We start from the raw sequence: 922746 nt of genomic DNA, 5'->3' as shown, positions 1-922746 counted from the left end.
ATGCGCAGCATCCAGCGCTGGCCCAGCAGCTCCATTGCGGCGAGGATCGGCGCGTTCGCCGGATCTCGCCCGCCGTTCGGTGGCGTCGCCCCGTTTGCACTTCTCATTTAGAACTACCATAGTGGTTCTGAATTAGAAGCAATTCGCCGGGCCGCCGGGCCCGCGATCGAGAGGGTGACGGTGGGCGAAGCAGACGGACAGAGGGTCGTTCTGATCACGGGCGCGTCCCGGGGCATCGGTGCGGAAACGGCCCGGATCCTGGCGGCCGGCGGCGATCACGTGATCATCAACTATCGCGAAAAGCTCAAGCGCGCCAAGGTGATCGCCGACGAGATCGTGGCCGCCGGAGGCAGCGCGTCCACGGCGGGCGCGGACATCTCCGACGAGGATTCGGCCCGCGCCTTGATCGAGGGCATCGTCGCGCAGTTCGGCCGGATCGACGTGCTCGTCCTCAACGCCTCGGGCGGTCTCGAGCGCCAGGCCGCGCCCGGCTACGCCATGGCGATCAACCGGGACGCGCAGACCCGGCTCGTGCGATTCGCCTTGCCGCACATGCCCTCCGGCGCCAGGATCGTTTTCGTCACGAGCCATCAGGCGCACTTCCACGGACGTAAGCCGGTGCCCGCCGACTACGAGCCCATCGCCGCGAGCAAGCGCGCGGGTGAGGACGCGCTGCGGGCGATGATTCCCGCGCTCGCCGCGCGAAACATCCCGCTGCACATCGTTTCCGGCGACATGATCGACGGCACGATCATCGTGCAGCTGCTGGAACGCCGGAATCCGGACGCGGTTTCGGCCCGGCGCGAGCAGGCCCCGCTGCCCACCGTTTCCGAATTCGCCACGGCCGTAGCCGAAGCCACCACCTCGACCGCCGAGTCCGGTCACACCAGCTACGTCGGCGGCCCCGACTACCTCGCCGACGCCGGCTGACCGGGCTACCGCTTAATCGGTGGAGATCGGCGCGGTCACCCCGCAGGATGTCGGCATGACCGGCATCGAGGAGGACACCGCCTTCCGGATCGACTGGGAGCAACTGCCGCACGAGGTCCGCGCGGGTATCGAGGAACGGCTCGGCGGCACGGTGCTGCGCGCCGTCTGCCAGCGCGGCGGATTCAGTCACGGGCTCGCGGCCCGGGTGCGGTTGGCACACGGCGCACGGGTCTTCGTGAAGGCGATCGACGTCGCGGACGAGCTCGCGACCGCGTACCGCTCGGAGGCGCGGACCGCGCTGTGCCTGCCGGAGCGGGTGCCGACGCCGCGATGCCGGTTCGGCGAAGAGATCGCCGGCTGGTTCGTCACGGCGTTCGACGAGGTCGAGGGCGTGCATCCGCGGTTGGCCGACCCGGGGGAGGCCGCCGATGTGCTGCGCACCATCGGGGGCATGGCGCAGGTGCTGACGCCCAACCCGGTGCCGCACGCGCCGACCATCGCGGACGCGCTGGGCTCGGCGTTCGTCGGGTGGCGCACCTTTGCCGAGCAAGGCCCGCCCGCCGACCTGGACGACTGGTCGCTGCGGCACCTGGACCAGCTCGCCGAACTCGAAAAGCACTGGCTCGCAGCCGCTTCCGGGGAAACGCTGCTGCACACCGATCTGAGTCCGAGCAATATGCTCCGGCGGGCGGACGCGGCGGTGCTCGTGGTCGACTGGGCGTGGGCCTGCCGCGGCGCGGCTTGGGTCGACCTGGCCCTGCTGGCTCCGTCGTTCGCCGCCGCCGGGGTCGATCCCGACTCGATCCTCGCGACCCATCCGGTCACCGCCGACGTCGATCCGGGGGCCATCGATGCGGTGGTCTGTGCGATGGGTGGATACTGGGCCACCAACTCACGCAAGCCCGCGATACCGAGTTCGCCGAAGCTGCGCACGCATCAACGGCGCTTCGCCGGACTTGCCCGGGATTGGCTGCAACGGCGCGTCGGTTGGGCATAGCCCCAGGAAATTACTTCCGAGTGGCAGATTAAGGTGTGGTCACTCAGAGTTAGCCGAAGCTCGATGCGCGTGTTGGCCGACTGGTGGGGAGCTGGGCGAATGCTGCGTGTCGGACCGACGGAAGTGGGTGAAAACGACGTGGAGGGGGGCACTCTCGTTCACGCTATCGATGTGTGTCAGGCGCCGCTGACGTGAACCGTTCGGGTAACGACCGGGTCATCCCCGGCAAGTACCTGCTGCTGGCGGCGCTGCGGGGGTTTCCGCACGCGGACCACCCGATGCTGGAGGCCGCCGGTGAGCTGGCGCAGCTGCATCTGGCGCGGGAACGCACCCCGGCCGCCGAGTCGATCAAGATCGAGCGGCGGCGGATCCAGCTGGTACGCACCATCGATCGCTGGGTCACCCTGGCCACGCCCGTCCCGGAACTCGCCGCGGTCGAACATCCCGAAACGGTCGGCAGGCTGGTGGATCGACTCGCGGAGATGACCGCGCAGGCGACCACCGCGCTGACCTATGCCCCGGAAGCCGTCTTCTACGACGCGTGGGTGCGCATCGAAGCGCTGGCCGCCGGCTACCAGCAGCTGGTCGAGGACCTGCGCCACGGCATCCGCCGCTTACCGGACGATCCCTACGACGACCGGTGACTACCGGCCGCGGCCGAACAGCCGGAACGAGCGGGCCCGCCGCCGCGGCAGCGTCGCGTAGACCATCGTCATATCGGCGAACACCTCCGCCTCCCGCTCGCGGTCCTCGCCGAATTCGCTGCGGCCCAGCACATGTTTGATCGATCGCGGCGACATCGCCGGCAGCAACACCGCCAGCGAGGGCGGCAGTGGATCGGTGTCCGCCGACTCCTGCTCGCCGTGGCCGAGCAGCATGTGCCCCACCTCGTGCAGGACGATGTGGTCGGCGTTGCGTCCGGTCGCTTCGCTGTCGCGGACGATGATGTCGTCGTGCGTGCGCGCGACCCACAGACCCCCGGCGCCGCAACCGATCTCGTGCAGCAACGCCTTCGGCGCGGTGTGCAGGGTGATGGAGCGTCCCCGGTGCGCGGCGACGGCGGCGAGGTACGCGGACAGATCCCACGGGTTGGGGAGGGGCACGGTTCGGGTGGCATCACCGAAACGAGCGTCCATGCTGGTCATCTCGGCACACATTACCCACCGGTTCGCTTCGCGTCACCCGCTGATCCGGCCCGGCGGATCGACCACTACGTGGACGGTTCCGCGGCGGATGGTTCGGCGTGCAGATATTTGATCGCGAAGTGGTTCACACCCCACAGCACGACGCCGATACCGAGCAGGATGCCGGCGATCACGTACTGCTGCGGATTGCGATCGGTGAACGGGGTCACCAGGAAGCCGCACGTCAGCGCGCCGAGGACGGGCAGCGCGGTCGGCGTCCGGAAATGCTCGTGCGAGACCGGATCTCGCCGCAGCACCAGAACGGCGACATTCACCACGGTGAACACCGCGAGCAGCAGCAGCGCCGTGGTTCCGCCGAGTTCGGGCACCTCGCCGACGAACGCGATCAGGCCGAGCGCGAGCAGCGTGGTGAACAGGATTGCCACGAACGGCGTGCGCCGGCCCGAATGGACGCGGCCGAGCTGCCGGGGCAGCACGCCCTGCCGAGCCATGCCGTAGAGCAGGCGGCTGGCCATCAGCATGTTGATCAGCGCGGTGTTGGCCACAGCGATCATGCTGATGTAGGCGAAGACATGAGTCGGGAACGCCGGTGCGCCGACCTTCACCACCTGCAACAGCGGGGTGTCGCCCTGGCCGAGCTGGGCGATCGGCACCAGGGCCACCGCGGTAATGGACACCAGCACATAGATGAGGGCGGTGATGGCGAGACCGGCCAGCAGCACCTTCGGGAAGATCCGGCTGGGCTGCTTGCACTCCTCGGCCATGTTGACCGAGTCCTCGAAACCGACCATGGCGTAGAACGCCAGGGTGGTGGCCGCGATGACGCCGCCGACGGCGGTCCGGTCGCCGGTCTCGAACTCGGTGATCCGGCTGAAATCGCCGTCCCCGACGCCGAGCGCCCAGCAGCCGATTCCGATGACGAGCAGCAGGCCGGTCAGCTCGATGCAGGTGAGCACCACGTTCAGCTTCACGCCCTCGCTGACGCCGCGCAGGTTGATCGCGGCGACGACGAGCATGAAGCCGAGCGCGATCAGCGTGATCGCCGCGCCCGGGCCGAGGTCGAGATCGAAGGCCGCGGAGAAGTTGGCGCCGAAGGCCCGGGAGGCCGTCGCCGCCGAGGTGATACCGGAGCACATCACCGCGAACGCCACCATGAAGGTGAAGAACTGGATGCCGAAAGCCTTGTGCGTATAGAGGGCCGCACCTGCCGCATGCGGATATTTGGTGACCAGTTCCAGATAGCTCATCGCCGTGACCAGGGCGACCAGGAACGAGACCACGAACGGCACCCAGACCGCGCCGCCCACCTCGTTCGCGACTTTGCCGGTGAGCGCGTAGATCGACGAACCGAGAATGTCGCCCACCACGAACAGCAGCAGCAAGCCCGGACCCATCACCCGTTTCAGCTCCGGTTCGGCTGCCCGCTCGGCGGTTGTGTCGGCCATGGTTCCCCTCCCGATCTCTGTGACAGATGGATGAAGTACCCAGAACCCGTTGAAAGTAGTCCACGGGGTGAACCGGATCGCGCGCTGTCTCGGTATCCCATAGACAACCGGCCGCGACATGCGGACCGGGGGCGGGTTCCCCGGGAACCGGCGCGGTTTTCCGCAGGATGAGAGGGTGCGGTCGCAGGATGAGAGCGTGCGGATGAGCCTGCCCACGGTGGCGTCGCGGCCGCGGTTCGGCGCGGTGGCGCAGTGGTGGGTGCTGACCTGCCGACTGGTGCGGCCGTCGTGGCGCAATGGCGAGCTGGTCACCGCGGTCGTCGCGCCTACGGTGTTCACCCTCGGGTTCTATGTGCCGCTGAACCTGGTGATGAGCGGATACGGACACGGGCTGAGCAGTTACGCGCAGTTCCTGCTGCCGATGATCGTGATGCAGGCGTTGGCGTTCTGCGCGACCTCGGCCGCGTTCCGGGCCGCGTCCGACGCTCGAGACGGGCTCACCGTGCGGTTCGGGTCGCTGCCGATGCCGGCCGCGGTGCCGTTGGCCGCACGGACCACCGCGGCGCTGTATCGTGCCGTCGTCTCATTGGCCGTTGCTCTCGTCTGCGGCTGGGTGATCGGCGTGCGCTTCTACGGAAGTCTGCTGGAGACAGCAGGTTTCGTCGTTTTCGCGTTGCTGGTGGCGTTGGCGCTGACCCTCGGCGCCGACCTGATCGGCAGTATCGTCGCCAAGCCCGAGGCGATCTCGCAGGCGCTGATCTTCCCGCAACTCGTGCTCGGCCTGGTGTCGACGGGTTTGGCACCGGCTCACCAATTCCCCTCCTGGCTGCAAGGATTCGCGCGCAATCAACCCGTGTCCCAGTTCGTCTATGCGATGCGCGCGCTGGCCGGTGATCCGAGCGGCAACGCCGGTGTCGTGAGCTGGCCGGTGCTCGGGCCCGGATTGGCTTGGGCGGTTGGCCTCCTCCTGGTGTTCGGTGGGCTCGGCGCGATGGTCGCCATGCGGAGGTCGGGATGACCGGAACTCGCGTCGCCGCGGACTTGCCGGTGGTGCACGGCCGGACCGAGACCTGGCGACTGCTAATGCCGCAGACCGTCATCCAAACGCGGCGGCTGCTGCTGCGCTGGGGGCGTGATCCGTTGACGACGGTGCAGTCGCTGGTGTTCCCGGCGCTGCTGTTGATTGTGCTGAATACCGTGCTCGGCAAGCAGATCTCGGTCTTCGCCGGTGCCAGTGCGTTGTACGGTTCGGTGCCGATGGTGGCCCTGGTCGGGGTGATGTCCGGTTCGCTGGCCGGTGCGATCACGCTCGGCCGGGAGCGCGACCAGGGACTGCTGGCCCGGCTGTGGGTGCTGCCGGTGCACCGGGCGTCCGGTCTGGCGTCCCGGATCCTCGCCGAAGCGGTGCGAATCCTGTTGTGCACCACGGTGCTGTTCGCCGTAGGGATACTGCTCGGGTTTCGCTTCGAACAGGGCGTCCTGGCCGGGCTCGCGCTGTTCGGCGTGCCGCTGCTGTACGGGCTGGGCTTCGCGACGCTCGTCACCGCCGTCGCCGTGTTCACCGCGAAAGCAGCTCTGGTGGAGGCGGTTTCGCTCGGGTCATCGCTGATGATGTTCTTCAGCACCGGTTTCGCGCCGCTGAGCGCGTATCCGCGCTGGGCGCAGCCGATCGTCGCGCATCAGCCGATGACCCATGCGATCGACGCGATGCGCGGGTTGTCCCTCGGTGGCGCGGTCCGGGGGCCGCTGCTCGCCACGGTGGCGTGGTCGGTGGGGGCGATCGTGTTGTTCGCGGTGCCCGCCGTAGTCGGCTACCGTCGGGCCAGCCGCGGCTAGTGGTTCGAGGAGTTAGCCCATCTTGCCCGCGGCGTCGATGATCATCGCCGCGGAATCGCGTGGGCTCAGGGCCATGGCACGCAGCTGGTCGAAGATCACGCCGAAGCGCCGGATCTCGGGATGGCCCTCGATCAGCTCGTCGCCCGCGATGCCCTCCACGTAGACCAGTTCCGGATCGGCCGGGTCGTGGAAGTCGAGCAGCGTGAACGAGCCCGCCATCCCGGGGTGGGCGCCCGCGTCGAACGGCAGGATCTGCAGAATCACGTTCTTGCGCTTGGTTTCCTGGAGTAGCCGGTCCAGCTGGCCGCGCATCACCGCGGGCCCGCCGACGGTGCGCCGGATCGCCGCCTCGTCCATCACCACCCACAGCTCCAGCGGTTCGTCTTTGGTGAGGTTGGCCGCGCGGTCCATCCTGGCGCGGGCCCGGTCCTCCATCACCGACGCCTCTACCTTCGGCATCGAGGTGTCGATCACCGCGGTCGCGTACTCCATGGTCTGCAGCAGTCCAGGAATGGTGGAGGTCTGGTAGTGCCGCGCGGACAGCGCCTCGGCCTCGAAATTGATGTAGGCCGCGTAGACCTCGGAGACGCTGCCCTCGTAAGCCCGTGACATACCGGGCTTGAGCGCGTCCGACAGTAGTTCGCTGGCGTCCTCGCGCTGCTCCTCGCTCACGCCGTACAGATCGAGCATCGCCTGCAGGGTGCGTCGTTGCGGCCGCGCCTGCGCGGTCTCGATGCGATACAGCGTGGTGACGTTGATGCCGGTCTTCGCGCTGACCTCTTCCTTGCTGAGCCCGGCGTGTTCGCGCATCTCGTGCAGCATCGCGGCCAACCTGCGCAATCGCACGGTCAGGACGGTGCGCTTGCCTGCCATGACAACATCCCTCCGATGTGCGCCAGCGAAAATCAGAGCGTACCCCGTTCCATGCTGCGCGGAATCGAGGTTTGCGGGCACACATGACATTTCATGCCCGCCGCAGGCACCCCAATCTTCACCGCACGGAAACCTGCGGAAACCTGGTGTTCGGCTCGGGGCAGTAGGTTCTGCGCCTATGACTGGGGTGGCATCGATAGCGAAGCGTGTCGGGTTCACCGTTGCCGCGCTGGTGGCGGGCCTGACCTTGGTACTCGGGTTGTCGACGGGTGCGCAACAAGCGGCACGGCCGGTGCCGGCCGATACGATCACGCTGGTCGGCGCCAGCGTGCCGCAGCGAGCCTGGGACACGCTCGCGCGCATCGACGCGGGCACCTGGCCGCCGAACGACGGCTCCGGCACCAAGGGCGGTGGGACCTGGCAGAACCGCGACGGCACCCTACCCCGCACCGATGCGGCAGGCAGGACGATCGCGTACCGCGAGTGGGACGTCAATATCAAACAGCCGGGCCACAACCGCGATGCCGAGCGCATAGTCACCGGCAGCGACCACTCCGCCTGGTACACCGGCGACCACTACGCGACCTTCACCAAAATGCGCTGAACGCCGGTTCCCCGCACCGATTCCCCAACGGGCTCGAAAGCTTCGGCTTCCGAGCCCGTTTTGTGTCCATTCAGAGACGGACCGGTTGGTAGCTCGTGATTGCGCGATCGTAGCCAGGCCGATCGGTCTATTAGGTGAAATTGCTGGTCCCGGTGCTGCCACTGCGGGTTCTAAGTTGTTGGGGCAGTGCGGGGATGGGCGGTGAAACGGCGGTAGGACACAGTTGGTGCAGCAATGCGGACGCACTCTTGCGTTCTTGCATCTGTAAGAGCATGATCCAGCTAGCCTAGTTGTGAACAACCGATCCGATGACCGGGATAACCGAATCGAGAGCCAATTATGTTGGTACAAAGCGCGTTGGTGTCGGGTGAAGTCGGGGTGGAGGCATGAGTGCGCCAACGGTGGGGGTACTGCCGACTGCTCCGCAATTGTTGTGTGCCTTTCAGGGGCGCCGTTTCCAGGACCGGGAAATGCTCCGTTCGGCGCATGCGCTCGCCGAGCTGCATGCCCGGCGGCGACAGGTCGGAGACTCCGCCCTGATCATTGAAATCGACTGCCGCAGAAGCGAACTGGTCGACGATATCAATGATTGGATCGGCAAGGAGATACCCCAGCATCGCAATGGCGCGTCGCTGCACACCGAAAGTCTCGGCGCGGTGGTGGACCGAATGGCCCGCAGTTGGGTGGACGCCAATCAAGCGATCGACGCCGAGGGCGCGCGCAGCGACAATACCCATAAACATTGGTACCACTTGGCCGAACTCGTTGACGGGTACACTGATTTGGTAACCGACGTGGCCGGTGGCCGCCGTCGATTGCCTTCGTGAAAGTGACGCTCGGACCCGACGGCGTCACGGCCTCATAGGCGACGTGCCGGGCGCAATCATCCGACCAGTGATTTCGCCCGGGCATTCACGTTGTCGCACAGTGACGGCGGGCGCAACGGGGCGCCTCGCCCGGCGTGCCGCGTGGTCGACTGGCGCGGCACGCCCGCTGAAAACCCCTCTTCCGCAATCACTCCGCAACGGTGAAGACCTCGTGTGCCGCGAACCGCACATCCTCCTGCTCGTGCGTCCGCATTCGGGCGAGTAGTTCGGTCCAGTCCGCGCTCCACCCGAAGTGCTTGCCGCACTGCGAGATCAACGTCAGCGCACACAGGGCCGCGGCCGTGGAGTCGGCGGCCACTGTCCGTACCACCGCTGCCATAGTGTCCGCGTCAACGACATTCGGAGTGGCCGCCAGCCGGGACCGCAGCCGTTGTGCCGGGTAGGTCAGCAGTGCGCCGTGCGCGTGCGCACATGCCTGCCGGATGGCCAGCACTCCGGCATCCGCTTCGGCCCACTGGATCCGGGTGAGCCGCAGATCGATGGCCGCACGGTGCCAGCCGGGTTCGTGCGCGAGCCGTGCGGCGACCGTCGCGGCGATCGTACGCGCCTGCTCGGAGCTTTCGGCAGCGACGGCCAGCGCGTCGAGCAAGGTCGAGAGTCGCTGGCGGGCAGGCAGATCACGATCGACCAGCACGAGGTCCGCCGAGGCGAGCAGCCGATCGACGGCCGCCGGGACGCGTGCGTGGAAACCGCCGTGCACGAGCACGGGCACCACCTGCCGCCACAACCCGACCTCGCCGAGGTCGGTCAGCCTGCGCACCAAGAGGTCGCCGGTTTCGGCGGGCGCCCAGCGGTGCCAGGTACCCAGCACCCGCAACGCCGTGCCGGCGAGCGCGGTATCCGGGTCGGCGGCCACCGTGTGGACGAGTTCGGCCATGCGATGCCGCTGCGCGACCGGAAGCTCGCCAGGGGCGAGTGTCAGCACCTCGCTCGCCACCTCGGGCAGGCGGACGGCCGCGTCGAGGATCTGCCAGGCCTCGTCGTGCCGCAGCAGCCAACGGCAGCCGAAGACGATGGCACGCCGCACATCTCGGTGCTGGTCCGGGCGATCCCAGAGCGCTCGAAGCGTGGCCATTGCTTCCGGCGCGTGCAACGCCGCCAGCAGGCGCACCCCCTCTTTCACGGAGGTGATCTTGGGGGCGTCCAGCAGCGGTCGCAATGCGCCCGCGAGCTGGTCGGGGGCGATGCTCCTGGCGCGGGAAGCCATGCCGCTCACCGCGACCCGGGCGCGGTCGCCGGACACGTAGCGGCCGAGTACGTCGACGGCGGCCGCCGCCTCTTCGCTGCGGCCGAGGGCGGTGAGCGCGGCCTCGGCCACCGTGAGTTCCGGGTCTTCCGAATAGCCGCGCAGGCGGGCGACGCTCTCGGGCAGGCGGCCCAGACGCTGTATCGCCCAGGCTTTCTCCCACGGTGCGGTCTGCTTCGACCGCACCAGCGCGGTGAGCGCTCGGGCATACAGCTCGACCTGTCGCGGCGTCCATCCGCCGAATCCGGTCGAGAAGTCCGGCACCATCCGCACTTTGGGCGAACTGAAGCGACCCGGGTTCGCTCCGGCGAGGACCAGGCCGAGCAGATCGGTGCGGCGCGTCGCGATCAACTGCCGCACCCGGGGCAGCGCGATGAGGGACCGGTCTCGATGCAGCAGAACGGCCAGGTGCTCGTCGCGGGTGGCCGGGTTCGCCAGCACCAGATCGACGGCGGTTCGGATGACGTGGTCGTCGCGCGCTCCGCAGGCGCGTAAGAGCAACTGCTGCAACGCCGGGACCTGCCAGGCGCGCCGGTCGAGGCCCTGGGCGAGGCGCAGCGTCAGATCCCACTCGTCGCGGGCGGCGGCGCTGTCGAGCCGGGGGCGCAGGGTGTCGAACAGGCGGTGCTCCGCGCCGTGCGGCAGGTCCCGGTGCAGCTGCCATAGCGGCACCGAACTCTCTTGCGCAGCAAGGATTTCAATGATGCGCAAGGCCGCATCCGTGAAGGCGGCTTCACCAGTGCGGGCCCCGTGCACCAGCAGCGTACGGGCGATCCGGCCGACTGCGTCGATGGTCGCGGACGACCGGTCCCGCGCCTGCACGGCATCGAAGGTCAGCATTTCCAGTGCGGGCAGGTGGGCGCTGCGCAGCAGTGTGGGCGGGATCCGGCCGATCGCCTGTAACGCGCTGCGCCGCACCGGGTCCTGTTCGTTGCGCAGCCGGCGCAGCAGGTCGAGCAGCGCGCCGACCGCTTCGGGATCGCGGCTGCCGATCGCGGCGGTCACCAGCAGCGGATAGGCCTGCGCGCGCTCCTCGGCCGCCGGTCGGCGAATGCTCTCGCGTAGTGCGGGTTCGGCCTCGTCCCACGGCAGGCGGGCGATCAAGCGCTCGCGGACGGCTCGAACCTCGGTGCCGCCGTGCTTGGCGAGCAGCAGCCGGGCGAGTCCCGTCCGCTCGTCTCGGGGCACCTGGTCCAGCGCGTCGAGATCGACCCGCGCGGGATCGGTGCCGGGCGGGATGAACACCTGGATCACCGCGGCCCGCCGCGCCGGTGCCAGCGTGCGCAGGAAAGCCCGGCGCTGATGGTCGGGGTAGGCGGTGCACAAGGCGATCAGCCGGTCGTCCGGTAGTTCGCGTAACGCGGTGAACAGTGCCCGTCCGGCCAGGCCGGTGCCGCGCCCACTCGGATGCAGGATCAAGGCGGCGACCGTGTCCACGTCGTGCCTGGCCAGTGCGCCGACGGTGCCGCCGAGTCCGGAGAGCGGCACATACCGGACCGCGCGGGCGGCGAGGGCGATCAGCCGGTCCGGGTGGCGCAGTGCGCAGGTGTCGGCGCCCGCGGCGATCCACGGCCACAGGTGTGGCCACTCCGCTTCACCGGCCAGCGCGGCGAGGCCCTCCAAATGGCCGAGCACGAGATCGGAGTGATTGCGGTGCAGCGTGCGCCAATTCGGCGTGGCGTAGTCGAGTCGTGGCAGGTGCTCGGCGACCACCGCCGGGGAGCAGTACGGCAGGAGGTGCGCCGCCTCCGCATCGCCGAAATGCGTTCTGATCTCGGGCAGTAACGCATCGGCCAGTTCCGGGCCTGCCGAACGACGCCCGATCGCGCGATACAGCGTGCGCCGGACGCGTTGCGGCAACCGCGGTACGCGCGCGACCAGTTCCGCCGGGGCGACGGCGATGCGCACCAGCCCGGCGAGCGCGCGGCACCCGAATTCCGCTTCCGCGGAATCGAGTTGAGCGAGCAGGTGGGCGCGGTCGGCGGCGATCGTGGCCAGTTGGATGGCGATGACGCGCTCGTAGTGGCCACGCGCCCCGAGGTCGTCGAGCAGCGCGCCGAGTTCGGGTGTCCCGGTCAGGCGCAGAGCCGTGCCGGCGACCGCGCGCCTGCGCTGCGGCGCGGCCAGCGGTTCGAGGTCCTTCAGGAGTTTTGTCGCCGGTGCTGCCATGGTTCGACGGCCCGCCTTTCGGATACCGCTGGGTGGGAGCTGACGAGGTGCGCGGGGAATCAGACCGCGGGCGCGTGCCGCGCCGCTCTGCGCTCCCGGCGGCGCCGCAGATAGCGGCGGATGCGGGTGGCGAGGAAGGCCACCAGGACCACACCGAGCACGAGCAGCACGCCCGCGATGATGGCCGCCGGGATCGGATGGAAGATCGCCAGCGTCACGATCCCGGCGACCGCGGTGTCCTCCGCCGTGCTCGCCACGACATTGCTGACCGGCTCCGGCGAAGTGTTGATCGCCATCCGCGTGCCCGCCTTGACCAGATGACTGGCCAGCGCGCTGAAGCCACCGACCGCGCCGGCCGCCAGCTCCGGCAGCGAACCGTCCTGTCCCGCAATCAAAGCCGCCACCACCGCGCCCGAGAGCGGCCGCACCACGGTGTGCAACGCGTCCCAGAACGAGTCCAGGTATGGGATCTTGTCCGCCACCGCTTCGATCAGGAACAGCACCGCGGCGGCGATCAGCACATCGGTCCGCTGCAGCGCCGCGGGCACCGAATCGGCGAGGCCGGTGCGCCCGAAGAGACCGAGCAGCAGGACGACGGCGTACGCGTTCACCCCGCTCGCCCAGCCCGCGGTGAAGATCAACGGAAAAGCGGTCACCTCGCCATATTAGGTCGGCCGGCGCGCACCGGCCGGGACCAACGCGGGCTGGGTCAGCGCAGGGTGGCGCGGCTGCGGATCCGTCCGAGCAGGATCAGCGCCACCAGGGTGGTCAGCACGAGCAGGGTGGTGCTCGCCGCGGCGTCGAAGACCTCGCCGCGATCGGTCTGCGCGAAGATGCTGACCGGCAGCGTCTTCCAGGTGGCCGGATACACCATGATGGTGGCGCCGAGCTCGCCCATCGACAGTGCGACGGCCAGACCCGCGGCCGCGCCGAGGGCGGGCAGCAGCAAGGGCAACGTCACCTGGAACAGGACCCTGGCCGGTCCCGCGCCCAGCGATTCGGCGGCTTGCCGGTAGCCGGGGTCGATCCGGTCCAGCGCGGCCGACACGGCACTGAACGCGTACGCCAGCACCAGCACCGAATGCGCCAGGATGACAATCCATTTCGTGCCGCCGAGCAGGACGGGCCGCTTGTTGAACGCGATCAGCACGCCGAGGCCGATGGCGACCGACGGGACCGCGACCGGCAGGTGGAATACGGCATCGGTGCAGCGCCGCCACCAGCCGGGCGCCTCGCGCGCCGCCAGCGCCGCCCACGTGCCGAGCACCAGCGAGACGGCGCCGGCCAGCAGCGCCGTCTGCAAACTCACCGAGAGACTGGCCGCCTGCTCGCCGGACAGCGCCCGCCCGAAGTTGGCGAAGCCGAGATCCGACGGCAGCGGGCCGGTCCAGCTGCCCGCCAGCGCGGCCGCCGCCACCGTCGCGATCGGGGCGAGGAACACCACGAGCACGACGAGCGCGAACGCCGCGAGCACGACGGCTCTGCCCTTTTTCGTCCACACCAGCATGATTCAGTCCTTCTTCGCGGCGGCACCGGTGAACCGGGCGAACACGAGCCGGTAGCCGATGTAGAGCGTGAGCGACAACAGCACCTGCACCGAGGCGAGGACCGCGGCGCCGGGCAGGTCGAACGTGACGATGCCGCGGGTGTAGATCAGCGCGGGCAGCGTCAGCACGCCCTTCGCGCCGGTGAACAGCACGATGCCGAACTCGTTGAGCGTCAACAGCAGAACCAGGCTGCCGCCTGCCGCCAGCGCGGGCCAGGCCTCCGGGAGCACCACCTGACGCAGGACGCGCCACGGCGAAGCGCCCAGGCTCGCCGCGACATCGAGTTGTTCCCGCGGCAACTGCGCGAACGCGGCCAGCAGCGGCCGCACCACGAACGGCGTGAAAAACGTGATCTCGGCGAGGATTACGCCGAGCGGGGTGGTGAGGAAATCCAGTGCCGGCTCGGTACCGCCGGTCAGCTCGGCGATCAGCGCGTTCACCGCGCCCGCGGTACCGTAGAGGAACGTGAACGCCAGCGTGATCAGGAACGACGGCAGCGTCAGCACCGTATCGATGAGCCGGCCCACCACCTGTGCACCGGGGAACGGCACGAAGGCGAGCACGATGGCCAGGAAGGTGCCGAGCACCAGGCACCCGGCGGTGGACAGGGCCGCGATGGACACCGTGCGCCACAACGCGTTCCGGAACGATTCGGAGCCGAGCACGTCCGACCACACCGCGGTGCCCCGGCCGGACGGCGTCACGGTCGATTCGGCGAGCACCCGGACGATCGGGTACACCGCGATGCCCAGCACCACCAGCAGCGGCGGCAGGCTCCACAGCACCGGTTTCCAGTTACCTTGCCGCGCAGGGCGTTGCGGGCTCGGCTCGGCGATCGGCTCGAGCAGGACCGGCGTGCTCACCCGCTCGCCCCGACCGTACGGGGGATGAGGACACCGGCAGGGTCAGGGAAGCGGACCCCGACGACCGCGCCGACCGCCGTCTCTACGTGGCCGGGAACATCGGCGGTGACCTCGTCGGCCAGCCCGTCGATGCTGAGCTGCAAGCGGGTCGAGGCACCACGCCACACCGCGGTGGTCACCGTGCCACGCAGCGCGTCTCGGTCGGCGGTGGCGCCGATCCGGATGGTGTGCGGGCGCACACACAGCAGCGCGGGCGAGTCCGGGGCCCAATTCTCTTGACCGACAACCGGTGTGGGCGCTTCCGCCCGCAGCGTCCGGGTACCGACGGTGACCAGGGCCGCGCCGCCGGACACCCGGTTCACGGTGCAGGACAGCAGGTTCGCCCCACCGAGGAAGGCGGCGGTGAAATCGGAAGGCGGGCGACGCCAGAGGTTTTCGGCGGTGTCGATGTCGACCAGGCGGGCATCGCGCATGACGGCGATGCGATCGGCCAAGGCGAGCGCCTCGGTCTGGTCGTGGGTCACATACAGCATGGCCGTGTCCGGCAGCGCGGCCCGCAACTGCTGTAATTCGCCGAGCATGGATTGGCGCAGCTGGGCGTCGAGCGCGGCGAGCGGTTCGTCGAGCAGCAACACCTTGGGCCGGATGGCCAGCGCCCTGGCGATCGCCACCCGCTGCTGCTGCCCGCCGGACAGTTCGCGGGGCAGTCGCTTCGCGTAGGCCCCCATGCCGACCATGTCCAGCGCCTCGGTCACCCGCGCGCCGATCTCCTTGCGCGGCACGCGCTGTGCCTTCAGCCCGAAGGCCACATTGCCGTGCACGGTCATATGCGGGAACAGCGCGTACGACTGCACGACGACGCCGATCCCGCGCTTGGCCGGGGAGAGTTCGGTGACGTCGCGACCGGCCAGCCGGACCGCGCCCGAGCTCGGCCGGACGAATCCGGCCAGGGCTTTGAGCGCCGTCGACTTACCGGAACCGCTCGGTCCCAGCAGGGCGACGGTTTCCCCCGCGGCGACACGCAGGGTGAAATCGGCCAGCGCGACCGTGGTCTTGCGGCCGCTGCGATAGCTGACGCCGACCCGATCGAACACGATCGCCGGCTCGGCGACGTCCCGCGTCCCGGTCGGGGCAGAGGTAGATGACTTGGTCCGCGCGTCACCGGTGGACATGATCGACTCCCTTGTGCGCTAACGCGTTTCAGCTACCGGTGGCCTTCTGGTACGCGGCGAGGTCGGCGTCCAGATCCGTCAGCACCTTGTTCCAGTCGACCGGCAGCAGCTCGACGCCCTGCAGCACCGAACTCGGCGAGGGGCCCGAACCGGCGGCCGGGGTCTCGCGCAGTTCGGCCCGCGCGGGTACCGCGAAAGCGTCTGTGCCGAGCGACTTCTGCGCCTGCGCCGAGAGCAGGAACTCCATCAGCTTCTTGGCGTCGGCCTGATGCGGCGCGCCCTTGGCCAGACCCATCACATACGGCACCGCGACGGTCGACTTCTTGCCGTCGGCCGTGGCCGGGAAGAACACGCTGAACTTCGAGCTCTTCTCCTTGATGGTGGTCAGGTTCATCTGTACGTCGCCGTTGGCGATGCTCAGCTCGCCCTTGTCGACCTTGGCCTGCAGCTTGCCGGTGGACGAGGACGGCCCGACATTGTTGGCCTGCAACTTGGCCAGATAGTCGAGTGCGCCCTGCTTGCCGAGCAGCTTCTGCAACAGGATCAGGACCGCGGTGCCGTCACCGGCCTGGCCGGGCGTCGAATACTGCAGCTTGCCTTTGAATTCCGGCTTCAGCAGGTCGTCCCAGGTGAGTGCCTTCGCGTCGACCGCGGGGTTGGCGATGAAGCACAGGTAGTTGTTCGCCAGCGTGACGTACTTGCCCTCGGCGTCCTTGTCCGCGGCCGGGACGGCGCTGGTGTCCACGCCGCTGTCCTGGAGCAGCCCAGCGGCTTTCGCCTTCTGGATGAACGGCGGCAAGGTGACGACGACGTCGGCCTGCGGGTTGGCCTGCTCTTTGTCGACCCGGTTGACGACCTCGCCGGAACCGGCCTCGACCAGATTGACCGCGATACCGGTCTGCTTCTTGAACTCGGCGAACTGGTTCTGGTACCAGCTGCCCACGCCGTCGGCGGAATAGACCGTGACGGTCTTGCCGCTCGCGCTGTCCGTGCCGGTGCCGCCGCAGGCCGCGGTGGCCGCGACGGTGGTGACGGCGGCGACGAGCAGCGCGGCCCGGGACAGGCGGCGTGCGAGGCGGGTCTGCGTGTTGGAAGTACGCACGTGACTACAACTTTCGGTTCGTGAGAGGGTCGGAGTCGAAGGAATGGGGCGTGGCCGGGTTGGTCAGGAGCGTTCGGCCAGGATCAGTTCGGCGAATTCGACGACCGATGCCACCACGTGGGTGGCGCCCGCCGCGCGCAGTTGCGCCTCGTCGTGCGCGCCGGTGAGCGTGCCCGCGACGATCTGTGCGCCCGCGGCCAGGCCGGTGGCGATATCGCTGGTCGTATCGCCCAGTACCGCAACCCGATCCACCGCATCGGCCTGTAGGCGCAGCAGAGCGGTAAGCACCAGGTCGGGGTAGGGGCGTCCGCGTCCGGCGTCGGCGGGCGCCAGCGTCAGGTCGGCGAGGTCCTGCCAGCCGAGCGCGTGCAGCAGGCGGTCCCGGGTCGAGCGGCTGAAACCGGTGGTGAGCGCGACCTTGATGCCGGCGCCGCGCAGCTTGCCGATCGCCGCGGCGGCACCGGGAATCGGGGTGATCTCGACCTCGTCGATGAGCGCCTCGTACGCGGCCTCGAAGGCCAGGTTGGCCTGCTGGGCGCGGTCCTCGTCACCGAGCAGTGCGCGGAACACGGCGATCTTGGACTGGCCCATGGTGTCGAGCACGTAAGTGCGGGCCGCCTCGCGCTCCGGCCCCTCGGCCGCGATGCCCGCCGCCGTGGCAGCGGCCTCGAACGCGCGCAGCACCAGGCCGCCGTCGGCCACGGTGGTGCCCGCCATGTCCAGCACGACCAATTGAATAGTGTTGTCCGACAAGGTAATCCTCACAGATTCAGGAGTTCGGCGGTTTCCTCGCCGAGTGCGGGTCCGAGGGTCATGCCGCGGCCGCCCGGGCCGGTGACGACCCAGGTGTGTGCTCCGGCGGCGGCGCGGGTGACGAGCGCGGTGGGATCGGTGCTCTGGCTGTACACACCCGCCCAGCGCCGAACCACCTGCGGCAGTGCGCGTCCGAGCAGTTCCTCGGTCACCGCGGTGAGATGTTCATAGGGCGCCTCGTCCACGTCGAAGGCGAACGGCTCGTCGTATTCATGGGTGTCGCCGATGGTCAGGCCGCCGTGCAAGCGCTGCACGCAGAGCAACTGCATCTTGTGTTCCGCGGCGGTCGCCGATTGGGACTGCTCGCGATTCAGCGTGTCCACCGCCGCACCCGCGAAACCGGGGTAGTAGCGGAAGCTGTCGCCGTCGGCGATGGCGGTGGTGAGCGGCTCGCCGAGCGGCGCGGTCTGCATCATCTGCAACCGGACCCGGCGCACCGGCAGCACGCCGGCCAGCTCGCGGGCCAGCCCGGTGTGCGCCGCGCCGGGGCAGACCAGCACCAGGTCCGCGTCGAATCGGCGGCCCTGGTCGTCGCGCACGGTCGCGCCCGCGGCGGTGTCGGTGACCGACCTGGCTTCGGTACCCGCGTGGAAGGTGTAGCGGCCGGTGGCCGCGAGGTAGGCGCGGATCGCGGGCAGCGCCTGTCGGGACTCGACTGCGGCGTCGGCCGAACAATGCAGCCCCGCAAGGAATTTGCCGCGCAGCGCAGGGTTGATCGCGCGTACCTCGGCGGGCTCGAGCAACGCGAAACCACGGGCCTCGGCCGACGGGTCCGCGACGGCTTGTTCGGCGACCGCCAGCTCGGCGGGCGTGCGCACCAGCGTGATCGATCCGGCGGGACGGAATCCGACGCCGGGGACCTTGCCGCCCAGTTCCTCCCACAGCTGCCGGGATCGCAGGGTCAGCTCGAGTTCGCCCGCGGCCCGGCCGGAGACCCAGACCAGGCCGAAGTTGCGGACCGTGGCGCCGCGCGCCTCGGTCTCCCGCTCGATCTGCACGACCTCATGACCGCGGCGGACGGCGGCCAGGGCGTGCGCGGTGCCGAGGATCCCACCGCCGATGATGACCAATCGCATGCGACCATGGTGCACATTGGTCTAGACCAACGGGTGTTAGTGGCGCGAACGGCAGGTTAACAATTGGTATAGACCAATTGCGGTACGCTGTGGGACATGGACGCGACGGAGGTGGGCAGGGTCGGTGCCGCGGCGGGCAGTGGGGGCGGGCGCGCGGAGTTCGCGCTGCCGGACCGGCTGCCGAAGTCCTATCGGGTGCGCACCGAGATCGAGGCGATCCTCGGGGAACTGCACGAGGGGGATCCGGTTCCGTCCGAACGGGATCTGGCCGTTCGATTCGAGGTGGCGCGGGAAACGGTGCGGCAAGCACTGCGAGATCTGCTGGTGGAGGGGCGGATTCGCAGGCAAGGCCGGGGCACCGTCGTTTCTCGCCCGAAAATGGTGCAGCCGTTGTCGCTGCGCTCCTACACCGAGGGCGCGATCAGTTACGGCCGCGTGCCCGGCCGACTGCTCGTCAGCTGGGACGACGTGCCCGCCGATGCCGATGTGGCCCGTGATCTCGCTGTGCCCGTGGGTACCTCGGTCATGCACCTGGAGCGGGTGCTGCTCGCCGACGGCGAACGCATCGGGCTGGAGAGCACCTTCCTGCCGCTGCATCGGTTCGCCGACCTGCGCACCAGCTACGACCCCACCACCTCGCTGTACGCGGCGGTGCGCGCCGCGGGCGTCGCCTTCGGCCGCGCCACCGAACGCATCGAAACCGTCCTCGCCTCACCCCGCGAGGCGGCCCTGCTCGAATGCACCACGGCCCTGCCGCTGCTGCTCCTGCACCGCCGCAGCGTCGACACCGCCGGCGCACCCATCGAACGGGTCCGCGGTCTCTACCGCGGCGACCGCATCGCCTTCGAAGCCCATCTCGATGAGTAGCGTCGGTGTTAAACGGGGCGTCGGGTTCGTTCGACGAGCGATATTATAGTCCCACTGTCGAAATATGTTGCGACAGTTGACAAATGGATCTGCGCAGAGGACGATTTAATGTCAATCGGGCGGCAGTGCAGGGGCGAGTTTCAAACTATGCAGCTCGTCGGTAGCTGATCGACGTTGATACTTTGCTTCTTGAATCGAGACGGGGGTCGCGATGATGATGCCGGAGTTTGATGCAGGATCTGATCTGCATACGGGTATGCGTCGCCGTTTACTCCCGGATGAGTGCGGTATGCGGAAGGCGTCGGCAAAACCGGGAAGGTCAGGCGGTGTCGGACGCTGTTGTGGACTGTCGCGACGGAGACGTAGTGGAGGTTCAGTACGTTCGATGATTTGCGTTCGATGATCGCCTTGGTATTGGATGCTTCGGGATCGCGGGTAAGAAGCTCGCTGATGGCCTATATGCGCGACGCCGCAGATTTTACTTAGGTGAAGTATCTTCTCTGGGAGAATAGTCGATGCGCTTCTAGCGAAAGGTTGAGTTATGGACAGCGACAACCCGGCATCGTTCGTCGGAACCGTGGATGATTTTCGTAAGCGTAAGGGTTGGTTCTTCGGATCGTTTGTTGACGAGCCGCTCCTGAACAGCGACCTGGTCGAGGTTGCCTGGCAGCAACTTTCCGACGTGCGTCCGAGTCGTGACCAGGCACACTTTCACGAGAAGACGGTCGAGATCAACATCCTTATCCGAGGGCGGATGCGGCTGACGATCGATGGCGTGGAACACGACCTTCGGCAAGGGCAGTTCTATGTTATCTGGCCACATTCCGTGGTATCCGATATCAGCACCGAATCGGATACCGAGCTAATTGTGGTTCGTGCGCCGAGCATTCCGGCAGACAAGGTCCTCGTAGATGGTGACCAGAGCGGGCGAGAGTAGTGGAAAATGCTCATCACTATCCGGAATTCAGCCACGCGATCCGCTATCCGAGCCGAATTTGAGCAGGACTTGCTGCGGTTGCAGCTCGGTCTTGATGCGCATCGCGCATTCGAAACGGATATTTATGTCACCAACACATGTAATTTGCGTTGCAGCTACTGCTACTTTTACTATGAGGACTATTTTTCGGAGGCGTCACACCACGCCAAGGAGAATGTAGCTACCGAGACACTTCGTCGGTTGGCCGAAAAACTTTCGGGTAAAACCTATTGCCTCGTGATCCTCGGTGGTGAACCGTTCAGTCGCCGGGACTTCGGTGAGTTACTGCACCATATCCGTCACCAAGATATTCCGTCCATACGGGTGAGTACGAATGGGCTCCTGCTCAGGCGGAACAAACAGCTTCTGCCCCTGATCGATACGCTGACGGTGAGTATCGACGCAATGCGGACTCGGCAGTACCCGGGGCAAATGACTCGGCTACTCGGTGATCTGGCTGATCTGCGGCAGGAGTTCGGCGACGATCTGCCAACTATTGTTCCTTCGTGGACAACAGCATCGACGGACAATTTCGATCGCGACGTCGTCCCGATTCTTGATTTCTGTATCGAGAACCGATTCATCATGAAATTTCTTCCCTTGAAACAGGATCAACATTCGGACTGGGCCAAGGAGCGGGAGGTTTCGCTTCGTGCAATCGAATACGCTGGTCCCGAGTTCGTAACCAACGATCGTAAGCACTCGGAGAGGCTCAGTAACGAGTTTACGCAGGCCAATTGTTTGGTAAAGGGCAATCAATTCTACCTGGACTTCGAGGGAAACTTCTTGTATCCGTGCGATGAGTACGCTGATCAAAAGGTCGGATCGCTGCTCGATTCGGAAGTTGAGGATCTGGTCGAACTGGGACGACAGCGGTATGGGGAGTTTCCCACCTCCGGGTCAGTGTGTGCGCACTGTCCGTCCGGATGTCATTCGGACAACTCGTTCATTCTCCGCAACCCGACTCGACAGCTGCAATGGCTCGATGGCGGTACTCGACTGTAAATGCGCGTACTGCTGATCAACCACACTCCACTGGAAGGGTCCGGCAGCGGTACATACACAGCCGGCCTTCGCAGTTCGTTGCGTGCGCGCGGACACGCAGCCGCCGCTCTTGTTCCGAATTCGGCAGACGAGAGTTCCGGCGCAGATTACACGTTCGATGTTCCCTTTGGTGGATTCCCGTCATTCACAGGTCATCCCGCGAGTTCGGTAACCTACGATGCGCTGCAACCTTGCGAGTTGTCGAAGTTGGTTGATACGTGGACTGATGTGATCGGAGACGTTGTCCATGAGTTCGATCCGGATATTGTGCACGTCCAGCATTTTTGGATTCCGTTCGAGGCGACCCGACGGCGAGGGTGCGCGGCAGTTGTGACTTGTCATGGTTCCGAAATTGCCATGTTGCGTCGTCATCGTTTCTTGCACGGTCGTCGATATCTATCCGATATCGAACTCCCACCTATTATATGTGTTTCTAGGTTCGTTCGGGAGCAATTGACGTCGGAGATAGCGGTGCCCGCCGGTAATGGGATACTTCTGCGAAATCCGTACAACGCCACATTATTTTCGCCATCCGACGAATGTGTGCTCGGCCCTGTCCGAGTTGGATTCGTCGGTCGGCTCGTCCCGTACAAGCGAGCAGACTTCTTCCTCAGACTGGCGAGCATTCTTCTGGCCTCGAGATTCGCCGATGAATTCGTAGTAGTCGGTGACGGACCTTGCCTCATGGAATTGCGGGCAATGGCAGACCGTCTCGGACTCTCAGATTTTCTGAAATTTCGCGGAAGTGTGCCGCACGAAGACATGCCGGATATCTACCGCAGTTTGGCTGTTCTGGTTACCTGTGCGGAGACCGAGCCGTTCGGGCTCACTGCTGTCGAGGCGGCCGCCTGCGGCACACCCGTGGTAGTACCGCGCTCCGGTGGTCTCGGGGAGTTGGAACACGACCCGTTCATCCTGGGTTACGAGGCCGGGGATCTCATATCGGCTGAGTTTGCGATTCGGCAAGCTGTGTCGGCTGGTGGCCGACTCAGGTCCGAGGGTCGTCTGGGGCGAGCAGACCACATTCGCAGGAACTTCGGGCCGACTACCTACATCTATTCGCTCGAGGAGATCTATGAGTCCGTAGTGCGGCGCTCGAGCAAGGACAAGGTATGAATTGGTCTACACTGCTCTCGGCTGGTGGTAGTTTCGCGGGCATTGTGGCGGTCCTCTATGTGGCGGTCGTTGGCCAGGTTCCGCTGGTGCAATGGCTGAGGTCGCGGCGGAACGTTCCACCGGCACAACGGATCATCCATAATCTCCCGCAGCCGTTGCATCACGGATTGGTCGACCGCGTGCAGGAACTGCGATGCCTGGTCGAGCAGTTGACCACCGCTTCTGCCCATGCGGTCGTTGCGGTAGTCGGCTTTGGTGGTGTTGGTAAAACCACCCTGGCCCTGGAAGCAGCTCATCAATTGTTCTCACGCGCCGGCCACAGCAGGCCTAATCAGTACGACACGTTCATATGGTGCTCCGCGCAGCAGTATGAACTGTTGCCAAGCGGGATCGTTCAGCGACGTTCCGCGGTGCAATCCATCGCGGATGTCTTTCGTGCGATCGCCATTACTTTGGAACGGCGGGAGATACTCCAGGCACCGCTGGCGGAACGAGAACATCTCGTTCGGACTCTGCTGAGCCAGCGGCGAGTCCTGTTGATCGTCGACAATATAGAGACGATCGAAGCAGACACGATCCTCTCGTTCCTGCGTACTATGCCCAGCCCGACCCGAGCCTTGGTGACCACTAGACCTGAACTCGGCTGGGCTTACGAGATCCGTCTTGCCGAGTTCGGCCCAACCGATACAGCGACACTGGTCGCGCATGAACTAGCGGCGAAGGGGCTGGACTCCTCGGCCGAGCTCGAAGCTCAGGTGTACGACTGCAGCGGCGGGGTCGCGTTGGCCGCGGTATGGAGTGCTGGACAGATCGCGTACGGATTCGACCTGGAAGCGCTACGAGAGGCAGTATCCAATCCGGATGGAGATGTCGTGGAGTACATATTTTCAAACGCGATAGTCAGGATACGGGGTACCGATGGCTATCGGCTCATCATGGCGATTTCGCTGTTCCCCACGGATGTTGCGCGCTCTACCGCATTCCGCGTCGCTGGTCTCGACGACGCGGCAGGTAGCGCTGCCGCGCGTGATTTGTTGAAACTCTCGCTGGTGCGTGTTTCGGACGATCGTTTCAGCATGCTCCCGTTGGCTCACCAGTTCATGGCAGGCGAGGTGTCGACGGATCCTTCGCTGTCCGCCGAGCTGAAGAGTCGTATGACTGATCTTCTTCTCGACTTCGTGGCAACGGGTCTCGGGACAGACTACTGGGCACCGATAACGCGATGGCTGACAAACGTGCAGATAGAGCGTGATATCAAGGCGATCCTCCAGTGTGTCCGATGGGCGGTCGGCGATAGAAGACACGACGTTGTGTTGCGGCTGGGTGGTGTGCTTGTACACCACTTGTGGCGGATCGGGATGATTGATGAGCGGAAGACGGTGTCGGAGTGGTGCATTGCCGCCGCGCATGAGCTCGGGTTGGTCGAATGGGAAACCTGGCTACTGATCGACGGCGTCGGATACATACTGCTGACGCGCCGCGATGACGAGCGCGCGTTGGAACTGCTGACCAGGGGCCATGCCCTCGCCGTATCGAACGGGTTGGCGGACGGCGAAGCTTTGGCGATCGCATACCTTGTGCAACTTGCCATTGGACGTGACGTCGACTCGGACTATTCCTCGGACCTGGGTCGGGCGCAGGCGCTGGCGACCCTGCCGCCGGTACGCGCGCGTGTTCGGGCAGTGCAGGCGTACGTCGCTGTCGCGAAACGAGATTGGCGCGATGCGGCTGAGATGTACCGGGATGTGGTGGATCTGCGCCGTGCGAGCGATGGCTACGATCCACCAACTCAACTGGCACTCTATGGGTTGATGCTGGCGCTGGCGGGACAACTCGACGAAGCGCGGCCGATTCTCGCACGGTCGAGGAACCACCCGCGGCAAACTCTGGAGGGACGCGCTTACTCTGGGTTCGGCTGTGCGCATCTCGCCAGGAATGCAGGGCGTCCGCGACGCGCGTCTCGATTGACGTCGGAAGCGCTCGCTGACCTTCGGGCTATGGGGACGAAAGGTCTGGAACCAGAGTTCGAGGCGTTTCTAGCCAACCTGCGACCTTGGCACCCTCGGAATATCGTGCGGTTTGTTCGTTCTGCCCGCCATTTGAATCGTTGACAACGTGCTTGGGCTGATCAGGTGCGGGCGCCTCTGCGGCGGGTGCGGGCCCAGTTCGCGCAGCGGCGGGTGAGGGCGAGGACGTGGTCGAGGACGGCGGGACTGACGCCCGCGATGCCCATGGCGTAGCGCGTGCCGTCGGTGTAGGCGGCTCGGGCGAGCATGCCGTGTTTGGTGCGAAAAGTGACCAGGCCGTCCAGGATTCGGATGACGCCGTCCATGGCGTAGGCCGCCTTGGTCGACGGGGGACCGTCGGGGCGGTCGAATTCCCGGACGAGCCGGGTCACCAATGATTCAGCGTCCGCGGTGTGCTCGAACATCCGCCGCCACCGGGGGAGTCCGTAGTTCAGCAGATCGTCTTGGAAATACGTCATGCCGACGCCGCCGTGATCGGACGACCAGACGAGCCGGTCGATCAGATACAGCGGCACGTGGACGGCGGCGGGTCCGTAGTACGAGCGGTCGGCCACCACCACATCCGCCATGAACGGCCGCAATCGAGCGGCGTAGAACTCGATCGGATCGACGGTGCGGTAGAGACCGCTCATCAACTGCGGCAGGGTCTCCAACTGATCGGCTGCCGCATGGCAGATCTCGCCGAAAGCCGTGTCGTCCGGGTGCAGTTCGGCCAAACCCGCCAGCTGCGGCGCGATCTCGCTGATCAACAGGGTGCTCACGCGGACGGCATCGAGCACGACGTTTTCCTGCTGCTCGCCGAGGAACATCCGCTGGCGCTTCCCCCGCGGATTCCACGCGCCGTAGTGCAGCACGGTGTCCCGGGGCACCATGCCCGCCGAATGGCCCCATGCGAGCAAGACGCCGGCTGCTTCGGGCACGGCATCGAGCGGCTCGACACCGTGTCTGCGCAAAGAAGACATGAGCATGCCGACGTCCCGCATCGCCGCCAGCCGATCGGCTATTTCCGGTAACTCGACCTCGCGCGCCCGGGACAGCAACTCGCGGAACATGGTCGCGAGCTGGCGTAGATCGGCCGCCGCATTCATTACCGGAAGATTCGCCAGCACCGCGTCGGCGGCGAGCGGATCGCGGCGCGCCACCTGTCGGCAAGACAATTCATCGATGTTTATCGCATAAGGATTGTCCATCCTGGTCAGCGGCCGTGACTGCAGTCTCGAGCTCGGCATCGGTTCCTATCTCGATCCGCGAGCAAAGAACTCGCCGGATCTTGTCCATGCCGTCTCAGTAGTACGGTCCGATGTTTGGGTGCTGTAAGGCAAACAAACGTCCCGCGACTATGTCAATCATTGTTCTGGCAAACGATGGGTAAACGAAATCGTTGCCCCTTAACCAGTTTCACCGAGCCCTTAAGTCAAGGGCTCGGTGCTGGTTCCGGATCAGCGAACCTGGGGTGCCACCTTCTCGCCGAGCAATTCGATGTTGTGCAGGACCTTTTCGTGCGGGAGGGTGCCGACGCTGGTGTGCAGCATGAAGCGGTCCAGGCCGAGGGTGTCGCGGATATCGGCGATCTTTTCGGCGACGTAGTCGGGGGTGCCGACGAACAGTGAGCCTTCCTTCGAGCGCAGGGCCTCGAACTGGGGGCGGGTCATCGCTCCCCAGCCGCGTTCGCGGCCGATCGTGCTCATCGCGAGCGCGTAGGGCTCGTAGAAGTCGGCGACGGCCTGCTCGTCGCTGTCGGCGATATAACCATGCGCGTGCACCGCGACGGGCTGCTTGTCGTGGCCGCCTTCGGCGAGTGCGCGGTGGTACAGGTCGACCAGCGGCTTGAACCGGGCGGGCTGGCCGCCGATGATGGCGATGGCCAACGGCAGGCCGAGCAGGCCGGCGCGGACCACCGACTCCGGGCTACCGCCGACCGCGATCCATACCGGCAGTGGCCGATTGTCGGTGCGCGGGTAGACAATTGCGTCGCGCAGCGGTGCCCGGAACTTGCCGTTCCAGTTCACCGGACCGTCCTCGCGCAGGTGCAGCAGCAGCGCCAGCTTCTCCTCGAAAAGCTCGTCGTAGTCGCTCAGGTCGTAGCCGAACAACGGGAAACTCTCCGTGAAGGACCCGCGCCCGGCCATCAGCTCGGCGCGACCGTTGGACAGCCCGTCCAGGGTCGCGAAATCCTGATACACCCGGACCGGGTCGTCGGAGCTCAGCACCGTCACCGCGCTGGTCAACTGGATCTGCTCGGTGCGCGCCGCGATCGCCGCCAGCACCACCGCGGGTGCGGAGGCGGCGAAATCCTTGCGATGGTGTTCCCCGACGCCGTACACCTCGAGCCCGGCCCGCTCGGTCGCGACGGCCTCGTCCACCACCTGGCGCAACCGCTCGGCCGCACTCGGCGCGGGCCGATCGCCGACGGGGTACAGCTCCGCAAACGTCGTGAGTCCCAATTCCACGATGGACCCTCTTTCCTAGGTAGTGTCGATGTCAACTACCACCCTAAACGGACCACGGTCCGCAGGTATTCCGCAGCGGCTCCGCGCTGTCGTCCTGGTCTGTGTGTCTGCCCCAGGTCCTTGTGAGGATTTACAAAGTGGTGGTTCGGAGGTGGTGGCGGCGTAGGGCCCACCACAGTTCCAGGGTGGTGGTGGGTTTGCGGAGGTCGTGGCCGGTGAGGGTCTGGTAGCGGTCGATGCGGTAGCGGACGGTGTTGGGGTGGACGACCAGTTCGCGGGCGGTGGTCTCGATGTGCAGGCCGGATTCCAGGTAGGTGTGCAGGGTCTGGCGGTAGAGGTCGGGGCTGTCGGTGCGGTGCAGGGGGTCGAGGTAGCGATGGACGAGGTGGTCGCCGACCTCGGTGTCGGCGAGGACGGCCGGCAGCAGGCCGAGATCGGCGACGCTGTGCGCGCCGGAGAGGGCGAACGCGGCCGCGGTGTTGAGTGCGCGGGTGGCCTGGATGAAGCCGGTCGGAAGTTGGTCGATCGGGGTGGCCGGACCGAATCCGGTGGGGACGGGGAGCGCGTCCGGGAGCCGATCGATGAATCCGGCGAGGTCGCCGTCGATGGTCGTCACGAAACCGATCCGGCCGGACCTGGTGAACAGTTGCGGTAGCTCGGCCGGGCCGTGCTCCGCGGTGGGGCGGGCGCGGAAAGGGATGGCCGCGTGCTCCAGGTCGAGGCTGTATTGCTGGGCGCGCAAACCGATTTCGGCGCGGGTGAGGGTGCCGGTGAGCGCGGCGCGGGTGAAGTCGGCGCGGGCCTGGTGGTCGCGGCCCGCGTTCGCGAGTTCCACCTCGCGGTGGCCGCCGGTGAGTTCGAGAATGGCCACGTCGACGATGTCGAGCAACTGCCTGGTGAGTTCGAGTTGCACGAGGCCCGAGACCTGATGGGACCGTCCGATCTCGCCCATCTCGTCGAGGATCACTCGCACCGCCAGCCGCCACGCGCCGAGCATCTCCGCGAGCGCGATGCCCTGGCCCGCGCGGATGACGCCGAATTCGTGGAAGGCGCGTAACTCGGTGCCGGACGGGCCGCGTTCCTCGACCATGGCCAGCAGCATGGACTCGATCATCCGTGCTGTCAGCGGGCGCAACATGTCCGGGCCGAGGCGTGCGTACGCCGGGATCTCGCTGCGGGCGGTGCCGACGATACGGTCCAGCAGCTTCGATTCGCGTGCGGCCAGCTCGGTGACCAGGCGGCGTTTCGCCGTCGCGGTTCTGACGCCCGACATGCGGCCAGTGTAAGACGAGCCGTTTGTAATCGGCTACAAGGACGCCGCTGACAAGTCGGGAAACGGCTCCATGGTGGCAACGGGACTATTCGGACGATGCTCGAAGGTGTTCCAGCCGACGGAAGGACCCGGGCACCGATGGATGTGACCACGCTCATGCGGCAAGCCGCCGAGCTCAACGCCGACCGCACGGCGATCATCACCGAGCAGGGCACGTTGACGTTCGTGCAAGCGTGGACGCGCGGTGTGCGACTGGCGAATGCTTTGCGCGCGTTGGGTGTTCGCCCAGGAGATCGGGTCGCCGGTTTGGAGGACAACAACCTGGGCTGTGTGGACACCGTGCTCGGTTGCGCGATCGCCGGCGCGGTGCGGGTGCCGCTGTATCCGCGGAATTCCGCTGCGGCGCACGCGCACATGATCGGCAATACCGACGCCAAGGTCCTGCTGACCGACGAGACCTTCGCCGACTCGGTGCACGGGCTACCTGAGCAGCTGGACTGCTTGGAGCGGATCATTGTGCGGGACAACACTTATGAACAGTGGCTGGCCGAGCAGGACGATACCGACCCGCGCTTGCCGATCGACCCCGACGCCTGGTACGTCATCCGGTTCTCCGGCGGCACCACCGGCAAGCCGAAGGGTGTGGCCTACAGCCAGCACGACTGGGTGCTGAACTGCCGGAACTGGGCGTACGGAGTCGAGCGGATGGGCCGGGGCAGCGTGGTCGGCCACGCGGGCCCCATCTCGCACGCGTCCGGGTACCTGTTCCTTCCTGGCTGGCTGGCGGGGGCGGCCAACCTGATGTTCGGCGCGTTCGAGCCGGGCAAGGTGCTGGCGATGATGGCCGAGCAGCGGGTGAGCCATATGTTCGCCTCGCCCAGTCTGCTCGCCGCCTTGGCCCGGCAGCCCGCCGCGGCTGAACGGGAGTGGCCGCATCTGCGCACCATCCTGGTCGGTGGCGCGCCGATCACCGACGCCACGGCCCTGCTCGGTCGAAAAGTGTTCGGCGACACCCTGTGTCAAGGCTTCGGACAGACCGAGGCGGTACCGATCTCGTTCATGGCGCCCGAGGAATGGTTCGGCACGGTCGACGGGTCCGAGCCGATGCGGTCGGCGGGCCGGGTGGCGCCCTACGCCCAGGTGCAGATCCGGGACGAGGACGGCAACGTCGTGCCGGTCGGCGAGCCGGGGGAGATCGTCGCGAAGGTCGAGGGCCAGATGCGCGGCTACTGGCGCGACGCGGAGCTGACCGAGACCAGGCTGGTCGACGGCTGGGTGCGGACCAGGGATATCGGGCGGCTGGACCGCAACGGATTCCTCTACGTGCTGGACCGCGCCGAGGACATGATCGTCTCCGGCGGCTTCAACATCTGGCCTGCCGAGCTGGAAACGGTGCTGGCCGACCACCCGGCCGTGGTCGAGGCCGCGGTCTTCGGGATACCGGACGAGCGCTGGGGTGAAACCCCGATGGCGGTGGTCACCGTCACCGATCCGGCCGCGGTCACCGCGAGTGAACTCGTCGAACTGTGCCGGGAACGGCTCGGTTCCTACAAGAAGCCGAGCCGCGTCGAGCTGACCACCGAGCCGCTGCCCAAGAGCGTGGTCGGCAAGCTACTGCGCAAGCAGTTGCGAGAACCGCACTGGGCCGGTCACTCGAGCCGGGTGTCCGGCGCTTGACCGATTCCCTTGTCCGACAACGAAGGAGGACCATCATGACCGGTTGGCATCGCGTCGACGCCGGCACCGGCAGGCCGCTCGTGCTGTTGCACGGCGGCGGCTCGTCGGTGCGCAGCTGGCTGCCGGTGATCGAGCTGCTCGCCACCGAACGGCGGGTGCTCGCGCTCGATTTCCCGGGCTTCGGCCGGACGCCCCCGCTCGCTGGCGCGGAGTTCGACTTGGCGATGGCGGTACGCGAACTCGGTGCCGAACTCGCGCGACTCGGCGTGCGCACGCCGGTCGACATCGCGGGGAACTCGATGGGCGGATGGATCGCCCTGGAAGCCGCCAAGCACGGGCTGGCTCGCAGCGTCGTCGCGATCGGGCCCGCCGGTCTCTGGGCCGAGAGCATGCCGTTGCGCACTCGCGTGCAGTTCGCCGCGGGATCCTTCGGCGCATGGCTGTTCCACACCCGCGCCCGCGTGCTGCTGCGATCGTCGCTGTTCCGTGCGCTCGCGCTCTCGACCCCGGTCAAGCACCCCCGCAACTTCACCTACGCCGAGGCGGTCGACTTCTTCGACGACCTCCGCACCTCGGCGCCGACGCTGCGGCGCGCCCTGCACGTCGCCCGTACCTCCAGATTCGAAGGGGGACAGGACATCACCGCGCCCATCACGCTGGCGTTCGGCTCGCACGACCGCATGGTGCGCGCAGGGGACAGCCGGTTTCTGGATCAGCTGCCCGCCGACGTCCGGATCGTGTCTCTGCCCGATTGCGGGCACATGCCGATGTGGGACAAGCCCGTGCTGGTGGCCCGCACCATCCTGGCGGGCACCGAGAGCGCCGCCGAGCGCAACGGGCTCGGTGCATGAGCACTTTCGATCGAATCCGGCGCAGACTCCGGCTGCCGATCATCGCCGCGCCGATGTTCCTGGTGTCCGGCCCGGAACTGGTGCTGGCGGCGTGCCGGGCGGGCGTGATCGGCGCGTTCCCCACCGCGAATGCCCGGACCAGCGCACAACTCGGCGAATGGCTCGGGCAAATCCGGGCCGGGCTCGGGCCGACCGACGCGCCGGTTGCGGCGAACCTCATTGTGCACAAAAGCAATCCGCGACTGGCGGACGATCTGGCGGTGCTTCAGGAACTGCCCACCGATCTGGCGATCACCTCGGTCGGCTCGCCCGCACCGGTGATCGATGCGCTGCGGCTGACCCGGACCCTGGTATTCGCCGATGTCGCGTCGCTGCGGCATGCCCGGCGGGCTGTCGAGGCCGGCGCAGACGGACTCATCCTGCTCACCGCGGGTGCGGGCGGCCAGACCGGCTGGGCCAACCCGTTCGCTTTCGTCCGCGCGGTCCGCGAGTTCTACGCCGGGCCGGTGGTGCTCGCGGGCGGCATCGCCGACGGCGTCGCGCTGCGCGCGGCGCTGACACTCGGGGCCGACCTGGCCTATCTGGGCACGAAATTCCTTGCTACCACCGAAAGCCTCGCGCCCGCTGCACACAAACAGATGGTCGCCGCGACCACGCTGGACGACGTCGTATGCACCTCGGCCCTGACCGGCCTGCCCACCAGCATGCTGCGACCGTCGCTCGACGCGGCCGGCCTCGAGTTCGACCGCCACACCGGCGCTGCCGACATCGGCACGTTGCTCGCGCAAGCGAACGGAGCCAAGGCCTGGCGCGATCTCTACAGCGGTGGTCACTCCGTCAGCGGCGTGCACGCCGTGTGCTCGGTCGCCGAAGTCGTCGAACGGACCGCGCGGGAGTTCCACGACCAGTAGGGCCGTCGGCGCGGCCGCCGCGCGCCGATTACCCTGTTCACATGTCTGTCCGCACTCGTAAGCCGCTCACCCCCGGGACCCTCTCGCCCACCCGCGAGGTCCCGCGCACGATCGAGCGCCCCGAATACGCGTGGAAGAAGACCGTCAACGAGGGTCGCGAGCCCTGGGTGCAGACCGCGGAGACGATCGAGAAGATGCGGATCGCGAGCAAGATCGCGGCGCAGGCTCTGGAAGAAGCGGGCAAGGCCGTCGCGCCCGGCGTCACCACCGACGAACTGGACCGGATCGCACACGAGTACATGTGCGACCACGGCGCCTACCCGTCGACCCTGGGCTACAAGGGCTTTCCGAAGTCCTGCTGCACCTCGCTGAACGAGGTGATCTGCCACGGCATTCCGGACTCGACCGTGATCGAGGACGGTGACATCGTCAATATCGACGTCACCGCCTACATCCACGGCGTGCACGGTGACACCAACAAGACCTACCTGGCCGGCGAGGTGGACGAGGAGGTGCGCCTGCTCGTCGAGCGGACCGAGGAAGCCACGCTGCGGGCCATCAAGGCGGTCCGGCCCGGGCGGGCGCTGAACGTTATCGGCCGGGTGATCGAGTCCTACGCGAACCGCTTCGGCTACGGCGTGGTGCGCGACTTCACCGGGCACGGTGTCGGCCCCACCTTCCACAGCGGCCTGGTGATCCTGCACTACGACCAGCCCGCCATCGAGTCGATCATCGAGCCGGGCATGACGTTCACCATCGAGCCGATGATCAACCTCGGCGGGATCGACTACGAGATCTGGAACGACGGCTGGACCGTGGTCACCAAGGACCGCAAGTGGACGGCACAGTTCGAGCACACGCTGGTGGTCACGGAAACCGGCGCGGAAATCCTGACTTTGCCGTGAGTGGACGGACCGGTCCGAAGCTCGCACCGTCGGGTGGTGCTGGTATCCGGTGCGGAGATCTTGAGTTCGGGGCGCGGCCGCGGTGAAGGGTGCGCTGCTCGTCGCGGGCACGACCTCGGACGCGGGTAAGAGCGTCGTGGTGGCCGGGATCTGCCGGATGCTGGCGCGGCACGGGGTGCGGGTCGCGCCGTTCAAGGCGCAGAACATGTCCAACAACTCGGTGGTCACCCTCGACGGCGGGGAGATCGGCCGGGCGCAGGCGTTGCAGGCCCGGGCCTGCGGCCTGGAGCCGAGTGTGCGGTTCAATCCGGTGCTGTTGAAGCCGGGCAGTGACCGGCGCTCGCAGTTGGTGGTGCGTGGCAAGGCGGTCGGTACGGTCGGTGCGCGCGACTACTTCCGGCATCGCCAGGAACTGCGCGCCGTGGTCGCGACCGAACTCGCCGCGCTGCGAGCGGAATTCGATGTAGTGATTGCCGAGGGCGCCGGATCGCCCGCCGAAATCAACCTCCGGGCAACGGATCTCGCGAACATGGGGCTCGCGCAGGCCGCGTCGCTTCCGGTGCTGCTGGTCGGTGACATCGACCGCGGCGGCGTGCTCGCGCACCTGTTCGGCACCGTGGCCATCCTGGAACCCGAAGACCAGCAATTGATCTCGGGCTTCGTGGTGAACAAGTTTCGTGGCGATGTCGAGCTGCTGCGCCCCGGCCTGGACCGGCTGGCCGAACTCACCGGCCGCCCCACCCTCGGGGTGCTGCCGTTCGCCGAGGACCTGTGGATCGACGCCGAGGATTCGCTGAGCACCGTCGCGGACGCGCCGGTCGGCCGTCCGCGCCCACCGGTGGGCACCGAATGGCTGACGGTCGCCGCCATCCGGCTGCCGCGCATCTCCAACTCCACCGACGTCGAGGCGTTGGCGTGCGAGCCCGGGGTTTCCGTACGCTGGGTGAGTGAACCCTCCCGGCTCGGGGAGGCCGACCTGGTGGTGCTGCCGGGCAGCAAGGCAACCGTGTCGGATCTGGAATGGTTGCGGCGCAACGGACTTGCCGATGCGCTCGTAGCGCGGGCGCGCGCCGGTCGGCCGATCCTCGGTATCTGTGGCGGCTACCAGATGCTGGGCACTCGGATCGTGGACCAGGTCGAGTCGGGTGTGGGTGCGGTGGCGGGACTCGGCCTGTTCGATCTGGAGATCGCCTTCGCTGATCCGAAGGTGTTGCGCCGCAGTAGCGGACACGGTCACGCGGCCGAGGTCGCGGGAATTCCGCTGCACGGCTACGAGATCCACCACGGACAGGTGGTGCGCAGCGACGACCCGGCCTGGTTGCGGCTCGACGGTGCGCCGGAAGGTTCGGTCCGCGGGGCGCTCTGGGGCACGCACCTGCACGGGCTGCTCGAATCGGACGAGTTCCGCCGGGCTTGGCTGCGTTCGGTCGCCACCGCCGCGGGCCGAACGGGTTTCGTTGCCGCCGAAGACACTTCGGTCGACGGTGTCCGCGCGAGCCAGCTGGATCTGCTGGCCGATCTGATCGAACAGCACCTGGATATCGCCCAGCTCGAACGGCTCATCGCCGCGGGCGCGCCCGCCGGGCTGCCGATCTTGCGCACGCACGCCGGCACCGACGTCGACCTGAACTGTTGACGCGGCGAACCCCGCCCCTTACCTTTCAGTAAGGAATTCGACCCCGGGTAAGGCGCGGGTCCTCGGCGCGGAAGTTTGGTCGGTGAGCGAAATGGCAGCAGACAAGAGACCCAGCGGCAGATCGGGCAATGTGGTGTCCGCGACCGTGACCAGCAAGGGGCAGATCACCATCCCGATCGACGTCCGGGTCGCGATGGGGCTGCGGGCGGGGGTCCGGGTCGCCTTCGTGCCGACCGCGAACGGCACCTACGAACTGGTGCCGGAAACCCGGACCATCAAGTCGCTCAAGGGAATCGTCGGCTGGTCCGGCTCGCCGATCGGGCTCGTGCAGATGAACGAGGCCATCACGGGCAACATCGTGGAAGGCAAGCAGAAATGATCGGTCTGGACGCCAACGTGCTGATCCGCTACCTCACCCAGGACGACCCGGAGCAGTCCGCGCGGGCCAACCAGGTGATCGACGGGCTCAGCGAGACCCGGCCCGGCTACGTGACGATGATCGTGCTCGCCGAGATCCACTGGGTGCTGCGCCGCGGCTACAAGCAGGATCCCGAGGCCGTCACCGACGTGCTGCTCGGCCTGCTGGACTCCACCGAGATCGTCATCGAGCGGGCCGACACCGTGCGCCAGGCGTTGCGCCGGGCCGCCGACGGCGCGGACTTCGCCGACGCGCTCATCCAGCAGCTGGGCCAGGAGGCGGGTTGCGATCTCACCGTCACCTTCGACCACAACGCGGGCGAGCAGGCCGGGATGCGATTACTGGCGTAGGTTCTGTCCCGGCCGACGAAGACCGGACTTCGTTCAGCTGAGCCGTGTAGCGTGATTCGGCATGAAATCTCGGCAGATCACGGTCGGTGACCGGGCATGGACCGTGCGGGTCGACGGGCCGGAATCCCGGCACAGCGTGTTGCTGCTGCCCGACCTCGGTGACCCGGCGGACGTCTACGACCAGGTGTGTGCCCGATTGCACAACTCCGATCTGCGCACCGTCGTGCCGGAGACGATCGAGGGGCTCGACGCGGCGGGCGTCACCGCGATCCTGGACGAGATCGGGGTGCCCTGGGCGAACGTCGCCGCCCGCGGCGCGGGCGCGGACCTGGCCTGGCGGGCCTGTGCGGCCGGATTCGGCCGGTTCATCAGCCTGGTGGTGGCCGATCGCGGGCATCCCGCGGCCCCGGGCGCGGACGGCACCGTTTCCGACGCCACGGTGCGACCGGTGGAACTGCCGACCACCGTGCTTGTGACCAAGAACCTGCCCCGGTCGGTCGCCGACGCCTCCGGCCGCTTCGTCTACGGCGAATTCCGGGTGGTCGACGTCGACGTCAGCAACGTGGCGACCGAGGCCGACCACGAGCTGGCCACCGAGATCGTGCTACGCACCAGCACCTGGTGAGCCGTTCGAGGCGGGTGCCTGGGCCAGGTACCCGGTAAGCCAATCCAGCCAGCTGTCGAGTTCGGCGAAGGCGTGCGCGCGCGGCTCGGCCGAGGACAGGAACACGTCGTGGCGCGCACCGTCGATCGGCACGATGTTGGTGCGGTCGCCGAGGCAGCCGGACCAGCGCTGAATCTGCTTGACGTCCAGCACCGCGTCGGCCACGTCGACGGCGGGACCGTACTTGCGGGCGAACTTCGTCATCCGGGAGCGCAGGATCAGCGACGGCACACCGATGTCGAGACCGCCGTGCAATTCGGCGTGGCCGTTGCGGATCGCGCGCAGCCAGCCGAACCGGATGGGGAAGCCCTGCAACGGTTTCCAGTCCAGGTTGTAGTCCCACTCGCCCGCGACGCTGTGATGCAGGCTGTCGCCGTAGCTGCTGGCCTTGCTCGCGGGCAGCTCGAGCATCTTGCGAAACCGCCCGACCGCCTTGATGATCGGCGTGCCGACGGTCCGGTAGTAGGACGGCCCGTGCAGATCGAACCAGGGGCTGTTGAGCACCAAGCCCGTGATGCCCGCCTGCGCGGTGCCCTGGGCCTTGTTGAGCCGGTTGAGCCACAGCGCCAGGATCAGTCCGCCGGTCGAATGCGCGTTGAGTACCACCGGGGCGCCGGTCTCCGCGCGCACGATGCGTAAGGCCTCGTTCAACTCCTCGTCATACAGTGCGAGATCGGTCACATAGTGCGGTGTCTGGCCGTCCCGCAGCGAGCGTCCGCACTTGCGCAGGTCCAGTGCGTAGAACTGGTAGCCGCGCGCCGCGAAATGCTCGGCGATGTGCTCCTGGAAGAAGTAGTCGGTGAACCCGTGCACGTACAGCACCGCGCCCGCGGTGGCCGCGATCTCGCCGCCCGGGGCGTATCGGACCAGCGTGGCCACGGCCTCGCCCTCACCGTCGGGATCGGCGCCGAAAGAGAGCGTGCGCTGCTGGTAGTTCGCGCCGAGGACATCGGCTTTCCACTGCCCGTCGGCCTGCGTGCGCGTCTCGGGAACGGCAAGTGAAGTTTCCTTTGTCACACACACAATCTATGTCACATTCGGCGGGTTCGGCGCGGGGGATCGGCGTGGTGAGGTGCACAATTGGACGTAGGTGAACGGCGGGTAACCTAACCCCCGCCATGGTTTCCGAACCGAGGCATCACACGTAAGTACCGTGCCCAGGCAGGTCCACCCGCCCGGTGGGCCCGCGCAGAAGGACAAGGAAGTCGATCTACCCGTGCCGAACGCTGCGATGACTGAAAAGACCGATGTAGTACTCATCGGTGCCGGCATCATGAGTGCCACCCTCGGCGCGCTGCTGCGGCAGCTGCAGCCCGACTGGTCGATCTCCCTGTTCGAGCGGCTCGACGCCGCGTCGGCGGAGAGCAGCGACCCGTGGAACAACGCGGGCACCGGACACTCGGCGCTGTGCGAGCTGAACTACAGCCCGCAGAACGCCGACGGCTCGGTGGACATCACCAAGGCCGTCGACATCAACGAGCGGTTCCAGGTGTCGCGCCAGTTCTGGTCCTACGCGGTCGAGAACGGCATCCTCGGCGAGCCCTCGACGTTCATCAACCCGATCCCGCACGTGAGCTTCGTGCACGGCGCGGACAACGTCGACTACCTGCGCAAGCGCTACGACGCGCTGTCGCGGCACCCGCTGTTCGAAGGCATGGAGTACATCGACAGCCCTGACGAGTTCGCCCGGCGGCTGCCGCTGATGGCGCGCGGGCGCGACTTCTCCGATCCGGTCGCGCTGAACTGGACCGAGGGCGGCACCGATATCGACTTCGGTTCGCTCACCCAGGAACTGCTCGCCTACCTCGGCCGCACCGGCGCGGATCTGGCGTTCGGGCACGAGGTGCGCGACCTGGCCAAGCAGTCCGACGGGTCCTGGCTGGTCAAGGTGCGCAACCTGCGCACCCGCGAAACCCGCACGCTCAACAGCAAATTCGTGTTCGTCGGCGCGGGCGGCGGCGCGTTGCCGCTGCTGCAGAAGTCCGGCATCAAGGAGATCGACGGCTTCGGCGGCTTCCCGGTGAGCGGTCAGTTCTTCCGCTGCACCAACCCGGACCTGATCCGGCAGCACGAGGCCAAGGTGTACGGCAAGGCCGCGGTCGGCGCGCCGCCGATGTCGGTGCCGCACTTGGACACTCGCGTCATCAAGGGCACGCCGGGCCTGCTGTTCGGCCCCTACGCCGGCTGGACACCGAAGTTCCTCAAGGAGGGCAAGCTCACCGACCTGTTCAAGTCGGTGAAGCCGAACAACCTGTTCTCGCTGCTCGGCGTGGGCGTCACCGAGCTGGGACTGACCAAGTACCTGGTCAGTGAGCTGCTCAAGTCCGAGGCGGGCAAGGTGGACACGCTCAAGGAGTTCATCCCGCGCGCCGTCGGCCGGGACTGGGAGCTGATCACCGCGGGCCAGCGCGTCCAGGTGATCCGGCGCAAGGGCGCCGGCGGTGTGCTCGAATTCGGCACCGCCGTGGTCGCCGCCGCGGACGGGTCCATCGCCGGCCTGCTCGGCGCGTCGCCGGGTGCGTCGACGGGTGTCACCGCGATGCTCGACGTCATGCAGCGCTGCTTCCCCGCGGAGTACGCGGGCTGGACGCCGCGCCTGAAGGAAATGATTCCGTCGTTGGGCGCCAAGCTCTCCGAGGACCAGGCGTTGTTCCGCGAAGTGTGGGACTGGACGTCCAAGACGCTGAACCTCACGGGTGATTCGGGTAACACGCCGAAGCACGCGGGGGTCGCGGCAAACGTCTAGTTGTGATAGCAACAGGCGATGATGTCAACGGTTGCTCTCAAACGGTCCTGGGCGTTGGATCTCGACACCGCCATCCTCTATCAGCTGTTGAAACTCCGGGTAGAAGTCTTCGTCGTCGAACAGAAGTGCGCGTACCCGGAGTTGGACGGCCTCGACCTGCTGCCGGAGACCAGGCACTTCTGGCTCGATGACGAGGGCGAGGTCATCGCGACCCTGCGTTTGCTGGAGGAACACGTCGACGGTGTGAAGACGTTCCGCATCGGCCGCCTCTGCACCGCGGTGCCGGCTCGCGGCCACGGCTACACCACTCGCCTGCTGCAGGCGGCGCTGGCCGAGGTCGGCTCGGCGACGGTGCGCTTGAGCGCGCAGACCTACCTGGTCGACATGTACGCCAAGCACGGATTCAAGCCGGACGGCGAGGAATTCGAAGAGGACGGCATCCCGCACCTGCCGATGCGCAAGGGCTAGACCCCATCGAGGCGAGTCGTTCGACTCGCCTCGATCTCTTTCCGGCCGCCGCGGCGTGGGCCAGCGTCGGCGGCGCGGGGTGGCGGGCCTAGAGTTGGGGCGTGTCGTTGTCCCATGCCGAAAGACTGTCGTCGCCCGGGTCGCTGACCGGGTCGTCCACCGACGGGGAGGCCGGGTTCCCGTTTTCGGCCGTGGTCGGTCAAGAGCGGTTACAGCTCGCGTTGATCCTGTGCGCGGTGCACCCCGGCATCGGCGGTGTGCTGGTGCGCGGCGAGAAGGGCACCGCGAAATCGACCGTCGTCCGGGCGCTCGCGCAGCTGCTGCCGCCGGTGGTGGACGAGACCGGCGCACGGCCCGCGCGGCTGGTGGAGCTGCCGGTCGGCGCCACCGAGGACCGCGTGGTGGGTTCGCTGGATCTGGAGCGGGTGCTGCGCGACGGCGAACAGGCCTTCCGGCCCGGCCTGCTGGCGGCCGCGCACCACGGCGTGCTCTACGTGGACGAGGTCAACCTGCTGCACGACCACCTGGTCGACGTGCTGCTCGACGCCGCGGCCATGGGCCGGGTACACATCGAGCGCGACGGCGTCTCGCATTCGCATCCGGCCCGATTCGTGCTCGTCGGCACGATGAACCCGGAGGAGGGCGAGCTGCGTCCGCAGCTGCTCGACCGGTTCGGGCTCACCGTCGACGTGGCCGCCTCCCGGAACGTGGACGTGCGGATGGCCGTGGTGCGCCGGCGACTGGACTACGAAGCCGACCCGGCCGGTTTTGCCGCGAGCTACGCCGCCGCGGATCGCGCTGTCGCCGAACGCATCCTGGGCGCGCGCGACCGGGTGGCCGGTGTGCGCCTCGACGACACCGAGCTGCGCCGGATCGCCGCGCTGTGCGCCGCTTTCGACGTCGACGGGATGCGGGCCGACCTGGTGGTGGCGCGTACCGCGACCGCCCACGCCGCGTGGCGCGGGGCCGACGTCGTGACCGAAGAAGACGTGCGGGTCGCCGCGGAACTCGCGCTGCCGCACCGTCGCCGGCGCGATCCGTTCGACGAACCGGGAATCAGCGAAGAGCAGCTCGACGACGCGATGCGCGACGCCGCCGACGAGGTGGCGCGCGACGACGCGGAACAATCGGTCACCGAAGACGAAACATCCAGTGCTGGTGACGAGTTCGAGTCCGGTGACGCTCTGCCTGATGCGGGTGATCCGCCCCGCGACGAATCCGGCACGGAGGCAACGGAAACCACGGCGAGCGACGAGTCGACGGACCCCGACGATGATCCCGGCTCGCCGCCGGACGGTCCCGGTGGTGGGCGGCCGGCCCGCGAAGGCCGTACCGGCGCACCGGTTTCCGCCGCAGCGTCGCCGCCGCGCTGGGAGGTGCCCGGTATCGGTGAAGGCGCGCCCGGTCGCCGCTCGCGCGCGGAATCCCGGCACGGCCGGGTCGTGCGGCCCAGCTCGGACACCGGCACCGGTCTGCACCTGCTCGGCACCGTCTTCGCCGCCGCGCCGCATCAGCACGCCCGCGGGCGCGGCGACGGGCCGCTGAAACTGGTCGCCGAGGATCTGCGGGGCGCGTATCGCGAAGGGCGCGAAGGGAATCTGGTCGTTTTCGTGGTCGACGCGTCCGGGTCGATGGCGGCCAGGGACCGGTTGTCCGCCGTCACCGGCGCGGTCGTGACATTGCTCCGGGACGCGTATCAGCGGCGCGACAAGGTCGCCGTGATCACCGTGCGCGGCCAGGACGCCGAACTGGTGCTGCCGCCGACCTCGTCCGTCGATATCGCGGTCCGGCGGTTGTCCGGGATGCGCACCGGCGGCAAGACGCCGCTGGCCGCCGGCTTGCTCAAAGCACGCGAGATCGTTCAGCGCGAACGGGTCCGCGACCCGCGCCGCCGCCCGATGCTGGTGCTGCTCACCGACGGTCGCGCCACCGGCGGGGCCGATCCGCTGCCGCGTGCCCGGACCGCGGCCGCGCTGCTCGCGCAGGACGGCGTCACCTCGATCGTCGTCGACTGCGAACGCGGCATGATCCGGCTCGGGCTGGCCGCGGAACTCGCCCGCGAACTGCGCGGCGGATACCTGAGACTGGCTGAGCTGACCGGGGATTCGGTCGCCGACATCGTGCGTGCCGGGTCCGCGGGGGCGCGTGCCGCTTGACCGGCGGTGCGGACGTGTCTGCCGCAACGAGACGAGTGGTTCTGGCCGCGACCGCGTTCCCGGTCCCCGGCCGGGGCACCGGGTACCTGTGCTGAACCGGCGGCTCAACGACGAGCCGTGACTGACAAGGAGATTCGATGCCCAAAGGTGTTCCGGAGACCGTGCCCGAAGACGGGCTCACCACGCGGCAGCGGCGCAACCAGCCCGTGCTGGCCGTGCACACCGGGCCGGGCAAGGGCAAGTCGACCGCGGCGTTCGGCATGGCCCTGCGCGCCTGGAACCAGGGTTTCGACGTCGCCGTGTTCCAGTTCGTGAAAAGCGCCAAATGGAAAGTGGGGGAGGAGGCCGCCTTTCGTACCCTCGGCACCCTGCACGAGCAGACCGGCGCCGGCGGTCCCGTCGAATGGCACAAGATGGGTGAAGGCTGGTCGTGGACCCGCAAACAGGGCACCGACGAAGATCACGCCGCGGCCGCGCTGGCCGGCTGGCACGAGATCGCCCGTCGGCTGCAAGCCGAACAGCACCGCTTCTACGTGCTCGACGAATTCACCTACCCACTCAAATGGGGCTGGGTCGACCTCGATGAGGTCGTCGAAACCCTGCGCACCCGCCCGGGCAACCAGCACGTCGTCATCACCGGGCGCGACGCACCCCCGGCCCTGCTCGACGCCGCCGACCTGGTCACCGAGATGACCAAGGTCAAGCATCCGATGGACGCGGGCCGCAAGGGTCAGCGCGGCATCGAATGGTGAGTTCGTCGAGGGGGAACTGGTGGCGGCAAAGCCCGAGTGGGTGCCGCCGTCAGTTCCCCCTCGGTGAGCGGGCGGCCCGTGGGGGCGCTGCCGGAGCGGGGGCGCTCGTGGTATCGGTGCGCGGGATGCGTTGTGCGCGAAGGGGTTCCGTTTCGGATGCCGAGAGTCTGCGGTTCTTCGGCGCTGCGGGCGTCGTGTGCGACGGTCTGGGGACTCGACTCGGGCCACCTGCTGTCGCCGGCTTGGGGTGGGGGCGCTGATGGCCGGCGTGCCCGCGGTGGTGATCGCCGCTCCTGCCTCGGGAAGCGGGAAGACGACGGTCGCGACCGGGTTGATCGGTGCGCTGGGGCGGGCCGGGCATCGGGTCGCGCCGTTCAAGGTGGGGCCCGATTACATCGATCCCGGATACCACGGGTTGGCGGCAGGACGTCCCGGACGCAACCTCGATCCGGTGCTGGTCGGCGCGGAACGCGTGGTGCCGCTGTATCGGCACGGCTCCCTCGGATGTGACCTCGCGGTGGTCGAAGGGGTGATGGGGCTGTTCGACGGCCGCATCGATGAACACCACGCGGCCCCGGTCGCCGAAGGATCCACCGCGCAGGTCGCCGGATTGCTCGGTGCGCCGGTGGTATTGGTCGTCGACGCGCGCGGGCACAGTCAAAGCCTGGCCGCCCTGCTGCACGGCTTCGCGACCTTCGACAGCGGAATCCGGCTCGGCGGCGTGATTTTGAACCGCGTCGGCAGCGAACGCCACGACCAGGTGCTGCGCGCCGCCTGCGATCGCGTCGGCCTCCCGGTGCTCGGCTCGCTCCCACGAATGGCCGAATTGGAGGTGCCCTCGAGGCATCTCGGCCTGATCCCCGCCGTCGAACACGGCTCCGCCGCCACCGCCGCGGTAGCGGCCATGACGGATCTCGTTGCCGCCCACCTAGACCTGCGCGCCATAGCGGCGCTGGCCCGCTCGACCGTCGCGGGCGCGACCTGGGATCCCGAGACAGTCGTGGAGGAGGCACGTGGCGCCTTCGTCGTCGGTGAGGGCGGGCGGCCTGTCCACGTCAGCACGCATCATGGTGCCGGTGGCGACGGTGTTCGACTGGGCGGCGAGGTTGCCTGCGGTGCTGTGGTCGGGAGTCGTGGGGTAGGAGATGACGGTGGTCGTGGAGAGGACGGCGCAGTCCCAAACGGCAGTGCCACCGAGGGCGGCGGTCGTGGTGAAGGTTCGGCCGTATCCGGTGGTGATGGTGTCGGTGGCGACGGTGTTCGACTGGGCGGCGAGGTTGCCTGTGGTGGCGGAGTAGGAGATGACGGTGGTCGTGGGGGAGACGGCGTTGCGCTGGGTGGCGGCGCTGGGCGCGAGGATGTTCGCGGGGGCGGCAGCGCTGTTCGAAACGGGAGCGAAGCCGGGCGCGGTGGTGGTCGTGCAGGAGGCGCGGTAGGCGACGGTGACCGTCGGGGCAGTGGCGGGCCGGTGAACAGGGGTGGTGCTGTTGGTGCGGGGGCGGGGCCGGTGATCGCGATGGCGGGGGGTGCGGCGTTCACGTTCGGGTATGCGGAGCATCGTGAGTTGTTGAGTGCGGCGGGGGCGCAGGTGCGGGTGTTCGATCCGTTGCGGGACGAACTGCCCACCGGGACGGCCGGATTGGTGCTGCCCGGTGGGTTCCCCGAGGAGCATGCGGCCGAGCTGGCCGCGAATACGAGCCTGCTCGCGGCGGTGCGGTCGCTCGCCGCACAAGGTCTGCCGGTACATGCGGAATGCGCGGGCCTGCTGTACCTCACGCGCTCCCTGGACGGTCACCCCATGGCGGGCGTGGTCGCCGCCGACGCCGAATTCGGACCACGCCTGACCCTCGGCTACCGAGACGCCGTGGCACTCACCGACTCCGCGCTGTGGCGGGCAGGCGAACGAGTACGCGGCCACGAATTCCACCGCACCCGCCTGACCACCTCGAACACCACCGCCCCGGCCTGGGGTTGGCGCGGCAGCGACGGAGCCCGCGCCATGGAAGGCGCCCTCGTCCACCGAGTCCACGCCTCCTACCTGCACACCCACCCCGCCGGAAACCCTGAAGCGACAGCACGTTTCGTCGCCGCCGCAGCGGAATTCGCGAGTTCTCGTGTCGGTCGCTGACGGCGGGAGCGCACTTCCGCGGCCACGATGTGCGCCGCCGTACTTGCTCGGCGGGGAGCGGCCGTGACGGCGTCCGCGTCATGGAAGGCGTTCTCGTCCACCACGTCGACGGCTCCTACCTCCACACCTGCCGCAATGGAAGCCCCTCAGCGACAACCCGTTTCGACGCAGTCGCAGCGGAATTCGCAAGTTCTCGTGCCGGTCGCTGGGCCGAGTGTGTTCATCCGCAGTCGCAGCAGTGTGGGCCGCCTGTACGTGCTCGGCGGGGAGCGGTAGTGACGGCGTCCGCGTCATGGAAGGGGCTCTCGTCCACAATGTCGTCGGCTCCTCTCTACACATCCATCTCGCCGGAAACCCTGAAGCTACAACCGGTTTCGTCGCGGCCGCAGTCGAATTCGCGAGTTCTCGTGTCGGTCGCTGACGTACTGCAGGCGCGGTGTGGGGCGACTGCTCTGGATGGCCAGGGAGCGGCCGGGATGGAGGTCCGCGCTGTGACGCGGAGTGTGGTCGTCCGCGGTCACGCTGTCGGTCGCGGGCTCGGGCTTGGTGGGGCGCAGGCCGGAAGGCGCGCGGCGGATGGGTGAGCTTGTCGTCGGGCTCGGGGTGCGGCCGGGTACCTCTGCTGAGCGCATCGTGCGGGTGGTGCGGGAAGTGGTGGGGGAGAGTGCGATCAAGTGTTTGGCGACGATCGATCGGCGGGCGATGGAGTCCGGGATGCAGGGGGCGGCGGTGGAGTTGGCGGTGCCGGTGCAGGCGTACACCGCTGGTGAACTGGCCGAAGTGACTGTGCCGAAACCTGATTCGCGAACAGCCGCGGCAGTTGGCACCCCGAGCGTCGCCGAAGCGGCAGCCCTCCTCGCCTCCGCGGGCGGCCCCCTCGTAGTCCCGAAGTGCGTAGTCGACGGCGTAGTCGTTGCGGTCGCCGAGTGCGTTGGAGATCCGGGGTTGTAGCGGAGCGGCGCCCCGTGCCTCGAGCCTGGAGGCGGCCCCCGTTGCCTGGTTCCCGCACTGGTTCTGCGTTCTCGCACTCGCTGTGGCGTGGCACAGGGGGTGCGGGAGGACGGAAAAGGTGCGGGAAGTCGGAGCGGGTGCGGCACGATGGCGGGGTGGATGTGCGAGGGATCGATAATGTGCTGGTTCCGGTGGGGGACCTGGCCGCCGCGGTCGAGTTCTACGGCAGCAGGTTAGGGCTGTCCGTGAGGTTCACGGTGCCGGAGCGCGGGATCGCCCTGTTCGGCGTCGCGGCTCAGACGCCCGGCATCATGGCGCAGCTGGACCCGGCCGCGGGGCAGGGGACCGCACCGGCAATGCGGGTGTGGTTGGAGGTGCCGGACGCGCGCGCCGCCGCGGCGGAACTCGAAGGACACGGTGTCGAAATACGCACCGCGCCCTTCGAAGTCGCGACTGGCTGGAGTGTGGAACTAGCCGACCCCTGGGGCAACGTGATCGGCCTGACCGACTACGTCAAACGCCCCGACCTGGCCCGCCCCACGCCCTGAGCCCCACCGCACTTCCTGCGCCGTCGGGTAGTGCCCACCGCGCTTGTCATGCTGGTCGGGTCGTGCCTGCCACGCGTGTCGTGCCGTGGCCGCCGGGTTCTATCCACCCGCGCTAGTCGTGCTGGTCGGGTAGTGGCCCACCGCGCTGGCTGTCCTGGTCAGGTTGTGCCTGTCCTGCCGGTCGGGTTGTGCCCATCGCGCCTGCCGTGCCGGTCGCCGTGGCCCCGCCGGACCGCGGCCCCATGGGCGAGGTCGCCGCCGCGCCGTTACGACTGCGGCACGACGGCACGGCGACAACGGTTTTGGCGTGACACGAGGTGCGTCGTGTGCGGACCGGCACGATCGCGCAAGGTGCAGCGTCGACCTACGGGGCGACGGAGCTCCAGTCGGCGAAGCCGGTGGGGTCGTGGCGGCCCATGCTGGCGTGTTCGAACAGGCCCCAGCCTTCGGCGCCGTTGCAGCGGGCGTGGGCGACGTGGTCGATGACGCCGTAGGGGGCGCGGGCGACGATGGCGGGGTCGGTGAGGTCGTAGCGGCTGGACAGGGACCAGTCGCGGCCTTTCCACTGACCGTGCAGCCAGTCCGGGTCGCCGCCGTAACCGCAGCCGACGTGCAGGGGCACGTTGGTGCCGGTGGTCACCTCGATCTCCAGCGGCTTGCCGTCGGGGGTGGTCAGTTCGAGCCGGGCGCCCACGGGATGCCTTGTGCCGGAACGGTAGTCGATGGAGATGCGGGGCCAGCCGAGCTGCTCGACGCGCCCCTCCGGCCAGACCCGGACCGCGTCGTTGAGCGTGCGGGTGCCGTCCGGCTCTTCCTGCACGATCACCACGACGGCGAAGTCGTCGAAGCGCAGCGGGACGTACATCCACCAGAAACCGCCGGACGGTTCGCTCGCCGCCCGTCCCGGCGGCTCGGATTCGCCGACCGGCCGGATGCCCCACGACCGGTCCCTGGTGCCGGTCCACACCGCCGGATCGACGGCGATGTCTTCCCCGTCGACGTGCAGGGTTCCCGCCCAGGAACCGACCTGCGCGAACCGGCTGGCCTGGATGATCGGCCGGTTGCCGTTCAGGATCAGGTGCGGCTGCTCCTGCACGGTGGGGAAGGCGCCTTCCCAGGTGAGGTCGAAGGACAGTTCGTCGTGCTCGCACACCACCCGGATCCGTTGCAGTGGTTCGACCACCTCGATCCGGTAGCCGCCGACGCGTTGTTCCAGGCTGCGTTCCTCGAGCGCGTCGGAGAAGCGCACGGTGCGCTGGATGTCGCCGCGGCGGACGCAGGCGTAGGCGTCGGTCACCCCGAGGTTCGGGTACACGCCGAACCCGGTGATGAAGAAGGTGCCGCCGTCACGGTTGTGTCCGTTGAGGTAGCTGCGGTCGTAGAAGTTTCGGTCGGAACTCGCCACCCGGGCCAGCGACAGCGCGGTCTGGTGAATCGGGTACTCGTCCAAGGGAACTGGCATGGTTTATCTCAATCCCATTCGTAGGTTCCATCGAGCAGGCGTTCCAGGCTCGCTCGATGCATCACATAGTCGTCCCGGTCGGGAGTGTCGGTGTCCTCGCCGAAGTGGATCATCCGGCGCTTGACCCGGGCCATCACGATGCCGTGGCGCAGCGCCGCGTAGACGATGTGCCAATCCAGGTCGCGCACCGTATGTCCGGTCAGCTCTTCGTATTTCGCGACCACGTCGGCCCGGCGCAAAAAGTCGGGCAGTCCCGGCTGTTCGAAGCGGGTGGCGATGTCCTGGAAGAACCGGTGGATGAAGATCACCCACGCGACGTCGAGTTCGCGCGGCCCCAATGCGGCCATCTCCCAGTCCAGTACCGCCGCGGGCCGGAATTCGTCGAAGATGATGTTGCCGGGCCGCGCGTCGCCCCAGCTGAGTACGTCGAGTCCGGGATCGCTCGGCCAGTTCGCTTCGAGCCAGTCGAAAGTGCGCTCGAGCAAAGGGATCTCGAATCCGTCGTCCGCCAACGCCCAGCGATACCACGCCTTCTGCGCCTCGACGTGCCGGCGCAGGGACTGTCCCGCGCCGCGCAGGGCGGGGAAACGCAGGGCCGGGTCCGGGATCTCGTGGACTTTCGCGATCACCTCGACGGTGTTCGCGGTGAGCTGGGCCCGCTGCTCGGGGGTGGCGTCGAACAGCCAGCCGACGAACACATACGGCGGATTGTCCGTCGGCACCCGCCCGTCTACTCGCTTCATCACGAAAAACGGTGCGCCGAGCGGCTCTTCGTCTTCTTCGAGCCAGCACAGGCCGGGTACGGGCACGGTGGTGTGCTCGGCGACGCCGGACATCACCCGGTACTGGGTGGCCAGATCGTAGGTCTCGAACACCGGAAAGGACCCGGCTTCCGGCGCCATGCGCGCGACGAACGAGCCGCGCTCGTGCCTGCCGTCGACACTCCATTCGGCGTCGAACAGAATGGTCGTACTGGACATGCCACCGGCCTGCGGGCGGGAGAGACCGGAGACCCGCGGCGGATGATCGGCGGAGACTTTCGAATCCAGCCAGCGCGCGAGATCCTCGGCGAGCACCTCCAGGTCGCGTTCGCTGACGGTCAGTTGCTGCCGCTGGGCGGGATCCGGATCATCGGCCATCGTTGTCCTCCTGACACCATGAAGCGGGGCCGCGTGTCTGAACGCAGCCCACATCGACGGCGGGTGCGCCGCGATACGCGACAGTAACGCGTTCCAGTCGGCTCGCGGGCGGAAAACGATCGAGGTCGGTGAACCCGCTCACTGGCCGGAACCGGCCCTTGACATGCGAGTACTCCGGCCGTCGGGTGGCGCCGCCGCACCCGCTCGCGGCGGGGCCGGGGCACAGACCGTGGGGTGCCGTACCGGCCGAGAGACGGTAATGGTGTAGCCAGCACGTACGACTTCGACGGCTACCACGTACGACTTCCTACCGAGGAAAAGACGGGGGATTTCCTGGAGGTCCGCGTACCGGGTGGCTCGATACCGTTCGCTCACTGTGCATGTTTCGGAGGAGGGGCAGCTGTGAGCGCGGCGAGTACGCAGTCGATCGAACGAGAGATCACCGAGGGTCCCGGTGTCGAGGATCCCGCGTCGGCGAGGTGGAATTCGCTGACGCGCATCGCATTCCGGTTCTGCTTCACCTACTTCGGCCTGTTCTGCGTGATCTTCCCGCAGTTCCTGTTCGTCTACACCGGGATCTTCTGGGACAAGTTCCCGCAGAACGCGATCAACGGACTGCTGTATCCGCTGAGCCCGGTGTGGAATTGGGCCGGCCGGACCGTCTTCGGGGTGGACGCCGAACTGGACTTGTATTCGGGCAGCGGCGATCAGGCGATCATCTGGATCTTTGTGTTCTGCATCCTGATTGTGGCGCTGGTGGCCACAACGGTGTGGACCGTGCTGGATCGGCATCGGCCGGACTATCGGCGTCTGAACGCCTGGTTCCTGCTGTTCCTGCGGCTGTGCCTGGGCGGCCAGATGCTTTTCTACGGAATGGCGAAGGTCATTCCCACGCAGATGCCGGAGCCGCCGCTGGTGGCGTTGCTCTCGCAGTACGGTGATTTCACGCCCGCCGCGGTGCTGTGGATGCAGGTCGGTTCCGCGCCGGTCTACCAAATCCTGCTGGGCAGCGCGGAAGTGCTCGGCGGCCTGCTGCTGTTCTGGCCGCGGACCGCGACGATCGGCGCGATGATCAGTCTGATCAGCATGGCGCAGGTGTTCATCCTGAACATGACCTTCGATGTGCCGGTGAAGATCCTGTCGGGGCACCTGCTGCTGATCTCGCTGGTGCTGCTCGCGCCGCAGGCGCGTCGGCTCGCCGATGTGCTTGTCCTGCAACGGCCGTCGCAGCCGGCCGTGCAGCCGGAGCCGTTCCGCGGCAGGCGTGCTCGGGCGATCGCGGTGGTGGTCCAGATCGCGTTGGGCCTGTGGGTGCTGGCAGGGACCGTGCACGAAACGTGGTTCTTCTGGAACGAGGGCGGCGGTGGTGCGGCCGAGCCTGCGCTGTACGGCATCTGGTCGGTGTCGGAGTTCACCCAGGACGGCCAGCCGCTCCCGCCGTTGACCACGGACCAGAATCGGTGGCAGCGCGTGGTTTTCGATCTGTCCGGCATGGCGTACCAGAAGATGGACGGCAGTCTGGTGCCCGTGGTCGGCGCGGTCGACCCGGCGGCACACACGATCACCGTGTCGGACACGGCTTCCCAGACGCTGCCGGGACATATCGCGGAGGCGCAACCGACTCAGATCGGCACGTTCACCTTCACCCAGCCCACGCCGGATCGCTTACGGCTGGAGGGTGAGTTCAACGGTCACCGGGTAACGGTCGCCCTTGAGCAGGTGGACCTGAACTCCTTCAAACTGCGCAGCACACCGTTCAAATGGGTCCAGGACCAGCCGCGCTTCAGTTGATAACGCCGGGCTCAGCCGAGGGTGATGGCATCCAGGCGGGTGCGCAGGAATTCGGCCGACACCACCGGCGGCAAGCCGGTGGTGCGCCCGATCGGCGGGGGCAGGGGCGTGACGACCGCATCATGGTCGAGTTCGTAGAAGTAGATGAGCGACACCAGGTCTTCCTCCGGCGCGTGCGCCTGCGGCGGCAGCACTCGATGCCGGCCCGACGGCCAGCGGTCCGCACTCCAATAGGCAAGCAGGTCACCGATGTTCACAGTGAGGGCGGCGGGGTCGTACGGTGCGTCGGCCCAGCCTGCCGCCGCGGTGTAGACCTGAAGTCCGCCCGCGCCGGGCTCGCGGTCCAGCACGGTGACGGTGCCGAAGTCGGTGTGCGGGCCGATGCGGAACTGACCGGGTTCGGGCGGGCCGACCGCCGTCAGCGGCGGATAGTGATTGATGTTGCAGGTCCAGGTGGGTCGCGCGGCCAGATCTCGAAACGGGTTGGCGGGCAAGCGCAATGCCGCCGCGAACAAGGCGAGCAACTCGTCGGACAGGATGCGCACCGCCGCGGTGTAGGCCGTCAGCAGTTCCCGCAGTTCGACCACCTCGTCCGGCCAGACATTGGGCAGGAACCAGACGTCGTCGACGCGCGGATCGCCGGTCGCGGTATCCGCGCCGACCGCGAAGGTTTCCTTGAGATCGGGTGGCGTCGCCGTGCCTTCCGCGTAGCCGTTGGCCTCTCTGCCCGGTCCGATCCAGCCGCGACCGCCGACCGTCACGGCGTAGCGCTGCTTCACCGCGTCCGGCAGTGCGAAGAAGCACCGCGCGGCGGCACGCACCGCCCCGGCCAGGCCTTCGGGCACGCCGTGCCCGTAGACCAGCAGGAATCCGGCGCGACGCAACCCCTCGTCCACTTCGCGCTCCACTTCGGCGGCGGCCGCGCCGCCGGCCCGCCAGCGCGCCAGGTCGATCGCCGCGATGGCGTTCATGTCGCCGCTGCCTCGTCGGCGACGCCGATGTCCTCGTGCCAGAGCGCCGGATACTCGGCAATGAACGTGGTCATCATCTCGACGCATCGTGCGTCGTCGAGCACGGTCACCGCGACGCCGTGCTCGGCCAGCCAGTCGTGGCCGCCGTGGAAGGTCTGCGATTCGCCGATGATCACCGTGCCGATGCCGAACTGACGGACCAGACCACTGCAATACCAGCACGGCGACAACGTGGTGACCATGATCGTCGGGCCGTAGTCACGCCTGCGGCCCGCGGCCCGGAACGCGTCGGTTTCGGCGTGGATGCTGGGGTCGCCGGACTGCACGCGCCGATTGTGCCCGCGGCCCAGCAGGGTGCCGTCCGCGTCGAACAGCGCCGCCCCGATCGGGACACCGCCCTCGGCGCGGCCGAGCAGCGCCTCCTGATAGGCCACCTCGAGCAGTTGTCGTGCCGGTGTCGCGTGCGTCATGGTTCCAGCCTCCAAGGCGACCGGCCGGGCCGCAACGTACAGATCGTCCATCCGGGACCGGCGTTCAGATGACAGGATGACCGCATGCTGCCGACCGTGCGCGACGTGCTCGACGACCAGTTCGCCCCGGCCGATCCGCTCGTCTTGGCAGGTCACGGTGCCCTGCGGCGGACGGTGCGCTGGGTGCATTCGAGCGAGATCTACGAGATCGGACCCCTGCTCTCCGGTGGGGAGCTCTTGCTCACCACCGGGCTGGGCCTGTCCGGGGTGGACGCGGGCACGCGACGGCACTACCTGCGCGAGATCGCCGGGCGCGGGGTGGCCGGGGTGGCCGTCGAACTCGGCCGCACCTTCGACGCGGTCCCGCCCGACATGGTCGAGGAGGCGTCGCGCCACACACTGCCGCTGATCGCCCTGCGAGCCGTGGTGCCGTTCATCGACCTGTGCCGGGCCGCGAACACCGAGATCGTGTCGCGCGAGGTGCGATCGTTGCGCCTGCTCAACGCGCTCGCGAGGGAACTGACCGGCGAACTCGCGGCCGGAAATGGGCTCGCGCAGTTGCTGACTCGCATCGGCGCGGCCACCGGGTGCACGCTGATCGTGACGAGCGGCAACGGCGCGTTGATCGCGGCGCACGGTGTGGACGACGACCGATCGGCGTGGGCCGCAGTGGAATCCGGTACCGCGGCCACGGCGATCCGAGCCAAGGAGAACACCTGGGGGACGCTCACCGCAGGTCCCGGTTCGGTGCTGGACGACGCCACGCTCGCCGCGGTGCTGGCGCAGTCCGCGCCGATTCTCGGTCTCGCGCTCGCCAATTCCGGTTCACCGACCGGGCGGCCGCAGCTCGCGGCGCGCACCCTGCTCGCGGATCTGCTGGACGGCAAGACGATTCGGCAGGCGGATCTGAAGGTGCGGGCGACGGCGGCCGGTATGTCAACGCTGTCCGGACGCACGCTGGTGCCGGTGGCGGCCGACGCGCCCGATACGCGTATCGCGACCCGCCTGATCGATACCGCGGCAAAGGAACTCGGCAGGCCCGCACTGGTGGCGGAGGTGCACGCTACCGGCTACGGCGTACTCGCCATGGACCAGGCGGTGCCCGATCCGGTCGGTGCGGTGGCCCGCCTGCTACGCAATGCCTTCGCCACGAACACCGTCGACGGCGTGACGGTGGTGGTGGGCGATCCGTGTGAGTTCACCGCGGCGGCGCTGACCGGCTCGCTCGAGGCGGCGCGGTCGGCGTTGCGGCTGGCCACCCGGCACCGGCGGGATCGGCCGGCGGGCAGTCCGCTCGTGACGGTGCGCGAACTGGCTACCGAACTCGTCGTCGAATCATTGCCGGCCGCCGAGCGCAGCCGTTTGATCAGCACCACCATCGCCCCGCTGATCGACTGGGACACAGCGCATCACAGCAAACTGGCGCGCACGCTGGAGGTCTACCTGCGCCACGGCGGCAGCGCGACCCGCTGCGCGGCGGCACTGCACATCGGCAGGCAGTCGCTGTACCAGCGGCTGGAACGCATCCGCGAGCTGCTCGGCTATGACCCGGCCGCTCCCGCCCTGGCTGGCACACTGCTGCTCGCGTTGTGTGCGCACCGGCTGCCCGACTAGCCGCACCACTTCTGTTCTCCCGCACCCGTTGTGGCCTGCTGCAGTGGGTGCTGGAAGGCGGAAAGTGTCAGGGGCGTCGCGCGAGCACCGCGTAGGTGGCGGCGGCGACCAGGAAGCCGACGAAGAAGGTGATGTCACCGAGGGCGGGGAACTCGCGTACCAGGTAGCCGGTGAACTTCGCCTGGTTGGAGAACAGCAGTACCGACACCGCCAAGCCGGTCAGAAACGCCGCCACCCCAGGGCGATTCGTGTACGCGCGGTTGTACAGCAAAGCATCGACCGGCTTGCCTCGGTGCAGGTACTGGTCTACGAACATCACGCCCAGCCAGGGCCCGATCCAATACGCGACGATCAGCAGGAACGCTTCGTAGCTCGCGGCGGCGTCGGCCAAAGCCCACCAGGCGACGAGAAAACCGAGGGCGCCGAAACCGATCGAGACGACCGCTCGCTGCGTGCGCACCGGCAAGGTGATGCCGATCGTCACGAAGGCCATCGCGCCGGAGTACACGTTCAGCGCGTTCGCCGCGACGGCGCCGAGCGCGATGGCGAGCAACGCCAGATCCGCCAGCACGCCGGGCAGATTCGCGGTGAAGACATCGGTGGGACTACCCGTCGCCGCGCCCGCGATGGTGACCGAGGCCGCGCCGAGCAGGGACAGCCACAGACAGGACACGAACAATCCGGCGGCCGCGAAACCGCCGGTGGCGGCGCGCGAAACAGTGCGCGGCAGGTAGCGAGAGTAGTCCGCCGCGTAGGGATTCCAGCCGCCCGCGTAACCGAAGGCGGTGCCGACGGTCAGCAGGAAACCGCCGATCCCGCCGACCCCGCCCGCCGGCGCGGCCGCGCCGAGATCGGCTTTGCCGAGGATCACGATCGTCACCACGACGAAAACCACGGCGAGCACCGGAAAGACGATGCGCTCGAAGGCGTGCACCAGGTTGTGGCCGAACGCGCCGAAAACGGTCTGCACCACCACGATCAGCGCCAGGGCGGTGAGTTTCGGCATGCCGGTGAGGCTGCTCAACGCGAAGGCGCCGCTGACGCTGTTGGTGGCGAACCAGCCGACCCCGCACATGAGGGACATGAACGCGGCGGGCAACGCATTGCCCCGATAGCCGAAGGCCAAGCGCCCCAACACCATTTGCGGCACGCCGTGCACCGGGCCGCGGGCCGACAGCACGTGGTGCGCGGCGGCGGCGAGCCCGATGCCGACGGTCAGGGCCAGTCCGGCCTGCCAGAAATTCATCCCGAAGGCGGTGACCGAGAGCACGCCGATGAAGATGGTGGCGAATTCCAGGTTCGGCGACATCCAGGTCCAGAACAGCCCGCGCGGGCGGCCGTGCCTGGCGTCGTCGGGGATGTACTCGTTGCCGCCCGGCTCCACCGCGATGACGCGATCGGCATAGTCGACGGCCGGGGGCGGGTCCTCGGTCAAAGCCATCTCTGCACACTCGTCCGCGGCGGCGCGGCAGGCAACGGACGGTTCGTACGTATGTCACCGTCGGTCGACGGACAATTCGCCCGCCTCGCGGGGGTCATCCGCTGATCGAGCTGGCCTGGTTGCGCCAGTTGGGTGACGGCGTGAACAGTTCGCCGCCGTCCGCGCGGAAGGCCGCGAGTGCGTCGGCGTCGCCGCGTAACTGCGCCAGCAGCCATGCCGTCGGGTAGCCGAGGTAGCCGAACACCCCGGTCGTGCACGGGGTGGACGCGGCCGCGCAATCCGGCTGCCCCTGCACATCGTTGTGGTTCGGACCGTCGAGGGTGCCCCAGGCTTTGCGCACACCGGCCGGCGTCGCCTCGTAGTAGGCCCGATTCGACTGCAAGCCTTCCACTTGCCAGGGCAGCGCCTGATGCGACGGCGAGATGATGCCGTCGGCGGTCCCGTTCACGAAGAACACCGAACCCGTGGTGAGCGCGCGGGTGTCGGCACACGACGCCGCGGTAGAACACCAGTGCTGCGCCGGAAGTTCCAGCGGCACAGCGGTCTTGATCGCACCCGCGGCGTCACGCAGGGCGTTCAGCACCCCCGACGCGCCCTGCGAATGCCCGACGGCGCCGACCGCGTCCCGGTCCAGCTTGCCGAAGAACACGCTCGCGGGATCGTCACCCTGCGCGAGCAGGAACTCCAGCGACTTCCGGATATCGGCCCCGGACCCGGTGTTCCGGTTCTCGGTGGCCACCACGACGAAGCCCCAGGACGCGAAATGCCGCAGCAGGTAACGGTATTGGCTGGGTACTGCGTCGGAACCGTTGCCCCACACAATGATCGGATGCCGCTCAGCGCCCAGCTCCGCCGGATACCAGAGATCGAACGTCGCACCGCCGCTGTCGCAGCACCCGAATCCGAGCTGTTCGATCACGGCCGCGGGACCGGGCTGAATGTACTTCGACTCGATCCCCGGATTCGGCACGTAGGGTGCGGGCTCGGCCGCCGCCACCCCGGTCACCGCCGGTCCGCAGGCGAGCAGCCCTACCGCGATCATCCGCACCGTCCGACGCCAGCGAGTCATGCGCCCGAGTATAGGAATGCCCGAACGCCCGGCTCGATGCCCGGTCGCGGGACTCGCGATCGCTGAACTCGGCGGGTGCTGCTGGTGTGGCAGGGCGGTGGGTGTGGCTGGCGTGGCTGACGTTCCGGGTGCGGCAGGTGCTCCGGGTGCGGCGGGGTCCGGCGGCGCGGCGGCGCGGGACATGCGGCGCGGCGGGCGCGGGATGTGCGGCGGGGCAGGGCGCGGTGCGGCGGGGCAGGGCGCGGTGCGGCGGGGCAGGGCGCGGTGCGGCGGGGTAGGACCGGTGCGGCGGGCCAGGACAGGCGTCGCGACGACCGGGCGAGGCGATTGCCGTTGGTTCGCGGGCAGGCCGTAGGCTCGAAAACTGTGCCGAACACGCAAGACCACACCGATGACCAGCCGGTATCCCCAGCCGCGCCACACGAGGGCGATCCGAACTATCTGGTCGGGCTCGATCTCGTCGGCCGCCGCGTCGTCGTGGTCGGCGGCGGTACGGTCGCGCAGCGCAGGCTCGGGCTGCTGATCGCCTCGGGCGCGGACGTGCACGTGGTGAGCCGTGAGGTCACTCCGGCGGTCGAGGGGATGGCGACCTCCGGGCAACTCACCGTGACGCTGCGCGCCTACACCGACGGCGACCTGGACGGCGCCTGGTACGCGATCGCCTGCACCGATGAACCGGAGACCAACGCGGCGGTCGTCGCCGAGGCGACCCGGCGGCGGATCTTCTGCGTGCGCGCCGATCACGCCCGGCTCGGCACCGCGGTCACGCCCGCGACCGCACGCTATGACGGCATGACCCTCGGCGTGCTGGCCGGTGGCCAGCATCGGCGCTCGGCCGCGGTGCGCAACGCGCTGCTGGAGGCGCTGCAATCCGGTGTGGTGACCGATGATTCGACGCCGATCACCCCCGGCGTCGCGCTGGTCGGCGGCGGCCCCGGCGACCCCGATCTGATCACCGTGCGCGGCCGGCGGCTGCTCGGCCGCGCTGATCTGGTGGTCGCCGACCGGCTCGCGCCGCCGGAACTGCTGGCCGAACTCGGACCCGATGTCGAGGTGATCGACGCGGCGAAGATCCCCTACGGGCGGGCGATGGCGCAGGACGCGATCAACGCCGCGCTGATCGAAGGCGCCAAGGCGGGCAAGTTCGTGGTGCGGCTCAAGGGCGGCGACCCGTACGTGTTCGGTCGCGGGTTCGAGGAACTCGAGGCCTGTGTCGAGGCGGGGATCCCGGTGACCGTGGTGCCCGGTATCACCAGCCCCATCTCGGTGCCCGCGGCGGCGGGCATCCCGGTGACCCATCGGGGCGTGACCCACGAGTTCGTCGTGGTGAGTGGCCATGTCGCGCCGGATCACCCGGATTCGCTGGTGGATTGGCCCGCGCTGGCCCGGCTGCGCGGCACCCTGGTGCTGATGATGGCGGTGGAGCGGATCGAGCAGTTCGCGAACGCGCTGATCGAAGGCGGACGTCCCGCGGACAGTCCCGCCACGGTCATTCAAGAGGGCACGCTGCGCACGCAGCGGGTGCTGCGCGCCGACCTCGGCACGGTCGCCGAGCGGGTGCGCGCCGAAGGCATCCGCCCGCCCGCGATCGTGGTGATCGGTCCTACGGCGGGCTTCTCGGTGCCGATCGCCGACTGATCGGCCGGGCACCGCGGTGGCACAGGTCGTCTACAGTGGCTCTCTGTGCTCGAGAATCCCGCTGCGCCGACGCAGTATCCAGTGAAAGAGCGGGCGTTCGGGCTCGCGATTCTCGTCCTCAGCGGAATGCAGCTGATGAGCGTGCTGGACGGCACGGTCATGATCCTGGTGGTCCCGCGGCTGCAGGCGGATTTCGGGATGTCCGCGTCCAGCGCGAACTGGGTGATCACGTCCTACGCCCTCACCTACGCCGGGCTCATGCTGCTCGGCGGGCGGGTCGGTGACGCGTTCGGGCGCAAGAAGATGTTCCTGCTCGGCGTCGCCCTGTTCACCGTGTCCTCGCTGCTGTGCGGTTTGGCGATCAACGGCGGCATGCTGATCGGCATGCGCGCCGTGCAGGGGATCGGCGCGGCCTTCGCCTCGCCCACCGCCTTGGCGCTCGTCGCGACCACCTTCGCGCCGGGTAAGGCGCGCAATCAGGCGATCGCGATCTTCGGCGCGATGGTCGGCGTCGGTTCGGTCGGCGGCTTGGTGGTCGGTGGCGCGCTGGCCGATGTCTGGTGGCGCGGCATCTTCTTGATCAATGTGCCGATCGGCCTGCTGGTTTTCGTGGGCGCGATGCGCTGTCTGCGCGACACCGAGCACCATCGCCTCTCGCTCGACGTGCGCGGTGCCGTGCTGGCCACGATCGGCGTCGCCACCCTGGTGTTCGGTGGCATGGAAGGTCCCGCGCTGGGCTGGGGCCACCCCGTGATCATCGGTTCGCTGGTGGCCGGCGGCGTCCTGCTGATCACCTTCATCATCGCCGAGCGCAACGTGGACAACCCGCTGCTGCCGTGGTCGCTGTTCAGCAGCCAGGACCGGGTCGCGACCTTCCTCGCGGTGCTGCTGGCCAGCGGGGTGATGGGCGGCATCTCCGTCTTCGGCGCGCAGTACGTGCAGAACGTGCTGGGCTACAGCGCTTTACAGGCCGGCCTGATCTTCATTCCGTTCACCATCGGCATGGGTATCGGCGGCGCGTTGACCTCGAAACTGGTGATGCGGATTGCGCCGCGGATCCTGATCGGCGCAGGCGGCGGTCTGGCGGCCGTCGCCCTGCTGTTCGGCTCGACCCTGGACCGCACCGCGAACCTGCCCACCCTGCTCGTGCTGTTCCTGGTGATCGGCACCGGCGTCGGCATCGTGCTGGTCATCGTGCCGCTGTGCCTGATCGTCGGCGTCGAGGTGACCGAGATCGGTCCGCTGAGCGCGGTCGGTCAGATGCTGCTCGCGTTCGGCCCGGCCCTGGCCCTGGGCTTCCTCGGCCCCGTGGTGGTCTCACGCTCCCTGGCGCTGGGCGGCAGCAACACCGTCAAACCCAGCGCCATGAACACCGCCCAGCTCGACGCGCTCAGCAGCGGCTACACCCTCGCGCTGTTCCTATGCGGTGTCGGCGTGCTGCTCACCCTGCTGATCGCGCTCGCCATCCGCTACACGGCGGCGCAGGTCGCGCAGGCGCAGCACGCGCAGGAAGAAGCCCAGCAGTCCTAGGCCCGCCGGGCTTCGCGGATCAGAGGCGTCCTGCGACCTTGCGGGGCGTCACCCGCACGATGACGCGCGGGCCGTCGTTGACCGAGGCCGGGTTGAAATCCAGGTACTTCTGCCCGGTGTACTTGGTGGACAGCTTGTCCGGCAGGGTCTTGTCCGGGTCCGGGGTGAGCGTGGCGGTCCCGCGGATCTCGGCGTAGGTGTAGGGGTTCTCCGGCGGGTTGATCATGATGGTGACGCGCGGGTCGCGAGCGATGTTCTTGCCCTGCTGGCGATCGGTGGTGGTGGAGAAGAGCAGGTCGTCGCCGTCGCGTTCGAGCCAGATGACGGTGAGGTGCGGCTGGCCGTTGGGCCCGCTCGTCGCCACGGTGGCGAACACCTTCGACTCGTCCAGATACTTCTTCAATTCCGCGGAAAGCACACCGGTATCGGTCATGCTTTTCTGAAACACGCCGCGCCCCCGCGGCATTCCGCCGAGCACGGATGCGCCGCACAGCTACTACGTGCTGTGCGGCGCGAGTACCCGTCCGGGTCAGCCGACGGCGTGGCGGTCGGCGACGGTCAGGGTGTGGTCGAGGATGGCCAGACCCTCCTTCGCTTCGGCCTCGCTGACGATGCACGGCGGGACCACATGCAGGCGATTGAAGTTCACGAACATCAGCAGCCCGGCCGCGCGGCAGGCGGCGACCACCTCGGTCATCGCCGCGCTCGTTCCGCCGTACGGGGCGAGCGGCTCCCGCGTCGTCCGGTCGCGGACGAGTTCGAGTGCCCAGAAGACCCCGGCACCGCGGACGTCCCCGATGCTGGGATGCCGCTCGGCGAGCTCGCGCAGACCGGGGCCGAGCACGCGCGCACCGATGTCGGCGGCGTGTTCGACGATGCCCTCGTCGGTCATCGCCGTGATGGTCGCGACGGCGGCCGCGGTCGCGAGGGGATGACCCGAATAGGTCAGGCCGCCCGGATAGGGGCGGTCGTCGAAGGTCGCGGCGATCGCCGGGCTGATCGCGACACCGCCCAGCGGCACGTAGCCGGAGTTGACGCCCTTCGCGAAGGTCAGCAGATCGGGCACCACGCCGTCGAAATGCTCTATCGCGAACCACTTTCCGGTCCGGCCGAACCCGGACATCACCTCGTCGGCGATGAACACGATGCCGTACTTGTCGCACAGTGCGCGCACGCCCGCCAGGTATCCGGGTGGCGGGATCATGATTCCCGCTGTGCCGGGGATGGATTCGAGCACGATCGCCGCGATGGTGTTCGGCCCCTCGAAGGCGATGGTCTGTTCCAGATGCGCCAGCGCCCGCTCGGTCTCCTGGGTTTCATCGCTCGAATGGAATTGCGTGCGATACAGGAATGGCCCGAAGAAGTGCACGACACCGCTGTTGCCGTGATCGTTGGGCCAGCGCCGCGGATCACCGGTCAGGTTGATCGCGGTCTCCGTCCCGCCGTGATACGAGCGGTACCGGGCGAGCACCTTGTAGCGGCCGGTGTGCAGCCGGGCCATCCGCACCGCGTGCTCGACGGCCTCGGCCCCGCCGTTGGTGAAGAAGATCTTGTTCAGCTCGCCCGGCGTGCGCTCGGCGATCAGGCGGGCCGCCTCCGAGCGCGCGTCGTTGACGTGCTGCGGTGCGACGGTGCACAGCTTGGCCGCCTGCTGTTGCACCGCCGCAACGACTTTCGGATGTTGATGCCCGATGTTGGTATTCACCAGCTGAGAGGAGAAATCGAGCAGCCTGGTGCCCTCGCCGTCCCACACATAACAGCCCTGGGTGGCGCTGATGGTCATCGGATCCAGCTGCGCCTGGGCGGACCAGGAGTGGAAGACGTGGCGACGATCGAGCTCGTACGCGCGCGCTGCCGCCTCGCGGGCGGCCTCCGGGGTCAATCCGTTCGGGAGGGTCATCGTCGAGTTCTCCTGCGTCACTTGTGCTGTCGGCTACCTGTGCTCAGTGGTGGACGGGGCTACTTGTTCTCGGGGAAGCCGAGGTTGATCCCGCCGTGACTCGGATCGAGCCAACGGGTGGTGACCGCCTTGGCCCGGGTGAAGAAGTGCACGCCGTCGGCGCCGTGCGCGTGCGAGTCACCGAACAGCGAGTTCTTCCAGCCGCCGAAGCTGTAATAGGACATGGGCACCGGGATCGGCACGTTGATGCCGACCATGCCCACCTCGACCTCGTTGTGGAAACGCCGGGCCGCGCCGCCGTCGTTGGTGAAGATGGCCGTGCCGTTGCCGTACGGGTTGGCGTTGATCAGGGCGAGCGCGTCGTCGTAGCTGTCCACCCGCACCACCGAGAGGACCGGGCCGAAGATCTCGTCGGTGTAGACACTCATCGCGGTGCCGACGTGGTCGAGAATCGTGGGGCCGAGCCAGAATCCGTCCGCTTCGCCATCGGCCGCGATGCCGCGTCCGTCGAGCACCACACGGGCACCGGCGGATTCGCCCGCCGCGATGTAGTCCGCGACGCGATCGCGATGCGCCTCGGTGACCAGCGGGCCCATATCGGTCTCGCGGGTGCCGTCGCCGGTCTTGATGGTGGTGGCGCGCTCGGTGATCTTCGCGACCAGCTCGTCGGCGGTGCCGCCCACCGCGACCACCACACTGATCGCCATGCAACGCTCACCGGCGGAACCGAATCCGGCGTTCACCGCGGCGTCGGCGGCCAGGTCGAGGTCGGCGTCCGGCAGCACCACCATGTGGTTCTTCGCCCCGCCCAACGCTTGCACCCGCTTGCCCGCCGCGGTGCCGCGCTGATAGACGTACTGCGCGATCGGGGTCGAGCCGACGAACGAGACGGCCTTGATCTTCGGGTTGTCGAGCAGTTCGTCCACCGCGACCTTGTCGCCCTGCACGACATTGAAAACGCCTGCGGGCAAACCGGCTTCGGCCCACAACTCGGCAAGCCACAGCGAGGCCGAGGGGTCCTTCTCGCTCGGCTTGAGCACCACGGTGTTGCCCGCGGCGATGGCCAGCGGGAAGAACCACATCGGCACCATCGCCGGGAAGTTGAACGGCGAAATCACCGCGACCGGGCCGAGCGGCTGGCGGATGGAGAAGATGTCCACCTTGGTCGACGCGTTCTCGGTGTAGCCGCCCTTGAGCAGATGCGGTACGCCGCAGGCGAATTCGACGACCTCCAGGCCGCGGCTCACCTCGCCCATGGCGTCGGCGATCACCTTGCCGTGCTCGGCCGTGATCAGTTGCGCCAGTTCGGCTTTGCGGTCGTTGAGCAGCTCACGGAATCGGAACAGGATCTGGGTGCGCCGCGCCAGCGAGGTGTCACGCCAGGCCGGGAACGCGTCCGCGGCCGCATCGATCGCCGCGCGGGTGTCGGCCACGTTCGCCAGCGCGACCTGACCGGTCACCACGCCCGTCGCCGGATTGGTCACCGCCGCCGTCGCCTCGCTGGTCCCAGCGAAAGCCTTGCCGTCGAGCCAGTGCGCGATTGTCTGCATATCTCCTCGTTTCGATCCGTGAGCGTCGCGGTGCGGCGGCGGGTGGACGCCTCCTTGCTACTACTCTCCGGCATCAACCCTGCGATATCGCCCGACGATCTGTACGCGATTCAGCGATTCATATTACGATTCGTCGGTGCTGCCCTCCGTGTCCGATGTGCTGGCGATGCCGGTGGTGCGGGCCGGTGCGCCCGAGGTCGTCGCCGGCGGATCGCTGGACCGGCCGGTGCGCTGGGTGCACGTCAGCGAGGTCGCGGAGGTGGCGCAGCTGCTCGCGGGCGGGGAACTGATCCTGACCACCGGCCAGCCGATGAGCCACGGCGACAGTGCGACCGCCGCTTACCTGACCGCACTCGCCGCGGCCGGGGTGTCCGGGCTGGTCGTCGAGTTGGGCGCGTACGTGCCGCGGCTGCCGCCGATCGTCGCGCAGACCGCCGACGCGCTCGGGCTGCCCGTGATCGCGCTGCACCGGGTGACCCGATTCGTGGAGATCACCGAGGCGGTGCACCGGGTGATCGTGGCCGACCAATACGCGGAAGTGGAGTTCGCGCGCACCGTGCACGAGACCTTCACCGACCTCAGCGTGCGCCGGGCCTCGCTCGCCGAGATCGTGAAAACCGCTGCGGGCATGCTCGATTCGTCGGTGGTGCTGGAAGATCTGGCGCACCGGGTGCTGGCGTTCACCGCCAAGCACGCGAGCACGTCGGCGCTGCTCGACGACTGGGAGAACATCTCGCGGCTGCTGCCCGATGGCTGGGACGCGGTGGCCGTGGGCCCGCACACCCAGCGCTGGGGGCGGTTGATCCTGCGCTCGAGCGAGGTGCCGACCGCCCGCGCCACGATGGTGCTCGAACGCGCGGCACAGACGCTCACGCTGCATCGGATGATCGAGAAGGACCGCTTCGGCCTGCATCGCCAGGCGCAGACCGGGCTCATCGACGACATGGTCAACGGCCGGGTGGTGGACGAACGCGACGCGGTGGCCCGGGCCGCCGCGCTCGGCCTCGCCCGGCGCGCCGCCTACGTGCCGTTGGCCGTCGATGTCGCGGCCGTCGCCGAGGCCGATCCGGTCGCCCGGCAACGCCGTGCCGCGGGCATCCTGGACGCGATCACGCACGGACTCGGCTTGGCGAAATTCACCGCACTCGCCGCCGCCGATCAGGGCGACCGGGTCGGCATGATCCTGGCGCTGCCGCGCACCGGTGCGCTCGACGAGAGCCTGACCGCGGCTTGCGTCGCGATCGCCGGCGAGGTTCGCCGGGTCGACGGCGTCGAACGGGTCGTGATCGGCGTCGGCGCCGAAGCAAATTCGCTGCTCGACACCGCGCACGAGCTGCCGCACGCGGCGCACATCGCGGAAGTGGCGCTGTCGCTACGGAGTTCGGCGCCGCGGCCGTTCTATCGCAGTGGTGATGTGCGGCTGCGCGGGCTGCTCTCGCTGATCCGCAACGAGCCCGGCGTGCAACGATTCGCGGAAACGGAACTGAGTGCGTTGCTGCGCTACGACATTCGGCAAGGCGCCGACCTGACCGGCACGCTGCGCCAGTTCCTCGACCTGGCGGGCAACAAGACCGAACTCGCGCGGCGGCTCAACATCAGCAGGCCGACCCTGTACGAGCGGCTGGCGCGAATCGAACGCATTCTCGCCGTCGATCTCGAGGACGGGGAGTCGCGCACCTCGTTGCACGCGGCGCTGCTGATCCGCGATCTCACGGCGAACGCGCGCTGAATCCGCGGCCGTCCGATATGTCGCGATCGGTGTCGCGCATGGTGTAGCTCACATCTGCCCCGGTCAGCGCCGCATCCCGGGAACATCGCAGGTCCGGTGGCGGTTGTGCGGCGTATGACAACCCTTGGATTGATCGGCAGCGGGAACATCGGCGGTACGGTGGCGCGACTCGCCATCGCCGCGGGACTCGACGTGGTGCTCAGCAACTCCCGTGGTCCCGAAACCCTGTCCGATCTGGTCGCGGAGCTCGGCCCACGGGCGCGGGCGGCGACCGCCGACGAGGCGGCCGCGGCGGGGGACATCGTGGTGGTGACCGTGCCGCTACGCAATTACCAGCAGGTGCCGGTCGCGCCCCTGGCGGGCAAGGTCGTCATCGACACCAACAACTACTACCCGGATCGGGACGGCACCTTCGCCGAACTCGCGGACGGTACCGTGACGAGCAGTGAACTGCTGCAAAAACATCTGCCGACCTCGAAGGTGGTCAAGGCGTTCAACAACATCTACTTCGTGCACCTCGGCGAACTGGCCCGTCCTGCGGGCGCCGTCGACCGGTCGGCGCTGCCGATCGCGGGCAACGACACCGGCGCGAAAGTCGCTGCGGCACAACTGATCGACGCGCTCGGCTACGACACCGTCGATGCCGGCCCGCTGAGCGAGAGCTGGCGCTTCCAGGTGAGCACGCCGGTCTACGCCGACGCCTACGCGGCGGCACTTCCGTTCTGGGAGAACGCCGCAACCCCCGCGGACGGCACCAGGATTCGCGAACTGCTCGCCGCCGCACAGCGCTGACATGGGAGAACCCGGGAGCTTAGCCTGCTCCCGGGTTCCGGTTCTGCCGCCCAATTCGCCCACCCCGGTGGGGGAAGAGATGAGGCTGAGATTCACGGCGTGTCGTGCCTTTGGACCACTTCCCCATGGCGGGGAAGGCCGGAGTCGAACCGGCATCTCGTCGCGTGCGTGTCCCTTCCTCGTACCGTCGGTGTTCGGCGGCGAATACTCGTGCTGGAGCGAGAGTCTGAGATTGGCACGGTTGCCTCTGCCTGTTGGGCTACCCGGACATGGATGCCCGGAGGGGGACTCGAACCCCCACTGACGCCGTGGATTTCAGGTTCAACTTCAGTTTGAGTGTGCGCTCCTTGCGCTTCCCCCGCACGCGGCGGGGGAGTCTGTGGGCCCGGGGCCGATCGACCCCGGGCGGTTTCAGCGGAACAGGTAGCCGAAGATCACGTCACCGGTCTTGCGGTCGGTGACCTCGGTCCCGTTGGCCTCCTCGCGCGCGAACTTCACTGCGCGAGCGAGCTTGTCGACGCGCTCGGCCAGCTCGTTCACCCGGCGGGCGGGCAGGGCGCCGGAGAAACGCACCGTGTTCCAGTAGCCGATGGCGATGTCCTCGTAGTACACCTCCACCTGGGCCGGGTGCTTCTCGGTGGCCTCGGCCTTCACGTGGTTGCGCGGCACCTTCTTGGTCCGGATGGTGCGCACGGCGTCGGTCCGCCAGGTGTCGGTGGAGTCGTCGAACGACCACGCCTCGGCCGCGTCGAGCACCGGCAGCCGCTGCACGAAGGCGTGCAGCTCGGCCAGCTGCTTCTCCAGGAACAGCAGGTAGGAGACCGGCACGTCGCGCAGCAGTACCTCGCCGTCGACGGATACGTCGGCCTTCGCCTCGGTGTTCGTCCAGTCCTTCGTCGCGGTGGCGTCGAACAGGCGGGTCAGGGTCGCCGCGGTCTGCCGCAGCACCTCCTCGGACTTCACCTGCACGCGGGTGGACTCCGGCGGAAGCTGCTCGCCCTCTTCGTCTTTCGGCTGGTAGGTGCGCGCGATACCGGCGAGCAAAGCCGCCTTCTGCAACGCGCCGTGGCGTTGCGCCAGCTCCCGCACCGCAGCGCTCTTCACGCCCTTCTCGACCGCAATGATCTGATTCAGCTTCGTCATCTCTACCTCCCCGTCACGTATCCACACGTGGCGCAACAACATTCGGCCCGAGAATCCGAATCCTCCCGTTCCGGATCCCCGAGCACCCGCACGACGTTACGGGCGGAGTCTGAAGTCCGCATCCTATTTTCTGTCGGCGTCGAGGAAGCCGGGGTTGGTCTTCGGTCCTTACTTTCGAAGTGGTGGACCGGCTGCTGGCCGGCCAAGGCCCCGATCGCGGGGCTCAGCGCGCTCTGCGTCGGGCGCGCCTCCGGTCGCCGACGGCGTCTGCACGTGCGGCCGCCGACGGCAGGGGTTCGCCGTTGGGTTGTGCTGGAGCGTGGCTGGGCCGCCGAAGTGATGGTGTGCCTCGTCGTTGGGTTTGTGCTGTCGCGTTTGGGCTTGTCGGCTGGCTGCCGAAGCGGGACAACCCTGGTGTCGTCGACCTGCCGCGGGAGTTACATGGATAGTGCTGAGCGCGGTGAGTGCCGTTCCCGGCTGTAGGCGCACGTAGGTGCCAGGGGTCTCGTTCCGGCGTGGTCGTCTGGCTGTGGTGCCGTTCTCGTGATCACCTCGACCAGGAACCACCGGTTGGTGTGCGGATAGCGTTGTGCCTCGGCGGTTTTCACAGACCATCTATACGGTTCACCGGCCCTCCAGCCCCTGTGAAGCGTATGGGCGCTCTGTGAGGCCCCACCTATCTGTCGCTTGGTCCTCCCCGCCTCCCACTCCCCGCGCCCTTCCTGGCGTCGCGCACCCCTTTCGTGTTCGCGCACGGGCTATGGCCGTCCACAGCGGGTGCGGGAAAATGGAAGGGGTGCGTGAACTGGCCCGGGTCACCTATCTGTCGCTTGGTACACACCTTGGGGTGCCCGATGCCACAGGGTGGCGGGATTGTGGTGGGGTGGTGGGGTCGCCAGACTGTGTCGATGGGGATATCTCTTGATGCGGAGCTGCTCGAGCGGTGGGCCGGGTTGGCGGGGGCTGGTGCGATCACTATGGGGGAGTTCGTGATTCGGTGTTATCGGGAACCGCATCGGCGGTATCACACGGTGGAGCATCTGCAGGCGATGCTGGGGGTGATCGATGATCTGGCGGGGGAGGCGGAGGATATCGATGCGGTGCGGTATTCGGCGTTCTTTCATGACGCTGTTTATGCGGTGGAGCGTGACGACAATGAGGAGCTGAGTGCTCGGTTGGCTGAGGAGTCGCTCGGAGAACTGGGGGTGGCAACGGAATTGATTGCCGAGGTGGGGCGGCTGGTGCGGCTCACGGCGACGCATCGTGTGGTGGATGGGGATCGGAACGGGGCGGTGCTCTGTGACGCGGACCTGGCGGTGCTCGCGGCCGACGAGGCGGGGTATGCCGCGTATACAGCCGCGGTGCGGGCGGAGTACGGCCATGTGCCGGACGAGCTGTTCCGCGCCGGTCGTGCCGCGGTGTTGCAAGGGCTCGCCCAGCAGCCGTACCTGTTCCGAACCCATACTGCGCGAACGCGTTACGAGGCGGCGGCGCGGACGAACCTGTCTCGGGAGCTGGCGACGTTGACCGCTGCTGGTGACTCGAGTGGCGACGCGCTGACTCAGCCGGCGAACAGGCGTTGCTGATTGCTGCCGATGACTCGGTGGCGGCGCGTTGACTTGTCCGGGGAGCTGGCGTTGTTGATTGCTGCTGGTGACTCAGGTGGCGGCGTGTGCGAGCTGGCCGCGCTTACCGGCTCAGGTGAGAATCAATAACTCGGTCGGCGAGGCGATTTCGGTTTTCAGGCCGGCTTTGCCCGCCACCTTCGCCAGGCCGCGCACGTCGGTGGGTTCGGCGCGGGTGAGCACGAGCGCGCGGGCCAGTAGGCCTTTGTGATGTTTGTTGAAGTGGCTGACCACGGTGCGGGAGCCGTCGGGGTGTTCGGTGAGCACGTTGGCGGTGACCGCGCCGGGCACCCGGCCGAGTTGCTGATAGGTGCCCGATCGCAGGTCGACCACCAGATCGCCGGCCGCTTCGGCGAGCAGCGCGTCGGACAGCGAATCGCGCCAGACGGCCGAAAGTGTGGGCAAGCCGGGCAGTTTCGAACCGCCGGAGAGCCGGTAGGCGGGAATCGGGTCGCTCGCGCGGACCGCGCCGAACAGCGCGGACCCGATGCCGAGGCGCGCGTAGGCCTTGGCGCGCTGCGCCTTGCTGAACGAGCGCGCGTCGAGCGCGTCGTAGAGCACGCCGGTGTAGCGCTCCAGCGCGGGGCGGGTGGGGGAGCTGCGCAGGGACGCGTTGCGGGCGATCTCGGCGTCGGCGCCTTTGCCGAGACCGAGCACCGTGCGGCTCGCGTCCGGGTCGGTGGCGAGCTTGGTCAGCTCATCGATCAACTGGTCGCGTACCGCGGTGAGCTGCGGCATCGACAACGCGTCCAGTGCCAGCGGCACGTCGGTACCGCCGTCGGACTTGGTTTCGGAGGGAGGCAGCAGCACCAGCACGAACGAATACGGTAATGCGTTGCGAGCATCGCGCGAGCAGCGACTACCCTGTGCATCCGTGATCACCCGCCTCTCCCGCCTTTTCCTGCGTACCCTGCGCGACGATCCCGCCGACGCGGAGGTGCCCAGCCACAAACTTCTCGTGCGCGCCGGATACGTGCGACGCATCGCGCCGGGCGTCTACTCGTGGCTGCCGCTGGGCCTGCGAGTGCTGCGCAAGGTCGAGGATGTGGTGCGCGAGGAGATGGACGCGATCGGCGCACAGGAGATCTCGCTGCCCGCGCTGCTGCCGCGCGACCCGTACGAGACCACCAACCGGTGGACCGAATACGGCGACGGCCTGTTCCGGCTGAAGGACCGCAAGGGCGCGGACTACCTGCTCGGCCCGACGCACGAGGAACTGTTCGCGCTCACCGTGAAGGGCGAATACAACTCGTACAAGGACCTGCCGGTCACCCTGTACCAGATCCAGACCAAGTACCGCGACGAGGAGCGTCCGCGCGCGGGCATCCTGCGCGGCCGCGAATTCGTCATGAAGGACTCGTACTCGTTCGATCTCGACGAGGACGGCCTGAAGGCCAGCTACGCGGCACACCGCGAGGCCTACCAGCGGATCTTCGACCGGCTGCAGGTGAAGTACGTCATCGTCGCGGCCACCTCCGGTGCGATGGGCGGCAGCGCGTCCGAGGAGTTCCTGGCCGACAGCCCGGTCGGCGAGGACACCTACGTGCGCTGTGTCGAGTCGAGTTACGCGGCGAACGTGGAGGCCGTGGTCACGCCCGCGCCCGCGCCGCTGCCGATCGAGGGCCTGGCCGAGGCGGTCGTGCACGACACCCCGGACGCGCCGACCATCGCGACGCTCGTCGACTGGGCGAACAGCGCGGGCATCGCCGAGCAGTTCGGCCGTCCGGTCACCGCGGCGGACACGCTCAAGAACGTGATGGTGAAGCTGCGGCATCCCGACGGCAAGTCCGAGATCGTCGGCATCGGCGTGCCGGGCGACCGTGAGGTCGACGACAAGCGGCTCGGCGCGTCGGTCGAACCGGCCGAGGTGGAGTTGCTCACGGAGGCGGATTTCGCGGCGAACCCGTTCCTGGTGAAGGGCTACATCGGCCCGAAGGCGTTGCAGGCCAACGGTGTTCGCTACCTCGTCGACCCGCGGGTCGGCACCGGCACGGCATGGATCACCGGCGCGGACGCGCCCGGTAAGCATGTGGTCGGCCTGGTGGCGGGCCGGGACTTCACCCCGGACGGCACCATCGAGGCCGCCGAGGTGCGCGACGGCGATCCCTCGCCGGACGGCCGGGGCGCGCTGGTGGCCTCGCGCGGTATCGAGATCGGGCACATCTTCCAGCTCGGCCAGAAGTACACCAACGCCTTCGAGGTGGATGTGCTCGGCGAGAACGGCAAGCCGGTCCGGCTCACCATGGGCTCCTACGGTGTCGGCGTCTCCCGCATGGTCGCGGTGATCGCCGAACAGCAGCACGACGACAAGGGGCTGCGCTGGCCGGCCGAGGTCGCGCCGTACGACGTGCACGTCGTCATCGCGAACAAGGACGAGGCGGCCCGCGCGGGCGCCGAGCAGGTCGTCGCCGGCCTGCACGCCAAGGGTTTGGACGTGCTCTTCGACGACCGCACCGCCTCACCCGGCGTCAAGTTCAAGGACGCCGAATTGCTCGGCATGCCTTTGGTTCTCGTCATCGGCCGGGGCTGGGCCGAGGGCAAGGTGGAGCTGCGCGACCGCTTCACCGGCGAAGCTGCCGAACTCCCCGCGGATTCGGCCGTCGACGCCGTCGTCACCCGGATACGCGGCTAGTCCGGCACACGAGCGACGGCCCCGGTGGATTCCCCCGGGGCCGTTCGCGTAGGCGGGAGGGTTTCAAGATCAGGGGGAACTGGGGGCGCCGCGCTCTCGCACGATGCCGCCGTCAGTTCCTCCTGATCATGAACGCGCGACCTACGGAACCGTAGGCGGGATTTGCGGTGTGAAGTGGGGTGGAGGGGCTATGGGCTGCTGTTACCCGCTGGTAAGTTAACGGCATGACGAGCACCGATCCGTTGTTGTTCAACCCTGCCACCTACGACCCGCAGCATTTCGACGCCGAGACCCGGCGGCTGCTGCGTGCCACCATCGAGTGGTTCGAGTCGCGGGGCAAGCAGCAGCTGCTGGCCGACGACGCGGACGCGGTCTGGACGGCCGACTTCCTCGAGTTCGTCGCGAAGGAGAAGCTGTTCGCCACCTTCCTGACCCCCGCCGAGTTCGCCGACGGCGACGAGAACCGGCGCTGGGACGCGGCGCGCAACGCGGCACTGTCGGAGATCTTCGGCTTCTACGGGCTGGCCTACTGGTACGCCGAGCAGGTGACCATCCTCGGGCTCGGGCCGATCTGGCAGAGCGAGAACAAAGACGCCAAGCAGCGCGCGGCCGCCGACCTGGCCGCCGGCCAGGTGATGGCGTTCGGTTTGTCCGAGCGCGAGCACGGCGCCGACATCTACAACACCGACCTGGTGCTCACTCCCAGCGAGCCGGGCAGTGCCGATGCCGAGGCCGGAATCCTGTTCCGCGCCAACGGCGAGAAGTACTACATCGGCAACGGCAATGTGGCGAGCATGGTTTCGGTGTTCTCCCGCCGGTCCGATGTCGAGGGCGCCGACGGCTACGTCTGGTTCGCCGCGGACAGCAGGCACGAGAACTACCACCTGCTGGGCAATGTCGTGCACCAGCAGATGTATGTCAGCACGTTCCGCCTGGAGAACTACCCGGTGCGGGCCGAGGACATCCTGCACACCGGACCCGAAGCCTTCTCGGCCGCGCTGAACACCGTCAACGTCGGTAAGTTCAACCTGTGCCACGGCGGCATCGGCATGGTCGAGCACTCCTTCTACGAGGCGATCACCCACGCGAACAACCGCATCCTGTACGGCAACCCGGTCACCGACTTTCCGCACGTGCGGACCAATTTCGTCGACGCCTACGCGCGCATCGTCGCGATGAAGCTGTTCAGCGATCGTGCCGTGGACTACTTCCGCAGCGCGAGCCTCGACGACCGGCGCTATCTGCTGTTCAACCCGATGACGAAGTCGAAGGTGACCTCGGAGGGCGAGACGGTGATGACCTTGCTGCTGGATGTGCTGGCGGCCAAGGGATTCGAGAAGAACACCTACTTCGCCGAGGTGCAGCGGCTGATCAACACGCTGCCCCGGCTCGAGGGCACGGTGCACGTCAATGTCGGGCAGATCCTGAAGTTCATGCCGAACTATCTGTTCAACCCCAAGGAGTACCCGGAGATCGGCACCCGCCTCGACGCGGCCGACGACGAGTTCTTCTGGCGGCAGGGCCCCGCCCGCGGCGCGGGCAAGGTGCAGTTCGCCGACTGGACCCCCGTGTACGAGAAGCACGCCGACATCCCGAATGTCGGCCGCTTCTACGAGCAGGCGCAGGCGCTGCGCACGCTGCTGAGCACCGCGGCGCCCGATGCCGGCCAGCAGCAGGACCTCGACTTCATGCTGACCATCGGCCACCTGTTCGCCCTGGTGGTCTACGGTCAGCTGATCCTCGAGCAGGCGGCGATCACCGGACTGGATCGCGATCTGCTCGACCAGATCTTCGATTTCCAGGTCCGCGATTTCAACACCTATGCGACCACGCTCTACGGCAAGCCGTCGGCCAGCCCCGACCAGCAGGCCTGGGCCGCGTCGGCGCTGCGCCCGCCGGTGGCGGATCGCCCGCGCTTCGACCGGATCTGGGCCGAGGTGGCGGCCTACGACGGCGCGTACGAGATGCGTCCGTAGCTGCGAGCATCGAAAAGGCCGACCCCGCAAGCCCTGTGAGGTCGGCCTTTTCGTGCGAGTTCACCCTGGCCCTGCTGCCGGACGAACCGCACACCCAATATGGGTGCTGGGTACCCGGCCCGGCACAGGTGAAACTCCTTCTCCGGGGTTTCCGGAGGTGTGCTGGCGCACAGGGTGTTTCGGCTCAGACCTTGCCGGGGAACGGTGTGGTCGGCGGGTCGGTGCCCAGGATGGACTGCCAAGTGGCAAGGCGGACCGCGCATTCGGTGAGCCCGTCGATGCCCATCCGGCGCAGCGCTTCGGACGTGCCGTGCTCGACCACGGCTCGCCACGCGACCGCGGTGTCGGATTCCACGGTCGCGGCCAGATGCGCCGCGGGAATCGGATCGTTCGCCGGAAACGGCATCGTGTAGGCGGCATCCGGCGGCGGGGCGGTGACGCCCGCCGCGGTGAGCGCGTCGATCGTGGCGTCCCGGCGGGCGCGATGGCTCGCGGTGTGCTCGGCGACGAGACGGTAGCGCTCGCGCGAGGCATACGCGGCGACCACACCGTAGGCGTACACCGCGCTGTATTCGGCGCGCAGCGCGTCCAGCAGCGCCTGACGTTCGGCATCGGTCATGCCAGCAGCACCCCCGCCTGGGCGGCGCAGGCCGCGCTGATCGAGGCGAGCAACCCGGCCCGGTAACCCGACTGGGTACTCGCGAGAGCGGCCGCCGCCTGCCGGGACTCGGTGAGCTGTGCGCGCAAGGTGTCGAGGCTGGGCGGTGCGACGGGCGGCACCGCCGAACCGGAGGCCACCGCGGACGGACCCGACGCCTGCCCCGGTGCGTTCGTCCTGGTGCGGTGCACCGGCTTGGTGCCGTCGCCGTAGACGCCGATCACCCGCTCGATCTCGGTGCGCAAAGCGTCTGCGTGCGCGGTCCTTTCGGTCGCGATCGCGGTGAGCGCGCTGTGCTTCGCCGGCGCCAGCGCGATCGCGGCGGTGGCCGCCGCAGCGTCGGCGCGTGCCAGAACCTCTTGGGCGGCAAGCGGATCCGGCTCGTGCACGGTGTCCTCGGTGGTGCAGCCGACGGCCGCGCCGAGCGCGAGCACGCCGACCGCGCCGCCACCGGTGAGCCGTAACACGGTGCGGCGGTCCAGCGGGAACCGGGAATCGTGCCGGTCGGACGGGGAGCCGGAAGAGCGTGCGGCGTTCGGCTGCACGGGAGGGCGGATGGGCACGGCACCATCGTGCCAGATTCGCCGGGGTGCCTCGGACCAGGCACCGCCGGTCCTCGGAGTTCGACGCGGCGGCCCTCGCCTGGGTACGCTTCGCTGCCGCCGCCGAGCCGTCGATCGGCCGCGAGTGGCGCGCGTACTCCTTGCCCGATGGTCCTTTACACTCTCTGAGCGCGTTACGCTAGACCTTCGGTTGAAGTAATTTCCCTACCGCCGTCACAACTGAACCAGGAGCCGCCCCAGATGCCGATGCCGACCGAGGAAAGGCTGAGCCAGCTCATAGCTGGACTCGTCGAACGCCGAGGGTTCGACCTCGAAGGGGTCGAGATCTCGACCGCCGGCAAGCATGCGGATGCGCAGGCTCGTGTGAAGGTGACCGTCGACAGCGACGGACCGTCCGATCTCGACTCGATCGCCGTACTCAGCGCCGAAGTCTCGGAGTTGCTGGACGAGGCAGGCGATTTCGGCGAGACCCCGTACCTGCTCGAGGTCACCACCCCGGGCATCGATCGCCCGCTCACCGAGGACCGGCACTGGCGTCGCGCCCGCGGCCGCAAAGTGCTCGTGCAGCTACGCGAGGGCGCACCCGTCCCCGACTCGGGTGGCGCCCGGAAATTCGAGGCCAGGGTGGGTGTGCTCGACGGCGATACAGTTGCGTTGGTACTGGGCGGCAAACACAAGCCGCATCGGGTGCGCGTGCCGCTAGCCGATATCGCGGAAGCGGTGGTGCAGGTCGAGTTCGGCAAGCCGGGGCCGCGGGAAATGGAACTGGCCGGCGGCGTGGCGCCCGGGCGCCCGGTGCCCGGCCAGGAAGATGATGTGCCGGCGGTCGACGCCGCGGATGTTTCAGGAACAACGAATGCACTACCCGGATCAGTAACAGCGTCCGATTCGCCGACCGAAGGGATCGTGGAATGAACATCGAAATCGAAGCCCTGCGCGCGATCGTCGCCGACAAGGGGATCTCGATCGAGACCGTGATCTCCGCGATCGAGTCGGCGCTGCTCACCGCGTACCGGCACACCGAGGGCCATCAGCCCAACGCGCGCATCGACATCAACCAGAAGACCGGAACGGTCCGGGTGATGGCGCGCGAGCTGGACGCCGACGGCAACGTGATCTCCGAATGGGACGACACCCCTGAGGGTTTCGGCCGGATCGCGGCGACCACGGCGCGCCAGGTGGTGTTGCAGCGGCTGCGCGACGCCGAGAACGAGAAGTCCTTCGGCGAGTTCTCCACGCACGAGGGCGATATCGTCGGCGGTGTGGTGCAGCGCGACGCGCGCGCCAACGCCCGCGGCACCATCGTCGTGCGCATCGGCAGCGAACTGCACGGCGCGGAGGGTCTGATCCCGCCCGCCGAGCAGGTGCCCGGCGAGACCTACGAGCACGGCGACCGGATCAAGTGCTACGTCGTCGGTGTCTCGCGTGGTCCGCGCGGCCCGCAGATCACCCTGTCGCGCACGCACCCGAATCTGGTGCGGCGACTGTTCGCGCTCGAGGTACCCGAAATCGCGGACGGCTCGGTCGAGATCGTCGCGGTGGCCCGCGAGGCCGGGCACCGCTCCAAGATCGCGGTGCGCAGCACGGTGTCCGGCGTGAACGCCAAGGGCGCGTGCATCGGCCCGATGGGGCAGCGGGTGCGCAACGTGATGAGCGAACTGGCCGGCGAGAAGATCGACATCATCGATTTCGCCGAGGATCCGGCGACCTTCGTCGGCAATGCGCTCTCGCCGTCGAAAGTGGTGTCGGTCACCATCGTCGATCCCGAAGCCAGGGCCGCGCGCGTCGTGGTGCCGGACTTCCAGCTCTCGCTGGCCATCGGCAAGGAGGGTCAGAACGCTCGGCTGGCCGCCCGGCTGACCGGCTGGCGGATCGATATCCGCAGCGACGCGGCCCCTGACATGGGCGGCGGCACGGTGCGGACGGAGGCGCACCGCAGTTGACCGGAACCGGCGCGACGCACCGTGCGTTGAACAGCACACAGCGCGATTCGGGCCATCGGGATGACATGTTGGTAACTTCCGCGGGGGAGCGGTTCGGTGATCCGACCGGTGCAGCGGTAGAGTGGACAGAGGTTCAGCACGCGCAACCGATTCGGACCTGTATCGGATGCCGGAAGCGCGAGTTGGCCGCCGGTCTGTTACGGATCGTGGCACGGAAATCGGATACCGGAAACGGTGCCCCCGCTGTCATGATCGTTCCCGATCCGCGGCGCAGACTTCCCGGACGGGGTGCCTGGTTGCACCCCGTCTCGGCTTGTCTGAACGCGGCAGAACGGCGCCGAGCATTCGGCAGAGCACTAAGAGTGTCCGGAAATCTGGATATCTCAGCCCTGGAGCAGTACCTCGAGAACAGGCACGAGCACTCATGAGCACACCGTGAAGCACCAACGATGAACGTCCATCGGAGATAACCCGAGGTCGTGCGGGCCCCGTCCCTGAACAACGGGTGCACTGCTCGACCTCTCAGTGAGGAGAGCAGTGGCAGGCAAGGCCCGCGTGCACGAGTTGGCCAAAGAACTCGGTGTCACCAGCAAGGAACTACTCGCAACGCTCAAGGAGCAGGGCGAGTTCGTGAAGTCTGCGTCGTCGACGGTGGAAGCTCCCGTCGCGCGCCGGCTGCGTGAGTCGTTCGCATCGAAATCAGCCCCGTCGAACGGCACCAAGTCGGGTTCACGCCCCGGCCCGTCCTCGTCGGCCCGTCCGGCCGCGAAGCCCGCAGGAAACGGTCCCCGTCCGGGGCCGCGCCCGTCGGCCCCCGCGCCCGCCCCGGCCGCTCAGGAAACCGTCCGCGAGGCCAGCCCGGCGCGGACCGAGGGACCGGCTGTGAAGCCGGGCCCCGCCGTCCGTCCGACCCCGGCGCCCGCGCCGAAGCCGGCCGCGGCGCGCGAATCCGCACCGGCACCCGCCGCGTCGGCCGCCGCCGAGACCAGCTCGGCTCCGGCTGCCCCGCGCCCGACGCCGAATGCCGCGCGTCCGGGTCAGCAGCAGCGTCCCGGCGCCCCGACCCCGGGCGCCCCGCGTCCGGGTGGTTCCGGCCCGCGTCCCGGCCCGAAAACTCCTCGGGTCGGCAACAATCCGTACTCTTCGGCGCCTGAGCGTCCCGCGCCGCGTCCGGCTCCGGGCCAGGGTGGCCCGCGTCCGGGTCCGGCTCAGGGCGGTCCGCGTCCCGGTCCGGCCCAGGGCGCCCCGCGTCCCGGCGCGCCCGCCCAGGGTGGCGGCGCGCGTCCGGCTCCCGGTCAGGGTGGCCCGCGTCCCGGTGGACCGCGGCCGAGCCCCGGCTCGATGCCGCCGCGGCCCAACCCGGGTGCCATGCCGTCTCGTGCGGCACGGCCGGGCGGTGCCGGTGGACCCGGCGCCGGTCGTCCGGGTCGTCCCGGTGGCGGTCCCGGCGGTGGCGCGGGTCGTCCCGGCGGCGGTGGCGGTGGCTACCGCGGTGGCGGCGCGCCCGGTGGTGGCGCCGGTGCCGGCACGGGTGCGCCCGGTGCCGGTGGCGCCGCGGGTGGTTTCCGTGGTCGTCCCGGCGGCGGCGGTGGTCGTCCGGGTGGTCCCGGTGGCCGTGGCGGTGCGGCCGGTGCGTTCGGTCGCCCCGGTGGTGCCCCGCGTCGTGGCCGTAAGTCGAAGCGGGCGAAGCGCGCCGAGTACGAGAGCATGCAGGCGCCCGCCGTCGGCGGCGTGCGGCTGCCCCGTGGCAACGGCGAGATCATCCGGCTCGCCCGCGGCGCCTCGCTGTCGGACTTCGCGGAGAAGATCGACGCGAACCCGGCTGCCCTGGTGCAGGCCCTGTTCAACCTCGGTGAGATGGTCACCGCGACCCAGTCGGTGAACGACGAGACGCTCGAGCTGCTCGGCAGCGAGATGAACTACGTCGTGCACGTGGTCAGCCCCGAGGACGAGGACCGCGAGCTGCTGGAATCGTTCGACCTGACCTACGGCGAGGACGAGGGCGGCGAAGAGGACCTCGAGCAGCGTCCGCCGGTGGTGACCGTGATGGGTCACGTCGACCACGGTAAGACCCGACTGCTGGACACGATCCGTAAGGCCAACGTCCGCGAGGGCGAGGCGGGCGGCATCACCCAGCACATCGGCGCCTACCAGGTGCTCACCCACCTCGGCGAGCAGGACCGCCTCATCACCTTCATCGACACCCCGGGTCACGAGGCGTTCACCGCCATGCGTGCCCGCGGTGCGAAGGCCACCGATATCGCGATCCTGGTGGTCGCCGCCGACGACGGCGTCATGCCGCAGACGGTGGAGGCGATCAACCACGCGCAGGCGGCCGACGTGCCGATCGTGGTGGCGGTCAACAAGATCGACAAGGAAGGCGCGAACCCGGACAAGGTCCGTCAGCAGCTGACCGAGTACAACCTGGTGGCCGAGGAATACGGTGGCGACACCATGTTCGTCAACATCTCGGCGCGGCAGGGCACCAACATCGACCAGTTGCTCGAGGCCGTCCTGCTCACCGCGGACGCGGCGCTCGACCTGCGGGCCAACCCGGACATGGACGCGCAGGGTGTCGCCATCGAGGCGCACCTCGACCGTGGCCGCGGCCCGGTGGCGACCGTGCTGATCCAGCGCGGCACGCTGCGCGTCGGCGATTCGATCGTGGCGGGCGACGCCTACGGTCGCGTCCGGCGCATGGTCGACGAGCACGGTGACGACGTCACCGAGGCGCTGCCGTCGCGGCCGGTCCAGGTCATCGGCTTCACGTCGGTGCCGGGCGCCGGTGACAACCTGCTCGTGGTCGACGAGGACCGGATCGCTCGCCAGATCGCCGACCGGCGCAACGCGCGCAAGCGCAACGCACTGGCCGCGCGCAGCCGCAAGCGGATCAGCCTGGAAGATCTGGATGCCGCCCTGAAGGAGACTTCGGAGCTCAACCTGATCCTCAAGGGCGACAACTCCGGTACGGTCGAGGCCCTCGAAGAGGCGCTGCTCGGCATCCAGATCGACGACGAGGTGCGGCTGCGGGTCATCGACCGCGGTGTCGGTGGTGTCACCGAGACCAACGTCAACCTGGCGTCGGCGTCGAACGCGATCATCATCGGGTTCAACGTCCGGGCCGAGGGCAAGGCGACCGAGCTGGCCAACCGCGAAGGCGTGGACATCCGGTACTACTCGGTGATCTACCAGGCCATCGACGAGATCGAGAAGGCCCTCAAGGGCATGCTCAAGCCGATCTACGAAGAGGTCGAGCTGGGCCGGGCGGAGATCCGCGCGATCTTCCGTTCGTCGAAGGTCGGCAACATCGCCGGTTGTATGGTCACCTCGGGTTCGGTCAAGCGCAACGCCAAGGCGCGCCTGCTCCGCGACAACGTGGTGATCGCCGAAACCGTCACGATCTCCTCCTTGAAGCGGGAAAAGGACGACGTCACCGAGGTCCGCGAGGGCTTCGAATGCGGTTTGACGCTGACCTACAACGACATCAAGGAAGGCGACATCATCGAGGCCTACGAGCTGCGCGAAAAGCCGCGCGACTGAGCTCTGGACCGTGCGTCACGCCCGGCGTGACGCACGGTCCGGCCTTTTCGAACTTTGCGAGGTGGATGGGTGTACCTGGGTGCACTGGAGTTCGACCTCCTCCTGGGGGATGTGCATTCGCTCAAGGAGAAACGCTCGGTGATCCGGCCGATCCTGGCCGAACTGCAGCGTTTCGGGGTGAGTGCGGCCGAGGGTGGGGAGCATGACCGCCATCGTCGCTCACTGCTCGGGGTCGCCTTGGTCAGTTCCGGTATGGATCACCTGACCGAGGTACTCGATCGCTGCGAGCGACACGTCGCGGCACGTCCGGAGTTACAGTTGCTGGCAGTGCGCCGCAGGATCTTCGGACCCGAAGATTGACCGTGGCGGGAGGTCCGTTCACTCCCGTCACCAGTGAAAAGAGGAGGGTTCAGCCATGGTGGATCAAGCCAGGGCACGCCGACTCGCGAAGCGGATTTCCTCGATCGTGGCGACCGCGATCGAATACGAGATCAAGGATCCGCGGCTGGGTTTCGTGACCATCACCGACGCCAAGGTCACCGGCGATCTACGCGAGGCGACGGTGTACTACACGGTGCTGGGCGAAACCTTGGACGCCGAACCGGACTACGAGGGCGCGGCGCAGGGACTGGAGAAGGCCAAGGGCGTGCTGCGCTCGAAGGTCGGCGCGGGCACCGGCGTGAAGTTCACGCCGACCCTGGCGTTCGTGCTCGACAAGGTGCCCGAGGTCGCGGCGGATATGGAAGCGCTGCTGGCCAAGGCCAGGGCGGCGGACGAGGCGGTGGCCAAGGTGGCCGCGACGGCTCGGCACGCCGGTGACGCCGACCCCTACAAGGTCGAACGCGACGACGAGTGACATGCGGTAGACGATGACGACGATGCGGGAAACAGTCGACCTCGAACCGGCTGTCGAGGCAATGAAAGCCGCCCGCTCGGTCACCGTCCTCTGTCATGTGCAACCGGATGCCGACACGGTCGGCAGTGGTCTCGCGCTGGCGCTGGTTCTGCACCGGCGCGGGATCCCGGTGTGGGTGTCGTTCGCCGAGCCCGCCGAGCTGCCGGAATCGATGCGGTCGCTGCCCGGTGTGCAGCACCTGGTGCCGCCGGCCGAAGTGCCCGCCGAGGTCGATCTGCTGATCGCGGTCGACTGCGGCAGCGCCGGGCGCCTCGGCGCGCTCGCCGACCGAATGGCCGGGGCCGCAACGGTTCTGGTGCTCGACCATCATCGATCCAATACCCGGTTCGGCACGATCAACGTGATCGACCCCGGTGCGGAATCGACCACCAGCCTGATCGTGCGAGTGCTCGACACCTGGGGCATTCCGATCGATCCCGAAGTGGCGCACTGCCTTTACGCGGGACTGGTGACCGATACCGGATCGTTCCGCTGGGTGCGTCCCGGTACCCACGTGCTGGCCGAGCGGCTGCTCGCCACCGGCATCGACGGCGCCGAGATCGCCCGAACCCTGTTGGACACCCACCCTTTCGGCTGGCTGACCATGCTGTCGAAGGTGCTGGGCACCACCCAGCTCGTGCCGCAGGTGCGCGGCGGCATCGGGCTGGTGTACGCGTTCGTGCGGCGCGACGATATCGCCGAGGTGAGCTCCGAAGAGGCCGAAAGCGTCATCGACATCGTCCGCACCACCTCGGAAGCGGGAATCGCCGCGGTATTCAAGCAATCTCGCACCGTCGCCGACCGTTGGACGGTGTCGCTGCGGTCCCGCGACAGCAGACCGGGCGCGAACGACGGCGTGGACGTCGCCGAGATCGCGAGCGGACTCGGCGGCGGGGGACACCGGTTCGCCGCGGGGTACACCGCCTACGGCACCGCCGACGACCTCGTCGCCACCCTCCTGGCCGCGCTGGAGTGAAGTAGCCCCTACTACGGTGTCGAGTGACGAGGTGGATGCGTGAGTGGCGAGGGTGCGCGGCCGATCGAGGACGATCCGGCCGCGGGTGCCGCGCCGTCGACCGTGGCGACCGGTGAGGTGGTCGCCGAGCCTGCGGTGCAGGCGGGTCCGGGGCGGATTCTCGGGTTGGCGATTCCGACGCTCGGTGTGCTCGTCGCCGAACCGCTGTATCTGCTGTTCGATCTGGCGGTGGTCGGGCGGTTGGGGGCGCTCGCGCTGGCGGGGCTCGCGGTCGGTGGATTGATTCTGGCGCAGGTGAGTTCGCAGCTGACGTTTCTGTCCTATGGGACGACGGCGCGGGCGGCGCGCAGGCACGGCGCGGGGGACGAGCGCGGCGCGGTGGCCGAAGGTGTGCAGGCGACGTGGTTGGCGATCGGTGTGGGACTGGCGATTCTGGTGCTGGTCCAGTTGTGCGCGGTTCCGCTGACCACCGCGATCTCGGGCGGCGGGGATATCGCCGGCGAGGCCCTGCTGTGGGTACGGGTGGCGCTGTTCGGGGTGCCGCTCATCTTGATCTCCATGGCGGGCAACGGATGGTTGCGCGGCATACAGGAAACGCGCCGCCCGCTGATTTACGTCGTTGCCGGGCTTGCGATTTCGGGAGTGTTGTGCCCGGTACTGGTGCACGGGCTGCTCGGCGCGCCCCGGATGGAGTTGCCCGGTTCGGCGGTCGCGAACGTGATCGGCCAGCTGGTGATGGCGGCGTTGTTTCTGAATACTCTTGTTCGTCAGCGGGTTCCGCTCGCGCCGCACTGGTCGGTGATGCGGGCGCAGCTGGTGCTCGGTCGCGACCTGATCGTGCGCAGCCTCGCCTTCCAAGCCTGCTTCGTGTCGGCCGCTGCGGTGGCGTCGCGCTTCGGCGCGGCCTCGGTCGCGGCGCACCAGCTGGTGCTGCAACTCTGGAATTTCCTTGCGCTGACCCTGGATTCGCTCGCCATCGCCGCGCAGACCCTGGTCGGTGCCGCGCTCGGCGCGAACGACGCGGCCGGCGCGCGGACGCTGGCTCGGCGCGTCACCCAGTGGTCGGAGATCTTCTCCCTGGGGCTCGCCGCGTGTTTCGCCGCGGGCGCCGTGCTGATCCCGCAGCTGTTCACCGACGATCCCGCGGTGCTCGACCGGACTCATGTCGCGTGGTGGTTCTTCGTCGGCATCATCCCGGTCGCGGGCATCGTGTTCGCCCTCGACGGAGTCTTGCTCGGTGCGGGCGACGCGGCCTATCTGCGGACCAGCACGCTCGGCTCGGCGTTGCTCGGCTTCCTACCCGCCATCTGGCTCTCGCTGGCGTTCGACTGGGGAATCGCCGGAATCTGGGCCGGGCTGGTGGCTTTCATGGTGCTGCGGCTGGCCGCGGTGTCCTGGCGGGCGGCGTCCGGGCGCTGGGCACAGGTGGGCGCGGAGGTTCCCGGCCGCGGGCAGTCCGTCGGTTGACGAACGAAACCCCGGGCCCGGCCCGGGGTTTCGCGCTCCGTACGGTGCGTCAGTTGGGCAGGAAGCAGCGGTCGGCCGGTAACGACTCGACCGTGCCCGCGGGCACCGACACCTTGGCGCAGGCCAGGGTCGGATACGTGCCGGGCGTCTGCGAGTCGCCCTCGTAGTCGGCGCAGTAGGTGACGGCGAGATGGTCGCCCGCGGCCACCTCGCGGCTCAGCGTGAAGTTCGCCGGTGCGGCCGCCCGGTCGGACAGCTCGTTCTGCTGCGGGTCGCCGTCGATCAGCAGCGTGCACTGCACCTGAGCGGCGGGTAAATCGGAACTGATCGTGGTCAGCGTGGCGGTGACGGTGCTGCCCGCGACTTGTAAGGTCGCGCTGCTCGGCGGGATGGTGACGGCCGCCGAAGCCGGGCCAGGAGCGGCGATGATGGCTGCCGCGGCCGATGATGCCACGACAAACCCTTGAATTGTGTTGCGTGCGATCATGACCCGCAACCTACCGTGCTGCTTGCTTCGATTCGGAAGTTTCGGGATTCCGTTTGTCAGGTCGCCGCGTGCCGCGGTCGGTGATCTGGGCGCGCCCGGGGGTGGGCGGCGCGGAGGGGGTGGGTGTGCTTAAGGTGGGTGTGGTGATACCCAAGTTGATGGCGGTGAGCGACATTCATGTCGGGCACCAGGGGAATCGGCCGGTCGTCGAGCAGATCAAGGCCGACTCGCCGGAGGACTGGCTGATCGTGGCCGGGGACGTGGGGGAGAAGACCGACGACATCCGGTGGGCGCTGGAGCTGCTGCGTGGCCGGTTCGCCAAGGTGATCTGGGTGCCGGGCAACCACGAACTGTGGACCACGGCGAAGGACCCGGTGCAGATGACCGGCGCCGCCCGCTACGACTACCTGGTGTCGATCTGCCGCGATCTCGACGTGCTGACCCCGGAGGACCCCTTCCCGGCGTGGGAGGGCGCGGGCGCGGAGCAGCACGGCGGCTCGGTGACGCTGGCGCCGATGTTCGTGCTCTACGACTACACCTGGCTGCCCGAGGGCGCGACCACCAAGGCCGAGGGCCTCGCGATCGCGCGGGACCGCAATGTGGTCGCCACCGACGAGTACCTGCTCTCCCCGGACCCGTATCTGACCCGCGACGCCTGGTGCAACGCCCGCGTGCAGGTCACCAAGCGCAAGCTGGATGCGCTGCCCGAGGGCACGCCGCTGGTGCTGATCAACCACTTCCCGCTGGTCCGCCAGCCGACGGACGTGCTGTTCTATCCCGAGTTCGCGCTCTGGTGCGGCACCGACCAGACCGCCGACTGGCACACCCGCTACAACGTGGTCTGCTCGGTCTACGGTCACCTGCACATCCCGCGCACCTCGCACTACGACGGCGTCCGCTTCGAAGAGGTATCGCTCGGCTATCCGCGCGAATGGCAGCGCCGCGGCCTCCCGGACCGCCTGCTCCGCCAGATCCTGCCCGCCCCGGAGTACCCGCCGGGCACCCTCAACGAGTGGGGCGGCCACTTCCAGGTCACCCCCGAGATGAAGGCCGCCGCCGAAGAAATGCGCCTGAAGGCCCGCCGCCGCCGCGGCCTCTGACCTCCTCGCACCCCTTCTGCGTTCGCGCACCCGTTCCGGCAGGCCGCAGCGGGTGCGGGAACGCAGAAGGGGTGCGTGAACGGGGCGGGGCGCTCGACTAGGCTCGTCTCCGATGATCGAGAACATATTGCCCGCGGGGGTTGCGTCGGCCGAGCTGCTGAAGTACCCGGCGGACCTGACGGCGTATCCGGCGGAAGAGCATCTCATCGCGAAGGCCGTGGAGAAGCGGCGGCGGGACTTCATCGGCGCCCGGCACTGTGCGCGCCTGGCGCTGGCCGAGCTGGGCGAGCCGCCGGTGGCGATCGGCAAGGGCGAGCGCGGCGCGCCGATCTGGCCGCGCGGGATCGTCGGCAGCCTCACCCACTGCGACGGGTACCGGGCCGCGGCGCTCGGGCACAAGCTGCGCTTCCGTTCGATCGGGATCGACGCCGAGCCGCACGCGGAACTGCCGGAGGGCGTACTGGATTCGGTTTCGCTGCCGCCGGAGCGCGAATGGTTGCGCGCGACGGATTCCCCGCTGCACCTGGACCGCCTGATCTTCTGCGCGAAGGAGGCGACGTTCAAGGCGTGGTGGCCGCTCACCCTGCGCTGGCTGGGCTTCGAGGACGCGCACATCACCTTCGAGCTCGAGGACAATGCCGTCGGCGCCGGCCGCGGCACGTTCCACAGCCAGATCCTGGTACCCGGTCAGACGAATGACGGTGGCGTGCCGCTGTTGTCGTTCGACGGCAAGTGGCAGATCGTCGACGGGTTCATCCTCACCGCGATCGTGCACGCCTGATGGCCGGTCTCGGCGGGTTGCTGATCGTCGACAAGGACGGTGGCTGGACCAGTCACGACGTCGTCGCGAAATGCCGGAAACTGCTGCACACCAAGAAGGTCGGGCATGCGGGCACGCTCGATCCGATGGCCACCGGCGTGCTCGTGCTCGGCGTGGACCGCGCGACCAAGCTGCTCGGTCTGCTCACCCTCACCACCAAGGCGTACACCGCGACGATCCGGCTCGGTCAGGCCACCAGCACCGACGACGCCGAGGGCGAGGTGCTCACCACCACCTCGGCGCTGCATCTCGCCGATGCCGAAATCGACGCGCACACCGCGAAACTCACCGGTGACATCGATCAGGTGCCCGCCACTGTGAGCGCGATCAAGGTGGACGGCGAACGCGCCTACGCCCGGCACCGCGCGGGCGAGGACGTGCAGTTGGCCGCCCGGCCGGTCACGGTGTCCCGGTTCGACATTCTCGGCCGCCGCGACGTGGCCGTAGGCGAGTTCGTCGATCTCGACGTGGTCGTCGAATGTTCGTCCGGCACCTACATTCGGGCGCTGGCGCGCGACCTGGGCGCGGCGCTCGGCGTCGGCGGGCATCTGACCGCGTTGCGCCGCACCAGGGTCGGCCCGTTCACCCTCGAACATGCGCGCACCCTGGACGAATTGGCGGTGGCCGCCGAATCGGACGGTTCGTTGCTCAGCCTCGACATGGACGAGGCCGTGCGAACCGCCTTCCCGCACCGCGAGATCGACGAGAGCCAGGCGGAAGATCTGCGCAACGGCCGCTGGCTCGAGCCGGTCGGCCTGCGCGGCGTCTACGCGGCGATCGATCCGGCGGGCCGGGCGATCGCGCTGCTCCAGGAGAGCGGCAAGCGGGCCGCGTCGGTCATGGTCGTGCGGCCGTCCAACCTGTAGTGGCGGATCGGAAGCTACTGCGGCGCAGCGGTTTCGGCGGTTGCGATATCGGGCCCGAGGATCGGCTGTAGTGCGCCGAGCAGCGCGCCCATGCTGATCTCGAGCAACTCGTCGCGTGAATAGTGCTGGTTCTCCAGCCATTCGACGGTGAGTACCCGGACGAAGGTGAGCCAGCTCAGCAGCGCCGAGGACACCTGGGTGCGCACCGGCTCCTCGACACCGAGCGCCTCGAGGAGCCTGCGGCGCAGTTCGCCGAGTTCGCCCGCGATGATCGCCTGGATCGTCGGATCCTCGGCGAGTACCCGGTTCGCCGCGAGCACACTGTTGGCGTTCGCCTCGAAGTAGTCGAAATGGGTCGTCAGGCCTGCGGCGAGTTGGTCGGCCAGCGGTGCGTCGCGGTCGAGGGGCGTGTCGATCAGGAGTTGGTTCGCGGCCTGCTCGTAGACGCCCGCGAAGAGTTCGCGCTTGCTCGGGAAGTGGCGATAGAGCAGCGCCCTGGAGACTCCTGCCGCCGCCGCGACGTCTTCCATCAGCACCGCGTCGTAGGCGCGCTCGGCGAACAAGCGCGCGCCCGCGTCCAGCAGCACCTGGCGGCGTGCGTCCGGGGACAGGCGACGGCGGGTGCTCATCCACCGAACTCTAGTTGACGTCTGTCTACTAAGGTTCGTAGGGTGCTTAGTAGACAGACGTCAACTATGGTGTCCGGGCGCTGCGCTCCTGTCCGGCAACCGGATTCCCGGGGAGGAACGGTATGGCTGCCGCACTGAAATGGCTTTCTCTCGTGATGGGTGTCGCCTGCGTCGCGATCGGCGTGTTCCACCTGGCGGCAGGCATCGACGGAATACCCGATATGGGCTCGTCCGGCGTCACGGCCGACAGCCAGACCCGGTTCTTCGGCGCGATCTTCCTCGGCTACGGCGTCGTCTGGATCTGGGCCGCACGGCAGCGGCCGATCCCCGCGACCGTGATCCGCTGGCTCGCGGGGATCTTCCTGCTGGGCGCGGTCGGCCGGCTCATCTCCGTCGCCGTCTACGGCTGGCCGCACTGGTTCCAGATCGTCCTCACCGCGCTCGAGGTCGCCTTGCCCCCGCTGTACTTCTGGCTGGCGAGCGCGGACGAAAAGCGCCTCGGCACAACCTCTCCGGTGCGCAACACCCCCGCTTTCGGCTGAGCCACGGTCGGCAGGCCCGACTGTCGGCACCTCGGAGCTGCTCGGCGGCAACAGCATCCGTAGGGTGTGCGGTGTCGCGTGGAGCGGCGACAGTGGGAGGCAGTGGGCACATGAGTGAGCATCCGGTCGATACGTTCGCGCTATGGGACCGTGACGGTGACGGTTTCGTCTCGGTCGAGGACATCACCGCCGGAATCCGTGCGCAGGGTGTGGAAGTCGATGACGCGGCGGTCGAACGCCTGGTCGCGGCCGCCGACACCAACGGCGACTTCCTGGTCTCCCGAGCCGAATTCGATGCGGCGCTGGCCGGCGGCCGCATCGAGGTCACCGATGCCGATGCCGCTTTCCGGGTTTTCGACGCCAACCAGGACGGCCGCATCTCCGTCGAGGAACTCGAATCCCTCATCCGGCACGTCGGCGGCGGCCGGATCGACGAACCGGCCGCCGATCTCCTGGCCGCCGCGGACCAGGACAACGACGGCTACCTCTCGCTCCCCGAATTCCGCACCCTGCTGGACTTCCTGTCCCGCTGAATTGTGCTGCCGCCCCTGATCCATGGGGATTGACCAGTGGTAACCGTCGAGTGCAAGGTGGCGATACGCGGAGTATCCGGTTGCTCTGACGGGGAGGTGGCGGCGATGGTCGCGCGCAGGACGGTACGTGTGGTGGGGGTGCTCGTCGCGGTGCTGCTGGCCGGGGCCGGGTGCGGTGGGGATGCGGAGCCGTCGGCGGGAAAAGCGACGACGAGTTCCGCGACGCAGCGGTCGACAACCGTTGTGCCATCGATAGATCCGTCACCCGGTCAACCACCGAAGCTGATTCCCTCGCCCGGTCAACCGCCGCGGGTCACGCCGCCACCGGGTGCGCCGCCGCCCGGCAACCCACCGCCGGGCAATCCGCCGCCCGGTATGGGCACGGCGATCATCAAGACCCGGACTCTTTCGCAGGTGCCGGTGCCGAATGTGCCGGTCTATGTCACCTTGGTGCAGCCGTGTGACCCTGCGTCGCATGACATTCCGCTCGGTGCGACCAGGGAGGTGCTGAACCGGCAGGCGGTCACCGACGGCTCCGGTTCGGCCACCTTCGCGGTGCCGCTCGGCTGCTATCGGTTCGGCATGGGCACCCCGCCACCGGGCACGAAGCCGGTTCCGGAGGGGATGCACCAACTTTTCCTGGTCCGCGATGCCGAAGTGGTCGAAGGCCTGCTGCGGTTCGACGACACCGGGCAGCCGCAGTGCTCCCCGGGGGCGATCGCGCACGACCTGGACGATATCGGCGGGCTGACCGAATACCAGGCCAAGGTGCACTATTGCGACGGCGCCTGGGGTGTCATCGCCTGGGATGCGCCCGGAGACAGTCAGCGAATAGTCCGGCGCGGCAACGGCGGCTGGGCCACCTATCTGGTCTTTCCGCACGACCGGTGCTGGTCGAAGGCCGCCGCGGACGGCGTCCCCGAGAGCCTGCGGCACTACTTCAGCTGCTGACTCCGGTCGGCGGCGATCGCCTGGACGGCGCAGCGCATGTGTTCGACCAGCAGCTTGCGTGCGCGGGCGGCGGGTCCGGCGCCGATCGCGTCCCGGAGTTCGACGTGTTCGCGGGCTTGCTCGTGCAGATCCGGATTGGTGGTTTGCAAGGCGCCCAGGCACATTCGGGTCTCGATCAGCAGGGTGCGGGCGGCGCGGGCCAGTCGCGGGCTGCCCGCGCTGTCGACCAGCGCGACGTGGAAGGCCTGATCGGCGTCGGAAAGGCCGGCGGCGTCACCGTTTTCGGCGGCCGCGCACATCTGGTCGACGCTCTCGCCCAGCGCCGCGTAGGCGATCTCGCGGCGGCCGTCCAGGATCAGCTCGAGCGCGCCGCCCTCGATGGCGGTCCTGGCGTGGTAGATGTCGGCGACGTCGTCGAGGGTGAGGTCGATGACGAAGATGCCGCGGTGCCGGATGCTGTGCAGCAGACCCTCGGACACGAGTCGCTGCATGGCCTCGCGGACCGGCCCGCGGGACACGTCGAAGCGGGCGGCGAGGTCGGCCTCGCCGAGCTGGTCGCCGGGCGCGAAGCTGCCGCGCATGATCGCCTCGCGCAGCCGGTCGGCGATCACCTCGGCCGTCGACTGCCTGCTGACCGGCTCGATCTCAACGAGCGGCATGGGCGTGCCTTTCTGTGAACAGGGTGCCGAGGGCTGGACAGGTCGCGGTGCGGCCTGCCAGTCGCAGCCCGGCCCAGATGGTGACCTGGTTGGCGGTCAGCACCGGCTTGCCGAGGGCGGCTTCCAGTTCCGGCAGCACGGCCAGCGTATGCATGGCCGTGTCCGGGATGAGCAGCGCCTGGGCCTCGGGGTGATCGTTGGCGACGGCCAGTTGCCGGACCTGTGCGGCGTCCAGCGTGCCGACCTCGGCGGCGGTGTCGATGCCCGCGCTGCGCATGGCGACGACGCGGATGCCCGCGTCGGCGAGGAATTCGACGAACAACCGCGCGACCTCGCCCGGATAGCTGGCGGCGATGGCGACGGAGTCCAGGCCGAGCGCGTGCACCGCGTCGACGAAGGCGAGGCTGGTGCTGGTCGCGGGCACGCCCGCGGCGGCGGCCAGCGCGTCGACCTGCTCGCGCGCCCCGCGTGGACCGTAGACGAAACTGCCTGAGGTACAAGCCCAGACCACGGCTTGCGGCCGGTGCGGGGCGAGCAGTTCGGCGCCGTGGCGCAGCTTGTCCGGGCTACCCAGATCCAGCAGTTCGGGGACGGCGTGCAGGTCGGTGCCGTAGATATGGGCCACCGGCAGGTCCGCGCCGAGGACCGCGGCGGCCCGCGGGTAGTCGTCCTCGGCCGCGTGATCGGGGTAGATGAAACCGACTGTGGTGGTGTGCATGTGCTGTGCTCCCGATCAGAAGACGTTCAGTAGCCATTTGCCCGGGCCCATCATCGGCAGCTTCATCCGGCCGAGGCAGGCCCACATGGTGAGCTGGTTGGCGGTGAGGACGGGTTTGCCGAGGGCCTGTTCCAGCGGTTCGATCACGTCGTAGGTGGGCAGGTTGGTGCAGCTGACGAAGATCGCCTGAGCCTGCGGGTCGTTCGCGCCGACGATGCGCTCGGCGATGGTGCGGTAGTTGACTTTCCAGATGCCGCCGCCCAGGCCGAGATGGTCGGAGCGGATGACGCTGCACCCGGCCTCGCCGAGGAACTCGTGCAGCTTGCCGGTCAGCACCTCGTCGTACGGCGTGAGCACCGAGAGCCGGGTGATGTCGAGGTGCCGGATCGCCTCGAGCAACGCACCCGAGGTGGTCACCGCGTCCAATGCGCCTGCGGCGCAAATGGTTTCCCGTAGGGATCGTTCGTATTCGAGTCCCTTGATGAAACTGCCCGAGGTGCACAGGTACGCCACCACTTCCGGCTCGACGTGCAGCACGTCGCGGGTCGCGGTGGTCAAATGCGCCGGGTTCGAGACGAGTTCGGCCATCGCCAAGGAGACGGGGACCGGTTCATAGGGGGTGCGGGCCAGATGCAGGCTCACCTCCATCGGCGCCCAGCGCCAGAGTTCGCGCTCGAGCGCGAGGTCGAACGGCGCGATGATACCGATGCCCCGCTGTGCGACCGGGCCCTCGATATCCGGGAAGCTGAGTTCCATACGGCCCCTCTCGCACTCAGCTGGTTAGACCTCCGAACGCGATCGGATTGTTGACAATCATACGATGCGATCTTAGTGTGTCAATGTGGAAACGGGCCCCATCGTCACCGTCCTGCACAGTGACCGCGTGCCCGAGGCGGATCTGATGGCCGCCGTAGCGGCTCGCGCCACTGTGCGCTATACCGAGGCAGCCGGTCTCGCGACCGCCCTGCGCGGTGCCGACGTGCTGTTCGTCTACGACTTCCTGACCCGCGCCCTGCCCGGCGCGTGGCCCGCGGCCGACCGGCTGCAATGGTTGCACATGGGCTCGACCGGGGTGGATCCGGCGATGTTCCCGGAACTGCGGGCCAGCGACGTCGTGGTGACCAATACGCGCGGCCTGTTCGACACGGCCATCGCGGAATACGTGCTCGGGCAGGTCCTCGGCTTCGCCAAGGACCTGCCCGGATCGCTGCGCAGGCAGTTGCGCCACGACTGGGACCATCGCGAGAACGAACGAATAGCGGGCGCCACCGTGCTGATCGTCGGCACCGGCTCGATCGGTCGCGCCATCGCACGACTGCTGCGCGCGGCCGGGATGAACATCCGGGCGGTGGGCAGGCGTATGCGCTCGGACGACCCGGATTTCGGCGCGGTGGGCACGGACCTGCACGCCGAGTTACCCGCGGCCGACTATGTGGTGGCGATCGCCCCGCTGACCCCGCAGACCCGGAACATGTTCGGCGCGAGGGAATTCGCCGCGATGAAACCGCATGCGAGGTTTGTCAACGTGGGCCGCGGGGAACTCGTAGTTACCGACGATCTGGTCGCCGCCCTCGGCGCCGGGTCGATCGCCGGGGCGGCGCTCGATGTGGTCGCGCCCGAGCCGCTGCCCCCCGACCACCCGCTGTGGGATCTGCCGAACGTGTCGATCACACCGCACAATTCGGGCGATTTCATCGGCTGGCGGACCGAGATCGTCTCCGTGTTCGCCGAGAACTTCGACAACTGGATCGCCGGCCGGCCACTGCGCAACGTGGTCGACAAAGAGCTGGGGTACGTGCCCGGCTGAAGGAGCCATGAGGATGAGCTACCCCGATATCAATATTCCGACCGAGCCCGCGGCGATGACCGCCGTCCAGTTGGTCTCGGCTTATGCCGCGGGCGCGCTCTCACCGGTCGAGGCGACCGAGGCCGTGCTGGCCGCCATCGCCGCCAACGATCCGGCGGTGAACGCGTACTGCCTGGTCGATCCCGATCGGGCGCTCGTGCAGGCCAAGGACTCCGAGGCGCGCTGGCATTCCGGGCACGCGCGTGGACTGCTCGACGGCGTGCCGATCTCGATCAAGGACATCTTCCTCACCGAGGGCTGGCCGACGCGTCGCGGCTCCACATCGATCGATCCGGCCGGTCCGTGGACGGTGGACAGCCCGGTGGCGGCGCGGCTGCGCGAGGACGGCATGGTTTTCCTCGGCAAGACCACGACGCCCGAAATCGCTTGGAAGGCGGTCACGGACAGCCCGCTGACCGGGATCACTCGCAACCCGGTCGATCCGGCGACGACGGCGGGCGGCTCGTCCGGCGGCAGCGCGGCGGCGGTCGCGGGCGGCATGGGGCCGGTCTCGGTCGGCACCGACGGCGGCGGCAGCATTCGCATCCCGGCGGCGTTCTGCGGCATCGTCGGTTTCAAGCCGACGCACGGGCGGATTCCGCTGTATCCGGCGAGCCCGTTCGGTCCGCTGGCGCACGCGGGCCCGATGACCCGCACGGTCGAGGATGCGGCGCTGCTGATGGATATCCTCTCGCTGCCCGATCCACGCGACCCGACGAGCCTCGCGCCGCCCCTGACGACCTTCCGTGGCCAGGTGGTGCGCGATGTGCGCGGACTCACCGTCGCCTATTCGCCGACCCTGGGCTACGCGAAGGTCGATCCCGAGGTGGCCGCCCTCGTCGACGCCGCGGTGCGCAAGCTCGGTGAGGCCGAATTGCGGGTGGCCACAGCCGATCCCGGCTTCGCCGATCCGCGCGAGGCGTTCGAGCTGCTGTGGGCGGCGGGTGCCGCCACCATGCTGTCGAAATTCCCCGCGGGGTCGCGCGAGCGGGTCGATCCGGCGTTGGGCGAGGTCTGGGACCAGGGGAAAGCGGTGCGCGCCGTCGATTACCTCGACGCGCGCAACGAGGCGGCCCAGCTCGGCATCACGATGGGCGCTTTCCACACCGCCCACGATGTGCTGATCACCCCGACGATGCCGATCACCGCGTTCGCGGCGGGCCACGATGTGCCGCCGGGCAGTGGCCTGACGAGCTGGCCGCAGTGGACGCCGTTCACCTACCCGTTCAACATGACTCAGCAGCCCGCGATCAGCATCCCGGTCGGCGTCACCGCGGCCGGCCTGCCGGTCGGGCTCCAGATCGTCGGCCCGCGCCACTCCGACGACCTGGTCCTCGCCGTCGCCCGCTACGCCGAACACGTTCTGGCACAGTGAAATGCGCGCCGACCGCCGGGGCGGTCGGCGCGCAACTCTCATGCTGCCGCGCACGAATTCGTCGGTGAGTTCGTGCGCGGGAAGCGAATTCGCCCGCGGTCAGGCGCGGGCGAAGGCCAGCGTCTCGCCGGAGACGCCGTGCAGCCACAGGTCGTTGCAGGCGGCGGCGATATCGGCCAGGCCCTCTTCGATCGTGGCGAAGACGTTGCCGGGCACCCAGCCCATGTCGCCGTTGATGAGCAAGTTGTTGCGGCCGTAGAAGATCGCCAGATCGGTCGCGCCCTGGTCGTGGTGTGCGGTGGAGCCCGGCTCGTAGCCGTAGGCCGGGTTGCCGATCTCCCAGGCTTCGAAATCGAACAGGCAGACATCGCCGGGGATCGGCGTGACCGTCGGGTTCTCCCGATGCGGGGCCGCGCTGATCCGGGGGACCAGGGTGTAGACCTCGTTGCGGGCGTACTTGGCGTGGAAGGCGTCCCCCTCCTGCGGGAGGGCGTCCCATACGGCGGCGCAGGTGTGCGGCGCCTCGGCGTCGAGCAGCCGGGCGCGGCAGGTGACGGCGGCCTTGGTCAGGGTGATGGTGATGAAGCGAGCCATTGCTGTCTGCTTTCTGTTGTCGCGCGGATCGATGTGCGGACTCACAGGGCGTCTGTTCGGCTGATCCGAGGTTATCGCCGCGGTAGGCCGGGCGCACGCCCTGTGGCGGCCGGGTCAGAGTTCGGCCAGCACCTCGGTCCAGATCGCGAGCGCGTCATCGATCTGGCTCGCGGTGACGATCAGCGGGGGGATCATGCGCACCACGTTCATGTGCGCGCCGCAGGTGAGCAGCAGCAGTCCCTTCTCGACCGCGAGCCGCTGCGCCGCGCTCGCCGTCTCGGTATCGGGTTCGCCGGTCGCGGTGGTGAATTCGGCTCCGGCGAGCAGGCCGAGGCCGCGCACGTCACCGATCGCCTTGGTGGCGCTCGCGCGCAGCCCGTCGAGCAGTTGCGTGCCACGGGCGGCGGCGTTGTCCACCAGCTGCTCGGATTCGATGACCTCCAGGGTCGCCACCGCCGCGGCGCAGGCCACGGCGTTGCCGCCGTAGGTGCCGCCCTGCGAGCCGGGCCAGGCCTTGGCCATCAGCTCGCGCGCGGCCGCGATACCCGAGAGCGGGAAGCCGCTGGCGAGCCCCTTCGCGATGGTGATGATGTCGGGTCGCACGTCGAAATGCTGGTGCCCGAAGAACTTTCCGGTGCGGCCGAACCCGGTCTGGATCTCGTCGAGCACGAGCAGGATGCCGTGCCGGTCGGCGCGTTCGCGCAGGCCGCGGAAGAAGGCGGTGTTGCCGGGGATGTAGCCGCCTTCGCCGAGCATCGGCTCGACCACGAACGCGGCGGTCTCCGCGGGCGAGGTGAGCGTGGCGAACAGATAGTCGAGCTCGCGCAGCGCGAACTCGGTCGCCTCCTGTTCGGTCCAGCCGTAGCGGAAGGCGGTCGGGAAGGGCGCCACGTGCACGCCGGACATGAGCGGGCTGAATCCGGCGGAGAACCGGGTGCCGGACGTGGTCATGGTGGCCGCCGCGACCGTGCGACCGTGGAAACCGCCGTGGAAGACCACGACATTCGGCCGTCCGGTCGCCTGGCGCGCGAGCCGCAGCGCGGCTTCGATCGCCTCGCTGCCGGAGTTGGCGAAGAACAGCGCGTCCAGTTCCGCGGGCAGGACCGTGCCGAGGCGCTCGATGAGCTGCAGCATCGGCCGGTGCATGACGGTGGTGTATTGGCCGTGGATCAGGCTGCCCACCTGGGCCTGGGCCGCCGCGACCACGTGCGGGTGGCAGTGGCCCGTGCTGGTGACGCCGATGCCGGCGGTGAAGTCGAGGTAGCGGCGTCCGTCGGTGCCGTACAGGTAGCAGCCGGCGCCGTGATCGACGGTCACCGGGGTGGCCTGGCGCAGAACGGGCGAAAGTTCGGTCATGGTGATCCGCCTCCCGGGCAGTGGTGCGAGCGCAGCATCCGGAGATTGTCTATTGTCGGATTGTTGACAATATGCATAACATGGCGGGGGAGGTCGCAGCAATAGCCTGCGGCTGCCTCCTGGCAGCGAAAGGAGTCCGGCGCCGATGCTCACCGAGACCTTGTCCGCCGCGGAGCGGGCCGTAATCGACACCGTGCCAACGGGTTTGTATATCGACGGGCAGTGGTGCGCGACGAATGCCGAACTGCCCGTACTGGATCCGGCCACCGGCGCCGTGTTGTGCGCGGTCGCCGACGCGAGCCCGCAGGACGGGCTCGACGCGTTGACCGCGGCGCACCAGGCCCAGGCGGACTGGGCGGCGACACCGCCGCGAGCCCGCGCCGATCTGCTCATGCGCGCGCACCACGCGCTGCTCGACGACACCGACCGGCTCGCGCTGATCATGACGCTGGAGATGGGCAAGCCGCTCGCCGAGGCCCGCGGCGAAATCGCTTATGCCGCAGAGTTCTTCCGCTGGTTCGCCGAGGAAGCCGTCCGTTCGGACGGTGGCTATCTGCCCGCGCCCGCGGGCGGTTCCCGCTTCCTGGTGACCAAGCAGCCGGTGGGACCGAGCCTGCTGATCACACCCTGGAACTTCCCGATGGCCATGGGCGCGCGCAAGATCGCGCCCGCCCTCGCCGCCGGCTGCACCTGTGTGGTGAAACCCGCTGAGCAGACGCCGTTGTCGATGCTCGCGCTCGCCGACCTGCTTCATCGCGCCGGGCTGCCGCGCGGCGTCGTCAACGTGCTGACCACCGCCGACCCCGGCGCGCTGATGACGCCGCTGATCTTGGATGAGCGCTCGCGCAAACTGTCCTTCACCGGGTCCACCGCCGTCGGCAAACGCCTGCTCGAACAGTGTGCGCGCACGGTCATGCGCACCTCGATGGAGCTCGGCGGCAACGCGGCGTTCATCGTGTTCGACGATGCGGACCTGGACGAGGCCGTCGAGGGCGCGCTCGCCGCCAAGATGCGCAATATCGGGCAGGCCTGCACCGCGGCGAACCGAATCTTCGTGCAGCGCGGCGTCGTCGACGAGTTCGCCGCCCGGCTCGCCGAGCGGATGGCGGCCTTGCCGATGGGGCGTGGCACCGAGCCCGGAGTCGTCGTCGGGCCGCTGATCGACGCCGACGCGGTCACGAAGGTCACCGAACTCGTCGCCGACGCGCGCCGCCGCGGCGCGCGGGTGCTCACCGGCGGCACCGTGCTCGACGGGCCCGGCAACTTCTATCCGGCGACGGTGCTGATCGGCGTGCCCGACGATGCGGCGATGTGCCACACCGAGATCTTCGGTCCGGTCGCCTCGATCACGACCTTCGACACCGAGGACGAGGTGGTCGCCCGCGCCAACAACACGCCCTACGGTCTGGTCGGCTACGTCTTCACCGAGCACCTGCGCCGCGGCCTGCGGGTGTGCGAGGCCTTGGAAACCGGCATGGTCGGGCTCAACCAGGGCGTGGTGTCCAACCCGGCCGCACCGTTCGGCGGGGTCAAGGAATCCGGGCTCGGCCGCGAAGGCGGGATGATCGGCATCGACGAATTCCTCGAGACCAAATACATCGGAGTGCGACTGTGACAGCGCCCAGGTACCGCATCGCGACCATCCCCGGCGACGGCATCGGGGTGGACGTCACCGCCGCTGCCGTCTCGGTGCTCGACACCGTGCTGCCCGGTCTCGAGTGGACCGAATTCGACTGGTCCTGCGCGAATTATCTGACCACCGGCCGGATGATGCCGCCCGACGGTCCCGAACTGCTCGCCGGCTTCGACGCGATCCTGCTCGGCGCCGTCGGCTTTCCCGGTGTGCCCGACCATGTTTCGCTGTGGGGCCTGCTGATTCCGTTGCGCCGTGCGTTCGGTCAGTACGTCAATCTGCGGCCGGTCCGGTTGCTGCCCGGCACCGAGTCGGCCCTGCGCGGACGCAGCGCCGAGGAGCTGGACATCCTCATCGTGCGGGAGAACTCCGAGGGCGAGTACTCCGAGATCGGCGGCACGCACAATCCGGGCCGCGCGGACGAATTCGTGCTCCAGGAGTCGGTGTTCACCCGGGTCGGGTGTGAACGGATCATCCGGTACGCGTTCGAGCGGGCCCGGGAACGCGGCGGCCGGTTGTGCTCGGCCACCAAATCGAACGGCCTGATCCACTCGATGCCGTACTGGGACAGCGTGTTCGAACGGATCGCCGCCGACTACCCCGATGTGCAGACCAGGCAGATGCACGTGGACGCGCTCGCGGCGGAGATCGTGCTGCACCCGGACCGGTTGGACGTGATCGTGGGTTCGAACCTGTTCGGCGACATCCTGTCCGACCTCGCCGCGGCCGTGACCGGCGGCCTCGGGCTCGCCCCCTCGGGCAATATCAACCCCGAGCGCACCGCGCCGTCGATGTTCGAGGCGGTGCACGGCAGCGCGCCCGATATCGCGGGCCAGGGCATCGCCGATCCGATCGCCCAGATCCTCGCGGGCGCCATGCTGCTCGACCACCTCGGCGAAACCGCCGCGGCGGCCGCGGTGGACCGGGCGGTGTGCGACGTACTCGGCAAAGGCGAAGTGCGCACGCCGGATCTGGGCGGCGACGCGACCACGACGGAACTCGCCGCCGCCATCGCGGACCGTGCTGCCGAACTGGTCGCCGACCCACCCCGCTGAGCCCGGACGGTGCGGGTTCAGTTGGCCCGCAACAGTTTTCCCTTGCTCAGGTGGTCAGCCAGATGGCCTCGGCCGCGGGACGGCCGAGGTCGGTGGGCGTTTCCCCGCTGCCGATGCGAATCGCGATGGTGCCCGCGAAGTCCCGGCGTTCGATGACGGTGATCGCGGTGTCCAAGGCGATGCCCACGGAGTCGAAATAGCGCAGCATCTCCGGATCCGAATCGGAGATGCGCGCGACCCGGCCCGCCTCGCCCGCGTGGAAGTCGCTGAGCTGACGGGCCGGCGGCGTGGGGACCGCGCCGTCCACGGACGGGATGGGGTCGCCGTGCGGATCCCGGTCGGGATAGCCGAGTTTCGCGTCGATGCGGGCCACCAGCAGTTCGGAGACCGCGTGCTCGAGCACCTCGGCCTCGTCGTGCACCTCGTCCCAGCCGTAGCCCAGCTCGTTGACCAGGAAGGTCTCGATCAGCCGGTGCCTGCGCACCATCGCGATGGCGGCGCGGCGGCCGCCCTCGGTGAGCGTGATCGACCCGTAGCGGGCGTGCTCGACCAAGCCTTGGTCGGCGAGTTTGCGCACCGCCTCGGACACCGTGGACGCGGAGACCCCGATCCGCTCCGCGAGCAGTTTGGTCGACACCTTCTCCTGCGACCATTCCTGCGCGGTCCAGATCACTTTCAAATAGTCCTGCGCCACCGAGGAGAGCACCGGCGCGATGGTCGCGGTGGTGCCGCGGGCCTCGCCCGGCACGGGGGCGTCGGTCAGCTCGCGTCTTGTGGCGATGTCTCGTTTACCGGGCACATACTCGAGCTTAAGCACAGGAGACCCGATTGACACAGCTCGCCGCACAGTGGAACCAGGGTTTCATCACCCGTACACAACTCCGGAAGCTGCGCGTGACATCAGCCACCCTCGCACCGGCGTCGGCCCTGGCACCGCCGTCGCGGCGAGCGACTTCGGTCGGACCGTGTTTCCATGCGCGATATAAGCTGCGCGTGTGCAGAGATGGCGAGGTCTCGAGGACGTGCCCGCGGACTGGGGCCGATGTGTACTGACGATCGGTGTGTTCGACGGTGTGCACCGCGGACACGCGCAGTTGATCAGCAGAGCGGTGAAGAAGGCGGCCGCGCGCGGGGTGCCCGCGGTGTTGATGACCTTCGATCCGCATCCGATGGAGGTGGTCCGCCCCGGCTCGCATCCGGCGCAGCTGACCACTCTGACCCGCCGCGCCGAACTGGCCGAGGAATTGGGCGTCGACGTGTTCTGCGTGATGCCGTTCACCCAGGCCTTCATGAAGCTCACACCCGTGCGCTACGTGCACGACCTGCTGGTCGAGCGGCTGCACGTGAGCGAAGTGGTGATCGGCGACAACTTCACCTTCGGCAAGAAGGCGGCAGGCACCGTCGACACCATGCGTGAGCTCGGCAAGCGCTGGGGCTTCGAGGTCGACGGGGTCAAGCTGCTCAGCGAACACGCGGTCACCTTCTCCTCCACCTACATTCGCGCCTGCGTCGACGCGGGCGATATGGCCGCCGCGGCCGAGGCGCTCGGGCGGCCGCACCGGGTCGAGGGCGTGGTCGTGCACGGTGACGGGCGCGGGCGCCAGCTCGGCTTCCCGACCGCGAACGTCGCGCCGCCGATGCACGCCGCGATCCCGGCCGACGGCGTGTACGCGGGCTGGTTCACCGTGCTCGGCCCCGGACCGACCATCGGCACCGTCACCCCGGGTGAACGCGCGATGGCCGCGATCTCGGTCGGCACCAATCCCACCTTCTCCGGGCGCGCCCGCACGGTCGAGGCGTATGTGCTCGACGGTGAGGCCGACCTCTACGGCCAGCACGTCGCGGTCGATTTCGTCGACCACGTGCGCGGGCAGCGCAAATTCGATTCGATCGATGAACTCGTCGAGACCATGGGCCGCGATGTCGAGAACGCGCGAAAGGTGCTCGCCGCCGAGGGCAAGTGAATCGGGCGGTGAATGGCGTCCCGACCGGGTGAACGGACCGCGATTCGGTCTACCGCGCCCGGTCCGGTAAGGTAGATCCTCGGGTTTGCTGCGGTCCGCGGCGGCACCCACACCCGGGTAACCGGAAATTCGAGCGCGGCACTGAAATAGGGAGTGGATGCCTCATGGCTCTGACCACTGAGCAGAAGTCGGCGATTCTGAAGGAATACGGCCTGCACGAGAAGGACACCGGTTCGCCGGAGGCCCAGATCGCGCTGCTGTCCAAGCGGATCTCCGATCTCACCGAGCACCTGAAGGTGCACAAGCACGACCACCACACCCGGCACGGCCTGCTCGCGCTGATCGGTCGTCGTCGTCGGCTCTCGAAGTACCTGGCCGCCAACGACATCCAGCGCTACCGCTCGCTCATCGAGCGTCTGGGCCTGCGTCGCTGAGTTCGCGTAGTACCGGTTACCGGAGGTAGCCGGAACCCGGCCAACGGGGAGACGTACAATCTCCCCGTTGGCTATTCGTGTATGGGGGCGACAACGGATTTGCGCGCCCGATACACGACGACATTTGGACAGCCGTGAGTACCCGCCCGCGTGGCGTCGGTCTTCGGTAGTGGCCTCCCGGCAGGGGATAGACCGCCGGCGGGCTTCGATCGATGACCGCCTCCGCGTCGCCGTGATCCAAGGGGATTCGGCCGGGTCTGCGCGTCGCAGCCAGGAGGGCTGCCGCGCGTCCGTACCCAGGTACGGCTGACGAAGCGCCGGATCGCGCCGCCCAAGCGCTCGAGCCGGCGAAAGACGAGAGGTTGAGAGAAGAGAATGACCGAAACAACTGAACGCAAGTCCTCGGCCGTAGAGGTCGAGCCCGGTGTGTTCGAATCCGTCGCGCTGATCGACAACGGCACGCTCGGTACCCGCACCGTCCGCTTCGAGACCGGCCGGCTCGCCCGGCAGGCCGCCGGCGCGGTCGTCGCCTACCTGGACGACGAGACCATGCTGCTGTCGGCCACCACCGCGGGCAAGTCGCCGAAGGACCAGTTCGACTTCTTCCCGCTGACGGTCGACGTCGAAGAGCGCATGTACGCCGCGGGCCGCATCCCGGGCTCGTTCTTCCGTCGCGAGGGCCGCCCGTCCACCGACGCGATCCTGACCTGCCGCCTGATCGACCGCCCGCTGCGCCCGTCGTTCGTCGACGGCCTGCGCAACGAGATCCAGGTCGTCGTCACGGTGCTGAGCCTGGACCCGAACGACCTGTACGACGTCGTCGCGATCAACGCCGCGTCCGCCTCCACCCAGATCGCCGGCCTGCCGTTCTCCGGCCCGGTCGGCGGCGTGCGCGTCGCGCTGATCGACGGCCAGTGGGTCGCGTTCCCGACCGTCGAGCAGCTCGAGGACGCCGTGTTCGACATGGTCGTCGCGGGTCGCGTGGTCGAGTCCGGCGACGTCGCGATCATGATGGTCGAGGCCGAGGCCACCGACAAGGTCATCGCGCTGATCGAGGGCGGCGCGCAGGCGCCGACCGAGGCCGTGGTGGCCGAGGGCCTCGAGGCCGCCAAGCCGTTCATCGCCCGCCTCTGCAAGGCGCAGGCCGACCTCGCCGAGCTGGCCGCCAAGCCGACCGGTGAATTCCCGCTGTTCCCGCCCTACGAGGCCGATGTCTACGAGGCCGTCGAAGGCACCGCCAAGCGCGAGCTGGGCGAGGCGCTCTCGATCGCGGACAAGCAGGAGCGCGAGGCGAAGATCGACGAGATCAAGCTCGACGTGCTGTCCCGGCTCGGCGACGACTTCGCCGGCCGCGAGAAGGAGCTGGGCGCCGCGTTCCGCTCGGTCACCAAGAAGCTGGTGCGTCAGCGCATCCTGACCGACGGCTTCCGCATCGACGGCCGCGGGCTCGCGGACATCCGCGCGCTCTCCGCCGAGGTCGCCGTGGTGCCGCGCGCGCACGGTTCGGCGCTGTTCGAGCGGGGCGAGACCCAGATCATGGGCGTCACCACCCTCGACATGGTGAAGATGGCCCAGCAGGTCGACTCGCTCGGCCCGGAGACCAGCAAGCGCTACATGCACCACTACAACTTCCCGCCGTTCTCCACCGGCGAGACCGGTCGCGTCGGTTCGCCGAAGCGCCGCGAGATCGGCCACGGCGCGCTCGCCGAGCGGGCCCTGATGCCGGTGCTGCCGAGCCAGGAAGAGTTCCCCTACGCCATCCGTCAGGTCTCGGAAGCGTTGAGCTCCAACGGTTCCACCTCGATGGGCTCCGTCTGCGCCTCGACCCTGTCGCTGCTGAACGCCGGTGTGCCGCTGAAGGCGCCGGTCGCCGGCATCGCGATGGGCCTGGTGTCGGACACGATCACCAACGACAAGGGCGAGGACGAGGTGCGCTACGTCGCGCTGACCGACATCCTCGGCGCCGAGGACGCCTTCGGCGACATGGACTTCAAGGTCGCGGGCACCAAGGAGTTCGTCACCGCGCTGCAGCTCGACACCAAGCTGGACGGCATCCCGTCGCAGGTGCTGGCCGGTGCGCTGAGCCAGGCGCACGACGCGCGCAACACCATCCTCGAGGTCATGGCCGAGGCCATCGATACCCCCGATGAGATGAGCCAGTACGCGCCGCGGGTCACCGCGATCAAGATCCCGGTCGACAAGATCGGCGAGGTGATCGGGCCCAAGGGCAAGGTGATCAACCAGATCACCGAGGAGACCGGCGCCAACATCTCGATCGAGGACGACGGCACGGTCTACGTCGGTGCGACCAACGGCCCCGCGGCGCAGGCGGCGATCGACCAGATCAACGCCATCGCGAACCCGCAGCTGCCGAAGGTCGGCGAGCGCTTCCTCGGCACGGTCGTCAAGACCACCGCCTTCGGCGCGTTCGTCTCGCTGCTGCCGGGCCGCGACGGCCTGGTGCACATCTCCAAGCTGGGCAACGGCAAGCGCGTGGCGAAGGTCGAAGACGTGGTGAACGTCGGCGACAAGCTGCGCGTGGAGATCGCCGATATCGACAACCGCGGCAAGATCTCGCTGGTGCCGGTCGAAGAGGAGGCTGCCGAAGCGGCCGCCGCGCCTGCCGATGCCGAGACCGTTGATGCGGGCGCGGCAGGGGCAGAGTAGTACTTGTCTCTGTGACGAAGAAGAAGACGACAGCCCCTCTGCTCCGCCGCGAGCAGGGGGGTTCGTCTGTGGAGCTGCGGGCGAACATGATTGATCCCGGCGTACAGCGCACCGTGCTACCCGGCGGGCTGCGCGTGGTCACCGAGCACGTGCCCGGCGTGCGTTCGGCATCGATCGGCGTCTGGGTGGGCGTCGGTTCGCGCGACGAAGGTCCGACCGTCGCCGGTGCGGCCCACTTCCTCGAGCACCTGCTGTTCAAGGCGACACCGACGCGCACCGCGCTCGACATCGCGCAGGCGATGGACGCGGTCGGCGGCGAGCTCAACGCGTTCACCGCGAAAGAGCAGACCTGCTACTACGCGCACGTGCTCGACGAGGACCTGCCGCTGGCCGTCGACATGGTCTCCGATGTGGTGCTCAACGGGCTGTGCCGCGCCGCCGACGTCGACGTGGAACGGCAGGTGGTGCTCGAGGAGATCGCCATGCGCGACGACGACCCGGAGGACGTGGTCGGCGACTCGTTCCTGTCCGCGCTGTTCGGCGATCATCCGATCGGGCGGCCGGTGATCGGCTCCATCGAGTCCATCGAATCGATGCATGCGGCGCAGCTGCGCGGCTTCCACCTGCGGCGCTACCGGCCGGACCGGATGGTCGTCGCGGTCGCGGGCAACGTCGAACACGACCACACGGTGGAACTCGTGCATCGGGCGTTCCAGAATCGGCTCGATCCGGCGGCGCAACCCGCCAAACGCCGGGAGGGCCGGTTCCGGCCGCACAGCGATCCCGAGTTGCAGTGGAGTCACCGCGACAGCGAGCAGGCGCATCTGGCGTTCGGGGTGCGCGCCTTCGGCCGGCACGAGGGGGAGCGGCGCTGGCCGCTCTCGGTGCTCAACACCGTGGTCGGCGGCGGGTTGAGTTCCCGCTTGTTCCAACGCATCCGGGAGGAACGCGGGCTCGCCTACTCGGTGTATTCGAGTGTGGACACCTTCGCCGACACCGGGGCGTTCTCGGTGTACATCGGCTGCCAGCCGGAAAACCTCGGCAAGGTGGCCGCGTTGGCCCGCGGTGTGCTCGAAGAGGTTGCGGCCGACGGTATCTCCGATGCCGAGTGCGCCCGCGCCAAGGGGTCGCTGCGCGGCGGACTGGTGCTGGGCCTGGAGGATTCGGCGTCCAGGATGAACCGCATCGGCCGCAGCGAGCTCAGCTACGGCAACCATCGCAGCGTGTCGGAAACCCTGGCCCGGATCGATGCGGTCACCACCGACGAGGTCTCGGCGATCGCCCGCACCCTCCTGGCCCGCCCCTTCGCGGCCTCGATCGCCGGTCCCTACAAGCGAACTCGGGAAATCCCCGCCGCCGTCCGGCGGTTGGTCGAGGGCTAGGGCCGACGGGTCAGGCGTCGGCGCGGTTCGCGGCGTCGACGATCGAGGGGAGCAGGCCGGGGAGGGCGGCTTCGACGTCGGTGGCGCGCAGGCGCTGCCAGATCTGGCCGTCGACGATCACGCGCTCGATCACGCCTGCCTCGCGCAGGATCTTGAAATGGTGGGTCGCGGTCGATTTGTTGATCGCGTCGTAGAGCGAGTTGCAACGCACCGGCATGCCCGCGCCCGCGTTGCTCAGGCGGCGCACCATCTCGAGCCGCACGGGGTCCTGGAGTGCGGCGAGCACGGTCGGCAGCGGGGCCACCGGTGGGACATCGACCACCGTATCTTTAGCATCGGTCATGATCCACCTCACTTTGGGGTTTGATGATCGTCGTACCGGATGTATGGTCGAGCTCGGTTCGATCATCATCAAACCTACCCGATCGGAGTTTCGATGGCAGTGACGGTAGCGACACCCGAGACGGGCGAGCGGACCTCGCAGCGCTGGGCATACGCACTGGTCCTGGCCGCGAGCGGGGTGGCGCTCGGGGTGTCCGGGGTGCCCGCCCCGCTGTACGGCATGTATCAGCAGGAGTGGCACTTCTCGCCCCTGACGACGACCTTCGTCTTCGCGGTCTACGCGTTCGCGGCGCTGGTCGCGGTGCTGGTGTCCGGCAAGATCTCCGACGTGGTGGGCCGCAAGCCCGTTCTGCTCGGCGCGTTCGTGACGATGATCGCGGGACTCGCGGTGTTCCTGCTCGCCGACAACGTGGCGATGCTGCTGCTCGCGCGGGCGCTGCACGGGTTCGCGGTCGGCGCGACCGTGGTCGCCGGTGCGGCGGCGCTGCTCGATCTGCGGCCCAAGCACGGTGCGCGCTCGGGTCAGCTGAGCGGCGTGGCCTTCAATGTCGGGATGGCCGTGGCGATTCTGGGCTCGGCCCTGCTCGCCCAGTACGCCCCGCACCCGCTGCGCACGCCGTACGTGGCCATCACCTTCGTGTGCCTGCTCATCGGCATCGGCATCATCGCGCTGGAGGAGCCGCACACCGCCCGCATCGCCGGACGGATCCGGATCGCGAAACCGGCTGTGCCGCAAGAAATCCGCGGTGACTTCTGGTTCTCCGCGCTCGGCGTGATGGCGGCCTGGTCGGTGCTGGGCGTGCTGCTCTCGCTGTATCCGTCGCTGGCCTCGGCCGAAACCGGCATCCACAACCTGGTTTTCGGCGGCGCGGTGGTCGCCTCGACCGCGGTGGCCGGAGCCACCTCGCAGTTGTTCGCGACCGCGATTCCCGCGCGGCGCGCGGCGATTCTCGGCGACACCGGCATGGCGATCGCGCTCGTGCTCACCGTGCCGGCGCTGCACACCGGCAACTGGATCGTGGTGCTGCTGGCCGGCGTGCTGCTCGGGGCGACGTTCGGCCTGGGCTTCGGCGGCTCGCTGCGGCACCTGTCCGAGGTTGTGCCGCAACACAAGCGGGGCGAAACCATGTCGGCGTACTACCTGCTCGCCTATACGGCGATGGCGTTGCCGACCATTCTCGCCGGCTGGGCGGCCACCACGTGGGGACTGAGCACCGTGTTCCCGTGGTTCGTCGGGGTCGTCGCGCTGGCCTGCCTGGCCGCGGCCGGCCTGGGCGTGCGGCGCAATCGCGCGACGGCCCAGCAGCCCGCATAAGGCGGATTGGCATTTTCCGCCGTCGATCGGCTAGAGTTCCATCTCGCGTCACGGAGCGATCCGGGATGCGAACGCGGATGTAGCGCAGCTGGTAGCGCATCACCTTGCCAAGGTGAGGGTCGCGGGTTCGAATCCCGTCATCCGCTCAATTCATTCGGCGAGCCGCTGTTTGCGCCGCGGCACCGCGGACGCGGTCTCGCCCTTCGTCAACAGTCCGGCCATGAAACCGAGCACGTCCGGGTCTTCGAGTGGTTTCCACTGCGGCGCAAGAAGTTTCATATAGCGCTCGACGTACAGCAGTTGCTTGCCGACCAGCACCAATTCGCGCGGCAGCTTGGCCTCGTAGATCCTGGCGACCTCGGCCAGACGCCGACCGAGCTGGGTATAGGACAGCGCGCCGAGATCGGACTTCTGCAACGGGGCGGTGACCGACCGGATATCGCGGGCCGCGCGCTTGACATTGCCGGGACGCCGAACCGCGCCCATATCGAAAATGGTGTGGCCCGCCGCCTCGAAGTCGTTGTGCACCATCAGTTCCACCACGAGCCGGCGCAACAGCAGCCGGGTCCGGTCGTCGAAACGGCCGACGATGCCCCAATCCAGGAACACGACCTTGCCCGCCGCGTCGACCAGGACGTTGCCCGCGTGCAGATCGCCGTGGAACAGCCCGGCCCGGAACGCCGACTCCAGCAGTGAGAGCAGGATCGTCTTCAGCAACGCGGCGCCCTCGAACCCCGCGGCGCGCACGGCGGCGACATCGTCGATGCGGACGGCGTCGATGTACTCCATCGTCAGCACCTTGGTGGTGCTGAATTCCGGGTACACCCGCGGCACCCGCACCTGAGCCGCGAACGGGGTGTTCGTGATGAATCGCGGCCACTCGGTCATGGCCGTGGCCTCGGTGTGGAAATCGATCTCGTCGTTGAGGTTGGCCGCGAAATCGGCCACGATATCGCGCGCGCCGAGCATGCGGCCGTACTCGGACAGTTCGAGCAGCTGCGCCGCGCGTTCCAGGATCTGCAGGTCCGCGGCGAGCCGGGCCTTGATGCCCGGTCGCTGGATCTTCACCACCACGTCGGTGCCCGAGTGCAGGGTCGCCCGATGCACCTGCGCGATCGAGGCCGACGCGATCGGTGCGGGATCGAAGTGGGCGAACAGCTGCGCGGGTGGCGCGCCCAATTGCTCGGTGAGCAGCGTCCGGATCGCCGCCGGATCGGCCGGCGGTACCCGATCCAGCAGGGTGCGGAACTCGTTCGACAGCGTCTCGGGAAAGACCCCGGGGCTCGACGCGATGAGCTGGCCGAGCTTGACATAGGTGGGCCCCAGCGCGGCGAACCGGTTGCGCGCCTCGTGTGCCGCCCGGTTCGCCAGCGGCCGGCCGTCGCGGCGGGTGAACAGCAGGCGCGCGCCGCCGCGGGTGGCCTGCCACAGGGTCGCGCCGACCCGCGCGGTCTCGGTGCCGATCGACACCGGCTGCAACCGAAGTGGCGTGGTGGCGCCCGCTGGGGCCATCGATCCTCCGTCGTCGGTGCGCGCGCCCGGCCGCTCGCTCACGGCACGCGCGACTGCCTGCATACCCGAACACAGAATAGGCGTTCGGGCGGTGATCGGAACGACCGGCGGATCGAGCGTGTCCGGGCGGGGCAGGTGCACCTCAGGCGAGCAACCGGACCACTTCGCGGGCGCTGCCCCAGGAGAGGCTGACGCCCATGCCGTCGTGGCCGTAGTTGTGCACCACGCGGGCGCCGCCGAGCTGCTCCTCGTCGAGCCGGGCGGCGGTGCGGCCCGGGCGCAGGCCCACTTCGTGGCCGACCACTTCGGCGTCGGCCAGCCGCGGCTCGACCTCGATGGCGCGGCGCAGGATGCGTTCGGCCAGTTCGGGATCGGGGTCCAGACTCCAGCGGCCCGGATGCCGGGCTCCGCCGAGGATCAAGCGCTCACCGTGCGGGAAGATGCCGGTCCACTCCGGTTCCTGCACGAACTCGACGTAGAAATCGGTGAGACCGGGATTGCGCAGGATGACGTGCTGACCGCGCACCGGCTGGACCTCGGCATCGCCGACGAGCTTGCCCGCGGCCACGCCGGTGCAGTTCACCACGACGGGCGCGGCGGCGGTGGCCTCGCCGAGATCGCGCACCCGGCGTTGTTCGATCTCGATGCCCGCCGCGGCGAGCCGATCGGTCAGGTAGTCCAGGTAGCGCGGCAGGTCGATGAGCGGTGCGGTGCACCACAATCCGACCAGCATGCCCTCCGGTAGCTCGTCGGCCCGGCAGAACTCGGCCTCGCCGAGATCGTCCATCCAGTGCGGTGGTTCGGCCGAGAGATTCGACACCTGGAGTCCGCGTTCGAAATGCACGCCGGACGCGGGTTCCTTGGCGAGCCGGGAGAGTTCGGCGAAGGAGACTCGGCTCCACGCCAGATCCCGCGGCGTATGCCCCGGCCCCCACAGACCGCTCGCGACGGCGGAGGTGGTCTGCCGGGGCGGCAGTTCGGCCCACACCCGAACCCGATGGCCTGCCTCCGCCAGGCACACCGCCGTGGTCAACCCGATCACGCCCGCCCCGAGCACCAAAACATCATCAGCCATCTCGTGACGGTACCTACGAATACCCCTCGCGGACTTGAAAAGAACGGAATGGCAACGTCAATGACTCTGTGCGGGATCAAGATTCGCAAGGCCGGGGCGGGCGCGGCGGACAACCGCTCAGTCGGTCGGTACCGCGGTCTCCTGGATGATCCGCCAGCGGTAGCGCGGGGGTGCGCCGTCGGTGGTGAGGACCGCGGTGCTGCGGCGGTCGGTGTGCTTGCCGTCGAAGTGGTGGCGCTCCAAGAACCGGACAACGGTCACGCTGCCCTCGACGAGCAGCAGTTCCACGTCGTCGATCTCGATGTCGAGACCGGGCCTGGAGTTCTTGGCGCGGCGCAATCCGGACAGCAATTCCGATTGGCTCACTCGAGCCCCGTCCAGGGTCACCATCGAGAACGAGTCGTGCTGGGTGGCCGCGAACTGTTCCAGCACCTGCTGGTCCGCATCGGTGCCCAGCCAGGCCGACAACAGCGCGTGTACGTGCTCGACCTCGGCGACCGGGTCGAGGGAATCGGAAGCAGACATAACGGCACCCTACTCGAGCAACCACGCCGCAATGCCCCGGCACGCGGACCCGGTGGCAAGAGGACATGCTGGAATGAGTTGGGGCACTGTGGTAGCCGATCTTGTCCGGTAGTCGGCAGGCGGCAATCCGGCTACCATGCGCTAATGCGATGGGGGAGGTTGGGCGACCGACTGCACCGCGCGGCGTTACTGCTTGCGGTGTCGATGGCGGTCGTCGGCGGGCTCGCCATCGCGGCACTCACCTGGTGGTTGCTGTGGCTGGGCTTCGGCGCGACCGCCGAGCAGCCGAACCGGCTGGACCTCACCAAGATCGCGCTGGCGGTCGCGGCGGGTGCCGGCGGCGCCGTCGCGCTGGCGGTGGCCTACCGGCGTCAGCGCGACCTGGAGCGCGGCCGTTTCGCCGACCTGTTCGGCGCCGCCGCGCGGCAGCTCGGAGACGCCGACGTGGCGGTCCGCATCGCCGGGGTCTACGCGATGGCCGGCGTCGCCGACGACTTCCGCGCGCCGAGCCGGCGCCAGCAGTGCGTCGATGTGCTGTGCGGTTACCTGCGGCTGCCCTACGACCCGGTCGCCGGCGCGAACCACCTTGTGTCGCAGGCGGAAACGGTGGACGAATCCGGGCTGAAGGTCGAGCGGGTCTACCAGTTCCGGCAGAACGATCGGGAAGTCCGCCGCACCATCGTCAAGGTGATCGCCGATCACCTGCGCCGGTCGGCCGAGATCTCCTGGTCGCACTGCGAGTTCACGTTCAATCGCGCCGTGCTCGAACAAGGCGACTTCCGCGACACCGTGTTCGCGGGGCGGCACACCTCCTTCGCCGGGGCGCTGTTCACCGGGCGCACCACGTTCGAGAACGCGGTCTTCGCCGGTCCGCACGTCACGTTCCGGGATGCGCGGTTCCAGGACGGGCCGGTGCTGTTCGAGCGGGCGCAGTTCGGCTCGACCCGCGGCGAGAAGGGCGAGCGCGCGAGCTACGGCACCACGTTCGACGGCGCGGACTTCGACTGTTCGGTGTCGTTCGAGCGCGCGGTCTTCCTCGGCCCGCGCACCAGTTTCACCGGCATGCGCTGCACCGGGGCACGAACCTCGTTCCAGGACACGAAGTTCCAGACGGAGGTCACCGCGTTCGACCGCGCCACGCTCGATGGTCAGCACCTCGCGTTCACCGGAGCGGAACTGTCGAGCGCCCGGATCACCTTCGCGGGCACCAACTTCGAGGCGAGCACGGTCGCCTTCGACGAGACCCGGATCGGGGCCCCGGCGCGCATGCGCAACCGGGGGACCCGGGAAACCGATTTCCGCGGCGCGGAATTCCACGGCACGACCACCTTCGCGGGCACCACGTTCGCGGGCCGTTCGGTGGACTTCACCGAGGGCGACTTCTTCGGTGACATCTCCTTCGTGGGTGCGCGGTTCAGCGCGGGCGAGGTGCGCTTCGATCGGCCCAAGGCCTGGGTCGGGATCCATTTCGACTGGGACGACATCCCGACCCGCAAACCGCAGAACGTGAAACCGAATCCGTGGCCGCCGGAGCCACCCGACGAGTGAGCCCTATTCGGGGACGACCGCAGGGTAGGGCCGCAGCGCGGGCCACGTCTGCGCGGTCAGCTTGCCCAGGGTGTATTTGGTGAGCAGGTCTTCGGCGATCTTTCGCGCGATGAGCTGGTACACCGCCTCGGTGGGGTGGGCCAGGTCGCTGGTGGTGAGGAAGCGGCGGAACACCGGCTCGACCGGGTCGCGCTGCCCCAGATAGTGCACCGGAACGCCGTGCTCTTGGGCGAAACCCTTGAGGTCGAACGCGTCCTGGTGCTCGGCGACGAACTTCATCCACGCGTTCATCCGGACCAGCGTGATGTTGTCCTTCTTCGCGCCGGGACCGGGATCCTCGGCCGTCGAGGGCCAGTGCGTGGCGAGGTAGTCCAGCTGATCGTTGAAGCGGACCGTGTTCGCCTCGAACTTGTCCACCTGCTTGCGCTTGCCGTCGGCGATCTGGTCGAGGAAGCGGATCGAGATGGTCGGGCTCGGCAGATCGATCAGCAGGAAATGCTCCTGGTCGCGGTTGCCCGAGGCGTTGGCGATGCTGTCGACCAGCCCCTTGATCTCTTCGATGATGGGCGTGATGCCGGTGCCGTCCTTGTTCGACTCGAAGTAGCCGACCCGGTAGACCTCCCGCTCGCCCATCACCAGGCCCGCGCCGCGTTCGGCGGTGACGATGTCGTTCAAGCCGATCCAGATGATGTGCAGGGTGTGGCCGCGATAGTTCGCGCCCATCGCCCGGCGCGCCGCCAGGTACGCCTCGATCTCGGTCTTCAGATAGCCCAGCGCACCGGCTTTGGGTTTCCAGTCGGAGGCCGCGATCGCCCCGCCCTCGGCGTAATTGGCGTAGAACAGTGGCGGATTCGTGTTCGTGTCGGTCTTCAGCAGCATCGAGCGGGTGGTCAGGCTGCGGTGCGGCAGGGTCGCGCTCTCGGTGGCGTCCTTGTCGCCGCGGACCAGAGGGTCCGCGCCGGTCCACTCGACCAGGAAGTCGGTCCAGTTCTTTCCGTCGCTGAAGCGCCCGATCTCGTTGGTCCGCATCGCTTTCAGCGCACGGGCGAACAGACCGGTCGGCGCTTCGCGTTTGTTACCGACGTCCGACAAACTGTCGCCGAGCACGATTAAATTCTGCACCGCAGTAGGCATGGCAAACTCGCATATCGCAAATACAAAAAGGCGCAAGGCCTTCCGGACAAGACGAGAATACGCAGTCCCCGGACACGGCATGCCGAACTCGAAAAACAAACCGGGACAGCCGAATTCGAGTGGAGTGATAGAAAAGAATAAAAATGGATAGTGCGTGGGGCAGAGGCGGCGCCCGTGCGGACGCCGCCCCGCGCCGCTAACTCGGCCAGCCGCCGTAGGGCACCGTGATCAACTCCATGAAGTGGCCGTTCGGGTCCAGGAAGTAGACGCCGCGACCACCGTCGTTGTGGTTGATCTCGTTGACCCCCTGTTGCCGGGGATCGGCCCAGTGCTCCAGTTTGTAACGCTGGATCTTGGCGTACGCCGCATCGAATTCGGCCTCGCTGATCAAGAAGGCATAGTGCTGGGGTGATATCTCGGTGACGTGCGGTGGCACATTCGCGAAATCGAACGTGACTCCGTTGTCCAGCGGCAGCGGGATGAACGGGCCCCATTCGGCGCCGAGTTCGGTACCCAGGATGTCTGCCCAGAATTCGGCGGTCACCCGGCTATCGCGGCAACCGACAATGGTGTGATTGAACTGTACTGACAGGGGATTTCTCCTTGTGTCGTGACGGTCCCGACCCCGGGCTCGGTACAAGGCGGCCAACGGGAGCACCGTCACGGTCGACGACGCTAGCAAACATCCGACGGATTTCGCCAGCATCCCGTGACGCGGACCATGTTTCGGCCCGGGACAGCGGCCCGGCAGGCTCGGCCCCGGCGAACGCGGCTCGCCGGACGCGGCTCAGCGCGGCAGCCGCAATTCGGCGCGATAGCCGCCGTCGGCGCACGGCCCGGCGGTGAAGCTGCCGCCGAGCAGTTCCGCGCGTTCGCCGAGTCCGACCAATCCGTGTCGTGAGCTGGGCAGTCGCATCGCGGGCCGGGTGGGCCGGGTGTTGGTGACGGTGACGCCGAGATGATCGGCGTCGTGCCACAGCTGCACCTCGGCGGTCGCGCCGGGCGCGTGCTTGCGGACGTTGGTCAGCGCCTCCTGTACCGTCCGATAGATCGTGCGCTGGGCGGGCGCGCCGAGGTCGGCCGGCAGGTCACCGCTGAACTCGACCTGAATACCGCTGGAGTCGAGCAGCTTTCGCAGATCGGCCAGGGTCGGCTGCGGGGTCAGCTCGGTGCCCTGGCCGCCCGCGGCGCGCAGCAGGGTGACCATGTGGCGCAGCTCGTCGAGGGTGTCCACGCTGAGCCTGCGAATGGTGCGCGCGGTCTCGGCCGCGGCCGCATCGGTCGTCGCGACCTGTAATGCGCCCGCGCTCACGGCGATCAGGCTCACCTGGTGTGCGACGACATCGTGCATTTCCCGGCCGATCTGCGCGCGTTCGCGGGCCAGCACGGCTTGCGCGTGCAGCAGTCGTTCGTGGTCGCGGGCTGCCTCGATCTCGGAGAGCCGGGTGGACAACTCGCGGCGGGTCCGCATCAGCTGGCCGAGCAGCACCGGGGCGCCGGCCCAGGCCAGGGAGTAGACGAGCGAGACGAGGGTGTCCGGCGTGCGGTAGTCGTCCGAGTGCGGCCAGGGAAACGCCGCGGCGACGGCGGTGGCGAGCGCGGCGGCCGTCAGCAGCGCGCGGTTCCTGGTGCGGTCGGCCAGCGTGTACAGGGCGATCGCGGGCGCGGCCAGCACGGCGAGCAGCAGGCTCGCGGGCAAGGTCAGCAGGAAGGCCACCAGTGGAAAGCGTCTGCGCAGCAGCAGGCCCGCGCACGCGATACCGCCGGCGATCCGCGCGCCCACGGTGCCGTCGTCACCGTCGACATACACATCGGCCGCGGCGACGACGACCAGCGCGAGGTCGACCAACCACGGGTTGATCCGGTTCACGGCAGTAGACCGGCGCGCTGGGCGAGCAGGGCCGCCTGTACCCGGCTGCTCACGCGCAGTTTGGTGAAGATCGCGCTGACGTGGTCTTTCACCGTGCCGACGCTCAGATGGATCTGCTGCCCGATCTCGGCGTTGGACAGTCCCGCGGCCAGCTCGACGAGCACCGCGCGCTCGCGTTCGGTCAGCCGCTCGACGCGCGCCGCCTCGGCGTCGATATCGGCGGTGGTGGCCGGTTCGGCATTGCGCAACAGCGCCGCGGATGCCTTGGGTGACAGCACGACACCGCCCGCGGCGAGCGTGCGCGTCAGCTGGGCGAGTTGCTCCGGCTCGGTATCCTTGAGCACGAAACCTGCTGCGCCCGAACGCAATGCGGAAAGGATGTATTCGTCGGTGTCGAAGGTGGTCAGCATCGCCACCACGGGAGGCTCGGGCAGTGCGCGCAGCAGGCGCAGCACCGCGAGCCCGTCGACGTCGGGCATCCTGATATCGAGCAGCACCACGTCCGGCCGTGCCCGCTCGACCGCCGCCACCGCTTCCGAACCGGTCGCGGTGGCCACCACCTCGATATCGGCCGCGGCGTTCAGGATCAGCTCGAATCCGGAACGAACCAGCGCCTCGTCGTCGACGACCACCACCCGAATCATTCGCTCGTACCCTTTTCGCCGTCGTTGCCCGCTCCCTGTCGAGCCTAGATCTGCCCTGTTCACCGGGCTGCGCACGACCCCGGCGCACAGCCGGACGGCGGGGGTGGACCAGCCGATCGGCGGAGCGGTGCGGCCGCCGGGCAGACCGGTTCCGGACCTGCGCCGGATACCCGCGGCGCGGTTCGTCGCCGAGGCTGAGGAACATGGCACATCATGGTGTTCCGGCCGCGTCGGTCGCGGCCGGACCGGAGCGTGCGGCAGGTGGTCGGCGGGACGGGGTCGCGGGGTTGGTGCAGCGGGGGCGGACCGGGATGACGCCGGCTGAGGTGACGCGGGTCGAACCCGCGGACGGCAAGGCGGCCCGTGCCGCCGGACGGCTGGTCGGCGTCGATCTCGCTCGCGGCATCGCGGTGCTCGGCATGTTCGCGGCGCACCTCGGGCCGACACCGGACCACGGCGGGGTCGTCGGGTTCGTCATGGAACTGGCGCACGGGCGGTCCTCCGCGCTGTTCGCGTTCCTCGCCGGGTTCTCGATCGTGCTGATCACCGGGCGGCGGGCGGCCAAGACCGGGCGCGACGGCCGCCAGGCGGTGGTGAAGGTCCTGATCCGGGCGGGCATCCTGCTGGTGGTCGGCACCGGGCTGACCGCGCTCGGCACGCCGGTCGAGGTGATCCTGGCCTACTACGGGTTGTATTTCGTGCTGGCGTTGCCGCTGTCGCGGCTGCGCGCCACGACACTGGCGGTGATCGCGGCCCTGAGCGCGCTCGTGCTGCCGCAGATCTGGTTCCTGGTGACCGACGCGGCGCCCGGCTGGTTCGACGCCGTCGACGGCCACGATCCGCTCGCGTGGGCCAGCGGTCGTGGCGACGCGGTCGGCAGTCCGGGCGGGCTGATCGGCCTGCTGTTCACCGGCAGCTATCCCGCGCTGACCTGGCTGCCGTTCGTGCTCGCGGGCATGGCGGTGGCGCGACTCGACTTGTCCGACAGGGTGATTCGGCTCCGGGTGCTGGCGGTCGGGATCGCGCTCGCGGTGCTGGGTTACGGCGGCTCCGCGGTGGCGTTGCGGGTGGTGCCCGGTACGGTGCCGTCGGCCGGGCTGATGGACGCGCCGTGGTGGTCCGATCTGGCCGAGGAACAGCCCGGCTGGCGCGAGCAATTGGTCGCGGTGCCGCACAGCGAGACGACGCTGTCGATCGTCGCGAACACCGGTGTGGCGATCGCGGTCCTGATCGCCTGCGTGCTGGCCTGTGCTCGCTCCGGCCGGTTCCGCAGGGTGAGTGCGCCGCTGATCGCGGTCGGCACCATGTCGTTGACCGCGTACGTGTTCCACATCGTCGCCGTGGCGATCCTCGGCATCGACACGCTCCCCGCCGACAGCCTCCCGGTACTGCTCGGGCTCAGCGCGATCGTCCTGATGTTCGCCTACTGCTGGACCCGCTTCTTCGCCCGCGGCCCGCTCGAATGGTTGCTGCACCGGGCCACCGCGGTGGCCGGGCGGGTTCGGTGATCGTCCGACGGGGTCTGTGCCGGGGACGGTGCGGGCGGTAGCGTCGGCGGAATGAAGATTCGTGGGGCGGTCCTGGAGCAGATCGCGGCGCCCGTGCCGTTCGCCGAATCGGTGCCCATCCGGGTGGGTGAGCTGGAACTCGGTGCGCCCGGCCCGGGTGAGCTGCTGGTTCGGATCGAAGCGGCCGGGCTGTGCCATTCGGATCTGTCCGTGGTGGACGGCAACCGGGTGCGTCCGGTGCCCATGCTGCTCGGACACGAGGCGGCGGGCCGGGTCGAGGCGATCGGGCCGGGGGAGAGCGACCTCGCGCTCGGACAGCGCGTGGTGATGACCTTCCTGCCGCGGTGCGGCGAGTGCGCGGGCTGCGCGACCGACGGGCGTACGCCGTGCGTGCCGGGCAGCGTCGCCAACAACGCGGGCGAACTGCTCGGCGGCGGCCGGCGGCTGCATCGCGACGGTGCGGAGGTACACCACCATCTGGGCGTGTCCGCGTTCGCCACGCACGCCGTGGTGGATCGGCGATCGGTGGTGCCCGTGGACGACGACGTACCGCCCGAGGTGGCCGCCGTGCTCGGCTGTGCCGTGCTGACCGGTGGTGGCGCGCTGCTCAATTCGGCGAAGCCGGGGCCGGGCGACCGGATCATGGTGGTCGGGCTCGGCGGTGTCGGCATGGCCGCGGTGCTCGTCGCGGTATCGCTCGCGGCCGCCGGGCACGAGGTGATCGCGGTCGACACGGTGCCGGAAAAACTGCGCCTGGCCACGGAATTGGGTGCCACCGCGGCGTACACCCCGGCGCAGGTGGCCGAACTCGGCGTGCAGGCGGAGATCGTGGTGGAAGCCGCGGGCAATATCCGCGCCTTCGAAACGGCGGTCGCCGCAACGGCTCCCGGCGGTACCACGGTCACCGTCGGGCTGCCCGCGCCCGACGCGCGCGCCACCATCTCACCGCTCGCCCTGGTCGCGCAGGGCCGTTCGATCGTCGGCAGCTACCTCGGCTCCGCCGTGCCCGCCCGCGACATACCCGCCTACGTCGACATGTGGCGGGCGGGCAGGTTGCCGGTCGAGCGGCTGGTCTCCGCGCATATCGGGCTCGACGAGATCAACCGCGCCATGGACGAATTGGCCGCGGGCCACGCCCTGCGCCAGGTGATCGTCTTCGACTGAACCCGGCACCGCGCCGGTCCCTGAGTTCCGGTGCGCCCAGCGTTGCGGCGCCGTCAGCCCTCCAGTGCATCCACGAAACGGCGTAGCAGGCGGGCGAATTCGGCGCGCTCGGCGGCGGTCCAGTCGGCCATTGCCGCGGCCATGGCCGACCGTCGGCCTGCATCGGCGACGGCGATTGCTCGGTCGCCGTCGGTGGTGAGCCGCAGGACGGAGCGGCGACCGTCGCGCTGATCGGCGGTCCGTTCCAATAACCCGAGGGAAACCGCCTGTGCGACAAGGCGGCTCGCGCGCGGTTGATCGACGCCCAACGCGGCGGCCAGCGTAGTCACCGTGGGGCACGGGTCGGCGGCGACCGCGTCCAGCGCCCGGAACACGGCGACGGGGATGGGGGAATCGCGACCGAGCGCGCCCCGGGTCTGCCTGCGCCGGATCCGGACCATCGCCGCCGCCACGGCCGCAGTGACCTCGTCCTGCTCTGCCATCGCTGCTCCTCGTCCGCTCTGTCGCCGCTCGATTTGCATGTAGTCTTACATGTAGTTGCACCTATACATACTTGGAGGAGTCATGGCTGTACAGCGCCGGATCGGGTACTGGCTCGTCGAACTCGATCGCCTGATCAACGAGCGCTTCGACGAGGACCTCGCCGCGGGCGGGTTGAGTCGCAGGCACTGGCAGATTCTGCATTCGCTGGCCGACGGGCCGCAGCCGGCGGCGGAGGTGCGGGCAGCGCTCGACGCGTTCCTGGACGGCGGCGCGGCGTGGGACGAGGAGGTCGCGGCCCTGGTGGCGGACGGCTCGGTCGTCGCCGAGGCGGGCACGCTCGCGCTGAACGACGTCGGACGAAACATCCACGCGCAGGCCTGGATTCGGATCCGGGCGCGCCGCCGCGCGATGACCGACGGGGTCAGCGACGAGCAGTTCGCCGACACGCTGTGGGTGCTGCAGAAGATGGCGGCCAATATGTCTGGCGCTGCGCCGGAGCGGCGCGTAGCCTTGCATTGACCAGAGTAGTCAGAATAGTCGAAACGGGGATCGGATGACTCGGAAGCGGCCGCAGCGCCCGGACATCGTGTGGCCGCTCGCCGACGCGAAGGCTCGACTGTCCGAGTTGATCGACACCGTAGAGCGGGAGGGGCCTCAAGTGATCAGCAAGCACGGACGTGAAGTCGCGGTAGTCGTGCCCATCGACGAATGGGACCAGAAGACAAGCCGGAAGGGCAGTCTCGCGGAGTTCTTCGCCGATTCGCCGCTGCGTAATTCCGGTCTAGAGATCGAACGTATCCGGTCGGAACTGCGCGACATCGACCTGTGAAAAACTACGTTCTCGACACCTGTGCCGTGTCGGAATGGATGAAGCCGCAACCGGATCCGGGCCTCATCCGTTGGTTGCACACGGCGGATGAGGACCGGCTCCACCTCAGCGTCATCACCCTGGGGGAGATTCGGAAGGGCATCGAGAAGCTACCGGATTCGCCCAAGCGGCAGCGGCTGGTGGAGTGGTTGACGGAGTCGTTGCTCACCCGCTTCGGGCGGCGCATCTTGCCGGTCGATGCGGTTGTGGCCCAAGCCTGGGGACGCCTGGCGGCCAGGCTCGAGCAAGGTGGGACGTCCGTTGAATCGGCGGATGTGTTGATCGCGGCAACTGCGGAGTCGCACGGCTTCACGGTTGTCACTCGTAATGTGAAGCATTTCGAGCCGACCGGCGTTTCGCTGGTCTGCCCATGGGGTGAATAGTCAAGTGCGGCTGAGGAACTCGGTCACCAAGGCGACGTAGTCGGTGGTGCGGCTGATCGCCAGGGAGTGACCGCCCTCGGCGAACGTGCGGTACTCGGATCCTGGATGTAGTTCGCGTAGGCGATCGGTGTGGGTGGTGGTGATCAGCGGATCGTCGTCCGCGCGGAAGATCAGCGTCGGCCCCGACCAGGCGGGGCCGCGTAGAAGATCATCGACCTGCTCGGCGAGTTCCAAGAGCAGCCCATACGAATTGGCGGAGCCGACACTGCCGTGCACATCGGACGCGCGCAATACCTGATCGATCCAGAACTCGGCCTCGTCGGAATCCTTCCAGGTGGCGCGCAACGCGGTCTGGATCGCCTCGCGGGTCTCCGGCCACGGCGTCGCCAACGTGACCTCGATCCGCGCCCGCAGCCGGTCGACATCCTCGGGGCCGTACAACCCCGTGCTCGAGAACGTCAGCGATCGGACGCGCTCCGGAATCCGGCGCGACAGCAACTCCGCGTACATGCCACCCGCGGACTGGCCCACCACATGCGCCCGCTCGATACCCTCCGCGTCGAGCACCGCCACCAATCCGTCGATCAGCTCGGCGCACGAGGTGATACTCGCCGGATAGTCGGGCGCGATCGTCCGGAACCGTGGCGTCAGCGCGAGCGCCACATCCAGCCAGCCGATACCGATCCCGGCGCCGCCGGTGAGCAGCAGTACCGGATCGCCCGCACCGCCCGCGTAATAGTGCCAATCATGTTGTCCGGCAGTCGACTTCCGGCTGTCGTGTGCGTCGAGAAATGCTGCGGCCCGTGCCTGAATCGAAGTCACCCTGGTGACCGTAGGGCAGAAAACGGACAGGCGCAATTATGCGCATGTAGCAATGTAAATCACAGAGGTCAGCGGATCGGCGCGGCGACCAGGTCGATAGGCTGACACCGACGACTAGGACTGAGGAGATGTGGTGACCATTCGGGTCGGAGTGCTGGGAGCGCGCGGCAAAGTCGGACAGGCCATCTGTGCGGCCGTGGAAGCGGCCGACGACCTGGAGCTGGTCGCGGCCGTCGACAAAGACGACGCGCTCGACACCTTCACCGCGGCGAACACACAGGTGGTCGTCGACTTCACGCACCCCGACGTGGTGATGGACAATCTGAAGTTCCTGGTGGGCAACGGCATCCACGCGGTGGTCGGCACCACCGGCTTCGACGCGGCCCGCCTCGACGAGGTGCGCGGCTGGCTCGCCGACCGGCCCGAGACCGGTGTGCTGATCGCCCCGAACTTCGCCATCGGCGCCGTGCTGTCCATGCGCTTCGCCGAACAGGCCGCACGGTTCTTCGAATCCGTCGAGGTGATCGAGTTGCATCACCCGAACAAGGCCGACGCGCCCTCCGGCACCGCCTACCGCACCGCCGGGCTGATCGCCGCGGCCCGGGAGCAGGCGGGCGTGGGTCGTAGTCCCGACGCCACCAGCACCGAGCTCGACGGGGCGCGCGGCGCCGACGTCGACGGCGTGCGGGTGCACTCGGTGCGCCTGGCCGGACTCGTCGCCCACCAGGAGGTGCTGTTCGGCACCCAGGGCGAGACCCTCACCATCCGGCACGACTCCATCGACCGCTCGTCCTTCGCGCCGGGCGTGCTGCTCGGGGTCCGGGAGATCGCCGGCCGTCCGGGACTGACCGTCGGCCTCGACCCCTTCCTCGACCTGTGAACATGCACGTGCACGGCGTCAGGGTGTCCCGGTGAACGCCGCGGCTGCCGACGGGGACAAACAGAACCGCGATGTGGTCAAGGTGGTCGCGTTCCTCGCGGTCCTGGTCGTCGTCCTCGTCTTCTATTTCGTGCTGCTCGGCCGAATCGCGTTCAGCCTCATCGCCTCCGGCGAGATCGCCGCGATCCTGATCGGGGTCGGCGTGTTGATCCTGCCGCTGGTCGGCGTCTGGATCGTCACGGCGACCGTGCGGGCCGCGCTGGCCCACCAGCACCTGGCCCGGCGCATGCACGACGAGGGGCGTGAACTCGACATCAGCGAGCTGCCGCGCCGCCCCTCCGGCCGGATCGAACGCGCCGCCGCCGACGAGCTGTTCAACCAGGTCAAAACGGAATGGGAAGCCGATCCCGACAACTGGCGCGTGTCGTATCGGCTGGCCCGCGCCTATGACTACGCGGGAGACCGCGGGCGGGCCCGCGACACCATGCGCCGCGCCGTCGCGCTGGAACGACTCGAACGCGAACAGCGGGCCTAGCCCCCGGACGCGGATAGGCTCGTCGAGTGCCGCAGTTGCTGATCGTTCATCACACGCCGTCCCCGCACATGCAGGCGATGTTCGAGGCGGTGGTGTCGGGCGCGACCGACCCGGAGATCGAAGGGGTCGACGTGGTGCGCCGCGCCGCATTGGGGGTGACCGCTTCGGACGTGCTCGCGGCGGACGGCTATCTGCTCGGCAGTCCGGCGAACCTCGGATATATGTCGGGCGCACTGAAACACGCCTTCGATACGTTCTATTATCCGTGCCTGGATTCCACCGGGGGCAGGCCGTTCGGTTTCTATCTGCACGGCAACGAAGGCACCGAGGGCGCCGAACGCGGCGTGACGAGTATCACCACCGGACTCGGCTGGACGCTTGCTGCCGCGCCCGTAATCGTCTCCGGGCCACCGGGAAAGGACGACCTCCAGCGGTGCTGGGAACTGGGTGCGACCATTGCCGCCCAGCTTATGGACGTATGACAGATTTTTTCTCCGAAGTAGCTGGCGATGACAATACCTGCCGGTAGTCGGCGCGAATGCGGCCCCGATTTCTAGTGTCTGACCATTCCGAGCGCGCGACCTGCATACTGACAGAACGTTGTCGCGGTGGGGATGTGAACGAGTTTGCTCGGGAATGGAGAATTTCAGGTGACGTTGGCCGAAGGGGGCGAAAACGTGTCGCGCCGGATCGGAGTGGTCGAAGACCATGAATCAGTCGCGATCGGGCTGGCCGCCATGCTGGCGCCGGAACCCGATCTCGATTTGGTGCTGACCGCCGGTACGGTGCCGGAACTGCTGGCCGCCGCGCAGAATCTGCCGCAACTCGACCTGGTCATGCTCGATCTGCGACTGGCCGACGGGTCGAACCCCGAGGACAACGTGCGCACCCTGCGCGACCGCCTCGGGATCGAGGTGCTGATCTTCACCGGCGCCGACAACGCGTTCCTGGTGCGTTCCGCGGCCCGGGCCGGCGTGCTCGGCGTGGTGCGCAAGTCCGAGGACGTGCAGACCGTGGTCGCTGCTGTGCGCCGCGCGGCCTCCGGCGAGCAGGTGGTGACCACCGACTGGGCCGCCGCTATCGACGGTGACCCGCAACTGTCCGATCTCCGCCTGAGCCCGCGACAGCAAGAGGTGCTCACGCTTTACGCGTCGGGTGAGAAAGCCTCCCGCGTCGCGCGGCTGACCGGCCTGTCCGAGCAGACGGTCAACGACTACCTCGGTCGCATCCGGCAGAAGTACGCCGACGCGGGACGCCCGGCGCCGACCAAGACCGACCTGTACAAGCGGGCGGTGGAGGACGGGTGGCTACCGGTGCCCGAGCGGAACTCGCGCACATGACGGTGTCCAGCATGCTGGACACCTCGACGAATTCCCGCTCTGTCTCGCTCGGCCGTTCCGGCCCGAGCCGTTGGCGCCGTGGCATCGTGGCGGCGTCCAAACAGAGTGCGTACGAGGGCGCGTCCGACCGCATCCTGCGGCGCTTCGGCTTGGCGATCGGCATCGCGGGCGTGATCGTCGCGGTGGTGGAGCTGCCGGAGATCGCGGGGCAGAGCCGGTTTCTCGATGCCGGCTGGACCATCGTCACGATGGTGCTCGCCTTCGGGCTGTTCCCGGTGCTCGCCGTGGTGTCGATCAGCCTGAGCAGACAGATGATTCAGCTCGTCGCCGGTGCGGCCGCGGTGAGCTTCCTCGCGGCGCTCGTGGTGATCCCGCTCTCGTATCCACATCCCGCGCCGGACGTGAGTTCGGTCTGGTTGTACCGGGTGCTCGCGCTCGGCGTGCTCGCGGCCGTGCTCGCCTGGCGGCCGCTGCCCGCCGTCACGTATCTGGTGGTCGGCTCCGCGGTGGCGTCGCTGTCGAACGGACTGGTGGTGCCGCACACCACGCCGCTGGTGTGGGCGGGTGACTTCGTTCGTGCGGCGGGACTGTGCGCGCTGTTCCTGTGGTGCGCGATCTACGCCAAGGCGGCGGCCGACCGGGTGGATCGGGAGTCGGCGATCGAGAGCAGGCGCGCGGCCGCCGTCGCCGGCGCCGCGGCGCGCGATCGGGAACGGGCCCGCTTCGCCGCGCTGATCCACGATGCCGTGCTGTCCACGCTGCTCGACGCGTCCCGCGCGGGCACCGATTCGCCGGTGCTGCGCAGGCAGGCCGAGCAGACCCTCGAACAGCTCGACGAATGCCGGGTCGGCGAGGTGGAACCGAATCGTTTGGACGCGCAGTCGGCCACCGGCTTCCTGCGCTCGGCCGTGCACGAGGTGAACGCGGGCATCCGCTTCACCGCGCGGCGCTGGTCCGGCTTCGACGACCTGCGGCTGCCCGTGGACGCCGCGGGCACCATCGCCGCCGCGCTCACCGAGGCGGTGCGCAACAGCCTGCGGCACGCCACCGTGCCGGGCCGCGAGGTGCAGCGCACGGTGACGGTGACCATCAGCGCGGGCGGCATCCGGGTCGTATTCCGGGACGACGGAGCGGGTTTCGACATGAGCCAGGTGCCCGCCGATCGGCTCGGCATCTCGGTGAGCATCCTGGGCCGGATGCGTCAGCTCGCCGGTGGCGCGGGCTTCGTGGAATCGCAGCCGGGGGAGGGCACCACGGTGACCCTGGTGTGGGGCAGCGATGGCTGACACCGACGCCGAATTCGGCCTGCGCGATCTGCTCGGGCTGCGGGATCCGGCGGCGGGACTGTTCCTGCTGATCCTGCAGGCCACCATCGTGCTGTACATGGTGCGCAATTTCAGCGAGTCGCCGCTGATTCCGGCGGCCGCGGCGCTGGCGCTGCTGGCCGCCGCAGGCGTGCTGGTGCTGGTGATTCCGGTGGATCCGCTGCCGTGGCCGGCGACCGTGTTCGTGGCGGCGTCCGGCCCGCTGGCGACCTTGCTCACCTCGTTCGAGGTGGAGCAGAACTGGTCCAAGCAGGTGTGGACGGCGTTCGCGTCGTCCTATGTGCTGGCGGTGCTGGTGCTGCGCGGCAGGCTCGGCGCGGCCTGGCTCGGAGTCGGCGGTGTCGCGGTCGTGATCGCGACCGTCGGCGTGCTCAACGGGGTGCGCGGCGGGGTGATCGCCGGGGCGATCGTGCCCATCTCGACGGTGGCGGGGGTATCGCTGTTCGCGCTGATCATGCGGCCCACCCAGCGCTCGCTGCGGCTGTTGCGGGAGGAATCGACGATGCGCGCCGCCGCCGAGGCGACGATGGCCGCCGAGAACGGCGAACGCGACCGCCAGCTGGCCCGGCTCGACAAGGTAGCCCGGCCGATCCTGGAGCGCATCGCCGACGGCGTCGAACTCACCGCCGCCGAACGCGAACAGTGCAGGCTGCTGGAAGCCGAACTGCGGGACGGACTGCGGGCCCCGCAACTGGTCACCGACGAGCTCAGCAGTGCCGCGCGCGGCGCGCGTTCGCGCGGGGTCGAGGTGGTGCTGCTCGACGACGGCGGCTTCGCCGGGGTGCCGCGCTGGGTCCGGCAACAGGTGATCGAGGCCGCGACAAAGGAATTGGACGCCGCCAACGCGGGGTCGGTCACCGTGCGCGTGCTGCCGATGGGCCGCCGCATTCTCGCCACCATCCTCGCCAACGCCCCCGAACAGGACCGCCGCACCGAGATCGACGCCGCGGGCAGCATCAAGGTCTCCACCTAGGACCTCGAGACCGGGCTGGGCCTGGCGAAGTTGTCGGTGGGGCATGGCATTGTTCGGGTATGCGGAAGATCAGTGCGGGGGCGGCTCGGCGGATAGCGCTGGGCGCGCAGGGTTTCGCGGCGCGCAAGCCCGCCCGGGCCACCCGCCGCGCGGTGCTCGGGGTGCTGGACAGAACGCAAGTGCTGCAACTGGATTCGGTGTCGGCGGTGGTCCGCGCGCACTATGCGCCGGTGTTCAGCCGGATCGGCGCCTACGACCGGTCGCTGCTCGACGAGGCGGCCTGGCGCGACAGCGCGCGCCGTCCGCGGCGCCTGGTGGAGTACTGGGCGCACGAGGCGGCCCTGATCCCGGTCGAGGACTGGCCCCTGATGCGCTGGCGGATGGCGCAATTCGCGCGCGGCCGCTGGGCGGGCGTGCGCAAGGTGGTCGACCGCAACCCCACGCTCGGGCGCGACATCCTGGATGTGATCCGCGAGGTCGGCGCGTGTACCGCGGGTGAGGTCGAGCGGCACCTCGAACTCGACAAGCCCCGTGCCAAGGGTTCCTGGTGGAATCTCAGCGACACCAAGATGATCTGTGAGCAGTTGTTCGCGGCGGGGGAGTTGTCGGTGGGCAAGCGCGTCGCCTTCGCCCGGCACTACGACCTGACCGAGCGGGTGATCCCGCCGGATGTGCTGGCGCGCACCGTCGCCGAGGAAGACGCGATCCGCGAGCTGGTACTGCGCGCGGCCACCGCGCACGGCATCGGCACCGAGACCGACCTCCGCGATTACTACCGGCTGCACCGCAAGCAGACCGAGCCGGCCATTGCCGACCTGATCGACGCGGGCGAACTGGCCGAGGTCGCGGTGGACGGCTGGGACAAGCCCGGCTACCTGCGGGCCGGCACCCCGATGCCGCGCCGGATCGAAGGGTCGGCGCTGCTGTGCCCGTTCGACCCGCTGATCTTCTTCCGCCCGCGCACCGAGCGGCTCTTCGATTTCCACTATCGGATCGAGATCTACACCCCGGAACCCAAACGGGTACACGGTTATTACGTCTTCCCGTTCCTGTTGAACGGTGAGCTGGTCGGCCGGGTCGACCTGCGCGCCGAACGCGCGGCCGGCCGGCTGTCCGTCCCGGCCGCCTTCGCCGAGCCCGGGCACGACACCCCGGCGACCGCGTTCGCGCTCACCGAGGCGTTGCGCGAGATGGCCGACTGGCTCGAGCTCGACAAGGTGGTCATCGGCGATCGAGGCAATCTTGCGCCGCTGCTCTAGCGAACAGGCTCAGGAGTCGCGCTTGGGGCCGTAGCCGCGCATTTGGTCGCGCAGCGCGCCGGAAACCGCGCTGGACAGCCAGGAATTGAGCGACTGACCGCTCTGCGCGGCCGCCTCCTCTGCACGGGACTTCATCTGTTCGACGAGGCGCAGCGTGACGCGGCTGATGTCGCCGGTCATCTCCTCGAAGCTCGGATGGTCGTCGGCGGACGACGTCTTGCGCAGGTCGACCTTGGCGTCGGTGCCGTCGAAGGACAGGTGCACGCTGCGATCGCCCAGTTCGGTACTGATCTCGGCGGCGAGGTCGGACAGCGCGGCAAGCAACACCAATCGCGCCGAACTCTCCGTAGCCGCGGCCAACGCCGCCGCGGTGGCCTGGGTTTTCTCGTCACCGAGGGCGGCGGCGGCGATCAGGTCCGTGCGCAGGCGAGCGGTGTACTTGTTCAGATCCATGACATCAGTGTGACGCCATATGTGATGTCCGGCAAGGACGGGATTGACATCACTCTGACGGAATGGGAGCGGGATCACCCGGCTGGCCGGTCCGTTCGGAGACGACGGTGTCGAGGGCGTTATCCCGACCGGGTAGCCTTTCTGACCATGACGAACGGTAATTCGACGCAAAGCGAGCTGAGTGCGTCCGGCACAGTTGGTGTCGCGATGGTGACTCCCTTCAGTGCCGACGGCAAGCTCGACGTCGATGCCGGAGTCGCCCTCGCGTCCCACTTGATCGATCGCGGTGTCGATCTGCTCGCGATCTCCGGGACCACGGGCGAATCACCGACCACCACCGAATCGGAGAAGGCGGATCTGCTGCGCGCCGTCGTCGACGCGGTCGGCACCCGCGCCACCGTGATCGCGGGCGCGGGCACCTACGACACCGCCCACTCGATCGAATTGGCGCGCAACGCGCAACGCGCCGGCGCCCACGGCCTGCTCGTGGTCACGCCCTATTACTCGCGTCCCTCGCAGGAGGGTCTGCTCGCGCACTTCACCGCGGTCGCCGATGCCACCGACCTGCCGGTCACCCTGTACGACATTCCGCCGCGCTCGGTGGTGCCGATCGCCACGGACACCCTGCGCCGCCTGGCCGAGCATCCGCGGATCGTCGCGGTGAAGGACGCCAAGGGCGATATCAACGCGGGCGCCGACCTGATCGCGAACACCGGTCTGGCCTTCTATTCCGGCGACGACACGCTGAACCTGCCCTGGCTCTCGGTCGGCGCGACCGGATTCATCAGCGTCATCGGGCATCTGGTGCCCGAGCGGCTGCGCGAGCTGCTGACCGCCTACACCGCCGGTGACGTGGTGCGCGCCCGCGATATCAACGCGAGCCTGGTGCCGTTGAACGCCGCGATGTTCCGCCTGGGCGGTGTCGCGATGAGCAAGGCGGGTCTGCACCTGCTCGGCATCGAGGTGGGTGAGCCGCGGTTACCGCAATTGATGCCGTCACCGGAACAACTCGAGGTCCTGGCCGCTGATCTGCGGGTGGCGGGGGTGCTCGCATGAACGAGCGAAGCGAGCGAATCATGTCACAGCGTGCATCGCGCATGTCGGAACCGAGCGTCAGCGAGGTGCAGGCATGAGTGACCCGCTAGCTCGTCGTCCGCGTCGTACTGCCAGCCGGGCCGCCGGTGCCCCCGCGCCGGTGCCGCCGCCCGCGCCGGTCGAAAAGCCCGCCGCGGCACCGGAAGTCACCGAGGTGGTCGAGGTGACCGAGGTGGTCGCCGAGAAGTCGGTGCGTACCGGCGACGCCGAACGGACCGAGCGTTCGGCCGCTGTGCAGGCGACGCAGGCGAAGAAGTCCGCCCCGGCGAAGAAGGCGGCCCGCGCCGAGGCGCCGCAGAACAATCAGCAGGCCAAGAAGTCCGGTCGCGGTCGTCAGCAGTCCGGTCGCGGGCGCGGCGAACAGTCGGCGCCGCAGCAGGACCCGCGGGCCGTCACGCCCGCGCACGACCGGCTCGGCACGCCGCCGAAGCTGCCGAAGAACGGCCTGCGCGTCTTCGCGCTCGGCGGGATCGGCGAAATCGGCCGGAACATGACCGTTTTCGAGTACGGCGGCAAGCTGCTCATCGTCGACTGCGGTGTGCTGTTCCCCGAGGACCAGCAGCCGGGTGTCGACCTGATCCTGCCCGATTTCCGGCCCATCGAGCATCGGATGGCCGATGTGGTGGCCGTGGTGCTCACGCACGGCCATGAGGATCACATCGGCGCGGTGCCGTTCCTGCTGCGGCTGCGCTCCGATATTCCGGTGGTCGGCTCCAAGTTCACCCTCGCGCTGGTCGCGGCGAAGTGCCGGGAGCACCGGCAGCAGCCGAAGCTGGTCGAGGTCGTCGAGGGTCAGCACACCGATCACGGACCGTTCGCCTGCGAGTTCTTCGCCGTGAACCACTCCATCCCGGACGCGCTGGCCGTCGCCATCCGCACCCCGGCCGGTGTGGCGCTGCACACCGGCGATATCAAGCTCGACCAGCTGCCGCTCGACGGCAGGCTCACCGACCTGGCCGGCTTCTCCCGGCTCGGCGACGAGGGCGTCGACCTGTTCCTGGTGGACTCCACCAATGCCGAGGTGCCCGGCTTCGTCACGCCGGAGCGGGAGATCGGCGGCGTGCTCGACACGGTGATCGGCAAGGCGCGCAACCGGGTGATCGTCGCGTCCTTCGCCAGCCACGTGCACCGCATCCAGCAAGTGGTCGATGTCGCGCAGAAGTACGGCAGGCGGGTGTGTTTCGTCGGCCGCTCGATGGTCCGCAACATGCAGATCGCGCAGGATCTGGGCTATCTGACCGTGCCGGACAACATCGTCGTGGAACTCGACCAGGCCGCGACACTGCCCGGCGATCGGCTGGTGCTGATCTCCACCGGTTCGCAGGGTGAGCCGCTCTCGGCACTGTCCCGGATGGCGCGCGGCGACCACCGGCAGATCAACATCCGCCAGGACGACCTGGTGGTGCTGGCCTCCTCGCTCATCCCGGGTAACGAGAACTCGGTGTTCGCCGTGGTCAACGGCCTGGCCAGGCTCGGCGCCACGGTGATCACGCAGCAGAACGCCAAGGTGCACGTCTCCGGACACGCCTCCGCCGGTGAGCTGCTGTACCTGTACAACGCGGTGCGGCCGACGAACGCCATGCCGGTGCACGGCGAATGGCGGCATCTGCGCGCCAACGCCGCGCTCGCCATCGCGACCGGCGTGCCGGAGGACCGGGTCATGCTCGCCGAGGACGGCGTGGTCGTGGATCTGGTCGACGGCATCGCGAGCATCGTCGGGCGGGTACCGGTCGGGCACGTGTACGTCGACGGTCTGTCGGTCGGCGATGTCGGCGAGTCGACGCTGTCGGATCGCCTGGTGCTCGGCGAGGGCGGTTTCATCTCGATCACCGTCGCGATCGACGAGACCACCGGCAAAGCGGTCAGCCCGCCCGAACTCAGCGGTCGCGGCTTCTCCGACGATCCGACGGCGCTGTCGGACGCGGCTCAACTCGTCGAGGCCGAGCTGCTGCGCCTGGCGACCGAGGGCGTCACCGATACGCATCGGATCGCGCAGAGCGTGCGGCGCGTGGTCGGGCGCTGGGTGGCCGACACCTACCGCCGCCGCCCGATGATCGTGCCGACCGTTATCGGCGTCTGACCCCGAACACCGAAAAGCGCCGGTTGCCTTGGCAACCGGCGCTTTTCGTCGTGGCTCAGTTCATTCCCGGGACCAGCTCATTCCTGGCAGGCCGCGGATTCGATCTTCGCGCTCTTCACGATGTTGCACGCGAAGGTGTGATCGACCTTCCATTCGCCGCCTTCGGAGACGAAGGAGATGAACGCGTTGTCGACCGGCGAGCCGCCGATGGTGACCTTGGCGTCGGCCTTCACCTTGCCGTCCTGCGGTTCCTGAACGTTGGTGACCTCGACCTTGACGTCCTGCTTCTTGGCGGCGTCGACCAGGTTGGCGACCAGGTACGGATCCTGCTCGGCGGCCTGGATCCAGCTGATCTTCTCCTTGTTCGGCACAGCGGGATCGAACGCCTTGGTGAGACGGTCGTTGAGCTGCTGCACCGACGGCTTGGCCAGGGCGGGCGAGGACGGCGTGGTCGGCGCGGAGCCGGTCTCCTTCTCGCCCTTGTCACTGCCGCCCTGCAGTTCCCCCGGCTGCGTGTCGGCGTTGGCGCTGGTGCTCGGCGACGCGTCCTTCTTGTCGTCGTTACCCGAGGCACAGGCGGTGAGTGTGCACGCGGCGGCGGTCAGCACGACGGCCACGGCGGTGCGGAAAGTGCGATGCTTCACGATGTTTCCCCTGAATCAGCCGTGGTTGGACGTGCAGTTCCAGTGCACGATATAGGCGTCGGAGTTGTTGTAGGACAAAGCCTTGCTCTGCGCGGACCGGCGCGAGGCAGCGTACGCCCAGCTGTAGTTGCCGGTCCGGTTCGAGTACGCCACGGCCCCACACCCGTTGGCGAACCACACCACGGTCTCGCAGTCGCTCGCTCCGCAGCTGCGTACCGCCCGCGCCTGCGCGGACGAGGAATCCGGGTAATCGTAGGAGTACCCGATCAACCCGGTAGACGTCGACAACGCGATCGCACCGTAGTTGTACGGCTTGGCTTGCGCGGCGGGCGCGCTGATAGCCAGCGCGCAACCTGTCGCCGCGATCACGGCCGCACCAGTAAGAAACTTCTTCACAGGGAATTTGCCCTTCTTCGTTTCAAGAGTCCACGACCCGATGGACCGAGTGACAAGGTACATAGCGAACACTCATTGCGCTACCCAGGAATTCGGGGGTTCGGCGTGTCCCAAATCAGAAATAGGTCCGATTCGAAATGGGTGGGGTCTCGGCTGCGGGGAATGGTCGGTATGTTCAGCGGATGAGCATGGCGCAGCGCGAACGGCAGCAGTTGGTGCAGGCGATGGCGGCTGCCGGGCCGGAGGCGCCGACGCTGTGCGGCTCGTGGACGGTGCGCGACCTCGCCGCCCATCTGGTGGTGCGCGAGCGCAGACCGGACGCGGCGCCGGGCATCCTGCTGAAGCCGTTGGCCGGGTATCTCGAAGGGGTACAGGCGAAAGCGGCCCGCAAACCGTTCCCAGAACTGCTCGACGAGGTGCGCACCGGGCCGCCGTGGTGGTCGCCGCTGCGTCCGGTGGACGCGATCGTGAATCTGTCCGAGATGTTCGTGCACCACGAGGACGTGCGCCGCGGCGCGCCCGGCTGGACGCCGCGCGAGCTGCCCGCCGCCGACGAGGCCGCGCTGTGGGCGCTGGTGCGCCGCATGGCCGTCCGCTCCTATCGCAAGGCGCCGGTGCGGGTCGTGCTCGCCACGCCGGACGGCGAGCGGGCGACGGCCGGTGCGAAATCGGGCGGCGAGGTGACGTTGACCGGCAAACCGTCGGAACTGCTGCTGCACGCGTTCGGTCGCGACCAGGTGCGATTGGCGACGACCGGCGAGCCGGAGGCGGTCCGCGCCGTGCTGGGCACGGACCGCTCGATCTGATCGGACCCACTCGTCCGACACGCGCAAGCAGGCGCTGAGCGGGGGTTGTGTCCGGCCGTCCGCCATCGCCGCCGACCTGGGCATCCGCACAGTTACGTGCCGTTGTGGCGCGGGGTACCAGTGTTGCGGATGGTCTGGATGGTGCGTTTGCGGCTAGCCTTGACCCATGGCAGGTAAGTCCCGCAGCACCACGACTACTCGGGCGCGGGCGGGATCGGCGCGGGGCAGGACCACCACGGCACGGACCCGTTCGGCGACACCCCGCGGCACGGCCGCGCCGCGCGGGCGCAGGCAACCCGCCCGCCGACCGGCCCGGCGCGCGTCGAACACGGCGCCGCTCGCGGTGTTCAGCCGGGGGATCAGCAGCGGGTGGAACATGCTCGCGCGCGGCCTCGGCGCCACCACCAGGGCGGTCAGCCGGGCGGGCGAGATCGAGCACGGGCACCGTCGCGACGGTGTCGCGCTGGCACTGATCGCGTTGAGCGCGGTGATCGCCGCCGCGGTGTGGTTGTCCGCCGGCGGCCCGGTGGGGCACTGGGTCGGCGAGGCCATCCGCGCGGTCTCCGGGTCCGCGTCGGCGGGGCTGCCGTTCGTGGCGACCGCGATCGCCGTCGTGCTCATGCGCACCGAGGCCCGGCCGGAGATCCGGCCGCGACTGGTGCTCGGCGGGCTGCTGGTCGGCCTGCCGGTACTCGGACTGTGGCACGTCATCGCCGGCGCCCCGACCGATCCGCACGGGCGTGCGCACGCCGCGGGTTTCGTCGGCTTCGTGGTCGGCGGCCCGCTCACCGACGGGCTCACCGCCTGGCTCTCGGTTCCGATCCTGTTGCTGGCCATCGTGTTCGGTGTGCTGCTGCTCACCGGGACCACGGTCCGCGAGGTCCCCGCCAAACTGCGCGAGTACTTCGGCACCGGCAGCGGCGGCGACGAATACGGGGACTACGACGGCGAATACGACCCCGCGAAGTACGACGCGGACGGCTTCCCGCTGCACACGACCCGGTCGAAGCGGCGGGGCCGCACACCGGCCGAGAACTATCCCGCCGACGAGTTCGGTGACGGCGACGCGGTGACCGAGGTGCTCGGCGAACCTCCGCTGCGCGACGCGAAGCCGATCGTCACCGAGGAGCCGCCCGCGCCGCCGAAGCCGAAGAAGCAACGCCCGGCCAAGGTGGTCGAGGTCGAGGTCGAGGACCAGACCCCGCCGCCGCCGAAACAACTGGAGTTCGTCACCGACCGCGAGGTCGAGGGCGACTACACGCTGCCGCCGCTCAGTCTGCTGACCGATGGCGATCCGCCCAAGAAGCGCAGTGCCGCCAACGAATCGATGATCGAGGCGATCACCGAGGTGCTGGTGCAGTTCAAGATCGACGCGGCGGTCACCGGCTTCGTGCGTGGCCCGACGGTCACCCGCTACGAGGTCGAGCTCGGCCCGGGCGTCAAGGTCGAGAAGATCACCGCGCTGGCCCGCAACATCGCGTATGCCGTTGCCACGGAGAACGTCCGGCTGCTCGCGCCGATCCCCGGCAAGTCCGCGGTCGGCATCGAGGTGCCCAACGCCGACCGGGAACTGGTCCGCCTCGCCGACGTGCTCAAGGCGCCGTCGACCCGAAACGACCACCACCCCTTGGTGATCGGCCTCGGCAAGAACATCGAGGGCGACTATCTCGCGGCGAACCTGGCCAAGATGCCGCACCTGCTGGTGGCCGGTTCCACCGGCTCGGGTAAGTCCAGCTTCGTGAACTCGATGCTGGTCTCGCTGCTGCACCGGGCCACGCCGGAGGAGGTCAGGATGATCCTGATCGACCCGAAGATGGTGGAACTCACCCCGTACGAGGGCATTCCGCACCTGATCACGCCCATCATCACCCAGCCGAAGAAGGCCGCCGCCGCGCTGGCCTGGCTGGTGGAGGAGATGGAACAGCGCTATCAGGACATGCAGGCCAACAAGGTTCGCCACATCGACGACTTCAACAAGAAGGTGAAGTCGGGCGCGATCACCGCACCGCTCGGCAGCGAACGGGTGTACCGGCCCTACCCGTACATCCTCGCCATCGTCGACGAACTCGCCGACCTGATGATGACCGCGCCGCGCGACGTCGAGGACGCGATCGTGCGGATCACCCAAAAGGCCCGTGCCGCAGGCATACACCTGGTGCTGGCCACCCAGCGGCCCTCGGTCGACGTGGTCACCGGCTTGATCAAGACCAACGTGCCGTCCCGGTTGGCCTTCGCCACTTCGTCTCTGACGGATTCGCGGGTCATCCTGGACCAGCCGGGCGCGGAGAAACTGATCGGCATGGGCGACGGCCTGTTCCTGCCGATGGGCGCGAACAAGCCCACCCGCCTGCAGGGCGCGTTCATCAGCGACGAGGAGATCCACGCCGTCGTCGATTTCGCCAAGAACCAGGCCGAACCCGAATACCAGGACGGCGTCACCGCCGCGAAGGCGGGCGAGAAGAAGGACGTCGATCCCGATATCGGCGACGACCTGGAGGTCTTCATCCAGGCGGTGGAACTGGTCGTCACCTCGCAGTTCGGCTCCACCTCGATGTTGCAGCGCAAGCTGCGCGTCGGCTTCGCCAAGGCGGGGCGCCTGATGGACCTGATGGAAACCCGAGGCGTCGTCGGGCCGAGCGAAGGTTCCAAGGCGCGCGACGTGCTGATCAAGCCGGACGAGTTGGACGGCCTGCTGTGGACCATTCGCGGGGGTGGCGACGAGCCGCCGCCGGACGAGGACGCCGGCTGAAATTCGGTTGAGGTTTGCGGCCACGTCGGTACCGTCGAGCAGCATGGTGTCCGATGACGTGGCCGTGGACCCGTCCGCGGATCCCTGGAGCGCGCACGACGCGACCGTGGCCGCCACCGGTTTCTGGGCGATGGCCCGGCAGCTGCCCACGACCTTCGCGCAGGTGCTGCGCGAGTGCTGGCAGGTGAGCCGGCTCGACACCGCCGCGCTGGTGGTGAGCAGCCTGCTCGCCGAGATCGGTACGGCGGTCGGGCTTTTGGCCACCACCGCGGTGCTCGAACGCTTGCTCGCGGCGGGCCCGACGCCCGACCGGGTCCGCGCCGCGGCGCCCGCGCTGCTGCTGATCGCCGCGACGCTCCTGCTCCGTGGCGCCCTGCGCGAGGCCGCGACCTGGGTGAAGTCCCGGATCGACCCGCAGTTGCGCCGCAGCTTGCGCACCCGGCTGCTGCGGTTGACGACCGACGTCGAATTGGTGGCCTTCGACGACGACGTCTTCCAGAACACGCTGCACCGCATCCGGGAGCGCGCCCCGCACGCGGTCTCGGGCTTGGTCGACGGTGTGCTGCGCCTGATCTCCGGGGTGATCGGTGTCGTCATGGTGACGGGCGTGCTGGGCGTGCTGCACCCGATCCTGGTGCCGCTGTTGGTGATCGCGCTCGTCCCGACGTGGTGGGCGGCCGTCCGCGGGGCCCGGATGGGCTACGAGATGTATGCCGCGACCAGCGGCGCCGAACGCCGGATGGAGACCCTGACCGATCTGATGGCGGATCGTCTCCCCGCCGCCGAGATCCGCGCCTACACCATGCGGACGTTCCTGCTCGCGGAATTCGACCGCCTGGCCCATTTCGTGCAGGGCAAGGCCTTGCGGCTCGAGCGCGAACAGGCGGGCGTTCGCGCGCTCGGGGCGACTCTCGCCGGGCTCGCGATGGGCGTGGTGTATCTGGCGCTCGGCCTGCTGCTCTTCGCGGCCGTCCTGCCGCTGGCCGTGGCGGGCACCGCGGTGGTCGCCCTGCGCACCGCGACGACGGCACTGCGCGAGCTGGTCGAAAGCATGAACTGGAGTTACGAGAACGCGCTGTTCTACCGGGACTACCTCGACTTCTGTGCCGAAGCGCAACGGCGACAGGAACGTTGCGGTGGGACGGCGGTGGGTACGGACGTGGACCGCATCGTTGCCCGGGATCTCACCTTCACCTACCCGAATGCCGAGTGGCCTGCCTTGCGCGGGCTCAGCATGCGAATCGAACCCGGCGAGATCATCGCCATCGTGGGCGAGAACGGTTCCGGCAAAACGACACTCGCCAAGATTCTCAGCGGCCTGTACCAACCCGACTCCGGCACAGTCACTTACGGCGGCGTGCGGCTGCAGGACATCGACTTGCGGCTGCTGCGGGACCGAATCGCGGTGGTGGCGCAGAACTTCACGCACTGGCCCTTCTCGGCTCGGCAGAACATCACCATCGGCCGCCACGATCACCCGGAATCGGCGGCCGCGTTCGACGCGGCGGCGCGGGCCGCGGGGGCCGATGCGGTGCTGGCCGGTCTGTCCAGCGGGCCGGACACCTTGCTCGACCCCACCTATCAGGGCGGGGTCGAGCTGTCCGGCGGGCAGTGGCAGCGGATCGCGGTGGCGCGCGGCCTGTACCGGGACGCCCCGCTGCTGATCTGCGACGAACCGACCGCGGCCTTGGACGCGCGCACCGAGCACGCCGTCTTCGAGACGATCCGCACGCACGCCGCGCAGCGCACGGTCGTGCTCATCACGCATCGGCTGGCCAGCGTGCGCTACGCCGATCGGATCTATGTCCTCGAACACGGCCGGGTGGCCGAGCACGGCAATCACGACGAACTCATGGCCCGCGGCGGCCTCTACCATGAGTTCTACTCTTTGCAGGCGCAGGCCTACCAAGCGCCGGAGACGGTGGAATAGCGATGGATCGGACAGTGACATGCTGATCGAGAAACAACGCTGGGCCGGTATCCAGGACGGTTCGGTCACCGTGCTGTTCCGGCGGTGGCGGCACCGGCAGGCCACGGCGGGGAAGATCTACCGCACCGCCGCGGGCCGAATCATGGTGGAGCAAGCCGAGATCGTGGCCCCGTCGCGCATCCGGGCCGGGGACGCGCGCGCCGCCGGCTACCCGACGATCGCGCAGGTGCTCGCGGATCTGCGTGGTGCGCCGGAAGATCCGATCTACCTGCTGCGCATCCGGCTGGTCGAAGACCCGGACCCGCGCACGGAGCTGGCGAACACCGCCGAACTGTCCGAAGCGGACGTCGCCGCGATCACCACGCGGCTGGCTCGCCTGGACGCGTCCAGCCCGGTCGGCCCGTGGACCCTCGCGACGCTGCGGCTCATCGAGGAGCTGCCCGCCACCCGTGCCCCCGATCTCGCCGCGCGGTTGGGCCGGGAAGCGGATCGATTCAAAGTCGATGTGCGCAAGCTCAAGGCGCTCGGACTGACTCTGAGTCTCGAAGTCGGTTACCGGATTTCCCCGCGCGGCAGCGCCTACCTGCACGCTCGCTGAACCCGTCGCGGGTACGAAACCGCTTGCTTCCCAGCGTGATCCGGCTAGTCCGCGCGTTCGGCGGTGCGTACCCGCTCGCGCCAGGTCCGGTTCTTCGCGCGGTTGCCGCAGTTGGTCATGTCGCACCAGCGGCGCGAGCGGTTGCGTGAGGTGTCGAAATACGCCCAGCGGCAGTCCCGGGCCGCGCAGGATTTGAGCCGGGTCCAGTCGCCCGCAGCGCGCGCGGTGAAATAGGTGTGCGCGATGTCGGCGATGACATCGCGGGCCGGGGCCGTGTCGGTAGCGGACAGCTGCGGTCCCCGGTGGTCGTCACCGAGCGTGACCACCATCGGCACGGACGCCAATATCGTTGCCGCACCGCGTAATACCTCGGCATCGGGATCCTGCGCGTTGTTCGCCGCCGCCAGCTCGCGCAGCCCTTCGCGCAGCTCCCGCAATGCCAGCAGCTCATCCGGCGTGACGGACAGTTCCGTGCCGTCGCTGCCCAGCCAGCCGGCGAGCCAGCCGGGTGCGCGCTCGTCGGTCAGCACATCGTCCCCGTCGGGGCAGTGCCGCGTATTGATGAACGCCACCAGCCGTTCCGCCGTCTCGGGCGGACCTTCCCTCGTCATGAGACCAGTGTACCCACTTGACTGGTCACGGTGAGCCGGGCCACAATGACCAGTGTTCCGATTTAGCCGGTCACTTCCGGATGGCGGAACAACCGTATTACCGAAAGCAGGGAGCATGACATGTCCACCATCACCCGGACCCCGACGTTCGATCGAGTGACCGCACTACCGCAGCTGGGCGCGGCGATCAGTCGCTACGGCCTCGCACTGGTCATCCTCTGGATCGGTGCGATGAAGTTCTTTTCTTTTGAGGCACAAGGCATTCAGCCGCTGATCGCGAGTTCGCCGCTGATGTCCTGGCTCTACGATTTCCTGAGCGTCGACGCGCTCTCCGCGGTGATCGGCGTGGTCGAGGTGGTGATCGGACTCCTGATCGTCGCCTGGCGGTTCGCGCCACGCGCGGCCTTGCTCGGCAGCCTGGGGGCGGTGCTCCTGTTCCTGACCACGCTGAGCTTCATGCTCACCAGCCCCGGTGTCTGGCAGCCGGGTTACGGTTTCCCGTTCCTCGGTGCGGGCGGCGGCTTTCTACTGAAGGACCTGGTGCTGCTCGGCGTCTCGGTGGTCACCGCGGGCGAGGCCCTGACCCTGGTGCGAGCCCGGCGTCAGTGACCGGCGGAGCGGGTCCAGGCGATTACGTCATGCGGGGCGTCAGGTGACGGATGTGGCGGTGCGGGTGGCCGACGGACAGTGGAACCCGCACCACCGCACCGTCTCTCGAAGGGATACCGACATGGCCGACCTCCGACGTCCCCACCGCGCCGCCCGGGCGATCGCGGCGCTCACGGCCGGGCTCGCCGCCTGCGCACTCGCCGTCGCGTGCACCGCGAGCACCACCACGCCGGACCCACCGAGGACGCGCCGAAGCCGACCGTCGTGCTGGTGCACGGCGCGTTCGCGGACGGCTCGAGCTGGAACGACGTCGTCGACCGGCTGCGCAAGGACGGCTATCCCGTTGTCGCGGCGGCGAATCCGCTGCGCGGGCCCGCCGCCGACGCCACGTCGCTGCGCGGCTTGATCAGCCATATCGCCGGGCCCGTGGTCCTGGTCGGGCACTCCTACGGCGGCTCGGTGATCAGTACCGCCGCGGCCGGGAACGATCAGGTGCGGGCGCTGGTGTACGTGGCGGCGTTCCTGCCCGCGCCGGGGGAGACCGCGCTCGGGCTCACCGGCAAGTTCCCCGGCTCCACCCTCGCCGGCGCGCTGGACCCGGTCCCGTTCACCGACCTCGACGGCCGCACGGCCACCGATCTCTACATTCGGCAGGACCGGTTCCGCGACCAGTTCGCCGCCGATGTGCCCGCCGACCGCGCGGCGCTGGCCGCCGCGGCGCAACGCCCGATCGTCGAGTCCGCGCTCGGCGAACCGGCCACCGTCGCCGCCTGGACCAACAAGCCCAGCTGGGATGTGGTCACCACACAGGACCTGAACATTCCCGTTGCGGCGCAACGGTTCATGGCCGAACGGGCGCGCGCCCACGTCACCGAGGTAGCCGCGTCGCACTCGGTCGCCGTCTCCCACCCCGATGTGGTCGCCGAGGTGATCGAGCGCGCCGCACGCAACGAAGACCACTGAGTGTGCTGCGCCGAGGACTGCGGATTCCTCAGCGGCACAGGTCGATACCGGAGTAGGACACCGTCGAACCGCCGGAATCGAGGGGTTCCGGCGCGACCGGGATCGTGCGGCACAGTTCATCCGCCACCACCGCGGGATCGGTGACCCAGCGTTCGGAGGCCAGGTTGGCGACGCCGAACAGTCGTTTGTCGTCGGCCCGGTCGAAGCGCACGAACCAGCGCGCGCCGATATCCGAGGAGATCGAGCGGCCCAGCGCCCGCGGTCGTGCGGGATCGCTGACATCCCACAGCCGGACGGATTGGTCCGCACCCGCGGTCGCGAGGCGGCGGCCGGTGTGGTCGAGTGACAGATCCGCGACCGCGGCAGTGTGCACGGCGGCGATCTGCGCCGACTCGCTCGGGCGGCTCAGATCCCACGATCGGATGGTGCCGTCGTCGGCGGCGCTGAACAGGTGCCGCGCGTCGTTCCCGAAAGCCAGTGTGGTGACCGGGCCTTCGTGTCCGGTCAAGGTGGTGCGCAGCACCGGCCGGTCTCGATCGCGGATGTCCCACAGATAGATCGCGGCATCGCCGGACCCGGTGGCGACCAGCGTGCCGTCTCGGGACACCGCGAGGGATCGGAACGAGCGGCGGCTCTGCGACGTCGCGGTGCCCAGCGGCCGCGGGGCCGCCGGATCGCCGACCGCCCAGAGGCGGATCGAGTAGTCGTCGTCACCGGTGACGAGGACCTGCCCGTCCGGCGTGTACTGGGCGCCGGTGAAGTACCGGGTGCGGGTGCGCAACGGTGCGCCGACCGGGATCGGCCGGGCCGGGTCGGCCGAACTCCACAGCTGCACGGCACCGCCGTCGGCATCCGCGACGGCCAAGCCCGCGCCGTCGGCTCTGATATCGACCCGGACGCCGTGACCGAGGCCGGGCGCGGCCGGTACATCGGCGGCAAGCACGACCTGATCGGGCCCGACCAGCCACACCTGGAACCGCCCGTCCTCCCCGGCGGTGACCAGCCGCGAACCTGCCGCATCGAGTTCCACCGAGGTGAACGGCGCTTCGGTGGTCACCGGGATGTCCGCGGGCGGGCGCGTCCACAGGTGGATCCGGCCATCGCCGCCGGCGGAGATGAGGTGCACGCTCGCGGTCACCCCGAGACCGGAGATGGCGCCGCGATTACCGCCGATCGGGCGGCCGATCGGCACGAAACCGCCGGCGGTCAGCTGCCACAGCAGGACGGTGCCGTCGGCGGCCCCGGAGGCCAGCAGGCCGAGCGGGCCGAACAGGAGTGCGTCGACGGACGCGGTGTGCATGGTCTGCGGGACGCCGAATTCGCGTGGCGCCGTGCGGTCGGCGAGCGACCACAGCCGCACGGCACCGTTCGCGGCCCCGACCGCGAGCAGATCGCCCGGCCCGATCGCCAAGGCATGCACGGCGCTGTTCGCCGGGGGCAAGGGCGCACCGAGTGGACCGAGACGGGTGGGATCGGCGATATCCCAGAGTCGAACGGTGCCGTCGTCGCCACCGCTCGCGAGCAGCGACCCGCCCGCGTCGGTGGCCAGATTCCGGATCGCGTCGGTGTGCGCGGGCAGCCGCTCCCGCAGGATCGGCTCGGCGGGGTCGGTGACGTCCACCAGCGACAGCTCGCCGTTCTCACCGGCGACGACGATCGCACGCCCCTGCGCCGCGAAAACCACCGACAGGGCAGGTGTTCCGATATCGAGCGTGCCGAGGACGCGCACCCGGGCCGGATCCCGGACATCCCACAGCCGAACCGCCTGGTCGTAGCCGACACTGACGAGCAGGCCACCGTCCGGCCCGAACGCCACCGCGGCGACCGCGCGCTCATGTCCGCCGAGCCCGTCACCGAGCGCCACCGCCTGGTCGTCGTCGCCCACCGTCCACAGGCGGACCTGGGTGTCGTCGCCGGCGCTGGCGATCAACCGCCGCTCGGCGAAATACGCGAGCCCGTTGATCTTTCCCGCGTGCCGCTGGGCGGACGCGCGGATCACGGGATAGGCCTGGGTGGACAGCAGACGGGCCTGCGTGTCCGGGTTGCCCGGGCGGATTCGATAGGCGGCCAAGGCCATTCGCGCGGATTCCGTCGGATCGAAACTCGCGATGCGCTGCGATTCGTGGATCAGCGCGGCGACCGCGGCGTCGGTGCGTTCGTGGGTGACCACGCGATACTGCGAGATCGCCACCGTCGCCGCGAGCAGCGCGACGACCACGAGCAGGACGGCCGCCGTGCGCAAGAATCTGCGCCGGGCCGAGGCGGCCGCGACCTGACGTCGTGATCGCGCGACGAACTCCCGGGCGGTCCGGTTGATCGAACCGCCGTTGCCGGTCACCACGTCGACGGTTTCCAGCCGCTCGGCGTCGTACAGCAGCGTGTCCGGGGTGCCCTGGTCGAGCCAGGTCCGCGCGTCGTCCTCGATCCGGTGGCGTGCCGGGCCGAATTCCTTTTCCGCGTCGACCCATTCGGCCATCCGCGGCCATACCCGGGGGACCGCGTCGTGCAGCAGTTCGATCTCGCCGTCGTGCACGAGCACGATCCGGGCATCGACCAGGTGCGCGATCACCCGTTCGGCCAACCGGGGATCGACGGCCTCCTCGACCACGCGGCGCAGGGGAAGGCGATCGCGGGTCACCGAGCGTGGGCCGATGATGATCAGCGTCAGCAGCACTGCGCGTGCGGCGACCTCCTCCTCGGCGCTCAGCTGGGACCAGGCCCGTTCGGCGGTGGCGGCCACCGAGCCCGCCATTTCCCCCGCCTCGCGGTACGCCTCGAGTGTGAGCGTGCGACCGCGGCGGCGCGCCCACGTCGCGTCGAGCACGTGCGAAAGCAGGGGCAGTAGTGCGGCTTTGCCGTCGCCGGACGTCGCGGTGTCCAGATCGTGCAGCACGACGTCGACGAGCGCGGGCTCGACCTTGACGCCGCAGGCGAGCGCGGGCCGCACGATCACGTCCCGCAATTCCGCCTCGGTCATCGCGCCGACGATGACCGAGGCGTCCTTCATCGCCGCGGCCAGTAGCGGGTACTGGATGACGTCGTTGAAGAAGTCGGAGCGGATCGCCATGACGGTGGTGACCTTGCGCCGCGCGTCCGGTGCGCTGATCCGGCCGAGTTCGTCGAGGAATGCACGGCGGGCGTCCTCGGTGCACCGGGTGAACAGCTCCTCGCCCTGGTCGATGAGCAACAGCACCTCGTCGTCCGGTCCGGTCGCGTCGAGCGCGGCCCGCAGCGCTTCGGCCGGACGAGTGCCCGGGGCGATCAAGACCGGCGCCCGCGCCCCCGCGTCGGCCTGGAGGCCCGCGGCCAGCAGGGATGATTTGCCCGCGCCCGAGACACCGATCAGCAGGACCAGCCTCGGCAGTTCGCCGTCGTCCGTGACCGCGGTGATCGCATCCACGACGGATTCACGAACACTGTCGCGACCGAAATACAGGTCCGCGTCCTCGGTGCGATAGGGCGAGAGTCCGCGATACGGCGGGTGATCGGGTTCGCGAACCACTAGCGCGGTTCGGTTCTGGTCGGCTTTCGCCGCCTGCCAGGCAGCACGCCAGTGCGCCGGATCGAGCAGGGTGCGGTCCAGATCGGCTGACTGCGTGCGCTTTTTCGCGTCGCCGATCAGCACGGCGAGGGTCGGCAGTACCGTCTCGAAGGTGGCGGGCAGCCGGGCGCCGCGTCGCCAATCGCTGATTCGCTGGACGGTGACCGGGCTACTGCCGGGCGCGGTTCGCAGGTTCGCGCGGCGCACCACCGACTTGACCGGTGGCGCACCGGCGAGTTCGAACAGCGCGGCCAGTCGTTCGGCGAAATGCCGGCGCGCACTCGCTGCCTCCACGCACCCTCCTGAATGAATCGGCGGCACCGCGTCAGACCTTCCGGCGACCGGACGAGCCCGAACGTAGCAGCCGTTTCGCGTGGCAGCGCGAATTTCGCGCACCTGTCCGGCACGGATCCCCCTTTGTCCGCGCACACCCCGGTGCGGCCCGAGCCGGTCCGGCGAGAGCGGCACGCCACAGATCGCCGCCAAGCGGAAGTGCCGCCGGAATGTCAACCGGTACCAGGTAACAACCGGATCAAGTTAATCCGCTCGGGATAATCGGCGAGGGTAGTTGACCTGCGCCTTCTTGAAAATAGCTGAATGTTTGCTTGAGGTTGGTCGCGCTTGCGGACAGGATCGGTTCCGCCGTCTGGCGAAGCGTCGGCCATACCGAAGGAGTCGTCCGGAATGGACAGGTTCGATCCCCAGTTCAGCGCGGCCGATATCGCGCCGAACGTGCTCGTCCGACTGTGCGCGTACGCCGCCGAGCGGCAAGTCGACGCCGAACCGTGGTTCCTGGGCACGGGGGTGCTGCCGAGTCGGCTGGACGCCCCGGAGATGCGCGTGTCCTACCGGCAGGCGATCACGATCATCCGCCGCGCGGTGCGGGCCATGCCGGACGGTCCGCACGGGCTCGCCATCGGCGCCCGCAATCCGATCGTGGGTTTCGGCATCCTCGGCTTCGCGATGCGGTCCTGCCGGACCGTCGCCGACGCGGCGCAGCTGGCGAACGACATGCCCCGGCTGGCGGGCTGCCTGACCGATTTCGAGGTCGAGCGCCGCGGCGCGGCGGCGGCCGTCCGCGTCGTGCAACGCGTGCCCGACCCGGAGGCGCGGCGCTTTCTCACCGAGCAGGCGATGGCCGCGGCGTGCGCGTTCGGCCGGTCGCTGCTGAACCAGGACTTCGAGAGCAGCATGATCCGGTTGGCCTATCCCGAACCCCGGTACGCCGCGGACTACCCGCGGTTCTTCCGCTGCCCGGTCGAATTCGACTGCGCCGTCAGCGAGATCGTGTTTCCGGCGGAGCTGTTCGCGCGCCCCATCCCGACCTACAGCGAAGCCAACCTGGCCTTCGCGATCGACGCGTGCCGACGCGCGGAAGGCATCGAGCTGGTGCGGCACGACATCGTCGCCTCGGTCGAGACCATCCTGGGCCGAAACCTGCGCCGCGCGATGTCTATGGCGGAGGTGGCCGCGCGACTGCTGGTCACCGAGCGCACCCTGCGCAGGCGTCTGCACGACGCCGGCGAGAAGTTCAGCGATATCCGCGACCGCGTCCGGCAGCGGCGCGCGCACTATCTGATCGAGGAGACCGGGATGACCATCGCCCAGATCGCGACCGAGACGGGCTACAGCGATGCCCGCGAATTCCGCCGGGCGTATGTGCGGTGGAACGGTGAGCCGCCGAGCCGGACGCGCCGGTCGGCCGGTGCCGCATAGTCAGCGCGCCGCGGCGACGGCGGCGTCGATGCCCGCCGGGGTCAGATTGCCGACCTCGGTGGCGCCGATGCGCACGGTCGGTGCGTGAGTCACGTTGTCCGCGATCGCCTTCCGGGTCTGGTCCGCCACGAACGCGCCGTAGCGGCGGGTCGTGACGCACTCGCTCAGTGCGGGCGTCGCCGGGATACCTGCCCCGATGGCGAGGTCGATCAATTCCTGGTCACCGAGACCCGCGGAGTTCTCGGCCGGTACTCGATTCAGCACGGCCCGGCGCCAAGCGGGCCATCTGGTTTTGTCGGCGGCCGCGACGCAGGCGCTCGCGTTGGCCGCGCGGCTCGAGTAGGCCGTGGTGGAGCTGCGATCGCGGATCGCGATCAGGCGGTAATCGACGGCGATCTCGTCCCGATCGGTCAGCGCGGTGAGGACGGGGCCCGAGACCGACTCGAGCGTCCGGCACAGCGCGCACTGCGCATCCTCGGTCACCGTGATGACGATCGCGGCGTTCGGACTGCCGATCCGCACCATCCCGTCCGGTGTGAGCACCGGCGGACCGGCGACCGCCGCCGCCGCGACGGCCGCGTCCCTGTCGCGCGCCCGGACCTGGGTGACCAAGCCGACGACGACCAGCGCGATCAACAGCAACACCAACGCGCACGCCGAGATTCGGCCCGCGGGGCCGACTTTGTCCATGTGCTCCGGCCGGAAGGAAACGAGTGTGCGTGACCTGCGCATCGATAGCTCCAGAATTTTCGGCCAAGCAGGCCGCGAACTGTGTCATTGTGACGATTTCTGCAAACTAGCAACAGTAACGCTAATGTACCAAATGGTCCCATGAATTCCGTTCTACGCGTGTGTATTCAGTGACGCGCTCCGGGGATTTGCTGTCATAGTGGGGGTTTCGGCGGACATTGATTCCATACGGTGACACTCTCTGTTGACGCACCCCTTTTGCCCAATGAACCTCTAGATATGGGCAAATCTCCAGTTAATTTCCAGTCGGCGGGCAGTGCGATGCAGTCGCCGCCCTCGGTCCGCCGCATCGGCGCTGTGCTCGGCGGGCTGCTGCTCGTCCTTGCCGCCACCTTCGGCATCGGCGCCGGATCGGCTACGGCCGAGCCGGTCCCGGCGGGCTGCCGCGCGGACGACTCGATCGCGCGGCAGCTGACGGTCGATTGCGAACCGGGTGCCGGGAACGGGCAGCACGCTTACATCCGCTGCACCGACATCTTCGGCATCAAGCACACCCATATCGGCACGCCCATCGGCGAACAAGGCGGTCGATCCACCGCCGTCTGCGGACCCGACGAGGTCGGCAACACCTGAGATCCGGGTGGTCGAGCGTGCATTCAGTCAGAGCAGTGCGTTAACGAAGCGAGAGGCTCAACCGTCGTGCAACACATCGAAGGCTCCCTACCCGGCGCACGCGGCCGGGCAACGAAAGCGTCCGGCCGGCACCGCCGGAAAGTAAAACAGAACCGGCGCGGACTCTATGCGGTCGCCGCCTTCGCCGGTGTCGCGACCGCGACGCTCGCGGCCGGTCCCGCCGGCGCGGCCCCGGCGCCCGACGCGGCCCCGATCGACGCCGGAAACGCACCGGCACAACTGGGTTCGGTTGTCGGATCACTGCTCGACCCCGGTGCCAGAACCGGTCTCGGTGCGGTCATCGACACGGTGACCGCCGCGGTGCCGAACGCACCGTGGGCGGATCCGATCAAGTCGTTCGAAAGCGGCGTGCGCGCGACCCTGCCGCCGACGGGCGCCGTGCAGCCGGACCCCGGCGCGGTGCTGCCCGCCGCGACACCGGCCGCGGGCATCGCCACCGGCGGCAACACTGGTCGCGCGCCCTCGGGCGTCGAGGAACTGGCCGAAACCGTCACGAAGATCGCCGGCTCCGGCCTCGATCTGCGCGAGATCGGGGATTGGGCGGCAAAGACTTCCGGCGGTCCGCTGCAGCAGCCGGTACAGGACCTGCTCGCGTTCGTGCAGGACGCCACCGAGATGGCAGGCGCCCGCCGCACGGACCCCGGCGCGAACGCGATCGACACCCTGCTCAATCAAGCGCGCGAAATCTTCGACTTCCCGCGCGACGGCGGCGACCCGGCCAAGGCGCTGCGTGAGCTGATCGAGCCGGTGGCCGCCGACGGCGCCGACTGGGCACCGGTCCTCGGGCAAATCGCCCCTGCTCTCCAGGATGTCGCGGCGGGCAAGGATATCCAGGCCGTGCTCACCGAGCGACTGACGCCGCTGTTGCGGTCGGGCCCCTTGGCCGATGCCGTGCGACCGGTCATCCTGCAATTCGCGCCTGCCTTGCGCGAAGTCGCTCCCACCCTCATGGCTGTCTCCGACGGGTCGCTGCCGGCGACCGCGCTGATCGGTGCGCTGGAGCAGGTCGTGCGCTCCGGCACCCTCGCCGAATCCCTCGCGCCGTTCGCCGGGGTGATCACCCCGGTGCTCAGCGCGATCGCCGATCCTGGTTCGGCTTTCGCGCCCTTGCGCGACTCCGTACTGCAAGCGGTCCGCGCACTGCTGCCCTCGGCGACCCGGCAGGTGTTCCTGCCGCTGTCGCTGCCGTTGGCGGCCCTGGCTGCACCGATACTGATCGCGGTGCTCGCCGTGCCGGTCATTGCGGCGGTGGTGCTCGGTGCCGCGGCCGTCGCCGTCCTCGGTGCGGTTGTCGTGGCCGGTGTCATCGGTGCGGCGCTGCTGCTCGGCGCGCTGGCCCTCGGCGCGGTAGTGGTTGCGGCCCTGGCGATTCCGGTGCTGATCGTGCTCGCGGTAATTGCGATCCCGGTGCTGCTGGTGATTGTGCCGCTCGGGTTCCTCGCGTTCCAGCTGCTGGCCCCGGTCATCCTGGCCGGACTGCTGGTCACCATCGCGGCGGTGGTGCTCACCACCATCGCCGTAGCGGCGGGCGCGCTGATCGTGGGCGGGCTGTTCACCGCCATCGGCTTCCTGGTGCTGACCGCCGCGGCGGTGCTGTTCACCGGTCTGGTGCCGGTGCTCGGCCTGCTCGCCGGGCCGCTGCTATTCGGCGGCGCGCTCGTGTTCCTGGTGCTGGCAACGCTTTTCACCGCCGCGCTGGTATTCGGCGCGCTGATCGTCGGCGGCCTGATCGCGGGTGGGCTGCTGCTGCTCACCGGCCTGCTGTCGTTGGTGACGCCGTTCGGCCTGATCGCGCTGCCGATCCTGTTCGCGCTCGCGATCGTGGGCGGCGGCCTGCTCGTCGCGGCCGCGGTCATCGGGGTCGGCGTGATCGGCATGCTGTTCCTCGCCGGCCTGGTGATTCTCGGCGTGGCCGCGGGCCTCACCGTGACGTGGCTGATGTTCCTGAGCCTGGTCGCGGCCACGTTGATGGCCGCGGGCGCGGTCATCATGTGGGTCGCGCTCGCCGTGGCCGCGGTCGTGCTCGGCATCGGCGGACTGATCGCCGCGGCGGGAGGGTTGGTCTTCGGCACCATCGCGGCGGCCGCGCTGACGCTCGGACTGCCGATCATCGGTCCGCTGCTGGCACCGTTGTTCTTCCTGGCGCTGGTAGTGGCGCCGACGGTGCTCGGCCTCGGGATGATGCTCGGCGGGCTGCTGCTCGGCACCATGATCACCGCGTTCTGTTTCAGCGTCGTGCTGCTCGGCATCGCGGGTTTCGCGGTCGCGACGCTGCTCGCCTCGGTGATCCTGATGGTGGCGATGCCGTACGCGATTCCGCTGATCCTGTTGGCGGACATCGTGTTCGCCGCGATCGTCGGCACCGGCCTGGCCGCCCTGGCCGCCGCGGGCATCTTCTTCACGCTGATCGGCTTCGGGCTGGTCCCCGGCCTCGGCGAGATCATGCTGGTCGCCTTTGCGGCCGCGGTCCTCGGGGCCGCGGGCATCTTCCTCAGCGGATTCCTGCTGACGATCGTGGCGTTCGCCGGCTTCGTGCTCGGGGCGCTGTTCCTGATCGTCATCAACCCACCGCTGGCCCTGCTCGGCGCACCCGTCATTTTCGGCGTGATGTTGCTCGGCCTCCTGGCCATGATCGGCACCACGGCCTTGGCGGGCAGCGTGGTGGTCGGCTTGATCGCCGCGGCGATGATCGCGATCGGCGCGGTCTGGGCCGCCATGACGATCGGCATGGTCGCCACCATGCTGATCGTGTCGGCACTGTTCCCGCCGCTGTGGCTGATCACCGTGCCGCTCGCGATCGTCGCGCTGGCGTTCATGGCCGTGGCGATCACCGCGTCGGTGGGGCTGGGACTGTTGCTGCTCGGCGCGGTCTTCCTCGCGGGCAACGTGCTCGCCGCCGCGCTCGCCGTCGTCGCCGTGGTGGCGACCGGCATCGTCGCGCTCGCCGGTGTGGTGCTGGCGGCCGTGCTGTCGATCCCGTTCCTGATCGTCGGGCCGTTCGCGCCGATCCTGTCGACCGCGCTGATGCCGTTCCTCGCGGTTGCCGTGCTCGCGCTCGCCGCGCCGTTCCTCGCGGTCCTGCTCGCGGTCGCCGCGCTCGCCGTGGTGCTGCTCGGCGCGGCCGTCGTGCTGGTGCCGATCATCGCGGCGGTACTCGCGGCCGGCCTGATCCTGCTGGGCAAGGGAATCCTGTTGACCCTCACCCTCATCGGACTGGCCCTGAGTTTCGCGACACCGCTGGCCCTGCTGCTGCTCGCCCTGCCGGTGCTGGCCTTGGCGGCGATCGGCCTGCTGGCCTTGCTGGCGCTGCCGTTGCTGGCGTTGGCGGCGTTGGTCGGTATTCCGTTGGCGGCCTTGGGTGCACTGGCCTTGCTGGCGCTGCCGTTGCTGGCGCTGGCGGCGTTGGTCGGTATTCCGTTGGCGGCCTTGGGTGCGTTGACGCTGCTGGCATTGCCGTTGCTGGCGCTGGCTGCGCTGCTCGCATTGCCGCTACTTGCCTTGGGCGCCTTGGCATTACTGGCGATCGGCGGTTTGATCGGGTTGGCGATCGGTTTGGCTATCGGTGGGTTGCTCGGCGCGGCGTTCGGTGCGCTGCTGGCGCTGCCGCTGGCCGCACTGGCGGGTCTGGCCGGGCTCGCCCTGGGTGCCGTGGGCGGCTTGCTGCTGGGCGGCTTGCTGGGTCTGGGGCTCGGTGCGTTGCTGGCGCTGCCGCTCGCCGCGCTGGCCGGGCTGGCCGGTCTGGTGCTGGGCGGACTGCTCGGCTCGCTACTGGGCGGGCCGCTCGGTCTCGTGCTCGGCGGTCTCGCCGGACTGGTGCTCGGCGGTCTCGCCGGTTTGGCCCTGGGCGCGCTCGGTGGTCTGCTGCTCGGTGGTCTGCTCGGCCTGGGTCTCGCTGCGCTGCTCGGCATTCCGCTGGCGATCCTCGGCGGACTCGCCGCACTCGCACTGGGTGGGGCGATCGGCTTCGGGCTCGGGCTGCTCGCGTCGGTGCCGGCCTTGCTCGCCCTGGGCGCGCTGGCGCTGCCTCTGCTCGCGCTCGCGGCCCTGGTCGGCATTCCGCTGGCGATCTTGGGCGCGCTGACATTGCTGGCGCTGCCGGTGTTGGCGCTGGTCGCGTTGCCGCTGCTCGCGCTCGGCGCGTTGGCGTTGCCGGTGTTGGCACTCGCCGCGTTGCCGTTGCTGGCTCTGGCGGCATTGGCCCTGCCCTTGCTCGCACTGGCCGCTCTACTGGCACTGCCGTTGCTCGGCCTTGCCGCGTTGGCGTTGCCGCTGTTGGCACTAGGCGCCTTACTGGGCCTGCCGCTGGCGGCTGCGCTGTCGCTGCCGTTCCTCGCGCTGGGCGTTCCGCTGGTGGTGCTGCTGCTGCCGGTGCTGATCATCGCGGGCCTGCCCAACGGTGGACGGGGGACGCACTCGCACTGGATCGCGGCGGTGCGCGCGTTCCTCGATCGAAACACCCCGCGGGACAACGGCGGTGGCCTGGCTCCGGCCGGATCGCAGTTCCTGGACAACATTCCGGACGACCCGTACACCGCCGAGGTGATCTGGGGCTTGCAGCAGATGCTGGCACCCCGGCCGTCCCGGAACCAGGCCGCCGCGCCCGAGACCGCTCCGGTGCCCGCCGTCCCGGAGACCGTCGGGCCGCCTGCCACCCAGCCGATTCCGGCCATTCCCGCCGTCAGCGTCGACGCCGCACAGGGCCTGGCCCGAGCGGATGAGGCGCGCCAGACCGTCTCCCTCGCACTCTGACCCTCTCGAATCTCGTTGAAAGAAGGAAGAAATGAACGATCAGGCAACGCTGCATCTGGAATACATCTACGGCCCCCGCTGGGCCGACGTCGTCGCAATCATCGAGCGGGCGGCCCAATTGAGCGCCGAGGAACGCGAACGACTCAACGCGGCCGCGGGCCGGTCCATGGAATCGCACCTGAAAGGGCTGCAGAACTCGGCAACGGGCGCAGGCGGTCTGGCCGGTCTGCTCTCCGGGCTCGGACAGCAGCAGTCGGAGCAACCATTGCAGGTCGCGGCGAAGGTGGCCAAGGAGTTCGGCCGTACCCGCAACACCCAGATCGCGACAGCGGTTGCGGGCCAGGCGCTTTCGCCGGGCGTCGGGGCCGGTGACCTGGGCAGTCTGCTGCAGTCGCTGGGGTCGCTGGGCGCGGTGACCACGGTCGCGCAGGCGGTGACGGCCGCCGTGCTCGGTGATCTCGTCGGTCAGGGGCAGTTCACCCAGAGCGTCTACGACGAGCTGCTGCGGCCGTGGCACGAGAGCCTGCAGGGCTCAGTGGCATGAGCATCACCAGCCAGGGGCAGTTCCCGGTCAGTGGTACCCCGTCGTTCGCCGCACTGGCCGATTCGAGTTCTGCCCCAGTGACTTTCGGCTACTACCAGCAGAATGTCGCCGAGGCGCGGGCGGCTGTCGAACACAACCGGGCTGTACGCCGGGGGCCGATCGGGTGGTGGAATCGGCACCCGGTGCTGACCGCCGGGTTGAGTTTCGCGGTGACGCTGAACCTGGCGCTGCTGCCGATGGCACAGAACGCGATGCTGACCGTGCTCGGGAATGTTCTCTGACACGGCTGGACCGGCCAGGATCGCCCTCGCGGCGGCCCTGGCCGGTGTCGCGCTGCTGACGGCGTGTGCGAACAGCGATTCCGCGGCCGGTGCACCCCGCGCGGTGTCGACCAGCAGTGACACCGTGGACTGTCAGAACGGTGCCCGTGCCACCTCGGGGCTGCAACCCGCGCTGCGGCAACTCGGCGACAACCTGACCGCGCTCGGTCCCGCCGCGCAACGCAACGACCGGGCCGCCGTGCTACAAAGTCTCGCTGCCGCCAGAGACGCCGCGGACCGACTCGGCATCGGATTGGGTACGGCCGCGGGTGCCATGAACGGGGCGGCACTGATCGGACCCGAATTTCGCGGCGCCGCCGATTCCGCTGTGCGGCTTCGTGACACGGTCGGCGGCCTGTACGACGCGGTGACCGCGGGACGCGGCGAGGAAGACCGGTCGCCGCAACTGCAAGGCGCGATCCAGGCGTTCGATGCCGCGGTGCAGCGACTCTCGCTCGCCTGTTCGGCCTTCTTCGCCGCCGCGACCGTCGATCCCACCACGACACCCCCGCCCACCCGGGTGACGGGCTAGCCGACGACAAGGTGCCGCCCGGGCCGATTCATCCACTGAGGGAAGGGATCACAGATGCTCGAATATCGGGGACGTCCCGGCGGGGACTCGCCGCCGGTGCTCCGGCCACGGCCCGGTCGGCCGGCGTCCGGTTTCGTGTCGAACGTTCGGTCGCGCGGATATCCGGCACCGCACGGCGCACCCATCCGGCGATCGGGGCGGCGCACGCCTCCGATGAAATGGTCGCTTCGGCTCGTTGTCGCGCTCGCGGTCTGTTACGTGCTGATCTGGGCCGCGTGCGTGGCCCTCATCGCGGCCGGGTTGTCGGGTCACCTCGGCGTCGTTCCCTCGACGAGATTCGAACTCGCACCTTCCCGGAATCTAGGTCCGGTGCCTCTACCGATTGGGCTACGAGGGATGGTTTCGGACGACGAAAAAGGGGTCACTCCTTGGCGATTGCCGCGGAGTGACCCCTTCGACGGGTCTGGGTAGACACGGTCAGGGGCGACTCCGCGTGCACCGGGTGGTGCGGGCGACGGCCGATAGCGCGGCGAAGGCACTCGGCAGCCAGGTTGCGCTTAGCGACGGGCGTCGCTGCGGCATCCTGGTCACGGTCGTTCGCCTTCCGGTCGGGTCACTGTGTCTCGTGTTGACGCTAACATCCGGATTTCGTGTTGGGAACCGGTTTTCGTGGTCAGAAGGTGCGGTTGGACTCGCGAGAAATCTGGAACCCGGTGCCCGCGGTGTCGTTCGTGCAGGTCACTCCCGCTTCGGTGGAGTCACAGGTGAACGAGCCGACGGTAAGCATTGCACCATATGGAAGTACCCGGCCGCCGCCCCGGGTGCCGCCATCGAGGGGCTCGCCGACGAACACGCCCTGATTCAGGCACAGCGGCTCGGCTTTCGCCCCGACCGCCAGTGCGCCCGCGTACTTGTCCTTGGCCCAGCAGTCCCGGTATTGCGCCGGGGCCGGATTCGTCGGTCCTTGGCAGCCGGCCTGGGCGTTGTCCGAGATGGGCTGATCCAGGATCGCGCAGAGGAACGACCCGCTCGGTGTCTGGAAGTAGTACCCCGCCTGCTGCCGATACTGTGCCGGGTCGACCTGGCCCGGGGCGGGCGGGCGGGTCGCGGTCGGTGGGGCCTCGGTGGTCGGTGCGGCGGACGGGGCCGCGGTCGAACTCGGTGCGGCGGAACTGGTCACCGCGGACTGCGGGGTGGCCGTGCTGGACGGCGCGCCCGAACTCTTGTCGTCGTCGCCACACCCGGCCAGCAGCGCCAGCGCGATAGTGCAGGGCACCACTGCGATACGAGCTCCTCGGATTTGCATGACGGCATTGTGGCCTGTGCCGCCACGCATGCCGCCGGGACGCGCCGTCGCTCTGCGTGCGATCACGCCTGGTCGTCGGCCCAGATCGGCTGCGCCCGATCAGTTCTTGCGCGCCTGCAACGTGTAGCTCAGCGGCACTCGCTCCTGATGTTCGGTGAGCCGCCACTCGCCGCCGTCCCCGAGCGTCATCAGCCCGGGCAACGCCTGCCACGGCACACTGCGATGCTCGACCAAGCCGGTGATGGTCAGGCCCGCGGCCAGCAGCGCGGTCACGATGTCGCCCAGGCCGTGGTTCCACTCGTGCGTGGTGATCTGCTCGAATTCCGCCGTTGTGTCGACGTAGGTGCCGCCGTCGGAAAACACCATCGGCTCCGGTGTTTCGAAGTACGGGTAGCCGACAACCAGCCGGTCCGTGTGGTTTTCGTCCAACGACCACAGCACCGGATGGCCTTCGCGCAGGAACAGCCGCCCGCCGGGACGCAGCAGTCCCGCGACGGTTTCCGCCCAGCGACCCACGCTCGGCAGCCAGCACAGCGCACCGATGCCGGTGTAGACGAGGTCGAATTGTGCTGCGCCCAGGGCGGTTACCGCGTCGTAGACGTTCGATTCGACGAAATCGACTCCAGCGCCTGTTGTTTCGCTGAGCACCCGCGCCTCGGCGAGCGAGGCGGGGGAGAAGTCGAGTCCGGTCATCGTCGCGCCGAGCCGGGCCAGCGAGATCGTGTCGGTGCCGATATGACATTGCAGATGCACGCCGCGGCAGCCGGTGATGTCGCCGAGCAGCGGCAGGTCGAACCGCACCACATCGCTGAGGAAGCCGGGCTCGGTGCGGAACCGGTCCACCGCGTAGTCGCGCGAGGCGGCGTGCGCGGGTGCACGTTCGTCCCAGTTCGCCTTGTTCAGCAGGAGGTAGTCGTCGGTCACGGAGGCCACTCTGGCATGGGCGCGCGGTTGCGCGCATGTGAAATTATGGTCAGCAACCCACCCGCTAGCCGAGAAGAACGGACAAATCGGGCATTATGGATGTCATGACTCTCGCTGCCGATCGGCGCACCGCATGCAGGTAACCGCACTCGAGTGGGTGATCACCGTCGTGGTGATCCTCGCCCTGTTCGTCTTCGACTTCTATGCCCACGTGCGCACCCCGCACGAACCGACCTTCCGGGAATCCGGGTTCTGGTCCGCCGTCTACATCGGGCTCGCGCTCGCCTTCGGCGGCTACGTCGCCTGGCAGTGGGGCGGCACGTTCGCGGGGGAGTACTACGCAGGCTTCGTCACCGAGAAGGCGCTCTCGGTGGACAACCTGTTCGTCTTCCTGATCATCATGTCCACCTTCGCGGTGCCGCGGATCTACCAGCAGAAGGCGCTGCTGATCGGCATCGTCATCGCGCTGGTGATGCGCGGCGCGTTCATCGCCGTCGGCGCGGCCGCGATCAGCGCGTTCAGCTGGGTCTTCTATCTGTTCGGCCTGTTCCTCATCTACACCGCGGTCAAGCTGATCCGGGAGAGCGGCCACGAGGTGGAACACGAGGAGAAGCGCGACAGCCGGATCGTCGCGCTGGCCAAGCGGATACTGCCGACCACCGACAGCTACGACGGCGACAAGCTGGTCACCCGCGTCGACGGACGGCGCGTGGTGACCCCGCTGCTGCTGGCGCTGCTGGCGATCGGCTTCGCCGACCTGCTCTTCGCCCTGGACTCGATCCCGGCGATCTACGGCCTGACGAGCGAGCCGTACCTGGTGTTCACCGCAAACGCGTTCGCGCTCATGGGTTTACGGCAGTTGTACTTCTTGATCGGTGGACTCCTCGATCGGCTGGTCTATCTGTCCTACGGTCTGTCGGCGATCCTCGCGTTCATCGGCGTCAAGCTGGTGCTGCACGCGCTGCACGAGAACACGCTCCCGTTCATCAACGGCGGCGAGCACGTCAGCGTGCCGGAGATCTCGACGGGGATTTCACTGAGCGTCATCCTCGGCATCCTGGTCGTCGCGACGGTCGCCAGCCTGCTGCGCACCCGCGGCGCCGCGCGCGAGGCGGAGGCTCAGAACACCCGGTTGTAATCCGGTGCGATCTCGAACCCGTGCCCGTCCTCGTCGTTGCGGCAGGTGACGCTGTCCGGCTCGGCCTTGCAGGTGAACCCGTGCGCGGTGAGGCTGGAACCGGCGGGCAACACCGGCCCGGCGCCGGAGTCGTCCGGCGCGGTCTTCGGGCCGGTGTAGAACCCCTGGTTCACACACAGGTACCCGGCCTCATCGCCCACCGCCACGGCAGCGGCGGCCGGGTCGGTGCTCCAGCAGTACTGCACCTGCGGCGGGGCGGGTTCGGTCGCGCCCTGGCAGCCCGCGGTGTGCCGTTGCCTGCCGACCGCCTGGTCGAGGATGCCGCAGGTGATCAGCCGGTCGCCGGTCTGGAAGTAGTAGCCGTCCGCGTTCCGGTAGACGACCGGGTCGGCGACACCGGGCCGGGTCAGCGGACGAGCCGACGAGGATGTTGCTGGGTCCGATTTGTCCGGTGGACCCAGGTACGCGTACAACAGCCCGGCGGTGGCAGCCGTCGACGCGAAAACCGCTACGTATGTGCGCATGGCGCGAGTCTGCCGTGTGGGAGACGCCACAGCTCTGTAGCACGCCCGGTGTGTCGCCGCAAGTTAGCTGATCACGGGTAAAATCGCGGCGCTCACCGGAATTCCCGCCCGGCGTGGCGCGGGCGGGAGCCGGAGTTCAGGAGGCGAACGCGCCGAGTACCGGCAGCCATTCGACCACGCGCACGTCGTCGATCAGCTGCTCGCGCGCGAACGGGTCCACCGCGAGCAGCGCGTGCAGCGCGTCCGCGTCGGCGGTCTGGAACACCAGCAGCGCGCCCGACCCGTCGGGGTACGGTCCGCTGCTCAGCAGTGCGCCCGCGGCGAGCTGGTCGGCGAGCCAGGCCCGATGCTCGGGACGGTGGGTGTCCCGCCCCGGGACCGTGGCCGCGGAGTAGGTGTAGTGCACGGCGAAGATCGGCACGGTCGCTTCCTAAAAGGTCGAGAGTCAGAGGGTGAGCAGCATCCGAGTATTGCCGAGGGTGTTCGGCTTCACGTAGCTCAGGTCCAGGAACTCGGCCACACCGGTGTCGTAGGACCGGCACATCTCCGCGTACACCTCGGCCGTCACCGGTGTCCCGTCGATCTCGACGAAACCGTGCCGGGCGAAGAAGTCCACCTCGAAGGTCAGCACGAACACCCGCCGCAGCTCCAGCTCGCGGGCCACCGCGACCAGCTGTTCCACCACGAGCCTGCCGACGCCGCTGCCCTTGACGTCGGGATGCACCGCGACCGTGCGCACCTCGCCCAGGTCGGCCCACAGCACGTGCAGCGCCCCACAGCCCACGATCCGGCCGTCCAGCACGGCCACCCAGAATTCCTGCACCGCCTCGTAGAGCGTGACCAGGTTCTTTTCCAGCAGTATCCGGCCGGCGTAGACATCGACGAGGCGTTTGATCTCGGGCACATCGGAGGTTCGCGCGCGTCGGACAACCGGTGTGGGGTGCTGCGTGCTCACTGGCCCGCCCGGATGCGCGTCGCTGGTCGAACCACCTAGTGGTCCCCGAGAGTTCATGGGGTGCACAGTAGTCGGGCCGGTTACCGATAGGCTGATCGTGTGCCACACATCCAGTCGTCCCGTCCACCGCATCGCGGCGGGCAGTGGGTTCGGCATGACGCGCGTCGCGCGCCGGTGAGCGGGGTGCGGACGTGAGTGCGCAACCGGAGGAAATCGACCGGCGCTGGGCGGCGCCGAGCCAGATCCGTTCCGGCTTCGTGCCCGCGCAGGCCGAACCCGCGGTCCCGCTGATGAACATCGCGAACATCTTGACCATGTTGCGGATCGCACTGGTGCCGTTGTTCGTGGTCGCGCTGTTCGTCGACGGCGGGCACCAGACCGGCTGGCGGATCACCGCGGCCGCGCTGTTCGGGATCGCGGCGATCACCGATCGCTTCGACGGGCAACTTGCGCGCAAATACGGTTTGGTCACCGATTTCGGCAAGCTCGCCGACCCGATCGCGGACAAGGCGCTGATCGGTTCGGCGGTGATCGGTCTGTCCGTGCTGGGCGATCTGGCCTGGTGGATCACCCTGGTCATCTGCGGCCGCGAGATCGGCGTGACCCTGCTCCGGTTGATCGTGGTGCGCCGCGGCGTGATCCCGGCCGGCCGCGGCGGCAAGCTGAAGACCCTGGTGCAGTCGATCGCGATCGCCTTCCTGCTGCTGCCGTTCACCGGTTGGCTCGCCGGCCTGGGCATGGCCCTGATGTACGTGGCCGTCGCGCTGACGGTGCTCACCGGACTCGATTACGTCGGGCAGGCGGCGCGCGTGTGGTTCGCGGGCGGGCCCGGTCGATCGCGCGGCGCATGAACGCCCCCGCGGCCGATCCGTTGATCGCCGGTGCACCGGCCGCCGACCTCGTGCGCACGTTGACCGCGGCGGGCCAGACCGTGGCCACCGCCGAATCGCTGACCGCGGGCCTGGTGGCGGCGACCATCGCCGGCGTGCCCGGCGCCAGCGCGGTGCTGCGCGGCGGCTTGGTGGTGTACGCCACAGATCTCAAACACAGCCTGGGCGGCGTCAGCGACGAAGTACTGGAGACAGAGGGTCCGGTTGCCGCGAGCACCGCCGAGCAGTTGGCGGTCGGCGCCCGCACCCGCTGTGGCGCGGACTGGGGTGTCGCGCTGACCGGCGTCGCCGGACCCGACCCGCAGGACGGGCACGCGGTCGGCACGGTGTTCCTCGGCCTGGCCGGGCCGAAGCACACCGAGGTGATGCGGTGGAAGCTGCGCGGCGAGCGGTGGACGATCCGGCTCGAGGCGACCCACATCGCCTTACGTGAACTCCTGCGCTGCGTAGCGCGCCCGGACCGCGGTCCGGGCGGGCAAGATGGGCAAGGTGAGTGATTTGCGCCGGGCGGGAACCAACCGGGACCGGTCCGACGTTGTGCGAGAAAGAACGGCGTGCGTGGCACTCGTGAGTACCGCGCAGGTCCCCTGACAGGGAGCGAAGGAGAACGAGATGACGCTGCTGCGAGAGGCCATCGGGGACAGTCTGCGGCGTGCTCGTCTCGCCCAGAACCGGACGCTGCGCGAGGTCTCGACCTCCGCACGGGTGAGTCTGGGCTACCTGTCCGAGGTCGAACGAGGCCGTAAAGAAGCATCCAGTGAGTTGCTCGCCGCCATCTGCGCGGCCCTCGACGTGCCGCTGTCGCGGGTGCTCTGGGATGTGAGCACGATCATGGCGGGTGCCGACGGCCTGCCGACCCAGACCCCGGCGGGGGCCGCCGCGGCACCCGCGGAGGTCGAGCAGTCCGCCGCCGAGGGCGCCGAAGCCGCGCCCGCCGCGGCCGCGCCGGCGCAGGACACGCCTGCTCCGGAGCCCGCGCTGGCACCGGCGAGCGCCGCGCTGTCGGTGGCCGGGGCCGCCGGACGCCCGCTGCCGCTGGCGGTCGACACCCGAATCGTCATACCCGCACCGAAGGCCGACATGCTGGTCCTGGTGAAGGGCATGTGACAACCGACGTAAGCGGCAGCCGTGGCAACGCTGCGGACCGGCGCCGAAAGCGGATAGATTCTCTATAAGGCGTCTGGTTGGGCTGGGTATCCCGGCCCACCTGCCGCATGGTGGAGGATAGGCACATATCGAGTGCGTGACGGTCGCGCACTGGAGTCGCGCCGAGCGCGGCACGTCAGATGGAGGCGGGATCAATCGATGGCTAATCCGTTCGTCAAGGCCTGGAAATACCTGATGGCCCTCTTCGATTCGAAGATCGAGGAGCACGCGGATCCGAAGGTCCAGATTCAGCAGGCTATCGAGGAAGCCCAGCGCCAGCATCAGGCCCTCTCGCAGCAGGCCGCGTCGGTCATCGGCAACCAGCGTCAGCTGGAAATGAAACTGAACCGGCAGCTCGACGAGGTCGAGAAGCTCAACGCCAACGCGCGCCAGGCGGTCATGCTCGCCGACCAGGCGACCGCCGCGGGCGACACCGAAAAGGGTATCCAGTACACCAACGCGGCCGAGGCGTTCGCCGCGCAGCTGGTCACCGCCGAGCAGTCGGTCGAGGACCTCAAGGTGCTGCACGACCAGTCGCTGCAGGCGGCCACCCAGGCCAAGAAGGCGGTCGAGCAGAACGCGATGCTGTTGCAGCAGAAGGTCGCCGAGCGCACCAAGCTGCTGAGCCAGCTGGAGCAGGCCAAGATGCAGGAGCAGGTCTCCGCGTCGCTGCAGCAGATGGACTCGACCCTGTCGGCGCCGGGCACCACGCCCAGCCTGGACGCGGTGCGGGAGAAGATCGAGCGGCGCTACGCCAACGCGCTCGGTTCCGCGGAGCTCGCGCAGAACACGGTGCAGGGTCGCATGCTGGAGGTGCAGCAGGCCAGCATCCAGATGGCCGGGCACAGCAAGCTCGAGCAGATCCGCGCGTCGATGCGCGGCGATCAGCTGCCCGCGGGTGGCGCGGCCCAGCCCGCCGTCAATCCCGCGCCTGCCCAGGCCAATCCGGCACAGCCGCAGATGAACAAGGGTCAGGCCGCACAGCAGTAGCGGTTCGGACGCACGGCGAGGATTGTGTCGGTGGCAGCTGGTTCACTGTGGGGCACACGGAATCCCGGTCGGCCGGCCGTCGGCCAGGCCGGGACCGTGCCGGTCCGATCCTCGCTACCAGTGGGAGAAGAACAGGCATGAGTCAGTCCGGAAAAGCGCGACCGGGCCGCAAGCGGGACGCCGCGATCGTGCGGGCCCAGGCCGCGCTGGCACCGCAACCGGGCAGCCTGCCCGACAGCCTGCGCGAGGTCGGTGAGCACGCGCTGGTCGCGGTGCGCCGCTGGGCCGACCCGCGGGAACGGGAGCTGCGCCGCAGGCGCCGGGCGCGCCGCCGCAGCTTCCAGCTCGGTACCGCCGGTGGGCTCACCACCGCCGGCGCCGTCGGTCTGGCCGTCATCTCGGCGCCCGCCTGGATCGTCGTGGTGATCGGTGGCGGCGCGGTCGCGCTGGTCACCGGCACCGCACTCAGCGCCCGTCGCTATCTGCGCCTGCGCGGCGCGCCGCTGCCGCAGGCCGCCTTCATTCCGCGTAAGCAGCCACCGCTGTGGTCGCGCGCGCGTGGTCCGATCACCCGGCTGGTGCGCGCCGAACGCGCGCTGCACGGCCTCGGCGCGCAGATCGCGCGCGGCAACCGGCTGCCGGACGACGAACTCGGCGACATGCTGGAGACCGCCGGTTCCGGGTCCGCCGCCCTGCACGCGCTCGCCGCCGACGTGACCGCCATGGAGCAGGCACTCGGCGCCATGGGCCGCTCGGATTCCCCCGCCGCCGTCGGCCTCACCGACAATCTCCAGTTCGCCCTCGCCCGCCTCGATACCGGCGTCGCCGAGTACGAGCAGGTGGTAGCCGCCGCGGGCCGCATCCTCGCGGTCCCCGAAAGTGCTGTGCTACGGCATAATTTCGACGCCATCGTCGCCGACCTGCGCCACGCCGCCGACCGTCTCGACGGCTGGGCCCAAGCCCTCACCGAGGTCGCCGATCAGCAGTCCCCCCTCACCCACCCCGGCCAGAACTGAATCATCCCGGCTGCTGCGGGCAGCCGGCTCGGCCGTAGCGTGCGGCACTGCTTCGGGTGCGAAAACGGGGCGCAGGCCAGAAGATTCGACTCGGCTCGGCCGTGAACATGGCTTAGCCCAACCGTGAACCTGCCGTGGCCGCGAAACCTGGCTTGGCCTGGCCGTGGAATCTGGCTTGGCCGCGAAGCCTGGCCCGGTCTGGCTGCGGTGCCTAGACTGGCCGCGAAAACTGGCTCGGCCCCCGGCCGCGAAAACCTACAGTGCCGAGCATCGTCGTTCGGCACCGGGTTCCATCGTTGAGCTCATGTTTCCGTCCACTTCGACGGGCGTCCCGCCTTCTTCCAACAGGGCAGCACCGGCGCCGCCCGCTTCGTGGCATCTGCACCATTTCTCGGGATTTACACCTTTTCTGGGCGGCCAGAAGGGGTGTGGATCCCGAGAAGTGGTGCAGGTGTGCGGCTTTCGCGTGTCGACACGGGGGTAACTGTCGCTTGGTTTGCTTGCGTTCGGGCTTGTTGGCTGGCTGCCGAAGTGTGACTTTCCCAGTTTGGTGTGCCTGCCGCGGGAGTTACGTGGATGGTGCTGGGCGCGTCGGGTGGGGTTCCCGGCTTTAGGCGCATGTCAGGTGCGCGGGGGTGGGGTTCCGGTGTGGTCGTCTGGCTGTGGTGCTGTTTTCGAGAGTTCCTTGACGAGGTGTCAGCGGTTTCGGGTGGGTGGGGTTGTGGCTCGGCGTGTTTGCTGGGTGAGTCGCGGGGTCACAGACCTTCCGTACGGTTCACAGCAGCTACAGCCCCTGTGAACAGTACGAAACCTCTGTGACCCCAACCTATCTGTCGCTTGGTCCACACCAACCGGTCCGCTACTCAACCGCCCCTCTCTTTTCCCAAGCCGCTCGAGACGCAACCACAGCCAGACGACCACGCTGGAACCCGCCTCATGCGCCTGACGTGCGCCTAAAGCCGGGTACGGCACACGACGTGCTCAGCACTATCCCGGTAACTCCCGCGGCAGGTATACCGAACTAGGCAGGTGCAGGATGGGACTTCGAGACAGAAACCTAGCCCTCCTCGGGTGCGAAACCTGGCTCCGCCTCGGCTGGGAAAATTTCTGGCTCGGCGCCGGCCGTGAAACCTCTGGCTCGGCTCAGGGTGCGGAACCAGCCTGACTGCGGAACCAAGCGCGACTGCGGAACCTGGCTCGCCGCGGCGCCGCGAAACCTACAGCGCCGAGCTTCGTTGTTCGGCGCCGGACTCGGTCGGCGAGCGCCATTGCTCGTCAGGGCACGCGGGTGACGGGTCGCTGAGTCATTCGATCGTCGGATTAGTGGCCACGTGCGGTGCGCGCCGTTGCGCACCGTGCGCGGTCGACCGCCGCACGGCCCTCATCGCCGTGCAGCGGGTCCGGACCGGGGCAGCCCCGCCTGCTCCCGGCAGCTCATCGGATCGGATCTACAGTTCGTCCAGGTCGATCAGGCCGTCCTGGAGGGCGCGGACCACCAGGGCCGCTTTGGTGTTGGCGGTGCGGCCGACGGCGGCGTACTTGGCGCGGATCCGTGTGATGTGCGTGTTGACGGTGCCCAGTGAGAGGTACAGGCGCTGTGCCACATCGGTTTTGGAATCACAGAGCACCCAGGTGACGAGCACTTCACGCTCGCGGGCAGAGAGGGCGGCGTCGGGCCAGTGGTGCGCCGGTACAGCTGGGGCGGCCGGGAAAAGTGGATGCGGCCGGACGATCGAGAGAGGGAGGGAATGCGAAGTTGCGGCTATCATTGATACTTCCTTTATGCAATGATTCCGGCTGGTCTCCGCGGGGGTGAACGACTCGGAATCCTGCGCCGGACATCGTCTTCCGACTCTATGCCGCGGCAAACAATCAGGAAATTCCCCACAAATCAGCCCGCAGTTCAGGGGGCTTGATTGCCTCCGCTAACCACGTGCGGGACATCCAGGTCGGAGCGCACCACCCCGGCCGCACTCACGTCGATGCGCAATTCGTCCTTGTCCCGCAACAGAATCGAGACCACATTCGTGCGGCCGGGTGGTAGAACGCGCGCGTTCATCTCGCCGCCGTCCGCATAGTCGAGCGCGTCCCGCAGCACGGTGCGCACCGTGTCGCGGACCGTGTCGCAGGCCTCGTCGAGGCCCCCGCCATCATCGAGCACCACTCGCACACCGCGCGCTCGCGCGCTGCGCGCCGCCGCGGCGACCGCCGGATTCACCATCAGCCCGCCCACGATCTCGTCCCGCAGCTGCGCCTCGACCAGCCGGCACTCCTGCTGTTGTTCGGGGGTGAGCGGGCGCCCGCGCGCGATGATCTCCAGCAGCGGGCGGGCGGCACTGTCCAGTCGCGCGATGCGCGCGTCACGCTCGCTTTGCGCGGCCAGTGCGGCCGCCTCCGCCGCGGCCCGTTCGGTTTCCTGCCGGCGCAGGCTCAAGATCGAATGAGCGATGGGCCGGACGACTTTGGCGAAGAAGGTGGCCATGAGCAACGGGGTGATGTTGATGAAGGAGAACCCGGCGCCGAGCAGCGGCCCCTGACCGGTGGCCGTCGTCCAAGCGACGCAGGTCGCGATCTGGCAAACCATCGCCACCCAGGCCCAGCTCGCCGCGCCGCGCACGCACAGGAAGTTGAGATACGCCGAAGCGGCCCCGAGGAACCAGATCTGGGTCGAGTTGACCATCGGCACCGGCAGCTGCCAGAGCGCGAGCGTCGTGCCCACCGGCGCGGCGGCGGCCAGTGGGATCGCGAGGCGGCGGGGGAGCGGGTCGCCGGGGGCGAGAAGCATGCCGACGCCCGCGCCCAGGATGATCGTGGCCGCCACTCCGGTGATCCAGAGGTGCCGGATGCCGTCGTCGGCGGCGAATGCCATCGAATAGATCGACACCGCGAACAGGCCACAGAGCAGGTAGGCCGCGGGCGTGCGCATACCGAGGATGTCGCGCACGTCCGCGGGATCGCTGTCGCGCCGGATCGTCGTGCCGCGCCACCGGTGCGCCAGTCGTCGCAGCGTCGTCATGCCGCCCACCCGACGCTCACCCGGCTGCCGCGCCCCGGTGTGGACTCGATGGCCGACCAGCCGCCGGGCAACTGCGCGATCCGATCGATGATGCTCGCGCGCAGGCCGAGCCGGTCGGGCGGCACCGTGTCCGGGTCGAAGCCGACGCCGTCGTCCACCACGTCGACCCGGATGTCGGCGGGGGTCGCGGTCACCGTCACCTCGCACGCGGCTTCGCGCACCGGCGAGCACGCGTGCTTCTTCCAGTTGCGCAGCGCCTCGCCGGTGGCCGCGGCCAGTGCGGTCGCCACCTCGGGCGGCACGGTGAGGTCGGCGCCGTCGTGCGGGGCGACGCGCAGCGGGATCCGATCGTCCACCTCGGCGGCGGCCGCCCGGATTCCGGCGACGACGAGATCGACGTCGAGGTCGTCCTGGGCGGGCAGGCCGGAGCGCAGCCGCGCCAGATTGCGCAGCGTGGATTGCGCGTAGTGGGCCAGGATCGGGGAGTTCGCCGTGCGTGAGGCCTCGAGCAGGGTCGCGATCACGCCGTCGTGGGTGAGCGCGTCGAACCGCCGCCGCTCGAAGCGCCGGGCCGCCGCCGCGGCCGTCGCGGTGGCGGTGGCCAGCGCCGAGTTGCTGGTCTGGTCGAGCACCCGGCCGATCCGCACCAGCACCACGCAGGCGGCGCACGGGAACGCCGAATACGTGAAGGCGAACAGCATTTCGGGCAGCAGCGGATTGTGCACCGCGGGCCCGCGGGCGAGCATCACGTCGACTTGCGCGACGACCGCCGCGCCGGCCAGATACCCGAACGGCGCCAGCCGCCAGAACAGGCACATGGCGACGGCGGGCAAACCGGGGATCCAGCCCAACCACAGATACTGCTCGGGCGCGACGATCTCGCCGGTGCGCAGCAGCGGCCAGCTCAGCGCGGCGAGCGCGTAGCCCGCCGCGAACACGAGCACGGCCCGCCGCACGAGGGTCATCCGCCAGCGTGCGGCCGCCACGGCGATCACCACGGTCGGCAGATAGACCGCGATCAAGGCGACGGGTGTCCACCACGGCGCGGCCAGCGAGGTCTGCGCGAGCGCGGTCGTCACCGTGAGCGCGGCGTAGAACACGCCGCCGAAGCCGACGAACAGGCTCGCACCGCGCACCAGCTTCGCCTCGGCGCCGCGCTGCGCCTCGGAGTCGGCGGGCCGGTGCGCGCCGATCATCGCTCCCGTGGTTCCCTGCCGATGAATCCGTCCCGGGTGGCTTCGCGGTAGAGGTCCACGCGGGTGCGCACCGGGCGTCCCGCCTCGGCGTAGCGGCGGCGGATGCGCGCGAGATAGTCGTTCACCGTGTGCTCGGACAGCTCCAGCTTGCGCGCCACCGACGCCGCGGTCTCACCGTTGGCGTAGAGCTCGAGCACCTGCCGCTGCCGGGGCGGCAGATCGATATTGGTCAGGGCCGGATCGCTGTCGATCGCGGAGGCCCACACCGACGTGGCCACATGCCGCCCGGAGGCCGCGGCCCGCACCATGGCCGTGGTCTTCTCGGCCGGGTCGCTCTTCAGAGCCACCCCCAGCACGCCGGCCTGGGCGGCCGAGCGGATCAGGTCGCGCCAGTCGCCGGTGGTGTAGACGAGACAGTCGATGCCGTGTTCGCGCAGCAGCTCGACGTTCGCGCGAGGGCTGGAGCCGTCCGAGAGCCGCAGATCCAAGATGGCGAGATCCAATTGCGTTGTCTGCGCGAGGAGTTCGGGGACCGTCGGGGCCATGGCGACGACGGTCAGGTCGGGTTGTTCGGACAGGATGGCGGCCAGCCCGACGGCGACGGCCTGATGGTCTTCGACACAGCCGATGCGGCGGATCTGTCCCGGAATCGCGTACGCGCCCGGCAGATCCGTGACGGCCACGCCTGCCATGGCGAGTAGCCGGCGAATCCCCATGCGTCGGATTGAATCATCAAGCAGCCTGGCTGCCAAGGGTATTCGTCATTTTGTACCGGATGGCATCTTCTTTTACCGGTTTCGAACCGGCCGGTTTCCCGCGCCTCAGCGCAGCCGGTCCCGCCGGCGCAGCTCCTCGGCGCGGGCCCGCAGTGCGGCCCCCACCAGCTCGCGGCCCTCGGCCATCAGATCGAGTACTTCCCAGGATGCTTTGCGAGCGGCACCGCCCACGATGCCTGCGATGGCGCCGCCGTGCCTGCGCGCCGCGGCGGCGAGTTCTTGTGCGAGTTCGTTTTCCATCAGGCGGCCGACCATCCCTTCGACTTCCGCTCCATCGAGCGCTACCGCAAGATCAGAGTACAACCGTACACTGAACCAGGTCACGGCCGGGAGAGCGGAATCCGACGGTCCCGAGCGACGCCGTTCGCGGACATTCCCCGCAGTATGCCCGGGCTTCGGCGCGCGATGCGCGCGGGTCCTGTCGCCGGGCGCGTCCGGCGGCGTCGCCGCTGTTCCCCCGGTCGATCGCCGATTCTGCGCCGAGGTGTTTGGGGCCCGCGGACCCGGGTAGTTGCCATCGTGTAGCTGATCGGCCTGACCTCGGACACGAGATCGGGAATCTTCACTACAAGGGCAGGAGCAGACAATGCTTGATATTGCCTACCGAAAGTCCGCGATCGACCAGGACACGCAGCGGCTCGATATCAGCCGATATCTGGCCTGGGGCAACGTCGCAGATCCGGTCCGCCGCACGCGGCGGTCCAGGCGCCTCGCCGATGATCTCGACCAGTCCGAGCACAAGACAAGTGCCTGAATATTTTTCATCGAATGCGGCAGCCGGGTCGTGTTGTGTCGGCCTGCGTCCGCACCGAATGCACGCGGAGGAATCGAAACCATGACCGGAATGCTGGAAGAACTCATCGGAAGTGCCGTCCTCGATCAGGGCGGTGACAAGATCGGCAAGGTCAAGCGGGTCTATGTCGACAACACCTCCGGCTCGCCGACCTGGGTGGCCGTCTCCACCGGCATGTTCAGCGACGACTCACTGGTCCCGCTGGCCGGTGCGGAGTTGCGGCACGACCCGGAGGCGTTGCAGGTCCGGGTGGAGAAGGCGGAGGTGAAGAGCGCGCCGCATCTCGATCACGACGGGCTGATCAGCGCCGAGTCCGAACGGGAACTGTTCGCGCACTACCACATCGACCCGAATCGGGCCGGCTGGGACATGGGCGGCAAGCAGCAGATGCGCGGCGGCATGCGCCCCGACGAGGCCGCGGGCCTGGTGCGCTCGGAGGAGCGACTGGCCGTCGGCAAGGAGACCGAGGAAGCCGGCACCGCGCGGCTGCACAAGTACGTGGTCACCGAGGAGCAGTCCGTCACCGTGCCGACCATGCACGAGGAGGTCCGGATCGAGCGCGAGCCGATCACCGACCCGTCGGCCGTGGGCCGGGCCGACATCGGCGAGCAGGAACGCGAGGTGACCCTGCACGAGGAGCGGGTGACTGTCAACAAGGAAACCGTCCCGGTCGAACGCGTCCGCTTGGCCGTCGATCAGGTCGAGGACTCCGAGACGGTCTCCGGCACGGTCCGCAAGGAGCGGATCGAGGCCGAGGGCATCGACAAGGATCGCCAGCGCAGGCGCGACCGGTAACCGCCGCATCGGCACGGGTGGAGTCCGGATAACCGGGCTCCATCCGCTGTCCTGTGCGGACTGATCTCATCATAAGGAAAGCATCAACTTAGTATATTCTCGTATGAACCACCATTTGACGCGACAGATACCAAGCTTTAGCTTGGAACTATGGTCGATGTGGGTGAATACACCGAGGACGATCTGCGCGTCGCCGAGTCGCTGCGGTGGGCGGTGTCGCGATTGGCCTCGCGGCTGCGCGCCGAACAACCCGGCAGCGCACGGCCGCTCCCGCGCCTGGCCGCGTCGGTACTCGCGAACCTCGCACACAGCGGCCCGCTCTCCGCGTCCGAATTGGCGGCCATCGAAGGGCTGCAACCACAGTCGCTCACCCGGGTGCTGAACGAACTCGACGAGCACGGCCGGATTCGCCGTTCGCGCAGCGACACCGACGCGCGACAGCAGAACATCGTGATCACCGACCGCGGCCGGGAAGCGTTGCGGGAGCACGTGCGCGACGGCAACGCGTGGCTGGCCGCCGCGCTGCGCCATACGCGGACCGATGCCGAACGTGCGGTGCTCGGCATCGCCGCGGATCTGTTGCGAGAGCTGGCCGCCGCCGAGACCGGCGGCGCCAGGCCACCGGCCGCCCGGACCGCCGGGGCGGCGCCCGCGCTGTGATGCGGTACGTGCGGACCGATGTTTCGGACTCGACGAATCTGCGTGCCGGGCAGCGGATTCGGCTTTTGGCGGTGCTGGCCGGTTTGAGCGGTGCGGCACCGCTGGCCACCGATATGTACGTGCCGGGACTGCCGGAGCTGGCCACGTCGCTGGGCGCCGATGCGGCCGCCGCGCAACTGTCGTTGACCGGCTTCCTGGCGGGAATCATTGCCGGTCAACTGATGCTGGGGCCGCTGAGCGATGCGGTCGGCCGTCGCCCCGTATTGCTGTGCGGTACAACCTGTTTCGTCGTGTTCTCGGTGGTCTGCGCGGCGGCGCCGACGATGGCGGTCCTCGATGCCGCCCGGTTCGGGCAGGGCGTGAGCGGTGCGGCGGGCATCGTGCTCGCCCGTGCCGTCGTCGCCGACCTCTTCGCCGATCGCGATCTCGCCGGCGTGTATGCCAGGCTCGGCGCGATCACCGCCGCCGCACCGATTCTCGCGCCGCTGGCCGGAGGCGCGTTGCTACTGGTGTTTCCGTGGCGGGCCGTGTTCGTGGTGCTCGCCGCGCTCGGCGCGGTGCTGGCCGTGGGGGTGTGGCGCTGGATCCCGGAATCGCGGCCACCGCAGGCGCGTTCGGCGGGCGGCGTCGCCGCGGGGCTGCGGGCCATGGCCGAACTCCTCGCCCGGCGCGACATCCTGGGTCCGGTGCTGGCCATATCCTTCGGCGGGGCAGCGGTTTTCGCCTATATCGCGGGCACCACCTTCGTCTTCCAGGAAGTCCACCGGCTCACGCCCGCCGCGGCGAGCCTCGTCTACGGGGTCAACGCCGTGGGCAACATGGCGGGCAGCCTCGGGTACGGCCGACTGGTGAAACGCTGGTCCGCGGCAACGCTTCTGGTGGCGAGCTCGGCGTTCGCACTGGCCGGGTCCGCCGTGCTGTTCGCCGTTTCTATCACCGTCGGCAGTGCACTCGCCGTCACGTGGCTCTGCCTGTTCTTCTCCCTCACCGCGTTCGGTGTCTTCTTCCCCGCCGTGGTCACCCTCGCACAGCAGCGTGGTCGGGCGGCGCCCGGCGCTACGTCGGCGTTGCTGGGTGGCGGGCAGTTCCTGTTCGGTGCGGTGGCTTCGCCGCTCGTGGGCCTTTTCGGCACACGCGGCGCGGCTCCGATGGCGGCGGTGATGACGGTGGCGCTCGCGGCGGCCACGGTCGCCGCGGCGGCGGCGCGCGACCAACGGGTGATCCGGGCTCAGGGTGAACCCTGATTTTCCCCGGATATCGGCGTTGACCTGGTGATTTCTCAGTACCGAGGTGCCAGCATGGAACATGTCGGATCGTCGGAGGGGCGGTTCACGAGACCTCGGAGGCTGGCAATGCTTTGGAAAATCATCGGTATCGTCGCGGTCGTCTGGATCGCGCTGGCCATCATCGGTGCGCTGATCAAGGGGCTGTTCCCGATCCTGGTGATCAGCGCCATCGTGTTCGGGCTGTACCTGCTCTACAAGGCGGTGGCGGGCTCGGACAAGTCCACCGTGAGCAAGTTGTAGTTTCCGGCCGCGCAGTGGCTTCAGCGCGCGTCGGGCGCTGCGGAGTCACGGTGCGGGCGGAGGTCGGCGGAACCAGGTGTGGCCGGGATGCCACCGGGTAGCGCGAGCGAAGTCGCGCGCCGACCGACCGATGGGCCGTGCGCTCCCCAGATGGGGGGAGCGCACGGCCCACTTGCGTACGCTGGCCTGACTCATCCGAAAGAGGGGTTCCGTGGAGCAAGTACCCGAGGATTGGCAGCGCGGGCTGGTGATCGTGGCGCATCCCGACGACATCGAGTACGGCGCGGCCGCCGCCGTGGCCCGGTGGACGGGACAGGGCAAGGACATTCGCTACGTCCTGGTCACCAGCGGCGAGGCCGGTATCGCCGGATTGCCGCCCGCGGAGTCGGGCCCGTTGCGCGAGGGCGAGGAGATCGCCTCCGCCGCGGCGGTCGGCGTGGGTCAGGTCGAATTCCTCGGCTACCCGGACGGCCGGGTGGAGGAAACCCTGCAGCTGCGCCGCGACCTGGCGGCAGCGATCCGCCGCCATCGACCGGAACTGGTGGTGCTGTTCAACTTCGGTGACACCTGGGCGCCCGGCTTCGCCAACAGCGCCGACCATCGGGCCGTCGGCCGGGCCGCACTGGACGCCATCGCCGACGCGGGCAACGAGTGGATCTTTCCCGACCTCACCGAGCCGCCGTGGTCGGCGCGCTGGGGCGCGGTGGCCGGCCCGAAAGCCACGCACGCCGTGGACGTCACGGCCCACGTCGACCAGGCGAAGGCTTCGCTGTCCGAGCACCGCCGCTACCTGGAAGTGCTCAGCGCCGAACCGATCGAGGAGCAGGTGCGCGCGATCGTGGAGCGCGCCACCGGCCCGATCGACGGATTTCCGGCCCCGCACGCGGTCGGCTTCGAGCTGTACTACTTCGGCGCGGGCCACTGACGCACCCGTTCTGCCTTCCCACACCCGCTCTGGCCTGCGAAATCGGGTGCGGGAAAACAGAAGTGATGCGCGAATAGGAGCTAGCCGGGCCGGGCAGCGACTCGATCGAGCACCGGACGCCAGGACGCCAGCGGCGCGACCGCGAGACCGACGACCTTCCCGGCGTCGTCCGCGCGGCGCAGGGTGAGGGCGGACTCGAAGTCCGGGTCGGCGCGGAACGCCGCGATCTCCGCGTCGTCCATCGGGCCGCCCTGCGCCACCAGGGTGCGGCGGCTGGACGGCGACAGTCCCGCGGCATGCGCCGAATCTGTCGCCGCGAGATAGCGTTTCGCGACGACGTGCAGCTCGACCAGCCGCGCCACCCGCGCGCCGAGCAGCCCGCGGATCGCTGCGGCGCCGTGGCGTCCATGGCCCGCGTCGTCGCCGGGGACGAGCTGGTGGCCGATGTCGTGCACCAGTCCGGCCACCTGGAGTTCCTCGTCGTCCGGGCACTGCATACGCAGTAGTTCCGCGCATTGCCGGTCGTGATCGAGGATGTCGACCGGATCGCCGCTGCGGTCCGGCATATCCCAGACGTCCGCGCCGTTCGCCAGCAGCACCATCAGTTCGTCCACCGTGGACACCTGCACGATCGTTCCCACCTCCGCACTCGATTGGTCTAGACCATATCGCCGGTACGGCGCGAGGTCACGTGAAGATCTGCTGTCGAGCAGGTGACCAAGTGGGGGCTGGGTGTGACCCGGCCGTTATGTGGTGTGGCAGGCTGGGCCGATGCGAGTAGCCGTAGTCGCGGGGCCCGATCCCGGGCATGCGTTTCCCGCCATCGCGTTGTGCTTGCGTTTCCTGGCCGCCGGCGACGAACCGGTGCTGTTCACGGGTCCGCGCTGGTTCGAGGCGGCCCGCGACGCCGGTATCGGCGTGCGCCGGTTGAAGGGCCTGGCCCCGCGTCCGGCCGACGACGACACCGACGCCGGCCAGCGGATCCACGAGCGCGCCGCGCACATCTCCACCGAGATCCTGCCCGACCTGAGCGCGATGCTCCCGGAGCTGGTGGTCTCCGACGTGCTCACCGCGGGCGGTGGCCTGGCCGCGGAACGGCTCGGCGTGCCCTGGGTCGAGTTGTCGCCGCACCCGCTGTATCTCCCGTCGAAAGCTTTGCCGCCCATCGGAAGTGGTCTCGCGCCCGGTACCGGTCTGCGCGGCCGGATGCGCGACGGCATGCTGCGCACGATGACCGCCCGCGACATCCGGCACGGCCTGCGGCAGCGCGAACAGGCGCGGGAAAGCGTCGGGCTGCCCGCCGCCGATCCGGGTCCGGCCGCGCGGTTGATCGCGACGTTGCCCGCGCTGGAGGTGCCACGCCCGGACTGGCCGGACAACGCGCACGTCATCGGGCCGCTGTTCTGGGAGCCCACGGCGGAAATCCTCCAACCACCAACGGGGGACGGCCCTTTGGTGATGGTCGCACCTTCGACCGCGCACACCGGGGTGACCGGCATGGTCGAGACCGTCCTGGCCGCGCTCGCCGATGCCGGTGTCCGCGTGGCGATCTCGATGCTCGATACCCCGCCCGCCGAGCTGCCCGCCTGGGCCACCGCCGGTTTGGGCCGTCAGGACGAACTGCTCACGCACGCTTCGGTGGTGGTGGGCGGCGGCGGGCACGGTTTGCTCGCGAAATCCCTCTCGGCGGCGGTTCCGCTGGTGACCGTTCCCGGCGGCGGCGACCAATGGGAACTCGCCAACCGGGCGGCTCGCCAAGGCAGTTCGCTGCTGGTGCGGCCGCTGACGGCGGAAGCGGTCCGCGCGGCAGTCCTGGAGATTCTGTCCACCGAGAGTTTCGCCGTCGCCGCGCGGGCCGCGGCCGACTCGGCGAACGAGGTGGCCGACCCGGTCGCACTGTGTCACCGAGTGCTCGACGGGGTGCGGGCCGGATAGCGCGGTGCCGCGCCGCCGCGAACGGGGGCCGTGGGACGGCCGCGTGGGCGCGGGTATCTTGGGCACAGTGCGGTTGACGGAGTTCCAGGAACTGTTGCATACCGAGTTCGGGTCGGCCAGGGGCGACGCCCTGCTGGCCGATCACGTGATCCCTGCGCTGGGGCGCACGGGAGCCGATGCCATCGAAGCGGGCGTGGACCCGCGGGACGTGTGGCGGGCCCTGTGCGCGGAGTTCGATGTGCCGCGGGGACGGTGGTGACGGTGTCCGGTCGGGTGGTGGGCCACGACGAGCCGCTCTATCGGTTCGACGAGCGGCAGCGGATGATCCCGGTGGATTCGGAGCGGCTGGCCGCGCGCCTGGCCGCGGCCGCGCCTGCCGATTTCGCGGGGTTCCGGCAGACCGGGATCGAGGCGATGCTGCTCGGCCGCTACGCCGAGGCCCTCGACCACCTGGATCGCGCGCTGGAACTCGTGGACACCGAACAGCGCCGGATCACCGTGTGGATCAATCTGGGCGACGTGTACCGCTACCAGGGCGACGCGGTCACCGCGGAGACGCTGTACGCGCGGGCCGTGGCGCATGCGCGGGCCGCCGCGCCCGACGTGCTGTCGTTCGCCGTGCAGCATCTCGGCAAGGCGCTGGCCGAACAGAATCGGCTCGACGAGGCGCACACCCTGTTGCGGGAAGCGCTCGACTTGCGGATCGCCGAAGGAGATCCGGAGGAGATCGAGTCCACCAGAGTGGCGCTGGAAACCCTGTCCGCGCTGCCGATTTCGCTGCCGCCCGCGGTCGCCGCGGTGCTCGGCGAGGCGCCGACCTGGTCCGACGAGCACGAAGGGATGAGCGGGGGCGTCTCGTTCGTCAACGGGACCTACTGGGTGAAGCGGGGCCCACGCGCGGTAGCCGAACAACAGCGGCTGAACTGGTTGGGCGAGCGCGGGATTCGACTACCTGAGATCACCGTCTACGCCGAGGACGTGCTGGTGCTCGCCGACGCGGGCGTGCCGAGCCTGGCCGTGCGTGGCGAATCCGGGACCGGCGCGGACTCGGTCGGCACGATCATGGGCACGCTGCTGCGTACCCTGCACGGCATCCCGATCGCCGAGTGCCCGTTCGACGGACGGCTCGATCTCGTCTTGGCGCAGGCCCGGCGGCAGGTGATCGAAGGTTTGGTCGACGCCGACGATTTCGACGACGACAACCAGGACTCCTCGCCCGAGCAGGTGCTCGAGCGGCTGCTCGCCGAGCGCCCGGCCGAGCCGGATCTCGTGGTGGCGCACGGCGATTTCACGCCCGCCAACGTGCTCGAAGGCGCGATCCTGCTCGATGTCGGCGCGCTCGGCGTCGCCGACCGCTATCGCGATCTCGCGCTGGCCGTGCGGGATCTGCGTGACGATTTCGGTGCGGCGGAAGTGACGGCCTTCTTCGCCGCCTACGGCCTGGCCGAGCCCGATCCCGTGCGGCTGGAGTACTACCGCCTGCTCGACGAATTGTTCTGAGGTCAGGTCTTTTTCGCGTAGTGCCGGGCCGCTTTGGTGCGGTTGCCGCAGGTCGCCATCGAGTGCCAGCGGCGGGTGCCGTTCTTCGAGGTGTCGAAGAAGAACAGCACGCAGTCGGCGTGGGCGCACTGCCGGATACGGTCCGGCGCGTCGGCGAGCAGCCGCAGCAGATTGTCGGCCGCGAGCCAGGCGGGTAGCCAGGCCGGATCGGGCACTTCGACGACCTCCGCGGGACCGGCGTCGGTGAGGGTGCGCCGGATGCGGCCGTGGTCGAGTACCTCGTTCAGCGCGTCGTGCGTGGCGTGCTGGACGACGTCGTAGATGGCGGCGCGCGCCGCCAGGGTCGCGGCCAGGGTCGCCGCGTCGGCCTGCGCCCGGTCGGTCAGCCCCGCCGAGGACAGCCAGATGGCCAGACCGGTTACGTCGGTGAGCAGGTCCTGCAGCTGTCCGTGCTTGTTCCACCGCGTGTCCAGCAGGTCGAGGGCCAGCGGTTCGCCGAGGTGGGGACGGGGATCGTGCATGACTGAGGGTATCGACCTCCTGCGGCGGGCTTGGGCATCAGTGTCATTCTAACTGTCTATATTAATTTTACTGGTTGACGCCGCGTCGCGCCCTGGTTATGTTCTAACCAGTCAAACCGATTAAGACGGTTTGGCCGGTTTGAGGAGGAACACATGACCGCAGTCGCCGCGCCCACGCTCGTCACCGGGCACATCGGGCTCAACGTCGCCGATCTGGCGCGTTCGGTCGACTTCTACCGCAGTGCACTGGGTTTCGAGCAGGTGGCCGCGAGCACCGGCGACGACCGCAAGTGGGCGTTCCTGGGTATCGACGGCAAGGTGATGGTGACCCTGTGGGAACAGAGCACCGGTGAGTTCGGCACCGAAACGCCCGGACTGCATCATCTTTCGTTCCAGGTGGACACCATGGACCAGGTGCGGGCGGTCGAGGCGGTGCTGCGCGAGCGGTCGGTGTCGTTCGCGCACGACGGCGTCGTCGCGCACAGCGAGGGCGCGAGCTCAGGCGGCATCTTCTTCACCGACCCCGACGGCATCCGGCTCGAGGTCTACGCGCCCGCCGGCGCCGAATGCGCGCCCGCGCCCGCCGGTTCCGCGCCCACCTGTGGATTCTTCTGAGCCGCAGGACCGTTGCACGCTGCGGTGGGCAGTTCCGCCTATCGCAGCACCTCTCGGACAGGAGTAATGCGATGGCCCCCTTCCACTCCGGTGAGCTGGCCGTCCAGCAGCGGATGGGCCAGGCGGAGATCGCCGGGCGGGTCGGCCGGATGATCCGCGCCGACATCCCGGCCGTCGCCGCGGCCTTCCTCGCCGAGCAGCCGATGCTGGTGATCGCCGCCGCGGACGCGGCGGGCAGACTGTGGGCGAGCGAGCTGGTCGGCCCGCCCGGCTTCATCCACGCCGTGGACGCGGGAACGATTGCCGTCGCGGCGCGGCCCGTGGTCGGAGATCCGTTGCGGGACACGTTGACCGGCACCGCACGCATCGGCATGATTGCCCTGCAACCGCAGCGGCGCAGGCGGATGCGCGTCAACGGCACGGTCGCCCCTGACGGCGCGGGCCTGCGGATCGTGACCGACCAGGTCTACTCCAATTGCCCGAAGTACATATCCCGCAGAGAGATCGAGTCCTACCAGCCGGGGGCGACGCAGTCGCCGCGCCACAGCACGGCACTCGATGCGGGACAGCGGGCGGCGATCGCGGCGGCCGACACGTTCTTCACCGCCACCGCCGACGCCGACGGAAACGCCGACGCCTCGCACCGCGGCGGCAATCCCGGCTTCCTGGAGGTGCTTTCCCCGACCCGGCTGCGCTGGCCCGACTATCGCGGCAACTCGATGTTCATGACGCTCGGCAATATCGAGGTCAATCCGCACTGTGGGCTGCTCGTCCCGAACTGGGCCACCGGCGGTGCGCTCCAGCTCACCGGCACCGCCGAATTGGTTTGGGCGCCGCCGACTTCCGCGCCCGGCGCGCAATGCTCGATCGAATTCACCATCACCGAGGTGCTCGACCACCCCACCGGCCCGCTCCGGTGGACCGCACCGGAACTGTCCCCGGCCAACCCCTGAGAAAGGAAACGTCCATGCGACCCCCACTGCCTCCCTTCGATCTCGAATCCGCCAAGGCGAAGGTGCTGGCCGCCGAGAACGCCTGGAACACCCGCGATCCGGAGCGGGTGGCCGCGGCCTACACCGCGGATTCGGTGTGGCGTAATCGCGACGAGTTCTTCACCGGCCGCGCCGCCATCGTCGAATTCCTCACCCGCAAATGGTCGGTGGAGAACGGCTACGCCCTGCGCAAAGATCTCTGGGCGTTCGAAGGCAACCGCATCGCGGTGCGCTTCCAATACGAATGGCACGACGAATCCGGCCGATGGTGGCGCAGTTACGGCAACGAACAGTGGGAGTTCACCCCGGAGGGGCTGATGTCGCGCCGGGAGGCCAGCATCAACGATGTCGCCATCGCCGAATCCGATCGCCGCATCCACGGGCCTCGTCCCGAGGGCGACACTTCGGTGCTCCCGCAACAGTGACGACGGGTGGTGCCGTCCCGGCCGGGACGGCACCACCCGTGCGAAACCGTCAGGCGGCGACCGCTTCTCGATCCGGTGCGCCGGAGGTGGCGGCGGTCCGCGCCCGATGGAAGAGGACGAAGGCGGCCGACCCGAAGACCAGGCCGACGCCCGCGGCCACCATGAACGCGGCGTCCAGGCCCGCGACGAACCGGGACAACGACAGCGGCTGCGCCGGCCCCGCGACGCCGCGGAACACCGTGCCCAGCACGGCGACTCCGAGGGCGAGGCCGAGCTGGCGCGCGGTGTTCACCGCGCCCGCCGCGGTGCCACCCTGCTGCGGCGGCACCGCGGCCATGCCCACGGAGACGAGCGCGGGCGCGTTGATGCCGACGCCGGCGCCGAGCACCACGAAGCCGGGAACCAGTGCGGTCCAGGATGATCCGGGCCCGATCAAGGTGAGCAGCCCGGTCCCCGCGCCGATCACGACCAGTCCGGCGCCGATCGTCCACTTCGGTTCGACATCGTGCAGGAAGCGGCCGAACACCGCGGCGACCAGAAAGGCAGTCGCAGCCATCGGTAACAGGGCCAGTCCCGCGTGCAACGGCGTCATCCGCAACTGCTGCTGCAGCCAGAGCGACACCAGGGGCGTGCACGCGAAGGCCGCGAAGGTCTGGCCGCTCGCACCGAGCAGCGTCGCCCCGAAGACGCGGTTGCGTAGCAGGCCCAAGGGGAACATCGGTGCGTCGCTGCGGGATTCGACGAGCGCGAACCCCCCGAGCGCCGCGACGCCCAGTACCAGCGCGAGCACGGCGAGACCGTCCGACCAGCCGTGCTCGCCGCCGCGGATCACCCCGTAGGTGAGCGCCGTCGCGGCGGTGGCGAACGCGAGTATGCCCGGTACGTCCACCGCGCGATCACCGCGGCGGGCCGAGGCCGGAAACACCGTGGCGGTCAACGCGATAGCGAGCACGGCGATCGGCAGGTTGACGAAGAAGATCCAGCGCCACGACAACAGGTCGGTCAGCACGCCGCCGAGCACCACGCCGATCCCGGCCGCGGCGCCGGTCACCGCGCCCCAGATGCTGAACGCGATACCGCGGTCGCGCCCGGTGTAGGTGGCGTGCAGCAGCGACAGCGTGGTCGCGAACATGGCCGCGCCGCCGACGCCCTGAAGTACCCGGCCCGCAATGAGATTCGTCGCGGTACCGGCGACACCGCAGCCGAGGGAGGCCACGGCGAACAAGACGAGACCGGCGAGGTAGGCGCGTTTCGCGCCGACCCGGTCGGCGAGCGAGCCGAGCACGAGCAGCAGCGCGGCCAGCGCCAGCGCGTACCCGTCCACCACCCACTGCAGGCTGGACAGCCCGGCGCGCAGATCGACGGCGATGTCGGGCAGTGCGACGTTCACGATCGTGACGTCGATGAGCAACATGAACGTGCCGAGACACGCGGCGAACAGGGGGAGCCATTTCCTCACGGGAGCCTCCATGGCGGAATCGAACGATATCGTCGCCAAGCGTGCGACAATCGAACGCATCCACCTAGCCAGGCGGGGCCTTGCGTTAGATTCCTCCCATGCAGTCCGATGGGTCCGTGGAATCCTCCGCGCTCGACGTGCTCGACAAGCAGATCGTGCACGCGCTGGTGTGCGACGCCAGAATTCCGTTCGCCAAGCTCGGCGCCCTCCTCGACGTCTCCGAGCAGACGGTCGCACGCCGCTATCGCGCGCTGCGCCAGCGTGGGATCCTGCACGTCTCGGGGCAGGTGAACGCGGTGCCGCTCGGGCACGCGCGCTGGGTGCTGCGGATCCGCTCGACGCCCGACAAAGCGCTGCGACTGGCCGAATCCCTGGCCAGATTCCCGGATCTGAGCTGGGTGACGCTGCTGTCCACCGGCTCCGAGGTGACGTGTGTGAGCCGGCCGCGCTCGATCGAACGGCGCGACGCGCTGCTGCTGCACACGCTGCCGAAGGCGAGCCAGGTGCTGGGGGTGACCGCGCACGAGGTGATGCACCGGTTCCCGGCCGACGAGGAATGGCCGCGCTTCGGTCACCTGTTCACCGAGCAGCAGCTGTGCGCGCTGGGGCAGCGGTCGGGTTGCGCGTCGGGTTCGGCGCGTTCGGTGGGCGAGGAGTTCGGGCCGGACCTGCCGGTGGACCTGTCCGCCGAGGACGAGGCCATGCTCGCGTTGCTCGGCCGGGACGGACGCGCGCCCTACGCCCAGATCGCGGCCGAAACCGGTTGGACCGCACCACGAGTCGCGCGCCGGATGGCCGAGCTGGAACGGGCGGGCGTGCTGTACTTCGATCTCGACTTCGCGGTGGAACGGATGGGGTTCACCGTGCGCGGCGGCCTGTGGCTGCGGGTGCGCCCGGCCGAGCTGGACGCGGTGGGGCGGGCGATGGCGACGCACCCGGAGATCGTTTTCGTGGCCGCGACCACCGGGCCGACCAACCTGTTCGCCTCCGTCCTGTGCCGCGACACGCCCCATCTCTACCGCTACATCACCGAGCGGCTCGGCGCGCTGGACGGCATCACCGACCTGGAGGTCACGCCCTCGCTGCGGGTCCTGAAACAGGCGCAGACGCTGCTCGACAGCCAGCGGGTCGCGCCGGGGCGGTGATCGCGCCGCGTTTGCCGAGGACACAGAACTCGGATCGCGTGTTGCCGGGCGCGTCGCTTGACTCGAACATCTGTTCGTCTAACCTTGGCGCCAGAACTTGTCGGTGCCGCCCTCTAATGTTGGCGCCAACCACAGCAGAGACTTACCCGTCGAAAAGGGGATCAGGACATGGCACCACAGGCGTACGACCGCGACAAGGCTCTCGAACTCGCACTGGCTCAGGTCGAGAAGAGCTTCGGCAAGGGTGCGGTCATGCGCCTCGGCGAAGAAGTACGTCAGCCGCTCGCGGTGATCCCCACCGGTTCCATCTCGCTGGATGTCGCGCTCGGCATCGGCGGCCTGCCGCGCGGCCGCATCATCGAGGTCTACGGCCCGGAATCCTCGGGTAAGACCACGGTGGCGCTGCACGCGGTGGCCAACGCGCAGGCGCAGGGCGGCATCGCGGCCTTCATCGACGCCGAGCACGCGCTCGACCCGGAATACGCAAAGAAGCTGGGTGTCGACACCGACGCGCTGCTCGTCTCGCAGCCGGACACCGGTGAGCAGGCGCTGGAGATCGCCGACATGCTGGTGCGGTCCGGCGCCATCGACATCATCGTCATCGACTCGGTGGCCGCGCTGGTGCCGCGCGCCGAGATCGAGGGCGAGATGGGTGACAGCCACGTCGGCCTGCAGGCCCGCCTGATGAGCCAGGCGCTGCGCAAGATGACCGGTGCGCTCAGCAACTCCAACACCACCGCGATCTTCATCAACCAGCTGCGCGAGAAGATCGGCGTCATGTTCGGCTCGCCCGAAACCACCACGGGTGGTAAGGCGTTGAAGTTCTACGCCTCGGTCCGCCTCGACGTGCGCCGCATCGAGACGCTCAAGGACGGCACCGACGCGGTCGGCAACCGTACCCGCGTCAAGGTCGTGAAGAACAAGGTCAGCCCGCCGTTCAAGCAGGCCGAGTTCGATATCCTCTATGGCCACGGCATCTCCAAGGAGGGCTCGCTCATCGACATGGGCGTCGAGCACGGCTTCGTGCGCAAGTCCGGCTCCTGGTACACCTACGAGGGCGACCAGCTCGGCCAGGGCAAGGAGAACGCCCGGAAGTTCCTGCTGGAGAACACCGATGTGCGGGACGAGATCGAGAAGAAGATCAAGGAGAAGCTCGGCATCGGCGCCGATGTGAGCGCCCCGGCCGCCGAGGTTCCCGCCGATTTCTGATCCGATGAACGGCCGGCGCTCGCCCCAACCGCGCCGGACTGCGCCCGATGAGTCGCGGTCCGAACCGGTGCAGGAGATGCGGCGCCGGCTCCAAGAACTCCTGTCTGCCTCTGGTGCCGCCACCGATCCGGTTGGATCTCGGCTCGGCGGACAGGAACCCGGACGAGTCCCGTCGGCCGAAGGTGGTTCGGCCGAACAGGACACCATGGGAACTCGGTCGAGCGCGCCCGATCCGCAGCGGGCGCGTTCGACCGGGTCCCGCGCGGACTCGTCCCGTCGCGGACGCCGGAAGGCGTTCCCGCACACAGATTCCCACTCGGCTGATATCGAACGTAGTGAAAGCCGATGGGCGGATCCGGTGGCGGCCGGATCCGAGCGGGGTGCGCGCTCCACGGAGCAGACTCCGCCAGGCGGGACGGTCGAGCAGGCCAAAGAGGCGTGTCTGCGCCTGCTCGCCGTCCGCGCCCGCAGCCGTGCCGAACTCGCTCAGCGTCTGGCAGCCAAGGGCTACACCGCCGACGTCACCGATCGCGCACTGGACCGGCTCACCGAGGTCGGCCTCATCGACGACGCCGCCTTCGCCGAACAGTGGGTCCATTCCCGGCACACCTTCTCCGGCAAGGGTAAACAGGCACTCGCCCAAGAACTTCGCCGCAAAGGCGTCGACCAGGCCGACGCGGCTCCCGCCCTGGACGCCATCACCGACGACGACGAAGAATCCCGCGCCCGCGACCTGGTCCGCCGCAAACTCCGCACCCTCCCCACCACCCTCGACCGGGAAAAAGCCCTGCGCCGCCTCGTCGGCATGCTCGCCCGCCGCGGCTACAACCAATCCACCGCCTTCGCCGTAGTCAAATCCGAACTCGCCGAAGCCTCCTTCGACACCACCGACCTCGACACGCGTTTCGACGCCTGACTCGGAATCGGGTCGCGGTGGTCCGCACCTTCGCTTGCAGACTTCGCTACTACGAGGAACAGCAGCTGATCACGCCCGGGCGTTCCTTCAACGGCTACCGTGAGTACGAGGAAGGTCATGTCGACCGGGTCCTGCAGATCAAGGGACTGCTAGACGCTGGGCTGCCCACCCGGATCATCGGTCAGATCCTGCCCTGCCTGGACAAACCCCGCAGCATCTACTTCGACCATCCGACTCCTGAAATGCTCGCCGTCCTGGAACGCGAGCACAAAAACCTGACCCAGCGCATCAATTGCCTTACCCGCAATCGGGACTCGATCGCCGAGTACCTGCACACGGTGCGCGGAGTAGTCGCCGACCCCTCGTGAGAGCGTCGGCTTCCCCACCTCGACCAGGTTGCTACCGCAACAGTTCGCATGCGAAGTGCGCTACGGCCACGCTCTCTCTGACCGGCCACTGTGTTGAGGATTTCACGGCAGCAATGTCAACGCCGCCGTGTGCCGTGGCCGTACGACGCTGAAATGTCGTTTGTCCAGAGTGGCGACCTCGGTGATGCCGAGACGTTCGGCGACAGCGATCACCGTCGCGTCACACGTTCCCAGCGGGAAGTCTGCATACTGCTCGACTAATTCTGCTGCCCGCTGATAGTCCTCGCTCTCCGGTGCGATCGGAGCGAAAACCCCTGAAGCCAAGGATCGGAGAAACCCGGCCTCGGTTTTAGCACCGGCCAGGCGACCCAGGAGGTAGCCGACTTCACCGAGGATCGGTGTCGGGATGAGGATAGGTCGGTTGGCGAGGAAGAGTGACGTGAACAGTTCAGTACAGGCGTGATAGTCGGGATCACTTCTGAAAGCAGCCGCGACGAGTGGCCCGGTATCGCAAACGATCATGCGGACTGGCCGAAGCCGTCACCCAGCAGTTCCTCGCTTCTGGCGCCGTACGCGGTGCCGTCACCTTCGGCGCTGCCGAACCAGTCCGGCGGCCACGTGGGGGACGGCACAGCATAGAGATGTTTACGCACATCGGCGAGAACCTCCGGCACCTGTTCATCCGGGATCTCACGGACCAGGCGCAGCAGCTCGTCACGTTCGGCGCTCACGCGTTCACAATAGCGCACGGGCAGGGTGTGATGATTGCCCCACGCGGCATGAACCACCTGGTTATCGGCAGAATTCGGTGCGAGGAACAGGTGGTGGCCCTGTCACTCATGGCTGTTCAGGGGTGGCGGAAAATCGTGGGCGGGGGTGAGGGTGGGGTGGGTACGGTCGGGGGATGAGGCGTTATGGGGTGTTGCCGCGTGGGGGTGCGTCGGCGGCGGCGTTGCGGGAGGTGGAGGAGAGTATTGATCGGGTGTGGGGGGAGTTGTTGGGGGAGCAGGGGGTGCGGGCGGGGAGCGGGGAGGAGGTGGAGTTGGCTCGGCTGGTGGTGGACGATCCGGGGGCGTTCGAGTGGCGGGTGGTGGATGCGGCGCTGGACCTGCTCGACTGCGCGGAATGCGGGGAGATGCTGGGGTCGGGGCCGAGTGGCTGTGCGCGTTGCGCATTGATGGATGGGTTCCGGTTTTCGGCGCGGGAGATCGATCGGCCCGGCGTGCCGCCGCGGAACGAGCATGCGGTGCGGGTGGCGTCGGTGGTGGCGCGCAATCGGCACCGCTACAGTGCTCGCGCCCGCTGCGGCTACGAATTGTGCCTGCCGTGGGTGTGGTCCGGTGGTCTGCCGACCACGCCGGAAGCGCAAGCGTTGAAGGCGAAGATCAATCGGTTGAGCGACGAACAGCTCGAATCGGTGACCTCGATCGAAGATGTCTTGACCTGCACGGCTTGATATCCACCCGGCTGCCCAATTTCGTCCGAACAACGTGTAGCTGAACTGATCCGGGCCAATGGCAGCGGCCACTCACGACGGCTCGCGGTCCAGGCGTGCACGCAGTGCGCGGACCTCGCTCACCAGCGCGGGCAGGTAGGTTCGCGCCGCGAGACCCTGGTTCGTCCGGCACGCCAGCGCACTGCAAGAACGACGCCAGTGCCCGTGTCGATACTCGTCGCATGAACAACCCAACCGACAGTGCTCAGGACGTGCTGAAGTCTAAGGTCGCGCTCGTCACCGGCGTCGGCCGCGCGCAGGGTCTCGGCATCGCCGTTGCTCGCGAACTCGCTGTCCGGGGTCACCAGGTCATCGTCACCGGCCGTGATCTGAGCCGGACCGAACCGCTCGCCGAACTGCTTACCGCGGAGGGGCTTTCGGTGTGTGCCACGCAACTCGATGTGACCGACCCGGTCGGTATCGCGAAAAGTGTCGAGTTCGTCCGCGACAAGTTCGGCACCCTCGATGTGCTGATCAACAATGCCGCGGGCGGGTTCGATATCGACCAGTTGTTGTTGACGGCCGATATGGCGCGGGCTCGAGACGCGTTAGAGGTGAACTTCTTCGGTCCTTGGCACACCTGCGCTGCTTTCGCGCCCTTGCTGTGTGAGTCCGGCCATGGTCGCATCGTCAACGTATCGAGCGCGGCGGGATCGTTCGCGGACGGACTGTCCGATCCCTGGATCGGTGGTTTGTTGCCGGGCTACTCGCTGTCGAAGAGCGCGCTCAACGCACTGACCGTCAAGCTCGCCAGTGCTTTCGCACGTACCGGTGTGCTGGTCAATGCCGTGTGCCCCGGCGAGACGGCCACCCACCCCGAGACCGGCGACGAAGACAACGCTCGCAGCCCCCAGGAAAGCGCGAAAGGTGTTGTCTGGGCCGCAACCCTCGGACCGGACGGACCGACCGGCGGCTTCTTCCGCGACGGCGTCGCGCTGCCCTGGTAGCCGCCCACCGAAGACGCGAAATCTGCACCCGTTCTATGGTTTCGCCCCGCTCAGTACCTGCAGAGAGGCGCGAAGTCCGAGAACCGGTGCGGGTCCGGGGAACTGGTGAGGTCCTGACAACGTGCGGAACTGCCACAGCGCTGCGCCCGAGGCGGCTTACCGATCGCCATGACGACGAGGCCGATCGCGACCGCGGCGAGACCGCGACGATGGTCGCGATGCCGGTGATCGGACCGGTTCCGGGTGCTCTACTCAGGGGCCGAACCGGTGCGGGCTGCGGGAACTCGCCGCGGGCTGCGGGAGCTGTTGCGAGCCATAGGAGCTGGTGCGGACCGGGAGGACTGGCGCTGCCCCGCCCAGCATCACAACCCGCGGACCGCGGTGAACACGGCCGCCGAGCTGTCCTGCCGGAAGTAGATGTCGCCGGGAACCGGCGGGAGCACCGTCAGCTGGGATTCGGGAAGGTAGGTGTAGTCGACGACGTCGAGCGCGAGGGCACCCGCGGGAACGGTGAGTTCGATTTCGATCCCTTCGCGCGGCGGTGCGTTGAAGTGAATACCTTTCGCAGGCGGCTCGGTCACCTCGCGGCCCGCGACGCGCAGGGACCGTGGGGCGGTCTCGTAGCGCAGATCGATGATCGTGGCGTCGCGCTGCGACCGGATCCGCAGCTTAACGGTTCGTTGATCGGAAGCCGTGGTGTCGGAAAGGATTTCGGCGACCGGTGGCAACAGTGCCGCAACAGGCGCCGGGCCACTGGCGCCGATATTCGGCCAGAGTTGGGTGAACCGGGGGCCGGGCGTCGCCGCGCCGACCAGCTCGCGCGTCCAACGGTCGGGTGATTCCCTGGAAATCCATTGCGCCTCGTTGCGATCGGCGTCGAAGGCGTAAACGAGCTGCGAGGTCAGCGGATGCCGCTCATCGAAACGATCGACCATCAATCCGGTGGCCGCGAGCGCGACGGCGAGCAGTAGCGCTACCCCGGGAATGGCCCAACCACGCTGTGCGGGCCAGGTTTTCGTGAGCGTGAGCAGCAGCAGACCGCCGACGAGTGCGACCGCCGGTGCCACCAGGAACGGCGCGGTGGTGATGCCGGTCTGCAGTGCGGGCCAGGTCGCGCTGCCGAGGAAGATCGCCGCCGGAATCAGGAACACGGTGAGCACGGGGAGTCGCCACCGCTCGGGCACCGCGAACGTGATCCCCACACCGACCGCGGCCGCGAAAGCGGGCACCACCAGTAGATGGCCGGTGGTGGGGGCGAGGACGGTGAGCACACCGCCCAACAGGGCAAGGCAGCTCAGCAATCCGGCCGCCGTGGCGTCGGCGCCGAACAGTCGCCGGGCGAGCGCGAACCAGGCGAACAGCACCGCGGCCGAGACGGCAAGGATTGCGACATAAAAGAATTCGGGTCGATACGGGTCGACGAACAGCGGGCGATACTCCGGCCGGATGACCTTCAGCAGCTCCCACATCCCGTACACCGCACCGGTGGCAATCGGCGCGGTGAGCAAGGCCGTCGCACCGGAACCGAGCACGCGGCGCAGGCTGGTCTCGCCCGCGCGCAGGTACTGCCACACCACCAGTGCCACCACCACGATGGTCGCGACGGCGAGGACGAACATCACCCAGATCGGCAGGACGATCAGCACCCCGAACGGCAGTTGAAAGTAGGAGCGATCGACGTCATCGGCCGCGGTGAGATCGTCGTCGCCGAGTTCGCGGACCAGGGCCAGGCTGTTGTCGCCCATCTGCTGCACCGTCGCCGGATCGACATGGGCGGGATCGTCGAATCGGTTGTGGTAGTAAGCACTTCGCCCGGCGTAGGCCCAGTCGAGCACCCGCAGCCCGCCCGGCTCGAAGGACGCGTAGTCGGTGTTGCTGCTCGTCTGCGCGCCGGCCAGGGTGGTGGTCAGCGAGTCGGTGTTGGGGTGCGGGGCGGCGTTCGCGACGGCCCGCACCAGCGCACCGTCGGGATGGGTGACCCGCCACATCAGGACCGGACCGCCGGCGCCGCGCGCCTCGTGGTTGACGACCACGCCGGTTTTCCTGCCGTCCATGCCCGCGGCGACGAAGGCTTCCGCGCCGAGCAGTCCCGGTTCCTCGCCGTCGGTGAGCAGCACGACCACGTCGTTGCGCACCGTGGTGCCCGCGGCGCGCAGGGCGCGAACGGTCTCCAGGATCGCCGCGACGCCTACGCCGTCGTCGTTCGCGCCGGGCCCGGACGCGACCGAATCATAGTGCGCGGTAAGGAAAACCGTGCCCGTCGAGTTCGTGCCGGGCAGCCGGGCGATGATGTTCGCGACCCGGCCCATGCCCAGCACGTCGCGCACGACGCCGGCGGGGTAGCGGCCGACGCCCTCCTGGATCTCGGTGTCCAATCCGAGCGTGCGCAGCTCGCCGGCGAGATGGTCGCGGACCCGGTCGTGCTCGGGTGTGCCGACCGGATGCGGCCGCTGCGCGATCTCCTCGACGATCCGCATCGCCCGTGCGGCACTGAACGCCTCGGCCGGCGCGGACTCGGGGCGATGCCCGTGTGGCTGTTGCTCCCACGCGGTCGCGCCGGCGACCAGGAGCAGCACGATAAACGCCAGTAAACCGGAGACCCGCGGTCCTATGTGCACACGTCTGATCGTATCGACGGTGTCGATCGCACGGCGTCACCCGAAATGACGACCCGCCGCAGGCCCACCCGGGTCGTGCCCGGAAAACGACGAATGCGCTGGAACGGTAATCCGTTCCAGCGCATTCGACTTGTCGAATTACTTCTTACCGGCGAGGTCCACTCCGGGTGCCGCGTCGGTGAGAATCGAGTCGGCCGCGACGACGCCGCCGCCACCCTTGGCCTTTTTACGGGCCCGCAACCGCTGCTCCAGCTTCGTCGCCACGAAGGTCAACGCGCTGTTCAGCACGATCATCACGATCGCGATGATGATCAGCGAGGGGATCGTGTTCTGTTCGGCCGCACCGAGCTGCTGCCCGGAGCGCACGATCTCGGTGTAGGTGATCTGGTAGCCGAGCGCCGAGTCCTTCAGCGCGACAACCATTTGCGAGACCAGCGCGGGCAGCATCGCGGTGATCGCCTGCGGCAGCAGGATCAGCCGCATCAGCTGGTTCTTGCGCATGCCGAGCGCCACGGCGGCCTCGGTCTGCCCGCGCGGCAGCGACTTGATGCCCGCGCGGACGATCTCGGCGATGACCGAGCCGTTGTAGACGGTCAGCGCGATCACCACGGCCGCCAGCGCCAGATCGTCGACCTTGAACACCTTGTTCTTGGAGAACAGGGCGAACAGGAAGATCATCAGGATCAGCACCGGGATGGCCCGGGAGACCTCCACGACCGCGCCGGCGATCCAGCGCACCCAGCGGTGATCCGACATCCGCAGGATGCCGAAGACCATGCCGATGATCAGCGCGAAGACGATCGACAGCAAGGCCGCGACGATCGTGCCCTGCAAACCCGGCAGCAGGTAGGTCGTCCAGACGTCCGCCTCGAGGAACGGCTTCCACTTCTCGGCGGTGAACTGTCCCTTGTCGGCGAAGCCGCTGTAGAGCACCCACAGGAACGCCGCTACGGCGGCGATGACCACGACCGAGTAGATGTAGTGCCGGATACGTCCGCGGGGGCCCGGTGCGTCGAACAGCACCGAAGACGCAGCGCTCATCGAGCCACCTCGTATCGTTTGGCCAGCCAGCCGAAGAACAGGCCGGTGGGCAGGGTCAGGATGACGAAACCGAGCGCGAAGATGGCGCCGACGGCGACCACCGCGGCCTCGTTCTCGTTGATGTTCGCCATCAGGGTCGCGGCCTCGACCACGCCGATCGCCGAGGCGATCGTGGTGTTCTTGGTCAGCGCGATGAGCACGCTGCCCAGCGGCGCGATGACCGACCGGAAAGCCTGCGGCAGCACGATGAGCCGCAGATTCTGGGTGAAGGTCAGGCCGAGCGAACGACCGGCCTCGGACTGGCCCATGGCCACGGTGTTGATGCCCGAGCGCAGCGATTCACACACGAATGCGCCGGTGTAGATGCTGAGTCCGAGCACGGCGAAGCGGAAGTTGTTCTCGGCGACCGAATTCGGTCCTTCGCCTGCGAGCTTCCAGCCCATCGTGGTGTACAGGCCGAGCGACATGAACACGATGATCAGCGTGAGTGGGGTGTTACGGAAAATGGTGACGTAGGCTGTGCCGACCGCGCGAGCGATGGGCACCGGGGACACGCGCAACGCGGCGACGAATGTGCCCAGGATCAGCGCGCCGACCGCCGACGCGACGGTCAGTTTGATGGTCACCCAGAAGGCGTCGAGGATTTGGTCGTCATACCTCGAGATCAGGTCGAACACGGCGTACGCGTCCCTCCGATCGGGTCTCGATGTGCAAGGGAAATGCGGCGGGTGGCCCGGACCGGTAGGACCGGGCCACCCGTGCAGGAGGAAATGCTCAGTACCGGTTGACCTTCGGCGGCTCCGGCGCCTGGTAGCCGGACTTGCCGACGGTGGCGTCGAACGCCTTCTTCCAGGAGCCGTCGGCGAACATCGCCTCGATCGCGTCGTTCACCTTGTCGCGGAACTCCTTGTCGCCCTTCTTCAGGCCGATGCCGTAGTTCTCCGTGGTGAACGGCTTGCCGACGACCTTGAACGCGCCGGTGCTCTGCGCGGCGTAGCCGGCCAGGATGATGTCGTCGGTGGTCACCGCGTCCCACGAACCGGCGCGCAGGCCCTCGAGGCACAGCGAGTAGGTGTCGTTGGTCTGCAGCTGGGTGTCCTTGAAGTTCTTCTCGATGTTCTGGGCCGGGGTGGAGCCCTTCACCGAGCAGACCTTCTTGCCCTTGAGGCTTTCCGGGCTGGAGATGTCGTTGTTGTCGGCACGCACCAGGAACGACTGTCCGGCAACGTAGTACGGGCCGGCGAAGTCGATCTTCTGCTTGCGGGCGTCGGTGATCGAATAGGTGCCGACGATGTAATCGACCTGGCCGTTCTCGATCAGCGTCTCGCGCTGGCCGGACGGGGCTTCCTTCCAGGTGATGCCGTCGGGCTTCACGCCGAGCTTGTCCGCCACGTACTTGGCGACCTCGACGTCGAATCCGCTGTAGGACCCGTCCTTGTCCCGCAGACCGAGGCCCGGCTGGTCGAACTTGATGCCGATCGTGATCTTGCCGCCCTTGGCGTTGTCCAGGGCCGACTTGGTCTCGCCGCCGCCACACGCGGTGGCGGTCATGGCGGTGAGCGTCAGAGCGATCGCTCCGACACCGAGTCGCAGGGCACGGTTGAACCTCATCGAATTTCCTTACTTCTCTGGTGGGTTGTTGGTCTGTGGTGAGCTCGTCGCCGTGTGGCTCAGTGGCTCAGGATCTTGCCGAGGAAGTCCTTGGCACGGTCGGACTTGGGTGCGGTGAAGAAGACCTCCGGCTCGGCGTCCTCGACGACCTGACCGTCGGCCATGAACAGAACCCGGTTGCCCGCACGCCGGGCGAAGCCCATTTCGTGCGTGACGACCAGCATGGTCATCCCTTCCTTGGCGAGCGACACCATCACGTCGAGCACCTCCTGGACCATTTCCGGGTCCAGGGCCGAGGTGGGCTCGTCGAACAACATCACCTTCGGATTCATCGCCAGCGCCCTGGCGATGGCGACCCGCTGCTGCTGACCACCGGACAGCTGGGCGGGGTACTTGTCGGCCTGGTTCGCGATGCCGACGCGGTTGAGCAGTTCCATGGCGTGCTTGCGCGCGTCATCCTTCTTGATCTTGCGAACCTTGAGCGGCGCGAGCATGACGTTCTCGACGATCGTCTTGTGCGCGAACAGGTTGAAGGACTGGAACACCATGCCGACGTCGGCCCGCAGCGCGGCCAGTCCGCGGCCCTCGGCGGGCAGCGGGACGCCGTCGATGGCGATATCGCCGGAGTCGATGGGTTCCAGGCGGTTGATGGTGCGGCAGAGCGTCGACTTCCCGGAGCCCGAGGGCCCGAGAACGATGACGACCTGTCCCTTGGGGACTTCGAGGTTGATATCGCGCAGTACATGCAGTTCGCCGAAATGCTTCTGCACATTGCGCATCGAGATCATCGGCGCGCTGTTGGCGGCGCTGGCGTCCCCTGTAGAAGCGTCCCCCGTTGTATCGGGCGCGGCGGCGTCGTCGGTCATGGTCCAAGACCTTAAGGGCAAATCGGGGATTTGCCAGAGTTTCCGTGCCACCCTTTTTTGCCGCGCCGAGATGACACGTCACGTTAACCTGGCCGACTGGTTCGTCCCAAAGATCGTATTTCGCACCGACCCGCGCCGCCGTCGACGCGACAGCGTGCCTGATCAGAGGCCACTTTGGTTCCCGACCCGAGGGCCGTACTGAAGCGGGCCGACGTCCAACGTGCCGTCATTTAGTGGCGCGTTCGTCGTCCGCATGCCCCTAAAATTGGGGTTGGCCCTGCCCGTACCCTGGACGGGTGGATTCGATCGGACAGGCAGTGTTGACTCCCACCCTCGACCCCGCCGAGGGCGCCCGCAGCTATGAGGTCCGCACCTTCGGCTGCCAGATGAACGTGCACGACTCCGAACGCTTGTCCGGGTTGCTCGAGGACGCGGGGTACGTGAAGGCCGCGCCGGGCGCGACGGCCGACCTCGTCGTGCTCAACACCTGCGCGGTGCGCGAGAACGCCGACAACAAGCTCTACGGCACCCTCGGGCACCTGGCGTCGATCAAAGCCGACCAGCCGGGCATGCAGATCGCCGTCGGCGGCTGCCTGGCGCAGAAGGACCGCGGCACCGTGGTGCGCAAGGCGCCCTGGGTGGACGTGGTGTTCGGCACGCACAACATCGGTTCGCTGCCGGTGCTGCTGGAACGGGCGCGGCACAACGCCGAGGCGCAGGTCGAGATCCTCGAGGCGCTCGAGGCTTTTCCGTCGAGCCTGCCCGCCAAGCGCGAGTCCGCCTACGCCGGTTGGGTGTCGATCTCGGTGGGCTGCAACAACACCTGCACCTTCTGCATCGTTCCGTCGCTGCGCGGCAAAGAGGTCGACCGTCGTCCCGGTGACGTGCTCGCCGAGGTGCAGGCCCTGGTGGACCAAGGCGTGCTCGAGGTGACGCTGCTCGGGCAGAACGTCAACGCCTACGGCGCCTCGTTCGCCGACCCCGACGAAGCGCGGGATCGCGGCGCCTTCGCCAAGCTGCTGCGCGCGTGCGGCAGCATCGACGGGCTGGAGCGGGTGCGCTTCACCTCGCCGCACCCGGCCGAATTCACCGACGACGTGATCGAGGCGATGGCCGAGACCCCGAACATCTGCCCGCAGTTGCACATGCCGCTGCAGTCCGGCTCGGACAAGGTGCTCAAGGCGATGCGGCGCTCCTACCGCAAGGCGCGCTACCTCGGCATCATCGAGAAGGTGCGGGCCGCGATGCCGCACGCCGCGATCACCACCGACATCATCGTCGGGTTCCCCGGCGAGACCGAAGAGGACTTCCAGGAGACCCTGGACGTGGTCCGCCAAGCGCGTTTCACCAGCGCCTTCACCTTCCAGTACTCGAAGCGGCCGGGCACCCCCGCCGCCGACATGCCCGACCAGCTGCCGAAAGCCGTTGTGCAGGAACGCTATGAGCGGCTGATCGCGCTGCAGGAAGAGGTGTCGCTCGACGCGAACCGCGCGCTCGTCGGCACCGAGGTCGAGCTGTTGGTCGCCGAGGGCGCGGGCAAGAAGAACGCGGCCACCGCGCGGATGAGCGGTCGCGCCCGCGACGGCCGGCTCGTGCACTTCCGGCCGGGCGGCACCCCCGAGGCGATCCGGCCCGGCGACCTCATCACCGTCGACATCACGGAGGCCGCACCGCACCATCTGATCGCCGACGCCCCGATCAAGTCGCACCGTCGCACCGCGGCAGGCGACGCCCACGAACGCGGCATCACCCCCAAGACCGCCCCCATCGGTGTAGGCCTCGGCCTGCCCCGTATCGGCGCCCCCGCCGTCGAGCCCGCGGCCACCGTCGGCTGCGCCACCGGCTGCGGGACGTAAGTTCGGGCGCTTCCCGCACCCCTTCTGTGCCGAAACGCGGCGTGTTGCGCGGCAAGTCGGGGTGCGCGGCGTCAGAAGGGGTGCGGGACGCCGGGGTGCTGGCGCGGGCGGAGCAAGTGGCGCACCATGGCTTCGGCGAGTGCGGGCGTCTGGTGCCGGGGCGTGCTGTACCGAGCCGGCTCGTCCGTGACGTGCGTTGTCGCGGGCGCTGGGACGAGGTGCGTGCGGGACAACGGGAATGGAGTTCGGTCATGACGGAGGCAGGCGGAAGCGCGGGCGACGACTCGGCTCGAGGCGGTGGACGGTCCGAAACGCCGGAACCTACTACCGGCAGTAGTGGGTCGGGTGCGGCGCCTGGATCCGATGCTGGCACAGTGGACGCGGGCGGCCGGTCCGGCGGAGTCGAGCATGGACACGGTGCAGCTGCCACCGGATCCGGCGCGGCGAAGGCCGACCGCAATGCGGCGAAGAACGAACCCACAACAGCGACAGGCCAACCCAGCGCAGCAGGTCGGCCCAGCGCAGCAGATCGACCCAGTACAGCAAACGAAAACAGCGCAGCAACAGACCAACCCAGCGCAGCGACAGACCAACCCAGCGCAGCGACAGACCAACCCAGCGCAGCGACAGAGGAACCCGGTGCGGCGGCGGTGCAATCCGGCGCGGCGAACCACGAAGCCGAACGAAACGAGGGACCCGTGAACTCGGTCGAGACCAATAATTTCGAGCAGTTCCGTGACGACCTGGATGCGGTGGAACGCCGCATCGCGGGGGAGATCGACCCGGGCGTCCGCGCCATGGTGGTCGCGGGCGCGGTGTTCGTCCTGCTGTTCTCGCTGGTGCTGCCGCACGCGGGCGGTGCGCGCGGCTTCGACGTGCTGCTCGGCACCGAGATCGCCCGCACCGAGCACATCGGCCTGCCGTCGCGGATCTTCGTGTGGTTCGCGGTGATCTTCGCGGTGGGTTTCTCGACGCTCGCCCTGATGACCCGCCGCTGGATCCTCGCCTGGATCGCCGTCGCGGGCACCGCCATCACCAGCGTGTTCGGCGTCTTCTCGATCTGGCACCGGCAGACCCCGGGCATCGGCAACTACCACGGCGCGGGCCCCGGCATCGGCCTCATCCTCGGCGTCATCGCCGCGATCGTGTTGACCTTCCACTGGATTCGCGTCGTCTGGAGCCGCACCGCACTGCAGCTGGCCGCCGAAGAGCAGCGCCGCAACGCCACCGCCGCCCAAGAGGAACAGGACCGCCGCCGTCTCACCGGCGAATAGCCCTCCGCCGAACGCCTAGCGCTCAGCGGTTGGTGACGCTCAGCGGTTGGTGACGGCGCCTTCCGCGGCCTCGGCCCACTCTCGCCACTGCTTGGCCTGCTCGAGCGCCTTCTCCGCGTCGCGCGCCTTACCGGCGGCTTGGGCTTTGGCGGCCTGTTCCTCGAATTGCGCTACGCGCTCGCGGAATTGGGCGGCGCGCGCCATGGCTTCGGGGTCGGTGCGCCGCCATTGCGCGTCGGCGGCGTCGCGGACCCGCTTCTCGATGGCGCGCAGCTTGCCTTCGAGTTCCTGCATGCGTTCGCGCGGCACCTTGCCCAGGGCGTCCCACTTGTCCTGTAGTTCGCGCAGGCCGGCGCGGGCCGCCTCGAGGCCGTTGGCCGGGTCGATGTGCTCGTAGGCGGCGAGCAGCTCTTCCTTGGCGGTCGCGTTCTGCTCGAATTCCGCGTCACGTTCGGTGACCGCGGCGTTGCGCGCGGCGAAGAACACGTCCTGTGCGCTCTTGAAACGCCGCCACAGCGCCTCGTCGGCCTCGCGAGGCGCACGGCCCGCCGCTTTCCATTCGGCGAGCAGATCGCGGAAGATGCCCGCGGTGCCGACCCAGTCGGTGGAGCCGGACAGCTCCTCGGCGCGCACGCACAGCTCTTCTTTGCGGGTCTTGGCCGCGGCGCGTTCCCGATCGAGTTCGGCGAAGTGCGCGCCCCGTCGGCGGTTGAACGCCTCACGGGCCTTCGAGTACCGCTTCCAGAGCGCGTCGTCGACCTTGCGGTCCACGCCGCGGATCGACTTCCATTCGTCGAGGATCTCGCGTAACCGGTCGCCGGCGGCCTTCCACTGGGTGGATTCGGCGGCGATCTTCTCGGCCTCGGCGCAGAGCGCTTCCTTGCGCTCGGTGTGCTCGTGGCGGGCCCGGTCTTTCTCCTCCTTGGCGTGCGCGGCCGCTTCTTCGGAGTGTTCGGCGATGGCGTCGAGCCGTTTCGCGAGTCCGTCGATATCGCCGATCACCGCCGCGGTGGGCAGCGATTCGGCGATGGCGAGCGCCGCGGCTTTGGTCTTGCGCGCGTCCGCGCCCGCGGCCAAGCGGGCTTCGAGCAGCGCGACCTCGGTGGCCAGGTCGTCGAACCGGCGGCCGAAGTGGGCGAGCCCCTCGGCCGCGTCACCGGCCTGCCAGGAGCCGACCTGGCGCTCGCCGTCGGCGGTCTTCACCCAGGCGGTGCCGTCGTCGTCGACGCGGCCCCAGACGCTGGGGTCGGTGACGGTCGGCACGACGACCGGGTGCGGGTGCTGCTGTGCCGGGCCCGGCGTCGCGTGCGGTTTGGGGGGCTGGATCGAACCGCCGGGTTTCGGGGCACCGGAAGAGCGCGGCATCTTGCCGGGGCTGGCTTTCGCGGTTCCGTTGCTGTCGGTCATTGCTCCTCGTCCCTGCCGCGCGTCACGGCTGCCTGGTTACGCCCTAGCTCATCCCATTGAACCCGGTCCGAGCTCTTGTGACCATCGACCCACGCCTTCACTCGGAGGAATCTCGGGGATTGCAACCCCTGATGACCTGGGTTGTAGCTTCTCGAACAGTATCAATCTCGGCGCACTTTGCGGCAGAGACACTCGAACCGGGGCGGTACCCGCGGTGCGTGGCGGTGCCCGAGGCAACGGTTACGGTTACGACGTGTTCTCGATTGCCGCCCTGATCCCGTCGCCACCGATCCTGGTGCCCGAGCTCTGCGGTGCCGGGACGAGCGCGATCCCCGGTCACGACGGTGACCCGCGCGCGGAGCTGCGCGCTGCGGTTCTAGGTGTCGCGCACGAGCTGGCGGCAGCGACGGACCGGTGGACCGTGGTCGGTGTGGGCGCGGCCGACCAGGTGTTCGGTCCCGAAGTGGTGGGCACGTTTCGGGGGTTCGGCGCCGACGTGCGCGTCGCGTTGTCCGGCTCCGCCGCGGCCGAGCCGGACCCCTGGCTTCCCCTGCCGGTACTGATCGCCGGGTGGTTGCGGGGACAGGTCGCGCCGGCGGTGAGCGCCGAGGTTCGCCTCGTCGCCGCGGATACCCCCGTGGACAGCTGTGTCGAGTTCGGCGCGAAACTGCGCGCGGAAACGGACAATTCAATGGTGCGTCACGGTGTGCTCGTGGTCGCCGACGGCGCGGCCACGTTGTCGTTGAAGGCGCCCGGATACCTCGATGAGCGGGCCGCCCCGGTGCAGGACGAACTCGACCGCGCCCTGTCGGCCGGTGATCTAACCGCGCTGCGTGCGCTGGATCCCGCGCTGTGCGCCGAGCTGGTCCTGTCCGGCCGGGCCGCCTATCAGGTGCTCGCCGGGCTGTTCAGCAGCGATCCGGTGGTCGAGACGCGGTACTGCGCGGCGCCTTTCGGCGTCGGCTATCACGTGAGCCGGTGGCAGCCGTCCGGAGCGGAGGCGGCGTGAGCACACCCGTCACCGCCGCACGACAGCGTCGCCGCGCACGGCCGAGCGAGGCGGCGTGGTGAGCGACCGGATCACCCCGATCGCGGTGGTCGGCCCGACCGCCACCGGCAAATCCGACCTCGGGCTCGGGCTGGCCGAACGGCTCGGCGGTGAGATCGTCAACATCGACGCGATGCAGCTCTATCGCGGCATGGACGTCGGCACCGCCAAACTGACCCCCGCCGAACGCCGCGGCATCCCGCACCACCAACTGGACGTGCTGGAGGTGACCGAGACTGCGACGGTCGCCGCCTACCAGAGCTCGGCCAGTGCCGACGTGGCGGCGATCATGGCGCGCGGTCGCGTCCCGGTGATCGTCGGCGGGTCGATGATGTATGTGCAAGCGCTGCTGGACGAATGGGCGTTCCCGGCCACCGACCCGCAGGTGCGCGCCCGCTGGGAGGCGTTGCTCGCCGAGGGCGGTGTCGCGGCGGTGCACGCCGCGTTGCAAGCCGCCGATCCGGCCGCGGCCGCCACCATCCTGCCCACCGACGGGCGGCGGATGGTGCGCGCGCTCGAGGTCGTCGAACTCACCGGCCAGCCGTTCGCCGCGTCCGCGCCCGAGATCGGCACCCCACGCTGGGGCACCGTGATCATCGGCGTCGACCGCGACACCGCTGAACTGGACGAGCGGATCGAACTGCGCACCGCGCGAATGTTCGACGGCGGGCTCGTCGACGAAGTGCGCGCCCTGCTCGATCGTGGCCTGCGCTCGGGCGTCACGGCTCGGCGCGCCATCGGCTACGCACAAGTCCTGTCGTACCTCGACAACGAATACGACCTGGAACACGCGCAAGAACGCACCCTGATCGGCACCCGGCGCTACGTTCGGCGGCAGCGCTCGTGGTTCCGCCGCGACCCGCGGGTGCACTGGGTGGACGGCGCCGCGCCCGACCTGGTGGCGACGACGCTCGCCCTGCTCGACGAGAAAGAACGGACTCCGCAGTGACCCGACGTGTGAGCACCCGAAACGCCTCCGTCCAGGTGTGGCAGGCCTACCTGAACAACCGCACCAAACGCCACCGTGACGGTCGCTTCCTGGTGCAGGGCGTCCGGCCGATCACCCAGGCCCTGGCCAACGACTGGCCGCTGGAGACGCTGCTCTACCGTCTCGGCACGCCCGACCTGTCCAGCTGGGCCAGGCAGCTGCTGGACACCAGCGACGTCCCGCAGGTCGGGCTGGTCCCGGAACTGATGGCCGAGCTCGGCGAAAAGGCCGGCGGCATACCGGAAGTGGTTGCGGTGGCGATCTCGCGCCAGGACGAGCTGGCCACGTTCGAACCGGGGGAGCCGGGTGAGGACGCGCCCGTGGTCGTGGTGTTCGACCGGCCGAACTCGCCGGGCAATCTCGGCACGCTGATCCGGTCCGCGGACGCGTTCGGCGCCAGCGGTGTCGTGGTCACCGGGCACGGCGCCGACCAGTACGACCCGCAGGCGGTCCGCGCCTCGACCGGCTCGCTGTTCGCGATGCCGGTGCTGCGGGCCGCGGGTCCCGCGCAGGTGCTCGAATTCCGGGATCGGCAGGTCCAGCGCGGCATTCCGACCCGGATCGTCGGCACCGACGAACATGGACCCCGGGCCGCCTACGATCACGATTTCACCGAGGCGACCATCCTCGTGGTCGGGAACGAGACCGGCGGAATGAGCGCGGCCTGGCAGCAAGCCTGCGACGACCTGGTGCACATTCCGATGGGCGGCACCGCGAGCTCGCTCGGCGCGCCCTCCGCGGCGGCCGTGGCGCTCTACGAAATTTCCCGGCAGCGCCGGACGTTTGCCAAATGACGACGAATTAGGGAGAACACCTACGTGTCGGATTTCGAGTTCGCCAAAGGGCACGGCACCCAGAACGATTTCGTGGTGCTGCCGGATCCCGAGGTTCGGCTGGACCTGACCCCGGAGCGGGTGAGTGCGCTGTGCGATCGGCAGCGCGGGCTCGGCGCCGACGGCGTGCTGCGGGTCGCGCGGGCCGAAGCGCTACGCGACGCGGGCGTGCTCGCCGACCTGCCCGCGGGCGTGCGCGACACCGACTGGTTCATGGACTATCGCAATGCCGACGGCTCGATCGCCGAGATGTGCGGCAACGGCACGCGCGTGTTCGCGCACTATCTGGTGGCCTCCGGACTGGAAACGAGCGACACGTTCGTGGTGGGCAGCCGGGCCGGGGGACGGCCGGTGGTGGTCCACTCCGCGACCGCGGTCGACGGCGACGTCACCGTCGACATGGGCCGCGTCCGGGAACTCGGCGAATCCACCGCCACCATCGCGGGCTGGGGTTATCACGGCGTCGGCATCGACGTCGGTAACCCGCATCTGGCCTGCGTCGACCCGGAGCTGACCGTGGACGCCCTGGGCAAGCTCGACCTGAGCGTGCCGCCGGGCTACGACCCGGACCTGTTCCCGCACGGTGTCAACGTGGAGATCCTGACCGCGCTGGACGCCGACCGCGCCGTGGACATGCGGGTCTACGAACGCGGCGTCGGCGAAACCCGTTCCTGCGGAACCGGAACCGTCGCCGCGGCGACCGCGGCGCTGCTGCGCGAGGGCTTCCGCGTCGGCACCGACAGCGGCGAGGTGCGGGTGCGCATTCCGGGCGGCGAAGTGACCGTCGGACTGGTCGAGGGCGTCGCGACGCTGCGCGGACCCTCGGTGCTGCTCGCCTCCGGTCGCATCGCCGAGAGCTGGTGGCAGCACCTCTGACGCGATTTCGGATCGGGACACGCGTGGCACGGCGGTGCCGAATATCCGAATGCGCCATGTCGGTATCTCGTGGGACCATGGAACCTGTATGACGAAACAAAACACTTTTGAATTCACACGTGCCGAAGATTTCACCGAGGGGGCCGAGGACATCAGTACCTCTGATTTCGACAACGATATGACCGGCAGCGAGTTCGAGGATGCCGGTGATGTCGTGGCCCAGCACGCGGCACGGATGAAGCGTTCCGGGGGATGGACTCCGGCCGAACCGACGGTCGGCGAAATGCAGCTCGACGAACGCAGCTCGCTGCGTCGCGTCGCCGGGCTGTCCACCGAACTCACCGACATCACCGAGGTCGAATACCGGCAGCTGCGCCTGGAGCGGGTCGTGCTGGTCGGTGTGTGGACCGCGGGCAGCGCCGCCCAGGCCGACGCGAGCATGACCGAACTGGCCGCGCTCGCAGAAACCGCGGGCTCGGAGGTGCTGGAAGGATTGATCCAGCGCCGCGACAAGCCGGACCCGGCCACCTACATCGGCTCCGGCAAGGCCGACGAGTTGCGCGCCGTCGTGCTGGAAACCGGCGCGGACACCGTGATCTGCGACGGTGAACTGACACCCGCGCAGCTGACCGCGCTGGAGAAGGTCGTCAAGGTCAAGGTGATCGACCGGACCGCGCTGATCCTGGACATCTTCGCCCAGCACGCCACCTCGCGGGAAGGCAAAGCCCAGGTCGCCCTCGCGCAGATGGAATACATGCTGCCGCGACTGCGCGGCTGGGGTGAGTCCATGTCCCGCCAGGCCGGTGGTCGCGCGGGCAGCAACGGCGGTGTGGGTCTGCGTGGTCCCGGTGAGACGAAGATCGAGACCGACCGCCGCCGCATCCGCGAGCGAATGGCCAAGCTGCGCCGCGAGATCCGCGAGATGAAAACCGCGCGCGACACCATGCGGGCGCGCCGCAATTCCAGCGGCATCCCGTCGGTCGCGATCGTCGGCTACACCAACGCGGGCAAGTCCAGCCTGATGAACGCGCTCACCGGCGCCGGGCTGCTGGTCCAGGACGCGTTGTTCGCCACCCTCGATCCGACCACCCGGCGCGCCGATCTGGACGACGGCCGCGAGGTCGTCTTCACCGACACCGTCGGTTTCGTCCGGCACCTGCCGACCCAGCTGGTCGAGGCGTTCCGGTCCACCTTGGAAGAGGTGACCGGCGCCGATCTGCTGCTGCACGTGGTCGACGGCTCCGACCCGCTGCCCGCCGAACAGATCAAGGCGGTCCGCGAGGTGATCACCGACGTGATCAAGGAGCAGGGCACGGTGGCGCCGCCGGAACTGCTGGTGGTCAACAAGATCGACGCACTGGATCAGCTGGCACTGACCCGCCTGCGCGGCCAGCTCCCCGACGCCGAATTCGTCTCGGTGCACGCCGATATCGGCATCGACACCCTGCGCGATCGGCTCGCCGAGGTGCTCGGCGGTCTCGACGTCGAAGTCGGCGTCCTGCTGCCCTACACCCGCGGCGACCTGCTCGCCCGCATCCACGCGGACGGCCGCATCATCACCTCCACCCACGAGGAGGGCGGCACCCGGGTCCGCGCCCGCGTCCCGCATTCGCTGGCCGCGGCGCTCGCGGAATACGCGCACGCCGGTGGAGCGGACAAGGCAGAGACGAACGGGCACGTCGAAATCTGAGGTCCGCACCGCGAACGTGCTTGCGGGGGAGTGTGCGAGCGTGCCTTGCGGCGGGAGTCCGCGAGCGCGCTTTGCGCGGGAGTCCGCGAACGCGCCCTGCGCGGGAGTTCGCCGACGGACGCTCGCGACACGCACGTCGACTCGCGGGGTTTGAACTGGTCGGGTGATCACGAGGAACTGGTGGCGGTATCGGTCGAGAGGCCTCCGCCGCCAGTTCCTCCTGATCGAGTGACCGACACCGCCACCGCGCAGCGTGGACCGCATTCGGCAGCGGGCCGAAGGTGGACTTCCGCGCGCGACGTGCCTTGCGCGGGAGTTCGCCGACGGACGCTCGCGACACGCACGTCGACTCGCGGGGTTTGAACTGGTCGGGTGATCACCAGGTAATGGTGGCGGTATCGGTCGAGAGGCTGCCGCCACCATTACCTGGTGATCGGCTGACCAACACGGTTCATCGGTTTGCGCCCCATCCGAAGCCGGTGTGGAGGGCTGGGTCGACTGGACGAGGACTCGAATATGGGGCAGCGGAGGTAGCGCGGTAGATGTCGGGATGCCGAGCGTGTCGCGGACGCGCGTTCAGCTTCGGATCGCCCATCCTGGTCCGATCTCGGCGAGCGTTAACTCGCTCACATCGTTCCCAGTAGGCGGACGTGGTCCTGCCTCGGTCGCTCACTGAAACCTGTTCGCCCAGTGCGACGTCACGGCGTTGCGCGCGTATCCGCGTGGCACAGGGTCGCTCGGGCGACGGGCCGTCGAGGTGCTCGACAGACCGTCCAGACTGTGTCGGGGCTCACATGTGATGCGACACAGTGGTTTTCGTTACGATATCGTCGGTCGCAACGACATCAGGAGGGTGCTATGTCGCACGACCGCGCGGGGTCGGCCGGTCACGGAGATCGGCATTCGGACGTACTCGAGCAGCAGACGCTCAGCGACGGCGCGCCGTTGCACGTGTCGCTGTCCGACACCGACGTGCGCGTGATCGAGGCGCTGCTCGCCCCGCTGCGTGCGTGGACCAGCCCGCGGTTCTACGGCCTGGACAACATTCCGGCCGAAGGCCCCGTGCTGTTGGTCGGCAACCACAACCTGATGGGCGGGATCGACGCTCCGCTGCTGCTGCCCGAGGTGTTGCGCCGCCGCGGCAGGCTGATCCGCGGTCTCGCCGAGAACGTGCTGATCTCCGTCCCCGGCCTGCGGCATTTCCTGCACCGCTATGGTGCGGTCCGCGGCACCCGCGGCAACTGCCTCGCCCTGCTGCGTCGCGGGGACGCCGTCATCGTGTTCCCCGGCGGCGGGCGAGAAGCGGTGCGCCGCAAGAACGAGAAGTACGTCCTCAAATGGGAGGGACGCAGCGGCTTCGCCCGCATGGCGATCGAGGCGGGCGCGCCGATCGTGCCGGTCGCGATGATCGGGGTGGACGACGCCTACGACATCGTGGTCGACGGCGACCATCCGGTACTGCGCCCACTGCGCTGGACCGTGCAAGCCCTCGGCCTGCACCCCGCCCTGACTCCGCCCCTGCTGCGCGGCCTCGGCCCCACCGTCCTGCCCCGCCCCGAACGCTTCTACTTCTCCGCAGGCACCCCCATCGACCCGGCCCCTTGGCGTGACGCCCCCGACCACACAACGGCCGCAAAGGAATTGCGCGACGTCACCCGCAAAGCCCTCGAGGGAGAACTCGAGTTCCTCTTCGCCGAACGCGCCCGAGACTCCGGCCGCCACCTGACCGGCCGCCTCCGCGACTGGCTCCGCCCCTGACCCACACCCGCGACCGGTCCTACTGAGCCGCGGTCGTGCTCGCTCCGCCGTTGAGTCGGTGCGTGATGGGGCCTAGCCGCTCCGTCGCCGCGACCGCTTCTGCCATTGAGCCGGGGCGGTTGTAGCTGGCCCGACAAGCCGTGGCGGTGGTTGGTTCTGCCGCTGATTCGCCGCTGCGACTGCGCCCGCAGTTGAGCTGCGGCGTAGTCGGTGTCGCCATTGGGCTGGGCGGCCGTTGACCTTTCGCGTCCGCGAGCGCTCTGCGGTTGCTTCGAGTGGTGCGTCGCTGCGACGACGTCTTTGGTGGAGAAGGTGTCTGCCTGGGCGGTTTTGCCGCTGTGCGGGCGCGCGGTTGCGGGCTTCGCAGGGTGTGGTGCTGGGTCAGTTGGGGTGGGCGGTCAGGTCGTAGACGGCGATGTTGCCTACATGGGTGGCGGGGAAGTGGTGGGAGACCCAGTCGGCGATTTCGGGTTTGCCGGTTACCTGCCAGGGGGGTGTGGGGGTGGTGGGGGCTTGGCCGCCGGTGCGCCACGATGCGGGTAGTTGCATTTCCTGGACCAGGTAGTAGCTGAGTCGGTGGTCGCGCACGTAGCCCTGGAACTCTTCGAGGGTGGGGACCGGATCTGCCTCGGCGAAGCCGCCGATGGCGATCACCGGTGTGCGACTGGCCAATTCGAGTGCGGCGGCGACGGATCCACGATCCACCGCGGCCGACCATGTAGTGGAGGAACTCGTCAGCAGCGCGACGATCTGCGGGTTGGTGAACGCGCCACCGTCGGCGAAGTTCTGGGTCTGGCGCCGGATGAGCGCCGCGATCCCGGTCTCCACGGGTTTGGCGGGACCGACGACGGGACTGCGACCCGTATGCGCCTGCGGCAGGGTCGCCGCCGCGTAAGCGGTCGAACCACCCAGTCCGGCAAGCACTCCGGCGATCACGAGTACCGCGGTGGCGCGCCGGCGGGCGGTCTGCCATCCAGCGGTCGCCGGTATCGCGGTGCCGAGCAGGCCGAGCACGGCCAGTGCGCTCGCCCCGGCGACGGTCCACCGCACCCACGGCAGCCAGTCGGAATTACGTTGCAGCACAACGAAAGCCCAGCCACCCATGGTGGCGACGAGCGCCGCCGTGCCGAGCCGGCCGAACGCCTCGTCGCGCCGTCGCCACAGCTCGTGCACGCCGACGGCGACGATTCCGGCCGTGGCGGGCGCGAGGGCCAGCGTGTAGTACGAGTGCTCGATCGCGCCCATCACGCTGAACGCCCCGCCCATCGTGACCAGCCACAGCCCGAACGTGAGTGCTGCGCCACGCACCGGATCGGTGCGCGGGCTACCCCACCGGGACGCGATGACCAGCGCGAACGCCAGCAGCGCGGCCGGAATCAGCCAGGAGATCTCGAATCCGCTCTCGCCCGCGAACAGCCTGCCCGCGCTGGGCGCGCCGAAATCGTTGAAGCTTTGCAGCAGCCCCGGGGGTGCCTGATATCCGTCGGGCAGGGCGATGCTGCCGCTCGGCGCGGTGTCGCCGAGGAACCGGCCGAAGCCGTTGTAACCGAGCACCGTGTTCATGAACGTGTTGTCCGTCGAGCCCGCCAGATAGGGCCGCGACGATGCGGGCCACAGCACGGTGAGCAGCACGTACCACCCCGACGAGACGACCAGTGCGACAGCACCACCGGCCAAGTGCCACAACCGGTTCCGTAGCGAGGTCGGCGCGACGATCAGATAGCTCACCGCGAGTGCGGGCGACACCATGAGCCCTTCGAGCATCTTCGACAGGAACGCGAATCCCAGTGCGACACCGGCGAGTACGAGCCAGCGGCCGTGCGCGTGCGCGGCGGCCCGGATCGTGCAGTAGGCGGCCGCCGTCATCAGCAGCACCATCACCGCGTCGGGGTGGTTGAACCGAAACATCATGGCCGCCACCGGAGTTGCCGCCAGGATCGCACCGGCGAGCAGTCCCGCGCCGCGGCTGCCGGTGGCCCGGGTGACCGCGCCGTAGAGCAGTGCGACCGCGCCCACCGCCATCAGCGCCTGCGGCACCAGCATGCTCGCGCTGCTGAAGCCGAAGAGCTGGCCGGACAGGCCCATGATCCACTGTGACACCGGTGGTTTGTCGACCGTGATGAAGTTGCCCGGGTCCAGCGACCCGAACAGCAGCGACTGCCAATTCCGGGAGCCCGCCCAGGTGGCGCCGGCGTAGAAGTTGTTCGCCATACCGTTGACCGTGATGTGCCACAGGTAGGCGATCGCGGTGCCGAGCAGCAGTACGGCCAGTCCGACTCGTTCGATCGGACGCGCCGGAGGCTGGTCCACCGGATCGGGAGGGGAGGCAACGGAACCGGTCGGTGCCGTCGCGATGAGGGTCGCCGCCATTGCCCAACGGTCGCACGGCGGTGTTCACCGGGAGTTGGACTGCGGGTTAACACCGCGTCGCAATTGTGTGGGCCAGGACACCGCGGTTTGCGGCGAATCTCGGTCTTCTTCCGGCAGCTGGCGCGCCATGCCTGGTCGGGCAACAATTCTGCCCCAGAAGTGAACAGCGATTCTGGTTCCGGGTACCGTAGGTCAGAACGACGGGTCGGTGTGGTCCGGCCGCTGTGGTCACTAGGAGGTTGGTGTGGAGCGCACACTGTTCGAACCCGAGCACGAGCTGTTCCGGGAGTCGTTCCGCAAGTTTCTCGATCAGCACGTCGCACCGAACCACGCGCAGTGGGAAGAGCAGGGGATCGTCGACCGTTCGGTCTGGCTCGAGGCCGGCAAACAGGGCTTCCTCGGCATGGCGATGCCCGAGGAGTACGGCGGCGGCGGGGTCAAGGACTTCCGCTACAACGCCATCGTCGCCGAGGAGTCGGTGCGCGGTCAGTACTCCGGGCTCGGTTTCGCCCTGCACAACGACGTGATCGCGCCCTACCTGCTGGAACTGGCCAACGACGAGCAGAAGCAGCGCTGGCTGCCCGGGTTCTGCGCGGGCGAGATCATCACCGCGATCGCGATGACCGAACCGGGCACCGGCTCGGACCTGCAGGGCATCAAGACCCGGGCGGTCCGAGACGGTGACGACTGGGTGCTCAACGGCGCCAAGACGTTCATCACCAACGGCATCAACTCCGATATCGTCATCGTGGTCGCGCAGACCGACCCCGACAAGGGCGCGATGGGGTTCAGCCTGCTGGTGGTGGAGCGCGACATGCCCGGCTTCGAGCGCGGCCGCAACCTGGACAAGCTCGGCCTCAAAGCGCAGGACACCGCCGAACTCAGCTTCACCGACGTCCGGGTGCCCGCCGCGAACCTGCTCGGGCAGGAGGGCGCGGGCTTCATCCACCTGATGCAGAACCTCCCGCAGGAGCGGTTGTCCATCGCCGTCATGGCGGCTGCCGCGATGGAATCCTGCCTGGACATGACCTGTCAGTACGTCCGCGACCGCAAGGCGTTCGGCAAGCCGATCGGCACCTTCCAGAACACCCGCTTCGTGCTCGCCGAGCTGGCCACCAAGACCACCGCCGTGCGCGTGCTGGTCGACCGTTTCATCGAAGACCTCAATGCCGGAAGGCTTTCCGTCGAGGACGCCGCGATGGCCAAGTGGTGGAGCACCGAGGAGCAGGTCGCGCTCATCGACCGCTGCCTGCAGCTGCACGGCGGCTACGGCTACATGAAGGAATACCCGATCGCCAAGGCGTACATGGACGCTCGCGTCCAGACCATCTACGGCGGCACCACCGAGATCATGAAGGAAATCATCGGTCGTTCCCTGAAACTGTCCTGACCCCAGGCTCTTTCAGGCCGCTGGGAACGGGCCGGGCGGTAGCTGCTGCCCGGTCCGAGGGTCGTACTTGACCTCGACCGCGACGATCTGGTCCGTCGGCATCACTTCGATCCACTCGTCGAACACTGCGAAGGGTTTGCTGCCTGCGGCCTCGAAACCGCCCTGCAGATGGTCGAATCCGGTTTCGTAGACCTTGTCGGTCGGCAGATAGCTGACCGTCGGGTCCCCCGGGTCCTTCACCTTCTGCAGCGAGGTCTGATACTTCGCGTTGATCCGGATCGCCAGATAGGCGATCGCGTCGCGGATGGTGAGTTCCGCGGCGGTGATGGTGTCGTAGCGCTGGCGCTGCGGACTGCCGGCCGGCCACGGATACGCCTTCAGGCTGTCGAGCACCTGCTTCGCCGCGGCCGCACTGCCCGCCTGGTACAGATCGTCGAGCCCGTCGGTGCCTTCGACCGCGTTGCGCTGCAACCAGTTCACCGCGGCGAGTTCCTTGCCGGGGCGCACCGGCACCACGGCCTTCACCCACGGCGCGTTGAGGAAGGCGTTGCGGGAGTTGTCGCCGTCGAGCTGCAGCACCCAGCCCAGCGAGCTGCCGAGTCGCGCGGGCGTGGAATCCTCGGTGATGTAGTAGTTGTCGGGGCGATTGGCGTTGGCACCGCCCCAGGACACCGTCTGCTTCTTGTCGAAATCGGGGAAGGCCCCGTCCAATCCGATGTTCTGCGGCGACTGCTCGGCGACGGTCCAATTGAAGATCTTGCGCTGGCGCACCCGTGGAATCCACCACTCGGGGGCGACGAAGTACAGCATCGAGTCGGTGTCGAACATCGCCTGGATCAGTTCCGCCACCACGTGGCGCACCTGCGGCTTCTCCCCGTCGAGGCCCACCTCCTTGGTGAGCTGACGAATGAGGTTGCGGAACACCACGATTCGTTCTTCTTCACGCAGTTCGGCATACGCGCGGGGCGCGATGCTGCTGGCGGCCTTCACCCGATCCCGCGCCGCGGTGATGTAGGCCTCCTGGGCCAGACGGGTTTTCTCCGCGTCCACCTCGGCGATCTTCGCCTCGTTCTTCGTCGCGATGTCTTTGATCAGCTTCTTCGACGGTCGCCAGATCGGCGTCACCTGCAGGGTGAATTTCGGATGCTCGTCGGTCTCCAAACCGCCTGGCGCCGTGGTCACCCCGACGACGATCGACGTGACACTCTTCTCTTTGCCACTCGCGCCGTCGTCGACCTCTTGGGAATCGCCGATCTGGTAGCCCCACGCCCAGTGCTCGCCCGAGGTCACCACCACCTCCGCCCGGTCGAACAGGTAGCCGGACCGCGGCGGTACCAGCTGGAGTTTGCCGCCGATGCCCACGAAACCGTACTTGCGATCTTCGAAGAACCACTCGATGTTCAGCGACACCGGCGCATCCTTCACCTCGGGTTCGGGTACCGGAATCAGTTGTGGCGGTTGCACCCGGCCGAGGTCCGGCGGTTCGGCGATGTGGACGAGTTTCGCGACGCCGAGTTCGGCGCCGGGGTCGTCGACATAGGTCTGCCAGCACAGCTGCGTGCCCAGATCCTGTAGCTGGACGCCGACTTGGCGCATCTTCCGGCGCAGCTCGTAGTTCACCAGCCGGTCGGTCGTGTTCTGCAGCACGTACCGCTTGCTGCTGGTGTCCGTGTTCTCGGTGACCACCCGCAGCGTCGACTTGAAGTTGCTCTTGATCTGGCTGGACGCGGACTGCGTCTGTTGCCGGGTCTGCTTGTGCGTCTGCTCTTTTGCCTGCTTCAGCGACGTGTCGAGCTCGAAGTTCAGGCTGGTGCTGCCCTGTGCGGTGAACACCGAACCGACGCCGCCGCTCGCCGACGCGGTCGCGCCGTAACCCAGTTTGGAGTTCTGCTGGTTCTCCTCGCGCACCGCATCGGACAGTTCCTCCTGCGTCATGGTCGAGGTGTCGGTCTTCTGGATCTGCTCCAGGGCGATTTCGGTGAGCTTGTCCACCGTGGTCTTTCGCGTGGACACCTCGATCAACTCGACGGTGCCGCCGGGACTGAGCCAAACGTGCTGAACCGGGGTACCCAGGAACGACGCGAATTCGAAGAAGTACTGCCGGAAAAGATGGACGGTGCCGATCGGCGACAGCGAGACCTGGCTCAGCCCACCGTGTGTCGGGTCGAGGGTGTTCAGCGGATCGAGCAGGCCGCCGACGTCGGCCGGCGCGACTTTCTGATCGGGGTCGGCGAAGAACAACTGGCTCAGCGTGCCCACCTGATCCTGCTGGTTCAGCGCGTGCACCGAGCCCGCGACCACCGACTCGCGATTGAGCTTGCTGAGCAGCAGCGCATCGTCGACAGCCGCATCGGCGGGTGTCACCTGGTCGAGTGCGCGCACCGCGGTCAGATGCGCGGTGGTCACCCGCTTCGTCGCGATGTCGAGGGTCTTCTGCAGCTGTTCGGGCGTGAACAGCGGACGCCATTTGGCGATCTCGTTGCGGCCGTACGGCTTCAGCTGTTCGCGCAGGACGCTCGCGAAGACACTGTCCAGGGCGTCGGCGGCATTGGTCGCGGTGGCCGGTGCGGCCGCGCCCAAGCTCACTATGAGCGGGTTCGCCAGTGCGGCGGGGCCATCCGGACCGTCGCCGCTCACGTGGGGTCCGGGATCCGGCCGGACCATCGGCACGATGCCCGCGGACGCTTGGATCAGTGCGCCCTCACCCACCGAACTCAGCGCGGCCTGGAATCGGCGTTGCAGTCGCTTCGACTTCCACCCGAGCAGTGGCTGATACACGCCGTACAGCTGCGAGTTGTACGGCAACGTTCCTTCGAATTGTTTGAAGTCGACCTTCATTTGACCCTCCCGAGTAGATATCTTTGTGTCATAAGGTGTTTCACCGCCGGCTCGGTCACGTGCCGAGAATGTCCTCCAGCCAACTGCGCACCCGCGGTGTCGGTGGTGCGGGCGCCGGGTTGGTCACGATCTCCAAATGCCCGCCGTCGACAGACCATTCGTGCCAGAACAGGAATTGGCGTCCCCCGGCCACCGTGCCGAAGCGTTTGCTCTTTTCCAGACCCTTGCCATGCCAGCTCGACAGCAGGTCGAACAGCAGCGGATTGCCGGCCGCGGTCGGTGGATAGGTCCAGTAGTCGTCCCATTCGGCATCACCGGGCAGGTAGCTGACATCGGCTCCGGTGGCGTCGATCTGACTCTTCCGTTGCAGATACGCGGCCTTGTTCGCCCACATGTTCGGTGTGGTGAGCATGAAGACCTTGAACGGCTTCGACTGCCGCCCACGCAGCTCGTTCGCGGCCTTGAGCGCCGGGATGACATGCGGCACAAGATTTCCCTGGGGACCGTCCGGCGGTGTGGCATCGCAACTGATCACCCGGTCGATCGTCGCGGCGTTCGCGCGCAGGCAGCCGGACATCGGGATGTTCGCACCGCTGTTGGCCAGTAGCCAGGTCTGCCGATTGCGTGCCGGGGTCGTCGTGTCTTTCGTGTGCACGGCGCCGCGCATCCACAGCAGCTGCCACACGCTGCGCAGGATCGGATCGAGCGTGTCGCGCTTCTGTAACGCCGAGTAGCCGCCCTGCGGGAAGCCGTCGAATCCGTCGAACGACAACGGCAGCACCGCGATGTCCTCCGCCGGTGCGTGCTGCAGTGCTGACTCCACACCGACCGGCCGGAAAGCCCACCGGATATCCGATGTCATCAAGTCCATCGGGTCGGCCGGGTCGATCTTCGGCGTGGTCGCGCGTGGCATGAAGCGCATACCTGTCAGTTCCGGCCATAGCGGACGCCCGCTGGTTTTCGAGCGGGCCATTTCGGCGGCGACCACCGCCGGCGGTTGCGGTGTCAACAGCCAGCGCGCGAGATGGAACATCGTCGACCCGCCACGGTTTTGATTCGGATCTCCGTGTTTCGGGTTGAGGAACCCGCTCTTGTCCGCGGCGTAGAAGAACGAATTGAATCCGGCGGGCGCTCGGAAGAAAACGATATCGGCTCCCGGCCGCGGAGTTTTGCCCGCCGCTTTCGAACCGATGGTGCCGGACGCGTTGCCGTCGGCGGCCTTGTCGGAGACCGAGACGAACCACAACATCGGCGCCGTGCCGCTCGTCCATGCCAATACCCGCAGTCGGCCGGGACGCCCGCCGAACGAGGGATTCAGGTACCACCCGAAGACGTCCTTGTCCGCCCACGTCGCCCACCACAGCTCGGTGACATCGAGGAATTCGCAATTGATCGTCACTGTCCCGGGAGCCACCGCCACCAGGGGACTTGCTCCGAGAAACGACCGTCGTGCCGTCGGCACCACCGTCGGTGTGTGCGGGAATCCGCCGGAACTCGGCTGCACCTCGATCTGCGCGAAAGAATATTGGTGCGGTGACAGCGCGCCACCGGTCGCGACGGTGAACAGTTGACGAAAGGCCAGACAGGTCGAGGTGGCGCCGCCGATCGTCACCCGCAAGTCGAAATCGAGACGAATCTGCTTGGCGGTGCCGGGAATTGTCACGGTGGCTTTCGATGCCCCCGCCACCGAAGTCACCGGCAGTGGTGTCAGCGTGGCCGTATCCCATTGCGCGGCCTGCGCGGCATCGACGACGCTCACCGCGACGGGTAACGGCGCCTCGGCGAGCAGGAAGCTGCGCTGTGCGCGCAGATCCGAATGCTGCCTGCGCACCTGCTCACTGCGCGCACCCCAATCGACGGTAAGGCTGAAATCCGCCATTGCTGTCCCCGCTCTCGGCCGCGCATTGTCGGATCACATCGTGGTGGCGGGCGAACGTGGCTGTACAGCAATCGGTCCGTCCATCGAACCGGGCGCCGCGACGCACTCTCCCGCCGTGTCGGAGGGTCTTGTTCGGGTCGTCGGTCCTCGGGGGCCGTGACTTTGGGCTCTGGCCGGTGGTGGGGCCGCGGTGGTGGCATGGGGCGGCTGAGAGTGCCGGACAAGAGGGAAGCGGGGCCATGTCATGACAGTTTCCGAGCTCGGGTACGCGGGACCTGGCACGACGCCACTGCTGGTGACGACCCGCGGTGCGGTGACCGAGGGGCAGCTCGCGCAGGCGCGGCGGACGATCGGCTGGGTGCTGCGACGGCACCGGGCCGAGGATGTCGCGCGGGTCCGGATCGGCGCGAGTCCGAACCCGCAGGGCCCGTTGGTGATCCAGGTCAATCTCGAGGTCGGGGAGCTGCCGGTGCGCGCGCAGGCGATCGGGCCCGGTGGCTTCGCTGCGATGTTCGTGGCCGAACGGCTGGATCGGATACTCGACGGGGTGCGCGCGGGGGCGCTACGCCCGCGCTGGCCCGATCCGCGGCGACCGCTGCTGGCGCGCAGCACCGCGCTCGCGCCGGTGGTCCGCCGCAAACGCTGCGCGTTGTGGCGCGCGACGGCGACCGAGGCCACCACGGTGCTGGCCACCATGGACTACGACGCCCACCTGTTCGTCGACGCGGAGACCGGGATGGACGCGGTGGTGTACCGCGCCGGACCGCGCGGTGTGCGGCTGGCCAGGCAGCACCGGCTCGGCCTGCCGGCCGGTGCGGCACCGTCCACGCTCACCGTGAATCCCTATCCGACCCTGCATCTCAGCGAACAAGAGGCTGCCGAGCGGTTGTGCCGCTACGGCTTGCCGTTCGTGTTCAGCACCGATCCAGCCAGTGGCCGAGGACGGCTGCTCTATCGCCGCTACGACGGCGACCTCACCTCGGTCACATCATCCGATATCGAAAGGTAGGCATTGAGCGTGCCGCGTGAGCTGACCCAACGCGAGATACTGACCGAGCTCGAACCGATCGCCGAAGACTGTGTGCACCGGCATCTTTCGATGACCAAGGACTGGCACCCGCACGACTACATACCCTGGGACGAGGGCCGCAACTTCGCCATGCTGGGCGGAACCGATTGGCACGCCGAACAATCGAAGCTCAGCGAGGTCGCCAAGGCGGCGATGATCACCAACCTGCTCACCGAGGACAACCTGCCCTCCTACCATCGCGAGATCGCCGAGAACTTCTCCCGCGACGGCGCGTGGGGCACCTGGGTCGGCCGCTGGACCGCGGAGGAGATGCGCCACAGCACGGTCATCCGGGACTACCTCGTGGTGACCCGCGGTGTGGATCCGGTCGCGCTGGAACACGCCCGGATGATCCACATGACCAACGGCTTCGCGTCCGGCGCCACCGCCGCCGACGTCGAAAGCGGTGCGGGCTTTCTGCATTCGGTCGCGTACGTGAGTTTCCAGGAACTGGCCACCCGGGTGACGCACCGTAACACCAGCCGGGTGTGCGGGGATCCGATCGCGGACAAGATGTTGCAGCGCATCGCCGCCGACGAGAACCTGCACATGATCTTCTATCGGACGATCTGCGGCAACGCGCTCGATCTCATTCCGGATCAGGCGATCGAGGCCATCGATGCGATCGTGCGGAACTTTCAGATGCCCGGCGCCGGCATGCCGAACTTCCGGCGCAACGGTGTGCTGATGGCCAAGCACGGCGTCTACGATCTGCGCCAACATTTCGAGGAGGTGCTGACCCCGGTGCTGCGACAGTGGAACATCTTCGGCCGCACCGATTTCACCGCGCGCGGTGACGAGATCCGGGACCGCCTCGGGGCCTACCTCGACGATCTGGAACAGGTGAAGATCCCCAGATTCGAGGAGCAGCGCGATCGTTCACTCGCCCGGGAACGAGCGCGCTGCTGAACCTCGGTTACCGTCCAGCGCCGAGCGGTAGCCCGAGCATCGCGGACAGGGCGGCGCCGACACTGCTGCCGAGGGTGCCGATCGCGGCCGGGTCGAGCAAGGTCGACGGCATGGTCCGGATATCGCAACCGGGCTGTGCGGGTTGCCCTTCGGCGCGGCGGACGAGCCAGTTGAACGCGTCGGGCGCGCCCATTACCGCGAAGTTGACGTGCGGGCTCACCAGCGGCGGGAACTGATCACGCCGATAGGTGACCGAAGTGCCTGCGGCGCAGTAGGACTGGGCGAGACCGTCGGCTCCGGCGGCGGTACTCACCTCGTCGTTGACGCTGTTGTAGAGGTACACGGGCGCACTCGGGGCGCGGCGGCCCAGGGTGCGTTCCTCGATGGCGGTGCGGATGACCGGGTCCTGGAGCAGTTCGTCGAGGCTGACGCTCAGGTATCGGGTGACATCCGGCAGCGAGAAGTGCCGAAGCAGTTCGTGCAGTGTCGTGTTGAGCGCGGTCTGTGAGGTGCACCGGCCGTGCACGTCGGCGACGAGCGCCTGCCCTTCGGGGGACATGTAGCGGTCGATGGCGGCGGCGAACTCGGGGGAGTCCTTGGCGATCGCCGCCACCGCGATCGGGATGAGCCCACCGAGCAGTCCGCCGTTCACGGCCTTCAGTCCGCCGAACAGGTCGGCGACCGGAGCGCCGACGGCGGCCCCGGCGATGTTCAATTCCGGTGCGTACTCGGGCTGCATCTCCGCGGTCCACGCGGTGGCGATGCCGCCGCCGGAATAACCCCAGAGGGTCACCGGGGTGCGTGGTCCGTCGAGACCGAGCGGGTCGAACCGTTCGGCGGCCCGGATGCCGTCGAGCACAACGTAACCCGGTTCGCGGGGGGTGGCGAAGCGATGCTGGGTGCCGCCCTGATCCGGGATCGCCACCGCCCAGCCGCGGGCGAGACCGCTGGCAGCCAAAAGGATTTCGGCGGCCCCGGCTCCTGCCGTGAGCGGACCCGCGGGATTGCCGAAATCGATCGGTGAGCCCTGTTGCAGCGAATACGAGGCACTGCACATGCCCGCGATCGCGTCCACCGCGGTCTGGTACGACAGCAGCGGTCGCGGCTTCGCCGGACCTTCCGGAACCATCACCGTGGTCACCGAGGTATACGGCTGGTCATTGAAGTCTGTTGTGCGATAGAGCAATTGCCACGCGCGGACCCGGACTGGGAACAGGTTGAGCGCGGCGACCGTCACCGGACGGGACCGCAATATTGTTCCCGGCTCGGTCTGTTCGAAGCCGGGCGGTGCGGCGTAGAACGGATCGTTCTCGGGTAGCGGCGGGCCCGCGCTCGCGGCCGGGGCCACTACCCCGGCGCAGGTCATCAATCCGAAGATCAATGCGACGATCACGCCGAACACGGCACCGCGCGATCGCGGTCCGGACTGCTTGGCCGCGACCGGAGGGGTCGCGTTCGAGATGCTGGTGCGCACAGCAGGGTCCTTCCGCGTAGCCGGCTTCTGCCGGGCCGTCGTCACCGAGCCCCCGCAGAAAGAGAATCTTGATTTCCTAAAGTTACGGTGACTGGGGTCACACTGTCAACGGCGGTGTATGGGCACGCGCCGTTCGTGCCGTCGCCGTCGCGAACCAGGCAGGATGGATGAGGTGGCAACGAATTCGACCAAGCCGCGGCGGCGGACACAGGAGCAGCGGCGGGCGGCGACCGTGGCGAAACTGATAGACGCCACGATCGAGTCGCTGGCCGAATTCGGCTACCACCGCACCAAGGTGCAGGACGTGTGCAAGGCCGCGGGCCTGTCCGTCGGTGCGATGTTCCGGCAGTTCGACGGGCGCTTCGACCTGATCGTCGCAGCTGCGCGCGAGATCGTCGGCCGCCAGCTCGCCACGTTCCAGACGCTGCTCGCCGGCGTCGAGGACGACGACGAAGCGCTCGGGCTGGCACTGCGCTATCTCCAGCAGGCCCAATCCTCGAACCTCACGCACGCGCTGCGCGAGGTGATCGTCGCCGCTCGCTCCGATCCGGAGCTGCACGCCCGGATCGCGCCCGCCCTCGCGGACTTCTACGCCCAGATCTTCGCTGCCGCAGAGCAATCCGGCGCACTGCGGCGCTTCCCGGTAGCGTTGCGTGAGCCACTGTTCTTCGCGATGCTGCACACTTTCTCGGGCCAGGCGGTCATCCGCCCGGTCTACTCGCCGCCCGGCCTCGACGCGGCCGTGCTCGGCGTCGTGCACGATATGGTCCTCGCCTACGCCGCCAGCCTGGAGACCCAACACGCCGGGTGAGCCGCGCCGCTGTCGGCGGCGAACCGTGCAAATGCACAACGACTGCCCCGGACCGTCGGCGTTATGCCGATAGCGCATTGCTGTGCTCAGCTGTGAGCATGATCCTGTCGACGCGTGAGTGTGACGTCGGCGATAGGTCGGCAATGGTGCTGGAGGACAAGTGGACAGGTCTCGGTGGCGGCGGCTCGTCGTAGTGGCGGTGTCGGCGTTCATGGCGATGAGCGGCGCGGGTATGGCGTCGGCGGAGCCCGGTTTCCCCGCATTCCCGCCGGATCAGAACCAGTTGCCGCAGCTGCCGACCGAGCCGCAGCTCTACGACCTGCTGCCGATCCCGACGCCGAGCGAGGATCCCTGGTACGACGACCCGCCGAACCTGGAGTCGTACGCACCCGGTGCGATCGTCCGTTCGCGCGAGGTGCAGACCCGCCTGCTCGGCCTCCCGTTCCCGGTGTACACCAAGCAGCTGCTGTATCGGTCGAACGATGTGCACGACAACCCGATCGTGACCGCGACGACGGTCATCGTGCCGGGCATTCCGTGGCAGGGCAGCGCCCGTCCGGTGCTGTCGTTCCAGGAGGCGATCGACTCCACCAGCTCCACCTGCAATCCGTCCTACACGCTGCAGACCGGAACCATGAAGGAATCCGCGCTCGCGGTGTACTGGTTGCTGCAGGGTTTCGCGATCAACGTGCCCGATTTCGACGGCAAGTTCAACACGTTCAACACCTACGCCGAGGGCAAGATGGTGCTGGACAGCCTGCGGGCGATGAAGAACGACAGCGGGTTGGGCCTCGCCGATTCGGGGATCGCGCTGTACGGCTACTCCGGCGGCGGTTCCGGTTCGATCCGGGCCGCCGAACTGCGGGCCACCTACGCGCCCGACGTGCGAATCCTCGGCACCACCATCGGCGGTACGCCCGGTGACCTGGTCGCCGAGGCGGCCTATGCGACGCGCGAACAGCCCGGGCTGACGGGTACCAGCAACTTCACGATGTGGCTCGGCCTGGCCAGCCTGGCGCGCGAGTACCCGGACGTTTTCAAAGTCGACGAACTGCTCACCACCGAAGGTCAGCAGCTGCTGCGGGATTTCCAGAGCCGCTGCTACGCGACCATCGCGCTGTCCGGTGTCTACCGGCCGATCAGCGCCTACTACCAGCCCGGCAAGTCGTTGGAGACCCAACCCGAGATCATCAAGGTGCTCCAGGACAACAGCCTCGGCAAATACATTCCCGACACGCCCGTCCTCTGGTGGCACGGGCTGTGGGACGAGCTGATTCCGCCCTCGGTGGTGATCCCGACGGTGAACTCGTACTGGGAGCGCGGCGCCGATCTGCGCTTCTACACGGTGCCGGTGCCCGAGCACATCACCAACGCGGTGACCGGTTGGCCGCCGGCGGTGGCGTGGACCAGCGCGCTGCTGCGCGGCCTGCCGCCGGGCCCCAAGTTCAAGGCGGACTTCCAGCCGCTGCCTCCAGGTTTCCCCGGTAGCTGAAATATCGCCCGGCGGCACCGGCAGGTGCTGCCGGGCGGTCCGACCGCGTATCGTCCGAGGGAGTTGTGACGAGTAGCTAGGAAGTTCGATGACGCACTTCTCCCTGGCCGCCGCCGTGACCGGCGACGGTGACCACTGGCCGGCGATGATCGCGCAGTTGCGCATGCGGGCCGCGACACTGGCCAGCGACTTCCGGGTTGCTGCCGCGCCCTACGCGGAGCTGCCGCAGTCGATGTTCGACGCCGATTTCGTGCCGAGCGCCGAACTCAATGTCGAACTGTTCTTCCGCTACGCCGCCGCGGGCGTCGAACCGTCGGAGCAGGACACCGGCCCGCTCGTCGAACGGGCCGTCCGGCTCGTGCGCGACGGGATGCCGCTCGACGAGGTGCTCACCAACTATCGCGTCGGCGTCTCCTTCTTCTGGGCGCAGCTGATGCCCGCGCTGGGCCCCGACGACCACCCGTTCGTCCCGGAACTCGGCTTGCGGCTGACCACCTATGCGGGCCTGGTGATGTCCCGGATCGCGATCGCGCTGGTGGAGGACGCGCGTCAGCCGCGGTGGGATCTGTTGGAGCAGAACGAGATCGCTGCCGCGCTGCTCGCCGGGCGGGACCCGGGGGAGTGGGCGCGCGAACTCGCGGAACCGCTCGCCGACGCGTTCCTGGTCGCTGCCGTCCGGCAGGGCGAGATCACCCCGGGACGGCTGACCGATCTGCGCTATCGCATCGGTAAGGTGCCCGGCGCGTTCCTGCACCGTGACAGCGGCGGCTGGACCGCGCTGATCCCGCTCGACGATCACGCCGACCCGGTCGGTGCGCTCACGAGCCGGCTCGGCTTGCGCGCCGACCAGCCGCATCCCGGTTTCTGGATCGGCGTCGCCCCCGCCGCCACGCATGCCGACATTCCGGCCGCGTACGCCGAGGCCAGGATCGTCGCGGATACCGCACGCTGTCTCGACCGGCCCGACGTGGCCTGCCGCCGCCAGGACATGATGTTCGAGTACGCGATCTCCACCACCGGGGCCGCGCTGCCGAATCTGGCCGCCGCCCTCGAACCGCTCGACGAGCACCCGCTGCTCATTCGCACACTCGACGAATACATCGCCAATCAGTTCAACCACAATGCGATGGCCCGGGCACTCTATATCCACCGCAACACCGTCACCTACCGCCTGTCCCGGATAGCCGACCTCACCGGCTACGACCCGCAGGACCCCGCAGGTATTTCCACCCTCATGGCCGCCCGCGTGGCGCGTCAACTCCTTTCGAAATCCTTCCGCCCCTGACCTGCTTGGAAGAATGCTTTAAGTAGTTCTAACAGCGGTTTTCAGATCGGCTCGAAGTGCCGGAAGTTGTCGGGACATTACCGGCGAGCGTTGGTAAGAATGCTGTCCATGACACGGACTGCCACGCGAGAATCGGTTATTCGGCAGGACGATTCGGCGCCGCGGATATCGCTTGCGCAATTCCGGCCCGATGTCGAGGGATTGCGGGCGGTCGCGGTGCTCGCCGTGGTCGCGTTCCACGCGGGTCTGGGCGGTATCGCCGGCGGATTCGCGGGTGTGGACGTCTTTTTCGTCATTTCCGGTTTTCTCATCACCGGCATGCTGTGGCGGGAGGTGTCGAGCACCGGCACCATCGGCCTGGCCCGGTTCTACGGCGGCCGGGCTCGCCGGCTGTTGCCCGCCGCGGGCGTCGTGCTGGTCGCTACCGCGATCGCCGCGGTCTCGTCGCTGCCGCCCTTGCAGTCTCGCGCGGTGCTCGGCGACGCGATCGCGAGCGCGTTGTACGTGGGCAACGTGCGACTGGCCGTGCACGGCACCGACTACCTGGCCGCCGACACACCGCCGTCGCCGTTCCAGCACTACTGGTCGCTGGGTGTGGAGGAACAGTTCTATCTGCTGTGGCCCGTGCTGCTCGTCGGTCTTGCCTGGTGCGTGTCGCGCCGGCGCGCGGCCGGTGGTTCGCCGATGCCCTACTCGATCGCGCTCGCCTTGCTCGCCGCGGTGTCGTTCGCGACCGCGCTGCACTGGACCCGCACGCTCCCGCCCTGGGCCTTCTTCACCCTGCCCGCTCGCGCGTGGGAACTGGCCGTCGGTGGTCTGGTGGCGCTCTCGGTCCCGGTGTGGCGACGATTGCCGCCGCTGGTTGCCGCCGCCGCGGGCTGGGTCGGTCTCGGCGCGATCGTCCTCGCTTTCCTCCGCCTCGACGAGCACACCCCGTATCCCGGAACTGCCGCGCTCCTACCGGTTCTCGGCACCGCGGCGATCATCGCCGCGGGCTGCGCCGCACCGGGCCGAGGCGTCGGCCGCGCCCTGTCCACCGTGCCGTTGCGGGCGATCGGCAGGCTGTCCTACTCGTGGTATCTCTGGCACTGGCCGGTCTTGCAGCTGGCGCCCCGGCTGCTCGGACACGGTCTCGGTACGGTCGGCGTGCTGGGTGCGGTCGCGGTGTCCGCGGGCCTGGCCATGCTGACGCTGTGGCTGGTCGAGGATCCTGTGCGGTTCGCGGCGCCGTTGCGGCGTTCGGGCGGGTTCAGTCTGGTCTGCGGCGGTGTCGTCACCGCGGCGGTGGTCTGTGTGGTGGTGGCGTTGCTGGCGGCCGTGCCCGCGCCGGTCGGTCGTGGCGCGGCCGCGCAGGCCCTCGCGGTGACCACGGCGCCCGCCCCGCCGACCGGCGCGATCGACCCGCACGAGGTGACCGTGCGGCAGCTGACCGCGCAGGTGCAGGCGGCTATCGCGGAGTCGGCCGAGTTACGTTCCGTCCCAGCGAATCTCGATCCGTCGCTCGCCGAGGCACCCGGCGACAAGGCGGCGGTGTTCGGCAACGGTTGCGTCCGTTCCTGGCTCGACGTCGGTCAACCCGAATGCGTTGCGGGCGAATCCGGTTCGGCGACGACGGTGGCGCTGGTCGGTGATTCGCACGCCGCCATGTGGAGTCCGGCCTTCGAACAGGTTGCCGAACAGCGACAGTGGCGGCTGGAGACGATGAGCAAAGTCACCTGCCCGCTGCTCGAACTGCCCATCACCAGCCCGTACCTGGGCCGGGAGTACACCGAATGCGTGCGGTGGCGCGGCCAGATCATGGCCAGGCTGCGCGCCGAGCGGCCGCGCTTGATCGTGGTGAGCATGTCGCGCCGCTACGGCGGCGACTTCGGCTTCACCGCCTACGACCAGGCCTGGCTCGACAGCCTGACCCGCTTGACCGCCCAGCTGCGCGCGACCGGAGCGAGCGTCCTTGTGCTGGGCCCGGTTCCGGATCCGCACAGCACCGCCCCGGCCTGCCTATCCGGCCATCTCGACGACGCCGTGGCTTGCGCCCCGGCGCGGCCGGTCGCGGTGAACGACGCGGGCATCGCGGCCGAGCGCACGGCGACCGTGGCGGGTGCGGCGCAGTATGCCGACCTGACCGAGCTGTTCTGTACCGTGCGGCGCTGCCCGCTCATCACCGGCAACGCGCTGATCTATCGCGACGACAACCACCTGACCGTCACCTACGCGAAGGCACTCACCCCGGTGCTCGCCGCGCTCGTCGACCGGGCACTGGCCGCACCCTGACGCACGAAAAGCGGGCCTCGCCACCGGCGAGGCCCACTTTCGTTGCCGCACTTGCTACTTCAGCGTGACATCGTCCGCGCTGTACTTGCCTTGCCCGTACCAGCCGTGCAGCCAGATCGTGACGCTCTTGGTCGAGGCGCCCGTGGTGAACTGGGTGGACAACTGCTGGTAGTTACCGCCGGTGCTGGGTGCCCAGGTGGACGCGTCGCTCGTGCCCGTGCCGGAGGCGCCGAGGTAGACGTAGTTGCCGTTCACCCACGCCGACAGCGTGTAGGTGCGGCCCGGTTCGACGGCGACCGTCTGCGAGCACCGGGCGTTGTCGCTGTCGGTCGGCGTGCCGCCCAACGCGTTCTTGCCGCCGTGCACCGGGGTGTTCACGATCGAACCGAGCGTGCCCGCACACGACCACGGGGACAACGCGCCGCTCTCGAAATCCCCGTTGACCACACCGGTGCCCGCGGGCGGCGTCGTGGTCGGCGGAGTGGTCGAGGGCGGTGTCGTGGTCGGTGGTGTGGTCGACGGTGGTGTGGTCGTCGGCGGTGTGGTGGTGGGCGGTGTGGTGGTCGGCGGGTTGCAGTTCGCGGGCGTACTGTTGACCCCGTCGATGACATGGTTGAACAGGGTCGGCGTCGGACCCAGGTTCTCCAGCGAGTACATCATCGCGCCGCCGAGGCCCTTGCAGTGCATGTAATCCACTTTGGCCTTGATGGATTGCGGTGAGTCACCGCCCCACCAGTTCGTGCCGTCGTAGAAGTAGGCGGCCTGTGCGGTGGTGTCGTAGAACGTGCGCGACGGGTTGTCGACGACCCCGTTCAGTTCCTTGTACATCCGGATGCCCGGCACGTTGCCCGACATCGGTGCGCCGGGCGCGGGCCCCGTCGCGGGCTGGAACAGGCCGTGTTCGCTGCCGGCCGGCACGCCCGTCCAACCGCGGTAGTAGAACGGGAATCCGACGGTCAGCTTGTTCGCCGGAAAGCCGCCCGGGATGTCGTAGGAACTGTCACCCGTGGTCCACGCGGTGACCGCCGCGTCGATGTTGTACTTCCCGTTGCCCGGCGGGACCGGATTCATCGGATCGTCCGGCCTGCTGTAGATGGGATCCTGGAAGTTGGTCGGCCCCTTCGCATCCCATGCCCCGTGCATGTCGTAGGTCATGAGGTTGACCAGGTCGAGATACTTGCCGAGGTTGGCGGTGTCGTAGTGACGGATCTTGTCCTGCCCGGCCGCTACGGCGGCGGTCAGCGCGTACCGCTTGCCGTCGGCCGTGCCCTGCGCGTCCAGTTGCTTACGCAGTTCCGCCGTCAGCAACGTGAGGTTCTCGCGGTCGTTCGGGGACGCGTGATTGCCGAGATGGCCACCGCCGCCCGGATACTCCCAGTCCAGGTCGAGGCCGTCGAAGATACCCTTACCTGTGCCGGGCCCGCCGTAGCCGTTCTGTTTCGGCAGGTTTCCCTTGATGAACATGTCGATGCAGGACGCGGCGAACTTCTTGCGCGCCGCATCGGTCGCGGCCACATCGGAGAAGAATTTCGAGTAGGTCCAGCCGCCGATGGACAGCAGCACCTTGAGATTCGGGTGCTTGGCCTTGAGCTGCTTCAACTGCTTGAAGTTGCCGACGATCGGGTCGTCCCACTTGTCGGCGGTGCCGTCGACGCTGCTGGCCGCGTCGAACGTCTTGCCGTAGTCGGCGTACGAATCGCCCGCCCCGTCACCGGCATTCGGGTTGTTCTCGTTCTGGTCCGCGGCCTTGTTGGCCTCGAAGCAGGTCAGGTCGGTGGGGTGGATGTTGGCGAACGCGTACATGATGTAGTCGAGCTTGCCTGCCATCCCCGAGGTGTCGACGTGCTTGGGGTAGAAGGCATTCTGGTAGATCGACCACTGGTTGAAGTAGGCGATCTTGGCGCCACCGGTGGACGGGCCGGTGCTGGCCGTGAGGGCCGGCGTCGCGTTGGTGAGGGTCACCAGGATCGTCGAGACGCCGATCAGAATGGCCGCGACGGAGGCCGCGAGCCAGGGGAATTTTGCCAACCGCATGGGGTTCCTCTCTGAGGTGAGGCTGGATGGGGCTACCTCGCGCAGCGGTCGAGCGGCGAGGCACAGACACGCACCGACGGGGAGAACCTGCGGGGTGTCAGCTCTGATGTCACCGATGCGGCGGCGGACGCGACATCGGCATTCCCGTTCACTTGCCGCGCGGCGGCCCGTCGGGTCGGAGCTGAGCTGGAGCCGAGAACAGTTGTGCGGGTGGGTATCTCAGTGACAGCCCGACGATCTTCCGTCGGTGTCCGGACGTCCCGTTGCAGCATGACACGGTAGTGCTCTGCCCGAGCTCCCCAGCGAGACTGGGGAGCTGCGGAAGATGCTTGGCCGCAAGCAAATTCGCGATCGGCAAGCGCCGCACCGCCGGTCTGCGGGTGGCTCCGCCGCGGAGTGCGCGCCACAGCCGGCTACGCCGGAGCGGCGGGCGCCCGCGGCGCCATGGCAGAACTTTCTCATCGTGTTTCCTTTCCTGATGCGGCAACGGGCTATCCGCCCACCGCCTTGGTGCCGGTCAAAGTCACGGTCCGGCTGTGCTGCGCGGCGATCGGCACGGTCTTCACGTGCACTACGCCACCGCGATCGTTCGGGTCGAACCACCAGCCGCTGTCCGCGCGGTCCAGCTCTGCGCGATCGGCGCAGCGGTGCAGAGCGCCGGTGGAGGTCTGCACCGCGGCCGGTGCGGCGGCGGTGTGCACCGCGAGCTGGTAGCGGCGTTGCGCGGGCTGGTCCCGGTAGGACCCGGTCGACGCGCCGATCGTCACCTCGACGGTGCCGGTCCCGGAATCGGGTGCGCGCACGCCGAACTGCTGGGTGGCCTGCGCGCCGGACCGGTAATCCCTTGTCACTCCGTCGTCTTCGGTCAGCGTGAAGCTGCCCGCGCCCTTCGGGTAGATGTCGAGATCCAGCACCCCGCGGTCACGGGTCTGCCAGGACTTGGTGCCCTGCGCCCACATCGGCACCACCGCGCCCGCCCGGACGAACAGCGGCAAGGTGTCCAGCGGCGCGCGATACCCGTCCACCGTGGTCGGCCCCTGCCAGGTGCGCCCGGTCCAGTAGTCGACCCAGGTGCCTTCCGGCAGATAGATTCCGTCGCGCACCTCGCCGTCGCGATACATCGGCGCGACGAGAAAGTCCTTGCCGGAGAGGAACTCGTAACGCGCCTTGTCGCCCCACGTGTTCGGATCGTTCGGGTACTCCAGCGCGAGCGCGCGCACCTGGCCGACGCCGGTGCGATTCGCCTCGACCGCATAGGAATAGGTGTAGGGCAGCAATCTTTCCTTGAGCTGCAAGTACTTCCGGTTGATCGCGGTGTACGGCTCGCCGTAGCGCCACGGCTGCTTGTCCTTGGGCGCCCATCCGTCCATCGACATGATGGTGGGCAGGAACGCTTTCCACTGCAGGTCCCGGGTGTAGGTCTGCGGGCTGCCGCCGAAGATGCCGTCGACGTCGCCGGTGTTGTACGCGATACCCGACATCGTCGCGCCCGCGTAAGTCGGTATCTGCCAGCGGATGTAGTCGTAGGAACCGGCTTGGTCCCCGCTCCACAGCACCGCGCAGCGCTGCGCGCCCGCCCAGCTCACCGGCGTCCACACGAAACCGCGGGCGTCGCTGTTCTCCTCGATACCCTTGTGCGCCTTGTTGCAACCGTCGAGGGCGAACTGGTAGCCGGGCCCGACCCAGGCCACGTCCAGCTTGCGCACCCGCACACCGGCTTTGACCTCCTCGGCCTGATGCGGCAGGCCGTCCTCGGTCCACAGTCCGAGCTGCATGTTGTTCTTGCGCAGCCCTTCGCCGACCTGCGGCAGATTCTCGTAGCCGCAGCCGTAGCCGTCGTTGACCAGCATCCAGCCGTTGGGCATCTCGTTCTCGGTGTAGCCCTCGGCGATGGCGACGGCATCGAGGGTGTGCCGCTCGCCCCGGTTCGCGTTGTGCAGGTAGCAGTCCGAGTCGCCCATCTCCAGTCCGTAGATCGGCGGCAAGAAGGGCCGCCCGACCAGTCCGGTGTAGGCGGAGATCACCGCTTTCGGGCCCTTGCCGACGACGTAGATCGCGTCGAATCGCCGCTCGTCGTGGGTGGTGCGCACGGTGTCGCCGAAGGTGTAGCTGCCCGGTGCGAAAGTGTTGCGCAGCACGCCGTATCCGTTGCTGGACAGGTAGAACGGCTGCGAATTCGGCGCGCCGCCGTCGTTCCAGTTGTCGTCGGCGAAGATCTTGATCGTCTGATCCCGGTGGCTGAATCGCCCGTTCTGCTCACCGCCGCCGAAGAATTGTTCCTGCCGGCCGCGGCCGAGGCTCTGCGTGGTGGTGTCGCCCTTCCAGGACAGCGGCGACTTCTCGGCCCAGATCTGCGCGGTGTCGGCGCCGTCGTACAACGCGAAGCGCAGCGGGCGCTTGTACGCGCGCAGCGTGAGCTCGCCGGTGGACAGGGCCCAATAGTCGCCCTTGTCTTCGCGTTTCGGGACCGCGGGTGCGGTCTTGCTCGGCAGGACGATCTTGTCGCCGGCCGGATCGGTGAATTTCCCGTCGGGCGCCAGTTGCACGCGCACGGCGCCGGCCTGCGGGAAACTCACCCGCACCGCGGCGGCGCCGGATTTCACAGTGGTGGTGGGGCCGTCGTCGGTGACGCCGCTGATATCCGCCAACTGCCCGGAGTCCGCGTCCGCCAGGGCGTCCGGCATGGCGACCAGGCTGCCCGCGGCGACCAGTAGACCCAGGGTGAGATGTGCGATTCTGCGCATCAAGTGGACCTTTCACGCACGAATGAGCATCGGGTGTGTCCTGCAAGTAGAACCACAACCCCCACCGCAATCTCGACTGGCGACAACTGGGGAATTGCGAAAGATGCGCATCATGCCTGATCAGCGGCCTGCGATTGAATTGATACCGAGCGGTTACTCCCTAAGGGACACCTGTAGTCCAGCGGAAGGAAGAGGTAGTCATGGCCGCGAAATTCGAACTGTTCACGGACAAGGCCGCGAAGACCCGTTGGCGGCTCAAAGCCGCCAACGGTGAGGTCATCGCCGCGAGCCAGGCCTACGAGAGCAAGGCCGCGGCACGCAACGGCATCGAGTCGGTGCAGAAGAACGCGCCCGGCGCGGCCGTCGACGATCAGACCTAGCCGAGACGCGTCCGCGGCACCGGCGTTCGCACGATGGATGCGGCGGTCACGATGCCGAGCCGAACCAAGTGGTCAGGACTTCGGTGAGGGCGTCGTCGCCGCCTCCTTCGCCGACCCAGGCGACGTAGCCGTCGGGGCGCAGGAGCACGGCGTCGGGAGCCGGGATCTCGCCGACGCCGGGCACTCGCCAGGCGGCCGGTGTCGTGGCGTGCACGACGTCGACACCGCCGGGCACCCGGCGCGTTCCGTTGTCGTTGCGGCACAGCAGCATCGGGCGACCCGATCGCAGCAGTTGGTTGACGCGGGCCCCGCCGTCCAGGTCGAGATCGGGCATCCGACGTCCGGTCAGTGGGTGAGTTCCCTTGGTGTCGTAGCGGATATCGAGCGCGGTGATCATCAGCCCGAGTCGGTGCCGTACGACGTCAGCGTCGATCAGATCGCCGAGGATGTCGCGTAAGGCCTCGACGTGCGGACCGGACCGCTGCAGGGCGGTCTGGGCCCTGGTGTTGTGCAGGACTCGCGCACCGACCGGCAGTCGTTCGGTTTCATAACTGTCCAATACCGCACCGGAAGCGTTGCCGCGCAAAGTGATCGCCAGCTTCCAGCCGAGGTTCACCGCGTCCTGCACGCCGAGGTTCAAGCCCTGGCCCCCGGCGGGGTAGTGGATGTGGGCGGCATCGCCTGCGAGGAACACCCGGCCCTCGCGGTAGCGCTGCGCCTGTCGCGCGGCATCGCCGTAGTGCGTCACCCAGCGGGGGCTGTGCATCCCGAAGTCGGTGCCCGCGATCTCCCGGTAGTGGTCGCGGAACTGCTCGAAAGTCACTGTCGCGCCCCGATTCAGCACCAGATCGTGACGCTGCACGACCAGCCGGTACCAGCCGGGCTGAAACTGCACCGCCGAGAAATCGCCCGCGTCGCCGCGGCGCCCGAAGAACGGCTCCGGCGGCGGATCGGCGAGTTCCACATCGGCCAGCATGCCGGTCATGGTGGCCTCGGTGCCCGGGAAGCCGATGCCCGCCAGCTTGCGGACCGCGCTACGCCCGCCGTCGCAGCCGACCAGATAGGCGGCGCGGATTCGGCGTGGCCGGGGTCCGCCGACTTCGACCTCGATGCCGTGGGCGTCCTGGGTGAACCCGACGACCGGTGACGACCAGTGCACCGGCGTGCCCGAGTCCGTTGCGCGCCGGTCGAGTTCGCGTTCGACCACCGATTGCAGCACGGCGAGCATGTACGGATAGCGGGTGTCGAAATCGTGGAAGTCCAACGGGAGGGCGCCGAAATGGCCCGCGTTCATCGGGCGGCCTTGGGCGAGCAGCGACTCGAGCAGCCCTCGCTGATCCAGTAGCTCCATCGTGCGGGCGTGGACGCCGCCGGCCCGTGCCTCGCCGGTGCGCGTGGGCAGGCCGTCGAGCAGCAGCACGTCGATGCCCGCCAGCCGTAGTTCGCAGGCCAGCATCAAGCCGGTCGGTCCGGCGCCCGCGATGACCACCTCGGTCGTTTCCATGACCCTCTCCTTAACAACGTTAAGCTATTTAACGCTGTTAAGGAGACCTGAACGTTGTTAAACTGTCAAGCGTGAAGTTGGATACGCAGGTCATCGCGCAGGCCGCGCTCGATCTCCTGGACGAAGTCGGCCTGGATGGTCTGACCATGCGGAAAGTGGCGGCCGCGCTGGACGTGCAAGCTCCGGCGCTGTACTGGCATGTCGCGAACAAGCGTGAGCTGCTCGATGCCATGGCGCGCAACGTCTTCGTCGCCGCTATCGATGGAGTGGAAGCGCCGCGGCGGGGTGAGGAATGGGACGAGTGGGTGATGCGGCTCGCCGGTCGGCTGCGCCGGTCGATGCTGCGCTACCGGGACGGTGCGAAGGTGCTCGCGGGCACCTACATCAACGACGAAGCAATGTGGCGCACAGTGGAATTGACGTTGCGCACGCTGGAAGATGCAGGTTTCTCGACCCTGGACGCCGGCCGGGTCTTTCCGGTACTACTGCATTACACAACGGGATTCGTCATCGAAGAGCAGGCGCGCCTCGGCACGGATTACGACCGCAACCCCTACGGAATGGACCAGCTCGGGCAGGCGATGAACGCCGACCGCTATCCGTTGACCACGCACATGGTGACGCGATTCGCCGACGCGGACTCCGACGACGAGTTCACCCACGGCCTGCGCGTGATCGTCGCCGGAATCCTCGCTACCCGAACGGATCAGCCCACCTGACCCGCTACTGGTCCTCGGTGCCGGAGGGGTTGTCGATGAGGTAGCGCCAACGGCCGTCGGCACCACGTCGCATGACATCGGTGGCGGTGCCTTGCATTGCGACCGGTTGACCCTCCAGCGGAGGACCGTCCATGGCCCAGTCGATCAGGAGCAGGGCGATGTCGCCGGCCGTATAGGCTTGGCGCAGTGTGGCTTTCATTGAAGTCGCCATTCCCGCGAAATGTGCCAGAGCCGTGGACATTCCGGCTCCGGAGACCGGCTGGCCCGGGCGGGGGACCACGATCGCGGCCGGCTCGTACAGGTCGGTGAGAGCCTCGATATCACGGGCGTTGAACAGTTCGACCCAGCGGTCGACGTGTCGGGTGAGTTCGGCGTGCACCGCCGCGGCATCGTCATGATTCGTCGTCATAACCCACCAAGCATATGCCGCGCCGCCGCCGGCGCCAGCCGAAACCCGCGCGAGGCATTGAGGTTCCTGTCGCTGCGGATATCAGTGGCGTTCGGTGATCCGGACTCCGCGACCGGGCTGCCACAGCTGCACGATCAGGAGTTGCCGCTCCTGGTCGACCGTGGTCAGGACGGCGTCGGTGAGGTCGAGGCGAAAGGCGTAGTCCTCGCCCGCGGGTTCGGCGCCCGCCGCCGCGCGGGCCGCCGGGTCGGTGAGTTCCCTGGCGACGCCCGCGACCTTGGCATCACCGTCGGCCGGGTGGGCGTGGATCGCGCAGCGACCGTCGCGCCGCAGGTCGTCGGCTTTGCGTGCGTCCGGCATCGACCCGAAGACGAGGTCGGGGTCGTGGAACGCCACTTCCGAGCCGCTGACGCGGGGTGCACCGTCCCGGCGCAGCGTTGCCAGCACGTGGCTCTCGTGCAGTTGGAACCGCCGTTTGACCTCGGCCGCCAACTCCGGTGCCTCGTCCTCGAATTCACGCCACGTCGCCATGGCCCCACGATGCCATCGGCCGCGGTATCCGTCAGGACTTCGGGCGGGTGAGGTCGTAGACGGCGACATTGCCGTAATGCACAGCGGTGTAGTGGGCGGCTACCCAGTCGGCGATGTCCTTGTGGCCGGTGGGCCGCCACAGGCCGTTGGTCGCGGGCGGCTCGTTCGGGATGACGCCCGGTTGGTCGGGGACCTTCCAGGCATCGGGCAGCTTCACCTCCTGCGCGAGGTAATAGGTCACCTGGTGGGTGCGGACGAGGTTCTCGAAATCGGCGAGGCTCGGCACCGGGTCGGCCGAGGTGAAACCGCCGATCGCGATGACAGGGGTGTGACTGGCCAGCTCGAGACTCGCTGCTACCGAGGACCGGTCCACGGCCGCCGACCAAGGCGTCGTGGTGTCCCGCAGCAGCGCGGCGACCGGCGGCTCGGTGGTGCCGTCCACGAAGGCGGTGACCGTTCGCCGGATCTGGTTGGCCGGGCCGGGCTTTTCGGGCTCGGCCGGACCGACGGACGGGCTACCGCCGACATGCTCCCGCGGCAGGGTGGCCGCGGCGTACGCGGTGGTGCCACCCAGCCCGGCGAGCACCCCCGCGATCACCAGCACCGAAATCGCCCGGTCGCGCAATCGCCGCGACACCGCGGGGGACACGCTCGCGAGCAGTCCGAGCGCGGCGAGCGTCGATATCGCGAGCACCGTCCAGCGCAGCCACGGCAGCCACTCGGCATTACGGCCGAGCAGCACGAAAGCCCAACCGCCGGTGGCGAAAATCAGCGCCGCCGCACCGATCCGGCCGAACGCCGCGGCGCGCTGCCGCCACACCTCGTGCACGCCGAGGGCGAACATGCCGGCCACGGCGGGCCCGATCGCGAGCGTGTAGTACGCGTGCATACCGCCCTGCATGGTGCTGAACGCGATGCCGTCGATGAGCAACCACAACCCGAAAACCAGTGCGGCGCCCCGCACCGGGTCGGTCCGCGGGGTGCGCCGGCGCGACACCAGCACGAGCCCGAACGCCAGCAGTGCGGCGGGCAGCAGCCAGGAGATCTCGAACCCGATCTCGCCGGTGAACAGTCTGGCCGGGCCCGAACCGCCACCGAAGCCGAAACCGGTGCCCACCGACCGCGGCATCTCGTAACCGGGCGGCAGCTCGAAAGGGTTGGCGCCCCGGTGATTGTGACCGAGGAACCGCGCGAACCCGTTGTAGCCGAGCACCAGATCCATGAACGTGTTGTTCGTCGACCCCGCCAGATACGGGCGCGCCGCGGCGGGCCACAGCAGCGTCAGCACCACATACCAGCCGGACGACACGACCAGCGCCGCCGTCGCGTCGACCAGGTGCCACCACCGATTTCGCAGTGTGGTCGGCGCGACGATCAGGTAGGTGAGCCCGAGCGCGGGCAGCACCATCAGCCCCTCGAGCATTTTCGCCAGGAACGCGAACCCCAGCGCGACGCCCGCCAGGATCAGCCAGCGCACGCTCGCGTGGCGCAATGCCCGGATCGTGCAGTAGGCGCCCGCGGTCATCAGCAGCACCATCACCGCGTCCGGGTTGTTGAACCGGAACATCAACGCCACCACCGGCGTTGCCGCGAGTACGGCGCCCGCGAGCAGCCCCGCGCCCCGGCTGGCGGTGGCGCGCGTGACCGCGGCGTACAGCAGGGCCACAGCGGCGACGGCCATCAGCGCCTGGGGGACGAGCATGCTCGCGCTGCTGAAGCCGAACAGCTGACCCGACAGTCCCATGACCCATTGGGACACCGGCGGTTTGTCGACGGTGATGAAGTTGCCGGGGTCCAGCGAGCCGAACAGCAGTGCTTCCCAGTCCCGGGAACCCGCCCAGGTGGCGGCGGCGTAGAAGTTGTTGCCCATGCCGTTGACGGTGATGTGCCAGAGGTAGGCGGCCGCCGTGCCGATCAGCAGCGCGGCCAGACCGGCTCGCTCCCAGCGGCGCGCCGGTGGCAACGTGTCCGGTGCGGCGAGGGTCGCGGAGTCGATCGCAGGGGGCTGGGCGGCGCTGATCGCGGTCACCGCAGGAGCATGACCGGCACAGCGGTGAGGACCCTGGGCGCATCCTGGCAATGTGCTGTGAACGCGCCGGACATGCGAACGGCCGCACGGATCACCGTGCGGCCGTTCAGCTGTCGGGCGTGCTCAGATCTTGCGGATGACCGTGACGACCTTGCCGAGCACCTGCGCGTCGTTGCCGGGGATCGGTTCGAACACCGGGTTGTGCGGCATCAGCCACACGTCCTTGCCGGTGCGCTTGAACGTCTTCACCGTGGCCTCGCCGTCGATCATGGCGGCGACGATATCGCCGTTGTCGGCGACGTTCTGCTGGCGCACCACCACCCAGTCGCCGTCGCAGATCGCGGCGTCGATCATCGACTGGCCGACGACCTTCAACAAGAACAGCGAACCCTCGCCGACCAATTCGCGGGGCAGCGGGAACACGTCCTCCACCGCCTGCTCGGCCAGGATCGGGCCACCGGCGGCGATCCGGCCGAGCACCGGCACGAAGGTCGGCGTCGGCCTGCCGGAATCGGCGGTGGCGCCGTCGGTTTCGTCGACGGGGGCGACGTGCAGGCTGGTGACCGCGCGCCCCACCTCGTCCAGGCCGCGAACATCGACCGCGCGTGGACGATTCGGGTCACGCCGCAGGAATCCCTTGCGCTCCAAGGCCCGAAGCTGGTGGGCGACCGAGGAGGTGGAGGTGAGCCCCACGGCGTCACCGATCTCCCGGATGCTCGGCGGGTAACCCCGCTCGCTCACCGAGGAGCGGATCACCTCCAGCACTTTGCGCTGACGCACGGTGAGATCCGCCCCGGAAATCGCCGAGTCGGCGCCGCCTTCGCTCTCGTCGCCCGTGTCGTCTGTCTGCCTCACCGCAACCGCCCTTCCGTGCTGTGTCCGGGCGGATCCGTTGCCCGGCAAATCTCGTGCTCGGCTTGTCGAGAATTTCGTCTTTTTGAATCTAGACCGGTCGGGCCCATGTTTCAAACATCTGTTCGAGGAGTGTCGGGCGTTTCTGCTGACTTTGTCGGTGGCTCGTGGTAGAAATCGAACATCAGTTCTTCGAACACCTGAGCGAACAGCATCGAACATGGCACCCACCAGCGGCACCGAAAAACAGCCCCACCGAAGCGTCCAGCTCGACCGACCCAGCTCGAACACAGACGGAGCACCCACCACGGAGGTTTGTCCGATGAGCACTGCGATCAGCGATATCAAGACGGAGATCGGCGCGACACGCAAGAGCGTCGCGCTGCGTGTCGCCGACGACCTCGATCGCCGCGAGGCCGGTGCGGACGAGATCGACCTGGCCTTCGCCACGGTGCCCCGGGTGCACCGCGGCACCCTGCGCACCCGAGCGCTGGACTCGACACGCTCCGTCGTGGATCGCCGCCCGCCCAGCGCGCGCCCCCGCGGCGGGGTCGTCGTGTACGACCGGGGCACAAGGACTTCCGCAGTTCGCCGCGCACGTGGAGTGCACCCCGGCGAGCTGGTCGAGCAGGCGCAGGTCGGGTTCGCGGTCCTGGCCGTCGCGGCATTGCTCAGCGCATTGGTGGTGGCGGTGTTGATCACCCTCGCCCACCTGCGCGCGGGCGATTGGGGTGGGGAGATGCCCCCGGCCCCGGCGGAACATTCGCTGTCCGTTGATGGAGAGGTGGGAGTGGGGCTGTCCCAAGGTGTTCCGGCGGTGGGTTGATTCCGCGGTCGCGGGGGTGAGGGTGGGGGCGGACGAACGGGAGTGGTTGAGGGCGGGGGTGTGCAGGTTTGGTTGTGGTGCAGCCCTGCGGGCTGCGTGTTTGACGGGGTGGCGGGGGTTCGTGCAGGGGTGGGGGTGGACGGGAGTGGTTGCGGCGGGTCGTCCGGGTTTTGGTCGTGGTGCAGCCCTGCGGGGCTGCGTGTTTGACGGGGGCGGCGGTTCGTGGAGAGTTGGTGTGGGCGGGAGTGGTTGCGGCGGGTCGTCCGGGCTTAGGTTGTGGTGCGGCTCTGCGGGCTGCGTGTTTGACGGGGGCGGCGGGTCGTGGAGGGTGGTGTGGGCCGGTCGGTTCGATGAGCGAGGGTTCTGCTGGGGGTTGGAGTGGGGTGCTCGGGGCTGGAATGGCCGGGGAGTGTGAACCTTGGCTTCGCGCGGGTGTTGTTAGGGTTGGGGCGGGTTCGGGCGATCGAAGTTCCGTTGGGGTTGGCTTCGGGTCGCTCGGGGTTTGGTGCGGCCCGGCGGCGTGAGTCTTGGCTTCGCGAGGGTTTGCTGGGTTGAGGTCGGGCGATTCACCTTGCAGCGCAGCTGCTGCGGGTGGCCGGCTTTGTGGCGTAGGTGCCGTGGGGTGGCGAGCGGCCGATCTTGCCGGTGCATCCGCTCGATGCGGTGTGGGGTGGAGCGTTCCAAGGGCGCAATCCTGAAGGCTGCGCGTGCGTGAAAGCTGCCCGGGCTCGTAAACGATGGCGTGCGCGACGTTCCCGCACCTCTTCTGTGTTCGCGCACCTCGACTTGCCGTGCGACACGCCGTGTTTGGGATCGGAAGGGGTGCGGGAGGGGTGGGGGTGGAGCCGATCGGGCTGTGGCTGCGATGTCGGTCGCGCAGTGAGCGGCGGGTCGCGTTGGGGCGGGCCGGGCTGTGCGTGGGTGTCTTCTCGCACCTCTTCTGTGTTCGCGCACCCCGACTTGCCGGGCGACACGCCGTTGCTCGGTGAGGGAGGTCTGTGATGTGTCGGGGGTGAGTGGGGTTTGCTGCCGTCGCCGTCGCCGTCGCCGTCGCCGTCGCCGTCGCCGTCGCCGTCGCCGTCGCCGTCGCCGTCGCCGTAGCCGTCGCCGTCGCCGTCGCCGTCGCCGTAGCCGTCGCCGTCGCGGTCTGGGGGTCGGGGTCGGAGGTGATCGGGTTGGAGTTGCCTGGCGGGGGAGACCCTTGGCCTCGGAGGTTTGCCAGGGCTGGGATCGAGTTCGGTGGTGGGGTGCCCCTGAGGTCGAGGCTGCTCGGCGGGCGTGATGCTGTGGTTCACTGAGGGTTTCGACGGTTCGCATAGCGACTTGCCGTGGGACACGCCTTTGTTCGGTCGGGGAGGTCTGTGAGGCCTCGGGGTGAGTGGGGGGTGCTGCGGTCGGGGTGGGAGGGGCAGGGGGATTCGGGTTATCGGCCTGCAAAGTGGCCGGAATTGTCGATTGCTGTCTGGGACATGTTGCTAGTGTGCTGAAACGCGATCTGGCAGGGGCTCTTGCCAGACGTTCTTTTCGTCGGACGAGCGAGTCGGGACAGCAATGACGCACTTCGCCACTACCGGACGCTCGGTCCGGCTTCTTGCCGGAATCGCCGGGCTCGCTGCGAGTCTCGTGTTCGGGATCGGTGTGACTCCGGTCGCGCAGGCCGCGCCCGCTTACGCGACGTTCCTGGATCTGCCCGCGGTGAACGGGGACGGTACGGGCGGGGGCGGGCTGAATCCGGCACTGCCCCTGGATGAACCGACGCTGGTCGCGGCGGTCGAAGCGGCGCGGGCCGACGGTGTGCCGCCGCGTCGGTACGCGACGCTGTTGCATCAGTACTGGTTGGTCGTTGCGACGCGCAACGCCGATATCGACCTCGCGGGGTGGGATCCGGCACGCGGGGTGCGAGCCAACGAGCGCACGTTCAACCAGGTGTATGTCAACTATCTGCGGCTGACCACGCAGCATCCGGAGTTCTACTGGGCGGGGCTGGCCGGCATCGCGGGCGGCTCGTTCGCCTCGGGCTTCTTCGACATGAGCGATGTGGGTGTGGTGCTCGACGTGCCCGGCATCCAGCAGCTCGGCAACACGGTCGCCGACCTGTTGCGCGGCACACCGCCGGAGCTGGTGCGCGACCTGCCGGCCGACATCCGCCTGCTCGCCGCCGAAGGCCCGCGGCTCACTCCGCAGGACGTCGCCTGGTACCAGACCCGGCTGATGATCATGCAGAAGCACATTTTCACCGACCTGGTTCCGATGCACGAGGCGTATGTGGCGCTGGGAATGCGCGGGATCGACGAGATGACCGAGGCCGGCATCCTCGACGCCGACATCCACACCGCGTGGCAGTCCATCGCCCGCGGCACCCAGGACGGCTACGTCGACGCCCTGATCCGGATGACCGACCGGGAGCAGAACCGGGTGATCGCCGACCAGTGGGACGAGACCGCGGCGGGACGCGCCCCGATCGGGCGGGTCCTCACCTATGTGAGCACGATCGCCGGCAAACCGGCGGTGCCCGGCGTGCGTGCGCCCGGGGTGTTCGCGCCGGCGACGGTCCGGGCCGACCTCGGCGGCCGCACGCTCGCGCTGCGGACTCCGCTGCCCGACTTCAACTGGGCCGACCGCGACACGCGGTGGACCTATATCACCGGTGATCTCGTGCCGCGCCATATCGACCTGGAACAGAATCCGGTGCTCGGGCCCGCCGTGCTCGGGGAACCGTTCTGGAACAAACTCGCCCGCGGGCGGCTCGTGCCGCGCTTGCCCGAGTTGATCGCCGACCTGACCTCGCAGTGGCAGGTGGCCGGATAGGCCCGCCCGCGCGGGCGGCAAACGGGGCGGCGACGGTCCCGCTACCGGGTGAGTGGGACAACCCGGGTACCCGGACAGGTATCCTCGAAGTGCTATGCAGGTATTCCGCGTATCGTCTGAGGTTTACCTGGTGCCGGGGTCTAGGCCCCTGTACACGTGCTCGCCGGGACGGTCACCCCGATCGGTTGCCGGGCCGGCCGCGAGCACTCGCATCGACGAAGGATCTCTCGGATGCATTGCCCGTACTGCCGACACCCAGACTCCCGGGTGGTGGACTCGCGTGAGGCCGACGAAGGCGCGGCCATCCGCCGCCGCCGCGCGTGCCCGCACTGTGGGCGGCGGTTCAGCACCGTGGAAACCGCGATCCTGTCCGTGGTCAAGCGCAGCGGCGTCACCGAGCCGTTCAGCCGGGAGAAGGTCATTCGCGGCGTGCGCCGCGCCTGCCAAGGCCGTGAGGTCGACGACGACGCCCTGAACCTGCTCGCCCAGAAAGTGGAAGACGCGGTGCGCGCCAAGGGTTCTCCTGAGGTGCCCAGCCACGAGGTCGGCCTCGCCATCCTCGGTCCGCTGCGCGACCTGGACGAGGTCGCCTACCTCCGCTTCGCCTCGGTGTACCGCTCCTTCACCTCCGCGGAAGACTTCGAACGCGAGATCCAGGAGATGCGTAAAGCACGCGCCGACGCCGCCATGGTGCCCGCCGAATAGCCGATCCCTCAGCACACCGCGCCCGCACGCCTTGGCATCGAACTCCGCCACAGCGCGCGGATCATCGGTGTGACACAGCGGAATACGACGATGCTGCGAGCCGGGTACGAGGCGTATGTCCACGCCAACCGCTTCCCGCTCCGCGCCGACGTCACCCTGCGGCGGTCATCGTGCGACCGCCGAGGCCGCGGTCGACTTCTGGGTGATGCTGGGACGGCAGACGGCGTTCGAGCGCGAAATCGGCCAGCTGAGCCGTAGGCGAAAGTGCGTCGCCGCCAGCAAGGCAACCTCGTGAACTGCCTGTCGCGTCGGCGGGTGGAAACTCGCGAGAACGCGCCTTGCGGTCAACCTTCACAACGCGCCTAGCGGCGGACGGCGGCGATGGCGCGCTCGATCCGCTTGGCGGACACCGGGTATGGGGTGCCGAGTTTTTGGGCGAACAGGCTGACCCGGAATTCCTCCAGCATCCACCAGATCTCGGTGACGGCCGGGGCGCCGCGCCGGTTCTCCGGTAGGGAGTTCACGAGGCGGTCGTAGGCGGCGATCGCGCGATCCAGTTCGGCCATGCTCTGCCGGTCGCGGACCGCGGAGCCGGGCAGGGCCTCCAGGCGGGCGACGGCGCCCTGGAGATAGCGGGGGAGTTCCCGCAATCGGGTGCTACCCCATTCGGAGACGAAACCGGGGAACACCAGGTTGTCGAGCTGATCGCGCACATCGTCGGCGATATCGCGTTCGGTGGTGTCGGCGAGCGCGGCCGAAACCCGGTGCGCCTCAGCGAGAATCGGGACGAGCAGGCGCACCAGCCGGGCGACCGCGGTGGTCAGGTCCGGGCGGATCTTCGCGACCAGTGCGGCGAAATCGTCCGGGCTGCGCACCGGGCCGCCCGCCGCGGCGATGAGTTCGTCGGCCGCCGCCGCGCGGCAATCCTCGACGAGCGCGTCGATCGACCCGTACGGATTCTGGCTCAGCGCAAGGCGATCCGTGGGCGGCAGGCTCGCGGTGACGGTGCGCACCGAGGTCGGGATGGCGTTGAGCACGAGCGCGCGGGTGCCCGCCCGCATCGCACTGGCTTGCGCGGCAGGCGAACTGAGCACGCGCACGGCCACGCCGGCGCCCTCGGGCACCAGCGCGGGGTAGCCGGTGACGGTCTGTCCCGCGACCTCGCGCCGCACCGTCTCCTCGACCGTGCCGAGCGATTCCGAGGTCCACACCGCGGCGGGCGCGCGTTCGGCGCCCGCGGTCGCCCGCGCCACCGAAGCGGAGACCTGTTCGGCCAAACGGGTTTTCAGTGCTTGCAGACTCTTACCGCCAGCCAGCACCCGGCCGTCGGCATCGACTGCGGCGAAGGTCATCCGCAGATGATCGGGCAGGGCGCTCGGATCGAGGTCGCCCGGGTCGATGGTGATCGAGCCGAGGCGCGACAGTTCCCGCGCCAGCCCGGTGCGTAACGGTTCCGCGCGTGGCGTGAGCGCGGCCAGCGCGGCGGCGGCGAAATCGGGGGCGGGAACGACGCTGCGCCGCAACGCTTTCGGCAGGGTCTTGATCAGCGCCGCGGCCAGTTCGTCCCGCATGCCGGGCACCAGCCAGTCGAAGCCGACCGCGCGCACATGCGCGAGCTGTTCCACCGGGATGCGCACCGTGACGCCGTCTTCCTCCTGACCGGGCTCGAACTGATAGGTCAGGGGGAAGCTGAGTTCGCCCTGCCGCCAGGCGTCGGGGAAAGCGGCAGGGTCGAGCGCCGCGGCGTTCTCGTTGACGACGGTGGCGGTCGAGAAGTCGAGCAGTGCCGGATCTTTGCGGGACGCGCCCTTCCACCATTTGTCGAAATGCCGCACCGAGACGATGTCGGCGGGCAGCCGCTTGTCGTAGAACTCGAACAGCACTTCGTCGTCGACCAGGATGTCGCGGCGGCGCGCGCGGTGCTCCAGATCGGCGACGTCGTCGATCAATTCGCGGTTGCGGTGGAAGAACTCGTGGCGGGTCTGCCATTCGCCCTGCACCAGCGCGTGCCGGATGAACAGCTCGCGCGACAGTTCGGGGTCGATGCGGCCGTAGTCCACCTGCCTGCCGGTGACCAGGGGGATGCCGTAGAGGGTGACCCGCTCGTAGGCGCTGGCCGCGCCGCGCTTGGCTGACCAATGTGGTTCGGAATAGGTGCGTTTCACCAGATCTCCGGCGAGCCGCTCGGCCCACTCCGGCTCCACCTTGGCCGCCATCCGGCCCCACAGGCGCGAGGTCTCGACGAGTTCGGCCGCCATCACCCAGCGCGGCGGCTTCTTCGCCAGCGACGAACCGGGGAAGATCATGAATTTCGCGTTGCGCGCGCCCAGGAACTCCCGTGACTCCGCCTCGCGCACACCGATGTGCGAGAGCATGCCCGCCAGCAGCGCCTGATGGATACTGGCGGAATCCCAAGGCATGTCATCGGATTCGAGCGACGCGCGGTTCACGGCCTGCGGGCGATCACCGCGCCGCCCCCGCCTCTGCCCACGCGAGCCGCCCGCAGCGTCCGCCGCCGCGTCGCCGTCGCGCCGGTCCGCAACGGAACCGCCGCGTCGCGACCGGCGACCACGTATCTCGCCCGGCCCGCCCCCGGATTGCCCACGGCCCCCATCGTTTCCGACGCCGTCCTCGACTCCGCCCCGGCCGCCCTCGGCCTGGTCGCGGCTGTAGCCTCGGCCGCCGTCGGCCTCGCCTCGACCGCCCTCGCCCCGGTCACGGCTGCCGCCAGCGCCCTCGCCGCGGCCACCGTCAACCCCGCCTCGGCCACCGTCAACCCCGCCTCGGCCACCACCGGCCTCGCCTCGCCCGCTCTCGTTCCGGCTACGACCTTCGCCGCGGCCACTTGCCGCCCCGCCTCGGCCACCGTCGCCCCGACCGCCCTCGCCCCGGTAACGACTGTCGCCTCGGCCACCCGTAGAACCGCCTCGGTCACCGTCGGCCCCGCTTCGGCGACCGTCGGCCCCGCCTCGGTCACTCGCGTCCTCGGCCGAGCCGCCCCCGCCTCGCCCGCTCCCGGCGTCGTCCAAGCTGCCCTCGTTCCGGCCACGACCTTCGCCTCGGCTACCCGCAGCCCCGCCTCGACCACCGTCGCCCCGACCACGGCCGCCCCCGCCGTCCCCCGACCGCCCACCTTCGGCCGCACCACCGCGAGCCCGTCCCGCATCCTCGCCCCCTTCACCAGACCACCCCAGCCCCCTGGTGATCGTGCGCAGCTGCCCGTGCAGGTCCTGCCATTCCCTGATGCGCAGATAATGCAGGAACTCCTCGCGGCACATCCGCCGGAACTGGTTGGACGACAACGATTTCCGCTGCTCGGTCAGGTAGTCCCAGAGGCGCAGGTAGGCCAGGAAATCCGAACCCTCGACGACGAACCGGGCGTGCTTGGTGTCGGCGGCCTGCTGATGGTCGGCCGGACGTTCGCGGACGTCCTGGATGGACAGTGCCGCGACGATGATCAGCACCTCGGCCAGGCAACCGGTGCCGTGCGCTTCGACCAGCATGCGGGCCATGCGCGGGTCGACCGGCAGCTGCGCCATGTCCCGGCCGATCGGAGTGAGCGTCAATCCGTAGTCGTCGGTACGGGTTTCGGGTCCGGACTTGCCGTCGGTCCGCTTGCCCAGCGCGCCGAGCTCTTCCAGCAGCGCGATGCCGTCCCGGATGGCCCGCCGGTCCGGGGCCTCCACGAACGGGAAGTTCTCGATATCGCCGAGTCCGAGCGCGGTCATCTGCAGGATGACGGCGGCGAGGTTGGTGCGCAGGATCTCCGGTTCGGTGAACGCGGGCCTGGCCTCGAAGTCGTCCTCGGCATAGAGCCGGATGCAGATGCCGTCGGCGACGCGACCACAGCGCCCGGCGCGCTGGCGGGCCGAGGCCTGGGAGACCTTCTCGATCGGCAGGCGTTGCACCTTGGTGCGCATCGAATACCGCGAGATGCGTGCGGTCCCGGGGTCGATGACGTACCGGATGCCCGGCACGGTCAGCGAGGTCTCGGCGACATTGGTCGCCAGTACCACGCGACGGCCCGGATGCGGCGCGAACACCCGGTGCTGCTCGGCGGTGGACAGGCGCGCGTAGAGCGGCAGGATCTCGGTGCGCGGCAGTTTCAGGTCGCGCAATGCGTCTGCGGCGTCGCGGATCTCGCGTTCGCCGGACAGGAAGACCAGCACGTCGCCGTCGCCTTCGGCGAACAGTTCGGTGACCGCGTCGCCAATGGCGTCCACCGGGTCGCGGTCGACCACCGTGGTGTCTTCGTCGTCTTCGTCGGCACCGGGCAGTTCGAGCGAGAGCGGCCGGTAGCGCAACTCGACCGGATAGGACCGGCCGGAGACCTCGACGATCGGTGCGGGCGTGCCGTTTTCGTCGGCGAAATGCCGGGCGAACAGTTCGGGGTCGATGGTCGCGGAGGTGATGATCACCTTCAGATCGGGTCTGCGCGGCAGCAGCTGTTTCAGGTAGCCGAGCAGGAAGTCGATGTTGAGGCTGCGTTCGTGCGCCTCGTCGATGATGATCGTGTCGTAGCGGCGCAGCAGCCGGTCCCGCTGGATCTCGGCGAGCAGGATGCCGTCGGTCATCAGCTTGATCAGGGTGCGGTCGGAGGCGTGGTCGGTGAAGCGGACCGTGTAGCCGACGACGTCGCCGAGTTCGGTGCCGAGCTCCTCGGCGATGCGTTCGGCGACGGTGCGCGCGGCCAGCCTGCGCGGCTGGGTGTGGCCGATGGTGCCGCGGATGCCGCGGCCGAGTTCCAGGCAGATCTTCGGGATCTGGGTGGTCTTGCCGGAGCCGGTTTCGCCCGCGACGATCACCACCTGGTGCGCGGCGATGGCGGCGGCGATGTCGTCGCGGCGCTGGGTGACGGGCAGCTGCTCCGGGTAGCGGATCTGCGGCACGGCCGCGCGGCGCGCGTCGATGCGGAGTTCCGCGGCGGCGATCTCCGCCTCGACCGCGCCGAGGTCGCCGCCGCGCGCCCGGTCGAGCCGGCGGCGCAGCCGGTATTCGTCGCGGAGGGAGAGATTCGCCAGGCGGGTGCGGAGCTCGCGGGGTCCGGTATCAGCTGTCCTGGTCATTGCATCGATAAGCGTAGCGAAGGAAGGCAACCGGTATTTCCGGCAGGCGGTGCGCCAGGGTTGCCACAGATGTGCCGTTCGTCCGGATCTGCCGGGTGAATACCGGTTGATATGCGAGGATCGGGCGATGAGCGCCGATACGGGCACGGCTTTGTTCTATCGGATTCTGCGGGTCGCCTTCGGTGTGCTCGGTGCCGTCGCGCTGGCCTGGATCCCGCTGCGTGACCTGCACGAGGACGCGTTCTCCCTCGGAAACTACTTCAGCTTCTTCACGATTCAGTCGAACGTGCTCGGCGTGCTGGTGTTGCTGATCGGCGGCCTGGTGGACCCGCAAAGTCACCGCTGGCAGGTGGTGCGCGGCGCGACGACGCTGTATCTGCTCATCACCGGTGTGATCTATGCGGTCCTGCTGGCGAATATCGACGTGATGCTGACCGATCGCTGGATCAACGACGTCATGCACCGGGTGCTGCCGATCGTGCTGGTGGCCGATTGGGTGCTGGTCCCGGCCAGCGCGCGGGTGGCGCTGTCGCCGCGCTTGATCGTGCTCTGGCTCGTCTATCCGCTGATCTACGGCGCGTACACCCTGATCCGCGGCCCGCTGGTGGACTGGTACCCGTATCCGTTCATCGATCCGCGTGGTCAGGGCTATATCTCCCTGACCATCGGCCTGATCGTGTTGACCGGCGTCTTCACGTTGCTGGCCGTCGCCATCGCCGCGGTCGGCGGCCGGGCTCGCCACCGCGTGTCATGAGCGGTCCGGGCGAACGTGGTACTGGCCATACCCGGGCGACGGGATTCGTTGGGCGACACCTTCCTAAGGTAAAGGTGGACACATGAACTCGCTATGGCACGGTTTTGCCGATATGGGTGCGGTCGAGCGGGACGGCGCGTTCGTCGTCGCCCGGGGCGAGGGCGCCTATATCTACGATGCCGCGGGCAAGCGCTATCTGGACGCCACGGCCGGGCTGTGGTTCACCAATGTCGGGCACGGGCGTGGCGAGATCGCGGACGCGGTCGCCGCGCAGCTGCGCCAGATCGCGCACTACTCCAACTTCGGCGACTTCGCCGAGCCCGCCACCCAGGAACTGGCCGAGCGGCTTTCCGCGCTGGCACCGGTGCCGGGCAGCAAGATCTTCTTCACCTCCGGCGGCTCGGACTCGGTGGACACCGCCGCCAAGCTGGCCCGCCGGTACTGGCACGAGCTCGGCCGCCCGGACAAGACGATCGTGGTCGGGCGCAGCAAGGCCTACCACGGCATGCACGTCGCGGGCACCGCGCTGGCGGGCATCCCGGTCAACCGCGAAGGCTACGGCGAGCTGATGGCCGACGCGCGCACCGTCGACTGGGACGACGCCAAGGCGCTGCTCGCGCTGATCGAGGAGATCGGCGCCGAACGCATCGCCGCGTTCTTCTGCGAACCCATCATCGGCGCGGGCGGCATCTACCTGCCGCCGCAGGGCTATCTCGCCGAGGTGCGGCGGATCTGCCGGGATCACGACATCCTGTTCGTCGCCGACGAGGTGGTCACCGGTTTCGGCCGGATCGGCGGCTCGTGGTTCGCCTCGTCGCGCTTCGACCTCGAGCCCGACCTGATGACCACCGCGAAGGGCCTGACCTCCGGCTACCTCCCGATGGGCGCGGTGTTCATCGCCCCGCGTGTCGCCGAGCCGTTCTTCAGCGGCGGTGTCTGGTGGCGGCACGGCTACACCTACGGCGGGCACGCGGGTTCGGCCGCCGCCGCGCTGGCCAACCTCGATATCGTCGAGCGGGAGAACCTCCTGGCCGAGGCCGCGCGCCTGGAGTCCACCTTGCACACGAAGCTGGCCCCGCTGGCCGAGCACCCCCGGGTCGCGGAGGTGCGCAGTGGACTGGGCGCCGTGGCCGCGGTGCAGCTGGTGGACCCCGCCGAAGGGCTGCCGATGGTGAAAACCCTGCGCGCCCACGGTGTTTCCAGCCGCGCGGCGGGCCAGGGCGCGATGCAGATCTCGCCGTCGTTCGTGATGACCGACGAACAGGTCGACGAGCTGGTCGCCGGCTTCACCGCCGCACTCGGCTGAGCCCTCGCGCCCTGGGGTGGGTGAAAGTGGAAGGGGCGCGGCGATTTTCAGAGCGAGCGCGTCATGAACGTGCTGTACGGGTCCACCCGGTACTCGCCGAACGGCGGGCACGACACGAAACCGTGTGCGGCATAGAGCTGCTGCGCGGGCGCGAAGAACGCCGGCGTGCCGGTTTCCAGGCTGACCCGGCGATAGCCCCGCGCGGCGGCCTCGGCGAGCAAGTGCCGCAGCAGGATCGAGGCGACGCCGCGGCGTTTGTGCGTCGCGGCGGTGCGCATGGATTTGATCTCGGCGTGCTCGGCGTCCAGTTCCTTCAGCGCCGCGCAGCCCGCGAGAACCGTGCCGTCCCAACCAGTCCAGAAGGTGATCTCCGGGCGGCGCAGCGCATCCAGGTCGAGGGCATGCATGCTCTCGGCGGGGGAGTTCGCGGCCATGTCCTCGAGGTGTTCGGTGAGCAGCGCGGCGATCTCCGGTCCGGTGAGATCGTCGACGACGATGCGCAAGGCGAGGCTGGAGGTCTGCGCGGACTCGATATCGGACTGGTCGGTATTGCTGGACATCCGTCGATCATGCCGCGCGGGATGGCCGCTCGCATCCGGAAAATGAGTGCTCGACGGGACCCCGCCGGACGCGCTTTACTGTGAAGGCACTCGCCCGCACTTTTCGATGGACGCGGTTGTCCGTCCAGGGGGTCAGATGATGAAGCTCGCCGAGGTCGCCACCCAGGCCGCGGCGGTGGCGCGCCGGGCCGTCGACGAAACCTATTACGCCACCTTGGCGGTGCGGGCCGGCCTGGTGACGCCGGAATGGCCGGACCGGCTCGCCAGGATGGGCGCGGCGGTCTATCGCTCCGGCCTGCTCGGCGGGCTCACCGGGGTGGCCGCGGTGCGCTACCGGGATCGCGCCGCGCTGATCGATGAGCTGGGCACGCTCACCTTCCGGGAACTCGACGAGCGCACCACCGCGCTGGCCAACGCCTGGCGGGTGCGCGGCCTGCGCGACGGCGAGACCGTGGCGATCCTGGCCCGCAACCATCGCGGCTTCCACTACGCGGTCTTCGCCGCGGCCAAGTGCGGCGCTCGAATCGTGTTGCTCAACACCGATTTCGCGGGCCCGCAGCTGCGCGAGGTGGTCGCGCGCGAGGGCGCCGACCTGCTGGTCTTCGACGAGGAGTACACCGAGATCCTCGGCGATCTCACCGCGCCGCGCGGGCGCTTCCGGGCCTGGGCCGAGGAAGCCGGCGTCGGCACGCTGGAGAATCTGATCGCGGGCGCGCCGCGGACCCCGCTGCGCCGCGCCACCACCACCGCGAAGGTCATCCTCCTGACCAGCGGCACGACCGGAACGCCGAAAGGCGCGCCGCGGCGTGACCCGACCTCGCTCGCGCCGCTGGGCGCGCTGCTGGACAAGGTGCCGTTCCGGGCCAAGGAGATCACCGAATGCCCGGCGCCGCTGTTCCATACGCTCGGCTTCGCGCACGTGGCCCTCGCGCTCGGTTTCGGTTCCACGCTGGTGCTGCGCCGCCGATTCGACCCGCAGGCGGTGCTGGACAGCATGCACCGGCATCGCGCCACCTCGCTGATCGCCGTCCCGGTGATGCTGCAACGCCTGGTCGATCTGGGGCCGCAAGCCCGTGCGGGACATGACTTCTCCGCGCTGCGGATCATCTTCGTCGCCGGCTCGCAGCTGGGCGCCGACCTCTGCACCCGGGTGACCGACGCGTTCGGCCCGGTGATCTACAACCTGTACGGCTCCACCGAGGTGGCCTACGCGACCATCGCCACGCCCGCCGACCTGGCCGTCGAACCCGGATGTGTGGGTAGCCCGGTCTCCAGCGCCACCGTGAAAATCCTCGACGACGACGGCAACGAACTGCCGCCGGGACACACCGGACGGATCTTCGTCGGCAACAACTTCCAGTTCGAGGGCTATACCGGCGGCGGGGACAAGGCGCGCGTCGGCAAGCTGATGTCCAGCGGGGATGTCGGCCACTTCGACAGTGCGGGCAGGCTTTTCATCGATGGCCGCGACGACGACATGATCGTGTCCGGTGGGGAGAACGTCTTCCCCGGCGAGGTGGAGGAGCTGCTCGCCGCGCACCCGGCGGTCGCGGAGGTGAGTGCGTTCGGCGTGCCGGACGAGCGGCACGGGCAGCGGCTGCGCGCGGTGCTGGTGGTCCGGGAAGGACATTCGCTGGCCGAGGACGAGGTGCGTGAGCACGTCAAAGCGCATCTGGCCCGGTTCAAGGTGCCGCGTGACGTGCTGTTCGTCGACGAACTCCCGCGCAATCCCACCGGGAAGGTGCTCAAACGCGTGCTGCGCGAGCTGTGACGGACCTCAGTGCGCTTGCCCGTCGCGCGCGAAGAGGCGGCGCAGTAGCTCGCTCGGCGGTCGCAAAGCTCGCAGGCCCCTGGGCGCGGCCACACTGATCAGCCCGCCCCGCTGCCGGACCACCGCCTCGACGACCGCGTCGGCGACCGCCACCGGATCGGTGATCGACCCGGCCGCCACCGTGCTGACGGTGACACCCCGCTCGGCGAGTTCGTGATCGAGTGCCGCGCCGAGCCCGACCACGCCGTGCTTGGTCGCGCAGTACACCGCGACACCCAAGGCTCCGGTCACCCCGGCCGCGGTCCCGATGTTCACGATCTGGCCGTGCCCGCGAGCGGCGAATCGTTCAGCGGCCAAACGGGTTCCGGTGATCACCGCGCGCAGGTTGATATCGATCTGGTGGTCGGATTCGGCCTCGGTCTCGGCGAGGAACGGACCCGACGGCATCACGTCGGCGGCGTTCACCACGACGTCTAGCCCGCCGAGCTTGCGTTCGGCGGAGCCGAGAAAGCTCGCGAACCGAGCGCTGTCGGTGACATCGAGGGCCAGCCCCACCACGGTGCCGCCGTGCGTCCTGGCGAGTTGGTCGGCCACCGCGCGCACCGAGCCGACATCCATGTCCCCGATCACGACGTCGGCGCCTTCCGCCAGGAAAGCCAGTGCGGTCTCGCGCCCGATGCCGTGCGCGCCCCCGGTGATCGCGATCCGTTTGCCAGCGAGTGTTTTTCGAGACATTTCGTTCTGCCCACCTTTGTCTCTGTTCAACGCTAGGGTGTCGCTGGGTGGCGTTCCATGCGATATCGGGTCATGAGTTTGCGCAATCCGGCCAGCGCAGGCCGGGCTGCCGCTGTCCATGCCGACACCGGCCGACCTGGTTGCGAGATGCGGCCACTGGTGGTTCGAATACAGAACCGGTCGGCCGGTTTTGTTGCCGGTAACCAATGCCCTTGGGGCAGTGGAACATACGATCTCCGGCCAAAAACCTTGCGCATATCGGCCATAGCAAGCAACGATGGATACGTGGCCTCATGGGAGTGGCGGCGGTCGGTGACACACGCGGTGATCCTCGTCGAGCTCGGAGAAGATCACGGTCTGACCCAGTCGCAGTGCCTGCACGGCACGGAAGTCGATCCCCGCCTGCTGAAGACGCCCGGTGCGGAAATCACCGCGGCACAAGAGCTGGGCATCGTCCGCAATATCGTCACGCAGCTCGGCGATCCGCCGGGCCTCGGCCTCGAAGCCGGCTCCCGCACCCACATCACCACCCTCGGGGTGTTCGCGCTCGCGGTGCTCAGCAGCCCGACCATGGGTCAGGCCATCGACGTCGCCATGCGCTACTTCAGCCTGATGACCTCCTTCGCGCGCGCCTGGCACGTGTACCGCGACGACGAGATCTGGCTCTACGGCGACGACCGTGACCTGCCCGCCGATCTGCGCGCGTTCCTCGCCGAACGGGATGTCTCAGCGCTGCTGACGAATTGGTTCCTCGTGTTCGGTGTGCCGCCGCCGGTGTTGCGCGCCGAGATCGCGGGGGGACTGGGTCCGCGGCTGGCACCGATCCTGGAACAGTTCGAGATCCCGAGCACCGAATCCGCCGAACTGCAACTGGCCGTGTTCGACGCCGCCGACGTGGACGCGCCGATGCCGCAGGCGAGTCCGCTCACCGCACAGCTCTTCGAGGAGCAGTGCGACGAGCTGCTACAGCGTCGCGGCCTGCGCCAAGGGGTGGCCGGTTCGGTGCGTTCGGTGCTGATGCACCGGATGAACGGCAGGCTGAGCCAGGAGGAGGTCGCCGCCGGGCTGCACATGAGCCTGCGCACCATGCGCCGCCGGTTGGCCGATGAAGGCACCTCCTATCGCAGGCTCTGCGCGGAAACCTTCGGCACCCTCGCCGAAGAGTTGCTCGCGACGGGACTGACCGTCGAGGACGTCGCCTACCGGATGGGATATTCGGGCGCACCGAGCTTTTCGAACGCGTTCAAACAGTGGCGGGGTGTGTCGCCCGGGCGTTTCGCGCGGACCGCCGCCGATCGGTACCGGACGTCGGTGACCCACTGACCTCGTTCGCGGTTCCCCAGTTCCGATCAATGCGAGCATAGGGGGGAGTAGATCCCCGGTCGCCGTGGCGAAAGGTGGTGGGGTGTGGCGCAGTTCGTGCAGCAGTACGCCGCGTTGCGGTGGGCGGTGGTCGCGGCCTTCCTGATCACGGCGGGAATCGTGGTGGGGCGGATGGTCGCACCGGTCGCGGTGCCGGAACACGGTCGCGAGCACGGTGCGTCGGGACCGGTGCCGCGCGGCGGGTACGCCGAATCCGACGCCGCGCACCTGATCATGTGCCTGGTCATGCTCGCGATGCTGATGTTCCCGGCTGACGCGAACCCGATCGCCCTGCGCAGTGTGCTGACCGCGCTGACGGTGGTCTTCGCGGCGTTGCTGCTGGCGCGCCTCGCGGAACCGCGCACCGGGGAACAGCGGTCACCGGCCACCGACCGGCTGGTCCCGCTCGGATATCACACGGTGACCGCCGCGGCGATGCTCTACGCCATGTCCGGACATATCCCCGCCGGACATGCCGACGGACCCGCCCCGGTGCCCGCGCTGGTGCTCGCCGGACTGTTCGCCGCGGACGCACTGGTCGTCACAGTGCTGGGCACGTTCGGCCGTCCGGGTGTCGACACGCCTGGCTACCTGGGCATTGTGCTCAGGTCGGGTGGGTGTGTCGCGGTGCTCGCCGGTCCGCGCCGACGCTGGGCGATGGTCCCGCACGTGGTGATGGACCTCGGCACCGCGTACATGTTGATCGCCGCGGTTTCGAGTTGACCGGCGCCGCAGACCAATCCGCGCGCCATCGCAAACCGAACCCCTGTCTATGCAGGCAGGTGATTCGGCCATCGGCAAGCCCGGTTCTGCGCCCTGGTACCGATTCGGAGACCCGGTGCCGGACGGAATCGGCGAGGATGCGGCGATCGTCGCGTGCCCGCGGCCGAGTGCCGCTGCTCGACAGCGATCCGCGCTCGTCAGCCGCGAACTGACCGCCCTGCTGGCCGCGATCGGCAGCGGGGATCGGGCCGCGTTCACCGAGTTCTACCGGCGCACCAGCGCCCGGGTGTTCGGGCTCGCCGTGCGGATCCTGCGCAGCCACGCCACCGCGGAAGAAGTCGCGCAGGAGGTGTACCTACAGGTCTGGTCGCACGCCGCACGCTACGACCCGAAACTGTCGAGCCCGATCGGCTGGCTGATGATGCTCGCGCATCGCCGCGCGGTCGACCGGGTGCGCGCCGAAGCCGCCGCGGCCGGGCGCGACCTGGCGTTCGCGCACGCGCACGCGGGCCGCGATCACGATGTGGTCGCCGAATCGGTGACACAGCGGATGGAAGAGCAGACGGTCGCCGACTGCCTCGATACGCTCACCCCGACCCAGCGGGAAGCGATCGCCCTCGCCTACTACTCCGGGCGGACGTACCGTGAAGTGGCCGATCATCTCTCGGTACCGTTGCCCACCGTGAAAACCCGTATCCGTGACGGGCTGAAGAGACTGGAGAAATGCTTGTCCGGAGAAGGCGCCGATGGCTGAGGTCCCGCCGCGCTCGGACGCGGAACTGCTCGACCTCGCCTATCCGTGCGCGCTCGACGCCGTCGCCGAGATCGAGCGCAGACATATCGAGGAGCGGCTCGAAGCGGCCGATCCGGCTGTGCGGCAAGCCTTTCTGGACACCGTGTGGCGGATGCGCGAGGTGATGGCGCGGGTGGCCGCCCTCGACGCGCAGGAACCACCGCCGGAACTGGAGGCCCGGATTCTGGCCGCGCTACCGCCCGACGAGCGGTCTGGTCCGCCCGCGCGATGGTCGCGGCGCCTGCGCTGGGCGGTCCCGGTCGCCGCCGCGGCGTGCCTGGTGATCGGTGGTGTGGTGGTCGCCGACCGGATCAACGACACGCCCTCGCAAGTGCCGAGTGCGGAGCAGACGACACGCACCTTGGCCGGACCGGTCACCGGCGGTGGCTCGCTCGTCGTAGAGATCTCGCCCCAGCAGCGGGTAGCCCGCGTAGCTTTCGACGGGGTAGCGCAACCCCCCGCCGACCACGTGTACCAGGTCTGGTTGCTGGCCGGAACCCAACCCCGCTCAGCCGGCGTGCTTGCCGAATTGCCCTCCGCCACAAAACCATTCGTCACGGCATTCGCCCCAGGCGAGCAACTCGCGATCAGCGTGGAACCCTTGGGTGGATCGCCCGCCCCGACAACCAGCCCCATCGCGGGGGTGGTACTGCCCTGAGTCGCGCAGGGTGTCTGTCGCGACGTCGCGGCCCTGCCGATGTGCGCGCCGAATTGCCTTTTGCGGCAACGATATCGGCTACTGCATCCGTGCTCACAGCGGGCTCGCGGCCAGCGCGTTCGTGCCGAGGGGTTGCGGTTCAGATCTCCACGGCCTGGTCGGCGACTACGCGGCCGCCGAGGCGGACCCAGCCGTCGGAGTCCCAGCCGGTGAAGAGCTGTGAACCCTGGCCCTGGGTGATGATCAGGCTGCGGCGCAGCTGGGCGGTGATGGCGACGGCGGCGGCACCGGTCGCCTCGTCCTCTGCGATCCCGAGGGTGGGCGCGAACATGCGCGACCGCAACGTCCCGCGGTTCTGGTCGGTCCAGGTCCACAGATAGTGCGGGCCGCCGGTGAAGTCGTCCGGTCGCAGCGCGGCGAGTTCCTCGGCGTCGGGCAGTTCGTGGAAGGTGAAGTTCGGTGTCCACGCCGCGCGGGCGGTGATCCAGGTGAGCCCCTCGGCGAGCTCCACCGCGACGGGCCCGGCCGGGACCTCGAGTCGCTCGATCGGGGTGTGGTGCTCGGCGAACCACCAGGCGGTGCCCACACTGGGGTGCCCGGCGAAAGGCAATTCGACGGTCGGCGTGTAGATCCGCATCCTGGCGACGCCGTTCACCGCGTCCTCGACCACCACGGTCTCGCTGTATCCGGCCTTGGCGGCGAGCGCCTGGTGCTCGGTGGCGGCCATATCGGCGGCTCGCGCGATACCCAGCTCGTTACCGAAACGCCCCGCGCTGTCGGTGAACACTCGCACAACATCTACCTGTGTCCCCATGAGCGCCGAGCCTACTCGGCACCGGCGACAGGGACCGGTCGCGTGATGCACACCACGCGTTCTGTCGCGAATAGATGCTGGTCAATGGTCTGCGGACAAGAAGGCCGCCGTTTCGGTGAGCGAAACGGCGGCCTCCGGTAGCCGAGAGATCAGACCGTGGCGCCGGCCAGCGCTTCGGTCGACTGCACAGCCTGGGCGACTCCGGCGACGATCGCGGCCGCACGCAGCGACTCGAAGATCACCTCACGGGACACGCCCGCCTCGCGCAGCGTGTGCTCGTGCGCTTCCAGGCAGTGCTGGCAGCCGTTGATCGAGGAGACCGCGAAGGACCACAGCTCGAAATCGGCCTTGTCGACCCCGGGCGTGCCGATGATCTGCATCCGCAGACCGGCCCGCAGGTCGTCGTAGCGTCCGTCGAGGAACGCCTTGCCGCGATAGAAGACATTGTTCATGCCCATGATCGACGCGGCGCCGAGCGCGGCGTTGTACGCCTGCTCGGACAGCACATCGGCGGCTTCCTCGGCGATCTCGCGCAGCGTGGTCGCCGACCGGGTCGCGGCCGCCGACGCCAGCAGGGTGCCCCACAGCTGCTGTTCGTTCAGCACGGTGGTGCGCGCGAGCGATGACAGATTGAGCTTGAGGTCCTTGGCGTACTCGGGGAGGGAGTTCTTCAGGTTCTCAATGCTCATATGCCTTAATCCTTCTCTGGTTCACTGAGTTTCGTAGTTCTGCGCAGCGTTGCGTCAGACGCTCGCGGCGAGCAGTTCGCCCGCGTTGATGGTCGGATCGCCCTTCTTCCAGTTGCAGGCGCACAGCTCGTCGGACTGCAGCGCGTCGAGCACCCGCAGCACCTCGTCGACGTTGCGGCCGACCGAACCCGCGGTCACCGAGACGAACTGGACCTCGTTGTTCGGGTCGACGATGAAGGTGGCCCGGTCCGCGACGCCGTCGGCGTTGAGAACGCCGGTGGCGGTGGCCAATTCGCGCTTGAGGTCCGACAGGATCGGGAACGGCAGGGTCTTCAGATCCTCGTGCTGGGCCCGCCACTGGAAGTGCACGAACTCGTTGTCCACGGAGGCGCCGAGCACCTGCGCGTCGCGGTCTGCGAATTCCTCGTTGAGCTTGCCGAACGCGGCGATCTCGGTCGGGCACACGAAGGTGAAGTCCTTCGGCCAGAAGAACACGATGCGCCACTTGCCCGCGTGATCGTCGCTGGTGATGGTGGTGAAGTAATCGTCAGGCTGCTGAGCGTCGACCTTGGACAGGTCACCGCCGATGACGGCGGTGAGGTTGTATGCCGGGAATTGGTCGCCGATGGTCAGCAAGGCCATGCCTAATCTCCTCAGTTCTGGGTGGGTTTGCTAGCACTGTGCAGAAAAGCAGAAAAGCTCCCGTTCGATCTTGCCGAAGGGCTGGTGAAAGGTAAAGGTGATCAGTCGCACTACACTGATAGCCGTGACCGATCAGACTTATCAGCCGACCCTGTCACAGCTGCGTGCGTTCGTAGCGGTCGCGGAATACCGCCACTTCGGCACTGCCGCAGCGCGGCTCCGTGTGAGCCAGCCCACGCTATCGCAGGCGCTCGCGGCCCTCGAACACGGGTTGGGGCTGCAGTTGATCGAGCGCAGCACGCGGCGTGTGCTCGTCACCGCGGCGGGGATGCGCTTGCTGCCCAAGGCGATGGCGACCCTCGAGGCGGCGGACCGGTTCGTCGCCTCGGCGACCGGAGGCGGGCTCGGCGGGTCGCTGCGGATGGGCATCATCCCGACGGTTGCCCCGTATGTGCTACCCGGCCTTCTTCCGGAGTTGCGCAAGAAGTTACCCGCGCTCCACCCGCAGGTGATCGAGGATCAGACCGCACGGCTGTTGGACGGGTTGCGCACCGGCGTGCTCGACGTCGCGCTGCTCGCGTTACCGGCCGATCTGCCCGGTCTGGTCGAAATACCCCTGTACACCGAAGAATTCGTGCTGGTGACCCCGCGCGGTCACGAACTCGCCGGGCGGACGGATCTCGTGCCTTCGGTGCTGGACTCGCTGCCGCTGCTGCTGCTCGACGAAGGGCACTGCCTGCGCGACCAGACCCTGGATGTGTGCCGGTCCGCGGAGATCCATCCGGCGGCGGTCGGCGATACCCGCGCCGCGTCCTTGGCGACGGTGGTGCAATGCGTCGCCGGCGGTCTCGGCGTCACCCTCATCCCGGAGATGGCCGTCGCCGCCGAAACCGCCCGCGGCACACTGGATACCGCCCACTTCGCCACCCCCGCCCCGGGCCGCACCATCGGCCTCGCCTACCGCACCTCGACCGCCCGAGCTGACGACTACGAATACCTGGCCGCCATCATCCGCACCCAGCGTCCGGCCTAGTCCGCATCGATCCCCTGAAAGCCTCTGCGGTCCAGCGTTTTTGCCTCCTCGATCGGCGAGGGGCGCAAACCGAGCTTCCGTCGAGTGCGCGCAGCCGACGATCCTGGTGACTGGTCGATGCAAGGCCTGCGGTCCCGACGAATGCTGTGCCCAGCCGCCGAATGCTTGTGTTCAGGGCTCCCGTCGCTGCATTGCCCGAGGGGCTGGCCAGGAACACCGGTCGACACCGATGCGGCGTCCGACATCGATCGGGCTTCTGATGTCGGCGGCGATCAGCGTGTGCCGCCTCGCCGCGCGAACCGCGTTGTTGCCGCATGTGGACCGATTCGATTGGCGCGGAGCGTGGATGGGGGAGGCGATCTCTCCATGGGATTCGTGGAATGCCGGAGCTGCACTGCTGCCGCATGTGGACTGATTCGATTGGCGCGGAGGGCGGACGCGGGTGACGATCCCTGCATGGGGTTGCGTGCTGCCGGAGCTGGTCGACTGTCTGCGGTGAACGGTGCTGGGCATGCGCTGTTCGCGTACGGGACATTGCAGTTCCCGGAGATGCTCGAGGTGCTGCTCGGTCGCATACCGACACTCACACCGGCCGTCGCGGTCGGCTGGCGGGCCGCCGCACTGCCCGGCCTGCTCTACCCCGGTTTGGTGCCACACCCCGACGCCGTGGCCCCCGGAGTCCTCGTCACCGGTCTCACCGCGGCGGAGTGGCACATCCTCGACACCTTCGAAGACGACGAATACGACCTCTGCCCCATCCCCCTACCGCACCCACCCGCCACCCCCTGGACCTACCTATGGACCGGCCCTGTCGCACAAGACAATTGGGACGCCCCCACCTTCGCCCGCACCCACCTGGCCTCCTTCGTCGTGCACACCCGCGCCTGGTGCCGCGCGATGCTGGACGAACGATCAGGAGGAACTGGTGGCGGGGAGCTCTCGGGCGATGCCGCCACCAGTTCCCCCTGATCATTCGTCCAACCATGAGAGCGAAGCGCGGCACAGACTCGATCGGAGATCACGTGTGGGCGGTGGCGTAAGAGCGTCGCGTTGACCCGTACGACACGCCATCCCAGCGACTCCAGTGTCGCTATGCGGTCTATGTCTTTAGTTCGTTGCGCGGGGTCGGTCCAGTGTTGGGTGCCGTCGTATTCCACGGCGACGTGCCAAGGTTCCCATCCCATATCGACCCGAGCGACGAAAGACCCATAGGGATCACGGACAACCAGTTGTGTTGTGGGGCGCGGTAGCCCAGCATCGATCAGCAGCATTCGCGTATGCGATTCCGGTGGAGATTCCGCGCCACCGTCGAGTAGTCCCAGTATCTGCGGCAAGCGAGCGGCACCGCGTACACCGGGGTGCGCGCGAACCATGGACTCGACCTCCGAGGGCGTCACCCCTGTTGCCCGGCAGAGTGAATCGAGGAGCGGTACAGCATGGTCGCGACTCGATCCGCGACCGATGTCGAACGCTGTTCTTGCCGGCGTAGTCAGTTGGAAGCCATCGATTTCGCAGCACTCGGCGGGGTCGAGCACCGTGCGGACGGCGCGAATCCCCGTGGGTGGCTTGCAGTGTGTAGGCCGTGCGATTTCCGCGGGCTCATGTGGGTCGAGCCACAGAGCGCCGTGCAGCGCCGCGGCGGAGAGTCCGATCAGGGTGCCGGAACCCTTTGCCCAGTGTGCCGCCGCGCGGGCACGCCCCGCCGCGTCGAGCGTGCATCCCTTGGGTATGTAGACATCCGGGAACACCCGCACGAAGTTGTGCCGGAGTTCCCATCGTGAAATCAGCCCTGCGGCCAAGGCCCAAGATCCTGGAAACGGTTCGTCGAGTGCCCCCATGGGCCTGCACTATGCCCCTGGGGGCCGACAGTTTCGGTGAGGGGAACTGGTGGCGGAGCCTTCTCGGGCGATGCCGCCACCAGTTCCTCGTGATCGTGTGTCCAGTCGAATTGGCGTTTGTAGACGACCGGTCGTATATTGGGCGCATGGCGCGACCTCGACGGAGTGGAGATACTCGGCAGCTGCTGGTGGAGGAGGGGGCTGCGGGGTTCTTGAGCAGTGGGTACCACGGGACCGGGATCAAGCAGGTGCTGGACAAGGTCGGGGTGCCCAAGGGGTCGTTCTACAACTATTTCGACAGCAAGGAGAGTTTCGGGCGGGCGGTGATCGAGCATCACTCGCTGTGCGTGCAGCGCAACCTGACCGAGGCGTTCGGTGCGGCGCCGGATCCGATCAGCGGGTTGCGCGCGTTCTTCGGCCGTCTGATGGACGAGTTCGTCGCGGCGGATTTCACCGGCGGCTGCTTGATCGCGAATCTCGGCGGCGAGCTGGAAGGCAGTGAGCTGCTGCGGGAGTCGCTGTCGAACGCGTGGGGCGCGTGGCGGGATCGGGTCGCCGAGCAGCTGCGCGCGGCACAGGCGGCGGGGCAGATCCGCGCCGATATCGACGCGACCGAGCTGGCCGATCTGCTGCTCGAATCGTGGGAGGGCGCGGTGATCCGGATGAAGATCGACCGGACGCTCGATCCGCTGCACAAATGCCTGAACCGGCTGCTGGACGACTACTTCCGACCCTGACGGGCCGCGAAAAACCCCGGTGGTTTCGGCGCATCCATTCCAAGACGACCGGTCGTATCGAGAGATGAGGAAGAACATGACCAAGACGGTGATCGTGACGGGATCCTCCAGCGGGATCGGACAGGACATCGCGCGCGCTTTCGTCGCGCGCGGCGACAATGTCGTACTCAACGGCCGCGACGCGGACAAGCTCGCCGAGGTTGCCGCGAGCCTCGGCGCCCCAGCCAACGTGGCGACCGTCGCGGGCAATATCGGTTCCCCCGCAACAGGTTCGGCGCTGGTGCGCACGGCCGTCGACCGGTTCGGCGGGGTGGACGTGCTGGTGAACAACGCGGGCATCTTCGGTGCGACGCCGTTCGTGGACGTCACCGAGGCGGAACTCGACAGCTATCTCGACGGCAACCTCAAGGGCACCTACTTCACGACCCAGGCGGTGGTCCGCCGGCTGCGCGAGCAGCAGACGGGCGGCAGCATCGTGAACATCGGGACCGTGCTGGTCGAGCACGCGCTGGCCGGCTTGCCCGCCTCCGCCGCCCTGGTCAGCAAGGGCGGTGTGCACGCGCTCACCACCAGCCTGGCCGCCGAACTCGCCGCCGACCGCATCCGCGTCAACGCTGTCGCCCCGGGCGTCATCCGCACCCCGCTCTTCGGTGACGGCGACGAATCCGCTTCTGCCCGGCTGGCTTTGCTGAACCGGATCGGCGAGGTCGCCGAAACCACCGCCGCCGTGCTGTATCTCGCCGACGCCGAGTTCACCACGGGGCACATCTTCCCCGTCGACGGCGGCTACCTCTCGGGGCGGGCCGCCTGATGCCCTACGTCAACATCAAGGTCACCGACGAGGGCGTCACCCGGGAGCAGAAGTCCCGGCTGATCGCCGGGGTGACCGAACTGCTGCGCGATGTTCTCGGCAAGGACCCGGCCACCACGTTCGTGGTGATCGACGAAGTCGCACTCGCCAACTGGGGTGTGGGCGGCGTCGACGTCGAGGAGTACCGGCGCAGCCGGTTCTGAACAGCCGAATGCCCCACCGGCCAACGGATTTCCCGGCCGGTGGGGCATTCGCGACGAGCTACACGCGCAGCGCGTGCGGTTCGATCGCGCCGCGGACCAACGCGCGAGCGTCGATGGTCTCGGGGCGGTAGGGGAGGGTGACCAGACGATCGGTCATGCCCTGGACCGGATCGTCGATACGCTCGTTCAGGCCGAACAGGAAGGTCCACTCGTGTTCGTCGCTGCCGTACTGGACGACGGTGCCGAACTGCTCGTGGAACCGAGCCCAGGAGCGCTTCAGCGTCTCGTTGCGCCACATGGTCGCGCAGCCCGCCTGCGCGGTGAGTACGCCACCGGGCGCGAGCAGCGCCCGACATCGGGACAGGAACTCCGACTCGTACAGGCGGTTGTGCTGCGCGTCCTCCACCCGCTCGTCGGGCAGGTCGATCACGATGACGTCGTAGCGGGTGCCCGCCTGCGCCGCGTCGGCGAGGAAGTCCCAGCCGTCGGCGTAGTGCACCTTGACCGGGCCTTCGCCCTTGACCGCGGCGGCCAGCTCGTCGCCGGTGTAGCCGTAGGGCAGGTGCTCGGCGCACAGCTCGACCTCGAGCTGGTCGATGTCGACGTGATCGACCAGGGTCGCGCCCGCGGCGACCGACATCTGACTGGCCACGCCCTCACCGGAGCCGATGATCAGCACCTTGTCCAGCTTCTCGGCGAGCACGAAGGCGGGCACCATCATGGCCTCGTGATAGGTCAGCTGGGAGAACTCGGTGGACTGACGATCGTCGTCGGAGAACAGGCTGATGCCCTGCTCGGTCCGCGCGATCACCATGTGCTGGAACGGAGTACGGGTGTCGACGATCACCTCGTGCAGGTCCCAGATGCGGGTCAGGCCCGCGCCGACCGGCTCCTCGATCCGCTGCGAACCGTGCCCGCGGCGGATCACCTGCATGCGAACGTCCTTGGGAGAGAGCTTGTCTCGCAGGAGTTCGACGGCCTTCGACGCGCCGGCGCCGATACTGCCGCAGGTGAAGACGTCGACGAAGATGTCGCCGGACTCGGGATAGGTGTGAATCGAGGCGTGAGACTCCGACAACAGCGCGAGGACAGTCACCCCCTGCGGATCGAACTTCTTGTGTACGACATCGCAGATGGTGACGCCCGCGGCGATCAAAGACTCGCGCAACGCCGATTCGAGTTGTTCGAGGTCGTCGCAAAGGGCCGCGTCGACACCACCGAACTCGGCCAGCACATGCCAGCCGGTGAAATCTGCCGTCATGGGCATACTCACTCTCGCCTAGGGGTTGGCAGCCGGCGTCAGCCGGCGGGGCGGGTTGGCTCAGCGCCCGAGACGTGCACGGTCAAGGGCGGAAAACCATTGAAGGACACCGACGAATAACTCGCGGTATAGGCGCCGGTGTCGAGGATCTGGATGCGATCACCGGCTCGCAACGTGGTCGGTAACAGGACCCGCGTGCGTTGATACAGTACATCGTCTCCGTCGCAGGTCGGACCAGCCACCACTGCCTCGTCGACAGGGTCGCCATCCCGATCCGTGACGAATCGATAGGCGATGTACTCGTTCTCGGTCTCGGCCATGCCGTTGTAGCGGCCGATGTCGAGATACACCCAGCGCCGGCCGTCCGGCGCGATGCGCACGCCGACGACCTCGGCGTGGATGACACCCGCCGACCCGACCAGCGCGCGGCCGGGCTCGACCACCAAACCGGCGGTGGCGGGCAGGTATTCGGCCACGGCGGCGCCGACCACCGAGGCGATCTCGTCGAGCGCGGGCGCCGGGTCGGCGTACGCGATCGGCAGGCCGCCGCCGATATTCACCGAGGAGACGTGAATATCCTTGTCGGCCAAGGCTTGCACGATGTGGCCCGCCTGTTCGACGCCGATCCGCCAGGCGTTCGGGTCGAGCTGCTGGGAGCCGACGTGGAAGTAGGGGCCCGCCACCGTCAACCCGAGATCACGCGCCCGGACCAGCAGCCGCAGCGCCTCGCCGGGCGCGCAGCCGAACTTGGTGCCGAACGGGGTGCGCGACTCGGGAGCCGAAGCGAGGAAACGGCATTCGACCTCCGCGCCCGGCGCGTGCTGCCCGATGCGCAGCAGGTCGTCCTCGGTGTCGAAGGCGTAGCGGCGCACGCCCAGCGCGTAGGCGCGGGCGATGTCGGCGGCCTTCTTGATCGGGTTGCCGTAGCAGAGCGTCTGCGGCTCGACGCCCAGCGCGAGGCACAGCTCGATCTCGCCGATGCTGGCGACATCGAACTCGGCGCCTTCCTCGTCGAGCACGTGGATCAACTCCGGCACCGGGCTTGCCTTGACCGCGAAGCGAATTCGTGCCGCGGGCATGGCGGCGCGGAGCGCGCGGTAGTTCTCGCGCACTCGCTCGGGGTAGATGACAAGGAACGGTGATTCGGGCATAGTTGATCTTTCGCTTCGGCGGCAGCGGGAAGAGTAGCAGCGGCCCCTACCCAGAAACGAATCCGTCAAACCTCATGGTGACCACAGGTCGACTCTGCCCTCGAAAAGCGGCGCGAAGTAGTCGATGACCTGTATGGATTCTGTAGAGTTCGGAGCCGAGCGGCAGTGCGGATCAGCCCGCGGACACCGTGAGTTCATCGAAGACGATCTCACCGGCGGCATCGGACTCGGCCAGGTCCACCAACGCGACGATCGACCAGCCGTGGTCGCCCGCCGGGTCGTCGAGAACCTGACGCACCTGCCAGAATCCGGGTCTTCGTTCGATCTGGAACAGTTGCGGTCCGCGCGCATCCGGGCCGGTGCCGATGCGCTCGTATTCGGCGAAATACGGTGCCAATTCGGCGGCCCAGTCCGGGCCGGTGCCGAGCTCGTCGAGCAGATCCCAGCGGCGCAACGCCGCCAGTTCGACACGGCGGAACATGGCGTTGCGGATCATCACGCGGAAGGCGCGCTCGTTCGCCGAGATCGGCCGGACCGTCTCCGCGCCGAAGGCGAGCTGCTCGGCATCGGTCTCGGCGCCGGGGTTGGTGAGCTGCTCCCATTCGTCGAGCAGGCTCGAATCGACCTGCCGGACGAGTTCGCCCAGCCACTCGGTGATGTCCTCGAGTTCCTCGGTCCGCGCGGCATCCGGCACGGTGCGGCGCAGCGCGCGGTAGGCGTCGGCGAGATAGCGCAGCACCACACCCTCCGAGCGCGCCAGCTCGTAGAACGAGATCAACTCGGCGAAGGTCATCGATCGTTCGATCATGTCCCGCACCACCGATTTGGGCGACGGAGCGAACTCCGACACCCAGGGATGCCCGGCGCGATAGGTTTCGAAGGCGGGCTCGATCAGCTCGGCCAGCGGCTTGGGCCAGGTGACCTCTTCGAGCAGTTCCATCCGCTCGTCGTACTCGATGCCGTCGGCCTTCATCTCGTTGATCGCCACACCGCGCGCCTTGTGCTGCTGAGCCATCAGCAGCTGGCGCGGATCCTCGAGCGTGGATTCGATGAGGGACACCACATCGAGGGTATAGCCGGGCGCGTCTTTGTCCAGCAGGTCGAAGGCGGCCAGGGCGAACGGTGACAGCGGCTGGTCCAGCGCGAAGTCGCGTTGCAGGTCGACGGTGAGCCGGGCGCGCCGGCCCTGCGCGTCCGGCTCGTCGAGCTGCTGCACCACCCCGGCGTCGCGCAGCGCGCGGTAGAGCCGGATGGCGCGCAGGATGTGTTTGCGCTGCGCGGGACGCGGTTCGTGGTTGTCCTCGAGCAGGTGCCGCATGGCGTCGAAACAGTTGCCCGGGCGCGCGATCACGTTGAGCAGCAACGAGTTCGTCACGGTGAAGCGCGAGACCATCGGCTCGGGCTGGGCCGCGATCAGCCGGTCGAAGGTCTCCTCGCTCCACGAGACGAAACCCTCGGGCGGCTTGCGGCGCACCACTTTTCGCTGTTTCTTGGGATCGTCGCCCGCCTTGGCGAGCAGCCGGGTGTTCTCCACCTCGTGCTCGGGTGCCTGGACCACGACGGTGCCCATGGTGTCGTAGCCCGCGCGCCCGGCGCGGCCCGCGATCTGATGGAACTCACGGGCTTTCAGCCTGCGCGTGCGCACACCGTCGTACTTGGTGAGCCCCGTCAGCAGCACCGTGCGGATCGGCACATTGATGCCGACGCCCAAGGTATCGGTACCGCAGACGACCTTCAGCAGTCCCTCCTGCGCGAGTCGTTCGACCAGCCTGCGGTACTTCGGCAGCATGCCCGCGTGATGCACGCCGATGCCGTGCCGGATCAACCGCGAAAGCGTCTTGCCGAAACCGGACGCGAACCGGAACTCGCCCAACGCCGTGGCGATGGCGTCTTTTTCGGCCCGGGTGGCGAAGTTCACACTGGTGAGTGCCTGTGCCCGTTCGAGCGCGGCGGCCTGGGTGAAGTGCACCACGTACACCGGCGCCTGGTGGGTGGTGACGAGCTCTTCCAGGGTCTCGGTGATGGGCGTGCGCGCGTACGAGAAGGTCAGGGGTACCGGACGTTCCGTGCCCGCGACGACCGCCGTCGACCGGCCCGTGCGGCGCTCGAGGTCTTTCGCGAAGAAATCGACCTCGCCCAGGGTCGCCGACATCAGCAGGAACTGCGCGCGGGGCAGTTCGAGCAGCGGGACCTGCCAGGCCCAGCCGCGATCCGGGTCGGCGTAGAAGTGGAACTCGTCCATCACGACCTGGCCGACATCGGCGGCCGCGCCCTCGCGCAAGGCGAGGTTCGCGAGGATCTCGGCGGTGGCGCAGATGATGGGGGCGTCGGCGTTGACCGCGGCGTCACCGGTGACCATGCCGACCCGCTCGGCGCCGAACACGTCGCAGAGCGCGAAGAACTTCTCGCTGACCAGCGCCTTGATCGGGGCGGTGTAATACGTGCGTTTGCCCTGCGTGAGCGCGATGAGGTGAGCACCGACGGCGACCAGCGACTTACCGGAACCGGTCGGCGTCGCGAGAATGACGTTGGAACCCGACGCCAATTCGAGCAGCGCCTCGTCCTGCGCCGGATACAGCGGGGTGCCCTGCTCGGCGGCCCAAGCCCCGAAGGACTCGTACAACGCGTCGGCGTCGGTTCCCGGTATCTCCAGCAGCTCGGTCAAATCCACTCCGCACACCCTACGTGCCGGTGTGCGGAACCTTGTTACCGCTGCTCGTCTGTTTCGGGGCCGCCCTCGTAGCCGCCCTGTTCGGCGAGGAACCGTTCGAACTCGGCGCCCAACTCGTCACCGCTGGGCAGCTCGCCGTCGCCGACGAGCAGGCTCGACTGCCGCTCCTGCGCGCTGACGAAGCTGTCGTACTGGCGTTCCAGCGCGTGCACCACGGTCTCCACCTCGGAGTTGCCCGCGATGTGCTCGTTGACCTGTTCGCGCACGCGCGCGGCGGCCTCGCCGAGCGCGGCGAGCGGGATGTCGAGACCCGCGTTGTCGGCGACGTTCTCCAGCAGCGTCTGGGCCGCTTCCGGGTACGCGGTCTGGGCCAGATAGTGCGGCACGTGCACCGAGAAGCCCACCGACTCGTGACCGTGCTGGGCCATCCGGTACTCCAGCAGCGAGGATGCGCTGCCCGGCACCTGCAACTCGCCCGGCCAGCGCTGATGCTCGGGGATCAGATCGCGGTCCGAGGAGTGCGCGGTCACGCCGAGCGGACGGGTGTGCGGGATCGCCATCGGGATGGCGCTGAGGCCGATGCTGCGGCGCACGCCGAGCTGTTCGGCGAGCAGGCGCACCGCGGTGGTGAACTTCTCCCAGCGCAGATCCGGTTCGATGCCCGCCAGCAGTAGGAACGGTGTGCCGGCCGTATCGCGCAGGGCCCAGAGGTTCAGCTCCGGCTCGGCGTACTCGGAGAAGTGGTCGGTCTTGAAGGTCATGAGCGGGCGGCGGGAGCGGTAGTCCAGCAGCTCGTCCACATCGAACGAGGCAACCAGTTCGCTTTCGAGACTCTCGCGCAGGTGCGTGGTGGCCAGCCGCACCGCGTGCCCGGCATCGGTGAAGCCTTCCAGCCCGTGCACCAGGACGGGACCGGCGCCATCGTCGGACGACAGCTGCGGAGCGGGGAACTCCAGTTCGTACATTCGCGACTCGTGCTCCATCGCGTACTCCTTCCTGCGCGGTTCCTGCACCGGTGACACTCGGCGCTCGACACGGAGGTCGTTCGAGAGCGGCCGACCGGGACGGGACCATGTCCATTGTCCCCCATGCCGGTGACCGCCACCGTGCACGGTCGGACACCGACCCATACGACGAGCCAACAGCTCCGGTGTGCCGCGCATTCCCGGCGCGCGGCGTGGCACACCGGGTGGGCACCGGGAGTTTGGCACAGTGGATCGGGTGACTGTGGCGGATTCGACGCGCAAGCGGGTGCGCTTCGCCATGCCCGCGGCGTGTGCGGTGCTACTCGCCGGCTGCGGGTCGAGCGTGACCGGACATCCGGTATCGGCCGAGCAGACGTCGGTGACCCGCCAGATCAGCGGCCCGCTGGCCGCGCTGCTGCCCGAACCGGCGCAGTTCCCGCAGCGCTACCCGGCCGTGGTGCTGCCGCCGGAAGCCGCAGCGCAGGCCGCGGGGGACCTCACCGGCGTCGGGCGCGGCGCCGCGGTGCAGCCACCGGAATGCGCACCGCCGGAACCGAAATTCGGCGCCGACCAGCGGGCCGTCGCGGTCGGCACCGACGACGCCACCCGGGCCACCGTCACGGTCGAGCTGGCACGCACGCGCCAGCCGCTGGCGGCGTTGCGCAGTCAACTGATGCAGTGCCGGTCGATGCGGGTGAACCAGAGCGGGGCCGGGACGACGGTGACGACCGAACTCGTCGCGGCGCCGGCGTCCGAGGCCGAGGATGCGCTGGGATTGCGGCGGACGGTCCTGCCGGACGTCGCGGGTGCCGGTTTGACGCAGACGATGCGGGCGGTGACCGGGCAGATCGGTGATGTGCGAATCACCGTGACGTATCTGTCCTTTTCCGCGTCCGAGCCGGATACGGCGGCGGTGAACGAGCTGTTCGTGACGACCGCCCACCGGGTCGAACAGGGGTCGTAGCACGGTCCGGTGACAAGCGGGACCGCCCGCGCGGCAGCGGTGCGTGCGGTTGTCCACAATTCGGCGGAATCCACAGGCGCGGTGAATCGCCTGGTCGGCGTGGGTCATTCGGTGGGGCTCGCGGGCAGGCTCGCTGCCATGACCACTCCCGTGAACCCGTACCTCACCGTCCTGGCGTCCGATTCGTCGTCCGGCGGCGTCCCCGGTGGGCCTTGCTCCCGTCCCACGTTGCGCAGCAGTACCTCTCGTGCGCCGGTGAGTCTCGCTGTCGCGCTGCGCTCGTGCAGTTTCCTGCAGCGGCGGCCGGTGCCGGACGCCGCCGTGCGCTCGGCCGAATGCGTGCGCCCGGACGACTGTGCGCGAGCTGGGACGTGTGTGCAGCCGGACGATTGCGCGGTGGCGGGCGCGCGGGACGAAAGCGCGTCTGTGGCGGGTGGTGAGGACTCTCGGTCCCGCTCGGACGAGTTGGTGCTGGGCGCGGATCAGTGCGCTGTCGAGGCAGACGTGAGCATGTCAGGTGACGGGAACCCTCGGTCCCGTGCGGACGAGTTGGTGCCGGGTGGTGATCAGTGCGCCGTGGAGGCAGGCGTGCGCGCGGCAGGTGGTGAGGAACGGCGGTCCCACGTGGATGAGGCGGTCCTGGGCGGGGATCAGTGCGCCGACGCGGCCGTTGAGCGAAACCGGTTGGCGGCCAGTTGGTCTCGAAGTAGCGGTGCCGAGTCCGATGTGCATGCTGCCGGGATCGGCACGGTAGCGGCCGAGGTGGGCGACGGCCTGGCCGACGTCGAGCAGCACGAAAGTGTGCCGCCGGCGCGAGTGCCGGCGGTGGGCGAGGACTTGGCGGGGCGCGAGGCCGTGGTGGGCCGCGAGGCCGTGGTGGGGTGCGACCGGGCCGCGGACTCGGAGGGAGCGGACTGGGCGGCGGATATCGAGGCCGATCTCGCCCTGGTCTGTGCCGAGCCCGCACCACCTTTCGGTGTCGAGACGCCGGAGTGTGTCGTGCACGTGGACGAGCCGGGGGATCTGATCGCGGGGGTGCCCGCCATGATCGGGTTCGCGCCGGAGCGCTCGCTCGTCGTGCTCGTGCTGCGGGCGGTGCCGGATCGCGACGACGGCGCGATCATCGACGCGGTCATGCGGTTCGACCTGGACCAGGAGGGTGGGCGCGGGCGGCTGCGCGCCGAACAGGTGGCGCGATGCGTAGCGCAGGTGTCCGCGCACGACGATGTCGCCGAGGTGCTCGCGGTGGTGGTCGACGATCGATCCGTCGAACCGGATCAATGCGGCTCCGACATCGTCGAGCGTTGCGGCATAGGGCGATTCGACATGCTGGTCGCTGCACTCGCCCGGCGCCTCGCCGCTCAGGACATCGCGCTCGCTGGCGCCTGGGCCGTGCGGGCGATCCGGCCGGGTGAGCGGTGGTGGAGCCTGTTCGGCATGCAACGCAGTGGGCTGCTGGCGGATCCGGCCACCTCCGCGGTGGCGCTGTCGCAGGTGCTCGACGGGCGGCCGGTTCTCGGCTCCCGTGCGGAGCTGGTCGCGCTGGTGACCGAGGACGTTGCCCTCCAGGAGGAGGTCGCCGCGCTGCTGGACACCGCGCTCGCCATCGCCCGCGATCGGTACGCCCGGGCGGTGCGCCGCGGCGAGCCGGACGCCTACAGCAGGCAAGCCCTGGAATACGTGCTGTGGCAGGTCGCCAACCTCGAATCCGACAACGAGCCGATGGCCCGGGAACTGGCCGAACTCGCTGCCGCACTGCGTGATCGGTCCGTGCGGGACGCTATGTTCGCGCTCGCGGTCGGCGACCACGCCGCCGCTGCCGAAGCACTGTGGGCCGTCCTGACCAGGGCGTTGCGGGGACGAGACCGCGCGGAGGCCGCCGCCCTGCTCGGTTACAGCGCCTACGCCAGGGGCGACGGTCCACTGGCTGGGATCGCGCTGGAGGCGGCACTGACCGCGGATCCCGACCACCCCATGGCGTTGCTGCTGGAGACGTCGCTGTCGCTCGGTATGCGTCCGGAACAGATGCGCCGCCTGGCGCGCAGCGGCTACCACGCCGCCGCGGACCTCGGCATAGACCTCGGCGAACCCCCGATGTGAAGCCCTGCCGCGGTTCATGATTCGCGGTCCGGGGTCGAGGTGCGGGATGCCGGCGGATCCGGTGCCGGGGCGGTCGGGGAGTGCGCCGTGCTGCCGCCGGGGCAGCACGGCGTGTGGGGCGATCGTGACCGGTGCCGTGATCCGGCACTCGGGCCAGTCGTGCCGGCGGGGGCTCGGTCCCGCGGGCTACTCGGCGCTGTGCGCGCGGGAGCCGAGTGACTGGAGGAATGTCCAAGCGTCGGAAACGATTTCGTCCAGATCGTTGTGCTCGGGCTGCCAGCCGAGTTCGGCGACGGCGCGGGCACTGGAGGCGATGAGGGTGGCCGGGTCGCCGGGGCGGCGCGGCGCGTCCTGGGCGGCGATCGGCAGGCCGGTGACGCGTTCGCAGGCCGAAATCACCTCGCGGACCGAGAAACCGGTGCCGCTACCGAGGTTGTATACGCGGTGCGTGCCCGCCTCGGAGCTGGTCAACGCCAGCAGATGGGCCTGGGCGAGGTCACGGATGTGGATGTAATCGCGCACGGCGGTGCCGTCGGGCGTCGGCCAGTCGGTGCCGAATACCGAGATGGCCTTGCGGTGCCCGAGCGCGACCTGCAACACCAGCGGAATGAGATGTGTTTCCACCACCCGGTTCTCGCCGAGGCCACCGTAGGCGCCGGCGACATTGAAATAGCGCAGGCTGGTCGCCGCCAGCCCGTGCGCGATCGCATAGGAGGTGATGGCGTGATCTATGGCGAGCTTCGACGCGCCGTACGGGTTGGTCGGCCGGGTCGGGGCGTCCTCGGTGATCGGCACCTGCTCCGGTTCGCCGTACACCGCGGCGGTGGAGGAGAACACCAATCGTGGTGTGCCCGTGTGGCGCATCGCCTCGAGCAACTCGAAGGTCTTCACCACATTGCCGTGCCAGTACTTCTCCGGTTGCTGCACCGACTCGCCGACCAGCGACTGCGCGGCGAAATGCAGCACACCGTCGAAGGTTTCGGCGGCGAGCAGCGCGGGCGCGGCCTGCGCCACATCACCCTCGACGAAGCGGGCCGCGGTGGGGACACCGTCGGCGTTGCCGGTGGACAGGTCATCGACGACGACGACCTCGTGCCCCGCCTCGAGCAGCACTTGCGCGCACACGCCGCCGACATACCCGGCACCACCAGTGACCAGAAGTTTCACGGATCAGACCAGCTTCACCTGGACGGCGTGCGCCATCTCGTCGGACAGTTCGAAACCCGCGTGACCCGGCACCGTGATGACGACGGTGCCCGGCTTGTTCTCCACCGTGACGCGGGCATCGGGCACCACGCCCGCCTCGCGCAGCTGGCCGATGACCTCGGGATCGGTCTGGATGTGCTCGGCGAGCCGGCGCACGACGACGGCGTGCACCTGGCCGTGCGGCAGGTCGGTCAGCCGGACCAGGGTCTCCTCGGCGGAGGTCGGCGGCACGATGCCGAGCTCGTCCAGGCCGGGAATCGGGTTGCCGTAGGGGGAAGTGGTGGGGTGGTTGAGCACCTCGACCAGGCGGCGCTCGACGTCCTCGCTCATCACGTGTTCCCAGCGGCAGGCCTCGGCGTGCACGTTCTGCCAGTCCAGGCCGATGATGTCGACGAGCAGGCGCTCGGCGAGGCGGTGCTTGCGCATCACGGCGATCGCCATGCTGCGGCCCTTCTCGGTGGGCTCCAGGTGGCGGTCTCCGGCGACAAGCAGCAGGCCGTCGCGCTCCATCCGCGCGACGGTCTGGCTCACCGTCGGTCCACTCTGCTTGAGGCGCTCGGCGATCCGGGCGCGCAGGGGCACCACGCCCTCCTCCTCGAGGTCGTAGATGGTACGGAGATACATCTCCGTGGTGTCGACAAGATCCTTCACCTGTTACCCCTTCGTCGGCACGAATTCTACCTACGCACAGCGACACGACCGTGCGCCGGATGGTGTCGCGCCGCATCGGACGCGGCACTGCGGAATTCCGGTCGGCGCACGGCGAGCCGCCGTTATCGCACTTGCTTGTATTTCTACTGCATAGCAACGTTCAACGGGGTCGGTACCTTCCCGCGTAGCGTGGCGACCATGGCCACTGCACCGCGCAGCGAACACCCGGCGCCACCCGGCGCAGAGCGCAGCACCGGAACCGTCGTCTGGACCGACCGGTTCCTCGACTACACCTGGACTCCGGAGCATCCGATGAAACCGGCGCGTCTGAAGTTCACCATGGCGCTCGCCGAAAGTCTCGGATTACTCGACGGTGTCGAACTATTGGCGCCGGCCGCGGCCGAGCGCGCCGACCTGCTGCGCATCCACACCCCGGCCTATATCGACGCGGTGGAGCACGCTGTGGCACCCGAAGGCGCCCCGCTCGCGCCGCCGTACGGCCTGGGGTCGCCGGACAATCCGGTGTTCCCCGGCATGCATCAGGCGGCGTCGGTGATCGTGGGTGGCACCCTGGCCGCGGCACGGGCGATCGCGGAGGGGCGCAGCAACCGGGCGGTGAGCATCGGCGGTGGCATGCATCACGCGATGGCCGACTCGGCGGCGGGGTTCTGCGTTTACAACGATGCGGCCGTGGCCATCTCCTGGCTGCTCGACCACGGCTTCGATCGCATCGCCTATCTCGACGTCGACGTGCACCACGGCGACGGCGTGCAGCGCGCGTTCTACGGCGACCCCAGGGTGCTCACCATCTCGGTGCACCAGCATCCGGCGACGCTGTGGCCGAACACCGGGTGGCCGGAGGAGACCGGGGCCGGTGCCGGGGAAGGCTCCTCGATCAATCTCCCGTTGCTGCCGGGCACCCGAGATGCCCAGTGGCTGCGCGGTTTCCACGCGGTGGTGCCCGGCGCGGTGGCGGCGTTCCGGCCGCAGATCGTGGTGAGCCAGTGTGGTGTGGACACCCATCGCGAGGATCCGCTGGCCGATCTCGAGCTCACGGTGGACGGTCAGCGCGCCGCCTTCCGTGCGATGCGTGACCTGGCCGACCACTATGCCGAGGGGCGCTGGCTCGCGGTCGGGGGTGGCGGCTACGGACTGGTCCGGGTGGTGCCGCGCGCGTGGACACATCTGCTGGCCACCGCGCTGGACCGGACCATAGCGCCGGACACCGCGATTCCGCAGGACTGGATCGATCTGGTCCGAGCCGCGGCGCCCCAGGCGGATCCGCCGCGCACCATGGGTGACGGCGGCGACATCGACTACCACCCGTGGGATGGCCCCGGCGGCACGGGGGAGACTGGGGACGCGCGCCTCGACCGCGCCCAACGCGCCGTCGACACGGCCGTGCTTGCCACCCGCCGAGCGAGTTTCGGACTGCTCGGCCTGGATCCGGAGGACCCTCGTGACTGACCCCGCCGACACACCGGACACCCCGGCGGTCCCGCCTCCGCCACCGCAGCACTGGTTCGCCGACGTCCTCGCCTCCGACGGCGGGGTGGTGCGGCTGCGGCCGATCACGCCCGACGACGCGGAACGGTTGCAGGAATTCCACGGCGCGCTCTCCGATCGCACCCGGTATCTGCGGTACTTCGGTCCGTACCCGCGGATTTCACCGAAGGACCTCTATCGCACCACCCACGTCGATTATCACGACCGGGTCGGCCTGGTGCTGGTGCTCGGCACGGCGATCGTCGCGGTCGGCCGCTACGAACTGCTCGATCGGGTGGGGCGGCGCGCCGCCGAGGTCGCGTTCGTGGTGGCCGACGAGCATCAGGGACGCGGGCTCGGTTCGATCCTGTTGGAGCACTTGGCCGGTGCCGCCGCCGAGAACAAGATCGAGACGTTCGTCGCCGAGGTGCTCGCCGAGAACACCACCATGGTGACGGTGTTCCGCGATGCGGGCTATCAGGTGGAGCGCAGCAGGGACGGTTCGGTGCTGCACCTGGAGTTCGCCATCGATCCCACCGAAGCGCTGCTGTCCGTGCGGGATTCGCGCGAGCGCGCCTCGGAGGCCCGCAGTGTCGGCAATCTGCTCACGCCGCGTTCGGTCGCGGTGATCGGCGCGACGCCGAGTGCGGGCCGGGTCGGCGGCGCGGTGTTGCACAACCTGCTGTCCGGGGTGTTCCAGGGGCCGGTGTTCCCGGTGAATCCGAATCGCCGCTCGGTGCGCGGCGTGCGCGCCTACGCGACGGTGCGGGAGATCCCGGACGAGGTGGATCTCGCGGTGGTCGCGGTGCCGCCCGGCGAGATCGCCGCGGTACTCGACGACTGCATGGCCAAGCGGGTCAAGGGACTCGTCGTGCTCACCGCCGGCTTCGACGAGACCGGTGTGGGCGGCGGCACCGCCGAACGCGAATTGGTCGCCGCGGCAAGGGGACACGGCATGCGGGTGGTCGGGCCGAGCGCGCTCGGCATCGCCAACACCGATGCCGCGGTGGCGCTGAACGCGACCCTGGCGCCGGTGCTGCCCGGCCGGGGACGGATCGGCTTCTTCTGTCAGTCGGGTCCGCTGGGCGCGGCCATCCTCGGTGAGGCCGCGGCTCGGAATCTGGGCCTGTCGACATTCGTGTCGGCGGGCGACCGCGCCGATGTCTCCGGCAACGACCTGCTGCAGTACTGGGACACCGACCCGGATACCGACGTGGTCCTGCTCTACCTGGAGTCGTTCGGTAACCCGCGCAAGTTCTCCCGCATCGCCCGCCGGGTGGCCAGGACCAAGCCGATCGTCGCGGTGAGCAGCGGCAGGCACGCCGCGCAGCCGGGCGGGGACATGGATCGCTCGATCGTGCGAGACCTGTTCGCGCAGGCGGGCATCGTGCAGGTCGACTCCATTTCGGAGCTGTTCGACTGCGCCGCGCTGCTGGGTTATCAGCCACTGCCCGGCGGTTCCCGCTTGGCGGTGGTCGGCAACAGCGCGGCGTTGAACTGGCTGGCGGTCGATGCCGCGCAGTCCGAAGGGCTGGCCGTCGGGGATCCGGTGAACCTGGGCCCGCAGGCGACGCCGGGGTCTTACCTCGACGCCACCGTCGCGGCCTTGCGGTCCGACGAGATCGATTCCGTGCTGGTGGTTTTCGCGCCGCCGGTGCCGGTCCCGATGGCCGGGTTCGCCGACGCGATCCGGGCGGCGGCCGCCGCCGTGCCCGACGCGGGCAAGCCGATCCTGACGACCTTCATTGCCGAACAAGGCATTCCGAACCTGCTCGCCGTGCGCGGGCAGGGCGCCGCCGCGGTCCGTGGCTCGATTCCGAGCTATCCCGACCCGGAGCGGGCCGCGCGCGCTCTGGCCCGGGTCCGGCGTTACGCGCAATGGCGTAACCGGCCGGTGTCGCCGGTGCAGCGTCCGGATCGGATCGATACCGAGCGGGCGCGCGGGCTGGTGGCACAGTGGATGGCCGATTCCGGCGGTCGCAGGCTCACGGACCTGGAAACCGTCGAACTGCTCGACTGCTACGGCATTTCCGTCGTGGAGTTCCGGGAGGTGCGCAGTGCCGAGGAGGCCGTCGCGGCCGCTCAGGAACTCGGCTATCCGGTGGCGGCCAAAGCGACCGGCGAAATGTGGCGGCGGCGGCCGGACCTCACCGGTGTGCGGCTGGATCTGTGGACGCCGGAGGCAGTGCGGCAGGGTTACGCCGATCTCGCCGAACTGTGCGGCGATCCGGTGCAGCACATTCAGAAGATGGCGACCAAAGGTGTCGGCTGTGTGTTGCGAGTGCAGGACGATCCGTCATTCGGCTCGGTCATCGAATTCGGCCTCTCCGGCTTGATCATCGAACTTCTCGGGGACCGGGCCTACCGTGCGCTACCGCTGACCGCCGACGAGGCGACCGCGCTCATCGACGCCCCGCGCGCGGCACCGCTGCTCTCCGGCACCCCGGCCAGCCCGCGAGTCGACAAGGCCGCGCTGGCCGAACTGGCCCAACGCATCTCGGCCCTCTTCGACGACCTCCCCGAAATGCGCGAACTGGCCTTCGACCCGGTCCTGGCCTCCACCAACTCCGCCGAAATCCTGTACGCCCGAGGCCGCATCGGCCCCGAACCCAGCCGCTTCGACACCGGCCCCCGCCGCCTCGGCTGACCCGTCGAGCCACGCTGCGACACCCGGTCGTCGCGTCGAGCCGCGGCCGGGGTCAGGTCTGCGACGGACTGCGGTGCCGGATGAGGGGGAGGAAGACCTCGTCGACGATTTCGACGAGGATGTCGTCGGGGGCGGTGGGGACGCCGCGGGTGACGAACTCGTTGCGCAGCAGGACGATTGCGACGGTGGCGACGCGGGGGTGCAGGGCCTCGGGGGCCGCTTCGCCGCGGGCGACGGCGCGGCCCAGGACGGTGAGCCAGAGCGCGGTGGTGGCGTCGCCGGACTGATCGGGCAACTGGGACAGGAGTTCGGCGGCACCACCGGCCGCGGCCATGAGGTCGCGGAGGATGCCGCCGAGCGGGGAACTCCAGTGGCGGTTGGCGCCACGTAGCAGGCTCAGCGCGTCTTCCCGGAGTGAGCCGGTGTCGGGCGCCTGCACCGCCGTGGTCAGCTGCCGGTAGGCGGCGATGCCGAGCGCTAGCCGATTCGGCCAGCGCCGGTACAGGGCGTTCTTGTTGGTGCCCGCGCGGACCGCGACCTTGTCCATGGTGAGTCCGGCGTATCCGGATTCGAGCAGTTCGTCCGCGGCCGCGCGCAACAGCGCTTCCTCCAGGGCCGCGCCCCGGCGCCGCGTCGGCTGCTCCTGTGGCTGCCGCATCCCTGTCCTCCCTCGCCGCTGACCTTCGTGCCTCGATCCGCATAATCGTACCTTAAATAACTCACTTGCCTGACAGGCGAATCGATGATTAGGGTACTTGATGTACCTTAAATATCGAAAGGGTGGTTCCCATGCGGGTCAAAGGCATCAGTTACGACACCGGGTTTCTGCGTGACGGAAAGTTCTCGCGCACGCGATTCGATCCGGTGATCGTCGAGCGGGAGCTGCGCATCATCCGGGACGACTTGCACTGCAACGCGGTACGCCTGATCGGCGGCGATGCCGGACGTCTCGAACTCGCCGCGACGGTCGCGGCCGAACTCGGCTTGATCGTGTGGTTCTCCCCGTATCCGCTGGAATTGTCCGTGGACGAGATGCTGGCGTTGTTCGCCGATTGCGCCGACCGTGCGGAGCGGATCAGGCGGGGCGGTGCCGAGGTGGTGTTCGTCACCGGTGCCGAATTGAGCCTGATGGCACCGGGTTTCCTGCCCGGCGGCACGGTGGAGGAACGTCTGGCCGCGTTGCTGCGACCGGAGGGGCGGGCCGAGCGGCTGCGCGCGGCGGGCGAGGCCGTCAACGAGGTGCTCGGCAAGGCGGTCGCCGTGGTTCGGGAGCGGTTCGAGGGCCCGGTCACCTATGCGTCGATCCAATTCGAGCGCGTCGACTGGTCGCTGTTCGACATCGTCTCGGTGGATCTCTACCGCTCGGCGGAGGTCGCGGATCGGTTCCAGGACGGTGTGCGTGCGCTGGTGGGGTGCGGAAAACCGGTCGCCATCACCGAATTCGGCTCCGCCACCTATCGTGGCGCGGGCGATCGCGGTGCGCAGGGCCTGGACATCGTCGAATACGACTCACGCGGCCCGGTCCGCTTGAAGGGCGACTACGAACGCGACGAAGCGGGTCAAGCCGCGTACGTCAACGAACTACTGGAGATTTTCGACGCCGAGGGCGTTGCCGCCACGTTCGTCTTCGTCTTCGCCCTCTATGACCATGTGCATCGCCCCGGCGGCGACCCCCGCGACGACCTGGATTTGGCCAGTTACGGCATCGTCAAGACCTTCGAATCCGGTGGTGGACACACCTATCCGGATCTGCCGTGGGAGCCGAAAGCCGCATTCGCCACGCTCGCAACGTTTTACGCTGCATCCTGAGCGGATCGGCGGGCTCGTGCGGAGTGGAGTTCGCGCCGACCGGCTCGCGCGAACTCCCGGAGGGGGCGGGGATGCGCGGCACCGGCCGGCGCTGGAAGGTGACCCCGAGGGTCACCTGGTCGGACAACGGTACGCGCCGTCGTCGGGTGCCGAAACCTGTTCGGCACCAGGCATATCGGGTCAGCTGGCGTAGGCACGGAGGCGGTCGGCCCGCTCGCCCTTGCGCAGCTTGGACATGACCTCACGCTCGATCTGGCGGACCCGCTCGCGGGACAACCCGAACAGCTTGCCGATCTGGTCGAGGGTGCGCGGCTGGCCGTCGTCGAGTCCGAAGCGCAGGCGGATGACCTGCTGTTCGCGCTCGTCGAGGGTGGCCAGGACGCTGCGCACGTCGTGGTGCAGCAAGCCGGCGATCACCGCGGACTCGGCCGAGGTGGCCTCGGAGTCTTCGATGAAATCACCGAGCGGGGCCTCTTCGTCGTTGCCGACCGGCATGTCCAGGCTTACCGGGTCGCGGCTGTGGTCGAGCAGATCGGAGATCTTGTCGACCGGAATACCGGACTCGTTGGCCAGTTCCGCGTCGGTGGCTTCGCGACCGAGCTGCTGGTGCAGTTCACGCTTGATCCTGGCCAGCTTGTTCACCTGTTCGACCAGGTGGACGGGCAGCCGGATGGTGCGGCTCTGATCGGCCATACCGCGGGTGATGGCCTGGCGGATCCACCAGGTGGCGTAGGTGGAGAACTTGAAGCCCTTGGCGTAGTCGAACTTCTCCATGGCGCGGATCAGGCCCAGGTTGCCTTCCTGGATCAGGTCGAGCAACGGCATGCCGCGGCCGGTGTAGCGCTTGGCGAGCGAGACCACGAGGCGGAGGTTGGCTTCCAGCAGATGCGACCGGGCGGCCTGGCCTTCGCGGACGATGAGGGCCAGATCGCGCTTGCGGGTGGCCGACAGTCGTTTGCCGGTCTCCAGCAGGTGCTGGGCATAGAGGCCCGCCTCGATACGCTTGGCCAGCTCGACCTCGTCGGCAGCCGTGAGCAGTGCGGTGCGGCCGATCCCGTTCAGGTACACGCGTACCAGGTCGGCTGCGGGGCTCTGGGCGTCGAGGTCCTGATCGCTGGTGCGCACACGAGTGGTGGCGGGGCTTGTCATGACTTGCCTCCTGTCGGTGGTGTCTCACTCCGAACAACGGACCCGACAGGGAGAAAGTTCCCCGTCTCGGCTGAGATAAACCGCTCTGACGTGCGGTTTTCATCACTCTCGTCTGAGAAGTTCCTGAGAAGCACGCCGTTGTGGAACTGCCGCTGTCCGATGCCTGCACCGACCTACCCGCGATTGCTGTCTTTACACCGGCCGTACCAGTCCGTGGCGAACCAGTCCGGCCACCACGGACAGTGCCTCGGCCGCGAACTCCGAGGTCACGTCGTCGGCTCCGTGGGCAACCGCCAGCAGTTCGATCAGCTCGTACAACGGCAGGCCGTCGGCGCGCATTCCCGCGAGCAGGGAGATGGTTGTCTCATCCACCTCGTGCTGCCAGCGCGGGCCGTCGCCGCGATGCACCCGCGCCACCCGCGGCGTCCAGCCGTCGGGGCCGGGTAGCGCGACGCGCTCCAGCGCCGTCGCCGGGTCCACCACGAATCGTGAAGTCCAGGCCAGGTTTTCGTCACGCGCGACGGCCCGCAGCCACGCCGATCGCTCGAAATACTTCGTCGCCTCGTCGCCGAGCGGATCCTCGAAACCGTGCGTGAGGTCTTCGGCGAGCAGTTCGGTCGGTCCGTCGATGGCGCGCAGATAGACGAAGCCGAACCCAACGCCCTCTACCTGCGCCGCGGTGAAGGCGTCGAGCCACTGATCGGCGCGGGCCTGGGCGGCGGTGTCGCGCGGGTCGAGTCCCGCGTCGCGCAACCAGGTGCCGACATAGAGGGCGGGATCGGCGACGTCGCGCTGCACGACCCAGGCGTCGATACCGTGCGCGGGCAGCCAGGACGACACGCGGTGGCGCCAATCCGCACCCTCGACATGCACCCACGCCGCGAGCATCGCTGCCGTGCCGCCCGGGTTCAGCAGATCGGCGGCCTGACCGATGACCAGTTCGCTCGCGCCGTCGAGCGCCAATCCGGAATCCCGATAGGTGTGCTCGATCCTGGCCGGGCCGACGACGAACGGCGGATTCGCCACCACCTGATCGAAGCGGCGTCCCGCGACCGGCTCGAACCAGGAGCCCTCGACGAGTTCCAGATCCAGGTCGTTGAGCGCGGCAGTGGCTGCGGCAAGCCAGAGCGCGCGCGGGTTCACGTCCGTCGCGGTCACCCGGTCGGCGTAGGACGCCGCGTGGACGGCCTGCACACCGCAGCCGGTGCCCAGGTCGAGCACGGAACCGACAGGCCGGGTCGGGGTGGCGCGCAACAGTGACAGGGAGGCGTGGCCGACGCCGAGCACGTGATCCTCGCTCAGCGTGCGCTTGCGCATCGAGTCGTCGAGATCGGACAGGATCCACCGGGTGCCCGCGCCCGCGTCGAGCGGCCGTAGATCCAGCACCGCCAGCACGGTGTCCCCGGCCCGGCGCAGCAGGCCCGCCGCGATCGCGCGATCGATATCCACGGGCGCCAAGGCCGCGGCCACATCGCGTTCCGGCATCGGGTCGCCGAGCAGCAGCAGCCGGATCAGCGTGCCGAGCTCACCCGCGTCGCGGGCCGCGCGGCGCACCGGTACCGGTTCGGAGCGGCCCAGCGCCGCGTGCGCGTCCTCACCCAGCACCTCGAGCAGCGTGTCCGCGTCGTAGCGCACGCGGGTCAGCGCCGTCCGCAAGTCCGGGCACAACGCGGTGAGCAGGGATTCGGTGGTGGTCGATCGGTTCGTGGGCACCTCGGTACTCTGCCATCGCAGCTGCGCCGAACCGGTGAGGTGGTCGCGATGTCCGAGTCGCGCGCGTGCTTCCGGTGCTGATACGCGCGCCTGCGGGGGTGGGGACGTGCGGGGCGCGGGGAGGAACGCGGGGGTGGGGAGGCGCGCGGGGCCGTGGGGAGGCGCGGGGTGCGAAAGGCATGCGGGGCCGCGGGAAGGCGCGGGGTGTGGCGAGGCGTTGGGTGCGGCGAGGAGCGGGCCTGCGGGGAGGCGCGCGGGTCTGCGGGGTGCGGGAGCACGGGGCTGCGGGGTGCGGGGTGCGGGGTGCGGGAGCGCGGGGTGCGGGAAGCGCGGGGTGCGGGAAGCGCGGGGTGCGAAAGGCGCGCGGGGTCGCGGGGAGGCGTGCGGGGCTGCGAGGAGACGTTGGGTGCGGGAGGCGCGCGGGGGACGGCTTGCCGGAAAGCGTGCGAGATGGGTTTCCGCACCAGTTCTGCGTTCGCGCACTCGTTGTGGCTTGCCATAGAGCGTGCGAGGCGTCAGAACGGGTGCGAGAAGTCTCGAGGGGTGCGGGGACCGCGCAGCGAGCGGGTGCCGGGGCGCGAGGTGCAGTGGTGGTTCAGAGGAGGCCGGTGTTCGGGTTGCGGGCGGTGACGCAGTAGGTGGCGTCTGCCGGGTCCGTCATCACGATCCAATGGTCGTAGCGCTGCACGATGGTGGCGCCGAGGGATTCGTGCCAGGTGGCCGTGGCCTCGATGTCGTTGGACGCGAGGTCGATGTGTGCGCTGGTGGCGCGGTCTTCGCCGAGGCGCTGCAGCAGCAACTGCACCGGCAGTTGCTGCTCGGCCCGCAAGCGAGCGAACTCCGCCATCCTGCCTTGCTGAAAGGTCCAGCCGGTCAACGACTTCCAGAATTCGGTCTCGACCGCGTGGTCGGCGGGACCGATATCGAGGCACACCTGATCGAGACGGCTGAGGGTGCCGTCCGGGGCGGCCACCGCGGGCGCGGGGGTGCTGGTGGCGCGACCGCTCGGGGTCAGGCAGAAGGTCTGGCCGCCGGGGGAGCGCAGCACCGCGTAGTCGGGGTGGTTCGCGACCAGGTCCGCGCCGAGATCGAGCGCGGTGCGCACCGCGGTGGGGATGTGGTCGACATCGAAGTCGAGGTGTACTCCGCCGAGCCCGGTCACCGCCTGCATCTTCACGCCCGCGGCGGCGAAGAGCGCGGGATCGGGTAGCAGCGTGAGGAATTCGTCGTGCTCGCCGCGGCGGGCGGAGAGTTCGGTACCGGTGACTGTGGACCAGAACTTGGCGCAGTCGTCGAAACGCTGTGCGGGGCGGTCGAGGAAGGCCCAGACCCACCGAATCATGTTCTCTCCTGTCTTGTTCCCCGGGACACATTAGGGAAAGCGGCACCCACTGTCGAGGACATTGGCGTGTCGTCGGAAGTGGCACGATATTGGTGTTTTGTGGCTTTCCGGCCACTCGTTGCCCGGGCGGAATTCCGGCACGCTCAGCGGATGACCGAACTCCAGACGCCGCCGACCGTTTCGATTCAGCACCGGCGGCTGCACCCGGCATGGGTGGTCGCGGGGGTCGGGTTCGTGACGTTGATCGGTGCGGCGGCGTTCCGCTCCGTGCCCAGCGTGCTGCTGGATCCGCTGCACGCGGAGTTCGGCTGGTCGCACGGCACCATCGGTGCGGCGGTGTCGCTGAATCTGCTCCTCTACGGGCTGATTTCGCCGTTCGCGGCGGCGCTGATGGACCGATTCGGCATCCGCAAGGTGGTGGCGTGCGCGCTGGTGCTGGTCGCCGCGGGCAGCGGGCTCACCGTGTTCATGACCGAAGCGTGGCATCTGATGCTCACCTGGGGGCTGCTCGTGGGCATCGGGGTCGGTTCGATGTCGATGCCGTTCGTCGCCACCATCACCGGGCGCTGGTTCGTGCGGCAGCGCGGCCTGGTCACCGGGGTGCTCACCGCGGCGGGCGCGACCGGTCAGCTGGTGTTCTTGCCGTTGGTGTCGGCTGTGGCGCACGCGCACGGCTGGCGGGTGCCGTCGCTGATCGTCGCCGGTGCGGCGCTGGCCGTGGTGCCGCTGGTGCTGCTGTTCATCCGAGACTTCCCCAGCGATGTCGGGGTCACCGCGTACGGCGCGGAAGAAGGCAGTGTCGTCGGGTTGCGCACGCCCGCGAGTGCTGGAGCGTGGCGGGCGCTCACCGTGCTCGGCACGATCGCGCGGCGGCCCGGATTCTGGTTGCTGGCCGGGGGATTCGCGGTGTGCGGTGCGTCGACCAACGGGCTCGTCGGCACCCACTTCGTCAGCGCGGCCCACGACCACGGCATGCCGCCGACGGCCGCCGCGAGCCTGCTCGCCGTGGTCGGCGTGTTCGACGTGGCGGGCACCATCTTCTCCGGCTGGCTGACCGACCGGGTCGACCCGCGCTACCTGTTGGTCGGCTACTACGTGCTGCGGGGCGCGTCGCTGTTGATCCTGCCGTCATTGCTCGGTCCGCACACCCAGCCCAGCCTGTGGGTGTTCATCATCTTCTACGGATTGGATTGGGTCGCAACGGTTCCGCCGACAGTGCTGCTCTGCCGCGAACTGTTCGGCGCCGACGGACCCGTAGCCTTCGGCTGGGTCTTCGCCTCCCACCAGATCGGCTCCGCGATCGCCGCCACCGGCGCGGGCGTGATCCGCGACCTACAAGGAAACTACGACCTCGCCTGGTACCTGGCTGGTGCCCTCTGCGCCGCCGCCGCGGTGATGTCCGCCTTCGTCACCCGTCGGCCGAGTGAACCGGTCGCCGTCCCCGTGTGAGCGTGCGGCTGGGCCGAGCGTGAGAAAGGCGCAGATGCGGTCCCGATCTCGCTGCGGGAGGGGTGCGGGTGCCGCGATCCGATGGTGTCGGCGATCGGGCTGCAGTGCGACGGGTGCAGCGTGATTCCTACGATGCCGGCGAGCGGCCTTGCGGCGCAGTGAACGTGGTCGCGATCCTATTGCCGGGATCGGTGCTGGCCGGTGCGATGGATGCGCCGCGATTCCGATGTCGGCGGCCTTCGATGTTACGGCGCGAGGTATGCGGCAGCGATCCGTGTGGTCGGCGTTCGGTGCTGGTGATGCGAGAGATGCGGCGGTGATTCCGACGTGGTCCGTTGATGGTGCGGTGGCGGAGGCGGCTGTTCCGATGATGTCGGCACTCGGTGCCGGCGGAGCGCGGACAGGGCCGGGTCGACGCAGGTGGGCTCCGGTTTCGTCACGGGTTTCCGCGGGCGAGAACGGGCGGGGTGCCCCGGGGTCAGCCGTCGATGGCGTTGTGCGGGCGCGATTCGATGGCGGTGCGGGGGCGGTCCCAGCGGCTCGGTTCGTCTTTGCGGCGCGGCGGGCGATCGTTGGCGATGAGGACGGCGATCCAGGGCAGTGGGATGGACACCGCGATGACCAGGATCGCGAGCAGCGCGCTGTGGAACGAGCTGTAGACGATCGCGGCGATCACCAGGCACGGGATGCGGAACGCCATGATGATCGTGTAGCGGCGCACCCGGGCGCGGTGCTGATCCTCGAGCGACGGCTGCGCCTCGGTGATCAGGACGGGATGTTTGTCGTCGCTGCCGGGAAAGTATCCGGCTTTGCGCGGAGAAACGGAGGGCATCGTGACCTCGGGGCCGGAGCCGTCGAAGTCGTCGGCGTCGGAGGAGTCGCCGTGCTGCTGCATGCCGTCGAGTCTTCCACTGTCCGGGCTCGACCGCACACACAGTGGTCAGCACGGCGAATGCGGAACGAAAGGGACACGCCGCCGGATCGGTCGGGTGTCGCCGACGGTCATGTCCTCTTGGGCAGCGAAGTTGTCATGCGGCATCATGGAGTGCGTGAGTAGTGACACGATGGTTCGCCCGGATTCGACCACCGACGAGTCGACGAGCGACGACACCCCGAAGTTCTTCCACTACGTGAAGAAGGACAAGATCGCGGAGAGCGCCGTCATGGGCACCCATGTCGTCGCCCTGTGCGGCGAGGTCTTCCCGGTGACGCGCTCGCCCAAGCCCGGCTCCCCGGTCTGCCCGGACTGCAAGAAGGTCTACGACGGCCTGAAAAAGGGCGACTGACCCCCCTGTCGTCCCCCGCCTCGGCCGACGCACTCCGTCGGCCGTCGAACGCGCCCGCGACGCCCTGGTCAGGTGATCACCAGGTAATCCTTGCGGCGTCGCCCGAGAGCCCTCCGCCACCATTACCTGGTGAACGCGCGTCCAGCTGGTTGGGCCCGGACGCACCGCAACTTTGGCCCTGACTCCCCTCCGACGAGTGATCCGGCTGCACCGTGACGAGTGTGCCGACGTGACCGGAGCGCAGCCTGACCCTGCGCCTAGGCGGTTCTCGGTTCGGTGTCGAGGGGGTCTTTGGGTGGGGGCGTGGCGTTCGACTTCGGGTCGGAGGGATTCGGGGTGTCGGGGGCGGACGGTTCTTCTTCGGTGTCGCTGTTCAACTGGTTCGCGATCCATTCCTTGACCTGTTCCATGCGGGTGGCGCGGGCGGGCCAGAATTCTTGGACGGCGGCGTTGAATTCGGCGCCGAGGATCACGGCGAAGCCGAGGAAGTAGGTGAACAGGAGGAAGGCGATGGGGGTGGCGAGCGCGCCGTAGGTGACGCCGGTGTCGGTGACCCAGGACAGGTAGCGCCGCAGTCCTTCGCTCGCGGCCATGAAGAACACGCCGGCCACCAGCGCCCCGTTGAACAGTCGATGCCACGGCAGCGAGGTGTGCAACGCCAGCTTGTACAGCGTGGTCAGGCCGACGATCAGCAGCAGCCCGACGCCGGGATAGTAGAAGAAGTCGAGCAGTCGCAGCCCGGTCGCTCGCCACGCCGTGGGCAGCACCCGTCCGATCAGGGTCGGCCCCAGCGCGACCAGCGGCAGAATGAACACCGACGCCACCAGGAACAACACGTACAGCAGCAGCGCGAAGATGCGCTGCCACACCGGGTGTCGCGCATCCTGCTGATCGTGCGCCTCGACGATCGAGTCGACGAAGGTCGCCATGGCGGACGACCCCGCCCACAGCGACAGCACGAAACCGACCGACACCACCGCGCCGCGTCCGCGCCCGAGCACGTCCTGCACGGTGGGCTCGATGAGGTCGGAGACGACGGTGGAACTGAACAGGTCGCGGCTGAACGAGATGATCTTCGATTCGACGATCTGCACGGTGTCGGGCCCGAACCATCCGCCGACGTAGCCGAGGCTGCCGAGCACGCCGAGCAGCAGCGGCGCCAGCGAGAGCGTCTGCCAGAACGCCGCGGCCGCGGATTTGGCGAAGATCGAGTCGTCCCACGCCTTCACCGCGACTCGCACGATGAGCCGGGTGGTCCGCCTGCGCGCCCGCCGACCGCCGAGGACCACGCGCTGCGACCAGGTCAGCTTTCGCGCAGCAAATCCACCACTGAGCGACGGTAGGTCGGTGCGCAGCGGGTCGCTCGGCAGGGCCTTCTTCTCGGACATCGTGCCTACAGCATCGCCTACATCTCCGATCCGTACCGCAGTCCGGGGGCGACGTGTCGTCGGGCAACACGTGAATTCGGGCGTGTCTGCTGGTGAACATGTGATGCCGATCGCGCATGCCGCGTCGGTTTGGCAACACGCCGTGCCGGGCCAGTAGGGTCGAGTGCGTGACTGGGTCGGGTGGCGCCGCTGTGGCGGGACAAGCGGAGACACCGGGCGATTCGGGAACACCCGAGGCTTCGGGCAGACCGAACAGCTCCGGTACATCGAGTGGCGGGTCGCTGCGTGCCTGGCAGCGGCGGGCTTTGACGAAGTATCTGGCGTCCAAGCCGCGCGATTTCCTTGCGGTGGCGACGCCGGGCGCGGGTAAGACGACCTTCGCGCTGCGGGTCGCGGCCGAACTGCTGGCCGACCGCACCGTCGATCAGATCACCGTGGTCGCCCCGACCGAGCATCTCAAGCATCAGTGGGCACAGTCCGCCGCCCGCGCGGGCATCGCACTGGATTCGCGGTTCTCGAATGCGGCGGGCGGTACGTCCGGCGACTACCACGGTGTCGTGGTCACCTACGCGCAGGTCGCCTCGCATCCGTCGCGGCACCGGGTGCGCACCGAAAACCGCAGGACCCTGGTCATTCTCGACGAGATCCACCACGCGGGCGACGCGAAGAGCTGGGGTGAGGCGACCGCCGAGGCGTTCGGTGACGCCACCCGCCGGCTCGCGCTGACCGGCACCCCGTTCCGCAGCGACGACAGCCAGATCCCGTTCATCACCTACGAGCCCGACGAGTCCGGGTTCCCGCGTTCGCGCGCCGATCACGCCTACGGCTACTCCGAGGCGCTCGCCGACGGCGTCGTGCGGCCCGTGGTGTTCCTCGCCTACTCCGGTGACGCGCACTGGCGCGACAGCGCGGGCGAGGAGCACACCGCCCGCCTCGGTGAGCCGCTGAACGCCGAGCAGACCGCGCGGGCCTGGCGCACCGCGCTCGACCCGGCGGGCGACTGGATCTCGGCCGTGCTGCGCGCCGCCGATATGCGCCTGCGCCAGCTGCGCAATACCGGCATGCCGGACGCGGGCGGCCTGGTGATCGCCACCGACCAGGAGCGGGCGCGCGACTACGCCGAACTGCTGGAACACATTTCGGGCAGCAAGCCCGCGCTGGTGCTGTCCGACGATCCGTCCTCGTCCGACCGGATCGGCGAGTTCGCCGCCAGCAAGGATCCGTGGATGGTCGCGGTGCGCATGGTGTCCGAGGGCGTCGACGTGCCGCGGCTGGCCGTCGGCGTGTACGCGACGAGCGCCTCGACCCCGCTGTATTTCGCGCAGGCGATCGGCCGGTTCGTGCGCGCCCGGCGGCCCGGCGAGACCGCGAGCGTGTTCCTGCCCTCGGTGCCGGTGCTGCTCGATCTGGCCGCGCAGCTGGAATTGCAGCGCGACCATGTGATCGGCAAACCGCACCGGGAGAAGGACGGCCTCGAAGACGAACTGCTGATCGAGGCGAACAAGCAGCAGGACGAGCCGGGCGAGGAAGAGAAGTCCTTCGTCGCGCTGGCCGCCGACGCCGAGCTCGATCAGGTGATCTACGACGGATCCTCTTTCGGCACAGCGACTTTCGCGGGCAGCGACGAGGAGGCCGACTATTTGGGCATCCCCGGTCTGCTCGACGCCGATCAGATGCGCGCGCTGCTGCGCGACCGGCAGTCCAAGCAGATCGCCGACCGCGCCGAGACGCCCTTCACGCCCGCGCCTGGCCCGCAGGTGGCGAGTGCGTCCGAACGGGTCGCCACCGCAGACCGGTTGGGCGAATTGCGCCGGGAACTCAATAGCCTGGTCGCCATGCACCACCACCGCACCAACAAGCCGCACGGCGTGATCCACGGCGAGCTGCGCCGCGAATGTGGCGGCCCGCCAACGGCTTTGGCCTCCGCGGATCAGCTGGAAGAACGTATCGCCGCACTGCGCCGGATGTAGGTGCTGCCGGGCGCCGGGGTGCTGCCGGGCCTGGGGGTGCGCCCGGATCGGGGTACCGCAGGAGCCCGGGTGCCGCTGGGCGTGGGGTGTAGCCGGGCGTGAGGTGCGGCCCGGCTCGGGGCGTCTCCGGAGGCGTGGTGCCGCTGGGCGTGTTTCGCCTTAGGCAGGCTGCAGTGGTTGGGCAGGCCACTGTGTGGCCATCGTTGACCCACGGGCGCGCTGCCTGGCGCCCCCTAAGCCAGCGTGTCGCACCGGTTTTGACGTGTCGCACCCGCTGGGGCAGGCCACAGGAGGTGCGACGCATCAGAAGGGGTGCGGGACGACAGTGGTGCACAATCTGTCGCCCGGCATCCGGGTGCTGGCGGAGGGCGGGTGTCGCCGGGCGCGATCTGGTGAGGGACATCGGCGTGCTGCCGGACGCCATCTGCTGCCGGGCGCACAATCTGGTGGCGGGCGCAGAGTCTGCCGCTGAGGGGTTGCCGTCGGGCGCACGGCGTGCGCCTACTGCTGGTCGCCGCTGCCTGCGGTAGCGGGGGAGGTGTCCTGCGCCGGCCATGCGGCCATCGCGCAATCGATGGCCAGGGTCAGGCTTTTCAGCGGGACCCCGTCGCGCGCCTGGATCGACAGGCCGTACAACACCGTGGTGTAGAAGTTCGCGAGGGCGGCGGTGTCGGTATCCGCGGGCAGATCACCTTCCGTCACACCGCGATCCAGTCGCTTGCGGATGTCTTCGGTTGTCCCGCTGCGTTTTTCGACCAGGAAGTCGCGGATGGACTCGTTGCGGGTGGTGTAGGTGGAGCCGGCCAGCACGATCATGCAGCCGTGTGGTTTGTCCTCGACGGTGTAGGCGATCGCGTTGTCCCGCAACATCGCTTCGATGGCGGCGCGCGCGGTCGGCTCTTCGCGCAGTGCCCGCTCGGTGTATCCGCCTTCGGTTTGCCCGTAGAGGTCGATGGCCTCCCGGAACAGCGCCTCCTTGCAGCCGAACGCGGCGTACAGGCTCGGTGAGTTGATGCCCATCGCCGTGGTGAGATCGTTCATCGACGCGCCTTCGTAGCCGTGCTCCCAGAACACCTCCATGGCGCGGCGCAGCGCGTCCGTGCGGTCGAAAGCGCGCGGTCGTCCCCGTTCGGCCATCCCGATCCTTTCTGTGTCGATCACTAAATATACCGCTTGACGCGGAGCGGGCCCGTGCGCTTAGCTATTTATGTAGTGATCGACACAGAAATAGGAGGAGCGATGTCGGGTCTCACGGGCAAGGTGGCGCTGGTGACGGGCGGCAGCCGGGGAATCGGGGCGGCGATCGCGCGCAAGCTGGCCGCCGACGGGGCGGCCGTGGCCATCACCTATCAGAACCGCGACGTGCAGGCGAAAGCCGTTGTCGCGGAGATCGAATCAGCAGGCGGCCGGGCGGTCGCCTACCGCGCGGACAGCGCCGACGCCGCTGATGTGGTGCATGCCGTGCACCAGACCGCGAGCGATCTCGGCCGGTTGGACATCCTGGTGAACAACGCGGGCATCTTCCCCGCGAAACCGTTCGAGGAGTTCACCGTCGACGAGGTCGACCGGGCGCTGAATATCCACGCCCGCGCCGCGTTCGTCGGTGCGCAGGCCGCGGTGGCGCACATGAGTGACGGTGGCCGGATCGTCAGCGTCGGCAGCAATCTGTCCGAGCACGCGCCGTTCGCCGGTCTCTCGCTGTACAACCTGAGCAAGTCGGCGCTGAACGGTTTCACCAAGGCGCTCGCGCGTGAACTCGGTCCGCGGGGGATCACCGTCAACCTGTTGCAGCCGGGATCGACGGTGACGGATATGAATCCGGTCGACGGTGGGCACTACGACCTGCAAGTCCAGCTGTCCGCGCTGGGTCACTTCGCGGCGCCGGAGGATATGGCGGCGATGGTCGCGTTCCTTGCGGGGGACACCGGTCGCAGCGTCACCGGCGCGACCTTCACCGTCGACGGTGGCACCAACGCGTGATCAACCGGTGAAATAACGTCCGGGGGAGACGCCGACGGCACGGCGGAAAGCCGCGACGTAGGCACTGGGGGTGCCGTAGCCGACGCGGCCCGCGATGCGCGCGATCGGTAGGCCTGCCGCCAGCAGTGGCAGCGAAGCGGCGAGGCGGACTTGAGTTCGCCAGTGGCCGAAGGTGATTCCGGTTTCCGCGACGAACAACCGGGCCAGCGTACGGGGACTGGTGGCGACGGCCGCGGCGAACGCCGCCAAGGTCCGGTCGTCGGCGGGATCGCGGGTCAGCGCGTCGGCCACCTGTTTGGCACGCGGATCGGTCGGGGGTTGGAGCGTGATCGGGACGACGTCGACCGGGCTCAGCAGATCGAAGACCACCGCCTCCGCTCGTTCGCGTTGGGCGGCCGCGGTGCCGGGTGCGGCGAGATGGTCGAACAGCTCGTGCAGCAGCCGGGTCACGCGGAGCATGGTCGGCGTCGTGAAAGTGACGGGGCAGCGGCCGGGTTCGAGGTAGATGCCGCGCATTTCGGCGCCGTCCGCGGTGCCGGTCCGATGCCGGATGCCGCCGGGGATCCACAGCGCCCGGGTGGGTGGCAGCACCCAGCGGGCGTCGCCCACCTCGACGGCGATGACTCCGCGTGCGGCCCAGGCGATCTGGTGTTGCGGATGCTCGTGCGTCGCGAACCAGAAGCCGGCGGGCAGCAGCCCGACGCCGAACACCATCGCCGTCGGGCCGGGTGGCACCGGCTGGAAGCGGGGATGGCCGTTCAGCGACACAAAATGTCACCGTAGCCGGTAGTGGTCATCGCTGTCCGCTCCTAACCTCGTGGCTATGGCGATGAACCTGCTCCATCGGGCGCTGTGCCGCTCCGCGCGGTGGGAACGGACCAGCGCGACCAAGATCGTGCCGTGGGCGCTGCACGGGCTCGACCTCGGTGACAGTGCGCTCGAGATCGGGCCTGGCTACGGCGCGAACGTGGGGACGCTGCGCGCTCGTACGGGGACGCTCACCGGGGTCGAGCTCGACCCGGAACTGGCCGCGCGGTTGCGCACCCGGCACGGCTCGGCGATGACCGTGGTGCAGGGTGACGGTGCCGAGATGCCCTTCGCCGCAGAGCAATTCGATTCGGTCGTGTGCTTCACCATGCTGCACCACGTGCCGACCGCGCGGCAGCAGGACCTGGTGTTCGCCGACGCGCTGCGGGTGCTGCGTCCCGGCGGGGTGTTCGCGGGCAGTGACGGCTTGGACGGCTGGCTGTTCCGGCTCATCCACCTGGGCGACACCTGCGTGCCAGTGCCGCCCGAGCATGCCGCCGACCGACTCACCCGCATCGGCTTCACCGACGTGGAAATCGAAATCGGGCAGGGGAGCTTCCGCTTCCGTGCCCGCCGCCCCGCCTGAGCGCCCCGACGCTGTCCGGACGCCACCGGTGGATCCGATCCGAGCCGAATCCGCCACCAGGACAGTGAGATCGGGCGCTCAGGAGAGGTGCGCACGCCGCGGAGGAGGGTGCCGGCGTGCGCACCTCGGTCGGACCGGACCGCCACCGGCCGCAGAATGCGCCACCATCTGCTCACGCCGGTCGCCGCCCGCGCACTCTGCACACGCACCACGCTGGCGCAGCTTCTCGCACTACTTCTGGGTTCCCGCACCGGCTACAGCCAGCCGCAGCGGGTGCGAGAACGCGAAAGTAGTGCGAGAACGCAGAATCGGGTTGGTCAGGGCGCGGTCGGCGCGACGAAGTAGTCGGCGGGGTCGAGGGTGTTGATCGGTACCCAGCGGGGCGCCTCGACAGGGGCGGGTGTGTCGTCCTCGTGTGCCGTTTGGAAATAGCCCTGGAGTTCCAGTGCCAGGCGCGGATTCTCGTCCACCCGGCGCGCCATGTCGTAGTACAGGGCGAGGATGTGCAGGCAGCGGGGGAGCGTGCCTTGCAGGAGCAGTCCGTGCCGGCGAGCACGGGCGCTACGGCGATGCCCGCGGCTTTGGCGGCGCGGTGCATGTCGTCGGTGAGGACGGTGGTGTCGGGGATGGCTGTGTTGATGGCGGTGACCGCCGTACGCGGCAGCGGCGCGACCTCCAGATGGAGTACCGAGGCCTCGCTGCCTCGATGCAGGGTCGCGCGGACGACGCGGCCCTCGATGGTGGCCTGGATGCCGTGGTTGCGGGCGATGCTGCGGGCGCGGGGGAGCAGTGGGTCGGGCCGGGTCTGCCGCAGCGGCTCGGCGAGCCGGACCCAGTCCATGCCCCACAGGGTGTAGCCGAATTCGTTGTCCGCCATCAGTTCCCCCGTTTCCGGCGCAGGATTTCGATCAGCTGGTCGTCGTCGAGCCGGGCCAGCGCGGCGATGCCTGCGGAGTCGCCGAGGTCCGAGAGCGCGGACTTGCGGTCGTGCATCCGGGCGATGTGTTCTTCGACGGTGGTGGTCGAGGTCAGGGTGGTGACGGTGACCGTGCGGGTCTGGCCGATGCGATGGGCGCGATCCGAGGCCTGTGCCTCGACGGCCGGATTCCACCAGCGGTCGAAGTGGATGACGTCGGCGGCGCGGGTCAGGGTGAGGCCGGTGCCCGCCGCGCGCAGGCTCAGCACGAGCACGGGCGGTCCGTCCGCGGCCTGGAAACCGTTGACGATCGCGGCCCGCTCGGCCTGGTCCAGTCCGCCGTGGAAGAACGGAGCGGCCACCTCGAACTGTTCGGCGAGGTGGCGCACGAGCAGTTCGCCGGTCTGCCGATACTGGGTGAAAATCAGGGTGGGAGCGCCCAATTCGAGGTTGTTGGCGACGATATCGGCGCACAGGTCGAGCTTGCCGGAGCGGCCCGCCAACTCGGTCAGCTCGCCGGTGACCAGCCCCGGATGGTTGCAGACCTGTTTGAGCGCCGTGAGTGCCGCGAGCACCCGGCTCTGCCGCTGGGCGCCGGAGCCGAAGCCGTCATCGATGGCGCGATCGAGCAGCTTGTCGTACAGGCTCTCCTGTTCGCCGGTGAGGTCGCACAACAGGTCGGTGTGGATCTTGGCCGGTAGCGAGGCGGCCACCTGTGCCTTCTTCCGTGCGAGCACGACGGGCTCGATGGCGTCGCGCAGCCGGGCCGCCGCGCTCGCCGAGCCCTCCTGGATCGGCCGGACGAACCGGCGCCGGAACTGGGTGCGATGCCCGAACAGCCTGGGCGCCACCAGGTTCAGCAGCGCCCACAGCTCTTCCAGGTGGTTCTCCACCGGTGTGCCGGTCAGCGCGACGCGTACCTCGGCGTCGAGTGTGCGTGCGGCTTTGGCGAGTTGGGTGCGCGGATTCTTCAGCGCCTGCGCTTCGTCGAAAACCGTGGTCGCCCAGCGGTGCTCGTCGAGCAGGTGCCCGTGCAGCCGCAGGGTGGGATATCCCGCGACGACGACCGTGCCGGCCGCTACCGCGATAGTGCCGCCGCGCCACACGGTTACGCGCAGTCCAGGCGCGAACCGGTCGATCTCGTGCGCCCAGTTGCCCACCAGGGAGGTGGGGCACACCACGAGCTGCGGGCCGCTCGCGGCCCGCCCGTGCAGAAAACCGATGGTCTGCACGGTCTTTCCGAGCCCCATCTCGTCGGCCAGCACGGCCCCGCCGTGCGCCGCGACGGTTTCCCGCAACCAGCTCACCCCGCGCACCTGATAGGGCCGCAGCTCCGCTTTCAGCGCGACCGCCAATTCGGCCGCCACCCCTTGCGTTTCGTACAGCACGCGCAACGCGCGCTCCGCAGCGACAACCGACGTCCCCGCCGCATCCGGCACGGCATGCGCCGCAATCGGCAAGGTCGCCGCGCGCAGACGGATCATGTCCGCCGCATCGGGCTGCGACTCCCCCTCGGACGGAACTGAATCCTCCTGCGCCGCAGCGACCCCCGCCCCCTCCTCGCGCAAAGCCGCTTGCCAGGCGTGCACCGATTCGCCCGCGTCGTCGATGGCCGATCCAGCGAAGGTCTGGGGATCGCGTAAGGCGCAGTCGACCTCGTTGATTTCGATGGTGCCGTCTGGTCCCGTCGGGATCGCTAGCGTGACGGATTCCCGGTCGCCGATATCGGGTGCGGGCCCGGTGTCCTGGCCGGTCCATGTCCACAGGGCGAACATGTGCCGGTCGGGTAGATACGTGGCCTGTGTGCTGCGCAGAACGAACCCCTTATTCGGCGTATGGTGTACGAAGTATCTGAACAACGTACAGGGTACCGAGTTTGTTCCGAGGAGTCCCGTGGCCGACGAAACCACCGTCGAACAGGCGAAACAGCTGATCGGACTGCTGTGGCGCCATGAGGTCCCGCCGCGCCCCGGCGGCCGCGGGCCGAAACAGACGGTCAGCGTCGACGGCGTGGTCCGGGCAGCGATCGCACTGGCCGACCGGGACGGGTACGCCAAGGTATCCATTCGCGCGGTCGCCGCGGAGCTGGGGCTACGGCCGATGAGTCTCTACACCTACGTGCCGAGCAAGGATGCGCTCGCGGTGCTGATGGCCGACGCGGTGGCCGACGAGGACGCACCGATCGCCCGGGAGCTGCCGCTGCGCGACCGGATGGCCGCGCTCGCCCGGCAGGCCCGCGCCGAGCTGATCGCGCATCCCTGGCTGCTGGAGGTGCCGCCGTGGCGGCTCGTGCTCGGCCCCGGCCGGATGCGGCGGTTCGAGCGGCAGCTGGCCGCGATCGACGACATCGGCCGGTCCGAGGTGGAACTGGATCGGGTGATCGCCGTGCTCACCGAGTTCGCGACGGGTAATGCCAGGATGGCCGTCGCCGCGCGGCGAGAAACCCAGGTGATGACCGACGCCCAGTGGTGGGACGTGCACGGCCCGCTGCTCTCGGGCGCGATGTCGCCCGAGGCGTTCCCGCTGGCGTCGCGGGTGGGCAAGGTGGTCGGGGAACTGTACGAAGCGCCCGGCGACCCGGACGGGGCCTTCGAATACGGCCTGCACCGCCTGCTGGACGGGATCCTGTCCGCCTCGATCGGCCCCTGAACAGACCGAGAGCGGGCGATCCGTGGATCGCCCGCTCGGGTCGAACGGTGTTCTGTTGTCGGATGTTGTTATCTCAGGACGCGAGGAGTTGATCAGAGCGCGGGAGCGGACTCCGTGTCGATCACGGCTTCCAACTCACGCAGTCGATCCATGTGTTCGTTCGCGTGGTGCTGGCAGAAGAGCAACTCGCCACCTGCGGGCAGAACGGCGCGCACTCGAGCTGCCGCCCCGCAGCGGTCGCAACGATCGACCGCGGTCAGTGGGGTGCTAGTCAGGGTTCCTGGCATGACTCCTCCGTCCTGGCTCCCGGTTCACAGACCGTTCGCCTGGTGTGGGGCCCGTGGTCACTCCGCGGGCTCGCTACCGCTACTTCCCAGCAGTGGTATGACTACTCTGTCAGACGTTCGGGACGGGGGCTTTGTTCCCGTGAGTGATTCGGTGTGTTTTCGATAACACGACCAGGGATTTCGCTACTGGCGAACATTCCAGGTCACGCTTCGAACTCAGTGTGGTCACCACCTCGAACAGGCCGATCCAGTTGTCTACCGGGAGATTACCCGTGACCCATGACACTCACACGCTCGTTCACATATGTACTTTGAGCGAGTGGCTTTCCGCCCGGCAAACCGGTGAGTACCGGGCTCCGTCGCTCGATGAGGTCGGGTTCATCCATCTGTCCGCGCCGGAGCAGGCGCATCTGCCGGCCAACCGGCTCTTCGCGGGCCGCCGCGACCTGGTGCTTTTACGGCTCGATCCGGCCCGCCTGGGTGCACCGGTGAAGTGGGAACCCGGCGTGCCGACCGACCCGGAGTCGATGCTCTTCCCGCACCTCTACGGTCCCTTGCCGACCGGTGCGGTCATCGCGGTCGAGGAGTTCCAGCCCGGCCCGGACGGCTCGTTCGCGCCACTGGCGAAATGAGGCTAGCGGTCGCGCACCTCGCGCGCCACGATGGCGGCCTGAACCCGTGACCGCACACCGAGTTTCGTCAGTACCCGGGAGACGTGGGTCTTCACGGTCGTCTCGCCGATGAACAGCTTGCCCGCGATCTGCGCGTTGGACAGTCCGTCGCCGAGACAGTCGAGCACCTCGCGTTCGCGTTCGGTGAGGTCGGCGAGCCCGTCCGGCTCCGGTTGCGCCGCATCGGGATTCACCGCGGCGAACGCCGAGATCACCGCCCGGGTCACCTCGGGGGCGAGCACGCCGTCGCCCGCGGCCACGGTGCGGACGGCGTCGATCAGCGCCTGCCCCGACGACGACTTGAGCACGAATCCCGACGCGCCGGCCCGCAGCGTCCGGAAGACGTACTCGTCCAGGTCGAACGTGGTCAGGATCAGTACCTTGGCGAGCCCGTCGGCGGTCACCCGCTCGGTCGCGGTGATGCCGTCGACCCCGGGCATGCGCACGTCCATCAGCACGACGTGCGGGCGCAGCGCCTTGGCCTGTGACACCGCGACGTCACCGTCGGCGGCCTCGCCGACCACCTCGATATCGTCCTCGGCGTCCAGGATCATCCGCAGTCCCGCGCGGATGGCGGCGTGGTCGTCGGCGATCAGCACCCGGATCGTCATGACCTGCTCGCGATCGAAACCGGCAGGGTCGCTTGCACTTCCCAGGTGCCGGCGTTCGCTCCGGCCGTGAAGCTGCCGCCCAGCGCCGCGGCCCGCTCGCGCATGTTGATCAAGCCACGGTGCGGGTCGCCGTTCTCGCTGCGGCGCACCGTGATCGCCGGTACCGGATTGCTGACCGCCACCCGCAGTTCTCCGTCCCGCGCACTCACGTCGATGTCGACCCCTTGTCCCGGTGCGTGTTTCATGGCGTTGGTCAAAGCCTCCTGGATGATGCGGTACGCGGTCTGGTCGACCGCGCTCGGCAGTTCGGTGTCGTCGAGGGCTTCGTGCACCCGCACCGCGATTCCGGCCGCGCGGGCGGCGTCGACCAGAATGGACAACTGCGCGAGCCGGCGCGGCGCGGCCACCTCGTCCTCGCCCTCCCCGTCGCTGCGCAGCAGGCCGATCATCGTCCGCATCTCCTGCAGGGCGCTGACGCTGTTGGTGCGGATGGACTGCATGATCCCGGTGACCGCGGCGTCGGGCTGCTTGCGGGTCAGCACTCCGAGCGCGGCCTCGGACTGGATCGCGATGGCCGAGAGATGGCCGGCGATCACGTCGTGCAGGTCACGGGCCATGGTGGTGCGCTCGTCGGCGATGGCCGCGCGACGGTCGAGTTCGGCCACCAGGGTCAGCGCCTGCGCCCGGGCCCGTTCGGCCGCGGCGATGTCCTTGTGCGTGCGCACCGAATTGGCCCACCACAGCGGCGTGGCGATGAACGCGAGCACCACCAGCAGCGCCAGTGAGATGGCCCGCAGGTCGTGCGCGACGACGGCGGTGACGAGCACCAGCAGCACCGAGAACGTGGCCCAGCCGATGATCACCCAGCGCGACGTGCGTTTCGCGGAATACAGCACCGCCGCGTACATCAGGTCGCCGTAGATCAACCACACCGGCACCGAGGGGCCGATCCAGATATCGGCACTCAGCGGGATCAGCCCGACGAGCATGGCGGGCACCGGCATTCGGCGCCGCGCCATCGTCAGCAGGCACAAGGGAGCGAGGATCGCGAGCCGGACCGGCACCGGCACACTGTGGCCGAGGTCGATCAGCGCGAACAGGTTCGACACGTACAGCGCCGTGCCGCCGGCGAACACCAGCAGCGCGCCCAGCGCATCCCGCGCTGTTCCCGGAATCTCCGACCATTGCCGCACGCTTCCATCTCAGCACAGCCCTGACCAGGCGCCATCCGCCGAAGTGATGACCGCACCGGCGGACGGACGAGACCTCGGTCTACCCTGGAGTGTGTGAATGTCGACGTCACTGCGCTACCCGGGATTGGAGTCCGAAAAGACTTCGAGGTGCGGTCGGGCCGCCGGATCGGCGTGGTCGCACACCGCGACGGCGACATCGACCTGATCGTCTCCAAACTCGACGATCCGGACGCCTGCGCGGCGCAGATTCCGCTGAGTACCGACGAGGCCGCCGTGCTGGCCAACCTGCTCGGTGCGCCCCAGCTCGTGGCCAAACTCAACGACGAGCACAGCGATCTGCCCGGCATCACCACCCGGCAGATGGCGATCGCGGAGGAGTCCCCCTACGCGGGCCGCACCCTCGGCGAGACCGCGATGCGCACCCGGACCAAGGTGTCGATCGTCGCGGTGATGCGCGCGGGGCAGTTGCATCCCTCGCCCGGACCGGATTTCACCTTCACCACGGGCGACCTGCTCGTGGTGGTCGGTACCCCGGAAGGCCTCGACGCGGCCGCGAAGATCTTGACCCACGGCTGAGCCCGTGACCGAAACCGCGCTCGCCCTGATCGAGCTCGGAGCGATTCTCTTTGCCCTCGGCATGTTCGGGCGGCTGGCGGGGCGCTTCGGGATGTCGCCGATCCCGCTGTATCTGCTCGGCGGTCTCGCGTTCGGTCAGGGCGGCTTCATCAAACTCACCGCCGCCAACGAATTCGGCCATGTGGCAGGCGAAATCGGCGTCGTGCTGTTGTTGCTGCTGCTCGGCCTGGAATACACCGCGCCGGAACTGGTGACCGGCCTGCGCCGCTCGTGGGCGGCGGGCCTGGTGGACATCGTCGCGAACGCGACGCCCGGCGTGGTGGTCGCGTTGATCCTCGGCTGGGGATTGATCGGCGCCGTCACCATGGGCGGGGTCACCTATATCTCGTCGTCGGGCATCGTGGCGAAGGTGCTCGACGACCTCGGGCGGCTGGGTAACCGGGAGACGCCGGTGATCCTGTCGATCCTGGTGTTCGAGGATCTGGCGATGGCGGTGTATCTGCCGATCCTCACCACCATCCTGGCCGGCGTGAGCTTCGTCGGCGGACTGAAATCGCTCGCCGTCGCGCTGACCGCGATCACGGTGGTGCTCGTGGTGGCGCTGCGCTACGGACGCTACGTCTCGGCCGTCGTGGACAGCAACGACCGCGAAGTGTTCCTGCTCAAGCTGCTCGGCGCGGCGCTGCTGGTGGCCGGGGTGGCCTCCGCGCTGAACGTGTCCGCGGCGGTCGGGGCGTTCCTGCTCGGTATCGCGATCTCCGGCTCGACCGCGCACGAGGCCGCGAAACTGCTGGAGCCGCTGCGTGATCTGTTCGCGGCGATCTTCTTCGTGGCGTTCGGCCTCACCACCGATCCGACGGCGATCCCGCCGGTGCTCGGCTGGGCGGTCGGGCTGGCCGTGGTCACCGTGCTGACCAAGGTCGCGACCGGCTGGTGGGCCGCGAGCAGGCAGGGCATCCGGCGGATGGGTCGCGCGCGGGCCGGCGCGGCGCTGGTCGCGCGTGGTGAGTTCTCGATCGTCATCGCGGGACTGGCGGTGACCGTCGGCGGGGTCGACGGCCAGCTGGCCGCGCTCGCCTCGGCGTACGTGCTGTTGATGGCGATTCTCGGGCCGATCGTGGCGCGGGTGGTGGAACCGGCCGTCGGCTTGGTGCAGCGGCGCACCAAGCCCGCTGTGCTCACCGGTTGAGCGCAACCGGCTCTTTCGCCGCCGTGCGCCGCTGCACCCAGCGGCCGAGCAGCGTCGCCAGCGCGCCGACGACGAAGCCGATGGCGGCCCCGCACAGGTGGCCGTAATCGGTGAAGGTCGGCCCGATCCACAAGGCCGCGACCAGCACCACGGTGAGCGTGCCCGCCCACAGCAGCCGGACCGGTCCGCGGAACCGGAACGCCATCGCGGCCAGCACCGCCGAAAAGCCGTAGCTGGTACCGACATCCGCAGCGACGGCCACCTTCAACGGGATGACGCCGCGGTCGATGGCGTGCGAGATACCGGTGACGGTGAGCAGCGTCGCGCCGATGTGCCCGGTGGCGAACAGCACGATCCAGCGGCCGGTGCCGAGCCAGCGTTCGGCATAGGCCATCACCACCAGGAAGCTGACGATGGTCGTCCACGGGAACCCGCCGTCGGTCCAGAACGCCGAGGCGACCAGCACCTGCACCGGGTTGTGCCGCATGTTGTAGAGATTGGTCGAAGCGGAAAAGATCAGCCTGCGCTCCACCGAGTCACCCACACCCCGCAACGTCCACCACGTGACGAACAGGGTGAACGCGTACGCGGTGCTGGCCGGGGCCGCGCCCAAATGGGTGCGGATCGCGGGAAGGATCCGGCGCACCAGCGCAGGACGGCGTAGCCAGTCCCACGCGGTGCGCAGCTCGGTCCTGAGGTCGATGGTCTGAGTCCAGGGCGACCGGAACTGGACCGGAGAGGCAACCACCAGCCAAGTGTGCCGTGTCGCCATGACGCAGGCACGCGACCCGCCCGGCGTGTGCGCTGAGTCACCGGCGGCGAGGCGGCGTCCATAACCTCGTTTCACACCCGGGCAACATTCGCTCCGAAGAACTGGCGCCTACCGCCTGGGCCGTTCCGGCGTAGACCTCGAAGACACCTCCCGTACCGCCCTCGACTCCGCCGACATCCCTGGCCTTGGGCCGTCCTGATCCGAGCGATGCCGAGCATGCCGCTGAACTGCGAAAATGTCGTTCGCCCCCGCGATTCGGAAGCCGTATTGTGGTGCAGGAGGTGTGATGGCGATGAATAAAGAACTTACGACGAAGGTCGCCGCGTGGCGTGCACTTCCGCTCGCGGAGAAGATACGTCGCCGTCGTGAATCTGTGATCGAGCACGTCGTCGGGAGCATGGCGATGGAAGGCGAACCGGTTTCCGCGGAATGGATTCGTCAGGCTCGGATGCGGCAACTGGCAGGCGGTTGATCTGCTACTAGGGGGAGGACGCATTGTCGGAGTCTGTAGAGGACGTCAGCAGCCTGACGCGTTGTTTCGACACCCCGTTCGGCACCAAGACGTACACCGAGATCTCCGACATGATCGCCGAGCCGCTGCGGGTTGCACTGGACGAGATTTCTCGGGGCGAGTTCACGCGGCTCCCCTTCGACACGGAACTCATTCGCGGGTTCCACTAGCGGATCCTGCAAGATGTGCTTCCTGATATCGCGGGCGAGTGGCGAACGTGCTCTGTTCGGGTCGGCAGCCACTATCCGCCGGAGCACTATCACGTACAGCGTCTCGTATGGGAGATGCCGGACAACGTTGATGCCCGGCTCGAATACGCCCACGGTGCGTTGGATCTCCAGATCGAGCTGCTGGCGTACATCGAAGCCGAGTTCCTGCACATTCATCCCTTCAAGGACTTCAACGGGCGCGCAGTGCGGATGATGCTGGCCGAGATGATGCAGCGCCTCGATCTTCCGGTCGTGCCGCTTTATGTCGATCGGGACTCCGACCAGTTCGAGGCCTACTTGTCGGCGCTGCGGGTCTACGACGTCGATCACTCGTTGGCACCGTTGACAGAGTTCTGGATCACGCAGAGATTCGGTGCACTCGAATAGCGCTACGGGGCTTGATCGGGACGTCACGGATGGAAGTGCCAGGGCCGCGGGCTGATTCGCGGTAGGTGCTCGAGATTCGGGTGAAGTGGCGGTGAAACTCCGGGCGGTGAGGGTGGGGGCATGTACAAGTTGCGAATTTTCAGGGTTGCGTTGGGGATTGCGCTGGGCGCGATGATGTTTGGGGCGGGGGCGGGGGCGGGGGCGGGGGCGGGGCCGGCGCAGGCGACCCGGCAGGTGTTTTCCGAGGTGGATACCAGTCCGGGGCAGGTGGGCTGCATTCTCGATGATCAGGAGGTGTTCTGTGTGGTGCACGGGTGGGCGATCACGCTGCCCGGGCCGAAACCGGACTGTGGGGGTTATGGGCCGTATCCGAAGTTCACGTTGCGTAATCAGGGGCCCGCGGAGGCGAGCTACAGCTGTACACAGATCGTGATGCTCGGGGAGCGGTTGCCGTTCCGCAAGATCATCGCCAGTGCTGCGATCACCTGTACCGGGTTGCCGCGGGAATCGGGTATCCAGTGCGTGAATGCCGAGTACGGGTTCAATGTGTCGCGAACCGAGTACACGCTGCGATGAGTGGGGGTCGATCGGGCTCGGCTCTGTGGCGAGGTCCGCTCAGTAGCCACGCCCACTGAGGCGGTTCGACGGGCCCGTCCGGAGTGCTGCCTCGGTCGGCGCTGCACGGACGCCGCCCGCCTATGCGAGTTGAGTGCGCGCCGCGAGTCGTTGCGCGCCACGCAGATCTTCGCTTGCCGCGCACGTAATTGCCTGCCGCGCAGGGCTTTGCATGCTGCGCACGTTATTTCCCGCCGCGCACGTAATTGCCTGCCGCGCAGGGCTTTGCTTGCCGCGCACGTATTTGCCTGCCGCGCACGTAATTGCCGACGAATCCGCGTGTGGCGCGACAATTCGCGCGCGGGAGCCAGGGCTTGCGGATCTATGTCCTGTCGCGTCCGCTGAGCCGACACTGACCCGGCTCCTCGGCCGCGAGTTCGGCTGCTCAGCAACGTGACCCCGTGGAGGCACGGGCGGATCGGTCTGCGGTATGACGCGTGACGATGCCGCCGGGGTTAACGTCGACCGCATGGCGCGCGGGACACGGTTCAGTAGAAGGCGGTTCGCTCAGCTGGGCGGGGTGATGCTGGCTTCGGCAGGGGCCGCGTCCGCGGGTGCGGCCCCTGCCGGGCTGGACGCGGTCAGGATTCCGACCGGCGTGGGCGTGTTCGAGGCGGTGGCCGCCGGACCGGCGCAGGGACGGGAAGTGTTGTTGCTGCATGGTTTTCCGGAGCTGGGTATCGAATGGGATCAGCAGCTGGGGGCGCTCGCCGCCGCAGGGTGCCGGGCGGTCGCGCCCGATCAGCGGGGGTATTCGCCGGGGGTGCGGCCCGGCCGGATCGAGGACTATCGGCTCGACCTGCTCGTGTCCGATGTGTGGGCGATCGCGGATGCCCTGGGTTGGCGACGGTTCGATCTGGTCGGGCACGACTGGGGTGCGGTCGTCGCGTGGGTCGCGGCGGCTGATCGTCCGGATCGAATCCGTTCGCTGACAGCGGTTTCCGTGCCGCACCCAGCCGCATTCGCCGACGCGCTGCGGAACGACCCTGCGCAGCAACAGGCTTCGGCCTACATGAACAGATTCCGGCAGCCGTCGCCGATCCCCGAGGACGCGATCCTCGCCGGTGGCCCGCCGAAGCTGACGGGCGTTCCGGAGTGGAAGAGCGCCGAGTATTTTCGCCGCCTAGCCGAGCCGGGCGCGCTCACCGCGGCGCTGAACTGGTACCGCGCCAACGACTTCGAGGGATACCGCAAGCTCGTCACGGTGCCGACGCTGTTCCTCGCCGCCCCCGACGATCGCATGGTCGCGATGTCGGGCATTCAGGCCACGAGAGACTGGGTCACCGGCCCGTACCGCCTCGAAGTCCTCGCCGACGCGGGCCACAACATCCCCGAACACGCCGCGGTCGCAACTTCCGCCCACCTGCTCGCCCACCTGTTGTCCGTCCCTTCCTGACCCTGCGCACCCTTTCTGCGGCTTCGCACCCGCTAGGGCACGCCACAGCGGGTGCGAAGCCGCAGAAATAGTGCGGGAAGGTGGAACTCGGTCGTCGGGTGGGGACGCACTACAGTGCGGGGCAGGGAAACGTTGGAGGCTTGGAAATGCGCCGAATGAAAGCTTTTTCGATCGTATTCGCTTTGGGTGCAGGAATTCTCGCGGGATGTGGGGATAGTGAGAGTGCGGATCAGGGCTATTGTGACGCCTTGAAGGATCTGGGTAGTGGGAGTTATGTGCCCGATACCGCGAATTCGGAGACCGTGCCCAAGATGCGCAAGCTCGCCGGGCTGGCACCGGACGAGATCAAGGCCGACTGGAACGAACTCGCGGACTCGCAGGAAAAGCTCATGGCGGCGACCACGCCGGACCCTTCGGCCGCGCAGGCCGATATCGGTGCGGTGGCGCAGCGCATCGTCGACTACAACCAGCAGACTTGCGTGCGGTGAATGATGCTGCGCGAGAAGCCACGAGCGGCGCTCAGGAGCTGAGTTCGGGTCGCCGGAACCGGTGCGCCCGCAGCGTGACGTCCCGGTGCCGCACCAGGCGCAGCGTGGCAGCCGTTGGCCTGCTGGGCTTTCCGACGATCAGCGTCGGATCGTGGCGCAGGATGCGCACTTCCAGGTCGACGGTATCGGGTGCGAGTGCGGCGCCGAATTGTTCGGCGAGCGCGTGCCGTAGCCCGCGCAGCTGGTCCAGGGCGTCGACCTGCCTGCCCGCGCGATACAGGGCGAGCGCGTGCAGCCTGGTCAGTGGCTCGTGCAGCGGGTATTCGCCCGCGAGCACGGCCATGGTTCGCAGATGTTCCGCGCCGGAACCGACCCGCAGCGCGGAATCCAGTCCGGCGATGGTCAATTCGAGCCGCCACTCGTCCAACCGGGCGGCCTCGACCTCCGCGTACGGCGTCCAGCGCAGGTCGGCGAGCGCAGGTCCGCGCCACAGGCGCAACGCTTCGTCGGCGGCCGCATGGGCGGTGACGTGCTGCCCGGCGCGGCGTGCGGCGTGCAGGCGGTCCGCGATCGATTCGGCGGCGAGCAGGTCACCCGCGACGATCGTGGTCCGGTAGCCCGCGGGGGTGCGCAGCACGGCGCCGCCGTGCGGGCCCAACGCCGAACGCAGCCGCGACACCACGACGCGTAACCGTTCGATCGGTCGCGAGAGTTCACCCTCGCCCCACAGATCGGCGGCGAGCCGTCGATCCGGAACCGGCACACCACCGGCGAGCGCCAGCCGCACCAGGGCCGCACGCTCGAGCGGCCGATCCACCCCGATCACCGTGTCACCGGCGGTGACCTGCACCGGGCCGAGGATCCGCAGCTGCGCCGACGCCGGTGCGGCATCCGGCAGCGGACAGGTGGCCGGCGCGGTCATGTCTGCCACTGCGTGCTCGCGGCCGGGCCGACGAGGGTCACCCCGTAGCGGGCGAACTCGGCCTCGATCTCCGCCCGCTCGCGACGTCGCGTGGCGGCGGGCGGCAGGACTCGGCCGGTGGCCGCGGTGCCGAATGCCCGGTGCGCCTTCTCGATTCCGGCGGGCGTGTACTGGTGCAGCACGCGGGCCGTGTCGGTGTGCACCCGGAATCCGTGCTGGATACCGCGCGGCAGCCAGACCGAGGTGCCGGGACCTGCCGCTATCCGATCGAGTCCGCGATGCATCGTCACCTCACCCTCCAGGACGAAACACAGTTCGTCTTCTCGTGAATGCAGATGGATCGGCGGTTCGCTGCCACGCGGCACCACCATCTCCGCGACCGAGAGCACCCCGCCGGTGGTCTCGCCGAGCTGATGCCAGACGATCAGGCACCCGAACGCCCACTCGGCGATCGGCTCGTACGGCCCGAGCTCGTGACGTCGTTGTTCCGGCAAGGCGCTCCTCGATTCGTGATCCGCTGAGAACCATGCTCGATGCGCCGAGCCGAGAACGGAAACACCGATCGGCTGTCGGATCTACAATCCTGGCTTGTGGATGTGGAACTCCGGCACCTGCGCGCTTTCCACGTACTTGCGACCGAGCTGAACTTCACCAAGGCGGCCGCGCGCCTGCACCTGACCCAGCAGGCGTTGAGCAACCAGATCAAACAGCTCGAAACCCGGATCGGCGCAACGCTTTTCCAACGCAGCACCCGGCAGGTGACGCTCACCGACGCGGGCCGCACGCTGCTGGCCAGGGTGCCCGACATCCTCGACACGGTCGGCGCGGCGATCGCCGATACCCGTGAGACCGAATCGGGGGAGCGCACCGAATTGCGGATCGGCATCCGCGGCGTTACCGGATTGGACGTCACGCCGCGGATGCTGCGGGCCTTCGCCGCCGAATACCCGCATGTCGCATTGACCGTCGGCAAGGTCGAATTCGACGACCCGAGCGCGGGCGTGCTGGCGGGCACCGCCGACTTGGGGCTCATCTGGTTGCCCGCGCCCGACGGTCTCGAGATCACGCCCTTGCTCGCCGAGGAGCGCATCGCACTGCTCTCCGCCGACGATCCGCTGGCCGCGAGTCCGGCGGTCGCGCCCGCGGACCTGGCCGTCCAGCCGTTCGCCTGGTGGACCGACAACCGGCACCTGGCGGCCCAGCATTTCATGACGCTGGGCGACTACCGCGACGGCCCGCCGACCATCGGCGCCTACGTCACCACCCTCGAGGATCTGCTCGCCGCGGTCGGCAGCGGCCAGGCGGTCGCCGTGTCGGTGGCCTCGGTCGCGCACTTCTTTCCGTGGTCGGGCGTCGTCGCCCGACCGCTGCGCGATGTCGCCCCCTCGGTGCTGGCCCTCGCCGTTCGCGAAGGCGACACCCGCCCCCTGGTCTCCGCGTTCGCCCGCATCGCGGCCAAGGTCGCCGCCGAACTCGTCGCCGAAGGCACCTGCGCTCCCGCCTCGTAACCGAAACCCTTGCGCCACTGCGCATTCGAACGAAAAAACCCCGCATGCGGTGCGCGCATGCGGGGCGTTCTCGTACTGTTCCTAGTCCAGGTAGTCGCGCAGGACCTGGGAGCGGCTGGGGTGGCGCAGCTTGCTCATGGTCTTGGACTCGATCTGGCGGATGCGTTCCCGGGTGACCCCGTAGACCTGGCCGATCTCGTCCAGGGTGCGCGGCTGACCGTCGGTGAGGCCGAAGCGCAGCCGGACCACGCCCGCCTCGCGCTCGGACAGCGTCTCCAGCACCGACTGCAGCTGATCCTGCAGCAGCGTGAAGCTCACCGCGTCGACGGCGACCACGGCCTCGGAGTCCTCGATGAAGTCACCGAGCTGGCTGTCGCCCTCGTCGCCGATGGTCTGGTCCAGCGAGATGGGCTCACGCGCGTACTGCTGGATCTCCAGCACCTTCTCCGGCGTGATGTCCATTTCCTTGGCCAGCTCCTCCGGGGTGGGCTCACGGCCCAGGTCCTGGAGCAGCTCGCGCTGGATGCGGCCGAGCTTGTTGATGACCTCCACCATGTGCACCGGGATGCGGATGGTGCGGGCCTGGTCGGCCATGGCGCGGGTGATGGCCTGCCGGATCCACCAGGTGGCGTACGTGGAGAACTTGTAGCCCTTGGTGTAGTCGAACTTCTCGACGGCACGGATCAGACCCAGGTTGCCCTCCTGGATCAGGTCCAGGAACGCCATGCCGCGGCCGGTGTAGCGCTTGGCCAGCGAGACGACCAGGCGCAGGTTGGCTTCCAGCAGATGGTTCTTGGCCCGGTTGCCGTCGCGGACGATCCAGTTGTAGTCGCGGCGCATCGCGACCGGCAGCTTCTCGCCCTGCTCGGTGAACTCGCGCACCTTCTCCGCCGCATAGAGGCCCGCCTCGATCCGCTTGGCGAGTTCGACCTCCTCTTCGGCGTTGAGCAGCGCGACCTTGCCGATCTGCTTGAGGTAGGCGCGCACCGAGTCGGCCGAGGCGGTGAGCTCGGCGTCCTTGCGGGCCTGGCGCAGGGCCTCGGATTCCTCTTCGTCCCAGACGAAATCGCCGGAGGCCTTGTCGGCGGCGGAAGGCTCCACCTCTTCCTCGGCGGCCTCGGCCACTTCCTCGACGACGAGGTCTTCGGCCTCCTCGGTCAGGTCGTCCTCGGAGACCTCGAGATCGCCGAGATCCTCGATGTCGAGCGACTCGTCGTCGATGGCCTCGTCGGCACCGGGCTCGCCGTCGCCGCCCACCTTCTTGGTGCCGGCTTTCTTGGCCGGCGCCTTGGCCGCCTTGGCGGCGGCCTTCTTCGCGGGTGCCTTCTTGGCCGCGGCCTTCTTCGCGGGGGCCTTCTTCGCGGCAGCCGCCTTACGGACCGGCCGTGCTTCGGTTACATCTGCGGAATCGGCCTCGGCCGAATCGGCGGTCTGACGGGTATTCGTGGCTACCACGTACGCCCTTTCGTGACGGTCTCGTGCGGCGTCACGCCAGAGTGGTCTTCCGGCGGAGCGGTCTGTCGGGTTTCACCGGCGGAGGGCCGGTCGGGTTGCACCGGCTCACGACTGCGTCGTGGGCCGAGGGCGCTGTGCCTGTGATTCACTCGCTTGCGGTCGTGAACAGGCCGGGCACGTTCCATTGTAACGATCTAACCAGGGTACCTTCGCCCGCGATGTCGCCTACGGTGCGGGAGCGTTTACGGATTCTCGCATGCCGCGCCCATGTTATGGCGCGATACCGGCATCGATGGCCATCGCCGCGCCGACGATGCCCGCGGTGTTCTTCAGATGCGCGGGGATGACCTGAGTTCGATTGGTGAGCAACGGAATCCACAGGTCGGCATCGCGGCTGATCCCGCCGCCCGCGACGAATACTTTCGGCCAGAAGAGATTTTCCAGGCCGATCAGGATGGTGCTGACCTCGGCGGCCCACTGTTCGTAGCTGAGACCGTCGCGATCCTTGATCGACGCGGCGGCGCGATGTTCGGTCTCCATGCCGCCGACCTCGAGGTGGCCGAGTTCGCTGTTGGCCACCAGCGTGCCCTGGTACAGCAGGGCCGAGCCGATGCCGGTGCCGAAGGTCAGCAGCAGCACGAGCCCGTCGAAATCCTTTGCCGCGCCGTAGCGGTCCTCGGCCAGGCCGGCCGCGTCCGCGTCGTTGAGCACGGTGACGGGACGGCCGTCCAGCGCGGTCGAGAACAACGCGCGCGCGTCGGTGCCCACCCACGCCTTGTCGATGTTGGCGGCGGTGCGGGCGACGCCGTCGAGCACCACCGACGGCAGCGTGATGCCGACCGGACCGTCCCAATCGGCTTGCGCGACCAGCTTTGCCACCGCGTCGGCGACCGCCTGCGGGGTGGACGGCTGCGGTGTCGCGATCTTGATCCGTTCGTGGACCAGCTCGCCGGTGGCCAGATCCACCGCGCCACCTTTGACGCCGCTGCCGCCGATATCGATGCCGAATGCGTGCCCCCGAGCGGACATGACCAACCCCTCGTTCCTGTGTCTGGCGGGTGTGGAGCACAACGCCGGGGCACAGGCTCCTACCGCGTCGGCGCACGCATTTGCGGTGAGGTGCCCGACGACGGCGTTGTGTCGTGCACGACAAGAGTAATGCGCGATCGATGCTGCGCGTTCCCGAGGATCTGTGATGCGATGGAGAGCGTGCCGGAAACCTCATCACCAGTGTCCGACTACACCTCCGAGATCATCGTCGCCCGCGGCGACGAGGCCGAACTGCGCAGAGTCGCGGTCGACCTCGCCGAAACCGCCGCCGCCCACGTCCGTGCCCGCCGCCCCGAGGTCTTCGGGCAGGCCGGTGGCCCCGCGGACGGCGCGGTGCAGGTCAAGGCCCACCCGACCGATCCGGTGACCATCGTGGACACCGAGACCGAAGACCTGATCCGCGGCCTGCTCGCCGAGCAGAGACCGGGTGATCCGATCCTCGGCGAGGAGGGCGGTGGCACGCTCGCCGACTCGGCCGCCGACGTCGTGCACTGGGTGGTCGACCCGATCGACGGCACGGTCAACTTCCTGTACGGCATTCCGGGCTACGCGGTGTCGGTGGCGGCGCTGCGGGGTGGCAGGCCGGTCGCGGGCGCGGTGGTCGACGTGGCGCGCCGGGCCACCTACAGCGCCGGCCTCGGCCTCGGTGCGATCCGCGTCGACGCCGACGGCGCGGTCGAGCACCTGAGCTGCACGCCGGTCGAGACCGTCTCGATGTCGTTGGTGGCCACCGGTTTCGCCTACGGCAAGCACCGGCGCACGCGACAGGCGCAACTGATCGGCGAGGTGCTGCCGCAGGTGCGCGACATCCGCAGGCTCGGCGCGGCCGCCCTGGACCTGTGCCACGTCGCGGCGGGCCGGGTGGACGCCTATTTCGAGCACGGCCTCAACGCGTGGGACTGGGGCGCCGGTGCGCTCATCGCGGCGGAAGCGGGCGCGCGGCTCACCCTGCCGCCCGCCACCGCGACCAGCGCGGCGGGCGACCTCGTGCTCGCCGCCGCGCCGGGCATCGCCGACGAACTGGCCGAGCTGCTCGAGCGGATCGGCGCGACCGAGCCGATTCCCGACCGGTAGAGACGACTGTGCCCCTCGAAACCGGGCGGTCTCGAGGGGCACAGGAGCGACGGCGGGGCGCCGCGAGCTAGCAGCGCGCCTGGCGGGCGGCGTCGAGCAGCTTGATATCGATCTGCGGCGGTCCACCCGGCGCGGGGTTCTTCAGCGACCGCAACACCTCTTCGGCGTCGTTGCTGGGCCGGATGTCCCGGAACAGCGAGCCGAGCACCATGTCCACGGTGTCGTCGCTGCGCTGGTCCTCGATCAGCTCGGCGCACGGCACCACCAGCTGCACCGAGGCGGCGGCCGGACGGCCGTTCACGCCGAACCGGATCTGGCCGGTGCACTCGAGGTCACCGTTGACGTACACCGAATCGTTGCCGAACTGCGTCCCGGGCGCGCTGGCGAACCCGAGATCGCCGAACTGGGCCGCGACATGGGCGGCCTGGCCGCGCTGGTTGTTCGCGTTCAGCACGCGGACCTTGGCGGCGGCCAGCGGCGCCGGTTCCACGTCCTGTAACCGCCCGTTGCCGACCCGCTGGCCGAGCGCGACGGGCTGCCCGGCGCCGGGATCGGTGGCCGGGCTCGGCGAGTTGCAGGCCATCGCGCTGGTGTCGCGTTCGGTCGTCGTCAGTGCCTTGACCCACACGATCGTGCAGATCAGCAGCAGGACGCCGAGCATGATGAGCCAGGGCTGCGGTCGTCGGCGGAGGAAGGGCCTGCCCTGGGAATCCACGGGGCGGCCTTCGGTGATCAGTGAAACCACCAGCACACTCTACGAAAAGGATTCGGGTCCGGGCGCAGGCAGGCCGACGGAGTTCGGGGCCGCGGTGCGAGCTGGGCCGACGCTGCCCGGCCCGGGCGTGGTGCGCGCGGGCGGGCCGCGAACCGGGCCGCGGTGCCCGGCAACCGCGCCTCAGGTCTCGGTGAGTTCGACGGGAGGTGTCGATTACCCGTCGGTTTCGAATCGTCTGTGTTTTGATTGCGACTTTTGTCGCGGGGTCCGCTATTGTCTGGCGGCCCAGATCGAATCGCCGGTGGCGAAATTGGTGGTCGGTCGCGGGAACAAGTAGGGCATGTCCTGCGTTTACCGAGCGCTATCCGGAGTGGATCAGCCCGATCCGCCCTGATGAGTGACCGGTGTGCGTGTGACGTGCACCACCGGCGGGGCGGTACGAGTCACGGCGATTCCGCAGGGAATCGGTGTGAGTGGACCGGTCCGGGATATACGAAGTAAGGACGAGGGGAAGACGACATGGCAACCGACTATGACGCACCGAGGCGCACCGAAACCGACGACGTGTCGGAAGATTCGCTGGAGGAGCTGAAGGCTCGTCGTAACGAGGCACAGTCCGCCGTCGTGGATATCGACGAATCCGATACCGCGGAGTCGTTCGAGCTTCCCGGCGCGGACCTGTCCGAGGAAGTGCTGACGGTTCGGGTGATCCCGAAGCAGGCCGACGAGTTCACCTGCTCCAGCTGTTTCCTCGTGCACCACCGCAGCAGGCTGGCCAGCGAGAAGGGCGGTCAGATGATTTGCATGGACTGCGCGGCCTGAGCACGAGCACACCCGCTCGGCCCACGATCTCGATGAGGGTTCAGGCCATCAGCCCGCGCTCGGCACTCCGAGCGCGGCCAGGACCCGTTCCGGCCTGCGTGTACTGACCAGCCAGTACGGCGTCGGGTCATCGGGATCGTCGAGCACGAGCAACACCATCGGCCCGATCCACGGCCGGTGCTGTACGTAGGCGGCGGGGTCGAGCTGGCGACCCAGCGCCGCACTTTTCGCCGTGTGGGCAACGACGGCCGCACGGGCAACGAAATTCACCGGCAGGTGGGCGCGGTCGGCGCGCAGTTCGAGCGTGCCCGCGGAATCCGGCGCGACCTCCACCCGGTGCCTGCTCAGCCAGAGCAGCACCCACACCGGTACCGGGAACAGCAGCACGTAAGGCAGCCAGGCGCGCAGACCCGGTGCGCCCATATGGATTTCGGCAGCCAGCAAGCCGGTTACGGCGAAGGCCACCGGCCACCACCACAGCGGCACCCAGAGGCGCTCGCGGTACGGCTGCGGGCTCGGCTGTTTCTCGTCCATAGTCACTGGGTTGGGCTGGTCCGACACGAGTCAACACTAAGTCACGTCTGTCCGAGCTGTACGCGTAGGCTCGACCAACGTGAGGGAGCGAAGCGAGCGAACCATGGACACACCGAGTCCCGCTCACGATGGAGCCGAGTACCCGGAGGCGGAATCGTGAGTAATGAACTGCCGCCGATAGCGGTGCTGCGGCTCGATCCCGGCATTCCCTTGCCGACGCGCGCCCACCACGGCGACGCGGGCGTCGACCTGTGCACCACCGCCGACGTGATCCTGGAACCGGGGGAGCGGGCGTTGGTCGGCACCGGCCTCGCGATCGCGCTGCCGGTCGGCACGGTCGGTCTCATCCACCCCCGGTCGGGGCTGGCCGCGAAGGCCGGTCTGTCGGTGGTGAACACCCCGGGCACCGTCGACGCCGGCTACCGCGGCGAGATCAAGGTGTGCCTGATCAACCATGACCCGCGCACGCCGATCGAGCTGCGTCGTGGCGACCGGATCGCCCAGCTGCTGGTGCAGCGGGTCGAGTTGGTGGATTTCGTCGAGGTCGACTCGCTCGACGAAACCAGCCGGGGCGCGGGCGGTTACGGGTCCAGCGGCGGTCACGCGAGTCTGACCGGGGCGGGCCGGGCAGCCGGCAAGGAGGCGTAATGGGACTGTTCGGAAAGAAGAAGCGGTCTGCGGACTACGACGACGACCGGTATCCGGCCGACGAGTACGACGAGGTCGAGGAATACGACGAGGACGACTACGACACCGACGAGCACCCGATCGTGCCCGCCGGCCGCCATGTCGCCGCCGCCGACGAGCATCCGTCCGGCCCGCACGACTACGACGATGTGGCCGACCTGCTGGACCGGGTCGCCGAGCAACGGCTCGATCTGGGCTCGGTGATCCTGCCCGTGCCGCAGGGCGGTCAGCTGCAGGTCGAGATGACGCCCGACGGCGCACCGCAGGCGGTGCACCTCGCGACCGAACACGGCCGGATCACCGTCGCGGCGTACGCGGCCCCCAAGTCGGCGGGCCAGTGGCGCACGGTGGCCGCGGATCTCGCGGATTCGCTGCGCAAGGACGGTTCGCGGGTCGCGGTGGAGACCGGTCCGTGGGGTCGCGAACTGCTGGCCGTCACCGAGGGCGCCGATCTGCGGTTCATCGGTGTCGACGGACCGCGCTGGATGGTGCGTTTGGTCGCGGCCGGCCCGTCCGGTGCGGCGAACGACGGCAGCCCGCTGGTCGCTGCGGCCCGGGCGATCCTGCGCGAGACCGTGATCCGCCGCGGCGACGACCCGCTGCCGGTGCGCGAGCCGCTGCCCGTGGTACTGCCGCAGGAACTCGCCGAACAGCTGGCCGCGGCCCATCAGGCCCAGGTCGACGCGCAACAGCAGCAGCTGGCGGCCCAGGCGCAAGCGCAAGCCACCCCCCAGCTGCCGCCGCGGCTGCCGGAGGGTCCGCGCCGCGGCGCCGACGGTTCCGCCATGCAGCAGCTGGGCCTGAACTAGCGCGCCGAAACCCGAACCCGCACAGTCCGATTCGCGCGGATGGACGCAGTCCGGTCGACCGCGGCACCTCGGCCGCCGAGCTGGTGCGCTTCCCCCGGCGATATCGCGCGCGGTCGCTACTGGTCAGTTGATCACCAGGTAATGGTGGCGGAAGCCTCTCGGCCGATACCGCAACCATTACCTGGCGATCGGCCGACCAACTGGGGAACGCGCCCATCCCTGCGTGCGCCAGGTTCGCGCCCCAGATTCGTTGCACGCCTGCCTGATTCGGCAGGCGACGCTCAGAAGGCGCCGGTGCGGGTGAGGGCGGCGAAGCCGGTGTGGCCGAGGACGGCCGGTTCGGCGCCCAGTTCGGCGAGGGTGATGCGGTGGATCGCGGAGCGGGGGATCAGTGCGGCCCATTCTTCGGCGATGGCGAACGGGTGCACCGGGTCGTCGACCGCGGTCACCACGGCCACCGGTACCTCCAGCGCGCTGAGGCGTTCGGTATCCGGCCATTTGTATTCGGCGGCCTCGTCGAGTGCGTCGGGCAGGCCCGGCCACTGCGCGCGCCAGGATTGGGTGAGCGCGTCGGCGAGCCAGGCGGGGCTGCTCGCCCGCATCCGCTCGACCACGGCGTCGAGCCCGTCGGCACGCAATTGGGCCGCGGTCACCCCGGCGCTCACGGTGGCGGGGCAGGCGGCGGTGTCGGGACCGGTCCACGCGGGCAGCGCCGCGACCACGCCTGCGGTCAGCTCGGGATGTTCGGCGGCCCACTCGATCGCGACCGCCGCGCCCAGCGAGATTCCCGCCACAACAACGGGACCCGTCGCGGCCGCGGCCTCGAGCGCAGCCCGATAACTCGCGACGACGGCGGCGGGGTCCGGCTGTACCGCGACCACGTCGAGACGGCGCGCTCTGCCCGCCGGTTCGAAGGCGCGCCGGGCGAAATCCGCGTCGGATCCGCTGCCGGGCAAGGCCACGACGACCTGAGCGGGCGACACGGAGTGTGGGGAGTCGAACACCGGTCCGAGCGTAGCGGGGGTGCTCTGGTGCATCTACAGTGGCGGGGGTACGGCCACAGCCGGTCGTATGTGGAAACCACGATGGTGTGCGACCCACACTGTCTGCTCTATGCAGGAGAGCGTGCGAAATGTCATCCGCAGCCTCAGGGTATTTTCGACGTCTGGGCCGCAGACTGACCGAAGATATCGACCAGTTGGACGCAGAAGAACTCGCCGAGAAATCCGAGGCCTCCGGCGCGTGCCGGGCCTCGGAGTGTCGCCGCGGCGACGAGGCCACCATGCTCGGTAGGCTACGCAGCGTCGAAGCGTGTCCGAAGTCCGCGGGCGCCAGTGTGCAGGCGGAGTTCTTCGACGGCACCGATGCCATCACCCTGGTGTGGATCGGCCGCCGGCGCATTCCCGGTATCGAACCGGGGCGACGTATCTTGGTGCGCGGCCGGGTCGGCGATCGAGACGGCCGCAAAGTGATCTACAACCCCTACTACGAATTGCGCGGGAACAGCTGACGTATGCCATCGAGCAACGACAACGCCGCCCCAGGCGAACAGACCGAGCCCGCAACGGCTCTCGACCCGGACCAGGTCGACCCTGACGAAGCAGTCGCCGAGCAGACGCTGCTCGAGCAGCTCGGCGGGTTCAGCGGCCTGATCTCTTCGACAGTCCCCGTTGTCGTCTTCGTCCCCGTGAACGGGTTCGCGGGCCTCACCGCCGCCATCTGGGCCGCGCTCGGTGTCGCTGCGCTGATCCTGATCTGGCGGCTCGTCCGGCGCAGCCCCATCCAGCCCGCCATCTCCGGCTTCCTCGGTGTCGGCATCTGCGCGTTCATCGCCTATCGGATGGGGGAGGCGAAGGGCTTCTTCCTGTTCGGCATCTACACCAGCCTGGTGTACGCGGGCGTGTTCCTGGTGTCGATGCTGGTGCGCTGGCCGCTCGTAGGCGTGATCTGGGGGGTGCTCAACGGACACGGCACCGAGTGGCGCTCGGATCGTCGCGTGCAGCGCCTCTACTACCTCGCGACCACCACGTGGGTGGTCGTGTTCGGCGCGCGCTACCTGGTGCAGTCCCAGCTCTACGACACCGACCGGACCGGATGGCTCGCCGTCGCCCGGATCGGGATGGGCTGGCCGCTCACCGCGGTCGCGCTGGTGGTCACCGTGTGGGCGGTGCGCCGCGCAGGTCATCTGCCCGTGCGCCGGGGCGCCGCCGCGGCCGAACCCGCGTAGCGCGTCAACCCCGCGTAGCGCCTCAACCCCGTGGGCGAGCCTGCGTTGCGCGTCAACCCTGCGGGCGCGTTCTGTGCGGGCGCGTTAACCCTGTGGGCGCGTCCTGCGAAAACACAGGGGGTGGGGTGTATTCCACCGCAGAGGTGGGTGGTTACCCACCCTGGGGTGCCTGGAAGGCGACCCGAGTTCGGCAGACGATCAGTGCGTCGAGAAAAACACGCACGATCGCACGAAAGGACTCGGACCGTGGCCCCCGAGCACAAGACCGCAGCACCGTCGAAGAACCACCATCCGGCCCTGTCGGAGAGCCGCCGGGTCGGCGCCGAACTGGACAAACTGATCGGTCCCGCGGCGGCGGGCGATCGCGGCGCGGTCAGCGAGATCGTCCGCATCGTCCATCCGCTGGTTCGCCGGTATTGCGGTGCGCGCCTTGGTAATACGGCTCATCTGCAAGTCACCGCCGACGATGTGGTGCAGGAGATCCTGATCGCCACCGTGAACGCCATCCCGCGCTATCGGGACCAGGGCAAGTCCTTCCTCGCTTTCGTCTACGGCATCGCGGCGAACAAGGTGTCCGACGCGTTCCGGCGCTCGCAGCAGCACCCCACCTATCCGATGGCGGAAATGCCGGACGCGCCGTCGACCGCCGCCGGTCCGGAGGAGTGGGCGCTGGCGTCCGAACGGCGCGCGGCCACCCGGGAACTCATGAAGATCCTCGCCCCCGCGCATCGTGAGGTGCTGGTCATGCGGATCGTGCTCGGCTGGTCGGCCGCGCAGACCGCCGAGGCGATCGGCACCAGCCCGGGCGTCGTCCGGGTGATGCAGCATCGCGCGCTGAACAAGCTGCGCGCGGAACTGAAGCTGGCCGCGTAGTTCGTTCGCGACCGTCGCGCATCAGCCCTGTCGGGGAGTCAAGGCTTGATGCCGTGGTTGGCGAGTTCGACCCGCAGGTCCTCCTCCGCCTCCACCGAGGTCACGAACAACAGCTCGTCGTCGCCCTCGAACGGATCGTCGGGCTGCGGCACGATCACCCGGCCGCCGCGCAGGATCGTCACCAGGGCGGCGTCGCGCGGCAGGGTGAGCGTGCGCACCGGCTTTCCGGCGAGGGCGGTATCGCCGGGCAGCGTGATCTCGACCAGATTCGCCTGACCCTGGCGCAGCGTCATCAGCCGCACCAGATCGCCCACCGTCACCGCTTCTTCGACCAGCGAGGCCAGCAGCCGTGGCGTGGACACCGCGACGTCGACACCCCAGGAACTGTCGAACAGCCACTCGTTGCGCGGATCGTTCACCCGGGCCACCACCCGGCGCACACCGAACTCGGTCTTGGCGAGCAGGCTGTGCACCACGTTCGTCTTGTCGTCGCCGGTGGCGGCGATGACCACCTCGTAGGTTTCCAGGCCCGCGTCCTCGAGCAGCGCCAGCTCGCAGGCGTCGGCGTGCACCCAGACGGCGTCCGGGATCGCCTCCGGGTCGATATGGTCGAGCTGGCGCTCCAGCAGCATGACGCTGTGCCCGCCGCGCAGGAGTTCCCTGGCGATGGATCGGCCGACGGCGCCTGCGCCTGCGATGGCCACCTTCATGTTCAGTCCTCGCTCACGGGGGGCTTGCCTGCCAGCGCGATGGCCTCGCCCACCGAACCGGATGTCGCGGCGACGTAGACGAGATCGTCGGCCTGCACGATGGTCTTGCTGTCGGGCAGCAGGCCCTGGCCGAACCGGATGATGAACGCGACCCGGATCCCGACCGCCTGCTCCAGATCCCGGACGGTGCGTCCGTACCAGTCCTCGTGCAGGGGCAGCGGGGTAACTGCGACCGTGCCGGTGGGATCGCGCCAGGTGGTGGTGCTGCTGTCGCTGATGAGCGTGCGCAGGAAGCGGTCGGTGGTCCACGGCACCGTCGCGATGGTCGGGATGCCGAGCCGCTCGTACACCGCGGCGCGTTTCGCGTCGTAGATGCGGGCGACCACCCGCTCGACGCCGAACATCTCCCGCGCCACCCGGGCGGAGATGATGTTGGAGTTGTCCCCGGAGGAGACCGCGGCGAACGCGTCCGCCCGTTCGATTCCCGCCCGCACCAGCACATCTCGGTCGAAGCCGACGCCGGTGATTCGCTCGCCCGGGAAATCCGAGCCGAGCCGCAGGAAGGCGGCGGAGTCCCGGTCGATCACCGTGACCTCGTGGCCCACCCGCACCAGGGCGCGAGCCAGCGCCGAACCGACGCGCCCACACCCCATGACCACTACGTACACCGTGCAACCCTCGTTCCTGGAACCGTGGTGTTCGGTCTGCTCATTATCCGGTCGAACGGTACCTGTCGAATGATTCCATCGGCCACGTTCCCCCTCCACCCCCGCGCCAAACCTGACAGTCGCGTGCGCAACACAACTGTGCCGCCGCGTGCGCCGAAACGCCGCGCGTCAGGGTTGCTGCGTGGTTACACAGCGCCTGGCGAGTCCGGATACGGCGATGGTGCCGCTATGCTCGCTCCAGTGTCCAAGTTGACGACGGCAGCGAAACGAGTGCTGCTGGGCAGGCCTTTCCGTAGTGATTCGCTTGGCCATACCCTGCTGCCGAAGCGCATCGCGCTCCCGGTGTTCGCCTCCGATGCGATGTCCTCGGTGGCCTACGCGCCGGAGGAAATCTTCCTGGTGCTCTCCGCCGCGGGCATCTCCGCTTACATCTACGCTCCCTGGGTCGGTTTGGCCGTCGCGTTCGTGATGGCCGTGGTGGTGGCCAGCTACCGGCAGAACGTGCACGCCTACCCGTCCGGGGGCGGCGACTACGAGGTCGCGACCACCAACCTCGGCCCGACGGCCGGATTGACCGTCGGCAGCGCGCTCCTCGTGGACTACGTGCTCACCGTGGCCGTGTCGATCTCCTCGGCCGCCTCCAACATCGGCTCCGCCATCCCGTTCGTGGCCACGCACAAGGTGTTGTTCGCCGTGGTCGCCATCGCCGTGCTCACCGCGATCAACCTGCGCGGCGTGCGGGAATCGGGCACCGCGTTCGCGATCCCGACCTACGCCTTCATCCTCGGCATGTTCGTCATGCTCGGCTGGGGACTGTTCCGCATCTTCGTGCTCGGCGACGATCTACAGGCCGAATCGGCGGGATTCGGCTTGAAGGCGGAGGACGAGCACCTGTACGGACTCGCCTTCGCCTTTTTGATCGCCCGCTCGTTCTCCTCCGGGTGTGCGGCGCTCACCGGTGTCGAGGCGATCAGCAACGGTGTGCCCGCGTTCCGGAAGCCCAAGTCGCGCAACGCCGCCACCACGCTGCTAATGCTCGGCACGATCGCGGTCGTGCTGCTGATGGGCATCATCATCCTGGCGCAGAAGATCAAGGTCGTATACGCGCACAACGAGTCCGACCTGATCGGTGCGCCGGCCGGATACCACCAGAAGACGCTGATCGCGCAGCTCGCCGAGACCGTGTTCCACGGGTTCCCGATCGGGTTCTTCTTCATCACCACGGTGACCGCGCTGATCCTCGTGCTCGCCGCGAACACCGCGTTCAACGGGTTCCCGGTGCTCGGATCTATTCTGGCGCAAGACCGTTACCTGCCCCGGCAGCTGCACACCCGCGGTGACCGGCTGGCGTTCAGCAACGGCATCCTGTTCCTCTCCGGCGCGGCGATCGCGTTCGTCGTGCTGTTCGGCGCCGAGGTGACCAAGCTCATCCAGCTCTACATCGTCGGCGTGTTCGTGTCGTTCGTGCTCAGCCAGACCGGCATGCTGCGGCACTGGACCCGGTTGCTGCGCACCGAAACCGATCCGGCGCAGCGGGCGCGGATGAAGCGGTCCCGCGTGATCAACGCGGTCGGCCTCACCGCCACCGGCACGGTGCTGATCATCGTGCTCATCACCAAGTTCTTCGCCGGCGCCTACATCGCCATCGCGACCATGGTCGCGATCTTCATCGTGATGAAAATGATTCGCAAGCACTACGATTCGGTGTCGCGCGAGCTGGAGTCCCAGGAGTGGGACGGTGTGCTGCCGAGCCGTTCGCACTCGATCGTGCTGGTGTCCAAGCTGCACCTGCCGACCCGGCGCGCGCTCTCGTATGCTCGCGCCACCCGGCCCGATACGCTCGAGGCGATCACCGTGAACGTCGACGACGCCGACACCAGGTCGCTGGTCCGCGAATGGGAGAAAAGCGATATCACCGTGCCGCTCAAGGTGATCGAATCGCCTTACCGCGAAATCACCAAGCCTGTCCTGGATTACGTGAAACGGGTCCGCAAAGACGCCCCGCGCGACGTGGTTACCGTGTTCATCCCCGAATACGTCGTCGGACACTGGTGGGAACAGGTGCTGCACAACCAGAGCGCGTTGCGGCTCAAAGGCAGGCTGCTCTTCGAGCCCGGCGTCATGGTCACCAGTGTCCCTTGGCAATTGAGCTCCTCCACCCGTGCCCGCACCCCTGGCGTGGTGAACGCGCCGGGTGCGGTCCGCCGCGGTTACGACGATCGATCGTGACGGGAAGTCGGCGCGGTACTAGCCCGCGAGTGTGGCAATGGATCGGGGCGAAGCGGCACCGGAAGGTAGCGATCGGAGACTCGGGTGCGTGCAACGCGGCTGCCGAATGCGCGCGGGTCCGACGGCACACAGCGGCAGGAGACACAGGCGATGCGGTCGCGCGGAGGGGATGCCGGGATGAGTGATTGGCAGGGCAGCACATTCGAGGTGCGGCTCGGGCCGCCCGGGCACGGTGGATTCTGTGTGGCGCGGCACGAGGGGCGGGTGGTGTTCGTCCGGCACGGGCTGCCCGGGGAACTGGTGCGGGTGCGCGTCACCGAGGACCGCGGCGGATCGTTCTGCCGCGCCGACGCGATCGAGATCCTGGAGCCGTCACCGGATCGCGTGCCCGCCACCTGCCCGGTATCCGGACCCGGTGGCGCAGGTTGCTGCGATTTCTCGTTTGCGACACCGAAAGCGCAACGCGCGCTGAAAGCTTCGGTGGTCGCCGAACAGCTGCGCAGGCTCGCGGGGATCGAACGGGACGTCGTCGTCGAACCGATCACCGGTGCGGGCGAGGTCACCAGCGGCTGGCGCACCCGCATCCGCCTCGCGGTCGACGCGTCCGGCCGCGCCGGCGTGCACCGCTACCGCAGCACCGAGGTCATCCCCGATCTCCGCTGCCCGCAACCGGTTCCCGGCGCCCTCGACGGTGTCGCCGACCGACTGTGGACCCCCGGCGCCGACCTGGTGATCGCCGTCGACGGCGACGGCGTGCGCCACATCGTCGAACTGGCTCCGTCCGAGGTCTCCGATCGCCGCCGAACCGAACCTGCCGACCGCCGCGGGCGTGACCGTCGCGGCCGCCGCTCCACCGCCCCCGACGCCCGCGAGACGAGCGCCGAACGGGACGACGCCGACGGTCGCCGCGGTACTGACGCGTCCGATGGTCGAAATGTGGCCGGCCACAGGCGATCCGGTGCGGGTGGGGCAGGGGCCGGTCCGGGTGGCGCGCGGCGGCGGCCCGGGGCGATCGGCGGGGTGCGGCATGGGGGCGATGCGGGCGGGAGTCGGCGTCCGGAGTCGTTGCGGGCGGATGCGGGGGATTTTCGCGACGAGGTGCGGCATGCGGCCGACGGGCGGTTGGAGGGTCCGCAGGCGCGGGAGCGGCGCAGCGCGTCGGCGCGGCGCGCGGCCACGCACGCGGCGCGGGACGAATGGGTGGTCGCCGGAAGTGGGCGGGCGGTCGAATACGTGGCCGGGCGTCGCTGGGAGGTCGCCGCGACCGGCTTCTGGCAGGCGCACCACGGTGCGGCGCAATGCTATTCGGATCTGGTGGGGGAGTGGTCCGGACTGCTGCCGGGCGGTCTGGCCTGGGACTTGTACAGCGGCGCAGGCGTTTTCGCGGCCCGGCTGGCCGACCAGACCGGTTTGACCGGCGCGGTGTTCGCCGTCGAATCGGCGCGACCGGCCGTCGCCGCCGGTAAAGCCGCGCTCCGCGACCTGACCTGGCTGGAGCAGCATGCCCAGCGGGTGGAACGCTGGGTCGCCGACCGCATCGACGCCGCAGCCCCCGACGTCGTTGTCCTGGACCCGCCGCGCGCGGGCGCGGGCAAGGAGGTCATCCGTGCCTTGACCACCACCGGTCCCACCCGCATCGTCCACATCGGGTGCGACCCTGCCTCTTTCGCGCGCGACCTCGGCCTCTACCAAGCCGCCGGCTATCGCCTCGCCGACCTCCGCGCCTTCGACGCCTTCCCCGGCACCCATCACGTCGAATGCGTCGCCCTGCTCGACCGCCCCTGATGCCGGACGACCGTGTCAACGGTGGCGTCGAGTGAATCGTGGGCGCCAGGATCCTGGACAGGTGATCACCAGGTAATGGTGGCGGCAACGGCCGAGTCCGCCGCCACCATTACCTGGTGATCAGTCGACCAACGCCACCAGCGCACTGTGCGCCTAGCGGCGCGGTCGCCGGGTTCGTCTTGTGCGAGGAGCGCGGCGACGAGATGGATTCACCCACACCGTGATCGACGGTGCGTTCTCCGGCAAGGGGCTCGGTAGCGTCCTGGTGGAGCCCGTGGTCGAGATCGCCGCCGAGCTGATCGGGATGGAACGGCATCCACGATTCTGACCTTTCCGCAGGGGTCCGTGCTGTTGGTCCGCTAGAGCGGGTTGCGTCGACGCGGAGGAGCGTAGGCCGGGGAATGGTCGCTTCGGCGGGAGGTGGGATGGGGGGTGTGGTCAGCCTTCACGGATCCAGGCGAGGGTGATCTGGGTGCGTCGGAGGCGCCAGCCTGCGGGGGTGCGGGTGAGGATGCAGTTCAGGTGCAGGCCGCTGGTCTGGTGGGGTGGTGTGTCGTCGCGATAGAAGTGCACTAGGGAGTTCGCCGAGGCTGTGGCCTCGTCTCCGTCGAGGTCCACCAGAAGATCGGTAGTGATGTGCTGGGTGTGTTCGCCGTCGACCTCGGACTCGCGGAGGAAGTGGGCGACCTTGCCGATGCCGCGCACCTGGATCCGCGGCGAGTGGACCTCTACGTCGTCGGTGAAGACGGTGCCGGCATCGGCCCAGCGATGCTCGTCGAGCAACCGGGACCAGCGGGCGAACAGGTCGGCGATCTCGACGCGGTCGGCGAGCAGGGTGTTCGTGGACATGGTATCTCTTTCGTTGGCGACGCCAATGTTGGCGAGTCCAACGGTACACGAATTGGTTGGATGAGCCAACGATGTAGAGTTGCCCATGTGGAGGACACGCCCGCCCGCCTGGCCGTGAAACCGAGCTGGCTACTGACCCAGCTGGCCGTGCACGCGCACCGACTGGCGTCCCAGGGTTTCGAAACCGTGGGGGCGCGCGGGTACCACTACCGAATCCTGGCCGCGCTCAACGAGTTCGGTGCGGCCAGTCAGGCTGACCTCGGCCGCCGCTGCCACATGGACCGTTCCGATGTGGTCGCGGCGATCAACGAGCTGTCGGCACAGGATTTCGTCGAGCGCACCCCCGACCCCGACGACCGCCGCCGCAACATCGTGACGCTCACCGAAGCGGGCGACCGGCAACTACGCCGCCTCGATCGAGCATTGGCCGAGGTGCAGGACGATTTGCTCGCGCCGCTGTCCGCCGCCGACCGCCAAGACCTGACCCGCCTGCTCGCCACCCTGCTTGCGCATCATCAGGGCGGCTGAAACGCCGGTGGTGCGCCGGCTCCGTCGGCGCGCCGACGCTCAGTGAGTATGTGCTGTCGGGGGATTCGTGCGCAGGCGGCAGCGGCCGAGGGCCCGCCACCTTCATCTGGTGATCAGGTGGTCGACACCGTGAGTACGCTGCGCGTCCGATGGCGAGGTCGCCGGGTCCTGTGCTCCTGCGCGGGCTTTCGCACGCAGAGTGGGTCGCGTCGCTGCGGACGGGTGCGTCGGCTGGGGAGAGTGTGGGCCGAGTGTCGGTCGCTGCGGCGGGAGGCGGTGCCGCCCGACGCAGCGCCGAGCTCCTGTGGGTTCGGCAGGCGCCCGGCCGATTCAGTCGGTGTAGGTGGGTGGGCGGCGGTCGCGGCGGGCGCGGATCGCTTCGTCGAAGTTGCCGGTGGTCAGGCGGACGTAAAGCTGGGCCAAACCTTCGTGTTGCATATGGGATTCGAAACTGCCCGCTTCCATGCCGCTCCACAGCATGCGTTTGGTGAGTTCGGTGCCGACGCGGCTGAAACCGATGATGCGCTCGGCGAGGTCGTAGCAGGTGTCGAGCAATTCGGCGGCCGGGACGGTGCGGGAGACGAGGCCGATGCGTTCGGCTTCGGCGGCGTCGACGTCGCGGCCGGACAGCATGATCTCGAAGGCGCGGGAGGCGCCGATGGCGCGCGGCAGCAGGTAACTGATGCCGAGTTCGGTCGAGGTCAGGCCGTTGTTGATGCCCGCCGCGCGAAAGTAGGCTTCCGGCGCGGCGATTCGGATGTCGGTGGCGACGCTGAGGCAGAATCCGCCGCCGATCGCGGCACCGTTGATCGCGCCGATCACCGGCTGGTGCATACGGCGCAGGGTGATCATCACATCGTTGAGCAGATCCATCGAACGGCGGGCGACGCTGGTGACGGTGAGCCCCGCCACATTCGGCACTGTGCCCGCGCTCTGCAGGTCGGCACCGGAGCAAAACCCTTGCCCCGCACCGGTCAGCACCACGACCCGAATGTCGTTGTCGGCGCTGACCTTTTCCAGCGCCTCGCGCAACGGAATCATCACATCGAACGCCATCGCGTTCATCCGATCCGGCCGGTTGAGCGTGACGACGGCGACCTGCGGCCGCGGCGTATCGATGAGCACGAACGACATACGGTCTCCTTGACCCCGGCGGCAAACTGAAACAGGTTCTACTGTAGCGGCCGCTCCCCGCGCCCTCCGATCAGCCGAGAGCGGGTTGGGGGTGGGGTGGGAGAGGGTGCGGGCGCGGCGCTCGCGGTCGGATCGGGAACCAGGCGAAGAGGGTGAGGGCGGTGACGGTGAGGACGCCCCAGCCGACGAAGCCGTATCCGGCCAGTAGCGGGTTCGGTTCGTGCTCAGGGGAACTGACCAGGCTGAACAGGACTGCGCCTGCGTTGAGTGCGGCGTGTGCGACGGCGCAGGGCCAGATGCTGCCGGTGTGTAGCCGTAGCCAGCCCAGGATCGCGCCGAACGGTACGCAGAAGCCGATGAAGGCGAGGGCCGCCCACGCGCCGAGGTTCGGATAGTTGTAGCCGAGCAGGGTCAACGGCGCGTGCCAGAGCGCCCAGATGACGCCGGTGGCGACGAGGCCGGCGGCGATACCGAGCCGCCGCGTGAGTTGCGGTAGCAGCCAGCCGCGCCAGCCGATTTCCTCGCCGAGCGCGAAAGGCAGTGTGCTGAGCGTGGTTACGGTGAGGGTTTCGGCGAGTACCGCGACGACGGTGGGCGCCGAACCGAATTCGAACACGTACAGCCCGGACAGCGCACTCAACCCGAACGCCACCCACAAGAACAGCGGTGCCGCGAACCAGGCGAGCACCGTGACCCGCACCGTATGCCGCGGCCGTTTGCCGAGCCGTAACCCGTTCTGGGTCATCAACTCCGGCCAGCCGAGTCGCCGGTACCGCCACACCGCGAGCACGCCGAGCGCAGGGGTCAGCATCATCACTGCGGCACCGGTGTGCAACCACAGTCCGGACCGCAAACCCGCACCGTCGATCCATGGACCGGCGGCAACCAACCATGCGGCTCCGTAGGCCACCGTGAGGAACAGAACGAAATCATTGCGCCGAGCGATCATCCGACATCCTCGCCAGAGTCGTGCTGTCTTACCTACTTCGACGCACGGTCCATCGGCTCGGTTCCACCGCGGTTGAAATCCCCTCGGGCGCAGGGCGTCGCAAGATCGAGTCGATACCCACCTCGGTGCGCGGGCCCTAGAGTCGCGGACATGACCGTTTATGTGATCGCACAGATGAAATTCACCGACCGCGCCGCCTACGACCGCTACCAGGCGCGCTTCCTCGAGGTCTTCGCCCGCCATTCCGGCACGTTGCTCGCGGCCGATGAGGCGCCGCAGGTGGTCGAAGGCACGTCGGACCGGGAGAAAGTGGTGCTGTTGTCGTTCCCGGACGAGCCGGCCTTCCGCGCCTGGTCGGAATCACCGGAGTACCTGGAGATCGCCGAGGATCGGCGGGCGGGTACCGATTCGGTGATCTTCCTGGTTCAAGGTTTCGGCCGGCCGGCCGGGTAAGTCATTGCGCCACAATCGGTAAGCGACGAGCTAGTCCAGCTGCCAGGTGACGCGGATTCCCGCGGAGATCTCGCTCTCCCCGAGTTCCACCGGCACCGGTGCCGCGCCGTAGGCGTCCATCGCCACCGACATCGCTTTCAGGCGGGGGGCCGAAGGCGGTGCGGCAGAGGTGTTCTCGGTGATCTCGAGGACCGCGCCGAGTGCCCGTCCGGCCCGTTCGGCATACTGCTGCGCCTTGGCCACCGCGTTCTCCCACGCGGCGTCGCGCGCCTGCACGAGCAGCGACTCCTGGTCGGCGAAGGTGAGGTTGAGCCCGCCGAGGCGAACGTCGTCACCGCCGGCGTCGACGGCGTTGGCGATGATCACCGCCGGGCCGGGATCGGCGTCGTCCCCGATCTCGCGCAGCGCCACGGTCAGCGACGTGCTGGCGAGGTAACCGGTGATCCGGTTGCCCTCGCCCTCGGTCCACACCGTCTCGGTGTGGACCGACAGGCCGCTGGTCGCGATATCGGTGCCGGCGACCCCGTCGGAGCGCAGCGAGGCGCTGACCGCGGCGATCCGTTCACCGGCCCGGCTGTAGGCCAGCGCGACCTTGTTCGCCCGGCATTCGATGGAGATCGTGACGCGCATCAGGTCGGGCGTCGCGCGGGCGGTGCCCTGACCGAACAGGGTGACGGTGCCCGCCTTGCGGGAATCGGACTTCTTGCTCACTGCACGCTCCTCGGTCGGTCGATGGTTCGGGCCCCGGTCTGCTCAACGGTCGGCGGCGCGTATTCGTCCCCGCCGCGCGAAACTGTTTGTCTCCTCGTCGCAGGATGTCACCACCCGCGACGGGCACCACTCAATAGTCGCCGCCGCGCACCGCGATCGCCCGCACCGCCGCGTCCATCTGCGCGTACGCGCCCGCGGCGAGTCGCTCGAGCAGCGCGAGCTTCAATTGCGGCGCCTGCGAGGTGAGCTGATCGAAGCGCGCAGGACTGAGCACCGCCACCCGCACGCCCGCCTCGGCCCTGGCCTCGTTCGCGAACGCCGCGCCGACCAGCATCGGAATCTCGCCGAAGGACATGCCCGCGGACAGGCTGACGAGCCGATGGGTGCGGGAGTCGCTGCCCAGGAACGTGATCCGGACCCGGCCCTCCAGGATCAGATACAGGCCGGAGCGGGCGCTCCCGCGGGCGGCGATCACCTCGCCACGCGCGAACGTGCGCACTTCGAACTCTTTGGCCAGGCGCGTCCGATCATCCTGCTCGAGCGACATGAGCGCCGGATGCTCCTCGATCGCGATCGATGTGCACACCGGTTCGTCGGCGGGCCGATGTCGCTCGAGCACGATGTCCTCGCACCATTCGGTGGCCGTGTCCCGGTCGATGAACACCCGGCCGCGCGGGTCGTCCGGGTCCAGGCTCGACACCATGTGCCCGAGTTTGGCGTCGGGATCCACCAGCGCGACGCGCACGCCGACGGCGGCCAGTTCGGTCTGCAGATCGTCGAGCATCCGCACCGCGATCGTGCTCACCTCACCGACCCGGCGCAGGTCGACTACGAGCGCCTCGAGGTCGCCGGCCTGCTCCTCGATGCTGCGCACCGCACTCTCCGCGCCCGCGAACAGCAGGTCGCCGTGCAATTCGTAGACGCGGGCGCGATGCCCGTGCTCGGCGAGCACCGCGATCTCCTCGGTGGTCCGGCGCAGGCGCGACGGCACTTCGGCGACCGAGTAGCCGGCCCGGATCGCGGTCCGCGCCGCCCGCGTGACGTGCAGGAAGTGCAGTTCCAACCGCTGCGACAGCTCACGACACGCCGCGACGCCGCGCACACTGTTGCCGTGCGGGTCCAGGCGCGGCGAGTACACCGCGATGCCGATCTGACCGGGCAGCACCGCGACGATGCCGCCGCCGACCCCGCTCTTCGCGGGCAGTCCGACGGTGCTCACCCAGTCGCCTGCCGCGTTGTACATGCCGCACGTGGTCATCACGCTGAGCACCCGCTCGGTCAACGCCGTGGTCAGTGCTCGCTCCCCGGTCACGGGATTGCGCCCGTTGTTCGCCAGCGTCGCCGCCATCAGCGCGAGATCGCGGCAGGTCACGTCGATCGAGCACTGCCGGAAGTAGCGGTCTACCGCCTCGTCCGGGTCGGAATCGATGATGCCGAACGAGCGCAGCATGTAGCCGATCGCGCGATTGCGGAATCCGGTGCGCGCCTCGGACGCGTACACCGCCTCGTTCATGCGCAGTTCACGGCCCGCGAAACGCGAATAGCAGGCGCGGATGCGCTCGAAACGCTCAGCGGCGTCGTGACCGGTGATCAGTGACGCGGCGGTGATGGCGCCCGCGTTGATCATCGGATTGCGCGGCCGCTCGGTCACCGGATCCAGACTGATCTCGTTGAACGCCTCGCCGGAGGGCTCCACGTCGATGCGCTCGTCCACCGCGCCGGTGCCGCGATCGGCCAGCGCGAGTGCGTAGGTGAACGGTTTGGAGATCGACTGGATGGTGAACGAAGTCTCCATCTCTCCGGTGCCGTATATCCGCCCGTCCGCGGTGGCCAGGCACAGCGCGAATGAATCCGGCTGCACCGCAGCCAGTTCGGGAATGTAGTCGGCCAGCGCGCCGGATTCGTCGGAGCGGCACAGCTGGAAGACGTCGCTGACGATCCTGGACACGACGCCCGGTTCGATTGTCCTGTCGATCGCCTCTTCGACCTGGGCCACACGATCACTCTAGGCCGAGTACCGTATGCCGAGGCTCACATTTCGGTTCGATGTCGGCTGGTGATCGTCGTGGCAGGGTGGGACAGTTGGGTTCTCGTACGAGGGCACTGCCCACCGCTCCGTAGACTGATCGGATCAGAAGCGCTATCCGGAGGGAGCGAGTTCAGGTGGGAGTGCTTTCCCGGGTCGACACGCCCGAAGATCTGCGTCCGCTGACCGCGCCGCAGTTGCGTGAGCTGGCGGACGAAATCCGCGAGTTCCTGGTGCAGAAGGTCGCCGCGACCGGTGGGCACCTCGGCCCGAACCTCGGCGTGGTCGAGTTGACCATCGCCCTGCACCGGATCTTCGACTCGCCTGCCGACCCGCTGATCTTCGACACCGGCCACCAGGCCTACGTGCACAAGATCCTGACCGGCCGCAAGGACCAGTTCGACGATCTGCGCAAGAAGGGCGGCCTGTCCGGCTACCCGAGCCGGTCCGAGAGCGCGCACGACTGGGTCGAGTCCTCGCACGCATCCGCGTCGCTGTCCTACGCGGACGGGCTGGCGAAGGCGTTCCAGCTGAGCGGGCAGAACCGGCACGTGGTCGCGGTCGTCGGCGACGGCGCGCTCACCGGCGGCATGTGCTGGGAGGCGCTCAACAACATCGCGGGCGCGCCGGACCGTCCCGTCGTCATCGTGGTCAACGACAACGGCCGCTCCTACGCGCCCACCATCGGCGGACTCGCCGACCGGTTGACTGCCCTGCGCACCCAACCCGCCTACGAGCACGCGCTCGACGCCGGGAAGCGGATCATCAAGAGCATCCCGCGGGTCGGGGAGTCCGCGTACTCGATGATGCACGCGGTGAAAGCCGGGATAAAAGACGCGGTGAGCCCGCAGGAGCTGTTCAGCGACCTCGGCATGAAATACGTCGGCCCCGTCGACGGACACGACATCGTCGCGATGGAAGCCGCGCTGCGCCGCGCCAAGGACTTCGGTGGCCCCGTCGTGGTGCACGCGGTGACGCAGAAGGGCCGCGGTTACGCGCCCGCCGAGAACCACATCGCCGATCAGATGCACGCCTGCGATCCGATCGATCCGCTCACCGGCAGGCCCGTCGGCGGGCCGAAGGCGCTGGGCTGGACCGCGGTGTTCTCGCAGGAGCTCATCGCACACGCCGAGAAGCGCGACGACATCGTCGCCATCACCGCCGCCATGCCGGGCCCCACCGGGCTCGCGGCGTTCGGTGAGCGCTTCCCGGAGCGGATGTTCGACGTCGGCATCGCCGAACAGCACGCCATGGCCTCCGCGGCCGGGCTTGCGCTCGGCGGCATGCACCCGGTCGTCGCGATCTACTCGACCTTCCTCAACCGCGCCTTCGACCAGTTGCTGATGGACGTCGCGCTGCTGCAGCAGCCGGTGACCATCGTGCTGGACCGTTCCGGTATCACCGGACCCGACGGCGCCAGCCACAACGGCATGTGGGACCTCTCGGTGCTCGGCATCGTCCCCGGCATCCGCGTGGCCGCGCCGCGCGATGCCGCCACCCTGCGCGAAGAACTCGCCGAGGCGCTCGCCGTCAACGACGGGCCCACCGCGATCCGGTTCCCCAAAGGCAGTGTCGCCGACGATATCTCGGCGGTCGAACGGCTCGACGGCGTCGACGTGCTGCGGCTGGCCTCGGTCGACCGCGGCGACGACACCGCGCTCGACGGCGGTGGTTCGGTGCAGGCGGTGCGCGGCGACGTGCTGCTCGTCGCGGTCGGCTCGTTCGCCGAGCTCGCCCTGCAGGCGGCGGATCTGCTGGAGAACGAAGGGGTTTCGGTCACCGTCATCGACCCGCGCTGGGTCCTGCCCATCTCCGACACCCTGGTCAAACTCGCCGAAAACTACCGGCTGGTCGTGACCTTGGAGGACGGCGGGCTGCACGGCGGCATCGGCTCCACCGTCTCGGCCCGCCTGCGCAACTCCGGCCTCGACATCCCCACCCGCGACCTCGGCGTCCCCCAGCAGTTCCTCGACCACGCCTCCCGCGGCGAGGTACACGCCGAACTCGGTTTGACGGCACCGGATATCGCCCGGCGGATCGGCGGGTGGCTCGCGGCTCGGTGAGTGTGCTCGCGACCTGAAGCAGTGCCTGGATCGCGGGTCCGGCTGTGCGGTGTACGCCGGACTCTGCTCGGCGGCGTCGGATGTCGCTGGCGTCCGGGAGCGTGCGCGCGGGCGGACGCGTGGATCCCGCACCCTTTTTGTGGAGCCGCACCCCGACTTGCCGTGGGACACGCCGTGGTTCGCCCTAGAAAGGGTGCGGGTTGTCCGGGTGCCGAACGAGTCAGGCGCGCAGGGTCGGGGTCGGGCTCTTCGAGGTGGGCGATCGCCGTCGGCGCCACCCCTGAACTGAGTTTGTGGGCGTTTGCTCTGGCCAGGCTCTGATGGCGAGGTCTTGCGGGCTCGCGCGCGGGGTGTCCAGCGGCCGTATCGCGCGCTTTCAGCAATGGTGCGTCACGAATCGGTTCGGCGGCGTCGGATGTCGCTGGCAGATCGGGGGGTGGCCGGCGGATCGGCTGTGAGGTTTACGCCGGACTCGATTTGGCAGTGCTGGTGGGTGGCTGGCGGTTCGGCTGTGAGGTTTACGTCGGATTCGGCTCGGTGGCGCCGGCGGGTCGGTGGGTGGCTGGCGGATCGATAACCGGGACATCGGGAGCGCGTGGGCGGCAGTGGGCGGGAACGGGGATAATGCTGGGGTGGACGAACGTGCCGTCGAGCGGTTGTTCGCGGATCGGCCCGATGCCTTGCGCCTGTTCCGTGCTTTCGTGCCGCGGATCGTGGAGTTGGGTGGGATCGGCGCCGAGGTGATGAAGACGCAGGTCTCCTTCGGCGCGGACCGCAAGTTCGCCTGGCTGTGGCCGCTGCCGGTCAGCCGGGGGACACCACCGGACGTCCTCATGCTCACCCTGGTCACCCGTTCCCGGTTCACCGACCCACTGATCCGCAGCGCGGAGCAGAACCGCCCCGGCACCTGGACTCTCCAAGTCCGCATCACCGACGAGTCGGTGATCGAGCACGTGCTCGACGCCGGCTGGCTCGACGCCGCCTACGACTTCGGCCTCGGGTCCTGACCCCGCGCGCCGTAGCACGTGGAACCCGCACCCTTTCTGCGGATCCGCACCCCGACTTGCCGTGGGACACGCCGTGGTTCGCCCCGGAAAGGGTGCGGATGTCCGGGTGTCGAACGAGTCAGGCGCGCCGCTCCGGCTCCTCGAGGCGCGCGATCGGCGCCGCCGTCCCCGGACCGGCCCTGAGCTGGTGGGCGTTTGCTCTGGCCCAGGCTCTGATGGCGAGGTCTTCCGGGCTCGCGCGCGGCGTCCAGCGGCCGTACCGCACGCTTTCGGCGCTCATCCGGTGTGCGGTGAGAAGCTGCGAGAGCTGTTCGAACTCGGTCGGTGTCAAGAAGGCCAGGTAGTAGTCCGGCCCGGAATCCAGCGACGCCAGGACGGTACCGAGAGCGAAGGCGTGCTCACCGATCTCTTCGAGGAACGCTTCGAGGTAACCGACGGGATCGTCCTGGGCATGATCGGCGTCGAAGGCGGCGACCCGATCCCAGGGCAGGGCCGCGGGACAGGAGCTCAGCGAGGTCAACTGCTCGCGGACGAACCGGGGATCGGCGTCGCGGGAGATAGTCGCCAGGTCCGCGCTCGGATCCGGAGATGCGATTTCGCGCATCGGTTCGGCGGCATCAGGGGCGAGGTATGCCCGTCGTTGGGCCATGATGGCCCGCACGCGGAACTCGGCATCGGGTTGCCGGCGGGCCCAGTCGTGGGCGTAGGCCGCGCTCTGCGAGCTCTGGCGCACTATGCGGTCCGGTTCGGGCGGGGCGGGCCAGAACTGCAGGAGGTAGCGGTCCAGTAGTGGCTCGTCGTGGAGTCTGACGTCCTTCTCTCGTGCTGGGTCCATGCCGTGCGCGCAGTACCGCACCCGGTAGTCGAGCCCTTCTTTCAAGTCCAGTTCCCAGGAGTCCTCCCCAGCCCACTGCATCAGGAAACTTTGCTCCGAGAGCGGGTAGAAGGAGACCTCCACGACCTCTTCCCATGCCGGATCCAGCGCTGGAGCCCGGCCGCGCACTTCGACGGTGAAGCCGACGCTGCCGGTGTGCAAACCGGTCCTGAGGAACAGTGCGCCGGGTACCGCGGCGCCGCACAGTCCCGAGTTCTGTCCGGCGAACGCCTCGTGCATGCGCGGGCTGAGTCCCGAGGGGTCACTCACGACGTAGATCTGGCTGTAGGAGACACCCACTTCGCCATCGAGTCGGAACATTTCTCACACCATCCCGACCGGCGTGAGCCCACCGTCGCGTGGCAGCGCCAGGGGTAGCGAGATCCCAGGGGCGTTGATCTCACGGGGTCCAGTATCGACCGGCGCGAAGGGGCTCGCCGCGCGGTGCGGTCTGGTTCGAGAACGGGTCATGGGCGGAAGCGTAGAGAAGCCCACTGACAGAACGGCTCCCGGTGTGTCCGACCTCCGCGCCAACGAGATCCGCACCCTGCGTAAGCTTCTCGGACGACTCGCCTGAGCCGGAGGGCCTGTCGAGGCACCAGGACCGGCTACCTGGTCCGAAGCTCATCGCCCCGCTCACCCGAACGCACTCATGCGGCTGTGCGTGTGCTCCGTCGGCGAGATCGGCTGCCGCGCAGAGCATCCGATAGCCTGATTTCCAGCGTGATCGCAGGTGAGCCGAGGTTCCGCTATCGGCGGGTTGCCACCTGTGGATAGCGAAGTGCCGGGTCGTCGCATGCTCGCCACGCCGTGGTCCCGCTGACCCCTCCGGCACTCTCGGCGCAGCCGCACTCGCTGAGCCGAATCCTCTTGCTCTGGAACATCACTGGCGCACCGAGCGGTCAACTGTACGCATCGACCGCCGAGTCATTCGATGTTCGGTGCTCAGGGGGTGGTTCGGCGGCGGTGGGAGGCACGGACTTTCACGCGGTTGCCGCAGACGTTCATCGAGCACCAGGTGCGGCCGCGGTTGCGCGAGTGGTCGTAGAAGGCCCAGCGGCAGCTCGGTTCGCGGCAGGCTTTCATCCGGGTCCAGGTGCCCGCGCTGACGGCGGCGAAAACGTCGGCGAGCATGGTGGCGAGGGCGAAGTCGACCGGGTCGTCGGTGTGCGGCACCAGACGCGGTTGTGGTCCGGTGATGTCGAGCACGAGCGGCAGCATGTCGGTGAGCGTCCGGCACTTCTGGAATGCCTGCGGATCGAGACCGTCCGGCCGCGGGCTCTGCACGGGCGCGGCATTGTTCTCGGCCAGCAACGCTCGCAACCCCTCGCGCAGATACAGCGCCCGCTGTAGTCCGCCCGCATCGACCAACCCGTCCCTCGACCCGGCGGTCCCGCCGGATTGCGGCACTCCGCGCGCACCGGAGCGGGCAATCGTGTCGGCTCGCGGCTCCTCGTGCACCGCCGAGCCGGACGCCGCATCGGCTGCGTTCAGCGTGGCGGGCGCACCGAAGGTGTTGGTCGGATCCGCGAGGAGGTCGTGGTTGTTCAGCCACGTGAGTAGCTGGGCGGGGGTGGTGAGGTGGTCGCCGTCGGCGCGGCGGGTGTTCACGAATTCCACGATGCGGTGCAGGGCGGGGGGTGCGTGGTCGGCGGGGTGGACCGGGCTCGGCATCCAACCATCGTAACTACCGATTGACGGTAGATGGTTACCTAACTATCGTTCGGCGAACGCAAGTTATCCTGCCGTCCTGAGTCGAACAAGGAGATCTGGTCATGGCATCGGTACGCAAAGAACTGGTCGTGGACGCGGACCCGGCGGAGATCTGGGACATCATCCGAGACTTCGCCGACGGGCCGACGCGCATGGCACCGGGGTTCGCCGTGCGCAGCGCGCTCGACGCGGCGGGCTATCGCGTGGTCGATTTCGCCGACGGCTCGGTGCTCCGGGAACGGCTCGTCGTCATCGACGAGGACGAGCGCCGCTTCGTCTATTCGATCGTGGGCGGCAGTGTCACGCCCGAACACAACAACGCCTGCATGCAGGTCTTTCCGCACGGGGCCGGGCAGACCCGCTTCGTCTGGACCCACGACGTCCTGCCGGACGCCCTGGCCGAACCCTTCGCCGCCGCAATGGACAACGGGCTCGCCGTCTTCGCTCGAGCCGTAGCAAGCACAACCGCACCCTGATCCCGCCGCTGCACCGCAAACACTTCGTGGCGACGAGGCAGGGTAAACGCACGCCTTCGCGTTGAGGCGTTCGCGATTCCGCGGACGACGCAGGATGACACCGCGCTCAGTGCGCCGGATGCGGGGCAGCCGGGTCGGCCCGGTCTCCACCACATGCACGGTGCGCACCATCCCGATCGGGCCGGCGGCGACTCGCCGAAGAGCCCTTTCCGCGTCGGCGCCGTCGACCACGGTCGCCGCTGACATGGCAAGTTCAACTTGCGGAGAAGCGCTGCGTTCGCCCTCGGCGGTAGACCCGCTGCCCGCAGTTCAGGCGGGTGTCAGGGCGACCGTCAGTGGGGGGACGGCGAGTTCACGCTGCCACTGCCTGGCTCCGCCGGATTTGAGGAAGCCGTCGATGGCGGCGGCGAGTTCTTCGGGGGAGTCGGGGGCGCGGTCGTAGTCGGGGAGTCCGTCCCAGCAGAGGCGGCGAACCAGGTCCGGGGACAGCAGGTTTTCGACCGGAATCGAATGTTTCGTGGAGAGTTCGCCCATGGCGGTGCGCGCGCGGGTCAACCGGGCGGCGGCGGCGGGATCGCGGCGCTCCCACCGGTTCACCGGGGGCGGGCCGTCGAACGGCTGGGTGAGCGGCGGTAGTTCGGTGTCGGGCATGGTGCGGCCGCGGTCGACGGCGGCCAGCCATTCGCGCGAGTACCGCCGCTGCCGCGGCCCGCCGAACACGGGTAGTCCGCGCAGTTGAGCGATGGTTTTCGGGTCGGCGGTCACGGCGGCGATGATGGCGGCGTCGGGCAGGATCCGCGCGGGCGCGACGTCGCGGGCGCGGGCGAGCCCGTCGCGGGTGGTCCATAGTTCGCGGACGACGGCCAACTGCCTGGCCCGGCGCAGGGTGTGGATGCCCGAGGTGCGCCGCCAGCGGTCCGCCTTCGGTGCGGGCGGTTCGGTGGTTCTGACGTGCTCGAATTCCTGTGCCGCCCAATCGCTCTTGCCTTGTGCGTCGAGCTCGGCCGCGACCGCGTCACGCAGTTCGAGGAGTAGTTCGACGTCGAGTGCCGCGTAGTTGAGCCATTCGTCGGGCAGCGGCCGGGTGGACCAGTCGGCCGCGCCGTGTCCCTTGCGTAGCGCGTGTCCCAGCAGGTTTTCCACCATGGCGGCCAGGCCGACGCGCTCGAATCCGGCGAGCCGCCCGCCCAATTCGGTGTCGAACAGCCGTTGCGGGCGTAGGCCGAGTTCGGCGAGGCCGGGCAGATCCTGGTCGGCCGAATGCAATACCCATTCCAGGTCGTTGATCGCGGCGGCCAGCGGGGCCAGGGCGTCGGTCACGGGGATCGGATCGATGAGAAAAGTGCCTGCGCCTTTGCGGCGGAGCTGGATCAGATAGGCGCGCGCCGAATACCGGAATCCTGAGGCACGTTCGGCGTCGACGGCGAGTGGGCCGGTGCCCGCGGCGAGACGAGCAGCGGCCGCGGCGATTTCGGCGGCGGTGTCCAGTACCGGAGGCACGCCATCCACCGGCGCGAGCAGGGGAGGCGCGCCGGTGGTTTCGGATTCTTCGGGTACGGACATGTTGTTGAACTTTACGTGCAGGGGTGCGGCCGTCGTCGTCCTATCGGACTTCCGTGTGTCGGAATGACGAACGGCAGCGCATTCGTTGTCGGCTTTCGTTCATCTCAACGCCGCGGCGCCGGTATGTCTTCCGCCCGGCCGGGAAAAACCGCTATCGCTTGTCGGCGGAACCGCCGGGACGCATCTCCAGCTGGGTGATCCCGGCGGGCGGTAGTCCGGCGGCGTAGGCGAGCACTTCGCAGAAACCTTCCACGTGCGGCCGGATATCAGTGGTGACGGCGGTCCAGGAGGCGCGTAGTTCCAGTTGATGCGCCCGGGGCGGGCCCGCGATATCGCCGTAGCGCACCGAACTCGTCGAGGTCACCGTGCCGCCGAGCGCGGTGAACGGCTCGGACCGCGATTCGAGCGCGTCCACCAGCCAGCTCCACGCCACCTCGGGCAGCAGCGGGTCGGTGGCCAGTGCGGCGTCGATATCGGCCTGGATGTAGGCGACCAGTCGCAGCGTGCCGTGCCAGGCGTCGTCACCGTCGGGGTCGTGCAGCAGGATCAGTCTGCCGAACGCGTCGCCTTCCGAATCGACCGGCACGACACCGGATTCCGGATGCTTTACCTCGGCACCGAGTGCGTACGAGTAGGGAGCCAGACGTTGCGGCGGCCGAATGGGCGCAAGCTCGATCCGAGGGTGCACTGTAGCGGTCCCCATCGCATCGACCGCGGCGCGAAATTGAGCTGGCTCGCCATGAGGTCCCTCGGTCGGTGCGGCGCCGTCGCGGAAGTCGAGCGGTGTCACGAAGGGGACGGTAGACCTTGTGCACCCCGCACAGGCGGAGGCGCGCCGCTGGAGTCGGCGCGGGCTGCGCCGGAAGTTGCGTGGTAGCACAGGCCGTGCCGGCGGATCGGTCCACGCGACGGGCGCGTCCGACCGGTCGGCAGGCTCGTGTGCGCTCCGCCACCGGTCTCCGGCTCGGCCCAGTTCGCGGGCCGCATACGATAGCCGTGATGAGCACATACACCCGCCGCCGCCTGACCGATGCCCCGTTCCTGGCCGCCGCCACCGGCGCGACGCCGAGCAGGCGCCCGGTGTGGTTCATGCGTCAAGCCGGACGGTCGCTGCCCGAGTACCGCGAACTGCGCAAGGGCGTCGGCATGCTCGAGTCCTGTTTCGATCCGGAGCTGGTGTGTGAGATCACGCTGCAGCCGATCCGCAGGCACCGGGTGGACGCGGCGATCCTGTTCTCCGACATCGTGGTTCCGTTGAAGGCCGCGGGGGTCGATCTGGATATCGTGCCCGGCGTCGGTCCGGTGATCGCGTCGCCGGTGCGCACCGTCGACGATGTGCGCGCCCTGCCGCGCTTGCGCCCGGAGGAAGTGGGGGCGGTGACCGACGGGGTGCGGCTGCTGGTCGACGCGCTCGGCGAGACGCCGTTGATCGGGTTCGCGGGCGCACCGTTCACCCTCGCGTCCTATCTGGTGGAGGGCGGGCCGAGCAAGAACCACGAGCGCACCAAGTCGATGATGTACGCCGACCCGCAGACCTGGCACGCGTTGCTCGGCGCGCTCACCGATATCACCATCGCGTTCCTGCAGGCGCAGCTGGCGGCGGGGGTCGACGCGATCCAGCTGTTCGATTCGTGGGCGGGCGCGCTGTCGCTGGCCGACTACCGCCGGTTCGTGCTGCCGCATTCGGAGCGGGTGTTCGCCGAGGTCGCTGCCGCCGGCGTGCCGCGCATCCACTTCGGCGTGGGCACGGGCGAGCTGCTCGGCGCGATGGGCGAGGCCGGCGCCGACGTGGTCGGCGTGGACTGGCGGGTGCCGCTCACCGAGGCCGTCCGCCGGGTCGGACCCGGAAAAGCGTTGCAGGGCAATCTCGATCCGGCCGTGCTGTTCGCGGGTGCGGCGGCGGTCGAAGCCGAGGCCCGCCGGATCGCGGCCGAGGCGGACGAGGCGATCACCTTGGGCGCCAAGGGCCATATCTTCAATCTCGGGCACGGCGTTCTTCCCGACACCGATCCCGGCGTGCTGACCGCGCTGGTCGAATTGATCCACGAGCTGTAGAGCGGCCGCTCACCGCACCGGAATACGGGCGGCGGGCACCGGGATTCCCGGCACCGCCACGGTCTCCTGCAAGAGCCGTCCGCTCGTGGTGACGTACAGCGTGGTGTCGTGCAGTGCCACCGAGGACACGAAACCATCGGGGAGATCGAGGGTTCGATCGAGTGCGCCGTCGGCGGTGAAGCGGGCCACGGCACTGCCGCTGCCCAGAGCGACCCACACGCCGCCGTCGACATCCACGGCGAGACCGTCGCATTCGCCCGCCGGTGCTTCGGCGAACACCCGGGTGCGGCCGTCCGTTATCGCCAGCACCCGGCTCTCGGCGTATTCGCAGACGTAGAGGGTCTGTTCGCCGGGGGCGAAGCCGATGCCGTTGGGCCAGCGGATGTCCGCGGCGACCGTGCTGACGGCGCCCGCCGGATCGATGCGCAGTACCTCACTGGGCCCGGCGGATTCGCCCTGCTGCGGACGGTGGCGCAGGACGCCCACATACAGTGATCCGTCGGATCCCACTGTCACATCGTTGAATCCGGTCGCGCCGTCGACGGTGAGCACGGTGTGGATGTCGTCGGCGGCATACGCCACGTCGCGGCCCGTGACGATCAGACCGCCGTTCTCGTGCCGCGCCAGTCCGCCGATCCCGCGCCTGCGCGCGACGACGGTGTCGGTCACCCCGTCCCGGTGGCGGAATACTCCGCCACCGGTGACATTCGAGAACAGCACGCCGCCGTCGGCCGGTACCAGTGGCGCTTCGAGCAGGCCGGTGGTCGAGTACAGCTGGGTCGGCATGGGTTCTCCTCGTCGGTGCTCAAAGATCCAGGAAACGAACGTCTTTCGCGTTGCGGGTGATGAAAGTGCGGCGGGCCTCCACGTCTTCACCCATCAGGATGGAGAACAGCTCGTCGGCGGCCGCCGCGTCGGCGAGCGTGACGCGGCGCAGGATGCGGGTCTGCGGGTCCATGGTGGTCTCCCACAGCTCCTTGGCGTTCATCTCGCCCAGCCCCTTGTAGCGCTGCACACCGTCATCTTTGTTGATCTTCTTGCCGCCCGCGAGCCCGTCCTCGAGGAGCGTGTCGCGTTCCCGGTCGGAGTAGGCGAACTCGGCTTCGCCGCGCTGCCACTTGAGCTTGTACAGCGGCGGCTGCGCCAGATACACGTGCCCCTCCTCGATGAGGGGGCGCATGAACCGGAACAGCAGTGTGAGCAGCAGTGTGGTGATGTGCTGGCCGTCGACGTCGGCGTCGGCCATCAGCACGATCTTGTGATACCGCAGCTTGGCGAGGTCGAACTCGTCGTGGATGCCGGTGCCGAAGGCGGTGATGATCGCCTGCACCTCGTTGTTCTTCAATACCCGGTCGATGCGGGTCCGTTCGACGTTGATGATCTTTCCGCGCAGCGGCAGGATCGCCTGATACATCGAGTCACGGCCGGATTTGGCCGAGCCGCCGGCCGAATCGCCCTCCACGATGTAGATCTCGGAACGGCCCGGGTCCTTGGATCGGCAGTCGGCCAGCTTGCCCGGCAGGCCACCGAGATCGGAGGCGGACTTGCGGCGCACCAACTCTCGCGCCTTGCGCGCGGCGGTCCGCGCCTGGGCCGAGGATATCGCCTTGGTCACCACGGTTTTCGCGTCGGCGGGGTTGGCCTCGAACCAGTGCGTGAGGTGCTCGTTGCACGATTTCTGCACCAGCGAGCGGATTTCGGTGTTGCCCAGCTTGGTCTTGGTCTGCCCCTCGAACTGCGGCTCGGAGACCTTCACGCTGACGATCGCGGCCAGACCCTCGCGGATGTCGTCACCGGTGAGGCTGCCGTCCTTGTCTTTCAGCAGCTTCTTGTCTTTGGCGTATTTGTTGACCACCGTGGTCAGCGCCGAACGGAACCCCTCCTCGTGGGTGCCGCCGTCCTTGGTGTTGATCGTGTTGACGAACGTGTGCACCGACTCCGAATAGCCGGAGTTCCACTGCATCGCCACTTCGACGCTGGTGCCGGGACCGGTGCTGGAGAACCCGATGATGGAGTGGTGGATCGGCTGCTTGGTGCGGTTGATGTGGCGGACGAAATCCTCGAGACCGCCCGGGTAGCAGAACGAGCGCGTACTCGCCTCCGTCGCGTCGGCCCCGCGCTCGTCGGTGAGGGTGATGGTGAGGCCCTTGTTCAGGAACGCCGTTTCCTGCAGGCGCCGCGCGACCGTCTCGAAGGTGTAGGTGGTGGTCTCGAAGATGTTCGGATCGGCCCAGAACCGCGTGGTAGTGCCCGTGCGGTCGGTCGGGGCGCCGCGGACCAGCTCGTCGGGCTTGGCGTCGATGTAGGTCTGCGTCCAGTGGTATCCGTCGCGGTCGATCTCCAATTCGACCCTGGCGCACAGGGCATTGACCACCGAGAGGCCGACACCGTGCAGGCCGCCGGAGAACTCGTAGGTATCGGAGTCGAACTTGCCGCCCGCGTGCAGTCGCGTCATCACCACCTCGACGGTGGGGATGCCGAGCGCGTGCAATTCGACCGGGATCGCGCGGCCGCTGTCGACCACCTGGACGCCGCCGTCGGCCAGCAGCGCGACATCTATTCGGTCGCCGTAGCCTGCCATCGCCTCGTCGACGGAGTTGTCCACGATCTCCTTGATCAGGTGGTGCAGACCGGACTCGCCGGTGGACCCGACGTACATACCCGGCCGCAGGCGCACCGCGTCGAGCCCCTCGAGCACGGTGACGTTGGACGCGTTGTAGCCCTGCTTGTCCGATGCCGCCTCGGCGGATCGCGACGGGGTGGAGTGGTTGGTAGCCACGAGTCGGTAACTCTCCTCACATGCCGTATCCGGCGGGGCCGGGTTCAGCGCGCAGCAGTTCCCCCGGTATGCCGACGCGGCACAACGAGTTGATCGGGGAATCAGAGACCTGTCTGCGCGCTGAACGCCGCGGCCCCACCGGAAGCGCCCAGAAAACTTGTCGCCTCCCATCATACCGTTGGCATCACTTCGAACTAGGCTCACGCGAATTTGAAAGCTGGTTAGACGTACCTAGACACGTCTGGAGTCCTTCAAAATTGATGTTTCCAATCCCCCCTATGTGGACGACACTTAGATCGTTCTATGGCGACGCTGGGCGGCCTTTATTCAAAATCGGTCAAATACGACGAATCGGTCAGATTCGAGGGTGATTAAGGCGCGCTGTCGTACGGCACGGGAAGGGTGCCGCCCGGTCTCCGGTGGACCGGTGGGTCGCGCGGCCGGGATGGGGGATAGCGTCGAAGGCATGAGGATCGCGGTGGTGGGCGGCGGGATCAGTGGATTGGTCGCGGCGTATCGGATGCGGACGTTGCTAGGCACCGAGGCCGACATCGTGGTGCTCGACCGGGCCGAGCGGGTGGGCGGCATCCTCTACACCGGTGAGCTCGCCGGGGGACCGTTGGATCTCGGAGCCGAGGCGTTCGTCGGCCGCAGACCCGAAGTCCCCCAACTGCTTCGCGAACTCGGACTGGAACCCCAGCTCGTGACCCCCGCGGGGCTGCGCCCGCTGCTGTGGTCCGGCGGCGTGGCGCATCGGCTGCCCGAACGGACGCTGATGGGTATCCCGTCGGACGCGGAGTCGATGCGTGGTCTGGTCGACGCGGAGACCCTGGCCAAGATCGCCGCGGAGCCGCAGCGGCCGCTGATCTGGGAGCCGGGCGCGGACATCGACGTCTACCAACTGATCGCCGACCGCTTCGGTGCGCAGGTCGCCGACCGCAGCGTCGACCCGCTGCTCGGCGGCGTGTACGCGGGCAGTTCCCGATCGATCGGCGTGCGCGCGGCGCTGCCGACGCTGGCCGCGGCCCTCGACGACGGCGCGCCCAGCCTCACCCACGCGGTGTCCGTCGCGCTGCCGCCGCCGTCCAACGCGCCCGTATTCGGCGGTATCAGAGACGGGTACCAGGTGCTGCTGGAAGCCTTGGCGGCGCGATCCGGCGCGAAGTTCGTGACCGCGACGCCCGCGACCCGCCTCGCGCGCGGGTTGCGCGGCTGGATCATCGATCCGGTCGGCGCGGTCGACGCCGTCGTGCTCGCCACCCCCGCGCCGGTGACCGCCCGGCTGCTCGGCGCCGTCGCACCCGACGCCGCGACCGCGTTGGCGGGCATCGAGTTGTCCTCGTCCGTCGTTGTCGCCCTTGCGCTTCCGCTGGAAGCCGAGCTGCCGCAGCACTCCGGGATTCTGGTCGCCACCGGAGAGCCGTTGCGTGCCAAGGCTTTCACCCTGTCCAGCCGCAAATGGACGCACCTCGCCCAGCGGGACACCGCGCTGGTGCGCGTCTCCTTCGGGAAATTCGGCGACGACAGCACCCTGTCCTGGTCCGATACCGACCTGATCACCACCGCCGCGGCGGACCTGGCCACCGTCACCGGCACCGTCATCGCGCACACCGACGCCGCCGTCCAGCGCTGGCGCGGCGGCCTGCCCCAGTACGCCCCCGGCCACACCGATCGCATCGCCGCCGCCGAATCCGCCGTCGCCCCCCTCGACGGCCTCGCCCTGGCCGGCGCCTACCTGCACGGCGTCGGCGTCCCCGCCTGCGTAGCCTCCGGCACCACCGCCGCCCACCGCATCGCCGCCGCGCTGAACTGAGCGCCGGCCAGGGTTTTCGGAGGCCTGCCGTTACCCATTGCGCGGTGGTGGTGCCGGCCTTCCGGGGAGCTGGACCGGCGCAGCACGTTTCGCCTTGGCTGCGTGGGTTGTCCAGCGGCCGCGCCGGTCGCTGACCGATCGCGTCGACGGCGACGCGCGGGGACTCTCGCACGGGTTCTGTCTTCCCGCACCTGCTCCGGCCGCCCACAGCGGGTGCGGGAAGACGGGCGGGGTGCGGGAAGGTGAGCTACCGCACGGCGGTGGTGGGTGGGGGGAGTGGCACGATGGGGGGTATGGCGCGACTGGACTATCAAGCACTCAATTCGACGATCCGGTACCTGATGTTCTCGGTGTTCCAAGTGCAGCCGGGCGTGCTCGGCGAGGACCGGGCCGCGGCGATCAAAGAGGCGCGGGCGTTCTTCGAGGGCTTGGCCGACCGCGAGGTCGTGGTCCGCGGCGTGTACGACGTGGCGGGCATGCGCGCCGACGCGGACTTCATGATCTGGACGCACGCCGAACGGGTCGAGGATCTGCAGGCCGCCTACGCGGACTTCCGGCGCACCACCGAACTGGGCCGCGCGAGCGCGCCGGTGTGGAGCAACGTGGCGCTGCACCGCCCGGCCGAGTTCAACAAGAGCCACGTCCCCGCCTTCCTGGCCGGTGAGGATCCGGGCAACTACATCTGCGTGTATCCGTTCGTCCGCTCCTACGAGTGGTACCTGCTGCCCGACGAAGAGCGCCGCAAGATGCTCGCCGACCACGGCAAGGCCGCCCGCGGCTACCCGGACGTGCGCGCCAACACGGTCAGCTCGTTCGCGCTCGGCGATTACGAGTGGATTCTGGCGTTCGAGGCCCCGGAACTGCACCGCATCGTCGACCTGATGCGCGACCTGCGCGCCACCGAGGCACGCCTGCACGTCCGTGAAGAGATTCCGTTCTTCACCGGTCCGCGAGTCGAACTCGAAAAGCTCATCACGGCACTGCCCTGACGGCGGCCGGCCCCGGTGGAATTCCGGGCATGCCCGCGGGCTTCGTCCTCGCTACGCTTCCTCCAGGTCGGGGGTTCACGACCTGGAGGGACGAACAATGTTGCGTACCAAGCGTTGTGCCGCCGCAGTAGTGGTGGCGGCCGCGGTGCTGACCGGCGCCGCACCGCTCGCCACCGCGGCACCGGCGCCGGTCGGCGCCGAGACGAGCATCTTTTCCGGCTCCGCCGAACTCACCAAGCAAATCGAATACATCGCCTGCCTGATCAGGATCAGCCTGGTCGGTGGTGCGTGCCTGCCGAAGTAGCGCCGCGGAGCAATCGCCCGGCATGCCCTGAGTTTTCGGGGCATGCCCGGCGCGAGCCGAGTCCGTAGAGTTCGCCCAAGCGCCGTTCGCTGCGCTGCCCGAGGGGTGCAGTCGCAGCGAGAGATCGAGTCGATGCCGTCGCGCTCCCACATCCACCGACTTCGAACCGGGGACGTGCGGGTCCGGCTTCGCTACCACTGCGCGAACCGCTGCCCGGTCGTGCCGATGCGGCGTCGCGTGGCTGCGTTCGTCGACCTTTTGCCGATGTTGCGCGGAGTTGGCCACGAGTCACCGAACGAGTGCTGCCGCAGCTGATCGCTTTTGCTGTCACGTCACCCCGTGCCGCCGACGAACACTGCGGGCGCGGTATCACTGTCTTCCACAGTCCGGTGCGCCGAACGAATATCGTATGGCATATTTCTGCGCATAGTACTTCCAGCTGAAACTTCCAGCTATTTGTAAAGCGATAGTAAATTCGGACACGTTTCCGTCGATTCGTTGACCTCCTCGCGGGCGTCGCGCTCGAACTGCCCGATCGGCGCGGTGGCGATCCCCTTGGTGTAGAGCGGCGAATCCGTGGGCAGTCCGCGGAATTGGGCGAACTGCTCGAACATGTTCAGCCCGTAGTCATCTATTTCGTTGTAGACTTTCCAGCTCACCCCGGCCTGCTCGAGCCGCTCCGGATACGTGGTCCAGGTGAAGCCGCCCGCGGGCGTCTTGTTGCGAATGAGCGGGCCACCGTGTCGACCGGCGGGGTCGATGGTCCCCGTCATCCACATCATGCGGTGGGGCCAGGTGGGACCGAGCGCCGAGCAATGGTAGGCGTCGCGCACGGTGAACGCGTCGGCCAGCGCGAAGTGGAACGGGATATCGGCGCGCTCGTAATAACCCATCACATACGGGCCGTTCTTGCCGTCGGCTTTACGATGCGCGGGCAGCCATTTGTCCATTTTGCCGCCGTTCAACGCCTCGTGTTGCACGCTCCATGCGTGCGAGGTGGACGGAATCTTCTGCACACTGTTGCGGTAGGTGTCCAGATGGAACGGCAGCGTGTAGCCGTCGGGATTCTGCGGATCGGGTTGCTTGAATACCGAGGTGCCGTCCGGAAAACGCAGCGCCTCGGGATCGGAGAAACCGCGCACTCCGGGCATCGTCCCGAAGTAGTGGTCGAACGAGCGATTCTCCTGCATCAGCAGCACCACATGCTCGATCGGCCGGGGTGTCACCGGGTCGGCCAGCACTCGCTGCACATTCGGCGGCATGGCCGCGAACGCCGCCGCCAACGCGGCACCTCCGAGGAGTCGACGCCGCGTGAAACCCCTTGCGGCCGTTTCGGGTCGGGACCAGCAGGGTTACCGGACGAGCTACTGATCGGTTCGGAACATGTGCTGCGGGTGCGGTCACGCCTCCTGTGCGGTTCGCCGGGCCCGTTGTGTCAGGAGGGGCATCGTGATGTCGTCGACGATCTGCTCGATGGTCTTGCCGGAGACGGGTTTCAGCGTCATGAGAACTTCGTGACGGAACAGGTCGAGCGGCAGTGAGATGAGGTGCGGTTTCAGGGTGGAGGCGTCGATCTCGCCTCGGTCGAGGGCACGTTCGATGATGGCTTCGATGGCCGGGCGACGGTCGGCCAGCATGCGCGCACGGAGCTGTTCAGGGTTCGATCTTCGTTCGGTGAAGTACCCGTCCAGAAGTACCGCGGTGACGACGAGAAGATCGACTCGCGAACGGTTGGCCGCGTGCATCAGCGCGATCAGGTCCCCGCGCAACGTTCCGGTGTCCGGGACGTCGACGACGCGGGTGGAGGATTCGTGCGCAAGGGCGGCCTCGACCATCAGTGCCTTGTTGGCCCAGCGGCGATAGATCACCGGTGTGCTCGTACCGGCACGCTCGGCGACTGCTTCCAGCGTGAAGGCCGCGTATCCGCGCTCGGTCAGCTCGGCCCACGCGGCCCCGAGCAGAGCCTCTTCCAGGTCCTTGCCTCGCCTGCGCCGCATCCGTCGACCTCCCACAAGATGTGTTGATGCATCTTATATCGGCGCGTACCATCCCAATAAGAAGTGTATGTGCTTCTTATTGGGTCCGGTATGCCGCCGACTCACCCACATCTCCGCGGGAGAGAGCTATGACCAGCAAGGACACCGTGGCCGTCCTCATCGAGATTCATGCGAACGCCGGCCAAGAGCGCCAAGCCCGCGATGCGCTGCTGCACGCCATCCAAACCTCTGACAAGCCGGGCCTCGTCAGCTCGACGGAGTACGAGGATCTCGATGACTCAGGCGCGTTCTACGCCGTTCAGGTATGGGAGAGCGAGGACGCTTTTCACGCCCACATGAAGGACGCCGCCGAGAACGGGATGAACGAGGCGATCAAAGTACTGCGTGAGCCGCCAAAGACGGCCGTGCTGCGCGCCCTCGGCTGAATCCGGTCCGACGTGCCTGGCTCGAACGGATCGTGAAAGCTGTTCTCACGCTGTCGAATTGCGGCGAAGGTTGGTCCTTGGCGTGGCCTGCTTGCGATGGTGGTGCGCACTCATATGCCGGGTCGATGTCGGTGCTTTCCGGGTGCGGCGCTGCCGGAGTAGTCGTCGAGGTCGGAGACCAGTTCGGCGATATCGGGTAGGTTCTCGAACCGGTGCCGGTGGATTTCGGCGATCCTCGCGCCGACTTCCGGGTCCGGGTCGTCGGTGATGTCGAACGACACGAACTTGTCGACGAGCGGTAGCCCGACCCGGTCCATCGCCAGGTGCGCCGGGTGGTTCATGTATTCCTCGTAGGCTGCGAGGTCCGCGACCAAAGTGACCGCGCCGTAGTCGAATTCCCCGCCGAAGTCGGGGCCGACGATGCGCGCTGTGATGGATGGTATGGCGTTGATGTGCTCGCTCATCTGCGCGAGACCGGCCGCTTTGTCCTGTTCGGCGATGCCGGGTTTGAGGGTGAAGCGTATGCAGTGGTAGATCATCGGGCCTTCCTTTCAGTTGGTGGCTGGGGGGTGAATGTCGTTGCGTAGTCGCGGGCGAAGTCGGTGATATCGCGTGCGGGGTGTCCGGTCAGTTCGGGGACGGACTGGTGCACCTGGGCGGCTTCGCCTCGGGCGTAGTGCGCGTAGTCCTCGACGAGGCCGTCGAGGTGCCAGGGCGGGAGCCGGCCGGTCAGGGCGGCGGTGAACTGGTCGGCGGAGGCGGTGCGGAAACTGACGCTGCGCCCGGTCGCCGCGGTGAGCGCTGTGGCGATCTCGTCGTGGGTCACGGCGCGAGGTCCGGTCAGCGTGTAGGTGCGGCCGGTGTGCCCGGTGCCGGTCAGCACGGCTGCGGCCGCGTCGGCGATGTCTCTGGTGTCGATCGCGCTGATGGCGGCGTCGCCGATGGGCGCGGCGAACCAGCCCTGCGCGATGGAGCCGGCGAAGGCGAGTAGGGCCTGCAGGTAGAGGTTGGGGCGTAGCACGGTGTGGTCGAGCCCGAGTGTCTGCACGTGGGCTTCGACTTCGGCGTGCCAGCGCAGGAACCGCACCGGGGCCTCGGCATGTGCCGCGTACTGGGACAGCAGCACGAGGCGGGGCACGCCCGCGTCGCGGGCCAGGTCGGCGAAGCGGGTCTGGAGGGCGGCGGCCTCGGGTGCCGAGGGGCTGTTGAGGAAGGCGGCGTCGACGCCGTCCAACGCCGCGGCAACCGAGGCCGGATCCCGCAGATCGGCGACAACGGTCTCGGCGCCCGGGACGACCCGGTCGCGGTGACGGGTCATGGCGCGGACGGTGACGCCGCGGGCTCGCAGGGCGGGCACCAGTGCGGAACCGACAGTTCCGGTCGCGGCGGTCACCAGCACGATAGGGGTGTTCATCGTCGTGTGTCCCTTCGGAGAGGTCAGTGCGCAGCGGCGGTCAGGGCCTGCGATTTCCGGGTAGCGGAGCGCAACGACAGTGCGAGGGCGATGACGACGAGTGCGGCTTCGCCGAAGAACGCGGTCTGGAACGAGATGTCGCCGTGGGTGCCTGCCGCACCGATGGCGATCCCGGCCAGTGCGGCGAGCCCGAGCGCGCCGCCCAACTGCTGTGCGGCGTTTACCAGCCCGCTGAGCAGGCCTGCTTCGCCGTCGGCGCTGTCGCGCACGCCCATCGCGGTGGCGTTGACGAGGCCGAGCCCGAGTCCGGCACCGATGACCAGGAACGCACCGAGCAGACTCACCGAGAAACCGCTGGTCGTCGGATCCATCGCCAGCCAGAGGAAGCCGGCGAGCAGCACCGCGAGTCCGACGGGCAGCGCGCGTGTGAGCCCGATTCGCTTGGCCAGCAGTGGCGCGAGAACGCTACCGACGATGATCATGATGGCGAGGGGTACCTGTGTCATTCCGGCCGCCAGCGAACTCATCCCGAGTACGTCCTGCTGATACTGGGGCAGAAAGAAGAACAGGCTCGTCAGTGTGCCGCCGGTCAGCAACATCACGACATTGGCCGTGATCACCGGCTTGCGGCCGAACACGCCGAGCGGCACCAGCGGGTGCGTGGAGTGCCGCTCGGCGAACACGAACGCCGCCAGGGACGCGCCGCCGATCGCGAGGCCGAGAAGAGTGCTGGGTGCGCCGAATCCGGCATCAGAGGCAGCGACCATGCCCAGCGCGAGACCGGAGATCCCGAGGGTGATGGTGATCGCGCCGAGCACATCGAACCGGCCGGGCTTGCCGGGGACCGCGGGGACCGAGCGCCACACGATGATCGCCCCGGCGATGCCGAACGGCACCGGGGTGATGAACACCGCGGGCCAGCCCAGGATTTGGGTGAGCGTGCCGCCGAGAAAGACGCCGAGCAGACTGCCGGCGCCCGCTACCGCGCCCCAGATGCCCAGTGCGCGGGTGCGTTCCGCGGGAGAGGTGTAGAGCGTGAGGACGAGCGAGAGCGCGGCGGGCATGACGATCGCCGCCCCGGCACCCTGCCCGATTCGTCCCGCGGTCAACATCCCGACGCCGGTGGCCAGCGCGCAGAACGCCGTCGCCGCAAGGTAGATGGCCATTCCGGTCAGGAACACTTTCCGGCCGCCGAGCACGTCGGCGAGGCGGCCACCGAGCAGCAGCAGCCCGGCGAACGCCACCAGGTAGCTGTCCACGACGACCGTGAGTTCGGCCGCGGTGAGCTCGAGGCCTTCGCGGATCGTGGATCCGGCGAGGTTCACCATCGAGGCGTCGAGAATGACCAGGAACATGGCGCTGGCCAAGCCTGTCATCGCCATCGCGCGCGGTATCCGGCGGCGGGCGGGCACTGGCGTGGGTACGGGGGCATCGCTCATCGTTTCGTCCTTCTGGGTGAAGCTGGCGGCCGATCTTCCGGTTCCGTTGTCGCGGAACACCACGACCTTCTCGTGAACCGGCCCGCACTCGCGTCGGCGAGAATCACCTACTTCCGCGTCTACTGATCTCCCCGTGGATACCGGGGTCACCACGTCCACCAAACTCGTTCTCCGGCCGCTCGATCGCGATGGCGCGTCGATCGGCCACGAGTTCGGGCGTGTTCGTCTCCACCGTGAACCTGATCAGCTCGGCTGCTGTATCCAGTTCGCGCACACCGGCATCCGGATGCCGGGCGAGCCCGCGCGGTTGACCGCCGCGGAGCTTGCCGTGCCGGTCGATGGTGTCGAGCAGGTCCCACTCGACGTCCAGATCGAGCCGAATCCGGACGGTGGCAGCGTTGGCGGAGCCGGTCGAGCGAGTTCTGTGCCGAGGCGACGGTGGCGTAGTCGACGACGGTGTGCCACGAGCACGTACCCGAATACCGATGCCGGCCGCCGGGATTCGGGAACAACCGCTGTCAGGATCAGCGAACGGAGCCACACGCAGGCGCCGTAGCGCACCACGGCCGCTGACGCCGTCTCCTTCGGCAGCCCCGACTGCATCCTGTTCATGCGCCACGGCTGCGGACCGGCGGGGCCGTCATAGCCGATCGCCGCACCAGCGTTGCAGGACTTCGGCTACCGTCTGCGGGTGTGCGCGGCCCGCGATTCCGGATTGGGCCGAAGCACGCCACGGTAGGCAAGATCCTGCCGCGAAGAGAACTCCGCTTTCACCGCGCAGGCGTAAGTGAATCTGGGAAGGCCCGTAGTCGAGCGACTGTGTGCCCGTGTATCAGCTGGTAGACCCCTCCGCCGGCACCAACCGCAGCGAGATCGAGTTGATGCAGTAGCGCTTGTCGGTGGGGGTGTTGTAGCCCTCGCCCTCGAAAACGTGGCCGAGGTGGCTGTGGCAGTTCGCGCACAGCACTTCGACGCGGTGCATGCCGAGGGTGTCGTCGGCTTTCAGGATCACCGCGTCGGATTGCGCCGGGTCGAAGAACGACGGCCAGCCGCAGTGCGAGTCGAATTTCTCGGTGCTGCGGAACAATTCGGCTCCGCAGGCCCGGCACTCGTAGACGCCGTCGGTTTTGGTGTCGGTGTATTCACCGACGAAGGGGCGTTCGGTCGCGGCCTCGCGCAGCACCGCGTATTCCTCGGGGTTCAGCTTCAGCCGCCACTCCTGGGGCGTGAGCTGGATCCGCGGTGCGGGCAGGGAGGTGTCGGCTTCGGAGCTCATCACTCCACGCTAATAGGTTTGGCGACAACTGTCGCTGAACCGTTGGCCGACCTGGGCTTCTCAGCCGTCGGGGCGGCGGGGGCCGTGGCGGGCACCGGCTTGAACCAGGTCGGGTCGATGCCGAACTGCAGCCGGCCTTCGCGTCGCGCGGACAGGTACCGCTCACCCAGCACACAGAACACGACCAGCAGCAGCAGTCCCCAGCCGAAGGTGATGCGCAGGTATTCGACGTCGCGACCCCAGTGCTGCCAGCCCGGACGATCCGAGAGCCACTTGTCGTAGCTCATGAACCCGAACACCGCGAGCCAGGCGGGCCAGTTGCGCAGCACCGAATTGCGCAGCACCACGGTCATCAGGAACGGGAACAGCATCATCGAGTAGTACATCTGGCCCAGCGAGGGCAGCAGGAACGACGCGGTGAGCAGCACACCGGAGGACGTGCACACGAAGAACAGTTCGTCCTCGCGGTAGTACCGGTACAGCAGCCACAGCGAGATGGCGACGAGCACGCCCATGCCCAGGCGCATGCCCCAGATCAGCCACGGCGGCAGGCCGTAGTACTCGCCGTTGCCCGCGATCGCGCTGTTGAAGTAGTCGCGCGTCTCGAAAAGGTAAGGCGCGGTGTGACTGAAGAACTTTTCCGGGTCCTTCGACAGTGGCCAGGCGATCGCCATCAAGGCGACCGGCACGCCGATGGCGGTGATGAAGACCTTCCACTGACCGCGAACCAGCGCGACGAGCAACAGCGGTGCCAGCGTGGGTTTCACCGCGAGACTCAACCCGAGTGCCGCACCGGCCCACAGATCGCGACGTTTGAGCAACAGGTGCAAGAAGATCAGCTCGGCGGCGAGGATGCAGCCGTTGACGTTGGTGAAGACCAGTGTGTTGGTGACGGTCTCCGACAGGAACATCGCGAACAGCAGTACCGGCGCGACCACCGAACTCACCGTGAACCGGAACAACCGGAGCAGCAGATACCAGGCGAGGATGATCGCGATGACGTTCACCAGGATGAACAGCCAGCGCGCTTTCTCGTAGTCGTGCACCCAGGCCACGGGCGCGATCAGCAGCGTGCCGCTCGGGTAGTACAGGTAGTGCGGATCGACCGAGTCGAAGTTCGCCCAGTACACCGGCCGCCGGTTCAGGAAGTCCAGCGACGCCTGGTAGACCGGCCGGAAGTCGTCGGTGATGTACCCGTTGACAGCCTTGATGAAAACCCGGTTCAGCACGGTCATGACCGCGATGGGCCAGAGTGCGAACTTGATCACCTCGGCGGTGGTGCGAGCGGTGCGGGGCTCGAGCTGTCGAAGGAACACTGGGGCACGGTACACCGAATCCCCTTGATCCGGTTGCCCGGACCTCTTCGACGCGCCGCTAGAAGCGCTATTCGTGGTGTCGGATCAGGCCGGGCAGGCGGTGCCGTCGGCGGGCAGCTTCGCCTCTTTCAGATAGTCGACCAAGAGGCGTTGGGCACAGGTCGAATGATTGGTCACCGGATGGCCCCAGCCCTGCCAGGTGACACCGGCCTGCCTGGCGCCCGCTTTGCCTAGCGCACCGGCCACCGAGGCTTGGCCCGCGTTGCCGACCACGGGGTCGGCGATGCTGCCGAGTACCAGCACCGGGAGGTCGAGCTTCTCGGGCAGTTGCGGTGCCGTGGACACCGGCCAGGCCGAGCAGTCCATCAGCGAGATGGCCATCGCGCGGCCGAACACCGGGTATTTGGTGCCCCAGGTGTTCATCAGCTCTTTGGCCCTGCTCGGGGTCGGCGGCTGCTGAATATCGGTGCAGCGGTTCACGAATTGGCCGTCGCCGCTGATCGCCGCGGATTCGCGTTCGATCATGGTGGCGAGTGCACCGCGGTCACCGCGCCCGGCGGCCGACAGCGCGTCGGCGAGTTCGCGCACCCGGTCGGCCTGGTCCGCGCGCGGGCCGCCGAGGAAGCCGGACACCGCGGTGAGCAGCGCGTTGGCCGAGATGTCGCCGAGCTGGCCGGAACCGGCGCGGTTCACCAGATCGGTGATCGCGGCCCGCGGGTCGGGGCCGAGCGAACAGCCGAGCCCGGTGCAGCGCTGCGCGAACGCGGTCAACGCCGCTTCCGCGCCTTCCAACTGCTGTTCGGCGCGGGTGGTGGCGTCGACGGCGACGGCCTCGGGGGAGTCGAGGACGAGCCGGGCCAGGTGATCGCCGTACTTGCGGGCGTAACTCAGGGCGACCTTCGCGCCGTTGCCGGTACCGAGCAGCGCGATGTGCTCGACCTGCCACTGCCTGCGCAGCTGTTCGATGTCGTCCGCGGCGTGCGGCGCGTCGAAGGTGCCCTCGTACGGTTGCAGGAAGTCGCGGCAGGCGATGGTGCCGTCCTGGCTGAACCCGGTCACCGCCTCGACCGGATCGGCTGCGCCGGGCCCGAATTGTGCGTTGTCGGCCATGCCCTTGCGGATCTCCGGCGGCAGGCAGTCGATCGGCTGCGAGCTGCCGATGCCGCGGCGGTCCACCGCGACGACCGGGCGGGCGGCCAGCAGCGCGCTCGCCGGTCCGGTGGCCAGTCCGGCGAGGGTGGCCGTAGAGGACCGATCCGAGCCGGAGGTGAGCACCAGCGGCGCCGCGTCCGCGGGGGTCTGCGGCAGCTTGGCCCGGATGGCGGCGGCCCGGAAATTGCCGAGCACCGAGCCGGCCGCGTCGATCGGGGTGGAGTATTCGGCGCAGTCGAGCACCAGACCGGCCGGGGCCGGTCCGAACCCGAGCAGGTCCAGGGTCGGCTTGGTGCATTCGCGCCACGCCAGATCGGTTTTCGGCAGTTCGGCGCTGGGCGCCGGGGGCGGGGCCGGGGAGGTGGTGGCGACGTCGCCGCCGACCCGCTGGCGCTCGACGGCCACACCGGGACGGTCGGAGGGCCCCGCCCCGCATCCGGCGATAACGATCGAGAGTGTCGCGGCCAGCACGACGGCCCGAGTCCAGCGCATGCGCTACAGCCTGCCAGGTTCGGCCCGGTCTTTCACACAGCAGGGGTCGACGAGCCGCGATGACGTGGCTATCGGCGAACCCAGCGGGTCAGCATGGTGCCGTCGTCGTCGAGCAGCAAGTGCGCGCGACGCATGCGGAGCTGGAACTCGTGCGCGGACAACGAGATCCGCCGGGCGGTGCCGCCGATCAGGATCGGCGCGATGGTCAGGCACAGCTCGTCGACCAGGTCGGCGGCCAGCAGTTCGCCGAACAGGTGCGGCCCGCCCTCGCAGAGCACGCGGTAGAGGCCGCGCTCGGCCAGCACGCGCAGCAACCCCTTGGGCGTGACCGCGAGATCGCCCGCCTCGATCACCTCCGCGCCCGCGTCGGCGAGTTGCTGTTTGCGATCGGCGGGCGCGGTGGTCGTGGTGATGATCAACGGCGGGACCGTCGTGTCGGTGAGCAGCCGGGCCCCGAGGTCGATCGCCGCGCTCGCGGTGACCACCGCGATCGGTGGCGCCGCACCGTCCGGATGGCCGCCCGCGCCGCGCTGATGCAACGCGCGCCGCAGCTGTGCGTCGGTGCGCGCGCCGCCGTAGTTCTCCGAACGGACCGTGCCCGCGCCGACCAGCACCACATCGGCCAGGTCGCGCAGCATCAGGAACACGGCCTTGTCCGCCGGCGTGCCGAGGCCCTCCGATTGACCGTCGCTGGTGGCGGCGCCATCGATGCTCGACACGAAATTGGCGCGCACCCATGGTGCGGACAGCTGCTCGGGGTAGGCGTACACCTGCGCGAGATCGCCCGGAGTGAGGTCTGTGAGCTGGGTCGCATTGTGGATACGCTGCATGAAGGTAGATCACACCACGTCACTAGGCTCCGCATATGCAAGAACGCCTCGTCGACCGCCACCCGGAGGTTCCGGCCGACCAGCTCGTCGCCCAGATGGTGCCGCCGCCCATGTTCGATGAGGTCAGTTTCGCCTCCTACATTCCCGACTCCAAAGAGCCCAGCCAGGCGGCCGCGGTGCGCAAGGCCGAGGAGTTCGCGGGGGAGGTGGCCAAGATCCACAAGGCCACGAACAAGAAGAGCTTGTTCGGCAAGAAGAAGCCGGTCTCCGGTGCGGGCCTGTATCTCGACGGCGGGTTCGGCGTCGGCAAGACCCACCTGCTGGCCTCCATCTTCCACAGCGCGCCCGCGCCGAAGTCGTTCGGCACCTTCGGCGAGCTCACCAATCTGGTCGGCGCCCTCGGCTTCACCAACGCGGTGGAACGACTGTCGGCGAACAGCGTGCTGTGCATCGACGAGTTCGAGCTCGACGATCCCGGCGACACCATGCTGGTCTCGCGTCTGCTGACCGAGCTGTCCGCGAAGGGCGTCTCGATCGCCGCGACCTCCAACACGCTGCCGGGTCAGCTGGGCGAAGGGCGTTTCGCCGCACAGGATTTCCTGCGCGAGATCAAGAAGCTCGGCTCGATCTTCGAACCGGTGCGGGTCGACGGCCCGGACTACCGCCATCGGGATCTGCCGCCCGCGCCCGACCCGACCTCGCCCGGGGCGCTCACCGAACGGGCCGCCGCGACGAAGCACGCCACGCTCGACGAGTTCGATGCGCTGCTGAAGCACCTGAGCACGCTGCATCCGTCGAAGTACGGCGCGTTGATCGCCGGGGTCTCGGCAGTGTTCATCTCGAACGTGCACCCGGTGACCGATCAGGCCGTCGCGCTGCGCATCGTGGTGCTGGCCGACCGGTTGTACGACGCGAGCGTGCCGGTCACGGTGTCGGGGGCCAAGCTCGACGAGATCTTCTCCCAGGAGATGCTCGACGGCGGTTACCGCAAGAAGTACCTGCGGGCGATTTCCCGGCTGCTGGCGCTGTCGCGGTTCGAAGTGTCCGCGTAAACAGACCCCGCCCCGGCGGGGAGTTCGAACCACTGTATGGGAGCCAGCACATGACCCAGCGCTCGATGCGCGGCCCGATCGCCCTCGCCGCCGGCCTGGCCGTCGCCTTCGGCCCGGTGGCCGGGGTCGCGCTTGCCGACCCGCCTGCCGCGTCGGCGGTCGCGTTCGACCGGTCGCTGCACCTGCAGGGCGTCCAGAATGCCCGCGACCTCGGCGGTTACCGCACGGTCGACGGCAAGACGGTCCGCACCGGACTGGTCTACCGCACCGGCCAGCTCAACAACGCCACGCCGGACGATCTCGCCGCGTTGGCCGACCGCAAGGTCCGCTTCGTCGACGACCTGCGCACCGTCTACGAGCGCGCGGTCGGACCGGACCGGGTGCCCGCGGGCGCGGTCGCGAATTGGGACGACGTCATCGGCCAGGCGCCGCCGGAGGTGCTGGCGAGCACGCTCACCGGCGGCGACAGCCTCTATCGCGCCTTCATCACCGCGCCCGGCGCGAACGCGGCGTTCGCCGCGGTGCTGCGCGACATCCTCGGCGCCGAAGACGGCGCGGTGCTGTTCCACTGCACCGCGGGCAAGGATCGCACGGGCTGGACCGCCGCCGTGCTGCTCACCCTGCTCGGTGTCGACCGCGCCACGGTGAACCAGGACTACCTGCTGTCCAACGAATACCGCAACGCGCGCCCGGACGATGCGCTCAACGGCGTCCAACAGCCTTGGCTGGACGCGGCTTTCGATCAGGCGAACCAGACCTACGGCAGCTTCGGCAACTACGTGCGCGACGGGCTGGGCCTGTCCACTGCGGACATCGCCGCGCTGCGGGCGAAGCTGCTCGCCTGAGGTCAGGACCGCTGCTCGGCGTACCAGCGGTCGATCAGCGCGGGCAGCTCCTTGCCCATCCAGACGAAGAACTCGTGCATATCGCGCACCCGGGCGGCCTGCTCGCCGTTCGGGTCGTCGAACAGCGCGAGGCCGCGTGAGGTCATCATGGTCAGGTCGCTGTACATGCTGCTCTGCTGGCGGGTGAGTTCGGGCAGGATGCCGGGGCGGATCGCGTAGTAGTCCTTGCGATCGCCCGGCTTGGAGATCTTGTCCACCCAGCGCATGGTGACCAGGATCTTCAACGCGCCGGAGATCGAACCTTTGGACGCTTGCAGTGCGTCGGCGATCTGGCCGAAGGTCTGTTCCGGCGGATTCGAGACGAGCAGCCACCCCGCGGCGCGTCCGGTCATCCGGACCAGGCCCATGCGTTCGAGTACCAGCGCGAAATCTTCGACGAAGGCCAATTGTTCCGGGGTGGGGGCGGTTTCGGCACTGCTCACAGCTGCGCCTCGCGCGCGCTCGGCTCCGCTGTGTGCATGGCTGGCTGGTACATGGTTCGAGTATCCCTTCGGTAAACGCGGACAGGTGCACGGGGCGGCGGTTGCCCGCCGCCCCGCGTCGCGCGGTCAGACCGCGAGGTCGCGCCGGTCGAACGCGGCCAGTGCGAGGGCCATGGCGAGGGCCGCCACCGCGATCAGGACGCTCAGGTGCAGGGCGTTCCAGCCGTTGACCACCGGCTTGTCGCCGACCGCGTAGTAGAACGGCGATATCCGCCGCAGCCAGTCCGCGCCGAGGGTGTTGGCGAAGTAGCCGCCGAGCGCGAGTACCGACGCCGAACCCAGTGCCAGCGAACGCTTTCCGGTGATCGCTCCGGCCAGCAGCGCGATCGCGCCGACGGCCAGCGCGAGCAGGCCGAGCGCCACGCTGGCCGCGAGGATCTGCCCGGTGGGCACCACCATCTTTCCGGCGCGCGCGCCCGCGATCACGCTCAGCGCAAGCACCGTGGTGATCACCGTGATCTGCACCGCGAGCGCGCCGAAGCGCTGGCTCAGCAGGTGGATCCGGCTGACCGGCTGGGCGAGCAGCAGATCCAGCGTGCCGTTCTCCTCCTGGGTGACCGAGCGCGCGGCGAAGGTCACCGCGAAGATCAGCATGAGCAGCAGGCCGATCATCGAATAGATCATCGAGTGCAGAAAGCCGGTGGCACTGGCGAAATCGCCCGCGCCGAGCGCGTCGTAGACCCGGTTCTGCTTGATGTTGTTCAGCGAGCCTTGTTCTTTCAGCGAGTTGAACGAGGGCAGATACAGCAGCGGCACCAGCGCGATGCCGATCGACCAGCCGATGAGGCCGCGGCGCTGTTCCTTCAACGTCTGGGTGAAGACCGAGCGTGTCATGACGAATTCTCCTGTGCGATAAGTGGTTCGAGTCAGCGGCCGTAGAGGCTGAAGAAGATCTGCTCCAGGTCCGGCTCGGTCGAGAGCACGCTCACCAGTGGGTATTTGGCGGCCATCTTGAACAGCCCGTCCACCTCGCCCTCGGTCGTGCAGTGCAGCGTCCGTCCGTCGATGGCCAGGTCCCGGACGCCGGGCAGCCGCGCGAAATCGTCGGCGAAGACGTCGGCGCCGAACACCAGCTCGACCGAACGTGGTGAGCGACGCCGCAATTCGTCCACGTTCTCGGTGCCGAGCAGTTTTCCCGCGCGCATGATCACGGCGTGGTCGGCGGTCTGCTGCACCTCGCTGAGCACGTGCGAGGACATGAACACGGTCTGCCCGTCCGCCTTCGCCGCGAGGACCAGATCGAGAAACCGTTGCTGCAGCAGCGGATCCAGGCCAGAGGTCGGTTCGTCGAGGATCAGCAGATCGGGCCGGTGCATGAAAGCCGCGACGATGCCGACCTTTTGCTTGTTGCCCTTGGACATGGCGCCGACCTTCTTGGACAGATCGAGATCGAGCAGCTCGGCGAGTTCGGTGATCCGGCGGGCGGGCACCGCGCCGTCGCGCTGGTCGGCCAGGAAGCCGAGCAGATCGCGGGCGGTGTTGCGCCCCTCCAGCGCCAGCTCGCCCGGCAGGTAGCCGATCCGCCTGCGTAGTTCCGCGCCGCCCTTGCGGGGATCGACGCCGAACACCTCGACGCGCCCCGAGGTGGGCCGGATCAGGTCGAGCAGGATGCGGATGGTGGTGGATTTGCCCGCGCCGTTGGGTCCGAGGAAACCGAACACCTCGCCCGCCCGCACGTCCAGGTCGAGGCCGGTGAGGGCGACGTGCTTGCCGTAGTGCTTGGTCAGACCCTCGGTGCGAATCGCGGCTGTCATGGAGTACTCCTGAGTACTGGATGTTCTGTAAGGAACGATGTGTTCAGTAAAGACTGAACTTACAAAACTTGTCAACCCGGTACCGCCGGTTACGATCCGGGGTCATGACGAAGTTCAAGACGTGGGACGGCCTGGAACTCAACTATCGGGTCTGGGAGGGCGAGGGTGTTCCCGTCGTGTTGCAGCACGGAGTGGTCGCGGATACCAACGCGAACTGGATGAGCACCGGTGTCGTGCGCGCGCTGCAGGCCGCCGGGCGCACCGTGGTGTCGCTGGACGCGCGCGGGCACGGCCGCTCCGAGAAACCGCACGACGCCGCGCAGTACACCTGGGAATTCATGGCCAAGGACCTCAGCGCGCTATACGACGAACTGGGCTTCGATCGCGTTGTGCAGGTGGGCTATTCGATGGGCGCGATCATCTCGCTGCTCGTCACGGCCGCCGACGAACGAGTCGAGCGCCTCGCCATCGGTGGCGTCGGGTCGGGCGTACTCGACTGCGGTGGTGTCGACCGCCGGGTCGTCGAACTGCCTGCACTGCAAGCCGCGATGGGCGCGGACACGGCCGACGTGCCGCAGCTCGCCATGATGTTCCGCATCCTCGCCGACGCGGTGCAGGCCGACCGGGCGGCGATCACAGCGCTCGCGACCGGACTGGATTCCCGCCCGATCGAAGGGCTGTCCGGCATCACCGTGCCGACGCTGGTGCTGGCCGGGGACAACGATCCGTTCGCCGCCGAGCCCGAACGTCTTGCCGCGGCGCTACCCGACGGCAAGCTCGTCGTGGTGCCGGGCGATCACCTGATGGCGGTCGTGGCGCCCGACTTCCACACCGCGCTGGTCGAATTCGTGTGAGTTAGAAGGTCAGCCGCAGCACGAAATCGTGGTGCGTCTGATTGCCGACGGTGAAGGACTTGGTGCCGACCTGGACGAACCCGTGTTTGGCGTAGAACCGCTGCGCGCGCGGGTTCGACTCGTTGACACCGAGCCACACCGCGGCGAAACCGCCCTCGCGCGCCCGTTCCAGCGCCGCGTGCATCAGTGCCGTCGACACGCCGGTGCCGTGATGGCCGGGTAGCACGTACATCTTGCTGATCTCCACCATCGGGCGCACGTCGAGTACCCGCGCGACCTCCGGATCGGCCGGCTCGCCCGCGATGAGCATCGCGTAACCGACGATGTCCTCGCCCGCGACCGCCTTCAGCACGGTCCGGGCCGGATCGCTCAGGTACTCACCGAAGCGGTCGCCGGAGAGCGCCTCGGTGACGAAGAGGTCGATGTCGTCGGGCGTGGCATCCGGCGGGCAGGCCAACGGAAAGGTCGCCGCGGCAACGTCACTGAGTTCCTCGGCGTCCCACAGACCGGCCCGGTCGACGATGACTGGGATGTTGCTCATCAATCAAGTAGAGCACGGTCGTCCGCAGAGGTGGGATGTTTATCGGCTTCCGGCCGGGCGTGGAACACCCGGGCGAGCCCGATCAGCAGCACCGCGAACAGCAGCGGGATCACGAAGCCGATGCGGTGCCCGAAACCCGCCGCGACCGCGCCGACCACGCCGCCGCCGATCAACGTGCCCGCGTAGTTGAACAGATTCAGCCGGGCGATGAGCGCGTCCAGCCCACGCCCACTGGTCAATTGCCCCGCCTCGCTGAAACACAGCGGCGCGATCACCGGCATGCCCGCGCCCGCGATCGAGAACCCGATGATCGCGACCAGCGGGCCGGGCGCCACGATCACGATCAGCAGGCCGCTCGCCCCGATCAACGCCGCGGTCCGTACCACGCGTCGCGGGCCGAAGCGCCGGACCAGTGGGTCGCCGGTGAGCCGAGCCACCAGCGAGGTGCCCTGATACGCGGCCAATGCGAGCGCCGCGGTCGCCGAACCGGCCAGCAGATCGTCGGTCAGATACAGCGCCGACCAGTTGCCGACGGCCAGGTCGATCGCGAAAACCAGCGCCATCGCGAGGCCGAACACGAGATAGGCGCGCAACGCGACCTTTTCGGCAGATGACACCTCCGGCTGTTCGGCCGGACCCGCTTCGGCCTGCTGCGGCCCGAGCAGTCGCGGCCCGAGCACCGCGCCCGCGACGAGCACGATCCCCGCCGCGCCGAGCAGCGTCTCCCGCAGTGTCACCCCCAGCGCCTCGCACCCCGAGACGAACAGCGCGCCCGCGATCGAACCCGCGCTCCACGCGGCATAGAACGAGGACAGAATGAACGTCCCGTACCCGTGCTGGATGAAGACCGCCTGCATATTCGTGCTCGCGTCCACGATGCCGACCGCGATCCCGTAGCAGCCGAGCGCGAGCAGCAGTATCGCCGTGTTCGGCGCGAACGCCACCGCGGTGCCGGTGATCGAGATCAGCAGCAGGCCGGTGCGCACCGCGACCCGGCTCGACCAGCGCAGCGCCAGCCGTTCGGCGGCCACGCTGCCACCGCCCGCGAGCAGCGAGACCAGCACCACCGATCCGACGATCAACCCGTCGGACAGCCCGAACTTGTCCTTCTGCTGCGGTAATTCGGTCAGCACCACGGCGAAGAAGAAGCCCTGCAACCCGAATGCGACCGAGTTCGCGATCCGGGCGCCCCGCAGCTCGGGTGCGATCGAACTCATCTGCGCAGGGTAGCGGGGTGCCGGGGACTGCGCGGGCGGAATCGGCCGCGGCGATCGGCAACGGCGATCGACCGGATGATGACGCCGGTGCCACCCCGTTCGCCGGCCCGCCGCCTGCCACGCTCGATGGGCCGCAACGACACTCGTGACCATCGGAGGCCGGCCGGGATGAGACAGCTGCCAGCGGACTTCTTCCGTGCACCGTTCGACTTCTATCGCGCGCTGCGGGCCGAGGGTCCGGTCCATCGAATCCGGTTGCGCAACGGCGTGCGCGCCTGGCTGGTCGTCGACTACGACGCCGCCAGAGAAGTGCTGCACCATCCCGACATCCGCAAGGACCCGCACACCGCGCAAGGCGCCGCGGCGCGGCAGGCCGCGGCGGGCGAGAGCGGCGTCACGGCCGCGAACATGCGCCTGAGTCACCATCTGCTCAATGCCGACCCGCCCCGGCACGCCCGGCTGCGCAGGCTGGTCACGCCGGCGTTCGCGCCCGCGCGGATGGCGGCGCTCGAACCACGAGTCGAGGCGATCGCGGCGGAGCTGCTCGACCGCATCGAGCGGACCGCGCAGGCGGGCAACCCTGTCGACCTGTTGGCGGAGTACGCGTTTCCGCTGCCGATCACGGTGATCTGCGAACTGCTCGGCGTGCCCGCCGAGGACCGGGAGCAGTTCCGCGCCTGGTCCGCCGCGGTGGTCGATACGCCGATGTCGACGCCGGAGGGGATGCGCCGCGCTACCGACAGCATCGTCGACTTCTTCGATCGTCTGGTGGCGCTGCGACGCACCCGGGGGCTCGGCCCGGACCTGATCTCGCAGCTGCTCGCCGTCAGTGACGACGGTGACCGGCTCAGCCACGACGAGCTGATCTCGATGGCGTTCCTGATCCTGGTCGCCGGGCATGAGACCACGGTCAATCTGATCGGCAACACCGTGCTCGCCCTCCTGGACGACCCGGCGCGCTACCGCGCGGTGCACCGTGACCCCGCCGGCGTGCCGGCGCTGGTCGAGGAGATGTTGCGCTACAACGGCCCGGTGAACGCCGCGACGCTGCGCTACACGACCGCGCCGGTCGCGCTCGGCGCCACCGTGATCCCGGCGGGTGAGCTGGTGCTCGTCGCGCTGGCCTCCGCCAACCGTGACGAACGTCATTTCCCGAATCCCGCCGCGTTCGAACCCGGCCGCACGAGCGGCCATCTCGCGTTCGGTCACGGCATCCACTACTGCCTCGGCGCGGGTCTGGCCCGGTTGGAGGCGCGGATCGCGCTCACCCACCTGGCGCGGCGCTTTCCCGCCTTGCGCCTCGCGGTCGCGGCGGACGAGCTGCGCTGGCGGGAGAGCATTCTGATCCGTGGCCTGATCGATCTGCCGGTGGATCCGGCGGGCACCCCGGCCGCTATGCGGGTTGTGCATTGACACATCGTTTCGGGCAACCGACTTTGCTGTGCGCCGTGAGCGACGTAATCTCTCGCCCATGACGAGCGGAAACCGCATCGCGATCGTCGGCGCGGGTATCGCAGGTCTTGCCTGCGCGAAAGTGCTGATCCAGAAGGGTTTTCCGGTCGAGATATTCGACCGTGCACCCGATGTCGGTGGCGTGTGGAGTGCGACCCGCAGGTACCCCGGGCTGCGAACGCAGAATTCCAAGAACACCTATCACTTCTCGGATTTCCCGATGCCTTCGGATTATCCGAAGATCCTCGACGGTCAGCAGATGCAGGCCTATCTCGACGCCTACGCCGACCACTTCGGCCTGCGGGCGCACCTGCGCCTCGGCACCGAGGTGGTCGCGGCCGATCCGGTGGACAGCGGCTGGCTGCTGGAGATCCGCGACGCGAGCGGCATACATCGGAGCTCCTGCGATCACCTCATCATCGCCAACGGTGTGTTCAGCGAGCCCGCGGTCCCGGATTACCGTGGTGCCGATCTGTTCCGGGCGGCCGGTGGCCAGCTGGGTCACTCGACCGAACTCGGCGATGTCGAGGCGGTGCGCGGCAAGTCGGTCGTCGTGGTCGGCTACGGCACCTCGGCCTGCGAGATCGCGACGGCGGTGAGCGAGGTCGCCGCCTCGACCACCGTGGTGGCGCGACGGCTGCTGTGGAAGCTACCGCGCAAGCTAGGCCGGGCCTTCGACTACGAGCGGATGCTGCTGACCCGGTTCGGCCAAGCGCATTTCCATCATCGCGAACCCGGCCGGATGGATCGTTTCCTGACCGGATCGGGAAACTCGTTCCGGGTCAGCAATTTCGACCTGATGCAGGAACTCGCGACCAAGCGCCTGCGGTTGCGCGAACTCGGCCTGCTGCCCGAGGGCGGCTTCGAGCAGATCGCGGAGAGCACCCTCGGCATCGCCGCCGAAGGCTTCTACGAGCAGGTCGGCAACGGCCGCATCGTGGTGCACCGCGACACCACCATCACCGAGATGCGCGGTGGCCGTGAGGCTCCCGCCGTGCAGCTGTCCGACGGTGCGATCGTGCCCGCCGATATCGTGGTCAGCGCCACGGGCTTCCAGCAGCGGGTGCCGTTCCTGACGCCGTACGTGCAGCGCAGGCTCACCGACGAGCAGGGCAACTTCCGGCTGCACCGGCAGATCCTGCCGCTGGACGTGCCGAATCTCAGCTTCGCGGGCTACAACTCGTCGTCCATCAGCACGGTCAGCGCGGAGGCCACCGCGCACTGGACCGCCGCGCTGCTCGCGGGTGAACTGCACCTGCCCGACCGTGACGTGTTGAGCGAACAGATCGACGCGCGCCTGAACTGGCTGGCCGAGCAGACCAACGGCCACCACGCGCACGGCACCGTGGTGACGCCCTTCTCCATCCGCGACATCGACGAGTTGCTGCGCGATCTGAAGTTCAAGCTGCCGCTCGGCACCCGTGCGGTGCAATGGTTGCGGCCGGTGCGGCCGGAGTCCTACCGCGGACTGACCGCCAAGCAGCACACCGAGCCCGAACCGGCGCCGCCCGCCGCGATGGCCGAGCAGACCACCGGTCATCCCGAGTTCGGGCCGACCTCGGGTCATCCCGAATTCGGACCCCAGGGCCCGCCGCAGGTCCCGCGTCCCGAGGCCGGGCCGCAGTCGACCGAACTGAGGACTCCGGATCCGCTCGCCGACGCGCCCACCGAATTCCTGCCCGTCCAGGCCCGCGGGCCCGCGGATCAGCGTGCGGGTGGGCGCTAGTCCCCTCCGTCGCCTCCGCGGGCCGGCTCGCCGGACTTCGAGACAGGGCTAGGTCCTCCGGCTGACGAATCCACTTCGGCGCGGCCAGGACTCGCCGGGGGTTGTCGGCGCCACAATGTTGGGTGCAGACCGTTCCACTGGTGATAATCCAGGAATGGAGGCGCTGGACATGAATCTGCTCGTGGCCCTCGACGCGCTACTGGAGACGAACAGCGTCACGCGGGCCGCCGAGCGGTTGCACACCTCCCCGCCCGCGATGAGCCGGACATTGGCTCGACTACGCCGGGTGCTCGGCGACCCGCTGCTGGTCCGGGCGGGCCGCACGCTGGTGCCGACCCCGCGCGCCCTCGAACTGCGGTACGAGGTAGCCACGTTGGTCACCCAGGGGCGCGCGCTGCTCACACCGCGGGCCGCCATCGATCCGAGCGGGTTGAAGCGCAGCTTCGCGATTCAGGCCGAGGACGCCGTGCTCGCCGACTTGACCGCGCCGCTCCTGACCGCGGTGCGCGCACAGGCGCCGGGCGTGACATTGCGCTTCCTGCCCGAGACCCGGGAGGGCACCGCAGCCCTGCGCGACGGACGGGTGGACATCGAGGTCGGCGTCATCGAGCACGCCGATCCGGCGACGACGGTGCGCCGAGTGCTCGGGGACCGGATGCTCGGCATCGCCGCCGCCGATCACCCCCTGGTCACCGGCAGGGTCACCGTCGCCAGGTTCGCGACGGCCGCGCATTTGAGCATCTCGCGTACCGGGCAGGCGCGCGGCCCGATCGACGACCGGCTGGCGCTGCACGGACGCACCCGGCGCGTGCTGGCCACCGTGCCGACGCTGACCGCCGCGCTGTTCGCGGTGCAGGCCAGCGATCTGGTCTGTCCCGCGCCCGCGCTGCTCAGCAGGTCGGCGCTGCCCGCATTGGGGTTGTGCGCGTTCGAGATTCCGTTGCCGCTGCCCGAGGTGCCGATCGGCATGGCCTGGCATCCGCGCAATACCGCCGACGCCGGGCACCGCTGGTTGCGCGAACTGATCGCCGCCGTCCTCGCGCGGACGGCCGACGACGCGGGCGCTCAGGACGAGGGCGGGCTGGACAAGCGGTAGTCGCGCGGCGTGTCCGTGCTGCGCTCGGGCTGATAGCCGGTCGAACTCAGATCGGTGGCGGGCGGACCGAAGATATCGTTGCGGCCGAGCGGGGCCGCCGCGGTCTTCTTCAGTTCGTCGAGCATCGCCTGCAACTTGTCCACGTGCGTGTTGTCCACGGGGATCAGGCTTTCGTCGGAGGCGCGGTGCGCGCCGGTGAGCGCGACGCCGTTCTCCTCCGGCGTGGCGCCGTTCGTGCGGCCCGTGCCGTAGTCACCGCTGTCGTGGGCCGCGGGAACCATGCTCTCGTACGGCTTTTCCTGCGGACTGGTGAAGTTCTGATAGGGCGACCCGACCGATTCGCGCGGGGCGGTGAAGCTCGACTGCCGCGAGGGCAGCGGCTCGCGCGGGGTCGGGGCCGTGAATTCCTGCGCGGCGGGCGTCGGTTCGCGCGGCACGGCGACCGGTTCGCGCGGTGTGGTGACCTGCTCCCGCGCCGCCTGGATCGGCTCGCGTGCCGCCGTGACCGGTTCGCGGGGCGTGGGTGCGGTGAAGCCGGAGGGGGAGCCCTGCTCGTGGGTCACGGGTTCGCGGGGGGCGCTGAAACCGCGTTGCGGCACCGCGTTCAACTCGTGCGCGGCGGAATCGCGGGCCGTGCCGTTCTCGCTGCCCGCACCGCCCTCGTAGCGCCGGGACCCGCCCTCGCGCGCTGCCGGGGCTTGCGCCGCGGCCTCGGACTCGTGGGTGGCCGGCTCGCTTGCCGCGGCATTCCTGCGGGTCGCGCGGGGTAGCGGCGGGCGGGCGGCCGCCGGGGCGGCGTGTTCCGCGCCGGCCTCGACCTTCTCCAGCCGCCCGTCGATGCCTGAAATGTCCTGTCCAGCACGGAAAGCCCAGGCCTCCAGCTTGGCGAGCCTGGCCTCGATGCCGTGCTCGGCCGGTGGGATCGGGACCGCACCGTCCACCCGGGCCGCCACGGCGTCCAGTTTGTCGCTGACCTCGCGCAGGACCGCCGCGATGCTCGACAACATCGCGCCGATCGACTCGTCGGCCTGCTGACCGTGCTCCATCCAGTACCCACTTCCCCGTATCGGCTCAGCTCACGCCGGGCCGGACGATTCTATCCGCCCACTTGGAAATACGCGGTTGCTGCTGTTGCCTCGCTCGAGCTCACGAACACCGGCTCGGTACCGGCTTCTCGGGATCTGATCGAAGCAGCGTAGGCGGACCGTCCCGCGCCATTGCAGGCGGTGGTCGGCGTGATCCGGTTTGTCCGGAACAGATCTGCTCGGCGATCGGCGCCGCCGAGGCGAATCAGCGACCAGCCGAGGCGCACCCCGGTCGTAGCCTATGCGGTTTCCCGCTCGGATGGCAGCCCGAAGCCATCGGATGGCAGCCGCGATCGCCGGGGCCCAGACCCCACTCGGCGCGCGGCGCGGTGTTGTCGCAGGATGGCGGCTACTGTCAATCCACGGGTATAAGCGAGGTGTTCTGGCCGCCCGGTACCCGAAATTCCTTGTGCCGCAGCCTACACCAGGTGCTGGACCGGAAATCTGCCATCGTGGCGCACCCGGGCGCGGGGTAAAGGGGACTGGCGAGGTTTGCGCGCGTGGCGCACTCTTGATCTATGGCGTAGGTCGCCAGGCCTGCGGAGGTGTGCAGGGGAGTGGTCGCGTGAGAACGAAGCAGTGGGCGGAGATCGCCTGCGGTCGCCGGGCGATGCTCGCCGAGTTGGGTATTGCGGACGGTCCGGGCAAAGCCCGTCGACAGTCCGCCGGATACGGCTGTAAGTGTCCGGAATGTGACGCCGCGCAATGGGATATGCGGCGGTTGAAGTATTGGCTGTGCGGCCGGTTGCTCGCGTTCGGCGCCGATGTGGCCGAGGTGGACCGGCGGGTGGACGGCGTGCCGGTGGACATCTACTGGCGCAAGGGCGAACGGGAGTTCGTCATCGAGGTGCGCAGCGGTCCGCTGGAACGGACGCTGGCACAGGAACATACGCAACGGATGCGCGCCGCCGGCGTCGCCGAGGTGCTGTGGCTGTGCCCGCCCGGGTACTGGGTCGACCATCTGCACGCCCTCGGCATCGCCGACTTCGCCCCGCCCGCATGCGATTACCTGACGGTGCACGGCATCCTCGACACCGTGCACAGCGCGGTCGCCGCACCCCGCCGCGACCCGTTCGAGTTGCGCGACTTCATCCACGGCTGGGTCACCGGCGACATCGTGTGGGGCTATCGTGACGTGACGACAGGAGGGTGGGCGACCGTGGCCGACTGGGAGCATCACACCAGGACACAGGCGACCATCATCGCCCGGCAGCGTCAGGAGCTGGTCAATCAGCGCACCGCGCTGGCCCTGTCCCGGAAAACCGTGCGTGACAAGCAGAAGAACGTCATGAAGCTGACCACCCGGTTGGAGCGGGCGGAGCTGGAGGCGCAGGAGCGGGCCGACGCGCTGGCGCAGGCGCGGCGCAAAATCGACGACCACCACCGCGTGGACACGATGCTGCGCAACACGATCAAGAGTCTGCAACAGACCATCAGTCACTGGCAGCTGGTGACCTGCTGCGCGATGATGCTGATCGTCACGTTCGTGGCGGGTGCGCTGGTGGTGCGCTGAGCCGGAACGGCGCACGGTCCCAGCGCCATTCGTGCCGCAACACCAGCGCGATGAAGTCGAGCAGCGGCAGGCCGGTCTCGTGCTGCAGGTGCCGGATCGCCGGCCACGGCACCGGGCCCTGCTCGACCAGCTCGCGTAACGCGCCCGCGTCGACCTTCCGGGCCAGCAGGTCGGGGACGCCGAGCAGGCTGCCGGTCCAGATCAGCCAGCCCCAGCCCTTCTGGTGCGCGTAGGCGCGCGCCGCGGCCGACTTCGCTCGATTGACGTGGAAGGCAACGTGTCCGAGCGGTTGCACGTCGATCAGCACCACGCGCCCGTCGGTGAGCCGCGCCGCGATGCTCGGGTAGCCGAGCCGTTCGACGCCGTCGATGGTGTAGCCGACCGCCACGGGTTGTTCCTGGAACGAGTCGACCAGGTCGCTCGCGTTGAGGATCCAGAGCAGCCGCGCCGCCAACCCCGAATCGAACGGCACATCGCGGCCCACCTTGTCCAGGTAGAACCGGCCGCGGCCGTCGTCGTCGCTGTCGACGGTGCGTGCCGAGGACAGCGGTAAGGCGTCAGGGGTCGTCGTGCCCGGCCAATCCACCTGACCCAGCCACGGATTCAGCTGACTCGTCGCGCGCGGTTCGGCGTCGCGGAGCTTGGCCAGCCGCCGGTTCGTCTTCTTCTGCCAGGCCGCGATGCGCTGGGACACGAATCCGGAGACCCGTTTCGCGTCCTCGGCCGCATGCCCGGCCAGCCGCAGCTTCAGATACGACAGCTCGTGGGCCGCGATATCGGTGTCGGTGGCATAGGTCTCGACCAGCAGGGCCCGGACCAGTTGCTGGTCACGGGCGCCGACGGGGTAGCGCTGAGCGAACACGCCCAACGCACGGTGCCCGCTCAGTTGCGCGTCGCGGATCAGCTGGCCCACCGCCTTGGTGTGCAACTGGCGGATCCGGTCCCGCGAAAGGTCGTAGCGCGCCCCGATTTTGGCCAGGGTTTCCGGCTGCTCGCCGCTGACACCCAGCCGGGCGGACAGGATCTCACCGGTCTTGGCTTTGCGGTCGGCCTGCAACACGATCAGTTCGGCCAGCAGCTCGTTGATCTCCTCGAGTTCGAACGAGATGTCGTCCTGCAGATCGAGTAGCTCGGGGTCGGTGCCGTCCGACGCCTCGAGCTCCCGGCTTGCCGTCACGCTGCGACCCCCTCGGCTCGGTTGCACTGTCGGCTCAGCCTAATGCCGGGTACCGACAATTCGGCCGCACCGAAGGGGTCACAGCGGTCGGTAGCTCAGACCCCCAACTCGGCGGCCGCCAGCGCGGTGCCATCGATCCGCGCCTTGATCTTGGCGAACGCGGTATCGCGGGAGGTCGAGGTGTCGTCGGCGAAGGGGGAGAACCCGCAGTCGTCACAGGTGCCGAGCCGGTCCACCGGGATGTGGCGGGCCGCGGCCAGCACCCGATCGCGGACCTCCTCCGCGGTCTCCACCCGCGGATCGATCGGATCGGTGACGCCGACGAAGATCCGGGCGTCCGCGGGCAGATGCTCGGCGATCACCGCGAGCACCTTCTCCGGATCCGGTTCGCTGGCGAGCTGGATGTAGAAGTTGCCCGCCTTCAGCTGCAACAGTTTCGGCAGCAGCTGGATGTAGTCGACGTCGAGGCTGTGCGTGGAATCCTGGTCGCCGCCGGGGCAGGTGTGCACCCCGATCCGCGCCCGCTCCTCGGCCGAGAAGCGTTCCAGCACCAGATTGTTCAGCTCGATGAACTGATCGAGCACCCCGCCGCTCGGGTCGAGCTTGAGCGAAAGCCGTCCCTCCGTGAAATCGAGCTGCACCGCCGGCGCGCCCGCGTCCAGGCATCCGCGAATATCGGCTTCGGCCTCGGCGATCAGGTCCGCCAGGAACGTCTCGCGGGGATAGTCGGCGATGCCGTCCGCCGGATACAGCAGGCTCAACGCCGACGGCGCGATGACGGCCTGCTTCACCGGCAGGTTCGTCGCCGCCTGTGCCGAACGCAGATAGTCCGCCGCGTGCGCCTGGTAGCGGAACGGTCCACCGGTCAGCACCGGCAGTTGCCGCTGATGCCCGTCGGCGAAGGGAATCACCGCGCCCTCCGCGGCGAGGGTGGTCAAACCGGCGATCGGATAGGTGACAAAACTGGGTTTCGACTGTTCGCCGTCAGTGACGATCGGGGAACCTACCTGTGCCATGCGTTCGAGGGTGTCACTGACAGCCCGCTGCTGGATCTCAGCGAGCGCAGCGTCATCGATTTCGCCTGCACCATGGGCCGCCATGGCGGCCTGCAATTCGCGGGGACGGGGAATGCTTCCGATTGGCTCCGTGGGGATGCTCACATTTTGCAGTTTAGGGGAATAACACTGTCCATGATCGTCAAATGGACTGTGCCTGTTCGTGACTCGCGTGGATCGGCCAGCGCTTCGTCGACAGATCTGACAAAGTATGTGCCAGGGTTCGGCATCGACACATGCGGTTGCCGCATGAATCCGTGAAGGGAACTGGACGGCACTATTCGACCTTCGTCGTTTGTCGGTCTCGGGAACACTTCGGGGCCGCGCGGGCTTACAGCTGTCGTAGTAATGAGGTCGGCCGGTGGTGCTGTGCCGAGTCGGTCCCGGAGAACGGAGTTCGAAATACCATGACCCGCACCATGCGCGCGTTGCAGCAGCCGTCCCTGACCGGTCCGCAGGACATGCGGTTGATCGCCGACGCGCCGGTGCCGGCGCCGGGGCTGGGGGAGGTCCTGCTCCGGGTCACTGCCGCCGGGGTGAACTTCGCCGACGTCATGCAGACCCACGGCACCTATCACGGCGGACCTCGAGCGCCCTACCTCGCCGGTTTCGAGGCCGCGGGCGAAGTCGTCGCCCTCGGTCCCGGCGTCACCGAGCCCGCGCTCGGCGCACACGTGATCGGCACCGGTTACGGCGCTTTCGCCGAATACATGGTGCAGGACGCCGCCGCCGTCGCGCCGATCCCGCCCGGCTGGTCCGACGAACAAGCCCTCGGCCTCATCCTCAACTGGGCCACCGCCCTCGCCGCGCTGAAACCCTTGGGCCGCATCACCCCCGGCGAAACCGTCCTCATCCACGCCGCCGCCGGCGCGGTCGGTCAAGCCGCCGTCCGTCTCGCCAAACATTACGGCGCCACCGTCATCGCTACCGCGTCCCCCGACAAGCACGACACCGTCCGCGCAGCAGGCGCCGACCATGTCATCGATTACCGCACCGCCGACGTCGCCGCCGAAGTCCTGCGCCTCACCGACGGCCACGGCGCCGATATCGTCCTGGAATCCGTTGGCGGCGAAAACTTCCGCGCCAGCCTCGCCGCCGCCCGCCGCGTCACCGGCCGCGTCATCGTCTACGGTGTCGCCGCCGGCGAATCCGCGGTCACCAACTGGGAGTTGAACTTCGAGCACCCCATCCACGTCATCGGCCTACACCTGGGCATCCTCATCCAATCCGCCCCCACCCTCTTCACCGACCTGATGACCGAACTCGCCACCCTCATCGAATCCGGCGTCTACCCACCCGGCAGCCCCACCATCTACGACCTCGTCGACGGGGCGAAAGCTCTCGTAGCGCTCGAATCACGCTACACGACAGGGAAACTCGCGATCCGTCCGTGAAGCTGTTGCGCGTCCGTCCGGTGGTTCGGCGTTTCCGTCCGGTGGTTCGGCGTTGAGGGTTGTTCGGAGTCTCGACGTGGGGTTCGTGCATCGCGAGCCCCACAACCCGTTTACGTTGACCGGGATCCGCCCCGAAGGGATTCGATCTACTCGATCGTCCTTCTCACTGCGACTGGGACCGTCTCCCGTAGATCGCCTCGCTGGATAACGGAAACTCGTGCCGCACTTCACCGTTGCTCGTGTAGCGGACTAGATTCATGGAATCGGTGAAGACCCAAGCGTCCAAGTTGCGAGAGGCGGCCGGGTCACGCCGCGCGGAGCGTATCAACCTCGGCGTCAGTGCAATTCCGCCGATGTGTCCGAGCCGCCGCAGCACCCACAGACCTTCCCGACACCCCACAGCCCGACTCGCCGCACGCCACGCCGTCTCGCCGTCAACAAAGTCTGTGAGGTCACTCCGCTGCCCGCTGCCCGCTGCCCGCTGCCCGCTGCGCCCGCAGTTCACCGAGCTCACAGACCTTCCCGGCACCCCACAGCCCGACTCGCCGTACGACACGCCGTCCCTCTGTCGCCCAAGTCTGTGAGGTCACTCCGCCGCCTACCGCCCTGACTACGCCGCCCCACCGCTCACCGCGCCTGCAGCTCATCGTCAACCGCCGCATCACGCATAAACCACGTCACCGAGAACCCCAAACCCCCCCAACAAGAAAGGCCCCCTCGAAAGGGAGCCTGACCTGGTACTACGATGGTGCGCGATACTGGGATTGAACCAGTGACCTCTTCCGTGTCAGGGAAGCGCTCTCCCGCTGAGCTAATCGCGCGAGGTGGAGACGGGAATCGAACCCGTGTGCACGGCTTTGCAGGCCGTTGCCTCACCACTCGGCCACTCCACCGTGCGAAGGGGGACGGCGAAACTAGTTTGCCTGGCCCTACCTCTCGAGCGGATGACGGGATTCGAACCCGCGACCCTCACCTTGGCAAGGTGATGCGCTACCAGCTGCGCTACATCCGCGTGCATCTCGGTGGCTGTTCCGGCCTCCGTGGTGCGAGACAGAACATTAGCCGACGCCCGGTGAAAGCTACAAATCGGCTGGTAGAACGCCTGAAATCCAGCAGGTTGCCACTGTGGCGGAGGTGGCCGATGTGGTTGAGGAGGACCTAGTGGTCCGAGAGGCACCGCCGCCCCGACCACTCCGCATCTCGCCCTAGCCCGAGAGTCTCACTGCGTACGGCGACCCAGGCCCGATCTGACCCGACGACTCGGTCCGGCCGGTCCTGCGACCCGGCACCGCGGTGCACCCGGCGATCGTGCCCCGCCCCCGCGATCTGGCTCGGCGATGTGGTTTGGGCTCGGCCCGCGACCAGCCCAGCCCTGCGGTGCGAGATGCGACCCGGCTCGGTTGTGTGGCCCGGCCCACCGGTGTGGGCCAGGCCGATGATCCGGCCTAGCTCGGCGTGCAGTCTGGCTCAACGCCGGGGCTGGCTCGAGGTGCGGTCCGGTCCACAGATGTGGCCCAGCCCGGGGATATGGCCGAGCTATCCGACTGACCTCGGGATCCAATCCGGCGACCGGTCGCGCCAGGCCGCGTCTCCGGTCGCTGTCGAAACCCGCACTGCCCGAACGCCGTCCGTCCGCAGCGCACTCGCCGAGCCGATCCACCCCCACCCGCTTGCCCCTCATCAGGGTGGCGATTTGGTGAACCGCCGGTGCCCCGTGCTAATGTTCCATCTCGTTCGAAGCGCACTCCAAGCGCCCAGAACACTCCTCCCGGTCCCATAGCTCAGCGGGAGAGCGCTCGCCTCACACGCGAGAGGTCGCTGGTTCGAAACCAGCTGGGACCACCGCAGAATGCCAGGTCATCGCAGTAATAGTGATGAACTGGCATTTTTTGTGCCCGCGCTGCGGCTCGTACCGCACGGGCATCCCGCCACTGAACTGGTCACCTGGCCTAATTGTTGTCTTCGACTGCGCTGCGCGTCGGATAGGATCTGCGCATGATCATCCGTCGACCCGCGCGAGCACTGGTGGTACCTGCTCGCGTGCGTGCGGGTCGGCGACCGTGCCGCGGGGTGGATCGCCTGCCCACCGGAAGGCTCTGGATCACCAGACCCTAGGCCGTCTCGCCGACGGCCCGGCCCCGCACATCAGCAAGACGCCTGCAGTGCAGGCTGGTTTTGCTGTCTTCGACGGGGCCTGTCGGCATTTCTTGCCCTTTTACCGAGCAGTGTGCGGCCTATTCGGTCGTGCGCCGCTTCGGGCCCTCTCCGTCGCAAGGAATGATCATGTTCAATTCTGGAATTGCCCGTGCCCAACGGGATCAAGCGCCCGCCACGCGCCGTGCGTGGCTGGGACTCGCGGTGATAACCACGGCACAACTGCTGATCATCGCGGACGCGTCGATCATCAATATCGCCCTGCCCGCAGCGCAGCAGGCGCTGCATATCTCGGACGTGAATCGGCAGTGGGGTGTCTCGAGCTATGTACTGGCCGTCGGGGCGCTGCTACTGCTCGGCGGCCGGGTGGCCGACTTCCTCGGGCGTCGTAGAGCTTTCGTCATCGGGCTCATCGGCTTCGCTGCCGCCTCGCTGGTCGCCGGTCTGGCTCAGCACCAGCTGGTGTTCTTCTTTTCCCGTGCGGCACAAGGGGTCTCGGCTGCATTGTTGACGCCGGCGGCGCTGGCACTACTCGCGTCGATCTTCACCGAACCCGCCGCACGCGCGAAAGCGCTCGGCATCTACGGAGCGGCCACCAGTATGGGCGGCATCCTCGGATTGCTCGCCGGTGGGCTGCTCACGAGCCTGGCGTCCTGGCGATGGTGCATGGTGATCGCGACGCCGATCGCGCTACTCGGTGCCGTGGGCGCTGTGTTCTCGCTGCCGGAGTCCCGGACCGACGGTGACCATCATTTCGACCTGTTCGGTGCCCTGGCCGCCTCCCTCGGCGTCGTGTCGTTGATCTACTGCATCGGGGCCTTCGAGAACGGCAGTGTCGCCCAGGTCCTTTCGATGGGTGCGCTCGCCGTCGTCGCATTGACGATATTCGTCGTGTGGCAGCGGCGAAACCCGCACCCGTTGCTGCCGCTTCGCATCGTGTTCGATCGGATGCGCGGTGTCAGTCTGCTGTCGGTGCTGCTCAGCGCGATGGCGTTGACGGCGGTGTTCCTGCTGCTGAGCTTCTACCTGCAGCGCGTGCTCGGCTACTCGGCCATCGCGTCGGCGGGTGCCTTCGTGCCATGTGCGGCGGTCGCGACCCTCAGTTCGATTGCGACAGGACGGTTGTTACCGCGCTTCGGCGCGCGGGCGATGATCACGACGGGGTTGACGATCAGCGCCGCCGCAATGCTTCTCCTGACCCAGATCGGCGTGAGCAGCAATTATTGGCTGAGCGTGCTACCCGCGCTGCTCTTGATCGGGGTCGGTGTCGGTCCGACGCTGGTGTCCGCTTCGGCCGCGGTGCTGAGCCGGATCCCGGCGTCGGACTCCGGAATTGCCGGTGCGAGTTACAACGTGGCGAACGAGCTGGGCACCGCCTTCGGTGCGGCCCTGCTGTCCACGATCGCCGCCGCCGCAACCCGGCACAGCGATGCGCCGGCGGCCACGGCCGAAACACAGGGCTACGCAGTCGCATTCGGCTGCAGTGCCGTGCTCCTGCTGGCCGGCGCCGCACTCGCCGTGGTGCTGTTACGCGAAAAATGCTGACACCCAGGGGCGCAGCTCGCCGCCACGGGCTGCGCCCCGCGCCAGGTAACCCCTGGTCGCGCTGACTCGCGCAGCCGATCAGGCGCGGTGTTCGACGAACCCGCCGTCTGCGGTGCCCGTAACACGGTCAGGTCGCCTACCGCGTCCACCGTGGTCTCGGCTGGGTGCACGGTGCACGCACGTCGAGGTCCAGAGACGCTGGCGAGGGAAAGGTGTCACGACCGTCAAAGGGAGTGGGCATGTTGTCGACCAAGTCCAGCCGACCATCAATCGTGTGCTCGCCACGGCGTTCGAACTCTTCGCCGAGCACGGTGCCGAACGTCGATCTCCTGACGATCATCGAACAGGCCGACGTGAGCGAGAAGTCGTTCTTCTACCACTTCGGTTCGAAGGACGAATTGTGCGAGCGACTCGTGTACGACGGGCGTTCGCAAGTGGCCAGCATGATTCGGCGGCGGGAAGCATGGCACGGTCCCGCGATGATCACCTTGATCCATGTTTGGGTGGCCGCGCTCGCGGCGGGCCCGAAGCAGAACATGATCGCCGTCGAGGTCCCGCACGCCGATCCGGTCGACGGTATCGGTCTGCTCGGGGTCCGTCGGCAGTGTAGGGAAACGCGGAGAACACCGCGGTCAGGGAATCCGATTTCCCTAGGCTCGATTCGTGGCGACCTATACGGACTTCCCGGAAAACCTTGCGACCGAACGGCTCCGGCTGCGGCCCTGGCTGCCCTCGGACGCGGCGGACTATCGCGCGCTGTGGGCTGAGCGGGATCCGCGGGCCCGGCATCGGATCGGTGCGGACGGGCGGCCGACGGTCGAGGACATGCGTGTCTGGCTGGCGGCCAACCCGCTCGGTCCCGATCCGGGGTTGGGGTTGCGTCCGATCGAAAGACGCGACACCGGTGAGTTCGTCGGCTACTGCGGCCTGATTGTCGGGCAGGGGTCCTTCGACGAACCGGAGATAGCGTACGAACTGGCGCAACGCGCGCACGGTCACGGGTATGCCACCGAGGCGGGCCGGGTTGTGGTCGAGGCGGCGGCGCGCACCGGCCGGCGGCGATTGTGGGCGACCGTGCGCGAATGGAACACCGCCTCGTTCCGGGTGCTGGCGAAGCTCGACTTCTACGACAGCGGGCGGGTCACCCCGGATCCTGTTCGCGGCGACTCTATTTGGATGACCCGCGTACTCGATTAGCCATCCGCCGTGGTGCCGAAATCGTATACGATTACTCCAGCGAGTATCCGGAGGAACGATGATGGCATCGGCACATTTCACCCCCGCTCTGAATCTCATCGACGGCACCTGGCGCGACGCCGACGAGCACCGGCTCAGCTACGACCCCGCCACCGGAGATGTCATCGGGGAGTATGCCTTCGCCACCCGCGCACACATCGAGGAGGCGATACAGGCCGCTCGAGCGGCGTTCCGCACGACGGAGTGGGCCACCGATCGCCGGCTGCGGGCCAGGGTGCTCGGCGCGATGGCCGATGCGGTCGAAGCGAATCGGGCGGCGCTGATCGACCTGCTGTCGCTCGACAACGGAAAGATCAAGCGGGAAGCCACTTTCGAGATCGACATGGTGGCGCCGAAGCTGCGCTGGTGGGCGGCCATGGCGCTGGCGGATTCGGCCGGGCGCGCGTCGGACATGGGTCAGGGGCGGACATCGATCGTGCTGCGGGAGCCGGTGGGCGTGGCCGGGGTCATCGTGCCGTTCAACGCGCCGGTGATCCTGGCGGTGCGCTCGCTGGCACCGGCCTTGGCGGCGGGGACCACGGCGGTGGTCAAATACCCGGAGGAGACCGCGCAGATCTGCGCGCTGTTCACCCGAATCATCGCTGAGGTCAACGATTTACCCGATGGCGTGCTGAACACGGTCGTCACCGACGGCAGCGGTGGTGCGGTGCTCGTCGAGTCGCCCGATGTGCCGGTCATCAGTTTCACGGGCAGTACCACCACGGGACGCGCGATCGCCGCGGCCGGCGCCGACCGGCTCAAGCGCTTCGGTCTCGAGCTGGGCGGCAAATCGCCGATGATCGTGTTCGACAGCGCCGACCTCGACGCCGCCGTTCCGGTCCTGACCGACGCGGTGACGGTCTTCGCGGGCCAGTTCTGCATGGCCGGATCCCGTCTGCTGGTGCACGAATCGCTGGCCGAGGACCTCGGCAAGCGGTTGCGCACGTCGTTCGAGGCGGTCCGGCCCGGTCCGGCAAGCGATCCCGCGAGCGATATGGGACCGCTTATTTCGCGACAGAACGTCGAACGGGTCGACACCGTTGTGCGGGAGGCCATTTCGATGGGCGCCGAGGTCATCGTCCGGGGCGGGCCGTCGTCCGATCCGCGCTTGCGGGGCGGTGCCTTCTACGATCCGACGGTGCTGGCGGTCCGGGACAACTCGCTGCCGATCGTGCAACGGGAAACCTTCGGCCCGGTGCTGACGGTGCAGACCTTCCGCACCGAGGACGAGGCGATCGCCCTGGCCAATTCGACCGAATACGGGTTGGCCGCCAGCATCTGGACCCGCGACGTGGACCAGCCCCTGCGCGTGGCCCGCCGCATCGAGGCGGGCACCGTCTGGATCAACGACTGGGCGGCGGTCTACGACGAATTCGAGGAGGGCGGCTACAAGCAGAGCGGCCTCGGCAGACTCAACGGGCTTGCGGCACTGGAGGATTTCGTCGAGTACAAACACATCGCCTTCGCCGCGGCCGAGCGGCACTGAATCAGCGGACGCTGCTCGAAACCCAGGGGCGGACCGCGCACGCCTTGGCCGGGAGCGCGCGGTCCGCGGTAGCGGTCAGCCGGGGATGTCCGTGTCGACGGCGATGTTCACCCAGCTGGGGGCGTTCGGGTCCAAGCGGACGTGCTCCGGTTTCAACGCGGTGTCGACCATGAGCGGAGTCGGCGGCAGCCCTTTGGGGAAGTTGCCCGCGTAGACGTCGACGCGCAGGCGGTGGCCGGGCTGTAGCACCGCCTCGATCGGGGTGAGCGCGATATCCAAGGTGACCGGTTGACCGGGCAGCGTCGGCTCCCGCTGTGCCAGGTCGATGTAGTACTTGGGTGCGGTGTAGTCGCCGTTGGCCGAGGTGGTGCTCGCGACCGGATCCACTTGGCGCAGTGAAGCAGTGAGCTGTCCGGTGCTGATCTCGCGCGAGTTCCCGTCGGGGGCGACGTCGTTCACCGTGGCTACCCAGAAGCCGTCGGCGGCGTCGTGGACCACGTTGAGGTGCACGGCGATCGGCCCGGATATGGCGGTCGGAGTCGCCACCGGTGCGCTGGTGAAAGTCAGGCCGCTGTGCTCCCAGATCCGGGAATCCTCGGTGCAGGCCAGCACGATCGAGGTGGCGCCGCCCGAAATACGTGCCATATCCCGGGAACACAGGCTGAGCAGGCTCGGCGCGACGGTCAGATCGCGCACTGTCGTCTGCCGTGGTTCGGCGGACAGCCCGCCGTCGATTACGGCATGGGGCGCGGTTGCGGAGTTGATGTCGTTCAGATACATGCGCCGATAGGTGACTTCCCGGTTCGGGAACTCGAAGTCGGCGCGCCAGCCGCCGCCCTGCTGGCGCAATGTGAGCGGGCTGAAGTGCTCGATTCCGTTGTCGATTCCCTTGAGCCACTTGTCGAACCAGGCCCGTTGCAGTACGTCCAGGCGCGGCGGCATACCGGGGTCGCCGAAGCCGAGGACACCGGGAGCGGCGTGGTAGCCGTCGCCGATGATGATCTTCTTCTGGTCCGGCGACAGCTTGCTCAGCCCGTTGAAGGTCTCGGCCGGTGTCGAACCGAAGATGTCGAACCAGCCCGCCACCATCATGACCGGTGTGCTGACGTTGGCGAGGTCGGTCACCATCGCCCGCCGGAACGGCGAGCCCGGTGTGAACATATCGCGCGCCTTCTGGGTGAGCTGGCCGATCGAGGTCGAGCCGTAGCCGTTCGCCACCACGTCCAAATAGGTTGCCGGATCGGCGATCCGGTCGCGCAGCCATTGCAATTGCTGTGCGGTGTCCCATCTTCCGGAGACGATCGAGGCGACGTCGGGCAGCATCTTCGACAGGTTCACCGCGAGCAGCCAGATCGGCAGGAAGGCGAAGCCGATGCCGCCGCCGGGGGCCGCGATGTCACTCATGATGTCGCTGCTGGGTACCACGCCGAAGTTCGCCTTCAGATGCGGATTACCGCGGTCGGTGGCCTGCAGCGCGGTGATCGCGGTCATCGACGCGCCCATGGTGCCGACATTGCCGTTGCTCCAGGGTTGCGCGGCGATCCAGTCGATGACCTCTTGCGAGTCCTGCCGCTCCCGCTCCGCGAAGAGCTGCCAGGCGCCCTCGGAGGCGCCGGTGCCGCGCAGGTCGACCTGCACCAGGGTGTAACCACCGCGGGCCAGTTGGCGTGATTGCGCGATGGACTGCACTATGCCGGTACTCAATTGCCTGGTGATATTGGTGATCCCGGCGAACGCCGTGCCGTCGAAGTTGAATTGCGCGATGAATGGAAACAGCACTTCCTCGATGCCGGGCAGATCCAGCAGCCCCTGAGCGAGAGTGATGGCCTGTTTGCCGTAACCCTGGATCTGCAGAATCGTCGGACGCTGCCCCGGAGCCATCTGCCCGTGCACCGCGGGGTGCGTGATGTCGGCCTTCAGCGTGACCCCGTCGCTCATTTCGATGGGCACCGACAGGTCCGCGACGATGTCCGAATACTGTTGCGGGCCATCGGTTGTCGCGGTCCATTGCGCGGCCAGATCGCCGCCGTCGAATCCGGTGTACCAGGTGTCGGGATCGGCCGAGGCCGCCGGTATCAGGAAGGGGACCAGCGCTGCCGCGGTCACCACTGCCACGCCGACGCGGAGGGCAATTCTCATCGTCTGACCAACCTCTCGATTACTCGCCAGTAGCACAACGATTGTTTCGGCAAATCGTCGGAAAAGCTTTGCCGGCGAGTGACGGAGATTTATCCGCGTATGACACCTGGTGGTTCCGCCGGGTGGCCGCGCGTCGCCCGGACCGTGCTCCGAATGTGCTGGGGCGGCGCGCCGAACCACCGTCGGGTGGCCCGGGTCAGCGCCGACTGCTCTTGCAAACCGATCAGAGCGGTAATGCGTGCCATGGAGAAATCTGTTTCGCTCAGCAGTCGATACGTCGCATCGCGACGGGTTTCATCCAGCAGCCGGGAGAAGGTGGTGCCCTCCGCGGCGAGAGTTCTTTGCAACGTGCGTTCGTGCACCGTCAGTCGTTCCGCGACGGCGCCGATGGTCGCGGTCATGGCCAGAGCTTCGATCGCGGTGCGCACGCGCGCGCTCATGGTCCGTCCCGGCCCGGGAAAGTTTCGGCTCAGATAGTCGACCGCCAGCGTCCGCACCGCGGGATTGCTGCCGACAACGGGCTCTTGCAGCACGTCGGCGGCGATCCGAAGAATGGTGGTGTCGTGTCCGAACGACGGGGCGAGGCCGAAGAAGTCGAGATAGCGACCGGTATCGAGCGGTGCCGGGTGTGGCAGGCGCAGGCCGCGGAGTCCGTAGTCGCCGCCCCTGGTGCGCTGCAGCGTCGTGTGCAGGACGCCGACAGCGAAGTCGATACCCTGCGTGAGACCGGCCGCTTCGGCCGGATCGGCGAGATGGATGCCGACTACCCCGGCGTGCCGTTCCGGATCGGGCACCAGTTCCAGCACGAGGCCGGCGTGCTGGATGTGCAGGTATCGGCAGATTTGCTGCAGGGCTTCGCCGACCGTGGCCGAGTTCATGGCCGCTACCATCAGGAATCCGAACTCCGACCCGTCCTGGCGGGCGGCCAGCCGCAGTCCGAAATCGGGACAGCCGAACTCCACGGCGGCGACCTCCAACGCCCAGCCCAGCGATTCGGCCGTGACGACCGCGTCCTCGCTGTCCATCGTCGTCGGGGCGATCCCGAAACGCTCGAGCATGCGACACCCGTCGCCGCCGAGTTCGTCGACCAGCGCCGCATACCCACGCAAGCTCGCCGCTTTGGCCATCACCGCCATCGGGCACCTCCAGAATCCTCGCGATACAACGGTGTAACGCGAACCCGGCAGAAACACGCGGATACAACGGGAATTCGCGAGCTACCGGGCAGCCACCGAACAAACCCCATATCAGTCTTACCTGAATATGGGTCGAAGCAGGTCCGATCCGCCGCATATTTACGACAGCGCCGCCGTGCCGCCCGCAATGGTGCGGTGCCGGCTATTCCAGCGACACGGATCGAGATGCGCGAACGCCGGTTCGCCGCGCAAGCCCCGGCGTTAAAGTGGGTGGTGCGGTGTCGTTCATCGCATTGTCGCAGTGGGCAATCCACCCGAGAGGGGAGGAACCGTGGCGCAGCAGGGGGAGTTCGGGTTCGTGCCGTTGTGGCCTTTTCGGAGTGAGGCCGAGGCGGTGGAGTGGCAGGCGGCGTATCGGACGGACGGGGCCGATGCGTGGCATCTCGACGCGGAACTGACCGCGCTCACGTTCACGCAGGAGTATCTCGGCCTGCGGACGGTGGACCAGGTGGTGGTCGGCGTCGGCCGCAGCGATACCGGCGGGAGCGAGCGTTTCGTCGGCGTCGGGTTCGCCGCGCCCAACGGGGCCCAGATCACGGCGGCGGTGCTACATCTGGCGCGGATCGGAGCCGGTGACGATGCGCCGTGGGAGGTGGTCGGATCCGACGGCGGCACGCTGTCGGTGGACGAGCCGGGGTACGGGGCGACGGTGACCTCACCGCTGACGGTGAGCGGCCGGATCACGGGGGTCGACGAGAGCCTGACGGTGCAGATCCGGGTGCACGGCAGCGCGGAACCGGTGGGCGTGGTCTCCGGTATCGCCGCGGGCGGGACCGATGAGCCGTGGTCGGCGATCGTGCCGTTCACCGCGGCACCGGGCAGCGTGCTCACGATCGCGGTGTCGACGGGCGGCCATATCGCCGAGGTCGAGCATTTCGCCGTCACCGGCGCTCGGCACTGAAACCGCTACACCGCGACCACAGGAAGGGCAGAGCCGTGACCCAGTTGATCGACTTCTCTGCCGCGCTCATCGAGCCGGCCGATATTCGGGCGGCCGGATTCGCCGGCGTGGTCGGGTATTTCTCGGAATCGCGCCCCGGCACGAACTTCGGGGCGAAACCCTTGCGCCGGGACTATTGCGATCGACTGCGCGCCGAAGGCCTGGAGATCGTCACCAACTACCAATACGGCAAGGGGCCGACGGCGGACTGGCGCGGCGGCTACGACGGCGGCGCGCGGCACGCGGAGACGGCGCTGCGCTTCCATTTCGAGGCGGGCGGTCCCGGCTACCGGCCGCTGTACGCGCCGGTCGACGACAATCCGACGCTGGACGAGTGGAACAGCCTGATCGCGCCGTTCCTGCGCGGCTGGGCGTCGGTGGTCGGCCCGGAATGGACCGGCGTCTACTGCAATGCCCGATGCATCGATTGGGCGTTGGAAGACGGTGTCGGGCAATGGTTCTGGCAGCACAACTGGTCCGGTGACCCGTCCATCAACGAGCACCATCCGGCCGCCCACATGCACCAGATCGAGATCGATCAGCGGGAGATCTCCGGTGTCGGCATCGACGTCAACGAGGTATTGCGGCCGGACTACGGTCAATGGTCGGCCGCGCGCACACCAGGACCGGTTTCGCCGATCAGCCGGGAGGACGACCAGACCGGCATCAGCCCCAACACGTCGTCCCGCGGCGGTGCGCCGGTGCTGTGGTTTCTGCTGCACACCCAGGAGGGCAACGGCGACGCCCAATCCCTGGCCAACTATCTGCAGAACCCGAATTCGGGTGTCTCCTACCACTACACCGACGACAACACCGGCACGGTGATCGACGTGGTGGACACCGATCTGGCCTCGTGGTCGGTGCTCAGCGGCAATTCGCGGTCGATCAACCTGTGCTTCGCGGGGTCGCGCGCGGCCTGGTCGCGTGACGAATGGTTCGCGCGGATGCAGCGCGGTATCGACTGCGCGGCCTGGCTCGCCGTGCAGGACTGCCGCAAGTACGGGTTGCCGATCCGGACGATCTCGCCCGAGGAATTGGGCGCCGACGAGCGCGGCGTGGCCGATCACAACGCGTACACGATCGGCAAGCGGGACGGCACGCACACCGATGTCGGACCGAACTTTCCGTGGGACTACTTGAACGCGAAATTGGCGGAGTACGGCGGGTAATCGAATCGGAGGGATCTGATGGTGACACGGCGAGCGTTGCTGTCCGGCGCCGCCGTGCTCGGCGCCTCCCTGACCGCGCCCGGACTGTCCGGCTGCAGCGGCGACTCGAACGCGTTGACCTTCTTCTTCCAGGCCGCCCCGGCCGAGGCGCGGGTGCGCAGGCAGATCATCGAGGCGTTCGGGCGGCTGCACCCGGAAATCGAGATCCGCGTGCAACTTTCGGGCCCCGACCCGCAGCAGCAGATCCTCACCTACTGCGCGGGCGGGAAATGTCCGGACATCCTGATGCAGTGGGAGTCGTACTCCCGGTTCGCCGCCCTGGGCGTGCTGCAGGACTTGAATGTCATGCTGGACAAGGACCCTGCCTACGCCGCGCAATTGCGAGGTGACAGCACCCCGAATCTGTACGAGACGTTCACTTTTCAAGGCGGGCAGTACGTCTTGCCTGAACAGTGGGCGGGAATCTTCCTGTACTACAACAGAAAACTGTTCGACGAGGCCGGGTTGAAACCGCCACCGGCACGCTGGCGCGACGCCTGGACCTTCGCGGAATTCCTCGCCACCGCACAAGCGTTGACCGAGCGCGACGCGTCGGGCCGGACCACCAGGTGGGGTTTCGTCGATGCCTGGCCGGTGCCGCGCTGGTCGGCGGCGATTTTCGGGATGAACAACGGCGCAGCCTGGTTCACGCCCGCGATCGATCCCACCCGGACCAACATCGATGACGATCGTTTCATCGAGGGCTTCCAGTTCTACACCGATCTCTCGGTGCGGCACCGGGTCGCGCCGCAGGCCGCCGACCTGCAGGCGCAGTCGGCGCTGGATCTGTTCATGCAGGGCAAGGCGGCGATGGTGCTGACCGGGCACTGGCAGTACAGCGGTTTCCTCGCCGCGCCCGACCTGGATTTCGATGTCACCGTGCTGCCGGTCGGTCCGCAGGGACAGAGCGCCAAATCCGATGTGGGCACGACCGGTTTGGCTATCGCCGCGTCCAGCGCGAAGAAGGACCTGGCCTGGGAGTTCGTGAAGTTCGCGACCGGTCCGGCCGGGCAGCGTGCCGTCGCGGAGTCGGGCCTGTTCGTTCCGGCACTGCAATCAGCCCGGCGTTCCCCCGAATTCGTCCGGTCGCACACCAGGATCCGCAACCTCGAGGTGCTGATCGACGGGCCCGACAACTCCAATCACCTTCCGGTGAGCCCGCATTGGCCACAGGTCGACGCCGCCTTCACCCGCTTCTCCGATCGGGTGCTGCGCGGCGCCGCCCCCGCGTCCTGGTTCAAGGACGGCCCGGCCGCGGAACTCAACCGGTTGCTCCAGGGGTCGGTGTGACTGCCGTCGGCCAGCGCGGCGCCGGTAGGCGTCCGTCCGGCCTGACCCGTCGCAAAGCGGCTGCGGGCCGTACTTTCATCGCGCCGAATCTGCTTGCGGTGCTGGTGTTCCTGGTGTTCCCGCTCGGATTGTCGCTGTATCTGAGCTTCCACCACTGGAATATGTTCAGCGCCCCGGAGTTCGTCGGCGCGGCGAACTATCGCCGGCTGTTCGCCGAGGACCCGCTGTTCTACATCGCGCTGCGCAATACCGTTCTGTTCACCGTCGTCACCCTGATCCCCACCGTCGTGATCAGCCTCGCCGTCGCCGCCGCGCTCAACGAAAAGGTCAGGGGCATAGCACTTTTCCGCAGTGTGATGTTCATGCCGCTGGTCGCGTCCACCGCGGCGATCACCGTCGTCTGGAAGTTCATGTTCGCCACCGAAGGCGGGCTGTTCAACGCGATGCTGGGGTGGTTCGGCATCGATCCGGTGCAGTGGCTGGCCGACCCGAACTGGGCGCTGGTGTCGCTGTGCCTGGTCAGCATCTGGAAGAGCGTGCCGTTCGCCGCGGCCGTGCTGCTCGCGGCGATGCAGGGCGTGCCGACGGAGCTGTACGAGGCCGGGCGTATCGACGGCGCGGGCGGGTGGCAGCGGTTCCGGTCGATCACGCTGCCGCTGATCCGCCCCGCGCTGGGCTTCGTCTTCGTCATCACCATCATCAACACGGTGCAGGCCTTCGATCAGGCCTATGTGCTGACCGGCAGCGCGGGCGGTCCGGAAACCGGGACCTATCTGTTCGGCATCATGCTGTTCCAGAACGCGTTCGTCTTCAACGATCTCGGCTACGCGTGCGCGCTGGCCTGGGTCATCTTCGCGATCCTGCTCGCGCTCACCTACTTCCAGCTGCGACTTTCGCGCACCGGCGCCGAGGAGACCTGACGTGGCCGTCACCGCGAGATATCAGCGTGTCATCGCCCGGCGCACCGTGCGCGGCGTGCTGGTCTACCTCGCGCTGGTGGTGATGGCGTGGTGCGCGCTGCTGCCGATCCTGTGGGCGCTCGCGGGCTCGCTGAAGCCGCCGGGCCGGATCACGGGGACCGACCTCGTCCCGGACGATCCGCAGTGGTCGAACTACCGGCTCGTCTTCGAGTTCGTGCCGTTCGAGCGCATGTTCCTCAACACGGTCCTCTACGCGGGACTGGTCACCGCCGGGCAGGTGTTCTTCTGCTCGCTGGCCGGGTACGCCTTCGCCCGCTTGCCGTTCAAGGGGCGCGACGTGATTTTCCTGGCTTACCTGGGCACGCTCATGGTGCCGTTGACGGTCACCGTGATTCCCCAGTTCATTCTCATGCGCACGTTCGGCTGGGTGGACAGCCCGCTCGCGATGATCGTGCCCGGCCTGTTCGGCAGCGCCTTCGGCACCTATCTGATGCGGCAGTTCTTCCTCACGCTGCCCGCCGAACTCGAGGAAGCCGCCATCCTCGACGGCTGTTCGCTCTGGCAGACCTATTGGCGAGTGTTGTTGCCGCACACCACGCCCGCGGTGCTGGTGCTTGCCGTGCTCACCTGGGTCACGGTGTGGAACGACTTCCTCTGGCCACTGATCATGATCCAGCGCGACAGCATCTCCACGCTCAACCTGGGCCTGGTCTGGATGCAGGGCCAGTACACCGCCAACTGGCCGGTGTTCATGGCTGCGTCGATGATGATGCTGGCGCCGATGCTCGTCGTCTACGCGCTCACTCAGCGTGCTTTCGTGCACGGTATCGCGACCGCGGGACTCGCCGGACGCTGAAACCGTTGCACTGCAACAGATCAGGCGGCTAAACCGGACCACTGGGTGACGGTGTAGGGCCGCTCGCCCAGTCGTCCGTTCCACGAGCTGATGAGCAAGGTCAGATTCGCGGGGCTCGCACTGCCGGGATGCAGGTAGCCGCCGTACGGGAACGGCTGGGTCCGCCGGAACCAGTGCGTGGGCGGCCACATCGTGCTCCCGACGACCTGCGTTTTCGGCGCGGTCCAGATGCGGTCGGGGCGCGGGGCGGTGCGGGTGCGGATGCTGAAGTCCGTCACGTCGAAATAGCTCATGACGTACAGCTCGCCGATGCGTTTCACCGAGAACTCGGCGATGCCGTTCTCCCACCCGAACAGCGACGAGGGCGCGGCCTGCGCGGCGGGCACCCACTGCCACGTCTCGTCCAGGTAGACCCAGTGCTCGCGCGTGTCGAGATCGCCGTGGAAGAAATCGGCGGGCCGGTAACGGAACAGCTGGATCTGGCCCCGGTCGCCGGTATAGAAATGGCTGCCGTTCCAGGCTTTGCTGAAGACGTACAGCAGCCCGTCCGGGTCGACGCCGGCGAACGACCACATCATGTCCAGGCTGCCGGGGTTGCCCTGCCCGTCGCCGGGCCAATGGCGGTCGAAATCCCGCCAGGTCGCGCCGTTGTCGTCGGAATAGGCGATGCCGGCCATGAGCGAACCGTCCACCGCGCTGCCGGGCCCGACCCAGCGGTGCACCGAGGTGTATTGGATGAAGATCCGGTTCCGCCCGTCGACGGTGAGGGTGATCGCGTCGTTCGGGATCCGGCTGACCTCGAAGCCGAAACCGTTGTCCGCGTTGTGCTGATAGTCGAACAGTTGCGCGCACGTAGGCATCGGCTCGGACGCGGTGAACGTGATCGGCGTATGCCCGCTCGCGTCGAAAGTGGCCTGGTACAACACGACTGGGCTACCGATGAATTCGCCGGTCGCCTCCTGCCCGCGGAAGGAGTCGCCGAAGACGTAGCCCCAGGTGCCGTCGTATCGTCGATACGGGATGCCCAGATCGCTCGACCCGAGCCCGAATCGGCTGGCCGAGTCGCCCGCGTTGTCACACAGGAAGGTCCCTTGCTGCGGTGTCGTGCGGTTCTTCGGCATGATCCCACCCTCCTCAGCGTCCCTACCGAACATCATGCGGCGCATATCCGTCCGACACGCCGAATTGGCGGAGTCGCCCGCATCGCCGGTGCCGAAGACCTACCGGCTGACGGGTTCCGACTTGCCCGCCCGCCGCAGCAGATAGGGAATGACCAGGTTGTGGCCGGGTTGCATGAGCGCCCACACGAACCGCGCCACTCGGCGGTCATAACGGACCAGCGTGGTCCAGGTTACCGCCGATCCGGTGGTCACCACGATGTTCTGCGCGGCCAGTATCCGTGACTGTGCTTCGAGCACAACGTGGTTCGGACCCCGGTCCGCGATATGCCAGCCGAGCACGTGTTCGGCCGACCGAGGTCCCAATCGCAGCCCCAGCACGACCCGCCACCCGGCCCGCAGCAGAGCGCGCATGAGCGCGGGTGCGTGCTCGAACACCAGCCGGGACCACAGCTCCGGCGTATCGCGCGACCCGGCGGTACGCAACTCGAAGGCCGACACGTGGTCGGCCGCGGCCATGTCCTCGCTGATCGGCAGCTGCGGCGGGGCCGCAACTCGCTGAACCCGCTGCGCGGTCGTCTTCATCCTCCACCCATCCCTGCGCGAGACGACTTACTACGACCTATCGTAGTAAGTCTGCCCGCTAGGACGGGTGCCTGTCCGGGGAACTGCAGAATCGATCGCCGCCGCGCCACGTCTCATCGACGGCGTGTGTAACTCGATTCGCGGTGGAAAAGGGAACGGCGCAAGAATACCCATTGAATCGCGATTTCGCCATCGATTGTCGGTTCCAGGTGCTGTCGACTTCGCCTTCGCCGGTATCGTGCGGTGATGTGACATCGCTATTGCGTTTCGCTGAAACACCCTGTCTCCGCTGCCATTTCGACTGCCGGAACCTGTGATAGCGCGTTGCCTCGGCCGACGAAGTGTGATGCAATCTCTGGTGGCGAGAAGGGGGTGACGAGCGAGTTGACAAAGAATGATCTGGCTGCACTGTTATTCGCCTCGATATCGAGCGCGTTGGCCGATCTGACATTGTCGTAATTGTTTCCGTGTCGCGGCCGGGGGAGAGGTCATCGGTCGCAACGGTGCTGAATGCTGAACTGGGGTTTGTGCCATGGCGATTATCGCTGGACTCGGTCGCGTTCGGCGACCGCGCCCTTATTCACGGCGCAGAGTCTCTATTCGATGCGGCGATACAGTAAAGGAAGGTTTCCCATGCATGTCGGGTTGCCCATGGTAGCGAACAACCTCGTCGAAAGCTCGGCCGGTGAACAACAATTGTGTTCCGCGATCGTCGAGTTTCCCCTTTCGGAACTGCTGCCGCCGGAATCGTCGCCCAGAACGGCCGGCGAAAATGCGGCGCACATACGGATGCTCGCCGAATCGTCGACCGCTTTTCCGCCGATCGTCGTGCATCGGCGCACGACGCAGGTGATCGATGGCGTGCACCGGTTGCGCGCCGCTCAGTTGCGTGGCGACAGCACGATCTCGGCCGTGCTGTTCGACGGCAGCATCACCGAGGCGTTCGTACTCGCGGTGAAACTCAATGCGGCACATGGTCTGCCGCTGTCGCTGTCCGATCGCAAAGCCGCCGCGCTGCGCATCCTGATGGCGTATCCGCAATGGTCGGACCGCGCGATCGCCGCCGTCGCCGGGATCTCGCCCAAGACGGTCGGGGTGATCCGTAGCCGGTCGGCTGAGGAGATTCCTCAGCCGACCGGTCGGATCGCGCGCAACGGCGTGCTGCACCGGACCGATATCTCGGCAGGCAGACGACGTGCCGCGGAGTTGTTCACCGCCGACCCGAATCGGTCGGCGCGTGCGGTGGCGGTGGCGGCCGGGATTTCGCTCACCACGGCCAAGGAGGTCCGCAAAGAACTGCGCGGCGGTTCGGATCCGCGGCCGGCCCGCTGGGCAGGCGCGGATCCCGCGGCGGGCCGAGCCTCCGGCGATGAGCCGGAGGCCAGGGCAGACGCGGATTTCGGTGCGCGGTGGGCGCTCACCGCGGCGGTGCTGCAGCAGTTGCGCCGGGATCCGTCGCTCCGTTTCACTGATGCCGGGCGCAAACTGCTGCGCTGTTTGGAGACCCCTTTCGACAACGGCGACGATTGGGGCTCCGTCGTGCACAACATTCCGAGCCACTGTGCACCGAATATCGCGAAACTCGCCCGGCAGCGCTCACAGGATTGGCAACAACTCGCACTGCTGCTCGATCAACGCTCGGAAACCGGGTAATCGGCGCGACCGGTATCGAATATTGACACCTTGCGGACCGTGAAAGTAACGTCGGCGACGTGCACAGCAGGATTTTCCGCAGCTGAATCCTGATTTCTGCAAACCTTTCCGTGATATCTCCACCGGTATTTGTCACGCCGGTAGAAGGGGGCTTATCGATGATTACCCTGGACCAGGTCGAGGCCAAGATCAGGCATAAGCTCAAGGGCAATTATCCGGCCGATCTCGTGCTCTCCGGCGACACCGCATTGGAGGATATCGGGCTGTCGAGTCTGCAGACCGCCGAGATCGTCTTCGAGCTGGAGGAGGACAACGAGATCGAATTCGATCCCGCGAAGGCGGCCGATATCCAGACGCTGGGCCACCTCGTCGCATTGGCGAACGAGATCCTCGCCGAGAAATACCCGTCCGGCGAGGAAATTCCACGATGAACGGCCGCGAGCACTACATATATATCCTCGCGGCGTCCATCCTGCCTTTCGTCGGCGTCATCGCGGCCATGGTGCTGCTGTGGAACTCCCTGGTCGGCCCCGCGGACCTCGCCGTTTTCGTCATCATGAGCGTGATCGGCGGACTGGGGGTTTCCATCGGCTATCACCGACTGCTCGCGCACCGGTCGTTCAAGACCACCCGGCCGATCAAACTCTTCTTCGTGACCGCGGGGGCAATGGCAGGTCAGGGGCCGCCGCTCATCTGGGTCGCGCACCATCGCCGCCACCACCGGGTGGCGGACAAGCCCGGTGACCCGCACTCGCCCTACTTCGAAGACCGAGTGGACTTCCGCGGCGTCGTGAAAGGTCTGTGGCACTCGCACCTGGGCTGGCTCTTCGACAAGAATCTGTCCTCCGATCCGGTGCGCTACTGCCCGGATCTCTGCCGGGACGCCGACATCCGATTCCTGTCGATCAGATTCGTGCCGGTCGTGCTCGCGGGCCTGCTGCTGCCGGGTCTGCTCGGGCTGGCTTTCACCGGCACCTTGGCCGGTTTTCTGACCGGCATCCTGTGGGGCGGGCTGGTGCGGATGTTCATCGGTAACCACGTGACCTACGCGGTGAATTCGATCGGACACTACTTCGGCCGACGCCGCTTCGACACCGCCGACGAATCCCGCAACGTGTTCTGGCTGTCGATCCCGTCCTTCGGGGAATCCTGGCACAACAACCACCACGCGTTCCCACGGTCGGCGCGGCACGGATTCCGTTGGTGGGAGCTGGATCTCAGTGCCCTCACCATCTACACGCTGGAGAAGCTGCATCTGGCCTGGGACATCATCCGCATCGACCCGGCCAGACAGCGGCAACGGGCCGCCGGGCTGAGCCGGGTCGGCAGCGGCCGCACCGCACCGCACGAGCCCGCCCGCCCGCTGGCCGAGCGCGGGCAGGCGAGCGCCAAGGACCTGGGTCCCGTCGACGTTGCGGATGTGGAATGACTCTGTGGCAGCGGCTTTTCGAGGATTCGCGATCGTTCGAATCCAGCGCCGCCTTCTGGGTCGATGGCGAATATGTCGCGACGAGTTGGGCGGAACTGGTTGCCGGGGCGCAGGATACGACCCGCGCGTTGCGTAGGCACGGGGTCGGGCCGGGCACCCGGGTCGCGATCGTGCTCACGAACGGCCCGCACGCGGCCCGCGCGCTGGTGGCGAGCTGGATGTGCGGCGCGGTGGTGGCTTCGCTGCCCGTGCGGGTGGCGGGTACCGACGCCGCCGGTTACGCGGACCAATTGCGCGTCATTCTCGATCAACTGGAACCCGTTGTGCTGCTGGCGGATGCCGCCTTACTGGCGAGCTTGCCGGGCCCGCGCGACGGCGGGGTGCCCGGTATCGCGTTCGAATCTCTCGACCGCGGACGGGACAGTGTCGCGCCGGCGCCGCCCGATGCGGACGAGGTGGCGTTCATCCAGTACTCCTCGGGCAGCACCGGGTCGCCCAAGGGCTGCATGCTGACACCGCGGGCGATCGCGGCACAGCTGGACCTGCTGGCGAACCTGACCGAGGCCGCGCCGGGCGAGGTCGGGGTCTGCTGGTTGCCGTGGTCGCACGACATGGGGTTGTTCGGCGGCTTGCTCAGCGGCTGGTGGAACGACGTCACCACGTATTACTCGACGCCGCAGCGGTTTTTGATGTCGCCGAAGACCTGGTTCGAAGACATCGCGCGCTACGGGGCGCACTACACGGCGGGCAGCCCGACCGCTTTGCAGGTGGCGGCCCGGGTCACCAGGCTGCGCGCGAAACACCTTCCCGGTTCGTTGGCCCAGCTGAAGGCGGCCATCATCGGGGCAGAGCGGGTCTATTGGGAGGTGCTCGAGAACGCGGTCGCCGACCTGGGCCGATTCGGGTTGCGCCGGCAGGCGCTGATGCCCGCGTACGGCCTCGCCGAGGGCACACTCGCGGTGACCGCGACGCCGCTGACCGAGGAGCCGCGTTTCCTCGCGATGGACGCGATGGCGCTCGCGGCGGGCCGATTGCGCCGCGTCGATCCGGCCGATCCCGGTGCGACGAAGGTGGTCAGCGCGGGTCCGGTCTGCCGGGGCGCGGAGCTGGTCGAACCCCTCCCGGATCAGGAACGGCTCGCGCCGATCCGATTCCGTTCGGTGTCGTTGGCCAGCGGCTACTACGGCGATCCGGTGCGCACGGGTCAGCACTTCGACGACGGGGTGCTCGATCCGGGCGACCTCGGCTTCGTCGTGGACGGTCACCTGTACCCGGTCGGACGAAGCGACGACATGATCTCGGTGGGCGGCCGCAATGTGTATCTGCGCGAGGTCGAGAAGGCCATCGAGGTGTCCGGCGGTCTGCGGTGGGGGTGTTCCACGCTGGTCGACGCCGATCGTGTCGGTCGACCCTGGCTGACGCTGCTGGTCGAATCGGGCGGTGCCCGCACCGACTACGGCGAGGTGGCTCGCGGGGCCGCGGCCGCCGCGATGGCAACGGGTGCACTGGAACTCGACGAATGTGTGTTCCTGCGCCGCAACGCGTTGCCGAGGACCCCCAGCGGCAAGATCCAGCGGCATCGCTGCCGAGAGCGCCTCGCCGCGGGTGGCTTCGCGCGGGTGGCGACCGTGCAACTCGCGGAACAGACGGAGCCGGCGTGAACGAAACCATCCCCTTCAGAAAGCGACGCATCCTGGTCACCGGTCCGTCCGGTGTGATCGGCCGGGCCTTGGTCGAGGCGCTGTCGCGGCACCACGTCACCGGCTTGGTGCACGCTGACACCGAACTGCCGGACGTCACCGAGGTCGTCCACGGCGACCTGTCCAAGCCACTGCTCGGCTTGACCGCGTCGCGGTGGCACGAACTGGCCGAGCGGGTCGATGTCGTGGTGCACTCGGGCGCGCTGACGACGTGGGGCAAGAGCCGCAGCCGCTACCAGGAGATCAACATCGACGGCACCGAACGGGTGCTGGCGTTCGCGCGCCGGGCCGGGGCGCCGGTGCACTATCTGAGCACCTGTTTCGTGCACGGGATCGAACGCACCGGCCTGGCGGATGTCGCGCAGGACAACGTTGTCCGGCCCTATGTCTGGTCGAAACTCGAGGCGGAGCGGCTGATCGCCGCGAGCGGTGTCCCGTACGCCGTCTACCGGCCGACCAACCTGGTCGGCGATTCCCGGACCGGGGCGAGCAGCCGGCGTCAGATCGTGCAGGTGATGTCGGAGTTCATCTGCCGCGGGAAAGCGCCGTACCTGCCCGCCCACCCGGGTAACCTGCTCGACTTCGTGCCGCTCGATGTCACCGTCGACGCGGTGGTGCGCACCCTGGAGGCCGATGATCTGCGCGGGCAGATCGAATGGCTCACCTACGGCGCCGACGCGATGACGGTTGCGCAGGCCAGAGACATTCTGACCGAGCACGCCGCCTCGCTCGGCCGACCGCTCGGCGAACTGCGCATCGTCGACCCCCGTCGGCGGCTGCCGGTTCCCCTGTCGGAACTGCCGCCGTTGACGAGGTCGTTTCTGAAGGTGCTGATCGATGTCAGCGAGATGACCCATGCGGCGGGCGGGGTGCTGCCCAGCTCGAAAACCGAACTGCGCGAACGGCTCGGCGTGGACTTTCCGTCCGACCGTGATGCCTACCGCAGCAGCCTGAAGTTCTGGGCGAACGAGACCGCCGTGGCGCGGACGGCAGAGAGGTGAGCCGCTATGACGAGGACCAGTGACTGGGACCAGCCCGACCTGTCGGGCCGGATCGCGCTGGTGACCGGCGCCAGCCGCGGCGTCGGTCTCGGCGTCGCGCTGGCGCTCGGCGATTGCGGGGCAACGGTTTACGTCACCGGCCGCAGCACTCGGCGCGGTGGCACCACCGAGGGCGTGCCCGGCACGGTCGAGGACACCGCGGAGCAGGTGACGGCGCGGGGCGGGCAGGGGATCCCGGTGGCGTGCGACCACACCGACGACTCGGACAACGCCGCGCTGATCGCGCGCATCGCCGAATCCGATGGCCGCTTGGATCTTTTGGTGAACAACGCCTGGGCGGGCTACGAAAGGTTCAGCGAGGAAGCGCCTTTCCATGCGCCGTTCTGGCAGCAGCCGATGTGGCGCTACGACCTGTTCGCCGGTTCGTTGCGCGCCCAGTACGCGGTCAGCGCTCTGGCGGCGCCGTTGCTGACGCGGGCTCCGGCGGGACTCATCGTGAATGTCTCGTTCACCGACGGCGCGGTCTACCTCGGCCAGGTGCCCTACGACATCAGCAAGTACGCCTCGGACCGCATGGTGGTCGGCATGGCCTACGACTTGCGCAAGACGTCCGTGGTGCCGGTTGCCTTGCATCCGGGTTTCGTGCGTACCGAACGGGTCTCGGGCGCATGGGCTCTCGTCGGCGCGGGTCCGGCCGAGGTCGCGCATTCGCCGGAATACGTCGGCCGCGCCGTGGCCGAGCTCAGCGCCGACGCCGAGTTGGCGAACTATGCCGGCGCCCGCGTCGCCGTCGGCGAGCTGGCGGCCAAGTACGGATTCCGCGACGTCGACGGTCGCCGGCCGCCGCCGTTCCGGCTCGAGGGAACCATCACGCTGGCGGCCCGCATGGAACGCCTCGGCCGGATCGCTCGCACCGTGCCGACGAATCACCGGGAGGGATGAAATGGCCACGGACACCGACTATCTCGGCGCGTCACCGACCGCGATCCAGCATCACTACGACGCGGGCAACGACTTCTACCGGCTGTGGCTCGACCCGAGCATGACCTATTCGTGTGCCCTCTGGGCCGAGGGGGACGACACGCTCGAACGCGCTCAGCAACGCAAGCACGACTATCTCGCCACCCGGACCCGCGCCGCCGGCACCGGACGCGTCCTCGACGTCGGGTTCGGCTGGGGTGCCATGGTGCGGCGGCTGCTCGACACCCACGGGGTCGGGCACGTCACCGGTCTGACCTTGAGCGCGGCCCAGTTGGCCGCCACGACGGCGTGGGCGGACGAGAGGTGTGATCTCCGGCTGGAGAATTGGACCGACCACCGGCCTGCGCAGCCCTACGACGCCATCGTCTCCATCGGCGCGATGGAGCATTTCGCGAATCTGGGCATGAGCCGGGAGCGCAAGATCGCGGCCTACCGGCAGTTCTTCACCAGCTGCCGTGAATGGCTGGTGCCGGGCGGCAGGCTCGGGTTGCAAACCATTGTGCGCGGCCATGATTCGGCTGCCGACTGGGCGATCCAGCGGGAGATGATCAGGGTCAACCGCTGGATCTTCCCGGAATCGGAGGTGCCCTGGCTCGCGGAGGTGTGCGCAGCGAGCGAGGGTTTGCTGGAGGTGGTCTCGGTGCGCAATGACGCCGCCGACTACGCCCGTACCTGCCAGGTCTGGCTGGACCGGCTACTGGCCGACCGTGCCCGGGCCGTCGAATTGGTCGGCCCGGCGACCACCGAACGATACGAACGCTATCTGCGGGTATCCATCGAGGTCTTCCGGCGCAAGCATGCCGGACTGGCCCGAATCGTCTTCGAACGCTGGTAGCTCGAGAAGGATTGCGACACATGCCTACTGGAATTGTTGATTTCGGCAGCTACCTGCCCGGGCCGCCGGTTCCCGCGACGTTCTTCTTCACCGAGGAGGAGCTGGCCGCACCGCTGGCGAACAACCCCATGTTCAAGGCGCCGGCCACCCGGCACCACGTCGGCGACGAGCGTGCCGCGGAGATGATCGTCGCCGCGGCACGGCCGATGTTCGAGCGCCTCGGGCTCGAACCGTCCGGCAATATCGATATTCTCCTCACGAATGTGATGCTGCCGGACCATCCGATCACCGGATCCGGCGCGGAAGCGGCCGCACTGCTCGGGTGCACACCGCGCTGGGTCATCGATCTGCACAACGGCGGCTGTGCGTCGTTCGGCTACATGATGCGGCTCGCGGACGCGATGATCACGAGCGGCGTGGCCCGCACCGCCCTGCTGTGCAACGTGCAGAACGGTGCGGGACAGTTCTTTTCGCAGCCGGGCGTGCGCAAGAGCCCGTTCGCGGCGGTGGCAGGCGACGGCTGCGGGGTCACCTATGTCAGCGCGCACGGCGCCGCGCCGCTGTTGGGCACCAGCGTGATCCATTCGCCCGAGTACGCCACCGACCTCGGCCTGTCGGGCGGGCGGAAGTATTGGGAGCCGGGTACCGAGGAGCTGATGGTGAGCTTCCCGCACGAGAAGCTCGGCGACATCATCCAGCGCGGCAACACGTTGGTGCCGGAAGCCGTCACCGATGTCTGTAAGCAGCTGGGTGTCTCGACCGAGGACATCGACGTGCTGGTGACCAACCAACCGAACAAACTCTTTTTGCAGACCTGGCGGCAAGCGCTCGGCGTGCCTGCGGAGCGCCACTTCGACTCCTATGACGAATTCGGGAACCTGTACACCGCCGGTGTGCCGGTGACGTTCGAACGTGCCCTGCGGGCCGGCGCGGTCGCCGACGGCGATCTCGTCGTCTTCGCCGGTTTCGCGCACGCCGGGGACATGGCGTCCGCGGTGGCGGCCCGATGGCACGGATGACCCCGAAACCGCCTGCCGTGCAGGACACGTCTTGCCCCGACCGCGAGAGGTTCCGATGACCGACATCGCCCCGGCCCCGGCCGCACTATCCGGCTCGGCCCCGGTGAAACACGAAATATATTGGCGTGAAACAGAACCGGTTGTTCCAGGTCCGCCGCTGCGGGGCGACGTCTCCTGCGATGTGTGCATCATCGGCGGCGGATACACCGGATTGTGGACCGCGCACTTTCTCAAACAAGCCGATCCCGGCATCTCCATCCACATCCTCGAAGCCGACTACGCGGGCGCGGGCGCGTCGGGACACAACGATGGCTTCGTCACGCCGACCATCGGGCACAGCCTCGGCGCGCTGATCCATCGGTTCGGCGCGGAACGCTCGAAACTGGCCTATGCCGCGGTGGGTAAATCGATGCTCGAGCTGGGCCGCTTCTGCACCCGATACGGGGTGGACGCCGAACTGGAGCCCGCGGGTTACTACCAGGTCGCGGCCGACGACGACCAGATCCGCCTGCTGGAACGCGATATCGAACTGGCCGCGCTGCTCGGCGCGAAATCCGGGCTCGACCTGCTCGACCGCGATGCGGCGCGCGCGAAGATCGATTCCCCGGCCATCCGGGCCGCCTTCAAAGTCGGTGGGGCGCTGATCAATCCGCACCGGCTCGCGCGTGGCCTGTGCCGAGTCGTCACCGCGGCCGGGGTCCAGGTGCACGAACGGACCCGGGCACTGCGGGTGGCGGCCACGCCGGGGGGATTTCACGTGACCACCGCGCAGGGGCGGGTGGCGGCGAGCCGGGTGTTGTACGCCACCAACGCCTATCAGCATCAGTTCGCCGAGTTCCGGCGCAGAGTGGTGCCGGTGTGGAGCTATGCGGCGGTGACGCAGCCGCTGACCGACGCACAGTTGCGGCAGGTGCGCTGGCCGGACCGCGAAGGGTTCGTCGAGGCGGGCAATTTCATCGTGTTCGGCAGGCTCACGGCGCAGAACCGGTTGCTGTTCGGTGGGGGCCGCGCCGACTACCATTTCCGGCGCGATATGGACGAAGCTCGCCACATCGACAGCCCGCGGGCGACCGCGGCGCTGCGGGCGGTGCTCGCACGGTATTTCCCGATGTGGCGCGACATTCCGTTCAGTCACACCTACGGCGGCTGCGTGGCGATCACCCGGGAGGTCGTACCGCACGTCGGCGCTTTCGGCGACGGCCGGTTCTACGCGCACGGCTACTGTGGCAACGGCATCGCGCTCACCCACACCGCGGGCAAAGCGTTGCGCGACCTCATCCTCGACCGTGACACCTCGTACAGCAATCTGCTTTTCGTACGCGGCAAAGAGAAGTTGTTTCCGCCGGAACCGCTGTCGTTCCTCGGCGCCAAGGCCGTGTCCGCGGTGCTCGCCGCACAGGACCGCCATCCGAAGCTCATTCGTGGCCAGTTCGTCTGAATCCGGGCAACCAGACGTCACCGAAAGAAGATCCGCATGACCGACACGACGGACGACTCGGGTTCGGCTTTCGCGCACCGTGTTTCGCGCTCCGAGCCCGATCAGCGATACGGGCTCTGCCTCGATCTGGTGCTCACCGAGACCGCGGCACTGCTCGGCTGCGCGCCGAACGAGGTGGTGCCGGACCGGGCCTACCTGGACTACGGATACAACTCGCTGGCCGGTCTGGCCTTGACCGAACAGCTGTCCAGAGCGGTTGGCCTGGAGCTGCCGCTCACGATGCTGTTCGACCGGCCGAATCCTGCGGCGGTGGCCGAATACCTGCTCGACCGGATAGCGCCGAGCGTGGCAGGACTCTCTGAAGCGGTTGTGGCAGAACGGCTTCCGGAACAAACGGGCAACTCTGACGAGGATATCGCGGTGGTCGGCATGGCCTGCCGCTATCCGGGTGGAGTGTCCTCGCCGGAGCAGTTGTGGGCGCTCGTCGCCGAGGGGCGCGATGCCATCGGCGATTTCCCGGACGACCGCGGCTGGGATCTGTCGCGGCTGTACCACCCGGATCCGGCCAATCTCGGCACCAGCTACACCAGACACGGCGGGTTCCTCTCCGGAGCAGCGGAATTCGATCCGCAATTCTTCGGGATCAGCCCGCACGACGCGGTGGCGATGGATCCGCAGCACCGGCTGCCGCTCGAGGGCGCCTGGGAACTCTTCGAGCATGCGGGCATCGATCCGACGAGCCTGCGCGGTAGCGCGACGGGCGTGTTCCTCGGGGTCTGCAGCGGCGACTACTGCTATTTGACTCGGGAACCGGCGGCCGGCCTCGAAGGCAGATGGGGCCTCGGGATGATGGACAGCCTCGCGTCGGGCCGGGTGGCCTATGCGTTCGGGTTCCTCGGGCCTGCCCTGAGCATCGATACCGCCTGCTCGTCCTCGCTGGTGGCGGTGCATCTGGCCGCGCAGTCGCTGCGTCGTGGCGAGAGCACCCTCGCCGTCGTCGGCGGGGTCACGGTGATGTCCACTCCCGCAGTGCATGTGGAGTTCAGCAGGCAGCGCGCGCTCGCGCCGGACGGCCGGTGCAAATCCTTCGCCGAGGGGGCAGACGGCACCGGATTCTCCGAGGGCATGGGTCTGGTGCTGTTGGAACGGCTCGGCGACGCACGACGCAACGGCCATCACGTGCATGCGATCCTGCGCGGCTCGGCGGTGAATTCCGACGGCGCGAGCAACGGCCTGACCGCGCCCAACGGCCCGTCGCAAGAACGAGTGATCCGTGCCGCGCTGGCCGACGGCGGACTCGCTCCCGCCGACGTCGACGCCGTCGAAGGGCACGGCACCGGCACCGTCCTCGGCGACCCGATCGAGGTGAACGCATTGCTCGCCACCTACGGTCGATCGCGATCGACGGACCGCCCGCTGTGGCTCGGCTCCCTCAAGTCCAATATCGGTCACACCTCGGCCGCCGCGGGCGTCGGCGGGCTGATCAAGACCGTCATGGCGTTGCGGCACAACACACTTCCGCGCACTCTGCACGTCGATGCGCCCTCTGGGAAAGTGGACTGGGCAAGCGGCGCGGTCTCGCTGCTGACCGACGCCGTGCCGTGGCCATCGGACCAGTCCGGCAGGCGTCGCCGCGCCGCGGTGTCGGCCTTCGGCATCAGCGGCACGAACGCGCATGTCATCGTCGAAGAGCCACCGGCGCAATCGGTTTCCGTCCCGCCGCAACCCGTGTCCGAGACGCCTGCGGTGTGGGTACTCTCCGCGCGCACCCCACGGGCGCTCGCGCTGCAGGCTGATCGGCTGGGTGCCTGGCTCGACGCGCATCCGGGTCAGGACCCTGCCGAACTCGCGAGCGCGCTCGCCGAGACCCGAGCACATCTGGAGCACCGCGCGGCCCTCATCGGGACCGATAGCGCCGAATTGCGCAGCGCCCTGGGCTCCTTGGCCACCGGGGCGGCGAGCGGTGCGGTGCTCACGGGACGTATCCGGCTCGATCGCAGATCCACCCTGGCGGTGATGTTTCCCGGGCAGGGCGCCCAGTACCTCGGCATGGGCACCGAATTGGCTGCGCTGTACCCGGTTTTCGCGACGGCGTATCGCGACGTGCACGCCGAACTCGATCGGCACCTGGATCGGCCGCTCGACCGGATCATCGCGGGCACGGATGAACCGGGCCTGCTCGACCAGACCGGTTACACCCAGGCGGCGCTGTTCGCTGTCGAGGTCGCCCTGTACCGGCTCCTCGAATCCTTCGGCGTGCGACCGGCTTACCTGATCGGGCATTCCGTCGGTGAGTTCGCGGCCGCACACGTGAGCGGCGTGCTGGACCTGCCGGACGCCTGCCTGCTGGTGGCATCGCGCGCCCGGCTCATGCAGGCGCTGCCCGCGGGCGGGGCGATGATCGCCGTGGAGGCCACGGAGGCCGAGATCCGCGCCGATCTGCGCACTTCGGGGACCGACGTGGCCGTCGCGGCGGTGAACGGGCCTGCGGCGGTGGTGCTTTCCGGCCCGCACGAAGAGACCGCCGCGATCGCCGAGCGGTGGTCGGCGGCCGGGCGGCGGATCAAACGCCTCACCGTCAGTCACGCCTTCCACTCGCCGCTCATGGCCCCGATGCTGGCCGAGTTCGCCGACATCGCCGAGCGGATCACCGTCGGCAGGCCACGGATACCTGTCGTCTCGAACCTGACCGGCGCGCCCGCCGACGATTTCGGCACCGCCGAGTACTGGGTGCGGCATGTCCGGGATACCGTGCGATTCGGTGCCGGGCTCGCCTGGCTCACCGCCGCGGGGGTCGACACCTTCCTGGAAGCCGGTCCCGGCGGCCAGCTCTCGGTGCTCGCCAAAGGACATCTCGCCCACTCCGAGCAGGACGCGGTGGTGGTCCCGACGATGCGACCGCGCCGGTCCGAGGGCCGCACCCTGCTCACGGCGTTGGCCACGGCCTACGTCGGCGGCGCGCCGGTGACCTGGTCCGCAGGCCCACCGGCGAGCGCACGGCGGCTCGAACTGCCCACCTATCCGTTCGAACGGCAGCGTTACTGGGTCGAGCGGGCACCGGCGGCGCCGGTGGGCGATGACTGCGGCCTCGTCCCCGATCGGCATCCGCTGTTCGCCGCGACGCTGGAGCTGGCCGAGGGGAGCGGCTCGCTGTTCGTCGGCAGCTGGTCGGCGAGCACCCAGCCCTGGCTGCGTGATCACACGGTCTTCGGCGCCATCGTGGTCGCCGGCGCCGCGATCGTCGAGATCGCGACGCATCTCGGTCGCCGTTCGGGCACACCGGCGCTGACCGAGCTGACCTTGTACGCGCCGCTCGTGGTGCCGCCTGATCGGGCGGTAGCGGTGCAAGCCCGGCTCGAGCCGCTCGGTGCCGGCAGACAGTCGTTCACGCTGCATGCCGACCTGGGTGCGGGATGGACCCGGCATGCCACGGCCACCCTGAGTGCCGATGGCACTGTCGCGCAACCACTGTCGGCCGCGCCACCGCCGGGTGCCGTCGCACTGGACATCGATGGGCTGTATCCGGAACTCGCCCGGCATGGCCTCGGATACGGGCCGGAATTCCAGCGCCTGCGCGCGGCATGGCGGCACGGGGACAGCCTCTACGCCAGGATCGACCCCGCGCCTACCGGAGTGGACGCCGGCGAATTCCTCGTGCACCCGGGAACTCTCGACGCCGCTTTGCACGCCGCGTTACTGGAACGTCCTGACGAGGACGGCACGGTGTGGCTGCCGTTCCTCTGGTCGGGGGTCACGATCCACCCGACGCAGCGATCCGGGTCCGGATTGCTGGTCCGGTTGACCGCGGCGGGGCCGGATTCGGTGCGGATGACCGCGGTCGACGAGTCCGGTGCCGTGGTCATCTCAGTGGACTCTGTTCTCGCACGCAAGGTTTCGCTGTCGCAGCTCGACGCGGCGCGGACCGCTGCGGCGGATTCGTTGTTCCGTTGTGAATGGCACGGCATCGACCTGACCGCGCAGGCGTCGGATCCGGTGGCGGTCGCGGCGGTGGGCACGGCGCAGGTCGCCGGTGCGCGTCGGTACGCCGACCTGCCCGCGCTGATCTCGGATATCGAGTCCGGCGCCGCCGTGCCGGACCTGGTCGTCGTCGACCCCACCGAGCACGTCTCGGCATCGATCGCCGACACGGACGACGTGCCGGCCGCGACCGCGACGATCGCTGCTCGAGCATTGCGCCTGGCACAAGAGTGGTTGTCGGAGAGTCGATGTGCCGGAAGCCGATTGATGTTCTGCACCCGTGACGCGGTATCCGCGCGGCCCGCGGATGTGCTGGATCCCCGGGTGGCCTCCGTGTGGGGATTGGTCCGCAGCGCCCAGACCGAGCATCCGGATCGGTTCCTGCTCGCCGATATCGAGCCCTCGGTCGACGCCGGCACTCTCGGCTCCGCGCTGCGCGCAGGTATTCCCCAGCTGGCGGTGCGGGACGGGCAGGTGCTCGTGCCGCGGTTGCGGCCGATGCGCGCGCCGGACGGTGGCGCGCCCTGGTCGGAGCTCGACGGCTCGGTGTTGATCACCGGCGGTACCGGCGGACTCGGCGCCCTCGTCGCCGAACACCTGGTGGCCGAACACGGTGTGCGGCGGCTGATTCTGGTCGGCCGGCGCGGTGTGCAGGCCCCAGGTGCGCCGGAACTCGTTGCCCGGCTGCGGGAATCGGGTGCCGAGGTGGAGCTGGCCGCGTGCGATGTCGCCGATCGTGCCCAGCTCGCGTCGCTGCTCGCCCGGGTCCGCGCCGGGCATCGGCTGCGCGCGATCGTGCACGCGGCCGGCGTCCTCGACGACGGCGTGCTCGAGGCGTTGACCGCCGAGCGCTTGGATCGCGTGCTGCGCCCGAAGGTGGCGGCGGCCTGGCATCTGCACGAATTGACGGCGGAGCTCGACCTCGTCGCGTTCGTCCTGTTCTCGTCGGCAGCGGGCGTGCTCGGTGCACCGGGTCAAGCGAACTACGCTGCCGCCAACGCCTTTCTGGACGGGCTGGCCGGCTGGCGGCGGGCACATGGCCTCGCCGCGGTGTCGATGGCCTGGGGCATGTGGGCGCAGCCGAGTGCGATGACCGGCGAGCTGACCGCGGCCGACCGGGCGCGCCTGGCGGGCGCCGGGTTCTTGCCGCTGGAGCGGCGAGCGGGACTGAGATTGTTCGACGCGACAGCCGTTTGCGCCGAGCCGTCCGTCATCCCGCTGGCGCTGGATCCGGTCGCGCTGCGCGCGTCGGGAATCCCGCTTTCGCCGGTACTCGCGGATCTCGTTCCCGCCCCCGCCGCCACTGCGGCGTCCGGGACGTTCGGCAGGCAGTTGGCGCAATTGCGGGGCAGCGAACGGGAATCGGAGTTGCTGCGGCTGGTCTGTGTGGAGGTCGCCAGTGTCCTGCGCTATCCGTCCGGCGACGCGGTCGATCCGGAACGGGCCTTCACCGATCTCGGCTTCGACTCGCTGGGCGCGGTGGAACTGCGCAACCGGCTGAGCTTCGAAACCGGCCTGGTGATACCGACCACCGTGATCTTCGATCACCCCTCGCCCGCCGCGATCGCGGACTACTTGCACGAGGCGATGTTCGGCTCGGCAGGCACACCAACGGAATTCGCGGCCGAACACGAGTCGGCCGGGACAGAACTGGATGTGCTGGACGCCGAGTCGCTCATCCGGCTGGCGCTGTCCGAAGACTGACTCGACAGGGGTTGTCCACCATGGCCGTTGACGCCGATCAGCTGGTGCGTGCGTTGCGCACGACGATGAAGGAAAACGTGCGGTTGCGCGCGGAGGCGGCACAGCGCCGCGAGCCGATCGCGGTCGTCGGCATGGCATGTCGGTATCCGGGTGGTGTTCGTTCGCCGGAGCAGTTGTGGGAGTTGGTCGCGGCGGGCCGCGACGCGATCGGCGACTTTCCCGACGATCGCGGCTGGGACCTGGCCCGGCTCTATGACCCGGACCCCGACCACAAGGGCACCTCTTATGTCCGTTCCGGCGGATTCATTTCGGGTGCGGCCGATTTCGACCCGAGGTTCTTCGCGTTGAGCCCACGGGAAGCGATCGCGCTGGATCCACAGCAGCGGTTGCTGCTGGAGGGGACCTGGGAGTTGCTGGAACACGCGGGCCTCGACCCCGCTGCCCTGCGCGGCAGCCGGACCGGTGTGTTCGCCGCCACGATGTATCAGGACTACACGTGGCTGTCCGCCCAGCACGCGGATGCCCTCAACGGCCGTTGGGGACTCGGCATGATGGGCAGCGTGCTGTCGGGCCGAGTGGCGTACACCTTCGGTTTCCACGGGCCCGCGCTCACGGTGGATACGGCTTGTTCCTCGTCATTGGTGGCGACGCATTTGGCGATGCAGTCGCTGCGGCGGGGCGAGAGCGATCTCGCGGTCGCGGGTGGTGCGACCGTGATGGCCACCCCGTCGGTCATCCTCGAGTTCAGCAGGCAGCGCGCACTCGCACCGGATGGCCGGTGTAAATCCTTCGCGGACAACGCCGATGGCACCGGCTGGTCGGAGGGTATGGGTCTGCTGCTGTTGGAACGGCTCGGGGACGCGCAGCGCAACGGCCATCACATTCATGCCGTGCTCCGCGGGTCGGCGGTGAATTCCGACGGCGCCAGCAACGGCCTGACCGCGCCGAGCGGTCCCGCCCAGGAGCGCGTCATCCGCGCCGCACTCGCCGACGCGGATCTCGGCCCGGCCGATGTCGACGCGGTGGAGGCGCACGGCACCGGCACCACGCTCGGTGACCCGATCGAAGCGAACGCGCTGCTCGCGACCTACGGGCGCGATCACCGCGCGGATCATCCGCTGTGGCTCGGTTCGCTGAAGTCGAACATCGGTCACACTCAGGCGGCGGCGGGGGTGGGCGGACTGCTCAAGATGATCATGGCCCTGCGGCACGACACGCTGCCGCGGACGTTGCACGCGGAGGTGCCGTCCAGCCGGGTGGATTGGGCCGACGGGGCCGTCTCGCTGCTGCGCAGTCATCGGCCGTGGCGTCGAGACCGTGCCGATGCGCCGCGCCGCGCCGGGGTCTCCGCGTTCGGCGCCAGTGGTACCAACGCCCACGTCATAGTGGAGGAACCGCCCGCCACGCAGGCAGTGGAAACCGCTGCCGCGCAGCCGGATCCCGCGTCGCCGACCGTATGGTTGTTGTCGGCGCGGACCGCGGGCGCGCTCACGGCGCGGGCAGCGCAGCTGAGTTCGTGGCTCGACGCCCATATCGCGCAACGGCCCGTCGACCTCGCTCACAGTCTGGCCACCACCCGGGCACATCTCGAGTACCGCGCCGCCATCGTCGGTACCGGCATGGCCGAATTGCGCTCGGCCCTGCGCGTACTCGCGGAACAGGCCGCACCGAAACGGATGACGTACAGCGATGGCATCGCCCGCGGTGCCGGGACGAAGGGGGGACATCGGGTCGCCTACGTCGTCGGGTCCGACCGTGCCGGGTGGTCTCGCGCCGTAGCGGACCTTCTCGGTGCCGCACCGGTTTTCGCTGAGCGGTTCCGGGCCTGTGCCGATGCGCTGCTCCGCAACGGCGGCGCAGACCTGCTCGCGGTGGTGACCGGGGCGGCAGGTGCGCCACCGGCCGACCGGGACGATGTCGCACGGCAGGGATTGTTCGCGCTCGCGGTGGCATCCGCGGCGGTGTGGCAGCAGTATCTGCCGGCGTCGGTACCCGTGATAGACGACAACGTCTGTCCCGCGGCCGGCCGGTTGCTGGCGGGCGATACCACGCTGGAACAGGCTGCGCGGGAGGCTGTCTCGAACACGGTGCAGCCGCCGGGCCGACGACTCGCCGAATTGGTGGCGGCCGGTTATCGCACCCTCGTCGAACTCGGTCCCCGAGCGGACGGACCGAGCGGCGTTGCCGAGCAGGTCGCCGAAATCGACAGTGCGAGAAGGGCGACCGTGCTGGCGGGTTTGGCGCCGTTCGACCGCACCGGCACCTACGATATCGCCGGTGCCGTTGCTTCGGCCTACGCCTGCGGTGCTGCTGTGGACTGGTCGCGCCTGATCCCGCCCGGTCGCCGGATCGATTTGCCTACCTATCCCTTTCAACGCAGCCGGTTCTGGCTGGAACCGGTCGCCGAACCCCCGCCGCCCCCGCAGGCCCCCGCCGGGGGTGGTCATACGCTCACGGCTCTCCTGCGCCGGGCCGACGCGGCGGGCGATCTCCTCGGCGGAGTCGAGATGCTCGTCTCGGCTTCCCGCTATCGGCACACTTTCGATTCGGCGACGCGCGGCGCGCATCCGGGATCGGCCATGCTGCTGTCCGAGGGAGCTACGCCCGTCGTGGTCTGTGTCCCGTCCTTCCTGGCGGGCTCGGGTCCGCACCAATTCATCCGTCTGACCACCGAGTTCACCACTCGGCCGCGCGCTTTCGCGGTGCGGCTGCCGGGGTTCGGCGGTGCCTGCCCGCAGCCGGACTCCTGGCAGGCGGCACTCGAATCCCTCGCCGACACCATCATGACGGCCTGCGGCGACCTGCCTTTCGTGCTGCTCGGTCATTCGATCGGCGGGGTTCTCGCGCACTCGTTGACCGACCACCTCGACCGCGCGGGCCGCCCGCCGGCCGGGCTCGTGCTGATCGACACCTTCGACCCCTCTCCCGCGCATCGGCAGGAGACCTTCCGCTGGGCGATGCGGCACATCATGAGCCTCGATCCGGGCGGCGTCGTACTCGGTGACGACAATCTGCTGGCGATGGCGAACTATCTGCGGTTGTTCGACGAATGGCACCCCGCGCAGATCACTGTTCCGGTCTTGGCGTTGTCGGCGACCGGCACCGCTGCTGCCGCGCCACAGTGGCAGATCGGCGGGACGCACGTGCAGGTGGCCGCCGATCACTTCTCCATCCTGGACGCGCACGCCGCCGAGGCCGCGCGCGCCATCGAGCCGTGGTTGCGGACTATCGCGGGGTGAGGGACGCGGTGAGATGCGCGAATCCCTTGCCCGCGTGCCGCAGTGACAGGTACCAACCGGACCCGTCGTTCGTGCGTTCGACGGCCAGGCGGGCTTCGCCCGGAACGATCATCGGCTTGCCGAAGGTGACGTCGTAGGCGCACGCGGCGGGGATCTCGCCCGGTATCGAGCCGAGAACGGCTGCTGCCTGCCACATTCCGTGCGCGATCGGACCGGGGAACCCGAGGATGCGGGCGCCGATTCCCGAGACATGTATCGGGTTGTAGTCGCCGGAGGCGGCGGCGTATCGGTTGACAGTGCGCTGATCGACGCGCAACGGCGCGCCGGACGGTGCCTGCGCGTCGTCGCCCCTGCCGTCCGGGCGGGGACCAGCGGGACGCTTCTGCGGTTTCAACAGCGTCGCTGTCTGTTTCCACACCGGCTCTCCGGCGATGGACACCTCGCTGATCAGATCGAAGACCTTGCCCCGCCGGTGGTCGCGCAGATCCGCCGCGTGCACGGTGATGTCCAGCAGTTCGTCGCCGCGCAGCGGTCGTCGTTGCTCGATGACGTTGCGCAGGTGGACGAGACCGGGCAGCGCGAACGGGAAGTCCCGGGCCACCATCAGTCGCATCGCGACCGGATTGGCCAGGACGGACAGATAGGTGAGCGGCAGTGCGCCGCTGTCGGTGAGGCCGCAGGCTGCGCGATACGTGTCGAGTTCGGTTCGACGAATGCGTGCGCCGGCCAGCGTCAGTTTCGTGCTCGGCAGGGCCCGCGGCCGCGCATTGAGGACCGGGATCGGCAGTGCGCCGACGAAGGCGCGCAGATACAACTCACCGATCCGAGGTTTACTCGACAGCTGCTCGGTGGATGAACTCATAGGTCTACCCATTCGTCGAAGTGAGCCGGTCAGGACGGCGCGGGCAACGAAGCAGACCCGTGATCGGGCACAGCGTATTTACGACCGACCCGCGTACCGTCGCGCCAGTTCTGCGGCCGGGCCAGGAACGGTGTGTCGCCGAGCGCGGCGACGTCGTCCACGAGTGCGGTCAGGCGGCGGTGTGCGGTGGCCGACGATGCCGCGCCGAGGAATTCGGCGGCCTCGGTGCGCAGTCCCTGCGAAAGTGGTTGGCTCGCACCGAAGTAGACGCTGTGCTTGACGGCGCGCACCGCGGTCCTGGGACGGGTCGCCAGCCGAGCCGCCGTGGCGCAGGTGTATTCGAGCAGTTCGGCCGGCGGTACCACGGCCTCGACGAGGCCTGCCTGCAGTGCCTGCCGCACAGTCAGGGTGGCGCCGTCGAGCAGCAGATCCAGCGTGCGCGCCGTGCCGAGCATGCGAGCGAGTCGCTGGCTCGCGCCACCGCCGGTGGACAACCCGGCCAGGATCTCGATATTGCCCAGGACGATGCGTGCGTCGTCGGCGGCGCACCGCAGATCGCAGGCGAGCGCGAGCTCGAAGCCGCCGCCGAGCGCCGGGCCGTTGATCGCCGAAAGATACACCGCACCAGAGCGATTCATCCGCAGGACGGTCTGCCGCCAGCGGTGTGCCCAGACCGCGCCGACACCCGCGGCGCCACCGAAACGTTCGGCCGCGGTGTCGGCGCCGGGCAACCGCAGGACGAGATCCAGCGCGCGCACGCCGATCTGCAGCAGGGGCGCGGGCAGCCGCGGCGCCATGGCGGAAGTGTCGCGCAGTGCGCTCGGTTCGGCGTGCCCGAGGAACCGGCCGTCCACTCCGCCGGTCAACACGACGGCTCCGACCGAGGGATCGGCCTCCACAGCCCTCGTCAGCAGATCGAGATCGCGGATGAGGGCGGCGGTGACGAAGTTCGACGGCGGATCGGCGTAGCGGGCGGTGACCACCCGCCCGGTCTGGCTCAGTGTCAACGTTTCCATCGGAAATCACTCCCTTGCAACGGATTCAGGTCTTGTCGCCGGGCCACCAGTTCCAGCGGCCCATGAGGCTCATCGCCGCGGGCACGATCATGCTGCGGATGACGGTGACGTCCAGGGCGACCGCGATGGCCAGCCCGATGCCGATCTGTTCGATCGGCAGGAACCCGCCGAAGCCGAACGCGCCGAACACCGCGATCATCAGCACCGCCGCGCCCGTGATCAGCGGCGCGGTGCGGGCGATGCCGACGGCGACCGCTTCGTGGTTGTCCAGGGTCTGCAGGTAGCGCTCCCGGACTCGGTTGAGCAGGAACACCTCGTAGTCGGTGCTCAGCCCGACCATCAACGCGAGCACCAGGATCGGGGCGAACGACAGCAGATAGCCGGGCTGGTCCAGCCCGGGTACCTGTGGCAGCCAGCCCTTCTGGAAGATCGCGACGAGGACGCCGAAGGTCGCGCCCACCGCGAGCCCGTTCATGAGAATCGCTTTGAGCGGCAGGAAGATCGAGCGGAACGAGATCAGCAGTACGACGTAGAGCGCGATCAGCATCAGCACGATGACCCAGGGCAGCTTTCGCTCGATCTCGTGGTTGGGGTCCACCGCTCGTGCGGTATTGCCGCCGACATCGGCGTGCATCGTGGCCGGAAGGGCTTCGGTGCGATCGCGAACCCGGTCCAGCAGGGTGATCGTGGCTTCGTCCGCGAAGGGGCGGGTCGAGATGACTTCGACCACGGATTTCCGTCGATCGTCGGAAACGTAGTACCGCAGGCCCTGTTGCGCGTCGGCCGGGAGCCGGTCGAATGCCGCCGAGTCGAGTGCCTGCCACTGCAACCCGGGTGAGATCTGTTGCGTGACAGTCAGTGCGGAGTTGACCGCGGCGACATCCGGGAGTGCCGACAGATCGGCGACCAACTCGCTCAGCTCGGCGCCGATCGACGGGTCGGTGACCGCGGCGTCCGTGCGGACCACGACCTGGATGGGCGCGGCCACCCCCGGACCGTATTGTGTTGCGACGCGGTCGAATCCGCGTCCGATCGCCGAGGACGACGGCAGGATCTCCGGGCCGGGCAACGACAGTTTCATGTCCGCCGCCGGTATCGCGAGCAGGACCAGCACCGCGATACCCGCGCCCAGGAAGGCGAACCGGTGTCGCATCACCGTCACCGCCAGGCGATACCACCGATGCGACGCCAAGCGGGTCTCGTCGGCGGACTCGTCGGTGCGGAATCGCGCTGGAATAGGGATCTTTCCCGCGTTGATCCGCGGACCGAGTACCTGCAGCAGCACCGGCAGCAGGAGCAACGACGTCAAGGTGGTCACCGCGACGACGACCACCGCGCCGACGGCCAGCGAGACGATCGTGTTCATCCGGACGATGAACAGCGGCAGTGCCGCCACGATGATGGTCAGGCCCGAGGTGGCGACGGTACGGCCGCCCGTGCGCAGGGTACGGAGCACCGAGGCGTGCACATCGTTGCCCGCGGCGAGTTCCTCCTTGAACCGTTTGATCATGACGAGCGAATAGTCCACGCCGACACCCAAACCGAGCATCAGGACGATGTTCTCGACGAAGATCGACAGCTCGGTACGGGCCGCGATGAGGGCGATGATGCCGAGCGTCACCGCGATCCCGGTGATCGTGACCGCCATCGCCGCGATCATCGCCAGCACGCTGCGGAACAACAGCAGCAGCACGATGACGATCAACGGGAAAGCCAGGAGCTCGCTGCGGATCAGGCCCTCGGCGGCGAGTTTGTTCGCCTCGCCCTGCATGCCCTGCACGCTGAGGATGGCGACATCGAGGCCCTGCTCCTCGAATCGCGCGCCGAGATCCTCCTGCACCACCGGGACCTTTTTGGTGGCCTCGTCGTTGCCGAGGCCGATCCCGATCGCGGTGGTGACGGTGCGGCGGTCCGCGCCGACGAATTTCCCTCGGTTCAACGGCGACAGCGTGTTCCAGCCGAAGCTGCCGCTCACCTGGAGCCGCGCGTCGGCGACGGTGGTCTCGAACACCTCGCGCGCTCGCTGTTCGAAGGCGGGGCTGTCGACGGTCTGTTGCTTGTCGTGGATCACCAGCAGCACGTCGGTCGCGCCGCGGCCCGCCAAGCCCGCGGCGAGCTCGTCGCGGACCGCGACGGTGCCCGACCCGGGCACGTCCCAGCCCTGGCTGTTCAGCGAATCGGCCAGGGTGGCACCGCCGAGCGCGCCGAGCAGGAGCAGTACGATCCAGACCACGGTGAGCGACCGGACCCGTCCGGCGGTGAATCGCGCGACCAGATCCGGCCAGCCCGAACGGGTTCCGTCACCGGAGCCGGCCGGGTCCCGGCCGGCGTCGTCGCGCTCCGCCGCCGGGGGCGCCTGCCGGGTCAACGAATGGCCTCGGCCGCATCCGCCTGCGCCCGCCGCGCGGCCAGGTCGTCGACGAGGTCGACCACCTGACCCACCGTGCGGATGTCGACCAGGAGTTCTCGATCGACCCGGTGTCCGAGGTGGCGCTCCAGATCGACGAGCAGGTCGACGAAATCCATCGAATCCATGCCGAGGTCTTCGCGCAGGTTGGTCGCCGGATCCGACATTTCCTCGACCGGCAAAGCCATCGTCTCGCTGATCAACGCGATGACGCGTTCCTCGATCTCGACCCTGTTCATAACGTCCCCTCCTGGTCCACTCGGCGTCGGTGTCTCGTCAAGATGGCAATGCAGTCCCCGCTGCCGCCAGCGCGGCGGGCGCGAGTTCGTCCCGCTGCCATCCCAACACAGAAAACCGGCTCAAACCATCACCTTCGTTGTTGTGGCCGAGAAAGATCGAATAGAGGTTGATCGTGTTGCTCTGGTCGAGCTGATCGGCGAAAGGCACATCATCGAAGGCGATTACGCGCCGATGGCGGATGGTGAGCGGCCCGACCTGCCGGTCCCAGTCATCCGGGGTGAAGGTCAGCACCCCGGTCTGTCCGCTCACCGCGCCGGGCCGCAGGCCCTCGCGATAGGTGCGGATGACCGAGTGGCTGCCGTTGACGAACCGGAAGATGTTCAGGCTCTTCGGCATCGGTGCGCGGTCCACCGCGATCTGATGGACCAGCGCGGGCAGGATGTCCGGCGTCATCGCGGCCGAGCCGTCACCGGTGAAGCACAGCACGTGCTCGTCGCGCCGGGTGACGACGCCCGGCAGTGCCATCAGGCCGTCGCCCATCAGCCCGCGTCCATACCAACCGGAGAAGCCCCGGTTGGTCCTGGGCAGGTTGTTCACCGCGGTGAGGCCGACCCGGCCGATATCGTAGACGCCGACGTAGCGGTAATCACGGTGCTGGATCAGGTCTTCCAGCACCGACCCGAGACGGCGGAAGAAGTAGTTCGTCGTCATCGGTCGTAGCGGCAGCAGGCCGACCACGTCACCGTAGGAGTCGATGCTCGCCGCGATGGCGGCGCGCCGGTGCGCCAGCACCTCGGGGTCGACGTCGAGTCGATCCAGCAGGGCGCGTAAGACCTTCTCGATGTTCCCGGTCACCGTCAGGCCCGCGAAGGGAGCCTGGTCCACGGCGTGCTCGACGATCTGGATCGGGGCCAGTCTGCGCAGCGACGAATCGGCGAACGGGGTGTCGATCTGCGGTATCGCGCTGTTCAGGAAGATCACCTGCTGCTCGTCGGCAGGCCGCAATTCACCCTTGTCGTAAAGATATTGGTGCACTCGCGCGGAGTAGCCGTACATGCTGAGGGTGCCGAGGTATTCCGGGACCACGGCCCCGTCGCGGTAACGAGTCACCGTGCCCGGCTGTGCGACCGAATCGGCCAGTGCGATGCCCGCGCGGTGCGACAGTTCGTACATGAGCTGCTGCGCGTGCCCGGACAACGGGCCCACCTGGCACAGCAGCCGGACTCGCGCCGAGTTGAGCAGCTCGGACAGCCGGTCGAGTTCGGGCGGCTCGATCGCCGCGCGACGATCGGAAGCCGCGGGTTCGACAGGGGCGGCCATTTCCGGATTCGCCTGTAGTACTTCGCGTGTCGCGAGGATCATCACCGGCCCGCGGTCGGCGTCGTAGGCGGCGAAAGCTTGCCGCAGGCCCTCGCCGATGTGCTCGGTGCGCTCGATGTAGACCACCGGAAACCCGCGCGCCTGCAGTGACGGCCGCGCGTCGCCGGTGCGGTGGATGGTGCCCTGGAAGGGATGCCATTGGTTCGGCCGCGAATCGCAGCAGACGATGAATCCCTTACTGCGCGTGGCGACGTGGTTGGCCAGCGTGCCGCGGAACTCGTCGTGCATCCCGCTGGTCGTCACGATGACGAACGGTGCGCCGTCCAGCGTCCAGCGGGCCAGCGCGGAGCACCCGTGACTGTGCTCGCTCGGCGCTCGGACGATCGGGTTGCCGTTCGCCATGGCATGGGATTCCATGTCATCGATGAAGGTGGCGACGCCGGATCCGGTGTAGTAGTGCAGGCCCCAGTCCTGACCGGCCCGCCGAGTCAGGAATGCGGAAAGTTCCCGCGCCACCGCGCTTCCGGAGAAGTCGGGGCGCAGGCGCTGGTGCAGGTGTACCTGGAGCGAATCGACGAAGGCACAGGCGATATCGGCCGCGACGACCCAATCGTGCTCTGGTTGCCACCGCGGCGTGAAGTGTTCTTCGGCGTAAAAGGTGTCGAGGTCCGGGGCGGTGTACACGTGCACGGTGTGCGGGCCGGGATCGAAATCGACGGTGGCGGGCAAGGAGATCGCGACCTTGGCCAGCATCCTGTTCACGGTGTCGGGCTCGGCGGACCGATACCGGCAGTCGTCGTGGTCGATGAGCAGCAAGGTGAGCACAGCGGCGTGGCCCGCCGCCGCGGCGGCGAGCGCATCCGGAAGCGCTTCGAGCGAGTCCGCGAGCACGAGCGAGAGCGGGTCTTCGGGTGCGACCGCGTCGAGAAAACGGCGGGCCCTGGTCAGCACCTGGTCGTATTCCGGTTGCGCCGGGGCTGGAGCAGGCGTCGTGGCGATATCCACGTCCCGCGGCCCGGCGAGGTCTGCGAGTACGCGGGCGGCCGAGGGGCCGAGGGCAGCGCTTTGGGACACGACGGCGAGCAGGCGTCTGGTGCGGCTGACAGACATGAGTTGGCTTCCTCCACAACTGGAACAGGGAAATTCGAGGATCAGTCCGGATGCCGGCCGAGCAGGGCGACCGCGGAGGTGGGCAACCAGCCCGGCCGTCGTGGATCGGGCTGCGGGAGGCGCGCGAACGGGCGTAACAGCGGCGGTAGCCGATGCCACCGATCCGCGGCGACGAGATGGGACGAGCAGTCCTCGACGGTCCAGCCGAGCGGCTCGAAATAGCCGACGCCCGTGGCCGGGCCGAATTTGACGACAAGGTTGTTCATCTTGCCGCGCAGGGCGGGTTTGGACAGCGCGACGAACGCCGGTGAAATGATATCCGTTATCCACCAGGCTATTTCGGGACGCGTCAGGTCCGCGGACAGCGATCGGACCTCTGCTTCGGCAAGATAGAGCAGCAATCCCTCGGTGATCACCACGGTTTTGTCCGCGTGCTCGACGGCACCGTCCAAGAAGTCGCGGCGCGCCCGCGGGTCGGCCAGATCGACGCGGTGCCTGCTGATCCGGCAGCGCGGCGTGCGCAGCGCGAGACGCTGTTGCTTCTCGTCGATCATCGCGGGCAGGTCGGCCTCGTGCCATTCCAGATCGGCCGGCAGATCGAGCCGGTAGGGCCGTGTGTCGAGCCCGGCCGCCAGATTGATGACGCGATCACATCCGCGCGCAACGCATGTCGCGATCATGTCGTCGATCAGTTTCGTGCGGGCCACGAAGAACCACGCGCCGAGCAACGTGCGTTTGGCGGCCGCGGCAATCGCCGCGCCGCGCCGGCCCGCGAGCTCGGCGGCGAGGAAATCATCGAAAAGCGCATCGGGCCGGGCGGATTCGGCCGCGCGGTAGGTGGCGACCCAGCGCGCGGTATCGGATATGTCGGAGATCAGTGATTCGGCCACGTGGGTTATCCGTTCAGAGTCGGCGCAGCCGCCGCATGATCTGGACCAGCAGCGCGTTCGCCGCCATGCCCTTGCTCAGACTGTGCTGGAAGTAGCTGACGTTCAACAGGACGGCGTAGCGGACACCGTGGTCGCGCCATTCGGCGATCTGTTCGACGATCTCGCTCGGTGTGCCGACCATGTTCAGGTCGCGCACCAGTGAGCTCGGCGCCTTCTCGGCGTAGGACAGCATGGTCGCTTCGTCGAGCTTCTGCGGCAGCAGATCCTGCGCACCGGAGAAGGTCGATCCCAGGGGATGCGCCACGCCGTGCCGGGCCCACATCTTGGCGGACGCGTTGATGGTGAGCGTCCGCGCGACGACGCTCTCGCACAGCTCGTCCACCGCGTCCCGAGTCGGTGCGGTGAGAATGGTGAAGGTCACCGCGGGCAGGATGGCCATCGGATCGCGTCCGGCGTCCGAGGCCGCCGTGCGGATCTGGTCCAGGCCCGCCGAATAGTCCTCCGGCTGAATGGAAAGGCCCGGCAACCAGGCGTCGGCGTAGCGGCCCGCGATGCGGAGCATGCGCGGCCCGTGCGCGGCGATCCATACCTCCGGCCGGGTCCCGCGGTAGGGCGGTATGTCGAAAACCGCGTTGTGCAAAGGGAAATAGGGTGATTCGCGGCTGACCGGCGCACCGTCGGAATCCCAGAGCAGGCGGATGGTGGCCATCGCCTCCTCGAATCGGCCCACGGGTGTGCGCCAGTCGACGCCGAACGGCTCGTTGTTCAAGCGCTCGCCCGGGCCGATGCCGAGGATCGAACGCCCGCCGGTCAGCAGATGCAATGTCGCGGCAGCCTGCGCGGTCACCGCGGGATTGCGGCGCCCGGTGTCGGTCACCCCGATACCGAGCCGCTTGCGGGCCAGGCCGTTCTTCGCGGCGAGATAGCCGAGCGCGAGCCACGGGTCGTAGCAGGCGTGGATACGCGGCACCAGATGGGCGGCGCCGACGTATTTGGGCGTCCACACCGATTGTGGTTGCAAGGAGATCAGGTGATCGGGAACCCACAGCGAATCGGCGCCGCCCGCCGCCGCCAGCATCTGGCTGCTGCGCAGCAGCATGTCGGGCGTGAATCGGGGATGCAGGCCGGCGTCGAGTAATCCGGTCCGAAAACGTTTCATCGTGAGATCCATGAGTGACCTTTTCGTTGGCTGCGGTTCGGGTGTCTGGGCACGGCGTGGTCGTTCATTGCGAAAGGACGGCATCCTTGCGGTCGCGTGATCGGAGGTGCGCGGATATTCCGATCGCGGTGGCGATCAGCCCGCCCGCGACGCCCGCGATGAGCGACAGCCAGTAGGGCAGCGCGATTTCGCCGAGATACCACGGTTGACTGAACGGCCCCCAATAGAAAGGAATATGGATCACGATCAGGCTCAGCGCCACCGAGAAACCGAAATGCGCGAGCAGGACGGCGGCCCACGGATGTCTGCGCACGATGAGTGCCAGCACGACGAATCCGACCACATCGGCGAATATGCCGCAGATTCGAACGGCAATCGGTGTCTGGTGCCAGAGGTAGATATGCGCGACGGAATGCAGGGCGAAGCCCGTCATATAGGCCGACCAGCCGATGAGTAATAGCCGGCGACCAGGTGGATTCGACACGAGAAACCCCCTCCTGCGCTATGCGACGAGCTATAGGCCTTTGCCGGATACGGCGATATTTCTATTCGACTTCGATTCCCACCGTGATATTTGCACGTTAGGCCGTCTCGATCCCGGGTGTCAACGGGGCGGGGGGCGGTTTCCGCCCGGTCGCGGACGCCCGCACGCATGGTGTTCGCGCTGCACTGCCGCCTATTGTTTCCGCATGAATCTCTTTGAGTTCGAGGGCAAATGCCCGGTCGTCCATCCCACGGCATTCATTGCGCCGACCGCGACGCTCATCGGTGATGTCCGGGTGGCAGCGGGTGCGTCCGTATGGTACGGGGCGGTGCTGCGCGGTGATATCTCACCGATAATCGTTCGCGAAGACGCCAATATTCAAGACAATTCGATTCTGCACGGTGTGCCCGACATGCTCACCGAGATCGGCCCCGGCGCGACCGTGGCGCACGGCTGTCTGGTGCACGGCGCGATACTCGGTGCGGAATGCATTCTCGGCAATATGAGTTCGGTCCTCGACGGTGCCAAGATCGGCGCCGGTTCGCTGATCGCGGCGCACTCCCTGGTACCCGCGGGATTCGACGTCCCGCCCGGTGTGCTCGCCTCGGGTGCGCCGATGCGGGTCCGGCGGCCGATCGAGGGCACCGATTTCGAGGCGTGGATCAAGATCAATCCCGGGTACTACGCGGACCTCGCGCGGCGCCACCGGAAGGGTGTGGTCGCCGTGCCGGGCACCGCGGCCGACTGAGGAGATTCCTCAGGCGACCCGATCAGCCGCGGGCGGATCAGCCGCGCTACCTACACCGTCGCCTAGGCGGATCTAGGTGAAAATCACCGACGCGAGGGGTGGGGCGGCGGTGGAAAAGTCGATGTCAGCAAGGGAGCACGACCTGCGGGACATCGAGGAGGAACACCATGAGCGCGGCAATCGACGAGGGGGTGCAGAGGGAAGCTGCCGCACCGGGGCGCACCGCCCGGGCCACCATACTGGCCGCCGCGATGCTGACCGTGATGGCGCCGGCCGTCATCGCGCCGAGCCTGCCCGCCATGCGCGAGGTCTTCGCGGGAGTGGCCGGTGCGGACGTGCTGGTGCGGCTGGTGCTGACCATCACGTCACTGGCCATCGGCATCACGGCGCCGCTCGCGGGGATGACCGCCGACCGCATCGGGCGTAAACCGCTGCTGGTCGCCAGTCTGGCGCTGTTTGCGGTGGCGGGTGTGGCCGGTTTCTTCGTCGACACACTCGGCGTGCTGCTGGTGACCCGAGCCCTGGTCGGCGTCGCGGTCGGCGGCATCATGACGGCCGTCAGCGCCACCATCACCGACTGGTTCGAGGGCCCGAAGCGAGCGTCTTTCCTAGGGCTGCAACAGGCTTTCGCCAGTATCGGCGGCGTGGTGTTCCTGCCGCTGGCCGGGCTGCTCGCGGCCGCGAACTGGAAGTCGCCGTTCTGGATCTATGCCGCCTCGGTCGCCATCCTGCCGTTCGCGCTGCTCGCCCTGCGAGAGCAGCGGCGCGACAAGGCTTCCGGGCCGGTCGGTGTGGTCGAGGCGGGTCTGCCGCGGGCGGGCATCTTCCGGCCGATCGCCGGGCTGTACCTGCTCGCCTTCCTGGTGACGCTCGCCTTTTACATGGCGCCCACCCAGTTGCCGTTCCTGCTGGCGGAATTGGGCACGGGACCGGCCGTGGTCGGCGCGGTGATCGCCGCGACCACCGTGAGCAGCGTCGCCGGCGCACTGGCCTTCTCGCCGCTGCGGGTGCGGTGGACGCCCAGTGCCGTCACCGCCGCCAGCGTCGCCCTGCTCGGTGCGGGGTGGGTGCTGGTCGGCACCGCGCATTCGGTGGCGCAGGTGGTGGCGGGCCTGCTGGTGGGCGGCTTCGGCGTCGGTCTCGCGGTGCCCAATCTGAATCTGCGCCTGAGCGATCTCGCTCCCGCTGCCAACCGCGGCCGCATCCTCAGCGGGTTGGTCACCGGAATCTTCCTGGGCCAGTTCGTCTCCCCATTGATCCTCCAACCGCTCATCCGAGCCACCAGCATCGGCGGCGCGTTCCTCTGGACCGGCTTCGCCATGCTCGCGGGTGCCGCCCTGACGCTGCCCCTGCTCCGTAAAGCCAAGTAAGACAACCGATTTTCCCACCACAGAGAAAGCTGAAAGAAATGATCTACCACGGTAACCGCTTCACCCTCCGCGCCGACGCCACCCCCGAGGCGATCGAGGAAGCCCTCGAGAGCCTGCGCAACCAGGGCCGGGTCATCCCCTCGGTGAAGTCCTTCGTCGTCGGCCCCGACTTCGGTGGCGAATACCAGTGGGGCGCGGTGTTCGTCATCGAGGACCTGGAAGGCTACTGGGAGTACCTGATCCACCCCGCCCACCGCAACACCGACCGCGTCGGCCTGCCGCTGGTCGACAAGTTCGCCTCCTTCGACATCACCGACGACGCGGATCCGGAGATGGGAAAGAAGATCGCCGAACTGCACCAGCGCCGCTACGACAGCGACCCGGAGCTGACCAAGCTGGTCTCCGATCTCGGCGAATACAGCGGTAGCGCGGCCCCCGGCGCGCACGGCGAGAAATAGTATCCGGCCCGAAGCCCCTGGCGGACAGATTGTCCGCCAGGGGCTTTCGCGTTGTCGCGGCTCTTTCCCCGGTGTTTCACCCGGCCGGGTGGACTCGGTGCTCGAGTGTCGAGACCGCGCGTGGGACGCCGATCAGCAGTGCGGCGAGCGCGGTGCGCGTGCCCGCGAGAGCTGCTGTGAAATCCGGGGTTTCGCCGGAGTAGATGCGTGCGGCCAGACCGAGTGCGGCAGCGGCGAGCGCCCCGCGTTGCAGGACCACGCCGGCATCGGCCTGCACTGTTCGATACCAGTGTGCTCCGGTGCCCGCGTGCAAGTCACCGACCGGCAGCAGGACCGCGGCTGCCTCGCCCACGATCGGCTGACATCGGATCGAATCGGCTATGCCGGAGGTGATTTCGACGAGGGCATGGTGCGCCGGGTGAAAACGGTACAGGCCCGGCGCGATCCCGTCGACTCGTGCGACAAGACAGTACAGCGCGGCACCGCGGCCGAATCCGGCCCAGCCGTCGGCGACCGCGCCGATCAGTCCGGCGAGTCGCGTCGATTCGATGACACGTGGACGGAACCCGTCGGCAGGGGAGGACCGGCCCGCTATGCCCGCGCCGACAGCCACTCGCACCTGGGGCAGCGGCAGTTCGGGCCCGTCCTCCATGGGATATGGAGCCGAGTCCTCGGGCAGCACACCCGAATTGCTGTGCAAGGCGGCCATGGCGGGAAGTTTGTCGGTGATAGCGGGGGATCGCTCCGCGGCGACCGCGGGGACCACGGCGATCAGCTCGCGGTATGTCGGGGCGTTCGCAGCCGTGGTGTCCTGGTCTACGAACATCATCGCCAGGGCGGCTTCCGCACGCGGATCGAGATCGAGCAGTTCGTGCACCTGGCCGTCGGCGAAATGTAACCGTGTGCCGACCGTGCTGCCGAGGCGGGCGGCCACCGCTGCTGCTTGAGCGGCGAGCACGCCGATCTCCTGTGTCTGCAATCGGTATCCGAACTCGCCGTACTTGAACCCGTTGCGCCAGAACCGCGCCGTGAGCACGAGCACTGCGGCCGGAAGAGGGCCTGGGGCCTCGGAAACCAGTGCGGCCAAGGCGGCTCGGTGATCGCCGGGCCGCACCAGTTCGAGGCAGTGATGTGCCGGATCGTAGTGGTAGAGGCCGGGTTCGGGTGTTCGCACGGCGACGTAGGCTTCCAGCGGATACAGCGCGCCACCCGACGGCGCGGACCTGCCGTGCTGGATCTTGAACGCGCCGGGGGTGGGTACGCCGTCGTGATCGACTATGGGAGTCCACACCAAGCGCGTGATACCGCACATGTCGAGCAGCAGGGCACCGATCAGCGAGGTAGCGGTCGTTTCGGCACCCCACGGCAGTTCGACCCGTGCGGCGTCGGGATAGCGTTTGTACCGTGCGGGGGCTGCGTTCCAGTCGATCGGCCCACGGGCGGGGCCGCGGCTGTGGTCCAGGAACGTGGTCAGCGCGGTACCGGTGTCGGCGTCCATGAGCTGCTCCCTCACGGGAAGGGGTGCGGATACGGATTGATCTCGTCCGCGCCGAGGTCGTGCTCGGCGTAGCCGAGAATCCTTGGTGCCGTACGGATGCGCGGCAGGCCATGATCGCGCCGGTTCCGGTGCCCGAATGTCATCGGCACCGTGCCGGGCACGAGAACCTTGGCGCAGGCGAATCCGCCCGCCCGGTGCTCCGCCGAGGTCTGATCGACGATCAGGACATCGAGCTCGCACGCGCGATACCGCTCGGCCAGGTGCACGAGATCCTGGGTGAGATCGCCGAATTCGGGCCAGGCGGCGGGCGGTATCGGCTGTCGGGGTCCGTCGAGGGGGAGGAAACCCAAGCGCGGGAAGGCGTCTGGATGGCCGTACAGGGTGCTGTGATCGTCCATGTCGCCGACCCGGTTGTCGTCGGCCACCATCTGCCGAGCAGATTCCGGATCGTAGCGGTCGACGAAGCCCTCCAACATGGTGAGCATTTCCTGTATTCCGTTCAGCAACGCGTGTTCCGGGAACACGTGCGCGGCGGCCCCGCAGAGGGCCACCGGCCTGTTCTCACCGGGCTTCTGGTCGACGGCCATCAGCCAGTACGCGGGGATGCGTGTCTCGGTCGTGCAGTCGAATGCCGCGACCTCGTAGCCGAATTCGTGCGCGACCAGATCAGCGAGCAACGGAATCCGCCGATCGGTCGCGGAATCCAGGTCCACGCGCGGTACCGGCAGCCGGGCGTACCAGGTGAGCAGGAACGCGTCCCGCTCGGTGACCTCCAGCAGCCCGTGCAGAGCCGCCTCGGCGAGCGAGCTGCCGACGGCGCAGCCATTGGACGTCTCGTAGGCGAAACGGCGGTCGTGCACGCCGTAGTACGCCAGGCACTCCGGCACCAGCACGGGCTCGGCACGCGCGAACGAATGGGCCCACACCCAAGGGATTTCCAGGTCTGGGCGGTAGCGATGGAACCAGAATCCGGGGGCGTCGTAGTGCGCGTCGGAGTACAGACCGAAGGCGCGGGGATCGATGGCTCGATCCGCGACCTCGGTATACGCGGCGCGGACGGTGGTGCGCCGGCCGCGTGGACGTTGTCCGCCGAGCCGTTCGAGCGCCTCGGCTACCGCGGCGGCCCTGGTCGCGTCGACGCCGAAGCCGCGACCGTACCCGTGGCTGCTCGCGGGGGACTGTTCGGATTCGATGGCGGCCCTGGACATCGGGGAGGTCGCGGTGGTCCAGGTGGTGAGTTCGCGGATCATCCCGGTGTCCGCGTCGACGTAGATCCGCTGCAGTTCGGGCAGTGCCGCGGTGAGGTCGCGGGTGCGCAGGCCACGCCGTCCGGCCTTCGGCGCGAACAGTTTTCGCGCGATTCCGGGATCGTCGCCGGGTAGGTCCGAGCAGACCGGGCACAGCGGATCGGCCATGACGGGGTGGGTTGTCGTGACCGCGGTTTCCAGATCCAGGCTCCACTGAACGGAAGTCGGCGCACCTGCCAGGAGCTTTTCCACCTCGGCGACGGCCAACGTCGCCGCGGCCGCCGCGGTGGTCTCCAGGAGCAGGGGGGAGGGTCGCCGGAGCAGGTCCGCGCCGAATCGCTCGGTCAGTGCCGCGCGTTGCCGTGCGTCGACGCGATTGTGCTCGCGTCGCCTGTCGGCGCAGGCCGGGCACCCTGGACGGCCCGGGAGGCTACCGGGTCCGACAAGGACGTGAGTGTGGTTCAGCCGCACCGGAAACCATGGCACCGTCCCCGGTGCGGCGGTCGGCGCCGAGGTGTCGTCGGCGACGACCAGTGCGTCGTACGGTGTTTCGTCGGCGGCGCGGACGCGGTGGCCGGTGGCGGTCACCGCGGCGCGTACCTCGGTGGCGAGCAGCCCCGCGCCGAGCACCGCGATGTCAAGCGGCATCGAGCACCACCCGGACGCAGTGCACAAGCGCGAGTTCATCGGCGAGTTCCACTGCGACAGTGGAGAATCCGGCCTCGCGCAGGGATTTGGCGAGGAGATCAGGGTGCTCGGACGTCCCCAGCGTCGCCGCGGCGCAGACGTCCGGATGTCCTTGCCAGGCCAGGAGAGCGCGCTCCATTCCGCCGCGGAGAGCGTCCTGCGCGGTGGTCGCGCAGCTCACCACTTCGTGACCGTGGGCCGTTCGGACCGCGTAGGCCGGGACGCCCAGTATGTCGCCCAGGTCCAGCACCGTCGTCTTGCTGCCGACTACGTCGAGCTGGTGAAGGAGTCGAACCCCGTTGTCGTCGAGCGGTATTCGATCGTCCGCGAGCGGCGACCGCGCTGTCCATTCCGCTCGGCGCTCGAGCAGCAGTGCCTCGCACTGCTGGCGCAGGCCCCACTCGACGGCGGCCGAGCGGGTGAGTCCGGCCGCGACGCCGATGGCCAGCGGATTCGCTCTGTCGCGTGCTGATCGCGCCGGCCGGGCGAGCGTCCGGCCGGTCACGAGATCCACGGCCGAGATCGCAGGTGCGGTGAGCCAGGCGTGCACGGCCAGTGCGCGCAGCACCGTACGGGTGCGGGACGTGTGTTGATCGGGACCCCACCCGGTCACCGAAGGAAGGGAAGCCGGGAACGGGATCACCTCGGCCGGATCGGAGACCGTCGCCCGGCAGTGCGAGAGCGGGAACTGCGGCAGGTCACCCTCGCCGAAAGCGGAGAGCGCGCCCGTGTACTCGTCGACGAGCAGTGCTGCCCTGGTGAGCAGTTCGTCAGGAGTTGCTGCGAGGTTGTCGTATCGCCCGGGCGGGGGTGAATCATGTTCGGCGACAGCGTGAATCGGTGTGACGCGGTGCACCGTCATGTCCAGGGTGCGCAAATCTACCCGGGTCACTCGCGGTCCGCCGGGCGTAGGCGCGGGCAGCGCGGACAACCCGGTGCGGTGGCGGAAGACGCCCAGCACCAGGTGCGCCGCCAGTATCGCGGGCACCGGTCCGGTCAGCCAGCGGTTCGGGCCCGGCGCGGTCGGGCCTCGACGATTGGCCCGCAGACGTTTCCAGCAGGAGATGTCGGCGGGCGTACCGGCCTCGGTGATCCAGGCTTCTTCGCTGCCGATCAGCAGCTGTGCGAGCGCCACGTCATCCGGGCACTGCTGCGCGAACGACGTCAATTCCGCTGTGGTGTCTGCGATTTGCAGTACAACATCGGTATCCCGCAATTCCGGATCCGGGGTCAGGGCGACTCGCTGGTGCTCGTCCCGTCGTGCGGTGTCGACGGCGCGCAGCACCTCGTCCTCCGCCCGCCCGGCCGTGCCGACGCAGACATTCGCCCAGCCCGACCGCACCCCGGCCGCGACGACCGCGGTGACGACGCGCTCGGTGCCCGCCGAACCGAGCACGGTCACCCGCGCCTCCCGGTGACGTTGGAACCGGTGTTCCGGTGCATCGATCGCGCAGGCGAGAAAGGCGATCTCGCGCGCGTAGATACGCAGGTCCGCCTCGGAAAGATGGTGCGGTAGATCGCCTTGCGCGTCGGTCACGAATCCGTGCTCGTGCAGCGCCGACACCATGCCCTCGACCGTCGAGCGCTGTTCGGCGGGTAACGCGGCGGTCAGCTCCTCCAGTTCGAACGAGCCGTTCAGATACGGTTCGAGGCGGCTGAGCCAGTCGAAGGCCCGAGCGCCGCGTAACGTGCGTGCGCCGCGATCGCCGAACAGATACACCCCGTCGGGACAGGCCACATAGCGCACGGCCGGGTGCAAGCGTGGACGCATACCGGACTCCTTTCGCCTCCTGAAGCACGATCACACGTACGCCGGTGACACCGACAGAGCACGAATTCCCGAACAGACGGGAAATGTTCCCGGCCGCACTCGACCGGTGACCCGGGAATTCTTCCCGGCCCCGCCGGGAGTGCTGCCCTGTCGGAAGGGAAAGCGCGGCAGGCATATTCGAAGTTCCTGCACGAATCCAACCAGGAGAGGACCGGCACATGCCCATCACCTCGGCGAATCTCGCCCTCGAATTACTGAATCTCGAACCCGAAAATCTGACCATGACCGACGACCGCTCGGTTCCTACCGGCCTGATCCCGCCCTGCGACTGCTCCGCCTGTTGCACCTGTGGCTACTGCGTGTGCAGCACCTGCGGTCGCGACACGAGCAATCCCCTCGACGGGCTCGAAGCGTAGGTCTGCCGAGACAGATCCCCCGGTAGCGCTTACCGGGGGATCACTCGGTGGACAGCACACCGTCGAGCGTCTGCCGGATGCCCGCGAGGGGTTGGGCGAGGTCCAAGGATATGAAGCGGAGTCGGTGGCCCTGAATGGTCACCGACTCGGCGATAGGTGTTCGTCCCGCGGTGGTGACGAAAAGCAGCACACCCTCGGCGTCGGGCTGAGGCTGGGACATCAGATACGCGTAGAGCTGGTAGAGGTATTCGCTCTTGACGCGGATCTTGCCGTAGTGCTCGGTCAACCCGTCGGTGAACTTCGTCTCGATGATGATGCGGCGAGCGGTTTTCCGATGCGCCAGCACAGTGTCCGTGCGCATTTCCGGCAGTAGGGCGGCACCGGCATCGTTCGAGCGATGGTCCCAGCGAAGTTTCGGTGCGGTGACGGTCCAGTCCGCCGAATTCAAATGCCGGCGGTAGTAATTGCGGATCGCCTTCTCGAAAAGCGTGCGCAGGCGACCATGCGCGCCGGTGTCGATTTCCGGCAGGTGGATGTGGCCGGGCTCGTGCACCGGCAGGGCCATGTCCTCGACCAGTCTGGCCAAGGACAGCAGATGCTGGTCGGCCCGATCATGGGTGCCGACCCGGTCGCGGGACAGTTCCGCGCGGGTGGGTGCCCGGGTGCCCACACCGAGCCGGGACAGGGCGAACGCGGCGGCGGTGCAGCGGTGCGCGAGTTCCTCGCTCTGCACGAGCGTCGCCGACTTGCGCAGGACCGCAGCGATATACCGGTTGCGCGGGGTGTCGACGATCAACTCGGTGAAGCGGCAGGCGACCGTGCCCCGGTCGAGCAGGCGACGACCCTCGGTGCGCAGGTGGTCGATGCGTCCGCGCACACGGGTGAGATCGGCTGCGCGATCCCGGTATTGGGGAGTGAGCTGCCTGCGCAGCCGCGCTTCGACATCGCCGGCGAAGAGCTCGACGATGACGTCGGAGAGGTGGTCGTCGCGGTCGCCGCCGAGCACCGCCGCGCGTCGGCCGGTGGACAGTTGGTCGAGCAAACCCGACTCGTAGATGAGCAGGAACCAGAGGCTGCGCACCGGAATGCGCGTCTTCTTCTCGCCTACGACGAGCACGTCAGGCCTTCAACCGGGCGACCGCGTCGTCCGCGGTGGCCGGTTCGTCGAACCAGTATTCGCGCAACAGCGGCTCGATCTCACTCTCCACCACGCCGAGGAACCACCGCCATCCGTCGGATTGGGGTTCGTTCGGGGTGAAGAAGCTGTGGCCGATCCGGAACGAGGGGCCGAGCATCCGATGCTCGGCGATGGTGGTGTTCAACGCGGCCACCCGGTCGTGGATCCGGCCGACGAGGTCGCCGGACATCGGCAGCTTCGAGCGCAACTCCGCCGCCCACGCCTCGGTGAACGCGGGAGCCAGCGTTTCGAAGGCGAACCGGCGGCGCAGCGCGAAATCGACCAGGGCCAACGACCGGTCCGCGAGGTTCATCGTGCCGATCAGATACAGGTTGTCGGGCAGGTGGTAGCGCTCGCCGGGGACGGACGAATACGAGAGTTCGAGTGCGTCGTGCTCGCTCCGTTTGGTCGCCTCGATGAGGGTCAGCATCTCGCCGAAGGCCTGCGCGGGGTTGCCGCGGTTGATCTCCTCGATCACCAGCACGTGCGGGATATCGGGTTGCCGCCGTGCGCGTTCCGCGTGGGTGAGCAACGGGCCGTCGACGAGATCCAGCCGGCCCGAGCCGTCCTCGGTCGTCACCGGTCGCCAACCCCGCACGAAGTCCTCGTAGGACGTATTCGGATGGAACTGCACCGACCGAATCGCCTCGGGGGACTGCGATCCGATCAGCGCGTAGGCCAATCGCCGTGCGAGCCAGGTCTTTCCGGTGCCCGGCGCACCTTGCAGCACGAGGTTCTTCTTGCTCGACCACCGCGCCAGCATCTGCCGCAATGCCTCGGCGGAATGGAAGCAGCCGTCCGCGACGATCTCGGCCACGGTGTACGGCGTGGCTTCGACTGCGTCGTCGTCGCTTTCGGCGGCGACCTCCGCCGTGACCACCGGGTCGCCAGCGGTGTCGGTCTGCCACATCTCCCGCCACGGTGACAGGTAGTAGTCCACCGGCGCACCGGTCGCCGCGAGCACCGCGTCGTCGATGGCTCGCAGGTCGCGATCGAGATCGTCGGTGCCGCCGGACGGGAGATAGGCCGAGGCCAGGCCGTCGCGCAACGCGGTCCGGTGGGCGCCGGACACGATCGGCAGAAAGTATTCGGGGTGGAAGAGGTACAGCAGTGCTTGTCGTTGCGCGGGTTCGCGCGGGCCGGGCGCGCCGCGGACGATGGCACGGCAGGCGAACGGATCGGCTCGGGCGGCCTGTCGCTGTGCGAGGTCGTGGCTCTTGAAGTACTCGGCGAACTCCACCAGGTACGCCAGCTGTGCCCAGCGTCTGCTGTTGAACGCGCGGCCACCGTTGAAGACGCCGTCCTGGAAGGCCTCGAGGACTTCGTCGGGTATGCCCACCGGCTCGTCGAGCGGCTCCAGTATCCGCTCGACGGCCCGAATCTTGGTGGTGGGCAACAGGTTAACCAGCGGTAGCACGTTCAGGGTGTAGATCTCGGCGAACAGTTGCCGTGCGGGCGGACCGATCTCGGCGAGCTGGTGCTCGAGTTTGGCGACGAAGGAGGCGCCGGAGGCATCCGGTGCGTCCACGTACGCACGATGCAACTCGGCTAGATGTTCCGGTGTCCAGATCGCGCGCCCCGGTGTGAACAGCGAATCGTCGTCCACCAGGCAGCGCCGCATGATCGTCCGTGCCACCGCCTCGACCTGTACTGAACCCAACCGTCCCAGCGAGAGCTTCTCCTCGGCCACCGGCCAATTCTGACCCATCCGGTCGCGTCGACTGGGCGAATCTCTGGGACCGGGGCGCGTCGGACCGAACCCTGAGAACAGCATGTGACCACAGTCACAATTTGATGACGGCGGGAAAGATTCCGTTGGAAACCTTTTCATATGCTTTGCGAAGTCTTTACTATTGTCCAGACCTTCGCGTCACTCGGGTTTGCCGCTCTGGGGCGGTTGAGCTTCGCCCGCTGCTCGCTTTCGATGCCAGTACATGTTCCACCGATGAACCGGGACGGCGTGCGTTCGCCCGGCGAAGGAGAAATATGTCCACCGACACCGATCCTGCACCACGGACGTTGCCGCGCACGACCTCTTTACCTGCACGCCTGGCCGTTCTCGGCCGCCACGATCTGCCCGCTTCGATCGTGGTTTTCCTTGTCGCACTGCCCCTTTCCCTCGGTGTCGCGGTCGCCTCCGGTGCGCCGGTCGCCGCCGGGCTGATCGCCGCCGTGGTCGGCGGCGTGGTCGCCGGTCTGCTCGGCGGCTCGGCGGTGCAGGTGAGCGGGCCCACCGCCAGTCTCACCGTGATCGTCGCCGAGAGTGTGCACCAATTCGGCTGGGCTGCCACGTGTTTCATCACCGTCGGCGCCGGCCTCCTGCAGATCCTGTTCGGGCTCAGCCGGATAGCGCGTGCCGCGCTGGCGATCGCGCCGGTGGTGGTGCACGCGCTGCTGGCCGGCATCGGCGTGATCATCGCGCTGCAGCAGGTACATGTGCTGCTGGGTGGCGCCTCGCTCAGCTCCTCGTTCGACAGCCTCGTGCAGCTGCCGCACCAGCTGATGTCGGTGCACAGCGGCGACCTGGTGATCGGCCTGGTGGTGATCGTGATCCTGGTCGGCTGGAAGTTCCTGCCGCGTCAGGTCCGGTCGGTCCCCGGGCCGCTGGTCGCGGTGGTGGTCGCGACCGTGCTGTCGCTGGTCTTGCCCGCCCAGGTGGAGCGGCTGGTGCTCAACGGTTCGCTGCTGGACGCGATCGGTCTGCCCGCGGTGCCCTCGGGCACGTGGACGGCGATCGCGCTGACCATGGTGACGATCGCGCTCATCGCCAGCGTGGAAACCCTGCTCTCGGCCGTCGCCGTGGACAAACTGCGCCCCGGCAGCGCGACCAACCTCGACCGGGAACTGATCGGGCAGGGCACGGCGAACGCGGTGTCCGGCATGCTCGGCGGCCTGCCGATCGCCGCGGTGATCGTCCGCAGCATCACCAACGCGAACGCGGGCGCGCAGACCAGGGCGGCGACCGTGCTGCACGGGATCTGGATCCTGCTGTTCGCGGTCGCGTTCGCCGGTCTGGTCCAGCAGATCCCGAAGGCGGCGCTGGCCGGCCTGCTGATCCTGATCGGCGTGCAGCTGGTCAAGCTGGCGCACATCCGGCTGGCCCGGCGCACCGGTGATCTCTACGTCTACGTCGCGACGGTGCTCAGCGTGGTGTTCCTGAATCTGTTGGTGGGCATGGTGATCGGGCTCGTGCTCTCGTTCGCACTGCTGCTGTGGCGGGTGGTCCGGGTGACGATCGCCGCCGCGCCGGTGGCCGGTACCCGCCGCTGGGTGGTCACCATCGACGGCACCTGCACCTTCCTCGCGCTGCCGAAGCTGAGCGCCGAGCTGGCGAAGGTGCCCGCGGGCGCGGACGTGACCGTCGAGATGACCGTGGACTTCCTCGATCATGCCTCCTACGAGCGGATCACCGAGTGGGCCGCGCGCCGCGAAGCCGAGGGCGGCGCAGTCGAATTCGTCGAGATCGGTAGCGCGCGGATGGCAACGGCGACCGCCGGGCCGCCCGAGCGCGGCCACTCCAGGAAGGTGCTCGATCAGGCGATCGGGCCGTGGCGGCGCAGCGGCAACCGGGAGGATCCGATCACGGCCGGCATCGCCGCCTATCACCGCGGGCACGCGCACCTGCTGCGGCCGCACCTGGCGGGCCTGCAGCATCGGCCCGACGCCGACTCGTTCTTCCTGACCTGCGCCGATGCGCGCGTGGTCCCGAACGTCATCACCAACAGCGGCCCCGGCGACCTGTTCACCGTCCGCAACGTGGGCAATCTGGTGCCGACCGCGGGCAGTGACGTCTCGGTGGAGGCCGCGCTCATCTACGCGTTGGAGAAGCTGGACGTGCGGGCCGTCGTGGTGTGCGGGCACTCCGGCTGCGGCGCGATGGAGGCGCTGTACCGTGACGTGCGGACCGGCCCCGGCCTGGGGGACTGGCTGGCGCACGCGCGGCCCAGCCTCGACCGGTTCCGGCTCGGGCATCCGGTGGCCGAGGCGGCGGCCTTCGCCGGCTTCGGGGAGGTGGACCAGCTCGGCATGGTGAACGTCGCGGTGCAGCTGGAGACGTTGCACGCCCATCCCGCAGTCCGGCAGGGGATCGAGGAGCGCGGCGTCGCGGTCTCGGGCTTGTTCTTCGACCTGGCCACCGCCCGGGTGATCGAGGTGACCGTGGACGGCATCGCGGAGTTCGACGATGAGGGGCGCCGTGTCGCCGCACAGCCGGTGTAACCCCCGAGACGGGCCTCGATACCGCCTTCGCAAGCTTGTGAGGCAGGCCATAGCCCTGGGAGCTGCGAATTTACGCATAGTTTGCGTGGTTCTCAGGCTTTGCTAAGTCTTTACTAATAATCTTGATTCGGTTTACATCCCGACCCGTTGCCGTGTCGGGAGAGCTGCTTCACCGCGAGAATGCCGGTTCGCGGTCGCTTGCCCTGCTGGACATTTGATCGTCAACCGACCTCGGTCTCCGGACCGGGTTCGGCGAAGGAGAAGTCATGGCTGTCGATAACGATTTAGCCCCACCGATGTCACCGCCAGTCCCCGCGGGCTCGGGTCGAAGTTCCGGACAGATGTCCGAACGTGTCCAATCGATTCTGCGCCATGACGTGCCCGCCTCGATTGTGGTCTTCCTGGTCGCGCTGCCGCTGTCCCTCGGCATCGCCCTCGCCTCCGGTGCGCCGGTCATGGCGGGTCTCATCGCCGCCGTCATCGGCGGCATCGTCGCCGGCCTGTTCGGCGGCTCCGTGCTCCAGGTGAGCGGCCCCGCGGCCGGCCTCACCGTCGTGGTTGCCGAGTCCATCAGCCAATTCGGCTGGAAGGTAACCGGTTTCATCGTCGTCGCGGCCGGTGTGCTGCAAATCCTGTTCGGCCTCAGCCGGATCGCGCGCGCCGCACTGGCCGTCGCGCCGGTGGTGGTGCACGCGATGCTCGCCGGTATCGGTATCACCATTGCGCTGCAACAGATTCACGTGCTGCTGGGCGGTTCGTCGCACAGCTCCGCGTGGAAGAACATCACCCAGCTGCCCGGGCAGCTGATGTCGCTGCACGGTGGCGACGCGTTCATCGGCGTGGTGGTCATCGCGATCATGCTGGGCTGGAAGTACATGCCCGCCAAGGTGCGCGCCGTGCCCGGACCGCTGGTCGCGGTGGTCGCGGCCACCCTGCTCGCCATGGTGCTGCCGACCGGCGCCGAGCGAATCGTGTTGAACGGCTCGCTGTTCGACGCGATCGGCCTGCCGGAACTGCCGCGCGGCGACTGGTCGGCCGTGGTGCTGATGATCATCACCATCGCTCTGATCGCCAGCGTGGAGAGCCTGCTCTCCGCCGTCGCGGTGGACAAGATGCACTCCGGTCGGCGTACCAACTTCGACCGCGAGCTGATCGGTCAGGGTTCGTCCAACGTGCTCTCGGGCCTGCTCGGCGGCCTCCCGGTGACCGGCGTGATCGTGCGCTCCGCCACCAACGTGCAGGCGGGTGCGCGCAGTCGCGCCTCCGCGGTGCTGCACGGCGTCTGGATCCTGGTGTTCTCGGTGGCCCTGGCCGCCGTGGTGCAGCAGATCCCGAAGGCGGCACTGGCCGGCCTGCTGATCGTCATCGGTACGCAGCTGGTCAAACTCGCCCATATCCGGCTTGCCCGGCGGACCGGTGATCTGCTCGTCTACTCCGCCACCATCGCCGGCGTGGTGTTCCTGAACCTGCTCGAGGGCGTGCTGATCGGCCTCGCGCTGGCGTTCGGGCTGCTGCTGTGGCGCGTGGTGCGGGTCGCCATCAACGCCCGGCAGATCCCGGGCTCGCAACGCTGGATGATCACCATCGACGGTTCCTGCACGTTCCTCGCGCTGCCGAAGCTGTCCGCGGAGTTCATGAAGGTGCCCTCGGACGCCGACGTCACCGTCGAGATGACCGTCGACTTCCTCGATCACGCCGCGTTCGAGGCCATCGAGGACTGGGTGCGCCAGCAGGAAAGCAACGGCGGCAGTGTCGATTTCGTGGAGATCGGCAGTGCCCGGATGGAGCACGCCACCTCGGGTCCGCCGTCGCGCAGTTTCGGCCGCGCGGTGTTGAGCGACATCCTCGGTCCATGGCGGCGCGACGAGCACGACGACCCGATCGCGGCCGGCGTCGCGGCCTACCACCGCAGCCATGCGCACGTGGTGCGGCCGCATCTGGACGAGCTGGTGCACAGCCAGGATCCGGATTCGTTCTTCCTCACCTGCGCCGACTCGCGCATCGTGCCGAACATGATCACCAACAGCGGGCCCGGTGACCTGTTCACCGTCCGCAATGTGGGCAATCTCGTTCCGGCCGTGGGTGATCCGTCGGTCGACGCGGCGCTCGTCTTCGCGCTGGAGGAGCTGAACGTGCGCTCGATCGTGGTCTGCGGTCACTCGTCGTGCGGCGCCATGAAGGCACTGCATTCGGGCGCGCAGGCGGGTCCGGAGATCGACAAGTGGCTCGCCCATGCCCGGCCCAGCCTGGACCGGATGCACCGGGGTCATCCGGTGGCGGTGGCCGCGGCGCGGGCCGGCTTCAACGAGGTCGATCAGCTCAGCATGGTGAACGTCGCGGTGCAGTTGGAGAACCTGCAGCGGCACCCGGCCGTGCGCAGGGCGGTCGAGGAGCGCGGGGTCACCGTGTCCGGCCTGTTCTTCGATATCGCCAGCGGGCGGGTCATCGAGGTGACCGAGCACGGCCTGGCGCACATCGATGACGAAGCGGGCCAGCGGGTCATGCCCGAACTGGTCTGATCGCAGGAGCATCGAACCCGCCCGGCGGCACCGGGCGGGTTCGACGCGTTCGGGCCGCCCTGGCGCGGCCCGCCGACTCGTAAGCTGAGAAAGATGACCGCGGAGCTGGAAACCCGACCAACAGGCTGGCGCGCCTTCCGTGCCCGCGTCGCCGAGCGCCCTACGCTGAACCTGGTCTACCGGATCGGGGTCGCGCTGGCCGGTGCCGCGGTGCTCGCGCTCGGGATCCTGGCGATTCCGTACCCCGGACCCGGCTGGGCGATCGTCTTCGCCGGACTTGGCATCCTCGCCACCGAATTCGCCTGGGCGCGCCGGGCCCTCGGCTGGCTACGCGACAAGTACCGGCAGGGTATGGCGTGGTATTCCGAACGGGGTCTCGCCATGCGGGTGTTCGCGGCGGCCGCCACCTTCGCGCTGGTCGTCGTGACGCTCTGGATATTGGGCACGTTCGGGATGGTCGGCAGCTGGATCGGAGTCGAGTGGCAATGGTTACGCAGTCCCCTGAAGTGGTGAACACCGTCCCCGGGCGCACGTTGACCGAGCCGCAGTGGCTGGCGGCGCGGATCGCGGAGATGGGGCATTCCTGGGGGACCACCTCGCCGCGGATCGCGGGCACGCTGTGGTGGTGCATGGTCTCGTCCGCGCTCGTCGAGCAGGTCGCCCGCGCCTACGCGCAGGGGCGGCCCGCGGTGGAACCGGTGCTGGACCGGTTCGACTGCGAGGTCCGGCCCGACGGCGGGGTGGAGCGCATTCACGTGCTCGCCGAGCCGGACGCCGCGACCGAGCCCGGTGCGGCGCTGCGGGAAACCCTTGCGGCCGTGATCGGTCCGGTCGCCGAGGTATCGGGCGCCGGCGTGCCTGCCCTGTGGGCGATCGTCGCCGACGCGGTCGGGAACCGGGCACTGGACGCCGGCGACGGCGCGGCGGGCGGCCGGCTGGCGGCCGCGATCGGCGGCAAGCTGCCGGCGCCCCGGTTCGTCGAGATCGGCGGCCGCACATTCGTCAAACGGATCTCCTGCTGCCTCGTCTACGAGGTCCCCAGTTGTGAGATGTGCACCAGCTGCCCCAAGCGGCCCGCCGCCGAGCGCACCGCCATGCTGGAGCGCCTGGCCGGGGAGAATTGACGTGCCCGCCTGATCAATTGCACGACTGTCGGTCCGCAATGCAAAGATTGGACGCGCCCAGTAACCGGCGCAAGACGTGGGAAGCCGGGCTAGCTAGCATGGTCGCGCCGGGACAACTGCTGTCCCGGCCATGATCCGCGGGAACTTCCCGCACCCGAGAAAAGCCAAGGAGAGCACTGCCGTGACCACCTCAGCCCGCAACAGCCCGGTGACTGTCGTTGTACAGGCCGGGACGACGGCGGGCGCCGCGGTACGCGAGGCCGGGCTGGCGACCAAGGGACCGGACACCATCGTCGTCGTGCGCGACGCGGAGGGCCTCAAGGACCTGTCCTGGACCCCGGACACCGACGTCGAGGTGCAGGCCATCGCCGCCGACACCGAGGACGGCCGCAGTGTCATCCGGCATTCCGCCGCCCACGTGCTCGCCCAAGCGGTGCAGCAGGAGTTCCCCGAGGCCAAGCTCGGTATCGGCCCGCCCATCAAGGACGGCTTCTACTACGACTTCCAGGTCGACAAGCCGTTCACCCCCGAGGATCTGGCCAAGCTGGAATCCCGGATGAAAAAGATCGTCAAAGGCGCGCAGCGGTTTTCGCGCCGCGTCGTCGAGGTCGAGGACGCCCGCGTCGAACTGGCCAAGGAGCCGTTCAAGCTGGAGCTGATCAGCGACAAGTCCGGGATCGACGATCCCGAGGTGATGGAGGTCGGCGGTAAAGAGCTGACCATCTACGACAACCTGGACCCGCGCACCGGGGAACGCGTGTGGGGCGATCTGTGCCGCGGCCCGCACATCCCGACCACCAAGTTCATCCCGGCCTTCAAGCTCACCCGCAGCTCGGCCGCCTACTGGCGCGGCGATCAGGACCGGGAAGGCCTGCAGCGCATCTACGGCACCGCCTGGGAGTCGCAGGAGGCGCTCGACGAGTACCTGCACCTGCTGGCCGAGGCCGAGCGCCGCGACCATCGCAAGCTCGGCCTGGAACTCGACCTGTTCAGCTTCCCCGACGAGCTCGGCTCCGGCCTGCCGGTGTTCCACCCCAAGGGCGGCATCATCCGCAAGGAGATGGAGGAGTACTCGCGGCGCAGGCATGTCGCGGCGGGCTACGAATTCGTCAACACCCCGCACATCACCAAGGGTCACCTGTTCGAGGTCTCCGGTCACCTGGACTGGTACCGCGACGGCATGTTCCCGGCCATGCACCTGGACGCGGAGCTGAACGAGGACGGCACCGTCCGCAAGCCCGGCCAGGACTACTACGTCAAGCCGATGAACTGCCCGATGCACAACCTGATCTTCCGGGCGCGCGGCCGGTCGTATCGGGAACTTCCGTTGCGGCTCTTCGAATTCGGCTCGGTGTACCGCTACGAGAAGTCCGGCGTCATCCACGGCCTCACCCGGGTGCGCGGCATGACCCAGGACGACGCGCACATCTACTGCACCAAAGAGCAGATGCACGCCGAACTGACCAGCACACTGGAGTTCGTGCTCGGTCTGCTGAAGGACTACGGTCTCGACGACTTCTACCTCGAGCTGTCCACCAAGGACCCGAAGAAGTTCGTCGGTTCCGACGAGATCTGGGAGGAGGCCACCGAGACGCTGTCCAAGGTGGCCTCGGCCTCCGGCCTGGAGCTGGTGCCCGATCCGGGCGGCGCCGCGTTCTACGGCCCGAAGATCTCCGTGCAGGCCAAGGACGCGCTGGGCCGCACCTGGCAGATGTCGACCATCCAGCTGGACTTCAACCTGCCGGAACGGTTCAACCTGGAGTACACCGCGTCCGACGGCACCAAGCAGCGGCCGGTGATGATCCACCGCGCGCTCTTCGGTTCCATCGAACGCTTCTTCGGCGTGCTCACCGAGCACTACGCGGGCGCGTTCCCGGCCTGGTTGTCGCCGGTGCAGGTGGTCGGCATCCCGGTCGCGGAAGCCTTTGCGCCGCACCTGGATCAGGTGATCGAGCGGCTGCAGGACGCGGGCGTGCGGGCGCAGGTCGACCGCAGCGACGACCGGATGCAGAAGAAGATCTTCAACAACACCGCGCAGAAGGTGCCGTTCATGCTGCTCGCGGGCGAGCGTGACGTCGCGGCCGGCGCGGTGAGCTTCCGGTTCCGCGACGGCACCCAGGTCAACGGGGTGCCGGTGGCGGACGCGGTGGCCACCATCGTGGCGTGGCTCGAGCACCGGGAGAACGCGTCACCGACCGCTGAGGGCTTCGAGATCAAGGGCGCAGGATGACCGAACGTACGGTGCCGGATGGCCTCGACGAACTGAACGACGCCGGCGAACAGGGCAGCATCGTGGATCGCGGTGCGGGCGAACCGGATCGGTTGCAGCGGCTGTGGACGCCGTACCGGATGTCCTACATCGCGGAGGCCGCGACCACCGATCCCAGCTCGACCGGGCACCCGTTCACCGACATCCCGAAGATGTCCGACGAGGACGGCCTGGTCATCGCGCGCGGCGAGCTGGTGTACGCGGTGCTCAACCTCTACCCGTACAACCCCGGCCACATGATGGTGGTGCCGTACCGCAAGGTCGCCAACCTCGAGGATCTCACCGATCCCGAGAGCGCCGAGCTGATGGCGTTCACCCAGCAGGCGATCCGGGTGATGAAGCGGGTGTCGCGACCGCACGGGTTCAACGTCGGCCTGAATCTCGGTGGCGTGGCCGGTGGTTCGCTGGCCGACCACCTGCACCAGCACATCGTGCCGCGCTGGGGTGGTGACGCCAACTTCATCACCGTGGTCGGCGGCGCGAAGGTGATGCCGCAGCTGCTGCGCGAGACGCGCGCGCTGCTGTCGGCGGCCTGGAAGGAAGTCGACTAGAAGTGCTGAGCTTCTTCGGCCGCGACACGTTCGCCAAAGCGACTGCGCCGCTGGGCAAAGCGCTGGTGAGCACCGGACTCACCCCGGACGCGGTAACCGTCATCGGCACCACCGCCTCGATCCTCGCCGCGGTCACCCTGTTCCCCACCGGGCATCTGTTCTGGGGAACCATGGTGATCTGGTTCTTCGTCATGTTCGACATGCTCGACGGCGCCATGGCCAGAGCGCGCGGCGGCGGCACGAAGTACGGTGCGGTGCTCGATGCCACCTGCGACCGGGTCGCCGACGGCGCCATCTTCGGCGGCCTGGCCTGGTGGGCGGTGTATCACGAGCAGCACAAGCCGCTGTTCGCCGCGACGCTCGTGGTACTGGTGACCTCCCAGGTGATCTCGTACGCGAAGGCGCGCGCCGAAGCCAGCGGGCTGTCCGCCGACGGCGGCATCATCGAGCGCCCGGATCGGCTGATCATCGTGCTGGTCGGTGCCGGATTCACCGGAATCGGCGGATACTGGGGACTGGACTGGCTCACCTACGCGGTACACGTCGCGATGTGGATCCTGGCGGTGCTCAGCATCGTCACGGTGTTCCAGCGGGTGCTCGCGGTCCGTAGATCCCCGGGCGCGCGGGACGTGATCACGCCCGCGCGGCCGGAAAACCCCACGGCGGGAACGGCGAACGCGACGGAGCTGCCGTCGTGAGACCGCCGCCGTGTGCTGGTGGCGTGGTGTGGGAGGCAGGGGCATGACATTCGGCGAGTGGGCCGGCGACGCCGGGTACGCGGCGGGCTGGCGGCTGGTGCGGGCGTTGCCCGAGTCGACGGCGCGGCGCCTGTTCGACTGGGGCGCGGATCGGGTGTCGCGCAAGGCCAATCGAGCCTTCCGCGCGGGCGGAGCGCCGAACCAGCTGCGCCGCAACCTTGCTCGCGTGCTCGGCGGCACCCCGTCCGACGTGCCGGACGAGCTGATCCAGGCGAGCATGCGGTCCTACGCCCGATACTGGCGTGAAGCCTTCCGGCTGCCGTCTATGGACCACGCAGCGATCGGTGCACTGCCGGTCGCCGGGACCGAACACCTCGAGGCGGGGCTGGCCGCCGGACGCGGGGTGATCCTGGTGCTGCCGCACTCCGGCAACTGGGACATGGCCGGGGTCTGGCTGGTGCAGAACCACGGCAAATTCGCCACGGTCGCCGAGCGGTTGAAGCCGGAGTCGCTGTTCGAGCGTTTCGTCGCCTACCGGGAAAGCCTCGGGTTCGAGGTGTTCCCGTTGACCGGCGGTGAGCAGCCGCCGTTCGTGCAGCTGGCCGCGCGGCTGGCCGAGAACAAGGTCGTCTGCCTGATGGGGGAGCGCGACCTGACCGGGCGCGGTGTGCCCGTGACCTTCTTCGGCGAGCGCACCTGGCTGCCGGCCGGCGCCGCCAAACTGGCCGCACAGACCGGCGCCGCCATGCTGCCCGTGCACACCTGGTTCACCGCCGATGGCGCCGAAGCGTGGGGGATGAAAGTCGAGGCGCCCGTGGATGTTTCACAGGGGGTCGCGGCCGCCACCCAGACGCTGGCCGACCGGTTCGCCGCGAACATCGCTGCGCATCCGGCGGATTGGCATATGCTGCAACCGATGTGGGAGGGCGATCTGTCCGAAGAGCGGCTGGCCCGGATCGCGGCGGCGCAGCGCGAGCACGGCGTGCCTGCCGTGACGGCTGCCGACAGCGCGGACCCGGCGGCGCCCACGGACACGACGGCGCCGACGGATGGTTCCGCATGAAAATCGGCATGGTCTGCCCGTATTCGTTCGACGTCCCCGGTGGCGTGCAAGCCCACGTGGTCGAGCTGGCCAGGGTGTTCATCGAGCGTGGCCATCGGGTGAGCGTGCTCGCGCCCGCCGCCGAGGACACACCGCTGCCGGATTTCGTGGTGTCCGCCGGTCGCGCGGTGGCGATCCCGTACAACGGATCGGTGGCGCGACTGTCCTTCGGGCCCATGGCCTACACCAGGATTCGGCGCTGGATCGACGGCAACGATTTCGATGTGCTGCACATCCACGAGCCGAACGCGCCGAGCCTGTCGATGCTCGCGTTGAAGATCGCCGAGGGGCCGATCGTCGCGACCTTCCACACCTCGACCACGAAATCGTTGGTGCTCAGCACGTTTCAGGGCGTGCTGCGGCCCTACCACGAGAAGATCAGCGGGCGCATCGCCGTCTCGGAACTGGCGCGCCGCTGGCAGGTGGAGGCGCTCGGCTCCGATGCCGTGGAGATTCCCAACGGCGTCGACGTGCCCGCCTTCGCCCGGGCGCCGATGCTGCCCGGTTATCCGCGCCCGGGACGCAGCGTGCTGTTCCTCGGCCGCTACGACGAGCCACGCAAGGGCATGGACGTGCTGCTCGGCGCGCTGCCCGCGCTGGTGCGCAAGCATCCCGACCTGGAGATTCTCATCGTCGGGCGTGGGGACGAGGAGCGGCTGCGCCGCCAGGCCGGAACCGATGCCGGACATCTGCGCTTCCTCGGGCAGGTGTCGGACGCGGAGAAGGCATCGGCGATGCGCAGCGCCGACGTCTACGTGGCGCCCAACCTCGGCGGGGAAAGCTTCGGCATCATCCTGATCGAGGCGATGGCGGCCGGAACCGCGGTGGTGGCAAGCGAATTGGACGCCTTCCGCCGGGTGCTGCGCGACGGCGCGGCGGGAGTGCTGGTGCCCGTGGGTGATTCGGCCGCGCTGGCGACCGCCATCGACGACATGCTCACCGACGACGCACGACGCGAGGCGCTGGTGCACACCGCCACCCAGGTGGTCGGCGAATACGACTGGCCGGTGGTGGCCGAGCAGATCCTGCGGGTCTACGAGACGGTGACGGTCGGCGACACCCGGGTGCGGGCCGCCGGATGATCACCTTCTCCGCGACCACGGTCCTCGTTCTCGCGCTGATCGCCGCGGTCGTCATCGCGATCGGTCTCTGGGCGTACTCGACCGCGAACCGGCTCGACCGGCTGCACGTGCGCTCCGACCAATCCTGGCAGGCGCTCGATGCCGCGCTGTCGCGGCGGGCGGTGGTGGCCAGGGCGGTGGCCTCCGCGCTCGCCGATCCCGGTGCCGATCCGGCGGCGCTCGACCGGGCCAAGCTCTTGGCGATGCTCGCCGACCGGGCCGAGCGCGCCGGGCGCCTCGACCGGGAAGCGGTGGAAAACCAGCTCTCCGCGGCACTTTCGGCGGTCGACAGCGCAGCGCTACGGCCGCAGATGGTGGCCGAGCTCGCCGATGCCGAAGCCCGCGTGCTCATCGCCCGGCGGTTCCACAACGACGCGGTCCGGGACACGCTCGCGCTGCGCACCCGCAGGCCAGTCCGCATCCTGCATCTCGGCGGCACCGCCCCGCTGCCCACGTATTTCGAGATCACCGAGCGGGCCACCCCGGCCGCCTCGACCGGGCTCGACGTCGACACGACCCGCACCACCGCCCGGATCGTGCTGTTCGACGAGAACGACCGCACCCTGCTGATGCGCGGCAACGATCCCAAGACGCCCGATACCTCGTTCTGGTTCACCGTCGGCGGCGGCGTCGAGCCGGGGGAGAGCCTGCGCGATGCGGCTGTGCGCGAGCTGTACGAGGAGACGGGGCACAGGGCAGACCCGGAAAGCCTGCGCGGACCCATCTGGCGCCGGGTCGCGGTGTTCCCCTTCGACGGCGACCTCATCCGCTCCGAAGAACTCTTCTTCGCCTTGCGCGTCCCCGGCTACGAACCGCAGGCCACGAATCTCACTGCGATAGAACGTCGTTCGATCACCGGCAACAAGTGGTGCACGGTCGCCGACATCGTCGCGCTGGACCGCTCCGGCGAAACCGTCTACCCCTACAACCTCGATGAGCTGCTCGCCGAAGCGGCTGCGGCCGCCTCCGGCACCATCGATCCGGAAGTCCGCTCCATTCGCTAGTTTTCGGGTCGCCGGGTGTGATGTGGTTCACGATCGTGCTACGGTCGCGACTGGATCGGCGCGGCATGGGTAGTGCTACTGGAACGGCACGCTCGGTGCTGCGGTCCCCGTGTCACCGCGGGGAGAACGTTGGGCTCGCGGAGGTAACCAGATACATGTCCTACCTGTTGTTCGATTTCCTGCTGCCGATCATCGGCCCTTCCGCCGCCGAGTATTGGGCGTCGATTTTCGTGGTCGGCCCGCTCTGAGCGGTTTCCGGTAGTACGCATCGCGAGTCCCGGCTCTTCACCCCCGCTGGTGGTGAAAGGCCGGGACTCGGCGTGTGTGCCTCGGACGGCTGGCGCGCTGGAAGTTAGCGAAGCGGCCGAGCGACCCGCGGACGGCGCGATCGGACCGGTCCAGTGCGGGCCTCGGCGGACATCCTCGCTGGTAATCGACAAGGCCAGTCATCTCCGACTGGCTATCAAGTGGCCTGGGTGGCCCGCATAGAATTGGGTCGATTCGATCCCTTGCGACCCGATTGGCGCAGATGACCCAGGAGTTTGCCGTGACGACGCCCGAGACCACCCAGACCGTCGGTACCGCCCGTGTGAAGCGCGGGATGGCCGAGATGCTCAAGGGCGGGGTGATCATGGACGTCGTCACCCCCGACCAGGCCAAGATCGCCGAAGACGCGGGCGCGGTCGCAGTGATGGCGCTGGAGCGGGTACCCGCCGACATCCGCGCGCAGGGCGGCGTGTCCCGGATGAGCGACCCCGACATGATCGACGGCATCATCGCCGCCGTCTCCATCCCGGTCATGGCGAAGGCGCGCATCGGCCACTTCGTGGAGGCGCAGATCCTGCAGAGCCTCGGCGTCGACTACATCGACGAGTCGGAGGTGCTCACCCCCGCCGACTACGCCAACCACATCGACAAGTGGAACTTCACCGTGCCGTTCGTCTGCGGCGCCACCAACCTCGGTGAGGCGCTGCGCCGAATCACCGAGGGCGCGGCCATGATTCGCTCCAAGGGCGAGGCCGGCACCGGCGACGTCTCCAACGCGACCACGCACATGCGCAAGATCCGGCAGGAGATCCGCAGGCTGTCCTCGCTGCCCGCCGACGAGCTGTTCGTCGCCGCCAAGGAACTGCAGGCGCCGTACGAGCTGGTTCGTGAGGTCGCCGAGACCGGCAAGCTGCCCGTCGTGCTGTTCACCGCGGGCGGCATCGCCACCCCGGCCGACGCCGCGATGATGATGCAGCTCGGCGCCGAAGGCGTGTTCGTCGGCTCCGGCATCTTCAAGTCCGGCAACCCGGCCGAGCGGGCCGCCGCCATCGTCAAGGCCACCACCTTCCACGACGACCCCGACGTGCTGGCCAAGGTCTCGCGCGGACTCGGCGAGGCGATGGTCGGCATCAATGTCGAAGAGCTGCCCGTCGACCACCGGCTGGCCGAACGCGGCTGGTGAGTGCTCGCCCGACGCGGGCATGACATGCGCACGAGCAGGGACCTTCGCGGTCCCTGCTCGTTCTGCGTTTCGGCGGCGACTCTGTCCCCGGCCACATACGGGCCTTACTGTTTCCACAATTGTGTTGACTACCTTCGCGTTTCGATGCCCGTCGACGCCGTGGGGTGGTTGGTGCCGCATCACTGTCAGGTGACCTGTACCAGCCGAGCGCAAAGGACGAGTAGTTGAAGCTTCGTAAGACCGGACGTATGGCGATCGCGGGCCTGGCCGTGGTGGCCGCCCTGGGGCTCGCGGCCTGTGGCAGCGACGATCCGAAGGATCCGCCCAAGCCCTCGCGCACCACCACCAGCGCGACCGCCGCCCCGAACCTGCCCGCCGCGCCCACCGCCGACGAGCTCAACGCCCTGCTGCAGCGCGCGCTGGACCCCGCGGTGCCGAGCGCGGAGAAGCTGGAACTCGTCCAAGGCATCGAAGCCGACCCCGACCTGCCCAACCGGCTCGCCCAGGCCTACAAGGACGCCAACGCCAAAGCTGAGGTTGTCGGCGTCACCGTCTTCGGCGAATCCGTCAGCGCCCAAGCGAAATTCACCATCGGCGACCAGACCAACATGGTCGACGTCCCCTTCGTCGCCGACGGCGGCAAATGGAAGGTCCAGAAAGCCTGGGCCTGCCAAGCCCTCACCACCCTCGGCCAGCAATCCCCAGCCTGCGCAGCCTGACCTATAGCTGGACAAACGATCACCAGGTAATGGTGGCGGAGGCTACTGGCTTGGCCGCCACCATTACCTGGTGATCAATTGACCAGCGCGCAGCTGGGGATACGGCCCGGGAGCTTTCGCGTTGTCCGTCAGCGAAAGTGCGTGGACAGGCGTGTGCACAAGGAGATCAGGTCTGTTGCAGTGATGCGCGGCCCGTCGGGCCACGAGTCGACGTCGTGCCAAGGGATGGCCGCCGGAGTGCCTGGGGGACGGGCGAATACGCGTTGGTGGAAGTGCGGGACCGTTCGTCCGGTGACCGTTGAGAACACGAATTCTGGTGCTAGTTCTTCTTGTAGCGCTCGGGCGGCACGAGTTGTCGCGCGGCCGACCGCAGCCGCTTCCTGATCGGTGAGCGACGCGAGGTTCGGCGTGTGCCTACGGGTTTCTATCAGCAGGTAGCCGGGGACGGGTTGCCGTTTGCCGAGCGATCTATGCGTGACGATCACCAGGTTGTCCGCGTAGATCACCGGACGCAGCAAAAGGCTGAGTCCTCGGTGTTTCGTGCAGACCTGGCACTCGCTCCCCACGTCGTCACGGTACCGAGGCTCGATGTGCGGGGGAGAGCTTCGAGGATAAACATGTTGCTACCTAGATATTCGCATCTAACCATGCTACGCGTGCATGGTGTGACCAGGTGAAAAGCGAAGTGTGCTCAGGTGAAAGGCGGAAAAGACGCAGGGAGGTCAGTCGGGGAGGCGGAGGGCTGGGCGGGTGGGGTGATCCCAGCGGGTGAAGAAGGTTGGGGTGGTGGGGGTTTCGTTGTGGTGGCGGAGGGCGGGGATGGTCCAGTGGAGGTCGGGTGGGGTGGTTCGGCGCAGGGCCGGGTCGGACATGTCCAGGCAGATGGTGAGGTCGAAGGGGAGGGAGCGGCCGAGCAGCATGGGGCCCGCGATCAGTAAGACGGTGGCGGGGAGGGCGGTTCGGATGGTGGCGCGGGCGGAACGATCGGTGGTCTCGTCCCAGAGGGCGGGCAGCCAACGGCCGTCGGTGTGCAGCGCGTCGATCACCTCGCGGCGCAGCGCGTCATAGTCGAACCAGGCGGTGCGGTAGGACAATTCGTCGCTGCCGAACTCCATGCGCAGGGAAGCCGGACGTACGTAGTCGTGCAGCGAAACCACTTCCGCGGGCCTGCCCGTGTCGCGCAGCGCGTCGGCGATCCGCCGCGCGAAGTCGACGGGCGCCGCGGCATCCGCCCCATCCACGGCGACCACCCGATGCCCGTCGAGCTCTCGCAGACGATCGACAACCTGCGCGACGAGCACTTCCTGCGTGATCGGAACGAACTGCGGCACCACCCCATCCAACAGGAACCCGAAGCGGGCTCGGGAATCGCCCGCCGATCGAGGTCGGGCGCGGCGCCGCGGGGGTGTCCAGGGTTCCCGCACCCTTTGCGTGTTCCCGCACCGTGACTCGCCGCGGGGCGCGCCGTGTTCAGCGTTGAATGGGGTGCGGGAGTTGTGCCTGAGCCGCGCACGCGGCGAATCAGGCGGAAGCCGCAGTGCGGCACCGACGGTGTGGGTGCCCCCATCGGGTGTGCCGTACGACGTGTCCGGGCAGTGCTGGGGTGCGGATCGGCTCGGCAGGATTCGGGGCATATGCGACAGGCGCGGATGGCGGGGGCGCGGCGGGATGGGGTGTGGGGGACCTGGTAGCCGGGGGTGGGCTGGGCGGCGGGGGGAGTTAATCTCAGCCCATGGCGACAATCGAAGAGGCGCTGGAGATCGAGCGGCTCGAGCGCGACATCTTCCGTGGCGCGTCCACGAAGACTCAGCTCCCGCGCACCTTCGGCGGGCAGGTTGCCGGCCAGGCGCTGGTGTCGGCGGTGCGCACGGTGGAGGAACGGTTCCAGGTGCATTCGCTGCACGGGTACTTTCTGCGTCCGGGCAACCCGGATCAGCCGACGGTCTATCTGGTGGAGCGGATCAGGGACGGCCGGTCGTTCTGCACCCGGCGGGTGACGGGCGTGCAGGACGGTGCCGCGATCTTCACCATGTCGGCCTCGTTCCACATCGGCGACGAGGGCCCGGAGCATCAGGACGAGATGCCGGCGGTGCAGGCGCCGGACGATCTGCCCGACGCGAGCATCACGATGAGCCCGGAACGCCTGTGGGCGATGCGGGAGTGGGAGCACTGGGACATTCGGACCGTTCCGCACGAGCAGGTGGCGCGCCGCGACGGTGCGGTGTCGCAGCAGCAGGTGTGGTTCCGGTACCGGCATCCGCTGCCCGACGATCCGCTGTTCCACGTCTGCACGCTGGCGTATATGAGCGATATGACGTTGCTGGGCTCGTCGAAGGTGACCCACCCGGACGAGCAGACGCAGAACGCGTCACTCGATCACGCGATGTGGTTCCTGCGCCCCTTCCGCGCCGACGAATGGCTGCTCTACGACCAGTCCTCCCCGTCCGCGGGCTTCGGCCGCGCCCTCACCGGCGGCAAGATCTTCAACCTCCGCGGCGAAATGGTCGCCGCCGTCGTCCAAGAAGGACTGATCCGCACCCTGCGCGATTAGACCCCCGCGGACGTTTGTCGACCGCGGGGTGTGGGTGTGGCCGACCCACACCACCGCGGCCGCCTGAATTCACTCAGGCTTTCAGCCCACCTGGACGCGCAGGTGGCAGACCACTGTGTCGGACATACGGCGGAGCACGCGTTCGAGTTCATCGCTGCGGTGACTGGGCAGGACGCGGTTCCAGCCGACGGGTGGGTCGACTTCGGCGATGACGACGACCTTGCGTCTGCCCGCGAAGTTTTCCCGCACGTAGCGCGCGACCGGCCCGCCGACGGTGGCGTCGCTGTCTTCGAGCAGCACGAGCCGGACCTCCGGATGCCACGCCTCCCACGCCTTGGTGAAGGCTTTCGCGGACTCCCCGGGCAGGCAGACGTGCACCGCGACAACGTCTTTGCCGATCGACATGGCCGCGGACAGGGCCTCGCAACTGAGGTCGGAGACTTCGGAGACCGGCACCACGATGACGGCTTCGCGGGCGCGCGGTGGCGGCGGCACCTCGTCGGAGCGGCGGCATTCGCCGATCTTGCGGTAGGCGCCGCGAATGCGTTCCATGCCGACCACCAGTGCGGGCAGGATCAGCACGATCAGCCAGGCCCCCGCGGTGAATTTCATTGCGGTGGTGACGATCGCGGCGACGAAGGTGAGCGCCGCGCCGAACCCGTTGAGCGCCAGCCGTGCCCGCCAGTTCGCCGTCCGGGCGATCCACCAGTGCCGCACCATGCCGACCTGCGCGATGGTGAAGCCGACGAACACCCCGATTGCGAACAGCGGAACCAGCGCGTTCATATTGCCGTTGGCGCCGGCCAGCAGCACACCGGCGGCGACGGCGAGGGTGAGCACGCCGTACCGGTACACCTGCCGCGGCGAGCGGACCGCGAACCGGTGCGGCAGGCAGTTGTCGTCGGCGAGGATCTTGGTGAGGGTGGGCAGCCCGCCGTAGGAGGTGTTCGCGGCCAGCGCCAGCAGCACCACGGTCGCGAATTGCACCACGTAGTAGCCGATTCCGTGCCCGAGCGCGGCCTCGGTGAGCTGGGACAGCACCGTGGTCCCGTCGATCGGACGCACCTCGAACTTCTCGATCAGCACCGCGAGCCCGATCAGCATGACGCCGAGCAGCGCGCCGAGCGCGACCTCGACCCGTTGCGCGCGAACCACTTTCGGCGCTTCGAAGCTGGGTACCGCGTTCGCGATCGCCTCGACGCCGGTCAGTGCGGCGCACCCGCTGGAGAACGCCTTGAGCAGCAACAGAACTCCGACGGTGTGCGCGTCGAGCACGGTGGCGGTGCCCTGGCTGACGCTCGCGGGTTCGGTGCGCAGCAACCCGGCGACGATCACGGTCAGGATGCCGGCCACGAAGATCACGGTCGGCACCATGAAGGCCCGCGCGCTCTCGGTGATGCCGAGCAGGTTCAGCGCGGTGATCCCGGCCAGCACGACCAGGCAGATCCACAGCGTGTACGGCAGGAGCGCCGGAAAGGCCGAGGTCAGCGCCGCGACACCGGCGGCGATCGAGACGGCGACGTTCAAGACGTAGTCGATGATCAACGAGGCCGCGGCGGTGAGGCTGGTGCGATGCCCGAGGTGCGCTTTCGCCACCGCGTACGCCCCGCCACCGTTCGGGAACGCCGCGATGACCTGCCGATACGACGCGACGAGGACCGCGAGCAACGCCGCGATCGCCAGTGTCACCGGCAGGGTCAGGCCGAGCCCCGCGCCGCCCGCGGCGGCCAGGACCAGCACGATCGCCTCCGGCCCGTAGGACACCGACGCCATCGCGTCCAGGGACAGCCCGGCCAGGCCAGTAGGCACGGTGAGTCCGCGGCGGGCCGGGGCGGGACTCGCATCTCCGCGCGGTGCGGGCACTTTGCGCGGCAACACAGCAATCACACGTTCGAGTGTCATCCCGCCCAGGGCCGCTCGACCCCGCCGTTGACGGAACCCTGACGGACACCGTGAGCAGGCCCACACCGCGGCGGACCGTAAACTTTTCCGGGTGAACGCTTCCCCGGTCGCCGCACCCACCGTCGCGGACCCCGTGCCGTCGCGTCCGACCGTGGGCGTGCTGGCCTTGCAGGGCGATGTCCGTGAGCACATCGCGGCGCTCGAACACTGCGGCGCGGAGGCGGTCCTGGTGCGTCGCGCGTCGGAGTTGGCCGCGGTGGAGGCGCTGGTGCTGCCGGGTGGCGAATCGACCGCGATCAGCAAGCTGCTGGAAGCCTTCGAACTGCTGGAGCCGGTGCGGGCACGACTGCGGGACGGCATGCCCGCCTTCGGTTCCTGCGCGGGCATGATCCTGCTCGCCGACGAGGTGCTCGACACCAGGCCGGACGCGAAGCATCTGTCGGGTATCGATATGACGGTGCGCCGCAACGCGTTCGGGCGACAGGTCGACTCTTTCGAGGTCGACCTGGAGTTCACCGGCCTGGACGACGGCCCGGTGCGGGCGGTGTTCATCCGCGCGCCGTGGGTGGAACGCGCGGGTGACGGCGTCGAGGTGCTCGCGACCGTGCCGGACGGGCCGTTCGCCGGGCGCATCGTGGCTGTGCGCCAAGGGAACGTGCTGGCGACCTCGTTCCATCCCGAGGTCACCGGCGATCTGCGGGTGCACCGCCTGTTCGTCGACCTGGTGCGGGCCGCGTAGTCCGCACGCTCGCCGAACTCCGCCGCAGGGCTGCGGTCGGACTCGGTCCGGTGGCGTCCACTAAGCTGGTGAAGTTGTCCTTCCGGCTCGGCCGGTACGGTACAACCACAAAACGTGCCATCGACCTGAAGGAAGTAGGGAATGAGCGGCCACTCCAAATGGGCCACCACCAAGCACAAGAAGGCGGGGATCGACGCGAAGCGCGGCAAGCTCTTCGCCAAGTTGATCAAGAACATCGAGGTGGCGGCCCGCACGGGTGGTAGTGACCCCGCAGGCAACCCGACGCTCTACGACGCCATCCAGAAGGCGAAGAAGTCGTCGGTGCCCAACGACAACATCGAACGCGCCCGCAAGCGCGGTGGTGGTGAAGAAGCCGGCGGCGCCGACTGGCAGACCATCATGTACGAGGGCTACGGCCCCAACGGTGTCGCCGTGCTGATCGAGTGCCTCACCGACAACCGCAACCGCGCCGCGGGCGAGGTGCGCGTCGCGATGACCCGCAACGGCGGCAACATGGCCGATCCGGGCTCGGTGTCCTACCTGTTCCACCGCAAGGGCGTGGTGACGCTCGAGAAGAACGGCCTGTCCGAGGACGACGTCCTGATGGCCGTGCTCGACGCGGGCGCCGAGGAGGTCAACGACCTCGGTGAATCGTTCGAGATCATCAGCGAGCCGAGCGACCTGATCCCGGTGCGCAAAGCACTGCAGGCCGCCGAAATCGATTACGACTCCGCCGAATCCGGCTTCCAGCCGTCGGTGTCGGTCGCGGTCGACGCCGACGGCGCCCGCAAAGTGTTCAAACTGGTCGACGCGCTCGAAGACAGTGACGACGTGCAGAACGTGTACACGAACGTCGACATCTCCGACGAGGTGCTGGCCGAACTAGACGACTAGAGCTCGTCGTAATACTGCTGCATCGAGGGGTAGTACTCCTCGAAATCGGGGCGGTCCGTGTTGTCGCGGGCCGCCCCGAGCGCGTCCAGATAGTACTCCCAGCCGGGGCCGACCTGACCGATCGGCGCTTCGGGCTCGAGGTGGTGGGTGAAGACCAGTTCCGTGACGCCGCCGGTCTCGGTGAGCACGATTTCCAGATGCCAGGTACCGAAGTCGTCCTCGGTGGTGAGGGCGAGGCGGCGCGGCGGTTCGCACGCGTCGATCTGCGCGTCGCACCAGCCAGCGCCCTCTTCGAACAGCATCTGCACCTTGATCCGGCTGCCCGCGCCCGGCGTGCCCTCCCACGGGCCGAACCAGCGTGCGGTGCGGTCGGATTCGGTGACGCTGGCCCAGACGTCGGCGATGGGCGCGCGATAGGTCCGGGTGAGGATGAGGTCGCGACGGCCGCCGGTGCGATCGACGCTGCCGGTGGGGGTGGGGGTCATGCGGTGTTCTCCTTCGGTTCGGTCTGATCGGCACGGCGTTCGCGGCGCGTGCGGTAGACCTCGGTGTCGAGTGCGTCGAGCCTGCGCTCCCACGCGGAAGCGGTGTCGAAGCGAGCGATCCACGTGGCGAGGTCGCCGAGCGGGGCCGGGTCGAGCAGGTAGAACCGCTGCCTGCCGACGAGTTCGGCATGGACCAGGCCACTTTCGCGCAGGACGCGCAGGTGCCTGCTCACCGCGGGTCTGCTGATCTCGAACTGCTGGGCGATATCCCCGGCGGTGAGCCGGGTGTCGCGCAACAGCTCGAGGATCTGCCTGCGCACCGGATCGGCGATCGCGCCTGCTATGTCGTCCACGGGACTGCTTCTTCCACGGCGAAAGCGTAACTACTTGGTTACGCGTTTGTCCAGGGTGCAGAACCGGCGGAGTTCCGGGAAGGCGGGCCGGTCGCTCGACGACGACCGGCCACGCTGGTCGATTACGCCCGCATCACTCCGGGATCGGGGTGCTGTCGCACCATTCGTAGACGCGCAACCGCCCCTCGGGGGTGTCCTGCTCCCGCGCGGTGACCTTGAAGTGTTCGTACGCGCCTTGGTGCTTGACCTTCAACTCGATCCCCGGCGGGGTGATGGGAACGATGCGCGCGGGCATGTCTTTCGGCCCGCCCTCGAGGACAGCCTTCACAACAGTGCTCATCATCGGATGGTAGAAGCGTGCAGGCCCCGATTTGGCGGATTCAGGCAAGCGCCGCGCGGAAAAATATTCGGTTTCAGACCGCTGCGGCCGTAAGTGTCGGGGCGTGCCGACCTTGAAGTACTCGGGGTCGGTAGCGCCTGCCGAACGGTCTGGCGCGACGGCGAATGGCATGATTGCTCTCCCTCGATATGATCGTGCCATGAGGTCTGCCGCAGTTCATCGAGTGGTCGCGCTTGCCCTGGATGGGGTCTATCCGTTCGAACTCGGCATCCCGAATCGGGTGTTCGGCAGCGCGAGCGGGCGCTATGAGATTCGCACCTGCTCGATCGACGGGCGACCGGTGCGCACCAGCGCGGACTATGCGATCGCGGTCGAGCACGACAGCGGGCTGCTCGCGACCGCGGACACGGTGGTGGTGCCCGCCTGCGATATCCGGATGACCCTCGACGGTGCACTGCCGCCGCCGGTGCGTGCCGCGTTCGCCCGGATCCGGCCTGGTGCCAGAATCGTGGCGATCTGCACCGGCTCCTTCGTCCTCGCGGCGGCCGGACTACTCGACGGGCGACCCGCGACCACACATTGGCGCGAGGCCGAGCGGTTCCGGCGCACCTTCCCGAAGGTCCTGCTCGATCCCGATGTGCTCTACGTCGACGATGACGACGTGCTCACCTCCGCCGGTGCCGCAGCGGGACTCGACGTGTGCCTGCACGTGGTGCGGCGCGATCACGGCAGCGCGGTCGCCAACGCGGTGGCGCGCCGGTGCGTGGTGCCGCCGTTCCGGGAGGGTGGTCAGGCGCAGTACATCGAACAGCCGGTGCCGCCGTCGACCTCGGCGGGAACGGCGGCCGCCCGGGAGTGGGCGCTGGCGAACCTGCACCTACCGCTGACCATCGACGAACTCGCCGGCCGTGCGCGAATGAGCAAGCGCACCTTCGCCCGTCGCTTCAGCGACGAGGTGGGGATGAGCCCGGGACGCTGGCTCATCCAGCAACGCCTCTTTCGTGCGCGGCACCTCCTGGAGTCGACCGACCTGACGATCGATCGGATCGCGGGTGAGGTCGGGTTCGCGACCGGAACGTCACTGCGCCAGCACCTGAACGACGCGATCGGCGTCTCGCCCAACGCTTACCGGAGGACGTTCCGGGCCGGGGCGGTGAGCTGAACTTCTCGCGCCCGGTTCCGCGTTCAGTACCGGCACTGCGTTCAGGCGTTGGTTCTGCGGCAAATGGCAGCGCGAACGAGCTTGTGCTGCCGCGCTTTTGCCAGGGCCGGCCTGGAAATCCATGTTCAGGGCGTGGGGACGGGCAGTCCGAGGCGGGCGACTATCCAGGGGAACGACGAGGTGAACGCGGCGGCGGCGAATTGCCAGGTGTGCCCGCCCTGAGTGGTGTGGATGGTGCAGTCGATCCCGACCGCTCGTCCTTGCGCGCACAGCTTTTCGGCCGCGCCGACCTCGCCGGTGTCCTGGATGCCGTCGTGGCCGCCGATCCCGGCGGTGTCGTCCTCGGCCGGGGGACGCGGAGCTGCGCCCGCCGCACCGTGGTTGCCGCGTGCGGGATTCCGGTCGGGCGGCGTCAGATCGTCGAAAAGCCCTGCGACACCGGTGTATCGGCCGTGCGCGGCCATCACCGTGAGCGGGTCGAAAGCCGCCCACTGCTCGGCGTTGCCGCCGAACAATCGCGCGACGGTCTGGTCCTTGGTGCCCGAGGTAGGCCCGAGATCGCCTGCGATATCGACGAAGGTGTGTACCAGTTCCGGATGCATCACCGCCAGGTCGACCGCGCAGGTGCCGCCCATCGACCAGCCGACCACCGCCCACTGCGCCGGATCGGCCGACGCACCGAACCGGGATTCCAGGTAGCTCGGCACATCTCGGGTCAGATGGTCGGCGGCGTCGCCGCGCGGACCGTTCACGCATTCGGTGTCGTTGTTGAAACTCCCACTGGAATCGACGAAGACGAGAATCGGCGCGCGACCCCCGTCGGCCGTGGTGAACGCGTCGACGGCGGGCATGATCTGGCCGCTGCGAATCCAGTCGGCAGGCGTATTGAATTCGCCGCCGATCATCATCACCACCGGCAGGGTCGGCGGCGTCGGACCCGCGAACCAGGCGGGCGGCAGGTAGACGTATTCGGTGCGATGTGGAAAATCGCTGCCCGCGTCGGGAATTCGGACCGGCACGATCTTGCCGGTGGTGACGCCGGTTTCGCGCAATCCGTCCAGCGCGTCGAGATCGGTCTGCTGCGGTAGCGGTCCGGCGGTGAGCGCACCCCACGCCGACTGCACCGTCGGGTAGTAGCCGACCCATTGGTTCAGCACGACCCCGGTACTCAGCAGCGCCAGCGGAATCGCAAGCGCCGCAACGCCACGCCGCCACCAGTTCGCACCGCGCCAGCCGAGCACCAGGACGCCCAGCGCCGCGACCGTCCCGCCGACGCACGCCCACAGCAATGCGGGCGCCGGGTCGGACGCCAGCCCCTGATTGGTCACGTACCACCGCGCGACCAGTGCGCCCGCCACCCCCAGCAGCAGACAGACCGGCACCTGGACCAGCCACCAGCGCCGAGTCCACCGCGCCACCGCGACCAGCAGAAACACCGCCGCGACGACCTCGATCGTCAGCGGCAGCCAGCCGTGCAGCAGCGAGATCCCGTGGTGAAAAGTGTTCTGATAGTTCGGATTCAGCTTCGCCGACGGCAACTGCGGAGCCGGCGGCGGCGCCGGGTTCGCGGGCGCGGCGAGCAGCACACCAAAGGCAGACACGTACGGCATTGTCGACACCGTTCCTCGAGACACCCTGTGAATCGACTTCCAGCCCCCTGTGCGCGAGAGGCGTGGTGGGGGAAACGTGTCGGTAGGGGGTGGCATAGTGCCGAGCGTGTCGTTCAGTGCGCGAATCGAAGTGCGGGTGTCTGATCTGGATCCGCAGTTGCATGTGACGGGTGCCGCCTATCACCAGTACGCCGACCACGCGCGGTTCGCATGCGTGCAGGCGGCGGGTGTTTCGGTGGCAGAGTTGATCGCCGCGGGCTTCGGGCCGGTGAACCTCGAGACGACCATCAAGTTCCATCGGGAACTGCGCGGCGGTGACACGGTCGACGTGTCGTGCGTGTGGTTGTGGGGGACCGGCAAGACCTACCGCGTCGAACACATGCTGACCCGCGCCGACGGCGTCCACGCCGCCACGGTCACCCACGTGAGCGGCCTCCTCGACCTCGCCGCCCGCAAACTCGTCACCGACCCGGCCCGCGAATGGTCCGCCCGCGCCCGCACCCCGGAACTACTCGGCTTACCGAACACAGTCGCCTAGCCGAGCGGCCGAAACGGCGGTCGTGCCGAATCCGGCCGCGCCTCGTTTCGCACGACCCCGAGGCCGTCCGCTCGCACAGCCAATGTCATCCGCTCATGCTTCGTGCTCATGCTGAGCGTCGTGGTCGAGGCCCGCCAGCTCGGCTGGTGCCCGTGTCGCTGGGGCACCGAACCCCTTGCCTCCGCTACACTCTCGAACAGTTGTTCGTGTCTGCGAGAGGGGAATTCGTGCGGGTGATGGGTGTCGATCCCGGGCTCACCCGGTGCGGCCTCAGCATCGTCGAGGGCGGGCTGGGGCGGAAGGTGACCGCGATCGACGTCGACGTGGTCCGCACCCCCGCCGACATGGACCTCGCCCAGCGACTACTGCAGGTCGCCGACGCCGCCGAACACTGGATGGACACGCACAAACCGGGGGCCGTCGCGATCGAACGCGTCTTCGCCCAGCACAATGTGCGTACCGCGATGGGTACCGCGCAGGCGGGCGGCGTGATCGCGCTGGCGGCCGCGCGCCGCGGCATCCCGGTCATGTTCCACACGCCCAGCGAGGTGAAGGCCGCGGTCACCGGCAACGGCACCGCGGACAAGGCGCAGGTCACGGCCATGGTCACCCGCATCCTCGGCTTGCAGGTCGCGCCGAAACCCGCCGACGCGGCGGATGCGCTGGCGCTGGCCATCTGCCATTGTTGGCGGGCGCCGCTGCTGGAACGCATGGCCAAGGCCGAGGCCCGCGCGGCAGAGGCACAGCGCAAGTACGCGGAACGGCTTGCCGAACAACGGAAGGCGGTACAGAGGTGATCGCGTCGGTTCGCGGCGAGGTGCTGGAGATCGCCCTCGACCACACGGTGATCGAGGCGGCGGGCATCGGTTACCGCCTCAACGTCACGCCCGCGACGCTGTCCACGCTGACCCGCGGCGAGGAGACCCGGCTGTACACCGCGATGATCGTGCGCGAGGACTCGATGACGCTGTACGGCTTCGCCGACACCGAGGCCCGCGACCTGTTCGGTCTGCTGCAGACCGTGTCCGGGGTCGGTCCGCGGCTGGCGATGGCGGTGCTCGCGGTGCTGGAACCCGAAGCGCTGCGCAAGGCGCTCGCGGAAAGCAACGTCGCGGCGCTCACCCGCGTGCCCGGTATCGGTAAGCGCGGCGCCGAACGCATGGTGGTCGAGCTGCGGGACAAGGTGAATCTTGTTCCGGTGCAATCGGGTCCGCCCGGCGCGACCCCGGCCGCGGTCGTCACACCCGTGCGCGACCAGGTGGTCGAGGCGCTCACCGGTCTCGGGTTTCCCGTCAAACAGGCCGAGCAGGCGATCGACTCCGTCCTGGCCGAACAGCCTGCCGCCGGCACGTCCTCGGCGCTGCGGGCCGCGCTCAACCTGCTCGGCAAGAATCGGTAATCGCTCATGGATCACGACGAAGACGAAGCGCCCGAATCCCAGGTCACGTCCAGCTATTTGAAATCCGACGGCGAGATCGAAGCCAGCCTGCGCCCGAAATCGCTGGACGACTTCATCGGTCAGCCCCGGGTGCGCGAGCAACTGGCGCTGGTGCTGCGCGGCGCGAAACAGCGTGGTGGCACGCCGGATCACGTGCTGCTGTCCGGTCCGCCCGGGCTCGGCAAGACCAGCATGGCGATGATCATCGCGGGGGAGCTCGGTACCGCGCTGCGCATCACCTCCGGGCCCGCGCTGGAACGGGCGGGTGATCTGGCCGCGATGCTCAGCAACCTGGTCGACGGCGATGTGCTGTTCATCGACGAGATCCACCGGATCGCCCGGCCCGCCGAAGAAATGCTGTACCTCGCGATGGAGGATTTCCGCGTCGACGTCGTGGTCGGCAAAGGTCCCGGCGCGACCTCGATTCCGCTGGACATCGCCCCGTTCACGCTGGTGGGCGCGACGACTCGGTCCGGTGCGCTGACCGGCCCGCTGCGGGACCGTTTCGGTTTCACCGGGCACATGGACTTCTACGAGCCCGCCGAACTGCTGCGCATTCTGCTGCGGTCGGCGCAGATCCTCGGCGTCGAGATCGACCACGATGCGGCCGCCGAGATCGCGGGTCGCTCGCGGGGCACGCCACGCATCGCGAACCGCCTGCTGCGTCGCGTCCGCGACTACGCGGAGGTCCGCGCCGACGGCGTGATCACCCAGCCGATCGCGCAGGCGGCGCTCGAGGTGTACGACGTCGACGTGCTCGGCCTGGACCGCCTGGACCGCGCGGTCCTTTCGGCGCTGGTCCGCAGTTTCGGCGGCGGCCCGGTCGGTGTCTCGACGCTCGCTGTCGCGGTAGGCGAAGAAGCCGCGACCGTCGAGGAGGTCTGCGAGCCGTTCCTCGTCCGCGCGGGCATGGTCGCGCGCACCCCGCGCGGCCGCGTAGCCACCGCCGCCGCCTGGGAACACCTCGGCCTCGTCCCACCCCCCGACCTCGTCTTCGGCTCCATCGAAGTCCGCGGCCGCGACCCCCAACCCACCCTCGACCTGTTCGAATAGCCGCCGCCTCAAGACTTCTCGCACCCGTCGAGGCCGCTCCACCGGAGCAGAGCGGCCCATCGGTTATGTGTTCAGGTGCTTGTGTAGCCGCACCCAGTCCGTAGGGTGCACGGCAGCGGCGGGGGTGTCGGGGGTGATGCCTGTGACGTGTAGTGCTTCGTCCACGTCTGGATAACGTGGGCGCAGTGCGGTGGGTAGTGGCACATTTGCGTTGGCGAAACCTGTATGTACCAGGGTGGTGTACGAATCTTGGTCGTGTACCAAGGGTTTCGTGCGGCGGTGGAGGTGCAGGATTGCGGTGTCGGTGGTGCGTGGGGGCCGGAAGTCGGTGCGGGCCAGTGGGCCGTGTAGTTGCCAGTCGAACCATGGCCAGTTCGTGGATGTGACGGGATCCCAGTGTCCGTTCTGACCGACGTGCGCGTATTCCTGGGGGACCACCAGGGTCGCCGAGGTGAGCGTGCGCGCGGCCAGGCACCAGTCGATGATTCGCGCGGTTGCCGCGAGCGGAAGGCTTCCGACGACGGCGAACGGTTCACGAAGCGGCTTGGCTTTGGTGAAATCGGCTCGGATCACACGTATTCCGCTGACTGCGCGGGTGCGGGCCGAGAGTTTCGCGGCCGACAGCGGATCCGGTTCGTACGCGGTGACCTGTGCACCGCGCCGAGCCAGCGCTTGGGTGAGCAGTCCGTCTCCTGGGTAGGGTTCGAGCACTGCTCCGCTCGGGTCGGCCACCGCCAGGAGGGACTCCACGGCTTCCTGGCTCACCAGTGAATTCTGGGAATGTGCCTGCCTGGCACGGTCTTTCGACGGGCGACCGCCGCCGCCGTTCTTGACCTTGCCCTGGGTATGCGAGTAATTCCGGTATGCAAAATCTTGCGCCACAGCGCTTGCCCCTTTCGGGTCTTCGAGTCGGATGAGTCTCGAAGGGCCCTGGGCGCGCTCGCGGACGCCGAAGTAGTTCTCTCCGTGTCCGCTAGCGGGCCAGAGCCCGAGCGCTGCGGAGACGGATGAAGTACGGGGCGGCATAGCAATGCATGCGGGTCACGTTATGGACTGCCCCCGTGACCCCGCAACCGAATTATTCGGTGCGGCGATCATGAGCGTCCGCAGTATGTCGGCGCTCGCGAAATGTGAGCAGTAGCCATGCGGACCCAACTCGCCGCGCACCTGCCGAGGCCCACGACGTGCGTCCGGTCGGCAACCCGACGCGGGCGCCCGGCCCCTGGAAAAGCGAGTACCGAAAACCTGAGCAATTATTCACAATAGGGTCATGACCTGCGACAACGAGTCCGTCCCCGCAGTGGGAGTCACCGACGGCAATGGCCGGGTGCGCCATCGGCTCACGACCGCCCAGGAACTCGAGTCGATCATCGGCCACCCTGCGCCGATGATCATGCTGAAGCAGGTCAGCGCACTGGACGAGGGCTGCCGGGCGGTGCTCGCGCACTGCCCTATCGCGGCCTTCGGCTACCGGGACGCCGACGGCGTCAGCCATACGACTTTCGTCGGTGGTGCACCGGGATTCGCGCGGGTGCGCTCGGCGACTCGGATCTCGTTCGCGCTGAGCGAGCCCGGCGACCCGCGCGGCCCGGTCTCGTTGTTCTTTCTCTTGCCTGGAGTCGGAGAGTTACTGCGCGTCAACGGGATTGCGGCCGGACGCAAGGGTGCGCAGACGATCGTCGACGTCGAGCAGGCGTTCGTGCACTGCGCGCAGGCCATCCTTCGGTCGCGCCTGTGGCGCACGCCGATTCCGGCCGAGCCGGCCGCCGAAGTCACGGGCGCGGGCGCGCTGGCCCGGCCCGGTGTCGCGGAATTCCTCGCCGCCGCACCGTTTCTCGCGTTGTCCACCTGGGATACCGTCGGCGGCAGCGATACCAGCCCGCGCGGGGACCGGCAGACGGTGGCCCGGATCCTGGACGACCGCACGCTGATCATCCCGGATCGCCGGGGCAACAAGCGGACCGACTCCTTGCACAACCTGATCCAGGACGAGCGACTTTCGTTCGCGGCACTCGTCCCGGGGCGCACCGATGTCCTGCATGTGCGCGGCCGCGGCGCGATCACCGACGACAGCGCACTGCTGGACATGCTGGCCCTGCGCGGGACCGCCCCGCATGCGGCGCTGCTCATCGAGGTCGAGGACGCCGAGGTGCTCGGCAGCGACGCCGTGACGCGCTCGCGATTGTGGGATTCGGCGACGTTCATCGAGCGCGGTTCGGTCCCGGATCTGATGGGAGTGGGCGGCAGGCATCTCGCGGCCAATTCGACGACCGCCGCCGGTGGTCCGCCCGGTTTCTTGCTGAAGATCCTCGGCGCGGTGCCGGGCATCGATCGGCTGGTGCGGTTCGTCATCGACCGCGCCTACCGGTCGGGGCTGCGCAAGGAGGGCTACGAGGACATCGAGCAGGGTTCGGCCGAGCACCGTCCGGCACCGAGCCGGGTACGCGGGAAGTCGGATTCGGACTAGTCGGCGTCGCGGTGCAAGGTCCAGCGGTGATGCTGGTGCTCGGCGTGCTCGAGGGCGGTGACCACCAGGTCGGCGAAGGCGTCCACCTCGTCGCGCTGATAGCCGCGGGTGCCCAGGCGCGCTTCGGTGAACCGCACCGCGCGTACGTCCGCGACGGTCAGGCTGCCCGGCCCGCCGTGGGCGAGCGTCGCGGCGACCAGATCGAGGAACGCGTCGACCTCTTCTTCGTTGTACCCGCGCCGCCCGACCGGTGCTTGCGTGAAACGCATGCGCTGCACATCATCCGGCGTGAGCATCGCCGGTCCGTTGCCCGAGGGCGCCGGGCGCACTCCGCGCTGGCGCATTTCCAGTTCGACGCGCACCTGGTCCAGGTATTCGTCGACCTGATCCGCGCGATAGCCGCGCCCGCCGGGGCGTGGTGCGTCGAATGTGACGTGGCGCAGATCGTCGGCGGCCAGCGCGCCGCGGCCCGCCATGGTCGCGGCCACCAGATCGAGGAAGGCGTCCACCTCGTCGGCGTGGTAGCCACGCTGGCCGAATGGTGGTGTCGCGAAACTGATCCGGCTCACATCCTCGGGGGTCACGGGCGACATTCTGTCAGGCTCGATGCGCCCGGCCGACGGAATGTGCGGTTTTCGTACTCCCTGGTCTCTTGTGACCACGAGCGGCCCCCTGGGCGACGCGACGGAACTTTGTCCTCACCATAACGTGGGGGAGCGCGTCAGGGGGCTTGTCGTGTGCTCAATCTTTGCGGACCCCATCGATCAGCAGCCGCCGGATCGCTTCGTTCAATCCGCGCAGCGTGGCTTCGTCGGTATCGCGCAGGCCGTGCACGATGCCGGCGAGCAGCATGCCGGTGACGGCGCGGGCCGTGTTGACGGTGTCCAGATCCGCTCGCAGATAACCGAGTTCGACGCCGTGCTCGAGGTAGCCGGCGGTCAGCGCGTCGGCCATGTCGAGCAGGCCGTAGAGGCGGGCGGTGAGTTCGTCATCGATGCCGGGGGCGTGTACGAGCAGCAGCTGGGCCACCCGGCGGTCGCCCATCAGGATGTGCGTCAGCGCCTGGCCGATCCGGTCGGTCTGCGCGCGGTATTCGTCGAGCGTGGTCGCGGCGTCCGGCGCGTTGTCGGTGCCGAGCGTGTCGATGATCTTCGCCGAGAGGTCGTCGATGACGTGGTCGATGATGTCGCGCTTGTTGCTGAAGTAGCGGTAGAAGGTGCCGTGCCCGATGCCGAGCTGGCCGGCGATATCGGCGATGCCCGTGGCGTGATAGCCCTTCTCGGAGAAGCAGACGAATGCGGTGTCGATGATGTCCTGCCGCAGCTCGGCTTTACGGCGTTCAGCACGCGTCAATGGCTTCGTCACCACGCCGATGATACAGTCGTCACAAACGGAATGATGTGTCATTCCGTGAGAAGCGGTTCACAAATCTGGAGGTTCGGAGTGGCGCCTCAGTACGACGCGGTCGTGGTCGGTGCGGGTTTCGGTGGCATGGGCGCGGGCATCGAGCTCGATCGGCTCGGCCTGAGCAATTACGTGATCCTCGAACGCGAGGACGATCTCGGCGGGACCTGGCATGTGAACCACTACCCGGGGCTCGCGGTCGACATCGCGTCGGTCACCTACTCGTACTCGTTCGAACCGAACCCGTACTGGACGCGGCTGTTCGCGCCGGGCGCCGAGCTGAAGAAGTACGCGGGTCACATCGCCGAGAAGTACGGCCTGCGCCGGCGTATGCGCTTCGGCACCGTGGTCGACGGCGCCCGCTGGGACGAAGAGCACCAGCAGTGGGTGGTGTCCATCGCCGGTGGCGAAACCCTCACGGGCCGTTATCTGCTCACCGCGACCGGCTTCCTCTCCCAGCCGTACACCCCGCCGTTCCCCGGCATCGACTCCTTCGCCGGGAAGATCATCCACACCACCGCGTGGGAGGACGATTTCGACCTCACCGGCCGCAAGGCCGCGATCATCGGCACCGGCGCGACCGCCGTGCAGCTGGTGCCCGAGGTGGCCAAGAAAGCGCAGGCGCTCACGGTCTTCCAGCGCACGCCGATCTGGGTGGTGCCGAAGATCGACGCCGCGATTCCGGGCCCGGTGCAGAAGCTCTTCGAGAAGGTGCCCGCCACCCAGAAGGCGGCGCGGCTGTTCAACACCAGCCTGCTCGAGGCGCTCATGGTGGTCGGCGTGCTGCACTACAAGCAGGCCAAGCTGCTGAACAAGGGCGCGGGCGTGCTCGCCAAGGCACACCTGCGGGCTTCGGTGCGGGACAAGGAAACCCGCAAGCAGCTCACCCCGCACTACGACTTCGGCTGCAAGCGCCCCACCTTCTCCAACAGCTACTTCCGCGCGTTCAACCAGCCGAACGTGCGCTTGGAGACCAACTCGATCGAGCGAATCGAGCCGGACGGCATCGTCACCGCCGACGGGCACAAGACCGAGATCGACACGCTGATCCTGGCGACCGGCTTCAACCTGTGGGACGTGAACTTCCCGGCCATCGAGATCATCGGCCGCGACGGCGTCAACCTCGGAAAGTTCTGGCGGGACAACCGCTTCCAGGCCTACGAGGGCATCACCGTGCCGAAGTTCCCGAACTTCCTCAGCCTCAACAGCCCGTACTCCTACAGCGGCCTCTCGTACTTCACCACCATCGAGGCGCAGATGAAGCACATGGGCAGGCTCTTCGGCGAGCTGCGCCGCCGCGGCGAGCAGACCTTCGAGGTGACCGAGCGGGCCAACGCGGGCTTCCTGGACCGGGTCACCGACAAGCTCGGCTCCTCGGTGTTCTATGGCGGGGACTGCTCCACCGCGCGCAGTTACTACTTCAACCAGCACGGTGAAGCGGCCTTGCTGCGCCCCACCAGCACCCTCAACGCGCACCGGGAGGCCGTCAGCTTCCCGCTCGACGACTACGTCTACGGCAAGAGCGCCTGAAACGGGTCGACGACGCGGGCCCCGCCGGACCTCGTCCGGCGGGGCCCGCCACCGTTCGCCACGAGTTCCGCGGTCCCCAGACCGATGTCGCCGCTCCCCAGCGGGTGTGCCGGTGTGGCGGCGGCGACACGAACTGGCAGACTGTGGGTACTTACCCATCCCACCCACAAGACTAGGGACTGACTTCGACGATGGAACTTCTGTTTCCGCTGCTGCTGGTAGCCCTGCTCGTGCCGATGTTCCTCGGTGTCCGCCGTCAGAAGCGGGAAGCCGCCAAGGTCACGGAGATGCAGGACAGCCTCAAGGTCGGCGACCAGGTCATCACCACGTCGGGGCTGTACGGCACCGTCGTCGATCTCGACGACGCCACGGTCGATCTCGAGATCGCCGAGGAGGTCGTGACCACCTGGCTGCGCGCGGCCATCCGCGAGGTACGCACCGACGACGCGACGAGCACCGACGAGAGCCCGGTCGACGCGCCTGCGGCCGAGGCCATCGAGGAATCCGCCGAGCAGACCGAAACCCGGCTGACCAAGGATTGATCGTCGGCTCGCGCGCCGGGCACCGCTACGGTGGTGCCCGGCGGCACCGGTGTGCCCACCTGTTCCACTCTCGACTTCCCGCCTAGGAGATGACGTACTGTGCCACCTTCCCAGGGATCGGCGCATCCGCTCCGGCTGCTCGGCGTCTACGCCGCGCTGCTGGCCGTGATCTATGCGCTGGTGTTCTTCACCGGTGACTCCCCGCAACCGAAGCTCGGCATCGACCTCCAGGGCGGTACCCGGGTCACGCTGACCGCGCGAACGCCGGACGGCAACAAGCCGAGCCAGGACAGTCTGCGTAAGGCACAGACCATCATCGAGAACCGGGTCAACGGTCTCGGTGTGCTGGGTTCCGAAGTCGTCATCGACGGAGACAACCTGGTGATCACCGTGCCGGGTGACGACGGCGCGCAGGCGCGCACGATGGCGACCACGGCCAAGCTGCTCATCCGTCCGGTGCTGCAGGCGGGCCGCGCGCAGGCCGGCACGCCGCAGCTGCCGCCGGGTGCGATCCCGCCGGTGCCCGGCGCCGAACCGGGTGCCGTGCCGCCGCCGGCCGGTGAGCCGGGTGCGGTGCCGCCGCCGGCCGAGCCCGCGCCGCCCGCGGAGGAGCCGCAGGCGCCCGCCCCGCAGAACCGCGTGTTCCCGGCCCAGGCGCCCACCACGCCGAACCCCGCGCCGGACCCGTCGCTCACCTCGCGCGAGCAGACGCAGAAGGACATCCAGCAGGCTAAGGCGACCAGGCAGAGCACCGATCCCACCGTGCAGCAGGCCGCGATGGCCGCCATCGACTGCGGCAAGCCGGATCCGCTTGCGGGCAACGACGACCCGAATCTGCCGCTGGTGACCTGTGGTTCGGACGGCAACGTCTACCTGTTGGACAAGAGCAGGCTCGACGGCCAGGAAATCTCCGACGCCACTTCGGCTTTCGACTCGCGGCGCGCGATGAACGTGGTGCAGCTGAAGTTCAAGTCGACCGGCGCCGAGCAGTGGGCCCAGCTCACCAAGGACATGCTGTACAAGCAGGTCGCGATCACCCTCGACACGAAGGTCATCACCGCCCCGACCGTGCAGGGCGTGCAGACCGACGGCACCAGCGAGATCAGCGGTAGCTTCACCGCGGCCTCGGCCAAGGAACTGGCGAACACCCTGAAGTACGGCTCGCTGCCGCTGTCGTTCGAGACCTCCGAAGCCGAGACCGTGTCGGCGACGCTCGGCCTCTCGTCGCTGCGGGCCGGCCTGCTCGCGGGCGCGATCGGCCTGGCGGTGGTGCTCGTGTACTGCCTGCTCTACTACCGGATGCTCGGCTTCCTCGCCGGGTTCTCGCTGCTCGCCTCCGGCGTCGCGGTGTACGGCCTGATCATCCTGCTGGGCCGGTGGATCAACTTCACCCTGGACCTCGCCGGTATCGCCGGTCTGATCATCGGTATCGGCCTGACCGCCGACTCGTTCGTGGTGTTCTTCGAACGCATCAAGGACGAGATGCGCGAGGGCCGCAGCTTCCGTTCGGCCGTGCCGCGCGGCTGGGCCCGCGCCCAGCGCACCAACCTCTCCGGTAAGACGGTGAGCCTCATCGCCTCCGCCGTGCTCTACATCCTCGCGGCCGGACAGGTGAAGGGCTTCGCGTTCACCCTCGGCATCACCACCGTCCTCGACGTGATCGTGCTGTACCTGGTCACCGCGCCGCTGATGATGATGGCCTCGCGCTCGGCGTACTGGGCGAAACCGTCGGTCAACGGCCTCGGAGCGGTACAGGAAATAGCCAGGGAACGTAAGGCGAGCACCGGCGCACTGGTGCGGGAGGCGTCACGATGAGCAATTCGAGCCCTACCCTGGAACCGAGTTTCGTGGACGAGGCCGACGACGCGAATGCCCCCAAGCACAGCGTCTTCGAGCGGCTCTACACCGGCACCGGCGGTTTCAAGATCGTCAGCCGGCGTCGTTTCTACTACGGGCTGACCGCGGTGTTCCTGCTGATCTCGTTGCTGAGCATCGGCGTTCGCGGGTTCACCCTCGGCATCGACTTCGCAGGCGGGTCGCGAATCGGCATCCCGGCCGCGGACAACGTCACCACCTCGAAGGTCGAGGACGTCTACGCGGCGACCTTCGGGCACAAGCCGGTGTCGGTGCAGAAGGTGGGTTCCGGTGCGGCGGCGACCATTCAGGTCCGCTCCGACACACTGAGCACCAGCCAGGCCGACGAGTTGCAGACCGCGCTGTTCAACGCCTTCCATCCGAAGGACCGCAGCGGCGCGGAATCGCGCAACGCGATCAGCGTCGCCGAGATCAGCGAGACCTGGGGCGGTGAGATCACCAAGAAGGCGGTGATCGCGCTCATCGTCTTCGTGTTGCTGACGATGCTCTACATCGCGATCCGGTTCGAACGGGACATGTCCATCGCGGCCATCGGATCCCTGTTCTTCAACATGGTCGTCACCGGCGGCATCTATTCGCTGGTCGGCTTCGAGGTGACGCCCGCCGCGGTGATCGGTCTGCTCACGATTCTCGGCTATGTGCTCTACGACAACGTCGTGGTGTTCGACAAGGTCGAGGAGAACACCCGCGGTGTGCTGCATCTGAGCAAACGCACCTACGCCGAGCAAGCGAACCTGGCGGCCAACCAGACCCTGATGCGCTCGATCAACACCACCGTCATCGGCATCCTGCCGATCATCGGCATGCTGGTGATCGCGGTCTGGCTGCTGGGTGTCGGCACCCTGAAAGACCTGGCGCTGGTGCAGCTGGTCGGCATGGTCGTCGGCGCGTATTCGTCGATCTTCCTCGCAGTTCCGCTGCTGGTGTCGATCAAAGAACGCTGGGGTCCGGTCGCCGCGCACACCAAGAAGGTGCTCAACAAGCGGGCCGGTGTGGCCAGCGCGCGGGCGTCCTACGAGGCCGATCGCCGGGTCACCGCCGCGACCGGCCGGTCCTTCGGCGACGACGAGCCGCGCAGGCCCCGCGATCCCGGCCAGGCTCCCCGACCGGGCGCGCGCCCGAGCGGCAAACGACAGAAGCGGCGGCACTGACACAGGCAGGGGAGTTCATGCGAAAGCCACGCAGCCGCACGGTCCGCCTGCTCGCGGTACTGGCCGCGGGCGTCACCGCCGCCGGACTGGCGGCCGGGTGCTCGAGCAAGAACCAGGTGCCCTCCATCGGCTATGCCGTGGACGCCACCATCGCCACCTACAACGGCGGCAGCACGCTCGGCGTGAGTTCCGGTGCTGCCGCCGTGTTCGGCCGGGTGCTCACCGGGTTCTACTACACCGGGCCGGACGGTCAGCAGGTCGCCGACACCGATTTCGGCACCGCCAAGGAGACGCCCGCCGAGCAGCAGACCATCCAGTACCGGCTCAACCCGGACGGGGTGTACTCCGACGGCGTGCCGACCTCCTGCGACGACCTGGTGCTCACCTGGGCGGCGCGCAGCGGCCGGTTCACCAAACCCGGTGACCGGGGCCCGATTCCGGCGTTCGACGCGGCGAGCACCGCGGGCTACGCCGATATCGAGCGGGTGGACTGCCAGCCCGGTTCCCGCGACGCGCTCGTGGTGTTCCGGCCGGATCGGCGCTACGCCGCCTGGCGCACGCTGTTCGCGGCCGGGGAGGTGCTGCCCGCGCATATCGCGGCGCAGGCGGCGAACGTGCCGAACGTTGTGTCGGCGGTGCAATCCGGCGATGGGAACGCCATCGGGCGGATCGCCGAGTTCTGGAACACCGGCTGGAATCTGAAGCCGGGCAAGCTGGACCTGACGCGGTTCCCTTCGTCCGGGCCGTACCGGATCGAATCCTTCAGTGAGAAGGACGGTTTGGTGCTGGTGTCGAACGAGCGGTGGTGGGGTCGTACGCCCGCGACCGGCCGGATCCTGGTGTGGCCCAAAAACGTCGACCTGAAATCCAAGGTCGGCGACAGCGCGATGGGCGTCATCGATATCGGCGCGGGATCGGTGAAAGACCTGAACCTGGACGGATTCCGGGTGGAGAACCTGCCCGGGCGCGGCGCCGAGCAGCTGGTGCTCGCCACCGGGGGCGTGCTGGGCTCCGCGGAACTGCGCCGTGCGCTGGCCCTGTGCGTGCCGCGCCAGGCGCTGTTCGAGAAGCTGGGGCAGGTCAAGGACGCGCCGAAAACCGGTCTCGGCTCCGGGCCGCTGAACACCCATATCGTGCAACAGGATTCGCTGTACTACGGCCCGGTGGCGGGCGCGGGGAGCAAGTTCGGCGGCGGTGACGTGGGCGGCGCCACGCAGGCGGTCGCGGCGTCCAAGACGCAGAACCCGACCATCCGGATCGGTTATCTGCGCCCGGACGACCGGCGCGCGCAGACCGTGGCGATGATCACGGAGGCGTGCAAACCGGCGGGCCTCACGATCGTCGACGCGGGTGCCCCCGATTTCGTTCCCACCCAGCTCAGCGAGGGTAAAGTCGACGCGATCCTGGCCGGTACCGCGGCCGCGCCCGGGCCGTCCGGGTCGCTGAGCGGCGTCGTCGCGGCCAGTTCGTTGCGCACCGGTAGCGGGCTCAATTTCGGGCGATTCGGCAACGGCCGTTACGATGCGATCACCGATCAGCTTGCGGTCGACGACAACTCGACCACACAGCTGAATCTGCTCACCGAAGCCGAGAACCTGCTGTGGGCGGAGTTGCCGAGCATCCCCCTGTTTGTCACCCCGCGCACCATCGCGTTCGGCGGCGGCCTGCAGAACGGGATACCCGCGCCCAGCCAGGCCGGAACCGGGTGGAACATGGACCGCTGGGTGTTGAAGCGGTGACAGGTGTTCGGGTGATGTGATGATGGAGAGGTGTCGATGAGTAAGCACGCGGCGATCGAGTCCGACGAGCTAGCCGCCCAGCGGACCAGCCTGGCCGCGGACGCGGTCGAGCGCTTGACCCGCTGGCGCGACGACTTCCCCACCCCGGGAGTCCGTTTCGCCGACCTGACCCCGGTGTTCGCGGATGCCGAGGGCTTCCGCACCGTCATCGATTGCCTCGCGCACATCGCGCCCGACGCCGACCTGGTGGCCGGCGTCGACGCCCGCGGCTTCCTGATCGGCGCCGGCGTGGCCGCCAGCCTCGGCACCGGCGTGATCGCCGTCCGCAAGGCGGGCAAGCTGCCGCCGCCGGTCCTCGAGCGCGAATACGAACTCGAATACGGCACCGCCGCGCTCGAGATCCCCGCCGACGGCGTCCCGCTCGCGGGCCGCCGCGTCCTGCTGCTCGACGACGTGCTCGCCACCGGTGGCACCTTGGCCGCTGCGGCCGACCTGTTCCGGCAGGCCGGCGCCGAGATCGTCGCGGCCGCGGTGGTTCTGGAACTCACCTTCCTCAACGGCCGGGAGCGCCAGGGGGATTACCCCGTGACCTCCATCGTTCAGGTCTGACGCTGTCCGGAGCGCCCGCGTTCGGATATCGGGTCAGTTGACCGCGGCGACGATGTGGCGGCGGCCGTACTGCCAGATCGATCCGGCCGTCCGGAAACCCGCCGCCCGCAACAGGTTCAGGTGCTCCTCGTAGGTGGTGCCACTGTCGGACGGATGCTCCCAGCGGCGGATCTCGCGCTCGGCGACCGCCGTGGCCAGTTCCGGTTCGGCGGTGATGGCGCTCCACCACTCGGCCCAGTTCTCCCGATCCGTGACGCCTTCGCGTTCCAGTTGACGGGTGCCGATCGCCTCGTGCAGCTGGTCGATATCCGTTGCGTGCGTGGCCATATCGTCGCCGTTGAGCAGGATGCCACCGGGGCGGAGCAGTTGCGCCGCTTGGCGGTAGAGCGCGGCGAGCTGATCGGAGTAGAGCCAGTGCAGGGCGGTGGTGCTGACGATCGCGTCGATCTGACCGGCGGGCAATCCGGCCGCCCAGGCCGGATCCGCCAGATTGTGGTCGACGAGCTCGAATCCGTATGCCGTGCGCGCCAATTCGAGCAGCACCGGATCGGCGTCGATGCCGATGACGCGGGCCTGCGGCAGCCGTTCCCGGATGCGGGCGCCGAGTGAGCCGGGGCCGCACGCCACGTCGAGCACCACCGGGTCGGGGCGGTCCGCGTTGGCGGCCACCGCGTCGGCGATCACGGCGAACATGAGTTCGCGGTCGGGCAGGTAACCCTCCTGCTGGCGATCCCATCGATCGATCCAGGCGTGGGCGAGGGTGGGTGTCAACGACATGAGTGACTCCGTTACTGTCATAACTATCAACGACAGTGACGAATGTAGCGAGAGTGAGGTGACTGATCAAGTGCGTTTAGACAGTCACACGTTGGGTGTGGTCGAGGACGGTGTCGCGTTGATCAACGCCGCGGTGCCCGGTGAGCGCCGCGGCAAGCCCTACCCGCCTGCCGCCGACGACGCGGAGCTGCACGAACGGATGGACGGCGTGGTCTCGACCCTGTTCGGCGTGCACGCGCAACCCGAGGATGCTCGCGGCCTGGCCCGCGCGGCCGGGCAGTTGCGGCAGGTTTTCGACGCGGTCTCTGTCGACGACATGGATTCCGCTGCCGCTCAGATCAATTCGATGATCACCGAGTACGGTGCCCGGCCGACCCTGATCCGGCACGGCACCCAGCCGTGGCACCTGCACTTCCACGCCCCCGACGCCCCCCTCGTGCCCGGCATCGCCGCCGCCTGCGCCGTCGGTCTCGCCTACGTCCTCGGCAGCGAGCACGCCGACCGCATCGGCCTGTGCTCGGCCGGCAACTGCGACCGCGCCTACCTCGACACCTCCCGCAACGGCACCAAACGCTTCTGCAGCACGGCATGTCAGAACCGCGCCAAAACCGCGGCCTTCCGCGCCCGGCGCGCCGCGAACACCTGAGGTTCCGGGCGGAAGCGGTTGCTCAGGAAGGGATTCCAGCGATCAATCCGTCGATGAGGTGGCCGACCGCGGTGCTGGTGCGGTATTCGTCGCGGATGGTTGCCCATTTCGGGAGCATTCGTACGGTGGTGGGGAATTCGGCCAGGATCTCGTCGTCGGCCTGATCGGTCCAGCGGGGGCGGGGGTCGCCGCGGCGCGCGGCTTCGGCGCGTTCGTCTTCGGCGCGGCGCATCATGAGTTCGCCGAGCACGAAACGCCAGATGGCGGCGTACATGTATCCGGCGTAGTCATCGGTGGCGCCGAGCCGGGTCGCGGTGTCGACGAATTCGTCGAGGATCCACATCGCCGCGCGGCCGAAGGATTCGCCGCTGACGAGAATGTCAGCGACCCAAGGCATTTGGTGTAGGACGTCGATCAGGTAGGCGACGATCGCAACGAGGCGGTCCCGTGGATCGGCGGGCAGGTCCGGGCGGTCCAGCTCGTCCGCGCGGGCGCTGAGGACGGCGATCATCAGCGCCGCCTTGGTGGGGAAGTGGTGATAGACGGCGGCGGTGCTGACGCCGAGTTCGTCGGCGAGCTTGCGCATGCTGAAGGCTTGCGCGCCGCCCGCGGTGAGCAGCCGCGTGGTGACGGTCACGACGTCGTCGCGGGGCACCCGGATCGGGCGGCCGCGCCTGCGGGTCACGTTGCTGCTCACCCCTTCATTCTGCGGATCGAAGCTCTCGACACTCAGGTAAGGCTGTGCTAACTATATTAAACACACGCGTTACTTAATTATGGAGGTTGTCGTGACAGAGCGAACCGGCGCACGCAAGGGGTGGGCGCTCGGCGTCGTATTCCTCGTGATGTTCCTTGTCTCCCTGGATCTTTCGATCGTGAACGTGGCACTGCCCGCGATCGACGAGACGCTGGGCTTCGGTCCGTCGGGGCTCAGTTGGGTGATCAACGCCTACCTGCTCACCTTCGCCGGGCTCATGCTGCTCGGCGGCCGGCTGGCCGACCTCACCGGCAAGCGCACGCTGCTGCTGGCGAGCCTCGGTCTGTTCGCGCTGGCCAGCGCGTGGGGTGGGGCGGCGCAGCACGGGTGGGAGTTGCTCGCGGCGCGTGCGTTGCAAGGTGTCGGCGCCGCGGTGCTGGCGCCGATGACGCTGGCGCTGGCGACCTCGGAGTTCCCGGAGGGGCCCGAGCGCACGAAATCCATGTCGGTGTGGGGCGGGGCCGGAGCCGCGGGCGGCGCGGTCGGCGTGGTGCTCAGCGGCGTGCTGACCGATCATCTCGGCTGGCGCTGGGTGATGTGGGTGAACCTGGTGTTCGTCGTCGCGGCCGCGGTGGCGGTGCAGCGCGGCACCGACAACCGGGTGGTGGCGCGGCGCGGCCGCCCCGACGTGCTCGGCGCGGCACTGGTCACCTTCGGCACGACGGCCCTGGTGCTCGGGGTGATCGCCACCGAAAGCCATTCGTGGGGTTCGGTGCGGGTGCTCGGCTGGTTCGCCGCGGGTGCGGTACTGCTTGCCGGATTCGCCTGGGCCGAAACAAGAGCCGCGGATCCGCTGGTGCCGCTCGAATTCCTGCGGCGGCGCTCACTGCTCGGCGCCACGCTGTTCGGGTTCATGCTCACGTCCGGGCAGATCGCCAGCTTCTACTTCGTCGCTCAATTCCTGCAGCGGGTGCTCGGGTACAGCCCGACGCTCACCGGCGTCGCGTTCCTGCCGTTCTGTGTGGGCGTCGTCATCGGCCTGCGGATCGCGATGGCGGTGACGCCGAAGTGGGGTCCGCGTCCGGTGCTGCTGGTCGGCGGGCTCGTCGGTGCGCTCGGGCTGCTGTGGTTCGGTTTCGCGGATCCGTCGACCACGTTCCTCACCGGCCTGCTCGGCCCTTCGCTGGTGGGCAGCATCGGGATCGGTGCGTCGGTGGTCGCGATGGGCACCGCAGCGGTCGCGGGCGTGCCCGCCGAACAGTCCGGGCTCGCATCGGGTGTGCTCAACAGCGTCCGGCAACTCGGCGGTTCGCTCGGCCTGGCCGTGCTGGTAACGATCTCCGCACAAGTCATCGGAAACGACAGCAGCAGAGCGTCATTGGCGGACGGCTACACCACGTCGCTGTGTCTGGCCGCCGGTCTGCTCGCCGCCGGGGCCGTCATCAGCGCGCTGGTCCTGCCGAAGGCGGTGCGGGCGCAGCCACCGGCGGAGGTCGCGGTAGTGGCAGCGGTGGAGTGACAAAGCCGAAACGAATTTTGGTGGGGCCGGTGTGAATATCCGGCCCTACCGGTATATTCCGGCGGTCGTCGAGTTGACGTGGCCAGTTCCGACCGGGCGGTTTATCGGAGTTACCCCCAGTTGTCATGGCTTCCCCAGTCCTCCGGTGTTGACGTAGGCTGAGCTCGATAATTCTGTCGGGTGGTGCAGGGGGATACGCGAGTAATTCATCGGAAGCCTTTTTCTTGCTGCTCGGAATTTGCGGAGTCCGGACCGTTGGGGTACAGCCATGTCGCAAAACAGTGAATTGATTCAACACGAAGACCGGGTTCGGCAACGTTGCCGGACCTCGAAGCCGAAGGTCGGTGGATTCAAACGGGAGCTTTCACCGGAGACCAAAGAAGCAGTCAAAGATATCCACAACAGCAGAGACAACTGGCACGGACCGTTGGGTCTCTGCATCGACTGGCTGGTCATCGCCGGCGTTGCCGTCGTCGTCGTGCTGTGTGACTATCAACCCCTCGTCTACCTGGCCGGCGTACTCATCGTGGGAGGTAGGCAGCGTGCGCTGCGCAGCCTCATGCACGAGGCCAGTCACGCGAAACTCACCCGGCACGGCCCGCTCAACCGCTGGCTGGGCCGGGCGTTCATCGCTTGGCCGCTGTTCTCCGGATTATCCGCGTATACCTGCGCGCATTGCGAACATCACCGCCACCTGTGGGACGATCGCCGCGATCCGAAACTGCTCGGCTACCTGCGCCTCGGGTTGGTGAACCCGCGGGACATGAAGCAATTCGCCGGTAAACACCTCTTGAAACCACTGCTCCTGGTGCACGCGCCGTTTCAAGTCGTCGCGGACCTCATCGGGCGGGACGAGGATCGTCGGGAAACGCGACTTCGATTTGTTTTCCTGATAGTCGTTTCCGCCGGATTCTTCGTGGCCGGATTCGGTCTCGACTTTCTGCTGCTGTGGGTGGTGCCGTACGCGACGGTCTACCAAATTCTGCGCTATTGGAGCGATATCGCCGATCACGCCGGATTGCGCTCCGACGACCCTTGGCAGTCGACGCGCAGCTGGGACGCGTCATGGCTGGTCCGGCAATTCCTGGCTCCGCACAATTCCAACTGGCATCTGGCGCATCACCTCTACCCGGCCGTGCCGCACTATCGGATTCGCCGGTTGCACCGGACCCTGCAAGCGGTGCCCTCGTACCAGAAGGCACATCACTGCGACGGTTTCGTGTTTGCGCGCCGCGGTTGTCATCCGTCCGTCGTGCAGGATGTGCTCGCGCCGGAACGGTTGACGGAGTTGCGATCTCGTCATCTGGCGGACGGCCGGCGTGGCGCCTTGGTGCCGGGATGTGCGCGGACCTGTCCGATGTCGGCCCTGCGTCCGGTCGAGCACGGATGAGTCTCGAAGTCGCGACTCAGCGCGGGTCCGGTGTCTGGCTCGGTGCGCTGCTGGCACTCGGGTCCAGCGTTGCGGTCGGGTCCGCGATCGCGGCGACGACGGCACTGACGGACTTCCCGATCCTGACGGGACAGGCGGTCAGATACGGTATCGCCGCCGTGCTCATGATGGTCTGCTTCCGGGGACGGTTGCCGCGGGTCAGCACGCCGCAACTGGTCCGGATCGGGCTGCTCGGGGCGACCGGCCTGGCCGGTTTCAACATCTGTCTCGTGACCGCGCTGCAGCGCGTGGACGCGGGCGTCGTCGGCGCGGTGGTCGGTGCGGTTCCGGTGGTGCTGGCGATCGCGGGGCCGCTCATGGCCGGACGCTCGCCGTCGGCGAAGGCGGTGCTGGCCGCCGGGGTCGTGACGACCGGCGCGGTCGTCGTGCAGTGGACCGGCAGTGCGGGCGATCCGGTCGGACTCTTGCTGGCGACCGGCGCGCTCGCGGGGGAATGCGCCTTCTCGCTGGTGGCGATCCCGCTGGTGCGCGAGATCGGGGCGCAGGCCACGGCGGCGTACGCGGCCGCCGCCGGGGCGATCCTCTGCGGGATCGTCGCGGTGCCGATCGATCTGCCCGCGCTGCGCTGGCCCACGGCGGGGGAGTCGGCGGCGATCGGCTACCTGGCCGTGGTGGCCTCGGCCGGCGCCTTCCTCATGTGGTACGCCGCGCTGGATCGGATCCCGGTCGAGACGGCGGGCGCGTTCGCCGGAGTGGTGCCGGTATGCGCGCTGCTCACCGGGATCCTGCTCGGGGTTTCGGAAAGCTCGGCGCTGCGCTTCGTGGGGGCGGGGATCGTGGGCCTCGGGGTGGTGATCGCGACCTGCACGCCGAAGCGGCGCTGACCGCGGCCGCTCCTCGTTGACATCGGGCACACCGCGTGTCGAGGATGATCATGAACGAGGAGGACCGTTGATCCCAGCTGCCGAGGCCACCATCGAGACCGTGCGTGCCGCAGACGGTGCGACCACCGAGGTCCGGATGTACCGGCAGGCCGCGGATCCGTCCGCGCCGGTCGTGATCTGCATGCCCGCCATGGCAACTCCCGCCGCCGGTTATGTGCCGCTGGCGGAGGCGTTGTTCCAGGCTGGTTTTCACGTGGTGCTCGGCGAATTGCGCGGGCAGGGAACAAGTTCCGTGCGGCTGCGGCGCGGCGTGCGCTACGGCTACCACGAGATCGTGACCCTCGACTACCCCGCCCTGTTCGAGGCGGTCGCAACGGCCTTCCCCGACGCACCGCGATATCTGCTCGGGCACAGCCTGGGTGGGCAACTCGGCGCGCTCTACCTGGGGCAGCAGCCGCAGCAGGCCGCCGGTGCGATCCTGATCGGCGCACCGTCCTGCCACTACCGCGGCTGGCCGTTCCCGCGAAACCTCGGAATCTTCGCCGCCGCCCACCTTGCCGTCGGCATCGGGTCGGTAGTCGGCTACTTCCCCGGCCGCCGCCTGGGCATCCTCGGCAACGACTCGACCCGCCTCATGCGCGATTTCGCCGCCCAAATCCGTTCCGGCCGTTACCGCGTGCCCTCCTCACCCCTCGACTTCGAATCCGACCTCTCCCGAATAACCCTGCCGACACTGGTGGTCACCATCGAAGGCGACACCATGGCAACCGCCCACGGCGTCCGCGCCCTGAGCGAAAAACTCACCCACGCGACGATCACCCGCATAAACCTGGGCTTCGGCGATACAACACACCGCAACCCGCACTACGCCTGGATCCGCGACAACACCGGCTTGGTCGACCGAGTCCGAACCTTCATCAATTCGGGGGCGTGAACGGTTCGCGCCGGGTAGTGGGTTACGGCTCCGGGCGTCCGGATGTTGCGTTCCTCGGCAGCTCGATCTACAGCTGATCGGGGTCGACGGGTCGGCAATGGTGGTCGTCGACGGTTGCTGTTGTTGCGTTTGGCTTGTTAGTTGGGCACACGATGTCTTGACCCGGCCGAGGGGACTGCCCCGAGTTCGATTACCTGGCGCTACGGCTTCGGTGTGGTCGGGTTTGGTTGTGGTTTCTTGCGTTTGGTCCTGTTGGCTGGCTTCCGAAGTGTTGCCGGGCCTGTTTGGTGTACCTGCCGCGGGAGTTACCTGGATAGTGCTGGGCGCGTCGTCTGCCGTACCCGGCTGTAGGCGCGTGTCAGGCGGGTGGTGTCCTGTTCCAGCGTGGTCATCTGGCTGTGGTGCCGTTCTCGAGCGTTCCCTTGACGAGGTATCCGCGGTTTCGAGCGGGTGTCGTTGTGCCTCGGCGTGTCTGACCGGTGCCGACGCGCTGTGAGGAGGAGGCTCACAGACTTTCCGTACGGTTCACAGCAGCTATAGCTGCTGTGAACCGTACGGAAAGTCTGTGACCCCTAACCTATCTGTCGCTTGGTCCAGACCACCCGGCCCGCTTCCGAACCGCCCTCTTTCCCAAGCCGCTCGAGACGCCACCACAGCCAGATGACCACGCCGGAACACGACACCGCGCACCTGACGTGCGCCTACAGCCGGGTACGGCAGACGACGCGCCCAGCACTATCCATGTAACTCCCGCGGCAGGTACACCACACTGGGCTCGTCCTACTTCGGAAGCCAGCCAACAGGACTAAACGCAAGGAACCCGGCCAACGAGCCCGAACCGACGTCACGGCGTGGGTGTAATGCGCTGCGCCATGGTCGGATACGTGACGACCACAGCGTCGCGGTCGACGAGCAGATCCTGGGTGTAGGTGCCGGACGTGAAGCGAACGGAGGCGCCGTCGGATGTGGTGGCCAGGTGCGTGTAGCTCTGCCGGGACAGCGTGACTTCGAGGCTGGGGACCTCGATGAACGCCATGTGGAAGTCCGCGTGGCCCGGGCTGCGGTGCAGGTCGGTGCGCAGGATGGGCATGGTGTTGGTGAGCGGTGAGAAGGCCAGGTCGCAGTCGCGGGCGTCGCTGAGATCCGGGCGCGCGGCGCCGTCGACCGTCCAGTGTGACCCGGTGCGACGGAGGTCCAGCTCGCGGCGGGCGGAGGCGGTGACCGCGGTGACCGTCATGCGCGTGGTGGCGGCGCGGTCGTCGGTGCCGAGCGTGTAGGACAGCCAGTAGGGCACGGGGGTTTGGGCGACGGCGTGGCCTTCGGCATGCAGGGCAAGCCCGTTCGCGGTGAGCCAGCACGACTCGAACCCTGCGGTTTCCGTTACCGCCCACACGAATTGGCGTCGCTCGATCATCCGTTCACGGTAGCTCCGGCCACCGACACACACCATCGCCGACCGAGGGTGCGCCCGCGAACGGCAGGTGCGTGTGATCGAAATTGCACTGGCGGGATCAGCGGGGGTGTGGTTATCCTGGGCGAGTCTTGTTCCCGTTGATCGGAGTCATGCCGTTGATCTTCTGAGGTAGCCACTCGGGCGGTCCGCATTCGCGTGCCGCGTCTTCCGGAGCAACCTCATGGAGTCGCCATGACCAATATTTCATTTTCCGATCTCACTTTCTCGTGGCCTGATGGCACACCTGTGTTCGAGGGACTCGACGGCGTGCTCGGCCCTGGCCATATCGGCCTGGTCGGCAGCAACGGGGCGGGTAAATCGACCCTGCTGCGGCTGATCGTCGGCGAGCTCACCCCGGCCCGCGGATCGATCACCCGTACCGGCCACCTCGGCTATCTCCGGCAGGACCTCGGTCTCGCGGCGGGACAGCGGGTGGATGCCGTGCTCGGTATCGCCGATATCCGGAAAGCGTTGCACCGCATCGAATCCGGTGACGGCGACGAGTCCGACTTCGACCTCGTCGGTAATCGCTGGGATGTCGAGGAGCGAGCTATCGCGTTGCTCGGCCGGCTCGGTCTGCACTATGTCGCCGATTCGGCCGCACAGCTGGATCGCCGGTTGGCAACCCTGTCCGGTGGTGAGACGACGCTGCTCGGGCTGATCGCGGAACTGCTGGCCGAGCCGCAGATCCTGCTGCTGGACGAGCCGACGAACAACCTGGATCAGGTTGCCCGCGAACGGCTCTACGATGTGGTCGCCCAGTTCTCCGGCGCTGTGCTCACGGTCAGTCACGACCGTGAACTGCTGGAGCGGATGACCACCATCGCAGAACTTCGGCAAGGTGAGATCCGTTTGTTCGGCGGCAATTTCAGCGCCTACGAGCGGGTCATCGAGGCCGAGCAGAAAGCGGCGCGGGCTGCGATCCGGGATGCGCGCAGCGATGTGCGCAAACAGGCGCGCGAACTCGTCGAAGCGCACATCAAACTGGATCGCAGGCTGCGGTACGGGCAGAAGATGTGGGATCAGAAGCGGGAGCCGAAAATCATCATGGCGGAACGCAAACGGCAAGCGCAGGTGTCGGCGGGCAAACTGCGCAACAACCACATCGACAAGCTGGAGACGGCCAAGGACCAGCTGCAGCACGCCCAGGATCTGCTGCGGGACGACCGCGAGATCCGGGTGGATCTGCCTGGCACGCGGCTGTATCCGGGACAGGACGTGATCGAGTTGGACCGGGTGCGCTTGGCGTGCGGGCCGACGGTCTCGCTGCGGGTGAACGGCCCGGAGCGGATCGCCTTGACCGGGCGCAACGGTGTGGGTAAAACCACGCTGCTGCAACAGATCTCGGCGATCGGTCCGAAGGTGCCGTGGCGGCTGCTGCCGCAACGTCTCGACATCTTCGACGAGCAACGGACGGTGTTCGAGAACGTGGCGGCGGCCGCGCCACACGCGCTGCCGGAACAGATCCGAACCCGGTTGGCCCGGTTCCTGTTCCGCGGTGCGGACGCCGACGTCGCCGCCGCGGCGTTGTCCGGTGGTGAACGCCTCCGGGCGGCGCTGGCCATGCTGCTGCTTGCCGATCCCGCGCCGAAGCTGCTGCTGCTCGACGAGCCGACCAACAATCTCGACCTGCCCAGCCTGGAACATCTCACCCAGGCGCTGGCCGGATTCGAGGGCGCGCTGATCGTGGTCAGTCACGATCCGCGCTTCCTCGACGAGATCGGCGTGACGCGCAAGCTCGAGTTGACCGCCGACGGGCTGAGCGAAACGCTGGTTCGTTAGAGAGCGTCCGGGCGCCCCTCGATTCCTGATCGAGGGGCGCTCGCGTGATCGGTACGTCGCGGCCGCTCGACGCCGCGGTTCAGCGCGTGTGCACGTCGGTGAACGACAGCAGGATTCTCGCGGTTCGGGCGGGATCCTCGATCGGCGGCGAATGGCCGACCTCCGGCATGATCACGACCAGCGCACCGGGTACGACACGGTATTCGGGTGCGGAGGAGGGTCGCCACCGCTGGTCCTGCTCGCCGAAAAGAACCAGCAGCGGCTTACCCAGGTGTGCGAGACGTTCGGGAAGTCCCCGCTCGTTCAGGTACGCCGGGACGGCCTGCGAGGTCGCGGCGAACACCTGTAAGTCCATGTCGCGCAACTGATCCAGCAAGGTTTGCGGGATCCGATACCCCGGCGCGAAGGCACCGGCAGCCGCCGCCCGCAACTGCTCGTCGGTGAAATCCGGCCATTGCCGCAGGTCGATGGCCGCTTCTTGGCCGAGGTAGGCGGACATGTCGGGGCCGGTGCCGATCAGCACAACGGCGCGCACCAGGTCGGGTCGCTGCTCGGTCAAGGCGGTGGCGACGACACCGCCGCTCGAATGTCCGATCACACAGGCGCTTTCGATACCGAGTCGGTCCAGCACGGCCGCCGCTCGGCGAGCCTGGTCGGGCACGGCATAGCTCGCGTCGGCCGGGTGAGCCGAGCGACCACAGCCGGGCAGGTCGATCCGGATGACGCGATGTGATCCGGTCAGCAGCGGAAGAATCGGCTCCCACGACGCGGCCGACGCGGCGGTGCCGTGGATGAGCAGGAGGGCGGGGGCTTCGCGCGGGCCGTCCTGATATACGTGTATCCCACCGTCGTCCGGCGTCAGCGACTCGGCATACGATTTGTCCTCGGAAACAGTCATGCCTGCACTGTCCCCGTCGGATGGTGCCGTCGGCTTGGACAAATGTTCCCGCGGCCGTCAGTTCGGAGAAGAGGCGATGGGTACCACACCGATCGAGCCGCGGGCTCTGACCGAGCGCGAAATCGGCGTCGTGACGAGACTGCTGTCCGCCGGTGCGGCCGGGTCGGCCGACTATCTGGCGCAGATCCCTTCGGCACGGATCATCGCCACCTGGGGCGCCGGTTCCCCGAGCGTCGATGTGGTGGTGTCCGCCGCATCGGCGACCGCTTCCGGTGTGACGGACGGAATCTTCGCCAGTGGCGGCGTCACCGACCGGGCCGGCGCGCCGATCGGTGAGGTCATGCTGTGGGTCGAGCACGGCAGGCTGAGCGCGATCGAATACGCCTGGTACACGGACGCGCGTCCGACGTCGCTACCCGACCCCGCGCAGATCGAAGTCTGATTCAGCTACCGGTCTCGAGCGTGGCAGCGGCCTGTCTACCCGGTGTCAGGCACACGATCGTCAGCAGCGGGAAGATTGCCAGCGGTGTCGCGAAGACGACGTTGGCGGGGGCGGAGTAGTAGAAGGCATCGATCGGGATCGCCGCGAGCACCCCCGCGAACAACTGGCCCAGGACCACCAACCACGCCCCGGCCAACAGCAGATAGCGTCCGGACATGTTGCCGCGCAGGAGATATACCGCGCCGGCGGTGAGGAGGCCCGCGATGAGCAGAAACGCCAGTGCCAGCATCGTCAGCAGGTTGTCCGCAGTGATCGTCGAGCCACCGACCGATAGATAGTCGTTGTCCTGCCACTTGCCTTCCTGCGACTGGATCCACGCGCCGAAAGCTTGCACGGCCCACAGGAGTGCGCCCGGTATCGCCAGCCACGCCGCGACCCGAAAACGCATCTCCTGGAACTGAACCCACCCCGTCCATGCCCGCGTAATGACCGCACCCATCAGCTTCCCCCGCCTATCACCTGTCCCGATGCCAAGGCTAGCGGTCTGCGAGCGACGCGTCAGCTGTCGGAGTCGTCCACCAGGATGCGCCAGCTGTCATCGTCCTGGCGGCGCAACACCATGGTCGCGACCCCATTGAACAGATCCTGGCCGCCGATCTCGCCGTTCCGCAGGCGAGTGGTCCACACATTCGTCACCAGCGCCAGATCGCCGGCTCGGATGATCTTCGCGGCGTGCGTCGATATCTCGGGCCGTAGGGCGAGGCGCTGTTCATACATCGCCAGCAACGCGGCATGCCCGCGCACGCGCACGCCATCCGATTGGACGAAACACGCCTCCTCGTCGAAATACCGCACGACCGTACTCGGATCGCCGGCGTTGATCGCTTCGGTGATCAACGGCAGGAGGTCTTCGGGGGTACGCGCTGTCATCTCGATCTCCGTTGTCATCTCGGTTCCTCTCCGGGACCGCTGTCGAATGAACTCAACGATCCCGTTGCGCGACTTCGCGTTCGATCGTCGCCACGTGCCCGGCAAGGTCGGCGATGGAGGTGCGACTGAGCCGTTCTGCCATGGCCTGTTCGGCGGCGCAGAACTCGGTTTCGAGTAGTCCCCGCATATGGCGACCCACTTCGCACTCGTCATTGGGCGGGTGTGGATGCCGCGACAGAATCGGGCCTTCCTCGACGGCCGTGTACGCGTCATAGAGCGTGATCTCGTGCGGAGCGCGCGCGAGGGACCAGCCGCCGCCACGTCCCTCCGTGGACGACACCAGCCCCGCCGCGCGCAGCCCACCGAGTATGCGCCGCACCAGAACAGCGTTGCTCGCCAAACTGTTCGCGATCTCCCCGGAGGTCAACGATCGATCCCCCCAACACGCCAACATCGTCAGCGCATGAATCGCAACCGCCGTCCGACTACTGACCCCCACCACACCCTCCTTACCAATAACTGCAACCACAGTAGTTACAGTTACAAGCTCTCGTCAATCCAGAACGCCTACGCCCGGTTCCGAGGTGGCGAAGGCGATTCCGCCTTTCCGTCAGACTGAATCGTCTGTCTCTCAATGCAACCACGCCAGGTCGCGGCCGCGTTGCCAAGCTGACCTGCCCCTATAACTGGGATCCTTTGCAGTCCACCAGGTTCCGCTATCTTTATCCAATGCCCAGCGGTGCGTCCCCAGCCGAGCCGATTCCGTGCGCGGTGGCGGGCCTCTGTCGTTGCCGCCGTGATCGTTGTGCTCGTCACGGCGATCGGGTTGTATCTGCGAAGCCATCCCTACGAGGACCCGGTATCGAGAGAGATCGAGGGCGCGCTCGGCGGGATGGCGGGAGTCCATCGGATATCGAGCGAGGTCGATGAGAATTTCCGGACGATCGTCGTGCTGGCCGAAGAGGCGTCGGCCGAGCAGGCCACGGCGGTGCTCGAAATGTTTCGCGAAAGGGTCGCGGCCACACAGGAATACCGACGGTCGCGGTCAGATATCGAATTTCGCCGCAGTGGCGAGCGCAGCTCCTTCACGGCAGGGACCAAGGGGCTCGGCACGGCCTCGGCGCTGGTGGTCCGATGGGTTGCTCTGAGTCGAGCGTTTCCCCAGCACGAGATGAGGTGGACCTATAAGTGGTCAGCCCTTTCATGTTCTTGGCTCGGGCTGGACGACGTGATCTCGATGGGTACCACGGGGGTCGGCGACATCGCGCTGAAGTTGGTCGACGGGAACGGTTTCGACGCGGTCAGCGAAACCTATCGGCGGCTGATCCGGGAGTTCCCAGACCTGGCGAGCGCGAACTGGAAGATCGAGAACTCGGAGCCGGACGACGGATATCTACGGATGCGGCACCGGTATCCGACCGAGCTCGAACTCTCGGCCTGGCATCGGCTGAACGCCGATCAGAACCCGGCGAACCGTGTTCAGATCGAGTGGCCTTCCCCGTCGATGAACCCGGGAACCGGCCGCTGATCCTGGAGCAGCTCCATCACCGTCGGCGGTTGCCGATATACCGAGCGGCAGCCCGGTTGCGCAGCCGCTGGTGGGCCGGTTCGGAAAGTGTTGACCCACCGGCATAACCGGCTACCGGCGCCGCCTTTCTCGATGCGCGAGGAACCATTCCGCTGCCGCGTGTGCTGCTCTGAGGGGGGCGATGTTGTCGCGGCGTAGGCCGTCCGGTGGTGCAGTGTCGATGCCTGCTTTGTTCGCTCGGACGCCGTCGTCCCAGTTGAGGGACGCCGGACTCCAGCCGCCTCGGAGGGAGATTCCGTCGTAGTCGACGCGCAGAGTGTCGTAGATATGGCCGGTATTGTCGCCGAAGTCCAGCGAAGCGATCACCCAGAGCGTGCCGTCTTTGTCCTCGTGGTACCAATCGTCGATCTCGGGCACTTGTGCTCTCAGGGCGTCGAAGAATCGCTGTTCGTCTGGTGTCGGATCTTGCTCGCGCACAGTGTCATTGTGCGTGTTCTCCTTTGCTGCCGCTGGCCTGAGCGAGGTGCTGGTGGCCAGCCCGTACGAGCAGTTGACCTACAACTGGGTGTGTATTCGCAGGCGGCGTATCCCGCCGGCTGGATAGTCGGCCGGACGTTGCGACCCCAGGGGGTGCGGCACCCGGCTATTACTGAGGCAGACGGGATTCGACGTCGGAGATCGTCGGCAGCGCATGGTGCGCAACGCGGTCGAACGCAGCTGGAAACGTGGCGTGCTGCCGCGGCTCGGCGTAGTGCTCGACCAGGGCGGTCCGCCAATGGGTTGACGTCGCCCCTCTCACGACACGGTACGAATGTGGGCATCGCTGGGGCGATCGGCGTCAATCGAGTTCCGCCACCAGCTTTTTCGGGGCGACCCTGCGGTAGGCGTCGCGGATGATCTCCGTGAATTCGTTCCAGTCGGGGTCGATGTCGAGGCGGACGCCGATCCAGCCGCTGTGGCCGACGTATGGCGGCACGAAGAATCGGGTGGGCTCGGCGTCCACCAGCTCGCCTTGCACGCCCTCGGGTGCGGGGCACCAGATGGTCGGGCCGGGTTCGTCGTACCCGCTGGGGATGTATTTCACGAACGACTTCTTGGTGCGCACGAAGAAGGTGGGGCAGCCGTGGCTCAGCCGTTCGCTGCACTCCGGTAGGTCCAGACAGATCGCGCGGATCCGTGGCAACGGGTCCATAGCCGGAGTCTACGGCGTCGCGGCTCCGCGCATCGCACGACGCAGCACGCCGGGATGCTTGAACAGGCCGGGCGCGAGCCGAACGGCGACGGCGGTGAGGGTGAGCCAGGGGCGCAGGTGCGGGCTGAGGCCGCGAATGCGGCCGTCGTCGGCGAGGTCGAGCACCAACGCCTCGGTGAGCCGGAACGGGCCGACGGACGCTTCCGCGAGCAGCACCCGTCGATTCCCGTCGCCGATCTCGTCGGTCCAGCGCAATCCGGAGAGGCCGCCGTACGCCGCGGTAAGCAGCACGCGCAGGTCGTCTTTGCCGCGGAAGACCATGCGTCCGGACAGCGGCGAGGTCAACGCCGCGTCCTCGGTGAGCAGGTCCATCAGGGTGTCGAAATCGGCGGTGGTGGTCGCCGTGCGGAACGCGGCCACGACGTCTGTCGCGGCTGCCTGATCTTGCGCTGTGTCCATGCCGCCAACCTAAACCCAGTCACTTGCAAAAAGCAATGGACTAGACTGACGGGGTGCCCAAAGCTGATCTCTCCGACATGGTGTGCTCGATCGCGCGCACCCTCGACGTGATCGGCGAGCGGTGGACGCCGCTGGTGTTGCGCGACCTGTTCGTCGGGTTGTCCCGATTCGAGGACCTCCGGCGCGACCTCGGCATCGCGTCCAATGTGCTCGCCGCCCGCCTGGCCACGCTGCAAGCGCACGGCATCGTGGAAGCCGTTGAGTATCAGTCGAATCCGGTCCGGCACGAGTACGTGCTCACACCCAAGGGGCGCGAGCTGTACCCGGCGCTGACCATGCTCGTGGCATGGGGGGACGCCTGGCTGGCCGGTCCGGAAGGTCCGCCCGCGCTGGTCGTGCACGAGGACTGCGGCAAGGTGACCGCGGGCGTGGTGGTGTGCCGGGAATGCGGCGCGGAATTGACCGCGGACAACGTCCGATTCGCGCACGGCCCCGGCGCGCACCGCGGGCCGGGGACGATGCTCATCGGCGATCACATGTCGCCGTGACGTCCTCAGTTCACCGAGATCGCCTCTGCGCCAGTGGCTTCGAGCAATTCCGGGAAGGTCGTGCAGAACACGGTGTGCGGGTGTCCCGCCGCGGCCCAGATCTCGTCGTGGGCCGCCAAGGTCTCGTCGATCAACGTCCGGATCGGGGCCGGATGGCCGAGGGGCGCGACACCGCCGATGGCCTGGCCGGTGTGGGCGCGGACGAATTCGGCGGTGGCGCGGGTGAGTTTCGCGAGACCGAGGTGGGCGGCCACCTTGCCGGTGTCGACCCGGTGCGCGCCACTGGTGAGGACCAGCAGCGGCGCCCCCGCCGCGTCGAAGATCAGGCTGTTCGCGATGGCCGCGACCGGGCAGCCGAGCTGCTCGGCGGCGGCGACCGCGGTCGGGGCGGTCTCCGGCAGTACCCGGATCTGCGGGGTGATCCCGGCGGCGCGCAGCGCGGCCTCGACGGCGAGCACGGTCGGTTTCGTGGCGATCTCGTCCATGCCGGGATACTAACCGCGGCCGGCCGCTGACTTTCGCGCCACCGCCGGGTCAGTCGGCGTCGAATTCCAGACGGTCCAGGTGGGCGGGTAGCAGGGCGCGCAGGATCGCGCCGGAGTCACCGAGCTGGCCTGCGGTGCGCACACCGGAGCGTCCGCCGGAAGTGATGTGCGACAACGCTTCTACCGCGATCGGTGCCGTGACCGCGTAGATATCGCGCCCGGCGGCGACCGCGTGGCGGCGCAGCGAACCGGATCGGACCACGACCTCGACCAGGAACTGCTGAGCGGATCGGCCGGATTCGTCGGCGGGTTGGGGCGGTGTGCGATCGGGGGAGGCGAGATCGCGCAGGGGAGCGGCGGTCATATAGGTGTGCAGGGCAGCTGTTTTCAGGTGATACGGGATAGTGACGCTGTCGGCGGTGGTGAAATCGCCGACGACGGTTTGCTTTCCGAACGGCGCGGGAAAGGCCCGCTCCGACACGGGGGCCGCGTCGTCGCGGAGGCCGAATGCCCCGTCGCGGTAGACGAGTCGCTGTCCGTTGCGGCGCCCGCGTGAGGCGACCCCGGCCGCCCTGGTGCCTTTCGTGGGCACCCAGCTGTCGAGGGCGAAGGCGAGTTCGATCTCGTCGGCCGCGGGCAGGTCGGCCATGGCGGCACTGGCGAGGAGATCGCCGAGCCCGCCGTAGAAAGCAATCGCGGGCGCGACCACGATATTCGCCGCGGTGGCGCGATCCTGGTAGGTCGCAACGGTTTTGGCGACCACCTCGACCTCGGCGGCCACGTCGACATAGTGCACGCCCGCGCGCAGGGCGGCCTCGACCACCGCCGGGACCGTGTCGCCGAACGGTCCGGCCGCGTTGATCACGGCCACCGTGCCCGCGAGGGCGCGATCGAGCGCCGCGGGGTCGTCGATGGTCGCGGGCCGAACCTCGAGCCCTGCGTGTGCGCCGGCGAGTTCGCGCAGCCGAACTTCGTCGCGACCGGACAGGATCGGCGTCCAGCCGCGCCGCACCAGTTCGGCGACGAGGAAGCGGCCGGTGTGGCCGTAGGCGCCGAAAACGGCCACGGACGAAGACATGTCGGATCCCCTCGAAATGTGATGGTGTCGAGTGGATTCAACCTCGTCCCGGGTGCCGCGGATTCCCGCCCGGCGGAATTCCGCGAGTGTCCGGCCGCCGCTCAGCCCGCGGCGACGACCTCGATCTCGACGAGCCACTCGCTGACCAGCGTCTGCACCACGATCGCGGTGGTCGGCACCGTGCGGCCGCCCAGCGCCGCGACCCGGGCCGCGGCGTTCGCGTCGGCGTAGGCCGGGTCGCGCAGGTAGCTGGTGAGCCGGACGATGTTGTCGACGGTCATGCCCGCCGAGGCGAGGATGGCACGCAGATTCGACCAGATCAGGTCGAGTTGCTCGGCGAGGGTCGCGCCGGGTTTCCCCTCGGGGTCCAAGCCCATCGTGCCCGAGATGAACAGCAGGCGTTCGGCGCCCCGCACCTCCATCGCGTGCACGTAGTCGTCGGTCGCGGCGTAGACGCCGTCGGTCGGATTGCGCGGTTCGAGCTCCACCCCGCCGATCTTGCCAGGCAACGGGATTCATGGGGATCGCTTGACCGAGATAGTTTTGGTCGCCTACACTAAAACTAGTTCACGAGAGGAAGTGATCACATGGGATACGGAAACTGGGACGACACCGCCTACCGGGCGGCCAAGACCTTCCGTGCCAGCCGGGGGCTCGACGACTTCGGATATACCGCCGAGATGCAGGGCGTGCCCTACGACAGCTGGCAGGCGCACCCGACCCTCGACCCGCTCGGGGTCACGGTGCGGGAATGCCGCGACTCCGCCGACCACGACAACTCGCTGCCCATCGCGGTGCTGTTCGATGTCACCGGCTCGATGGGCCGGGTGCCGCGGATCATGCAGCAGAAGCTCGGGACGCTGCACGGCCTGCTGCAGCGCAAGGGCTACGCGGACGATCCGCAGATCCTGTTCGGCGCCATCGGCGATGCCGACACCGACCGAGTGCCGTTGCAGGTGGGGCAGTTCGAGTCGGACAACCGGATGGACGAGCAACTGCGCGCCATCCTGCTCGAAGGCGGCGGCGGTGGACAGAAGTCCGAAAGTTACGAACTGGCGGCCTATTTCATGGCCACCCACATCGTGACCGACGCCTGGGAGAAGCGGGGCAAGAAGGGCTATCTGTTCCTGATCGGCGACGAGCTGAACAAGCCGAAGCTGGCGTCGCGGCACATCCGCAGCGTGATCGGCGACAGCGTGCGCCGCGACATCTCGGTGGAATCCATCTACCGCGAGCTCGCCGAGCGCTGGCACGTCTACTACATCCTGCCGAATCAGTCGAACTACTACGACGATCCGGAAATCGCCGAACACTGGCGCGGACTGCTCGGCCAGCACTTCATGAAGCTGGACGAGCCCGCCGCGGTCTGCGAACTCATCGCGCTGACCATCGGAGTGGCGGAGAACCGCGTCGACGTGGACGCCGGTCTGGCGGATCTGCGGGACGTCGGCTCGGCGGCCGAGGCAGCCTCGGTCGGCAAGGCGCTGGCGGCCACCGGACCGCGGATGCGGGCGCTGCCCAGTGGACGTCGCTGAAGCCGGGCGCTCCGGCGTGGAATAGACAGGAGCCGAGCATGTTTCGGTCACACATCGTTGTTGTCGACCTGGGGTTCGGGGACGCGGGGAAGGGCGCGACGGTCGACTGGTTGTGCTCGGCCGAGGCGGGGCTCGACGTGGCGGCCGTGGTGCGGTTCAACGGGGGAGCGCAGGCGGCGCACAACGTGATCGCCGAAGGGCGGCACCACACCTTCGCCCAGTTCGGATCCGGCACGTTCTCCGGTGTGCCGACCTTGCTGTCCCGGCACATGCTCGTCGAACCGATCGCGCTGGCCGGCGAGGCCGAACAGCTCGCCGTGCTGGGCGTGCGAGACCCGTTGTCGCTGTTGCGCATCGACGGGCGAGCCCGGCTCACCACACCGATCCATATCGCCGCGAACCGTGCGCGCGAGGACGCGAGGGGTTCCTCGCGGCACGGTTCCTGCGGGCGGGGTATCGGCGAGACGGCGGCGTACGCGCTCGCGTACGCGGCGCCGACCGTAGCGGATTGCCTGCGCCCCAAGGTGCTTCGGGAGAAGCTCGCGAGTCTCGCCGCGCACTACGGTGCGTTGATCGCGAGCAGCGAACACCGGTACGAGCCGATCGATGATCTGGTCGAGATGTATCGGGAGTTCGCCGCGGCCGTCCGCATCGTCGGCGGCGAGCAACTGGCCGGGTTCGCGCGCCGCGGCCGGCTCGTCTTCGAAGGGGCCCAGGGGGTGCTGCTCGACGAATGGCGCGGCTTTCACCCGCACACCACCTGGTCCACCGTAGAACCCCGCAACGCCCGCGCGCTGCTCGCCGAGATCGGCGCGACCTGCGACGTACTCGGGGTCACCCGCACGTACCTGACCAGACACGGTGCGGGTCCGTTTCCCACCGAGGATGCCGCGCTAGACCTGCCGGAACGGCACAACACCACCGGCCGCTACCAGGGGGAGTTCCGGCGCGGACACCTGGACCCGATCCTGCTGCGCTACGCCATCGCGGTATGCGGGGGCATCGATGCCCTGGCCGTGACCCACCTGGACGCTCCGGGAACCCGTTATGCGGCAACGGGATACCGCACCGACCGCGGCATCCGCACCGAACTGCCGCCCGGCGACTGGCAAGACCTCGACCACCAGCAACGGTTGACCGACCTCCTGACCACCGCCGATCCAGTGCTCACCGAGCTCCCCGCCGACGTAGTGCCCTGGTTGGAACGACAGCTGGGCACCCCGGTAGCCCTCACCTCCGACGGCCCCACCCGCGCCCACCGCACCGCGGCTCTCGCCGCTGCGGCGTGATAGGGCGTGGACTCACAAGGCGCTCGTACGGTCACAGGGACTACAGCCCCTGTGAACCGTGCGAACGTTCTGTGAAACCCGTTGAGGTACACCAGCGCCCGCTCGATGCGCGCCGATGTCCGGGGCAAACAGCCCCCGGAGGCCGAACACAACCGGAGGGCCACGCTGAGGCGAGACCATCCGGCGTGCGCCCACAGCCGGGTGCCAGGAGCGCTGAGCAGGCCGCTCCATACCAAGCGACAGATAGGTGCCCCGGAGCGGTTCCCGCACTCCTTTCGTGTTCGCGCACCCGCTGTGCCATGCCGTAGCGGGTGCGCGAACACGGAAGTGGTGCGTCTGCTCAGAGGGGCGGAAGCGGCCCCGGTGACGCCGACATGATGTGCCGCGTGGGGTGGAGGGGCTGGGGTGGGGCAGGATTGGGTGGCGTGGAGCAGTCTGTGGTTTCGGTGGACGTGGTGACGTTGCGGTTCTGGGGTGACGACGCCGCGGTGCGCTTGGGGGTGGCGTCGCGGGCGCTGGATCCGTTCGCCGGTGAGCTGGCGTTGCCGGGCGTGCTGCTCGGCCGGGGGGAGCGGTTGGCGGCGGCCGCGCGCCGGGCCGTGCACACGAAACTCGGTGTACCGCAGGCGGCGGTCGGTGCGGTCGGTCAGTTGGTGACCTTCGACGAACCGAATCGTGATCCCCGCGGGCCGACCCTCTCGATCGCCATGTGGGCCGTGGTCGGGCCGCACGAGGGCCCCGCGCACTGGGTCGAGTTCGACGGAGTGCCCGAACTGGCCTTCGACCACAACCGGATCGTCGAGGCCGCCCGCGGACTGCTCGCCGGCCTCCTGTGGAAGGACCTGCCCTTCACCCGCGCCCTGATCGGCGACGAGTTCCCGGCCACCCGCGCCGTCGAAGCCACCACCGCCCTGGCCGGCACCCGCCCCGACCCCGCCAACCTCAACCGCACCCTCGCCACCCTCCCCGGCCTGGCCCGCACCACCGAACGCCGCCGCGTCAAAGCCACCGGCCGCCCCGCCGCCATCTGGGCCTTCGACCCCAAACCGCCTGCGGAGTAAGCCACATCAGCCCCCGCTCAGGGCAAGTTGCATAGTGGCGCAGGGCCGCCCGAGTGTTCGCCCACGTCCGGAGGCGTGGCTGGAGACCGAGCGGCCGGTGCGCCGTGTTCGCCACTGGTGTGCGGTGCGCAGGACCGGTTGCCTGGTGGCGCAGGGCCGCTCGATTGTCCGTCCGGGAGGCGTGGCCGGAGACCGAGCGGCCGGTGCGCCGTGTTCGCCACTGGCGTGCGGTTCGCGGGGCCAGTTGCCTGCTGGCGCAGGGTTGCCCGATTGTCCGCCGCCGTCCGCGCGTTCAGCGGGGACTGAGCTGCGTGTGGGTAGGGATGCCATCGCGGGCGTGTGGCTCGCGATCCGACCCGCATAGGCGGTTGGCTGCGGCAGGTCGCCGCCGTAGGGGCGGGCCCGGGCAGCATTTGCACCACTTCTGTGGGTTCGCACCCGGTCTGGCCGCCCAGAGGGGGCTGATCCCTGGAAGCGGTGCGCTTGGTCGTGGCTGGCGCGCGGGGTTCGGGGGCGCGCCGGGGTGTCAGCTTTCCAGGGCGAGGTGTGGGGTGAGGGTGTAAACGGCGTAGGGGCGGCCCAGGACGGGGTAGGAGACGTTGCGGACCGGGATACCGCCTGGGGTGCAACCGATTTCGGTGCCCGCGTGGGCGTGGCCGTGCACCGCCAGGGTGGCTCTGCCTGCGTCGACGGCCCGGCCGAGGTCGGCGCAGCCGAGGCCGGGGTAGATCTTGGGCGGCTCGCCGGCCAGGGTGTCGAGGGTCGGCGCGAAATGCATGAGGGCGACGCGGATTTCGGTGTCCAGGGTGTCGAGGGCCTGCTGTAGCCGCAGCGCGTCCAGCGGGCCGCGGCGCATCCGTTCGCGGTGCTCCACGGTGCCGGTGTCCGGGCTGCCGGGGTGATCGGGGAAGCCGCCGCTGCCGCCCATGACGCCCGCGATGCCGAGCCGAAAACCGTTCAGCTCGAGGGTGATCGCGGTCCCGTCGAGCATATGCACGCCGGCCGCGGTGAGCTGGGCGGCGATGCGATAGCCGAGCCGCCGGTCGTGATCGTGGTTGCCGAGCACCGCGACGACCGGCACCGGCAGGTCGGCGATTTCGGCGCAGAGCAGGTCGGTCTCGGCGAGCGTGCCGCCGTCGGTGAGATCGCCCGCGAGCAGCAGGACGTCGGCCTGCTCGGCCAAGCGGCGGAACGCGGGACGAAAACGTCCGGCGACGGCGGGACGCAGATGGGTGTCCGCGACGGCCGCGACCCGCACCCCGGGCCGCGCGGAATCGGCTGGCATGGCGTCAGCCAGCCACACCGGTGCCGGGGTGTCAACCGAAATCCGGCGTTCACCCACCCGCTACCCGCACGTGAGCTTGTCGAATAGCTTTCGGCTATGAAAAGTTCAGCCCGTGTTCAGCGAGGCAACGGGCACTGCCGCGAGCGATGAAGCATCAATGAACACTGCTCGCGGAGGCTATCCGCGCGGCCGGTGCGCCCCGCATGGTTCGGGGTATGCGCCTCGTTGCCAAGGCCCTCGCCGTCGCCGCCGCGACCGTGCTGCCACTGACCGTGGTCGCCGGTGCGGCGCAGGCGGACACCCGCGTGGACAAGGTCGTCGTGATCGGGCTGGACGGCCTGATGTTCGACAAAGTACAGCAGGTAAAGGCTCCGAATCTGTTGCGGCTCAGCGCCGAAGGGCTGCTCAGCCGTTCCTCGATCGCCCCGCACATCACCATCTCCGGCCCGTCCTGGGCGTCGGTGCTGACGGGGGTGTGGGACCGCAAGCACGGTATCGAGGACAACAACTTCACCGCCGCGCCGTTCGCGGCCTACCCGACGGTGTTCACGCAGCTCGAACGGGCCGATCCGGCGCGCAAGACCCAGTCCATCGCCACCTGGGATCAGATCGCGACCATGACGGGCAGCGGCGATCCGCGCGCCGACGTGGTCGTCTCCACCCCGCCGGTCCCGGACGACCCGGACGAGGCGAAGACCGACGCGGCCACCGCCACGGCCGTGGTCACCGCCGTCACCAAGTTCGCGCCCGACTTCCTTTTCACGCACCTGGACCAGGTCGATCACGCCGGTCACCAGGACGGCGGCGCGTCCGACGAGTATCTCGACGCCGTCCGGCGCATCGACGCGCAGGTGGGCCGGATCGCCGCCGCGGTGGACGCGCGGGCGCTGGCCAATCCGGGGGAGCGCTGGACCATCCTGGTCACCGCGGATCACGGGCACACCCCGAAGGGCGGGCACGGCGGTCAATCCGCGGACGAGACAACGAATTTCGTCATCGCCCGGGGCCCGGACTTCGCCGCGGGCAGCACCACCTCGCGGTTCACCCTGGTCGACATCACCCCCACGGTGGTCGATCTGCTGGGCGTCGCGGCGAGTCCGGATTTCGACGGCCGGTCGATGATCACCCGCGCGCCCACCGACGTGGCCACGATCCGTTAGCGATCATTCCGGCGACAAACGCCGCCGCGCGACGCCTGATATGTCACGCTTTCCCGTACGCCTCGGAGTCCTCGGCGAATCTCGTGTCCCCCCGGCCCGAGACCCCATACCGCACCCCCGTCGTCGCGCGCCGGACAGCACTGCGCCGTCGGGACTAAAGTTGGTGGTCTGGGCGGTTGCAGCGGTCGGATAGGGTGGTCCGATCGAGGCACGCGGCGCGAACGACAGGCCCGGAGGCGGCAGCCTGCGTAACTACGGAGGGTCCGTGCGCGCCGCCGGTGGGCACTGAGAGGTGGTGGCATGACTCAGCACTTGGGCGAGGCGAATGTCGAGCAATCGGCAGGAGCCCCGCAGTCGAACGGTGCCGCCACCGGGGGAGAACCGCCTAAACCGGGTACCCCTGCCCGGCAGGCCGGCGCGACCGCGGCGGTGCCGACCTCGGCCTCGCGCCGGGTGCGCGCCAGGCTCGCCCGCCGGATGACCGGTCAGCGCGGTATCGCCGCGGTGAAGCCGGTGCTGGAGCCGCTGGCCAGCGTGCATCGTGAGCTGTACCCGAAGGCCAACCTGACGCTGTTGCAGCGCGCCTTCGACGTGGCCGACGAGCGGCACAAGCATCAGTTCCGCAAATCCGGCGACCCTTACATCACGCATCCGCTCGCGGTGGCCAACATCCTGGCCGAGCTGGGCATGGACACCACCACGTTGGTGGCCGCGCTGCTACACGACACCGTCGAGGACACCGGCTACTCGCTCGAGCAGTTGACCCTGGACTTCGGTCCCGAGGTCGCGCACCTGGTGGACGGCGTCACCAAGCTGGACAAGGTCAATCTCGGCGCGGCCGCCGAGGCCGAGACGATCCGCAAGATGATCATCGCGATGGCGCGCGATCCGCGCGTGCTGGTGATCAAGGTGGCCGACCGGCTGCACAACATGCGCACCATGCGCTTCCTGCCGCCGGAGAAGCAGGCGAAGAAGGCCAAGGAAACGCTCGAAGTCATTGCCCCGCTTGCCCATCGCCTCGGTATGGCGACGGTCAAGTGGGAGCTGGAGGACCTCGCGTTTGCCATCCTGCACCCGAAGAAGTACGACGAGATCGTGCGTCTGGTCGCCGACCGGGCGCCCTCGCGCGACACCTACCTGGCCAAGGTGCGCGCCGAGATCGTCAACACCCTCGCGGCCTCCCGGATCAACGCGATCGTCGAGGGCCGCCCGAAGCACTACTGGTCGATCTATCAGAAGATGATCGTCAAGGGTAAGGACTTCGACGACATCCACGACCTGGTCGGCATCCGCATCCTCTGCGACGAGGTGCGTGACTGCTACGCCGCGGTCGGCGTGGTGCACTCGCTGTGGCAGCCGATGGCGGGCCGGTTCAAGGACTACATCGCCCAGCCACGCTACGGCGTCTACCAGTCGCTGCACACCACCGTCGTCGGCCCGGACGGCAAGCCGTTGGAGGTGCAGATCCGCACCCAGGACATGCACCGCACCGCGGAGTTCGGCATCGCCGCGCACTGGCGCTACAAGGAGACCCGCGGCAAGCACTCCAACGACAGCACCGAAGTCGACGACATGGCGTGGATGCGTCAGCTGCTGGACTGGCAGCGGGAGGCGGCCGACCCGGCCGAGTTCCTGGAGTCGCTGCGTTTCGACCTGAAGTCGCCGGAGATCTTCGTGTTCACCCCGAAGGGCGACGTCATCACGCTGCCGCAGAAGTCGACCCCGGTCGATTTCGCGTACGCGGTGCACACCGAGGTCGGGCACAAGTGCATCGGCGCCCGGGTGAACGGCAGGCTGGTCGCGCTGGAACGGCAGCTGGAGAACGGCGAGGTCGTCGAGGTGTTCACCTCGAAGGCACAGAACGCCGGGCCGAGCCGGGACTGGCAGAACTTCGTGGTCTCCCCGCGCGCCAAGGCCAAGATCCGGCAGTGGTTCGCCAAGGAGCGCCGCGAGGAGGCCCTGGAGAACGGCAAGGAGCAGATCTCCAAGGAGGTCCGCCGGGTCGGTCTGCCGCTGCAGCGGCTGATGAGCGTCGACGCGATGACCGCGGTCGCGCACGAACTGCACTACACCGATATCTCCACGTTGTACACCGCGGTCGGTGAGCACCAGGTCTCCGCGCATCACGTGGTGCAGCGCCTGATGGCGCAGCTGGGCGGCATCGGTGACGTGGAGAACGAGCTGGCCGAGCGGTCGACACCGTCGACCACCCCGGCGCGGCAGCGGACCACCGGCGACGCGGGCGTGCTGATTCCCGGTGCGCCGGGCACGGTGGCCAAGCTGGCCAAATGCTGTACACCGGTGCCGGGCGACGAGATCATGGGCTTCGTGACGCGCGGTGGCGCGGTCAGCGTGCACCGCACCGACTGCACCAACGCCGGATCGCTGCAGGATCAGGCCGAACGCATCATCGAGGTGGCCTGGGCGCCGTCGCCGTCCTCGGTGTTCCTGGTGGCCATCCAGATCGAGGCGCTGGATCGCACCCGGTTGCTCTCCGACGTGACGAAGGTGCTCGCCGACGAGAAGGTGAACATCCTGTCCGCGTCGGTGGCTACGCACGGCGACCGGGTGGCGATCAGCAAGTTCACCTTCGAGATGGGCGATCCGAAGCATCTGGGCCATCTGCTGAACGTGGTCCGCAATGTCGAGGGTGTCTACGACGTCTACCGCGTTACCTCCGCCGCCTGATATCCGGGTTGCTGGTCAGCTCCCCTTGACGTGTCATTCGCTTTGGCATCGGCAACATTTGGGCAATCCATTTGCCGCCCCGGTGGTTTCTGTCCGAATGCCGGCGCCCTCGCTCGGCCGGAAGTTGGCGTCGCGGTGGGCATTTCGCGTCGCGGGTGGGTCGCCGACCAGTTGCTCTCGTTTTCGGACCATCGGAAAGTTGCCGGAAGGTTATTGACGGCACGCCGGAATGTGTCAGAGCACTTTCGGCAGTTCATGCAAACTTTTCGGCGATGCCACAGCAATAGCCGGAATCTGTTACGGTCTATTGCGTTTCATGGCGTTGATGATAGCTGCGGCAACACGGATTGATTGCGGATCGCTATGACTAACTATTCGGCAGGTGTCACGGGGGTGCTGACAGCACTCGCCGTGACTGTGGCTACCGCGGGAATCGCCGTAGCCGATCCGCCGAAACCCGCGGGCCCGTCGACGAACATCGCGCTCAGCGCTTGTCCGGCACTGTACGCCTTGGGAATTCAAGGTACCGGCGAATCCTCGCCGGACGCCGCGCCGTCCACCGATACCGGAATGCTGTCCACCGTCTTCCGGCCGATGCTGGCCAAGGCGGCGGACGCGGGTCTGGTGGACCGCGCCTATGTGCCCTACGAATCCAGTTTCGGCGGCGCGACCGCCGGTGCCGCGGTGCCGTACTCGGAATCGGTCACCGGCGGCTTGGTCCGGCTGCGGACGATGGCCAAGAACGTCGCCGACCGGTGTGCCGACACTCGATTCGCGGTGGTCGGCTATTCGCAGGGCGCGCACGTCGCTTCGGTCTTCGCCCAGGAAATCGGGCAGGGGAACGGGGTGCTGCCCGCCGACAAGGTCGCCGCGGTGGCTCTGTTCGGCGACCCGACCCGCAACGCGGGCGCTCCGCTGTTCCCCGGTTCGCCGGGCAAGGCGACGCCCGATCCCGCGCCGGGCACCGCGGGCGACCAGTTGGCTGAACTCGCCGCGCTGCCGCTGACGCCGGCCACCGGCGGCGGCATCGGCCCGGACCGGGACCGGGCGGCCAATTTCGGGGCGCTCACGGGCCGCGTGGCGAGTTTCTGCGCTGCGGGCGACCTGGCGTGTGACGCACCGCAGGGCGCGCCGATCTTGAAGGCGGTCACCAACGTCGTGGGGCAGTCCAAGCTCAGCGGCGGCGACCCGATCACCTCGCTGGTCTCTATCGCCCAGGCGCTGGCGTACACCTCGATCAAGACCGCGACCAAGGTGGTCAACGAGGACGTGCAGGGCAATTCGCTCGCCACGCTGTCGCTCTCGCCCAAGAAGTCGATCTCCGAGCGGCTCGCCGACGCCGCCGACCCGCGGACCCCGCTGGACCTGCCCGCGGCGCTGCAGGCGCTGCTGAAGGTCGGCACGATCGGGTTGAACGCGGTCGTCACGGTGGTGAAGTCGGTGCTCAACCCGGCCGCCATCAGCGAGCTGGCCACCGCCGGACTGGCCAATCCACCGGCCGCGCTGCTTTCGCTCGGTACCAAACTCGCCGGTGCGCTGACTCAGCTCGTGCCGCCGACCACGGGTGTTCGATTGGTGAACCAGGCCTTCGACGCGGTCGTGCAGAACATCACCGACAACAGCGAATTACTCAATACCACCACCTGGGTGCGATATTGGGACACTGTGCAGCGCCATCACGCGTACAACACCGCGACGGTCGCCGCGAACGGTGACACACCCACGACATTCGTGGCCGATTGGTTGGCCGCGATCGCCCGCGATATCGCTGGTGCATTCGGCGCGAACGGCAGTCCACGCGGTGGCGCAGATAAGCCACCGACGGGATTCTTCGGCGAGCAATCCGGCGCGTCGACTACGCCGAATTCGTCCGGTACGGGACAATTTCCGTTCGGGACAGGAGCCGATGGCGCCTCATCCGGCGGCGCGACGTCGATTCCGCCCACCGATCGACCCGGCACCGCCAACACCTACCCGTTCTCCACGAACTGATCGCCGAGAGGGTCCGACGATGCTGCATCATGCGTCTCGCTCAGCGGGAATGGGGGAATGTTGAAGTCGTACAAAGATCTGTCGCGGTGGTACGGCGCACTGGAGCCGGAAACCGCCCCGGTGCACCGGGACGAGACGGACGCGGTACAGCTCGACGACGACGGCCCGGCCCGGTACCCGCACTACATCCGCGACGAGCCCGCGCCCGAGGTGCCCGCCGAACTCGCCGCCCAGCGCAGCGAATTCACCGGCGGCTGGTCGGATTGGGTGGGGCGTGCGCCCGGCCCGGACGACGACTACACCCCGCGCGACGCCGACCTGGTGCGCTTCCCGTGGCCCGACGAGGACGACTACGGCCACTTCGACGAGCCGCGCCGGCGCCCTTCCGGTGCGTTGCGCGCGCAGGCGCGGGCACGTGGGTCGCGCCGAACCCGGGTGTTCGTGGTGCTGGTCATCGCGGTGCTGCTGCTCGGCGCGGCGGCCGCGGGCGTGCTGTTCCTGCTCAATTCGGCGAGCCATCGGGCCGCGCCCAGGACGCCGACGCCGGCCGCCTCGGTGCAGTTCACCGCGGGCAGTGTGCAGGCGGGCGTGAGCACCGACAGCTTGCTCAGCCGGTCGCAGGCGGGCGTGTCCACCCACCGCCCGAACGGCGCCTGCCCCACCGAACACGCGGCAACCATCGTGCGCGGCGCCGAAAAGGGCAGCACCGCAACGGGTCCCGACGCCATCATGGCGTTCCAGTACGCCTATTACGTCGAGCGGTCCGGCGAACGGGCCAGGCAGGCGGTCGCCGACGACGCGACCGTGTCACCCGCCGCGACCATCCAACGCGGCATCGATACGATCCCCGCCGGAACCACCCACTGCGTGCGGATCGTGACCATCGCGGACAACCGGTACTCGGTGGAGGTCACCGAGTACCGCCCCGGCGGCGTGCCCGCCACGTACAACAAGCAGACGGTCACCACCGCGGTGATCGACGGCCGCACCCTGATCACGGGTATCGCGGCCGGGTAGAGGAGAGCAGGAAGCGATGGGAGAGGACTGGAGCCGCTGGCTCGACGAGACACCCGAAGCGGGTGAATCGTCGGGCAAGCCTGGGCGCTCCAAGGCTCCGGTGGTGCGATTGCGACGCGGCAAGGGCGGTGGTTCCGGCGCGGAACAACCGTTACAACGGCCGATCCTGGTGGTCGGCGGCTGCGGCGGCGCGGGCACCACGACGACGGCGCTCGGCATCGCCGGTGAGCTCGGTATGGCGGGCACCCCCACGGTCGCGGTGGACGCGACGCAGGCGGGCAGCGACCTCGCGCTGCGCGGCGCGGACGAGCACCTGCACCCGATCAGCCTGCAGTCCTGGCTATACGGCCGCGGCGACGACGAACCCGCCCCACTGAAGGAATGCCTGTCCCGGGCCACCTCGGGCATCGGCCTGCTGTGGCGGGACTCGGCGCCGCTGCGCCGGCGTGCGACCTACCTCACGGTGGCGCGCGCGGTGTACGACTCGGGGCACACCGCGGTGTACGACGGCGGCAGCCCGATTGCCGGACGACAGCTGCGACCACTGCTCGATGACGCGGATGTCGCTCTGGTACTTGCCATTCCGGCGCGCGCCGACGCCGCGAACCGGCTCCGGGTCACCCTGGAATGGTTGGACGACCAGTTCGGGGACTCTTCGGAGGGGCAGGGCGGCGGCATCGTCGGCGACACCACCATCGTCATCTCGCATCAGCATCCCGGCACTGAATCACGCGTTGCCGAGCATTTGCGTGAGCATCTGTCCGGCTGGGTGCGCGATATCCGCGAGATTCCCTATGATCCGCACCTGGCCAGAGGCGAGCTGGTCCGCCACGCCTCGTTGGCCATCGAGACGCGCCGGGCTTATGGGCGCCTGCTCGCCGGGGTGGCATCATGACCGCCGCCATGAGTTTTCGACGTCAACAACCAGAATCCGCGCCCGTGGGTGTCGTCGCCCCGCCGGAGTCGCGGCGCGCCCCGATCTGGGACCGTCCGGTGCCCGGGATCGGGCGCGCACCGCTGGTCTGGCTGCTCGGTGTGCACGGCGGTGCGGGCGCCAGCAGCCTCGCGCATGTGCTCGCGCCCGCGGCGGATTCGAGCCGGCGCTGGCCCGGCGTCTTCGATCGCGAGTCCCCCTTCGTCGTGCTGGTGGCCAGGGAGACCATCTCCGGGCTCACCCGCGCGCACGACCTACTGCGCCAACATCATTCGGGTTTCGCGGGTTCCTGCGAGGTACTCGGGCTGATCACCGTCGCGGCCCGGCCCGGCCGGCTGCCCGCCGAGATCCGCCGCTACCGCGACGTGGTCGGTTCGCTGGCCGGCCAGTTGTGGCAGGTCCCGTGGTATGAGGAGTGGACGCTGGTAGAACCGGAGAAGTTGCCGGTGTGGACGCCGGGCGACCCGATGCCACCGAAGAAGCGCAAGATCGACCCGCTGGAGGAGGTACCGCTCGATGTCCGAGAGCTCGGCGCCGACATCGTCGCGGCGGCACGCACGGCACTGGAGGAGGCGGAACTCGACGATCCGGCGCGGAACCGGGGCGGCCGCAAGCCGCCCGATCAGTGACCTCACGCATGGAATCGGCGACGACCCAACTACTTTCGAGAAAGGCACCCGATGAGCACGATTCTCCTCGCCGTGCAGGAGACGTACGGCACCGTCCTTGCGCAGGTCGGTAATCCGACCCCCGAGGCGCCTCCGGGCTCGGAGAAGATCCTGCAGCTGGTGCGCTACCTGACCTGGTTCGTGTTGCTCTCCGGCATCTGCGGAATCACCTACGCGGGTGGCAAATTCGCGTGGGAGAAGTGGACCGGTGGCGGGCTGGAGTCGCCGAAGATGGTGGCGGGAGCCATGATCGGCGGCGTCGTCGCGACCAGCGCGGGCACCATCATGAACGCCGTCATCGGAACCTGATGTCCGCGATGGGAACCGTGCGCGCGTCGGCAGTCGAGCTGCTGGCCTACAAGCAGATGCCCTCCGAGGTGCTGCAACCGCTGATGCAGCTGCTGAACTGGCTGCTCTGGTTCGTCCTGCTGGTGTGCCTGGCGTGGATGATCGTCTCGGCGGGTCGGCTGTGGATCGCGTTTCGCAGCGATCTGGCGATGAACGACGCCTCGCACGGGGTGCTGATGAGTCTGCTCGGAGCGACGGTGGCCAGCACAGCGTCGGGGATCGCCTTGGCGTTCCTGCCGACGTGAGCGAGCGCAGGGGGACCACGGCGGGGGCCTTCGGCGCCGCGCTGCTGCTCGCCACGGTGGGCTGCGGTGGCGGTGACGAGCAGACCGGACCCGACCTGTCCGCGCCGCCCACCGGCGTGCGCTGGCAGCCGTTCCAGGGCGTGGCGTTGCCGCATACCGATCAGGGGCCCGAGTCGGTCGCCGACGGCGCCGCAACGGGTTTCGAGCATTCGCCGCGCGGTGCGGGCGTCGCCGCGATCACCCACGCGGTGCGGCTCGCGGTGGCCGCCGACAGCCAATGGGCGAAAGTCGCGGCGCGCGAACTCGTTCCGGGCCCGGCCAAGGACGAGTGGGCGATCAACCGGTTCCAGCTCTCGATCACCGGCCCGGCCGCACCCGAATACGCGCCGAGAGTGCTGGGCTACAAGATCACCGGTTACACCGACGAACGCAGCACCGTCGATGTGCACACCGAATACTCCGACAGTTCCAAGGCGGTGAACCACACCACCGTCGAATGGTTCGGCCAGGACTGGCGCTTACGCCTGCCCGATCCGGGCACCATGGCTAGACCGATCGATCCGATCGACGTATTACCCACCGACACCGTGAAATTGGAGGCACCGCAGTCATGAGTGAGAAGGAGTCGTACGCGCGCGATCGCGTCTCCTTCGGTGCCGTCGCGTCCGCCGCCGTGCTGGCGCTCATCGTGATCGTGGGAATCATCGTGTATGTCAGCCGCGACGACGGCGGCGCGGCGGCGACCGGCCCCGCGGCCGCGGAATCGGCCGGCGGCTCGGGCTTCGGCAACCCCGAGGTCGACATCCTCGGCAGGCGCGTCGATGTGCCGAACAACGCTGCGGGCCAGATACTTCCGCAGGATCCGACCCGCCAGCGCAAGCCGGACGACGGCGACTGGCTGACCGCGGCGCCCGAGGGCACCACCGCCCCGCACGGCTGGCAGCGGGTCTACGGCGCGTCGGTGCCGTTCTCCACCTCCGACGGGCCGACGCGCATCGAAGACAATCTGGCCGTGGGCTATTCGCACACGCCGCAGGGCGCGGTGCTGGCGGCGGCGCAGATCACCTACCGGCTCAACGCGAGACCGGCCTTCCGGGACCTGTACGTGCGGCAGGTGCGGGTCTCGGCGGCCCAGATCGCGGCCTACGACCGGGCGCTCGCGGCGGACAAGCTGCCCGAGCAGCAGCCGGAGAAGGTGACCAAGTACTTCGTCGCCTCGGATGCGTTCAAGGTGGACGACTACGCCGACGATCTGGCCATCGTCCGGCTCGCCACGCGCGGGCCGGTGGTGGACGGCAAACAACTGTGGGCGGCGGTCCGCCTGGTCATGGTCTGGGACGCCGGCGACTGGCGGCTCAAGCCCTCGACGTCCAACACCCCGCAGACCGAGTACGTCGAATCGCTCGGCGGGTGGACGAAATGGTGAGCACGGTGAGAAAGGCGCGGGAAACACTTGACGGCCGACCAGCGCAGCAGCGAGGGGTGCACACAATGGTGAGGCGAATACTCACGATTTTCGCGGTCATCTTCACGGTGATGGTCGCGACGCCGACGGTCGCGTACGGACAGACCTACGGCTTCGACGAGACGTGCAACGAAATCCACGACACGCTCGACAATGTCGGTCTGCCGGGCATCTCGCTCGGTGATGCCGCCTCGGCCGCGTGCAAGGCGGGCAACGCCGCCTCGCATCCCGGCCAGGCCGCCACCGCCGTGAAGGACAAGGCCTGGGATTCGACCTTCGGCAAGGTGGTCGACTCGCTGATGAACGGCCTCGGCGAGGCCATCATCCTGGCGTTGACCTTCTGGATGAAGGTGCCCAACGAGGCGGCCAGCGACTCCGGCTCGCTGTTCACCAAGATCAACGATTACACCTATCAAGCTCAGATATTGCTCTTGATAGCCTCGGTGATCCTGTCCGGCGCCCGGCTCGCCGAGGCCAGACGCGGGGCCACGATGAACGAGGCGGCCGAGTCGTTCCGGATGTTCGCCCGGGTGGTGTTCAGTTCCTGGATGCTCGGCGCGGTGATCGTCGCGGGCACCCAGGCCTCGGATCGCTTCTCCGAGTGGATCATCAACGACTCGACCAACGGCAACGCCAAGGACCTGGCCGAGCTGATGGTGAAAACCAGTAAGTTGCAGGCGTTTTCGCCGGGCCTGGTGTTGATCATCGCGATCGTCGGCCTGCTCGGCGCGCTCGCGCAGATCGTGCTGGCCATCGTGCGTCAGGGTCTGCTGATCATTGCCGCCGGTGTGCTGCCACTCGCCGCGGCCGCCTCCGGGATGAATGTCGGAAAACAGTCGTACCAGAAGCTGATCGGCTGGATCATCGCATTCATGCTGTGGAAACCGGTGGCCGCGATCGTCTACATGATCGCGTTCACCACTGCGGGCCATGTGGATTCGCTGACCTCGACCAACGGCCTGCCGGATGGTGAACAGGCGCAACGCATGCTGGTCGCGATCGTGCTGCTGTGCAGCGTCGCGTTCGTGCTGCCCGCGCTGATGCGACTGGTCACGCCCGCGGTCGCGATCGTCGGTAGCGGTGGTTCCGGTCTCACCGCGACCGGCGGCACCTTGCTGGCCGTCGCGGGCCTGGGAGCCATGGGCACCAAGGCCGTTGGCGTCAAGGGCACCGCGGCGCCGGGCAATGCCGGGTACGTCAGCGGCAGCGGCGCGGGTCCGCGTCCGCCCGGTGGCGCGGGCGGCCGCGGGGGCGGCGCGCCACGCCCGACTCCGCCACGCGGTGGCGGTCCCGCCGGTGGCGGCGGCGCACCGCGCGCCTCCGGGCCGCAGGGCTCGGCGGGAGTACCGTCCGGTGCGGCGCGGGCGGCGGGCCGGATCGGCGCGGCACGCGCCGCGACCAGCAGCCTGAACCGAGCCGATCAGGCGATGGGCGACATGACCGGTGATCGTTGGGCGAATCGCTCGCCCGACCTCGGGAGGAGCACCATTCCGCGATGACGATGACGACGAACGACACCTACGAGCGTCGCTCCTACGGGCTGTGGCAGAAGCCCCGCAGCGCAGGCCTTTTCGGCCTGCGCTGGGAGGAGACCGTGCTCGGCTTCGCGGTGGTCATCACGGCGTTGATCACCGCGATGGTCGGCGGTTTCAAATGGGGTCTGATCGTCGGCGGCTCGGGCGTCGTGATCATGCTTCCACTGGTGTGGCGGACGGGGGGCCGCTCGGGCTACGAGACGGGATTGATGATGTTCAACTGGATGCGCTCGCGTAAGCGTGGCGAGCACGTGTACCGCGGCGGCCGGTTCTCCCGCATCCCCGGCGGTGTCACCCGGCTGCCGGGCCTGCTCGCGCCGTCGAAGCTCTACGAGGGCATCGACGCGGGCGGGTACAGCTTCGGCATGATCCACCTGCCGCAGTTCGCGCAGTACACGGTGGTGCTGCGGGCCTGGCCGCAGGGGCACGAGGCGGTCGACCAGCCGGTGATCGATCGCTGGGTCTCGGCCTGGGGTACCTTCCTCGCCTCGGTCGGCCAGACCAGCGACATCGTCGCGGTGGTGCCGGTCATCGACACCGTGCCGGAGACCGGAAACCGTTTGCTCACCGAGGTTTCCACGATCACCCGGCCGGAGGCGCCGGAGCTGGCCCAGCAGGTGATGTACGAGCTGGCCACCGAGCTGCCGCAGGAGCGGGTGCAGTTGCTGCCGCGTGTGGCGATCACGTTCAAGGCCACCACCGCCGAGCGCCGGAAGAATCCCGCCGAGGAGGCGGTCGAGATCGGCCGCCGCCTGCCCGGTATCTGCGCGGCGCTGGCCGAGGCCGGGGTGCGCGCGCAGCCGATGTCGGCGGACGAGGTGATCTCGTTCATCCGGCGCAGCTACGACCCGGCCTCGCAGGCCGACCTCGAGGTCGCCGCCAGTGAGCCGCACGGTCACGGCCTGGACTGGGCCGACGCGGGCCCGGTGTCGCACGACGAGAAGTGGGACCACCTGGTGCACGACGGCGGCCGGTCGGTGACCTGGGAGATGGACGCCGCCCCGGAGGGCGCGGTGGACGAGCGGGTGCTGCAGCGGCTGCTCGCCCCGAATCCCGAAGTGCCGCGCAAGCGCATCGCGATCGTCTACCGCCCGCACTCGGCCGCCGACGCCGCCGAGATCGTCGACGACGACTTCAAGAACGCGCTGGTGGCCCAGCAGAGCGAGCGCGGTGTCGTGTCCGCGGCGGCGACCCTGCGGGTGGGCGCCACCCAGCAGGCCCGCGAGGAACAAGCCCGGGGTCACGGTGTGACCCGCTTCGGGGCGCTGGTGACCATCACCGAGCCCCTGCGCGGCGACCTGCCGCGGATCGAAGCCATCACGCGCGACCTGTCGACGCAGGCGCGCTTGAAGATTCGGCGGTGTTACCGCTACCAGGCGGCGGCCTTCGCGGCCTCGCTCGGTTGCGGGGTGATCCTGCCGGAACACGCGACTATTCCGAAGGCACTGGCGGGGTGAGTTATTCATGGCACGGGACTACGAGCCACCCGTACGGGAACGGGACGAGCCCGCGCCGCGGCGCGGCAGGCGGCGCGACGACACCGAGTACGACCAGTGGGGCGAACGCCCGGCCGCGGCCCGGCGCGACGGCGCCCGCGTGCGGGAACGCTCCGGGATCGAGGAGATGCCGGAGCGGACACGGCGATTCGGCCGGGGCGCGGCGCGCGTGAGCGACGACCGGACCGGGCTCGACGAGATGTCCGAGCGGGAGCGCGCGCGGGAGGCGGCCGAGCGTCGGGCGCGGGCCGACGCCCGGGCGGCCGACGCTCGGGCGGACGGCGCCCGCGCAGAACGGTCCCGGGCCGAGAACGGCCGCGGCGAGCGCAGTTCGGATCGGGCGCGCGGCGACGCGGCCCGGGCGGCGCGCGCCCGCGAGGGCGCGTCCCGGGGCGAGCGACCGGTCCGGCCGGAACCGCGCGGCGAACGCCAGTCCGAACCGCGCGGGCAGCGGACGGGGCGCACCCCGCGCCCGGAACGCACCGTGCAGGACCGCAACGGCTCCCGGGCCGCGCGAAACGCGCAGCGGGCCAACAAGACCGACTACACCGCCGACCGGGCCATGGGCACGCCGGTGATGGACAAGGCCGCGCTGCGCGCCAAGGCCAAGGCGGACCGCCGCAAGAACTCCGGCCCACCGCTGCTCGACGAGGCGACCCGGACCCGGCTCGAGATGATCGTGCGCGAGCAGACCGGCCTGCGGGCGGCCTTCGCGCAGTTCCGGATTCGCACCGACGACATCCGCAGGCGCAACTACGCCGCCCGCGCGGAGCAGGTGTTCGAGGACGGATTCGACCGCAGCACCGCGCAACTCACCGATCGCGGCTACGCCGGCGAGGGCGGCGGCCGGATGAACGTGGTCGGCCGCCCGGTCGAATACCGGGCCACCACAGCGCAGGTCGCGGGATTGTGGCCGTGGTCGGTCGGCGCCGGTGCGCCGCTGATCGGCACCCCGCTCGGTTCGCACCTGCACACCGGCGCGCCGGTCTGCTTCGACCCGATGAACTGGTTCATGCGCGGCAGCTTCATCACCGCGCCGAGCCTGTTCGTGCTGGGGCTCAACGGTTTCGGCAAGTCGTCGCTGGTGCGCCGGATCGTGCTGGGCGGCATCGCCCAGGGCATCACGCCGCTCATCCTGGCCGACGTCAAACCGGACTACCGCAAGATGGTGGAACTGGTCGGCGGTCAGGTGATCGACCTCGGCTACGGCCACGGCAAGTTGAATCCGCTGGCCGCCGGTGTGCTCGGCGCCGTGGTGCCGCGCCTGGACGACCACCCCGCCCTGCAACTGCAGGTATTGCAGGACATGCGGGCTCGTCAGGTGACGCTCATCGCCGGTTTGGTCGAACTGGTGCGCGGGGCCAGGGTGCGCGACTACGAGGAAACGCTGATCGCCACCGCGCTGCGCATCCTCTACCAGCCGGGCAGCGGTTACACGCCGGACCAGCCGCCGATCATGGAGAACCTGCTGGAGGTGATCGTCGCGGGCGGTGAGGAGCTGATGCTCGACGCGGGCGCCGACGACGCCGAGGAGTACTCGAACGCGATCAAGAACCTGCGCCGCTCGCTGCGCGCGCTCACCCAGGGCCCGTTCGGCGCGGTCTTCAACGGGCAGACCTCGGTGCCGATCGACACCAGCGCCGTCGCGGTCTGCATCGACGTCTCGCACATCCCGACCGGCGACAAGAAGCTCAAAGCGGCTGTGATGCTGGCGTGTTGGGCCGACGGGTTCGCCTCGGTGGAGGCGGCGCACGTGCTCTCCGACGCCGATCTCGGGCCGCAACGCTACTTCCAGGTGGTGATGGACGAGCTGTGGCAGGTGCTCGGCCTGGGCGACTTCATGGTCGACCGCGTCGACGAGCTGACCCGTCTGCAGCGTGGCATCGCCACCTCGCTGATCATGATCAGCCACACCATCAAGGACCTGCAGGCGCTCGGCTCGGAATCGGCCATCGCCAAGGCGCTCGGCTTCCTGGAACGCGCGCGCGCCAAGATCTTCGGCGCGCTACCCGCCGAAGAGGTCAAGCGCCTGGACAGCATCGTGCCGTTCACCTCCGCCGAGGAGCAGATGGTGACCGGCTGGTCCGCGCCGCAGGCGTTGACCGGCGAGGCGCTCAAGCCGGGCCAGCAGCGGCCCTCGCCGCCGGGTACGGGCAAGTTCCTGCTGAAGATCGGTGAAGATCGCCGGCCGGGCATCCCGTTCCACATGGAGTTCACGCTCTCGGAGAAGGAGAGCGGAATCCACGACACCAACCAGCGTTTCAGCGAGTTCACCGAATCGACTGCCCGAGGCACGGATTCACAGGGCGGGAGTGCCGCATGAGAGATGCCAGACGCGACTTACCGATCGTCCACCGCGCGGGGAGGTGTGCCGGATGATGCCGCACCGCTCCTACCGCCGGGTCTCGCCGGAGGTGCGCCAGGCCGCTGTCCAGCAGGTCGTCGCGCTCACCGGCAAGCTGCGCAGCGAGTCCGAGGCCTGCCGCGTGGTCGCCGAACAGATCGGCGTGCACACCAATTCGGTGCGCAACTGGGTACGCGCGGCCGAGGGGCCGGGCCTGGAGCGCCTGGACGCGTCCGCGCTGCGCCGGAAAGTGGCGCTGCTGCAACAACAATTGGCGGCAGCGGCCGAGATGAACCGCACACTCGCCGACACCCTCAACGAATCCCGGCGCGGCCAGTGAGCCCCGTACCCGCCGATGCGACCGAAGCTGCCTTTCCCCCCGCGTGCCGGGCGCAAGGGCACCTCCGGTCATATCGGCGTGTGCGGGTATCCCCGGCCGCGGAGCCGGGTGCGGCGAGGCCGCGGTGAGCGGACGGGGGCTCCTGTGGGGCGCGCTCGGCGCGGTCCTCGGCCTCATGGTGATCGTGCTCGTCATCGTGATGCCCGCGGTCGACGATCCGTGCGAGGGCGCCTCGGTGCTCGGCTCGCAATCGTCGCTGCCACCGCTGGGCGGCTACGCGCCGGGTGATGCCAGGGCGAGCGGCAGACCGTCTGCGACGCAGGCGAATCCGGCCGCGGGCGCGGCGTCGGGGACCTCGGCGAACCCGACCGTCACGGCGACGCCGTCGCTGGCCGCGGGCGCCGGTCCGATCCGGCGCACGCTGCCGCTGGCCGCGGGCACCTTCACGGTCTCGGACACCTTCGGCGCGCGCGGCGGCACGCACAAGGGCATCGACCTCGCCGCCTCCGACGGCACCACGATCTACTCGGTCGCCGACGGCCGGGTCGTCGCCGCCGGTCCCGCTTCGGGTTTCGGCAACTGGGTGGTCGTCGACTCGGTGGACACCAACGGCCGCGCGTACTCGGCGGTGTACGGCCACATGTGGGATTCCGGGGTGCACGTGCGGGTGGGCGACACCGTGACCGCGGGTCAGCCGATCGCCCAGGTCGGTTCCGCGGGGGAATCCAGCGGCCCGCACCTGCATTTCGAGATCGTCCCGGGCGGACGTTTCACCGGCGGTCGCCAGATCGACCCGCTGCCTTGGCTGGACGGCGCACCGACGCCGGATGTCGGTGGGGCGCTGGCCTATTCCAGCGATCCGCGCTGCAACCGCGGATTCGGCACCGCGGGCGGCGCGCTCGCCGCGGGCAAGGTGCCGCCGGAACTCGAGATCTGGTATCGCCGTGCGGGTTCGATCTGCCCGCAGATCACGCCGTCGCTGCTCGCCGCGCAGGGTAGGCAGGAGTCCGGTTTCCGCCGCGGGGCGACGTCCCCGGCGGGCGCGCAGGGCCTGGCCCAGTTCCTGCCGAGTACCGCGGCGAGCGTGAATCCCGATGACGGCCAACCGTATGTGATCGACGCCGACGGCAACGGCACGGCCAGCGTGTGGGACGACGGAGACGCGATCATCGGCCAGGGCCGCTATATGTGCGCCATCGCGCACAAGATCACGCAGTGGCAGTCGGAGGGCCGGGTGCAGGGCGATGTCACCGCGCTGACCCTGGCCGCCTACAACGCGGGTGAGGGCGCGGTGCTCGCCTCCGGCGGCATGCCGAATCAAGTGGCGGCGCACTACTCCGAGACCCAGCCGTACGTGGCGAACATCCTCGCGATGGAGGCGCAGTACCGCGCCCCCGGCGCGCTCGGCCGGTTCGACCCGCAACAGGGCGGCGGCGGCAGTCAGATCGTCGAGGCCGCGCACGACTGGCTCGGCACGCCGTACGTGTGGGGCGGCGGCGGCCCGCAGGGTCCGAGCGGCGGCGGCCTCGACGGTCCCGGCCTGACCGCGGCCGCGGTGTTCGCGGCCTCGTCCGGCTCCGTCACCCTGCCGCGCACCGCCGAACAGCAATGGGAGGCAGGTGCGGAGGTGTCGATGAGCAAGATTCAGGAGGGCGATCTGGTGTTCAGCTCGTTCGGTCCGCGCGGCCCTGCCCAGGTCGGCATCTACTCCGGCAACGGCCGGATGATCCAGTCCGTGCCCGGTGCGGGCGGCGGCGTCACGGAGGTGCCGGTGCCCGGTGACAGCAGGGCGAGGAGGGTCCTGTGAAACACGCCGGTGATGCACTGACGCAGTGTCGGTCCTTGCGGTTAGCCTGGAAAGATACAGCGGTACGCACGAAACTGGTGGTGATGCTGGTGGTGAGCGTCGCGATGCTGAGTGCCGCCTGCGGCACGGGGGACCGGGACGACGCGGGATCCGGTGGGGCGCACCCGGCCACGTCCACGACCCGGTTGCTGGAGGGGGTGCCCGCCCCCGATCCGGTCACGCCCGACGGGGTCGCGGTGGCCGCGCTGCGCGAGATCTACACCTGGCAGCCCGCCACCGAGGCACAGGGCGCCTCGCTCACCCGTGCGCGGAAATGGCTGGGCCCCAGCCTGATCCGCATGCTGGACAGCTCGCCGACCGGGCTGGAGACGCCGAAGACGACGTTGCAGTGGTCGGACTGGGCCACGGCGAAGGCGCGCGTCGACGCGTTCACCTTCGCCTCCGGGGAGAAGCCGCCGGCCGGCGGCGATCCGAACGTCCAGCAGTTCAAGATCGGGATCGAGCAGACGGTCGTCTACCCGAACGGGCGCAAGGAGCAGCTGCCGCCCGCGACGGTCATCGCGACCGTCGTGCAGACCCCGGACGGCTGGCGGCTCGACGCGTTCCGCTGAGCAGCACGACCTTTCGCACAGATCCACCCACAGAGCCGGTAGAGGACAACAGGAGGCAGACATGGCGAAGAAGCCGGTGAAGGATCCGGCCGCGGTCGGGCCGGACACCACCATGATCGCGCTGTACGCCGGGTTCGCGGTCCTCGGCACCTTGTGGGTGGCGCTGCATCTCGGCAACGCGATGGCGGTGACGCCGCAGTCGATTCCGATCAACCCGATCGCCATCGTCGCGGACCTGGTGCGCGGCAAGCTGGTCTGGCCGCGCGCGTCCACCGTGATCGTGCTGCTGGTCGCGGCGTCGGCGCTGGCCTACGTGCTGATCAAGAAGCGGATGAAGAAGCGCAAGACGATCGGCAAGCTCCCGGTCGACGACAAGGCCGACCACATGGGGCAGGGCGGCGCCATCGCGCATCTCACCGAGGCGGGCGTACGCGAGAAGGCCAAGCAGCTCGAGGTGCGACTGGGTTCGCAGGACATCCCCGGTGTGCCGATCGGCATCGGCATCGCCGACAACCAGATGCTCTACGGCTCCTACGAGGATCTGCACCTGGACATCTGGGGTCCGCGCCAGGGCAAGTCGACCTCGCGGGTGATCCCGGCCATCCTCACCGCGATCGGCCCCGTGCTGGCCACCTCGAACAAGCGCGACGTGGTGGACGCGACCCGGGATGTGCGGGAAGCCAAGGGAAGTCCCACCTTCGTCTTCGACCCGCAGGGTGTCGCGGGCGAGGAGCCGAGCTGGTTCTGGGATCCGCTGTCCTGGGTGGACGCGCGGCGCGAAGGCTGCGAGATGCGCGCGGCGCGGCTGGCCGGGCACTTCGCCGACGGTGACGACGGTTCCGACGCCAAGACCGACGCCTTCTTCGATCCCGAAGCCGAAGATCTACTGGCCGGTCTGTTCCTGGCCGCGGCGGTCGGTGACCGCAACGGCAGCAGGCCGATCGTGCAGGTCTGGGAATGGGTGACCAACCCGCAGGACACCGAGCCGATCGAGCTGCTGCGCGCCGCCAGGCACCACTACACGGCCTCCGGTCTGTCGTCGCAGTACAACGCCGACGCCCGTACGCGCAGTGGCATTTTCGGCACTGCGAAGAAGATGATCCGCTGCCTGAAGCTGTCGAACGTGCACCCCTGGATCACCCGCGGCGGCGACCGGATCCAGTTCGACGAGCTCGCGTTCATCCGCGACAACGGCACGCTCTACAGCCTCTCGCTGGAGGGTCGCGGCTCGGCCGCCCCGCTGGTCAGCGCGCTCACCGAGGCCGTCATCGACGTGGCGATGCGGACCGCCTCGCAGTCGCGCGGCGGGCGGCTGCCGATCCCGCTGCTGGCCGTGCTGGACGAGGCCGCGAACGTGGTGCGCTGGAAGGATCTGCCCAAGCAGTACAGCCACTTCGGTTCCCGCGGCATCGTCGTGATGACCGTGCTGCAATCCTGGGCGCAGGGCGTGCGCTGCTGGGGCGAGCCAGGCATGAACGCGCTCTGGGCCGCCGCGAACATCAAAGTGCTCGGTAGCGGGGTAGACGACACCGCATTCCTGCGGGAGCGATCCGAGGCGATCGGCGACTACGAGGTCGTGTCCTCGTCGGTCTCGGAATCCAAAGGCGGCAAAAGCTATTCGCGTTCGCTCGGCTCGTCGAAGACGTTCAGCGTGCAAGGTTTGGCGCAGTTGCCGCGCGGTCGCGTGATCGTGTTCCCGTCCGGCGCGCCGCCGGTACTGGTTCGCACGGTTCCGTGGTGGGAGGGCGAGTACGCTGCCGAAGTGAAGGAGTCCATCTCGCACCATGATCCGCAGCGCAAGACGGAGATCGGTGACCTGATGCCGGGCAAGCCTTCATTGAGCAAGAGCAGCACGCCGCCGGAATACGGACAGGTCGAGGAGGTCAGGCCACTGTGAGGCAGCGCAGCGAGCGAGCCTTGGGCACAGCATGGGAGCTGAGTGTCAGCGAGGCGCAGGCGTGAGGGAGCGGAGCGAGCGAACCATGGGCACAGCACGCGCCGTCGCGACGGAGCCGAGTGTCAGCGAGGCGCAGGCGTGAGGGAGCGGAGCGAGCGAACCATGGGCACAGCACGCGCCGTCGCGACGGAGCCGAGCGTCAGCGAGGCGCAGTCGTGACGGAACAGCAGCAGCAACCCATGATCTATGCGAGCGTCGTCGAGTTCGTGGAGAACTATCTGAGCCTGGTGTACCGGCGACAGGTGACCGATCTCAGCGACACCGTGTGGTGCCCGGAGTGGTGGCAGCACGCGGAGGCGGTGGCTCGTCTGGACGCGATGTGGCGCGCCTGGGAGCACTTCCGGCTCGACGGCGCAACGGGTTTGAGTGTCTGGTTCCTCGACCACGCCGACCCGCACATGGCCAAACTGTTCGATCCCAAGGGACCGTTCAAGTACTGCAGCGTGCGCAACGGGCACAAGGACATGCTCAGCCCGCTGCCGTTGAAGTCGCCGCAGCACGGGATGTTCGGTGATCCCACCATCGGCGACTTCCGGATGTAGCCGAGCTGTTCGTGCACCAAAAGCAAACGCCCGCTTGATAAGCGGGCGTTTGCTTTGGTTTCAGCGGGTGCGTTCCAGGCCGCGGGATTCCTGTTCCCTGGCCCGGGTGACGGCGGGCGCTTCCTCGGGGCGGGTGCGGACCGCCTCGATCGGTGGTTGCGCCTGGCCTACTTCGATCAACATCCGAACCGCGGCCAGCTCCGGCGCGACACCCATCTTGGCGAGGTGCGCGGCGATCGCCATGCGGCGTTCGGGGGAGTCGTACTGCAGCACCGGCTTCGCGTGCGCGGCGGCGGTGGCAGCCATTCGGGTGGCTTCGGCCTGTGCGGAGAAACGATCCTTCTCCAGTGACACGCCACGTTCCGGGATCGGGCGCTCGATCATCCGAGCGAGCTCGGTGTTGCGCGGATCCTTCGACTTGGAATCCCGGGCCTCGCGGACCTGCATCTCCCGGGCCTCTTTCATGCGGGCCTCGGTGACCTTCACGCGCGCTTCGGCTTCTTTTTGACCACGCTCGCGGGTCCGCAGCGCGACCAGGGTCGCAAGCTGCAACATTGTCCTCATCATGGCCGCTGTCTCGCGGCCGATGTCGTCCAGTTCCTCGGACATGGCTGCTCCCCGATGCTGCAGTGATCACTATGGATGTTGTGGTGCTTCGTCTCGGACACCGCCACGCGAACTGTAGTCCGTCGGACGACGCCCCGGCTGCAAACTTCGACACCGGGAGGGCTCGTGTCGTGGCATTCCCTGGGGCGGGGGTTACCCAGTTGAGGGACTACTACGCTACGGGAACTCCGTGTTTCGAGATTACCCGAGAAAGCCGCGACGCAACCGTACGGCTGTGCCGCTTATCAGCATATATCGCACAATTCCGACAGGCCCGGGAACTCGCCGGACGTTTACCGGCGTAAGGCCACCCTTACCGTACGTTTAGGTACACCTAAGAAACAGGTAGACGCGTTTCGGGCCCGGCGCCGATGAACGGCCCGGGCCCGAACGTGTGTCGAAGATCTCAGTCGATGCGGACCGACTGGATGGTGACCGGTTGGGTCGGCTTGCCATCGCCGGGGCCGTTGGAATCGTCCTGGCCCGCCTTGGCGATCTTGTCCAGGGTGCCCATCGTGTTCTCGTCCACGGTGCCGAAGATGGTGTAGTTCGGCGGCAACTGGGAGTCGCCGTAGACGATGAAGAACTGGCTGCCGTTGGTGCCGGGGCCCGCGTTCGCCATGGCCAGCGTGCCGCGCTTGTACGCGACCGGCTGCTGTGCGGCCATCGGGTTGTTCGGGTCGAGCTGATCGGTCGGGTACTCGTTGTCGAACTCGTAGCCCGGGCCGCCCATGCCGCTACCGGTCGGGTCGCCGCACTGCAGCACCTTGAGGCCCTCACCGGTGGTCATCCGATGGCAGTTGGTGCCGTCGAAGAAGTTCTGCGACGCCAGGCTGACGAAACTGTTCACCGTGCAAGGCGATTCGGCGTTGTTCAGGGTCAAGCCGATCGGACCCTGGTTGGTCTCCATGCTGACACTGACCTTCGCGTCGTTGCCGGTGGTCGGGATGCCCTCACTCTTCGCCGGCTTGGTCGCGGGCTTGTCGGCGGGCTTCTGACCGTCCTTGTAGACGCAGTTCACCAACGCCGGCTTGGCGACCGCGGCGGGCGGCGCCGCGGCGGCGGGCTCGCTGGACTGCGTCGCGTCCTTGGCTTCGGAGCTGTTGTCGTCGCTCTTGGTCAGGAAGTACACCCCGGTGACCGCCGCGACCACCACGACGACACCGAGCACCGACCCGGCGATCGTGAGTTGCTTACGCCTGCGTGCGCGCTCGGCCCGGTTGGCGAGCTGGCGCTCCAACTTGCGTTTCGCCGCCGCTCGCCGCTGTTCGTTGCTCGGCACTACCACGTTCCTCCCGTGTCCGGTTGTTACGGCCCTAGAGTCTGCCATTTATTCCTGAGACTGCCCGACACTTCCTGAGAGCGGTGCGCCTCACACCCGCGACCGGCCAAAATCCGTGCTCGCCGGGGATGTCTGGGGATATCCGCAGATCGGGCACGGCTCGCTGCCGGTAACCGGTTGGACGCGAGGGGGCGTGGTGGTGGAAACTGGACCATCGTGACCAAGACCAGCAGCTTCTCCGCCCCGAAGGGGGTTCCGGACTATGTCCCGCCCGGCTCGGCCGAATTCGTCGCGGTGCGCGACGGGCTGATCCGCGCCGCCCGACTGGCCGGATACGGACATATCGAGCTGCCGGTTTTCGAAGACACCGGACTGTTCGCCCGCGGGGTCGGCGAATCGACCGACGTGGTCAGCAAGGAGATGTACACCTTCCCGGACCGCGGCGACCGCAGCGTGACGTTGCGTCCCGAAGGAACCGCCGGCGTGATGCGCGCGGTCATCGAGCACGGGCTCGACCGCGGCCAGCTGCCGGTGAAACTGGTCTACAACGGCCCCTTCTTCCGGTACGAGCGGCCCCAGGCCGGTCGGTACCGGCAGTTGCAGCAGGTCGGCATCGAGGCGATCGGCGTCGACGATCCCGCGCTGGACGCCGAGGTGATCGCGATCGCCGACGCGGGCTTCCGCGGGCTCGGACTGGACGGTTTCCGGCTGGAACTCACCTCGCTCGGCGACGACACCTGCCGCCCGCAGTACCGGGAACTGTTGCAGGAGTTCCTGTTCGGACTGCCGCTCGACGAAGAGACCAAGCGCCGGGCGCAGCTCAACCCGCTGCGGGTGCTCGACGACAAGCGGCCCGAGGTGCGCGCGATGACCGCCGACGCGCCGCTGATGATCGATCACCTCTCCGAATCGGCCAAGACCCACTTCGAACAGGTCCTCGGCCACCTGGACGCGCTCGGCGTGCCGTACGTGGTGAACCCGCGGATGGTGCGCGGTCTCGACTACTACACCAAGACCACCTTCGAGTTCGTGCACGACGGACTGGGCGCGCAATCGGGCATCGGCGGCGGCGGACGCTACGACGGACTGATGGCGCAGCTCGGCGGACAACCGTTGTCCGGCATCGGATTCGGGCTCGGCGTCGATCGCACGGTGCTCGCCCTGCACGCCGAAGGCAAGACGGCCGGCGACCCCGCCCGCTGCCAGGTGTTCGGGGTTCCGCTCGGCGACGCCGCCCAACAGCGCCTCGTCGTCCTCGCCGCCCAGCTGCGCGCGGCCGGCATCAGCGTCGACCTCGCCTACGGCGGCCGCGGCGTCAAAGGCGCGATGAAGGCGGCAGACCGCTCCGGCGCCCGCCTCACCCTCGTCCTCGGCGACCGCGACCTCGCGGAAGGCACCATCGGGGTGAAAGACATGTCCACCGGCGACCAGCGGCAGATCCCGCTCGACGACGCGGTCACCACGGTGCAGGCAGCGCTCAGCGAGGGGTAAGACGGTCGGTCGCCGCAGCTGGTGTTCGGTGCTGCTCGCCGAGCCGGTATCCGACCGGCAGGCCGTCCGGAGCGGCATTCGCGCCACTTCTAGGGATTCGCAACGGTTCTGGGTTGCTGCAAGGGGTGTAAGGCCCTAGAAGTGGTGCGTCTGCGCGAGGCGGGTGCGCGAAGCAGGGGGCCGATTTGTGCACGGGTGAGGCCGGGCGGACAAGGTGGGTGACGCGGCGTTGTGGTGCCACTCGCAGGACAGCACTCCGTGCGCGCGGTGTTGCTGGAAGTGGTGCAGGTTTGCGGAGGTGCGGCGGGGTGTGACCGGCTGCCGGGCGCTTGGCCTGTTCGAACGGGCTAAGCCGACCAAGGGGCTGGAGTAACGTGACAGCGCGCGTGACGTGGCGCCGGTGTCACGGAGAGGGTTGGGCGAGTGCAGGCGAATTCTGGTGAGCAGCAGACGGATCCGCCGGTGGGGCTGGATCTCGTCGCACCCGAGATGTATGCGCCGATGCTGCGCAGGCTGGCCTTGGCCGCGGCGGGGATCGGGATCGGGACCGCGCTGCTGGCGGCGACCGTCGTCACCTGGCCGGTCGCGGTGCTCATCGGAGTGGTCGTCGGCGCGCCGACCGTCGCCTATGCGGTGGCGCTGCGGCGTCGGCGAATGTGGTTGGCGGGGAACACGATCCATGCCCGCCGGGTGTTCGGGGAGCGGCGGGTCGAGGTGTCCGCGGCGACCGGTGTCGAGGTGCTGATTTTTCCGGCCAGGCTCAGCCGGATCGTGCTGCGCGTGACCGCGGGGGAGTTCTCCCAGATCATTCCGCTCGCCATGTACACCGACGCGGGCAGCGGTCGCGAAATGCATCTGCTCGGCCTGCGCCGCCTCGCCGACGCCCTCGCCACCAGCCAGCTCGCCGCCGCCGTCTCGGTGTCCACCATGCTCGTCCACCAGCTGCGCGCCGAAGCCCGCGACGCCCACCTCGCCGAACGCCCCCTCTACCGCGCCGTCCAAATGGCCCGCACCAAAGACTACGTCTCCCCGATAGTCCTCACCGACCGCGAAGTAGCCGCCCTGATCTGAACAGCCCCTTCTCCTTGTCACGGCCGTTCCGCGATCAGCCGGACCGACTCGGTGGCCTGTTGGGGGGTGACTGTTGGGTTGCTCACCGTGTGGTTTCGGGCGGAGTGAGGGTCGATAGGGTGAAAGCGAGAGTCGGCCTAGTGCAAGGAGATAGTCGTGACCAGCGTGGTTCGGAATGCGCCCGTGACCGTTGCCGTGACCGGCGGGGCGGGACAGATCGCGTACGGGTTGTTGTTCCGGATCGCCTCCGGGGCGATGCTCGGCGCGGACACGCCGGTGCGGCTGCGGTTGCTGGAGATTCCGGCGGCGGTCTCCTCGCTGGAGGGTGTCGCGATGGAATTGGAGGACGGGGCGTTTCCGCTGCTGGAGTCCATCGATATCAGTGACGACCCGTGGGTGGGGTTCTCGGGTGCGAATGTCGCACTGCTGGTGGGTGCGCGGCCGCGCACGGCAGGCATGGAGCGGTCGGATCTGCTCGCCGCCAACGGCACGATCTTCACCGAGCAGGGCGCCGCGATCAACGCCAGCGCCGCCGACGACGTGAAGGTGCTCGTGGTCGGCAATCCCGCCAACACCAACGCCTTCATCGCCATGAGCAACGCCCCCGACGTGCCCGCCGAACGCTTCACCGCAATGACCCGCCTCGACCACAATCGCGCCATCGCGCAACTGGCCAAGAAGACCGGCGCACCGGCGGCCGAGATCGCGCGAGTTGCCATCTGGGGCAACCACTCCGCGACCCAGTACCCGGATATCGCGCACGCGACCATCGGCGGCAAGCCTGCCCTCGACCGCATCGATGACCGCGCCTGGCTGACCGACGACTTCATCCCCACCGTGCAGCAGCGCGGCACCGCGATCATCCAGGCGCGCGGCGCGTCGTCGGCGGCCAGCGCGGCCAGCGCCGCCCTGGACCACATCCACGATTGGGTGCGCGGCACCGCCGCCGGCGACTGGGTTTCGATGGCAGTCCCGTCCGACGGCTCCTACGGCGTCCCCGAGGGCCTGATCAGCTCGTTCCCCGTGACCTGCGCCGACGGCAAATACACGATCGTCCCCGACCTGGACATCGATGACTTCGCCCGCCCCCGCATCGACGCCACCGTCGCCGAACTCACCCAAGAACGCGACGCCGTCATCGACCTCGGCTTCGCCAAACGCCCCTAGATCCGCCGCCCGTGCCCGCAGCCGCCGCTGTGCGCACCCGCCGCCCGGAACCAGGACGCGAGCAACGCAATTCGGTCTTCCCGCACCCTTTCTGTCTTCCCGCACCCGCTACAGCCGTCCATAGCGGGTGCGGGAGCGCAGAAGGGGTGCGGCAGTGAGCCTTTGCTTCGGCGGGGCGACCCCGAGAGCCGTTCCGGCCCGGTTCGCCGCGCGTTCGATGGGGACCGACGCACGCACCCGTTCTGTCTTCCCGCACCTGCTGCGGCCGTCCATAGCGGGTGCGGGAAGACAGAAGGGGTGCGGGAACGGAGGCTGGACTCCTAGCTGACGGTCCAGGTTTCGGGGCCGGTCAGCAAGGACTGGAGGGAGTTCTGGTCCAGGGGTTTGCGTTCGCGCGCGGCGGCGGTTTGCGCGCGGACTCCGTCGTCGTAGGTGGGTCGGCTGACGCTGCGGAAGATGCCGGTGACGACGTGGTCCAGGGACTGGTCGGACAGGCGGGAGAGGGCGTAGGCGTATTCCGGGTTGTCGGTGTAGGCGTCGTGGATGACGATGTCGGACTCGGGGACCGCGTCGGCCCGGGTGACTTCCAGCCCGAAACCGTTTTGTATCACGGCGAATTCGTTGTCGGCGCCGAACCGGATGGGCTGTCCGTGGTGCAGCGGGACCAGGTGGTTCGCGGCGTTGTCGCGGCGCAGCGCGTCGAACGAGCCGTCGTTGAAAATCGGGCAGTCCTGCAGGATTTCGACGAACGACGTGCCGCGATGTTCGGCGGCGGCGCGTAGCACCTCGGTCAGCCCGGCCCGGTCGGAGTCGAGGGCACGGGCGGCGAAGGTGGCCTCGGCGCCGAGCGCGACGGACAGCGTGTTGAACGGGTGGTCCACCGAGCCCATCGGGGTGGACTTGGTGATCTTGCCTTCCTCTGAGGTCGGCGAGTACTGCCCCTTGGTGAGCCCGTAGATCCGGTTGTTGAACAGCAGGATCGTCATGTTCACGTTGCGGCGCAACGCGTGGATGAGATGGTTGCCGCCGATGGACAGCGCGTCGCCATCCCCGGTCACCACCCACACCGACAGATCTGGCCTGGTCACCGCGAGTCCGGTCGCGATGGCGGGCGCGCGCCCGTGGATGGAGTGGATGCCGTACGCCTCGAGGTAGTACGGGAAGCGGCTGGAGCAGCCGATCCCGGACACGAACATCAGGTTCTCCCTGCGCAATCCGAGCTCGGCGAGGAAGCCGCGCACGGTCGCCAGGATCACGTAGTCACCGCAGCCGGGGCACCAGCGCACCTCCTGATCGGAGGTGAAGTCTTTGACCTTCTGCGGGCCGTCGGCGGCGGGCACACCGGACAGTCCCGTCAGGCCCAGATCGGTACCGACGAGCGAGGTTTCCATGATGGTCATTCGTTGCCCCCAGTAGGTCGGACGTCGCCCGGCTGTGCCCGATCCGCGGAGCTGTCCGGCTGCGTCGTGTACGTGGCCCGCGCCCGTGCGGCGAAGGCCTTGTCGTGTTCCATCTCCTCGATCGAGCCGTCCAACGCGGCGTCGATCACCCCGACGAGTTCCTGCGCGGAGAACGCGGTGCCCGCGACCTTCGTCCACGGCCGCACGTCGACCAGATATTTCCCGCGCAAAAGCAGCGCGAGCTGGCCGCCGTTCATCTCCGGCGCGACCACGGTGCGGTAGCGGCGCAGCACGTCACCGAGGTTGGCGGGCAACGGATTCAGATGCCGCAGGTGTGCCTGCGCGACAGGCACACCGCGGCGGCGGGCGCGCCGGCAGGCTTCGCCGATCGGTCCGTACGAACTGCCCCAGCCGATGATCAGCAGTTCGGCGTGGCCGTCCGGATCGTCGACCTCGAGATCGGGCACGCTGATCCCGTCGATCTTGGCCTGCCGCAACCGCACCATCAGTTCGTGATTGGCCGGGTCGTAGGAGATGTTGCCGCTGCCGTCGGCTTTCTCCAGGCCACCGATCCGGTGCGCGCGCCCCTTGGTGCCCGGGACGGCAAGGGGCCGGGCGAGTGTCTCCGGGTCGCGTGCGTAGGGCTGGAACGGGTCCGTTTCCGCGCCGGCGGGCTCGAAGCCCGGGACGATCGGCGGCAGGTCGGCGACATTCGGAATCGACCATGGCTCAGACCCATTCGCGATGGACCCGTCCGACAGCAGCAGCACCGGCGTGCGATAGGTGAGCGCGATCCTGGCCGCCTCGACCGCGGTGGCGAAGCAGTCGGCGGGCGAGCGTGGCGCGAGGACCGCGACCGGTGATTCGCCGTTGCGGCCGTATAGCGCCTGCAACAGATCCGCCTGCTCGGTCTTGGTCGGCAGGCCGGTGGAGGGACCGCCGCGCTGCACGTCGACGACCAGCAGCGGCAGCTCGGTCATCACCGCGAGGCCGATGGTTTCGCTCTTGAGCGCCAGGCCCGGTCCCGACGTACTGGTGACACCGAGCGAGCCGCCGAGCGAAGCGCCGAGCGCCGCACCGATTCCCGCGATCTCGTCCTCGGCCTGGAAGGTGGTGACGCCGAAGTTCTTGTGTTTGCTCAGCTCGTGCAGGATGTCCGAGGCCGGGGTGATCGGGTAGGTGCCGAGGAACACCGGCAGTCCGGCCAGCTGACCTGCCGTGACCAGCCCGTAGGCGAGCGCGGTGTTGCCGGTGATCTGCCGGTAGGTGCCGGGCGGCAGCTTCGCGGGCGCGATTTCGTAAGTGGTGGCGAAGCTTTCGGTGGTCTCGCCGTAATTCCAGCCTGCCCGGAACGCCAGCACGTTCGCCTCGGCGATCTCCGGTTTGGCCGCGAACTTCTCCCGCATGAACTGTTCGGTGCCGCCGATCGGGCGCCCGTACATCCAGGACAGCAGCCCGAGCGCGAACATGTTCTTCGCGCGCTGCCCGTCTTTCTTGCCGACGCCGGCGGATTCGGTGGCGCCCATGGTGAGCGAGGTCATCGGGACGCGGTGCACCACGAAATCCGACAGCGTGTCGTCGTCGAGCGGGTCGGCGGCGTAGCCGACCTTGGCGAGGGTGCGTTTGGTGAACTCGTCGGTGTTGACGATGAGGGTGGCGCCGCGCGGCAGATCTTCCAGATTCGCCTTGAGCGCGGCCGGATTCATCGCGACGAGCACGTCCGGCTGATCGCCCGCGGTCAGGATGTCGTAGTCGGCGATCTGGATCTGGAACGACGAGACGCCGGGCAGCGTGCCCTGTGGCGCTCTGATCTCGGCGGGGAAGTTGGGTTGGGTGGCGAGGTCGTTGCCGAACGCGGCCGCTTCGTGCGTGAAGCGATCTCCGGTCAGCTGCATACCGTCGCCGGAGTCGCCGGCGAACCGAATCACGACCTTTTCCAATTTCGCTGCGCCCGTGCCGCTTTGGGCTGTGCCGGCAGCGCTGTGGCTGGTGCCGACATCATTCTGGTGCGAAACCATGTGCCTGCTTCACTTCCTCGTCGATGAGAGGGGTGCCATTCGCCAAACTACTCCGCACCGCGCGGTGCGTGCGCCCGATATGTGTGGTTCACCACGGAATCTCGTGTGGCTCGGTACGGAACCGGTGGTCGGGGCGTCAGGCGAACAATGCCAGCTGCGGGTCGACGGCGTGCGGACTTTCCGGTTGTGTCTCCGGTTCGGCCGGTTTTCCCGGCTTCAGGGCGTGTCGCTCGAGCAGTGGATCGAGGCGCTCGCGCAGCCAGGCCGAGTACTCCGGCGTCACGTAGGCGCCCCGGCCGTAGAGCTGGCGGTAGCGGCGCACCAGGGCCGGATGGTGTTCGGCGAGCCAGCCGAGAAACCAGCCGCGGGTGCTGCCACGCAGGTGCATCGGGAAGGCGACGGCCGAATGCGCGCCCGCCGCGGCGATCTCGCCGAACAGTCCGTCGAGGTGCGCCCTGCTGTCGGTGAGATACGGAATGACCGGCGCGACCAGGACATTCACCGAGAACCCCGCGTCGGCGAGCGAGCGCACGAGTTCCAGGCGCGCCTTCGGCGACGGCGTCCCCGTCTCCAGACTGCGATGCAGGTCCAGATCGTGGATCGCGATCGAGACTGCCAAACTCACCGGAACTTGGCGAGCTGCCATCGTGAGGAGTGGCAGATCCCGGCGCAGCAGGGTGCCCTTGGTGAGGATGGAGAACGGCGTGCCCGATTCGGCGAGCGCGCGAATGATGCCCGGCATCAACCGGTATCGGCCCTCGGCCCGCTGGTACGGATCGGTATTGGTGCCGAGCGCCACCGGTTCCTGATGCCAGGACCGCCTGCGCAGTTCTTTGCGCAACACCGCGGCGATATTCGTCTTCACCACGATCTGGGAATCGAAATCGCGGCCCGCGTCCAGATCCAGGTATTCGTGCGTCGGGCGGGCGAAGCAATAGCGGCAGGCATGCGAGCAGCCGCGCATCGGATTGATCGTCCAATGGAACGGCATGGACGAACTTTCCGGCAGCTTGTTCAGCGCGCTCTTGCACAGCACTTCGTGAAAAGTGATGCCCTCGAATTCGGGCGTCTGCACCGTGCGGGTCAGACCTGCCCGGGTGAGCCCGGGCAGTGCGCCGTCCTCGGCGTCCAGGGTCTGGTTCTGCCACCGCACCCCATCAGTCGAACATGTGTTCTAGTAGGTGTCAAGCGATCTGCCGGGTGTCCGGCGGGGTGAGCGGGGTTGGGTCGGCGAAGAAGGCGACCAGGTCGCGGACGGTGTCGTCGGTGGATCGGGGCTGGTAGCCGAGCTCACGCTCCGCCTTGCCGTGATCGACCAGCGGGGCTGAAATGAGCGCGCCCAGTGCGGCTTTCGAGACGATGTCGGACTTGAACAGCTTGCCGATCGGCGCCAAGACCGGGATGACACCCGAAACCAGCTTGGGGGAGATGGCGAATTTCGGGCCGCGCTTGCCGCCGTGGTTCGCGGCGAGCCGGCACAGCTCGAGCATCGAGATCATCTCGCCGCCGAGCAGGTAGTTCTCGCCGGTGCGACCCTTCTCGGCTGCCAGGATCAGGCCGGCTGCCACATCTCTGACGTCGACCAGGTCGAAACCGCCGCCGATCATGGCAGGGATGCGGCCCTGGGCCGCGTCGCGCAGCGTGCGATTGATCCGGGAAAGCGGCCTGCTGTAGTCGAGCGGGCCGAACACGCCGGTGGGGTTGCACAACACCGCGTCGAGGCCGTTGTCGATCACCTTGCGCAGTGCCACTTCACCTGCCCATTTCGAGCGGTCGTAGACGGGCAGGGCGTCGTCGGTCGAGCGGGCGGCCTGCTCGTCGATCCGGCCGCCGCAGCGGTACTGGTCGAACGCGTGGATCGAGCTGGCGTGCACCATCCGGCGCGCGCCGACCGCGAGCGCGGCCTCGGCGACCACCCGGACACCCTCGGTGTTCACCTTCCAGGCCAGGTCGTTCTTCTCCGCGAGCGTGATCACCGCGACCAGGTGGTAGACGATCTCGGCGCCCTGCAGCGCGTCCCGCATCGAGGCCGGATCGAGCACATCGCCGCTGACCCAGGTGACGTTCGGCAGCGTCGTCGCGGGTGGAACCACCCGGTCGATCGCGGTGATCTCGTCGCCGCGCGCGGCGAGCAGGCGGAGCAGATTCGTGCCAAGGTAGCCGGCTGCGCCGGTCACTGCGACCTTCATGCGATCGAGAATATAGAACTTGTTCTAATTTGCAACACGTTCCAGTTCCTTTCCTATTCCCTCTGTGAACGTGCCGTTGGGCTCGAAAGTTGCCGGTACCGTCGGCTATATTGAGCCCAACCGTGGCGGCCTTGCCGTTCGGCAGGGCAAGCGGTGACGACGAAGAAGTTCACGACACTGATGTGCACGACGATTTGGGGGGCAACTCGATGAGTGATCTCTCGGTAGAGACCGAAGCGGTCCGGGCGTTCGCCGCCACGAACGCAGGAATCTCCGGTGATCTGGCGGGGGCGGGCAATTTCGACGCGGTGAAAAACGTCGCGGCGCTCGTACCCGTGTTCGGTTTGATCGGCGCCGACTATCTGGCGATGTTCGCCGCGGCGCAAGTGCTCCAGGCCAAGGACATCAACGACCTGTCCGCCAAGTACGCCAAACTCTCGGAATCGGCGTTCAGCGCCGCCGCGGCCTACGACGCCACCGACTGGTCCAGCGCGGGCGCCCTCGGGGCCATCGGCAACCAGATCGGAGGTGCGGTGTGAAGCCACTCGACACCGGCGTGATCGCGCCCGAAGAGCACGCGATGGCGCACGCCGCCGACCAGAACGTCGCCATCGGCCAGCAGGCCGTGCTCGACTCCGTGCAGAACGCGCCGCAGGCGGTGCTCGACGTGTCGCTGCCGCAGCTGCCCGAGGATCTGCCGCCCATCGAGCCGCCGGAATTCGTGCTGGCCAAGAAGATCAGTGAAGACCAGCACAACGCGATGGGCACGGGTCTGCCGGGCATGCCCGGTCTGTCCGGTGCGCCGACGGCCGATGCCAACGGCATCGCCGGTGTCCCGTCCGATGTCTCGGCACTGCTCGGCGATACCGGCACGGCGATTCAGCAGGCCGCCGCCCCGCTCGCCCAGGGCGTGCTCGATCAGGCCCAAGGTGTGCTGAACGGCGCGCTCGGCAGCTCGCCCAGCTCCGTGGCCGCCGCGGTGAGCCAGGCGCAAGCCGCGATCCCGACCTCGCTGCCCGCGCTGCCCGCCGATCCGGTCGGCGCCCTCATGCAGGGCGTCGCGGTGCCCGCGCTGCCCGGCGTCGATCTGCTGATGCAGCCGATCCTGTCGCTGCTCAACAGCTTCGGCAGCGGCGTCATCGGTGCGCTCGATCCGACCGCGATCCTGAGCCAGTCGTCCAAGGTCATCGACATGGCGATGTCGGTCGGCAAGGGCAGCATGACCACCGTCGAACAGCTGTGGCAGAGCCAGGCCGCGCGCAACGCGCAGGCGGCCAGCGCGAAGGCGAACGTCGAAGGCCAGGAAACCAGTCAGCGCGGCATCGACATCTCCGAGCTCACCCAGCGGGCCGCCGCGGTGGTGCAGCAGGGCAACGCGCAATTGCTCGGCATCGCCTCGTCGTTCGCGACGCAGGCCACCGCGATGGCGCCGGTGATCCTCACCCCGCCCGCGCAGGCCACGCTGATGGCTTCGGCGACCGAACACCTGGGTCAGGCTGTGGGCGTCGTCAACGCCACCCGCGGTGACCTCGCCGGCAAAACCGGCGAACTCAGCGGCATGGTGCAGCAGTTGGTCGCGCCCGGCGGCGGGCCCGCGCCGCAAGAAGTCGCGCAGGCACTGGCGCAGAACGTCGGGCAGCCGATCCTGGAGCAGGCCCAGTCCACCGCCTCCGACACCATGACCAAAGCGGCGGGCGTCGACTCCTCCCTCACCGGCGCACCGAGTTCCACCACACCGTCGTCCGTGCACAACTCGGGCACCCCCAGTTCCACGAACAGTGGACTCGGCACCGGCGTGCCCAGCAGCCTGAGCCGCTCGGGCAGCCCCGGCACCAGCGCACGCCCCGGCACCACCGGCATCCCGTCGAGCCCGAAGCTCACCGCCGTGCCCGGCACCAGCCTGCCCGGCGGCCGCCCCATCAGCGGCATACCCGGCACCACCTTCGGCCCCGCCACCACCGGCGCGCCGAGCACCACCACCGCCGGCGCAGGCAACAGCTTCATGGGCGGCCCCGCCGCCGCAGGCGCCCAGCGCGGCGACGACGACGAACACGCCCGCACCGTCCAGCCGTACCAAAGTGCCGCCGGAAACGACGATCTCACCGGACCGCTCGGCGAATCCACGCCCGACGTCATCGGTGCGACGCACTCCGACGAGATCATCAGCTCGGAGTACGAACAGGATCAGTTCTAGGGGCAGCTGTTGCAGGCTGGGTGACGCCGAGCCAGTGCTGGTCACTCCGATGCCGCCAGTGGTCACTCCGATGCTTGTGCACCGGGTGTTGTGAAGCGAGTGCGTCGCGGGCGCGGTCGGGCTGGGCGTGAAGGAAGGCGCGGACTGGGCTGGGGGTGTGGTTGGGCACTCCAGGACCAGGCCTCACAGACCATTTGTGCGGTTCACAGGGGCTGTAGTCCTTGTGAACCGCGCGAACGGTTTGTGCGCCGCCAGGGCACCAGTGAGGGTGGGCTCCACCAAGGTTCGCGGGTACTTCGGCGTCTGGGTGTCGCCGGGAGTGCCCCCCTGGCGGCTGGGTTTCGCCAGGCTAATCGCTGGCCACTTCGATGCCTGTGCACCGGGTGGCGTGACGCGAGTGCGCCGCGCGTGACGCGAGTGCGCCGCGGGGCCCGGCTGGCTGGGCGTAAGAAGGCGCGGCCCGGGCTAGGCGTGTGGTTGGGCACTCTAGGAGTCGGCCTCACAGACCGTTTGTGCGGTTCACAGGGGCTGCGACCTCTGTGAAACGTGCGAACGGTCTGTGTGCCTGCCTATCCCTCGATTGGTAGGTCGGGCCAGGTGCGGCGCGTAGGTTGCGGGAGCGCTAGGACCCGGGCGTCACAGAGCGTTTGTACGGTTCACAGGGGCTGTAGTCCTTGTGAAGGGTGCGAAAGGTCTGTGGGTGTCTGCCTATCTGTCGCTTGGTACAGACCAGTCGGCCTGCTTCGCGCCTTCCTGAGCGGTTTGGAGCCCCCGGAGTTCCAGTAGACAGGGCGATTCGGCAGGGGGCGACAGGTTGGTGAGCCTGCGGCCCAGGCGTGCTCGGCGTTGGTGTGCGTGTTCAGTGACTTCGCACTCGTTCTGGGTTGTCGCACCCGGTATGGCATGGCTTAGCGGGTGCGGAAGGCAGAAGGGGTGCGGCTGGTCGGGGGTGTGGCGCGGGATCGTGCGCGTTCCGTTCGGGGCCTGGGCGTCAGTCTTGGACGAAGGCGTCCAGGAGGGTGCGGTAGAGGATGGCGAAGCGTTTGCGGGCGGCTTGTTGTTCGGGGTTGAGGCCGTTGTCGAATTCGGGGGCGTAGACGACGAGGTGGAGGTCTTCCTCCGGGGGCGCGGGCATGAAGTCGATGATCTGACTGCCTTGGTCGGTGACGTTGGGGACACCGAGATCGACGGTGCCGAGCGCTTTGGTCTCGGCGAGCGCGGCGGTGAGCACGTCGGCGGGGATGTGGCCGTTGACCTGGGTTGCGGGCGTGTCCGGACCGCGTTGCGGCGCAACGGCATCGGGGATCCGTACGGCGCGGCCGTCACCGAAGACCTGAAGCTGCGGACGCAGATCGATGCGCGGCTGCCAGGCGTTCGGGATGGTGGTGAGGGTTAGCAGCGCCATCGGTGCCGAAACCGGCGGGTGCGAACTCGGAAGCGCGGGGGAGTCGACGCTCGGATCCGCACCCGCGGTGCCCATGCTCCCGGCAAGGCCCACCAGGACGACCAGCAGTGCTGCTTTCAGACCACGCATCAATTCACTCTCTGCCGCTGCTGCGCACCGGTGATCCGATCGGCCCACCACGCAACCGATCCCGGCACCCGACACCATCGATGAATGCCGTACACCGATTATCCAATGCGGACACCCACCCCCGCACCCCAGCAGCCCTTTTCCCACCCGATCTGAACCAGCTTCAGCCGCACCACTCTTGGCACACCGGCTACACCCGGACAACCAGCGCGGACCTGTCGGCTACGCGACGAGAGTGAGGTGTGTGCGCCCCGGATCCGGGCCGGTCCAGTGTGCCCACGAGCCTGCTCCAGCAGGCCACCTCCGCGGGAACATCGCAGGGTGCGCGTGGCCCAGCACGGTTCAGAACTGTTGCTGGGCTGGGGAACTGGCTCAACGCAGGGCAGGGGGATTCGAGAGGTCGGGGGCGGCGTAGGTGTCGCAGGCTTTGACCTGGCCGGTGCGGTAACCGGTGAGGAACCACTTCTGGCGCTGCTCGGAATCACCGTGGGTGAACATGTCCCGGTTCACGCGGCGGTTGGACGCACGCTGGATGCGATCGTCGCCGACCGAGGCGGCAGCGGACAACGCGTCCTTGATGTCGTTCTCCGACAACGGCTTCAAGAACGGCTGACCGCCGCCGGGCGCAGGCGTCTTGTCGGCGAAATGTGCCCAGATCCCGGCATAGCAGTCGGCCTGCAACTCGGTGCGCACCGCACCCGAATTCGCGCCCCGCGGATCCTGTTGCGCGCGACCGATATCGCCGAGCTGATTCTGGATGTGATGGCCGATCTCATGCGCCACCACGTACTCCTGGGCGAGCGGCCCACCGCTGGAACCGAAACGGTCCACCAACTCCTGGAAGAAGGTGACATCGAAATAGGCGGTGCGGTCGGCCGGGCAGTAGAACGGGCCGACATCGCTCGTCGCGTTACCGCAGCCGGTCGCGGTCGCACCGGAGAACAACGTCAGCTTCGGCTGCGCGTAGCGCGTGTTGGTCTGCTTGGGCAACTCCGACGACCACACCGCATCCAAACTCTGCGCGGTCAACACCACCCGGCAGTCGACATACTTGTTGGCATCCGCGCCGGTCTTGCAATGCGCGGGCGTACCCGCGGTACCCGGCTGAGTCTGCTGCTGCTCCTCCGACCCCGTGAACTGCCCCAGAATCGAACCGGGATCACCACCTAGCAACAAAGTGAGCACCAGCACGATCAACCCGCCGGCGCCACCGCCGAGCGCGATCTTGCCACCCATACCCGGACCACCGGAAGACGCCCGATCCGGATCGATCTGCATGCCCTCGTTGAAGGTCATCGTCGTCGCTTTCTGTGTTGTTGGCCGCGCGGGCGCGGCGTTGTTCGCGGCCCTCTGCTTCAGCATCGCGGAGCGATTCAGTGAGGGGTGGCGGTCGGGTGGCGGGTGGGCCTCGCTTCTCAGCTGTCGAGACTCGCGCCTTCGGCGCATGCGCTTCGACAGCTGAGAAGCGAGACGGCCGCGAACGGGTCGCTCGTCGGGCTCGCTCCGTGGCGGTTGGGTTCGGGGGTTATGTCGCGCCTATTCGCTGCGCTGTAGGCGGGGTGGGGTGATCTCGTTGAGTTGTGGTTGTGGTTGTGGTCGAAGGTTTGTGAGTGGTTGCGTGGGTTGAAACGGCGCTATTTGGGTCGCGCGGTGTACATGCTGATCGGTCGGGTCGGGGCTACACGGTCAAGGTGTTCGGGTGGTGGGTCGGTCAGGTCGTGCCCGTGAGACCAGGTGTGCGGGTTGGGTTGTGCGGTCAGGCGGGTGGTGGCCGGTTGGGTTGTGCCGGTGAGACCAGGTGTGCGGGAAGTGGTCGGTTGGGGCGTGGCGGTGAGCCGAGGGTTCGGGTCGTGCATTGCGGTCGGTGTTCAGGTGTTGATCGGTCGGGTCTCGGCTGCACGGTCGCGGTGTTCAGGTGGTGATGGGGCAGGTCGCAACGGTGACGGTTCGGGTCGTGATCTGTTGGGTGGCGCCGGTGAGGTCGAGGGTGTTCGGGTGGTGATTGTCGGGGCTGGGGTGGTTGGTGTCGAGCGTTTCGGGTGTGGTGTCGGCCGCGGCGGGGCCCGCTCGCGGGTGGTCGGGGTAGGGCTGTCGGTTCGGTTATGCCCGGATTCGGGGGCTGGAATCGGGGGCGGGAGTCTAGGCGAATACAGCTTGGCACGGGTCTGGTCGGATCGGTTTCCGCTCGGCGGATGTGTCTCACTACGATGGGAGCGCACCTGGTCGTATCGTGCCGGTGCCGGAGTCGTCGAAAGGAACCCTGTGCTGCGCACCCACTTGGCTGGTTCGCTGCGAAGCGAGCACGCCGGTCAGACCGTGACCCTCACCGGATGGGTGGCCAGGCGGCGCGACCACGGTGGCGTGATCTTCATTGATCTGCGCGATGCGTCGGGTGTGGCGCAGGCGGTGTTCCGGGAGGGCGCGCCGGCGGAGCAGGCGCACCGGTTGCGCGCGGAGTACTGCGTCCGGGTGACGGGCGTGGTGGAGCTGCGGCCGGACGGCAACGAGAACCCGGAGCTGCCGACGGGCACGATCGAGGTGAACGTCACCGAGCTCGAGGTGCTGAACGAGAGCGCGCCGCTGCCGTTCCAGCTGGACGAGCAGCCCGGCGAGGAAGCCCGGCTCAAGTACCGCTACCTCGACCTGCGTCGGGAAACCCCCGCGCACGCGATCCGGTTGCGCTCCAAGGCCAATGCCGCCGCCCGCGCCGTGCTGGCGGACCACGAGTTCGTCGAGGTGGAGACGCCGACGCTGACCCGCTCGACTCCGGAGGGCGCCCGCGACTTCCTGGTCCCCGCGCGGTTGCAGCCGGGCAGCTTCTACGCACTGCCGCAGAGCCCGCAGCTGTTCAAGCAGCTGTTGATGGTCGGCGGCATCGAACGCTACTACCAGATCGCGCGCTGCTACCGCGACGAGGACTTCCGGGCCGACCGGCAGCCGGAATTCACTCAGCTCGACATCGAGATGAGCTTCGTGCGCCAGGACGACGTGATCCTGCTTGCCGAGCAGATCCTGGCGGCGCTGTGGAAGCTGGTCGGCTACGAGATCCCGACGCCGATCCCGCATATGACCTACGCGGAAGCCATGCGCCGCTTCGGTTCCGACAAGCCGGACCTGCGTTTCGGCATCGAGATCACCGAGTGCGCGGAGTACTTCAAAGACACCCCGTTCCGGGTGTTCCAGGCCGAATACGTCGGCGCGGTGGTCATGCCGGGTGGCGCGAGCCAGCCGCGCCGCCAGCTCGACGCCTGGCAGGAGTGGGCGAAGCAGCGTGGCGCGAAGGGCCTGGCGTATGTGCTGGTCAACGAGGACGGCACGCTCGGCGGGCCGGTCGCCAAGAACCTGAGCGACGCCGAACGCGACGGACTGGCCAAGCATGTCGGCGCGGTACCGGGTGACTGCGTGTTCTTCGCGGCGGGTCCGGCGAAGGCGCAGCGCGCGTTGCTGGGTGCGGCGCGCGGCGAGATCGCTCGCAAGGTCGGCCTGATCGACGAGAGCGCGTGGTCGTTCGTGTGGATCGTGGACGCGCCGATGTTCGAGCCGGCCGCCGAGGCGACCGCGAGCGGCGATGTGGCGCTCGGTCATTCGGCCTGGACCGCGGTGCATCACGCGTTCACCTCGCCGAAGCCGGAGTCGGTCGACAGCTTCGACACCGACCCGGGGTCCGCCCTCGCCTACGCCTACGACATCGTCTGCAACGGCAACGAGATCGGTGGCGGCAGCATCCGCATCCACCGGCGCGACGTGCAGGAACGCGTGTTCAAGGTGATGGGCATCAGCAACGAGGAGGCGCAGGAGAAGTTCGGCTTCCTGTTGGACGCCTTCGCGTTCGGCGCACCGCCGCACGGCGGCATCGCCTTCGGCTGGGACCGGATCGTCGCACTGCTCGCCGGACTGGACTCGATCCGCGAAGTGATCGCGTTCCCGAAGACCGGCGGCGGCGTCGACCCGCTGACCGACGCCCCCGCGCCCATCACCGCGCAACAGCGCAAGGAAGCAGGACTGGACGCCAAGCCCGCGCCGAAGCCCGAGCAGGCCGCGGCCAAAGCGGAGTAGATCGCTGCGGGCGGTGCGTGATCCGGCTCGGTGATCGCGCCGCCCGAGCGAGACGGGTGCCGCCCTACACGAGGGCGGATCGGGGCGCTGCGTCTATTCGCGCGGACCCGTGTCGCTCGACAGGAGGGCGGCCTAGCGTGCGGTGTGCCGCGTCGCCGGAGCAATGCCGGTGTGGCCTGACATAAGGGCGGTCGGGGGAGCGGGTGCACCACACCTGCTCGCACGGGATCCGTGTCGCTCGAAACGAGTCTGGTCGGCGGGCAAGGTGCGTCGCCTCGCCCGTGCGGACCGTGCTGCTCGACACCAGACCCGCTGGCGTGCGGCGTGTGCCGCGTCGCCGGAGCGGGACTGGTGCGCCCGACACGAGGTCGGTCGGTGCGCAGAGTGCGCTGTGTCGCGCGCGCGAACGGTACCTTCTGGTCAGTTCGATCCGTTGCCTTCCTCAGGTGGGCACCGACCAGAGGAAATCCGTTGTTGCACTTGCGCATGATCAGCCCGCCGGAGTCGACCGACGACGTGTTGTCGGTGCTCGCCGCGAACCCGGGCGCCACGCATGTGACGTTGGCGCGCGGGGTCGCGCTGGAACCGGCCGGCGACCTGATTCAAGCCGACGTGGCTCGGGAAGCGGCCAACGACGTACTCGAGGAGCTGACCGCGCTCGGCATCTGCAAAACCGGCGGAATCACCTTGGGCCCGGTCGAGACCGTGCTGTCCGAGGCGGGGGATCGGGCGGTCGAGGAGGCGCCGGGGGATCCGACGGACGCGGTGGTGTGGGAGGAACTGCTGGCGCAGGTACACGAGGAGTCGACGCTCAACTCGAGCTTCCTCGCGTTCCTCACCATCGCCTGCCTGCTCGCCGCGGTGGGTGTGGCCACCGATTCGCCGGTGACGATCGTCGGCGCGATGGTGGTGGGTCCGGAGTTCGGTCCGCTGGCCGCGTTCGCGGTCGGCTTGGTGCTGCGGGATTTCCGGCTCGCGCGACGTTCGGCGCTGGCGCTCGCCATCGGATTCCCGGTGGCGATGCTGGTCACGCTGGTGGCGACCCTGCTGTGGGAGCAGTTCGGATGGATCACGCTGCACGGAGTGGAAAGCATCAAGAACGTCGACTTCATCTATGAGGTCGGGCCGTTCTCGCTGGTGGTCGCGCTGCTGGCGGGCGCGGCGGGCATGCTTTCCCTGGTGACTGCGAAATCGGCCGCGCTGATCGGGGTGTTCATCTCGGTGACAACCGTGCCCGCGGCCGGATTCGCCGTTGTCGCAGCGACTTTGGGGGAATGGCACGTCGCGTTCATGTCCGCGGGTCAGTTGGCGGTGAACCTCGCGGGCATCGTGATCGCGGGTGTGATCGTGCTGCAACTGCGCCCGCACGCAGGCAAAGCGGCGGGCCCGGTCGAGCGTTTCAAGCACTGGCTCGGCATGCGAGCGGTGGGATCCACTGAGCCCCCGCGTCTTTCACAGCGGTAGTGCGTGCGGTGAAAAACGCGGGGACACTGCGGGATCAGAGCGCGGCGACGACACCGCCGGTGAGGGTGCGGTAGGCGTAGGTGACGGCGATGACTGAAACCGGACCCGCGATCAGCAATCCGAGACCGCAGAGCAGCGCGCCGACGAACGTCACCAGCAGCACCGACAGGGTGAGCAGCAGCACCGGCCAGATGTTCGCGATCACCAGCATCGCACTGGACTTGATCGCCTCGAACGGTCCCTCGTTCTGGTCGACGACGAAATGCAGCGAGAACATGCACAGGATGCCGACGACCAGACCCGGCAGCAGGCAGGCGGCGGACGCGATGCAGGTCAACGCGAACGCGAGCAATGCGGTGAGCAGCACGTTGCCCGCATTCACGAAACGGAAGTACGAGCCGAAAGATGGCTTGGTGCCGTCGGTTTCGTACAGTGCGCCGCGCACCATCGCCGCCTGGAGCAGCCACACGCCCGCGAGTACCGCGAGGAAGACGAGCAGCAGCGGCAGCATCGACGTCGGGTTCGTCAGCTGCACGATCACCACGAATGCCAGATAGATGACCAGGCCACAGGCTACGACGGCCAGCCACGGGCCGAAATTCGAGCGGAACCGCTCCCAGCCGTAGCTGAGCGCCTGGCCGACATCGAGCGTACCGGGTGCGGTCGCAGCCTGCTGATATCCGTAGACCGGCTGGTCGGGCGGCAGTGCGCCGGGCGGCGGCGCCATACCGGGCTGGGCCGCGTACTGATCCGGCGGCCCGTACGGCGTACCGGTTCCAGGCGGGCCGTAACTGGGTTCCACAGGCTGCGGTGAGGGCGTTCCGGGTGGGCCGTAGCTCGGTTGCGGGGTCTGTTGCGGCGGCGGTCCCGACGGACCGTAACCCGGCTCCTGCGGGGGCGTTCCAGGTGGTGCGTATCCCGGTTGCGCGGACTGCTGCGGGGGTGTTCCGGAGGGCGCGTAGCCCGGTTGCCCGGATTGCTGCGAGGGCGTTCCAGGTGGTGCGTAGCCCGGTTGCGCGGACTGCTTCGGGGGTGTTCCGGAGGGCGCGTAGCCCGGTTGCCCGGATTGCTGCGAGGGCGTTCCGGACGGCGCGTAACCCGACTGCTCGGATTGCTGCGGGGGCATTCCGGTTGGCGCATAACTCGACTGTGCGGATTGCTGTGCCGGCGTACCAGGTGGCGGCGCGTAACTCGGCTGCGCGGACGGTTCCGCCGGATCGTGGCTCGACTGCTGCGGCGACGCACCGCCCGACTCGTAGCTGGGCTGTTGCCGAGGCGGCATCGGCGGCGCGGATTCGACCGGTTCGCTGCCGTACTGCGCCGCGCCCGGGCCCTCGAACTGCGGGTACCCGGCGGGCCCTGCCATCTCGTGCCTGCCATGTCCGGCGCTCGGTTCCGCGGGCGGCGGAATGGGACTTTCGTGTTGGCCGGACCGCGCTGCGCGGCGCTCGTCGTCTCCGTGATCGGGAGCGTCGCCAGTGGATTCGCGGGGCGGGGGAGGCGGTGTGCCGGTCATGCCATAGACCTTTCCACTCAACTGGTTTGCGGTGTGGCGCAGAGCAGTTGACGATGAGAAAACCTGACGGGTGCAATGGTGTCAAGCAACGAGCCCGCGTTCGGTAACCTCGAGCGAGACACGCCGAACGACGCGGAAAGGTTGTGTAACCGCTCGCTAGAAGTGACCCGATGCGAGTAACTTGAATGGCGATGACCGCACTATTGGCCGAACGCGCCGCCGAAGTCGTGTCCGCAGCGCAACAGTTGCTCACAAAGCGAATGGGTGCTCCGGTAAAGCTGAGCGATCCGATCGAACTCAGCGGTAGTGGTAGAACGACGGTTCTCCGTGTGCGTGTTGCGGAAAACGCCTTCTCGTTGCCGCGCACCCTCATCGTCAAACAGGTTCGCGGACACGCTCAGGACCGCACCACGGGTGGTCTTGCCCCCGGAGTCGCCAGCATCGACTCCGCGTTCCTCCGTGAAGCCGTGTCGTATCAGTTCACCACCGCCTTGAGCCGGGAACACCGGCCCGGTGCCTACCTGATCGCGCACAGCTTGCCGGAACGGTTGCTCATCCTCAGCGACCTCGGCGAGAATTCGCTACTCACGCAGGTGCTGCAGTCCGGCGCCGAACCCGCGACCAGGAACGCGCTGATGGCGTTCGCGCAGGCGCTCGGCCGGATGCACGCCGCCACGGTCGGCCGCGAGGCCGATTTCGTCGCGCTGCTGCGCCGGGTCGACGTGGTGCACCGGGTCGACGGCATCGCGCAGCAGGCCGAATCGGCGATCGCCGAGGTGCCCGGCCTATTACAGCGCGAACTCGGCATCGAGGTGCCCGGCGAGATCGCCGAGCGCATCGTGCGCGGTAACCGGTTGTTCTCTGCGGGGCGGTTCCGCGCGTTCAGCCCGTCGGACCTGTGCCCCGACAACGTCATCCTCAACGAAGAGGGCGCTCGCTTCCTGGACTACGAGTGGGGCGGTTTCCGCGACGCCACACTCGACATCGCCTACGCGCTGGTCTCGTTCCCCGGCTGCCTCTGCGATTTCGAGCTGTCCCGGGAACGGGCCAGTCAGATGGTCGAGGCGTGGCGGTCCGAGGTCGTCGGCGTGTGGCCGGCGCTGGCCGACGACGAGTTGCTGTCGGAACGCATCCTCGAGGCTCGGCTCATCTGGGTCTGGCTGTCGACCTATTGGTTCCTGCCTGCTGACCACGCGCGCATCGCCGCCGCCCGCGAACACGGACTGTCCGTGCCGCGCTCGGAAGCGCTGATCAACCGCTGGGCCGCGCTCGCCGAAGACGCACGGTGCACCGGCGACGACATCATCGGCGACTTCGCCGAGGACGTGTCGGCCATGCTGGAAGAGCGCTGGTCCGAGTAAACCCAACGGCCACCACATAATTGAGGGTTTCCGAGAGCTGCTGTCTCACCGTATCCTGAGCTGTTCACCAGGGTGGGGAAAGAGGTAGCCCGATGAGCGATGTCCTGCTGATTGTCATCGTTGTTGCTGTCGTGCTCGCGGTCGGTGCGGCCGCGGCGGCGCTGGTAGCGCGCGGACGGGCGCGGCGCCGAGCGGCTGCCGAAGATGCCCTCACCCGCGCCCGGCGCAGTGGTAGCGCGCTGAGCGGGGGCTACATGAGCAGCCGAAATCGCCGCCGCCGCAAGAAGAAAGACTTCGCCGACAAAACCATGGGCGGTGCGGGCACCGATCTCGGTGGATCCGGCGGCGGGGGTTGCGGGGGCGGGGGACTGTGAACGTGTTTGTGAGAGGAACAGCCCGATGATCTATGTAGTGGTGGGAATCGTCGTCCTAGCGCTGATTTCAGTAGCGATCGTGCTGGTGCTGCGCCGACGCAGCGCCCACCGAATCGACTCCGGCGACTCCATGACCCGCGCCCGCGCCGCAGGCAGCGCCCTGAGCGGCGACTACCGGCGAGGCCGGCGAAACCGCCGTCTCCGCAAGAAAGACGCCCGCTGGTGGGCCCTCGGCAGCGCAGGAATCGGCATCGGCGGCGGGTGCAGCGGAGGGGACGGCGGCAGCTGCGGAGGTGGAGGTGGTGGTTGCGGCGGAGGCGGAGGCGGCGGAGGCGGCGAATAGCACCGTCGACGCGCAACTCTGCTCGATCACACAGGCACACGGCCGTCGGACACGCGCCGCGTAGCCGCACCGTCAAGTGAGTCGCGAGTCGGCAGCGTCGTCCGCCGCGGTTCGCGGCGGTTGCCGAGCCTGGCTCCCCCGGCTAGCCCGTATCTCCGCGGCGTTCGCCTCCGCAGTTGGTGGCTTGCGGCGGTTGTCTGGTCCGGTTCCAGCGGCCAGCCCGCATTCCCCGTCGTTCACATCCATGGTGTTTCGCGGCGGTCGCTCTCGGACGGGTGGACGGGTCTGGTTCCAGCGACTAGCCCATATCTCCGCGGCGTTCGCCTCCATAGGTTGTGGCTCGTGGCGGTCTGGCTCTGGCGGCTAGCCCGCATCCCGCGTCGTTCGGGTGCATGGTGGTTCGCAGCGGTCGCGCTCGGAGGGCGGATGGTCGACCCTCAGGTGATAGGGGAGGGGCGGGGTTCCAGGCGGCCGCCGGTGGGGACGGCGAGTGAGGTGGCGTGGCGGACTGCGGAATTCGGGTCCGCTACGTCGAGGAGGTAGAACCAGTCCATTTGGGATTGGGCGGGGGTGATTTCCAGTACTCCGTAGCCGTGCGAATCCAGTTCCACGTAGCGCATGTGGTGGTTCACGCCCTTGATCGACTCGGCGATCGGAGCGGAATTCACCTTCAGTAGATCGCCGACACTGGTCGAGGTGACCGAGGGGACGACGAACTCCGCGCCGACGGTGGGACCGCCGGGATAGTTGGCGGCATCGACGGGAAGGTCTGCGGCCCAGGAGGAATGGATGTCGCCGGTCAGGAACACCACGTCGCCGACCTGCTGTTCGGTGATCGCGCGGAACAGCCGCTGCCGGTCCGCGGTGTACCCGTCCCACTGGTCGCCGTTCACGATGACGCCGGACTGCGGCACGCCGAGGGTGCCGGTGATGGCCGCGGTGGTGGCCGGTTCCAGCGGCGGGAAGACCAGCGGCGCGATCATCACCGAATTGCCGACGAGCTTCCACTGCACCGGTGCGGACGCCAAACCGGCGGTGAGCCAATCCATTTGGGCCTTGCCGGTGATCGTGCGCGCCGGGTTGTCCGCCTCGCGCCAGCCCGCGCCCGGCTTCGCCTCTTGATCGCGATAGCTGCGCAGATCGAGCATGGACAACTCGGCCAGGGTGCCGAAGCGCAGTCGGCGATAGATCTGCACCTCGGCGCCGGAGCCCTTGGCGCGCACCGGCATCCACTCCAGGTAGGCCTGCGCGGAGGCGGCCTTGCGGTCGGCCCAATTGCCCTCGGTGACCGGATCGTGGTTGCCCGCGCCGCCGGACCACGAGTTGTCGGCGGATTCGTGATCGTCCCAGGTGCAGATGAAAGGGAGCAATGCGTGCAACGCCAGCAGATCCGGGTCGGTCTTGTACTGCGCGTGCCGAATTCGGTAGTCGGCCAGCGTGACCGTCTCGTTCGCCGGGTCGTGCGGGCGCACGGTCCCGTTGCGGCCGCCGTACTTTCCGCGACCGTATTCGTAGATGTAGTCGCCCAGGTGAACGATGGCGTCGAGGTCGGCGCGCGCGGCCAGGTGCCGGTACGCGCCGAAGTAGCCCGCCTCCCAGTTGGCGCACGACACGACGCCGAACCGCAGGCGCTCCACGGTGGCCGACGTGGCCGGTGCGGTCCTGGTCAGGCCCACCGGCGAGGTCTCGGCGAGCGCGCTGAACCGGTAGAAGTAGTCGGTGCCCGGGGCGAGGCCGGAGACGTCGACCTTGACGGTGTGATCGGAAGACGCTGCGGCAGTGACGGTTCCGGAGGCGGTGATAGTGGAGAACCCCTCGTCGGTGGAAATCTCCCAGCGCACATTCGTCGGTTCGCCCACGCCCGACCCGGGCGCGGCGTCCTCGGACACGGTGACCCTGGTCCACAGGATGACGCCGTCCGGCAGCGGATCACCCGAGGCAACGCCGTGCCGGAACACCGGCGCGGCGGCCGCAGCGGGACCGGCGGCGAAGACCGCCGTCGCGGTGGCCGCCACCGCCGCACCACCCTTGAGCAGGGTGCGGCGCGCAATGGGTCCGAGCTGCACAGAATCTGAAACAGTCACGTTTTCAGCCACGAGTATTGATCACATCCGATCCACGAGCCCCGCGCAAATCGGCTCGCCGAAACGCGCCCAGAACCGCCGTGCCGTGCGGAGAGTCCGTGGAGCTCATCCGCGACGCGGGTCCGCCACCTGGTCGCATGATCACCAGGTAATGGTGGGTGGCATCGGTCGAGGTGTCCGCCACCATTACCTGGTGATCATCTGACCAGCAGCGGTGCTGGTGGTTGTCCGTCTTCGTGGCGACGGATAGCGGGCCGCCACTGGGAATTCGGGCGCTGGATCGCGCGCACCGCCGTTGCGGCGTCGCCACCTGGCGGCGGCCGGAATAGGTCGTGTGATCAGGGGGAAATGGTGGCGGCATCGGTCGAGAGGTGTCCGCCAACAGTTCCTCCTGATCTGTTGCCCAGGTTGTGCACGCGCTGTCGTGCGCGTCCGGCAGGCCGCTGATCCGGGGGCTGGCCGACGGTCCGGCTGCGGGCGGTCCGACGCTGATGGGCGGTCCGACGCGCTGATGGGCGGTCGGACACTGACGGGCGTCCGGCTGATGGGTGGTACTGCGCTGACGGGCGGTCGGGCGCGGTGGTGCGTTCGGCTGGTGTGCGGGGTTGTCGGTGTGGCTGGGTAACGTTGGGAAATGTGAGTGAGCTTCTGCGAGCGAACCGGGGACGCGGCGGTGTATCGCTCGCGACGGGGCCGCGTGTCAGCGAGGCACAGTCGTGAGCGATGGCTTGTTCGACGTGCCCGGAGGTGACGTGCCTGCCGAGCACAGCATCGATACCGTGGTGCGCCGGGACGCCGGGGCCCCGCTGGCGGTACGGATGCGGCCTGCCTCGTTGGACGAGGTGGTCGGGCAGCAGCACCTGCTCGGACCGGGCTCGCCGCTGCGCAGGCTGGTCGAGGGATCGGGGGCGGCTTCGGTGCTGCTGTACGGTCCGCCCGGCACGGGTAAGACGACGCTCGCGTCGCTGATCTCGCATTCCACCGGGCGGCGGTTCGAGGCGCTGTCGGCGTTGTCGGCGGGTGTCAAAGAAGTGCGCGCGGTGATCGATGTGGCGCGGCGCAGGCTGTCGGTGGGCGAGCAGACCGTGCTGTTCATCGATGAGGTCCACCGCTTCTCGAAGACTCAGCAGGACGCACTGCTCGCCGCGGTGGAGAACCGGATCGTGCTGCTGGTCGGCGCGACCACCGAAAACCCCTCGTTTTCCGTGGTGTCGCCCCTGCTGTCCCGCTCGCTGGTGTTGCAGCTGCAGTCGCTCACCGAGGACGACATCCGGCAGGTGTTGCGGCGGGCCATCCAGGATCCGCGTGGCCTCGACGATCAGTACACGGTCTCCGACGAGGCGCTGGACCACATCGTCCGCATCGCGGGTGGTGACGCCCGGCGCGCGCTCACCGCGCTGGAGGCCTCGGCGGAATCCTCGCTCGACGGCACGGTCGGCGTCGAACTGGTCGAGGCCAGCGTGGACAAGGCCGCCGTCCGTTACGACCGCGCGGGCGACCAGCACTATGACGTGATCAGCGCCTTCATCAAGTCCATCCGCGGGTCCGATGTCGATGCCGCGCTGCACTATCTGGCGCGGATGCTCACGGCGGGGGAGGACCCGCGCTTCATCGCGCGCCGGCTGATGATCCACGCCAGCGAAGACATCGGCATGGCCGATCCGATGGCATTGCAGACCGCTACCGCGGCCGCACAGGTGGTCCAGCTGGTCGGTCTGCCCGAGGGGCGGCTTGCCTTGGCGCAGGCCACTATTCATCTGGCGAGCGCGCCGAAGTCGGGTGCGGTGGTCGCCGCGATCGGCGCCGCGATGGCCGATGTCGCGGCGGGTAAGGCGGGAGCGGTCCCGCCGCACCTGCGCGACGGGCACTACGCAGGCGCGGCGAAACTCGGCAACGCCCAGGGCTACCGGTACCCGCACGACAACAAGGACGGCGTGCTCGCCCAGCAGTACCCGCCGGACGAACTGGTCGGCGTCGACTACTACCAGGCCACCGACCACGGCCACGAACGCGAGGTCGGCCCGCGCGTGGACAAACTGCGCCGCATCATCCGCGGTCGGTAGGGCGGCGAACCGGCCGTAGCGAAGGCGTTGCCGTCCCCGCACGGGAGTGCCGCCGTCGGTCGAGACACGGCCGCCACCGAGTAGGTCTCGGCGCTCGCCGACCAGACCCGGGCGCACCCGATCATTCGACCGACTTCCCGGGTGGCGCGCAGCACCCCAGTCGATGAAAAACCGCGTGCACCGCACCGGTAGGCTGGATATCTGTGCAGACCCACGAGATTCGACGGCGCTTCCTGGACCATTTCGTCCGTGCCGGACACACCGAGGTGCCCAGTGCCTCGCTGATCCTGGCCGACCCGAACCTGCTGTTCGTCAACGCAGGCATGGTCCAGTTCGTCCCCTTTTTCCTCGGTCAGCAGACTCCGCCGTATGCGACCGCGACCAGCGTGCAGAAGTGTGTGCGCACCGGCGATATCGAGAACGTCGGCGTGACGACGCGGCACAACACCTTCTTCCAGATGGCGGGCAACTTCAGCTTCGGCGACTACTTCAAGCGCGAGGCCATCACCTTCGCCTGGTCGTTGCTGACCAACAGCGTCGAGGACGGCGGTTTCGGGTTCGACCCGCAGCGGCTGTGGGCCACCGTCTACCTCGATGACGACGAGGCCGAGCAGATCTGGCTGGAGATCGGCGTGCCCGCCGACCGCATCCAGCGGCGCGGCATGGCCGACAACTACTGGTCGATGGGTATCCCCGGCCCGTGCGGCCCGTGCTCGGAGATCTATTTCGACCGCGGCCCGGAGTACGGCGTCGAGGGCGGCCCTGAGGCCGACGAGGACCGCTACATCGAAATCTGGAACCTCGTCTTCATGCAGAACGAGCGTGGCGCGGGCACCAGCAAGGACGACTACGAGATCCTCGGCCCGCTGCCGCGCAAGAACATCGACACCGGCATGGGCGTCGAGCGCGTGGCGTTCCTGCTGCAGGGCGTGGACAACGTCTACGAGACCGACCTGCTGCGCCCGATCATCGACAAGGCCGAGGAGCTGACCGGCCGGTCCTACGGCGTGACGCACGAGGACGACGTGCGCTTCCGGGTGATCGCCGATCACGCCCGCACCGGCGCGATGCTGATCGCCGACGGCGTCAATCCCGGCAATGACGGCCGCGGCTACGTGCTGCGCCGCCTGCTGCGCAGGATCGTGCGTTCGGCCCGGCTGCTGGGCGCGGAGAAGCCGGTGATGGGCGAGTTCATGAAGGTCGTGAGCGATCTGATGTCGCCGTCCTACCCGGAGCTCGCCACCGATTTCCGGCGCATCGAGACGGTCGCGGTGGGCGAGGAGACCGCCTTCCTCAAGACGCTGAACACCGGCTCGACGCTGTTCGACAACACGGCCGCCGCGGTGAAAGCCAAGGGCAGCAGCACGATCGCGGGTTCGGACGCGTTCACCCTGCACGACACCTACGGCTTCCCGATCGACCTCACCTTGGAGATGGCCGCCGAGGCGGGTCTGTCGGTGGACGAGGACGGCTTCCGGTCGCTGATGGCCGAGCAGCGCAAGCGTGCCAAGGACGACGCGCAGGCCCGTAAGCACGCGCACGCCGATCTGTCGGTCTACAAGGAGCTGGTCGATCGCGGTGCCACCGAGTTCACCGGTTTCGACGAGCTGACCTCCGAGGCGCACGTGCTGGCCCTGATCGCCGACGGCGTCCGGGTGCCGGTCGCGCAGGCCGGTCAGGACGTCGAGGTGATCCTCGATCGCAGCCCGCTCTACGCCGAGTCCGGCGGCCAGATCGCCGACCGCGGCTCCATCACCGCTGCGGGCCTGAAGCTGACCGTCAACGATGTGCAGAAGATCGCCAAGAAGGTCTGGGTGCACAAGGCCACGGTCGAGCAGGGCCAGATCACCGAGGGCGATGTCGTTCTCGCGCAAGCGGATCCGGCGTGGCGACGCGGTGCCACCCAGGGCCACTCCGGTACGCACATGGTGCATGCCGCGTTGCGGCAGATCCTCGGCCCGAACGCGGTGCAGGCCGGTTCGCTGAACAAGCCCGGCTATCTGCGTTTCGACTTCAACTGGCAGGGGCAGCTTTCCGAGCAGCAGAAGTCCGAGATCGAGGCCGTGTCCAACGACGCGGTCGGCGCGGACTTCCCGGTGAACACCTTCGTCACCGACCTGACCAAGGCCAAGGAGATGGGCGCGATGGCGCTCTTCGGCGAGAACTACGGCGACGAGGTGCGTGTCGTGGAGATCGGCGGCCCGTTCTCGATGGAGTTGTGTGGTGGTACGCACGTGCAGCATTCCTCGCAGATCGGCCCGATCACGGTGCTCGGTGAGTCGTCGGTCGGTTCCGGTATCCGGCGCGTGGAAGCTTTCGTCGGCCTGGATTCCTATCAGTATCTGGCCAAGGAGCGGGCGCTGCTGGCCGGTGTGGCCGCGTCGCTGAAGGTGCCGTCGGATGAGGTGCCCGCCCGGGTCGAGCAGCTGGTGGAGCGGCTCAAGGTGGCCGAGAAGGAACTCGAGCGCACCAAGACGGCCGCCGTGCTGTCGTCGGCCGGGAAGTTCGTGGAGGAGGCCGAGCGGATCGGTGCCGTGCTGCTCGTCGCGGTCGCCGCGCCCGAGGGTGTGCCCGCCGGTGATCTGCGCACGCTGGCCACCGACATTCGCGGCAGGTTCGGTACTGTGCCCGCCGTGGTGGTGCTGCTCGGTAATGCCGACGGCAAGGTGCCGTTCGTGGTGACCGTCAACCAGGGTGCGCAGGATCTCGGGTTCAAGGCCGGCGATCTGGTGGCCGCCTTCGGGCCGAGCATCGCCGGACGTGGCGGCGGCAAGCCCGAGATGGCCCAAGGTGCCGGGTCGGATCCGTCGGGCATCCCGACCGGCTTGGCCGCGGTCCGCGCCCGGGTGGCCGAACTCACCCAGTGATGGCATCGCCGAGCGATTCCGCAGGAGAAGGCCGGGCGGCGGGCACCGACGCCGACCGGCCCCATCCGGACACCGATCCCGGGCGCGGCCGGCGAATCGCCATCGATGTCGGCAGCGTCCGCATCGGTGTCGCCTCCAGCGACCCGGACGGCATCCTCGCCACGCCGGTGGAGACCGTGCCGCGCGCCAAGCCGAACGCGCGCGGTGGCAAACACGGCGGGCCCGGAAGCGATATTTCCAGAATTGCTGAAATTGTGCGGGAGTACGAGGCCGTCGAGGTGATCGTCGGGCTCCCGCGAACATTGCGCGGGGAGAAAGGCAGTGCCGCTACCATTGCCACCGCATTCGCGGAGCAATTGCGGGCCGCCGTGTCGCCGGTGCCTATACGGCTTTCCGACGAACGTTTGACTACGGTGTCAGCTGCACGTGCATTGCGGGACAGTGGAGTTCGCGCGCGTGGCCAGCGGCAGGTGATCGATCAGGCGGCGGCCGTCTCGATCCTGCAAGGATGGTTGGACGAACGGAGTGCGGTGTTGAGGTCGGGTGAAGCGGTGCGTCCTGAGGCTGTCGGGCGCGCCGCAGGGTCCGCTCCTGCGTCGTCGGAGGACGATGCATGACGGATCGATGGGCGCGGGCCGAGGAACGGTACCGACAGCGCGAAGCTGATCGGCGTTACCGGCGGGACGACCGAGCCTGGGGTGGGCAGAACAGCAGAGACACGCACGCCAGAACGAACCGGGTGGTCGGTCGAGAGCAGGACGACTGGGACGACTACGAGGACGACACCACCGTCATCCCGCGCTACACCGACGACATGGACCCGCCCGAGCCCGCCCCGCGCCCCCGCGCGCGGCCTCGTGCCGACGCGGAGCGCCGGGCCGGCCAGCGTACGCGCGCCGGTCGCCGGGAAGCGGCCCGGCACGAGGACGACGACGAGGCGGAAGAGAGCCCCCGCCGCTCGCGCGGCGCGCAGCGCGGCAAGCGCTCCCGCGCGGCCTCGCGTAAAGCGCAGGAGCGCAAGCGGCGCAGGCGGACGATGTGGCTGGTGGCCGGCGTCTTCGTGGTGCTGTTCGCGGGCGCCGCGGTGTTCGCGGGCATGAAACTGATCGAAAAGCTCGGCCCGCCCGAGGATTTCGCCGGGCCGGTGGGTCCGATCGCCGTGGTGCAGGTGCACGACGGCGACACCTCACAGCAGATCGCGGCGAGCATGAAAGAGAAAGGCATCGTCGCGAGCACCGGCGCGTTCATCGAAGCGGCCGTGCGCAATTCGAACATGCAGTCGGTGCAGCCGGGCTACTACGCGATCCCGACGCGCAGCCCGGCCGTGCAGGCGGTCGCGGCGCTGGTCGGTAAGCAGGCCCGGGTCGGGAACCTGGTCATCCCCGAGGGACGGCTGCTACACGACCAGTTCGAGGTCGGCACCAACCGGCGCACCGACGGCATCTACCGGATGATGGCCGAGGCCAGCTGCATCGGCATCGGTCCGAACCAGAAGTGCGCGACCTACGAACAACTCGAGGCCGCGGGCTCGGGCGTCGACCTGGCCGCGCTCGGTGTGCCGTCCTGGGCCGCGCAGGGCGTCAAGGACTGCCCGGATCGCACCAGGCAGCTGGAGGGTTTGATCGCCGCGGGCACACTGGATTTCGATCCGAGTGGCACACCGGAGCAGATGATCCGCCAGGTCGTCACCGCGAGCGCCAAGAGCTACGAATCCACCGGCCTGCTGCAGTCCGGCGGGGAGACCAAGCTGACGCCGTACCAGACGCTGATCGCCGCGTCGCTCGTCGAACGCGAGGCCAAGCCGCAGGACATGGGCAAGGTCGCGCGGGTGATCGTGAACCGGCTCCGGGTGCCGCAGATGCTGCAGTTCGACTCGACGGTGAACTACGCGCTGGACCGCACCGAGGTGCAGACCACCGACGCCGACCGGGCCGCGGAAACCCCGTGGAACACCTACGCTAAGACCGGTCTGCCCGCGACGCCGATCTCGGCGCCCTCGCTGAACGCGTTGCGCGCCATGGAGAATCCGGAAGTGGGTCCGTGGCTGTACTTCGTGACCGTCGACAAGCAGGGCACCACCCTGTTCACCGACGACTACAAGCAGCACCAGCGCTACATCCAGCAGGCCCAGGCGAGCGGAATCCTCGACAGTGGCCGCTGAACGCAAAGCGGCGGTGCTCGGCAAGCCCATCGCGCATTCCCGCTCGCCGCAACTGCACCTGGCCGCGTACCGCGCGCTCGGACTCGACTGGAGTTACGAGCGCATCGAGTGCACGGCCGAGCAGCTGCCCGGACTGGTCGACGGGCTCGGCCCCGAATGGGTCGGGCTGTCGGTGACCATGCCGGGCAAGGAGGCCGCGCTCGCGCGGGCCGACGAGCGCACCGAGCGGGCGGTGCTGGTCGGATCGGCCAACACGCTCGTCCGGCGGGACGGCGGTTGGCTGGCCGACTGCACCGATGTGGACGGCGTGCTCGGCGCGTTGCGCGGGGGCGGGGTGGTCGACCTGGACGAGGCGGTGGTGCTCGGGGCCGGTGGCACCGCGCGGCCCGCGCTGCTCGCGTTGTCCGAACTCGGCGCGAAGACCGTCACGGTGATCGCTCGCGACGCCGGACGGGCAAGCAGCGCACTGGATCTCGCGGAACGGCTCGGCATGAACGCGGCGGTGACCGCGTTCGATCCCGCGGCCCTCGCCGGCCTGTGCGAGCGCGCGGGCGTCGTGGTGAGCACGATTCCGGCCGAAGCCGCCGCCCAGGTGGCCGAAGCGGTCGCGACCGCGCCCGTGGTGCTCGACGCGATCTACAACCCGTGGCCGACGCCCCTCGCCGAGGCGGTGACCCGGGCCGGGCACACGGTGGTCAGCGGATTGCAGATGCTGCTGAACCAGGCCTATGGGCAGGTCGAGCAGTTCACCGGCCGTCCGGCGCCGCGCGCGGAGATGGCCGCGGCATTGGCCTAGCGGCACCATGTAGACAGCACGCTCTCGGCTCCGACGTTCGGAGTGAGGATGGGTCAGCGGGACGCATCCGTGATGTCGAAGGAGTCGTGATGAAGTACGTGGTGATGATTCACTCCAACCCGCAGCCGTGGGGGCATCCGACGAGTGACTACCTGCCCGAGTATCAGTCGATGACGCAACAGGAGCGGGACCGGTGGGGTTCGGACTTCGAGAAGTTGCTCGGCGAGATGCAGGAGAAGGGGGAACTGATCGGCGGGGAGGCGCTGGGTGCGCCCGAGTCGTCGCGGTTGTACCGGTGGGGTGACGGGGCGCCGCTGGCCACCGACGGACCGTACTCGGAAGCCAAAGAGCACCTCGCCGGGTTCTTCCTGATCGACGTGGAGAGTCAGGCGCGCGCGGAGGAGATCGCCGCGCAGTTCGCCGGTCCGGGTGAAACGATCGAATTGCGACCCATGATGTGGCCGGGCAGCGACACCGAATGAGCGTGCGGGTGGCGGACGTGTGGCGGCGCGAGTCGCCGTACGTCCTCGCCGCTCTGCTGCGCAGGCACGGTGATCTCGGCGACTGCGAAGACGCCGCCCAGGAGGCGGCCGAGGCGGCCGCGGTGCAGTGGGAACGCGACGGTGTGCCGGACCATCCGCGCGGCTGGCTGATCCGGGTCGCGTCCCGGCGGTTGATCGATCGGGTGCGGGCGGACCAGGCGCGGGCGGGGCGGGAAACGGCGGTGGCCGTCGCGCAGCCGGGCGACGCGCACGTCGTGCCGTCGGCCGATCAGGGGCGGATCGGCGACGAGGACGACACGATGCGGTTGTTGCTGCTCTGCTGCCATCCGAGCCTGAGCAGACCCTCGCAGGTCGCGTTGACCTTGCACGCCGTGTGCGGCCTCGGCACCGGTCAGCTCGCGGCCGCCTACCTGGTGCCGGAACGCACCATGGCGCAACGGCTCTCGCGAGCACGGTCCACCCTGCGGGGAGCCGGCGCGGTGTTCGAACTGCCCGGCACGGCGGAGCTGCCCGCGCGCATCGCATCCGTGCTGGACGTGTGCCACCTGCTGTTCACCGAGGGGCATACGCGTTCGGCCGGTGGCGCACTGGTGGATTCGAGCCTGACCGACGAGGCGATTCGCCTCACCCGGCAACTGCACGCCGCCATTCCGGAACACGACGAGGTCGCGGGGGCGCTCGCGTTGATGCTGCTCACGCATGCGCGGGTAGCGGCCCGGACCGACCACGGCAATCTGGTGCCGCTCGCCGAGCAGGACCGTTCCCGCTGGGACCGGGCCTTGATCGCGGAAGGGGTCGGCATTTTGGAGCGGGTGCTGCCGCGCGGTCACGTCGGGCGGTTCCAGTTGCAGGCCGCGATCGCCGCGGTGCACGCGGAGGCGCCGACCTGGGCGAGCACCGACTGGCGGCAGATCAGCATCCTTTACGCCATGCTCGACCAGGTCGCGCCGAGTTCGATCGTCACGCTGAACCGCGCGGTGGCCGTCGGCATGGCTTTCGGCCCGGACCGGGGCCTGGCGCTGATCGCGCCGTTGCTCGACGATCCGGCCATGCGCCGTCACCATCGGACCCACGCCGTGCGCGCGCACCTGCTCGAAATGAGCGGCGACGAGCTCGCGGCTCTCGAGAGCTATCGGCAGGCGGCACGACTGACCGTCAGCGTGCCCGAACAGCGCTACCTCAACGACCGGATGCGCCGCCTCGGTGCGGAAGGCGGGACCGACCGGCCAGAAAACTGATACCGGTTCTAGTTTGGTTCGGTGGGGCGCGGGGTTATGGTGGTGCGCATGAATGCTTGGGTGTTGCGGGCGATCGTGCTCGGCGCGCTGGTCGTCTTCCTGCGCGCGGTGCTCGGGTTCGCGATGGTGTACTGGCCGACCCACGGGGTCTGGATGCGGGCGCTCTGCCTGATCGTTCTGCTGGCGGTCATCGTGTACTGGGGTTTCCTGGACGGACGCAAAGACCGCACGGCCAACCCCAACCCCGAGACCGGCACCGACCTGACCCTGCTGTGGTTGAAGGCCGCGGTCGCGGCCGGCCTCGGCAGCGGCCTGGGCGCCTGGATCCTCGACTGGCTGCCGAAGTTCGACCTCGGCGACAACGGTCTGCTCTTCGAACTCACCGCGGGCGCGGCATTCATCGTCCTCCTGGTCTTCATCCCCGCCCTGATCGGCGTCGGGATCGGGCGCGCACTGACCGATCGGCGATCGGCGAAAGCGTCCGCCGAGCCGACGCCGGTGAGTACCGGCGTCTGAGGTTTCGCGGTCGGCATCGAGAAGGCGATCTGATTCGCGGTAATCGGCCGACGCAAGCGTCCGGCACGCGGCTTGCGCAGCAGCCACAATGTCGCGGCGCCGACCGCGAGCACCACCGCGGCCGGCGAGCAGATGCCGCAGCACCAGCGCGGGCGTGGCTGAGCGCGAGCGCGCGACCAGCACGGCGGCGGCCGCGCCGCCGTCGCGCCGCGCGAGTCGTAGTGGTCGGGTGCACTGTGCAAGGTACGTGTGCTGCTCGGGGTGATCTGCTTCGTGGAGTGATGGGTTGTCCGCGGTGATCGCTCGAAAGTGTCACCCATTCCCCGCGCGGAACCGACGCGACCTCGGTCCCGGCAGATGCGACCGCCGCCGCGGCTCGGCCGAAGCCGGCGGTCGTGCTCTCGTGTGCTCAGCTCCAGCTGGACGGTTGATCACCAGGTAATGGTGGCGGGGGTCTCTCGCTTGGCCGATGCCGCCACCAGTACCTGGTGATCGGTTGACCAAGGCGTGAGTCGCCTGGTCGACCCTGATGGGTCCGGCGCGATGTGCCGTTCGGCGATGACGTACTGCGCGTGGGTGCTGCGTTGCCGGGCCGTGCTGCCAACTTCGTGACGTTCTGCTCGCGGGGCGCGCTCTGGCAGCGGTGACGTGCTGCCAACTTCGTGCCCTCATTGATGAGCCCCCGTGTTTCACCGTGATGCAGACGATAACGTGTTGTCATCCAACGGATTTCACCTGGGGAGGACATTCATGATCACTCGAATCGGGGCCGCCGCCGCGATGGCGATCGCTGCGTCTGCGGTCGTGCTGGGCGGACAGGCGAGTGCGCAGAACGGTTGCGCGTCGAACGCGCCGCACTGGAACTGGGTGTGCGTGCCCTCCGGGTCGAACGTCAACCTGTCGTACTGCCTCAAGAACAAGGACGAGTGGGGGAAGCCGGGCGAGTGCGTCGCGCGCAACGACGGCAACGGACGGTACGACCTCTGGATCTCCAACTACTGAGTCCGCGCAACGAACGGCGCATCCCGTTCGATCAAGGTGCGCCGTTCGTGCGATCTGACCCCGATGCATCGTTGCTGCGCACGTATCGGCGCGCTGCGTCATCGGCGAATAGGTGCGCGGAAGGCAATGCTCTGTGCGGCAGGCGAATCCGGCTCAGCCGGCCCTGGTTGCCGCGCGCAGTTCGGCCTGCTGCGTGTGGCCTCCGCCGACTCCGGCCAACGCTGGCCGCTGGGTTCCAGGTAACCACCATCGGTGACGAAACATGCGGCCCCGCGGCGTTTTCGTATGCTTGCACCGCCACGGCACGCCGCCGGGCGATAGCGGCGGCCGGGAGACCGCACCGTCGCAGTTCGGCGTGCGCGCCGACACCGCCAACGCCGAGCACCAGCCGACATCAGGGTGGCAGGCGAAACTACTGGATCTCGTGGAACCGGGCGTCGAAAAAGGTGAAGATCGCGAACGTGGCCAGGCCGACCGCGACGATGAGCAGCAGCACGGTGCCGTACGGCTGGGCCGCCAGGGTCTTGAGCGCCACGTCCAGCCCGGTCGCCTTCTGCGGCTGGCTCTGCACGGCGGCCACGACGACGAGTACGCCGGCGCCGGCGTACACCCCACCGAGCGCCGCGTAGCCGACTTGCCCGAGCCGGATCACGATCCGTTCCATCGACCGGCTCACCTTGCCGAAGTCCTGCTCCGCATGGAACCGCTTCGCCCAACCGTGGCGGGCGACGAACAGGCCCGCGACAACGATGGCGAGCCCGATGACGATCACGACCGGCTTGCCCCACTCGCGGCTGAGCAGGCTGCCGATGAGACCGAGTTGCGCCTCGTCCATCGACGAGGCCGGCGACCCGTTCGCCAGCTTGGCCGCGCTGTAGGCGAGGTAACCGAAAAGGACTGCCTCGCCGAAGTTCATCACGCGAAGCAGCGTCTCCTTCGGGCTGTCCCGTGCGCCTGCGAAGGTCTCCAGCAACTGCCACAGCACGGCGAAGCCGATCCCGCCGGCGATGAGCCAGAGCACGAACCCGCCGCCTCGGTACTCCGCGAAGTGCTGCAACGCGCCGGTCTTGTCCGCTTTCCCGACGCCGCCGCCGTCGAGGTCACCGAGCGCGACCTGAACGCAGACCCAGGCCACAAGGAGATGGACTACGCCATACGCCACCAATCCCACCCGCACCGCCAACCGGAACGGCGCACTCCCGGCCACCGCGTGATGGACCTGATTCGAGTTCCTCATCACCACCACACCATGGCAAAACCGCAACTGCGGGCCGACATCGGACGATTCGGGCATTGCCCGAACCGCAACATCCAAACCTCCCGCCCCGTCGATATTGCGAAATAGGTGACGTCTCAACGAGATCGGGCTCGGCGGACGACGTCGATAGACTGGCAGTGATTTCGGTCGCCGGAGCCGAACACCGATTGAACGAGTTAGGCTGACCGTTGGCAGAGCAGGCGACCGACGAGACGATTCCTACGCCGAATGGGCAAGGGCAGGCACGGGATAGGGTGCCGCGCCGACGACGGATCATTTGGCTGCTATCGGTCGCTGCGCTGTTGATTGTCGACGTCGCGGCAGTGCCTGTGGCCTACCTGTCGGATCGCTTCTATCGGTTTCAGGAGTTCCCCGCGTGGGCTGTGCCTGTGTGCTGGATCGCGACGGCGGTGCTGGTCTTCTTTGCATCGAGGATGGGTTGGCGGCGCACCTGGGACAGGCTCGTGCCCGCCATCGTCCTGGCGCTGTCGGTGCTGCCCCTCCTGCCGCTGATGATGTTGTCGTTGCTGTTGCGGCCGTATATGAGTCCGAGCGACCGCACGCCCCCAGTCGTCGCGGTGAGCCCCGACGGTCGCCACGAGGCCGTCACATATCGCGCAAGCGCCATGATCGACACGATCTGTGGTGTCCGGGTGCGGGAGCGTCTCGGCCTGTTCAGCAGGCAGACCGATGTGTGGGAGGCACCCGAAAGTCAGCCATGCCCGAAGCGCGTGTCCTTTACGGGAGACGGCACGATCCGCATCATCGATTACTACGGCCAGGAACTCACGGCGCACTTCGACCCCGACCGAATGAAGTAACGCAGATCCTGCGGCCGACATCGTGACTGATGCGAGATCTTGTTGATGCCGAGGGCTTTGACGATGCTGCCGTCGAGTTCGATCCCTTGGTCAGCGAGCTCGAGTGTGGGTTCGGTCGTGCCAACGCGGCTCAGGGGGTCGTCGTAGTAGCCGACGTTGGTGACGACGTGGAGAACGCGCTTGGTCATCGGCTGATGGTTGATGTCGGCGTGTACGAGGCAAGCGTCAGGGGCCGACCGATGCGATCGCGAGGAAGGCGCCGCGCACCCGCTCGGCGACCTCCTCGGTCGACGTCGCATGCAGTTTGCCGTCGAGGTACAGGCAGGCCAGCCCGTGCGCGAGTCCCCAGCCCGCCGATGCCAGGGCCGAGGCATCCGCCTGGGGGGAGACCTGGTCGAGCGCGGCGGCCAGCAGCTCGTGCAGGGCGTCGGCGGCCCTGACTCGTTCATCGTCCGCATCGTCACATGGTTTGCCGAACATGACACGGAACAGAGCCGGGCGCCGCAGCGCGAAGGCGACGTAGGTGACTGCGAACTCGGCCAGGTCCGCGAGCGAGGCGGGCGGATTGCGCCCCTCGCTCAGGTCCGCCAGTAAGGCCCGGAAGCCTTCGACTGCCAGCGCGGACTCCAACGCGTCACGGTCCTTGAAGTGGCGATAGGGCGCCGTCTGCGACACGCCGGCCCTGCGTGTAATCGCGCGGAGTGAGAAGGGTTCACCGGCCTCGAGCATCTCCATCGCGGCCGACAGCAGCGCCGCCCGCAGGTCGCCGTGATGGTAGCCACCCTTCTCGAATGTTGACATCGCTTACTTCGCCCTCCTACGCTGAGTTAGCACTGTAAACATAGCGCTACGCCGGGGACGAACCGGTCGGCCCAGGTCATCCCCCTGGGTGACGTCGCTGGCCGGGAGCGTCGACGACCTCACCAAAACGCACCTCCGCATCGACCCCGATGACACGCTGGCACCACACCAGCGACCAGCTGTCCCAGATTCGACCAACGCCACCGGCCAAGGTGGTCATTTGGGTGGCACGGCACTGCTCGCATCTGCGCTGACGTCGACCGCCCCAGCACCTCGAGGAGAATGAATGCAGACCGTCCTCGGCGCCGGCGGGCCGATTGCCGACGAGCTCGTGAACGAGCTCCACCGCAACCACACCAAGGACATTCGTCTCGTCAGCCGCAAGCCTTCGCAGGTCAACGACACCGATGAACTCGTGGCCGCAGACCTCACCGATGCCGAGGCCACCCGCCGTGCGGTCGCGGGCAGCCAGATCGCCTACCTCACCGTCGGCCTGCCCCTGGACTCGGAGCTGTGGGAGCGTCAGTTCCCCGTCATCATGCGCAACGTCATCGATGCCTGCGCCGAACACGGAACGAAGCTCGTCTTCTTCGACAACACCTACATGTATCCCGGAACGTCGGCGCCGCAAAACGAATCGACGGCATTCGCACCGAGCGGCCGCAAGGGACGTGTCCGCGGCGAGCTCGCCACCACGCTGCTCGAGGCCATGCGAGCGGGGCGGGTTCAGGGCCTCATCGGCCGCGCCCCCGAGTTCTACGGACCCGGCTCGACCAAGAGCTACACGAATTCGTTGCTGTTCGACCGGATCAGGGCGGGCAAGCGGCCGTTCGTCCCGGTCGACGCGCACACCGAGCGTTCCCTGATCTGGACCCCCGACGCGAGCCGGGCACTGGCCCTGCTCGGCAACACCCCGGATGCCTACGGCCAGACATGGCACCTACCGGTCGACCCGAACCGGCAGTCCTACGCCCAGCTCATCGAGATCGCCGGCGAGGTCACCGGTCGCACGCTCGGCTACACGGTGCTGCCGATGCTCGCTTTCCGTTTCGGGCGCCACTTCGTCAAGCCACTCGACGAGATGTACGAGCTGCTCGGCCGCTACCGCGACGACAACATCTTCGACAGTTCGAAGTTCGCTGCCCGCTTCCCCGAATTCCAGGTCACCACGTATCGGGAGGGAGTGAAGCGAATCCTCACCGGCTGACCGGTCATTCTGCTGACTGCCGGCGCGTGGCGCGACGCCGAACCGGTGCACCGAGAGCATGACTCGCTTTGCGCCGCTGAAGCCGACGAAAGGTCGACACGCCGACATGGGCGACGCTGCGCGAGATCCGAGTGACCGGCTCGTCGATCGTGAGCCCTGGACGCACCGCCTCGCGACCGGCGGCCCTTCGCCGGCGCGGGCTATTAAACGCAAACGACTGCTGGGCATACCCGCCGATCAAATGCGACGGCTTGATCATGATTTTGCCGCAGAGGCCGACCACAACTCGTGGGCGATGCTGCGGCGCAGGTATCGAGCGGGGCATCCGGGGTCGTATAGGTACGGGACGGTCGTGGCTGGTGCGTACAGACTGGCGTCCCGCGCATGAATTCGTCGATGATTTCCTGCGCGGGACGCGAATCTGTTGCGTGGGAGGCGGATTCGCGCGCGGCCTAGAGCAGGATGCCGCCGGTGTTCGGGGTGCCTTCGCGGGCGATCGCGGAGTAGGCGGCGGCGAGCAGCGTCGGGTCGGGGCCTTCGAGCCTGCCGGGTTTGGCGAGTCCGTCGAGGACGACGAAGCGCAGCACACCTGAGCGGGTTTTCTTGTCGGTCTGCATCGAGTCCAGCAGTTGCGGGAGGGCGTCGGCGTCGTAGCTGACCGGCAGGCCGACACTTTCCAGGACCGCGCGATGCCGGTCTGCGGTGGCGTCGTCGAGGCGGCCCGCGAGCCGGCCGAGTTCGGCGGCGAAAACCAGGCCGACGGACACGGCGGCGCCGTGGCGCCACCGGTAGCGCTCGCGACGCTCGATCGCGTGCGCGAGCGTGTGGCCGTAGTTGAGGATCTCGCGGAGGCTGGACTCCTTCAGATCGGCGGCGACCACATCGGCCTTGACCTGGATCGCGCGCCGGATCAGCTCGGGCAGTACGTCGCCCTTCGGGTCGAGCGCCGCCTCGGGATCGCGTTCCACCAGTTCGAGGATCACCGGGTCGGCGATGAAACCGGCCTTGATGATCTCGGCCATGCCCGCGACGATCTCGTTGCGCGGCACCGTCTCCAGCGTCGCCAGATCGACGAGCACCGCGGCCGGCTCGTGGAAGCAGCCCACGAGGTTCTTGCCCGCCTCGGTGTTGATTCCGGTCTTGCCGCCGACCGCCGCGTCCACCATCGCCAGCAGCGTGGTCGGCACGTGCACGATCTGGACGCCGCGCATCCAGGTGGCGGCGACGAAACCGGCGAGGTCGGTGGCCGCGCCGCCACCGAGACTCACCACGACATCGTTGCGGGTCAAGCCGATCCGGCCGAGCACCTCCCAGCAGAATCCGGCGACCGCCAGTTCCTTACCCGCCTCCGCGTCCGGGATCTCGATGCGGTGCGCGTCGAGACCGGTGTCGGCCAACGACTTACGCACCGCCTCGGCGGTTTCGGCGAGCGGCGGCTGGTGGAAGATCGCCACCGTCCGTACGCCCTTCGTCGCGCCGCGGACCGACTCGACGAGTTCACCGAGCAACCCGCGGCCGATGATCACCGGATACGGGTCGGCGGTACGAACTTCGATACGACTCGGCTCATTCACGACTACTGCTCCGATTCTGTAGTTGCTTCTTGCTGTTTCCGTGCCCGAACCCGCGCCCGACGAGCCCGCGCCCGCCGCGCCCGCCCACTCGACCCACCGGCACCGGAATCCTCCGAGCCGGACTGTTCGTTAGATTCGCCGGCGTCGGTCGCAGAGTTCGCACCGCCCGCGTCGATCGATCGGCCCGCATCGCTCGCGCCGGTCGAGTTCACCGATCCGCTTGCGTTGCCCGCATCGGTAGCGTTGCTCCCGCCGTTCGGGCTGTTCGAGCGAGTCGACCCATTCACGTCGCCCGCGCCCCTCGGACTGACCGCGTCTGCGGTGCCTCTGGCACCGGCTGCACTGCCCGCGTCGGTCGTATTGCTCGCGCTGCCCGAACTGGTCGCGCCGGTAGCGTTGCCACTACCGGCCGCGCTATTCGTGCCAGTCGGCGCATTCATTCCGCCCGTGCTATCGGGGTTGCTCGCGTTGCTCAGGCTGCCTGCGCTACTCGCACTGCCTGCGCTACTTGCGCCGCTCGCGCCGACCCGTTCGTCGGTGCTCGTTGACGCGGTTGGGGGGCCGGCGGGGCGGCGTGCGCGCCAGCGGCGGGCCAGTGGGCCTTCGGGTTTCAGGGGTGAGGTGTCGGTGGGGTGGTCGGGGGATGAGTTCTGTTCCGGGGTGGTCTTTTTCGACGATGCGGCGCGACGGGATCGCCAGCTGCGGCCGGTCGAGGTCGTGCCGGACTTTCCGGTGGGTAGCGACGGGGTGTCGGTGGTTTCGGGTTGGGGCAGGCCGGCTGCGCGGCGGGCGGCGGCTCGGGCGCGGGCTCGGCGGCGGGCGCGGGAGCGGCTGCTGCCCTGTGGCTTCGCGGTCTCTGGCGTGTTCTGGGTCAGGGGCGGTGTGGTGAGGTCGCATTCGGTTCCGGTAGCGGGATGTACCGGTTCGAGGCCGAGCTTGGCCAGCACCATTTTGACCACTCGCCCGGGGCTGCGACCGTCGGTGCGTACCCGGACGGTGGCCACCTCGCGGTAGAGGGGGCGGCGCTTGCGCATCAGCTCGCGGTATTTGGCGGCGGGATCGGCGCCGTTGAGCAGCGGCCTGCTCGTGCTCGCGCCGGTTCGCCGAAGTCCTTCGCCCACACTGATTTCCAGGTAGACGACGGTCCGGTTGCGCAGCAGCGCCCTGGTGTCCTTGGACAGCACGGCACCGCCGCCGAGCGAGACGACCCCGCGTTCGGCGAGGATGGCGCGCCGCACCACCCGCTCCTCGATGCGGCGGAATTCGGGCTCGCCGTCGGTCGCGAAGATCTCGGGGATGGTGCGTCCGGTCTCGCGCTCGATGCCCGCGTCGGTGTCGTAGAGTTCGACGCCGAGTTCCTTCGCGAGCTTGCGGCCGATCGTCGATTTCCCCGCGCCGGGCGGTCCGACCAGCACCACGCGCGGCGCGCGCGGATCGGTCTGCACGATCATTGTGGGCTGGTGTCGGCGGGGGTGAGATGCGGGCGGGAGCCGATCCGCTTGACGTAGCTGGTGATGTTCTCCAGGGTCTCGCTGATCGAGTCGCCGCCGAACTTCTCCAGCGCGGCCTGCGCGACCACGAGCGCGACCATGGATTCGGCGACCACACCCGCGGCGGGCACCGCGCACACGTCGGACCGCTGATGGATCGCGACGGCTTCTTCACCGGTGGTCATGTCGACGGTGGCCAGCGCCTTCGGCACGGTCGAGATCGGCTTCATCGCGGCACGCACGCGCAGCGCTTCACCGTTGGTCATGCCGCCCTCGAGGCCGCCGGCGCGGTTGGTGGACCGCAGTACGCCATCCGGGCCGGGCCGCATCTCGTCGTGCGCTTGGCTGCCCCGCCTGCGCGCGGTCTCGAAACCATCGCCGACCTCGACGCCCTTGATGGCTTGAATGCCCATGAGCGCCGCGGCGAGTCGCGAGTCGAGGCGGTCCGCGCCGCTGATGAACGAGCCGAGACCCACCGGCAGGCCGTCGACGACCACCTCGACGACGCCACCGAGGGTGTCGCCGTCCTTCTTCGCGGCTTCGATCTCGGCGATCATCGCGGCTTCGGCGTCCTTGTCGAACGCGCGCACCGGGCTCTCATCGATGGCCGCGAGGTCGGCCGCGGTCGGGACCACGCCGGTGCTGTTCTGCGCGGTGCCGATCGAGACGACGTGCGAGACGACCTCGACGCCGAACGCCTGGCGTAGGAAGTTGCGTGCCACGGTGCCCGCGGCCACCCGGGCCGCGGTCTCCCGGGCGCTCGCGCGTTCGAGCACGTTGCGAGCGTCGTCGAAGCCGTACTTGAGCATGCCGGAGTAGTCGGCGTGCCCGGGGCGGGGACGGGTGAGCGGGGCGTTGCGGGCCAGGTCGGCAAGTTCGGCCAGGTCGACCGGGTCGGCGGACATGACCGTCGTCCACTTCGGCCATTCCGAGTTGGCCACCTCGATGGCGACCGGGCCGCCCATGGTGCGCCCGTGCCGGACGCCGCCGATGATCGTCACCTTGTCGGCCTCGAACTTCATCCGGGCGCCACGCCCATAGCCCAGCCGGCGGCGCGCCAACTGCGCGGAAATCTCGTCGGACGTCACCTCGACTCCGGCCACCATTCCTTCGAGGAGGGCGACGAGAGCGGGACCATGGGATTCTCCGGCAGTTATCCAGCGCAACACGTGCTCCATCTTCCCATGCGGACGCCCCAGGACCGTCGCGCGGCCCGCCGTGATGGCAGGCACGTTCGCCTGTTTCCCCGCCGACCCGCAGTTGAGCCCCCGCGATTGGCAGGGACGGCGCTGGGCGCATCAGGTGCCGCACCCGTCTGTAGGCGCGCGTCAGGGCGCGGTGCCGTGTTCCAGCGGGCGACGTTACGCCTCGGCGTGTTTCACCGCGCGAGTCGCGGACCCACAGACTTTCCACGCGGTTCACAGCAGCTACAACCCCTGTGAACCGTACGAACCCTCTGTGACCCCCACCTATCTGTCGCTTGGTCCAGACCAACCTCCCCGCGCCCCTTTTCCGAAGCCGCTCGAGACGCAACCACAGCCAGATGACCACGCCGGAACCCCACTCCGCGCGCCTGACGTGCGACTGCAGCCGGGTACGGCACACGACGCGCTCAGCACTATCCATGTAACTCCCGCGGCAGGTGCACGAAACCGGGTTCGTAAAGCTCCGGCAGTCCCCGATCGCCACCCACTCGGGTGCGGGTACCAGGTATTTCGCGGTCATGCCCGCGGCATAGGTGACACCGGAAGCGATGGCGAAGATCAGCTCCGACTCGCAAACAGTCGCGCGGCGACCTTCGGCCGATCCAAACCGCTGCCCCGAAGCAGTCGTGCTGTGGCGATCCGCCTTGCCCGTTGCTGCGAGCTGCCCGGTGCGATGCTGCGATCCGCCCCGCCCGCCCCGCCGCTCGGTCCGGCGCGCACTGCTGGTTGTGGTGTCGTGATCCGCTCATGCCGTTGTCGCGAACACCTCGGCTCGAGGCAGGCGAGGGGGTGCGGGGCAGCTCAGGTGACGTGGGCGACTGCCAGGGCGGTGACCGTGGTCAGGCACATTGCGGGGCCGTGCGGTAGGGGAGGGGGTGGGTTGGCGGGTGTTCGGAGGTGGCGGGTGAGGAGCAGGACCAGGCCGGCAACGGCGGTGAGTACAGGTGCGCCCAAGGCGGCGAGCACCCAGGCTTGACCACCGCCGAGCGCGGCGGCCGCGCCGAGTGGGACCGCGAGCTTCACGTCTCCCGCGCCGAACGCCGTGGGGGCGAGCAGGTGGATCACGAGATACGGGAGCGCGAGTAGTCCGGCGCCCAGCAGGGCGGCTGTGAATTGTGTTGTGGACAGGGCATATCCGAGGACCGCGACGGCTCCCGAACCGGTCAGTTCGTTCGGTAGCCGCCGATGCCGGAGATCGCTGACGCTCAGCACCGCGCACCACGCGAGGAGGGCGGCGAACGCGAGGAAAGTCATGTCGTCCAGCCTCGTCCGATCGCGCCCCGGAACCACCCCTCGGGCACGGAATGGGGACAACTTTTCCGGATGTGAACATCCAGTACGTCGCATGCCGACCGGTATGTGGAAATCGATGAGCCGCAACGGAATTCCGGCACCGCGCGGCCACGAAACGGCGACGGGTCAGCGTCCGGGCAGTGCTCGGTACACGTGTTGTATGTGGCCATTCGGCGTGTCGGCGGTAGCTTTGACACATGTGTGCTGATCACGTGGGCCATGCACCCGACTACGCCGCGCGGCGTGGCGCGCTGCGGAGTCTGCTGGTGGAGAACGGAGTGGACGGTCTGCTGGTCACCGATCTGGTGAACCTCAGGTATCTCACCGGCTTCACCGGCTCGAACGCGGCGCTACTGGTGCACTCCTGGGACATGCGCAACGCCGAGGATCGCACGGTGATCGGCACCGACGGCCGGTATCGGACCCAGGTCGCCGAGCAGGTGCCGGATCTGCGCGCCGAGATCGCGAAGGCCACCGCCCGCCGGATCATCGAGCTGGCCGGGGAGTGGCAGCTGGGCCGGATCGGCTACGAGAGCCACATCGTCACGGTCGATCAGCATCGCGGTTTCGTCGAGCAGCGCACCGGGCTCGACTTCGTCGCCACCCCCGGCCTGGTCGAGCAGCTGCGGATGGTCAAGGACGCCCACGAGGTGGAGCAGCTGCGGGCGGCCTGCGCGGCGGGTGACGCGGGGCTGGCGACGCTGCTCGAGCGCGGCGGTCTGCGGCCGGGCCGTACCGAACGGCAGGTCGCCCGGGATCTGGAATGGGCGATGTTCGAGCACGGCGCGGAGGCGGTGTCGTTCGAGACCATCGTCGCGGCGGGCGCGAATTCGGCTGTCCCGCACCATCGGCCCACCGAGGCGCTGCTGGCCGCCGGTGACTTCGTCAAGCTCGACTTCGGCGCGACGGTCGGCGGCTACCACTCGGATATGACCCGCACCTTCGTCCTCGGCGCGCCCAGCGACTGGCAGCGTGAGGTGTACGAGCTGGTGCGGGCCGCGCAGAAGGCCGGATGCGAGGCGTTGCGGCCGGGCGCGAAGACCGCCGACGTGGACGCGGCGTCGCGCACCGTGATCGAGGCCGCGGGGCACGGGGCGCTGTTCGTGCACGGCCTCGGGCACGGGGTCGGGTTGCAGATCCATGAAGCGCCCGGACTCGCGAAAAACGGAACCGGTACACTTCTGTCTGGCGTGGCGGTGACCGTCGAACCTGGTGTGTACTTTCCCGGCCGCGGCGGGGTCCGGATCGAGGACACGCTCGTGGTGCGCGAAGGGGGCCCGGAGCTGCTCACCAACACCGGCAAAGACCTGACCGTCGTCGACTGACGCCGGTTCGACCCCCATGTTGTTTACGAACTAGGAGATCCGAGGACAGTGGCGGACACCAGCGACTTCAAGAACGGCCTTGTGCTGAAGATCGACGGTCAGCTTCAGCAGATCGTCGAATTCCAGCACGTCAAGCCGGGCAAGGGCCCCGCCTTCGTGCGGACCAAGCTGAAGAACGTGCTGTCCGGCAAGGTCGTCGACAAGACCTTCAACGCCGGCGTCAAGGTGGAGACCGCCACGGTCGACCGGCGGGACATGACCTACCTGTACCACGACGGTTCGGACTACGTCTTCATGGACGGCGACACCTTCGACCAGATCTCCATCTCCGAGCAGACCATCGGCCCCGGCGCCCGGTTCCTGCTGGAGAACATGACCGTGCAGGTTGCCACGCACGAGGGCGCCCCGCTCTACGTCGAGCTCCCGGTGACGGTCGAGCTCGAGGTGCAGCACACCGATATCGGCCTGCAGGGCGACCGCTCCACCGGCGGCACCAAGCCGGCCACCCTGGAGACCGGCGCCGAGGTGCAGGTCCCGCTGTTCATCAACACCGGCGACAAGCTGCGCATCGACTCGCGCGACGGCAGCTACCTCGGCCGAGTCAACGCCTGATCGCCGCGCGCGAGCAGGATAATGGTGACTGTGGCTGAACAGCCGTTGGACAAGAAGTCCACGTTCAAGAAGCTCGGCACGCGGCACAAGGCGCGGCGCCGGGCCGTCGACCTGCTCTTCGAGGCAGAGGCGCGCGACGTGGACCCGGCCGACCTGCTCGACGAGCGGACCGAGCTGGCGACGCGCGACCAGGCGGTCGCGCCGGTGCACGCCTACACCCACACGCTGGTCGAGGGCGTCGCCGACGACCTCGACCGGGTGGACGGCACCATCGAGTCCTATCTGAAGGATTGGGAGCTGTCCCGGCTGCCCGCCGTGGATCGCGCCATCCTGCGTATCGCGGTGTGGGAGTTGTTCCACGCCAACGATGTTCCGCCGGTCGTCGCGGTGGACGAGGCGGTGGAGCTGGCCAAGGAGCTGTCCACCGACGACTCCCCGTCGTTCGTCAACGGCGTGCTCGGCCAGGTGGTGCTGGTCGCGCCGCAGGTGCGCGCCGCCGCGGCGGCGACCCGCGCGCCGCGGCCGGAGCCCGAGGCGTGAAGAAGTTCCTCGTGCTGGCGATGCGCACACCGCGCTTCGACCCGGCCGTGATCGCGCCGCACAAGCAGTTCCTGAAAGATCTGGGCGCGCAGCTGGTGGAGAGCGCCAAGTTCGGTGACGGGACCGGCGGCGCGTACTTCGTGCACGCCGAAAACCTCGACGCGGCAAAGGCCCTCGCGTTCGCCGATCCGGTGCACACCACCGGGTCCTCGGACGTCACCGTCTACGAGTGGGAACCCACGACGCCCGTGTAACGCGTTCCGCACGCACCCCTGCCGATTCTCCGCACCCGTTCCGGTCGTGCGTGAAACAGCAGGGGTGCGTTTGCGTTCGGGCCCGTACGCTCCCGCCGGGGGTGTACGGGAACCGGCGGGAGCGGGCCGCCCGGATCGCCGGGCATCCGACCGCCGAGTGTTCTCTGCGGCCGGTTGTCATCCTGGTAGCTCAACCGCACTCGAGGTCAAGCCGGCGGGGGTGTGCCGTGGGCCACCCGTGCCGGAGAACCGCGGCCGTGCGACCATGCCAGGGACGTCCGTTGGCGCGCACGACTTCTCGTTTCCCTCGTCCGGAGCGATTCGGGCCGCCTATTCTGGTGGAAACGCAGGGGAGCGCATGGCACGGTTTCTGATCTGGTTCCGCAACAACGTCGACGGTTCTTTCGCGGTGCTCCTTGCGATCACCGTGGGGTTGCTGCAGTTCCTCGACGTCATCGGCACCGACCAGGTGAATGCCGCGATGCTGCTGGTGCTCGGCCTGGTCGCGATCACCCTGCTGCGTGATCGGCACCTGTCGGCGAAGGCGGTGCGCGACGCGACTTCGGTGCATCTGCTGTATGGGCCCGAGATCGGCCACGCGCATACTCTCGCCCGGCGCGGCACCGAGCAGTGGATGTTCAAGGGCGGCACCGGAACCTACATCCGCGCGGTCACCTTGCGCGAATGCGTGGAGAATGCCCGGCGCGAACAACGCCCGCTGCGCGTGCAATTGGAGATCCTGGACCCCACCGACGAGCAGCTGTGCAAGACCTACGCGCAGTTCCGTTCCTCGCTGCAACCCGAGGCCGATCGCACCGGCGAGCTGTGGACCACCGAGCGCACCCGCAAGGAGGCGTACGCGACGGTGCTCGCGGGCTGCTGGTATCGGCAGCGGTTCACCTTCCTCACCATCGATATCGGGTTGTCGGCGGTGATGACGACCTTCCGCTGGGATCTGTCCTCCAGTTGCGTCATTGTCACGCAGGACAATCCGAACACCCCGGCCATGATGTTCGAGCGGGACAAGCCCTACTACCGCGATTTCAATCGCGAGCTGGTCGCCAGTTTCAAGCAGACCAAGCAGGTTCCGCTGAGTCGCACGGAGGAACTGCCGCTGTCCGACGAGCCGACCGTGGACCAGGTTCGCGGTGTGTTCCAGACGTTGGGCCTGGAGTTACCGGCCGCTTTCACCGATCGAGACGTCGCCGATATCGTGCGTCGCGCGCTGCAGCCCAGGAATCCGTACTGATGAACGAATACGCCCGACTACGCACGCTGCTCGCCGCGGAGGACGCCGCGACTGCGGTGCGTCGCTGGGCTCGTGACGTGCTGGCGGGCGTCGTCGACGGTAGTTCCGACCTGACCGCCGTGCGACATCCGTTGGGGTTCTTGTGTTTTCCGGTGTGGCGCGGGGAGGGCCTCGGCGTCTGTGTACACGTCTGGACCGAGGGCGGGTACGCCGAGCCGACCACCTCGCCGATGCACGCGCACAGCTGGGATCTGCTCAGCACGGTGCTGTACGGCACGGTCGGCAACGAGATCCTCGAAATCGACAGTGCCCCCGCACGTCCCACGCATCGCCTGTTCGAGATCCAGAGTGCCGCGGACGGTGACCTGGTGCGGGCGACCCAGCGTCTGGTCGCCTATCGCACCAGGTCCCGGGAGGAGTTCCGCGCGGGCGAGGTCTACACCCTGCCGCACGGCGCGTTCCACGTGTCCGATGTGCGCGGTGCGGCGGCGACCGTGGTACTCGGCGAGGACAACCGCGGCCACCCCGACCTGTCGCTCGGCACGCTGGTCACCACCGACCACTGGGTGCACCGAACCCCCTGCACCCCAGCCGAATCCCGCAGTGCCGCGCAAACCGTGCTCGATCATCTGCACGCCCGACCGAACCAACTGGAGAACCGATGCGAACAGGCGACGTGATGCATCAGGTGCTGCCCGGCACGCTGCTGGACGTGGCCGCGGATGTCGCGGTCACTGCCGCGGTCGAAGCGGGCCGGGCGATCCGGGACGGTCTGCTCGGGGCGCTGACCGTCAGCACCAAGGACGCCAGCGGTGACGTGGTGACCGACCTGGACCTGCGAGCCGAGCGGATCATCCTCGGCCACATCCGGCGCGTGTTCCCGCAGCATCGCATCCTCGCCGAGGAATCCGGGGTGCTCGACAGCGGCGACGATGCCTGGTGCTGGGTGGTCGATCCGCTGGACGGGACCAACAACATCGCGATCGGGCTGCCCGTATGCACGGTCGGTATCGCGCTGTGCCACAACGGGACTCCGGTCGTCGGGGTGGTGCACGAGCCGATCGCCGACCGCACCTGGACGGCGGTGCGCGGGCGCGGCGCCACCGGACCGAACGGGCCGCTCGTGCCGACGGCGGCCCAGCCCAGCGCGGCTCCGGTGCTCGCGTGGCTCCAGGGTTATCCCGTCACCCGCACCGATTCGACCGCTCGCGCGCTGCGGCTGACGTTGGAATCGTCCTCGCGCCGACTGATCCAACTCTGGTCACCGCTGCTGTGCTGGGTCATGTTGAGCAGCGGCGATATCGACGGTTTCGTCGGCTATCGGGCCGGACTGGTCGATCTCCCCGCCGGTGCGCTGCTCGCCCGCGAATCAGGGATGCACATCACCGATTTCGAGGGTGCGGCGCTCGACGAGCGCCTGGACCTGCCGACGGGCGAGGTGGATTTCATCGCAGGCAAGCCTGCGGTGCTGCCCGAGCTGACCCTGCTGGTGAAATCGGCGAGTGCGGTACGGGTGACGGGCCTGCCCGGGCCGGGATAGGCTCGCGCCCGACCTCATCCGGTGACGAGCAGTGCCGCGACCGCGCCGACGGTACCGAGCAGCGCGAGCCCGAATCCGGTGAGCACGAAGCGCAGCATCGGGACGCGCACGTTGTGCGTGCGGCAGAACTCCAGGCAGAGCAGGGTGGCCAGGGACGCCCACGGCGTCACCACCGGCCCGATGTTGGTGCCGATGAGCAGGGCCAGCAGTTGATCGTGATTCGCGGCCGGCACCACCGCCTCGCCCGCGGTGTAGGCGGGCAGGTTGTTGGCGATATTCGATAGCGCCGCGCCCGCGCCTGCCGCGCGGAACGCGCCTGCCGCGCCCGAGTCGTCACCGATCAAGGTGTGCATCAGATCCGAGAGCCCGAGCCTGCCGAGGGTGGGCACCACCAGGAACAGGCCGACGACGAAAACCAGCAGCTGCCAAGGAATCAGCGACCAGCGCAGGGATCGGCGGTCGAACACCGCGAACGCCAGCACCGCGATGGCGGCGGCGATGGTCGCGGCGATCCCGATGCGATCGCCGACGAACGGGATCGCGAAGATGAAGAGCAAGCAGGCGCCCGCCGTGGTGTACAGCAGCGCACGCTCTTTCGCGTTCGCGGGGCGCACCGGTTCGGGCGGCAGGTACCGGTCGGTGTCGCGCCTGCCCCGCCGCCAGTACCACAGCCACAGGCAGAGCATCGTCGCCGCGATCGAAACCAGCTGGGGCGCCCACATTTTCGTGGCGAACTCGGTCGCGGTCAGCGCGACTCGATCGGCGGCGAGCAGGTTGGTGAGATTGGAGACCGGCAGCAGCAGGCTGGCCGTGTTGGCGAGCCAGAGCGTGGTCATGGCCAGCGGGAGCGGCGGGATGCGGGCGGGCGCGGCCAGCGCGAGCATCACCGGAGTGATCAGCACGGCGGTCGTGTCGAGATTGAGCAGGATCGTGGTGGCCGAGGCGAACAGGACGCACAGCCCGAACAGCGCCGGATAATAACCGCGCCCGAGAATGGCGAGCCGGTGCGCGATCACATCGAACACCTTGGCCTGCCGGGTGAGCTCGGCCAGCACGATCACGCTGCCGAGAAACAACAGCAGCGGACCGATCCGGCGCATGTTGTCCGCGGCTTCGGCCCTGGGCAGCAGTCCGGTCAGCACGCAGAGCACACCGGCGACGAGCAGCGCGATCCGGACCCAATCCAGCACGCTGAGGCCCCAGCGGGGCCGCTGGGCGGCCGCCGGCGGGTGCGGCGGGATGTTGCGCTCGGGGGAGTCGACCTGTTCGGGCACGACTGCCATGCTATTGGCCTGGGCCATACTGGGTGCGTGACACAGCAGGGTGGGCGAGCGCGGGACGTATTCATCAGCTATTCCCCGGCGGACGAGCGGTGGGCCACCTGGCTGGCCTGGCAGTTGGAGAGTGCCGGTTATCGCACCCTGATCCAGGCCTGGGACTTCGTGCCGGGCACCAACTTCATCGACTTCATGGACCGCGGCGTGCGCGATTCGGCGGTCGTGCTGCTCGTGCTCTCCGACAACTATCTCCAATCCCGTTACGGGACAATGGAGTGGCAGGCCGCGTTCCGCACCGATCCGGGCAAGTTGATGCCAGTCCGGATCGCGGACTGCCAGCTGGAGGGGCTGCTGGCCACCCTCACCTACATCGATCTGGTGCCTGTTTCGGCCGCTGACGAGGCGCGCCGCATTCTGCTGGAGCGGGTGCGGCATCTGCTCGCGGGCCGGGCGAAACCGCCGACCGCACCGGGCTTTCCGAACGAACTGGGGGCGGCGCAACCGGACCGCTACGCCGACGAGGAGGAGTCGGGCCCGGTCGCGTCGCCGATGAGCCGGCGCACACCCGTTGCGGCCCCGGCCTTTCCGGGCGGCACGCCGCATGCCGAACCACGAACCGGAGTCAGCGTGCTGCATGTCGCCGGCCCGCGCTTCGGCCGGGGCCTGCTCGCGCCGGACGAGCCGAGCACGGCGCGCGAACTGCAGGCTCGGATCTGGTCGAATGTCACCCAGTCGATCGATCGCGGGGTGCCGAAGCCGGATCTGATCGTGGTGACCGGCGATCTCACCGAATCCGGCAAGCCGCGTGAGGTCGACGAGGCGCTGACCTTCCTGACCGGCCTGCGCGTGCTGCTCGGCCTCGAGCCGGACCGGTTGGTCGTGGTGCCGGGCAACCACGACGTGTCCAAGATCGCATGTCATGCCTACTTCCTGAATTGTGAAGCGCGCGACCGGAAACCGCAGCCGCCGTACTTCCCGAAGCTGGAGCAGTACGCGCGCCTGTTCAGCGAGCTGTACCAGGGCCTGGATCATCTGGTGTTCGATGTCGGACAGCCGTGGACGCTGTTCCCGATCCCCGAATTGCGGGTGGTGGTGGCGGGTTTGAACTCCACCATGGCCGCGACCCATCTGCCGGACGACGATTACGGCCGGATCGGGGAGCCGCAGGCCGCGTGGTTCGCCGAGCGGCTACGGCCGTTCGAGGAGAACGGCTGGCTACGGCTCGGGGTGGTCCGGCACGATCCGTTGCCGGGCACGGCGGCCTCGCCGCGCGATCCGGCGTTGCTGCGCGACGTCGACACGCTGTCGCGGCTGCTCGGTGGGCGGCTGAACCTACTGCTGCACGGCCCGGGACCCGGTGGGCCGCATCTGGATCGGCTGGACGGCAGGCTGCCGGTCATTCCCGCCACCGCGCCGGGCCGGGACGAGATCATCCACCTGACCGCCGAAGGGCTGGCCCGCTACAGCGCGACCTCGGGGGACGCGGGCGCGCCGACCGCTCGCCTGGAACTGCCCTGGCCGAACGCCGTCGCGGCGCTGTCCTCGCACACGCTGCCCGAACTGACCGGTCCCGACGAGCCGGTGGACACCGCGCCGGAAGCCCCCGCCGTGCTCGACCCGCACGGCCGGTTGCTCGAGCGGCTGGCCGAGGTGTGCGAAACCCGGTATCCGGACGCGCGGATCCGGCGCGTCGAATCCGAACCGCCGCATCTGATCATCACGCATCAGCGCGACGAGGTGACCGCCCAGTGGCGGATCGGCGCGCACGTCGGCGACATGACCAGGCAGGTGATCGAGGACTTCCTCGGCCATGACCCGGAATACGGCTCCGAGCTGGTGTATCGCGGTGCGCCACCGCCACGTTCGCTGCGCGACGAGGCCGCCAGTCACGGCCTGCGGGTGCGCAGCTTCACCGAATTCCAGGGTCTGCTCGATCTGGACGACTACCTGGCCAAACAGGTGGAGCGGTTGCGCACGGACCGCCGCTATCCGCCGGATCTCTATGTGCCGCAGCGGTTCCGGATGCTCGAGCACGGCGACCAGGTGGTACAGGACGACCTGGTGGCCGAGCTGCTGCGCCTGGTCGCCGCCGATCACGGCCGATTCGTGCTGGTGCTCGGCGATTTCGGGCGCGGCAAGACCTTCGCGCTGCACGAGGTGGCGCGCCGGATCACCGAGACGATGCCCGCGCTGATCCCGATCCTGATCGAACTGCGGCATCTGGACAAGACACACTCGGTGGACGGGCTGGTCGCCGCACACCTGGCCAACCACGGCGAAGAGCGGATCGATCTGAAAGCCTTGCGCTACATGCTGCGTGAGGGCCGGGTGGTGCTGCTGTTCGACGGCTTCGACGAACTCGTCACCCGGATCAGCTACGAATTCGCCACCGACCATCTGGAAACGCTGCTGCAAGCCGCGGTCGGCAAGGCGAAAATCATTGTGGCGAGCCGTACTCAGCACTTCGCCTCGCGCGCTCAGGTGCTGACCGCGCTGGGGGAGCGGGTGGGGCTGCTGCAGGATCGTCACATCCTGTCCGTCGAGGATTTCGCGCCCGCGCAGGTGCACGCCTTCCTGGCCAACCGTTACGGCGGGGACGTGACCCGGGCCGATGCCAGGATGCGGTTGATCACCGGTATTCAGGACCTGCTCGGTTTGGCGCAGAACCCGCGCATGCTCAGCTTCATCGCCGATCTGGACGAGCGCCGCCTGCGGGCGGCCGCGGGCGCCCAGCAGACCGTGGGCGCGGCCGGGCTGTATCGGGAGATCCTCGAATCCTGGTTGGCTTACGAGACCGATCGCACGGCGAGCGCCGCGGGTTCGCTACCCGGGCTGCGGCTGCACGAATTGTGGCTGGCCGTCACGGCATTCGCGCTGCGCATCTGGGAGACCGGCGAGCCGTATCTGCGTCTCTCCGAATTGACCGAGGTCGCACAGAGTCTGGTGGAGATGACCGGCTCGAATCGGATGTCGGTGCAGCAGTCCGCGCACGCCATCGGTTCCGGCAGCCTGCTGGTGCGCACCGAGGACAACCTGTTCGGGTTCATCCACTCCTCGGTCACCGAGTGGCTGGTCGCGAACCACATCGCCGAGCAGTTCGCCGCGGGTGTGACCGCGCCGCCCCAGCTTTCGCATGTGCCGCTCTCGCAGCTGTCCATCGACTTCCTCTGCGACCTCGCCGACGTCCGGGCCGCGCGTGGCTGGGCAGGCGGTGTACTCGACGACCCGGCCGCCGACGAGGTGGCCAAGACCAACGCGGTCCGGCTCACCACCCGGCTGCGCACCGCGCCCTCGGCGGATCTGCGCGGCGCGGTGCTGGCCGGTGAGGATCTGTCGTATCGCGATATGCAGCAGGTCGATCTGACCGACGCCGACCTGACCGGAGCCCGGTTGGTCGGGGTGAATCTGGACCGGGCCGTGCTGCGCGGCGCCCGGCTGGTCGGCGCGCGGCTGGACGAGGCGAGCCTGGTCGGCGCGGACCTGACCGGTGCCGACTTCACCAGGGCGCGATTGGCTCGCACCGATCTGACCGGAACTCGCGCGCCGGACAGCCGCTGGAATCGCGCCGCCCTGCTGGATGTGATCGGTACGCCCGCGGGGACCGATCTGCACGGCGCGGCCTGGATGCCCGGGTCGGTCGCGCGGACCGAATTCGCCCCCGCCTCGATCGGCGTGCGGCACGGCTTTCACGCCCGGCACGGGCGATTGCCGAAACCGTTGGCCTACAGCCCTGACGGCGGCATGCTCGCCATCGGCAGCGACGACGGCGGCGTACTGATCTGCGACACCGAGACCGGCCTGCCGTTGCGCACGCTGCAGGGCCATCGGAATCGTTCGTTCGCGGTGGCGTTCACCGGCACGGTGCTGATCAGCGGCGCCGCCGACGGCGCGGTCGGCATCTGGGACGCGGTCACCGGCGAGTCGCGCCGGATCCTGCACGGGCACAGCGAATGGCCGTGGCCGGTCGAGCTGAACCGCGCGGGCACCCTGCTCGCCACCGGCGACGCACAGGGCATGCTGCGGCTCTGGGCGCTGCCCAGCGGCGACCTGCTGCACGAGTGCGCGCCCGAGGGCCGCCGGGAGCTGATCTACAGCTTGGCTTTTCACGACGGCGTGCTCGCCGCCGCGTATCGCGACGGGGTGGTCCGGCTCTGGGATGTCGAGACCGGTACGCAGCGCGGCGAATTCGTCGGCGAGACGGGCTCGGTCTTCCGGATCGCATTCAACCCCGCCGGTGACGTGCTCGCGGTCGGTGGGGCGAACGGCACCGTCGCGCTGTGGGATCCGGTGCGGTGCACGTTGATTCGTGCGCTGCCCGGTCACGGCGGCCGCGTCTACACGCTGGCTTTCCATCCGCGCCTGCCGCTGCTGGCCAGCGGCGATACCGACGGTGGGCTACGCGTCTGGGACGTGGACGCGGGTGTGGCGAAATACGTACCTACCGAGCACAATGCGGCCATCTACTGGCTCGCCTTCGATCCGGCGGGCGAGGTGCTCGCGTCCGGCGACAGCGCGGGCTTGCTCTGCCTGCGCGACAGCGTGACCGGCGAGCTGCGGCATCGGATCACCGCGCACGCCGGATCGATCTGGCCGTTCGCGTTCCGGCCGGACGGCGCGCAACTCGCCGTCACCGACGACCAATTCACCACCCGGCTCTGGGATCCCGCGACCGGTGCGTGCCGGCATGTGCTCACCGGCCACGGCAGGCAGGTCAAATCGGTCACCTTCAACGCGGACGGCACGATCCTGGCGGCGGGTGGTAACGACGGGGTGGTCCGGCTGTGGGATCCGGTGACCGGCAGGCTCATCCGGCGGCTGGTCGGCAGCGAGGACCGGCTGCTCACCTTCGAGACCGCGCTGTTCAGCGGGAAGCAACCGCAGCAGCTCGGCGTGGTCGGCAACGACGGCAGGCTGAGCCTGCTGAATCTGGACACCGGAGATTTCCAGCGGCACATCAATATCGAGGCCGCGCCGGTGTGGGCGATCGCGTTCGATCCCACCGACCAGTACGTGGCCACCGCGAACGACGATGACACGGTAATCATCTGGACGCGGACCACCGGCGCGCTGCACATGGTGTGCGGCGAACATCGCGGGCGGGTGCGGTCGATCGCCTTCAACGCCGACGGCTCGCTGATGGCCACCGGGTGCGACGACTCCGTGGTGCGGCTGTGGGACGTCGACTCGGGCAGGCTGTTGCGCGAGCTGCACGGCCATGGTGATCGGGTGTATGCCGTTGCCTTCCAAGGGGATCGGCTCGCGAGCGTCTCCTGGGACACCACGGCGCGGATCTGGGATGTCGAGGCCGGACTGAGCCTGCACGAGCTGACCCGGCACACGGGACGGCTGTGGTCGGCGGCGGTCGATCCGCGCACCGGTCTGCTGGCGACCGCGGGCGACGATCTCGTGATCCGGTTGTGGGACATGGCGACCGGGCGACATCTGCACACCATGGAGGGGCACAAGCGCCGGGTCTGGGCGTTGGCGTTCCACCCGTCCGGGCAACTGCTGGCCAGCGGCGGCGACGACGGCAACGCGATGCTGTGGACGGTGCCGGGCGGCGACGCCGCGCCCGCTGTCCGGGCGGAACTGCTGGGGCTGCCGGAGGGGTGGGCCGCGCTCGCGCCCGACGGCCGCTACAAGTCCGAGGGCAATACGGCGGGACAGTTCTGGCAGGTGATCGGGATGTCGCGGTTCGAGTCAGGGGAGTTGGACCAGTATCTGCCGGAGGTCGGGCGGCTGCCGTCGGACGCGCCGTTCTGAGCGCCGCCCGGCTGGCGAGCCGTTGTGAGAGATAGATACAGTAATTCTTGCAATGTTGCCGTGCTGAGGAGAAACCCGATGGCTGCGAAGAATGGACCGGCGGTCGATCTGGCAGCGCTACGGGCCCGCCGCGCCACCCCGGCACAGGCGTGGGAGCTGTTCGACCGGCTGCCCGCCGCGCCCGTCGCGGAGGTCACCGTCGGACGCTGGCAAGGCGACGAGGTCGACACCGGACATCCGTTCGCCGGGGTGCTCGTCGCGTCGGGCTGGTACGGCAAGCAGTTCGACGACGCGGACACAGTGCATCCGCTGCTGTTCGCCACCGCCGACGGCACCGTCTTTCCCGTCGACCCGCGCCGGGTGCCGCTCGGACTGGCCGGGCGGATACCGGTCGGCGTGGTGCAGGCGGGAAAGCGCGCGCTCCCACTGCTGCGACCGGCGTTGCGCACGAGCAAGCCGACCGCGCGGCTGCGCGATATCGACTACCGCGGTGTGGCCAGTGCCGCCATGATCTACGACCACCTGCCGATCATCGACCACTTCCGGCGGGTCGACGAGCGCACGCTGCTCGGCGTGATGGACATGCGCGGGCTGGCCGAGCCGTACTTCTTCGTCCTGTACCGGTAGTCGGCTGGGCGACACCCGGAACCGTTCCGCGGCAGTCCGGTTCGTGCACGGACTAGCATGGGGGTATCCGCGCGGGCGACCGAGGGGGAGGCAGTCGATGGAACGCACGACCTGTCTGGTGGTCGGCGGTGGACCCGCCGGAATGGTGCTGGGATTGCTGCTGGCCCGGGCCGGTGTCGAAGTGACCGTGCTGGAGAAGCACAAGGACTTCCTGCGCGACTTCCGCGGCGACACCGTGCATCCCACAACCCTCGACCTGCTGGACGAGCTGGGTCTCGGCGACGAATTCGCGAAACTGCCCGCGCGCAAGCTCGAACAGGTCGCGCTGCCGACCGCGAGCGGTTTGCAGACGCTTGCCTCGTTGAAAAACCTGCCCGGCAAACACAAGTACATCGCCATGGTGCCGCAGTGGGATCTGCTCGACCTGCTGGCCCGTGCCGCCGCTCAGGAGCCGACTTTCACGCTGCGGATGAATACCGAAGCGACAGCGCCGGTGTGGTCGGACGGCAAGGTCGTCGGTGCCGGCTATCGGACCACCGACGGCGCCACCGGGGAGATCCGCGCCGACCTCACTGTCGCCTGTGACGGGCGCTCCTCGGTGCTGCGCGCCGCCGTCGATCTGCCCTCGCGCAGCTGGCCCACCCCGATGGATGTGTGGTGGTTCCGGTTGCCGCGCAACGACACCGACCCTGCGGGCGCCATCCCGATCGTCACCGCGCGCCGGGCCGCCGTGCTGCTGGATCGCGGCGACTACTGGCAGTGCGCCACGCTCATCGCCAAGGGGACCGACGCCGCCGCACGGCGCGGGCCGGTCGACGAGATCATGCGGCAGATGGCGGATGCAGTGCCGTGGTTGCGCGATCGCGTGGACGTGCTCACCGGCTGGGACGAGGTGAAGCTGCTCGACGTGCAGCTGGACCGGCTCACCACCTGGTACACCGAGGGGCTGCTGTGCATCGGCGATGCGGCGCACGCCATGTCCCCGGTGGCGGGCGTCGGCATCAACCTCGCCGTCCAGGACGCGGTCGCCGCCGCGAGAATCCTTGCCGCGCCCTTGCTTTCGGGCAGCGTGGGCGTGCGCGAGCTGGCCAGGGTGCAACGCCGCCGCACCCTGCCGACCGCCGTGACCCAGGGCATCCAACGCTTCCTGCACGCCCGCGCCATCCGGCCCGCCTTGTCCGGCAGCATCGATATCGCCGGCACGCCCGTCGCCCCGCTGCCCGTGCGTATTTTCCGCCGTATCCCCATCGTGCGCAGCATCCCGCCGTTCCTGGTCGCCCGCGGTATTCGCCCCGAACACGCCCCCGCCTTCGCCCGCCGCCCCTGAATGAGGCCGCACGCCTTGGCCGTTCGGCGGCGGGCGTAGTCGAAGCCTGGAGTCCGGCCGGTTCGCGATATCAGCCGAGCGTGCCGCCTTCGCTGGTGGGCGTGGCGACCCAGCCCGCCGCAACCGCGAGGCCGGTCGGCCGGTGGACGGCCAGAAAACCGTCGGCCGCGGCGATCAGTCCCAAACACCTCGGCCTGCTCGAGCAGGCCGTGCTTCGTGCGTAGGTCGAAGGGCGGCAAGGTGATCCGGAGCAGATCCGTGGTCGAAGTGAGCATTTCGGTGCGCACGTCGAGTCCCGGTCCGACCGTATCCACCGGCAGATCGGTCCGGATCGGCACTGCTTCGCCACCCCAGTCTGCACGGCATCAGCCTATCGCTCTGGACTGGGGCCGGGCCGCGCGGCGGCCGGGTGCGCTCCCTCAGGGACACAGAATGATTCGGCCCAGCGGCGTGCGGTCTTCCAGCAGCTGGTGCGCTTTGCTTGCCTGGTCCAAGGGGAGAATCGAGTCGACCGAGGGGTCGATGCCGCCTGCTGCCGCGCGGGTGAGGATCGCGTTGCGGGAGTCGGCTACTCGGGCGAGCCAATCGGGGCCCGCACAGCCGATGAGCGTGCGGCCGGTGGTGATCAGGTCGGTGGCGCCGAATTGGGCGGGGGCACCGGAGAGCCAGCCGTAGCTGAGCATTCGACCGTGCAGCGGTGTCGTCAGTGCGAGCACGTCGCGGGCGGTTTCGCCGCCGATCGAGTCGAAGACGACGTCGAGGGTTGTGCCGTCCAGGGTTTCGCGCAGCCGGTCCGGCCATACGGGATCGTTGTGGTCTATGACGTCGTCGGCGCCGAGCGCCCGCGCCCGCTCGGCTTTGGCGGCACCGCCCGCGGTGGCGACGACGCGGGCCGCGCCGTATTCCTTGGCGAGCTGGGTGAGGTAGCTGCCGATTCCTGTTGCGGCGGCTTCGATCAGCACCGTTTCAGTGCCTGTGAGCCGAGCCGTTTCCAGCAGGGGGATGGCCACCGAACCGCTCATGAGCACTGCCGCCGCGTCCACCGACGACAGTCCGTCCGGGATGGGTACCGCCGAACTCGCAGGCGCGCCGACGAATTCGGCGTAGGAGCCGAATCCCTTGGTGTTCAAGGCAACTCGGCGGCCGAGCAGTGCCGGGTCGACGCCGTCGCCCACCTCGGTCACCACGCCGGCCGCCTGGAAACCGAAGACCAGCGGCGGCTCGACGGCGAGCGGGAACGCGCCGGAACGCAGTTTCGTCTCGGGGAACAGGACCGGGATGGCTTCGGCGCGGACGACCACCTCGCCTGCGTCCGCGGTCGGCACCGGCGCCTGGGTGGCGACCAAGACCTCGGGTCCGCCGGTCGCCGTCATTACGATTGCCTGCATCATGAACTCCACAAGTTGACTATCGGTCCAGTTCTGTCGGCAACGATATGGACCGACGGTCAAGTTGTCAACGAAAGTGGGTGCGATGACCGACGGGCGTCCGAAGGAACGAGCCGACGCGGCGCGCAATCGGCGGGCGATTCTCGACGCGACCAGCGCGTTGCTCGCCGAGCGCGGTGCCGAGGCGATCACCATGGACCGGGTCGCCGCCGCGGCCGGGGTGGGTAAGGGCACCATTTTCCATCGCTTCGGCAACCGCGCCGGCCTGCTGCACGAGATGGTCGCCGAAAGCGCGCTCACCCTGATGGACGCCATCGCCACCGGCCCGCCACCGCTCGGCCCGGGCGCGCCCGCCGCAGACCGGCTGCTCGCGTACTTCGACGCGATGACCCGGCTGGTGATCGCGAACTCGGAACTCATGGTGGCCTACCGCACGGTGCCGCCGCATCCGCGCACCGGCGAGTTCCACGCGTTCTGGGACAACCACATCACCGCGCTGCTGCGGGCGGCCCGGCCTGATATCGACGCCGAGACGGTCGGGCGGCTACTGCTGGCGGCGATCGGCGGCGAACTGGTGCAGGCGATGATCCGGGCGGGCGAGACCGAGCGGCTGCTGGACGCGGTGCGCGAACTCGTAGAATCGGTGCTGCGCTCCTCCTGATTTCCGAAACATACTGTGCGTCAGAACATTGCGGCGAGCATGCCCACCGACGCATTGGTCACGCCGTGCACCACGAAGAGCAACCACGGGTTCCGATAACGCGACCACAGGTAGCCGAAGAACAACCCCTCGGCGCCGAGTCGTGCGACCACGGTGGCGAGGTCGACGCCGAAACCGTTGTTGCCCTGGATCGCCACATGCCAACCGGCCCACAGCAGCGACGTCGACAGGATGGCCGGCCAGCGTCCGTAACGGGCTTCCAGTCGTGTCTGCAACCAGATCCGGTAGAAGATCTCCTCCAGCACCGCGTTCAGCAAGAAGAGGAAGACGACGAGCGCGATCGGCGGCGGCGTGCCGGTGAAGCTCGGATGGAACACGGTGACCAGCACGAGGAAGGTCAGCACGGCAGGGGCCGGCCGCAGCCAGCGGCCCCGGGTGTCGAGGCGATACCACTCGCGCCAGGAAACCAGCCGCAGCAGCAAGGGAACAGCAAGCAGCAGTGTGCATTTCAGCCCGAGGAACCACAGGTCGTTACCGCCCGAGAGGTAGAAGCCGATCGCGAAGAGTACGCCGAGCGCATACAGCCACCAGCCTTGGCGAGCGAGCACCCGCGAATCCACGGCCGGACCCGCCGCGGGTTGTTTCGGCGGTACCAACCGGGCCACGGCGAGCGCGGCGCCGACCGTCACCCAGACCGTCCACAACGGCACCGTGTCGTCGCTGTCGGCGGAATAGCGCAGGGCGGTGTGGCCGGTCGCGATCAGCGTCAGCAGCGCGGCGAGGAACGCCGCCACACCCGCCACCAGCAGTACCTTGTCGATGCGCCGCGTGCCCATGACTGGCAACCCTGCCATCGACGGGCCGGTCGCGGCCTCCGCCGAACGGAGGACGCGGCCGGTCAGTCCCGCGCGAGGATCGCGTCGAAACGTTCGTCGGCGCTGTCGAGCTGATCGAGGATGTACTGCTTGACGTCGTCGGACAGCGGGGTGTCGGCGCGGGTGACGAGATCGCGATATACCGCGGTGAGCGGGCGGTATTTGACGGCGAGCTTGTGCATCGCCGAACCCGTCGCGTAGAGAATGCCGACACCGTTGTCGGTGAAATCGGAGAGTTTGACGATGCGCGCCCATGGTGCGTCCGCCAGGTTCGCCGCAACGTGCTCGCGGTATTGCACGTGCCGGTCGATCGACGGGTCCGGGGCGGGATTGGTGACGGCGGCGACGATGTCGGCGACCCGGTCGCCGAATCGCTCGGCCAGGACGGCGAGCGCCGCGGCGGCCGGCGGGCCCGGCCGGTCGCCGGCGAGTTCAGCGGGATGGTCCTCGACCGCATCGTGCAGCAGGCCCGCGATCGCCAGCTCGCTGTCGCGCACCTTGTAGTGGCTGATGATCCGAATAGATACGCGCAGTAGATGATTCAGATACGGCTCGCGGCCGTAGCGGTCGTCGCGGTGTAATTCGGCGGCCAATTCCAGCGCCGCAACGAGCCGATCGGTATCCGGTAGATCGGTGATTTCCAACAAGAATCGTTCGCGCAGTCCGGATTCGCCGTAGACCTCGCTGATCGTGTGCAGCGGCATCACGGCCAAAACCCCCGCCCCAGGATTGCTCATCCTGTCAATCTAACGGGGTCGCGTGCTTCGCGCCCGCCCGAAAATCCGTTGCCGCGCTCCTCGGCTCGTGGTGTTTCGCGCGCCCTGTTATCGGGGGCCGTCACCGGTGTCGTGTTCGTATCGAACGGCGCGCTCGATCAGCTCCCGGGTGTTCCAGGTGAGTTCGCCGCTGTCCAACGCGGCCAGAGTCCGATCGACCCAGTCGATTTCGGCTTGTGTCATGCAGATCGTGTAGTCGTTCTCGATGAGGAACACCGGCGGCAAGGTCGCGGGGGCGTCCTGTACGCCGCGTTTGTGCTCTTCGACGATCCGATGCAGTTCGGTGCGCCGCTGTTGAAGCATGCGCGCGACCTCGGCGGGGCTGTGGATCGCCATGAACGACAAGGCCGCGGGGAACAGCGGGTACTCGCGCGCCGGGGTGGTGAGCGCGTTGTGCATGGCGTCGAACAGATCTGCTCGTCCCGCGCTCGTGAGGCGGTAGACCGTGCGAGCCGGGCGACCGCCGACCTGTTCGGTCTGCACGGCCTCGATACGTCCGTCGCGCTCCAGGCGTTGCACGGTCTGCTGAATGCTGTTGCTGCTGCGGATGTTCACCACCGCGCCTTTGCCCCGGTCGGTGATCAACTTCCGCATCCGGTACTGGTGCATCGGTCCTTCGAACAGCAACGCCAGCACCGTCAGGTTCAGGGGGGAGCGCGGGGGCGGGGAGGTCGGCACGGGATGACTTTACCGATTAGTCATATTATGACTAATATGGTGCCGGGAGGAACCATGACTGAAATCCGGTACAGCGAGACGACGTGGCGATGGGCGGCCGGTGTCCTGCTCGTCGGTACGTTGCTCTACATACTTCCGAGTGCGCTGCACGGCAATCCGCCGATCGAGTCCGCGTCCGCGACCCTCGAATATGTGCGAGCGCGGCCGTCCTGGCGGCTCGGGCACCTGGTCAACATCGCCGCGGTGATCCTCTGGGCGTTCGGCTTCGCCGCGCTGGCCGAGGTGGCAGCCGTACCCGCCTGGGCTCGGCAGCTGCTCGGCATCGTATTCACCACGGCCGCAGCGACATTCGCGGTGTATTTCAGCCTGCACGCGTTCGGGCTGCCCACCGCGGCCGAGCAGTACTTTGCGGCAGGCGCGGATCGCGCGGCCATTCTGGAACGAACCGAAACGATCCTGATCGTGCTCGGCAGCATCGCGTTCACCGCGCAGGCGCTGCTCGGTGCGGCCGTCCTGCTGGCGGGTTACGTCTGCACCCGCTCGGTGCGCATGCCGCGCTGGCTCGGTTGGGTGGGCGTCATCGCGGGCCTCGGGTGGCTGGTCGGTGCGCTGCTCGTCGAATTCGCCGTCGTCGTGCCGTTCACGATCCTCACCTGGCTGTGGACTGTGGCGGTCGCGATCGTTGCGTGGCGAGCAGCGCGCCCGGCCGCCGTGGTCAATCGGGTTGCGGGATGAGCGTGTTCTGCCGGGCGGCGGTCCACCAGCGGCCGTTCTCCTTGACCAGCACATAGAGCGCGATCATCGCGGGGTCCGCGTCGATCAGTTCGCCGTCGGAGGTGGTCGCGCGGGCGACCTTATGGGCGATGGCGACATCGGGGCGCAGGAAAGTGATGTCGGTGACCTCGTAGCGGACGTACTGGTCCTGCAGAAAACCGGCCAAGCCCGCGCGATTCGCGGCCAGTAGGTCGGCGCGACCGGTCAGCAACGCGCCCATTGCGTTGACCACCATGGCATTCGCCGCGAAGTCGGCGGTCATCAACTCGGCGTCGTTGGTGTTGTAGGCGGTCTGCACGTTCGTGACGATCTGCTCGATATCAGCGATATCGGCGCTGTGGTCGGTGCTCGTGTCACCGAGGACCGGCGGCTCAAAAGTCTTCGCGTTCATGGGAATCAGCTTCCAACCTGAACGGAGGTTCAGGTCAACCGCGTGTCACCGGGCTCACACGTCAGCGCACGCCGCGGGGACGGAACTGGATGCTGATCCGCGGGCCGGCGGAGCGCCGGGTTTTGGGCACCGCGTGTTCCCAGGTGCGCTGGCAGGAGCCGCCCATCACGAGCAGATCGCCGTGACCCACTTGGAAGCGCAGGCTTTCGCCGCCGCCGCGGGGACGCAGCAGTAGCGCGCGGGGCGCGCCGACGGAGACGATCGCGACCATGGTGTCGTGGGTGGCGCCGCGGCCGAAAGTATCGCCGTGCCAGGCGACGCTGTCCTGGCCGTCGCGGTAGTAGCAGAGCCCGGCCGTGCGGAACGGCTCGCCGAGTTCCCGGTGATAGTGCTCGGTGAGGGCTTGGCGCGCATCGGCCAGCGCCGGATCGGGGAGTGGTTCGTGTTCCTCGTAGAACTTGAGCAGGCGGGGGACGTCGACGACGCGGTCGTACATCGGCCGGCGTTCGGCCTTCCATGGCACGTCGTCGACCAGCCGCTCGAACAGTGCGTCGGCGCCGGACAGCCAGCCGGGCAGCACGTCCACCCAGGCGCCGTGGTCCAAAGTCGTGCGGCGCGCATGCCGCAGCGACCCGAATTCGGTGTCACCGAACCCGTCGAGCAGTGATCCCTGCAACGGTGTCGACATGCTGCCGACAGTACCGTCGATCGAACATATGTGCTAGCGGTTTCTCGCCTCGACTGTTGAACGGGCTGAGAACGTCGCTGTGGCTCAGTCCTTCGTGGGGTCGGCTCCGGCCTGTTTGGATACCGAATCGCCCGGTTCGAGCGAATTCCACAATGCGCGATTCACCCGCACTTTGATGGTGCTGCCGTCGTCCAGCCGCACGACCAGGCGGCGATAGAGATTCGCCCCGTCCAGCAGTCCGCGCGACTTCTCGACCACGGTCCCTTGCCATTCTTGCTGTGCCATTTGTCCGGCTCCTCGTTCGACTGCGCACCTTTGCCGCGCCATCCGCGGGGCGCTCTCAGTGTTGTGCACGGCGCAGGCTCGGGGCATCGTCTCAGCGGCGTATGCCGGGCCATACCAGAGATGTAGGCAGGGGTATCCCCGATGCGGACAGGTCCTACATCGCCTGTGGCGAAGCTGTGGTTGCGCCCATCCGGAAGTGTCGCGGCGTCGAATACGCGATATCAGTCCCCGAATTGTGGTGCGGCCGTAGGTGCTGCGCCGAAATGCTCGTCGATGAAGGAGCCGGGATGTCCGCTGCAGGTCGCAAACTTTCCGTCGTGCCGTTCGCCGTCGCCACGGCACTGACCGGAATGCTGCTGGCCGCGGCGGCGGTCGCCGAAGCCGGAACCGTGGAGCCGGGCAAAGTCTTCAAACCCGCCGTGCGTTTATGCGTCCATCAAATACGCGACGCCGGTTGGGGCACAGACTTATTCGTGCGTTGCGTGCAGAACGAGATCGACCAGCGGATCGAGGACGGCACCGAGAACCGCCGATTCAAGCAGGACGCGGACCGGGCGCGGGCGTGCGTCGACGCGGTCGGCGCCGGGGGTGTCGCCGAAGCGAGCGAGCGAGACGTCGCGGACAAGCTGGTGCAGTGTCTGTTCGACGCCGACGCGGAGAGTGTCGCCGAGTGATGGTGTTGCGCCCCAGTGGATCAGCGCGCGCTGCTCGTCGCGAAATGTTCGACGAGCAACCGGCTCGTCGGTTCCGGTGCCTCCTCGGGAATCCAGTGCGAAACGCCGGGTAGGACCTCGAGCCGGAAAGGGCCGTCCGCGTAGCGCGCGCACAGTTTGTTCCCGGTGTCGAGCACTGCGGTGTCGCCGTCGCTCCAGATCTGCAACACCGGCGCGGTGACATGTCCACGCAGCATCCGGGGTGAGCCGAAAGGCATTCCGCGATACCAGTTCAGCCCGCCGCGGGCGATCGCCCGGTCTCGCACGCGTGCGCTGTCGCGGGCGGCGACCTCTGCGGATTGCCCTGTCCGCCGGAGCAATTGGGGGAACAAGCCGGAACGCAGCAGTAGCTCGGGGAGCAGCGGCAGCTGGAAGAGGTACATGTACCAGGACGCCAGCCCCTGCTTGCTGGTCACCATCGCGCGGGCGAACGCGCCGGGATGCGGTACGGACAGCGCCGACAGCGAGAGCAGGCGATCCTGCATCGTGATCCCGGCCGCCCACGCGGCCACGGCACCCCAGTCGTGACCGACCACGTGCGTGGGGCGCCCGATCTGCTCGATCATCGCCTCGACGTCGGCGGCCAGTTCGTCCATGCGGTACGCCCGGCGGCTGCGGGGTGCCGCGGTCGGGCTGGCGCCACGCAGATCCGGCGCGAAGGTCCGGTAGCCGGCCTTGTTCAGCAATTGCGCCACCGGCGTCCAGCTGCGCGAATCCTGCGGCCAGCCGTGCAGTAGCAGTACTGGTTCGCCGGTGCGCGGACCGGTATCACGCACCGGGAACACCAGACCAGCGCGCTGGAACGTGGTGATCCGGCTGGACTCGTCGGCTGAGATGTCGGTCGCCATTGACCCTCCCGTGGTTCGCGGCTTCCTATGTAGCGTGTCACATCGCCCTATTTAGCGCTACTGTCGGTTACGCATATATCTTCCCGGTGAAACCGGCATATCGGATCGGCCGCGTGGCACCGCTCACAACCGGTCCGTGGCACCGCTCACACCGCCTATACCAGGTGAAAGCCCCGCTGCGGCCGCTGTTACGCTGCTTGCCGTAAGACATCCTTTAACGGACCGTCCCGTGAGGCGGGGAAGGAGGTCGGCATGGCTGTGCCCGAAGATCGGGCCGCCGAGTCCGGCGCTGCCGAGACATCGCAGCGACACACCCCGGAATGGGTGGGGGCAGGACGGGAGCTGTTGTCGGCTTCCGATGTCAGTCGGACCATCGCGCGGATCGCGCACCAGATCATCGAGAAGACCGCGTTGGACGCGGGCGCCACCGACGCCCCGCGCGTGGTGCTGATCGGCATTCCCACCCGCGGCACCTCGCTGGCCGCGCGGCTGACGGACAAGATCGAGGAATTCTCCGGTGTCCGGCCCGCGCTCGGCTCGCTCGACATCACCCTCTACCGCGACGACCTGCGCACCCGGCCACACCGGCCGCTGGAGCGCACCTCGGTGCCCGAGGGCGGGATCGAGGACGCGCTGGTCGTGCTCGTCGACGACGTGCTGTTCTCCGGCCGCACCGTGCGCTCCGCCCTCGACGGGCTGCGCGACCTCGGCCGCCCCCGCGCCGTGCAACTCGCGGTGCTCATCGACCGCGGCCACCGCGAACTCCCGATTCGCGCCGACTACGTCGGCAAGAACGTGCCCACCTCCCGCGCCGAGGACATCTCGGTCCTGCTCACCGAACACGACGGGCGGGACGGGGTTTATCTGCGGCAGGAGGTGGAGTCGTGAGACATCTTTTGACGGTCACTGATCTGGATCGCGCCGGCGCGACGGCCCTGCTCGACGAGGCCGAACGTTTCGAGCAGGCGCTGCTCGGCCGTGAGGTGCACAAGCTGCCGACCTTGCGCGGTCGCACGGTGATGACGGTGTTCTACGAGAACTCCACGCGCACCCGGGTGTCGTTCGAGGTGGCGGGCAAGTGGATGAGCGCCGACGTGATCAATGTGAGCGCCAGTAGTTCGTCGGTGTCCAAGGGTGAGTCGCTGCGGGACACCGCGCTCACCTTGCACGCGGCGGGCGCGGACGCGTTGATCGTCCGGCATCCGGCTTCCGGTGCGGCACACCAGATCGCGCGCTGGATGGATGCCTGGGCGGTGCAGTCCGGCCGCACGTCGGGCCCGGCGATCATCAACGCGGGTGACGGCACGCATCAGCATCCGACGCAGGCGCTGCTGGACGCGCTCACGCTGCGCCAGCGGCTCGGCGATATCGAGGGCAAGCGGGTCGTGATCGTCGGCGACATCCTGCACAGCCGGGTGGCACGCTCGAATGTCTTCCTGCTCAATACCCTTGGTGCGGAGGTGGTGCTGGTCGCGCCGCGCACGCTGCTCCCGGTGGGCGCGGACAGCTGGCCCGCGCGGGTCGCGCACTCGCTCGACGCCGAATTGCCGGGCGCGGACGCGGTGCTCATGCTGCGGGTGCAGGCGGAGCGGATGAACGGCGGGTTCTTCCCGTCGGCCCGCGAGTACTCGATCAACTACGGCTTGTCCGAGCGCCGGATGGCGCTGCTGGACGAGCACGCGGTGGTGCTGCATCCGGGCCCGATGTTGCGCGGCATGGAAATCGCGTCGCCGGTGGCGGATTCGCCGAAGTCCGCGATCCTGCAGCAGGTGACCAACGGAGTGCACATGCGGATGGCCGTCCTGTTCCGGCTGCTGGTCGGTACCCAGGAGGCGATCGCGTGAGGACGGACAGCGAAGGCGTCATGAGTGAATTGCTGATCAGGGGAACGCGGGTCTACGGCGAGGGCGAGCCGGTGGATGTGCTGGTGCGCGACGGCGTGATCGCCGCGATCGGCGCCGGCGTGGCCGCGGGTGCGGACGCCGAGATCATCGACGCCGCGGGTCAGATCCTGCTGCCCGGTTTCGTCGACCTGCACACGCATCTGCGCGAACCCGGCCGCGAGGATACCGAGACGATCGAATCCGGTTCCGCCGCAGCCGCGTTGGGCGGTTACACCGCGGTGTTCGCGATGGCCAACACCAACCCGGTCGCCGACTCGGTGGTGGTCACCGATCACGTGTGGCGGCGCGGGCAGGAGGTCGGCCTGGTCGACGTGTACCCGGTGGGTGCGGTCACGGTCGGGCTCGCGGGCAAGCAGCTCGCCGAAATGGGCACCATGGCAGCGGGTGCCGGCGCGGTGCGGATGTTCTCCGACGACGGCCACTGTGTCTACGATCCGCTGCTGATGCGGCGCGCGCTGGAATACGCGAACACGCTCGGTGTGCTGATCGCCCAGCACGCGGAGGAGCCGCGGCTCACCGTCGGCGCGATCGCGCACGAGGGCCCGACCGCGGCCCGGCTCGGCCTGGCCGGCTGGCCGCGGGCGGCCGAGGAGTCGATCGTGGCGCGCGACGCGCTGCTCGCCCGCGATGCCGGTGCGCGCGTGCACATCTGCCACGCCTCCACCGCGGGCACCGTCGAGCTGGTGAAATGGGCCAAGGCACAAGGTATCTCGATCACCGCCGAGGTCACCCCGCATCATCTGCTGCTGGACGACTCGCGCCTGGAGACCTACGACGCGGTCAACAAGGTCAACCCGCCGCTGCGCGAGGCCTCCGACGCGGCCGCGCTGCGCCAGGCCCTGGCCGACGGCGTGATCGACTGCGTCGCCACCGATCACGCCCCGCACGCCGAACAGGACAAGTGCTGCGAGTTCGCTGCCGCACGCCCCGGCATGCTCGGCCTGGAGACCGCGCTGTCGATCATCGTGCAGACCATGGTGCAGCCCGGCCTGCTGGACTGGCGCGGCGTGGCCCGCGTGATGAGCGAGCAGCCCGCCGCGATCGTCGGGCTCGACGAGCACGGCAGGCCGATCGAGGTCGGCGAGCCCGCGAACCTGACGCTGGTCGACCCGGACGCCACCTGGACGGTGCGCGCGAAGGAACTCGCCAGCATCTCGAACAACACCCCGTTCGAGGACATGACGTTTCCGGCCCGAGTGACGACGACGTTGCTCAGGGGACGAGTAACCGCCCGCGAGGGCAAAGCGGCACCGCAGGGCACAGGAGGTCCGTAAGTGGAAAGAACGCTGTGGGTGATCGGCCTGCTCGCGCTGTTCGCTTTGTGCGTCTGGTTGATGTATCGAGGCTGGCAGAACCGGGCGGCGCGGCAGACGGACCGGATCGGCGAACTGCCCACCGTGCCCGCCGATCTCGGCGCGCAGGTGCTGGAGCCGACCACCGGCCTCTACCTCGGCAGCACCATCGCGCCGAGCTGGCAGGACCGGATCACGGTGGGCGACCTGGGTTTCCGCGCCACCGCGGAGCTGACCCGGTTCGAACGGGGGATTCTGCTCGAGCGTGACGGCGCGACGGTGATCTGGATTCCGCAGGAGTCCGTCACCGCGGTGCGCACCGAGCGCGGGCATGCGGGGAAAGTAATGACACAGGATGGTGTGCTGGTGATTCGCTGGCAGCTGCCCACCGGGACCGAGATCGATACCGGTTTCCGGGGTGACGACAAGTCGGTGTACCCGGCTTGGACGCGGGGCCTGCCGAGCGAACAGACCAGCACGACGACGGGAGACGACGAGGGATGACACAGCAAGCAGCTGCTCTGGTGCTGGAGGACGGCCGGGTGTTCCGCGGCGCGGCCTACGGCGCCGTGGGCGAGACGCTCGGCGAGGCGGTGTTCTGCACCGCGATGACCGGCTACCAGGAGACCCTCACCGACCCCAGCTATCACCGCCAGATCGTGGTCGCCGCGGCGCCGCAGATCGGCAACACCGGCTGGAACGACGAGGACGACGAGTCCGGCAAGATCTGGGTCGCCGGCTATGTGGTGCGTGATCCCGCGCGGCGCGCGTCCAACTGGCGCGCCACCACCACGCTGCCCGAGGCGATGCAGCGTCAGGACATCGTCGGCATCGCCGGGGTCGACACCCGCGCGCTCGTGCGGCACCTGCGCACCCGCGGCTCGATGAAGGCGGGCATCTTCTCCGGACCGGCGCTCGCGGACACCGACGAGCTGCTGGCCCGGGTCACCGGCCAGCCGTCGATGCTCGGTGCCGATCTAGCCGAGGAGGTGAGCACCGACGCGGTGTACACCATCGAGCCGACCGGCGAACGGCGCTTCACCGTGGTCGCGGTCGATCTCGGCATCAAGACCAACACCCCGCGCATGTTCGCCGAGCGCGGCATGCGGGTGCACGTGGTGCCGTCGAACGCGCCGCTCGAGCAGATCCTGGACCTGAACCCGGACGGGGTGTTCCTGTCCAACGGTCCCGGCGACCCGGCCACCCAGGACGGCGCGGTCGCGCTGACCAAGGGCGTGCTGGAGCGCGGGCTGCCGCTGTTCGGCATCTGCTTCGGCAACCAGATCCTGGGCCGCGCACTGGGCCGCGACACCTACAAGATGAAGTTCGGCCACCGCGGCATCAACATCCCGGTCGTCGAGTACGAGACCGGGCGCATCTCGATCACCGCGCAGAACCACGGGTTCGCGCTGGAGGGCGAGCAGGGCGAACAGTTCGACACCCCGTTCGGCAAGGCCGAGGTGAGCCACGTGTGCGCCAACGACGGCACCGTCGAGGGCGTCCGGCTGGTCGACGGCCGCGCGTTCTCGGTGCAGTACCACCCGGAGGCCGCCGCGGGCCCGCACGACGCCGCGTACCTCTTCGACCGGTTCGCCGGTCTCATGGCAGGCGGCCCGGCCGCGCAGCGGAAGGGAATCTGATGCCACGTCGTACCGACCTCGAACACATCCTGGTCATCGGCTCCGGCCCGATCGTGATCGGCCAGGCCTGCGAATTCGACTACTCCGGCACGCAGGCCTGCCGGGTGCTGCGGGCCGAGGGCCTGCGCGTCTCGCTGGTGAACTCCAACCCGGCGACCATCATGACCGACCCCGAGTTCGCCGACTCCACCTACGTGGAGCCGATCACCGCGGAGTTCGTCGAGAAGGTCATCGCCAAGGAGCGCCCGGACGCCATCCTGGCCACCCTGGGCGGGCAGACCGCGCTGAACACCGCGGTCGCGCTGCACGAGAACGGGGTGCTGGAGAAGTACAACGTCGAGCTGATCGGCGCCGACTTCGAGGCCATCCAGCGCGGCGAGGACCGGCAGAAGTTCAAGGACATCGTGGCGAAGGTCGGCGGCGAAAGTGCCCGCTCGCGCGTCTGTTTCACGATGGACGAGGTGCGCGAGACGGTCGGCGAGCTCGGCTTCCCGGTGGTCGTGCGGCCCTCGTTCACCATGGGCGGGCTCGGCTCGGGCATGGCCTACAACCACGACGATCTCGACCGGATCGCCGGCGGCGGCCTGGCCGCCTCGCCGACCGCGAACGTGCTCATCGAGGAATCCATCCTGGGCTGGAAGGAATACGAGCTCGAGCTGATGCGCGACGGCCGCGACAACGTCGTGGTGGTCTGCTCGATCGAGAACGTGGACCCGATGGGCGTGCACACCGGCGACTCGATGACCGTCGCCCCGGCCATGACGCTCACCGACCGCGAGTACCAGAAGCTGCGTGACCTGGGCATCGCGATCCTGCGCGAGGTCGGCGTGGACACCGGCGGCTGCAACATCCAGTTCGCGGTGAACCCCGCCGACGGCCGCCTGATCGTCATCGAGATGAACCCGCGCGTCTCGCGTTCGTCCGCATTGGCTTCCAAGGCAACGGGTTTCCCGATCGCCAAGATCGCCGCGAAGCTGGCCATCGGCTACACCCTGGACGAGATCGTCAACGACATCACCAAGGAGACGCCGGCCTGCTTCGAGCCGACGCTGGACTACGTGGTGGTCAAGGCGCCGCGGTTCGCGTTCGAGAAGTTCCCCGGCGCCGACCCGACGCTGACCACCACGATGAAGTCGGTCGGCGAGGCGATGTCGCTGGGCCGCAACTTCACCGAGGCGCTCGGCAAGGTGCTGCGTTCGCTGGAGACCAAGGCCGCGGGCTTCTGGACCCAGGCCGACGGCAAGTGGACCGACGTGGAAGCGATCCTGGAAGACCTGCGCACCCCGACCGAGGGTCGCATCTATCAGGTAGAGCGCGCGCTGCGCCTGGGCGCGAGCATCGAAACCGTCGCCGCCGCATCGGGTATCGACCCCTGGTTCGTCGCCGAGGTCGCCGGACTGGTCGAGCTGCGCACCGAGATCATCGACGCGCCCGTGCTGGACGAGCCGCTGCTGCGGCGGGCCAAGCACTACGGCCTGTCCGACGGTCAGCTGGCCGCACTGCGCCCGGAACTGGCCGGGGAGACCGGAGTTCGCGCGCTGCGGCACCGGCTCGGGGTGCGTCCCGTGTTCAAGACGGTCGACACCTGCGCCGCCGAATTCGAGGCCAAGACCCCGTACCACTACTCGGCCTACGAGCTCGATCCCGCCGCCGAGTCCGAGGTCGCGCCGCAGCGCGAGCGGGACAAGGTGATCATTCTCGGTTCCGGCCCGAACCGGATCGGCCAGGGCATCGAGTTCGACTACTCGTGTGTCCATGCGGCGCAGACCCTTTCGCAGGCCGGCTACGAGACCGTGATGGTCAACTGCAACCCGGAAACCGTCTCCACCGACTACGACACCGCCGACCGGCTCTACTTCGAGCCGCTCACCTTCGAGGACGTGCTCGAGGTCTACCACGCCGAAAGCGAGTCCGGCCGGGTCACCGGTGTGATCGTGCAGCTCGGCGGGCAGACCCCGCTGGGCCTCGCGCAGCGGCTCACCGAGGCGGGCGTGCCGGTGGTCGGCACCAGTGCCGCCGCCATCGACCTGGCCGAGGACCGTGGCGAATTCGGCGATGTGCTCGTCGCGGCGGGACTGCCCGCGCCCAAGTACGGCACCGCGACCACCTTCGCGCAGGCCAAGAAGATCGCCGCGAGCATCGGCTACCCGGTGCTGGTCCGGCCGTCCTACGTGCTCGGCGGGCGCGGCATGGAGATCGTCTACGACGAGCAGTCCCTGGAGGGCTACATCTCCCGGGCCACCGAGCTCAGCCCCGAACATCCGGTGCTGGTGGACCGTTTCCTGGAGGACGCGATCGAGATCGACGTCGACGCGCTGTGCGACGGCGAGGAGGTCTACCTCGGCGGCGTGATGGAACACATCGAGGAGGCCGGTATCCACTCCGGTGACTCCGCGTGCGCGCTGCCGCCGATCACCCTGGGCCGCAGCGATATCGAGGCGGTGCGCCGCTCGACCGTCGCGCTGGCCAAGGGCATCGGGGTCAAGGGCCTGCTCAACGTGCAGTACGCGCTCAAGGACGACGTGCTCTACGTGCTCGAGGCGAATCCGCGGGCCAGCCGGACGGTTCCGTTCGTGTCCAAGGCCACCGCGGTGCCGCTGGCCAAGGCGGCCGCGCGGATCATGCTCGGCGCCACCATCGCTCAGCTGCGCAAGGAAGGGATGCTGCCGGGTGAAGGCGACGGCGGGCACGTCCCGCTGGACGCGCCGGTGGCCGTGAAGGAGGCCGTGCTGCCGTTCCACCGGTTCCGCAAGGCCGATGGCACCGGCGTGGATTCGCTGCTCTCGCCGGAGATGAAGTCCACCGGCGAGGTGATGGGCATCGACGCCGATTTCGGCACCGCCTTCGCCAAGAGCCAGACCGCCGCCTACGGTTCGCTGCCCACCGAGGGCACCGTGTTCGTCTCGATCGCCAACCGGGACAAGCGCGCCATGGTGTTCCCGGTGAAACGCCTGCACGACCTGGGATTCCGCATCCTGGCCACCGAGGGCACCGCGGAGATGCTGCGCCGCAACGGCATTCCGTGCGAGCGGGTGCGCAAGCACTCCGAACCCGAGACGGCGACCGGCGAGTCGGGCGCGCCGCAGCCCACGATCGTCGAGCAGATCCGCGACGGCGAGATCGACATGGTGTTCAACACCCCCTACGGCAATTCCGGTCCGCGCGTCGACGGCTACGAGATCCGTAGTGCCGCGGTGGGTGTGAACATCCCGTGCATCACCACCGTGCAGGGTGCGGCGGCCGCGGTGCAGGGCATCGAGGCCAGCATCAACGGCGGGATCGGGGTGCGGTCGCTGCAGGAACTGCACTCGGTGCTGCGTGGCTGATCGCGACGGTGGACGAGCCGCAGGACACGGAAGGAGGCGGCGCGATGAAGACCTTCGGTGACCGATTGCAGCACGCCATGGCGCATTTCGGGCCGGTGTGCGTCGGCATCGATCCGCATCCGGGACTCTTGGCGTCCTGGGGGCTGAGCGTCGACGCGGACGGACTGGAGCAGTTCGCGGAGATCTGCGTCGAGGCCTTCGACGGCCGGGTCGCGATGGTCAAGCCGCAGGTGGCGTTCTTCGAAACCTACGGTTCGGCCGGAATCGCGGTGCTGGAGCGCACCATCGAGGTGTTGCGGGCCTCCGGCACGCTGGTGCTCGCCGACGCCAAGCGCGGCGACATCGGCTCGACCATGGACGCGTACGCGCAGGCCTGGCTGGGTGCGGGCCCGTTGGGCTCGGACGCGGTGACGGTGTCGCCATACCTCGGATTCGGTTCGCTGGCACCGGCTCTGGACCTCGCCGCGGCCGCGCACCGCGGGGTGTTCGTGCTGGCCGCCACCTCGAATCCCGAAGGGGCACAGGTGCAACGGGTCGACACGGGGGAGGGCCGCACCGTCGCGCAGCTGATGGTCGACGAGGCCGCCGCGCGCAACGCGGGTGCGGGCTTCGGCTCGATCGGCGTCGTGATCGGCGCGACGCTGACCGATGCCCCGGACCTGTCGGCGCTCAACGGACCGATCCTGATGCCGGGCGTCGGCGCCCAGGGCGGCGGCCCGGAAACCATCCGTGCGCTGGTCCCGGAGCCGATGTTCCGGGCGGCCGTGCCCGCGGTGTCGCGTGAGGTGCTGCGCGACGGACCGAACGTGCCCGCGCTACGGGCCGGACTGGCCCGATTCCAGGAAGCGTTCGCGTTTCTCCAGAAATAAATGAAACGAACTCCGAGACCGGCGCACCAGCGCCGGTCTCGGTGCGTTTGCGGCCGTGCTGCGCTGCTCGGGTGCGGTCATGTGCACGCGTGCATGTGGCCCGTAGCGGGGCCTGTACGCCCCGCCAGGCCGATTTTCCCCAGGATCGGTCTATCCGGCCCGATCAAGCCTTCAACCGCGCAGAATGGCGTCAGCGCGCGGTGCGCGGCTTGGTCCGGCGCACTGCCGCGGCGGCGCCCAACCGGTCATTTGACTGGACTGTGGCGCGCGACACGCTGAAAGACAGCACGACACGCGGAAAATTCCGAGAAAGTTCCTGGTCGGACTCGTCCAGGTTTGCCAGCGTCGCCCGCCGCGTCACCGCAACCTGCTGGCTAACGTGTGTCGGATGTGAAAACTCCCTGCTGAAGGGGCATTTCGCGATTTCGGCGGTACGATCTGCGCAGCGACAGAGGGCCCTTGCGATTCGCATCGCTCTCGCGTCTACGGCATCCGGAATCATGCGCTGACCTGGGGGGTGGGTTCGCAATCTGCGGATGCCGTGGGTACGGTCGCTGAGACTGCCGGGTTACCGGCAGGAGTTGATGCAATGAACGATGAGACGGAGGAACCGTGGCCCTTCCCCAGCTGACTGACGAGCAGCGCGCCGCTGCTTTGGAGAAGGCGGCTGCCGCTCGCCGCGCTCGGGCGGAGCTCAAGGAGCGCCTGAAGCGAGGCGGCACCAACCTGAAGCAGGTCCTCACCGATGCCGAGTCCGATGAGATTCTCGGCAAGATGAAGGTGTCGGCGCTGCTCGAGGCCCTGCCGAAGGTGGGCAAGGTCAAGGCGGCGGAAATCATGAGTGAACTGGAGATCGCCCCCACCCGGCGTCTGCGCGGACTGGGCGATCGGCAGCGCAAGGCGCTGCTGGCCCGGTTCGACTTCGACGCCTGATAACGAGGGTGGTCGAACACACGCGGAAGGGTCGGCTGGTTGTACTGGTCGGCCCCTCGGCCGTTGGCAAGTCCACCGTGGTCCGCTGCGTCCGCGAGCGACTGCCGCACCTGATCTTCAGTGTGTCGGCAACGACCCGGGCTCCGCGGCCCGGGGAGGTCGACGGTCTCGACTATCGGTTCGTGTCCCGGGAAGAGTTCGACGCCATGATCGAGGCGGGCGAACTGCTCGAGTGGGCGGATATTCACGGTGGCTTGCAGCGTTCGGGCACCCCGGCAGCGCCGGTACGGGCCGCTCTAGCGGACGGCCTCCCGGTGTTGGTCGAAGTGGACCTCGAGGGCGCGCGGTCGGTACGCAAAGCGATACCGGAGGCGACCCTGGCGTTTCTCGCGCCGCCGAGCTGGGACGAGCTGGTCTCCCGGCTCACCTCGCGCGGGACCGAATCGCCCGAGGTGATCGCCCGCAGGTTGGAAACCGCCAGGACCGAACTGGCGGCCTGTGACGAGTTCGACATCGTCATAGTGAACGACGAGGTGACCAGCGCCTGTGAGCAGTTGGTATCGTTGTTCGTTAGCACAAATTCGAGTTCGTGACCCCGGCCGGCTGCGGCCGGTCCGGCACGCTCGGGTTCACCAGCCCGGCCGGGCCTCGCCCGGCCACCACCTCCAACGCGCAGGAGCCCTCCTAGTGAGCAGTACGGACCTCAAGACCGTTCCCGCATACGACACCCCGATCGGCCTGACCAACCCCCCGATCGATGAGCTGCTGGAGCGCACTTCGTCCAAGTACGCCCTGGTCATCTACGCGGCCAAGCGGGCCCGCCAGATCAACGACTACTACAACCAGCTCGGCGACGGGATCCTCGAATACGTCGGCCCGCTGGTCGAGCCCGGCCTGCAGGAGAAGCCGCTCTCGGTTGCCATGCGCGAGATCCACTCCGACCTGCTCGAGCACTCCGAAGGCGAGTAGGCCCGAGTGTGCGCGTCGTCCGATGGACGCCGCGGTACCGAATTCCCCGCGGCGCGGGGATGAACCAGCAGCCGGAGGCACAGTGAGCACCACACGGATCGTCGTCGGCGTCGGCGGCGGCATCGCCGCCTACAAAGCCTGCTCGCTGGTCCGGCGGTTCACCGAGACCGGGCACCGGGTTCGGGTGATCCCCACCGAGTCGGCGTTGCAGTTCGTCGGCAAGGCGACCTTCGAGGCGTTGTCCGGGAGCCCGGTGCACACCGATGTGTTCACCGACGTGCCCGAGGTGCCGCATGTCCGGCTGGGCCAGGAGGCGGACCTCGTGGTCATCGCCCCGGCGACCGCCGACCTGATGGCACGCGCGGCCCAGGGCCGCGCCGACGACCTGCTCACCGCGACCCTGCTGACGGCCCGATGTCCGATCGTGTTCGCGCCCGCGATGCACACCGAGATGTGGGAGCATCCGGCGACCGTCGCCAACGTCGCGACGCTGCGCGCCCACGGTGCGATCGTGATGGAGCCCGCGTCGGGCCGGCTCACCGGCACCGACACCGGACCGGGACGGCTGCCCGAGCCCGAGGAGATCTTCGGACTGGCCACCCTGCTGCTGGAGCGCGCCGACGCCATCCCGCGTGACCTCGAGGGCCGCCGCGTGGTGATCACCGCGGGCGGCACCAGGGAACCGCTGGATCCGGTGCGCTTCCTCGGCAACCGCAGCTCGGGCAAGCAGGGCTACGCCCTCGCCCGGGTCGCGGCACAGCGCGGCGCGCACGTCACGCTGATCGCGGGCAACACGATCGAGATGGCCGCACCCGCGGCCGTCGACCTGGTGCACATCACCACCGCCGAGCAGTTGAAGACCGCGGTGGACAAGCACGCGGTCGGCGCCGACGCGGTGATCATGGCGGCGGCGGTGGCCGATTTCCGGCCCACCGACGTGGCCGCGGCCAAGATCAAGAAGGGCGCGGGCGAACCCGACGTCATCGCGTTGACCAAGACCACCGATATCCTCGCCGGCCTGGTGCAGGCCCGGCGGGACGGGCAGCTGCCCGGCACCGCGATCGTCGGATTCGCCGCCGAGACCGGTGACGAGCACGGCGACGTGCTCACCTACGCGCGGGCCAAGCTGGCCCGCAAGGGGTGCGATTTGCTGGTGGTCAACGCGGTCGGCGAAGGCAAGGCGTTCGAGGTCGACACCAACAACGGCTGGCTGCTCGGTGCGGACGGTACCGAACAGTCGCTCGACCACGGGTCGAAAGCGCTGCTCGCCAGCCGGGTGCTCGACGCGCTCGGGCCGCTGTTGCGCTGAAACTCATTGCGCGACTGGGATAATGCCCCAGGAACTATCATCAACCGAGTGACGTCAGGGTGAACAATCGAACCCGCTGGGGGAGAGCCAGCTCTCGCCGAGTCCAGCGCGTCAGTGGTTTGCCATAGTCTGGAACGAAGGGTTTGCGCGGCGACGGCATCGCGTTACTGTCGCAAATCGTACGAATGACCCGTGAGGGAGAGGGAAGAACTGTGCGCACGTCCGGCAGCCGGCTATTCACCAGTGAGTCCGTGACCGAAGGTCACCCGGACAAGATCTGTGACGCTATCAGCGATTCCATCCTCGACGCGTTGATCGGGGCGGACCCGCGCAGTCGGGTCGCGGTGGAAACCCTCGTGACGACCGGCCAGGTCCACGTCGCGGGTGAGGTCACCACCTCCGCCTACGCCGACATTCCCCGCATCGTCCGGGAAAAGGTGCTCGAAATCGGATACGACTCCTCCGCAAAGGGATTCGACGGCAATTCCTGCGGTGTCAATATCGCGATCGGCGCGCAATCGCCGGATATCGCGCAGGGCGTGGACACTTCGCACGAGGCGCGGGTCGGCGGCTCCGACGACGAGATCGAGAAGCAGGGCGCGGGCGACCAGGGCCTGATGTTCGGCTACGCGACCAGCGACACCCCCGAACTCATGCCGCTGCCCATCGCGCTCGCGCATCGCCTGTCGCGCAAGCTGACCGAGGTGCGCAAGTCCGGCGTGCTGCCCTATCTGCGGCCCGACGGCAAGACCCAGGTCACCATCGAATACGACGGCGATCGTCCGGTCCGGCTGGACACCGTGGTCATCTCCACCCAGCACGCCGCCGATATCGACCTGGACAACCTGCTCGCCCCCGACATCCGGGAAAAGGTCGTCGACGCCGTGCTGGCGGACCTCGAACTACCCAGCCTGGACACCTCCGACATCCGCCTGCTGGTCAACCCGACCGGCAAGTTCGTGCTCGGCGGCCCGATGGGCGACGCGGGCCTGACCGGCCGCAAGATCATCGTCGACACCTACGGCGGCATGGCCCGCCACGGCGGCGGCGCCTTCTCCGGCAAGGACCCGTCGAAGGTGGACCGTTCCGCCGCGTACGCCATGCGCTGGGTCGCCAAGAACGTCGTCGCGGCCGGCCTGTCCGAGCGCGTCGAGGTCCAGGTGGCCTACGCCATCGGCAAGTCCGCGCCCGTCGGCCTGTTCGTGGAAACCTTCGGCACCGAAAAGGTCGACCCGGAACGCATCGCCACCGCGATCAAAGAGGTCTTCGACCTGCGCCCCGGCGCCATCATCCGCGACCTCGACCTGCTGCGCCCCATCTACGCACCGACCGCCGCGTACGGCCACTTCGGCCGCACCGACGTCGACCTGCCCTGGGAGCACACCGACCGCGCCGACAAACTGCGCGCAGCCGTCGGCCTGTAGATGACGACGTCGGTCCGGGCGCCGTCCCGCCTCCCGCGGTTGGACTTCGCGCGGACCGACCCTCCCGTTCGTCGAGCGGGCTCGCTGGTGCCGTCGGCGCGAGTGAGCCCGCTGTTCGTCGCACCCGCTGCCCGTTCGCGCACGGGTTCTGTGTTTTCGCACCCGCTGTGGCGTGGTGGAGTGGGTGCGGGAACGCAGAATGGGTGCGGGAATCGCGGTGTGCGTCGGGGGGCTGACGCGCTGTTGGGGCGTGGCGTTCAGCGCCCGGCGGCGGGTTTTCGGTGGTCCTCGAGTCGTCACGTGATGTCAAGGGGGGCTATCCCTGGTTGGGTGTTTCGAGCGCACTCTGGCCGTTCACTTCGGCCGGATCCGTGGGGAAATTCTTGTTACCGGCCGAGCGGTGGTGACTCGCCGACGGGTTGCGTAGCGGTCGTCATCGAGGCAGGTCAGCCCGGCTTGGACGAAGGTTGCCAGCGCGTTGCGAAGGGCTACGTGCCGCCGTGGCACCGGGCGGATGCGTCGCGGATTCGCTGCGAGGTGCCTGCCGTGGTGTCGGATCGGCGTTGCGCTGGCCGGGGGCTGCGAAGGAAGGTCGGGCAGCCGGCTCAGAAGTCGCTGTCGAGCAGGGTGCGCGCTCACCTGTCGGTGGAGCGGATGTTTTGCGTGCCACGGTCGGCGGCTGAGCCGGCCAGGGCTGCGTGAGCGAGCCGGCGGCGGATACCCCTGCCTCGCAAGGGGTTCTGCCGGGGGGGCCTGCGAGCATGGAGTACCCGATCGCTCGGGTGCTTCCGCTGTTGTCTCCCGCGCACCTCGACCGTGACTTCGACTACCTGGTCCCGCCCGAACTGGACGAAATCGCGCAACCGGGTGTGCGCGTGCGCGTCCGCTTCGCCGGACGACTGGTCGACGGCTACCTCCTGGAGCGCCGCGCGCGCAGCGACCACAGCGGCAAACTGGTGAAACTCGAACGCGTCGTCTCCGCCGAACGCGTCCTGACTCCGGAAATCCGCCAACTGACCACCGCCGTAGCCGCCCGCTACGCCGGCACCCGAGCCGACGTCCTCCGCCTCGCCATCCCACCCCGCCACGCCCGCACCGAAACCGGCGGCAAAAAGAAGTCCGCGACCGCACAAGAACTTTCCGTGCAAGACGACGGTGACGAGACCACCGACGATCCCAACCGCGAGGAAAACGGCGGGACCGCGCGCACATCCCCTCCGGCACCCCCGCAGCGCGTCCCGGTCGCCGCAGTGCCACCCGCCGCGGCCGCATCACTTGCTGACCTGGGAGCCGGTGGATCTCAGAAGCAGTCCGATACCGCACAAGAACTTTCCGCAGAAGCCGCCTCCACGGACGACTCCACTCACCACCTCGGCACAGGCGACGAGCAAGACGGTGCTGCGACTTCTCCGCAGCGGATCTCTACCGCGTCGTCTCCCGGATCCGCGCGGGGCGTTTCCACTGCCGCACGGCCACATTCCGCGTTCGGCTCATCGGCTGGCCCGGAACCCGATCCGCGACAGACGGATTCGGCGCCATCGGCCGATGCTGAGTCCACCCCGTCTCCTCGTCTACCGCAGCGGGCATCCGCTGCGGCGCAACCGCGCCTCGAGCCCAAGTCGTCGACGGACCCGGCTATGCCGTCAGGCGTAGTGCCGGACCAGGTTCCGCCGCCCGTGTTCTCTCATGCCGACGCAAAGACGCTCGGTGGTCCCGGTGTTGCTGCGGAGAGCGGCACGGCAGGTTCTATCGCCCCCACCGATTCGCAAGCTCCACAGCAGGTTTCGTTCGCGACCTCGGAAGGTGCTGCGGCTGGCTCAGCTGACGAAGGTGGGACCGAAGAGGCATCCGATAATACGGAAGGCATCCAACCGGATTGGGTTGTGCCGCCGTATCGACCCGCGGCCGATACCGCCGAGCCGACTCCCGCGATCGACTCCGCGGCTGATCCCGCTTCGTCAGAGATGGGAGCCGCTGGCGAGGCGACGCAACAGGTTTCGCCCGCGGCACGGCACGGTGCAGCACCGCAGCGGGTTTCGCCGCGCACGTTCTCGCATGCAGACGCAGGGTCGCCCGGTGTGCCGGAGCATGCTGCCGAGCAGTCGGATTCGACTGACGGGTTGCGGACGGATGCGGATTCTTCGCCTCGATCACCGGGCGAGGATGGGCAGGCGGAGTCCGATGCCAGGGCGTTGACCGACGGCCCTTCCGCTTCGAGCGGAGACGGCGTCGGCGTTGTGGCGCAAGAGGATTCGACCGCCAACGGGTCCGAGGAAACGCCGCACGTGCAGGTTCCGGAGGCTTGGTATCGGTATGTGCACGGTCCGGCGTTCGTGACGGCGCTGGCGCAGGGGAAAGGTCCGCGGGCGGCGTGGCAGGCGTTGCCGGGGGAGGATTGGCCGCGTCGGCTCGCGGAGTTGGCGGCGACGGTGGCGGGTGCGGGACGTAGCGCGATTCTGATGGTGCCGGATCAGCGGGACCTGGACCGGGTGCTGGCGGAATGTGAGCGGCTGCTGGGGGATTCGGCGGTCGGGTTGTCGGCGGGGTTGGGTCCGGCCGCGCGGTATCGGCGCTGGCTTTCGGTGTTGCGCGGGACGGCGCGGGTGGTGGTCGGTACGCGCAGCGCGGTTTTCGCGCCCGCCGGCAATTTGGGGCTCATCGCGATCTGGGACGACGGGGACGACACCTACGCCGAGCCGCGCGCACCGTATCCGCATGCGCGCGAGGTGGCCATGCTGCGCTCGCACGAGACCGGCGCCGCGTTCGTCGCAGCGGGTTTCGCGCGGACGGCGGAGATCCAGGCGGTTGTGGAAACCGGATGGGCGCACGACCTGGTGGCCGACCGGGCGGTCGTGCGCAAAGCGTCCCCGCGCATCAGTGTGCCCGGCGATTCCGATGCCGCGCTGGAGCGGGATCCGGTCGCCCGGGCGGTCCGTATTCCCGCGGTCGCTTTCGCCGCCGCCCGATCCGCGCTGAAGGAGGGCGCTGGCGTGCTGGTGCAGGTGCCGCGCCGCGGCTATGTCCCGGCGCTGGCCTGTGCGAAATGCCGGACCCCGGCGCGCTGCCGCCATTGCAACGGGCCGCTCGCGTTGCCGGACGGCCGTGCGGGGCAACGACATTCACCTGAACCCGCGCACAGCCCGAGCTGTCGCTGGTGCGGTATCACGGAGGCGGCGTTCCGCTGCCAGGCCTGTGGTTCGCGGGCGTTGCGCGCGGTCGTGATCGGCGCGATCCGGACAGCGGAGGAACTCGGCCGGGCCTTTCCCGGTGTTCCGATCCGTGGTTCGAGCGGCGGCGCGATGCTCGACACCGTGGAGCCCGGCCCGCAGGTGGTGGTCGCCACGGTCGGCGCGGAACCGGTGCTGCCCGGTGGTTACGGGGTGGCGCTGCTGCTGGACAGCTGGGCCCTGCTCGGCCGTGCCGATCTGCGTGCGGCCGAGGACGCGTTGCGCCGCTGGATGGCGGCGGCGACGCTGGTGCGTGCGCACGGGCAGGTGTTCGTCGTCGCGGAGCCCTCGATTCCCACGGTGCAGACGCTGCTGCGCTGGGATCCCGTCGGCCATGCCCGGGCCGAGCTGGCGAGCCGCGCCGAGGTCGGTTTCCCGCCCGCGGTGCGGATGGCGGCGATCGACGGCACCTCCGATTCGATCGCCGAATTGCTCTCCACTGCAACCCTTCCCGACGATGTCGTCGTGCTGGGCCCGGTCCCGCTGCCACCCGCGGCCCGCAAACCGTTCTCCTCCGGCGATTCCCCGGCTGAGGTCGAACGGATCCTGTTGCGGGTGGACCGCAGGTCCGGCGCGGCGCTCGCCCGTTCCCTCACCGCCGCCCAGGCGGTCCGCAGTACGCACCGTTCCGATGCGCCCCTGCGCGTCCAGATCGATCCGGTCGAGATCGGCTGAGCGCTGCCGCACCGAAGAACCGGAACCGGGCGGCGGGCATACATCGACGCCTCCGCCCAGATCGCCCGCGACCCGTACGCGACGAATCCGCTGCGAACGTCGGCACGTTCATCCACGCCTGCGCACCGCTTCGGACGCCCACGTCCGTCGATGCACGCCCCGCGAAACCGGCTCGTCCACCCCTCGGCGCGTTGGTCCCGCGCGCGGATCGCCCGTGCTTAACTCTCCACGTGCCGACGACTCCGCTCCGCCGCATCCTCGCGACCGTGTGCCTTGCGTTCGCCACCCTGACCTTGCCCGTCGCCTGCGGGAAGTCCGATTCCGCTCCGGCCCGGACTACCCTCGATCTCGCGGTGAGCGCGGGCCAGACGCTGGGCGTGCAGCCCACTCGTGTCTCGCTCACCTGTGAGCCGGCCGGTGGCGATCACTCGAATCCCGACGGGGCGTGCGCCGCGCTGATCGGTGCGGGCGGCGATTTCGACAAGCTTGCCGGCGATCCAGGCACGATGTGCGCGCAGGTCTACGATCCGGTCACCGCGACGGCGACCGGGACCTGGCAGGGCAAAGCGGTGAAGTGGGAGAAGCAGTTCAGCAACAGTTGCGAACTGCGCGCCAAGACCACCCCCGTGTTCTAGTCCGCGGGGGAGCGCAGCGTCTCGATCTCGCGCTCGACGGCGGCCAGCAACTCGACGGGGCAGCCCCAATAGTCGTAGATACCACCACGTTCCCGGTTGCTCCCGCACACCACGAACACCCCGGTGCCCAGCGCTCGTTTGAGGTGACCCGCGAGCCAGCCCACGAACCCGCTGTTGTCCATGCCGGTGGGGAAGTGGAACGAGAACAGGCCGAACTTTTCCACGTCGGGCCCCTCGGCCGCCGCGAACGGGACGAGCGCGCTCCAGCTCTCCGCGTCGCGGACCACGGCCAGCGTGCGGTCGGAAAGTTGCGGCGGTTCGGCCAGCGGGCTCTCCCGGAAACACCACACGCCCGGCTGCACCTCGAGCTCCGCGGACGCGAGTACCCGCCGAAGACGTTGGGCGGTTTGATCTTCGGTTTCGATGCTGATGTCCACCACGGAGCAACGGTAACAACCCTGCCCTCGAATAATTGTTTAACTGGCCGATCAGTTAATGATATGATCGCCGCATGGCACGCACCGTAGATCCCGATCGAGTCGCCGAGCGACGGCGTGCCATCACGGCCGCGGCCGCCGAACTTTTCGGCTCGCACGGCTACGAGAACACCACCGCCACACAGATCGCGCGGATCGCCGGGATGAGTTCCGGCAGCGTCTTCTATTACTTCAAGGACAAGGCCGCCGTCTTTCGCTCGATCTTCGAGGCGTCGATTCCCGAACACGCGGAAGTCATTGCGCGCCACATCGATCGGACCGACTGCCTGGCGGCGGTACTCGACATCGTGGACGCCCTGGCCGCCGAGGCGCTCGACCCGGTGGCGCCCGGCCTGATGGTCGAGTTGCTGCGGCGCCTCGATCAGGACGAGGAGCTGACCCGGGTGGTGCTGGAGGACGCGCGGCTCAGCGCCGAAGCGCTCACCACGCTGCTGGAGCGCGGCGTGCGCGCGGGGCAGCTGGACTCCGGTTTCCCGCCCGCGGAAACCGCCCGCTGGATCCTCGCGGTCGTCGACGCGGCTTTCCTCAACGCCGATCCCGCGCACCCGCACGATCCGCGCCCGCTGGTGCGTGCGACCGTGTCGCGGCTGCTGCGACCGACCGAAACGGAGCACCCATGACCACTACCTCCGCGCCCACTGTCCTGCGCTTTTCCGTGTTGTGGGCCTGGGCGTTCTCGATCGGCGGGTTGTTGCTCGGTGTCGGGCTCGGGTTCGTCGTCCGCCCGATGGGGCACTGGATTATCGATACCTTTGATTCGATGCCCGGCCCGCTGCGCATCGCGATGACCGTGCCGCCGGTGTGGCTGGTACCGGTCACCTCTGTCGTCGGCGTGGTCGCCGGGATCGTGCTGTTCGAGGTGGCCCGGCACGAGGCGCTCACCCTGACCGTCGCCGACGATCACGTCGAGCTGTCGCAGAACGGCCGGGCACGGCATGTGCCGCGCAAGAGCGTCGCCGCCGTGTTCCGTGAAGGCACGGACCTGGTGCTCACCGACCGGTCGCAACGCCCGCTGGCCCGCTTCGGCGCAAAAGACCTGTCCCGCAACGATATCGAGCAGGCATTCCGGGACCACGGTTATCCCTGGCTCGACCAGGACGATCCGTTCGGTGCCGACTTCCTGCGCTGGGTCGACGGCCGCCCGGAGGCCGGACCCGCCGTCGACGCCGTGCTGCGCGCGCGGCGGCGGGCGCTGGCCGACGAAAAGCCGCTCGCGGTCGAAGAACTCGACGAGGAACTGCTCGCCCTCGGCGTCGACGTCCGAGACCGCCAGGGCGAGCAGCACATTCGCTTCTTCGATCAGGTGTGAAGCCGCGGCTCAGGCGAACGCCGCGCGATTGCGTTGTGCCCACTGCGCGTAGCTAGTCGGCTTGCGGCCGAGCACGCGCTGCACATCGGCGCTGAGTTCGAGTTCCGCGGCGGTCGGCGTGCCGAGGATCGCCAGCGTGTGCTCGACCACCGCTTCCGGCATGAACCGTGCCATACCGGTAAACGCCTGCGCCCGAGTCAATTCCACGAATCGCACGGGTTCGTCGAGCGCCGCCCCGATGGCCGCCGCCTGTTCCTGCGGCGTGCTCAGAGCGGGGCCGGTCAGCGTGTAGGTCTGTCCGGCGTGCCCGTCTTCGCGGAGTGCGGCGGCCGCCACCGCGGCGATATCGGCCGGGTCGATCGACGGCAGGCCGATGGTGCCGAAGGGTGCGGCGACCGTGCGGTCCGCGCGCACGGATTCGGCCCACGCGAAGGTGTTGGTGTAGAAGCCCGCGGGGCGCAGGATGGTCCACTCCAGCTCGGACTGTCGAATGGCGTCTTCGAACGCGACCAACCGGGCATAGCCCGCGGCGCCCGGCCGGGTCGCCACACCCTGTGACGACACGAACACCACCCGCCGGACCCCGCCCGCCGCGGCGACCGCGAGCACACGCTCCGGCGCCGGACCGTCGACCAGTTGCTCACCGGTGATGAGCAGGAACAGCGCGTCGGCGCCCGCGACCGCGGGGGCGAGGCTGCCGGGATCGGCGAGGTCGGCCCGTATCGCCCGCACGTTGCTCGGCCACTCGATCGGCCGGTTGCCCCGCGATATCGCCGTGACGTTCTCGCCGGCGTCGGCCAGGGCCTGCACGAGGTGTGCGCCGATGTTTCCGGTTGCTCCGGTGACCACGATCATCGTGTCGAATCCTTCTGAGTTAGTTGACTGACTAAATCGAACATAGCCGCGTTCGCCCAGGCTGTCTATAGTTAGTTGGGTGACTAACTCAGTGACCGGGGAGCGGCCGAAGGGCGGCAAGCGGGAACGGCTCGGCGCGGCGGCGGCCCGGGTGTTCCACGAACAAGGGGTGGAGAAGACGACCATCGCCGATATCGCGCACGCCGCCGACGTGCCGGTCGGCAACGTCTACTACTACTTCAAGACCAAGGATCAACTGGTCCGCGCCGCGATCGGTGCGCACGACCACACCCTGACCGAGCTGATTGCCCTGCTCGAGCAGTTGCCCGCGCCCCGAGATCGGCTGAAAGCGCTGATTCGCGGGTGGGTCGATCAGCGGGAAACCGCCGCACGGATCGGGTGTCCGTCGGGGACGCTCGCGACCGAACTGGACAAGCGATCCGACGGTTTGGACCGCGAACTCGCCGAGGTCATGCGGCGATTGGTCGACTGGGTCGAGGAGCAGTTCGCTGCCATGGGTCGCGCCGACGCGGCCGAGCTGGCCATCGCGCTGATCGCGGCCTATCAGGGAATCTCGTTGCTCACCAACACATTTCGTGATCCAGCGTTGATGGCGACCGAGGGGGATCGACTGGCGCGCTGGATCGACTCGCTCGTGAGCTGAGCCGCCTTGTTCGTGAAAGGCCCTTGCGTTCGATGCATTGCCGATATATCGTCGATACTATGAAACGAACACGAGAGCCCGAGGAGGCTTACATGGAAAACCAAGGACATCGAGATTTCGGACGCCGCGGCCCCTGGTCGCGACCGGGCGGCGAGGACTTCGACCCCCGGCAGCGGTTCCGCCGCGGCAGGCACGGGCATGGCCACGGACCCGACTTCGGTCCTGGCTTCGGCCCAGGATTCGGACCCGGCTTCGGCCCGGGTTTCGGGCGCGGGCGTGGCCGCGGTGGCCGGGGCAGGCGCGGTGACGTGCGGGCCGCGGTGCTACTGCTGCTCACCGAGCGGCCGATGCACGGCTACGAACTCATCCAGCAGATCCGCGAGCGCAGCGACGACGTCTGGCGCCCGAGCCCGGGGTCGATCTATCCCGCGCTGGCCCAGCTGGAAGACGAGGGACTCGTCCTCATCGACAAGATCGCCGGTCGCAAGACCGCGCAGCTGACCGAGGCGGGCACCGCGTACGTCGCCGAGCACAAGGACGAACTGGGCGACCCGTGGGCGGACGTCAAGGAAGACGTCGGCGCGCAGGCGATCGATCTGCGCGGTCTGGTCGGTCAGGTGATGGGCGCGGTCGCACAGGTGGCGGCCGTCGGCACACCCGAACAGGCGGCGCGGGCGGCGGAACTGCTCACCGAGACCCGCAAATCGCTCTACCGGATCCTCGCCGAAGACGAGACCCCCGAAAAGTAACGGGGTGTGAAACACCGCGCCGGAGTGCACATTTGAACCGAATCCGGTAGATCATTGTGAAATGCAACAGTCTAGGGGTTCGTGGGGTTGGGGAAAGTCACTCTTGTGCAGGGCCGGGGTGGCCGTGGCGCTGGTCGGAGCCGTAGTTCTCGGCTCCGGGCCGGCGCAGGCCGCGCCCCTCGGTTACCTGCCGCCGGAGGTGCCTTCCGAACCCGGCCCGTCGCAGACCGATCATCTGGCCGCGGCGTGGTACAAGAAAGCACATCCGAACGCGGTGCCGATCGGCACCAACAATTTCGACTGCAAGCCGACCGCCGGACGCCCGCGCCCGGTGGTCCTCGCACACGGCACTGACTCCAGCGCCTACTCGGACTGGTCCGGGATCGCACCGCAACTCACCGCGGCAGGATTCTGTGTCTTCGCGCTCAACTACGGCGGTAAGCCGGGCGCCGAGACCTACGGCACCGAAGACTTGGTACTCAGCTCCTATCAGATCGGCGCGTTCGTCGATCAGGTGCTCGCCGGGACCGGCGCCGAAAAGGTCGACCTGGTCGGCTTCTCGCAAGGCGCGACCGTCACGCGGTACTACATGAACAAGCTCGGGGGAGCGGCCAAGGTCGGGCAGTGGGTCGGGCTCGCGTCGCCGAGCTACGGCGGCGTGATGTACGGCCTGGTGCCGATCGTGCAGGCGGTGCCCGGTGGAATGGCGGCCTTCGCGCGGGTGACCTCGCTGGCCGCGGTGCAGCAGGCGCAGGGCTCGACGATCATGGTCGAGTTGAACGCGGGCGGCGACACCGTGCCCGGTCCGCGCTACACCACGATCGGCAGCCGGGTCGACGAGATGATCCAGCCGTTCAGCAATATCGCGCTGCGCGGTGCGAACGCGACCAACATCGTGCTGCAGGATCGCTGCCCGACGAACCTGACCGGACACTTCCACATGGTCTACGACCCGTTCGTGCAGCAGTTGCTGCTGACCGTGCTCGACCCGGGCGCGCCCGCGCCGGTCTGCCGGCCGGTCGCGCTCGGCACCGGGATCCCCGAGGTGATCGTCGCCGGGCACTCCTGAGGGTCGCGCGCGGCGGGCGGCCGGGCGGAGGAACCGTCACCCCGCCCGACCGCACTCGAGTTCTACCAGCTTCCGACTGGTGAATCGGGGACATTCGGTCGTCTCACTAGAATGAGACGACCGTGTTCGTCCGCTTCCGGGAGTTTGCCGTGACCATTCAGCCTGTTCGCCTGTTCGGCGATCCCATTCTGCGCGCTCGCGCGGCGGAGGTCACCGCATTCGACCGGGAACTTCAGCAGCTGGTGACCGACCTGACCGACACCATGCACGACGACGGTGGCGTCGGAATGGCGGCACCGCAGATCGGAGTGGGGTTGCGTGTGTTCGTGTACGACACTCATGACGCGGCGGGGCATCTGGTGAACCCGCAGTGGGAAGTCATCGGTGACGAAGAGCAGGTCGGGCCGGAAGGCTGCCTGTCCATCCCCGGGGTGCGCCACGACACCCGGCGAGCACTGCGGGTACGCGCCAGCGGCGTCGACATGCATGGCGCGCCAGTCGAATTCACCGCCGAAGGACTCTTGGCGCGGTGCGTGCAGCACGAGACCGATCATCTCGACGGCGTGCTGTTCATCGATCGGCTCGACCCGGCCGACCGCAAGGACGCGATGCGGACCATTCGCGAATCCGACTGGTTCAGTGCGGGTGTCACCGCCCGGCCGTCGCGGTCGGTGAGCGGAGCGGGCCAGGCCGGTCCGTTCGGACGGGGCCGCTGATGCGCATCGTCTTCGCGGGCACGCCGGAACCGGCCGTGCCGTCGCTGCGTCGCTTCCTCGAATCCAGCAGGCACGACGTGATCGCCGTGGTGACCCGGCCAGACGCCGTCGCGGGACGCGGCCGCAAGGTGACCCGGTCGCCGGTCGGCCTGCTCGCCGACGAGCACGGAATACCGGTGCTGACCCCCCGGCGCCCATCCGAACCCGAATTCATCGAGCAGCTCACCGAATTGGCGCCGGACTGCTGTCCGGTCGTGGCCTACGGCGCGTTGCTGCCGCAGCGAGTGCTCGACATCCCGCGCTTCGGCTGGATCAACCTGCACTTCTCGCTGCTGCCGGCTTGGCGCGGCGCGGCGCCCGTGCAGGCCGCGATCAACGCGGGCGACGAGATCACCGGCGCGTCCACCTTCCAGATCGAAGCCGGCCTCGACACCGGACCGGTGTTCGGCACCGTCACCGAGAAGATCGACGTCACCGACACCGCGGGCGTCCTGCTCGACCGGCTCGCCGGCAGCGGTGCCCGGCTGCTGGAAGCCACCCTCGACGGCGTGGAAGACGGGACGCTGCACTCGGTTCCGCAACCCGCCGAAGGCATCTCGCACGCCGCCAAGGTGACCGCCGAAGCGGCGCACATCCGCTGGGACCTGCCCGCCCTCGCCATCGGCCGCCGCATCCGCGCGGTCACCCCGGCGCCCGGCGCCTGGACCGAAATCGGCGGTGCCCGACTGAAACTCGGCCCCGTCGAACTCGTCGAAGAACAACTGCCGCCGCGCACCATCGAGGTCCGCAAATCCGGGGTCTTCGTCGGCACCGCGACCACCGCGGTCCGCCTCGACCAAGTCCAGCCCCAAGGCAAACGCATGATGGCGGCCCTCGACTGGGCCCGCGGCGCCCGCCTGCAACCCGGCGCGGAGTTCGAGTGACGATCCTCGATCGGGCTCAGGAGTGGGGCGAGTCCGGCGTGGCCTCGTCGCAGTATCCAGACCAGGTTCGCGGCGTCGCGCCGCGACCGCGACCAGAGCGGTGGAATATGACAGCACGGCGCAGTATCTCGGTACCCGGCCGGACTGTCGGCACCGGTTCCCGGCTCGGCGGAGTGGTCGCGTGACACCGTCGGAAGGTAAGGACGGCAACGAGTCTCGCGGGTCGCGAAGCGGGGGGTACACCGGTGCGGCCTCGGGACGCGAGGGATCCCGTGGTCGCCGCGATGCCGGACGATCCGCCGGTCCGAACCGCTCGACTGCGCGGAACGACGAGCGCACCGGTGCGAAACAGTCTGCTTCCCAGGCGAAGTGGAAGCGTGCCGACAGCTCGGCAAGCGCACGACCCGACCAGAATGGCGCGGCCGGGACGGAGCGTCGTTCGCGGTCCGGAGATCAACCGAACCGCGGCGCGACGAAAGGTGGTGCGCGCGCGGGCGATCGGGACGGCGATCGGTCGGCCCGGGTTGCTGGTGGCTTCGATGCGGGTCGCGGTCGTCCTGTCGGAGGCGGTCGTGGTGAAGAAGGCGCTTCGCGCTCTGGTGGGGCCAACGGTGGTGCGCGCGCGGGTCGGTCCGGTGGGGCGGGCGACGGTGGTGGCGGGGGTGCTTCGCGGCCCGGTGGTCGTTCAGGTGGGCCGGCACAGGGGGCCAAGCGGGGGTCTGGCGGCAAGTCCGACGGTACGGCGAAACGGGGTGGGAGGGATCGGCTTCCGGAAGGGGTGGATGCGGCTCGGCTCGTGGCGCGGGATGTGTTGCGGGCGGTGCGGGAGCGGGACGCGTATGCGAATCTCGTACTGCCGGGCCTGCTCCGGGACCGGAAGCTGACGGGGCGGGACGCGGCGTTGGCGACCGAACTCGCCTACGGTGCGTGCCGGTCGCAGGGCCTGCTGGACGCGGTGATCGAGGCCGGTGCGGGACGCCCGATCGCCGAGATCGACGGTCCACTGCTGGATGTGTTGCGGCTCGGCGTCTATCAACTGTTGCGGACCCGGATCGGCGCGCACGCCGCCGTGGACACCTCGGTCGCGCTCGCGCGCACCGAAGCCGGTGCGGGTAAAGCCGGATTCGTGAATGCGGTATTGCGGCGCGCGGGAGAGAAGACCGCCGACGAGTGGGTCGACACCCTCGCACCGCGAGATCCGGTGGGCCACTTGGCTTTCGAATTCGCGCACCCGGTGTGGATCGCGCAGGCCTTCGCGGACGCGCTCGGCGCCCGAGCGGGCGAACTGCGCGACGCGCTGGCCGCCGACGACGCGCGGCCGGCCGTCCATCTGGTCGCCCGGCCCGGCGATATCACCGCCGAGGAATTGGCGCTGGTGACCGGCGGCGAGGAAGGGCGCTGGTCGCCGTACGCGGTCTATCTCGACGGCGGTGATCCCGGAAAGCTCGAGCCGGTCCGCGACGGCATGGCAGCCGTTCAGGACGAAGGGAGTCAGCTGGTCGCACTGGCACTGACCAGGGCACCACTCGACGGACCGGACGGCGGCCGCTGGCTCGACCTCTGCGCCGGACCCGGCGGAAAGGCCGCGCTGCTCGGGGCGCTCGCCGGTATCGACGGCTTTCACGTCGACGCGGTGGAACCCGCCGAGCATCGCGCCGAACTCGTCCGCAAGGCGGTGCACGGCCTGCCCGTCGACGTGCACGTCACCGACGGTCGCAACAGCGGCCTGACGCCCGGCTACGACCGCATCCTGGTCGACGCCCCGTGCACCGGTCTCGGCGCACTGCGCCGCCGCCCGGAGGCACGCTGGCGCCGCACCCCCGCCGACGTCGCCGACCTGGTTCAGCTGCAGCGCGAATTGCTCACCGCCGCATGGGATCTCCTCCGCCCCGGCGGCGTCCTGCTGTACTCGACCTGCTCGCCCCACCTCCCTGAAACGGTGGCGGTCGTCGCCGACGCGGTCCGCCGCACCGGCGCCGAACAACTCGACACCCGCGACCTGCTCCCCGGCGTCTCCGACGTAGGTGAAGGCCCCACCGCACAACTGTGGCCGCACCGCCACGGCACCGACGCCATGTTCATGGCTGCCCTCCGCAAACCCACTACCCTCTGACCCCTGCGGGTGGTCCCCCGGCCAGTCGCTCGGCCCACCAGTCAAGGTGGGTCGGCGCATGGAGGTTCAGCCGCGCGCGGACTGGTCACATGCGGACCGTTGCGTGTGGACTCGCCGCGCGGGGACTGGTCACATATCGACCGTTGCGTGTGGACTCGGTGCGCGGACTGTCGCATTTGGACCGTCGCGAGTGGACCAGGCGCGTGCGGAGATCCGTACCTGGACCGGCGCATGCGAATCGGCCACGCGGTCGTGCGGCCAGTGGCCGGGAACGAGTTGTCTGCGACGGCTCGGGAGGCCTCCCGAGCCGTCGCGGGCTGCACCTCTGCCCTGACGAGGGGCGGCCATCGCCAATCAAGGCCAGCCCATGGGAGTCGTTGCGTCGCATGACCACCTCGACCGGGGCTCGGCAGCGGAAGCCGACCCGTAGGGCGGGCGCGCCGGACTCGGCCGCGTCCGCTCGCACGGCCGGCGTTCCATTCGTCCAATCGTGCTGGCGCAGGGGTGCGGCATACTCGGGGTATGGCTCTGACCTGGCAGGATGTGGTGGCGGTGGCGACCGAGCTGCCCGGTGTCGAGGAATCGACGTGGTGGCGCAGCCCGGCGTTGAAGGTCGGCGGGAAAGGGTTCGGCAGGTTGCGGGTGGAGGCGGAGGGCGGGTTGGTGCTCGCCTGTGATCTCGCCGAGAAGGAGGCACTGCTCGCGTCAGGCGACCCGGCGTTCTTCACCACACCGCACTATGACGGCCACCCCTACATCCTGATCGACCTCGAACACATCGATCGGGACCACCTGTGCGAACTGCTGGACGACGCCTGGTGGCGCACCGCTCCACCGAAGCTCCGCAAACAACGCCAACCGGAATGAATTACTCCCGGCTGGTCTGTTCCCGCAGCCGGGCAAGGGTTTTCGCGAGGATGCGGGAGACGTGCATCTGTGAGATCCCCATCTGCTGCGCGATCTGCGTCTGCGTCATCGACTCGAAGAACCGCATGGTGAGAATACGGCGTTCCCGTTCGGGCAGCCCGGCCAGCAGCGGCCGGATCGCAACGTACTCTTCGACCCGGTCGAACTGGGTTTCTTCCTCACCGAGGGTGTCGAGCAGCGAAGCGTCGGTGTCGCGGCCGAGGGTGGCCGCGTCGATGGAACTCGGCTGATAGGCGTTGCCCGCGATGACGGCCTGGGTCACCTCGTCCGGGTCCACGTCGAGTTCGGCCGCGATCTCCTTCGCCGTCGGTGAGCGGCCGAGCCGCTGCGACAGCGCGTCGATCGCGGCACCGATGCGCAGGTGAGTTTCCTTGACCCGCCGCGGGACTCGCATCGCCCAGGTGTTGTCCCGGAAGTAGCGGCGCACCTCGCCCATGATGGTCGGCACCGCGAAGGACAGGAAATTGGAGCCGCGTTCGATATCGAAGCGGTCCACCGCGTGCACCAACCCGACCCGCGCCACCTGGGTCAGATCGTCGAACGGTTCACCGCGCCCGCTGAATTTGCGCGCGATGTGGTCGGCGAGCGGAATGCACCGGCTGATCAGCTCGGCGCGGATCGCCGCATGCCGCGCCGTGCCCGCCGTGCTCGCGCCCAACTGCTGGAACAGCAGGCCGACATCGTCGTAACCCGCGACTGTGCTTGCGGTTTCGAGGGTTTCGCTGTCCTCGGCGGCGTCTTCCTCGCTGATCTTTTCAGCCTCGGCCGAGGTGGTTTCGGAATCGTCGGCGGCGGTTTCGGCGTTATCCCGTTCCGAGTCGAACACGGTGTCCTCGTCCGGCACTACGCTTTCCCCCGGACCCGACGGAACTCGACCGTCGTCGGATATCCGGATACTGCCGAGTCGAATGAATCCTGAGTGGCCTGGACCTCATCGGTCAGGGTGCGCAGCACATGCCAGCCGAAACTGCGCTGATCGGGTAAGCCCTCCTTGTCGGCGATGCCGCTCACCCGGACCAGCAATTCGGTCTCGCCGACGGTGAAACGGCAGTGCAGGCTCGTCCCCGGACCCGCGACCGCGATGAGAGTAGAGCAGACCTCGTCGACCGCGAGCCGGATATCGGCCACCTCGTCCAATGTGAAATCGCTTAGTAGGACCAGAGTTTCGGCGAGCCCACGAACGATGGGCAGCTGCGTGACCGATGCGGCCACCCGAATCTCCACCGGGGTGCTGTAGAGCCCCTGTTCCGCCGAAATGTTGATCACCCTATGCAGGCTACCCACTCCCGCGCTGGGCAACCCCCAGTACCGATAGACTGCGGCGTTGTGTCCACCCCGACTTACGCGCGCCCGGCCGTCCCGATGATCGCCCCGTCCATCCTGTCCGCCGATTTCGCGCATCTCGCGGATGAGGCCCGAGCCGTCGAGGGCGCCGACTGGCTGCACGTCGACGTGATGGACGCGCACTTCGTCCCGAACCTGACCCTGGGCCTACCGGTGGTGGAAAGCCTGTTGAAGGCCACCGACATTCCGCTCGACTGCCACCTGATGATCGAGGACCCTGGCCGTTGGGCACCGCCGTACGCCGAGGCGGGCGCCTACAACGTGACCTTCCACGCCGAAGCGACCGACGACCCCATCGCGGTGGCCCGGGACATCCGTGCGGCCGGCGCCAAGGCCGGGCTCTCGGTGAAGCCGAACACGCCGATCGAGCCGTACCTGGAGATCCTGCGCGAGTTCGACACACTGCTGGTGATGAGCGTCGAGCCCGGCTTCGGCGGTCAGTCGTTCATCGCCGACGTGCTCGACAAGGCGCGCACCGTCCGCCGCCTGGTCGACGCCGGCGAACTGCGCCTGCTGGTCGAAATCGACGGCGGCATCAACGCCAACACCATCGAAGCCGCAGCGGAAGCAGGCATCGACTGCTTCGTCGCCGGATCCGCGGTCTACAACACCGCCGACCCCGCAGCCACCGTCCAAGCCCTCCGTAAACAAGCTGCCGCCCACCGCTGAGTCGGCTGCCGCGCATCGTTGAGTCGGCTGCCGTGCACCGCTGAACCGGCTGTCGTGCGCTGTCGAGTCGGCTGTCGCGCATCGCTGAGTCGGCTGTCGTGCGTTGTGGGGTTGGCCGCTGCGCGCTGTTGAGTTGGCTGCTGGACGCTGTTGGACCTGGGTGCCGGTCACTGCTCGAGCGGGAAGTCGCATACACCTGGAACCGGGTGCCGCTTACCCCTTCGAACCGGCGCGGCGCACCGCTGTCACAGCCTGTCGCCACCGCAAATAGGTCGTCGCCGTCCGCTGAACACCTGGACAGCCGATCACCAGGTAACCCTGGCGGCCCCTCTCGGCCGATGCCGCCACCATTACCTGGTGATCGCCTGTCCATCTCTCGTCAGCCTGCCGATCTCGCGCCCGCCTTCGCCGATCTCGCGCCCGCCTCGCCGATCTCGCGCCCGCCTCGCCGATCTCGCGCCCGCCTCGCTGAACTGGCGTCAGACCGCCCCGAACCCGCATCGCGCCGCCCGGAACTTGCGTCCACCCCCCTCAGAGGGCGCTGTTCTTCTGCGTACCCATCTCGCGGGTCGCTTCGATCACTGCGCTGAGGGGTGGGCGGGTGGTGGCTGGTTCGGGTGGGCGGATCCAGGTGCGGTAGCCGGTGCGTTCGTCGTCGGGGGATGGCAGGACGACTTGGCTGCCGGTGCACGCGACGGTCGCGTACATCCGGAACAGTTCGGCGGAGACGGCCGCGGAAAGGGTGTCGGGGCGGTATGGGCCGGTGAGGAAGGTCCAGCGCTTGGCGCGCGGGTGATCGACGACCGGTCCGGCGATATCGGCCTGTTCGAGCCGCTGCTGCACCCGCGCGCCGAGATCGGCGGGCATGGTGATGGCACCGTAGTGGGTGCCTATGTGCAGGAGAATGCGGCGCGAGGTGGGATCGATCGATGCGGGGAGGTGGAATTCGCGGCGATACTGCACGCAGCGAACCTCCAGCGTCGAGTCGAGAAATGTGGTCACGCCGCGCCCCCAACTGTGTCGAACTTGATTGGACCCACTGTGGTTTCTGACTTCCTCGAGTGGTGGACATCCCTGGGCCGAACTTCCCGAGGGGCCTGACCGGCGTCCCCGGGTCGAACCGTTCCGCGCTGAACTGCTCGGATTTGAAGTTGAACGGTAGGAATCAGCTACATAACAATATTGCGTCTATTTCGATCACGGCGCAAGGAAACGTTAAAAGTGTGTTGCCCGTGGGTATGAACCCGAATAGGCGCCGAACGGGTAGCTGGATCGCCTTCTTGCGGTATCAAAAATGCGTTCGCAAATTCGCGTCGGGAAGAAGAATGCGACTTTTCCGCACGCATGAACATATTTCCCCGAGAATTCATTATCAAACCCTTGGTCGACTGCGGCTTGTCCGGCAGTCGGTCTGATTCTCTCGGCGGTTGCCGGGAACGGGTTCGAGTTGGCAGACAGTGGGCACGAGCCTGGCGGTCCGCGGGCGAACCGTCGTCGACCGTGCGAACTAAGCTGAGACAACCGGCAGCGACCGGCGGGAATTCCTGCCGCGGCCGGACTGTTCCGCAACCGGGGACCACAACGCGACAGGGAGTCAGGGCATGTTCACAGGCATCGTCGAGGAGCTGGGCGAGATCGTCGCCACCGAGCGGTTGGCCGACGCCGCGCGGCTGACCATCCGCGGCGAGCTGGTGACCTCCGATGCCGGGCACGGTGATTCGATCGCGGTCAACGGCGTGTGCCTGACCGTGGTCGAGGTGGTCGGCGGCGACTCGTTCACCGTCGACGTGATGCAGGAGACGCTGAACCGCTCGAGCATCGGCAAGCTGGACACCGGATCGAAGGTCAACCTGGAACGCGCCGCCGCGCTGAACAGCAGGCTCGGCGGGCACCTGGTGCAGGGGCACGTCGACGGCACCGGCACCGTGCTCTCGCGTACGCCCTCGGACAACTGGGATGTCGTGCGCATCTCGCTGCCCGACTCGATCGCCCGCTACGTGGTGCAGAAGGGCTCGATCACCGTCGACGGCATCTCGCTCACCGTCTCCGGGCTCGGCGTCGCCGATGAGCCCGCCGACACCGACAGCAAGGACTGGTTCGAGGTCTCGCTCATCCCCACCACCCTGGCCCTGACGAATCTGGGCTTCGCCACCGTCGGCACGACGGTCAATCTGGAGGTGGATGTGATCGCCAAGTATGTGGAGCGGTTGCAACAGCGAGGCTGAACGCGAAAACAACAGTGCGGCGGCGCACGCACCGCAGACGACCACCACGCGCGAGGCAGGCGAAGGCGCAGCGCCGCAGGCGCTGCGAGCCGGACACAGTAGTGTGGGGGCGGACCTAATTCGAGATGGAGCACAACAGACGTGACCAGGTTCGACACCATCGAGCGCGCAGTCGCCGACATCGCCGCCGGTAAGGCGGTCGTCGTCGTCGACGACGAGGACCGTGAGAACGAGGGCGACCTCATCTTCGCGGCGGAGAAGGCCACCCCGGAGTTGGTGGCCTTCATGATTCGCTACACCTCCGGTTACATCTGTGTGCCGTTGACGGGTGACGACTGCGATCGGCTCGGGCTGCCGCCGATGTACGCGATGAACCAGGACAAGCACGGCACCGCCTACACGGTGGCGGTCGATGCGCGGGAGGGCATCACCACCGGTATCTCGGGCGCCGACCGCGCGCACACCATGCGCCTGCTCGCCGCCGCCGACACCAAGGCCGACGACTTCACCCGCCCGGGGCACGTGGTGCCGCTGCGCGCGAAAGACGGTGGCGTGCTGCGCCGCCCCGGTCACACCGAAGCCGCGGTCGACCTGTCCCGGATGGCCGGACTGCGGCCCGCGGGCGTGATCTGCGAGATCGTCAGCCAGAAGGACGAGGGCCACATGGCCCGCACCGAAGAGTTGCGCGTCTTCGCCGACGAGCACAACCTCGCGCTGATCTCCATTGCCGACATGATCGCCTGGCGGCGCAAGCACGAAAAGCATGTGGTGCGGGTCGCCGAAGCGCGCATCCCGACCGCGCACGGTGAGTTCATGGCCGTCGGGTACCAGAGCATCTACGACGAGGTCGAGCATGTCGCGCTGGTGCGCGGCGATCTCGCCGACGGCGACGACGTGCTGGTCCGGGTGCACTCCGAATGCCTGACCGGCGACGTGTTCGGCTCGCTGCGCTGCGACTGCGGTCCGCAGCTGGACGCCGCCCTGGACATGGTGGCCCAGGAAGGCCGCGGCGTGGTGCTGTACATGCGCGGTCACGAAGGTCGCGGCATCGGGCTGATGCACAAGCTGCAGGCCTACCAGCTGCAGGACTCCGGTCACGACACGGTCGACGCGAACCTGGAACTCGGACTGCCCGCCGACGCCCGCGACTACGGCACCGGCGCGCAGATCCTGGTCGACCTGGGGATTCGCTCCATGCGACTACTCACCAACAACCCGGCCAAACGCGTCGGGTTGGACGGATACGGTCTGCGGATCACCGAGCGCGTACCGATGCCGTTGCGCGCCAACGCCGAAAACCTGCGCTACCTGCGGACCAAACGAGACCGCATGGGCCACGACCTGATCGGGCTGGACGACATCGATCTGGGCGAAACCGCCCGCTGACCCACGGAAAGGCCACTATCGATGAGCGGTACCGGCGTACCGACTTTCGCGCTCGCGGATGCCAAGGATCTCAAGCTGGGCATCGTCGCGTCGCGCTGGCACACCACGATCTGCGACACCCTGGTGGCGAATGCCGAACAGGTCGCCAAGGAAGCCGGCGTGGTGCACGTGACGGTGGTGCGCTGCGCGGGCGCGATGGAGCTGCCGGTGGTGGCGCAGGAACTGGCCCGCACGCATGACGCGGTGGTCGCACTCGGCGTCGTGATCCGGGGTGGGACACCCCATTTCGAGTATGTGTGTGATGCGGTGACGGCCGGGCTCACCCGGGTGTCGCTGGACGCGGGCACCCCCGTCGCGAACGGTGTGCTCACCACCAACAACGAGGAGCAGGCGCTCGACCGCGCCGGGCTCCCCGGTTCCGCCGAGAACAAAGGCGAACAGGCTTGTGCCGCGGCCCTCGACGCCGCCCTCACCCTGCGCGCCCTGCGCCAGTCGGCATAATGCGCTCGGTGGGCTCGGTGGGCTCGGTGGGCTCGGTGGGCTCGGTGCCCTCGGTGCGGCGGGATTCTGTTAGCCGTCGTCGAGCTAGGTCGTCGCGGCTGGGGCAGTGTAATCCGATGTCCGCCACGGCGATTCACTCGTCCTTTGTCGACCTTGGGCGGTCGGCTCCAGTGCAGGGGTGTAGATAGCGATGCCGGTGGTGCGCATTTTCCGGAGGAACGCCGAAGCGGCGCAAGCCGAGTCGCCCGAGTGGGACTTCGAGGTGCGACCGCGGCGTGCGGTGCGTACCGCGTGGATCGTCGCCACCCTGATCGCCGCGGCCTTCCTCGTCGGCGGCATTTGGCTGCGCTCCGGCTCGACCGGCGTGAACTTCCGGGTGGCCGACCAGATCGCCATGATCGGTATCGGCCTGCTCATCGCCGGCGGCGTCCTCATGCTCACCAGGCCCCGGGTCCGTGTCGGCCCGCGCGGCGTCGTCGTTCGAAATGTGCTGGGCGACAACGAATTCCCCTGGGACACCGTCCGCGGCGTCGCCTTCCCCGACCGCAAATCCTGGGCCCGCCTCGAACTCGTCAACGACGACTACGTCCCCCTCCTGGCCATCCGCTCCAACGACAAAGCCCACGCCGCCACCGCCATGGACAAACTCCGCGAACTCGGCGCAAAGTACACCGCTGAAAAGTAGCCCCGCCGTTAGTCCTCGTCGCGACGTGGTGCCAAGGACGCCGTCGGCGAACTGCCCGCTCAGGGGCCGCCCGAGGAATGGGTCGGGCTCGACCCTTCGTGACGGAGTCGTCGATGTTGGTCGGCTGGTAGTCCCGCTGTACAGCGCGACCATCCGCGCGCTGCGCCGAGGGCTTCGATCAGTTCGGGCGGGTCTGGACCAAGCGACAGATAGGTTGGGGGTCACAGAGGTTTCGTTCGGTTCACAGGGGCTATAGCTGCTGTGAACCGTGTGGAAGGTCTGTGAGTGGCTCGTCCGGCATGTAGCGCATGCCCGTGGAACGCGCCTGCAATGTGGAAGGCAACTCGATCCGTTGCCGCTCTCTCATCGACAAGGTCGCCCCCTGTGAGCCCCTGCCTCACAGCGTTTGCGGCGGTCACGCCGAGGCGCAGCGGCACCCCGCTCGAGAACCTCGTCGAGGGACCGCTCGAGCGCGGCACCACAGCCAGGTTGACCACGCTGGGACAGAACCACATCCATCTCACATGACGACGCATTCGATAGCCTCACGCTATGGAGTTGGGTGCGGTTGTGCTGGCCGAGGCGTACGCCGACGATCCGCTGATGACGTACTTCTGGCCGAATGCGGAGCGGCGGCGGAAGGCTTTGCCGCTGTTCTGGGAAGCGCGTATTGCGGCTCGGGCGGAGACCGGCATGGTCGATCTCGCGCTCGACGAGGAGCGGAACGTCGTGAGTGTCGCGCTGTGGGAGCCCGTCGGGGTGATCTCCCCGATTGCCAAGCATTTCACGCTGGTTCGGGCGTTGCGGAGCAGTCTGCCGCGCGCGCTCGTGGTTTCGCATCGGATGGAGGAGGCGCGGCCCGCGACCCCGCATCTCTACCTGGCTGCCGTCGGCACCCGGCCCGATGCGCAACGCAAAGGTTTCGCGACCTCTCTCCTGGAACAGCGCTTGGCGACCTCGACCCAACCCTGCTTCCTGATCGCGAACGCCAAGACCACCATGCCCTTCTACGACCGCTTCGGCTTCCACCCCGAGCCCGAACTCCCCCTCGACCACGGCCCCGTCCTCTACCCCATGCGCTTGGCGCGCTGAACCCCCGAAATACGCATCACTTCCAGGGCTTGTCGCACATAGTTCAGCGGGCGCCTATCGCTCAGCGGTTGTCGCCGAGTACGGCTCCTTCGCGTCGGGGGTCGGCGCCGCCGACCCAGGCGGTGCCGTCGCGGGTGAGGGCGCTGAGGCCGCTGGATTGGGGGGCGACGGAGACCTGGTGGCCTAGTTCGCGTAGGCGCAGGACGAGGGCGTCGTGGTCGCCGTTGTCGGCGGTGTTGATGCTCGGGTGTTCGCCGCCGACGCCGGTGGCGGGGGAGTTGCCTGCGCCGAAGGACAGGGCGGAGACGGCCTGTTGCGGGTCGAGGCCCCAATCGAGCATGCCGACAAGGGTTTTCACGACGAACTGGATGATCACCGAGCCGCCGGGGGAGCCGGCGACATGGGTGAGGTTGCCGCGGGCGCCGTCGGGCGCCTTGTCGAAGACCAGGGTGGGGCTCATCGAGCTGCGCGGGCGCTTGTTGGGCTGCAGCCGGTTGGCGACCGGGGCGCCGTCGGTGCCCAGCGGGTCCGCCGAGAAGTCGGTGAGCTGGTTGTTCAGCACGAATCCGTCGACGAGGTGGAAGGAGCCGAATTCGGATTCCACCGTGGTGGTCATGGCGGCCGCGTTGCCGTACTGGTCGACGACGGAGATATGGCTGGTGCCGTGTTCCGGCGGTTGCGGGCCGACGCCGAGCGGGACGGGCCCGAAGTCGCCGGGCTGGGCGGTGCCCATGCTGCGGTTGCGGTCGATCAGGGCGGAGCGCTGCTTCAGGTAGTCCTTGTTGAGCAGGGTCTGCAGCGAATTGCCGGGCAGCGGAACGAAATCGGTGTCCGCGACGTACTTGTTGCGGTCGGCGTAGGCGAGCCGCTCGGCTTCGGCGATGAGGTGCACCGCTTCGGCCTTCGGCTTGCCGCCGTTGCGGGCGGTGTCGGAGCCCGAGCCGAGGTTGTCCGGGGGCAGGGCGGCGAGGTCGAAGTTCTCCAGGATGCCGAGGGTGGCGGCGACGGTGCTGCCGCCGGACGACGGGTTCGGCATGCCGCAGATCTGATGGTTGCGGTAGTCGGTGCACAGGGCCGTGCGCTTCTTCGCCTGGTACCCGGCCAGGTCGGCGGTGGTGATCAGGCTGGGCGTGCGGCCGCCGCTGGTCGAGGTGGCGGCGGCGGCGATGTCCTGCGCGATGGCGCCGGTATAGAAGGCCTGCGCGCCTTCGGACGCGATGGCGCCCAGTGTCTTCGCCATCGCGGGGTTGGTGAGCAGCGTGTCGGCCGGTTTGGGGGTGCCGTCGGGGTTGAGGAAGTAGGCCTTCGCGGCCTCGTCCAGGGCGAGGTTCTTCGACTGTTCGGCGACCTGGGCGGCGAGCCTGGGGCTGATCGAGAAGCCGCGATCCGCGAGTCCGATTGCCGGATCGAACAATTCGCGCCACCCGGTTTTGCCGTGCTCGCGATGCACCATCTCCAGCATCCGGAGTACGCCGGGTACGCCGATGGAGCGGCCGCTGGCGCGCGTGTTCGGCTTGGGTTCGGTGCGGTCGGTGTCGCTGACCCAGCGCAGATAGTTCTCGGTGGCGGCGGCGGGCGCGACCTCGCGTCCGTCGTAGGCCTCCACGGACTTGCTCGCCGCGTCGTAGTACATCAGGAACGCGCCGCCGCCGATGCCGGACGACTGGGGTTCCACCAGGCCGAGCATGGTCTGCGCGGTGATCAGCGCGTCCGCTGCGGTGCCGCCGTCGCGCAGGACCTCGCATGCGGCCTTGCTGGCCAAGGTGTTCGCGGTCGCCACGGCGAAGGTTTTGGTGCGGGCGGCCACCATCCCGGACCGGTAGCCGGTGGACAACTCCGGATTGGTGCTGATGTCCTTGCTGCCCGTCGGCCCGGTCGGCGACGCCGCGACCAGCGTCCCGTTCGGCGTCGTCGCGCAGACGTCGGCGGCCTTGTCCGTGTCATCGGACGAACAAGCGGTGGCCATTCCGGCGACGAGCAGTATTGCCGCCACCACGCTGGTCCAGGTTCCTCGCGTGCGACTCATGCAGGGACTCTAACCGTCGGCACCGGCACCTCGGGAGTGTTTGATCACCCGGACGCAACGGACATTCGCGGCGTCCGGCCCGGTGCCCGCGGCCTGCGACGACCGCAGCCCGCACCAACCCGTCGGTAGGCTGTTTTCGTGACTCTCGAGGCGGTGCTGTTCGACTATTCCGGGACCTTGTTTCGACTGGAGGAGAAGCAATCATGGGGTGATGATCTGGTCGCTGCCGACGGCCGGGCCTTCGATGTCCACGAGAAGACCGAGATCCTGCGCCGGATGACCGCGCCGGTGCACCAGATCGTCGAGTTCGACGCGGAGGGCCAGTACGCCTGGGACAACCGTGACCTCGACCCGGAGCTGCATCGGAAGGCCTACCTGGAGGTGCTCCGTAAGTCGGGCGTCCCGTTCGACGATCAAGCCGCCAAACTCTACGCCCGGATGATCGACCCGCTGGAGTGGACGCCGTACCCGGACGTCGAGGCGGTGCTGACTTCCCTTGCCGCCCAAGGTATTCAGGTGGCGGTGGTGAGCAACATCGCGTTCGATATCCGTCCGGCGTTCACCGCCCGCGGCTGGGATCGCTACATCGACGCGTTCGCCCTTTCCTTCGAGATCGGCGCGATCAAGCCGCAACCCCGCATCTTCGCCGCCACGCTCGACAAACTCGGCGTCGACCCGAAGGCCGCCCTGATGGTCGGCGACAGCGCCGAAGCCGACGGTGGCGCCACCGCCATCGGCTGTCGCTTCGCGCTGGTCGAGCCGAGTCCCACCAGCGAACGCCGCTCCGGTCTGCTCGACGCGGTCGCACAGCACGGTGTCGCCCGTCGGCAGTGAACCCCGCGGCGGGAGTCGCACCACCGTGCACCGGTGGTCTACCGGCCGTAGTTTGCGATACACGCTGCGGTGCAAGATGTTTCGAGTGACCGACACCGACCGGAGCGCTCCGGTCCGGCGCCACACCACGGACCCGAGCACCCCGGCGAACCTGTCGTAGCCTCCCTCTAGGCTTGACTGGTGGCAGATCCAGCGACGTACCGGCCCAAGCCGGGCACGATTCCCGTCGAACCAGGGGTGTACAAGTTCCGGGACGCGCATCGACAGGTCATCTACGTCGGTAAGGCGAAGAGCCTGCGCAGCCGGTTGAACTCGTACTTCGCCGATGTGGCGTCGCTGCACCCGCGCACGAAGCAGATGGTCACCACCGCGGCGGGCGTCGAATGGACGGTCGTCTCCACCGAGGTGGAGGCGCTGCAACTCGAATACAACTGGATCAAGGAGTTCGATCCGCGGTTCAACGTCCGCTACCGGGACGACAAGTCGTATCCGGTGCTCGCGGTCACGTTGAACGAGGAGTTCCCCCGGCTGTTCGTCTATCGCGGCGCGCGAAAGAAGGGGGTGCGCTACTTCGGCCCGTACGCGCATGCCTGGGCGATCCGGGAAACGCTGGACCTGCTGCTGCGCGTCTTTCCCGCGCGGACCTGCTCCAACGGGGTGTTCAAACGGCACAGCCAGATCGGCCGGCCCTGCCTGCTCGGGTATATCGACAAGTGCTCGGCGCCGTGTATCGGCCGGGTCAGTGCCGACGAGCATCGCCGGATCGTGGAGGACTTCTGCGACTTCCTGGCCGGCCGTACCGACCGCATGGTGCGTCAACTGGAACGGCGCATGCAGGACGCGGCCGAGGACCTCGATTTCGAGAACGCCGCGCGGCTGCGTGACGACGTGCAGGCGCTGCGCCGGGCGCTGGAGAAGCAGGCGGTGGTGCTGGGCACCGGCACCGACGCCGACGTGATCGCCTTCGCCACCGACGAATTGGAAGCCGCGGTGCAGATCTTCCATGTCCGGGACGGCCGGGTGCGCGGCCAGCGCGGCTGGGTGGTCGACAAATCCGGCGATGCCATCGACGCGCCGGAAACCGGCAGTGAGATGGCAGTGCTGGTCGAGCAGTTCCTCACCCAGTTCTATGGCGAGCAGGTGGCGGTCGCCGAGTTCGGTGCGGGGGAGCAGCCTGCGACCGTGGTGCCGCGGGAGGTGCTTGTCCCCGAGCTGCCCGGGGATGCCGAGCAGGTCCAGGAGTGGCTGTCCGACCTGCGCGGCTCGGCCGTGCAGTTGCGGGTGCCGCAGCGCGGCGACAAGAAGGCGCTCGCGGAGACCGTGCAGCGCAACGCGATGGAAGCGCTGCAGCAGCACAAGCTCAAGCGCGCGGGCGACCTGACGTCGAGATCGGCTGCGCTGCAAGCCATTCAGGACGCCTTGGAGCTGGACAGCGCCCCGCTGCGGATCGAATGCGTCGACATCAGCCATGTGCAGGGCACCGACGTGGTGGCCTCGCTGGTGGTGTTCGAGGACGGTCTGGCGCGCAAATCCGAGTACCGCCACTACACCATCAAGGAGGCCGCGGGGGAGGGCCGCTCCGACGACGTGGGCAGCATCCGGGAGGTGACTCGCCGACGGTTCTACAAGTTGCAGAAGGAACGGGAACTGCTGGCGAGCGAGGATCTGGCCGACACCGAGGACGCCGCAGCCGAACTCGACGCCCGGCCGGGCATCGATCCGCAGACCGGGCGTCCGCGCAAGTTCGCCTACCCGCCGAACCTGTACGTCGTCGACGGCGGCGCCCCCCAGGTCGCGGCCGCCGCCGAGGTGCTCGACGAATTGGGCATCACCGATGTCGCGGTGATCGGCCTGGCCAAACGATTGGAAGAGGTGTGGGTGCCGGGGGAGAGCGACCCGGTGATCATGCCGCGCAACAGCGAGGCGCTGTTCCTGCTGCAACGCGTCCGGGACGAGGCGCACCGTTTCGCGATCACGTTCCATCGCAGCAAGCGGTCGCGCCGGATGACCGCGTCCGCATTGGACTCGGTGCCCGGCCTCGGCGCGGCGCGCCGCACCGCGCTGGTCACCCACTTCGGTTCGGTCGCAAAACTCAAGGAGGCCACCGTCGAGCAGATCACCGAGGTCCCCGGCATCGGCCTGGCGACTGCCAAAGCGGTGCTCGCTGCATTACAGGAGGGGTGAGGAAGTTCGGAATCACCAGCTTTTCACCGATGCACCTATATCCTCGTTACCGTTCCAGCACATGTTCGATCACCGGCCTCGGGCACCACGGAGGGTGACCGCGCATGTCTGCGCCCGCTACCGGAACCGGTGCGGGATGATTCGAGAGGTAACCACGAGACGGATCCGGTAGGACATGACACGCGTCGAATCGAACAACACCGCGGGCGATCCGCGACAGACCGCGGGGCAGGACAGCTTCGCGAGCGCTGTCGCCGCGGCGAACCCGCAGGTCGAGGTCGTGATCGTGACCGGACTATCGGGCGCGGGCCGCGGTACCGCCGCCCGCGTGCTCGAGGATCTCGGCTGGTACGTCACCGATAACCTGCCGCCCGAACTGATCGGCCGGATGATCGAACTCGGCGCGGCCACCGAGCCGCCGATCCGGCGCCTCGCCCTGGTGATGGACGTGCGCAGCCGCTTCTTCACCGGCGATCTCTCGGTGGTCACCGAACAGTTGCGCAAGCTCGGCATCGAGACCCGGGTGCTGTTCCTGGAAGCGTCCGATGACGTGCTGATCCGGCGCTACGGGTTCGCCCGTCGCCGGCATCCGCTGCAAAGCGAAAGCAAAGACGGCACCCTCTCCGCGGGCATCGCCGCCGAACGGGTTCGGCTCTCCGCCGTGAAAACCGCCGCCGACCTGGTCATCGACACCACCGAGCTGTCCATCCACCAGCTGCATCGCAAGCTGGAGGAGGCCTACGGCGGCGGTGCGCCGAGCGCGTTGCAGCTCACCGTGCAATCTTTCGGCTTCAAGCACGGGGTTCCACTGGACGCCGACATGGTGTTGGATGTGCGTTTTCTACCTAATCCACATTGGATTCCAGAATTGCGGGAACACACTGGTCAGGAACCGGTGGTGAGTGAGTACGTGCTGTCGCGCCCCGGCGCGGCGGATTACCTGCGTACCTGTCACCACCTGGTGGATCTGACCATGAACGGTTACCGCCAAGAGGGGAAGCGATACATGACGGTGGCAGTGGGCTGCACCGGAGGAAAGCACCGCAGCGTGGCGATAGCCGAGGCCCTCGGTGAACTGATGAGCGCGGTCACCGACGTGGCCGAGGGATCCGCCGACGTGGTGCGGGTCGTGCATCGGGATCTGGGGCGCGAATGAGTGGTTGGGAATCCGATCCCAGCATCGTCGCGCTGGGCGGCGGGCACGGCCTGTACGCGACGCTGACCGCGGTCCGGCGGTTGACCAGAAAGATCTGCGCCGTGGTGACGGTCGCCGACGACGGCGGTTCGTCCGGGCGCCTACGCAGCGAGCTAGGGGTGCTGCCGCCCGGCGACCTACGGATGGCGTTGGCCGCGTTGGCCGCCGACGCCGACGATGTCTTGACCCGCACCGTGCAGCACCGCTTCGGCGGTACCGGAGCGCTGGCCGGTCATTCGGTCGGCAACCTGATCCTGGCCGGTCTCACCGAGGTGCTCGGCGACCCGGTCGCCGCGCTGGACGAGGTCGCGAAGCTGCTGCGGATCACCGGGCGGGTATTGCCGATGTCGCCCATCGCCCTCGACATCGAAGCCGATGTCGCTGGGCTGGAAGCGGATCCGCGGGTCAGCCGCTGTATCCGCGGTCAGGTCGCGATCGCGACCACCCCGGGCAAGGTGCGCCGCGTCCGGTTGATTCCGTCCGATCCGCCGGCCAGTCCGGAAGCGACCTCGGCCATCGAACACGCCGACGTGGTCGTGCTCGGGCCGGGATCATGGTTCACCAGTGTCATCCCCCATGTGCTCGTCCCCGAACTACGAGAGGCGCTCGTGTACACCCGAGCCAGAAAAGTTCTCGTGCTGAACCTCGCCGCCGAGCCCGGCGAAACGGCGGGTTTCTCCGCCGAACGGCACCTGCATGTATTGTCCCAGCACGCACCGGAATTCGTGGTCGACGAGGTGGTGGTCGATTCAGGGTCGGTTCCGGAAGGTCGCGAAAGAGAACATGTGGCCAGAGCTGCCGAACAGTTGCGAGCGCGAGTAACCTTCTCCGATGTCGCCGAAGCGGGAACAGACCGGCATCACCCCGGAAAGCTTGCCGCCGCACTGGATCAACTGATCCGGCAACCTCGGCCGCAAATGGCAGGGCTTCGAGTCGAGGGACGGCACATGGGTCAGGATGTGCGTTCCGGGTTGGGTGGAAAGGAGCGCGTCTCGTGGCGATGACAGCCGATGTGAAGGACGAGCTGAGCAGGCTCACGGTGTCGCAGGTCAGTTCCCGGAAGGCGGAACTGTCGGCGTTGCTGCGGTTCGCGGGCGGTCTACACATCGTCGGCGGGCGGGTGATCGTCGAGGCCGAGGTGGACATGGGTTCCATCGCTCGCAGACTCCGCAGGGAGATCTTCGAGTTGTACGGCTACGGTTCCGATGTGCATGTGCTCGGGGCGGGCGGCCTGCGCAAGACCTCGCGCTATGTGGTGCGGGTGTCGAAGGAGGGCGAGGCGCTGGCCCGGCAGACGGGTCTGCTCGATGTGCGTGGCCGTCCGGTGCGCGGGCTGCCTGCGCAGGTGGTCGGCGGCAGCATCGCCGACGCCGAAGCCGCTTGGCGCGGAGCGTTTCTCGCGCACGGCTCGCTCACCGAGCCGGGCCGCTCCTCGGCGCTGGAAGTCAGCTGCCCCGGTCCCGAGGCGGCGCTCGCGCTCGTCGGCGCGGCCCGGCGGCTCGGCATCACAGCGAAGGCGCGCGAGGTGCGCGGCACCGACCGGGTGGTGGTGCGTGACGGCGAGGCCATCGGCGCGCTGCTCACCCGGATGGGCGCGCACGGCACCCGGATCGTCTGGGAGGAGCGCAGGCTGCGCCGCGAGGTGCGGGCCACCGCGAACCGGCTGGCCAACTTCGACGACGCCAACCTGCGCCGTTCCGCCCGGGCCGCGGTCGCCGCGGCCGCCAGGGTGGAGCGCGCGCTGGAGATCCTCAGCGACGAGGTGCCCGACCATCTGGCCGCCGCGGGCAAATTGCGCGTGCAGCACCGTCAGGCGTCGCTGGAGGAACTCGGCCAGCTCGCCGACCCGCCGATGACCAAAGACGCTGTGGCAGGCCGCATTCGGCGCCTGCTGTCGATGGCGGACCGGCGCGCCAAGGAACTCGGCGTCCCCGACACCGAATCCGCCGTCACGGCCGAACTGCTCGACGAGGCCTGAGTCGCGTTCGCACCCTCCCGGGCCGCGCCCGGGAGGGTGCGGCGCGTGCGGGGTGCGAAGGCGCAGCCGACCCTAGAAGTGGTGGGGATGTGGCGGGTACCCCTACTCAGGTGGGGTGGCAGTGGGGTTGACGGCGGGTTGGGGCTGGTCGGTGGGGTGAGGTGTGAGGAAACAGACCGGTCGGTGATGGAGGTCCCTGGTTACCGTAGGGGGGTGGTCCTTCAGCCGACTCCTGGACGGCGCCGGAAAGGTCGATCATCCGGCGGCCCGGCAGCTCGCCGACAGATGTCCAGTTCACAACGGACAGGTGCATGTCGGTGCGGTGCAGGGCGGGCACTACTGTTACTAGACATCGGAATGATCCGCTTGAAAGCTGAGGAGCGATAACGTGACTGTCCGGGTAGGCATCAACGGCTTCGGTCGTATCGGACGTAACTTCTTCCGGGCGGTGGAGGCGCAGAAGGCGCTGGGCACCACCGACATCGAGATCGTCGCGGTCAACGACCTCACCGACAACGCGACGCTCGCGACCCTGCTCAAGTACGACTCGATCCTGGGCCGCTTGCCGCAGGACGTCTCGCTCGACGGCGATGACACCATCGTGGTCGGTGACCAGCGGATCAAGGCGCTGGCCATCAAGGAGGGCCCGGCGGCGCTGCCGTGGGGCGACCTGGGTGTCGACGTGGTGGTCGAGTCCACGGGCATCTTCACCGACGCGACCAAGGCCAAGGGTCACCTCGCGGCCGGTGCCAAGAAGGTCATCATCTCCGCGCCCGCCAAGGGCGAGGACCTGACCGTCGTCATGGGCGTCAACGACGAGAAGTACGACGGCAGCCAGAACATCATCTCCAACGCCTCGTGCACCACCAACTGCCTCGGCCCGCTGGCGAAGGTGCTGAACGACAGCTTCGGCATCGAGCGTGGTCTGATGACCACCATCCACGCCTACACGCAGGACCAGAACCTGCAGGACGGCCCGCACAGCGACCTGCGTCGCGCCCGCGCCGCCGCGCTGAACATCGTGCCGACCGGCACCGGCGCCGCCAAGGCCATCGGCCTGGTGCTGCCGGAGCTGCAGGGCAAGCTCGACGGTTACGCGCTGCGCGTGCCGGTCCCGACGGGTTCGGTCACCGACCTCACCGTCACCCTGCGCACCGCCGCATCGATCGACGAGATCAACGCCGCCTACAAGGCCGCCGCCGAGGGCCCGCTGAAGGGCATCCTCAAGTACAACGTCGACCCGATCGTGTCGAGCGACATCGTCACCGATCCGCACTCCTCGATCTACGACGCGCCGCTCACCAAGGTGATCGACGACCAGGTCAAGGTCGTGTCCTGGTACGACAACGAGTGGGGTTACTCGAACCGTCTCGCCGACCTCATCGGCCTCGTCGGCAAGTCGCTCTGAGGCCATGGCAGTCAAAACTCTCGACGATCTGCTGAGCGAGGGTGTCGAAGGCCGGGGCGTGCTGGTGCGCTCCGACCTGAACGTCCCCCTCGACGACAACGGTCAGATCACCGATCCCGGTCGCATCCTCGCGTCCGTGCCCACGATCAAGGCGCTGGTCGAGGCCGGCGCGAAGGTGGTGCTCACCGCGCATCTCGGCCGGCCGAAGGGCGCGCCGGACGCCAAGCTGTCGCTGGCCCCGGTGGCCGCGAAGCTCGCCGAGGAGCTGGGTCGTAACGTCCAGCTCGCCGGTGACGTGGTCGGCCAGGACGCGCTCGCGCGCTCCGAGGGCCTGACCGACGGCGACGTGCTGCTGCTGGAGAACATCCGCTTCGATCCGCGCGAGACCAGCAAGGACGACGCGGACCGGGCCAAGCTCGCCGCCGCGCTGGTCGAGCTGGTCGGCGACGACGGTGCGTTCGTCTCCGACGGCTTCGGTGTGGTGCACCGCAAGCAGGCGTCGGTCTACGACGTGGCGAAGCTGCTGCCGCATTACGCGGGCAAGCTGGTCGCCGCCGAGGTGGACGTGCTCGCGAAGCTGACCGCGGACACCGAGCGGCCGTACGCGGTGGTGCTCGGTGGCTCGAAGGTCTCCGACAAGCTCGCGGTGATCGAGGCGCTCGCGCCGAAGGTCGACACGCTCGTCATCGGTGGCGGCATGTGCTTCACCTTCCTTGCCGCCCAGGGTCTTTCGGTGGGTTCCTCGCTGTTGCAGGAGGAGATGATCGACACCTGCAAGGGCCTGCTCGAACGGTATGCCGACGTGATCCACCTGCCGCGCGATATCGTCGCGGCGGAGAAATTCGCGGCCGACGCCGACTCGAAGGTGGTTCCGGCGCACGAGATTCCGGACGGCTGGATGGGTCTGGACATCGGCCCCGAGTCGACCGATCGGTTCGCGGCGCTGCTCACCGAGGCGAAGACGGTGTTCTGGAACGGCCCGATGGGCGTGTTCGAGTTCGAGAACTTCGCGGCGGGCACCCGCGGCGTGGCCGAGGCCATCGTGACGGCGACCGGCAAGGGCGCGTTCACCGTGGTGGGCGGCGGTGATTCGGCCGCGGCCGTGCGCGCGCTCGGCCTGCCCGAGGACGGCTTCTCGCACATCTCGACCGGCGGCGGCGCGTCGCTGGAATACCTGGAGGGCAAAGAACTTCCGGGCATCGCAGTGCTGGAGGGCTGAGCAATGGCACGCAAGCCGCTCATCGCGGGCAACTGGAAGATGAACCTCAATCACCTCGAGGCCATCGCTCTGGTGCAGAAGATCGCGTTCGCCCTGCCGGAGAAGTACTTCGCCAAGGTCGACGTCACCGTCGTGCCGCCGTTCACCGATCTGCGCAGTGTGCAGACCCTGGTGGAGGGCGACAAGCTCCTGCTCACCTATGGGGCGCAGGATCTTTCGCGCCACGATGCCGGCGCCTACACCGGTGAGATCAGCGGCGCCATGCTGGCGAAGCTGGGTTGCACCTATGTGGTGGTCGGGCATTCGGAGCGGCGGCAGTACCACGGCGAGGACGACGCCACTGTGCTCGCCAAGGCCAAGCAGGCGCTCAAGCACGGAATCACCCCGATCGTCTGCATCGGCGAGGGTCTGGATGTGCGCGAGGCGAAGACACATGTCGAGTACAACCTCGAGCAGCTGCGGGGTTCGCTGAAAGGCCTGACGGCGGAGGAGATCTCGAAGATCGTCATCGCCTACGAGCCGGTCTGGGCGATCGGCACCGGCAAGGTCGCCACCCCGGCCGACGCGCAGGAAGTGTGCGGGGCCATCCGCGGCGAGCTGGTCGAACTCGCCTCCGCGGAGGTGGCGGCGGACCTGCGGGTGCTCTACGGCGGTTCGGTCAACGCCAAGAACATCGGCGAGCTGATCAAGCAGACCGATATCGACGGCGCGCTGGTCGGCGGCGCTTCGCTGAAGGGTGACGAGTTCGCCACCCTGTCCGCGATCGCCGCGGGCGGCCCACTGCCGTAAGGGTTTTCGAACCGAGAAAGGGCCGAGCACCTGGTGCTCGGCCCTTTTCGCGTATCACTCCACGGGGATGCGGTACTCGCAGATGCTGCCGCGCAAGGTGAATCCCGCGCCGGCGAGGGCGGTGCGCAGCGCCTGGTCGGCCGGGTCGGCGGACAGGTCGGCGGTCACTACCTCGGGATGGTCGCGGCGCAGGCGGTGCAGCGTGCTCGCCAGCAGTGCGCTCAATTCCGGCACGAGGGCCTCCGCGTGCACGATGTTCAGCACCGCGGTGCCGCCGCGGACGCCGGCCGAGGATTCGGCGCGCAGGGTGCCGTCCACGTCGAGGTAGCCGAGGGTGAAGGTGGTGTCCAGGTATTCGTCCCGGTCGGCGAGCAATTCGCCCACGGTGTCGGCGGTCCAGCGGTCGGTGCAGCCGGTGTCGTCGCAGCGGCTCAAGCCCGCGTCGGTGTACAGGCGGGCGTAGCGGGCCAGCGTTTCCCGGGTCGGCGGGGCCGGGAGTTCCTCGACGTACGCCGCCGGGGTCTCGGGCCAGTCGCCGCCTTCGGCGCGCCACTCGCAGTCGAGTTCCCGATGCGGACGCAGTCCGAGCGCCGCCGCGACCGCGGCACCGTCGGAGTCCTGGACGATCCATTGCACCGCAGCGTGTTTCGAGGAGCGAGCCGCGTCGACGGCCGCGCTCAGCATGGCTCGATAGGTGTCGGTGTCGCCCTCCTCCACCACCGGGACGGCGAGCAGGTACCGTTCCGGATCGTCCGGGTCGATCAACAACGTCCAGCCCACCACCGCGCCTTGCCTGCGGACCGTCAGCACCCCGCGGGTATGCGGGCCGATCAGTTGCTCGCGTAGCTCTAGCAGCTCGCTTTCGGCGTCCGAGGCACCGGCTATCGACGGTTGACCGGCGTGTAACTCCGCCACCAGACTGTCATCGATGGTGGTGTGGAGCTCGATCTCGCCGACCTCGGTATGGATTGCTGACATGTAGCTGATGGTACCGGCGTCCGGCACGGCAGGGGGCGGCCCGAATTCCGGGGGCCTCACTGCGCGTGCAGTACCAGACCGTTGCCGTTCTCGTTCTTGATGGTCAGGGCGCTCGCGTCGACGGTCGCGGTCGCCTTGCCGTCCAAGGCTTTCAGAACCGCCTGCTCGACCTCCATCACCTCGGGGGCGCACGCCATCCTGGTGGTGGCGATCCGGAAGGTGAGCTCGGGATCGGTGCCGGTGGCGCTGCCGTTCATGGTGTTGCAGCCCGCGGTGCCCGAGACCTTGCCGTCGGCGGCGATGGTGAGGGTCGGTTTCACGTCATCGATGGCCTGCGAACGGATCTGGGCCTCCGGGGTGAGCAGGGCCGTGACGATCCAGGTGGTGCCGCGCAAGGGTTTATCGGGTTCGGCGACCTTCTTGTCCAGCATGGTGACGGTCAGGTTGTCGCTCTTCAACGTCAGTTTCGGGCCGTCCAGCTGCCAGGCGGGCTGGGAGTTCAGCAGACCGCTGAGCCACTCATCGGCGCCCTGCCGGTCGCCGCCGCAGGCCATCAACGTGCTCGCGAGGCTGGACACGACCAGCTTCTGCTCCTCCGATGCCACCGCGCCCGAATGGGTGTTGCAGCCCGCGTCCGCGGACACGCGGTTGTCCTTGAAGGTCAACCGGAGTGGACCGCCGCCGGGTATCGGCGCGCCCTCGACCCCGGTGGAGACGAAGGTGCGGCCCATCAAAGTTTGGTCCGGCGGGTTCGCGGGAGAGTTCGAATCCCCGCTCGAGCAGGCGTTGATCGCGAGAAGCGCGAGCAGGACGATCGGGCCGAACCGCACGAGATTAGCCGCCATGACGGCGATGCTACCGATGTCGTGCGGTTCGGCCCGGGTTTCGGCCGGTCAGACCGGCATGCCGAGCGCGGAGGCGAGGGTCTGGCCGAGGGCGTTGACCACCATGCCCGCCGCGCCCGGATCGAGGATCTGCAACGGCACGTCCCGGTTGGTGCAACCCTGCGGCGCCGGGACGCCGTTGAGCCGATCGTGCAACCACATCACGGCCGAACCGGCACCCGAGGCGGCGGCGATGCCGTGCTCGCTGATGATCTCGCGGGTGTAGGCGACCTTGGCGTCCGGGTCCTTGCAGTAGGTGTCGTAGACCTTGTTGAGCGCGTTCACCGGCATGACTTCATCGAGCGGCGCCTGATAGAAGTACATCGGCGACGCGGGTGTGCCACGGCGGCCGAGGCTGATCTCTTCGAGCATGGGCTGTAATTCGGGTGCGCTCAACGGATCGCCGCCGGGGTAGTCGAACAAGCCCTTGATGTTCACGAACGGGAAGCCCGCGAATTGCAGTGCGACGCACTGTCCTTCGTGCACCACGCGCACCGCTTTGCCGAGCGGGTTCATGTACCTGTCGATGAACTGGTTGAGCTCCGGGTACTCCCTTGCCACACCGAACAATCCGCCGAGGACCGCGCCGCCGAAGGTGGAGGTGCCGTTGTTGTAATCGATGGCCGTGCGGATATCGGCCATCACGCCGCCCGCCGCGGTGCCGACCAGGTTCAGCTCCGGCGCGTACTCGCGTTGCAGTTCGGCCGCGTGCGCGGTCGGAATCGCGCCGCCGGAGTAGCCCCACAACGCGGTGCGGGTGGCTGTGCCGGGTAGCCCGGCGGGCTCGAAGTTCTGTGCGGCCCGGATCGCGTCCAGCGTGATCCGCGCGCCGAGCGGGCCGGTCGCGTACGCCGCGTTCGGGCCCTGGTGATCGGGCACCACGACGGCGTGCCCGAGTTGCAGCATGGCCTGGACCTCGATGAATTCCAACCCGATCACGGTATTGGTCGGATTGGGCAGCGAACCCATCTGCAGCACGTAGGAGGGCGCGCAGTTCACCGACAGGGAGTCCTCGGCGAACTGGAACGAGACCAGGCTGCGGTCGGGTGTCGGCGACGGGCGATGCGGCACGATCACGGTGGCGACCGCGGGAATCGCCTCACCGCGCGTGTTGGTGCTGCGGTACGACAGCTGCCACGCCCGCACATTCAGCGGGATCAGGAAGAAGTTGGCGAGGTTGACCTGCCGGGCACCGAGAATCTCACCGGGCTGGGCCGCGGCCACTCTGGCCGGATCCGGGTTGTAGAAGCCCGGATCCAAGTACGGCGGGGCCGGGGGGAGCGGGAACGGGAGCGGGGGTGCGACCGGCACCGGATCCGCGTGCGCGGCGGCGCCCAGCGCCGGGCACACCGCGAGGGTCAGCCCCGCGGTCAGAGCGAGGCAAGTGTGAGCGACCACTTTCTTGGTGCGCCCGACGGTGCCCATCTTCATTTGAACTCCTAGACCTCAACGCAACGTTGCGAGACGCGGCTCTCGGGCAGAAAGAGAGCAATCGTTTCCTAACTGGCGCGTCGACTGTAGAGTGCGTACGGCGATGTGTCAACGGTCACGCTGACCCGCCGATCGGTAGCGTTCTGGACGCCGGGCAGGATGGACAGTCATGACCGGTAGCGCCGAAATCTCGCGTCCGCGCAGGACCCAGCAGGAACGCCGGGCCGCGACCGTCGCCAAACTCGTCGACGCGACCATCGCCGCGATCAGCGAGGTCGGTTACCAGCGCACCACCGTGCAGGAGATCTGCGGGCGCGCAGGACTTTCCGTCGGCGCGATGTTCCGTCAGTTCGACGGCAGGCTGGACCTGATCGTGCGCACCGCCGAAGCGATCGTCGACCGGCAGCGGATCGCCTTCCTCCTGATGATGGAACATCTGGAAGAACAAGCGAATCCGCTCGACAGCGCACTGCGGTTCCTGCGGGCGGCCCAGTCCGCCGAAATCACGCACGCCCTGCGCGAGATCTACCTCGCGGCGCGCTCGGACGCCGAACTGCGGACGCGGATCGCGCCGACCGTGGAGAACTATTACGACGAAATCGTGGCCGCCGTCGAGCACACCGGCGTGCTGCGCCGCTATCCGAAACGAGTACGTGAGCCGCTGTTCTACCTTGCGCTGCATGTGTTCTCGGGTCAGGCCGTGGTGCGCGGCGTGTATCCCAAACCCGAGGTCGACGACGCGGTGCTCGCGCTGCTGGAGGACATGCTGCAGATGTACGCCGACTCGGTCGAACCCGGCGAGTCCTAGAGCCATGCGACTGTGGACGCTGCAAGCGCCCGAAGTTGTTGCGGCCGTGCACGCGAGCGGTGGGTATCGGGCGCGCTGGGACCTCGTCACGCCGAACTGGCACACCGCGTTCCGGGCGATGACAGCCGAGATGACAAGGCGCGGTATCGATTGCGCCGCGGCCCCGCCGGTGTGGTGCTGGCCCGGCCGTGCGTTGCGTGCCGCCACGGTGCGGACCACCGCGAATCTCCTGCTCGGCGACCATGAATGGGCCCACGGCCGCTGGCTGCTGAAACTGGCTGTGCCCGAACAGTTCACGCTCGTCACCTCGTACGGCGCCTGGAACGACTACCTCGCCCACACCATGGGCTTCGCCGACGGACCCGACCGCATGGACTGGACCGGCCGCCCCACCTGGGCCCGCGACCAACTCCAGGTCACCATCCCCGAACTGCGCCGCGAATGGATCACCCGAGCCACCCCCTACCCACCCGACCCCGAAACCGCCGCCCGCATCGCCGCCGACCCAGACCTCCGGATTCGCGAGACGTGAACGAGTTGCGCATCGGCGCGCGGGTTGCGTGCATACGTGCGGGTTCCCGCGCAGCCGCTGCAACGCCGGTGCCTTCGGCGCGGGTTGCGCGACGTTCCCGCGCTAGACCTCCGAGCCCCGAGAGGGGCGGAGGGAGTTCGCACTTGCGCTGCGGTGCTCTTGCCGGCGCGGAACGGTCGGATCAGGCCGTGTTGCTCGCTGTGCACGTGTGCGGGTTCGTCGTGCGCGGGTCGTGGCAGTTGCCGTGGGAAGTGCCGGGGCGACACCGCGCCGTGGCGGGCATTAGGATCGGCCTCGTGCATCGATGCTTCCCGATATCCCCGCCGCCCGCCTCCTAGCGAGGTGTAGGCGTACCTCCGCCTCCGCTCCGGCCATGCGCATCTAAGGACGGACTTCGTCCGGCTGCGCCTGTCCTGCGTACCTCCGCAGTCGCTCCCGCCGTGCGTCGATTCCGTCTGGCCGTGGGCAGTTCGTGTCTTCGTATCTGGTTCGGCGAGATGCGTTTGATGACGGGTTGCGGTGAGGCTCTGGCTGGGGCGGCGCGAATCTGTTGCGGATTCGGGGCGGCGTGGCTGCGGCTGTTGGCGGTGTAGTGGGTTCCGTTCGGTAAGGCTGGGCGGTGGGCCTGCTGCGTTCCAGGCGGTGCGTGGGCGTGGCTCGAGGGCAGAGCTTCCTCAGGGTGCTTGTAGCGCTGCGGTATTCGTTGTGCACCTCGCTTCAGCGACCTCCAATCCTTCTGTCGCAGGAGCGCAAACTTTCATGTCCACAACTCTGTCCACGGCCGGCCGTTCGGGGCTGGTCTATCTCGTCGGCGCCGGAATGCTCTGGGGCACCGGTGGTCTGCTCGGCACGCTGCTCGGACGGGCTACCGGTCTGTCCCCGGTCGCGGTCGCCACTTGCCGGCTCGCCGTCGGCGGTCTGCTGCTCGTCGCGCTGCTGGCGGCGACCCGGCGGCCTTGGCCGCGAAATCCGCAGGCGTGGCGCAGGATCGGTGCGGTCGCCGTGCTGGCCGCGACCTTCCAGGCGTGCTATTTCGGTGCGGTCGCCGCGTCCTCGGTGAGTGTCGCGACGTTGCTCACCATCGGCACGTCGCCGGTGGTGGTCGCACTGCTCGAACAACTCACCGGCCGCCGCCGCTTGGATCGCCGTCGCGCGGGCACGATCTGTCTCGCACTGACCGGTCTGGCGCTGCTGATCGGCGTGCCGTCCGATGATGTCGACGCCACTGGCCTGCTCGCCGGTGCGGCGCTCGCCGTCGCGGCCGCGACGGCGTTCTCGACGGTCACCGTGATCAACACGCGCCCCGTCCCTGGCCTCGACGCGATGACGACGACGGGTCTCGGCTTCACCGCGGGCGCACTGCTGCTCGCGCCGGTGGCGGCGACGACCGGCCTCACGTTCCATCCGTCCGTCGCGAGTTTCGCCCTGGTCCTCACCCTCGGCCTCGTCCCGACCGCGATCGCCTACACGCTCTATTTCCGCGGCCTCCCCGCCGCGGGCTCCGGCACCGCCGCCGTCCTCGCCCTGCTCGAACCGCTCACGGGCGCCGTCCTCGCCGCCCTCCTCCTCGGCGAACGCCTCACTCCCAGCGCCCTCGCCGGCGCCGCGGTCCTGACCTTCGCCCTCGTCCGCACCGCAACCGAACAGACAGGAGCCGCCCGCGACCTCACCTGACCGGACAGGACCGGGCGGGTCGGGCACGACCGCGGCTCGAGCAGGGCGGTCCGCTGGGACGCTAAGCTCCGGGGAGTGACCACTGTGGCTACTACCGTCTCTACCTGGGCGCCGATGCGGTCGAAGGTGTATCGCGCGCTGTGGATCGCGCAGTTGGTGTCCAATTTGGGGACCTGGATGCAGACGGTCGGCGCACAGTGGATTCTGGTCGACGAGCCGAACGCGGCCGCGCTGGTTTCGTTCGTGCAGACCGCGATCACGCTGCCGGTGATGATGCTGGCCATCCCGTCCGGGGTGATCGCGGATCTGGTAGATCGGCGCAGGCTGCTGGTGGGCGCGCAATCGACGATGGCGCTGCTGGCGACGGTGCTCGCGATCTCCACGGCGACCGGGCACACCACCCCGGCGGTGCTGCTGACCTTGTTGTTCCTGCTGGGCTGCGGGCAGGCGCTGACCGGTCCCGCGTGGCAGGCGATCCAGCCGGAACTGGTTCCGCGGGAACAGATTCCGTCGGCGGCCGCGCTCGGCAGCATGAACATCAACATCGGGCGCGCGGTGGGCCCGGCACTGGCGGGGGTGCTGGTCTCGGTGTCCGGGCCGACGCTGGTGTTCGCGTTGAACGCGGTGTCGTTCGCGGGGATCGTGGCCGTGCTGACCGTGTGGCGCAGGCCGCGCACCGATCGCGGCCTGCCGTCGGAGCGCCCGCTCGCCGCGTTGCAGGCGGGCACCCGGTTCATCCGGGCCGCGCCCGCGATCCGCCGGGTGCTGCTGCGTTCGATCCTGTTCATCGCCCCGGCGAGCGCGCTGTGGGCGCTGCTGCCGGTGATCGCGCGCGACGAACTCGGGCTCACCTCGTCGGGCTACGGCCTGATGCTGGCGGCGCTCGGCGTAGGCGCGGTCCTCGGCGCCGTCGGCCTGTCCCGGTTGCGTGCCCTGCTGACGCCCACCCAACGGTTGACCACCGCGGCCGTGCTGTTCGGTCTCGCGACCGCGGCCACCGCCGTGCTGCATGTGGTGCCGGTGGTGTTGATCCTGCTGGTTTTCGCCGGCTTCGCCTGGCTGCTCGCGATGTCGACGATGAATTCGACGATGCAGTTGCTGCTGCCCGCGTGGGTGCGGGCGCGCGGCCTCTCCGTCTATCTGCTGGTGTTCATGGGCGGTCAGGCGCTTGGTTCGCTGGTCTGGGGTTTGATCGCCGGTGCGATGGGGCCGGTGTTCGCCCTGCTGAGCGCGGCGGCGCTGCTCGCGGTGTGTGCGGTGAGCACGGCGTGGCTGCCGATCAGTCACAACGCGGAGAACCTGGACCAGACACCGTCCGCGTTCTGGCCGGAACCGCAACTGGTGGTGGAACCTGACCCGGCCGACGGCCCGGTCATGGTGTTGCGCACCTACGACGTCCCGGCGGAGAACGTGGCGGAGTTCATGACCGCGATGGCGTTCGTGGGCCGATCCCGGCAGCGCACCGGCGCGATGGAGTGGCGGCTGTATCGCGATGTCGGCGTGCTCGACCGCTATGTGGAGGCTTTCGTCGTCCGTTCGTGGGCCGAGCACATGCATCAGCATCAGGTCCGGCTCACCGCCCAGGATCAGATCCGTGAACAGGAAGCCTCGAAGTACACCGTCGGTGACGATCGGGTCACCCACTTGGTCGCGGTGATGCCCGCCCGGTGAGCACGCGGCGCTGGGGAGCGTTGCCGAGTGCCTGATTCGGTGGGATCCGGCCGACCGCATACACTGTCGGTCATGCGGATGTTCCTGGATATCCTCCTGATCGTCGCCAGCGTGCTGCTGGTGCTGCTGGTGCTGCTGCACCGCGCCAAGGGTGGAGGTCTGTCCAGCCTTTTCGGTGGCGGTGTGCAGTCGAGCCTGTCCGGCTCGACCGTCGTCGAGAAGAACCTCGACCGCATCACCATCTTCACCGGCGTGGTCTGGTTCATCGCCATCATCGGCATCGGTCTGGAGATCAAGTTCGCCTGATCAGGCGAGTCACTACACCGGCCGCGATCGTCGCAGCCGCCAGCACGAGGGCGGCGATGACGAACGCGGCCGGATAGCTGTCGCCGATCACCGGCGCCACCACCAGCGGACCCAGCATCTGCCCCGCGCCGTAGACGGCCGTGAGCGGAGCCGCCGCGCCGCTGTCGGACAGTTCGCTGCCGATCCGCATGGCCAGCATCACGATGCCGAGGAACGTCGCCCCGAACAGCGCCGCTGCGAGCACCGCGGCCCACACCGCGCTCGTCCAGGCCGGTAGCACCGCCGAAAAGCATTGCGCGAGCAGTGCGATCGGCATAGCGACGGCAGGCGACCAGCGGCGCCCCGCCACACCCCACAGCACGGTCGCGGGGACGGCGGCCGCGCCGACCACCACCCAGATCGTGGAGCCGACCACCTGCCCCCGCTCGCTGCTGACGGCCGCGACCAGGAACGTCCCGATCACGATGTAGCCGAGACCCTCCAGGAAGTACGAGACCAGCAGCGCCCGCCACGCGCCGACCGACCGGATGACGGCCTTGCCCGCCCGATGGCCGGGCCGGATGTCGAGCCGCAGGGCGGGCAGCAGCAACAGCGCGGTGAGCGCCGCCGACACCAGCCACATCGCCTGCCAGCCGAGGAACGGCCGCACCGCCAGCACCAGCACGCCGGTGAGCGCGATGCCGAAGCCGACGCCGCCGAAGGTGATCCCGGCCGCCTCCCTGGCACTGCCCGGCCGCGCCGCCACACCCGCGCACGCGACGAAGATGACGGCGCTGGTGACGCCCGCGATCAGGCGTAACGCGGCGGGGAAGAGCGTCGGCGCGGGCACTGCCATCAGCAGTTCGCTCGCGATCAGCAGCGCCGCGGCGACGCGAAAGGTGGTGCGGCTGTTCAGCTCCGGCCAGCGGGTGAGCAGCAGAGCGCCGAGCAGATAGCCCGCGTAGTTCGCGGTCGCGATGACGGCGCCGTCGTGCGCGTCGATCCGGTGCGCGTCCACCATGATGGGGAGCAGGGGTGTGTAGACGAACCGGCCGACGCCCATCGCGGCCGCCAGTCCGGCGGCGGCCGCGAACGCGGGGACGAGACTGTGGCGCGGTGCGGGTGCGATAACAGCGGTCACCCTGCGACCGTACGGTCCGTGCCGACGCCTGTGAAATGCTTTCTATGCACCATGTATACGCTGAACGCATGGATAAGGACGACGCGTCGCCGAGAGAGCACGCCCGTGCGGCCGGTGACCTCGGCAGTTCGCAGGTGGAGCTGCGGCATCTGCGGGCGTACGTCGCGCTGTGCGAGGAAGGGAACTACACGCGGACCGCGGCCCGGCTGCATCTGAGCCAACCGGCGTTGACCAGAACCATCCAGCAGCTGGAACGGCTCGTCGAATGCCGGTTGATCGAGCGCAGCTCGCGGCGCTTCGAGCTGACCGAGGAGGGCGCCGAACTGCTGACGCACAGCAGGCGCATCCTTGCCGACGTCGATACTGTTGCCGCGCAACTGCGCTCGCGTACCGCCGTCGAAATCGGTTTCGCCTGGCTGCTGCCCACGAACTGGCTGGCGGCGACGCGTCGCCGCTACGAGGCGCTCGGCGGCCGGATCGCGCTGCGCCGCGTCGACGATCCGCTGGCCGCGCTCGACGCCAGGTCCATCGATATCGCCATCTACCGCAGGGAAACCGAACTGCCGAGCCATCTCGCGTCCCGGGTGATCGCGACGGAACGGCGCATGCTCGCGGTCGCCGCGCATTCGCCCCTGGCGACGGCGACCGATCTGCGCTGGGCCGATCTCGCGGGCTATCCGCTGGTGGTGAACACGGTATCCGGTACGACACATGCCGATTCGTGGGCAGACGGCGACCCGGAGCGGCCGATCATCACCTGCCGGAATTTCGACGAGTGGATCGAACTCGTCGCGGCGAACCGGGGGATCGGCGGGGTGCCCGCGCTGGCCCGCACTCGTGCCCCGCATCCCGGAGTCGTCTACCTGGATGTGGCCGACGCGCCGCCCTCGCACGTCCATCTCGCCTGGCATACGAAGCCCGAATCGCGGGCGGTGCAACGCTTCCTCGGCGTCGCCTGACGGATCAGTCCGTGCGCGGCACCCGTCCGTCGACGTCGGTGAAACCGTAAGCCTTCGCGAGATCGGCTACCCGCCAAGCGGACCCGGTGCGCGTACGGCGCTCGGCATCGGTGGCCAGGGCGACCACCGCGCGCCCGGGGAAGCGCGGGGTTTCGGCCTCGGCGAGGTCGAAGCTGCCTTCGCCGGGCAGCGTGACCACTCGACGTCCGTCGGCATCGGCCGGAACCAGTTGCAACAGTTCGGTGTCCACGATGCCCGGCCACAGCGAGACCGCGGTGACGCCGGTATCGGCCAGATTGTGCGCCAAGTCGGCGGTCAGCCGGTCGAGTGCGGCCTTCGCGACGCCGTAAACCGCGTTGTGCATGTATCTTTCGGCACCGGGCGAGGAGATGTTGACGATCAACCCCGCCGCCGGGATCAGCAGCGGAGCCGCGTAAACGCTTGCCACGTAGTGCGATCGGACGCCGATATCGAACGTCTCGTCCCACGCCTTCGGCGGTACCTCCCAGAACGGTTTGCCGAGCCAGCGCGCCGCGGCGGGGGAGTTGTAGACGTTGTTCACCAGTACATCGAGCCGGCCGTGGGCCGTGCGGATCTGCTCGAACAGCCCGCGCACCGCGTCGTCGTCGCGATGGTCGCAGATGAACGGGACGCCGACGCCGCCGGCCGCGTCGACCGCGGCGGCGGTTTCGCCCACCGTGCCCGGCAGCCGGCCCGGGGTGTCCGATCGCCCGGTCACGTACACGGTCGCGCCCGCGGCGCCGAGTTCGACCGCGATGCCCTTGCCGATGCCGCGGCTCGCCCCGGTCACCACCGCGATCCGGCCGTCCAGCGGTTTGGCTATTCCGTTCATGAGACAGGGACATTACCGTGAAATAGGAACACGTTCTAGATTTTGGAGGTCCGGCAGTGGAGTTGACGCATCGGTTCGTGACGACCAACGGCGTCCGGATGCACGTCGCCGAGCAGGGCGCGGGTTATCCGGTGATCTTCTGCCACGGATTTCCGCACACCTGGTTCATCTGGCGGCGCCAGCTGGCGGCGGTGGCCGGTGCGGGATACCGTGCCATCGCGCCGGATCTGCGCGGCTACGGGCAGACCGACCGGCCCGCCGACGTGGCGGATTATACGAACGAGGCGGTGATCGGCGATCTGCTCGGCCTGCTCGACGACATCGACGCCGAACAGGCGGTTTTCGTCGGCCTGGATTTCGGTGCGGCGCTGGTGTGGGAGCTGGCGTTGCGCGCGCCGGAGCGGGTGCGCGGCGTGATCGTGCTGAACAATCCGTTCGCGCCGCGGCCGCCGCGCGCTCCCTCGCAGCTGTGGGCGAAGGCCGCCGCGCGACACTTCCTGCACCTGCACTACTTTCAAGAACCCGGCGTGGCCGACGCGGAATTGGGCGCTCGGCCAAGGGAATTCCTGGCCAGGGTGTACTTCTCGCTCAGCGCCGACTACCACTACCTCGACACCTGGCAGTTCCCGGCCGAGGGCACCGGCTACCTGGACGTGCTGCCCGAGGCGCCGCCGCTGCCGTGGCGCTGGCTCGCGCAGGACGAATTCGACACCCTGGCAAAGGATTTCGAACGCACCGGGTTCACCGGCGGACTCAACTGGTACCGCGCCCTCGACCGGAACTGGGAGCTGACCGCCGACTACGCCGACGCGTCGGTCACCGTGCCCGCCTACTTTCTGTACGGCGACCGCGACCCGGATATGGAGGGTTTCAGCGGGCGCGATCCGCTGACCACGCTGCGCCGCCATGTCCCGCAGCTACGCGCGGTGACCAAGATCGCGGATGCGGGGCACCTGGTCCAATTGGAACGGTCCGCGGAGGTCGACGCGCTGCTGACATCCCACCTGCGCGAACTCGTGCCGAATCCGTCCGGGGTGCCCGCGTAGGCCGAACGCCTTCGGCCGGAGGCACGTTCGGTGTCGGTGGGCACCGCTAATGTTCGCTCATGAGTTACAGCCTGAGCGTTTACGTCGTCGAACTGGACAGGGTCAGGGGCGCCATCGCGTCGCGGGACGACAAGCTCCGGCGCATGATCGGAGGTCGCTTCAAAGCCCAGCTCGCGCACGCCGACGACTGGTTCGCCGAGGAGATCGCGAACGGTGCGCCGGCCCGGTACGACGCGGTGCGCGCCGTGATCGACGGCGGTCCGTTCGATCCCGCCTACGGATTCCAATACGCCTATGCGTACCAAACGATCTGCCAGTTCTACGGCAGGTTCCTGGACAACCGCTACTTCTCGCCGTTTCGCGGCAGCTGGCTGGAACAGGTGGACGAGGGCCTGGCCGAACTCGGCATCAAGGCGATCAGTCTGACCGGCTTTCTCTACCATGCCTTTCCGCCCGCCCTGCCGCAGCCGGACGAGCTACCCGGCTACGGAGAGTGGACGCCGGAGCAATGCGCCGAAGCGTTGGTGCAGTGGGAGTCGACCACTCCGGAGTCGCGCGAGTCCGTCGATCACGAGGTGCTCGCCGCCATCGAATCCTGCATGGAGTGGATCCGTGAGGCGCAGGCCCGGCCCGGCTGGGGGATCGCCGGTTTCTTCTTCTGAGGCGCTCAACGGTATTCGCCGGCCAGATTCGGATAGCCGTCCCAGCGTGGCAGTGGCTGCTGGTCCAGGTGGGCGGTCAGCCGATCGAGCAGGTACTGCCAGCGCGGGCCGATCGCGGCGGCGTCGCGCTGGCAGACGTGGCGGCGGATCAGTTCGACATTGGTGACCACACCGACCTGGGTCATGCGCACCTCCACCAGGCAGCCGTCGATCCGCACGGCGAGTTCGTGCGGGGCCCGGCAGTGCTCGATCCGGACGGCGATCGGTCCGGCGACCGGCCCGTCCAGCGGTTCGATCGTCACGGTGTCCGCGTCGCCCGTCACCGCGCCGAGCCACTGCGCCAGGTGCGCTCGCTCGGTCGCCGCCGTCCACACCTCCAGCACCGGCCGGTGGAATGAACGCAGATAGTGCAGGAGCACCAGATCGCCGTCGTCGGCGCGATCGTGCTCCGGTCGAACCTCGCCGAGCATGGACATCGTCATCACCGCACTCCTCCGCTGCTGGTCAGGCGTCACTGGCACTGTCTTTCCAGTATTCCCCGGTCCAATCCGGAATCAGCGGAATCCGGGCATCGAGTCATCGTGCCGTCGGGCCTTCCTGCGCGGTGCGGGGCGCGCCGGTGAGGCTTTGTGCAGGGGACTCGAGCGGCCGGGCGTGCGGACGTCGCGCGCACAAAAGTGCACTGCGCGACGAGATCGCGCGGCGAACAACAACGTTCGTGCAGCGGTCGGCCGCTGATTGAAAAATAAAGTAGCGCAATAGAATACAACTATCGAGCGCCGTCGGATGCGCCGTGTGCCGGGTGACTACGGTCGAGATGCGGAAGTGCTTGGCAATCTGTACATTTGGTTCAGCCCGAACTGGCAGGAGGGGGTCGGGCGTTCAGCGACATGCCTTTTTGGTGAACGTGAGTGCGGAAGTACGGAACTTGTCACAGTCATTGAACGCGCCGGAAGGCGAGCGTCGGGAACCTGTCGTTCGACGTCAGCGTATGCCGCTGCTAGCCCTGTTCGGCAGCGCCGCCGTCACGTCGGTCGCGGTGGTGGTCGCGGTGTACTACGCGCCGAGCGACTTTCGCGTCCCGCTGACCATCGGCGCGGTCGTCGCCGCCCTCCTGCTGTGCGGCGCGTGCACGGCGGCCGTGCACTATCACGGCGTCGCCCGGCGGGCGACCCGCGAGGCGGCCGCGAGCACCGCGGCGGCGACGGCACGCGTCCAGGCCGCCGAGAACGCGGCCGAGGCGCACGCCTGGGAGTCGAAGAACAACGAGAACCGCCGCTCCGCCGCCATGGCCGCGTTCGCCGGCGCCGCGGGCCGGATGCAGGCGATGACCACCAGCATGCTCGCCGAACTGCGCGAGATGGAACACCGGCACGCCGACCCGAAGGTCCTCGCCGACCTGCTGGAACTCGACCATCGCACCGCCCAGGCCGGGCGCCTCGCCGACAGCATCGCCGTGCTCAGCGGCGCGCGGTCCGGCCGGCGCTGGGCCAAACCCATTGCGATGGAATCCATTCTGCGCGGCGCCATGGGCCGGGTCGCGGGCTATCAGCGGGTGCGGTTGCGCGCCATCGCCGAAATCGCCATCGCCGGCCACGCCGCCGAGGGCATCATGCACACCCTGGCCGAACTGCTCGACAACGCGTGCAACTTCTCGCCGCCCACCACCGAGGTGCACGTATACGCCGCCGAGGTGCCCGCGGGCGTGGTGCTCACCATCGAGGACAGCGGCCTGGTGATGAGCGAATCGGCGCTGCGGCGCGCTGAACAGACCGTGTCGGTCACCGGCCCCGACGGGCGCGGCCAACGTTCGGCGGACCTGTCCTCGCTCAGCGGTACCCGACTCGGCCTGGCGGTGGTCGGCCACCTCGCGCGCAAGCACGGGCTCACCGTCTCCTACCGGCCCTCCGCGATCGGCGGCACGGCCGTGGTCGTGGTGGTGCCGCGGGATCTCACTGCGCGCGTGGACCGTTCGCAGCCGTCGGCGCCCGCCACCAATCCGTCGCTGCCTGCGGTGCCGCCGCCGGCGCCCCGGACCGCCCCGCAGGCGGTGGCGCTCGCGGAACCGGCCGCCGATCGCGAACCGGCCGCCGTCGCGACCGCACCCGCGCCGACCGCTGAGGTCACCAGCATGGGCCTGCCGAAGCGGCGACGCGGCAGCACCCTGGCCGCGGTGCATCCGGCCGGGCTCTCGCTACCCGAGCCCGGCGCGCCTGCGGCGGCGCCCGCGCCCGCGGCCAGCCCGGCCGCGTTCGGCGCCTTCCAGCGCGCGATCGCCGGGCGTGACGGCGAAAGCGCCGCCGCCGCACCACCTTCCCCGTCCCCTACCGTTGCCGTGGAGAACGATCGATGACCACGTCTGTGCCGTCCCAACTCAGCTGGCTGTTGGAGCAGCTACTCGCTCGCACCCCGCGTACCAGGCACGCGCTACTACTGTCCGGCGACGGACTCAAGATCTGCCACACCCCCGAACTCGGGATGGACAAGGCCGATCAGCTCGCCGCGATCGCCGCGGGCATCCAAAGTCTTTCGCACGGCGCGTCGGTCGAGTTCGGTGACGGCCGCGGCGGCGTCCGGCAGTCGATGACCGAGTTCTACGGCGGCATCCTGTTCATCGTCGAGGCGGGATTGGCCGCGCATATCGCGGTCGTCGCCGCCGAGGACGCCGACGCTGGCCTGGTCGGGCACAACATGCGCGAACTGGTCGAGCAGCTGGGCCACCACCTCGCGTCGGCGCCGCGGAATCCAGCGGGACGGCCGAGCGGCGAAGCCGACCAGGGGTGGGCAAGCACAGGGGGACGGCAGGGCGGCGAAGCCGACCAGGGGTGGGCAAGCACAGGGGCGAGCGTGTCGTGAACAGGCCCGGCCGCGACGACGACCCCGACCGGCTCTACACGCTCACCGGGGGACGCAGCAAGCCCGACTCCGACAGCTTCGACCTGGTCACGCTCGTGGTCAGCGAATGCGATCCGACGCCGGGCATGCAGTCCGAGCACGTGGCGATCCTCGACATGTGCCGGGCCCCGACCGCGGTGGTCGAGATCGCCGCTGAACTGCGGCTGCCGGTCGGCATCGCGACCATTCTGCTCTCGGACCTGCTGTACGCGGGCAAGATCACCGTCCGGCATCCGAACATCGGCCCCGGCCTGCCGGACGCGCCGTGGAATGCCGTGCCAGACTCCACCACCCTCGAGAAGGTGCTCGTTGGACTCCGCAATCTCTGACCCCCGACCCGCCCGCGCCGACGCACCGTTGCACAGCGCGACCCGCCAGGGACTCAAGATCGTCATCGTCGGCGGCTTCGGCGTCGGCAAGACCACCATGGTCCGCGCGGTCAGCGAGATCCGCCCGCTCGACACCGAGGCGACGATGACCAACGCCGGCGTCGGGATCGACGACCCGAGCGGCGCGCCCGGCAAGTCCACCACGACGGTCGCTTTCGACTTCGGCCGGATCACCATTGACACCGAGAACGTGCTGTATCTGTTCGGCGCACCCGGACAGGAACGGTTCTGGTTCCTGTGGGACCGGCTGTTCACCGGCGCGCTCGGCGCGATCGTGCTGGTCGACCAGCGCCGCATCGCCGACTCCTGGTACGCCATCGATCGGCTGGAAGCACAGCGGACCCGTTTCATCGTGGCCTGCAACAACTTCGGCGGGTCCTCGCGGCCCGACGAGGTGCGCGACGCGCTGGACCTCGACCCGCACGTGCCACTGGTCGAATGCGACGCGCGTTCCCGCGAATCCAGCAAACAGGTGCTGATCACCCTGGTCGAGCACATCTACGCCGACGCACCGCGAGCGGAGACCGCCTCATGACCAGTCCGAGCGCCGCGGCCGCCGGTTTCGGCGGCTGCCCCGTGCAGCCGCAGTCCGCCGTCCCGCTCAGCGGTCCGCGCTTCCACACCGATCCGCAGCATCTGTACCGCGAGATGCGCCGCGAACACGGGCCGGTCGTCGCCGTCGAGTTGCCCGGCGACGTGCCCGCGTGGCTGGTCATCGGCTACCGTGAACTGCATCAGGTGACCAGCGATCCGGAGCTGTTCCCGCGCGACGTCAGCCTGTGGAACCAGTGGCCGAACATCCCGGAGGACTGGCCGCTGCTGCCGATGGTCGGCCAGCCGCGGCCGTCGATCTATTTCACCGCGGGCGCCGAACACCGCAGGCATCTGGCGATGGTCGAGCCGGCGCTGGATTCGGTCGATCCGTTCGAATTGCGCCGCACCTGTGAGGAATTGGCGGACCGGCTGATCGACGGATTCTGCGGGCGCGGCGAAGCCGATCTGGTCGCCGAGTTCGCGGTCCTGATGCCCGTGCTCGCGCTGGCCTGGGCGCTCGGCTTCCCGGACGAGGACGGGCCGCGGCTCGCGTGGAGCATGAAGGCGCTCGCCGACGGCGGCGCCGACGCGCAAGCCGCGTACGGCCGCTACTACGAGCAGATGATGCAGGTGCTCGCCGCCAAAAAGGCCAGGCCCGGAAACGATCTCGTGTCGCGCATGCTCGCGCACCCCGGGCAGTTCACCGACGAGGAATACGTGCAGGACCTGATGGCCGTCACCGCCGCGGGCCACCTGCCGACCGCCGACTGGATCGGGAACTCGGTACGTCTGATGCTCACCGACGACCGGTTCGCCGCCGCGCTGGGCGGGGGACGCCGCAGCATCGGCGAGGCGATGAACGAGGTGCTGTGGGAGGACACCCCGACACAGATCCTCGCCGGGCGCTGGGCCGCTCGCGATACCCGGTTGGCGGACAAGGTGATTCGATCCGGCGACATGCTGCTGCTCGGGCTCGCCGCGGCCAACGCCGACCCGCACGTGCGCCAGCACCTCGCCGACGGCGCGGCGACGGCACACGCGGGAAACAGCGCGCATTTCGCGTTCAGTTACGGCGAATACCGCTGCCCGTTCCCCGCCCAGCAACTGGCCGAGATCATCGCGCGGACCAGCATCGAGGTGCTGCTCGACCGGCTGCCCGACATCGATCTCATGGTGCCCGCGCAGAACCTCGTCCGGCGGCCGTCGGCCTTCCTGCGCGGCATGACGTCCTTGCCGGTTCGATTCACACCAGTTCGTGCAGTCGGAGGTACCCCGTGACGGAAACATGCCCATTCGCCATCGACCCCATGGTCGGTGACCTGGACGGGGAGACCGCACACCTGCGTGCCGCGGGCCCGATCACCCGCATCGAACTGCTCGGCGTGCCCGCCTGGACCGTCACCGAACACGCCGTCGCCCGGCAACTGCTCGTCGATCCGCGACTGATCAAGGACATCAACGGCTGGTCGCTGTGGAACTCCGGGGTGGTGACCCGGCAGTGGCCGCTGATCGGGATGATCGATGCCGGGCGTTCCATGTTCACCGTGGACGGCGCCGAGCATCGACGGTTGCGGATCAAGACCACCCAGGCGCTCTCGCCGCGGCGGCTCGAAGACATCCGGCCGGTGGTCGAGCGGCTGACCGCCGAACTGCTCGACGATCTCGAGGCGGCCGGCGCCGACGGCGCGGTCGTCGACCTCAAGCAGGTGTTCGCCTACCCGCTGCCGATGCGCGTCGTCAGCGAGCTGATGGGCGTGGACCGCGCCGATCATCCCATGCTGCTGGACTGGTACAAGGCGTTCTTCTCGCTGCTCACCCCGCAGGACGAGCGACTACGGGTGATCGACGAAATGGACTCCTACTACACGGATCTGGTGCGCAAGAAGACCGCCGACCCCACCGACGACCTCACCACCGCGCTGATCTTCGCCGACGACGGCGGCGAACCGCTCACCGAAGAAGAAGTCGTCGGCAATCTCAAAGCCCTAGTCGCGGCCGGGCACGAAACCACCGTCGGCCTCATCCTCAACGCCGTGCGCGCCCTGCTGACCCGGCCCGAACAGCTCGCCAAGGTCCGCGGCGGCGACTTCGAATGGAAAGCGGCAGTGGAGGAAACGCTGCGCTGGGACAGCCCGGTCACCCACCTGCTGATGCGTTTCGCCACCGAAGACATCACCATCGGCGACACGGTGATCGAAAAGGGCGACGGAGTCGTCATGTCCTACCGCGCCATCGGCCGCGACACCGCCGTACACGGCGTCGACTCCGACGATTTCGACCTCACCCGCCCGACTGCGCACCGCCACATGACTTTCGGGCACGGCCCGCACATCTGCCCCGGTGCTGCCCTGTCCCGCCTCGAAGCAGGCGTCGCCCTCCCCGCCCTCTTCGCCCGCTTCCCGAACCTGCGCCTGGCCGTCCCCCTCGAAGAAATCCGCAACCTCCCCGTCCTCACCCAAAACGACCTCGCCGCCTTCCCCGTACACGTGTGAACTCCGAAATCCGCACCCCTTCTCGGGATCTACACCCGTTCTGAGCGCTCAGAGGGGGTGTAAGTCCCGAGAAAGGGTGTAGATCTCGTGGTTATCCACAGGCGCGGGTTGTGCACATCGGGTGGGGTCCAGGTGGGGTGGGGGTGTGGCGCGGGGTGAGTATGAGGCATGGACCGGGTGGGTGTGCATCGGCGAAGTGTCGAACTGCGGCGCGGGTTGAGCGACGAAGAAATCCGGCAGCGCTATTCCGGCGGTGACTGGTGCCGTCTTCGGCGCGGTGCCTATGTCGATCGCGCGACTTATCGGGAATTGGATCCGGTCGGCAGGCATCGCACCCTGATCGATGCTGTCGCATCCGTTGCGGCGCTGGGAACTGCGATCAGCCACCAATCCGCCGCCGTCGTGTACGGCGCGCCGCTGTGGCGCGTGCCGCTCGACAAAGTTCACGTTACTCGGGATCGGCGGACCGGTGGCCGTGTCAAGTCGGACGTCAAGATCCATTGTGTGCCGCTCGATGCCGTCGCCGAGGTCGACGGGCTGCTGGTCACAACGCCCGCTCGAACGGTGGTCGATCTCGCTCGTACGCTGCCGTTCGAATCCGCGGTTGTCACCGGCGATGTGCTCTTGCGCGACTTCGGTCTATCCGACGACGAGCTTGCCGTCGAGCTCGAACAGGCGAAGTCGCGTTCCGGTATCGCGGCGGCCAAACGAGTGATCGCGTTCCTGGATGGGCGCACCGAGAGCGCGGGGGAATCCCGCAGTAGGGTACTGCTGGCTCGCTCGGGTCTGCCCGAACCGACCTCACAGGGAAACGTTTTCGATGGCGACGGCAAGTTCCTCGGGCGCGTCGACTTCTACTTCGAAGGCACCGGCGTGCTGTGCGAATTCGACGGCCGCGTGAAATACGGTCGTCTGCTCCGTCCCGGGCAAGATGCCGGTGACGTGGTCTTCGCGGAGAAGGTCCGCGAAGATGCCATGCGGGCCTGCGGGTTCCAACTCGTCCGATGGACCTGGTCGGACCTGGACTCCGACCAGGTCGCCGGCCGCGTCCGCGCGGCCCTGGCCCGTGCCCGCCGCGCGCCTGCCGACGGCCACGTCGAGCAAGCCGCGCGAATCCGCACCCCTTCTCGGGATCTACACCCGTTCTGAGCGTTCAGAGGGGGTGTAAGTCCCGAGAAAGGGTGTGGCTGTCGTGGTTATTCGGCGAGGAGTTTGCCTGCGGCGGTTTCGATTTTGGTTTCGTCGAGCAGGACGGTGTCGGCGGCGGGGCCGAGGGGGATGAAGGTGTCTTCGCTGGTTACTCGGGCCAGGCGGCCGTCGAAGGAGGCGTCGAGGAGGGCGGCGTAGACGGATTCGGAAACGCCGCCGCTGCGGCGGGTTTCGTCGGCGATGAGGACACGGCCGGTGGCGCGGGCATGGTGGAGCAGATCGTCGACGGGGAGGGGGGAGAGCCAGCGCAGGTCCAGGACGCGGGCGTGGACGCCGCGCGCGGCGAGGCGACGGGCGACGCGCAAGCTCATCGGGACGCCGTTGGCGAAGCTGACGATGGTGAGATCAGTGCCGTCGCCGTATACGCGGGCGCGGCCGATATCGACGTGCTCGGTGTCGGAAACCGGTGCGAGCCAACCGTTGTCGCCCGTCTCATACAGATCGCGGGTGTGGTACAGGGCGATCGGCTCGAGGTAGACGCACACGCGGCCGTCGACGCGGGCCGCCGAAACGCAGGTGCGCAGCAGGGCTGCGGCGTCGTCGGCGCGGGCCGGGGACGCGACAACGACGCCGGGGATATCGCGCAGTGCGGCGATCGAGTTGTCGTTGTGGAAATGCCCGCCGAAACCCTTCTGGTAGGCGTAGCCCGCGATCCGCACCACCATCGGATTGTGATACTGCCCAGCGGAAAAGAACGACAGGGTGGCCGCTTCGCCGCGCAACTGATCTGCCGCGTTGTGCACATACGCCAGATACTGGATCTCCGGAATCGGCACGAATCCGGCCAGCGCGGCACCGAGCGCGGTGCCGAGGACGCTCTGCTCGTCGAGCAACGTGTCGAAGACCCGGCGCCGCCCGAACTGCTTCTGCAACCCCTTGGTCACCCCGTACACGCCACCCTTGCGCCCGACATCCTCGCCGAACACCAGCACATCCCGATCCCGCGTCAGCAATCGCGCCAGCGTGCGATTGACCGCCTGCCCGAGCGTCACCGAATCATCCCCGCCGACAATGGCTTTCGTGCTCGGCGTCACCGTGGTGGCGCGCAGGGCGTCGGTGCGGATCCGGTCGGGACGAGTGGGGGCGAGGGAAGCGATCACGGCGGGGGCGGAGTCCAGCTTCGGTTCGCGCCAGACCTCTTCGGCGGTGGTGGTGACGCGGTGGGCGATGGCGTCGTAGCGGTCGAGGAGTTCGTTGGGGGTGGCGACGCCCGCGGCGACGAGGCGGCGGGCGGTGGCCACGAGCGGATCGCGGAGCAGGTCGGCGGTGATGTCGGCGGGTTTGCGGTAGGCGGCTTCGACGTCGGAGCCGGCGTGACCCATCAGGCGCACGGTGCGCAGCCGCAGGAACGCGGGCTTACGCTGCTCCCGGACCCAGTCGGCGGCGGCGCTCGCGGTGGTCAGCGCGTCGACGGCGTCGCAGCCGTCGGCATCGAAATACGCCAGGCCGGGCCGTGATCCGTACGCCTGCGGGATCCAGTCCGGGGGTGTGGGCACGCTGATGCCGATGCCGTTGTCTTCACACAGGAACAGCAGCGGCAGCGCCACCCCTTGCCGCGCGGTGTGGATCGCCGAATTGATCGCGCCGGTCGCGGTCGAATGGTTGGCCGAGGCGTCCCCGAAACTGCACAGCACCACCGCATCCGACGGCCATTCGCTCGAAATGCCCAGCCGCGCCGCACGATCGATGGCGAACGCGAGACCTACCGCGCGCGGCAGATGCGAGGCGATGGTGGAGGTCTGCGGGATGACGCTCGCGGCCTTGCTGCCGAAAACCTTGTGCCGCCCACCGGAAATCGGGTCGGCCGCCGCCGCGACGACGCCGAGCAGCACGTCCCGGATCGGGTCGAGGCCGGGCACGCGCCGGGCGCGCTGCACGAAGAACCCGCCGGACCGATAGTGCAGCAGCGCCGGATCGTCCACGCGCAGCACCGATCCGAGCGCCGCGTTCCCCTCGTGCCCCGACGAGCCGATGCTGTAATACCCCCGCTTGCTCGCCCCCAATTGCCGCGCGGCCAAATCCAGCTGTCTGCTCGTCGCCTGGGACTCGAACAGTTCCAGCAGGGTCACCCCGCTGACCCCCGGCGCGACCTCGAGGCCCGCCGCGCGGCGCACCCCCGCGGGCAATGCGCCGACCGCCGCCCGAAACCGTTCGTCAAGAACCTTGCCCGGACTCGCCCCGGAAACAGCTTCCCGCTCGCTCACGGCCCCACTGTATCCCCACCGCCGACGATTATGCGCGCCCTCCTAGATCCCGCCGAACTTTTTCCTGTCACCACACCATAACGCCGGATATGCAGCCGGACTGCCGGCGGCCGCTCGGCTCTGGGACCGTACAGCCCCGTAGCGAATCGTGTTCGACGCGCCGCGCACCTTTTGTCGTCCCGCGCGCGTGTCCTTTGACTGACACGCGCGCGCGACACCAAAACGCGCGCGGCAGCGGCCGCGCGCCGACGGAACGTTCGTGAGGGAACCCCGCCGTCCGGGGGACGGCGGGGTGCGCTACCTCAGTCGGGAAGACGGCGGGGTGTGCGCTACTCAGTCCGGGAGTTGGAGCGCGGAGGCGGCGGGCTGGTCGAGCAACCAGGTGGTGGATTCGAGGCCCACGGCACCCGCGGCGGGGATGTCGACGGGGTCGGCGCCGGCGATGGCGGCGGCGACGGCCTCGGCCTTGGCGGCACCGCCGACGACCAGGACGACGTGGCGGGTGCGGCGGATGGCGGGCACCGTGAGGGTGACCCGGACCGGCGGCGGCTTGGGCGAATTCGTCACGGCGACAACGAGTTCGTGGTCTTCGCGGACCGCGTCGGTGTCGGGGAACAGCGAGTTGACGTGCCCTTCGCCGCCCATGCCGAGCAGGTGCAGGTCGAAGGCGCCGTGTTCGGCGAGGTAGGCGTGGACCGCGGCGGAGTATTCGGCGGCGGCCTCGATCGGGTCGGGGTATTCGCCGTCGGAGGCCGCGACCGGGTGCACGCGGGCCGGATCGACCGGGACATGGTCGAGCAGGGCCTGGCGGGCTTGCAGGTCGTTGCGTTCCCCGTCGGCGGCGGGCACGAATCGTTCGTCGCCCCAGAACACGTCGAGCTGGGACCAGTCGATGGCGCCGGGGGCCTTGCGAACCACCTCGAGCAGGCCGATGCCGGTGCCGCCACCGGTCAGCACCACGGAGGCGGACCCGCGGGCGGCCTGGGCCGCGACCACGACGTCGACGAATTTGGCGGCCGCGGCGGCGACCAGCGAGTCGGTGTCCACGTGGACCTCGACGGTGTCGCTGGCGGAGGTGTCGTTGTCCTGCGTTCCGGTTTCACTCATAGGTCACCTTCTCGATTCCGGCGAGAGCTTCTGCATAGATCTCATCGGCGTCGAGTCTACGCAGCTCCTCCGCCAGGCAGTCCCGAGTTTCCCGGCGGGCCAAGGCAATTCGCTGGTCAGGGTCGCCGGTGCGGGTCAGTGTCGCGGTGCGCCCGGTCTGCGGGCGTTCGATCGCGACGGACACCGACGGCCGGTGGATCTCCACCTTCAGCGCGCCGGAGCGGCGGCGCACCGGGCAGTCCAGGCGGATGGCGAGCCAGCCCGCGAGGATGTCCAGGGCCGGTTCGTTGCGCAGCCCGGATACGAGCACCGATTCGACCGGCTCGTACGGCGGTTCGTCCAGCGCGGCGGCGAGCAGCGCGCGCCAGTAGGTGATCCGGCTCCACGCCAGATCGGTATCGCCGGTGGAATAGGATTCCAGCCGCTTCTTGATCGTCGCCTGCGGATCGGCCGCGAAGGTGGCGTCGGTGATGCGCCGAGTCGCCAAGCGCCCCACCGAGTCCTTGGACGGGAACTCCGGGGCCCCGCGCGGCCACCAGGCCACCACGGGGGTGTCCGGCAGCAGGAACGGGATGACGACGCTGCTCTCGTGATTGATCAGCTCGCCCTGCAACCGCAGCACGATCACCTCGGCCGCGCCCGCGTCGCCGCCGACCCGGATCTGGGCGTCCAGCCGGGTTTCGGCCTCCCGGTCACCGCGCGCGAGAACGACGACCCGGCAAGGGTGTTCGCGGCTGGCGTCGTTGGCGGCGTCGATCGCGTCCTCGGCCTCGGAGCTGTCCAGCGTGCACACCACCAGGGTGAGCACCCGCATCATGGTGATCACGCCGTTGCTCTCGCGCAGCTGCACGATCCGCTTGGTGACCTCGCCGGTGGTGGTGTCCGGCATATCGATGATCATGGCCGCCGCCATTCCCGCCCGGTGCGGGCGAGCATCTCGTCGGCCGAGGCCGGACCCCAGGTGCCCGCCTCGTAGGGCTCGGGCTTGCCTTCGGTGGACCAGTGCTCGAGCACCGGATCCAGGATGCTCCAGGACAATTCGACCTCCGCGTTCACCGGGAACAGCGACGGCACCCCGAGCAGCACATCGAGGATCAGACGCTCGTAGGCCTCGGGGGAGGATTCGGTGAACGCCTCGCCGTAGCTGAAATCCATGTTGACGTCGCGCACTTCCATGCTCGACCCCGGCACCTTCGACCCGAACCGGGTGGTGATGCCCTCGTCCGGCTGCACCCGGATGACCAGCGCGTTCTGCCCGAGATCCTCGGTCATGGTCTGGTCGAACGGCAGGTGCGGGGCGCGCTTGAACATCACCGCGATCTCGGTGACCCGGCGGCCCAAGCGTTTTCCGGTACGGAGATAGAACGGCACGCCCGCCCAGCGGCGCGTGTCGACCTCCAGGGTGATCGCGGCGTAGGTCTCCGTGCGCGACTGCGGGTCGAAACCCTCCTCGTCGAGCAAGCCCACCACGTGCTCGCCGCCCTGCCAGCCTTCGGCGTACTGCCCGCGCGCCGTCGTCTCGTCGAGCGGCTCGACGAGTTTGGTGGCGGAGAGCACCTTGATCTTCTCGGCCTGTAACTGCTTGGGCTGGAAGCTGATCGGCTCTTCCATCGCGGTGAGCGCGAGCAGTTGCAGCAGGTGGTTCTGGATCACGTCGCGGGCCGCGCCGATGCCGTCGTAATAGCCTGCGCGCCCGCCCAATCCGATGTCCTCGGCCATGGTGATCTGCACATGGTCGACGTAGTTGGCGTTCCAGATCGGATCGTAGAGCTGGTTGGCGAAGCGCAGCGCCAGGATGTTCTGCACCGTCTCCTTACCGAGATAGTGGTCGATGCGGAACACCGTCTCCTCCGGGAACACCCGGTTGACCAGCTCGTTGAGCTCCTGGGCGCTTTCCAGGTCGTGCCCGAACGGCTTCTCGATCACCACCCGCCGCCACGGCTTGCGACCGGCCGCGTCGGTCGTGGTCGGTTGTGCGAGACCGTGTTCGGAGAGCTGGTCGAGCACCACGGGGAACATGTTCGGCGGAATCGACAGGTAGAAGGCGTGATTCCCGCCGGTGCCGCGATCCTTGTCCAACTTGGCCAAGGTGTCGGACAGCGTGGCGAACGCGGTGTCGTCGTCGAAGGAGCCCTGCACGAAGCGGATGCCCTCGGCCAGGTGGTCCCAGACCTCCTGACGGAATGGCGTGCGCGCGTGCGCCTTCACCGCGTCGAGCACGACCTCGGCGAAGTCCTCGTCCGCGTAGTCGCGCCGGGCGAAGCCGACCAGCGCGAAACCCGGGGGCAGCAGCCCCCGGTTCGCGAGGTCGTAGATGGCCGGCATCAACTTTTTCCGGGACAGGTCACCGGTGACACCGAAGATCACCATGCTGCACGGGCCCGCGATGCGCGGCACCCGCTTGTCCCGCTCGTCGCGCAGCGGGTTCTGCCAGGTTTGGGTTTTCGGGCCGGCCATCGGGTCAGTTGTTCCCGGCCGCGGTGAGCTCTTCGGTCGTGGCGGAAAGCAGTTCGCCCCACGACTTCTCGAACTTGTCCACGCCTTCGGTCTCGAGCACCTGGAACACGTCGTCGAGGTCGATCCCGGCTGCGGACAGCTTGTCGAAGACCTCCTGGGCCTGCGCCGCGGTGCCGCTGACCGTGTCGCCACGGACCTCGCCGTGATCGGCGACGGCCTCGAGCGTCTTCTCCGGCAGGGTGTTCACCGTGTTCTTGCCCACCAGCTCGGTGACGTACATGACGTCGGAGTACTCCGGGTTCTTCACGCCGGTCGAGGCCCACAGCGGCCGCTGCCGGTTCGCGCCCGCCGCGCCCAGGTGGTTGTAGGTCGAGGTGTGCTTGCCGCCGTCGAACACGTCCTGGTATTCGGCATAAGCCAAGCGGGCGTTGGCGATACCGGCCTGCCCGCGCAGGGCCAGCGCCTCCTCGGTGCCGATCGCCTCGAGCCGCTTGTCGATCTCGGTGTCCACCCGGGACACGAAGAACGAAGCCACCGAATGGATCTTGCCGAGATCGTGACCCGCGATCTTGGCGCTGCGCAGACCGTCGAGGTAGGCGCCCATCACCGCGCGGTAACGCGCGACCGAGAAGATCAGCGTGACGTTCACGCTGATGCCCTCGGCGATCACCTTGCTGATCGCGGGCAGGCCCGCCTCGGTGGCCGGGATCTTGATGAACAGGTTCGGCCGGTCGACGGTCTTCCACAGGTCGATGGCCTGTGCGACGGTCTTGTCCGCGTCGAAGGCGAAGCGGGGGTCGACCTCGATCGAGACCCGGCCGTCCACGCCGTTGGACGCCTCGAACACCTCGGTGAACACGTCACAGGCCGAACGCACGTCGTCGGTGGTGATGATGCGGATCGCGGCGTCGGCGTCGGCGCCTTGGGCGGCAAGCTCTTTCAGCTGTCCGTCGTAGGCGTGCCCCTGGCTCAGCGCGCCCTGAAAGATGGTCGGGTTGGTGGTCACGCCGACCACGCTGCGGGTGGCGATCAGCTCGGCGAGATTGCCGGACTGGATCCGGTCCCTGGACAGGTCGTCGAGCCATACGGACACACCTGCCGCGGAGAGGGCGGCGAGATTCTCGTTCTGTGCCATGAGCGCTTATCCCTTCACGTTCTCGAGTGTGCGCTGCGCGGCGGCAACGACGTTTTCGGCGGTGATCCCGAACTCGCGGAACAGGGTCTTGAAATCGGCGGACGCACCGAAATGCTCGATCGAGACGATCTCGCCCGCGTCACCGACGAACCGGTGCCACGGCATCGCGATACCGGCCTCGACCGCGACTCGCGCACCCACCGACGGCGGGAGCACCTCGTCCCGGTACGCCTTGTCCTGCGCGTCGAACCACTCCACACACGGCATCGAGACCACGCGGGTGCCGATGCCCTGCTCCTCCAGCGTAGTGCGGGCCGCGACGGCGAGCTGCAGCTCCGAACCGGTGGCGATCAGGATCACCTGCGGTGTGCCGGTGGACGCCTCGGCGAGCACATAGCCGCCCTTGGCCACGCCCTCGAAGCTGGTGCCCTCCTGGATCGGCAGGTCCTGGCGGGTCAGCGCGAGCGCCGACGGGCCGTCCTGGTGCGCGGGCTCGGAGACGGAGAAGTGCGAGGTGTGCTCGCTGCTGTCCCGCTCGAGAATGGTGCGCCACGCGTAGGTGGTCTCGTTGGCGTCACCGGGGCGCACCACGTTCAGGCCGGGGATCGCGCGCAGCGCGGCGAGGTGCTCGATCGGCTGATGCGTCGGACCGTCCTCGCCGAGGCCGATCGAATCGTGCGTCCACACGTAGATGGCGGGCACGCGCATCAGCGCGGCCAGCCGGACCGCGGGGCGCATGTAGTCGCTGAACACCAGGAAGGTGCCGCCGTACGGACGGGTCGGACCGTGCAGCGCGATGCCGTTCAGGATCGCGCCCATCGCGTGCTCGCGCACACCGAAGTGCAGTGTGCGGCCGTACGGATCGGCCTTCCACATGCCGGTCGAGATCGACTCCGGGCCGAAGCTCGGGGTGTCGGGCATCGTGGTGTTGTTGGACTCGGCCAGGTCGGCCGAGCCGCCCCACAGCTCCGGCAGCACCGGCGCGAGCGCGGCGAGCACCTTGCCGGACGCCTTCCGGGTGGCCATGCCCTTCGGATCCGCCTCGTACGTCGGCAGATTCGCGGCCCAGCCGGTCGGCAGGTCGCGCTTGGCGAGCCGGTCGAACAGCTCCTTGCCGGCCGGGTTGGCCTGCGCCCACTTGTCGAACTGCTGCTGCCACTGCGCGTGCGCCGCCTGGCCGCGCTCGACCACCTTGCGGGTGTGCGCGATGACCTCGGGCGCGACCTCGAAGGTCTGCTCCGGATCGAAACCGAGCACCTTCTTGGTGGCGGCCACCTCGTCGGCGCCCAGCGCGGCGCCGTGCGCGGCGCCGGTGTTCATCTTGTTCGGGGCCGGGTAGCCGATGATGGTGCGCAGGACGATGATCGATGGGCGATCGAGTTCGGCCTTCGCGGCCGCCAGCGCACCCTCGATGGCGACGACGTCCTCGCCGCCCTCGACCACCTGCACGTGCCAGCCGTACGCCTCGTAGCGCTTGGCGACATCCTCGGTGAACGCGATGGTGGTGTCGTCCTCGATGGAAATCTTGTTGTCGTCGTAGATCAGCACGAGATTGCCGAGCTGCTGGGTGCCCGCCAGCGACGACGCCTCGGAGGTGACGCCCTCCTCCATGTCACCGTCGGACGCGACGACATAGATGAAATGATCGAACGGGCTGGTGCCCGGCGCGGCGCTCGGATCGAACAACCCACGCTCGCGGCGTGCGGCCATCGCCATACCGACCGCGGAAGCCAGACCCTGACCCAGCGGGCCCGTGGTGATCTCGACGCCGTCGGTGTGCCGGAACTCGGGGTGACCCGGCGTGAGCGAACCCCACTTGCGCAGGTTCTTCAGATCATCCAACTCCAAGCCGAAACCAGCCAGGTAGAGCTGGATGTACTGGGTGATGCTGGAATGCCCGCAGGACAGCACGAAACGGTCCCGGCCGACCCACGACGGATCACTCGGATCGATCCGCATGGTGCGCTGATAGAGCGAATAGGCCAACGGCGCCAAACTCATCGCGGTACCGGGATGCCCGTTCCCGGCGTTCTGCACCGCGTCGGCGGCAAGCACTCGGACAGTGTCGACGGCCTTGGTGTCCAGATCCGTCCAGTCGTCCGGGTGGTTCGGCTGAGTGAGGGCGCGGATGTCGTCTGTGACTGACACGACCGAGGTTCTCCTGACATTGGTTTCGTCGACGGCGGCTTGCTGGCGGCGATGAACGCGCGGCAGCGACGGTGTGCATACCGGGTGTGTACCCCAACCACCCTAGATGTGCCCCATGAGCGGCATGAGAGTAACCCTGTGTTTAATGCCGCGCGGGCGCGGCGGGGTTCGCGGCCCCTTTGTCTCGTTTCTCAGCTGTCGAGACTCGCGCCTGCGGCGCATGCGCTTCGACAGCTGAGAAACGAGACGGCCGCGAACGGTCGCTCGTAAGACTCGCTCCGTGGTGGGGGCGTTGGGTGGGCTGGTTGGTGTCGGGTGTGCAAGCGGTGGGGGCGCGGTGTGTGCGAGCAGATGGGTGGTTTCGCGCATGCGAGACGGCCGCGAACGGGTCGCTCGTCGGGCTTGCTCTGTGGTGGGGGCGTTGGGTGGGCTGGTTGGTGTCGGGTGTGCAAGCGGTGGTGTGGTGGACCACAATTCGGGTCCGGTTGCTTGGGGCTCTGGAAAGGGCGGGGTCGGTGGGGGTCTACCATCCTCTGTAGTAGTAGCCGCGCCGCATCGGCTGAAGGGGCGCCGAGGCGGACGTATGTCCAGGTCTCGCGCATCCAGCACAGCGGGAACGCGCGCGCTGCTTGGTCCATGCCGGAGGCGATGCACAGCGTGCGAGGAGAAACAGTGCGGATTGGGCAACAGCCGGGTGGCAATGGCGCGCACGGCTCCGCTCCGACGGTGCTGACCGAACGGTTCACCGGACCGGGCCTGCCGTCCCGAGTGATGCGACGAGTGCTCGCCTACATCGCGCTCACCAAGCCGCGCGTCATCGAATTGCTGCTCGTCGCGACGATCCCGACGATGCTGCTCGCCGACCGCGGCACCATCGACATCCGGCTCATCCTGGTCACCCTGTTCGGCGGCTGGATGGGCGCGGCGAGCGCGAACACGCTGAACTGTGTCGCCGACGCCGATATCGACAAGGTGATGAAGCGCACCGCGAAGCGCCCGCTGGCCCGGGAGGCGGTGCCCACCTCGCACGCCTTCGTGTTCGGCGTCGTGCTCGGCGTGGCCTCGTTCGCCTGGCTGTGGTGGCAGGCGAACCTGCTTTCGGGCGCGCTCGTGGTCGCGACGATCCTGTTCTACGTCTTCGTCTACACCCTCGGCCTGAAGCGCCGCACCTCGCAGAACGTGGTGTGGGGCGGCGCGGCCGGGTGCATGCCCGCCCTGGTCGGCTGGTCCGCGGCGACGGGCGGCATCGGCTGGCCCGCGATCGCCCTGTTCGGTGTCATCTTCTTCTGGACGCCGCCGCACACCTGGGCGCTGGCCATGCGCTACAAGGAGGACTACCGCGCGGCGGGCGTGCCGATGCTGCCGGTCGTGGCCACCGAGCAGGCGGTGACCAAGCAGATCGTCATCTACACCTGGCTCACCGTGCTCACCACGCTGGCGCTGGTGCCCGCCACCGGCGTGGTCTACGCCGCCGTCGCGCTGGTGGCCGGCGCGTGGTTCCTGCTCATGGCGCACCAGTTGTACGCGGGCGTGCGGCGCGGCGAGTCGGTGAAGCCGCTGCGGCTGTTCCTGCAGTCGAACAACTATCTGGCCGTGGTGTTCTGCGGTCTCGCGGTCGATTCGGTACTCGGCTGGGATACGATCGGCAGCTTCTTCGGCTGAGGCCGATTCAGGCACGGGTACCGAGGTAACCGTCCGGCCGGACCGTGATCCGGGTGCCGTCGACCGCGTGATAAGCGGCGAACGCGTGGCCCTCGACATCGATGACGTGCCGGTTCTGCGTTGCGGTCCCGGGCCGCACCACCGCGTACACCTCAGCGTCCGCAATCGCGGGCAGTGCACCGGTTTCGCCGAAGCACAGCACGGTCGCGTGCGGACCACGGAAGAGGTCGAACAGGCGAATCGGCTTGCCCGCCAGGTCTTTCAGCGGTGCGTCGGGCGCGCGATCGCCGGGGACGAGCGGCCCGTGCGCGGCCGGATCCCGGTAGCTGATATCCAATTGCTGTGTCTCCGGGCCGCGTTCCATCGCGTCCTCGTCGCCGTCTTTCAGCTTGTCGAGCAGTGCGGAGCTGACGCCGAGCACCCGCGCCGCGACCGTGCGGCGTTCGGATTCGTAGCTGTCCAGCAGTGATTCGTCCCCGTGTAGCGCGGCGGCCAGCTTCCAGCCGAGGTTGTACGCGTCCTGGATGCCGGTGTTCAACCCTTGCCCGCCGGTCGGCGGGTGCACATGTGCCGCGTCCCCGGCCAGGAACACCCGGCCGTCCCGGAAGCGTGCGGCCAACCGGACATTCGGCCGCCACACGGTGACCCAGGTGAGGTCGGTGAGCGTGACGTCGGTGCGTCCGGAATAGCGGTGGAGGTACTCCTGCAGCACCGCGAGGGTCGGTTCGGCGTCGTCGTCCAGCGGGGCGGCGAACTGGAATTGCCGCCCGCCGGGCAAGGGGGACAGTGCGATTCCGGCCATCGGCCGATCGGCCGCCGCGAACCAGTAGCCATATTCGTGATCGAGCGCGTCGGCGCGGACGTCGCCCAGCAGCATCCGGATCGACTCGTCGGTCGAGCCCTCGAATGCGACGCCGAGCGTCTTGCGTACGGTGCTGCGACCGCCGTCGGCGCCGACCAGGTAGGCCGCGCGCACGGTCTCCGCGACGCCGTCGCGGTGCAGGGTCGCGGTGACGCCGGTCGCGTCCTGGGTGAAAATGTCCAGCGCGGTGCCGAGTTCGACCTGTACGCCCAGTTCGGCGAGCCGATCGCGCAGGATCGCCTCGGTCCTGGACTGGCCGAGCATCCAGGCGTTGGGGTAGGGGACGGCCGGTGTCGGGTCGACCGGCTCGCGCATGATCCGCTCGCCGATGAATTCGCCGCCGAGATGGACCCGCATGATCGGTGCCGACCGTCCGGCCGCGAGCACCGCGTCGAGCACACCGAGGTCGTCGAATACCTCGAGCGTGCGCGGCTGGATGCCGTCGCCGCGCGAACCGGCGAAGAACTCGGCGGCCTGGTCGACGATCCGTACCGGGATGTCGCGCCGGGCCAAATCTATGGCGAGGGTGAGTCCGGTCGGGCCGCTGCCTGCGATGAGCACCTGGTCGGGCACGATTCCTCCAAAGATGAATTGAGATTCAATGAATGCGAATTCAGTATTGGAGTTGGTAGGTTGCCTGTCAAGAGGAGGTGGGTGCGGGTGTCGATGAGTCGCAAAGAGAAGTCGGCCGAAACCGAACACGCGCTGAAGGCTGCCGCATTGCGGCTGTTCGCCGAGCGCGGCTACCTGAACACCAAGATCGCCGACATCACGACGGCCGCCAATCGCGCGGCCGGCTCGTTCTACAACCACTTCGCGGGCAAGGAGGAGCTACTCCAGGCGCTGTTGAACGACGTGGCGACGCAAGGCGACGTGACGGCGGAAGGCCCGGACCACAACCCGGACTTCACCGATCCGGCGGCGATCCACTTCCACGTGGAGCAGTACTGGGCCGCGGCCAGGCAGCACTGGGCGGTCTTCCGCTCGATTCAGCAGGCAGCCCTGGTGAACGAGGAATTCGCCAGGCAGGCAGGGCAATTCGCGATCCAGCAGCGTCGTGACATCGCCGACCACCTGGCCGGCTTCGGGCCCGACGGACCGACCCTGCCCAGTACCCCGGACGCCAGCCTGGCGATGATGTTCCTGCTCACCACGGGCCTGCTCCAGGCGGTGGAGGAGGGCACCGTCGAACTCACCGACCGGCAGGCCGTCGACGGGTTGACCCGCTTCATCTACCGCGGCCTCACCGGCCGCGACTATTGAACCCGGTCAGGGGAGCAGGACGATCGACCCGGTGGTCTTGCGGGATTCCAGATCGCGATGCGCCTGTTCGGCCTCGGCGAGCGGGTAGGTGGCGCCGATCCGGATCTGCAGGGTGCCCTCGGCGATCGCGGTGAAGATATCGGTGGCGCGCCAGAGCAGTTCGGCGCGGTCGCGGGTGTAGAAGGCGAGGCTGGGGCGGGTGACGAAGAGTGAGCCCGCGCCGTTGAGGCGCTGCAGGTCGAACGGGGGCACCGGGCCGCTGGCCGCGCCGAACAGGGCGAGCATGCCGCGCACGCGCAGCGAGCGCAGACTGGCCTCGAAGGTGGACGCGCCGACACCGTCGTAGACCGCGGCGACACCGACGCCGTCGGTCAGCGTGCGGACCTCGTCGGCGAGATCGTCGCCGTAACGCAGCACCTCGGTGGCGCCCGCCTCGCGGGACAGCTTCTCTTTGACGTCCGAGGACACGGTCGTGATGACGCGTGCGCCACGGGCGACCGCGAGCTGGGTCAGGATCAGCCCGACACCACCCGCGCCCGCGTGGACGAGCACCGTTTCACCGGGCTCCGGGGTGTAGATGGATTCGAGCAGATAGTGCGCGGTCATGCCTTGCAGCAGCGCCGACGCGGCGACCGGCGGTTCGACGCCGTCGGGCACCTCGACCGCGACATCGGCGCGTACCGCGACGCGTTCGGCATAGCTGCCCGGCGCGCTTGCCCACGCCACTCGATCGCCGACCGCGAACTCGGTGACGTTCGCGCCGACCTCGGCGACCACGCCGGTGGCTTCCGAGCCCGGCACGTACGGCACATCCTGGGGGTAGCGCCCGGTCCGGATGTAGGTGTCGATGAAGTTGATGCCGGTCGCCTGCACGTCCACGAGTAGCTGGTCGGCGTCGATCGTCGGATCGGGCAGCTCGACGTGGTGCAGGACTTCGGGACCACCGTGCTCGGATACCTGAATGGCGCGCATGAGATCCGTTCTACACCCGAAGGGCTGGACCGTTTCCTACTGGCCGGTAAACTCCGGGGCATGAGTGCTCATGCCGCCACGGCTCCAGTGAAGTTGTCGGGCGCCCTCGTGGAGTCCGTCAAGGGTTTCGTCGCCGATCACGACGGTTCGGCCACCGCGGTTCTGCAGCCGATCGGCCGGATCGGCGTGCGCGTGACGCTGGTCGGCGCCGACGGCATCCTCGGCGACCGCGTCGTCGACGATATGGCCACCGCGAAGGAACTCGTCGCCACCGTCGACGGTCTCACCGAGGCCGACGAATGGGAGCGCGAGCTGACCTCGATCGTCACCCCGCGGCGCAGCCACTGGGCGCAGATGGCGGGCTGGGTGGCGCGCCAGACCCGATTCCCCAAGGCGCGCAACGAGAAGTGAGCCGGATGCGCAGGCGCACACGGACCACGGACCGGGGCCGGCTGCTTCGGTTCGTGGCTCGCGCCGGTGCGATGCTCGCGGCGGGTCTGCTTGTCGCCCCGGCGGTTCCGGCCCTCGCCCAAGCGCCCGAGTTGCGGGTGTGCACCCCCGGTGACTACCCGCCGTACGCGACCACCGAGGGCGGCTATCGCGGCGTCGACATCGATCTGGCCCGCGGTTTCGCCGACGCGATGCGCCGTACGATCGAGTTCGTCCCGCTGACCTGGGCGAGCTTGCGGACGGATTTCGCCGCGCTGCACTGCGATATCGCCGTCGGCGGCATCTCCGACGCGCCCGCGCGCCGGGCGTTCGCCGATTTCTCGATCACCTACGGCACCGACGGGAAGACGCCGATCACCCGGCGCGGCAACGAGACCGAGTACGCGACCATCGAGCAGATCAATCGCCCCGGCGTCCGGGTGATCGCCAATCGCGGTGGCACCAACGAGGAATTCGCCCGCAGGAACTTCCCGGACGCCCAGCTCACCCTCTGGCCGGAGAATCTCACCATCTTCGACGAGATCGAGCAGGGCCGCGCCGACGTCTTCGTCACCGACGCCGTGGAGGGCCGCTATCGGGTCCGGCAGCATCCAGGCCTGCAGGTCCTGCACCCGGACCAGCCGTTCGACTCGTTCGGCAAGATCATGCTGGTACGCAAGGACGATCCGTGCCTGGGCTTCGCGTTGAACGCCTGGCTGGGCGCCCAGATCGCCACGGGCGCAACGGATCGCCTCTTCGCCCAGTGGATCGGGCCGGACGCCACCGCGTGAGCGATCAGGGCAGGCGCAGCGAGCCGAGCCAATCGTGCCACCGGTCCAGCCAGGAGTCGCAGGGCAGGCCGCGCGCGGCCATGGCGAAACCGTGGCCGCCCTCGGCATAGGCGTGCAGTTCCACCGGGCGATCCGCAGCGCGCCAGGCGCGATAGAGGCCCAGGTTGCCGTCGACGACGCCTGCGTCCGGATCGTCGGCGGCGAACGTGACGAACAGTGGGGGAGCGTCGGCGGGGACGGTGTACTCGTGCCAGGTGGGCGGATACAAGACGGTCGCGAAGTCAGGGCGGTGGGCTCGGTCGTATGTCGTTGCGGCGCCGACGGTTACCAGACCACCCGCCGAGGAACCGAGGATGCCGACGCGGTGCGGGTCGAGGTCCCAGTCCGCCGCCCGGGTCCGGACGAACCCGACCGCGCTGCCGCCGTCGGCCGTCGCGGTCCAGGACTGCGCCTTGATGTCGTCCATCGAATAGCGGGTTGCCCAGTGCTCGAGGAAATCCGTGTCCCGCGGCGGCGTCGGCAGTAGCCGGTAACGCAGGACGAACGCGGTATGCCCCTGGGCGGCAATGGCCTTCGCGATATCACGGCCGGTGCCGTGGGTCAGCGTGACGAAACTTCCGCCCGGGCATACGATCACGGCCGTCCCGGTGGCTCGCGCCGGGTCGGGCCGGTGCACCGTCAAGGCGGGCGCGGTCACGTTGCGGATAAGTCCGACCTCCTTGTCCCCGAACAGTTCGGGGACGACGGTCTCCTGACCATAGGAAGGCGGGCTGGCCGAGTCGGGCCGGAGCGGGATGATCTCGTCGGATGTCTTGGTGTGCATCGCATTCCTCGGTTCAGGCGGTGGCGCGGGTGACCGTTCCGGCGTCCCCGTCGACGGTGACCGGTGCGCCGTCGGTGAGACGTTCGGTCGCGACGCCGGTGCCGAGCACCGCGGGAATGTGGTACTCGCGGGCCACGATCGAGCTGTGGCTCAACGGGCCCCCGACATCGGTCACGATCGCCGAGGCCACCGCGAACAGCGGTGTCCAGGCCGGTGTCGTGATCTTGGCGACCAGGACGTCGCCCGGGCGCAGCCGCCCGAAGTCGCTCGGGCCGTCGATGATTCGCGCCGGTGCGGTGACCCGCCCCGGGCTGCCCGGCACGCCCTTGACCACCGCGTCCGACGTCTCGTCCGAGCCGGCGGGCAGCAGCTTGGCGAAATCGAGGCCGAGCAGCTTGGTGCCGCCGCCGGCCGGGAGCGCGTGCGGTGGCGTGACGGTCCGCTGCGCCGTCCAGGTGGCACGGCGCTCGGCGACGACGGCGCGCGAATCCTGCGGTCCGCGTGCGGCATCCAGCGCGGCCGCCGCGTCGGTCAACTCGTCCAGCCGCAGCCAGAACACGTCGTCCGGGGCGTCGAGGGCTTCGGCGGCGACGAGGCGCGCGCCGATCGTCCGCAACAACCGGCGCACCGTCGGCCAGCCGAGTCCCACGTCGGCGAGGCCGTCCTCGCGCAGCGGGCTCATCGTCTGCGCCCAGCGGAGCAGTCGCAGCGTGAGCCGGCGGCGCAGCCCGAAGCGGCGTGCTTCGAGGCCGCGCACGGCCTGTTCGCGGCGCTCCTGTGCGTCGCGCTGGCGTGCGCTCGGATCCTGCGCCGCTGGGCTGCCGAAGAATTCGAGCGTGTGCAGCACCGGCGCCGGATCGTCGACCGGGAGCGGGGCGGCGAAATCGAAGTCGTACACCGTGTCGCCGTAGGTCGCCAGATGGTCGGCGAATCGATCGGTGAACTCGGCCAGCGCGGGGTCGTCGCCCGCGCTATCGTGGAGAATCTCTGTGCCGGAGAGCTTTTCGATCCGTTCGGCCAGTCCTGGCTGCGTCGTCACCCACTGCGCGAGACGGTAGAGCGACTTCTCGGCGCGCAACGGCTTGCTGTCGAAGCCGAGCAGGAAGGTCAGCGCCGGTGGATCGGTGCGCCGGCGCATCGTCTTGTAGGCGGCGGTGAACAGTCCCTCGCTGATATAGGTCGCGGGCAGAATGCCGCCCTGCAGTGTCAGGTAGTAGCGGCCGGCCTCCTCGACGAGCGCGCGTGCCGCGGCGAGCAGCTCCGTGGCGGTCCGTGCGTCGGGGTCTGTTGCGCGCTCGGCCGCGGTGATGTCGGCGTACCGGGCGTGGGCCGCGCGCCAGCGCTGCGGTGCGGTGCGCAACGCCCGGGGCAGGGTTCTGGCCAGGAAACGCGGCTGCGCCAACGCCATTCGGGCGAGCATGCCCGGTGGGTAGGTGATGTCGTAGTAGCCGTAGCCGTTGATCACCACCAGCGGGTTGTCGAGGGCGGGCAGGCCGAGGGAGCGGTAGCGGTCCTTGGTGGCCTGTGCGACGGCGGGCAGGCCCAGCGTGGCGAACAAGGGGGACAGGGGATTCGGCAGCAATTCGAGCACGCTGGCCCGCATGTACTTGCCCTTGGGATCGGGCAGCCGCCACTGGGCTGGTTGCTGTCGAGCCGCCGCATCGGGCAGTACGGTGATCGGCCGCGCCTGCACGATGAACAGCTCCGCGCCGTGCAGCGCCCACTCGATGTCCATCGGCTGGCCGTACAACTGCTCGATCCGCAGCGCGATCTCGGTGAGTTCCCCGGCTTTCGCCGCGTCGAGCACCGGGGTGCGCCGCTGCGCGGCAGGCACCGGAACCTCGGCGGTGCCGGTGTCGGTACGCACGGTCATCAGGTCTTTGTCGCTGATGTCCTGGCGGAGCATGCTGCGGTCGGCCTTCGCCACGAGCAGCGTGTCCGGCGTGACGTTTCCGCTGACGATCGCCTCGCCGAGCCCCCACGCGGCATTGATCATCACCCGGTCCCGCGCGCCCGTCACCGGATCCGCGGTGAACAGCACGCCCGCCGCGTCGGCGGGCACGAGTCGCTGCACCACGACGGCCAGGTCCACCTCGTCCGACTCGATGCCCTGACGGGCGCGGTAATCGATGGCACGCGCGGTCCACAGCGACGCCCAGCAGCGTTGCACCGCCGCCATGACCTCGTCGGCGCCGCGGATGTTGAGATAGGTCTCCTGCTGTCCCGCGAAGGACAGCTCCGGTAGGTCCTCGGCGGTGGCCGAGGAGCGCACGGCGACCGCGACGTCGTCGCCGAGCAGCGCGTAGGCCGACTGCACCGCCTGCGAGATCTCCTCGGGCACAGTCTGTTCGGCGAACATCGCGGCGATCTCGGCGGCGGCCGCCGAGACCGTGTCCGCACGATCCGGGTCGGCCGCGGCCACCGCATCCAGAATGCGGGCCGTCAGCCCGGTCGTGTCGACGAAGCGGCGGTACGCGGCCGTCGTCACGTGAAATCCCGGCGGCACCGGGAGTTTCGCCGCGGCCAGGCGGGCCAGCGAGGCGCCTTTGCCGCCGGCGTGGGCCAGCGTGGCGCGCGCGTCGTCCAGCTCGAGGACGAGCGGATCGCTGCCGGAGGTGGTCATGAAAGGTTTCCTTCCTGGCGGTTCGGGGTGGCGTCGAACTCGGCGTGGGCCTGCGCGAGTTCGTCGAGCAGCAGCGCCTTGCCGCGGGCGAGATCGGCGCCGTCCGGGGTGAGGGCCCGTTCGAGGAGGTCGGCCAGCGTCCCGAGGAGCTGGTCGGCCGACGGTTGCTCGGGATCGGCGGGTGCGGCGTCCCCGATCGGCAGCGTGCGCCGGATGGCCGGGGTCAACGCGTCGAGGATGTAAGCGGTGGTGCGGACGTCGACTTCGGGACGAAGGGTGCCTGCCTCCTGCATGGCGCGCAGGAAATCGCGGGTGCCGGTGTTCGTCAGTCGCTCGAAGACGTTGCCCGGCTTGGCCGGATACTTTCCGAGAATGTCCGCGTCGCGGGCGACTATCGCGGCGGCCAGGGGCAGCTGGCTGAGCGTGTGCACCATGGCCCGATAGACGCTGGCCACGCTGCCCGCGTGCGGGTCGGCCAGCAGATGCGCCCGCCAGGCCCGCGCGTAGCGGCCGAGTTCGCGGCGCACGGTGGCCTCGACGAGTTCGTCTTTCGATTTGAACTGCAGATAGACCAGCCCGCGGTGCAGCGCGACGGCCTCGGCGACATCGCCCATCGTCAGCTTGTTGTAGCCGATCCGGCACAGCAGCTCCGCGGCCGCGTCGAGGATCGCCTGCTCGCGCGCCAGTTCGTCGACACTCATAGTTTTGTCACCTTGACATATTTTGAGAAGTTGTCAAAAGCGACCGTACGCCTGCGGGGCGGTGTCGTCAACGACTGATCGTGATTCCGGTGGGCAGGGGAAAAGTGCTCGCGGGCAAGGAGTTCCGGCGCGGCTGGTCAGTACTCGCCGCGGACCAGGTTCTTCGGCTCGGTACCCGCGGTGAAGCGCAGGATCTCGGCGCGGACCACGGCCCACGCGCGGTCGAAACTGCCGGTGCTGCTGCCCGCGACATGCGGGGTCAGTACGAGGTTCGGGACGTCCCAGAGCGGATGCTCGGGCGGCAGCGGCTCGGGATCGGTGACGTCGAGGGCGGCGCGCAGGCGACCCGATCGTAGTTCCGCGAGCAATGCGTCGGTGTCGACGACGGGCCCGCGGGCGACGTTCACCAGGATGGCGTTGTCGGCCATGGCGGCGAGGAACTCCGCGTCCACCATGCCGCGGGTGCGCGTGGTGACCGGGACGGTGAGGATGACGACGTCCTGGTCGCCGAGCAGGCCGGGCAATTCCTCGATGCCGCGCACGCCGTCGCGGGCCCGGGTGCCGACCAGTGTCACCACCGTGTCGAATCCGGTGAGCCTGCGGTCTAGTTCGGCGGCGAGATCGCCCGCGCCGACGACGATTACCCGCTTGCCCGCGAGGGTTTCGGTCTGATGGTAGGTCCACTGCCGCGCCCGTTTGGCGTCCGCGAAGCTGCCGAGGTCGCGATAGAGATACAGCAGGGCGGCCAGCGCCCATTCGGCCGAGCTGCCGCCGTGCGCGCCGCGGGCGTTGGACAGCAGGACCCCTTCGGGCAATGTGCCGATCCATCCTTCCGCACCCGCGGTGAGCAACTGGACCAGACGCAGTTTCGGCAGGCCGGTGAGGTTCATCGCGTCGGGGCGGGAAAGAAACTTGGGTACAAGCACTTCCGCGTGCTCCGCGCCCTCGGGCAGGGGGGAGCCGAGTTCGTATCGCATCGGCCGCACGCCGTCGATGCCGGAGAGTGCCGTGACGCCTTGGTCGTCCGGCACCAGAACGATGACCGCCATGCCCACAGATTAGGCGGTGTAGCGCGGTGCGTCGGCTGGGACATCTCCGGTCGGCTGTCTGATGCGCAGGGTCCGGAACCGGCGGTAGCGGCCGTTCGCCGGACATTTTCCGACAGACCGTCTGGTCGGTGTGCGGGACCGTCCGGGCAGGTATAACTGTCTCAGTCAATTTTACGGATTGGCTTGATTCCACCGCAGAGTGACATATCAGTCGGCTAAATTATCCGTGGTCGGGGGTGGAGCCGGCGGAATAGAGGTTGCGGTGGTCGTCGACAAAGTCGCCCGGGTATCGGAGCCGTTGGCGCGCTGGGGTTTCGATCTCGTCCTCAACAGTCTCCGCACCTTCGGCCGCACCCTGCAGCTCGCCGTCGCGGCCTTCGGCTACCTGGTGACCGACGTGCTCAAGCTCCGGCATCCGTGGCGGGACACGCTGCAGCAGGGGTGGTTCATCGTCAGCGTCACCGCGATACCCGCTGTGCTGGTGGCGATTCCGTTCGGCGTGATCGTCTCGGTCCAGGTCGGCAGTCTCACCCAGCAGGTCGGCGCCACCTCGGTGGCGGGCGCGGCGGGCGGGCTCGGCGTGATCCGGCAGGGCGCGCCGATGGTAACCGCGCTGCTGCTCGGCGGCGCGGCGGGCTCGGCGATCGCGTCGGACCTCGGTGCGCGCACCATCCGCGAAGAGGTGGACGCGCTGCGCACCATGGGCATCGACCCGGTCCGGCGGCTGGTCGCGCCGCGGCTCGCGGCCATGATCGTGCTCACCCCGCTGCTCTGCCTGCTCGTCATCTTCATGGGCGTGTTCACGGGTTACGTTGTGGCCGTTGGTTTTCAAGGGGTGACGCCGGGCAGCTACCTGTCCTCGTTCGCGGCCTTCGCGACCATGGCCGATCTCGGCGTGGCCATCGCGAAATCGATCGTCTTCGGCGTGATCGTGCTGATCGTCGCGTGCCAGCGGGGTTTGGAGGCGACGCACGGTCCCAAGGGCGTGGCGAATGCGGTGAACGCCGCGGTGGTGATCGGGGTGATCGCGGCGTTCGGCGTGAATCTGGTGATCACCCAGCTCGTTTCGATGTTCCTGCCGCAGAAGGTGGGTTGATGACCGAGATTCCCGCCCCCTATCGGCCGTTCGGCCGGGCCGTGCGGCTCGTCGAGCGCGGCACCCGGCCGCCGATGACGCTGCTCGAATCGCTCGGGCATCAGCTGACCTTCGTCGCCCAGGTGCTCGCCGCGGTACCGCACACGCTGCGCAGCTATCGCAGGCAGACCATGCTCACCCTGACCGACATCACCTGGGGCAGCGGCAATCTCATCGTCGGCGGCGGCACCGTCGCGGTGCTGATCTTCCTCGGCGTCGCGGTCGGCGGCTCGATCGGCGTCGAGGGTTTCACGGCGCTGAACATGGTCGGCATGGGCCCGCTCACCGGTTTCGTCTCGGCCTATGCGAACACCAGGGAGATGGCGCCGATGGTCGCCGCCATCGGCTTCGCGGCGCAGGCGGGCTGCCGGATGACCGCCGAGATCGGGGCGATGCGGATCTCGGAGGAGATCGACGCGCTGGAGGCCATCGGCATCCGGCCCATTCCGTTCGTGGTGACCACCAGGGTGATCGCGGGCATGATCACCATCGTCCCGCTCTACCTGCTGACGCTGATCCTCAGCTATCTGTCCTGCGCGGTCGTGGTGAATGTGCTGCACGGTCAATCCTCGGGCACCTACTACCACTACTTCGACGCCTTCCTGCAACCCGGCGACGTGCTCGCGTCGCTGATCAAGGCGACGGTGTTCGTGGTGATGATCATCCTGATCCACGGCTACCAAGGGTTCTACGCGACCGGCGGGCCCGAGGGCGTCGGCCGGGCCTCGGGACGGGCGATCCGCGCCAGCCTGGTGCTGGTGGTGGTCGCGGACATGATCTTGACGATCGTCTTCTGGGGTCTCGATGTCGGAATCAGGATCTCGGGGTGACACATGCCGGTCTTCGTTGATCATTCGGGGCGCGCCGCCGGGCGCTGGATGCTGCGGTTGCGCGGGCTGGCGGTGGCCGCCGTGCTCGTGGTCGTCGCGGTGTTCACCACCCAGTACGCGCAGGGCGAGTTCGCGGACCGCTTCGCGCTCACCATCGACGCGGCCACCCTCGGCGAGGGATTGGCGCCCGGCGCGGAGGTGAAGTTCCGCGGTCTCGCGATCGGGACCGTGCGCAAGGTCGACACCGTCGGCTACGGCCATCAGCGCATCGAACTGGAATTGGATCGCGGGCAGGCGGCCGCCCTCACCGACGATGTGTCGGCCCGGTTCACCTCATCGAACATCTTCGGTTCCAGCGCAATCGAATTGGTGAACACCGGCAAGGGCGGCAAGCTTCCGGAGAACACCACCCTGTTCATCGGCGCCAACGCGACGAACGCGACGGTGTCGAGTGTGTTCCGGCGGGCCGCGCGGCTGACCCAGGTGCTCGATTCCGAGACTGTGCGCGCCCTGTTCGATCTGCTGCTCGACAACACCGCCTCGCTCGGGCCCGCGGTGCAGTCGTTCTTCGCCACCGCCCGGGTGCTCGCCACGAATCAGCGTGCGCCACTGGGGCATTACCTGGACATCGGCGCGGACGTGAGCACCGGCATCGCGCAGACCACCCCGCCGGTGGTCGACGTGATCCTCGGCGTGCTGGACAACAGCGAGTATTTCGGCCATCAGGAGAACCGGGAGCGGACCAAACACGCACTGGCGACGCTGGATACGGCGCTGCTGCTGCCGGTCGCCGATCTGCTGCGCCGCGACAACCCGGACCTGGCCGCCATCATCGGCGGCGTGCTGGATCTGGTGGTGCCGATCAGCGCGTCGATCGGCACCGTCGCCCCCGCCTACCACCGCCTGCCCGCACTGCTGGAGCGGATCGACAGCGCGTTTCCGGTGGTGGACGGGCGGGTCCGGCTCCAGCTGGAGGTCATCGTGAAAAACATGCCGTACCTCGCGGATTCGATCATCGGAGTGCCGCGATGAAAAATGTCACCGCCGCGGGCGTCAAGCTCGGCGTCTTCGTCGTGATCGTCGCGGCCTGCTCGGCGTTCATCGTGGCCGCGCTCAATACGCCGGTGCCCGAGGACAAAGTCACGTATCACGCGGTCTTCACCGATGTTTCGGGGTTGTACGCGGGGGACGTCGTGCGGATGTCGGGTGTCGCGGTCGGCAAGGTGGACGCGGTCGAGCTGGCGGGCACCCAGGCGCGGGTCCGGTTCACCGTGGACCGGCAGCGGCCGCTCTACGACAACACCGAGGCCGCCGTGCGCTACCAGGATCTGATCGGGCAGCGCTACATCGAGTTGCTGACCGCGAAACCCGGCGGCACGCGACTGGCGGCGCAGGGCACCATTCCGGTAGAACGCACGATTCCCAGCTTCGACGTCTCCAAGCTGTTCAACGGCTTCAAACCGTTGTTCGAAACGTTGGATACCGCGCAGCTCAACCAGTTCGGCATGAATCTGCTGCGGGTACTGCAGGGCGATGGCAGCGGCATCGGCCCCGCGCTGGCCGACCTGGACCGGCTGACCAAGCACGCCAAGAGCAGCGAGGCGGTGGTGGTGCTGCTCATCCACAACCTCGGGGAGATCTCGGGTTCGATCAGCGGGAAGTCGGCGGCGGTCGGCGATCTGGTGAAACAGCTCAACGGGGTGCTCAACCAGTTCGGCAGCCGCACCTCGATGATCCTCACCGCCATCGAACAGGCCAATCGCACCATGGCGCCGCTGATTCCGCTGCTGGAGGAGCTGCGCGGGGCCTACGACGACAGCTATCTGCCGCTGGACGGACTGCTGCGCCGGCTACTGCCGCAGACCGATCAGCTGGTCGAGCTCCTCTCGCTCGTACCGTCGCTGCTCACCGGCCTGAACCAGCAACTCCCCGCGGGCGGCGAGGCGAAGACGTACTCGTGCGCGAACGGGGAGCTGGGGCTGCCCGGAATCGGCACCGTTGTGCTCGGGAACCAGAAGCTGGTGGTGTGCAAATGACCGGTGGCACCGGACAACTCCTCGCGATACCGGCTCGGCTGCTGGCCGAGCTGAAGACGCTGCGCACCGAAAAGGCCGAGTCCTGGACGCAATTGCGCTGGGGGGTCGCCGGTGTGCTGGTCACCGTGCTCGCCCTGCTCGCCGCCGGGGTGCTGTACGTGGTGCCGTTCGGCGAGCAGTCCTACACCGCCGACTTCCGCACCTCGGGCGGGGCGCGCTCGGGCGACGAGGTGCGGATCGCGGGCATCAAAGTGGGACAGGTCCGTTCGGTCGCGCTGGTGGGCGATCACGTCGAGGTGCGCTTCGGGGTGGACAGCGGTGTGCACGTCGGGGACGGCTCGGCGGTCGCGGTGAAGATGCTGACCCCGATCGGCGGGCACTACCTCTCGCTCGAGCCGAAGGGTGAGCGCGCCTTGGGCGGCAAGCACATTCCGCCGGAGCGCACCACCACGCCGTTCGAGCTGACCGACATCATCGACGTCGCCACCCCCGTGCTGAGCAAGGTGGACGGCAACACCCTGCGCGGCACCATCGCCGAGGTGAACGCGGCGCTGGCCGGACAGCCCGACGCGGTGCGCTCGATCGTGGGCAATTTCAACGATCTGTCGGGCGTGCTGGCCCAGCGCTCGGACCAATTGAACTCGGCCCTGCGGGTTTCCGACGAATATGTCGGCGCGATCGCGACCGATCGGGCGGTGCTCGCCGACTTCGTGCGCGAACTCGGCACCGTCGCGGTCGTGCTCGGGCAGCGCCGGGGCGAGGTCGTGCAGGTCTTCGAACTGCTGCGGCGGTTGTTCCTGATCATCCACCGTCCGGTCATGGCCTACGGCGACTCGATCGAACCGTCGGTCGCCGAATTCGAGCAGCTGTTCAACAAACTCGTGCAGGACCCGGGCCGGATCGACACGGTCATCGCCGGCATCAAGGATTTCATCGCGAAGATCTCGGCGATGCTCGGCGCCGACGGGATCACGGTCGACCAATCGGCCAGTGTGGTGCGCGGTCCGGCGCTGTGCATTCCGTTCGAGGGGAGGGCGTGCTGATGAAGCGCTGGGCGCGAATGGTTGTCGTCGTGGTGGTGGCGCTGGTCACCGTGGCCGTCGTGGTGGGCGTGAGCGGCGCGACCTGGGTGGACCGGGTGCGGCCCGCCAAGCAGACGATGTGTGCCGAATTCGCCGACACGGTGGGTCTTTACGACGGCAACAGCGTCACGCTGCTCGGCGTGGAGATCGGCACCGTATCCGGGATCGAGGCGCGCGGTGACCGCATGCGGGTGACGATGACGATCGACGGCAAGATCGAGTTGCCCGCCGACGTCACGGCGGCGACCATGTCCAGTTCGATCGTGACCGACCGGCACGTCGAACTGTCCAAGACCTACACCGGCGGCCCGAAATTCGATACCGCGCAGTGCCTTCCGCTCGAGCGCACGCGCACGCCGGTCGGGATCAGCGAGGCCCTCGACGCGTTGGCGACCTTGTCCGGTGACCTGGTCGGAGTACAGTCCGCGCCGACGCCCGGCGCACCGTCGGACCGGCTGCTCGATCAAACGCTCACCGGCGCGGTCAACGCGCTGGACGGCACCGCGCCGCAGTGGAACGCGCTGTTGCAGCGGCTGTCCCAGGTGATCGGGGACCCGGCCGACCGGGATGCGGTGCTGCGCAGGCTGGTCGACAACCTGGACCAGCTCACCACCATGTTCATCACCAACTGGCCCGACATGCAGGCGCTGATGGACAACCTGAAGAACGGCATCGCGCTGGTCGACGGGTTCTCGGCGGAGCTGTCGCGTGCGGTCGATCTGGCGCTGCAGTTCCTGCCGGTGATCGCCCGCAACGTCGGCAAATACGACCAGCAGTCCTTCGAGTTCCTCGACCGGATCGTGCCCGAGGTGCACCGCTACGCCGTGCTCGCGGGCAGCATCGTGGATCTGCTGATGCAACTGCCGCCCGTGGTTTCCGGCCTGGCCTCGATCGTCGACCCGGCGACCGGTGCGCCCCGGGTGAATTACCGCCCGCCGCACTATGAATCGGCCGACGGCAGCCAGGTCGGGCTGCTCCAGGTCATTCTCGGAACTGTGGGTGCGCCGTGAAACGCCTGCTGCTCGCCGCGCTCGCGCTGCTGCTCACCGGCTGTGGCGTCCGCGCGACCGATGTGCCGATCCCCGGCACCTATCTGGCCGGGGACACCTTCGCCATCCGGATCGAATTCGGTTCGGTGCTCAACCTGCCCGACCGTGCGAAGGTCATCTCGGAGGGCGTCGAGGTCGGCATGCTCGATCGGATCGAGCTGATCGGCGACACCGCCGTGGCCACCGTCGACTTGAAATCCGATGTGCGACTGCCCAAGACGGCCACGGCCGAGCTGCGGCAGAGCACCATCCTCGGCGATATCCACATCGCGCTGGCCGCGCCGCCGAATGCCGGGCCACCGTTCCTGGTCGATGGTGACATCATCCCGCGGATACGGACTGTGCCCGCCGCCAACGTGGAAGACATCCTGCGTGCGATGTCGAATATCGTCACCGGCGGACGATTCGGCGAAATGCAGGACCTGATCGTCAGCGTCAACGCCGCGTTCCCCACCGACGAGGCCGACCTCGCCCGCATCCTGGCGGGCGGTCGCAACGCGTTGCACGACCTCGCCACGCATTCCGCCGAGCTGGATCGGATCCTCGCCGCCGCGGCCAGTGTCACCACGACGCTGGAGGCGAACAAGGACAACGTCGACCGAACCCTGACGCTCGGTCCCGGCCGGGCCGCGGGCCTGTCCGACGTGCTGTTCGGCCTGGTCCAGTTGATCATCGACGGCGGCGAACTGGCCAGGTACGTCGGCGATCTCGCGCTGCCGCTGCGCGGCGATCTGCACGACATCATCAGCATTCTGGCCCCGGCCGCGCGCACCATCGGCAGCGCGGACACCACGGTCCCGATGAACGTCGACACGATGAACCGCCTGTTGCGCGAGAAGTTGATCCCGTTCTTCAGCGCGCCGCCCAATATCCGGGTGCAGCGGGTGACGGCGGATGCGGTCGCGGCCGATGCCGCGCACCGCTCGGATCAGATGATCCAGGTACTGCGATCGATCGGCATGGTGCGATGAAACTCTCCGGTCCCGTCTCCCTGGTGCTGCTGCTGGTGATGACCGTGGTGTGCGCGGCCTACATGGCCGTCGGCGTGCTCGACATCGATCCGCGACGCAGCACGAATACCGTGACCGTGCTGATGGATTCGTCCGGCGGTCTGATGCCGACCTCACAGGTCGATCTGCGCGGGATGCGTATCGGCAAGGTACGCGCCATCACCGCGACCGGGACCGGGCTCGCGGTGCGGATCGAGCTGGACGCGAAATACCGGGTGCCGCTGGGTAGCGCGGTGCACGTCAGCAACCTGTCCGCGGCGGGCGAGCAGTTCATGGACTTCCGTCCCACCACCACGGCGGGTCCGTATCTCACCGACGGCAGCGTCGTGCCGACCAGCCAGGTGCGCGTCGCGACGACGGTCAGTGAGGCGCTCGCGAAACTGGATGTGCTGAATTCCCAGATAGATCCGGCGAAGGTCGAGCGGCTGGCCGCCATCGTGTCGCAGGGGTACGCGGGGCGCGAGAAGGAGATCGCCCTGCTCACCCGGACCTTGACGATGACGGCGCAGCTGCTGCACGACAAGCGGGACGCGATCACCAGGCTGTACGTGCACGGCCAGCAGCTCACCGAGAATTTCGACGGCTACGGGCCGGTGATCGGCGGCTGGGCAGGCGATCTGACCGACGTGCTGCCCGAGGTGGTGCACCTGATCGACGCGTTCAAGGGTTATTCCTATGCGGGCGAACACGTCTGGGACGAGCCGCTCGGTCCGCTGGTGCAAAAGATCGATCAGTACCTCTCGACGCTGGGACCGGATCTCGCGCACATCGCGACCGCGCTGAAACCGGCCACCAGCGTCCTGAAACCCATTCGGGTGGACGCGGGTTCGATCATCGACCTGCTGTCGGCCACCTTCCCGGAACACGGAACCGCCCGTATCACGCTCGATCTGCCGAAGTAGAGAGTTGAGGACGTCATGAGCACCACCGACACCGCGACCGAGACGCCCACCGAGGAGCCGAAGGCGCAGCCCCGCAAAGGAATCGGCTATCTGCTCGGCGGCCTCGCCGTGCTGCTGACGGCGCTCAGCGTCGCGCTGGGGTTGTCCTGGCAGTCCAGTTCCGACGAACTCGCCGCGCTGCGGCAGACCAACGCCGATCGGGACAAGGCCGCAGAGGTCGCCAGGGACTACACGCTGCGCTCGCTGACCTACGACCACAAGAACCTGCCCGCCTTCTTCGACAGCGTGCAGCGGGGCACCTCGGACGCGCTGCGTAAGCGCTACGACGAGGTGCACGACACGCTGGCGAAGATCATGACCGAGGCTCAGGTGGTCGCCTCCGGGCAGGTGCTGGGCACCGCGGTGGACGCCCAAGGCAACAACCAGTACTCGGTGACCGTGTTCGCGACCCAGAAGACCCAGAACATCCAGCAGCCGAACCCGGTGACGGTACCGAACATCTTGGTGGTGACGGTGGCCGAGCACGGCGGCGACTGGCAGGTCGTCGACTACGGCCCGAAGGGCGAGGCGCTGGGGCGTTGATAAACTCACGGGTCCTGGTTGGCGTCGAGAGGGAGTGCTGTGCCGGACCAGCCCAGCGCGCCGCGCCGCGGTCGGCCACCGGAACCGGGCCTGGCGCAGCGGCGCAGGCAGCAGATCATCGAATCGGCCTATGCCGTGTTCGTCGCGCGTGGTTATGAGGCCACCACGATTTCCGATGTCGCCGCGCATGCGGGCATCGGCCAGGGCACGGTGTACCGGTATTTCGAGAGCAAACGCGAAATACTCGACCACGTAGTCGATTTCGGCATCGCGAAATTCGTCGACCGGGTGCAGCCGCGCACCCTCCTGAAGCGTCCGGCCTCGGCGCCGGAATTGCTCGCCGAGCTCCGGTCCGCGATCGGCCGCTGGTACGAGATGCTGGATCAGGAACCGGATTTCGTGCGGCTGTTCCTGGTCGAGGCCAGTGCGATCGACAAGGAACTCAGCGATCGGCTCCTCGGCCTGGAGCTGCTGGTCAGCACGTTCGTGGCACACGAACTGCGGCTCGGGATGGCGGCGGGCTGGATTCGCGCGGACCTCGACCCGGAGGTGACGGCGCACATCGTGCTGACCTTGGGGGTGCCCGGCGTGTTACAGGAGATGCGGGGTGAGAACAGCGCGGCCGAGCGGGAACGCGCTACCAACGGCGTGCTGACCCTGCTCGAAAAGGCTTTGCGGCCACGCGATCCCGCCGGACCGGGGCGATGAACGCCGCGGACCGGGGCGCCAAGCGCCGCGCCGAGCTGGTGCTCGCGGCACACGAACTGTTCGTGGACAAGGGATACCGCTCGGTCGTCGTCGCCGATATCGCGGCCAGGGCGGGAGCCGGTCACGGCACGTTCTACAACTATTTCGACAACAAACGCGACATCCTCGACGCGGTCATCGACCACTATTTCGCCCTGATCCGGGAACGGGTGTTCGGACGGGCCATCGCGGGCCGGCGCCCGAAGACCCTCGACGAGTTCTGCGACGTGATCGCCACCATCGTGGACCACTGCTACGAATTGGTCGCGGACGAACCGGGTTTGGTGAATTTCATTCTGCTGGAGGCCGCCACGATCGACGAGCGGGTGGCCGAACGGTCGATCCGGAACCTGCGCGTCTACGGCGACGAAGCCACCACCCGGATCCAGCGCGGCATGGAACTCGGCTACATCGATCCCGCGCTGGATCCGCGCCTGACCGGGGAGGCCTTGCTCTCCGCACTGCTGGCCGCTCTGCTGTCCGCGATCCGGGACGGCGCCGACGGGCTGGACCGGACGCGGGTCCGGGCACAACTCGTCGCGTTCGTATACGCGACTCTAGCGCCCTGACGGAGCGAACCGGGCAGCCGCAGCCAGGATCGCGCGCAGCATCTCCGGGCTGCCGGTGTGGCCCGAATCGTCGATGACGTGCAGCTCGGCTTCCGGCCACGCCTGCGCCAATTGCCATGCGGTGTACAGGGGTGAGCCGAGGTCGAGCCGTCCGTGGATCAATACGCCGGGGATGCCCGCGAGTGCGTGCGCGTCACGCAGGAGTTGCCCGTCCGGGAGCCAGGCGTCGTTGGCGAAGTAGTGCGTGCAGATCCGCACGAAGGCCAGCAGATCGGCATCCGCCTTGTCGCTGTATTGGCCTGGGCGGCCCAGGTTTTCGTGTGCGATGACGGCGTCTTCCCAGGCGCACCAGTCGCGCGCGGCTTGCGCGCGTACCTCGGGATCGGGGTGGTTCAGCAGACGGTTGTACGCGGCGACCAGGTCTCCGTTGCGCTCGGCGGCGGGTAGAGCGTCCCGGAACGCCGCCCACGGGCCCGGCAGGAAGCGGCCGACACCGCGGTACAGCCATTCCGTCTCTTCCGGTCTGGTCATCGTGACGCCGACCAGGATGATCTCGGAGACCCGCGCGGGATAGCGTTCGGCATAGGCGAGGATGAGGGTGGAACCCCAGGAGCCGCCGTACAGCAGCCACTGTTCGATGCCCAGATGTTCGCGCAGGCGCTCCATGTCGGCGATCAGGTGGTCGGTGGTATTGACGGACAGGTCGACCGCGGGATCGGCGGCGTGCGGCAGGCTTTCGCCGCAACCGCGTTGATCGAACAGCACGATCCGATAAGCGCTGGGATCGAAGTTCCGGCGCGCGCCGCGCTTGCCGCCCGAGCCGGGCCCGCCGTGCACCACGAGCACGGGCTTCCCGGCCGGGTTTCCGCTTGTCTCCCAGTAGATCCGATTGCCGTCACCGACGTCCAGAAGGCCGTGCGCGTACGGCTCCGGCAGCGGAAACGGCTGCGGCACCGGCGCTCCCGGCTCGGTGGTCCCCATCGCCGGTACTCTACCGGCCCGACCTCAGACGGATTGTTCGACGGTGACCGCGGCCGGAACCGGTTCGCGGGTGTGCAGGGCGGCCCAGAGGGCGGCGGTGGCGGCGACACAGGCGGCGGCGCCGCCGACGTGGAAGACGACCAGCACGGCCGGAACATCGGTGAAGTACTGGACGACGCCGATGAGAGCCTGGGCGCACACGATGGCGAGCACCACGAACAGCCGCTTGCGCACGGCCGGGGTGATGCCGACCGCGAAAAGGCCGAAGGCGAGTCCGATCAGCAGTGCGAGATAGCCGACGAGCAGCTGCGAGTGCAGGTGCACCAGCGTGACGATCTCCACCTGCAACCGTTCGACCTGCCGCTCGATGCTCTTGTCGCCCGCGTGCGGTCCCGCGCCGGTGACCAGCGTGCCCGCGATCAGCACCCCGCTCATCGCGACCGCGCTGAGCCCGGTGAGCCAGCGCAGCGGCGCGGGCGCCTGCACGGTGGCGATGCCGTCGTCGGGTTCGCAGATCTTGGCGTACAGCACGACCGAGAGCCAGACCATCAGCATCGACGCGAGCAGGTGGATCGCGACGGTCCACCAGAGCAGCCCGGTGCGCACCGTGATGCCGCCGATGATGCCCTGCAGCAGCGTGCCGCCGGGCATCAGCCAGGCGTAGACCAGCACATCGCGCCGGCGGCGGGCGCGGACGACCGCGAGCACGATCAGCGCCGCGCACAGCGACACCACGAAGGTCAGCAGCCGGTTGCCGAATTCGACGGCCTGATGCAGTACCGGCACCTCGGAGACACCCACGGGGGTGAAGCTGCCGGGGAAGCACTGCGGCCAGGTCGGGCAGCCGAGACCGGACGCGGTGACCCGGACGACCGCACCGGTGACCGAGATACCCGCCTGGGTGAGGATGACCGCGATCGCGAGGATCCGCTGCACCCGCAGCGAGGGCAGCGGCAGCTTGTCGACGAGTCGCAGGAACGCGCGATACAGCACGTCACGATGGTAGAGCACGGTCAACTACACGCTGTCGTTGGTACCGCGCACGGTGGCTGCCGACGACGGTCACCAGGGCGAGAGGCGCAGGTCTACGGGTTGTCGGCACCAGCTCCGCTGGTCGTCGGCCCAGCTCCGCGGGTTACTGGAAGCGGAACCAGCGGGCCGCGAGCCCGCCCGACACCAAACCCCACACCGCCAGCACCGCGATGCCGAACCAGTCCACACTGCTGCGCATCGCGTCCTCCAGGGCGACCGTCAGCGCGCCCGAAGGAATCAGGCGGGCAAGCACATTCACCGCGGTGGGCAGGTCGTCGGAGGCGAACACCACGCTGGCGATGCCGAGCATGACGAACCACAGGATGTTCGCCAGCGCGAGCACGATCTCCGCCTTCAGCGTGCCGCCGAGCAGCAGCCCCATCGCCGCGAATGTCGCGGTGCCGAGCCCGATCACGAACGCGCCGAGCAGGAGTCCGGCGGGCTCCGGCCGCCAGCCCAGCGCGAAACCGATCACGCCGAGCAGAATCGCTTGCAGCACAACGACGATGAGCACCGCGGCGCACTTGCCCGCGATGATGCCCCAGCGCGGCAGCGCGGTCGCGCCCAGCCGCTTGAGCGCGCCGTAGCGGCGATCGAAGCCGACGGCGATGGCCTGGCCGGTGAACGCGGTGGACATGACCGCCACCATCATCACCGCGGGCACGATCTTGTCCACCCGGTCGTCGCCGAGGTCGCCGAACGGCAACAGGCTGAGCCCGACCAGCAGGGTGATCGGGATGAACATGGTGAGCAGCAGCTGTTCGCCGTTGCGCAGCAACAGGATCAGCTCCAGCCGGGTCTGCGCGCTCATCATCGCGAGCCGGGAGCTGGGCCGCGGGTCGGGCGCGAAGGTACCCGGCGCGAAGCGGTTGGCGCTCAGATCTGGCTGGGTCATCCGCGCAGCTCCCGTCCGGTCAGTTCCAGGAAAACGTCTTCGAGTCTGCGCTGATCGATCCGGATGTCGGTGGCGAGCACGTTCACCCTGGCACACCAGGCGGTCACCGTGGCGAGCACCTGCGGGGTGATCTCGCCCTCCACCAGATACGTGCCCGGCGTGGTCTCGCGGGGCGAGAACCCTTCCGGCAGTGCCGATTTCAGCAACTCCAGATCGAGTTTCGGTGGAGCGCAGAACCGTAGCTGCCCCGCCGCCCCGTGCGCGGTCACCTCGGCGGGCGTGCCGGAGGCGACGATCTGCCCGTGGTCGATGATCACCAGCTGGTCGGCGAGCTGCTCGGCCTCGTCCATCACATGGGTGGTGAGCACCACCGTCACGCCGTCGCGGCGCAGCGCATCGATCAACTCCCACACGATGAGTCGCGCCTGCGCGTCCAGACCCGCGGTCGGCTCGTCCAGGAAGACGATCTCCGGCTTGCCGACCAGCGCGCACGCCAGCGCGAGCCGCTGCTGCTGCCCGCCCGAGAGCCGGCGATAGGGCGTCGCGCGATTGTCCTGCAAGCCGAGCGTGCGCAGCAGCCACTGCGGGTCGAGCGGATCGGCCGAATACGCGGCGACCAGGTCGAGCATCTCGCCCGCCTTCGCGCCCGGGTACGCGCCGCCGCCCTGCAGCATCACGCCGATGCGCGCGCGCAGCCGCTCCGAATCGGCGATCGGGTCCAACCCGAGCACCCGCACCGTGCCCGCGTCCGGTGCGACGAAGCCCTCGCACATCTCCACCGTGGTGGTCTTGCCCGCGCCGTTGGGTCCGAGCAGCGCAAGTACTTGCGCCCGTTCGACATCGAAGCTGAGACCGTCGACCGCGGTGGTCTCGCCGTACCGCTTGACGACACCCTCGACCCGAACGGCGGGTTCGCTGCGCTGAGTCACGATGTCACACCGTAGGACTTGGGCGTCTGTGACGGAGCCGACACCCCCGTCTGACCGCGCCAGGGCAGGGCGTGCCGGGTGAGGACGATGAACAGCACGGCGACGATGACCGTGGCGATCGCGGCGCCGACGATCTGGAACACCTCGAATTCGGCGCCGCGCGGCATCAGGATGAGGCTCACGATCGCCGAGAACGTCACGGCCGGAACGCGGAACACCGGTTGGGTGGCCCAGGCGGCCAGCGGCACGATCGCCCACAGCAGGTACCAGGGTTGCACCACGGGGAACAGCAGCACGATCGCACCGAGCGCGACACCGAGCGCGCCGACCGCGTGCAACCGTCCGATGCCGGTCGCGACCAGCATGCGCACCGCGATGAACCCCGCGACCGCCGCGGCGATCGGGCGGGTGATGCTGATCATCGCGGTGGTGTGGTCGCCGAGCCCCAGCAGCACCCCGCCGAAGCCGGTGATGATGCCGAGCACGGTCGGTAACGACATCCAGCTGCGCACCGCGTTGGCCACGTTGAGGGTGTGGATCCAGCCGAAGCCGAGCCCGCTCATCGAACCGATCAACAGCGTGGTCCCGATGGCGATCGCGCCGAGCAGCGCGGCCGCGACGGCGACCGAACGCACCGAGAAACCCCACCGCCGGGCCAGCGCCATGCCGACGAAACCGAGCGCGATGATCGAGGTGAACTTCACCGACGACGACATCGTGATGACGATGGCGCCGGCGATCAGCCAGGTATAGGCCCGGCCGTCGAACGGGTGGATGTCCTCGATGGCGCGCAGGCAGAACTCCATGCCGGCCAGCATCAGGCCGAGCATCAGCGCGTCGTTGTGCACGCCGCCGACCAGATGGAACAGCACCAGCGGATTCGCGGCGCCCAGCCACAGCGCGCTCACCGGCGCCACGCCGCAGCGCTGGGACAGCCGGGGCAGCGCCCACACGATCAACGCGACACCGGCCAGCGCCAGCATGCGATGCACCCAGACGCCCGCGATGATGTTGTCACCGGTGAGTTCGGCGATGCCGCGGCCGATCCACAGGAACAGCGGTCCGTACGGTGCGGGGGTGTCGCGCCAGATGGTCGGCACATTGTTGGTCAGCACGTTGTCGATGCCGAGCCCCGCGACCGGCCCTTCTTGATAGGGGTCGATACCGCGGGCCGCGATTTCGCTCTGGGCCAGATAGGAATACACGTCGTTGCTGAACATCGGCGGCGCGACGCTGAGCGGGATGATCCACAGCAGCAGCGTGCGGTCCAGCTGCGAGCGGGTGAGCCGGTGGATCGGCGAACCGCCGATGCCGCCGATCGCGAAGCGGCCGAGCAGCAGCCAGGCCAGCACCACGATCACCGTGCCGGTCATGCACATGGCCAGCGATCCGGTGTGCGCGCGGGCGAAGATGCCGAGCACCCGGACGCCGGAGGTCGGATTCTGGTGCACCGGCTGCGCGCCGATGCCGAGCGCGCTGATCGCCATCAGTACCGTGCCCGTGGCGCCCATCAGCCGGATCCGGTCCAACTGGACCAGTTCCCGGCGATTGAGGCCGGGCACTTCGGATTCGTCCTGGTGCAGGACCGCGATCGAATGATCGGCGGCGGGCACGTCCAACCCGAGTGCCCGGCGCCCGAATGCCAGTGTTCTGCGCCGCGCGCCCTCCAGTACCGCCACGAGACGCAGCCTAGTTCGCGCGGTCCGCCGATACCGCGTACGGGCACCGCTCGTTCCGATCGGCAGCGGGGCCGGGCAAGGGACAATCGGACATATGGTTTCGGAGTCCAGGCGACGGATCGAGGTCGCCGCGTGCGAATTGCTCGCACGGCACGGGTATCACGGATTCGGCTTGAAGGCGTTGAGCGAGGCGGCCGGCCTGCCCTACGGGTCGATCTATCATCACTTTCCAGGCGGCAAGGAGGAGATCGCGGTGGCCGCGATCACCGGCACCGGCACCATGGCGGGCCGGATGATCCGGCAGGCGCCGACCGACGTCTTCGCCACCACGGCAACGCTTTTCGATTTCATGACCCGCAAGCTGGCGCAGTCCGACTGGGTGGACGGTTGCGCGATCGGCACGCCCGCGCTCGACGGCGGCAGCGATGTCGAGGCGGTCCGGGAAGCCTGCGGCACCGCCTTCGACGCGATGGAGCAGGCCTTCGCCGGGCTGCTTGCCGAGCTGGGCCTGTCCGGGCAGGCCGCGGGGGAGCTGGCCACGACGGTGGTCGCCGCGTACGAGGGCGCGACCGTGCTGGCCCGGGTGCGCCGCTCGGACGACCCGCTGCGCACGGTGGCGGCCGCGATGGCGCGGTTGGTCCGGATCACCTTCACCGAAGCCGGGCTGTACGACGCCGAATCGGCGGCCGGGTCGACCGGCACCGGCTCCTCGGATATCGATGCGGAGATGCCGGACGCCGATTTCGGGGATCCGCCGATGGCGGTGCCCTCGGTCGACGGCGACGGGGTACTGCCGGATGTCGATGCCCGCGTGGTGGCCGCGGCAGCGGCGGAGTCAGCCGACAAACTTCCGGAAGTGGATCCGCACAGCTAACCGGGATCTGATGGCAGCCCTGCCGGCGACGCCGCGGAAGCTTGTCGCGGCGGGGCGAGTCCGCCCGGCGACGGGGTGTCCGGGCGGTTGTGACGCATCGCACTGAAGCAATTGCAGTCCGGACTAATCAATCCCGCGTGTGTTGTCCGGGTGCTTGCCGGACGGGTGGCGAACCGTGCGCAGCTCGCCGTCGGCCCGGGCCTGGAACGGAATTCGCAGGTCAGAGCCTGGTAAATCGAGTAGGTGCGGATTCCGCAGAATTTACGGGCGGATGGCGGTCCCGTCCGCAACCGCACGGCGCGACCGATACCGACCGGTACGCCGCGACGGCGGCGGTCGACGCAGGTCACAGGGGTCTGGAAGTCAGGGCACCCTTATTAGATTTCGGGAACGAATTCCGCCACACTGATGTTGTGAAAACCGTGGGTTTGCGGAAAAACGATGAAGGGGCTGGTCGCCGGGCCGGTACCGCGTCGTCCGCTGCGCCCGCCACGGTCGCCGAAGGGCACACTCGCGCGGCCATCGTCCAGCTACTGCTGGAGGAGGGGCCGATCACCGCGACCGCCATCGGCACCACGCTCGGGCTCGCGCCGGCCGGGGTGCGCCGGCACCTCGACGCCCTGATCGACTCCGGTCAGGCCAGGGCGAGCCGGTCCGCGCCGTGGCAGCAGAAGGGCCGCGGCCGTCCCGCCAAGCAGTACCAGCTCACCGCCGCCGGACGCGGACAGCTGGGCCACGCGTACGACGATCTGGCCGGTGCCGCGATCCGCCAGCTCGGCGAGATCGGCGGCGCCCAGGCCATCACCGAGTTCGCCCGCAAACGAGCCAGGACTATCGTGGCCGGGATCGCACCCGTCGAGGAGCACACCCCGGAACGCACCGAGGCCAAGGCCGAGGAGATCGCCGAGGCGTTCACCGAGGCCGGATTCGCCGCCTCCACCCGCAAGGTGGGCACCGGCGTGCAGATCTGCCAGCACCACTGCCCGGTCGCGCACGTCGCGGAGGAGTTCCCGCAGTTGTGCGCGGCGGAACTCGAGGCGTTCCGTGACCTGCTCGGCACCCACGTGCAGCGGCTGGCCACGATCGCCAACGGCGACTGCGCGTGCACCACGCACGTGCCCCTGCTCGTGCTGCCGATCAGCAAGACTTCATCAGAAACCGCTGCACAGCCCGCAACGGTACGAACGAACGACTCCGGAAGGAGTGCCGAATGACGACGACCACCGACCAGGTGCAACCGCTCACCCAGGAAGAGACCATCGCTTCCCTGGGCAAATACGGTTACGGCTGGGCCGATTCGGATGTGGCCGGAGCGAGTGCGCAACGAGGCCTGTCCGAGGCGGTTGTTCGCGACATCTCGGCCAAGAAGAGCGAGCCGGACTGGATGCTCGACATCCGGCTGAAGGCGCTGCGCATCTTCGATCGCAAGCCCATGCCGAACTGGGGTTCCAACCTCGACGGCATCGACTTCGACAACATCAAATACTTCGTGCGCTCCACCGAGAAGCAGGCCGCCACCTGGGACGACCTGCCGGAGGACATCAAGAACACCTACGACAAGCTGGGCATCCCCGAGGCGGAGAAGCAGCGCCTGGTGTCCGGTGTCGCCGCGCAGTACGAGAGCGAGGTCGTCTACCACCAGATCCGCGAGGACCTGGAGCAGCAGGGCGTCATCTTCCTCGACACCGACACCGCGCTCAAGGAGCACCCGGAGATCTTCCAGGAGTACTTCGGCTCGGTGATCCCCGCGGGCGACAACAAGTTCTCCGCGCTGAACACCGCGGTGTGGTCGGGCGGTTCGTTCATCTACGTGCCGCCGGGCGTGCACGTCGACATCCCGCTGCAGGCCTACTTCCGGATCAACACCGAGAACATGGGCCAGTTCGAGCGCACGCTGATCATCGTCGACGAGGGCGCCTACGTGCACTACGTCGAGGGCTGCACCGCGCCGATCTACAAGTCCGACTCGCTGCACTCCGCGGTGGTCGAGATCATCGTGAAGAAGGGCGGCCGCTGCCGCTACACCACCATCCAGAACTGGTCGAACAACGTCTACAACCTGGTCACCAAGCGGGCCAAGGCGGAGGCGGGCGCGGTGATGGAGTGGGTCGACGGCAACATCGGCTCCAAGGTCACCATGAAGTACCCGGCGGTCTGGATGACCGGCGAGTACGCCCGCGGCGAGGTGCTCTCGGTGGCGTTCGCCGGCGAGGGACAGCACCAGGACACCGGCGCGAAGATGCTGCACCTGGCACCGCACACGTCGTCCAACATCATCAGCAAGTCGGTGGCGCGCGGCGGCGGCCGGGCCTCCTACCGGGGTCTGGTGCAGGTCAACAAGGGCGCGCACGGGTCCAAGTCGACCGTGAAATGTGATGCGCTGCTGGTCGATACGATCAGCCGCTCGGACACCTACCCGTACGTCGACATCCGCGAGGACGACGTGACGATGGGGCACGAGGCCACCGTCTCGAAGGTCTCCGAGGACCAGCTGTTCTACCTGATGAGCCGCGGCATGACCGAGGACGAGGCGATGGCGATGGTGGTGCGCGGCTTCGTCGAGCCCATCGCCAAGGAACTGCCGATGGAATACGCGTTGGAACTGAACCGGCTCATCGAGCTGCAGATGGAAGGAGCCGTCGGCTGATGGCGACAGGTGTCATCGGAGCGGTCGAGGGCGAGAACCCCTCGAAGCCGGTCCAGAACCCAGGCGCGACAGCCGCGATCAACAAGGGCGAGGTGTTCACCTCGTTCGACGTGAACGCGTTCGAGGTCCCGTCCGGCCGCGACGAGGAGTGGCGGTTCACCCCGATGCGCCGCCTGCGCGGGCTGCACGACGGCACCGCGGTACGCGACGGGCAGGCCACGATCGAGGTCGGTCCGGTCGAGGGTGTCCGGGTGGAGACCGTCGGGCGCGACGACGCCCGGCTCGGCACCGCCGGCACGCCCGCGGATCGCGTTGCGGCCCAGGCATACTCGGGCTTCGAGCAGGCCACCGTGGTATCCGTCGGCGCGGAGACCGAGGTGGCCGCACCGGTCGTCGTCACGGTCACCGGCCCCGGCGAGGGCAAGACCGCCTACGGCCACCTGCAGATCCGGCTCGGCAACTTCGCCGTCGCCACCGTGGTGGTCGACCAGCGCGGCAGCGGAACCTACGCGGAGAACGTGGAATTCGTGCTCGGCGACAGCGCGAAGCTGACCGTCGTCGCGGTGCAGGACTGGGCCGACGACGCGGTGCACGCGACCGCGCACCACGCGAAGCTCGGCCGCGACGCGACGCTGCGGCATATCGCGGTGACGCTCGGCGGCGACCTGGTCCGGCTGACCGGCACCGTGCGCTACGAGGGTCCCGGCGGCGACGCCGAACTGCTCGGCCTCTACTTCGCCGACGCAGGCCAGCATTTCGAACAGCGGCTGCTGGTCGATCACTCGCAGCCGAACTGCAAGTCCAACGTGCTGTACAAAGGTGCGCTGCAAGGCGACCCGAACTCGCCCAAGGGTGACGCCCGCACGGTGTGGGTCGGCGACGTGCTGATCCGCGCGGCCGCCGAGGGCACCGACACCTTCGAGGTGAACCGCAACCTGGTGCTCACCGACGGCGCGCGCGCCGACTCGGTGCCGAACCTGGAGATCGAGACCGGCGAGATCGCCGGTGCCGGACACGCCTCGGCGACCGGCCGTTTCGACGACGAGCAGCTGTTCTACCTGCGCGCTCGTGGCATCCCGGAGGACGCGGCGCGGCGCCTGGTGGTGCGCGGCTTCTTCCAGGAGATCATCCAGAAGATCGCGGTCCCCGAGATCCGGGAGCGGCTCGAGTCGGCCATCGAGGCCGAGCTCGCCGCGATCGGCGCCTGAACCCCTCACTCCCACAAAGGAACTCGAATTCGATGACCACCCTGGAAATCAAGGACCTGCACGTCGAGGTCGCCAACCCGGACGAGTCCGGCGAGCCCATCAAGATCCTGAAGGGCGTCGACCTCACCATCAAATCCGGTGAGACGCACGCCATCATGGGCCCCAACGGCTCCGGCAAGTCGACGCTGTCGTACGCGATCGCCGGTCACCCCAAGTACACGGTGACCTCCGGCTCGATCACCCTCGACGGGGAAGACGTGCTGGCCATGTCGGTCGACGAGCGCGCCCGGGCCGGCCTGTTCCTGGCCATGCAGTACCCGGTCGAGGTGCCCGGTGTCTCCACGTCGAACTTCCTGCGTACCGCCGCCACCGCCGTGCGCGGCGAGGCGCCCAAGCTGCGGCACTGGGTCAAGGAAGTCAAGGAGTCGATGGCCGAGCTGGAGATCGATCCGGCCTTCGCCGAGCGCAACGTGAACGAGGGGTTCTCCGGCGGCGAGAAGAAGCGCCACGAGATCCTGCAGCTCAGCCTGCTCAAGCCGAAGATCGCCATCCTGGACGAGACCGACTCCGGCCTCGACGTCGACGCGCTGCGCATCGTCTCCGAAGGGGTCAACCGCTACAAGGAGCGGGAGAACGGTGGCGTGCTGCTGATCACCCACTACACCCGCATCCTGCGCTACATCCAGCCGGAATTCGTGCACGTCTTCGTCGGCGGCCGCATCGTCGCCGAGGGCGGTTCGGAGCTGGCCGACGAACTCGACGCCAACGGCTACGTCCGTTTCACGCAGAGCGCTACCGCAGGAGCCTGATATGACCGCCACGGTCCCCGCACTCGACGTGGCCCGCATCCGGGCCGACTTCCCGATCCTGAGCCGTACGGTCCGGGACGGGAAACCGTTGGTGTACTTGGACTCCGGCGCGACCTCGCAGCGGCCGCTCGCCGTGCTCGACGCGGAACGCGAGTTCCTCACCACGCACAACGCGGCGGTGCACCGCGGCGCGCATCAGCTCGCCGAGGAGGCGACCGACGCCTACGAGGACGCGCGCGCCGCCATCGGCCGGTTCGTCGGCGTGGACGCCGACGAGATCGTGTTCACCAAGAACGCGACCGAATCGCTCAACCTGGTGACCTACTCGTTCGCCGACGACCGGTTCCCGTACCGTGTCGGCCCCGGCGACGAGATCGTCATCACCGAGCTCGAGCACCACGCGAATCTCGTTCCGTGGCAAGAGCTCGCGCGCCGCACCGGTGCGACGCTGAAGTGGTACGGCGTGACCGACGACGGCCGGATCGACCTCGATTCGCTCGAATTGTCGCCCGCCACCAAGGTGGTCGCGTTCACGCACCAGTCCAACGTGACCGGTGCGATCACCGATGTCGCCGAAATCGTCCGGCGCGCAAAGGCGGTCGGCGCGCTGACCGTGCTCGACGCGTGCCAGTCGGTGCCGCACATGCCGGTCGACTTCCGTGCGCTCGACGTCGATTTCGCCGCGTTCTCCGGGCACAAGATGTTCGGTCCGTCCGGTGTCGGCGTGCTGTACGGCCGTCGCGCGATCCTCGCGGAGACACCGCCGTTCATCACCGGCGGTTCGATGATCGAGACCGTCACCATGGAGGCCACCACCTACGCGGCGCCGCCGCAGCGGTTCGAGGCCGGTGTGCCGATGACCTCGCAGGTCGTCGGATTGGGCGCCGCCGTGCGGTATCTCGAAGCGCTCGGCATGGAAGCCGTTGCGGCGCATGAGCATTCGCTGGTCGAGGCAGCGCTGGCCGGGCTCGGTGCGATCGAGGGTGTGCGCATCATCGGCCCCACCGACACGGTCGCTCGCGGCGGTGCGGTCTCGTTCGTGGTGGACGGCATCCACGCGCACGACGTGGGCCAGATCCTCGACGACGAAGGTGTCGCGGTGCGGGTCGGCCATCACTGCGCGTGGCCGTTGATGCGCCGCCTCGGGGTTCCCGCCACGGCGCGGGCCTCGTTCGCCGCGTACAACACACTCGATGAGGTCGACGCACTGGTTGCCGCCGTGCGGAAGGCTCAGCAGTTCTTTGGGGTTGCATAGAACATGCGCATGGAGCAGATGTACCAGGAAGTGATCCTGGACCACTACAAGCACCCGCATCACCGCGGGCTGCGGGAGCCGTACGGTGCCGAGGTGCACCACGTGAACCCGACCTGCGGTGACGAGGTGACCCTGCGCGTCCAGCTCGACGACAACGGGGACGTCGCCGACGTCTCCTACGACGGGCAGGGCTGCTCGATCAGTCAGGCCGCCACCTCGATCCTCACCGATCAGGTCATCGGCCTGCCCGTGCAGCAGGCGTTGAAGGTCGTCGACTCCTACAGCGAGATGATCTCCAGCCGTGGCACCATCGAGGGTGACGAGGATGTCATCGGCGACGGCGTCGCACTGGTCGGTGTGTCGAAGTACCCGGCCCGGGTGAAGTGCGCGCTGCTCGGCTGGATGGCGTTCAAGGACGCGGTGATCCGGATCGCGCCCGAGCAAACCACGTCCACGAATGGGGCCGGCAATGACTGAAACACCCGCATCGGAAACCGCCGCCGAGCAGCTGTCCGACGAGGACATCAAGCGGCTCGAGGATCTCGAGGAGGCGATGCGTGACGTCGTCGACCCCGAACTCGGCATCAACGTCGTCGATCTCGGCCTGGTCTACGGCTTGGCCGTGCAGGACGAGGTCGCGATCCTCGACATGACGCTGACGTCCGCGGCCTGCCCGCTGACCGATGTCATCGAGGACCAGTCGCGTAACGCCCTCGTCCGTAGCGGCCTGGTCGAGGACCTCAAGATCAATTGGGTCTGGATGCCGCCGTGGGGCCCGGACAAGATCACCGAGGACGGCCGCGAACAGCTGCGCGCTCTCGGCTTCACTGTCTGATCTCTCGCATCGCACGATCGACGGCCGCTGCCTACCAGGCAGCGGCCGTCGCCGTTTCCGCACCGGAAGCGACAACGTGTGCCACTCGTCACGAGGGGTTGGCCCGGCAGCAATAGGTAGGTTATCTTCTACATATAAAGGTAGGAAACTTCCTACACGATACGAATGGAGCGGAGATGTCGGAAGCTGCTGAGCGGTTCCGGGTGACCAGTGCGGGATTTCTGGCCCGGATCATGGCGGTGCGCGCGGACCAGTGGGACAGCGCGACACCATGCCCGCGGTGGACCGTGCGGGATGTCGTCGGGCACGTGATCAACGAACAGCGCCGGACATTGGCGCAGGTGCGCGGAACCGAGCCCCGGCCGCTGCACGGGATCGGGGTCGCCGAGATGGGCGCGCTGCCCGAGCTGGCGGCGGATGCCGATCCGGCCGCGGCCTGGAAACACGTCGGGGACGGGCTGGCCGCGGCCATCGACGATCCCGCGTGCCTGGCCGCCGAGATCCCGACGTTCCAGGGGCCCAGGCCTTTTCGGGAGATCGTCGACATCCTGCCCGAGGACGTGCTGATCCATACCTGGGATGTGGCCCGCGGCATCGGCGGCGACGAGCGGCTCGCCCCCGACGTGGTCGCGTTCGTGCACGAGCACCTGCTGCCGATGGACGAGGCGTTGCGGCAGCCGTGGGCGTTCGGACCTAAGGTGACTGCACCGGCGGACGCGGACCCGCAGACCGAGTTCCTGTGTTTCGTCGGACGACGCCCATAGAGCGAGACCCCTAGCTTCCGAACGAAGGCCGCGATGCCGTACCGCACGAAATCCAGTGACGCCGACCTCCTGTTCGGCGCGCTGGCCAATCCCACCCGCCGCGACATCCTCGACCTGCTCCTGAACGGCGAACAGTCGGTGCAGTCCATTGCCGAACGGTTCGACATGGCCCGTCCCAGCGTGTCCGAGCATCTGAAGGTGCTGCGCGAGGTCGGGCTGGTGGGGGAGGAGAAGCGCGGCCGGTTCCGCTACTACCGGGTGGAACCGCAACCTCTGCACGACCTGCAATCCTGGCTGGCGCCGTTCGAGCGGTACTGGCGTGCCCGGATGCGCGACCTGGGTGACGTGCTCGACGCGATGCCCGACGACCCCGACGACGAGAGAAGGGCGTGACCCGATGACCGATGACCTGACCACCATCGAGGTGGACCAGTTCTACCCGCACCCGCCGGCCAAGGTCTGGCGCGCGCTCACCACCCCCGATCTGCTGGCTCGATGGTTGATGGAACCCACTGGCTTCGAACCGGTTTCGGGCAACCGCTTCCGGATGCAGGCGCGGCCGATCCCGGAGGTCAACTTCTCCGGGCAGATCCGTGGCGAGGTGCTCGAGGTGGTCGAGCCGAAGTTGTTGCGTATCACCTGGAACGACGCCGCGGTCGCGGCGGACAGTGGTTGGGTGCTCAGCTGGCAGTTGCATCCGGAGGGTAAGGGAACGCGGATGTTGTTCACGCACAGCGGTTTCGATCCGGACAATCCGATTTCCCAGTTGTCCCGCACCAGAATGGGCGGCGGCTGGCCCGGTTTGCACCATCGTCTGGCGGGTCTGCTCGACGCGCAATGATTTCGGCCGGAATGCCATCGGGTGTGCGAGAAACTCGTCGGCGTGAATTTCTTTCCTGCAGCGTGATTTCGGCTTGTCTGTCGTCGAAAGTGCGCGCCGCTGTTGATTTCTGACGGCGCGGAAAGCGCGGCGGCAGTTGTTCCCGTAGGTCAGAGGTCAAGGCTGGATTGCAGCCGGCCCGTTTCGGCGGCCCGCGATTGATCCTGCGCGTGCAGGGTGCCCGCCGTCGTGTTCAGCGATTCGGAGAGTTCGGCCACGTGCTGCTGGAGCAGCGTGCGGCGGCCGTCCAGGTAGGTGTTGAACCTGGTGAACGCCGTGGCCGCGGTGTCTTTCCAGCCCTCGCGGCTGTCGGCGATCGCCTGATCGGTGTCGCGCAACGTGGTACCCGCGTTGTCGTACAGCGTGTCCAGCCGAGCGGCCGCACCACGCAGCAGTTCCGGATCGACCGAAACGGAATCACCCATTTACGCCCCCTGATCCAAAATTCACGGTAATTCCTGGATACGATACCTATCGTCGCAAGCAATCCGACTTCCGTGGGGGGATCCTGGACGATGTTGCTACCGGACATTCGCTGGTGGAATGTGCTCGCACTGGAAATGCTCGAGACGTCGCTGTCTCGGCGCATCACCACCGTGCAGGACGTGAGCGGCCAACTCGCCGATATCGGCATGCTGCCCGGTTGGCAGGGTGATGCCGCGGCGGCCGCGCGCCGCAGATTCACCGTCACCACCGATCAGCTGATCGACGAGGCCGCCACCCTCGGCGCCGTCCGCGAGTTGACGAAGCAGACCAGGGAAGCGGTCACCCACCTCAAGGAAACCCTGGCCGCCATCGAACAGACCGCGACGGCGAACGGGCTCGAGATCTGGGACGCCGGCCACGTGACCATCGCCGATCTGCCCGGCGCGCCGGACCCCGCGAAGGTGGAGTCGCTGCGGCTGGAACTGCAGGACGCCGTGCAGGCGGTGATGAAACAGGCCGACGACATCGACGCGGACGCGGCCGCGGTGCTGAACAAGGCCGCCGACGGCAAGATCGATGACCGAGGCGCCACCGACGTCGCGGCGGCCTCCGCCGCGGGCGCGGCGCAAGGTGGACTGACCGCCCCCGCGCCGCCGGAAAACGGGACGCCGCAACAGAACCGGGAGTACTGGGACGCGATGGACGAGCGGCAGCGCCGCGAAGTCATCGACCAGCATCCCGAATGGATCGGAAACCGGGACGGCATCCCGTCCATGGCCCGCCACGAAGCGAACGTCAACCGGATCGACGACGAACGCGTGCGGCTGACCCAGGACCGAGACGCGCTGAAAGACCAGTTGAAGGACGCACCGGACGGCGCGCGGTATCCGAACGCTCCCGATCCCTACGCCGCCGAGAAGACGAAACTGGCCGAGGTGGAGGCGAAGCTGACCGACCTCGACTCGATCGAGAAGATCCTGAAAGAGCATCCGCTCGACCCCGCCAATCCCGACAAGGGGGCGCGGCTGCTGCTGCTCGACCTGCAGTCGGGGGAGAAGGGGATGGCGGCGGTGGCCGTCGGCGACCCCGACAACGCAGACCACGTCTCGGTCACGGTGCCCGGCGTCTCGACCACCGTGCAATCACTGGACGGGATGACCCGCGAGGCGGAAGCCGTGCAGCGGGAAGCCGAGAAACAGTTGCGGCTGGCCGGACGCCCGGACGAGCGGGTGGCCTCGATCGCCTGGCTCGGCTACGAACCGCCGCCGGATCTCGGGCTGGAGGCGGCACGTTCGGCGCGGGCCGAGGACGGTGCGCCCGAATTGGCGCAGTTCTTCGAGGGCTTGGACGTGGCGTCGAACCGGCCGGACCCGCACCTCACGGCGCTCGGCCACTCCTACGGGTCCTACACGACTGCGCTCGCGCTGCAGGATCACGGCCGCACCCAGCCTATCGACGACGCGGTCTTCTACGGCTCACCCGGGATCAACGCGAACGACGAACCCGACCTGGGACTGGCACAGGGCCACGGCTACGTGATGCGCGCGCCCGACGACCCGATCTCGCTGGTCGACGGCTTCGGCCGGTTCGGTCCCGACCCCGTCACCACGAAACTGGAGCAGCTCTCCGTCGGCGAGGCCACCACCACCGACCACGTGCGCCGCGAAGACTCGAACGGACACAGCGAATACCCACGGCCGAGCGGCAACGGCGAACTGCGCACCGCCGGATACAACATGGCCGTCGTCATCGCCGGACTGCCGGAACTGGTGGTGCGCTGACATGACGGCCGTGACCCGAATACTCGCGGCGATCGTCTGCGTGACGGTCCTGACCGGATGTGGAGACAGGATGAACGATCCCGACCGCCCGGCGTCCAAGGAAGACATCGCGCACGCCGAGGCCAAGATGCGACAGCTACCGTCGGCCGAAGACACCGAACGGCAACTGGCAGCCCTGCTCCAGCGGATCGCTGACGCCGCGAAAACCGTTGCGCCCGAACTGGAATGGCGAGTACTCCGCGATCGTGGCCAAGGCAAACTCGGCTGCCCCTCGCCCTACCTCGAAACCATCGGCGTCTCCATGACAACCGACTCGCTCACCTCGGCGGTACCGATCACCGACGACGAATGGCCCCGCGTACTCCAGGCCACCCGCGATCTCGCCGCCGAAAACGGCATCACCGCCCTGACCGTGCGCGCCGACACCCCCGGCCGCCACGACATCACCCTGCACGCCCCCGACCACGGCAACGAGATCACCCTCGGCACCAACAAAGCCGCCCTCCTCACCGGCCTCACCGGCTGCCGGTACCGTGAAGAGGATCTGCGGCAGCAGCCGGGAAACTGACCAGCAGAAGGGGGCGTCATGCCGAGCAGGGGGAACACCGTCCGCACCCTCGCGATCACCATCGGTGCCGTGCTGCTGCTCGCCGGTTGCAACGACCCGTCCGGTACGCCGACGACCAGCAGTGCGCCGAGCGCGACGACGTCGGCGTCGAGGACGCCGGTGAAGGATCAGGCGCCGTGGGACCCGTGCGGGCTTTCCGTGGACGCGTTGCGGACGGCAGGTTTGGATCCTGAGACCAAGAAGCAAGGCATCGCCGGGGTGGAATTCGACGGGTGGAAGGTATGCAACTGGCGTGCCCAGGCACGTTGGTACGACATGAGCGTTTTGGCAGGTACTCCGACGTTGGTGGCCATGCAGGAGCGACGGGACTTCACGGGGTTCCAGCCATTGACGATCGGCAGCCATCGAGCGTTGCAGTTCACCCGGGTGAACGATGACAAGGACCAGGGATGCACAGTCGCGGTCGAAGTTCCCGGCGGAACGGTCGCCTTCGACCTGCTCACCCGATACGGGATGACCAAAGAGGGCGAGCCCTGCGCGGTCGCAGGTGCACGCGCAGTTGATCTGGTGAAGTACCTACCGCAGAACTAGGGGGAGTGGCTATGTCGGACGAGAGTACGTCGACCTGGCGCGAGCTGTTGGATTCCGCGAACGCCGGTGAATTGTCGCTGGACGAAGGTGTCGCAACGGGTTTGGCGCAGGACTGCGATCGGAACATCGAGAACCTGCGCGACATCCTGCGCCAGACTTTGGACGTCCAGTTCGTGACGGGCTTCGGAGGGTTCCCTTCGGGAAAGGTCCTCGAAGACAAGTTCACCGCGAAAGGTTCCACCGGCACGGACTCGATCCGGAACCGGATCGAAGAGCACATCGACGAGATCATGCTCATGAAGGAAGTCTTCGCCAAGGCCATGGCCAACTACCGTTCCGTCGACCAGTCCCGGGCCGACCAGCTCACCGGAATCGACGCGCCCGCATGACCTACGACGAGTACCGGGCCCGCATCATCGCGGCGCAGGAGCAGTGGAACAGGGATCGCGCGAACATCTACGCCGTCACGAGCGTCGGCACCGATCAGTTCCAGGGCGGTTACGAACCGCCGCGGATCACGAACGAGGATCTGGCGCTGTTCGAGACTTTGCCGCTGGCGGATCTGGTGCAGCGCGTGGCCGCGATGCAGCCGGGCACGGTGCTGCAGGCGGCGGAGGCGTGGTTCAAGATCGGCACCGCGTTCCGGGAGACGACGGAGACGTTCAATGCGAGTGTGCAGCGCACGATCGCGAACGGGTGGTCCGGTCAGGCGGCGGGCAAGGCTGCGGAGGCGGTGCGGACCTACAGTGACGGTGCGGGGCAGTTGACGACGTCGGCGCACCTCCTGTACGCCAAGCTCACGGAGATGTACACGGGCTTGAACCAGACTCAGGCGTTGATGCCCGGTCTCACCGCTCCGGTGGATCTGAAGGGCAAAACCCTGCCTGCCGACGGTGCCATGAAGTCCGGCGACTACACCGCGGACGAGGCGCGGGAGGAAGCGAAACGCGTTCTCCAGACGGTGTATTGGCAGGTGGCGAACCAGACCGACACCGGGGTGCCGATCATCCCGCCGGCGCCGACGGTGGTGCGCGATCCGTCGACGCCGGTGGCGCCGTCGTCCGGTCCGGGCACGTCGAATCCGAGTTCCACCACGGCATCCGGAACCGACGGCAAGGCGGAACCCGAGAAGAATTCAGCTGATCAGCCGAACAGCGCAGCGCCCGAGGGGGATCCGGCGGCGAATACGCAGACGGCGAGCACCGGCTCCCCGTCGCCGGCTTCGGCAACCACGAACCAATCGACCGCCGCGCCTGCCACTTCCACGAACACGGGTACGCCGGCCGGTACGACCCCGGTCGCCACGACGCCGGCACCGGCGGGCAGGCCCAGTTCGGGCACGCCATCGCGGGCGAATCCTGTGTCGCCCCTTTCTCGTCCAGGCCCGGGCACTACCACGGGCGAACCCGGCAAGCAGCCCGTCCCCGGCCGCAGCGTGCCCGGAAATCCGCAGCAGCCGGGCGTTGTTCCGGCCGCTGCCGCGCGGACCGCGCCGGGCACGGCCACCGGCCGGGCGGGCATGAGTGGCATGCCCGGCATGGCGCCGGGTGCGGCCGGCCGGGGCGGCGACGACGAAAAGACCACCGGTACAAAGGATTACCTGATCACGCAGGAGAACGGCGAGGAACTCACCGGTTTGGGGGCGCTGCCGAAGACGGTGCCACCGGTGATCGGTGACCATGGTTGAGCTGCGTTTCACCGGACTGGAGTTCCAGCTGCTCTGGCACGCCTACGGCCGGGACCGGCTGCCGTATCCGCTGCAATTCCGGCCGCAGGCCGTCGATTTCGCCGATCTGGTGGCGCAGCGGGAAGCGGCGGCTGCCGCACTGCTCGATCGGCATTCGATCGAGTTGGAACGCGCGTTGCAGATCCTGCTGGAACCGGAGGTCCGGATCGAACTCAAGGGGTTCGGCGCGCCGGAGCTGACCCGGATCTTCCGTTTCCACGGTGCAGTGCGCGACGCGGCGGCCGCGACATTGGTGCAGCTTCCGGGCGTCGCCGCGGACACCGGCGGTGCGGTGACCCTGCGGTACGGCCCCGCCGCCCAGGTGGCTGCCGATGCGGTTGGCGCGCTGCCGGATACGCCGCCGGGCACCCATCCACCGTTGGAGGCGCGGCGCGCGGAGATCACCGCCGATCGGGAGCGTCCGGTGCGCGAAGCGTACGCGGTAGGCCTCGCGCAGCGGTTCGACCGGCTGTTCAAACGGGAGCGCCGTGCGCTCGGCGAGATCACGGTGCTGCCCGGCCCGGCCGTCGACGCGCGCCCCACGTTCGGCCGCGGCTTCTGGTGGATGGACTATCCGGATGGCCGCTACTACGTGCAGACCGGTGATCCCGTCGTCGCCAAGCCGATGGACTCGGCCGCGATGGCCGCCGAGATCCGCAGGCTGACCGTGCTCACGCAGCGGTACTACCGCGAGGATCGCGAGCACGACGAGTATCTGCGCACGCGTCGCTAGGGCCTGACCCGAATCCCAAGCCGTGCCGCTGGATTGCGCGGCAGCCCCGAGTATCAGCGGCAGATTTCCTGGTGCTGGACAGGGTAGGTGGTGTGGGTGATGATCAGCTCGCTTCATCTTCTTTGAACGGGAGTTTCTGTTGTCCAATCTGGGGAGGGCCGCGTTCGGTGCGGTCCTGGCATCCACTGCGGCGTTGACCATCGTCGGCGCGGGCTCCGCCGGCGCGGCGCCTGATTATCATGGGACGCTGGCCTTTTCGCCCAGCACCGGCAAAGTGGTCGGCTCGGTCGATCAACCGTCCTGGGTGACCGCGGATGCGGTGGCGATTCGGGACTGCGGCGTGTACGACTGCAAGATTCTCGTGCGCTTTTCCAACGGCTGTGCGGCGGCCGTGCGCGGCGCCGACGGTGCGTTCGCGGCCGATTGGGCGGCGACGCGGGAGGAAGCGGAGCGATTGGCGATCGCCAAGCTCGGCGAGACCGCGCCACCATTCCCGGATCTCGGCAGTGCCGTGCCGCAACCCGCGCGCGTAGTGCTGTCCTCGTGCACCAAGAACGCGAGCTGAACGGTCCGCCCCGCGGAATCGAACCTTGCATTTCGAAAGGCCCTGTATGACAGCCTATTTCGAGGTGAACAGCCGTCCGCAAAGGCTTGGACTCATCGATTCGGATGCCGGATGATCTGACCGAGGTTTGTTTTCTTTCGTGGGGAGAATCATGAAATACACAGCGGGCAAGGCTGTCCTGGGCCTGTTCGCCTCGACGACGGTCGCCTTCGTGGCGGCCGGCGCGGGGCAGGCCCATGCCGAGCCCGGGCCGGACGGCTCCTATTACGGGTCGCGGGCGATCACGGTCGACGCGAACGGGGCCAGCGTCTCGACGGCCTGGAACTACCCGAACTGGGCGGAATCCGACGCCGCGGCGCTCGACGACTGCCGGGCGAAGGGCGGGCGGAACTGCACTATCATCGTCCGCTTCGTCGACGGTTGCGGCGCCATCGCCGAGCGCGACGGTCGCTACGTCGGTGGCACCGGTCCCAACCGCGCCGAAGCCGAGCGCGCGGCGCTCGCCGCATTCGGGCCGCCGCCGGTGAATTTCGGCAGCTCGGCGCCGAGCGCGGCGCGCATCGTCGGCACCACGCTCTGCACCAGCAACGTGGAATGACGCCGTCGCCTGGTGCCCGGGAGTTGTCCCGGGCACCAGGTGACTCAGCGGCGCAATACTTTTCGGGCCAGCCAGTTGCCGAAGAACTGGATGCCCTGCACGCCCGCCACGATGATCAGCGTGGCCACGAAGGTGACCTGCCAGTTGAACTGCTGATATCCGTGGACCAGCGCGAAATCGCCCAGTCCGCCGCCGCCGACGGTGCCCGCCATCGCGGAGATGTCGACGATCGAGATCACCACGAACGTGTAGCCGAGGATCAGCGGGCCGAGCGCCTCGGGAATCAACAGCGTCACGATGATTCGCAGCGGTCCCGCGCCGACCGCGCGCGCCGCCTCGATCACGCCGGGGTCGACCGTCACCAGATTCTGCTCCACGATCCGGGCGATGCCGAACGACGCCGCCACGATCATGACGAACGCCGCGGCGTCGCGGCCGATGGTGGTGCCGACCACCTCCAGCGTCACCGGCCCCAGCGCCGCGAGCAGGATGATGAACGGGATCGGGCGCACCACGTTCACGATCACGTTGAGCAGCAGGTTGATCGGGGCGTTCGCGAGCAGCCCGCCCTTGCGGGTGGTGTAGAGCACGGTGCCCAGGAACAGTCCGATCAGGCCGCCGATCACGAAGGTGATCAGCACCAGATAGATGGTGGTGCCGATCGCCTCGGTCAGCAACGGCCGGAGTTTGTCCCAATCCGCTTGCATCGGTACTCCTTTCAGGCCGTGCGCGGGCCGAGTTCGGCGATCACCTTGTCGACGGCGTCGTCGGCTCCGTGCAACGCCAGGGTGACGCTGCCGAACGTCTTGTTCTGCAACGTGCCGACCCCGCCGTAGACCACCTCGAAGCGGACATCGGCGTGCGCCGCGACGGTCAGCGCGGCCCCGATGCCGTGTTCGTCGTCGACGTCCACCGTGACGAGCCGGCCGCCGTGCAGCTCGCCGAGCCTGCGTACTTCGTCCTCGGACGGCCGGTTGTGCAGCACCGTCGCCACGAACGACTGCGTCGGCGCGGCCTGCGGTGTCGCGAAAACCTCGAAGGTGCTGGCGAGTTCGACGATCCGGCCCTCGGCGAGCACGGCGACCCGGTCGGCGACGGCACGGATGACATCCATCTCGTGGGTGATCACCACGATGGTGACGCCGAGTTCCCGATTGACCTTCTTCAGCAGGCGCAGCACCTCCGCGGTGGTCTCCGGGTCCAGCGCCGAGGTCGATTCGTCCGCGAGCAGCAGCGACGGTGAGGTCGCCAGCGCGCGGGCGATGCCGACCCGCTGCTTCTGACCGCCGGACAGCTGGTCGGGGTAGCTGCGCGCCTTGTCGGAGAGCCCGACGAACTCGAGCAACTCCGCGACCCGCGCCTTGCGCGCGGCCCGCTTCCAGCCCGCCACCTTGAGCGGGTATTCGACATTGCCTGCGGCGGTACGGGATCGGAACAGGTTGAACTGCTGGAACACCATCCCGATATCGCGGCGCAGGCGACGCACCTCGGCCTCACGCACCCCGGTGATGGGGTTGCCCGCGACTTCGATCGTGCCGCTGGTCGGCCGCTCCAAGGCGTTGATCAGGCGGACCAGGGTGCTCTTGCCCGCGCCGGAATACCCGATCACGCCGAAGATCTCGCCCTGTTCGATCCGCAGATCGATATCGTCCAGCGCGATATGGGCATCCGCGCCCTTGCCGAAAACCTTGGTGACCGAGCGGAATTCGACGGCGGGCGGGTTATCGCTCACTTGCCGTCACGGATGGTCTGCTGCACCCGCTGGAGAATCTGCTCCAGTTCGGGGCCGGTGCGGCGCACCTCGACGGCCGTGTTCTTCGTGACCTCGGCGTGTGCACGCTGCACCTCGGGGTCGTGCCAGAGTTCGACCAGCTGCAGCAGCTTCGGGTTGTTCTTGTCCTCGGCCCTGGTCACCAGCGCGTTGATGTACGGCTCGGCCGACGGGTTCTTCGGATCATCCTTGTACAGCGCCGAATCGGGGTCGATGCCGGAGCGGTCGAGGAAGGTGTTGTTGATCACCGCGCCGTCCACGGATGCGAGCGAGAGCGCGGTCTGGGCGGCGTCGACCGTGGTCACCTTCACCTTGGACGCGCCCTTGTCGACATCGGCGGCGGTGGGCGCGCTCGAACTGCCGGACAGTTTCAGCAGGCCGGCCGCCTGCAGGACGAACAGCGCCCGCGCCTGGTTGGTCGGGTCGTTCGGGATCGCGATCTCCGCGCCCTGGGGCAGGCCCGCGAGCGCCTTGTGCTTCTTCGAGTACAGGCCGAGCGGCACGATGTAGGTGGAGCCGATCGGAGTCAGCGTGTCCTTGTTGGCGACGTTGTAGGCGCCCAGGAACTGCAGGTGCTGAAAGAGATTCACATCGATCTGCTTTTGCGACAACGCGAGATTCGGCTGCTTGTAGTCGGAGAAGTTGGTGATCTTCAGCGTGATGCCCTTGTCCTTGGCCCGCTGTTCGAAGACGTCCCAGGCCTTGTCCTTGTCGGTGGTGCCGATTCGCACTACCGTGTCGGAGGCGGACTTGTCGTCGGAACCGCACGCCGTGACGGTGAGGGCCGCGGTTGCTACCAGGACCGGGATCGCCAGTACCCGATGGAATTTCACTTCGTTGCTCCCGAAAAGCTCGTCGCAATATGAACCCGGTAATCCAAGCGATCCACGGGCGGGCGGGACAACGGTTGGGATTGTGGTGAGCGAAACCCTTCCCAATTCTTGGACGACCGTCTAGTTTGCTCGCAATGCGCTTGATGCACCGTCTGCTGGTGATTCCGATCCTTTCCGCCCTGGCCGTGACCACGATGTCGTGTGGCGCGAAGCACGACGACGGCGTGATCCGTATCGGTGTGAACGATCTCGCAGAGCCGCACTGGGACGTGTACAAGAAGAAGGCGGCCGACCAAGGCATCCGGGTGGAGTTCATCAACTTCACCGATTACAATCAGCCCAATCCCGCACTGGCGCAAAGGCGTATCGATCTCAACAAGTTCCAGCACGTGCGATACCTGGCCAACTACAACGCCCGCAACAACGACACCCTGGTGCCGGTCGGCGCGACCGAGATCTTCCCGCTGACCCTGTACTCGCGCAAGCACAAGTCCGTCGCCGAGATCCCGCAGGGCGGCCAGATCACGTTGAGCAACAACCCCGCCAACCAGGTAAGGCCGCTGCTCAGCCTCGCCGCGGCGGGCCTGGTCGTGCTGAAAGGCGGTGCGAGCTGGGACTCCAAGCTCGAAGATGTGGACACCGCGGCTTCCAAGGTGAAGCTGACGCCCATCGATCCGACCCTCACCGCGCAGTCACTGTCCAGTGTCGACGCCGCGTTCGTCGACGACACCTTCGCGCGTCCCGCGGGCCTGACCAAGAACGACACCATCTACACCGACGACCCGGAGCGCCCGGAACTGAAGCAATACATCAACATCTTCGCCGCGCGGGCCGCCGACAAGGACAACCCGACGCTACTGAAACTGGCTGAGCTGTACCACGATCCGGAGGTGGAGGCCGCGGTGCGGGCCGAGACCGGTTACGAGGGCATCTTCAAGACGAACACCCCGGCCGACCTGCAAGCCACGGCGACCGAACTGGAAGCGAAGTTCCGCAAGTAGTCCGGGTCAGTCACGGGCCGAGAGCACCCTGGCCGCTTCCCGGTGCGCGTTCGTATTCGGTTGCAGCGCACGAGAACCGGCCAGCTTCGCCTGCACATGCTCGGACACGGTGATCGGCGGATACTTGCTGCCCGCGCCGACGCAGGAGGGCAGCGTCTCGATCACCGCGTCGAAATTGCCGTCGTGGAAGAACGCGGCGCTGCGCCGGCGTTCGATGGTGCCGTCGACGATCGGCGGCATCACCCGGTGCAGCGTCGAGAGCCACCGCTCGTTGGTCCAGCGGGCCATCACGTCACCGAGATTCACCAGCAGCGCCTCGTCGGCGGGTTGCACGTCGTGCCAGCGGCCGTCCGCGCCCAGCACCTGTAAGCCGGGTACCTGGTCGGCCCACAGGACGGTGACGATGCCGTAATCGGTGTGCTCGCCCATCCCCTTGAGGTCGCCGTCGAGGTCCACGCTGCCCGGTGGCAGCGCATAGTTGTTCATGCGCAACACATTCAGCGAGTGGTCGGTGAAACTTTCGAAATAGCCGGCCGGTAGGTCGAGCGCGTCGGCGAAGACGGTGGTGAGCGTGCCCGCGACCCGCGCGGCCTCGGCGTAGTACCGCTGCACCCGCGGCCGGAAGTCGGGAAGTTCTGCGGGCCAGACATTGTCGGCGTAGCCCGCCTGCGCAGGCAGGTCGAGTCCCGGATAGTCGGCGGTGGTCGTGCCGATATTGAACGCCTCGAAGAAGTCGTTCATCCGGGTCGCCGACGCCACTCCGAGGCTCAAACTCAGACTCTCGCTTTTGGGCGGCGAATAGCCCCGATTGAATTCGACCGCGGTTCGGTAGCTCTCCTTGGTGGCGGGCGCGAGCGCGAAGAAGTCGTCCAGCGCGGCCGCGAACTCGTCGAGCACCGGCCGGGCGATCCCGTGCCCGCGGATCTGCATGAACCCGACCGTGCTCGCCGCCTCGTCCACCTGGCGGGCGACCGCGGCCCGCGCCGCGGCGTCCCCGCCCTCGACGTAGGGCGAGATATCGATGATAGGAACGTGGAACTCCACGACGCGCCGTCCTTCCGTCTCCGATGCACCGCTCCCCAGCATGGTCCGTACCCGATGCGCCGGGCCCACGTTCGGGTCACATTCGGGTAAATCCGTCGCTCCCGGTTCCATCCGAGACCTGTTCGAGGGTTCCGAAATAGACCCGGATCAGGGTGCAGAATGGACCGAGATCGGGAGGGTGGCGTCGCCGGTGTCCGGCCTTAAGCTGAGGGCTCCAATCGACGCGACAGGGGGATCTACATGTCAGTCAAAGTTCCATCGTTGGAAGAGCGGGTGGCGGTGCTGGAAGGGAAATGGCATCGGACGGAGGGCGACGGTATCGCCTATCAGGAGGCCATCATCGATACGCGCGATCGCGTCGTGCGCCTCGAGCACAGTATGAGCACCCTGAAGGTCATGGCTGGGCACACGCAGATCCGCCTGGGTGCGGTCGAGGAGGACGTGGCTGGGCTCAAGCAGGATGTGGCTTTCCTCAAGGGCGACGTGTCGGGGCTCAAACAGGATGTGTCGGGGCTCAAGCGGGACGTGTCGGGGCTGAAGCAGAGCATGTCCGGGTTGACGCGCAGTGTCGATGCGATCGTGTCGCACTTCGGGATCGCACTGCCGGCGGAGGAAGCTCAGCCGTGAGCTGAAATGGCTGCGGGCCGGGTCCGCACCGGCAATGATGCCGGTGTGGACGAACAGATGTACGAGCGATCGCGGCGCGGGTTGCATGCGGTGGCGGAATTGTTGATCGCGGGGCCGCAGTATCGGCAGTACGAGACCATCCGGCTGCGGGTGGTGCATCAGGGGTTCGGCGGGGTGCGGTGGCCGGTGTCGGTGGTCGGCGCCGAACTGGTCTGGCCGGAGGGGCGCGCGGCGCTGGCGGGGACGTATCGCGAACTCGGGAAGCTCGCGAATATCGAACCGGGGGCGCCGGACGGGTTGTACAAGGACACCACCGGCGTGGAGCCGGACAGCGCGATGGACATCGATCCGGTCGCCGCGCAGCAGATCAGCGACTGGTTCGCCCTGGGGGACAAGGCTTTACGATGTTTGGCCCCGGACAGCACGCCGGTGCTCTGGCCCGAGCACTTCGACCTTTCCAGCGCGATAGGTGAGGTGAATTACGGTGTTTCGCCGGGTGATTCGGCCCATCCCGGACCTTATGCGTACGTAGGCCCGTGGACACCGCGCACGGGTGTTTTCTGGAACGCCCCCTTCGGTGCGTTGCGCCCCAGCACCGAATTCGACTCGGCGGCAAGCCTCTTGGCGTTCTTCGAGGAAGGGCGCGCCCAGGCGGCCGGTTAGTCGCCCCCTTTCTGCCCTGCCGCACCCCTTCTGACTTCTCGCACCCGCTGTGGCCTGGCAGAGCGGGTGCGGGAAGACAGAAGGGGTGCGGCGACGGTCTGAACCGCGCACTGGCATGCGGGGCAGCCGGTGCGCGAAGGCCGACGTGATCGTCGAGCGCCGACGGGCGGGGCGCGGCGTGCGGGAGGCCGGGCAGTTTCCGAACGGAGGCCGAGCGCTAGCGGGCGGCGCGGTGGTTGTCGCCGGCCAGGCGGCCGCGGCGGATCAGCGCGCGCTTGGTGCCGGGGGCGATGGCGGCCGCGTCGAGTTGCGAATCCGGGTCGGGGTCATCGGGATTCGGGCGGACGAACAGGGTGACCGTGGCGGCGGGGGTGAAGCCGCTGCGGGTCATCAGGGCGGTGGAGGCCGCGTTGCGGTCTTCGACGTCGGTGACGATGCGCCGCGCGCCGCGGGCGAACAACGCCTCGGAACAGACGTCGACCAGGCGCCGGGCGATGCCGTGCCCCTGCATGTCCGGTGCGACGGCGATCCATTCCAGGTAGGCCCAGTCGTCGCGGTTCTCGAACTCCATCGACCCGAGCACGAAACCGACCACACGGTCGGAATCGAGGGCGACCCAGCAGGCGTTGTCGGGGCTGTCGAGGTGCTCGGCGACCGAGGTGAGCGACCACGAGGTGTACGGCTTGGTGGTGATGTCGAAGACTTCGTGACCGAGATCGAGGACCTGGCGCAGGTGGCCGAGACCCATCGGGACGATCACTACGGCAGAATCCATGCCGACAGTTTGCCAGCAGGACGCGCCTCGGCCCTCACGCACCCTTGCGGGCGGCGGTCTTCTTCGCGGGCTTGTCTGCGGTCTTCTTCGCGGCTTTCTTGGCCGGAGTTTTCTTCGCGGCGGCTTTCTTGGCGGTCTTCTTCGCGGGCGCATCCTTGCCGTTGTCCTCGGCGGTGCTGCGCCGCCCGCTGGCTTCCAGGCTGCGCTGCAGGGCCGCGACCAGATCGACCACCTCGGCGTCCATCTCCGCGGGCGCGGACTCGGGCTGCTCGGGCACCTTACCGGTGCCGCTGGCGATCGCCTCGTCCAGCAGCCGCTTCAGCTCGATCTGGTACTCGTCGGTGAACTGGTCCGGATCGAAATCGTCGGACATGGTCTCGACCAGCGTCTCGGCCATCTTGATCTCTTGCGGCTTCGGTTCGGCGACGCCGTCGAGGGATTCGAATTCGACCTCGCGGACCTCGTCGGGCCACAGCAGGGTCTGCAGCACCAGCACGCCCTCGTGCACGCGCAGCGCGGCGAGCCTGGTCTTCTGGCGCAGCGTGAAATGCACCAGCGCCGTGCGGTCGATCCGTTCCAGCGTGGTGGCCAGCAGCACGTAGGCCTTGGGCGTGCTCGAGTCGGGCTCGAGGTAGTAGCTCTTCTCGTACAGGATCGGATCGATCTGCTCGGACGGCACGAACTGCAACACCGGGATCTCGTGCTTCTCGGCGGCGGGCAGTTTGGCGAAATCCTCGTCGGTCAGGATGACCTTGTCGCCGTCAGGGGATTCGTAGGCCTTGTCGATGTCGGCGTACTGCACGGATTTACCGCAGACGGTGCAGACCCGGTCGTATTTGATCCGGCCGCCGTCCTTGGCGTGCACCTGGTGGAAGCGGATATCGTGGTCCTCGGTGGCGGTGTACACCTTGACCGGGACGTTCACCAGCCCGAATGCGATCGAGCCTTTCCAGATCGACCTCACTGCTGCATCCCCTCGACGCGGGTACCGCGTCCGCGAACCCGGTGCTCCACCGGTTCGGGACGGATGAGTGCTGGACGGTAAGACCCACTCATTCCTCCATGATGGCGGACGGTATTCGAATACGCGAGCGAATGGGCGTCCCGAGTGTCGCGGCGGCGACGCGCCGACGGACCGGGCGCGGCAAGGTGCCGAACAGGCCGAGCATGGCTCTGACGGTGCCATTCAAGTCGGTACGGCCCGACAGGTAGGCGCGCTGCGCGGCCGGCGGCAGCGTGAAAAACGCGTCGAAAAAAACCGGGAGGTCGGTTGTGGGTAAGTGGAGCAGTGCCCGCAATCCGGCGGCGCGCAGGCGGTACACCGCGCGCGCCGAAACCGGCCATGCCGCAGCACCGAGCGCGACGGTGTCGGCGGCGGCGAGTGCGGCGGCGACGCTGTAGCCGGTCGCCGGATGCGCGAAACCGCCCGCCGCGCCGAAGGTGTTACGCCCCGGCCTGCCGCCTTCGACCGGGAAGCGGACTCGCTCGACCCGTTCGTCGCCGGTGACTTCGATTCCGCGCGAACGCAATCGGTGCAGCAGCCGGTCGCGCAGCTCGCGGCCGTCGAGGGCGGGCCGGCCGACCAGGCAGGTCTCCTCGAGCAGCATCGTGTCGCCGCCGAGCGGGACCGCATAGAGAAACGAGCGCGGCGCGTCGGCGGACGCGCCGTTGTCCGGCCGCCAGTCCATGAACATCGGCTCGATGTCGGGGCAGCGGTCCCGGTCGAGCATCAGCCCGTATGCCGTCTGCTCGGCCAGAGCGGGGGAGCGGCCGATACCGCGGGCATCGATGACCCGGCAACCGCGCAGCACGGTGCCGGAGGCCAGCACCGCGGCGCCGGGCCCGCATTCGACCGCGCGATCGGCGATGATCCGCGCCCCTGTCACGTCCAGCGAATCTCGTAGCCGTGCCGTGTCGAGCACGGTGTAGGGCCGATCGATCCGGTGCCCGCGGGTACCCCAGGCCTTCGGCTGCGCGACTGTCGCGGCCACCGCGTCCGCCGCGAGCCAGTCCGGCAGTTCGTCGGCCCACGCCGCATAGGTGGCGTGCCAGCCCCGTTCGGGCGCGGGGTCCACCACGGTCACCGTCAAACCGCGGACCAGACATCGATGCGCCAACGCACGTCCTGCCGGCCCGAGCCCGCAGACCACGACATCCACGGAATCAGAGGCCGCCGGTGGAGAGTAGGCCGCCGTCTACGCGGACGGTTTCGCCGGTGATCCAGGCGGCTTCGTCGGAGACCAGGAAGCCGATCAGGCGGGCGACGTCTTCGGGGGTGCCGAGGCGTTTCAGCGGATAGACGCTCGCCGCGCGTTCTTCGTCGGCGGAGTACAGCGCGTCGGCGAACTTCGTCTTGATCACGCCGGGCGCGACGGCGTTCACCCGGATCTTCGGGCCGAGCTGCCAGGCCAGTTCGTCGGTGAGCCGGATGAGCGCGGCCTTGGACGCGCCGTACGCGGCGATCACCCCGGAGGAGCGCAGGCCCGCGACGCTGGCCACGTTCACCACCGCACCGCCGTGCGCGCCCATCCACGCCTTGTATGCCAGCTGCACGAAGCCGAGCGCGGCGACGACGTTCACGTCGAAGATCTTGCGGACCGCGTCGAGATCGGCCTCCATCAGCGAGCCGAACACGGGATTGATGCCGGTGTTGTTGATCAGGATGTCCACCGACCCGAACTCGGCCATCATCCGGTCGATCGAGGCGGCACGATCCTCGGCGTGACCGGAGTTCCCGGCCAGCGCCACGACCTCGCCCTGATGGCCGAGCGCGCGCAGCTCCGCGGCGGCCTCTTCCAGCGGATCTTTTTTGCGGGCGCTGATCAACACGTTCGCGCCCCGGCTGAGCAGCTCCGCCGCCACCGCCTTGCCGATGCCCCGGCTGGCCCCGGTGACCAAAGCGCTCTTGCCCACTAGATCGGTCGCGGTGCCGTTGTTTCGCTCACTCATGCAACCGCAGGTTACTCGCCGTTCAGTTACGGCCGTCACATACCGATCGCGTGGTGTGAAGGGCTGCTCCGATCACGGGTAAAATCGGTGGTTCTTGTGTGTAACGCGTCGCACAATCGAGTAGCAACCGCCCAGCACTGACCGATCCGGAGGAGAAACCTGTGATCACCGCGACCGACCTGGAGGTCCGGGCCGGAGTCCGCACGCTGCTGTCGGCCCCTGGACCGGCATTGCGGGTGCAGTCCGGCGACCGGATCGGACTGGTCGGGCGCAACGGTGCGGGTAAGACCACCACGCTGCGGATCCTGGCCGGCGAGGGTGAACCGTATGCCGGAAAGATCTTGCGCTCCAGCGATATCGGCTATCTGCCGCAGGATCCGCGGGAAGGCAACCTGGACATCCTCGCGCGTGATCGCGTGCTGTCCGCGCGCGGACTGGACACGCTGATCCGCGATATGGAGAAGCAGCAGGCGCTGATGGCCGAGGTGGCCGACGAGAACGAGCGCGAGAAGGCGGTGCGCAAGTACGGCAGGCTCGAGGATCGCTTCTCGGCGCTGGGCGGCTACGTCGCCGAGAGCGACGCGGCCCGCATCTGCCACAGCCTCGGCCTGCCGGACCGAGTGCTCGGCCAGGCCCTGCGCACCCTCTCGGGTGGTCAGCGTCGCCGAATCGAGTTGGCGCGCATCCTTTTCGCCGCGTCCGACGGCAGCGGCGGCCGCTCCGACACCATCCTGCTGCTGGACGAGCCGACCAACCATCTCGACGCCGACTCGATCACCTGGCTGCGCGGTTTCCTGCAGAACCACGACGGTGGCCTCATCGTGATCAGCCACGACGTGGAACTGCTCGGCGATGTGGTGAACAAGGTGTGGTTCCTCGACGCGGTGCGCGGCGAGGCCGACGTCTACAACATGGGCTGGCAGAAGTACCTGGACGCGCGCGCCACCGACGAACAGCGCCGCCGGCGCGAACGCGCCAATGCCGAGAAGAAGGCGAGCGCGCTGCGGGTGCAGGCCGCCAAGCTCGGTGCCAAGGCCACGAAAGCCACTGCGGCACAGAACATGGCCAAGCGGGCCGACCGGTTGATGGCCGAACTCGACGACGTGCGCGTCGCCGACAAGGTGGCCAGGATCAAGTTCCCCGAGCCCGCGCCCTGCGGCAAAACGCCGCTGATGGCGGAGAACCTGACCAAGATGTACGGCTCGCTGGAGATCTTCGCGGGGGTGGATCTCGCGATCGATCGCGGCAGCCGGGTGGTGGTGCTCGGGCTCAACGGCGCGGGCAAGACCACGCTGCTGCGGCTGCTCGCCGGGGTGGAACAGCCCACCGCGGGCAGTCTGGTGCCGGGCCACGGCATGAAGGTCGGGTATTTCGCGCAGGAGCACGACACCCTCGACGACAACGCGACGGTCTGGGAGAACATCCGGCATGCCGCGCCGGACGCGGGGGAGCAGGACCTGCGCGGTCTGCTCGGCGCGTTCATGTTCACCGGTCCCCAGTTGGACCAGCCCGCGGGCACCCTGTCCGGTGGTGAGAAGACGCGGTTGGCACTCGCCGGACTGGTGTCCTCGGCTGCCAACGTGTTGCTGCTGGACGAGCCGACCAACAACCTCGACCCGGTCTCGCGCGAACAAGTGCTGGATGCGCTGCGCACTTACGCCGGCGCGGTCGTGCTCGTCACACACGATCCGGGGGCCGCTGAGGCGCTCTCGCCGGAGCGGGTGATCTTGCTACCGGACGGTACGGAGGACCACTGGTCCGCGGATTATCTGGAATTGATTCAGCTCGCGTGAGTTTCATCACAAGAACCCGTTGATCACGGCCCCTCGAGTGCTTAGCCTGGAAAGACGCTGCTCGGCGACTCGGAGGAAGCCATGAGCGACAGGCCCGCACAAGTCAAAGCCACCCTGGGTAAGGGAACCCGCGTCACGGGGAAGTCCCGTGACCGCCTACAGACCCAGTTGAAGAAGCAGTACGAGGCAGGTGCGAGCATTCGCTCGCTGGCGCGAGCAACCGGTCGCTCCTACGGCTTCATCCACAACGTACTGGTGGAGTCGCACGTGCAACTCCGCAGCCGTGGCGGCGCGAACCGCCGCAAGAGTCAGTAGCACCGCAGCCGGCTCGAACCGGTTTCGGCGGAACGGATTTCGCCTGAACCGGTGAGTTTCCGCGCGGCTCGCCGTCTGCATTGTCGAAGCACAACTCTCACGACCAGGAGCCTCGACAGTGCGGACGATCATGCTGCAGACAATGGTGACGCTGGACGGCTACGCGGCGGGTCCGGACGGGGCGCTCGACTGGATCGAGGCCGACGATTCGGCACTGGACGACTATCTGGCCGGACTGCTGCGCGGGGTGGCCGCCCAGGTCTACGGGCGCGCGTCCTACGAGCTGCTGGCCCAGTATTGGCCGGGCGCGCAACAGAATCCGGCGACACCGGGTGACGCGATGCTGGCTCCGCTGGTGAACGGTCTGCCGAAACTCGTGCTGTCGTCGGACCCGCAGGTCGCACTGCCCTGGCAGCCCGCGCGCCGGATCGGCGGGAATCTCGCCGGGGAGATCGATGAGCTGAAGAGCGAGGACGGTCGGCCGATCATCGTGTTCGCCGGCGTGCGCACCGCGCAGGAGTTCCTGCGCCAGGACGCGGTGGATGAGCTTCGGCTGCTGGTGTTTCCGGTGTTGCTCGGGGAGGGGCGGCGGCTGTTCGACGGGGTCCCCGCACAGCGACTGCACCTGGTCGACGCGGAACCGTTCCCGAAATCCGGTGTGGTGCTGCACACGTATCGGCGTCAGTAGCCCTCGACGGCGCCGTCCCCGTCGACGAGCAGATTGGCCAGGCTGCGGAAGATCGGCAGGCCGGTCTTGATCTCCAGGTATGCGAACTGTCCCTGCGGGTTGACCTCGAGGAAGTAGTACTCGCCGTCGAGGCCGAGCCGAATGTCCAAGACGCCGAACGACAATCCCAGCGCGCCCATCAGGGTGGCGAGCGATTTGCTGACCGAGGCGGGCAGATGCTCCGGCACGAAATCGACCGAGGTGTCCAGGCGGGAGTCGACCCGGCCGACGCCCGCCTGGGAGTCGATGCGCACCGTCCACTCGACGCCGTCCACCCAGACCACCCGCAGATCGCATTCGGCGTCGACGTAGTCCTGGAAGGTGGTCGGCGCCGCGCGGATGCCGGCCAGTCTGTCGTAGTCGTGCTCGGTGATGATCCTGGTTTCCGCGAACTCGGCGCGGCTGGTCCCGGTGCGCTTGTAAACGACTGGGCCGGGCCGGGATTCGGCGAAGCTGCGGGCCTCGTCCGGGTCGTTGGTGATCAGCGTCTCCGGCACCGCGAAACCGGCCCGCAGCGCTGTCTCCAATTGGACGATCTTGCGGGCGGCGGTGCGGTCCGCCCCCGGGTCGTTGACCCAGTGCGCCGGTATGGACCAGAGCAGACCCTGGATGAATCCGTCGCATTCGGCCTGCCGGAAGTCGTTGTCGGAGACGCGGACTCCGGCGGGCGGCTGAGTCGGATGCGGCCGGCGCCACCAGACCGAGCGGACGTCGTCCAGGCCGATCAGGTGGGAGACCGAACGGGCGGTACCGTAGCGATCCAGCCGGAAACTGCCCGACTCACGCGGAAAGTCGCGCAGGTCGAGCTGAATCGCGCTGAGCCCGTGGAATTCTCGCAGCGTCGCCGCCATGGCGGTAGCGTGCAGATCGTCGGATTCGGACACGATGAGGACTGAACCCGTCCGGCGTCCCGCCATGAATGCGCCGCTCAGTCGAGACTGTCGCAGTTGATACCGTCGTCACTGGTGGCGAGCGACTTGGTCTGGCAGTAGGTGAAGGTGGCGCCGTTGGTGCCGGGCAGGTCCACCAGATTCAGCCGATCGGCCCAGGATTCGGTGAGCTCGCGCAGCTGCTCGTCGCCGAGCGCCGCGGACGGGGCCTGCTGCATGGTCATCGGGCGGTCGACCACGTCGATGCGCAGGCGACGGGTGAAATCCGCGGTGGCGCCGACCCGGATGTCGACCAGCACCGGCCGGGCGCCGCGCTCGGCGCGTACCCCCTCGGGCACTGCCGAATCGAGCACGCGCAGCACGTCGGACCGACGGAAGGTCCACGTTCCCTCGGCGACGCGCACGCTGATATCTCGTTCCGACTCCGCTACCAACAGCCCGTGCAGCGGAGGCACACGATCACTCTTCGGCGCGGTTCCGTGGAGGCGGAGTGCGTCGGTCATAGCCATTTCTCCGATCTGCTCGCGATTTGCCACGACCCCCGAGCGTGAGCCCGATCATAACGTGCGAAGGGCCGGTACCGGTCCGGATCGGCAGATTTAACCCCCGGTGGCAAACCGGATTACGATCCCGGATGCACTAGCGCCGAAAGTTTTTCGGCAGGGCACCAATAGTTCCGGCGCAATCAACGAGCTATTTCCGAATGGCAATGTGTCTCTCGCATAGCCCCGGATTGGCGGCTGTGCATTCGCACGTGCGATTTCACAGACCGAGCAGGTCGGGCCGCTCGGCGAGGTCCCGGAAACGTTCGGCGGGTCCGGCCACCAGCTTGCGTTCGCGCAAATCGAGCAGGCCGCCGACCACCCGCGCCTCGGCCGCGACGGTGCCGTCGAGTTTGCGGATCTCGTGCCGGAAGGTGAAGGTCTTGCCGCCGGAGTATTCGATATCGGTATCGACCGTGACTTCGTCGCCGCCGCGCAGCTCCCGCAGGTACTTGATGGTGGACTCCAGCACGACCGGACCCACCCCCGTCGCGATCAGCTTGTCCTGCGGCAAGCCCGCGGCCCGCAGCATCTCCCACCGCGCGTGCTCGGTGTACTGCAGATAGACCGCCTGGTTCAGGTGGCCTTGCGTATCGAGCTCGTAGCCGCGCACAACGATCGGGATGCTGAAGGTCATGTCTGGACCAGCACCGTACCTGTTGGTCTTGTTCCCGAACCGGGCCGATGCCTTCGTCACACCGGCGCCGCTGCTGACCTCGGTCTCTGCGGTCGATGGCGCGGAGTCGGCGAAAGGTGATCAGGTGCGCCGAACGCCGGGCGTGGCACCCGTGCCCCGCGGATCCACCTCGAACTCGGCTGGATCGCACGGCTGCCCGGCGGATCGCTAGGGAATCGTCAAATCGGCGCCGGATGCCTTGTGCGGCAACGGCGCGGGTCGGTTGGATCGAGCGATGACCGCAACTCCCGGCCGTGCGCACGCACTGCGCGCGCTGCCCCTCGGGGTTGCCTGGTGTGCCGACCCGGTGCTCCCGTCCGCCTTGGAACGGGTCGGGTTCGGCAGTGAGGACGAGCCGCCGAGTTCGGTGGCCGCGGTCTGATTTCCGCGCGCCGGCCGTCCTCGGCCGCGTCGCGTTCCGCGCACGGTTGGCCGTGCGTTTCTCTCCGTGATCGCGGATCGCGGAGTCGTTCCCGCGTGCGTCGCCGGTCGCACCGTGACGCGCGCGACCACCCGATGGGAGAGCTGTGCCCGAATTCTCGTCCGGCGACCGGACCGTGCTGGTGACCGGCGTCGATGAACGCCTCGGTTATGCGACGGCGAAGCGCCTGGCCGCCGATGGTGCCGCCGTGATTGTGCACGCGCAGGACAAAGAACTCGCCGACGACGCCGTGCAGCGGTTGGTGGCCGCCGGCGCGGACGCCGGCCGCCTGCGCGCGGTGCACGCGGATTTCACCGAGCTGGCCGAGGTCGACGAACTCGGCGGGACGCTGGCCGCGACGGTGCGCAGGCTCGACGCGGTGGTCAATGCCGCCGCCGTGCCCGGCCCGCAACGACGCGGACGCACGCGCGCCGGACACGAGTCGACCTTGCAGGTCAACTACCTCGCGCCGCAGCGGCTCACCATGGCGCTGGCCGCGGCGGTCGCGGCGGCGAACGGCCGGATCGTGAACGTGTCGTCGCGGCTGCACTCGGCGGGCAATATCGACTATTCGGACCTCGATCGCAATCGCGCTATTTACACGCCGCTGGCGGTGTACGCCCAGTCCAAACTGGCGCTGACGATGTTCACCCGCTCGCTCGCCGAGACCGGTCCGGCCGGGCTGACCGCTGTCGGTGTGAGCCCGGCCGATTTCGAGATCGATATGCCGCAGTTGCGGAGCCACGCGAGCGCGCCGCTGGACGCCGCGGCCGACTTGCTCGCCACCCTGAGCGATCCGCACACCACGGTCGTCAACGGCGGCTACTACGACGGTATCGATGAATCGAAACCCGCTGCGCTGGTGCGCAACTCGCGCGCCCGTGCGCGCCTTGCGGCGTGGACCGCCGCGCTCGGCCCCGCCGCCTGATGCGTACCGCCTCGTACGCGAGCCGCCATACCGGGAATCGGCCGGCGGCGGCCGCGTACGGGGCGCCCGGTTCGCTCGGTGAAATCGGGTAGTCCGGTACTCGCCCTTCGGCTCCGTAACGGGCATACCGTGGGGTTATGCGCCGGATGACGCGGCGCGTGTGCAAGGAGATCACTGATGATCGACATCATCACCCTGCGCGGTACCGGTGAGCCGCGCAATCCGGACGGAACGCCCGCGGGCATGCTGTACGCCGTCACCGCACTGCTGGACACGGCACGGTTCTCGGCCTTCGAACCGGACTGGCCCGCTTCGGTCGGTCCGTCGCCGGATCTGTGGGGCCCGTCGCTGGACACCTCGGTGCGACTCGGCACCGCGGCGGGCGTCAAGGCGATCCAGGATTCGCCGAATGTGTGTGGGCTGCTCAGTTATTCGCTCGGCGGGATCTGTGCCAGCCGCATCCTGGAAGGGGTGCGCTCGGGTAAGTACAAGAACACCAACGGCTCGCCGCTGGAGATCGCGTTCGCGGTGAACATCTCCAACCCGCTGCGCAAGGCGGGCGAATCGGTGGGGAACCTGTGCCCGGCGAACACCTTCGGCCTGCACGGTCAGCGTGGCCTCTGGCCGGCGGGCGTGGCGATCCGGGAGTACGCCAATCCCGGCGACATCATCACGGCCGCGCCCGCGGATTCGCCGCTGCGCATCATCGACGTCGGCATCTCGCCGTTCTCGTTCCTGGAGGGCGCGCGGATCGGCAACTTCGGGCCGCTGATCTTCGCGGAACTGCTGGCCTGGTTGATGAACGATCCGGTGACGAACCTGAACCGCTACGCCACGGCCGTGCACGGCGTGATCGGCTATCTGACGCCGTGGCCGGAGGGGCAGCACGTGCTGTACTCGAGCCACGAGATGCCGGGCACCGATGTGCTGTGGACGACGCACGCCGCCGAGTACCTCAACGACAACTTCTGAACGGCCTCAGTCCCGGCGGCGCACCGAGGCTTCGACGAGATCCAGTACGGCGGTGAGGTTTTCGTTGGTGTGGCCGGAGGCGATGCGCGCGATCAGGCCGTCGAGCACCAGGTCGAGGTAGCCGAGCAGCACGTCGGTGGGGACGTCGTCGCGCAGCGCGCCCGCCGCCTTGCGGCGTTCCAGGCGAGCCAGGGTGGCGGCGGTGAGTTCGGCCGAGCGCTGGGTCCAGCCCGCGCGGAACTCCGGGTCGGTGCGCAGCCGCCGGGCGATCTCCAGCCGGGTGCCGAGCCAGTTGAATTGCTCTGGGTGGGTGAGCATGTCGCGCATGACCTGGACGATGCCCTGGTTGGCCGCGACGTCGGCCATCCGTTCGGCATCCTCCTGCGCGAGCGCGAGGAACAGCGCGTCCTTGTCCCGGAAGTGGTGGAAGATGGCACCCCGGGACAGCCCGATCTCTTCCTCGAGGCGGCGCACCGTGGCGCCCTCGTACCCGTATTCGGCAAAGCAGCGCCGCGCCCCGTCGAGAATCTGGCTCCGCCGGGCGGCGAGATGATCTTCACTGACTTTGGGCATGTCGGGCGTGCTCCTCCAGGAGGTGTGAGAAGTCCGCGCACCGCGAAAACGCGGTGCGCGGATCCTCGACGTACGGCAGATGCGAGATCAGCCGCGAATCATGTTGCGCAACACGTACTGCAGGATGCCGCCGTTGCGGTAGTAGTCGGCCTCACCGGGGGTGTCGATCCGGACCACCGCGTCGAAGCTCACCTTCTCGCCGTTCTCCTTGGTGGCGGTCACCTTCAAGGTCTTCGGAGTCGCACCCTCGTTCAGCTTGGTGATGCCCTCGATGTCGAAGGTCTCGGTGCCGTCCAGCTTCAGCGACGCGGCGGACTCGCCGGCCGGGAACTGCAGCGGGATGACGCCCATGCCGATCAGGTTGGAGCGGTGGATGCGCTCGAAGGACTCGGTGATCACGGCCTTCACGCCGAGCAGCGAGGTGCCCTTGGCGGCCCAGTCGCGCGAGGAACCCGAGCCGTACTCCTTGCCGCCCAGCACGACCAGCGGGATGCCCGCGGCCTGGTAGTTCTGCGAGGCGTCGTAGATGAACGCCTGCGGGCCACCGTCCTGGGTGAAGTCGCGGGTGTAACCACCCGAGACGTCGTCGAGCAGTTGGTTGCGCAGCCGGATGTTGGCGAACGTGCCGCGGATCATCACCTCGTGGTTACCGCGCCGCGAGCCCAGCGAGTTGTAGTCCTTGCGCTGCACGCCGTGCGAGTCGAGGTACTGCGCCGCCGGGGTGCCCGGCTTGATCGGGCCGGCCGGGGAGATGTGGTCGGTGGTGACCGAGTCGCCCAGCAGCGCGAGCACGCGGGCGCCCTTGATGTCCTCGACCGGGCTCGGCTCCATCTGCATGCCGTCGAAGTACGGCGCCTTGCGGACGTAGGTCGAGCTCTCGTCCCACGCGAAGGTGTCGCCCTCGGGGGTGCTCAGCCCCTTCCAGCGCTCGTCGCCCTCGAAGACGGTGGCGTAGGACTTGGTGAACATGTCCCGGCTGATCGCCGACTTGATGGTGTCGTCGATCTCCTGCGGGGACGGCCAGATGTCCTTCAGGAACACGTCGTTGCCGTCGGTGTCCTGGCCGAGCGGGTCGGACTCGAAGTCGAAGTCCATCGTTCCCGCGAGCGCGTAGGCGATGACCAGCGGCGGCGAGGCCAGGTAGTTCATCTTCACGTCGGGGGAGATGCGACCCTCGAAGTTACGGTTGCCGGAGAGCACCGCGGTGACCGAGAGGTCGTTGTCGTTGATCGCCTTGGAGATCTCGTCCGGCAGCGGGCCGGTGTTGCCGATGCAGGTGGTGCAGCCGTAACCGCCCACGAAGAAGCCGAGCTTCTCCAGGTAGGGCCACAGGCCCGCCTTCTCATAGTAGTCGGAGACGACCTGCGAGCCCGGCGCCATGTTGGTCTTGACCCACGGCTTGGACGCGAGGCCCTTCTCGACCGCGTTGCGGGCCAGCAGGGCCGCGCCGATCATGACCGACGGGTTGGAGGTGTTGGTGCAGGAGGTGATACCCGCGACCACGACCGCGCCGTGATCGAGCACGAAGTCGCCGCGCTCGGGGTCGGACACCTTGACCGGCTTGGACGGGCGGCCGATGTTGCCGTTGGCGGCGGACGGGATCAGCACCGCGTCGTCGTCGGCGAAGGACAGCACGGCCGGGTCGGACGCCGGGAACGACTCCTCGATGGCCTCGTCCAGGTGGGTGTGCGGGGTGGTCGCGGCCGGGCCGGACTCCGCGTCGTTGGTGTAGTTGTGGATGTCCTTGCGGAACGCGGTCTTGGAGTCCGACAGCAGGATTCGGTCCTGGGGACGCTTCGGGCCGGCGATCGAGGGCACCACGGTGCTCAGGTCCAGCTCCAGGTACTCCGAGTAGCCGGGCTCGTTGTCCGCGTCGTGCCACAGGCCCTGCTCCTTGGCGTACGCCTCGACGAGCGCGAGCTGCTCGTCGGTGCGGCCGGTGAGGCGCAGGTAGTTGATGGTCTCCTCGTCGATCGGGAAGATCGCTGCGGTGGAACCGAATTCGGGGCTCATGTTGCCCAGGGTGGCGCGGTTCGCGAGCGGAACCTCCGCGACGCCCTTGCCGTAGAACTCGACGAACTTGCCGACGACACCGTGCTTGCGCAGCATGTCGGTGACGGTGAGCACCACGTCGGTGGCGGTGACGCCGGGCTGGATCTCACCGGTCAGCTTGAAGCCGACGACGCGCGGGATCAGCATGGAGACCGGCTGGCCGAGCATGGCCGCCTCGGCCTCGATACCGCCCACGCCCCAGCCCAATACGCCGAGGCCGTTGACCATGGTGGTGTGCGAGTCGGTGCCGACGCAGGTGTCGGGGTAGGCCTGGCCGTTGCGGACCATGACCGTGGGCGCCAGGTATTCGATGTTCACCTGGTGCACGATTCCGACGCCGGGCGGGACGACCTTGAAGTCGTCGAAGGCGCCCTGGCCCCAGCGCAGGAACTGGTAGCGCTCGCCGTTGCGCTGGTACTCCAGGTCGACGTTGCGCTCGAGGGCGTCGGCGCGGCCGAACACGTCGAGGATGACCGAGTGGTCGATGACCATGTCGGCGGGCGAGAGCGGGTTGACCTTGCTCGGATCGCCGCCGAGGGCGGTGACGGCCTCACGCATGGTGGCGAGGTCGACGATGCAGGGCACACCGGTGAAGTCCTGCATGATCACGCGGGCGGGCGTGAACTGGATCTCGGTGTCGGGCTGGGCGTCGGGATCCCAATTCGCAATGGCGCGAATGTGATCGGCGGTGATGTTGGCGCCGTCCTCGGTACGGAGCAGGTTCTCCGCGAGGACCTTGAGTGCGTAGGGGAGTTTCTCGGTGCCCGGCACGGCCGAGAGACGGAAGATCTCGTAGGAGTTGCTTCCGACCTCGAGGGTGCCCTTGGCGCCGAAAGTATCGATACTTGTCGTCACGTCAGCTCCACTCATCTGTGAGGGTTGGCCGCCGACGGGGCTGTGTCGGCGGCTGGCCTTTCGAGCGACCTGCAAGCAGTCGCTCCGGTGTCATTGCAGGTATTCCAGCGCCGCAGCGCCGGGTTCCTCTGCGCTATGACCTTAACAGTACGCTTGTCCTGTGAAGCGCACGGGTCCGGTTCGCGCGGGCCTGCCTATAGGGAGGTGTGCCCACCCGCCTGCGAACCATGCCAGGGTCGGGTGACCCGGAGCGCGCGCGGGCCGCCGCTACACGCGCGGGGCGCGTCGCGTGGCGTCTGCGGGTGCTGCGACACTCGGTCGCGTACTGTGCTTTCGGAGCCAGCCCGGGGGTGTTGCGCTCACCCCGCAGTGTTGGATGCATGTCGCCTCGGATGCCGATGCGGCTCGACAGACCGGATGGAAGATGACCGTCTCGCACACCTCGGTTTTTTCGCCCATGGCCGCCGAACTGCCGCCCAACGTCACCGAGGACACCGTCACCACCATCAACGCCGACCTGGCCGACAATCACGTCGCCACCGTGGATGGCAAGGATCAGTCGGGGTTGGCGGCCGTCGCCGCCGAGGCGAGAGCGAACGGCATCCCGCTCAGCATCGTGGTGGTGCCGGGTAACCCCGGCCGCGATTCGAGCCTGCGCGACCTGGCCACCGAACTCGGTAAGACCCAGCACGGCACCGTCGTGGTGCTGAGCGACGACTTCGCCGGCACCTACAGCGATTCGATCAGCCGGGTCCGGTTGGAGTGGGCCGAGGACAAGGCCAAGTTCAAGGGCAGTGCCCATTCCACCGAGGCCGCCCGGGCGTTCGTCGATCAGCTGCAGCAGCCGGAACCGATCTCCTGGACCGCGATTTCCAGTGTGTTGCTGGCCGGTACCGCCGTGGTCGTCGTCGGCCTCTACTTCGTGAAGTCTCGTCGGCGTGCCGAGCCCGAAACGCCGGTGGTCGCCGCCGCCGTGGACAGCGATAAGACACCCTCCGCGTAGGCCTCGGCCTGTCCCTACATGGCTGGTTTCTATCCAGCTACTTTTCCTGACGACCGGTACGTTTTTCCGGCCGGAAACCTTGTGCACATCCGGCTAATAACCGGCAACGGACAAATTACGCGCTTGTCATTCTGTTGCTGAAGTTCCTTTGGGGACAGAAGTGTCGTACGGTTCGAGTGCTTGCTTGCGGGAAAAGAGTGTTGTCAGGGGTGTCTGCCGACCACTGGGCTTGATGGTTCCGGTGATGCCCATGGGGTGTTTGCCGGAGTCGGGTCCTTGGGAGGTGCGATGCGCAACAACGGCGAGGTCGCCTATCGGCGGCCGCTGGTGATCGCTCTGGGGTTGCTGGTGTCCGTCGCCGTGCTGCTGGCCGGACCCGCCGTCGCCGTGCCGCCCGCGCCGCCCAATCCGAGCGACGGCCAGATCGCCGACGCCGGAGCGCAAGTCGACGCGAGCGTCACCGAGGTCGGCGCGCTGATCAATCAGGTCGCCACGGTCGACCAGCAGTTGCAGCAGCTCGACGGCGAGGTCGCGCGCAAACGCGAAGAGGTGAACAAGGCGCTGGTCGACCTGCAGGACGCGCGCGACGCCGCGGACGCGGCCGCCGCCGTCGTGGCCGACACGCAACGCCAATTGGCCGACGCCGGAACGCAGGTCGGGCAGGCCCGGCGCAATTTCGACCAGTTCGCGTCCCAGGCGTACACCCGCCCGGCCGCGGACTCGATGGTCGTCTACCTGGCCGCGTCCACCCCGGCCACCGCGCTCGACCAGGCCCAGCTGTTATCGCTGGTGTCGAAGAACCAGCAGCAGGTGCTGGATCGACTACGCCGCGCCCAGATCGATCAGGGCAACAAGAACTCCAGTGCGCGCCAGGCGAAATCGGCGGCCGACGCCGCGGCCGCGGTCGCCGAGCAGAAGAAGATCGACGCCGAGCACGCCGTCGCCGCCGCCAAGAACGAACTCGATCAGCAGACCGTCCGGCGCGACGACCTGCTCCGGCAACGCCAGGATGCGCAGGGCCGCTTGGACTTCGCGCGACAGAATGTCGCCGGCCTGCAGGGCCAGCGGGACGCGTATCTGGCTTGGGATCAACAACGCAAGGCCGAGGAGGCCGCCGTGCGCGCCGCGGCCGCCGCGGCGGCGGCCCGGGCCGCCGCCGACAAGGACGCGCAGGCCCGCGCCGGTCAGCTCAACACCGAGCAGCGCCCGCACACGCAGTTGGGGGACGCGCCGCCGCCGAAACGGTCCACGCCGCGCCCGTCGTATCCGTCGGTCACCGGCTCGGCCGCGGTGGAGACGGTCGTCGACCGCGCCATGTCGCAATTGGGGGTCATCTATTCCTGGGGCGGCGGCGACGCGAACGGCCCGACGCTCGGCATCCGCGACGGCGGTGTCGCGGACAGCTTCGGCGATTACAACAAGGTCGGCTTCGATTGTTCCGGCCTGATGATCTATGCCTTTGCGGGGATCGGGGTTTCGCTGCCGCACTACAGCGGGTACCAGTACAACGCCGGTACCCGAGTGCCGGTGGCCGAGCGCGCTCGCGGCGACATGCTGTTCTGGGGACCGAACGGCAGCGAGCACGTCGCGCTGTACCTGGGTGACGGGCAGATGGTCGAGGCGCCCCAATCGGGCGAGGTGGTCCGGGTTTCGCCGGTGCGCGAGGGCGGCATCATGCCGTACGCGGTGCGGATCGTCAGCTGAACTGGTTCGATGACTGCGAACGCGCGGCAGCGACGGATTCGCCGCATCGGAGGAGTCGAAGCTTCGAATTCTCTTCATGTCGGGTCCGGTTGCGGCACATACGGCCATTACCTGGAATAGTTGTGGCAGCACGCACAGGACCAAGGCGAAAGCGGGGATGTTGGTGACTTCGACAGACGGTGTCAGCGGGGCGAAATTGGCGAAAGATGCGCCTGCGTCCACGTCGAACACCCTGGAGCGAGACGTCCAGACCCTGGAGAAGGCGATCTACGAGGTCAAGCGGGTGATCGTCGGTCAGGATCGGCTGGTCGAGCGGTTGCTCGTCGGCGTGCTCGCGCGAGGTCACGTCCTGCTCGAAGGCGTGCCCGGCATCGCGAAAACCCTGGCCGTGGAGACCTTCGCCAAGGTGGTCGGCGGCTCGTTCTCCCGCGTGCAGTTCACCCCCGACCTGGTGCCCACCGACCTCATCGGTACCCGCATCTTCCGGCAGGGCCGCGAGGAATTCGACACCGAGCTGGGCCCGGTCGTGGCGAACTTCGTGCTCGCCGACGAGATCAACCGCGCGCCGGCCAAGGTGCAGTCCGCGCTGCTCGAGGTGATGGCCGAGCGGCACGTGTCGATCGGCGGCAAGACCTACCCGATGCCGAATCCGTTCCTGGTGATGGCGACGCAGAACCCGATCGAGAGCGAGGGCGTGTACCCGCTGCCCGAGGCGCAGCGCGACCGCTTCCTGTTCAAGGTCGTCGTCGACTACCCCTCGGTGGAGGAGGAGCGCGAGATCATCTACCGGATGGGTGTCACCCCGCCGGAGGCGACGCGCATCCTGGAGCCCGAGGAGATCGTGCGGCTGCAGAAGGTGGCGGCCAATGTCTTCGTGCACCACGCGCTGGTCGACTACGTGGTCCGGGTGATCGCGGCGACCCGCAGGCCCGCCGACTTCGGCATGCAGGACGTGGCGAGCTGGATCTCCTACGGCGCCTCGCCGCGCGCCAGCCTCGGCATCATCGCCGCAGCTCGCGCCGTCGCGCTGATCCGCGGTCGCGACTATGTGGTGCCCCAAGACGTGGTCGAGGTGATCCCGGACGTGCTGCGCCACCGCCTGGTGCTGTCCTACGACGCGCTCGCCGACGAGATCAGCCCGGAGGACGTGATCAAGCGGGTGCTGCAGACCGTCGGTCTGCCCCAGGTCGCGCCGCAGGCCGTCGCGCCGGGCGCCTCCGCCGCAGGTTCCCCTGCGCCGCAACAGCTTCCGCAGCAGCAGCCGGGTTCGCCGCAGGGCATCCCGCAGCCGCCGCAACAGCAGCAGGGCGCTCCGCAGCCGGTGCCGCAGCCGCCGAACGGGCAGCAGTCCCAGCCCGCCGGCAACGTCCAGAACAAGTGACCGCAGCGCCGGAACCGCCGTACCGCGTGGCCACGTCTCCGCATGCGCCGCCGTCGTTCCAGGCCGGCGAACTGACCGACCCGCGGCTGACCGCGGCGCTGAAGACGCTGGAGCTGACGGTGCGCCGCAGGCTCGACGGCGTGCTGCACGGCGACCATCTCGGCCTCATCCCCGGTCCCGGTTCGGAACCGGGGGAGGCGCGCACCTATCAGCCGGGTGACGATGTGCGGCAGATGGATTGGTCGGTCACCGCCCGCACCACCCACCCGCACGTGCGGCAGATGATCGCCGACCGCGAGCTGGAAACCTGGATGGTCGTCGACCTCTCGGCGAGCCTGGACTTCGGTACCGCGCTGTGCCAGAAGCGGGATCTGGCGATCGCCGCCGCGGCCGCCATCACCCACCTCACCAGCGGCGGCGGCAACCGGATCGGCGCGGTCGTGGCCACCGGCGAGCGGTTGGTCCGGGTGCCCGCGCGCAGCGGCCGGGTGCACGCGCAGTCGCTGCTGCGCAGCATCGCGACCACGCCGCACGCGCGCGACGGGGTGCGCGGCGATCTGCGTGGCGGCATCGAATCGCTGCGCCGTCCGCAACGCAAACGCGGTCTCGCGGTGATCATCAGCGACTTCCTCGGCGATATCGATTGGCAGCGTTCGCTGCGCGCCATCTCGGCGCGGCACGACCTGCTCGCGGTCGAGATCATCGACCCGCGCGATCTGGCGCTGCCCGATATCGGCGATGTCGTGCTGCACGATCCGGAGACCGGGCGCACCCGCGAGTTCAGCGTGACGCCCACGCTGCGCGCGGATTTCGCGGCGGCGGCGCAGCGGCACCGGGAGCAAGTCGAACAGGCCCTGCGCAGCTGCGGCGCGCCGGTCCTCACCCTGCACACCGATAGGGACTGGATCGCCGACGTGGTCCGGTTCGTGTCCACCCGGCGCCACAGCCTCGGCGCCCCGAGCGGGCGGGTCCCACGTCAGTGAGTATTTCGCATTTCACCGCCGCGCTCTGGCTCGGCTTCCTGGCCGTCCTCGCGTTGATCGCGCTGGGCTACGTCCTGGTGCAGCGCGGCAAGTACAAGCACATGCTGCAGTTCAGCAACATGGAGCTGCTGGAGAAGGTCGCGCCTGCGCGGCCGAGCCCGTTGCGGCACGTGCCGATCGCGCTGATGCTGGTCGGCCTGGTGTTCCTGACCATCGCGGCGGCCGGGCCGACCGCGGTCAAGAAGGTGGCCCGCAACCGCGCCACGGTCATGCTGGTGATGGACGTGTCGCTGTCGATGGAGGCGACCGACGTGCCGCCGAGCCGGATCGAGGTCGCGAAGAAGGCCGGTAAGGAATTCGTCGACGGTCTGCCGAACGGGTTGAACATCGGCTTCATCACCTTCGCGGGCACCGCGTCGGTGATGGTGTCGCCGACGACCAACCACGAATCGGTCAAGGCCGCTATCGACAACGCCAAGCTCGCCGAGCGGACCGCGACCGGCGAAGGCATCCTCACCGCGCTCAACGCGATCGACACGCTCGCGTCGGTGCTCGGCGGCGCGCAGGAGCCGCCGCCCGCGCGGATCGTGCTGATGTCGGACGGCAAGCAGACCGTGCCCGCGTTCGAGGACGTGGACAACCCGCGCCACGAATTCGTCGCCGCACGACTGGCGAAGAACAAGAACGTGCCGATCTCGACGATCTCCTACGGCACCAGGTGGGGCAAGGTCAGCATCCCGCGCGAGGACGGTTCGCGCGACGACGTGCCGGTGCCGGTCGACGACGACGCCATGCGCGAACTCGCCCGGCTGTCCGGCGGCGAGTTCTACACCGCGTCCACCCTGCAGGAACTGAGCAAGGTGTACGACACTCTGGAACAGCAGATCGGATTCGAGCTGACCAGGGGCGATGCGAGTCGTCCGTGGTTGCTGCTCGGCCTGTTGATCACCTCCGCCGGTGTGATCACCGGACTGCTCTACCGCCAGCGCCTGCCGTAATCGAGTCACCCTGGCGCCACGCACGTTTCGGCCTGCGCCGGAGGCGTCGACGCCGGGGTGCCGAGCCGCCGCTGTCTCCCCGATCGGGTCACGCCGCAGGGCTGGTGACCGTTCTGTCCGAACCGCGCCGCCCTCGCCGCGGACCCGTCCGGACCAGCGCCGGGCGGGTTTCCGGACGGCGGCCGCCACCAGGTAGGTTGTTCCCCATGTCGAACATCACATCCCGGTCTGTCCTGGTCACCGGTGGTAACCGTGGCATCGGTCTCGCAGTCGCGCAGCGCTTGGTGGCCGACGGTCACAAGGTCGCCGTCACCCACCGCGGTTCCGGCGTGCCGGACGGGATGCTCGGCGTGAAATGCGATGTGACGGACGCGGAATCGATCGACCGCGCGTTCACCGAGGTCGAGGAGAAGCAGGGTCCGGTCGAGGTGCTGGTGGCCAACGCCGGCATCGTCGACAACACGCTGCTGATGCGGATGAACGAGGAGCAGTTCACCCGCGTGATCGATGCCAACCTCACCGGCGCCTTCCGCTGCGCCAAGCGCGCCAACCGCGCCATGCTGCGCGCGAAGTTCGGCCGGATCATCTTCCTCGGCTCCGTGGTCGGCCTCAAGGGCGCGCCGGGCCAGGTCAACTACGCCGCGGCCAAGGCGGGCCTGGTCGGCATGGCGCGCGCGATCACCATGGAGATCGGTTCGCGCAACATCACCGCCAACGTGGTGGCGCCCGGTCTGATCGAAACCGATATGACCCGCGAAGAGATGACCGACGAAATGCGGGACCTGGTGCTGAAGTACGGCATTCCGGCCAAGCGGATGGGCCAGCCGGAGGAGGTCGCCGGCGCGATCAGCTTCCTGGCCTCCGACGACGCGGGCTACATCACCGGCGCGGTCATCCCGGTCGACGGCGGCTTCGGCATGGGCCACTAGTCTTTTCACCACACAACCCGAAATCAGGAGAACCGAGAACCCATGGGCGGACTGCTCGAAGGCAAGACCATTCTGGTGACCGGCATCATCACCGACTCGTCGATCGCGTTCCACGCGGCCGCGGTCGCGCAGGAGCAGGGCGCGAAGGTGATCATCACCGGCATTCCGGAGCGGCTGCGGTTGATCGACCGCATCGCCAAGCGGCTGCCGCAGGAGGTCCCCCCGGCCATCCCGCTCGACGTCACCAGCGAGGAGAACCTCGCCGAGCTGCCGGACAAGCTGCGTGAGCTGGCGCCCGAGGGCATCGACGGCGTGCTGCACTCCATCGCGTTCGCGCCGCGCACCCTGATGGGCCCCGAGGCGCTGCCGTTCCTCGACGGCCCCGGCCCCGACGCGGCGAAGGCCTTCGAGATCTCGGCGTGGAGCTACGCCTCGCTGGCCCGCGCGGTGCTGCCGGTGATGAACGAGCGCGGCTCGATCGTGGGCATGGATTTCGATCCGCGCACCGCGATGCCGTTCTACAACTGGATGGGTGTGGCCAAGGCCGCGCTCGAGTCGGTGAACCGGTACGTCGCGCGAGAGGTGGGCGCGGCCAAGAAGATTCGCTCCAACCTGATCGCCGCCGGTCCGATCAAGACACTCGCGGCGAAGGCGATCGCGGGCACCGCGACCGACGACGCCGCCAAGCTCAACCAGCTCAACGAGTACTGGGACGGCGCGTCGCCGATCGGCTGGGACGTCGACGACCCGACGGTGGTCGCCAAGTCGATCGTCGCGATGCTCTCGGACTGGCTGCCGGGCACCACCGCCTCGATCATCTACGTCGACGGCGGGGCCAGCCACAACACCTGGTTCCCCGAGGACATGTCGATCAACTGAGTCATCCCGGAGGAGGGAACGTGGCACGGGCCGCCGACGCACTGCTGTTGCTGTCCTTCGGCGGCCCGGAGCGCCCCGAAGACGTGATGCCGTTCCTGGAGAACGTCACCCGGGGCCGGGGCGTGCCGCGCGCGCGGCTCGACGAGGTCGCGCAGCACTATCTGCACTTCGGCGGGGTGTCGCCGATCAACGCGCTCAACCGGGACATCATCACGGCGGTCGAGGCCGAATTGGCCGCGGCCGGAATCGATCTGCCGGTGTACTTCGGCAACCGGAACTGGACGCCGATGGTGGAGGACACCGTCGCGCGGATGGCCGCCGACGGTGTGCGTTCCGCGCTGGTGTTCCCGACTTCGGCCTGGGGCGGTTACTCGGGCTGTCTGCAGTACCACGAGGATATCGCCAGGGCCCGAACGGCTTTCGGTGCCGGTGCGCCGGAGCTGGTGAAGCTGCGCCAGTACTTCGATCACCCGCTGCTGATCGCGGCCTTCGCCGACGCGATTCGCGCGGCACGGCAAGAACTTCCGGCCGAGCGCCGCGACGCGGCCCGGCTGGTCTTCACCGCGCATTCCATTCCGATCGTCGCCGACACCGCCGCGGGCCCGGCGGCCGACGGCGGGCACCTGTACAGCCGTCAGGTCGCCGAGGCCGCCCGATTGGCCGCCGCCGCAACGGGGTTCACCGACTACGACGTCGTCTGGCAGTCCCGCTCGGGTCCGCCGCAGGTGCCGTGGCTGGATCCCGATATCGTGGATCACCTGGACGATCTCGGCGCGAAGAACGTCGAAGCGGTCATCGTCTGCCCGGTGGGCTTCGTGTCCGATCACCTCGAGGTGATCTGGGATCTCGACAACGAGGCGCGGGAGAAGGCCGCCGAACTCGACATGGCTTTCGTGCGGGCGGGCACCCCCGGCACCGACCCCCGTTTCGCGCGCATGGTCGTCGAATTGATCGGCGAGCAGCTGGCGGGCGCACAGCCGCGACGGCTCGGCGAGGTCCCCGGTTACGGCTGCACGCCGAACGGCGAGCCCTGCTTCATCGGGTGCTGTGCCCTCCCAAGTCGGGGCACCGTTCATCGATGACTCGCGAATAGGTCTGCGATAGCATCGCTCTCGCCTTCGGACGAAGCCGAAGCGGGGCGCAAGGTGAGAATTGATGACATATATCGACATGATGACCACTACCGGACTGTTGGACCTGGGGGCATGGTCCGACGACACCGTGTGGACGGCAGCACTGGAGACCACGGAAGCACGCCGGCGGGGGAGCCGGGGCGGCAAGGGTGGCTCGTGGGTCGTGGGGCTGATCTGCCTCGGTCTGGTCGTCGTCGGCATGGTCGTCATCATCTGGCTCTCCCGGAGAAACAGAGGGCAGAACCAGAACCAGCTGCCGCAGCACGGTAACGGCGCGCAGCCGTACCAGCAGCAGGTAGCCGGGCAGCAGTACCCCGGGCAGCAGTACCCGCAGCAGCAGGCGTATCCGGCCCAGCAGCCGGGCTACCAGCAGCCGGGATACCAGCAGCCCTATCAAGGGCAGCAGCCGTATCAGGGCCAGCAGCCTTACCAGGGCCAGCAGCCGTATCAAGGTCAGCCGTACGGCCAGCAGTACCAGCAGCCCTACCAGCCGCAGGGTCAGCAGTACCCGCAGCAGTCCTCGTATCCGCCGCACCAGCAGCACTGATCCGGGGTCCGCGCACCCCCTCTGACCTCCCGCACCCCGACCTGCCGTGCGACACACCGTGTCTCGTGCAGGAAAGGGTGCGGGAATGCGGATTCGCTCAGAACATGACGGTGGACAGGCGGGTGTAGATGCCGGGGTAGCCGGGTTCGGCGGCGCCCTTGCCCCAGGAGGTGAGGGCGACCAGCTCGCCGTCGACGAGAAGTGGGCCGCCGCTGTCGAATTGGTTGGCGTCGGCGGTGGTCGAACCGGCGCACAACGCTTCTCGGGGGTCGAAGGCGTCGCCGTAGGCGGCGCAGTCGGCGTCGAGCGGGACGGTGGCGGCGTGCAGCAGCGGGTTCGTCCAGTCGTCGTCCGAAGTCGCACCCCAGCCCAGGATGGTGCCCGAAGTGCCGTGGGCCGCGGCGATGCGCACCGTCGGGCGCTGGACCGGATGGTCGAGCGTGAGGATGGCCAGGTCGTTGTGATAGGCCAGGTCGGTGCCGAACACGGTGACCCGGAAATCCGGATGCACCCGGACGTCGGTGACGCGGACCGAGGTGCCCGCGTCGGTGCGCAGGTCCGATCGGTCGAAGGTGACGCGCAGCGCGGCGGGTACCCGCCCGGTGAACACGGCGCAGTGCGCCGCGGTGACCACCTGGTCGGGGGCGATCAACGCACCCGCGCAGAACTGCCCGCCGGGGCGCAGCGGCAGCAGCGGGGTGCCGATCGCGACCAGCCACGGGTACGCGGACGCGTCGGCCGGTTGTCCGCCGACCACCGCGGCCGCCTGCGGCACGGCGGGCAGGCCGATTCCGATCGTCGCCGCGGTGACCACCGCCGCGAGTATCGCGGTGCAGCGCATCGCGAACCTCCTTCGCTCGACTCCTCGAAGCACACTATTGCGAGACCGCCCCGAGCGCGACCGGAAGCGGATTCGATTGCGGCACAACGGGACAAACGCCCCGAAGCGGGCACTCAGGCGCTGCGCGCCGCCGCGTGCACCGCGACCAGCCTGGCCGCGCGGATCGCGTCCCACAGCGGGCGCAGCAGCGACTCCTGGGCGCCGATCGCGGTCGCCGAGGTCGGCGAGGAAGCCGGTTCCCGTTGCGCCACAGTGAGAATCGCGGCGACATGGTCGGCGGTGTCCAGAATCTTCCTGGCCCGCAGCGGAATCGAGTCGGGGTAGTCGTGCCGGGAGTAGTCCGCGAGCTCGGCCTCGATGAGTTCGCGCGGATCCGAATCGGCCGACCCGACGGAGGTGGTGTGCAACTGCATCAGCGCGTCGGCGGCGTCGCGGACCGCTTCGCGCATAGCGTATTCCGCCTCGCCGAGCGACATGCCGGGGCCGGGTTCCGCCGGAATCGGCGTGCTGTAGACCGACCATTGCAAGGTGTCGTCGTCGGTCCACTGCGGGATCAGGCCGGTGCCCTCCGTGCCCGGCGCGCCGAGGAGCAGACCCTCCTGCGCCTCGATCGCGTCGGCGGCGAAGGCGGTGCCGACCGGCAGGCCGCGCACGTCGCCCGGCACCGGCAGCACCAGCCGGATCTTCGCGCCCGGCTCGGCCATCGCCTCGCGAATCACCTTGAGCAGCGCCATCATCCCGGTGCCCGGCAGATTGCCGCGCGACGACCACGGCAGATCGGAGCGGCCACCGGTGACCGGGTCGCCGGCCGCGATGGTGTGCCGGCCCGCCCAGGCGTGCAGGGCCTCCAATACGTCGTCGGGCGCGCTGCAGCCGGCCAGCCAGGAGCCGGCCCACACCGTCAGCGTGGCACTAGGAGAGCACATAATTATCGAGCATAAAGGGTGATGGTTATTCACGGGCATTCCCGCGAGGGGCATTCCTGAGCAGCGCCGCGAGTACCTCGGCGGACGCGCCTATTCCGGCTCGGTGACGAAGTCGATGAGCCGTTCCACCGCCCCGATGAGCGGTGCCTCGAGGTCCCGGAAGGACTCGACCGCGCCGTAGATCCGGCGCCAGCCGTCCTGCGGGGTGCCCCAGCCCAGCCGGTCGCAGATGCCGGTTTTCCAGTCCTCGCCGCGCGGCACCTGCGGCCACGCGTCGATGCCGACCGTGGCGGGCCGCACCGCCTGCCACACGTCGATGAACGGGTGGCCGGTGACCAGCACGTGCGGGCCGAGCCCGGTGGTGAGCTGGGTCTCCTTCGAGCCGGTGACCAGGTGGTCGACCAGCACGCCCACCCGCCGGCCGGGACCGGGCTCGAACTCCACGAGCCGCTCGGCCAGGTTGTCCAGCCCCTCCAGATGTTCCACGACCATGCCTTCGACCCGCAGATCGTGGCCCCAGACCCGCTCGACCAGTGCGGCGTCGTGCACGCCCTCCACCCAGATCCGGCTGGTCCTGGCCACCCTTGCGCGTAGCCCCTCGACCCGGGTGGAGCCGGAAGCCGACCGCGTCTGCTGCTTCGGTGCCGCGGCCGTCGGCCGGACCAGTGTGACCGGCTGACCGTCGATCAGGAACGCGGCCTCACGCAGCGCGAACAGCCGCACCGCGCCGCGCGCGTCCTCCAGTTTGACGAACTCGCCGTCGTAGCTGCGGTCGAAACCCACCACGGCGCCGCAGAATCCGCTGGCCGCGTCCTCGACGACGAGGTCGCGTTCGGCGCTGACCTGCGGTACCGCCCGCTTTTTCGCCCGGGAATGCCCGGAGAAGATATCGCCGCCGTACCTGTCATGCCCGCTCATCCGCCCGAACTTAGCAGGCGGACATTCGTATTCGGTTCTGCGAATCGCGGGGCCCGCGCTCGACACGCCGGTCTACAACATTCCAGGCACACATGATCGACATCCAGCGCATCCGGTTGCCGACGCGCACTAGAGTGGTCAGCGTGGCCGCAATAGTTTGGCTGGTCGCGGGGATCTTGCTCGCGGCCGCGGAAATGCTCACCGGGGACCTGACCTTGCTCATGCTCGGCGTCGCCGCGCTGGGCACCGCGGGTGTGAGTTCCGTCGCCGGCACGTCGGTGGTGGTGGACGCGATCGTCTTCGGCGTGCTGACGCTGGTGTTGTTTCTCGGGGTGCGGCCGGTGCTGCGCCGCCGGTTCGGCAATCCGCCGCCGATTCCGACGAACGTCGAAGCCCTGCAAGGCAAGTCGGCGTTGGTGCTGGAGCAGGTGGACGCGCATTCCGGTCAGGTGAAGCTGAGCGGGGAAGTGTGGACCGCGCGGCCGATGGACGAGACCGAGGTGTACGAACCGGGTACGAAGGTGTTCGTGATGAAGATCGACGGCGCGACCGCCGTCGTGTGGAAGGGGCCGTGATGGCTGTACTGATCGTTGCCGCCGTACTCGTCCTGCTGGTCGTGGTGGTGGTCTTCAAGTCGATCGCGCTGGTGCCGCAGGCGGAGGCGGCGGTGATCGAGCGGCTCGGCCGGTACTCGCGCACCGTGTCCGGCCAGCTGACGTTCCTCGTGCCGTTCGCCGACCGCATCCGCGCCAAGGTGGACCTGCGCGAGCGGGTGGTGTCCTTCCCGCCGCAGCCGGTGATCACCGAGGACAACCTGACCCTGCACATCGACACGGTGGTGTACTTCCAGGTCACCAGCCCGCAGGCGGCGGTCTACGAGATCAGCAACTACATCGCCGCGGTCGAGCAGCTCACCGTCACCACGCTGCGCAACGTGGTCGGCGGCATGACCCTGGAACAGACCCTGACCTCCCGCGATCAGATCAACGGCCAGCTGCGCGGCGTGCTGGACGAGGCCACCGGCCGATGGGGGCTGCGGGTGGCGCGGGTCGAGCTGAAGAGCATCGATCCGCCGCCATCGATCCAGGAGTCGATGGAAAAGCAGATGAAGGCCGACCGTGAGAAGCGCGCCATGATCCTCACCGCGGAGGGCACCCGCGAATCACAGATCAAGACCGCGGAGGGTTCCAAGCAGGCCCAGATCCTGTCCGCCGAGGGCGCCAAGCAGTCGGCCATCCTCGCGGCCGAAGGCGAACGGCAGAGCCGCATCCTGCGCGCCCAGGGCGAGCGGGCGGCGTCCTATCTCCAGGCGCAGGGTCAGGCCAAGGCCATCGAGAAGGTCTTCGCCGCAATCAAGAACGGCAAGCCGACGCCGGAACTGCTTGCCTACCAGTACATGCAGACCCTGCCGATGGTCGCGCGCGGCGATGCCAACAAGGTATGGCTGGTGCCCAGCGATTTCGGCAAGGCGCTCGAAGGCTTCGCGACCAGCTTCGCCACCAAGGGCGAGGACGGCGTGTTCCGTTACGAGCCACCGTCTTCCGACGGCGAGCAGGTCAAGGTGGAGGACGACTCCGACGTCGCCGACTGGTTCGATACCGCGTCGGACCCGACGATCGAACGCGCGGTCCGCGCGGCCGAGGCCACCGCGCGCACGCCGGTGGAGGGTTTGATGGCGCCGCCGCCCACCGCGCCGCATCAGCCGGCGCCGCACCAGTCGGTGTTGCCACCGCAGGAGGAACAGCAGGCGTTGCAGCAGCAGCAACCGCCGCAACAGCAGCAACCGCCGCAACAGCAACCGGCCTACCGGCCCGAGGACCCGCACGGCAGGCCGTGGCAACCGCCGGAGAACTTTTCGAAGTAGGTCGATTCGCGGCGGCGCGGCGGCTCCGGGGGGTTGATGCGAACCAGGCGAGAACTCTTGCAGGTGGCGCTCGTCGCGCCGCTCGCTGCCGCCTGCGCGCCCGATCTGCTGCTCGGCAACCCCGGCGCGGTGCGCGTCGGGGTGTCGTGGAGCGGGACCGAGCTGACGGCGTTCCGTGCGGTGCTGGCCCGGCTCGGCTTTCCCCATCCGGTGGATGTGGTGCCGCTCGGCGACGAGATCGAGACCGCGTTCACCGCGGGCGGGCGCTCGGCGCCCGATCTCGTGATGCTGCCGCAGGCGGGCCGGGTGCGCCCGCTCGCGGAGCGGCGCAAGTTGCGGCCGGTGTCCGAGCGGCTGTGGTCCGACGGCTCGGACCCGTCCTATCCCGATATCTGGCGACAGCTGTTGCAGCACAACGGGAAACCCTATGGCGTACCGTTCAAAGCCGCCGACAAGTCGGTGGTCTGGTACGACCGGCAGCTGGTCGAGCGGTACCGGCTCGGTGACCCTGAGGGCTGGACCCTCGCGGACTGGCTGGACCGGATGGAGTTCCTCGCCGACTCGCCCGTGCGGTTGCTCGCGCTCGGCGCGGCCGACGGCTGGGTGCTCACCGACGTGTTCGAGAACGCGCTGCTCGCCGAATCCCCGCGCATCTACGACGAGGTCGCCGCGGGCCGCGCCGATCGCACCTGGGAAAGTCCCGCGGTGCGGGCCGCGTTCCGGCATCTGGGCTCGCTGTGGGGGCACCGGCACGCCTTTCCCGGCGGTATCGCGGTGGCCCTGACCAAGCAGTTCCCGGACGCGGTGCGCGAGGTGTTCGAGCACCGGCGCGCGGTGATGGTGGTCGCGCCGGATTTCGCCGAGCCGATCGTGCGGGCCGCGGTGCGCCGGTCGGGACGTCAGGTGCCCGAGACGGTCGGGGTCGCCGCGTTCCCGGCCGTCACGCCGGAGGTGGCCGCCCCGCGGATCGTCGGCGGCGACGTGATGGTGGTGACCGAGTCGGCCACCGACCGGGCCATGGATCTCGTTGCGGCACTTGCCGCGCCGACGGCGCCGGTGCCGTGGATCGAGGGCTACGGCGGCTTCATCGCGCCGAATCTCCGTACCGAGGCCCGGTATTCGGCACTGCTCGAACCCGTGGCGCGCACCCTGCGGACGCGCGGCGCGTTCGATCTGTCCGACCGGATCGGCGCCGTCGGTGGCCGAAACGGGTTGTGGCGCATCCTCACCGACTTCTTCACCACGGTCGGCAACGGGGCGACGGAACGGCTGGACGAGGCGACCGATCGCGCGATCGCCGCCCTCGACGCGGTGGATCGGCGGCGGCGGTGACCGGACAGCAGGACTTCCAGGCGCACGGGCTGCTGCTCGAACTCAGCGGACGCCGGATGCGCGGACCGCTGGTCGCGGGCAGTCACCCGCGGCGATGGACGGGTGTGGCGGCGGTGCTGCCCGCCACGGTGCTGACCATGGCGCTGATCGTGGCACCGGTGGTGTGGACGGTGGTGAGCGCGGCCCGGGCGCGGCCGCTGCTGGTGGTCTCCTGTCTGGGCGCCGCGCTCGGCGCGGTCGGGCTCACCCAGTTGACCCGGCAGCCACGGGTCACCGGGTTCCGGCTGCTCGAACGGTGGCGGCGATGGCTGCTGCGGCACCGGATACCGGTGCCGCGGTCGATGATTCGGGCTGTGTGGTACACGTTCCGGCTGGTGCTGTGGTCAGGTGCGCTGGTGCTCGCAGCCGGTGGGCTGTGGTTGCTCGCGACCGCGCTCGGCCACGACGGCAGGTGGTCTTACCTGCGCACCCTCGGGTGGTTGCTGGTCGTGGTGCTCATGCTGGCGGCGGCGTTGGGCGTGGCGTGGTGGGCGCGCGATTCGCAGTGGCTGTGGCGGCCGCTCATCGTCTCGTTCGGCATCTCGGCGGTGGTGTCCGGCGTCGCCTTCCGGCTGATCTTCGAGTTCTTCGGTGACCTGCTCGGCATCGAAAGTGTTGTGGGGTACTGGCTCTGGTACGGGCTGATGTTGTGCTCGGCCTTCGTGTGGACCTGGTTCGGCTTCGTCACCGGTCTGTTCCGGGCGGGGATCCGGGCTATCGAGCACGATTCGGTCCGCGCGGGCTTCCTCTATCTCGGCGAGGGCCGATTTCCGTTGCGGCTCTTCGAACTACTGCGTCCGGTGGTGCTCATCGTCGGGCTCGCCGTCGGGGTCGCCGCCGCGCGGGTGTTCGACGTGGTGCTGATCGGCGTGCCCGGTTCGATGCAGTACGAACTGGACAGCGCGAGCGTGTACTGGTGGCGGCTGGCCACCGACTCGGAGATCGACGCGGGCGTGGCGGCGGCCTACGGTCTGCCGCTCGCGGTGTTGGTCGGCTTCCTGGCCTGGCTCTTGCAGACCAACGTGCGCAGGCACCGGACGAGCTTGTCGGCGTCGCCCGCGCCGCCCGCCGTCGCGGCGCGTCCGCGCCGGAAACCGTTGCGACTGCTGGGGATCGTCGCGGTCTCGCTGCTCGCCCTGGTCCCGATCGGCTGGCTGATCTATGCCAGTTTCCAGGACCGCGACGGGTTCGGGACCGGTGCGATCGAACGTGTGTGGCGTGACCCGGCCCTGCTGCGCTCGCTCGAAACAACCGTGTGGGTGGCCGGTTTGGCCACCCTGGTCGTGGTCGCCGCAGCGGTGCCGGTGGCGTACCGGCTCGCCGCGCTGCGGCCGAACCGCTCCGCCGCGACGATCGCGGTGGTGGCGCTGGTCGTGCTCTCGGTCCTGCCGGTGCAGAGCTATCTGGGACCGGTGAACACGTTCATCGACGCCTACGGGCTGTCCGGCACCCGGATCCCGTTGATCCTGCTACACGCCGCCGCCGGTCTGCCGATCGCGATCCTGGTGCTGCGCGGCGCGTTGCTCGCGCCGCCGGACAGTCCCGCCGCCGACGCGCTGCACGGCCTGGCCGGTCCCGGCACCATCGCGCGGCGCGTGCTGGCCTCCGCGGGTCCGGCGCTGGGCGCGGTGGCCGCGCTCGAATTCATCCAGGTGTGGAACGATTTCGTGATCGGGTTGCTGATCAGCGGTGCGGGCGCGACGCCGTGGTCGCTGCTGCTGTGGGGCCAGGCTCGCCAATTCGGTGAGAACTCGGCGCAATTGGCGGCCGGTGCGTTGATCTCGGCGATCCTGCCGGTCGCTTTGCTGCTGGCCACCTGGCGGCGCTGGCTGGTGCCCGGACTGACCGGGGGCGCGCTGCGATGAGCGACGGGCGCAGCATCGTGCCGCAGGGGAGTCCGAGCGTCCGCGTGGTGCGGCCATGAGCCGCCCGGACGAGCAGGCGCGTCCCGACGACCCGGCGGCGGCGCCGAGCACGCCGAGATCGACCGTCTGGCAAGGGTTTCTGGGTACCGCCTCGGTGGTGGCGTACGCGCTGCTGTTCGAGCTGGCGCGCAGTCTGGTGATCAACTCGCTGGGCGACAGCACGGCGGTCAAGGTGCTCGCGGGCACCCTGCGCTGGCTGTCGGTGCTCGTCATCGTCGCGGCGGCCGCGTACGTGGGCTACCGTTTCGTCCGGTGGTACCGCGAAAGAGTGCGCGTCACGGCGGAACTCGCGTTGCTCGCGGATCTGGTCGAGCCCGCGCCGCAGCCGGCGACGACGCACCGGTGTCCGGGTCCGCCGCGCCGCACCCCGGCGCTGAACGGCCGGATCATCGCGGCGGTGTTGCGCGAGCTGCCGGTGCGCGACTTCGAGGCCGCCGCGCTGCTCGCGGTCTTGGGCGCGGCGCTCGACGCGCCCGCCCGGCTACCACTGGAGCGGCTGGCGTCGCGCCCGACCGCCGCGGTGCTGCTGGACACCCTGCGCCGGGACAACATCGTGACAACCGCGGGCGCGCAACGCTATTGCCTGCGCAAGGTACCGGTGCTGCCGGAGCGGGCGGAGGTGCGCGAGGGCGCGCGCTGGCCCGCGGCGCTGACGGCGCTGGTACACCATTACGCCGATCGCGCGGGGCGCTGGGCGATCGCTTTGGAGACGGCGCGTTTCGCGGCCGGGGCGCGTTGCTGGTTCGAGGCCGAGGAAAGGTATCTGCGCACGCTTGTCAAGGCATGCGCGGAACTCGGCGCGGAACTGCCCGCGGCGGTGGTGCCGGAGCTGGTGCGGATCGGAGACGCGCTGGACACCTGGTACGCGCGAATCGGCTTGGGGGAGAACCATGGCGAGCTCGCGGCCAAGATGTGCGACATACCAGGGCTGAACGGCCATGTGCTGCACCGGGATCTGGTGCAGATGCGGGCGGGCCGGCTGCAGGACCGGCCCGGTCGCTACCGGCCGCGCAACCTGTCCACCAGTTTGGCTGCGCGCTGGGAACATCGGGCCGCGCTGCGCCGGCTGGACCGGGCCCTGCCACACGAACTGCCCGGGGTGGTCGCGCAATTGGAGGCGTCGTGGTGGTTGCTGCCGCGCGAAGACGTGGCGGGCGAGGTGTGCGCGCTGATCAACCTGGCCATCGCACACCTGTGGCAGGGGCGGCTCGATGCCGCCCAGGACCGGCTCGACCTGGCCGAATCGCTCACCCGCACCGGTCGGGACCCGGACGGTCGCGCGCACGTGCACGAGACCATGGGCATCGTCTGGTGGGTGCGCGGTGACTCCGCCAAGGCGTTGCACCGCTGGCAGCAGGCGCTCGGCGAATATCGCGTCATGGTGGACGAACACGGCATCGCCCGCTGCCTGCAACATCTCGGCTCGGCCCTGCTGGAGGACCCCGGTCACGCCGAGACGCTGCTCGGTCCCGGCCTGTCGGCACCCGAGGTGACGCGCCAGGTCACCGGCTGGCTCGCCGCAGCCCGCCGCCTGCACGACGGTCTGCGCTACGCCGGACACTATGCGGCCCAAGCCGATTCGCGGCTCACAGCCGCCCGCCGCCGCGGCCTGCGCGCCCTCCTCGACCGCACCCCACCCTTGACCGCGCTGGACCGCATCGACCGCTGGCCCCTCCCGGTAGCAGACGACCCAGGCTAGCCATACCCTTCCGCCTTCGGCACCTGCCCGCGCCGCTGGTCGATGTCACGAATACCGCCAGGCAGTCGGACCTGCATCCGCCGGAGTGCCCGCACTCCGCAACTAACCGCGCTGGCCGCACCCCTTCGGCCTTGGCGCAGGCTGCGCGCGGCTGGTCGGCGGCCCATAGATCGCCAGGCGGCCGGGGCCGGATCCGCCGGAGCGACCGCACTCCGCACCTACTGCGCTGGACCGGGTCGACCGCTGCCGGTCGTCGACGACCCGCATCAGCTGCACCTGTTCCGTCCGGAGCGGGCTGTGCGCGCAGCGGCCGGCGTCACGGACACCAGTTGGTGGTCGGGTTGATCTGGTGGAGTGCCGCACTCGATCTGATGTGCGGGTACGGAATGTGCGCCACGGCACGCGCGGGCCGGACACGCCGATCCGGTCACGGTGGCAGACTTTTCGGTATGACGACACCTGATTGGGCCGATGTGGACCGCTACCTGGTGGACACCCTCGTGCAGGACGTGGAGACGGCGGCGGCCTTGACCGCGAACGCCGCGGCGGAACTGCCCGCGATCGACGTGTCCCCGCCGCAGGGCAAGTTCCTTTATCTGCTGGCGAAGACCGCGCGGGCGCGGCGCGTGCTGGAGATCGGCACGCTGGGCGGGTACAGCACGATCTGGCTGGCCCGCGCGGTCGGCGCGAAGGGTCAGGTGATCACCTTCGAATACCAGTCGAAGCATGCCGAGGTGGCCCGGCAGAACCTGGACCGCGCCGGTGTCGGCGACCGCGTCGAGATCCGGGTCGGCGCGGCCCTGGACAATCTGCCGGTGCTGGCCGAGGAGAACCCCGAGCCGTTCGATGTGGTGTTCATCGACGCCGACAAGGTGAACAACTCGAACTACGTGCAGTGGGCGCTGCGGTTGACCCGCCCCGGCTCGGTGATCATCGTCGACAATGTCGTGCGCGAGGGCGGCGTGGCCGACGCGGACTCCGCCGACCCGATGATCAAGGCCAGCCGCGAGGTCCTCGCACTGCTCGCGGCCGAACCGACCCTCGACGCCACCGTGGTGCAGACCGTCGGCGGCAAGGGCTGGGACGGCTTCGCCTACGCCGTGGTGAACGGCGACGCGGACGACTGAATTCGTTGTGCCGCTGCGGATCATCTGCGTCCGCGGCGGCCGGCGACGTCAGCCGGTGTTCGTCACCCGCCAGGCCCCGCGGCCGGTGATGTCGAGAACCAGCGCGGCGATGTTCCACGCGTCGTCCGCGCCGCTGTGATGCCGCCCTTCCAGGGGCAGCCCCGCGATCTGCAACGCGCCCGCCATCCCTTGCCGCTTCGGCAATCCGTAGGCCTCGCTGAACACCAGCTTGGCGTTGGTGTGCCTGCTGCCGAACGGATAGGCGGTGCCGGTGGCGGCGCACTGGTTGCGGAACTGTTTGCGGTCGTAGTCGCCCCAACTGGCCCACGGGCGCGTCCCCGCCGCATGGTCGGCCGCGAGCAGGCGGCAGGCTTCGGCGAATTCGACACCCGTGTCCACCTCGTCCTGGGTGAGCCCGGTGAGTTCGGTGCAGAATTCGCTGACCGTGGAGCGGGCGGGCCGCACCAGGATCCGATGTTTCGCGGTCCGCGCACCGGAGCCCAGATCGACTACGGTCAGACCGATTTCGATGATCTCGCTGACCGCGCCGGGCGGCGGCGTGCCCGCCCAGCACGTCGCCTCGACGTCGACGACATTGAGTAACCCCGTATTTCCGCCCATGCTCGTCGAGGGTAGGGAGACGCCGGGTCGCGCTCAATCGCTTTTCGGGTCAGGGGACGAGAACGACCTTGCCGGTGGTGCCGCGCTGCTCCAACGCGTGGTGGGCGGCGGCGGCCTCGGCGAGCGGAAAGCGTTGCACGGCGGGGTGCAGGCGGCCCGCGGCGGCCGCGGCGATGGCCTGCTCTTCGAGCGGGCGCAGGTCGCCGCCGACCCGCTGCAGCATGGCGGGACCGACGACCAGCTGTGAGGTGATGCCCCGGGCCGCCAGCTCGTCCGCGGAAAAGGGCGGTGTGGCAGCATCTTTCGGGCTGGATCCGGAGGCGCCGTAGACCAGGTGCCGCCCGCCCTTCCCTACGAGATCCAATGCCCGGCGGGCGATCTCGCCGCCGACCGAGTCGAACAGGATCGTCGCGGTGCGGTCACCGAGGAAGGCGCGCACCTCGTCCGGCCAGTCGGCTCGCAGATAGTCGACCGCGAGGTCGGCCCCATTGCGTTGCACCAGTTCGACTTTCGCGGGGCCGCCGGCCAGTCCCAGGACGGTCGCGCCCACGTTCTTCGCGGCTTGCACCAGTAGCGTGCCGAGGCCGCCCGCGGCGGCCGTGACAAGGGCGATACTGTCCGGGACGAGATCGGCGAACAGCAGGACGCCGAGAGTGGTGCGGCCGGTGCCGATCATCGCGACCGCTTCGGCGGGGTCCAGTGCATCCGGAATCTCGTGCAGCCGAGCGACTTCGGTGACGGCTAGTTCCGCGTACCCGCCGGGCACCATGCCGAGATGAGCCACCACCCGCTTGCCGAGCCAGCTCGGGTCGACGTCGGCGCCGACCAGATCGACGGTTCCGGCCACCTCGCGCCCGGGCACCGTCGGCAGTTCGGGCGCCGGGTACGGCCCGGCCGCTCCTTTGCGCAGCGTGGTGTCGATCAGGTGAACGCCCGCCGCGGCCACGGCGATCCGCACCTGACCCGCTGTGGGTTGCGGGTCGGAGACGGTTTCGTAGCGCAGGTTCTCGGCCGGGCCGAAGGCATGGAGGCGAATCGCGTGCACGGTGGCTCCTGTTCGTGGGGCAGACGCCACCCACCGTGCAACATCAAGTCAGGTTCAGGTCAACTCGGCGTGTCGTCGCGGCGGTTCACGCCGACCCGGCGTGCTGCCGCGCTCTGACCTCGAAACCGTCACAGAGCGCCGACAGCCCGACGTACAGCAGTTCCTCCTGGGTGAGGTCGCTGACCCCGGTACCTTCCAGGTCGGCCAGGGCGGGCGGCACCGGATACTGTGATTCTCCTTTCAGCATGGTGCGCAGCCCGTTGTCGCCCTCGGGGTTCATGCCTTTGCGTGCCATCAGGGTGGCGCTGATGTGCGGCAGCGTCGCCCCCGAGATGTAGTTCCAGATCGTGAACGCCATCGTGGTGGCCTCGCGCGTGGAAACATTCAGTTCGGAAAGACCCTCGACCATCCACGCCAGGCACGCCAGACTCTGCGGGCCGAAGCTGTAGCGCGGCGTGGCGAAGGTGAGCAGAACCCACGGATGTTGCAGGTAGAGCGCCCAATCGACCTCGGCGGCGATCCGCACCCGGTCCCGCCAGGACCACTGCTGTCCCTCGGGCGACGGATACGGATTGCGGCGGGCGACCTCGTCGGTCATGGCCGCGAGCAACTCGTCCTTGTTCGCGACGTGCCGGTACAGCGACATGGCGCCGACGCCCATGGCGTCGGCGATCCGGCGCATCGACAGGGCGTCGAGTCCCTCCTCGTCGGCGAGCGTGATGGCGGTGTCGATGATGGCGGCCCGATTGAGCTTGAGCTCAGTCATCCCATGACTCACTTTCACTTCCAGGGGAGGTTGCGTACACTGTACCCGACCTTGTGCGTACGGCGTACGCGAGACGGAGAGGAAATTTCAGGATGACAGACGTCGAGGCCGCACGCGCCGCGCAGGCGCCGGCCGCCGGCTCGCGCCGTGCCTGGCTGGGCTTGACGGTATTGCTGCTCCCGGTGCTGCTGGTGTCGATGGACATCTCGGTGCTGTTCCTGGCCATGCCGACGCTCACCGAGGATCTCGACCCGTCCGCCGCGCAGCAGCTGTGGATCCTCGACATCTACGGCTTCCTCATCGCGGGCCTGCTGATCACCATGGGCAACCTCGGCGACCGGATCGGGCGGCGCAACATCCTGCTGGCCGGCGCCGCCATCTTCGGCATCGCGTCGGTGCTCGCCGCGCTGGCGCCCAGCTCGGCGGTGCTGATCGTGGCCAGGGCGCTGATGGGCATCGGTGGCGCGACCCTGCTGCCGTCCAGCCTGGCGCTGATCTCGAGCCTGTTCCCCGACGCCAAGGAGCGTGCCGCGGCGATCGGCGTGTGGACCGCGTTCTTCGCGGGCGGCTCGGCGGTCGGGCCGATCATCGGCGGCGTGCTGTTGCACCAATTCTGGTGGGGCTCGGTGTTTCTCATCAACATCCCGGTGTTGCTGATCCTGCTGGCGCTGGGCCCCTTCGTGCTGCCCGAACACCGCGCGGGCGTGCGCGGACCGCTGGACCTGCCCAGCGTCGCGCTGTCCATCGGCGGCATCCTGCCCCTGGTGTACGGCATCAAACACGCCGCGGCCGAAGGGATCGACGCGGAATCGATCATCATCGCGCTGATCGGCATCGTGGTGCTGGTCATCTTCGTGCGCAGGCAGCGCAAACTCACCGACCCGCTGCTGGATCTGCGGCTGTTCACCCGTGCCGGATTCTCGGTGGCGATCGGCTCCAGCCTCGTCGGCATGATGTCGCTGGCCGCGCTCAGCTACCTCACCAGCATCTACCTGCAGTCGGTCACCGGCCGCGATCCGCTCGCCGCGGCGCTGCTCGGCATCCCGATGGCGGTGGCGGTGTTCGTCTTCTCGATGAGCGGCGCGCGGGTCGGCCAGCGCTTCGGCGTCCGCAACAGCTTCACCTTCGCGCTGGCCGCCGCGGCGGTGGGCAACCTGATGCTGCTCGGCGTCGGCGTGCACGGCGGGCTCTGGTGGTACCTGGCCGGCTCCACCATCGCGGGCATCGGTTACGGCATCGCCTTCACCCTGGTGTCCGATGTCGCGGTGTCCTCGGTGCCGCCGGAGCGGGCCGGTTCGGCGGTCGGCATCTCCGAGACCAGCTTCGAACTCGGCAACTCGCTGGGCCTGGCGCTGCTGGGATCGCTTGCGGCGCTGATCTTCCGGTCCGGCGGCGACTACGCGGCCACCATCGGCGAGACCATCCAGAAGGCGGACGGCGACGCGGCGCTCATCGAGTCCGCGCGCCAATCCTTCGTCTCCGGCATGCACATCGCGACCGCGGTGGGCGCGACCATCCTCGTCGCCATGGCGATGATCGCCTACTTCGCCTCGCCCCGGCGTCTGGCGCCGGGCGCGGGCGCGGCGCACTGAGCGTTCACCGGCGGAAGGCGCGTTCGAAAAAGCGCTGAACCTGGTTGCGGGTCAGGTTGGTCCAGGCCTGGACGGGGCTGGACCACCAGGGCGCGATCTCGCGTGGCTTGGCGGTGACGGCGTGGCAGACCAGGTCGGCGGCTTCGTCGACGGTGAGGCCCGGCACCCGGCTGAAGTCGGTGGGGGCACTCATCCTGGTGTGCACGAGCGGCATGTAGATCGACGTGGTGGTGACGCCGTCGCCGGACACCTCGGCGGCGACGCTGCGCAGCCAGACATCGAACGCGGATTTCGACGCGCCGTACGCCGCCCACTGCGGCGCGGGCGGCATCAACACACCCCAGGTGGAGATGTTGACGATATGGCCCTGCCTGCGTTCGCGCATGTCCGGCAGCAGCGCGAGCAGCAGCCGCACCGGGCCGAGATAGTTGATGTCGATGGTGCGGGTGAAATCGTGGAAGCGGTCGTAGGACTCGTCGATCGACCGGCGAATCGACTTGCCCGCGTTGTTGATCACGACGTCCAGGTGGCCGTGTTCGGCGAGCAGCCCGCGCGCCAGCAGCTCGACGGCGTCCATGTCGGTGAGGTCGGTGGGGTAGACGTGCGCGGTGCCGCCCTCGGCCGTGATGCCGGCGGCGACCTCGCGCAGATCGTCGGCGGAGCGCGCGACGAGCAGCACGATCGCGCCCGCGGCGCCGAGCTTGCGCGCGCTGGCCTTGCCGATGCCGTGCGACGCCCCGGTCACCAGCACCACCTTGCCCGCGACCGCCTCGCGCAACGTCTGCTCGCGCGGCCGTGAGGTCGGATACAACAGCCGGCTCGCCACTCGCTCGGCGAGCGGGCGTCCGTTGCTCTGGGCCGGAGTCTCAGTCACCCCTCCGACTTTATTAGCACAGCGTCAATTCGGCGCTCGGTATCGCGATCGCGATCCGTCCCGGTGCTGCCCGCGACGTGCGATATCGTCCGCGCCCCGCAGCGTTCGAGGTGGCCGGGACACGCTTGCGCGACACGCCGGGCATAAGATCCGTCGGTGGGTGAAATCGGTTCGGCGAGCTTGGCGACGCTGTTCGCGTTGGCGGATTCGCGGTTGCCGATCGGCGGGCACGTGCACTCGGGCGGGGTGGAGGAGGCGATCGCCTCCGGTGTGGTGCGGGACGTGCTGACGGTCGAGCTGTATCTGCGCCGGCGGATCCGGACCTCGGGACTGGTCGCGGCCTCGCTGGCGGCCGCGGTCTGCGCGGGCGCGCTGACGCCGGAGCGGGCCGAGGCCGAGGCCGACGCGCGCACGCCGTCGCCCGCTGCGCGCACGGCGGCCCGGGCACAGGGGCGCGGCCTGCTGCGGCTGTCCAAACAACTGTGGCCGCACCATGATTGGGCCGCGGTCGGCCCGCGCCCGCACCTGTCCACCGTGTTCGGCATGGTCGGCGCCGCCTGCCTGGTGACGCCGCAGGAGATCGCGGGCGTGGTCGTCTACACCACGCTGACCGGCGCGGCGACCGCCGCGCAACGGCTGCTCGCGCTCGACCCCGCCGCCATCGCGGCCTGCACGGTCCGTCTCGCCGACCTGTGCGACCGCACGGCCGCCGACGCGGTCGACGGCCTCGCCTGCCTGTCCGATCCGCTACAAGACGTGCTCGCGCAACGCCACCTGCACCGCGACATGCCGCTGTTCGCCAGTTGAATCCCGGAAGAAGGAGATCGCCACCATGCCACCGCATCTGATCGACGGTGAACCGCACGACCATTCGCACGATCGCCCGAAGCGCGAGCGCACCGCGGGGGAGGCGCTGCGCATCGGCATCGGCGGTCCGGTCGGCTCGGGCAAGACCGCGCTGGTCGCCGCGCTGTGCAGGCAGCTGCGCGACGAGCTGTCGCTGGCCGTGCTGACCAACGACATCTACACCACCGAGGACGCCGACTTCCTGCGCAGGCACGCGGTGCTGCCGGACGAGCGGATCACCGCGGTGCAGACCGGCGGCTGCCCGCACACGGCCATCCGCGACGACATCACGGCCAACCTGGACGCGATCGACGACCTGGTCGCCGCGAACCCGCCGCTGGACCTGATCCTGGTGGAATCCGGCGGCGACAACCTCACCGCGACCTTCTCCTCCGGCCTGATCGACGTGCAGATCTTCGTGGTCGACGTGGCCGGTGGGGACAAGGTGCCGCGCAAAGGCGGTCCGGGCGTGACGTTCTCGGATCTGCTGGTGGTCAACAAGACCGACCTGGCGCCGCTGGTGGGCGCGGATCTCGGCGTGATGGAGCGCGACGCGGCGAAGGTGCGCGAGGGCCGCCCGACGGCGCTGATCTCGCTGACCGACGACCCGGCGGCCACCCCGGTGCTCGCCTGGGTGCGTACCCAGCTGCGGCTGCTCGCCGAACAGGACCGCGCCGCCGCCGAAGCCCCTGTTGCGCACTGAACTCCGGATCATCGCACGGGCGGCGACGCTGCCCGAGATCCACGCGAGCGGCGGGCTCTCGGCCCGCCGCACCGGGCCCGACACCGTGCACCTGATCGGTACCGCCGCGACGCCGCTCGGCGGTGACGAACTCGATATCGCGCTGGTGGTCGGGCCCGGGGCGCGGCTGGTCGTGCGCTCGGTCGCGGCCACCATCGCGCTGCCGAGCGCCGCGACGCCGATGTCGTTGGCGCACTGGCGGTTCGAGGTGGGCAGCGGCGGCGAGCTCGACTTCGATCCCGAGCCGACGATCGTGGCGGGCGGGGCGCACCACCACACCGTCAGCACGGTCCGGCTCGCCGCCGATGCCCGTTTGCGGCTGCGCGAGCGGGTGCAGATCGGCCGGTCCGGTGAGGCGCACGGCGGCTGGCGCGGCGACCTGATCGCCGATATCGGCAAGACGCCGCTGCTGCGCCACCGCCTGAAACTGGGTCTAGGCGCCGCCGCCGACGACGCCCTGGACGCCCCCCGCGCGCTCGAAAGCGAGCTGCGCTACCCGGACGAGCGCCCCGAGGAAACCGTGGGCCTCACCGACTCCCGCCTCCCCCTCGCCGCGGGCGGCACCCTCCGCACCCGCACCGGCGGCGCGCTCTGACTCCCCGCACCCTTTCCGTCTTCCCGCACCCGCTACGGCCTGCCACAGTGGGTGCGGGAAGACGGAAAGGGTGCGCGAACGCGGGGGCGGGGACGCTGGAACTGGTGCGCGAGTTCGGTTTCCGTTCGGTCTCCGCGCGGCGTTTGCTGTTGTGTTGCGAGCCATCGGCGGGTAGTGCGACTCGCCGGAAGGCGGCGCGCGCGGCGCGCCGATGCGCACAGTGGCGCACGTCACCTCGAGGGTTAGCGCACCCGGATCGGGACAAAAGGGAAGGGTGGGAACTCGACAACGTGGTCGGGTTCCCACCCTCGGTGGGTGGCGCACTAGGTGGTGATCAGTCGCCGATGACCCGCGACGGCGCGTTGAACGCGTTGACCGCGCCGACGGCCGCACCGGCCGCCGCGCCGATCGCCGCGGCGGGCACGGTGATCACGGCCGCGCCGACGCTCGCGCCGAGCATCGGGCCCGCGACCACGCCGACGGGCAGCAGCGGCAGCCCGAGCGCCAGTCCCACCACGCCGCCGACGAGCGCAGAGGTCGCGGCCACCGGCACGGCCGCCGCGGCGCCGGCCACGGCGCCCATGGCGGCGGTGCCGACGGTCTGGCCCGCGATCCGGTCGGACCGGCTGCGCTCCATGCCGATCGAGTCGAGGAACGTCGCCAGATTGGCCTCGGCCATGGCCGCGTTGTCGTTGATCTGGATCGCCTGTTCCTGGTCCATCCAGGTCGGCGCGTCCACCTGCACGTCACCGAAGCGGAACTTGCCCGAGGGCGGCGCGATCGGCGGCACCGGCGCGACCGGGACGGGCGCGTGCAGCACGCCGACCGGGGCCAGGTACTTCTTCTCCGGCAGCGGGCGCGACCACTGCAGCGAGCTGTAGGTGCTGTCCGGGATGTTCAGGCCCTCGTAGGGCATCGCGTTCGGCGGCTCGGCGGCCGGCCACTGGGCCGGCTGGTCGGGCTGCGTCGCGGGATTGGGTTGTGCAGGCTCGGCGTTGGCGGTGCCGGTGCCGACCAGTGCGAGGACCAGCGGAACCGCACCTGCCGCGACCATCGAGCCCACCTTCTGCCGCTGCGGGTTGGGGGCTCTGTGCTTGCCTGTGCCCATAGGTAGATCGCCTTTCGTCAGGTCGGGAATAGCTGTCAGGTTCGACGCCCCACATTCGGATCCACCGGACACCTGGATGGGTCGAAATTCGGGCGACACAACGGCTTTGACATTGCTTGGAAATAGCTACCCGTGGGTCGGGTGCGCCCCGGCAGCTGCCCGGAAACGGCTTCGGCGAGGCCGGTCTGGTGGACCGGGCCTCGCCGAAGGAGCAGATGCGGGTACGTCAGCTGACGCGGCCCTCCACCGCGGCCTTGGCCTTCTCCAGCAGCTTGCCGTTTTCCGCGGGCGGCGCGCCGAGCGCGGCCGCGAGCTCGTCGGCGTCTTCCTCGTCGGCGTTGACCTGTTCGAGCGCGAGCCGGGCGACCACCCACTGCTCGGTGGCGGCCATCTGCCCCCGGCTGCGGCCGAGGAACGTGACGAACCACTGGATGACGGTGACGATCCGGCTGCGGTAGCCGATCAGGTAGTACAGGTGCAGCGCGAGCCAGGCCAGCCAGGCGAAGAACCCGCTGAACTCCAGCTTGCCGACCTGGCACACGGCGTTGAACCGCGACACCGTCGCCATGCTGCCCTTGTTGAAGTACTTGAACGGCTTGCGATCCTGCGGCGCCTGGCCGTGCAGGCCGGCCTTGATCTGCTTGGCGGCGTAAGTCGCGCCCTGGATGGCGCCCTGTGCCTGGCCCGGCACGTTCGGCACCGACATCAGGTCGCCGACCACGAAGACGTTCGGATGGCCCTTGATCGTCAGATCCGGTTCGACGACGACGCGCCCGGCCCGGTCCACCTCGGTGCCGTCGGATCGCTCGGCCAGCATCTTGCCCAGCGGGCTGGCCTGCACACCCGCCGACCACACCTTGCACGAGGATTCGATCCGGCGGATCGTGCCGTCGGCGTCCTTCACCGTGACGCCCAGCGCGTCGATATCGGTGACCATGGCGTTGAGCTGGATCTCGACGCCCATCTTCGCCAGCCGCTTCTCGGCCTTGCTGCCGAGCTTCGGCCCCATCGGACCGAGCACCGCGCCCGCGCCCTCCAGCAGCACCACCCGCGCGTCGCGCGGATCGATGTTGTGGAACGTGCCCTCGAGCGTGCGGTCGGCGAGTTCGGCGATCTGCCCGGCCAATTCGACACCGGTCGGCCCGGCGCCGACGACCACGAAGGTGAGCAGCCGGTCGCGCATCTCCTGGCTGGTGGCCAGCTCCGCGCCCTCGAACGAGCCGAGAATCCGGCCGCGCAATTCCAGCGCGTCATCGATGGTCTTCATGCCGGGCGCGAAGGTCGCGAACTGGTCGTTACCGAAATAGGACTGCTGCGCGCCGGTGGCCACGATCAGGCTGTCGAACGGGGTGACCGTGTTCGAGTTGAGCAGCCGGGAGGTGACGGTCTTGGCTTCCAGGTCGATGTCGATCACGTCACCGAGCAGCACCTGCGCGTTCTTCTGCTTGCGCAGTACCAGCCGGGTCGCGGGCGCGATCTCGCCGACCGAGAGGATGCCGGTCGCGACCTGGTAGAGCAGCGGCTGGAACAGGTGGGAGGTGGTTTTGGAGATCAGTGTGACGTCGACGTCGGCGCGCTTGAGGTGCTTGGTGCCGAACAGGCCGCCGAAGCCCGAACCGATCACCACGACCTGGTGGCGCCGATTCTCGTGCGCACCCGTCGCCCGGCCACCGCGCCCCGCCGAATCGCTACGCGATGCTGTGGTCATTGTTCATCGTCCTGCTCCTCGACAGACCGGGGATACTCTTCCCCCGCGAACGGTTGCTGACAGGTGTCAACCGTAGCGGGGTCGATCGTGACCGTCGCGGCGACGTCCCTGTTCCGGGTGTGTCGCGGCGCGCCGACGCCGGAGTGCGTTGCGGCGAACCGACCTTGGGCACGGGCGAAAAAGAATAGGATGAATACGGTCGTTCAGGGAGGTTTGCCATGGTCGCCGGGGACCGGGTCGTTGGCAGAAAAACCAGCGCGCGCGGGAAATCCGGCAGACCGCCCGATTCCGAGAACATCGGATTGATCGAAATACCGCACGACCATCTCCTCGATCGCGCACTCGATCTGATTCCGGAACGGCACCATATTCTCGCCAGGCCGCCCAGCGGCAGCGAAACCACCGCGGTGCACGGCGACGCCGGCCTGCCGTACCTGGGCCGGATGCTGCAATACATGCGGTGGGGGCCCGCCGAAATGATGGGCCGGTATCGGAAATACGGTCCGGTCTCGATGAATACCTCACTCGGGGTCGACCGGGTGCTCGTCGCGGGGCCCGAAGCGCTCGAGGAAGTGCTCGGCCGCCGCCGCCGCGATTTCGGCCAGGGCTGGGACTATTTCATCGGCCCGTTCTTCCGGCGCGGTCTGCTGTTGCTCGAGTTCGACGAGCACAAATTCCATCGCCGGATCATGCAGCAGGCTTTCACCAGGGACCGGCTGGCGGCCCATCTGGCGGCGCTGACCCCGGTGGTGCGCACCAGTATCGAGCGCTGGGTGCCGCAGGGCGACGCCGAACGGACCGTGCGCCTGTATCCGACGTTCAAGGAACTGACCCTCGATATCGCGGGGGAGATGTTCATGGCCGCCGACGTCGGACCGCAGCGCCGTGAGCTGGTGGACGCGTTCCTCGACTGCACGCACGCGGCGCTCGCGCTGATCCGGCATCCGGTACCCGGCGGCAACTGGCGGGCGGGCCTACGCGGCCGTCGCGTGCTGGAGGACTACTTCCGGGCGATGCTGCCGGACAAGCGGCGGACCGAGACGTCGGATCTGTTCTCCGGCCTGTGTCACGCCCGCAGCGAGGACGGCGGCGTGTTCGGCGACGCGGATGTGGTGAACCACATGATCTTCCTGATCATGGCCGCGCACGACACCACCACGACCGCGGCCACCGCGGTCACCTACTACCTGGGCAAGCATCCGGACTGGCAGCAGCGGGTGCGGGCCGAAGTGCTCGCGCTCGATGCCGAAACCGACGGTGCCGCACCGACTATCGCCGACCTCGAGGGCCTGCGCGATCTGGATCTGGTGCTCAAGGAGAGTCTGCGCTTGATGCCGCCGGTGCCCGGTCTGTGCCGGCGTGCGGTGCGCGATACCGAGGTCCTGGGCCACTACATTCCGGCGGGCACCCAGATCGACCTCGCCTATCAGGTCAACCATCTGCTCGCCGAATTGTGGACCGAGCCAGAGCTGTTCGACCCCGAACGGTTCAACGAGGAACGGCGCGAGGACAAATCGCATCGGCTGGCGTTCCTGCCGTTCGGTGCGGGCGCGCACAAGTGCATCGGCATGCACTTCGGCACGTTCGAGGTGAAGACGGTGATCGCCGCGCTGGTGCGTGCGTACACCTGGCAGATCCCCGACGACTATCGGATGCCCTGGGGTTTCACCACCATTCCGTTCCCCAGGGACGGGGCGCCGATTACCCTGCGGCGCCGCTGAACTCCCCGTCCCGCACCCGGAACGGGTGCGGGACAACAGGTATCAGCGTCCGGCGAACAGCATCTCCGCGACCTTGGTGTCGGTGGCCGCGCCGTCTTCGTAGCCGCCCGCGTTACCCATCGCGGTCATGATGGCCAGGGTGTACCGCTCGCCGGGACCCGCGAAGCCGACCGAGTTCACCACCCAGCCGCCCTGCTCCTCGGACCAGCCGTTCTTCAGGCCCGGCCGCATCGGCGCGCCCGCGCCCCACACGCCCCAGTGCTGGTTGCTGTCCACCGAGCGCATCCGGTCCAGCAGGTAGGCGCGGTCGTCGGGGTGCATCTGGTTGAGGATGTTGTCCATCAGCCGGTCCAGGTCGGCGGCGGTGCACTTCTGGAACGACCAGTCCGGGAACAGCGCGGTGTTGGTCGGCTGCGGGACCAGGGTGGCCATGCCGTTGGCGCGGAAGGCGTTGTTGAACGCCATCCGGTCCAGGCCCGCGTACTTGGCCCAGAGCACGTCGGTGGCGCGGTCGTTGGAGGTGGCCAGCATGGATTCCATCAGGCCGCGATCTTCCGGCGTCAGGTTGATCGCACCGACCCGGGCCCGGTTCAGCAGATCCTCGGCGATGGCGAGCTTGATGGTGGAGGCGGTCCAGACCGCGTTCTCCGCGTTCGCGTTCGCGTACACGCCACCGGAAACCCGGTCGCGCACAACGTAACCGGTGACGCCGGGGCGCCCCTTCAGGTAGTTGTCGACCTTGCTGATCCGATTGCTCATATCGCAGTCGAACCCGGATAGGCAGGCATCGGTATGCGCCAGCGGCACCGGCACGGCGGCCGCGTGCGGGAGCAGGGCGGGCGCGCTCGGGATGAGGATCGCCGCGGCGGCGAGGACACAGGCGGAGGCGGCCACACGGGGAACGGCGCGGGTGGCGGGCGACGGGTAACGCACGGTGGAACACGATCGCACATCGGAGCCCGAGACGCACGTCTTGAGCTGAAGTCCGGCTTGTGCTATCGCATCCGTTGCGCGCTTGTGCCCCAGCGGGTTTCAGCCATCCGCGGGTCGTTCAGCGGAACGCGGCCTGCAGTTCCTCTACTGTGCGGCCGTTCAGCCGGTAGCAGTGCGCGAACGCCTCGGAGTGCTGATCGCGCGGCCAGGAATGTAGGACGACGGTGCGGCCGTAGCCTCGCGAGTTGACGAGCTCCCAGCGGTCTCCCACGCGGCGGACTGTGAACCCGCCCCTCGGGACCAGGGGAATCACCATCGCATCCATGAACGCGAACCAGCCTTTCGGTGCTCTCTCGTTCCTCCCCGGATGAGCACTGTCGCACATCGGCGGCGCGGATCCGAGCGGACACGGCGAAGGAACGTGTTCTGGTGTGGTTTAACTCACTCCCCTTGCTGGGTAGACCATTTGGTCGCTTTGCCGCCCGGAGGGCGTGCGGCGGGCGATAGGCGCAGGTGGCCGGGCGTGGCGCGAGGTGAGTGAACGTGTTCGACGCAGGTCGGAAGCGATTCATGCTGTGACGTTCCGTTACAGTTAACATGCCGCAATCACGCGGCGCCGTTGTGGGCAGCATGCACAACCGGCCGAACGCTCGATGACGACGCGAGGCGGTGACCATGACCGATATCCGACGGATCTTCCGGGCCTGGTGGCGTGAGCGGGTCGACTACCGCTGGCTGGTCGAGACTTTCGCCTCGCACTCCGCGCTCGCGGCGCTCAAGCTGATGGTCGGTACCGCGGGCCTGGTGATGATGGCGATCACCCTGCTGGCGCTGGTCTCGCACGCCGGTCAGGCCGGGCCGGTCGGCGTCACCCAGGCGATCGCGGTGAGCGTGCTGGCCGGGCTGTGGACGCTGCGCTGGTGGCTGCTGCCGTGGCCGTCCGAGCGCGAGTCCCTGGTGTGGGTCGCGGCCATCGATATCGGCATCACCGCGAACAACATCCTGGTCCAGGACCGGCTGCTCGGCGCCTTGGGCATCGTCCTGCTGGCCACCACCGGCGGGTACGTGACGATCTTCCACGGGCCGCGGATCCTGGCCTGGCATCTCGGCTGGTCGCTGCTGTCGATCGTGCTGCTGGCCGTGCTGCTGGTGATCGGGAAGCCGGGGGACAACGCGCACGCCACCGGCGATCCGGCGCTGGCCGTCGGCGTGGTGCTGGCCAATCTCGCGGTGACCGGTGTGGTGCTGCCGGTCGTGCAGTTCTGTCACTGGCTGCTGCGACTGGACGCGCTGTCCGATCCGCTGACCCGCCTGCTGAACCGGCGCGGACTCGATTCCCGCCTCGCGCAATACGCGCATCGGGGACGAAGTGGTCCGATCTACGTCGTGATCATCGATCTGGATCGTTTCAAGGCCGTCAACGACACCGCCGGGCACTCGCTCGGCGACGAGGTACTGGTCCGGACCGCGGACTGCCTGCGCGCCGCGGTGCCGCCGGACGCCGTCATCGCGCGCACCGGCGGCGACGAGTTCGTGGTGGTCGGCACGCTGCGCGTGGAAGCGCTCGACGTGCTGGCCGAACGGATCCGGCACGCGATCGCCGCGACGGACACGCTGCCGATCCCGATCACCGCGAGCATCGGCACCGCGGTCTCGGATCACCTCGCGGGATCGACTGTGCGAGACCTGTTCCGGCGCGCCGATTCCGCCATGTACCGCGCGAAACAGCTGGGCGGCAACACCGTCATCGCCGGCCGTCCCGACGGAGCCGCGCAGATGGTGCTGGATTGAGCAGGAACCCGGCGGCCGCGTGCCGTGCCACGCGGTGAACCAGTGGATCGCTGTGCTGTGCGGGTGATCCGGCGGCAGACCGCAGTGCTGAGCCGGTGTCCGGCGGTGGGCCGCCGCGCCGCGCGGGTGACGCAATGGATCGCTGTGCCGCGCCGGTGATGCGGCAGTGGACTGCCGTGCTGTGCGGGTGATGCGGCGGTGGGCTGCCGTGCTGAGCTGGTGTCCGGCGGTGGCTGCCGTGCTGTGCGGGTGATGCGGCGGTGGGCTGCCGTGCTGTGCGGGTGATGCGGCGGTGGACTGCCGTGCTGTGCGGGTGATGCGGCGGTGGACTGCCGTGCTGAGCTGGTGTCCGGCGGTGGACTGCCGTGCTGTGCGGGTGATCCGGGGGTGGGCCGCCCCGCCGGGCTGGTGCTCCGGCAGCGGATGGGTCGACCGGCACGGCGCTTCGGCGGGTAGTGCGCTTGCCGCGCGGGGGTTGGGCGTATAAACGTGCGGGATGTCGCGTGGTCCCGGCGCGACCGAGGAGCCGCGCGAATTCCACCCCCGCAGTCCGTCACCGCACCGATCGAGAGGGCGCAGATGCCGTTGCACATCCACCGTGCCGAGCGCGCCGACGTGCTGGCGGACGAGTTGGCCGGGCTGCTGGCCACGCCGCTGCCGGACCCGTTCGCGGCGGAGGTGGTGGCGGTGCCCGCGAAAGGCGTGGAGCGGTGGCTGACCCAGCGCCTGTCCGGGGTGCTCGGCGGCTCCGGTGCGTCGGGTGCGATGGCGTTCGCCCCGTCCACCGGCGCCGCGTCGACCGACGGCGTGGCCGCGAACATCCAGTTCCCGTCGCCGGCCGCGCTGGTCACCGCGGCGCTGGCCGCGGCGAGCGGGGTCCGGCCCGAAGACGATCCGTGGGCGCCGGACAATCTGGTGTGGACCTTGCTGCGGGTGATCGACGCCTCGCTCGGCCAGCCGTGGTGCGCGGTGCTGACCCGGCATCTGGGCGCGCAGGACGGCACCGGACGCGATCATCGGATCGGGCGCCGCTACGCCACCGCCGCGCACCTGGCCGCGCTGTTCGACAGTTACGCGAGCCAGCGGCCCGCCTTGATCGTGGCGTGGGCCGCGGCGTCGGACACCGACGCTGCGGGCAATCCGGTGCCCGAGGATCTGCGGTGGCAGCCGGAACTGTGGCGGCGCCTGCGGGCCGAGGTCGGTACGCCGAGCCCGGCGGAGCGGCTCGACGCCGCCTGCGCACGGCTGCGCGCCGAACCGGAACTCGTACCGCTGCCCGCGCGCTTCTCGCTGTTCGGCGCGACCCGGCTGGCGACCGATCAACTCGCCGTGCTCAGCGCCCTCGCGCAGACCCGGGACATCCATGTGTGGCTCCCGCATCCGAGCCCGGTGATGTGGCGCGCGCTGAGCGAGACGCCCGCGGCGAGCACCCGCGCGGCCGATCGCAGCGCCGGGGCGGTGCAGCACCCGTTGCTCGCGGGGCTCGCCCGCGACGTGCGGGAGTTGCAGCAGCGCCTGGGCGGCGCGGTCGACACCGATACGCACCATCCGGTCGCGAATGCCGCTGAGTCACTGTCTGATTCAGCGGATACGACGTTGCTTCGCGCGATCCAGGGGGGCATCCGCGACGATCGGTGGCCGCCCGCCGCGGTCCGCGCGGGTGACGGCACGGTGCAGGTGCACGCCTGCCACGGTCCCGGGCGCCAGGTCGAGGTGCTGCGCGAATGCCTGCTCGGCCTGTTCGCCGCGGACGCCACGCTGGAGGCGCGGGACGTGCTGGTCATGTGCCCCGAGGTGGAGACCTACGCCCCGCTGGTCCGGGCGGCGTTCGGGCAGCAGAGCGCGGGATCGGCCGGGCCCGTACCGGATTCGGCCCATCCGGCGCACGGGCTGCGGGTGCGGCTCGCCGACCGCGGCCGCGGCATCACCAACCCGCTGCTGGCGGTGATCGGGGTACTGCTCGAGCTGGCCGACGGGCGGGTCACCGTCACCCAGGTGCTGGATCTGGCGGCGGCCGAAACCGTTCGGCGGCGTTGTGGTTTCGACGACGACGATATCGAGCGGCTGCGCGAGTGGGCCGCCGAATCGGGTGCGCGCTGGGGGATCGGTCAGCGGCAGCGGCAGGCCTTCGGCCTCGCCGACTTCGCGCAGAACACCTTGAACAGCGCGGTGGACCGGATCCTGCTCGGCGTGACCGCGGGCGAAACCTCCGAGGACTGGCTCGATCTCGCGTTGCCGCTGGACGACGTGGACAGCAACGATGTCGACCTGGCCGGCCGGTTCGCGGAATTCATCGATCGGCTCGCGGTGTGCCTGCGCGATCTGCGCGGCCCGCGGCCCGCGCACGAGTGGGCGGCGGTGCTGAGCCGCGCGCTGGAGCTGCTGACGGACGTACCGAATTCGCAGTCCTGGGTGCGCACCGAGGCGCGCACCGAACTCGCCGCCGCGATCGAGCGCGCGGGCGAGATCGATCTGCGCCTCGCCGACGTCGGGGTGCTGTTGCACGCGCGGTTGGCCGCCCGCCCTACCAGGGCCAACTTCCGCACCGGCGAGCTGACCGTGTGCACGCTGGTTCCGATGCGTTCGGTGCCGCACCGGGTGGTGGTGCTGCTCGGCCTGGACGACGACGTGTTCCCGCGGGCCGGCGGCGTGGACGGCGACGACGTGCTGGAGCGCGATCCACTACTCGGCGAACGGGATCCGCGCAGCGAGGATCGTCAGCTGCTGCTCGATGCCGTCCTCGCGGCCGAGGAAAAGCTGTTGGTGTTCCACACCGGGGCCGACCCGGTGAGCGGCGCACATCGCCCGCCCGCCATCCCGGTCGCTGAGCTGCTCGACGTGCTGCGGGCGCACGTCGGCGGGCCGGGCATGGACACGGTGGTGACGCGGCATCCGTTGCAGGGCTTCGACCGTCGCAATTTCCGGGCCGACGCGCCGTTCAGTTTCGACACGGTGGCGCTGGCCGGCGCGGTGTCCGCGGGACAGCCCGCGCAACCACGTCCCGCGTTCCTGCCCGAGCCGCTGTCGACACCGGAACTCGCCGATGTCGCACTGGCCGACCTGATCTCGTTCGTCGAGCATCCGGTGCGCGCGTTCCTGTGGCAGCGGCTCGGCCTGCGCGTGCCGGAACACGACGAGGACATCGCCGACCGGTTGCCCATCGAACTCGACGGGCTGGCCAAATGGGAACTCGGTGAGCGGCTGCTCGCCGCACGCCTGACCGGCGCCGACCCGGCGGCCCTGCGCGCCGCCGAATGGCGCCGGGGCACCTTGCCGCCCTTCGGTTTCGGCGCCGCGGTGCTGGACGAGGTCGAGCACACGGTGGACAAGCTGGTCCGCGCGTCGCAGGCCGACTACGCGGGCCCGGTGCGGGCGGTCGACGTCGCGGTCGATCTCGGCAACGGCCGCAGGCTCACCGGGACCGTGCCCGAGGTGCGCGGGGAAACCCTGGTCCGCACCACCTTTTCCCGGCTCGCCCCGAAACACCGGATCGCGGCGTGGGTTTCGCTGCTCGCCCTCGCGGTCACCGAGGATCGGTCCTGGCGGGCCGTCACCACCGGACGCGGCCAATTCGGCCGTCCCGCCTGGCGTTCGGAGATCACCGCGCCCGAAATGCCTGCCGCGCGCACGATCCTGCGTGAGCTCGTCGCGCTGCGCGACGCCGGGCTCACCGAGCCGTTGCCGATCGCGCCGGGCGCCACCGCCGCGTATGCCGAACGCCGTTTCCGCGGCGCCACCGTCGAGGAGGCCGTCGTCGCCGCGGAGCGCGAGTTCAACGGCGGCCCGAACGGACCCGGCCCGTTCGGCGACCACACCGACCGCCACCTGCGCTACGTGTGGGGCCCCGCGCCGCGCCTGGAACACCTGATGGAAATCCCGGCCCAGGCCGGGGAGCCCGGCGAGACCACCCGCTTCGGCGCGCTCGCCCGGCGCCTGTGGGCCCCCTTGCTGACCGCGGAAAGCCAGGGTCAGCCGTGAGCGGTGCGGCTGTGCGACGCGTCATGCGTGTCGGTGGGCCGGATGTGCGCACCGACCGGGCAGAATGGCCCTTTCGGCGGGTCGAGAGGCGGGTGTTCGCGTGACCGTGCAAGACACCTCGTTCGTGGTGCCCGAGGTCGACGGGCCCGACGCCTTCGAACCCTACGGCCCGCTGCCCACGGGGACGACCGTGCTGGAGGCGAGCGCCGGAACGGGCAAGACGCACGCGATCGTCGGGCTCGCGGTGCGGTATGTCGCCGAGGCGGTAATCGATGTCGCCGAACTGCTGCTCGTGACGTTCAGCCGGGCCGCGACGCAGGAGCTGCGTGAGCGAACCCGGGATCGGTTCGTGCTGGTCGCGGCCGGTCTGGCGGATCCCGAGCTGGCCCGCGCGCACGCCGACGACCTGGTCCGCTATCTGGCACAGGCGGACCCGGCGGAGGTGCGGCGCCGGCGCGCCCGCCTGCTCGCCGCGCTGTCGGATTTCGACGCGGGCACCATCGCGACCACACACAGCTTCTGCCAGCGGATGCTCGACGAACTCGGTCTCGCCGGCGAGCACGACCCGGGCGCGCGGCTGGTGGAGTCGGTCGACGAATTGGTCGGCACGGTCGCCGACGACCTCTACCTGAATCGGTACGCCCGTGCCGAACCGCCCTTCACGGTGAAGGAGTCACACACCCTGGCACTGGCCGCCGTACAGGATCGGCACGCCATGCTGGTGCCCGCCGGGGAATCCGCGGCGGGGGAGCGGGTGGCGTTCGCGACCGCCGTCCGGGCCGAAACCGAACGCCGCAAACGGCTGGCGGGGCTGCGCGACTTCGACGACCTGCTGGTGCTGCTGCACGAGGTGCTCGCCGATCCCGACCACGGTCCCCGGGCCTGCCGGCGCATCCGCGCGCGCTACCGGGTCGCGCTGGTCGACGAGTTCCAGGACACCGACCCGCTGCAGTGGGACATCCTGCGCCTCGCCTTCCACGGCCACACCACGATGGTGCTCGTCGGCGACCCGAAGCAGGCGATCTACGCCTTCCGCGGCGCGGAGGTGCTCAGCTACCTGGACGCGGTCGCGCACGCCGACACCCGCAAGGAGCTCACCACCAACTGGCGCAGCGACGCGGGGCTGATCGCCGCGCTGGACCACCTGCACGGCGGTGCGGCGTTGGGGCACAAGGAGATCAGCGTCTACCCGGTCGCCGCCACCCGCCCGTGGTCGCGGCTGAACGGACCCGGCGAACTGTGCACTCCGCTGCGGGTGCGGTGCCTCACCCGCACCGGCGCGGGCCCGCTGAACAAGTCGGGGTTCCCGGCCGTCGGCCGGATGCGCGCGAAGGTCGCCGACGACCTGGCCGCCGATATCGTCCGGCTGCTCGAGTCCGGGACGACGCTGGACACCACCCCGCACCGGCCCCGTAACTCGTCGAACGACGCTGAGCAGCAACGGAATACGGCAGACGCGGACGGTGACGCACTGCCGCCGGAGTATCGGCCGATCGGTCCCGGCGATATCGCCGTGCTGGTCCGGACGCGCTCGCAGATCGACGTCGTGCGAGCGGCACTGGACCGGGTGGGCGTGGCCTCGGTGCTCGCCGGTGGCACCAGTGTGTTCGCGACGAGTAGCGCCACCGATTGGCTCTGGGTGTTGCGCGCACTCGAACAGCCGCACCGCGCCGACCGGGTGCGCCTCGCCGCCTGCACCCCGCTGCTCGGTGTCACCGCCGCCGAGATCGACAGCGGCGGAGCGGATCTGGTCGGACGGGTGAGCGCGCAATTGCGCGACGCGGCCCGGTTGTTCGCGCGCGCGGGTTTCGCCGCCGTCTTCGAGAAGATCTCGGCCGAAGCCGATCTCGCGCATCGGCTGCTCGCGGTCGAGAACGGCGAGCGTCAGCTCACCGACCTGCGCCACGTGGCGCAGCTGCTCGATCAGGTGGCGCTCACCGAATCGCTCGGGCTCACCGCGCTGACCCGCTGGCTGGCCGACCGGGTGCGTGATCCCGCCTCGGGCACGGTCGCCGACCGCAGTCGCCGGCTCGACCGCGACGCCGCGGCCGTGCAGATCGCCACCGTGCACGCCAGCAAGGGCCTCGAATTCCCGATCGTCTACTTGCCTTTCGCCTGGGACAACGCGAAGAACCCGTATCCGGCGACGCTGCTCTTCCACGACGACAACGGTGCGCGGGTGCTCGACGTCGGCGGTCCCGACGCGTCCGGCTACGCGGAACGCAAGCTGCGCAGCGAAGCCGAGGAGGCGGGCGAGGAACTGCGCCTGCTCTATGTCGCGCTGACCCGCGCCATGTGCCAGGTCGTCGCCTGGTGGGCGCCCGCGATCACCACCGCCGCCTCGCCGCTGCACCGGATGGTGCTCGGCAGGCCCGACGGGGGCGACATGGTGCCGCCGCGCGCGTCCGTTCCCGCGGATACCGCTGCGCCAGGGCTGCTTTCGGCCTGGGCCGGGGGAGCGGGGGCGGCCGTCTCGGTGACCGCGGTGGCGGGTACCGAGGACGTGACGATCCAGCGGGTGCGCAACGAGCGGGAGAGCGGCGAACTCGCCGTCGCGCGCTTCGACCGCACCCTCGACCAGAACTGGCGCCGGACTTCGTATTCGGCGTTGACCGCCGCCGCGCACGGACCCGCCGCGGTCGCGCCGGAACTCGAACCCGAGGACGGCCGGGAGCCCGGGGACGAGCCGGAGGACGCGCCGGTCGCCGCGCTCGAGGAGGTGTTCGGTGGCGTGCCCTCGCTGATGAACGCGCTGCCCTACGGCGCGGAGTTCGGCACCCTGGTGCACGGCGTGCTGGAGCTGATCGATACGGACGCACCGGATCTGGCCGCCGAGGTGAGCGAGCGGTGCCGGGCCGTGATCGGCGAACTCATGGCCGAGGTGGACCCCGACCTGCTCGCCGCGGCGCTGCTCGCCGTGCTGCGCACGCCGATGGATATCGGCGCGCTCGCCGGCATCTCCAGCCGGGACCGGTTGAACGAACTGGAATTCGAGTTGCCGCTGGCCGGCGGTGACGCGCCGCGCGCCGCCGCGGCGACGCTGCGCCGGATCGCCGATCTGCTGCGCGCGCAGCTACCTGCTGACGACGACCTCGCCGGGTACGCCGACCAGTTGGCCACGCTCGACGATCTTCCGCTGCGCGGCTATCTCACCGGCAGCATCGATGCCGTGCTGCGGGTCGCCGACGGCGCCGGCACCCGTTACGTGATCGTCGACTACAAGACCAACCGACTGGGCACCGGCGATCTCACCGTCGAGCACTACACCCGCGAGCGGATGGCCGCCGAGATGCTCCGCTCGCACTACCCGCTGCAGGCGTTGCTGTATTCGGTTGCCCTGCACCGCTATCTGCGGTGGCGGTTGCCCGGCTACGACCCGGCCCGGCACCTCGGTGGCGCCCGCTACCTGTTCGTTCGCGGCATGGTCGGCGCCGAAACCCCGCCGGGTCACGGCGTATTCGACTGGGATCCGCCCGCGCCGCTGATCGTCGCGTTGTCCGAGCTGCTGGCCGGGGATGTGCGGTGAGCGCAGACAGCACCACCCGGGCCGCGGCCGCGCGGCGGCGATGTGTATCCGGCGAGCGGAGGCCGCGGTGACCTCGATCCAGTTGGCGCAGCGCGGAACCGGGCTGTTGCGCACCTTCAACGAGGCGGGCGTGCTCTCGGCCGCCGACGTGCACGTCGCGGTGCGGCTCGGCCGTTTGGGGCGGGAGGAGACCGGCGAGGTGCTGTTCGCGGCCGCCCTGGCCGTGCGCGCGGTGCGTTCCGGCTCGGTCTGTCTCGAGCTGTACCGGATGCGCGAGATCGGCATCGACGCCGACGAGACCTGGGACACCGGCGAGCGGATCGACCCGGCGACCCTGCCGTGGCCCGATATCGCGGCGGTCGTGGCCGCGCTGCGGGTGAGTCCGCTGGTGACCGGCGGTCCGGCGGGCCCGTTGCGGCCGTTGCGGCTGGTCGAATCGCAGGGCCGCGACGATTCCGGCCCGCTGCTCTACCTCGATCGGTATTACCAGCAGGAGCAGACCGTGCGCCGGGTTCTCACCGAGCGCTCCGGCGACCACCCCGTGGTGGACCCGAATATCGTTCGGCGCGAACTGGATCGGCTGTTCGACGCGCCGGCCGACGGGACGCCGGACCGGCAGCGGCTGGCCGCCGCGCTCGCCGCGACGCACTGGACCACCGTGGTGGCGGGCGGTCCGGGCACCGGCAAGACGCACACCATCGCGCGCATCATCGGCCTGCTCGACGCGCACCGCAAAGCCAATCCCAAACTCCCCGCGCTGCGGATCGCGCTGGCCGCGCCGACGGGCAAGGCGGCGGCCCGGTTGCAGGAGGCGGTGCGCGAACAGGCGGCGGCGCTCGGGCTGCCCGATCTGACGGCCGCCACGCTGCACCGGCTGCTCGGCTGGCAGCGCGGCCGCACCACCCGGTTCAAGTATCACGAATTCAACCGCCTGCCCTACGACGTGATCGTCGTCGACGAGACCTCGATGGTGTCGCTGACCATGATGAGCAGGCTGTTCGCCGCGCTGCGCCCGGATACCAGGCTGGTGCTCGTCGGCGACCCCGACCAGCTCGCCTCGGTGGACGCGGGCGCGGTGCTCGCCGACCTCGTCGCGGGACCGGTCGCGGGCACGCCGAATCCGGTGCTGGATCAGGTCCTCGGCGCGGATTCGCCGGAATCGGCCGCGCCGGAACAGCATCCGGCCGCCCTGAGCGTGCTGGAGCGCACCCGGCTGCGCGGCGGCATCGTCCGGCTGACCCGGGGCCGCCGCTTCGGCGGCCGGATCGCGGACCTCGCGGTGGCGGTCCGTGCGGGCGACGCCGACACCGCGCTCGAGCTGCTGCGTGCGGGTGGGGACGAGCTGTCGCTCAGCGCACCCGACGAAATGGCCGCCGTGCGTGCCGATGTCGTGCACGCCGCGCGTGCGGTCACGGCCGCGGCGCTCGACGGGGACGCGGCGGGCGCGTTGACCGCGCTGGAATCGCACCGGCTGCTCTGCGCGCACCGGCAGGGTCCGTTCGGTGTCGAGCGCTGGGATCGGATGGCGGCCGAATGGGCGGCCGCCGGGGGAGCAGGGCCCGAATCCCACCATGCGCCTTGGTATCCGGGGCAGCCGCTGCTCGTCACCGCGAACGATCACGAGGCGCGCATCTACAACGGTGACACCGGCGTCGTGGTGCGCATGGCCGACGGGTCGCTGCGTGCCGCGCTGCAACGCGGCAGCGAGCCGTATCTGGTGCACCCCACCCAGTTCCCGGCCGTGGTCACCGTGTTCGCCATGACCATCCACCGCAGTCAGGGCAGCCAGTACGACACTGTCTCGGTGGTGCTGCCCGAACCGGAGTCGACCCTGCTGACCAGGGAGCTGCTCTACACCGCGATCACCCGCGCCCGCCGCCACGTCCGCATCATCGGCACCGACGAGTCGATCCGGGCCGGCATCGCGCGCCGCGTGCTGCGCGCCAGCGGGTTGTCCCGGACCGCCGGGGCGGACGGGCGGTGACCGGCGGATCTCACGTTTCCGGCGGCCCGCGCGTCTACCCGGTGTGAGATTGCCTCCGTTCGAGGAAGTGGTGGCCGAGTACGGCCCGATGGTGCTGCGTGTCTGCCGGGCGGTGCTCGGCCCGACGGACGCGGCCGACGCATGGTCGGAGACGTTCCTCTCCGCGCTGCGCGCCTACCCCGACCTGGACGCCGACGCGAACATCGAGGCCTGGCTGGTCACCATCGTGCATCGGCGCGCGATCGATGTCGGGCGCGCACTGACCCGCGCGCCCGTCCCCGCCGAGACGCTGCCCGAGCGACCCGCGGCGAGCCCCGACCCGGCGGATTACGACCCCGACCTCTGGGCCGCCTTGAAAGCGTTGCCGCCCAAGCAACGTCAGGCGGTCGCCTACCACTACTTGGCAGGCCTGCCGCATGCCGAGATCGCCCGGTTGCTCGGCAATTCCACCGACGCCGCCCGCCGCGCCGCCGCCGACGGCCTCAAAACGCTGCGCAAGCTCTACCCGAAGGATGAGACATGATGGCCACCATCGACCGTGGCGACCCGGACGGCCTGTTCGACGGCCTCGCGTCCGGCGACGCCGAGCTGCTCGCGGTGCTGCGGCGCCGGCTGGCCGAACAGGCGCAGGACGCGGACCTGCTCGACGTCGCCTACCGGACCGTGGATACCCCCGTCGGCACGCTGCTGCTCGCGGCCACCCCCGCCGGGTTGGTGCGCGTCGCCTACCCCAACGAGGACCACGACGCGGTGCTGCATTCGCTGGCCGAGCGGGTCAGCCCCAGGGTGCTCGCGGCACCCGCGCGGCTCGAGGCCGCGGCCCGCGAGCTCGACGAGTATTTCGCCGGTGCGCGAACACATTTCGATCTGCCGCTGGATCTGCGGTTGACGGCCGGTTTCCGGCGGCAGGTGATCGAGCAGCTGAGCGCGATCGGCTACGGCCGCCGGGAAAGTTATGCCGCGGTCGCGGCCGCGGTCGGCAATCCCCGCGCGGTGCGCGCCGTCGGTTCGGCGTGCGCGCACAACCCATTGCCCGTGGTGATCCCGTGCCACCGGGTGGTCCGCAGCGACGGCTCGATCGGGCAGTACGTGGGCGGCAGCGCCGCGAAGTCCACGCTGCTCACCCTCGAAGCCGCATGAATTCCCCTGCCGCGCAGGCCGAGTGCCGCGCGCCGACAACCCGCTGAACTCTGGAGGCGGTATGACCGACACGAAAACCACTGCTGCACCGGCTGATCGTGTGGCCGCACAATCCTGGCCCGCCCTCCTCGAGGAAATCGACGCGTACGGCTGCGCCCAGACCGGCCCCCTGCTGACTCCGGACGAATGCGCCGAGTTCACCGGAATGTGGGAGGACCCGGGGCGGTTTCGCTCCACCATCGATATGGCCCGCTACCGCTTCGGCCAGGGCACCTACCGCTATTTCGCCGATCCGGTACCCGAGCCGATCATGGCACTGCGCGCGGCGTTCTACCGGAAGCTGTTGCCCGTCGCGCGTTCCTGGGCCGAACGGCTCGGCGATCCCGCGCCGTGGCCCGACGATTTCGCGGACTGGCTCGCCGCCTGCCATGCCGCGGGGCAGACCAAGCCGACGCCGATCCTGTTGCGCTACACCGCGGGTGATTGGAACGCGCTGCACCGCGACCTCTACGGTGACCTGGTTTTCCCGTTGCAGATCGTGCTCGGCTTGGACCGGCCGGGCGTCGACCACACCGGCGGCGAGTTCCTGCTCGTCGAGCAGCGCCCGCGCGCCCAGTCGAAGGCCACCGTCACGGTGCTCGAACAGGGCCACGGTCTGATCTTCACCACCCGCGACCGTCCGACGCCGTCCAGTCGCGGCTGGTCCCGCGCGCCGGTCCGGCACGGCGTCAGCCGGATTCGCGGCGGGGTCCGGCACACGCTGGGCCTGGTCCTGCACGACGCGCAATAGCGCTCGGATGTACACGCTGCTGGACGGCGCGGGCCGCCCGTACCGGAGCCCGGTCCCGGGCCGGTACGGCGGCCATCGGCGCGGCAAGCTCTACGGGCGACTCGACTGCCCGTCCGCGCTGCGCGCGCTGGCGCGTGGCGCCTACCGTGCGCACCGGGTGTTCTTCGCCGACGAGGCCACCGCGATCAGCGCGGGCTACCGCCCGTGCGCGGTCTGTCTCCCTGAGCGGTACGCGGTATGGAAGGCGTTGCAGCAGAACGGCTCCGAGTGATCTCACGTTCCGGCCCGGCCGCGCGTCTACCTGGCGACGAGATCGAACAAAGGAGTCAGGTATGAATACCGCCGCCCGCACCGTGCACGCCTCGGTCCTGGGGAACCTGCGTCTGGCCGCGGGGCCCGCGGGTCTCACCCGCGTCGCGTTCACGAGCGCACCGGCCGTCGCGCCGACGGCCGAGAACTCCTGTGCCCTGGAGTATCTGCTCGCCGCGGTCCGTCAGATCGACGCCTATCTGGCGGGCACCCGTCGCGAATTCACCGTGCCCCTGGACCGTTCCGCATGGAGCGCCTTCGATCGTGACGTGCTGTCCGCGCTCGAGACCGGCACCCCGTACGGGCACACCACCACCTACGGCGCACTGGCCCGCGCGCTCGGACGTGGTCCCGCCGACGCCCGCAAGGTCGGCGGTGCGCTCGCCCGGAATCCGATGCTGCTGTTCATCCCGTGCCATCGGGTACTCGGCGCGGGCGGTGCGCTCACCGGTTACGCGGGCGGGTTGCCCGCGAAACGCGCGCTGCTCGACCTCGAATCCGCAGATCTCCGTTTGCCCTTGGCGGTCTGACCCGGCGGTGGCGAGCGCCGAGCTACTTCCGAACGGAGACGGTTGCGGCGGCACCCGGTGTCGAAGTCCTGCGGGCGCACCACGTTCGCAGCCGAAGCAAACTTTGGCGAAGGCCCTAGGCGCCGATCGCGCGCGCCAGGTGCGGCCACGAGTCGTGCAGGTCGGTCTCGAACTGTCCCCAGGTGTGCGCGCCTTCGGGCCGGTTGACGTGGATCACCGGCAGTCCGAGCTGGGTCAGCCGGGCCGCGAAGGCCGCCGTGCACGAGCTCGCGATCGCTTCGACCGGCGGGAACGGCAGGCCGCCCTCGTCGATCGCGCCCGGCGTGCCGGTCGCGGCGGACAGGTAGATCGTTTTACCGGCGAGCGCGGCCGCGTTGGCGAAGGCGTCGTGCACCCGCCAGATCGCGTCGCCGGGCGCGCCCCACATATTGGCCGTGTTCGCGCCGCCCCGTCCCACCTGCGCGTTGATCATCGCGGTGCCGAGCGCGTCGGCGGTCCACGGGCAGCCGCTGTACGCCGCGACCGCGCTGTAGAGGGGGCCGGACTGGATCGCGAGATCCACCGCCGAGCCCGCGCTCATCGACACCCCCGCGATCGCGTTGCGCCCGGTGCTGCCGAGCCGGGCGTCGAGCACGCCGGGCAGTTCCTGGGTGAGGTAGGTCTGCCACTTGTTGCGGCCGATCACCGGATCGTCGGCCACCCAGTCGGTGTACAGGCTGAACTTGCCGCCCACCGGCATCACCACGTTGACGTGCTTGTCCGCGAAGAACTCTCGTACATCGGTGTCGTCCCACCAGGAGATGCCGTCTTCGCCGCCGCCGATGCCGGTGAGCAGGTACAGCGTCGGCGCGGGCCCGCCGGCGGCCCGGATCACCCGGTTGCTGATCACGCGATCCATCGCGGGCGAGTACACGTCGATCCGCGAGATGGTGTCGGCCAGCGGCACCTCGTCCACCAGGCGCGCCTGCGCCGCGGCGGGCCGCACGGCCAGCACGGTCAGCACCAGGCAGGCGGCCAGCACCCCGGCCGCGGAGATCAAAGACTTTGAAACCGGCATGGTTTCGCTATACCGCCGGATGATCATGATGAAACCCCCTGTGCCGCGACCCGATCCAGAGCTGCCCGGCCGCCGCTGCTCGGCCACGGGACGAATCATCCACGTACACCGTGCCGTACCTCCGCGCCGCAGTTACCGTCCGGCTTCCAGGCTACGAGCCGGGGCGGCGACGCGGTGGCCCTGAGAAAGAGGGGCACCACAATCCGGGTCGGGCTCGGCGTCCGCCGGTCCGGTCCGTCCTGCAATACGCTGCTCTTCCGAGATCGGGCGACCGGAGGACCTATGACCAGTGACCAGCAGCCGGCCGGGCGCAAGAAGGACGCGGCGGGCACCAGGGCCGCGATTCTGGCGGCGGCCCAGGAGCTGTTCGCCGAGCGCGGCTACGAGCGCGCCACGGTGCGCGATATCGCGGCGCGCGCCGAGGTGAATCAGGCGTTGCTGTTCCGGTACTTCGGTAACAAGGACGAGCTGTTCCGGGCGGCGCTCGCCGATCGGGAGCGGCGGGTGCTCGAGCAGGGGCCGGCCGAAACTCTGCTCGGCCGGGTGCTCGCACGGGCGTTGCAGTCCGAGGGCGAACCGGCCCGCGGCAACTGGCTGCAGGCCGCCTTGCGCTCGAGCGGCCACGACGAGGGGGCCTCGGCGATCCGGCGGGAACTGGGCGACGACTACGTGCGCGCGCTCTCTTCGCTGAGCGACGACCCGGACGCGGAATTGCTGGCCGATCTCGTGCTGGCCTGGGTGCTCGGGATCGGGCTGATGCGGTCGGTGCACCGGCGCGAACCGCTGGCGAGTGCCGATCCCGCGGTGGTTGCCCGGCATGTGCTGCGCGCGGCGCAGGTGCTGCTCGCCGGAGTCGACGTGAATTTCCCTCCGCCGTAACGGAATCCGTCCGTTGACTGGGCACTGTGAGCTGCCTAACATGGGATGAATGTAAGCGCGTGCTTACATCGCCCAGTGCCGGCGTCGGGAAAGGGAGAGCTCATGACCGCGAGTGCCGAGGTTCGCCGATACCCCTTCGGTGAGCCGTTCCGTCTCGATATCGACCCGCTCTACGCGAAGTTGCGCCGCGAGGAGCCGATCACCCGCGTCCAGCTGCCCTACGGTGGTGCGGGCTGGCTGGTGACCCGCTACGAGGACGTCAAACTCGTACTCGCCGACCAACGCTTCAGCCGCAGCGCGGCGGTGGAGCGCGAGGACATCCCGCGGGCCACACCCGAACCCGCGCGCCGCAATTCGCTGCTCAGCATGGACCCGCCGGAGCACAGCAGGCTGCGCAAACTGGTGGCCAAAGCGTTCACCGGACGCCGCGTCGAGCTGTTGCGCCCGCGCGCGCAGGAGATCGTGGACGAGCGCCTGGCCGCGATCGAACGGCTCGGCCCGCCCGCCGATCTGGTCGAACAGCTCGCCCTGCCGCTGCCGGTCACGGTGATCTGCGAAATGCTCGGTGTCCCACCGCGCGACCAGCATCGGTTCCGCGACTTCTCCGACACCGTGCTGTCCACCACCGCGTACACGCGCGAGCAGATCGCCGCGGCGCGGGTGAATCTGGAGGCCTACCTCGCGGAGTTGGTCGCGCAACGCCGGGCCGAGCCGACCGACGACCTGCTCGGCGCGCTGGTCGCCGCCCGGGACGACGAGGACCGGCTGACCGAGGACGAATTGGTCAATCTCGGTATCGGACTGTTGATCGCGGGCCACGAGACGACGGCCAACCAGCTGGCGAACTTCACCTATGTGCTGCTCACCAACCCCGGTCAGTGGGAAATGCTCTGCGCCCGGCCGGATTCGGTACCCGCGGCGATCGAGGAACTGCTGCGCTACGTCCAATTGGGTTCCGGCGGTTCGTCTCCCAGGATCGCCACCGAGGACATCGAACTCTGTGGCGTCACCGTGCGCGCGGGGGAGGCCGTCTTCGTGAACACCCAGGCCGCCAATCGCGACGAGGCCGTGTTCGCCGACCCGGAGACCCTCGATCTGGCCCGGCAGCACAACCCGCACTTGGCTTTCGGGCACGGCGTGCACCACTGCCTCGGCGCGCAACTGGCCCGGGTCGAGCTCCAGGTGGCGCTAGGCTCGTTGCTGCGGCGGTTCCCGACCTTGCGCCTCGCGGTGCCGATCGAGGACGTGCCGTGGAAAACCGGCCTCCTGGTGCGGGGGCCGAAGTCGCTACCGGTGAGCTGGTGAGACTCATGACCGAGCAGAAATGGCAGATCACAGTCGACCGAGAGCAATGCCTCGGTTCCGGGATGTGCGTCGGAATGGCGCCCGAACACTTCACCCTGGTCGACGGACGCTCCAGCCCGATCGCCGACACCGTCGCTCCGGACGAATTCGTCGTCGACGCCGCCGAATCGTGCCCGATCGAGGCGATCCGGGTGCTGGCCGCCGACACGGGCGAGGTCATCGCACCCGGTCCCTGACCGCGATTACCTGCGGCGATAGGGTGAATCTCACGTTGCGCCGACGGTCGGTCCCGTCTTACTGTCGATCCGCGTGCCGAGTTGGATGACCAGGAGAAGTCCGACCTGAGGCGGTGACCCGATGGCCGACGGGCGATCGATGTTTCGAACGTGGTGGCAGGACCCGGTCGACTATCGCCGACTGGTCGAGACCTTCGGGTCCCATTCGGCGCTGGGCCGATTCAAATTCATGCTCGGCGCCGGTGGGATCGTCATGCTGACCATCGCGGTGCTCGCTTCGATCGCGCAGGGGGACGTGGCCGGTCCGGTCGGCGAGGTGCAGGGCATCGTGGAAGCCCTCGTCGCGGGCGCCTGGACGGTGCGCTGGTGGTTCCTGCCGTGGCCGCGGGAGAAGGAGTCGCTGCTCTGGATCGTCTTCTTCGATCTCGACACCGCCGCCAACGACGTGCTGGTGCACGACCGGGTCGTCGGCGTGCTCGGGGTGGTGCTGCTGGCCGCGATCGGCGCGTACGTGACCGTCTTCCACGGTCCGCGGGTGCTCGCGCTGCATATCGGCTGGACGCTGCTGACGAGCGTGGTGCTCGCGACGTTGATGGTCCAGGGCGCGCTGGCGGACAACGGGCCGACCACGCGCACGGCCGATCTCGCCCTCGGTCTCGCCGTGGTGCTGGTGATGATGGTCGTGGTCGGCGTGATGCTGCCGTTCATCCAGTTCAGTCACTGGCTGCTGCGCAAGGACGCGCTCTCGGATCCGCTGACCGGGCTGCTGAACCGGCGCGGGCTCGACAACCGGCTGCCGTCGTATCTCGGCCACGGCCGCCGCGGCGCCGCCTACGTCGCCACGCTGGACCTGGACCGTTTCAAGGTCGTCAACGACACCTTCGGGCATCCGTTCGGTGACGAGGTCCTGGCGCGCACCGGCGAACGCTTACGCGCGGCCGCCGACGCCGACGCGCTGATCGCGCGCACCGGCGGCGAGGAGTTCGTGGTCGTCGGCTATCTCCGCGAGGACCCGGCGACGGTCGGCGAGCGGTTGCGGGACGCGCTCGCGACCATGCCGGGCCTGCCGGTGCGGATCACGGCCTCCGTCGGCGTCGCGGTGCTCGATCCGTGTCATCCCAAGGCCGTCTACACCCCGGCGCTCTACCGCGAACTGCTGCGCGGCTCCGACTCGGCGATGTACCGGGCCAAGCGGCTCGGCGGCAACGCCGTGGTACTCGCCGAGCAGAACGAACCGAACTCGGCCCGGCCATGGCGCGTCCCGGACCGGCGCGCCATGGCGGACCTGCGGTGGCATCCGGAGATGCTGTACCGGGGTTGAGGCTCAGTTGCCTTGGGCGGCAGCGGAAACCGGCTGCCACTGCTGCCAGAGCGCGAGCCGGGACTCGTATTCCGCGGTCGCGATGGACAGCGGGATCTCGCCGAGGAACATGCGCAGCGGCGGCTGGTCCGCGTCGACGACCGCCAGGATCGCGGCGCCGGTCGCTTCGGGATCACCGGAGCGCTGCACGGCCCGCTGTGCCGCCCGGCGCTCCCGCGCCGCGTCGTAGGCCGGGTTGGGGGTGGCGTGCTTGGACGACGGACCGGCCCAGTCGGTACCGAACCCGCCGGGTTCGATCAGCGTCACGTGGATGCCGAACTCCGCGACCTCCTGGGCCAGCGACTGCGAGAACGCCTCCAGCGCCCACTTGGACGCGTGGTACGCGCCGAGGTTGATGAACGCCGCGATGCCGCCGATGCTGGAGACCTGCAGAATGTGGCCGCCGCCCTGGGCGCGCAGGATCGGCAGCGCCGCCTGGGTGACCCACAGCGCGCCGAACACGTTGGTCTCGAACTGGGCGCGGAACTCGTCCTCGGTCAGCTCCTCGATCATGCCGAACTGCCCGTAGCCCGCGTTGTTGACGACCACGTCGAGCCGGCCGAAGTGCTGTGCGGCCTGCTGTACCGCGGCGAAGTCGCCCGCCCGATCGGTGACGTCCAGCCGGATCGGCAGGAACGTCTCGGGGTAGCGGGCGGTGAGATCGTCGAGCGTGCTCAGGTCGCGGGCGGTGCCTGCCACGCGGTCACCGCGGCCCAGTGCGGCAAGCGCCCATTCTCGGCCGAAACCACGGGAGACGCCGGTGATGAACCAAATTTTGCTCATGAATGCACGGTAGCCAGCTGGAGTGCACTCCAAGCAAGGATGGAATGCGTCACGGCGCCGGAGACTCGGCGGCGGCCGGTCAGTCGCCGTCGGCGGGTGGTGCCCGGCCCGCGCGCGTTATGCTCGCCGTCGATCAGCGTGCGTTCGACGGGAAGGATCGTAGTGTTAGGGGTGGGTGACACATTCGCCGACTACCTCGTCGACGGTGTGCTCGGACAGGGTGGGATGGGCACCGTGTACCGGGCCCGGCATCCGCGGCTGCCCCGGCTGGTCGCGCTGAAACTGCTGCATCGGGCGATCTCGGAGGATCCGGAACTGCGCCGCCGGTTCGAGCAGGAAGCCAATGTCGTTGCCCGCCTGGAACATCCGGGCATCGTCGGTATCTATGATCGCGGTACGCAGGACGGGCACCTGTGGATCTCCATGCAGTACGTCGCCGGTACCGATGCGGCGCGGATGAATCCGCGCGCCACCGCGCCAGCGCAGGTCGTGCGGCTCGTCGCCGAGACCGCCGACGCGCTCGACTACGCGCACAGCCGCGGCGTGCTGCACCGCGACATCAAACCCGCGAATATCCTGCTGGCCGAACCGGACTCCGGGCGCGGGCCGCGGGCGATCCTCACCGATTTCGGCATCGCCCGCCAGCTCGACTCCGACACCAAGCTGACCGCCACCGGCACGTTCACCGCCACCCTCGCCTACGCCTCACCCGAGCAGCTCTCCGGCGAGACGATCGATCATCGCGCCGACCAATATTCGCTCGCCTGCACGCTTTTCACACTGCTGGCCGGACAGGCGCCGTTCCCCGCGACCAACCCTGGCCAGATCATCGCGGGCCACCTCGCCAAACCGGTGCCGCGACTCAGCGACAGCCGCCGCGACCTACCCCGGGCGCTGGACGAGGTGATCGGCCGCGCCATGGCCAAGCAGCGGCACGAAAGATTCGCCACCTGTAGCGAATTCGCGCAGGCGGCGGCCGCCGCGCTGCATCGGCCCGTGGCACCCGCCGCTCGGCTGTCGCCGACGATGCACAACGCACGGCCCGAGTCCGCGCGATCCGAACCCGTGCGGGCAGAACCGCAGCGACCGCACCCGCAACGTTCGGAACTCCAGCGTTCGGAACCTCAGCGATCTGAATCCCAGCGCGCCGAGCCGCAGCGTCCCGAGACCCGCCGGGCGACGGTCGTGGACGGCGATCCGCAGCGTCGGGTCGTCCCGACGATGGTCGCCCACTCGCCGAGTGCGGCCGGGCCCGGTGGTGCTTCGGTCTACCCCTGGAACATGTCGCCGGTGGGCGATCCGCCGCCGCCCTCGGGCGCGACCGCGCGGACCGCCGCCGTGCTCGCCGGGTTGTACGGCTTGATCTCGTTGCTTCCTACGTTCGCCGCCGCGACCGAACTGCGGTCGGGCAGGCAGCGGGGGCCCGGCTTCGACTTCACCTTCGAATACCTCGCGCTCGGTTTCGTCGGCGCGTTGCTGTCGGTCGTACTGATCTTCGGTGCCGTGGCTTTGCTGGCGCGCAAGCGGATCGGCCGCACGGTGGTGGTCGGTGGGTGCGGCCTCGCCGTGCTGGCCGCGTTGCTCGGCTTGGCGGTCAGTGTGGCGAACCACTACCCGATCGGCCGGACGTTCTGTGGCGGCGGGCTGGTCCTGTTCCTGATTCCGCTGTGGTGCGCGCTCGCTCCCGCGACCGGTCGATGGCTCGCCTATCGACGTCCCGCTCGCCGCTGACAGCTGCCCGGCTCGCTAGGGTAGCGGTGTGTTTGCCTGGGAGACTTCACGCGGCGGCCGCCTGCCACTTGCCTGTCGGCCACCTTGCGCTCGCACGCTTCGATGATGTCGAGAATGAAGATCAGCCGCGGTCTCCTCATCGCTGTCGCGGCACTGGCCGTGACCATCGGCAGCACCGCGACGGGACCGGTTCCGGTAGCGGCGGCGGCCTCGAACGCGGAGCCGAGTTTCGAGGTGAAGCTCAATCTGGTCGCCGGGGCGCTGGACGCCTCCGGCGCGCCGAACGCGGACGTGCGCACCACCTTCGGGCTCGGCGGCAGCGCCAAGGCGCTCGCCTATGAATACTTCGACACCGCGCCGCTGGACCTGAACGACGCGGGCTGGAGCGTGCGGTTGCGGCACAAGGACGGCAGCTCGTTCGACCTCAACTACAAGAAGCGTTTCCCGGTCGCCGACGGTGATCTCGACGCCGCGCTGACCAAGGCCAACCAGCAGGGTTTCGACTCCTCCGACACCAACTACGACGCGCAGGTCGACTGGACCTACGACAAGATGACGTTGAGTTTCGCGAACAAGAAGTCCGCGTCGGCGAAGGGCTATCAGGGCACCGCGTTGCCCGCCGCGGCCGAGGCGCGCAAGATCCTGGTCGATCAGATTCCCGGGAAGTTGCAGAACTGGTCCGGCTCGAACTGGGGTAAGAACAAGCTCGCGGACTCCCGGCCGCACGGTCCGGTCCAGGCGAAGAGCTGGTCCGGCAGCTGGCAGGGGGCCGACCTCGACGTGGAGGTGGTGCCGGTGCGCAACGCCGCGGGTGACGGCACCGAGACGATCATCGAACTGTCCTTCAAGACAGACACTTCGGCGCGGGCGAGCGCGTTGCGCGACCAGGCGATCAGTACGTTGCGGTCCAAAGGCTGGCTGGCCCCGACCGACGTGCTGAAGACCGACCTGATCCTGCACCGGTACTGAGCCGCGCAGCGGCATGCCATGCTGGCGGCATGGAGTCGCCCGAGGCCGAGATACTGCGCATCCTCGACCGCGTGCTCGCCGTCGTGCGTGCGGCGCCGCAGGACCTGAGCTGGCAGGCGCGCTACTCGGACGAACAAGAACTCATCGATGACCTGAGCGACTACGCCGGGCGGCTCCGGCTGCACGACCTGAGCCGCCTGGACGAGCTCCGATTCGAGTTCGCGCCCACCGGTTCGCTCTGCGAGATCGCCGCGAGCAGCGGCTGGCTCGACCTCTACACGGTGCTCGGCAATCGCTTCGACGAGCTTTACGCGCAGCTGCGCAAGCCGGCGGACGGCGCGTGAGTTCTTACCTGATTTTGCCGCCGCCCTGCCGGAGGTTTGCGCGGCGGCGGTGAATATCGAACGCAGCACCGGCGATCCGCGCCGGGCCGATCGATGCGGAGTTCACCATGCGCAGTGCCGTTGCCCTCGTGCTCGCCTTGACCGCGACCCTCGCGGTGTCGGCCTGTTCGTCCGGTGGCTCGGACCAGCAGGCCGGCGCGCCTGCCACCCCCTCGGTCACCGCCACGCAGCCCGGCCGGTTGCCCACGCCCACCGGACAATTCGCGATCGGACGGGACGTGCTGCATCTGGTCGATCCCGCCCGGGACGACCCGTGGACACCCGGCACCCCACGCGAACTCATGGTCAGCATGTACTACCCGGCACGGGCCGGTGCGGGCGCGTTCGAGCCGTACGCGAGCGCCGCCGAAATCCCGGCGCTGCTCACGGGTTCGGCGCTCGACCAAGAGATCCCTGCCGAAACCCTTTCTGCTGTACGCACACACAGTGTCGCGGGCGCGCGGCCCGTGGACGGTACGTACCCCCTCGTCGTGTTGTCGCCGGGCCTCACCGCGCCGCGCTACACGCTCACCGCGTTGGCGGAGGAACTCACCAGTCGTGGCTATGTCGTCGCGGCGGTAGACCACGCGGGCGAATCGTTCGGCACCGAGTTCCCGGACGGCCGCCTGTCGACTTGCGTTGTGTGCCAACGCATCGAGGCAGGCCTACCGCTGTCGGCGGTGGTCGAGACCAGGGTCCGCGACGTGACGTTCCTGCTGGATCGGCTCACCGGCGCGCAGCCGAGTTGGGCGCACGCACGGATGATCGACACCGACCGGATCGGGATGGCCGGTCACTCCCTCGGCGGTGCGGCCGCGGCCGCGGTCATGGCCGCCGATCCACGGGTACGAGCCGGGGCGAACATGGATGGGAGCTTCTTCGACGACACTTCCGCACCGGGTGTCGGCGATCGGCCGTTCCTGCTGTTCGGCACCGACGCCGAAACCCGCCCCGGCGGCCATGATTCGAGCTGGGACCGCGCCTGGCCCGCGCTGCGCGGCTGGAAGCGCTGGCTGACCGTCGTCGGCGCCGACCACAATTCCTTCCTCGACACCCCGGCGCTGCTCGGCGCGGACGCCGCGGCCACCCCCGCACTCCCGGGCCACCGTGCCGTCGAGATCACCCGCGCCTACGTCGCCGCCTTCTTCGATCAGCATCTCCGCGCGCTGCCGCAGCCGCTGCTCGACCGGGCAGCCCCCGCGTTCCCGGAGATCCGCTCGTACACCCCGTGACGGACTACAGCGCCTCAGCGGCGGCGATCAGCAGCTCACGGGACCGATCCGGCTGCTCGGCCTGCACCGCGAGCCGGTCCATCACCTCACGGTAGAGCTGCAGGTCTTCCCGGCGGTCCAGGTAGAGCGCGCTGGTCAGCTGTTCCAGATAGACGATGTCGGGCAGTTCGCGTTCGGTGAAGCGGAGCATGGTGAACGAGCTGCCCGCGGCCGGGTGACCGCCCGCCCGATAGGGCAGCACCTGGATGGTCACGTTGCGCTTGGCCGACATCGTCACCAGATGCCGGATCTGGTTGCGCAGCACGTCGCGGCCGCCGATCGGACGATGCAGCACGGCCTCGTCGAGCACCGCCCACAGCGCCGGTCCGTTCTCGATGTCCAGGATCTCCCGGCGCCTGCGGCGGAGTTCCACCCGCCGGGTCGCCTCGGCGTTGTGGTGGCTGACCGCGATCACCGCGTGCGTGTACTCGTCGGTTTGCAGCAGACCGGGAACGAGTTGACCTTCGAAGGTCCTGATCGTCTGCGCGGCGCCTTCGAGGCCGAGATAGGTCTCGAACCAGGACGGGAGCAGATCGTTGTAGCTGTGCCACCAGCCGGGCTGATTCGCCCCGCGCGCCAAGTCGACCAGCACCGCGCGCTGGTCCGGATCCGTGACGCCGTAGAGGGTCAGCAGATCGAGGATGTCGCGTTCCTTGAAACCGGTGCGGCCGAGTTCGAGGCGGCTGATCTTGGCGTGTGATCCGCGAATGTAGTCGCCCGCGGCTTCGCGCGTGATGCCGCACTCCTCGCGCAGTGCGCGCAACTGACCGCCGACCGCGATCCGCAGCGCCGTCGGTCCGCGGTCGGCGACCCGTGGGTCGACACCGCCGAACCGTCCCGGTTCCGTGATCATGAACTCCTACTCCGCTGCTCGAAAAAAGCCGACAGTATGATGCACGCGCCTGAACACCGCTACGCAAACCGTGGCTATTTTCGATCGTAGACCCCTAGGTTCCAGTTTTACCGTAACTTTCGCTGGACTTCCGCGGCGAATTCGGTTGTCCGGTGCGTCGCCCCGCGTGGCGCGCGATCGATCGGCTATCGGTGTGCACCGTAGCGGTGGGCGAGGCGGATATGCCCTGCGGCGTACGGACTGTGGCGGCAGGGTCATCCTGCGGGCAGAGGTGGTGCGACGCCGCGAGATCTAGGGTGGTCGGGTGGTCGACGAGCGGGTGGTGGGGTGGCTGCGCCGGCGCACGGCGCTGGTGGATGCCGGGACGGCCGGGCTCCTCGTCCTCGTCTGTGTGCTGTTCGGGTTGCTGATCGGTGCCGATACCGCCTACTTCACGCTGTCGGTGCTGGTGCTCGCCCCGTTGGCGGTGCGGCGGCGGTGGCCCGAAGCGGCGGCGCTCGCCGTGGCGGCCGTGGCGTTCGCGCAGTGGTGCGCGGTGCGCGACACCACGGGCGCGTTGCCCGCCGATATCGCCGTGCCGATCGCGGTGTACACCCTCGCCGCGCACAGCCGGCGACGGTGGAGCCGAACGGGTTTGGCAGGGGGACTGGCCGGGGCGGTGCTCGGCGGCTGGAGCTGGCCGCAGCTGCCGATGTCGGCCCTGGCGCACGTGCTCGTCGGCGGCTTTCTGGCGAGCACGGTGCTCGCGGCCTGGCTGGGCGGCGCGTGGCAGCGCGCCCGGCGCGGCGAATTCCGCGCGCTGGCCGAACACGCCGCCCTGCTCGAGCGCACCCGGGACGAGCGGGCCCGGCTCGCGGTGCTGTCCGAGCGCACCAGGATCGCGCGCGACATGCACGACATCCTCGCGCACTCGCTGGCGGTGATCGTCGCGCAAGCCGACGGTGGTCGCTACGCCGCGCGGGCCACCCCGCAGTCCGCGATCGACGCCTTGCAAGCCATCGGTGACCAGGGCAGGCGGGCACTGGCCGAGACCCGCCGTGCCATCGGCGTGCTGCGTGAGGACACCGACACCGAACCGGATCCGGCTCCGCGCGTGGGTGTTTCGGACATCAGCACACTGGTCGAGGAGGTCCGCGACGCGGGTGTGCCGGTGGACCTGGAGCTCGAGCTGCCGTGCGGCCTGACCGATTCGGGGGTCGGGCTGGTGGTCTACCGGATCGTCCAGGAGGGGTTGACCAACGTCGTCAAGCACGCCGGACCCGGTGCGCGCGCCGAGGTTTCGGTGCGGCAGGAACGGAATTGGTTGCGGGTCAGCGTCGGGGACGACGGGTCGGCCGGGCAGCGTTCCGGCAGTGCGGGCTACGGCTTGATCGGCATGCGCGAACGGGTCGAAGCCTACGGCGGCGAAATCGAACTCCGGCCGCGCACGGGGACGGCGGGGCATGTGCTGACGGCGCGAATCCCGGTGCGGGCCGGGCGCACCGGATGATCACGGTGTTGCTGGTCGAGGACCAGGCGCTGGTGCGGGCCGGGTTCCGGATGGTGGTGGACTCCCAACCGGATCTGTGCGTGATCGGTGAGGCGGGCGACGGGGAGAGCGGTGTCGCCGCGGCCGCGCGGCTCGGCCCCGACGTCGTGGTGATGGATGTGCGCATGCCGCGGCTGGACGGCATCGCGGCCACCCGGCGACTGCTGGCGAGCGCGCACCCGCCGAAGGTGCTGATGCTGACCACCTACGATCTCGACGACTACGCGGTGGCCGCCGTGCGCGCGGGCGCCAGCGGGTTCCTGCTCAAAGACGCTCCGCCGGAGCAGTTCCTGTCCGCCGTGCGGTCGGTGCACGCCGGCGACGCGGTGCTGGCCGCCTCGACGACCAGACGCCTGCTCGACCGGCTCGCGCCGCCGATCGATCCCGCGGCCCGCCGGCTGGTGGCGACGCTGACCGAGCGGGAGACCGCCGTACTGCGGGTGCTGGCGCGGGGGCTGTCCAACGCCGAGATCGCGACCGTGCTCGCGGTCGGCGAGGGAACCGTGAAAACTCATGTGCGCCATATCCTTACCAAGCTAGGAGTGCGCGACCGGGTGCAGGCGGTGATCGTCGCTCACGAAGCCGGGCTGCGGCAGCCCGGCTCGCGCTGACTCAGTCGCGTTCGCACACCGCGTCGGCCACGGGGAGCGTGCCGTTCAGCAGATAGTCGTCGACCGCGGCGTCCAGGCACGGTGCCGGATCGAACAGATACACGCCGTGGCGGAACGCGTTCGCCAGCGTGAGCGATCGGGCACCGGACAGGGCCCGGCGCATCGCCTGCTGTCCGGCCGCCGGTGCCACCGGATCACCGGCCGCGCCGATGAGCAGCGCCGGACGCGGGTTACCGATCTCGACGGCGGATTCGGCGGGTGCCGTCGGCCATACCGCGCACGGCGTGAGGTGCCGGGCCAGCGCCCCGAACATCGGTTCCGCGTCGCGATGCCGCTGAATATCGGTGAAGTAGGCCTCGGGGTCGCGGGCGGGGCGGTCGGCGCACTGGTTGGCCACCGTTGCGCTGAAACCGAATTCGGGTGTCGAGGAGGTCTCGGCGTACAGCGCGAGCTTCTGCGCGAGGCCCGGCCCGAGGTCGGTGGCGCGACCGCGGGCGGCGTCGCGCAAGGTGCCCACCTGCCTGCTGAACTCGGCGTAGTACTCGGCGGAATCGTCGACGGTCAGCAGCAGGCCCGGCACCATATCGGCGGTGATCGTCAGCCCGCCGAGTGCGATCGGCTGCGCGGCGATCGCGCGGACCAGCTCATCGACCGCCCGTAGCACAGCTTCTTCGGTTGTGCCCAAATCGAATTCGTCATCGTGCGCGGACACCCAGCGCGCCCAGTCCGCGAGGGCGGCCGCGGTGGCGGGGGCCGCGGACCTGGTCAGGTCCGGGCCCGGTGCGGCCGGGTCCAGCGCGCTGTCGAGCACCACCCGATCGACGTGCGCGCCGAACAGCTGCATGTACACCGCGCCCAGATAGGTTCCCCAGGACCAGCCGAGGTAGGAGATCTTCGGCTCGCCCAGCAGCGTGCGCAGCAGATCGGTGTCGCGGGCGACGGCCCGCGTCGACGCGTGCGGGAGCAGGGCACGCTGTGGTGCGCAGCGAGCGGCCAGGTCGCGGGCCGCCTGCACGGTGCGGTCGAAATCGGCCCGGTCGCGCGGCGCGGCCTGGGCGATCCCGAGGTAGGCGCCGGTGGGCCAGCCGCAGTCCAGCGGCGAGCCGGCACCGAAGAACCGGGGGTCCATGCCGACCAGGTCGTAGCGTTCGGCGAGTGCCGCCGTCGCCGGATGGCCGCCTTCGGGTCCGTCCACCAGGATCGCGACGCCGTCCCGGGACGGTCCGGGCCCGCCGGTCTGCACCAGCAGGGTGCCCAGGCGGTGCGCGGTATCGGTGGCGGTACGTCGCGCGACGGCGATGGACAGTGCTGGACCGCTCGGATCGGCGTAGTCCAACGGCGCCTGGAACTCTCCGCATACCGCGCCTACCGCCGCCAGGCGCCGGCCCACCTCATCGTCGGGTCCGGTACGGCAGTCGTGCCAGTGGATCACCTGTTCCCGCAACGTATTCGGCAATGCGCTCGCGGCCGGGCGGGGGTCGTCGGCCCCGCCACAAGCCGTCAGCATCGTCGAGGCGATCATCGCCGAAAACGCCAGTGCCGCCGTACCGGCACGGCCGTGTGCGCGCATCGAAACCTCACAGACAGTAGAGCTTCCATCGCACCTCGGCGACGCGACAGCCCGCCGGAGTGGCAGGCGCTCTGCTGAACGCTAGATATTCGTGCCCACGGTCGGCGTCTACCCGACGGCCGAATTCGGCCCGCCCGCTCTCACTCGTTCGGCATACATCTGGTGCCCATCGGGGTGGTTGTTCAATGCAAACCGCAGGTCGCCGGTGCCGTGTCGGGTGCCTGCTCGGCCACTGCTCGCAGCACCGGGCCGAGGACCGGACGCAACCGTGACCAGGGCACCTGCACGCACGGGTAACCGTAGACGTAGACGCCGGTGTCGATATGGATCTGCATGCCCGTGGGGGTGGGCACCCAGTTCGCGTAGTTGCGTTCCGTCGGTTGCAGCGCGTCGGTGACGGTCTTGCTGTCCGCCAGTTGCGGATACACCGCCCGGGTCGCTTCCGTGGTGGCCCTGGCCAATTCGGCGAGACCGGCGGACGGGTCGGTGAACAGGTCGCCGATCAGAACCGGCCGGGCGGTGCGGCTGTCTGTGGTGATGGTGCCCAGGATCTTGGTGGGATGCGCCGCGTCCTTGAAAACGATGAGGCCTGAAACCACTTCGCTGACCGTGCTGTCGGTGCTGAAGATCTCGCCGGTGGTCGAGACGGCGCGTTGGCGTTGGTCGTCACCGCCGTTCACCAGGTCGACCTGTTCCTTGACATAGGTACGCACCCCGCGGTTGAACACCTCGGTCACCCGCGCATCGCCGCCGGACAGCTCCAGCGAAGCCGCCTGATCGGTGGTTCCGACGCCGTTGGGCACCTCGACCCGCCGGACCGTGTACGTCGCTCCGCCGGAGGTGACCTCGGCCGGATCGGCATCACGGGTCGGCGGTGCGGTACCGGTGGTCGGCGGCGCGGACGCGCTCGTCGCCTGTTGCTGGGCCTGCGGCGAACTGCTCGAAGCGCCGTCGCTCGCGTCGCCGGTGCCACACGCGCCGAGCGCCACGATCAGCGTCGCCCCCAGCGCCACCCCGTACCTCGTCATCGACCCCACCACAGAACCTCCTCGCTGGGGTGTCGAGGCCCGACACCCGGCTGGCTCAGCACATTGTCCGGCACGAACCCGTCCACGGTCCCGAAACCTCCCGCCGCGCGTCGCAGGCTACGGCGATCCGGCGCGGACTATCCGGTCGAGGCGAAATCGTCGAGTCCGTTCAACCGTGTGTTGTGCGCGGCCCGGATCAGCCAGCGTCCGCCCCGCCGGACCAGCACCATGGTGACCAGGCCGCGCCGGTCCTCGCCCGCGGCCGCACCCGGCAGAACGTGATCGGGCCACGACCACTCGGTGTGCGCCAGCACCACGTCCGGGGCGATGAGCCGGATGTCGAGCACCGTCTGGGTGTAGTTCTTCTTCTGTGCCAGAACGGTTTCCGGTACGTCCTCGTGTCCGAGGACGTTGTCCGCGCGCGAGCGCCACCACACGCCGCGGTGTGTGATGAAGTCGCAGTCCTCGGTGAAAAGCCGTCCCCACTCTCGCATCTCGTGCCGAATCCAGAGTTCGGTGGCGTGGTCCAGGAGCTGTCTGGCCTCTTCGATATCGGTCATGCGCCCATTGTTCGATCTCAACTATGGTTGAGGTCAATCGGCGGTGCGAAACGCGCGGCGGTAGGCGCCGGGGGTCGTGCCGAGGGCGCGGAGGAAGCGTCGGCGGAGGTTGGTGGCGGAGGACAGGCCGACTCGGCGCGCGACGGAATCGACTGGGAGGTCGGTGGTTTCGAGCAGGGCGCGGGCCTGGGTGAGGCGCTGGGCGAGCAGCCACTGGCCTGGGCCGATGCCGAGCTGATCGGTGAATCGGCGAGCGAGCGTGCGAGGGGAGACGCCGGCCCGCGCGGCCAAATCCTCGACCGTGAGCGGTTCGCCGAGCCGCTCGGAGATCCAGTCCAGCAGCGGTGCCAGTGAACCGTCGATCTGGGTGGGATGCGGTGGCGCCGTGTATTGCAGCTGCCCGCCCTCCCGGTGCGGCGGCATGACCATGCTCCGGGCGAGCTGTGCCGCGTATCCCGCCCCTTGATCGGTGCGAACCAGGTGCAGGCAGAGGTCGATACCCGCGCCGGCGCCCGCACTGGTGGCCACATCACCGTGGTCGACATAGAGGACGTCCCGGTCGACCTCGATGGACGGGAAGCGGGCGGCCAATTCGTCCACGCGCGCCCAGTGTGTGGTCGCGCGCCGTCCGTCCAGCAGACCGGTGGCCGCCAGCGCGAACGCGCCACTGCAGATGCTGACCAGGCGCGCGCCGCGACTGTGCGCGTCGCGCAAGGCCTGGACGACCCTTGGTGACGGCGTCTCTTCGGTGGGCAGCCAGCCCGGGACGAGCACGGTGTCCGCGCGTTCGAGTTCGTCGAGTCCCGCGGTCACCACCATGTCGTATCCGGCGTAGGTGGCCACGGGGCCGGGCCGCTCGGCGCACACGTCGAAGGTGTACCGCGTGGCGAGGCCGCCGCGTTCGAGCCCGAAGACCTCTGCCGCGCAACTGAGTTCGAAGGTCGACTGCGGGGCGTGCACGAGGGCGACGACGCGGTGCATGGCAGAAAAGTACCCCAGCGTGTCATTGCTGACACTCGGCGGGACCGGCGCGGTGCGCGAGGCTGGCGATATGACGACAGAGCAGAACATTTCCGGCTACGAATGGTCCAGCGTGCAGCAGGCTCCGGTGCGCGAACTCTTCCCCGGCATTCGGGTCCGTCCGCTGTGGCGTGGTGCGCAGGGTGCGAGCGCGAACGTCCTCGAGATGGACCCCGGCAGCTGCTGGGAGGGCATCGACGTGCACGACCCCGGGCACGAGGAGGTCTACGTGGTCGCCGGGGTCTTCAACGACGGGGATCGGGACTATCCCGCGGGCTCGTTCATCCACGCGCCCGCGGGTTCCTCGCACATCCCGCAGACGACGACCGGGTGCACCCTGTTCGTCTTCTATCCGGAGGGTTAGAAACCCGCTACCTGGCGGCTCGCGTGATCGTTAGGGTGACGAGGTGATGTCTACAGCGCAGGCGCTCGCTCTGGGTGGCGTGGTATTGGTGGCGGCGATGTCGCCGGGTCCGGATTTCGTGATCGTCACCCGGAGTTCGGTGCTGTCGGGACGCCGGGCCGGGATGGCCTGTGCGGCCGGGATCGCCGCGGGCGTCTTCGGCTGGTCGGTGGTGAGCGCGCTCGGTGTGGCCGGGCTGCTCGCCGCGTCGGCGGTGGCGTTCACCGTGGTCAAGCTCATCGGGGCGGCGTATCTGATGGTGCTCGGCGTGCGCGCCCTGCTGGCCGCCCGGCGCGGCGGCTACGACGTGACCGCCGAGGCGCTGGCGAACCGGCCGGGTACGGCTGCGGCGTTCCGGCAGGGGCTGCTGACCAACCTGCTCAATCCGAAGGTCGCGGTGTTCTTCATCGCGCTGCTGCCCCAGTTCTTGCCCGCCGAACCGACTGCCGCCGACAGCATTTCGCTCGGCGTCATCGCCGCACTGGTATCGCTGACCTGGTTCACCGTGCTGGCGAACGTGGTCGACGCGCTGCGCGGGGTATTGGCGCGGCAGAGTGTGCGCCGCGCCATCGACACCGTGATGGGCACCCTGCTGGTCGCCTTCGGCCTCCGAATCGCGTTGCAGAGCAGCTGATTCGCTCCGCTCAGTAGGCGCGACCGAAGATCACGCGCTTGCCGTACGTCGCGGGGGCGGCGCAGCGTACGCAGTTTCCGGACGCCGAGTCCGCGTGCAAGGGAATGCATCTCGGCGTGGCGGCGGTGCGGGCCTTGATGTCCTCCTCGCAGGCGGTGCTGCCGCAGTGCAGCGCCAGCGCCCAGCCGGTCGCGACCGCGTCGGCGAAATCCGCCCAGGTGTCGACGGTGCGGGTGTGGCTTTCCCGGAACTCGGTGGCCCTGGCGAGCAGGAACGCTTGGAACTCGTCCAGGATTCGCGGCATGGTCTCGGGCAGCGAGTCCAGCGGAACCGCCTGCTTGCCCGCGTCGCCGAGGCGTTTCACCATCATGGCGGTGCCCGCCTCGAGGTCGCGCGGCCCGAGTTCGAGCCGGATCGGCACGCCGCGCAGTTCCCACTCGTTGTACTTGAACCCCGGGGTGAGCTGCGCTCGCGCGTCGACGTGGGTGCGCACGCCCGCCGCCCGCAGCCGGCCCGCCAGGTCCTCGGCGGCCGCCTCGACGGCGGTGTTGCCGCCGCGCGTGATCGGGACGATCACCACCTGGTGCGGCGCGAGCCGCGGCGGGAAGACCAGCCCCTTGTCGTCGCCGTGCGTCATCACGACGGCGCCGAGCATGCGTGTGGTCATGCCCCAGGAGGTGGTGTGGCACAACTCCTCCCGGCCCGCTTCGCCGGTGTAGCGGATGTCGAAGGCCGTCGCGAAGTTGGTGCCCATGTAATGCGAAGTGCCGCACTGGAGTGCACGGCCGTCGCGCATCATGCCCTCGATGGTGTACGTGGTGACCGCGCCCGCGAAACGTTCGCCGGGGGTCTTCTCACCCGGAATCACCGGTATCGCGGCCAGATCCCGGGCCACCTCGTCGTAGATGTCGAGGGCGAGCATGGTTTCGCGCCGGGCGTCCTCGGCGCCGGCGTGCGCGGTGTGCCCCTCCTGCCACAGGAATTCGGTGGTGCGCAGGAACATTCGCGGCCGCAGCTCCCAGCGCACCACATTGGCCCACTGATTGAGCAGCAGCGGCAGATCGCGGTGCGAGCTGATCCACTTCGACATCATCTCGCCGATGATGGTTTCCGACGTCGGCCGTACCACCAGCGGTTCTTCGAGTTCTTTACCGCCGGCGTGGGTGACCACGGCCAGCTCCGGCGAAAATCCCTCGACGTGTTCGGCTTCGCGGCTGAGGTAGCTTTCCGGGATCAGGAGCGGGAAGTAGGCGTTCTCGTGTCCGGTGGCTTTGATGCGGCGGTCGAGTTCGGCCTGCAGGTGCTCCCATACCCGGTACCCATACGGTCGGATGACCATGGTGCCTTTGGCTGGACCCCGATCGACGAGGCCGGCCTTGAAAACGACCTCGTTGTACCAGGAAGCGAAATCCTCACTCTGGGCGGTTACCCCGCGCTCGTCCCGTGCCATGCCCCAGAGATTAGTGGGCGCGCGCAGTCGCCTCGAGGGTGGCCGGTTCCACCGGTAGATACGGAGCGATGTTTCGTATCGCGCGGCGCACGTATTCCTCCTTCTCGCCGACAGGCGCTACGTAATGCAAGGCGCTTTCGGCCGCGTCGATGCCGTCCAGCCGGGCGATCAGCCAGGCCGCGAGATAGTGCGCGGCGAGGCAGCCGCCCGCCGTCGCGATATCGCCTTTCGCGAACAGCGGTTGTTCGAGCACGTCCACCCCGGCCGCCTGCACCCACGGTCTGGTGGTCAGGTCGGTGCAGGCGGGAATATCGTCGAGCAGCCCGAGTTTCGCCAGAATCAATGTCCCCGAACACTGTCCGGCCAGCAACTGCCGGGTCGGATCGAGCCGCAGCCGTGCCATGAGCGCCCCGTCCTCGACGACCTCGCGGGTGCGGGACCCGCTGCCGACGATCACCGCGTCCGCCGCAGCCGCCTCTTCGAGCGTGGCCATGGATTCGATCACCACGCCGTTCATCGAACGGACCCGGTCAGTAGGGCAGGCGATCGATATGCGTCGACCGGGCTTCTTGATTCGGTTCAGTACGCCGAGCGCGATGAGCGAATCGAGTTCGTTGTAGCCCTCGAAAGTGAGAATGGCGATGTGCATCTGGGCACCGTATGTCGCCGGTTGCAGGACAATCAAAGAATTGTCCTGCATACAATTCGAGCGTGGCGGTCTCGCGATACAAGGCTCTGGTGGACCGATTGGCGGCCGATATCCGCGCGGGCCGGATATCGCCGGGTACCCGGTTGCCGACGCACCGGGAACTCGCGGCCCGGGAAAGGCTGGCCTTGGTGACGGCGACGAAGGTTTATGCCGAGCTGGAAGCGATGGGCTTGGTGAGCGGTGAGCGAGGGCGCGGCACGTTCGTCCGCGAACTCGCGCTGCCGCCCGGCCACGGCATCGATCAGCGCGCCGTCGCAACCGACGTGGTGGACCTCAACTTCAATTATCCGGCTCTGCCCGGCCAAGCGGATCTGCTGCGAAACGCGTTGCGGCAGTTGGCGTCATCCGGCGATATCGAAGCATTGCTGCGATACCAGCCGCATGCCGGGCGGCCGCACGAGCGGGCGGCGGTGGCGCGGCACCTGAAGCGGCGCGGTGTGCCGGTGACCGCCGAGCAGGTGCTGATCGTCAATGGCGCACAGCAGGGTTTGGCGGTCACCGCCATGGCGCTGCTGCGCCCCGGCGACGTGGTCGCGGTCGACGCCCTGACCTATCCGGGCTTCAAAGTCCTTGCCCGGACGCTCCATCTGGAATCGGTGCCGATCCCGGCGACCGAAGACGGCACCGATCTGGACGCGCTGGCGCGGCTGTGCGCGGCACGACGGGTGCGCGCTGTCTATACGATGCCGACGGTGCACAACCCGCTGGGCTGGGTGCTGTCGCTGGAGCAGCGCGAGCGGCTCGCCGAAATCGCCCGTCGGCACGGTCTTCTCGTCATCGAGGACGCGGCCTACGCGTTCTCCGCGGTGCGGCCGCCGCCTCCGGTGGCGGCGCTCGCGCCCGACCGCACCGTGTACGTTTCCGGGCTCTCCAAGAGCGTCGCGACGGGGCTGCGCGTCGGGTTCGTCGTAGCCCCGCCCGCGTCCGTGTCCGCGCTCGAACGCACCATCCGCGCGACCACCTGGAACGCGCCCGCGGTCATGACGGCGATCGCGTGCCGCTGGCTCGATGACGGCACCGTCACCCGGCTCGAGACGCGCAAGCGCGCCGACGCGCGAGCCCGGCAGGCGATCGCGCGCGACGTGCTCGCGGGGCTGCCGCTGCTCGGCCACCCGTCCGCCTATTTCCTGTGGCTGCCGCTGCCCGAGCAGGTCCGAGCCGATCGGATCGTGACAGCCCTTGCCCGCAAACGTATCTCGGTGTCGGCCGCCGAGCCGTTCGCCACCACGCGGCACGTCCCGCACGCCTTGCGCCTCGCCCTCGGCTCGACCGACCCGGCGACCCTGCGCGCCGCGCTCACTACCGTGAGACAGGTCGTCGACGACCACACGTTTCTGTGAAAGTGTTGCTGAGCAGGTTGTTTCAGCAGGCGGGCGCAGGACTGTGGACAGATACTGTGACGATCGCCGAACGCGGCGGCGGGGGCCTGCACAGCCTGGGGCAGTGCGGGTTTCGAGTCCCGGTCGCGGCTGCGGTGGTGCGGCGTCGGACCGCACCGCCGGGAAGGTAAGGCGCGCAGGTGATTATCCCGCGTCGTCGCGGAGGGCGGCGCGGATCGTGTCGCGCAACCAGCGCTGGGCCGGGTCGGCGTCGAGGCGGGCATGCCACAGCAGGCGCACCTCGACGTCCGGGAGGTCGGCGGGGATCGGGAACCAGCGCAGGCCGAGGGCGGAACCGTGCTCCTCGGCGAGGCGCTGGGGGACCAGGCCGACGTAGTGACTCGTCGAGACCAGCAACGCGGCCACCGCGGAGGTCGGCACGACGGCGGCCACATGGCGTTGCAGGCCGGCCGCGGCGAGCGCGTCGTCGAGCGGGCCGCGCTGACGGCCTCGGCGCGACGCGGAAACGTGCGGATAGTCGCAGAGCTGTGGCAAAGTCGGCGCGCCGTCCCGGCCGAGCGGGCTGTCGGCGCGGACGATGCCGACCACCCGTTCGCGATACAGCACGGCGGACCGGATATCGGGCGCCGCGACCTCGCTCGCGCCGATGTCCAGATCGACCGAGCCGTCGCGCAGCGCCTCGGCGCTCTCGCTACCCTCCGCGACGAAACGCAGCACCACGCCGGGCGCCACCGCCGAGGTGGCCTCGACGGCTGCCGTCGCCAGCGTCGCGGCCACGCCGTCGTTGATCCGAATCGTGAAGGTGCGCTCCAGTTCCGCGATCGTGATCTCGCGGTCGGCGCTGATCAACGCGGCCGCCTCGTCGAGCAGCGAACGCACCCGCGGCGCGGTGCGCAGCGCGAACGGGGTCGGCGCCAGTCCGCGCCCGGCCCGCACCAGGATGGGGTCCTGCATTGCCCGGCGCAGCCGGCCCAGCGCCCGGCTGGTCGCCGGAATGGACAGGTGCAGGCGTTCGGCGGCGGCGGTGACGCTGCCGTCCTGCAGCAGCGCGTCGAACACGCGCAGGAGATTGAGGTCGAGCTGCTGAGGCATAGTTGCATCGTAGGCAAGTAGTTGTTGCCGAGGTTGCGTGGCACGCATACTGCCTGCGTATCTAGCGTTCTGGCTATGTCATCGAATGTTGTGCTCCGTGATCGTGCCCCGGCTGCCCGCGCGCAACCCAACGCGCGGCGCGGCTTGCTCGCCGTCATGTGCGCCTGTGTGGCGCTCGTCGTCGGGATGATCGCCGCGACCAATCTCGCCGTCCCGATGCTCGCCGCGGGCGAGCTGCACCCGTCCGCCTCGGCGCTCATCTGGATCGTCGACATGTACGTGATCTTCTTCGCCTGCTTGGTCATTCCCGGCGGGGCCGCCGGAGATCGGTTCGGGCGCAAGGGCGTACTGCTCGCCGGCCTCGGGTTGTTCGCGGCGGGCGCGCTGCTCTCGGCCGTCGCGCCCAGTGTGGTGATCCTGCTCGTCGGGCGGGCGATCACCGGCGTCGGCGCCGCCGCCGTGCTGCCCAACACCCTCGCCATCCTGTTACACGCCGTCCCCGCCGACCGCAAACCCGCGACGATCGCGACCTGGGCGTCGATGTCGGGACTGGGCGGTGTCATCGGCAATGTCGGTGGCGGAGCGATCCTTTCGGGCGGATCGTGGCGCTGGCTGTTCCTCGCGGCCGTGCCCGTCACCCTGCTGCTGCTCGGGCTCGCGGCCAAGGTGGCGCCCGTTTCGCCGCGGCACGACCGCCGGATCGACCCGCTCGGCACGCTTTTGCTGGTCGGCGCGTCGGTCGCGCTGTTGCTCGGCATCGTCGAAGGGCCCGAGGCGGGCTGGGGGAGTGGCCGTGTCATCGCGGGGTTCGTCTGCGCGGCAGTTCTTTTCGCGGTGTGGACGGTGGTAGAGCTGAAAGTCGAACACCCCCTGCTCGATCCGCGGTTGTTCCGCCTGCCGCGCCTGCGCAGCGCCTGCCTCGGCATGACCACCGTCTTCTTCGGCATGTTCGCGCTGTTCTACGTCAACGCCTCGTTCCTGCAGTACGGCAAGGGATTCAGCGTGCTGCTCACCGGACTGGGAATCCTGCCGCTCACCATCCCGATGCTCTTCGGGGCGCGCTACGCCGGCCGGGTCGTGTCGCGCATCGGCCTCGACGCCACCGTCGCGCTCGCGTTCGTGCTCGTCGGCGGCGGTCTGCTCGGATTGTCCACCAGCGGCGCGCAGACGCCGTACTTCGGCTACGCCGCGTGGCTGGTGGTGATGGGCGTCGGATTGACGCTTGCCCTGCCCACGCTGTCCGGCGCGATCTCGGGTTCGCTACCGCACGCCCAGGCGGGAGTGGGCGCCGGATTGCAGGCCACCACCCGCGAATTCGGCAGTGCGCTCGGCGTCGCCGTGATCGGCACCGTGCTCACCGCCCGATTCGCCGCCGCGCTCCCGCCGGACATCCGCGCCGGGCACAACCCGCACACCGTAGCCCAGGCGCTGTCCGTCACCCCACCTGAGCGATCCGGCGACGTCGTAGCGGCCTTCGTCTCGAGCGCCGACCTCGGCTTACGAACAATCGGCGTGTCCGTCCTCGTCCTCGGCGCGCTCGTCGTCCTGGAGTCGCTGCTGTCCCGACGCGCGCACCCGCGGTCCGACGCGCGGTGAGCACTCCGCCCGGTGGATCGTTCGGCGGGTGTCACGGGAGTTGTCGGGGTTCGGGTGAGGCGAGGACCAGGACGGCGTATTCGTCTGGGCCGTTCCAGTCCGATCCGGTGCGGCGGAAGCCGTGGTTTTCCAGGAGGCGGATCGAGGCGGTGTTGGCGGTGTGCGGGTCGGCCCAGACGGGGCGGGTGGTTTCGCGGGTGAGGAACAAGGTGAGGGCCTGGGTGGCGACGCCGCGGCCCCAGTATTTCCGGGCCAGCCAGTAGCCGAGGAAGCGACGGTCTTCGCGCCACCAGGACACGATGTTGCCTGCGGTTTCGCCGTCGACGGTGACGGTGCGGACGAAAACGGTGGGGTCGCCGAGCACGGTGGTCGCCCAGTGCGTCATGAACGCGGCACGGTCGCGCGGGGTGAAGTGCGAGCGGAGCAGAGCCTCGGGGTCCTGCTCGTATTCGAAGAACAAGTCGAGATCTGCCGGGGTGACCTCGCGCAGCCGAATCGTTTCGCCCATGAACGCCGAGTGTGCCAGTGGGCACCGACAATTCGGGCATGGTGGGCGGCGGGGTTGTCGCACACTGTTTATCCGGTGTTCAGTTCTGGATGGAAATTGTCGCGGAGACTCTGAGCGGTAGGGATCGTGCACGGTCGGGGCCATCGGACGCTGGTCGAAAGGATTCTTCTCGATGCGAGGTAGAACAGCTCTAGCGGGCGTGTGTGCGCTCGGTGCCATCCTGTTCGCCGTGGCGCCGCCCGCGAATGCGTGGGGCGTGCAGGGGCACAACACGGTCGGCGCGATCGCCGACCTCCGGCTCGACCCGGCCGCCCGGGATCAGGTCTCGCGGCTGCTGGCCGGCGAGGCGAATCCGACGCTGGCGGGAGTGGCGAACTGGGCCGACGAGGTGCGCCGGGACGATCCGGACCTCGGGAAGCGTTCCGCGCCGTGGCATTACGTGAACATCGGGGAGAACGGCTGCGTCTACGACGCGGCGGTGAACGGGAACAACGGCGACAACGTGGTCGACGCGTTGCGCGCGCAGACGAAGATCCTGGCCGACCGCTCGCGCGCGGACGCCGAGCGCGCGCAGGCGCTGAAGTTCGTCGTGCATTTCGTCGGCGACATCCACCAGCCGCTGCACGCCGGGTACGCCCGCGACCGCGGCGGCAACGAGTTCCGGGTCACCTACCTCGGCAAGGCCACCAACCTGCATTCGGTGTGGGACGGCCGGTTGCTCGACACCCGGCACGCGAGCGACGCCGAGGAACTGCGGCGGCTGCTCGCGCTGCCCGCGCCCGCCTTGCCGCCCGCGCAGCCGGACAGCGATCCGGTGCAGTGGGCCGAGGACAGCTGCCGGGTGGTGGACACGCCCGGTTTCTATCCGGCCTCGTCCACCATCGGTGACGAGTACACCCAGCAGTTCCTGCCGGTGGCCGAGAACCGGTTGCGGCTCGCGGGGGAGCGGCTCGGGCAGTTGCTGAACACGGTGCTCGGCGCACCGAACCTGCTCGGTTCGGGGTCTTCGCAGTCCTGAGTTCCGGACCGCTCGGGCCGTGAGTCCGGCTGCGCCCGAGCTGTATTCGGCCCACACCGTCGCGCTGGTGTGGGCCGACGGCACTCAGCCGACGCGGTGCGCGATCAGGCTGTTGGCGCAGTCCAGGACGGTTTGCTCGGCGGGCCGGGGTTGCCAGTCGAGCAGGCGTTTGGCCTTGTCGGTGCTGTGCCGGTTGCGCCGGCCGAGGGCCGGGGTGATCTCGCCGAGCGGTGCGTCGCTGAAGCGGGCGGCGAGCTTGACCGCGAAATCCGGGAGCTGGCGGGTGGATACCTGTTTGCCGCGCGCGCCGAGACCGTTCTGCAGGGTGCGGGCCATATCGCGCATCCAGGTGAATTCGCCGGTGGCGAGGAAACGTTCGCCCGCGGCGGCGGGCGCGGTCATCGCCTTGAGGTGGATGTCGGCGAGATCGCGCACGTCCACGATCTCGAGTCCGATGCGCGGCACGCCGGGCATTTTGCCGGACACCATGCGCGCGACGATATCGACCGAACCCGTGGTGCCGGTGCTCAGGATCGGGCCGAAGACCGCGCCCGGCAGCACCGTGGTGAGCTCGGTGGGTCCGTCGTAGGTCGCCATGAAATCCCAGGCTGCCCGCTCGGCAAGGGTTTTCGAGCGCCGGTAGGGGATGAGCGTCGGATCGTCGGGATCGGTCCACAGCGTCTCGTCGGTGATGCCTTCACTGGCGTAGGACGACGGGCTCGCCGCGTTCGCCGCCGACGTCATGACCACGCGCCGCACCCCGGCCGCGGTCGCGGCGCGCAGGACGCGCAGTGCGCCGTCGCGGGCGGTGGCGATCAGCGCTTCGGGATCCTCGGCGGCATTGACGCCGAGCGGGGAGGCGACATGCAGCACATAGTCGACGTCGCGGACCGCGTCCGCCCAGCCGTCGTCGGACATCAGGTCGGCGGTGGCGAAACTCAATCGGCCCGCGGGATCGACGGCCGTGGAGACGGCTTGGACCACCGCCGGTTCCCGGTCGGGGCTGCGCACGGTGGTGCGTACGTCGTAGCCGCGTTCGAGCAGCGACACGATGCACCACCCCGCGATATAGCCGGTTCCGCCGGTAACCAGAACGAGCTCACTCATGTCGTCCTCCACTGTCCGGTACGTTGACCGCGCAGACCCTACTGGACGCGCATCAGCCGCCGGTCGCGCTACGCCGGTGGTTCGCCGAAGTCGCCCGATATGGGTACTGGAAACGCACCGGGCCAAGGAGATCCGCTCAGGACTGACGCAGATGCCCCATCCCCGGCAGCTCCCAGATCGGGCGCTGGTCCGACCTGGTGAACAGCCGGGCGAAGGACTGCGGCACGACGGCCCGGTCGGCGATACCGCAGGTGAACGCCGACGGCAGACTGCCGACCTGCGGCATGACCTCGGTGCTCAGGAAGGCGAAATCGGCACTCGTGGCAGCGGTTACCACGACGGCGGACCCGGCGGGTCCGTCCACGCCGAACCACTGCACCGACGGCGCGGGCAACGCGCCGACCCAGCCGTCCTCGAACGCGAGCGACGTCGCGCCGAAAACCGGTGCGGCCGAGTACACCCCGGTGAAGGTCTCGCTCAGTGCGGCCGCGGAGTACACCAGGACGCTCTGCGGCGCGGTGGCGAGCAGGCGATACCCGATCTGGATCGGCAGCTCGGGTGGCGGTGGCGGCAGCGTGATGGTCGGTTCGTCGGCGGGAGACCCTGCGCCGGAACCGTTTTCGTCCGATTGGCGGAAGCGCTCCAGACCCGGCAGCGCCGACAATGGTTGCAGGGTGGCGTCGGCGAAGATCCGCGCGAAGCCGACCGGCACCGAGGCACCGAGACCCATCACGGTGCCCCATTCGAACGGGGCTTGCAGCGCGGTTCGGCTCAGCGGGCCGTCGATCTGCACCTGCCGGAAGCTGTCCTCGCTTTCCGGCCCGAAGGACATCACGATCGCGGCGCCCGCCGACCCCTGCAGCGCGTACCAGAAGACGTCCGGCTCGCCGGGGAAGCGGCCGAGCATCCGGTTGTCGGAGACGGTGGTCCGGAAGACCGGTGCGACGGACGTCAACGCGTGAAAGCAATCCCGCACGTCGCCGGGTCCGAAGACGATGTTGGCCAAGCCGATCTCGCGCAGCGCCCGATACAGCACCTGCCGGGTCTCTCCGTCGGGCAGGCCGGGGTCGGGCAGCGGGACGTACTCGTGCTCGAAACCAGTGCGCAGCTCGGACTTTCGACCGAAGAATCCCATCGGAACCTCACCTACCGCAGTGTTGCCGTGGCGGCCGGGGTTGCGCGGCGCCACAGCTCTCTCGATGAGTTTCGCAGCGCCCGGGGTGCCGTGTATGTCCGTCGATCGCCCGACAGCCGGTGTCAGGCAGCGGATTCCGTGCGCGTCCTGGTGTGCTTGCCGACGGCGTCGAGGTGGCGCAGCGCCTCGGCATAGGAGCGGAGCAGGCTGGTCTCGCAGTACGGTACGCCGATCTCGGCGCAGAACTCGGCGACCATGGGCTGGGCGCGGCGCAGGTTGGCTCGCGGCATCGAGGGGAACAGGTGGTGTTCGATCTGATAGTTCAAGCCGCCCAGTGCCGCATCGATGACGACGCCACCGCGGACGTTACGGGAGGTGAGCACCTGCTTGCGCAGGAAGTCGGTACGGTCTCCGGCCGAAAGTACCGCCATGCCTTTGTGATTCGGCGCGAAGGTGCAGCCCATGTAGAGCCCGAACAGTCCCTGGTGCACGGCGATGAACACCAGCGCCTTGATCGGCGAGAGAATCAGGAACACCGTGCCCAGATAGGCCACGGCGTGCAACGCCAGCAGTGCCCCTTCGGCGCGTCGGTTCGGGATCGGCCAGCGCAGTGCCGCGCGGGCACTCGCGAAATGCAGGCTGCCGCCCTCCAGCAGCAGCATCGGAAAGAACAACCAGGCCTGGTATCGGAAAATCAGCCGCCGCCAACTTCGTTCGGCGCGGGCGCGCGCACCGGAGTGCGCCAGCACCCCCATGATGTCGGGGTCGGCGTCCTCGGTGTTCGGGTGCGCGTGATGGCGGTTGTGGTTGCTGGTCCACCAGCCGATGCTCACCCCGATCCCGAGGTTGCCGAAGATCAACCCGTACAGATAGTTGGCGCGCCTGCTCGCGAAGATCTGCTTGTGCCCGGCGTCGTGACCGAGAAAAGCGAACTGGGCGAACACCATTCCGAGGAACGCCGCGACGCCCAGCTGCCACCACGAATCGCCGAGCAGCACGAACACCAGCCAGCCACCCACGAAGGCGGCGGCGGTCACCGCGCTTTTCCACGCGTAGTACCGCGGCCGCCGGTCGAGCAGCCCGGCCTGTCGCACCCGGCGCAGCAACACCGCGTATTCGCTGCCGCGCCGTGCCGCGACGCCTTCCATCACCACAGGCCGCATCGGTCCTGCTCTCACTGTCGTCGGGACGGTCCGCCGAACCGCATCCGGTGACACTGGTCTCGTCGGCAGTCGGGCAATCCAAAGGATTCAATCTGTTCGAGTACAGGATGCACGTGCCGAACCACGATCAGGCAAACGGGTAGGCCGCTTGGCGGAACATCTCCGTGACGCGACGGCGACGAAACCATGTCGTCGCAGGTAGCGGGTCAGCTCGCGGTGGCAAGCACGTGCCGCACCGCTGCGAGCTGCCGCGCCAACGCCTCCGGGTCGGGTGTCAACCGCCCTACGATCGCGTCGATATCGCGCAGGCCCGCGCGCGCCAGCAACCGCTTCTCGTTGACGACCCATTCCCCGCGCGCCGCCAGGATCGCGTGCGCCGTGGCCATCGCGGCGATGGCGATGGCTCCGGCGACCTCGGTGACCTGCCCCCGGCGGGCGTAGGCGTCCGTGGCGTAGCGCAGGGTCAGCTCGGCCCGGTTGCGCCAGACCGGCGGTGCGGCGGTGCGCAGTGCCGGTGGGTAGCCCGGCCGGGGGAGGGTGCCGTGCAACACCTCGTTGACGGCGAGTTCGGCCACCAGCAGATAGCTCGGAATGCCCGCCAGATGGAACATCAGTGGCTCCCAATGGAATCGGCCCTGCTCGGCCTCGGCGAGTTCGTGTTCGACCACGTCCAGGTCGCGATAGTGCACGTCGACCTTGCGGCCCTCGATGGTGAACCAGCCGCCGCCGTTGAAGACGCCGCCGCCCCAGCCGCCCAGCTCGGATACTTCACCGTCCCAACCGATTTCACGGAGTGCGGCAGGGTCGAAGGTGCCTCGGTAATAGATGGCCAGATCCCAGTCGCTCTCGGGCGTGTGGGTGCCCTGGGCGCGGGAGCCGCCGAGCGTCACCGCCTGGGTACCGGGCAGGGCGGCCAGGCGCGCGGCGACGCGGGAAAGAAATTCTTGATCGGTCATGGGTGTCCCTCGATCGGAGTGCGGGATGCGGGCAGCGCCGTCCGCGCGCTGAATCCGCCACGGCGGCAGCGCTGTCCGGGGGCGCACTCGGCATCACTCCATGGCATCGGAGGGTACCGAGCCACCGTCCCGCGGTCGACCGGATTTCAGCCCGGACAGATATTGCCGATATGGCAACAAATGTTGCGGGATCGGTGCGGTTGCTCGCATGGTGGTCGGCGGAGGTGGTCACGGTGACTGAACAGCAAGACGGCTACGACGTGGTGGTGATCGGCGGCGGTGCCGCCGGATTGAACGGTGCGCTGATGCTGGCGCGGGCCAGGCGGTCGGTGCTGGTGATCGACGCGGGCGACCCGCGCAACGCACCGGCCGAAGGCGTGCACGGGTTGCTCGCGCGCGACGGGATGCCGCCCGGCGAATTGCTCGGGCTGGGCCGGGCGGAGGTGCGCGGCTACGGCGGCGAGGTGCTGGCGGGCGAGGTCGAAGCGGTGACCGGCGCCGTCGACGGATTCGTGGTGACGCTGACCGATGGCCGCACGTTCCGCGCCCGGCGACTGCTCGTGACCACCGGGCTGGTGGACGAGTTACCGCAGATCCCGGGCCTGTCCGAGCGGTGGGGCCGCGACCTCGTGCACTGCCCGTACTGCCATGGCTGGGAGGTCCGGGACCAGGCCATCGGCGTGCTGGCGACCGGGCCGATGGCGGTGCACCAGGCGTTGCTGTTCCGGCAGTTGAGCAGCGATGTCGTGTTCTTCGCGCACACCACGGCGCCGCCGGTCGGCGAGGCGGCCGAACAGCTCGCGGCGCGCGGAATCAAGGTGGTGCCGGGCGAGGTGGCGGGACTGGTCGTCACCGGCGATCGGCTGACCGGTGTACGCCTGAGCGACGGCACGGTGTTCGAGCGCGCCGTGCTGACCGTGCAGCCGAGGATGGTCGCGCGCGCCGGTTTCCTGGACGGGATCGGCCTGCGCGCGGTGGCGCATCCGTCCGGCCTCGGCGTGCACCTTCCGGTCGATGCCACCGGACGGACCGAGGTGGCCGGGGTCTGGGCCGCGGGCAATGTCACTGATCCAGGGGCGCAGGTCGGAAATGCCGCGGCCGCAGGAGCATTCGCCGCGGCGCAGCTCAACGCCGATCTGGTCGGCGCGGACACCCGCGTCGCCGTCGCGGCCTACCGGCGCTCGGTCGAGGATCCGTTCTCGGCGCGCAACGAAGCGCGCGTCGCCGAGCTGGTGTCCGGCGAGCACCGGCACGGACTGTGAACCCCTCGGAGGTCCGTCAGGCGTCGGGCAGCGGAATCAACTCCAGATGCTCGGCGACCTTCGGTGCGGCGCAAGCGCTTCGGCCGCTCAGCAGGTTCACCCCGTCCCCGTGCGCCACCAGGAATCTCCCGCACACGCAGCGCAGATAGCGCACCGCCCCATGCCGGGAGACGAGCATCGGCGATGGCCAGGAGCAGGCGGGGCAGGCGGCGGACATGGGTGCCAAGCCTGCGGAGTGATCGGATGTATTGCAATCTTCGCTGCGGCGTGGCGCGCGATCTTTCTGGAAATACCCGCGATTCAGCCGATCGAGGTGGACTCCTGCACCCGGTCGACCGTGGCGGCGACCCGCCGCGGGCGACGCGACGGGTGCCACCAGTTGGCCGGGCCCATCAGTTTCACCAGCGCGGGCACCAGCAGCATGCGCACGAGCGTGGCGTCGATCAGCAGCGCGACGATCATGCCCAGGCCGAGAAAACGCATGGGCGTCAACGGCGAGAGCGTGAAAGCGCCGGTGACGATGACCAGCAGGGTGGCCGCGGCGGTGATGACGCGGGCGGTCTTGAGCGTGCCGACACGTACCGCGGTGGCGGTGTCGGCGCCCGCGGCGTGCGCTTCGACCATGCGGGACAGCAGGAATACCTCGTAGTCGGTGGACAGTCCGAACACGACGGCGATGATCAGCACGAGCATGCCGGCGGCCAGCGGACCGGGGCTGATGCCGAGCACGCCCGCGAGGTGGCCGTCGCCGAAGATCCAGGTGAGTACGCCGAAGGTGGCGGCGAGGCTGAGGAAGGCCATCGCGACCGCCTTGAGCGGCAACACGATCGAGCGGAACGCGGCCGCGAGCAGCAGAACCGTGGCGGCCACCATCACCAGGATCATCCACGGCATGCCGCGCACGATGGAGTGCACGCTGTCCAGGGTGGCGGCGGTGTCGCCGCCGAGGCGCAGCGCCGTGCCGTCCGGTGGGGTCAGCGCGCGCAGGTCTTCGACCGTCGCCGTGGCCCTTTCGCTGCGGTCGGTGGCATCGAGGAAGAGGTGGAAGACCACGAAATCGTCGGCGCGGCCGACCTGGAGCACCTGACCGACGCCCTCGACCCGGGCGAGGGCGGTGTTCGCCGCGTCCACGGCCGCCGACTGCGGTGGTCCGTTCTCCCCCTGCAGGACGGCGGTGACACCGCTGCTCGCGGCGGGGAAGCCGGCGGTGAGTTCCTCGACGGTGGTACGCATCTCGTTGCCGACGGGCAGCGCGCGATGGTCGATATCGCCGAGTTTCGCACCCGTCAGCGGCAGCGCGAGCAGTACCAGCACAACTCCCACCGCCACCGTGACCAGACCCGGCCTGCGCAGCACGGCGTCCACCATGCGACCCCAGAAGCGTTCGGTCTGATCCTTTTCCGCGGCCTTGCCGATGCGATGGCCGAACAGGGCGAGCATGGCGGGCAGCACGGTCAGCGAAAGTCCGGCCGCCAGTGCGACCGCCGCGATCGCGCCGAAGCCGAGCGAGCGCAGCACGGCCTGCGGGAAGACGAAAGTGCCCGCGAACGCACAGATCAGCAGCAGGGCCGAGAACGCGACGGTGCGGCCCGCGGTGGCGCAGGTGCGTTCGATCGCCGCCGTCAGCTCGCGCCCGTTCGCGCGTTCTTCGCGGAATCTGGTCACCAGAAACAGGCCGTAGTCGATCGCCATGCCCAGGCCGAGCAGCGAGGCGATATTCACCGCAAACGTGCTGACCTCGGTGAACTCGGTGAGCACCCGGATGGTGCCCATCGCGCCGAGCACCGCGAGCACGCCGACCGCCACCGGGAACGAGGCCGCGACCACCCCGCCGAACACCAGCACCAGGATCAGCAGTGTCAGCGGCAGCGAAAGGGATTCGGCCCGCACCAGGTCGTGCTGGGACTGCTTGTTGATCTGGGTGGCCAGTGCGCTGTAGCCGGAAAGCTTCGTGTCGATGCCGGGAACCCGCAGTGCCGCTTCGATATCCGGGTAGGCGGCGACCCGGCGGTTGTCGTCGCCGGCGAGATACACTGCGGCCAGGGCCTGCCGGTTGTCGGCGGAGCGCAGGAACTGTTTGCGCGGCGGCACACTGTTCCAATAGGTTTCGACCGGTCGTTGCAGCAGCGCGGGGTCGATCCGAGCGAGCGACCGCTGCACCGCGGGGCCGATATCGTCGAGCGTCTGCCCGGCCGGTGCGGTGTAGAGCGCGACCGCGTCCGGGGTCTGCGGGCCGAAGTGCGCGCGCACCAGCCGGTCCACCGCGGCGGATTCGCTGTGCGGATCAATGAATCCGGCGGCGCTCACCTTGTCGGCGGTGTTCATGCCGAGCAGCCCGAACAGCAGCATCGCCCCGGCCACGACGGCCAGCACCGTCCGTGGCCGGGCGCTGACGAATCGTGCCCAGGCGGTCATCGGACCGGCGAATCTTGCGGTGCGAGTTCGGCTTCCAGGGTGTGCGCGATCTTGTCGAGCAGCGCCTCCAGCCGCGCTTCGATGCCCGCGCCGTTGCGCGCCGAGACCATCAGCTCGATCCGTCCGCGCACCTCCACCATGCCGAACAGCAGCGGCATCGAGCCGGTGTGCTGGGGCAGCACCCGCATGGTGGTCGGGGTCCAGCCGGGCACGGCCAGCTCGTCCAGATCGACCTTGCCCATATGGGACACCGTGGCGGAGACCATGTTCCGGTTGTGCCGGGCGCCGAGCCAGTTGCTCGCCCGCAGCACCGCGCGGATGACGGCGGGCGGGAACTTCGACAGGCCACCGTTGTCGAGCTGGTTCAGCTCGCGCCGCTCCTGCAGGCCGGTACGCATCTGAGCGCTCACCGACTCCCAGCCTTCGCCGGGACGGACGTCGAGGAACAGCGGCAGCGCGAGGTTGCCGGTGGAGCGCAACGCGGGATCGTGGCGGCGCAGGTCGACCGGAATCATGAAGCGGGACTTCACCCCCGCCTCCGCGGCGAGGATCGCCGCGACCCGCGCGACGATGCCCTTGCCGGTGCCGTCGATGGTGCGGTGCCGCAGCAACCAGCGCACCGCGGTCGGATCCTGGCGGCCGGTGCCGATGGCGGCCCGGTAGGTCGGCAGCACCAGCGTCTGCCTGCCCGGCGCGCCGACCTGCGCGACCAGTTCGGTGTCCGCGATCGCGTCGGGGGCGCCCACCGGCTCGGCGCCGCGCAGCGCGCGCAGCACGTCGTCGGCCCACATGCGCATGCCCATGCCGTCCATCACGCCGTGGAAGACGCGGAACACGATGGTCGTCTCGGCCCCGGTCAGCAACAGCACCTCGGTGGTCCGCTCGGGGGACGGGCCGATCGGGCTGTTGAGCACCGCGTCGTTCTCCAGCGCGGCGTAGTCGAGCGTCCAGTCCGGCACCACCCGGACCGCGGCCGCGACACCGCTGTCCACCCAATACTTTCCGTCCCGGACCAGCCGGGCGCCGGGGTTCGCGGCCGAGGCCACGTCGACGGCGCGCTGCAGGGCGGCGGGGTCGATCGCCCCGTCGCCGTGCACCGCGAGATGCATCAGGAACGGCGGCGTCACCTCGCGGGTGAAGAAGTACAGCCGCTCGGTGGGCGAGATCTTCCTGCGGAAGACGGTGTCGTTGGTCATGAGGGCCTCCGATCGCGGCTTTCGCCGAGGGTCAGCGCAGCGTGCGGGTGAGTTCCACGGCCCCACCCTGTTTTTCGAGCCAGGTGAGGAAGCCGGCGAGTCCGGTCTCGCGGTCCACGACCGGCCGATAGCCGAAATCGCGTGCGGCGGCGCCGGTGTCGTAGGTCGCGCTGCGCGTCATCAGCGCGACGGCATAGCGCGACAGCGGGGGCGACCAGCGGGTCGCCACGGCCGGGATTCGCCAGATGGTCTCGGTGACGCCGACCACCGCGTTGATCACCTTCGGGTTGGGCTTGCGGCTCGGCGGTTCATACCCCAGCCGGCCGGCCACCGCGCCGAGAAACTCCCACACGTTGGTCTTTTCGGCGTCGGCGATGAAATAGGCCTTGCCGCCCACCGTCGCCGGGCTCGCCGCGGCTTTGACGCACGCGTCGACGATGTTGTCGACGTGGCACAGCGAGGCGTATACGTCGCGCCCGAACGAGATATCGGGCAGCTTGCCGGTGCCGGTGCGACCGAGCAGCCGCACGATCGGGCCGGACCGGTCGCCCGCGCCCCAGATCGCCCGCGGGCGCAGCGCGCAGGTCCGGAAACCCGTGGTGTCCGCGGCCAATACCGCACGTTCGGCGGCGGCCTTGGTCTCGGAATACAGGTTCAGGTAGCGGCGCGGATACGGCACCGACTCGTCGATGTCGAGCTGGTCGCCGCCGTCGTAGTCCATCAGCGCGCTGGGGCTGGAGATGAACACGAACGCCGACGCGCCGCCGCGACGCGCGGCGTCCAGCAGCAACTCGGTGGCTCGGACGTTCTCCTGCCAGAACTGCTCGCGAGTGCCCCGCTCGTCGACCCGGGCGGCGCTGTGGAACACGATGTCGACCCCGCTGGTGGCCTGCACCAGCGACGCGGCATCGGTCAGATCGCCGTAGACCAGCTCGACCTTGTCCACGTCGGGGCCGAGATCGGCCAGATTGCTGGTGCGCCGCACCAGAATCGACACATCGTGCGCGCCGTCGCGGACCAGCCTGCGCACCAGTGCGCCGCCGAGGAAACCGGACGCGCCGGTGACCAGTACTTTGCTCATTGCGTTCGCCACCAAGTCATTCCGAAGATCTGCGTCAGTACGGCCGTTTCGAGCGGGGAGCGGCCCGACCCCTCGGCCGCGCGCAGCGCGGGCCGGATCTGCGCCGCGTGCACCACGATGCTCAGGAACGCGTCGATCCACCACGCGGCGCGCAGCACTCGGTTCGCGGGCACCCGGTCCGTCGCCGCCGCGACGAGCCCGCCCGCCAGGTAGACCCAGCCGAGCACCGGAATCGCCCGCAGTGCCGTCGTTTTCACGCTCATGCGCGCACTCCCAGCTGCTCGCCCGCCCATTGCGCGAGCTGCTCGCGCCCGATCTTGGCGTTGTGCCGGATATCGACCGGGAAGCCGGGGTGGATCAGGAAATCGGCGATCGGCCGGCTGAGGTCGAACTCGGCGCCGCGGGCCCGCAGCGCCGCCCCGACCGCGGCGCCCTCGGCATCGGGCTTCAGTTCGATGCACAGCACCGGCCGCTGCGCGCCCGGCGCGCCCACGCCGACCAGTGCCGTGCGCGCCACGCCCGCAACGGTATTGAAGATCTGTTCCACCTGAACCGTGAACATCGGCCCGTCGGCGGTGACCACCCGCTGACTCTTGCGCCCGCAGAACCAGATGCGGCCCGAGTCGTCGATCCACGCGAGATCGCCGGTGCGGTGCCAGATCCGGTCCCCGTCCACGATCTTGCCCTGCCGGTTCGCCGCGTCCGGCCAGTAGTAGTGCGTGCTGACATTGGGCCCGGCGACGACGAGTTCGCCGATGCCGCGCGACTGCTCGAGGTCACCGGCCAGTTCCTCGGCCTGTGCCCAGGTCGGGATCGCGTCATCGGTGATGGCGACGATCCTGGCGTCGATCCGGTCGGCCGGTCGCCCGATGCAGGTGCCCTCGCCGCGGTGCGTCCGCTCGACCAGGCCGTCGAACAGCTCGCGAGATTCGATGAGCGACATGGGCAGTGCCTCGGTGGACCCGTATCCGGCGAAGATCCGCACGTCCTCGGTCAGCGCCGCGCGCAGGCCCGCGATGCACCAGTCCGGCACCGGCGCGCCACCGGAATAGATGCTGGCCAGCGTCTTCAGCTCGTTCGGCTGCTGCTCCAGGTGGCGCAGCAGCGGAATCAGCAGCGCGGGTGAGGCGAACATCGTTCGCACACCGAAGGTTTCGATGGCGTGCGCGACATGGGCGGGGTCGGTCGAGCCGACCTTGCTCGGGATCAACGGCGGTAGCACACAGCGGGATCCGAGCAGCAGATCGAGAATGCCGACCAGCGGCAAGGTGATCAACGAGGTCTCCGGCGCGATCTCACCGCGCGCGGTGTGCACCTGGTCGATCATCGACGCCAGATTGCCGTGGGTCAGCTCCACCGCTTTGGCGGGTCCGGTACTGCCCGTGGTGAATCCGATGACGAGCACGTCGCCGGGGTCGGCGGGCACTCGGTCCACCGCGGCGCCGCTGGGTGTGGTGCCCCACGCCGAGAGCTTCGCGCCCCGCCAGAACCACCGCTTGCCCACCGTCACCGTGGTGCGAACCTTGCGGAAGCTGCGGCGGAACAGCACGCGCACCGCGTGCGCGGGCGGGATGCCGATGAACGCCTCCGCCTCGACCGCACGCAGGCAGTGCACCATCTTGCGCAGCCCCATGCCCGGATCGATCACCACCGGCACGGCGCCGATCTTCAACAGCGCGAACAGGATCGCGTACAACTCCGGGCTGGGCAGCACGAGCACGATGGTGCGGGTACCGGACCCGACGCCGGACGCGGTGAGCCGTTCGGCGATGGTCTCGGACCAGTCGTCGAGCTCGCGATAGCTGACATGGCGGTAGGCAGGCAGGCCCGCGGCATCCGTGCCGACCGGGTAGATGACGGCTTCTCGATCCGGTTCCGCGCGCGCGAACGCGCGGAACCGGTCGATGGCCTGCCAGTAGGTCGCCGAACTCACGCAGTCGCCCCGGCGAGCGCGGGCAGCCGGTACAGCACCGCCGCGGCCGACGGGCCTGCGCCCGCGGCGACGAACAGCACGTGGCCGAACTCGCGCAGCGTCTCGTCCACGACGGCCCGGTGGTAGGCCTGCGGCAGCGCCGCGGTGTGCGGGTCGCCGTCGGTCAGGTCGGGGGTGCGCACCGCGTCCTCGTCGATCCCGAGCGCGTCCGCGAGTTGCAGCGGGAACTCGGCGGTCGGCGTCGAGGCGATCAGGGCGGTACCCGACAGGTCGCCGTGGCCGGCCTCGTTGAGCGCGGCCAGCGCGGCCTCGACGGCCACGTTCAGCAGTCGCGCGGCGAAGTCCGGCTCCCGCTCGACCGTCATCAGGCCGCGCCCGACGCTGCCCATCGTCGCGGTGTCGACGTAGGCCTCGACGGCGGGCGTGCCCTCGCCGTTCACCGTGTGCACCCGGCCGAAGCCTTCGGGCTCGTCGGTGCGCTCCAGCAGCAGCGCGGCACCCGAAGCGGCATAAGGGAAGTCGTCGGTGGCGGCCTTGCGGGTCATCGACGGATGCGCGTCACCGGAGACGATCAGCACGTGCTCGGCGCTGCCGGTCTCCAGGATCGAGGTGGCCACACCGACCGCGTCGAGCACGCCGGTCGCGCCGTTCATCAGGTCGAACGAGAAGGTCCGCGGATCGTCCTTGGCGTATTCGAGGCCGATGCCCGCCGCCTTCTGGATCAGCGCGGACACGGCCGGTTCCACCGTGTTGGAGTCCCGGAACACCCCGGCGTTGATCAACACGCCGACCTGATCGGGCCGGACACCGGCCCGCTCCAGGCTCTGCTTCGCGGCGCGGCCGCTGTTCTCCACGCTGCTGTTGGTGTCTTCGGCGCGGCTGACGCCGGTGGATTTGATGCGAACGCCCATGGCTGACCTCAGACCTTCAGAGACGAGATGGTGGTGGACAGGAAGCCGGTCACGATGCCGGAGGCGGCCGGGATCATCAGCAGCTTCGAGCCCGCCGGAATGTTCTGCTCGCTGAGCTGATCGTGCAGAACGATGAAATGCGAAGTGGTGGAGGTGTTTCCGTACTTCTCGATGACCCGCAGATCAGGCGGCATCGGGGTGCCGAACTCGCGCTCGCAGATGGCGTTCATCCACGGAATCGCGGCCGCGCCGAACTGGTGGTGGATGACGTAGTCGAACTTCTCGTCGGCGAAGGTGCGGCCCTGGGCTTCCAGATAGTTGATCTGGCTGTTGGTGCCCAAAAGGAAGCGGTCTTCGTTGTGCATTTTGCGGTTGTCGGTATACAGCGCAACACCCTGGCTCTTGTCGCTCGGCATGCCGAGACACAGGTGCGAGTACTCCGAGGCGGTCATCAACTCGATGTAGTGGATCTTGTCGTCGTCGTCCACCGCCTGGTCGAGCACGACCGCCGCGCCCGAGTCGCCCACCGAGAGCGAGGCGAACTGCAGATCGTATTTCTCGGAAATCTCCGCGACCGCGGTGTCGGCGATCGGAGTAATGGCCTCGCCGCTGACCACCATGCCGTTGCGCACGGCCCCGGAACGGATCATCCGATCGAGAATGTAGGTGCCGGTGAGCATTCCGGCGCACGCGTTGGAAACGTCGAAAGTAATGGCCTTCTGCGCTCCGATAAGGCGGCTTATCGACCCCGCGAAGGACGGCTCCATGTACATGCGGGTGGCGTGGTTGCTCCGCGTGATCGAGGTGGAGATGATCACGTCGAGTTCCGCGGCGTCGTATCGTGACCTGGACAGACAGTCCTGCGCCGCCTTCATCGCGATCGCGAACGAGTCCTCGTACGACTCCGGCCTGGTGTCGTGCACGCGACGTTCCTTGACGCCGGTGATCTTCTCGAGATCGAAAGAGGGAGGTTCCTGCAGCCGGGAGAGCAGCTCCTGGGTGGTGACGACATTCGAAGGCAGATAGGCGCCGATGGATTCGAATCGAGAATGCGACACGCGCGCTCCTGAAATCGTGGAGAAAATACGGTTCCGCGATCGTCTCTGATCTTCGGTGCGTCGGACACTACCCGACGGTAACAACAACCGCCTCGGCCCACATGTCCAGTCGCGCATGCATTTTCGAGTATGTGTGCCGTGAGGTATCACTAACTGGTGACCGGCTGGCTATGGTGCGATGACAGCGGCGCGCGCGGGTAAATTTCCGTCGTCTGCAACAGGTTTGACGGTCCGGCGCCGGAGTTGGGCCGATCGTCCCGGTTGGGCGCGCTGGCGGATATGGCTAACTTTTAGCTAACTGCGCCGCGGCGGCTCGGCCTGCGGTACCTCCGGATCTCGGATGTGAGTGACTTCACTGCGAGTCACACGCGATCGTCGGCCGACCGCCTGCACCGGGTGATGCTTGCCGCGTCATCAACTGTGTTGAGGCTGAAGGGAACCCGTGTTCGCGGCTGGGGAGGGGGCGATCGGCGACCGCCGGATACATCGGATGAATTCTTGCCCTAGGTGGCTGAATTGGCCGAAGAGCGCACTCGGGCAACGTTTTCCAGCACGGTCGCGGCGTGCTCGTCGAATCGTTCTCGGGAGACCGGGATCTCGCCGTCCAGCCAGGGCCGGTAGAGATAGGCCAGCGCGCCGAAGATGGCGCTGGCGTTGAGTGCGCTGTCGTGCTCGTCGGGTCCGGGGTCGGTGTAGTCGCCGGCGCCGATCGTCAAGGCGATCGGCGCCGTGAATAATCCGATGAGCTGGTTGGCGCGGGGCATGAGCACCGGGGTGGCCTGCGATTCGACGAACATGATCCGGCCGCGGCGCCGATCCTCGGTGAGGTAGTCGGTGAACACGGTGACCAGGTGCCGGAACATGGCGGCGCGCTGGATCGGGGCCGAGGGTAACGCCGCGAGTAGTCGGTCCCGGGCGCCGAGCACCACGGTGTCGAGCACGGTGGTGAGCAATGCGTCGAGATTGGGAAAACTCTCGTAGAAATAGCGTTCGGTGAGCCCGGCCTGCCTGCATACTCCGCGCATCGAGGTGTCCGCCGCGCCGATCGTCGCCATCAGTTCGGTGCACGCCTCGATCAGCTGGTCGCGGCGCATGGCGACCCGAGCGGCGGGGGACCGGCCACGCCAGCGGCGCATCCCGGGGATCGCTCCGTCGTCTTCGGCGGCCATGGCGCCATCTTCTCACAGCTCCGATGTCGACATCGGGTGATGTTGACAGCACTTGATGTCATCAATAGATTGCGAGAACGCTTGTGCTTCGCCGATCAGAGATGAGGATGCGAGATGGGCTCTACTGGCTACGTCGATCAGCCGCAGGTGCGTCGCACATGCGCCGTGACCTTCGAGTTCGGTACGGGCCCAGCCGCTTTCCGCTCCGGCGAGCCGACGATCACGCCGCGCGTCGCGCTGCGGCGGCCGGTGCAGCCGGCCGGGCAACGTCCCGCGATGCTCGCCGAGACATTACCGCAGTCACTGCGCCGCAACGGTTTCGAGGTCGTCGTCGACCGGATCGAGCCCGAGGCCGACGGCGTCGTCAGCCTGCGGCTGCGCGATCCGGATGGGGATGCCTTGCCCGCTTGGACGCCAGGGGCGCATATCGAGCTGTGTCTGCCGTCCGGTCGGCTGCGGCAGTATTCGCTGACGAACGACCCGGCCGACCGGGAGTACTACCGCATCGCGGTGCGCTATCTCGAGCACGGCGACGGCGGCTCGCGTGAGGTGCACGAGCGGTTGCGCGTCGGCGACCGGCTGCCGATCCGTGGGCCGCGCAACGCCTTTGCGCTGCTGGCCGCTGCGCGTTATCTATTCGTCGCCGGTGGGATCGGAATCACGCCGATCCTGCCGATGGTCGTTGCCGCCGAGCGCGCCGGAACACCCTGGCGGCTCATGTATTTCGGCCGATCGCGGGCCAGGATGCCGTTCCTGTGCGAGCTGGCCCGGCTCACCGGCGGGGATGTGGTGGTACGCCCAGACGACGAATTCGGCCTGCCCGATCCGCGCATGATCTTCGCGCAGACACCCACGGGCGCCGCGGTGTACGTCTGCGGCCCGCCGGTGCTCGCCGAGGCCGGCCGGGAACTGCTCGCCCTGCACGACCCGACCGCCACCGTGCATACCGAACGTTTCGCCCCGGCGCCGATGCGGGACAACGCATCCCAATGAACCTGTGGACTCGGCGATCAACGACGCTCGCCGGGTTCGCGGGGCTGAAACGTACGAGTGCGCTCGGGTCAGTGCGGGAAGATACCGGGCAGATCCAGCGCATACGCGAGATCGGCGCGGGTGCCGAGGGTGGTCAGCAGCACCCGGATCATGGTGAGCCGGGCCTCGGCGACGGTCGCCGGATCGGGCTCCGCGCCGGGTGCGGTGCCGGACGAGATCCGATAGACGACGTACTCGCAGACGTGCAGGGCCGCGTCGAGGTCGATCGGGCTCGGGACCGGCCGGCCCAGCTCGGTGAAGGTCGCGCGGACCAGGTTTCGGATGTCGTCGAGCGCGCGTTCCCGGTAGGCGGACACCGGCGAGGCGGGGTCGTGTAGTTCGGCGAACAGCGGCCGCAGCATCGCGCCGTGCCCGCCGGCCCAGGCCAGATAGGCGTCGATCAGCCGGATGCCCAGCTCGACGGGTTCGTCGGTGCCGGCGAGGGCCGCGGCGATACCGTCGACCAGCCCGGCGTTCGAGGTTTCCAGCAGGACGTGCAGCGGCTCGGTCGCGTTGCCGAAGTAACGGTAGAAGGTCGGCCTGGCCAGCCCGGCCTGCTCGATGATCTGCGCGACGCTCAGTCCGCGAGAACCGTTGCGGGTGAACACTTCCGCGGTGGCCAGCACGATGCGGGCGCGCACCTCCTCGGCCTGCTCCCGGGTCTGCGGCGGGCGGCCCCGCCGCGTGGTCGCCTCGGTCACGACGCGGCGCCACCCCCATGGTGCTGCCTCACAGTCGGCAGCCTGCCATGTCTGTGTTCCATGACGAACAGCTTGACACGAAGCGCGGCATGTCCATTAATCTAACACTAGTGTTCAGTTAATGGCACGCAGATCGAGAGGGCCGACGATGACCACCGCCTCCCCGCTGGCTGCCGCCGACGCCCTGCCGTCGGCGCTGGTCCAGCCCCTGCTCGAGCGTGCCGTCGCGGGCGGCGCGCCCGCCGTCGAGGTGTTCGCCCCCGCCACCGGACGCAAGATCGCCGATCTGCCCCAGTCCTCGGTCGCCGATATCGACCGCGCCTTCGCGACCGCGCGGGCGGTGCAGCAGGAATGGGCGCGCCGCCCGGTCCGGGAGCGGGCCGCCGTGCTGCGTCGCTTCCACGACATCGTGCTGGCCGAGCAGGATGTCGTGCTCGACATCGTGCAGACCGAGACCGGCAAGTCCCGGGCGCACGCCTTCGACGAGGTCGGCGATGTCGCGGTCAATGCCAGGTACTACGCGCAGGTCGCCCCGAAACTGCTCGCCACCCGCAAGCCACGCGGTGTGCTGCCGGTGCTGACCCGGGTCGACGTGCGGCACCGCCCGAAGGGCGTGGTCGCGGTCATCTCACCGTGGAACTACCCGCTCGCCCTCGCCGTCTCCGACGCGCTGCCCGCCCTGGTCGCGGGCAACGCGGTGGTGGCGCGACCGGACAACCAGACCGCGCTCATCGCGCTGTGGGCGATCGACGCCGCCGAACGGGCCGGGCTGCCGAAAGGGTTGTGGCAGGCGGTACTCGGCCGCGGTTCGGTGATCGGCGGCGAGGTGATCGGCCGCGCAGACTATGTCGACTACACCGGTTCCAGCGCCACCGGCCGCACCATCGCGCGACAGGCGGGCGAGCGGCTCATCGGCTACTCGCTCGAACTCGGCGGGAAGAACCCGCTGGTGGTGCTGGCCGACGCCGACGTGGCGCGGGCGGCCAAGATCGCCATTCGCGCCTGCTTCGCGTCGGCCGGGCAGCTCTGCGAATCGATGGAGCGAATCTATGTGCACGAGAAGGTATATGACCAGTTCGTCCGCGAATTCGTCGGGCACGTCGAGAAAATTACGCTCGGCGCGGACCTGAACTTCGACAGCGACATGGGCTCGCTCACCTTCCCACGCCAATTGGACACGGTCCGAACGCATGTCGAGGACGCGGTGGCCAAGGGCGCGACGGTGCTCGCGGGCGGCCGGGCGCGCCCCGAGCTGGGGCCGTACTTCTATGAGCCGACCGTGCTGAGCGGGGTGCGTCCCGGTATGACGGTGTATCGCGAGGAAACCTTCGGCCCGGTCGTCTCGATCTATCGGGTCGCCAGTGACGACGAGGCGGTCGAACAGGCCAACGACACCGCCTACGGCCTCAACGCCAGCGTGTGGACGAAGGACACCGAGCGGGGCCGCGCGGTCGCGGCCCGGATCAACGCCGGATCGGTGAACGTCAACGAGGGCTTCATCGCGGCCTGGGGCAGTGCCGACGCGCCGTCGGGCGGACTCGGCATCTCCGGCACCGGTCGCCGGCACGGCCCCGAGGGCCTGCTGAAATACATCGACACCCAGACCATCGCGGTGCAGCGGGTGCTGCCGATCGCGCCGTTGCCCGGCATGTCCGAACAGCTGTGGGCCAAAACCATGACGCTCTACTTCGGCGTCATGAAAACACTGCGCCAGAAATGACTCCGGCGATACCGAGCAAAGACAGGGGACGGATGAAACTCGACACGGTTGCGGGTAAGAGGGTGCTCGTCACGGGTGCCGCCATGGGCCTGGGCAAGCTGTTCGCCGAACGCGCGGTGCGCGAGGGCGCGGCCGCCGTAGTGCTGTGGGACATCAACGAGGTGGCGCTGAAGGAGACCGCCGCCGAGCTGACCGCGCAGGGCGGCGACATCCACCACTTCGTGGTCGACGTGTCGGCGCCGCAGGCCATCGCCGAGGCGGCGGAGTCGGTCCGCGCCGAGGTCGGCGGCATCGACATCCTGGTCAACAACGCCGGCATCGTGCGCGGCAACAGTTACTTCTGGGACACCGAGAACCGGGCCGATATCGCGCAGACGATGGCCATCAACGCGCACGCCCCCATGTACGTCACGCTGGAATTCCTGCCCGCCATGGTGGCCGGCTCGACCGAGGCGCGCGTGCTGACCATCGCGTCGTCGGCGGGTCTGGTGTCCAATCCGCGGATGAGCGTCTACGCGGCGTCCAAGTGGGCGGCGCTCGGCTGGTCCGATTCGGTGCGCATCGAACTCGAGCAGGCGGGTCACCAGCACGTCAAGGTGACCACCGTCTGCCCGACCTACATCAACACCGGCATGTTCGACGGCGCGAAGGGCTTCCTGTTCACGCCGATCCTGGAGCAGGACGAGGTGGTGGACACCTCGTGGCGCGAGATGAAGAACGGGACGCCGCTGGTGATCCTGCCCTGGACCTCACGGCTCAACAAGGCGATCTCCGGGCTGCTCCCGATCAAGCTGCGCGACCTGTTCCTCAACTCGGTCGGCGTCTACCACTCCATGGACCAGTTCACCGGCCGCAAGAAGTAGCGCCTCACCCGGTCGGTTTGGTGCCGATCACGACGGTGGCGTACTGCTCCGGCGAGGTGGCGATCCGGCCGGCGAGACCGTGCTCGGCCAGCACCGCGAGCGCGGATTCTGTCTGTGCCGCATCGGCTTCCACCAGCAGGTGGCCGCCGGGGGCGAGCCATGACCGCGCGCCCGCGGCGACGCGGCGGAAGATGTCGAGACCGTCGGGCCCGCCGTCCAGCGCGGCGCGCGGTTCGTGGTCCCTGGCCTCCGGGGGCATCCGCGCGATCATGTCGGACGGAACGTACGGGGTGTTGGCGAGCAGGATATCGATGCAGCCGAGCAGTTCCTCGGGGAGCGGATCGAAGAGGTCGCCCTGATAGACCGGGGCGCCGAGCGCGGTCAGGTTGCGGCGCGCGCAGTCCACCGCGACCGGATCGATATCGGCGGCGGCCAGCGTCGCGGGCCGCTGCTCGGCCGCGAGGATGGTGGCCAGGGCCAAGCCCAAAGCGCCTGAGCCGCAACACAGATCGACCACCATCTGATGCCGGGTCCGGGTGCGAGCCAGCGCGGCCGCTTCCTCGACCAGGAACGCGGTGCGTTGCCGCGGCACGAAGACGCCCGGCGCGACCACGACGCGTAAGCCGTGGAACTCGGCCCAGCCGAGCAGGTGCTCCAGCGGCGTGCCCGCCACCCGCCGGGCCACCAGGTCGTCCAGATCGGCGCCGGTGTCGGCCGCGGCGGCGGTGAGCAGGCGGGCCTCGTCCTCGGCGAAAACGCATCCCGCCGCCCGCAGCGTCGCGACCACCTCGGTTCTGCCTGCCATCACCCGGCCATACTGCCGTGCCCGGATCAGGTCTGGCCAGCGGTTATTCGGTGACCTCGCGCACGGAGCCGCCCAGCGGGGTCAGCGTGCGGTATCCAGTTGGAAGGTGCGGGTGGCGTCGAGGTAGATGCCGCGCTGCGATTGGCGCGAGGGCGGCGGCAGCTGCGAGACCAGTTGATCCAGCGACGTGGTCGCGCCGACCACCCGGGTGCCCGCGACGATGAAATCGGCGACCGCGCGCCGGATGTGGTTGGGGGAGGTGACCACCACCGCGCTGGTCGCGCCGACATCGCGCAACATCCTGGTGGCGAACAACGCGTTCTGCACGGTCGAGCCGGCCCGGTTCTCCACGTGGATGCGAGTCGGCGGTACCCCGTGCCCGATCAGCCAACCGGCCATGGCATCGGCCTCGGCGATCCCGTTCTGCGGGTTGCCGCCGGTCACCACGATCGGCGACAACGGTGCCGCGATCGACTGCAGCCAGGCCGCGATCAAGCGATTCACCAGTTCGGGGCGCAGCGCGCCGTCCGGTAGCAGCCCGTAGCCGAGCACGACGATCCCGGTCTCCGGGCCGATCAGCGCGGGCATCGGGTTGGGCAGCGTGCCGACCGCCGCGCCGATGGCGCCGAGCACATTGTTGGTACCCGCCGCCAATTGCGGATCGAGGAGGTTCAACCGCGCCATCGCGTCGGCCAGCGCGGGCAGGTCGTTCGCGTAGTGCGACCAGATCGCTTGCAGGGCAAGGGCTTCGGCGTCGTTGGGGTCCGCGCCGATCAGGTTGCGCAGGTCGGCGCGGCCCGCGACGTCGTCACCGTCGGTGAAGTTGCGCTGGGCGGAGTTGTAGAGGGCGTCCGTCTCCGGTCCGGCCGCGGCCGGAACCGCGGACAGCGCGGTGAGGGTGAGCGCCGCGAGCACCGTCGCGGCGAGATGTGTCCAGTGCCTCGAGATCTTCACTACAGTCGACACCTTTCCGCGAATCAAACCGGGTTGGGCACGTGCTGGCAGTTAGCCGGGGGCAAGCAGTGCCCACCATACGGCGGGTTGATCTGGAAATCACGTATTAACCGGGGGGATTCTGAGTTTGATTTTTGGGCACGCGGACAAACCGGGCGCCGTCGGCGGGCGACTTGCCGCAGATGTCCGATGCGCCTTCGGCGCGGGCCGGAGCCGTTGGGCGGTCCCGCCGCGCGCGCCCGATAAGGTGTCACAACGTGGATACCGTTTCGCTGACCGGCAAGGAACTCGCCGCCGCCCTCAACGCCGACACCAAGCAGCGCGCCGCCGCGCACGCCGAGTCCGGTGCCGCACCGCGCCTGGCGCTGATCGTGGCGAACGACGACCCGGCCAGCGCCTGGTACGTCAACTCGCTGCGCAAGGCCGCCGAGCGGCTCGGAATCGCTTGCGATACTGTCGATCTCGGTGCCGATGCGAGTGCGGAGACGATCCGCGCGGAACTCGCGGCGCGCAGCGCGGATCCTGCGACCGACGGGATCATGCTGCAGACGCCGCTGCCCGCGGGCATCGCGCTGGAGGACGTGAGTTCCGCGATCGCCGCGCCGAAGGATGTCGACGGGGTGAGCCCGCTCTCGCTCGGCCTGCTCGCCTCCGGGCTCGAGGGTTTCGTCGCCGCGACCTCCGAGTCGGTCGTCGAATTGCTGAAGCACCATCAGGTCCCGCTCGCCGGTAAGCATGTCGCGGTCGTCGGCCGCTCCAATATCGTCGGCAAGCCGCTGGCCCAGCTGCTGCTCGCGGAGAACGCCACGGTCACCGTCTGCCATTCGAAGACCACCGATCTGCCCGCCGTCACCTCGACCGCCGATATCGTCGTCGCCGCCGCGGGCCGGATCGGCCTGGTCACCGGCAAGCACATCCGCGAGGGTGCGGTGGTGGTCGACGTCGGCACCAACGAGGCCGCCGACGGCGGCATCGTCGGCGATGTCGACGCGGAATCGGTGCGCGGCAAGGCTGCCGCCCTCACCCCGGTCCCCGGTGGCATCGGCCCGGTGACCACCGCCCTGCTGATGCGGCACGTCGTCGTCGCGGCGGAGCGCGCCCGCCGCTGACCTTTCCGAGGCGCAGCTCCCTCGGCACTTCCGACGGCCGGACCCGGCCCGCAAGGCCCGGGTCCGGCCGTCGGCGTATTTCCGCCCTCCGATCGTGGCTGTCGTGAAACTCTTGTGCGTCAGGTCACAGCATGAGTAGCATGCTACTCATCAAGTGAGACATGTTACTTAAGCAAGTGGCATGCCATCGCAGCTTGGCTCTGTGCTGTGGAGGAAAGAAAAATGGATGTGCTGCAGGCGAATACGATCCGGAAGATCACCCGCCGGATCGTGCCGCTGCTGGTGATCGGCTACATCGTGAGCTACATCGACCGGATCAATGTCAGCTTCGCGAAGTTCGGGATGGAAGAGACGTTCGGGATGAGCGCGACCCAGTACGGGTTCGTCGCGGGCATCTTCTTCGTCGGCTACGTGCTCGCCGAGGTACCGAGCAACATCATCATGACCAAGGTCGGCGCGCGGATCTGGCTCAGCCGGATCCTGGTGACCTGGGGCATCATCGCGACCCTGACCGCGTTCGCGGTCAACGTGGAGATGGTCTACCTGCTGCGCTTCCTGCTCGGCGTGGCCGAGGCGGGCTTCTTCCCCGGCATCATCGTGTATCTCACCCGCTGGTATCCGAATGCCGAACGCACCAAAGTGATTTCGACCGTCATGGTGGCGATCCCGGTGGCCAGCGTGCTCGGCAGCCCGCTCAACGGCTGGATTCTCGACACCTTCGACGGCGCACTGGGATTGGACGGCTGGCGCTGGGTGTTCATCGTCGGCGGCATCCCGGCGGTGCTGCTCGGCGTCGTGTTCTTCTTCGGGCTCACCGAGACGCCCGCGCAGGCGAAATGGCTCAGCGACGCCGAACGGGCTTGGCTCACCGAGACATTGGCGGCCGAGAACGCCGAACGCGCGCAGACCGCTCCCGCCGGGCATCTCGCCGCACTGCGGAACAAGCGCGTCCTCGCGCTGTGTCTGGCCTACTTCCTGCTGCTGTGCGGTGCGTACCCGCTGGCGTACTGGATGCCGACGGTGGTCAAGGAGGTCGGGCACGGCCTGAGCAGCACGCAGATCGGCTGGCTGTCGGCGGTGCCGTTCCTGCTCGCCGCGATCGGGATGTATGTGACCGGGCGGTTGGTGCGCGACGAACGGTCCTCGAAACCGGTGCTGGTCGCCCTGGCGATCTCGGTGGTCGCGTTCACCGTGACGGCGTTCGCGCTCGGCTCGCCGCTGCTCGCGTTCACCGCGATCACCGTGGCCACCATGGCGGCGCAGACGGCGAAGCCGCTGTTCTGGGCGGTGCCGACGGCGTATCTGGCCGGGGTCGGCGCGGCCAGCGGTATCGCGCTGATCAATTCGCTCGGCAACGCGGCCGGGTTCGTCAGTCCGTACGCGTTCGGCTGGATCAAGGACGCGTCCGGCGGGCACACCAGTTTCGCGATCGCGGTGATGATCCTGGCCAACGTGGGCGCGCTGGGCGTGGTCGGCGCGATCGCGGTGCGGTCGAAGGCGCGTCGCGCCTCGAAGGTGCCGAGCGCCTGAGCGACTATGCTGGTGAATCGCCCGGGGCCGCTGTGCCACGGGCGTTTTCCCGTTGCGTCGGTCCATTGAAGAGGTGCCTTGTCGGAGGATGCGGTAGACAGCAAGTCCGAGCAGATCGCGGCCGAGATCCGGGACGCGATCCGGCAGGGGCGGCTCGAGCGTGGCGTGCTGTATTCGTCGCGTGAACTGGGCGAACGGTTCGGGGCGTCGCGGACGCCGGTGCGCGAGGCGCTGTTGAAGCTGGCCGATCTGGGTCTGGTCAAGATCGAACGCAATCGGGGCGCGCGCATACTCGGCCAGGACGGGCGCGGCATCGTCGACCTGTGCAGCCTGCGCGTGCTGCTGGAGCCGCCGGCCTGTCGCAGCGCCGCGGCGGTGATGACCAGCCGCGACGACGAGGCGATGCTGGCCGAATACCGGATCATGGAACGCACCGCCGACGGCGGCGCCGAATACTTCGCCGCCGACGAACGCCTGCACGAACTGATCCTGGAGGCCAGCGGCAATCGCCGGCTGGCCAAGTTCGTCGCCGAACTGCGCCAGACGCTCGCCCTGGACGGCAGGCACAGCGTGCCGCGGTATCAGACCGTGGACACGGCCCTGAAGGACCACTGGGACATCATCGACGCCCTGCGCAAACGCGACGGCGTCGCGGCCGAACGCGCGATGCGCAAGCATCTGGTCCGCTCCGGCGACCTGCTCGTCGCGCACAGCAGCGCCGACAATCGCGGCCTGGTCGGCGAATGGCGCCGCTGGGTCTCGGTCTCGGTCCCCGAAGGCGACCAAGTCACCTACTGACCGGCCTCTTTGCCGTCCCGTGGCCGACCTCTAAATGAGAGTTGCATGCTACTAATGGCGAGTAGTATGTTTCTCATATCAAGTGGGCTGCTACTCGGCAGCTGGTCCGGCGAAGGGACATTCGTGAATTCCAACTCTTATGCGGCGTCGGTCGCCAGAGGTATCTGGGCGGCGGAGGTGGATCTGGTCGGGTACGTGCCGTCGGTGAGCGTGGCGCCCGTCATCAATGCGCTGGTGGAGACCAGCGGGGGTGCGGCGGGCCGGTCCGAGCGGGTCTTTCCGCTGTCCAGGGAGGAGGAGGCGGCGGGCGTGCTCGGCGCACTGCCGCTCACCGGCAAGCTCGGCGCGATCGTCATGCAGGACAACGGCTTCGGTAACGCGCTGACCGCGCTGACCACCTTCAACCTGGCCTACCACCTGCCGCTGCTGATCGTCGCGAACACGCGCGGCGGCCTCGGCGAATACAACTCGATGATCCACACCTTCAGCCAGCACGTTCCCGGCGTGCTCGCGCGTTTCGGGCTCCCGTTCTTCGAAGTGGACCGGCGCAGTACGGCTTCGGATTGGGAACAGGTGGTAACCGAGGCGGGCGTACACGCGCGCATGACATTTCGGCCGGTGGTGGTGCTCGCCCACTTCTGGGCGACCGACGGAAAGGCCGCGTGACATGCAACGCATCGACGCCCTGCGACTGCTCGCCGCGCAAACCGCCGACCTGCCCGTCGTCGTGACCTGCGCCGCCTCCAGCCGGGAACTGGCCGCGGTCGCCGACCGTCCGAACCACCTGTATCTGCTCGATGCGATGGGCCTGGCCGGTTCGGTGGCCACCGGGATCGCCCTGGGTCTCGCCGATACCGGGGTGCCGAAGGTAGTGACCGTCGAGGGTGACGGTTCCCTGCTGATGAACCCGAATGTGCTTGCCACGGGCGGGTTCCTGCGCCCCTCGAAGCTGGTGCTGGTGCTGCTGGACAACGGCGTCTACGGCGCGACCGCGAACCTGCCGACCTACGGTTCGCGCATCGACCTGGGGGAGTTGGCGACCGCGGCGGGCTGGACCGTGCTGCGGGCCGCCGATCCCGAACAGCTGTCGGCCCGGCTCGCCGAATCGCTGACCCTGGACGGCCCGGTGTTCCTGCATGTGCGCATCGCGGTGGGCAACGCGACCGGTGTGCCGAAGCTGCTGGAGAATCCGGTGGTGCTCGGCCGCCGGTTCCAGGACTGGCTGGCGGCCCGGGTGACCGAGGCGGCCCGATGATCACCACGATCGACCCGGCCACCGGAAACCCGCTCGAGGCTTACGCTTTCACCCCCGACCATCAGCTGTCCACCCTGCTGAACCGGGCCGTCACGGCCGCGCGCCGGGCCGCCGACGAGCCGGTCGCGGACCGGGCCGACCGGCTGCGCCTGCTGGCCGCCCGCCTGCGCGCCGACGCGCCGATGCTGGCGGCGTTGATCACCACCGAGATGGGCAAACCCATCACCCAGGCCGCGGCGGAACTCGAGAAGTGCGCCGCCACTTGCGATTACTATGCCGACCGGGTCGCCGACCTGCTGCGGCCGCAAGCGGTCGACGTGTTCCCGGAGAGTGGGCAGATCCGCGTCCGGCCGCTGGGCGTGCTGCTCGCGATCATGCCGTGGAACTACCCGTTCTGGCAGGTGTTCCGGTCGATGCTGCCCGCCCTCGCGATCGGGAACACGGTGCTGCTCAAGCACGCCGACAATGTCACCGGCTGCGCCGTCGCCGTGCAGCGGCTGTTCGACGAGGTGTGCGGCACCGGCGTGCTGACCAGTGTGATGCTGCCGCCGGACCGGATCGGCCCGCTCATCGACGACGCCCGCATCGCCGCCGTCGCGTTCACCGGCAGCAACCGGGTCGGCGCGATCGTCGGTGCGCGCGCGGGCGCGGCGGTGAAGAAGGTCGTGCTGGAACTCGGCGGCTCCGATCCGTTCATCGTGCTGTCCGACGCCGATATCGCGGCCGCCGCGGCCGCGGCGGTGCGCTCCCGGTTCCTCAACGTCGGGCAGAGCTGCATCGCCGCGAAACGAATCATCGTCGAACAGCGTGTTTTTCCCGATTTCACCGACGCCATGGTGGCCGAGCTGGACCAGCTCGTCGTCGGCGACCCGATGCTGCCCGGCATCGATATCGGGCCGATGGCGCGAGCCGACCTGCGCGACGAGCTGCGCAGGCAGCTGACCGCGACGCTGGCCGCGGGCGGCACGGTATTGACCGGCGGCGCTGCCGATTCCGGGCCGGGCGCCTGGTTCCCGCCGACGATCGTGACCGTGCCGGACACGTATGCCGTTGCCTTCCAAGAGGAAACCTTCGGCCCGCTCGGCGCGGTGCTGCCGGTCGCTTCGGCGGCCGCGGCCCTCACGGCCGCCAATGCGTCCGCCTACGGCCTGAGCTGTTCGATCTGGGGCGAAGACCTCGGGCGGGTACAGCAACTCGCGGACCGGGTCGCGGCGGGTTCCGTCTTCGTCAACCGCATCTCCGAATCCGACCCGCGCCTGCCCGTCGGCGGGGTCAAGGCCAGCGGGCACGGCCGGGAGCTGAGCAGCTACGGCGCCACCGAATTCGCCAACATCCAGGCGGTACGCACCGCCTCTTCCGCGAGGAGCAGTCGATGACCATCACCCGTGTCCGAGCCCGCGTCGTCGGTATCCCGGTCGACAAGCCGACCCGAATGTCCAACCGCGACTTGACCGATCGGCATTACGTGCTGGTCGAGATCACCGACGACAGCGGTGCCACCGGGATCGGTTACACCTACGCCGGGACCAGCGGCGGGATGCTCACCAAGTGTGCGATCGATGACGTGCTGGCCCCGGTGTACCTCGGCGCGGACCACAACGACGTGTCCGGCCTGTGGAGTCTGGCCTATCAGGAGGCGCTGCTGGCCGGCCGGCGCGGCGCGGTGCTGCGGGCGCTCTCGGCGATCGACATCGCGCTGTGGGATCTGCGCGCGAAACGGGCGAGCCTGCCGCTGGTGAGCCTGCTCGGCGGCGCGACGGCGCCGCTGCCCGCCTACGCGTCGGGCGGCTACTACCGGCCCGACGAGGGCGAGTGGACGCAGGCGGTGCGCAAGGAGATCGAATTCAATGCGGGCCAAGGCTTTACCGATCACAAGATCAAGGTCGGCGGCCTGAGCGTGGCCGAGGACGCGCGCCGGGTGGCCGCCGCGATCGAGGCCATCGGCGACACCGGCCGGCTCGCGCTCGACGCCAACAACGCCTACCGCTCCGTGCACGAAGCCCGCACCGCCATCGAGGCTTTCGAGCGCGCGGCCGGCGAGCACGGGCTGTGGTGGTTCGAGGAACCGCTCGCCCCGGACGCGATCGCCGGGCACGGCGAACTGGCCGCGCAGATCCGCACCCCCGTCGCCACCGGCGAAATCCACCAGACGCGTTGGGAATTCCGTCAGCTCATCGAATCGAATGCGGCTGCGATCCTGCAGGCCGACGCCGGTGTGGTCGGCGGCGTCACCGAATGGCTGCGGGTGGCGCACGCCGCGGACGCCTTCGGCTTGCAGATGGCGCCGCACTGGCACCACAACCTGCACGTGCACCTGTGCGGCGCGGTGAGCAACACGCTCGTGGTCGAGTACTTCGCGCTGGAGAAGGGCATCTACAACTTCGAACGGTTGCTCACGCCCGAGACCCGGCTGCGCTACGGGGCCAACCAGGTGCACATCCCGTCGCGTCCCGGGCTCGGCATCGAATTCGACGAGCGGGCCGTCGCCGAGTACGAATTCGCCTGACGCTCCGGCTCATTGGCCGGGACTGATGGCACTGATCAGTGTGCGCGCGCCGTCTTTGGTGGTGGTGACCAGCTGCGGGTTGTAGGTGACCGGGGTGCGGCCGGGCCGGTTCTCGGTCACCACCACCATGTACTGCCCGGCGAACGCGCCCGGCGTGATCGCGACGCAGTAGGTGGTGCCCGCCGGGATGCTGTCGATACCGCGCTGGATGGCCTCGGCCGACTCCACCGCGGCATCGGGGGTCGTGGCCGCACGGACTTCTTCGCCGGAACGCGCGACGTAGTACGCGTGCTGGAAAGCGAAGATCGCGGCCGGGCCGGAATCGAATCCACCCGGATCGTTGCCCTTGATCCGGTTACCGACCCGCTCGGCCTCGCACGGTGCGCCCGGCGCGGCGGCGGGCACCAGGGTCTGCGTCGGCGCGGCCGAGGTGTCCGGTGCGGAGTTGCCGCCGAACACCACGAACGCGACGGCCGCCAGCGCGCCGACCACGACCACGCCCAGCGCGGGGATCAGCCACCGCCTCGCCGAACGCCTGCCGCGGGACCGGTCGATCAGCCCGCTGAACTCGTCTTCGAAATAGCCGGACTCGTAACCGGGTTCGTAGGCCGGCCCGGGCTCCGGTTCCGGCAGCCGGTCCATCCAATCCGAGTACGCCCCCTGATATCGGTCGTCGGGTCCGGACTGCTGGTCCGGCTCGCCGCGTCGCATCATCTGTGGCCCCCGCCCGTAATCGTTGTCGGGCCGTGAGCCCATCTCCGGTCGATCCATCGCCCCACCTTCTTCAGGTCATACCGCCAGGTTATCCGCAGCGTTCCCGGAATGCAGCAACGCTCGGACCCGCAAGTCCCGCCGGCGACGCCGTCGCCCCGGGCAGAATACTGCTCATTTGCGGGCGTACCCGCTGATCGGGGAGGTACCGGTCGGTAAGTCTCGCGAAATGGGCGAATTGACTGAATCGAGTCCCGGGGATCGGGCAAGTCGACAGTGCTAGCAGGTTGCGGTGTCCAGGGCAGCCAGCAGAGTGCGCAGGGTTTCGCGCTGCTCCGGGGTGAGGGTCGCGAAGAGTTCCTCGGCGGCTTCGCGACGTGCTTCGGCCATGCGGCCGAGGGTGGCGCGACCGGCGTCGGTGAGCGTGACGAGGGTGGCGCGGCGGCTGGCCGGATCGGTCGTGCGGTGCACCAGACCTGCGGCGCTGAGCGCGTCGACGACGGTGGTCGCCGAGCGGGGCACGATCCCGAGCCGGTCGGCCAGCGCGGTCATTCGCAGCGGTTCTTGCTGGTGGCCGATGATCCGCAAGGCGCGGGCCTGAGCAGGGGTGAGGCCGAGCGGGGCGAGCCGGGACGACTGATTGCGGCGGATACGTTTGGCCGCGCGCAGGAACAGTTCGGGGAGGTCGGTCTCGGCGGTCTCCATGATTCTGAGCATAACTCATTGTTTCGGGAACAATTATGAGTCATGCTCAGTTTCATGACGTAGTTCCTCGGAAGGAGCCGCCTATGCAGCCCCCAGCTCAGCTTCGCCGGATCGTCCGGCTGTTCCACCCCTATCGGGCCCGTCTGGCCGCCGTTGCCGCGCTGGTCGGCCTGTCCTCGGTGGTCGCGCTGGCCTCGCCGTTCATGTTGCGCGCGGTGCTCGACGACGCGCTGCCGCACGGGCGCACCGGCCTGCTCACCCTGCTCGCCGCGGGCATGGTCGCGGTCGCGGCGCTGACCAGTGTGTTCGGCGTCTTGCAGACCTACATCTCGACCACCGTCGGCCAGGACGTGATGCACGATCTGCGTTCGGCGGTGTACGCGCAGTTGCAGCGAATGCCGTTGTCCTTCTTCGCCAGAACGCGCACCGGTGAGGTGCAGTCGCGCATCGCCAACGATATCGGCGGCATGCAGTCCACCGTCACCTCCACCGCGACCTCGCTCGTCTCGAACTTCACCACGGTGCTCGCCGCGATCGTCGCCATGATCGTGCTGGACTGGCGGCTCACGCTGGTCTCGCTGATCATGCTGCCGTTCTTCGTCTGGGTGAGCCGCCGGGTCGGCAACGAGCGCCGCAAGATCACCGCCCAGCGCCAGCAGAAGCTGGCGGGCATGTCGGCGATCGTGGAGGAGTCGCTCTCGGTGAGCGGCATCCTGCTCGGCCGCACGATGGGCCGCTCGCCCGCGCTGGTAGACGGTTTCGCGCGCGAATCACGCGGGCTGGTCGATCTGGAGATCCGCGCGAGCATGGCGGGGCGGTGGCGGCAGTCGACCATCACGATCGTCATGTCGGCGATGCCCGCGGTGATCTACTGGGCGGCGGGACTGACCGTCACGGCGGGCAAGCCGCTGGTGTCGATCGGCACGCTGGTCGCGTTCACCACCTTGCAGACCACGCTGCTGCGCCCGATGGTGCAGTTGCTCTCCACCGGCGTCGAGGTGCAGAGTTCGCTCGCGCTGTTCGGCCGGATCTTCGAATACCTCGATCTGAAACCGGATATCGAGGAACCCGCGCGGCCGGTCCCGCTCGGTCCGGTGTCCGGCGCGGTGCGCTTCGAACACGTCGGGTTCGCCTATGGGGCGGGCGATCGAGAGGTGTTGCGCGATATCGACATCAGCGTGCCGGCTGGGACGAGTCTGGCCGTCGTCGGCGAAACCGGTTCCGGTAAGACCACACTCGGCTACCTCGTGGCCCGGCTCTACGACGTGAGTTCCGGACGGATCACGATCGACGGAAAAGATGTGCGCGAGTTGTCCTTCGCCGATCTCGCCGGTGCGGTCGGCGTGGTCTCCCAGGAGACCTACCTGTTCCACGCCTCGGTCGCGGACAACCTGCGTTTCGCGAAACCCGATGCGACAGACCAGGAACTGCACGCCGCCGCGCGCGCCGCACAGATCCACGACCACATCATGAGCCTGCCCGAGGGCTACGCCACCATGGTGGGCGAACGCGGTTACCGCTTCTCCGGCGGCGAGAAGCAGCGGCTGGCGGTGGCCCGTGCGATCCTGCGCGATCCGCCGATCCTGGTGCTCGACGAGGCGACCAGCGCCTTGGACACCCGCACCGAGCAGCAGGTGCAGCAGGCCATCGACGCGCTCTCGGCCGGCCGCACCACGATCACCATCGCGCACCGCCTGTCCACCATCCGCGACGCCGACCAGATCGTCGTGCTCGACCACGGGCGCGTCGTGGAGAGCGGCACGCACGACGAACTCATGGCGCGCGAAAACCGGTACGCGGCTTTGGTTTCCCGCAACGAGGCGCTACCTGCCGCGGCGTGAGCGCGGTCAGGACGAGGTCGGGCACACCCGGAGATGCTCGACCAGGAAGGCGGTTTCGTCGGCCACGACCTGCTCGAAATCGGGCGACACGTAGATGTCGAAGTGGCCCGCCCGGTACTCGTGCACCTCGACGTTCGGGCCGGCGGCCGCGGCGTAGCGCAGGGTGCGGCCGGGCGGTGCGACGCTGTCGGTCAGGCAGACGCCGAGAAAGACCGGGCAGCCGATCTTGCGCAGGCTGCGGCCGGGCCGGTACAGGGGGAGGGTGAGTCCGATCCGCGCGGCGATCGCATCGTGGTGGGTGTACTCGTCGGGCACCAGGCCGGTGTAGCCGGGGGCGGCGTCCGGCGCGTTCATCAGGGCCGTCGTGCCCGGCGCGCCGGTCAACGGGACGGTGACCGGCGCGCGGCGCAGCGCGGCCGCGCCGACGTCCAGACCGGCCCGGACCGCGATGCCCAGCAGCGGCCGCAACCCGACGGTCGTCGCCGAGGCCGGTCCGTCGGTGAACGGGCACTGCGCGACGACCGCCGCGACGCGACGGTCCCGCGCCGCCACTCGCAGCACGTGGCCGCCGCTGAAAGACGTTCCGAACAAAGCGATTCGGGACGGATCGATCCCGTCGAGGGTGCTCGCGTAGTCGATCGCCGCCGACCAGTCCGCCAACTGGCGGCCGATGCTCAGCAGTTGGCGCGGTGTGCCGTCACTAGCGCCGAAATGCCGATAGTCGAAGACCAGGGCGGCGATGCCCGCGGCAGCGAAGTGTGCGGCGAAGGCGTCGAGGCGCATCTCCTTCACCGCGCCGAGTCCGTGGGCCAGCACGACCAGGGGGACGTCACCGTCCGCGGCTTCGGGGCGATACAGCCAGCCGCGCAGTGTCGTTCCGTGCGAACGGAATTCGATGTCCGAACGTGGTGCCATCCGTCAGCTCCTGATGCCATCGAAAGAGACCGTGTGTCCCATTTGCTCGATCATGGCACGAATCGGAGCTGTAGTACCGGGTGGCGCCCGTCACAGCCGTTCGGCCGCCGTCACCGCGCTCGCGTGCGGTGACGGCAGTGACTGCTCACCAGTGCGTGGTGACGGGATCGCCGATATTGATGGTGTAGTAGACCCACGCGGCGTCGTCGGGGGCCAGGTTGATGCAGCCGTGGCTCACGTTCGAGTTGCCCTGCTGCTCCACCGACCACGGCGCTGAGTGGATGTACACCCCGCCCCAGGTCAGACGCTCGGCGAATTCGCCGTTGATCACGTAGCCCTCGGGCGAACTCAGCGGGATGCCGATGGTCCTGGAATCGAACACGACCGAGCGCGCCTTCTCCAGCACCGGGAACCGGCCGGACGGCGTCTCGAACCCGGGCTTGCCCATCGAGGCGGGCATTGTCCTGGACTCGCCGCCGACGGTCAGCGTGAAGGTGTGGGCGGACATGTCGGCGTCACCGTAAACGCCTACGTTGGTACGGAATTCGGTGCGGGCCTGGCCGACGCCGACGCTGATGCGGGCGCTGGCGGGCAGGTACCCCGTCGGCGTCCAGACGACCTCCCGGTCGGTCGTCCACGCGAACGTGCCGGGCAGCGGATCGGTGGCCCGGATATCGACGGTGCGTTCCGTGGCCGCCCGGTCGGTGACCGGTTGCGCGAACCGGATGGTGACCGGGTGGGCGACGCCCACCACCTGTCCGTCGGACGGCCCGATCAGTTCGATCGGATTCGCCGTCGCCGTACCGGCCATGCCGGCCGTCGCGGTGCCGGACCACCAGATGGCCATTGCCGCGACCAAGATCATCAAGAACAGATACCGGAGCACATTTCTCATGGCTCCACCCCTTACGAGATATGGGTAGGCAAGAATGCAATTTTAGGCCTCATGATCAACTCGGTCCACGAATCGATCCCGGCCGTAGTCCAGTCGTAATCGGACCATGCCCCTCTCTATGTTGCCTACCCGCCTTATCGGCCGCCAAACCCGCCGAAAGTCGCACCAAACGATCGTTCGTGCAGATCAGCGGCCTGCGCGCAGCATGTGGGCGGTAGTGATCGGCGAATACGTCGAGTTCCAGGAGTGTCATTTCGACGGTCCGGCGGTGCGGATCTCGCAGGACGACACCGCCCTGGGCGGTTGTGGGAGCGCAATGCTCGAAGGCGGGGTCCATCAGGGCCATTCGGTGGAATTCTTCCCAACAGAAACAACGGTGGAGAATCGATGGCATGTTGGCGATCACGCAGAGCAGGTTCGGTGGAGTCGAAGTGCTGGAGACGGTCGAGGTGGATCAGCCGCGACCCGGACCGGGGGAGGTGTTGATCCGGGTCGCGGCCACGTCGGTGAATCCGGCGGACTGGAAGGTGCGCTCCGGGGTGGTGCAGGGACTCGGAAATCCGCCGCTCACACTGGGATTCGATGTTTCCGGCGTGGTCGAGGAAATCGGTTCGGGCGTCGAGCGATTCCAGGTGGGGGATGCCGTGTTCGGCATGGTGATGGGTGGGGCGAACGCCGAATACGTTGTCGCGCCGGAACAGAGCACGGCGCTGAAACCGGTGCGCGTCGACCACGTGCGGGCGGCCGCCCTGCCTTCGGTGGCCTCGACGGCGTGGCAGGCGTTGGCCGCCGTCGGTGCGGGACAACGGGTTCTGGTGCACGCGGCCGCCGGCGGCGTCGGGCATCTCGCGGTACAGATCGCCGCGCATCGGGGCGCGCACGTGCTCGGTACCGCCCGCGCGACCCGGCACGAATTTCTGCGCGAGCTGGGTGCGGCGGAGCTGATCGATTACACCGCAGTCGATTTCACCGAGGTGACCGGCGATATCGATGTCGTGCTCGACCTCGTGGGCGGTGACTACGGATCCCGCTCACTGCGGGTGCTGCGCCCGGATGGTCGTTATATCGACTGCCTCGGCTCGGATGCGGTGGACGACCCGCGGTACGAACGCTTTTATGTGACACCGTCGGCACTGTCGCTGCGCGAGATCGCGACGATGGTCGACCGCGGTCACCTGAACGTCACGGTCGACCAGGTGCTGCCGCTGGCGGAAATCGCGCAAGCGCACCGCCTCAGCGAATCCGGCGGCGTGCGGGGCAAGATCGTGCTCACCCCGTGGAACGCGCCGAACTGATCAGGACGGCTCCATCGTGCGTAGCCGGGGCTCGAGTTCCTGCTGGAAGAAATCGATGAAGCCGTCCGGGTCCGGTCCCGCGTTCTGCATGACCAGATGGTCGAAGCCCGCGTCGACGTACTGCTGAGCGACCTCGACGTAGCGGGAAGGGTCTGGGCCACAGGCGAATTGCGTCAGCACGTCCTCCTCGCGCACGGTGCGGGACGCGGCGTCGAAATTCACCGGGTTGGGCAGTTCGCTCATCACCTTCCAGCCGGTGAGCGCCCAGCGGCTGGTCGCCAGCACTGCCTTCGCCGCGGTCGACTCGTCGAGGGCCCACGCCATGGGCACCTCGGCGTAGCGGGGACCGTCCCCGCCGCTGTCGCGATAGTGCCCGATGATCTCCGGCTTCGGCTCGGTGGCGAACAGTCCGTCGCCGAGTTCGGCGGCGATCCGGGCCGAGGGCGGCCCGCTGGCCGCGACCGCGATCACGGGCAGTTGCTCGGGCAGGTCGAAGACCCGCGCGTCCGAGAGCGACAGGTAGCGCCCGTCATAGGACTGATAGCCGCCACGCCACAGCAACCGGATGATCTCCAGCGCCTCGCGCAACATCTCCTGCCGGATCCTGGCATCCGGGAATTCGCGCGCGACCACGTGCTCGTTCAACCGCTCACCGGACCCGACACCGAGCGTGAACCGGCCGTCGGAGACCAGCGCCAGCGTTGCCGCCGCCTGCGCGATGATCGCCGGGTGGTAGCGCACCGTCGGGCAGGTCACACCGGTGGCCAGGCCGATCCGTTCGGTCTGCGCCGCGATCGCGCCGAGCACGGTCCAGGCGAACGGGGAATGGCCCTGCTCGTCCAGCCACGGATGGTAGTGATCGCTGATCTCGACGAAGTCGAATCCCGCCGACTCCGCCCGAATCGCTTGGCGCATCAGTTCTTTCGGCCCGAATGCCTCCGCGGCCAACTTGTATCCGAGCTGCACGGCTACCTCCTCGGCACTGTCGGGCACGGCCGTTCGACCGTGCTCACCTCGCGTTCAGCGCCGACATACCCGGCCGGGCGGACCGGAAACCCGCGGCTACTTCCGCAGCGCGTGCACCACGTCGGCGTGCAGCGCGTCGGCGCGGGCCACCAGCTCCTCGATCCGGAGCAGTACCGGGGCGAAACGGTCGCCCTCGGCGGCGGGCAGCGAGGCCACGTTGATCTCGATGTTGAGCTGCGAACTCGCGGCGGCGGCGCGGCACGCGTCGGCCGCGGCACCGATATCGGTGACCACGTTCGGGTTGCCGATCGGGAACAGCTCGCCGGCCAGCGAGAGCACCTCGTCGGCCTCGTCGACGACGGCGGCGGGCACGCGCGCCGCCTCGAGCAACGCGGCATTGATGGCCGCCGTGCGGGCGGACTCTTCTTCGGGCGTGCCCTTGGGCAGCTTGTAGGCCGCACCCACCGCGGTGAATGCGGCGGCGTCGGCGTCGGCGAGGGCGAGCGCCCGGCCCCGGGCGGCGTCGGCGGCCTCGATGACGCGGTCGACCACGGGCCGGTTGTCGGCGTCCTTGGCCCGGGTGGTGTAGCGCGCGACCATCGCGACCAGGGCGGCGGCCTGCGCGGCGTGCAGCGCGGCGACCGCGCCGCCGCCGGGCGCGGGGATCTTGGCGGCCAGGTCGGACAGGTACTGCGCGAGCGTGGCCGCGCCGAAGGACGAGGCTGTTTCCTGGGACGACGTGCTCGGCTGCGACACGGGTGGGTGGCCTTTCGATATCCGGCGAGGGGGGAGCGGTGCGCGGTCAACGCTACCGGTTGGCCGTCGCACCCGGCCCACTGCACCGGTCGCCCGTAAACGGCGTTATGTTGAGTGCCATGCGGATCGGATTGAGCATCAACTACTCGGGCGGTTTCAAAGAGGCGGCCGCCGAGGTCGTGGACCTCGAACGGGCCGGTCTGGACATCGTGTTCGTGCCCGAGGCCTACTCCTACGACGCGGTGAGCGCGCTCGGCTACCTCGCGGCCAAGACGTCACGGCTGGAGCTGGCCTCCGGCATCCTGCAGATCTACACCCGCACGCCCAGCCTGACCGCGATGACCGCGGCCGGTCTCGACTTCGTCTCCGACGGCCGCTACATCCTCGGCCTCGGCGCCTCGGGCCCGCAGGTGATCGAGGGCTTCCACGGCGTGCCCTACGACGCGCCGATCGGCCGCACCCGGGAACTGGTCGAGATCTGCCGCAAGGTGTGGCGGCGCGAGCGACTCGAATACCACGGCAAGTACTACCAGATCCCGCTGCCCGAAGGGCAGGGCACCGGCCTCGGCAAGGCGCTCAAGCTCATCAATCACCCGGTGCGCGAACGCATTCCGGTGCTGCTCGCCTCGCTCGGTCCGAAGAACGTCGAGCTGACCGCGGAGATCGCCGAAGGCTGGCAGCCGGTCTTCTTCCTGCCGGAGAAGGCGAAGGACGTGTGGGGCGATTCGCTCGCCGCCGGTCTGGCCAAGCGCGATCCGCAACTCGGCGACCTGCAGGTCTACGCGGGCCCGGCGCTGGCCATCGGCGACAACGTCGAACCGCTGCTGGCGTTCGTCAAACCGTACCTGGCCCTCTACATCGGCGGCATGGGCGCGAAGGGCAAGAACTTCTATCACACGCTGGCCACCAAGTACGGCTACGGCGCCGAAGCCGACCGCATCCAGGAGCTCTACCTGGCGGGCAAGAAGGAGGAGGCGGCCAAGGCCGTCCCCGACGCGCTGGCGCGCGACGTCTCGCTCGTCGGCCCGGCGGGCTACGTCAAGGAGCGGATCGCCGCGTTCGCCGAGGCGGGGGCGACCGTGCTGAACGTGGTCCCGATGGCGGCCACCCCGGCCGAGCGGGTCAAGCTGATCGAGCAGTTGCGCGAACTCTGCGACTGAGCCCGCCTCAGTCGAGTCCGGCCATATCGGCGACGGAGTAGATGCTGCCGCCGCTTTCGGTCTCGCTCCCCTCGATGTCGTCGAGCCAGGGGAGCGCGACCGGTCCGGTGGTGCGGCGACCGGTCGCGAGCTCGTATCGGGAGTATTCGGCCTTGCCGCGATAGCTGATCGCCGACACGGTGGGGCCGTGCACCGACAACGCGACCTTGTCGCGCGGGCCGTGCACGGTCCACTCCTTCGTCACGGTGTTCGTCCCGTCCAACGGCACCGACAGCACCTCACCGTTCCTGGTGATCCAGTACAGCTTGCCGTGCGCCACCGTCAACGAACCGCGATGGGTTTCCCAGCCGAATTCGGGCATCTGCAAGGCGGTTTCGGTGCGTGCACCGTCGGCCGTGCGGATTCTCACCAACGTCAGGCCGGTACCTCCGCCGGTCGCGGTCTGCTCGGACGCGTAGAGCGCGACCAGCTCGCCGCCGTCCGCGGTGCACGCGGAAGTCGTTGTCACCGGCCGGAATTCCGGGTCGTAATCCCACTGGCCGCGCACCACCGGTGCGTTGTCGTCACCGAGTGCGTAGAGCCAGTTCTTCGTCGGGTTCTGCTCGGTGCCGACGAACGATTGCCGCACCACCGCGAAGTTGGATTCTCCGCAGTACGAGGTGGTTCCGACGATCCCGGCCACCTGCCCGGTCCGTACCGACTTGCCCGATCCGATCGACACGAAGCGATTGACGTACTCGCCGTTGACAACTCCGGTGTTGTACCAGAGGGTGGCCGCGCCGCTACCGGGTTGCCCGGCAGCGGCTTGCACGATGGATTCCCGTTCGATCCCGAACTGCTCGCGGCCGGTGCCGGCCAGCGCCGACACCGAATCGGCGAACGAGGTGACGATCCGTCCGGCGTCGGCGAGCACCCGATTGTTACTGATCGCGGGCCCGAGCGACTTCCCGACCACCTGCCCCCGATGATCGAACACGAAGAGCATCGTCCGATCATCGCGCCCAACGGATTCCAGCGCGAGCGGCCCGACCACCACGGCCCCCACCGCCCCACCCGGCACTCCACCCAACTCGCTGCCGGGATACTCCGGCCGGTCCGCGCACGAAACCGTCAGCGCCAGCAGCAAAGCCACCGATCCGGCCGCCCACCGGCCCCTGATCCGCACCATGCGATCGAAGTCCCACCTTCTCGTAGCAGTGTTACGGGTAATACTTGCGTACCCACCCGGATTTGAAGAGCTCCTTGGGATATACCGAAGGCGTCGGATTCGGGAAGCTGTCCTTCATGTCGATGTCGCCGTTGGACGCGTGCATGTATGCGGCCCAGACGATCTGCGAGCAGTTGTACTGCTCGTCCTCGACATTGCGGTTCCAGGCGAAGTTGTTGTTGTAGGACTTCCCGAGTTTGGCGCGGGCGAAGGTCACCGCCGAGGTGCGGATGGCATCGGAGGTCTCGATCCAGCCCAGCTGTGGTTTGCGCACCTGTCGGCGTCCCCCGTTTGTCGCGGTGCGATTGTCGATCTCGTGCACGCCCTTGCCCTGCGCCGCTTCGACGGTGTTCGTCGTCGACACGTAGATCCCGTTGTGCCCATGGTTCACCAGCTTATTGATCACCACGAGGTCCGGGCTCGAATCAGCATAGAAGATATCGCCCTTACCCCTGGCGTCCGGAAGATTCTCGTAGTCGTCTTCGGAAGGACTGTCCGGGCTTTTGACCTGGGTATACTCCCGCGCCTTGCGCAGTGCCTCGACGAGCACATCGATGACCGGAGCGGCGATCTGCTGCGCCCACTTCTGCGCGGCCGCTATCTGCTGTTCGCCGGTCGTGCCGGGATTGAGGTAGGCCAGTTCCGTCGCGGCCGGGCCGGGAGCCGTCAACAGGCCGCCCTGGAACTGTTGTTCGACGGTCACGTTGTTGTCGCGGCTGGTCTGGTCCCCGGTGGGGTAACCGAACGTGCTGCGTTCGTAACCGGCCTTTGCCCATTTGTCGAGGATCGACCCACCCACGGGGTGCGCACCGGTGCCGGGAGACCAGTAGATGACACCGTTCTGAAAGCGATTCATTCGCCCCTGCCCATCGGGCAGCACGGTCTCATCGGTGCTCGGGTAGCCGAGCCACCCACCCTCCCAACCGGTTTCGCCCCACTTATCCCGGATCGCGCCCGCCACGTAGTAGGCCTCGTTGAGTTTCCAGTAGATCGTGCCGCCTTGGAAGTACTGGCGACGGCCCACTCCGTCGGGATTGACGGCCTCGTCCGACGTCGGGTATCCGAGCGGTCCGCCTTCCCAGCCGTTGCGCTGCCAGGCGGCGAAGAAGTGATTGACCACGGGATGCGCACCGCCGGCCGGGGACCAGTAAATGGGGCCGTTCTGGAACGTGGAGCGTTTGCCGACCCCGTCCGGGTTGGTCAACTCGTTGCTGGTGGGGAACAGTAGGAAACTGTTGGGCCCGCCGAGCTCGTTGTACTTGTCGCGAATCGCGCCACACACTTCGTACGGTGCCGGCCAATACACTTGGCAGCCAGGCGTTTCGAGCGTCGACCGGCGGTCCGGTCGCACCGCCGCAGCGGCCTCCATGGTCTCTGCCTTGTCCGCTTGGGCCTTGCTGAATCCGTCGGGAATGGCTTCGCAGTCCGAACGCATCCGCCCCGGCTCGATCGTGGCGCGGGGGTTGCGTGTCGGAGCCCAAGATCCCGGCTTGGTCTTCGCTCCGGTAGCGCATCCGCTTTCTGGCGCCGAGGTCGGCGCGGTCGAGGTCGTTGCCGGTGGGCTGGATGCTGGTGGGCTGGATGCTGGTGGGCTGGATGCCGGCGGGCTGGATGCCGGCGGGTCGAGTACTTCCCGACCATCTGGCCGCCGCGGCCGACGTCGTCCGCGGTGACCGATTGCTCGACTGAGCCGAACGGCCCGATCGTCACGTCGATCGGGAACACCGCTCGACCCGAGAGGAACGACTGTGGCAGTGCCGTTACACACGACCGGGAAAGCCTCCTTCGACGATATCTACGAACGTCCCGATCCCCGCGACTACTACGCCCGCATGTCCGACCTCGACTATCGCATTCCCGAACTGGCGAAACCGATCTTCCAGCAACAGATCCGGGAGTATCGCGCGTCCGCGCGGGTGGCCACGCCGACAGTGCTCGACATCGGCTGCTCCTACGGCGTCAACGCCGCGCTGCTGCGCTTCGACACCACCATGCACGACCTCACCGAGCACTACCGCACCGCCGACGGTGACCGCGCGGCGCTGATCGCCCGTGATCGCGCGGAACTCGGCGCGGCCGAAGGTCTGCCCGATGTCCGCTTCCTCGGCATGGACGCCTCCGCGCCCGCGCTCGGCTATGCCGAGGCGGCGGGACTGTTGCACGGCACGGTGCACGCCGATCTGGAATCCGGTGAGCCCACCGACGAGCAGCGCGAGCTGCTGGCGAGCGCCGACCTCATCATCTCCACCGGCTGTATCGGCTACGTCACCGAGAAAACTCTGGCCCGAGTCGCCACCGCCCATCCGCGCCGCCGGCCCTGGATGGCACACTTCGTGCTGCGCATGTTCGACTTCGCGCCGATCGCCGCCGAACTCACGGCGCTCGGCTACCGGACCGAGCAGGCGCCCGGGCTGTTCGAGCAGCGCAGGTTCGCCTCCGTCGCCGAACAGACCCAGGTGCTGAACACCTTGTCCGCCAAAGGGATCGACACTACCGACCGGGAAACCGAAGGCTGGCTCTACGCCGGCCTGTATCTATCGCGACCGTTGCCGAAGCACCACGCCGACACCGAGGACCAGCATTGACCGAACGCACCTTCGCCGCCGACGACACCCTGCCCCGGGTGCCCCTGCCGACGCTGGAGGCCAGCTGCCACCGCTTTCTGGAGTGGTGCGCACCGCTGCTCACCGCCGATGAACTGGCCACCACCGAGGCCGCGGTCGCCGACCTGCTGCGCCCCGGCAGCCCCGCGCGCACGCTGCACGCGGCGCTGGCCGAATACGACGCCACGCCCGGCGTCGGCAGCTGGCTGGACCTGTTCTGGCCGTCGCGCTACCTGGGCCGGCGCGACCGGATCGCGCTGAACGCGAACTTCTTCTTCCTGTTCCGGGAGGAGACCACCCTGGCCACCTCGACCGGCGCGAACCAGGTGGAGCGGGCGGCGGGGATCATCAGCGCCGCAGTCGATTACAAGCTCGCGCTGGATCAGGAAGCGATCCCGCCGGTGCTGCAACGCGGGCAGGCGCTGTCCATGTGGCAGAACAAGTACCTGTTCTCCGAGACCCGGATTCCCGGCGCCGAACAGGACAGCGTGCGCGTCCCCTACAGCGCCGAATGGCCGGGGCCCTCGACCGCCAAGCATGTGGTGGTCTTCTTCCGCGGCAGCATGTTCCGGATGGACGTGCTCGGCGCCGACGGCGTGCCCTACTCGCTCGACGATCTCGCCGACGGCCTGCGCGAGGTGCTCAAAGCCGGCGCCCGCTCGACCCGGACCGATTCCGCGGTAGGGCATCTCACCACCAAGGCCCGCGGCGAATGGGCGGCGAGCAGGCAGTCGCTGCTCGCCGAACCGGCCAACGCGGCGGCCCTCGACACCGTCGAGACCGCGCTGTTCTGCGTCTGCCTGGAGGATTTCGCGCCGCGCGACGAGCTGCACGCGTGCGACCAACTGCTGCACGGTGACAGCGCGAACCGCTGGTTCGACAAGTCGGTGTCGTTCATCGTCTTCGGCGACGGCCAGGCGGGTATCAACATCGAGCACTGCGGGCTGGACGGCACCACCATCCTGTCCTTCGTGGACGCGATGCTGGAGACCTCGGCGCAGGAGCACGCCACTCGATCCGGCGCGCAGGCCCAGGGTTTACCTGCCGTCGAGCCGATCGAGTTCGTGCTGGACGCCGCGCAGCGCAACGACATCGCCGCCGCGGGCGCCGATTTCGCGCGGTACGCCGCCGACAATGCCACGCAGACCGTCTCTTTCACCGATTTCGGTACCACGCGGGCCAAGCAGCTCGGCATCTCGCCGGACGCGTTCGCGCAGTTGAGCTATCAGCTCGCGCACCGGCGCAGCAAGGGAATCACCGGTGCCACCTACGAATCCATCGCCACCCGGCAGTATCGCAACGGTCGCACCGAGGCGATGCGGGTGATCACGCCGGAGATGGTGGCGTTCGTGGACGCGATGCAGGACGAGTCCGCCGACCGGGACGCGCGGCTCGCGGCGGCGCGGACCGCCGCCACCGCGCACGTGACCAGGGCCAAGCAGTGCCAGGCCGGTGACGCGCCCGAACAGCACCTGTGGGAGCTGCAGTGGATCCAGCGCCGGCGCGGCGCGGAACTCGGTGTCACCGAGCCGATTCCGCTTTTCGACAGCCCCGGCTGGACGATCATGCGCGACGACTACCTGAGCACCAGCTCGGCCCCGTCGGTCAACATCCGCTACTTCGGTTTCGGCTCGACCAGCCCGCGCTGTATCGGTGTCGCCTACGTCCTGCTGCCCGACCGCTGGAACCTCTACCTCGCCACCCCCACCGCGGTCGCCGACCAGATGCACGCCTTCGCCGACCACCTCCGCACCGCCGTCGCCGATCTGGAGGCACTGCTCAGCCCGAGCTGATCTCGCGTCGTCCGGGAACGCCGGAATCGAGCAAGGCGCGCCCAGTTCGGTTCCCGCGTTCGTCGTCCGGCACCGTGTCGGTCACTCGAAAGCCGACGTCATCGCGGCGCTGCGGCGGCCGGTTCTGCTGGCCGCGGGTCCACGCACCCTTTCTGACCTCCCGCACCCTGACTCGCCGTACGACACGCCGTGTTTTGCGACGAAAGGGGTGCGGGAACGCGGAACGTCAGACGTCGTCGACGAGTCGGCGGGCCGCGCGGGCTAGGGCGGTGGCGGCTTCGTCGGCGATCCTGGTCAGTACCTCGGCGGCGGGGTCGATCGAGGTGATCAGGTCTACGCCTTCGCCTGCCCAGACGGGGATCGCGGCCGGGTCGGCGCGGCGTACGGCGTCGAGGTAGACGTCTTGGGCGGCGGTGTCGGCGCGCAGGTCGTCCTCGCGGTCCTGCCAGCGGTCGAAGAACGGGTTGCGCAGCATGCGCGCGGTGTACTTCGCGGGCCAGGGGGAGCGGCGGGCGATATCGAACACCCGGTTGCGGGAGGTCTCGTCGCCGCGCGCGGCCACGATCGCCTTCGCTTCCTCGGGCGACAGGACCGCCTCGTGGGTGGCCTCGAAGCGGGTGCCGATCATGGCCCCGGCCGCGCCCAGCGTCACCGCCGCGGCCAGGCCGCGACCGTCCGCGATCCCGCCCGCGGCCAGCACCGGAATGGGATGCACCAGGTCGGCGACGGTCGGCACCATGGTCAAGGTGGAACGTCCCGCGCCGTGCCCACCGGCCTCGCCGCCCTGCGCGACGATCACGTCCGCGCCGACGTCCGCGGCTCGCCGCGCCTCGTCGTGGTCGGTGACCTGCACCAGCAACGCCGCGCCCGCGGCGCGCACCGTCTCGACGAACGGCGTCGGGTCGCCGAACGAGAGCATCACCGCCCGCGGCCGGTACTCGGCCAGCGCCCACCGGAGCGTCGCGTCGTCGACCGCCCAGCTGAGGAACCCGATACCCCACGCCGAGCGCGCGGACTCGGCCACGATGAACAATTCGCGCTCGAGCCACGCCCGATCCCCGCTGCCGACCAGCCCCAGGCCACCGGCATTGGATACCGCGGCGGCCAGCGCCCCACCGGCCACCCCACCCATGGGCGCCAACACAATCGGATGCCGCAGATCGAACATTTCCGTCAACGCAGTCCGCAACCCCATGGCTCCCATCATGCCCACGCACGCGGGTCCGTGCCGTCGAGGGGGAACTGGTGGCGGCAACGTCCGAGTGCGCCGCGCCACCAGTTCCCCCTCGCCGGAGCGGGGCTGGCAACGGCCCCGCACACCGGTCTGAAAGAATGGCTTATCGTGAAGAACTTCGAATCCCTGTTCGCCGAGCTGCAGGATCGTGCGGTCAACCGCCCCGAGGGGTCCGGCACCGTGGCCGCGTTGGACGCCGGCGTGCACAGCCAGGGTAAGAAGGTGCTCGAGGAGGCCGGTGAGGTCTGGCTGGCCGCCGAGCACGAGAGCGACGAGTCGCTCGCCGAGGAGATCTCGCAGCTGCTGTACTGGGTTCAGGTGCTGATGGTGGGTCGTGGGCTGAAGCTCGAAGACGTGTACCGACATCTGTGACGGCCGTCTTGTTCCGCAGTCTCTCTCCGTGAAAGGACCTCAACCATGCTGCGCGTCGCAGTCCCCAACAAGGGCGCCCTGTCCGAAGCCGCCACCTCCATCCTGGCCGAGGCCGGTTACCGCAAACGCACCGATGCCCGCGACCTGACCGTGCTCGACCCGGCCAATCAGGTGGAATTCTTCTTCCTGCGGCCCAAGGACATCGCCATCTACGTCGGTTCCGGCGAACTGGATCTGGGCATCACCGGCCGCGACCTCGCCCTCGACTCCGGCGCGCCGGTCAGCGAGCGGCTCGGCCTCGGCTTCGGCCGCTCCACCTTCCGGTACGCCGCGCCCGCCGGACAGGACTGGAAGGTCGAGGACCTCTACGACAAGCGCATCGCCACCTCGTACCCGAATCTCGTGCTCGGCGATCTGCGGCGACGCGGTATCGAGGCCGAGGTGATCCGTCTCGACGGCGCGGTGGAGATCTCGATCCAGCTCGGCGTCGCCGACGCCATCGCCGATGTGGTCGGCTCGGGTCGTACCCTGCGCCAGCACAACCTGATCGCGTTCGGCGAATCGCTCTGCGATTCCGAGGGCGTGCTGATCGAGCGCACCGGCTCGGATCAGAAGGAGAAGGCGCGCAATCAGCTCATCGCGCGCATCCAGGGCGTTGTCTTCGGCCAGCAGTACATCATGCTGGACTACGACTGCCCGAAGGAGCTGCTCGACGCGGCCGTCGCGATCACCCCCGGACTGGAATCGCCGACGGTGTCGCCGCTGGCGGACGAGAACTGGGTCGCGATCCGCGCCATGGTGCCGCGCAAACAGGGCAACGAGGTGATGGACCAGCTCGCCGATCTTGGCGCGAAAGCCATCCTCGCCTTCGACATTCGCTCCTGCCGCGCCTTCTGAGCCCCGGCCGTACCCGTCCCGGCGGGGACGGGTACGGATTATCGGCGTCTGGTTTGTCTTGTATGCGTGAATAATTCACGGTGAACGCAACCGGTGTGGGCACCGGTGCGGCGTTGGTACTTTGCGGCCTCTGGATGAGGAATCGCAAGGAGTACCGCCGTGTCGCAGACATCGCCCGAGCAACGTGCGGGCAGCCGTTTCGCCTGGAACGAGGATTGGCTGGCGGCCATCGTCGGTCTGGTCCTGATCACGCTGGTCCTGCTCGGCGCCATCCCTGATTGGCTGGTGCCGTGATGTCGGATACCGCAGCGCGGGCGGGCATTACGGTCGAGCCGGGTGAGAGCGGAACGGACGCCGCATCTTCGGCCCCGGTGCGCTCGGAAACGGTGGCATTACAGGCGGTTTCGCGGCCCACCGGCACGGCGATCGTGGCGGGTATCGCGGTGGTCCTCGTGCTCGGCGCGCTGACCCGCTACTTCGACACCCATGTCCCGCGGTGGGCGGTGGGCACGCCGCTGCAGCGAGTGGCGAAGTCGATCGAGTTCCCGGTATACGCCATCGCGATCGGCCTGCTCGGCAACGTCGTGCTCAGCAAACTCGCACTGCGCGACCGGCTTTCGGCCGGGTTCCGCACCGAATTCTTCATCAAGACCGGTGTGGTGCTGCTCGGCGCCTCGATCAACCTGAAGATCCTGGTGACCGCGGCGGGTCCGTCGATCCTGCAGGCGCTCTTGCTGATCACCGTCGTCTTCGGGTTCACCTGGTGGCTGGGCGGGCGGCTCGGGCTCGACGACAAGCTGCGGGCGCTGCTGTCCTCCGCGGTGTCGATCTGCGGCGTGAGCGCGGCCATCGCGGCGGCGGGCGCGGTGCAGGCGCGGCGCGAGCAGATCGCCTACGCGGCCTCCCTGGTGATCATCTTCGCGCTGCCGTCGATCTTCCTGCTGCCCTGGCTCGCGGACGTGCTCGGGCTCTCCGACGCGGTGGCGGGCGCCTGGATCGGCGGCAACATCGACACCACGGCGGCGGTCGCGGCCTCCGGCGCCATCGCGGGGGAGCAGGCGCTGCAGATCGCCACCATCGTGAAGACCACGCAGAACGCGCTGATCGGCCTCGTCGCCATCGCGTTGACCGCCTACTTCACCTTGCGGGTCGAGCGGGTCGCGGGCGCGGCCCGGCCCTCGGCGCGCGGGCTCTGGGAGCGGTTCCCCAAGTTCGTCCTCGGTTTCGTCGCCGCTTCGGTCATCGGCACGCTGTATCTCCAAGCGGCCGGCAAGAAGTCCGGTGCCGCGCATATCGCGATCGTCAACGACCTGCGCACCTGGTTCCTGATCTTCGCGTTCGTCTCCATCGGACTCGAGTTCTCGCTGCGCGGTCTGCGCGAGGCGGGCTGGCGGCCGATCGTCGTGTTCGGTTCGGCCGTCGTCGTCAACCTCGCGGTCGGCCTGGGCCTGTCGGTCCTGCTGTTCCACGACTTCACGATCTGAGGCGGTCGGGTGCGTATCGGTGTGAACCCGCCGATTCCACCTCGAGCGCACCCGGGTGTGGGGGATCGCGGTCACCGCGTCCGGCCTATTCCCCTCGACTTCACGAAACGTTCACGATGTGTCGGCAACACTGTGCGGTGTGTCGGGCGAAATACACGGAGAGAACGTCGGAGCGCGGTGGCGGACCCCGGCGATGAGCTACGGGAAGGCGTCGATGGAAACGGAGACCGAGCGGGCCGTCGGCATCGAGTACGGCAGGCCGGAATCCGTCGTCGGCGCACCGGTCTGGCCGCGGCTGCGCAACATCCTGATCCTGGCCGGTGACGTGGCGGGCGTCGTCGTCCTGATCGTCGCGGTGGCGCTGATCGGATCACACGGCACCGCACTGGATTTCATGACGGTCTTCAGCGACCGCTGAACGGTCAGTCGGCGACCGCGTCGGCGAGGGTCTCGGCGGGGGACTCGTTCGCCCCGCCGTCCGGCCAGCCCGGGTAGGGCGGTGGGGTGCCGCCGAATTCGGGGCACAGCGGTTTGTAGTCGCAGTACGCGCACAGCCAGCCGGGGTTCGGCTGGAACTCCCCGGTGCGGCCCGCCTCGCGGATGGCCTGCCACAGCGCGGACAGGGTGCGTTCGAAGCGCAACAGCTCCGCCTCGTCCGGCGCGTAGGTGAGGATCTGCTCGTCGGCCAGGTAGATCAGGCGCAACTGGGCGGGCACGATGCCGCGGGTGCGCAGCACCACCAGCGCGTAGAACTTGAGCTGGAACAGCGCCCTGGTCTCCTGGGTCGGCCCGGGGGAGCGGCCGGTCTTGTAGTCGACCACGCGCAGCTGTCCGGCCGGGGCCACATCGATGCGATCGACGAAGCCGCGCAACAGAACTCCGTCGTCGAGCTCCACCTCGACGCGGGCTTCCCGCGACTCCGGGTCGAAGCGCGTCGGATCCTCCAGCCGGTAGTAGGTCTGCACCAGCGTGCGCACCTCACCGAGAAATCCGTCCAGCTCGGCATCGCTGATCAGCGTGGCCACCTCGGGGTGCTCCGCTGCGATCCGGGCCCAGGCGGGGACCACGAGTGTGTCCGCGCGCTCCGGTCGCCGCTCGGGCGCGGGTAACCCGTACAGATCCTCCAGCACCGCGTGCACCATGGTGCCGCGCACCGCGTGCCGAGTCGGCGCCTCGGGGATACGGTCGATCGCGCGGTATCGGTACTTCAGCGGGCACTGCTTGAAATCCATTGCCCGCGAAGGCGACAGCGCGGGACGGGAACGACTCGCCGGTGCGCCAGGGGTGTGCGGCGGTGTGCCGTCGACAGGGGGCCTGGACACGGGCGAGCTCATACCTGGCAGGCTATCCGGCGGCACCGACAAGCCGGTGCGCGACCAGCAGAGCGTTGCTCTTCAGCGAACGGAGATACATGACGGCCAGACGGACCGGGCCATTCACCACCGGTGACCGGGTACAGCTGACCGATGCCAAAGGCCGCCTGTACACGGTGGTCTTGGAGCCGGGCAAGGAATTCCACACCCACCGCGGCGGTATCAAGCACGACAGCTTGATCGGCGCCGACGAAGGCTCTGTGGTCAATTCGACCAACGGCACTCCGTATTTGGCCTTGCGCCCACTGCTGATCGATTACGTGCTGTCGATGCCGCGCGGTGCGGCCGTGATCTACCCGAAGGACGCGGCGCAGATCGTGCACGAGGGCGATATGTTCCCCGGCGCGCGGGTATTGGAGGCCGGCGCCGGTTCCGGCGCGCTCACCTGCTCGTTGTTGCGTGCGGTCGGCCCGCAGGGCGAGGTCGTTTCCTACGAAATTCGCGAGGATCACGCCGAGCACGCCATCCGCAATGTCGAGACTTTCTACGGCGAACGCCCGGCTAACTGGTCGCTGACCGTCGGCGATGTGGCCGATTACGACGGCGCGCCCGTCGATCGCGCGGTGCTCGACATGCTCGCGCCGTGGGACGCGCTGCCTGCGGTGTCGAAGGCCCTGGTCCCCGGCGGCGTGCTGATCGTCTACGTGGCCACCGTGACGCAATTGTCCAAGGTGGTCGAGGCGCTGCGCGAACAGGAGTGCTGGACCGAGCCGCGCTCCTGGGAGTCGATGGTGCGAGGCTGGCACGTGGTCGGCCTCGCGGTGCGCCCGGAGCATCGCATGCAGGGCCATACCGCCTTCCTGGTGAGCGCACGCCGCCTCGCGGAGGGCACGGTGACCCCCAAGCCGCAGCGCCGCCCGTCCAAGGGCTGACACGCGCGCTGAGACCGCTTTCGCCGCGACCGGAAGATCCCCCTTCGATCGGTATCCCTACCCGGTGAGCCGACCGATCGAAGGTCGCTCCGCGCGGCGAAAGCGGTCGCGGCGATCAGGCCGGGACGCAGGGCGCCTGGGCGAAGCCCAGCAGCAGGCAGCCGCTGGCGTCGGAGAGCTTCCAGGTGCCGCCGACGTTCTCCCACGTGAGTGGCATCGCGGGCGCGGCGCCGTGCGGCGAGGTGATGGTCACCTGCGCGGTCGCGGTGCTGCCCTGGGTTGTGACATCGGCCACTGCGTAGGTCAGGGTGCCGTATCCGGCCAAAGCCTTGTTCATCTGATCGATGTTCGCCGTACGCTTTTCGCCATCGACGATGAGCTTGGCCTTGTCCGCGGTGGGTACCGCGGGATCGGACAATGTGACGAGCACGGCCTGCAGCGAGTCGGCGGTCGGCGCGCCCGCCGCGGCGCTCGGCGCGGCACTGCTCGAGGCCACCACGCTGGAGGAAGAGGACTTGGTATCGGATTTGCCGTCATCGGAGCCGCAGCCCGACAGCCCGACGGTAACGGCGAGCGCGGCCGCAGCGGTAGCAACAGAAACGCGCAGAATTCTGGTGGAAGGGAGCAATTTCAGCAACCTTTCGGCTCGGTCGGCGAGCGGGCTCACCGAGTTCGGGTTAGGGCAGGCTAACATGGTCATCCGGCGGTCGATCGCAGCCCAGATGTGATCACGACGAAACCATGTCGGAAAGCGAGAACGGTTCGCGCCCGGTAGCGTTGATAGACCGGGACTGGGAGGAGCAGCACATGAGCCCCATCGAGAATTCGGATTCGGCGGCCTGGAGAGAGCTCGAGGCAGTACGCGCCGAGGCCGCTGCGCTCCGAAGGCAACTCGCCGATTCGCCGGATCGCGCACGGGAATTGGAAGCCCGCATCGATTCGCTGACCATTCGCAACACGAAGCTGATGGACACCCTCAAGGAGGCGCGCCAGCAGCTGGTCGCGTTGCGTGAGGAAGTCGATCGGCTGGGTCAGCCGCCGAGCGGCTACGGCATCCTGATCGGCGTGTACGACGATCAAACGGTCGACGTGTTCACTTCGGGTCGCAAGATGCGGTTGACGTGTTCGCCGAACATCGAGACCTCGACCCTCGAATACGGTCAGACCGTACGCCTCAACGAGGCGCTCACGGTGGTCGAGGCCGGCGTCTACGACGCGGTCGGCGAGATCGGCACCCTGCGCGAGATCCTCGACGATGGTCGCCGCGCCCTGGTGGTCGGCCACGCCGACGAGGAGCGCGTGGTCTGGCTGGCGGGTCCGCTGGCCAAGGTCGCCGAGATGGACGACCTGGAAGACCCCGACTCCCCGATTCGCAAACTGCGCCCCGGTGATTCGCTGCTGGTGGACACCAAGGCAGGCTTCGCGTTCGAGCGCATCCCCAAGGCCGAGGTCGAAGACCTTGTGCTGGAAGAGGTTCCGGATGTCGACTACGGCGACATCGGTGGCCTCGGCCGGCAGATCGAGCAGATCCGCGATGCGGTCGAACTGCCCTTCCTGCACAAGGATCTGTTCCGTGAGTACGCGTTGCGCCCGCCCAAGGGCGTGCTGCTCTACGGTCCGCCCGGCTGCGGTAAGACGCTCATCGCCAAGGCGGTGGCCAATTCGCTGGCCAAGAAGATCGCCGAGGCGCGCGGTGAGGATGCCAAGGAAGCCAAGTCGTTCTTCCTGAACATCAAGGGCCCCGAGCTGCTGAACAAGTTCGTCGGCGAGACCGAGCGCCACATCCGGATCATCTTCCAGCGGGCGCGCGAGAAGGCGTCCGAGGGCACGCCGGTGATCGTGTTCTTCGACGAGATGGATTCCATCTTCCGCACCCGTGGTTCGGGCGTGTCCTCCGATGTGGAGACCACGGTCGTGCCGCAGCTGCTCTCGGAGATCGACGGTGTCGAGGGCCTCGAGAACGTCATCGTGATCGGCGCCTCCAACCGCGAGGACATGATCGACCCCGCGATCCTGCGGCCCGGCCGGCTCGACGTGAAGATCAAGATCGAGCGTCCGGACGCCGAATCGGCCCAGGACATCTTCTCGAAGTACCTGGTCGAGGATCTGCCGCTGCACGCCGACGACGTCGCCGAGTTCGGTGGCGACAAGGCGATGTGCATCCGCGCGATGATCGATCGGGTGGTCGAGCGGATGTACGCCGAGAGCGAGGACAACCGCTTCCTGGAGGTCACCTACGCCAACGGTGACAAGGAGGTCCTGTACTTCAAGGACTTCAACTCCGGCGCCATGATCCAGAACATCGTGGACCGGTCCAAGAAGTACGCCATCAAGTCCGTCCTCGACACCGGCAACCCGGGCCTGCGCATCCAGCATCTCTACGATTCGATCGTGGACGAGTTCTCCGAGAACGAGGACCTGCCCAACACCACGAATCCCGATGACTGGGCCCGCATCTCGGGCAAGAAGGGCGAACGCATCGTCTACATCCGCACCCTGGTGACCGGCAAGAACGCCAGCGCCAGCCGCGCGATCGACACCGAGTCCAACACCGGCCAGTACCTGTAGGACACACCACGAATAGCCGCGTTCCCGTTGGGAGCGCGGCTTTTTCGTGCCGTCAGCGATCTTCGATATCGGGTGGTGGCAACAGCAGGTACCGCGCGGCGAAGATGCCCGAGATCGTCTCGCTGCCGAGCAGGCGCGAATTGTTCGCGAGGATGTTCTCGATCTGCTGGAACGCATCTGCGGGTTCGCTCGACCCGCCCATGAGGTGATCGAGCCACGTCAGCTGAGGTGTGTCGCGCGCACGGGCCGGATTTATCGGCACGGACGGATCGGTGCGCAACTGGGCCAAGACCTCGATGACACCGTCGACGTCGCCGCTCCTGTACAGCCAGACCAGCATCTCGCAGCGGATTCTGCGGGCTTCGTCGTCGTCATCGCCCAGTACGCGACGGCGGTCATCGAGCAATTCTGCGAGTTCCCGCGTGGCTCGCGCGGGAAAGCCCGCCACGCCCCAGCAGCGCGACAGTGCTCTGCGCGTTTCCAGCGTGTCGAGGTGGTCGGCACCGAGTATGCGCAGTTGATCGGCGAGCACCTGTTCGAGGTCGGTGGCGGCGTCGGCCCGATGCCCTAGCCTGCCCCGGCATTCGGCGTGCAGCCGCCGTGTGGCCAGCGTGAGAGGGTGATCCGCGCCCGAAACGCGGATCTGGTCGTGTAGCAGTTGCTCGACTTCCGCGGCGATCGCCGACAGATCGCTGTCTTCTTCGATTGCTCTGGGGAGGGGGCGCAGTGGCTGGTCGTAGTCCGGCCGCCTGCGCCGGCGTTGGGCCAGTTGCTTTGCGATGCCGTGGTTTTCGGCTTGCCAGAAGGCCAGGTTATATCGTGCGGCCAGGGTGGCGGGATGCTCGTCGCCGACCGCGGTGCGCCACGACGGCAGCCAGGTGGCCCAGGTGTTCCTGGACAGCAATGCGTTGCTACCCGACGTGGATTCGAGATAGGACACCGCACCGCTCGCGTCGCCGGTGGCCAGGAAGTGGCGGACCGCGGCCGCGTGTGCGTACTGAACGGTCCGGGGTGTGGAATTCGCGGTGATCGCGGTGAGAATCGCACGGTGTGCTGCGTCGAGTTCGGTTCCCAGACTGCGCATTTCCCTGCTCAGGACGGGCAGGAGTACGCCGTGGGTGACCCCCAGTTCTTCGGCGGCGGTGCCTGGCCGGCTGCGGCTGACCAGGACGCCGAGACCGGCGACGAGGTCACGGATCTGCGCGATCGTCAGCGTGGCACCGAGACAGGTCATCGCCGCGGCCAGCAGTTCGATGGGCAGCACCGGGCCGGTCTCGGCCGCGACCAGCAGGCCGAGCAGCGGTCCGACCGCGTCGCGCAGCGCCGGGTCCGCCGCGGCGATCGCGTCGGCGACGCGCTGGACGACCAAGGTTTCCAGTCCGATGCCCGCGTCCACCGCCGCCGGGGTGATGGTGGCGTCGACCTCGATGAGCAGTCGTGCCAGCAGCCAGCCACCCGCGACAGCGTGCGCACTGCTGAGCACCTCGGACGGTGTCTCGGCGAGCAGTGCATCGATCCATCGGATCCACACCTCGTTGTGGTATCGGTCCGGCTTCGCCCTCGTCTCCCTGCGCAGGATATCGGCGATGTCTCGCGCGGAAGGCTCCGGCAAGGTGATTCGATGCATATGCGCCAGTGCGGGTACGTCCTCGACACCGGTACCCGCACGGATGCTGACCACCACGCGCACGTGCGCGAATTGCTGGTCGCCGGTGAGGTTCGCGATCGCATCGATCAGGGGTTCGCGGTGCCCCTCCTCGGGCTGGTCGAGCCCGTCGAAGACGATCACGACTCGTCTACCGGGTGCTGCGGTGTGCGCCAACGGCCTGCTGACCAGGAGATCGAAGACGTCCGGCTTGGGGCCCTGCCGCATGGCGAGCTTCGACGCTTCGTGCGCGGCGGCCGCGAAACCGGCCAGCCTGGTACGCAATTGGGCCGACAGTTCGTCCGCGACGCTGTCCACCGAGCTGTTCATTGTCAAAAATATTGCCGCGGTAACGTATTCGGGCGCGATCGGCAGGCTGTCGACGATGGTCGGACGGATCAGCAGCGCCATCAGGGTGGACTTGCCCGCGGCAGGTGGGCCGACTACGGCACGTAGGCGGTGGCCGCCACTTTCGATGATCGCGGTGAGTCGCTCGCGGATGACGCCGGTCAGCTGCAGGTTCCGGGTGAGGTGGTCGACGAAGCCGGCGGCTGGGCGGCCGGTGAGGGCATCCCGGCGCCGGGCCGTGTTCGGCACGAGCCAGAGGCCGGGATCTCCGCCGGATTCGGCGGATTGGTTGCCCATCGTGTACGAAAGGTGTTGTGGGCGTTGCCGAACACAGTTGGCGGCGATCGGGTCGACGAGGTCCGACGGCAGCAGGTTCTCGCCGCGCAGCGCGAGTCCTTCGTCGAAGGTGGCGAGCATGGTCTTGGTGAAGCAGCCGTTGTAGGCCGGGGCGTCGTCGGAGGCAACCAGAAGTTCCACGCGCCCCGCGGATCTGGCCAGCAGGTCGGTCCATCGGCGAGCCGCTCCTTGCACGCCTTGGTCCGCCTCGCAGGCGTCGATCAGCACGACGAGGCCGTCGAGGGCCGACCGGTTCAAGCGTTCGCGAATCGCTTGCGTGAGGTGCACGGCGGTGCGTGAGTCGGGCTGGGCCGGCGAATCATGGGCGAGAAGGTAGAAGTCTTCGGCGCCGGTGCTGATCCCGTGCCCGATGAACGCGACCAGCAGACTCGCTTGTCGTTCGCCCGCGTTGTCGAACGCGGCGCCGATGGCATCGGCGAGTCCGCCTGCGCTGGGATCGATTACGGGTCCGTCGCGCTGGACGGCCGCTGTCCACCCGCCGGTCCCGGTGAGGCGCGCGTACAGTTCCTCGGCCAGCCCGTGCACGAACCCCAGTTCTGGCAGTGCCGCGCATTCCGATCCGATGACCAGCGCCAGCCGTCCGCCCATGCAGAAAACATACTCCCACCCAGCGACAACGGCTTCGTGCGCCAGGCTGTCGGTCCGTCGGTGTCGAGCCGGAACCTGGCAAGCGTCTGCACCCGTTCTCGGGATCCGCATTCCTTGCGGGCCGCTGGAAGGGGGCGGATCCCGAGAAGTGGTGCGGACCTTCAGGCCGTCAGCGGAGGCGGACGTTGGTGACGATGCCGAAGAGGCCGATGTTGGGGCTGCCTTTGCCGAGGCAGGAGACGGAAACTCCTTCGGCAAGGTTGCCGAAGGAGTATTGGGTGTAGGGGCCGATCACGGGCTGGAAGCCGTAGGTGAGGTGGAAACCGTTGCAGTCCAGGTCGACCACGCCCCAGCGGGCGGGGTCGCCGGGGCAGGTGACGGTGGCGCCGGTCAGTTGCCGATCGAATGCGCAGCCCTGGGCGTTCGCGGTGCCGGATCCGGTGGCGACGGTGACGGCCGCGGCACCGAGGGCGACGCCGAAGGCGGCGGCCAAGCCGCGCTGGCGCTTGTTCATATGTCCTCCTTGGTCGGAATGACCTGATCATGGCCGGTGGTCGCGGCGGTGGAGTCCTCCGAACGGACGACCGCGGGGTGTAGATCGGATGACCGAAACCGCCGGTTCGGTGCTGTCGAGCGGCAGATTTCGGCGCGGGGTCGGTGATGCGACCACCGGGTCAGGGGATCGGGGCAGACTTGGGCGCATGACCAAGGAGATGAATCTGTCGGCGATCGTCGAGACCACCTCGGGCCCGGTGCGGGGCCTCGCCGAGGGTGGGGTGACGGTTTACCGGGGTGTGTCCTATGCCCAGGCGAAACGGTTCGGCGTGCCGGAACGAGCCGACTGGACAGGTGTGCTGGCGGCGAACGAATTCGGCCCGGCCGCACCGCAACTCACCTCCCGGCTGGAACGGGTGATGGGTTCGTTCGAAGTACCGCAGGCCGAGGATTGCCTGTCGCTCAACGTGTGGGCGCCGCCCGGTGACGGTCATCCCGTGCTGGTATTCCTGCACGGCGGCGGATTCTCCAGCGGCGCAGGCAGTCTCGACTGGTACGGCGGCGCGGAGTTCGCGGCGCGCGGCGAGGTCGTCGTGGTGACGGTGAACTATCGCCTCGGTGTCCTCGGCTATCTGCGCCTGCCCGGTATCAGCGACGGCAACCTCGGGCTGCTCGATCAGATCGCCGCTCTTACCTGGGTGCGCGAGAACATCGCGGCGTTCGGCGGCGACCCGGATCGGGTCACGGCCGCGGGTCAGTCGGCCGGCGCGATCTCGCTGGTGGCGTTGCTCTCGGGCGAGCAGGGGCGTGGGCTGTTCCAGCAGGCCATTTTGCAGAGCACGCCGCTCGGCATGGTACCGGCGACGCCGGAGGAAGCCGAGCAGACGGGCGCGAAACTGTTGCAGGAGTTGGGCATCGAGGCCGCACAACTCGACGCGGTCCCGGTGGCCGACCTGCTCGCCGCGCAGTTCGCGGTCGCGAGCCGAGCCTCGTCGGGGATCCTGCCGCCGTTCCAACTGACGGGCGACGGGACGCTGGTCGCCGCCGACCCCGTGGCCGCCGTTGGTCGCGAGGCGGACATCCCGATCCTGATGGGCACAACGCGGGATGAGGGGGCGGCGTTCCTCGCCGACGATCGTGAGGCCATGGCGGCGGCGACGGAACACGTCTTCGCCGGTCCGGCCAGGCAACTGGCTGCGACGCTCGCCGCGCGGGCGGTGCCGCCGTGGCTGTTCCGGTTCGACTGGCACCCGGCAGGCAGCCCGTTCGGCGCCTGCCACTGCCTCGAGTTGCCGTTCCTGCTCGGCGACGCGGCGGCTTGGCGGGCCGCGCCCATGCTGCGCGGCGAGCGGCCGCAGCGGCTGGTGGACGAGATGCGGGACAGTTGGCTCGCTTTCGTCACAAAGGGGGATCCGGGCTGGGCGCGCGGCGAGACCAGGCACTTCACTGGCTGACCGTGTTAATATCTGGCCGTGCGGTCAGAAAATAGTACGGACGGCCAGCGGAAGTCGTTCATCGAGGAGGCGCGGCGCCGGCAGATCATCGCGTCGGCGGTGGAGGTGATCTCCGAGGTCGGGTACGGCAGCGCGTCGCTCGCACGGATCGCCGAGCATGCCGGGATCTCGAAGGGGGTCATCTCCTACCACTTCGCGGGCAAAGACGAACTGATGACGCAGCTGGTGGTGCAGCTGTACGTGTCCGGTGCCGAGCACATCGGCCCGCGGGTCGAGGCGGCGGCCGGGCGGCGGAACAAATTGCTGGCCTACATCGAATCCAATCTGGCATTCATCGACGCCAACCGGACCTACGTCGCGGCGCTGACCGATGTCGTCTGGAATCTGCGTGACGCGCACGGCAGCCCGAAATTCGCCTCGGCCGACGGGGAACGCGAGATCATCACGCCGCTGATCGACCTCATGACCGAGGGGCAGCAGTCCGGCGAATTCGGCGAGTTCGATGCCGTGGCGATGGCGAAGTCCATTCGCGACGCCATCGACGGCGCGGCCGGACGGACGATTCGGGAGTCCGGCTTCGATATGACCGCGTATGCCGCGCACACGTGCCGGCTGTTCGACCTGGCTACCCGGAAGGTGAGCGACCATGACTGATGTTGCGCAAGAACGAATGTCGCGCGTGGACACGCGAGATCCGGTGCCGCCGTTCGCGTTCGCCGGCGTCGGGGTGATCGCGCTCGCCTCGACGATCGGGCTGATCGCCGCACTGAACCGGTACGGATTCTTCGGTGACGAGCTGTATTTCGTGTCCGCCGGGCGCAGGCTCGCCTTCGGTTACGCCGACCAGGGGCCGCTGCTGCCCGCGATCGCCCGGACGATGGATCTGCTGGCGCCGGGATCGGTGATAGCGCAGCGTATTCCGGCACTGCTCGTCACCATCGCCGCGATCGTGCTAAGTGCGCAGATCGCCAGGGAGTTCGGCGGCTCCCGCACGGCGCAGACGCTGACCGCCGCCGCCTACGCGACGTCGCCGTTCCTGCTGGTGCAGGGTACCCAGCTGGCCACCAACACGATCGACACCGCGCTGTGGGTGCTGATCAGCTGGCTGCTCATCCGCTGGGTGCGCACCAGGCAGGACGCGCTGCTGCTGGGTGCGGCGCTGGCCACCGTGGTGGACATGCAGGTGAAGTGGTTGATCCCGTTCTTCTGGATCGCCGTCGCGATCGGCGTGCTGTGCTACGGGCCGCGCGAGCTGCTCCGGCGGCCCGCGCTGTGGCTGGGTGCGGCGCTGGTCCTGCTGGTCAGCGTGCCGAGCCTGCTCTGGCAGGCGAGCCACGACTGGCCGCAGCTGCGGCTCGGTGCGGTGATCGCCGAGGAGCAGGCCACCATCGGTGGTCGCTACACCTGGTTGCCGCTGGCGCTCGTCATGGCCGGACTGCTCGGCGCGCTGCTGCTGATCTACGGCATCGTGGTCCTGTTCCGCTGGGAACCGTTGCGGCCGTATCGTTTTCTGGCGTTGATGCCGATCGTGCTGGCCGTGGTGTTCATCGTCACCGACGGCAGGCCGTACTACGCGGTCGGGTGCTACGCCGCGATCATGGCCGCGGGTGCGGTGCACTGGACCGAGCACCGGGCGCGCTGGCGCACCGTCGTCACGATCCCCCTGGTCGTGATCTCCGCGGTGATCGTGTTCTTCTCACTGCCGTTCACGGCCGAGTCCGAAATCGAACCGGCGAAGAGCGACGCGGACGTCGGCCTGAACCTCTCGATCTACGGCCGGGTCGGCTGGCCCGAACTCGCCGCCGACGTCGCGACCGCGTTCCGGTCGCTGCCCGAGCCGGTCCGGGCGGACACCGTCCTCATCGCCGACTCCTATTGGCAGGCAAGCGCTCTCGACGTCTTCGGCGAAGCCGACGGTCTGCCCGCGGTCTACAGCCCCAACCGCGGGTTCGGCTACTTCGGCACGCCGCCCGACACGGCGACCACGGTCGTCTGGGTGGGCGGCGACGAAGCCGATCTGCAGGCCCTGTTCGGTACGGTGACGCCGATCGGCCGCGCGGACGCCCGCCTCGGCATCCCGGGCGTCACCCGGGACGTGACGATTTGGCGGTGCGAGCAGCCGCGTCGTCCGTGGTCGGAACAGTGGCCGGACATGTTGCGGCTGAACTGATCTCGCGCCGGAGCCGGAGTCGGCGAAAATCGGTGGCGGCGCATGCCGGTGTGCTGCCACGCTTCGTCCATGGTCGACAAGGTCTTCACCGACGCACGGCTGGCCGCGCTGTACGACCTGTTCAGTCCGGCCGACGAGCGCGCCGATCTCGAGTTCTACCTGCCGTTGCTCATGCGCGCGCCGTCCGTGCTGGACCTCGGCTGCGGCACGGGCACACTGCTGCACCGGGCACGGGCGGCCGGGCACACCGGACGGCTCTGCGGCGTGGATCCGGCCCCGGGGATGCTCGAGGTGGCACGGTCGCGCGGCGATATCGAGTGGGTGCTCGGTGATATCGGGGCCGTGCGGGACCGGCGGTTCGACCTCGTGGTGATGACCGGGCACGCGTTCCAAGCCCTGGTGGACGACGAAGAACTGCGGTCCACCGTCGCTACCGTCGCCGCGGTGCTGCCGGAGACCGGCAGTTTTGTCTTCGAAACCCGCAATCCCGCTGTGCGGGAATGGGAAACGTGGGATCGCCGATACTCGGGGGAGGTCACCGACCACACCGGTGCGGTCGTGCGGTGCGTGTGCGAGGTGCGCGAGCCGGTGGGGGGCGATCTCGTCTCGTTCACCCACATCTTCAGCAGCGCGAGGTGGGCGCGACCGGAGGTCAGCCGTTCCACGTTGCGGTTCCTCGACCAGGCCGGGTTGGCGGAGCTGCTGCGCGGGGCGGGACTGATCGTCGCCGAACAGTTCGGTGACTGGGATCGGCGGTCACTGACGCAGGACTGCCCGGAGATCATCACTGTCGCGCGACATCCTCGAATTCGACCTCACGCCACATAAAGAGGCGTGCCGGGACATGACAGTGGCGGCGTCCCAGGGGCCGCCGCCACCGCTGCCGTGCGATCTAGTTACGAGTTGTGGCTACGGATTTCAGCACGACGTTGCTGACCGGCGCACCGTCCGAACCGCCCTGCGCACCCGCGGCGGCCACCGCCGCCAAGACGTCCATGCCCGCGGTGACGTGGCCGAACGGGGTGTAGTTCGGCGGCAACTGGCTGTCCTGGTAGACGAGGAAGAACTGGCTGCCGTTCGTGTTCGGGCCCGCGTTCGCCATCGCGACCGTACCGGCGGGATAGGTTGCGCCGGCGAGGTTCTCGTCCGGGAACTTGTAGCCGGGACCGCCCATGCCGGTGCCCTGCGGGTCACCGCATTGCAGCACGTAGATGCCTGCCGTGGTGAGCCGATGGCACTTGGTGTTGTCGAAATACTGCTCGTTGGACAGGAACGCGAACGAGTTGACCGTGCGCGGTGCGCGCGCCGCGTCCAGCGTGAGTTGCACGTTGCCACAGGTCGTGTCGAGCGTCGTCGTGTAGGTCGCGCCGGTGTCGATGGCCATGCCGGGTTCGGCGGGCCACTGCTTGCCGTTCGGCGCCACGGCCGCATCCGCGCACTGCGCGGGTTGCTGCGTCCGGACACTCCAGGTCTGCGCGGAAACACCACCGCTGGCGAACGCCGCCAACGCGGCAGCGACCGCTGCCACACCGACCATCCGTAGGACCCCACGCGGTACCCCGAACCGCCAACCGTGCTTTCCGCTGTCGCTCTGCCGCCCCTGGACTTCGCTGCTCACCGCTAGAAATCTCCTTCGATCGGGTTGCGCACCGGACGATGCCGTGCCGAATCATTCCATCTCCCCGCCCAGAACGGGCCTGGACGGTGGTGATCGGCCGGAAAACATCCGACGACACCCACCCCAACAGTGCTCGCGCTGTGCCGGCCCGGGCCGGCTGGTGCCGTCCGATGAAGTCGACCCACGCCCGCCACGAGGATCGGTGATCGCGCCGGTCGGCCAACCACTCGTGTCGCGTTCGCGGGCAGCGTGTCTTTTCCCAGGTCGTGGTTGCCTGCAATGGGTTTCCTGCGAGGTTGGCAGGGTTCAGGGGCGGCGGATGCGGCGGTAGGTGGGGGCGGCGGTGGTGGCGGCCGCGAGTTCGGTGGCCAGCCAGTCCATGTCGGCGTCGGTGAGCGCGGCGGTGGTGATGCGGAGGTGGTCGGTGGGCGGGAGGGGACCGACGATGAACGGGCCGCCGGGGGCGGCTTTGATGCCGGCGGCGGCCAGCGAGATCATGGCGGCGTTCTCGTCGGCGACCGGCAGCCACAGGTTGATGCCGTCGGCGCGGGCGACGGTGACGCCGCGCCTGCCCAGCGCGCGGCGCAATTCGGTCGAGCGCCTGCGATATTCGGTGCGGGCGGCAGTGACGGCGTGGACCGCGTGCTCGTCGTCGAGCATGCTGAGCAGCACCCGCTGTAGCAGCCTGCTCGTCCAGCCCGCACCCAGCATGCGGCGTTCGATCACCGGATCGAGCAGTTCGGCGGGCCCGCCCACGGCGGCCAGACGCAGGTCGGCGCCATGCGATTTCGAATACGAGCGGATATGCACGGTGTGGCCGGGGAGCCTGCTGCCCAGCGAACGCAGTGGGGCGGCGGCGATTCCGGCGGAGTGGTCGTCCTCGAGCACCAGGGTGCCGGTGCCCCGCAGCACGTCGGCGAGTTCGCGAATGCGCCGCGCGGTGATCGAGACACTCGTGGGGTTCTGCGCCCGCGGTTGCAGGATCAGCGTCGTCGCCCCGAGCGTGCTGACCGCTCGATCGAGTTCACCGGGCAGCAGCCCGGATTCGTCCATCCGCACCGGTATCGGTCGCGCCCCGAGCCCGGCCAGCAGATCGAGAAACGGTGGGAAACAAGGGTCTTCGACCGCGACCGCATCGCCGAGCCGCACATGCGCCGTCAGTATCCGGTCGACCGCGTCCAGCGCACCGTCGAGGATCGCGAACCGCTCGGCCCGAAACGGCCAGTCCGCCCGCACCTTCGCCGCCAACTCGGGCAATACCGCTTCGCCGAGATAGTCGGCCCCGAGGTCGCTCGCCCCGTCCCGGGTGAGCCGCCGCAACGCCGCGCCGAGGTCCGGCAGCAGTTCGGGATCCGGCGTGCCCCGCGACAGATCGACCCGAAAAGCGCTGTAAGACGGCGGATGTAAGCGCTGATAACGCCCACCCGTCATCGCGGCAGGCCCACTGCCTGCCGTGCTCACGAACGTCCCCGCCCGTCCCCGCGCGACGATCACCCCCGCTGCGGCCAGCGCCCGCCAAGCCTGATTCACCGTCGCAGGCGAAACCTTCCACTCCCGCGCCACCTCCCGCACCGTAGGCAGCCGCGCCCCCGGCCCCAACTCCCCGGACCGGATCAACCGGCTCACCGCCGCCGCGATCCCCGCCGCCGACCGATCCGTCAATTCCGCAATGAACACCCCCGCACCCCCCACCGGCTCAACGCTCACACCCACCCCCTCCCAACCCCCCACACATCCCGTCCCCCCACGCCCACGTCATCCACACAACACCCATCCGGCACCCCCAAACACGCACGCCAGCCGCACACCCACCCGGCACCCCAAAACATGCACGCCAGCCGCACACCCACCCGGCACCCCAAAACATGCACGCCAGCCGCACCCTGCCCCACAGCCGCACCCCTTCCGCCTTCCCGCACCCTCGCTGGCATGCTGCAGGGGATTTGGGCACGCTGGTGCCGGGCTGAGTTCCTCGTAAGCCTGGTGCGGCCAGTTGTCCGCTGCCGCCCGACGTGCACAGCAGGACGGACGCACCCCTTCTGTCTTCCCGCACCTCCTGCGGCATGCCACAGTGGGTGCGAAGCCCCAGCGGGGGTGCGTCCTCCCTGGAACGGCTTCGCACCCCTGCCGCGTGCAACCGCCCTGCCCCGCGGTCCCGCGCACATTTTGTCGTCCCGCGCGCGTGTCGGTTGAATGACACGCGCGCGGCGTGCCAAAAGGTGCGCGGCGTGCCAGGAAGTGCGCGGCGTGCCAGGAAGTGCGCTGCTGACCGAGAAGTGCGCGGTGTACCGAGAAGTGCGCGGTGTACCGAGAAGTGCGCGGCGCGCCCGGAAGTGCGCGGCGGAGCAAAAGGTGCGCGGCAGTGGTTGCACTGGGTCGGCAGGTCCGGCAGGCGCGTTGCTGCAGGGGATTTGGGCACGCTGGCGCCGGGCTGAGTGCTTCGTGAGCCTGGTGCGGCCAGTTGTCCGTCGCCGGCCAGGGCGCACAGCAGGACAGACGCACTCCTTCTGTCCTCCGGTACCCCCTGCGGCATGCCACAGTGGGTGCGAAGCCGCAGAAAGGGTGCGTCCTCCCTGGAACGGCTTCGCTTCCCCTGCCGCGTGCAACCGCGCTGCCCCGCGGTCCCGCGCACGTTTTGTCGTCCCGCGCGCGTGTCGGTTGAATGACACGCGCGCGGCGCACCAAAAGGTGCGCGGCGTGCCAAAAGGTGCGCGGCGCACCAAAAGGTGCGCGGCGGAGCAGAAGGTGCGCGGCAATGGTTGCACCGGGTCGGCAGGTCCGGCAGGCGCGTTGCTGCAGGGGATTTGGGCACGCTGGTGCCGGGCTGAGTGATTCGTGAGCCTGGCGCGACAGTTGTCCGCCGCTGGACAGCGTGCAATGCAAGACCGACGCACCTCTTCTGTCTTCCCGCACCCCCTGCGGCATGCCACAGGGGGTGCGAAGCCGCAGAAAGGGTGCGTCCTCCTTCGAACGGCTTCGCGTCCGCCATCCGCGAACATGCCCACCGCGCCTTGCCAACCCGTGAACGGGCCCGCCGTGCTTCGCGGATCCGCGAACAGCCCCGCCTCGCTTCGCGGACCCGTGAACAGCCCCGCCTCGCTTCGCGGACCGTGAACAGCCCCGCCGCGCTTCGCGGACCTGTGAACAACCCCGCCTCGCCTCGCGGACCGTGAACAACCCCGCCGCGCTTCGCGGACCGGTGAACAACCCCGCCTCGCCTCGCGGACCGGTGAACAACCCCACCACGCCTCGCGAACCCGTGAACAACCCCACCACACCTCCCCAACCCGCCAACAACCCCACCGCACCTCCCCAACCCCGCACACGGACCCGGGGGTGGGTGGAGGGTGGGTTCGGCTTGCTCACATGGTCATTCTGCGTTGGGGGCGGGGGCCGAGGGGCAAGGTTTACGGCAACGAAATTGTTTCCGCAATTCTGTAACACAACCGAATTGGTCGGGAGTGAAGTATAACAAAGCATGGGAATCGTTCGAGCGGCGCTCGTCCAGACCAACTGGACCGGCGACAAAGAGTCCATGATCAAAGCGCACGAGGATTACGCACGGCAGGCGGCCGCGCAGGGCGCGAAGGTGATCTGCTTCCAGGAGTTGTTCTACGGCCCGTACTTCTGCCAGTTGCAGGATGCGAAGTTCTACGAGTACGCGGAGTCGGTGCCGGGCCTGACCACGGACCGATTCGCCGCGCTGGCAAGGGAATTGGGCATGGTGATGGTCCTGCCGGTGTACGAGCAGGAACAGCCGGGCCTGCTGTACAACACCGCGGCGGTGATCGACGCCGACGGCACCTATCTCGGCAAGTACCGCAAACATCATATTCCGCATGTCAACGGGTTCTGGGAGAAGTTCTACTTCCGGCCGGGCAATGTGGGCTGGCCGGTGTTCGATACCGCGGTCGGCAAGGTCGGCGTCTATATCTGTTACGACCGGCATTTCCCGGAGGGCTGGCGCGCGCTGGGCCTGGCGGGCGCCGAGATCGTCTTCAATCCTTCGGCGACGTCGCGCGGCTTGTCGGCTTACCTGTGGAAGCTGGAGCAGCCCGCGTCGGCGGTGGCGAACGAGTACTACATCGGCGCGATCAACCGGGTCGGTATCGAGGAGTACGGCGACGACGACTTCTACGGCACCAGCTATTTCGTCGATCCGGAGGGCAAGTTCGTCGGGGAGGTCGCCTCCGATACCGACCCGGAGCTGGTCATCCGCGACCTCGACCTGGACCTGATCAAGACGGTGCGCGACCGGTGGGCGTTCTATCGCGACCGCAGGCCCGACGCCTATGGCCCGCTGGTGGCGCCCTGAGGCCGGTGACACTCCCATGACGCTGACATTCATCCACGGCGGCACGGTGGTCTCGGCCACCGGTTCGCAACTGCTCGATGTGCTGGTGGACGGTGAAACCATCGCTGCCGTACTGCAACCCGGCACCACGACGCTCGGTGCGGACCTCGCCGCGACCGCCGATGTCGTGCTCGACGCGACCGGCAAGTACGTGATTCCCGGTGGTGTGGACGGGCATACGCACATGCAGATGCCGTTCGGCGGCACCGAGGCCTCGGACACGTTCGAGACCGGCACCCGTGCGGCCGCCTGGGGCGGCACCACCACGATCGTCGATTTCGTGGTGCAGACGCCGGGGGAGCGGTTGCAGGACACGCTCGGCGCCTGGCATCGGAAGGCGGACGGCAAGTGTGCGGTCGACTACGGCTTCCACCAGATCATCGGCGAGGTGAACGACGAATCCCTCAAGGGGATGAGCGAACTGGTGTCGGAGGGTGTCACCAGTTTCAAGCTGTTCATGGCCTATCCGGGCGTCTTCTATTCCACCGACGGCCAGATCCTGCGCGCCATGCAGGCGGCGGGCGATCTCGGCGCGCTGCTGATGATGCACGCGGAGAACGGGATCGCCATCGACGTGCTGGTCGAGCAGGCCATCGCCCGCGGCGACACCGCCCCGTACTTCCACGGGACCAGCAGGCCGTGGCAGATGGAGGAGGAGGCGACCCATCGCGCGATCATGTTGGCGCAGTTGACCGGTGCGCCGCTGTACGTGGTGCACGTGTCGGCGAAGCAGGCGCTGGAGCAGATCGCGACCGCACGTGGCAACGGCCAGAACGTGTTCGGCGAGACGTGTCCGCAGTACCTGTACCTGTCGCTCGAAGAGCAGTTGGGCGCACCGGGTTTCGAGGGCGCCAAATGGGTGTGCTCGACGCCGCTGCGGGCCAGGGCGGAGGGTCATCAGGACGAGCTGTGGCGCTACCTGCGCACCGGCGATGTGACCACGGTCAGCACCGATCACTGCCCGTTCTGCATGAAGGACCAGAAGGAAATGGGCGTCGGCGACTTCAGCAAGATCCCGAACGGGATCGGCGGCGTCGAGCACCGGATGGATCTGATGTTCCAGGGCGTCAAGAGCGGCCGGATCTCGCTGGAACGCTGGGTCGAGGTCTGCTGCACCACGCCCGCGCGCATGTTCGGCATGTATCCGCGCAAGGGCGTGATCAGTCCGGGCGCGGACGCCGACATCGTGGTCTATGACCCCAACGGGCACACCAGCATCGGGCTCGGCAAGACCCATCACATGAACATGGATTATTCGGCGTACGAGGGTTTCGAGATCGACGGTCACGTCGATACCGTGCTGTCGCGCGGCCGGGTGATCGTCGACGCCGGCGAGTATCGGGGCAGCGCCGGGCACGGCCGGTTCGTCAAACGCGCGCTGTCGCAGAACCTGATCTGATCCCGCGGCTGGCGCGCCCAGCCGCATCCGACTTCGAAACGGAGCGTGCCGCATGGACATCGGTGTGGTGCTGCAATGCACGCCGCCCGCCTCCCGGGTGGTCGAACTGGCCCGGCAAGCCGAAACACACGGCTTCTCCCACGTCTGGACCTTCGACTCCCATCTGCTGTGGCAGGAGCCCTACGTCATCTACAGCCAGATCCTGGCGGCCACCAGGAAGGTCGTCGTCGGCCCGATGGTGACCAACCCGGCCACCAGGGACTGGACCGTGACCGCGTCCACCTTCGCGACGCTGAACGACATGTTCGGCAACCGCACCGTCTGCGGGATCGGCCGCGGCGATTCGGCGGTCCGCACGCTCGGCGGCAAACCGAGCAACCTGGCGACGTTGCGCGAATCCATCGAGGTGATCCGGGAACTCGGCAACGGGCGCAGCGCCCGGGTGGACGACACCATCGTGCGCTTTCCCTGGGCCGCGAGTTCCCGGCTCGAGGTGTGGGTGGCCGGATATGGTCCGCGCGCACTGGATCTCACCGGCGAGGTAGCCGACGGATTCATTCTGCAGCTGGCCGACCCGGATATCACCGCGTGGACCATCGCCCGGGTGCGGGCCGCCGCCGAACGGGCCGGTCGCGATCCGGGCGCGGTGCGGATCTGTGTCGCCGCACCGGCTTACGTCACCGACGGGTCGGCGGCCGCGCTGGCGCACGCCCGCGAGCAGTGCCGGTGGTTCGGCGGCATGGTCGGCAACCACGTGGCCGATATCGTCGCGAAATACGGGACGGGCAGCGATGTTCCGGCCGCGCTCACCGAATACATCGCGGGCAGGCAGGGTTACGACTACAACCAGCACGGCCGCGCGGGCAACACGCACGCGGAGTTCGTCCCCGACGCCATCGTGGACCGCTTCTGCCTGCTCGGCACGCCCGACGATCAGCTGGCCCGGCTACGCGAGCTGGAGAAACTCGGCGTCGATCAGTTCGCGGTGTACCTGCAGCACGACGCGAAGACGGCCACGCTCGAGGCCTACGGCGAATCGGTGCTGCCCCGGCTGGCGCACCCGGTGACCGCCACGGAGGGCGCTTGATGCCGCCGTGGTCCGCTGAGCGGTCCGCGGGCTACCCGGTGCGCGCCGGTTCGAGTACATCTGCGGTGCGGGTGACCGGCGTCGACGGTATCGCACACCGGCGCGGCCGCCGGTTCGGCCGGGGATCGGCGCCGGCCGGCGTCGGTCTTCGTCCCCGCCGGCCGGGCGGCCGTTGCGTGGGAACGGCGGTACGAGGGCGCGCTGTGCCGACGGGAATGTGGGGGTCGCTGCGCTGGAGCGGTGACCGGCGGGGCCGAATCTGGCCGTGCGAGTACGTGAGCGAGGTTCGATGAGGGGTAGTTGGGTGCGGACCGGCTATGCGGTAGCCGTGTTCGTTCTGGTCGTCGGGGTGTGGGAGCTGGTCAAGTTCGCGGTGCCCGAACAAGGGGTAAGCATCGGCGAGCAGCGGATCCTGCCGCGCACGGGTGACGGCGCGTTGCCGCACGTGTGGTCGGTGGTGACGGTGCTCGGCGAGCGCGACGGCGCCGGCACGGTGGGCGGAACATTGTTGCGCACAGCGGGATTCACCTTGGGACTCGCCTTGCTCGCGCTGGCGATCGGGGCGGTGGTCGGGGTGCTGCTCGCCGTGCTGATGCAGCGCTTCGCCTGGGTGGAGCGCGGGCTGCTGCCCTATATCATTGTGTCGCAGACGGTTCCACTGATTGCCCTGGCGCCGCTGGTGGCGGGCTGGGGCGGCAAGATCGTGATCGCGGGCGAGCCGTGGCGGCCGTGGATGAGTATCGCGGTGATCGCGTCCTATCTGGCGTTCTTCCCGGTGGCGGTCGGCATGCTGCGCGGTTTGCAGGCCCCGTCGAAGGCATCGGTGGAGCTGCTGCACAGCTATTCGGCTAGTTGGTGGGAAACGTTGGTGCGCTTACGTTTTCCCGCCGCCGTGCCGCATCTGCTGCCCGCGCTGCGGTTGGCCGCGGCGGCGTCGGTGATCGGTGCGGTCGTCGCCGAGATCTCCACCGGCACCGCGGGCGGCATCGGCCGCCAGATCATCGTGTTCGCCCAGCAGGCCACCGGCGACGCGTCGCGGCTGTACGCGGCCGTGCTCGCCGCGGCCCTGCTCGGCGTCGTGATCACCGCCGTCGTCGGCCTCGCCGAACGGTCGCTGCGGCGTTACAGCCGGCCGCCCGGTTCGGTCGACGCCGCGAAGGCCGGCCGATGACCGCCCCGCCTGCTCGACACTCATCTGCAACCAGGGCGGTGTCGCGGGCGACGACAGCACCGGCGGTCCGCTGCGCGGGGCACGCGCAGAGCCGTAGCCGACCGACCGGCGCGATCGAGCCCGCGCCCGGCGAGCGCCGTCCGATGCCCTTGGGCGCGAAGGCATTCGAACCGGAGCCGGTGCACCGCAACGACCGCCTGCACGGATGGGCAGGCAGCTTTTCAGGAGGTATCCATTGACCGCCAAAGCAAGACCGGCCGTCGCCACCGCGGCGCCGGACCCGGCGGACGAGCAGGTGGGTGCCGCCGATCTCGCCGAACCGGCCACCCAGCGGCTCGCCGCGGTCGAACTCGGGCATGTGGGCAAGATCTTCGCCGCGGGCTCGGTCACCGCGCTGTCGGACGTCTCGCTCACCGTGGCCGCGGGCGAATTCGTGTCGCTGATCGGCCCTTCCGGCTGCGGTAAGTCGACCCTGCTGCGGATCGTCGCCGACTTGGAGCAGCCGACCAGCGGAACCGTGACCGTGCACGGCAAGAGCGCGCGGCAGGCCCGGCTCGATCAGGACTACGGCATCGCGTTCCAGCAGTCCGGCCTGCTCGACTGGCGCACCGTGCAGGCCAATGTCGAACTGCCGCTCGAATTGCACAAGGTACCGCGCGGCGAACGCCGTTCGCGCAGTGCGGAACTGCTGGAGCTGGCCGGGCTGAGCGAGTTCGCCAAGCGCTATCCCGCCGAGCTGTCCGGTGGCATGCAGCAGCGGGTCGCGATCGTGCGGGCGCTGGCGACCAAGCCGTCGCTGCTGCTGATGGACGAACCGTTCGGCGCGCTCGACGAGATGACGCGCGAGCGGATGCAGACCGAACTGTTGCGGATCGCGGGGGAGACCGAGGCAGCGGTGGTGTTCGTGACGCACTCCATCCCGGAGGCGGTGTTCCTGTCCGATCGGGTGGTGGTGATGTCGCCGCGGCCGGGCCGGATCACCGAGATCGTGCCGACCGGCGGCTGGGGCCGTCGCGATGCCGCCGCGGCCGCCGACGATGTGCGTTCCAGCGCGGCATTTTTCGAGGCGGTGGCCGCGGTACGGGAGGCGCTGCGCGGCGGGCCGGGCGATACCGGCGCGGTCGCGGGTCGGGACGTGCGATGACATCCTGGAAGACGCTGCTGCCGTGGCGAATAGTGCTGCCGCCGTTGCTATTCGGTGTCGGCGGACTCCTGCTGTGGCAGCTGCTCACCACCGTGGCCGGGGTGCCCTCGTTCCTGCTGCCCGCGCCGAGCGCGATCGCGAGCGAGTTCACCGCGAATTTCGACCGCATCTTCGACGCGTCGACCGCGACCGGCACCAACGCGCTGCTCGGCCTGCTGGCCGGCGGCGTGCTCGGCATCGTCGCCGCGATCGTCGCGGTGCGGTTCCAGTTGGTGGACGGCCTGCTCACACCGCTCGCCGCCGCGGCGGCCGCGGTGCCGATCGTCGCCCTTGCGCCGCTGCTGAATTCGATGTATTCGACGACGACCGACACCCCGCGCCGGATGGTCGTCACCATCGTCGTGTTCTTCCCGATGTTCGTCAGCACGGCGCGCGGCCTGCGTCAGGTGCCGCAGGTGCACACCGACCTGATGACCTCGTACGCGGCGGGCGGCTGGCAGGTCACCCGGACGGTCCGGCTGCCCGCGGCGCTGCCGCACCTGTTCACCGGCCTGCGCATCGCCGCGCCCGGCGCGGTGATCGCGGCCGTCATCGCCGAGTATTTCGGCGGCCTGCAGAACGGGCTCGGCAGCCGGATCACCTCGGCCGCCGCCAATACCGCCTATCCGCGCGCGTGGGCCTACGTGGTCGGCGCCATGCTCGTCGGCCTGCTGTTCCTCGCCGCCGTACTCATCCTCGAACAACTCACCCGTAGACCCCGCAGCACCCTCTGGAGCACCCGATGACCCGATCCACCAAGCGATTCCGTGCCTGTCTCGCGCTGGTCACGCTGGCCGCGGCCGCGCTGACCGGCTGCGGCACCACCGACGGCGGCTCGACCACCACGGCCGACGGCCTCACCAAGGTCCGGCTGCAGTTGCAGTGGTTCAAACAGGGCCAGTTCGCCGGTTATCTGGCCGCGGTCGATCAGGGCTTCTATAAGGAGCAGGGACTGTCGGTCGAAATCCTGGACGGCGGAACGGATATCGTCCCGCAGACCGTGCTGGCGCAGGGACAGGCCGACTACGCGATCGCCTGGGTGCCCAAGGCGCTCGCGTCCCGCGAGGCAGGGGCGGGCATCACCGAGGTCGCGCAGATCTTCCAGCGCTCGGGCACCAAGCAGGTGTCGTTCAAGTCGGAGAACATCGCGGGCCCCGCCGCGCTGCGCGGCAAGACGGTCGGGAACTGGGGCTACGGCAACGAGTTCGAGCTGTTCGCGGGCATGACCAAGGCGGGCATCGATCCGGCGAAGGACGTCAAGCTGGTACAGCAGCAGTTCGATATGAACGCGTTCCTTGCCAAGGACATCGCCGCCGCCCAGGCCATGTCGTACAACGAGTACGCCCAGCTGCTGGAGACGAAGAACCCGGCGACCGGAAAGCTCTACACCGCAGACGATTTCACCACCATCGACTGGAACGACCAGGGCGTCGCGATGCTGCAGGACGCGATCTGGGCCAACACCGAGAAGTTGCAGGACCCGAAATATCAGGAGCAGACCACGAAATTCGTCGCGGCGTCGCTGAAGGGCTGGGCCTTCTGCCGCGACAACGTCGACAAGTGCCGTGACATCACCGTCGCCGCGGGCGCCACCCTGGGCGCGTCCCATCAGCAGTGGCAGATCAACGAGGTGAACAAGCTGATCTGGCCCTCGCCCGCGGGCATCGGCATGGTGGACAAGGCCGCGTGGGATCGCACGGTGCAGATCGCCAAGGACACCAAGAACCAGGAGGGCGTCACGGTCCTGAAGAAGGACCCGGACGCGAGCGCGTACACGAACGAATACGTCACCAAGGCACTGGAATTGCTGAAGTCCGGTGGCACCGACGTGACCGGTGCGGGCTACGCGCCGAGCCCGGTCACGCTGAACGAAGGAGGCAAATAACTTGGTAGATCACGTCTTCTATCCGTGGAGCGCGCAGGCCGAGCTGAATCCGGTGCCGATCACGGGTGCCTCCGGCGCGTATTTCTGGGACGACCAGGGCAACCGCTACCTCGACTTCTGCTCGCAGATGGTCAATGTCAATATCGGGCACCAGCATCCGGATATCGTCGCGGCGATCGTCGCGCAGGCGCAGGTGCTCACCACCATCTCGCCGACCATGGGCAACGAGGTGCGCAGCGAGCTGGCCCGGCTCATCGTCGAGCGGGCGCCGGGTGACCTGAACCGCATCCTGTTCACCACCGGCGGCGCGGAGGCCATCGAGCACGCGGTGCGGCTGGCGCGCAGCTTCACCGGCCGCACCAAGATGCTGTCCGCGTACCGCTCCTATCACGGCGGCACCGGCACCGCGATCGGTCTGACCGGGGAGCCGCGGCGCTGGGGCGCGGAGCCGACGAACGTCGACGTGGTCCGGTTCTTCGGGCCGTATCCCTACCGATCCCCTTGGGGCACAAGCTCTCCCGAGGAGGAGACGGCCGCCGCGCTGAACCATCTGCGACAGGTGATCGAACTGGAAGGCCCGCAGAACATCGCGGGCCTGATCCTGGAGACGGTGGTCGGCACCAACGGTGTGCTGATCCCGCCGCCGGGCTACCTGGCGGGCGTGCGCGCGCTGTGCGACGAGTTCGGCATCGTCTACATCGCCGACGAGGTGATGGTCGGCTTCGGCCGGATCGGGGAGTGGTTCGCCGTGCGCGCCTTCGACGTCGCGCCCGACCTCATCACCTTCGCCAAAGGCGTGAACTCGGGCTATGTTCCGCTCGGCGGCGTGCTCATCGCCGAACGGATCGCGCAGCGCTACGACCACACCGTCTATCCCGGTGGGCTCACGTATGCGGGACATCCGCTGGCTTGCGCGGCCGGGGTCGCTTCGATCGGCGTCTTCGAACGGGACGGCATCCTCGAGCACGTGCGCTCGGTCGGCGCGGACGTGCTCGGAAAAGGCTTGCACGAGTTGGCTTCCCGGCATCCCAGCGTCGGCGAGGTGCGCGGGCTCGGCTTCTTCTGGGCGCTGGATCTGGTCCGCGACCCGCAGACCCGGGAGCCGCTGGTTCCGTTCGCTGCCGCGGGGGCGGCCGCGGAGCCGATGGCGAAGGTGACCGCCGCCGCGAAGGCGCGGGGGCTGTGGCCGTTCAACGCGGGCAACCGTTTTCAGATCGCGCCGCCGCTCACCACCTCGGCGGACGAACTGCGCCTCGGCCTGGAGATCGTCGACGAGGTCCTGGAGGTCGCCGACGCCTACGTGCGGTGAGTGGTCCGCGCGGCGTCCCCGCCGCGCGACCGTTTCCCGCTACATTCGAGCAGTCCCGTCCCGGAAGTCTTCCAGGAGCCGGCATGACTGATACCGCAGCACGGCCCGAGCTCGAACCGGCCGCCGACCACCGCCCGCCGCTCGCGACGGCGTGGCTCACCGTCCTCGGCGCGCTCTCGACGGCCGTGCTGCTGTTCGCCACGAGCCGCTACGACTACTTCGGCGACGAGCTGTATTTCCTGGCGGCGGGTCGGCACTTCTCCTTCGGCTATGCCGATCAGGGGCCGGTGCTGCCGCTGCTGGCCCGGGCGATGGACACCCTCGCGCCGGGCTCGTTCTTCGTACTGCGGCTGCCTGCCGTCGTGCTCACCGTGCTGGCGATCGTGCTCACCGCGGCGATCGCGCGCGAATTCGGTGGCGGGCGAACCGCGCAGCTCGGTGCCGCGATCGCGTACGCGACCTCGCCGTTCCTGCTGCTGCAGGGCAAGATGCTGACGACCAACGCCGTGGACACGGCGCTGTGGGTGATCATCACCTGGCTGGTGGTGCGCTGGGTGCGCACCCGGCGCGACGGCCTGCTGCTGTGCGCGGCCCTGGTGACGGCGGTCGACATGCAGGTGAAGTGGTTGATCCCGTTCTTCTGGCTCGCGGTCGCGGTGACCTCGCTGGTCTGCGGGCCGCGCGAGCTGGTGCGCAGGCCGCTGCTGTGGCTCGGCGGCGCGATCGTGGTGCTGGCGACGGTGCCGACCCTGATCTGGCAGGCTCGCCACGACTGGCCGCAGCTGGCGATGGGCGAGGTGATCAGCGGCGAGCAGGGGATTCTCGGCGGCAGGCTGATGTTCGTGCCGCTCGCCGTGCTGACCGCGGGTTATCTGGGCGCGGTGGTGCTGCTCTACGGCGTGTGGGCGCTGCTGCGCAATCCCGGGTTGCGTCCGTACCGATTTCTCGGCTGGACCCTGGTGCTGCTGGTCGCGATCTTCCTGGTGATCGGCGGCCGGATCTACTACGTGGCCGGAATGTACGGCGTGGTGCTGGCCGCGGGCGCGGTCGGGTTGGTCGAGCTGGCGCGGAGTGTCGGCGCGACCGGGCGACGGGCCGCCGTCGCGGCGGGGGCCGCGCTCGCGCTCGCGGCGACGATATTCGTGCTGTGGTCGACGCCATGGCGCGACGCATCGGCGATCCGCCCGCCCGCCGACGACGCCGAGGCCGCGATCAACATCGGCGTCTACGGCGAATTCGGCTGGACCGAGCTGACCGACGCCGTCACCGGGGTGGCTCGGTCGCTACCGCCCGCGGAGCGCGCCGGCGCGGTGATCGTCACCGACACCTATTGGCAGGCAAGCGCATTGGATCAATTCGCCCGAGACGAACTGCCGCCTGTCTACAGTCCCAGCCGGGGCTACGGCTACTTCGGCACGCCGCCGGACGACGCGACGGTGGTGATCGCCGTCGCGCTCAACGAGGCCTTCCTGCGCTGGGACTTCGAGCACGTCGAGCCGGTCGCCAAGGTCGACTCGCGGATCGGCTACCCCGGCAACACCCAGAACGTCGTCGTCTGGAAGTGCGCCGGGCTGCGCCATCCGTGGTCGCAGGTGTGGCCGACGCTGATGCACCTGTAGCGGACGGGATCAGCGCTGCTCGTCCGGTTCCCGGAACACCGCCAGTGCGGCGGGACGGCTGGCGAAGGCCAAATGCTTTGCCCGATGGTTCACTTCGCCGTCGGTGGCCAGCGAGACCGGTGCGCCGTCGACCTGCACGTCGAGCCGCGCGACGCGGCGGTGCACGTAGGTGGTCGAACGGTCCAGGGTGCCGGTGAACGTGGCCCAGATCAGGCGCGCGCGCGAAAAGCGAAGGTCCGCACGCAGATACCGGATGTCCATGGTGCCGTCGTGCAGCCGCGGCCGCGACATCGGGATCTGATCGGCCGGATGGTAGGCGCCGTTGCCGACGAACAGCATCCACAGCGCGCTGCGCTTGCCATCGATCTCGGCATGCAGCGGGGCGGCGCGGAACAGCACGCGCAGCATCGCGAAACCGGCCGCGGGCCATTTGCCGATCCGGCGTTCCCACCGTTCCCGCAGGCGCACGAAGTCCGGGTAGCCGCCGAGGCTGGCAGTGTTGACGAACATCCGGTCCTGCTCGTCGTCCAGCTGGACGCGCGCGGTGTCGACGAGCACGACCTGGCCGGAGTCGAGTGCCGTGAACGTGGTCTCCGGATTCTCCACGCCGATATCGCGAGCGAAGTGGTTGAGCGTGCCGCCCGCGAACACCGCCAGCGGAAGGCCGTGCTGCACAGCGGTTTCCGCGAGCGCCGAGACGGTGCCGTCACCACCGAGCACGCCGAGCGCGGTGACGCCGTGCCGCCGTACCCGGTCCTCGATCGCCGCGTCCAGATCGCCGTCGCCGACCTCGAGCACCTGCGCCTCGGGCAGCCGTTCGCGTAGCTGATCCAGCGATTCGGTGCCGGTGCCGCTGCCCGAGGCCGGGTTCACCACCAGCAGCAGCCCCCGCCCGGCGGGCAGCGGCTCGAGCCGTTTCGCCGGGCCCAGCGAGGCCGGTTCGTCCGCGCGCACCGCCCACCAGCGGCGAGTGGCCAGCGCGACACCGGAACCGAGCGCCGCCCCGACCACCACGTCGGAGGGCCAGTGCACGCCGATGTGCACGCGCGAGTACGCCACCGCCGCGGCGACCGGCGCGAGCACCGCGGCGGTCGCGGGCGACTCCAGTGCGACCGCGGTGGTGAAGGCCGCCGCGGAAGCGGAGTGACCCGACGGGAAGGACGAGGACCGCGGCGGCTTGACCAACCGGCGCAACTCGGGCACCGCGTCGACCGGCGGCCGCCGGCGCGGGAACAGCGGTTTGGCGACGCCGTTGGCCAGTGCGCTGGCCAGGCCGACCGCCACCAGCCCGCGTACCGCGCCGCGCCGCTGCGCGCGGCCGCCCGCGACGAAAAGCCCTGCGGCGACGGCCATCCAGAGCTTGCTGTGGTTGGCGCTCGAGCTGAGATCGCGCAGCAAATCGTCAGCTGGGCTCGGCGGAATCTGGGCGGCGTGCTCGACGAGCCTGCGGTCCAGTGCGTTGATCGAAATACGTCTGTGCGGCATCGAGGCGAGTGTATCCAGCGACGCGGCGCTCAAACGGTGTCGCCGCGCACCGTCCACCGCACCGGCTCGGTAGCCTGCCGGTATGACTTCCGGGCAGACCGAGATCTGGCACAACCCGCGGTGCACCAAGAGCCGCAACGCCACCGCGCACCTGGACGAGGCGGGCATCGAATACAAGGTGCGGCGCTACCTCGACGAGCCGCCCACCGCCGAGGAACTGCGCGCGGTGCTGGCCCGGCTCGGCGCCGAACCGTGGGAGATCACCCGCACCGGCGAGCAGGTGGCCAAGGACCTCGGCATGGCGCAGTGGGGCCGCACCGCCGCCGACCGGGACCGGTGGATCGCGGCGCTGGCCGAACACCCGAAACTGATCCAGCGACCCATCGTGCTGACCGCCGACGGCGGCGCGGTCGTGGCCCGCGACGAAGACACGTTGCGCTCGCTGGGCTGATCTGACCCGGCCCCACCGAATTCCGGGGCCCTACCGGGGCGAATCAGGCGGTAGGGTCGCCATTCATGAAGGTACAGTTGCGCCACAACCCGGCCTCGACCATCGCGCGGTGCTTCCTCGCGGGTGGCGAGCCGATGCGGGTCGAGAGCGGCGCCATGGTCGCCCACTCGGCGGGAGTCACGTTGCAGGCCAAGGCCGAAGGCGGCATCTTGGCGGGGCTGAAGCGGTCGGTGCTGGCGGGTGAATCGTTCTTCGTCTCCACGTTCACCGCGCCGCAGCAGGGCGGCTGGGTGGACGTCGCGCCCGCGCTGCCCGGCGACATGCTGAACCTGCAGATCACCCAGGACCGGCCGTTCTTCATCAGCCGCGGCGGCTGGATCGCGAATTCCCATGGCGTGCAGGTGGAAAGCAAGTGGGGCGGTTTCGCGAACCTGTTCGGCGGCGAGGGCGGCTTCGGTCTGCGTGCGCACGGCGACGGTGAGATCGTGGTCGGCGTGTTCGGCGCGATCGATGTCATCGATCTGCAGCCGGGCGAGCCGATCACCATCGACACCGGGCACGTGGTGGCCTACGACCTGTCGATGAACTTCACCATCCGGCGCGCGGTGGTCGGGCGGTCGATCCAGTCGATGAAGTCCGGCGAGGGCTTCGTGTTCGACTTCGTCGGTCCGGGCCGGGTGCTGCTGCAGACCCGCAACCCCGGCGCGTTCGCCGCGTGGGCCAGTTCGGTAGCCTCCTCCGGATAACCGGGCGGCGACGGCCTGCGTTCACGCGATCTTCAGGTGCTGGACATGTCGGTCGTCAATGCTCCGGTGCCCCAATTGATAGCGCCAACGTTCGGAGAATCATGGAATTGCTCGAGGTCGTCGCCAACATCTTCACCAACATCCTGTCGCTCGGCAGCGGCAGCGCGGCCTGATCGCGCAGTCGGAGTAGGGGTGCGCGACCGCGCACTCAGGTGAGCAGGTCGTCGACGAGGATCCGGGTGTCCGGCACGAAGGGCCAGTCCGGATCGGCCAGGTGGGCGCGCAGTTGCGCATCGGTCCACCACCACCCGTCGGCGATCTCCTCCGGCTGGTGCCGGATCGGTCCGTCGGAGCGGATCTCGTAGGCGAACAGGTGGCAGCGCATCGGGCGTCCCTGCCACTCGCCGTCCCAGGACACCTTGCCGACCGGCTCGGCGGGCAACGCCACGCCCGTGATGCCGAGTTCTTCGGCGAGTTCGCGTACCGCCGTGTCGCGCGGCCTTTCCGCCGGTGCCACCACGCCGCCCGCGAGGCAGTCGTGCATGCTCGCGAAAACCATCTTGGTGTCGGTGCGCCGATGCACGTAGATCCGGGTGCCGTCGCCGGAGCGGACCAGTACGCCCGCGCTGGCGTGCCAGAGCCCGTCCCGGTACACCTCGGCCCGGTCGGCGGCGCCGACCGGGTGACCCGCCGCGTCGTAGACGGCGATCATCTCGGACTTCTGCTGGACCCGTTCGGCTGCCACCGCTCGAGGGTAACGTGAGCGCAGCAGGCTATCCGCAGAGAGGATCGCGCACATGGTGCTTCCCCGCACGCTGGCGAAATTCAACCGATCCGTCACCAATCGCGTCGCCGGGCTGTTCGCGGGCCGGGCGCCCGGGTTCGCCATCCTGCAGCACCGCGGCCGAAAGTCGGGGCGGCTCTACCGGACCCCGATCTCGATCTTCCACACCGACGACGTGTATCGCATCGCCATGACCTATGGGCGCGAGGTCGACTGGGCCAAGAACATCTGTGCCGCAGGCGAGTTCAGCGTCGAGACGCGTGGTCACGTGCTCGACCTGACCGACCCGGTGGTGCACCGCGATCCCACCGCCGCGTGGGCCCCCGTGGTAGTGCGGCCGTGGCTGCGGGTGCTGTCGGCCGAGTACTACGTCGAGGCTCGCGCCATAGCCCGCTGAGCCGCTCGCTGCCGCCGAAAGGCTTGCGCCGCAAAACTTGTCGGTGCCTCCCGATACACTGAACAGGCGTCGGCGATGATCTTGAAAGTGATTCGCCGCCCCGTCCGTACGGGGATACGCACGTTTGGGAAATGGGAGGGAATCATGAAGAACATCTCTGTCGCACTGGGTTTCGTCGTGCTGGCGGCCACGGGCATCGCGCTCGGATCCGGCACGGCACAGGCCGCGCCGCAGAGTCAGGTCTATCCGGGGCTGACGTCGAGTGAATGCCGGAAGCTCACCGACGACGCGCGCCGCGCCGGCGCGACCAGCGCCATCTGCTTCCCGGACAAGGGCGACAAGCAGAAGGCAGTGATCACCTACCGCTAGTGACCAGCTGGGGCGGAATCTGCGAAATAGATTCCGCCCCAGTGGTTTTCAGCTCACTTTCGGCGGCGGACGGGCTTGGCGCCCGGTTTCGGGGCGGTCGCCGCGCGGGTCGCCGCGACGAGTTTCGCCTCGGCGGCCGCTTCGGCGTCGAGCTTGCGGTAGACGAGGTGCTGCTGGGCGAGGGTCCACGCGTTGTTGGTGACGAAGTAGAGCAGGATCGCGACCGGCAGCAGCGCGCCGCCGACGAGCGCCGCGGCGGGGAACGCCCACAGCGACAGCGGGCGCATGAACGCGAACTGGGCGGGGGTCTCCTGCCGCCCGAGGGAGGCGCGCGCGGTGAAGTGGGTGGCGACCGCCGCGATCAGCATGAGCGGGATGGCGACCGCGGCCACCGTTGCCAGCGGGTCGCCGGCACCGATGACGGTCCGGGAAAGGGGGGCGCCGAACAGATCGGCGTGCAGGAAGGACCGCACGTCGGCCGCGCTGAAGACGTAGTTGGGGGTGGTGGCGTTCTGCTCCGGGCTCATCGGCGTCTTGATGGCCTGGAACGGGAGATGGCCGAGGTTGGCCGTGCGATCGAAGGATCGTAGGACATGGAACAGGCCGAGAAAAACGAATAGCTGCACGATGATCGGAATCAAGGTGGCGAAGGTTTTGACGCCGTTGTCTTTATAGAGTTTCTGGAGTTCGGTGGCCTGCCGCGTCCGATCGGATGCGTATTTTTGTTTCAAGCTCGCGACCTTGGGTTGCAATTTTTTCACAATGGCTTGGTTGCGTGCTTGCTCGAGAAAAGGGATGAAAAGGGCAGCACGCAATGTGAGGACGAGAAATATCACGGCGAGAACCCAGGACAGGCCGCTGGCGGGTCCGAATACGAAGCCGAAGGCGCTGTGCCAGAACCAGAGAATGGCCGACACCGGGTAGTAGATGAAGTCGAGCATGAGAGCACCTGACTGTGGGCGTGCGAGCGCGCACGAGAACGGAAGGGATGCGGCGACAACGCCGACGCCCGTCCACCACAGGGGGGACCGGCGTCAGGCGAGCGCGCAGCCTGGTGCTCGTGGGCGCGGACGCCCGGGTGTATCAGGATTGCTCTGGCGCAGGAAAGAACCACGTCGGCGGCGTTGCGCGGACGGGGGCGGGCCGGAGTCGAGAACCGCGACCGGCAGCACGACCGCCGGATGCAGCGTGGCGAAGGCGACGATCAGCGAGGCCGCGACGACACCGACCACGGCGACCGATCCGGGCTCACCCGCCGGAATCGCCAGCAACGTGAGCACGGGCAGCACGAGTGCGACAACCGCACACGTCAATACCCGCACCCGCGTGATCATGCCTAGAGAATACGTGGTGTGCCGCCGTCTCGGCGCGGCGTGCGCGCCGAGACGACGGTCACCACTGCTCAGAGCGCGATATCCCACTCCACGTCGCGGCTCAGCATCGACGGCGGCAGCCCGAAGGTCCGCCGGCAGGTGCGGGTGAGCTGGGCGCAGTCGGCGAAGCCCGCGGCATCGGCGGCGGCCGCCACATCGTCACCGGCCATCACCCGGGTCATCGAGATGTAGAGCCGCAGCCAGAGGATGTAGCGGCGCAACGGAATCCCGACCTGCTCGGTGAACAGGTGGGTCAGCCGAGTCGCCGAAATGCCCAGCTGGCGCGCCACATCCGAGCCGCGCACCGAACCGTCACGAACCAGTTCGGGCAGCAGTTGCAGCGCCGCGGTGACCACGCCCTGCGGACCGTCCGAACAGGTCCCGTTGTCCGGCAAGAGATCCGCGAGCACGTCGCGGACGTGACCCGCGAGCAGGCCGTGCGCCGGATCGACCCCGAGCGCGTGCACCCAGCCGTGCAGATGCGCCCGCCGGTCGGCCGCGGCGCCCGCGGTGGTTTCTGGATCGAGATAGACCGCGATGCCGTGCACCGCGCCCTCCGCGACCCGGTGCGGTGCGTCGGTGGGCACGATGATGTGCGTGCCCTGCCTGCGCACCCCGCTGCCGTCGACGACGACGATCGGGGTGCAGGCGGCGACGATCTGCACGGCGTGATGGGCGTGCAGTTCGGTGGGCCAGATCTCGCCTTCGAAGGCCAGGATTCCCGGCCGCAGTAGTGCGGTGCCCGTCCAGGGGTGCTCGTCGGTGGTTTCGGCGTCCGCTGACGTCGAGAAGTCGTTGGTGACCAGAGCCTTCATCGTCGGATGCTCCCGGCTGACACGAACAGTTCCTCGGTGGATCCTGTGCTGAGACTAACGGGTTCGGCTCCCCGGCCGTCGTGCTTTGTCGATCGCAGGGGGCCGGACCATGCCATGGTTCCGATCTGCGCCCGGCCCATCGCCGCGGCCGCCGTTTCTGCGGCGTGCGACGGGTGCGCGCAGGTCGGGTACCGCCCGGTCATACCCGGACCGAGATCGCCGCGGACAACGTGGCGGCGACCCGATCGAGGAACTCGCCGAGCAGCGGTCCCGCGGTGGGCGTCACCGGGAAACGGGTGCGCAGCGCGAGCCCGTCGTCGGTGCGGGTGAACCACATCTGCACGTCGTCCAGCGGCGCGCTGCGGCTGAACTGGGCCGGATTGCGCGGCACCGTGCGGGTGGTGTCGCTGCGCGAGCCGCCGGGCAGCCGCCGATAGTCGGTGTAGGAGACGCTGAACAGGTCCTTCCTGGTCCGTCGCAGGTCGGTGCCCATGGCCGCGAGGAACTGGGTGGCGGGCACCTGGGCGAGCCGCTGACCGGTGCGGATCGCCTGGTCGGCGCCCTGCGCGGTGGCGCAGAAGTCGTGCGCCACCGGCACATGCGCCGGCGCGTTGGACACCAGCCAGCCGAAGGTGTTGTGGTGGCGCGGTTCTCGCCGGGTGTGCACCGGGAACACCAGATCGGTGCCCGCGCGCCCGCCGAGTTCGGCGGCGGCCAGCGCCACCGCCGCGAGCAGGGCCGCGAACATCGAATAGCCGTCCGCGCGCGACTTGCGGTGCAGCGCATCGGTGGCCATCGCGCCGAGCAGCAGCCGGCTGTCGCTGCCGAACGGCGCCAGCGTGCCCGCGGGCACGCCCAGATCGAGCGGGAAGTGCGGCAGATCGTTGCCCGCGGCATGCAGGAAATCGCGCCAGGCCCGGATGAGCGGGCCCGTGCCCGCGGCGGGGACCGCGGCCTCCCTGGTGGCGTAGGACAGGAAGCTGCCCGGCTCGGGGAGCCGGTCGGCGGCCACGGCGGCGCCGTCGGGTCCGTCCTCGAGCGCGGCCCGATACAGCACGTCCAGTTCGGTCACCGCGATGGTGATCGACCAGGCGTCGCAGACCGCGTGATCGAAACCGCAGACCACGGTGGAGGTTTCGGGCCTGCTGATGGCGCCGAGGAAGTACGGCGCGAAACTGAACGGCGCGCAGGCCTGGTCGAGTCGAGTGCCGAGGACGGTGCGCAGGTCGTCGGTGCTCGAGGTTTCGACGGCAGGCCGGGGGACGAGCCGGATATCGGTGTCCACCACCACATGCACCGTGGGCGGGTTGCCCTCGGCGGGTGGTTCGAAGCTGCAGTGCAGCGCGTCGTGGCGGGGCAGCCACACCGAGAACGCGGTCTGCAGGGCGGATTCGTCGATCGGGCCCGCCACGTCGAAGGTGGCGGCCAGCCAGGTCGTCGGTCCGCCCGAGGACAGGTGGATGGTCTGGTTGGACGAAGCGGGTGTCGCGTCCGGCGTGGGGCCGGGTTCGGCGAGCGCGGTCCACTCGAGCAGGGTGCCCGGTGGTGCGCTCAGGTGTTCGAGAAAGAGCAACTGCATCAGGACCTCGCGAAATCCGGGGCGGCCGCCACGTATTCGCCGGTGGTGGCGATGGCGCGCAAAGCGGTGCGAATCGAGTCGAGATAGGCCGCCGCGGCGGCCGCGGCGGTCGGGGTGTCGGGGAACATCATGCTGACGTGCAGGCGGTCCAGTTCCCGGCTGAACCACATCGGCGAGGTCTGACCCATCCGGGCGCGCGAGCCGAGCCCGTTGATCCCGGACACGTTGGGCAGCGCGTTCTCCAGTGCCGCACCGGAAATCGCGCGGACGTCCATGTAGGACACCCACGGCCATTCGGTGGTCACCGGCAGCGGCGCGCCGGTGAGTTCGGCGGCCCGCTGCAAGGCGGCGTGGATCGGCACGTTCGCCAGGGGTTTCACCCAGTCCAGCGCGACCCCCGCGCGGCCGACGAGATCGGTGAAGCTGTCGGTCGGATCGAGGTCGAACGAGATCGGCAGCAGGTTGATGAACCAGCCCTGGGCGAGCTGATACTGCGGTTCCTGCCGGGTGCCGACCACGTTGAGCCCGAGATAGTGCGTGCGCCCGGCGAATTGGAGTTCGGCCAGCGCGATCGCGGCGAACAGGCCCGCGGAGAACGAGCCGCCCGCCGCCTTGCACGCGTCCGAGAACGCCTCGCACTGCGCGGCATCGAGCAGATCGACCTTGGTGCCGCGGCTGTCGGCCAGCTCGCCCGGCGCCAAGCCCAGGTCGATGGGCAGCGGCCGCACGTTGTCGGCGTTCTCGGCCAGCACCGTGGCGAGCCGGTCGAGTTCCGGCGGGCGCGCGGCCACCGCGGCCCGCTCGGCCCTGGCGAATTCGACATAACTGCCGACCGGCAGCAGCACCGGATCCTGACCGGTCGCGTACGCCGTGTACAGCGCGTTCAGTTCGAAGATCGCGGTAACCAGCGAGAGACCGTCGCTGAACGCGTGATCGGTGTTGTAGACCAGGGTGAAACCGTCGGCGCCGTGGTCGATGGCGCCGCAGAGGAACGCGGGCCATTTGGTCGGTTCCGCGCTCTCGTGGAACTTCTCGACCAGCAGGTCGCGCAGTTCCTCACCCGAGTCGAACGTGCCGACCGTCGTGGTCTCGAGCTCGACCGCGGCGGGATCGAGCAGGTACCGGGTGAGTTCGAACCGGCCCTCGGTCTCGTCCAGGGCGAACCACGAGCGCAGGCTCTCGTGGCGCTGCAGGAAGGTGGTGAACGCACGGCGCAGCGCGTCCGCGTCCAACGGGGTGGCGACGGTGAAGCACAGCGACAGTTCCGAGGCCAGCGGATCGTCGGTATGCCGGCGCGCGGCCCAGCGGCGGATGTGCGACTCCTGCACGTAGGTCGGCGGTGCGTCGGAGGGCGCGGTCGCCGCGGTGGCGGCCTTGCTCGCCGCGGTGGTGGTGAACTCCAGCAGGACCCCCGGTTTCGGCAACCAGTCTTCGGTGAGGGTCATCTCCATGACAGCGGCGCTCCTTCGATCGGGCGGATTCGAGCATCTCCGTAGCGGGTGAATTCGGCCAGCAGATCGCGCATGCGCAGCACGTGCCGGTGGATGTCGCGGGTGGCCTTGCTGGTGCCGGGGTAACGCATGTTCAGCGTCACGCCGGTGGGCGTGCGGACGAACCAGAAGAAGAACTCCTCCGGGGACACGTTGCGGCTGCGCAGCCAGCGGGTGCCGGTGTCGACCCAGGTGTCCGCGGCGTGCGCCGAACGAACGTCCATGTAGGACACCATGAAAGAGATGCGCGGCCGCTCGCCGAGCAGTTCGCAGACCCGGGCGAACGGGACCGTCGCCGCGCTGCGGGTGCGCCGCAGTTCCTCCCCGGCCGGGGTGATCAGCTCGGCGAGATTGCGGGCGGGGCCGCAATCCAGTTGGAACGGCGCGAGTCCGACGAACCAGCCGAGGGTGTCGGCCCACTGCGGTTCGGAGCGGGTGTGCAGCGGGATCACCGTGCGGAAGTCACGGCCCGCGCCGAGTTCGGTGGTCGTCACCGCGAACGCGGCGAGCAGCGCGGCGAACAAACCCTGGCCCTGCTGTCTGGCGACGGCCGAGGCGGCGTCGGCCGCGTCGGCGTCGAGCACCTCGACCGAGAGATTGCGCTGCGGCACCCGCCGCGGCGGCGCCTCGGCGGGGCCGGTGAGCTGGATCGGCGCGGCCGCGACCTTGCTGAGAGTGCCGCAGGGCAGCGAGTTCTCGGTGTGATCGGGGAAGAATGTCCGCCAGGTCGCCACCGCCGGGGTGTCGGCGGTGGCGTCGGCCGCGCGGACGCGTTCGTCCTGGCAGAAGTCGACATAGCTGCCGGTGTCCGGCAGGCGGGCCGGTTTCCCCGCGCGCACGGCCTGATAGAGCGCGTGCAGCTCGCCGCCGGTGGAGACGGTGGAGTAGCCGTCCATGATCGAGTGATCGGCCGCGAACACGACGGTGAAGCCGTCGCGGTTCGCGATCGTCACGCAGACGTAGGCGGGCCAGCGCAGCGGTGAGGTTCCGTCGTCGAGCAGCCCGTTGACCAGCCGATAGGTGGCCATCGTCGAGGCGGGCGCGCCCGCGTCGACCGGCTGCACCCGGATTCCGCCGGGCGGCAGCGTGTATCGGGCAGGCCGGCCGCCCTCGATGGTGACGTGCGAACGCAGCCCTTCGTGCCGGTCGATCCAGGCGTCGAAGGCCGTGCGCCAGGCCTGCGGGTCGAGCGGTCCGTCGATCCGGAACGCGTGCCCGAGCCAGTAATGTCGGCGATCTCGTATTCGACTGTGCTCCACCGCGTCCCGGAGGTGGTGCTCGTGGTTATAGGAGACGGCCCGCGTATCTCGTGGCCAGTCGGCCCAGTGCGAAGTGGCCGTCGGGAGCCACTCGATCACCCGGCCGCTCGGCAACGGATAGTCGGCCAGTTCGATGAATTCCATGACACACCTTCAGCTGCCCATCGGCAATCCCCGTGCGCGGTAGGGAATTACCGATCCGAATAGTGACAAGAATTTCGGCCTGCATCCGAGAACTTTGTCCGAACGGTCCCGGGACGTCATCGTCGGACCGGGACGAGACAAACTGTAGAAGAAATTCCCGGCGAATGTGTCGGTGAGGTGAGTCACCGGTATTTGCCGGAGGTTGCCGGACAACGGTGTTGCGGGCCACGCAACCGCGAGCGGCAGCGCCGCAGCCTGCGGATATATGAAATACTTAATGTTCAGATAGCTGAGAGATAGCGTGACAATGTGTCTCAAACCACCTGGAATTCATCCTAGGTTTTCGCGATTTTTACAGGTGGAGGGTCTGAAGGTGGGCTAAACGTGACCTGCGGCATACCTGGGCCGGTCTTGGCCGCCCCAGGTATGCCGGGTGGTCAGCCGGTGAACGCCGACGCCGGTGCCAGCGGAACTATGAGGCTGGACGGTCGTACGGCGTCCCGGTGGATCTGCTGGGACGAGCCGAGCAGCCGGGGCAGGTCGGTCGGGATCGGCATGGTGGACGGGAACGTGCCGCTCGTGATGCGCACACGCAGCGCGTGACCGGGTTCCAGGCGATAGAAGGTCGGGCGGATCTTGATCGCCAACTCGGTCACCTCGCCCGGCGTGAGCAATTGCTCGGCATCCTTACGCACCACGTGTTCCGGGGCGTAGATGGTGCCATCCGTTGCGCGCCAAGTCTTTTCATCGTTCAGGGTGCGCTGGCTGGCCAGCTGGGAGCCGCCGGTGATGTTCACCGCCGTGCCGTCGGGGGCGACGTCGTCGAGCCAGACCTGGAAGGCGGCGTCGTTGCTCGTCGAGGACGCGTACAGCTCGACGCTGCTCGGTCCGGCGAGCACCGTCGGTTCGGTCACCGGATCCATCGTGTAGCGCAGGCCCGCGGTCGGCTCCTGTACCCACTCTGTGCAGGGGTTGTAGGCGTTGAACAGCCGGAACAGGAAATCGAACAGGCCGGCGCTGTACTGGCCGAGGCTCTGCCGGTTGCAGATCGTGTCGATGCCGGTGTAGTCCAGCCGATCCGAGGCGTCGGCGGCCGCGGGCGGCTGCGCCACCAGGCGGTTGCCGTCGAAATAGCGCCGCTCGATCGCGGCCTGTTCGAACGGATAACGCGCGGTGGCCACCGCCATATTGTTCGGGTCGATCACATGTAATGGCGTGTCGGTTTTGTCTATTCCGTTCGGAATGTCCTTGAGCCACCGGTCGAACCACGCGACGGTGATCATGTCGGTATCCAGCCGGGAGCCGGGGCCGAAGCCCAGACCGACGTGATACCAGGGGCCCATCAAGAGCTGAAACCGGCCGTCGGTGGCCTGGCCCGGCGCCATCGGCGCGAACTGATCCTTGCCCGCGGCGATGTTCTGCAGCTGGGAGTAGTTGCGCCACGGCCCTTCCTGGTACAGATCCCAGAGGCCGCCGACCTGGTACATCGCGATGTCATTGTCCACCACCCGGCGCAGCTCGGTTTCGAAGCGCCGATCCTGCCACCACTGGCCGTCATAGGCGAGCGGGCCGCCCGCATACGCCTCGAGCAGCAGTTTGATGGTGCTGTCGGAAGAGACCACGGCTTGCAGATGATCCACCAGCGACTGGATGAACTGCTGCGGCGACACCACGGCGGTCATGAACGGGCCGATCAAGCTGAGATAGGGCACCAGCACCGAGATCGCGGTCAGCAGGATCGGGCTCATCATGCCGTCGTGGCCGAGCACCTCGTTGAAGATGTTGTTGGGCATGGCCATCGGCACGATCGCCTTCAACGGCGAACCGGGCGAAACGGATTCGGCGGTCCGCAGCGCCGAGAGGGCGGGGAACGAGTACCCGTACATGCCGACCTTGCCGTTGGAGCCCGGCAGTTTCGCGGCCCAGTCGACCAGCTGCGCGCCGTCCACACCGTCCTGCTGCGAGGCCGGATTCCACGCGCCGGTCGACCCGCCGGTGCCGCGCACGTCCGCGATGACCTCGATGTACCCGCGGCGCACCAGCATGTCCTGGGCGCTGGTGCCCTGGTTGATGATGCGCCGGGCGTCCTTCAGCTGATCGGGCAGCGGAATGTGGAAGGTGTCGATCACGCTGGTGACCGCGGCGGTGAGCGCGCTCGTCACCGCGCCGTAGGTGGTGAAGTTGACGACGACCGGGAATTCGCCCGCGGCGCGCTGCCCCGTCGCGGGGTCGGTCGGGTAGCGCACCTCGGTCTGCAATCGGGTGCCGTCGGCGAGCGGCACGATATGTCCCAATTCATAAGCGACGCCGTAGCGTTCGGGCGTCGGCTGGTAGCCGGCGGGCAGGCCGAAATCGGCGGGTGCGTTCGGGACCGGGCCCGAGGCGGGGACCGCGTGCGCGGCGGGGGTGAACTGGATGATCAGTCCGACGGCGGTGCACGCGGCGGCGACCGTCACGGTGCGGCGGGAGACCCGCGTCCGGGAAGCAATTCTCAACTACCTGAACCTTTGCTGGGCGGTGGTCGAGGTCAAACGGCCTGCTACCCGTCCATCGGCTGGTGCGCGGATCGAGTGCGGAGAACAGCGGCGGCCGCGTCCCGGATTGTGTCCAGGCGAGTCGGCGCCACGCCTGACCTCATCGTCGGTACCCAGCACAACGCATAGGCGGGGTACCGCAACACTGGCAATTCGCAAGAGCGGGCGAACAGTCTTTGGAAAAGTGCCTAAAAGGTCGGGTGCGAGCGGGTTACGGAGCGAACGCGGCGGACTCCAGCCGCCGGGCCAGCCGCGCGGCGGACAGCGTCATCGCGTCGGCGGGACGGTGCGGGTCGAGGCCGGTCAGCTCGTGCACCCGGGAAAGCCGGTAGGTCACCGTATTCCGGTGCACGTTGAGCTGACGGGCCGTCGCCAGCTGGTTGAAGCCGCTGTCGACGAACACCTCCAGCGTCTCGGCCAGCATCGGCTGCGCGTCCAGCGGCGCCAGTACCGCGGCCAGGCCGGGACGCGCGGCATCGCTCACCGCGACGGTGTATTCGAACTGCAGATTCTGTCTGCGGCACAGGATTTCGCGCTTCGTCAGGCACCGGCCCAGTTCCGCGAGCACCCTGGCCTCGGCGTACATCGCGGGGATGGCGTCCTTGCTGCGGGCGGCGCCGACGCCGACCCAGTACGGCGGCGGCTCGGTGGGCTCCTGCACTGGCAGTCGTGCGGTGAGCCCGCCGAGGGTCGCCGAACCGTCGTCACCCGGTTGCAGAGGGATCAGCGCGGTCCAGCCGCCGGCGTCCAGGCGCAGGAACACGCCTGGGATCGCCTCGACCCGGTGCCGCAGCGCCGACGCGGGGCCGCCGCGGGTGCCGCACAGGCGGAACACCGCGACGAGGAACGCGTCGGCCACCGGGATCACCGGATCGTTGGCCCATTCCACCGGATCGCGGCCGGTGAGCAGCGCGTCGGCGATGCCGCGCCGGCGTTCCATCAGTTCCCAGCGGGGGTCGTGCACCCGCTGGGTGGCCGCGCCGGCGATCCGCGAGGTGACCAGCGTGACGTACTTCAACAGCACCAGCGACGCGTCCAGCAGCAGTTCGCGCTCCGGCGGACTCGCCGAGGCGCGCAACCGTTCCCAGATGAACGCCGCGCCGAGCCGGTAGCGCTCCAGCACCTCGGGCAGTGGGGTGCCGTCGCGCAACCGGTCCATCGCGAGTTCGACGAGTTCCCGGGTGTCCTCGTCGGTGGGTTCTTCGCCGCGGCGCAGGTATTCGAAGAACAGGTCGACGTTGAGCTTGGTGCCCCGGGCGAAGTCCGTCTCGACCAGCGACTGGGGCAACCGCTCGTAGGGCGGGATCGACGCGTAGAACCCGTCGAGCATCGACGCGGTGCGTCGATGGAGGTCGTCGAACACCCGTGTCCGCGATGGCATCATGCTGGTCTTCTTCCCGGACTAGGTCGAGTACAGGGCCTCGATCGTATCTGTGTAACCGCTGGAAATCGGCTTGCGCTTGAGTTTGCCGGTGGCCGTCAGATAGTCACTGCCGTTCTCCCACACCTCGGGGAGCACGATGTACTTCTTGATCTGTTCCACCCGGGAGAGTTTGCTGTTCGCCGCCGCGATGCCCTCCTCGATCGCGGTGAGGATCACCGGGTCCTTCGCCAGCTCCGCGACCGTGGTCCCAGTCAGGTTGTGCCGCTGGGCGTAGGCGGCGGCCAGGTCGGGGTCGAGCAGCAGCAGCGCGGTGTTGAACGGACGCTGCTCGCCGATCACGACGACCGTGGACACCAGCGAACAGTTGTCGGTGACGGTGTTCTCGATGTTGGCCGGGGACATGTTCTTGCCCGCCGCGTTGATGATGAGTTCTTTCTTGCGGTCGATGATCGACAGGTAGCCGTCGCTGTCGATGGTGCCGATATCGCCGGTGTGCAGCCAGCCGTCGGCGTCGATCGTCTCCGCGGTCTTGGCCGGGTCGTTGCGGTAGCCGCGCATCACCATCTTCCCGCGGATCAGTACCTCGCCGTCCGCGGCGAGCATGATCTCCGCGCCGGGCAGCACGGTGCCCACGGTGCCGATCTTGATCCGCTCCGGCGGGTTCAGCGTGGCGCCGGCCGTGCACTCGCTCATGCCGTAGCCCTCGCACAGCGGCAGGCCCAGGCCGAGGAAGAACTCGTGCACCTCCGGCGGGATCGCGACCGATCCGGTGACCGCGACGCGCACCTTGTCCAGGCCGAGCCGGGCCCGAATCGGCGCGAGCACAAGGCGATCCGCGAGACCGAGCTGCACCCGGTCGAGCGCGCCCAGGGTGCGGCCGTCGGACACGGCGCGGGCCTGCTTGCGGCCGATGTCGATCGCCCAGCGCACCAGCCTGCGCTTGACCGGAGGTTCCGCGGCGAACCTTTCCTCCAGTGCGCCTTTGACTTTCACCCAGACCCGGGGCACGCCGAGGAACACGCTCGGATGCACCTCGCCGAGCGCGGCGGCGACCTGCTTGAAATCGGGCACCGTGGTGATCTGCGCGCCGGTGAGCATGGTGAGGTAGTGCGCGAACCAGCGGTTCGCGGCATGCGCGTCGGGCAGGTAGGAGATCACCCGGTCCTCGGCGGTGCCGCCGCCGAATTGGTCGAGCACCCTGGCGTTCTCGATGAAGTTGGTGTGCGTGAGCTCCACGCCCTTCGGTGGCCCCGTGGTGCCGGAGGTGTAGACGATGGTGAGCAGATCCTCGGGCCGCACCTTGCGCCAGGTGTCGTCGAAATCGAAGCCGTCGGCCGTGCGCTGCTCGACCTCGGCGAGCGAGAGGGCGCCCTCGGGCGCCTCGTCCACGCTGATCACGTGCTGGACGTGGATGCCCTTCTCGGCAGCCTTGGCCACCGCCTCCAGGATCTTCGGGGCGAACTGCTGCTCGCAGATGACGACCTTGGCGCCCGAGTTGTCGAACTGGTAGGTCAGCAGGTCGATCGGGTTGGTGTTGTAGACCGAGAACGGGGTCGCGCCGGTGTGCAGCACGGCCGTGTCGCAGAGGTGGAACTCCGGGCGGTTGGTCAGCATGATCGCGACCGTGTCGCCGGGCGCGACGCCCAGCGCGGCGAGCCCGGTGGCGATGGCGCGGACCCGCTCGCCGTATTCACGCCACGTGATCGAGACGGCACCGCCGAAGGTGCGCAGCGCGACCGCGTCGGAGTATTTGGCGACATTCGCCTGGAATGCCGCACACAGCGTGTCCGGGCGGCCGGTGACCGCCGGGACTGTCGTTGAAACCAAGACCTAACCTCTGCTACCGAAGGGCTGAGGCCCGCGCCGCTCGTTCGGGGAGACGGAGATGACCTCATCGTCACTATTAAGCACAACGCATGAGTGAGCGTCTTCGCTAGCGGCAAACGCGCAGAGTGTGACGCGCAGCCTTGTGCACTTGACCAAATTTCTTCCTCACTGGCAGAGCGGCCACGAGCCGGGATGGTCGACCGGCAGGCTCGGCGCCGCCAGGGCGGTCTCGGTGGCGGGGGAGAAGCAGTTCGCTCCGGCGCTGCCGAGCCGTCCGCCGCCGAAATCGATGACCGATCCGGGGCCGAGGGTCCCGGTGCTCTGGGTCAGGACCACATCTCCGCTGAAGCGCGAGCGCTCGACCTTGCCGGTGAGTTCGGCCAGGTCACCGACGGTGTGCACGTGCAGATCGGCGACGGCCGCGTCGGTCACCGTGGTGTCGGCGATCTCGAACTTCATGGTCGCCTCGGCCGGCGCGGGACCGCTGGGCGAGTAGGCGTACACGCCGATGCCGTCGGCGCTGCACTGGCTGAGCCGCGCGTTGCGCAGCGTGAGCGCGGTGGTGTTGTCCCGGCCGAAACTGGCCGAGAACAGACAGCTGCCGAGGTTGCCCGGCACCACCGGATTCAGCGCCGCGGCCAGGAAGCTGGAGCGGGCGGCGGTGAGCCCGTCGATGGTCATCACGTGGCGCGCGCCTTCGGCGCTCAGATTGAGATTCTCGACGATATCGCCTGGCACGTCGATGAATTCGCTGTTGGTCAAGCTCACTTCGCTGTCCGGGGTGCCGTTGCTGGTGACGAATTCGATGCCGTTGGCCGAGAAGTGGCCGCCGCCGTGCCGATAGCTGTTGCGGTCGATGTTGATTCGCATGCGGGCGCGGTCGGCGGCATTGACGAACAGCCCCTCGCTGTCGGCGGCGGCGTTGAGCGGGTCGTGCTCGGGCACCGCGATATCGCGCTGGGTGTTGCCGCGCAAAGCGGCGGTGAGCGAGGAGGTTCCGGTGCTCTGCAGGCCGACGGCCAGCACCGAGAGCTTCGCCAGGCCCTGATTGATCCGTTCGGTCAGATTGCCGGTGAGGGTGGCCGACACCTGCGCCGTGCCGGTGGTGCGGACGTCGATGCCGTCACCGCACGGAGTGTCGTGCACGGTGTTGCCCTCGATGGTGAGCGTGCTCGGGCCCGCGTCGGGGTCGACCATGATGGCGGCCCAGCCGTTGTTGAGCGCCACCACATTCGGTGCGACCGGCAGCGACGTGCCGAACGGCACGCCCAGCATCGGCGGGAACGGCTGCACTATGAAACCGTCGTGACAGGCCCGGTTGGTCGCGGTGACAGTGTTGCCACTCAGGGTGGCGTTTCCGACGTTGCGACCGTAGATCCCGCCGCGCTGGGCCGCGGTGACCGTGAGATCGCGGACCTCGGTGTCCGGGGCCAGCCGGATCGCGTCCCCGTCCAGCGCGCCGGTCGTATTGGCCACCGCGGCAATGCTTCCCGGTGCCCGGCCGCCGATCAGGTGCTGGCCGCGTTTGAGCGCGAGACCGCCGTCGAGCGGCGCCGTCCCGAGCGGTGCGGGCAGCACGACGATGGAGTCGCCCTCGCCGGAGGCTTGCTGCACGGCCGCCAAACTGTTGAAAGGCGCTGCCTCGGTGCCGCTTCCGCCGGCCGCGGCGGTCGCGCTCACGTACCAGGTCCGGTCTTGGTCGGCGGCCGCCCGCGTGGGCACCGCGGCGAAGGTGAGCAGGCAGCAGCAGGTGCCGATCGCGGCGAGCTGCGGCGAGGTGAGTTTCATGGGACCTTCCGGATCGATCTGGTCGATCCAGCCCACCCGATGTCCGGCGCGCGGGGTATCGGCAGAATGCCGAACCTGACGGCGCTTCTTTGTGCCTTTGCCCGGTCCGGTCAATGTGCCGCCGCGGCCTCCAGCGGATACGGCGGATCGCCGATGCCGACGATGCGCAGGTTGCCCCAGGGGTCGCGCTCCTGCAATCGGCCCGCGGTCGGGTAGCGGCCGGGGAGTGCGAGGAACACCTCGGCGCGCCCGGGATCGGGGAGTTCGTCGCCCGCCGTCGCGGTGATCCGGCCGTACCAGTGATACCGGCCGTCGATCGGGTCGGCGTGCCCGCTGAGCGCGACCGTCACCGGTAGCAGCGCGCCGGGCGCGTCCAGCATCGCCGGACCCGAATACTCGTAGGCCGGTTCCCGATCCGCGGCCACGGTGAGGTCGTAGTGGCCGGGATCCGGATGTCGCATGGCCCGCCAGTAGGACACGCTGGAGCCGGGCCACGCGGCACGGTTGATCCCGTGCTCGTCCAGATACCAGCTCTGGCAGCCGCCCGAATTCCACACTGTCCCGGCGAGTTTCGCTTGGGTGCGGCGATTGAACTCGTGCTGGGTCGCCGAACGCACCTCGATCCGGGTGCCGGCGGTCTTGCGCAGCAGTTCGACGCACTGGCGGATGTAGCGTGCCTGCGCCTCGATCATGAAGATGATCGACTGGTGCCCGCCACCGGAATTGGGGCCGACGATGAGGAACAGGTTCGGGAATCCGTGCACCGCGACGCCGAGGAAGCCTTCCATACCGTTGCGCCACGCGTGCGGCAATGTGAGTCCGTTCGTGCCGACGATGTGCTGGTCGGCGAACCGGTCGGAGATCTTGAAACCGGTGCCGTAGACGATGGCGTCGAACGGTTCCTCGGCCCCGTCGACGGTGGCGATGCCGGACTCGGTGAGCCGGGCGATCGGCGTGGTCTGCAACGTGACGTTCTCCCGCTGCAACGCGGGATAGTAGTTGTTGGACACCAGGATTCGTTTGCAGCCGAGACGATAGTCCGGGGTGAGCCGGAGGCGCAGTTCGGGGTCGCGCACCTGTCTGCGCAGGTGGCCGCGCGCGACCGACTCCACCCGGCGCATCAGCTCCGGATTCATGAACGCGGGGATCATCGACTCGTAGCCCCAGTAGATCGCCCATCGGTAGAGCCGTTGCGCGCCCGGTAGATACCGGAACGCGCCGTGCTCCAGCGCGGACAGCGGCCGGTCGGGCTTCGGCACGATCCAGTGCGGGGTGCGCTGGAAGACCGTCACCTGCGCGGCGTCCTTCGCGATCTGCGGCACGAACTGCACGGCACTCGCCCCGGTGCCGATCACCGCGATCCGCTTACCGCGGACGTCGAAGTCGTGATCCCACTGCGCGGAGTGAAAGCTCTTGCCGCGGAACTCTTCCCGACCGGGAAAGGCCGGAATCGAGGGCTCGTGCAGCGGACCGGGCGCCATCACGACCAAGCGTGGACGGAATCGGCGTCCGTCCGCGAGCCCGACGGTCCAGCGGTCCTCGGCATCGTCGAAATCGAGTGTCACCACCTCCGCGTGGAACCGCAGATGGGGGCGCAGGTCGTACTTGTCCACGGTGTCGCGCAGATAGTCGAGGATCTCGGGCTGGCGCGCGAACATGCGCGTCCAGCGCTGATTCTGCTCGAAGGAGTACGAGTACATCAGCGACATGACATCGCAGCCCGCACCCGGATACGTGTTCTCCCGCCAGGTTCCGCCGATATCACCGGCCTTCTCCAGCACGACGAAATCGTCGATGCCCGCCCGGCGCAACTCGATGGCCATGCCGAGGCCGCCGAAACCCGCACCGACGATGACGATATCGGGTTCGGGGTTCATCCGAGCAACCCCCGCTGCCGCCAGATCCACTCGCCGACCGGGCCGATGAGTCCTTGTTTCTGCAGGAACGCACCGAGATTCGCGGCACCGATGCCGAGGGCCCGCTTGGCGTCGGGGTTGCTCGCCGCGATCCGGCGGGCTGTCCGGCCGTCGAGGCCGGCGCGGTCGTACATGTGCCGGTTGGTCAGCAGGTAGACGAACAGCGGGGCCGCGACCGCGACACACAGCCGGGTGTAGGCGAGTTCGGCCCGCGACATGGTCGGCACCCGCCTGGCCAGCGCGTCCCTGGCGAAACCGATATGGCGCGCCTCCTCGGTGACGTGGATGCGCATCGCGCGAGACACCAAGGGCTGCAACTCCGGATCGTCGAGCGTGCGGCGCTGGATGGCATCGAAGATCTCCTCGCCGACCAGCGCGCCCACCCAGGTCATGGAGCCGCGCAAGAAGAGCGGCAGCACCCCGATGGCCATCCGGCCCGCCCGGCGCGGCCAGTACGGCCGGGCCTCGATGCGATCGATCAGCTTGCCGAACATCATCATGTGCCGGCACTCGTCGCCCATTTCGACGAGCGTGTAGTGCGAGTGCCTGGTGGTCGGGTCGTCGGCCATCAACTCGCGCAACAGCAGCCGGTTGAGCAGGTTCTCGAACCAGATCCCGACGGAGAGCACGTTCGCGAGTTCCTGGCGGGACAGCTCGCGGCGCTGTTGCGGGGTCATCGATTCCCACAGCGCGGTGCCGTACAGCGAGACCACCTCGGCGGGCAGGAAGAGTTTGTCCGGATCCAGGGGCGCGTCCCAGTCCAGGTCGATCACCGGGTCGTAGGACTTCTTGACCGATCCGGTCAGCAAGCGCTGCGCGAAGGACTCCTGGGGGATCAGTGCGGCGTCGTTGCCCATGACTGCTCCAACATTGTCGATTTAACCGATACAAACTGTTACATACAGGTTAGTGAGACAACATGTCGCAGTCAATCGTGCTGCGGGTATCGTGATGAGGTGACCACGACGAGTGCCCAGTCCGAGCCGCCCGCCGCGGACGGCCGCGCGACTCGCTGGAACGGGCACAAGGCCCGGCGGCGGGCCGACGTGATCGACGCGGCGATCACCGTCATCGAGGAAAACGGCGTCGAGGTGTCCGTCCAGCAGATCGCCGACCGGTTGAAGCTGCCCCGCCCGGTCGTCTACCGCCACTTCGACGGCCGCACCGACCTGGACGAGCAGATCCGCCGCCAGATCCTGGAATCCCTACTGGCACAGATCATGCCGACACTGCACCCCGACGGCACCGTGCGCGACGCCGTGCGCGGCGCGATCGGCACCTACGTCCGCTGGGTCGAGCGGCACCCGAACCTGCACCGCTTCATCGGCGGTGCCGCGCCGCAGGGCGAAACCTCGCTGGCCGGGGCCAGGGACCGGATCGGCGGCCGGCTGGCCGACATGTTCGCGCTCTGGCTGTCCGGCTTCGGCATCGACCAGGCCCGCGCGCGGCCGATGGCCTTCGGCATCATCGGTTTCGTCGACGGGGTGGTGAACAGCTGGCGCGCCGATGCCGGCACGACGCTCACCTCCGATCAGGTGGAAGGCATTCTCACCGAATCGGTGCTGGCCCTCTTCGAGGGCAACGCGCGCAGTCTCGGCGTGCCGCTGGAGCGCGATCTGATCGTGCGGGACCTGCTGGTGGCTCCGGAAGCGCTGAGCGCCAGGTGATCAGCGTGCGCGACGGTGCACGGCCGAGGTAGTTCGACCGCGAGACCACGGCCAGGCCCTTGTGCGGCTGCGGTTGCCGATCCCGAAACGGCGCAGCGCGATTGCTGGTGGCGTAGTGTGCGCCGAGCCACCGCGCCGGACCGGTAAGGTAGGCGCCCGCCTCCTCCCGAAGTTCGCGGCGGCGGTAAGCGTCGCCCCATGCCCTTTGGGTCGGGGTGTGCCGCAACGGATATCGATCGGCGAAGGTCACGACACAAACCAGCGGGCGAGACGGTACGGAGGAGGGGGACCACGTTGACTACGCTGAGGCCGGTGTCCGAACCTGTGCCATTGACGAGGCTGCTCGACGACGCGGGATTGCTGTCGCTCGAACATCGCCTGCACGTCGAGGAGGTGCTGGGTTCGCATCGGTGGCAGGCCGATATGGAGGCGGGGCGGCTCGAATTCCTCGGTGCCGAACGCACGGTGGTCTGCACGAAGTTCCATCTACTCGGGACCGCGGACACCGAATCATGGCTGTGGGCTTGGGCGAACCCGTGGGGTTTCGGCAAACCGCTGATCGCGGTGGCGCGGATGGTGCGCGAGTTCGGGATTCGCTACGGCGTCGCCGAATTGTGTGCCGCGGAGATGCCGGTCGCGCTCGGCCGGGCGCATCCGGAACCGCACCAGGTCGCGAATCTGCTGGCCGATGCCGCGAAAGTGGTGTCGGGGCACTGGAGTTCCTACTGCGGTGTCACCGACGGCACGTGCGTCGCGTTTCTGGTCGAGCATCCGGACTTCCGGCTGCCGCCGCCCACCGCGGCCGGGCTGGCCCGGGTGCTCGCGCACGGGGTGAACGCCCTGCCGCTGGTCGACTACCGCCGTGCCATGCAGAGCTACCTCAGCAGGCGGGGCATGGTCACCGAGTTCGTGGACCGTCGGCGCCTGCTCGAATTCAGCGGTTCCGGCGTCACGGGCACCATCGAATTCGATGCGGGCGGGCACGTGGTGAACCTCGAGGTCGGCGTGGCGATCGACCGTATCGAGCTACCGCCCGCACCCGTCACGAGGGCGGCGAACATCGAGATGTGCTGAGCCGCAGGCGGGTCCGGGCGGTCAGCCTTTCGTGCCCGTCAGCAGCTGGTAGCCGCGGTGCCAGGCCCATTCCACCGGCCCGCGCTCGAAGCGGCGCAGCCACAGGTGCGCGCTCGTCACGATGATCGCCGACACCAGCAGATACATACCGACCGTGAACGGGACGTACAGGTCCGGCGAGACCCGCGCGGCAAGACCGAAACCCCAGCCGTAGCACAGGATCGACGCGACCAGATTCTGCAGGATGTAGCAGCTGAGCGCGGTCCGCCCGACCTCGGTGAGGCGACGGCCGGCGAACCCGGCCTGCGTGCGGCGCAGGTAGAACTGCGCGACCAGCGCGAGAATGCCCAGCGCGACGAAAGGCGCGGTGCCGTAACGGGTGTAGAGGAACAGGTGCCCGCCGCCGAAGATGCCCGCGAGCAGATCGAGTGGCGCGGCGACGCCGAAACCGATGATCATCAACCGTTTGCGCAGCACGGCGCCCTCCGGTCGGAAGACCCCGGCCCGGAACAAGCGGGCGCCGAGCAGGAACAGCGCGATCGACATCGGGAAGACGAACAGCGTCTCCACCCGGAACGGGCCCACCTCCTGCACGCGGAAAACCACGAGATCCCAGAACGACCCGTCCGCATAGGGATTCGCGCGCTGCTGCGGTACCTCGGGCCCGCTGTCCTGCGGTGCGAAGATCGTCGCGAGCGCGATGAGCGTGAGCATCGCGATATGGACGCTCGCCGCGCCGATCAGCCAACGGCGTTGCGCGCGTTCACTTGTCGCGAGCAGATAGGCGACGACCAAACCGGTGACGGCGTAACCCATCAGCACGTCGAATTCCGCGACGAACAGATAGTTCAGCACACCGTCGAGCAGCAGCAGGCCCGCGCGCACCGGGTAGGTGCCCGGCCACTTGCGGCCGCCGCGCTGCGCGGATGCCTGCTGGATCGCCAGGCCGATGCCGAACATGATGGTGAGCAGGCCGAGGAACTTGCCTTGCGCCAGCTGCTGGAGCACCCGCTCGGTCCAGAGCCAGCCTTCGGCCTGGCCATTGAGCTCGGTGAGATAGCCGAGAAGGCCCCGGCTGTTGGTCATGATCCAGATATTGGTCCCGAGGGTGCCGAGGATCGCGATGCCGCGCAACACATCCAGCGCGATCAGCCGCGGGCGTGCGGGCACGACGGGGCCTTGCGCGCCCGAGGCGGCGGCGCGCGGATGGGCGAGAGAATCGGTCATGTATCGAGAATCGGCCCTCGGGCCGCGCGCGAGATCCTTCGGAAGTACCACGCGCAGGATGAATTCGCGGGTCGTCCGGCCCCTCCTTCGGCGTAACCCGGCACCGGAGCTCGGCCGATCAGCGGGCGCTGCGGCGCGCCGCGGAGCGTCCGGGGAGGGCCGTGCACGGACCGCATCCGGCGACGCCTACTAGGCTCGACCCATGCAGCGCATCATCGGAATCGAGGTCGAGTACGGGATTTCGACCCCAACCGAGCCGTCGGCCAACCCGATCCTCACCTCCACCCAGGCCGTCCTCGCCTACGCCGCCGCCGAGGGTGTGCCGCGGGCGAAACGCACCCGGTGGGACTACGAGGTGGAGTCGCCGCTGCGCGACGCGCGCGGCTTCGATCTGAGCCGGATGAACGGTCCCGCCCCGGTGATCGACGCCGACGAGGTCGGCGCGGCCAACATGATCCTCACCAACGGCGCGCGGCTCTACGTCGACCACGCCCACCCCGAATACTCCGCGCCCGAGGTCACCGACCCGCTGGACGCGGTGATCTGGGACAAGGCGGGGGAGCGGGTGATGGAGGCCGCCGCGCGGCACGCCTCGAGCGTGCCCGGCGCGCCGCGCCTGCAGCTGTACAAGAACAACGTCGACGGCAAGGGCGCCTCCTACGGCACCCATGAGAACTACCTGATGAGCCGCGACACCCCGTTCAACCAGATCATCCTCGGCCTGACCCCGTTCTTCGTGTCCCGCCAGGTGGTCACCGGTTCCGGGCGGGTCGGTATCGGCCAGTCCGGCGATCACGCCGGCTTCCAGCTGTCCCAGCGCGCCGACTACATCGAGGTCGAGGTCGGCCTGGAGACCACGCTCAAGCGCGGCATCATCAACACCCGCGACGAGCCGCACGCCGACGCGGACAAATACCGCAGGCTGCACGTCATCATCGGCGACGCCAACCTGGCCGAGATGTCGACCTACCTCAAGGTCGGCACGACCGCGCTGGTGCTGGACCTGATCGAGGCGGGCGAGGACCTGTCCGATCTGCAACTGGCCCGCCCGGTCACCGCCGTGCACACGATCAGCCACGACCCGACCCTGCGCGCCACCGTCGCGCTCACCGACGGCCGCGAGCTCACCGGCCTCGCACTGCAGCGGATGTACCTGGATCGGGTGATCAAGTTCGTGGATCGCACCGGCAACGACGACAAGCGCGTCCAGGACATCATCGAGAACTGGGCGATGGTGCTCGACCTGCTCGAACGCGACCCGATGGAATGCGCGAGCCTGCTCGACTGGCCGGCCAAGCTGCGCCTGCTCGAGGGCATGCGCCAGCGCGAGGGCCTCAGCTGGGCCGCGCCCAAGCTGCACCTGATGGACCTGCAGTACTCCGACGTCCGCCTGGACAAGGGCCTCTACAACCGCCTGGTGGCGCGTGGCTCGATGAAACGGCTCGTCACCGAGCAGCAGGTGCTCGACGCGATGACCAATCCGCCCACCGACACCCGGGCCTACTTCCGCGGTGAATGCCTGCGCCGCTTCGGCGCCGACATCGCCGCGGCGAGCTGGGATTCGGTGATCTTCGACCTGGGCGGCGACTCGCTGGTCCGCATCCCCACCCTCGAACCGCGCCGTGGCACGAAAGCGCATGTCGGCAAGCTGCTCGACGGCGTGACCTCGGCCGCCGACCTTGTGGAACAGCTCACAACCTAGGTATCAACACAGTTCCACATCGGTACGGAATACGACATCGCGTCGGTTCTGCTGGGTAGTGTTGAAGAACGGGCACGGACATTGCTCATGATCGGGGCCGTGCTCGCAAGTGAGCTCCGGTCATGATGAGGACAGAGGAGGTCGGCTGCCATGGCACAAGAGCAGACCAAGCGCGCCGGGGGCGGCGACGAGGATGAGGGCCCGGACGGTGTGGACGCCGCCGGTCAGGAGCGCCGCGAAAAGCTTGCGGAGGAGACCGACGACCTACTCGACGAGATCGATGATGTGCTCGAGGAGAACGCCGAAGACTTCGTCCGCGCGTACGTTCAGAAAGGCGGCCAGTGACAGTAGGTGACCCCTCGCGTCTCCACCTGGGGTACGCCCTCTCGTCCTTCTCCGAATACCTTCGTATGCACGCGCCGGACCTGTTGCCCGCCAACAAGTTCGCCGCGCTGGACGGCGCCGGGCTCGGCGCCGCCGCTGCGAAGGATCTCGCGCCGCATGGGACCACCATCGTCGCGATCAGCTACCGCGGTGGCGTGCTCATCGCGGGTGACCGGCGGGCCACCCAGGGAAACCTGTTGGCCAGCAGGGACATCGAGAAGGTCTACATCACCGACAGCTTCTCCGCGGCCGGTATCGCGGGTACCGCGGGCATGGCCGTCGAGATGGTGCGGATCTTCGCGGTGGAGCTGGAGCACTACGAGAAGCTCGAGGGCGTGCCACTGACTTTCGACGGCAAGGCGAACAAGCTGTCGAAGATGGTGCGTGAGAATCTGCCCGCGGCCCTGCAGGGTCTGGCGGTGGTACCGATGCTGGTCGGCTACGACCACAACGCCACCGATCCGGACCGGTCGGGCCGCATCGTGTCCTTCGATGTGGTGGGTGGACGCAGTGAAGAGCGGTTCGGTTACGCGGCGGTGGGATCGGGTTCGGTCTTCGCCAAGGGATCGCTGAAGAAGCTGTACACCAAGGGAATTGATCAGGAGCGGGCGTTGCGCATCGCTGTCGAGGCGCTGTTCGACGCGGCCGACGACGACACCGCGACCGGTGGCCCCGATCTGTTGCGCGGGATCTACCCGACGGCGATCGTGATCGACGACGACGGCGCGGTCGAGGTGACCGAGGATCGTCTGGCCGAGATCGCGCGGGCGATCGTCACCGACCGTGAGGCTGCGGAAGAAGGGAGCGCTCGCGCATGACACTGCCGTACTACGCGTCGGCCGAGCAGATCATGCGCGACAAGACCGAGCTCGCCCGCAAGGGCATCGCTCGGGGTCGCAGCGTCGTGGTCCTGGTGTACGACAAGGGTGTCGTGTTCGTCGCGGAGAACCCGTCCGCGACGCTGCACAAGGTGAGTGAGCTCTACGATCGGGTCGGGTTCGCCGCGGTCGGCAAGTACAACGAGTTCGAGAACCTGCGCCGGGACGGCATTCTCCGGGCCGACCTGCGCGGATACTCCTACGACCGCCGGGATGTGACCGGGCGGGCGTTGGCCAACGGGTACGCACAGCTGCTCGGCACCATCTTCACCGACCAGCTCAAGCCGTACGAGGTGGAGATCTGTGTCGCGGAGGTGGGGTATCCCGAGCAGCAGCCGACCTCGGTGCTGTATCGGATCACCTTCGACGGGTCGATCGTGGACGAGCGCGAATACGTGGTGATGGGCGGCACGACCGAGCCCATCGTCACGGCGCTGAAGGCGTCCTACCAGCCCGGCCTGGACCTGGCCGCCGCGATCAAGGTCGCGGTGCAGGCCCTGCAGGCGGGGGTGCCCGAGGGCGCGGAGAAGGAGAAGCGGGTGCTCGGCGTGAGCTCCCTCGAGGTCGCCACGCTGGAGCAGGCGCGGCCGCGGCGGGCGTTCCGCCGGGTCACCAACTCCGCGCTGGAGCAGCTGCTCGAGCCGCCGAAGAAGACCAAGAAGGCGGAGGAGCCGCCGGCCGCGGAGACCCCGGCCGCGGAGTAGCCGGAAAGCCGGTATCGGGCCCGTAGCGGACAAACGCCGCTACGGGCCCGAGCCGGGTCCGAGGGTCGAGCGAACCGGGCATAACGGGCTGAATCGTTGTGAACCCGTATGCGTTCGTGTTGTCCGCAGCCCCACGCGAGTGCATGACATGGCTGTAATGTCGATGGTGTGCAGCGACGAATCATGGGGATCGAGACCGAGTTCGGTGTGACATGCACCTTCCACGGTCACCGTCGGCTGTCCCCCGACGAGGTGGCCCGGTATCTTTTCCGCCGGGTGGTGTCCTGGGGCCGTAGCTCGAACGTGTTCCTCCGCAACGGTGCTCGGCTCTACTTGGATGTCGGGTCCCATCCGGAGTACGCGACTGCCGAATGCGACAGCCTGCACCAATTGGTGACCCACGACCGAGCAGGCGAGCGGGTCCTCGAAGAGTTGTTGATCGACGCCGAGCAGCGGCTCGCCGAAGAAGGCATCGGCGGCGACATCTACTTGTTCAAGAACAACACCGATTCCGCGGGCAACTCCTACGGCTGCCACGAGAACTTCCTCGTGGTGCGGGCCGGCGAGTTCTCCAGGATCTCCGATGTGCTGCTGCCGTTCCTGGTCACCCGCCAGTTGATCTGCGGCGCGGGCAAGATCCTGCAGACGCCGAAGGCGGCCACGTTCTGCCTGTCGCAGCGGGCCGAGCACATCTGGGAGGGCGTCTCCTCGGCGACCACCCGTTCGCGGCCGATCATCAACACCCGCGACGAGCCGCACGCGGACGCGGAGAAGTACCGCCGCCTGCACGTCATCGTGGGCGATTCGAACATGGCCGAGACCACCACCATGCTCAAGGTCGGCACCGCCGCCCTGGTGCTGGAGATGATCGAGGCGGGCGTCTCGTTCCGTGACTTCGCCCTGGACAACCCGATTCGCGCGATCCGGGAGGTCAGCCACGACCTGACCGGTCGCCGTCCGGTGCGGCTGGCGGGCGGCCGGCAGGCCAGCGCCCTCGACATCCAGCGCGAGTACTACGCCCGCGCGGTCGAACATCTGCGCAACCGGGACCGGGATCCGCAGATCGACCAGGTCGTCGACCTGTGGGGCCGCACCCTCGACGCGGTCGAGGCGCAGGACTTCGCGAAGGTGGACACCGAGATCGACTGGGTGATCAAGCGCAAGCTGTTCCAGCGCTACCAGGACCGCTACAGCATGGAGCTGTCCGATCCGAAGATCGCCCAGCTGGACCTGGCCTACCACGACATCAAGCGCGGCCGCGGCGTGTTCGACCTGCTGCAGCGCAAGGGGCTGGCCAAGCGGATCACCGAGGACGAGGCCGTGGACGCCGCGGTCGACACCCCGCCGCAGACCACCCGGGCCAAACTGCGCGGCGATTTCATCACCGCGGCGCAGGAGGCGGGCCGCGACTTCACCGTCGACTGGGTGCACCTCAAGTTGAACGATCAGGCGCAGCGCACGGTCCTGTGCAAGGACCCGTTCCGCTCGGTCGACGAACGCGTGGATCGGCTGATCGCCTCCATGTAGAACGGGGCGACCGAACCCGATCCGTCGGGTCTCGGTCGCCGTCGGATATCGGCGCTGACGTGCGGTGATGTCACGCGCGCCGATCGTGCCTACCGTGGAGGCATGGCAGATACCGAACTCTTGAACGAGCTGCTCGCCGTCGAGCGGCAGGGCTGGGACTCGCTCTGCGACAGCACCGGCGCCGACTTCTACGGTGCCCTGATGACCGGCGACGCCGTCATGGTGCTCGCCAACGGCATGGTCCTGGACCGCCCCGGAGTCGTTGCCGCCCTGAAGGATTCACCGCCCTGGCGCACCTACGAGATCCGCGACCCGCGCCTGGTCGACGTAGGCGTGCACAGCAAAATCCTCGTCTACACCGGCGTCGCCTACCGCGAAGCTCCCGCCCCAGCCTTCACCGGCCTCATGTCCAGCGTCTACCTCCGCGCCGGCGGCGAATGGAAACTGGCCCTCTACCAGCAAACCCAGCTCACCGACTGAGTTCGTCTTCGGCGAGATAGCGTTCCACGGTTGCGATCTTGGCGGTCATGGTGTCGGTGACGCCGGGGCGGATATCGGCTTTGAGGACCAGGCTGCAGCGGGGGGCGACGGCGATCACGGCGTCGGTGGCGGCTTTGACGACGGCCATCACCTCGTCCCATTCGCCCTCGACGGTGGTGAACATGGCATCGGTGCGGTTGGGCAGGCCACTGGCCCGCACCACGCGGACCGCCTCGGCCACAGCCCGGCCCACGTCGACGCCGGTCCCGAGCGGCGTCACAGAAAACGCGATGATCATGTACTCCATAGTGCCCAAGGGTTTCGGTGCGCGCGGAATCGCGCGCCGCCGCGCACGGTGGGCGCGCCGCCCATTACCCTCTATCGGGTGGCGATATCCAAGGTCGAGCGGCTGATGAATCTGGTCATCGCGCTGCTGTCGACCCGGCAGTTCCTGACCGCGGAGCGGATTCGGGACAGCGTCGCGGGGTACGAGGATTCCGTCAGCGACGAGGCGTTCAGCCGAATGTTCGAGCGGGACAAGAACGAACTGCGTGACCTGGGCATACCTCTCGAGATCGGACCGGTGAGCCGGTACTCGTCGGTGGAGGGCTACCGGATCAACCGCGACGCCTACGAGCTGCCCGAGATCGATCTGTCCGACGAGGAGGCGGCCGCGGTCGCGGTGGCCGTGCAGATGTGGGAGTCGCCGGAACTGGCGGCCGCCGCGGACGGCGCGCTGCTCAAACTCCGCGCCGCGGGCGTGCACGTGGAGACCGACGCCACGGTGGCCGCCGTGCCCGCGGTCCCGGCCCGCACCCGCGGCTCCGAACCGGTGCTGGGCAAACTTCTCGCCGCCATCGACGCGGGCCAGGCGGTGCGGTTCGAGCATCGCGGCGCGATCAACGCCCCCTATCTGATGCGCGACGTGGAGCCGTGGGGTGTGGTCACCCATCACGGCCGCTGGTATCTGGTCGGGCACGACCGTGACCGGGACGCGGTGCGCAGCTTCCGCCTGTCCCGGATCGGGGACGACGTCACGCCCTACGGCCCGGCGAACACGGTGCGCAAACCGGACGGCATCGACTTGCGCGCGATCGTCTCGCAGGTGACCAGTTCGGCGCCGGTCAGCGGCACCGCGACGGTGTGGGTGGCCGACGGCCGGGGCCGCGAACTGCGCCGGATCGGCCAGGTCACCGGTGAACGCACGATCGGCGGCCGGGCCGGCGCGGTGGTCGAGCTGCCGGTGCGCTCGCGCGACTGGATCGCCCGCCTGATCACCGGCCTGGGCCCGGACGCGGTGGTGCTCGCGCCCGAGGAGTTGCGCACCGACGTGGTCAACCGGCTGCGCTCGGTGTTCGATCGCACGGAGGTCACGGCGTGAATTCCCGGCTTTCCGTGCGGCTTTCGCGGCTGCTCAACATGATCCCGTACTTCATCGCGCATCCCGGCATCAGCGCCGCGGAGGCCGCCGCCGACCTGGGCGTCACGTCCAAACAGCTGATGAGCGATCTCAACCAGCTGTGGATGTGCGGGTTGCCCGGCTACGGTCCCGGCGACCTGATCGACCTCTCGTTCTCCGAGGAGAGCATCGAGGTCACCTTCTCCGCGGGCATCGACCGGCCGCTGCGGCTGACCTCGACCGAGGCGACCGCGCTGCTGGTGGCGCTGCGTTCGATCGTGGAGATGCCGGGCATGGTCGATCCGACCGCGGCGCACGCCGCCATCGCGAAGATCGAGTCGGCGATCGCGGGCGGCTCGGGCGCCGAACCGGAGCAGATCCGCACGCCGCCGCTGGAGGCGCCCGCCGTCGCCACGGTGCGTTCGGCACTGGCCCGGCAGCACGCGTTGCGCCTGGTCTACTACTCCGCCAGCCGGGATGTGGTGTCCGAGCGGGTGGTCGACCCGATCCGAATTGTGCTGGTGGACAACAACAGCTATCTGCAAGCGTGGTGCAGGCAGGCCGAGGGCGTGCGCCTGTTCCGGTTCGACCGGATCGAGGACGCCACCGAACTAGACGAGCCGGCGCGTCCGCCGAGTCACGCCACCGAGGAGTCCGCGGCGCTCGACCTCTTCCAGGACGATCCCGCGGTTCCCTTGGCGCGCTTGCGTATTCACCCCGACTACGCCTGGGTGCTCGATCAGTATCCGATGAACCGGATCGCGGTGCAGGCCGACGGCAGCCTGGAGGCGACGATGCGGTTCGCCACCCTGGACTGGATGGCGCGGCTGCTGCTCGGGTTCGGCTCCGGCGTGACCGCACTCGGGCCGCCGGAACTGGTCGCCGCGGTGCGCGAACGCTCCAACGCCGCCCTGGCCGCCTATGCCGCAGCGGGATTCGAGCCGACGTGAGCAGCCGGGTCATGGTGATCGGTGCGGGCAGCATCGGCATCTTCGTCGGCGGCAAACTGGCCGTCGCGGGCGCGGACGTCACCTTCGTCGGCCGGCCGCGGCTGCTCGACGAGATCGTCGCGTCCGGTATCCGGCTCACCGACCTGGACGGCGGGGACGACGCGCTGGCGGCCGACCGGTTCCGGGTGGCCACCGAACCGGACGATATCGGCTCGGCCGAGCTGGTGCTGGTCACGGTGAAATCGGCGGCGACCGCCGACGCCGTGCGCGAGCTCGCGGGCAAGATCCGCCCGGGCACCGTGGTGTTGAGTCTGCAGAACGGGATCGGCAACGACACCGTGATCCGGGAGATCCTGCCGCACTGCGTGGTGCTGGCGGGCATGGTCATGTTCAACGTGGTGCATCACCCGGGCGGCCGGTTCCATCGCGGCACCGAGGGCGGCCTCGCAGTGCAGGACGATCCGGAGCTCGCGCCGTTCCTGGGCGTTTTCGAGCAGGCCGGCCTGCCGCTGCGCCGCTACCCCGACCTGCGCCCGGTGCAGTGGGCCAAGCTGCTGCTGAATCTGAACAATCCGATCAACGCGCTGTCCGGGCGTCCGCTGCGCGAACAGCTCGCCGATCGGGACTATCGCCGCTGCCTGGCGCTCACCCAGCGGGAGGCGCTCACGGTGATGAACAAAGCGCGAATTGCGCCCGCGCGGCTGACCCCGGTGCCGCCGCGCGTCATGGCCACGCTGCTGACCGTGCCCGACGGGATTTTCCGGCGGGTGTTCGGCCAGGTGCTCGCCGTGGACCCGATGGCGCGCTCGTCCATGTCGGACGATCTGGCTCTGGGGCGCAGAACCGAAATCTCTTGGCTGTGTGGGGAAATCGTGGGACTGGGGGCCATGGTCGATCTTCCGACACCGGTCAATCAGCGGCTGATCGAACTGGTCGTCGCGGCGGAACAGGGGGATCGGCGCACGTGGACCGGGCCGGAACTGCTCGCGCAGCTGCGCGCGGCGCGCGCGGCGATCCGGTGACCCGGACCGGCGGGCCCGGCTGAACACCGGACAAACGAGGCGGACGGTGGCGTTCGCGCACGTCACCCTCCGGTAGCATCAGAACCATCACCAGTCTTGGGAGGTATTAATCATGGGCAGTCTGAGCATCTGGCACTGGCTGATCATTGCGGTCGTTTTCGTGATGTTCTTCGGTGCTAAGCGGATGCCCGACGCGGCCCGCAGCCTGGGTCGGTCGCTGCGCATCTTCAAGAGCGAGGTCAGCCAGATGCAGCACGAGGGCAAGGACGCCAAGGACGCCGACGCGCCCGCTCCGGCGCAGCCCGCGCAGCCGCAGCAGCTGCCGCCCGCGCAGCCGGTGACGCCAACGGCCACGCAGCAGCCCCACGCCGAGCCGAAGTCGCTCTGAGCTAGACCGAGAGTTATGCGGAGCGGGCCCGGGTCGCGCGGCCTGCTCATGGCGGAGTGCGGAAACTCACTCCGGGCCTAGTGCGCCGTCGTCGAGCGGGGCACTCCAACCCAGGGGCAATCACCAACCATGCGAATCCCGTTCGATCCCCGGCGCAGCAAGCGCAGGACCAACCCCGACGGCACCATGTCGTTGGTCGAGCATTTACAGGAACTGCGGTACCGGCTGCTGGTCTCGATCGCCGCGGTCATCGTCACCACGGTGCTGGGATTCATCTGGTACGAATACGGCTTCCTCGGGGTGTCCAGCCTGGGCGATATTCTGCGCGGGCCCTACTGCTCGCTGCCGGACTCGGCGCGTGCCGCGCTCAGTCCCGACGGTTCCTGCAAGCTGCTGGCCACCGCGCCGTTCGAGCAGTTCACCCTGCGGTTGAAGGTCGGCATGACCGCGGGCATCGTGCTCGCCGCGCCGATCTGGCTGTATCAGCTGTGGGCGTTCATCACGCCCGGCCTGTACGCCAAGGAACGCAAGTACGCGGTCGGCTTCGTCTCGACCGGCACGGTGCTGTTCCTCACCGGCGCCGTGCTGGCCTACGTGGTCGTGGCGCACGCGTTGAGCTTCCTGCTCTCGATCGGCAACAACGTCCAGATCACCGCGCTCAGCGGTTCGCAGTACTTCAGCTTCATCATCCAGCTGCTGGTGATCTTCGGCGTGAGCTTCGAAACTCCGCTGCTGATCATCGGATTGAACCTCATCGGGGTGCTCACCTATCAGCGGCTGAAGGCCTGGCGGCGCGGAATCACGTTCGGGCTCTTCGTGTTCGCGGCCATCGTGACGCCCCAGGACCCGTTCTCCATGCTCGCGCTGGCGTTCGCGCTGACGGTGCTGTTCGAGTTCGCGATCCAGTTCTCCCGGATCAACGACATCCGCAAGGCGCGCAAGGAAGCCGAGAATCTGGCCGCGCTCGCCGACGAGGAGGCGTCCGCGGTGAGCGGCCCGGAGCCGATCGCACCGGCCGAATCGATCGTGACACCCCCGGATAAAACTGCGCGCTCGATGTCGGACTACTCCGATACCCTCTGACGGTGACACATCACCGGTCGCACACGGGCGAGCTAGCGAAGTTCTCCACCGAGCTGAAATTCAGTCTCGATCCCTTCCAGCGCACCGCCTGTGCGGCACTCGAAGAAGGCCACAGCGTCCTGGTCTGCGCGCCCACCGGCGCCGGCAAGACGGTAGTCGGCGAATTCGCGGTACACCTGGCGCTCGCGGCGGGCGGCAAATGCTTCTACACCACGCCGATCAAGGCACTGTCGAACCAGAAGTTCGCCGACCTCACCGAGCGCTACGGCCGCGAGAGCGTCGGCCTGCTCACTGGTGACCAGTCGATCAACTCCGACGCACCGGTGGTCGTGATGACCACCGAGGTGCTGCGCAACATGCTGTACGCGTCCTCGGACGCGCTGCGCGGTCTGTCGTACGTGGTGATGGACGAGGTGCACTACCTGGCCGACCGCTTCCGCGGCGCGGTGTGGGAGGAAGTGATCCTGCACCTGCCGCCGGACGTGCGGCTGGTCAGCCTGTCCGCGACGGTCAGCAACGCCGAGGAATTCGGCGCGTGGATGGAGACCGTACGCGGCGACACCGCCGTGGTGGTGGACGAGACCCGGCCGGTGCCGCTGTGGCAGCACGTCATGGTCGGGCGGCGGATGTTCGACCTGTTCGACACCGATTCCACGGATCAGAAGGTGCTCGTCGACGAGGACCTGGTGCGGTTCATCAAACAGCGCGAACTCGCCGACCGGGCGAACAGCTGGGGCGGTCCGCGCAACGGTCGCGGCGGGCCGCGGCGCGACTTCCGGCCGCTGCCGCGCCCCGAGGTGCTGGCCAAGCTGGACGAAGAGGGCCTGCTGCCCGCGATCACCTTCATCTTCAGCCGCGCGGGGTGCGACGGCGCGCTGGCCCAGTGCCTGCGGTCGCGGTTGGACCTGGGCCGGGACGAGGACCGCGCCGAGGTCGACGCCATCGTCGACAAGCACACCGGCGATCTGCCCAAGGCCGATCTCGAGGTGCTCGGCTACTGGGAGTGGCGCGAGGCGCTGCATCGCGGACTGGCCGCGCACCACGCCGGCATGCTGCCCGCGTTCCGGCACACCGTCGAGGAACTGTTCGTCAACGGGCTGGTGCGGGCGGTATTCGCCACGGAGACACTGGCTCTCGGCATCAACATGCCCGCCCGCACGGTGGTGCTGGAGCGACTCGTCAAGTTCAACGGCGAGTCGCACGCCGAACTCACGCCTGGGGAATATACCCAGCTGACCGGTCGCGCCGGCCGGCGCGGCATCGACGTCGAGGGCCACGCGGTGGTGCTGTGGCAGCCCGAGGTGGACACCAGCGCGGTCGCCGGCCTGGCCTCCACCCGGACCTATCCGCTGCGCAGTTCGTTCCGTCCCGGCTACAACATGTCCATCAATCTGATCGACCGGATGGGCGCCGCCGAATCGCGGGCGCTGCTGGAGCGTTCCTTCGCCCAGTTCCAGGCCGACCGGTCGGTGGTCGGGCTGGTGCGTGGTATCGAACGCAACGAGGCCGCGCTGCGCAAGCTGCGCGATCAGCTCGGCGGCACGGAAGGCGGCTTCCTGGAATACATTTCGTTGCGCGAGCGGATCAAGCAGCGGGAACGCCAGCTGGAGCAGCAGGGCCGGTCCGACCGGCGCGGCGCCGCCGTGGAGGCGCTGGTCTCGTTGCGCCGCGGCGACGTGGTCGCGATCCCGTCCGGGCGGCGCGCCGGACTCGCGGTGATCCTGGAACCCGATGCGACGCCGGGCGATCCGCGACCGCTGGTGCTCACCGCGGACAAGTGGGCGGGCCGGATCTCGGTGGCCGATTTCCCGGTGCCGGCCGAACCGCTGGGCCATATGCGCCTGCCGCGACGGGTCGATCACCGGACCGCGCAGGCCCGCCGCGATCTCGCCTCGGCCCTGCGCAGCACCGGCATCTCCGCGCCGGGCCGGCCGCGCCGCGGCAAGCGGTCCGGGGCCGCCGACGACCGGGAACTGGCGACGCTGCGCCGCAGCCTGCGCTCCCATCCCGCGCACACGCGCCCGGACCGGGAGCAGATGGCCCGGATCGGCGAGCGCTACAACCGGCTGCTCCGGGAAACCGAGACCATGCGCCAGAAGGTTGCCGCGACGACGAACTCGCTGGCCCGCACCTTCGACCGGATCCTCGGCCTGCTGCAGGAGCGCGGGTTCGTGCACGACTCGGAGGTCACCGCGGACGGGCGCAGGCTCGCCCGCATCTACTCCGAGAGCGATCTGCTGGTCGCCGAATGCCTGCGGCAAGGGCTGTGGCGTGGCCTCGGTCCCGCCGAACTGGCCGGTGTCGTATCCATTCTGGTGTTCGAATCGCGCCAGGACGGTGGCTATCTCGGCGTGAGCGGGCCCACGGCGCCGATCCGCCGGGCCGTCGGCGAGACCATCCGGGTCTGGAGCGAGCTGCGGTCCGACGAGGCCCGGCACAAGCTGCCGCCCACCAGGGAGCCCGATCTGGGCTTCGTCACCGGCGTGCACAAGTGGGCGCGCGGCGACGGGTTGGCCGAGTCGTTGCTCGCCAGCGGCGACCAGGCCGCGCCGTTGTCCGCGGGCGATTTCGTGCGCTGGTGCAGGCAGGTCATCGATCTGCTGGACCAGATCCACGGCACCGCCGACGATCCGGAGGTCGCCGCGACCGCCGCGAAGGCGGTGCGGGCGATCCGGCGGGGTGTCGTCGCGGTGGATGCCGCATAACGGGCATGTCGGTCCCTAGACTGCGCAGAGCGAAGCGACAGCACGCGCGCAGCCGAGGCGGCGGCGGGAGCTACGCGTACCGGATTCGATTGTGATTTGATTTCTTTCGCGTACCGACCGTGGCGGAGGAGTCGAGTTATACGACGGTTCCCACGCGGGGGGCTACCGTGTGTACAACGATGCGAGTGGAGGCAACCAGATGAGCGGCCCGTTTGGACCCAGCGAACCCGGGGAGGGGCGCAACGATCCCACCCAGCAGTGGGGCGGCCAGCAGCCACCCGGACAACAGTGGGGTGGTCAGCCGCAGACGCCCGCGTCGGCGCAGCCGACCCAGCACTGGGGTGACCAGCAGCCGCAACAGCAGTGGGGCCAGCAGCCCGGCCAGCCGCAGTGGGGTCAGCAGCCCGCGCAGCAGTGGAGCCAGCCCGGTCAGCCGCAGCCGCAGCAGCAGTGGGGTCAGCAGCCGCAGCAGGATTGGCAGCAGGGACAGCAACCGCAGTGGGGGCAGCAGCAGCCCGGTCAGCCGCAGTGGGGTCAGCAGCCCGGACAGCAGCCGCCGCAGGGCGGTAAGGGCAAGGGCCTGATCATCGGCCTGGTCGTGCTCGGTGTGGTCGTCATCGGAGCCGTCGTCGCCCTCATCCTGGTGCTCACCGCCCAGGACAAACTGGACCAGGCCGCGGTGCAGGACGGCGTCAAGAAGGTGCTCTCCGACTCCTACGGCATCCAGGACGTCAGCGACGTCACCTGCCCCTCCGGCGAGGCCGTCAAGGTCGACGCCACCTTCACCTGCGACGTCAAGGTCAGCGGCGAAGCCAAGAAGGTGACCATCAAGATCACCAAGGAGGACGGCACCTACGAGGTCGGCCGCCCCAACTAGTCCCCCCGCCCGGCCGCACGCTCTCTCCGCCGAGCGTGCGGCCGAGTCGTGTGCGGGGTCCGGCGCTAGGGGCTGGTGGTGGTGTGACGCCTGCGGGTGTGGTCTGGGCCTAGGGGCTGGTGGGGTGGCGCTTGCGGGCCAGGGCGGCGATGCCGGCTCCGACGACGGCAAGCATCGACGCGGCCAGCGCGGCGAGGCAGACGGCGATCGTCATCATCACGGGGCCGAGGAAGCTGATCCGGCCCCACAGGCCGCATGGCCCGACGTCTTCGGGAATCGTGGCGCACTCGGGGTGCGGGCTGAGGATCTTGGCGAGGAACGCGAGCAGTCCCACCGCGAGCACCGCCGCGACCGTCATCGCCGAGGCCATGACGAAGCTCCACACAATTCGCATGCGCCCCAACCTATCTCGAGCCGTCGGTGCCGAGCCTTGACATCTGTGCCGTCGCGGGCGCTCAGGCGGGGTGGGTGAGGGCGGTGATGAGGCGGGTGATGGGGCTTTCCGCGTTGTAGGTCTTGGCGAGTTCGTGCAGGCGGTCGGGGTCGACGGGAGCGCTGGGGAGGGTGTCGGGGCGGGAGAGTTCCACGTCGGCATCGCAGACGACGCGGACGACCGGGGCGGCCGCTTTCAAATAGTCTTCCGCGGCACGGAGTTTGGCGCGCACACCCTGGGCGAGGTCGGCTTCGGGGTCTTCGACCGCGGCGACCAGGGCCTCGAGGGAGCCGAAGCGGGAGATCAGCATGGACGCGGATTTCTCGCCGATGCCCGCCACGCCGGGCAGGCCGTCGGAGGCGTCACCGCGCAGGGTCGCGAGGTCGGCGTAGGCACGGCCCGCATTCTCCAGTGGCACACCGTATTTCGCGGCGACTTCGGCGGGGCCGAACAGTTCCGCCTTGGCCAGCCCGCGTCCGGCGTAGAGCACGCGCACGGGTGGCTGCGGGGTGTCGCGGACGAGTTGGAGCAGGTCGCGGTCGCCGCTGACGACGACCACCGGGTCGGTGTGTTCCCGGGTGGCCAGCGTGCCGAGCACGTCGTCGGCTTCCAGTCCGTCCGCGCCGCCGGTCGCGATGCCCGCCGCGGCGAGGACCTCGAGGATCATCTCGACCTGCGGCGTGAGCGTGTCGGGGACCTGTTCCGCGCCGGGCCCCGCGTCGGCGGAGGTGTCGAGCCGATGCGCCTTGTACGAGGGCACCAGTTCCACCCGGAAGGTGGGCCGCCAGTTCAGGTCCAGGCACACGACCAGCCGGCTCGGCGCGTGCTTGGTGATCAGCGAGGCGACCATGTCGGTGAAGCCGCGCAGGGCGTTCACGGATCGGCCGTCGGCCGCCGTGATCTTCTCGGGGATCGCGTGAAAAGCACGGAACCACAGGCTCGCTCCGTCCAGGAGCAGCAGCGGTCCACCGGAGTGCGCAGCAGAAGTCACGCGGGTCACGCTACCTGCCCATGCCGACAATTCAGCGCGAAACACCGACTCAGACAGGTTCGCGCCGGGGTGTGTGTCACGCTCGGGTGCGCTTGCCGCACGGGTAGATCGGGGCACTTAGCTGGCTCAGACAGATCGTGCCGAGGGGTTGACAACATCTATCTGTGACACCCATTCTGAACGCAGTTCAATTCGAACCGTGTTCAGAATAGGTGAGTCGATGGCGACAGAGAGTTCGGACCGGCGGGCAGGTGGGGGAGGCGGGCCGGTGAGCGATCTGCATCCGGTGGCCCGGGTCACCCGGGTGGCCCTCGACCGCGTGGTGAATCCGTCCCGCCTGTCCGATCAGCGGCAACTGCGCGCTGCGGTCGCCGGCAAGACGGTGCTCGTCACCGGCGCCTCGTTCGGGTTGGGGGCCGCGACCGCGCGCGGCTTGGCCGAGGCGGGCGCCCGCGTACTGCTGGTGGCGCGGACGGCCGAGCGACTGGACGAGGTGGTCGCGGAGATCGAGGCGGCGGGCGGCCAGGCGTTCGCGTTCGCGGCGGACCTGTCGGACGAGGCGGCGGTCGCGGCGTTGATCAAGACCATCGTCGAACGGCACGGGGCGCCGGATGTGATCGTCAGCAACGCGGGTAAGTCGATGCGGCGGTCGCTGCACCTGCAATACGACAGGTTCCACGATTTCGAGCGCACCATCGGGGTGAACTACCTGGGTCCGGTGCGGCTGCTGCTCGGCCTGCTGCCGTTGATGCGCGAGCGGGGCACCGGTCAGATCGTCAACATCTCGACGATCGGCGTGCGGATCGCGCCGGGTCCGCGCTGGGGCGCGTATCAGGCATCGAAGGGCGCCTTCGATGTCTGGTTACGCAGTGTCGCACCGGAATTGGCGGCCGACGGGGTGACCGTGAGCACCGTGTACATGGCGCTGATCTACACGCGGATGAGCGCGCCCACGCCGATCATGCGCATGCTGCCCGGCCTGTATCCGGCCGAGGCGGCGGGCATCGTGGCCCGGGCGATCGTGCGGCGGCCGCGGGCGATCCAGCCGTGGTGGGTGCGCCCCGCCGAGGTCGGCTCCGCGGTGCTACCCGGATCGACGGCACTGTTCATGCGGGCGTGGGCGCGCGTCACCCGCGACACCGACGCCGCGCTCGGAGGTGGGCAGTCATGAGTCTGCTGCGGTCCGGTTCGGCGGTAGCCGCCGCGTTCGTGCGGTCGCGGGTGGTGTGGCCGGTCGGTCCCGCGTCCGCTGCCCGGATGGGTGCCGCGGTCCTGCGCAACGGATTGAATCCCGCTGTGTTGCTCGCGATCTCGGCCGCTCGCTGGCCGGACCGCACCGCGGTCGTCGACGAGCGGGGCATGCTCACCTACGCCGAGTTGTCCGAGCTGGCCGACGCGATCGCGGGCGGGTTGCGGGCCGACCACGGTATCGGCCCGGGCGCCGCGGTGGCCGTGCTGTGCCGCAACAGCCGCTATTACGCGGCGGGACTGTTCGGTGTGCTGGCGACCGGCGCGGATGTCGTGCTGCTCAACACCGGTTTCGCCGCGGAGACGCTGGCCCGCTCGCTGACCGGGCAAGCCGTCGCCGCGGTGCTGTGCGACGCGGAGTTCGTGCCGGTCGTGCGCGCCGCGGGATACGAAGGCCCCGTGGTGATCTGCTACGCGGAGCAGGAGGCAGCAGGGGATTCGGTCGACTCCCTGATGCGTCGTGGTCTGCGCGCACCGGTGCGAGTTCCGGCCGGGCGCTTGGTGATTCTGACCTCCGGCACCACCGGCACGCCCAAGGGAGTGCCCCGCGACCCGGCGGCGTCGGCGGTCGTCGGCACGGCCACGAGTCTGTTGCGCCGCACCGGGTTGCGCACCGGGGCGGGTATCGCCGTGGAGATCCCGCTGTTCCACGGGTTCGGTCTCGGTGTGCTGCTGCTGGGCATCGCGCTGGGCGGCAAGCTGATCCTGCGGCGCCACTTCGACGCGGCCGCCACCTTGGCCGCGGTGCCCGAGCATCGGGTGCGGATGCTGGCGGTGGTCCCGGTCATGTTGCAGCGGATCCTCGCGGTCCCTGCGGCGGATCGCGAACGTTTCGATCGGTCGTCGCTGACCGTCGTACTTTGCGGGGCCGCGCCGTTGCGTCCCGCGCTGGCAACGGAATTCATCGAGGCGTTCGACGAGGTGCTGTACAACGGGTACGGCTCGTCCGAGGTGGGGATCGGTTCGCTGGCCACTCCGGCGGATCTGCGCGCCGCCCCGGGTACCGTCGGCCGACCGGTGCTCGGCACTGAGGTGCGCATCCTCGACGACGCGGGCCGCCGCGTGCCGGCGGGTGTGGTCGGGCATGTGTTCGTCGGCAGCGCACTGGGTTTCACCGGTTACACCGGCGGCGGAGACAAGGGCCGGGTCGACGGCCTGATCAACAGCGGTGACCTCGGTTCGCTCGACGCGCACGGACGCCTGTTCCTCGCGGGCCGCGAGGACGACATGATCGTGTCCGGCGGCGAGAACGTCTATCCGCAGGAGGTGGAGGATGTCGTCGCCGCGCATCCAGAGCTGTGTGACGTCGCGGTGATCGGGGTGGACGACGACGAATTCGGCCAGCGGCTCGCGGCGTTCGCGGTGCCCGAGCCCGGCAGTGCGCCGAGCGTCGAAGACGTCCGGGAATACCTCCGGCACAACGTGTCCCGGTTCCAGCAACCGCGCGATATCCGGCTCGTCGCCGAGATACCGCGCAATCCGTCCGGCAAGGTCGACCGTCCCGCATTGCGCTCGTTGCTGCTCCGGCCACCCGGCTGAGCACCCTGTCGCGGCAGAAAGAAGAACCCATGCGCCCACCGGTGCCCGCCGATCGCCCGGGACAGTTGCTGTCCGCCGAACCGATGACCGCCTACCTGGTGCCCGGCGTGCGAATGCCCGGGCGCGCCTGGCGGATTCGCTATACCTCCACCACCGCTACCGGCGGCCGCACCGAAGTCACGGGCACCGTCCTGGTGCCGCACCGACGCGGCCGGCCGGACAACCCGCTGATCGGATACGCGGTCGGTACCCAAGGACTCGCCGATCGGTGCGCGGCGTCCTGGCAACTCGCGCGCGGCGTGGAGTACGAAGCGCCCTTCCTGGCCATGGCTTTGCGGCGCGGCTGGACGTTGGCCGTCACGGACTATCCGGGCCTCGGCACCCCCGGCGAGCACCCGTACGTCATCGGCCACGCCCTCGGCCCGGCGGTGCTCGACTGCATGCGGGCTGCCCGCGCGCTCCCCGAGGCCGGGCTCGATCCGCAGGGTCCGGCGGCGATCCACGGCTACTCCGAGGGTGGCTGCGCCGCCGGCTGGGCACTGCAACTGCAACCGACGTACGCGCCCGACATCCCTTTGGCCGCAGGCGTTGTCGGCGCCGCGCCCGCCGATCTGGAGGCGATGATCGACCGGCACGAGGGCGGTATGTTCGCCTTCCTGCTCGTGTACGGCCTCCTCGGCCTGCACGCCGCCTATCCGGAACTCGACGCGTTGTCCTATCTCACCGGGTACGGCCGTGCCGCCGCCACGGTGTTGCGCCGCACGCATATCGTGCCCGCCGTCCCGCTCGGCTGGCTCGCGCCCAGCAAACGCATCGACCGCTACGTCACCCGGCGGCCGCAGGATGTCCCCGCGATCCGGGCCCGGCTGCGGGAGAACCGGCTCGGCGACCTCGCCCCCGCCGCCCCGGTCCTCCTCGGCTCGAGCACGTGGGAACAGATCACCCCGCACAGTCAGATGATCCGGTTGGCCGCCGACTGGGCGTCGCTCGGCGTGCCCGTCACCCTGCACACCATGCCCTATCGCGAGCATCTCACCGGCGCACTTTGCCTGGCGCCCAGAGCCTTCCGGTTTCTCGATCACCACCTCGCGCGGCCCGCGAACCCGATCACGCAACGCATCGCCTGAACCCGGCTCGCCGAAGCGGTCGGCCCTGCTTGACACCCGCGGCCACGGTGCACCACCCTCGGGTCAGGCAAATTGAACCCGGTTCGGAACGGCAGGTGCATGGCCACCAAGTGGGGCGACCGCGCGACCCGGCGACGAGACATCCTCGTCGCGGGGCGGCGACTGCTGACCGAAAAGGGTTACGCGGCATTGCAGATGCGCGATGTCGCCCGGGGCGCGGGCATCAGCCCGGGCACGGTCTACACGTACTTCGCCACCAAGGAAGCGCTCTACGCGACCCTGTACGCCGAACGGCTCGAGGAATTCGTCGGCAAGGTCGAGCCGAACTGCGTGGCCGCCGAGGACCTAGAGGAGCTGTTCGTCCTCGTCGCGACCGAGTACCTGGAGATGTACCGGGTGTACGGGCGCGAACTCAATATCTGGGCCGTGCTGGCCGGCGAGGTCGATCTGAGCGACGAGTCCGGCGCGCAGTTGATCACCGCGGCGGCGCGCGCCTACGACCTGATCCTGCACACCGTCGAACGGCTGGACCTCGGAGACGACCCCGGCATGACCGTGACGGTCCTGTGGTCGGTCATCACCGGACTGGCCGACCACTTCACCAGCGTGCGGCGCTACCTGCACCCGCACGACTGGGACGAAACGGTCCGATTCACCGCCCGCAAACTGATCGCCGGGGGCGGGAGTTCGGGTTCGCCGGGACGGGCCGGGCGGGTAACGTCGGACGAATGAGCTCGCATACGGATGCCAGGTTCGCGGCGGATGTCTACGGTGAACGGTTGGAGCGGGCGGTGGCGCTGATGCGCGCCGCTCACCTGGACGCTTTGTTGATCACCCCGGGGCCGGATCTGCGGTACCTGATCGGCTCGGCGGCCGATTCGTTCGAGCGGTTGACCTGCCTGGTCATCCCTGCCGACGGGGCGACGCCGTCGGTCGTGATCCCGAAGATGGAACTGGCCGCGCTGGAAGGTTCCGCGGCGGCCGAGCTCAATCTGCAGGTGCTCGATTGGGTCGACGGCGTCGATCCGTACGGACTGGTGAAGTCCGCGCTGCACGTCGGCTCCCGGGTCGCGGTCGCCGAGGCGATGCCCGCGCTGCATCTCATCCCGCTGGCCCAGTCGTTCACCGGCCTGCCCTCCTCGGCCACGCCGGTGCTGCGGGAGATGCGCATGATCAAGGACGCCGCGGAAATCGAGGCGTTGCGCCGGGCCGGCGCCGCGATCGACCGGGTGCACGCGCGCATGGGCGAGTTCCTCCAGGTCGGCCGCACCGAAGCCGAGGTGGGCGCCGATATCTCGGCCGCCGTCCTCGAGGAGGGCCACACGGCCGCCGCGTTCGTCATCGTCGGCAGCGGACCGCACGGCGCCGACCCGCACCACGGCGTCTCCGAGCGTCGCATCGAAGCGGGCGACGTGGTGGTCATCGATATCGGCGGCCCCGTCGAGCCCGGCTACTACTCCGACTCCACCCGTACTTACGCGATGGGTGCACCCGATCCCGAGATCGCCGCCCGCATCGCCGTGCTCGAACGTGCCCAAGCCGCGTCCGTCGCCGCCGTCCGGCCCGGCGTCACTGCCGCCTCGGTCGACGCCGCGGGCCGAGACCTGTTGGTGGAAGCCGGTTTCGGCCCGAACTTCGTGCACCGCACCGGGCACGGGATCGGGCTCTCGGTGCACGAGGAGCCCTACATCATCGAGGGCAACGACCTCACCCTGCAGACCGGCATGGCCTTCAGCATCGAGCCCGGTATCTACTTCCGCGGCGCGTGGGGCGCTCGCATCGAAGACATCGTCGTGGTCACCGAGGACGGCTGCGAGTCGATGAACCAGCGCCCGCACGGCCTGACCATCCTGTAGCCGACGGCTGCGCACCCGCCTCGTCGGCGGGCGGGTGCACGCCGAAGTTGCTCGGCGGCAAGCACATTCGATGGCCAACGGCCGCTGTCTGCGATAAATCCCGCTGCTACGGTTCCAGGGCCGGGGCGAGCAGGGTGCGGCTGGAGAGGACGCGGCGGACGTCGATGGCGATGACGACGCGGGTGGGGTTCTCGCGGGGGACGCGGTAGCGCCCGGCGTAGCGCCGTTCGGCTTCGGCGACGTCCTCGGGGGCGTCGAGGACCGTCGCCGGGCCCTCCAGCGTGAGCCACCGCCGCCCTTCGACCTGGCTCACGGCCGCGTAACCGCCGCGCCGGACGTTGCGCACCTTGGCCGATCCGCCGTCGGTGATCACCCGGACGAGTCCGGCCTCGGCATCCCAGGTGAAGCCCACCGCGGTGACGTGCGGTGTCCCGTTGGCGCGCACCGTGGTGAGGGTCGCGAGGTGCCGTTCGGTGACGAACTCGAGCGCGGCGGGGGACAGCTCGGTGCTGGGGGTCGGCATCCCATGACGGTAGCGGTCGCGCTCATGTCCCAGGCGCACGGGCGCTGCGAACCGGCTCGATTTCCGCCTGCCGACACCCGGCGGGACGTGCGGACACGCGTCGAGCACGGGACGCGCTGTGCAGTACGCGCCAAACGGCTCGGCGATGTCGGGTCGCGTGCGATGTTGCTGTAAGACTGGGCGCATGGGATCGCGTGGGATTGCGGACGGGACGGTGTTGTTGCTCGGTGGGCGCAGTGAGATCGGACTGGAGGTGGCGCGGCGGCTGGCACCGGGACAGACGGTGATCCTCGCGGCGCGCCGCAGCGGTGAGCTGTCCGAACAGGTCGCCGAGATCATGGCTGCCGGTGCGGAAGTCGTGCACTGCGTGGAATTCGACGCGGACGACACGGCCGCGCACCCCGCGCTTTTCGAGAAGCTGGCGGCCGAGCACGGCCAGATCGGCGTCGCCATCCTCGCGTTCGGCGTGCTCGGCGATCAGGCCAGGGCCGAACAGGATCCGGCGCACGCGCTCGCCGTGGTGCACACCGATTATGTCGCCCAGGTCGGCGCGCTCACCACGCTCGCGAATATGCTGCGCGCACAAGGGGATGGGCAGCTCGTCGTGTTCAGTTCGGTGGCGGGCATGCGGGTCCGCCGGGCCAACTATGTGTACGGTTCGGCGAAGGCGGGGCTGGACGGTTTCGCCAGCGGCCTCTCGGATGCGTTGCACGACACGGGAGTTCACCTGCTCCTGGTGCGCACCGGCTTCGTGATCGGCCGGATGACCGAGGGTATGGAGCCCGCGCCCTTCGCCAGCACGCCGTCCCGGGTGGCCGACGCCGTGGTGAAGGGCCTGCACAAGCGCACCAGGCTGGTCTGGTACCCCCGCATCCTGCAACCGATATTCTTCGCCATGCGCCTGCTGCCCCAATCGATCTGGCGTCGGATGCCCCGGTGAATCGACCGGAGATCGCCGACCGCCACAGGGCTGCGGCCGCTTTCCGGCGCGGCCGCCGCGACGGGTCGAATGCGGTACGACGCTTCGGCTTTCCGAAGGAGTCGTCGCGGGTTCGCATGACGACCCCGCGGATCGGTGCGCCGCCGACAGGAGCAGTGGCGCTGTGCGATGCCGTGCGGCCGGGGGTCTTCGATCCGGTGCCGGGATGGGCACGATGACTCAGGCGTGGGCGGGGCCGCCGGTGGCGGTCGTCGGCATCGGGGCCGACGGATGGGCCGGGTTGACTGCCGCGGCACGGGACGCGGTACTGGGTGCGGCGGTACTCTTCGGGTCGGCGCGGCAGCTTTCGCTTGTGCCGGAAGGGGATTCGCAGCGGGTGGCGTGGCCGTCGCCCTTGGTGCCGGCCTTGCCGGAGTTGTTCGAGCGCCACAACGGGGCGCGGGTGTGCGTGCTCGCCAGCGGGGATCCGATGTTCTACGGGATCGGCGTGACCTTGGCGCGGCTGCTGGGCCCGGCGGCGTTGCGGGTGCTGCCGCAGCCGTCCTCGGCCTCGCTGGCGTGCGCGCGCCTGGGCTGGCCGCTGGCCGAGACGCCCGTGGTGAGCGTGGTCGGGCGGGCGCTGGCGGGCGTACTCCCGGACCTGGTGCACGGCAGGCGCATCCTGGTATTGAGCGCCGACCAGGACACCCCGGCCGCGCTCGCGGAACTCCTGGCCCGCAACGGTTTCGGTGATTCTGGGCTGACCCTGCTCGAACAGCTCGGCGGCCCGGGCGAACGGCTGGTGACGGGGACGGCGAAGCACTGGCCGTACCCGCCGGGCGATCCGCTGAACATCGTGGCGATCGACTGCGTAGCCGATCCGGCCCGGCCGCGGGCGACGCGGGTGCCGGGCCTGCCGGACGAGTTGTTCGGCGGTGACGGTCAGCTCACCAAACATGAGGTGCGCGCCCTCACCCTCGCCGCGCTCGCCCCGGCGCCCGGCGAACTGCTGTGGGATATCGGCGGCGGTTCGGGCAGTATCGCGATCGAATGGTGCCGCACGCACCCCGGCTGTCGCGCAGTCACTTTCGAACGCTCGGCCGGGCGCAGGCAGCAGATCGCCGACAACGCGGCGGCGCTCGGCGTGCCACAGGTGCTGGTGCGCGGTGCCGCCCCCGCGGAGCTGATGCACGAATCCGGCGCGCCCGATGCGGTTTTCCTCGGCGGCGGGCTCACTCAGCCTGGCCTGTTCGAGACATGCTGGGCGCAGCTGCGCCAGGGCGGCCGGCTCGTCGCGAACGCGGTGACGGCCGAATCCGAATCGTTGCTGCTCAGCTGGGCGGCCGCGCACGGCGGTGCGTTGCGTAAGTTCCAGATCTATCGCGCGGAGCCGTTGGGATCGTTCACGACCTGGCGGCCGCAGTTGCCGGTCACGCAATGGTCGGTAGTGAAAGTGCACAATGCGGAGCCGCGCAATGCGGTCCGCGAATAAAAATCGTGCACCTGCGGCGGGTAGGGTCGGTGGCCGAGATCCGATCATGATCGGAAATCCGGTTCCTGATGGGGAGATAGATGAAATATAAAAAGTTCGCCGCAACCGCATTGCTGGCCATCGCCGCCACCGGCGTCAGCGCGGGTACCGTGTACGCCGCACCCTCGCCCGTTCCGCCTGCGACGCAGGAGCAAGCAACCACCACGCCCACCGTCACCGGTACGGACCAGGGCATCGACTATGCGCTGACCTTGGCCGACGCGGGCAAGTCCCTCGTCACCAGCGTCACCGGCGGCGCGTTCACCCTGGCTGCCGACAAGCAGTCGGTCACGCTGCAGAACGCGGCGGGGGAGACCGTCACCAGCATTCCGCTCACCGCGACCGCCAAGGGTCAGCAGGTGGAAATCGCCGCGGCCATCGCCGACGACGCCAAGCAGCTGACGCTCACCCCGAAGGTGCAGCCGTCCGCGAACGCGCCGGTGGCCGCCGAGTTCATCGGCGCGCAGGAGTGGTTCTTCGCGGAGTTGCAGCGGGCTTCGCTGGGTGCGCTGGTAGGCGGCTTGATCGGGGCTGCCATCGGGTTCCTGTTCTTCGCGGTCGGCATCGTGCCCGGCGCCGTGCTCGGCGCGCTCATCGGCCTCGCGGTCGCGGGCGGTCCGTCGCTGCTGAACGCGGGTATCGCCTACTTCAGCGGCCAGCCCTGAAAACCCTGATTCTGGGCGGTACCGGGGAAGCCCGGGAACTCGCCCGCATCGCGACCGGCGAGCCGGGATTCGACATCGTCTCCTCGCTCGCCGGTCGCGTTCGCGACCCGGTGCTGCCGGTCGGCGCGGTGCGCGTCGGCGGCTTCGGCGGGGTCGCGGGTTTGTCGGAATGGTTGGCGGCCAACGGAATCGAGACCGTGGTCGACGCCACCCACCCGTTCGCGGGGGCGATCAGCGCCAATGCGGCCGCCGCCGCGGCATCGCTCGGCCTGCCCCTGGTGCAACTGCGGCGGCCGGGCTGGACCGCCGGGCCCGGCGATCGGTGGATTCGCGTGCCCGATCTGACCGCGGCCGCGAAAACCGTTGCCGAGCAAGGTGAACGCGTTTTCCTGACCATCGGCCGACAGGGTGTCGCCGCGTTCGCCGGCCTGAGCCTGCCATGGTTTCTGATCCGCGCCATCGACCCGCCGACCGATGCGCTACCGCCACGGCACGAATTGTTGCTGGCGCGTGGGCCTTTCACACTTGCTGAGGAATCCCGATTGCTCGCGGACCGGCGCATCGATCTGCTGGTCACCAAGGACAGCGGCGGCGACCGGACCGAGGCCAAGCTGGCCGCGGCCCGGGCGGCGGGGGTGCCGGTGGTCGTGATCGAGCGCCCGCCCCTGCCGGACGGGGCGGTGCCGATGGAAACTGTTGCGCAGGTGTGGGAATGGCTGCGGGCGCGGCGATCAGCGGCCGAGCAGCTCGGGTAGGCGATCGAACCAGTCGAGCACGGCGCGTTCGTAGCCGATGCCGAAATCCAGTGTGGCGCGGGCGTAGGGCGGTAGATCGGTGGGGTCCTCATCCAGATACCTGCTCAGCCGGCCCTGATGGATCTCCCGGTTGGCGGCGATGATGCGATCGAGGTGCGCGCGATCGAGGTGGTCCCCGAAGGAGAGCGTGAGCAAGAGCGGGAAGCGGATGTTCTCGCCGCCCGGATCACGGGCGATCCACTCCAGGAACGCTTCTCGGCCCGCGTCGGTGATCAGATAGGGGGTGCGCTCGCGCGCCCCGGGGATGCCTTTCTCCACCAGTCCCGCCGCGTCCATCGTGGCGAGTTCGCGGTAGACCTGGCTCTGGGTGATCGTCCAGAAGTCACCGATCCGGTCCTGGGCCTTGGCCACCAGATCCCAGCCCGACATCGGGCCCTCGTGCAGAAATCCGAGCAGCGACGCCGCCGTGGAGTTCAACGGCTTGCGGCTGGTCGCGGTGTTCGTCAACCGACTGCTCCCTTCGCTCTCAACATTCCATAGTGGAATGTTATACGAAACGCGTGTCAGGTTCTTCGGCAGTGCACTAGTTGTCGCCGGTCAGCAGCTCGAGCCGGGCCAGCACCTGGGCCATGCCCGCCTCCAAACGGATCTGGCTGCGGCGCAATTCGACGAGATCTTCCTCGATCCGTTCGGCACGCTCGTCGATGCGGTGGATGCCGTCGAGCGCCTTCCTGGTGAGTGCCGCGAGTTCGTTGAGAACGTCCCCCTGTTCGTCGAGTGCCTGTTCGCTCGCGGTGGCTCGGGCCTCCAGGGCTCGGGCGCGCAGCGTCAGCTCCGACAGTGTCGCGGCCAAGATCCCTCCAATCGTCGGTGCGTCAGGAGATCCTACGCGTTCGACGACCGCGCGTCGCCTGCCCCGGCGTACCGGCGCGAGGTGTAGACGCGGACCCCGTGGTCGGTTTCGGTGGCCACGGTGGTCGACGCGCCGATGATCAACAGGGTGCGCATGTCGACGTCGGCCGGGTCGAGCTCGCCGAGTGCGACCACCCGCACCGACTCGGCCGGGCCGCCGACATCGCGGCCGAGCACCACCGGCGTATCCGGCTTGCGATGCTCCAGCAGCAGCTCACGCATGGCGCCGACCTGCCAGGTGCGCTGCGACGAGGCGGGGTTGTAGACGGCGATCGCCATATCGGCGGCGGCCACCGCGGAAAGTCGTTGCGCGACAACCTCCCACGGTTTGAGCCGGTCGGAGAGCGAGATCATCGCGTAGTCGTGGCCGAGCGGTGCGCCGACCCGGCTGGCGACCGCGTTCGCCGCGGTGAGGCCGGGCAGCACACGCACCGGCACGCCGGCCCACTGGGGATCGCCCGCCTCCTCCAGCACGGCCGCCGCCATCGCGAACACCCCCGGATCACCCGACGACACCACCACGACCCGCGCGCCGCGCCGCGCCAGATCCAGTGCCATCGCGGCGCGTTCCGATTCGACCCGGTTGTCGCTGGCGTGCCGTCGCTGTCCCGGGCGGACGGGCACCCGGTTCAGGTAGGTGGTGTAGCCGACGAGATCCGTGGCGTCCGAGAGTGCTTCGAGTACCTCGCTGGTCGTCCACGCCGCCGCCCCGGGGCCGAGGCCGACGACGGTGAGGTGTCCGCCGCCGATGGCACCCGCGGTGCCGATGGCGGGCTCGTCTGCGGCACTCGTTTTGGCGCTCGGCTCGTGCCGGACGACTGTGACATGGTCGCTATCGGCCGCACCCGTGGTGTCGAGGGCAGGTTCCGTCGTGGCACCGGCCAGGGGGTACTGCTCGCGGTCGCTGGATGCTGGGTGGGTGACCCGCGCCGCAAGGACCTTCTGGGCGGTGTCCTGCTCCTCGAGTTGTGCGGCAACAGGTTTGGGCTCTGGCCCGTCGGATGGCGTTGTCGGGGAGCTGTTCTCCATATGGCCCGGGTCGGCGGAGCGATTGCGGCTCGACCCGGAGACCTGTTGCACGGCAGTGGAATTCGCGGACAAGGTGGGGATTGTGGTCGGGCTGGGGCCGGGGACCACGGTGATGGCGAAGTACGGTACGTCCGCGTCGGCTACGTCGGCAGCCCGCAGTACCCGCTGCCGGGTGCTGCTCGCCCGTTCGACGTAGTACGCGTCGTCGAGCCGCCCCGAGTCGGAAAGTGCCTGGCGTACACCGGGATAGGTGCGGCCGAGTTTCATGATGGCGGCGGCCTCGGTATCGCGCAGCCGCCGGGTGAGTTCGTCCACCGGCATGGTGCCGGGCAGCACGGTCAGCACCTGCTCGCCCTCGACCAGCGGGGTGCCGAGCGCGGCCGACGCGGCGCTCACCGAGGTGATGCCCGGAATGATCTCGGTCTCGAAGCGATCGGCCAGCCGCCGGTGCATATGCATGTAGGAGCTGTAGAAGAGCGGGTCGCCCGCGGCGAGCAACGCCACCGACCGGCCCGCCGCCAGATGGGTGGACAGCCGTTGCGCGGCCTGCTCGTAGAACTCGTCGATGGCGCCCTGATAGCCGCCGGGGTGGTCGGTGGTCTCGGTCGTCACCGGGTAGACGAGATGCTCCTCGAGCTGGTCCGCGCGCATGTACGGTGCGGCGATGCCGCGCGAGATGCTGCGCCCGTGCCGCGCGCTGTGGAACGCGATCACGTCGGCGGCGGCGATCACCCGCGCCGCCTTCACCGTGACCAGTTCCGGATCGCCGGGACCGAGCCCGACACCCCACAGTTTGCCGGGTGTGCTCGTCGTATCGGTCATTCCTGTTCGCTCGCAATCGCATTCAACGCCGAAGCGGTGATGGCGCTGCCGCCGCGCCTGCCCCGGACGGTGAGGAACTCGACCTCGCCGAAGGCGGCCAGGGCGTGCTTGGATTCGGCGGCGCCGATGAAGCCGACCGGGATGCCGAGGACGGCGGCGGGCCGCTGCGCACCCGCGTCCAGCATGTCCAGTAGATGGAACAGCGCGGTCGGCGCGTTCCCGATGGCGACCACGGCGCCGTCGAGTCGATCCCGCCACAGCTCCAGGGCGGCCGCGGAACGCGTATTGCCCATGGCGGCAGCGAGTTCCGGCACCCGCGGGTCGGTCAGCGTGCAGATCACTTCGTTGTTCGCGGGCAGTCGCTTGCGCGTGACGCCCGAGGCGACCATGTTCGCGTCGCACAGAATCGGCGCACCGGCCCGCAGCGCCGCACGCGCCGCAGCCACCACGCCCGGCGAAAACGCCACGTCCGCGGCCAGATCCACCTGTCCGCAGCCGTGGATCATCCGCACCACCACCTGCGCCACGTCCGGCGGGAACCCGCTGAGGTCCGCCTCGTCGCGGATCATCGCGAACGAGCGCCGATAGATCTCGGCCCCGTCGGTGAGGTAGCTGGCACGCACTTCGGACATGCGCATCACCCTAGGACGTGCGCGCCCGCCCAGTTCGGCGCGGGTAGCCGGAGCTCAGGTGCGGGGACGTTCGAGGATGCGGGACATGACGATGGAACTGCGGGTCCGCCCGACCCGCGCGTTCTCCCGGATGCGTTCGACGGTGACCTCGATTTCGGCCATGTCCGTGGCCATCACGTGCACCAGCGCGTCGGCCTCGCCCGCGATCGTCCACACGCCGACCACCTGCGGAATCGGTTCCAGACTGCGGCGCAGTTCGGCCGGGGAGATGTTGTCGCGGTAGTAGACCTCGACGTAGGCCTCGGTTTTCCAGCCGAGCGCGGCGGGATTGACCAGCGCAGTGAAGCCGATGATCTGCTTGGTCGCCACCATCTTGTCGACGCGGCGCTTCACCGCGGGCGCGGTCAGCCCCACCGCGCTACCGATCTCCTGGAACGAGGCGCGGGCCTGTCTGAGCAGGTGCTCGAGGATCCGCCGGTCGATGTCGTCCACGTCACAACCCTTTCCTCGCCGCACAATAATTCGATGTTCCAGGGCAGATATGCGCAACGAATCGCTGTTTCTGGCGCAATAGTAGGCGAATTACTGTCGTGTAAGCCGCAAGATCGCGCCGACTTACCGGGAGACACGTTGACTTCTGTAGCCACCCTCCGCGCCGAGTCCACCGCACGTCAGCCGTTGCCGAAACGGTTCGTCATGTGCCGGCCGGACCACTTCGAGGTCACCTACTGCATCAATCCGTGGATGGATCCGGACGCGCCCGTCGACCGTGCGCTCGCCCTGGACCAATGGGAGCGGCTGCGCGCCACCTACCAGGAGCACGGGCACAAGGTCGACGTCGTGCCCGGCGTGCCCGGCCTGCCCGACATGGTCTTCGCCGCCAACGGTGGTCTGGTGATCGGCGACCGCGCGATGTCGGCCAAGTTCACCCACACCGAGCGGGCCGCCGAAGGGCCCGCCTATCACCGCTGGTTCGCCCAGCACGGTCTGGCCGGACTGGTCGACGCCCAAGAGGTCAACGAAGGCGAGGGTGATTTCCTCCTGGTCGGCGAGCGGTTGCTCGCCGGGATGGGCTTCCGTAGCTCGCCGGCGGCGCATCAGGAAGTGGCACAGCACTTTTCCCGCGAGGTGGTCTCGCTCGAACTGGTCGACCCGCGCTTCTACCACCTCGACACCGTGCTGCTGCCGCTCGACGCCACCACCATCGCCTACTTCCCGCCCGCCTTCAGCGCCGCGAGCCAGGCGGTGCTCGCCGAGCTCTTCCCCGACGCCATCGTCGCCATCGACGCCGACGCCGAAGTGCTCGGATTGAACGGCGTCTCCGACGGTTTCAACGTCTTCCTGAGCGACAAGGCCGTCACCCTCGGCGAATCCCTGCGCGAGCGTGGCTTCAACCCGATCGGCATCGACATGTCCGAACTGCTCAAAGCCGGCGGCAGCGTCAAATGCTGCACCCTCGAAATCCACTGACACCACCGGAATAGCACGGCCCGAGGGCTGCGGCCGCCACCGCAGCCCTCGGGCCGTTGCCGTGCCGGGTGCGTGGCGGCGGGCAGTGGAAGTGGCGACGCGCCTGTCTGGGTTGTCGTGGCTTGCGTGGGCCGACTGCGCCGGTGGCGACTGGCGGGGCCGCGGGGCGCGAGTGTGGCTGGAGTCTGCGATGTGTCCGTCACTGGACACGAGTGCTGAACTCGGGGAGGCGCAGCGTCGTTCACAGCGCCTCCCATTGCCACGGCCTCGGCACCTCCCCACGTAGGCACGCTATCCGGTGCTTCGCTTGACGAGCCGCGTTGCCGTTGCCTGCCGACTGGGCTACCGCGAACGCGACCCATCGCAGTTCTTGGATATCGGCGAGGACCCGGAATCCTGGCCACTTCGTGACGTCATCGCCACCGTAAGCCACGACGAACGACCGATAGTCGTCTGGGGGCACCCGGCTGAAATCGGTGTAGTCGACACCTAGTTGGGTGAGATCCCACTGGCGTCGGCCGATCGACACCTTGTCGAGGTCCAGCACTGTCGGGATGCCGGAGGGCGGCACCACAAGGTTGCCTTGCCACGCGTCGCCATGGATAACGCAGGGGGAGAGGGCATTTGGTAGTACCTCGTAGTCGGTGCGTAGTCGTGCGCAGTGCTGGAGCAGCCATGTTCGGTCGTCCTGGACAAGCATTTCTGCGTTGTTGATGCGCTCCTCGAGCCCGGTGAAGGGGTCGTAGTTAGGAAGTTCGAATTCAGTTGGGGGTGGTAGTGCGTGAAGTGCGCGCAGCATTGCGCCCAGCTCGCCTGGCGTGGAGGGGCGATGGTCAGGGATCAAACGCCACCAGGTGACGGGACGATCGGCAACGACGATTGGGTGCGGCAGCGAGGGGACGGACTCGACTGTCGGTATACCGGAATTGTTTAGCCACTGGGAGATTCGGAGTTCGCGCACGGCGTCATCGATGCTGCCCGGTTGGCCTATCCTGGCGACGATGTCGTCGGCTAACCGGTAAATGGCGTGTGAGCCGTCACGAATCACTTCGGCCCCACACAACTCGACACCACTGACTTCCGCGGCCTTGGCCAGCACCTCATCGGCCGGAGTGCACGAGTGGGGTGAACTCATTGGACCGACCCGGTGGGAGCGGCGCTGGCGATCGCGTGCCGCAGTTCCGCGACTTCGGTCATACGGCGCTGAGGCGCGGCGGCGGCCGCCAGGGTGCGGAGTTCGTTCTGAATGCGCTGAGATCGAAAGGCAGTGGCTTGCCGGGTAGCTTGCAGGCCGATTGCGGCTGCTTCTCTCGGGTCGTCGAGCTGCATCGTCAAGATGGCCAACCGAGTAAGCGAGAAGGTCCGCGAGCGCGGGTATTGTGTTCCTTGCAAGGCTACGGCTTCACGAATCCTTGGTGCTGCCAAGTCGATACGTTGCCGCGCCTTGGCGACAGGTATCAACGCTTTGCCCGTGCTGCCGAGATGTTCGGCGATGTCGTAGTAGCACAGCCAGGGTGCGTCGGTTGCGGGCATGCGGTCGGCGAAATGGTCGTCAGACCTGCCGATTTCGGTGAGGGCCTCTTGAATCCGTCCTGTTGTGGCGAGGAATTGAGCGCGTAATGCGCTGAGCATCGCGCGGGCAGTCGCAGACAATCGGTCGGATCTGACCTGAGCTAGCTCGATCAACGACAGCGCACCATCGCTGTTACCGACGTAGGCCGTTTTCCTGGCCATATCCGCGAGTGTGCTGGCGCGCAGCTCCCAGGACCCGGCGTTGTCGGCGCACCACAGCGCCAGCCGGAATCGGCGTTCGGCCGCCGAGTAGTCGCCGATGTCGAAGGCGGCATATCCGGCGACGCTGCTGAGGTTCCCGATTGCCTCGAGAAGCGCACGCCGGGTGGTCGGTGCGGAGTGGCCATCGAGCAGTCGAACGAAGTGAGTGAGTTGAGGGCCTGCGATCAGGCTGGCCGAGCCGCCGCCGTGCAGGTTCTCGGCCGAGGCGGCCTCCTTCGTGGCAGTCCGCACCTGGTCGACATCGGTCCAGCCGACGCGGCTGACCGGCTTTCTGTCCGTTGCGCTCAGCCCGAGATAGGCGGTCGGGACGATGCCTGGATCGAACGGGCTGAACAGATTCACCGACAGCGTACTGTCTGGGCATTGAGCGTCTTGTCGTCGCTGACGGGTCGGAATGAAGCCGAGTTCGCTATCGGTTGCGCGCAGGACTGCGCGGAACGCTTCGCGGTACCGCTCGTTCGGCCACCGCACAGCGCCGCGCTCGTAGCGGGCAACAGTGCGGGCGTCGAGGTCGCAGCGCTGCTTGTGTGTGTACCACAGGTAGGTGTTGACGGCTTCGGCAAGCTCGGCGCGGCCCATCGCGCGCCCTGGCTCAATCCATGATGGTGTTGCCTCGCGCCGCTGCTGGAGATGCACGTTTGGTGGCATTTGCCCCCTTGCCGGTTACCGGTCGGCTCAGTGTATCCAGCCGCGCTGAACGGACACGGTCGGACCGCCCTCTGCCCCGTAACTTGCCCTCTTCTTTCGTCTCGTCGGCGTCAATTCTGGAAATCGACCATTACGGGCACCGCCTCACCATCTGGGGGATTCAATGAGATCGTGCGAATCGATCCGAGGCACAACGGGCACTGGGCCAGTGCTCGGCGTCACGAGATCTGAAATCGAACCGTCCTGGCGCACAACCGGGCTCGCCGCGGAGTGCGGAGAAGTGCTACGAGCCGGCGTCATCGGCCTCGGGCACCAGGCGGTGGAGGACCATCTGCCGGGGGTGCTCGCATCGAACTCTGCTGAGCTTGCTGCGGTCTGTGATGAGAATGCGGCGGTCGTGGCCAAACAGGCACAGCAGTATCAGGTGTCTGGCTACACCGACTTCCGGGAGATGCTCGCCGCCGAGCAACTCGACTTCGTCATCGTCTGCGTGCCGCACGATGTCGGGCGAAAGGTGATCGAAGCGGCGGCGGAACATCGAGTGCACGTGCTGAAAGAGAAGCCATTCGCCACCAGCTTGGTCGAGGCCCTCGAGCTGACCAGACTATGTCAACAGGCCGGCATCCAGCTGATGGTCACTCTCCAGCGTCGCTTCAACCCGATCTACAAGAGCTTCACCCAACTCGCCGATCAGATCGGAACACAGTTCCTGGTGGACGCCCGCTACACAGTCCATGTGGAAGACCCATCCGACGGATGGCGTGGCGTCACGGCCAAGGCCGGAGGCGGCTGTGTCATCGACATGGGCTACCACCTGATCGACCTGATTCTGTGGTACTTCGGCCTGCCGGACAGCATCACGGCCGATCTATCCGTCCGCGCCCGGCCCGACCGCCACTATGACGCTGAAGACACTGCACTCGTGCATTTCTCGTACGAGAGCGGTCTGTACGGCTCGCTGCTGCTGTCGCGCTTCGTCGGTCCAAAAGCCGAGGAGATCCGGTTGGTTGGCTCGCAGGGCATCGTGCATTTGGAGCGTGGCTGCATCCGGCGGCTGACCAACGGCGGTGAAGTAATCGAATCACTGCGACGCGAGCAAGCCTGGCCTACCGCTGCGGCCTGCCAAATCGACTACTTCCATCACGTAATCGAAGGCACTCGACCGAATCTCAGTGGGCCGGAAGACAACCTGGCGCACATGGCCTTCGTTGCCGCCTGCTACGAGGCTGCTCGTACCCGTACCTCCGTCAACCCTCAGGAGTTGTTGTGACCTCTCAACTGGCTCTTCTCGGCGGCAATCCAGTCATCGACACTGCAGTACAGCATTTTTCGTGGCCACCGGTTACTGATGCCACCGTACGCGCGGTGCTCGATCAATTGCATGATGGCATCTCCATCTACAACCGTTCCGGCGTGGTCGCCGAGTTGGAGGATGCCTTACAGAACTACTTCGGCGTTCGGCATGCAATTCTCGCCAGCTCGGGTACCGCAGCGCTGTACTCGATGTATGCCGCGTGCGGGATCGGGCTAGATGATGAAGTCATCGTGCCTGCGTATACCTTCTTCGCCACTGCAACCCCGCTGCTGCATCTCGGTGCGACGCCGGTGTTGGCCGACTGCGATGCCAGCGGCAATCTCGATCCGCACGAGGTGCCGCGGCGGATCACCGACCGCACCAAAGCCATTACGGTGAACCACATGTGGGGAATGCCTGCCCAAATCGAGGCCCTGAAAGGGCTCGCCGAAATGTATGGGCTGCACCTGCTCGAAGACGCCGCTCATGCGCATGGGGCAAGTGTCGGCGGCAAGAAGGTCGGCACCTTCGGGCACGCAGCGGCGTTCAGCATGAATGGACCGAAGCCGCTGTCCGCTGGTGAAGGTGGATTCGTGCTGACCGATGATGACGACGTCTACCATCGAGTGCTGCTGCACGGGCAATACAACAAGCGCTGCCGCAGCGAGATCCCCTCCGACAGGGAGCTTCACCGCTTCGCAGTCACCGGCATGGGCCTCAAACATCGCATCCATCCGCTGGCCGCTGCAATTGCACTGGAACAACTTTCGCATCTCGACGACTATCTCGATGGCCGTCAGCGGATAGCTGACTACATCGCCGAAGGGCTCGATGAATTGCCCGGCTTGACGATGCCGCGGGACGAACCAGATGTTCGATCGTCCTGGTACGGACTCGCTTTGCAGTACGACGCCGACTCCTTCGACGAGGTGCCCGTGGAACGCTTCCATTCGGCGCTGCTGGCCGAAGGCTGCGCCGAGATCGATCGTCCTGGCTCGACCTGTCCACTGAATCTGCTGCCGCTGTTCCAGGAGCCGGGGCCGCTGTTTCCGGCACTTAGCGGCAAACTGGCCTACGCGCCCGGCGACTATCCGCGCGCTGAGCAGATCCACAA

849 protein-coding genes, 6 tRNA genes and 4 pseudogenes (2 of these 859 cut by a window edge) are annotated in these 922746 nt (G+C 68.6%); 515 read left to right on the top strand and 344 right to left on the bottom strand.

Annotated features, from left to right (window positions below):
- Window positions 1–107 carry the 5' portion of a winged helix-turn-helix transcriptional regulator gene (locus O3I_RS31025; RefSeq protein WP_141691631.1) on the bottom strand. Its footprint begins 241 nt before the window's first position, so only the first 107 of its 348 coding nucleotides appear in the window; the start codon lies at window positions 105–107; its stop codon lies off the left edge, out of view.
- 67 nt (window positions 108–174) lie between these two features.
- On the opposite strand from O3I_RS31025, the gene O3I_RS31020 reads away from it, so the two are divergent.
- From O3I_RS31020 to O3I_RS31010, 3 genes are all read left to right on the top strand, one after another.
- Window positions 175–930: an SDR family oxidoreductase gene (locus O3I_RS31020; protein WP_014986979.1), complete on the top strand. Its 756-nt coding sequence runs from the start codon at window positions 175–177 to the stop codon at window positions 928–930.
- Window positions 931–949: 19 nt separating this feature from the next.
- Window positions 950–1927, top strand: coding sequence for a phosphotransferase (locus tag O3I_RS31015; RefSeq protein WP_014986978.1), 978 nt, complete (start codon window positions 950–952; stop codon window positions 1925–1927).
- 191 nt (window positions 1928–2118) lie between these two features.
- Window positions 2119–2571 carry a hypothetical protein gene (locus tag O3I_RS31010; protein WP_014986977.1) on the top strand — a complete coding sequence of 151 codons (453 nt, stop codon included), beginning with the start codon at window positions 2119–2121 and terminating at the stop codon, window positions 2569–2571.
- Here the strand turns inward: O3I_RS31010 and O3I_RS31005 are convergent, their stop codons facing one another.
- Window positions 2572–3072 (bottom strand): hypothetical protein, encoded by a 501-nt coding sequence (locus O3I_RS31005; RefSeq protein WP_141691630.1) that lies wholly within the window; start codon window positions 3070–3072, stop codon window positions 2572–2574.
- A gap of 65 nt (window positions 3073–3137) precedes the next feature.
- Entirely contained in the window at window positions 3138–4517 is a 1380-nt protein-coding gene (locus tag O3I_RS31000) for an APC family permease (protein ID WP_014986975.1), read from the bottom strand.
- A gap of 202 nt (window positions 4518–4719) precedes the next feature.
- Here O3I_RS31000 and O3I_RS30995 point away from each other — a divergent pair, with 202 nt between their 5' ends.
- Window positions 4720–5535 (top strand): ABC transporter permease, encoded by an 816-nt coding sequence (locus O3I_RS30995; protein ID WP_014986974.1) that lies wholly within the window; start codon window positions 4720–4722, stop codon window positions 5533–5535.
- Window positions 5532–6353, top strand: coding sequence for an ABC transporter permease (locus O3I_RS30990; protein ID WP_014986973.1), 822 nt, complete (start codon window positions 5532–5534; stop codon window positions 6351–6353). Before O3I_RS30995 ends, O3I_RS30990 begins: the two co-directional genes overlap by 4 nt.
- A 12-nt stretch (window positions 6354–6365) precedes the next feature.
- Here O3I_RS30990 and O3I_RS30985 read toward each other — a convergent pair whose 3' ends face one another.
- Window positions 6366–7226: a helix-turn-helix domain-containing protein gene (locus O3I_RS30985; protein ID WP_014986972.1), complete on the bottom strand. Its 861-nt coding sequence runs from the start codon at window positions 7224–7226 to the stop codon at window positions 6366–6368.
- Between the two features lie 178 nt (window positions 7227–7404).
- Between O3I_RS30985 and O3I_RS30980 the strand changes: the two genes are divergently transcribed.
- Window positions 7405–7830, top strand: a complete 426-nt coding sequence (locus O3I_RS30980; protein ID WP_014986971.1) for a ribonuclease domain-containing protein — start codon at window positions 7405–7407, stop codon at window positions 7828–7830.
- A gap of 470 nt (window positions 7831–8300) precedes the next feature.
- Window positions 8301–8657, top strand: a complete 357-nt coding sequence (locus O3I_RS30975) for a DUF4254 domain-containing protein (protein WP_014986970.1) — start codon at window positions 8301–8303, stop codon at window positions 8655–8657.
- 187 nt (window positions 8658–8844) lie between these two features.
- On the opposite strand, the gene O3I_RS30970 is transcribed toward O3I_RS30975, so the two are convergent.
- The 8 genes from O3I_RS30970 to O3I_RS30935 all read right to left on the bottom strand — a co-directional run bounded on the left by O3I_RS30970 (window position 8845) and on the right by O3I_RS30935 (window position 18705).
- Complete coding sequence (locus O3I_RS30970) at window positions 8845–12132, bottom strand: hypothetical protein (RefSeq protein WP_014986969.1); 3288 nt, start codon at window positions 12130–12132, stop codon at window positions 8845–8847.
- 59 nt (window positions 12133–12191) lie between these two features.
- Window positions 12192–12788 (bottom strand): DUF4126 domain-containing protein, encoded by a 597-nt coding sequence (locus O3I_RS30965; RefSeq protein ID WP_041562979.1) that lies wholly within the window; start codon window positions 12786–12788, stop codon window positions 12192–12194.
- A 53-nt stretch (window positions 12789–12841) separates the two neighbouring features.
- Entirely contained in the window at window positions 12842–13639 is a 798-nt protein-coding gene (locus O3I_RS30960; RefSeq protein WP_014986967.1) for an ABC transporter permease, read from the bottom strand.
- A 3-nt stretch (window positions 13640–13642) separates the two neighbouring features.
- On the bottom strand, window positions 13643–14542 hold the full coding sequence (locus O3I_RS30955) for a 2-aminoethylphosphonate ABC transporter permease subunit (protein ID WP_014986966.1): 900 nt from the start codon (window positions 14540–14542) through the stop codon (window positions 13643–13645).
- Window positions 14539–15714 carry an ABC transporter ATP-binding protein gene (locus O3I_RS30950; RefSeq protein WP_014986965.1) on the bottom strand — a complete coding sequence of 392 codons (1176 nt, stop codon included), beginning with the start codon at window positions 15712–15714 and terminating at the stop codon, window positions 14539–14541. The genes O3I_RS30955 and O3I_RS30950 overlap by 4 nt, the downstream gene beginning before the upstream one ends.
- A 28-nt stretch (window positions 15715–15742) precedes the next feature.
- A complete protein-coding gene (locus O3I_RS30945) occupies window positions 15743–16816 on the bottom strand; it encodes a 2-aminoethylphosphonate ABC transporter substrate-binding protein (protein ID WP_014986964.1) in 1074 nt (357 codons plus the stop codon).
- Between the two features lie 63 nt (window positions 16817–16879).
- Window positions 16880–17569, bottom strand: coding sequence for a phosphonatase-like hydrolase (locus O3I_RS30940; protein ID WP_014986963.1), 690 nt, complete (start codon window positions 17567–17569; stop codon window positions 16880–16882).
- An 8-nt stretch (window positions 17570–17577) separates the two neighbouring features.
- On the bottom strand, window positions 17578–18705 hold the full coding sequence (locus O3I_RS30935; RefSeq protein WP_014986962.1) for a TIGR03364 family FAD-dependent oxidoreductase: 1128 nt from the start codon (window positions 18703–18705) through the stop codon (window positions 17578–17580).
- A 96-nt stretch (window positions 18706–18801) separates the two neighbouring features.
- Between O3I_RS30935 and O3I_RS30930 the strand changes: the two genes are divergently transcribed.
- The 5 genes from O3I_RS30930 (at window position 18802) to O3I_RS30910 (ending at window position 24819) form a co-directional block, all read left to right on the top strand.
- Entirely contained in the window at window positions 18802–19572 is a 771-nt protein-coding gene (locus tag O3I_RS30930) for a GntR family transcriptional regulator (RefSeq protein ID WP_014986961.1), read from the top strand.
- 541 nt (window positions 19573–20113) lie between these two features.
- Entirely contained in the window at window positions 20114–20509 is a 396-nt protein-coding gene (locus tag O3I_RS30925) for a cupin domain-containing protein (RefSeq protein ID WP_014986960.1), read from the top strand.
- A 6-nt stretch (window positions 20510–20515) separates the two neighbouring features.
- Window positions 20516–21553, top strand: a complete 1038-nt coding sequence (locus O3I_RS30920; protein WP_041562978.1) for a radical SAM protein — start codon at window positions 20516–20518, stop codon at window positions 21551–21553.
- Window positions 21554–22708 carry a glycosyltransferase family 4 protein gene (locus O3I_RS44205; protein ID WP_081594191.1) on the top strand — a complete coding sequence of 385 codons (1155 nt, stop codon included), beginning with the start codon at window positions 21554–21556 and terminating at the stop codon, window positions 22706–22708. It begins immediately after the preceding gene.
- Window positions 22705–24819, top strand: a complete 2115-nt coding sequence (locus O3I_RS30910) for an NB-ARC domain-containing protein (RefSeq protein ID WP_041562977.1) — start codon at window positions 22705–22707, stop codon at window positions 24817–24819. The genes O3I_RS44205 and O3I_RS30910 overlap by 4 nt, the downstream gene beginning before the upstream one ends.
- A gap of 17 nt (window positions 24820–24836) precedes the next feature.
- On the opposite strand, the gene O3I_RS30905 is transcribed toward O3I_RS30910, so the two are convergent.
- The 3 genes from O3I_RS30905 to O3I_RS30895 form a co-directional block, all read right to left on the bottom strand.
- Complete coding sequence (locus O3I_RS30905) at window positions 24837–25964, bottom strand: monodechloroaminopyrrolnitrin synthase PrnB family protein (protein WP_081594190.1); 1128 nt, start codon at window positions 25962–25964, stop codon at window positions 24837–24839.
- A gap of 210 nt (window positions 25965–26174) precedes the next feature.
- Window positions 26175–27185: an LLM class flavin-dependent oxidoreductase gene (locus tag O3I_RS30900; RefSeq protein ID WP_014986955.1), complete on the bottom strand. Its 1011-nt coding sequence runs from the start codon at window positions 27183–27185 to the stop codon at window positions 26175–26177.
- Window positions 27186–27315: 130 nt separating this feature from the next.
- Window positions 27316–28458 (bottom strand): PucR family transcriptional regulator, encoded by a 1143-nt coding sequence (locus O3I_RS30895; RefSeq protein WP_014986954.1) that lies wholly within the window; start codon window positions 28456–28458, stop codon window positions 27316–27318.
- Between the two features lie 138 nt (window positions 28459–28596).
- Between O3I_RS30895 and O3I_RS30890 the strand changes: the two genes are divergently transcribed.
- The 8 genes from O3I_RS30890 to O3I_RS30855 all read left to right on the top strand — a co-directional run bounded on the left by O3I_RS30890 (window position 28597) and on the right by O3I_RS30855 (window position 35831).
- On the top strand, window positions 28597–30135 hold the full coding sequence (locus O3I_RS30890; protein ID WP_014986953.1) for a class I adenylate-forming enzyme family protein: 1539 nt from the start codon (window positions 28597–28599) through the stop codon (window positions 30133–30135).
- Between the two features lie 35 nt (window positions 30136–30170).
- A complete protein-coding gene (locus O3I_RS30885) occupies window positions 30171–30986 on the top strand; it encodes an alpha/beta fold hydrolase (protein ID WP_014986952.1) in 816 nt (271 codons plus the stop codon).
- On the top strand, window positions 30983–31897 hold the full coding sequence (locus O3I_RS30880) for an NAD(P)H-dependent flavin oxidoreductase (protein WP_014986951.1): 915 nt from the start codon (window positions 30983–30985) through the stop codon (window positions 31895–31897). Before O3I_RS30885 ends, O3I_RS30880 begins: the two co-directional genes overlap by 4 nt.
- 41 nt (window positions 31898–31938) lie before the next feature.
- A complete protein-coding gene (gene map / locus O3I_RS30875) occupies window positions 31939–32802 on the top strand; it encodes a type I methionyl aminopeptidase (protein WP_014986950.1) in 864 nt (287 codons plus the stop codon).
- A gap of 82 nt (window positions 32803–32884) precedes the next feature.
- Window positions 32885–34438 carry a cobyric acid synthase gene (locus tag O3I_RS30870; RefSeq protein WP_014986949.1) on the top strand — a complete coding sequence of 518 codons (1554 nt, stop codon included), beginning with the start codon at window positions 32885–32887 and terminating at the stop codon, window positions 34436–34438.
- Between the two features lie 91 nt (window positions 34439–34529).
- Entirely contained in the window at window positions 34530–34817 is a 288-nt protein-coding gene (locus O3I_RS30865) for an AbrB/MazE/SpoVT family DNA-binding domain-containing protein (protein WP_202804890.1), read from the top strand.
- Window positions 34814–35206, top strand: coding sequence for a PIN domain-containing protein (locus O3I_RS30860; RefSeq protein ID WP_014986947.1), 393 nt, complete (start codon window positions 34814–34816; stop codon window positions 35204–35206). Before O3I_RS30865 ends, O3I_RS30860 begins: the two co-directional genes overlap by 4 nt.
- A 61-nt stretch (window positions 35207–35267) precedes the next feature.
- Window positions 35268–35831, top strand: coding sequence for a hypothetical protein (locus O3I_RS30855; RefSeq protein ID WP_014986946.1), 564 nt, complete (start codon window positions 35268–35270; stop codon window positions 35829–35831).
- On the opposite strand, the gene O3I_RS30850 is transcribed toward O3I_RS30855, so the two are convergent.
- Entirely contained in the window at window positions 35811–36887 is a 1077-nt protein-coding gene (locus O3I_RS30850) for an alpha/beta hydrolase (RefSeq protein WP_014986945.1), read from the bottom strand. The genes O3I_RS30855 and O3I_RS30850 overlap by 21 nt on opposite strands.
- Window positions 36888–37101: 214 nt before the next feature.
- Here O3I_RS30850 and mqo point away from each other — a divergent pair, with 214 nt between their 5' ends.
- The 8 genes from mqo to O3I_RS46875 all read left to right on the top strand — a co-directional run bounded on the left by mqo (window position 37102) and on the right by O3I_RS46875 (window position 45930).
- On the top strand, window positions 37102–38616 hold the full coding sequence (gene mqo / locus O3I_RS30845; protein ID WP_041562976.1) for a malate dehydrogenase (quinone): 1515 nt from the start codon (window positions 37102–37104) through the stop codon (window positions 38614–38616).
- Between the two features lie 18 nt (window positions 38617–38634).
- A complete protein-coding gene (locus O3I_RS30840; protein ID WP_029895853.1) occupies window positions 38635–39084 on the top strand; it encodes a GNAT family N-acetyltransferase in 450 nt (149 codons plus the stop codon).
- A gap of 143 nt (window positions 39085–39227) precedes the next feature.
- Window positions 39228–41240 (top strand): magnesium chelatase subunit D family protein, encoded by a 2013-nt coding sequence (locus O3I_RS30835; RefSeq protein ID WP_041564598.1) that lies wholly within the window; start codon window positions 39228–39230, stop codon window positions 41238–41240.
- 137 nt (window positions 41241–41377) lie between these two features.
- Complete coding sequence (gene cobO / locus O3I_RS30830; RefSeq protein ID WP_014986941.1) at window positions 41378–41992, top strand: cob(I)yrinic acid a,c-diamide adenosyltransferase; 615 nt, start codon at window positions 41378–41380, stop codon at window positions 41990–41992.
- 259 nt (window positions 41993–42251) lie between these two features.
- Complete coding sequence (locus O3I_RS46575) at window positions 42252–44120, top strand: cobyrinate a,c-diamide synthase (protein WP_014986940.1); 1869 nt, start codon at window positions 42252–42254, stop codon at window positions 44118–44120.
- Between the two features lie 576 nt (window positions 44121–44696).
- Complete coding sequence (locus O3I_RS30815; RefSeq protein WP_041564595.1) at window positions 44697–45071, top strand: cobalamin biosynthesis protein; 375 nt, start codon at window positions 44697–44699, stop codon at window positions 45069–45071.
- 155 nt (window positions 45072–45226) lie between these two features.
- Window positions 45227–45619 carry a VOC family protein gene (locus O3I_RS30810; RefSeq protein ID WP_202804889.1) on the top strand — a complete coding sequence of 131 codons (393 nt, stop codon included), beginning with the start codon at window positions 45227–45229 and terminating at the stop codon, window positions 45617–45619.
- Between the two features lie 188 nt (window positions 45620–45807).
- Window positions 45808–45930: a hypothetical protein gene (locus O3I_RS46875; RefSeq protein ID WP_272944276.1), complete on the top strand. Its 123-nt coding sequence runs from the start codon at window positions 45808–45810 to the stop codon at window positions 45928–45930.
- Between the two features lie 53 nt (window positions 45931–45983).
- Here the strand turns inward: O3I_RS46875 and O3I_RS30805 are convergent, their stop codons facing one another.
- A complete protein-coding gene (locus tag O3I_RS30805) occupies window positions 45984–47081 on the bottom strand; it encodes a hypothetical protein (protein ID WP_041562975.1) in 1098 nt (365 codons plus the stop codon).
- Window positions 47082–47089: 8 nt separating this feature from the next.
- The gene (locus O3I_RS30800) at window positions 47090–48220 is read right to left on the bottom strand and encodes a phosphotransferase family protein (protein ID WP_014986936.1); all 1131 of its coding nucleotides are present in this window, start codon (window positions 48218–48220) and stop codon (window positions 47090–47092) included.
- A gap of 402 nt (window positions 48221–48622) precedes the next feature.
- Between O3I_RS30800 and O3I_RS30795 the strand changes: the two genes are divergently transcribed.
- Window positions 48623–50011 carry a hypothetical protein gene (locus tag O3I_RS30795; protein ID WP_014986935.1) on the top strand — a complete coding sequence of 463 codons (1389 nt, stop codon included), beginning with the start codon at window positions 48623–48625 and terminating at the stop codon, window positions 50009–50011.
- A gap of 11 nt (window positions 50012–50022) precedes the next feature.
- Here O3I_RS30795 and O3I_RS30790 read toward each other — a convergent pair whose 3' ends face one another.
- Both O3I_RS30790 and O3I_RS30785 read right to left on the bottom strand, forming a co-directional pair.
- A complete protein-coding gene (locus tag O3I_RS30790; protein WP_014986934.1) occupies window positions 50023–50982 on the bottom strand; it encodes an isopenicillin N synthase family dioxygenase in 960 nt (319 codons plus the stop codon).
- Window positions 50979–51425 (bottom strand): nucleoside deaminase, encoded by a 447-nt coding sequence (locus tag O3I_RS30785; protein WP_041564594.1) that lies wholly within the window; start codon window positions 51423–51425, stop codon window positions 50979–50981. Before O3I_RS30785 ends, O3I_RS30790 begins: the two co-directional genes overlap by 4 nt.
- A 111-nt stretch (window positions 51426–51536) precedes the next feature.
- Between O3I_RS30785 and O3I_RS30780 the strand changes: the two genes are divergently transcribed.
- Window positions 51537–53066: a PucR family transcriptional regulator gene (locus O3I_RS30780; protein ID WP_014986932.1), complete on the top strand. Its 1530-nt coding sequence runs from the start codon at window positions 51537–51539 to the stop codon at window positions 53064–53066.
- Between the two features lie 67 nt (window positions 53067–53133).
- Here the strand turns inward: O3I_RS30780 and O3I_RS30775 are convergent, their stop codons facing one another.
- Both O3I_RS30775 and O3I_RS30770 read right to left on the bottom strand, forming a co-directional pair.
- A complete protein-coding gene (locus O3I_RS30775; RefSeq protein ID WP_014986931.1) occupies window positions 53134–54507 on the bottom strand; it encodes a purine-cytosine permease family protein in 1374 nt (457 codons plus the stop codon).
- Window positions 54508–54601: 94 nt separating this feature from the next.
- A complete protein-coding gene (locus tag O3I_RS30770) occupies window positions 54602–55576 on the bottom strand; it encodes an alpha/beta hydrolase (RefSeq protein ID WP_051066794.1) in 975 nt (324 codons plus the stop codon).
- A gap of 441 nt (window positions 55577–56017) precedes the next feature.
- Between O3I_RS30770 and cobA the strand changes: the two genes are divergently transcribed.
- Both cobA and O3I_RS30760 read left to right on the top strand, forming a co-directional pair.
- Window positions 56018–57214 (top strand): uroporphyrinogen-III C-methyltransferase, encoded by a 1197-nt coding sequence (gene cobA / locus O3I_RS30765; RefSeq protein WP_041564592.1) that lies wholly within the window; start codon window positions 56018–56020, stop codon window positions 57212–57214.
- 45 nt (window positions 57215–57259) lie between these two features.
- Window positions 57260–58744: an MFS transporter gene (locus O3I_RS30760; protein ID WP_014986928.1), complete on the top strand. Its 1485-nt coding sequence runs from the start codon at window positions 57260–57262 to the stop codon at window positions 58742–58744.
- 19 nt (window positions 58745–58763) lie between these two features.
- Here the strand turns inward: O3I_RS30760 and O3I_RS30755 are convergent, their stop codons facing one another.
- The 3 genes from O3I_RS30755 to O3I_RS30745 all read right to left on the bottom strand — a co-directional run bounded on the left by O3I_RS30755 (window position 58764) and on the right by O3I_RS30745 (window position 62194).
- The gene (locus tag O3I_RS30755) at window positions 58764–59177 is read right to left on the bottom strand and encodes a PPOX class F420-dependent oxidoreductase (protein WP_014986927.1); all 414 of its coding nucleotides are present in this window, start codon (window positions 59175–59177) and stop codon (window positions 58764–58766) included.
- A gap of 96 nt (window positions 59178–59273) precedes the next feature.
- Complete coding sequence (locus tag O3I_RS30750) at window positions 59274–60644, bottom strand: aspartate aminotransferase family protein (protein ID WP_051066793.1); 1371 nt, start codon at window positions 60642–60644, stop codon at window positions 59274–59276.
- Window positions 60645–60703: 59 nt separating this feature from the next.
- On the bottom strand, window positions 60704–62194 hold the full coding sequence (locus tag O3I_RS30745) for a CoA-acylating methylmalonate-semialdehyde dehydrogenase (protein WP_014986925.1): 1491 nt from the start codon (window positions 62192–62194) through the stop codon (window positions 60704–60706).
- 136 nt (window positions 62195–62330) lie between these two features.
- Here O3I_RS30745 and O3I_RS30740 point away from each other — a divergent pair, with 136 nt between their 5' ends.
- Together O3I_RS30740 and O3I_RS30735 are read left to right on the top strand one after the other, a co-directional pair.
- On the top strand, window positions 62331–63923 hold the full coding sequence (locus tag O3I_RS30740; protein ID WP_014986924.1) for a PucR family transcriptional regulator: 1593 nt from the start codon (window positions 62331–62333) through the stop codon (window positions 63921–63923).
- Window positions 63924–64037: 114 nt separating this feature from the next.
- Window positions 64038–64715 (top strand): NADPH-dependent F420 reductase, encoded by a 678-nt coding sequence (locus tag O3I_RS30735; RefSeq protein ID WP_014986923.1) that lies wholly within the window; start codon window positions 64038–64040, stop codon window positions 64713–64715.
- A gap of 411 nt (window positions 64716–65126) precedes the next feature.
- Here O3I_RS30735 and O3I_RS30730 read toward each other — a convergent pair whose 3' ends face one another.
- Window positions 65127–65858, bottom strand: coding sequence for a hypothetical protein (locus tag O3I_RS30730; RefSeq protein ID WP_014986922.1), 732 nt, complete (start codon window positions 65856–65858; stop codon window positions 65127–65129).
- A gap of 908 nt (window positions 65859–66766) precedes the next feature.
- On the opposite strand from O3I_RS30730, the gene O3I_RS30725 reads away from it, so the two are divergent.
- On the top strand, window positions 66767–67444 hold the full coding sequence (locus tag O3I_RS30725) for an HD domain-containing protein (protein ID WP_014986921.1): 678 nt from the start codon (window positions 66767–66769) through the stop codon (window positions 67442–67444).
- A 111-nt stretch (window positions 67445–67555) separates the two neighbouring features.
- Here O3I_RS30725 and yaaA read toward each other — a convergent pair whose 3' ends face one another.
- Window positions 67556–68299: a peroxide stress protein YaaA gene (gene yaaA / locus O3I_RS30720; protein ID WP_014986920.1), complete on the bottom strand. Its 744-nt coding sequence runs from the start codon at window positions 68297–68299 to the stop codon at window positions 67556–67558.
- 58 nt (window positions 68300–68357) lie between these two features.
- Between yaaA and O3I_RS30715 the strand changes: the two genes are divergently transcribed.
- On the top strand, window positions 68358–70115 hold the full coding sequence (locus tag O3I_RS30715; protein ID WP_014986919.1) for a proline--tRNA ligase: 1758 nt from the start codon (window positions 68358–68360) through the stop codon (window positions 70113–70115).
- Window positions 70116–70339: 224 nt separating this feature from the next.
- On the top strand, window positions 70340–72091 hold the full coding sequence (locus tag O3I_RS30710) for an acyl-CoA dehydrogenase family protein (RefSeq protein ID WP_014986918.1): 1752 nt from the start codon (window positions 70340–70342) through the stop codon (window positions 72089–72091).
- A 184-nt stretch (window positions 72092–72275) separates the two neighbouring features.
- Here O3I_RS30710 and O3I_RS30705 read toward each other — a convergent pair whose 3' ends face one another.
- The gene (locus O3I_RS30705; RefSeq protein ID WP_014986917.1) at window positions 72276–72710 is read right to left on the bottom strand and encodes a ferritin-like domain-containing protein; all 435 of its coding nucleotides are present in this window, start codon (window positions 72708–72710) and stop codon (window positions 72276–72278) included.
- Complete coding sequence (locus O3I_RS30700) at window positions 72707–73312, bottom strand: hypothetical protein (RefSeq protein WP_237748162.1); 606 nt, start codon at window positions 73310–73312, stop codon at window positions 72707–72709. Before O3I_RS30700 ends, O3I_RS30705 begins: the two co-directional genes overlap by 4 nt.
- 240 nt (window positions 73313–73552) lie before the next feature.
- Here O3I_RS30700 and rimP point away from each other — a divergent pair, with 240 nt between their 5' ends.
- The 8 genes from rimP to O3I_RS30665 all read left to right on the top strand — a co-directional run bounded on the left by rimP (window position 73553) and on the right by O3I_RS30665 (window position 82133).
- Complete coding sequence (rimP, locus tag O3I_RS30695; RefSeq protein WP_014986915.1) at window positions 73553–74227, top strand: ribosome maturation factor RimP; 675 nt, start codon at window positions 73553–73555, stop codon at window positions 74225–74227.
- Entirely contained in the window at window positions 74224–75255 is a 1032-nt protein-coding gene (gene nusA, locus O3I_RS30690; RefSeq protein WP_014986914.1) for a transcription termination factor NusA, read from the top strand. The genes rimP and nusA overlap by 4 nt, the downstream gene beginning before the upstream one ends.
- A 68-nt stretch (window positions 75256–75323) precedes the next feature.
- Window positions 75324–75683, top strand: coding sequence for a YlxR family protein (locus O3I_RS44200; protein ID WP_014986913.1), 360 nt, complete (start codon window positions 75324–75326; stop codon window positions 75681–75683).
- A gap of 109 nt (window positions 75684–75792) precedes the next feature.
- On the top strand, window positions 75793–78795 hold the full coding sequence (gene infB / locus O3I_RS44195; RefSeq protein WP_081594189.1) for a translation initiation factor IF-2: 3003 nt from the start codon (window positions 75793–75795) through the stop codon (window positions 78793–78795).
- A gap of 69 nt (window positions 78796–78864) precedes the next feature.
- The gene (locus tag O3I_RS30680) at window positions 78865–79155 is read left to right on the top strand and encodes a DUF503 domain-containing protein (protein ID WP_014986911.1); all 291 of its coding nucleotides are present in this window, start codon (window positions 78865–78867) and stop codon (window positions 79153–79155) included.
- Between the two features lie 55 nt (window positions 79156–79210).
- Window positions 79211–79651, top strand: a complete 441-nt coding sequence (gene rbfA / locus O3I_RS30675) for a 30S ribosome-binding factor RbfA (RefSeq protein WP_014986910.1) — start codon at window positions 79211–79213, stop codon at window positions 79649–79651.
- Between the two features lie 13 nt (window positions 79652–79664).
- Window positions 79665–80666 carry a DHH family phosphoesterase gene (locus tag O3I_RS30670; protein WP_014986909.1) on the top strand — a complete coding sequence of 334 codons (1002 nt, stop codon included), beginning with the start codon at window positions 79665–79667 and terminating at the stop codon, window positions 80664–80666.
- Window positions 80667–80783: 117 nt separating this feature from the next.
- Window positions 80784–82133, top strand: a complete 1350-nt coding sequence (locus tag O3I_RS30665) for an MATE family efflux transporter (protein ID WP_051067041.1) — start codon at window positions 80784–80786, stop codon at window positions 82131–82133.
- A gap of 49 nt (window positions 82134–82182) precedes the next feature.
- Here O3I_RS30665 and O3I_RS30660 read toward each other — a convergent pair whose 3' ends face one another.
- Window positions 82183–82587, bottom strand: coding sequence for a hypothetical protein (locus O3I_RS30660; protein ID WP_141691629.1), 405 nt, complete (start codon window positions 82585–82587; stop codon window positions 82183–82185).
- Between the two features lie 176 nt (window positions 82588–82763).
- Between O3I_RS30660 and O3I_RS30655 the strand changes: the two genes are divergently transcribed.
- The 3 genes from O3I_RS30655 (at window position 82764) to truB (ending at window position 85406) form a co-directional block, all read left to right on the top strand.
- Window positions 82764–83720, top strand: coding sequence for a metallophosphoesterase family protein (locus tag O3I_RS30655; RefSeq protein WP_086006301.1), 957 nt, complete (start codon window positions 82764–82766; stop codon window positions 83718–83720).
- A 112-nt stretch (window positions 83721–83832) separates the two neighbouring features.
- On the top strand, window positions 83833–84501 hold the full coding sequence (gene npt / locus O3I_RS30650) for a 4'-phosphopantetheinyl transferase Npt (RefSeq protein WP_014986905.1): 669 nt from the start codon (window positions 83833–83835) through the stop codon (window positions 84499–84501).
- On the top strand, window positions 84501–85406 hold the full coding sequence (gene truB, locus O3I_RS30645) for a tRNA pseudouridine(55) synthase TruB (RefSeq protein ID WP_014986904.1): 906 nt from the start codon (window positions 84501–84503) through the stop codon (window positions 85404–85406). The genes npt and truB overlap by 1 nt, the downstream gene beginning before the upstream one ends.
- Before the next feature lie 14 nt (window positions 85407–85420).
- On the opposite strand, the gene O3I_RS30640 is transcribed toward truB, so the two are convergent.
- Window positions 85421–86035 carry a TetR/AcrR family transcriptional regulator gene (locus tag O3I_RS30640; RefSeq protein WP_014986903.1) on the bottom strand — a complete coding sequence of 205 codons (615 nt, stop codon included), beginning with the start codon at window positions 86033–86035 and terminating at the stop codon, window positions 85421–85423.
- A 122-nt stretch (window positions 86036–86157) separates the two neighbouring features.
- Here O3I_RS30640 and O3I_RS30635 point away from each other — a divergent pair, with 122 nt between their 5' ends.
- From O3I_RS30635 to O3I_RS45720, 3 genes are all read left to right on the top strand, one after another.
- The gene (locus O3I_RS30635) at window positions 86158–86577 is read left to right on the top strand and encodes a DUF4345 domain-containing protein (RefSeq protein WP_014986902.1); all 420 of its coding nucleotides are present in this window, start codon (window positions 86158–86160) and stop codon (window positions 86575–86577) included.
- Window positions 86578–86687: 110 nt separating this feature from the next.
- Window positions 86688–87110, top strand: a complete 423-nt coding sequence (locus O3I_RS30630; protein WP_014986901.1) for an EF-hand domain-containing protein — start codon at window positions 86688–86690, stop codon at window positions 87108–87110.
- A 105-nt stretch (window positions 87111–87215) separates the two neighbouring features.
- A complete protein-coding gene (locus O3I_RS45720; protein ID WP_041564588.1) occupies window positions 87216–88061 on the top strand; it encodes a hypothetical protein in 846 nt (281 codons plus the stop codon).
- Here the strand turns inward: O3I_RS45720 and O3I_RS30620 are convergent.
- Genes O3I_RS30620 through O3I_RS30610 form a run of 3 tightly spaced genes read right to left on the bottom strand, consistent with a single transcriptional unit; the run spans window position 88046 to window position 90194 of the window.
- On the bottom strand, window positions 88046–88720 hold the full coding sequence (locus tag O3I_RS30620; RefSeq protein ID WP_014986899.1) for a GntR family transcriptional regulator: 675 nt from the start codon (window positions 88718–88720) through the stop codon (window positions 88046–88048). The genes O3I_RS45720 and O3I_RS30620 overlap by 16 nt on opposite strands.
- The gene (locus tag O3I_RS30615; RefSeq protein ID WP_014986898.1) at window positions 88707–89438 is read right to left on the bottom strand and encodes a maleate cis-trans isomerase family protein; all 732 of its coding nucleotides are present in this window, start codon (window positions 89436–89438) and stop codon (window positions 88707–88709) included. The genes O3I_RS30620 and O3I_RS30615 overlap by 14 nt, the downstream gene beginning before the upstream one ends.
- 15 nt (window positions 89439–89453) lie before the next feature.
- Entirely contained in the window at window positions 89454–90194 is a 741-nt protein-coding gene (locus tag O3I_RS30610) for a maleate cis-trans isomerase family protein (protein WP_014986897.1), read from the bottom strand.
- 85 nt (window positions 90195–90279) lie between these two features.
- Here O3I_RS30610 and O3I_RS30605 point away from each other — a divergent pair, with 85 nt between their 5' ends.
- Together O3I_RS30605 and O3I_RS30600 are read left to right on the top strand one after the other, a co-directional pair.
- On the top strand, window positions 90280–91245 hold the full coding sequence (locus O3I_RS30605; RefSeq protein ID WP_014986896.1) for a D-2-hydroxyacid dehydrogenase: 966 nt from the start codon (window positions 90280–90282) through the stop codon (window positions 91243–91245).
- A 28-nt stretch (window positions 91246–91273) separates the two neighbouring features.
- Complete coding sequence (locus O3I_RS30600; protein ID WP_202805012.1) at window positions 91274–92659, top strand: amidase; 1386 nt, start codon at window positions 91274–91276, stop codon at window positions 92657–92659.
- Window positions 92660–92758: 99 nt separating this feature from the next.
- Here O3I_RS30600 and O3I_RS30595 read toward each other — a convergent pair whose 3' ends face one another.
- Window positions 92759–93253: a DUF3830 family protein gene (locus O3I_RS30595; RefSeq protein WP_014986894.1), complete on the bottom strand. Its 495-nt coding sequence runs from the start codon at window positions 93251–93253 to the stop codon at window positions 92759–92761.
- Window positions 93254–93367: 114 nt separating this feature from the next.
- Window positions 93368–94609 carry an aspartate aminotransferase family protein gene (locus tag O3I_RS30590; RefSeq protein ID WP_014986893.1) on the bottom strand — a complete coding sequence of 414 codons (1242 nt, stop codon included), beginning with the start codon at window positions 94607–94609 and terminating at the stop codon, window positions 93368–93370.
- Window positions 94610–94754: 145 nt separating this feature from the next.
- Here O3I_RS30590 and O3I_RS30585 point away from each other — a divergent pair, with 145 nt between their 5' ends.
- Both O3I_RS30585 and O3I_RS30580 read left to right on the top strand, forming a co-directional pair.
- Complete coding sequence (locus tag O3I_RS30585; protein WP_014986892.1) at window positions 94755–96224, top strand: NAD-dependent succinate-semialdehyde dehydrogenase; 1470 nt, start codon at window positions 94755–94757, stop codon at window positions 96222–96224.
- A complete protein-coding gene (locus O3I_RS30580; protein WP_014986891.1) occupies window positions 96221–97297 on the top strand; it encodes a tartrate dehydrogenase in 1077 nt (358 codons plus the stop codon). The genes O3I_RS30585 and O3I_RS30580 overlap by 4 nt, the downstream gene beginning before the upstream one ends.
- Before the next feature lie 46 nt (window positions 97298–97343).
- Here the strand turns inward: O3I_RS30580 and O3I_RS30575 are convergent, their stop codons facing one another.
- Window positions 97344–98012: a metal-dependent transcriptional regulator gene (locus tag O3I_RS30575; RefSeq protein ID WP_237748412.1), complete on the bottom strand. Its 669-nt coding sequence runs from the start codon at window positions 98010–98012 to the stop codon at window positions 97344–97346.
- Window positions 98013–98292: 280 nt separating this feature from the next.
- On the opposite strand from O3I_RS30575, the gene O3I_RS30570 reads away from it, so the two are divergent.
- From O3I_RS30570 to O3I_RS30555, 4 genes are all read left to right on the top strand, one after another.
- Window positions 98293–99261, top strand: a complete 969-nt coding sequence (locus O3I_RS30570; protein WP_041562972.1) for a bifunctional riboflavin kinase/FAD synthetase — start codon at window positions 98293–98295, stop codon at window positions 99259–99261.
- Between the two features lie 164 nt (window positions 99262–99425).
- A complete protein-coding gene (rpsO, locus tag O3I_RS30565) occupies window positions 99426–99695 on the top strand; it encodes a 30S ribosomal protein S15 (RefSeq protein WP_014986888.1) in 270 nt (89 codons plus the stop codon).
- 375 nt (window positions 99696–100070) lie between these two features.
- The gene (locus O3I_RS30560) at window positions 100071–102362 is read left to right on the top strand and encodes a polyribonucleotide nucleotidyltransferase (RefSeq protein WP_014986887.1); all 2292 of its coding nucleotides are present in this window, start codon (window positions 100071–100073) and stop codon (window positions 102360–102362) included.
- Between the two features lie 86 nt (window positions 102363–102448).
- A complete protein-coding gene (locus tag O3I_RS30555) occupies window positions 102449–103744 on the top strand; it encodes a M16 family metallopeptidase (protein ID WP_051067039.1) in 1296 nt (431 codons plus the stop codon).
- Window positions 103745–103754: 10 nt separating this feature from the next.
- Here the strand turns inward: O3I_RS30555 and O3I_RS30550 are convergent, their stop codons facing one another.
- Complete coding sequence (locus O3I_RS30550; protein WP_014986885.1) at window positions 103755–104087, bottom strand: ArsR/SmtB family transcription factor; 333 nt, start codon at window positions 104085–104087, stop codon at window positions 103755–103757.
- Window positions 104088–104180: 93 nt separating this feature from the next.
- Here O3I_RS30550 and O3I_RS30545 point away from each other — a divergent pair, with 93 nt between their 5' ends.
- The gene (locus tag O3I_RS30545; protein ID WP_014986884.1) at window positions 104181–105401 is read left to right on the top strand and encodes an MFS transporter; all 1221 of its coding nucleotides are present in this window, start codon (window positions 104181–104183) and stop codon (window positions 105399–105401) included.
- 73 nt (window positions 105402–105474) lie between these two features.
- Window positions 105475–105547 (top strand) — tRNA-Gly (locus tag O3I_RS30540).
- A gap of 4 nt (window positions 105548–105551) precedes the next feature.
- Here O3I_RS30540 and O3I_RS30535 read toward each other — a convergent pair.
- From O3I_RS30535 to O3I_RS30525, 3 genes are all read right to left on the bottom strand, one after another.
- Complete coding sequence (locus tag O3I_RS30535; RefSeq protein WP_051067038.1) at window positions 105552–106913, bottom strand: ABC1 kinase family protein; 1362 nt, start codon at window positions 106911–106913, stop codon at window positions 105552–105554.
- Between the two features lie 142 nt (window positions 106914–107055).
- Window positions 107056–107988, bottom strand: coding sequence for an FAD-dependent oxidoreductase (locus O3I_RS30530; protein ID WP_014986882.1), 933 nt, complete (start codon window positions 107986–107988; stop codon window positions 107056–107058).
- A 117-nt stretch (window positions 107989–108105) separates the two neighbouring features.
- On the bottom strand, window positions 108106–108513 hold the full coding sequence (locus O3I_RS30525) for a hypothetical protein (RefSeq protein WP_014986881.1): 408 nt from the start codon (window positions 108511–108513) through the stop codon (window positions 108106–108108).
- 144 nt (window positions 108514–108657) lie between these two features.
- On the opposite strand from O3I_RS30525, the gene O3I_RS30520 reads away from it, so the two are divergent.
- On the top strand, window positions 108658–110061 hold the full coding sequence (locus O3I_RS30520) for a pentapeptide repeat-containing protein (RefSeq protein ID WP_141691627.1): 1404 nt from the start codon (window positions 108658–108660) through the stop codon (window positions 110059–110061).
- Between the two features lie 3 nt (window positions 110062–110064).
- Here the strand turns inward: O3I_RS30520 and O3I_RS30515 are convergent, their stop codons facing one another.
- The 4 genes from O3I_RS30515 to O3I_RS30500 form a co-directional block, all read right to left on the bottom strand.
- On the bottom strand, window positions 110065–111168 hold the full coding sequence (locus O3I_RS30515) for an SGNH/GDSL hydrolase family protein (RefSeq protein ID WP_014986879.1): 1104 nt from the start codon (window positions 111166–111168) through the stop codon (window positions 110065–110067).
- A 223-nt stretch (window positions 111169–111391) separates the two neighbouring features.
- Complete coding sequence (locus tag O3I_RS30510; protein WP_041564584.1) at window positions 111392–111787, bottom strand: VOC family protein; 396 nt, start codon at window positions 111785–111787, stop codon at window positions 111392–111394.
- A gap of 195 nt (window positions 111788–111982) precedes the next feature.
- Window positions 111983–113065, bottom strand: a complete 1083-nt coding sequence (locus tag O3I_RS30505; protein ID WP_014986877.1) for a sensor histidine kinase — start codon at window positions 113063–113065, stop codon at window positions 111983–111985.
- Entirely contained in the window at window positions 113062–113709 is a 648-nt protein-coding gene (locus O3I_RS30500; RefSeq protein WP_014986876.1) for a response regulator, read from the bottom strand. The genes O3I_RS30505 and O3I_RS30500 overlap by 4 nt, the downstream gene beginning before the upstream one ends.
- A 203-nt stretch (window positions 113710–113912) precedes the next feature.
- On the opposite strand from O3I_RS30500, the gene O3I_RS30495 reads away from it, so the two are divergent.
- Together O3I_RS30495 and O3I_RS30490 are read left to right on the top strand one after the other, a co-directional pair.
- Window positions 113913–115217 (top strand): DUF418 domain-containing protein, encoded by a 1305-nt coding sequence (locus O3I_RS30495; protein ID WP_014986875.1) that lies wholly within the window; start codon window positions 113913–113915, stop codon window positions 115215–115217.
- 51 nt (window positions 115218–115268) lie between these two features.
- Window positions 115269–116381, top strand: a complete 1113-nt coding sequence (locus tag O3I_RS30490) for an alcohol dehydrogenase catalytic domain-containing protein (RefSeq protein WP_014986874.1) — start codon at window positions 115269–115271, stop codon at window positions 116379–116381.
- Window positions 116382–116434: 53 nt separating this feature from the next.
- Here the strand turns inward: O3I_RS30490 and O3I_RS30485 are convergent, their stop codons facing one another.
- Window positions 116435–116863 (bottom strand): MarR family winged helix-turn-helix transcriptional regulator, encoded by a 429-nt coding sequence (locus tag O3I_RS30485; RefSeq protein WP_014986873.1) that lies wholly within the window; start codon window positions 116861–116863, stop codon window positions 116435–116437.
- Window positions 116864–116945: 82 nt separating this feature from the next.
- Between O3I_RS30485 and O3I_RS45715 the strand changes: the two genes are divergently transcribed.
- Genes O3I_RS45715 through O3I_RS30470 form a run of 3 tightly spaced genes read left to right on the top strand, consistent with a single transcriptional unit; the run spans window position 116946 to window position 118115 of the window.
- Window positions 116946–117383 carry a hypothetical protein gene (locus O3I_RS45715; RefSeq protein WP_014986872.1) on the top strand — a complete coding sequence of 146 codons (438 nt, stop codon included), beginning with the start codon at window positions 116946–116948 and terminating at the stop codon, window positions 117381–117383.
- A gap of 34 nt (window positions 117384–117417) precedes the next feature.
- Window positions 117418–117693, top strand: coding sequence for a type II toxin-antitoxin system Phd/YefM family antitoxin (locus tag O3I_RS30475; protein ID WP_014986871.1), 276 nt, complete (start codon window positions 117418–117420; stop codon window positions 117691–117693).
- Window positions 117690–118115, top strand: a complete 426-nt coding sequence (locus O3I_RS30470) for a type II toxin-antitoxin system VapC family toxin (RefSeq protein ID WP_014986870.1) — start codon at window positions 117690–117692, stop codon at window positions 118113–118115. The genes O3I_RS30475 and O3I_RS30470 overlap by 4 nt, the downstream gene beginning before the upstream one ends.
- Here O3I_RS30470 and O3I_RS43100 read toward each other — a convergent pair whose 3' ends face one another.
- Window positions 118116–118937, bottom strand: coding sequence for an alpha/beta fold hydrolase (locus O3I_RS43100; protein ID WP_014986869.1), 822 nt, complete (start codon window positions 118935–118937; stop codon window positions 118116–118118).
- A gap of 133 nt (window positions 118938–119070) precedes the next feature.
- Between O3I_RS43100 and dapB the strand changes: the two genes are divergently transcribed.
- The 7 genes from dapB to O3I_RS30430 all read left to right on the top strand — a co-directional run bounded on the left by dapB (window position 119071) and on the right by O3I_RS30430 (window position 125249).
- Entirely contained in the window at window positions 119071–119817 is a 747-nt protein-coding gene (dapB, locus tag O3I_RS30460; protein WP_014986868.1) for a 4-hydroxy-tetrahydrodipicolinate reductase, read from the top strand.
- 31 nt (window positions 119818–119848) lie between these two features.
- Entirely contained in the window at window positions 119849–120352 is a 504-nt protein-coding gene (locus tag O3I_RS30455) for a hypothetical protein (protein ID WP_014986867.1), read from the top strand.
- Between the two features lie 26 nt (window positions 120353–120378).
- Window positions 120379–120834 carry a flavodoxin family protein gene (locus tag O3I_RS30450; protein WP_014986866.1) on the top strand — a complete coding sequence of 152 codons (456 nt, stop codon included), beginning with the start codon at window positions 120379–120381 and terminating at the stop codon, window positions 120832–120834.
- A 168-nt stretch (window positions 120835–121002) separates the two neighbouring features.
- Window positions 121003–121692 carry a response regulator transcription factor gene (locus O3I_RS30445; RefSeq protein ID WP_014986865.1) on the top strand — a complete coding sequence of 230 codons (690 nt, stop codon included), beginning with the start codon at window positions 121003–121005 and terminating at the stop codon, window positions 121690–121692.
- Complete coding sequence (locus O3I_RS30440) at window positions 121656–122978, top strand: ATP-binding protein (protein ID WP_235211064.1); 1323 nt, start codon at window positions 121656–121658, stop codon at window positions 122976–122978. The genes O3I_RS30445 and O3I_RS30440 overlap by 37 nt, the downstream gene beginning before the upstream one ends.
- Window positions 122971–123990: a hypothetical protein gene (locus tag O3I_RS30435; protein WP_014986863.1), complete on the top strand. Its 1020-nt coding sequence runs from the start codon at window positions 122971–122973 to the stop codon at window positions 123988–123990. Before O3I_RS30440 ends, O3I_RS30435 begins: the two co-directional genes overlap by 8 nt.
- A 59-nt stretch (window positions 123991–124049) precedes the next feature.
- The gene (locus O3I_RS30430; RefSeq protein WP_014986862.1) at window positions 124050–125249 is read left to right on the top strand and encodes a winged helix-turn-helix domain-containing protein; all 1200 of its coding nucleotides are present in this window, start codon (window positions 124050–124052) and stop codon (window positions 125247–125249) included.
- Between the two features lie 9 nt (window positions 125250–125258).
- Here O3I_RS30430 and O3I_RS30425 read toward each other — a convergent pair whose 3' ends face one another.
- Window positions 125259–125702 carry a hypothetical protein gene (locus tag O3I_RS30425; protein ID WP_014986861.1) on the bottom strand — a complete coding sequence of 148 codons (444 nt, stop codon included), beginning with the start codon at window positions 125700–125702 and terminating at the stop codon, window positions 125259–125261.
- A gap of 147 nt (window positions 125703–125849) precedes the next feature.
- Between O3I_RS30425 and dapA the strand changes: the two genes are divergently transcribed.
- Both dapA and O3I_RS30415 read left to right on the top strand, forming a co-directional pair.
- Window positions 125850–126758, top strand: coding sequence for a 4-hydroxy-tetrahydrodipicolinate synthase (dapA, locus tag O3I_RS30420; RefSeq protein ID WP_014986860.1), 909 nt, complete (start codon window positions 125850–125852; stop codon window positions 126756–126758).
- A gap of 73 nt (window positions 126759–126831) precedes the next feature.
- A complete protein-coding gene (locus O3I_RS30415; protein ID WP_041562970.1) occupies window positions 126832–128877 on the top strand; it encodes a ribonuclease J in 2046 nt (681 codons plus the stop codon).
- A gap of 77 nt (window positions 128878–128954) precedes the next feature.
- On the opposite strand, the gene O3I_RS30410 is transcribed toward O3I_RS30415, so the two are convergent.
- Both O3I_RS30410 and O3I_RS30405 read right to left on the bottom strand, forming a co-directional pair.
- Complete coding sequence (locus tag O3I_RS30410; RefSeq protein WP_014986858.1) at window positions 128955–129521, bottom strand: hypothetical protein; 567 nt, start codon at window positions 129519–129521, stop codon at window positions 128955–128957.
- Window positions 129522–129536: 15 nt separating this feature from the next.
- The gene (locus O3I_RS30405) at window positions 129537–129890 is read right to left on the bottom strand and encodes a DUF4189 domain-containing protein (RefSeq protein ID WP_014986857.1); all 354 of its coding nucleotides are present in this window, start codon (window positions 129888–129890) and stop codon (window positions 129537–129539) included.
- A 209-nt stretch (window positions 129891–130099) separates the two neighbouring features.
- Between O3I_RS30405 and O3I_RS30400 the strand changes: the two genes are divergently transcribed.
- From O3I_RS30400 to O3I_RS30385, 4 genes are all read left to right on the top strand, one after another.
- Window positions 130100–130723, top strand: a complete 624-nt coding sequence (locus O3I_RS30400) for a TIGR03085 family metal-binding protein (RefSeq protein WP_041562969.1) — start codon at window positions 130100–130102, stop codon at window positions 130721–130723.
- A 166-nt stretch (window positions 130724–130889) separates the two neighbouring features.
- Window positions 130890–133472, top strand: a complete 2583-nt coding sequence (locus O3I_RS30395; protein ID WP_041562968.1) for a DNA translocase FtsK — start codon at window positions 130890–130892, stop codon at window positions 133470–133472.
- Between the two features lie 43 nt (window positions 133473–133515).
- Window positions 133516–135402 (top strand): ABC transporter ATP-binding protein, encoded by a 1887-nt coding sequence (locus tag O3I_RS30390; protein ID WP_014986853.1) that lies wholly within the window; start codon window positions 133516–133518, stop codon window positions 135400–135402.
- 19 nt (window positions 135403–135421) lie between these two features.
- Entirely contained in the window at window positions 135422–136000 is a 579-nt protein-coding gene (locus tag O3I_RS30385; protein ID WP_014986852.1) for a hypothetical protein, read from the top strand.
- Window positions 136001–136044: 44 nt separating this feature from the next.
- Here the strand turns inward: O3I_RS30385 and O3I_RS30380 are convergent, their stop codons facing one another.
- A complete protein-coding gene (locus tag O3I_RS30380) occupies window positions 136045–136611 on the bottom strand; it encodes a CGNR zinc finger domain-containing protein (RefSeq protein WP_014986851.1) in 567 nt (188 codons plus the stop codon).
- Window positions 136612–136731: 120 nt separating this feature from the next.
- Between O3I_RS30380 and O3I_RS30375 the strand changes: the two genes are divergently transcribed.
- Window positions 136732–137220 carry a YkgB family protein gene (locus O3I_RS30375; RefSeq protein WP_014986850.1) on the top strand — a complete coding sequence of 163 codons (489 nt, stop codon included), beginning with the start codon at window positions 136732–136734 and terminating at the stop codon, window positions 137218–137220.
- Window positions 137221–137427: 207 nt separating this feature from the next.
- Window positions 137428–138183, top strand: a complete 756-nt coding sequence (locus tag O3I_RS30370) for an alpha/beta fold hydrolase (protein ID WP_014986849.1) — start codon at window positions 137428–137430, stop codon at window positions 138181–138183.
- A gap of 28 nt (window positions 138184–138211) precedes the next feature.
- On the opposite strand, the gene O3I_RS30365 is transcribed toward O3I_RS30370, so the two are convergent.
- A complete protein-coding gene (locus tag O3I_RS30365; protein ID WP_014986848.1) occupies window positions 138212–142018 on the bottom strand; it encodes a WD40 repeat domain-containing protein in 3807 nt (1268 codons plus the stop codon).
- A 390-nt stretch (window positions 142019–142408) separates the two neighbouring features.
- Between O3I_RS30365 and O3I_RS30360 the strand changes: the two genes are divergently transcribed.
- The gene (locus O3I_RS30360; RefSeq protein WP_014986847.1) at window positions 142409–143440 is read left to right on the top strand and encodes an AraC family transcriptional regulator; all 1032 of its coding nucleotides are present in this window, start codon (window positions 142409–142411) and stop codon (window positions 143438–143440) included.
- Here O3I_RS30360 and O3I_RS30355 read toward each other — a convergent pair whose 3' ends face one another.
- Complete coding sequence (locus O3I_RS30355) at window positions 143441–144172, bottom strand: DsbA family protein (protein WP_081594185.1); 732 nt, start codon at window positions 144170–144172, stop codon at window positions 143441–143443.
- A gap of 237 nt (window positions 144173–144409) precedes the next feature.
- On the opposite strand from O3I_RS30355, the gene O3I_RS30350 reads away from it, so the two are divergent.
- The 5 genes from O3I_RS30350 (at window position 144410) to O3I_RS30330 (ending at window position 150968) form a co-directional block, all read left to right on the top strand.
- Complete coding sequence (locus tag O3I_RS30350) at window positions 144410–144763, top strand: hypothetical protein (protein WP_237748161.1); 354 nt, start codon at window positions 144410–144412, stop codon at window positions 144761–144763.
- Window positions 144764–144829: 66 nt separating this feature from the next.
- Entirely contained in the window at window positions 144830–149572 is a 4743-nt protein-coding gene (locus O3I_RS30345; RefSeq protein WP_014986844.1) for a hypothetical protein, read from the top strand.
- A gap of 31 nt (window positions 149573–149603) precedes the next feature.
- The gene (locus tag O3I_RS30340) at window positions 149604–150116 is read left to right on the top strand and encodes a hypothetical protein (protein WP_014986843.1); all 513 of its coding nucleotides are present in this window, start codon (window positions 149604–149606) and stop codon (window positions 150114–150116) included.
- Window positions 150113–150397, top strand: a complete 285-nt coding sequence (locus O3I_RS30335; RefSeq protein WP_014986842.1) for a hypothetical protein — start codon at window positions 150113–150115, stop codon at window positions 150395–150397. Before O3I_RS30340 ends, O3I_RS30335 begins: the two co-directional genes overlap by 4 nt.
- The gene (locus O3I_RS30330; RefSeq protein ID WP_014986841.1) at window positions 150387–150968 is read left to right on the top strand and encodes a hypothetical protein; all 582 of its coding nucleotides are present in this window, start codon (window positions 150387–150389) and stop codon (window positions 150966–150968) included. Before O3I_RS30335 ends, O3I_RS30330 begins: the two co-directional genes overlap by 11 nt.
- Window positions 150969–151290: 322 nt before the next feature.
- Here O3I_RS30330 and O3I_RS30325 read toward each other — a convergent pair.
- The 3 genes from O3I_RS30325 to O3I_RS30315 all read right to left on the bottom strand — a co-directional run bounded on the left by O3I_RS30325 (window position 151291) and on the right by O3I_RS30315 (window position 153198).
- Window positions 151291–151365: transfer RNA gene (locus tag O3I_RS30325), tRNA-Leu, on the bottom strand.
- A 276-nt stretch (window positions 151366–151641) separates the two neighbouring features.
- A complete protein-coding gene (locus O3I_RS30320) occupies window positions 151642–152274 on the bottom strand; it encodes a hypothetical protein (RefSeq protein WP_141691626.1) in 633 nt (210 codons plus the stop codon).
- Between the two features lie 99 nt (window positions 152275–152373).
- The gene (locus O3I_RS30315) at window positions 152374–153198 is read right to left on the bottom strand and encodes a class I SAM-dependent methyltransferase (RefSeq protein ID WP_014986839.1); all 825 of its coding nucleotides are present in this window, start codon (window positions 153196–153198) and stop codon (window positions 152374–152376) included.
- 133 nt (window positions 153199–153331) lie between these two features.
- On the opposite strand from O3I_RS30315, the gene O3I_RS30310 reads away from it, so the two are divergent.
- Window positions 153332–154336, top strand: coding sequence for a TerC family protein (locus tag O3I_RS30310; protein ID WP_014986838.1), 1005 nt, complete (start codon window positions 153332–153334; stop codon window positions 154334–154336).
- Here the strand turns inward: O3I_RS30310 and O3I_RS30305 are convergent.
- The 3 genes from O3I_RS30305 to O3I_RS30295 all read right to left on the bottom strand — a co-directional run bounded on the left by O3I_RS30305 (window position 154318) and on the right by O3I_RS30295 (window position 155872).
- Entirely contained in the window at window positions 154318–154860 is a 543-nt protein-coding gene (locus O3I_RS30305; RefSeq protein ID WP_014986837.1) for a hypothetical protein, read from the bottom strand. The two genes, O3I_RS30310 and O3I_RS30305, sit on opposite strands and share 19 nt — an antisense overlap.
- A gap of 136 nt (window positions 154861–154996) precedes the next feature.
- Window positions 154997–155281, bottom strand: a complete 285-nt coding sequence (locus O3I_RS30300) for a YciI family protein (RefSeq protein WP_014986836.1) — start codon at window positions 155279–155281, stop codon at window positions 154997–154999.
- 24 nt (window positions 155282–155305) lie between these two features.
- The gene (locus tag O3I_RS30295; protein ID WP_081594184.1) at window positions 155306–155872 is read right to left on the bottom strand and encodes an amino-acid N-acetyltransferase; all 567 of its coding nucleotides are present in this window, start codon (window positions 155870–155872) and stop codon (window positions 155306–155308) included.
- A 134-nt stretch (window positions 155873–156006) separates the two neighbouring features.
- Between O3I_RS30295 and pgsA (O3I_RS30290) the strand changes: the two genes are divergently transcribed.
- The 5 genes from pgsA (O3I_RS30290) to pspM all read left to right on the top strand — a co-directional run bounded on the left by pgsA (O3I_RS30290) (window position 156007) and on the right by pspM (window position 159857).
- Window positions 156007–156666: a CDP-diacylglycerol--glycerol-3-phosphate 3-phosphatidyltransferase gene (gene pgsA, locus O3I_RS30290; protein WP_014986834.1), complete on the top strand. Its 660-nt coding sequence runs from the start codon at window positions 156007–156009 to the stop codon at window positions 156664–156666.
- Window positions 156663–157202: a CinA family protein gene (locus O3I_RS30285; RefSeq protein WP_041564576.1), complete on the top strand. Its 540-nt coding sequence runs from the start codon at window positions 156663–156665 to the stop codon at window positions 157200–157202. Before pgsA (O3I_RS30290) ends, O3I_RS30285 begins: the two co-directional genes overlap by 4 nt.
- Before the next feature lie 115 nt (window positions 157203–157317).
- Window positions 157318–157812, top strand: a complete 495-nt coding sequence (locus tag O3I_RS30280) for a helix-turn-helix domain-containing protein (RefSeq protein WP_014986832.1) — start codon at window positions 157318–157320, stop codon at window positions 157810–157812.
- Between the two features lie 198 nt (window positions 157813–158010).
- Entirely contained in the window at window positions 158011–158841 is an 831-nt protein-coding gene (locus O3I_RS30275; RefSeq protein WP_014986831.1) for a PspA/IM30 family protein, read from the top strand.
- A gap of 137 nt (window positions 158842–158978) precedes the next feature.
- Entirely contained in the window at window positions 158979–159857 is an 879-nt protein-coding gene (pspM, locus tag O3I_RS30270; RefSeq protein ID WP_014986830.1) for a phage shock envelope stress response protein PspM, read from the top strand.
- 1448 nt (window positions 159858–161305) lie between these two features.
- On the opposite strand, the gene O3I_RS30265 is transcribed toward pspM, so the two are convergent.
- The 5 genes from O3I_RS30265 to O3I_RS30245 form a co-directional block, all read right to left on the bottom strand.
- Complete coding sequence (locus O3I_RS30265) at window positions 161306–161626, bottom strand: response regulator transcription factor (protein WP_081594183.1); 321 nt, start codon at window positions 161624–161626, stop codon at window positions 161306–161308.
- Window positions 161627–161760: 134 nt separating this feature from the next.
- Window positions 161761–162873 (bottom strand): hypothetical protein, encoded by a 1113-nt coding sequence (locus O3I_RS30260; RefSeq protein ID WP_237748160.1) that lies wholly within the window; start codon window positions 162871–162873, stop codon window positions 161761–161763.
- Window positions 162870–164069: a sensor histidine kinase gene (locus O3I_RS30255; protein ID WP_014986827.1), complete on the bottom strand. Its 1200-nt coding sequence runs from the start codon at window positions 164067–164069 to the stop codon at window positions 162870–162872. Before O3I_RS30255 ends, O3I_RS30260 begins: the two co-directional genes overlap by 4 nt.
- Window positions 164066–164761 (bottom strand): response regulator transcription factor, encoded by a 696-nt coding sequence (locus O3I_RS30250; protein WP_014986826.1) that lies wholly within the window; start codon window positions 164759–164761, stop codon window positions 164066–164068. Before O3I_RS30250 ends, O3I_RS30255 begins: the two co-directional genes overlap by 4 nt.
- 129 nt (window positions 164762–164890) lie before the next feature.
- Complete coding sequence (locus tag O3I_RS30245; protein ID WP_141691625.1) at window positions 164891–165085, bottom strand: hypothetical protein; 195 nt, start codon at window positions 165083–165085, stop codon at window positions 164891–164893.
- Between the two features lie 346 nt (window positions 165086–165431).
- On the opposite strand from O3I_RS30245, the gene O3I_RS45710 reads away from it, so the two are divergent.
- From O3I_RS45710 to O3I_RS30220, 6 genes are all read left to right on the top strand, one after another.
- On the top strand, window positions 165432–165599 hold the full coding sequence (locus O3I_RS45710) for a hypothetical protein (protein ID WP_156055100.1): 168 nt from the start codon (window positions 165432–165434) through the stop codon (window positions 165597–165599).
- A gap of 81 nt (window positions 165600–165680) precedes the next feature.
- Window positions 165681–166433, top strand: coding sequence for a PRC and DUF2382 domain-containing protein (locus O3I_RS30240; RefSeq protein ID WP_014986824.1), 753 nt, complete (start codon window positions 165681–165683; stop codon window positions 166431–166433).
- Window positions 166434–166583: 150 nt separating this feature from the next.
- Window positions 166584–167093 (top strand): MarR family winged helix-turn-helix transcriptional regulator, encoded by a 510-nt coding sequence (locus O3I_RS30235; RefSeq protein ID WP_014986823.1) that lies wholly within the window; start codon window positions 166584–166586, stop codon window positions 167091–167093.
- Window positions 167093–168337, top strand: a complete 1245-nt coding sequence (locus tag O3I_RS30230; RefSeq protein WP_041562966.1) for a multidrug effflux MFS transporter — start codon at window positions 167093–167095, stop codon at window positions 168335–168337. Before O3I_RS30235 ends, O3I_RS30230 begins: the two co-directional genes overlap by 1 nt.
- A 108-nt stretch (window positions 168338–168445) precedes the next feature.
- Window positions 168446–168619 (top strand): hypothetical protein, encoded by a 174-nt coding sequence (locus O3I_RS45705; protein WP_014986821.1) that lies wholly within the window; start codon window positions 168446–168448, stop codon window positions 168617–168619.
- A 211-nt stretch (window positions 168620–168830) separates the two neighbouring features.
- Window positions 168831–169544 carry a PIG-L deacetylase family protein gene (locus O3I_RS30220; protein ID WP_014986820.1) on the top strand — a complete coding sequence of 238 codons (714 nt, stop codon included), beginning with the start codon at window positions 168831–168833 and terminating at the stop codon, window positions 169542–169544.
- A gap of 80 nt (window positions 169545–169624) precedes the next feature.
- Here O3I_RS30220 and O3I_RS30215 read toward each other — a convergent pair whose 3' ends face one another.
- Entirely contained in the window at window positions 169625–170185 is a 561-nt protein-coding gene (locus O3I_RS30215; protein WP_014986819.1) for an HD domain-containing protein, read from the bottom strand.
- A 130-nt stretch (window positions 170186–170315) separates the two neighbouring features.
- On the opposite strand from O3I_RS30215, the gene O3I_RS30210 reads away from it, so the two are divergent.
- The 3 genes from O3I_RS30210 (at window position 170316) to O3I_RS30200 (ending at window position 172979) form a co-directional block, all read left to right on the top strand.
- Entirely contained in the window at window positions 170316–171479 is a 1164-nt protein-coding gene (locus O3I_RS30210; protein WP_014986818.1) for a glycosyltransferase, read from the top strand.
- A gap of 67 nt (window positions 171480–171546) precedes the next feature.
- On the top strand, window positions 171547–171738 hold the full coding sequence (locus O3I_RS30205; protein WP_014986817.1) for a DUF3046 domain-containing protein: 192 nt from the start codon (window positions 171547–171549) through the stop codon (window positions 171736–171738).
- A gap of 2 nt (window positions 171739–171740) precedes the next feature.
- Window positions 171741–172979, top strand: a complete 1239-nt coding sequence (locus O3I_RS30200) for an aminoglycoside 3'-phosphotransferase (protein WP_237748158.1) — start codon at window positions 171741–171743, stop codon at window positions 172977–172979.
- Window positions 172980–172981: 2 nt separating this feature from the next.
- Here O3I_RS30200 and O3I_RS30195 read toward each other — a convergent pair whose 3' ends face one another.
- Window positions 172982–173500 carry a CGNR zinc finger domain-containing protein gene (locus O3I_RS30195; RefSeq protein ID WP_014986815.1) on the bottom strand — a complete coding sequence of 173 codons (519 nt, stop codon included), beginning with the start codon at window positions 173498–173500 and terminating at the stop codon, window positions 172982–172984.
- A gap of 153 nt (window positions 173501–173653) precedes the next feature.
- Here O3I_RS30195 and O3I_RS30190 point away from each other — a divergent pair, with 153 nt between their 5' ends.
- The 3 genes from O3I_RS30190 (at window position 173654) to O3I_RS30180 (ending at window position 175532) form a co-directional block, all read left to right on the top strand.
- Window positions 173654–174115: a VOC family protein gene (locus O3I_RS30190; protein WP_014986814.1), complete on the top strand. Its 462-nt coding sequence runs from the start codon at window positions 173654–173656 to the stop codon at window positions 174113–174115.
- Between the two features lie 71 nt (window positions 174116–174186).
- Window positions 174187–175068: a pyridoxamine 5'-phosphate oxidase family protein gene (locus tag O3I_RS30185; RefSeq protein WP_014986813.1), complete on the top strand. Its 882-nt coding sequence runs from the start codon at window positions 174187–174189 to the stop codon at window positions 175066–175068.
- Between the two features lie 14 nt (window positions 175069–175082).
- A complete protein-coding gene (locus tag O3I_RS30180; protein WP_014986812.1) occupies window positions 175083–175532 on the top strand; it encodes a nuclear transport factor 2 family protein in 450 nt (149 codons plus the stop codon).
- Window positions 175533–175581: 49 nt separating this feature from the next.
- Here O3I_RS30180 and O3I_RS30175 read toward each other — a convergent pair whose 3' ends face one another.
- On the bottom strand, window positions 175582–176991 hold the full coding sequence (locus O3I_RS30175) for an MFS transporter (RefSeq protein WP_041564572.1): 1410 nt from the start codon (window positions 176989–176991) through the stop codon (window positions 175582–175584).
- A 98-nt stretch (window positions 176992–177089) separates the two neighbouring features.
- Between O3I_RS30175 and O3I_RS30170 the strand changes: the two genes are divergently transcribed.
- The 4 genes from O3I_RS30170 (at window position 177090) to O3I_RS30155 (ending at window position 180629) form a co-directional block, all read left to right on the top strand.
- A complete protein-coding gene (locus O3I_RS30170; protein ID WP_014986810.1) occupies window positions 177090–178136 on the top strand; it encodes an Lrp/AsnC family transcriptional regulator in 1047 nt (348 codons plus the stop codon).
- A 168-nt stretch (window positions 178137–178304) separates the two neighbouring features.
- Window positions 178305–179345 carry a recombinase RecA gene (gene recA / locus O3I_RS30165; RefSeq protein ID WP_014986809.1) on the top strand — a complete coding sequence of 347 codons (1041 nt, stop codon included), beginning with the start codon at window positions 178305–178307 and terminating at the stop codon, window positions 179343–179345.
- A 358-nt stretch (window positions 179346–179703) separates the two neighbouring features.
- A complete protein-coding gene (gene recX, locus O3I_RS30160) occupies window positions 179704–180261 on the top strand; it encodes a recombination regulator RecX (protein WP_014986808.1) in 558 nt (185 codons plus the stop codon).
- 17 nt (window positions 180262–180278) lie between these two features.
- The gene (locus O3I_RS30155; protein ID WP_014986807.1) at window positions 180279–180629 is read left to right on the top strand and encodes a MerR family transcriptional regulator; all 351 of its coding nucleotides are present in this window, start codon (window positions 180279–180281) and stop codon (window positions 180627–180629) included.
- 102 nt (window positions 180630–180731) lie between these two features.
- On the opposite strand, the gene O3I_RS30150 is transcribed toward O3I_RS30155, so the two are convergent.
- Together O3I_RS30150 and O3I_RS30145 are read right to left on the bottom strand one after the other, a co-directional pair.
- Window positions 180732–181151: a type II toxin-antitoxin system VapC family toxin gene (locus O3I_RS30150; RefSeq protein ID WP_014986806.1), complete on the bottom strand. Its 420-nt coding sequence runs from the start codon at window positions 181149–181151 to the stop codon at window positions 180732–180734.
- Window positions 181148–181360: a hypothetical protein gene (locus tag O3I_RS30145; RefSeq protein ID WP_141691623.1), complete on the bottom strand. Its 213-nt coding sequence runs from the start codon at window positions 181358–181360 to the stop codon at window positions 181148–181150. The genes O3I_RS30150 and O3I_RS30145 overlap by 4 nt, the downstream gene beginning before the upstream one ends.
- Before the next feature lie 173 nt (window positions 181361–181533).
- On the opposite strand from O3I_RS30145, the gene O3I_RS45950 reads away from it, so the two are divergent.
- Both O3I_RS45950 and O3I_RS30135 read left to right on the top strand, forming a co-directional pair.
- Window positions 181534–182085, top strand: a complete 552-nt coding sequence (locus O3I_RS45950) for a hypothetical protein (protein WP_041562964.1) — start codon at window positions 181534–181536, stop codon at window positions 182083–182085.
- Between the two features lie 221 nt (window positions 182086–182306).
- Window positions 182307–183071 (top strand): SDR family NAD(P)-dependent oxidoreductase, encoded by a 765-nt coding sequence (locus O3I_RS30135; RefSeq protein WP_014986803.1) that lies wholly within the window; start codon window positions 182307–182309, stop codon window positions 183069–183071.
- Window positions 183072–183433: 362 nt separating this feature from the next.
- Here O3I_RS30135 and O3I_RS30130 read toward each other — a convergent pair whose 3' ends face one another.
- The 5 genes from O3I_RS30130 to O3I_RS30110 all read right to left on the bottom strand — a co-directional run bounded on the left by O3I_RS30130 (window position 183434) and on the right by O3I_RS30110 (window position 189129).
- Entirely contained in the window at window positions 183434–185689 is a 2256-nt protein-coding gene (locus O3I_RS30130) for a M20/M25/M40 family metallo-hydrolase (protein WP_051066791.1), read from the bottom strand.
- 138 nt (window positions 185690–185827) lie between these two features.
- Window positions 185828–186730, bottom strand: a complete 903-nt coding sequence (locus O3I_RS30125) for an amino acid ABC transporter permease (protein ID WP_014986801.1) — start codon at window positions 186728–186730, stop codon at window positions 185828–185830.
- Window positions 186727–187407 (bottom strand): amino acid ABC transporter permease, encoded by a 681-nt coding sequence (locus O3I_RS30120; protein WP_014986800.1) that lies wholly within the window; start codon window positions 187405–187407, stop codon window positions 186727–186729. The genes O3I_RS30125 and O3I_RS30120 overlap by 4 nt, the downstream gene beginning before the upstream one ends.
- 97 nt (window positions 187408–187504) lie before the next feature.
- Window positions 187505–188341, bottom strand: coding sequence for a glutamate ABC transporter substrate-binding protein (locus tag O3I_RS30115; protein ID WP_014986799.1), 837 nt, complete (start codon window positions 188339–188341; stop codon window positions 187505–187507).
- Between the two features lie 59 nt (window positions 188342–188400).
- The gene (locus O3I_RS30110; RefSeq protein ID WP_014986798.1) at window positions 188401–189129 is read right to left on the bottom strand and encodes an amino acid ABC transporter ATP-binding protein; all 729 of its coding nucleotides are present in this window, start codon (window positions 189127–189129) and stop codon (window positions 188401–188403) included.
- Window positions 189130–189503: 374 nt separating this feature from the next.
- Between O3I_RS30110 and miaB the strand changes: the two genes are divergently transcribed.
- Both miaB and O3I_RS30100 read left to right on the top strand, forming a co-directional pair.
- Window positions 189504–191063 carry a tRNA (N6-isopentenyl adenosine(37)-C2)-methylthiotransferase MiaB gene (miaB, locus tag O3I_RS30105; protein WP_014986797.1) on the top strand — a complete coding sequence of 520 codons (1560 nt, stop codon included), beginning with the start codon at window positions 189504–189506 and terminating at the stop codon, window positions 191061–191063.
- 698 nt (window positions 191064–191761) lie between these two features.
- Window positions 191762–192337 carry a hypothetical protein gene (locus O3I_RS30100; protein WP_041564568.1) on the top strand — a complete coding sequence of 192 codons (576 nt, stop codon included), beginning with the start codon at window positions 191762–191764 and terminating at the stop codon, window positions 192335–192337.
- A gap of 39 nt (window positions 192338–192376) precedes the next feature.
- Here O3I_RS30100 and O3I_RS30095 read toward each other — a convergent pair whose 3' ends face one another.
- Entirely contained in the window at window positions 192377–193744 is a 1368-nt protein-coding gene (locus O3I_RS30095; protein ID WP_014986795.1) for a DUF349 domain-containing protein, read from the bottom strand.
- A gap of 253 nt (window positions 193745–193997) precedes the next feature.
- On the opposite strand from O3I_RS30095, the gene O3I_RS30090 reads away from it, so the two are divergent.
- From O3I_RS30090 to O3I_RS30065, 6 genes are all read left to right on the top strand, one after another.
- A complete protein-coding gene (locus tag O3I_RS30090; protein ID WP_041564567.1) occupies window positions 193998–194753 on the top strand; it encodes a hypothetical protein in 756 nt (251 codons plus the stop codon).
- 55 nt (window positions 194754–194808) lie between these two features.
- Window positions 194809–195741 carry a tRNA (adenosine(37)-N6)-dimethylallyltransferase MiaA gene (miaA, locus tag O3I_RS30085; protein WP_014986793.1) on the top strand — a complete coding sequence of 311 codons (933 nt, stop codon included), beginning with the start codon at window positions 194809–194811 and terminating at the stop codon, window positions 195739–195741.
- On the top strand, window positions 195738–196574 hold the full coding sequence (locus O3I_RS30080; RefSeq protein WP_014986792.1) for a TrmH family RNA methyltransferase: 837 nt from the start codon (window positions 195738–195740) through the stop codon (window positions 196572–196574). Before miaA ends, O3I_RS30080 begins: the two co-directional genes overlap by 4 nt.
- A gap of 24 nt (window positions 196575–196598) precedes the next feature.
- Window positions 196599–197489, top strand: coding sequence for a diaminopimelate epimerase (gene dapF / locus O3I_RS30075; RefSeq protein WP_014986791.1), 891 nt, complete (start codon window positions 196599–196601; stop codon window positions 197487–197489).
- Window positions 197490–197724: 235 nt separating this feature from the next.
- Window positions 197725–199179: a GTPase HflX gene (hflX, locus tag O3I_RS30070; RefSeq protein WP_051067036.1), complete on the top strand. Its 1455-nt coding sequence runs from the start codon at window positions 197725–197727 to the stop codon at window positions 199177–199179.
- A gap of 858 nt (window positions 199180–200037) precedes the next feature.
- The gene (locus tag O3I_RS30065; RefSeq protein WP_014986789.1) at window positions 200038–200937 is read left to right on the top strand and encodes a lysophospholipid acyltransferase family protein; all 900 of its coding nucleotides are present in this window, start codon (window positions 200038–200040) and stop codon (window positions 200935–200937) included.
- Between the two features lie 381 nt (window positions 200938–201318).
- Here O3I_RS30065 and O3I_RS30060 read toward each other — a convergent pair whose 3' ends face one another.
- Window positions 201319–203307, bottom strand: a complete 1989-nt coding sequence (locus tag O3I_RS30060) for a glycosyltransferase family 39 protein (protein WP_014986788.1) — start codon at window positions 203305–203307, stop codon at window positions 201319–201321.
- Between the two features lie 244 nt (window positions 203308–203551).
- Here O3I_RS30060 and O3I_RS30055 point away from each other — a divergent pair, with 244 nt between their 5' ends.
- A complete protein-coding gene (locus O3I_RS30055; protein WP_014986787.1) occupies window positions 203552–204697 on the top strand; it encodes an acyl-CoA dehydrogenase family protein in 1146 nt (381 codons plus the stop codon).
- 12 nt (window positions 204698–204709) lie between these two features.
- Here O3I_RS30055 and O3I_RS30050 read toward each other — a convergent pair whose 3' ends face one another.
- Together O3I_RS30050 and O3I_RS30045 are read right to left on the bottom strand one after the other, a co-directional pair.
- Window positions 204710–207535: a hypothetical protein gene (locus O3I_RS30050; protein WP_014986786.1), complete on the bottom strand. Its 2826-nt coding sequence runs from the start codon at window positions 207533–207535 to the stop codon at window positions 204710–204712.
- A gap of 55 nt (window positions 207536–207590) precedes the next feature.
- The gene (locus tag O3I_RS30045) at window positions 207591–209414 is read right to left on the bottom strand and encodes a hypothetical protein (RefSeq protein WP_014986785.1); all 1824 of its coding nucleotides are present in this window, start codon (window positions 209412–209414) and stop codon (window positions 207591–207593) included.
- A 244-nt stretch (window positions 209415–209658) separates the two neighbouring features.
- Here O3I_RS30045 and O3I_RS30040 point away from each other — a divergent pair, with 244 nt between their 5' ends.
- Together O3I_RS30040 and O3I_RS30035 are read left to right on the top strand one after the other, a co-directional pair.
- The gene (locus O3I_RS30040; RefSeq protein ID WP_014986784.1) at window positions 209659–210423 is read left to right on the top strand and encodes a sigma 54 modulation/S30EA ribosomal C-terminal domain-containing protein; all 765 of its coding nucleotides are present in this window, start codon (window positions 209659–209661) and stop codon (window positions 210421–210423) included.
- Window positions 210424–210432: 9 nt separating this feature from the next.
- Window positions 210433–211392: an acyl-ACP desaturase gene (locus O3I_RS30035; protein WP_014986783.1), complete on the top strand. Its 960-nt coding sequence runs from the start codon at window positions 210433–210435 to the stop codon at window positions 211390–211392.
- Window positions 211393–211399: 7 nt separating this feature from the next.
- Here O3I_RS30035 and O3I_RS30030 read toward each other — a convergent pair whose 3' ends face one another.
- Window positions 211400–212866, bottom strand: coding sequence for a triacylglycerol lipase (locus O3I_RS30030; protein ID WP_014986782.1), 1467 nt, complete (start codon window positions 212864–212866; stop codon window positions 211400–211402).
- Window positions 212867–213038: 172 nt separating this feature from the next.
- Here O3I_RS30030 and O3I_RS30025 point away from each other — a divergent pair, with 172 nt between their 5' ends.
- The 4 genes from O3I_RS30025 to O3I_RS30010 all read left to right on the top strand — a co-directional run bounded on the left by O3I_RS30025 (window position 213039) and on the right by O3I_RS30010 (window position 218725).
- On the top strand, window positions 213039–213677 hold the full coding sequence (locus O3I_RS30025; RefSeq protein ID WP_014986781.1) for a TetR/AcrR family transcriptional regulator: 639 nt from the start codon (window positions 213039–213041) through the stop codon (window positions 213675–213677).
- Between the two features lie 211 nt (window positions 213678–213888).
- Complete coding sequence (locus tag O3I_RS30020) at window positions 213889–215169, top strand: lipase family protein (RefSeq protein ID WP_051067034.1); 1281 nt, start codon at window positions 213889–213891, stop codon at window positions 215167–215169.
- 88 nt (window positions 215170–215257) lie between these two features.
- Complete coding sequence (locus O3I_RS30015; RefSeq protein WP_014986779.1) at window positions 215258–216454, top strand: PucR family transcriptional regulator; 1197 nt, start codon at window positions 215258–215260, stop codon at window positions 216452–216454.
- A 108-nt stretch (window positions 216455–216562) separates the two neighbouring features.
- Window positions 216563–218725, top strand: a complete 2163-nt coding sequence (locus O3I_RS30010; protein WP_014986778.1) for an acyltransferase family protein — start codon at window positions 216563–216565, stop codon at window positions 218723–218725.
- A gap of 54 nt (window positions 218726–218779) precedes the next feature.
- Here the strand turns inward: O3I_RS30010 and O3I_RS30005 are convergent, their stop codons facing one another.
- Both O3I_RS30005 and O3I_RS30000 read right to left on the bottom strand, forming a co-directional pair.
- Window positions 218780–220759 carry a glycosyl hydrolase family 18 protein gene (locus O3I_RS30005; protein WP_014986777.1) on the bottom strand — a complete coding sequence of 660 codons (1980 nt, stop codon included), beginning with the start codon at window positions 220757–220759 and terminating at the stop codon, window positions 218780–218782.
- Window positions 220760–221250: 491 nt separating this feature from the next.
- Window positions 221251–223503, bottom strand: a complete 2253-nt coding sequence (locus tag O3I_RS30000) for a TIM-barrel domain-containing protein (RefSeq protein WP_014986776.1) — start codon at window positions 223501–223503, stop codon at window positions 221251–221253.
- A gap of 200 nt (window positions 223504–223703) precedes the next feature.
- On the opposite strand from O3I_RS30000, the gene O3I_RS29995 reads away from it, so the two are divergent.
- Entirely contained in the window at window positions 223704–223883 is a 180-nt protein-coding gene (locus tag O3I_RS29995; RefSeq protein WP_014986775.1) for a YegP family protein, read from the top strand.
- Between the two features lie 46 nt (window positions 223884–223929).
- On the opposite strand, the gene O3I_RS29990 is transcribed toward O3I_RS29995, so the two are convergent.
- Entirely contained in the window at window positions 223930–225387 is a 1458-nt protein-coding gene (locus O3I_RS29990) for an FAD-dependent monooxygenase (RefSeq protein WP_014986774.1), read from the bottom strand.
- 71 nt (window positions 225388–225458) lie between these two features.
- Here O3I_RS29990 and O3I_RS29985 point away from each other — a divergent pair, with 71 nt between their 5' ends.
- On the top strand, window positions 225459–226106 hold the full coding sequence (locus O3I_RS29985) for a TetR/AcrR family transcriptional regulator C-terminal domain-containing protein (protein ID WP_014986773.1): 648 nt from the start codon (window positions 225459–225461) through the stop codon (window positions 226104–226106).
- Between the two features lie 4 nt (window positions 226107–226110).
- Here the strand turns inward: O3I_RS29985 and O3I_RS29980 are convergent, their stop codons facing one another.
- From O3I_RS29980 to lexA, 4 genes are all read right to left on the bottom strand, one after another.
- Entirely contained in the window at window positions 226111–226515 is a 405-nt protein-coding gene (locus O3I_RS29980) for a YybH family protein (protein WP_014986772.1), read from the bottom strand.
- 81 nt (window positions 226516–226596) lie between these two features.
- Window positions 226597–227046: a pyridoxamine 5'-phosphate oxidase family protein gene (locus tag O3I_RS29975; protein ID WP_014986771.1), complete on the bottom strand. Its 450-nt coding sequence runs from the start codon at window positions 227044–227046 to the stop codon at window positions 226597–226599.
- A gap of 31 nt (window positions 227047–227077) precedes the next feature.
- Window positions 227078–229075 carry an ArnT family glycosyltransferase gene (locus tag O3I_RS29970; RefSeq protein WP_014986770.1) on the bottom strand — a complete coding sequence of 666 codons (1998 nt, stop codon included), beginning with the start codon at window positions 229073–229075 and terminating at the stop codon, window positions 227078–227080.
- A 123-nt stretch (window positions 229076–229198) separates the two neighbouring features.
- Window positions 229199–229876: a transcriptional repressor LexA gene (gene lexA, locus O3I_RS29965; protein ID WP_051067033.1), complete on the bottom strand. Its 678-nt coding sequence runs from the start codon at window positions 229874–229876 to the stop codon at window positions 229199–229201.
- 373 nt (window positions 229877–230249) lie between these two features.
- Between lexA and O3I_RS29960 the strand changes: the two genes are divergently transcribed.
- The 4 genes from O3I_RS29960 to nrdR all read left to right on the top strand — a co-directional run bounded on the left by O3I_RS29960 (window position 230250) and on the right by nrdR (window position 234266).
- On the top strand, window positions 230250–230753 hold the full coding sequence (locus O3I_RS29960) for a hypothetical protein (RefSeq protein WP_014986768.1): 504 nt from the start codon (window positions 230250–230252) through the stop codon (window positions 230751–230753).
- Window positions 230754–231769: 1016 nt separating this feature from the next.
- Window positions 231770–232051 carry a hypothetical protein gene (locus O3I_RS45695; RefSeq protein WP_014986767.1) on the top strand — a complete coding sequence of 94 codons (282 nt, stop codon included), beginning with the start codon at window positions 231770–231772 and terminating at the stop codon, window positions 232049–232051.
- A 253-nt stretch (window positions 232052–232304) separates the two neighbouring features.
- Window positions 232305–233561: a hypothetical protein gene (locus tag O3I_RS29950; protein WP_014986766.1), complete on the top strand. Its 1257-nt coding sequence runs from the start codon at window positions 232305–232307 to the stop codon at window positions 233559–233561.
- A gap of 231 nt (window positions 233562–233792) precedes the next feature.
- Window positions 233793–234266 (top strand): transcriptional regulator NrdR, encoded by a 474-nt coding sequence (nrdR, locus tag O3I_RS29945; RefSeq protein WP_029900639.1) that lies wholly within the window; start codon window positions 233793–233795, stop codon window positions 234264–234266.
- 362 nt (window positions 234267–234628) lie between these two features.
- Here the strand turns inward: nrdR and hrpA are convergent, their stop codons facing one another.
- The gene (hrpA, locus tag O3I_RS46570) at window positions 234629–239332 is read right to left on the bottom strand and encodes an ATP-dependent RNA helicase HrpA (RefSeq protein WP_014986764.1); all 4704 of its coding nucleotides are present in this window, start codon (window positions 239330–239332) and stop codon (window positions 234629–234631) included.
- 127 nt (window positions 239333–239459) lie between these two features.
- Here hrpA and O3I_RS29935 point away from each other — a divergent pair, with 127 nt between their 5' ends.
- On the top strand, window positions 239460–240086 hold the full coding sequence (locus tag O3I_RS29935) for a Pr6Pr family membrane protein (protein WP_014986763.1): 627 nt from the start codon (window positions 239460–239462) through the stop codon (window positions 240084–240086).
- Window positions 240087–240168: 82 nt separating this feature from the next.
- On the top strand, window positions 240169–241392 hold the full coding sequence (locus O3I_RS29930) for an aspartate aminotransferase family protein (protein ID WP_041562962.1): 1224 nt from the start codon (window positions 240169–240171) through the stop codon (window positions 241390–241392).
- 47 nt (window positions 241393–241439) lie between these two features.
- Here the strand turns inward: O3I_RS29930 and O3I_RS29925 are convergent, their stop codons facing one another.
- Window positions 241440–241952, bottom strand: a complete 513-nt coding sequence (locus O3I_RS29925) for a GNAT family N-acetyltransferase (protein WP_237748157.1) — start codon at window positions 241950–241952, stop codon at window positions 241440–241442.
- A gap of 139 nt (window positions 241953–242091) precedes the next feature.
- On the opposite strand from O3I_RS29925, the gene O3I_RS29920 reads away from it, so the two are divergent.
- The gene (locus tag O3I_RS29920) at window positions 242092–243723 is read left to right on the top strand and encodes an acyl-CoA synthetase (protein WP_014986760.1); all 1632 of its coding nucleotides are present in this window, start codon (window positions 242092–242094) and stop codon (window positions 243721–243723) included.
- Between the two features lie 6 nt (window positions 243724–243729).
- On the opposite strand, the gene O3I_RS29915 is transcribed toward O3I_RS29920, so the two are convergent.
- Complete coding sequence (locus O3I_RS29915; RefSeq protein ID WP_014986759.1) at window positions 243730–244458, bottom strand: SDR family NAD(P)-dependent oxidoreductase; 729 nt, start codon at window positions 244456–244458, stop codon at window positions 243730–243732.
- 285 nt (window positions 244459–244743) lie between these two features.
- Here O3I_RS29915 and O3I_RS29910 point away from each other — a divergent pair, with 285 nt between their 5' ends.
- The 4 genes from O3I_RS29910 (at window position 244744) to O3I_RS29895 (ending at window position 247994) form a co-directional block, all read left to right on the top strand.
- Window positions 244744–245781, top strand: coding sequence for an AraC family transcriptional regulator (locus O3I_RS29910; RefSeq protein WP_063632286.1), 1038 nt, complete (start codon window positions 244744–244746; stop codon window positions 245779–245781).
- An 84-nt stretch (window positions 245782–245865) separates the two neighbouring features.
- Window positions 245866–246543, top strand: a complete 678-nt coding sequence (locus tag O3I_RS29905) for a DUF5134 domain-containing protein (RefSeq protein ID WP_014986757.1) — start codon at window positions 245866–245868, stop codon at window positions 246541–246543.
- Between the two features lie 49 nt (window positions 246544–246592).
- The gene (gene sigK, locus O3I_RS29900) at window positions 246593–247297 is read left to right on the top strand and encodes an ECF RNA polymerase sigma factor SigK (protein ID WP_014986756.1); all 705 of its coding nucleotides are present in this window, start codon (window positions 246593–246595) and stop codon (window positions 247295–247297) included.
- The gene (locus O3I_RS29895; RefSeq protein WP_014986755.1) at window positions 247290–247994 is read left to right on the top strand and encodes an anti-sigma factor; all 705 of its coding nucleotides are present in this window, start codon (window positions 247290–247292) and stop codon (window positions 247992–247994) included. Before sigK ends, O3I_RS29895 begins: the two co-directional genes overlap by 8 nt.
- A 139-nt stretch (window positions 247995–248133) precedes the next feature.
- Here the strand turns inward: O3I_RS29895 and O3I_RS29890 are convergent, their stop codons facing one another.
- From O3I_RS29890 to O3I_RS29880, 3 genes are all read right to left on the bottom strand, one after another.
- Complete coding sequence (locus tag O3I_RS29890; RefSeq protein ID WP_041562960.1) at window positions 248134–248808, bottom strand: PhzF family phenazine biosynthesis protein; 675 nt, start codon at window positions 248806–248808, stop codon at window positions 248134–248136.
- Window positions 248809–248957: 149 nt separating this feature from the next.
- Window positions 248958–249497, bottom strand: coding sequence for a carboxymuconolactone decarboxylase family protein (locus O3I_RS29885; protein ID WP_014986753.1), 540 nt, complete (start codon window positions 249495–249497; stop codon window positions 248958–248960).
- Between the two features lie 54 nt (window positions 249498–249551).
- A complete protein-coding gene (locus O3I_RS29880) occupies window positions 249552–250139 on the bottom strand; it encodes a peroxiredoxin (RefSeq protein WP_014986752.1) in 588 nt (195 codons plus the stop codon).
- A 124-nt stretch (window positions 250140–250263) separates the two neighbouring features.
- Between O3I_RS29880 and O3I_RS29875 the strand changes: the two genes are divergently transcribed.
- Entirely contained in the window at window positions 250264–251172 is a 909-nt protein-coding gene (locus tag O3I_RS29875; RefSeq protein ID WP_014986751.1) for a hydrogen peroxide-inducible genes activator, read from the top strand.
- Window positions 251173–251667: 495 nt separating this feature from the next.
- A complete protein-coding gene (locus O3I_RS46565; protein WP_014986749.1) occupies window positions 251668–252141 on the top strand; it encodes a gamma-glutamylcyclotransferase family protein in 474 nt (157 codons plus the stop codon).
- Between the two features lie 50 nt (window positions 252142–252191).
- Here the strand turns inward: O3I_RS46565 and O3I_RS46560 are convergent.
- Window positions 252192–252356: pseudogene (locus O3I_RS46560) on the bottom strand (DUF559 domain-containing protein); the annotation flags it as partial.
- Between the two features lie 800 nt (window positions 252357–253156).
- On the opposite strand from O3I_RS46560, the gene O3I_RS29865 reads away from it, so the two are divergent.
- The 3 genes from O3I_RS29865 to O3I_RS29855 all read left to right on the top strand — a co-directional run bounded on the left by O3I_RS29865 (window position 253157) and on the right by O3I_RS29855 (window position 254761).
- Complete coding sequence (locus O3I_RS29865; RefSeq protein WP_041562959.1) at window positions 253157–253747, top strand: TetR/AcrR family transcriptional regulator; 591 nt, start codon at window positions 253157–253159, stop codon at window positions 253745–253747.
- A 76-nt stretch (window positions 253748–253823) separates the two neighbouring features.
- Entirely contained in the window at window positions 253824–254558 is a 735-nt protein-coding gene (locus tag O3I_RS29860; RefSeq protein ID WP_014986747.1) for an SDR family NAD(P)-dependent oxidoreductase, read from the top strand.
- Complete coding sequence (locus tag O3I_RS29855; protein ID WP_014986746.1) at window positions 254558–254761, top strand: tautomerase family protein; 204 nt, start codon at window positions 254558–254560, stop codon at window positions 254759–254761. The genes O3I_RS29860 and O3I_RS29855 overlap by 1 nt, the downstream gene beginning before the upstream one ends.
- A gap of 58 nt (window positions 254762–254819) precedes the next feature.
- Here the strand turns inward: O3I_RS29855 and speD are convergent, their stop codons facing one another.
- From speD to O3I_RS29835, 4 genes are all read right to left on the bottom strand, one after another.
- Complete coding sequence (gene speD / locus O3I_RS29850; RefSeq protein ID WP_014986745.1) at window positions 254820–256022, bottom strand: adenosylmethionine decarboxylase; 1203 nt, start codon at window positions 256020–256022, stop codon at window positions 254820–254822.
- Between the two features lie 38 nt (window positions 256023–256060).
- Entirely contained in the window at window positions 256061–257173 is a 1113-nt protein-coding gene (locus O3I_RS29845) for a type III PLP-dependent enzyme (protein ID WP_014986744.1), read from the bottom strand.
- A gap of 172 nt (window positions 257174–257345) precedes the next feature.
- Window positions 257346–259844, bottom strand: a complete 2499-nt coding sequence (locus tag O3I_RS29840; protein WP_014986743.1) for a DEAD/DEAH box helicase — start codon at window positions 259842–259844, stop codon at window positions 257346–257348.
- 35 nt (window positions 259845–259879) lie between these two features.
- Complete coding sequence (locus tag O3I_RS29835) at window positions 259880–260827, bottom strand: PAC2 family protein (RefSeq protein ID WP_014986742.1); 948 nt, start codon at window positions 260825–260827, stop codon at window positions 259880–259882.
- 238 nt (window positions 260828–261065) lie between these two features.
- On the opposite strand from O3I_RS29835, the gene O3I_RS29830 reads away from it, so the two are divergent.
- Window positions 261066–261773: a sensor domain-containing protein gene (locus O3I_RS29830; RefSeq protein ID WP_237748155.1), complete on the top strand. Its 708-nt coding sequence runs from the start codon at window positions 261066–261068 to the stop codon at window positions 261771–261773.
- Between the two features lie 138 nt (window positions 261774–261911).
- A complete protein-coding gene (locus O3I_RS29820; RefSeq protein WP_237748154.1) occupies window positions 261912–263873 on the top strand; it encodes a DUF4192 domain-containing protein in 1962 nt (653 codons plus the stop codon).
- Window positions 263874–264059: 186 nt separating this feature from the next.
- On the opposite strand, the gene galE is transcribed toward O3I_RS29820, so the two are convergent.
- Entirely contained in the window at window positions 264060–265040 is a 981-nt protein-coding gene (gene galE / locus O3I_RS29815) for a UDP-glucose 4-epimerase GalE (RefSeq protein ID WP_014986738.1), read from the bottom strand.
- A 3-nt stretch (window positions 265041–265043) separates the two neighbouring features.
- Window positions 265044–265730: a metal-dependent transcriptional regulator gene (locus O3I_RS29810; RefSeq protein WP_014986737.1), complete on the bottom strand. Its 687-nt coding sequence runs from the start codon at window positions 265728–265730 to the stop codon at window positions 265044–265046.
- A 198-nt stretch (window positions 265731–265928) separates the two neighbouring features.
- Here O3I_RS29810 and O3I_RS29805 point away from each other — a divergent pair, with 198 nt between their 5' ends.
- Together O3I_RS29805 and O3I_RS29800 are read left to right on the top strand one after the other, a co-directional pair.
- Complete coding sequence (locus O3I_RS29805) at window positions 265929–267197, top strand: acetoin utilization protein AcuC (protein ID WP_041564559.1); 1269 nt, start codon at window positions 265929–265931, stop codon at window positions 267195–267197.
- The gene (locus O3I_RS29800; protein ID WP_014986735.1) at window positions 267190–269862 is read left to right on the top strand and encodes a bifunctional GNAT family N-acetyltransferase/acetate--CoA ligase family protein; all 2673 of its coding nucleotides are present in this window, start codon (window positions 267190–267192) and stop codon (window positions 269860–269862) included. The genes O3I_RS29805 and O3I_RS29800 overlap by 8 nt, the downstream gene beginning before the upstream one ends.
- Before the next feature lie 52 nt (window positions 269863–269914).
- Here O3I_RS29800 and O3I_RS29795 read toward each other — a convergent pair whose 3' ends face one another.
- Window positions 269915–270520 carry a TetR/AcrR family transcriptional regulator gene (locus O3I_RS29795; RefSeq protein ID WP_014986734.1) on the bottom strand — a complete coding sequence of 202 codons (606 nt, stop codon included), beginning with the start codon at window positions 270518–270520 and terminating at the stop codon, window positions 269915–269917.
- Window positions 270521–270651: 131 nt separating this feature from the next.
- Between O3I_RS29795 and O3I_RS29790 the strand changes: the two genes are divergently transcribed.
- Window positions 270652–271671, top strand: a complete 1020-nt coding sequence (locus O3I_RS29790; RefSeq protein WP_014986733.1) for a hypothetical protein — start codon at window positions 270652–270654, stop codon at window positions 271669–271671.
- A gap of 180 nt (window positions 271672–271851) precedes the next feature.
- Here O3I_RS29790 and O3I_RS29785 read toward each other — a convergent pair whose 3' ends face one another.
- From O3I_RS29785 to O3I_RS29775, 3 genes are all read right to left on the bottom strand, one after another.
- Window positions 271852–272820 (bottom strand): sigma-70 family RNA polymerase sigma factor, encoded by a 969-nt coding sequence (locus tag O3I_RS29785; protein ID WP_014986732.1) that lies wholly within the window; start codon window positions 272818–272820, stop codon window positions 271852–271854.
- 192 nt (window positions 272821–273012) lie between these two features.
- The gene (locus O3I_RS29780) at window positions 273013–274533 is read right to left on the bottom strand and encodes a DUF7059 domain-containing protein (RefSeq protein WP_014986731.1); all 1521 of its coding nucleotides are present in this window, start codon (window positions 274531–274533) and stop codon (window positions 273013–273015) included.
- Window positions 274534–275128: 595 nt separating this feature from the next.
- Window positions 275129–275875 (bottom strand): VOC family protein, encoded by a 747-nt coding sequence (locus O3I_RS29775; RefSeq protein ID WP_014986730.1) that lies wholly within the window; start codon window positions 275873–275875, stop codon window positions 275129–275131.
- A gap of 150 nt (window positions 275876–276025) precedes the next feature.
- Between O3I_RS29775 and O3I_RS29770 the strand changes: the two genes are divergently transcribed.
- Window positions 276026–277324: an MFS transporter gene (locus O3I_RS29770; protein WP_014986729.1), complete on the top strand. Its 1299-nt coding sequence runs from the start codon at window positions 276026–276028 to the stop codon at window positions 277322–277324.
- 478 nt (window positions 277325–277802) lie between these two features.
- Here the strand turns inward: O3I_RS29770 and O3I_RS29765 are convergent, their stop codons facing one another.
- On the bottom strand, window positions 277803–278219 hold the full coding sequence (locus O3I_RS29765) for a DUF3099 domain-containing protein (protein ID WP_014986728.1): 417 nt from the start codon (window positions 278217–278219) through the stop codon (window positions 277803–277805).
- A gap of 145 nt (window positions 278220–278364) precedes the next feature.
- Here O3I_RS29765 and O3I_RS29760 point away from each other — a divergent pair, with 145 nt between their 5' ends.
- Entirely contained in the window at window positions 278365–278610 is a 246-nt protein-coding gene (locus O3I_RS29760) for a DUF3039 domain-containing protein (RefSeq protein ID WP_086006299.1), read from the top strand.
- A gap of 257 nt (window positions 278611–278867) precedes the next feature.
- On the opposite strand, the gene O3I_RS29755 is transcribed toward O3I_RS29760, so the two are convergent.
- Window positions 278868–279998, bottom strand: coding sequence for a YihY/virulence factor BrkB family protein (locus O3I_RS29755; RefSeq protein WP_014986726.1), 1131 nt, complete (start codon window positions 279996–279998; stop codon window positions 278868–278870).
- 116 nt (window positions 279999–280114) lie between these two features.
- On the opposite strand from O3I_RS29755, the gene O3I_RS29750 reads away from it, so the two are divergent.
- Window positions 280115–281968, top strand: a complete 1854-nt coding sequence (locus O3I_RS29750; protein ID WP_424769558.1) for a DEAD/DEAH box helicase — start codon at window positions 280115–280117, stop codon at window positions 281966–281968.
- Window positions 281969–282469: 501 nt separating this feature from the next.
- Here O3I_RS29750 and O3I_RS29745 read toward each other — a convergent pair.
- Window positions 282470–283105, bottom strand: coding sequence for a TetR/AcrR family transcriptional regulator (locus O3I_RS29745; RefSeq protein WP_014986724.1), 636 nt, complete (start codon window positions 283103–283105; stop codon window positions 282470–282472).
- Window positions 283106–283207: 102 nt separating this feature from the next.
- Between O3I_RS29745 and O3I_RS29740 the strand changes: the two genes are divergently transcribed.
- Window positions 283208–283948: an SDR family NAD(P)-dependent oxidoreductase gene (locus O3I_RS29740; protein ID WP_014986723.1), complete on the top strand. Its 741-nt coding sequence runs from the start codon at window positions 283208–283210 to the stop codon at window positions 283946–283948.
- On the opposite strand, the gene O3I_RS29735 is transcribed toward O3I_RS29740, so the two are convergent.
- Window positions 283949–284716, bottom strand: a complete 768-nt coding sequence (locus O3I_RS29735) for an AraC family transcriptional regulator (RefSeq protein WP_014986722.1) — start codon at window positions 284714–284716, stop codon at window positions 283949–283951. It lies immediately after the preceding gene.
- A gap of 55 nt (window positions 284717–284771) precedes the next feature.
- Between O3I_RS29735 and O3I_RS29730 the strand changes: the two genes are divergently transcribed.
- Window positions 284772–285341, top strand: a complete 570-nt coding sequence (locus O3I_RS29730) for a class I SAM-dependent methyltransferase (protein ID WP_014986721.1) — start codon at window positions 284772–284774, stop codon at window positions 285339–285341.
- Between the two features lie 317 nt (window positions 285342–285658).
- On the opposite strand, the gene O3I_RS46555 is transcribed toward O3I_RS29730, so the two are convergent.
- Window positions 285659–285811: a hypothetical protein gene (locus tag O3I_RS46555; RefSeq protein ID WP_237748153.1), complete on the bottom strand. Its 153-nt coding sequence runs from the start codon at window positions 285809–285811 to the stop codon at window positions 285659–285661.
- 406 nt (window positions 285812–286217) lie between these two features.
- Window positions 286218–288032 carry a DEAD/DEAH box helicase gene (locus tag O3I_RS29720; RefSeq protein ID WP_014986718.1) on the bottom strand — a complete coding sequence of 605 codons (1815 nt, stop codon included), beginning with the start codon at window positions 288030–288032 and terminating at the stop codon, window positions 286218–286220.
- 118 nt (window positions 288033–288150) lie between these two features.
- Between O3I_RS29720 and O3I_RS29715 the strand changes: the two genes are divergently transcribed.
- Complete coding sequence (locus O3I_RS29715) at window positions 288151–288906, top strand: TetR/AcrR family transcriptional regulator (RefSeq protein WP_014986717.1); 756 nt, start codon at window positions 288151–288153, stop codon at window positions 288904–288906.
- Between the two features lie 92 nt (window positions 288907–288998).
- Here O3I_RS29715 and O3I_RS46550 read toward each other — a convergent pair whose 3' ends face one another.
- A complete protein-coding gene (locus O3I_RS46550) occupies window positions 288999–289193 on the bottom strand; it encodes a DUF7455 domain-containing protein (protein WP_029903635.1) in 195 nt (64 codons plus the stop codon).
- 272 nt (window positions 289194–289465) lie between these two features.
- Here O3I_RS46550 and O3I_RS29705 point away from each other — a divergent pair, with 272 nt between their 5' ends.
- Window positions 289466–289825, top strand: a complete 360-nt coding sequence (locus O3I_RS29705) for a DUF952 domain-containing protein (RefSeq protein ID WP_041562957.1) — start codon at window positions 289466–289468, stop codon at window positions 289823–289825.
- A gap of 2 nt (window positions 289826–289827) precedes the next feature.
- Here O3I_RS29705 and O3I_RS29700 read toward each other — a convergent pair whose 3' ends face one another.
- Together O3I_RS29700 and O3I_RS29695 are read right to left on the bottom strand one after the other, a co-directional pair.
- On the bottom strand, window positions 289828–290475 hold the full coding sequence (locus O3I_RS29700) for a response regulator (RefSeq protein WP_014986714.1): 648 nt from the start codon (window positions 290473–290475) through the stop codon (window positions 289828–289830).
- The gene (locus O3I_RS29695; protein ID WP_014986713.1) at window positions 290472–291668 is read right to left on the bottom strand and encodes a sensor histidine kinase; all 1197 of its coding nucleotides are present in this window, start codon (window positions 291666–291668) and stop codon (window positions 290472–290474) included. The genes O3I_RS29700 and O3I_RS29695 overlap by 4 nt, the downstream gene beginning before the upstream one ends.
- A gap of 93 nt (window positions 291669–291761) precedes the next feature.
- Between O3I_RS29695 and O3I_RS29690 the strand changes: the two genes are divergently transcribed.
- Complete coding sequence (locus tag O3I_RS29690; RefSeq protein ID WP_041562956.1) at window positions 291762–292244, top strand: cation:proton antiporter regulatory subunit; 483 nt, start codon at window positions 291762–291764, stop codon at window positions 292242–292244.
- 4 nt (window positions 292245–292248) lie between these two features.
- Window positions 292249–293433, top strand: a complete 1185-nt coding sequence (locus O3I_RS29685) for a cation:proton antiporter (RefSeq protein WP_014986711.1) — start codon at window positions 292249–292251, stop codon at window positions 293431–293433.
- Here O3I_RS29685 and O3I_RS29680 read toward each other — a convergent pair.
- Entirely contained in the window at window positions 293423–294181 is a 759-nt protein-coding gene (locus O3I_RS29680) for a rhomboid family intramembrane serine protease (protein WP_141692225.1), read from the bottom strand. The two genes, O3I_RS29685 and O3I_RS29680, sit on opposite strands and share 11 nt — an antisense overlap.
- 310 nt (window positions 294182–294491) lie before the next feature.
- Here O3I_RS29680 and O3I_RS44185 point away from each other — a divergent pair, with 310 nt between their 5' ends.
- The 6 genes from O3I_RS44185 (at window position 294492) to O3I_RS29660 (ending at window position 297811) form a co-directional block, all read left to right on the top strand.
- Window positions 294492–294677: a hypothetical protein gene (locus O3I_RS44185; RefSeq protein ID WP_237748152.1), complete on the top strand. Its 186-nt coding sequence runs from the start codon at window positions 294492–294494 to the stop codon at window positions 294675–294677.
- Between the two features lie 23 nt (window positions 294678–294700).
- Entirely contained in the window at window positions 294701–294886 is a 186-nt protein-coding gene (locus tag O3I_RS46545) for a hypothetical protein (RefSeq protein WP_014986709.1), read from the top strand.
- 15 nt (window positions 294887–294901) lie between these two features.
- On the top strand, window positions 294902–295312 hold the full coding sequence (locus tag O3I_RS29675; RefSeq protein WP_237748151.1) for a Fic family protein: 411 nt from the start codon (window positions 294902–294904) through the stop codon (window positions 295310–295312).
- Between the two features lie 120 nt (window positions 295313–295432).
- Window positions 295433–295888, top strand: a complete 456-nt coding sequence (locus tag O3I_RS29670) for a hypothetical protein (protein ID WP_014986707.1) — start codon at window positions 295433–295435, stop codon at window positions 295886–295888.
- Window positions 295889–296396: 508 nt separating this feature from the next.
- Window positions 296397–297323 carry an alpha/beta fold hydrolase gene (locus O3I_RS29665; RefSeq protein WP_081594335.1) on the top strand — a complete coding sequence of 309 codons (927 nt, stop codon included), beginning with the start codon at window positions 296397–296399 and terminating at the stop codon, window positions 297321–297323.
- Between the two features lie 248 nt (window positions 297324–297571).
- A complete protein-coding gene (locus O3I_RS29660) occupies window positions 297572–297811 on the top strand; it encodes a hypothetical protein (RefSeq protein WP_141692227.1) in 240 nt (79 codons plus the stop codon).
- 31 nt (window positions 297812–297842) lie between these two features.
- On the opposite strand, the gene O3I_RS29655 is transcribed toward O3I_RS29660, so the two are convergent.
- Entirely contained in the window at window positions 297843–298733 is an 891-nt protein-coding gene (locus O3I_RS29655) for an AfsR/SARP family transcriptional regulator (protein WP_014986704.1), read from the bottom strand.
- Window positions 298730–299227: a cupin domain-containing protein gene (locus tag O3I_RS43090; RefSeq protein WP_014986703.1), complete on the bottom strand. Its 498-nt coding sequence runs from the start codon at window positions 299225–299227 to the stop codon at window positions 298730–298732. Before O3I_RS43090 ends, O3I_RS29655 begins: the two co-directional genes overlap by 4 nt.
- 96 nt (window positions 299228–299323) lie before the next feature.
- Between O3I_RS43090 and O3I_RS29645 the strand changes: the two genes are divergently transcribed.
- Entirely contained in the window at window positions 299324–300241 is a 918-nt protein-coding gene (locus O3I_RS29645; protein WP_167829189.1) for a LysR family transcriptional regulator, read from the top strand.
- 81 nt (window positions 300242–300322) lie between these two features.
- Here the strand turns inward: O3I_RS29645 and O3I_RS29640 are convergent, their stop codons facing one another.
- Together O3I_RS29640 and ppgK are read right to left on the bottom strand one after the other, a co-directional pair.
- Window positions 300323–301696, bottom strand: coding sequence for an RNA polymerase sigma factor (locus O3I_RS29640; protein WP_014986701.1), 1374 nt, complete (start codon window positions 301694–301696; stop codon window positions 300323–300325).
- A gap of 270 nt (window positions 301697–301966) precedes the next feature.
- Window positions 301967–302725, bottom strand: a complete 759-nt coding sequence (gene ppgK, locus O3I_RS29635; RefSeq protein WP_014986700.1) for a polyphosphate--glucose phosphotransferase — start codon at window positions 302723–302725, stop codon at window positions 301967–301969.
- Window positions 302726–302896: 171 nt separating this feature from the next.
- Here ppgK and O3I_RS29630 point away from each other — a divergent pair, with 171 nt between their 5' ends.
- Window positions 302897–303820 carry an inositol monophosphatase family protein gene (locus tag O3I_RS29630; protein WP_041562955.1) on the top strand — a complete coding sequence of 308 codons (924 nt, stop codon included), beginning with the start codon at window positions 302897–302899 and terminating at the stop codon, window positions 303818–303820.
- 67 nt (window positions 303821–303887) lie between these two features.
- Here O3I_RS29630 and cei read toward each other — a convergent pair whose 3' ends face one another.
- Window positions 303888–304565 carry an envelope integrity protein Cei gene (cei, locus tag O3I_RS29625; RefSeq protein WP_029899980.1) on the bottom strand — a complete coding sequence of 226 codons (678 nt, stop codon included), beginning with the start codon at window positions 304563–304565 and terminating at the stop codon, window positions 303888–303890.
- A gap of 489 nt (window positions 304566–305054) precedes the next feature.
- Here cei and O3I_RS29620 point away from each other — a divergent pair, with 489 nt between their 5' ends.
- Window positions 305055–305357, top strand: a complete 303-nt coding sequence (locus O3I_RS29620; RefSeq protein WP_014986697.1) for a DUF4193 domain-containing protein — start codon at window positions 305055–305057, stop codon at window positions 305355–305357.
- Window positions 305358–305405: 48 nt separating this feature from the next.
- Here the strand turns inward: O3I_RS29620 and O3I_RS29615 are convergent, their stop codons facing one another.
- Window positions 305406–305891, bottom strand: a complete 486-nt coding sequence (locus tag O3I_RS29615; protein ID WP_014986696.1) for a DUF3093 domain-containing protein — start codon at window positions 305889–305891, stop codon at window positions 305406–305408.
- Window positions 305892–306047: 156 nt separating this feature from the next.
- On the opposite strand from O3I_RS29615, the gene dut reads away from it, so the two are divergent.
- Both dut and O3I_RS29605 read left to right on the top strand, forming a co-directional pair.
- Window positions 306048–306539: a dUTP diphosphatase gene (gene dut / locus O3I_RS29610; protein ID WP_014986695.1), complete on the top strand. Its 492-nt coding sequence runs from the start codon at window positions 306048–306050 to the stop codon at window positions 306537–306539.
- 5 nt (window positions 306540–306544) lie between these two features.
- Window positions 306545–307387 carry a DUF3710 domain-containing protein gene (locus tag O3I_RS29605; RefSeq protein WP_041564551.1) on the top strand — a complete coding sequence of 281 codons (843 nt, stop codon included), beginning with the start codon at window positions 306545–306547 and terminating at the stop codon, window positions 307385–307387.
- A gap of 281 nt (window positions 307388–307668) precedes the next feature.
- On the opposite strand, the gene O3I_RS29600 is transcribed toward O3I_RS29605, so the two are convergent.
- Window positions 307669–308391, bottom strand: coding sequence for an alpha/beta fold hydrolase (locus O3I_RS29600; RefSeq protein ID WP_041562954.1), 723 nt, complete (start codon window positions 308389–308391; stop codon window positions 307669–307671).
- Between the two features lie 128 nt (window positions 308392–308519).
- On the opposite strand from O3I_RS29600, the gene O3I_RS29595 reads away from it, so the two are divergent.
- The 3 genes from O3I_RS29595 to O3I_RS29585 all read left to right on the top strand — a co-directional run bounded on the left by O3I_RS29595 (window position 308520) and on the right by O3I_RS29585 (window position 310487).
- The gene (locus O3I_RS29595) at window positions 308520–308897 is read left to right on the top strand and encodes an OB-fold nucleic acid binding domain-containing protein (protein WP_029899976.1); all 378 of its coding nucleotides are present in this window, start codon (window positions 308520–308522) and stop codon (window positions 308895–308897) included.
- 3 nt (window positions 308898–308900) lie between these two features.
- The gene (locus tag O3I_RS29590; protein ID WP_014986691.1) at window positions 308901–309614 is read left to right on the top strand and encodes a DUF3159 domain-containing protein; all 714 of its coding nucleotides are present in this window, start codon (window positions 308901–308903) and stop codon (window positions 309612–309614) included.
- Between the two features lie 246 nt (window positions 309615–309860).
- On the top strand, window positions 309861–310487 hold the full coding sequence (locus O3I_RS29585; protein ID WP_014986690.1) for a sigma-70 family RNA polymerase sigma factor: 627 nt from the start codon (window positions 309861–309863) through the stop codon (window positions 310485–310487).
- Window positions 310488–310525: 38 nt separating this feature from the next.
- Here O3I_RS29585 and O3I_RS29580 read toward each other — a convergent pair whose 3' ends face one another.
- Both O3I_RS29580 and O3I_RS29575 read right to left on the bottom strand, forming a co-directional pair.
- A complete protein-coding gene (locus tag O3I_RS29580) occupies window positions 310526–311197 on the bottom strand; it encodes a potassium channel family protein (protein WP_014986689.1) in 672 nt (223 codons plus the stop codon).
- 2 nt (window positions 311198–311199) lie between these two features.
- Entirely contained in the window at window positions 311200–311865 is a 666-nt protein-coding gene (locus O3I_RS29575; RefSeq protein ID WP_014986688.1) for a potassium channel family protein, read from the bottom strand.
- Window positions 311866–312105: 240 nt separating this feature from the next.
- On the opposite strand from O3I_RS29575, the gene O3I_RS29570 reads away from it, so the two are divergent.
- On the top strand, window positions 312106–314094 hold the full coding sequence (locus O3I_RS29570; protein WP_014986687.1) for an APC family permease: 1989 nt from the start codon (window positions 312106–312108) through the stop codon (window positions 314092–314094).
- 177 nt (window positions 314095–314271) lie between these two features.
- Window positions 314272–315879 carry a class I SAM-dependent RNA methyltransferase gene (locus O3I_RS44180; protein ID WP_014986686.1) on the top strand — a complete coding sequence of 536 codons (1608 nt, stop codon included), beginning with the start codon at window positions 314272–314274 and terminating at the stop codon, window positions 315877–315879.
- Between the two features lie 438 nt (window positions 315880–316317).
- Here O3I_RS44180 and O3I_RS29560 read toward each other — a convergent pair whose 3' ends face one another.
- Complete coding sequence (locus tag O3I_RS29560; protein WP_014986685.1) at window positions 316318–316728, bottom strand: nuclear transport factor 2 family protein; 411 nt, start codon at window positions 316726–316728, stop codon at window positions 316318–316320.
- A gap of 87 nt (window positions 316729–316815) precedes the next feature.
- Between O3I_RS29560 and O3I_RS29555 the strand changes: the two genes are divergently transcribed.
- Window positions 316816–317256, top strand: coding sequence for a MarR family winged helix-turn-helix transcriptional regulator (locus tag O3I_RS29555; RefSeq protein ID WP_014986684.1), 441 nt, complete (start codon window positions 316816–316818; stop codon window positions 317254–317256).
- 330 nt (window positions 317257–317586) lie between these two features.
- Here O3I_RS29555 and O3I_RS29550 read toward each other — a convergent pair whose 3' ends face one another.
- Window positions 317587–318390 carry an enoyl-CoA hydratase gene (locus O3I_RS29550; RefSeq protein ID WP_014986683.1) on the bottom strand — a complete coding sequence of 268 codons (804 nt, stop codon included), beginning with the start codon at window positions 318388–318390 and terminating at the stop codon, window positions 317587–317589.
- Between the two features lie 70 nt (window positions 318391–318460).
- A complete protein-coding gene (locus O3I_RS29545; protein ID WP_014986682.1) occupies window positions 318461–319339 on the bottom strand; it encodes a CPBP family intramembrane glutamic endopeptidase in 879 nt (292 codons plus the stop codon).
- 150 nt (window positions 319340–319489) lie between these two features.
- Between O3I_RS29545 and O3I_RS29540 the strand changes: the two genes are divergently transcribed.
- Window positions 319490–319792, top strand: a complete 303-nt coding sequence (locus tag O3I_RS29540; protein ID WP_014986681.1) for a DUF1330 domain-containing protein — start codon at window positions 319490–319492, stop codon at window positions 319790–319792.
- A 30-nt stretch (window positions 319793–319822) separates the two neighbouring features.
- Here the strand turns inward: O3I_RS29540 and O3I_RS29535 are convergent, their stop codons facing one another.
- A complete protein-coding gene (locus tag O3I_RS29535; protein ID WP_014986680.1) occupies window positions 319823–320503 on the bottom strand; it encodes an SIMPL domain-containing protein in 681 nt (226 codons plus the stop codon).
- 130 nt (window positions 320504–320633) lie between these two features.
- On the bottom strand, window positions 320634–322499 hold the full coding sequence (gene glsA, locus O3I_RS29530; protein ID WP_014986679.1) for a glutaminase A: 1866 nt from the start codon (window positions 322497–322499) through the stop codon (window positions 320634–320636).
- A 167-nt stretch (window positions 322500–322666) separates the two neighbouring features.
- On the opposite strand from glsA, the gene dxs reads away from it, so the two are divergent.
- Window positions 322667–324592: a 1-deoxy-D-xylulose-5-phosphate synthase gene (dxs, locus tag O3I_RS29525; protein ID WP_041562953.1), complete on the top strand. Its 1926-nt coding sequence runs from the start codon at window positions 322667–322669 to the stop codon at window positions 324590–324592.
- A gap of 632 nt (window positions 324593–325224) precedes the next feature.
- Window positions 325225–325599 (top strand): DUF5655 domain-containing protein, encoded by a 375-nt coding sequence (locus O3I_RS29520; RefSeq protein WP_014986677.1) that lies wholly within the window; start codon window positions 325225–325227, stop codon window positions 325597–325599.
- 118 nt (window positions 325600–325717) lie between these two features.
- Here the strand turns inward: O3I_RS29520 and O3I_RS45945 are convergent, their stop codons facing one another.
- From O3I_RS45945 to O3I_RS43085, 3 genes are all read right to left on the bottom strand, one after another.
- Window positions 325718–326794 (bottom strand): hypothetical protein, encoded by a 1077-nt coding sequence (locus O3I_RS45945; RefSeq protein ID WP_014986676.1) that lies wholly within the window; start codon window positions 326792–326794, stop codon window positions 325718–325720.
- Between the two features lie 3 nt (window positions 326795–326797).
- Entirely contained in the window at window positions 326798–326944 is a 147-nt protein-coding gene (locus tag O3I_RS45690) for a hypothetical protein (protein WP_167829188.1), read from the bottom strand.
- A gap of 474 nt (window positions 326945–327418) precedes the next feature.
- Window positions 327419–328147: a CGNR zinc finger domain-containing protein gene (locus tag O3I_RS43085; protein ID WP_014986675.1), complete on the bottom strand. Its 729-nt coding sequence runs from the start codon at window positions 328145–328147 to the stop codon at window positions 327419–327421.
- A 101-nt stretch (window positions 328148–328248) separates the two neighbouring features.
- Between O3I_RS43085 and O3I_RS29505 the strand changes: the two genes are divergently transcribed.
- Window positions 328249–328662, top strand: a complete 414-nt coding sequence (locus O3I_RS29505; protein ID WP_014986674.1) for an SRPBCC family protein — start codon at window positions 328249–328251, stop codon at window positions 328660–328662.
- 309 nt (window positions 328663–328971) lie between these two features.
- On the opposite strand, the gene O3I_RS29500 is transcribed toward O3I_RS29505, so the two are convergent.
- Together O3I_RS29500 and O3I_RS29495 are read right to left on the bottom strand one after the other, a co-directional pair.
- Window positions 328972–330225 (bottom strand): ribonuclease D, encoded by a 1254-nt coding sequence (locus O3I_RS29500; RefSeq protein ID WP_014986673.1) that lies wholly within the window; start codon window positions 330223–330225, stop codon window positions 328972–328974.
- A gap of 151 nt (window positions 330226–330376) precedes the next feature.
- Complete coding sequence (locus tag O3I_RS29495) at window positions 330377–331015, bottom strand: DUF3000 domain-containing protein (RefSeq protein ID WP_036561166.1); 639 nt, start codon at window positions 331013–331015, stop codon at window positions 330377–330379.
- 209 nt (window positions 331016–331224) lie between these two features.
- Here O3I_RS29495 and hemE point away from each other — a divergent pair, with 209 nt between their 5' ends.
- Window positions 331225–332280, top strand: coding sequence for a uroporphyrinogen decarboxylase (gene hemE, locus O3I_RS29490; protein ID WP_014986671.1), 1056 nt, complete (start codon window positions 331225–331227; stop codon window positions 332278–332280).
- A 9-nt stretch (window positions 332281–332289) separates the two neighbouring features.
- Here hemE and O3I_RS44170 read toward each other — a convergent pair whose 3' ends face one another.
- Both O3I_RS44170 and gyrB read right to left on the bottom strand, forming a co-directional pair.
- The gene (locus O3I_RS44170) at window positions 332290–333066 is read right to left on the bottom strand and encodes an SMP-30/gluconolactonase/LRE family protein (protein WP_014986670.1); all 777 of its coding nucleotides are present in this window, start codon (window positions 333064–333066) and stop codon (window positions 332290–332292) included.
- Between the two features lie 19 nt (window positions 333067–333085).
- Window positions 333086–335059: a DNA topoisomerase (ATP-hydrolyzing) subunit B gene (gyrB, locus tag O3I_RS29480; protein WP_014986669.1), complete on the bottom strand. Its 1974-nt coding sequence runs from the start codon at window positions 335057–335059 to the stop codon at window positions 333086–333088.
- A gap of 466 nt (window positions 335060–335525) precedes the next feature.
- Between gyrB and O3I_RS29475 the strand changes: the two genes are divergently transcribed.
- The 3 genes from O3I_RS29475 to O3I_RS45070 all read left to right on the top strand — a co-directional run bounded on the left by O3I_RS29475 (window position 335526) and on the right by O3I_RS45070 (window position 338165).
- Window positions 335526–336872 carry a protoporphyrinogen oxidase gene (locus O3I_RS29475; RefSeq protein WP_014986668.1) on the top strand — a complete coding sequence of 449 codons (1347 nt, stop codon included), beginning with the start codon at window positions 335526–335528 and terminating at the stop codon, window positions 336870–336872.
- 293 nt (window positions 336873–337165) lie between these two features.
- The gene (hemQ, locus tag O3I_RS29470; RefSeq protein WP_014986667.1) at window positions 337166–337861 is read left to right on the top strand and encodes a hydrogen peroxide-dependent heme synthase; all 696 of its coding nucleotides are present in this window, start codon (window positions 337166–337168) and stop codon (window positions 337859–337861) included.
- A gap of 97 nt (window positions 337862–337958) precedes the next feature.
- Window positions 337959–338165 carry a hypothetical protein gene (locus O3I_RS45070; protein WP_014986666.1) on the top strand — a complete coding sequence of 69 codons (207 nt, stop codon included), beginning with the start codon at window positions 337959–337961 and terminating at the stop codon, window positions 338163–338165.
- A gap of 509 nt (window positions 338166–338674) precedes the next feature.
- Here the strand turns inward: O3I_RS45070 and O3I_RS29465 are convergent.
- Both O3I_RS29465 and O3I_RS29460 read right to left on the bottom strand, forming a co-directional pair.
- Window positions 338675–339427, bottom strand: a pseudogene (locus O3I_RS29465) (phospholipase C); the annotation flags it as partial.
- 138 nt (window positions 339428–339565) lie between these two features.
- On the bottom strand, window positions 339566–340162 hold the full coding sequence (locus tag O3I_RS29460) for a TetR/AcrR family transcriptional regulator (protein ID WP_014986664.1): 597 nt from the start codon (window positions 340160–340162) through the stop codon (window positions 339566–339568).
- 128 nt (window positions 340163–340290) lie between these two features.
- On the opposite strand from O3I_RS29460, the gene O3I_RS29455 reads away from it, so the two are divergent.
- Entirely contained in the window at window positions 340291–340587 is a 297-nt protein-coding gene (locus tag O3I_RS29455; RefSeq protein WP_014986663.1) for a putative quinol monooxygenase, read from the top strand.
- A 110-nt stretch (window positions 340588–340697) separates the two neighbouring features.
- Here O3I_RS29455 and O3I_RS29450 read toward each other — a convergent pair whose 3' ends face one another.
- The 8 genes from O3I_RS29450 to O3I_RS29415 all read right to left on the bottom strand — a co-directional run bounded on the left by O3I_RS29450 (window position 340698) and on the right by O3I_RS29415 (window position 348506).
- Window positions 340698–341126 (bottom strand): Dabb family protein, encoded by a 429-nt coding sequence (locus tag O3I_RS29450; protein WP_014986662.1) that lies wholly within the window; start codon window positions 341124–341126, stop codon window positions 340698–340700.
- Entirely contained in the window at window positions 341123–342001 is an 879-nt protein-coding gene (locus O3I_RS29445; protein WP_014986661.1) for an NAD(P)H-binding protein, read from the bottom strand. Before O3I_RS29445 ends, O3I_RS29450 begins: the two co-directional genes overlap by 4 nt.
- A 23-nt stretch (window positions 342002–342024) precedes the next feature.
- Complete coding sequence (locus O3I_RS29440; RefSeq protein ID WP_086006297.1) at window positions 342025–343440, bottom strand: MFS transporter; 1416 nt, start codon at window positions 343438–343440, stop codon at window positions 342025–342027.
- 103 nt (window positions 343441–343543) lie between these two features.
- Window positions 343544–343981, bottom strand: coding sequence for a hypothetical protein (locus tag O3I_RS43080; protein WP_014986659.1), 438 nt, complete (start codon window positions 343979–343981; stop codon window positions 343544–343546).
- 291 nt (window positions 343982–344272) lie between these two features.
- Window positions 344273–344716 carry a peptide-methionine (R)-S-oxide reductase MsrB gene (msrB, locus tag O3I_RS29430; protein WP_014986658.1) on the bottom strand — a complete coding sequence of 148 codons (444 nt, stop codon included), beginning with the start codon at window positions 344714–344716 and terminating at the stop codon, window positions 344273–344275.
- Complete coding sequence (locus O3I_RS29425; protein ID WP_014986657.1) at window positions 344716–346032, bottom strand: glycosyltransferase family 87 protein; 1317 nt, start codon at window positions 346030–346032, stop codon at window positions 344716–344718. Before O3I_RS29425 ends, msrB begins: the two co-directional genes overlap by 1 nt.
- A gap of 84 nt (window positions 346033–346116) precedes the next feature.
- Entirely contained in the window at window positions 346117–347676 is a 1560-nt protein-coding gene (locus tag O3I_RS29420; protein ID WP_014986656.1) for an alpha/beta fold hydrolase, read from the bottom strand.
- A 68-nt stretch (window positions 347677–347744) separates the two neighbouring features.
- The gene (locus O3I_RS29415; RefSeq protein ID WP_014986655.1) at window positions 347745–348506 is read right to left on the bottom strand and encodes a pyrimidine reductase family protein; all 762 of its coding nucleotides are present in this window, start codon (window positions 348504–348506) and stop codon (window positions 347745–347747) included.
- A gap of 35 nt (window positions 348507–348541) precedes the next feature.
- On the opposite strand from O3I_RS29415, the gene zapE reads away from it, so the two are divergent.
- Both zapE and O3I_RS29405 read left to right on the top strand, forming a co-directional pair.
- A complete protein-coding gene (zapE, locus tag O3I_RS29410; RefSeq protein ID WP_014986654.1) occupies window positions 348542–349558 on the top strand; it encodes a cell division protein ZapE in 1017 nt (338 codons plus the stop codon).
- A 50-nt stretch (window positions 349559–349608) separates the two neighbouring features.
- On the top strand, window positions 349609–350403 hold the full coding sequence (locus tag O3I_RS29405; protein WP_014986653.1) for a tyrosine-protein phosphatase: 795 nt from the start codon (window positions 349609–349611) through the stop codon (window positions 350401–350403).
- A gap of 2 nt (window positions 350404–350405) precedes the next feature.
- Here O3I_RS29405 and O3I_RS29400 read toward each other — a convergent pair whose 3' ends face one another.
- The 3 genes from O3I_RS29400 to O3I_RS29390 form a co-directional block, all read right to left on the bottom strand.
- Window positions 350406–350885, bottom strand: coding sequence for a GbsR/MarR family transcriptional regulator (locus O3I_RS29400; protein ID WP_014986652.1), 480 nt, complete (start codon window positions 350883–350885; stop codon window positions 350406–350408).
- Window positions 350886–351011: 126 nt separating this feature from the next.
- The gene (locus O3I_RS43075) at window positions 351012–351779 is read right to left on the bottom strand and encodes an ABC transporter permease subunit (protein WP_014986651.1); all 768 of its coding nucleotides are present in this window, start codon (window positions 351777–351779) and stop codon (window positions 351012–351014) included.
- 32 nt (window positions 351780–351811) lie between these two features.
- The gene (locus tag O3I_RS29390) at window positions 351812–352699 is read right to left on the bottom strand and encodes an ABC transporter ATP-binding protein (RefSeq protein ID WP_014986650.1); all 888 of its coding nucleotides are present in this window, start codon (window positions 352697–352699) and stop codon (window positions 351812–351814) included.
- Between the two features lie 104 nt (window positions 352700–352803).
- Here O3I_RS29390 and O3I_RS29385 point away from each other — a divergent pair, with 104 nt between their 5' ends.
- On the top strand, window positions 352804–353553 hold the full coding sequence (locus O3I_RS29385; RefSeq protein ID WP_014986649.1) for an alpha/beta fold hydrolase: 750 nt from the start codon (window positions 352804–352806) through the stop codon (window positions 353551–353553).
- 1 nt (window position 353554) lies between these two features.
- Here the strand turns inward: O3I_RS29385 and O3I_RS29380 are convergent, their stop codons facing one another.
- Both O3I_RS29380 and O3I_RS29375 read right to left on the bottom strand, forming a co-directional pair.
- On the bottom strand, window positions 353555–354094 hold the full coding sequence (locus O3I_RS29380; protein WP_014986648.1) for a GNAT family N-acetyltransferase: 540 nt from the start codon (window positions 354092–354094) through the stop codon (window positions 353555–353557).
- Window positions 354094–355311, bottom strand: a complete 1218-nt coding sequence (locus tag O3I_RS29375; protein ID WP_014986647.1) for an MFS transporter — start codon at window positions 355309–355311, stop codon at window positions 354094–354096. Before O3I_RS29375 ends, O3I_RS29380 begins: the two co-directional genes overlap by 1 nt.
- 168 nt (window positions 355312–355479) lie before the next feature.
- Here O3I_RS29375 and O3I_RS29370 point away from each other — a divergent pair, with 168 nt between their 5' ends.
- From O3I_RS29370 to O3I_RS29360, 3 genes are all read left to right on the top strand, one after another.
- Window positions 355480–356724 carry a cytochrome P450 family protein gene (locus tag O3I_RS29370; RefSeq protein ID WP_014986646.1) on the top strand — a complete coding sequence of 415 codons (1245 nt, stop codon included), beginning with the start codon at window positions 355480–355482 and terminating at the stop codon, window positions 356722–356724.
- Between the two features lie 58 nt (window positions 356725–356782).
- On the top strand, window positions 356783–358489 hold the full coding sequence (locus O3I_RS29365) for a flavin-containing monooxygenase (protein WP_014986645.1): 1707 nt from the start codon (window positions 356783–356785) through the stop codon (window positions 358487–358489).
- A 154-nt stretch (window positions 358490–358643) separates the two neighbouring features.
- The gene (locus O3I_RS29360) at window positions 358644–359585 is read left to right on the top strand and encodes a LysR family transcriptional regulator (protein WP_014986644.1); all 942 of its coding nucleotides are present in this window, start codon (window positions 358644–358646) and stop codon (window positions 359583–359585) included.
- Here O3I_RS29360 and O3I_RS29355 read toward each other — a convergent pair.
- A complete protein-coding gene (locus tag O3I_RS29355; protein ID WP_014986643.1) occupies window positions 359555–360631 on the bottom strand; it encodes a hypothetical protein in 1077 nt (358 codons plus the stop codon). The genes O3I_RS29360 and O3I_RS29355 overlap by 31 nt on opposite strands.
- Window positions 360632–361235: 604 nt before the next feature.
- On the opposite strand from O3I_RS29355, the gene O3I_RS29350 reads away from it, so the two are divergent.
- On the top strand, window positions 361236–362183 hold the full coding sequence (locus O3I_RS29350; RefSeq protein ID WP_237748150.1) for a hypothetical protein: 948 nt from the start codon (window positions 361236–361238) through the stop codon (window positions 362181–362183).
- Here O3I_RS29350 and O3I_RS29345 read toward each other — a convergent pair.
- Window positions 362149–363360 (bottom strand): sigma factor-like helix-turn-helix DNA-binding protein, encoded by a 1212-nt coding sequence (locus tag O3I_RS29345; RefSeq protein WP_014986641.1) that lies wholly within the window; start codon window positions 363358–363360, stop codon window positions 362149–362151. The two genes, O3I_RS29350 and O3I_RS29345, sit on opposite strands and share 35 nt — an antisense overlap.
- A gap of 95 nt (window positions 363361–363455) precedes the next feature.
- Window positions 363456–364520, bottom strand: a complete 1065-nt coding sequence (locus tag O3I_RS29340) for a cobalamin-independent methionine synthase II family protein (protein WP_041562949.1) — start codon at window positions 364518–364520, stop codon at window positions 363456–363458.
- Between the two features lie 302 nt (window positions 364521–364822).
- Here O3I_RS29340 and O3I_RS29335 point away from each other — a divergent pair, with 302 nt between their 5' ends.
- Window positions 364823–365809, top strand: a complete 987-nt coding sequence (locus O3I_RS29335; RefSeq protein ID WP_014986639.1) for an NADPH:quinone oxidoreductase family protein — start codon at window positions 364823–364825, stop codon at window positions 365807–365809.
- A 746-nt stretch (window positions 365810–366555) separates the two neighbouring features.
- Here O3I_RS29335 and O3I_RS29330 read toward each other — a convergent pair.
- The 3 genes from O3I_RS29330 to O3I_RS29320 form a co-directional block, all read right to left on the bottom strand.
- A tRNA-Val gene (locus O3I_RS29330) sits at window positions 366556–366630 on the bottom strand.
- Between the two features lies 1 nt (window position 366631).
- Window positions 366632–366702: transfer RNA gene (locus tag O3I_RS29325), tRNA-Cys, on the bottom strand.
- A gap of 46 nt (window positions 366703–366748) precedes the next feature.
- A tRNA-Gly gene (locus tag O3I_RS29320) sits at window positions 366749–366821 on the bottom strand.
- Between the two features lie 758 nt (window positions 366822–367579).
- On the opposite strand from O3I_RS29320, the gene O3I_RS29315 reads away from it, so the two are divergent.
- From O3I_RS29315 to O3I_RS29300, 5 genes are all read left to right on the top strand, one after another.
- A tRNA-Val gene (locus tag O3I_RS29315) sits at window positions 367580–367651 on the top strand.
- Window positions 367652–368092: 441 nt separating this feature from the next.
- Window positions 368093–369508, top strand: a complete 1416-nt coding sequence (locus O3I_RS29310) for an MFS transporter (RefSeq protein ID WP_014986638.1) — start codon at window positions 368093–368095, stop codon at window positions 369506–369508.
- A 239-nt stretch (window positions 369509–369747) separates the two neighbouring features.
- Window positions 369748–370275: a TetR/AcrR family transcriptional regulator gene (locus O3I_RS44165; RefSeq protein ID WP_081594177.1), complete on the top strand. Its 528-nt coding sequence runs from the start codon at window positions 369748–369750 to the stop codon at window positions 370273–370275.
- The gene (locus tag O3I_RS29305; RefSeq protein WP_014986637.1) at window positions 370172–370705 is read left to right on the top strand and encodes a GNAT family N-acetyltransferase; all 534 of its coding nucleotides are present in this window, start codon (window positions 370172–370174) and stop codon (window positions 370703–370705) included. The genes O3I_RS44165 and O3I_RS29305 overlap by 104 nt, the downstream gene beginning before the upstream one ends.
- Before the next feature lie 58 nt (window positions 370706–370763).
- Window positions 370764–372230, top strand: coding sequence for an aldehyde dehydrogenase family protein (locus O3I_RS29300; RefSeq protein ID WP_014986636.1), 1467 nt, complete (start codon window positions 370764–370766; stop codon window positions 372228–372230).
- A 75-nt stretch (window positions 372231–372305) separates the two neighbouring features.
- Here O3I_RS29300 and O3I_RS29295 read toward each other — a convergent pair whose 3' ends face one another.
- Window positions 372306–374369: a CocE/NonD family hydrolase gene (locus O3I_RS29295; protein ID WP_041562948.1), complete on the bottom strand. Its 2064-nt coding sequence runs from the start codon at window positions 374367–374369 to the stop codon at window positions 372306–372308.
- 89 nt (window positions 374370–374458) lie between these two features.
- Window positions 374459–375505 (bottom strand): AraC family transcriptional regulator, encoded by a 1047-nt coding sequence (locus tag O3I_RS29290; RefSeq protein ID WP_014986634.1) that lies wholly within the window; start codon window positions 375503–375505, stop codon window positions 374459–374461.
- A 331-nt stretch (window positions 375506–375836) separates the two neighbouring features.
- On the opposite strand from O3I_RS29290, the gene O3I_RS29285 reads away from it, so the two are divergent.
- Genes O3I_RS29285 through O3I_RS29265 form a run of 5 tightly spaced genes read left to right on the top strand, consistent with a single transcriptional unit; the run spans window position 375837 to window position 380779 of the window.
- A complete protein-coding gene (locus tag O3I_RS29285; protein ID WP_014986633.1) occupies window positions 375837–376466 on the top strand; it encodes a hypothetical protein in 630 nt (209 codons plus the stop codon).
- Window positions 376467–376501: 35 nt separating this feature from the next.
- Window positions 376502–377674 (top strand): glycoside hydrolase domain-containing protein, encoded by a 1173-nt coding sequence (locus O3I_RS29280; RefSeq protein ID WP_014986632.1) that lies wholly within the window; start codon window positions 376502–376504, stop codon window positions 377672–377674.
- 18 nt (window positions 377675–377692) lie between these two features.
- Complete coding sequence (locus O3I_RS29275; RefSeq protein WP_014986631.1) at window positions 377693–379003, top strand: ABC transporter substrate-binding protein; 1311 nt, start codon at window positions 377693–377695, stop codon at window positions 379001–379003.
- Window positions 379000–379923 (top strand): carbohydrate ABC transporter permease, encoded by a 924-nt coding sequence (locus O3I_RS29270; RefSeq protein ID WP_014986630.1) that lies wholly within the window; start codon window positions 379000–379002, stop codon window positions 379921–379923. Before O3I_RS29275 ends, O3I_RS29270 begins: the two co-directional genes overlap by 4 nt.
- Window positions 379924–379954: 31 nt before the next feature.
- Window positions 379955–380779: a carbohydrate ABC transporter permease gene (locus tag O3I_RS29265; RefSeq protein ID WP_424769590.1), complete on the top strand. Its 825-nt coding sequence runs from the start codon at window positions 379955–379957 to the stop codon at window positions 380777–380779.
- 20 nt (window positions 380780–380799) lie between these two features.
- Here the strand turns inward: O3I_RS29265 and O3I_RS29260 are convergent, their stop codons facing one another.
- Together O3I_RS29260 and O3I_RS29255 are read right to left on the bottom strand one after the other, a co-directional pair.
- On the bottom strand, window positions 380800–381900 hold the full coding sequence (locus O3I_RS29260) for a DUF4185 domain-containing protein (RefSeq protein ID WP_014986628.1): 1101 nt from the start codon (window positions 381898–381900) through the stop codon (window positions 380800–380802).
- A 99-nt stretch (window positions 381901–381999) separates the two neighbouring features.
- Window positions 382000–382482 (bottom strand): DUF2867 domain-containing protein, encoded by a 483-nt coding sequence (locus tag O3I_RS29255; RefSeq protein WP_014986627.1) that lies wholly within the window; start codon window positions 382480–382482, stop codon window positions 382000–382002.
- Window positions 382483–383133: 651 nt separating this feature from the next.
- Here O3I_RS29255 and O3I_RS29250 point away from each other — a divergent pair.
- From O3I_RS29250 to O3I_RS46870, 11 genes are all read left to right on the top strand, one after another.
- A complete protein-coding gene (locus tag O3I_RS29250) occupies window positions 383134–384135 on the top strand; it encodes a ParB/RepB/Spo0J family partition protein (protein WP_167829187.1) in 1002 nt (333 codons plus the stop codon).
- A gap of 158 nt (window positions 384136–384293) precedes the next feature.
- The gene (locus O3I_RS29245; RefSeq protein ID WP_014986625.1) at window positions 384294–384566 is read left to right on the top strand and encodes an acyl carrier protein; all 273 of its coding nucleotides are present in this window, start codon (window positions 384294–384296) and stop codon (window positions 384564–384566) included.
- On the top strand, window positions 384563–385564 hold the full coding sequence (locus tag O3I_RS29240) for an acyl-CoA desaturase (protein ID WP_014986624.1): 1002 nt from the start codon (window positions 384563–384565) through the stop codon (window positions 385562–385564). The genes O3I_RS29245 and O3I_RS29240 overlap by 4 nt, the downstream gene beginning before the upstream one ends.
- Complete coding sequence (locus O3I_RS29235) at window positions 385561–387225, top strand: AMP-binding protein (protein ID WP_014986623.1); 1665 nt, start codon at window positions 385561–385563, stop codon at window positions 387223–387225. Before O3I_RS29240 ends, O3I_RS29235 begins: the two co-directional genes overlap by 4 nt.
- The gene (locus O3I_RS29230) at window positions 387222–388265 is read left to right on the top strand and encodes an SDR family oxidoreductase (RefSeq protein WP_014986622.1); all 1044 of its coding nucleotides are present in this window, start codon (window positions 387222–387224) and stop codon (window positions 388263–388265) included. The genes O3I_RS29235 and O3I_RS29230 overlap by 4 nt, the downstream gene beginning before the upstream one ends.
- Window positions 388266–388271: 6 nt before the next feature.
- Window positions 388272–389207 (top strand): SDR family NAD(P)-dependent oxidoreductase, encoded by a 936-nt coding sequence (locus tag O3I_RS29225; RefSeq protein WP_014986621.1) that lies wholly within the window; start codon window positions 388272–388274, stop codon window positions 389205–389207.
- A 1-nt stretch (window position 389208) separates the two neighbouring features.
- Window positions 389209–390081, top strand: a complete 873-nt coding sequence (locus tag O3I_RS29220) for an SAM-dependent methyltransferase (protein WP_014986620.1) — start codon at window positions 389209–389211, stop codon at window positions 390079–390081.
- A gap of 20 nt (window positions 390082–390101) precedes the next feature.
- Window positions 390102–391100, top strand: a complete 999-nt coding sequence (locus O3I_RS29215) for a 3-oxoacyl-ACP synthase III family protein (protein ID WP_014986619.1) — start codon at window positions 390102–390104, stop codon at window positions 391098–391100.
- A 55-nt stretch (window positions 391101–391155) separates the two neighbouring features.
- Window positions 391156–392538: an NAD(P)/FAD-dependent oxidoreductase gene (locus tag O3I_RS29210; RefSeq protein ID WP_014986618.1), complete on the top strand. Its 1383-nt coding sequence runs from the start codon at window positions 391156–391158 to the stop codon at window positions 392536–392538.
- Window positions 392539–392574: 36 nt separating this feature from the next.
- The gene (locus O3I_RS29205; RefSeq protein ID WP_014986617.1) at window positions 392575–398220 is read left to right on the top strand and encodes a type I polyketide synthase; all 5646 of its coding nucleotides are present in this window, start codon (window positions 392575–392577) and stop codon (window positions 398218–398220) included.
- Between the two features lie 20 nt (window positions 398221–398240).
- Window positions 398241–401459: a type I polyketide synthase gene (locus O3I_RS46870; RefSeq protein ID WP_014986616.1), complete on the top strand. Its 3219-nt coding sequence runs from the start codon at window positions 398241–398243 to the stop codon at window positions 401457–401459.
- On the opposite strand, the gene O3I_RS29195 is transcribed toward O3I_RS46870, so the two are convergent.
- From O3I_RS29195 to O3I_RS29160, 8 genes are all read right to left on the bottom strand, one after another.
- Window positions 401446–402321 (bottom strand): MaoC/PaaZ C-terminal domain-containing protein, encoded by an 876-nt coding sequence (locus O3I_RS29195; protein ID WP_014986615.1) that lies wholly within the window; start codon window positions 402319–402321, stop codon window positions 401446–401448. The two genes, O3I_RS46870 and O3I_RS29195, sit on opposite strands and share 14 nt — an antisense overlap.
- A 29-nt stretch (window positions 402322–402350) precedes the next feature.
- Window positions 402351–403337, bottom strand: a complete 987-nt coding sequence (locus tag O3I_RS29190; protein ID WP_014986614.1) for an enoyl-CoA hydratase/isomerase family protein — start codon at window positions 403335–403337, stop codon at window positions 402351–402353.
- A 25-nt stretch (window positions 403338–403362) separates the two neighbouring features.
- Entirely contained in the window at window positions 403363–405705 is a 2343-nt protein-coding gene (locus O3I_RS29185; protein ID WP_014986613.1) for an MMPL family transporter, read from the bottom strand.
- Complete coding sequence (locus tag O3I_RS29180; protein WP_014986612.1) at window positions 405702–405983, bottom strand: acyl carrier protein; 282 nt, start codon at window positions 405981–405983, stop codon at window positions 405702–405704. The genes O3I_RS29185 and O3I_RS29180 overlap by 4 nt, the downstream gene beginning before the upstream one ends.
- 37 nt (window positions 405984–406020) lie before the next feature.
- Window positions 406021–408414 (bottom strand): hypothetical protein, encoded by a 2394-nt coding sequence (locus O3I_RS29175; RefSeq protein ID WP_014986611.1) that lies wholly within the window; start codon window positions 408412–408414, stop codon window positions 406021–406023.
- 41 nt (window positions 408415–408455) lie between these two features.
- A complete protein-coding gene (locus O3I_RS29170; protein WP_014986610.1) occupies window positions 408456–409304 on the bottom strand; it encodes a class I SAM-dependent methyltransferase in 849 nt (282 codons plus the stop codon).
- 13 nt (window positions 409305–409317) lie between these two features.
- Complete coding sequence (locus tag O3I_RS29165; RefSeq protein ID WP_041564522.1) at window positions 409318–410463, bottom strand: LLM class flavin-dependent oxidoreductase; 1146 nt, start codon at window positions 410461–410463, stop codon at window positions 409318–409320.
- Window positions 410464–410527: 64 nt separating this feature from the next.
- On the bottom strand, window positions 410528–410947 hold the full coding sequence (locus tag O3I_RS29160; protein WP_141691741.1) for a hypothetical protein: 420 nt from the start codon (window positions 410945–410947) through the stop codon (window positions 410528–410530).
- Window positions 410948–411152: 205 nt separating this feature from the next.
- Here O3I_RS29160 and O3I_RS29155 point away from each other — a divergent pair, with 205 nt between their 5' ends.
- The 3 genes from O3I_RS29155 to O3I_RS29145 all read left to right on the top strand — a co-directional run bounded on the left by O3I_RS29155 (window position 411153) and on the right by O3I_RS29145 (window position 413523).
- Window positions 411153–411695: a gamma carbonic anhydrase family protein gene (locus O3I_RS29155; protein WP_014986607.1), complete on the top strand. Its 543-nt coding sequence runs from the start codon at window positions 411153–411155 to the stop codon at window positions 411693–411695.
- Between the two features lie 167 nt (window positions 411696–411862).
- Window positions 411863–413065: an MFS transporter gene (locus O3I_RS29150; RefSeq protein ID WP_014986606.1), complete on the top strand. Its 1203-nt coding sequence runs from the start codon at window positions 411863–411865 to the stop codon at window positions 413063–413065.
- Between the two features lie 38 nt (window positions 413066–413103).
- Window positions 413104–413523, top strand: a complete 420-nt coding sequence (locus tag O3I_RS29145) for a Dabb family protein (protein ID WP_014986605.1) — start codon at window positions 413104–413106, stop codon at window positions 413521–413523.
- A gap of 76 nt (window positions 413524–413599) precedes the next feature.
- Here the strand turns inward: O3I_RS29145 and O3I_RS29140 are convergent, their stop codons facing one another.
- The 5 genes from O3I_RS29140 to O3I_RS29115 form a co-directional block, all read right to left on the bottom strand.
- Window positions 413600–415021 (bottom strand): SagB family peptide dehydrogenase, encoded by a 1422-nt coding sequence (locus tag O3I_RS29140; RefSeq protein WP_014986604.1) that lies wholly within the window; start codon window positions 415019–415021, stop codon window positions 413600–413602.
- A gap of 11 nt (window positions 415022–415032) precedes the next feature.
- A complete protein-coding gene (locus O3I_RS29135; RefSeq protein WP_014986603.1) occupies window positions 415033–416916 on the bottom strand; it encodes a TOMM precursor leader peptide-binding protein in 1884 nt (627 codons plus the stop codon).
- Window positions 416906–418726, bottom strand: a complete 1821-nt coding sequence (locus O3I_RS29130; protein ID WP_014986602.1) for a hypothetical protein — start codon at window positions 418724–418726, stop codon at window positions 416906–416908. Before O3I_RS29130 ends, O3I_RS29135 begins: the two co-directional genes overlap by 11 nt.
- Window positions 418727–419182: 456 nt before the next feature.
- Window positions 419183–420259, bottom strand: coding sequence for a 5-methylcytosine restriction system specificity protein McrC (locus O3I_RS29120; protein ID WP_014986600.1), 1077 nt, complete (start codon window positions 420257–420259; stop codon window positions 419183–419185).
- A gap of 1 nt (window position 420260) precedes the next feature.
- Entirely contained in the window at window positions 420261–422009 is a 1749-nt protein-coding gene (locus tag O3I_RS29115; RefSeq protein WP_237748149.1) for an McrB family protein, read from the bottom strand.
- Window positions 422010–422305: 296 nt separating this feature from the next.
- Here O3I_RS29115 and O3I_RS29110 point away from each other — a divergent pair, with 296 nt between their 5' ends.
- The 12 genes from O3I_RS29110 to O3I_RS29055 all read left to right on the top strand — a co-directional run bounded on the left by O3I_RS29110 (window position 422306) and on the right by O3I_RS29055 (window position 437094).
- Window positions 422306–424537 carry a SulP family inorganic anion transporter gene (locus tag O3I_RS29110; RefSeq protein WP_014986598.1) on the top strand — a complete coding sequence of 744 codons (2232 nt, stop codon included), beginning with the start codon at window positions 422306–422308 and terminating at the stop codon, window positions 424535–424537.
- Between the two features lie 266 nt (window positions 424538–424803).
- Window positions 424804–427056, top strand: a complete 2253-nt coding sequence (locus O3I_RS29105; RefSeq protein WP_041562947.1) for a SulP family inorganic anion transporter — start codon at window positions 424804–424806, stop codon at window positions 427054–427056.
- 93 nt (window positions 427057–427149) lie between these two features.
- Window positions 427150–427569 (top strand): TIGR02611 family protein, encoded by a 420-nt coding sequence (locus tag O3I_RS29100; protein ID WP_014986596.1) that lies wholly within the window; start codon window positions 427150–427152, stop codon window positions 427567–427569.
- Window positions 427566–428180, top strand: a complete 615-nt coding sequence (locus O3I_RS29095; RefSeq protein ID WP_141691742.1) for a (2Fe-2S)-binding protein — start codon at window positions 427566–427568, stop codon at window positions 428178–428180. Before O3I_RS29100 ends, O3I_RS29095 begins: the two co-directional genes overlap by 4 nt.
- Window positions 428181–428361: 181 nt before the next feature.
- Window positions 428362–430410, top strand: coding sequence for a threonine--tRNA ligase (gene thrS, locus O3I_RS29090; RefSeq protein ID WP_014986594.1), 2049 nt, complete (start codon window positions 428362–428364; stop codon window positions 430408–430410).
- The gene (locus tag O3I_RS29085) at window positions 430407–431000 is read left to right on the top strand and encodes an HIT family protein (protein ID WP_014986593.1); all 594 of its coding nucleotides are present in this window, start codon (window positions 430407–430409) and stop codon (window positions 430998–431000) included. The genes thrS and O3I_RS29085 overlap by 4 nt, the downstream gene beginning before the upstream one ends.
- A 2-nt stretch (window positions 431001–431002) precedes the next feature.
- Complete coding sequence (gene pgsA, locus O3I_RS29080; protein WP_014986592.1) at window positions 431003–431698, top strand: phosphatidylinositol phosphate synthase; 696 nt, start codon at window positions 431003–431005, stop codon at window positions 431696–431698.
- 43 nt (window positions 431699–431741) lie between these two features.
- Entirely contained in the window at window positions 431742–432761 is a 1020-nt protein-coding gene (locus tag O3I_RS29075; protein ID WP_014986591.1) for a phosphatidylinositol mannoside acyltransferase, read from the top strand.
- On the top strand, window positions 432758–433882 hold the full coding sequence (locus tag O3I_RS29070; protein WP_014986590.1) for a glycosyltransferase family 4 protein: 1125 nt from the start codon (window positions 432758–432760) through the stop codon (window positions 433880–433882). Before O3I_RS29075 ends, O3I_RS29070 begins: the two co-directional genes overlap by 4 nt.
- A complete protein-coding gene (locus O3I_RS29065; protein ID WP_041564517.1) occupies window positions 433882–434925 on the top strand; it encodes an NUDIX hydrolase in 1044 nt (347 codons plus the stop codon). The genes O3I_RS29070 and O3I_RS29065 overlap by 1 nt, the downstream gene beginning before the upstream one ends.
- A 547-nt stretch (window positions 434926–435472) precedes the next feature.
- Window positions 435473–436375 (top strand): pyridoxal 5'-phosphate synthase lyase subunit PdxS, encoded by a 903-nt coding sequence (gene pdxS / locus O3I_RS29060; protein ID WP_014986587.1) that lies wholly within the window; start codon window positions 435473–435475, stop codon window positions 436373–436375.
- Between the two features lie 224 nt (window positions 436376–436599).
- Window positions 436600–437094, top strand: a complete 495-nt coding sequence (locus O3I_RS29055; RefSeq protein ID WP_041562944.1) for a hypothetical protein — start codon at window positions 436600–436602, stop codon at window positions 437092–437094.
- A 128-nt stretch (window positions 437095–437222) separates the two neighbouring features.
- Here the strand turns inward: O3I_RS29055 and O3I_RS44160 are convergent, their stop codons facing one another.
- Together O3I_RS44160 and O3I_RS29050 are read right to left on the bottom strand one after the other, a co-directional pair.
- Window positions 437223–437600 (bottom strand): HIT family protein, encoded by a 378-nt coding sequence (locus O3I_RS44160; protein ID WP_202804886.1) that lies wholly within the window; start codon window positions 437598–437600, stop codon window positions 437223–437225.
- A 216-nt stretch (window positions 437601–437816) separates the two neighbouring features.
- Window positions 437817–438425 (bottom strand): hypothetical protein, encoded by a 609-nt coding sequence (locus O3I_RS29050; protein WP_041564516.1) that lies wholly within the window; start codon window positions 438423–438425, stop codon window positions 437817–437819.
- Window positions 438426–438826: 401 nt separating this feature from the next.
- On the opposite strand from O3I_RS29050, the gene O3I_RS29045 reads away from it, so the two are divergent.
- Window positions 438827–439645, top strand: coding sequence for an acyl-CoA thioesterase (locus O3I_RS29045; protein WP_014986583.1), 819 nt, complete (start codon window positions 438827–438829; stop codon window positions 439643–439645).
- A gap of 81 nt (window positions 439646–439726) precedes the next feature.
- Here O3I_RS29045 and O3I_RS29040 read toward each other — a convergent pair whose 3' ends face one another.
- A complete protein-coding gene (locus O3I_RS29040; protein ID WP_014986582.1) occupies window positions 439727–441418 on the bottom strand; it encodes an APC family permease in 1692 nt (563 codons plus the stop codon).
- Between the two features lie 220 nt (window positions 441419–441638).
- Between O3I_RS29040 and pdxT the strand changes: the two genes are divergently transcribed.
- Both pdxT and O3I_RS29030 read left to right on the top strand, forming a co-directional pair.
- Window positions 441639–442286, top strand: a complete 648-nt coding sequence (gene pdxT, locus O3I_RS29035; RefSeq protein ID WP_014986581.1) for a pyridoxal 5'-phosphate synthase glutaminase subunit PdxT — start codon at window positions 441639–441641, stop codon at window positions 442284–442286.
- A 141-nt stretch (window positions 442287–442427) separates the two neighbouring features.
- On the top strand, window positions 442428–443180 hold the full coding sequence (locus O3I_RS29030; RefSeq protein ID WP_014986580.1) for a YebC/PmpR family DNA-binding transcriptional regulator: 753 nt from the start codon (window positions 442428–442430) through the stop codon (window positions 443178–443180).
- On the opposite strand, the gene O3I_RS29025 is transcribed toward O3I_RS29030, so the two are convergent.
- The 3 genes from O3I_RS29025 to O3I_RS46530 form a co-directional block, all read right to left on the bottom strand.
- Window positions 443177–443665: an SRPBCC family protein gene (locus O3I_RS29025; protein ID WP_014986579.1), complete on the bottom strand. Its 489-nt coding sequence runs from the start codon at window positions 443663–443665 to the stop codon at window positions 443177–443179. The two genes, O3I_RS29030 and O3I_RS29025, sit on opposite strands and share 4 nt — an antisense overlap.
- A complete protein-coding gene (locus tag O3I_RS29020; RefSeq protein ID WP_014986578.1) occupies window positions 443662–444018 on the bottom strand; it encodes a metalloregulator ArsR/SmtB family transcription factor in 357 nt (118 codons plus the stop codon). The genes O3I_RS29025 and O3I_RS29020 overlap by 4 nt, the downstream gene beginning before the upstream one ends.
- A gap of 133 nt (window positions 444019–444151) precedes the next feature.
- The gene (locus O3I_RS46530) at window positions 444152–444529 is read right to left on the bottom strand and encodes a DUF5988 family protein (protein ID WP_237748148.1); all 378 of its coding nucleotides are present in this window, start codon (window positions 444527–444529) and stop codon (window positions 444152–444154) included.
- Between the two features lie 28 nt (window positions 444530–444557).
- Between O3I_RS46530 and O3I_RS29010 the strand changes: the two genes are divergently transcribed.
- Window positions 444558–445520 carry a GlxA family transcriptional regulator gene (locus tag O3I_RS29010; RefSeq protein ID WP_041562943.1) on the top strand — a complete coding sequence of 321 codons (963 nt, stop codon included), beginning with the start codon at window positions 444558–444560 and terminating at the stop codon, window positions 445518–445520.
- A 125-nt stretch (window positions 445521–445645) separates the two neighbouring features.
- On the opposite strand, the gene O3I_RS29005 is transcribed toward O3I_RS29010, so the two are convergent.
- Window positions 445646–447121 carry an alpha/beta hydrolase gene (locus tag O3I_RS29005; protein ID WP_237748147.1) on the bottom strand — a complete coding sequence of 492 codons (1476 nt, stop codon included), beginning with the start codon at window positions 447119–447121 and terminating at the stop codon, window positions 445646–445648.
- A 115-nt stretch (window positions 447122–447236) separates the two neighbouring features.
- Between O3I_RS29005 and O3I_RS29000 the strand changes: the two genes are divergently transcribed.
- From O3I_RS29000 to ruvB, 4 genes are all read left to right on the top strand, one after another.
- Complete coding sequence (locus O3I_RS29000) at window positions 447237–447668, top strand: acyl-CoA thioesterase (protein WP_014986574.1); 432 nt, start codon at window positions 447237–447239, stop codon at window positions 447666–447668.
- 227 nt (window positions 447669–447895) lie between these two features.
- On the top strand, window positions 447896–448465 hold the full coding sequence (ruvC, locus tag O3I_RS28995) for a crossover junction endodeoxyribonuclease RuvC (RefSeq protein WP_014986573.1): 570 nt from the start codon (window positions 447896–447898) through the stop codon (window positions 448463–448465).
- On the top strand, window positions 448462–449067 hold the full coding sequence (ruvA, locus tag O3I_RS28990; RefSeq protein ID WP_014986572.1) for a Holliday junction branch migration protein RuvA: 606 nt from the start codon (window positions 448462–448464) through the stop codon (window positions 449065–449067). Before ruvC ends, ruvA begins: the two co-directional genes overlap by 4 nt.
- A gap of 6 nt (window positions 449068–449073) precedes the next feature.
- Entirely contained in the window at window positions 449074–450159 is a 1086-nt protein-coding gene (gene ruvB, locus O3I_RS28985; RefSeq protein WP_014986571.1) for a Holliday junction branch migration DNA helicase RuvB, read from the top strand.
- A 63-nt stretch (window positions 450160–450222) separates the two neighbouring features.
- Here ruvB and O3I_RS28980 read toward each other — a convergent pair whose 3' ends face one another.
- Window positions 450223–451041, bottom strand: coding sequence for a ribosomal RNA small subunit methyltransferase A (locus tag O3I_RS28980; RefSeq protein ID WP_041562942.1), 819 nt, complete (start codon window positions 451039–451041; stop codon window positions 450223–450225).
- Between the two features lie 388 nt (window positions 451042–451429).
- Here O3I_RS28980 and O3I_RS28975 point away from each other — a divergent pair, with 388 nt between their 5' ends.
- On the top strand, window positions 451430–452626 hold the full coding sequence (locus tag O3I_RS28975) for a pyridoxamine 5'-phosphate oxidase family protein (RefSeq protein WP_014986569.1): 1197 nt from the start codon (window positions 451430–451432) through the stop codon (window positions 452624–452626).
- On the opposite strand, the gene O3I_RS46865 is transcribed toward O3I_RS28975, so the two are convergent.
- Both O3I_RS46865 and O3I_RS28965 read right to left on the bottom strand, forming a co-directional pair.
- The gene (locus O3I_RS46865; RefSeq protein ID WP_051066783.1) at window positions 452623–453219 is read right to left on the bottom strand and encodes a DivIVA domain-containing protein; all 597 of its coding nucleotides are present in this window, start codon (window positions 453217–453219) and stop codon (window positions 452623–452625) included. The two genes, O3I_RS28975 and O3I_RS46865, sit on opposite strands and share 4 nt — an antisense overlap.
- A gap of 148 nt (window positions 453220–453367) precedes the next feature.
- Entirely contained in the window at window positions 453368–454033 is a 666-nt protein-coding gene (locus O3I_RS28965; RefSeq protein ID WP_014986567.1) for a TetR/AcrR family transcriptional regulator, read from the bottom strand.
- 36 nt (window positions 454034–454069) lie between these two features.
- Here O3I_RS28965 and O3I_RS28960 point away from each other — a divergent pair, with 36 nt between their 5' ends.
- The 6 genes from O3I_RS28960 to O3I_RS28935 all read left to right on the top strand — a co-directional run bounded on the left by O3I_RS28960 (window position 454070) and on the right by O3I_RS28935 (window position 461476).
- On the top strand, window positions 454070–455560 hold the full coding sequence (locus O3I_RS28960) for a flavin-containing monooxygenase (protein WP_014986566.1): 1491 nt from the start codon (window positions 454070–454072) through the stop codon (window positions 455558–455560).
- A gap of 191 nt (window positions 455561–455751) precedes the next feature.
- Window positions 455752–456102 carry a preprotein translocase subunit YajC gene (gene yajC, locus O3I_RS28955; protein ID WP_014986565.1) on the top strand — a complete coding sequence of 117 codons (351 nt, stop codon included), beginning with the start codon at window positions 455752–455754 and terminating at the stop codon, window positions 456100–456102.
- Window positions 456103–456201: 99 nt separating this feature from the next.
- Window positions 456202–457917 (top strand): protein translocase subunit SecD, encoded by a 1716-nt coding sequence (gene secD / locus O3I_RS28950; RefSeq protein ID WP_014986564.1) that lies wholly within the window; start codon window positions 456202–456204, stop codon window positions 457915–457917.
- Window positions 457914–459128 (top strand): protein translocase subunit SecF, encoded by a 1215-nt coding sequence (gene secF, locus O3I_RS28945; RefSeq protein ID WP_014986563.1) that lies wholly within the window; start codon window positions 457914–457916, stop codon window positions 459126–459128. The genes secD and secF overlap by 4 nt, the downstream gene beginning before the upstream one ends.
- 17 nt (window positions 459129–459145) lie before the next feature.
- Window positions 459146–460867: an ABC transporter substrate-binding protein gene (locus O3I_RS28940; RefSeq protein WP_014986562.1), complete on the top strand. Its 1722-nt coding sequence runs from the start codon at window positions 459146–459148 to the stop codon at window positions 460865–460867.
- Window positions 460868–460903: 36 nt separating this feature from the next.
- A complete protein-coding gene (locus tag O3I_RS28935) occupies window positions 460904–461476 on the top strand; it encodes an adenine phosphoribosyltransferase (RefSeq protein ID WP_014986561.1) in 573 nt (190 codons plus the stop codon).
- Between the two features lie 33 nt (window positions 461477–461509).
- Here O3I_RS28935 and O3I_RS28930 read toward each other — a convergent pair whose 3' ends face one another.
- A complete protein-coding gene (locus O3I_RS28930) occupies window positions 461510–462253 on the bottom strand; it encodes a class I SAM-dependent methyltransferase (protein WP_014986560.1) in 744 nt (247 codons plus the stop codon).
- 70 nt (window positions 462254–462323) lie between these two features.
- On the opposite strand from O3I_RS28930, the gene O3I_RS28925 reads away from it, so the two are divergent.
- Window positions 462324–462899, top strand: coding sequence for a CGNR zinc finger domain-containing protein (locus O3I_RS28925; RefSeq protein WP_051066782.1), 576 nt, complete (start codon window positions 462324–462326; stop codon window positions 462897–462899).
- A 22-nt stretch (window positions 462900–462921) separates the two neighbouring features.
- Here O3I_RS28925 and O3I_RS28920 read toward each other — a convergent pair whose 3' ends face one another.
- Entirely contained in the window at window positions 462922–463596 is a 675-nt protein-coding gene (locus O3I_RS28920; RefSeq protein ID WP_014986558.1) for a TetR/AcrR family transcriptional regulator, read from the bottom strand.
- Window positions 463597–463687: 91 nt separating this feature from the next.
- Here O3I_RS28920 and O3I_RS28915 point away from each other — a divergent pair, with 91 nt between their 5' ends.
- The 4 genes from O3I_RS28915 to O3I_RS28900 all read left to right on the top strand — a co-directional run bounded on the left by O3I_RS28915 (window position 463688) and on the right by O3I_RS28900 (window position 468323).
- Window positions 463688–465115 (top strand): MFS transporter, encoded by a 1428-nt coding sequence (locus O3I_RS28915; protein WP_167829185.1) that lies wholly within the window; start codon window positions 463688–463690, stop codon window positions 465113–465115.
- A gap of 268 nt (window positions 465116–465383) precedes the next feature.
- The gene (locus O3I_RS28910) at window positions 465384–466505 is read left to right on the top strand and encodes a fatty acid desaturase family protein (RefSeq protein WP_014986556.1); all 1122 of its coding nucleotides are present in this window, start codon (window positions 465384–465386) and stop codon (window positions 466503–466505) included.
- Window positions 466502–467389: a DMT family transporter gene (locus O3I_RS28905; protein WP_014986555.1), complete on the top strand. Its 888-nt coding sequence runs from the start codon at window positions 466502–466504 to the stop codon at window positions 467387–467389. Before O3I_RS28910 ends, O3I_RS28905 begins: the two co-directional genes overlap by 4 nt.
- A 67-nt stretch (window positions 467390–467456) precedes the next feature.
- Window positions 467457–468323, top strand: coding sequence for an alpha/beta fold hydrolase (locus O3I_RS28900; RefSeq protein ID WP_014986554.1), 867 nt, complete (start codon window positions 467457–467459; stop codon window positions 468321–468323).
- Window positions 468324–469167: 844 nt separating this feature from the next.
- On the opposite strand, the gene O3I_RS28895 is transcribed toward O3I_RS28900, so the two are convergent.
- Complete coding sequence (locus tag O3I_RS28895) at window positions 469168–469737, bottom strand: putative glycolipid-binding domain-containing protein (RefSeq protein WP_014986553.1); 570 nt, start codon at window positions 469735–469737, stop codon at window positions 469168–469170.
- A gap of 231 nt (window positions 469738–469968) precedes the next feature.
- Here O3I_RS28895 and O3I_RS28890 point away from each other — a divergent pair, with 231 nt between their 5' ends.
- Window positions 469969–471558: an ABC-F family ATP-binding cassette domain-containing protein gene (locus O3I_RS28890; protein WP_041562941.1), complete on the top strand. Its 1590-nt coding sequence runs from the start codon at window positions 469969–469971 to the stop codon at window positions 471556–471558.
- A gap of 79 nt (window positions 471559–471637) precedes the next feature.
- Here O3I_RS28890 and O3I_RS28885 read toward each other — a convergent pair whose 3' ends face one another.
- On the bottom strand, window positions 471638–472456 hold the full coding sequence (locus O3I_RS28885; protein WP_014986551.1) for an alpha/beta fold hydrolase: 819 nt from the start codon (window positions 472454–472456) through the stop codon (window positions 471638–471640).
- Window positions 472457–472532: 76 nt separating this feature from the next.
- Here O3I_RS28885 and O3I_RS28880 point away from each other — a divergent pair, with 76 nt between their 5' ends.
- Window positions 472533–472898, top strand: coding sequence for a hypothetical protein (locus O3I_RS28880; protein WP_014986550.1), 366 nt, complete (start codon window positions 472533–472535; stop codon window positions 472896–472898).
- 1 nt (window position 472899) lies between these two features.
- On the opposite strand, the gene O3I_RS28875 is transcribed toward O3I_RS28880, so the two are convergent.
- The 3 genes from O3I_RS28875 to O3I_RS28865 all read right to left on the bottom strand — a co-directional run bounded on the left by O3I_RS28875 (window position 472900) and on the right by O3I_RS28865 (window position 474327).
- Window positions 472900–473346, bottom strand: coding sequence for a membrane protein (locus tag O3I_RS28875; RefSeq protein ID WP_014986549.1), 447 nt, complete (start codon window positions 473344–473346; stop codon window positions 472900–472902).
- A 110-nt stretch (window positions 473347–473456) separates the two neighbouring features.
- Window positions 473457–473846, bottom strand: a complete 390-nt coding sequence (locus tag O3I_RS28870; RefSeq protein WP_014986548.1) for a YybH family protein — start codon at window positions 473844–473846, stop codon at window positions 473457–473459.
- Between the two features lie 34 nt (window positions 473847–473880).
- Window positions 473881–474327: an RrF2 family transcriptional regulator gene (locus O3I_RS28865; protein ID WP_272944312.1), complete on the bottom strand. Its 447-nt coding sequence runs from the start codon at window positions 474325–474327 to the stop codon at window positions 473881–473883.
- A gap of 306 nt (window positions 474328–474633) precedes the next feature.
- On the opposite strand from O3I_RS28865, the gene O3I_RS28860 reads away from it, so the two are divergent.
- Window positions 474634–475356 (top strand): hypothetical protein, encoded by a 723-nt coding sequence (locus O3I_RS28860; RefSeq protein WP_041562939.1) that lies wholly within the window; start codon window positions 474634–474636, stop codon window positions 475354–475356.
- A 111-nt stretch (window positions 475357–475467) separates the two neighbouring features.
- Here the strand turns inward: O3I_RS28860 and O3I_RS28855 are convergent, their stop codons facing one another.
- The 3 genes from O3I_RS28855 to O3I_RS28845 form a co-directional block, all read right to left on the bottom strand.
- A complete protein-coding gene (locus O3I_RS28855) occupies window positions 475468–475833 on the bottom strand; it encodes a hypothetical protein (RefSeq protein WP_014986545.1) in 366 nt (121 codons plus the stop codon).
- A gap of 361 nt (window positions 475834–476194) precedes the next feature.
- Window positions 476195–476548, bottom strand: a complete 354-nt coding sequence (locus O3I_RS28850) for an MmcQ/YjbR family DNA-binding protein (protein WP_014986544.1) — start codon at window positions 476546–476548, stop codon at window positions 476195–476197.
- A gap of 9 nt (window positions 476549–476557) precedes the next feature.
- Complete coding sequence (locus tag O3I_RS28845) at window positions 476558–477007, bottom strand: nuclear transport factor 2 family protein (RefSeq protein WP_014986543.1); 450 nt, start codon at window positions 477005–477007, stop codon at window positions 476558–476560.
- 53 nt (window positions 477008–477060) lie between these two features.
- Between O3I_RS28845 and O3I_RS28840 the strand changes: the two genes are divergently transcribed.
- Window positions 477061–477555, top strand: coding sequence for a winged helix-turn-helix transcriptional regulator (locus tag O3I_RS28840; RefSeq protein WP_237748146.1), 495 nt, complete (start codon window positions 477061–477063; stop codon window positions 477553–477555).
- A 5-nt stretch (window positions 477556–477560) separates the two neighbouring features.
- Here the strand turns inward: O3I_RS28840 and O3I_RS28835 are convergent, their stop codons facing one another.
- From O3I_RS28835 to O3I_RS28825, 3 genes are all read right to left on the bottom strand, one after another.
- Window positions 477561–478040, bottom strand: coding sequence for a YbaK/EbsC family protein (locus O3I_RS28835; protein WP_014986541.1), 480 nt, complete (start codon window positions 478038–478040; stop codon window positions 477561–477563).
- 49 nt (window positions 478041–478089) lie between these two features.
- Window positions 478090–479118, bottom strand: coding sequence for a saccharopine dehydrogenase NADP-binding domain-containing protein (locus O3I_RS28830; RefSeq protein ID WP_014986540.1), 1029 nt, complete (start codon window positions 479116–479118; stop codon window positions 478090–478092).
- Window positions 479119–479219: 101 nt separating this feature from the next.
- Window positions 479220–479606 (bottom strand): RidA family protein, encoded by a 387-nt coding sequence (locus O3I_RS28825; protein ID WP_014986539.1) that lies wholly within the window; start codon window positions 479604–479606, stop codon window positions 479220–479222.
- A gap of 99 nt (window positions 479607–479705) precedes the next feature.
- Between O3I_RS28825 and O3I_RS28820 the strand changes: the two genes are divergently transcribed.
- The 3 genes from O3I_RS28820 to O3I_RS28810 all read left to right on the top strand — a co-directional run bounded on the left by O3I_RS28820 (window position 479706) and on the right by O3I_RS28810 (window position 483003).
- A complete protein-coding gene (locus tag O3I_RS28820; RefSeq protein WP_014986538.1) occupies window positions 479706–480653 on the top strand; it encodes a hypothetical protein in 948 nt (315 codons plus the stop codon).
- Between the two features lie 38 nt (window positions 480654–480691).
- Entirely contained in the window at window positions 480692–481942 is a 1251-nt protein-coding gene (locus O3I_RS28815) for an adenylosuccinate synthetase (protein ID WP_014986537.1), read from the top strand.
- A 425-nt stretch (window positions 481943–482367) separates the two neighbouring features.
- Window positions 482368–483003: an NUDIX hydrolase gene (locus O3I_RS28810; protein WP_014986536.1), complete on the top strand. Its 636-nt coding sequence runs from the start codon at window positions 482368–482370 to the stop codon at window positions 483001–483003.
- 526 nt (window positions 483004–483529) lie between these two features.
- On the opposite strand, the gene O3I_RS28805 is transcribed toward O3I_RS28810, so the two are convergent.
- Window positions 483530–484288 (bottom strand): metallophosphoesterase family protein, encoded by a 759-nt coding sequence (locus O3I_RS28805; RefSeq protein WP_041564504.1) that lies wholly within the window; start codon window positions 484286–484288, stop codon window positions 483530–483532.
- 215 nt (window positions 484289–484503) lie between these two features.
- On the opposite strand from O3I_RS28805, the gene O3I_RS28800 reads away from it, so the two are divergent.
- From O3I_RS28800 to O3I_RS28715, 18 genes are all read left to right on the top strand, one after another.
- Complete coding sequence (locus O3I_RS28800) at window positions 484504–485448, top strand: alkaline phosphatase family protein (protein WP_014986534.1); 945 nt, start codon at window positions 484504–484506, stop codon at window positions 485446–485448.
- Window positions 485449–485748: 300 nt separating this feature from the next.
- Entirely contained in the window at window positions 485749–488136 is a 2388-nt protein-coding gene (locus O3I_RS28795) for a RelA/SpoT family protein (protein ID WP_014986533.1), read from the top strand.
- A gap of 363 nt (window positions 488137–488499) precedes the next feature.
- Window positions 488500–490128 carry a cutinase family protein gene (locus tag O3I_RS28790; protein WP_041562938.1) on the top strand — a complete coding sequence of 543 codons (1629 nt, stop codon included), beginning with the start codon at window positions 488500–488502 and terminating at the stop codon, window positions 490126–490128.
- Between the two features lie 57 nt (window positions 490129–490185).
- Window positions 490186–491145, top strand: coding sequence for a hypothetical protein (locus O3I_RS28785; RefSeq protein WP_014986531.1), 960 nt, complete (start codon window positions 490186–490188; stop codon window positions 491143–491145).
- Window positions 491146–491161: 16 nt separating this feature from the next.
- Complete coding sequence (locus tag O3I_RS28780; RefSeq protein ID WP_014986530.1) at window positions 491162–492040, top strand: MinD/ParA family ATP-binding protein; 879 nt, start codon at window positions 491162–491164, stop codon at window positions 492038–492040.
- The gene (locus O3I_RS28775; protein ID WP_051066780.1) at window positions 492037–492708 is read left to right on the top strand and encodes a DUF6668 family protein; all 672 of its coding nucleotides are present in this window, start codon (window positions 492037–492039) and stop codon (window positions 492706–492708) included. The genes O3I_RS28780 and O3I_RS28775 overlap by 4 nt, the downstream gene beginning before the upstream one ends.
- Before the next feature lie 51 nt (window positions 492709–492759).
- A complete protein-coding gene (locus O3I_RS28770) occupies window positions 492760–493056 on the top strand; it encodes a hypothetical protein (RefSeq protein WP_014986528.1) in 297 nt (98 codons plus the stop codon).
- The gene (locus tag O3I_RS28765; protein ID WP_014986527.1) at window positions 493056–493340 is read left to right on the top strand and encodes a hypothetical protein; all 285 of its coding nucleotides are present in this window, start codon (window positions 493056–493058) and stop codon (window positions 493338–493340) included. Before O3I_RS28770 ends, O3I_RS28765 begins: the two co-directional genes overlap by 1 nt.
- The gene (locus O3I_RS28760) at window positions 493337–493954 is read left to right on the top strand and encodes a hypothetical protein (RefSeq protein WP_014986526.1); all 618 of its coding nucleotides are present in this window, start codon (window positions 493337–493339) and stop codon (window positions 493952–493954) included. Before O3I_RS28765 ends, O3I_RS28760 begins: the two co-directional genes overlap by 4 nt.
- On the top strand, window positions 493951–494766 hold the full coding sequence (locus tag O3I_RS28755) for a hypothetical protein (protein WP_014986525.1): 816 nt from the start codon (window positions 493951–493953) through the stop codon (window positions 494764–494766). Before O3I_RS28760 ends, O3I_RS28755 begins: the two co-directional genes overlap by 4 nt.
- Before the next feature lie 65 nt (window positions 494767–494831).
- On the top strand, window positions 494832–496304 hold the full coding sequence (locus O3I_RS28750) for a hypothetical protein (RefSeq protein WP_014986524.1): 1473 nt from the start codon (window positions 494832–494834) through the stop codon (window positions 496302–496304).
- Between the two features lie 2 nt (window positions 496305–496306).
- On the top strand, window positions 496307–497797 hold the full coding sequence (locus O3I_RS28745) for an SCO6880 family protein (RefSeq protein ID WP_041564502.1): 1491 nt from the start codon (window positions 496307–496309) through the stop codon (window positions 497795–497797).
- Between the two features lie 7 nt (window positions 497798–497804).
- Window positions 497805–500159, top strand: coding sequence for a hypothetical protein (locus tag O3I_RS28740; protein WP_014986522.1), 2355 nt, complete (start codon window positions 497805–497807; stop codon window positions 500157–500159).
- Between the two features lie 52 nt (window positions 500160–500211).
- Window positions 500212–500520, top strand: coding sequence for a transposase (locus O3I_RS28735; RefSeq protein WP_014986521.1), 309 nt, complete (start codon window positions 500212–500214; stop codon window positions 500518–500520).
- 124 nt (window positions 500521–500644) lie between these two features.
- Entirely contained in the window at window positions 500645–502327 is a 1683-nt protein-coding gene (locus O3I_RS28730) for a peptidoglycan DD-metalloendopeptidase family protein (RefSeq protein WP_014986520.1), read from the top strand.
- Window positions 502328–502410: 83 nt separating this feature from the next.
- Complete coding sequence (locus O3I_RS28725; protein ID WP_141691747.1) at window positions 502411–502938, top strand: hypothetical protein; 528 nt, start codon at window positions 502411–502413, stop codon at window positions 502936–502938.
- Window positions 502939–502999: 61 nt separating this feature from the next.
- The gene (locus tag O3I_RS28720; protein ID WP_014986518.1) at window positions 503000–504835 is read left to right on the top strand and encodes a type IV secretory system conjugative DNA transfer family protein; all 1836 of its coding nucleotides are present in this window, start codon (window positions 503000–503002) and stop codon (window positions 504833–504835) included.
- A 215-nt stretch (window positions 504836–505050) separates the two neighbouring features.
- Entirely contained in the window at window positions 505051–505437 is a 387-nt protein-coding gene (locus tag O3I_RS28715) for a DUF4913 domain-containing protein (protein WP_226887260.1), read from the top strand.
- A 60-nt stretch (window positions 505438–505497) separates the two neighbouring features.
- Here the strand turns inward: O3I_RS28715 and O3I_RS28710 are convergent, their stop codons facing one another.
- Entirely contained in the window at window positions 505498–506046 is a 549-nt protein-coding gene (locus tag O3I_RS28710; RefSeq protein ID WP_014986516.1) for a hypothetical protein, read from the bottom strand.
- A gap of 403 nt (window positions 506047–506449) precedes the next feature.
- The gene (locus O3I_RS28705) at window positions 506450–507325 is read right to left on the bottom strand and encodes a peptidylprolyl isomerase (RefSeq protein ID WP_014986515.1); all 876 of its coding nucleotides are present in this window, start codon (window positions 507323–507325) and stop codon (window positions 506450–506452) included.
- A 216-nt stretch (window positions 507326–507541) separates the two neighbouring features.
- Between O3I_RS28705 and hisS the strand changes: the two genes are divergently transcribed.
- The 3 genes from hisS (at window position 507542) to O3I_RS28690 (ending at window position 511054) form a co-directional block, all read left to right on the top strand.
- Window positions 507542–508816, top strand: coding sequence for a histidine--tRNA ligase (gene hisS / locus O3I_RS28700; RefSeq protein ID WP_014986514.1), 1275 nt, complete (start codon window positions 507542–507544; stop codon window positions 508814–508816).
- A 423-nt stretch (window positions 508817–509239) separates the two neighbouring features.
- On the top strand, window positions 509240–509887 hold the full coding sequence (locus O3I_RS28695; protein ID WP_014986513.1) for a hypothetical protein: 648 nt from the start codon (window positions 509240–509242) through the stop codon (window positions 509885–509887).
- 156 nt (window positions 509888–510043) lie between these two features.
- Entirely contained in the window at window positions 510044–511054 is a 1011-nt protein-coding gene (locus tag O3I_RS28690; protein WP_014986512.1) for a malate dehydrogenase, read from the top strand.
- Between the two features lie 320 nt (window positions 511055–511374).
- Here O3I_RS28690 and O3I_RS28685 read toward each other — a convergent pair whose 3' ends face one another.
- From O3I_RS28685 to O3I_RS28670, 4 genes are all read right to left on the bottom strand, one after another.
- Window positions 511375–512454, bottom strand: coding sequence for a 2-oxoacid:ferredoxin oxidoreductase subunit beta (locus O3I_RS28685; RefSeq protein WP_041562937.1), 1080 nt, complete (start codon window positions 512452–512454; stop codon window positions 511375–511377).
- On the bottom strand, window positions 512451–514472 hold the full coding sequence (locus tag O3I_RS28680) for a 2-oxoacid:acceptor oxidoreductase subunit alpha (RefSeq protein WP_014986510.1): 2022 nt from the start codon (window positions 514470–514472) through the stop codon (window positions 512451–512453). Before O3I_RS28680 ends, O3I_RS28685 begins: the two co-directional genes overlap by 4 nt.
- Window positions 514473–514608: 136 nt before the next feature.
- The gene (locus O3I_RS28675) at window positions 514609–515625 is read right to left on the bottom strand and encodes an Rv2578c family radical SAM protein (RefSeq protein WP_014986509.1); all 1017 of its coding nucleotides are present in this window, start codon (window positions 515623–515625) and stop codon (window positions 514609–514611) included.
- A 31-nt stretch (window positions 515626–515656) separates the two neighbouring features.
- A complete protein-coding gene (locus O3I_RS28670) occupies window positions 515657–516661 on the bottom strand; it encodes an NAD-dependent epimerase/dehydratase family protein (protein WP_014986508.1) in 1005 nt (334 codons plus the stop codon).
- Window positions 516662–516870: 209 nt separating this feature from the next.
- Here O3I_RS28670 and O3I_RS28665 point away from each other — a divergent pair, with 209 nt between their 5' ends.
- The gene (locus tag O3I_RS28665; RefSeq protein WP_029899102.1) at window positions 516871–517200 is read left to right on the top strand and encodes a type VII secretion target; all 330 of its coding nucleotides are present in this window, start codon (window positions 516871–516873) and stop codon (window positions 517198–517200) included.
- Window positions 517197–518855: a hypothetical protein gene (locus O3I_RS28660; RefSeq protein ID WP_014986506.1), complete on the top strand. Its 1659-nt coding sequence runs from the start codon at window positions 517197–517199 to the stop codon at window positions 518853–518855. The genes O3I_RS28665 and O3I_RS28660 overlap by 4 nt, the downstream gene beginning before the upstream one ends.
- Before the next feature lie 991 nt (window positions 518856–519846).
- Here O3I_RS28660 and O3I_RS43070 read toward each other — a convergent pair.
- Complete coding sequence (locus tag O3I_RS43070) at window positions 519847–520389, bottom strand: hypothetical protein (RefSeq protein WP_051066779.1); 543 nt, start codon at window positions 520387–520389, stop codon at window positions 519847–519849.
- A gap of 372 nt (window positions 520390–520761) precedes the next feature.
- Window positions 520762–521685, bottom strand: coding sequence for a KPN_02809 family neutral zinc metallopeptidase (ypfJ, locus tag O3I_RS28650; RefSeq protein WP_014986504.1), 924 nt, complete (start codon window positions 521683–521685; stop codon window positions 520762–520764).
- A gap of 966 nt (window positions 521686–522651) precedes the next feature.
- On the opposite strand from ypfJ, the gene aspS reads away from it, so the two are divergent.
- Window positions 522652–524445, top strand: a complete 1794-nt coding sequence (gene aspS / locus O3I_RS28645) for an aspartate--tRNA ligase (protein WP_014986503.1) — start codon at window positions 522652–522654, stop codon at window positions 524443–524445.
- Window positions 524446–524916: 471 nt separating this feature from the next.
- Window positions 524917–525909: a DUF389 domain-containing protein gene (locus O3I_RS28640; RefSeq protein ID WP_081594170.1), complete on the top strand. Its 993-nt coding sequence runs from the start codon at window positions 524917–524919 to the stop codon at window positions 525907–525909.
- A gap of 34 nt (window positions 525910–525943) precedes the next feature.
- Here the strand turns inward: O3I_RS28640 and O3I_RS45065 are convergent, their stop codons facing one another.
- Window positions 525944–527275: a hypothetical protein gene (locus O3I_RS45065; RefSeq protein ID WP_167829089.1), complete on the bottom strand. Its 1332-nt coding sequence runs from the start codon at window positions 527273–527275 to the stop codon at window positions 525944–525946.
- A 341-nt stretch (window positions 527276–527616) separates the two neighbouring features.
- On the opposite strand from O3I_RS45065, the gene O3I_RS28630 reads away from it, so the two are divergent.
- Window positions 527617–528786 (top strand): phosphotransferase family protein, encoded by a 1170-nt coding sequence (locus O3I_RS28630; protein WP_029899096.1) that lies wholly within the window; start codon window positions 527617–527619, stop codon window positions 528784–528786.
- A gap of 92 nt (window positions 528787–528878) precedes the next feature.
- Window positions 528879–529160, top strand: coding sequence for a hypothetical protein (locus tag O3I_RS28625; RefSeq protein ID WP_014986499.1), 282 nt, complete (start codon window positions 528879–528881; stop codon window positions 529158–529160).
- 780 nt (window positions 529161–529940) lie between these two features.
- Here the strand turns inward: O3I_RS28625 and O3I_RS28620 are convergent.
- Window positions 529941–531587 (bottom strand): alkaline phosphatase D family protein, encoded by a 1647-nt coding sequence (locus O3I_RS28620; RefSeq protein WP_041564497.1) that lies wholly within the window; start codon window positions 531585–531587, stop codon window positions 529941–529943.
- Window positions 531588–532303: 716 nt separating this feature from the next.
- Here O3I_RS28620 and O3I_RS28615 point away from each other — a divergent pair.
- The 9 genes from O3I_RS28615 to O3I_RS28575 all read left to right on the top strand — a co-directional run bounded on the left by O3I_RS28615 (window position 532304) and on the right by O3I_RS28575 (window position 542733).
- Entirely contained in the window at window positions 532304–533650 is a 1347-nt protein-coding gene (locus O3I_RS28615; RefSeq protein WP_014986497.1) for a replication-associated recombination protein A, read from the top strand.
- Between the two features lie 203 nt (window positions 533651–533853).
- Window positions 533854–536517 (top strand): alanine--tRNA ligase, encoded by a 2664-nt coding sequence (gene alaS / locus O3I_RS28610; protein WP_014986496.1) that lies wholly within the window; start codon window positions 533854–533856, stop codon window positions 536515–536517.
- Window positions 536517–537134: a Holliday junction resolvase RuvX gene (ruvX, locus tag O3I_RS28605; protein ID WP_014986495.1), complete on the top strand. Its 618-nt coding sequence runs from the start codon at window positions 536517–536519 to the stop codon at window positions 537132–537134. Before alaS ends, ruvX begins: the two co-directional genes overlap by 1 nt.
- Window positions 537131–538678 carry an endolytic transglycosylase MltG gene (locus O3I_RS28600; RefSeq protein ID WP_041562934.1) on the top strand — a complete coding sequence of 516 codons (1548 nt, stop codon included), beginning with the start codon at window positions 537131–537133 and terminating at the stop codon, window positions 538676–538678. Before ruvX ends, O3I_RS28600 begins: the two co-directional genes overlap by 4 nt.
- A complete protein-coding gene (locus O3I_RS28595) occupies window positions 538668–539474 on the top strand; it encodes a shikimate dehydrogenase (protein WP_014986493.1) in 807 nt (268 codons plus the stop codon). The genes O3I_RS28600 and O3I_RS28595 overlap by 11 nt, the downstream gene beginning before the upstream one ends.
- 89 nt (window positions 539475–539563) lie before the next feature.
- Window positions 539564–539956 carry a YciI family protein gene (locus O3I_RS28590; protein ID WP_014986492.1) on the top strand — a complete coding sequence of 131 codons (393 nt, stop codon included), beginning with the start codon at window positions 539564–539566 and terminating at the stop codon, window positions 539954–539956.
- Complete coding sequence (locus O3I_RS28585) at window positions 539953–541215, top strand: RNA polymerase sigma factor (protein WP_014986491.1); 1263 nt, start codon at window positions 539953–539955, stop codon at window positions 541213–541215. Before O3I_RS28590 ends, O3I_RS28585 begins: the two co-directional genes overlap by 4 nt.
- 48 nt (window positions 541216–541263) lie before the next feature.
- Entirely contained in the window at window positions 541264–541731 is a 468-nt protein-coding gene (locus tag O3I_RS28580) for a B-4DMT family transporter (RefSeq protein ID WP_237748145.1), read from the top strand.
- Between the two features lie 750 nt (window positions 541732–542481).
- Window positions 542482–542733: a hypothetical protein gene (locus O3I_RS28575; RefSeq protein ID WP_014986489.1), complete on the top strand. Its 252-nt coding sequence runs from the start codon at window positions 542482–542484 to the stop codon at window positions 542731–542733.
- A gap of 412 nt (window positions 542734–543145) precedes the next feature.
- Here O3I_RS28575 and O3I_RS28570 read toward each other — a convergent pair whose 3' ends face one another.
- Window positions 543146–543970, bottom strand: coding sequence for a DUF1206 domain-containing protein (locus tag O3I_RS28570; protein WP_063632362.1), 825 nt, complete (start codon window positions 543968–543970; stop codon window positions 543146–543148).
- A 209-nt stretch (window positions 543971–544179) separates the two neighbouring features.
- Between O3I_RS28570 and O3I_RS28565 the strand changes: the two genes are divergently transcribed.
- Complete coding sequence (locus O3I_RS28565; RefSeq protein ID WP_014986487.1) at window positions 544180–544812, top strand: hypothetical protein; 633 nt, start codon at window positions 544180–544182, stop codon at window positions 544810–544812.
- Here the strand turns inward: O3I_RS28565 and O3I_RS45060 are convergent.
- Together O3I_RS45060 and O3I_RS28560 are read right to left on the bottom strand one after the other, a co-directional pair.
- Window positions 544764–545000 (bottom strand): hypothetical protein, encoded by a 237-nt coding sequence (locus tag O3I_RS45060; RefSeq protein ID WP_014986486.1) that lies wholly within the window; start codon window positions 544998–545000, stop codon window positions 544764–544766. The genes O3I_RS28565 and O3I_RS45060 overlap by 49 nt on opposite strands.
- 37 nt (window positions 545001–545037) lie before the next feature.
- Window positions 545038–545613 (bottom strand): TetR/AcrR family transcriptional regulator, encoded by a 576-nt coding sequence (locus O3I_RS28560; RefSeq protein ID WP_014986485.1) that lies wholly within the window; start codon window positions 545611–545613, stop codon window positions 545038–545040.
- Between the two features lie 286 nt (window positions 545614–545899).
- Here O3I_RS28560 and O3I_RS28555 point away from each other — a divergent pair, with 286 nt between their 5' ends.
- Window positions 545900–546820 (top strand): NAD-dependent epimerase/dehydratase family protein, encoded by a 921-nt coding sequence (locus O3I_RS28555; RefSeq protein WP_014986484.1) that lies wholly within the window; start codon window positions 545900–545902, stop codon window positions 546818–546820.
- A 452-nt stretch (window positions 546821–547272) separates the two neighbouring features.
- Here O3I_RS28555 and aroB read toward each other — a convergent pair whose 3' ends face one another.
- The 4 genes and pseudogenes from aroB to O3I_RS28535 all read right to left on the bottom strand — a co-directional run bounded on the left by aroB (window position 547273) and on the right by O3I_RS28535 (window position 552343).
- Complete coding sequence (aroB, locus tag O3I_RS28550) at window positions 547273–548394, bottom strand: 3-dehydroquinate synthase (protein WP_014986483.1); 1122 nt, start codon at window positions 548392–548394, stop codon at window positions 547273–547275.
- A gap of 932 nt (window positions 548395–549326) precedes the next feature.
- A pseudogene (locus O3I_RS46505) lies at window positions 549327–549845 on the bottom strand (shikimate kinase); the annotation flags it as partial.
- Window positions 549842–551062 carry a chorismate synthase gene (aroC, locus tag O3I_RS28540; protein ID WP_171904461.1) on the bottom strand — a complete coding sequence of 407 codons (1221 nt, stop codon included), beginning with the start codon at window positions 551060–551062 and terminating at the stop codon, window positions 549842–549844. The gene aroC and the pseudogene O3I_RS46505, both read right to left, overlap by 4 nt.
- An 828-nt stretch (window positions 551063–551890) precedes the next feature.
- A complete protein-coding gene (locus O3I_RS28535) occupies window positions 551891–552343 on the bottom strand; it encodes a prepilin peptidase (protein WP_014986480.1) in 453 nt (150 codons plus the stop codon).
- Window positions 552344–552579: 236 nt separating this feature from the next.
- On the opposite strand from O3I_RS28535, the gene O3I_RS28530 reads away from it, so the two are divergent.
- The 7 genes from O3I_RS28530 to O3I_RS28500 all read left to right on the top strand — a co-directional run bounded on the left by O3I_RS28530 (window position 552580) and on the right by O3I_RS28500 (window position 557902).
- On the top strand, window positions 552580–553707 hold the full coding sequence (locus tag O3I_RS28530) for a M24 family metallopeptidase (RefSeq protein ID WP_041562932.1): 1128 nt from the start codon (window positions 552580–552582) through the stop codon (window positions 553705–553707).
- 48 nt (window positions 553708–553755) lie between these two features.
- Complete coding sequence (efp, locus tag O3I_RS28525) at window positions 553756–554319, top strand: elongation factor P (protein ID WP_014986478.1); 564 nt, start codon at window positions 553756–553758, stop codon at window positions 554317–554319.
- A gap of 30 nt (window positions 554320–554349) precedes the next feature.
- On the top strand, window positions 554350–554859 hold the full coding sequence (nusB, locus tag O3I_RS28520) for a transcription antitermination factor NusB (RefSeq protein ID WP_014986477.1): 510 nt from the start codon (window positions 554350–554352) through the stop codon (window positions 554857–554859).
- A complete protein-coding gene (locus O3I_RS28515) occupies window positions 554856–555113 on the top strand; it encodes a YciI family protein (RefSeq protein ID WP_014986476.1) in 258 nt (85 codons plus the stop codon). The genes nusB and O3I_RS28515 overlap by 4 nt, the downstream gene beginning before the upstream one ends.
- A gap of 358 nt (window positions 555114–555471) precedes the next feature.
- Complete coding sequence (locus O3I_RS28510; RefSeq protein ID WP_014986475.1) at window positions 555472–556362, top strand: hypothetical protein; 891 nt, start codon at window positions 555472–555474, stop codon at window positions 556360–556362.
- Window positions 556362–557042: a hypothetical protein gene (locus O3I_RS28505; protein WP_014986474.1), complete on the top strand. Its 681-nt coding sequence runs from the start codon at window positions 556362–556364 to the stop codon at window positions 557040–557042. Before O3I_RS28510 ends, O3I_RS28505 begins: the two co-directional genes overlap by 1 nt.
- Window positions 557024–557902: an inositol monophosphatase family protein gene (locus O3I_RS28500; RefSeq protein ID WP_141691749.1), complete on the top strand. Its 879-nt coding sequence runs from the start codon at window positions 557024–557026 to the stop codon at window positions 557900–557902. Before O3I_RS28505 ends, O3I_RS28500 begins: the two co-directional genes overlap by 19 nt.
- A 14-nt stretch (window positions 557903–557916) precedes the next feature.
- On the opposite strand, the gene O3I_RS28495 is transcribed toward O3I_RS28500, so the two are convergent.
- Window positions 557917–559185 (bottom strand): SLC13 family permease, encoded by a 1269-nt coding sequence (locus O3I_RS28495; protein WP_014986472.1) that lies wholly within the window; start codon window positions 559183–559185, stop codon window positions 557917–557919.
- Window positions 559186–559212: 27 nt separating this feature from the next.
- Here O3I_RS28495 and O3I_RS28490 point away from each other — a divergent pair, with 27 nt between their 5' ends.
- The 3 genes from O3I_RS28490 (at window position 559213) to O3I_RS28480 (ending at window position 566896) form a co-directional block, all read left to right on the top strand.
- Complete coding sequence (locus O3I_RS28490; RefSeq protein WP_014986471.1) at window positions 559213–564942, top strand: TIR domain-containing protein; 5730 nt, start codon at window positions 559213–559215, stop codon at window positions 564940–564942.
- A gap of 78 nt (window positions 564943–565020) precedes the next feature.
- The gene (locus tag O3I_RS28485) at window positions 565021–565569 is read left to right on the top strand and encodes a DUF4334 domain-containing protein (protein ID WP_014986470.1); all 549 of its coding nucleotides are present in this window, start codon (window positions 565021–565023) and stop codon (window positions 565567–565569) included.
- A gap of 97 nt (window positions 565570–565666) precedes the next feature.
- On the top strand, window positions 565667–566896 hold the full coding sequence (locus O3I_RS28480; protein ID WP_014986469.1) for an FAD-dependent oxidoreductase: 1230 nt from the start codon (window positions 565667–565669) through the stop codon (window positions 566894–566896).
- Window positions 566897–567315: 419 nt separating this feature from the next.
- Here the strand turns inward: O3I_RS28480 and O3I_RS28475 are convergent, their stop codons facing one another.
- The gene (locus O3I_RS28475; RefSeq protein ID WP_041564488.1) at window positions 567316–568284 is read right to left on the bottom strand and encodes a quinone oxidoreductase family protein; all 969 of its coding nucleotides are present in this window, start codon (window positions 568282–568284) and stop codon (window positions 567316–567318) included.
- An 85-nt stretch (window positions 568285–568369) separates the two neighbouring features.
- Here O3I_RS28475 and O3I_RS28470 point away from each other — a divergent pair, with 85 nt between their 5' ends.
- Window positions 568370–568945 (top strand): TetR/AcrR family transcriptional regulator, encoded by a 576-nt coding sequence (locus tag O3I_RS28470; RefSeq protein ID WP_014986467.1) that lies wholly within the window; start codon window positions 568370–568372, stop codon window positions 568943–568945.
- 20 nt (window positions 568946–568965) lie between these two features.
- On the opposite strand, the gene O3I_RS28465 is transcribed toward O3I_RS28470, so the two are convergent.
- From O3I_RS28465 to O3I_RS28455, 3 genes are all read right to left on the bottom strand, one after another.
- Window positions 568966–569781: a CPBP family intramembrane glutamic endopeptidase gene (locus O3I_RS28465; protein WP_014986466.1), complete on the bottom strand. Its 816-nt coding sequence runs from the start codon at window positions 569779–569781 to the stop codon at window positions 568966–568968.
- A 62-nt stretch (window positions 569782–569843) separates the two neighbouring features.
- Complete coding sequence (locus tag O3I_RS28460) at window positions 569844–570557, bottom strand: HD domain-containing protein (RefSeq protein ID WP_041562931.1); 714 nt, start codon at window positions 570555–570557, stop codon at window positions 569844–569846.
- A gap of 87 nt (window positions 570558–570644) precedes the next feature.
- Window positions 570645–571274 carry a helix-turn-helix transcriptional regulator gene (locus tag O3I_RS28455; RefSeq protein ID WP_014986464.1) on the bottom strand — a complete coding sequence of 210 codons (630 nt, stop codon included), beginning with the start codon at window positions 571272–571274 and terminating at the stop codon, window positions 570645–570647.
- 54 nt (window positions 571275–571328) lie between these two features.
- Between O3I_RS28455 and O3I_RS28450 the strand changes: the two genes are divergently transcribed.
- Window positions 571329–572009, top strand: a complete 681-nt coding sequence (locus O3I_RS28450; protein ID WP_014986463.1) for a DUF4386 family protein — start codon at window positions 571329–571331, stop codon at window positions 572007–572009.
- On the opposite strand, the gene O3I_RS28445 is transcribed toward O3I_RS28450, so the two are convergent.
- The 3 genes from O3I_RS28445 to O3I_RS28435 all read right to left on the bottom strand — a co-directional run bounded on the left by O3I_RS28445 (window position 571990) and on the right by O3I_RS28435 (window position 573412).
- Complete coding sequence (locus tag O3I_RS28445) at window positions 571990–572439, bottom strand: SgcJ/EcaC family oxidoreductase (RefSeq protein ID WP_014986462.1); 450 nt, start codon at window positions 572437–572439, stop codon at window positions 571990–571992. The two genes, O3I_RS28450 and O3I_RS28445, sit on opposite strands and share 20 nt — an antisense overlap.
- 61 nt (window positions 572440–572500) lie before the next feature.
- A complete protein-coding gene (locus O3I_RS28440) occupies window positions 572501–573127 on the bottom strand; it encodes an alpha-ketoglutarate-dependent dioxygenase AlkB (RefSeq protein ID WP_014986461.1) in 627 nt (208 codons plus the stop codon).
- Between the two features lie 84 nt (window positions 573128–573211).
- Window positions 573212–573412: a DUF7489 domain-containing protein gene (locus O3I_RS28435; RefSeq protein ID WP_014986460.1), complete on the bottom strand. Its 201-nt coding sequence runs from the start codon at window positions 573410–573412 to the stop codon at window positions 573212–573214.
- 287 nt (window positions 573413–573699) lie between these two features.
- On the opposite strand from O3I_RS28435, the gene O3I_RS28430 reads away from it, so the two are divergent.
- Window positions 573700–574086, top strand: a complete 387-nt coding sequence (locus O3I_RS28430) for a hypothetical protein (RefSeq protein WP_041562930.1) — start codon at window positions 573700–573702, stop codon at window positions 574084–574086.
- Between the two features lie 20 nt (window positions 574087–574106).
- Here O3I_RS28430 and O3I_RS28425 read toward each other — a convergent pair whose 3' ends face one another.
- Complete coding sequence (locus O3I_RS28425) at window positions 574107–574973, bottom strand: alpha/beta fold hydrolase (protein WP_014986458.1); 867 nt, start codon at window positions 574971–574973, stop codon at window positions 574107–574109.
- Window positions 574974–575225: 252 nt separating this feature from the next.
- Here O3I_RS28425 and pyrR point away from each other — a divergent pair, with 252 nt between their 5' ends.
- From pyrR to O3I_RS45685, 15 genes and pseudogenes are all read left to right on the top strand, one after another.
- The gene (pyrR, locus tag O3I_RS28420; protein WP_014986457.1) at window positions 575226–575861 is read left to right on the top strand and encodes a bifunctional pyr operon transcriptional regulator/uracil phosphoribosyltransferase PyrR; all 636 of its coding nucleotides are present in this window, start codon (window positions 575226–575228) and stop codon (window positions 575859–575861) included.
- Window positions 575858–576817, top strand: coding sequence for an aspartate carbamoyltransferase catalytic subunit (locus tag O3I_RS28415; RefSeq protein ID WP_014986456.1), 960 nt, complete (start codon window positions 575858–575860; stop codon window positions 576815–576817). Before pyrR ends, O3I_RS28415 begins: the two co-directional genes overlap by 4 nt.
- Before the next feature lie 20 nt (window positions 576818–576837).
- Window positions 576838–578151, top strand: coding sequence for a dihydroorotase (locus tag O3I_RS28410; protein ID WP_041562929.1), 1314 nt, complete (start codon window positions 576838–576840; stop codon window positions 578149–578151).
- On the top strand, window positions 578152–578673 hold the full coding sequence (locus O3I_RS28405; RefSeq protein WP_014986454.1) for a hypothetical protein: 522 nt from the start codon (window positions 578152–578154) through the stop codon (window positions 578671–578673). It abuts the gene before it with no gap.
- Window positions 578670–579809, top strand: a complete 1140-nt coding sequence (carA, locus tag O3I_RS28400) for a glutamine-hydrolyzing carbamoyl-phosphate synthase small subunit (protein ID WP_041562928.1) — start codon at window positions 578670–578672, stop codon at window positions 579807–579809. The genes O3I_RS28405 and carA overlap by 4 nt, the downstream gene beginning before the upstream one ends.
- Window positions 579809–583135 (top strand): carbamoyl-phosphate synthase large subunit, encoded by a 3327-nt coding sequence (gene carB, locus O3I_RS28395; protein ID WP_014986452.1) that lies wholly within the window; start codon window positions 579809–579811, stop codon window positions 583133–583135. Before carA ends, carB begins: the two co-directional genes overlap by 1 nt.
- Window positions 583136–583179: 44 nt before the next feature.
- Window positions 583180–584004, top strand: coding sequence for an orotidine-5'-phosphate decarboxylase (pyrF, locus tag O3I_RS28390; RefSeq protein ID WP_014986451.1), 825 nt, complete (start codon window positions 583180–583182; stop codon window positions 584002–584004).
- Window positions 584005–584616: 612 nt separating this feature from the next.
- The gene (gene mihF, locus O3I_RS28385; protein WP_014986450.1) at window positions 584617–584937 is read left to right on the top strand and encodes an integration host factor, actinobacterial type; all 321 of its coding nucleotides are present in this window, start codon (window positions 584617–584619) and stop codon (window positions 584935–584937) included.
- 8 nt (window positions 584938–584945) lie between these two features.
- Entirely contained in the window at window positions 584946–585530 is a 585-nt protein-coding gene (gene gmk, locus O3I_RS28380) for a guanylate kinase (protein WP_014986449.1), read from the top strand.
- A gap of 94 nt (window positions 585531–585624) precedes the next feature.
- Window positions 585625–585906: a DNA-directed RNA polymerase subunit omega gene (gene rpoZ / locus O3I_RS28375; RefSeq protein WP_014986448.1), complete on the top strand. Its 282-nt coding sequence runs from the start codon at window positions 585625–585627 to the stop codon at window positions 585904–585906.
- Between the two features lie 22 nt (window positions 585907–585928).
- Window positions 585929–587215 carry a bifunctional phosphopantothenoylcysteine decarboxylase/phosphopantothenate--cysteine ligase CoaBC gene (gene coaBC / locus O3I_RS28370; protein ID WP_373864221.1) on the top strand — a complete coding sequence of 429 codons (1287 nt, stop codon included), beginning with the start codon at window positions 585929–585931 and terminating at the stop codon, window positions 587213–587215.
- A 212-nt stretch (window positions 587216–587427) separates the two neighbouring features.
- Window positions 587428–588639, top strand: a complete 1212-nt coding sequence (metK, locus tag O3I_RS28365) for a methionine adenosyltransferase (protein WP_014986446.1) — start codon at window positions 587428–587430, stop codon at window positions 588637–588639.
- A gap of 761 nt (window positions 588640–589400) precedes the next feature.
- A pseudogene (locus O3I_RS44145) lies at window positions 589401–589739 on the top strand (primosomal protein N'); the annotation flags it as partial.
- Between the two features lie 1137 nt (window positions 589740–590876).
- The gene (locus O3I_RS28355; RefSeq protein ID WP_014986444.1) at window positions 590877–592541 is read left to right on the top strand and encodes a primosomal protein N'; all 1665 of its coding nucleotides are present in this window, start codon (window positions 590877–590879) and stop codon (window positions 592539–592541) included.
- 230 nt (window positions 592542–592771) lie between these two features.
- Window positions 592772–593176, top strand: coding sequence for a subtilase-type protease inhibitor (locus tag O3I_RS45685; protein WP_014986443.1), 405 nt, complete (start codon window positions 592772–592774; stop codon window positions 593174–593176).
- Here the strand turns inward: O3I_RS45685 and O3I_RS28345 are convergent.
- Complete coding sequence (locus O3I_RS28345) at window positions 593173–593616, bottom strand: DUF6196 family protein (RefSeq protein WP_041562927.1); 444 nt, start codon at window positions 593614–593616, stop codon at window positions 593173–593175. The two genes, O3I_RS45685 and O3I_RS28345, sit on opposite strands and share 4 nt — an antisense overlap.
- 71 nt (window positions 593617–593687) lie before the next feature.
- On the opposite strand from O3I_RS28345, the gene O3I_RS28340 reads away from it, so the two are divergent.
- Both O3I_RS28340 and O3I_RS28335 read left to right on the top strand, forming a co-directional pair.
- Entirely contained in the window at window positions 593688–594293 is a 606-nt protein-coding gene (locus O3I_RS28340) for a TetR/AcrR family transcriptional regulator (RefSeq protein ID WP_014986441.1), read from the top strand.
- Window positions 594290–594982, top strand: coding sequence for a YqeB family protein (locus tag O3I_RS28335; RefSeq protein ID WP_014986440.1), 693 nt, complete (start codon window positions 594290–594292; stop codon window positions 594980–594982). Before O3I_RS28340 ends, O3I_RS28335 begins: the two co-directional genes overlap by 4 nt.
- 9 nt (window positions 594983–594991) lie before the next feature.
- Here O3I_RS28335 and O3I_RS28330 read toward each other — a convergent pair whose 3' ends face one another.
- Window positions 594992–595837 carry an SDR family oxidoreductase gene (locus O3I_RS28330; RefSeq protein ID WP_014986439.1) on the bottom strand — a complete coding sequence of 282 codons (846 nt, stop codon included), beginning with the start codon at window positions 595835–595837 and terminating at the stop codon, window positions 594992–594994.
- A gap of 79 nt (window positions 595838–595916) precedes the next feature.
- On the opposite strand from O3I_RS28330, the gene O3I_RS28325 reads away from it, so the two are divergent.
- From O3I_RS28325 to O3I_RS28295, 7 genes are all read left to right on the top strand, one after another.
- The gene (locus O3I_RS28325; RefSeq protein WP_237748143.1) at window positions 595917–596501 is read left to right on the top strand and encodes a TetR/AcrR family transcriptional regulator; all 585 of its coding nucleotides are present in this window, start codon (window positions 595917–595919) and stop codon (window positions 596499–596501) included.
- A gap of 59 nt (window positions 596502–596560) precedes the next feature.
- Window positions 596561–597250: a PadR family transcriptional regulator gene (locus O3I_RS28320; protein ID WP_424769557.1), complete on the top strand. Its 690-nt coding sequence runs from the start codon at window positions 596561–596563 to the stop codon at window positions 597248–597250.
- Window positions 597251–597311: 61 nt separating this feature from the next.
- Complete coding sequence (locus O3I_RS28315) at window positions 597312–598319, top strand: alpha/beta fold hydrolase (protein ID WP_081594167.1); 1008 nt, start codon at window positions 597312–597314, stop codon at window positions 598317–598319.
- A 149-nt stretch (window positions 598320–598468) separates the two neighbouring features.
- The gene (gene def / locus O3I_RS28310) at window positions 598469–599035 is read left to right on the top strand and encodes a peptide deformylase (RefSeq protein ID WP_041564486.1); all 567 of its coding nucleotides are present in this window, start codon (window positions 598469–598471) and stop codon (window positions 599033–599035) included.
- Complete coding sequence (gene fmt, locus O3I_RS28305; protein ID WP_014986434.1) at window positions 599035–599958, top strand: methionyl-tRNA formyltransferase; 924 nt, start codon at window positions 599035–599037, stop codon at window positions 599956–599958. The genes def and fmt overlap by 1 nt, the downstream gene beginning before the upstream one ends.
- Before the next feature lie 796 nt (window positions 599959–600754).
- Window positions 600755–602071: an RsmB/NOP family class I SAM-dependent RNA methyltransferase gene (locus O3I_RS28300; RefSeq protein WP_014986433.1), complete on the top strand. Its 1317-nt coding sequence runs from the start codon at window positions 600755–600757 to the stop codon at window positions 602069–602071.
- Window positions 602072–602593: 522 nt separating this feature from the next.
- On the top strand, window positions 602594–602938 hold the full coding sequence (locus O3I_RS28295; protein ID WP_014986432.1) for an MmcQ/YjbR family DNA-binding protein: 345 nt from the start codon (window positions 602594–602596) through the stop codon (window positions 602936–602938).
- A 1-nt stretch (window position 602939) separates the two neighbouring features.
- Here the strand turns inward: O3I_RS28295 and O3I_RS28290 are convergent, their stop codons facing one another.
- Window positions 602940–603842: an RNA polymerase sigma factor SigF gene (locus tag O3I_RS28290; RefSeq protein ID WP_014986431.1), complete on the bottom strand. Its 903-nt coding sequence runs from the start codon at window positions 603840–603842 to the stop codon at window positions 602940–602942.
- Window positions 603842–604264, bottom strand: a complete 423-nt coding sequence (locus O3I_RS28285; protein ID WP_014986430.1) for an ATP-binding protein — start codon at window positions 604262–604264, stop codon at window positions 603842–603844. Before O3I_RS28285 ends, O3I_RS28290 begins: the two co-directional genes overlap by 1 nt.
- 96 nt (window positions 604265–604360) lie before the next feature.
- Here O3I_RS28285 and rpe point away from each other — a divergent pair, with 96 nt between their 5' ends.
- Complete coding sequence (rpe, locus tag O3I_RS28280; RefSeq protein ID WP_029903161.1) at window positions 604361–605011, top strand: ribulose-phosphate 3-epimerase; 651 nt, start codon at window positions 604361–604363, stop codon at window positions 605009–605011.
- Between the two features lie 531 nt (window positions 605012–605542).
- Here rpe and O3I_RS28275 read toward each other — a convergent pair.
- Window positions 605543–606013 carry a hypothetical protein gene (locus O3I_RS28275; protein WP_014986428.1) on the bottom strand — a complete coding sequence of 157 codons (471 nt, stop codon included), beginning with the start codon at window positions 606011–606013 and terminating at the stop codon, window positions 605543–605545.
- 599 nt (window positions 606014–606612) lie between these two features.
- On the opposite strand from O3I_RS28275, the gene O3I_RS28270 reads away from it, so the two are divergent.
- The 5 genes from O3I_RS28270 (at window position 606613) to O3I_RS28250 (ending at window position 610900) form a co-directional block, all read left to right on the top strand.
- A complete protein-coding gene (locus O3I_RS28270) occupies window positions 606613–607236 on the top strand; it encodes a riboflavin synthase (protein WP_014986427.1) in 624 nt (207 codons plus the stop codon).
- A gap of 141 nt (window positions 607237–607377) precedes the next feature.
- Window positions 607378–608622, top strand: coding sequence for a bifunctional 3,4-dihydroxy-2-butanone-4-phosphate synthase/GTP cyclohydrolase II (locus O3I_RS28265; RefSeq protein WP_014986426.1), 1245 nt, complete (start codon window positions 607378–607380; stop codon window positions 608620–608622).
- A 21-nt stretch (window positions 608623–608643) separates the two neighbouring features.
- Complete coding sequence (gene ribH / locus O3I_RS28260) at window positions 608644–609123, top strand: 6,7-dimethyl-8-ribityllumazine synthase (protein ID WP_014986425.1); 480 nt, start codon at window positions 608644–608646, stop codon at window positions 609121–609123.
- Window positions 609124–609313: 190 nt separating this feature from the next.
- Window positions 609314–609808, top strand: a complete 495-nt coding sequence (locus O3I_RS28255; protein ID WP_014986424.1) for a PH domain-containing protein — start codon at window positions 609314–609316, stop codon at window positions 609806–609808.
- A gap of 552 nt (window positions 609809–610360) precedes the next feature.
- Window positions 610361–610900, top strand: coding sequence for a GNAT family N-acetyltransferase (locus O3I_RS28250; RefSeq protein WP_014986423.1), 540 nt, complete (start codon window positions 610361–610363; stop codon window positions 610898–610900).
- A 61-nt stretch (window positions 610901–610961) separates the two neighbouring features.
- On the opposite strand, the gene O3I_RS28245 is transcribed toward O3I_RS28250, so the two are convergent.
- The gene (locus O3I_RS28245; RefSeq protein ID WP_041562924.1) at window positions 610962–612926 is read right to left on the bottom strand and encodes a gamma-glutamyltransferase family protein; all 1965 of its coding nucleotides are present in this window, start codon (window positions 612924–612926) and stop codon (window positions 610962–610964) included.
- Window positions 612927–613064: 138 nt separating this feature from the next.
- Between O3I_RS28245 and O3I_RS28240 the strand changes: the two genes are divergently transcribed.
- From O3I_RS28240 to tpiA, 8 genes are all read left to right on the top strand, one after another.
- On the top strand, window positions 613065–613760 hold the full coding sequence (locus O3I_RS28240) for an HAD family hydrolase (protein WP_014986421.1): 696 nt from the start codon (window positions 613065–613067) through the stop codon (window positions 613758–613760).
- 180 nt (window positions 613761–613940) lie between these two features.
- Window positions 613941–615944 (top strand): excinuclease ABC subunit UvrC, encoded by a 2004-nt coding sequence (gene uvrC, locus O3I_RS28235; protein WP_014986420.1) that lies wholly within the window; start codon window positions 613941–613943, stop codon window positions 615942–615944.
- A gap of 175 nt (window positions 615945–616119) precedes the next feature.
- Complete coding sequence (rapZ, locus tag O3I_RS28230; protein WP_014986419.1) at window positions 616120–617100, top strand: RNase adapter RapZ; 981 nt, start codon at window positions 616120–616122, stop codon at window positions 617098–617100.
- Entirely contained in the window at window positions 617097–618143 is a 1047-nt protein-coding gene (locus O3I_RS28225) for a gluconeogenesis factor YvcK family protein (RefSeq protein ID WP_014986418.1), read from the top strand. Before rapZ ends, O3I_RS28225 begins: the two co-directional genes overlap by 4 nt.
- On the top strand, window positions 618134–619117 hold the full coding sequence (gene whiA / locus O3I_RS28220; RefSeq protein WP_014986417.1) for a DNA-binding protein WhiA: 984 nt from the start codon (window positions 618134–618136) through the stop codon (window positions 619115–619117). The genes O3I_RS28225 and whiA overlap by 10 nt, the downstream gene beginning before the upstream one ends.
- Before the next feature lie 388 nt (window positions 619118–619505).
- A complete protein-coding gene (gene gap, locus O3I_RS28215; protein WP_014986416.1) occupies window positions 619506–620525 on the top strand; it encodes a type I glyceraldehyde-3-phosphate dehydrogenase in 1020 nt (339 codons plus the stop codon).
- 4 nt (window positions 620526–620529) lie between these two features.
- Window positions 620530–621744, top strand: a complete 1215-nt coding sequence (locus tag O3I_RS46500) for a phosphoglycerate kinase (RefSeq protein WP_014986415.1) — start codon at window positions 620530–620532, stop codon at window positions 621742–621744.
- Window positions 621745–621747: 3 nt separating this feature from the next.
- Entirely contained in the window at window positions 621748–622533 is a 786-nt protein-coding gene (tpiA, locus tag O3I_RS46495; RefSeq protein WP_014986414.1) for a triose-phosphate isomerase, read from the top strand.
- Between the two features lie 54 nt (window positions 622534–622587).
- Here tpiA and O3I_RS28200 read toward each other — a convergent pair whose 3' ends face one another.
- From O3I_RS28200 to O3I_RS28190, 3 genes are read right to left on the bottom strand one after another with little or no spacing between them, the layout of a single operon-like run.
- Window positions 622588–623511 (bottom strand): hypothetical protein, encoded by a 924-nt coding sequence (locus O3I_RS28200; protein WP_141691750.1) that lies wholly within the window; start codon window positions 623509–623511, stop codon window positions 622588–622590.
- Window positions 623512–623567: 56 nt separating this feature from the next.
- A complete protein-coding gene (locus tag O3I_RS28195) occupies window positions 623568–624356 on the bottom strand; it encodes an META domain-containing protein (RefSeq protein WP_014986412.1) in 789 nt (262 codons plus the stop codon).
- Window positions 624357–624404: 48 nt separating this feature from the next.
- Window positions 624405–625826, bottom strand: coding sequence for a lipase family protein (locus tag O3I_RS28190; RefSeq protein ID WP_014986411.1), 1422 nt, complete (start codon window positions 625824–625826; stop codon window positions 624405–624407).
- Window positions 625827–625995: 169 nt separating this feature from the next.
- Between O3I_RS28190 and O3I_RS28185 the strand changes: the two genes are divergently transcribed.
- From O3I_RS28185 to secG, 5 genes are all read left to right on the top strand, one after another.
- Window positions 625996–626634, top strand: a complete 639-nt coding sequence (locus O3I_RS28185; RefSeq protein ID WP_014986410.1) for a TetR/AcrR family transcriptional regulator — start codon at window positions 625996–625998, stop codon at window positions 626632–626634.
- A gap of 4 nt (window positions 626635–626638) precedes the next feature.
- A complete protein-coding gene (locus tag O3I_RS28180) occupies window positions 626639–627166 on the top strand; it encodes a hypothetical protein (RefSeq protein ID WP_051066778.1) in 528 nt (175 codons plus the stop codon).
- A gap of 759 nt (window positions 627167–627925) precedes the next feature.
- The gene (locus tag O3I_RS28175; RefSeq protein ID WP_014986408.1) at window positions 627926–628840 is read left to right on the top strand and encodes a DMT family transporter; all 915 of its coding nucleotides are present in this window, start codon (window positions 627926–627928) and stop codon (window positions 628838–628840) included.
- A 75-nt stretch (window positions 628841–628915) separates the two neighbouring features.
- Entirely contained in the window at window positions 628916–630511 is a 1596-nt protein-coding gene (locus O3I_RS28170) for an MFS transporter (RefSeq protein WP_424769556.1), read from the top strand.
- A gap of 72 nt (window positions 630512–630583) precedes the next feature.
- A complete protein-coding gene (gene secG / locus O3I_RS28165; protein ID WP_014986406.1) occupies window positions 630584–630817 on the top strand; it encodes a preprotein translocase subunit SecG in 234 nt (77 codons plus the stop codon).
- On the opposite strand, the gene O3I_RS28160 is transcribed toward secG, so the two are convergent.
- Window positions 630804–631937, bottom strand: coding sequence for a YbfB/YjiJ family MFS transporter (locus tag O3I_RS28160; RefSeq protein ID WP_014986405.1), 1134 nt, complete (start codon window positions 631935–631937; stop codon window positions 630804–630806). The genes secG and O3I_RS28160 overlap by 14 nt on opposite strands.
- Before the next feature lie 68 nt (window positions 631938–632005).
- Between O3I_RS28160 and O3I_RS28155 the strand changes: the two genes are divergently transcribed.
- Window positions 632006–632896, top strand: a complete 891-nt coding sequence (locus O3I_RS28155; RefSeq protein ID WP_014986404.1) for a LysR family transcriptional regulator — start codon at window positions 632006–632008, stop codon at window positions 632894–632896.
- 4 nt (window positions 632897–632900) lie between these two features.
- Here O3I_RS28155 and O3I_RS28150 read toward each other — a convergent pair whose 3' ends face one another.
- On the bottom strand, window positions 632901–633749 hold the full coding sequence (locus O3I_RS28150; RefSeq protein ID WP_014986403.1) for an SDR family NAD(P)-dependent oxidoreductase: 849 nt from the start codon (window positions 633747–633749) through the stop codon (window positions 632901–632903).
- Between the two features lie 56 nt (window positions 633750–633805).
- Here O3I_RS28150 and O3I_RS28145 point away from each other — a divergent pair, with 56 nt between their 5' ends.
- Together O3I_RS28145 and O3I_RS28140 are read left to right on the top strand one after the other, a co-directional pair.
- Window positions 633806–634795 (top strand): alpha/beta fold hydrolase, encoded by a 990-nt coding sequence (locus O3I_RS28145; RefSeq protein ID WP_014986402.1) that lies wholly within the window; start codon window positions 633806–633808, stop codon window positions 634793–634795.
- Window positions 634796–634854: 59 nt separating this feature from the next.
- A complete protein-coding gene (locus O3I_RS28140) occupies window positions 634855–635457 on the top strand; it encodes a DUF7691 family protein (RefSeq protein ID WP_014986401.1) in 603 nt (200 codons plus the stop codon).
- A 5-nt stretch (window positions 635458–635462) separates the two neighbouring features.
- Here O3I_RS28140 and O3I_RS28135 read toward each other — a convergent pair whose 3' ends face one another.
- Window positions 635463–635939, bottom strand: coding sequence for a hypothetical protein (locus tag O3I_RS28135; protein ID WP_014986400.1), 477 nt, complete (start codon window positions 635937–635939; stop codon window positions 635463–635465).
- 509 nt (window positions 635940–636448) lie between these two features.
- Here O3I_RS28135 and O3I_RS28130 point away from each other — a divergent pair.
- The 7 genes from O3I_RS28130 to O3I_RS28100 all read left to right on the top strand — a co-directional run bounded on the left by O3I_RS28130 (window position 636449) and on the right by O3I_RS28100 (window position 642916).
- Window positions 636449–637810 (top strand): sensor histidine kinase, encoded by a 1362-nt coding sequence (locus O3I_RS28130; RefSeq protein WP_014986399.1) that lies wholly within the window; start codon window positions 636449–636451, stop codon window positions 637808–637810.
- The gene (locus O3I_RS28125) at window positions 637807–638313 is read left to right on the top strand and encodes a roadblock/LC7 domain-containing protein (RefSeq protein WP_014986398.1); all 507 of its coding nucleotides are present in this window, start codon (window positions 637807–637809) and stop codon (window positions 638311–638313) included. The genes O3I_RS28130 and O3I_RS28125 overlap by 4 nt, the downstream gene beginning before the upstream one ends.
- Window positions 638310–638681: a DUF742 domain-containing protein gene (locus O3I_RS28120; protein WP_029903214.1), complete on the top strand. Its 372-nt coding sequence runs from the start codon at window positions 638310–638312 to the stop codon at window positions 638679–638681. Before O3I_RS28125 ends, O3I_RS28120 begins: the two co-directional genes overlap by 4 nt.
- Entirely contained in the window at window positions 638662–639276 is a 615-nt protein-coding gene (locus O3I_RS28115) for a GTP-binding protein (RefSeq protein WP_014986396.1), read from the top strand. The genes O3I_RS28120 and O3I_RS28115 overlap by 20 nt, the downstream gene beginning before the upstream one ends.
- Complete coding sequence (locus O3I_RS28110; RefSeq protein ID WP_014986395.1) at window positions 639273–640553, top strand: cytochrome P450; 1281 nt, start codon at window positions 639273–639275, stop codon at window positions 640551–640553. The genes O3I_RS28115 and O3I_RS28110 overlap by 4 nt, the downstream gene beginning before the upstream one ends.
- Entirely contained in the window at window positions 640550–641767 is a 1218-nt protein-coding gene (locus O3I_RS46860; protein WP_014986394.1) for a cytochrome P450 family protein, read from the top strand. The genes O3I_RS28110 and O3I_RS46860 overlap by 4 nt, the downstream gene beginning before the upstream one ends.
- 168 nt (window positions 641768–641935) lie before the next feature.
- On the top strand, window positions 641936–642916 hold the full coding sequence (locus O3I_RS28100; RefSeq protein ID WP_014986393.1) for a hypothetical protein: 981 nt from the start codon (window positions 641936–641938) through the stop codon (window positions 642914–642916).
- 47 nt (window positions 642917–642963) lie between these two features.
- On the opposite strand, the gene O3I_RS28095 is transcribed toward O3I_RS28100, so the two are convergent.
- From O3I_RS28095 to tkt, 6 genes are all read right to left on the bottom strand, one after another.
- Window positions 642964–645180 (bottom strand): thiamine pyrophosphate-dependent enzyme, encoded by a 2217-nt coding sequence (locus O3I_RS28095; RefSeq protein ID WP_041562922.1) that lies wholly within the window; start codon window positions 645178–645180, stop codon window positions 642964–642966.
- A 333-nt stretch (window positions 645181–645513) separates the two neighbouring features.
- Window positions 645514–646287 carry a 6-phosphogluconolactonase gene (gene pgl, locus O3I_RS28090; protein WP_014986391.1) on the bottom strand — a complete coding sequence of 258 codons (774 nt, stop codon included), beginning with the start codon at window positions 646285–646287 and terminating at the stop codon, window positions 645514–645516.
- The gene (gene opcA, locus O3I_RS28085; RefSeq protein ID WP_014986390.1) at window positions 646280–647188 is read right to left on the bottom strand and encodes a glucose-6-phosphate dehydrogenase assembly protein OpcA; all 909 of its coding nucleotides are present in this window, start codon (window positions 647186–647188) and stop codon (window positions 646280–646282) included. The genes pgl and opcA overlap by 8 nt, the downstream gene beginning before the upstream one ends.
- Window positions 647185–648744 carry a glucose-6-phosphate dehydrogenase gene (gene zwf, locus O3I_RS28080; RefSeq protein WP_014986389.1) on the bottom strand — a complete coding sequence of 520 codons (1560 nt, stop codon included), beginning with the start codon at window positions 648742–648744 and terminating at the stop codon, window positions 647185–647187. The genes opcA and zwf overlap by 4 nt, the downstream gene beginning before the upstream one ends.
- Before the next feature lie 4 nt (window positions 648745–648748).
- Window positions 648749–649879 carry a transaldolase gene (gene tal, locus O3I_RS28075; RefSeq protein ID WP_014986388.1) on the bottom strand — a complete coding sequence of 377 codons (1131 nt, stop codon included), beginning with the start codon at window positions 649877–649879 and terminating at the stop codon, window positions 648749–648751.
- Window positions 649880–649885: 6 nt separating this feature from the next.
- Window positions 649886–652027 carry a transketolase gene (tkt, locus tag O3I_RS28070; protein ID WP_014986387.1) on the bottom strand — a complete coding sequence of 714 codons (2142 nt, stop codon included), beginning with the start codon at window positions 652025–652027 and terminating at the stop codon, window positions 649886–649888.
- A gap of 636 nt (window positions 652028–652663) precedes the next feature.
- On the opposite strand from tkt, the gene O3I_RS28065 reads away from it, so the two are divergent.
- Window positions 652664–653689: a heme o synthase gene (locus O3I_RS28065; RefSeq protein ID WP_424769555.1), complete on the top strand. Its 1026-nt coding sequence runs from the start codon at window positions 652664–652666 to the stop codon at window positions 653687–653689.
- A gap of 7 nt (window positions 653690–653696) precedes the next feature.
- Here O3I_RS28065 and O3I_RS28060 read toward each other — a convergent pair whose 3' ends face one another.
- Window positions 653697–655124, bottom strand: a complete 1428-nt coding sequence (locus O3I_RS28060) for an FAD-dependent monooxygenase (protein ID WP_014986385.1) — start codon at window positions 655122–655124, stop codon at window positions 653697–653699.
- 93 nt (window positions 655125–655217) lie between these two features.
- Here O3I_RS28060 and O3I_RS28055 point away from each other — a divergent pair, with 93 nt between their 5' ends.
- Window positions 655218–655814 carry a TetR/AcrR family transcriptional regulator gene (locus O3I_RS28055; protein ID WP_014986384.1) on the top strand — a complete coding sequence of 199 codons (597 nt, stop codon included), beginning with the start codon at window positions 655218–655220 and terminating at the stop codon, window positions 655812–655814.
- 6 nt (window positions 655815–655820) lie between these two features.
- Here the strand turns inward: O3I_RS28055 and O3I_RS28050 are convergent, their stop codons facing one another.
- Window positions 655821–656786, bottom strand: coding sequence for a quinone oxidoreductase family protein (locus tag O3I_RS28050; protein WP_014986383.1), 966 nt, complete (start codon window positions 656784–656786; stop codon window positions 655821–655823).
- 60 nt (window positions 656787–656846) lie between these two features.
- Between O3I_RS28050 and O3I_RS28045 the strand changes: the two genes are divergently transcribed.
- Both O3I_RS28045 and O3I_RS28040 read left to right on the top strand, forming a co-directional pair.
- On the top strand, window positions 656847–657197 hold the full coding sequence (locus O3I_RS28045; protein WP_029892701.1) for a hypothetical protein: 351 nt from the start codon (window positions 656847–656849) through the stop codon (window positions 657195–657197).
- A gap of 5 nt (window positions 657198–657202) precedes the next feature.
- On the top strand, window positions 657203–658006 hold the full coding sequence (locus O3I_RS28040; RefSeq protein WP_014986381.1) for a transporter substrate-binding domain-containing protein: 804 nt from the start codon (window positions 657203–657205) through the stop codon (window positions 658004–658006).
- 4 nt (window positions 658007–658010) lie between these two features.
- Here the strand turns inward: O3I_RS28040 and O3I_RS28035 are convergent, their stop codons facing one another.
- The 4 genes from O3I_RS28035 to O3I_RS28020 all read right to left on the bottom strand — a co-directional run bounded on the left by O3I_RS28035 (window position 658011) and on the right by O3I_RS28020 (window position 663202).
- Window positions 658011–658829: an alpha/beta hydrolase gene (locus tag O3I_RS28035; RefSeq protein ID WP_014986380.1), complete on the bottom strand. Its 819-nt coding sequence runs from the start codon at window positions 658827–658829 to the stop codon at window positions 658011–658013.
- 13 nt (window positions 658830–658842) lie between these two features.
- Entirely contained in the window at window positions 658843–661452 is a 2610-nt protein-coding gene (locus O3I_RS28030) for a PEP/pyruvate-binding domain-containing protein (RefSeq protein WP_014986379.1), read from the bottom strand.
- Window positions 661449–662153, bottom strand: coding sequence for a TetR/AcrR family transcriptional regulator (locus O3I_RS28025; protein WP_014986378.1), 705 nt, complete (start codon window positions 662151–662153; stop codon window positions 661449–661451). Before O3I_RS28025 ends, O3I_RS28030 begins: the two co-directional genes overlap by 4 nt.
- A gap of 137 nt (window positions 662154–662290) precedes the next feature.
- Window positions 662291–663202 carry a 2-hydroxyacid dehydrogenase gene (locus tag O3I_RS28020; RefSeq protein WP_014986377.1) on the bottom strand — a complete coding sequence of 304 codons (912 nt, stop codon included), beginning with the start codon at window positions 663200–663202 and terminating at the stop codon, window positions 662291–662293.
- A 262-nt stretch (window positions 663203–663464) separates the two neighbouring features.
- On the opposite strand from O3I_RS28020, the gene O3I_RS28015 reads away from it, so the two are divergent.
- Genes O3I_RS28015 through O3I_RS27965 form a run of 11 tightly spaced genes read left to right on the top strand, consistent with a single transcriptional unit; the run spans window position 663465 to window position 673144 of the window.
- Complete coding sequence (locus tag O3I_RS28015) at window positions 663465–664298, top strand: MlaE family ABC transporter permease (protein ID WP_014986376.1); 834 nt, start codon at window positions 663465–663467, stop codon at window positions 664296–664298.
- The gene (locus O3I_RS28010) at window positions 664298–665167 is read left to right on the top strand and encodes an MlaE family ABC transporter permease (protein ID WP_014986375.1); all 870 of its coding nucleotides are present in this window, start codon (window positions 664298–664300) and stop codon (window positions 665165–665167) included. The genes O3I_RS28015 and O3I_RS28010 overlap by 1 nt, the downstream gene beginning before the upstream one ends.
- A gap of 3 nt (window positions 665168–665170) precedes the next feature.
- A complete protein-coding gene (locus tag O3I_RS28005) occupies window positions 665171–666199 on the top strand; it encodes an MlaD family protein (protein ID WP_014986374.1) in 1029 nt (342 codons plus the stop codon).
- A complete protein-coding gene (locus O3I_RS28000; protein ID WP_014986373.1) occupies window positions 666196–667203 on the top strand; it encodes an MlaD family protein in 1008 nt (335 codons plus the stop codon). Before O3I_RS28005 ends, O3I_RS28000 begins: the two co-directional genes overlap by 4 nt.
- Window positions 667200–668246, top strand: coding sequence for an MlaD family protein (locus O3I_RS27995; protein WP_014986372.1), 1047 nt, complete (start codon window positions 667200–667202; stop codon window positions 668244–668246). The genes O3I_RS28000 and O3I_RS27995 overlap by 4 nt, the downstream gene beginning before the upstream one ends.
- Entirely contained in the window at window positions 668246–669295 is a 1050-nt protein-coding gene (locus O3I_RS27990; protein WP_014986371.1) for an MCE family protein, read from the top strand. The genes O3I_RS27995 and O3I_RS27990 overlap by 1 nt, the downstream gene beginning before the upstream one ends.
- Window positions 669292–670305, top strand: a complete 1014-nt coding sequence (locus O3I_RS27985) for an MlaD family protein (protein WP_014986370.1) — start codon at window positions 669292–669294, stop codon at window positions 670303–670305. Before O3I_RS27990 ends, O3I_RS27985 begins: the two co-directional genes overlap by 4 nt.
- Window positions 670302–671246 carry an MlaD family protein gene (locus O3I_RS27980; RefSeq protein ID WP_014986369.1) on the top strand — a complete coding sequence of 315 codons (945 nt, stop codon included), beginning with the start codon at window positions 670302–670304 and terminating at the stop codon, window positions 671244–671246. The genes O3I_RS27985 and O3I_RS27980 overlap by 4 nt, the downstream gene beginning before the upstream one ends.
- 15 nt (window positions 671247–671261) lie before the next feature.
- Entirely contained in the window at window positions 671262–671828 is a 567-nt protein-coding gene (locus O3I_RS27975; RefSeq protein ID WP_014986368.1) for a hypothetical protein, read from the top strand.
- Window positions 671829–671867: 39 nt separating this feature from the next.
- Window positions 671868–672536, top strand: a complete 669-nt coding sequence (locus O3I_RS27970; protein WP_014986367.1) for a TetR/AcrR family transcriptional regulator — start codon at window positions 671868–671870, stop codon at window positions 672534–672536.
- Window positions 672533–673144 (top strand): TetR/AcrR family transcriptional regulator, encoded by a 612-nt coding sequence (locus tag O3I_RS27965; protein WP_014986366.1) that lies wholly within the window; start codon window positions 672533–672535, stop codon window positions 673142–673144. Before O3I_RS27970 ends, O3I_RS27965 begins: the two co-directional genes overlap by 4 nt.
- On the opposite strand, the gene pip is transcribed toward O3I_RS27965, so the two are convergent.
- From pip to mptB, 5 genes are all read right to left on the bottom strand, one after another.
- Window positions 673133–674125, bottom strand: coding sequence for a prolyl aminopeptidase (pip, locus tag O3I_RS27960; protein ID WP_014986365.1), 993 nt, complete (start codon window positions 674123–674125; stop codon window positions 673133–673135). The genes O3I_RS27965 and pip overlap by 12 nt on opposite strands.
- 24 nt (window positions 674126–674149) lie before the next feature.
- The gene (locus O3I_RS27955; RefSeq protein WP_041564468.1) at window positions 674150–675118 is read right to left on the bottom strand and encodes a COX15/CtaA family protein; all 969 of its coding nucleotides are present in this window, start codon (window positions 675116–675118) and stop codon (window positions 674150–674152) included.
- 142 nt (window positions 675119–675260) lie between these two features.
- Window positions 675261–676052 (bottom strand): ABC transporter permease, encoded by a 792-nt coding sequence (locus O3I_RS27950; protein WP_014986363.1) that lies wholly within the window; start codon window positions 676050–676052, stop codon window positions 675261–675263.
- Window positions 676049–676981, bottom strand: a complete 933-nt coding sequence (locus O3I_RS27945; RefSeq protein ID WP_014986362.1) for an ABC transporter ATP-binding protein — start codon at window positions 676979–676981, stop codon at window positions 676049–676051. The genes O3I_RS27950 and O3I_RS27945 overlap by 4 nt, the downstream gene beginning before the upstream one ends.
- Entirely contained in the window at window positions 676978–678660 is a 1683-nt protein-coding gene (gene mptB / locus O3I_RS27940) for a polyprenol phosphomannose-dependent alpha 1,6 mannosyltransferase MptB (RefSeq protein WP_014986361.1), read from the bottom strand. Before mptB ends, O3I_RS27945 begins: the two co-directional genes overlap by 4 nt.
- Before the next feature lie 94 nt (window positions 678661–678754).
- Here mptB and O3I_RS27935 point away from each other — a divergent pair, with 94 nt between their 5' ends.
- The 11 genes from O3I_RS27935 (at window position 678755) to O3I_RS27885 (ending at window position 687893) form a co-directional block, all read left to right on the top strand.
- Window positions 678755–679534: a TetR/AcrR family transcriptional regulator gene (locus tag O3I_RS27935; RefSeq protein ID WP_014986360.1), complete on the top strand. Its 780-nt coding sequence runs from the start codon at window positions 678755–678757 to the stop codon at window positions 679532–679534.
- A 413-nt stretch (window positions 679535–679947) separates the two neighbouring features.
- A complete protein-coding gene (locus O3I_RS27930; RefSeq protein ID WP_014986359.1) occupies window positions 679948–680748 on the top strand; it encodes a helix-turn-helix transcriptional regulator in 801 nt (266 codons plus the stop codon).
- A complete protein-coding gene (gene sufB / locus O3I_RS27925; RefSeq protein WP_014986358.1) occupies window positions 680745–682181 on the top strand; it encodes a Fe-S cluster assembly protein SufB in 1437 nt (478 codons plus the stop codon). The genes O3I_RS27930 and sufB overlap by 4 nt, the downstream gene beginning before the upstream one ends.
- A complete protein-coding gene (gene sufD, locus O3I_RS27920; RefSeq protein WP_014986357.1) occupies window positions 682181–683389 on the top strand; it encodes a Fe-S cluster assembly protein SufD in 1209 nt (402 codons plus the stop codon). Before sufB ends, sufD begins: the two co-directional genes overlap by 1 nt.
- A gap of 32 nt (window positions 683390–683421) precedes the next feature.
- A complete protein-coding gene (gene sufC / locus O3I_RS27915; protein ID WP_014986356.1) occupies window positions 683422–684198 on the top strand; it encodes a Fe-S cluster assembly ATPase SufC in 777 nt (258 codons plus the stop codon).
- Between the two features lies 1 nt (window position 684199).
- Window positions 684200–685453 carry a cysteine desulfurase gene (locus O3I_RS27910; protein ID WP_014986355.1) on the top strand — a complete coding sequence of 418 codons (1254 nt, stop codon included), beginning with the start codon at window positions 684200–684202 and terminating at the stop codon, window positions 685451–685453.
- 3 nt (window positions 685454–685456) lie between these two features.
- The gene (gene sufU / locus O3I_RS27905; RefSeq protein WP_041562921.1) at window positions 685457–685930 is read left to right on the top strand and encodes a Fe-S cluster assembly sulfur transfer protein SufU; all 474 of its coding nucleotides are present in this window, start codon (window positions 685457–685459) and stop codon (window positions 685928–685930) included.
- Window positions 685923–686288, top strand: coding sequence for a metal-sulfur cluster assembly factor (locus O3I_RS27900; RefSeq protein WP_014986353.1), 366 nt, complete (start codon window positions 685923–685925; stop codon window positions 686286–686288). Before sufU ends, O3I_RS27900 begins: the two co-directional genes overlap by 8 nt.
- A 176-nt stretch (window positions 686289–686464) precedes the next feature.
- Window positions 686465–687052 (top strand): TIGR03086 family metal-binding protein, encoded by a 588-nt coding sequence (locus O3I_RS27895; protein ID WP_014986352.1) that lies wholly within the window; start codon window positions 686465–686467, stop codon window positions 687050–687052.
- A 33-nt stretch (window positions 687053–687085) separates the two neighbouring features.
- On the top strand, window positions 687086–687445 hold the full coding sequence (locus O3I_RS27890) for an ArsR/SmtB family transcription factor (protein WP_014986351.1): 360 nt from the start codon (window positions 687086–687088) through the stop codon (window positions 687443–687445).
- A gap of 4 nt (window positions 687446–687449) precedes the next feature.
- The gene (locus tag O3I_RS27885; protein ID WP_014986350.1) at window positions 687450–687893 is read left to right on the top strand and encodes an SRPBCC family protein; all 444 of its coding nucleotides are present in this window, start codon (window positions 687450–687452) and stop codon (window positions 687891–687893) included.
- Between the two features lie 149 nt (window positions 687894–688042).
- Here the strand turns inward: O3I_RS27885 and O3I_RS27880 are convergent, their stop codons facing one another.
- Window positions 688043–688357: a WXG100 family type VII secretion target gene (locus O3I_RS27880; RefSeq protein WP_014986349.1), complete on the bottom strand. Its 315-nt coding sequence runs from the start codon at window positions 688355–688357 to the stop codon at window positions 688043–688045.
- A gap of 90 nt (window positions 688358–688447) precedes the next feature.
- Between O3I_RS27880 and O3I_RS27875 the strand changes: the two genes are divergently transcribed.
- The 8 genes from O3I_RS27875 to O3I_RS27840 all read left to right on the top strand — a co-directional run bounded on the left by O3I_RS27875 (window position 688448) and on the right by O3I_RS27840 (window position 694920).
- On the top strand, window positions 688448–690139 hold the full coding sequence (locus tag O3I_RS27875) for an alpha/beta hydrolase (RefSeq protein ID WP_014986348.1): 1692 nt from the start codon (window positions 688448–688450) through the stop codon (window positions 690137–690139).
- A 70-nt stretch (window positions 690140–690209) separates the two neighbouring features.
- Window positions 690210–690707: an LppA family lipoprotein gene (locus tag O3I_RS27870; RefSeq protein WP_014986347.1), complete on the top strand. Its 498-nt coding sequence runs from the start codon at window positions 690210–690212 to the stop codon at window positions 690705–690707.
- A 69-nt stretch (window positions 690708–690776) separates the two neighbouring features.
- Entirely contained in the window at window positions 690777–691298 is a 522-nt protein-coding gene (locus tag O3I_RS43065; protein ID WP_167829184.1) for a DUF3558 domain-containing protein, read from the top strand.
- Between the two features lie 11 nt (window positions 691299–691309).
- Window positions 691310–691687 (top strand): hypothetical protein, encoded by a 378-nt coding sequence (locus tag O3I_RS27860; protein WP_014986345.1) that lies wholly within the window; start codon window positions 691310–691312, stop codon window positions 691685–691687.
- Window positions 691684–692985 (top strand): hypothetical protein, encoded by a 1302-nt coding sequence (locus O3I_RS43060; protein ID WP_014986344.1) that lies wholly within the window; start codon window positions 691684–691686, stop codon window positions 692983–692985. Before O3I_RS27860 ends, O3I_RS43060 begins: the two co-directional genes overlap by 4 nt.
- Window positions 692978–693757, top strand: a complete 780-nt coding sequence (locus O3I_RS27850) for an ESX secretion-associated protein EspG (RefSeq protein WP_014986343.1) — start codon at window positions 692978–692980, stop codon at window positions 693755–693757. The genes O3I_RS43060 and O3I_RS27850 overlap by 8 nt, the downstream gene beginning before the upstream one ends.
- 139 nt (window positions 693758–693896) lie before the next feature.
- A complete protein-coding gene (locus tag O3I_RS27845) occupies window positions 693897–694322 on the top strand; it encodes a DUF4189 domain-containing protein (protein ID WP_014986342.1) in 426 nt (141 codons plus the stop codon).
- Window positions 694323–694473: 151 nt separating this feature from the next.
- A complete protein-coding gene (locus O3I_RS27840) occupies window positions 694474–694920 on the top strand; it encodes a DUF4189 domain-containing protein (RefSeq protein ID WP_014986341.1) in 447 nt (148 codons plus the stop codon).
- A 44-nt stretch (window positions 694921–694964) separates the two neighbouring features.
- On the opposite strand, the gene O3I_RS27835 is transcribed toward O3I_RS27840, so the two are convergent.
- From O3I_RS27835 to O3I_RS27825, 3 genes are read right to left on the bottom strand one after another with little or no spacing between them, the layout of a single operon-like run.
- Complete coding sequence (locus O3I_RS27835) at window positions 694965–695627, bottom strand: methionine ABC transporter permease (RefSeq protein WP_014986340.1); 663 nt, start codon at window positions 695625–695627, stop codon at window positions 694965–694967.
- A gap of 11 nt (window positions 695628–695638) precedes the next feature.
- Entirely contained in the window at window positions 695639–696652 is a 1014-nt protein-coding gene (locus O3I_RS27830) for a methionine ABC transporter ATP-binding protein (RefSeq protein ID WP_014986339.1), read from the bottom strand.
- A complete protein-coding gene (locus tag O3I_RS27825; RefSeq protein ID WP_014986338.1) occupies window positions 696649–697524 on the bottom strand; it encodes a MetQ/NlpA family ABC transporter substrate-binding protein in 876 nt (291 codons plus the stop codon). The genes O3I_RS27830 and O3I_RS27825 overlap by 4 nt, the downstream gene beginning before the upstream one ends.
- 134 nt (window positions 697525–697658) lie before the next feature.
- Here O3I_RS27825 and O3I_RS27820 point away from each other — a divergent pair, with 134 nt between their 5' ends.
- Window positions 697659–698525 (top strand): MetQ/NlpA family ABC transporter substrate-binding protein, encoded by an 867-nt coding sequence (locus tag O3I_RS27820; RefSeq protein ID WP_014986337.1) that lies wholly within the window; start codon window positions 697659–697661, stop codon window positions 698523–698525.
- 6 nt (window positions 698526–698531) lie between these two features.
- Here O3I_RS27820 and O3I_RS27815 read toward each other — a convergent pair whose 3' ends face one another.
- Complete coding sequence (locus O3I_RS27815) at window positions 698532–699611, bottom strand: isopenicillin N synthase family dioxygenase (RefSeq protein ID WP_051067023.1); 1080 nt, start codon at window positions 699609–699611, stop codon at window positions 698532–698534.
- Window positions 699612–699830: 219 nt separating this feature from the next.
- Between O3I_RS27815 and O3I_RS27810 the strand changes: the two genes are divergently transcribed.
- Window positions 699831–700196, top strand: coding sequence for a hypothetical protein (locus O3I_RS27810; RefSeq protein WP_141691756.1), 366 nt, complete (start codon window positions 699831–699833; stop codon window positions 700194–700196).
- A gap of 45 nt (window positions 700197–700241) precedes the next feature.
- Window positions 700242–700859, top strand: a complete 618-nt coding sequence (locus O3I_RS27805; RefSeq protein ID WP_141691757.1) for a hypothetical protein — start codon at window positions 700242–700244, stop codon at window positions 700857–700859.
- Window positions 700860–701076: 217 nt separating this feature from the next.
- Here the strand turns inward: O3I_RS27805 and O3I_RS27800 are convergent, their stop codons facing one another.
- The 4 genes from O3I_RS27800 to O3I_RS27785 form a co-directional block, all read right to left on the bottom strand.
- Entirely contained in the window at window positions 701077–701634 is a 558-nt protein-coding gene (locus O3I_RS27800) for a GNAT family N-acetyltransferase (RefSeq protein WP_036561517.1), read from the bottom strand.
- 34 nt (window positions 701635–701668) lie between these two features.
- Window positions 701669–702598: a Ku protein gene (locus O3I_RS27795; RefSeq protein ID WP_014986332.1), complete on the bottom strand. Its 930-nt coding sequence runs from the start codon at window positions 702596–702598 to the stop codon at window positions 701669–701671.
- Between the two features lie 88 nt (window positions 702599–702686).
- The gene (locus O3I_RS27790; protein ID WP_424769554.1) at window positions 702687–703751 is read right to left on the bottom strand and encodes a lycopene cyclase family protein; all 1065 of its coding nucleotides are present in this window, start codon (window positions 703749–703751) and stop codon (window positions 702687–702689) included.
- A gap of 46 nt (window positions 703752–703797) precedes the next feature.
- Window positions 703798–704583, bottom strand: coding sequence for an SDR family oxidoreductase (locus O3I_RS27785; RefSeq protein WP_014986330.1), 786 nt, complete (start codon window positions 704581–704583; stop codon window positions 703798–703800).
- A gap of 161 nt (window positions 704584–704744) precedes the next feature.
- Here O3I_RS27785 and O3I_RS27780 point away from each other — a divergent pair, with 161 nt between their 5' ends.
- The 3 genes from O3I_RS27780 (at window position 704745) to O3I_RS27770 (ending at window position 707379) form a co-directional block, all read left to right on the top strand.
- Entirely contained in the window at window positions 704745–706376 is a 1632-nt protein-coding gene (locus O3I_RS27780) for an ABC-F family ATP-binding cassette domain-containing protein (RefSeq protein WP_014986329.1), read from the top strand.
- Window positions 706377–706457: 81 nt separating this feature from the next.
- Window positions 706458–706691 (top strand): helix-turn-helix domain-containing protein, encoded by a 234-nt coding sequence (locus O3I_RS27775; protein WP_014986328.1) that lies wholly within the window; start codon window positions 706458–706460, stop codon window positions 706689–706691.
- A 130-nt stretch (window positions 706692–706821) separates the two neighbouring features.
- On the top strand, window positions 706822–707379 hold the full coding sequence (locus tag O3I_RS27770; protein WP_041564459.1) for a dihydrofolate reductase family protein: 558 nt from the start codon (window positions 706822–706824) through the stop codon (window positions 707377–707379).
- Here O3I_RS27770 and O3I_RS27765 read toward each other — a convergent pair.
- From O3I_RS27765 to O3I_RS27755, 3 genes are all read right to left on the bottom strand, one after another.
- The gene (locus O3I_RS27765) at window positions 707373–708302 is read right to left on the bottom strand and encodes a hypothetical protein (RefSeq protein WP_014986326.1); all 930 of its coding nucleotides are present in this window, start codon (window positions 708300–708302) and stop codon (window positions 707373–707375) included. The two genes, O3I_RS27770 and O3I_RS27765, sit on opposite strands and share 7 nt — an antisense overlap.
- Before the next feature lie 44 nt (window positions 708303–708346).
- Window positions 708347–708763, bottom strand: coding sequence for a hypothetical protein (locus O3I_RS27760; RefSeq protein ID WP_237748142.1), 417 nt, complete (start codon window positions 708761–708763; stop codon window positions 708347–708349).
- Window positions 708764–709070: 307 nt separating this feature from the next.
- Window positions 709071–709487, bottom strand: coding sequence for an acyl-CoA thioesterase (locus tag O3I_RS27755; RefSeq protein ID WP_014986324.1), 417 nt, complete (start codon window positions 709485–709487; stop codon window positions 709071–709073).
- Between the two features lie 274 nt (window positions 709488–709761).
- Between O3I_RS27755 and O3I_RS45680 the strand changes: the two genes are divergently transcribed.
- The 3 genes from O3I_RS45680 to O3I_RS27740 all read left to right on the top strand — a co-directional run bounded on the left by O3I_RS45680 (window position 709762) and on the right by O3I_RS27740 (window position 711847).
- Complete coding sequence (locus O3I_RS45680; RefSeq protein WP_167829183.1) at window positions 709762–709908, top strand: hypothetical protein; 147 nt, start codon at window positions 709762–709764, stop codon at window positions 709906–709908.
- 145 nt (window positions 709909–710053) lie between these two features.
- Complete coding sequence (locus O3I_RS27745; RefSeq protein ID WP_014986323.1) at window positions 710054–710875, top strand: SDR family NAD(P)-dependent oxidoreductase; 822 nt, start codon at window positions 710054–710056, stop codon at window positions 710873–710875.
- Between the two features lie 177 nt (window positions 710876–711052).
- A complete protein-coding gene (locus O3I_RS27740) occupies window positions 711053–711847 on the top strand; it encodes a hypothetical protein (protein ID WP_014986322.1) in 795 nt (264 codons plus the stop codon).
- Window positions 711848–711853: 6 nt separating this feature from the next.
- Here the strand turns inward: O3I_RS27740 and O3I_RS27735 are convergent, their stop codons facing one another.
- Together O3I_RS27735 and O3I_RS27730 are read right to left on the bottom strand one after the other, a co-directional pair.
- A complete protein-coding gene (locus tag O3I_RS27735) occupies window positions 711854–712420 on the bottom strand; it encodes a TetR/AcrR family transcriptional regulator (RefSeq protein WP_014986321.1) in 567 nt (188 codons plus the stop codon).
- Window positions 712421–712507: 87 nt separating this feature from the next.
- Window positions 712508–715342, bottom strand: a complete 2835-nt coding sequence (locus O3I_RS27730; RefSeq protein ID WP_086006239.1) for an aconitate hydratase — start codon at window positions 715340–715342, stop codon at window positions 712508–712510.
- 409 nt (window positions 715343–715751) lie between these two features.
- Between O3I_RS27730 and O3I_RS27725 the strand changes: the two genes are divergently transcribed.
- The 9 genes from O3I_RS27725 (at window position 715752) to O3I_RS45935 (ending at window position 724884) form a co-directional block, all read left to right on the top strand.
- A complete protein-coding gene (locus O3I_RS27725) occupies window positions 715752–716330 on the top strand; it encodes a DUF6676 family protein (RefSeq protein ID WP_014986319.1) in 579 nt (192 codons plus the stop codon).
- Between the two features lie 288 nt (window positions 716331–716618).
- The gene (locus tag O3I_RS27720) at window positions 716619–718034 is read left to right on the top strand and encodes an NlpC/P60 family protein (RefSeq protein ID WP_014986318.1); all 1416 of its coding nucleotides are present in this window, start codon (window positions 716619–716621) and stop codon (window positions 718032–718034) included.
- 157 nt (window positions 718035–718191) lie between these two features.
- Window positions 718192–719415 carry an AAA family ATPase gene (locus O3I_RS27715; protein ID WP_014986317.1) on the top strand — a complete coding sequence of 408 codons (1224 nt, stop codon included), beginning with the start codon at window positions 718192–718194 and terminating at the stop codon, window positions 719413–719415.
- Entirely contained in the window at window positions 719412–720398 is a 987-nt protein-coding gene (locus O3I_RS27710; RefSeq protein ID WP_014986316.1) for a DUF58 domain-containing protein, read from the top strand. Before O3I_RS27715 ends, O3I_RS27710 begins: the two co-directional genes overlap by 4 nt.
- On the top strand, window positions 720395–721396 hold the full coding sequence (locus O3I_RS27705; protein ID WP_014986315.1) for a VWA domain-containing protein: 1002 nt from the start codon (window positions 720395–720397) through the stop codon (window positions 721394–721396). The genes O3I_RS27710 and O3I_RS27705 overlap by 4 nt, the downstream gene beginning before the upstream one ends.
- A gap of 206 nt (window positions 721397–721602) precedes the next feature.
- Entirely contained in the window at window positions 721603–722325 is a 723-nt protein-coding gene (gene fabG1 / locus O3I_RS27700) for a 3-oxoacyl-ACP reductase FabG1 (protein WP_014986314.1), read from the top strand.
- A gap of 42 nt (window positions 722326–722367) precedes the next feature.
- Window positions 722368–723204 (top strand): NADH-dependent enoyl-ACP reductase InhA, encoded by an 837-nt coding sequence (gene inhA, locus O3I_RS27695; RefSeq protein ID WP_014986313.1) that lies wholly within the window; start codon window positions 722368–722370, stop codon window positions 723202–723204.
- A gap of 20 nt (window positions 723205–723224) precedes the next feature.
- Entirely contained in the window at window positions 723225–724286 is a 1062-nt protein-coding gene (locus O3I_RS27690; protein WP_014986312.1) for a ferrochelatase, read from the top strand.
- Window positions 724287–724359: 73 nt separating this feature from the next.
- Window positions 724360–724884: a hypothetical protein gene (locus O3I_RS45935; protein ID WP_014986311.1), complete on the top strand. Its 525-nt coding sequence runs from the start codon at window positions 724360–724362 to the stop codon at window positions 724882–724884.
- A 97-nt stretch (window positions 724885–724981) separates the two neighbouring features.
- Here O3I_RS45935 and O3I_RS27680 read toward each other — a convergent pair whose 3' ends face one another.
- From O3I_RS27680 to O3I_RS27670, 3 genes are all read right to left on the bottom strand, one after another.
- Window positions 724982–725725, bottom strand: a complete 744-nt coding sequence (locus tag O3I_RS27680) for a S1 family peptidase (protein WP_014986310.1) — start codon at window positions 725723–725725, stop codon at window positions 724982–724984.
- A 113-nt stretch (window positions 725726–725838) separates the two neighbouring features.
- Window positions 725839–726651: a hypothetical protein gene (locus O3I_RS27675; RefSeq protein WP_041562917.1), complete on the bottom strand. Its 813-nt coding sequence runs from the start codon at window positions 726649–726651 to the stop codon at window positions 725839–725841.
- Window positions 726652–726741: 90 nt separating this feature from the next.
- On the bottom strand, window positions 726742–727569 hold the full coding sequence (locus O3I_RS27670; protein WP_014986308.1) for a DUF3097 domain-containing protein: 828 nt from the start codon (window positions 727567–727569) through the stop codon (window positions 726742–726744).
- Window positions 727570–727712: 143 nt separating this feature from the next.
- On the opposite strand from O3I_RS27670, the gene O3I_RS27665 reads away from it, so the two are divergent.
- From O3I_RS27665 to O3I_RS27640, 6 genes are all read left to right on the top strand, one after another.
- A complete protein-coding gene (locus tag O3I_RS27665) occupies window positions 727713–728144 on the top strand; it encodes an NfeD family protein (RefSeq protein WP_171904459.1) in 432 nt (143 codons plus the stop codon).
- Complete coding sequence (locus O3I_RS27660) at window positions 728144–729433, top strand: SPFH domain-containing protein (RefSeq protein WP_014986306.1); 1290 nt, start codon at window positions 728144–728146, stop codon at window positions 729431–729433. The genes O3I_RS27665 and O3I_RS27660 overlap by 1 nt, the downstream gene beginning before the upstream one ends.
- 36 nt (window positions 729434–729469) lie before the next feature.
- Complete coding sequence (locus O3I_RS27655; RefSeq protein WP_041562915.1) at window positions 729470–730765, top strand: ABC transporter substrate-binding protein; 1296 nt, start codon at window positions 729470–729472, stop codon at window positions 730763–730765.
- Window positions 730762–732669, top strand: a complete 1908-nt coding sequence (locus tag O3I_RS27650; RefSeq protein WP_014986304.1) for a sugar ABC transporter permease — start codon at window positions 730762–730764, stop codon at window positions 732667–732669. Before O3I_RS27655 ends, O3I_RS27650 begins: the two co-directional genes overlap by 4 nt.
- A 55-nt stretch (window positions 732670–732724) precedes the next feature.
- Window positions 732725–734428 carry a hypothetical protein gene (locus O3I_RS27645; RefSeq protein WP_014986303.1) on the top strand — a complete coding sequence of 568 codons (1704 nt, stop codon included), beginning with the start codon at window positions 732725–732727 and terminating at the stop codon, window positions 734426–734428.
- A 449-nt stretch (window positions 734429–734877) separates the two neighbouring features.
- Window positions 734878–735555, top strand: coding sequence for an O-methyltransferase (locus tag O3I_RS27640; RefSeq protein WP_014986302.1), 678 nt, complete (start codon window positions 734878–734880; stop codon window positions 735553–735555).
- A 48-nt stretch (window positions 735556–735603) separates the two neighbouring features.
- On the opposite strand, the gene O3I_RS27635 is transcribed toward O3I_RS27640, so the two are convergent.
- The 3 genes from O3I_RS27635 to O3I_RS27625 all read right to left on the bottom strand — a co-directional run bounded on the left by O3I_RS27635 (window position 735604) and on the right by O3I_RS27625 (window position 737987).
- Complete coding sequence (locus O3I_RS27635; RefSeq protein ID WP_014986301.1) at window positions 735604–736176, bottom strand: 3'-5' exonuclease; 573 nt, start codon at window positions 736174–736176, stop codon at window positions 735604–735606.
- 49 nt (window positions 736177–736225) lie between these two features.
- Window positions 736226–737221, bottom strand: a complete 996-nt coding sequence (locus O3I_RS27630) for a zinc-binding dehydrogenase (protein WP_014986300.1) — start codon at window positions 737219–737221, stop codon at window positions 736226–736228.
- 85 nt (window positions 737222–737306) lie between these two features.
- A complete protein-coding gene (locus O3I_RS27625; protein ID WP_014986299.1) occupies window positions 737307–737987 on the bottom strand; it encodes a TetR/AcrR family transcriptional regulator in 681 nt (226 codons plus the stop codon).
- Window positions 737988–738079: 92 nt separating this feature from the next.
- Here O3I_RS27625 and O3I_RS27620 point away from each other — a divergent pair, with 92 nt between their 5' ends.
- Entirely contained in the window at window positions 738080–739579 is a 1500-nt protein-coding gene (locus tag O3I_RS27620) for an MFS transporter (protein WP_014986298.1), read from the top strand.
- Window positions 739580–739583: 4 nt separating this feature from the next.
- Here the strand turns inward: O3I_RS27620 and O3I_RS27615 are convergent, their stop codons facing one another.
- Window positions 739584–740453: an SDR family NAD(P)-dependent oxidoreductase gene (locus O3I_RS27615; protein WP_237748141.1), complete on the bottom strand. Its 870-nt coding sequence runs from the start codon at window positions 740451–740453 to the stop codon at window positions 739584–739586.
- Window positions 740454–740609: 156 nt separating this feature from the next.
- Between O3I_RS27615 and O3I_RS27610 the strand changes: the two genes are divergently transcribed.
- Genes O3I_RS27610 through O3I_RS27600 form a run of 3 tightly spaced genes read left to right on the top strand, consistent with a single transcriptional unit; the run spans window position 740610 to window position 742636 of the window.
- The gene (locus O3I_RS27610) at window positions 740610–741260 is read left to right on the top strand and encodes an urease accessory protein UreF (RefSeq protein WP_014986296.1); all 651 of its coding nucleotides are present in this window, start codon (window positions 740610–740612) and stop codon (window positions 741258–741260) included.
- A gap of 25 nt (window positions 741261–741285) precedes the next feature.
- The gene (gene ureG, locus O3I_RS27605) at window positions 741286–742002 is read left to right on the top strand and encodes an urease accessory protein UreG (protein ID WP_014986295.1); all 717 of its coding nucleotides are present in this window, start codon (window positions 741286–741288) and stop codon (window positions 742000–742002) included.
- Window positions 741992–742636 carry an urease accessory protein UreD gene (locus O3I_RS27600; protein WP_014986294.1) on the top strand — a complete coding sequence of 215 codons (645 nt, stop codon included), beginning with the start codon at window positions 741992–741994 and terminating at the stop codon, window positions 742634–742636. Before ureG ends, O3I_RS27600 begins: the two co-directional genes overlap by 11 nt.
- 334 nt (window positions 742637–742970) lie before the next feature.
- Here the strand turns inward: O3I_RS27600 and O3I_RS27595 are convergent, their stop codons facing one another.
- Together O3I_RS27595 and O3I_RS27590 are read right to left on the bottom strand one after the other, a co-directional pair.
- Complete coding sequence (locus tag O3I_RS27595; RefSeq protein WP_014986293.1) at window positions 742971–743690, bottom strand: hypothetical protein; 720 nt, start codon at window positions 743688–743690, stop codon at window positions 742971–742973.
- 280 nt (window positions 743691–743970) lie between these two features.
- Complete coding sequence (locus O3I_RS27590; RefSeq protein ID WP_051066775.1) at window positions 743971–745452, bottom strand: NAD(P)/FAD-dependent oxidoreductase; 1482 nt, start codon at window positions 745450–745452, stop codon at window positions 743971–743973.
- 302 nt (window positions 745453–745754) lie between these two features.
- Between O3I_RS27590 and O3I_RS27585 the strand changes: the two genes are divergently transcribed.
- Window positions 745755–747173 carry a cytochrome P450 gene (locus O3I_RS27585; protein ID WP_237748140.1) on the top strand — a complete coding sequence of 473 codons (1419 nt, stop codon included), beginning with the start codon at window positions 745755–745757 and terminating at the stop codon, window positions 747171–747173.
- Between the two features lie 42 nt (window positions 747174–747215).
- Here the strand turns inward: O3I_RS27585 and O3I_RS27580 are convergent, their stop codons facing one another.
- Both O3I_RS27580 and O3I_RS27575 read right to left on the bottom strand, forming a co-directional pair.
- Window positions 747216–748106 carry a tat pathway signal sequence gene (locus tag O3I_RS27580; protein WP_041562914.1) on the bottom strand — a complete coding sequence of 297 codons (891 nt, stop codon included), beginning with the start codon at window positions 748104–748106 and terminating at the stop codon, window positions 747216–747218.
- 118 nt (window positions 748107–748224) lie between these two features.
- The gene (locus O3I_RS27575; RefSeq protein ID WP_226887278.1) at window positions 748225–748377 is read right to left on the bottom strand and encodes a hypothetical protein; all 153 of its coding nucleotides are present in this window, start codon (window positions 748375–748377) and stop codon (window positions 748225–748227) included.
- Window positions 748378–748781: 404 nt separating this feature from the next.
- Between O3I_RS27575 and O3I_RS43050 the strand changes: the two genes are divergently transcribed.
- The 9 genes from O3I_RS43050 (at window position 748782) to O3I_RS27530 (ending at window position 762154) form a co-directional block, all read left to right on the top strand.
- Window positions 748782–749897: a GGDEF domain-containing protein gene (locus O3I_RS43050; RefSeq protein ID WP_014986288.1), complete on the top strand. Its 1116-nt coding sequence runs from the start codon at window positions 748782–748784 to the stop codon at window positions 749895–749897.
- 579 nt (window positions 749898–750476) lie between these two features.
- Window positions 750477–753875, top strand: a complete 3399-nt coding sequence (gene recC, locus O3I_RS27565) for an exodeoxyribonuclease V subunit gamma (protein WP_014986287.1) — start codon at window positions 750477–750479, stop codon at window positions 753873–753875.
- Between the two features lie 100 nt (window positions 753876–753975).
- On the top strand, window positions 753976–757401 hold the full coding sequence (locus O3I_RS27560) for a UvrD-helicase domain-containing protein (protein WP_014986286.1): 3426 nt from the start codon (window positions 753976–753978) through the stop codon (window positions 757399–757401).
- Window positions 757402–757468: 67 nt separating this feature from the next.
- Entirely contained in the window at window positions 757469–759385 is a 1917-nt protein-coding gene (recD, locus tag O3I_RS27555; RefSeq protein ID WP_014986285.1) for an exodeoxyribonuclease V subunit alpha, read from the top strand.
- A gap of 49 nt (window positions 759386–759434) precedes the next feature.
- Window positions 759435–759908 (top strand): RNA polymerase sigma factor, encoded by a 474-nt coding sequence (locus O3I_RS27550; RefSeq protein ID WP_041562913.1) that lies wholly within the window; start codon window positions 759435–759437, stop codon window positions 759906–759908.
- Window positions 759908–760525: a methylated-DNA--[protein]-cysteine S-methyltransferase gene (locus O3I_RS27545; protein ID WP_014986283.1), complete on the top strand. Its 618-nt coding sequence runs from the start codon at window positions 759908–759910 to the stop codon at window positions 760523–760525. Before O3I_RS27550 ends, O3I_RS27545 begins: the two co-directional genes overlap by 1 nt.
- A gap of 61 nt (window positions 760526–760586) precedes the next feature.
- Window positions 760587–761315, top strand: a complete 729-nt coding sequence (locus tag O3I_RS27540; protein ID WP_014986282.1) for a 2OG-Fe(II) oxygenase — start codon at window positions 760587–760589, stop codon at window positions 761313–761315.
- Between the two features lie 7 nt (window positions 761316–761322).
- The gene (locus O3I_RS27535) at window positions 761323–761586 is read left to right on the top strand and encodes an Ada metal-binding domain-containing protein (RefSeq protein ID WP_014986281.1); all 264 of its coding nucleotides are present in this window, start codon (window positions 761323–761325) and stop codon (window positions 761584–761586) included.
- A 61-nt stretch (window positions 761587–761647) separates the two neighbouring features.
- Window positions 761648–762154: a methylated-DNA--[protein]-cysteine S-methyltransferase gene (locus tag O3I_RS27530; protein WP_014986280.1), complete on the top strand. Its 507-nt coding sequence runs from the start codon at window positions 761648–761650 to the stop codon at window positions 762152–762154.
- 115 nt (window positions 762155–762269) lie between these two features.
- Here O3I_RS27530 and O3I_RS27525 read toward each other — a convergent pair whose 3' ends face one another.
- Window positions 762270–763211 (bottom strand): alpha/beta hydrolase, encoded by a 942-nt coding sequence (locus O3I_RS27525; RefSeq protein ID WP_041564447.1) that lies wholly within the window; start codon window positions 763209–763211, stop codon window positions 762270–762272.
- Between the two features lie 282 nt (window positions 763212–763493).
- Between O3I_RS27525 and O3I_RS27520 the strand changes: the two genes are divergently transcribed.
- The 4 genes from O3I_RS27520 to O3I_RS27505 all read left to right on the top strand — a co-directional run bounded on the left by O3I_RS27520 (window position 763494) and on the right by O3I_RS27505 (window position 766952).
- Complete coding sequence (locus O3I_RS27520) at window positions 763494–764090, top strand: TetR family transcriptional regulator (protein WP_014986278.1); 597 nt, start codon at window positions 763494–763496, stop codon at window positions 764088–764090.
- A gap of 102 nt (window positions 764091–764192) precedes the next feature.
- Complete coding sequence (locus O3I_RS27515; protein ID WP_014986277.1) at window positions 764193–765395, top strand: cytochrome P450; 1203 nt, start codon at window positions 764193–764195, stop codon at window positions 765393–765395.
- A gap of 5 nt (window positions 765396–765400) precedes the next feature.
- On the top strand, window positions 765401–765631 hold the full coding sequence (locus O3I_RS27510; protein ID WP_014986276.1) for a ferredoxin: 231 nt from the start codon (window positions 765401–765403) through the stop codon (window positions 765629–765631).
- 121 nt (window positions 765632–765752) lie between these two features.
- Entirely contained in the window at window positions 765753–766952 is a 1200-nt protein-coding gene (locus O3I_RS27505) for a sensor domain-containing diguanylate cyclase (protein ID WP_014986275.1), read from the top strand.
- A 3-nt stretch (window positions 766953–766955) separates the two neighbouring features.
- Here O3I_RS27505 and O3I_RS27500 read toward each other — a convergent pair whose 3' ends face one another.
- Complete coding sequence (locus O3I_RS27500) at window positions 766956–767774, bottom strand: SDR family oxidoreductase (protein WP_014986274.1); 819 nt, start codon at window positions 767772–767774, stop codon at window positions 766956–766958.
- A 171-nt stretch (window positions 767775–767945) separates the two neighbouring features.
- Here O3I_RS27500 and O3I_RS43045 point away from each other — a divergent pair, with 171 nt between their 5' ends.
- The 4 genes from O3I_RS43045 (at window position 767946) to O3I_RS27480 (ending at window position 772089) form a co-directional block, all read left to right on the top strand.
- Window positions 767946–769505 (top strand): serine/threonine-protein kinase, encoded by a 1560-nt coding sequence (locus O3I_RS43045; protein ID WP_014986273.1) that lies wholly within the window; start codon window positions 767946–767948, stop codon window positions 769503–769505.
- A gap of 114 nt (window positions 769506–769619) precedes the next feature.
- Window positions 769620–770474, top strand: a complete 855-nt coding sequence (locus O3I_RS27490; protein ID WP_014986272.1) for a hypothetical protein — start codon at window positions 769620–769622, stop codon at window positions 770472–770474.
- Between the two features lie 29 nt (window positions 770475–770503).
- Complete coding sequence (locus O3I_RS27485; protein ID WP_014986271.1) at window positions 770504–770818, top strand: hypothetical protein; 315 nt, start codon at window positions 770504–770506, stop codon at window positions 770816–770818.
- Window positions 770819–770925: 107 nt separating this feature from the next.
- The gene (locus tag O3I_RS27480) at window positions 770926–772089 is read left to right on the top strand and encodes an alpha/beta hydrolase family protein (protein WP_014986270.1); all 1164 of its coding nucleotides are present in this window, start codon (window positions 770926–770928) and stop codon (window positions 772087–772089) included.
- A gap of 4 nt (window positions 772090–772093) precedes the next feature.
- Here the strand turns inward: O3I_RS27480 and O3I_RS27475 are convergent, their stop codons facing one another.
- Window positions 772094–772981 (bottom strand): helix-turn-helix domain-containing protein, encoded by an 888-nt coding sequence (locus O3I_RS27475; RefSeq protein WP_014986269.1) that lies wholly within the window; start codon window positions 772979–772981, stop codon window positions 772094–772096.
- 304 nt (window positions 772982–773285) lie between these two features.
- Here O3I_RS27475 and O3I_RS27470 point away from each other — a divergent pair, with 304 nt between their 5' ends.
- Complete coding sequence (locus O3I_RS27470; protein WP_014986268.1) at window positions 773286–774470, top strand: sensor histidine kinase; 1185 nt, start codon at window positions 773286–773288, stop codon at window positions 774468–774470.
- Window positions 774467–775120 (top strand): response regulator, encoded by a 654-nt coding sequence (locus O3I_RS27465; RefSeq protein ID WP_014986267.1) that lies wholly within the window; start codon window positions 774467–774469, stop codon window positions 775118–775120. The genes O3I_RS27470 and O3I_RS27465 overlap by 4 nt, the downstream gene beginning before the upstream one ends.
- Window position 775121: 1 nt before the next feature.
- Here O3I_RS27465 and O3I_RS27460 read toward each other — a convergent pair whose 3' ends face one another.
- The 4 genes from O3I_RS27460 to O3I_RS27445 form a co-directional block, all read right to left on the bottom strand.
- A complete protein-coding gene (locus tag O3I_RS27460) occupies window positions 775122–776690 on the bottom strand; it encodes an alpha/beta hydrolase (RefSeq protein ID WP_014986266.1) in 1569 nt (522 codons plus the stop codon).
- Between the two features lie 182 nt (window positions 776691–776872).
- Window positions 776873–777718 (bottom strand): hypothetical protein, encoded by an 846-nt coding sequence (locus tag O3I_RS27455; protein WP_141692195.1) that lies wholly within the window; start codon window positions 777716–777718, stop codon window positions 776873–776875.
- 137 nt (window positions 777719–777855) lie between these two features.
- Entirely contained in the window at window positions 777856–778278 is a 423-nt protein-coding gene (locus tag O3I_RS27450) for an SgcJ/EcaC family oxidoreductase (RefSeq protein ID WP_014986264.1), read from the bottom strand.
- Window positions 778279–778311: 33 nt separating this feature from the next.
- The gene (locus O3I_RS27445) at window positions 778312–779259 is read right to left on the bottom strand and encodes a helix-turn-helix domain-containing protein (RefSeq protein ID WP_014986263.1); all 948 of its coding nucleotides are present in this window, start codon (window positions 779257–779259) and stop codon (window positions 778312–778314) included.
- A gap of 70 nt (window positions 779260–779329) precedes the next feature.
- Here O3I_RS27445 and O3I_RS27440 point away from each other — a divergent pair, with 70 nt between their 5' ends.
- The gene (locus tag O3I_RS27440; RefSeq protein WP_041564443.1) at window positions 779330–779662 is read left to right on the top strand and encodes a cupin domain-containing protein; all 333 of its coding nucleotides are present in this window, start codon (window positions 779330–779332) and stop codon (window positions 779660–779662) included.
- Between the two features lie 46 nt (window positions 779663–779708).
- A complete protein-coding gene (locus O3I_RS27435) occupies window positions 779709–780335 on the top strand; it encodes a LysE family translocator (protein ID WP_171904501.1) in 627 nt (208 codons plus the stop codon).
- Window positions 780336–780345: 10 nt separating this feature from the next.
- Here the strand turns inward: O3I_RS27435 and proS are convergent, their stop codons facing one another.
- Window positions 780346–781785 (bottom strand): proline--tRNA ligase, encoded by a 1440-nt coding sequence (proS, locus tag O3I_RS27430; protein ID WP_014986260.1) that lies wholly within the window; start codon window positions 781783–781785, stop codon window positions 780346–780348.
- Window positions 781786–781795: 10 nt separating this feature from the next.
- Window positions 781796–782434: a DJ-1/PfpI family protein gene (locus tag O3I_RS27425; RefSeq protein ID WP_041564442.1), complete on the bottom strand. Its 639-nt coding sequence runs from the start codon at window positions 782432–782434 to the stop codon at window positions 781796–781798.
- Window positions 782435–782496: 62 nt separating this feature from the next.
- Here O3I_RS27425 and O3I_RS27420 point away from each other — a divergent pair, with 62 nt between their 5' ends.
- Window positions 782497–783834 carry a PLP-dependent aminotransferase family protein gene (locus O3I_RS27420; RefSeq protein ID WP_014986258.1) on the top strand — a complete coding sequence of 446 codons (1338 nt, stop codon included), beginning with the start codon at window positions 782497–782499 and terminating at the stop codon, window positions 783832–783834.
- A gap of 183 nt (window positions 783835–784017) precedes the next feature.
- Here O3I_RS27420 and O3I_RS27415 read toward each other — a convergent pair whose 3' ends face one another.
- Window positions 784018–784926: a LysR family transcriptional regulator gene (locus O3I_RS27415; RefSeq protein ID WP_014986257.1), complete on the bottom strand. Its 909-nt coding sequence runs from the start codon at window positions 784924–784926 to the stop codon at window positions 784018–784020.
- Between the two features lie 75 nt (window positions 784927–785001).
- On the opposite strand from O3I_RS27415, the gene O3I_RS27410 reads away from it, so the two are divergent.
- Window positions 785002–786522: an MFS transporter gene (locus O3I_RS27410; RefSeq protein WP_041562910.1), complete on the top strand. Its 1521-nt coding sequence runs from the start codon at window positions 785002–785004 to the stop codon at window positions 786520–786522.
- Window positions 786523–786553: 31 nt separating this feature from the next.
- Here O3I_RS27410 and O3I_RS27405 read toward each other — a convergent pair whose 3' ends face one another.
- Window positions 786554–787030 (bottom strand): GNAT family N-acetyltransferase, encoded by a 477-nt coding sequence (locus O3I_RS27405; protein WP_014986255.1) that lies wholly within the window; start codon window positions 787028–787030, stop codon window positions 786554–786556.
- 172 nt (window positions 787031–787202) lie between these two features.
- On the opposite strand from O3I_RS27405, the gene O3I_RS27400 reads away from it, so the two are divergent.
- Window positions 787203–788048, top strand: a complete 846-nt coding sequence (locus O3I_RS27400; protein WP_051066773.1) for a S1/P1 nuclease — start codon at window positions 787203–787205, stop codon at window positions 788046–788048.
- Between the two features lie 84 nt (window positions 788049–788132).
- Here O3I_RS27400 and O3I_RS27395 read toward each other — a convergent pair whose 3' ends face one another.
- The 4 genes from O3I_RS27395 to O3I_RS27380 form a co-directional block, all read right to left on the bottom strand.
- Window positions 788133–789155, bottom strand: a complete 1023-nt coding sequence (locus O3I_RS27395; protein ID WP_014986253.1) for an NAD-dependent epimerase/dehydratase family protein — start codon at window positions 789153–789155, stop codon at window positions 788133–788135.
- 136 nt (window positions 789156–789291) lie between these two features.
- Window positions 789292–790290: a hypothetical protein gene (locus O3I_RS27390; protein ID WP_014986252.1), complete on the bottom strand. Its 999-nt coding sequence runs from the start codon at window positions 790288–790290 to the stop codon at window positions 789292–789294.
- Between the two features lie 122 nt (window positions 790291–790412).
- Window positions 790413–791453, bottom strand: coding sequence for a fatty acid desaturase family protein (locus O3I_RS27385; protein ID WP_051066772.1), 1041 nt, complete (start codon window positions 791451–791453; stop codon window positions 790413–790415).
- Between the two features lie 206 nt (window positions 791454–791659).
- Window positions 791660–792409, bottom strand: coding sequence for a nucleotidyltransferase domain-containing protein (locus tag O3I_RS27380; protein WP_014986250.1), 750 nt, complete (start codon window positions 792407–792409; stop codon window positions 791660–791662).
- Between the two features lie 233 nt (window positions 792410–792642).
- Here O3I_RS27380 and O3I_RS27375 point away from each other — a divergent pair, with 233 nt between their 5' ends.
- Window positions 792643–793671, top strand: a complete 1029-nt coding sequence (locus O3I_RS27375) for an NAD(P)/FAD-dependent oxidoreductase (RefSeq protein ID WP_041564440.1) — start codon at window positions 792643–792645, stop codon at window positions 793669–793671.
- Between the two features lie 16 nt (window positions 793672–793687).
- Here the strand turns inward: O3I_RS27375 and O3I_RS27370 are convergent, their stop codons facing one another.
- The 9 genes from O3I_RS27370 to O3I_RS27330 all read right to left on the bottom strand — a co-directional run bounded on the left by O3I_RS27370 (window position 793688) and on the right by O3I_RS27330 (window position 803434).
- On the bottom strand, window positions 793688–793888 hold the full coding sequence (locus O3I_RS27370) for a hypothetical protein (RefSeq protein WP_041562907.1): 201 nt from the start codon (window positions 793886–793888) through the stop codon (window positions 793688–793690).
- 83 nt (window positions 793889–793971) lie between these two features.
- Window positions 793972–796086: an MMPL family transporter gene (locus tag O3I_RS27365; protein ID WP_014986248.1), complete on the bottom strand. Its 2115-nt coding sequence runs from the start codon at window positions 796084–796086 to the stop codon at window positions 793972–793974.
- Window positions 796083–797282 (bottom strand): hypothetical protein, encoded by a 1200-nt coding sequence (locus tag O3I_RS27360; RefSeq protein ID WP_014986247.1) that lies wholly within the window; start codon window positions 797280–797282, stop codon window positions 796083–796085. The genes O3I_RS27365 and O3I_RS27360 overlap by 4 nt, the downstream gene beginning before the upstream one ends.
- 31 nt (window positions 797283–797313) lie before the next feature.
- Window positions 797314–798363, bottom strand: a complete 1050-nt coding sequence (locus O3I_RS27355; protein ID WP_014986246.1) for an NAD-dependent epimerase/dehydratase family protein — start codon at window positions 798361–798363, stop codon at window positions 797314–797316.
- Window positions 798360–798626 carry a hypothetical protein gene (locus tag O3I_RS27350; protein ID WP_014986245.1) on the bottom strand — a complete coding sequence of 89 codons (267 nt, stop codon included), beginning with the start codon at window positions 798624–798626 and terminating at the stop codon, window positions 798360–798362. Before O3I_RS27350 ends, O3I_RS27355 begins: the two co-directional genes overlap by 4 nt.
- Window positions 798623–800296, bottom strand: coding sequence for a fatty acid CoA ligase family protein (locus tag O3I_RS27345; protein ID WP_014986244.1), 1674 nt, complete (start codon window positions 800294–800296; stop codon window positions 798623–798625). Before O3I_RS27345 ends, O3I_RS27350 begins: the two co-directional genes overlap by 4 nt.
- A complete protein-coding gene (locus O3I_RS27340; protein WP_014986243.1) occupies window positions 800293–801207 on the bottom strand; it encodes a hypothetical protein in 915 nt (304 codons plus the stop codon). Before O3I_RS27340 ends, O3I_RS27345 begins: the two co-directional genes overlap by 4 nt.
- A gap of 8 nt (window positions 801208–801215) precedes the next feature.
- Window positions 801216–802265, bottom strand: coding sequence for a 3-oxoacyl-ACP synthase III family protein (locus tag O3I_RS27335; RefSeq protein ID WP_014986242.1), 1050 nt, complete (start codon window positions 802263–802265; stop codon window positions 801216–801218).
- Between the two features lie 503 nt (window positions 802266–802768).
- On the bottom strand, window positions 802769–803434 hold the full coding sequence (locus O3I_RS27330) for a TetR/AcrR family transcriptional regulator (protein WP_014986241.1): 666 nt from the start codon (window positions 803432–803434) through the stop codon (window positions 802769–802771).
- A gap of 114 nt (window positions 803435–803548) precedes the next feature.
- Here O3I_RS27330 and O3I_RS27325 point away from each other — a divergent pair, with 114 nt between their 5' ends.
- Window positions 803549–804427 (top strand): ferredoxin reductase, encoded by an 879-nt coding sequence (locus O3I_RS27325; RefSeq protein ID WP_014986240.1) that lies wholly within the window; start codon window positions 803549–803551, stop codon window positions 804425–804427.
- 68 nt (window positions 804428–804495) lie between these two features.
- On the opposite strand, the gene O3I_RS27320 is transcribed toward O3I_RS27325, so the two are convergent.
- Window positions 804496–805167, bottom strand: coding sequence for a TetR/AcrR family transcriptional regulator (locus O3I_RS27320; protein WP_014986239.1), 672 nt, complete (start codon window positions 805165–805167; stop codon window positions 804496–804498).
- A 148-nt stretch (window positions 805168–805315) separates the two neighbouring features.
- Here O3I_RS27320 and O3I_RS27315 point away from each other — a divergent pair, with 148 nt between their 5' ends.
- Both O3I_RS27315 and O3I_RS27310 read left to right on the top strand, forming a co-directional pair.
- A complete protein-coding gene (locus O3I_RS27315) occupies window positions 805316–806887 on the top strand; it encodes a succinic semialdehyde dehydrogenase (RefSeq protein ID WP_014986238.1) in 1572 nt (523 codons plus the stop codon).
- Between the two features lie 32 nt (window positions 806888–806919).
- Window positions 806920–807750, top strand: coding sequence for an SDR family NAD(P)-dependent oxidoreductase (locus tag O3I_RS27310; protein WP_014986237.1), 831 nt, complete (start codon window positions 806920–806922; stop codon window positions 807748–807750).
- Window positions 807751–807754: 4 nt separating this feature from the next.
- Here O3I_RS27310 and O3I_RS27305 read toward each other — a convergent pair whose 3' ends face one another.
- Window positions 807755–808555 (bottom strand): putative protein N(5)-glutamine methyltransferase, encoded by an 801-nt coding sequence (locus tag O3I_RS27305; RefSeq protein WP_014986236.1) that lies wholly within the window; start codon window positions 808553–808555, stop codon window positions 807755–807757.
- An 81-nt stretch (window positions 808556–808636) separates the two neighbouring features.
- Window positions 808637–809509 (bottom strand): YdcF family protein, encoded by an 873-nt coding sequence (locus tag O3I_RS27300; protein WP_014986235.1) that lies wholly within the window; start codon window positions 809507–809509, stop codon window positions 808637–808639.
- A gap of 257 nt (window positions 809510–809766) precedes the next feature.
- On the opposite strand from O3I_RS27300, the gene O3I_RS27295 reads away from it, so the two are divergent.
- The 7 genes from O3I_RS27295 to O3I_RS27265 all read left to right on the top strand — a co-directional run bounded on the left by O3I_RS27295 (window position 809767) and on the right by O3I_RS27265 (window position 816707).
- Window positions 809767–810618, top strand: coding sequence for a bifunctional 5,10-methylenetetrahydrofolate dehydrogenase/5,10-methenyltetrahydrofolate cyclohydrolase (locus O3I_RS27295; protein WP_014986234.1), 852 nt, complete (start codon window positions 809767–809769; stop codon window positions 810616–810618).
- 222 nt (window positions 810619–810840) lie between these two features.
- On the top strand, window positions 810841–812148 hold the full coding sequence (locus tag O3I_RS27290; protein ID WP_014986233.1) for an MFS transporter: 1308 nt from the start codon (window positions 810841–810843) through the stop codon (window positions 812146–812148).
- Between the two features lie 78 nt (window positions 812149–812226).
- The gene (locus O3I_RS27285) at window positions 812227–812946 is read left to right on the top strand and encodes a GntR family transcriptional regulator (protein ID WP_014986232.1); all 720 of its coding nucleotides are present in this window, start codon (window positions 812227–812229) and stop codon (window positions 812944–812946) included.
- A 123-nt stretch (window positions 812947–813069) separates the two neighbouring features.
- Window positions 813070–813612: a Sulfopyruvate decarboxylase subunit alpha gene (locus O3I_RS27280; protein ID WP_014986231.1), complete on the top strand. Its 543-nt coding sequence runs from the start codon at window positions 813070–813072 to the stop codon at window positions 813610–813612.
- A 1-nt stretch (window position 813613) separates the two neighbouring features.
- Complete coding sequence (locus O3I_RS27275; protein WP_014986230.1) at window positions 813614–814201, top strand: thiamine pyrophosphate-dependent enzyme; 588 nt, start codon at window positions 813614–813616, stop codon at window positions 814199–814201.
- Complete coding sequence (locus tag O3I_RS27270; protein ID WP_014986229.1) at window positions 814198–815577, top strand: aldehyde dehydrogenase family protein; 1380 nt, start codon at window positions 814198–814200, stop codon at window positions 815575–815577. Before O3I_RS27275 ends, O3I_RS27270 begins: the two co-directional genes overlap by 4 nt.
- Window positions 815574–816707, top strand: coding sequence for a mandelate racemase/muconate lactonizing enzyme family protein (locus O3I_RS27265; RefSeq protein ID WP_014986228.1), 1134 nt, complete (start codon window positions 815574–815576; stop codon window positions 816705–816707). The genes O3I_RS27270 and O3I_RS27265 overlap by 4 nt, the downstream gene beginning before the upstream one ends.
- 9 nt (window positions 816708–816716) lie before the next feature.
- Here O3I_RS27265 and O3I_RS43040 read toward each other — a convergent pair whose 3' ends face one another.
- Together O3I_RS43040 and O3I_RS27255 are read right to left on the bottom strand one after the other, a co-directional pair.
- Entirely contained in the window at window positions 816717–817478 is a 762-nt protein-coding gene (locus tag O3I_RS43040) for a hypothetical protein (protein ID WP_014986227.1), read from the bottom strand.
- A 219-nt stretch (window positions 817479–817697) separates the two neighbouring features.
- Entirely contained in the window at window positions 817698–818123 is a 426-nt protein-coding gene (locus O3I_RS27255) for a MarR family winged helix-turn-helix transcriptional regulator (RefSeq protein ID WP_141692196.1), read from the bottom strand.
- 83 nt (window positions 818124–818206) lie between these two features.
- On the opposite strand from O3I_RS27255, the gene O3I_RS27250 reads away from it, so the two are divergent.
- Window positions 818207–819964: an ABC transporter ATP-binding protein gene (locus O3I_RS27250; protein ID WP_014986225.1), complete on the top strand. Its 1758-nt coding sequence runs from the start codon at window positions 818207–818209 to the stop codon at window positions 819962–819964.
- 6 nt (window positions 819965–819970) lie between these two features.
- On the opposite strand, the gene O3I_RS27245 is transcribed toward O3I_RS27250, so the two are convergent.
- Both O3I_RS27245 and O3I_RS27240 read right to left on the bottom strand, forming a co-directional pair.
- Window positions 819971–820879, bottom strand: a complete 909-nt coding sequence (locus O3I_RS27245) for an alpha/beta hydrolase (RefSeq protein WP_014986224.1) — start codon at window positions 820877–820879, stop codon at window positions 819971–819973.
- A 145-nt stretch (window positions 820880–821024) separates the two neighbouring features.
- Window positions 821025–821774, bottom strand: a complete 750-nt coding sequence (locus O3I_RS27240) for a L,D-transpeptidase (protein WP_014986223.1) — start codon at window positions 821772–821774, stop codon at window positions 821025–821027.
- Window positions 821775–822166: 392 nt separating this feature from the next.
- Here O3I_RS27240 and O3I_RS27235 point away from each other — a divergent pair, with 392 nt between their 5' ends.
- Window positions 822167–823069 carry an NADP-dependent oxidoreductase gene (locus tag O3I_RS27235; protein ID WP_014986222.1) on the top strand — a complete coding sequence of 301 codons (903 nt, stop codon included), beginning with the start codon at window positions 822167–822169 and terminating at the stop codon, window positions 823067–823069.
- On the opposite strand, the gene O3I_RS27230 is transcribed toward O3I_RS27235, so the two are convergent.
- Together O3I_RS27230 and O3I_RS27225 are read right to left on the bottom strand one after the other, a co-directional pair.
- Window positions 823070–824035, bottom strand: a complete 966-nt coding sequence (locus O3I_RS27230; RefSeq protein ID WP_014986221.1) for a TIGR03557 family F420-dependent LLM class oxidoreductase — start codon at window positions 824033–824035, stop codon at window positions 823070–823072. It abuts the gene before it with no gap.
- A 96-nt stretch (window positions 824036–824131) separates the two neighbouring features.
- Entirely contained in the window at window positions 824132–824791 is a 660-nt protein-coding gene (locus O3I_RS27225; protein WP_014986220.1) for a cyclodeaminase/cyclohydrolase family protein, read from the bottom strand.
- Window positions 824792–824910: 119 nt separating this feature from the next.
- On the opposite strand from O3I_RS27225, the gene O3I_RS27220 reads away from it, so the two are divergent.
- A complete protein-coding gene (locus tag O3I_RS27220) occupies window positions 824911–825951 on the top strand; it encodes an LLM class F420-dependent oxidoreductase (protein WP_014986219.1) in 1041 nt (346 codons plus the stop codon).
- Window positions 825952–825958: 7 nt separating this feature from the next.
- Here O3I_RS27220 and O3I_RS27215 read toward each other — a convergent pair whose 3' ends face one another.
- Both O3I_RS27215 and O3I_RS45675 read right to left on the bottom strand, forming a co-directional pair.
- Window positions 825959–827119, bottom strand: a complete 1161-nt coding sequence (locus O3I_RS27215; RefSeq protein ID WP_014986218.1) for a hypothetical protein — start codon at window positions 827117–827119, stop codon at window positions 825959–825961.
- 31 nt (window positions 827120–827150) lie between these two features.
- Window positions 827151–828593, bottom strand: a complete 1443-nt coding sequence (locus tag O3I_RS45675; protein ID WP_014986217.1) for a YiiX/YebB-like N1pC/P60 family cysteine hydrolase — start codon at window positions 828591–828593, stop codon at window positions 827151–827153.
- A gap of 122 nt (window positions 828594–828715) precedes the next feature.
- Here O3I_RS45675 and O3I_RS46855 point away from each other — a divergent pair, with 122 nt between their 5' ends.
- From O3I_RS46855 to O3I_RS27200, 3 genes are read left to right on the top strand one after another with little or no spacing between them, the layout of a single operon-like run.
- Window positions 828716–828847 (top strand): hypothetical protein, encoded by a 132-nt coding sequence (locus O3I_RS46855; protein WP_272944274.1) that lies wholly within the window; start codon window positions 828716–828718, stop codon window positions 828845–828847.
- A gap of 59 nt (window positions 828848–828906) precedes the next feature.
- Window positions 828907–829743 carry a class I SAM-dependent methyltransferase gene (locus tag O3I_RS27205; protein ID WP_063632281.1) on the top strand — a complete coding sequence of 279 codons (837 nt, stop codon included), beginning with the start codon at window positions 828907–828909 and terminating at the stop codon, window positions 829741–829743.
- Window positions 829740–831554 (top strand): choline/carnitine O-acyltransferase, encoded by a 1815-nt coding sequence (locus O3I_RS27200; RefSeq protein WP_014986215.1) that lies wholly within the window; start codon window positions 829740–829742, stop codon window positions 831552–831554. Before O3I_RS27205 ends, O3I_RS27200 begins: the two co-directional genes overlap by 4 nt.
- Window positions 831555–831780: 226 nt before the next feature.
- Here the strand turns inward: O3I_RS27200 and O3I_RS27190 are convergent, their stop codons facing one another.
- Window positions 831781–832749 carry an NAD(P)H-dependent flavin oxidoreductase gene (locus O3I_RS27190; RefSeq protein WP_041564435.1) on the bottom strand — a complete coding sequence of 323 codons (969 nt, stop codon included), beginning with the start codon at window positions 832747–832749 and terminating at the stop codon, window positions 831781–831783.
- A gap of 147 nt (window positions 832750–832896) precedes the next feature.
- Here O3I_RS27190 and O3I_RS27185 point away from each other — a divergent pair, with 147 nt between their 5' ends.
- The 5 genes from O3I_RS27185 to O3I_RS27170 all read left to right on the top strand — a co-directional run bounded on the left by O3I_RS27185 (window position 832897) and on the right by O3I_RS27170 (window position 835959).
- Entirely contained in the window at window positions 832897–833160 is a 264-nt protein-coding gene (locus O3I_RS27185) for a phosphoribosyl-ATP diphosphatase (protein ID WP_014986213.1), read from the top strand.
- A 45-nt stretch (window positions 833161–833205) separates the two neighbouring features.
- A complete protein-coding gene (gene hisG, locus O3I_RS27180) occupies window positions 833206–834057 on the top strand; it encodes an ATP phosphoribosyltransferase (RefSeq protein WP_014986212.1) in 852 nt (283 codons plus the stop codon).
- 159 nt (window positions 834058–834216) lie between these two features.
- Window positions 834217–834351, top strand: a complete 135-nt coding sequence (locus tag O3I_RS46850; protein ID WP_272944273.1) for a hypothetical protein — start codon at window positions 834217–834219, stop codon at window positions 834349–834351.
- Complete coding sequence (locus tag O3I_RS27175) at window positions 834351–835541, top strand: YeiH family protein (protein WP_014986211.1); 1191 nt, start codon at window positions 834351–834353, stop codon at window positions 835539–835541. Before O3I_RS46850 ends, O3I_RS27175 begins: the two co-directional genes overlap by 1 nt.
- Window positions 835542–835734: 193 nt before the next feature.
- Window positions 835735–835959: a hypothetical protein gene (locus O3I_RS27170; RefSeq protein WP_014986210.1), complete on the top strand. Its 225-nt coding sequence runs from the start codon at window positions 835735–835737 to the stop codon at window positions 835957–835959.
- Between the two features lie 4 nt (window positions 835960–835963).
- Here O3I_RS27170 and O3I_RS27165 read toward each other — a convergent pair whose 3' ends face one another.
- On the bottom strand, window positions 835964–836875 hold the full coding sequence (locus O3I_RS27165) for a RecB family exonuclease (protein WP_051066769.1): 912 nt from the start codon (window positions 836873–836875) through the stop codon (window positions 835964–835966).
- A 77-nt stretch (window positions 836876–836952) separates the two neighbouring features.
- Here O3I_RS27165 and O3I_RS27160 point away from each other — a divergent pair, with 77 nt between their 5' ends.
- Window positions 836953–837786, top strand: coding sequence for a tRNA (adenine-N1)-methyltransferase (locus O3I_RS27160; RefSeq protein ID WP_014986208.1), 834 nt, complete (start codon window positions 836953–836955; stop codon window positions 837784–837786).
- A gap of 115 nt (window positions 837787–837901) precedes the next feature.
- On the opposite strand, the gene O3I_RS27155 is transcribed toward O3I_RS27160, so the two are convergent.
- Entirely contained in the window at window positions 837902–838486 is a 585-nt protein-coding gene (locus tag O3I_RS27155; RefSeq protein WP_237748138.1) for a hypothetical protein, read from the bottom strand.
- A 107-nt stretch (window positions 838487–838593) separates the two neighbouring features.
- Here O3I_RS27155 and arc point away from each other — a divergent pair, with 107 nt between their 5' ends.
- Entirely contained in the window at window positions 838594–840354 is a 1761-nt protein-coding gene (arc, locus tag O3I_RS27150; protein ID WP_014986206.1) for a proteasome ATPase, read from the top strand.
- 52 nt (window positions 840355–840406) lie between these two features.
- Here arc and O3I_RS27145 read toward each other — a convergent pair whose 3' ends face one another.
- Both O3I_RS27145 and O3I_RS27140 read right to left on the bottom strand, forming a co-directional pair.
- Entirely contained in the window at window positions 840407–843292 is a 2886-nt protein-coding gene (locus tag O3I_RS27145; RefSeq protein ID WP_014986205.1) for a Nephrocystin-3, read from the bottom strand.
- 169 nt (window positions 843293–843461) lie between these two features.
- On the bottom strand, window positions 843462–843806 hold the full coding sequence (locus O3I_RS27140; protein WP_014986204.1) for a hypothetical protein: 345 nt from the start codon (window positions 843804–843806) through the stop codon (window positions 843462–843464).
- Window positions 843807–843993: 187 nt separating this feature from the next.
- Here O3I_RS27140 and O3I_RS27135 point away from each other — a divergent pair, with 187 nt between their 5' ends.
- The 4 genes from O3I_RS27135 (at window position 843994) to O3I_RS27120 (ending at window position 848239) form a co-directional block, all read left to right on the top strand.
- Window positions 843994–845241: a carboxylesterase/lipase family protein gene (locus tag O3I_RS27135; protein ID WP_014986203.1), complete on the top strand. Its 1248-nt coding sequence runs from the start codon at window positions 843994–843996 to the stop codon at window positions 845239–845241.
- An 18-nt stretch (window positions 845242–845259) separates the two neighbouring features.
- Window positions 845260–845895, top strand: coding sequence for a TetR/AcrR family transcriptional regulator (locus O3I_RS27130; RefSeq protein ID WP_014986202.1), 636 nt, complete (start codon window positions 845260–845262; stop codon window positions 845893–845895).
- Complete coding sequence (locus tag O3I_RS27125) at window positions 845888–847411, top strand: ArnT family glycosyltransferase (RefSeq protein ID WP_051066768.1); 1524 nt, start codon at window positions 845888–845890, stop codon at window positions 847409–847411. Before O3I_RS27130 ends, O3I_RS27125 begins: the two co-directional genes overlap by 8 nt.
- A gap of 69 nt (window positions 847412–847480) precedes the next feature.
- The gene (locus O3I_RS27120) at window positions 847481–848239 is read left to right on the top strand and encodes a class I SAM-dependent DNA methyltransferase (protein ID WP_014986200.1); all 759 of its coding nucleotides are present in this window, start codon (window positions 847481–847483) and stop codon (window positions 848237–848239) included.
- Between the two features lie 64 nt (window positions 848240–848303).
- Here O3I_RS27120 and O3I_RS27115 read toward each other — a convergent pair whose 3' ends face one another.
- On the bottom strand, window positions 848304–849029 hold the full coding sequence (locus tag O3I_RS27115) for a peptidylprolyl isomerase (protein WP_237748137.1): 726 nt from the start codon (window positions 849027–849029) through the stop codon (window positions 848304–848306).
- Window positions 849030–849335: 306 nt separating this feature from the next.
- The gene (locus tag O3I_RS27110) at window positions 849336–850736 is read right to left on the bottom strand and encodes a PLP-dependent aminotransferase family protein (RefSeq protein WP_051067021.1); all 1401 of its coding nucleotides are present in this window, start codon (window positions 850734–850736) and stop codon (window positions 849336–849338) included.
- 1771 nt (window positions 850737–852507) lie between these two features.
- On the opposite strand from O3I_RS27110, the gene O3I_RS27105 reads away from it, so the two are divergent.
- From O3I_RS27105 to O3I_RS27065, 9 genes are all read left to right on the top strand, one after another.
- Window positions 852508–853344 (top strand): nitrilase-related carbon-nitrogen hydrolase, encoded by an 837-nt coding sequence (locus O3I_RS27105; protein WP_014986197.1) that lies wholly within the window; start codon window positions 852508–852510, stop codon window positions 853342–853344.
- Window positions 853345–853360: 16 nt separating this feature from the next.
- Window positions 853361–854782 (top strand): dihydropyrimidinase, encoded by a 1422-nt coding sequence (gene hydA, locus O3I_RS27100; protein ID WP_014986196.1) that lies wholly within the window; start codon window positions 853361–853363, stop codon window positions 854780–854782.
- Between the two features lie 52 nt (window positions 854783–854834).
- The gene (locus O3I_RS27095) at window positions 854835–855869 is read left to right on the top strand and encodes a TIGR03842 family LLM class F420-dependent oxidoreductase (RefSeq protein ID WP_014986195.1); all 1035 of its coding nucleotides are present in this window, start codon (window positions 854835–854837) and stop codon (window positions 855867–855869) included.
- 289 nt (window positions 855870–856158) lie between these two features.
- Entirely contained in the window at window positions 856159–857040 is an 882-nt protein-coding gene (locus O3I_RS27090; RefSeq protein ID WP_051066767.1) for an ABC transporter permease, read from the top strand.
- 235 nt (window positions 857041–857275) lie between these two features.
- Window positions 857276–858184: an ABC transporter ATP-binding protein gene (locus O3I_RS27085; protein WP_014986193.1), complete on the top strand. Its 909-nt coding sequence runs from the start codon at window positions 857276–857278 to the stop codon at window positions 858182–858184.
- Window positions 858181–858969 (top strand): ABC transporter permease, encoded by a 789-nt coding sequence (locus tag O3I_RS27080; RefSeq protein ID WP_051066766.1) that lies wholly within the window; start codon window positions 858181–858183, stop codon window positions 858967–858969. Before O3I_RS27085 ends, O3I_RS27080 begins: the two co-directional genes overlap by 4 nt.
- Window positions 858966–860108 (top strand): ABC transporter substrate-binding protein, encoded by a 1143-nt coding sequence (locus O3I_RS27075; RefSeq protein ID WP_014986191.1) that lies wholly within the window; start codon window positions 858966–858968, stop codon window positions 860106–860108. The genes O3I_RS27080 and O3I_RS27075 overlap by 4 nt, the downstream gene beginning before the upstream one ends.
- 1 nt (window position 860109) lies before the next feature.
- Window positions 860110–861417 carry an aspartate aminotransferase family protein gene (locus O3I_RS27070; protein WP_014986190.1) on the top strand — a complete coding sequence of 436 codons (1308 nt, stop codon included), beginning with the start codon at window positions 860110–860112 and terminating at the stop codon, window positions 861415–861417.
- 83 nt (window positions 861418–861500) lie between these two features.
- A complete protein-coding gene (locus O3I_RS27065; protein ID WP_014986189.1) occupies window positions 861501–863036 on the top strand; it encodes a glycosyltransferase family 39 protein in 1536 nt (511 codons plus the stop codon).
- Window positions 863037–863045: 9 nt separating this feature from the next.
- On the opposite strand, the gene O3I_RS27060 is transcribed toward O3I_RS27065, so the two are convergent.
- The gene (locus tag O3I_RS27060; protein WP_041564430.1) at window positions 863046–864521 is read right to left on the bottom strand and encodes a bifunctional phosphatase PAP2/diacylglycerol kinase family protein; all 1476 of its coding nucleotides are present in this window, start codon (window positions 864519–864521) and stop codon (window positions 863046–863048) included.
- A gap of 82 nt (window positions 864522–864603) precedes the next feature.
- Between O3I_RS27060 and O3I_RS27055 the strand changes: the two genes are divergently transcribed.
- Window positions 864604–864972, top strand: coding sequence for an arsenate reductase family protein (locus O3I_RS27055; protein WP_014986187.1), 369 nt, complete (start codon window positions 864604–864606; stop codon window positions 864970–864972).
- A gap of 65 nt (window positions 864973–865037) precedes the next feature.
- Entirely contained in the window at window positions 865038–865718 is a 681-nt protein-coding gene (locus O3I_RS27050) for a TIGR00266 family protein (RefSeq protein WP_014986186.1), read from the top strand.
- A 208-nt stretch (window positions 865719–865926) separates the two neighbouring features.
- On the opposite strand, the gene O3I_RS27045 is transcribed toward O3I_RS27050, so the two are convergent.
- Window positions 865927–866430: an NUDIX hydrolase gene (locus tag O3I_RS27045; RefSeq protein ID WP_014986185.1), complete on the bottom strand. Its 504-nt coding sequence runs from the start codon at window positions 866428–866430 to the stop codon at window positions 865927–865929.
- Between the two features lie 85 nt (window positions 866431–866515).
- On the opposite strand from O3I_RS27045, the gene O3I_RS27040 reads away from it, so the two are divergent.
- Both O3I_RS27040 and O3I_RS27035 read left to right on the top strand, forming a co-directional pair.
- Window positions 866516–866899 (top strand): nitroreductase family deazaflavin-dependent oxidoreductase, encoded by a 384-nt coding sequence (locus O3I_RS27040; RefSeq protein WP_014986184.1) that lies wholly within the window; start codon window positions 866516–866518, stop codon window positions 866897–866899.
- Window positions 866900–867043: 144 nt separating this feature from the next.
- Window positions 867044–867268 (top strand): hypothetical protein, encoded by a 225-nt coding sequence (locus tag O3I_RS27035; protein WP_014986183.1) that lies wholly within the window; start codon window positions 867044–867046, stop codon window positions 867266–867268.
- A gap of 53 nt (window positions 867269–867321) precedes the next feature.
- Here the strand turns inward: O3I_RS27035 and yidC are convergent, their stop codons facing one another.
- The 12 genes from yidC to O3I_RS26975 form a co-directional block, all read right to left on the bottom strand.
- Window positions 867322–868209, bottom strand: a complete 888-nt coding sequence (gene yidC / locus O3I_RS27030) for a membrane protein insertase YidC (RefSeq protein WP_014986182.1) — start codon at window positions 868207–868209, stop codon at window positions 867322–867324.
- 93 nt (window positions 868210–868302) lie between these two features.
- Window positions 868303–868602 (bottom strand): DUF6412 domain-containing protein, encoded by a 300-nt coding sequence (locus tag O3I_RS27025; protein WP_014986181.1) that lies wholly within the window; start codon window positions 868600–868602, stop codon window positions 868303–868305.
- 68 nt (window positions 868603–868670) lie between these two features.
- A complete protein-coding gene (locus O3I_RS27020) occupies window positions 868671–869456 on the bottom strand; it encodes a helix-turn-helix domain-containing protein (protein WP_014986180.1) in 786 nt (261 codons plus the stop codon).
- A gap of 199 nt (window positions 869457–869655) precedes the next feature.
- Window positions 869656–871035 (bottom strand): condensation domain-containing protein, encoded by a 1380-nt coding sequence (locus O3I_RS27015; RefSeq protein WP_014986179.1) that lies wholly within the window; start codon window positions 871033–871035, stop codon window positions 869656–869658.
- Window positions 871035–872486 carry a condensation domain-containing protein gene (locus O3I_RS27010; RefSeq protein ID WP_014986178.1) on the bottom strand — a complete coding sequence of 484 codons (1452 nt, stop codon included), beginning with the start codon at window positions 872484–872486 and terminating at the stop codon, window positions 871035–871037. The genes O3I_RS27015 and O3I_RS27010 overlap by 1 nt, the downstream gene beginning before the upstream one ends.
- Entirely contained in the window at window positions 872477–873928 is a 1452-nt protein-coding gene (locus O3I_RS27005) for a condensation domain-containing protein (RefSeq protein WP_014986177.1), read from the bottom strand. The genes O3I_RS27010 and O3I_RS27005 overlap by 10 nt, the downstream gene beginning before the upstream one ends.
- A gap of 437 nt (window positions 873929–874365) precedes the next feature.
- Entirely contained in the window at window positions 874366–876423 is a 2058-nt protein-coding gene (locus tag O3I_RS27000; protein ID WP_081594157.1) for a CocE/NonD family hydrolase, read from the bottom strand.
- Window positions 876424–876673: 250 nt separating this feature from the next.
- On the bottom strand, window positions 876674–877846 hold the full coding sequence (locus O3I_RS26995) for a PucR family transcriptional regulator (protein WP_014986175.1): 1173 nt from the start codon (window positions 877844–877846) through the stop codon (window positions 876674–876676).
- Window positions 877847–877864: 18 nt separating this feature from the next.
- Window positions 877865–879673 (bottom strand): AMP-dependent synthetase/ligase, encoded by a 1809-nt coding sequence (locus tag O3I_RS26990; protein ID WP_014986174.1) that lies wholly within the window; start codon window positions 879671–879673, stop codon window positions 877865–877867.
- A gap of 165 nt (window positions 879674–879838) precedes the next feature.
- Window positions 879839–881461: a hypothetical protein gene (locus O3I_RS26985; protein ID WP_141691997.1), complete on the bottom strand. Its 1623-nt coding sequence runs from the start codon at window positions 881459–881461 to the stop codon at window positions 879839–879841.
- Window positions 881462–881571: 110 nt separating this feature from the next.
- Window positions 881572–883338 (bottom strand): DUF4873 domain-containing protein, encoded by a 1767-nt coding sequence (locus O3I_RS26980; protein WP_014986172.1) that lies wholly within the window; start codon window positions 883336–883338, stop codon window positions 881572–881574.
- Window positions 883335–884234, bottom strand: coding sequence for an AurF N-oxygenase family protein (locus O3I_RS26975; RefSeq protein WP_014986171.1), 900 nt, complete (start codon window positions 884232–884234; stop codon window positions 883335–883337). The genes O3I_RS26980 and O3I_RS26975 overlap by 4 nt, the downstream gene beginning before the upstream one ends.
- A 99-nt stretch (window positions 884235–884333) precedes the next feature.
- Between O3I_RS26975 and O3I_RS26970 the strand changes: the two genes are divergently transcribed.
- Entirely contained in the window at window positions 884334–885044 is a 711-nt protein-coding gene (locus O3I_RS26970) for a TetR/AcrR family transcriptional regulator (protein WP_014986170.1), read from the top strand.
- A gap of 312 nt (window positions 885045–885356) precedes the next feature.
- Window positions 885357–886118 carry a DUF6882 domain-containing protein gene (locus tag O3I_RS26965; protein WP_141691998.1) on the top strand — a complete coding sequence of 254 codons (762 nt, stop codon included), beginning with the start codon at window positions 885357–885359 and terminating at the stop codon, window positions 886116–886118.
- A 21-nt stretch (window positions 886119–886139) separates the two neighbouring features.
- Here the strand turns inward: O3I_RS26965 and O3I_RS26960 are convergent, their stop codons facing one another.
- Complete coding sequence (locus O3I_RS26960; protein WP_014986168.1) at window positions 886140–887345, bottom strand: DUF418 domain-containing protein; 1206 nt, start codon at window positions 887343–887345, stop codon at window positions 886140–886142.
- A 202-nt stretch (window positions 887346–887547) separates the two neighbouring features.
- Between O3I_RS26960 and dop the strand changes: the two genes are divergently transcribed.
- The 6 genes from dop (at window position 887548) to O3I_RS26930 (ending at window position 893020) form a co-directional block, all read left to right on the top strand.
- Window positions 887548–889047: a depupylase/deamidase Dop gene (gene dop / locus O3I_RS26955; protein WP_014986167.1), complete on the top strand. Its 1500-nt coding sequence runs from the start codon at window positions 887548–887550 to the stop codon at window positions 889045–889047.
- Window positions 889048–889197: 150 nt separating this feature from the next.
- Window positions 889198–889392, top strand: coding sequence for a ubiquitin-like protein Pup (locus O3I_RS26950; protein ID WP_014986166.1), 195 nt, complete (start codon window positions 889198–889200; stop codon window positions 889390–889392).
- The gene (gene prcB / locus O3I_RS26945; RefSeq protein WP_041562900.1) at window positions 889389–890249 is read left to right on the top strand and encodes a proteasome subunit beta; all 861 of its coding nucleotides are present in this window, start codon (window positions 889389–889391) and stop codon (window positions 890247–890249) included. Before O3I_RS26950 ends, prcB begins: the two co-directional genes overlap by 4 nt.
- Window positions 890246–891013 (top strand): proteasome subunit alpha, encoded by a 768-nt coding sequence (gene prcA / locus O3I_RS26940; RefSeq protein ID WP_014986164.1) that lies wholly within the window; start codon window positions 890246–890248, stop codon window positions 891011–891013. The genes prcB and prcA overlap by 4 nt, the downstream gene beginning before the upstream one ends.
- 168 nt (window positions 891014–891181) lie before the next feature.
- Window positions 891182–892540 carry a Pup--protein ligase gene (pafA, locus tag O3I_RS26935; protein ID WP_014986163.1) on the top strand — a complete coding sequence of 453 codons (1359 nt, stop codon included), beginning with the start codon at window positions 891182–891184 and terminating at the stop codon, window positions 892538–892540.
- 102 nt (window positions 892541–892642) lie between these two features.
- Entirely contained in the window at window positions 892643–893020 is a 378-nt protein-coding gene (locus O3I_RS26930) for a nuclear transport factor 2 family protein (protein ID WP_014986162.1), read from the top strand.
- Here the strand turns inward: O3I_RS26930 and O3I_RS26925 are convergent.
- Entirely contained in the window at window positions 893010–893318 is a 309-nt protein-coding gene (locus tag O3I_RS26925) for an MTH1187 family thiamine-binding protein (RefSeq protein ID WP_041564424.1), read from the bottom strand. The two genes, O3I_RS26930 and O3I_RS26925, sit on opposite strands and share 11 nt — an antisense overlap.
- Before the next feature lie 87 nt (window positions 893319–893405).
- On the opposite strand from O3I_RS26925, the gene O3I_RS26920 reads away from it, so the two are divergent.
- From O3I_RS26920 to O3I_RS44130, 7 genes are all read left to right on the top strand, one after another.
- On the top strand, window positions 893406–894401 hold the full coding sequence (locus O3I_RS26920) for a helix-turn-helix transcriptional regulator (protein WP_141691999.1): 996 nt from the start codon (window positions 893406–893408) through the stop codon (window positions 894399–894401).
- Window positions 894398–895369 carry a helix-turn-helix transcriptional regulator gene (locus tag O3I_RS26915; protein WP_014986159.1) on the top strand — a complete coding sequence of 324 codons (972 nt, stop codon included), beginning with the start codon at window positions 894398–894400 and terminating at the stop codon, window positions 895367–895369. The genes O3I_RS26920 and O3I_RS26915 overlap by 4 nt, the downstream gene beginning before the upstream one ends.
- The gene (locus O3I_RS26910; protein ID WP_014986158.1) at window positions 895366–896391 is read left to right on the top strand and encodes a 2-dehydropantoate 2-reductase; all 1026 of its coding nucleotides are present in this window, start codon (window positions 895366–895368) and stop codon (window positions 896389–896391) included. The genes O3I_RS26915 and O3I_RS26910 overlap by 4 nt, the downstream gene beginning before the upstream one ends.
- Before the next feature lie 112 nt (window positions 896392–896503).
- Complete coding sequence (gene tatA, locus O3I_RS26905) at window positions 896504–896779, top strand: Sec-independent protein translocase subunit TatA (RefSeq protein WP_014986157.1); 276 nt, start codon at window positions 896504–896506, stop codon at window positions 896777–896779.
- Window positions 896780–896908: 129 nt separating this feature from the next.
- A complete protein-coding gene (gene tatC, locus O3I_RS26900) occupies window positions 896909–897862 on the top strand; it encodes a twin-arginine translocase subunit TatC (protein WP_014986156.1) in 954 nt (317 codons plus the stop codon).
- A gap of 2 nt (window positions 897863–897864) precedes the next feature.
- Window positions 897865–900567: a DEAD/DEAH box helicase gene (locus O3I_RS26895; RefSeq protein ID WP_014986155.1), complete on the top strand. Its 2703-nt coding sequence runs from the start codon at window positions 897865–897867 to the stop codon at window positions 900565–900567.
- 199 nt (window positions 900568–900766) lie between these two features.
- A complete protein-coding gene (locus O3I_RS44130) occupies window positions 900767–901444 on the top strand; it encodes a DUF4333 domain-containing protein (protein WP_014986154.1) in 678 nt (225 codons plus the stop codon).
- Window positions 901445–901553: 109 nt separating this feature from the next.
- On the opposite strand, the gene O3I_RS26885 is transcribed toward O3I_RS44130, so the two are convergent.
- The gene (locus tag O3I_RS26885) at window positions 901554–901838 is read right to left on the bottom strand and encodes a hypothetical protein (protein ID WP_014986153.1); all 285 of its coding nucleotides are present in this window, start codon (window positions 901836–901838) and stop codon (window positions 901554–901556) included.
- A gap of 61 nt (window positions 901839–901899) precedes the next feature.
- A complete protein-coding gene (locus O3I_RS26880) occupies window positions 901900–902868 on the bottom strand; it encodes a 5'-3' exonuclease (RefSeq protein WP_014986152.1) in 969 nt (322 codons plus the stop codon).
- Between the two features lie 220 nt (window positions 902869–903088).
- On the opposite strand from O3I_RS26880, the gene O3I_RS26875 reads away from it, so the two are divergent.
- The 5 genes from O3I_RS26875 to O3I_RS26855 all read left to right on the top strand — a co-directional run bounded on the left by O3I_RS26875 (window position 903089) and on the right by O3I_RS26855 (window position 908638).
- Window positions 903089–904039 carry an SDR family NAD(P)-dependent oxidoreductase gene (locus O3I_RS26875; protein ID WP_081594156.1) on the top strand — a complete coding sequence of 317 codons (951 nt, stop codon included), beginning with the start codon at window positions 903089–903091 and terminating at the stop codon, window positions 904037–904039.
- Window positions 904036–905655, top strand: coding sequence for an AMP-binding protein (locus tag O3I_RS26870; RefSeq protein ID WP_014986150.1), 1620 nt, complete (start codon window positions 904036–904038; stop codon window positions 905653–905655). Before O3I_RS26875 ends, O3I_RS26870 begins: the two co-directional genes overlap by 4 nt.
- A gap of 29 nt (window positions 905656–905684) precedes the next feature.
- On the top strand, window positions 905685–906782 hold the full coding sequence (locus O3I_RS26865; protein WP_014986149.1) for a lipase family protein: 1098 nt from the start codon (window positions 905685–905687) through the stop codon (window positions 906780–906782).
- Window positions 906783–906881: 99 nt separating this feature from the next.
- Entirely contained in the window at window positions 906882–907514 is a 633-nt protein-coding gene (locus O3I_RS26860; protein WP_014986148.1) for a TetR/AcrR family transcriptional regulator, read from the top strand.
- Window positions 907511–908638: a M24 family metallopeptidase gene (locus O3I_RS26855; protein WP_014986147.1), complete on the top strand. Its 1128-nt coding sequence runs from the start codon at window positions 907511–907513 to the stop codon at window positions 908636–908638. Before O3I_RS26860 ends, O3I_RS26855 begins: the two co-directional genes overlap by 4 nt.
- Window positions 908639–908744: 106 nt before the next feature.
- Here O3I_RS26855 and O3I_RS26850 read toward each other — a convergent pair whose 3' ends face one another.
- Window positions 908745–909161 carry a pyridoxamine 5'-phosphate oxidase family protein gene (locus tag O3I_RS26850; RefSeq protein WP_014986146.1) on the bottom strand — a complete coding sequence of 139 codons (417 nt, stop codon included), beginning with the start codon at window positions 909159–909161 and terminating at the stop codon, window positions 908745–908747.
- A 184-nt stretch (window positions 909162–909345) separates the two neighbouring features.
- Here O3I_RS26850 and O3I_RS26845 point away from each other — a divergent pair, with 184 nt between their 5' ends.
- From O3I_RS26845 to O3I_RS26825, 4 genes are all read left to right on the top strand, one after another.
- Complete coding sequence (locus tag O3I_RS26845; RefSeq protein ID WP_041562897.1) at window positions 909346–910101, top strand: SDR family NAD(P)-dependent oxidoreductase; 756 nt, start codon at window positions 909346–909348, stop codon at window positions 910099–910101.
- Between the two features lie 205 nt (window positions 910102–910306).
- The gene (locus O3I_RS26835; protein ID WP_014986144.1) at window positions 910307–911572 is read left to right on the top strand and encodes a bifunctional cobalt-precorrin-7 (C(5))-methyltransferase/cobalt-precorrin-6B (C(15))-methyltransferase; all 1266 of its coding nucleotides are present in this window, start codon (window positions 910307–910309) and stop codon (window positions 911570–911572) included.
- Window positions 911573–911652: 80 nt separating this feature from the next.
- Entirely contained in the window at window positions 911653–912276 is a 624-nt protein-coding gene (locus O3I_RS26830) for a hypothetical protein (RefSeq protein ID WP_014986143.1), read from the top strand.
- Window positions 912273–913031: a cobalt-precorrin-6A reductase gene (locus O3I_RS26825; protein ID WP_041564417.1), complete on the top strand. Its 759-nt coding sequence runs from the start codon at window positions 912273–912275 to the stop codon at window positions 913029–913031. Before O3I_RS26830 ends, O3I_RS26825 begins: the two co-directional genes overlap by 4 nt.
- Here O3I_RS26825 and O3I_RS26820 read toward each other — a convergent pair.
- The 5 genes from O3I_RS26820 to O3I_RS26800 all read right to left on the bottom strand — a co-directional run bounded on the left by O3I_RS26820 (window position 913008) and on the right by O3I_RS26800 (window position 916918).
- Entirely contained in the window at window positions 913008–913538 is a 531-nt protein-coding gene (locus tag O3I_RS26820) for a PadR family transcriptional regulator (protein ID WP_014986141.1), read from the bottom strand. The two genes, O3I_RS26825 and O3I_RS26820, sit on opposite strands and share 24 nt — an antisense overlap.
- A gap of 76 nt (window positions 913539–913614) precedes the next feature.
- A complete protein-coding gene (locus tag O3I_RS26815) occupies window positions 913615–913884 on the bottom strand; it encodes a hypothetical protein (RefSeq protein WP_014986140.1) in 270 nt (89 codons plus the stop codon).
- A gap of 32 nt (window positions 913885–913916) precedes the next feature.
- The gene (locus O3I_RS26810; protein WP_014986139.1) at window positions 913917–915794 is read right to left on the bottom strand and encodes a precorrin-2 C(20)-methyltransferase; all 1878 of its coding nucleotides are present in this window, start codon (window positions 915792–915794) and stop codon (window positions 913917–913919) included.
- A complete protein-coding gene (locus O3I_RS26805; protein ID WP_014986138.1) occupies window positions 915791–916426 on the bottom strand; it encodes a precorrin-8X methylmutase in 636 nt (211 codons plus the stop codon). Before O3I_RS26805 ends, O3I_RS26810 begins: the two co-directional genes overlap by 4 nt.
- A gap of 54 nt (window positions 916427–916480) precedes the next feature.
- A complete protein-coding gene (locus O3I_RS26800; protein ID WP_014986137.1) occupies window positions 916481–916918 on the bottom strand; it encodes an Lrp/AsnC family transcriptional regulator in 438 nt (145 codons plus the stop codon).
- Window positions 916919–917056: 138 nt separating this feature from the next.
- Between O3I_RS26800 and ddaH the strand changes: the two genes are divergently transcribed.
- Window positions 917057–917896, top strand: a complete 840-nt coding sequence (gene ddaH / locus O3I_RS26795) for a dimethylargininase (protein ID WP_237748136.1) — start codon at window positions 917057–917059, stop codon at window positions 917894–917896.
- A 241-nt stretch (window positions 917897–918137) separates the two neighbouring features.
- Here ddaH and O3I_RS26790 read toward each other — a convergent pair whose 3' ends face one another.
- Together O3I_RS26790 and O3I_RS26785 are read right to left on the bottom strand one after the other, a co-directional pair.
- Window positions 918138–919031, bottom strand: a complete 894-nt coding sequence (locus tag O3I_RS26790) for a phosphotransferase enzyme family protein (RefSeq protein ID WP_063632280.1) — start codon at window positions 919029–919031, stop codon at window positions 918138–918140.
- The gene (locus tag O3I_RS26785; RefSeq protein WP_141692000.1) at window positions 919028–920338 is read right to left on the bottom strand and encodes an XRE family transcriptional regulator; all 1311 of its coding nucleotides are present in this window, start codon (window positions 920336–920338) and stop codon (window positions 919028–919030) included. The genes O3I_RS26790 and O3I_RS26785 overlap by 4 nt, the downstream gene beginning before the upstream one ends.
- 208 nt (window positions 920339–920546) lie before the next feature.
- On the opposite strand from O3I_RS26785, the gene O3I_RS26780 reads away from it, so the two are divergent.
- Window positions 920547–921608 (top strand): Gfo/Idh/MocA family protein, encoded by a 1062-nt coding sequence (locus O3I_RS26780; protein ID WP_202804882.1) that lies wholly within the window; start codon window positions 920547–920549, stop codon window positions 921606–921608.
- Window positions 921605–922746, top strand: the 5' portion of a protein-coding gene (locus O3I_RS26775; RefSeq protein ID WP_041562895.1) for a DegT/DnrJ/EryC1/StrS family aminotransferase. 112 nt of this gene lie beyond the right edge of the window; only the first 1142 of its 1254 coding nucleotides appear in the window; its start codon is at window positions 921605–921607; the stop codon falls past the right edge of the window. Before O3I_RS26780 ends, O3I_RS26775 begins: the two co-directional genes overlap by 4 nt.

The sequence above is a fragment of the Nocardia brasiliensis ATCC 700358 genome (genome assembly GCF_000250675.2).
Taxonomy (GTDB): Bacteria; Actinomycetota; Actinomycetes; order Mycobacteriales; family Mycobacteriaceae; genus Nocardia; species Nocardia brasiliensis_B.
This window is presented reverse-complemented; position numbering and strand designations above follow the sequence as displayed.

Coding starts and splice junctions, on each gene's coding strand:
- O3I_RS46530 (WP_237748148.1), bottom strand. CDS start 444,529: ATGCCATTCGCCGTCGCGCCAGACCGTTCGGCAGGCGCTACCGACCCC.
- O3I_RS28100 (WP_014986393.1), top strand. CDS start 641,936: ATGGACCGGGTGGGTGTGCATCGGCGAAGTGTCGAACTGCGGCGCGGG.
- O3I_RS29595 (WP_029899976.1), top strand. CDS start 308,520: ATGTCATCCGCAGCCTCAGGGTATTTTCGACGTCTGGGCCGCAGACTG.
- O3I_RS26975 (WP_014986171.1), bottom strand. CDS start 884,234: ATGGGCAACGACGCCGCACTGATCCCCCAGGAGTCCTTCGCGCAGCGC.
- O3I_RS29130 (WP_014986602.1), bottom strand. CDS start 418,726: ATGCGTCCACGCTTGCACCCGGCCGTGCGCTATGTGGCCTGTCCCGAC.
- O3I_RS29670 (WP_014986707.1), top strand. CDS start 295,433: ATGTACAAGTTGCGAATTTTCAGGGTTGCGTTGGGGATTGCGCTGGGC.
- O3I_RS27965 (WP_014986366.1), top strand. CDS start 672,533: ATGAACGCCGCGGACCGGGGCGCCAAGCGCCGCGCCGAGCTGGTGCTC.
- O3I_RS46865 (WP_051066783.1), bottom strand. CDS start 453,219: ATGTCGCCCGTGACCCCCGAGGATGTGAGCCGGATCAGTTTCGCGACA.
- O3I_RS27890 (WP_014986351.1), top strand. CDS start 687,086: ATGCCGTACCGCACGAAATCCAGTGACGCCGACCTCCTGTTCGGCGCG.
- O3I_RS27385 (WP_051066772.1), bottom strand. CDS start 791,453: ATGCGGCCTGTGGTGATGGAAGGCGTCGCGGCACGGCGCGGCAGCGAA.
- O3I_RS28785 (WP_014986531.1), top strand. CDS start 490,186: ATGTTGAAGTCGTACAAAGATCTGTCGCGGTGGTACGGCGCACTGGAG.
- O3I_RS29460 (WP_014986664.1), bottom strand. CDS start 340,162: ATGCGGCGCAGGCGAGGCAAGGACCTGGAAGAGGCTCTGCTCGGGGCC.
- O3I_RS28765 (WP_014986527.1), top strand. CDS start 493,056: ATGTCCGCGATGGGAACCGTGCGCGCGTCGGCAGTCGAGCTGCTGGCC.
- O3I_RS29950 (WP_014986766.1), top strand. CDS start 232,305: ATGACGCACTTCGCCACTACCGGACGCTCGGTCCGGCTTCTTGCCGGA.
- O3I_RS30730 (WP_014986922.1), bottom strand. CDS start 65,858: ATGACGAAGCTGAATCAGATCATTGCGGTCGAGAAGGGCGTGAAGAGC.
- O3I_RS29730 (WP_014986721.1), top strand. CDS start 284,772: ATGGCGATGAACCTGCTCCATCGGGCGCTGTGCCGCTCCGCGCGGTGG.
- O3I_RS30500 (WP_014986876.1), bottom strand. CDS start 113,709: ATGATTCGGGTGGTGGTCGTCGACGACGAGGCGCTGGTTCGTTCCGGA.
- O3I_RS28250 (WP_014986423.1), top strand. CDS start 610,361: ATGGAGTTGGGTGCGGTTGTGCTGGCCGAGGCGTACGCCGACGATCCG.
- O3I_RS30855 (WP_014986946.1), top strand. CDS start 35,268: ATGAAATCTCGGCAGATCACGGTCGGTGACCGGGCATGGACCGTGCGG.
- O3I_RS27910 (WP_014986355.1), top strand. CDS start 684,200: ATGACCGCCACGGTCCCCGCACTCGACGTGGCCCGCATCCGGGCCGAC.
- O3I_RS30790 (WP_014986934.1), bottom strand. CDS start 50,982: ATGAACGCCATCGCGGCGATCGACCTGGCGCGCTGGCGGGCCGGCGGC.
- O3I_RS30960 (WP_014986967.1), bottom strand. CDS start 13,639: ATGCTGGTGTGGACGAAAAAGGGCAGAGCCGTCGTGCTCGCGGCGTTC.
- O3I_RS30190 (WP_014986814.1), top strand. CDS start 173,654: ATGACCGCAGTCGCCGCGCCCACGCTCGTCACCGGGCACATCGGGCTC.
- O3I_RS27270 (WP_014986229.1), top strand. CDS start 814,198: ATGATCACCACGATCGACCCGGCCACCGGAAACCCGCTCGAGGCTTAC.
- O3I_RS27050 (WP_014986186.1), top strand. CDS start 865,038: ATGAAGGTACAGTTGCGCCACAACCCGGCCTCGACCATCGCGCGGTGC.
- O3I_RS28820 (WP_014986538.1), top strand. CDS start 479,706: ATGGGATACGGAAACTGGGACGACACCGCCTACCGGGCGGCCAAGACC.
- O3I_RS30435 (WP_014986863.1), top strand. CDS start 122,971: ATGGCTGACACCGACGCCGAATTCGGCCTGCGCGATCTGCTCGGGCTG.
- O3I_RS30860 (WP_014986947.1), top strand. CDS start 34,814: ATGATCGGTCTGGACGCCAACGTGCTGATCCGCTACCTCACCCAGGAC.
- O3I_RS27145 (WP_014986205.1), bottom strand. CDS start 843,292: ATGGGCGGACGGCTGGCGCTGGTCATCGGATCGGAATGCGCGGCACTG.
- O3I_RS45945 (WP_014986676.1), bottom strand. CDS start 326,794: ATGTTCCGACTCGATGGCGAAGTGGGTGTCTCCTACAGCCAGATCTAC.
- O3I_RS30385 (WP_014986852.1), top strand. CDS start 135,422: ATGCTGATCGAGAAACAACGCTGGGCCGGTATCCAGGACGGTTCGGTC.
- O3I_RS27870 (WP_014986347.1), top strand. CDS start 690,210: ATGAACGATCCCGACCGCCCGGCGTCCAAGGAAGACATCGCGCACGCC.
- O3I_RS28155 (WP_014986404.1), top strand. CDS start 632,006: ATGGATAAGGACGACGCGTCGCCGAGAGAGCACGCCCGTGCGGCCGGT.
- O3I_RS27950 (WP_014986363.1), bottom strand. CDS start 676,052: ATGACCCAGCCAGATCTGAGCGCCAACCGCTTCGCGCCGGGTACCTTC.
- O3I_RS29880 (WP_014986752.1), bottom strand. CDS start 250,139: ATGGCCTTGCTGACCATCGGCGACCAATTCCCGGCATACAACCTCACC.
- O3I_RS27900 (WP_014986353.1), top strand. CDS start 685,923: ATGACTGAAACACCCGCATCGGAAACCGCCGCCGAGCAGCTGTCCGAC.
- O3I_RS28790 (WP_041562938.1), top strand. CDS start 488,500: ATGACTAACTATTCGGCAGGTGTCACGGGGGTGCTGACAGCACTCGCC.
- O3I_RS26810 (WP_014986139.1), bottom strand. CDS start 915,794: ATGACCGATACGACGAGCACACCCGGCAAACTGTGGGGTGTCGGGCTC.
- O3I_RS27220 (WP_014986219.1), top strand. CDS start 824,911: ATGCGGATCGGATTGAGCATCAACTACTCGGGCGGTTTCAAAGAGGCG.
- O3I_RS30320 (WP_141691626.1), bottom strand. CDS start 152,274: ATGCAAATCCGAGGAGCTCGTATCGCAGTGGTGCCCTGCACTATCGCG.
- O3I_RS27160 (WP_014986208.1), top strand. CDS start 836,953: ATGACGGCCAGACGGACCGGGCCATTCACCACCGGTGACCGGGTACAG.
- O3I_RS27455 (WP_141692195.1), bottom strand. CDS start 777,718: ATGACGAGGTACGGGGTGGCGCTGGGGGCGACGCTGATCGTGGCGCTC.
- O3I_RS29070 (WP_014986590.1), top strand. CDS start 432,758: ATGAAAATCGGCATGGTCTGCCCGTATTCGTTCGACGTCCCCGGTGGC.
- O3I_RS28685 (WP_041562937.1), bottom strand. CDS start 512,454: ATGACCATCATGGAAACCTCGCTCGTCGGTACCGATCTGGGCCTGACG.
- O3I_RS29145 (WP_014986605.1), top strand. CDS start 413,104: ATGATCTACCACGGTAACCGCTTCACCCTCCGCGCCGACGCCACCCCC.
- O3I_RS30710 (WP_014986918.1), top strand. CDS start 70,340: ATGACGAGCACCGATCCGTTGTTGTTCAACCCTGCCACCTACGACCCG.
- O3I_RS28175 (WP_014986408.1), top strand. CDS start 627,926: ATGTCCACAACTCTGTCCACGGCCGGCCGTTCGGGGCTGGTCTATCTC.
- O3I_RS29220 (WP_014986620.1), top strand. CDS start 389,209: ATGGCCACGGACACCGACTATCTCGGCGCGTCACCGACCGCGATCCAG.
- O3I_RS30910 (WP_041562977.1), top strand. CDS start 22,705: ATGAATTGGTCTACACTGCTCTCGGCTGGTGGTAGTTTCGCGGGCATT.
- O3I_RS29420 (WP_014986656.1), bottom strand. CDS start 347,676: ATGCGCTGGACTCGGGCCGTCGTGCTGGCCGCGACACTCTCGATCGTT.
- O3I_RS28475 (WP_041564488.1), bottom strand. CDS start 568,284: ATGCAGGCAATCGTAATGACGGCGACCGGCGGACCCGAGGTCTTGGTC.
- proS (WP_014986260.1), bottom strand. CDS start 781,785: ATGGCACGGGACGAGCGCGGGGTAACCGCCCAGAGTGAGGATTTCGCT.
- O3I_RS27325 (WP_014986240.1), top strand. CDS start 803,549: ATGGGCTCTACTGGCTACGTCGATCAGCCGCAGGTGCGTCGCACATGC.
- tatA (WP_014986157.1), top strand. CDS start 896,504: ATGGGCAGTCTGAGCATCTGGCACTGGCTGATCATTGCGGTCGTTTTC.
- O3I_RS27975 (WP_014986368.1), top strand. CDS start 671,262: ATGAGCACCACCGACACCGCGACCGAGACGCCCACCGAGGAGCCGAAG.
- O3I_RS27350 (WP_014986245.1), bottom strand. CDS start 798,626: ATGAGCGTGAAAACGACGGCACTGCGGGCGATTCCGGTGCTCGGCTGG.
- O3I_RS29135 (WP_014986603.1), bottom strand. CDS start 416,916: ATGCCGCTTGACATCGCGGTGCTCGGCGCGGGGCTGCTCGCCACCGAG.
- O3I_RS28710 (WP_014986516.1), bottom strand. CDS start 506,046: ATGTCCGAGGAACTGGACGACATCGGCCGCGAGACAGCGGCCATGATG.
- O3I_RS26950 (WP_014986166.1), top strand. CDS start 889,198: ATGGCACAAGAGCAGACCAAGCGCGCCGGGGGCGGCGACGAGGATGAG.
- O3I_RS28600 (WP_041562934.1), top strand. CDS start 537,131: ATGACGGATCGATGGGCGCGGGCCGAGGAACGGTACCGACAGCGCGAA.
- O3I_RS30890 (WP_014986953.1), top strand. CDS start 28,597: ATGGATGTGACCACGCTCATGCGGCAAGCCGCCGAGCTCAACGCCGAC.
- O3I_RS30065 (WP_014986789.1), top strand. CDS start 200,038: ATGTCGCACGACCGCGCGGGGTCGGCCGGTCACGGAGATCGGCATTCG.
- O3I_RS29275 (WP_014986631.1), top strand. CDS start 377,693: ATGGTGACACGGCGAGCGTTGCTGTCCGGCGCCGCCGTGCTCGGCGCC.
- O3I_RS29930 (WP_041562962.1), top strand. CDS start 240,169: ATGAACTCGCTATGGCACGGTTTTGCCGATATGGGTGCGGTCGAGCGG.
- O3I_RS28880 (WP_014986550.1), top strand. CDS start 472,533: ATGGGTACCACACCGATCGAGCCGCGGGCTCTGACCGAGCGCGAAATC.
- O3I_RS26865 (WP_014986149.1), top strand. CDS start 905,685: ATGCGCCCACCGGTGCCCGCCGATCGCCCGGGACAGTTGCTGTCCGCC.
- secF (WP_014986563.1), top strand. CDS start 457,914: ATGAGCAATTCGAGCCCTACCCTGGAACCGAGTTTCGTGGACGAGGCC.
- O3I_RS27290 (WP_014986233.1), top strand. CDS start 810,841: ATGGATGTGCTGCAGGCGAATACGATCCGGAAGATCACCCGCCGGATC.
- O3I_RS27060 (WP_041564430.1), bottom strand. CDS start 864,521: ATGCCGCACAGACGTATTTCGATCAACGCACTGGACCGCAGGCTCGTC.
- O3I_RS28770 (WP_014986528.1), top strand. CDS start 492,760: ATGAGCACGATTCTCCTCGCCGTGCAGGAGACGTACGGCACCGTCCTT.
- O3I_RS30040 (WP_014986784.1), top strand. CDS start 209,659: ATGACAGTTTCCGAGCTCGGGTACGCGGGACCTGGCACGACGCCACTG.
- O3I_RS28725 (WP_141691747.1), top strand. CDS start 502,411: ATGCTGGTGGTGAGCGTCGCGATGCTGAGTGCCGCCTGCGGCACGGGG.
- O3I_RS29790 (WP_014986733.1), top strand. CDS start 270,652: ATGCGGGTCAAAGGCATCAGTTACGACACCGGGTTTCTGCGTGACGGA.
- O3I_RS45065 (WP_167829089.1), bottom strand. CDS start 527,275: ATGGCAGGGCCCGCCGGGTACCCGCAGTTCGAGGGCCCGGGCGCGGCG.
- O3I_RS31000 (WP_014986975.1), bottom strand. CDS start 4,517: ATGGCCGACACAACCGCCGAGCGGGCAGCCGAACCGGAGCTGAAACGG.
- O3I_RS27625 (WP_014986299.1), bottom strand. CDS start 737,987: ATGACTGAGCTCAAGCTCAATCGGGCCGCCATCATCGACACCGCCATC.
- O3I_RS43050 (WP_014986288.1), top strand. CDS start 748,782: ATGACCGATATCCGACGGATCTTCCGGGCCTGGTGGCGTGAGCGGGTC.
- O3I_RS30555 (WP_051067039.1), top strand. CDS start 102,449: ATGATTGATCCCGGCGTACAGCGCACCGTGCTACCCGGCGGGCTGCGC.
- ureG (WP_014986295.1), top strand. CDS start 741,286: ATGCCACCGCATCTGATCGACGGTGAACCGCACGACCATTCGCACGAT.
- O3I_RS29845 (WP_014986744.1), bottom strand. CDS start 257,173: ATGCCCGAATCACCGTTCCTTGTCATCTACCCCGAGCGAGTGCGCGAG.
- O3I_RS30920 (WP_041562978.1), top strand. CDS start 20,516: ATGCTCATCACTATCCGGAATTCAGCCACGCGATCCGCTATCCGAGCC.
- O3I_RS27065 (WP_014986189.1), top strand. CDS start 861,501: ATGACTGATACCGCAGCACGGCCCGAGCTCGAACCGGCCGCCGACCAC.
- O3I_RS27275 (WP_014986230.1), top strand. CDS start 813,614: ATGCAACGCATCGACGCCCTGCGACTGCTCGCCGCGCAAACCGCCGAC.
- O3I_RS27500 (WP_014986274.1), bottom strand. CDS start 767,774: ATGAGCAAAATTTGGTTCATCACCGGCGTCTCCCGTGGTTTCGGCCGA.
- O3I_RS30705 (WP_014986917.1), bottom strand. CDS start 72,710: ATGACCGATGCCGAACGTCAGGCGCTGCTGGACGCGCTGCGCGCCGAA.
- O3I_RS26885 (WP_014986153.1), bottom strand. CDS start 901,838: ATGCGAATTGTGTGGAGCTTCGTCATGGCCTCGGCGATGACGGTCGCG.
- O3I_RS43075 (WP_014986651.1), bottom strand. CDS start 351,779: ATGACACGCTCGGTCTTCACCCAGACGTTGAAGGAACAGCGCCGCGGC.
- O3I_RS29475 (WP_014986668.1), top strand. CDS start 335,526: ATGAGGATCGCGGTGGTGGGCGGCGGGATCAGTGGATTGGTCGCGGCG.
- dapA (WP_014986860.1), top strand. CDS start 125,850: ATGACGAACGGTAATTCGACGCAAAGCGAGCTGAGTGCGTCCGGCACA.
- fabG1 (WP_014986314.1), top strand. CDS start 721,603: ATGTCGAACATCACATCCCGGTCTGTCCTGGTCACCGGTGGTAACCGT.
- nrdR (WP_029900639.1), top strand. CDS start 233,793: ATGCATTGCCCGTACTGCCGACACCCAGACTCCCGGGTGGTGGACTCG.
- O3I_RS28720 (WP_014986518.1), top strand. CDS start 503,000: ATGGCGAAGAAGCCGGTGAAGGATCCGGCCGCGGTCGGGCCGGACACC.
- O3I_RS30495 (WP_014986875.1), top strand. CDS start 113,913: ATGGCACATCATGGTGTTCCGGCCGCGTCGGTCGCGGCCGGACCGGAG.
- O3I_RS26855 (WP_014986147.1), top strand. CDS start 907,511: ATGAGCTCGCATACGGATGCCAGGTTCGCGGCGGATGTCTACGGTGAA.
- O3I_RS28570 (WP_063632362.1), bottom strand. CDS start 543,970: ATGAGGAACTCGAATCAGGTCCATCACGCGGTGGCCGGGAGTGCGCCG.
- O3I_RS28480 (WP_014986469.1), top strand. CDS start 565,667: ATGGAACGCACGACCTGTCTGGTGGTCGGCGGTGGACCCGCCGGAATG.
- O3I_RS45710 (WP_156055100.1), top strand. CDS start 165,432: ATGCTTGATATTGCCTACCGAAAGTCCGCGATCGACCAGGACACGCAG.
- O3I_RS28590 (WP_014986492.1), top strand. CDS start 539,564: ATGAAGTACGTGGTGATGATTCACTCCAACCCGCAGCCGTGGGGGCAT.
- O3I_RS29755 (WP_014986726.1), bottom strand. CDS start 279,998: ATGTCCGAGAAGAAGGCCCTGCCGAGCGACCCGCTGCGCACCGACCTA.
- O3I_RS29445 (WP_014986661.1), bottom strand. CDS start 342,001: ATGAACACCCCTATCGTGCTGGTGACCGCCGCGACCGGAACTGTCGGT.
- O3I_RS30050 (WP_014986786.1), bottom strand. CDS start 207,535: ATGAAGGTCGACTTCAAACAATTCGAAGGAACGTTGCCGTACAACTCG.
- O3I_RS29750 (WP_424769558.1), top strand. CDS start 280,115: ATGCCGCGTCGGTTTGGCAACACGCCGTGCCGGGCCAGTAGGGTCGAG.
- O3I_RS45715 (WP_014986872.1), top strand. CDS start 116,946: ATGGCTGTACAGCGCCGGATCGGGTACTGGCTCGTCGAACTCGATCGC.
- O3I_RS29665 (WP_081594335.1), top strand. CDS start 296,397: ATGGCGCGCGGGACACGGTTCAGTAGAAGGCGGTTCGCTCAGCTGGGC.
- O3I_RS27250 (WP_014986225.1), top strand. CDS start 818,207: ATGCAGCCCCCAGCTCAGCTTCGCCGGATCGTCCGGCTGTTCCACCCC.
- O3I_RS28910 (WP_014986556.1), top strand. CDS start 465,384: ATGTCGCAAAACAGTGAATTGATTCAACACGAAGACCGGGTTCGGCAA.
- O3I_RS29180 (WP_014986612.1), bottom strand. CDS start 405,983: ATGAACAGGGTCGAGATCGAGGAACGCGTCATCGCGTTGATCAGCGAG.
- O3I_RS30230 (WP_041562966.1), top strand. CDS start 167,093: ATGCGGTACGTGCGGACCGATGTTTCGGACTCGACGAATCTGCGTGCC.
- O3I_RS30020 (WP_051067034.1), top strand. CDS start 213,889: ATGGCGATGAGCGGCGCGGGTATGGCGTCGGCGGAGCCCGGTTTCCCC.
- O3I_RS28930 (WP_014986560.1), bottom strand. CDS start 462,253: ATGTCGTTGACACCCACCCTCGCCCACGCCTGGATCGATCGATGGGAT.
- O3I_RS27170 (WP_014986210.1), top strand. CDS start 835,735: ATGAGCTACGGGAAGGCGTCGATGGAAACGGAGACCGAGCGGGCCGTC.
- O3I_RS28530 (WP_041562932.1), top strand. CDS start 552,580: ATGTGTGCTGATCACGTGGGCCATGCACCCGACTACGCCGCGCGGCGT.
- O3I_RS30585 (WP_014986892.1), top strand. CDS start 94,755: ATGCTCACCGAGACCTTGTCCGCCGCGGAGCGGGCCGTAATCGACACC.
- O3I_RS29360 (WP_014986644.1), top strand. CDS start 358,644: ATGGAGGCGCTGGACATGAATCTGCTCGTGGCCCTCGACGCGCTACTG.
- O3I_RS30375 (WP_014986850.1), top strand. CDS start 136,732: ATGTCCACCATCACCCGGACCCCGACGTTCGATCGAGTGACCGCACTA.
- O3I_RS29995 (WP_014986775.1), top strand. CDS start 223,704: ATGGCCGCGAAATTCGAACTGTTCACGGACAAGGCCGCGAAGACCCGT.
- O3I_RS28885 (WP_014986551.1), bottom strand. CDS start 472,456: ATGACTGTTTCCGAGGACAAATCGTATGCCGAGTCGCTGACGCCGGAC.
- O3I_RS28245 (WP_041562924.1), bottom strand. CDS start 612,926: ATGAGTCGCACGCGAGGAACCTGGACCAGCGTGGTGGCGGCAATACTG.
- O3I_RS28625 (WP_014986499.1), top strand. CDS start 528,879: ATGAGCGATGTCCTGCTGATTGTCATCGTTGTTGCTGTCGTGCTCGCG.
- O3I_RS29085 (WP_014986593.1), top strand. CDS start 430,407: ATGACCGAACGTACGGTGCCGGATGGCCTCGACGAACTGAACGACGCC.
- O3I_RS27155 (WP_237748138.1), bottom strand. CDS start 838,486: ATGACCATGTTAGCCTGCCCTAACCCGAACTCGGTGAGCCCGCTCGCC.
- O3I_RS28130 (WP_014986399.1), top strand. CDS start 636,449: ATGCCGCTGCTAGCCCTGTTCGGCAGCGCCGCCGTCACGTCGGTCGCG.
- fmt (WP_014986434.1), top strand. CDS start 599,035: ATGCGCATCGTCTTCGCGGGCACGCCGGAACCGGCCGTGCCGTCGCTG.
- O3I_RS28905 (WP_014986555.1), top strand. CDS start 466,502: ATGAGTCTCGAAGTCGCGACTCAGCGCGGGTCCGGTGTCTGGCTCGGT.
- O3I_RS29365 (WP_014986645.1), top strand. CDS start 356,783: ATGACGAGCGGAAACCGCATCGCGATCGTCGGCGCGGGTATCGCAGGT.
- O3I_RS29560 (WP_014986685.1), bottom strand. CDS start 316,728: ATGTCCACGAACACCCTGCTCGCCGACCGCGTCGAGATCGCCGACCTG.
- O3I_RS29765 (WP_014986728.1), bottom strand. CDS start 278,219: ATGCAGCAGCACGGCGACTCCTCCGACGCCGACGACTTCGACGGCTCC.
- O3I_RS30640 (WP_014986903.1), bottom strand. CDS start 86,035: ATGAGCACCCGCCGTCGCCTGTCCCCGGACGCACGCCGCCAGGTGCTG.
- O3I_RS29805 (WP_041564559.1), top strand. CDS start 265,929: ATGGCCACTGCACCGCGCAGCGAACACCCGGCGCCACCCGGCGCAGAG.
- O3I_RS30775 (WP_014986931.1), bottom strand. CDS start 54,507: ATGGCTTTGACCGAGGACCCGCCCCCGGCCGTCGACTATGCCGATCGC.
- O3I_RS30615 (WP_014986898.1), bottom strand. CDS start 89,438: ATGCACACCACCACAGTCGGTTTCATCTACCCCGATCACGCGGCCGAG.
- O3I_RS29580 (WP_014986689.1), bottom strand. CDS start 311,197: ATGAAGGTGGCCATCGCAGGCGCAGGCGCCGTCGGCCGATCCATCGCC.
- recC (WP_014986287.1), top strand. CDS start 750,477: ATGCCGTTGCACATCCACCGTGCCGAGCGCGCCGACGTGCTGGCGGAC.
- O3I_RS29835 (WP_014986742.1), bottom strand. CDS start 260,827: ATGGAGCACGAGTCGCGAATGTACGAACTGGAGTTCCCCGCTCCGCAG.
- zapE (WP_014986654.1), top strand. CDS start 348,542: ATGCAAGAACGCCTCGTCGACCGCCACCCGGAGGTTCCGGCCGACCAG.
- O3I_RS28580 (WP_237748145.1), top strand. CDS start 541,264: ATGAATGCTTGGGTGTTGCGGGCGATCGTGCTCGGCGCGCTGGTCGTC.
- O3I_RS30885 (WP_014986952.1), top strand. CDS start 30,171: ATGACCGGTTGGCATCGCGTCGACGCCGGCACCGGCAGGCCGCTCGTG.
- O3I_RS30125 (WP_014986801.1), bottom strand. CDS start 186,730: ATGAGCGCTGCGTCTTCGGTGCTGTTCGACGCACCGGGCCCCCGCGGA.
- O3I_RS28755 (WP_014986525.1), top strand. CDS start 493,951: ATGAGTGAGAAGGAGTCGTACGCGCGCGATCGCGTCTCCTTCGGTGCC.
- O3I_RS27775 (WP_014986328.1), top strand. CDS start 706,458: ATGAGCGACAGGCCCGCACAAGTCAAAGCCACCCTGGGTAAGGGAACC.
- O3I_RS27450 (WP_014986264.1), bottom strand. CDS start 778,278: ATGACCGATATCGAAGAGGCCAGACAGCTCCTGGACCACGCCACCGAA.
- ruvB (WP_014986571.1), top strand. CDS start 449,074: ATGGATCACGACGAAGACGAAGCGCCCGAATCCCAGGTCACGTCCAGC.
- O3I_RS26850 (WP_014986146.1), bottom strand. CDS start 909,161: ATGCCGACCCCCAGCACCGAGCTGTCCCCCGCCGCGCTCGAGTTCGTC.
- O3I_RS30425 (WP_014986861.1), bottom strand. CDS start 125,702: ATGGATCTGAACAAGTACACCGCTCGCCTGCGCACGGACCTGATCGCC.
- O3I_RS27010 (WP_014986178.1), bottom strand. CDS start 872,486: ATGGAGATGACCCTCACCGAAGACTGGTTGCCGAAACCGGGGGTCCTG.
- O3I_RS28850 (WP_014986544.1), bottom strand. CDS start 476,548: ATGGACCCGTTGCCACGGATCCGCGCGATCTGTCTGGACCTACCGGAG.
- O3I_RS28135 (WP_014986400.1), bottom strand. CDS start 635,939: ATGACGATGTCCATGCTCGGCGAGGTTCGACCGGAGCACGATCGCGCC.
- O3I_RS29225 (WP_014986621.1), top strand. CDS start 388,272: ATGACGAGGACCAGTGACTGGGACCAGCCCGACCTGTCGGGCCGGATC.
- O3I_RS28835 (WP_014986541.1), bottom strand. CDS start 478,040: ATGGACGAGATCGCCACGAAACCGACCGTGCTCGCCGTCGAGGCCGCG.
- O3I_RS30415 (WP_041562970.1), top strand. CDS start 126,832: ATGAGTGACCCGCTAGCTCGTCGTCCGCGTCGTACTGCCAGCCGGGCC.
- rpsO (WP_014986888.1), top strand. CDS start 99,426: ATGGCTCTGACCACTGAGCAGAAGTCGGCGATTCTGAAGGAATACGGC.
- O3I_RS27885 (WP_014986350.1), top strand. CDS start 687,450: ATGACCGATGACCTGACCACCATCGAGGTGGACCAGTTCTACCCGCAC.
- O3I_RS29745 (WP_014986724.1), bottom strand. CDS start 283,105: ATGGCCGAACGGGGACGACCGCGCGCTTTCGACCGCACGGACGCGCTG.
- truB (WP_014986904.1), top strand. CDS start 84,501: ATGGCCGGTCTCGGCGGGTTGCTGATCGTCGACAAGGACGGTGGCTGG.
- O3I_RS28965 (WP_014986567.1), bottom strand. CDS start 454,033: ATGACACATCATTCCGTTTGTGACGACTGTATCATCGGCGTGGTGACG.
- O3I_RS27105 (WP_014986197.1), top strand. CDS start 852,508: ATGGGAATCGTTCGAGCGGCGCTCGTCCAGACCAACTGGACCGGCGAC.
- O3I_RS45705 (WP_014986821.1), top strand. CDS start 168,446: ATGCTTTGGAAAATCATCGGTATCGTCGCGGTCGTCTGGATCGCGCTG.
- O3I_RS30990 (WP_014986973.1), top strand. CDS start 5,532: ATGACCGGAACTCGCGTCGCCGCGGACTTGCCGGTGGTGCACGGCCGG.
- O3I_RS28775 (WP_051066780.1), top strand. CDS start 492,037: ATGACCGCCGCCATGAGTTTTCGACGTCAACAACCAGAATCCGCGCCC.
- O3I_RS29355 (WP_014986643.1), bottom strand. CDS start 360,631: ATGGAGCACGGTCAGCAGGCCGACGAGTCGATCGGCGCGATGTTGTCG.
- O3I_RS28315 (WP_081594167.1), top strand. CDS start 597,312: ATGCAACAGTCTAGGGGTTCGTGGGGTTGGGGAAAGTCACTCTTGTGC.
- arc (WP_014986206.1), top strand. CDS start 838,594: ATGAGCCCCATCGAGAATTCGGATTCGGCGGCCTGGAGAGAGCTCGAG.
- O3I_RS28190 (WP_014986411.1), bottom strand. CDS start 625,826: ATGAAGATGGGCACCGTCGGGCGCACCAAGAAAGTGGTCGCTCACACT.
- O3I_RS27040 (WP_014986184.1), top strand. CDS start 866,516: ATGGTGCTTCCCCGCACGCTGGCGAAATTCAACCGATCCGTCACCAAT.
- O3I_RS27645 (WP_014986303.1), top strand. CDS start 732,725: ATGAGCCGCCCGGACGAGCAGGCGCGTCCCGACGACCCGGCGGCGGCG.
- O3I_RS29500 (WP_014986673.1), bottom strand. CDS start 330,225: ATGTCCGTACCCGAAGAATCCGAAACCACCGGCGCGCCTCCCCTGCTC.
- O3I_RS30310 (WP_014986838.1), top strand. CDS start 153,332: ATGCAGGTAACCGCACTCGAGTGGGTGATCACCGTCGTGGTGATCCTC.
- O3I_RS28050 (WP_014986383.1), bottom strand. CDS start 656,786: ATGCGCGCCATTCAGGTATCCGAGCACGGTGGTCCCGAAGTCCTGCAC.
- O3I_RS29140 (WP_014986604.1), bottom strand. CDS start 415,021: ATGGACGCCGACACCGGTACCGCGCTGACCACGTTCCTGGACCACAGC.
- O3I_RS28935 (WP_014986561.1), top strand. CDS start 460,904: ATGAGTAAGCACGCGGCGATCGAGTCCGACGAGCTAGCCGCCCAGCGG.
- O3I_RS28680 (WP_014986510.1), bottom strand. CDS start 514,472: ATGGTTTCGCACCAGAATGATGTCGGCACCAGCCACAGCGCTGCCGGC.
- O3I_RS29450 (WP_014986662.1), bottom strand. CDS start 341,126: ATGATCTACCACTGCATACGCTTCACCCTCAAACCCGGCATCGCCGAA.
- O3I_RS27980 (WP_014986369.1), top strand. CDS start 670,302: ATGAAACTCTCCGGTCCCGTCTCCCTGGTGCTGCTGCTGGTGATGACC.
- O3I_RS29820 (WP_237748154.1), top strand. CDS start 261,912: ATGACCACTCCCGTGAACCCGTACCTCACCGTCCTGGCGTCCGATTCG.
- O3I_RS28560 (WP_014986485.1), bottom strand. CDS start 545,613: ATGTCAACATTCGAGAAGGGTGGCTACCATCACGGCGACCTGCGGGCG.
- ribH (WP_014986425.1), top strand. CDS start 608,644: ATGAGCGGTACCGGCGTACCGACTTTCGCGCTCGCGGATGCCAAGGAT.
- O3I_RS28125 (WP_014986398.1), top strand. CDS start 637,807: ATGACCACGTCTGTGCCGTCCCAACTCAGCTGGCTGTTGGAGCAGCTA.
- O3I_RS30295 (WP_081594184.1), bottom strand. CDS start 155,872: ATGAACTCTCGGGGACCACTAGGTGGTTCGACCAGCGACGCGCATCCG.
- O3I_RS27215 (WP_014986218.1), bottom strand. CDS start 827,119: ATGGTGCGGATCAGGGGCCGGTGGGCGGCCGGATCGGTGGCTTTGCTG.
- O3I_RS27435 (WP_171904501.1), top strand. CDS start 779,709: ATGTCTACAGCGCAGGCGCTCGCTCTGGGTGGCGTGGTATTGGTGGCG.
- O3I_RS43060 (WP_014986344.1), top strand. CDS start 691,684: ATGACCTACGACGAGTACCGGGCCCGCATCATCGCGGCGCAGGAGCAG.
- O3I_RS27480 (WP_014986270.1), top strand. CDS start 770,926: ATGCGCAGTGCCGTTGCCCTCGTGCTCGCCTTGACCGCGACCCTCGCG.
- O3I_RS30335 (WP_014986842.1), top strand. CDS start 150,113: ATGAGCATCACCAGCCAGGGGCAGTTCCCGGTCAGTGGTACCCCGTCG.
- O3I_RS29205 (WP_014986617.1), top strand. CDS start 392,575: ATGACCGACACGACGGACGACTCGGGTTCGGCTTTCGCGCACCGTGTT.
- O3I_RS27460 (WP_014986266.1), bottom strand. CDS start 776,690: ATGCGCGCACACGGCCGTGCCGGTACGGCGGCACTGGCGTTTTCGGCG.
- O3I_RS29615 (WP_014986696.1), bottom strand. CDS start 305,891: ATGGACGAGAAACAGCCGAGCCCGCAGCCGTACCGCGAGCGCCTCTGG.
- aroC (WP_171904461.1), bottom strand. CDS start 551,062: ATGGAGCACGTGTTGCGCTGGATAACTGCCGGAGAATCCCATGGTCCC.
- mqo (WP_041562976.1), top strand. CDS start 37,102: ATGACTGAAAAGACCGATGTAGTACTCATCGGTGCCGGCATCATGAGT.
- O3I_RS28670 (WP_014986508.1), bottom strand. CDS start 516,661: ATGAAGGTCGCAGTGACCGGCGCAGCCGGCTACCTTGGCACGAATCTG.
- O3I_RS28845 (WP_014986543.1), bottom strand. CDS start 477,007: ATGGACACAGCGCAAGATCAGGCAGCCGCGACAGACGTCGTGGCCGCG.
- O3I_RS28500 (WP_141691749.1), top strand. CDS start 557,024: ATGCGAACAGGCGACGTGATGCATCAGGTGCTGCCCGGCACGCTGCTG.
- O3I_RS29740 (WP_014986723.1), top strand. CDS start 283,208: ATGTCGGGTCTCACGGGCAAGGTGGCGCTGGTGACGGGCGGCAGCCGG.
- O3I_RS30735 (WP_014986923.1), top strand. CDS start 64,038: ATGACAACCCTTGGATTGATCGGCAGCGGGAACATCGGCGGTACGGTG.
- O3I_RS45675 (WP_014986217.1), bottom strand. CDS start 828,593: ATGCGTTCGGACTGCGAAGCCATTCCCGACGGATTCAGCAAGGCCCAA.
- O3I_RS30330 (WP_014986841.1), top strand. CDS start 150,387: ATGTTCTCTGACACGGCTGGACCGGCCAGGATCGCCCTCGCGGCGGCC.
- O3I_RS28875 (WP_014986549.1), bottom strand. CDS start 473,346: ATGCGTTTTCGGGTCGCGGCGTGGCTGGCGATACCGGGCGCACTCCTG.
- O3I_RS29260 (WP_014986628.1), bottom strand. CDS start 381,900: ATGCCGAAGAACCGCACGACACCGCAGCAAGGGACCTTCCTGTGTGAC.
- O3I_RS28005 (WP_014986374.1), top strand. CDS start 665,171: ATGCCGGTCTTCGTTGATCATTCGGGGCGCGCCGCCGGGCGCTGGATG.
- O3I_RS30005 (WP_014986777.1), bottom strand. CDS start 220,759: ATGCGGTTGGCAAAATTCCCCTGGCTCGCGGCCTCCGTCGCGGCCATT.
- O3I_RS30535 (WP_051067038.1), bottom strand. CDS start 106,913: ATGGCCCCAGCGGGCGCCACCACGCCACTTCGGTTGCAGCCGGTGTCG.
- O3I_RS27935 (WP_014986360.1), top strand. CDS start 678,755: ATGGTTTCGGAGTCCAGGCGACGGATCGAGGTCGCCGCGTGCGAATTG.
- O3I_RS27620 (WP_014986298.1), top strand. CDS start 738,080: ATGACAGACGTCGAGGCCGCACGCGCCGCGCAGGCGCCGGCCGCCGGC.
- O3I_RS27135 (WP_014986203.1), top strand. CDS start 843,994: ATGACCAAGGAGATGAATCTGTCGGCGATCGTCGAGACCACCTCGGGC.
- O3I_RS30815 (WP_041564595.1), top strand. CDS start 44,697: ATGGGTGAGCTTGTCGTCGGGCTCGGGGTGCGGCCGGGTACCTCTGCT.
- O3I_RS27860 (WP_014986345.1), top strand. CDS start 691,310: ATGTCGGACGAGAGTACGTCGACCTGGCGCGAGCTGTTGGATTCCGCG.
- zwf (WP_014986389.1), bottom strand. CDS start 648,744: ATGGCCGGCCCGAAAACCCAAACCTGGCAGAACCCGCTGCGCGACGAG.
- O3I_RS28430 (WP_041562930.1), top strand. CDS start 573,700: ATGTCCGCTGCAGGTCGCAAACTTTCCGTCGTGCCGTTCGCCGTCGCC.
- O3I_RS26985 (WP_141691997.1), bottom strand. CDS start 881,461: ATGAAACTCACCTCGCCGCAGCTCGCCGCGATCGGCACCTGCTGCTGC.
- O3I_RS29390 (WP_014986650.1), bottom strand. CDS start 352,699: ATGACAGCCGCGATTCGCACCGAGGGTCTGACCAAGCACTACGGCAAG.
- O3I_RS30670 (WP_014986909.1), top strand. CDS start 79,665: ATGACGACGATGCGGGAAACAGTCGACCTCGAACCGGCTGTCGAGGCA.
- O3I_RS27045 (WP_014986185.1), bottom strand. CDS start 866,430: ATGATCGCCGTCTACGACGCGGCGGGTCACCCGGTCGGCGCCGCCGAC.
- hemE (WP_014986671.1), top strand. CDS start 331,225: ATGAGCACATACACCCGCCGCCGCCTGACCGATGCCCCGTTCCTGGCC.
- O3I_RS27425 (WP_041564442.1), bottom strand. CDS start 782,434: ATGCACATCGCCATTCTCACTTTCGAGGGCTACAACGAACTCGATTCG.
- O3I_RS30865 (WP_202804890.1), top strand. CDS start 34,530: ATGGCAGCAGACAAGAGACCCAGCGGCAGATCGGGCAATGTGGTGTCC.
- O3I_RS28150 (WP_014986403.1), bottom strand. CDS start 633,749: ATGAACGGAATAGCCAAACCGCTGGACGGCCGGATCGCGGTGGTGACC.
- O3I_RS28890 (WP_041562941.1), top strand. CDS start 469,969: ATGACCAATATTTCATTTTCCGATCTCACTTTCTCGTGGCCTGATGGC.
- O3I_RS30595 (WP_014986894.1), bottom strand. CDS start 93,253: ATGGCTCGCTTCATCACCATCACCCTGACCAAGGCCGCCGTCACCTGC.
- O3I_RS27505 (WP_014986275.1), top strand. CDS start 765,753: ATGGCCGACGGGCGATCGATGTTTCGAACGTGGTGGCAGGACCCGGTC.
- O3I_RS30880 (WP_014986951.1), top strand. CDS start 30,983: ATGAGCACTTTCGATCGAATCCGGCGCAGACTCCGGCTGCCGATCATC.
- O3I_RS30985 (WP_014986972.1), bottom strand. CDS start 7,226: ATGGCAGGCAAGCGCACCGTCCTGACCGTGCGATTGCGCAGGTTGGCC.
- O3I_RS29990 (WP_014986774.1), bottom strand. CDS start 225,387: ATGGAAACGACCGAGGTGGTCATCGCGGGCGCCGGACCGACCGGCTTG.
- O3I_RS30800 (WP_014986936.1), bottom strand. CDS start 48,220: ATGGCCGATGATCCGGATCCCGCCCAGCGGCAGCAACTGACCGTCAGC.
- O3I_RS28940 (WP_014986562.1), top strand. CDS start 459,146: ATGCGAAAGCCACGCAGCCGCACGGTCCGCCTGCTCGCGGTACTGGCC.
- O3I_RS27410 (WP_041562910.1), top strand. CDS start 785,002: ATGTCATCGAATGTTGTGCTCCGTGATCGTGCCCCGGCTGCCCGCGCG.
- O3I_RS27835 (WP_014986340.1), bottom strand. CDS start 695,627: ATGCAAGCGGATTGGGACAAACTCCGGCCGTTGCTGACCGAGGCGATC.
- O3I_RS27245 (WP_014986224.1), bottom strand. CDS start 820,879: ATGGCACCACGTTCGGACATCGAATTCCGTTCGCACGGAACGACACTG.
- O3I_RS27510 (WP_014986276.1), top strand. CDS start 765,401: ATGACCGAGCAGAAATGGCAGATCACAGTCGACCGAGAGCAATGCCTC.
- sigK (WP_014986756.1), top strand. CDS start 246,593: ATGCAGGCAGGTGATTCGGCCATCGGCAAGCCCGGTTCTGCGCCCTGG.
- O3I_RS27545 (WP_014986283.1), top strand. CDS start 759,908: ATGGCCACCATCGACCGTGGCGACCCGGACGGCCTGTTCGACGGCCTC.
- O3I_RS43070 (WP_051066779.1), bottom strand. CDS start 520,389: ATGCGTGGTCTGAAAGCAGCACTGCTGGTCGTCCTGGTGGGCCTTGCC.
- O3I_RS44165 (WP_081594177.1), top strand. CDS start 369,748: ATGTTGTCGACCAAGTCCAGCCGACCATCAATCGTGTGCTCGCCACGG.
- O3I_RS29975 (WP_014986771.1), bottom strand. CDS start 227,046: ATGGCGACGTGGCGTGAATTCGAGGACGAGGCACCGGAGTTGGCGGCC.
- O3I_RS30045 (WP_014986785.1), bottom strand. CDS start 209,414: ATGGCGGATTTCAGCCTTACCGTCGATTGGGGTGCGCGCAGTGAGCAG.
- O3I_RS27390 (WP_014986252.1), bottom strand. CDS start 790,290: ATGGGATTCTTCGGTCGAAAGTCCGAGCTGCGCACTGGTTTCGAGCAC.
- O3I_RS46500 (WP_014986415.1), top strand. CDS start 620,530: ATGGCAGTCAAAACTCTCGACGATCTGCTGAGCGAGGGTGTCGAAGGC.
- O3I_RS29760 (WP_086006299.1), top strand. CDS start 278,365: ATGGAGTGCGTGAGTAGTGACACGATGGTTCGCCCGGATTCGACCACC.
- O3I_RS27590 (WP_051066775.1), bottom strand. CDS start 745,452: ATGACCACAGCATCGCGTAGCGATTCGGCGGGGCGCGGTGGCCGGGCG.
- O3I_RS28445 (WP_014986462.1), bottom strand. CDS start 572,439: ATGAACGCGAAGACTTTTGAGCCGCCGGTCCTCGGTGACACGAGCACC.
- O3I_RS29590 (WP_014986691.1), top strand. CDS start 308,901: ATGCCATCGAGCAACGACAACGCCGCCCCAGGCGAACAGACCGAGCCC.
- O3I_RS28485 (WP_014986470.1), top strand. CDS start 565,021: ATGGCTGCGAAGAATGGACCGGCGGTCGATCTGGCAGCGCTACGGGCC.
- O3I_RS30550 (WP_014986885.1), bottom strand. CDS start 104,087: ATGACCGATGCTAAAGATACGGTGGTCGATGTCCCACCGGTGGCCCCG.
- O3I_RS43040 (WP_014986227.1), bottom strand. CDS start 817,478: ATGGATCGACCGGAGATGGGCTCACGGCCCGACAACGATTACGGGCGG.
- O3I_RS28140 (WP_014986401.1), top strand. CDS start 634,855: ATGAGTTACAGCCTGAGCGTTTACGTCGTCGAACTGGACAGGGTCAGG.
- O3I_RS29775 (WP_014986730.1), bottom strand. CDS start 275,875: ATGATTCGGTGGGTCTGGGCCTTCCTCGACCGCCCCGCACAGCGTTTC.
- O3I_RS27370 (WP_041562907.1), bottom strand. CDS start 793,888: ATGTCCGCCGCCTGCCCCGCCTGCTCCTGGCCATCGCCGATGCTCGTC.
- O3I_RS27095 (WP_014986195.1), top strand. CDS start 854,835: ATGGACATCGGTGTGGTGCTGCAATGCACGCCGCCCGCCTCCCGGGTG.
- O3I_RS30260 (WP_237748160.1), bottom strand. CDS start 162,873: ATGACGACGCTGCGACGACTGGCGCACCGGTGGCGCGGCACGACGATC.
- O3I_RS28750 (WP_014986524.1), top strand. CDS start 494,832: ATGGTGAGGCGAATACTCACGATTTTCGCGGTCATCTTCACGGTGATG.
- O3I_RS30995 (WP_014986974.1), top strand. CDS start 4,720: ATGAGCCTGCCCACGGTGGCGTCGCGGCCGCGGTTCGGCGCGGTGGCG.
- O3I_RS28200 (WP_141691750.1), bottom strand. CDS start 623,511: ATGTCAGCAATCCATACCGAGGTCGGCGAGATCGAGCTCCACACCACC.
- O3I_RS30925 (WP_014986960.1), top strand. CDS start 20,114: ATGGACAGCGACAACCCGGCATCGTTCGTCGGAACCGTGGATGATTTT.
- O3I_RS27055 (WP_014986187.1), top strand. CDS start 864,604: ATGACTTCCGGGCAGACCGAGATCTGGCACAACCCGCGGTGCACCAAG.
- O3I_RS27785 (WP_014986330.1), bottom strand. CDS start 704,583: ATGAGTGAGCGAAACAACGGCACCGCGACCGATCTAGTGGGCAAGAGC.
- O3I_RS28010 (WP_014986375.1), top strand. CDS start 664,298: ATGACCGAGATTCCCGCCCCCTATCGGCCGTTCGGCCGGGCCGTGCGG.
- O3I_RS29385 (WP_014986649.1), top strand. CDS start 352,804: ATGACGAAGTTCAAGACGTGGGACGGCCTGGAACTCAACTATCGGGTC.
- nusA (WP_014986914.1), top strand. CDS start 74,224: ATGAACATCGAAATCGAAGCCCTGCGCGCGATCGTCGCCGACAAGGGG.
- O3I_RS29240 (WP_014986624.1), top strand. CDS start 384,563: ATGAACGGCCGCGAGCACTACATATATATCCTCGCGGCGTCCATCCTG.
- O3I_RS27330 (WP_014986241.1), bottom strand. CDS start 803,434: ATGGCCGCCGAAGACGACGGAGCGATCCCCGGGATGCGCCGCTGGCGT.
- O3I_RS28425 (WP_014986458.1), bottom strand. CDS start 574,973: ATGGCGACCGACATCTCAGCCGACGAGTCCAGCCGGATCACCACGTTC.
- O3I_RS45060 (WP_014986486.1), bottom strand. CDS start 545,000: ATGACCAAGCGCGTTCTCCACGTCGTCACCAACGTCGGCTACTACGAC.
- O3I_RS28745 (WP_041564502.1), top strand. CDS start 496,307: ATGACGACGAACGACACCTACGAGCGTCGCTCCTACGGGCTGTGGCAG.
- O3I_RS27075 (WP_014986191.1), top strand. CDS start 858,966: ATGACCCGATCCACCAAGCGATTCCGTGCCTGTCTCGCGCTGGTCACG.
- O3I_RS29290 (WP_014986634.1), bottom strand. CDS start 375,505: ATGGCGGTGATGGCCAAAGCGGCGAGCTTGCGTGGGTATGCGGCGCTG.
- O3I_RS28630 (WP_029899096.1), top strand. CDS start 527,617: ATGACCGCACTATTGGCCGAACGCGCCGCCGAAGTCGTGTCCGCAGCG.
- O3I_RS46870 (WP_014986616.1), top strand. CDS start 398,241: ATGGCCGTTGACGCCGATCAGCTGGTGCGTGCGTTGCGCACGACGATG.
- O3I_RS45680 (WP_167829183.1), top strand. CDS start 709,762: ATGACCGCAACTCCCGGCCGTGCGCACGCACTGCGCGCGCTGCCCCTC.
- O3I_RS30780 (WP_014986932.1), top strand. CDS start 51,537: ATGCTGCCGACCGTGCGCGACGTGCTCGACGACCAGTTCGCCCCGGCC.
- O3I_RS30590 (WP_014986893.1), bottom strand. CDS start 94,609: ATGACCGAACTTTCGCCCGTTCTGCGCCAGGCCACCCCGGTGACCGTC.
- O3I_RS29030 (WP_014986580.1), top strand. CDS start 442,428: ATGAGCGGCCACTCCAAATGGGCCACCACCAAGCACAAGAAGGCGGGG.
- O3I_RS29925 (WP_237748157.1), bottom strand. CDS start 241,952: ATGTCCAGCAATACCGACCAGTCCGATATCGAGTCCGCGCAGACCTCC.
- O3I_RS30475 (WP_014986871.1), top strand. CDS start 117,418: ATGACTCGGAAGCGGCCGCAGCGCCCGGACATCGTGTGGCCGCTCGCC.
- O3I_RS27535 (WP_014986281.1), top strand. CDS start 761,323: ATGTACACGCTGCTGGACGGCGCGGGCCGCCCGTACCGGAGCCCGGTC.
- pgl (WP_014986391.1), bottom strand. CDS start 646,287: ATGAGTGAAACCGGAACGCAGGACAACGACACCTCCGCCAGCGACACC.
- O3I_RS28180 (WP_051066778.1), top strand. CDS start 626,639: ATGCGACTGTGGACGCTGCAAGCGCCCGAAGTTGTTGCGGCCGTGCAC.
- O3I_RS27305 (WP_014986236.1), bottom strand. CDS start 808,555: ATGGCAGGCAGAACCGAGGTGGTCGCGACGCTGCGGGCGGCGGGATGC.
- O3I_RS29415 (WP_014986655.1), bottom strand. CDS start 348,506: ATGCAGCGTATCCACAATGCGACCCAGCTCACAGACCTCACTCCGGGC.
- O3I_RS29915 (WP_014986759.1), bottom strand. CDS start 244,458: ATGTCTCGAAAAACACTCGCTGGCAAACGGATCGCGATCACCGGGGGC.
- O3I_RS45950 (WP_041562964.1), top strand. CDS start 181,534: ATGAGGCGTTATGGGGTGTTGCCGCGTGGGGGTGCGTCGGCGGCGGCG.
- O3I_RS30745 (WP_014986925.1), bottom strand. CDS start 62,194: ATGCAGACAATCGCGCACTGGCTCGACGGCAAGGCTTTCGCTGGGACC.
- O3I_RS27020 (WP_014986180.1), bottom strand. CDS start 869,456: ATGAAGGCTCTGGTCACCAACGACTTCTCGACGTCAGCGGACGCCGAA.
- O3I_RS27635 (WP_014986301.1), bottom strand. CDS start 736,176: ATGGGCGGAAATACGGGGTTACTCAATGTCGTCGACGTCGAGGCGACG.
- O3I_RS27800 (WP_036561517.1), bottom strand. CDS start 701,634: ATGGATTCTGCCGTAGTGATCGTCCCGATGGGTCTCGGCCACCTGCGC.
- O3I_RS28040 (WP_014986381.1), top strand. CDS start 657,203: ATGCGCAGGCGCACACGGACCACGGACCGGGGCCGGCTGCTTCGGTTC.
- O3I_RS30975 (WP_014986970.1), top strand. CDS start 8,301: ATGCTCCGTTCGGCGCATGCGCTCGCCGAGCTGCATGCCCGGCGGCGA.
- hrpA (WP_014986764.1), bottom strand. CDS start 239,332: ATGACCAGGACAGCTGATACCGGACCCCGCGAGCTCCGCACCCGCCTG.
- O3I_RS44205 (WP_081594191.1), top strand. CDS start 21,554: ATGCGCGTACTGCTGATCAACCACACTCCACTGGAAGGGTCCGGCAGC.
- O3I_RS29255 (WP_014986627.1), bottom strand. CDS start 382,482: ATGAAGACGACCGCGCAGCGGGTTCAGCGAGTTGCGGCCCCGCCGCAG.
- O3I_RS28320 (WP_424769557.1), top strand. CDS start 596,561: ATGAAACGAACACGAGAGCCCGAGGAGGCTTACATGGAAAACCAAGGA.
- O3I_RS44170 (WP_014986670.1), bottom strand. CDS start 333,066: ATGCCGACCCAGCTGTACTCGACCACCGGCCTGCTCGAAGCGCCACTG.
- O3I_RS27405 (WP_014986255.1), bottom strand. CDS start 787,030: ATGGGCGAAACGATTCGGCTGCGCGAGGTCACCCCGGCAGATCTCGAC.
- O3I_RS27175 (WP_014986211.1), top strand. CDS start 834,351: ATGTCGGATACCGCAGCGCGGGCGGGCATTACGGTCGAGCCGGGTGAG.
- O3I_RS27820 (WP_014986337.1), top strand. CDS start 697,659: ATGCGCTTGATGCACCGTCTGCTGGTGATTCCGATCCTTTCCGCCCTG.
- O3I_RS27140 (WP_014986204.1), bottom strand. CDS start 843,806: ATGAACAAGCGCCAGCGCGGCTTGGCCGCCGCCTTCGGCGTCGCCCTC.
- O3I_RS27310 (WP_014986237.1), top strand. CDS start 806,920: ATGAAACTCGACACGGTTGCGGGTAAGAGGGTGCTCGTCACGGGTGCC.
- O3I_RS27475 (WP_014986269.1), bottom strand. CDS start 772,981: ATGATCACGGAACCGGGACGGTTCGGCGGTGTCGACCCACGGGTCGCC.
- O3I_RS44180 (WP_014986686.1), top strand. CDS start 314,272: ATGAGTGATTGGCAGGGCAGCACATTCGAGGTGCGGCTCGGGCCGCCC.
- sufC (WP_014986356.1), top strand. CDS start 683,422: ATGACCACCCTGGAAATCAAGGACCTGCACGTCGAGGTCGCCAACCCG.
- O3I_RS30170 (WP_014986810.1), top strand. CDS start 177,090: ATGCAGTCCGATGGGTCCGTGGAATCCTCCGCGCTCGACGTGCTCGAC.
- O3I_RS29195 (WP_014986615.1), bottom strand. CDS start 402,321: ATGAGTTCATCCACCGAGCAGCTGTCGAGTAAACCTCGGATCGGTGAG.
- speD (WP_014986745.1), bottom strand. CDS start 256,022: ATGACGGCAGATTTCACCGGCTGGCATGTGCTGGCCGAGTTCGGTGGT.
- O3I_RS26835 (WP_014986144.1), top strand. CDS start 910,307: ATGGGCACGATGACTCAGGCGTGGGCGGGGCCGCCGGTGGCGGTCGTC.
- O3I_RS28470 (WP_014986467.1), top strand. CDS start 568,370: ATGACCGACGGGCGTCCGAAGGAACGAGCCGACGCGGCGCGCAATCGG.
- O3I_RS29545 (WP_014986682.1), bottom strand. CDS start 319,339: ATGATCGCTCGGCGCAATGATTTCGTTCTGTTCCTCACGGTGGCCTAC.
- rimP (WP_014986915.1), top strand. CDS start 73,553: ATGCCGATGCCGACCGAGGAAAGGCTGAGCCAGCTCATAGCTGGACTC.
- O3I_RS28055 (WP_014986384.1), top strand. CDS start 655,218: ATGAGTCGCAAAGAGAAGTCGGCCGAAACCGAACACGCGCTGAAGGCT.
- O3I_RS28895 (WP_014986553.1), bottom strand. CDS start 469,737: ATGATCGAGCGACGCCAATTCGTGTGGGCGGTAACGGAAACCGCAGGG.
- O3I_RS28575 (WP_014986489.1), top strand. CDS start 542,482: ATGATCACTCGAATCGGGGCCGCCGCCGCGATGGCGATCGCTGCGTCT.
- O3I_RS29045 (WP_014986583.1), top strand. CDS start 438,827: ATGGCGACAATCGAAGAGGCGCTGGAGATCGAGCGGCTCGAGCGCGAC.
- O3I_RS27715 (WP_014986317.1), top strand. CDS start 718,192: ATGTTGGTGACTTCGACAGACGGTGTCAGCGGGGCGAAATTGGCGAAA.
- O3I_RS30560 (WP_014986887.1), top strand. CDS start 100,071: ATGACCGAAACAACTGAACGCAAGTCCTCGGCCGTAGAGGTCGAGCCC.
- O3I_RS30060 (WP_014986788.1), bottom strand. CDS start 203,307: ATGGCGGCGACCCTCATCGCGACGGCACCGACCGGTTCCGTTGCCTCC.
- O3I_RS27880 (WP_014986349.1), bottom strand. CDS start 688,357: ATGGGTGATTCCGTTTCGGTCGATCCGGAACTGCTGCGTGGTGCGGCC.
- O3I_RS29110 (WP_014986598.1), top strand. CDS start 422,306: ATGTCCACCGACACCGATCCTGCACCACGGACGTTGCCGCGCACGACC.
- O3I_RS27670 (WP_014986308.1), bottom strand. CDS start 727,569: ATGAGCGGGCATGACAGGTACGGCGGCGATATCTTCTCCGGGCATTCC.
- O3I_RS27525 (WP_041564447.1), bottom strand. CDS start 763,211: ATGCCGGTTTCAAAGTCTTTGATCTCCGCGGCCGGGGTGCTGGCCGCC.
- O3I_RS29165 (WP_041564522.1), bottom strand. CDS start 410,463: ATGAAACGTTTTCGGACCGGATTACTCGACGCCGGCCTGCATCCCCGA.
- O3I_RS29105 (WP_041562947.1), top strand. CDS start 424,804: ATGGCTGTCGATAACGATTTAGCCCCACCGATGTCACCGCCAGTCCCC.
- O3I_RS27730 (WP_086006239.1), bottom strand. CDS start 715,342: ATGAGTGGAGCTGACGTGACGACAAGTATCGATACTTTCGGCGCCAAG.
- O3I_RS30725 (WP_014986921.1), top strand. CDS start 66,767: ATGGGGATATCTCTTGATGCGGAGCTGCTCGAGCGGTGGGCCGGGTTG.
- recA (WP_014986809.1), top strand. CDS start 178,305: ATGGCACCACAGGCGTACGACCGCGACAAGGCTCTCGAACTCGCACTG.
- O3I_RS29190 (WP_014986614.1), bottom strand. CDS start 403,337: ATGGAAACGTTGACACTGAGCCAGACCGGGCGGGTGGTCACCGCCCGC.
- O3I_RS29785 (WP_014986732.1), bottom strand. CDS start 272,820: ATGACAAGCCCCGCCACCACTCGTGTGCGCACCAGCGATCAGGACCTC.
- O3I_RS30135 (WP_014986803.1), top strand. CDS start 182,307: ATGAACAACCCAACCGACAGTGCTCAGGACGTGCTGAAGTCTAAGGTC.
- O3I_RS26830 (WP_014986143.1), top strand. CDS start 911,653: ATGAAATATAAAAAGTTCGCCGCAACCGCATTGCTGGCCATCGCCGCC.
- O3I_RS29380 (WP_014986648.1), bottom strand. CDS start 354,094: ATGAGCAACATCCCAGTCATCGTCGACCGGGCCGGTCTGTGGGACGCC.
- O3I_RS27035 (WP_014986183.1), top strand. CDS start 867,044: ATGAAGAACATCTCTGTCGCACTGGGTTTCGTCGTGCTGGCGGCCACG.
- ypfJ (WP_014986504.1), bottom strand. CDS start 521,685: ATGACCTTCAACGAGGGCATGCAGATCGATCCGGATCGGGCGTCTTCC.
- O3I_RS46550 (WP_029903635.1), bottom strand. CDS start 289,193: ATGCCAGGAACCCTGACTAGCACCCCACTGACCGCGGTCGATCGTTGC.
- O3I_RS29075 (WP_014986591.1), top strand. CDS start 431,742: ATGACATTCGGCGAGTGGGCCGGCGACGCCGGGTACGCGGCGGGCTGG.
- O3I_RS30630 (WP_014986901.1), top strand. CDS start 86,688: ATGAGTGAGCATCCGGTCGATACGTTCGCGCTATGGGACCGTGACGGT.
- O3I_RS27090 (WP_051066767.1), top strand. CDS start 856,159: ATGAGGGGTAGTTGGGTGCGGACCGGCTATGCGGTAGCCGTGTTCGTT.
- O3I_RS26925 (WP_041564424.1), bottom strand. CDS start 893,318: ATGATCATCGCGTTTTCTGTGACGCCGCTCGGGACCGGCGTCGACGTG.
- tal (WP_014986388.1), bottom strand. CDS start 649,879: ATGGCACAGAACGAGAATCTCGCCGCCCTCTCCGCGGCAGGTGTGTCC.
- O3I_RS29980 (WP_014986772.1), bottom strand. CDS start 226,515: ATGACGACGAATCATGACGATGCCGCGGCGGTGCACGCCGAACTCACC.
- O3I_RS30840 (WP_029895853.1), top strand. CDS start 38,635: ATGATGTCAACGGTTGCTCTCAAACGGTCCTGGGCGTTGGATCTCGAC.
- O3I_RS30115 (WP_014986799.1), bottom strand. CDS start 188,341: ATGAGGTTCAACCGTGCCCTGCGACTCGGTGTCGGAGCGATCGCTCTG.
- O3I_RS29440 (WP_086006297.1), bottom strand. CDS start 343,440: ATGAGCGATGCCCCCGTACCCACGCCAGTGCCCGCCCGCCGCCGGATA.
- O3I_RS30950 (WP_014986965.1), bottom strand. CDS start 15,714: ATGTCCACCGGTGACGCGCGGACCAAGTCATCTACCTCTGCCCCGACC.
- O3I_RS27255 (WP_141692196.1), bottom strand. CDS start 818,123: ATGGAGACCGCCGAGACCGACCTCCCCGAACTGTTCCTGCGCGCGGCC.
- O3I_RS27990 (WP_014986371.1), top strand. CDS start 668,246: ATGAAGCGCTGGGCGCGAATGGTTGTCGTCGTGGTGGTGGCGCTGGTC.
- O3I_RS27735 (WP_014986321.1), bottom strand. CDS start 712,420: ATGCCCAAAGTCAGTGAAGATCATCTCGCCGCCCGGCGGAGCCAGATT.
- sufB (WP_014986358.1), top strand. CDS start 680,745: ATGACGACGACCACCGACCAGGTGCAACCGCTCACCCAGGAAGAGACC.
- O3I_RS29405 (WP_014986653.1), top strand. CDS start 349,609: ATGACCCAGCGCTCGATGCGCGGCCCGATCGCCCTCGCCGCCGGCCTG.
- O3I_RS30770 (WP_051066794.1), bottom strand. CDS start 55,576: ATGACTCGCTGGCGTCGGACGGTGCGGATGATCGCGGTAGGGCTGCTC.
- O3I_RS30015 (WP_014986779.1), top strand. CDS start 215,258: ATGACGCACTTCTCCCTGGCCGCCGCCGTGACCGGCGACGGTGACCAC.
- O3I_RS26875 (WP_081594156.1), top strand. CDS start 903,089: ATGGCGACAGAGAGTTCGGACCGGCGGGCAGGTGGGGGAGGCGGGCCG.
- inhA (WP_014986313.1), top strand. CDS start 722,368: ATGGGCGGACTGCTCGAAGGCAAGACCATTCTGGTGACCGGCATCATC.
- O3I_RS30490 (WP_014986874.1), top strand. CDS start 115,269: ATGAAGATTCGTGGGGCGGTCCTGGAGCAGATCGCGGCGCCCGTGCCG.
- npt (WP_014986905.1), top strand. CDS start 83,833: ATGATCGAGAACATATTGCCCGCGGGGGTTGCGTCGGCCGAGCTGCTG.
- sufU (WP_041562921.1), top strand. CDS start 685,457: ATGCGCATGGAGCAGATGTACCAGGAAGTGATCCTGGACCACTACAAG.
- O3I_RS29235 (WP_014986623.1), top strand. CDS start 385,561: ATGACTCTGTGGCAGCGGCTTTTCGAGGATTCGCGATCGTTCGAATCC.
- O3I_RS28585 (WP_014986491.1), top strand. CDS start 539,953: ATGAGCGTGCGGGTGGCGGACGTGTGGCGGCGCGAGTCGCCGTACGTC.
- O3I_RS29505 (WP_014986674.1), top strand. CDS start 328,249: ATGGCATCGGTACGCAAAGAACTGGTCGTGGACGCGGACCCGGCGGAG.
- O3I_RS27725 (WP_014986319.1), top strand. CDS start 715,752: ATGACCGTCTCGCACACCTCGGTTTTTTCGCCCATGGCCGCCGAACTG.
- O3I_RS29865 (WP_041562959.1), top strand. CDS start 253,157: ATGGCGCGACCTCGACGGAGTGGAGATACTCGGCAGCTGCTGGTGGAG.
- O3I_RS30610 (WP_014986897.1), bottom strand. CDS start 90,194: ATGGAACTCAGCTTCCCGGATATCGAGGGCCCGGTCGCACAGCGGGGC.
- O3I_RS30525 (WP_014986881.1), bottom strand. CDS start 108,513: ATGTCTGCTTCCGATTCCCTCGACCCGGTCGCCGAGGTCGAGCACGTA.
- O3I_RS29155 (WP_014986607.1), top strand. CDS start 411,153: ATGAATCTCTTTGAGTTCGAGGGCAAATGCCCGGTCGTCCATCCCACG.
- O3I_RS28795 (WP_014986533.1), top strand. CDS start 485,749: ATGACTCAGCACTTGGGCGAGGCGAATGTCGAGCAATCGGCAGGAGCC.
- pspM (WP_014986830.1), top strand. CDS start 158,979: ATGAGTCAGTCCGGAAAAGCGCGACCGGGCCGCAAGCGGGACGCCGCG.
- ppgK (WP_014986700.1), bottom strand. CDS start 302,725: ATGTCCGCTCGGGGGCACGCATTCGGCATCGATATCGGCGGCAGCGGC.
- O3I_RS28975 (WP_014986569.1), top strand. CDS start 451,430: ATGACCTGCGACAACGAGTCCGTCCCCGCAGTGGGAGTCACCGACGGC.
- O3I_RS29550 (WP_014986683.1), bottom strand. CDS start 318,390: ATGTCGTTCGTGCTCATCGATACGCCGCGGCCGCAGGTCGCCGTCGTC.
- O3I_RS29935 (WP_014986763.1), top strand. CDS start 239,460: ATGAGCGCCGATACGGGCACGGCTTTGTTCTATCGGATTCTGCGGGTC.
- pip (WP_014986365.1), bottom strand. CDS start 674,125: ATGGGGACCACCGAGCCGGGAGCGCCGGTGCCGCAGCCGTTTCCGCTG.
- O3I_RS28035 (WP_014986380.1), bottom strand. CDS start 658,829: ATGCACACCAAGACATCCGACGAGATCATCCCGCTCCGGCCCGACTCG.
- O3I_RS27265 (WP_014986228.1), top strand. CDS start 815,574: ATGACCATCACCCGTGTCCGAGCCCGCGTCGTCGGTATCCCGGTCGAC.
- O3I_RS30520 (WP_141691627.1), top strand. CDS start 108,658: ATGCGATGGGGGAGGTTGGGCGACCGACTGCACCGCGCGGCGTTACTG.
- O3I_RS29025 (WP_014986579.1), bottom strand. CDS start 443,665: ATGACCCCCACCCCCACCGGCAGCGTCGATCGCACCGGCGGCCGTCGC.
- O3I_RS29885 (WP_014986753.1), bottom strand. CDS start 249,497: ATGAGCATTGAGAACCTGAAGAACTCCCTCCCCGAGTACGCCAAGGAC.
- O3I_RS30380 (WP_014986851.1), bottom strand. CDS start 136,611: ATGACGAGGGAAGGTCCGCCCGAGACGGCGGAACGGCTGGTGGCGTTC.
- O3I_RS28065 (WP_424769555.1), top strand. CDS start 652,664: ATGCCGGAGGCGATGCACAGCGTGCGAGGAGAAACAGTGCGGATTGGG.
- O3I_RS27365 (WP_014986248.1), bottom strand. CDS start 796,086: ATGACCGCCTGGGCACGATTCGTCAGCGCCCGGCCACGGACGGTGCTG.
- sufD (WP_014986357.1), top strand. CDS start 682,181: ATGGCGACAGGTGTCATCGGAGCGGTCGAGGGCGAGAACCCCTCGAAG.
- secG (WP_014986406.1), top strand. CDS start 630,584: ATGCGGATGTTCCTGGATATCCTCCTGATCGTCGCCAGCGTGCTGCTG.
- O3I_RS29010 (WP_041562943.1), top strand. CDS start 444,558: ATGAGGTCTGCCGCAGTTCATCGAGTGGTCGCGCTTGCCCTGGATGGG.
- O3I_RS30350 (WP_237748161.1), top strand. CDS start 144,410: ATGGGCAAATCTCCAGTTAATTTCCAGTCGGCGGGCAGTGCGATGCAG.
- O3I_RS27530 (WP_014986280.1), top strand. CDS start 761,648: ATGAATACCGCCGCCCGCACCGTGCACGCCTCGGTCCTGGGGAACCTG.
- O3I_RS27720 (WP_014986318.1), top strand. CDS start 716,619: ATGCGCAACAACGGCGAGGTCGCCTATCGGCGGCCGCTGGTGATCGCT.
- O3I_RS30150 (WP_014986806.1), bottom strand. CDS start 181,151: ATGATCGTTTGCGATACCGGGCCACTCGTCGCGGCTGCTTTCAGAAGT.
- O3I_RS26995 (WP_014986175.1), bottom strand. CDS start 877,846: ATGATGCCATCGCGGACACGGGTGTTCGACGACCTCCATCGACGCACC.
- O3I_RS27815 (WP_051067023.1), bottom strand. CDS start 699,611: ATGCTGGGGAGCGGTGCATCGGAGACGGAAGGACGGCGCGTCGTGGAG.
- O3I_RS30305 (WP_014986837.1), bottom strand. CDS start 154,860: ATGCGCACATACGTAGCGGTTTTCGCGTCGACGGCTGCCACCGCCGGG.
- tpiA (WP_014986414.1), top strand. CDS start 621,748: ATGGCACGCAAGCCGCTCATCGCGGGCAACTGGAAGATGAACCTCAAT.
- O3I_RS30805 (WP_041562975.1), bottom strand. CDS start 47,081: ATGCCAGTTCCCTTGGACGAGTACCCGATTCACCAGACCGCGCTGTCG.
- O3I_RS30000 (WP_014986776.1), bottom strand. CDS start 223,503: ATGCGCAGAATCGCACATCTCACCCTGGGTCTACTGGTCGCCGCGGGC.
- O3I_RS30255 (WP_014986827.1), bottom strand. CDS start 164,069: ATGATCGGCGCGCACCGGCCCGCCGACTCCGAGGCGCAGCGCGGCGCC.
- O3I_RS30530 (WP_014986882.1), bottom strand. CDS start 107,988: ATGGCTGATGATGTTTTGGTGCTCGGGGCGGGCGTGATCGGGTTGACC.
- O3I_RS28535 (WP_014986480.1), bottom strand. CDS start 552,343: ATGACTTTCCTCGCGTTCGCCGCCCTCCTCGCGTGGTGCGCGGTGCTG.
- O3I_RS30275 (WP_014986831.1), top strand. CDS start 158,011: ATGGCTAATCCGTTCGTCAAGGCCTGGAAATACCTGATGGCCCTCTTC.
- O3I_RS27770 (WP_041564459.1), top strand. CDS start 706,822: ATGCTGCAGACAATGGTGACGCTGGACGGCTACGCGGCGGGTCCGGAC.
- O3I_RS30545 (WP_014986884.1), top strand. CDS start 104,181: ATGGCAGTGACGGTAGCGACACCCGAGACGGGCGAGCGGACCTCGCAG.
- O3I_RS29210 (WP_014986618.1), top strand. CDS start 391,156: ATGACCGACATCGCCCCGGCCCCGGCCGCACTATCCGGCTCGGCCCCG.
- O3I_RS29895 (WP_014986755.1), top strand. CDS start 247,290: ATGGCTGAGGTCCCGCCGCGCTCGGACGCGGAACTGCTCGACCTCGCC.
- O3I_RS29540 (WP_014986681.1), top strand. CDS start 319,490: ATGACCGTTTATGTGATCGCACAGATGAAATTCACCGACCGCGCCGCC.
- O3I_RS30935 (WP_014986962.1), bottom strand. CDS start 18,705: ATGCGATTGGTCATCATCGGCGGTGGGATCCTCGGCACCGCGCACGCC.
- yajC (WP_014986565.1), top strand. CDS start 455,752: ATGGAACTTCTGTTTCCGCTGCTGCTGGTAGCCCTGCTCGTGCCGATG.
- prcA (WP_014986164.1), top strand. CDS start 890,246: ATGACACTGCCGTACTACGCGTCGGCCGAGCAGATCATGCGCGACAAG.
- O3I_RS27895 (WP_014986352.1), top strand. CDS start 686,465: ATGTCGGAAGCTGCTGAGCGGTTCCGGGTGACCAGTGCGGGATTTCTG.
- rpe (WP_029903161.1), top strand. CDS start 604,361: ATGATCGCCCCGTCCATCCTGTCCGCCGATTTCGCGCATCTCGCGGAT.
- rapZ (WP_014986419.1), top strand. CDS start 616,120: ATGACACGCGTCGAATCGAACAACACCGCGGGCGATCCGCGACAGACC.
- O3I_RS27120 (WP_014986200.1), top strand. CDS start 847,481: ATGGTCGACAAGGTCTTCACCGACGCACGGCTGGCCGCGCTGTACGAC.
- O3I_RS29620 (WP_014986697.1), top strand. CDS start 305,055: ATGGCAACCGACTATGACGCACCGAGGCGCACCGAAACCGACGACGTG.
- O3I_RS29770 (WP_014986729.1), top strand. CDS start 276,026: ATGACCGAACTCCAGACGCCGCCGACCGTTTCGATTCAGCACCGGCGG.
- O3I_RS30265 (WP_081594183.1), bottom strand. CDS start 161,626: ATGATAGCCGCAACTTCGCATTCCCTCCCTCTCTCGATCGTCCGGCCG.
- O3I_RS27395 (WP_014986253.1), bottom strand. CDS start 789,155: ATGAGTGAGCTCGTTCTGGTTACCGGCGGAACCGGCTATATCGCGGGG.
- O3I_RS30240 (WP_014986824.1), top strand. CDS start 165,681: ATGACCGGAATGCTGGAAGAACTCATCGGAAGTGCCGTCCTCGATCAG.
- O3I_RS28030 (WP_014986379.1), bottom strand. CDS start 661,452: ATGACCACCTCCGGCAGCGATCCGCTCGTCCTCGAGCTGGACGACGCG.
- O3I_RS30395 (WP_041562968.1), top strand. CDS start 130,890: ATGGCAGGTAAGTCCCGCAGCACCACGACTACTCGGGCGCGGGCGGGA.
- pyrF (WP_014986451.1), top strand. CDS start 583,180: ATGAAGACCTTCGGTGACCGATTGCAGCACGCCATGGCGCATTTCGGG.
- O3I_RS27740 (WP_014986322.1), top strand. CDS start 711,053: ATGATCGACATCATCACCCTGCGCGGTACCGGTGAGCCGCGCAATCCG.
- O3I_RS27490 (WP_014986272.1), top strand. CDS start 769,620: ATGAAGATCAGCCGCGGTCTCCTCATCGCTGTCGCGGCACTGGCCGTG.
- coaBC (WP_373864221.1), top strand. CDS start 585,929: ATGGACGCCGCGGTACCGAATTCCCCGCGGCGCGGGGATGAACCAGCA.
- map (WP_014986950.1), top strand. CDS start 31,939: ATGTCTGTCCGCACTCGTAAGCCGCTCACCCCCGGGACCCTCTCGCCC.
- O3I_RS28440 (WP_014986461.1), bottom strand. CDS start 573,127: ATGTCGACACCGTTGCAGGGATCACTGCTCGACGGGTTCGGTGACACC.
- O3I_RS30905 (WP_081594190.1), bottom strand. CDS start 25,964: ATGCCGAGCTCGAGACTGCAGTCACGGCCGCTGACCAGGATGGACAAT.
- O3I_RS28815 (WP_014986537.1), top strand. CDS start 480,692: ATGTTTCGGTCACACATCGTTGTTGTCGACCTGGGGTTCGGGGACGCG.
- O3I_RS28255 (WP_014986424.1), top strand. CDS start 609,314: ATGCCGGTGGTGCGCATTTTCCGGAGGAACGCCGAAGCGGCGCAAGCC.
- O3I_RS30340 (WP_014986843.1), top strand. CDS start 149,604: ATGAACGATCAGGCAACGCTGCATCTGGAATACATCTACGGCCCCCGC.
- O3I_RS27540 (WP_014986282.1), top strand. CDS start 760,587: ATGACCGACACGAAAACCACTGCTGCACCGGCTGATCGTGTGGCCGCA.
- O3I_RS28045 (WP_029892701.1), top strand. CDS start 656,847: ATGAGTGCTCATGCCGCCACGGCTCCAGTGAAGTTGTCGGGCGCCCTC.
- O3I_RS26785 (WP_141692000.1), bottom strand. CDS start 920,338: ATGCCACCAAACGTGCATCTCCAGCAGCGGCGCGAGGCAACACCATCA.
- O3I_RS27080 (WP_051066766.1), top strand. CDS start 858,181: ATGACATCCTGGAAGACGCTGCTGCCGTGGCGAATAGTGCTGCCGCCG.
- O3I_RS29150 (WP_014986606.1), top strand. CDS start 411,863: ATGAGCGCGGCAATCGACGAGGGGGTGCAGAGGGAAGCTGCCGCACCG.
- O3I_RS28555 (WP_014986484.1), top strand. CDS start 545,900: ATGCAGACCGTCCTCGGCGCCGGCGGGCCGATTGCCGACGAGCTCGTG.
- O3I_RS29175 (WP_014986611.1), bottom strand. CDS start 408,414: ATGTCTGTCAGCCGCACCAGACGCCTGCTCGCCGTCGTGTCCCAAAGC.
- O3I_RS28225 (WP_014986418.1), top strand. CDS start 617,097: ATGAGTGGTTGGGAATCCGATCCCAGCATCGTCGCGCTGGGCGGCGGG.
- O3I_RS28330 (WP_014986439.1), bottom strand. CDS start 595,837: ATGATCGTGGTCACCGGAGCAACCGGAAACATCGGCGCACACCTCGTG.
- O3I_RS29700 (WP_014986714.1), bottom strand. CDS start 290,475: ATGACGATCCGGGTGCTGATCGCCGACGACCACGCCGCCATCCGCGCG.
- O3I_RS27380 (WP_014986250.1), bottom strand. CDS start 792,409: ATGACCGATCAAGAATTTCTTTCCCGCGTCGCCGCGCGCCTGGCCGCC.
- O3I_RS30400 (WP_041562969.1), top strand. CDS start 130,100: ATGAGCATGGCGCAGCGCGAACGGCAGCAGTTGGTGCAGGCGATGGCG.
- O3I_RS43085 (WP_014986675.1), bottom strand. CDS start 328,147: ATGCCGAGCCCGGTCCACCCCGCCGACCACGCACCCCCCGCCCTGCAC.
- O3I_RS27595 (WP_014986293.1), bottom strand. CDS start 743,690: ATGGTCGCGGCAGGTGCGGTTCCGCTGGTCCTCGCACTGGTCGGCACC.
- O3I_RS30895 (WP_014986954.1), bottom strand. CDS start 28,458: ATGTCGGGCGTCAGAACCGCGACGGCGAAACGCCGCCTGGTCACCGAG.
- O3I_RS27485 (WP_014986271.1), top strand. CDS start 770,504: ATGGAGTCGCCCGAGGCCGAGATACTGCGCATCCTCGACCGCGTGCTC.
- O3I_RS27995 (WP_014986372.1), top strand. CDS start 667,200: ATGACCGGTGGCACCGGACAACTCCTCGCGATACCGGCTCGGCTGCTG.
- O3I_RS28410 (WP_041562929.1), top strand. CDS start 576,838: ATGAGTGAATTGCTGATCAGGGGAACGCGGGTCTACGGCGAGGGCGAG.
- O3I_RS26845 (WP_041562897.1), top strand. CDS start 909,346: ATGGGATCGCGTGGGATTGCGGACGGGACGGTGTTGTTGCTCGGTGGG.
- O3I_RS30195 (WP_014986815.1), bottom strand. CDS start 173,500: ATGCACGATCCCCGTCCCCACCTCGGCGAACCGCTGGCCCTCGACCTG.
- O3I_RS29100 (WP_014986596.1), top strand. CDS start 427,150: ATGACCGCGGAGCTGGAAACCCGACCAACAGGCTGGCGCGCCTTCCGT.
- O3I_RS30210 (WP_014986818.1), top strand. CDS start 170,316: ATGCGAGTAGCCGTAGTCGCGGGGCCCGATCCCGGGCATGCGTTTCCC.
- cobO (WP_014986941.1), top strand. CDS start 41,378: ATGCCCAAAGGTGTTCCGGAGACCGTGCCCGAAGACGGGCTCACCACG.
- O3I_RS27125 (WP_051066768.1), top strand. CDS start 845,888: ATGACTGATGTTGCGCAAGAACGAATGTCGCGCGTGGACACGCGAGAT.
- O3I_RS45070 (WP_014986666.1), top strand. CDS start 337,959: ATGTTGCGTACCAAGCGTTGTGCCGCCGCAGTAGTGGTGGCGGCCGCG.
- O3I_RS29375 (WP_014986647.1), bottom strand. CDS start 355,311: ATGAGTTCGATCGCACCCGAGCTGCGGGGCGCCCGGATCGCGAACTCG.
- O3I_RS28295 (WP_014986432.1), top strand. CDS start 602,594: ATGGCTCTGACCTGGCAGGATGTGGTGGCGGTGGCGACCGAGCTGCCC.
- O3I_RS30095 (WP_014986795.1), bottom strand. CDS start 193,744: ATGACCGACAGCAACGGAACCGCGAAAGCCAGCCCCGGCAAGATGCCG.
- O3I_RS27755 (WP_014986324.1), bottom strand. CDS start 709,487: ATGACCTTCAGCATCCCGATCGTTGTGCGCGGCTACGAGCTCGATACG.
- opcA (WP_014986390.1), bottom strand. CDS start 647,188: ATGATCATCGATATGCCGGACACCACCACCGGCGAGGTCACCAAGCGG.
- O3I_RS44185 (WP_237748152.1), top strand. CDS start 294,492: ATGGCGATGAATAAAGAACTTACGACGAAGGTCGCCGCGTGGCGTGCA.
- O3I_RS28435 (WP_014986460.1), bottom strand. CDS start 573,412: ATGGCACAGCAAGAATGGCAAGGGACCGTGGTCGAGAAGTCGCGCGGA.
- O3I_RS29920 (WP_014986760.1), top strand. CDS start 242,092: ATGAAGCTCGCCGAGGTCGCCACCCAGGCCGCGGCGGTGGCGCGCCGG.
- O3I_RS26790 (WP_063632280.1), bottom strand. CDS start 919,031: ATGAGTTCACCCCACTCGTGCACTCCGGCCGATGAGGTGCTGGCCAAG.
- O3I_RS27465 (WP_014986267.1), top strand. CDS start 774,467: ATGATCACGGTGTTGCTGGTCGAGGACCAGGCGCTGGTGCGGGCCGGG.
- O3I_RS30970 (WP_014986969.1), bottom strand. CDS start 12,132: ATGGCAGCACCGGCGACAAAACTCCTGAAGGACCTCGAACCGCTGGCC.
- O3I_RS26960 (WP_014986168.1), bottom strand. CDS start 887,345: ATGACCGATTCTCTCGCCCATCCGCGCGCCGCCGCCTCGGGCGCGCAA.
- O3I_RS29295 (WP_041562948.1), bottom strand. CDS start 374,369: ATGAGAATTGCCCTCCGCGTCGGCGTGGCAGTGGTGACCGCGGCAGCG.
- dop (WP_014986167.1), top strand. CDS start 887,548: ATGCAGCGCATCATCGGAATCGAGGTCGAGTACGGGATTTCGACCCCA.
- O3I_RS27850 (WP_014986343.1), top strand. CDS start 692,978: ATGGTTGAGCTGCGTTTCACCGGACTGGAGTTCCAGCTGCTCTGGCAC.
- O3I_RS30180 (WP_014986812.1), top strand. CDS start 175,083: ATGCGACCCCCACTGCCTCCCTTCGATCTCGAATCCGCCAAGGCGAAG.
- O3I_RS28460 (WP_041562931.1), bottom strand. CDS start 570,557: ATGAGCAATCCTGGGGCGGGGGTTTTGGCCGTGATGCCGCTGCACACG.
- O3I_RS30245 (WP_141691625.1), bottom strand. CDS start 165,085: ATGGAAAACGAACTCGCACAAGAACTCGCCGCCGCGGCGCGCAGGCAC.
- O3I_RS27875 (WP_014986348.1), top strand. CDS start 688,448: ATGTTGCTACCGGACATTCGCTGGTGGAATGTGCTCGCACTGGAAATG.
- O3I_RS27015 (WP_014986179.1), bottom strand. CDS start 871,035: ATGCAGTTGCTCTTTCTCGAACACCTGAGCGCACCACCGGGCACCCTG.
- O3I_RS27840 (WP_014986341.1), top strand. CDS start 694,474: ATGAAATACACAGCGGGCAAGGCTGTCCTGGGCCTGTTCGCCTCGACG.
- O3I_RS30360 (WP_014986847.1), top strand. CDS start 142,409: ATGGACAGGTTCGATCCCCAGTTCAGCGCGGCCGATATCGCGCCGAAC.
- O3I_RS30280 (WP_014986832.1), top strand. CDS start 157,318: ATGACGCTGCTGCGAGAGGCCATCGGGGACAGTCTGCGGCGTGCTCGT.
- O3I_RS27445 (WP_014986263.1), bottom strand. CDS start 779,259: ATGCACCGCGTCGTCGCCCTCGTGCACGCCCCGCAGTCGACCTTCGAA.
- O3I_RS29960 (WP_014986768.1), top strand. CDS start 230,250: ATGAGCACTGCGATCAGCGATATCAAGACGGAGATCGGCGCGACACGC.
- O3I_RS45935 (WP_014986311.1), top strand. CDS start 724,360: ATGACATATATCGACATGATGACCACTACCGGACTGTTGGACCTGGGG.
- O3I_RS29310 (WP_014986638.1), top strand. CDS start 368,093: ATGTTCAATTCTGGAATTGCCCGTGCCCAACGGGATCAAGCGCCCGCC.
- O3I_RS27640 (WP_014986302.1), top strand. CDS start 734,878: ATGACGACACCTGATTGGGCCGATGTGGACCGCTACCTGGTGGACACC.
- O3I_RS30635 (WP_014986902.1), top strand. CDS start 86,158: ATGGCTGCCGCACTGAAATGGCTTTCTCTCGTGATGGGTGTCGCCTGC.
- O3I_RS29370 (WP_014986646.1), top strand. CDS start 355,480: ATGAGACAGCTGCCAGCGGACTTCTTCCGTGCACCGTTCGACTTCTAT.
- O3I_RS26860 (WP_014986148.1), top strand. CDS start 906,882: ATGGCCACCAAGTGGGGCGACCGCGCGACCCGGCGACGAGACATCCTC.
- O3I_RS27515 (WP_014986277.1), top strand. CDS start 764,193: ATGACCGCGAGTGCCGAGGTTCGCCGATACCCCTTCGGTGAGCCGTTC.
- O3I_RS30010 (WP_014986778.1), top strand. CDS start 216,563: ATGACACGGACTGCCACGCGAGAATCGGTTATTCGGCAGGACGATTCG.
- O3I_RS29720 (WP_014986718.1), bottom strand. CDS start 288,032: ATGTTCGCCCTGTGGACATGGACCGGCCAGGACACCGGGCCCGCACCC.
- O3I_RS27355 (WP_014986246.1), bottom strand. CDS start 798,363: ATGAGCAAAGTACTGGTCACCGGCGCGTCCGGTTTCCTCGGCGGCGCA.
- O3I_RS46575 (WP_014986940.1), top strand. CDS start 42,252: ATGGCCGGCGTGCCCGCGGTGGTGATCGCCGCTCCTGCCTCGGGAAGC.
- O3I_RS30485 (WP_014986873.1), bottom strand. CDS start 116,863: ATGGCAGAGCAGGACGAGGTCACTGCGGCCGTGGCGGCGGCGATGGTC.
- O3I_RS31005 (WP_141691630.1), bottom strand. CDS start 3,072: ATGACCAGCATGGACGCTCGTTTCGGTGATGCCACCCGAACCGTGCCC.
- O3I_RS27680 (WP_014986310.1), bottom strand. CDS start 725,725: ATGCGCTGCACCGCGATACTCGCGGCGGTGGTCACCGCGGCGACGATC.
- O3I_RS29630 (WP_041562955.1), top strand. CDS start 302,897: ATGGAGAGCGTGCCGGAAACCTCATCACCAGTGTCCGACTACACCTCC.
- O3I_RS30430 (WP_014986862.1), top strand. CDS start 124,050: ATGCGGAAGATCAGTGCGGGGGCGGCTCGGCGGATAGCGCTGGGCGCG.
- O3I_RS28665 (WP_029899102.1), top strand. CDS start 516,871: ATGAGTGATCTCTCGGTAGAGACCGAAGCGGTCCGGGCGTTCGCCGCC.
- O3I_RS27360 (WP_014986247.1), bottom strand. CDS start 797,282: ATGACCAACGACACCGTCTTCCGCAGGAAGATCTCGCCCACCGAGCGG.
- O3I_RS28805 (WP_041564504.1), bottom strand. CDS start 484,288: ATGCCAGCCGATTCCGCGCGGCCCGGGGTGCGGGTCGCGGCCGTCGCG.
- O3I_RS45720 (WP_041564588.1), top strand. CDS start 87,216: ATGGTCGCGCGCAGGACGGTACGTGTGGTGGGGGTGCTCGTCGCGGTG.
- O3I_RS28495 (WP_014986472.1), bottom strand. CDS start 559,185: ATGGCAGTCGTGCCCGAACAGGTCGACTCCCCCGAGCGCAACATCCCG.
- O3I_RS30110 (WP_014986798.1), bottom strand. CDS start 189,129: ATGATCTCGATGCGCAATGTGCAGAAGCATTTCGGCGAACTGCATGTA.
- O3I_RS29245 (WP_014986625.1), top strand. CDS start 384,294: ATGATTACCCTGGACCAGGTCGAGGCCAAGATCAGGCATAAGCTCAAG.
- O3I_RS30980 (WP_014986971.1), top strand. CDS start 7,405: ATGACTGGGGTGGCATCGATAGCGAAGCGTGTCGGGTTCACCGTTGCC.
- carB (WP_014986452.1), top strand. CDS start 579,809: ATGCCACGTCGTACCGACCTCGAACACATCCTGGTCATCGGCTCCGGC.
- O3I_RS30235 (WP_014986823.1), top strand. CDS start 166,584: ATGGTCGATGTGGGTGAATACACCGAGGACGATCTGCGCGTCGCCGAG.
- O3I_RS28270 (WP_014986427.1), top strand. CDS start 606,613: ATGTTCACAGGCATCGTCGAGGAGCTGGGCGAGATCGTCGCCACCGAG.
- O3I_RS27520 (WP_014986278.1), top strand. CDS start 763,494: ATGACCAGTGACCAGCAGCCGGCCGGGCGCAAGAAGGACGCGGCGGGC.
- O3I_RS27415 (WP_014986257.1), bottom strand. CDS start 784,926: ATGCCTCAGCAGCTCGACCTCAATCTCCTGCGCGTGTTCGACGCGCTG.
- rbfA (WP_014986910.1), top strand. CDS start 79,211: ATGGTGGATCAAGCCAGGGCACGCCGACTCGCGAAGCGGATTTCCTCG.
- O3I_RS27675 (WP_041562917.1), bottom strand. CDS start 726,651: ATGTGCTCTCCTAGTGCCACGCTGACGGTGTGGGCCGGCTCCTGGCTG.
- O3I_RS28510 (WP_014986475.1), top strand. CDS start 555,472: ATGGCACGGTTTCTGATCTGGTTCCGCAACAACGTCGACGGTTCTTTC.
- O3I_RS29250 (WP_167829187.1), top strand. CDS start 383,134: ATGGTAGCGAACAACCTCGTCGAAAGCTCGGCCGGTGAACAACAATTG.
- O3I_RS28780 (WP_014986530.1), top strand. CDS start 491,162: ATGGGAGAGGACTGGAGCCGCTGGCTCGACGAGACACCCGAAGCGGGT.
- O3I_RS27315 (WP_014986238.1), top strand. CDS start 805,316: ATGACCACCGCCTCCCCGCTGGCTGCCGCCGACGCCCTGCCGTCGGCG.
- O3I_RS28110 (WP_014986395.1), top strand. CDS start 639,273: ATGACCAGTCCGAGCGCCGCGGCCGCCGGTTTCGGCGGCTGCCCCGTG.
- O3I_RS30930 (WP_014986961.1), top strand. CDS start 18,802: ATGGACGCGACGGAGGTGGGCAGGGTCGGTGCCGCGGCGGGCAGTGGG.
- O3I_RS27235 (WP_014986222.1), top strand. CDS start 822,167: ATGTTGGCGATCACGCAGAGCAGGTTCGGTGGAGTCGAAGTGCTGGAG.
- O3I_RS28735 (WP_014986521.1), top strand. CDS start 500,212: ATGATGCCGCACCGCTCCTACCGCCGGGTCTCGCCGGAGGTGCGCCAG.
- tatC (WP_014986156.1), top strand. CDS start 896,909: ATGCGAATCCCGTTCGATCCCCGGCGCAGCAAGCGCAGGACCAACCCC.
- O3I_RS28870 (WP_014986548.1), bottom strand. CDS start 473,846: ATGACAACGGAGATCGAGATGACAGCGCGTACCCCCGAAGACCTCCTG.
- O3I_RS27165 (WP_051066769.1), bottom strand. CDS start 836,875: ATGAGCTCGCCCGTGTCCAGGCCCCCTGTCGACGGCACACCGCCGCAC.
- O3I_RS29215 (WP_014986619.1), top strand. CDS start 390,102: ATGCCTACTGGAATTGTTGATTTCGGCAGCTACCTGCCCGGGCCGCCG.
- O3I_RS29335 (WP_014986639.1), top strand. CDS start 364,823: ATGACCCGCACCATGCGCGCGTTGCAGCAGCCGTCCCTGACCGGTCCG.
- O3I_RS30620 (WP_014986899.1), bottom strand. CDS start 88,720: ATGCCGCTCGTTGAGATCGAGCCGGTCAGCAGGCAGTCGACGGCCGAG.
- O3I_RS28335 (WP_014986440.1), top strand. CDS start 594,290: ATGACCACTACCTCCGCGCCCACTGTCCTGCGCTTTTCCGTGTTGTGG.
- O3I_RS30755 (WP_014986927.1), bottom strand. CDS start 59,177: ATGACCGATACCGGTGTGCTTTCCGCGGAATTGAAGAAGTATCTGGAC.
- O3I_RS28740 (WP_014986522.1), top strand. CDS start 497,805: ATGGCACGGGACTACGAGCCACCCGTACGGGAACGGGACGAGCCCGCG.
- O3I_RS30390 (WP_014986853.1), top strand. CDS start 133,516: ATGGTGTCCGATGACGTGGCCGTGGACCCGTCCGCGGATCCCTGGAGC.
- O3I_RS27660 (WP_014986306.1), top strand. CDS start 728,144: ATGGCTGTACTGATCGTTGCCGCCGTACTCGTCCTGCTGGTCGTGGTG.
- O3I_RS28340 (WP_014986441.1), top strand. CDS start 593,688: ATGGCACGCACCGTAGATCCCGATCGAGTCGCCGAGCGACGGCGTGCC.
- O3I_RS29300 (WP_014986636.1), top strand. CDS start 370,764: ATGATGGCATCGGCACATTTCACCCCCGCTCTGAATCTCATCGACGGC.
- O3I_RS28505 (WP_014986474.1), top strand. CDS start 556,362: ATGAACGAATACGCCCGACTACGCACGCTGCTCGCCGCGGAGGACGCC.
- O3I_RS28465 (WP_014986466.1), bottom strand. CDS start 569,781: ATGGGCACGCGGCGCATCGACAAGGTACTGCTGGTGGCGGGTGTGGCG.
- carA (WP_041562928.1), top strand. CDS start 578,670: ATGACACAGCAAGCAGCTGCTCTGGTGCTGGAGGACGGCCGGGTGTTC.
- O3I_RS27440 (WP_041564443.1), top strand. CDS start 779,330: ATGACGACAGAGCAGAACATTTCCGGCTACGAATGGTCCAGCGTGCAG.
- hydA (WP_014986196.1), top strand. CDS start 853,361: ATGACGCTGACATTCATCCACGGCGGCACGGTGGTCTCGGCCACCGGT.
- O3I_RS30355 (WP_081594185.1), bottom strand. CDS start 144,172: ATGCGCAGGTCACGCACACTCGTTTCCTTCCGGCCGGAGCACATGGAC.
- ruvX (WP_014986495.1), top strand. CDS start 536,517: ATGGCATCGCCGAGCGATTCCGCAGGAGAAGGCCGGGCGGCGGGCACC.
- O3I_RS28020 (WP_014986377.1), bottom strand. CDS start 663,202: ATGGCGGTCATCGTTCTGGTGCCGGACGACCAAGGCGTCACGGCACTC.
- O3I_RS28000 (WP_014986373.1), top strand. CDS start 666,196: ATGAAAAATGTCACCGCCGCGGGCGTCAAGCTCGGCGTCTTCGTCGTG.
- O3I_RS27190 (WP_041564435.1), bottom strand. CDS start 832,749: ATGGGGTTGCGGACTGCGTTGACGGAAATGTTCGATCTGCGGCATCCG.
- hisG (WP_014986212.1), top strand. CDS start 833,206: ATGCTGCGCGTCGCAGTCCCCAACAAGGGCGCCCTGTCCGAAGCCGCC.
- O3I_RS29455 (WP_014986663.1), top strand. CDS start 340,291: ATGACCAGCAAGGACACCGTGGCCGTCCTCATCGAGATTCATGCGAAC.
- pyrR (WP_014986457.1), top strand. CDS start 575,226: ATGGCTGTGCCCGAAGATCGGGCCGCCGAGTCCGGCGCTGCCGAGACA.
- O3I_RS30285 (WP_041564576.1), top strand. CDS start 156,663: ATGAACGCCCCCGCGGCCGATCCGTTGATCGCCGGTGCACCGGCCGCC.
- O3I_RS26870 (WP_014986150.1), top strand. CDS start 904,036: ATGAGTCTGCTGCGGTCCGGTTCGGCGGTAGCCGCCGCGTTCGTGCGG.
- O3I_RS30185 (WP_014986813.1), top strand. CDS start 174,187: ATGGCCCCCTTCCACTCCGGTGAGCTGGCCGTCCAGCAGCGGATGGGC.
- hemQ (WP_014986667.1), top strand. CDS start 337,166: ATGGCGCGACTGGACTATCAAGCACTCAATTCGACGATCCGGTACCTG.
- O3I_RS27400 (WP_051066773.1), top strand. CDS start 787,203: ATGCGAGGTAGAACAGCTCTAGCGGGCGTGTGTGCGCTCGGTGCCATC.
- O3I_RS29040 (WP_014986582.1), bottom strand. CDS start 441,418: ATGGCGTCGGTGTCCTACGGGCCGGAGGCGATCGTGCTGGTCCTGGCC.
- O3I_RS30250 (WP_014986826.1), bottom strand. CDS start 164,761: ATGGCAGGCGTGGCCGTCACGGATCTGCCGGGCGCGTACGCGATTCCG.
- O3I_RS30750 (WP_051066793.1), bottom strand. CDS start 60,644: ATGACCCTCCCGAACGGATTGACCCCGGAGGCCGCCCGCGAGGCGGCA.
- O3I_RS26805 (WP_014986138.1), bottom strand. CDS start 916,426: ATGTCCGAAGTGCGTGCCAGCTACCTCACCGACGGGGCCGAGATCTAT.
- O3I_RS28830 (WP_014986540.1), bottom strand. CDS start 479,118: ATGTCTTCGTCCGTGGCCGTTTTCGGCGCCTACGGCCACACCGGCCGC.
- O3I_RS26980 (WP_014986172.1), bottom strand. CDS start 883,338: ATGAACCCCGAACCCGATATCGTCATCGTCGGTGCGGGTTTCGGCGGC.
- O3I_RS27655 (WP_041562915.1), top strand. CDS start 729,470: ATGCGAACCAGGCGAGAACTCTTGCAGGTGGCGCTCGTCGCGCCGCTC.
- O3I_RS45690 (WP_167829188.1), bottom strand. CDS start 326,944: ATGACCCGTTCTCGAACCAGACCGCACCGCGCGGCGAGCCCCTTCGCG.
- msrB (WP_014986658.1), bottom strand. CDS start 344,716: ATGAGCTCCGAAGCCGACACCTCCCTGCCCGCACCGCGGATCCAGCTC.
- hflX (WP_051067036.1), top strand. CDS start 197,725: ATGAAGCGTTCCGGGGGATGGACTCCGGCCGAACCGACGGTCGGCGAA.
- O3I_RS44130 (WP_014986154.1), top strand. CDS start 900,767: ATGAGCGGCCCGTTTGGACCCAGCGAACCCGGGGAGGGGCGCAACGAT.
- O3I_RS27240 (WP_014986223.1), bottom strand. CDS start 821,774: ATGAGAAATGTGCTCCGGTATCTGTTCTTGATGATCTTGGTCGCGGCA.
- O3I_RS28450 (WP_014986463.1), top strand. CDS start 571,329: ATGACTGAAATCCGGTACAGCGAGACGACGTGGCGATGGGCGGCCGGT.
- O3I_RS29855 (WP_014986746.1), top strand. CDS start 254,558: ATGCCCTACGTCAACATCAAGGTCACCGACGAGGGCGTCACCCGGGAG.
- O3I_RS28195 (WP_014986412.1), bottom strand. CDS start 624,356: ATGGCGGCTAATCTCGTGCGGTTCGGCCCGATCGTCCTGCTCGCGCTT.
- O3I_RS29860 (WP_014986747.1), top strand. CDS start 253,824: ATGACCAAGACGGTGATCGTGACGGGATCCTCCAGCGGGATCGGACAG.
- O3I_RS29890 (WP_041562960.1), bottom strand. CDS start 248,808: ATGGGGACACAGGTAGATGTTGTGCGAGTGTTCACCGACAGCGCGGGG.
- O3I_RS27025 (WP_014986181.1), bottom strand. CDS start 868,602: ATGATCACGCGGGTGCGGGTATTGACGTGTGCGGTTGTCGCACTCGTG.
- O3I_RS29795 (WP_014986734.1), bottom strand. CDS start 270,520: ATGCGGCAGCCACAGGAGCAGCCGACGCGGCGCCGGGGCGCGGCCCTG.
- O3I_RS28800 (WP_014986534.1), top strand. CDS start 484,504: ATGCGCCTCGTTGCCAAGGCCCTCGCCGTCGCCGCCGCGACCGTGCTG.
- O3I_RS27005 (WP_014986177.1), bottom strand. CDS start 873,928: ATGGAATTCATCGAACTGGCCGACTATCCGTTGCCGAGCGGCCGGGTG.
- O3I_RS29655 (WP_014986704.1), bottom strand. CDS start 298,733: ATGACCGCGCCGGCCACCTGTCCGCTGCCGGATGCCGCACCGGCGTCG.
- yidC (WP_014986182.1), bottom strand. CDS start 868,209: ATGCTCGACTTCATCTACTACCCGGTGTCGGCCATTCTCTGGTTCTGG.
- O3I_RS28185 (WP_014986410.1), top strand. CDS start 625,996: ATGACCGGTAGCGCCGAAATCTCGCGTCCGCGCAGGACCCAGCAGGAA.
- O3I_RS27340 (WP_014986243.1), bottom strand. CDS start 801,207: ATGGGCGTTCGCATCAAATCCACCGGCGTCAGCCGCGCCGAAGACACC.
- O3I_RS28025 (WP_014986378.1), bottom strand. CDS start 662,153: ATGAGTGTCGACGAACTGGCGCGCGAGCAGGCGATCCTCGACGCGGCC.
- O3I_RS26930 (WP_014986162.1), top strand. CDS start 892,643: ATGGCAGATACCGAACTCTTGAACGAGCTGCTCGCCGTCGAGCGGCAG.